Origin of the sequence: Methylobacterium durans (genome assembly GCF_003173715.1) — a bacterium.
Taxonomy (GTDB): domain Bacteria; phylum Pseudomonadota; class Alphaproteobacteria; order Rhizobiales; family Beijerinckiaceae; genus Methylobacterium; species Methylobacterium durans.
The window spans coordinates 5775079-6663991 of the sequence record NZ_CP029550.1 but is presented as its reverse complement, the minus strand read 5'-3'; the positions used below and the strand labels follow the sequence as shown (position 1 = coordinate 6663991).

861 protein-coding genes, 7 tRNA genes, 67 pseudogenes and 3 riboswitches (1 of these 938 cut by a window edge) are annotated in these 888913 nt (G+C 69.3%); of the genes and pseudogenes, 513 read left to right on the top strand and 422 right to left on the bottom strand.

Features of this window, described 5'->3' with window-relative positions; translation table 11 throughout:
* Window positions 1–165: 165 nt before the first annotated feature.
* A complete protein-coding gene (locus DK389_RS31295) occupies window positions 166–342 on the top strand; it encodes a DUF1328 domain-containing protein (protein WP_003599466.1) in 177 nt (58 codons plus the stop codon).
* Between the two features lie 126 nt (window positions 343–468).
* On the opposite strand, the gene DK389_RS31290 is transcribed toward DK389_RS31295, so the two are convergent.
* Window positions 469–681, bottom strand: coding sequence for a NepR family anti-sigma factor (locus DK389_RS31290; RefSeq protein ID WP_109895679.1), 213 nt, complete (start codon window positions 679–681; stop codon window positions 469–471).
* Window positions 682–906: 225 nt separating this feature from the next.
* On the opposite strand from DK389_RS31290, the gene DK389_RS31285 reads away from it, so the two are divergent.
* The gene (locus tag DK389_RS31285; protein ID WP_109895677.1) at window positions 907–1707 is read left to right on the top strand and encodes a response regulator; all 801 of its coding nucleotides are present in this window, start codon (window positions 907–909) and stop codon (window positions 1705–1707) included.
* A gap of 458 nt (window positions 1708–2165) precedes the next feature.
* Window positions 2166–2561, top strand: a complete 396-nt coding sequence (locus DK389_RS31280; protein ID WP_109895675.1) for a hypothetical protein — start codon at window positions 2166–2168, stop codon at window positions 2559–2561.
* Window positions 2562–2723: 162 nt separating this feature from the next.
* On the opposite strand, the gene DK389_RS31275 is transcribed toward DK389_RS31280, so the two are convergent.
* Window positions 2724–2918, bottom strand: coding sequence for a con-10 family general stress protein (locus DK389_RS31275; protein ID WP_109895673.1), 195 nt, complete (start codon window positions 2916–2918; stop codon window positions 2724–2726).
* 215 nt (window positions 2919–3133) lie between these two features.
* Here DK389_RS31275 and DK389_RS31270 point away from each other — a divergent pair, with 215 nt between their 5' ends.
* Window positions 3134–3355: a hypothetical protein gene (locus DK389_RS31270; protein WP_194075142.1), complete on the top strand. Its 222-nt coding sequence runs from the start codon at window positions 3134–3136 to the stop codon at window positions 3353–3355.
* Here the strand turns inward: DK389_RS31270 and DK389_RS31265 are convergent.
* Complete coding sequence (locus DK389_RS31265) at window positions 3352–4254, bottom strand: thioredoxin domain-containing protein (RefSeq protein WP_236960470.1); 903 nt, start codon at window positions 4252–4254, stop codon at window positions 3352–3354. The genes DK389_RS31270 and DK389_RS31265 overlap by 4 nt on opposite strands.
* 25 nt (window positions 4255–4279) lie before the next feature.
* Here DK389_RS31265 and DK389_RS31260 point away from each other — a divergent pair, with 25 nt between their 5' ends.
* The gene (locus DK389_RS31260; protein ID WP_109895671.1) at window positions 4280–4723 is read left to right on the top strand and encodes a Crp/Fnr family transcriptional regulator; all 444 of its coding nucleotides are present in this window, start codon (window positions 4280–4282) and stop codon (window positions 4721–4723) included.
* Window positions 4724–4737: 14 nt separating this feature from the next.
* Here DK389_RS31260 and DK389_RS31255 read toward each other — a convergent pair whose 3' ends face one another.
* Both DK389_RS31255 and DK389_RS31250 read right to left on the bottom strand, forming a co-directional pair.
* Window positions 4738–4989: a hypothetical protein gene (locus DK389_RS31255; protein ID WP_109895669.1), complete on the bottom strand. Its 252-nt coding sequence runs from the start codon at window positions 4987–4989 to the stop codon at window positions 4738–4740.
* A gap of 88 nt (window positions 4990–5077) precedes the next feature.
* Window positions 5078–5521 (bottom strand): VOC family protein, encoded by a 444-nt coding sequence (locus DK389_RS31250; protein WP_109895667.1) that lies wholly within the window; start codon window positions 5519–5521, stop codon window positions 5078–5080.
* Window positions 5522–5738: 217 nt separating this feature from the next.
* Between DK389_RS31250 and DK389_RS31245 the strand changes: the two genes are divergently transcribed.
* The 4 genes from DK389_RS31245 (at window position 5739) to DK389_RS31230 (ending at window position 9988) form a co-directional block, all read left to right on the top strand.
* Complete coding sequence (locus tag DK389_RS31245) at window positions 5739–6377, top strand: L,D-transpeptidase (RefSeq protein WP_109895665.1); 639 nt, start codon at window positions 5739–5741, stop codon at window positions 6375–6377.
* Between the two features lie 69 nt (window positions 6378–6446).
* Complete coding sequence (locus DK389_RS31240) at window positions 6447–6599, top strand: DUF3096 domain-containing protein (RefSeq protein ID WP_109895663.1); 153 nt, start codon at window positions 6447–6449, stop codon at window positions 6597–6599.
* A gap of 183 nt (window positions 6600–6782) precedes the next feature.
* Window positions 6783–9476, top strand: coding sequence for a pyruvate, phosphate dikinase (ppdK, locus tag DK389_RS31235; RefSeq protein WP_109895661.1), 2694 nt, complete (start codon window positions 6783–6785; stop codon window positions 9474–9476).
* A gap of 251 nt (window positions 9477–9727) precedes the next feature.
* Window positions 9728–9988 (top strand): hypothetical protein, encoded by a 261-nt coding sequence (locus DK389_RS31230; protein ID WP_109895659.1) that lies wholly within the window; start codon window positions 9728–9730, stop codon window positions 9986–9988.
* 39 nt (window positions 9989–10027) lie between these two features.
* Here the strand turns inward: DK389_RS31230 and DK389_RS31225 are convergent, their stop codons facing one another.
* The 4 genes and pseudogenes from DK389_RS31225 to DK389_RS31205 form a co-directional block, all read right to left on the bottom strand.
* The gene (locus tag DK389_RS31225) at window positions 10028–11488 is read right to left on the bottom strand and encodes a peptidoglycan L,D-endopeptidase MepK (RefSeq protein ID WP_109895657.1); all 1461 of its coding nucleotides are present in this window, start codon (window positions 11486–11488) and stop codon (window positions 10028–10030) included.
* A 539-nt stretch (window positions 11489–12027) separates the two neighbouring features.
* A complete protein-coding gene (locus DK389_RS31215; protein ID WP_162560980.1) occupies window positions 12028–12918 on the bottom strand; it encodes a DUF4214 domain-containing protein in 891 nt (296 codons plus the stop codon).
* Window positions 12919–13363: 445 nt separating this feature from the next.
* Window positions 13364–15387, bottom strand: a pseudogene (locus DK389_RS31210) (L,D-transpeptidase family protein).
* A gap of 99 nt (window positions 15388–15486) precedes the next feature.
* Window positions 15487–16971: a sigma-54-dependent transcriptional regulator gene (locus tag DK389_RS31205; protein WP_109895651.1), complete on the bottom strand. Its 1485-nt coding sequence runs from the start codon at window positions 16969–16971 to the stop codon at window positions 15487–15489.
* A gap of 321 nt (window positions 16972–17292) precedes the next feature.
* Here DK389_RS31205 and DK389_RS31200 point away from each other — a divergent pair, with 321 nt between their 5' ends.
* The 14 genes from DK389_RS31200 (at window position 17293) to DK389_RS31135 (ending at window position 30223) form a co-directional block, all read left to right on the top strand.
* Window positions 17293–19173 (top strand): M3 family oligoendopeptidase, encoded by a 1881-nt coding sequence (locus DK389_RS31200; protein WP_109895649.1) that lies wholly within the window; start codon window positions 17293–17295, stop codon window positions 19171–19173.
* A gap of 68 nt (window positions 19174–19241) precedes the next feature.
* A complete protein-coding gene (locus tag DK389_RS31195) occupies window positions 19242–19466 on the top strand; it encodes an AbrB/MazE/SpoVT family DNA-binding domain-containing protein (protein ID WP_109896992.1) in 225 nt (74 codons plus the stop codon).
* Window positions 19463–19849 (top strand): type II toxin-antitoxin system death-on-curing family toxin, encoded by a 387-nt coding sequence (locus tag DK389_RS31190; protein WP_109895647.1) that lies wholly within the window; start codon window positions 19463–19465, stop codon window positions 19847–19849. The genes DK389_RS31195 and DK389_RS31190 overlap by 4 nt, the downstream gene beginning before the upstream one ends.
* Window positions 19850–19955: 106 nt before the next feature.
* A complete protein-coding gene (locus DK389_RS31185; protein WP_109895645.1) occupies window positions 19956–21317 on the top strand; it encodes an ABC1 kinase family protein in 1362 nt (453 codons plus the stop codon).
* Between the two features lie 193 nt (window positions 21318–21510).
* Window positions 21511–21804: an aa3-type cytochrome c oxidase subunit IV gene (locus tag DK389_RS31180; protein ID WP_109895643.1), complete on the top strand. Its 294-nt coding sequence runs from the start codon at window positions 21511–21513 to the stop codon at window positions 21802–21804.
* Window positions 21805–21938: 134 nt separating this feature from the next.
* Window positions 21939–23081, top strand: a complete 1143-nt coding sequence (locus DK389_RS31175) for a Re/Si-specific NAD(P)(+) transhydrogenase subunit alpha (RefSeq protein WP_109895641.1) — start codon at window positions 21939–21941, stop codon at window positions 23079–23081.
* A 20-nt stretch (window positions 23082–23101) separates the two neighbouring features.
* Window positions 23102–23551, top strand: coding sequence for a proton-translocating transhydrogenase family protein (locus tag DK389_RS31170; RefSeq protein ID WP_109895639.1), 450 nt, complete (start codon window positions 23102–23104; stop codon window positions 23549–23551).
* A 4-nt stretch (window positions 23552–23555) separates the two neighbouring features.
* The gene (locus tag DK389_RS31165; protein WP_109895637.1) at window positions 23556–24953 is read left to right on the top strand and encodes an NAD(P)(+) transhydrogenase (Re/Si-specific) subunit beta; all 1398 of its coding nucleotides are present in this window, start codon (window positions 23556–23558) and stop codon (window positions 24951–24953) included.
* Between the two features lie 139 nt (window positions 24954–25092).
* Window positions 25093–26064 (top strand): SMP-30/gluconolactonase/LRE family protein, encoded by a 972-nt coding sequence (locus DK389_RS31160; protein WP_109895635.1) that lies wholly within the window; start codon window positions 25093–25095, stop codon window positions 26062–26064.
* Window positions 26065–26084: 20 nt separating this feature from the next.
* A complete protein-coding gene (locus tag DK389_RS31155; RefSeq protein ID WP_109895633.1) occupies window positions 26085–27275 on the top strand; it encodes an SMP-30/gluconolactonase/LRE family protein in 1191 nt (396 codons plus the stop codon).
* Window positions 27276–27341: 66 nt separating this feature from the next.
* Entirely contained in the window at window positions 27342–29165 is a 1824-nt protein-coding gene (gene recJ, locus DK389_RS31150) for a single-stranded-DNA-specific exonuclease RecJ (protein WP_109896991.1), read from the top strand.
* Window positions 29166–29241: 76 nt separating this feature from the next.
* Window positions 29242–29325, top strand: a tRNA-Tyr gene (locus tag DK389_RS31145).
* 74 nt (window positions 29326–29399) lie between these two features.
* Window positions 29400–29473: transfer RNA gene (locus tag DK389_RS31140), tRNA-Gly, on the top strand.
* A 186-nt stretch (window positions 29474–29659) separates the two neighbouring features.
* On the top strand, window positions 29660–30223 hold the full coding sequence (locus DK389_RS31135; RefSeq protein WP_109895631.1) for a YgjV family protein: 564 nt from the start codon (window positions 29660–29662) through the stop codon (window positions 30221–30223).
* Window positions 30224–30238: 15 nt separating this feature from the next.
* On the opposite strand, the gene ssuD is transcribed toward DK389_RS31135, so the two are convergent.
* The 6 genes from ssuD to msuE are packed head-to-tail and all read right to left on the bottom strand — an operon-like array spanning window position 30239 to window position 35668.
* On the bottom strand, window positions 30239–31414 hold the full coding sequence (ssuD, locus tag DK389_RS31130; RefSeq protein ID WP_109895629.1) for an FMNH2-dependent alkanesulfonate monooxygenase: 1176 nt from the start codon (window positions 31412–31414) through the stop codon (window positions 30239–30241).
* 23 nt (window positions 31415–31437) lie between these two features.
* Entirely contained in the window at window positions 31438–32268 is an 831-nt protein-coding gene (locus DK389_RS31125) for an ATP-binding cassette domain-containing protein (protein ID WP_109895627.1), read from the bottom strand.
* A gap of 4 nt (window positions 32269–32272) precedes the next feature.
* The gene (locus DK389_RS31120) at window positions 32273–33064 is read right to left on the bottom strand and encodes an ABC transporter permease subunit (RefSeq protein ID WP_109895625.1); all 792 of its coding nucleotides are present in this window, start codon (window positions 33062–33064) and stop codon (window positions 32273–32275) included.
* Between the two features lie 4 nt (window positions 33065–33068).
* Window positions 33069–34070, bottom strand: coding sequence for a sulfonate ABC transporter substrate-binding protein (locus DK389_RS31115; protein ID WP_109895623.1), 1002 nt, complete (start codon window positions 34068–34070; stop codon window positions 33069–33071).
* Window positions 34071–34094: 24 nt separating this feature from the next.
* On the bottom strand, window positions 34095–35066 hold the full coding sequence (locus DK389_RS31110) for an aliphatic sulfonate ABC transporter substrate-binding protein (protein WP_109895621.1): 972 nt from the start codon (window positions 35064–35066) through the stop codon (window positions 34095–34097).
* Window positions 35063–35668 (bottom strand): FMN reductase, encoded by a 606-nt coding sequence (gene msuE / locus DK389_RS31105; protein WP_109895619.1) that lies wholly within the window; start codon window positions 35666–35668, stop codon window positions 35063–35065. Before msuE ends, DK389_RS31110 begins: the two co-directional genes overlap by 4 nt.
* Window positions 35669–36387: 719 nt before the next feature.
* Here msuE and DK389_RS31100 point away from each other — a divergent pair.
* The gene (locus tag DK389_RS31100) at window positions 36388–37770 is read left to right on the top strand and encodes a TAXI family TRAP transporter solute-binding subunit (protein ID WP_109895617.1); all 1383 of its coding nucleotides are present in this window, start codon (window positions 36388–36390) and stop codon (window positions 37768–37770) included.
* Window positions 37771–37873: 103 nt separating this feature from the next.
* Here DK389_RS31100 and DK389_RS31095 read toward each other — a convergent pair whose 3' ends face one another.
* Window positions 37874–38725, bottom strand: a complete 852-nt coding sequence (locus DK389_RS31095; protein WP_109895615.1) for an outer membrane protein — start codon at window positions 38723–38725, stop codon at window positions 37874–37876.
* Window positions 38726–38986: 261 nt separating this feature from the next.
* Window positions 38987–39086, top strand: a riboswitch (glycine riboswitch).
* A gap of 1 nt (window position 39087) precedes the next feature.
* Window positions 39088–39182, top strand: a riboswitch (glycine riboswitch).
* A gap of 56 nt (window positions 39183–39238) precedes the next feature.
* On the opposite strand from DK389_RS31095, the gene gcvT reads away from it, so the two are divergent.
* The 5 genes from gcvT to DK389_RS33290 all read left to right on the top strand — a co-directional run bounded on the left by gcvT (window position 39239) and on the right by DK389_RS33290 (window position 46023).
* Window positions 39239–40435 (top strand): glycine cleavage system aminomethyltransferase GcvT, encoded by a 1197-nt coding sequence (gene gcvT, locus DK389_RS31090; RefSeq protein WP_109895613.1) that lies wholly within the window; start codon window positions 39239–39241, stop codon window positions 40433–40435.
* 31 nt (window positions 40436–40466) lie between these two features.
* The gene (gene gcvH / locus DK389_RS31085; protein WP_109895611.1) at window positions 40467–40829 is read left to right on the top strand and encodes a glycine cleavage system protein GcvH; all 363 of its coding nucleotides are present in this window, start codon (window positions 40467–40469) and stop codon (window positions 40827–40829) included.
* Between the two features lie 43 nt (window positions 40830–40872).
* Window positions 40873–43719: an aminomethyl-transferring glycine dehydrogenase gene (gene gcvP / locus DK389_RS31080; protein WP_109895609.1), complete on the top strand. Its 2847-nt coding sequence runs from the start codon at window positions 40873–40875 to the stop codon at window positions 43717–43719.
* A gap of 166 nt (window positions 43720–43885) precedes the next feature.
* Complete coding sequence (gene tuf, locus DK389_RS31075; RefSeq protein ID WP_109895584.1) at window positions 43886–45076, top strand: elongation factor Tu; 1191 nt, start codon at window positions 43886–43888, stop codon at window positions 45074–45076.
* A 176-nt stretch (window positions 45077–45252) separates the two neighbouring features.
* Window positions 45253–46023, top strand: coding sequence for a DUF1444 domain-containing protein (locus DK389_RS33290; protein ID WP_162560979.1), 771 nt, complete (start codon window positions 45253–45255; stop codon window positions 46021–46023).
* On the opposite strand, the gene DK389_RS31070 is transcribed toward DK389_RS33290, so the two are convergent.
* A complete protein-coding gene (locus DK389_RS31070) occupies window positions 45976–47229 on the bottom strand; it encodes an IS701 family transposase (protein ID WP_109886678.1) in 1254 nt (417 codons plus the stop codon). The two genes, DK389_RS33290 and DK389_RS31070, sit on opposite strands and share 48 nt — an antisense overlap.
* Before the next feature lie 131 nt (window positions 47230–47360).
* Here DK389_RS31070 and DK389_RS31065 point away from each other — a divergent pair, with 131 nt between their 5' ends.
* From DK389_RS31065 to DK389_RS30850, 44 genes and pseudogenes are all read left to right on the top strand, one after another.
* A complete protein-coding gene (locus DK389_RS31065; protein ID WP_162560978.1) occupies window positions 47361–47549 on the top strand; it encodes a DUF1444 domain-containing protein in 189 nt (62 codons plus the stop codon).
* 63 nt (window positions 47550–47612) lie between these two features.
* Window positions 47613–47689 (top strand) — tRNA-Trp (locus tag DK389_RS31060).
* A 175-nt stretch (window positions 47690–47864) separates the two neighbouring features.
* A complete protein-coding gene (gene secE / locus DK389_RS31055) occupies window positions 47865–48161 on the top strand; it encodes a preprotein translocase subunit SecE (RefSeq protein WP_109895605.1) in 297 nt (98 codons plus the stop codon).
* A 65-nt stretch (window positions 48162–48226) separates the two neighbouring features.
* A complete protein-coding gene (nusG, locus tag DK389_RS31050; protein WP_109896990.1) occupies window positions 48227–48760 on the top strand; it encodes a transcription termination/antitermination protein NusG in 534 nt (177 codons plus the stop codon).
* 151 nt (window positions 48761–48911) lie between these two features.
* Window positions 48912–49361, top strand: a complete 450-nt coding sequence (gene rplK / locus DK389_RS31045) for a 50S ribosomal protein L11 (protein ID WP_109895603.1) — start codon at window positions 48912–48914, stop codon at window positions 49359–49361.
* Between the two features lie 13 nt (window positions 49362–49374).
* The gene (gene rplA / locus DK389_RS31040) at window positions 49375–50073 is read left to right on the top strand and encodes a 50S ribosomal protein L1 (protein ID WP_109895601.1); all 699 of its coding nucleotides are present in this window, start codon (window positions 49375–49377) and stop codon (window positions 50071–50073) included.
* A 228-nt stretch (window positions 50074–50301) separates the two neighbouring features.
* The gene (locus tag DK389_RS31035; protein ID WP_109895599.1) at window positions 50302–51930 is read left to right on the top strand and encodes a B12-binding domain-containing radical SAM protein; all 1629 of its coding nucleotides are present in this window, start codon (window positions 50302–50304) and stop codon (window positions 51928–51930) included.
* A 657-nt stretch (window positions 51931–52587) separates the two neighbouring features.
* Window positions 52588–53106: a 50S ribosomal protein L10 gene (gene rplJ, locus DK389_RS31030; protein ID WP_109895597.1), complete on the top strand. Its 519-nt coding sequence runs from the start codon at window positions 52588–52590 to the stop codon at window positions 53104–53106.
* 61 nt (window positions 53107–53167) lie between these two features.
* On the top strand, window positions 53168–53545 hold the full coding sequence (gene rplL, locus DK389_RS31025) for a 50S ribosomal protein L7/L12 (RefSeq protein ID WP_109895595.1): 378 nt from the start codon (window positions 53168–53170) through the stop codon (window positions 53543–53545).
* Between the two features lie 246 nt (window positions 53546–53791).
* Window positions 53792–57919: a DNA-directed RNA polymerase subunit beta gene (gene rpoB / locus DK389_RS31020; RefSeq protein ID WP_109895593.1), complete on the top strand. Its 4128-nt coding sequence runs from the start codon at window positions 53792–53794 to the stop codon at window positions 57917–57919.
* A 175-nt stretch (window positions 57920–58094) separates the two neighbouring features.
* Window positions 58095–62299, top strand: a pseudogene (rpoC, locus tag DK389_RS31015) (DNA-directed RNA polymerase subunit beta').
* Window positions 62300–62718: 419 nt separating this feature from the next.
* Window positions 62719–63090 carry a 30S ribosomal protein S12 gene (gene rpsL / locus DK389_RS31010; protein WP_109895591.1) on the top strand — a complete coding sequence of 124 codons (372 nt, stop codon included), beginning with the start codon at window positions 62719–62721 and terminating at the stop codon, window positions 63088–63090.
* Window positions 63091–63194: 104 nt separating this feature from the next.
* Entirely contained in the window at window positions 63195–63665 is a 471-nt protein-coding gene (gene rpsG / locus DK389_RS31005; protein WP_109895588.1) for a 30S ribosomal protein S7, read from the top strand.
* A gap of 31 nt (window positions 63666–63696) precedes the next feature.
* Window positions 63697–65772: an elongation factor G gene (gene fusA, locus DK389_RS31000; protein WP_109895586.1), complete on the top strand. Its 2076-nt coding sequence runs from the start codon at window positions 63697–63699 to the stop codon at window positions 65770–65772.
* 102 nt (window positions 65773–65874) lie between these two features.
* The gene (gene tuf / locus DK389_RS30995; RefSeq protein ID WP_109895584.1) at window positions 65875–67065 is read left to right on the top strand and encodes an elongation factor Tu; all 1191 of its coding nucleotides are present in this window, start codon (window positions 65875–65877) and stop codon (window positions 67063–67065) included.
* Between the two features lie 84 nt (window positions 67066–67149).
* Window positions 67150–67458, top strand: coding sequence for a 30S ribosomal protein S10 (rpsJ, locus tag DK389_RS30990; protein ID WP_109895582.1), 309 nt, complete (start codon window positions 67150–67152; stop codon window positions 67456–67458).
* Window positions 67459–67506: 48 nt separating this feature from the next.
* Window positions 67507–68244 carry a 50S ribosomal protein L3 gene (gene rplC / locus DK389_RS30985; protein ID WP_109895578.1) on the top strand — a complete coding sequence of 246 codons (738 nt, stop codon included), beginning with the start codon at window positions 67507–67509 and terminating at the stop codon, window positions 68242–68244.
* Window positions 68244–68864 carry a 50S ribosomal protein L4 gene (gene rplD, locus DK389_RS30980; RefSeq protein WP_109895576.1) on the top strand — a complete coding sequence of 207 codons (621 nt, stop codon included), beginning with the start codon at window positions 68244–68246 and terminating at the stop codon, window positions 68862–68864. Before rplC ends, rplD begins: the two co-directional genes overlap by 1 nt.
* Window positions 68861–69157: a 50S ribosomal protein L23 gene (locus DK389_RS30975; protein WP_109895574.1), complete on the top strand. Its 297-nt coding sequence runs from the start codon at window positions 68861–68863 to the stop codon at window positions 69155–69157. Before rplD ends, DK389_RS30975 begins: the two co-directional genes overlap by 4 nt.
* A 27-nt stretch (window positions 69158–69184) precedes the next feature.
* Window positions 69185–70021, top strand: a complete 837-nt coding sequence (gene rplB, locus DK389_RS30970) for a 50S ribosomal protein L2 (RefSeq protein ID WP_109895572.1) — start codon at window positions 69185–69187, stop codon at window positions 70019–70021.
* 5 nt (window positions 70022–70026) lie between these two features.
* Window positions 70027–70305, top strand: coding sequence for a 30S ribosomal protein S19 (rpsS, locus tag DK389_RS30965; protein ID WP_109895570.1), 279 nt, complete (start codon window positions 70027–70029; stop codon window positions 70303–70305).
* 1 nt (window position 70306) lies between these two features.
* On the top strand, window positions 70307–70693 hold the full coding sequence (gene rplV / locus DK389_RS30960; protein ID WP_109895568.1) for a 50S ribosomal protein L22: 387 nt from the start codon (window positions 70307–70309) through the stop codon (window positions 70691–70693).
* Window positions 70694–70703: 10 nt separating this feature from the next.
* Window positions 70704–71450 (top strand): 30S ribosomal protein S3, encoded by a 747-nt coding sequence (gene rpsC, locus DK389_RS30955; protein ID WP_109895566.1) that lies wholly within the window; start codon window positions 70704–70706, stop codon window positions 71448–71450.
* Between the two features lie 37 nt (window positions 71451–71487).
* Window positions 71488–71901, top strand: a complete 414-nt coding sequence (gene rplP, locus DK389_RS30950; RefSeq protein ID WP_109895564.1) for a 50S ribosomal protein L16 — start codon at window positions 71488–71490, stop codon at window positions 71899–71901.
* 11 nt (window positions 71902–71912) lie between these two features.
* Window positions 71913–72128 (top strand): 50S ribosomal protein L29, encoded by a 216-nt coding sequence (rpmC, locus tag DK389_RS30945; protein WP_109895562.1) that lies wholly within the window; start codon window positions 71913–71915, stop codon window positions 72126–72128.
* Between the two features lie 10 nt (window positions 72129–72138).
* Entirely contained in the window at window positions 72139–72390 is a 252-nt protein-coding gene (gene rpsQ, locus DK389_RS30940; protein WP_109895560.1) for a 30S ribosomal protein S17, read from the top strand.
* A 259-nt stretch (window positions 72391–72649) separates the two neighbouring features.
* On the top strand, window positions 72650–73018 hold the full coding sequence (rplN, locus tag DK389_RS30935; RefSeq protein WP_109895558.1) for a 50S ribosomal protein L14: 369 nt from the start codon (window positions 72650–72652) through the stop codon (window positions 73016–73018).
* The gene (gene rplX / locus DK389_RS30930) at window positions 73018–73335 is read left to right on the top strand and encodes a 50S ribosomal protein L24 (protein ID WP_109895556.1); all 318 of its coding nucleotides are present in this window, start codon (window positions 73018–73020) and stop codon (window positions 73333–73335) included. The genes rplN and rplX overlap by 1 nt, the downstream gene beginning before the upstream one ends.
* Entirely contained in the window at window positions 73328–73894 is a 567-nt protein-coding gene (rplE, locus tag DK389_RS30925) for a 50S ribosomal protein L5 (RefSeq protein WP_109895554.1), read from the top strand. The genes rplX and rplE overlap by 8 nt, the downstream gene beginning before the upstream one ends.
* Window positions 73895–73935: 41 nt before the next feature.
* Complete coding sequence (gene rpsN / locus DK389_RS30920; RefSeq protein ID WP_109895552.1) at window positions 73936–74241, top strand: 30S ribosomal protein S14; 306 nt, start codon at window positions 73936–73938, stop codon at window positions 74239–74241.
* A gap of 13 nt (window positions 74242–74254) precedes the next feature.
* The gene (rpsH, locus tag DK389_RS30915; protein ID WP_109895550.1) at window positions 74255–74650 is read left to right on the top strand and encodes a 30S ribosomal protein S8; all 396 of its coding nucleotides are present in this window, start codon (window positions 74255–74257) and stop codon (window positions 74648–74650) included.
* Between the two features lie 22 nt (window positions 74651–74672).
* Window positions 74673–75206: a 50S ribosomal protein L6 gene (gene rplF, locus DK389_RS30910; protein WP_109895548.1), complete on the top strand. Its 534-nt coding sequence runs from the start codon at window positions 74673–74675 to the stop codon at window positions 75204–75206.
* A 12-nt stretch (window positions 75207–75218) separates the two neighbouring features.
* Window positions 75219–75581 (top strand): 50S ribosomal protein L18, encoded by a 363-nt coding sequence (rplR, locus tag DK389_RS30905; RefSeq protein WP_109895546.1) that lies wholly within the window; start codon window positions 75219–75221, stop codon window positions 75579–75581.
* A 92-nt stretch (window positions 75582–75673) separates the two neighbouring features.
* The gene (rpsE, locus tag DK389_RS30900; protein WP_109895544.1) at window positions 75674–76261 is read left to right on the top strand and encodes a 30S ribosomal protein S5; all 588 of its coding nucleotides are present in this window, start codon (window positions 75674–75676) and stop codon (window positions 76259–76261) included.
* Between the two features lie 12 nt (window positions 76262–76273).
* Window positions 76274–76465 carry a 50S ribosomal protein L30 gene (rpmD, locus tag DK389_RS30895; RefSeq protein ID WP_109895542.1) on the top strand — a complete coding sequence of 64 codons (192 nt, stop codon included), beginning with the start codon at window positions 76274–76276 and terminating at the stop codon, window positions 76463–76465.
* Between the two features lie 10 nt (window positions 76466–76475).
* Window positions 76476–76976 carry a 50S ribosomal protein L15 gene (gene rplO / locus DK389_RS30890; protein ID WP_109895540.1) on the top strand — a complete coding sequence of 167 codons (501 nt, stop codon included), beginning with the start codon at window positions 76476–76478 and terminating at the stop codon, window positions 76974–76976.
* A 140-nt stretch (window positions 76977–77116) separates the two neighbouring features.
* Complete coding sequence (gene secY, locus DK389_RS30885) at window positions 77117–78463, top strand: preprotein translocase subunit SecY (RefSeq protein WP_109895538.1); 1347 nt, start codon at window positions 77117–77119, stop codon at window positions 78461–78463.
* Between the two features lie 160 nt (window positions 78464–78623).
* Window positions 78624–79225: pseudogene (locus DK389_RS30880) on the top strand (adenylate kinase).
* Window positions 79226–79428: 203 nt separating this feature from the next.
* Window positions 79429–79797, top strand: coding sequence for a 30S ribosomal protein S13 (gene rpsM / locus DK389_RS30875; RefSeq protein WP_109895536.1), 369 nt, complete (start codon window positions 79429–79431; stop codon window positions 79795–79797).
* 172 nt (window positions 79798–79969) lie between these two features.
* Window positions 79970–80359, top strand: a complete 390-nt coding sequence (gene rpsK, locus DK389_RS30870; protein WP_109895534.1) for a 30S ribosomal protein S11 — start codon at window positions 79970–79972, stop codon at window positions 80357–80359.
* A 39-nt stretch (window positions 80360–80398) separates the two neighbouring features.
* Window positions 80399–81277, top strand: a complete 879-nt coding sequence (locus tag DK389_RS30865) for an MBL fold metallo-hydrolase (protein ID WP_109895532.1) — start codon at window positions 80399–80401, stop codon at window positions 81275–81277.
* A gap of 79 nt (window positions 81278–81356) precedes the next feature.
* Window positions 81357–82394, top strand: coding sequence for a DNA-directed RNA polymerase subunit alpha (locus tag DK389_RS30860; protein WP_373866786.1), 1038 nt, complete (start codon window positions 81357–81359; stop codon window positions 82392–82394).
* A gap of 152 nt (window positions 82395–82546) precedes the next feature.
* Entirely contained in the window at window positions 82547–82963 is a 417-nt protein-coding gene (rplQ, locus tag DK389_RS30855; protein WP_109895528.1) for a 50S ribosomal protein L17, read from the top strand.
* Between the two features lie 134 nt (window positions 82964–83097).
* The gene (locus tag DK389_RS30850; RefSeq protein ID WP_109895526.1) at window positions 83098–84393 is read left to right on the top strand and encodes a hypothetical protein; all 1296 of its coding nucleotides are present in this window, start codon (window positions 83098–83100) and stop codon (window positions 84391–84393) included.
* Between the two features lie 81 nt (window positions 84394–84474).
* On the opposite strand, the gene DK389_RS30845 is transcribed toward DK389_RS30850, so the two are convergent.
* The 9 genes and pseudogenes from DK389_RS30845 to DK389_RS30810 all read right to left on the bottom strand — a co-directional run bounded on the left by DK389_RS30845 (window position 84475) and on the right by DK389_RS30810 (window position 95745).
* Window positions 84475–86337, bottom strand: a complete 1863-nt coding sequence (locus DK389_RS30845; protein WP_109895524.1) for a response regulator — start codon at window positions 86335–86337, stop codon at window positions 84475–84477.
* Window positions 86334–88037, bottom strand: coding sequence for a response regulator (locus DK389_RS30840; RefSeq protein WP_109895522.1), 1704 nt, complete (start codon window positions 88035–88037; stop codon window positions 86334–86336). The genes DK389_RS30845 and DK389_RS30840 overlap by 4 nt, the downstream gene beginning before the upstream one ends.
* Window positions 88034–89080: a chemotaxis-specific protein-glutamate methyltransferase CheB gene (gene cheB / locus DK389_RS30835; RefSeq protein ID WP_109895520.1), complete on the bottom strand. Its 1047-nt coding sequence runs from the start codon at window positions 89078–89080 to the stop codon at window positions 88034–88036. Before cheB ends, DK389_RS30840 begins: the two co-directional genes overlap by 4 nt.
* 35 nt (window positions 89081–89115) lie before the next feature.
* Window positions 89116–91406, bottom strand: a pseudogene (locus DK389_RS30830) (hybrid sensor histidine kinase/response regulator).
* A gap of 15 nt (window positions 91407–91421) precedes the next feature.
* Window positions 91422–93089, bottom strand: a complete 1668-nt coding sequence (locus tag DK389_RS30825; RefSeq protein WP_109895518.1) for a methyl-accepting chemotaxis protein — start codon at window positions 93087–93089, stop codon at window positions 91422–91424.
* Between the two features lie 54 nt (window positions 93090–93143).
* Complete coding sequence (locus tag DK389_RS35370; protein WP_335645567.1) at window positions 93144–93356, bottom strand: hypothetical protein; 213 nt, start codon at window positions 93354–93356, stop codon at window positions 93144–93146.
* Window positions 93357–93451: 95 nt separating this feature from the next.
* A pseudogene (locus tag DK389_RS35365) lies at window positions 93452–93523 on the bottom strand (chemotaxis protein CheW); the annotation flags it as partial.
* A 210-nt stretch (window positions 93524–93733) separates the two neighbouring features.
* On the bottom strand, window positions 93734–95230 hold the full coding sequence (locus tag DK389_RS30815) for a CheR family methyltransferase (protein ID WP_109895516.1): 1497 nt from the start codon (window positions 95228–95230) through the stop codon (window positions 93734–93736).
* Window positions 95231–95235: 5 nt separating this feature from the next.
* A complete protein-coding gene (locus DK389_RS30810) occupies window positions 95236–95745 on the bottom strand; it encodes a chemotaxis protein CheW (protein ID WP_236960466.1) in 510 nt (169 codons plus the stop codon).
* 367 nt (window positions 95746–96112) lie between these two features.
* On the opposite strand from DK389_RS30810, the gene DK389_RS30805 reads away from it, so the two are divergent.
* The 5 genes from DK389_RS30805 (at window position 96113) to DK389_RS30785 (ending at window position 101181) form a co-directional block, all read left to right on the top strand.
* Window positions 96113–97888 carry an acetolactate synthase 3 large subunit gene (locus tag DK389_RS30805; protein ID WP_109895514.1) on the top strand — a complete coding sequence of 592 codons (1776 nt, stop codon included), beginning with the start codon at window positions 96113–96115 and terminating at the stop codon, window positions 97886–97888.
* A 22-nt stretch (window positions 97889–97910) separates the two neighbouring features.
* Complete coding sequence (gene ilvN / locus DK389_RS30800) at window positions 97911–98453, top strand: acetolactate synthase small subunit (protein ID WP_109895512.1); 543 nt, start codon at window positions 97911–97913, stop codon at window positions 98451–98453.
* Between the two features lie 27 nt (window positions 98454–98480).
* Window positions 98481–99125, top strand: a complete 645-nt coding sequence (locus tag DK389_RS30795) for a glutathione S-transferase family protein (protein ID WP_109895510.1) — start codon at window positions 98481–98483, stop codon at window positions 99123–99125.
* Between the two features lie 156 nt (window positions 99126–99281).
* A complete protein-coding gene (gene ilvC / locus DK389_RS30790) occupies window positions 99282–100301 on the top strand; it encodes a ketol-acid reductoisomerase (protein WP_109895508.1) in 1020 nt (339 codons plus the stop codon).
* A gap of 226 nt (window positions 100302–100527) precedes the next feature.
* Window positions 100528–101181, top strand: coding sequence for a pyridoxamine 5'-phosphate oxidase family protein (locus tag DK389_RS30785; protein ID WP_109895506.1), 654 nt, complete (start codon window positions 100528–100530; stop codon window positions 101179–101181).
* A gap of 124 nt (window positions 101182–101305) precedes the next feature.
* Here DK389_RS30785 and trpS read toward each other — a convergent pair whose 3' ends face one another.
* The 3 genes from trpS to DK389_RS30770 all read right to left on the bottom strand — a co-directional run bounded on the left by trpS (window position 101306) and on the right by DK389_RS30770 (window position 104151).
* The gene (gene trpS, locus DK389_RS30780) at window positions 101306–102352 is read right to left on the bottom strand and encodes a tryptophan--tRNA ligase (RefSeq protein ID WP_109895504.1); all 1047 of its coding nucleotides are present in this window, start codon (window positions 102350–102352) and stop codon (window positions 101306–101308) included.
* A 118-nt stretch (window positions 102353–102470) separates the two neighbouring features.
* Window positions 102471–103235 (bottom strand): endonuclease III domain-containing protein, encoded by a 765-nt coding sequence (locus tag DK389_RS30775; RefSeq protein ID WP_109895502.1) that lies wholly within the window; start codon window positions 103233–103235, stop codon window positions 102471–102473.
* 160 nt (window positions 103236–103395) lie between these two features.
* Window positions 103396–104151 (bottom strand): GyrI-like domain-containing protein, encoded by a 756-nt coding sequence (locus DK389_RS30770; protein ID WP_109895500.1) that lies wholly within the window; start codon window positions 104149–104151, stop codon window positions 103396–103398.
* Between the two features lie 210 nt (window positions 104152–104361).
* Here DK389_RS30770 and dapF point away from each other — a divergent pair, with 210 nt between their 5' ends.
* Entirely contained in the window at window positions 104362–105249 is an 888-nt protein-coding gene (gene dapF, locus DK389_RS30765) for a diaminopimelate epimerase (protein WP_109895498.1), read from the top strand.
* Window positions 105249–106469 (top strand): tRNA (N(6)-L-threonylcarbamoyladenosine(37)-C(2))-methylthiotransferase MtaB, encoded by a 1221-nt coding sequence (mtaB, locus tag DK389_RS30760; protein WP_109895496.1) that lies wholly within the window; start codon window positions 105249–105251, stop codon window positions 106467–106469. The genes dapF and mtaB overlap by 1 nt, the downstream gene beginning before the upstream one ends.
* 7 nt (window positions 106470–106476) lie before the next feature.
* On the opposite strand, the gene DK389_RS30755 is transcribed toward mtaB, so the two are convergent.
* Window positions 106477–107166 carry an RluA family pseudouridine synthase gene (locus tag DK389_RS30755; protein WP_109895494.1) on the bottom strand — a complete coding sequence of 230 codons (690 nt, stop codon included), beginning with the start codon at window positions 107164–107166 and terminating at the stop codon, window positions 106477–106479.
* Window positions 107167–107224: 58 nt separating this feature from the next.
* Between DK389_RS30755 and ftsY the strand changes: the two genes are divergently transcribed.
* On the top strand, window positions 107225–108625 hold the full coding sequence (gene ftsY, locus DK389_RS30750) for a signal recognition particle-docking protein FtsY (RefSeq protein WP_109895492.1): 1401 nt from the start codon (window positions 107225–107227) through the stop codon (window positions 108623–108625).
* Here the strand turns inward: ftsY and DK389_RS33285 are convergent.
* On the bottom strand, window positions 108622–108759 hold the full coding sequence (locus tag DK389_RS33285; RefSeq protein ID WP_162560977.1) for a hypothetical protein: 138 nt from the start codon (window positions 108757–108759) through the stop codon (window positions 108622–108624). The genes ftsY and DK389_RS33285 overlap by 4 nt on opposite strands.
* A 110-nt stretch (window positions 108760–108869) precedes the next feature.
* Here DK389_RS33285 and DK389_RS30745 point away from each other — a divergent pair, with 110 nt between their 5' ends.
* Window positions 108870–109499, top strand: a complete 630-nt coding sequence (locus tag DK389_RS30745) for a septation protein A (protein ID WP_109895490.1) — start codon at window positions 108870–108872, stop codon at window positions 109497–109499.
* A gap of 4 nt (window positions 109500–109503) precedes the next feature.
* On the opposite strand, the gene DK389_RS30740 is transcribed toward DK389_RS30745, so the two are convergent.
* From DK389_RS30740 to ccmA, 5 genes are read right to left on the bottom strand one after another with little or no spacing between them, the layout of a single operon-like run.
* Window positions 109504–110115: a DsbE family thiol:disulfide interchange protein gene (locus DK389_RS30740; RefSeq protein ID WP_109895488.1), complete on the bottom strand. Its 612-nt coding sequence runs from the start codon at window positions 110113–110115 to the stop codon at window positions 109504–109506.
* The gene (gene ccmD, locus DK389_RS30735; protein WP_109895486.1) at window positions 110112–110261 is read right to left on the bottom strand and encodes a heme exporter protein CcmD; all 150 of its coding nucleotides are present in this window, start codon (window positions 110259–110261) and stop codon (window positions 110112–110114) included. The genes DK389_RS30740 and ccmD overlap by 4 nt, the downstream gene beginning before the upstream one ends.
* A gap of 8 nt (window positions 110262–110269) precedes the next feature.
* Window positions 110270–111085 carry a heme ABC transporter permease gene (locus DK389_RS30730; protein WP_109895484.1) on the bottom strand — a complete coding sequence of 272 codons (816 nt, stop codon included), beginning with the start codon at window positions 111083–111085 and terminating at the stop codon, window positions 110270–110272.
* Window positions 111086–111145: 60 nt separating this feature from the next.
* On the bottom strand, window positions 111146–111814 hold the full coding sequence (gene ccmB, locus DK389_RS30725; protein WP_109895482.1) for a heme exporter protein CcmB: 669 nt from the start codon (window positions 111812–111814) through the stop codon (window positions 111146–111148).
* Complete coding sequence (ccmA, locus tag DK389_RS30720; protein ID WP_109895480.1) at window positions 111811–112440, bottom strand: heme ABC exporter ATP-binding protein CcmA; 630 nt, start codon at window positions 112438–112440, stop codon at window positions 111811–111813. Before ccmA ends, ccmB begins: the two co-directional genes overlap by 4 nt.
* A gap of 474 nt (window positions 112441–112914) precedes the next feature.
* Between ccmA and acnA the strand changes: the two genes are divergently transcribed.
* Entirely contained in the window at window positions 112915–115614 is a 2700-nt protein-coding gene (gene acnA, locus DK389_RS30715; RefSeq protein WP_109895478.1) for an aconitate hydratase AcnA, read from the top strand.
* 130 nt (window positions 115615–115744) lie between these two features.
* On the opposite strand, the gene DK389_RS30710 is transcribed toward acnA, so the two are convergent.
* On the bottom strand, window positions 115745–116239 hold the full coding sequence (locus DK389_RS30710) for a DUF3291 domain-containing protein (RefSeq protein WP_210206715.1): 495 nt from the start codon (window positions 116237–116239) through the stop codon (window positions 115745–115747).
* Window positions 116240–116365: 126 nt separating this feature from the next.
* Between DK389_RS30710 and DK389_RS30705 the strand changes: the two genes are divergently transcribed.
* Entirely contained in the window at window positions 116366–117046 is a 681-nt protein-coding gene (locus DK389_RS30705) for a metal ABC transporter permease (RefSeq protein WP_109895476.1), read from the top strand.
* A 29-nt stretch (window positions 117047–117075) separates the two neighbouring features.
* Here the strand turns inward: DK389_RS30705 and DK389_RS30700 are convergent, their stop codons facing one another.
* Entirely contained in the window at window positions 117076–118209 is a 1134-nt protein-coding gene (locus tag DK389_RS30700) for an AI-2E family transporter (protein WP_109895474.1), read from the bottom strand.
* Window positions 118210–118654: 445 nt separating this feature from the next.
* On the opposite strand from DK389_RS30700, the gene DK389_RS30695 reads away from it, so the two are divergent.
* The 9 genes and pseudogenes from DK389_RS30695 (at window position 118655) to DK389_RS30655 (ending at window position 126074) form a co-directional block, all read left to right on the top strand.
* Window positions 118655–118966, top strand: a complete 312-nt coding sequence (locus DK389_RS30695) for an acyl carrier protein (protein WP_109895472.1) — start codon at window positions 118655–118657, stop codon at window positions 118964–118966.
* Between the two features lie 40 nt (window positions 118967–119006).
* A complete protein-coding gene (locus DK389_RS30690; RefSeq protein ID WP_109895470.1) occupies window positions 119007–119483 on the top strand; it encodes a 3-hydroxyacyl-ACP dehydratase FabZ family protein in 477 nt (158 codons plus the stop codon).
* The gene (locus DK389_RS30685; RefSeq protein ID WP_109895468.1) at window positions 119480–120616 is read left to right on the top strand and encodes a beta-ketoacyl-ACP synthase; all 1137 of its coding nucleotides are present in this window, start codon (window positions 119480–119482) and stop codon (window positions 120614–120616) included. The genes DK389_RS30690 and DK389_RS30685 overlap by 4 nt, the downstream gene beginning before the upstream one ends.
* A gap of 76 nt (window positions 120617–120692) precedes the next feature.
* Complete coding sequence (locus tag DK389_RS30680) at window positions 120693–121976, top strand: beta-ketoacyl-ACP synthase (RefSeq protein ID WP_109895466.1); 1284 nt, start codon at window positions 120693–120695, stop codon at window positions 121974–121976.
* Window positions 121973–122742: pseudogene (locus DK389_RS30675) on the top strand (SDR family NAD(P)-dependent oxidoreductase). The gene DK389_RS30680 and the pseudogene DK389_RS30675 overlap by 4 nt, the downstream one beginning before the upstream one ends.
* Before the next feature lie 7 nt (window positions 122743–122749).
* Window positions 122750–123028 carry an SH3 domain-containing protein gene (locus tag DK389_RS30670; RefSeq protein ID WP_109895464.1) on the top strand — a complete coding sequence of 93 codons (279 nt, stop codon included), beginning with the start codon at window positions 122750–122752 and terminating at the stop codon, window positions 123026–123028.
* Window positions 123029–123161: 133 nt separating this feature from the next.
* On the top strand, window positions 123162–124184 hold the full coding sequence (locus tag DK389_RS30665; RefSeq protein ID WP_109896987.1) for a zinc-binding dehydrogenase: 1023 nt from the start codon (window positions 123162–123164) through the stop codon (window positions 124182–124184).
* Window positions 124185–124279: 95 nt separating this feature from the next.
* Complete coding sequence (locus DK389_RS30660) at window positions 124280–125311, top strand: lipid A biosynthesis lauroyl acyltransferase (protein WP_109895462.1); 1032 nt, start codon at window positions 124280–124282, stop codon at window positions 125309–125311.
* Between the two features lie 4 nt (window positions 125312–125315).
* Complete coding sequence (locus tag DK389_RS30655; protein WP_109895460.1) at window positions 125316–126074, top strand: DUF1223 domain-containing protein; 759 nt, start codon at window positions 125316–125318, stop codon at window positions 126072–126074.
* 191 nt (window positions 126075–126265) lie between these two features.
* On the opposite strand, the gene DK389_RS30650 is transcribed toward DK389_RS30655, so the two are convergent.
* The 3 genes from DK389_RS30650 to DK389_RS30640 all read right to left on the bottom strand — a co-directional run bounded on the left by DK389_RS30650 (window position 126266) and on the right by DK389_RS30640 (window position 129648).
* The gene (locus DK389_RS30650; RefSeq protein WP_109895458.1) at window positions 126266–127528 is read right to left on the bottom strand and encodes an aminopeptidase; all 1263 of its coding nucleotides are present in this window, start codon (window positions 127526–127528) and stop codon (window positions 126266–126268) included.
* A gap of 65 nt (window positions 127529–127593) precedes the next feature.
* Entirely contained in the window at window positions 127594–127887 is a 294-nt protein-coding gene (locus tag DK389_RS30645; protein WP_109895456.1) for a DUF2218 domain-containing protein, read from the bottom strand.
* A 279-nt stretch (window positions 127888–128166) separates the two neighbouring features.
* On the bottom strand, window positions 128167–129648 hold the full coding sequence (locus DK389_RS30640) for an FAD-binding oxidoreductase (protein ID WP_109895454.1): 1482 nt from the start codon (window positions 129646–129648) through the stop codon (window positions 128167–128169).
* 162 nt (window positions 129649–129810) lie between these two features.
* On the opposite strand from DK389_RS30640, the gene DK389_RS30635 reads away from it, so the two are divergent.
* The 3 genes from DK389_RS30635 (at window position 129811) to DK389_RS30625 (ending at window position 131183) form a co-directional block, all read left to right on the top strand.
* Window positions 129811–130509: a fumarylacetoacetate hydrolase family protein gene (locus tag DK389_RS30635; RefSeq protein WP_109895452.1), complete on the top strand. Its 699-nt coding sequence runs from the start codon at window positions 129811–129813 to the stop codon at window positions 130507–130509.
* A 7-nt stretch (window positions 130510–130516) separates the two neighbouring features.
* On the top strand, window positions 130517–130987 hold the full coding sequence (locus tag DK389_RS30630) for an NUDIX domain-containing protein (RefSeq protein ID WP_109895450.1): 471 nt from the start codon (window positions 130517–130519) through the stop codon (window positions 130985–130987).
* A 121-nt stretch (window positions 130988–131108) separates the two neighbouring features.
* A tRNA-Gly gene (locus tag DK389_RS30625) sits at window positions 131109–131183 on the top strand.
* 600 nt (window positions 131184–131783) lie between these two features.
* On the opposite strand, the gene DK389_RS33280 is transcribed toward DK389_RS30625, so the two are convergent.
* Window positions 131784–132164 carry a hypothetical protein gene (locus tag DK389_RS33280; RefSeq protein ID WP_162560976.1) on the bottom strand — a complete coding sequence of 127 codons (381 nt, stop codon included), beginning with the start codon at window positions 132162–132164 and terminating at the stop codon, window positions 131784–131786.
* A 541-nt stretch (window positions 132165–132705) separates the two neighbouring features.
* Between DK389_RS33280 and DK389_RS30620 the strand changes: the two genes are divergently transcribed.
* The gene (locus tag DK389_RS30620) at window positions 132706–133653 is read left to right on the top strand and encodes an alpha/beta hydrolase (protein WP_194075141.1); all 948 of its coding nucleotides are present in this window, start codon (window positions 132706–132708) and stop codon (window positions 133651–133653) included.
* Window positions 133654–134025: 372 nt separating this feature from the next.
* Here the strand turns inward: DK389_RS30620 and DK389_RS30610 are convergent, their stop codons facing one another.
* The 3 genes from DK389_RS30610 to DK389_RS30605 all read right to left on the bottom strand — a co-directional run bounded on the left by DK389_RS30610 (window position 134026) and on the right by DK389_RS30605 (window position 135777).
* Window positions 134026–134250: a hypothetical protein gene (locus tag DK389_RS30610; protein WP_109895448.1), complete on the bottom strand. Its 225-nt coding sequence runs from the start codon at window positions 134248–134250 to the stop codon at window positions 134026–134028.
* Between the two features lie 418 nt (window positions 134251–134668).
* Window positions 134669–134803, bottom strand: coding sequence for a hypothetical protein (locus DK389_RS35085; protein ID WP_257791924.1), 135 nt, complete (start codon window positions 134801–134803; stop codon window positions 134669–134671).
* A gap of 98 nt (window positions 134804–134901) precedes the next feature.
* Complete coding sequence (locus DK389_RS30605) at window positions 134902–135777, bottom strand: dienelactone hydrolase family protein (RefSeq protein WP_109895446.1); 876 nt, start codon at window positions 135775–135777, stop codon at window positions 134902–134904.
* 425 nt (window positions 135778–136202) lie between these two features.
* On the opposite strand from DK389_RS30605, the pseudogene DK389_RS35825 reads away from it, so the two are divergent.
* Together DK389_RS35825 and DK389_RS30600 are read left to right on the top strand one after the other, a co-directional pair.
* Window positions 136203–136328: pseudogene (locus tag DK389_RS35825) on the top strand (IS3 family transposase); the annotation flags it as partial.
* Window positions 136329–136544: pseudogene (locus DK389_RS30600) on the top strand (integrase core domain-containing protein); the annotation flags it as partial.
* A gap of 31 nt (window positions 136545–136575) precedes the next feature.
* On the opposite strand, the gene DK389_RS30595 reads toward DK389_RS30600, so the two are convergent.
* Entirely contained in the window at window positions 136576–137583 is a 1008-nt protein-coding gene (locus DK389_RS30595) for an alkaline phosphatase family protein (protein WP_109895444.1), read from the bottom strand.
* Window positions 137584–137694: 111 nt separating this feature from the next.
* Here DK389_RS30595 and DK389_RS30590 point away from each other — a divergent pair.
* From DK389_RS30590 to DK389_RS30580, 3 genes and pseudogenes are all read left to right on the top strand, one after another.
* A pseudogene (locus DK389_RS30590) lies at window positions 137695–137939 on the top strand (IS630 family transposase); the annotation flags it as partial.
* A gap of 390 nt (window positions 137940–138329) precedes the next feature.
* On the top strand, window positions 138330–141194 hold the full coding sequence (locus DK389_RS30585; RefSeq protein WP_109895442.1) for a PAS domain S-box protein: 2865 nt from the start codon (window positions 138330–138332) through the stop codon (window positions 141192–141194).
* A 190-nt stretch (window positions 141195–141384) separates the two neighbouring features.
* Window positions 141385–141567 carry a hypothetical protein gene (locus DK389_RS30580; RefSeq protein ID WP_162560975.1) on the top strand — a complete coding sequence of 61 codons (183 nt, stop codon included), beginning with the start codon at window positions 141385–141387 and terminating at the stop codon, window positions 141565–141567.
* Window positions 141568–141651: 84 nt separating this feature from the next.
* Here DK389_RS30580 and DK389_RS30575 read toward each other — a convergent pair whose 3' ends face one another.
* Window positions 141652–142353, bottom strand: coding sequence for a sigma-70 family RNA polymerase sigma factor (locus DK389_RS30575; protein ID WP_109895438.1), 702 nt, complete (start codon window positions 142351–142353; stop codon window positions 141652–141654).
* Between the two features lie 167 nt (window positions 142354–142520).
* On the opposite strand from DK389_RS30575, the gene DK389_RS30570 reads away from it, so the two are divergent.
* From DK389_RS30570 to DK389_RS30555, 3 genes are all read left to right on the top strand, one after another.
* Window positions 142521–142757: a hypothetical protein gene (locus DK389_RS30570; RefSeq protein ID WP_162560432.1), complete on the top strand. Its 237-nt coding sequence runs from the start codon at window positions 142521–142523 to the stop codon at window positions 142755–142757.
* Window positions 142758–142928: 171 nt separating this feature from the next.
* Entirely contained in the window at window positions 142929–143738 is an 810-nt protein-coding gene (locus DK389_RS30565; RefSeq protein WP_109895009.1) for an IS5 family transposase, read from the top strand.
* Window positions 143739–144445: 707 nt separating this feature from the next.
* Window positions 144446–144919, top strand: coding sequence for a MerR family transcriptional regulator (locus tag DK389_RS30555; RefSeq protein ID WP_109895434.1), 474 nt, complete (start codon window positions 144446–144448; stop codon window positions 144917–144919).
* A gap of 243 nt (window positions 144920–145162) precedes the next feature.
* On the opposite strand, the pseudogene DK389_RS30550 reads toward DK389_RS30555, so the two are convergent.
* From DK389_RS30550 to DK389_RS33275, 3 genes and pseudogenes are all read right to left on the bottom strand, one after another.
* Window positions 145163–147708, bottom strand: a pseudogene (locus DK389_RS30550) (HWE histidine kinase domain-containing protein).
* A gap of 345 nt (window positions 147709–148053) precedes the next feature.
* Window positions 148054–148554 carry a response regulator gene (locus tag DK389_RS30545; RefSeq protein ID WP_109895432.1) on the bottom strand — a complete coding sequence of 167 codons (501 nt, stop codon included), beginning with the start codon at window positions 148552–148554 and terminating at the stop codon, window positions 148054–148056.
* Between the two features lie 211 nt (window positions 148555–148765).
* Complete coding sequence (locus tag DK389_RS33275) at window positions 148766–148999, bottom strand: DUF6894 family protein (protein ID WP_162560974.1); 234 nt, start codon at window positions 148997–148999, stop codon at window positions 148766–148768.
* A 257-nt stretch (window positions 149000–149256) separates the two neighbouring features.
* Here DK389_RS33275 and DK389_RS30540 point away from each other — a divergent pair, with 257 nt between their 5' ends.
* Together DK389_RS30540 and DK389_RS30535 are read left to right on the top strand one after the other, a co-directional pair.
* Window positions 149257–151905 (top strand): hybrid sensor histidine kinase/response regulator, encoded by a 2649-nt coding sequence (locus tag DK389_RS30540; RefSeq protein ID WP_109895430.1) that lies wholly within the window; start codon window positions 149257–149259, stop codon window positions 151903–151905.
* A gap of 213 nt (window positions 151906–152118) precedes the next feature.
* On the top strand, window positions 152119–152802 hold the full coding sequence (locus DK389_RS30535; protein ID WP_418291986.1) for a response regulator: 684 nt from the start codon (window positions 152119–152121) through the stop codon (window positions 152800–152802).
* Between the two features lie 109 nt (window positions 152803–152911).
* On the opposite strand, the gene DK389_RS33270 is transcribed toward DK389_RS30535, so the two are convergent.
* Window positions 152912–153082 carry a hypothetical protein gene (locus tag DK389_RS33270; protein ID WP_162560973.1) on the bottom strand — a complete coding sequence of 57 codons (171 nt, stop codon included), beginning with the start codon at window positions 153080–153082 and terminating at the stop codon, window positions 152912–152914.
* A gap of 370 nt (window positions 153083–153452) precedes the next feature.
* Here DK389_RS33270 and istA (DK389_RS30530) point away from each other — a divergent pair, with 370 nt between their 5' ends.
* A complete protein-coding gene (gene istA / locus DK389_RS30530; protein ID WP_210206713.1) occupies window positions 153453–154718 on the top strand; it encodes an IS21 family transposase in 1266 nt (421 codons plus the stop codon).
* Window positions 154715–155584: an IS21-like element helper ATPase IstB gene (istB, locus tag DK389_RS30525; protein WP_109895424.1), complete on the top strand. Its 870-nt coding sequence runs from the start codon at window positions 154715–154717 to the stop codon at window positions 155582–155584. Before istA (DK389_RS30530) ends, istB (DK389_RS30525) begins: the two co-directional genes overlap by 4 nt.
* Window positions 155585–156034: 450 nt before the next feature.
* Here the strand turns inward: istB (DK389_RS30525) and DK389_RS30520 are convergent, their stop codons facing one another.
* From DK389_RS30520 to DK389_RS30505, 4 genes are all read right to left on the bottom strand, one after another.
* On the bottom strand, window positions 156035–156331 hold the full coding sequence (locus DK389_RS30520; RefSeq protein WP_109895422.1) for a DUF6894 family protein: 297 nt from the start codon (window positions 156329–156331) through the stop codon (window positions 156035–156037).
* Between the two features lie 270 nt (window positions 156332–156601).
* Complete coding sequence (locus DK389_RS30515; protein WP_109895420.1) at window positions 156602–156853, bottom strand: hypothetical protein; 252 nt, start codon at window positions 156851–156853, stop codon at window positions 156602–156604.
* A 158-nt stretch (window positions 156854–157011) separates the two neighbouring features.
* Window positions 157012–157554 (bottom strand): ComEA family DNA-binding protein, encoded by a 543-nt coding sequence (locus DK389_RS30510; protein WP_109895418.1) that lies wholly within the window; start codon window positions 157552–157554, stop codon window positions 157012–157014.
* A 44-nt stretch (window positions 157555–157598) separates the two neighbouring features.
* Window positions 157599–157832, bottom strand: a complete 234-nt coding sequence (locus DK389_RS30505) for a hypothetical protein (RefSeq protein WP_109895416.1) — start codon at window positions 157830–157832, stop codon at window positions 157599–157601.
* Between the two features lie 252 nt (window positions 157833–158084).
* Between DK389_RS30505 and DK389_RS30500 the strand changes: the two genes are divergently transcribed.
* Both DK389_RS30500 and DK389_RS30495 read left to right on the top strand, forming a co-directional pair.
* On the top strand, window positions 158085–158453 hold the full coding sequence (locus DK389_RS30500; RefSeq protein ID WP_109895414.1) for a septal ring lytic transglycosylase RlpA family protein: 369 nt from the start codon (window positions 158085–158087) through the stop codon (window positions 158451–158453).
* A 133-nt stretch (window positions 158454–158586) separates the two neighbouring features.
* Complete coding sequence (locus DK389_RS30495; RefSeq protein ID WP_109895412.1) at window positions 158587–159345, top strand: hypothetical protein; 759 nt, start codon at window positions 158587–158589, stop codon at window positions 159343–159345.
* A gap of 458 nt (window positions 159346–159803) precedes the next feature.
* On the opposite strand, the gene DK389_RS30490 is transcribed toward DK389_RS30495, so the two are convergent.
* The 6 genes from DK389_RS30490 to DK389_RS35080 form a co-directional block, all read right to left on the bottom strand.
* A complete protein-coding gene (locus DK389_RS30490; protein WP_109895410.1) occupies window positions 159804–160070 on the bottom strand; it encodes a hypothetical protein in 267 nt (88 codons plus the stop codon).
* 206 nt (window positions 160071–160276) lie between these two features.
* Window positions 160277–161476 carry a patatin-like phospholipase family protein gene (locus tag DK389_RS30485; RefSeq protein ID WP_109895408.1) on the bottom strand — a complete coding sequence of 400 codons (1200 nt, stop codon included), beginning with the start codon at window positions 161474–161476 and terminating at the stop codon, window positions 160277–160279.
* A gap of 37 nt (window positions 161477–161513) precedes the next feature.
* Window positions 161514–162740, bottom strand: a complete 1227-nt coding sequence (locus tag DK389_RS30480) for an MFS transporter (protein ID WP_109895406.1) — start codon at window positions 162738–162740, stop codon at window positions 161514–161516.
* 27 nt (window positions 162741–162767) lie between these two features.
* Window positions 162768–163271 carry a cupin domain-containing protein gene (locus tag DK389_RS30475; RefSeq protein ID WP_109895404.1) on the bottom strand — a complete coding sequence of 168 codons (504 nt, stop codon included), beginning with the start codon at window positions 163269–163271 and terminating at the stop codon, window positions 162768–162770.
* A gap of 133 nt (window positions 163272–163404) precedes the next feature.
* Window positions 163405–164334 carry a LysR family transcriptional regulator gene (locus DK389_RS30470; protein WP_109895402.1) on the bottom strand — a complete coding sequence of 310 codons (930 nt, stop codon included), beginning with the start codon at window positions 164332–164334 and terminating at the stop codon, window positions 163405–163407.
* Window positions 164335–164365: 31 nt separating this feature from the next.
* A complete protein-coding gene (locus DK389_RS35080; RefSeq protein WP_257791923.1) occupies window positions 164366–164494 on the bottom strand; it encodes a hypothetical protein in 129 nt (42 codons plus the stop codon).
* Here DK389_RS35080 and DK389_RS30465 point away from each other — a divergent pair.
* Both DK389_RS30465 and DK389_RS30460 read left to right on the top strand, forming a co-directional pair.
* Entirely contained in the window at window positions 164493–165326 is an 834-nt protein-coding gene (locus DK389_RS30465; RefSeq protein WP_109895400.1) for a 3-hydroxybutyrate dehydrogenase, read from the top strand. The genes DK389_RS35080 and DK389_RS30465 overlap by 2 nt on opposite strands.
* Window positions 165327–165387: 61 nt before the next feature.
* Complete coding sequence (locus DK389_RS30460) at window positions 165388–165891, top strand: DUF302 domain-containing protein (RefSeq protein ID WP_109895398.1); 504 nt, start codon at window positions 165388–165390, stop codon at window positions 165889–165891.
* 97 nt (window positions 165892–165988) lie between these two features.
* On the opposite strand, the gene DK389_RS30455 is transcribed toward DK389_RS30460, so the two are convergent.
* Together DK389_RS30455 and DK389_RS30450 are read right to left on the bottom strand one after the other, a co-directional pair.
* Window positions 165989–166240, bottom strand: coding sequence for a hypothetical protein (locus DK389_RS30455; RefSeq protein ID WP_109895396.1), 252 nt, complete (start codon window positions 166238–166240; stop codon window positions 165989–165991).
* 984 nt (window positions 166241–167224) lie between these two features.
* The gene (locus DK389_RS30450; RefSeq protein WP_109895394.1) at window positions 167225–168259 is read right to left on the bottom strand and encodes an IS110 family RNA-guided transposase; all 1035 of its coding nucleotides are present in this window, start codon (window positions 168257–168259) and stop codon (window positions 167225–167227) included.
* Between the two features lie 633 nt (window positions 168260–168892).
* Here DK389_RS30450 and DK389_RS30445 point away from each other — a divergent pair.
* Window positions 168893–169885 (top strand): catalase family peroxidase, encoded by a 993-nt coding sequence (locus DK389_RS30445; RefSeq protein ID WP_109895392.1) that lies wholly within the window; start codon window positions 168893–168895, stop codon window positions 169883–169885.
* A gap of 437 nt (window positions 169886–170322) precedes the next feature.
* Here the strand turns inward: DK389_RS30445 and DK389_RS35820 are convergent.
* Window positions 170323–170538: pseudogene (locus tag DK389_RS35820) on the bottom strand (hypothetical protein); the annotation flags it as partial.
* A gap of 181 nt (window positions 170539–170719) precedes the next feature.
* On the opposite strand from DK389_RS35820, the gene DK389_RS33265 reads away from it, so the two are divergent.
* Window positions 170720–170887: a hypothetical protein gene (locus DK389_RS33265; RefSeq protein ID WP_162560972.1), complete on the top strand. Its 168-nt coding sequence runs from the start codon at window positions 170720–170722 to the stop codon at window positions 170885–170887.
* Between the two features lie 361 nt (window positions 170888–171248).
* Here the strand turns inward: DK389_RS33265 and DK389_RS30430 are convergent, their stop codons facing one another.
* Both DK389_RS30430 and DK389_RS30425 read right to left on the bottom strand, forming a co-directional pair.
* Window positions 171249–172205 (bottom strand): bifunctional enoyl-CoA hydratase/phosphate acetyltransferase, encoded by a 957-nt coding sequence (locus tag DK389_RS30430; protein ID WP_236960464.1) that lies wholly within the window; start codon window positions 172203–172205, stop codon window positions 171249–171251.
* 20 nt (window positions 172206–172225) lie between these two features.
* Window positions 172226–172987 carry an IclR family transcriptional regulator gene (locus DK389_RS30425; protein ID WP_109895388.1) on the bottom strand — a complete coding sequence of 254 codons (762 nt, stop codon included), beginning with the start codon at window positions 172985–172987 and terminating at the stop codon, window positions 172226–172228.
* Between the two features lie 229 nt (window positions 172988–173216).
* Between DK389_RS30425 and xsc the strand changes: the two genes are divergently transcribed.
* A complete protein-coding gene (gene xsc, locus DK389_RS30420) occupies window positions 173217–174995 on the top strand; it encodes a sulfoacetaldehyde acetyltransferase (protein ID WP_109895386.1) in 1779 nt (592 codons plus the stop codon).
* Between the two features lie 570 nt (window positions 174996–175565).
* On the opposite strand, the gene DK389_RS30415 is transcribed toward xsc, so the two are convergent.
* The gene (locus DK389_RS30415) at window positions 175566–176432 is read right to left on the bottom strand and encodes a LysR substrate-binding domain-containing protein (RefSeq protein WP_109895384.1); all 867 of its coding nucleotides are present in this window, start codon (window positions 176430–176432) and stop codon (window positions 175566–175568) included.
* A 238-nt stretch (window positions 176433–176670) separates the two neighbouring features.
* Here DK389_RS30415 and DK389_RS30410 point away from each other — a divergent pair, with 238 nt between their 5' ends.
* The 12 genes and pseudogenes from DK389_RS30410 to DK389_RS30360 all read left to right on the top strand — a co-directional run.
* Entirely contained in the window at window positions 176671–177978 is a 1308-nt protein-coding gene (locus DK389_RS30410) for an MFS transporter (protein ID WP_109895382.1), read from the top strand.
* Between the two features lie 76 nt (window positions 177979–178054).
* Window positions 178055–179539 (top strand): acylating sulfoacetaldehyde dehydrogenase, encoded by a 1485-nt coding sequence (sauS, locus tag DK389_RS30405; protein ID WP_109895380.1) that lies wholly within the window; start codon window positions 178055–178057, stop codon window positions 179537–179539.
* Window positions 179536–180663: a succinate--CoA ligase subunit beta gene (locus tag DK389_RS30400; protein ID WP_109893843.1), complete on the top strand. Its 1128-nt coding sequence runs from the start codon at window positions 179536–179538 to the stop codon at window positions 180661–180663. The genes sauS and DK389_RS30400 overlap by 4 nt, the downstream gene beginning before the upstream one ends.
* A complete protein-coding gene (sucD, locus tag DK389_RS30395) occupies window positions 180660–181574 on the top strand; it encodes a succinate--CoA ligase subunit alpha (protein WP_194075140.1) in 915 nt (304 codons plus the stop codon). The genes DK389_RS30400 and sucD overlap by 4 nt, the downstream gene beginning before the upstream one ends.
* 230 nt (window positions 181575–181804) lie before the next feature.
* Window positions 181805–182833 carry a YeiH family protein gene (locus tag DK389_RS30390; RefSeq protein ID WP_418292089.1) on the top strand — a complete coding sequence of 343 codons (1029 nt, stop codon included), beginning with the start codon at window positions 181805–181807 and terminating at the stop codon, window positions 182831–182833.
* 66 nt (window positions 182834–182899) lie between these two features.
* Window positions 182900–184105, top strand: a complete 1206-nt coding sequence (sorA, locus tag DK389_RS30385; RefSeq protein ID WP_109896982.1) for a SorA family sulfite dehydrogenase catalytic subunit — start codon at window positions 182900–182902, stop codon at window positions 184103–184105.
* A gap of 12 nt (window positions 184106–184117) precedes the next feature.
* Window positions 184118–184429: a SorB family sulfite dehydrogenase c-type cytochrome subunit gene (sorB, locus tag DK389_RS30380; RefSeq protein ID WP_109892695.1), complete on the top strand. Its 312-nt coding sequence runs from the start codon at window positions 184118–184120 to the stop codon at window positions 184427–184429.
* Between the two features lie 488 nt (window positions 184430–184917).
* Window positions 184918–186291 (top strand): transposase, encoded by a 1374-nt coding sequence (locus DK389_RS30375; RefSeq protein WP_109887551.1) that lies wholly within the window; start codon window positions 184918–184920, stop codon window positions 186289–186291.
* A gap of 403 nt (window positions 186292–186694) precedes the next feature.
* Window positions 186695–187879 carry an OprO/OprP family phosphate-selective porin gene (locus tag DK389_RS30370; RefSeq protein ID WP_236960460.1) on the top strand — a complete coding sequence of 395 codons (1185 nt, stop codon included), beginning with the start codon at window positions 186695–186697 and terminating at the stop codon, window positions 187877–187879.
* A 42-nt stretch (window positions 187880–187921) separates the two neighbouring features.
* Window positions 187922–188380: an MgtC/SapB family protein gene (locus tag DK389_RS30365; protein ID WP_109893472.1), complete on the top strand. Its 459-nt coding sequence runs from the start codon at window positions 187922–187924 to the stop codon at window positions 188378–188380.
* A 259-nt stretch (window positions 188381–188639) separates the two neighbouring features.
* On the top strand, window positions 188640–188825 hold the full coding sequence (locus tag DK389_RS33260) for a hypothetical protein (protein WP_162560431.1): 186 nt from the start codon (window positions 188640–188642) through the stop codon (window positions 188823–188825).
* Window positions 188762–188950, top strand: a pseudogene (locus tag DK389_RS30360) (integrase core domain-containing protein); the annotation flags it as partial. The gene DK389_RS33260 and the pseudogene DK389_RS30360, both read left to right, overlap by 64 nt.
* Window positions 188951–189630: 680 nt before the next feature.
* Here the strand turns inward: DK389_RS30360 and DK389_RS30355 are convergent.
* The gene (locus DK389_RS30355; protein ID WP_109895378.1) at window positions 189631–190080 is read right to left on the bottom strand and encodes a VrrB protein; all 450 of its coding nucleotides are present in this window, start codon (window positions 190078–190080) and stop codon (window positions 189631–189633) included.
* Between the two features lie 257 nt (window positions 190081–190337).
* Here DK389_RS30355 and DK389_RS33255 point away from each other — a divergent pair, with 257 nt between their 5' ends.
* Both DK389_RS33255 and DK389_RS30345 read left to right on the top strand, forming a co-directional pair.
* The gene (locus tag DK389_RS33255; RefSeq protein WP_162560971.1) at window positions 190338–190568 is read left to right on the top strand and encodes a hypothetical protein; all 231 of its coding nucleotides are present in this window, start codon (window positions 190338–190340) and stop codon (window positions 190566–190568) included.
* Between the two features lie 317 nt (window positions 190569–190885).
* The gene (locus DK389_RS30345) at window positions 190886–192571 is read left to right on the top strand and encodes a PAS domain-containing protein (RefSeq protein WP_109895376.1); all 1686 of its coding nucleotides are present in this window, start codon (window positions 190886–190888) and stop codon (window positions 192569–192571) included.
* 263 nt (window positions 192572–192834) lie between these two features.
* Here DK389_RS30345 and DK389_RS30340 read toward each other — a convergent pair whose 3' ends face one another.
* From DK389_RS30340 to DK389_RS33250, 5 genes are all read right to left on the bottom strand, one after another.
* On the bottom strand, window positions 192835–194802 hold the full coding sequence (locus tag DK389_RS30340; protein ID WP_109895374.1) for a hybrid sensor histidine kinase/response regulator: 1968 nt from the start codon (window positions 194800–194802) through the stop codon (window positions 192835–192837).
* Window positions 194803–195119: 317 nt separating this feature from the next.
* A complete protein-coding gene (locus DK389_RS30335; protein ID WP_335645510.1) occupies window positions 195120–195635 on the bottom strand; it encodes a Ros/MucR family transcriptional regulator in 516 nt (171 codons plus the stop codon).
* Between the two features lie 892 nt (window positions 195636–196527).
* Window positions 196528–196875: a hypothetical protein gene (locus tag DK389_RS30325; RefSeq protein ID WP_109895368.1), complete on the bottom strand. Its 348-nt coding sequence runs from the start codon at window positions 196873–196875 to the stop codon at window positions 196528–196530.
* Window positions 196876–196967: 92 nt separating this feature from the next.
* Complete coding sequence (gene recD2, locus DK389_RS30320; RefSeq protein WP_109895366.1) at window positions 196968–199202, bottom strand: SF1B family DNA helicase RecD2; 2235 nt, start codon at window positions 199200–199202, stop codon at window positions 196968–196970.
* 335 nt (window positions 199203–199537) lie between these two features.
* Window positions 199538–199711, bottom strand: coding sequence for a hypothetical protein (locus tag DK389_RS33250; protein ID WP_162560970.1), 174 nt, complete (start codon window positions 199709–199711; stop codon window positions 199538–199540).
* A gap of 291 nt (window positions 199712–200002) precedes the next feature.
* Between DK389_RS33250 and DK389_RS30315 the strand changes: the two genes are divergently transcribed.
* Entirely contained in the window at window positions 200003–201163 is a 1161-nt protein-coding gene (locus DK389_RS30315; protein WP_109895364.1) for an AI-2E family transporter, read from the top strand.
* 165 nt (window positions 201164–201328) lie between these two features.
* Window positions 201329–201553 carry a hypothetical protein gene (locus tag DK389_RS30310; protein WP_109895362.1) on the top strand — a complete coding sequence of 75 codons (225 nt, stop codon included), beginning with the start codon at window positions 201329–201331 and terminating at the stop codon, window positions 201551–201553.
* Window positions 201554–202229: 676 nt separating this feature from the next.
* On the opposite strand, the gene DK389_RS35075 is transcribed toward DK389_RS30310, so the two are convergent.
* Window positions 202230–202364, bottom strand: a complete 135-nt coding sequence (locus tag DK389_RS35075; protein WP_257791922.1) for a hypothetical protein — start codon at window positions 202362–202364, stop codon at window positions 202230–202232.
* A 272-nt stretch (window positions 202365–202636) separates the two neighbouring features.
* Window positions 202637–202745: riboswitch (SAM-I-IV-variant riboswitch) on the top strand.
* Between the two features lie 34 nt (window positions 202746–202779).
* Between DK389_RS35075 and DK389_RS30300 the strand changes: the two genes are divergently transcribed.
* From DK389_RS30300 to DK389_RS30295, 3 genes are all read left to right on the top strand, one after another.
* On the top strand, window positions 202780–203484 hold the full coding sequence (locus tag DK389_RS30300) for a hypothetical protein (protein ID WP_162560969.1): 705 nt from the start codon (window positions 202780–202782) through the stop codon (window positions 203482–203484).
* A 68-nt stretch (window positions 203485–203552) separates the two neighbouring features.
* Window positions 203553–203771 (top strand): hypothetical protein, encoded by a 219-nt coding sequence (locus DK389_RS33245; protein ID WP_162560968.1) that lies wholly within the window; start codon window positions 203553–203555, stop codon window positions 203769–203771.
* A 368-nt stretch (window positions 203772–204139) separates the two neighbouring features.
* The gene (locus tag DK389_RS30295) at window positions 204140–204694 is read left to right on the top strand and encodes a Ros/MucR family transcriptional regulator (protein WP_109895356.1); all 555 of its coding nucleotides are present in this window, start codon (window positions 204140–204142) and stop codon (window positions 204692–204694) included.
* An 8-nt stretch (window positions 204695–204702) separates the two neighbouring features.
* On the opposite strand, the gene DK389_RS30290 is transcribed toward DK389_RS30295, so the two are convergent.
* Entirely contained in the window at window positions 204703–205086 is a 384-nt protein-coding gene (locus DK389_RS30290; RefSeq protein WP_109895354.1) for a hypothetical protein, read from the bottom strand.
* Between the two features lie 440 nt (window positions 205087–205526).
* On the opposite strand from DK389_RS30290, the gene DK389_RS30285 reads away from it, so the two are divergent.
* Window positions 205527–206246: a hypothetical protein gene (locus tag DK389_RS30285; RefSeq protein ID WP_236960458.1), complete on the top strand. Its 720-nt coding sequence runs from the start codon at window positions 205527–205529 to the stop codon at window positions 206244–206246.
* Window positions 206247–206276: 30 nt separating this feature from the next.
* On the opposite strand, the gene DK389_RS30280 is transcribed toward DK389_RS30285, so the two are convergent.
* Both DK389_RS30280 and DK389_RS30275 read right to left on the bottom strand, forming a co-directional pair.
* Window positions 206277–207418, bottom strand: a protein-coding gene (locus DK389_RS30280) for an IS3 family transposase (RefSeq protein ID WP_109887907.1) whose coding sequence is annotated in 2 segments (ribosomal slippage) — window positions 206277–207151 and window positions 207151–207418 — 1143 coding nt in all. Because the reading frame shifts where the segments join, the coding sequence is not laid out codon by codon here.
* A 68-nt stretch (window positions 207419–207486) separates the two neighbouring features.
* Window positions 207487–208488, bottom strand: coding sequence for an SDR family oxidoreductase (locus DK389_RS30275; RefSeq protein ID WP_109895350.1), 1002 nt, complete (start codon window positions 208486–208488; stop codon window positions 207487–207489).
* A 297-nt stretch (window positions 208489–208785) separates the two neighbouring features.
* On the opposite strand from DK389_RS30275, the gene DK389_RS33580 reads away from it, so the two are divergent.
* Window positions 208786–208962 carry a hypothetical protein gene (locus tag DK389_RS33580; protein WP_165937915.1) on the top strand — a complete coding sequence of 59 codons (177 nt, stop codon included), beginning with the start codon at window positions 208786–208788 and terminating at the stop codon, window positions 208960–208962.
* Window positions 208963–208998: 36 nt separating this feature from the next.
* Here the strand turns inward: DK389_RS33580 and DK389_RS30270 are convergent, their stop codons facing one another.
* Entirely contained in the window at window positions 208999–209202 is a 204-nt protein-coding gene (locus DK389_RS30270) for a hypothetical protein (protein ID WP_109895348.1), read from the bottom strand.
* Window positions 209203–209330: 128 nt separating this feature from the next.
* Between DK389_RS30270 and DK389_RS30265 the strand changes: the two genes are divergently transcribed.
* The 3 genes from DK389_RS30265 to DK389_RS33240 all read left to right on the top strand — a co-directional run bounded on the left by DK389_RS30265 (window position 209331) and on the right by DK389_RS33240 (window position 211359).
* Complete coding sequence (locus tag DK389_RS30265; RefSeq protein WP_109895346.1) at window positions 209331–209582, top strand: hypothetical protein; 252 nt, start codon at window positions 209331–209333, stop codon at window positions 209580–209582.
* 170 nt (window positions 209583–209752) lie between these two features.
* A protein-coding gene (locus DK389_RS30260) for an IS3 family transposase (RefSeq protein WP_109889188.1) occupies window positions 209753–211104 on the top strand; the annotation gives its coding sequence in 2 pieces (ribosomal slippage) (window positions 209753–210088 and window positions 210091–211104; 1350 coding nt in all).
* A 108-nt stretch (window positions 211105–211212) separates the two neighbouring features.
* On the top strand, window positions 211213–211359 hold the full coding sequence (locus DK389_RS33240; protein WP_162560967.1) for a hypothetical protein: 147 nt from the start codon (window positions 211213–211215) through the stop codon (window positions 211357–211359).
* A gap of 238 nt (window positions 211360–211597) precedes the next feature.
* Here DK389_RS33240 and DK389_RS33235 read toward each other — a convergent pair whose 3' ends face one another.
* From DK389_RS33235 to DK389_RS30240, 4 genes are all read right to left on the bottom strand, one after another.
* Window positions 211598–212092: a hypothetical protein gene (locus tag DK389_RS33235; protein ID WP_162560966.1), complete on the bottom strand. Its 495-nt coding sequence runs from the start codon at window positions 212090–212092 to the stop codon at window positions 211598–211600.
* Between the two features lie 273 nt (window positions 212093–212365).
* Window positions 212366–213034 (bottom strand): hypothetical protein, encoded by a 669-nt coding sequence (locus tag DK389_RS30250; RefSeq protein ID WP_109895344.1) that lies wholly within the window; start codon window positions 213032–213034, stop codon window positions 212366–212368.
* A gap of 756 nt (window positions 213035–213790) precedes the next feature.
* A complete protein-coding gene (locus tag DK389_RS30245; RefSeq protein WP_162560965.1) occupies window positions 213791–214387 on the bottom strand; it encodes a hypothetical protein in 597 nt (198 codons plus the stop codon).
* A gap of 363 nt (window positions 214388–214750) precedes the next feature.
* Window positions 214751–216256 (bottom strand): AAA family ATPase, encoded by a 1506-nt coding sequence (locus tag DK389_RS30240; RefSeq protein ID WP_162560964.1) that lies wholly within the window; start codon window positions 216254–216256, stop codon window positions 214751–214753.
* Between the two features lie 132 nt (window positions 216257–216388).
* On the opposite strand from DK389_RS30240, the gene DK389_RS33230 reads away from it, so the two are divergent.
* Window positions 216389–216850 carry a hypothetical protein gene (locus tag DK389_RS33230; protein ID WP_162560963.1) on the top strand — a complete coding sequence of 154 codons (462 nt, stop codon included), beginning with the start codon at window positions 216389–216391 and terminating at the stop codon, window positions 216848–216850.
* Between the two features lie 838 nt (window positions 216851–217688).
* Here DK389_RS33230 and DK389_RS30230 read toward each other — a convergent pair.
* The 4 genes from DK389_RS30230 to DK389_RS30215 all read right to left on the bottom strand — a co-directional run bounded on the left by DK389_RS30230 (window position 217689) and on the right by DK389_RS30215 (window position 220950).
* Window positions 217689–218879 carry a tyrosine-type recombinase/integrase gene (locus DK389_RS30230; RefSeq protein WP_109896979.1) on the bottom strand — a complete coding sequence of 397 codons (1191 nt, stop codon included), beginning with the start codon at window positions 218877–218879 and terminating at the stop codon, window positions 217689–217691.
* Between the two features lie 543 nt (window positions 218880–219422).
* Complete coding sequence (locus DK389_RS30225) at window positions 219423–219611, bottom strand: hypothetical protein (RefSeq protein WP_109895336.1); 189 nt, start codon at window positions 219609–219611, stop codon at window positions 219423–219425.
* Between the two features lie 68 nt (window positions 219612–219679).
* Window positions 219680–220483, bottom strand: coding sequence for a fructosamine kinase family protein (locus tag DK389_RS30220; RefSeq protein WP_236960456.1), 804 nt, complete (start codon window positions 220481–220483; stop codon window positions 219680–219682).
* Window positions 220480–220950: a low molecular weight protein-tyrosine-phosphatase gene (locus tag DK389_RS30215; RefSeq protein ID WP_109895334.1), complete on the bottom strand. Its 471-nt coding sequence runs from the start codon at window positions 220948–220950 to the stop codon at window positions 220480–220482. Before DK389_RS30215 ends, DK389_RS30220 begins: the two co-directional genes overlap by 4 nt.
* A gap of 253 nt (window positions 220951–221203) precedes the next feature.
* Between DK389_RS30215 and DK389_RS30210 the strand changes: the two genes are divergently transcribed.
* The 5 genes from DK389_RS30210 to DK389_RS33225 all read left to right on the top strand — a co-directional run bounded on the left by DK389_RS30210 (window position 221204) and on the right by DK389_RS33225 (window position 224167).
* The gene (locus DK389_RS30210; protein WP_109895332.1) at window positions 221204–222328 is read left to right on the top strand and encodes a PAS domain-containing protein; all 1125 of its coding nucleotides are present in this window, start codon (window positions 221204–221206) and stop codon (window positions 222326–222328) included.
* 184 nt (window positions 222329–222512) lie between these two features.
* Complete coding sequence (locus DK389_RS30205) at window positions 222513–222827, top strand: hypothetical protein (RefSeq protein WP_109895330.1); 315 nt, start codon at window positions 222513–222515, stop codon at window positions 222825–222827.
* 474 nt (window positions 222828–223301) lie between these two features.
* Window positions 223302–223487 (top strand): hypothetical protein, encoded by a 186-nt coding sequence (locus tag DK389_RS30200; protein WP_109895328.1) that lies wholly within the window; start codon window positions 223302–223304, stop codon window positions 223485–223487.
* Complete coding sequence (locus DK389_RS30195; RefSeq protein ID WP_418291985.1) at window positions 223471–223782, top strand: hypothetical protein; 312 nt, start codon at window positions 223471–223473, stop codon at window positions 223780–223782. The genes DK389_RS30200 and DK389_RS30195 overlap by 17 nt, the downstream gene beginning before the upstream one ends.
* 133 nt (window positions 223783–223915) lie before the next feature.
* On the top strand, window positions 223916–224167 hold the full coding sequence (locus DK389_RS33225; RefSeq protein ID WP_162560962.1) for a hypothetical protein: 252 nt from the start codon (window positions 223916–223918) through the stop codon (window positions 224165–224167).
* Between the two features lie 79 nt (window positions 224168–224246).
* Here the strand turns inward: DK389_RS33225 and DK389_RS30185 are convergent, their stop codons facing one another.
* Genes DK389_RS30185 through DK389_RS30175 form a run of 3 tightly spaced genes read right to left on the bottom strand, consistent with a single transcriptional unit; the run spans window position 224247 to window position 226808 of the window.
* A complete protein-coding gene (locus tag DK389_RS30185) occupies window positions 224247–225005 on the bottom strand; it encodes an ABC transporter ATP-binding protein (protein ID WP_109895326.1) in 759 nt (252 codons plus the stop codon).
* Window positions 225006–225010: 5 nt separating this feature from the next.
* Window positions 225011–225763: an ABC transporter permease gene (locus DK389_RS30180; protein ID WP_109895324.1), complete on the bottom strand. Its 753-nt coding sequence runs from the start codon at window positions 225761–225763 to the stop codon at window positions 225011–225013.
* A 22-nt stretch (window positions 225764–225785) separates the two neighbouring features.
* On the bottom strand, window positions 225786–226808 hold the full coding sequence (locus DK389_RS30175) for an ABC transporter substrate-binding protein (protein WP_109895322.1): 1023 nt from the start codon (window positions 226806–226808) through the stop codon (window positions 225786–225788).
* A 414-nt stretch (window positions 226809–227222) separates the two neighbouring features.
* On the opposite strand from DK389_RS30175, the gene DK389_RS33220 reads away from it, so the two are divergent.
* Together DK389_RS33220 and DK389_RS30170 are read left to right on the top strand one after the other, a co-directional pair.
* Window positions 227223–227384 carry a hypothetical protein gene (locus tag DK389_RS33220; RefSeq protein WP_162560430.1) on the top strand — a complete coding sequence of 54 codons (162 nt, stop codon included), beginning with the start codon at window positions 227223–227225 and terminating at the stop codon, window positions 227382–227384.
* Between the two features lie 93 nt (window positions 227385–227477).
* A pseudogene (locus DK389_RS30170) lies at window positions 227478–227914 on the top strand (DUF3597 domain-containing protein).
* Between the two features lie 198 nt (window positions 227915–228112).
* Here DK389_RS30170 and DK389_RS30165 read toward each other — a convergent pair.
* A complete protein-coding gene (locus tag DK389_RS30165; protein WP_194075139.1) occupies window positions 228113–229222 on the bottom strand; it encodes a polyamine ABC transporter substrate-binding protein in 1110 nt (369 codons plus the stop codon).
* Window positions 229219–229590 carry a RidA family protein gene (locus DK389_RS30160; RefSeq protein ID WP_109896976.1) on the bottom strand — a complete coding sequence of 124 codons (372 nt, stop codon included), beginning with the start codon at window positions 229588–229590 and terminating at the stop codon, window positions 229219–229221. Before DK389_RS30160 ends, DK389_RS30165 begins: the two co-directional genes overlap by 4 nt.
* A 220-nt stretch (window positions 229591–229810) precedes the next feature.
* Here DK389_RS30160 and DK389_RS30155 point away from each other — a divergent pair, with 220 nt between their 5' ends.
* On the top strand, window positions 229811–230080 hold the full coding sequence (locus DK389_RS30155; protein ID WP_109895320.1) for a GlsB/YeaQ/YmgE family stress response membrane protein: 270 nt from the start codon (window positions 229811–229813) through the stop codon (window positions 230078–230080).
* A 69-nt stretch (window positions 230081–230149) separates the two neighbouring features.
* Here DK389_RS30155 and DK389_RS30150 read toward each other — a convergent pair whose 3' ends face one another.
* The 4 genes from DK389_RS30150 to rpsO form a co-directional block, all read right to left on the bottom strand.
* Window positions 230150–230371: a YgaP family membrane protein gene (locus DK389_RS30150; protein WP_109895318.1), complete on the bottom strand. Its 222-nt coding sequence runs from the start codon at window positions 230369–230371 to the stop codon at window positions 230150–230152.
* A 92-nt stretch (window positions 230372–230463) separates the two neighbouring features.
* Entirely contained in the window at window positions 230464–231102 is a 639-nt protein-coding gene (locus DK389_RS30145; RefSeq protein WP_109895316.1) for a glutathione S-transferase family protein, read from the bottom strand.
* 136 nt (window positions 231103–231238) lie between these two features.
* A complete protein-coding gene (gene pnp / locus DK389_RS30140) occupies window positions 231239–233440 on the bottom strand; it encodes a polyribonucleotide nucleotidyltransferase (protein WP_109895314.1) in 2202 nt (733 codons plus the stop codon).
* A 198-nt stretch (window positions 233441–233638) separates the two neighbouring features.
* Complete coding sequence (rpsO, locus tag DK389_RS30135; RefSeq protein ID WP_109895312.1) at window positions 233639–233908, bottom strand: 30S ribosomal protein S15; 270 nt, start codon at window positions 233906–233908, stop codon at window positions 233639–233641.
* Window positions 233909–234182: 274 nt separating this feature from the next.
* On the opposite strand from rpsO, the gene DK389_RS30130 reads away from it, so the two are divergent.
* A complete protein-coding gene (locus DK389_RS30130; RefSeq protein ID WP_109895310.1) occupies window positions 234183–235598 on the top strand; it encodes an amino acid permease in 1416 nt (471 codons plus the stop codon).
* A gap of 347 nt (window positions 235599–235945) precedes the next feature.
* On the opposite strand, the gene DK389_RS30125 is transcribed toward DK389_RS30130, so the two are convergent.
* The 3 genes from DK389_RS30125 to DK389_RS30115 all read right to left on the bottom strand — a co-directional run bounded on the left by DK389_RS30125 (window position 235946) and on the right by DK389_RS30115 (window position 241172).
* Window positions 235946–236755 (bottom strand): exodeoxyribonuclease III, encoded by an 810-nt coding sequence (locus tag DK389_RS30125; protein WP_109895308.1) that lies wholly within the window; start codon window positions 236753–236755, stop codon window positions 235946–235948.
* Window positions 236756–236779: 24 nt separating this feature from the next.
* Window positions 236780–237730, bottom strand: a complete 951-nt coding sequence (locus tag DK389_RS30120; protein ID WP_109895306.1) for an outer-membrane lipoprotein carrier protein LolA — start codon at window positions 237728–237730, stop codon at window positions 236780–236782.
* A gap of 112 nt (window positions 237731–237842) precedes the next feature.
* Window positions 237843–241172 (bottom strand): DNA translocase FtsK, encoded by a 3330-nt coding sequence (locus DK389_RS30115; RefSeq protein WP_236961086.1) that lies wholly within the window; start codon window positions 241170–241172, stop codon window positions 237843–237845.
* 308 nt (window positions 241173–241480) lie between these two features.
* On the opposite strand from DK389_RS30115, the gene DK389_RS30110 reads away from it, so the two are divergent.
* From DK389_RS30110 to DK389_RS30085, 6 genes are all read left to right on the top strand, one after another.
* On the top strand, window positions 241481–242059 hold the full coding sequence (locus tag DK389_RS30110) for a phospholipase A2 family protein (RefSeq protein ID WP_236960454.1): 579 nt from the start codon (window positions 241481–241483) through the stop codon (window positions 242057–242059).
* A gap of 320 nt (window positions 242060–242379) precedes the next feature.
* A complete protein-coding gene (locus DK389_RS30105) occupies window positions 242380–242682 on the top strand; it encodes a hypothetical protein (protein ID WP_109895302.1) in 303 nt (100 codons plus the stop codon).
* 30 nt (window positions 242683–242712) lie between these two features.
* Window positions 242713–243462 carry a DUF4336 domain-containing protein gene (locus DK389_RS30100; protein WP_109895300.1) on the top strand — a complete coding sequence of 250 codons (750 nt, stop codon included), beginning with the start codon at window positions 242713–242715 and terminating at the stop codon, window positions 243460–243462.
* Between the two features lie 148 nt (window positions 243463–243610).
* Entirely contained in the window at window positions 243611–244510 is a 900-nt protein-coding gene (locus DK389_RS30095) for a hypothetical protein (protein WP_236960452.1), read from the top strand.
* A gap of 311 nt (window positions 244511–244821) precedes the next feature.
* Window positions 244822–245268 (top strand): TadE/TadG family type IV pilus assembly protein, encoded by a 447-nt coding sequence (locus DK389_RS30090; protein ID WP_109895298.1) that lies wholly within the window; start codon window positions 244822–244824, stop codon window positions 245266–245268.
* Window positions 245268–246920 (top strand): TadG family pilus assembly protein, encoded by a 1653-nt coding sequence (locus tag DK389_RS30085; protein ID WP_109895296.1) that lies wholly within the window; start codon window positions 245268–245270, stop codon window positions 246918–246920. Before DK389_RS30090 ends, DK389_RS30085 begins: the two co-directional genes overlap by 1 nt.
* A gap of 47 nt (window positions 246921–246967) precedes the next feature.
* Here DK389_RS30085 and DK389_RS30080 read toward each other — a convergent pair whose 3' ends face one another.
* The gene (locus tag DK389_RS30080) at window positions 246968–247231 is read right to left on the bottom strand and encodes a GNAT family N-acetyltransferase (RefSeq protein ID WP_109895294.1); all 264 of its coding nucleotides are present in this window, start codon (window positions 247229–247231) and stop codon (window positions 246968–246970) included.
* 60 nt (window positions 247232–247291) lie between these two features.
* The gene (locus DK389_RS30075; protein WP_109895292.1) at window positions 247292–248521 is read right to left on the bottom strand and encodes an acyl-CoA dehydrogenase family protein; all 1230 of its coding nucleotides are present in this window, start codon (window positions 248519–248521) and stop codon (window positions 247292–247294) included.
* A 549-nt stretch (window positions 248522–249070) separates the two neighbouring features.
* On the opposite strand from DK389_RS30075, the gene DK389_RS30070 reads away from it, so the two are divergent.
* Window positions 249071–249280: a hypothetical protein gene (locus tag DK389_RS30070; RefSeq protein WP_109895290.1), complete on the top strand. Its 210-nt coding sequence runs from the start codon at window positions 249071–249073 to the stop codon at window positions 249278–249280.
* 7 nt (window positions 249281–249287) lie between these two features.
* Here DK389_RS30070 and DK389_RS30065 read toward each other — a convergent pair whose 3' ends face one another.
* A complete protein-coding gene (locus DK389_RS30065; protein ID WP_109895288.1) occupies window positions 249288–249647 on the bottom strand; it encodes a VanZ family protein in 360 nt (119 codons plus the stop codon).
* Between the two features lie 237 nt (window positions 249648–249884).
* On the opposite strand from DK389_RS30065, the gene DK389_RS33215 reads away from it, so the two are divergent.
* Together DK389_RS33215 and DK389_RS30060 are read left to right on the top strand one after the other, a co-directional pair.
* Entirely contained in the window at window positions 249885–250049 is a 165-nt protein-coding gene (locus tag DK389_RS33215) for a hypothetical protein (protein WP_162560961.1), read from the top strand.
* Window positions 250050–250187: 138 nt separating this feature from the next.
* On the top strand, window positions 250188–250649 hold the full coding sequence (locus DK389_RS30060; RefSeq protein ID WP_109895286.1) for a low affinity iron permease family protein: 462 nt from the start codon (window positions 250188–250190) through the stop codon (window positions 250647–250649).
* Window positions 250650–250791: 142 nt separating this feature from the next.
* Here DK389_RS30060 and ligD read toward each other — a convergent pair whose 3' ends face one another.
* The 3 genes and pseudogenes from ligD to DK389_RS30050 form a co-directional block, all read right to left on the bottom strand.
* The gene (gene ligD, locus DK389_RS30055; protein WP_418292088.1) at window positions 250792–251841 is read right to left on the bottom strand and encodes a non-homologous end-joining DNA ligase; all 1050 of its coding nucleotides are present in this window, start codon (window positions 251839–251841) and stop codon (window positions 250792–250794) included.
* Window positions 251827–252410: pseudogene (locus DK389_RS34770) on the bottom strand (DNA polymerase ligase N-terminal domain-containing protein); the annotation flags it as partial. The gene ligD and the pseudogene DK389_RS34770, both read right to left, overlap by 15 nt.
* Before the next feature lie 87 nt (window positions 252411–252497).
* Window positions 252498–253685, bottom strand: a complete 1188-nt coding sequence (locus tag DK389_RS30050) for a zinc-binding metallopeptidase family protein (RefSeq protein ID WP_109895284.1) — start codon at window positions 253683–253685, stop codon at window positions 252498–252500.
* Between the two features lie 313 nt (window positions 253686–253998).
* Here DK389_RS30050 and DK389_RS30045 point away from each other — a divergent pair.
* From DK389_RS30045 to DK389_RS30020, 6 genes and pseudogenes are all read left to right on the top strand, one after another.
* Window positions 253999–257285 (top strand): annotated as a pseudogene (locus tag DK389_RS30045) (transglutaminase family protein).
* Window positions 257282–259801, top strand: coding sequence for a circularly permuted type 2 ATP-grasp protein (locus DK389_RS30040; RefSeq protein WP_109895282.1), 2520 nt, complete (start codon window positions 257282–257284; stop codon window positions 259799–259801). Before DK389_RS30045 ends, DK389_RS30040 begins: the two are co-directional and overlap by 4 nt.
* Window positions 259798–260730 carry a transglutaminase family protein gene (locus DK389_RS30035; RefSeq protein WP_109895280.1) on the top strand — a complete coding sequence of 311 codons (933 nt, stop codon included), beginning with the start codon at window positions 259798–259800 and terminating at the stop codon, window positions 260728–260730. Before DK389_RS30040 ends, DK389_RS30035 begins: the two co-directional genes overlap by 4 nt.
* Window positions 260731–260830: 100 nt before the next feature.
* A complete protein-coding gene (locus DK389_RS30030) occupies window positions 260831–261121 on the top strand; it encodes an acyl carrier protein (protein WP_236960444.1) in 291 nt (96 codons plus the stop codon).
* Window positions 261122–261214: 93 nt separating this feature from the next.
* The gene (locus tag DK389_RS30025; RefSeq protein WP_109895278.1) at window positions 261215–262717 is read left to right on the top strand and encodes an AMP-binding protein; all 1503 of its coding nucleotides are present in this window, start codon (window positions 261215–261217) and stop codon (window positions 262715–262717) included.
* Window positions 262718–262719: 2 nt separating this feature from the next.
* A pseudogene (locus DK389_RS30020) lies at window positions 262720–264011 on the top strand (type III PLP-dependent enzyme).
* Between the two features lie 7 nt (window positions 264012–264018).
* On the opposite strand, the gene mntR reads toward DK389_RS30020, so the two are convergent.
* Window positions 264019–264540, bottom strand: coding sequence for a manganese-binding transcriptional regulator MntR (gene mntR, locus DK389_RS30015; protein WP_335645508.1), 522 nt, complete (start codon window positions 264538–264540; stop codon window positions 264019–264021).
* A gap of 114 nt (window positions 264541–264654) precedes the next feature.
* Between mntR and DK389_RS30010 the strand changes: the two genes are divergently transcribed.
* Window positions 264655–265992 (top strand): Nramp family divalent metal transporter, encoded by a 1338-nt coding sequence (locus DK389_RS30010; RefSeq protein WP_109895276.1) that lies wholly within the window; start codon window positions 264655–264657, stop codon window positions 265990–265992.
* Window positions 265993–265995: 3 nt separating this feature from the next.
* Here the strand turns inward: DK389_RS30010 and DK389_RS34765 are convergent, their stop codons facing one another.
* From DK389_RS34765 to DK389_RS30000, 3 genes are all read right to left on the bottom strand, one after another.
* The gene (locus DK389_RS34765; protein ID WP_236960442.1) at window positions 265996–266775 is read right to left on the bottom strand and encodes a thiamine pyrophosphate-dependent enzyme; all 780 of its coding nucleotides are present in this window, start codon (window positions 266773–266775) and stop codon (window positions 265996–265998) included.
* Window positions 266688–267683 carry a thiamine pyrophosphate-binding protein gene (locus tag DK389_RS34760; RefSeq protein WP_236960439.1) on the bottom strand — a complete coding sequence of 332 codons (996 nt, stop codon included), beginning with the start codon at window positions 267681–267683 and terminating at the stop codon, window positions 266688–266690. Before DK389_RS34760 ends, DK389_RS34765 begins: the two co-directional genes overlap by 88 nt.
* 83 nt (window positions 267684–267766) lie before the next feature.
* Window positions 267767–268651, bottom strand: a complete 885-nt coding sequence (locus tag DK389_RS30000; RefSeq protein ID WP_109895274.1) for a LysR substrate-binding domain-containing protein — start codon at window positions 268649–268651, stop codon at window positions 267767–267769.
* Between the two features lie 304 nt (window positions 268652–268955).
* On the opposite strand from DK389_RS30000, the gene DK389_RS29995 reads away from it, so the two are divergent.
* From DK389_RS29995 to DK389_RS29970, 6 genes and pseudogenes are all read left to right on the top strand, one after another.
* Window positions 268956–270266, top strand: a complete 1311-nt coding sequence (locus tag DK389_RS29995; RefSeq protein WP_418292087.1) for an SLC13 family permease — start codon at window positions 268956–268958, stop codon at window positions 270264–270266.
* A gap of 134 nt (window positions 270267–270400) precedes the next feature.
* The gene (gene sdhC, locus DK389_RS29990; protein ID WP_109895270.1) at window positions 270401–270802 is read left to right on the top strand and encodes a succinate dehydrogenase, cytochrome b556 subunit; all 402 of its coding nucleotides are present in this window, start codon (window positions 270401–270403) and stop codon (window positions 270800–270802) included.
* A gap of 13 nt (window positions 270803–270815) precedes the next feature.
* Window positions 270816–271229: a succinate dehydrogenase, hydrophobic membrane anchor protein gene (sdhD, locus tag DK389_RS29985; protein WP_109895268.1), complete on the top strand. Its 414-nt coding sequence runs from the start codon at window positions 270816–270818 to the stop codon at window positions 271227–271229.
* Between the two features lie 32 nt (window positions 271230–271261).
* Entirely contained in the window at window positions 271262–273076 is a 1815-nt protein-coding gene (sdhA, locus tag DK389_RS29980; protein ID WP_109895266.1) for a succinate dehydrogenase flavoprotein subunit, read from the top strand.
* 96 nt (window positions 273077–273172) lie between these two features.
* The gene (locus DK389_RS29975) at window positions 273173–273976 is read left to right on the top strand and encodes a succinate dehydrogenase iron-sulfur subunit (protein ID WP_109895264.1); all 804 of its coding nucleotides are present in this window, start codon (window positions 273173–273175) and stop codon (window positions 273974–273976) included.
* Window positions 273977–274146: 170 nt separating this feature from the next.
* Window positions 274147–274742 (top strand): annotated as a pseudogene (locus DK389_RS29970) (AprI/Inh family metalloprotease inhibitor).
* 19 nt (window positions 274743–274761) lie between these two features.
* On the opposite strand, the gene DK389_RS29965 reads toward DK389_RS29970, so the two are convergent.
* Complete coding sequence (locus tag DK389_RS29965) at window positions 274762–276483, bottom strand: outer membrane beta-barrel protein (protein ID WP_194075138.1); 1722 nt, start codon at window positions 276481–276483, stop codon at window positions 274762–274764.
* Between the two features lie 303 nt (window positions 276484–276786).
* On the opposite strand from DK389_RS29965, the gene DK389_RS29960 reads away from it, so the two are divergent.
* From DK389_RS29960 to mutL, 3 genes and pseudogenes are all read left to right on the top strand, one after another.
* Window positions 276787–277815, top strand: a complete 1029-nt coding sequence (locus DK389_RS29960) for a KpsF/GutQ family sugar-phosphate isomerase (protein WP_109895262.1) — start codon at window positions 276787–276789, stop codon at window positions 277813–277815.
* Between the two features lie 115 nt (window positions 277816–277930).
* Window positions 277931–278266, top strand: coding sequence for a hypothetical protein (locus tag DK389_RS29955; protein WP_109896970.1), 336 nt, complete (start codon window positions 277931–277933; stop codon window positions 278264–278266).
* A 62-nt stretch (window positions 278267–278328) separates the two neighbouring features.
* Window positions 278329–280295, top strand: a pseudogene (gene mutL, locus DK389_RS29950) (DNA mismatch repair endonuclease MutL).
* A 15-nt stretch (window positions 280296–280310) separates the two neighbouring features.
* Here the strand turns inward: mutL and rsmD are convergent.
* The 3 genes from rsmD to DK389_RS29935 all read right to left on the bottom strand — a co-directional run bounded on the left by rsmD (window position 280311) and on the right by DK389_RS29935 (window position 283334).
* Window positions 280311–280880: a 16S rRNA (guanine(966)-N(2))-methyltransferase RsmD gene (gene rsmD, locus DK389_RS29945; protein WP_109895260.1), complete on the bottom strand. Its 570-nt coding sequence runs from the start codon at window positions 280878–280880 to the stop codon at window positions 280311–280313.
* Window positions 280881–281420: 540 nt separating this feature from the next.
* Complete coding sequence (locus tag DK389_RS29940) at window positions 281421–283010, bottom strand: pseudouridine synthase (protein WP_236960438.1); 1590 nt, start codon at window positions 283008–283010, stop codon at window positions 281421–281423.
* A 147-nt stretch (window positions 283011–283157) separates the two neighbouring features.
* The gene (locus DK389_RS29935) at window positions 283158–283334 is read right to left on the bottom strand and encodes a DUF1328 domain-containing protein (RefSeq protein WP_109895258.1); all 177 of its coding nucleotides are present in this window, start codon (window positions 283332–283334) and stop codon (window positions 283158–283160) included.
* A 234-nt stretch (window positions 283335–283568) separates the two neighbouring features.
* On the opposite strand from DK389_RS29935, the gene DK389_RS29930 reads away from it, so the two are divergent.
* Together DK389_RS29930 and DK389_RS29925 are read left to right on the top strand one after the other, a co-directional pair.
* Complete coding sequence (locus DK389_RS29930; RefSeq protein WP_194075137.1) at window positions 283569–284051, top strand: nucleoside deaminase; 483 nt, start codon at window positions 283569–283571, stop codon at window positions 284049–284051.
* A complete protein-coding gene (locus DK389_RS29925) occupies window positions 284048–284752 on the top strand; it encodes an SDR family NAD(P)-dependent oxidoreductase (RefSeq protein ID WP_109895254.1) in 705 nt (234 codons plus the stop codon). Before DK389_RS29930 ends, DK389_RS29925 begins: the two co-directional genes overlap by 4 nt.
* 195 nt (window positions 284753–284947) lie before the next feature.
* Here the strand turns inward: DK389_RS29925 and DK389_RS29920 are convergent, their stop codons facing one another.
* A complete protein-coding gene (locus tag DK389_RS29920; RefSeq protein WP_109895252.1) occupies window positions 284948–285868 on the bottom strand; it encodes an alpha/beta fold hydrolase in 921 nt (306 codons plus the stop codon).
* A gap of 155 nt (window positions 285869–286023) precedes the next feature.
* Between DK389_RS29920 and DK389_RS29915 the strand changes: the two genes are divergently transcribed.
* On the top strand, window positions 286024–288156 hold the full coding sequence (locus DK389_RS29915) for a putative bifunctional diguanylate cyclase/phosphodiesterase (protein ID WP_236960436.1): 2133 nt from the start codon (window positions 286024–286026) through the stop codon (window positions 288154–288156).
* Between the two features lie 5 nt (window positions 288157–288161).
* Here DK389_RS29915 and DK389_RS33210 read toward each other — a convergent pair whose 3' ends face one another.
* Window positions 288162–288302 carry a hypothetical protein gene (locus DK389_RS33210; protein ID WP_162560960.1) on the bottom strand — a complete coding sequence of 47 codons (141 nt, stop codon included), beginning with the start codon at window positions 288300–288302 and terminating at the stop codon, window positions 288162–288164.
* A gap of 157 nt (window positions 288303–288459) precedes the next feature.
* Window positions 288460–289743, bottom strand: coding sequence for a phosphoribosylamine--glycine ligase (purD, locus tag DK389_RS29910; RefSeq protein WP_109895250.1), 1284 nt, complete (start codon window positions 289741–289743; stop codon window positions 288460–288462).
* A 125-nt stretch (window positions 289744–289868) separates the two neighbouring features.
* Between purD and DK389_RS29905 the strand changes: the two genes are divergently transcribed.
* From DK389_RS29905 to DK389_RS29880, 6 genes are all read left to right on the top strand, one after another.
* Complete coding sequence (locus DK389_RS29905; protein WP_109895248.1) at window positions 289869–290570, top strand: hypothetical protein; 702 nt, start codon at window positions 289869–289871, stop codon at window positions 290568–290570.
* Window positions 290571–290642: 72 nt separating this feature from the next.
* Complete coding sequence (gene xseA / locus DK389_RS29900; RefSeq protein WP_109895246.1) at window positions 290643–292139, top strand: exodeoxyribonuclease VII large subunit; 1497 nt, start codon at window positions 290643–290645, stop codon at window positions 292137–292139.
* Between the two features lie 178 nt (window positions 292140–292317).
* Window positions 292318–292671 (top strand): endonuclease domain-containing protein, encoded by a 354-nt coding sequence (locus DK389_RS29895; RefSeq protein WP_109895244.1) that lies wholly within the window; start codon window positions 292318–292320, stop codon window positions 292669–292671.
* A gap of 126 nt (window positions 292672–292797) precedes the next feature.
* The gene (locus DK389_RS29890) at window positions 292798–294852 is read left to right on the top strand and encodes an NAD(+) synthase (RefSeq protein ID WP_109895242.1); all 2055 of its coding nucleotides are present in this window, start codon (window positions 292798–292800) and stop codon (window positions 294850–294852) included.
* A 168-nt stretch (window positions 294853–295020) separates the two neighbouring features.
* Window positions 295021–295254: a hypothetical protein gene (locus tag DK389_RS29885; RefSeq protein ID WP_109895240.1), complete on the top strand. Its 234-nt coding sequence runs from the start codon at window positions 295021–295023 to the stop codon at window positions 295252–295254.
* An 89-nt stretch (window positions 295255–295343) separates the two neighbouring features.
* Window positions 295344–295757 (top strand): PilZ domain-containing protein, encoded by a 414-nt coding sequence (locus DK389_RS29880; RefSeq protein WP_109895238.1) that lies wholly within the window; start codon window positions 295344–295346, stop codon window positions 295755–295757.
* A 37-nt stretch (window positions 295758–295794) separates the two neighbouring features.
* On the opposite strand, the gene DK389_RS29875 is transcribed toward DK389_RS29880, so the two are convergent.
* Window positions 295795–296253 carry an HIT family protein gene (locus tag DK389_RS29875; RefSeq protein WP_109895236.1) on the bottom strand — a complete coding sequence of 153 codons (459 nt, stop codon included), beginning with the start codon at window positions 296251–296253 and terminating at the stop codon, window positions 295795–295797.
* A 166-nt stretch (window positions 296254–296419) separates the two neighbouring features.
* Between DK389_RS29875 and DK389_RS29870 the strand changes: the two genes are divergently transcribed.
* Window positions 296420–297397 carry a cation diffusion facilitator family transporter gene (locus tag DK389_RS29870; protein WP_109895234.1) on the top strand — a complete coding sequence of 326 codons (978 nt, stop codon included), beginning with the start codon at window positions 296420–296422 and terminating at the stop codon, window positions 297395–297397.
* Window position 297398: 1 nt separating this feature from the next.
* Here DK389_RS29870 and DK389_RS29865 read toward each other — a convergent pair whose 3' ends face one another.
* The 5 genes and pseudogenes from DK389_RS29865 to DK389_RS29845 all read right to left on the bottom strand — a co-directional run bounded on the left by DK389_RS29865 (window position 297399) and on the right by DK389_RS29845 (window position 301842).
* Window positions 297399–297914, bottom strand: coding sequence for a glutathione peroxidase (locus DK389_RS29865; RefSeq protein ID WP_109895232.1), 516 nt, complete (start codon window positions 297912–297914; stop codon window positions 297399–297401).
* A gap of 84 nt (window positions 297915–297998) precedes the next feature.
* The gene (locus DK389_RS29860; protein WP_109895230.1) at window positions 297999–299159 is read right to left on the bottom strand and encodes a M20 aminoacylase family protein; all 1161 of its coding nucleotides are present in this window, start codon (window positions 299157–299159) and stop codon (window positions 297999–298001) included.
* The gene (locus DK389_RS29855) at window positions 299156–300394 is read right to left on the bottom strand and encodes a GNAT family N-acetyltransferase (protein WP_109895228.1); all 1239 of its coding nucleotides are present in this window, start codon (window positions 300392–300394) and stop codon (window positions 299156–299158) included. Before DK389_RS29855 ends, DK389_RS29860 begins: the two co-directional genes overlap by 4 nt.
* 223 nt (window positions 300395–300617) lie before the next feature.
* Window positions 300618–301368, bottom strand: a pseudogene (locus DK389_RS29850) (glycerophosphodiester phosphodiesterase family protein).
* Window positions 301369–301842 carry a RidA family protein gene (locus DK389_RS29845; protein ID WP_109895226.1) on the bottom strand — a complete coding sequence of 158 codons (474 nt, stop codon included), beginning with the start codon at window positions 301840–301842 and terminating at the stop codon, window positions 301369–301371. It abuts the pseudogene before it with no gap.
* Between the two features lie 389 nt (window positions 301843–302231).
* Between DK389_RS29845 and DK389_RS29840 the strand changes: the two are divergent.
* From DK389_RS29840 to DK389_RS29825, 4 genes and pseudogenes are all read left to right on the top strand, one after another.
* Window positions 302232–303436, top strand: a pseudogene (locus DK389_RS29840) (acetylornithine transaminase).
* Between the two features lie 40 nt (window positions 303437–303476).
* Window positions 303477–304459 (top strand): annotated as a pseudogene (gene argF, locus DK389_RS29835) (ornithine carbamoyltransferase).
* Window positions 304460–304678: 219 nt separating this feature from the next.
* A complete protein-coding gene (locus DK389_RS29830) occupies window positions 304679–305698 on the top strand; it encodes an Hsp33 family molecular chaperone (RefSeq protein WP_194075136.1) in 1020 nt (339 codons plus the stop codon).
* A gap of 147 nt (window positions 305699–305845) precedes the next feature.
* Window positions 305846–306949, top strand: coding sequence for a hypothetical protein (locus DK389_RS29825; protein WP_109895222.1), 1104 nt, complete (start codon window positions 305846–305848; stop codon window positions 306947–306949).
* A gap of 56 nt (window positions 306950–307005) precedes the next feature.
* On the opposite strand, the gene speG is transcribed toward DK389_RS29825, so the two are convergent.
* From speG to apaG, 3 genes are read right to left on the bottom strand one after another with little or no spacing between them, the layout of a single operon-like run.
* Window positions 307006–307575: a spermidine N1-acetyltransferase gene (gene speG / locus DK389_RS29820; protein WP_109895220.1), complete on the bottom strand. Its 570-nt coding sequence runs from the start codon at window positions 307573–307575 to the stop codon at window positions 307006–307008.
* Window positions 307572–308765 carry an acetylornithine deacetylase gene (gene argE / locus DK389_RS29815; protein ID WP_418291984.1) on the bottom strand — a complete coding sequence of 398 codons (1194 nt, stop codon included), beginning with the start codon at window positions 308763–308765 and terminating at the stop codon, window positions 307572–307574. The genes speG and argE overlap by 4 nt, the downstream gene beginning before the upstream one ends.
* Before the next feature lie 49 nt (window positions 308766–308814).
* Window positions 308815–309207, bottom strand: coding sequence for a Co2+/Mg2+ efflux protein ApaG (gene apaG / locus DK389_RS29810; RefSeq protein WP_109895218.1), 393 nt, complete (start codon window positions 309205–309207; stop codon window positions 308815–308817).
* A 163-nt stretch (window positions 309208–309370) separates the two neighbouring features.
* Between apaG and DK389_RS29805 the strand changes: the two genes are divergently transcribed.
* The gene (locus DK389_RS29805; RefSeq protein WP_109895216.1) at window positions 309371–309841 is read left to right on the top strand and encodes a hypothetical protein; all 471 of its coding nucleotides are present in this window, start codon (window positions 309371–309373) and stop codon (window positions 309839–309841) included.
* Window positions 309842–309897: 56 nt separating this feature from the next.
* On the top strand, window positions 309898–311013 hold the full coding sequence (locus DK389_RS29800) for a 2'-deoxycytidine 5'-triphosphate deaminase (protein ID WP_109896966.1): 1116 nt from the start codon (window positions 309898–309900) through the stop codon (window positions 311011–311013).
* A gap of 17 nt (window positions 311014–311030) precedes the next feature.
* On the opposite strand, the pseudogene hmpA reads toward DK389_RS29800, so the two are convergent.
* Window positions 311031–312271 (bottom strand): annotated as a pseudogene (hmpA, locus tag DK389_RS29795) (NO-inducible flavohemoprotein).
* A gap of 94 nt (window positions 312272–312365) precedes the next feature.
* Between hmpA and DK389_RS29790 the strand changes: the two are divergent.
* Window positions 312366–312839: an Rrf2 family transcriptional regulator gene (locus DK389_RS29790; RefSeq protein WP_109895214.1), complete on the top strand. Its 474-nt coding sequence runs from the start codon at window positions 312366–312368 to the stop codon at window positions 312837–312839.
* Window positions 312840–312862: 23 nt separating this feature from the next.
* On the opposite strand, the gene DK389_RS29785 is transcribed toward DK389_RS29790, so the two are convergent.
* On the bottom strand, window positions 312863–313057 hold the full coding sequence (locus tag DK389_RS29785; protein ID WP_109895212.1) for a hypothetical protein: 195 nt from the start codon (window positions 313055–313057) through the stop codon (window positions 312863–312865).
* Window positions 313058–313486: 429 nt separating this feature from the next.
* Between DK389_RS29785 and DK389_RS29780 the strand changes: the two genes are divergently transcribed.
* Both DK389_RS29780 and DK389_RS29775 read left to right on the top strand, forming a co-directional pair.
* The gene (locus DK389_RS29780) at window positions 313487–313726 is read left to right on the top strand and encodes a hypothetical protein (protein ID WP_162560958.1); all 240 of its coding nucleotides are present in this window, start codon (window positions 313487–313489) and stop codon (window positions 313724–313726) included.
* Between the two features lie 248 nt (window positions 313727–313974).
* Complete coding sequence (locus DK389_RS29775; protein WP_109895208.1) at window positions 313975–314223, top strand: hypothetical protein; 249 nt, start codon at window positions 313975–313977, stop codon at window positions 314221–314223.
* Between the two features lie 39 nt (window positions 314224–314262).
* On the opposite strand, the gene DK389_RS29770 is transcribed toward DK389_RS29775, so the two are convergent.
* From DK389_RS29770 to DK389_RS29740, 7 genes and pseudogenes are all read right to left on the bottom strand, one after another.
* Complete coding sequence (locus DK389_RS29770) at window positions 314263–314691, bottom strand: hypothetical protein (protein ID WP_109895206.1); 429 nt, start codon at window positions 314689–314691, stop codon at window positions 314263–314265.
* 297 nt (window positions 314692–314988) lie between these two features.
* A complete protein-coding gene (gene pgl / locus DK389_RS29765; protein ID WP_194075135.1) occupies window positions 314989–315726 on the bottom strand; it encodes a 6-phosphogluconolactonase in 738 nt (245 codons plus the stop codon).
* A 39-nt stretch (window positions 315727–315765) separates the two neighbouring features.
* Window positions 315766–316740: a phosphogluconate dehydrogenase (NAD(+)-dependent, decarboxylating) gene (gnd, locus tag DK389_RS29760; RefSeq protein WP_109895204.1), complete on the bottom strand. Its 975-nt coding sequence runs from the start codon at window positions 316738–316740 to the stop codon at window positions 315766–315768.
* Window positions 316741–316865: 125 nt separating this feature from the next.
* The gene (locus DK389_RS29755) at window positions 316866–319718 is read right to left on the bottom strand and encodes a bifunctional transaldolase/phosoglucose isomerase (RefSeq protein ID WP_109895202.1); all 2853 of its coding nucleotides are present in this window, start codon (window positions 319716–319718) and stop codon (window positions 316866–316868) included.
* A gap of 148 nt (window positions 319719–319866) precedes the next feature.
* Entirely contained in the window at window positions 319867–321942 is a 2076-nt protein-coding gene (gene tkt, locus DK389_RS29750) for a transketolase (RefSeq protein ID WP_109895200.1), read from the bottom strand.
* Window positions 321943–321981: 39 nt separating this feature from the next.
* Window positions 321982–323861: pseudogene (locus DK389_RS29745) on the bottom strand (glycoside hydrolase family 15 protein).
* A 200-nt stretch (window positions 323862–324061) separates the two neighbouring features.
* Window positions 324062–324697, bottom strand: coding sequence for a hypothetical protein (locus DK389_RS29740; protein WP_109895198.1), 636 nt, complete (start codon window positions 324695–324697; stop codon window positions 324062–324064).
* A 212-nt stretch (window positions 324698–324909) separates the two neighbouring features.
* Here DK389_RS29740 and DK389_RS29735 point away from each other — a divergent pair, with 212 nt between their 5' ends.
* The 9 genes and pseudogenes from DK389_RS29735 to DK389_RS29695 all read left to right on the top strand — a co-directional run bounded on the left by DK389_RS29735 (window position 324910) and on the right by DK389_RS29695 (window position 337105).
* Complete coding sequence (locus tag DK389_RS29735) at window positions 324910–325497, top strand: ANTAR domain-containing response regulator (protein WP_109895196.1); 588 nt, start codon at window positions 324910–324912, stop codon at window positions 325495–325497.
* Entirely contained in the window at window positions 325494–326519 is a 1026-nt protein-coding gene (locus DK389_RS29730; RefSeq protein ID WP_109895194.1) for a CmpA/NrtA family ABC transporter substrate-binding protein, read from the top strand. Before DK389_RS29735 ends, DK389_RS29730 begins: the two co-directional genes overlap by 4 nt.
* Window positions 326520–326618: 99 nt before the next feature.
* Window positions 326619–326831: a hypothetical protein gene (locus DK389_RS29725; protein ID WP_236960433.1), complete on the top strand. Its 213-nt coding sequence runs from the start codon at window positions 326619–326621 to the stop codon at window positions 326829–326831.
* 387 nt (window positions 326832–327218) lie between these two features.
* A complete protein-coding gene (locus tag DK389_RS29720; RefSeq protein ID WP_109895192.1) occupies window positions 327219–328469 on the top strand; it encodes an NAD(P)/FAD-dependent oxidoreductase in 1251 nt (416 codons plus the stop codon).
* 12 nt (window positions 328470–328481) lie between these two features.
* Window positions 328482–330272 carry a NirA family protein gene (locus DK389_RS29715; protein WP_109895190.1) on the top strand — a complete coding sequence of 597 codons (1791 nt, stop codon included), beginning with the start codon at window positions 328482–328484 and terminating at the stop codon, window positions 330270–330272.
* Window positions 330269–331875: pseudogene (locus DK389_RS29710) on the top strand (sulfite reductase subunit alpha). Before DK389_RS29715 ends, DK389_RS29710 begins: the two are co-directional and overlap by 4 nt.
* A gap of 194 nt (window positions 331876–332069) precedes the next feature.
* Entirely contained in the window at window positions 332070–334754 is a 2685-nt protein-coding gene (locus DK389_RS29705) for a nitrate reductase (RefSeq protein WP_109895186.1), read from the top strand.
* A gap of 190 nt (window positions 334755–334944) precedes the next feature.
* A complete protein-coding gene (gene cysG, locus DK389_RS29700) occupies window positions 334945–336405 on the top strand; it encodes a siroheme synthase CysG (RefSeq protein ID WP_109895184.1) in 1461 nt (486 codons plus the stop codon).
* A gap of 106 nt (window positions 336406–336511) precedes the next feature.
* Window positions 336512–337105: an SCO family protein gene (locus DK389_RS29695; protein ID WP_109895182.1), complete on the top strand. Its 594-nt coding sequence runs from the start codon at window positions 336512–336514 to the stop codon at window positions 337103–337105.
* A gap of 12 nt (window positions 337106–337117) precedes the next feature.
* On the opposite strand, the gene DK389_RS29690 is transcribed toward DK389_RS29695, so the two are convergent.
* A complete protein-coding gene (locus DK389_RS29690) occupies window positions 337118–339001 on the bottom strand; it encodes a glycosyltransferase family 2 protein (RefSeq protein WP_109895180.1) in 1884 nt (627 codons plus the stop codon).
* A gap of 168 nt (window positions 339002–339169) precedes the next feature.
* On the opposite strand from DK389_RS29690, the gene DK389_RS29685 reads away from it, so the two are divergent.
* Together DK389_RS29685 and DK389_RS29680 are read left to right on the top strand one after the other, a co-directional pair.
* On the top strand, window positions 339170–339973 hold the full coding sequence (locus DK389_RS29685) for a transporter substrate-binding domain-containing protein (RefSeq protein WP_236961082.1): 804 nt from the start codon (window positions 339170–339172) through the stop codon (window positions 339971–339973).
* 131 nt (window positions 339974–340104) lie between these two features.
* Window positions 340105–341814, top strand: a complete 1710-nt coding sequence (locus DK389_RS29680) for a lysine--tRNA ligase (protein ID WP_109895178.1) — start codon at window positions 340105–340107, stop codon at window positions 341812–341814.
* Window positions 341815–341826: 12 nt separating this feature from the next.
* On the opposite strand, the gene DK389_RS29675 is transcribed toward DK389_RS29680, so the two are convergent.
* The 6 genes and pseudogenes from DK389_RS29675 to DK389_RS29650 form a co-directional block, all read right to left on the bottom strand.
* Complete coding sequence (locus tag DK389_RS29675) at window positions 341827–342147, bottom strand: BrnA antitoxin family protein (RefSeq protein ID WP_109895176.1); 321 nt, start codon at window positions 342145–342147, stop codon at window positions 341827–341829.
* Window positions 342148–342259: 112 nt separating this feature from the next.
* The gene (locus DK389_RS34755; RefSeq protein WP_236960432.1) at window positions 342260–342406 is read right to left on the bottom strand and encodes a BrnT family toxin; all 147 of its coding nucleotides are present in this window, start codon (window positions 342404–342406) and stop codon (window positions 342260–342262) included.
* Window positions 342407–342460: 54 nt separating this feature from the next.
* A complete protein-coding gene (locus DK389_RS29665; protein ID WP_109896962.1) occupies window positions 342461–343315 on the bottom strand; it encodes an SDR family oxidoreductase in 855 nt (284 codons plus the stop codon).
* Between the two features lie 12 nt (window positions 343316–343327).
* On the bottom strand, window positions 343328–343507 hold the full coding sequence (locus tag DK389_RS29660; RefSeq protein ID WP_109895174.1) for a DUF1328 domain-containing protein: 180 nt from the start codon (window positions 343505–343507) through the stop codon (window positions 343328–343330).
* A 60-nt stretch (window positions 343508–343567) separates the two neighbouring features.
* Window positions 343568–344937: pseudogene (locus DK389_RS29655) on the bottom strand (chloride channel protein).
* Window positions 344938–345067: 130 nt separating this feature from the next.
* Entirely contained in the window at window positions 345068–346468 is a 1401-nt protein-coding gene (locus DK389_RS29650) for a deoxyribodipyrimidine photo-lyase (protein ID WP_109895172.1), read from the bottom strand.
* A 458-nt stretch (window positions 346469–346926) separates the two neighbouring features.
* On the opposite strand from DK389_RS29650, the gene DK389_RS29645 reads away from it, so the two are divergent.
* Window positions 346927–347256 (top strand): hypothetical protein, encoded by a 330-nt coding sequence (locus tag DK389_RS29645; protein WP_109895170.1) that lies wholly within the window; start codon window positions 346927–346929, stop codon window positions 347254–347256.
* Window positions 347257–347275: 19 nt separating this feature from the next.
* Here the strand turns inward: DK389_RS29645 and DK389_RS29640 are convergent, their stop codons facing one another.
* Window positions 347276–348394, bottom strand: coding sequence for a TRAP transporter substrate-binding protein (locus DK389_RS29640; protein WP_109895168.1), 1119 nt, complete (start codon window positions 348392–348394; stop codon window positions 347276–347278).
* A 164-nt stretch (window positions 348395–348558) separates the two neighbouring features.
* Here DK389_RS29640 and DK389_RS29635 point away from each other — a divergent pair, with 164 nt between their 5' ends.
* Window positions 348559–349125: a tyrosine phosphatase family protein gene (locus DK389_RS29635; RefSeq protein ID WP_109895166.1), complete on the top strand. Its 567-nt coding sequence runs from the start codon at window positions 348559–348561 to the stop codon at window positions 349123–349125.
* Window positions 349126–349137: 12 nt separating this feature from the next.
* Here DK389_RS29635 and DK389_RS29630 read toward each other — a convergent pair whose 3' ends face one another.
* Together DK389_RS29630 and DK389_RS29625 are read right to left on the bottom strand one after the other, a co-directional pair.
* Window positions 349138–350250 (bottom strand): branched-chain amino acid ABC transporter substrate-binding protein, encoded by a 1113-nt coding sequence (locus DK389_RS29630; RefSeq protein ID WP_109895164.1) that lies wholly within the window; start codon window positions 350248–350250, stop codon window positions 349138–349140.
* Window positions 350251–350473: 223 nt separating this feature from the next.
* The gene (locus DK389_RS29625) at window positions 350474–351640 is read right to left on the bottom strand and encodes a polysaccharide biosynthesis/export family protein (RefSeq protein WP_109895162.1); all 1167 of its coding nucleotides are present in this window, start codon (window positions 351638–351640) and stop codon (window positions 350474–350476) included.
* 477 nt (window positions 351641–352117) lie between these two features.
* Between DK389_RS29625 and DK389_RS29620 the strand changes: the two genes are divergently transcribed.
* The 8 genes and pseudogenes from DK389_RS29620 (at window position 352118) to DK389_RS29585 (ending at window position 359351) form a co-directional block, all read left to right on the top strand.
* Window positions 352118–353404 carry a hypothetical protein gene (locus DK389_RS29620; RefSeq protein ID WP_109895160.1) on the top strand — a complete coding sequence of 429 codons (1287 nt, stop codon included), beginning with the start codon at window positions 352118–352120 and terminating at the stop codon, window positions 353402–353404.
* A 150-nt stretch (window positions 353405–353554) separates the two neighbouring features.
* A complete protein-coding gene (locus DK389_RS29615; protein ID WP_236961080.1) occupies window positions 353555–354067 on the top strand; it encodes a gluconokinase in 513 nt (170 codons plus the stop codon).
* A pseudogene (locus DK389_RS29610) lies at window positions 354064–354878 on the top strand (Cof-type HAD-IIB family hydrolase). The gene DK389_RS29615 and the pseudogene DK389_RS29610 overlap by 4 nt, the downstream one beginning before the upstream one ends.
* Window positions 354879–355035: 157 nt before the next feature.
* On the top strand, window positions 355036–356136 hold the full coding sequence (locus DK389_RS29605) for a lytic transglycosylase domain-containing protein (protein ID WP_109895156.1): 1101 nt from the start codon (window positions 355036–355038) through the stop codon (window positions 356134–356136).
* Between the two features lie 207 nt (window positions 356137–356343).
* Entirely contained in the window at window positions 356344–357234 is an 891-nt protein-coding gene (locus tag DK389_RS29600; protein ID WP_109896961.1) for a helix-turn-helix transcriptional regulator, read from the top strand.
* A 492-nt stretch (window positions 357235–357726) separates the two neighbouring features.
* Window positions 357727–358587, top strand: coding sequence for a serine O-acetyltransferase (cysE, locus tag DK389_RS29595; RefSeq protein WP_109895154.1), 861 nt, complete (start codon window positions 357727–357729; stop codon window positions 358585–358587).
* Between the two features lie 117 nt (window positions 358588–358704).
* A complete protein-coding gene (locus DK389_RS29590) occupies window positions 358705–358914 on the top strand; it encodes a DUF3126 family protein (protein ID WP_109895152.1) in 210 nt (69 codons plus the stop codon).
* 107 nt (window positions 358915–359021) lie between these two features.
* A complete protein-coding gene (locus DK389_RS29585; RefSeq protein ID WP_109895150.1) occupies window positions 359022–359351 on the top strand; it encodes a DUF6949 family protein in 330 nt (109 codons plus the stop codon).
* A 39-nt stretch (window positions 359352–359390) separates the two neighbouring features.
* On the opposite strand, the gene DK389_RS29580 is transcribed toward DK389_RS29585, so the two are convergent.
* The 4 genes from DK389_RS29580 to DK389_RS29565 form a co-directional block, all read right to left on the bottom strand.
* Complete coding sequence (locus tag DK389_RS29580; RefSeq protein ID WP_418292086.1) at window positions 359391–360071, bottom strand: transglutaminase-like cysteine peptidase; 681 nt, start codon at window positions 360069–360071, stop codon at window positions 359391–359393.
* 202 nt (window positions 360072–360273) lie between these two features.
* A complete protein-coding gene (locus DK389_RS29575) occupies window positions 360274–360900 on the bottom strand; it encodes a transglutaminase-like cysteine peptidase (RefSeq protein ID WP_109896960.1) in 627 nt (208 codons plus the stop codon).
* Window positions 360901–361177: 277 nt separating this feature from the next.
* A complete protein-coding gene (locus tag DK389_RS29570) occupies window positions 361178–361807 on the bottom strand; it encodes a PilZ domain-containing protein (RefSeq protein ID WP_109895146.1) in 630 nt (209 codons plus the stop codon).
* 93 nt (window positions 361808–361900) lie between these two features.
* Window positions 361901–362527, bottom strand: a complete 627-nt coding sequence (locus DK389_RS29565; protein WP_109895144.1) for a PAS domain-containing protein — start codon at window positions 362525–362527, stop codon at window positions 361901–361903.
* A gap of 291 nt (window positions 362528–362818) precedes the next feature.
* On the opposite strand from DK389_RS29565, the gene DK389_RS29560 reads away from it, so the two are divergent.
* The gene (locus DK389_RS29560) at window positions 362819–363637 is read left to right on the top strand and encodes a rhomboid family intramembrane serine protease (protein WP_109895142.1); all 819 of its coding nucleotides are present in this window, start codon (window positions 362819–362821) and stop codon (window positions 363635–363637) included.
* A 192-nt stretch (window positions 363638–363829) separates the two neighbouring features.
* Window positions 363830–364261 (top strand): CBS domain-containing protein, encoded by a 432-nt coding sequence (locus tag DK389_RS29555; RefSeq protein ID WP_109895140.1) that lies wholly within the window; start codon window positions 363830–363832, stop codon window positions 364259–364261.
* A gap of 132 nt (window positions 364262–364393) precedes the next feature.
* Here DK389_RS29555 and DK389_RS29550 read toward each other — a convergent pair whose 3' ends face one another.
* From DK389_RS29550 to folE, 3 genes are all read right to left on the bottom strand, one after another.
* On the bottom strand, window positions 364394–365398 hold the full coding sequence (locus tag DK389_RS29550) for a patatin-like phospholipase family protein (RefSeq protein WP_236961078.1): 1005 nt from the start codon (window positions 365396–365398) through the stop codon (window positions 364394–364396).
* Between the two features lie 76 nt (window positions 365399–365474).
* Window positions 365475–365894 carry a phosphoribosyl-AMP cyclohydrolase gene (gene hisI / locus DK389_RS29545; protein ID WP_109895138.1) on the bottom strand — a complete coding sequence of 140 codons (420 nt, stop codon included), beginning with the start codon at window positions 365892–365894 and terminating at the stop codon, window positions 365475–365477.
* A gap of 29 nt (window positions 365895–365923) precedes the next feature.
* The gene (gene folE / locus DK389_RS29540; protein ID WP_109895136.1) at window positions 365924–366733 is read right to left on the bottom strand and encodes a GTP cyclohydrolase I FolE; all 810 of its coding nucleotides are present in this window, start codon (window positions 366731–366733) and stop codon (window positions 365924–365926) included.
* Between the two features lie 249 nt (window positions 366734–366982).
* Here folE and DK389_RS29535 point away from each other — a divergent pair, with 249 nt between their 5' ends.
* Together DK389_RS29535 and yidD are read left to right on the top strand one after the other, a co-directional pair.
* Window positions 366983–367441, top strand: a complete 459-nt coding sequence (locus DK389_RS29535; RefSeq protein ID WP_109895134.1) for an iron-sulfur cluster assembly scaffold protein — start codon at window positions 366983–366985, stop codon at window positions 367439–367441.
* 5 nt (window positions 367442–367446) lie between these two features.
* Window positions 367447–367763 (top strand): annotated as a pseudogene (gene yidD, locus DK389_RS29530) (membrane protein insertion efficiency factor YidD).
* A gap of 60 nt (window positions 367764–367823) precedes the next feature.
* On the opposite strand, the gene DK389_RS29525 reads toward yidD, so the two are convergent.
* Complete coding sequence (locus DK389_RS29525; RefSeq protein ID WP_109895132.1) at window positions 367824–368132, bottom strand: hypothetical protein; 309 nt, start codon at window positions 368130–368132, stop codon at window positions 367824–367826.
* Between the two features lie 628 nt (window positions 368133–368760).
* Between DK389_RS29525 and thrS the strand changes: the two genes are divergently transcribed.
* The gene (gene thrS, locus DK389_RS29520; protein ID WP_109895130.1) at window positions 368761–370788 is read left to right on the top strand and encodes a threonine--tRNA ligase; all 2028 of its coding nucleotides are present in this window, start codon (window positions 368761–368763) and stop codon (window positions 370786–370788) included.
* 109 nt (window positions 370789–370897) lie between these two features.
* On the opposite strand, the gene DK389_RS29515 is transcribed toward thrS, so the two are convergent.
* Window positions 370898–372292: an aminotransferase-like domain-containing protein gene (locus tag DK389_RS29515; RefSeq protein WP_109895129.1), complete on the bottom strand. Its 1395-nt coding sequence runs from the start codon at window positions 372290–372292 to the stop codon at window positions 370898–370900.
* Between the two features lie 107 nt (window positions 372293–372399).
* On the opposite strand from DK389_RS29515, the gene DK389_RS33205 reads away from it, so the two are divergent.
* Both DK389_RS33205 and DK389_RS29510 read left to right on the top strand, forming a co-directional pair.
* Complete coding sequence (locus tag DK389_RS33205; RefSeq protein ID WP_162560957.1) at window positions 372400–372540, top strand: hypothetical protein; 141 nt, start codon at window positions 372400–372402, stop codon at window positions 372538–372540.
* Between the two features lie 225 nt (window positions 372541–372765).
* On the top strand, window positions 372766–373719 hold the full coding sequence (locus tag DK389_RS29510; RefSeq protein ID WP_109895127.1) for a DMT family transporter: 954 nt from the start codon (window positions 372766–372768) through the stop codon (window positions 373717–373719).
* Here DK389_RS29510 and DK389_RS29505 read toward each other — a convergent pair.
* Complete coding sequence (locus tag DK389_RS29505) at window positions 373667–374566, bottom strand: hypothetical protein (RefSeq protein WP_109895125.1); 900 nt, start codon at window positions 374564–374566, stop codon at window positions 373667–373669. The two genes, DK389_RS29510 and DK389_RS29505, sit on opposite strands and share 53 nt — an antisense overlap.
* A 196-nt stretch (window positions 374567–374762) precedes the next feature.
* On the opposite strand from DK389_RS29505, the gene DK389_RS29500 reads away from it, so the two are divergent.
* The 6 genes and pseudogenes from DK389_RS29500 to DK389_RS29475 all read left to right on the top strand — a co-directional run bounded on the left by DK389_RS29500 (window position 374763) and on the right by DK389_RS29475 (window position 380424).
* On the top strand, window positions 374763–375338 hold the full coding sequence (locus DK389_RS29500; protein WP_418291983.1) for a nitroreductase family protein: 576 nt from the start codon (window positions 374763–374765) through the stop codon (window positions 375336–375338).
* Window positions 375339–375366: 28 nt separating this feature from the next.
* A complete protein-coding gene (locus DK389_RS29495; protein ID WP_109895123.1) occupies window positions 375367–375789 on the top strand; it encodes a DUF1801 domain-containing protein in 423 nt (140 codons plus the stop codon).
* A 96-nt stretch (window positions 375790–375885) separates the two neighbouring features.
* A complete protein-coding gene (locus DK389_RS29490; protein ID WP_109895121.1) occupies window positions 375886–376842 on the top strand; it encodes a diguanylate cyclase domain-containing protein in 957 nt (318 codons plus the stop codon).
* Between the two features lie 63 nt (window positions 376843–376905).
* A complete protein-coding gene (locus DK389_RS29485) occupies window positions 376906–377508 on the top strand; it encodes a flavin reductase family protein (protein ID WP_109895119.1) in 603 nt (200 codons plus the stop codon).
* A gap of 200 nt (window positions 377509–377708) precedes the next feature.
* Window positions 377709–378832, top strand: a pseudogene (locus DK389_RS29480) (lytic transglycosylase domain-containing protein).
* On the top strand, window positions 378829–380424 hold the full coding sequence (locus tag DK389_RS29475) for a DUF2336 domain-containing protein (protein WP_109895117.1): 1596 nt from the start codon (window positions 378829–378831) through the stop codon (window positions 380422–380424). Before DK389_RS29480 ends, DK389_RS29475 begins: the two are co-directional and overlap by 4 nt.
* A 9-nt stretch (window positions 380425–380433) precedes the next feature.
* Here DK389_RS29475 and DK389_RS29470 read toward each other — a convergent pair whose 3' ends face one another.
* Window positions 380434–381204: an NAD kinase gene (locus DK389_RS29470; RefSeq protein ID WP_109896957.1), complete on the bottom strand. Its 771-nt coding sequence runs from the start codon at window positions 381202–381204 to the stop codon at window positions 380434–380436.
* A gap of 77 nt (window positions 381205–381281) precedes the next feature.
* Here DK389_RS29470 and cutA point away from each other — a divergent pair, with 77 nt between their 5' ends.
* Window positions 381282–381611, top strand: coding sequence for a divalent-cation tolerance protein CutA (cutA, locus tag DK389_RS29465; RefSeq protein WP_109895115.1), 330 nt, complete (start codon window positions 381282–381284; stop codon window positions 381609–381611).
* Window positions 381612–381616: 5 nt separating this feature from the next.
* On the opposite strand, the gene DK389_RS34750 is transcribed toward cutA, so the two are convergent.
* The 11 genes and pseudogenes from DK389_RS34750 to croR form a co-directional block, all read right to left on the bottom strand.
* Window positions 381617–381889 carry an MBL fold metallo-hydrolase gene (locus DK389_RS34750; RefSeq protein ID WP_236960431.1) on the bottom strand — a complete coding sequence of 91 codons (273 nt, stop codon included), beginning with the start codon at window positions 381887–381889 and terminating at the stop codon, window positions 381617–381619.
* The gene (locus tag DK389_RS29460; protein WP_236960430.1) at window positions 381856–382587 is read right to left on the bottom strand and encodes an MBL fold metallo-hydrolase; all 732 of its coding nucleotides are present in this window, start codon (window positions 382585–382587) and stop codon (window positions 381856–381858) included. Before DK389_RS29460 ends, DK389_RS34750 begins: the two co-directional genes overlap by 34 nt.
* A gap of 100 nt (window positions 382588–382687) precedes the next feature.
* Window positions 382688–383821 carry a glycosyltransferase family 2 protein gene (locus DK389_RS29455; RefSeq protein ID WP_194075133.1) on the bottom strand — a complete coding sequence of 378 codons (1134 nt, stop codon included), beginning with the start codon at window positions 383819–383821 and terminating at the stop codon, window positions 382688–382690.
* Window positions 383818–384573, bottom strand: coding sequence for a lysophospholipid acyltransferase family protein (locus DK389_RS29450; protein ID WP_109896955.1), 756 nt, complete (start codon window positions 384571–384573; stop codon window positions 383818–383820). The genes DK389_RS29455 and DK389_RS29450 overlap by 4 nt, the downstream gene beginning before the upstream one ends.
* A gap of 157 nt (window positions 384574–384730) precedes the next feature.
* A pseudogene (locus DK389_RS29445) lies at window positions 384731–386256 on the bottom strand (phytoene desaturase family protein).
* A gap of 99 nt (window positions 386257–386355) precedes the next feature.
* Window positions 386356–387561, bottom strand: a complete 1206-nt coding sequence (locus tag DK389_RS29440; protein WP_109896954.1) for an ABC transporter permease — start codon at window positions 387559–387561, stop codon at window positions 386356–386358.
* Entirely contained in the window at window positions 387558–388583 is a 1026-nt protein-coding gene (locus DK389_RS29435) for an ABC transporter ATP-binding protein (protein ID WP_194075132.1), read from the bottom strand. Before DK389_RS29435 ends, DK389_RS29440 begins: the two co-directional genes overlap by 4 nt.
* Window positions 388584–388591: 8 nt before the next feature.
* Complete coding sequence (locus tag DK389_RS29430; protein WP_109895113.1) at window positions 388592–389017, bottom strand: DUF2141 domain-containing protein; 426 nt, start codon at window positions 389015–389017, stop codon at window positions 388592–388594.
* Window positions 389014–390605: pseudogene (crtI, locus tag DK389_RS29425) on the bottom strand (phytoene desaturase family protein). Before crtI ends, DK389_RS29430 begins: the two are co-directional and overlap by 4 nt.
* Window positions 390606–390733: 128 nt before the next feature.
* The gene (locus DK389_RS29420; RefSeq protein ID WP_109895111.1) at window positions 390734–391576 is read right to left on the bottom strand and encodes a TrmH family RNA methyltransferase; all 843 of its coding nucleotides are present in this window, start codon (window positions 391574–391576) and stop codon (window positions 390734–390736) included.
* Between the two features lie 173 nt (window positions 391577–391749).
* Window positions 391750–392226 carry a 3-hydroxybutyryl-CoA dehydratase gene (gene croR / locus DK389_RS29415; protein WP_109895109.1) on the bottom strand — a complete coding sequence of 159 codons (477 nt, stop codon included), beginning with the start codon at window positions 392224–392226 and terminating at the stop codon, window positions 391750–391752.
* Window positions 392227–392398: 172 nt separating this feature from the next.
* Between croR and DK389_RS29410 the strand changes: the two genes are divergently transcribed.
* The 3 genes from DK389_RS29410 to DK389_RS29400 all read left to right on the top strand — a co-directional run bounded on the left by DK389_RS29410 (window position 392399) and on the right by DK389_RS29400 (window position 394158).
* Window positions 392399–393001, top strand: coding sequence for a cation efflux transmembrane domain-containing protein (locus DK389_RS29410; protein ID WP_109896952.1), 603 nt, complete (start codon window positions 392399–392401; stop codon window positions 392999–393001).
* A gap of 18 nt (window positions 393002–393019) precedes the next feature.
* A complete protein-coding gene (locus DK389_RS29405) occupies window positions 393020–393865 on the top strand; it encodes a metallophosphoesterase (RefSeq protein ID WP_109895107.1) in 846 nt (281 codons plus the stop codon).
* Window positions 393866–393936: 71 nt separating this feature from the next.
* Window positions 393937–394158 carry a hypothetical protein gene (locus DK389_RS29400; protein ID WP_109895105.1) on the top strand — a complete coding sequence of 74 codons (222 nt, stop codon included), beginning with the start codon at window positions 393937–393939 and terminating at the stop codon, window positions 394156–394158.
* Between the two features lie 7 nt (window positions 394159–394165).
* Here the strand turns inward: DK389_RS29400 and DK389_RS29395 are convergent, their stop codons facing one another.
* Window positions 394166–394543 (bottom strand): 4a-hydroxytetrahydrobiopterin dehydratase, encoded by a 378-nt coding sequence (locus DK389_RS29395; RefSeq protein WP_109895103.1) that lies wholly within the window; start codon window positions 394541–394543, stop codon window positions 394166–394168.
* Between the two features lie 272 nt (window positions 394544–394815).
* On the opposite strand from DK389_RS29395, the gene DK389_RS29390 reads away from it, so the two are divergent.
* From DK389_RS29390 to DK389_RS29380, 3 genes are all read left to right on the top strand, one after another.
* Window positions 394816–395808 (top strand): ABC transporter substrate-binding protein, encoded by a 993-nt coding sequence (locus DK389_RS29390; protein WP_109895101.1) that lies wholly within the window; start codon window positions 394816–394818, stop codon window positions 395806–395808.
* Between the two features lie 167 nt (window positions 395809–395975).
* Entirely contained in the window at window positions 395976–396710 is a 735-nt protein-coding gene (locus DK389_RS29385; protein WP_109895099.1) for an ABC transporter permease, read from the top strand.
* Window positions 396691–397449, top strand: coding sequence for an ABC transporter ATP-binding protein (locus DK389_RS29380; protein ID WP_109895097.1), 759 nt, complete (start codon window positions 396691–396693; stop codon window positions 397447–397449). Before DK389_RS29385 ends, DK389_RS29380 begins: the two co-directional genes overlap by 20 nt.
* A 5-nt stretch (window positions 397450–397454) precedes the next feature.
* On the opposite strand, the gene DK389_RS29375 is transcribed toward DK389_RS29380, so the two are convergent.
* A complete protein-coding gene (locus DK389_RS29375) occupies window positions 397455–399380 on the bottom strand; it encodes a hypothetical protein (RefSeq protein ID WP_109896951.1) in 1926 nt (641 codons plus the stop codon).
* Between the two features lie 167 nt (window positions 399381–399547).
* The gene (locus DK389_RS29370) at window positions 399548–399874 is read right to left on the bottom strand and encodes a HesB/IscA family protein (protein ID WP_109895095.1); all 327 of its coding nucleotides are present in this window, start codon (window positions 399872–399874) and stop codon (window positions 399548–399550) included.
* Window positions 399875–400036: 162 nt separating this feature from the next.
* On the opposite strand from DK389_RS29370, the gene DK389_RS29365 reads away from it, so the two are divergent.
* The 12 genes and pseudogenes from DK389_RS29365 to DK389_RS29310 all read left to right on the top strand — a co-directional run bounded on the left by DK389_RS29365 (window position 400037) and on the right by DK389_RS29310 (window position 412696).
* On the top strand, window positions 400037–401284 hold the full coding sequence (locus tag DK389_RS29365; RefSeq protein WP_109895093.1) for a deoxyguanosinetriphosphate triphosphohydrolase: 1248 nt from the start codon (window positions 400037–400039) through the stop codon (window positions 401282–401284).
* A gap of 2 nt (window positions 401285–401286) precedes the next feature.
* The gene (locus DK389_RS29360; protein WP_109895091.1) at window positions 401287–401727 is read left to right on the top strand and encodes an acyl-CoA thioesterase; all 441 of its coding nucleotides are present in this window, start codon (window positions 401287–401289) and stop codon (window positions 401725–401727) included.
* Between the two features lie 110 nt (window positions 401728–401837).
* Window positions 401838–403595, top strand: a complete 1758-nt coding sequence (gene argS / locus DK389_RS29355) for an arginine--tRNA ligase (protein WP_109895089.1) — start codon at window positions 401838–401840, stop codon at window positions 403593–403595.
* A 120-nt stretch (window positions 403596–403715) separates the two neighbouring features.
* Window positions 403716–405050, top strand: coding sequence for an SPOR domain-containing protein (locus DK389_RS29350; RefSeq protein WP_109895087.1), 1335 nt, complete (start codon window positions 403716–403718; stop codon window positions 405048–405050).
* 240 nt (window positions 405051–405290) lie between these two features.
* Window positions 405291–406297: pseudogene (gene nagZ, locus DK389_RS29345) on the top strand (beta-N-acetylhexosaminidase).
* Between the two features lie 132 nt (window positions 406298–406429).
* A complete protein-coding gene (locus DK389_RS29340) occupies window positions 406430–406723 on the top strand; it encodes a twin-arginine translocase TatA/TatE family subunit (protein ID WP_109895085.1) in 294 nt (97 codons plus the stop codon).
* A gap of 125 nt (window positions 406724–406848) precedes the next feature.
* On the top strand, window positions 406849–407319 hold the full coding sequence (gene tatB / locus DK389_RS29335; RefSeq protein WP_109895083.1) for a Sec-independent protein translocase protein TatB: 471 nt from the start codon (window positions 406849–406851) through the stop codon (window positions 407317–407319).
* Between the two features lie 3 nt (window positions 407320–407322).
* Complete coding sequence (gene tatC / locus DK389_RS29330) at window positions 407323–408123, top strand: twin-arginine translocase subunit TatC (RefSeq protein WP_109895081.1); 801 nt, start codon at window positions 407323–407325, stop codon at window positions 408121–408123.
* A 117-nt stretch (window positions 408124–408240) separates the two neighbouring features.
* The gene (serS, locus tag DK389_RS29325; RefSeq protein ID WP_109895079.1) at window positions 408241–409524 is read left to right on the top strand and encodes a serine--tRNA ligase; all 1284 of its coding nucleotides are present in this window, start codon (window positions 408241–408243) and stop codon (window positions 409522–409524) included.
* Window positions 409524–410287: pseudogene (surE, locus tag DK389_RS29320) on the top strand (5'/3'-nucleotidase SurE). Before serS ends, surE begins: the two are co-directional and overlap by 1 nt.
* Window positions 410288–410373: 86 nt before the next feature.
* Complete coding sequence (locus DK389_RS29315; RefSeq protein ID WP_236960429.1) at window positions 410374–411051, top strand: protein-L-isoaspartate O-methyltransferase family protein; 678 nt, start codon at window positions 410374–410376, stop codon at window positions 411049–411051.
* 559 nt (window positions 411052–411610) lie between these two features.
* Window positions 411611–412696 carry a LysM peptidoglycan-binding domain-containing M23 family metallopeptidase gene (locus DK389_RS29310; protein WP_236960428.1) on the top strand — a complete coding sequence of 362 codons (1086 nt, stop codon included), beginning with the start codon at window positions 411611–411613 and terminating at the stop codon, window positions 412694–412696.
* A gap of 70 nt (window positions 412697–412766) precedes the next feature.
* On the opposite strand, the gene DK389_RS29305 is transcribed toward DK389_RS29310, so the two are convergent.
* Entirely contained in the window at window positions 412767–413642 is an 876-nt protein-coding gene (locus DK389_RS29305; protein WP_109895077.1) for an ATP-binding protein, read from the bottom strand.
* 258 nt (window positions 413643–413900) lie between these two features.
* Here DK389_RS29305 and yajC point away from each other — a divergent pair, with 258 nt between their 5' ends.
* The 7 genes and pseudogenes from yajC to DK389_RS29270 all read left to right on the top strand — a co-directional run bounded on the left by yajC (window position 413901) and on the right by DK389_RS29270 (window position 420834).
* Complete coding sequence (gene yajC, locus DK389_RS29300) at window positions 413901–414236, top strand: preprotein translocase subunit YajC (protein ID WP_109895075.1); 336 nt, start codon at window positions 413901–413903, stop codon at window positions 414234–414236.
* Between the two features lie 64 nt (window positions 414237–414300).
* Window positions 414301–415908 (top strand): protein translocase subunit SecD, encoded by a 1608-nt coding sequence (gene secD / locus DK389_RS29295; protein ID WP_109895073.1) that lies wholly within the window; start codon window positions 414301–414303, stop codon window positions 415906–415908.
* Between the two features lie 124 nt (window positions 415909–416032).
* On the top strand, window positions 416033–416977 hold the full coding sequence (gene secF, locus DK389_RS29290) for a protein translocase subunit SecF (RefSeq protein WP_109895071.1): 945 nt from the start codon (window positions 416033–416035) through the stop codon (window positions 416975–416977).
* A gap of 17 nt (window positions 416978–416994) precedes the next feature.
* Window positions 416995–417383: pseudogene (locus tag DK389_RS29285) on the top strand (Mth938-like domain-containing protein).
* Between the two features lie 79 nt (window positions 417384–417462).
* The gene (locus DK389_RS29280; RefSeq protein ID WP_109896948.1) at window positions 417463–418275 is read left to right on the top strand and encodes a phytoene/squalene synthase family protein; all 813 of its coding nucleotides are present in this window, start codon (window positions 417463–417465) and stop codon (window positions 418273–418275) included.
* Between the two features lie 155 nt (window positions 418276–418430).
* A complete protein-coding gene (locus DK389_RS29275) occupies window positions 418431–420149 on the top strand; it encodes an L-lactate permease (protein WP_418291982.1) in 1719 nt (572 codons plus the stop codon).
* A 136-nt stretch (window positions 420150–420285) separates the two neighbouring features.
* The gene (locus tag DK389_RS29270; protein WP_194075131.1) at window positions 420286–420834 is read left to right on the top strand and encodes a GNAT family N-acetyltransferase; all 549 of its coding nucleotides are present in this window, start codon (window positions 420286–420288) and stop codon (window positions 420832–420834) included.
* A gap of 27 nt (window positions 420835–420861) precedes the next feature.
* Here the strand turns inward: DK389_RS29270 and trmFO are convergent, their stop codons facing one another.
* On the bottom strand, window positions 420862–422298 hold the full coding sequence (gene trmFO / locus DK389_RS29265) for a methylenetetrahydrofolate--tRNA-(uracil(54)-C(5))-methyltransferase (FADH(2)-oxidizing) TrmFO (RefSeq protein WP_109895067.1): 1437 nt from the start codon (window positions 422296–422298) through the stop codon (window positions 420862–420864).
* 157 nt (window positions 422299–422455) lie between these two features.
* Here trmFO and DK389_RS34745 point away from each other — a divergent pair.
* A pseudogene (locus DK389_RS34745) lies at window positions 422456–423071 on the top strand (FUSC family protein); the annotation flags it as partial.
* Window positions 423072–423188: 117 nt separating this feature from the next.
* Here the strand turns inward: DK389_RS34745 and DK389_RS29255 are convergent.
* Entirely contained in the window at window positions 423189–424163 is a 975-nt protein-coding gene (locus DK389_RS29255; RefSeq protein WP_109895065.1) for a S1C family serine protease, read from the bottom strand.
* A gap of 295 nt (window positions 424164–424458) precedes the next feature.
* Here DK389_RS29255 and DK389_RS29250 point away from each other — a divergent pair, with 295 nt between their 5' ends.
* Both DK389_RS29250 and DK389_RS29245 read left to right on the top strand, forming a co-directional pair.
* Window positions 424459–425010, top strand: a complete 552-nt coding sequence (locus DK389_RS29250; RefSeq protein WP_109895063.1) for a sigma-70 family RNA polymerase sigma factor — start codon at window positions 424459–424461, stop codon at window positions 425008–425010.
* On the top strand, window positions 425007–425696 hold the full coding sequence (locus DK389_RS29245; RefSeq protein ID WP_109895061.1) for an anti-sigma factor: 690 nt from the start codon (window positions 425007–425009) through the stop codon (window positions 425694–425696). Before DK389_RS29250 ends, DK389_RS29245 begins: the two co-directional genes overlap by 4 nt.
* Window positions 425697–425812: 116 nt before the next feature.
* Here the strand turns inward: DK389_RS29245 and DK389_RS29240 are convergent, their stop codons facing one another.
* The 3 genes from DK389_RS29240 to uvrA all read right to left on the bottom strand — a co-directional run bounded on the left by DK389_RS29240 (window position 425813) and on the right by uvrA (window position 431208).
* A complete protein-coding gene (locus tag DK389_RS29240; RefSeq protein WP_109895059.1) occupies window positions 425813–426385 on the bottom strand; it encodes a fasciclin domain-containing protein in 573 nt (190 codons plus the stop codon).
* A 221-nt stretch (window positions 426386–426606) separates the two neighbouring features.
* Complete coding sequence (locus DK389_RS29235) at window positions 426607–427545, bottom strand: transporter family protein (RefSeq protein ID WP_109895057.1); 939 nt, start codon at window positions 427543–427545, stop codon at window positions 426607–426609.
* 594 nt (window positions 427546–428139) lie between these two features.
* Window positions 428140–431208, bottom strand: coding sequence for an excinuclease ABC subunit UvrA (gene uvrA, locus DK389_RS29230; RefSeq protein ID WP_109895055.1), 3069 nt, complete (start codon window positions 431206–431208; stop codon window positions 428140–428142).
* Window positions 431209–431669: 461 nt separating this feature from the next.
* Here uvrA and DK389_RS29225 point away from each other — a divergent pair, with 461 nt between their 5' ends.
* Complete coding sequence (locus DK389_RS29225) at window positions 431670–433727, top strand: methyl-accepting chemotaxis protein (protein WP_109895053.1); 2058 nt, start codon at window positions 431670–431672, stop codon at window positions 433725–433727.
* 190 nt (window positions 433728–433917) lie between these two features.
* On the opposite strand, the gene DK389_RS34740 is transcribed toward DK389_RS29225, so the two are convergent.
* The 4 genes and pseudogenes from DK389_RS34740 to DK389_RS29210 all read right to left on the bottom strand — a co-directional run bounded on the left by DK389_RS34740 (window position 433918) and on the right by DK389_RS29210 (window position 438755).
* Complete coding sequence (locus tag DK389_RS34740; RefSeq protein ID WP_236961074.1) at window positions 433918–435690, bottom strand: PAS domain-containing protein; 1773 nt, start codon at window positions 435688–435690, stop codon at window positions 433918–433920.
* 188 nt (window positions 435691–435878) lie between these two features.
* Window positions 435879–436109: pseudogene (locus DK389_RS34735) on the bottom strand (hypothetical protein); the annotation flags it as partial.
* A 752-nt stretch (window positions 436110–436861) separates the two neighbouring features.
* On the bottom strand, window positions 436862–437680 hold the full coding sequence (locus tag DK389_RS29215; RefSeq protein WP_109895051.1) for a Crp/Fnr family transcriptional regulator: 819 nt from the start codon (window positions 437678–437680) through the stop codon (window positions 436862–436864).
* A 187-nt stretch (window positions 437681–437867) separates the two neighbouring features.
* Window positions 437868–438755, bottom strand: a complete 888-nt coding sequence (locus DK389_RS29210; RefSeq protein WP_109895049.1) for a glycoside hydrolase family 25 protein — start codon at window positions 438753–438755, stop codon at window positions 437868–437870.
* A 210-nt stretch (window positions 438756–438965) separates the two neighbouring features.
* On the opposite strand from DK389_RS29210, the gene DK389_RS29205 reads away from it, so the two are divergent.
* Complete coding sequence (locus DK389_RS29205; protein WP_109895047.1) at window positions 438966–439409, top strand: DUF488 domain-containing protein; 444 nt, start codon at window positions 438966–438968, stop codon at window positions 439407–439409.
* Window positions 439410–439416: 7 nt separating this feature from the next.
* On the opposite strand, the gene DK389_RS29200 is transcribed toward DK389_RS29205, so the two are convergent.
* From DK389_RS29200 to DK389_RS29170, 7 genes are all read right to left on the bottom strand, one after another.
* Window positions 439417–439842: a DUF6894 family protein gene (locus DK389_RS29200; protein WP_109895045.1), complete on the bottom strand. Its 426-nt coding sequence runs from the start codon at window positions 439840–439842 to the stop codon at window positions 439417–439419.
* Between the two features lie 90 nt (window positions 439843–439932).
* Window positions 439933–440142: a hypothetical protein gene (locus DK389_RS29195; RefSeq protein ID WP_109895043.1), complete on the bottom strand. Its 210-nt coding sequence runs from the start codon at window positions 440140–440142 to the stop codon at window positions 439933–439935.
* Window positions 440143–440317: 175 nt separating this feature from the next.
* Window positions 440318–440779 carry a hypothetical protein gene (locus DK389_RS29190; protein ID WP_109895041.1) on the bottom strand — a complete coding sequence of 154 codons (462 nt, stop codon included), beginning with the start codon at window positions 440777–440779 and terminating at the stop codon, window positions 440318–440320.
* Between the two features lie 153 nt (window positions 440780–440932).
* Window positions 440933–441214, bottom strand: coding sequence for a DUF1488 family protein (locus DK389_RS29185; protein WP_109895039.1), 282 nt, complete (start codon window positions 441212–441214; stop codon window positions 440933–440935).
* A 379-nt stretch (window positions 441215–441593) separates the two neighbouring features.
* Window positions 441594–442808: a DUF4214 domain-containing protein gene (locus tag DK389_RS29180; RefSeq protein ID WP_162560956.1), complete on the bottom strand. Its 1215-nt coding sequence runs from the start codon at window positions 442806–442808 to the stop codon at window positions 441594–441596.
* Window positions 442809–443597: 789 nt separating this feature from the next.
* A tRNA-Leu gene (locus tag DK389_RS29175) sits at window positions 443598–443682 on the bottom strand.
* A 189-nt stretch (window positions 443683–443871) separates the two neighbouring features.
* Window positions 443872–444177: a FliM/FliN family flagellar motor switch protein gene (locus DK389_RS29170; RefSeq protein WP_109895035.1), complete on the bottom strand. Its 306-nt coding sequence runs from the start codon at window positions 444175–444177 to the stop codon at window positions 443872–443874.
* A gap of 68 nt (window positions 444178–444245) precedes the next feature.
* Here DK389_RS29170 and lipB point away from each other — a divergent pair, with 68 nt between their 5' ends.
* On the top strand, window positions 444246–444965 hold the full coding sequence (gene lipB, locus DK389_RS29165; protein ID WP_109895033.1) for a lipoyl(octanoyl) transferase LipB: 720 nt from the start codon (window positions 444246–444248) through the stop codon (window positions 444963–444965).
* 4 nt (window positions 444966–444969) lie between these two features.
* Here the strand turns inward: lipB and DK389_RS29160 are convergent, their stop codons facing one another.
* Entirely contained in the window at window positions 444970–445857 is an 888-nt protein-coding gene (locus DK389_RS29160) for a cation diffusion facilitator family transporter (protein ID WP_109895031.1), read from the bottom strand.
* 191 nt (window positions 445858–446048) lie between these two features.
* A complete protein-coding gene (locus DK389_RS29155) occupies window positions 446049–446282 on the bottom strand; it encodes a hypothetical protein (RefSeq protein WP_109895029.1) in 234 nt (77 codons plus the stop codon).
* A 149-nt stretch (window positions 446283–446431) separates the two neighbouring features.
* On the opposite strand from DK389_RS29155, the pseudogene queA reads away from it, so the two are divergent.
* The 3 genes and pseudogenes from queA (at window position 446432) to DK389_RS29140 (ending at window position 448934) form a co-directional block, all read left to right on the top strand.
* Window positions 446432–447525 (top strand): annotated as a pseudogene (queA, locus tag DK389_RS29150) (tRNA preQ1(34) S-adenosylmethionine ribosyltransferase-isomerase QueA).
* Entirely contained in the window at window positions 447525–448706 is a 1182-nt protein-coding gene (gene tgt / locus DK389_RS29145; protein WP_109895027.1) for a tRNA guanosine(34) transglycosylase Tgt, read from the top strand. Before queA ends, tgt begins: the two are co-directional and overlap by 1 nt.
* A gap of 152 nt (window positions 448707–448858) precedes the next feature.
* A tRNA-Lys gene (locus DK389_RS29140) sits at window positions 448859–448934 on the top strand.
* A 610-nt stretch (window positions 448935–449544) separates the two neighbouring features.
* Here DK389_RS29140 and DK389_RS29135 read toward each other — a convergent pair.
* A protein-coding gene (locus DK389_RS29135; RefSeq protein ID WP_109895025.1) for an IS3 family transposase occupies window positions 449545–450647 on the bottom strand; the annotation gives its coding sequence in 2 pieces (ribosomal slippage) (window positions 449545–450386 and window positions 450386–450647; 1104 coding nt in all).
* 548 nt (window positions 450648–451195) lie between these two features.
* Between DK389_RS29135 and DK389_RS33200 the strand changes: the two genes are divergently transcribed.
* The 3 genes from DK389_RS33200 (at window position 451196) to DK389_RS29125 (ending at window position 455260) form a co-directional block, all read left to right on the top strand.
* Complete coding sequence (locus DK389_RS33200; protein WP_162560955.1) at window positions 451196–451570, top strand: hypothetical protein; 375 nt, start codon at window positions 451196–451198, stop codon at window positions 451568–451570.
* Window positions 451571–453000: 1430 nt separating this feature from the next.
* Entirely contained in the window at window positions 453001–453423 is a 423-nt protein-coding gene (locus DK389_RS29130) for a hypothetical protein (RefSeq protein ID WP_109895023.1), read from the top strand.
* A gap of 592 nt (window positions 453424–454015) precedes the next feature.
* Window positions 454016–455260 (top strand): sulfate/molybdate ABC transporter ATP-binding protein, encoded by a 1245-nt coding sequence (locus DK389_RS29125; RefSeq protein WP_418292085.1) that lies wholly within the window; start codon window positions 454016–454018, stop codon window positions 455258–455260.
* Between the two features lie 423 nt (window positions 455261–455683).
* On the opposite strand, the gene DK389_RS29120 is transcribed toward DK389_RS29125, so the two are convergent.
* Window positions 455684–456070 (bottom strand): AtpZ/AtpI family protein, encoded by a 387-nt coding sequence (locus DK389_RS29120; protein WP_109895019.1) that lies wholly within the window; start codon window positions 456068–456070, stop codon window positions 455684–455686.
* A 623-nt stretch (window positions 456071–456693) separates the two neighbouring features.
* Window positions 456694–457686 (bottom strand): IS481 family transposase, encoded by a 993-nt coding sequence (locus tag DK389_RS29115; protein ID WP_109888276.1) that lies wholly within the window; start codon window positions 457684–457686, stop codon window positions 456694–456696.
* 261 nt (window positions 457687–457947) lie between these two features.
* Here DK389_RS29115 and DK389_RS29110 point away from each other — a divergent pair, with 261 nt between their 5' ends.
* On the top strand, window positions 457948–458895 hold the full coding sequence (locus DK389_RS29110) for an IS110 family transposase (protein WP_109895017.1): 948 nt from the start codon (window positions 457948–457950) through the stop codon (window positions 458893–458895).
* Window positions 458896–459679: 784 nt separating this feature from the next.
* Here DK389_RS29110 and DK389_RS29105 read toward each other — a convergent pair.
* A complete protein-coding gene (locus tag DK389_RS29105) occupies window positions 459680–460036 on the bottom strand; it encodes a hypothetical protein (protein ID WP_109895015.1) in 357 nt (118 codons plus the stop codon).
* 917 nt (window positions 460037–460953) lie between these two features.
* Here DK389_RS29105 and DK389_RS29100 point away from each other — a divergent pair.
* Both DK389_RS29100 and DK389_RS29095 read left to right on the top strand, forming a co-directional pair.
* Window positions 460954–461196: a hypothetical protein gene (locus DK389_RS29100; RefSeq protein WP_109896944.1), complete on the top strand. Its 243-nt coding sequence runs from the start codon at window positions 460954–460956 to the stop codon at window positions 461194–461196.
* Between the two features lie 254 nt (window positions 461197–461450).
* Window positions 461451–462688, top strand: a pseudogene (locus DK389_RS29095) (IS3 family transposase).
* Window positions 462689–463291: 603 nt separating this feature from the next.
* Here the strand turns inward: DK389_RS29095 and DK389_RS29090 are convergent.
* On the bottom strand, window positions 463292–464545 hold the full coding sequence (locus DK389_RS29090; protein ID WP_109895013.1) for an IS701 family transposase: 1254 nt from the start codon (window positions 464543–464545) through the stop codon (window positions 463292–463294).
* 64 nt (window positions 464546–464609) lie between these two features.
* Window positions 464610–465415, bottom strand: a protein-coding gene (locus DK389_RS29085) for an IS5 family transposase (protein ID WP_109895011.1) whose coding sequence is annotated in 2 segments (ribosomal slippage) — window positions 464610–465085 and window positions 465085–465415 — 807 coding nt in all. Because the reading frame shifts where the segments join, the coding sequence is not laid out codon by codon here.
* A gap of 317 nt (window positions 465416–465732) precedes the next feature.
* Between DK389_RS29085 and DK389_RS29080 the strand changes: the two genes are divergently transcribed.
* From DK389_RS29080 to DK389_RS29060, 6 genes are all read left to right on the top strand, one after another.
* On the top strand, window positions 465733–466542 hold the full coding sequence (locus tag DK389_RS29080) for an IS5 family transposase (protein WP_109895009.1): 810 nt from the start codon (window positions 465733–465735) through the stop codon (window positions 466540–466542).
* 686 nt (window positions 466543–467228) lie between these two features.
* Window positions 467229–468047, top strand: a complete 819-nt coding sequence (locus DK389_RS29075; protein ID WP_109895007.1) for an IS5 family transposase — start codon at window positions 467229–467231, stop codon at window positions 468045–468047.
* Window positions 468048–468395: 348 nt separating this feature from the next.
* Window positions 468396–468659, top strand: coding sequence for a hypothetical protein (locus DK389_RS33195; RefSeq protein WP_162560954.1), 264 nt, complete (start codon window positions 468396–468398; stop codon window positions 468657–468659).
* 124 nt (window positions 468660–468783) lie between these two features.
* The gene (locus DK389_RS29070; RefSeq protein ID WP_109895005.1) at window positions 468784–469548 is read left to right on the top strand and encodes a Crp/Fnr family transcriptional regulator; all 765 of its coding nucleotides are present in this window, start codon (window positions 468784–468786) and stop codon (window positions 469546–469548) included.
* Window positions 469549–469684: 136 nt separating this feature from the next.
* Entirely contained in the window at window positions 469685–469927 is a 243-nt protein-coding gene (locus DK389_RS29065) for a DUF6894 family protein (RefSeq protein WP_109895003.1), read from the top strand.
* Window positions 469928–470196: 269 nt separating this feature from the next.
* Window positions 470197–470397, top strand: a complete 201-nt coding sequence (locus tag DK389_RS29060) for a hypothetical protein (RefSeq protein ID WP_109895001.1) — start codon at window positions 470197–470199, stop codon at window positions 470395–470397.
* 6 nt (window positions 470398–470403) lie between these two features.
* Here DK389_RS29060 and DK389_RS29055 read toward each other — a convergent pair whose 3' ends face one another.
* Window positions 470404–470652: a hypothetical protein gene (locus tag DK389_RS29055; RefSeq protein WP_109894999.1), complete on the bottom strand. Its 249-nt coding sequence runs from the start codon at window positions 470650–470652 to the stop codon at window positions 470404–470406.
* 182 nt (window positions 470653–470834) lie between these two features.
* Window positions 470835–472049, bottom strand: a complete 1215-nt coding sequence (locus DK389_RS29050; RefSeq protein ID WP_236960424.1) for an MBL fold metallo-hydrolase — start codon at window positions 472047–472049, stop codon at window positions 470835–470837.
* Window positions 472050–472672: 623 nt separating this feature from the next.
* Between DK389_RS29050 and DK389_RS29045 the strand changes: the two genes are divergently transcribed.
* Both DK389_RS29045 and DK389_RS29040 read left to right on the top strand, forming a co-directional pair.
* Window positions 472673–473650: a tetratricopeptide repeat protein gene (locus DK389_RS29045; protein ID WP_162560953.1), complete on the top strand. Its 978-nt coding sequence runs from the start codon at window positions 472673–472675 to the stop codon at window positions 473648–473650.
* A gap of 106 nt (window positions 473651–473756) precedes the next feature.
* Window positions 473757–474047, top strand: coding sequence for a trimeric intracellular cation channel family protein (locus DK389_RS29040; RefSeq protein ID WP_109894995.1), 291 nt, complete (start codon window positions 473757–473759; stop codon window positions 474045–474047).
* On the opposite strand, the gene DK389_RS34725 is transcribed toward DK389_RS29040, so the two are convergent.
* The 5 genes from DK389_RS34725 to DK389_RS29015 all read right to left on the bottom strand — a co-directional run bounded on the left by DK389_RS34725 (window position 473984) and on the right by DK389_RS29015 (window position 478948).
* Complete coding sequence (locus DK389_RS34725) at window positions 473984–474319, bottom strand: DUF6522 family protein (protein ID WP_236960423.1); 336 nt, start codon at window positions 474317–474319, stop codon at window positions 473984–473986. The genes DK389_RS29040 and DK389_RS34725 overlap by 64 nt on opposite strands.
* Before the next feature lie 971 nt (window positions 474320–475290).
* Window positions 475291–476325: an IS110 family RNA-guided transposase gene (locus DK389_RS29030; protein ID WP_109894993.1), complete on the bottom strand. Its 1035-nt coding sequence runs from the start codon at window positions 476323–476325 to the stop codon at window positions 475291–475293.
* A 265-nt stretch (window positions 476326–476590) separates the two neighbouring features.
* Window positions 476591–477469: a site-specific integrase gene (locus DK389_RS29025; RefSeq protein WP_236960422.1), complete on the bottom strand. Its 879-nt coding sequence runs from the start codon at window positions 477467–477469 to the stop codon at window positions 476591–476593.
* Between the two features lie 113 nt (window positions 477470–477582).
* Entirely contained in the window at window positions 477583–478002 is a 420-nt protein-coding gene (locus DK389_RS29020; protein ID WP_162560952.1) for a hypothetical protein, read from the bottom strand.
* A 1-nt stretch (window position 478003) separates the two neighbouring features.
* Window positions 478004–478948: a hypothetical protein gene (locus DK389_RS29015; RefSeq protein WP_162560951.1), complete on the bottom strand. Its 945-nt coding sequence runs from the start codon at window positions 478946–478948 to the stop codon at window positions 478004–478006.
* Between the two features lie 307 nt (window positions 478949–479255).
* Between DK389_RS29015 and DK389_RS29010 the strand changes: the two genes are divergently transcribed.
* Window positions 479256–480316 (top strand): IS630 family transposase gene (locus DK389_RS29010; protein ID WP_109890655.1). Its coding sequence is split into 2 segments (ribosomal slippage): window positions 479256–479760 and window positions 479760–480316, totalling 1062 coding nucleotides; the frame shifts between segments, so codons are not numbered across the junction.
* A gap of 537 nt (window positions 480317–480853) precedes the next feature.
* Window positions 480854–481123, top strand: a complete 270-nt coding sequence (locus DK389_RS29005) for a DUF485 domain-containing protein (RefSeq protein WP_236961071.1) — start codon at window positions 480854–480856, stop codon at window positions 481121–481123.
* A 269-nt stretch (window positions 481124–481392) separates the two neighbouring features.
* On the opposite strand, the gene DK389_RS29000 is transcribed toward DK389_RS29005, so the two are convergent.
* On the bottom strand, window positions 481393–482064 hold the full coding sequence (locus DK389_RS29000) for a 3'-5' exonuclease (RefSeq protein ID WP_109894985.1): 672 nt from the start codon (window positions 482062–482064) through the stop codon (window positions 481393–481395).
* A 1-nt stretch (window position 482065) separates the two neighbouring features.
* Window positions 482066–483880, bottom strand: a complete 1815-nt coding sequence (locus tag DK389_RS28995; RefSeq protein ID WP_109894983.1) for a DUF294 nucleotidyltransferase-like domain-containing protein — start codon at window positions 483878–483880, stop codon at window positions 482066–482068.
* A 1248-nt stretch (window positions 483881–485128) separates the two neighbouring features.
* Between DK389_RS28995 and DK389_RS28985 the strand changes: the two genes are divergently transcribed.
* Window positions 485129–488449 (top strand): DEAD/DEAH box helicase, encoded by a 3321-nt coding sequence (locus DK389_RS28985; protein ID WP_162560950.1) that lies wholly within the window; start codon window positions 485129–485131, stop codon window positions 488447–488449.
* Window positions 488450–489026: 577 nt separating this feature from the next.
* On the opposite strand, the gene DK389_RS28980 is transcribed toward DK389_RS28985, so the two are convergent.
* Both DK389_RS28980 and DK389_RS28975 read right to left on the bottom strand, forming a co-directional pair.
* The gene (locus DK389_RS28980; protein ID WP_109894977.1) at window positions 489027–490760 is read right to left on the bottom strand and encodes a response regulator; all 1734 of its coding nucleotides are present in this window, start codon (window positions 490758–490760) and stop codon (window positions 489027–489029) included.
* Complete coding sequence (locus DK389_RS28975; RefSeq protein ID WP_109894975.1) at window positions 490760–493501, bottom strand: ATP-binding protein; 2742 nt, start codon at window positions 493499–493501, stop codon at window positions 490760–490762. Before DK389_RS28975 ends, DK389_RS28980 begins: the two co-directional genes overlap by 1 nt.
* A 300-nt stretch (window positions 493502–493801) precedes the next feature.
* Here DK389_RS28975 and DK389_RS33190 point away from each other — a divergent pair, with 300 nt between their 5' ends.
* Window positions 493802–494167 (top strand): hypothetical protein, encoded by a 366-nt coding sequence (locus DK389_RS33190; RefSeq protein ID WP_162560949.1) that lies wholly within the window; start codon window positions 493802–493804, stop codon window positions 494165–494167.
* Window positions 494168–494293: 126 nt separating this feature from the next.
* Here DK389_RS33190 and DK389_RS28970 read toward each other — a convergent pair whose 3' ends face one another.
* The 9 genes from DK389_RS28970 to DK389_RS33175 all read right to left on the bottom strand — a co-directional run bounded on the left by DK389_RS28970 (window position 494294) and on the right by DK389_RS33175 (window position 501529).
* Window positions 494294–494953, bottom strand: a complete 660-nt coding sequence (locus tag DK389_RS28970; protein ID WP_109894973.1) for a metallophosphoesterase family protein — start codon at window positions 494951–494953, stop codon at window positions 494294–494296.
* Window positions 494954–495152: 199 nt separating this feature from the next.
* Window positions 495153–496391, bottom strand: a complete 1239-nt coding sequence (locus tag DK389_RS28965; protein ID WP_109894971.1) for a reverse transcriptase domain-containing protein — start codon at window positions 496389–496391, stop codon at window positions 495153–495155.
* 417 nt (window positions 496392–496808) lie between these two features.
* Window positions 496809–497153 carry a hypothetical protein gene (locus DK389_RS33185; RefSeq protein ID WP_162560948.1) on the bottom strand — a complete coding sequence of 115 codons (345 nt, stop codon included), beginning with the start codon at window positions 497151–497153 and terminating at the stop codon, window positions 496809–496811.
* Between the two features lie 31 nt (window positions 497154–497184).
* Window positions 497185–497469, bottom strand: coding sequence for a helix-turn-helix transcriptional regulator (locus tag DK389_RS35815; protein WP_418292084.1), 285 nt, complete (start codon window positions 497467–497469; stop codon window positions 497185–497187).
* Window positions 497470–497630: 161 nt separating this feature from the next.
* The gene (locus DK389_RS33180; RefSeq protein ID WP_162560946.1) at window positions 497631–498086 is read right to left on the bottom strand and encodes a hypothetical protein; all 456 of its coding nucleotides are present in this window, start codon (window positions 498084–498086) and stop codon (window positions 497631–497633) included.
* A 25-nt stretch (window positions 498087–498111) separates the two neighbouring features.
* The gene (locus DK389_RS28955) at window positions 498112–499260 is read right to left on the bottom strand and encodes a tyrosine-type recombinase/integrase (RefSeq protein WP_109894967.1); all 1149 of its coding nucleotides are present in this window, start codon (window positions 499258–499260) and stop codon (window positions 498112–498114) included.
* A gap of 290 nt (window positions 499261–499550) precedes the next feature.
* Complete coding sequence (locus tag DK389_RS28950) at window positions 499551–500819, bottom strand: site-specific integrase (protein WP_109894965.1); 1269 nt, start codon at window positions 500817–500819, stop codon at window positions 499551–499553.
* Window positions 500779–501114: a hypothetical protein gene (locus tag DK389_RS28945; RefSeq protein WP_109894963.1), complete on the bottom strand. Its 336-nt coding sequence runs from the start codon at window positions 501112–501114 to the stop codon at window positions 500779–500781. The genes DK389_RS28950 and DK389_RS28945 overlap by 41 nt, the downstream gene beginning before the upstream one ends.
* Window positions 501104–501529 carry a DUF4326 domain-containing protein gene (locus DK389_RS33175; protein WP_162560945.1) on the bottom strand — a complete coding sequence of 142 codons (426 nt, stop codon included), beginning with the start codon at window positions 501527–501529 and terminating at the stop codon, window positions 501104–501106. The genes DK389_RS28945 and DK389_RS33175 overlap by 11 nt, the downstream gene beginning before the upstream one ends.
* Window positions 501530–501750: 221 nt before the next feature.
* On the opposite strand from DK389_RS33175, the gene DK389_RS28940 reads away from it, so the two are divergent.
* Window positions 501751–501987: a hypothetical protein gene (locus tag DK389_RS28940; protein ID WP_109894961.1), complete on the top strand. Its 237-nt coding sequence runs from the start codon at window positions 501751–501753 to the stop codon at window positions 501985–501987.
* A gap of 256 nt (window positions 501988–502243) precedes the next feature.
* Here the strand turns inward: DK389_RS28940 and tnpC (DK389_RS28935) are convergent, their stop codons facing one another.
* Window positions 502244–503521, bottom strand: coding sequence for an IS66 family transposase (gene tnpC, locus DK389_RS28935; RefSeq protein ID WP_109888666.1), 1278 nt, complete (start codon window positions 503519–503521; stop codon window positions 502244–502246).
* A 106-nt stretch (window positions 503522–503627) separates the two neighbouring features.
* Here tnpC (DK389_RS28935) and DK389_RS33170 point away from each other — a divergent pair, with 106 nt between their 5' ends.
* The 4 genes from DK389_RS33170 to DK389_RS28920 all read left to right on the top strand — a co-directional run bounded on the left by DK389_RS33170 (window position 503628) and on the right by DK389_RS28920 (window position 505187).
* Window positions 503628–503798: a hypothetical protein gene (locus DK389_RS33170; RefSeq protein ID WP_162560944.1), complete on the top strand. Its 171-nt coding sequence runs from the start codon at window positions 503628–503630 to the stop codon at window positions 503796–503798.
* Window positions 503799–503893: 95 nt separating this feature from the next.
* A complete protein-coding gene (locus DK389_RS28930; protein WP_109894959.1) occupies window positions 503894–504250 on the top strand; it encodes a PilZ domain-containing protein in 357 nt (118 codons plus the stop codon).
* Window positions 504251–504438: 188 nt separating this feature from the next.
* Window positions 504439–504678 (top strand): hypothetical protein, encoded by a 240-nt coding sequence (locus DK389_RS28925; protein ID WP_162560943.1) that lies wholly within the window; start codon window positions 504439–504441, stop codon window positions 504676–504678.
* 110 nt (window positions 504679–504788) lie between these two features.
* A complete protein-coding gene (locus DK389_RS28920; protein ID WP_236960421.1) occupies window positions 504789–505187 on the top strand; it encodes a hypothetical protein in 399 nt (132 codons plus the stop codon).
* Between the two features lie 349 nt (window positions 505188–505536).
* On the opposite strand, the gene DK389_RS28915 is transcribed toward DK389_RS28920, so the two are convergent.
* The 5 genes from DK389_RS28915 to DK389_RS34720 all read right to left on the bottom strand — a co-directional run bounded on the left by DK389_RS28915 (window position 505537) and on the right by DK389_RS34720 (window position 507130).
* Window positions 505537–505878, bottom strand: a complete 342-nt coding sequence (locus tag DK389_RS28915) for a hypothetical protein (protein WP_109894955.1) — start codon at window positions 505876–505878, stop codon at window positions 505537–505539.
* Window positions 505879–505969: 91 nt separating this feature from the next.
* Window positions 505970–506152: a hypothetical protein gene (locus tag DK389_RS28910; RefSeq protein ID WP_109894953.1), complete on the bottom strand. Its 183-nt coding sequence runs from the start codon at window positions 506150–506152 to the stop codon at window positions 505970–505972.
* Between the two features lie 3 nt (window positions 506153–506155).
* Window positions 506156–506623 (bottom strand): hypothetical protein, encoded by a 468-nt coding sequence (locus DK389_RS28905; protein WP_162560942.1) that lies wholly within the window; start codon window positions 506621–506623, stop codon window positions 506156–506158.
* 19 nt (window positions 506624–506642) lie between these two features.
* Entirely contained in the window at window positions 506643–506768 is a 126-nt protein-coding gene (locus DK389_RS35070) for a hypothetical protein (protein ID WP_257791921.1), read from the bottom strand.
* Window positions 506768–507130, bottom strand: a complete 363-nt coding sequence (locus DK389_RS34720; protein ID WP_236960420.1) for a hypothetical protein — start codon at window positions 507128–507130, stop codon at window positions 506768–506770. Before DK389_RS34720 ends, DK389_RS35070 begins: the two co-directional genes overlap by 1 nt.
* Before the next feature lie 353 nt (window positions 507131–507483).
* Here DK389_RS34720 and DK389_RS28895 point away from each other — a divergent pair, with 353 nt between their 5' ends.
* Window positions 507484–507750: a hypothetical protein gene (locus DK389_RS28895; RefSeq protein WP_162560941.1), complete on the top strand. Its 267-nt coding sequence runs from the start codon at window positions 507484–507486 to the stop codon at window positions 507748–507750.
* A 1-nt stretch (window position 507751) separates the two neighbouring features.
* Here the strand turns inward: DK389_RS28895 and DK389_RS28890 are convergent, their stop codons facing one another.
* Window positions 507752–508453: a helix-turn-helix domain-containing protein gene (locus DK389_RS28890; protein WP_162560940.1), complete on the bottom strand. Its 702-nt coding sequence runs from the start codon at window positions 508451–508453 to the stop codon at window positions 507752–507754.
* Window positions 508454–508501: 48 nt separating this feature from the next.
* Between DK389_RS28890 and DK389_RS33165 the strand changes: the two genes are divergently transcribed.
* From DK389_RS33165 to DK389_RS33160, 7 genes are all read left to right on the top strand, one after another.
* Window positions 508502–509005, top strand: a complete 504-nt coding sequence (locus DK389_RS33165) for a hypothetical protein (protein WP_162560939.1) — start codon at window positions 508502–508504, stop codon at window positions 509003–509005.
* Window positions 509006–509209: 204 nt separating this feature from the next.
* Window positions 509210–509911 (top strand): metallophosphoesterase, encoded by a 702-nt coding sequence (locus tag DK389_RS28880; RefSeq protein WP_109894943.1) that lies wholly within the window; start codon window positions 509210–509212, stop codon window positions 509909–509911.
* A 42-nt stretch (window positions 509912–509953) separates the two neighbouring features.
* Window positions 509954–510826: a transcription termination/antitermination protein NusG gene (nusG, locus tag DK389_RS28875; RefSeq protein WP_109894941.1), complete on the top strand. Its 873-nt coding sequence runs from the start codon at window positions 509954–509956 to the stop codon at window positions 510824–510826.
* 108 nt (window positions 510827–510934) lie between these two features.
* Window positions 510935–511597, top strand: coding sequence for an FkbM family methyltransferase (locus tag DK389_RS28870; protein WP_109894939.1), 663 nt, complete (start codon window positions 510935–510937; stop codon window positions 511595–511597).
* Window positions 511598–511607: 10 nt separating this feature from the next.
* Complete coding sequence (locus DK389_RS28865; protein ID WP_109894937.1) at window positions 511608–512396, top strand: hypothetical protein; 789 nt, start codon at window positions 511608–511610, stop codon at window positions 512394–512396.
* Window positions 512397–512656: 260 nt separating this feature from the next.
* Entirely contained in the window at window positions 512657–512944 is a 288-nt protein-coding gene (locus tag DK389_RS28860) for a hypothetical protein (RefSeq protein WP_109894935.1), read from the top strand.
* Window positions 512945–512952: 8 nt separating this feature from the next.
* Complete coding sequence (locus DK389_RS33160; protein ID WP_162560938.1) at window positions 512953–513114, top strand: hypothetical protein; 162 nt, start codon at window positions 512953–512955, stop codon at window positions 513112–513114.
* Between the two features lie 345 nt (window positions 513115–513459).
* Here DK389_RS33160 and DK389_RS28855 read toward each other — a convergent pair whose 3' ends face one another.
* Window positions 513460–513735, bottom strand: a complete 276-nt coding sequence (locus DK389_RS28855; protein ID WP_109896936.1) for a DUF6522 family protein — start codon at window positions 513733–513735, stop codon at window positions 513460–513462.
* A 658-nt stretch (window positions 513736–514393) separates the two neighbouring features.
* On the opposite strand from DK389_RS28855, the gene DK389_RS28845 reads away from it, so the two are divergent.
* Entirely contained in the window at window positions 514394–516055 is a 1662-nt protein-coding gene (locus tag DK389_RS28845) for an IS1182 family transposase (protein WP_109892104.1), read from the top strand.
* A gap of 95 nt (window positions 516056–516150) precedes the next feature.
* On the opposite strand, the gene DK389_RS28840 is transcribed toward DK389_RS28845, so the two are convergent.
* From DK389_RS28840 to DK389_RS28830, 3 genes are all read right to left on the bottom strand, one after another.
* Window positions 516151–517112 (bottom strand): IS630 family transposase gene (locus DK389_RS28840; RefSeq protein WP_109894931.1). Its coding sequence is split into 2 segments (ribosomal slippage): window positions 516151–516764 and window positions 516764–517112, totalling 963 coding nucleotides; the frame shifts between segments, so codons are not numbered across the junction.
* Between the two features lie 162 nt (window positions 517113–517274).
* Window positions 517275–517502: a hypothetical protein gene (locus DK389_RS28835; RefSeq protein ID WP_109894929.1), complete on the bottom strand. Its 228-nt coding sequence runs from the start codon at window positions 517500–517502 to the stop codon at window positions 517275–517277.
* A 260-nt stretch (window positions 517503–517762) separates the two neighbouring features.
* On the bottom strand, window positions 517763–517993 hold the full coding sequence (locus DK389_RS28830; RefSeq protein WP_109894927.1) for a hypothetical protein: 231 nt from the start codon (window positions 517991–517993) through the stop codon (window positions 517763–517765).
* 83 nt (window positions 517994–518076) lie between these two features.
* On the opposite strand from DK389_RS28830, the gene DK389_RS28825 reads away from it, so the two are divergent.
* A protein-coding gene (locus DK389_RS28825) for an IS630 family transposase (RefSeq protein ID WP_109887230.1) occupies window positions 518077–519038 on the top strand; the annotation gives its coding sequence in 2 pieces (ribosomal slippage) (window positions 518077–518425 and window positions 518425–519038; 963 coding nt in all).
* 123 nt (window positions 519039–519161) lie between these two features.
* Here the strand turns inward: DK389_RS28825 and DK389_RS28820 are convergent.
* Both DK389_RS28820 and DK389_RS28815 read right to left on the bottom strand, forming a co-directional pair.
* The gene (locus DK389_RS28820; RefSeq protein ID WP_109894925.1) at window positions 519162–519530 is read right to left on the bottom strand and encodes a hypothetical protein; all 369 of its coding nucleotides are present in this window, start codon (window positions 519528–519530) and stop codon (window positions 519162–519164) included.
* A gap of 212 nt (window positions 519531–519742) precedes the next feature.
* On the bottom strand, window positions 519743–520096 hold the full coding sequence (locus DK389_RS28815) for a hypothetical protein (protein ID WP_109894923.1): 354 nt from the start codon (window positions 520094–520096) through the stop codon (window positions 519743–519745).
* Between the two features lie 113 nt (window positions 520097–520209).
* Between DK389_RS28815 and DK389_RS28810 the strand changes: the two genes are divergently transcribed.
* Window positions 520210–520704, top strand: coding sequence for a hypothetical protein (locus DK389_RS28810; RefSeq protein WP_162560937.1), 495 nt, complete (start codon window positions 520210–520212; stop codon window positions 520702–520704).
* Between the two features lie 448 nt (window positions 520705–521152).
* Here the strand turns inward: DK389_RS28810 and DK389_RS28805 are convergent, their stop codons facing one another.
* Complete coding sequence (locus DK389_RS28805; RefSeq protein WP_109894919.1) at window positions 521153–521353, bottom strand: hypothetical protein; 201 nt, start codon at window positions 521351–521353, stop codon at window positions 521153–521155.
* Between DK389_RS28805 and DK389_RS33155 the strand changes: the two genes are divergently transcribed.
* Window positions 521325–521732, top strand: a complete 408-nt coding sequence (locus tag DK389_RS33155) for a hypothetical protein (RefSeq protein ID WP_162560936.1) — start codon at window positions 521325–521327, stop codon at window positions 521730–521732. The two genes, DK389_RS28805 and DK389_RS33155, sit on opposite strands and share 29 nt — an antisense overlap.
* A gap of 18 nt (window positions 521733–521750) precedes the next feature.
* On the opposite strand, the gene DK389_RS28800 is transcribed toward DK389_RS33155, so the two are convergent.
* From DK389_RS28800 to DK389_RS35065, 3 genes are all read right to left on the bottom strand, one after another.
* A complete protein-coding gene (locus DK389_RS28800; protein WP_109894917.1) occupies window positions 521751–521939 on the bottom strand; it encodes a hypothetical protein in 189 nt (62 codons plus the stop codon).
* 257 nt (window positions 521940–522196) lie between these two features.
* Window positions 522197–522364: a hypothetical protein gene (locus DK389_RS33150; RefSeq protein ID WP_162560428.1), complete on the bottom strand. Its 168-nt coding sequence runs from the start codon at window positions 522362–522364 to the stop codon at window positions 522197–522199.
* A 230-nt stretch (window positions 522365–522594) separates the two neighbouring features.
* Window positions 522595–522723, bottom strand: a complete 129-nt coding sequence (locus tag DK389_RS35065; protein ID WP_257791920.1) for a hypothetical protein — start codon at window positions 522721–522723, stop codon at window positions 522595–522597.
* Window positions 522724–523116: 393 nt separating this feature from the next.
* Here DK389_RS35065 and DK389_RS33145 point away from each other — a divergent pair, with 393 nt between their 5' ends.
* The 7 genes and pseudogenes from DK389_RS33145 to DK389_RS34705 form a co-directional block, all read left to right on the top strand.
* Window positions 523117–523299 (top strand): hypothetical protein, encoded by a 183-nt coding sequence (locus tag DK389_RS33145; RefSeq protein ID WP_162560935.1) that lies wholly within the window; start codon window positions 523117–523119, stop codon window positions 523297–523299.
* A 514-nt stretch (window positions 523300–523813) separates the two neighbouring features.
* Window positions 523814–525949: a DUF4214 domain-containing protein gene (locus tag DK389_RS35130; protein ID WP_109894914.1), complete on the top strand. Its 2136-nt coding sequence runs from the start codon at window positions 523814–523816 to the stop codon at window positions 525947–525949.
* A 12-nt stretch (window positions 525950–525961) separates the two neighbouring features.
* Window positions 525962–526923, top strand: a protein-coding gene (locus tag DK389_RS28790) for an IS630 family transposase (RefSeq protein ID WP_109887230.1) whose coding sequence is annotated in 2 segments (ribosomal slippage) — window positions 525962–526310 and window positions 526310–526923 — 963 coding nt in all. Because the reading frame shifts where the segments join, the coding sequence is not laid out codon by codon here.
* Window positions 526924–526944: 21 nt separating this feature from the next.
* Window positions 526945–527259: pseudogene (locus tag DK389_RS35810) on the top strand (DUF4214 domain-containing protein); the annotation flags it as partial.
* A 1047-nt stretch (window positions 527260–528306) separates the two neighbouring features.
* The gene (locus DK389_RS28780) at window positions 528307–530106 is read left to right on the top strand and encodes a DUF4214 domain-containing protein (protein ID WP_109894910.1); all 1800 of its coding nucleotides are present in this window, start codon (window positions 528307–528309) and stop codon (window positions 530104–530106) included.
* Window positions 530107–530351: 245 nt separating this feature from the next.
* Entirely contained in the window at window positions 530352–530609 is a 258-nt protein-coding gene (locus DK389_RS28775) for a hypothetical protein (protein WP_109894908.1), read from the top strand.
* 1028 nt (window positions 530610–531637) lie between these two features.
* A pseudogene (locus tag DK389_RS34705) lies at window positions 531638–532008 on the top strand (hypothetical protein); the annotation flags it as partial.
* Window positions 532009–532835: 827 nt separating this feature from the next.
* Here DK389_RS34705 and DK389_RS28765 read toward each other — a convergent pair.
* Window positions 532836–533051 carry a hypothetical protein gene (locus DK389_RS28765; protein WP_109894906.1) on the bottom strand — a complete coding sequence of 72 codons (216 nt, stop codon included), beginning with the start codon at window positions 533049–533051 and terminating at the stop codon, window positions 532836–532838.
* Between the two features lie 117 nt (window positions 533052–533168).
* Here DK389_RS28765 and DK389_RS33140 point away from each other — a divergent pair, with 117 nt between their 5' ends.
* From DK389_RS33140 to DK389_RS28750, 3 genes are all read left to right on the top strand, one after another.
* On the top strand, window positions 533169–533345 hold the full coding sequence (locus DK389_RS33140; protein WP_162560934.1) for a hypothetical protein: 177 nt from the start codon (window positions 533169–533171) through the stop codon (window positions 533343–533345).
* 202 nt (window positions 533346–533547) lie between these two features.
* Window positions 533548–534942, top strand: coding sequence for an HlyD family type I secretion periplasmic adaptor subunit (locus tag DK389_RS28760; protein ID WP_109894904.1), 1395 nt, complete (start codon window positions 533548–533550; stop codon window positions 534940–534942).
* A gap of 499 nt (window positions 534943–535441) precedes the next feature.
* Complete coding sequence (locus tag DK389_RS28750) at window positions 535442–535669, top strand: hypothetical protein (RefSeq protein WP_162560933.1); 228 nt, start codon at window positions 535442–535444, stop codon at window positions 535667–535669.
* A 67-nt stretch (window positions 535670–535736) separates the two neighbouring features.
* Here DK389_RS28750 and DK389_RS28745 read toward each other — a convergent pair whose 3' ends face one another.
* From DK389_RS28745 to DK389_RS28695, 10 genes are all read right to left on the bottom strand, one after another.
* Complete coding sequence (locus DK389_RS28745; RefSeq protein WP_109894898.1) at window positions 535737–536072, bottom strand: hypothetical protein; 336 nt, start codon at window positions 536070–536072, stop codon at window positions 535737–535739.
* Between the two features lie 242 nt (window positions 536073–536314).
* A complete protein-coding gene (locus DK389_RS28740) occupies window positions 536315–537379 on the bottom strand; it encodes a ketopantoate reductase family protein (protein ID WP_109894896.1) in 1065 nt (354 codons plus the stop codon).
* A gap of 507 nt (window positions 537380–537886) precedes the next feature.
* A complete protein-coding gene (locus DK389_RS28735) occupies window positions 537887–538123 on the bottom strand; it encodes a hypothetical protein (protein ID WP_109894894.1) in 237 nt (78 codons plus the stop codon).
* Window positions 538124–539075: 952 nt separating this feature from the next.
* Entirely contained in the window at window positions 539076–539282 is a 207-nt protein-coding gene (locus tag DK389_RS28725) for a hypothetical protein (RefSeq protein ID WP_109894890.1), read from the bottom strand.
* 241 nt (window positions 539283–539523) lie between these two features.
* Window positions 539524–539739: a hypothetical protein gene (locus DK389_RS28720; protein ID WP_109894888.1), complete on the bottom strand. Its 216-nt coding sequence runs from the start codon at window positions 539737–539739 to the stop codon at window positions 539524–539526.
* A 148-nt stretch (window positions 539740–539887) separates the two neighbouring features.
* Window positions 539888–540250: a hypothetical protein gene (locus tag DK389_RS28715; protein WP_109894886.1), complete on the bottom strand. Its 363-nt coding sequence runs from the start codon at window positions 540248–540250 to the stop codon at window positions 539888–539890.
* Between the two features lie 133 nt (window positions 540251–540383).
* A complete protein-coding gene (locus DK389_RS28710; RefSeq protein WP_109894884.1) occupies window positions 540384–540593 on the bottom strand; it encodes a hypothetical protein in 210 nt (69 codons plus the stop codon).
* Window positions 540586–540759, bottom strand: a complete 174-nt coding sequence (locus DK389_RS33135; protein WP_162560932.1) for a hypothetical protein — start codon at window positions 540757–540759, stop codon at window positions 540586–540588. Before DK389_RS33135 ends, DK389_RS28710 begins: the two co-directional genes overlap by 8 nt.
* 52 nt (window positions 540760–540811) lie before the next feature.
* A complete protein-coding gene (locus DK389_RS28705) occupies window positions 540812–541153 on the bottom strand; it encodes a hypothetical protein (protein ID WP_109894882.1) in 342 nt (113 codons plus the stop codon).
* Window positions 541154–542163: 1010 nt separating this feature from the next.
* Window positions 542164–543498 (bottom strand): IS1182 family transposase, encoded by a 1335-nt coding sequence (locus DK389_RS28695; protein ID WP_109894878.1) that lies wholly within the window; start codon window positions 543496–543498, stop codon window positions 542164–542166.
* A gap of 122 nt (window positions 543499–543620) precedes the next feature.
* On the opposite strand from DK389_RS28695, the pseudogene DK389_RS28690 reads away from it, so the two are divergent.
* Window positions 543621–544939, top strand: a pseudogene (locus DK389_RS28690) (IS701 family transposase).
* A gap of 76 nt (window positions 544940–545015) precedes the next feature.
* On the opposite strand, the gene DK389_RS28685 reads toward DK389_RS28690, so the two are convergent.
* From DK389_RS28685 to DK389_RS33125, 3 genes are all read right to left on the bottom strand, one after another.
* Window positions 545016–546224 (bottom strand): IS256 family transposase, encoded by a 1209-nt coding sequence (locus DK389_RS28685; RefSeq protein WP_109896934.1) that lies wholly within the window; start codon window positions 546222–546224, stop codon window positions 545016–545018.
* Window positions 546225–546695: 471 nt separating this feature from the next.
* Window positions 546696–547954 (bottom strand): IS3 family transposase gene (locus DK389_RS28680; protein ID WP_418291960.1). Its coding sequence is split into 2 segments (ribosomal slippage): window positions 546696–547612 and window positions 547612–547954, totalling 1260 coding nucleotides; the frame shifts between segments, so codons are not numbered across the junction.
* Window positions 547955–548352: 398 nt separating this feature from the next.
* Window positions 548353–548520, bottom strand: coding sequence for a hypothetical protein (locus tag DK389_RS33125; RefSeq protein WP_162560930.1), 168 nt, complete (start codon window positions 548518–548520; stop codon window positions 548353–548355).
* A gap of 310 nt (window positions 548521–548830) precedes the next feature.
* Between DK389_RS33125 and DK389_RS33120 the strand changes: the two genes are divergently transcribed.
* Window positions 548831–548980 (top strand): DUF1127 domain-containing protein, encoded by a 150-nt coding sequence (locus tag DK389_RS33120; RefSeq protein ID WP_162560929.1) that lies wholly within the window; start codon window positions 548831–548833, stop codon window positions 548978–548980.
* Between the two features lie 555 nt (window positions 548981–549535).
* Window positions 549536–549685, top strand: a complete 150-nt coding sequence (locus DK389_RS28670; RefSeq protein ID WP_109894874.1) for a DUF1127 domain-containing protein — start codon at window positions 549536–549538, stop codon at window positions 549683–549685.
* A gap of 22 nt (window positions 549686–549707) precedes the next feature.
* Here the strand turns inward: DK389_RS28670 and DK389_RS28665 are convergent, their stop codons facing one another.
* On the bottom strand, window positions 549708–550652 hold the full coding sequence (locus tag DK389_RS28665) for a pseudouridine-5'-phosphate glycosidase (RefSeq protein ID WP_109894872.1): 945 nt from the start codon (window positions 550650–550652) through the stop codon (window positions 549708–549710).
* Between the two features lie 98 nt (window positions 550653–550750).
* Here DK389_RS28665 and DK389_RS28660 point away from each other — a divergent pair, with 98 nt between their 5' ends.
* From DK389_RS28660 to DK389_RS28640, 5 genes and pseudogenes are all read left to right on the top strand, one after another.
* The gene (locus tag DK389_RS28660) at window positions 550751–551290 is read left to right on the top strand and encodes a hypothetical protein (protein ID WP_109894870.1); all 540 of its coding nucleotides are present in this window, start codon (window positions 550751–550753) and stop codon (window positions 551288–551290) included.
* A gap of 538 nt (window positions 551291–551828) precedes the next feature.
* Window positions 551829–552731 (top strand): HWE histidine kinase domain-containing protein, encoded by a 903-nt coding sequence (locus DK389_RS28655; RefSeq protein ID WP_236960418.1) that lies wholly within the window; start codon window positions 551829–551831, stop codon window positions 552729–552731.
* A gap of 285 nt (window positions 552732–553016) precedes the next feature.
* A complete protein-coding gene (locus DK389_RS28650) occupies window positions 553017–555434 on the top strand; it encodes an MASE4 domain-containing protein (RefSeq protein WP_109894868.1) in 2418 nt (805 codons plus the stop codon).
* Window positions 555435–555540: 106 nt separating this feature from the next.
* Window positions 555541–555750: a hypothetical protein gene (locus tag DK389_RS28645; protein WP_109894866.1), complete on the top strand. Its 210-nt coding sequence runs from the start codon at window positions 555541–555543 to the stop codon at window positions 555748–555750.
* 205 nt (window positions 555751–555955) lie between these two features.
* Window positions 555956–556177 (top strand): annotated as a pseudogene (locus DK389_RS28640) (integrase core domain-containing protein); the annotation flags it as partial.
* 1110 nt (window positions 556178–557287) lie between these two features.
* On the opposite strand, the gene DK389_RS28625 reads toward DK389_RS28640, so the two are convergent.
* From DK389_RS28625 to DK389_RS28610, 5 genes and pseudogenes are all read right to left on the bottom strand, one after another.
* Window positions 557288–557488: a hypothetical protein gene (locus DK389_RS28625; RefSeq protein WP_109894862.1), complete on the bottom strand. Its 201-nt coding sequence runs from the start codon at window positions 557486–557488 to the stop codon at window positions 557288–557290.
* Between the two features lie 43 nt (window positions 557489–557531).
* On the bottom strand, window positions 557532–557894 hold the full coding sequence (locus DK389_RS28620; RefSeq protein ID WP_109894860.1) for a DUF6481 family protein: 363 nt from the start codon (window positions 557892–557894) through the stop codon (window positions 557532–557534).
* Window positions 557895–557997: 103 nt separating this feature from the next.
* Window positions 557998–558207, bottom strand: a pseudogene (locus DK389_RS28615) (cold-shock protein).
* Between the two features lie 500 nt (window positions 558208–558707).
* A complete protein-coding gene (locus DK389_RS33115; protein WP_162560928.1) occupies window positions 558708–559121 on the bottom strand; it encodes a hypothetical protein in 414 nt (137 codons plus the stop codon).
* Window positions 559122–559271: 150 nt separating this feature from the next.
* Window positions 559272–559436: pseudogene (locus DK389_RS28610) on the bottom strand (transposase); the annotation flags it as partial.
* Window positions 559437–560141: 705 nt separating this feature from the next.
* Between DK389_RS28610 and DK389_RS33110 the strand changes: the two are divergent.
* On the top strand, window positions 560142–560384 hold the full coding sequence (locus DK389_RS33110) for a hypothetical protein (protein WP_162560927.1): 243 nt from the start codon (window positions 560142–560144) through the stop codon (window positions 560382–560384).
* A 236-nt stretch (window positions 560385–560620) separates the two neighbouring features.
* Here the strand turns inward: DK389_RS33110 and DK389_RS28605 are convergent.
* Window positions 560621–561972 (bottom strand): IS3 family transposase gene (locus DK389_RS28605; protein ID WP_109889188.1). Its coding sequence is split into 2 segments (ribosomal slippage): window positions 560621–561634 and window positions 561637–561972, totalling 1350 coding nucleotides; the frame shifts between segments, so codons are not numbered across the junction.
* 154 nt (window positions 561973–562126) lie between these two features.
* On the opposite strand from DK389_RS28605, the gene DK389_RS28600 reads away from it, so the two are divergent.
* Window positions 562127–563509 carry a glycosyltransferase family 2 protein gene (locus DK389_RS28600; RefSeq protein ID WP_162560926.1) on the top strand — a complete coding sequence of 461 codons (1383 nt, stop codon included), beginning with the start codon at window positions 562127–562129 and terminating at the stop codon, window positions 563507–563509.
* 65 nt (window positions 563510–563574) lie between these two features.
* Here the strand turns inward: DK389_RS28600 and DK389_RS28595 are convergent, their stop codons facing one another.
* The gene (locus DK389_RS28595) at window positions 563575–563748 is read right to left on the bottom strand and encodes a transposase (RefSeq protein ID WP_162560925.1); all 174 of its coding nucleotides are present in this window, start codon (window positions 563746–563748) and stop codon (window positions 563575–563577) included.
* 171 nt (window positions 563749–563919) lie between these two features.
* Between DK389_RS28595 and DK389_RS28590 the strand changes: the two genes are divergently transcribed.
* The 6 genes and pseudogenes from DK389_RS28590 (at window position 563920) to DK389_RS28565 (ending at window position 570143) form a co-directional block, all read left to right on the top strand.
* On the top strand, window positions 563920–565263 hold the full coding sequence (locus tag DK389_RS28590) for an MFS transporter (RefSeq protein WP_109894854.1): 1344 nt from the start codon (window positions 563920–563922) through the stop codon (window positions 565261–565263).
* A gap of 80 nt (window positions 565264–565343) precedes the next feature.
* Window positions 565344–566591 (top strand): ubiquinol oxidase subunit II, encoded by a 1248-nt coding sequence (cyoA, locus tag DK389_RS28585; RefSeq protein ID WP_418291981.1) that lies wholly within the window; start codon window positions 565344–565346, stop codon window positions 566589–566591.
* 17 nt (window positions 566592–566608) lie between these two features.
* A pseudogene (gene cyoB, locus DK389_RS28580) lies at window positions 566609–568611 on the top strand (cytochrome o ubiquinol oxidase subunit I).
* Between the two features lie 4 nt (window positions 568612–568615).
* Complete coding sequence (cyoC, locus tag DK389_RS28575; RefSeq protein WP_109894850.1) at window positions 568616–569242, top strand: cytochrome o ubiquinol oxidase subunit III; 627 nt, start codon at window positions 568616–568618, stop codon at window positions 569240–569242.
* Complete coding sequence (gene cyoD / locus DK389_RS28570; protein ID WP_109894848.1) at window positions 569239–569661, top strand: cytochrome o ubiquinol oxidase subunit IV; 423 nt, start codon at window positions 569239–569241, stop codon at window positions 569659–569661. Before cyoC ends, cyoD begins: the two co-directional genes overlap by 4 nt.
* Window positions 569662–569840: 179 nt before the next feature.
* Entirely contained in the window at window positions 569841–570143 is a 303-nt protein-coding gene (locus DK389_RS28565) for a hypothetical protein (protein WP_109894846.1), read from the top strand.
* A 115-nt stretch (window positions 570144–570258) separates the two neighbouring features.
* On the opposite strand, the gene metB is transcribed toward DK389_RS28565, so the two are convergent.
* Complete coding sequence (gene metB, locus DK389_RS28560; protein WP_109894844.1) at window positions 570259–571422, bottom strand: cystathionine gamma-synthase; 1164 nt, start codon at window positions 571420–571422, stop codon at window positions 570259–570261.
* 301 nt (window positions 571423–571723) lie between these two features.
* Here metB and DK389_RS28555 point away from each other — a divergent pair, with 301 nt between their 5' ends.
* Window positions 571724–573439 carry a sensor histidine kinase gene (locus tag DK389_RS28555; protein ID WP_109894842.1) on the top strand — a complete coding sequence of 572 codons (1716 nt, stop codon included), beginning with the start codon at window positions 571724–571726 and terminating at the stop codon, window positions 573437–573439.
* Window positions 573440–573477: 38 nt separating this feature from the next.
* On the opposite strand, the gene DK389_RS28550 is transcribed toward DK389_RS28555, so the two are convergent.
* Window positions 573478–574533, bottom strand: a complete 1056-nt coding sequence (locus DK389_RS28550; RefSeq protein ID WP_109894840.1) for an AI-2E family transporter — start codon at window positions 574531–574533, stop codon at window positions 573478–573480.
* A 275-nt stretch (window positions 574534–574808) separates the two neighbouring features.
* Here DK389_RS28550 and DK389_RS28545 point away from each other — a divergent pair, with 275 nt between their 5' ends.
* On the top strand, window positions 574809–575678 hold the full coding sequence (locus DK389_RS28545; protein ID WP_109896930.1) for an alpha/beta fold hydrolase: 870 nt from the start codon (window positions 574809–574811) through the stop codon (window positions 575676–575678).
* 11 nt (window positions 575679–575689) lie between these two features.
* On the opposite strand, the gene DK389_RS28540 is transcribed toward DK389_RS28545, so the two are convergent.
* Window positions 575690–577258, bottom strand: coding sequence for an amidase family protein (locus DK389_RS28540; RefSeq protein ID WP_109894838.1), 1569 nt, complete (start codon window positions 577256–577258; stop codon window positions 575690–575692).
* Window positions 577259–577673: 415 nt separating this feature from the next.
* On the opposite strand from DK389_RS28540, the gene DK389_RS28535 reads away from it, so the two are divergent.
* Together DK389_RS28535 and DK389_RS28530 are read left to right on the top strand one after the other, a co-directional pair.
* Window positions 577674–577931 carry a hypothetical protein gene (locus tag DK389_RS28535; protein WP_162560924.1) on the top strand — a complete coding sequence of 86 codons (258 nt, stop codon included), beginning with the start codon at window positions 577674–577676 and terminating at the stop codon, window positions 577929–577931.
* Window positions 577932–578014: 83 nt separating this feature from the next.
* The gene (locus DK389_RS28530; protein WP_109894834.1) at window positions 578015–578809 is read left to right on the top strand and encodes a hypothetical protein; all 795 of its coding nucleotides are present in this window, start codon (window positions 578015–578017) and stop codon (window positions 578807–578809) included.
* Window positions 578810–578861: 52 nt separating this feature from the next.
* Here DK389_RS28530 and DK389_RS28525 read toward each other — a convergent pair whose 3' ends face one another.
* Window positions 578862–579959, bottom strand: a complete 1098-nt coding sequence (locus DK389_RS28525) for a catalase family protein (RefSeq protein ID WP_109894832.1) — start codon at window positions 579957–579959, stop codon at window positions 578862–578864.
* A 321-nt stretch (window positions 579960–580280) separates the two neighbouring features.
* Between DK389_RS28525 and DK389_RS28520 the strand changes: the two genes are divergently transcribed.
* The 3 genes from DK389_RS28520 to DK389_RS28510 all read left to right on the top strand — a co-directional run bounded on the left by DK389_RS28520 (window position 580281) and on the right by DK389_RS28510 (window position 582725).
* Window positions 580281–581102, top strand: a complete 822-nt coding sequence (locus DK389_RS28520; protein WP_109894830.1) for an SDR family NAD(P)-dependent oxidoreductase — start codon at window positions 580281–580283, stop codon at window positions 581100–581102.
* Between the two features lie 115 nt (window positions 581103–581217).
* Complete coding sequence (locus tag DK389_RS28515) at window positions 581218–581760, top strand: hypothetical protein (protein WP_109894828.1); 543 nt, start codon at window positions 581218–581220, stop codon at window positions 581758–581760.
* Window positions 581761–581903: 143 nt separating this feature from the next.
* Window positions 581904–582725 (top strand): alpha/beta fold hydrolase, encoded by an 822-nt coding sequence (locus DK389_RS28510; RefSeq protein ID WP_109894826.1) that lies wholly within the window; start codon window positions 581904–581906, stop codon window positions 582723–582725.
* Between the two features lie 17 nt (window positions 582726–582742).
* On the opposite strand, the pseudogene DK389_RS28505 reads toward DK389_RS28510, so the two are convergent.
* Window positions 582743–584160 (bottom strand): annotated as a pseudogene (locus DK389_RS28505) (carbohydrate porin).
* 282 nt (window positions 584161–584442) lie between these two features.
* Here DK389_RS28505 and DK389_RS28500 point away from each other — a divergent pair.
* From DK389_RS28500 to DK389_RS28490, 4 genes are all read left to right on the top strand, one after another.
* Window positions 584443–584682, top strand: coding sequence for a hypothetical protein (locus DK389_RS28500; RefSeq protein WP_109894824.1), 240 nt, complete (start codon window positions 584443–584445; stop codon window positions 584680–584682).
* Window positions 584682–584822 carry a hypothetical protein gene (locus tag DK389_RS33575; protein ID WP_194075129.1) on the top strand — a complete coding sequence of 47 codons (141 nt, stop codon included), beginning with the start codon at window positions 584682–584684 and terminating at the stop codon, window positions 584820–584822. Before DK389_RS28500 ends, DK389_RS33575 begins: the two co-directional genes overlap by 1 nt.
* 102 nt (window positions 584823–584924) lie before the next feature.
* Window positions 584925–585176: a hypothetical protein gene (locus DK389_RS28495; RefSeq protein WP_109894822.1), complete on the top strand. Its 252-nt coding sequence runs from the start codon at window positions 584925–584927 to the stop codon at window positions 585174–585176.
* A 245-nt stretch (window positions 585177–585421) separates the two neighbouring features.
* The gene (locus DK389_RS28490) at window positions 585422–586141 is read left to right on the top strand and encodes a DUF4214 domain-containing protein (protein WP_109894820.1); all 720 of its coding nucleotides are present in this window, start codon (window positions 585422–585424) and stop codon (window positions 586139–586141) included.
* Window positions 586142–586168: 27 nt separating this feature from the next.
* Here the strand turns inward: DK389_RS28490 and DK389_RS28485 are convergent, their stop codons facing one another.
* The gene (locus DK389_RS28485; protein ID WP_109894818.1) at window positions 586169–586375 is read right to left on the bottom strand and encodes a hypothetical protein; all 207 of its coding nucleotides are present in this window, start codon (window positions 586373–586375) and stop codon (window positions 586169–586171) included.
* A gap of 295 nt (window positions 586376–586670) precedes the next feature.
* Window positions 586671–587369 carry a hypothetical protein gene (locus DK389_RS34700; protein WP_236960417.1) on the bottom strand — a complete coding sequence of 233 codons (699 nt, stop codon included), beginning with the start codon at window positions 587367–587369 and terminating at the stop codon, window positions 586671–586673.
* A gap of 32 nt (window positions 587370–587401) precedes the next feature.
* Here DK389_RS34700 and DK389_RS28475 point away from each other — a divergent pair, with 32 nt between their 5' ends.
* The gene (locus DK389_RS28475; protein WP_109894816.1) at window positions 587402–587965 is read left to right on the top strand and encodes a prepilin peptidase; all 564 of its coding nucleotides are present in this window, start codon (window positions 587402–587404) and stop codon (window positions 587963–587965) included.
* 44 nt (window positions 587966–588009) lie between these two features.
* On the opposite strand, the gene DK389_RS28470 is transcribed toward DK389_RS28475, so the two are convergent.
* The 15 genes from DK389_RS28470 to DK389_RS33100 all read right to left on the bottom strand — a co-directional run bounded on the left by DK389_RS28470 (window position 588010) and on the right by DK389_RS33100 (window position 602664).
* Window positions 588010–588636: a hypothetical protein gene (locus DK389_RS28470; RefSeq protein ID WP_109894814.1), complete on the bottom strand. Its 627-nt coding sequence runs from the start codon at window positions 588634–588636 to the stop codon at window positions 588010–588012.
* The gene (locus tag DK389_RS28465) at window positions 588633–589046 is read right to left on the bottom strand and encodes a hypothetical protein (protein ID WP_109894812.1); all 414 of its coding nucleotides are present in this window, start codon (window positions 589044–589046) and stop codon (window positions 588633–588635) included. The genes DK389_RS28470 and DK389_RS28465 overlap by 4 nt, the downstream gene beginning before the upstream one ends.
* Window positions 589030–589509, bottom strand: coding sequence for a GspH/FimT family pseudopilin (locus DK389_RS28460; RefSeq protein WP_109894810.1), 480 nt, complete (start codon window positions 589507–589509; stop codon window positions 589030–589032). Before DK389_RS28460 ends, DK389_RS28465 begins: the two co-directional genes overlap by 17 nt.
* The gene (locus DK389_RS28455) at window positions 589506–590525 is read right to left on the bottom strand and encodes a type II secretion system F family protein (protein WP_418292083.1); all 1020 of its coding nucleotides are present in this window, start codon (window positions 590523–590525) and stop codon (window positions 589506–589508) included. The genes DK389_RS28460 and DK389_RS28455 overlap by 4 nt, the downstream gene beginning before the upstream one ends.
* A 196-nt stretch (window positions 590526–590721) precedes the next feature.
* The gene (locus DK389_RS28450) at window positions 590722–592464 is read right to left on the bottom strand and encodes a GspE/PulE family protein (protein ID WP_109894806.1); all 1743 of its coding nucleotides are present in this window, start codon (window positions 592462–592464) and stop codon (window positions 590722–590724) included.
* 15 nt (window positions 592465–592479) lie between these two features.
* Complete coding sequence (locus DK389_RS28445) at window positions 592480–593094, bottom strand: type II secretion system protein GspD (protein WP_418292082.1); 615 nt, start codon at window positions 593092–593094, stop codon at window positions 592480–592482.
* Window positions 593095–593099: 5 nt separating this feature from the next.
* Window positions 593100–594716: a secretin N-terminal domain-containing protein gene (locus DK389_RS28440; protein ID WP_162560923.1), complete on the bottom strand. Its 1617-nt coding sequence runs from the start codon at window positions 594714–594716 to the stop codon at window positions 593100–593102.
* A gap of 188 nt (window positions 594717–594904) precedes the next feature.
* Window positions 594905–595096 (bottom strand): hypothetical protein, encoded by a 192-nt coding sequence (locus DK389_RS33105; RefSeq protein ID WP_162560922.1) that lies wholly within the window; start codon window positions 595094–595096, stop codon window positions 594905–594907.
* Window positions 595097–595486: 390 nt separating this feature from the next.
* Window positions 595487–596041, bottom strand: coding sequence for a type II secretion system protein GspM (gspM, locus tag DK389_RS28435; RefSeq protein ID WP_109894800.1), 555 nt, complete (start codon window positions 596039–596041; stop codon window positions 595487–595489).
* A complete protein-coding gene (locus DK389_RS28430; protein ID WP_109894798.1) occupies window positions 596038–597063 on the bottom strand; it encodes a PilN domain-containing protein in 1026 nt (341 codons plus the stop codon). The genes gspM and DK389_RS28430 overlap by 4 nt, the downstream gene beginning before the upstream one ends.
* Before the next feature lie 184 nt (window positions 597064–597247).
* A complete protein-coding gene (gene gspG, locus DK389_RS28425; RefSeq protein ID WP_109894796.1) occupies window positions 597248–597853 on the bottom strand; it encodes a type II secretion system major pseudopilin GspG in 606 nt (201 codons plus the stop codon).
* Window positions 597854–597888: 35 nt separating this feature from the next.
* Window positions 597889–598959, bottom strand: coding sequence for an SCO family protein (locus tag DK389_RS28420; protein WP_162560921.1), 1071 nt, complete (start codon window positions 598957–598959; stop codon window positions 597889–597891).
* Between the two features lie 34 nt (window positions 598960–598993).
* Window positions 598994–601441, bottom strand: a complete 2448-nt coding sequence (locus tag DK389_RS28415) for a multicopper oxidase domain-containing protein (RefSeq protein WP_109894792.1) — start codon at window positions 601439–601441, stop codon at window positions 598994–598996.
* A gap of 770 nt (window positions 601442–602211) precedes the next feature.
* Complete coding sequence (locus DK389_RS28410; protein ID WP_109894790.1) at window positions 602212–602424, bottom strand: hypothetical protein; 213 nt, start codon at window positions 602422–602424, stop codon at window positions 602212–602214.
* 84 nt (window positions 602425–602508) lie between these two features.
* A complete protein-coding gene (locus DK389_RS33100) occupies window positions 602509–602664 on the bottom strand; it encodes a hypothetical protein (RefSeq protein ID WP_162560920.1) in 156 nt (51 codons plus the stop codon).
* Between the two features lie 245 nt (window positions 602665–602909).
* Between DK389_RS33100 and DK389_RS28405 the strand changes: the two genes are divergently transcribed.
* A complete protein-coding gene (locus tag DK389_RS28405) occupies window positions 602910–603161 on the top strand; it encodes a hypothetical protein (protein WP_109894788.1) in 252 nt (83 codons plus the stop codon).
* A gap of 4 nt (window positions 603162–603165) precedes the next feature.
* Here the strand turns inward: DK389_RS28405 and DK389_RS28400 are convergent.
* From DK389_RS28400 to DK389_RS28390, 3 genes and pseudogenes are all read right to left on the bottom strand, one after another.
* A pseudogene (locus DK389_RS28400) lies at window positions 603166–603950 on the bottom strand (ABC transporter ATP-binding protein).
* On the bottom strand, window positions 603947–604999 hold the full coding sequence (locus DK389_RS28395) for a FecCD family ABC transporter permease (protein WP_109894786.1): 1053 nt from the start codon (window positions 604997–604999) through the stop codon (window positions 603947–603949). The pseudogene DK389_RS28400 and the gene DK389_RS28395 overlap by 4 nt, the downstream one beginning before the upstream one ends.
* Window positions 604996–605997 (bottom strand): iron ABC transporter substrate-binding protein, encoded by a 1002-nt coding sequence (locus tag DK389_RS28390; protein ID WP_418292081.1) that lies wholly within the window; start codon window positions 605995–605997, stop codon window positions 604996–604998. Before DK389_RS28390 ends, DK389_RS28395 begins: the two co-directional genes overlap by 4 nt.
* 283 nt (window positions 605998–606280) lie before the next feature.
* On the opposite strand from DK389_RS28390, the gene DK389_RS28385 reads away from it, so the two are divergent.
* The 3 genes from DK389_RS28385 (at window position 606281) to DK389_RS28375 (ending at window position 607481) form a co-directional block, all read left to right on the top strand.
* On the top strand, window positions 606281–606724 hold the full coding sequence (locus tag DK389_RS28385) for a DMT family transporter (protein WP_109894782.1): 444 nt from the start codon (window positions 606281–606283) through the stop codon (window positions 606722–606724).
* Window positions 606725–606811: 87 nt separating this feature from the next.
* Window positions 606812–607198: a hypothetical protein gene (locus DK389_RS28380; RefSeq protein ID WP_109894780.1), complete on the top strand. Its 387-nt coding sequence runs from the start codon at window positions 606812–606814 to the stop codon at window positions 607196–607198.
* 82 nt (window positions 607199–607280) lie between these two features.
* Complete coding sequence (locus tag DK389_RS28375) at window positions 607281–607481, top strand: hypothetical protein (RefSeq protein WP_109894778.1); 201 nt, start codon at window positions 607281–607283, stop codon at window positions 607479–607481.
* 79 nt (window positions 607482–607560) lie between these two features.
* Here the strand turns inward: DK389_RS28375 and putA are convergent.
* From putA to DK389_RS28360, 3 genes and pseudogenes are all read right to left on the bottom strand, one after another.
* Window positions 607561–610655: pseudogene (putA, locus tag DK389_RS28370) on the bottom strand (bifunctional proline dehydrogenase/L-glutamate gamma-semialdehyde dehydrogenase PutA).
* Between the two features lie 149 nt (window positions 610656–610804).
* A complete protein-coding gene (locus DK389_RS28365) occupies window positions 610805–611023 on the bottom strand; it encodes a hypothetical protein (RefSeq protein ID WP_109894776.1) in 219 nt (72 codons plus the stop codon).
* An 82-nt stretch (window positions 611024–611105) separates the two neighbouring features.
* Window positions 611106–611945 (bottom strand): phytanoyl-CoA dioxygenase family protein, encoded by an 840-nt coding sequence (locus tag DK389_RS28360; RefSeq protein ID WP_109894774.1) that lies wholly within the window; start codon window positions 611943–611945, stop codon window positions 611106–611108.
* A gap of 264 nt (window positions 611946–612209) precedes the next feature.
* Here DK389_RS28360 and DK389_RS28355 point away from each other — a divergent pair, with 264 nt between their 5' ends.
* The 5 genes from DK389_RS28355 (at window position 612210) to DK389_RS28335 (ending at window position 616157) form a co-directional block, all read left to right on the top strand.
* Entirely contained in the window at window positions 612210–612476 is a 267-nt protein-coding gene (locus DK389_RS28355) for a hypothetical protein (RefSeq protein ID WP_109894772.1), read from the top strand.
* 104 nt (window positions 612477–612580) lie between these two features.
* Window positions 612581–612919 carry a hypothetical protein gene (locus tag DK389_RS28350; protein ID WP_109894770.1) on the top strand — a complete coding sequence of 113 codons (339 nt, stop codon included), beginning with the start codon at window positions 612581–612583 and terminating at the stop codon, window positions 612917–612919.
* Between the two features lie 123 nt (window positions 612920–613042).
* Window positions 613043–613957: an aldo/keto reductase gene (locus DK389_RS28345; RefSeq protein ID WP_109894768.1), complete on the top strand. Its 915-nt coding sequence runs from the start codon at window positions 613043–613045 to the stop codon at window positions 613955–613957.
* Window positions 613947–614666: an NADPH-dependent F420 reductase gene (locus DK389_RS28340; RefSeq protein ID WP_109894766.1), complete on the top strand. Its 720-nt coding sequence runs from the start codon at window positions 613947–613949 to the stop codon at window positions 614664–614666. The genes DK389_RS28345 and DK389_RS28340 overlap by 11 nt, the downstream gene beginning before the upstream one ends.
* A gap of 171 nt (window positions 614667–614837) precedes the next feature.
* A complete protein-coding gene (locus DK389_RS28335) occupies window positions 614838–616157 on the top strand; it encodes an NTP/NDP exchange transporter (protein WP_109894764.1) in 1320 nt (439 codons plus the stop codon).
* A 1-nt stretch (window position 616158) separates the two neighbouring features.
* Here DK389_RS28335 and DK389_RS33095 read toward each other — a convergent pair whose 3' ends face one another.
* On the bottom strand, window positions 616159–616332 hold the full coding sequence (locus DK389_RS33095) for a hypothetical protein (RefSeq protein ID WP_162560919.1): 174 nt from the start codon (window positions 616330–616332) through the stop codon (window positions 616159–616161).
* Between the two features lie 56 nt (window positions 616333–616388).
* On the bottom strand, window positions 616389–616640 hold the full coding sequence (locus DK389_RS28330; protein ID WP_109894762.1) for a hypothetical protein: 252 nt from the start codon (window positions 616638–616640) through the stop codon (window positions 616389–616391).
* Between the two features lie 869 nt (window positions 616641–617509).
* Between DK389_RS28330 and DK389_RS28320 the strand changes: the two genes are divergently transcribed.
* The 6 genes from DK389_RS28320 to DK389_RS28295 all read left to right on the top strand — a co-directional run bounded on the left by DK389_RS28320 (window position 617510) and on the right by DK389_RS28295 (window position 620360).
* Entirely contained in the window at window positions 617510–617905 is a 396-nt protein-coding gene (locus tag DK389_RS28320; protein WP_109894760.1) for a hypothetical protein, read from the top strand.
* A gap of 83 nt (window positions 617906–617988) precedes the next feature.
* Window positions 617989–618249 carry a hypothetical protein gene (locus DK389_RS28315; RefSeq protein ID WP_109894758.1) on the top strand — a complete coding sequence of 87 codons (261 nt, stop codon included), beginning with the start codon at window positions 617989–617991 and terminating at the stop codon, window positions 618247–618249.
* 138 nt (window positions 618250–618387) lie between these two features.
* Window positions 618388–618846: a DUF2934 domain-containing protein gene (locus tag DK389_RS28310; protein ID WP_109894756.1), complete on the top strand. Its 459-nt coding sequence runs from the start codon at window positions 618388–618390 to the stop codon at window positions 618844–618846.
* A 159-nt stretch (window positions 618847–619005) separates the two neighbouring features.
* Window positions 619006–619299, top strand: coding sequence for a hypothetical protein (locus tag DK389_RS28305; protein ID WP_109894754.1), 294 nt, complete (start codon window positions 619006–619008; stop codon window positions 619297–619299).
* Between the two features lie 15 nt (window positions 619300–619314).
* The gene (locus DK389_RS28300; RefSeq protein ID WP_109894752.1) at window positions 619315–619983 is read left to right on the top strand and encodes an HAD family hydrolase; all 669 of its coding nucleotides are present in this window, start codon (window positions 619315–619317) and stop codon (window positions 619981–619983) included.
* Between the two features lie 179 nt (window positions 619984–620162).
* Window positions 620163–620360: a hypothetical protein gene (locus DK389_RS28295; RefSeq protein WP_109894750.1), complete on the top strand. Its 198-nt coding sequence runs from the start codon at window positions 620163–620165 to the stop codon at window positions 620358–620360.
* 18 nt (window positions 620361–620378) lie between these two features.
* Here the strand turns inward: DK389_RS28295 and DK389_RS28290 are convergent, their stop codons facing one another.
* The 5 genes from DK389_RS28290 to DK389_RS28270 all read right to left on the bottom strand — a co-directional run bounded on the left by DK389_RS28290 (window position 620379) and on the right by DK389_RS28270 (window position 622659).
* Window positions 620379–620672 (bottom strand): hypothetical protein, encoded by a 294-nt coding sequence (locus tag DK389_RS28290; protein WP_236960415.1) that lies wholly within the window; start codon window positions 620670–620672, stop codon window positions 620379–620381.
* A gap of 169 nt (window positions 620673–620841) precedes the next feature.
* A complete protein-coding gene (locus tag DK389_RS28285; protein ID WP_162560918.1) occupies window positions 620842–621159 on the bottom strand; it encodes a hypothetical protein in 318 nt (105 codons plus the stop codon).
* A gap of 73 nt (window positions 621160–621232) precedes the next feature.
* Window positions 621233–621517 carry a hypothetical protein gene (locus tag DK389_RS28280; RefSeq protein ID WP_109894746.1) on the bottom strand — a complete coding sequence of 95 codons (285 nt, stop codon included), beginning with the start codon at window positions 621515–621517 and terminating at the stop codon, window positions 621233–621235.
* 118 nt (window positions 621518–621635) lie between these two features.
* Window positions 621636–622061, bottom strand: coding sequence for a hypothetical protein (locus DK389_RS28275; RefSeq protein WP_236960414.1), 426 nt, complete (start codon window positions 622059–622061; stop codon window positions 621636–621638).
* Window positions 622062–622164: 103 nt separating this feature from the next.
* On the bottom strand, window positions 622165–622659 hold the full coding sequence (locus tag DK389_RS28270) for a peptide deformylase (RefSeq protein WP_109894744.1): 495 nt from the start codon (window positions 622657–622659) through the stop codon (window positions 622165–622167).
* A gap of 206 nt (window positions 622660–622865) precedes the next feature.
* Here DK389_RS28270 and DK389_RS28265 point away from each other — a divergent pair, with 206 nt between their 5' ends.
* Entirely contained in the window at window positions 622866–623126 is a 261-nt protein-coding gene (locus DK389_RS28265; protein ID WP_109894742.1) for a hypothetical protein, read from the top strand.
* Window positions 623127–623331: 205 nt separating this feature from the next.
* Window positions 623332–623745, top strand: coding sequence for a penta-EF hand family protein (locus DK389_RS28260; protein WP_109894740.1), 414 nt, complete (start codon window positions 623332–623334; stop codon window positions 623743–623745).
* 399 nt (window positions 623746–624144) lie between these two features.
* Here the strand turns inward: DK389_RS28260 and DK389_RS28255 are convergent.
* Window positions 624145–628478, bottom strand: a pseudogene (locus tag DK389_RS28255) (translocation/assembly module TamB domain-containing protein).
* Between the two features lie 19 nt (window positions 628479–628497).
* Window positions 628498–630438 carry an autotransporter assembly complex protein TamA gene (locus DK389_RS28250; RefSeq protein ID WP_194075264.1) on the bottom strand — a complete coding sequence of 647 codons (1941 nt, stop codon included), beginning with the start codon at window positions 630436–630438 and terminating at the stop codon, window positions 628498–628500.
* Window positions 630439–631261: 823 nt separating this feature from the next.
* Here DK389_RS28250 and DK389_RS28245 point away from each other — a divergent pair.
* Together DK389_RS28245 and DK389_RS28240 are read left to right on the top strand one after the other, a co-directional pair.
* Entirely contained in the window at window positions 631262–631642 is a 381-nt protein-coding gene (locus tag DK389_RS28245; protein WP_109894738.1) for a DUF6481 family protein, read from the top strand.
* Window positions 631643–631869: 227 nt separating this feature from the next.
* Entirely contained in the window at window positions 631870–632043 is a 174-nt protein-coding gene (locus tag DK389_RS28240; RefSeq protein ID WP_109894736.1) for a metallothionein, read from the top strand.
* Between the two features lie 41 nt (window positions 632044–632084).
* Here the strand turns inward: DK389_RS28240 and DK389_RS28235 are convergent, their stop codons facing one another.
* Complete coding sequence (locus DK389_RS28235; RefSeq protein ID WP_109896922.1) at window positions 632085–634205, bottom strand: TonB-dependent receptor; 2121 nt, start codon at window positions 634203–634205, stop codon at window positions 632085–632087.
* 750 nt (window positions 634206–634955) lie between these two features.
* Between DK389_RS28235 and DK389_RS28230 the strand changes: the two genes are divergently transcribed.
* The 4 genes from DK389_RS28230 to DK389_RS28215 all read left to right on the top strand — a co-directional run bounded on the left by DK389_RS28230 (window position 634956) and on the right by DK389_RS28215 (window position 640497).
* Window positions 634956–635810, top strand: a complete 855-nt coding sequence (locus DK389_RS28230; RefSeq protein ID WP_335645506.1) for a Crp/Fnr family transcriptional regulator — start codon at window positions 634956–634958, stop codon at window positions 635808–635810.
* Window positions 635811–636001: 191 nt separating this feature from the next.
* Entirely contained in the window at window positions 636002–636775 is a 774-nt protein-coding gene (locus DK389_RS28225; RefSeq protein ID WP_109894734.1) for a Crp/Fnr family transcriptional regulator, read from the top strand.
* A 188-nt stretch (window positions 636776–636963) separates the two neighbouring features.
* Window positions 636964–639153, top strand: coding sequence for a putative bifunctional diguanylate cyclase/phosphodiesterase (locus tag DK389_RS28220; RefSeq protein WP_236960413.1), 2190 nt, complete (start codon window positions 636964–636966; stop codon window positions 639151–639153).
* Window positions 639154–639228: 75 nt separating this feature from the next.
* Window positions 639229–640497, top strand: a complete 1269-nt coding sequence (locus DK389_RS28215; RefSeq protein WP_109894730.1) for an NAD(P)/FAD-dependent oxidoreductase — start codon at window positions 639229–639231, stop codon at window positions 640495–640497.
* 67 nt (window positions 640498–640564) lie between these two features.
* Here the strand turns inward: DK389_RS28215 and DK389_RS28210 are convergent, their stop codons facing one another.
* Window positions 640565–640807 (bottom strand): DUF6894 family protein, encoded by a 243-nt coding sequence (locus DK389_RS28210; protein ID WP_109894728.1) that lies wholly within the window; start codon window positions 640805–640807, stop codon window positions 640565–640567.
* 296 nt (window positions 640808–641103) lie between these two features.
* Here DK389_RS28210 and DK389_RS28205 point away from each other — a divergent pair, with 296 nt between their 5' ends.
* Together DK389_RS28205 and DK389_RS28200 are read left to right on the top strand one after the other, a co-directional pair.
* A complete protein-coding gene (locus DK389_RS28205; RefSeq protein WP_109894726.1) occupies window positions 641104–641628 on the top strand; it encodes a thermonuclease family protein in 525 nt (174 codons plus the stop codon).
* A gap of 39 nt (window positions 641629–641667) precedes the next feature.
* Window positions 641668–641991 carry a YnfA family protein gene (locus DK389_RS28200; RefSeq protein WP_109894724.1) on the top strand — a complete coding sequence of 108 codons (324 nt, stop codon included), beginning with the start codon at window positions 641668–641670 and terminating at the stop codon, window positions 641989–641991.
* 22 nt (window positions 641992–642013) lie between these two features.
* On the opposite strand, the gene DK389_RS28195 is transcribed toward DK389_RS28200, so the two are convergent.
* Both DK389_RS28195 and DK389_RS33090 read right to left on the bottom strand, forming a co-directional pair.
* On the bottom strand, window positions 642014–642406 hold the full coding sequence (locus tag DK389_RS28195) for a hypothetical protein (RefSeq protein WP_109894722.1): 393 nt from the start codon (window positions 642404–642406) through the stop codon (window positions 642014–642016).
* A 129-nt stretch (window positions 642407–642535) separates the two neighbouring features.
* Complete coding sequence (locus DK389_RS33090) at window positions 642536–642844, bottom strand: hypothetical protein (protein ID WP_162560917.1); 309 nt, start codon at window positions 642842–642844, stop codon at window positions 642536–642538.
* Between the two features lie 581 nt (window positions 642845–643425).
* On the opposite strand from DK389_RS33090, the gene DK389_RS28185 reads away from it, so the two are divergent.
* A complete protein-coding gene (locus tag DK389_RS28185) occupies window positions 643426–643617 on the top strand; it encodes a hypothetical protein (RefSeq protein WP_109894718.1) in 192 nt (63 codons plus the stop codon).
* Between the two features lie 60 nt (window positions 643618–643677).
* On the opposite strand, the gene DK389_RS28180 is transcribed toward DK389_RS28185, so the two are convergent.
* A complete protein-coding gene (locus DK389_RS28180; protein ID WP_109894716.1) occupies window positions 643678–644112 on the bottom strand; it encodes a VOC family protein in 435 nt (144 codons plus the stop codon).
* Between the two features lie 634 nt (window positions 644113–644746).
* On the opposite strand from DK389_RS28180, the pseudogene DK389_RS34695 reads away from it, so the two are divergent.
* From DK389_RS34695 to DK389_RS28165, 4 genes and pseudogenes are all read left to right on the top strand, one after another.
* A pseudogene (locus DK389_RS34695) lies at window positions 644747–645328 on the top strand (TonB-dependent receptor plug domain-containing protein); the annotation flags it as partial.
* Window positions 645214–647016 (top strand): TonB-dependent siderophore receptor, encoded by a 1803-nt coding sequence (locus DK389_RS28175; RefSeq protein ID WP_236961065.1) that lies wholly within the window; start codon window positions 645214–645216, stop codon window positions 647014–647016. The pseudogene DK389_RS34695 and the gene DK389_RS28175, both read left to right, overlap by 115 nt.
* 90 nt (window positions 647017–647106) lie before the next feature.
* Window positions 647107–647829, top strand: a complete 723-nt coding sequence (locus DK389_RS28170) for a carbonic anhydrase (RefSeq protein WP_109894714.1) — start codon at window positions 647107–647109, stop codon at window positions 647827–647829.
* A gap of 119 nt (window positions 647830–647948) precedes the next feature.
* The gene (locus DK389_RS28165; RefSeq protein WP_109894712.1) at window positions 647949–648587 is read left to right on the top strand and encodes a LuxR C-terminal-related transcriptional regulator; all 639 of its coding nucleotides are present in this window, start codon (window positions 647949–647951) and stop codon (window positions 648585–648587) included.
* Between the two features lie 181 nt (window positions 648588–648768).
* On the opposite strand, the gene DK389_RS33085 is transcribed toward DK389_RS28165, so the two are convergent.
* Complete coding sequence (locus tag DK389_RS33085; protein ID WP_162560915.1) at window positions 648769–648909, bottom strand: hypothetical protein; 141 nt, start codon at window positions 648907–648909, stop codon at window positions 648769–648771.
* A 324-nt stretch (window positions 648910–649233) separates the two neighbouring features.
* On the opposite strand from DK389_RS33085, the gene DK389_RS33570 reads away from it, so the two are divergent.
* Together DK389_RS33570 and DK389_RS28155 are read left to right on the top strand one after the other, a co-directional pair.
* Window positions 649234–649518, top strand: coding sequence for a DUF6894 family protein (locus tag DK389_RS33570; protein ID WP_194075127.1), 285 nt, complete (start codon window positions 649234–649236; stop codon window positions 649516–649518).
* A 212-nt stretch (window positions 649519–649730) separates the two neighbouring features.
* Window positions 649731–650771, top strand: a complete 1041-nt coding sequence (locus tag DK389_RS28155) for a matrixin family metalloprotease (RefSeq protein ID WP_109894710.1) — start codon at window positions 649731–649733, stop codon at window positions 650769–650771.
* Between the two features lie 79 nt (window positions 650772–650850).
* On the opposite strand, the gene DK389_RS33080 is transcribed toward DK389_RS28155, so the two are convergent.
* Entirely contained in the window at window positions 650851–650994 is a 144-nt protein-coding gene (locus tag DK389_RS33080; protein WP_162560914.1) for a hypothetical protein, read from the bottom strand.
* A 129-nt stretch (window positions 650995–651123) separates the two neighbouring features.
* On the bottom strand, window positions 651124–651999 hold the full coding sequence (locus tag DK389_RS28150) for an SDR family oxidoreductase (RefSeq protein WP_109894708.1): 876 nt from the start codon (window positions 651997–651999) through the stop codon (window positions 651124–651126).
* Window positions 652000–652347: 348 nt separating this feature from the next.
* Between DK389_RS28150 and DK389_RS28145 the strand changes: the two genes are divergently transcribed.
* A complete protein-coding gene (locus DK389_RS28145) occupies window positions 652348–653502 on the top strand; it encodes an epoxide hydrolase family protein (protein WP_109894706.1) in 1155 nt (384 codons plus the stop codon).
* Window positions 653503–653531: 29 nt separating this feature from the next.
* Here DK389_RS28145 and DK389_RS28140 read toward each other — a convergent pair whose 3' ends face one another.
* From DK389_RS28140 to DK389_RS28130, 3 genes are all read right to left on the bottom strand, one after another.
* Window positions 653532–653879, bottom strand: a complete 348-nt coding sequence (locus DK389_RS28140; protein ID WP_109894704.1) for a GYD domain-containing protein — start codon at window positions 653877–653879, stop codon at window positions 653532–653534.
* Between the two features lie 119 nt (window positions 653880–653998).
* Window positions 653999–654493, bottom strand: a complete 495-nt coding sequence (locus tag DK389_RS28135; protein ID WP_109894702.1) for an HD domain-containing protein — start codon at window positions 654491–654493, stop codon at window positions 653999–654001.
* Window positions 654494–654496: 3 nt separating this feature from the next.
* On the bottom strand, window positions 654497–654691 hold the full coding sequence (locus DK389_RS28130; RefSeq protein WP_109894700.1) for a hypothetical protein: 195 nt from the start codon (window positions 654689–654691) through the stop codon (window positions 654497–654499).
* Window positions 654692–654924: 233 nt separating this feature from the next.
* Here DK389_RS28130 and DK389_RS33075 point away from each other — a divergent pair, with 233 nt between their 5' ends.
* Together DK389_RS33075 and DK389_RS28120 are read left to right on the top strand one after the other, a co-directional pair.
* Entirely contained in the window at window positions 654925–655356 is a 432-nt protein-coding gene (locus tag DK389_RS33075) for a hypothetical protein (protein WP_162560913.1), read from the top strand.
* 141 nt (window positions 655357–655497) lie between these two features.
* A complete protein-coding gene (locus tag DK389_RS28120) occupies window positions 655498–655776 on the top strand; it encodes a hypothetical protein (protein WP_109894696.1) in 279 nt (92 codons plus the stop codon).
* Between the two features lie 19 nt (window positions 655777–655795).
* Here DK389_RS28120 and DK389_RS28115 read toward each other — a convergent pair whose 3' ends face one another.
* From DK389_RS28115 to DK389_RS28105, 3 genes are all read right to left on the bottom strand, one after another.
* Window positions 655796–656053 (bottom strand): hypothetical protein, encoded by a 258-nt coding sequence (locus DK389_RS28115; protein WP_109894694.1) that lies wholly within the window; start codon window positions 656051–656053, stop codon window positions 655796–655798.
* A gap of 31 nt (window positions 656054–656084) precedes the next feature.
* Window positions 656085–656288: a hypothetical protein gene (locus tag DK389_RS28110; protein ID WP_109894692.1), complete on the bottom strand. Its 204-nt coding sequence runs from the start codon at window positions 656286–656288 to the stop codon at window positions 656085–656087.
* 111 nt (window positions 656289–656399) lie between these two features.
* The gene (locus DK389_RS28105) at window positions 656400–656702 is read right to left on the bottom strand and encodes a hypothetical protein (protein ID WP_109894690.1); all 303 of its coding nucleotides are present in this window, start codon (window positions 656700–656702) and stop codon (window positions 656400–656402) included.
* A gap of 249 nt (window positions 656703–656951) precedes the next feature.
* On the opposite strand from DK389_RS28105, the gene DK389_RS28100 reads away from it, so the two are divergent.
* From DK389_RS28100 to DK389_RS28090, 3 genes are all read left to right on the top strand, one after another.
* Window positions 656952–657140 carry a hypothetical protein gene (locus DK389_RS28100; RefSeq protein ID WP_109894688.1) on the top strand — a complete coding sequence of 63 codons (189 nt, stop codon included), beginning with the start codon at window positions 656952–656954 and terminating at the stop codon, window positions 657138–657140.
* 74 nt (window positions 657141–657214) lie between these two features.
* On the top strand, window positions 657215–657412 hold the full coding sequence (locus DK389_RS28095) for a hypothetical protein (protein WP_109894686.1): 198 nt from the start codon (window positions 657215–657217) through the stop codon (window positions 657410–657412).
* A gap of 244 nt (window positions 657413–657656) precedes the next feature.
* Window positions 657657–657977 carry a DMT family transporter gene (locus DK389_RS28090; protein ID WP_109894684.1) on the top strand — a complete coding sequence of 107 codons (321 nt, stop codon included), beginning with the start codon at window positions 657657–657659 and terminating at the stop codon, window positions 657975–657977.
* 28 nt (window positions 657978–658005) lie between these two features.
* Here DK389_RS28090 and DK389_RS28085 read toward each other — a convergent pair whose 3' ends face one another.
* Together DK389_RS28085 and DK389_RS28080 are read right to left on the bottom strand one after the other, a co-directional pair.
* A complete protein-coding gene (locus DK389_RS28085; protein ID WP_109894682.1) occupies window positions 658006–658278 on the bottom strand; it encodes a hypothetical protein in 273 nt (90 codons plus the stop codon).
* A gap of 463 nt (window positions 658279–658741) precedes the next feature.
* The gene (locus DK389_RS28080; RefSeq protein ID WP_109894680.1) at window positions 658742–659512 is read right to left on the bottom strand and encodes a potassium channel family protein; all 771 of its coding nucleotides are present in this window, start codon (window positions 659510–659512) and stop codon (window positions 658742–658744) included.
* Window positions 659513–659705: 193 nt separating this feature from the next.
* Here DK389_RS28080 and DK389_RS35060 point away from each other — a divergent pair, with 193 nt between their 5' ends.
* Window positions 659706–659828: a hypothetical protein gene (locus DK389_RS35060; RefSeq protein ID WP_257791919.1), complete on the top strand. Its 123-nt coding sequence runs from the start codon at window positions 659706–659708 to the stop codon at window positions 659826–659828.
* A 47-nt stretch (window positions 659829–659875) separates the two neighbouring features.
* Here the strand turns inward: DK389_RS35060 and DK389_RS28075 are convergent, their stop codons facing one another.
* A complete protein-coding gene (locus DK389_RS28075) occupies window positions 659876–661273 on the bottom strand; it encodes an HlyD family type I secretion periplasmic adaptor subunit (RefSeq protein ID WP_109894678.1) in 1398 nt (465 codons plus the stop codon).
* A gap of 776 nt (window positions 661274–662049) precedes the next feature.
* Between DK389_RS28075 and DK389_RS28070 the strand changes: the two genes are divergently transcribed.
* Window positions 662050–662292, top strand: coding sequence for a hypothetical protein (locus DK389_RS28070; RefSeq protein WP_109894676.1), 243 nt, complete (start codon window positions 662050–662052; stop codon window positions 662290–662292).
* Window positions 662293–662396: 104 nt separating this feature from the next.
* On the opposite strand, the gene DK389_RS28065 is transcribed toward DK389_RS28070, so the two are convergent.
* From DK389_RS28065 to DK389_RS28055, 3 genes are all read right to left on the bottom strand, one after another.
* On the bottom strand, window positions 662397–662693 hold the full coding sequence (locus DK389_RS28065; RefSeq protein ID WP_109894674.1) for a hypothetical protein: 297 nt from the start codon (window positions 662691–662693) through the stop codon (window positions 662397–662399).
* Between the two features lie 108 nt (window positions 662694–662801).
* The gene (locus DK389_RS28060) at window positions 662802–663011 is read right to left on the bottom strand and encodes a hypothetical protein (protein ID WP_109894672.1); all 210 of its coding nucleotides are present in this window, start codon (window positions 663009–663011) and stop codon (window positions 662802–662804) included.
* 304 nt (window positions 663012–663315) lie between these two features.
* Window positions 663316–664122: a Crp/Fnr family transcriptional regulator gene (locus DK389_RS28055; RefSeq protein ID WP_109894670.1), complete on the bottom strand. Its 807-nt coding sequence runs from the start codon at window positions 664120–664122 to the stop codon at window positions 663316–663318.
* Between the two features lie 249 nt (window positions 664123–664371).
* Between DK389_RS28055 and DK389_RS33070 the strand changes: the two genes are divergently transcribed.
* On the top strand, window positions 664372–664539 hold the full coding sequence (locus DK389_RS33070; RefSeq protein WP_162560912.1) for a hypothetical protein: 168 nt from the start codon (window positions 664372–664374) through the stop codon (window positions 664537–664539).
* A 41-nt stretch (window positions 664540–664580) separates the two neighbouring features.
* Here DK389_RS33070 and DK389_RS28050 read toward each other — a convergent pair whose 3' ends face one another.
* Window positions 664581–664862, bottom strand: coding sequence for a hypothetical protein (locus DK389_RS28050; protein WP_109894668.1), 282 nt, complete (start codon window positions 664860–664862; stop codon window positions 664581–664583).
* A gap of 366 nt (window positions 664863–665228) precedes the next feature.
* Between DK389_RS28050 and DK389_RS28045 the strand changes: the two genes are divergently transcribed.
* The 3 genes from DK389_RS28045 (at window position 665229) to DK389_RS28035 (ending at window position 668065) form a co-directional block, all read left to right on the top strand.
* Complete coding sequence (locus DK389_RS28045) at window positions 665229–665753, top strand: hypothetical protein (RefSeq protein WP_236960412.1); 525 nt, start codon at window positions 665229–665231, stop codon at window positions 665751–665753.
* On the top strand, window positions 665750–666235 hold the full coding sequence (locus DK389_RS28040; RefSeq protein WP_109894666.1) for a hypothetical protein: 486 nt from the start codon (window positions 665750–665752) through the stop codon (window positions 666233–666235). Before DK389_RS28045 ends, DK389_RS28040 begins: the two co-directional genes overlap by 4 nt.
* Before the next feature lie 627 nt (window positions 666236–666862).
* Window positions 666863–668065: an MBL fold metallo-hydrolase gene (locus tag DK389_RS28035; protein ID WP_109894664.1), complete on the top strand. Its 1203-nt coding sequence runs from the start codon at window positions 666863–666865 to the stop codon at window positions 668063–668065.
* A 90-nt stretch (window positions 668066–668155) separates the two neighbouring features.
* On the opposite strand, the gene DK389_RS28030 is transcribed toward DK389_RS28035, so the two are convergent.
* On the bottom strand, window positions 668156–668524 hold the full coding sequence (locus DK389_RS28030; protein WP_109896916.1) for an SPW repeat protein: 369 nt from the start codon (window positions 668522–668524) through the stop codon (window positions 668156–668158).
* A 455-nt stretch (window positions 668525–668979) separates the two neighbouring features.
* Between DK389_RS28030 and DK389_RS28025 the strand changes: the two genes are divergently transcribed.
* The gene (locus tag DK389_RS28025; RefSeq protein ID WP_109894662.1) at window positions 668980–669249 is read left to right on the top strand and encodes a PepSY domain-containing protein; all 270 of its coding nucleotides are present in this window, start codon (window positions 668980–668982) and stop codon (window positions 669247–669249) included.
* A gap of 20 nt (window positions 669250–669269) precedes the next feature.
* Here DK389_RS28025 and DK389_RS28020 read toward each other — a convergent pair whose 3' ends face one another.
* Both DK389_RS28020 and DK389_RS34690 read right to left on the bottom strand, forming a co-directional pair.
* Entirely contained in the window at window positions 669270–669575 is a 306-nt protein-coding gene (locus tag DK389_RS28020; RefSeq protein ID WP_109894660.1) for a hypothetical protein, read from the bottom strand.
* 314 nt (window positions 669576–669889) lie between these two features.
* Window positions 669890–670324 (bottom strand): hypothetical protein, encoded by a 435-nt coding sequence (locus tag DK389_RS34690; protein ID WP_236960411.1) that lies wholly within the window; start codon window positions 670322–670324, stop codon window positions 669890–669892.
* On the opposite strand from DK389_RS34690, the gene DK389_RS28010 reads away from it, so the two are divergent.
* Window positions 670323–670586 carry a hypothetical protein gene (locus tag DK389_RS28010; RefSeq protein ID WP_236960410.1) on the top strand — a complete coding sequence of 88 codons (264 nt, stop codon included), beginning with the start codon at window positions 670323–670325 and terminating at the stop codon, window positions 670584–670586. The genes DK389_RS34690 and DK389_RS28010 overlap by 2 nt on opposite strands.
* 122 nt (window positions 670587–670708) lie before the next feature.
* Here DK389_RS28010 and DK389_RS33065 read toward each other — a convergent pair whose 3' ends face one another.
* Window positions 670709–670969, bottom strand: coding sequence for a hypothetical protein (locus DK389_RS33065; RefSeq protein WP_162560911.1), 261 nt, complete (start codon window positions 670967–670969; stop codon window positions 670709–670711).
* Window positions 670970–671646: 677 nt separating this feature from the next.
* Here DK389_RS33065 and DK389_RS28005 point away from each other — a divergent pair.
* Entirely contained in the window at window positions 671647–672018 is a 372-nt protein-coding gene (locus DK389_RS28005) for a PRC-barrel domain-containing protein (protein ID WP_109894654.1), read from the top strand.
* A gap of 135 nt (window positions 672019–672153) precedes the next feature.
* Here the strand turns inward: DK389_RS28005 and DK389_RS28000 are convergent, their stop codons facing one another.
* The gene (locus DK389_RS28000) at window positions 672154–672690 is read right to left on the bottom strand and encodes a hypothetical protein (protein ID WP_109894652.1); all 537 of its coding nucleotides are present in this window, start codon (window positions 672688–672690) and stop codon (window positions 672154–672156) included.
* 279 nt (window positions 672691–672969) lie between these two features.
* Here DK389_RS28000 and DK389_RS27995 point away from each other — a divergent pair, with 279 nt between their 5' ends.
* Window positions 672970–674478 (top strand): DUF4214 domain-containing protein, encoded by a 1509-nt coding sequence (locus DK389_RS27995; protein ID WP_162560910.1) that lies wholly within the window; start codon window positions 672970–672972, stop codon window positions 674476–674478.
* Window positions 674479–674529: 51 nt separating this feature from the next.
* On the opposite strand, the gene DK389_RS27990 is transcribed toward DK389_RS27995, so the two are convergent.
* Both DK389_RS27990 and DK389_RS27985 read right to left on the bottom strand, forming a co-directional pair.
* On the bottom strand, window positions 674530–675879 hold the full coding sequence (locus tag DK389_RS27990; RefSeq protein WP_109894648.1) for a vanadium-dependent haloperoxidase: 1350 nt from the start codon (window positions 675877–675879) through the stop codon (window positions 674530–674532).
* Window positions 675880–676179: 300 nt separating this feature from the next.
* Window positions 676180–676587 carry a hypothetical protein gene (locus DK389_RS27985; protein WP_109894646.1) on the bottom strand — a complete coding sequence of 136 codons (408 nt, stop codon included), beginning with the start codon at window positions 676585–676587 and terminating at the stop codon, window positions 676180–676182.
* A gap of 267 nt (window positions 676588–676854) precedes the next feature.
* Between DK389_RS27985 and DK389_RS27980 the strand changes: the two genes are divergently transcribed.
* Together DK389_RS27980 and DK389_RS27975 are read left to right on the top strand one after the other, a co-directional pair.
* On the top strand, window positions 676855–677133 hold the full coding sequence (locus DK389_RS27980; protein WP_109896914.1) for a hypothetical protein: 279 nt from the start codon (window positions 676855–676857) through the stop codon (window positions 677131–677133).
* 363 nt (window positions 677134–677496) lie between these two features.
* Entirely contained in the window at window positions 677497–677724 is a 228-nt protein-coding gene (locus DK389_RS27975; protein WP_236960409.1) for a hypothetical protein, read from the top strand.
* 36 nt (window positions 677725–677760) lie between these two features.
* On the opposite strand, the gene DK389_RS27970 is transcribed toward DK389_RS27975, so the two are convergent.
* Window positions 677761–677949, bottom strand: coding sequence for a hypothetical protein (locus DK389_RS27970; RefSeq protein WP_109894644.1), 189 nt, complete (start codon window positions 677947–677949; stop codon window positions 677761–677763).
* A gap of 195 nt (window positions 677950–678144) precedes the next feature.
* On the opposite strand from DK389_RS27970, the gene DK389_RS27965 reads away from it, so the two are divergent.
* From DK389_RS27965 to DK389_RS27955, 4 genes are all read left to right on the top strand, one after another.
* On the top strand, window positions 678145–678396 hold the full coding sequence (locus DK389_RS27965) for a hypothetical protein (protein ID WP_109894642.1): 252 nt from the start codon (window positions 678145–678147) through the stop codon (window positions 678394–678396).
* A 331-nt stretch (window positions 678397–678727) separates the two neighbouring features.
* Window positions 678728–678880: a hypothetical protein gene (locus DK389_RS33060; protein WP_162560909.1), complete on the top strand. Its 153-nt coding sequence runs from the start codon at window positions 678728–678730 to the stop codon at window positions 678878–678880.
* A gap of 50 nt (window positions 678881–678930) precedes the next feature.
* Window positions 678931–679224 (top strand): hypothetical protein, encoded by a 294-nt coding sequence (locus DK389_RS27960; protein WP_109894640.1) that lies wholly within the window; start codon window positions 678931–678933, stop codon window positions 679222–679224.
* A 230-nt stretch (window positions 679225–679454) separates the two neighbouring features.
* Complete coding sequence (locus DK389_RS27955) at window positions 679455–679679, top strand: hypothetical protein (protein ID WP_162560908.1); 225 nt, start codon at window positions 679455–679457, stop codon at window positions 679677–679679.
* A gap of 227 nt (window positions 679680–679906) precedes the next feature.
* On the opposite strand, the gene DK389_RS35055 is transcribed toward DK389_RS27955, so the two are convergent.
* From DK389_RS35055 to DK389_RS27945, 3 genes are all read right to left on the bottom strand, one after another.
* Window positions 679907–680041 carry a hypothetical protein gene (locus tag DK389_RS35055; protein WP_257791918.1) on the bottom strand — a complete coding sequence of 45 codons (135 nt, stop codon included), beginning with the start codon at window positions 680039–680041 and terminating at the stop codon, window positions 679907–679909.
* A 240-nt stretch (window positions 680042–680281) separates the two neighbouring features.
* Window positions 680282–680479 carry a molecular chaperone-like protein gene (locus tag DK389_RS27950; protein WP_109894636.1) on the bottom strand — a complete coding sequence of 66 codons (198 nt, stop codon included), beginning with the start codon at window positions 680477–680479 and terminating at the stop codon, window positions 680282–680284.
* 103 nt (window positions 680480–680582) lie between these two features.
* Complete coding sequence (locus DK389_RS27945) at window positions 680583–680864, bottom strand: sulfur globule protein precursor (RefSeq protein WP_109894634.1); 282 nt, start codon at window positions 680862–680864, stop codon at window positions 680583–680585.
* A 210-nt stretch (window positions 680865–681074) separates the two neighbouring features.
* Between DK389_RS27945 and DK389_RS27940 the strand changes: the two genes are divergently transcribed.
* A complete protein-coding gene (locus DK389_RS27940) occupies window positions 681075–681560 on the top strand; it encodes a DUF2721 domain-containing protein (protein ID WP_109894632.1) in 486 nt (161 codons plus the stop codon).
* Between the two features lie 376 nt (window positions 681561–681936).
* Here DK389_RS27940 and DK389_RS27935 read toward each other — a convergent pair whose 3' ends face one another.
* The 3 genes from DK389_RS27935 to DK389_RS27925 form a co-directional block, all read right to left on the bottom strand.
* A complete protein-coding gene (locus DK389_RS27935) occupies window positions 681937–682149 on the bottom strand; it encodes a hypothetical protein (RefSeq protein WP_109894630.1) in 213 nt (70 codons plus the stop codon).
* Window positions 682150–682284: 135 nt separating this feature from the next.
* Window positions 682285–682941 carry a phytochelatin synthase family protein gene (locus DK389_RS27930; RefSeq protein WP_109894628.1) on the bottom strand — a complete coding sequence of 219 codons (657 nt, stop codon included), beginning with the start codon at window positions 682939–682941 and terminating at the stop codon, window positions 682285–682287.
* Between the two features lie 73 nt (window positions 682942–683014).
* Window positions 683015–683215: a hypothetical protein gene (locus DK389_RS27925; RefSeq protein ID WP_109894626.1), complete on the bottom strand. Its 201-nt coding sequence runs from the start codon at window positions 683213–683215 to the stop codon at window positions 683015–683017.
* A 208-nt stretch (window positions 683216–683423) separates the two neighbouring features.
* On the opposite strand from DK389_RS27925, the gene DK389_RS27920 reads away from it, so the two are divergent.
* From DK389_RS27920 to DK389_RS27910, 3 genes are all read left to right on the top strand, one after another.
* The gene (locus tag DK389_RS27920) at window positions 683424–683606 is read left to right on the top strand and encodes a hypothetical protein (protein ID WP_109894624.1); all 183 of its coding nucleotides are present in this window, start codon (window positions 683424–683426) and stop codon (window positions 683604–683606) included.
* A gap of 186 nt (window positions 683607–683792) precedes the next feature.
* Window positions 683793–684002 carry a hypothetical protein gene (locus DK389_RS27915; protein ID WP_109894622.1) on the top strand — a complete coding sequence of 70 codons (210 nt, stop codon included), beginning with the start codon at window positions 683793–683795 and terminating at the stop codon, window positions 684000–684002.
* A gap of 367 nt (window positions 684003–684369) precedes the next feature.
* Window positions 684370–684579, top strand: a complete 210-nt coding sequence (locus DK389_RS27910; protein WP_109894620.1) for a hypothetical protein — start codon at window positions 684370–684372, stop codon at window positions 684577–684579.
* A gap of 85 nt (window positions 684580–684664) precedes the next feature.
* Here the strand turns inward: DK389_RS27910 and DK389_RS27905 are convergent, their stop codons facing one another.
* From DK389_RS27905 to DK389_RS27890, 4 genes are all read right to left on the bottom strand, one after another.
* A complete protein-coding gene (locus DK389_RS27905) occupies window positions 684665–684904 on the bottom strand; it encodes a hypothetical protein (protein WP_109894618.1) in 240 nt (79 codons plus the stop codon).
* 160 nt (window positions 684905–685064) lie between these two features.
* A complete protein-coding gene (locus DK389_RS27900) occupies window positions 685065–685307 on the bottom strand; it encodes a DUF6522 family protein (protein ID WP_109894616.1) in 243 nt (80 codons plus the stop codon).
* 90 nt (window positions 685308–685397) lie between these two features.
* Entirely contained in the window at window positions 685398–685688 is a 291-nt protein-coding gene (locus tag DK389_RS27895; protein WP_109894614.1) for a hypothetical protein, read from the bottom strand.
* A gap of 274 nt (window positions 685689–685962) precedes the next feature.
* The gene (locus DK389_RS27890; RefSeq protein ID WP_109894612.1) at window positions 685963–686190 is read right to left on the bottom strand and encodes a hypothetical protein; all 228 of its coding nucleotides are present in this window, start codon (window positions 686188–686190) and stop codon (window positions 685963–685965) included.
* Window positions 686191–686854: 664 nt separating this feature from the next.
* On the opposite strand from DK389_RS27890, the gene DK389_RS33565 reads away from it, so the two are divergent.
* On the top strand, window positions 686855–687025 hold the full coding sequence (locus DK389_RS33565; protein WP_194075126.1) for a hypothetical protein: 171 nt from the start codon (window positions 686855–686857) through the stop codon (window positions 687023–687025).
* A 494-nt stretch (window positions 687026–687519) separates the two neighbouring features.
* On the opposite strand, the gene DK389_RS27880 is transcribed toward DK389_RS33565, so the two are convergent.
* The 7 genes from DK389_RS27880 to DK389_RS27855 all read right to left on the bottom strand — a co-directional run bounded on the left by DK389_RS27880 (window position 687520) and on the right by DK389_RS27855 (window position 690687).
* Window positions 687520–687999: a hypothetical protein gene (locus DK389_RS27880; RefSeq protein WP_109894608.1), complete on the bottom strand. Its 480-nt coding sequence runs from the start codon at window positions 687997–687999 to the stop codon at window positions 687520–687522.
* A 563-nt stretch (window positions 688000–688562) separates the two neighbouring features.
* Window positions 688563–688859 carry a hypothetical protein gene (locus DK389_RS27870; protein WP_109894604.1) on the bottom strand — a complete coding sequence of 99 codons (297 nt, stop codon included), beginning with the start codon at window positions 688857–688859 and terminating at the stop codon, window positions 688563–688565.
* A gap of 32 nt (window positions 688860–688891) precedes the next feature.
* A complete protein-coding gene (locus DK389_RS33055) occupies window positions 688892–689389 on the bottom strand; it encodes a hypothetical protein (RefSeq protein ID WP_162560907.1) in 498 nt (165 codons plus the stop codon).
* Window positions 689386–689619 carry a ribosome modulation factor gene (locus tag DK389_RS27865; RefSeq protein WP_109894602.1) on the bottom strand — a complete coding sequence of 78 codons (234 nt, stop codon included), beginning with the start codon at window positions 689617–689619 and terminating at the stop codon, window positions 689386–689388. Before DK389_RS27865 ends, DK389_RS33055 begins: the two co-directional genes overlap by 4 nt.
* Before the next feature lie 18 nt (window positions 689620–689637).
* On the bottom strand, window positions 689638–689793 hold the full coding sequence (locus DK389_RS33050) for a hypothetical protein (protein ID WP_162560906.1): 156 nt from the start codon (window positions 689791–689793) through the stop codon (window positions 689638–689640).
* Window positions 689794–689949: 156 nt separating this feature from the next.
* Window positions 689950–690390 carry a response regulator gene (locus DK389_RS27860; protein WP_109894600.1) on the bottom strand — a complete coding sequence of 147 codons (441 nt, stop codon included), beginning with the start codon at window positions 690388–690390 and terminating at the stop codon, window positions 689950–689952.
* A gap of 93 nt (window positions 690391–690483) precedes the next feature.
* Entirely contained in the window at window positions 690484–690687 is a 204-nt protein-coding gene (locus tag DK389_RS27855; protein WP_162560905.1) for a hypothetical protein, read from the bottom strand.
* A gap of 55 nt (window positions 690688–690742) precedes the next feature.
* Between DK389_RS27855 and DK389_RS34685 the strand changes: the two genes are divergently transcribed.
* Window positions 690743–691030: a hypothetical protein gene (locus DK389_RS34685; protein WP_236960407.1), complete on the top strand. Its 288-nt coding sequence runs from the start codon at window positions 690743–690745 to the stop codon at window positions 691028–691030.
* 27 nt (window positions 691031–691057) lie between these two features.
* Here DK389_RS34685 and DK389_RS27845 read toward each other — a convergent pair whose 3' ends face one another.
* The 3 genes from DK389_RS27845 to DK389_RS33045 all read right to left on the bottom strand — a co-directional run bounded on the left by DK389_RS27845 (window position 691058) and on the right by DK389_RS33045 (window position 691878).
* Window positions 691058–691288, bottom strand: a complete 231-nt coding sequence (locus DK389_RS27845) for a hypothetical protein (RefSeq protein ID WP_109894596.1) — start codon at window positions 691286–691288, stop codon at window positions 691058–691060.
* Entirely contained in the window at window positions 691278–691475 is a 198-nt protein-coding gene (locus DK389_RS27840) for a hypothetical protein (protein ID WP_109894594.1), read from the bottom strand. Before DK389_RS27840 ends, DK389_RS27845 begins: the two co-directional genes overlap by 11 nt.
* A 64-nt stretch (window positions 691476–691539) precedes the next feature.
* A complete protein-coding gene (locus tag DK389_RS33045; RefSeq protein WP_162560904.1) occupies window positions 691540–691878 on the bottom strand; it encodes a hypothetical protein in 339 nt (112 codons plus the stop codon).
* A gap of 222 nt (window positions 691879–692100) precedes the next feature.
* On the opposite strand from DK389_RS33045, the gene DK389_RS35805 reads away from it, so the two are divergent.
* Both DK389_RS35805 and DK389_RS27830 read left to right on the top strand, forming a co-directional pair.
* Window positions 692101–692703 (top strand): septal ring lytic transglycosylase RlpA family protein, encoded by a 603-nt coding sequence (locus DK389_RS35805; protein ID WP_418292080.1) that lies wholly within the window; start codon window positions 692101–692103, stop codon window positions 692701–692703.
* Window positions 692704–692835: 132 nt separating this feature from the next.
* On the top strand, window positions 692836–693033 hold the full coding sequence (locus tag DK389_RS27830) for a CsbD family protein (RefSeq protein WP_109894592.1): 198 nt from the start codon (window positions 692836–692838) through the stop codon (window positions 693031–693033).
* 120 nt (window positions 693034–693153) lie between these two features.
* Here DK389_RS27830 and DK389_RS27825 read toward each other — a convergent pair whose 3' ends face one another.
* Both DK389_RS27825 and DK389_RS27820 read right to left on the bottom strand, forming a co-directional pair.
* Window positions 693154–693765, bottom strand: coding sequence for a hypothetical protein (locus tag DK389_RS27825; protein ID WP_109894590.1), 612 nt, complete (start codon window positions 693763–693765; stop codon window positions 693154–693156).
* Between the two features lie 171 nt (window positions 693766–693936).
* The gene (locus tag DK389_RS27820; protein WP_109896906.1) at window positions 693937–694287 is read right to left on the bottom strand and encodes a hypothetical protein; all 351 of its coding nucleotides are present in this window, start codon (window positions 694285–694287) and stop codon (window positions 693937–693939) included.
* Window positions 694288–694694: 407 nt separating this feature from the next.
* Here DK389_RS27820 and DK389_RS27815 point away from each other — a divergent pair, with 407 nt between their 5' ends.
* The 7 genes from DK389_RS27815 (at window position 694695) to DK389_RS27790 (ending at window position 697674) form a co-directional block, all read left to right on the top strand.
* Window positions 694695–695171, top strand: coding sequence for a VOC family protein (locus DK389_RS27815; protein ID WP_109894588.1), 477 nt, complete (start codon window positions 694695–694697; stop codon window positions 695169–695171).
* A 111-nt stretch (window positions 695172–695282) separates the two neighbouring features.
* Window positions 695283–695618: an ArsR/SmtB family transcription factor gene (locus tag DK389_RS27810; protein WP_109894586.1), complete on the top strand. Its 336-nt coding sequence runs from the start codon at window positions 695283–695285 to the stop codon at window positions 695616–695618.
* Window positions 695615–696127, top strand: a complete 513-nt coding sequence (locus DK389_RS27805; RefSeq protein WP_109894584.1) for an SRPBCC family protein — start codon at window positions 695615–695617, stop codon at window positions 696125–696127. Before DK389_RS27810 ends, DK389_RS27805 begins: the two co-directional genes overlap by 4 nt.
* Window positions 696118–696549 carry a VOC family protein gene (locus tag DK389_RS27800; protein ID WP_109894582.1) on the top strand — a complete coding sequence of 144 codons (432 nt, stop codon included), beginning with the start codon at window positions 696118–696120 and terminating at the stop codon, window positions 696547–696549. Before DK389_RS27805 ends, DK389_RS27800 begins: the two co-directional genes overlap by 10 nt.
* Window positions 696546–696851: a hypothetical protein gene (locus DK389_RS33040; protein WP_162560903.1), complete on the top strand. Its 306-nt coding sequence runs from the start codon at window positions 696546–696548 to the stop codon at window positions 696849–696851. Before DK389_RS27800 ends, DK389_RS33040 begins: the two co-directional genes overlap by 4 nt.
* Window positions 696773–697027, top strand: a complete 255-nt coding sequence (locus tag DK389_RS27795; protein ID WP_109894580.1) for a GyrI-like domain-containing protein — start codon at window positions 696773–696775, stop codon at window positions 697025–697027. Before DK389_RS33040 ends, DK389_RS27795 begins: the two co-directional genes overlap by 79 nt.
* The gene (locus tag DK389_RS27790; protein ID WP_109894578.1) at window positions 697024–697674 is read left to right on the top strand and encodes a glutathione S-transferase family protein; all 651 of its coding nucleotides are present in this window, start codon (window positions 697024–697026) and stop codon (window positions 697672–697674) included. Before DK389_RS27795 ends, DK389_RS27790 begins: the two co-directional genes overlap by 4 nt.
* Before the next feature lie 124 nt (window positions 697675–697798).
* On the opposite strand, the gene DK389_RS27785 is transcribed toward DK389_RS27790, so the two are convergent.
* Window positions 697799–698674: an alpha/beta hydrolase family protein gene (locus tag DK389_RS27785; RefSeq protein ID WP_109896904.1), complete on the bottom strand. Its 876-nt coding sequence runs from the start codon at window positions 698672–698674 to the stop codon at window positions 697799–697801.
* Between the two features lie 516 nt (window positions 698675–699190).
* Here DK389_RS27785 and DK389_RS27780 point away from each other — a divergent pair.
* Entirely contained in the window at window positions 699191–700267 is a 1077-nt protein-coding gene (locus DK389_RS27780) for a DUF3616 domain-containing protein (protein ID WP_109894576.1), read from the top strand.
* Between the two features lie 126 nt (window positions 700268–700393).
* On the opposite strand, the gene DK389_RS27775 is transcribed toward DK389_RS27780, so the two are convergent.
* Window positions 700394–701005 (bottom strand): L,D-transpeptidase, encoded by a 612-nt coding sequence (locus DK389_RS27775; RefSeq protein ID WP_236960405.1) that lies wholly within the window; start codon window positions 701003–701005, stop codon window positions 700394–700396.
* A gap of 758 nt (window positions 701006–701763) precedes the next feature.
* On the opposite strand from DK389_RS27775, the gene oxlT reads away from it, so the two are divergent.
* The 3 genes from oxlT to DK389_RS33560 all read left to right on the top strand — a co-directional run bounded on the left by oxlT (window position 701764) and on the right by DK389_RS33560 (window position 703748).
* Complete coding sequence (gene oxlT, locus DK389_RS27770; protein WP_109894574.1) at window positions 701764–703080, top strand: oxalate/formate MFS antiporter; 1317 nt, start codon at window positions 701764–701766, stop codon at window positions 703078–703080.
* Between the two features lie 190 nt (window positions 703081–703270).
* Complete coding sequence (locus DK389_RS27765) at window positions 703271–703489, top strand: hypothetical protein (protein WP_109894572.1); 219 nt, start codon at window positions 703271–703273, stop codon at window positions 703487–703489.
* Window positions 703490–703610: 121 nt separating this feature from the next.
* Complete coding sequence (locus tag DK389_RS33560) at window positions 703611–703748, top strand: hypothetical protein (RefSeq protein ID WP_194075124.1); 138 nt, start codon at window positions 703611–703613, stop codon at window positions 703746–703748.
* 129 nt (window positions 703749–703877) lie between these two features.
* Here DK389_RS33560 and DK389_RS34680 read toward each other — a convergent pair whose 3' ends face one another.
* Together DK389_RS34680 and DK389_RS34670 are read right to left on the bottom strand one after the other, a co-directional pair.
* Window positions 703878–704249 carry a patatin-like phospholipase family protein gene (locus DK389_RS34680; protein WP_236960403.1) on the bottom strand — a complete coding sequence of 124 codons (372 nt, stop codon included), beginning with the start codon at window positions 704247–704249 and terminating at the stop codon, window positions 703878–703880.
* Window positions 704246–705627: pseudogene (locus DK389_RS34670) on the bottom strand (cyclic nucleotide-binding and patatin-like phospholipase domain-containing protein). The gene DK389_RS34680 and the pseudogene DK389_RS34670 overlap by 4 nt, the downstream one beginning before the upstream one ends.
* Before the next feature lie 241 nt (window positions 705628–705868).
* Between DK389_RS34670 and DK389_RS27755 the strand changes: the two are divergent.
* From DK389_RS27755 to DK389_RS27740, 4 genes are all read left to right on the top strand, one after another.
* Window positions 705869–707575 (top strand): AMP-binding protein, encoded by a 1707-nt coding sequence (locus DK389_RS27755; protein ID WP_109894570.1) that lies wholly within the window; start codon window positions 705869–705871, stop codon window positions 707573–707575.
* Between the two features lie 76 nt (window positions 707576–707651).
* The gene (locus tag DK389_RS27750) at window positions 707652–708815 is read left to right on the top strand and encodes an acetyl-CoA C-acyltransferase (RefSeq protein ID WP_109894568.1); all 1164 of its coding nucleotides are present in this window, start codon (window positions 707652–707654) and stop codon (window positions 708813–708815) included.
* A 219-nt stretch (window positions 708816–709034) separates the two neighbouring features.
* Window positions 709035–709733, top strand: coding sequence for a hypothetical protein (locus DK389_RS27745; protein WP_109894566.1), 699 nt, complete (start codon window positions 709035–709037; stop codon window positions 709731–709733).
* 233 nt (window positions 709734–709966) lie between these two features.
* Window positions 709967–710527: a thermonuclease family protein gene (locus DK389_RS27740; RefSeq protein ID WP_194075123.1), complete on the top strand. Its 561-nt coding sequence runs from the start codon at window positions 709967–709969 to the stop codon at window positions 710525–710527.
* 130 nt (window positions 710528–710657) lie between these two features.
* Here the strand turns inward: DK389_RS27740 and DK389_RS27735 are convergent, their stop codons facing one another.
* From DK389_RS27735 to DK389_RS27720, 4 genes are all read right to left on the bottom strand, one after another.
* Complete coding sequence (locus DK389_RS27735) at window positions 710658–711227, bottom strand: hypothetical protein (RefSeq protein WP_109894564.1); 570 nt, start codon at window positions 711225–711227, stop codon at window positions 710658–710660.
* Between the two features lie 227 nt (window positions 711228–711454).
* Entirely contained in the window at window positions 711455–711802 is a 348-nt protein-coding gene (locus DK389_RS27730; protein WP_162560902.1) for a hypothetical protein, read from the bottom strand.
* Window positions 711803–712087: 285 nt separating this feature from the next.
* Entirely contained in the window at window positions 712088–712726 is a 639-nt protein-coding gene (locus DK389_RS27725; protein ID WP_109894560.1) for a 2,3-bisphosphoglycerate-dependent phosphoglycerate mutase, read from the bottom strand.
* 63 nt (window positions 712727–712789) lie between these two features.
* Window positions 712790–713884 (bottom strand): ion channel, encoded by a 1095-nt coding sequence (locus tag DK389_RS27720; protein ID WP_109894558.1) that lies wholly within the window; start codon window positions 713882–713884, stop codon window positions 712790–712792.
* A gap of 272 nt (window positions 713885–714156) precedes the next feature.
* Between DK389_RS27720 and DK389_RS27715 the strand changes: the two genes are divergently transcribed.
* Window positions 714157–714459, top strand: coding sequence for a DUF6356 family protein (locus DK389_RS27715; RefSeq protein ID WP_109894556.1), 303 nt, complete (start codon window positions 714157–714159; stop codon window positions 714457–714459).
* 71 nt (window positions 714460–714530) lie between these two features.
* Here DK389_RS27715 and DK389_RS27710 read toward each other — a convergent pair whose 3' ends face one another.
* The 3 genes and pseudogenes from DK389_RS27710 to DK389_RS27700 form a co-directional block, all read right to left on the bottom strand.
* The gene (locus tag DK389_RS27710) at window positions 714531–715343 is read right to left on the bottom strand and encodes an ABC transporter ATP-binding protein (protein ID WP_109894554.1); all 813 of its coding nucleotides are present in this window, start codon (window positions 715341–715343) and stop codon (window positions 714531–714533) included.
* Complete coding sequence (locus DK389_RS27705) at window positions 715337–716353, bottom strand: ABC transporter permease (protein WP_109894552.1); 1017 nt, start codon at window positions 716351–716353, stop codon at window positions 715337–715339. Before DK389_RS27705 ends, DK389_RS27710 begins: the two co-directional genes overlap by 7 nt.
* 10 nt (window positions 716354–716363) lie before the next feature.
* Window positions 716364–717448 (bottom strand): annotated as a pseudogene (locus tag DK389_RS27700) (ABC transporter substrate-binding protein).
* A gap of 501 nt (window positions 717449–717949) precedes the next feature.
* On the opposite strand from DK389_RS27700, the gene DK389_RS27695 reads away from it, so the two are divergent.
* The 9 genes from DK389_RS27695 to DK389_RS27655 all read left to right on the top strand — a co-directional run bounded on the left by DK389_RS27695 (window position 717950) and on the right by DK389_RS27655 (window position 729236).
* A complete protein-coding gene (locus tag DK389_RS27695; protein WP_109894548.1) occupies window positions 717950–719095 on the top strand; it encodes an acyl-CoA dehydrogenase family protein in 1146 nt (381 codons plus the stop codon).
* Window positions 719096–719140: 45 nt separating this feature from the next.
* Entirely contained in the window at window positions 719141–720238 is a 1098-nt protein-coding gene (locus tag DK389_RS27690) for an LLM class flavin-dependent oxidoreductase (protein ID WP_109894546.1), read from the top strand.
* A complete protein-coding gene (locus tag DK389_RS27685) occupies window positions 720238–721179 on the top strand; it encodes an ABC transporter substrate-binding protein (protein WP_109894544.1) in 942 nt (313 codons plus the stop codon). Before DK389_RS27690 ends, DK389_RS27685 begins: the two co-directional genes overlap by 1 nt.
* A 32-nt stretch (window positions 721180–721211) precedes the next feature.
* A complete protein-coding gene (locus tag DK389_RS27680) occupies window positions 721212–721751 on the top strand; it encodes a cupin domain-containing protein (protein ID WP_109894542.1) in 540 nt (179 codons plus the stop codon).
* A 192-nt stretch (window positions 721752–721943) separates the two neighbouring features.
* A complete protein-coding gene (locus tag DK389_RS27675) occupies window positions 721944–722153 on the top strand; it encodes a type II toxin-antitoxin system ParD family antitoxin (RefSeq protein ID WP_109894540.1) in 210 nt (69 codons plus the stop codon).
* On the top strand, window positions 722150–724216 hold the full coding sequence (locus DK389_RS27670; RefSeq protein ID WP_109894538.1) for a hybrid sensor histidine kinase/response regulator: 2067 nt from the start codon (window positions 722150–722152) through the stop codon (window positions 724214–724216). Before DK389_RS27675 ends, DK389_RS27670 begins: the two co-directional genes overlap by 4 nt.
* 253 nt (window positions 724217–724469) lie before the next feature.
* Complete coding sequence (locus DK389_RS27665) at window positions 724470–727160, top strand: VCBS domain-containing protein (RefSeq protein WP_109894536.1); 2691 nt, start codon at window positions 724470–724472, stop codon at window positions 727158–727160.
* 879 nt (window positions 727161–728039) lie between these two features.
* Window positions 728040–728462 carry a hypothetical protein gene (locus DK389_RS27660; protein ID WP_109894534.1) on the top strand — a complete coding sequence of 141 codons (423 nt, stop codon included), beginning with the start codon at window positions 728040–728042 and terminating at the stop codon, window positions 728460–728462.
* Between the two features lie 111 nt (window positions 728463–728573).
* The gene (locus DK389_RS27655) at window positions 728574–729236 is read left to right on the top strand and encodes a hypothetical protein (RefSeq protein ID WP_109894532.1); all 663 of its coding nucleotides are present in this window, start codon (window positions 728574–728576) and stop codon (window positions 729234–729236) included.
* Between the two features lie 120 nt (window positions 729237–729356).
* On the opposite strand, the gene DK389_RS27650 is transcribed toward DK389_RS27655, so the two are convergent.
* Entirely contained in the window at window positions 729357–730529 is a 1173-nt protein-coding gene (locus DK389_RS27650; RefSeq protein WP_236960395.1) for a TAXI family TRAP transporter solute-binding subunit, read from the bottom strand.
* Window positions 730530–731402: 873 nt separating this feature from the next.
* Window positions 731403–731747 carry a winged helix-turn-helix domain-containing protein gene (locus tag DK389_RS27645; protein WP_109894530.1) on the bottom strand — a complete coding sequence of 115 codons (345 nt, stop codon included), beginning with the start codon at window positions 731745–731747 and terminating at the stop codon, window positions 731403–731405.
* Between the two features lie 312 nt (window positions 731748–732059).
* Here DK389_RS27645 and DK389_RS27640 point away from each other — a divergent pair, with 312 nt between their 5' ends.
* The gene (locus tag DK389_RS27640) at window positions 732060–733592 is read left to right on the top strand and encodes an aldehyde dehydrogenase family protein (protein ID WP_109894528.1); all 1533 of its coding nucleotides are present in this window, start codon (window positions 732060–732062) and stop codon (window positions 733590–733592) included.
* 43 nt (window positions 733593–733635) lie between these two features.
* Here the strand turns inward: DK389_RS27640 and DK389_RS33035 are convergent, their stop codons facing one another.
* Window positions 733636–733803, bottom strand: a complete 168-nt coding sequence (locus DK389_RS33035; RefSeq protein ID WP_162560901.1) for a hypothetical protein — start codon at window positions 733801–733803, stop codon at window positions 733636–733638.
* A 129-nt stretch (window positions 733804–733932) separates the two neighbouring features.
* On the opposite strand from DK389_RS33035, the pseudogene DK389_RS33555 reads away from it, so the two are divergent.
* The 6 genes and pseudogenes from DK389_RS33555 to DK389_RS27615 all read left to right on the top strand — a co-directional run.
* A pseudogene (locus tag DK389_RS33555) lies at window positions 733933–734169 on the top strand (hypothetical protein); the annotation flags it as partial.
* A gap of 72 nt (window positions 734170–734241) precedes the next feature.
* Window positions 734242–735011, top strand: a pseudogene (modA, locus tag DK389_RS27635) (molybdate ABC transporter substrate-binding protein).
* Window positions 735008–735363, top strand: a pseudogene (locus DK389_RS27630) (ABC transporter permease); the annotation flags it as partial. The pseudogenes modA and DK389_RS27630, both read left to right, overlap by 4 nt.
* 68 nt (window positions 735364–735431) lie before the next feature.
* Window positions 735432–735551, top strand: a pseudogene (locus tag DK389_RS34665) (molybdenum ABC transporter ATP-binding protein); the annotation flags it as partial.
* A 356-nt stretch (window positions 735552–735907) separates the two neighbouring features.
* The gene (locus DK389_RS27620) at window positions 735908–737212 is read left to right on the top strand and encodes a DUF1214 domain-containing protein (protein WP_236960393.1); all 1305 of its coding nucleotides are present in this window, start codon (window positions 735908–735910) and stop codon (window positions 737210–737212) included.
* A gap of 132 nt (window positions 737213–737344) precedes the next feature.
* A complete protein-coding gene (locus DK389_RS27615) occupies window positions 737345–738751 on the top strand; it encodes a DUF1254 domain-containing protein (protein WP_236960392.1) in 1407 nt (468 codons plus the stop codon).
* A gap of 494 nt (window positions 738752–739245) precedes the next feature.
* Here the strand turns inward: DK389_RS27615 and DK389_RS33030 are convergent, their stop codons facing one another.
* Window positions 739246–739515, bottom strand: coding sequence for a hypothetical protein (locus DK389_RS33030; RefSeq protein ID WP_162560900.1), 270 nt, complete (start codon window positions 739513–739515; stop codon window positions 739246–739248).
* A gap of 15 nt (window positions 739516–739530) precedes the next feature.
* Between DK389_RS33030 and DK389_RS27610 the strand changes: the two genes are divergently transcribed.
* Window positions 739531–740076 carry a helix-turn-helix domain-containing protein gene (locus tag DK389_RS27610; RefSeq protein WP_162560899.1) on the top strand — a complete coding sequence of 182 codons (546 nt, stop codon included), beginning with the start codon at window positions 739531–739533 and terminating at the stop codon, window positions 740074–740076.
* Between the two features lie 144 nt (window positions 740077–740220).
* Window positions 740221–740451, top strand: coding sequence for a DUF6429 family protein (locus tag DK389_RS27605; RefSeq protein ID WP_109889933.1), 231 nt, complete (start codon window positions 740221–740223; stop codon window positions 740449–740451).
* Window positions 740452–740470: 19 nt separating this feature from the next.
* On the opposite strand, the gene tnpC (DK389_RS27600) is transcribed toward DK389_RS27605, so the two are convergent.
* From tnpC (DK389_RS27600) to tnpA, 3 genes are all read right to left on the bottom strand, one after another.
* Window positions 740471–741952, bottom strand: a complete 1482-nt coding sequence (tnpC, locus tag DK389_RS27600) for an IS66 family transposase (RefSeq protein WP_418292057.1) — start codon at window positions 741950–741952, stop codon at window positions 740471–740473.
* 119 nt (window positions 741953–742071) lie between these two features.
* Window positions 742072–742428: an IS66 family insertion sequence element accessory protein TnpB gene (gene tnpB / locus DK389_RS27595; protein WP_109891135.1), complete on the bottom strand. Its 357-nt coding sequence runs from the start codon at window positions 742426–742428 to the stop codon at window positions 742072–742074.
* The gene (gene tnpA, locus DK389_RS27590; protein WP_162560622.1) at window positions 742425–742850 is read right to left on the bottom strand and encodes an IS66-like element accessory protein TnpA; all 426 of its coding nucleotides are present in this window, start codon (window positions 742848–742850) and stop codon (window positions 742425–742427) included. The genes tnpB and tnpA overlap by 4 nt, the downstream gene beginning before the upstream one ends.
* 301 nt (window positions 742851–743151) lie before the next feature.
* Here tnpA and DK389_RS35050 point away from each other — a divergent pair, with 301 nt between their 5' ends.
* Entirely contained in the window at window positions 743152–743286 is a 135-nt protein-coding gene (locus DK389_RS35050; protein WP_257791917.1) for a hypothetical protein, read from the top strand.
* A 170-nt stretch (window positions 743287–743456) separates the two neighbouring features.
* Here DK389_RS35050 and DK389_RS27585 read toward each other — a convergent pair whose 3' ends face one another.
* Window positions 743457–744947, bottom strand: a complete 1491-nt coding sequence (locus DK389_RS27585; protein WP_109894520.1) for a class I SAM-dependent methyltransferase — start codon at window positions 744945–744947, stop codon at window positions 743457–743459.
* A gap of 533 nt (window positions 744948–745480) precedes the next feature.
* Here DK389_RS27585 and DK389_RS33025 point away from each other — a divergent pair.
* The 3 genes from DK389_RS33025 to istB (DK389_RS27570) all read left to right on the top strand — a co-directional run bounded on the left by DK389_RS33025 (window position 745481) and on the right by istB (DK389_RS27570) (window position 748014).
* Window positions 745481–745663: a hypothetical protein gene (locus DK389_RS33025; protein WP_162560898.1), complete on the top strand. Its 183-nt coding sequence runs from the start codon at window positions 745481–745483 to the stop codon at window positions 745661–745663.
* Window positions 745664–745882: 219 nt separating this feature from the next.
* Window positions 745883–747148: an IS21 family transposase gene (gene istA / locus DK389_RS27575; protein WP_210206709.1), complete on the top strand. Its 1266-nt coding sequence runs from the start codon at window positions 745883–745885 to the stop codon at window positions 747146–747148.
* On the top strand, window positions 747145–748014 hold the full coding sequence (istB, locus tag DK389_RS27570; RefSeq protein WP_109894514.1) for an IS21-like element helper ATPase IstB: 870 nt from the start codon (window positions 747145–747147) through the stop codon (window positions 748012–748014). Before istA (DK389_RS27575) ends, istB (DK389_RS27570) begins: the two co-directional genes overlap by 4 nt.
* A gap of 102 nt (window positions 748015–748116) precedes the next feature.
* Here istB (DK389_RS27570) and DK389_RS27565 read toward each other — a convergent pair whose 3' ends face one another.
* Window positions 748117–748812 carry a hypothetical protein gene (locus DK389_RS27565; protein ID WP_109894512.1) on the bottom strand — a complete coding sequence of 232 codons (696 nt, stop codon included), beginning with the start codon at window positions 748810–748812 and terminating at the stop codon, window positions 748117–748119.
* Between the two features lie 268 nt (window positions 748813–749080).
* Here DK389_RS27565 and DK389_RS35800 point away from each other — a divergent pair, with 268 nt between their 5' ends.
* The 13 genes and pseudogenes from DK389_RS35800 (at window position 749081) to DK389_RS33630 (ending at window position 762664) form a co-directional block, all read left to right on the top strand.
* Window positions 749081–749338 (top strand): helix-turn-helix domain-containing protein, encoded by a 258-nt coding sequence (locus tag DK389_RS35800; RefSeq protein ID WP_109894510.1) that lies wholly within the window; start codon window positions 749081–749083, stop codon window positions 749336–749338.
* A gap of 29 nt (window positions 749339–749367) precedes the next feature.
* Window positions 749368–750357, top strand: coding sequence for an extracellular solute-binding protein (locus tag DK389_RS27555; RefSeq protein WP_236960390.1), 990 nt, complete (start codon window positions 749368–749370; stop codon window positions 750355–750357).
* A 447-nt stretch (window positions 750358–750804) separates the two neighbouring features.
* Window positions 750805–751053, top strand: coding sequence for a hypothetical protein (locus tag DK389_RS27550; RefSeq protein ID WP_109894506.1), 249 nt, complete (start codon window positions 750805–750807; stop codon window positions 751051–751053).
* Between the two features lie 57 nt (window positions 751054–751110).
* Window positions 751111–751530, top strand: a complete 420-nt coding sequence (locus DK389_RS33020) for a hypothetical protein (RefSeq protein WP_162560897.1) — start codon at window positions 751111–751113, stop codon at window positions 751528–751530.
* A gap of 401 nt (window positions 751531–751931) precedes the next feature.
* Window positions 751932–752294 carry a DUF6894 family protein gene (locus tag DK389_RS33015; protein WP_162560896.1) on the top strand — a complete coding sequence of 121 codons (363 nt, stop codon included), beginning with the start codon at window positions 751932–751934 and terminating at the stop codon, window positions 752292–752294.
* A gap of 87 nt (window positions 752295–752381) precedes the next feature.
* Window positions 752382–753733 (top strand): IS3 family transposase gene (locus DK389_RS27545; RefSeq protein WP_109889188.1). Its coding sequence is split into 2 segments (ribosomal slippage): window positions 752382–752717 and window positions 752720–753733, totalling 1350 coding nucleotides; the frame shifts between segments, so codons are not numbered across the junction.
* Between the two features lie 33 nt (window positions 753734–753766).
* On the top strand, window positions 753767–754069 hold the full coding sequence (locus DK389_RS35360) for a heme-dependent oxidative N-demethylase subunit alpha family protein (RefSeq protein WP_418292079.1): 303 nt from the start codon (window positions 753767–753769) through the stop codon (window positions 754067–754069).
* Window positions 754070–754420: 351 nt separating this feature from the next.
* A complete protein-coding gene (locus tag DK389_RS27535; protein WP_109894504.1) occupies window positions 754421–756172 on the top strand; it encodes an APC family permease in 1752 nt (583 codons plus the stop codon).
* 124 nt (window positions 756173–756296) lie between these two features.
* Window positions 756297–756680, top strand: coding sequence for a cupin domain-containing protein (locus DK389_RS27530; protein WP_109894502.1), 384 nt, complete (start codon window positions 756297–756299; stop codon window positions 756678–756680).
* A gap of 131 nt (window positions 756681–756811) precedes the next feature.
* The gene (locus DK389_RS27525; protein WP_109894500.1) at window positions 756812–757945 is read left to right on the top strand and encodes an aminomethyl transferase family protein; all 1134 of its coding nucleotides are present in this window, start codon (window positions 756812–756814) and stop codon (window positions 757943–757945) included.
* Window positions 757946–758431: 486 nt separating this feature from the next.
* The gene (locus tag DK389_RS27520) at window positions 758432–759301 is read left to right on the top strand and encodes a TorF family putative porin (RefSeq protein ID WP_236960389.1); all 870 of its coding nucleotides are present in this window, start codon (window positions 758432–758434) and stop codon (window positions 759299–759301) included.
* Between the two features lie 537 nt (window positions 759302–759838).
* Window positions 759839–761275, top strand: coding sequence for an ATP-binding protein (locus tag DK389_RS27515; RefSeq protein WP_236960388.1), 1437 nt, complete (start codon window positions 759839–759841; stop codon window positions 761273–761275).
* Window positions 761276–761393: 118 nt separating this feature from the next.
* Window positions 761394–762664: pseudogene (locus DK389_RS33630) on the top strand (adenylate/guanylate cyclase domain-containing protein).
* Between the two features lie 35 nt (window positions 762665–762699).
* Here the strand turns inward: DK389_RS33630 and DK389_RS27505 are convergent.
* The 4 genes from DK389_RS27505 to DK389_RS27490 form a co-directional block, all read right to left on the bottom strand.
* A complete protein-coding gene (locus DK389_RS27505) occupies window positions 762700–762987 on the bottom strand; it encodes an MTH1187 family thiamine-binding protein (RefSeq protein WP_109896898.1) in 288 nt (95 codons plus the stop codon).
* A gap of 81 nt (window positions 762988–763068) precedes the next feature.
* Complete coding sequence (locus DK389_RS27500; RefSeq protein ID WP_109894494.1) at window positions 763069–763494, bottom strand: Ros/MucR family transcriptional regulator; 426 nt, start codon at window positions 763492–763494, stop codon at window positions 763069–763071.
* A 216-nt stretch (window positions 763495–763710) separates the two neighbouring features.
* A complete protein-coding gene (locus DK389_RS27495) occupies window positions 763711–763962 on the bottom strand; it encodes a hypothetical protein (RefSeq protein WP_109894492.1) in 252 nt (83 codons plus the stop codon).
* A 272-nt stretch (window positions 763963–764234) separates the two neighbouring features.
* Complete coding sequence (locus DK389_RS27490) at window positions 764235–764480, bottom strand: hypothetical protein (protein ID WP_109894490.1); 246 nt, start codon at window positions 764478–764480, stop codon at window positions 764235–764237.
* A 239-nt stretch (window positions 764481–764719) separates the two neighbouring features.
* Here DK389_RS27490 and DK389_RS33010 point away from each other — a divergent pair, with 239 nt between their 5' ends.
* The 4 genes from DK389_RS33010 (at window position 764720) to DK389_RS27475 (ending at window position 767932) form a co-directional block, all read left to right on the top strand.
* Window positions 764720–765001 carry a hypothetical protein gene (locus tag DK389_RS33010; protein ID WP_162560895.1) on the top strand — a complete coding sequence of 94 codons (282 nt, stop codon included), beginning with the start codon at window positions 764720–764722 and terminating at the stop codon, window positions 764999–765001.
* Between the two features lie 17 nt (window positions 765002–765018).
* Window positions 765019–765231: a hypothetical protein gene (locus DK389_RS27485; protein WP_109894488.1), complete on the top strand. Its 213-nt coding sequence runs from the start codon at window positions 765019–765021 to the stop codon at window positions 765229–765231.
* A gap of 99 nt (window positions 765232–765330) precedes the next feature.
* Window positions 765331–765822: a lipocalin-like domain-containing protein gene (locus tag DK389_RS27480; RefSeq protein ID WP_162560894.1), complete on the top strand. Its 492-nt coding sequence runs from the start codon at window positions 765331–765333 to the stop codon at window positions 765820–765822.
* A 181-nt stretch (window positions 765823–766003) separates the two neighbouring features.
* Window positions 766004–767932, top strand: a complete 1929-nt coding sequence (locus DK389_RS27475; protein WP_236960387.1) for an adenylate/guanylate cyclase domain-containing protein — start codon at window positions 766004–766006, stop codon at window positions 767930–767932.
* Between the two features lie 115 nt (window positions 767933–768047).
* On the opposite strand, the gene DK389_RS27470 is transcribed toward DK389_RS27475, so the two are convergent.
* Window positions 768048–768761, bottom strand: coding sequence for a Crp/Fnr family transcriptional regulator (locus DK389_RS27470; protein WP_162560893.1), 714 nt, complete (start codon window positions 768759–768761; stop codon window positions 768048–768050).
* 366 nt (window positions 768762–769127) lie between these two features.
* Between DK389_RS27470 and DK389_RS27465 the strand changes: the two genes are divergently transcribed.
* The gene (locus DK389_RS27465; protein WP_109894471.1) at window positions 769128–769358 is read left to right on the top strand and encodes a DUF6894 family protein; all 231 of its coding nucleotides are present in this window, start codon (window positions 769128–769130) and stop codon (window positions 769356–769358) included.
* A 221-nt stretch (window positions 769359–769579) separates the two neighbouring features.
* On the opposite strand, the gene DK389_RS27460 is transcribed toward DK389_RS27465, so the two are convergent.
* Both DK389_RS27460 and DK389_RS27455 read right to left on the bottom strand, forming a co-directional pair.
* Entirely contained in the window at window positions 769580–770077 is a 498-nt protein-coding gene (locus DK389_RS27460) for a hypothetical protein (RefSeq protein ID WP_418291980.1), read from the bottom strand.
* A 103-nt stretch (window positions 770078–770180) separates the two neighbouring features.
* Window positions 770181–770663 (bottom strand): Hsp20 family protein, encoded by a 483-nt coding sequence (locus tag DK389_RS27455; protein WP_109896894.1) that lies wholly within the window; start codon window positions 770661–770663, stop codon window positions 770181–770183.
* A 936-nt stretch (window positions 770664–771599) separates the two neighbouring features.
* Between DK389_RS27455 and DK389_RS27450 the strand changes: the two genes are divergently transcribed.
* A complete protein-coding gene (locus tag DK389_RS27450) occupies window positions 771600–772844 on the top strand; it encodes an MFS transporter (protein ID WP_109894469.1) in 1245 nt (414 codons plus the stop codon).
* Between the two features lie 213 nt (window positions 772845–773057).
* Here the strand turns inward: DK389_RS27450 and DK389_RS27445 are convergent, their stop codons facing one another.
* The 4 genes from DK389_RS27445 to DK389_RS27430 all read right to left on the bottom strand — a co-directional run bounded on the left by DK389_RS27445 (window position 773058) and on the right by DK389_RS27430 (window position 777889).
* Entirely contained in the window at window positions 773058–773489 is a 432-nt protein-coding gene (locus DK389_RS27445; protein ID WP_109894467.1) for a hypothetical protein, read from the bottom strand.
* A gap of 76 nt (window positions 773490–773565) precedes the next feature.
* Window positions 773566–774045: a hypothetical protein gene (locus DK389_RS34650; protein ID WP_109894465.1), complete on the bottom strand. Its 480-nt coding sequence runs from the start codon at window positions 774043–774045 to the stop codon at window positions 773566–773568.
* Window positions 774046–774096: 51 nt separating this feature from the next.
* A protein-coding gene (locus DK389_RS27435) for an IS630 family transposase (RefSeq protein ID WP_109894463.1) occupies window positions 774097–775154 on the bottom strand; the annotation gives its coding sequence in 2 pieces (ribosomal slippage) (window positions 774097–774662 and window positions 774662–775154; 1059 coding nt in all).
* Window positions 775155–776515: 1361 nt separating this feature from the next.
* On the bottom strand, window positions 776516–777889 hold the full coding sequence (locus tag DK389_RS27430; protein WP_109887551.1) for a transposase: 1374 nt from the start codon (window positions 777887–777889) through the stop codon (window positions 776516–776518).
* 145 nt (window positions 777890–778034) lie between these two features.
* Here DK389_RS27430 and DK389_RS27425 point away from each other — a divergent pair, with 145 nt between their 5' ends.
* Together DK389_RS27425 and DK389_RS27420 are read left to right on the top strand one after the other, a co-directional pair.
* Window positions 778035–778511, top strand: coding sequence for a hypothetical protein (locus DK389_RS27425; protein WP_109894461.1), 477 nt, complete (start codon window positions 778035–778037; stop codon window positions 778509–778511).
* Between the two features lie 370 nt (window positions 778512–778881).
* Window positions 778882–780233 (top strand): IS3 family transposase gene (locus DK389_RS27420; protein WP_109889188.1). Its coding sequence is split into 2 segments (ribosomal slippage): window positions 778882–779217 and window positions 779220–780233, totalling 1350 coding nucleotides; the frame shifts between segments, so codons are not numbered across the junction.
* Between the two features lie 256 nt (window positions 780234–780489).
* Here DK389_RS27420 and DK389_RS27415 read toward each other — a convergent pair.
* Window positions 780490–780942 (bottom strand): hypothetical protein, encoded by a 453-nt coding sequence (locus tag DK389_RS27415; RefSeq protein ID WP_109894459.1) that lies wholly within the window; start codon window positions 780940–780942, stop codon window positions 780490–780492.
* Window positions 780943–781154: 212 nt separating this feature from the next.
* On the opposite strand from DK389_RS27415, the pseudogene DK389_RS27410 reads away from it, so the two are divergent.
* From DK389_RS27410 to DK389_RS27400, 3 genes and pseudogenes are all read left to right on the top strand, one after another.
* Window positions 781155–781289 (top strand): annotated as a pseudogene (locus DK389_RS27410) (helix-turn-helix domain-containing protein); the annotation flags it as partial.
* 114 nt (window positions 781290–781403) lie between these two features.
* Window positions 781404–782612, top strand: a complete 1209-nt coding sequence (locus tag DK389_RS27405; RefSeq protein ID WP_109896892.1) for an IS256 family transposase — start codon at window positions 781404–781406, stop codon at window positions 782610–782612.
* A gap of 374 nt (window positions 782613–782986) precedes the next feature.
* Window positions 782987–783181 (top strand): annotated as a pseudogene (locus tag DK389_RS27400) (isochorismatase family protein); the annotation flags it as partial.
* Window positions 783182–783340: 159 nt separating this feature from the next.
* Here the strand turns inward: DK389_RS27400 and DK389_RS27395 are convergent.
* The 3 genes from DK389_RS27395 to DK389_RS27385 form a co-directional block, all read right to left on the bottom strand.
* Window positions 783341–783430, bottom strand: a tRNA-Ser gene (locus DK389_RS27395).
* Window positions 783431–783506: 76 nt separating this feature from the next.
* Window positions 783507–785672 carry a glucans biosynthesis glucosyltransferase MdoH gene (gene mdoH, locus DK389_RS27390; protein WP_109894457.1) on the bottom strand — a complete coding sequence of 722 codons (2166 nt, stop codon included), beginning with the start codon at window positions 785670–785672 and terminating at the stop codon, window positions 783507–783509.
* Window positions 785673–785684: 12 nt separating this feature from the next.
* Window positions 785685–787301, bottom strand: a complete 1617-nt coding sequence (locus DK389_RS27385) for an OpgD/OpgG family glucan biosynthesis protein (protein ID WP_109894455.1) — start codon at window positions 787299–787301, stop codon at window positions 785685–785687.
* 239 nt (window positions 787302–787540) lie between these two features.
* Between DK389_RS27385 and glmU the strand changes: the two genes are divergently transcribed.
* The 3 genes from glmU (at window position 787541) to DK389_RS27370 (ending at window position 791892) form a co-directional block, all read left to right on the top strand.
* Window positions 787541–788926 (top strand): bifunctional UDP-N-acetylglucosamine diphosphorylase/glucosamine-1-phosphate N-acetyltransferase GlmU, encoded by a 1386-nt coding sequence (gene glmU / locus DK389_RS27380; protein ID WP_109894453.1) that lies wholly within the window; start codon window positions 787541–787543, stop codon window positions 788924–788926.
* 243 nt (window positions 788927–789169) lie between these two features.
* Window positions 789170–790996, top strand: coding sequence for a glutamine--fructose-6-phosphate transaminase (isomerizing) (gene glmS / locus DK389_RS27375; RefSeq protein WP_109894451.1), 1827 nt, complete (start codon window positions 789170–789172; stop codon window positions 790994–790996).
* Between the two features lie 125 nt (window positions 790997–791121).
* The gene (locus tag DK389_RS27370; protein ID WP_236960386.1) at window positions 791122–791892 is read left to right on the top strand and encodes a DUF502 domain-containing protein; all 771 of its coding nucleotides are present in this window, start codon (window positions 791122–791124) and stop codon (window positions 791890–791892) included.
* A 6-nt stretch (window positions 791893–791898) separates the two neighbouring features.
* On the opposite strand, the gene DK389_RS27365 is transcribed toward DK389_RS27370, so the two are convergent.
* Window positions 791899–792195: a hypothetical protein gene (locus DK389_RS27365; RefSeq protein WP_109894449.1), complete on the bottom strand. Its 297-nt coding sequence runs from the start codon at window positions 792193–792195 to the stop codon at window positions 791899–791901.
* Between the two features lie 200 nt (window positions 792196–792395).
* Window positions 792396–794539 (bottom strand): annotated as a pseudogene (gene recG, locus DK389_RS27360) (ATP-dependent DNA helicase RecG).
* A 235-nt stretch (window positions 794540–794774) separates the two neighbouring features.
* Here recG and DK389_RS27355 point away from each other — a divergent pair.
* Window positions 794775–795071: an FAD assembly factor SdhE gene (locus tag DK389_RS27355; protein ID WP_109894447.1), complete on the top strand. Its 297-nt coding sequence runs from the start codon at window positions 794775–794777 to the stop codon at window positions 795069–795071.
* A 201-nt stretch (window positions 795072–795272) separates the two neighbouring features.
* A pseudogene (gene mfd, locus DK389_RS27350) lies at window positions 795273–798865 on the top strand (transcription-repair coupling factor).
* 80 nt (window positions 798866–798945) lie between these two features.
* On the opposite strand, the gene DK389_RS27345 reads toward mfd, so the two are convergent.
* Complete coding sequence (locus DK389_RS27345) at window positions 798946–799290, bottom strand: hypothetical protein (protein WP_109894445.1); 345 nt, start codon at window positions 799288–799290, stop codon at window positions 798946–798948.
* Window positions 799291–799780: 490 nt separating this feature from the next.
* The gene (locus DK389_RS27340; RefSeq protein ID WP_236960384.1) at window positions 799781–801151 is read right to left on the bottom strand and encodes an AMP-binding protein; all 1371 of its coding nucleotides are present in this window, start codon (window positions 801149–801151) and stop codon (window positions 799781–799783) included.
* Window positions 801152–801604: 453 nt separating this feature from the next.
* Here DK389_RS27340 and DK389_RS27335 point away from each other — a divergent pair, with 453 nt between their 5' ends.
* Entirely contained in the window at window positions 801605–802378 is a 774-nt protein-coding gene (locus tag DK389_RS27335) for an invasion associated locus B family protein (RefSeq protein ID WP_109894443.1), read from the top strand.
* Between the two features lie 66 nt (window positions 802379–802444).
* On the opposite strand, the gene hspQ is transcribed toward DK389_RS27335, so the two are convergent.
* Complete coding sequence (gene hspQ, locus DK389_RS27330) at window positions 802445–802783, bottom strand: heat shock protein HspQ (protein ID WP_109894441.1); 339 nt, start codon at window positions 802781–802783, stop codon at window positions 802445–802447.
* 56 nt (window positions 802784–802839) lie between these two features.
* Window positions 802840–803889 carry an HpcH/HpaI aldolase/citrate lyase family protein gene (locus DK389_RS27325; RefSeq protein ID WP_109896884.1) on the bottom strand — a complete coding sequence of 350 codons (1050 nt, stop codon included), beginning with the start codon at window positions 803887–803889 and terminating at the stop codon, window positions 802840–802842.
* Between the two features lie 334 nt (window positions 803890–804223).
* Between DK389_RS27325 and DK389_RS27320 the strand changes: the two genes are divergently transcribed.
* Window positions 804224–805582, top strand: coding sequence for a patatin-like phospholipase family protein (locus DK389_RS27320; protein ID WP_109894439.1), 1359 nt, complete (start codon window positions 804224–804226; stop codon window positions 805580–805582).
* Between the two features lie 7 nt (window positions 805583–805589).
* Here DK389_RS27320 and DK389_RS27315 read toward each other — a convergent pair whose 3' ends face one another.
* Entirely contained in the window at window positions 805590–806825 is a 1236-nt protein-coding gene (locus DK389_RS27315) for an FAD-dependent monooxygenase (protein ID WP_236960382.1), read from the bottom strand.
* A 364-nt stretch (window positions 806826–807189) separates the two neighbouring features.
* Between DK389_RS27315 and DK389_RS27310 the strand changes: the two genes are divergently transcribed.
* The gene (locus tag DK389_RS27310) at window positions 807190–808161 is read left to right on the top strand and encodes a quinone oxidoreductase family protein (RefSeq protein ID WP_109894437.1); all 972 of its coding nucleotides are present in this window, start codon (window positions 807190–807192) and stop codon (window positions 808159–808161) included.
* A gap of 158 nt (window positions 808162–808319) precedes the next feature.
* Here the strand turns inward: DK389_RS27310 and DK389_RS27305 are convergent, their stop codons facing one another.
* Complete coding sequence (locus DK389_RS27305) at window positions 808320–808745, bottom strand: tautomerase family protein (RefSeq protein WP_109894435.1); 426 nt, start codon at window positions 808743–808745, stop codon at window positions 808320–808322.
* Between the two features lie 117 nt (window positions 808746–808862).
* On the opposite strand from DK389_RS27305, the gene DK389_RS27300 reads away from it, so the two are divergent.
* The 3 genes and pseudogenes from DK389_RS27300 to DK389_RS27290 all read left to right on the top strand — a co-directional run bounded on the left by DK389_RS27300 (window position 808863) and on the right by DK389_RS27290 (window position 810764).
* Window positions 808863–809720 (top strand): LysR substrate-binding domain-containing protein, encoded by an 858-nt coding sequence (locus tag DK389_RS27300; protein WP_109896880.1) that lies wholly within the window; start codon window positions 808863–808865, stop codon window positions 809718–809720.
* Between the two features lie 87 nt (window positions 809721–809807).
* A pseudogene (gene pncA / locus DK389_RS27295) lies at window positions 809808–810454 on the top strand (bifunctional nicotinamidase/pyrazinamidase).
* A gap of 103 nt (window positions 810455–810557) precedes the next feature.
* Entirely contained in the window at window positions 810558–810764 is a 207-nt protein-coding gene (locus tag DK389_RS27290) for a hypothetical protein (protein WP_109894433.1), read from the top strand.
* Window positions 810765–810846: 82 nt separating this feature from the next.
* Here DK389_RS27290 and rimO read toward each other — a convergent pair whose 3' ends face one another.
* Window positions 810847–812187 (bottom strand): 30S ribosomal protein S12 methylthiotransferase RimO, encoded by a 1341-nt coding sequence (gene rimO, locus DK389_RS27285; RefSeq protein WP_109894431.1) that lies wholly within the window; start codon window positions 812185–812187, stop codon window positions 810847–810849.
* Window positions 812188–812550: 363 nt separating this feature from the next.
* On the opposite strand from rimO, the gene pabB reads away from it, so the two are divergent.
* From pabB to DK389_RS33535, 5 genes are all read left to right on the top strand, one after another.
* Window positions 812551–813933: an aminodeoxychorismate synthase component I gene (gene pabB, locus DK389_RS27280; RefSeq protein WP_109894429.1), complete on the top strand. Its 1383-nt coding sequence runs from the start codon at window positions 812551–812553 to the stop codon at window positions 813931–813933.
* Window positions 813930–814571: an anthranilate synthase component II gene (locus tag DK389_RS27275; RefSeq protein ID WP_109894427.1), complete on the top strand. Its 642-nt coding sequence runs from the start codon at window positions 813930–813932 to the stop codon at window positions 814569–814571. The genes pabB and DK389_RS27275 overlap by 4 nt, the downstream gene beginning before the upstream one ends.
* Window positions 814558–815403: an aminotransferase class IV gene (locus DK389_RS27270; protein WP_109894425.1), complete on the top strand. Its 846-nt coding sequence runs from the start codon at window positions 814558–814560 to the stop codon at window positions 815401–815403. Before DK389_RS27275 ends, DK389_RS27270 begins: the two co-directional genes overlap by 14 nt.
* Window positions 815400–815888, top strand: coding sequence for a DoxX family protein (locus tag DK389_RS27265; protein ID WP_109896878.1), 489 nt, complete (start codon window positions 815400–815402; stop codon window positions 815886–815888). Before DK389_RS27270 ends, DK389_RS27265 begins: the two co-directional genes overlap by 4 nt.
* A 75-nt stretch (window positions 815889–815963) precedes the next feature.
* The gene (locus DK389_RS33535) at window positions 815964–816131 is read left to right on the top strand and encodes a hypothetical protein (RefSeq protein WP_194075119.1); all 168 of its coding nucleotides are present in this window, start codon (window positions 815964–815966) and stop codon (window positions 816129–816131) included.
* Window positions 816132–816221: 90 nt separating this feature from the next.
* Here DK389_RS33535 and mazG read toward each other — a convergent pair whose 3' ends face one another.
* Window positions 816222–817067: a nucleoside triphosphate pyrophosphohydrolase gene (mazG, locus tag DK389_RS27260; protein ID WP_109894423.1), complete on the bottom strand. Its 846-nt coding sequence runs from the start codon at window positions 817065–817067 to the stop codon at window positions 816222–816224.
* Window positions 817068–817823: 756 nt separating this feature from the next.
* Here mazG and DK389_RS27255 point away from each other — a divergent pair.
* Window positions 817824–818906 (top strand): replication protein RepA, encoded by a 1083-nt coding sequence (locus DK389_RS27255; RefSeq protein WP_109896876.1) that lies wholly within the window; start codon window positions 817824–817826, stop codon window positions 818904–818906.
* Between the two features lie 178 nt (window positions 818907–819084).
* A complete protein-coding gene (locus DK389_RS27250) occupies window positions 819085–819657 on the top strand; it encodes a winged helix-turn-helix domain-containing protein (RefSeq protein ID WP_109894421.1) in 573 nt (190 codons plus the stop codon).
* 4 nt (window positions 819658–819661) lie between these two features.
* On the opposite strand, the gene DK389_RS27245 is transcribed toward DK389_RS27250, so the two are convergent.
* Together DK389_RS27245 and DK389_RS27240 are read right to left on the bottom strand one after the other, a co-directional pair.
* Entirely contained in the window at window positions 819662–820453 is a 792-nt protein-coding gene (locus DK389_RS27245; protein ID WP_109894419.1) for a glycosyltransferase family 2 protein, read from the bottom strand.
* A 346-nt stretch (window positions 820454–820799) separates the two neighbouring features.
* On the bottom strand, window positions 820800–821111 hold the full coding sequence (locus DK389_RS27240) for a hypothetical protein (RefSeq protein ID WP_109894417.1): 312 nt from the start codon (window positions 821109–821111) through the stop codon (window positions 820800–820802).
* A gap of 352 nt (window positions 821112–821463) precedes the next feature.
* Here DK389_RS27240 and DK389_RS27235 point away from each other — a divergent pair, with 352 nt between their 5' ends.
* Window positions 821464–822747 carry an ATP-binding protein gene (locus DK389_RS27235; protein WP_109894415.1) on the top strand — a complete coding sequence of 428 codons (1284 nt, stop codon included), beginning with the start codon at window positions 821464–821466 and terminating at the stop codon, window positions 822745–822747.
* 80 nt (window positions 822748–822827) lie between these two features.
* The gene (locus tag DK389_RS27230) at window positions 822828–823190 is read left to right on the top strand and encodes a response regulator (protein ID WP_109894413.1); all 363 of its coding nucleotides are present in this window, start codon (window positions 822828–822830) and stop codon (window positions 823188–823190) included.
* 29 nt (window positions 823191–823219) lie between these two features.
* Here DK389_RS27230 and DK389_RS27225 read toward each other — a convergent pair whose 3' ends face one another.
* Together DK389_RS27225 and DK389_RS27220 are read right to left on the bottom strand one after the other, a co-directional pair.
* Window positions 823220–824881 (bottom strand): acyl-CoA synthetase, encoded by a 1662-nt coding sequence (locus DK389_RS27225; RefSeq protein WP_109894411.1) that lies wholly within the window; start codon window positions 824879–824881, stop codon window positions 823220–823222.
* A 73-nt stretch (window positions 824882–824954) separates the two neighbouring features.
* Window positions 824955–825650, bottom strand: a complete 696-nt coding sequence (locus DK389_RS27220; protein WP_109894409.1) for a DJ-1/PfpI family protein — start codon at window positions 825648–825650, stop codon at window positions 824955–824957.
* 189 nt (window positions 825651–825839) lie between these two features.
* On the opposite strand from DK389_RS27220, the gene DK389_RS27215 reads away from it, so the two are divergent.
* The 4 genes and pseudogenes from DK389_RS27215 (at window position 825840) to DK389_RS27200 (ending at window position 829284) form a co-directional block, all read left to right on the top strand.
* Window positions 825840–827564, top strand: coding sequence for an ArnT family glycosyltransferase (locus tag DK389_RS27215; protein WP_109894407.1), 1725 nt, complete (start codon window positions 825840–825842; stop codon window positions 827562–827564).
* The gene (locus DK389_RS27210; RefSeq protein WP_109894405.1) at window positions 827564–828355 is read left to right on the top strand and encodes a glycosyltransferase family 2 protein; all 792 of its coding nucleotides are present in this window, start codon (window positions 827564–827566) and stop codon (window positions 828353–828355) included. Before DK389_RS27215 ends, DK389_RS27210 begins: the two co-directional genes overlap by 1 nt.
* A complete protein-coding gene (locus DK389_RS27205) occupies window positions 828349–828678 on the top strand; it encodes a lipid-A-disaccharide synthase N-terminal domain-containing protein (RefSeq protein WP_109894403.1) in 330 nt (109 codons plus the stop codon). Before DK389_RS27210 ends, DK389_RS27205 begins: the two co-directional genes overlap by 7 nt.
* A 1-nt stretch (window position 828679) precedes the next feature.
* Window positions 828680–829284: pseudogene (locus DK389_RS27200) on the top strand (pyridoxamine 5'-phosphate oxidase family protein).
* 7 nt (window positions 829285–829291) lie between these two features.
* On the opposite strand, the pseudogene metC reads toward DK389_RS27200, so the two are convergent.
* A pseudogene (metC, locus tag DK389_RS27195) lies at window positions 829292–830493 on the bottom strand (cystathionine beta-lyase).
* A 420-nt stretch (window positions 830494–830913) separates the two neighbouring features.
* On the opposite strand from metC, the gene DK389_RS27190 reads away from it, so the two are divergent.
* The 6 genes from DK389_RS27190 to DK389_RS27165 all read left to right on the top strand — a co-directional run bounded on the left by DK389_RS27190 (window position 830914) and on the right by DK389_RS27165 (window position 835833).
* Window positions 830914–831204, top strand: coding sequence for a hypothetical protein (locus DK389_RS27190; protein ID WP_109894401.1), 291 nt, complete (start codon window positions 830914–830916; stop codon window positions 831202–831204).
* Window positions 831205–831348: 144 nt separating this feature from the next.
* Window positions 831349–832209, top strand: a complete 861-nt coding sequence (gene rarD, locus DK389_RS27185) for an EamA family transporter RarD (RefSeq protein WP_109894399.1) — start codon at window positions 831349–831351, stop codon at window positions 832207–832209.
* 85 nt (window positions 832210–832294) lie between these two features.
* Entirely contained in the window at window positions 832295–834676 is a 2382-nt protein-coding gene (locus DK389_RS27180; protein ID WP_109894397.1) for a hybrid sensor histidine kinase/response regulator, read from the top strand.
* A 157-nt stretch (window positions 834677–834833) separates the two neighbouring features.
* Window positions 834834–835172, top strand: a complete 339-nt coding sequence (locus DK389_RS27175; RefSeq protein WP_236960380.1) for a helix-turn-helix domain-containing protein — start codon at window positions 834834–834836, stop codon at window positions 835170–835172.
* A gap of 141 nt (window positions 835173–835313) precedes the next feature.
* Complete coding sequence (locus DK389_RS27170; protein ID WP_109894395.1) at window positions 835314–835520, top strand: hypothetical protein; 207 nt, start codon at window positions 835314–835316, stop codon at window positions 835518–835520.
* 19 nt (window positions 835521–835539) lie between these two features.
* Window positions 835540–835833 (top strand): hypothetical protein, encoded by a 294-nt coding sequence (locus tag DK389_RS27165; RefSeq protein WP_109894393.1) that lies wholly within the window; start codon window positions 835540–835542, stop codon window positions 835831–835833.
* A 4-nt stretch (window positions 835834–835837) separates the two neighbouring features.
* Here DK389_RS27165 and DK389_RS27160 read toward each other — a convergent pair whose 3' ends face one another.
* Window positions 835838–836872, bottom strand: a complete 1035-nt coding sequence (locus DK389_RS27160; protein WP_109894391.1) for a P1 family peptidase — start codon at window positions 836870–836872, stop codon at window positions 835838–835840.
* A 322-nt stretch (window positions 836873–837194) separates the two neighbouring features.
* Between DK389_RS27160 and DK389_RS27155 the strand changes: the two genes are divergently transcribed.
* The gene (locus DK389_RS27155; RefSeq protein ID WP_109894389.1) at window positions 837195–838751 is read left to right on the top strand and encodes an ATP-binding protein; all 1557 of its coding nucleotides are present in this window, start codon (window positions 837195–837197) and stop codon (window positions 838749–838751) included.
* A gap of 11 nt (window positions 838752–838762) precedes the next feature.
* On the opposite strand, the gene cysC is transcribed toward DK389_RS27155, so the two are convergent.
* The 7 genes from cysC to DK389_RS34645 form a co-directional block, all read right to left on the bottom strand.
* Window positions 838763–839350: an adenylyl-sulfate kinase gene (gene cysC, locus DK389_RS27150; RefSeq protein WP_418292078.1), complete on the bottom strand. Its 588-nt coding sequence runs from the start codon at window positions 839348–839350 to the stop codon at window positions 838763–838765.
* A gap of 306 nt (window positions 839351–839656) precedes the next feature.
* Complete coding sequence (locus DK389_RS27145) at window positions 839657–840112, bottom strand: acyl-CoA thioesterase (RefSeq protein ID WP_109894385.1); 456 nt, start codon at window positions 840110–840112, stop codon at window positions 839657–839659.
* Window positions 840113–840149: 37 nt separating this feature from the next.
* Window positions 840150–840335, bottom strand: a complete 186-nt coding sequence (locus tag DK389_RS27140; RefSeq protein ID WP_109894383.1) for a hypothetical protein — start codon at window positions 840333–840335, stop codon at window positions 840150–840152.
* Window positions 840336–840564: 229 nt separating this feature from the next.
* Window positions 840565–840852, bottom strand: coding sequence for a hypothetical protein (locus tag DK389_RS27135; protein WP_109896872.1), 288 nt, complete (start codon window positions 840850–840852; stop codon window positions 840565–840567).
* A 172-nt stretch (window positions 840853–841024) separates the two neighbouring features.
* Window positions 841025–841210 carry a YegP family protein gene (locus tag DK389_RS27130; RefSeq protein ID WP_109894381.1) on the bottom strand — a complete coding sequence of 62 codons (186 nt, stop codon included), beginning with the start codon at window positions 841208–841210 and terminating at the stop codon, window positions 841025–841027.
* Window positions 841211–841562: 352 nt separating this feature from the next.
* On the bottom strand, window positions 841563–843083 hold the full coding sequence (locus DK389_RS27125; RefSeq protein ID WP_109894379.1) for a DEAD/DEAH box helicase: 1521 nt from the start codon (window positions 843081–843083) through the stop codon (window positions 841563–841565).
* A 728-nt stretch (window positions 843084–843811) separates the two neighbouring features.
* Window positions 843812–844090 carry a hypothetical protein gene (locus DK389_RS34645; RefSeq protein WP_236960377.1) on the bottom strand — a complete coding sequence of 93 codons (279 nt, stop codon included), beginning with the start codon at window positions 844088–844090 and terminating at the stop codon, window positions 843812–843814.
* Window positions 844091–844095: 5 nt separating this feature from the next.
* Here DK389_RS34645 and DK389_RS34640 point away from each other — a divergent pair, with 5 nt between their 5' ends.
* The 5 genes from DK389_RS34640 (at window position 844096) to DK389_RS27105 (ending at window position 848151) form a co-directional block, all read left to right on the top strand.
* Window positions 844096–845046, top strand: coding sequence for a lipopolysaccharide biosynthesis protein (locus tag DK389_RS34640; RefSeq protein ID WP_335645563.1), 951 nt, complete (start codon window positions 844096–844098; stop codon window positions 845044–845046).
* Window positions 845043–846251, top strand: coding sequence for a GNAT family N-acetyltransferase (locus DK389_RS27115; RefSeq protein WP_109894377.1), 1209 nt, complete (start codon window positions 845043–845045; stop codon window positions 846249–846251). Before DK389_RS34640 ends, DK389_RS27115 begins: the two co-directional genes overlap by 4 nt.
* Before the next feature lie 101 nt (window positions 846252–846352).
* Complete coding sequence (locus DK389_RS27110; RefSeq protein WP_162560426.1) at window positions 846353–846613, top strand: hypothetical protein; 261 nt, start codon at window positions 846353–846355, stop codon at window positions 846611–846613.
* 126 nt (window positions 846614–846739) lie between these two features.
* Complete coding sequence (locus DK389_RS35045) at window positions 846740–846871, top strand: hypothetical protein (RefSeq protein ID WP_257791916.1); 132 nt, start codon at window positions 846740–846742, stop codon at window positions 846869–846871.
* 371 nt (window positions 846872–847242) lie between these two features.
* Window positions 847243–848151, top strand: coding sequence for a LysR family transcriptional regulator (locus DK389_RS27105; RefSeq protein ID WP_109894373.1), 909 nt, complete (start codon window positions 847243–847245; stop codon window positions 848149–848151).
* 6 nt (window positions 848152–848157) lie between these two features.
* Here DK389_RS27105 and DK389_RS27100 read toward each other — a convergent pair whose 3' ends face one another.
* From DK389_RS27100 to DK389_RS27085, 4 genes are all read right to left on the bottom strand, one after another.
* Window positions 848158–848514: a hypothetical protein gene (locus tag DK389_RS27100; protein WP_109894371.1), complete on the bottom strand. Its 357-nt coding sequence runs from the start codon at window positions 848512–848514 to the stop codon at window positions 848158–848160.
* 100 nt (window positions 848515–848614) lie between these two features.
* Window positions 848615–848971: a hypothetical protein gene (locus DK389_RS27095; RefSeq protein WP_109894369.1), complete on the bottom strand. Its 357-nt coding sequence runs from the start codon at window positions 848969–848971 to the stop codon at window positions 848615–848617.
* Window positions 848972–849055: 84 nt separating this feature from the next.
* Complete coding sequence (locus DK389_RS27090) at window positions 849056–849430, bottom strand: hypothetical protein (protein ID WP_109894367.1); 375 nt, start codon at window positions 849428–849430, stop codon at window positions 849056–849058.
* A gap of 174 nt (window positions 849431–849604) precedes the next feature.
* Window positions 849605–849838, bottom strand: a complete 234-nt coding sequence (locus tag DK389_RS27085; protein WP_109894365.1) for a hypothetical protein — start codon at window positions 849836–849838, stop codon at window positions 849605–849607.
* Window positions 849839–850016: 178 nt separating this feature from the next.
* On the opposite strand from DK389_RS27085, the gene DK389_RS27080 reads away from it, so the two are divergent.
* From DK389_RS27080 to DK389_RS33005, 3 genes are read left to right on the top strand one after another with little or no spacing between them, the layout of a single operon-like run.
* Window positions 850017–851111, top strand: a complete 1095-nt coding sequence (locus DK389_RS27080; protein WP_109894363.1) for a phytanoyl-CoA dioxygenase family protein — start codon at window positions 850017–850019, stop codon at window positions 851109–851111.
* A 58-nt stretch (window positions 851112–851169) separates the two neighbouring features.
* Window positions 851170–851469 (top strand): hypothetical protein, encoded by a 300-nt coding sequence (locus DK389_RS27075; protein WP_109894361.1) that lies wholly within the window; start codon window positions 851170–851172, stop codon window positions 851467–851469.
* A gap of 33 nt (window positions 851470–851502) precedes the next feature.
* On the top strand, window positions 851503–851649 hold the full coding sequence (locus DK389_RS33005) for a hypothetical protein (protein WP_162560892.1): 147 nt from the start codon (window positions 851503–851505) through the stop codon (window positions 851647–851649).
* Between the two features lie 137 nt (window positions 851650–851786).
* On the opposite strand, the gene DK389_RS27070 is transcribed toward DK389_RS33005, so the two are convergent.
* The 4 genes from DK389_RS27070 to DK389_RS27060 form a co-directional block, all read right to left on the bottom strand.
* Window positions 851787–853229 carry a protein adenylyltransferase SelO gene (locus tag DK389_RS27070; RefSeq protein WP_418291979.1) on the bottom strand — a complete coding sequence of 481 codons (1443 nt, stop codon included), beginning with the start codon at window positions 853227–853229 and terminating at the stop codon, window positions 851787–851789.
* Between the two features lie 137 nt (window positions 853230–853366).
* Window positions 853367–853519, bottom strand: a complete 153-nt coding sequence (locus DK389_RS33000; protein ID WP_162560891.1) for a hypothetical protein — start codon at window positions 853517–853519, stop codon at window positions 853367–853369.
* A 20-nt stretch (window positions 853520–853539) separates the two neighbouring features.
* On the bottom strand, window positions 853540–854988 hold the full coding sequence (locus tag DK389_RS27065; protein ID WP_109894357.1) for a sodium:solute symporter family protein: 1449 nt from the start codon (window positions 854986–854988) through the stop codon (window positions 853540–853542).
* Window positions 854985–855200 (bottom strand): DUF3311 domain-containing protein, encoded by a 216-nt coding sequence (locus DK389_RS27060; RefSeq protein WP_109894355.1) that lies wholly within the window; start codon window positions 855198–855200, stop codon window positions 854985–854987. Before DK389_RS27060 ends, DK389_RS27065 begins: the two co-directional genes overlap by 4 nt.
* 268 nt (window positions 855201–855468) lie before the next feature.
* Between DK389_RS27060 and DK389_RS34635 the strand changes: the two genes are divergently transcribed.
* Window positions 855469–855774, top strand: a complete 306-nt coding sequence (locus DK389_RS34635) for a hypothetical protein (RefSeq protein ID WP_162560890.1) — start codon at window positions 855469–855471, stop codon at window positions 855772–855774.
* Window positions 855775–855923: 149 nt separating this feature from the next.
* Here the strand turns inward: DK389_RS34635 and DK389_RS34630 are convergent, their stop codons facing one another.
* A complete protein-coding gene (locus DK389_RS34630; RefSeq protein ID WP_109894351.1) occupies window positions 855924–857801 on the bottom strand; it encodes a DUF4214 domain-containing protein in 1878 nt (625 codons plus the stop codon).
* A gap of 62 nt (window positions 857802–857863) precedes the next feature.
* Between DK389_RS34630 and DK389_RS34625 the strand changes: the two genes are divergently transcribed.
* Window positions 857864–858313 (top strand): hypothetical protein, encoded by a 450-nt coding sequence (locus DK389_RS34625; protein ID WP_162560889.1) that lies wholly within the window; start codon window positions 857864–857866, stop codon window positions 858311–858313.
* A 239-nt stretch (window positions 858314–858552) separates the two neighbouring features.
* On the opposite strand, the pseudogene DK389_RS34620 reads toward DK389_RS34625, so the two are convergent.
* Window positions 858553–861756 (bottom strand): annotated as a pseudogene (locus DK389_RS34620) (peroxidase family protein); the annotation flags it as partial.
* Between the two features lie 1747 nt (window positions 861757–863503).
* Between DK389_RS34620 and DK389_RS27030 the strand changes: the two are divergent.
* Window positions 863504–870526, top strand: coding sequence for an ExeM/NucH family extracellular endonuclease (locus tag DK389_RS27030; RefSeq protein ID WP_109894345.1), 7023 nt, complete (start codon window positions 863504–863506; stop codon window positions 870524–870526).
* 160 nt (window positions 870527–870686) lie between these two features.
* On the opposite strand, the gene DK389_RS27020 is transcribed toward DK389_RS27030, so the two are convergent.
* Together DK389_RS27020 and DK389_RS27015 are read right to left on the bottom strand one after the other, a co-directional pair.
* Window positions 870687–870893, bottom strand: a complete 207-nt coding sequence (locus DK389_RS27020; protein ID WP_109894341.1) for a hypothetical protein — start codon at window positions 870891–870893, stop codon at window positions 870687–870689.
* 164 nt (window positions 870894–871057) lie between these two features.
* Window positions 871058–871327, bottom strand: coding sequence for a hypothetical protein (locus DK389_RS27015; protein WP_109894339.1), 270 nt, complete (start codon window positions 871325–871327; stop codon window positions 871058–871060).
* Between the two features lie 449 nt (window positions 871328–871776).
* Between DK389_RS27015 and DK389_RS27010 the strand changes: the two genes are divergently transcribed.
* The 3 genes from DK389_RS27010 to DK389_RS35040 all read left to right on the top strand — a co-directional run bounded on the left by DK389_RS27010 (window position 871777) and on the right by DK389_RS35040 (window position 872714).
* Window positions 871777–871986 carry a cold-shock protein gene (locus DK389_RS27010; protein WP_109894337.1) on the top strand — a complete coding sequence of 70 codons (210 nt, stop codon included), beginning with the start codon at window positions 871777–871779 and terminating at the stop codon, window positions 871984–871986.
* A 68-nt stretch (window positions 871987–872054) separates the two neighbouring features.
* Window positions 872055–872450: a DUF6481 family protein gene (locus tag DK389_RS27005; protein WP_109894335.1), complete on the top strand. Its 396-nt coding sequence runs from the start codon at window positions 872055–872057 to the stop codon at window positions 872448–872450.
* A 132-nt stretch (window positions 872451–872582) separates the two neighbouring features.
* Window positions 872583–872714 (top strand): hypothetical protein, encoded by a 132-nt coding sequence (locus DK389_RS35040; RefSeq protein WP_257791915.1) that lies wholly within the window; start codon window positions 872583–872585, stop codon window positions 872712–872714.
* A gap of 152 nt (window positions 872715–872866) precedes the next feature.
* On the opposite strand, the gene DK389_RS27000 is transcribed toward DK389_RS35040, so the two are convergent.
* From DK389_RS27000 to DK389_RS26990, 3 genes and pseudogenes are all read right to left on the bottom strand, one after another.
* Window positions 872867–873073 carry a hypothetical protein gene (locus DK389_RS27000; protein WP_109894333.1) on the bottom strand — a complete coding sequence of 69 codons (207 nt, stop codon included), beginning with the start codon at window positions 873071–873073 and terminating at the stop codon, window positions 872867–872869.
* A gap of 94 nt (window positions 873074–873167) precedes the next feature.
* Window positions 873168–874933: pseudogene (locus DK389_RS26995) on the bottom strand (monovalent cation:proton antiporter-2 (CPA2) family protein).
* A gap of 101 nt (window positions 874934–875034) precedes the next feature.
* A complete protein-coding gene (locus DK389_RS26990; RefSeq protein WP_109894331.1) occupies window positions 875035–875973 on the bottom strand; it encodes a pirin family protein in 939 nt (312 codons plus the stop codon).
* Between the two features lie 638 nt (window positions 875974–876611).
* On the opposite strand from DK389_RS26990, the gene DK389_RS26985 reads away from it, so the two are divergent.
* From DK389_RS26985 to DK389_RS26955, 8 genes are all read left to right on the top strand, one after another.
* Window positions 876612–876806, top strand: coding sequence for a hypothetical protein (locus DK389_RS26985; RefSeq protein ID WP_109894329.1), 195 nt, complete (start codon window positions 876612–876614; stop codon window positions 876804–876806).
* A gap of 3 nt (window positions 876807–876809) precedes the next feature.
* Complete coding sequence (locus tag DK389_RS26980) at window positions 876810–877235, top strand: helix-turn-helix domain-containing protein (protein WP_109894327.1); 426 nt, start codon at window positions 876810–876812, stop codon at window positions 877233–877235.
* A gap of 426 nt (window positions 877236–877661) precedes the next feature.
* Window positions 877662–878306, top strand: coding sequence for a hypothetical protein (locus DK389_RS26975; RefSeq protein ID WP_109894325.1), 645 nt, complete (start codon window positions 877662–877664; stop codon window positions 878304–878306).
* Window positions 878303–878566 (top strand): hypothetical protein, encoded by a 264-nt coding sequence (locus DK389_RS32990; protein WP_162560888.1) that lies wholly within the window; start codon window positions 878303–878305, stop codon window positions 878564–878566. The genes DK389_RS26975 and DK389_RS32990 overlap by 4 nt, the downstream gene beginning before the upstream one ends.
* Window positions 878554–878868: an HNH endonuclease gene (locus DK389_RS26970; RefSeq protein ID WP_109894323.1), complete on the top strand. Its 315-nt coding sequence runs from the start codon at window positions 878554–878556 to the stop codon at window positions 878866–878868. The genes DK389_RS32990 and DK389_RS26970 overlap by 13 nt, the downstream gene beginning before the upstream one ends.
* 162 nt (window positions 878869–879030) lie before the next feature.
* The gene (locus tag DK389_RS26965; protein ID WP_109894321.1) at window positions 879031–879354 is read left to right on the top strand and encodes a hypothetical protein; all 324 of its coding nucleotides are present in this window, start codon (window positions 879031–879033) and stop codon (window positions 879352–879354) included.
* On the top strand, window positions 879354–879812 hold the full coding sequence (locus DK389_RS26960) for a hypothetical protein (protein WP_109894319.1): 459 nt from the start codon (window positions 879354–879356) through the stop codon (window positions 879810–879812). The genes DK389_RS26965 and DK389_RS26960 overlap by 1 nt, the downstream gene beginning before the upstream one ends.
* Before the next feature lie 72 nt (window positions 879813–879884).
* Complete coding sequence (locus DK389_RS26955; protein ID WP_109894317.1) at window positions 879885–880163, top strand: hypothetical protein; 279 nt, start codon at window positions 879885–879887, stop codon at window positions 880161–880163.
* A gap of 516 nt (window positions 880164–880679) precedes the next feature.
* On the opposite strand, the gene DK389_RS35795 is transcribed toward DK389_RS26955, so the two are convergent.
* The 9 genes and pseudogenes from DK389_RS35795 to DK389_RS26915 form a co-directional block, all read right to left on the bottom strand.
* A complete protein-coding gene (locus DK389_RS35795) occupies window positions 880680–880982 on the bottom strand; it encodes a DUF6894 family protein (RefSeq protein WP_418291978.1) in 303 nt (100 codons plus the stop codon).
* A 121-nt stretch (window positions 880983–881103) separates the two neighbouring features.
* Window positions 881104–881249, bottom strand: a pseudogene (locus DK389_RS35790) (IS3 family transposase); the annotation flags it as partial.
* 424 nt (window positions 881250–881673) lie between these two features.
* Window positions 881674–882414: an SDR family NAD(P)-dependent oxidoreductase gene (locus DK389_RS26945; RefSeq protein ID WP_109894313.1), complete on the bottom strand. Its 741-nt coding sequence runs from the start codon at window positions 882412–882414 to the stop codon at window positions 881674–881676.
* An 867-nt stretch (window positions 882415–883281) separates the two neighbouring features.
* Complete coding sequence (locus DK389_RS26940) at window positions 883282–884598, bottom strand: nucleotide disphospho-sugar-binding domain-containing protein (protein ID WP_109894311.1); 1317 nt, start codon at window positions 884596–884598, stop codon at window positions 883282–883284.
* 722 nt (window positions 884599–885320) lie between these two features.
* Window positions 885321–885866 (bottom strand): 5'-methylthioadenosine/S-adenosylhomocysteine nucleosidase, encoded by a 546-nt coding sequence (locus DK389_RS34615; protein WP_109896870.1) that lies wholly within the window; start codon window positions 885864–885866, stop codon window positions 885321–885323.
* A gap of 26 nt (window positions 885867–885892) precedes the next feature.
* Window positions 885893–886132 (bottom strand): annotated as a pseudogene (locus DK389_RS34870) (phosphorylase family protein); the annotation flags it as partial.
* Between the two features lie 445 nt (window positions 886133–886577).
* The gene (gene wrbA, locus DK389_RS26925) at window positions 886578–887177 is read right to left on the bottom strand and encodes an NAD(P)H:quinone oxidoreductase (protein WP_109894307.1); all 600 of its coding nucleotides are present in this window, start codon (window positions 887175–887177) and stop codon (window positions 886578–886580) included.
* A 729-nt stretch (window positions 887178–887906) separates the two neighbouring features.
* Window positions 887907–888314 (bottom strand): hypothetical protein, encoded by a 408-nt coding sequence (locus DK389_RS26920; RefSeq protein WP_109894305.1) that lies wholly within the window; start codon window positions 888312–888314, stop codon window positions 887907–887909.
* A gap of 117 nt (window positions 888315–888431) precedes the next feature.
* A protein-coding gene (locus DK389_RS26915; RefSeq protein ID WP_109894303.1) for a homocysteine S-methyltransferase family protein crosses the window boundary here: on the bottom strand, window positions 888432–888913 show its 3' portion. 457 nt of this gene lie beyond the right edge of the window; the window shows 482 of its 939 coding nt (coding positions 458–939); the start codon falls outside the window, past its right edge; its stop codon occupies window positions 888432–888434.

The following is an 888913-nucleotide window of genomic DNA, read 5'->3' as shown; positions in this document are numbered from 1 at the left end:
AGGGAGGCGGGCGATGCGCCGCAGGGAGATCGGATCCGCGCGCAGCGAAGACCTCGGCCCTCCCGTCACCTGATCGGCCCCCGAGGAACTGTTCCGAAACCTTGACGTTATTGCCTTCAGAAGGTGACGGCTCAGCCCGCACCACGATCGAGAAGGAACACGCAAATGCTCGGATGGGCCGTTACGTTTCTTGTCGTGGCCCTCGTGGCCGCGCTCCTCGGCTTCGGCGGCATCGCCGGCACCGCGATGGAAGCCGCCAAGCTCGTCTTCTTCGTGGCGATCGTCCTGTTCGCGATCTCGGCCGTGATCGGCCTGATGCGGGGCCGTTCACCCACACTCTGAGGCGGCACGGCCGCCCGGCCGTTGCCTGAACAGGCCGCCCCGCCGATCGGACAGGGGCGGCCTTCGTTCATATCAGATCGGCTCGACGCTCGACGGGCCGCCCCGTGCACCGCTACGCGAACCCGCTCAGGCCTGATCCGGCTCGGAGGCGTCGAGCCGCGCGATCAGGTCGCGGAAACGGTCAGGGACCGGCTGCTGGAGAACCGCGTCGTACATGCTGCGCAGGTGATTTCCGATCCGCCGCTGCGTCTGCTCGTTCAGACCCGCGCGGTCCTGGCGCGGATCGGCCGCGCATCGGGCTCCGGAGGACGGCGCGCCCACGCGGCGCGCATCGTCCATTCGGCCCCGTCCCGGACCGTCCTCGGCACCACCATCATCGATCATCCACAAGGTCCCCTTGGCGCCGCATGGGGGCGCCGCCGCGATTGTTTTGCGGCTTGACATACGTCATGGCTGCAGCTGCAACGCCGTGGCATACAATCGGTTCCGCGTTGCCGGAACGGAGTCGGACCATCCGCGTTGGGGCGGAGGCTACCAGAAGAACGGCAAGGCCCAGGGGATCTAATGTCGACATCTCAACTCGTCGTGCAGCACCTGCCCTATCTGCGCCGCTATGCGCGCGCGCTGACGGGCAGCCAAGTCGCCGGCGACGCCTACGTGGCGGCCACGCTCGAGACGCTGGTGAACGAGCCCGAGACGCTCGGCCGGAGCGCCAACGTCAAGGCCGACCTGTTCCGCGTGTTCACCCGGATCTGGAACTCGCTCTCTGTGAACGGCCAGAGCGAGCAGGTGCAGCACGACCTGCCCGCCGAAGTCCGTCTCGGACAGATCACACCTCTGCCCCGCCAAGCCTTCCTGCTCTCCTGCCTCGAAGGCTTCTCCGAGGAGGATGCCGCCATCATCCTCGACGTCGACGTCTCGGAGGTGCGCGACCTCGTGGACGAGGCGGGCCGCGAACTCGCCGCTGACATGGCCACCGAGATCCTGATCATCGAGGACGAGCCCCTGATCGCCATGGATCTCGAGGCCCTGGTCGAGGGTCTCGGCCACAACGTGATCGGCGTCGCCCGCACCCGCACGGAGGCGATCAAGCTCGCCGGCGACAAGCGGCCGGGGCTGATCCTCGCCGACATCCAGCTCGCGGACGGCTCCTCGGGCCTCGACGCGGTCAACGACCTCCTCAAGACCTTCGAGGTGCCGGTGATCTTCATCACCGCCTACCCGGAACGCTTCCTCACCGGCGAGCGGCCGGAGCCGGCCTTCCTCATCGCCAAGCCCTTCCAGCCGGCCAACGTGTCGGCGGTGATCAGCCAGGCGCTGTTCTTCCAGCAGAGCGCCCGCCGCCGGGAAGCCCGCACCGCCTGACGCCGCGCCCGCCGGCAGCACGACGAGACCGACGAGCCCCGGCCGAAAGCCGGGGTTTTTCGTTTTGCGCGATCTTCTCGGCGGACGCTGGGCCGCGGTCCACTTGTGATGCACCGGAGCGACTTCGGGGAAAGCGGCCAAGAAAAAACGGGCCGGAGGGGATCCGACCCGTTCGAAGGTTCCGGCCAATGCACAAGGGGAATGCGGGGAGGACCAGGTGGCCGGGTGTCATGCTAACGGGCCGGGGCCTGCGCGGTTCCGCCAAGGCGCGCTTTTTCCCGATCCTGCGTCTTTCTCGCCACAGCCTCGCTGTGGATAGGAGCGGGGACCAGCCCCGATGCCCCACGTCGGCAGAGGTGAATACTCACTCAGAGCTAGACCTGGGCAGTTAAGGAACCAGTAACCCGCCACTCGCGTTGTCCCGACATCCTGTCAAGCTCCCATCGGAGATCGTGACGATGCTTCGGTCTGGCATCATCCTCGGCGTAGCGGGTCCGGCCGTCGTGCTGACGCTTCTCGTCCATCCGATGGTCCGCCAGACGGCGGATAGCTGGACATCGATCGCCGCACAGGCGCAGCCCATCGCCGTTCCGGCACCGGCCACGGTCGCCGTCCCCACCCAGGCGCCCCTCCCGGGCATGCGGCCCGTCTCGACGGCGCTGAGCCCGATCCGCGTCGCGACCGCGCCCCGGCCCGCCAACGCGACCCCGGCCCTGTCGCAGCCTCCGTCCACCGACGCGGGCGAGCCGGCCCCCGTGCGGCCCCGCCGCATGCGCGAAGGCTGCGAGGGCGCGCTGAGCTCCCTGGTCGGGCCCGAGGCGCGCCGCATGGTTCCCGGCCGCTGCATCGCCTGAGCCGCGCCCCGCCTCGACATCCACCCCGGCGTCAGCATCCGCACGAACGAGAAACCCCTCGCTGTCGGCGAGGGGTTTCTCGTTCGTGCCATCTGTTCGTGCCATCCGTGGGCCGAGGGTGAAGCCGCCCCCTCCGGGCCGGCGCCACCCTCCGCGAGATCGTTATTCGGCGCCGCCGCGGCCCGTCCCGGTCGACTGACCGCCCTTGCGGCCGGCGGACGATGCGAGTTCGCGGTCCTGCGAGAACGAGCGCTTCTCGGCCGGGACGCTGCGCCCGCCCTTGCTCGCGATCTCGCGCTGCCGCTCGAGATCCATCGACGCGAAACCTCGCTTCGAGGTCGAATTTCCAGTTGCCATCAGCGCCTCCTCAGGCTTTGCCTCACACCCGGATCAACCTTCACCAATAACCGATGGTTCCTCTGCTCAGCCTGCGTCACGAAAGCGGCAACCCGGAACCTGCCGATGCGTTGTGCGGGCATGACCGCGCGGCGCGGATATTCTGTTTCGTGCCGCGCAGTGCGGCCGGCGCACCGGGCAGCGCACAACGAAGCGACGAGGCGCGAGATCACGACATGACGAACCGCGAGATGGCCAAGGGCGCAGTCGGGACCGGGGCGAAGGCCGCCGAGGCTCCCGAGCCGAACCGGCAGCCGCTGCCCCCGATGCCCGCGCCGGAGGACAGCCCGACGCCCACCACCCGTGAGGAGCCGATCGACTCGCCCCAACCGAATGCCAGCATCAAGCGGTCTCCGCCGAGCGAGCGCCGGCCCGGCCTCGGCACCGACCGGACCTAGCGGGCGGCCCGCCGCGACGATCGCCCGAGCAGCAGGAGCCCGGCCGCGACCGCGAGGAGGGTCAGCAGGGCGGCAGCCGTCAGGATTCGGCGGACGAGGGGCGTGTAGATCCCGGTCGCCGCGTCGAAGCCGTAGCAGAGCAGCGTGAAGCGGTCGGTGAGATCGCCAATCCGGCCCTCGCCCGCCTCCACGATGGCGAGCCGCAGGTCGCGGCCGTTCAGCGCCAGCGGCGACAGGACTCGGGCGAGGCGACCGTCCGGCGCGAGGAGAAGCGCCGCGGCGGGATGGACGATCGCCTCGGCCTCGCGATCCGTGGTGAGGCTGTAGCCGAGCGCGCCCGTCAGCCGGTCGATCGCGGCCCGGTCGCCGACGAGAGCCCGGAACCCTTCGCCGAGGGCATCGCCCGCGCCGTCACGGGCGAGGAGGGCGCGGGCCGCGGCCGGGCCGTCCCGCGGATCGAGACCGACGAGGATGAGCCGAACGTCGACGCCCGGGCGCAATCCCGTGGCCTGCAGCGCGGCGGCGGAGAGCGAGACCATCGGGTCGCAGACGTTCCCGCAGGTGTAGTCGACGGGCAGGAGCAGGGCGGGGTGCCCGCCGATCTCCGCCCCGAGGCTCGTCGGGTGCTCGCGTTCCGCCTCGACGAAGGCGAGGTCGAGGGGCGCGCGCGCTCCCGCCGACGGCGCCACGGCAACGGCCGACATCTCGGCCCGGCCGAGGCGGGCCGCGACCGGGAGCGGCAGGAAGCCGGCAAGCGCGAGCAGGCACGCCAGCGCACGGGACGCGGCCGATCGCGGAGGCGGGACGGCGCCGCTGCCCGGTGCGGCGGCCTCTGGACAAGCCGCGCGCAACCCGCATGGATACGGGCGTTTGCCGATCGTATCGAACGGACCGTCCAACCTTGGCGCCTCCCGGAGCGAAATCATGACCCTCGACGCCGAGGTCCTGTCCCTACGGCAAGTGCCGCTGTTTCGCGAGGTGGAGCCGGCCCGCCTGAAGCTCCTCGCCTTCACGAGCGAGCGCGTCCATTTCGAGCCCGGCCAGCGCTTCTTCTCGCAAGGGGATGTCGCCGACGCGGCCTACCTGATCCTGGAGGGCAGCGCCGCCGTCTCGATCGAGGGCGCGCAGGGACCCTTCCGGCTGGCGCTGCTGACGGAGAACGCCCTCGTCGGCGAGATGGGCATCCTCGCCGATCAGCCGCGTTCGGCCACCGTCACGGCCGAGACCGCGACGACGGCCCTGCGCGTCGACCGCGGCGTCTTCCTCGAATTGCTGAGCCAGTTTCCGCAGATCAGCATCGCGGTCATGCGGGAACTGGCTCTGCGCCTGGAGCAGACCAACCAGGCGCTCGCCCAGAGCCGGGGCTGACGGCGATTCGCCGATCAGCGGTACTTCCAGCCCCATTCGCCGTAGATCGGGTATCCGCGGCGATAGGCTTCGTACTCCGCGCCGCGGTCGTTTGGCCGGTAGCCGTTGCGGTAGGCGTAGGGGCTCGGCTCGATGTAGCCCGGGTTCTGCAACTGCTGGCGCAGGTAGCCGTCGCCCTCGCCCGACGAGCCGCCGCCGCGCGCCTGAGCGGCCGCGGCGGTGAGCGCGAGGGCGGAAGCGGCCACCAGGATGGTCCGTATCATCATCGTCTCCGGATTCGGTTGGCTGACCAACGATATGGGGACGGCCCCGGTTGCAGGCCAGCGCCGCGCCTCCCGCCCGATGTGCGATCGATCACGCGCTCGTGTAGGTGATGAACTCCATCAGCGAGCCGTCGGGATCCCGGAAATAGACGCTGGTGCCCTCGCCGGCGGCGCCGTGCCGGGTGACGGGTCCGAGTTCGACCGGCACGCCCTGGGCGGCGAGATGGGCCATCGCCGATTCGACGCTGCCCGACCAGCGGAAGCAGAGATCGCTGTTGCCGGGCATGACGGGCTTGTCGGCCCGCGGCTCGCCGATCTGGCCGGGGCCGTGCACGTTGAGCTGCACGCCGCCGAAGCGGAAGACGACGCCGCGCCCGACCGGGATGACCTCGGCACCCAGCACGTCCCGGTAGAAGGCGGTCGAGCGGTCCCAATCGGAGACGTGGATCACGCAATGGTCGAGGTGGATCGCGGGGCGAAGCTCCGGGTCCGGACCAGTCGCGGCCTCGCTCGGCAGGATCTGCGTGTCGGCCATCGGACACCCCCTCGCGCTGTCGTCGCCACCGGCAGATAGGGCGCCGGAGACGCGGCTGCGAGCGCCTTCGTACTCTCGCGGACACCCGTTCCCGAAACCGTGAGCGCCCCGAGACGGCCGGGTCATTGGCGCCGCGATGCGGCGCAAAAGTCACATCGGATCCGGCCCGGAGGGGTTAGCAAGGGCCCGATCGAGACGAAACCAGCATGGGGGGCGCATGAACCGCCGCATCCTGATCGCCGCGATGCTGATCGCGCCGCTCGCAGCCTGCAACAGCCGCGGCCCGGTCAACGTGGCGGCCGACGACGATTCGGCCTGGTACATCGGGTCCATGCCCGACAAGCCCTACGACGTCCCGCTCGTCGACAAGTCGCGCCTGGACCCGAAGTACCGGCGCCAGATCGTGCGCTACGGCGGCCCTGAGAAGCCCGGCACGATCGTGGTCGACATCGACAAGCGCCAGCTCGCTCTGGTCCAGGAGGACGGCACGGCCGTGCAGTACGGCGTCGGCGTGGGCAAACTCGGCTTCTCCTGGAAGGGCGAGGCCCGCGTCGGCCGCAAGGGCGTCTGGCCGGACTGGAGCCCGACCACCACGATGGTCTCGCTCAATCCCGACCTGCCGCGCACCCGCAAGGGCGGCCTCGACAACCCGCTCGGCGCGCGCGCCCTCTACCTCTACCAGGGCAACCGCGACATCCTGTTCCGCATCCACGGGACCAACGAGCCCTGGAGCATCGGCGAGCAATTGTCCTCGGGCTGCGTCCGCATGCTCAACGAGGACATCGTCGATCTCTACGAGCGCGTGCCGGTCGGGACGACGGTGCTGATCAAGCGCAACGGCAAGTATCGCGTCTGAGGCGGGCCGGGCCTGACGGGACCGGGCGTCGCGCGCGCCCCGTCGCGGACGAAGCCGGATGAGAGATCCATGACGATCACGATCGCGAAGCTGCAGCCCATCCTCGCCATCGCGGCGGGCGTGCTGATCCTGCTGCGCCCGCAGCTCCTCCACTACATCGTCGCCGCCTACCTCATCCTCGTGGGTGTGATTGGCCTCGGCCTCTTCCGCGCTCTATCTTGACGGTCGCGGTCCGCGCGTCGGACCGGGGCCGCCGGCTCGACCGCGCGGTGACAGGAGGCGGGGAGCGTCAATCCCTGCGCAGTGCGATGCTATGCCGTTCATCTTGCATTGCAGCAGGAGTTGGTCCAACCCGCCGCCATAAGCTCGGGGCTGTCACAAATCTGCGAAGTGGACGGGATCGATATGGCGACCGACGGCACGACGAAGTGGGTCTACTCGTTCGGCGACGGCAAGGCCGAGGGTAAGTCCTCGATGCGCAACCTCCTCGGCGGCAAGGGTGCGAACCTCGCCGAGATGTCGAACCTCGGGCTTCCCGTGCCGCCCGGCTTCACCATCACCACCGAGGTCTGCACTTACTACTACGATCACGGCAAGGAATACCCGCCTGAGTTGAAAGATCAGGTCCGGGCGGCGCTGGCTCAGGTCGGCGCGCTGACCGGCCGGACCTTCGGGGACGCGGAGAGCCCGCTCCTCGTCTCGGTCCGCTCGGGCGCGCGCGCCTCGATGCCCGGCATGATGGACACGGTGCTGAATCTCGGCCTCAACGACGAGACGGTGAGCGCGCTCGCCCGCGGCGCCGGCGATCAGCGCTTCGCCTACGATTCCTACCGGCGCTTCATCACCATGTACTCGAACGTGGTGCTCGGGGTGGAGCACCACGCCTTCGAGGAGGCGCTCGAGCACTACAAGGAGGGCAAGGGCCTCAACCTCGACACCGATCTCGGCGCCGAGGACTGGAAGCACCTCGTCGGCACCTACAAGGAGATCGTGCGCCGCGAGCACGGCTCCGACTTCCCGCAGCAGCCCGAGGACCAGCTCTGGGGCGCGATCGGCGCCGTGTTCAATTCCTGGATGATCCCGCGCGCGAAGAAGTACCGCGAGCTCAACAGCATCCCGGAGAGCTGGGGCACCGCCGTCAACGTGCAGGCGATGGTGTTCGGCAACATGGGCGACACGTCCGCCACCGGCGTCGCCTTCACCCGCAACCCGTCGACCGGCGAACGCGCCCTTTACGGCGAGTTTCTGATCAACGCGCAGGGCGAGGACGTCGTGGCGGGCATCCGCACGCCGCAGGACATCACCGAGAAGGCGAGGCTGGAGGCGAAGTCCGACAAGCCTTCGATGGAGCGGGCGATGCCCGAGAGCTTCGCCGAGCTGACGCGGATCTACGGCATCCTCGAGAACCATTACCGCGACATGCAGGACATGGAGTTCACGATCGAGAGCGGGAAGCTCTGGATGCTCCAGACCCGCAACGGCAAGCGCACGGCCAAGGCCGCCCTCAAGATCGCTGTCGACCTCGCGAGCGAGGGCCTTATCAGCCACCAGGAGGCGATCGGGCGCGTCGAGCCCGGCGCCCTCGACCAGCTCCTCCATCCGACGATCGACCCGAAGGCCGAGCGCAAGGTGATCGCCGCCGGGCTTCCCGCCTCGCCGGGCGCGGCGACGGGCGAGATCGTCTTCAACTCCGAGGATGCCGAGGCCGCCAAGAAGGCCGAGCGCAAGTGCATCCTCGTGCGCATCGAGACGTCGCCTGAGGACATCCACGGCATGCACGCCGCCGAGGGCATCCTGACCACCCGCGGCGGCATGACGAGCCACGCGGCCGTGGTGGCCCGGGGCATGGGCAAGCCCTGCGTCTCCGGCGTGGGCACGATCCGCATCGACTACAAGGCCGGCACCCTCTCAGTCGGCGGCGTCACGCTGAAGGCCGGCGACCGCATCACCATCGACGGCTCGACCGGGCAGGTGCTCCAGGGCGAGGTGAAGATGCTGGAGCCGGAACTCTCCGGCGACTTCGCCACCCTGATGGAATGGGCCGACGCGGTGCGCACCATGAAGGTCCGCGCCAACGCCGACACGCCGACCGACGCCCGCACCGCCCGGAACTTCGGCGCCGAGGGCATCGGCCTCTGCCGCACCGAGCACATGTTCTTCGAGGGCGACCGCATCGTCGCCGTTCGGGAGATGATCCTCTCGGACGACGTGGACGGGCGCCGGCAGGCGCTCGCCAAGATCCTGCCGTATCAGCGCCAGGACTTCCTGGAGCTGTTCACGATCATGTCGGGCCTGCCCGTCACGATCCGCCTGCTCGACCCGCCGCTGCACGAGTTCCTGCCGCATACCGACGCCGAGGTGGCCGAGGTCGCCGCCGGCATCGGGGTCTCGGAGGACAAGCTCCGGTACCGGATGCGCGAACTCTCCGAGTTCAACCCGATGCTGGGCTTCCGCGGCTGCCGCCTCGCCATCGCCTTCCCGGAGATCGCGGAGATGCAGGCCCGCGCCATCTTCGAGGCCGCGGTGCAGGCTGCCAAGGACACGGGCGCGCCCGTCACCCCCGAGGTGATGGTGCCGCTCGTCTTCACCAAGGCCGAGTTCGACATCGTCAAGGCGCGGATCGACGCCATGGCGAAGGCGGTCTCCGACGAGACCGGCACCGCCGTCCACTACCAGGTGGGCACGATGATCGAGCTGCCGCGGGCGGCGCTCCGCGCCAACGAGATCGCCGAGACCGCGGAGTTCTTCTCGTTCGGCACGAACGACCTCACCCAGACGGCGCTCGGCATCTCCCGCGACGATGCCGGTACCTTCCTCGGGGCCTACACGCAGAAGGGCATCCTCGCCTTCGACCCGTTCGTCACGATCGACCAGGAGGGCGTAGGCGAGCTCGTGCGCATCGGCGCCGAGCGCGGCCGCTCGGTGCGGACCGACCTCAAGCTCGGCATCTGCGGCGAGCACGGCGGCGACCCGGCCTCGATCGGCTTCTGCCAGGAGGTGGGGCTCGACTACGTGTCCTGCTCGCCCTACCGGGTGCCGATCGCGCGCCTCGCCGCCGCGCAGGCCGCCCTTGGCGCCCGCACCGCCGGTGAGGGCTGAAGCGGGGCTGTTCGTGGAATGCGGGGAAAACTCGTGCTCCGCGAGCGGCTTGCGGCGGGTTTCTTAACGCTGCCCTGAGATTTCGGCGCTCGGTGCTTCACCGATCGCCGGCACGGCCGAAAATCCGGTGGAAAAATTCCCGTGCGCGTGCGAACCGAGGGCGCATCGGCACGTTAGGTGCTTGCGGCGGATTGCGGCGTGCGAGCGCCATCCAGTCCGCCCGGGCGAAGCCTCCCGCGGGAACGACGGCCATGAACGACCCGAGCCCGACCCCCCTCTACATCGGCGAGAATCCCGTCACCGTCCCGGTCCACCGGGCGGTCGAGAAAGCCTATCTGTGGGCGCTGGCCGCCATCGGCGGCACCGCCGCGGCGGGCCTCGTCGTCTTCGCCGTGGCGACCCAGTGCGGCAGCGACGCCGAGCGGATGGCGAATGCCGACGCCGCGGGTAGCGGCTATCTCGGCACCCTCGTCACGGCACTCGCCGTGAACCACGGCCGCAAGCCCTTCTAGGACGCCCTCTACCGGGGCGGAGATCGGTGGGTCCGCGCCTCAGCGCTGTCCCGGCACGGCCCGCATCGCCGAGCCGGTGAAGCGGCCCGTGGCGAGGTCCTCGCCCGGTCCGTTGCGGGTGAAGCGGCTGGCGACGAGGCTCGCGGGCTCGGCCACGAGGGGGCCGGGCGCCGCGTCGGCCACCGGCCGCGCGAGCGCCACGTGCACCGGCGCCGAGCGCGGCGGCGAAACGGGGCCGCCAGTCGCCGAGACCGCATCGAACAGCGCGCGCAGCTGGACCTTCGCGTCGGCGTCCGGCGCCACCAGGGACACCTTCCGGATGGGCGCGGGCGTCTCCGCGGAGACGGGCGCGGCCTGGGCCATACCGACGATGCCGAGGCCGGCGAGCTGGACCGGGCGCGGCGGCGGCAGGGGCATCGCCAGCGCCTCGGCGACGGCGGCGAATTCGGACGGCCGGCGCGGCGGCAGCGGCGCCGCGACCGCCTCGGCCTGGGCCGCCGGCGCCTCTCTGGCCTGCGGCGCCTCTCCGGCCTGGGGCGATTGCGCGGTCAGGAGGCTCTGCGCATCCCGCCCGTTGCGCTGGAGCAGCGAGTCGCGCAGGGCACCGTTGGCGTTCGGCGCCGCGTAGGCGAGGGCGGCGCGGGTACCGGTCGTGTCCTCCGGGTCGGCGCTCGCGACGGCCACGACCGGCTTCGTCTTGCGGGACGGCGCGGATGCCACCGCGGCGGGCGCCGGTGCGCTGGTGCCGCCGCCGAACAGCCCGGCGAAGAAGCTCTTGATGCTCGGGCCCTCGTCCTCCTCGGCTTGCGCGACCGCGGTGACGCCGAGCACGGTGCCGCCTCGCGCCAGGATCTCGGCGCGGGCCTCCTCGTAGCGGGGCAGCGGCCGGTTGTCGGAGGGCAGGTGCACGGTCTTGCCGTCCGGGAACAGGCGGGCGAGTTGGTCGTGGCTCATGCGCGGCCAGGAGCGCACCGAACCGACGTCGAGATGCACGAACGGCGAGCCGGCGCGCGGATACCAGCCGACGCCGCCCCGCTGCATGCGCATGCCGATTCCCCGGATCTGGTCGATCGAGACGTCGGGCAGGTAGAAGTCCATCGCCTTGCCGAGCATGTGCTGGCTGAACTCGGCGACCGCCCGGGAGCGGCGGCGCAGCATCGCGTTGGTGCCGGGCGAGCGGTAGGCGGAGACGATGTGGATCGCCTCCGAGGAGCCGAGCTGCCGGTAGGCCTCCCACACCGTGTCGAACAGGCGGGGATCCATCTTGGTCTTCTCGTCGGACCGCCAGTCGCGCAGGATCCAGTTGAGCTGGTCGAGGCCGGCCCGGTCGTAGCGCCCGTCCCGCCGGAACGTGATGGTGGCGCTCTCCTTGGTGTGGGTGTGGAAGATCGTCAGCGAGCGGGTGTCGCCGTTGGCGACGGCGTCCTGGGTGCCACTAGTCCCGCCGAGGAGGGTGAGGCCGATTGCCGAAGCGGCGAGCGCCGCGCTTCGGAGAGAAATCGTGCTGAGGGAACGTCGGGGGCGGAAGGGTGGTTCGGGGCGGGCTTCGACCCGGCTCGCAAGCGCCTACGCACGATGTCCTCACCCTCTGCCAGATGCCGCGCCGGGCGCGGACGTCATGGTGAACGCAGGGTTGCCGAAAACCGTAAAGGCCGGGTTATCGGGTCCGCAGGCTGAACACCGCCGCTTCCGGTCAACCGCTAAGGCGCAACCGTGGCGAAAAATGGCCGGCAAGAGTGCTGACGCACGCGCGCGGCGGAGGCACCTGGGCGTTCCGTCCCGATGCGTACCGAGATCAGGCCGCGCGGCCTGCCCCGCAGGCAACACCCGCGCCGGCGGCGGGCGCGAGGCGCGGCAGCACAGAGGATCGCGCGGATCTCGAGGTGGCTGCCGGCCTGCGCCGGCGCGGCCCGATCATCGGCGGGCGGCCGCCGAACGGCCCGGCGTTGCGGGCGCGGACCGAACGACCCGGCCGCGCGGCCTGACCGTCCGCGGGGCCGGTCCCGACGACATCGGCCCGGCACGCCCATCGCCGGCGCCTACGCGAGGAGCCAGCCCTCCTCGATGAAAGCGCTGAGATACGCGTGGGCCTCGGCACTCTCAGAGATGCCGACGGCGACCTCCGCCCGCGTCAGGGTTTGGGAAGCGAGGGCGCTCTCCCAGTACTGCGCGCCCGCGGCGTCCGGCGCCCGGCCCAGCGCACCTTCGTAGAGGTCGCCAACATACGCCGCGTCCGTCGGGGATGTCGGATGCTGGGCCGCGTATTCCGGGGACAGCAGAAAGCCCTGGGCGATGGCCGACAACGACGTCCCGAAATCGGCCTGCGTGTGCCACGCCTGCAGGCCGCCGGCATCGGGAGACCGGTCGAGCAACCCGTAATAGAGCCGTGAGATGTTCGAGGCCGTCGGGTCGGGCACGAAAATGCCGGCATCGAAGGCGGGCTGCAATTGGCCGATGTGCTCAGCCGAGAACACGAAGCCGTCCGCCGCCGCGGCGCGCGACAGGCCGCTGTTGAGGCTCGCGATCCAGAAGGCGGCGCCCGCCGGGTCGCTCGGCCGGTCGAGCACCGTCTGGTAGAGTTGCTCGACGTAGCCCGCCGTGTCGGGAGCGTTGATGTGGGTCTGACCCTCGGGCGAGGTCAGGATGCCCTGGGTCACCTCTTCGAGGCTCGCGCCCTGGGTGAGCAATGTCAGCCAGTAGTCGCTCGACGGATCGGGATTTCGCTCCAGCAGGCCGTTATACAGGGCGTAGACCTCTCCGCCGGTGCTGCCGACGTAGTGCGTGTAGGATCCGAACCAAGTGTGATTTTCCGAGCCGGGATTCGGCGTTCCACCTCCGGACGCCTCCCCCTCGCCCGATCCACCGAGGTCGGTGAAGAGTCCGGGTGTCAAACCGCGGCCGTCTGTCATGTCCGTGAACTGGTATGTCATGGCGCCCATCCAAGCGGATTGCCGCCCCCGACAGAATCTTCTGGATTGCCCCACCGTCCTGCGTGTGGCCGGCTTGCACCAGCAGTTGCGCCAAAGCTGTCGTCAGTCGTATTTGCGCGCGCCCAAGAATTTATAGTTCTACATCCTACGTACGTTTCGCGACTTACGTGTGACGGAGCGACGATGTGCAGTGTCGATCCGACTGATCGTCAGATCGAGCTTGTCCATATCTGCGGGTGACTGGCCCCGTCGGGCGAGAGACCGGTCGAGACGTCGCAGGACGCGTGCGATGCGGCGGAGAAGGATCCTGACGGCCGCGCCGAGGGCGGCCCCGGCCGGGACGATCCCCTGTGGGACGGGAGCCAGCAGGGGCCGCCGTCAGCCGACCGTCGTCTCCGCGACGGGGCTCACGGCATCGATGCCCCGTCGAGGCTGGGGCGCGCGCTCACCACCAGCCGCGCGAGACCGGCGCCGGGCGCGGCGTCCAGAGGCCCGGCTCGCCGAAATCGGCCGGCGGGGCTTCCGCGGCGCGGGCCGTGCGCCGGGGCAGGCGGGGCGCGTGCTGGGCCGCCTGCTGCGCGACCGCTTGAGGCTTGGGCTTCGGCATCTCGGTGGCGCGCCGCTTGGGCTCCGGCGGAGCCTTGGCGACGAGGGCGGCACCGCCCGGCAGGCCGAGAGCCGCCCGCATGCGCGCATCGACACCGTAGAGGTCGGGCAGCGTCCGGAACTGTCCGGCATCGTCGAGGTAGGCCGTGAAATAGGCGAGGTGAACGGGCAGCTTCTCGTCGAGGCGGATGGTGCGCTCGCCCTTGCCGATCAGCTTCGTCAGCCGCTCGCTGGTCCAGGCGGCGGGCAGGACCGAATCGGCGAAGCGGAAGGGATCGTCGACGCGCACGCAGCCGTGGCTCATCGCCCGGAAGGACGCCGAGAACAACGAGCGGTTCGGCGTGTCGTGCAGATAGACCGCGTGGTTGTTGGGGAACAGGAATTTGATGAAGCCCAGCGCGTTACGCTCACCCGGCGGCTGGCGCACCGAGATCGTGTTGCCGCGGCGCACGACCTGATAGCCACGCCGGGCCGCGTAGTTCGGGTCGCGGGCGAGGCCCGGCAGGAACTCGTTCTTCAGAATCGAGGGCGGCACGTTCCAGGACGGATTGACGACCGCGTACTCCATCATCCCCGAGAAGATCGGCGTCGGCGATTCCGTCTTGCCGACGATCACCCGGGTCTCGTCCTTGAGGAGGCCGTCGCGGAAAACCCGCAGCCGGAACTCGGGGATGTTGACCATGACGTAGTCGCGCCCGAGGGCCGGTAGCCAGCGCCAGCGCTCCATGTTGACGAGGAGTTCGGCCTCGCCCTCATTGCGGACGGGCTTGGCCTCCGGCCCGCCGAGGGCCGCCACGGTCTGGGGCGTGAGGTCGCCGCTCGCGGGCAGGCCGCGCCGCTTCTGGAAGGCGGCGACCGCGGCGGCGACGCCCGAATCGTAATCTTCCGCCTCGCCGGGGCCCGCATCGAGGGTCCCGGCCCTGCAGGTGGCGAGGCCGAACCGGGCGCGGATCAGCGGCACGCGCGCGTCGCGCATCCCGACCTTGAGAACCGGGCCGGACGGTAGCGCCGCGGACGTGCCCGCGGGCGTGCGCTCTCGGATTGCTGCGAGTCGCGCCTTGAGGGCGCGGTAGCCCGCGCTGTCGGGGTTGTAGCGCTGCAGGCGGTCGCCCGCCGCGTCGCCGGCCGTCGCGATCAGGCCGAGCACCGCGTCGGGCGCGGGCAGATCGAGGGTCGGGGTGATGAGGCGCGACAGCGCGGACGGGTTGAGGCGCCCGCCCCGCGCGTCGCGGGCGTAGAGCGCCACGGAGGCCGACAGCTTGAGGTCCGCCTCAGCGATCTCGGCCTCGGTCTCGGGCCGCGTCAGCACGCCGAGGACCGGCACCGGGTAGGCGGCCGGGTCGAGCCCGTCCTCGGCCGCCCGCGCGAGGCGCGCGGCGACGGCCTTGGCGGCAGGCGTGAAGGCGCGGTCGGCGATCCAGACCGGCTTGAAGGCACCGAGCGCGTAGAACGCCTGGATCGCCTCGCGCTCCTTCGTCGTGAGCCGGGGCAGGAGGGGCGCCGGGTCCGCGAGGCGAGCGGCGACGGCCGCTTCCTGCGGGTCGGCCGGGGAGGGGGCGCGGCCGGCGCCGCGGCCGGAACCTCGGTGACGCCCGCGGGGCTCGCCGGCTCGGGTTTCGAATCCGCTGCGGCGTCCCCGGCCTCCGGAGGGCCGGCGGTCGTCGCCTCGGCCTTCGGCTCGCCGGGATCCAGCCCCTCGGTGAGGGCGTCGGTGCGGACGGGGTCCGGCGTCGCCGCGGGCTCGGGCGCGATCTCGGCCGGGCGCGCCGCCTCGGGCTGGACCTCGGCGTGGGCCGGCCGGAGCTGCGGCGCCGCAGCCGCGAGGACGGCCAGGGCGAAGGTGGCAGAGCGCGACAGGCCCATTGCTGCTCTCCGGGACATGCGGCCGTGCCGCCAAGCCCTTCGTATGGTTATCGTCTCAAGCCCGGCCGTGTGCAATCGCACGGGCCGGAAGGAAGGCCCTCAGGCCGCAGCTTCCTCGGAGCCCTCGTCGAGGCCGAGGTCCTTGAGCTTGCGGTAGAGGGTAGATCGGCCGATTCCGAGGCGGCGCGAGACCTCGGACATCCGGCCGCGGTAGAATTGCAGGGCGAAGCGGATGATCTCGGCCTCCAGCCCCTCCATCGTCTTCATCTCTCCCGTGTCCTCGACGACGAGGGACATGGCGTGGGGATCGCGCACCTCGACGCGGACGATCTCGCGCACCGGCTCGGGTGCGCCCGTCGGCAGCATCGGCTGGCTCGGCGCGGGCGGGATGCGCACGTCGAACCCCTCGACCTGCGCCGCGATCTGCGGAAATTCGGAGACCGTCAGTTCGTCGCCATCGGCGAGCACCACGGCCCGGAACAGGGCGTTCTCGAGCTGGCGCACGTTGCCCGGCCAGCCGTAGCGGGTCAGCAGCGCCATCGCCTCCGGCGTCACCGAGCGGACGCGCTTGCCCTCCTCGGCCGCGAAGCGCGCGCAGAACGAGCGCACGAGGTCCGGGATGTCCTCCCGGCGCGCGCGCAGCGGCGGCAGCGTCATCGGGAAGACGTTGAGCCGGTAGTAGAGATCCTCCCGGAAGCGGCCCTGCTTGACGAGGTCGAGCAGCGAGCGGTTCGTCGCCGACACGAGGCGGATGTCGACCCGCACGCTGCGCTTGGCCCCGACGGGGTCGACCTCGCCCTCCTGCAGGGCGCGCAGGAGCTTCACCTGCGCGTCGAGGGGCAATTCGCCGATCTCGTCGAGGAAGAGGGTGCCGCCGGACGCCTCGACGAACTTGCCCACGTGCCGCTCGGTGGCGCCCGTGAACGCCCCCTTCTCGTGGCCGAACAGCGTCGATTCGACGAGGTTCTCGGGGATCGCCCCGCAATTGACTGTGACGAAGGGCTTGCCGCGGCGCTCGCCCGAACCCTGGATCGCGCGGGCCAGCACCTCCTTGCCGACGCCCGATTCGCCCTCGATCAGGACGGGGATGTTCGATTTCGCCGAGCGCTCGGCGAGCCGGATCACCCGGTCCATGTCCGGGCTCTTCGAGGCGAGGTCCTTGAAGGTGAGCGCGCCGGACGCCCGGCGGCGCATGCGCCGGACCTCCTCCTCGAGCTGGTCGACCTTGAGGGCGTTGCGAATCGAGACCTGCAGGCGCTCGGCGCCCGCGGGCTTGACCACGAAATCGACGGCCCCGGCGCGCATGGCGTTGACCACCGCGTCGATCGAGCCGTTCGAGGTCTGGACGATGACCGGCGTGTCGAGGCCGCCCTTGCGCATCTCGGCGAGCACGCCGAGCCCGTCGAGGCCCGGCATGACGAGGTCGAGGAGCACCACGTCGATGCCCTCACCGGCGCGCAGGTGCGTCAGCGCGTCCGCACCGTTCTCGGCGACCACCGCCTCGAAGCCGAAGCGCCGCACCGCCGCCTCGGCGAGACGGCGCTGCACGGGATCGTCGTCGACGATGAGAATCGTTGTCGACATGCGGGCTCCCATCCGTGTGGGGCGGCGCGCTCGCGCCGGGCGCCGGAATCCGAGAGATTCCGCGCCGGCGCGACCGGCCCCGTGTTTCGTTTCGAGCCGCAGGGTCGCGCAAAGGCGTAAAGTCCCGCTTAACGACGTCGCGCGATTTCGCTGTGCACGACTCCTCGATTCTGCTCGTCGGTGCCGCTCTTCCCCGCGGATCCGCGTGCGACGCCGTGACCGTCGATGGGCGGCGGGACGCATCAGTTGATCGCGGGCGGTTTGCGCTCGATATCAGGACGGGCGGGGCCGATCGTCCCCGCGGGAAGGATTCACGAACCCATGCCGAGCCGAGCCGTCGCGCCTGCCCTGATGCCGGAACCGTCGCGCAACGTGGACGGGACGCACGCGGCCCGGGCCGCCGCCCACGCGCTCGACCTCGGCGCCCTGCCCGAATGGGACCTCTCCGACCTCTATTCCGGCATCGACGCGCCCGATTTCCGCGACGACCTCGCCCGCGCCGAGAGCGATTGCCGGGGCTTCGCCGCGCGCTACGCGGGCCGCGTCGCGGCGCTCGCCGCCGGCCCCGACGCCTCGGCGGCGCTGGGCGAGGCGGTGCGGGCCTACGAGGGCATCGAGGAGCTTCTCGGCAAGCTGATGTCCTACGCCGGCCTCGTCTATTCCGGTGACACGACCGACGAGCGGCGCGCCAAGTTCTACGGCGACACCCGCGAGCGCCTGACGAACGCCTCCGCCGACCTCCTGTTCTTCGCCCTGGAACTCAACCGGGTTGACGACGCGGTGATGGATTCCGCTATGGCGGACGGCCCGCTCGCCCATTACGCGCCCTGGATCGAGGATCTGCGGCGGGAGAAGCCGTTCCAGCTCGAGGACCGCATCGAGAAGCTGTTCCTCGAGAAATCCGTCACGGCGAACGCCGCCTGGGACCGGCTCTTCAACGAGACGATCGCCTCCCTCCGCTTCCCCGTTCGCGGCGAGGCGCTCACGCTGGAGCCGACCCTCAACAAGCTGCAGGACCCGGACGGCGCGCTCCGCAAGGAGGCCGCGGGCGCGCTGAGCGAGGTGTTCCGGGCGAACCTGCGCATCTTCACGCTGATCACCAACACGCTCGCCAAGGACAAGGAGATCTCGGACCGCTGGCGCGGCTTCAAGGACGTGGCCGATGCCCGCCACCTCGCCAACCGCGTCGAGCCCGAGGTGGTGGCGGCCCTCGTCGAGGCGGTGCAGGCGGCCTACCCGCGCCTGTCGCACCGCTATTACCGCCTGAAGGCGAAGTGGTTCGGGCTCGAGGCGCTGCCCTACTGGGACCGCAACGCGCCGCTGCCGAAGGTCGAGAGCCGCACGATCCCCTGGGCGGAGGCGCGCGACACCGTGCTCGACGCCTACGACGCCTTCTCGCCGCGGATGGCGGGCATCGCCCGGGACTTCTTCGACCGCCGCTGGATCGACGCTCCGACCCGACCCGGCAAGGCGCCCGGCGCCTTCGCGCACCCGACCGTGCCCTCCGTCCACCCCTACGTGCTCGTGAATTATCAGGGCAAGCCGCGGGACGTGATGACGCTCGCCCACGAGCTCGGCCACGGGGTGCACCAGGTGCTCGCGGGCCCGAACGGCGCGCTGATGGCGCCGACGCCGCTCACCCTCGCCGAGACGGCGAGCGTGTTCGGCGAGATGCTGACCTTCCGGCGCCTGCTCGCGGGCACGACGGACACGGTGCAGCGCCGCGCCATGCTCGCCGCCAAGGTCGAGGACATGATCAACACGGTGGTGCGCCAGATCGCGTTCTACTCCTTCGAGCGGAAGGTGCACCTCGCCCGCCAGACGGGCGAGCTGACGGCCGAGCAGATCAACGCGCTCTGGATCTCGGTCCAGGCCGAGTCACTCGGACCGGCGATCACGCTGGACGCGGGCTACGAGCCCTTCTGGGCCTACATCCCGCACTTCATCCACTCGCCCTTCTACGTCTACGCCTACGCCTTCGGCGACTGCCTCGTGAACTCGCTCTACGGCGTCTACGCGCGGGCCGAGGAGGGCTTCGTGGACCGCTACTTCGCGCTGCTCTCGGCCGGCGGCTCGAAACCCTACGGCAAGCTCCTCAAGCCGTTCGGGCTCGACGCCGGCGACCCGTCCTTCTGGCAGATCGGGCTGGGCATGATCGAGGGCATGATCGCGGAGCTGGAGGCGATGGAGGGAGAGGGCTGAGGTCCTACGCCTTGGCGCGCCCCGGCGCAGATGTTATACTCTACGTATAACAACCTGCGGGTGTGCCGATGAAGCTGGAAGTGAAGAGAATCGGCAACTCGACCGGCCTGATCCTGCCGCGCGAGCTGCTGACCCGGCTCAATCTCGAGCAGGGACAATGGCTCCACGTGACAGAGTTGCCGGACGGCGGCGTTCGCCTGACACCCTATGACCCCGACTTCGATCAGGCGATGGCCTTGGTCGACGACATTATGGACGAGTACAAGGACACCCTGCGGGCGCTCGCGAAGTGAGCGAGCCCCGCTGGCTGACCTTCGCGGAGGTCAGGATCGCCCATGAGCGGCAGCTGACACGGTTCGGCGGTCCGCCCGGCATCCGTGACGAGAACGCGCTGCGATCGGCCCTCGCGCGGCCCCTCAACCGCTGGCAATACGACGCGGCCGACTTGGCCGAACTCGCCGCGGTCTACGCGTTCGGTCTCGCGCGCAACCACGGATTCGTGGATGGCGACAAGCGCATCGCCTTCGTGGCGATGACGCTGTTCCTGCGTCTGAACGGCGTCGCGTTTCGGCCCGATCCGGCGGAGGCCACGACGATCATCCTCGGTCTCGCCGCCGGCGAGATCGATGAATCCGGCCTCACCCGCTGGATCCGCGACAACTGGCCAGCGGCCTGAGTCGGCCGGGGAGGGCGCGGCGCGCCGCCCCACCGCCCTGGCAGCGGGGGCGGTTCGGCTTATCTCCAGGTCTGATCCCCGAAAAAGACCGCGTCAGAAGACACCGATGGCCGAGACCGACCGCGAAGCCAACCGCTTCTCCGCCCGCGCGAGCCGCTACGCCCGCGTCGGCGCAAACGTGGGCGGCGTCGCCGCCCGGATGGCGGGCGCCCGCCTGTTCGGCAAGGAGGGGACGACGAACGCGGCCGCCCTCGCGCAGGCGCTCGGCGGGCTGAAGGGCCCGATCATGAAGGTGGCGCAGCTCCTCGCCACCGTGCCGGACCTGCTGCCGCCCGAATACGCGGCCGAATTGCAGAAGCTGCAGGCCGACGCGCCGCCTATGGGCGCGGCCTTCGTCAAGCGCCGCATGATGGCCGAGCTCGGGCCGGACTGGCAGTCCCGGTTCGCCGGCTTCGATCTGAAGCCCTCGGCCGCCGCCTCGCTGGGGCAGGTCCACCGGGCGGTCTCGAAGGCGGGCGCGCAGCTCGCCTGCAAGCTCCAATATCCGGACATGCAATCCGCAGTTGAAGCAGACCTGAAGCAGCTCGAGGTCGCCTTCGCCCTGCACCGGCGCATGAATTCCTGGCTCGACACCCGCGAGATCGCCAAGGAGATCGGCGCCCGGGTGCGCGAGGAACTCGATTACGCCCGCGAGGCCAAGCACGCCGCCCTCTACGGTGCCGTTCTGAGGGACATCGACGCCGTCCGCGTGCCGGACGTCCATACCGATCTCTCGACCCGCCGCCTCCTCACCCTCGGCTGGCTCGACGGCGACAGGATCCTCGGCTTCGCCGAGAGCCCGGTCGAGATCCGAAATCGCATCGCGCAGGCGATGTTCAAGGCGTGGTGGCACCCGTTCAGCCGCGCCGCCGTGATCCACGGCGACCCGCACCTCGGCAATTACACCGTGTTCTCGGAGGGCGGCGAGCCGCAGGGCATCAACCTGCTCGATTACGGCTGCGTGCGCATCTTCCACCCACGCTTCGTCGGCGGCGTGGTCGATCTCTACCGGGGAATTCTGACCAACGACGAGGCGCGCATCGTCCACGCCTACGAGGTCTGGGGATTCAAGAACCTCAACCGTGAGTTGATCGATATCCTCAACATCTGGGCGCGCTTCATCTATGGGCCGCTCCTCGAGGATCGGACCCGCACCGTGGCCGACGGGGTCAAGCCCGGCGAGTACGGGCGCCGTCAGGCCTTCGAGGTGCATCAGGCCCTGAAGGAGCGGGGTCCGGTGACCGTGCCTCAGGAATTCGTCTTCATGGACCGGGCCGCGGTGGGCCTCGGGGCCGTGTTCCTGCATCTGCGTTCGGAACTGAACTACCACCGGCTGTTCGAGGCGGAGATCGAGCATTTCTCCCTCGACGCCCTGGCTGAACGGCAGCACGTGGCGCTGGCGGCGGCCGGTCTTCCGCAGCCGGCGTAGGATCTCCTCCGCGGGACGGGCGGCGCGACATTTTCCACGCCCGAACGCGCGGAGAGGACTGGACAATTTCCCTGGTATACCAGAAACTGCGCCGCAGAGATGAGGCAGCGGCGCATGCCGATTGCGACACGTTTGACCTTGCGCTAAATCCCCTCGGGACCAAGCAAGACCACGTCAAGGGGACGAGCGCACGATGGCCGATACGAAGACTTTGTCCGGGGTCCGCTACAGCCCCGCGATGGATGAAAAGACGCACGAGCAGACGTATCGGGGATTCGTTCGTTTCGTTGAGATCGCCACGGGCGTCGTCATCTGCTGGGTCCTGGCGCTCGCCGTCGGTGGCATCCGCGAGGCGTGGCTGACGGCGATTCTCGGCGTCGTCCTGTCGAGCGTGGCCGGCGCGGCCGGCGCGCTGGCCCCCGGGATCGGCTGGAAGGCGCCGGCCGCGGTCGCCGTGCTGCTGGCCCTGTACCTCGCCTTCGCCTGAACCAGGCTCGGCGCCGCACGGGACGGCCGACAGTTACATTGTTCGCATTTTCATCAGACTAACCGGGCCACCCGCCTCGTCTTGCTGCGCAGAATCGCGGAAGGGGAGGCGGTCAATCGAAGGGGATTTCCTGAATGCGCATCGCTGTACTGTCGGAGGTCGACCCCGCGGAACCGCGGGTCGCGGCGGTGCCCGAGACGGTCAAGAAGTTCATCGGCCTCGGCGCCGATGTGGTCGTCCAGTCGGGAGCCGGCCTCAAGGCGGGCGTGCCGGACGGTGAGTACGAGGCGGCCGGCGCCACGGTGGCGCCCTCCGCCGAGGAGACCGCCCGGGACGCCGACCTCGTCCTGAAGGTGCGCCGCCCCGCCGCCGAGGAGCTTCCGCTCCTCAAGAAAGGCGCGGCCGTCGTCGCCATCATGGATCCCTACGGCCATGAGGCCGAGCTGAAGGCGATGGCCGATGCCGGCGTCGCCGCCTTCGCGATGGAGCTGATGCCCCGCATCACCCGCGCGCAGGTGATGGACGTCCTCTCCTCACAGGCGAACCTCGCGGGCTACCGCGCGGTGGTCGACGGCGCCGCCGAGTACGGCCGCTCCATGCCGATGATGATGACGGCCGCCGGCACCGTCCCGGCCGCCCGCGTCTTCATCATGGGCGTCGGCGTGGCGGGCCTGCAGGCCATCGCCACCGCCCGCCGTCTCGGCGCCGTGGTGACGGCGACCGACGTGCGCCCCGCGACCAAGGAGCAGGTCGAGTCCCTCGGCGCCAAGTTCGTGGCGGTCGAGGACGACGAGTTCAAGCAGGCCGAGACCGCGGGCGGCTACGCCAAGGAGATGTCGGCCGAGTACCAGAAGAAGCAGGCCGAACTGGTCAAAGGCCACATCGCCAAGCAGGACATCGTCATCACGACGGCCCTGATTCCGGGCCGCCCGGCGCCGAAGCTCATCTCCGAAGAGATGGTCGCCTCGATGAAGCCGGGCTCGGTCCTCGTCGACCTCGCGGTCGAGCGCGGCGGCAACGTCGCGGGCGCCAAGGCGGGCGAGATCGTCACCACCGACAAGGGGGTGAAGATCGTCGGCCACACCAACGTGGCGGGCCGCCTGGCCGCGACCGCGTCGGCCCTCTACGCGCGCAACCTCTACGCCTTCCTCGAGACGCTGATCGACAAGGAGACGAAGGCGCTCGCGATCAAGTGGGACGACGAGCTCGTCAAGGCGACGAACCTCACCCGCGACGGCGAGGTGGTGCACGCCTCGTTCCAGCCCAAAGCAGCCTGATCCCGCCGGAGACACTCCCGATGGCTACCCTTCCCCCCGACCAGGCGGTCGATCAGACCCGCGTGCTCGCGGACACGGCGCGCGCCGCCGCCGAGGCCGCCCGCCGCGCCGCCGACCAGGCCGCCTCCATCGCCGACGGCCTCGGCCACGGCGCCGCCGCCATGACGCACGGCGCGGTGGATCCCACCGTGTTCCGGCTGGCGATCTTCGTGCTCGCGATCTTCGTGGGCTACTACGTGGTCTGGTCCGTCACCCCGGCGCTGCACACGCCGCTGATGTCGGTCACCAACGCGATCTCCTCGGTGATCATCGTCGGCGCGATCCTCGCCGCCGGTGTGCCGCTCGTCGAGCACGGCACCGGCTGGGCCCGGTTCTTCGGCTTCGTCGCCATCATCCTGGCCAGCGTGAACATCTTCGGCGGCTTCCTCGTCACCCAGCGCATGCTCGGCATGTACAAGAAGAAGGCCTGAGGCGATGTCCGAGAACGTCTCATCCCTTCTGTACATCGTCTCCGGCGTCCTGTTCATCATGGCGCTGCGGGGGCTCTCGCACCCGACCACCTCCCGGCAGGGCAACCTGTACGGCATGGTCGGCATGGCGCTCGCCATCCTCACCACGCTGGTCGGCCATCCGCCGGCGGGCTTCGGCGCCTGGATCCTCGTGCTCCTCGGCCTCGCCATCGGCGGCGGCGCGGGCGCGGTGATCGCCAAGCGCGTGCCGATGACGGCGATGCCGCAGCTCGTCGCGGCCTTCCACTCGCTGGTCGGCCTCGCGGCGGTCTTCGTCGCGGCAGGCGCCCTCTACGCGCCCCAGGCCTTCGGCATCGTCGAGGGCGGCCACATCCACGGTCAGTCGCTCTTCGAGATGGGCCTCGGCGTCGCCATCGGCGCCATCACCTTCACGGGCTCGGTGATCGCGTTCGCCAAGCTCGACGGCCGGATGTCGGGCAAGCCGATCATCCTGCCCCAGCGCCACGCCATCAACATCGCGCTGGCCATCGCCCTCGTCGCCCTGCTCGCCGTGTTCATCGGCACGGGCAGCAAGGCGGTGTTCTGGCTGATCGTGATCCTGTCGCTGGTGCTCGGCGGCCTGATCATCATCCCGATCGGCGGCGCCGACATGCCCGTCGTCGTCTCGATGCTGAACTCCTACTCGGGCTGGGCGGCGGCCGGCATCGGCTTCACGCTGGGCAACCTCGCGCTGATCATCACGGGCTCGCTCGTGGGCTCGTCGGGCGCGATCCTGTCCTACATCATGTGCCACGCGATGAACCGATCGTTCATCTCGGTCATCCTCGGCGGCTTCGGCGGCGACACCGCCGCGGCCGGCAGCGGCCAGGTCGAGACGCGCCCCGTCAAGCAGGGCTCGGCCGACGACGCGGCCTACATCATGAAGAACGCCGAGAAGGTGATCATCGTCCCCGGCTACGGCATGGCGGTGGCGCAGGCCCAGCACTCGCTCCGCGAGATGGCGGACCTCCTCAAGAAGGAGGGCGTCGACGTCAAGTACGCCATCCATCCGGTGGCGGGCCGCATGCCGGGCCACATGAACGTGCTGCTCGCCGAGGCGAACGTCCCCTACGACGAGGTGTTCGAGCTCGAGGACATCAACGGCGAGTTCCCGCAGGCGGACGTCGCCTTCGTGATCGGCGCCAACGACGTCACCAACCCGGCCGCCAAGACCGACAAGACCTCGCCGATCTACGGCATGCCGATCCTCGACGTGGAGCGGGCCAAGACCGTGCTCTTCATCAAGCGCGGCATGGGCTCGGGCTACGCGGGCGTCGAGAACGAGGTGTTCTTCCGCGACAACACCATGATGCTGTTCGGCGACGCCAAGAAGGTGGTCGACTCGATCCTCAAGAACCTCTGACGGCCGCCCTCCGGGGCATGTTCGGGGGGGGCGGGCGCGCAGGCGTCCGCCCCGTTTTTCGTTCGGCGTCTTCCCGCGGGCGGATCATCGCGAGCCGGCCCGCGTTGGCCTGGGACCCCAGCCGCCCGCCCGGAGCCCCATGGCCGCCCTCAGACGCCGGGACGTCCTCGCCACTGGAATTCTCGCGCTTGCTCTGCCGCGCCCGGCCCGGGCGGCACCGGTGGTGCGCAGCCTCGACCCGCGCTTCGCAGCCGTCGCCGATCCCGCTTCCCGGCTTGAGACGATCTACACGGGCGGCCGCTGGTGCGAGGGGCTCTGCCCGGCGCCGCATCTCGGCGGCCTCGTCTTCAGCGACGTGAAGGCGAACCGCATCTGCGTCCTCGGCGAGGATGGCCGGGTGCGCCCCTTCCGCGACCCGTCGAACAACGCCAACGGCAACGCCCTCGACCGGGAGGGGCGCCTCGTCACCTGCGAGCACCGGGGCCGGCGCGTCGTGCGCCGGGAGCCGGACGGCCGCCTCACCGTGCTTGCCGACAGCTTTGCGGGCAAGCCGCTGAATTCTCCCAACGACGCTGTGCTGGGACCGGACGGCGCGATCTGGTTCACCGATCCCATCTTCGGCATCCGCCTGCCCGACGAGGGGGTGATGGCGGAATCCGCGCAGAGGGCCCGCCGGGTCTACCGGGTGGCGCAGCCCGGCCGCGTCGAGGCGATGACCGACGCCGCCGACCAGCCGAACGGCCTCGCCTTCGCTCCGGACGGAGGGACCTTCTACCTCAGCGACGCGGGCGCTGCCCTGCAGCCCGAGGGCGCAAGCGCCATCCTCGCCTTCCCGGTCGGGCCGGACCAACGGCTCGGCGCCCCGCGCCTTTTCGCCGAGATCGAGACCGGCGCGCCGGACGGCCTCACCGTCGACGCCGAGGGGCGGCTCTATGCGGCCTGCGAGGACGGCGTGCGCGTCTTCGATCCGGACGGAACCTGGCTCGGCCGCATCGCGACGCCGCGCGCGGCCGCGAACGTCGCCCTCGGTGGCCCGGACCGACGCCGCCTCACCATCACCGCGGGCCCGGCCATCCACGCCATCGACCTGAAAGTCGCGGGCGCCGGCTGAGAACGACGAGAGGAGAATCCATGGTCCTTGCCCGACGCGACCTCATCGCGCGCGGCCTCACGGCGGCGACGGCCGTCGGCCTCTCCCGGAGCGCCGCGGCCGCGCCCGCCCCCGGGACGGGGCCCGGACAGGCGACGACGAGCCGGGGCGCCGGCGCGATGGAGCTCGCGCTCCTCGCGGATGCCCCTTCGACGTCGACGGGTCTCGCGATCTCCCGCTCCGGCCGCGTCTTCGTGATGATGCCGCGCTTCAATGCGAAGGTGCCGATCACGGTGGGCGAGGTCGCGCCGGACGGTTCGGTGCGGCCCTATCCGAGCAAGGCCGCGAACCGGCCGGACCCGAAGAATCCGCAGGCGAGCCTGCTACACGTGCCCAACGGCGTGTTCGACCGCGACGACACGCTCTGGCTCCTCGATGCCGGCCTGCCGGAGGGCAAGGGTCCGCCCGTGCCGGGCGGCGCGAAGCTCGTCCAGCTCGATCTCGCGGAGAACCGGATCCGCCGCGTCGTGCCGCTCGAACCCGGGATCACCCCATCCTCCTCGCTCAACGACCTGCGGGTCGACATCCGGGACGGCCGGGCGTTCGCCTACATCACGGACCAGGGCCAGGGGGAGGAGGGGGCGATCCTCGCCGTCGACCTGAACGATGGGCGCGTGGTGCGCCGCCTTCAGGGTCATGCCAGCACCAAGTCCCAGAAGAACCTCGTCAAGTTCGTCGAGCACCGTCCCGTGATGCTGCGCCCCGAGACCGGGCCGGAGAAGCCCGTGCAGGGCGGCGCCAACGGCATCGCGCTCAGCCCCGACGGGCGGCGCCTCTACTACGCGCCCCTGATCGGGCGGCGCCTCTACGCGGTCGACACGGCCTCGCTCCTCGACCCGAACGCCTCCGATGCCGAGGTGGCAGCCGGCGTCGAGGATCTCGGCGAGAAGGGCATGACCGGCGGCCTGACCACCGACGCGATGGACCGCGTCTACCTCACCCTTCAGGAGCAGAACGCGGTCGCCCGCCGCCATCCGGACGGGCGAATCGAGGTGATCGCCTCGGACGAGCGCCTGATCTGGGCCGACACGTTCTGGATCACGCCGGACCGCTGGCTCTACGTCACGGCCGCGCAGGTGAACCGGCGCCCCGAATACAATGGCGGCGCGGATCTGCAGAGACCGCCCTACGCGATTCTGCGCGTGCGGATCGACGCCGACCCCGCGGGGTAGGGCGGGCCGCGGATTCCCGCTTGCCCTGTCGCTTCGGTGCGGCAGCGCCCGGCCGCGGTTGCGGCTATGATGGCCTCCGTGTCCGCTGCTGCCGCCATGCCCGCCCCGCGCGCTCTCCTCGACGTGACCGCCTCGCTCCTCGGACGCTGCTGGCGGGAGCGTTGCGCCGCCCATGCCACCGAGCACCACGCCCTGACCATGACCCAGGCCCACGGCCTGCCCGACCTCCTCGCCCGGGTTCTGGCCGGCCGCGGCGTGCTGCCGGCGGAGGCGACGGGATATCTGCAGCCGCGCCTGCGCGACCTGATGCCCGATCCCGACTGCCTCCTCGACATGGAGGCCGCGGCCGCGCGCCTCGCCCGCGCCGTGCGCCGGGGCGAGACGGTGGCGATCTTCGGCGATTACGACGTGGACGGGGCCGCGAGCGCTGCGCTTCTGGCCGATTACCTGCGCGGCCTCGGCGTACCCACCCGCATCCACATCCCGGACCGGATCACCGAGGGCTACGGCCCGAACGCCGACGCGGTGCAGGCGCTCGCCGGGGAGGGCGCGAGCCTCCTCGTCACCGTGGATTGCGGCACGAGCGGGCACGGGCCCCTGGAGGTGGCACAGAGGATCGGCCTCGACGTGATCGTGCTCGACCACCATGCCGCCGCGGAGACCCTGCCGCCGGCCCGGGCAATCGTGAACCCGAACCGCCTCGACGACCTTTCCGGCCTCGGCCATCTCTGCGCCGCGGGCGTCGTCTTCCTCACGCTGGTGGCCCTCAACCGGGCCCTGCGCCGCGACGGCTTCTTCCAGGGGCGGGCTGAGCCGAGCCTCACGGACGCCCTCGATCTGGTGGCCCTCGCGACCGTGGCCGACGTGGTGCCCCTCGTCGGGCTCAACCGCGCCTTCGTGGTGCAGGGCCTCGCGGTGATGAAGGCGCGTGGCCGCCGGGGCCTCGCCGCCCTCTTCGATGCGGCCTCCCTCGCCGAGGCGCCGGAGGCCTGGCATCTCGGCTACCTGATCGGCCCGCGCATCAATGCCGGCGGCCGGATCGGCGACGCCTCCCTCGGGGCGAAGCTGCTCTCGACCCAGGATTCCGCCGAGGCGGCCCGCATCGCGGCCGAGCTCGACCGGCTGAACCGCGAGCGGCAGGCGATCGAGGCGGAGGCGGTCGCGGCCGCCGAGGCCGAGATGGACCGGGCGCTCGATCTCGATCCCGACCAGCCAGTGCTGGTCGCGGGCTCGGCCGATTGGCATCCGGGCGTCGTCGGCCTGATCGCGGCCCGGCTCAAGGAGCGCTTCGGCCGGCCCGCCTTCGCCTTCGCCCTGCGACCGGACGGGAGCGCGGTCGGCTCCGGGCGCTCGATTTCCGGCGTCGATCTCGGGCAGGCCGTTCGCCTCGGCGTCGACGCGGGTCTCGCCCGGAAGGGGGGCGGCCACGCAATGGCCGCGGGCGCCACGATCGCGGCCGCCGACCTCGCCCGCTTCCAGGCCCACCTCGCCGATTCCCTCGCTGCGACCGTCCAGACCGCGCGCGCGGCGGAGGCGCTCCTCCTCGATGGCACCCTGAGCGCGGGCGGCGCCACGGCCGAGACCGTGCGCCTGATCGGGCGGGCGGGCCCCTTCGGCTCGGGCTCCCCGGAGCCCGTCTTCGCCCTGCCGCGGCACCGGGTCGTCGATGCCGGCCTCGTCGGCAACGGGCATGTGAGGGCGCGGCTGCGCAGCCGCGACGGGCAGGCGATCGGCGCCATCTCCTTCCGATCGGCGCAGGGGCCGCTCGGTCAGGCGCTCCTCGCCGGCATCGGCCGCGAGTTCCACGTGGCCGGAACCCTCGCCTGCGACCGCTGGCGCGGCGTCGAGCGGGCACAGGTGCGGATCTGCGATCTGGCCCCATGCGGCTGAGGGGCGGCCAAGCCGGTTGACACCCGCTTTGCCCCTCATCATAAGGGCCGCACGCGGCCTTGAGGGCCGGCAGTTTGGGGGAATGTCCCGAGCGGCAAAGGGGGCGGACTGTAAATCCGCTGCGTAAGCTTCGTAGGTTCGAGTCCTACTTCCCCCACCAAGCACTTTCACGGATCGCGAACGAGGAACCGGCGCCTTCTCAAGGCCCGACGGCCGTGCTATCCGGCCCCTCGCGCGGGTGTAGCTCAATGGTAGAGCAGCAGCCTTCCAAGCTGAATACGAGGGTTCGATTCCCTTCACCCGCTCCATTTCCGGCCTCGGCCGGCCTTCGCCGCATCGCCAGATCGTAGGTCCGCACCCCGGCCGCTGAGCGCGGCTGCGGCCTTCGCGCAACGCTGCCGGACCGGCGCCCGGCACGTTAACGATCCGGTTACCATGCGAGCCTAGCGCATTCGAGAAGACAGGCGCGCCTTTCGCGCCCTCGAGTGCCAATCATGGACGTCGCCGACCTTGCCCGATTCGCGTGGAGCGCCGTCAGCGTCCATCTCGATGTCTTCGGGTCTCTTGGCCTGTGCCTTGGATTTTCTGCCGGCATGATGAAGCAGCGAAGCTGGATGCTTCTCGCGTCCGCTGCCTGCTCCTCCTGCTTCGGGCTCCATTACCTGCATCTCGGCGCCGGGACCGGCATGGCAATGTGCAGCATCTCCGTGCTCCAGAGCCTCGTCTCGGCACGCTTCATCGGCGACGGCGGCCGGCCGGCCTGGGTTGCGCCCTTGTTCGCGGCGACGAGCCTTCTCGCCGCCTGCCTCACCCTGGCGACGTGGAGCGGCTGGGCCTCGGCCTGCGCGGGGCTGGGGTCCCTGCTCGCGACCGCGGCAAGGCTTCAGGCGGAGCCGCGGCGGATGCGCCGGTTCTTCCTCGGCGCCTCCACCTGCTGGGCCGGCCACAACCTCCTCGTCGGGTCGGTGTTCGGCCTGACATGCGATCTCCTGACGGTGTCGGGTCTGTTGATCGCGATCATGCGCACCGGGGAGGCGCGATCCGCCGTCCCGGCCTAGGATTTCGCCGCCGCGTCAGTGGGCGGCGATGCGGCGGTTCGGCACGATGTCGTTGGCGATCACCTCGCCGAAGGGCCCGTCGTTGCGCGCATTCGTCGGCGCCTTGCCGGTCGTCGCCCGTAAGGGGAGCTTGGGGAAGACGAGTTCGGCGAAGCGGTAGGCTTCCTCCAGGTGCGGGTAGCCGGAGAGGATGAAGCGGTCGATGCCGAGGTCGATGTATTCCTTCATCCGGTCGGCGACCTGATCGGCCGAGCCGACGAGGGCGGTGCCGGCGCCGCCGCGCACGAGGCCGACCCCCGCCCAGAGATTCGGCGACACGACGAGCCGGCTGCGGTCTCCGCCGTGGAGCGCCATCATCCGGCTCTGGCCGACCGAATCCTGACGCTTCAGCGTTTCCTGCGCCCGCTGGATCGTGGCGTCGTCGAGCCGCGAGATCAGCCGCTCGGCCTCGTCCCAGGCTTGTGACTCAGTCTCGCGCACGATGACGTGGAGGCGGATGCCGTAGGAGAAGGTCTTGCCGCGCCGCTCCGCCGCCTCGCGGGCCCGGGCGATCTTCTCGGCCACGCCCGAAGGGGGCTCGCCCCAGGTCAGGTAGACGTCGCAATGGTCGGCCGCGACCTCGATGCCGGCGGGCGAGGAGCCGCCGAAATAGAGCGGCGGGTAGGGAGCCTGGACCGGCGGGAAGATGACCCGGCCCGCCTCGCAGCGCAAATGCTTGCCCTCGAAGGTCACGGTCTCGCCGGCCAGCAGCCCGCGCCAGATCGTCAGGAACTCGTCGGTGACGGCGTAGCGCTCGTCGTGCGCGAGGAAGACGCCGTCGCCCCGGAGTTCGACGGGATCGCCGCCCGTGACGACGTTGATGAGGAGGCGCCCGTTCGAGAGACGGTCGAGGGTCGCGGCCATGCGGGCGGCGACGGAGGGCTCCTGCAGGCCCGGCCGCACGGCGACGAGGAAGCGCAGCCGCTCGGTGAGCGGCGCCAGCGCCGAGGCGACGACCCAGGAATCCTCGCAGGAGCGCCCGGTCGGCAGCAGGACGCCGAAATAGCCGAGTTCGTTGGCGGCCTGCGCGATCTGGCGGAGATAGGGCAGGGTGACGGCCCGCGCGCCCTCGGCGGCGCCGAGATAGCGCCCGTCACCGTGGGTCGGCAGGAACCAGAGGACGTCGGTGCGCCCGTCGTTCGGTTGGGTCATTCTCTCAATCCTGTCGGTTGCGCTCAGCCGGCGTTGCCGCCGAGGAGGTATTCGAGGATGCGGCCTTCAAGCGCCGCGAGGCTCGGGTCGCCACGGCGGCGGGGCCGGGGCACGTCGACCCGGAGGTCGAGGGCGACACGGCCGGCGTCGAGCACGATGATGCGGTCGGCCATCGCCACGGCCTCGCCGACGTCGTGGGTGACGAGGAGCGCAGTGAATCCCTGCGCCAGCCAGATCCGCTCGATCAGATCCTGCATGCCGATCCGGGTGAGGGCGTCGAGCGCCCCGAGCGGCTCATCGAGGGCGAGGAGCCCCGGGCGGCTGACGAGCGCGCGGGCGAGCGCCACGCGCTGGCGTTGGCCGCCGGACAGGGTCGCCGGCCAGGCACCGGCCTTGTCGCTCAGCCCGACCTCCTCCAGGGCAGCCTCCGCCCGGGCCCGGCGCTCGGCCCGCGTGCCCTGGCCGGTCAGGCCCACGGCGACGTTGTCGATGACGCGCGCCCAGGGCAGCAGACGCGGCTCCTGGAACATGATCCGGCGCGGGCTCGCGCGGCGCCGCGCCTCGCCCGCCTCCTCCAAGAGGATGCGGCCGGCGCTCGGCGTCTCGAGGCCCAGGATCAGGCGCAGCAGGGTGCTCTTGCCGCAGCCCGAGCGGCCGACGACCGCGGTGAAGCCGCCGGCCGGCAGGTGGAGGTCCAGCCCTTCGAGGACGGATGCGTCGCCGAACCGCTTGGCGAGGCCCTGGACGGTCACCGCGATGCCGCGGGCCGCGGGCGCGGCCGCACGGGCCGGCGAGGGCGGGGTGGTCTCGGCGGCCCGCGTCGGCGCCGCGGGGCGGGTGGCTTCGAGCAGCATGGGATCAGACCGTCCGATAGGCGGGGTTCCAGGCGAGGCAGATGCGCTCCAGCGTCCGCGTCAGCGTGTCGGCGAGCTTGCCCAGCGCCGCGTAGATCAGGATCGCCAGCACCACGACGTCGACCAGCATGAACTCGCGGGCCTGCATCGCCATGTAGCCGAGGCCGGAGGAGGCGGAGATCGTCTCGGCGACGATGAGCGTCAGCCACATGATGCCGAGCCCGTAGCGCAGGCCCACGAAGATCGAGGGCAGGGCGCCGGGCAGCACCACGCGCCGGAACAGGTCGGACGGGCTCATCCCGTAGACCCGGCCCATCTCGACGAGCGCCGGATCGACCGAGCGGATGCCGTGCAGGGTGTTGGCGTAGATCGGGAAGAACACGCCGAGCGCCACCAGGAAGAGCTTGGCCTCCTCGCCGATGCCGAACCACAGGATCACGAGCGGGATCAGCGACAGGTGCGGGACATTGCGCACCATCTGCACGCTGGTGTCCGTGAGCCGCTCCGAGCGCGGCGACAGGCCGTTGGCGAGGCCGAGCGCGAAGCCGATGCCGCCGCCTATGGCGAAGCCCGCGAGCGCCCGCAGGGTGCTGACGCCGAGATTGGTCCAGAGCTCGCCCGTGCGCGCCGCCTCGATGCCGGCCCGGGCCACGTCGAGGGGCGCCGGCATGAAGCGGTTCGAGACGAGGCCGAGGGAGACGGCGGCCTGCCAGCCGCCGAGGATCAGCGCCGGCAGCAGCCAGGGGACGAGGCGCGAAATGGTGCGGTTCGCGAGGGTGGGGGAAGCCTGGGTCATGCGCTCACCCGTTCCGCGCCGGCGTCCAGACCGCGTCCGCGACCCGGAGGGGCTTCGGCAGGAGGCCGAGCGCGTGGAAGGTGTCGGCCACCCGCTGCTGGTCCGCGACCGTCGCGGGATCGAGCGGGGTGACGCCGTAGGCGAGGCGGCGCAGGGCGACCGTCAGGACCGGCGCGGGGATGCCGACGGAGGGCGCGAGCTCGGCCGCGACCGCATCCGTGTTGTCCTTCGCCCAGGCATCGATCTCGCCGATCGCGGTCAGCGCCGCCTCGATCGCGTCCCGGTGCGTCTCGGTGGCGGAGCGGGTCGAGAGGTAGAACTGACGGTTCGGAGCGAGGCCCTGCCCGGTCACGAGGGTGCGGGCACCGGTGCTCCGCTCCGCCGAGGCGAGGAAGGGGTCCCAGATCACCCAGGCGTCGACCGCGCCGCGGGCGAAGGCGGCCCCCGCATCGGCCGGGCTGAGCCAAGCGAGGTTGACCGCCTCGTAGGGCACCCCCGCCTCCGCTAGCGCCCGCACGAGCAGGAAATGCACGTTCGAGCCCTTGTTGAGGGCGATCGTCCTGCCGCGCAGGTCGGCCACGGATTGGACCTTGCTGTCGCGGGGCACGAGGATGGCCTCGCCGAGGGGGGCGGGCGGCTCGTTGGCGACGTAGCGGAGATCCGCGCTCGCCGCCTGCGCGAAGATCGGCGGCGCCTCGCCGGCAGAGCCGAGATCGATCGCGCCCGCGTTCAGCGCCTCAAGGAGGGGCGGGCCCGACGGGAACTCGGCCCAGGCCACGCGGTAGCCGAGGGGCTTCAGACGCTGCTCCAGCAGGCCCTTGCCCTTCAGGAGGACGAGGGTGCCGTATTTCTGGTAGCCGACGCGCAGGAGACCGGGCTCGGCCGCGCGGACCGGGCGGCCCGCGGCGAGAGCCGCGGCCCCGAGGGCACCGGCGAGGACCGAGCGGCGGCTCGGTGCGGAGAGGGCGGGCGCCGCGGCGGCGCGGAAGCGGGGAAGGTCGGTCATCGGGATCGTCTCGGCTCTCGGGCTTCAGCCGTTGCGGGACGGGAGGGTCCAGACCGCGTCGGCGACGCGGATCGGGCGCGGGATCAGGCCGGCGGCGTGGAAGCGATCGGCGATGCGCTGCTGCTCGACGGCGGCGGCGGGGCTCATCGGACCGATCACGTAGTCGGTCCGGTCGACCGCCCGGCGGGTCGCGGGCAGCGGCACGCCGGTGCCCTTCGAGAGGATCGCCGCGACCTCGCCGCGATTCGCCTCGCACCAGCGCGCGACGCCGGCGAGCGCGTCGATCACCTCGGCGAGCACGATGGGCTTCGTCTCCGCGGTGCCGCGGTTGGCCAGGAAGAAGTTGTTCGGCCGCGCGATGTCGGTGCTGCGCACGAGGACGCGGGCGCCGGGCTGCACCTCCGCAATGGCGAAGTAGGGGTCCCAGATCGTCCAGGCATCGATGCTGCCGCGGCTGAAGGCGGCGGCGGCGTCCGCGGGAGCGAGCGTCACCGGCTCGATGTCGGCGTAGGTCAGGCCAGCCTTCTCCAGGGCCGCGAGGGTCAGGTTGTGCGCGCTCGACGCCTTGGCGAAGGCGACCCGGCGGCCCTTGAGGTCGCGCAGGCTCTCGATCTTGGAGCCGGCCGGCAGCAGGATGCCGGCGCCGGACCCGCCCGCCTCCTGGGCGGCCGCGTAGACGAGGTTCGCGCCCGCCGCCTGAGCGAAGATCGGCGGGGCGTCACCCGTCTGGCCGAAATCGACGCCGCCGAGGCTCAGGGCCTCGAGGAGCGGCGGCCCGAAGGAGAACTCGACCCAGCGCACGGAATGGCCGAGGCGCGCGAGCCGCTCCTCGATCACGCCCTGCTGCTTGGCGACGACGAGGATACCGTTCTTCTGATAGCCGATCCGGAACTCCTCCGCGGCCCGGGCAGGCAGGGGCGAGAGGAGCGGCGCGCCCCCGGCCACCGGGAGCGTCGCGGCGAGGGCGGCGGCGAGGAGGCTGCGGCGATCGATCATCGGCCGGTCACCGTGAAGGCGGGCTCGGGCGCGGCGAGTTCGGCCGCCGGCCGGCGGGCCGGCAGGACGCCGCGGGTGAGCAGCGCGGCGAGTTGGCCGGCCGCATCCCGCACGCGGCCCTGCACGTCCGCGTCGGTCAGGGCGTGGTCCGTGAAGTCGGCGGTGGAGCCGTAGACGGCGGTCGGGAGTTGGAGGGCACTGAAGAAGCCGAAGAGCGGGCGGAAGGCGTGCTCGACGACGAGGGCGTGGCGGGGGCCGCCGCCCGTGGCCGCGATGGCCACCGGCTTGTTCACGAGGGCGTCGGGCTCGACGAAATCGAACAGGTGCTTGAACAGGCCCGTGTAGCCGCCCTTGTAGACGGGCGAGCCGACAACGAGGGCGTCCGCCTCCTCGATCGCCTCCACGACGCGCCGCGCCGGCAGCGGCAGCGCGCTCCGCGTCCAGGCGGAGCCGAGCCCGGGACCGACATCGACGAAGTCGAACAGGCGCAGCTCGATCGGCGCGCGGGCCGCGGTCTCCTCGGCGATCGCCTCCACCAGCGCGCGCGTCCGCGACGGCCGCTGCAGGTTGGCACTGATGCCGACAAGTCTCGGTCTACTCATCCGGGCACTCTCCGAAAGCGGGTCTGGCTCGTGTCTCTGGCTCGCACCCGGCCCATGCGGGCGAAGCCACGGGAGACCGCGACCAGCCCGGCCGTGCGTTTGAGGGTTCCCCAGAAGCTGACCGCTCGGCGCCGTGAGGTCAATGAAATGGTCGTTTTAAAGAACGATCGTTCCGAGATGATCGATCTCCCGATCGCCCGAAGCGGGGAGAATTTATTGTTTCGGTTCCAAAAACAGGGGTGAGAAGCGGTCAAAGGCTATAAACAGCGCCAAGTTTGTTCGTTATAGAGAACAATTCTTCCGGTCGCGAGACGGCCTGCCCGGGTGGGACCAGCCCGGCCGTCTATCGGCGCATCCGGAGGCGCATCACAGTGCATGCCGCGAAAAATTCCGCAGAATGAGTATGCTGGCCCCTTGCGCGTCGGCTAGGAATGGTATTCAGTATGCCAGTGGCCCGTTAGGGACGCCCCGTGGAATTGCCTGACCCCGCGAACCGTGCGTTCGCGGGGTTTTTTCTCGCGCGCGCGCGCGCGAGACGCGAATTGCGGACCCCGCGCGGCCGTGCTGGGTGGCCCGGTCGCCGCAATTTCGAAATGTGAGTTTGCCTCCCGGGGTTTCCCACAGGCGATGGCGGGCCTCGACGGCCGGTTCTCGCAACCATCTCGCCCGTCGCAGTGTTGCGGAGCATCGGATTGCGGCCGGGGAGGCGCGGGACGGCGATGCCGAGGATGCCGATCAGCCGGGAGCTCGTCTTCCTCGTCGTCGCCGTGCTGCTCTCGCTCGCCGCGGGCACGGCCTTCTACTGGTCGCGCGCGAGCACCCTGACCATCGCGGTCGCCCCGAGCGGGGGCACCGAGCCGGCCCTGCTGCGCGCCTACGCGGAGGCGCTCGCCGCCCGCGACAAGGGCGTCCGGCTGAAGGTGCTGCCCTTCGACGGCGTGCGCGAGAGCGCCGAGTCCCTGCGCAAGGGCGAGGCCGACCTCGCCGTCGTCCGGCCGGACGTGTCGCTGCCCCCGAACGGCCTCACGCTCGCGGTCCTGCGCGAGCAGGCCCTGATCGTGGTGGCGCCGGAGGGCTCGGGGATCCGCGCCTTCCCCGATCTCGCGCGGCGGCGCCTCGGCATCATCGCCGCGCGCAACGCCGACCGGACCCTGATCGGCGACGCGGTCGAGCATTACGGGCTGCAGCTCCGCGAGTCCGGACCCGGCCCGGTGCCCGCGGGCGCCGTCACCCTCGTCCCCGTCGAGGAGGACGACCTCGCCAAGGCGCTCGCCGAGAAGCGGATCGAGGCGGTCGCTCTCGTGACGACGCCGACGACGCCCTCCGCGCGGCGGATCATCGGCCTCGTCCAGGGCGCGAGCCGCACCCGCAGGGTAGCCCTGTTCGGCGTGTCGGAGGGGCCGGCGCTGATCGAGCGCTTCCCGCGGCTCCAGGCCGTGACCGTGCCGGCGGGCCTGTTCGGCGGCAAGCCGAAGCTGCCCGAGGAGGACGTCGCCACAGTCGGCGCCTCCTACCGGCTGATGGCCCGCGCCAACCTCTCCCGCAGCATCGCCGCCGAGGTGACGCAGTACCTGTTCGAGACGCGCACCGCGCTCGCCGACGCCCTGCCGGCCGCGAACGCGATCCACGCGCCCGCCTACGACGTGACCGCGGCGGCGACCTCGGCGCGTCTGCCGATCCATCCGGGCGCGATCGACTATTACGAGCGCGAGCAGGAGAGCTTCATCGAGCGGTACGAGACCTGGATCTACCTCGTCGCCTTCCTCGGCGGCGGCGTCGGCTCGGGGTTGGCGTGGCTGCGCCAGCGCCTGTCCCGCCTGCGCCGCGAGCGCGTCGAGGTGGCCACCGAGCGGCTCCTCGAGATCCAGGCGGAGGCGCGCCGGTCCGGCGATGCATCCAGGCTCCCAGCGCTCGCGGGCGAGATCGACGACCTCGCGGCCGAGATCGTCCGCCACGCGGTCGACCGGCCCACCGAGCCGCGCACGATCTCGGCCGCCGCGATGGCTGTCGACGCGGCCCGCTCGACGGTGCGGCGGGCAGCGGAAGGCGAGACGCTGCGCCCGAAGCCCGGCACGAAGCCGGGTCTGCGGGCGGTGGAGTGAGCGCGCGTCGCGAGACGCCTGAAAACGGTGAGGCCGGGCCCGCGGAGAGCGGACCCGGCCTCGAAACGCGTGCTTGACGCCGGCGGGACCGGCGCCCTTCCGACTAGAACCCGCTGAACTTGTAGTTGAAGCCCGCGCGGATAATGCTGCCCTCCGTGCGGAAGCGGGAGGTGTAGGAGCCCGGCGCCGCGGGCAGCAGGCCGCCGGCCACCAGCACGTTGCGGCTGCCGAGGTCGTAGCGCAGGTACTCCGCCTTCAGGGTGATGGCATCGGCCTTCAGGAGCGAGCCGACGAAGTTGAAGCGGTTGAGGAAGCTGTCGGTTGGGATCGCGTACTCGATGCCGCCGCCGTAGGCGAAGCCGGTCTCGATGCCGTCAAACTGGCCCGCGTAGGCGAGGGGGTTGCCCGCCGCCAGGCTGAAGAAGCGCGACCGGTAGAGCACGTTGCCGTAGGCGAAGCCGCCGGTGCCGTAGACGAAGACGCGGTCGAAGGCGTAGCCGAGGCGGCCGCGCACGGTGCCGAGCCAGTCGAGCGTCTGCTGGAAGGCCGCCGGATCCCCGCGCTGGCTGAAATAGACCGGGCGCTTCGAGATGTCGGTCCAAGTCGCGTCGGCCTCGAAGCCGACCACGAAGCCGGCGCCCGGCGTGAACTGGTAATTGTAGCCGATGCCGCCGCCGAGGCTGGTCAGGCCGTCCTGCTCCGCGCGGATCCGGGCCGGGCGGAAGCCGGCGGCCACGTTGCCGATGGTGAACGGATCGTTGCCCTGGGTGCGGATCGGGCCGTTGTCGGTGATCGCGTAGCCGGTCTGGGTGCCGAGGTAGAAGCCCGTCCAGGTGAAGACGGGGACGGGCGTGAAGACCGGCGGCGGCTCGGCGCGGCGCGGCAGGTCGGCGGCGGCGGCGGCGCCAGCGACGAGCGCAGTGGCGGCGCCCGCGAGCAGAAGCGACTTGAGCATGTGGCGGAATCCCGGAGCGAGAAGCGTTGGGCCGAACCTAGGCCGCGGACCGGGCCGCCCCTATGCCAGTCTTGCCACACTTGGACGAAATCAATCCTTCCGAGCTCAGTTTCGCGTCGAAATGCCCAAAAGGAGCGCAATGGGACGGAGGATGCCGAGCCGACCCGATCACATGGCCGTGCGGCGCAGTCGCGTCGCGGTCTCATGGCCGTACGGCGCTTGCAGGATGCGCCGCGACATGACACGCTGTCGGCGTTCGAAACAGACGATGCGGGAGAGCCCAGTCCGGCGCGAGCCGGCCATGGCGCCGACGGAGCAACCACCCCCGGAAACTCTCAGGCACAATCACCGCACTCGTTGGACAATCTGGAGAGAGGCGCCGCACGGCGCCCACCGAAGGAGAAATCTCAGCCGCCCCGGCGGTTGAGAGAAGCTCTCAGGTAACCGCGACAGATGGGGGCAGGGGCAGGATCCGCTCGGATTTTGCCGGTGCCGTCTGTTGCGGAGAGACCGATGTCTCCAGAACCTGTGCCCCCCGCTGCCGTCGAGCGTGACGCTTCGGCCCGCGCTGCCCCACCCCCGCCGGGCGCTCCGCGAGAGACGCCGCTGCTCGCCCTTCACCTGCGCCTCGGCGCCCGGATGGTGCCGTTCGCGGGCTACGCGATGCCGCTCCACTACGCGGCCGGGGTGCTCAAGGAACACCTGCACGCGCGCGCCGCGGCCGGCCTGTTCGACGTCTCGCACATGGGCCAGATCGCCGTCACCGGGGAATCCGGCGTGGCCGAGGCGGCTTCGGCGCTGGAGCGCCTGATCCCGGTCGACATCCTGGGCCTCCAGCCCGGGCGCCAGCGCTACGGCCTCCTGACGGACGAGGCCGGCGGCATCCGCGACGACCTGATGGTCGCGCACCTCGGGGACCGGCTGATGCTCGTCGTCAACGCCGCCAACAAGGCGGCGGACCTCGCCCATCTGCGGGCGAGCCTGCCGGGCAGCATCCGGATCACCGAGCAGCCGGCTGCCCTCCTCGCGCTGCAGGGTCCCCGGGCCGAGGCGGCCCTGGCGCGGCTCGCCCCGGACGTCGCCGCGATGCGCTTCATGGACGTGCGCGAGACCGCGATCCTCGGTGCGCCGGCTATCGTGGCCCGGTCCGGATACACCGGCGAGGACGGGTTCGAGATCTCGCTGCCCGCCGATGCCGCGGAGCCGATCGCGGAAGCGCTCCTCGCCGATCCGGAGGTGCTGCCGATCGGCCTCGGCGCCCGCGATTCCCTGCGGCTCGAGGCAGGTCTCTGCCTGCACGGCTCGGACATCGGCCCCGACACCGATCCGGTCGAGGCCGGGCTCGCCTGGGCGATCTCGCCGGCCCGGCGCCGCGGCGGCGCCCGGGAGGGCAGTTTCCCGGGCGCGGAGCGAATCCTCGGCGCGTTGGAGCGAGGGCCCGAGCGCCGCCGCGTCGGCCTGCTGCCGCAGGGGCGCGCCCCGGTCCGGGCCGGCATCACCCTCTATGCCGGGGAGACGGGCGGCGAGCCGGTCGGGCACGTCACCTCGGGCGGGTTCGGCCCGAGCCTGCAGGCGCCCGTCGCCATGGGCTACCTGCCCGCCTCCCTCGCCGAGCCCGGCCGCACGATCTTCGCGGAGCTGCGCGGCCAGCGCCTGCCCCTCGCCGTCGCCCGCCTGCCCTTCGTCCCGGCCGGCTTCAAGCGCAGCTGACCACTTTCTCTCAATCCTTCAGGAGCGGACCATGCTGAGATTCACCGACGAGCACGAGTGGCTGAAGCTCGAGGGCGAGGTCGCCACCGTGGGCATCACGGCCCACGCCGCCGAGCAACTCGGCGACCTTGTCTTCATCGAGCTGCCTAAGGTCGGCGCCAAGCTGAAGAAGGGCGACGCCGCGGCGGTGGTCGAGTCCGTCAAGGCGGCCTCCGACGTCTACGCCCCGGTGGCGGGCGAGGTGACGGAGATCAACCCGGCCGCGGTCGACGATCCGGGCTCCGTCGCGTCCGATCCGCAGGGCGCCGGCTGGCTCTACCGGATCCGCCTCGACGATCCTGCCGCCCTCGACGGGCTGATGGACGAGGCCGCCTACGCGGCGATGGCGAAATAGCCCTCCCTCCGCCCGCCCGCTTCGCCGACGCCGGGGACGCCCCATGAGCGCTGACCGTTACGACCCCTACGATTTCGCCAACCGCCGCCACATCGGCCCGAGCCAGGCGGAGATCGCCGCCATGCTCGCCGTCGTCGGCGCGCCCGACCTCCACGCCCTCGTGGACGAGACCGTGCCGGCGGGCATCCGTCAGGCCGAGCGCATCGATTTCGGCCGCTCGCTGAGCGAGCGCCGGGTGATCGAGCACATCCGCACCGTGGCCGACCGGAACCGGGTCCTCGTCTCGCTGATCGGCCAGGGCTACCACGGCACCACGATGCCGCCGGCGATCCAGCGCAACATCTTCGAGAACCCGGCCTGGTACACGGCCTACTCGCCCTACCAGCCTGAGATCAGCCAAGGGCGGCTCGAGGCCCTACTGAATTTCCAGACCCTCGTCTGCGACCTGACGGGGCTCGACGTGGCGAACGCCTCGCTCCTCGACGAGGCCACCGCTGCAGCCGAGGCGATGGGCATGGCCCACCGCGTCGCGACCGCGAAGGCGGATGCCTTCTTCGTCGATCACGAGTGCCTGCCGCAGACGATCGCGGTGCTGAGGACCCGCGCCGCGCCGCTCGGCTGGCGCATCGTCGTGGGCGATCCCTTCACCGACCTCGACCCCGCCGCCGTGTTCGGCGCGCTGTTCCAGTATCCGGGCGTTTGCGGCGACGTCCACGATTTCTCGGGTCCGATCGCGGCGCTCCACGCGGTGGGCGCGATCGCCGCGATCGCCGCCGACCCACTGGCCCTGACGCTTCTGAAGCCGCCCGGCGAGATGGGCGCCGACATCGCGGTCGGCTCGATGCAGCGCTACGGCGTGCCTATGGGCTACGGCGGCCCGCACGCCGCCTACATGGCGACCCGCGACGCCCACAAGCGCGCCCTGCCCGGACGCATCGTCGGCGTCTCGGTCGACGCGAACGGCAACCGAGCCTACCGCCTCGCCCTGCAGACCCGCGAGCAGCACATCCGCCGGGAGAAGGCGACCTCGAACATCTGCACGAGCCAGGTGCTGCTCGCCGTCATCGCCTCGATGTACGCGGTCTATCACGGGCCGCGCGGCCTCAAGGCCATCGCCGACCGGGTGCACCGGGACGCGGTGCGCCTCGCCGCCGGCCTGGAACGCCTCGGCTTCACGGTCCGCCCGCCCGCCTTCTTCGACACGATCACGGTCGAGGTCGGCCCCTTCCAGGGCGTGATCCTGCAGAACGCCCTGGCGAACGGGGTGAACCTGCGCCGGGTCGGCAGCGACCGGATCGGCATCACCGTGGACGAGCGGACCCGGCCCGACATCGTCCAGGCGGTCTGGCACGCCTTCGGCGGCTCCGAGCTCGCCTACGACGAGGGCTGGCCCGAGCCGCGGCTGCCGCAGGGGCTCGTGCGCACCTCCGAGTACCTGACGCACCCGATCTTCCACATGAACCGGGCCGAGAGCGAGATGACGCGCTACATGCGCCGCCTCGCCGACCGGGACCTGGCACTGGACCGGGCCATGATCCCGCTGGGCTCCTGCACGATGAAGCTCAATGCCACGGCCGAGATGCTGCCGATCTCCTGGCCCGAATTCTCCGAGATCCACCCGTTCGCGCCGGAGGACCAGGCGCAGGGCTACCGGCAGCTCATCGACGACCTCTCGGAAAAACTCTGCGCGATCACGGGCTACGACGCGATCTCGATGCAGCCGAATTCGGGCGCGCAGGGCGAGTATGCGGGGCTCCTCGCCATCCGCAGCTTCCACCTCTCGCGCGGGGAGGCGCACCGTACCGTCTGCCTGATCCCGTCCTCGGCGCACGGCACCAATCCGGCCTCGGCCCAGATGTGCGGCATGAGCGTCGTGGTGGTCGGGGCAGATGCCGACGGCAACATCGACCTCGACGATTTCCGGGCGAAGGCCGAGCGCCACGGGGCGAACCTCGCCGCCTGCATGATCACCTACCCCTCGACCCACGGCGTCTTCGAGGAGCGGGTGCGGGAGATCTGCGACATCGTCCACGGCCACGGCGGCCAGGTCTATCTCGACGGGGCGAACCTCAACGCCCTCGTCGGCCTCGCCCGGCCCGGGGACATCGGGGCGGATGTCAGCCACCTCAACCTGCACAAGACGTTCTGCATCCCGCACGGGGGCGGCGGCCCGGGCATGGGGCCGATCGGCGTCAAGGCGCACCTGATCCCGTTCCTGCCGGGCGACCCGCGCAGCGGCGAGGCGGGCGCCGTCTCGGCCGCGCCCTACGGCTCGGCCTCGATCCTGCCGATCTCGTGGAGCTACTGCCTGCTGATGGGGGGCCGCGGGCTGACCCAGGCGACGCGGGTCGCGATCCTCAACGCCAACTACATCGCCCGGCGGCTCGCGGGAGCCTACCCGATCCTCTACGCCGGCCGGAACGGGCGGGTCGCGCACGAGTGCATCGTCGACGTGCGGCCCTTCCAGAAGAGCGCCGGCATCAGCGTCGACGACATCGCCAAGCGCCTGATCGATTGCGGCTTCCACCCGCCGACCATGAGCTGGCCGGTGGCCGGCACCCTGATGATCGAGCCGACCGAGTCGGAAACCAAGGCCGAGATCGACCGCTTCTGCGACGCCATGCTGGCGATCCGGGAGGAGATCCGGGCGATCGAGGAGGGGAGCAGCGACCCCCGGAACAACCCGCTCAAGAACGCGCCCCACACAGTGCAGGACCTGATCGGCCCCTGGGAACGGCCCTACTCGCGGGAGGCCGCCTGCTTCCCGGCCGGCACGCTCGGCATCGACAAGTACTGGCCGCCGGTCAACCGCGTCGACAACGCCTACGGCGACCGCAACCTGATGTGCTCCTGCCCGCCGCCGGAAGCCTACGGGGAGGCGGCGGAGTAGCGGGTTTCGTCCGGGCGGTCCCGGGCGGGCCGGGGACCGTCCGACACCGCCCCTTGATCAAAGGACAGGTTGCCTCTAAGCGGTCCGCGCCTTTCGCCCGGCTCCGAGACTTGAGGGCGACCGTTCAGGCCCGCGCGAGCGCGGGCCTTGCCGCAGGAAAGAGACGATGGCCAAAGAGAAGTTTTCGCGCACGAAGCCGCACTGCAACATCGGGACGATCGGCCACGTCGACCATGGCAAGACGTCCCTGACGGCGGCGATCACGAAGGTGCTGGCGGAGTCGGGGGGCGCGACCTTCACGGCCTACGACCAGATCGACAAGGCGCCGGAGGAGAAGGCGCGCGGCATCACGATCTCGACGGCGCACGTGGAGTACGAGACCACGAACCGCCACTACGCGCACGTCGACTGCCCCGGCCACGCTGACTACGTGAAGAACATGATCACGGGCGCCGCCCAGATGGACGGCGCCATCCTGGTGGTCTCGGCGGCCGACGGCCCGATGCCGCAGACCCGCGAGCACATCCTCCTGGCCCGCCAGGTCGGCGTGCCGGCGCTGGTGGTGTTCCTCAACAAGGTCGACATGGTCGACGACGAGGAGCTCCTGGAGCTGGTCGAGCTCGAGGTGCGCGAGCTTCTCTCGAAGTACGACTTCCCCGGCGACGACATCCCGATCACCAAGGGCTCGGCGCTGATGGCGCTGGAGGACAAGGAGCCCAAGATCGGCAAGGAGGCGGTGCTGGCGCTGATGGCGACGGTGGACGATTACATCCCGCAGCCGGAGCGTCCGATCGACATGCCGTTCCTGATGCCGATCGAGGACGTGTTCTCGATCTCGGGGCGCGGCACGGTGGTGACGGGTCGCGTGGAGCGCGGCATCATCAAGGTGGGCGAGGAAGTCGAGATCGTGGGCATCCGCCCGACCACCAAGACGACGGTGACCGGCGTCGAGATGTTCCGCAAGCTGCTCGACCAGGGCCAGGCGGGCGACAACGTCGGCGTGCTGCTGCGCGGCACCAAGCGCGAGGACGTGGAGCGGGGCCAGGTGGTGTGTAAGCCGGGTTCGGTGAAGCCGCACACCAAGTTCAAGGCCGAGGCCTACATCCTGACCAAGGAGGAGGGCGGTCGCCACACGCCGTTCTTCACCAACTACCGGCCGCAATTCTACTTCCGCACCACGGACGTGACGGGCGTGTGCACGCTGCCGGAGGGCACCGAGATGGTGATGCCGGGCGACAACGTGACCATGGACGTCGCGCTGATCGTGCCGGTCGCCATGGAGGAGAAGCTGCGGTTTGCCATCCGCGAGGGCGGACGCACCGTCGGCGCCGGCGTCGTCGCCGCCATCAACGAGTAAAGCTTTCGGTCGACGGATCGACTGGATTTACAATCCAGAGTTCGAGCGCCGACCGAAAAGACCGAGCGACGACCTGACAAGGTCGTGAAATATCAAGGTTTCGCCCGGCCATCGTCTTGACGGTGGGCGGGCGAAATCGTCTTCCGGAGGACCATCGCCTGACAGGAGGCCCTCCGATGTGGCCGACGCGCCGTTTCCTGCTCGGATGCGCAGTCCTGCTCGCCTGCCCGATCCCGGCACGGGCCGACGACCTGAAGGACGGACGCTTCCGCGACGAGATCGTCGCCATTCTCCGCCGCCTGTATCCGCAAGTGAAGATCTCGGTCGACGACGACCCGGAACAGGTTCACGTCGAGGCCTACACGCTCTATCTCGGCAACCTCCACGGCGACCTGCGCGGCAGGAGCGCCACCGAGCGCCAGCGCCGCATCCTGGCGTTCCTGGCGCAGACGATGCCGGGCGGGCCCTACCCGAAGGAGGCGCCGCCATCCACCCGGGCGGAACCCTTCGAGACGGCGCTGGCCCGGCTGCGCATCCAGCTCGTCCCGCCGGAATACGCCACGCGGACCCCCGACCTCGTGACCCGGCCCTTCTCGCAGCGGCTGCTTGTCGCCTACGCCCTGGACGAGCCGAATCGCTACCAGCTGATCACGGCGCCGATGCTTAAGGCCTGGGGCGTCGAGGCCGAGGCACTCGACGAGCCGGCCCGGCGGAACTCCGAGGCCGATGCGAGGCAGGTTTCGATCGAGGTGTCGCCGACGGGCACCATCGGCCGCTTCGCCACCTCCGCGACGGAGGACGGCGACCATTACAGTTGCAGTTTCGTTCTGAGGTGCGCCTGTCGGGCGGCAGCTTGGTGGGCGCGCCGCCAGGCTGACCAAGCGAGCACGAGCGCGGGCTCAATGCGCCGCTGCGCCAGCCGCATCGCCACGCGCCGGATCTCCTGAATGGACCACGGCACCGGCGAGCTTGGCGATGAGCGGCGTTTTTGGGGGCGTTCCGTTGGCCAACCGGCGCACCCGCGCCAACATCGCAAAAGCCAGCATCACCAAGCTGACGTGCCGGTGCCAGCCGTGCCACGAACGGCTCTCGTTGTGGGCCAGCCCGAGCTCCGTCTTGGCGGTCTCGAACGCGTCCTCGATGGCCCAGCGTCGCCCCTCCACGGCCACCAGCGTCTGCACCGGCGTGCCGGCCGGGCACCAAGTGGTGAAGTAGGAGAAGCTCCCGTCCGACAGGCTGCGCCGCACGAGCAGGCCGCGCGTCCACACGCTCTGATCAAGAGCGGCGTCGAGCGCATCCGCCGGCAGCGTGGCCAGCGGCAGGTAGGCCCAGTCGAACAGGCGCGGTCCCTTCGTGCCAGATCCGGCCGAGAGCCGGATCCAGTCTGTCTTGGAGAGATCCTTGGCGATCTCCTCGGCGGTGCCCGCGACGTCGAGGTTTTGGTCCCAGGACCAGAACCGATGCTGACCCGTGACACCGAGCACGTAGCCCTTGTACGCACGGCGCAGCGCCAGCTCGATCTCGCCAACCCCGTAGATGCTGTCAGCCGCAACCCACGCAAACGGCACCTCTGCCTTTATCGCCCGCTCGATCATGGCCAGCGCCAGCTGCGGCTTGGTGGCAAAGGTGATGGCCTCCGGCACATGCGCCGTCCGCCTTCGAGCCGGGTCTCCGGCCCAGGCTTTGGGCAGGTACAGCTGACGATCGATGAAGGCGTGGCCCTGATCCGAGACGTAGGCGGCAAACACCCCGATCTGGCAGTTGGTGATCTTGCCAGCTGAGCCTGTGTACTGCCGGCCCACACCGCACGAGGCTCTGCCCTGCTTCAAGAAGCCGGTCTCGTCGATCACCACCACCGCGTCAGGTGAGCCGAGCGTCTCGAGGACGTAGTCACGCACCACGTCCCGCAGCGCCTCCGCGTCCCAGTGCGTGCGACCGAGGACAGCCTGCTGGCGCCAGGGGCCTGGATCACCAGCAGCTTCAGCCCGCATCCAGCCGGTCTTGCGCCGCTCACCCCCAAGCAAGCCCTCCAGGAAGGCGTTGGCGGAGGCGGCGACGCTCGGGGCGGCAAACAGCGGGCGGATGCGCTGCTTGGCCTGCCGCAGTGTCGTCGACCAGAGCTCCAGCGTCGATTCGAGCGAGGTTGAGGACATCGCGCTCTCCCATCCGAAACCACTCAGATAGGAGCCTCACCCTGCAACTGTAATGCTAAGCCGCGAGCCGACTGCTGCTGCCCGGCTTCATGGAGCGCGTTCGGAAGGCGCTTGGCACACCCGAGATCGTCGTGGCCGCCCCGACGCGCGAGTTCATCATCGCGTGGACGCCCGACAGCGAAGCCCGGGCACGGATCGCGAAGGTCGTCCGCGACTCCTTCCAAAAGGGTCCGTACAGCCGCAGCGACGAGCTGTTCCGCTACGCCCAAGGGGGCCTGCGCCCCCTCACCGCTCCCGAACTCGCCGACCACGGCCGCTGAGGCCCCGCAGGCAGGTCGCCCCCTTGCGCGGCGGCGCGCGATGGGGCATGGAGCGTGGCGCCTAGGAGTGTAGCTCAACTGGTCAGAGCGCCGGTCTCCAAAACCGGAGGTTGCGGGTTCGAGTCCCTCCACTCCTGCCATTCCCCTTTGCCAGCCCGCTGATCCGTACGGACCGTAGCCTGTCGACAAGGCGGCGGACTTGCGCTAGAGCGGGCGCACTCCGAGATCGATGATGGCCGTCGGTGCGGGCTTACCCAGAGCCCAGGGCGCCGCGCCCTCTCTTTCCCGGACTCGAATCTCCCCGGTTACGGCGCCATGGCATCGAACGAAGCGACGAAGAAGATGGACCTGACGCGTGGCACCCCGCGCGGATCGTCGACGCCGACGCCGCCGCGCCAGACGCCCCCGACGCGGCCCGCGCCGAAGCGCACGGGCCCGCTGGACTTCATCCAGCAGGTCCGCGACGAGGGCCGCAAGGTCACCTGGCCGAGCCGCAAGGAGACCACCATCACGACCATCATGGTGTTCATCATGGTGGTCGCCGCGAGCCTGTTCTTCACCGTGGTGGATCAGGCCCTGCGCTACCTCGTCGGCGTGATCCTCGGGGTCTGACGCCTGAAGCAGAATTCCGGGTCCCGGATCACGGGGCCCGCGGACGTCCGGAGTTGATGAGAGCCGTGTCGAAGCGCTGGTACATCGTCCACGCCTACTCGAACTTCGAGAACAAGGTCGCCCAGTCCATCAAGGACCAGGCGGCCCAGCGCGGGCTGACCGACCTCTTCGACGAGGTGATGGTGCCGACCGAGAAGGTCACCGAGGTGCGCCGCGGCCGCAAGGTTGACGCCGAGCGGAAGTTCTTCCCCGGCTACGTGCTGGTGAAGTGCGACCTCACGGACGAGGTCTACCATCTCATCAAGAACACGCCCAAGGTCACGGGCTTCCTCGGCGCCGACAAGTCGAAGCCGGTGCCGATCCCGGACGCCGAGGCCGAGCGCATCAAGGGCCAGGTCGCCGAGGGCGTCGACCGGCCGAAGCCCTCGATCTCCTTCGAGATCGGCGAGACGGTGCGCGTCGCCGACGGGCCGTTCGCGAGCTTCAACGGCACCGTCGAGGAGATCGACGAGAGCCGCTCCCGCCTCAAGGTCGCCGTCTCGATCTTCGGGCGCGCCACCCCGGTGGAACTCGAATACGCGCAGGTCGAGAAGGCCTGACCGTAGCGGGCCGGCCCCCGGCCGCCCGATCATCCGCGGGAGGTCCGCCCGGTTCGCCGCCGGGATCCACGGACCGCACCGCGACCTGCAACCGCCCGTCCCGCCGGTGCCCTAGGCAGCCCGGCCGCGGGCAACATTTGGGAGCAGTCCCATGGCGAAGAAGATCACGGGCTACGTGAAGCTTCAGGTCCCGGCCGGCGCCGCCAACCCGTCGCCGCCGATCGGCCCCGCGCTCGGTCAGCGCGGCCTCAACATCATGGAATTCTGCAAGGCCTTCAACGCGAAGACCGCGCAGATGGAGAAGGGCACCCCGATCCCGGTGATCATCACCGCGTATCAGGACCGGTCCTTCACCTTCGAGATGAAGCAGCCTCCGGTCACCTTCTTCCTGAAGAAGGCGGCGGGCCTGAAGCTCGGCAAGAAGCCGGCCTCCGGCTCCAAGACCCCGGGCAAGGGCCCGAAGGTCGGCAAGGTCACCGAGGCCCAGCTCCGCGAGATCGCGGAGCGGAAGATGCCGGACCTGAACTGCGACTCGGTCGACGCCGCCGTCGCGATGATCCGTGGCTCCGCGCGGGCCATGGGCCTCGACGTGGTCGCTTGAGCGGGAGGGCAGCATGGCACGTGAAGGTAAGCGCATCCGCGCCGCCCGCGAGGGCATCGAGCCGCAGAAGCTCTACGCCATCGACGAGGCGATCAAGCTCGTGAAGTCGAAGGCCAACGCCAAGTTCGACGAGACCGTCGAGGTCTCGATGAATCTCGGCGTCGACCCGCGCCACGCCGACCAGATGGTCCGCGGCGTCTGCAACCTGCCGAACGGCTCCGGCCGCACGGTCCGCGTGGCGGTGTTCGCCCGCGGCGCCAAGGCCGACGAGGCCAAGGCGGCGGGCGCCGACATCGTGGGCGCCGAGGATCTCCTCGAGATCGTCCAGGGCGGCAAGATCGAGTTCGACCGCTGCATCGCGACCCCGGACCTGATGCCGCTCGTCGGCCGCCTCGGCAAGGTGCTGGGCCCGCGCGGCCTGATGCCGAACCCGAAGGTCGGCACCGTCACGATGGACGTGAAGGGTGCGGTCGCAGGCGCCAAGGGCGGCTCGGTCGAGTTCCGCGTCGAGAAGGCGGGCATCGTGCACGCCGGCATCGGCAAGGTCTCCTTCGACGAGGCGAAGCTCGTCGAGAACATCAAGGCCTTCGCGGACGCGGTGGCCAAGGCCAAGCCGACGGGCGCCAAGGGCACCTACATCCAGCGCATCGCCGTCACCTCGACGATGGGCCCGGGCGTGAAGGTCGAGCCGTCGAGCGTGCTCACGGCCTGATCCGGCACCGCCGAAACGATTGCGGAAGCGCCCGGCCGGAAACGGCCGGGCGTTTTCGTGTGCGCCCCCCGAACGCGTGCGCGCGCGATCACGAACGGCACCGGGCCGCGTAGATCGCGATCATGGGGCGGGGGGCCGCGCGGGCGGCACCTGTCCCGGCGAAAACGCCCTGCACATCGGCGCGAGGAGGGGGGCGCCATCGGCTCAGCCTGTGCTAGATACGGAGCCATGCGATGCTCCCTCACGGTCTCGTCCCGCCGACGCGTCCTCTGCGTCTTCCCCGCCTACACGCCCTCCTTCGGCACCTTCTCACACGCCTACCCCCTGATGGGCGGCGTGAAGGCGTTCATGCCGCCCCAGGGGCTCCTGCTGATCGCGGCCTACATGCCGGAAGCCTGGGAGTGCCGGTTCATCGATGAGAACATCCGGCGGGCCACGCCCGAGGAATTCGCCTGGGCGGACGCGGTCTTCGTCTCCGGCATGCACATCCAGGCGCCGCAGATCCACGACATCAACACCCGCGCGCACGCGGCCGGCAAGGTCACGGTGCTCGGCGGCCCCTCGGTGTCGGGCTCACCCGAGAAGTACCCCGATTTCGACTACCTGCACCTCGGCGAGATCGGCGACGCCACCGACCGGCTGGTCGAGATCCTCGACCGCGACCTGACGCGGCCGCTCGCGCAGGTGCGCCTCGAGACGGTCGACCGCCTGGCGCTCGCCGACTTCCCGGCGCCGGCCTACGAGGCCGTGCCGCTCAAGCGCTACCTGATCGGCTCGCTGCAATTCTCCTCGGGCTGCCCCTACCGGTGCGAGTTCTGCGACATCCCGCAGCTCTACGGCCGCCAGCCCCGGCTGAAGAGCCCGGAGCAGATGTGCGCCGAGCTCGACGCGATCGTGGCCCAGCCCGGCCACCCGGCGGTGGTCTACTTCGTCGACGACAATTTCATCGGCAACCGCAAGGCGACGCGGGACATGCTCCCGCACCTCGTGGAGTGGCAGAAGCGGAACGACTACCCGCTGCAATTCGCCTGCGAGGCGACCCTCAACATGGCCAAGCAGCCCGAGATCCTGGAGCTGATGCGGCAGGCGAACTTCATGACCGTGTTCGTCGGCATCGAGACGCCGGAGGAGGACGCGCTCGCCGGCATCGACAAGAAGCACAACGCCGCGGTGCCGATGTACGAGGCGATCGCGACCCTGAACAGCTACGGGCTGGAGGTGACCTCGGGGATCATCCTCGGCCTCGACACCGACACGGAGAAGTCCGAGGACAACCTGATCGACTTCATCGACCGTTCGGCGATTCCCGTCCTGACGATCAACCTGCTCCAGGCCCTGCCGAAGACGCCTCTCTGGGACCGGCTGGAGCGGGAGAACCGCCTCGTCCACGACGTGGCGCTCGAATCGAACGTGCTGTTCAAGCGCCCCCACGACGACGTGGTGGCGAGCTGGCGGCGCGCCATCGCGCACGCCTACGCGCCGGAGAAGATCTTCGAGCGCTTCAAGCACCAGTGCGACGTGACCTACGGCAACCGCATCGTCACGCCGACGAAGGGCAAGCTCACCGTCACGAACCTGCGGCGCGGCCTGATCCTCGGCTTCAACATCATCACCCGGGTCGGCCTGTTCTCGGATTACCGCAAGCCCTTCTGGCAGGCGGCGGGCCATGCCCTGCGCAAGGGCCAGGTCGAGGCGGTCTTCAACATGGGCTTCGTCGCCCACCACCTGATCCGCTTCACCCGCGAGGCCCTGCGGGGCGAGCACAACGCCTCCTTCTACGCGGCCAAGGCCGAGCAGCGCGAGCGCGACCGCAACCGGCCCTGGTGGCAGGCGGCGCGCCGGTTCCTGCCGACCTGACCGGGCGCAGGCCCCGCAACCCGGGCGGGGAGCCGGCGTCCGGGGAGGCGGATGCCGGATCCTGGGAGCGGAGGCCCGCGCCGGAAGGTGGGCGGAGGCTTGGCGAAGGCTTGGCGGGAGACGGGGCAGGCGAGCGGGCGGAAGGCGCGGCGGGAAGCGGGATCCGCTTGCCTGCGACGGAATTGTCGCGCGTGAGGTCTTGGCAGGCGGCTTGCTAGGCTCTATACACCGCGCTCCACGAATTCACGTTGAGGTTTTGGGACCGTCCGTACGGCCGGTTCCGTTCGAGATGCCGCCTGGGTGACCGGGCGGCGATGGCCGGAAGGACCTGCGGGGCGAGAAGCTTCTCAGGGCCGCGTCCGGCCATGTCCTGTCCGAGACTGCAGGCGCCGGGCGACCGGCTTAATCCCCCAGCCTGCACAGACGGGGAAGACCGAATTCCAAGTCCCTCGTCCGGCCGCAACCGCGGGCGGAGGAGGCATCGGTTTGAACCTTCTCAACCCACGTCGGCCGCCCATCCGGGCGGGCGCCGGGGGACAGGGCCGTGAAGCGTCGTCCGCGGACGTTCCGGCTGATTCCAAAGGCCGAGATCCGTCCCGGGCGGCAAGTGCAACCGGCGGACCCGAACCCGGGTTCCGCCAACCGGAGAGAGCCCCAGTGGACCGGACAGCAAAAGCTGATCTCGTCTCGACGCTCAACGGCGTGTTCGCGAACACGGCCGTCGTCGTCGTGGCCCACTACAAGGGCCTCACGGTCGCCGAGATGCAGAAGCTGCGTTCGCAGATGAAGCAGGCCGGCGCCACCGTGAAGGTCGCCAAGAACCGCCTCGCCAACATCGCTCTCGATGGCACGGACGTCGCCTCCATCAAGCCCCTCCTGAAGGGTCCGACCCTGCTGGCCTATTCCAGCGATCCGGTCGCGGCCGCCAAGGTGGCGGTGGATTTCGCCAAGGCCAACGACAAGCTCGTGATCCTCGGCGGCGCCATGGGTACGACCGCTCTGAACCCGGACGGCGTGAAGGCCCTCGCCTCGCTCCCGTCCCTCGACGAACTGCGCGCCAAGATCGTGGGCCTCGTGCAGGCTCCCGCGACCAAGGTCGCCCAGGTCGTCAACGCGCCGGCGGCCAAGCTCGCCCGCGTGTTCGGAGCCTATGCCAAGAAGGACGAAGCGGCCTGAGGGTCGGTTCACCCCTTTCAAAATCAACCGTTCAAACCGATATCGTAAGGGAACTTAAGACATGGCTGATCTTGCCAAGCTCGTCGACGACCTCTCGTCGCTGACCGTCCTCGAGGCCGCCGACCTCGCCAAGATGCTGGAAGAGAAGTGGGGCGTCTCCGCCGCGGCCGCCGTCGCCGTGGCCGCCGGCCCGGCCGCCGGCGCCGCTGCCGCCCCCGTCGAGGAGCAGACCGAGTTCACGGTCGTGCTCGCCTCGGCCGGCGACAAGAAGATCGAGGTCATCAAGGAGGTCCGCGCGATCACCGGCCTCGGCCTCAAGGAGGCCAAGGACCTCGTCGAGGGCGCGCCGAAGCCCGTCAAGGAGTCGGTGGCCAAGGACGAGGCCGAGAAGATCAAGGCCCAGCTCGAGAAGGCCGGCGCCAAGGTCGAGCTCAAGTAAGACCCCGATGGGCCGTTCCCGGCCCGTCACCGCGCGGGAGGCTGGCCTCAGCCTTCCGTGACCGAGCCCGCGGGTGAGATCACCCGCGGGCTAAGGTCGCTTCGGGCGACCGGTGGGCCTGGAACGGCCCGACATGGGAATTCAGTTCGGGTGGCGCGGTCCGGCGGGGCGCGCGTCACGGCCCGGCGCGGGAAGCGAGGCTTTCCCCGGGCAACCAGGACGCGGAAGATGGTGGAGCGAGGTCACATGGCCAATACGCTGGTCGGTCGCAAGCGCATTCGCAAGTTCTTCGGCAAGATCCGGGAAGTCGCCGAGATGCCGAACCTCATCGAGGTCCAGAAGGCGTCCTACGACCAGTTCCTGATGGTGGACGAGCCGGAGGGTGGCCGTTCCGACGAGGGCCTGCAGAGCGTCTTCAAGTCGGTCTTCCCGATCTCCGACTTCTCCTCGACGGCGCTGCTCGAGTTCGTGAAGTACACGTTCGAGGCGCCGAAATACGACGTCGACGAGTGCCGCCAGCGCGGCATCACCTTCGCGGCCCCGCTCAAGGTGACCCTGCGCCTCATCGTGTTCGACGTGGACCCGGACACCGGCGCCAAGTCCGTCAAGGACATCAAGGAGCAGGACGTCTACATGGGCGACATGCCCCTGATGACGGAGAACGGCACCTTCATCGTCAACGGCACCGAGCGCGTCATCGTCTCGCAGATGCACCGCTCCCCGGGCGTGTTCTTCGACCACGACAAGGGCAAGACGCACTCTTCCGGCAAGCTGCTCTTCGCCGCCCGCATCATCCCGTACCGGGGTTCCTGGCTCGACGTCGAGTTCGACGCCAAGGACATCGTGTACGTGCGCATCGACCGGAAGCGGAAGCTGCCCGTCACCTCGCTCCTGTTCGCCCTCGGGCTTGACGGCGAGGAGATCCTCTCGACCTTCTACAACCGCGTCACCTACGCCCGTGACGGGGCGGATTGGCGCGTGCCCTTCGACGCCGAGCGCCTCAAGGGCTTCAAGGCGTCCGTCGACCTGATCGACGCCGATTCCGGCGAGGTTGTGCTGGAGGCGGGCAAGAAGCTCAACGCCCGCAACGCCCGCCTGATCGGCGAGAAGGGGACCCGGTTCCTCAAGGCGACCGACGAGGATCTCGTCGGCCAGTACATCGCCGAGGACCTCGTCAACATGAAGACGGGCGAGATCTGGGCCGAGGCCGGCGACGAGATCTCCGACAAGCTCCTCAAGAGCCTGGAGGATGTCGGCGTCTCCGAGCTGCCCGTGCTCGACATCGACCACGTCAACGTCGGTCCCTACATCCGCAACACCCTCGCCGTGGACAAGAATTCCGGCCGCGAGGGCGCGCTGTTCGACATCTACCGGGTGATGCGCCCGGGCGAGCCGCCGACGCTCGACACCGCGGAGGCGATGTTCCACTCGCTGTTCTTCGACGCCGAGCGCTACGACCTCTCCGCGGTCGGCCGCGTGAAGATGAACATGCGCCTCGACCTCGACGCCGCCGACACCGTGCGCACGCTCCGCAAGGAGGACATGCTCGCGGTCGTCAAGGCGCTCGTCGACCTGCGCGACGGCAAGGGCGAGATCGACGACATCGACCACCTCGGCAACCGCCGGGTGCGCTCGGTCGGCGAACTCATGGAGAACCAGTACCGCCTGGGCCTCCTGCGCATGGAGCGCGCCATCAAGGAGCGGATGTCGTCCGTCGACATCGACACCGTGATGCCGCAGGACCTGATCAACGCGAAGCCCGCGGCCGCCGCGGTGCGCGAGTTCTTCGGCTCGTCGCAGCTCTCGCAGTTCATGGACCAGACCAACCCGCTCTCCGAGGTGACGCACAAGCGCCGCCTCTCGGCGCTGGGCCCGGGCGGCCTGACCCGCGAGCGCGCCGGCTTCGAGGTGCGCGACGTGCACCCGACCCATTACGGCCGCATCTGCCCGATCGAGACGCCGGAAGGCCCGAATATCGGCCTGATCAACTCGCTCGCGACCTTCGCGCGGGTCAACAAGTACGGCTTCATCGAGACGCCCTTCCGCCGCGTGAAGGACGGCGTCGTCACCGACGAGGTCGCCTACCTCTCCGCGATGGAGGAGGCGAAGTACTACGTCGCCCAGGCGAACGCCGCGATGGACGAGGGCCGCAAGCTCACGGAGGACCTCGTGGTCTGCCGCCGGGCGGGCGAGGTCATCGTCGTCGGCCCCGAGCGCGTCGACCTCATGGACGTGAGCCCGAAGCAGCTCGTCTCGGTCGCCGCGGCGCTGATCCCGTTCCTCGAGAACGACGACGCCAACCGCGCGCTGATGGGCTCGAACATGCAGCGCCAGGCGGTGCCGCTCGTTCGCGCCGACGCGCCCTTCGTCGGCACCGGCATGGAGGCCGTGGTCGCCCGCGATTCGGGGGCTGCCATCGCCGCGCGCCGCGCCGGCATCGTCGATCAGGTGGACGCCACCCGCATCGTCATCCGCGCCACCGAGGAGACGGACCCGACGAAGCCCGGCGTCGACATCTACCGCCTGCAGAAGTTCCAGCGCTCCAACCAGTCGACCTGCATCACGCAGAAGCCGCTGGTGCGCGTCGGCGAGCCCGTGAAGAAGGGCGAGATCATCGCCGACGGTCCCTCGACGGAGTTCGGCGAGCTGGCGCTCGGCCGGAACGTGCTCGTCGCGTTCATGCCCTGGAACGGCTACAACTTCGAGGACTCGATCCTGCTCTCCGAGCGGATCGTGAAGGATGACGTGTTCACCTCGATCCACATCGAGGAATTCGAGGTGATGGCCCGCGACACCAAGCTCGGGCCGGAAGAGATCACCCGCGACATCCCGAACGTCTCCGAGGAGGCGCTCAAGAACCTCGACGAGGCGGGCATCGTCTATATCGGTGCCGAGGTCCATGCCGGCGACATCCTCGTCGGCAAGATCACGCCGAAGGGCGAGAGCCCGATGACGCCTGAGGAGAAGCTCCTGCGCGCCATCTTCGGCGAGAAAGCCTCGGACGTGCGCGACACGTCCTTGAGGGTGCCCCCGGGCGTCACCGGTACCATCGTCGAGGTGCGGGTGTTCAACCGGCACGGCGTCGACAAGGACGAGCGCGCCCAGGCCATCGAGCGCGAGGAGATCGAGCGCCTCGCCAAGGACCGCGACGACGAGCAGGCCATCCTCGACCGCAACACCTACGCGCGTCTGGCGGACGTCCTGATCGGCCAGTCGCCGATCGCGGGGCCGAAGGGCTTCCGGAAGGACACGACCCTCACCCGCGAGGGGCTGACCGACTACCCGCGCTCGCAATGGTGGCAGTTCGCCGTCATCGACGACCGTCTCATGACCGAGATGGAGGCGATGCAGAAGCAGTACGACGAGTCGAAGAAGCGCCTCGAGCAGCGCTTCCTCGACAAGGTCGAGAAGCTGCAGCGCGGCGACGAGCTTCCGCCCGGCGTCATGAAGATGGTCAAGGTCTTCGTGGCGGTGAAGCGCAAGATCCAGCCCGGCGACAAGATGGCCGGCCGCCACGGCAACAAGGGCGTCGTCTCGCGCATCGTGCCGATCGAGGACATGCCGTTCCTGGAGGACGGCACCCACGCCGACATCGTGCTGAACCCGCTCGGCGTGCCGAGCCGCATGAATGTCGGCCAGATCCTGGAGACGCATCTGGGCTGGGCCGCCGCGGGCCTCGGCCGCAAGGTGTCGCGGGCGGTCGACGCCTACCTCAAGAGCCAGGACATCGCGCCGCTGCGCGAGGAGATGGGCAGCATCTACTCGCCGGCCGAGCTCGACGGCCTGTCCGACGAGGATCTGGCGGAGGTCGGCAACAACCTCCGGCGCGGCGTGCCGATGGCGACCCCGGTCTTCAACGGCGCCAAGGAGGCCGACATCGAGGCGATGCTGGAGATGGCCGGCCTCGACCGGTCCGGCCAGTCGACCCTCTACGACGGGCGCACGGGCGAGCCTTTCGACCGCAAGGTGACGATGGGCTACATCTACATGCTGAAGCTGCACCACCTCGTGGACGACAAGATCCACGCCCGCTCGATCGGCCCCTACTCGCTGGTCACCCAGCAGCCGCTCGGCGGCAAGGCGCAGTTCGGCGGCCAGCGCTTCGGCGAGATGGAGGTCTGGGCGCTGGAGGCCTACGGCGCGGCCTACACGCTGCAGGAGATGCTGACGGTGAAGTCGGACGACGTGGCCGGCCGCACCAAGGTCTACGAGGCGATCGTCCGCGGCGACGACACCTTCGAGGCGGGCATCCCCGAATCGTTCAACGTGCTCGTCAAGGAGATGCGTTCGCTCGGCCTCAACGTCGAGCTCACCTCCTCGAAGCGGGACGCGGCCAACGACCAGATCGAGCCGCCGGCGGACGCCGCCGAGTAAGGCCGACAGGCGACACCTCCCGTGCCGGCGCGCGAGCCCGGCACGGTCCGAGCGGGGAGGGGCGGGGCCTCCCGACGATATCCACGGCCAGCGGCGCCCCGGCAGGGCGCTGCGCCGATCGTTTCAAGGCGCGGCTTCCCGGGCGCGGGGCGGCCCGCTCATCAAGGAGTAGATCATGAACCAAGAGGTCATGAATCTTTTCAACCAGCAGGCCCAGCCGCAGAGCTTCGACCAGATCAAGATCTCGATCTCGTCGCCCGAGAAGATCCTCTCCTGGTCCTACGGCGAGATCAAGAAGCCCGAGACGATCAACTACCGTACGTTCAAGCCCGAGCGTGACGGCCTGTTCTGCGCGCGCATCTTCGGGCCCATCAAGGATTACGAGTGCTTGTGCGGCAAGTATAAGCGCATGAAGTACAAGGGCGTCATCTGCGAGAAGTGCGGCGTCGAGGTCACCCTCGCGCGCGTCCGGCGCGACCGGATGGGCCATATCGAGCTCGCCGCCCCCGTCGCGCATATCTGGTTCCTGAAGTCGCTGCCCTCGCGCATCGGCCTCCTGCTCGACATGGCGCTGAAGGACCTCGAGCGGATCCTCTACTTCGAATCCTACTGCGTCATCGAGCCGGGCCTCACCCCCCTCAAGGAGCGCCAGCTCCTGTCGGAGGAGGAGTACCTGCGCGCGCAGGAGGAGTACGGCGAGGATTCCTTCACCGCCATGATCGGCGCGGAGGCGATCCGGCGCATCCTGCAGGAGCTCGACCTCGACAAGATCGCGATGGATCTGCGCGAGGAGATCGCCACCACCACCTCCGAGCTGAAGCCCAAGAAGCTCCTCAAGCGCCTCAAGATCATCGAGGCGTTCCAGATGTCGGGCAACCGGCCGGAATGGATGATCCTGACCGTGGTGCCGGTGATCCCGCCGGACCTGCGCCCGCTCGTCCCCCTGGACGGCGGCCGCTTCGCCACGTCCGACCTCAACGACCTCTACCGGCGGGTGATCAACCGCAACAACCGCCTCAAGCGGCTGATCGAGCTGCGCGCGCCCGACATCATCATCCGCAACGAGAAGCGGATGCTGCAGGAGGCGGTGGACGCGCTCTTCGACAACGGCCGCCGCGGCCGCGTCATCACGGGCGCCAACAAGCGTCCGCTGAAGTCGCTGGCCGACATGCTGAAGGGCAAGCAGGGCCGCTTCCGCCAGAACCTGCTCGGCAAGCGCGTCGACTATTCGGGCCGCTCGGTCATCGTGGTCGGCCCCGAGCTGAAGCTGCACCAGTGCGGCCTGCCCAAGAAGATGGCGCTGGAGCTGTTCAAGCCCTTCATCTACGCGCGCCTCGACGCCAAGGGTTTCTCCGCGACGGTCAAGCAGGCCAAGAAGCTGGTCGAGAAGGAGAAGCCCGAGGTCTGGGACATCCTGGACGAGGTCATCCGCGAGCATCCGGTCATGCTCAACCGGGCGCCGACGCTGCACCGCCTCGGCATCCAGGCCTTCGAGCCGAAGCTGATCGAGGGCAAGGCGATCCAGCTGCACCCGCTCGTCTGCGCGGCGTTCAACGCCGACTTTGACGGCGACCAGATGGCCGTGCACGTGCCGCTGTCGCTCGAGGCGCAGCTCGAGGCGCGCGTCCTCATGATGTCGACGAACAACATCCTGCACCCGGCCAACGGCCAGCCGATCATCGTGCCCTCGCAGGACATCGTTCTCGGCCTCTACTACCTGTCGATCGTCGCCGAGGGCGCGCCGGGCGAGTTCAAGCCGGGCAACGCCCAGAACCCGATGCAGGGCGTCTACGGCAACATCGGCGAGCTGGAGCACGCGCTCGCGGCCAAGGCCGTCTCGCTGCACTCGAAGATCAAGTGGCGCTGGAAGGGCATCGGCCCCGACGGCGAGCCGCTGACGAAGACCTACGACACCACCCCCGGCCGCGTGATCCTCTCCGGCGTGCTGCCGCTGCACCGGAAGGTCCCCTTCGACGTCGTCAACAAGCTGATGACCAAGAAGGAGATCTCCGCGATGATCGACACCGTCTACCGCCATTGCGGTCAGAAGGAGTCGGTGATCTTCTGCGACCGCATCATGGCGCTCGGCTTCAGCCACGCGTTCAAGGCCGGCATCTCGTTCGGCAAGGACGACATGGTCGTGCCGGACAACAAGTGGTCGATCGTCGACGACACCCGCGCGCTCGTGAAGGATTACGAGCAGCAGTACAATGATGGCCTGATCACCCAGGGCGAGAAGTACAACAAGGTCGTCGACGCCTGGGCCAAGTGCTCCGACAAGCTCGCCGCCGAGATGATGGGCCGGATCTCCGCCGTCCAGAAGGACGACAAGGGGCCGACAAGCAGGTCAACTCGATCTACATGATGAGCCACTCGGGCGCCCGCGGCTCGCCGGCGCAGATGAAGCAGCTCGCGGCCATGCGCGGCCTGATGGCCAAGCCCTCGGGCGAGATCATCGAGACGCCGATCATCTCGAACTTCAAGGAGGGCCTCGACGTCCTCGAGTACTTCAACTCCACCCACGGCGCCCGCAAGGGCCTCGCGGACACGGCGCTGAAGACCGCGAACTCGGGCTACCTGACCCGCCGCCTCGTCGACGTGGCGCAGGACGCCGTGATCCGCGAGGTGGATTGCGGCACGACGAACGGCATCCGCATGCGGGCGATCATCGATGCGGGCCAGGTCGTGGCCCCGCTCGCCACGCGCATCCTCGGCCGCGCCACGGCGGAGGATCTCGTGGCGGCCGACGGCAGCGTGATCGTCGCGACCGGCGAGACGATCGAGGAGAAGCACCTGCCGGCGATCACCGCCGCCGGCATCCAGGAGGTGAAGATCCGCTCGGTGCTCGTCTGCCAGACGCGCAGCGGCGTCTGCGCCACCTGCTACGGGCGCGATCTCGCGCGCGGCACGCCCGTCAACATGGGCGAGGCCGTGGGCGTCATCGCGGCCCAGTCGATCGGCGAGCCGGGCACGCAGCTCACGATGCGCACCTTCCACATCGGCGGTGCGGCCCAGATCGCGGATTCATCCTTCATCGAGTCGAGCTTCGAGGGCACCATCAAGGTCCGCAACCGGGCGCTTGCCCGGAACTCGGACGGCGACCTCGTCGCCCTCGGGCGCAACGTGGCCGTGGTGATCGTCGGCGCCGACGGGACCGAGCGGGCCGTGCACCGTCTCCAGTACGGCGCCAAGGTCCGGGTCGACGAGGGCGACAAGGTCAAGCGCGGCCAGCGCATCGCGGAGTGGGACCCCTACACCCGACCGATCCTCACGGAGAGCGACGGCGTGGTGGCCTACGAGGATCTCTACGATGGTCAGTCCATCACCGAGACCACCGACGAATCGACCGGCATCGCCAAGCGCGTCGTCATCGATTGGCGCGGCTCGGCCCGGACGGCCGATCTCAAGCCCGCGATGGTGATTCACGACGAGACCGGCAAGCCGATCAAGCTGCCGCGCGGCTCCGAGGCCCGCTACTTCCTGCCCGTCGACGCCATCATCGGCTTCGATCCGGGCGCGAAGGTGAAGGCCGGCGATATCCTGGCCCGCGTCTCGACGGAATCGGCCAAGACCCGCGACATCACCGGCGGTCTGCCGCGGGTGGCGGAGCTGTTCGAGGCGCGCCGTCCGAAGGACGCGGCGATCATCGCCGAGAAGTCGGGCACGATCGCGTTCGGGCGGGACTACAAGAACAAGCGCCGCCTGACGCTGACGCCGCACGACGGGTCGGACCCGGTCGAGTACCTGATCCCCAAGGGCAAGCACATCCACCTGCAGGACGGGGACGTGGTGGAGCTCGGCGACTACATCGTCGACGGCAACCCGGCGCCGCACGACATCCTGGCGATCAAGGGCGTCGAGGAACTCGCCGCCTATCTCGTCAACGAGATCCAGGAGGTCTACCGGCTGCAGGGCGTGTCGATCAACGACAAGCACATCGAGGTCATCGTCCGGCAGATGCTGCAGAAGGTGGAGATCACCGACGGCGGCGATTCGGAGATCCTCACGGGCGACCAGATCGACCGGACCGAGCTGACCGAGATCAACGAGAAGTTGGTCGCGGAGGGCAAGAAGCCGGTCCAGGGCGTGCCGGTGCTGCTCGGCATCACCAAGGCCTCGCTCCAGACGAAGTCGTTCATCTCGGCGGCCTCGTTCCAGGAGACGACCCGCGTCCTCACCGAGGCCGCGGTCAACGGCAAGGTCGACACGCTCGAGGGCCTGAAGGAGAACGTGATCGTGGGCTCGCTCATCCCGGCGGGCACAGGCTCGCTCGCCGCGGACATCCGCGCCGTGGCGCGCCGCCGCGACACCCTCATCCTGCAGCAGCGCGCGGCCGAGAGCGGCGCGCAGCCGATCGGCGAGCTTCCGGCCGCCGAGTGAGGCGCAGGCCAAAGACGACGATCGGGAGAGGGCGGCCGCGAGGCCGCCCTTTCTCGTTTCGCGCCGCGGCTTCCGAAACCACGACGCGGCGGCAGCCAGATACCCTGGCGCACACCGAAAAATAACCGCCGGGCCGACGGAAGAAGTTCGCCCCGAAAGGTTGACGTTGCGCCGGGTCGCGCGTAGAAGCGCGCCACTCCGGTCGAACGCACGCCGCAGACGGGTCGAAGTCAGATCTTCCGACCGTCGCCATGCCGACCAGAGGCTCACATCGCCTGACGCAAGTCAGATCAGTAGGTACGAGCGCGCCTGCTAAGGGACGTGTTCCTCTGCCGACAGCGCGCCACGGGTCCTGACCGACCCCTGGCGCATATTCGTTTTGCGGCCCGCCCCACAGGGCCTGAGGAAGAGGGCAGAGAATGCCGACGATCAACCAGCTGATCGCCCAGCCGCGTAAGGCGCAGAAGGCCCGCAACAAGGTGCCGGCCCTCGATGCCTGCCCGCAGAAGCGCGGTGTCTGCACCCGCGTCTACACCACGACCCCGAAGAAGCCGAACTCGGCGCTCCGCAAGGTCGCGAAGGTCCGTCTCACCAACGGCTTCGAGGTGATCGGCTACATCCCCGGCGAGGGTCACAACCTTCAGGAGCACTCCGTGGTGATGATCCGCGGCGGCCGCGTGAAGGACCTTCCGGGCGTGCGCTACCACATCCTGCGCGGCGTGCTCGACACGCAGGGCGTGAAGAACCGCAAGCAGCGCCGCTCCAAGTACGGCGCCAAGCGTCCGAAGTAAGACTTTCGCGCATCCCGTAAGGATGTCGCCGGCTTCTCCCGAAGCTCAAGGCGGCCTGCGCGGGATGGTTTGATGCCAAGAGAAGACGAAAACGGAGCGCGCGCATGTCCCGCCGCCACAGTGCCGAGAAGCGTGAGATCATCCCCGACGCCAAGTACGGCGACGTCGTCCTGACCAAGTTCATGAACTCCATCATGTACGAGGGCAAGAAGTCGGTCGCCGAGTCGATCGTGTACGGCGCCTTCGACATCGTCGAGAACCGCGCCCGCGCGAACCCGATCGAGGTGTTCCGCGCCGCCCTCGACAACGTCGCCCCGATGATCGAGGTCCGCTCCCGCCGCGTCGGCGGCGCCACCTACCAGGTCCCGGTCGAGGTCCGCACGGAGCGCCGCCAGGCGCTGGCGATCCGCTGGCTGATCCAGGCCGCCCGCGCGCGCAACGACCGCACCATGGTCGAGCGCCTCTCGGCCGAACTCCTCGACGCCGCCAACAACCGCGGCAACGCCGTCAAGAAGCGGGAAGACACGCACCGGATGGCCGAGGCCAACCGCGCCTTCTCGCACTACCGCTGGTAAGCGGTCACACCCCTCTTCCGGAGTCACCCCGATGCCCCGCACGCACGCGATCGAGGACTACCGCAACTTCGGCATCATGGCCCACATCGATGCCGGCAAGACCACGACGACCGAGCGGATCCTCTACTACACCGGCAAGTCCCATAAGATCGGCGAGGTCCATGAGGGCGCCGCCACGATGGACTGGATGGAGCAGGAGCAGGAGCGCGGCATCACGATCACGTCGGCCGCGACGACCTGTTTCTGGCGCGAGAAGCGCCTGAACATCATCGACACGCCCGGCCACGTCGACTTCACCATCGAGGTGGAGCGCTCGCTCCGCGTGCTCGACGGCGCCGTATGCGTGCTCGACGGCAACCAGGGCGTCGAGCCCCAGACCGAGACCGTGTGGCGCCAGGCCGACAAGTACGACGTGCCGCGCGTCGTGTTCGTCAACAAGATGGACAAGATCGGCGCCGACTTCTTCAAGTGCGTCGCCGACATCATCGACCGCGTCGCCGGCAAGCCGGTCTGCCTGCAGCTGCCGATCGGCGCCGAGTCGAACTTCCAGGGCGTGATCGACCTCATCAAGATGAAGGCGATCGTCTGGTCGGGCGAGGCGCTCGGCGCGAACTTCAACGAGACCGAGATCCCGGCCGACCTCAAGGATCAGGCCGTCGAGTACCGCACGAAGCTCGTCGAGGCCTGCGTCGAGCTCGACGACGACGCCATGACCGCCTACCTCGACGGCCAGGAGCCGGACGAGGACACGATGCGCCGGCTGGTGCGCAAGGCCGTGCAGCTGCGCGCCTTCCACCCCGTCCTCTGCGGCTCGGCGTTCAAGAACAAGGGCGTGCAGCCCCTCCTCGACGCCGTCGTGGATTACCTGCCGTCCCCGGCCGACCGCGGCGAGATCAAGGGCATCGACTACAAGACCGAGGAAGAGGTGGTCCGCCACCCGACCGATTCCGATCCCTTCTCCATGCTCGCCTTCAAGATCATGGACGATCCCCACGTCGGCACGATCACCTTCTGCCGCGTCTACTCGGGCAAGGTCGATTCCGGCGCGAACGTCATCAACTCGACCCGCGACAAGAAGGAGCGGGTGGGGCGGATGCTCCTGATGCACGCCAACAACCGCGAGGACATCAAGGAAGCCTTCGCGGGCGACATCGTGGCGCTGGCCGGCCTCAAGGATACCCGCACCGGCGACACCCTGTGCGACCCGGTCAAGGCCGTGATCCTCGAGCGCATGGAATTCCCGGAGCCCGTCATCGAGATCGCCGTCGAGCCGAAGTCGAAGGCCGACCAGGAGAAGCTCGGCATCGCGCTCTCGAAGCTCGCCGCCGAGGATCCGTCCTTCCGCGTCTCGACGGACCAGGAATCGGGCCAGACCATCCTCAAGGGGATGGGCGAGCTCCATCTGGACATCAAGGTCGACATCCTGCGCCGCACCTACAAGGTCGACGCGAATATCGGCCAGCCGCAAGTCGCCTACCGCGAGAAGCTGACCCGCCGTACCGAGATCGACTACACGCACAAGAAGCAGACCGGCGGTACCGGCCAGTTCGCCCGCGTGAAGTTCGTCGTCGAGCCGAACGAGCCCGGCAAGGGCTTCGAGTTCGAGTCGAAGATCGTCGGCGGCGCGGTGCCGAAGGAGTACATCCCGGGCGTCGAGAAGGGTCTCAACTCGGTCCTCGGCGCCGGCATCCTCGCGGGCTTCCCCGTGGTCGACATCAAGGTCGAGCTGATCGACGGCGCCTACCACGACGTCGACTCGTCGGCTCTGGCCTTCGAGATCGCCTCCCGCGCGGCGCTCCGCGAGGCCCTTCAGAAGGGCGGCTCGGTCCTGCTGGAGCCGGTGATGAAGGTCGAGGTCGTCTCGCCTGAGGATTACACGGGTTCGGTCATCGGCGACCTGAACTCGCGGCGCGGCCAGATCCAGGGCCAGGACATGCGCGGCAACGCCAACGTCATCAACGCGATGGTACCGCTCGCCAACATGTTCGGCTACGTGAACAACCTGCGCTCGATGTCGCAAGGCCGCGCGAACTTCACGATGCAGTTCGATCATTACGAGGAAGTGCCGCGCGGCGAGGCGGACAAGGTCATCGCCAAGTACGCGTAACGCACGCCTGATGCGACCGCCGGCCCCCGGGCCGGCACCCATTCCCGGTGCGGCGCCGATCATCCGGCCGCCCGCACCCCAACGACACCGACGGAGGCTACCATGGCCAAAGAGAAGTTTTCGCGCACGAAGCCGCACTGCAACATCGGGACGATCGGCCACGTCGACCATGGCAAGACGTCCCTGACGGCGGCGATCACGAAGGTGCTGGCGGAGTCGGGGGGCGCGACCTTCACGGCCTACGACCAGATCGACAAGGCGCCGGAGGAGAAGGCGCGCGGCATCACGATCTCGACGGCGCACGTGGAGTACGAGACCACGAACCGCCACTACGCGCACGTCGACTGCCCCGGCCACGCTGACTACGTGAAGAACATGATCACGGGCGCCGCCCAGATGGACGGCGCCATCCTGGTGGTCTCGGCGGCCGACGGCCCGATGCCGCAGACCCGCGAGCACATCCTCCTGGCCCGCCAGGTCGGCGTGCCGGCGCTGGTGGTGTTCCTCAACAAGGTCGACATGGTCGACGACGAGGAGCTCCTGGAGCTGGTCGAGCTCGAGGTGCGCGAGCTTCTCTCGAAGTACGACTTCCCCGGCGACGACATCCCGATCACCAAGGGCTCGGCGCTGATGGCGCTGGAGGACAAGGAGCCCAAGATCGGCAAGGAGGCGGTGCTGGCGCTGATGGCGACGGTGGACGATTACATCCCGCAGCCGGAGCGTCCGATCGACATGCCGTTCCTGATGCCGATCGAGGACGTGTTCTCGATCTCGGGGCGCGGCACGGTGGTGACGGGTCGCGTGGAGCGCGGCATCATCAAGGTGGGCGAGGAAGTCGAGATCGTGGGCATCCGCCCGACCACCAAGACGACGGTGACCGGCGTCGAGATGTTCCGCAAGCTGCTCGACCAGGGCCAGGCGGGCGACAACGTCGGCGTGCTGCTGCGCGGCACCAAGCGCGAGGACGTGGAGCGGGGCCAGGTGGTGTGTAAGCCGGGTTCGGTGAAGCCGCACACCAAGTTCAAGGCCGAGGCCTACATCCTGACCAAGGAGGAGGGCGGTCGCCACACGCCGTTCTTCACCAACTACCGGCCGCAATTCTACTTCCGCACCACGGACGTGACGGGCGTGTGCACGCTGCCGGAGGGCACCGAGATGGTGATGCCGGGCGACAACGTGACCATGGACGTCGCGCTGATCGTGCCGGTCGCCATGGAGGAGAAGCTGCGGTTTGCCATCCGCGAGGGCGGACGCACCGTCGGCGCCGGCGTCGTCGCCGCCATCAACGAGTAAGTCGCGCGAGCAACTCCCGCAGGGACAGATCGAGGGGTGGGCCCTCGCGCCCGCCCTTCGACATTCCCGCCGAGGTTTCAGGTCATGAACGGTCAGAATATCCGCATCCGCCTCAAGGCGTTCGATCATCGAATCCTCGATGCCTCGACCCGCGAGATCGTCTCCACCGCCAAGCGCACTGGCGCTCAGATCCGCGGCCCGATCCCGCTGCCGACGCATATCGAGAAGTTCACGGTGAACCGTTCGCCCCACATCGACAAGAAGTCGCGCGAGCAGTTCGAGATGCGCACGCACAAGCGGGTGCTCGATATCGTCGATCCGACCCCCCAGACCGTGGACGCGCTGATGAAGCTCGACCTCGCCGCTGGCGTGGACGTGGAGATCAAGCTCTGAGCCGCTGAGGCTTAGAGCTTACCGTTTCATCGCGCGAGGGAGACACCTATGCGCTCAGGCGTCATTGCACAGAAGGTCGGCATGACCCGCATCTTCACGGATGCGGGGGAGCATGTCCCCGTCACCGTGCTCAAGATCGATCAATGCCAGGTGGTTGCCCACCGCACCGTCGAGAAGAACGGCTACGTCGCGCTGCAGGTCGGCGTCGGCAAGGCCAAGGTCAAGAACGTGTCCCGCGCCGAGCGCGGCCGCTTCTCGGTCGCCAAGGTCGAGCCGAAGCAGAAGCTCGCCGAGTTCCGCGTCAGCGAGGATTCGCTGATCCCGGTCGGCGCCGAGATCACCGCGGACCACTTCATCCCGGGCCAGTTCGTGGACGTCACGGGCACGACCACGGGTAAGGGTTTCGCCGGCGGCATGAAGCGCTGGAACTTCGGCGGCCTGCGCGCCACGCACGGCGTGTCGATCTCGCACCGCTCGATCGGTTCGACCGGCGGCCGTCAGGATCCGGGCAAGACCTTCAAGAACAAGAAGATGCCGGGCCACCTCGGCGTCGAGCGCGTGACCACCCAGAACCTGCGCGTCGTGCGCACCGACCCCGAGCGCGGCCTCATCCTCGTCGAGGGTGCGGTGCCGGGCGTCGCCGGCGGCTGGATCCAGGTCCGCGACGCGGTGAAGCGCAAGCTCCCCGCTGATGTTCCGCTGCCGGGCAAGTTCCGTGAGAACGGCGCTGCCGCTCCGGCTCCCGAGGCTCCCGCTCAAGAAGCGACTTCTGGGGAGAACGCGTGATGAAGCTCGATATCACCACGCTCGAAGGCGAAGGCGCCGGCTCGGTCGAGCTCGACGAGGCCATCTTCGGCCTCGAGCCCCGCGCCGACCTGCTCCAGCGCATGGTCCGCTGGCAGCTCGCCAAGCGCCGCGCCGGCACCCACGCCGTGCAGAACCGCTCGGACGTGAACCGGACGCGCAAGAAGCTCTACAAGCAGAAGGGCACCGGCAACGCCCGTCACGGCGCGGCCTCCGCCCCGCAATTCCGCGGCGGCGGCCGGGCCTTCGGTCCGGTGGTGCGCGACCACGGCCACGATCTTCCCAAGAAGGTCCGTGCGCTGGCGCTTCGCCACGCCCTCTCGTCCAAGGCGAAGAGCGAGACGCTGATCGTCATCGACGACGTCAAGCTCGCCGAGGGCAAGACCAAGGTCCTGTCCGAGCGCTTCGGCAAGCTCGGCCTCTCGAGCGCCCTCATCATCGGCGGCGCGGAGATCGACGCGAACTTCGGTCGCGCCGCCCGCAACCTGCCGCAGATCGACGTCCTGCCGGTGCAGGGCATCAACGTCTACGACATCCTGCGCCGTGAGAAGCTCGTTCTCACCCGCGCGGCGGTCGATGCGCTGGAGGCGCGTTTCAAATGAGTGCCGATCCGCGCCACTACGACGTGATCGTCTCGCCCGTGATCACCGAGAAGGCGACGAACCTGACCGAGCAGAACAAGGTCGTGTTCCGCGTCGCGCCGAAGGCCTCGAAGCCGCAGATCAAGGAAGCGGTCGAGAAGCTGTTCGACGTGAAGGTCACGGCGGTGAACACGCTCGTGACCAAGGGCAAGAAGAAGGTCTTCCGCGGATTGCGCGGACAGCGTTCGGACGTGAAGAAGGCGATCGTCACCCTCGCCGAGGGCGATACGATCGACGTCACGACGGGCCTCTGAGACGACCGGGTTTAGGGAACCAAGCCGATGGCCTTGAAGACATTCAAACCGGTCACGCCGAGCCTGCGCCAGCTCGTGCTGGTCGACCGCCGTGAGCTCTACAAGGGCAAGCCGGTGAAGGCGCTGACCGAGGGCAAGTCGTCCACGGGCGGCCGCAACAATCTCGGCCGCATCACCGTCCGCTTCCGCGGCGGCGGTCACAAGCGCGCCCTGCGCAACGTCGATTTCAAGCGTCGCGACCAGCTGGGCGTGACCGCGACGGTCGAGCGGATCGAGTACGATCCGAACCGCACGGCGTTCATCGCGCTGATCACCTACCCGGACGGCAAGCAGAGCTACATCCTGGCTCCCCAGCGCCTGCAGGCCGGGGACAAGGTGGTGGCGGCCGAGCAGGTCGACATCAAGCCGGGCAATGCGGGTCCGATCGGCAACATGCCGGTGGGCACGATCGTCCACAACGTCGAGCTGAAGATCGGCAAGGGCGGCGCGATCGCCCGGTCCGCGGGCAACTACGCCCAGATCGTCGGCCGCGACCAGGGCTACGTGACGCTGCGCCTGAACTCGGGCGAGCAGCGCCTCGTGCACGGCCAGTGCTTCGCGAGCGTGGGCGCGGTCTCGAACCCCGACCACATGAACATCTCGCTCGGCAAGGCCGGTCGCAACCGCTGGCTCGGCAAGCGCCCGCACAACCGCGGCGTCGCGATGAACCCGGTCGACCATCCGCACGGCGGCGGCGAGGGACGCACCTCGGGCGGCCGTAACCCGGTCACGCCGTGGGGCGTGCCGACGAAGGGGAAGAAGACCCGGTCCAACAAGCGGACCGACACCTTCATCCTGTCCAGCCGCCACAACCGCAAGAAGTAACCATCATGGCACGCTCCCTCTGGAAGGGGCCGTTCGTCGACGGCTACCTCCTCAAGAAAGCTGAGACCGCTCGCGGATCCAGCCGCAACGAAGTCATCAAGATCTGGAGCCGCCGCTCCACGATCCTGCCGCAGTTCGTCGGGCTCACCTTCGGTGTGCACAACGGGCAGAAGCACATCCCGGTCTACGTCTCCGAGGAAATGGTCGGTCACAAGTTCGGCGAGTTCTCGCCGACCCGCACCTTCCACGGTCACGCGGCCGACAAGAAGGCGAAGAGGCGCTGATATGGGCAAGCCCGCAACCCCCCGCGCGCTCCCCGAGAACGAGGCCAAGGCGGTGGCGCGGATGCTCCGCGTCAGCCCCCAGAAGCTGAATCTCGTCGCGCAGCTCATTCGCGGCAAGAAGGTCGAGTCGGCGCTGGCCGACCTCGAATTCTCCCGCAAGCGGATCGCCCGCGAGGTCAAGAAGTGCCTCGAGAGCGCGATCGCCAACGCCGAGAACAACCACGACCTGGACGTCGACGATCTCGTCGTCTCCCAGGCCTTCGTCGGCAAGGCGCTCGTCCTGAAGCGGTTCCACGCCCGTGCGCGTGGCCGTGGCGCCCGCATCCTGAAGCCCTTCTCGAACCTCACCATCGTGGTTCGCGAAGTCCCGTCCGCCGAAGCGGCGTGAGGAGGATCTGATGGGCCAGAAAGTCAATCCGATCGGTCTGCGTCTCGGCATCAACCGGACGTGGGATTCCCGCTGGTTCGCCCAGAAGGGCGAGTACGCCAAGCTGATGCACGAGGACGTCGCGATCCGCGCCGCCCTCATGAAGCAGCTGAAGCAGGCGGCGGTCTCGAAGATCGTCATCGAGCGTCCGCACCGGAAGTGCCGCGTCACCATCCACTCGGGCCGCCCGGGCGTGGTAATCGGCAAGAAGGGCGCGGATATCGAGAAGCTGCGCAAGCTCGTCGGCACGATGACCAAGGCGGACGTGACGATCAACATCGTCGAGGTTCGCAAGCCCGAGATCGACGCGACGCTCGTCGCCGACTCGATCGCCCAGCAGCTCGAGCGCCGGGTCGCCTTCCGGCGCGCCATGAAGCGCGCCGTCCAGTCGGCGATGCGTCTCGGCGCCGAGGGCATCCGCATCACCTGCTCGGGCCGTCTCGGCGGCGCCGAGATCGCCCGGACCGAGTGGTACCGCGAGGGCCGGGTCCCGCTGCACACCCTGCGCGCGGACGTCGATTACGGCACGGCCACCGCCTTCACGACCTACGGGACGTGCGGCATCAAGGTGTGGGTGTTCAAGGGCGAGATCCTCGAGCACGACCCGATGGCCCAGGACAAGAAGGCGCAGGACGAGGGTGGCCGGTCCGGCGGCCGTCGCGAGCGCGACGGCGAGGGTGGCCGTGAGCGCGGCCGTCGCGACCACGCCAACGCGTGATCGCGGCCCGCGCCAGAGAGAGGTTTGAGAGGCTGCCATGCTGCAACCCAAGAAGACGAAGTTCCGCAAGCAGTTCAAAGGCCGCATCCACGGTGCGGCCAAGGGCGGCTTCGAGCTGAACTTCGGCCAGTTCGGCCTGAAGGCCGTGGAGCCCGAGCGGGTCACCGCGCGGCAGATCGAGGCGGCCCGCCGCGCGATCACCCGCGAGATGAAGCGCCAGGGTCGCGTCTGGATCCGCGTGTTCCCGGACGTCCCCGTCTCCGCCAAGCCCACCGAGGTCCGCATGGGCTCCGGTAAGGGCGCGCCGGATTACTGGGCCGCCCGCGTCCACCCGGGCCGCATCATGTTCGAGGTCGACGGCGTCGCCGAGGAGATCGCCCGCGAGGCCCTGCGCCTCGGCGCGGCCAAGCTACCCGTCCGCACCCGCGTCGTCGCCCGCATCGCAGACTGAGGAGGGAGATCATGAAGTCGTCCCAGAGACTGTCTGATCTGAAGGCCCTGTCCGCGGATCAGCTGAACGACGAGCTGCTGAACCTCAAGAAGGAGCAGTTCAACCTGCGCTTCCAGGGGGCCACCGGCCAGCTCGAGAACGTCGCCCGCGTCCGCGAGGTCCGCCGCGACATCGCCCGCGTCCGTACGCTGCAGCGTCAGAAGACGCTGGCCTCGACGCAGGCTTGAGGAGTTCACCATGCCGAAGCGCGTATTGCAGGGCGTCGTCGTCAGCGACAAGGGCGAGAAGACCATCGTCGTGAAGGTGGAGCGCCGCTTCACCCACCCGGTGATGAAGAAGACCGTCCGCCGCTCGAAGAACTACCATGCCCACGACGAGGCGAATGCCGCCAAGGTCGGGCAGACGGTGTTCATCGAGGAGTGCCGCCCCTATTCCAAGACCAAGACCTGGAAGCTCGTCGAGGGCAACGAGGTCGCCGCGAGCGCCTGAGGCGCTCGCGCAACCACCTTGCCCACGGCAAGCACCCTTGCGCGAATCGCCGGAGCGTTGTAAGCGACCGGCCTTCGCGAAAGTTCAGAGGGGATGCTTCGCGTCCCCCGTCGACTGCGGTGACCGCGCCGGCGCAGCCAAGCGCCGATAGCGCGGTCTGTCATATGAGCCGGGGACATCAGATCCCCATCAGGCGTCGTCCGCCGGGCAATACCGCCCGCGTGCGGAAACCCGCCTGAAACAAGGAAAGGTCACTCCCGTGATCCAGATGCAGACGAATCTGGACGTCGCCGACAATTCTGGTGCGCGTCGCGTGATGTGCATCAAGGTGCTCGGCGGGTCGAAGCGCAAATATGCCGGCGTCGGCGACATCATCGTCGTCTCCGTCAAGGAGGCGATCCCGCGCGGCCGCGTGAAGAAGGGCGACGTCATGAAGGCGGTCGTCGTGCGCACCGCCAAGGACGTGAAGCGCCCCGACGGCTCGGTCATCCGCTTCGACAAGAACGCCGCCGTTCTGATCAACAATCAGAAGGAGCCGATCGGCACCCGCATCTTCGGGCCCGTGCCGCGGGAACTGCGCGCGCGCAACCACATGAAGATCATCTCGCTGGCTCCTGAGGTGCTGTGATGGCTGCCAAGATCAAGAAGGGCGACACGGTCGTCGTCCTCACCGGTCGCGACGCGGGTCGCTCCGGCGAGGTCATCCAGGTCCTGCCGAAGGAGAACCGGGCCCTCGTGCGCGGCATCAACCTCGTCAAGCGCCACCAGCGCCAGACGCAGAGCCAGGAGGGCGGCATCATCTCCAAGGAGGCCGCCATTCACCTGTCCAACATCGCGGTCGCCGATCCCAAGGACGGCAAGGCGACGCGCGTGGGTTTCCGTATTCTCGAGGACGGCCGCAAGGTTCGGTTCGCCAAGCGCTCGGGGGATCTGATCGATGGCTGAGGCAAACAAGGACGCCTACACCCCGCGTCTGCGCAAGCATTACGACGAGGTGGTCCGGCAGAAGCTGATCGAGCAGTTCGGCTACAAGAACCCCATGCAGGTGCCGCAGATCGAGAAGATCGTCATCAACATGGGCGTCGGCGAGTCGACCGCCGACTCGAAGAAGGCCTCGGTCGCCGCGGCCGATCTCGCGCTGATCGCCGGCCAGAAGCCGGTCATCACGCGGGCCCGCAAGGCCATCGCGACCTTCAAGGTCCGCGAGGGCATGCCGATCGGCTGCAAGGTGACCCTGCGCCAGACGCGCATGTACGAGTTCATGGACCGGCTGATCACGATCGCGCTCCCGCGCGTCCGCGACTTCCGCGGCCTGAACCCGAAGTCGTTCGACGGGCGCGGCAACTTCGCCCTCGGTCTCAAGGAGCACCTCGTGTTCCCGGAGATCTCGTACGACAAGGCCGAGCAGATGTGGGGCATGGACATCGTGGTCACCACGACGGCCAAGACCGACGAGGAGGCCCGTGCCCTCCTCACGCATTTCCGCTTCCCGTTCCGGCAGTAAGGGCTCTGCGCCCTTAGACGCGGACACTGGAGAGAGAAGACATGGCTAAGAAAAGCTCAGTCGAGAAAAACAACCACCGCAAGGCGCTTGTGAAGCGTTTTGCCGACAAGCGCAGGGCGCTGCTCGCGACCGCCAACAACGAGTCCCTCGAGATGGAGGAGCGCTTCGAGGCGCGCCTCAAGCTCGCGGAACTGCCCCGCAATTCGTCGGCCACCCGCATCCGCAACCGCTGCGAGATGACCGGCCGTCCGCGCGCCTTCTATCGCAAGATGGGCATCTCGCGCGTCGCGTTGCGTGAGCTCGGCAACCGGGGCCTGATCCCCGGCCTGGTCAAGTCGAGCTGGTAAGGAGGCAGTCACCATGGTCAACGATCCCGTGGGTGATATGCTCACCCGCATCCGCAACGGTCAGCAGCGCCGCCGCAACGTCGTCCAGACGCCCGGCTCCCGCCTGCGCGCCAGCGTGCTCGACGTCCTCAAGTCCGAGGGCTACATCCGCGACTACGCGACCACGGAGCTCGGCAACGGGCGCACCGAGTTCGCGATCGAGCTGAAGTACTACGACGGCAAGCCCGTCATCCGCTCGATCCAGCGCGTCTCGAAGCCCGGCCGCCGCGTCTATTCGTCGGTGGGCGAGCTGCCGCGCGTCGCCGACGGCCTCGGCATCACCATCGTGTCCACCCCGCAGGGCGTCATGGCCGACCACGAGGCGCGCGAGCGCAACGTCGGCGGCGAGCTGCTCTGCAAGGTGTTCTGATCGCAGGCGAGAGGAGAAGGCTATGTCTCGCGTAGGCAAGAAGCCCGTGTCCGTCCCGTCCGGCGTGACGGCCACGGTGACGGGTCAGACGGTGAAGATGAAGGGTTCGAAGGGCGAGCTTCAGTTCGTCGTGCCGAACCTCGTCGACGTCGCCCTGGAGAACGGCGCGATCACGGTCACGCCGAAGAACCAGTCCAAGGAGGCCCGCTCGCTGTGGGGCACCTCCCGGGCGCAGGTCGCGAACCTCGTCGAGGGCGTCTCGAAGGGCTTCGAGAAGAAGCTCGAGATCACCGGCGTCGGCTACCGCGCCGCGATGGCCGGCAAGGCTCTCAAGCTGTCGCTCGGCTACAGCCACGACATCGAGTACGAGATCCCGGCCGGCATCACCATCGTGACGCCGAAGCCCACGGAGATCGTGGTGTCCGGCATCGACCGGCAGCGCGTCGGTCAGGTCGCCGCCGAGATCCGCGACTATCGCGGCCCCGAGCCCTACAAGGGCAAGGGCGTGAAGTATGCGGGCGAGTTCATCTTCCGCAAGGAAGGCAAGAAGAAGTAAGGACCCGCCACCATGTCACGCAAGAACGAAGCACTCGACCGCCGCAAGGCGCGTGTGCGCCGCGCGCTGCGGGCGGCGGCCAACGGGCGGCCCCGGCTCTCGGTGTTCCGCTCCTCGAAGCAGATCTACGTCCAGGTCATCGACGATGCCGAGGGCCGCACCCTGGCCTCCGCCTCGTCGCTGGACAAGGATCTGAAGAGCAGCCTGAAGACCGGCGCGGATATCGCCGCGGCCTCCGCCGTCGGCAAGCTCGTCGCCGAGCGCGCCAAGGCGGCCGGGGTCACCCAGGTGATCTTCGATCGCTCGGGCTACATCTTCCACGGGCGCATCAAGGCGCTCGCCGACGCCGCCCGCGAGGGTGGCCTCGACTTCTGATCGGCGGTGAGGGGGCGGTCCGCCGCCCCTGAGACGGACATCATCAAGCGAGCGGGCCCGCCGCCCGCGTCAGTGAGACAGACAGGTTCAAGATGGCACGTGAACGGGAAGGCGGGGGCCGCAGCCGCCGCGAGGATCGCGAGGAGCGCGACAGCGAGTTCGTGGACAAGCTCGTCCACATCAACCGCGTCGCCAAGGTGGTGAAGGGCGGCCGTCGCTTCGGCTTCGCGGCCCTCGTCGTCGTCGGCGACCAGAAGGGCCGCGTCGGCTTCGGCCACGGCAAGGCCCGCGAGGTGCCGGAGGCGATCCGCAAGGCGACGGAAGCCGCCAAGCGCGGCCTGATCCGCGTCTCGCTCCGCGAGGGCCGGACCCTGCACCACGACGTGCACGGCCGTCACGGCGCCGGCAAGGTCATCCTGCGCGCCGCGCCCCAGGGCACCGGCATCATCGCGGGCGGCCCGATGCGCGCCGTCTTCGAGACGCTCGGCATGCAGGACGTGGTGGCGAAGTCGCTCGGCTCGTCGAACCCCTACAACCTCGTGCGCGCCACCTTCGAGGCGCTCAAGAACGAGGACAGCCCGCGCGCGGTCGCCGCGCGCCGCGGCCTTAAGGTGTCGGCCCTCCAGGCCCGCCGCCGCGACGCCGACCCGTCCGACATGTCCGAAGCGGCCGTGGCGTAAGGGGAGGGCAGCATGGCGACCAAGACTCTCCGCGTCCAGCAGATCGGCTCGCCGATCCGCCGCGAGGCCTCCCAGCGCGCGACGCTGATCGGCCTCAAGCTGAACAAGCTGCACCGCATCGCCGAGTTGGAGGACACTCCCTCCGTGCGTGGCATGATCCGCAAGGTGCATCACCTCGTGCGCGTCCTCGACGACGCGGCTTGAGGAGGGCGAGATGAAGCTCAACGAGATCCGCGACAACGAAGGCGCGACCAAGAACCGGATGCGCGTCGGCCGGGGCATCGGCTCCGGCAAGGGCAAGACCGCGGGACGCGGCGTGAAGGGCCAGAAGGCCCGGACCGGCGTGTCCATCAAGGGCTTCGAGGGCGGTCAGATGCCGCTGCATCGTCGCCTGCCGAAGCGCGGCTTCAACAACATCCACGCCGCCGACCTGAACGAGGTGAATCTCGGCCGGGTCCAGGAGGCGATCGAGGCCGGCAAGCTCGACAAGGGCGCGACCGTGACGGTCGACGCGCTCGTCCAGGCCGGCATCATCGCCCGCGCCCGCGACGGCGTGAAGCTCCTCGGCGTCGGCGACCTCACGACGAAGCTCGCCTTCGAGGTGACCCGCGCGTCGAAATCCGCCATCGAGGCAGTCGAGAAGGCCGGCGGCAGCGTCACGGTCGTCTACGCCTCCGGCGTGTCGACCCGCGGCTCGGCCCAAGCGACCGCCTGACAGGCAGTTGCGCAGGGTCTGGACAGCCCTTAAGTCGAAGCGCTGAGCGGCGGCCCGTGCGACCTCGCGCGTGGCCGCCGCTTCGTTTTTCACGGGTGCTCGCCTGAGCCCCGCACCATCCGTTCTCAGGAAACCGGGCCATGGCCTCAGCCGCCGAGCAGCTTGCCGCCAACCTCAATTTCGGGGCGATCGCGAAGGCCGATGAGCTGAAGAAGCGCATCTGGTTCACGCTCGGCGCGCTCGTGGTGTTTCGCCTGGGCACCTACATCCCGATTCCCGGCATCGATCCGGAGCAGTTCGCCCGGAACTTCCAGCAGCAGGCCGGCGGCGTGCTCGGCCTGTTCAACATGTTCTCGGGCGGGGCGGTCGAGCGCATGGCGATCTTCGCGCTCAACATCATGCCCTACATCTCGGCCTCGATCATCATCCAGCTCCTCACCTCGGTGATCCCGAGCCTGGAGGCGCTGAAGAAGGAGGGCGAGTCCGGCCGCAAGGTCATCAACCAGTACACGCGTTACCTCACGGTACTGCTGGCGCTGGTGCAGTCCTGGGGCATCGCGATCGGCCTGCAGAGTTCGAGCGCGGCGATCGACCCGGGCCCGTTCTTCCTGCTCTCGACCGTGATCACCCTGACGGGCGGCACGCTGTTCCTGATGTGGATCGGCGAGCAGATCACCTCGCGCGGCATCGGCAACGGTTCCTCGCTCATCATCTTCGCCGGTATCGTCGCCCACCTGCCGACCGCCATCATCGGCGCGCTGGAGCTCGGCCGCACGGGCGCGCTCTCCTCGGCGGTGATCCTCGGCGTCGGCGTCGCTGCGGTGGCCCTCGTCTACTTCATCGTGTTCATGGAGCGCGCCCAGCGCCGTCTCCTGATCAACTACCCGAAGCGCCAGGTCGGCAACCGCATGTACGAGGGCCAGACCTCGTTCCTGCCGCTCAAGCTCAACACCTCGGGCGTGATCCCGCCGATCTTCGCCTCCTCGCTGCTGCTGCTGCCGGCCACCGTGGCGAGCTTCTCGGCGAACCAGGGCTCCACGGGCGTGCTGGGGACTCTGACGACCTATCTCGGCCACGGCCGGCCGCTCTACATGGCCCTCTATGCGGCCCTGATCATCTTCTTCGCCTTCTTCTATACGGCGGTCGTGTTCAACCCGCAGGAGACGGCCGACAACCTGAAGAAGCATGGCGGCTTCATCCCCGGTATCCGTCCGGGCGAGCGCACCGCCGCCTTCATCGACAAGGTGCTCACCCGCATCACGGCGATCGGCGCGCTCTACCTCACCTTCGTCTGCCTCGTGCCGGAAATCCTGGCCTCCTACGCCTCGGCGAGCCTCGGCTTCGGCGGCACCTCGCTCCTCATCGTGGTCTCGGTGACGATGGACACCGTCGCCCAGATCCACGGGCACCTGATGGCGCACCAGTACGAGGGTCTGGTGAAGAAAGCGAAGCTGCGCGGCGCCTCCACCACGACGAGGCGGCGCTGAGCGGGCGACAAATCCCGCGCGCCCGTCAGCGTTGGCCTTTTCTCCGACTCCACGACGGGTTGAAAACCGCTAGAACGTGTCGGAACGCGGCGATGCCGGGGAGGCTTCGCCGGAGACGCCCTTGAAGCCCGAATGCGGGCAATGGACGAGGACAGACGCCATGCGGATCATTCTGCTCGGGCCCCCGGGGCGGGCAAGGGAACCCAATCCGAGCGGATCGTCGAGCGGTTCGGTATTCCGCAGCTCTCCACCGGCGACATGCTGCGCGCCGCGGTCGCCGCTGGCACGCCGGTCGGCCTTGAGGCGAAGGCCGTGATGGAGAGCGGCGGTCTCGTGCCCGACGCGGTCGTGGTGGGCATCGTCGCCGATCGGATCGAGGAGCCCGATGCCAAGCGCGGCTTCATCCTCGACGGATTCCCCCGCACCGTCGAGCAGGCCAAGGCTCTCGACGCGATGCTCGCCGAGAAGGGCTTGGCGCTCTCGTCCGTGGTCGAGTTGAAGGTCGACGAGGACGCGCTCGTCGGGCGCATCGCCAAGCGGGCGGAGGAGACGGCCGCCAAGGGCCTGCCCGTTCGCAAGGACGACACGCCGGAAGTCTTCAAGACCCGCTTCGACGCCTATCGCCGGCAGACCGCGCCGCTCTCCGAGCATTACGCTCGGACCGGCATGCTCGAGACCCTCGACGGCATGAAGCCGATCGACGCGGTGACGCAGGATCTCTTCGGCCTGCTTGAGCGCCACGCGGAGAAGGCGGAGTCCTGACCGCGACATGCGGTTGACAATGCACTCGGCCCGCGCTAGCAGGCCGGTCTTCGTCCAGACGGAAGTTGGTCCGGGGCGTCCCGTACGGGGCGGCCGCGGGCCGATTTGTCGTTAGCGGCGCGCAGGGGCCGGACTCCACCGGACGCGCGCGACACCCGAGAGAGAGCCCCGGCCGCAGGCGCGGGGCCACATGGAGCAGCCCCTTGGCCCGTATCGCAGGCGTCAACATCCCGACGAACAAGCGCGTCGTCATCGCGCTTCAGTACATCCATGGCATCGGCTCCAAGAAGGCCGAGGAGATCACCGAGAAGGTCGGCATCCCGGCCGAGCGGCGTGTGAACCAGCTCACCGACGCCGAGGTGCTCCAGATCCGCGAGACGATCGACCGCGACTACCTCGTCGAGGGCGATCTGCGCCGCGAGGTCTCGATGAACATCAAGCGCCTGATGGACCTCGGCTGCTACCGCGGCCTGCGCCATCGCCGCAACCTGCCCGTCCGCGGCCAGCGCACCCACACGAACGCCCGCACCCGCAAGGGCAAGTCGAAGCCGATCGCCGGCAAGAAGAAGTAAGCGTTTCGGATCGGGAGTCCGCGCTTCGCCCGGTCTCCCTTTCCTCGCGCCGGGTGTCCCTCGGCGTCGGCAATCGGGCGGCACGGTCCTGCGGGGCGGTGCCCGCCCAGTCCCAACAAGAATCCCGAGCGCCTGGTGTTACGGGCGTGCCTGAAGGAAGTGAGCGAGACATATGGCCAAGGAACCGACCCGCGTCCGCCGGCGCGAACGCAAGAACATCGTCTCGGGCGTCGCCCACGTGAACGCGTCGTTCAACAACACGATGATCACGATCACCGACGCACAGGGCAACACGATCTCGTGGTCGTCGGCCGGCGCGATGGGCTTCAAGGGCTCGCGGAAGTCGACGCCCTACGCCGCTCAGGTTGCGGCCGAGGACGCCGCCCGCAAGGCTTCCGAGCATGGCATGCGCACCCTCGAGGTCGAGGTGTCCGGTCCGGGCTCCGGCCGTGAATCGGCGCTCCGCGCGCTCCAGGCCGCGGGCTTCACCGTGACCTCGATCCGCGACGTGACGTCGATCCCGCACAACGGCTGCCGTCCGCGCAAGCGCCGCCGCGTCTGAGCGGAGGCCGGCGAGGCATCGGAACAGGGAGGGATATTCGTGGCGGAAGGTTCGAAGCCGCTCCCGGGAGCCCTGCGTTGGCGACTCGGCGATCTGACGGTCACCGTCCTCAACGACGGTTACCTGCAGGGCTCCATCGACCTCGTCACGGGGATCTCCAAGGCGGAGGCCGGCGCGCTACAGGCGGCCGGCTTTCGTGCTGAGGCGCCCCGCCTCACGCTGAATGCCTTCCTGATCACCGGGCCCGGCCGCAAGCCGGTGCTGATCGACACGGGTTTCGGCGGCTTCGGCGGAGACACCCTGGGACGCGTGCCCGCGGCGCTCGCGCTCACCGGGGTGAAACCCGAGGAGATCGAGACGGTGCTGCTGACCCATCTTCACCCGGACCATGCGGGCGGGCTGCTCGCGGGCGAGGGGAAAGCGGCGTACCCGAACGCCGAGATCGTGGTGCATGCCGATGAGGTGGCCCACTGGCTCGGCGACGGGGCGCTCGCCCGGGCGCCGGAGGAGGCCAAGCCCTATTTCGAGATCGCCGCCAAGGCGACCGCACCCTATGCCGGCCGCACCCGGACGATCGGCGGGGGCGAGGAGGTGGTGCCGGGCGTGACAGCCGTGCACCTGCCCGGCCACACGCCGGGCCATACGGGCTTCCGGATCACGTCCGGGGACAGGGCTCTGATGATGTGGACGGACGTGGTGCACCTGCCCGCGATCCAGTTCAAGCAGCCGGAGGCGGGCGTCAGCTTCGACGTGGACGGGGATCAGGCCCGCGCCACCCGCAAGCGGATCCTCGACGAGGTCGCGGGCAGCCGCAGCTTCATCGGGGGCTCGCATCTCGAATTCCCGGCGCTCGGCTACGTCGTGCGCGAAGGCGCCGGATACAGCTTCGTGCCGGAGCTCTGGGTCGCGGCACAATAGGCAACCCATCGGACGCCGGTCCCGGCGGGGGTGAAGGGATCGGCATTCCGCGCGGGCCACGCGAGCGGACCGCGCCCGTATTGCGAGAGGTAGGATCGTGGTCATTCAGAAGAACTGGCAAGAGCTCATCAAGCCGAACAAGCTCCAGGTGACGACCGGGGACGACCCGAAGCGCGTCGCCACCGTCGTGGCCGAGCCGCTCGAGCGCGGCTTCGGCACGACCCTCGGCAACTCGCTGCGCCGGGTGCTGCTGTCCTCGCTTCAGGGCGCGGCCGTGACCTCCGTGCAGATCGACGGCGTGCTGCACGAGTTCTCCTCGATCCCGGGCGTGCGCGAGGACGTCACCGACATCGTCCTCAACATCAAGACGATCGCGATCCGCTCGCAGACCGACCAGCCGAAGCGCATGACCCTGCGCAAGACCGGCCCCGGCGTCGTGACCGCGGGCGATATCGGCGTCGTCGGCGATATCCAGATCCTGAACCCCGATCTCGTGATCTGCACCCTCGACGACGGTGCGGAGATCCGCATGGAGTTCACGGTCGCCACCGGCAAGGGCTACGTCCCGGCCGAGCGCAACCGCCCCGAGGACGCGCCGATCGGCCTGATCCCGGTCGACGCCCTGTTCTCGCCGGTGACCAAGGTCTCCTACCGCGTCGAGACGACCCGCGAGGGCCAGGATCTCGACAAGGACAAGCTGACCATGACGGTCGAGACCAACGGCGCGGTCTCGCCGGAGGATGCGCTGGCCTACGCCGCGCGCATCATCCAGGACCAGCTGCAGGTCTTCGTGAACTTCGAGGAGCCCCGCAAGGAGGAGGCCGCGCCGCTCGCGCCGCAGCTCCCCTTCAACCCCGCGCTGCTCAAGAAGGTGGACGAGCTGGAGCTGTCGGTCCGTTCGGCGAACTGCCTGAAGAACGACAACATCGTCTACATCGGCGACCTCATCCAGAAGTCGGAGGGCGAGATGCTGCGCACCCCGAACTTCGGCCGCAAGTCGCTCAACGAGATCAAGGAAGTGCTCGCCGGCATGGGCCTGCACCTCGGCATGGACGTTCCCGGCTGGCCGCCGGAGAACATCGAGGATCTCGCCAAGCGCTTCGAGGAGCATTACTGAGGCGCAGGGCGCTCCGACGGGGGACCCGGCGCGACGTCGCCGGGCCTTCGCGCCAAATTCCCGCCGCGGGGTCAAGCGGAACGAACAGCCTCGCTCCCGAGGCGCCTGGCCGTACCGTGGCACGGCGGCCATAGAACGAAGGACAGCCAACAATGCGTCACGGTTTCCGCGGTCGCCGCTTCAACCGCACGGTCGAGCATCGCAAGGCGATGTTCGCCAACATGTCCGCCGCGCTGATCAAGCACGAGCAGATCATCACCACCCTGCCGAAGGCGAAGGACCTGCGTCCGGTCGTCGAGAAGCTGATCACGCTCGGCAAGACCGACAGCGTCCACGCCCGTCGTCTCGCCATGTCGCAGCTGCGCGACGAGGCCATGGTGAAGAAGCTCTTCGCGGTCCTGGGCCCGCGCTACAACGCCCGTCCGGGCGGCTATTGCCGCATCATGAAGGCGGGCTTCCGCTACGGCGACAACGCCCCGATGGCGGTCATCGAGTTCGTGGACCGGGACGTCGATGCCCGCGGCCAGGATTCGGGCCCGGCCCAGGGCGGCGAGGCCGCCGCGGCCTGAGGCCGGGGCGACATCGACGCGGACGGATGAGGGCGGCCGAGAGGCCGCCCTTTCTCGTTGCGGGCCGCAACGGATCGGGAAGGGATCGCGTGCGATCCTCGCCCGATCGACAGGCGCGCCCGGCGAGGTCCTTCGTGCTCGGCCCCCAATCGCCCCTCCGCCTGCTCAGCGGGCTCCTCGCTCTCGCGCTGGTCGCGCTGGCCGCCGGCCCCGCCGCTTCAGAGACGGTCACGTTTCATCTCTCCGATGACGGGACGTGTTCGGCGAGCGCAGCGCCCCCGCGCCACGGGCCGCTCGCCTGCACGGTCTGGCGACGGCAGGATCTCGGCCGCTTCGGCGCCGCGACGCTGACCGCCCTGCAGATGGTGGCATCGGACCCGGACGGCGCGGCCCTCGGCGAGGTCGTCGTGACGGAGACAGAGGGTGCCACGCGCCGCATCGTCACCCGTCAGCGCCCCGGCCACCAGCCCGACTTCGCCGACCTCGCCTGGCCCGAGGGCGAGGCGCTGCCGGTGCCGCATCTCGAAGGGCCGTGGACCGCCGCGGCCGCCCAGGTGGGGGAGGCCGTCGTGCTTTGGGTCGGCGGCGTCGAGAACCCCGCCGTCGTGAAGCTCGGCGGCCGCTGGCGCGAGACGCGCATCCGCGAGGTCGTCGCGGCGGCGCGGGCCGAGGCGAAGGGCCGCCTCCTCGGCCAGCTCGTCGGCTTCGAGCCGCGGACGATGGAGGCGCGCTTCGCCGCCTTCGAGCCCCTCGATCCGCGCCGGCCCGGACCCGCGATCCGCGGCGAGCTCGCCATCTACCGTCTCGTGGTCCACGCCTCGGGGGTGCTCGAACTCGGCAAGCGCCGGCCCGCGCAGCCGCTGCCGGCTCCCCCCGAGGGGCAGGAACCCGGCCGGACCGCGCCGATGCGCTTCGAGGCGGACGGCACGGCCACCTGCGCCACCTCGGCCTTCGGCGACGACGACGATCCGGCCGGTCTCCACCTGCGCGCCGCGCCAGCCGCGACGGCCACGAGCCTGATGCGGGTGCCCAAGCTCGGCGGTTACGGCCTGGATTTCGAGATCACGGGCGCGCGGGACGGCTGGTTCCGGGTGACGAGCGGATCCTATCCCCTCGGTCCCGAGGAGCTCGGATCGCGGGCGCGCAAGACCTTCTCCGGCACCGGCTGGGTGCACGGCTCCAAGCTCGCTACCGGGCTCTCATACCGCGAGTTGCACGTCCTCCCGCATCCGCTCTCGGGCATCGTGGCGCGGGTGGACAACATGCCGGGCGGCCCGAGCGCGCTCGACAATTTCGGTGCGGGGCAGGCGCAGGCCCTGCGCGGCTGCCTCGGACGCTGGATCGAGATGGACGTGCGGATGCCCTCGGGGGCCGTGCATCGGGGCTGGATGCCGCGCACTTGCGCCAACCAGCTCACCACTTGCGGATGACGGCAGGGCCCGCTCTCTCGTCCGCGAGCGGCGCCCGCCGCGGCAACTAGGACTTCCCGGCACGGCTGCCGCGGACGGCTCTCAGGCCGCGTCGCCCTCCAGCAGCTTCGAGACCCGTGCCGCGAGTTCCGCCGAGCCGAATGGCTTCTTCAGCACCGGCACGTCGTCCGGGATCTGCATCGCCTCGGCATGCCCGGTCAGGATCAGGACGGGCACGCCCGGCCAGCGCTCGCGGACGGTCGCGGCAAGCTCGACACCCGTGATGCCCGGCATGGCGAGGTCGGCCACGACGAGGTCGAAGCGGATCCGCTCCAAGAGAACGAGGGCCGCGCTGCCATCGGGCGCCTCGGTCTCGCGGTAGCCGAAATCGCTGAGGAAGGAGGCGGTGACGTGCCGGACCTCCTCGTCGTCGTCGACGACGAGGATGCGGGCCGGTCGCGCTGCGACGGGCGCCTCGGCGGCCGGGGCAGCCTCGGCATCCGCAGCCGCCTCGGCCCGGGGCAGCACGAGTTCCACCAGGGTTCCGCGCCCGATCGCGCTGTCGATCCGCAGGCGCCCCTTCGATTGCTGGGCGAGGCCGAACACCATGGCGAGGCCGAGGCCGGTGCCCTGGCCCACCGCCTTGGTGGTGAAGAACGGCTCGCAGACCCGCTGCAGGATCTCGGGCGGGATGCCGGTGCCGTTATCCCCGACGCTGATCGCCAGATACGAGCCCGGCGTCAGCTCCGGGTCGTCGGCGATGTCGGCAAGGTCGGTGGCGATGGTGATGCCGCCGCCCTCCGGCATCGCGTCGCGGGCGTTGATGCACAGGTTGAGGATCGCGAGTTCGAGCTGGTCCGGATCGACATGGGCGGTGGGCAATCCGGGCCGCAACCGCGTCGTCACGGTGACGAGCCCGCCGAGGCTGCGGCCGAGCAGGGCGTCCATCCCCTCGATCAGGGCGTTCACGTCCGTCGAGCGGGCCTGCAGGTCGTGCGAGCGGCTGAAGCTGAGCAGGCGCTTCGTCAGCGAGGCGCCGCGCTGCGCCGCCTGGGTGGCGTTGTCGATGAGGCGGCGCACCCGCGGCTGGTCGCCGACCTTCGGCCCGGCGAGTTCGAGGCTGCCCAGGATCGCGGTGAGGAGGTTGTTGAAATCGTGCGCGATGCCGCCCGCCAGGGTGCCGAGCGCCTGCATCTTGTCCGACTGGCGCAGCCGCGCCTCCAGGGACTTCTGCTCGGTGACGTCGCGCTCGATCGTGGCGAGATGCGCGACCTCGCCGGACGGGCCCCGGATCGGCACCCGCGTCACCTGGCTCCAGCGCTCGGCGCCGGCCGGCCCTTCCGCGTCGAGGCTCTCCGCCGCCTCGCCGGAGGCGATCGCGGCTGCGTCCGCCCGCTCGGCCGAAGCACCGCGCCCGCCCGCGATCTCGGCCTCGGTGCGTCCGAGGCAGGAGCCGGCATCGGTGCCGAGCAGCGCCGCCTTGCGGGCGTTGAGGCGCACGAAGCGCGCCTGCGCGTCCTTGAACGAGATGGCGTCCTCGGAATGCTCCAGGAGGCCGCGCAGCAGGGCGCGCTCCGTGGCAAGATCGCGCCCGAGCCGGTAGCGCTCGAAGGCGTTGCCGACCGTGTGGCGCAGGAGGGCCGGATCCCACGGCTTCGTGACGTAGCCGGTGATGCCGCCGCGGTTGAGGGCCGCGATCACGGCGCTGATGTCCGCGTAACCCGTGAGCAGGATCGCCTGTGCCTCGTGGAAGCTGCGGGCCTCGGCCAGCATCACGTCGCCGGTCATGCCGGGCATGCGCTGGTCCGAGAGGATCACGGCGATGTCCGGATCATCGACCAGCCTGGCCAGCGCCTCCGCGGGCTTCGTCGTGGTGACGACCCGGTAGGTATCCTCGAACAGGTCCTCGAGGGCGATCAGGATGTCCGGCTCGTCGTCGACGGCCAGGATCGTGCCTCTCGTCATGCGCTGTCCGCCTGCCGTGGAATGCCGATCACGAAGCAGGCTCCACCTCCTGGCGCCGTCTCGACGGTGAGCGAGCCGCTATGCGCCTGAACGACGCTGTATGCAATCGCCAGCCCGAGGCCGGTTCCGGAGCCCACGGGCTTCGTCGTGAAGAAGGGCTCGAAGATCTTCTCCCGCAGGTCCTCCGTGATGCCGGGGCCGGTATCGCTGATGCGGATGACGTCGGTGTCCTCCGTGCTCTCGGTCACGACCCGGATCGTGCCGCCCTCGGGCATCGCGTCGGCGGCGTTGCCGAGGATGTTCATCACCACCTGGTTGAGGAGGGCGGGGGTGCAGTGGATCTCGGCCCGGCCGGCGAAGTCCCGCTCCACCGCGATGCGGCCGCCGAGCTTGTGCTGGATCAGGGCCAACACCGTCTCGATCGCGTCCGGCACATTCACCCGGGAGCGCTCGCCCTCGTCGAGGCGGGAGAACTTGCGCAAGTTCAGCACGAGATCCTGGATGCGGGTGAGCCCCATCCGCATCGAGCCGACGCGGTCGCGCGCCTTGGCGAGCGAGCGCTCGGCCAGCGCGTCGCCCGGGGGCGCCGGCACCTCGCCGAGGAGCCGCTCCACGGTGCCCTGATGCGCCAGGATGAAGGCCAGGGGGTTGTTGATCTCGTGGGCGATCCCGGCGACGAGCTCACCGAGCGAGGCCATCTTGGCCGCCTGGACGAGCTTCGCCTGCGCCTCGGTCAGCTTGCGGTTGGCGTCGGCGAGATCCCGGTTCGCCTGCTCAAGGGCGCCGGCGAGCTTGGCGCGGGCCTCCGCCGCCTCGGCCTCGGCGCGGGCGCGCTCCAGCGCCCGCTCACGATCGCCGAACTCGCCCGCGATGCGGCGGTTGTCCTCCTCCAGCAGGCGGCGGCGCACGAGCCCGCGCACCCGCATCACGAGGACGTCGCCATCCGCCTTCGAGACGACGTCGTCGGCGCCCGCCGCGAAGGCGGCGACGAGGAAGTCCTTGGCCGGCGCGCTGCCGGCGATGCCGACGAGGTGGAAGGGCGCCCCGTTCTCCGCCAAGGCGCGCCGCGCGTCGATCGCCCGGCACAGGTCGAGCCCGTCATAAGCGGGTCCGAGGAGATCCACCGTCACGCAGTCGAAGGCGGCGCCCGGCGCGTCGAGGGCGGCGAGAGCCGCGTCCGGCCCGTCCGCGGCGGTGACGCCGTGGCCCTCCTGGGCGAGGAGGCCGGCCAGGAAGGTGCGGTAGGTGGCGCTGCCGTCGATCACGAGGACGCGCCCGCGCCGGAAGGCGGCCACGCCCGGCGCCTCGGCCGACGCGCCGCCCTTGCGCTCGCGCAGGAGCGCGCGGATGCGCAGGATCAGGAGGTCGCGGTCGGCCGATTTCGCGACGTAGGCGTCGGCCCCACTCTCCAGGCCCTGGCGCTCGCCGTCGCGGGCGCCCGTCAGCATCAGGAGGGGCAGGGCGCGGGTGCGCAGCGACAGGCGCATCTGCCGCGTGAACTCGTCCCCGTTCATCCCGGGCAGGTGATAATCGGCCACCACGAGGTCGGGCAGGCTGGTGTTGAGATGGTCGAGCGCGGCCTCCGCGGTCGGGCAGCGCTCCACCGCGAAGCCGCGGCTCTCGAGAAGCAGGCGCAACTCCAGGGCCTGCGTCTCGGAATCCTCCACCAGCAAGAGGCGCGGGGGCGCCGCCTCGCTCATGGCTGCGGGTCCGGCTGGACAGCCCGCAGGATCTGGCCGGCGACGCGGTCGAGGGGCAGCACGCTCCGGGCGGCGGAGAGGCGCACGGCCGCCGCCGGCATCCCGTAGACCACGGCCGTGCTCTCGTGCTCGGCCATCGTGTCCCCGCCGGCCCGGCGCATCTCGAGGAGGCCGAGCGCCCCGTCCTCGCCCATGCCGGTGAGCAGCACGCCGATGCCGCGCGGGCCGGCCTGCCGGGCGAGGGAGCGGAACAGCACGGTGGCGGCGGGCCGCTGCCCTCCGACCGGGGGCGCATCGAGGATGCGCAGGATGCCGTTGGCGCCGAGTTCGAGGTGCCGATCGCCCGGCGCCACGTAGACCCGGCCGCCCACCACCCGCTCGCCGTCCTGCGCGAGGGCGACCGGCAGCGGCACCACCCCGTTCAGCCAAGCGGCGAAGCCCTCCATGAAGGCCGCGCCCATGTGCTGGACGACGAGGATGGGCAGCGGGAAATCCTCCGGCAGGGCCCCGATGACGCGGGCGAGCGCTGGCGGGCCGCCGGTCGAGGCCGCGATGGCGAGTACCGTCGGCCGGTCCGACGGGGTGGCCTCCGGCGCGGCCGGAGGCGCGGCGCGGCGCCCTGCCCATTCGGAGCCGATCGGCCGGCGCCGGATCACCGGCACCTGGGCCATGATCCGCAATTGCGTGCAGATCTCGCCGGCCACCGCGTCGTAGCCCGAATGGGTCGTGGCGACCGGCTTCTCGACGACCGAGAGGGCGCCGGCGCGCAACGCGTTCATGGAGATGCGCAGCGACGAATCCTCGACCGCATCCGCCACCACGACGATGGGCGTCGGGTGCTCGGCCATGATGCGGCGGGTGGTCTCCAGGCCGTCGATGCCGGGCAGCCTGATGTCCATCGAGATCACGTCGGGCCGCACGGCCGCGATCTGCTCCAGCGCCTCCTCGCCGGAGGCCACGGCCGCGACGAGGACGAGGCGCGGGTCGCGTCCCACGATGTGCGTGAGGAGGTGGCGCACGACGAGGCTGTCCTCGACGAGCATCACGCGGACCGGCCCACCCAAAGCCGCCCCTCCGCTCACAGCAGCTGCCCGATCGTGTCGAGCAGCTGGCGCTGGTCGAACTTCTGCTTGGTGAGATAGGCGTCCGCGCCGAGTTCCAAGCCGCGGTTCACATCCTCCGCCTCGCCGCGAGAGGTCATCAGGATGACGGGCAGCCGCGCGAAGGCCTCGTCGGCGCGGAGCGCTTTGAGGAGGCCGAACCCGTCGAGGCGCGGCATCTCCACGTCGGCGACGACGAGGTCGACCGTCTCGATATCGGCGCGCAGCCGGTCGAGGGCGTCCTGCCCGTCGACGCAGACGACCACGCGGTACCCGGCCGCTTCCAAGATTCCCTTCTCCAAGGTCCGCGTGGTGATGGAATCGTCCACGACGAGAATCGTCGAACGTGGCGCCGGACCGCCCGTTCCGCCCGCATCGGCGCGCGATTCCGCCGCGCCGCCCGCCATGCCGGCTGATCTGGCCTCGGCGGCCCGCGCGGCAAGCCCCTCCGGATCCAGAACGAGCGCCGGCACGTCGCCGGGCAGGATCACGGTGCCGGACACGATCGCGGCATCGGCGCCGATCGGTGGCGCGGGCAGCACGAGGAGGGTGCGCACGTCGCGCAGCGCCTCGACCGCGAGCACGAAGCCGCCGCCGGGGCGCAGCAGCACGGCGATGAGGCTTCCGGCCTCCGCAGGCTCGGCCATCGGCACGCCGACGAGTTCGGACAGGGTGTAGACCGGCAGCGTCCGCTCCGCACCCACGCCCTCGATCGACAGGACCGGCCGCCCGAGCGCCCGGCCGAGGCTCGTGCGCTCGTGGCGCAGCAGGCGCTCGACCGCGGCGCCGGGCAGGGCGTAGACCGTGCCGCCCGCCTCGACCAGCAGCAGGGTGCGGCGGGAGGCCGAGATCGGCAGGCTCATCACGAGGGAGGTGCCCCAGGGCTCCCGCGCCTCGAGCCGCACGCTGCCGCGCAGGGATCGCACCGCATCGGCGACGACCGACAGCCCGAAGCCCCGACCCGACAGCGTGTCGACCGCCTGAGCCGTCGAGAAGCCGGGCTCGAAGACGAGCCCGAGGAGCGCGTCGGGCTCGGCCGCCTCGCCGGGGGCGAGGAGGCCGCGGCGGCGGGCATTGGCCTCGATCGCGGCGAGGTTCGGGCCGGCCCCGTCGTCGTGGATGGCGATGTGCAGGCGCCCGCCGCGCACGCCGATCTCGAAGCCGATGGCGAGCGCGGGCGGCTTGCCGGCGCGGCGGCGGGCCTCCGGCGGCTCGGCGCCGTGGCTCAGGGCGTTGCGGAGCGCGTGTAGGACCGGATCCTTGAGGATCTGCAGGAGGCCCCGGTCGAGGGGCAGATCGAGGCCCGTCACGGTGAGATCGATCTCGCGGCCCTGCTCGCGGGCGGTCTCGCGGAGCGAGCGCGCGAAGCCGCCGAACACGGTCTCGGCTGGCACCAGGGCGAGGCGCTCGGCCTGAACGCGCACCCGCGCCGCTGCCCCGTCAATGGCGCTCGAGGCCCCGGCCTGCCGACGCGCGAGCTCGCTCGCTTCCCGGGCGAGCGCCGCGAGCCCACCCTCGATGCCGCGAAGCTCGGTGCGGAGCGCGTCCAGGGCGGCGGAGATCGCGTCCGGATCGGCCGCGCGTCCCGGTCCGCCGAGTCGGGCGAGCGTCCCGCCCGCACGGCCGGCCTCGGCGCGGCGGCGCAGGGCGGCGGCGGCGCGGGCGAGGCGCGCCAGACCGTCGCCGACCATCGCCTCGCCCCGAGGCTCGTGGTCAGATCGTGCGTCGCCCGCATCAGGGCCTCGACGGCATCCGCCGGCACGCGCAGGAGGGATTGGGCTGTCTCTGCCTCGGCCGCCGCCCTGGGCGCCGGCGCCGGCCGGGAGCTGGGGACGGGTTCGCGCGGGGCATCCGGCTTCGGGGCCTGCACGGGCGGCGTCCGTGCCTCCGGACCCGGCGTGCCGAGGCGCCGGTCGAGAGCGGCGATAGCATCGCCCGGCATCCCGGGGGTGTCCGAGCCCTTCAGCTCCGCGACGAAGGCCTCGATCCGATCGAGGGCGAGGTGGGTGGCGCTCGTTGCCTCGCGGTCCAGGGCGGTGGCGCCCGCGACGATGCGCTCGAACAGGGTCTCGAGGCGATGGGCCACGGCCTCGACGGCGGGCAGATCGACGGCGCGGGCCGCGCCTTTCAGGCTGTGGGCACGCCGGAAGATGTCGTTCCAGTCTGGCTGGCGCCCCTCCGCGCCGCCGGCGAGCGCCGCCCGGATCGCGTCGATGTGCTCGCGATGCTCGACCTCGAAGGCCGCGAGGAGTTGCTGGCGGATGTCCATCGGGCGCGGCGGACCCTAGTGCCGGTAGCGCTCGGCGAGCGACATCAGCGCCTGGGCGAGCTCGGTGAGGTTGGCGGACGCCGACTCGACCTCGCGGGTGCCGGCCGCCGTCTGCTGGCTCGCCTGCCGGATATTCTGGAGCGCGCCCATCACCTGCTCGATGCCGAGCTGCTGCTGGTTCGTCGAGGCGACGATCTGCTGGAAGGTCTGTACGCTCTCCTCGACGCGAGCGGTGATCTCCTCGATGGTGCGCTGGGTCGTGTCCGAGCGGGTCTTGCCGGTGGCGGCCCGCTTCACCGCCTCCTCGGTCAGCATCACCGAGGTGTTGATGCCCCGCTGGATCTCGCCGAGGATCGAGCGGACCTGGGCGGTCGCGCTCTTCGCCTGATCGGCGAGCAGCTTCATCTCGGCGGCAACGATGGCGAAGCTGCGCCCGCCCTCGCCGGCGGCCGCCGCCTCGATGGCGGCGTTGAGCGCGAGGAGGTGGGTGCGCTCCGAGATGTCGTTCACGGTGGTGATGATCTCGCCGATCGTCTGCGTCTTCTCGGAGAGCGCCACGATGTTGCCGGCCACAGCCTCTGCCTGCTCGCGGATGGCCTCCATGGCGCGGGCCGTGTCGGCGACTGCCCGCAGGCCCGCCTTCGAGGTCTGGGCGGTGGCCTGGGCGGTGGCGATCACCTCACTCGCCCGCTTGCCGATCTGTGCGCCCGAATGGGTGATCTCGTCGACGGTCGCGGCGGTCTCCTGAACGGCGGCGAACTGCTCCTCGACGGAGGCCGCCTGCTCCTGGGCGGAGGCGCGGATCTCGGCCGCCGCGGCGTTCAGGTCGGCGGTGGCGGCGCGGTTGGTGCGGGCGAGGTCGGCGAGCCCTGCCACCATGCCGTTGAGGCTGCGCCCGAGCCGGCCGATCTCGTCGGTGCCGCGCGCGTCGAGGGTCTGGGACAGATCGCCTGAGCCGACCCGCTCGGCGAACTCCATCACCCGCTCCAGCGGGCGCACCACCGCGCGGCTGATCAGGACAGTGACGAGGATCGCGAGCAGGATCGCGGCGGCGAGCGTCAGGCCGACCGAGATGCGGCTGCGATCGTAGATGTCGCGCACGCCGCGCTGGCCGGCGGCGATGCCCTCGTCGAGGATGTCGCGGGTCCGGTCGATGCCGCGCAGGAAGACGTCCTGCGTGCGGTTGAGGTCGTCGTTGCGGGTCTCCACCGCCTCGATGTTCTTCTCGGCGACCGCGGCGAGCTGCGTCTCGCTGCCGCTGCGCAGCTGCCGGAAGGCGGCGGCCGCCTCAAGGGCCGATTCGTTCATCCGCTTCCAGATGGCCGAGCGCTCCGGCGAGATCGAGGTGGCGCGGAACTCGTCGGTCGAGCGGACGAGGGCGGTGAGGGCGACCTCCGTCTCGCCGGCGGCCCGCCGCCAAGCGAGCGTCGGGTCCTCCGTGTCGGCGGCCCGCTTGCCGGTGATCGCCGTGATCACCGCGTTGCGGCGCAGGATGCCCATGTCGCGGGCCCGGTTGGCGAGATCGTCGAGCTTGCGGGCGACGGAGAGATCGCGGGTGACGATGGCGTCCGTGGTGTCGCGCACGGCCCCGATCTGGCCGAGCGCGTAGAGGCCGAGCGCGACGATCACCAGCGTGACGGCGACAAAGCCGAGAAGGATCCGTTTTCCGATCGAGAGCGACACGCGTTCAGGCTCCGAATGCGGCGGCGGGCCGGGGACGAGCCCCGATGGCCGCGCTCAAGGCAGGTAGCGCCGCAGCAGCCGCGGCAGGTCGACGAGGGCGAAGTCCCCAGCCCCGGCGGAACCGGGACGGGCGGGGGCATAGCCCGAAACGGCCTCGCTGCCCAAGCCGATGGCGAGCGCGGAGGCAGCCGGTGCGGGCCCCTCGGGTTCGGCCCCTCCGATGCGGCCCGTGCCGACCACCCGGTCGACGGCGAGCGCCACCGGCACGGCGGTACCGCGCAGGACGACGAGGTGCCCCCCTCGGCGGGTGTGCCACCGCGGCCGAGCGCCCGGGCGAGGTCGAGCACGCTGACAATGCCGCCCGAGAGCGCGACCAGGCCCAAGAGAGCGGGGCTCGCGCCGGGCAGGGCGGTGCAGGGGCGGGCGGGCACCACCTGCGCCACCTCGGCGAGGGGCAATCCATAGCGCTCGGGCCCGCAGGCGCAGACGAGGAAAGCGCTGCCCTCGCTCTCGGCGCGGACGGCCTCGCCCCGGCGGGCGAGCGCCAGCGTCCGCGCCTCGCGCAGGGCGCGGATCCGGTCCGCCTCGTCCTGTCGTCGTCCGTTCGCGCTCACGCGGGCCTCCTCATTCCCTGCGGTCGCCGGTCAGCCCGCTCGCGAGCCGATGCGGGCTCTCGCCAGCCGAGCGCTCTCGGCGATCTCGCCGGCGGTCGCACCGTCGGCCTCCGGCAGCACCAGGGTCGGGGGAAGCGCTTCGCTCAGGCGGCCGGCGTTGTCGAGGGCCCGCCGCGCCGGCCCCGGCCGGCCGAGGGCGGCGAGCAGCAGGCCGAGATGGTAGTGGGCCATCACGAATCCGGGATCGAGGTAGAGCGCGCCGCGCAGGGAGCGCTCGGCCTCCGCCTCGCGCCCGAGGCTGAGGCCGAGCAGACCCTCGTAGAGGAGGAGCCGCGGGTCCGTCAGACCGGCCTGCACGGCCGCACGGGCGCCGCGCCACGCCTCGGCCGTCTCGCCCGCATCGGCAAGGGACCGGACCCGCTCCAGCACCTCCCCGAGCGACGGGAACTCCTCGGGCGGCAGCGTCTCCGCTGGCGGCGGGGCGCCGGTCTCCGCCTCGGGCGGCGGCGGCGCCGCCCGCGCGCGCGGCGGCGGCTCAGGGAGGGGAGACGGCTCGGGCGGAGCGGGTGCGGGAGGCGGCGCCAGCCGGACCGTCGGCGCCGGCACGGCCTCGTCGAGGCGGCGATAGGCGACGGTGCCGGGCAGGTGCACCGGGGTCAACCAGTCGGCGAAGGCCGGGTTCGGCTCGGCATGGCCGATCAGCAGCCAGCCGCCCGGCCGCAGCCGGCGCCCGAGCGCCCGCACGATCCCCGCCACCGTCTCGGCGCTGAAGTAGATCAGCACGTTGCGGCAGAGGATGAGGTCGAATTCCGCGAAACGGGGGGGTGCGCTGCCGTCGAGGAGGCTGAGCAGATTCTGCCGCTCGAAGCGCACCATGCGGCGGAACTCGGGGCGCAGGGCGTAGCCGCCCTCGCGGGCTGCGCCGGGCTCCGCGGGCAGGCGCCGGAAGTAGAGGTTGCGCGCCTCCGCCGGCATCGTGCGCAGGGCCCAGCGCCCGTATTGCGCATCCCGCGCCGTCGCGAGCGCCGCGGCGCTGATGTCGGTCCCCATGATCGCCACGTGCCAGGCGGGGAGGGACTCCCCCAGGATCTCGCGCAGAAGGATCGCCACCGAGTAGGGCTCCGCGCCCGTCGAGCAGCCGGCGCTCCAGACCTTGAGGTTACGCTCGGGCTCGCGCGCCGCGATCAGGCCCGGCAGGATCGTCTCGCGCAGCGCCTCGAACTGCTCCGCGTAGCGGAAGAAGAAGGTCTCGCCGATGGTGATCTCGGCCTCGAGCGCCGCCCATTCGCGGGCGCCGTCCTGGCCCTGCGCGAGGAGGGCGCGGTAGGCGGTGGCGTCGCCCGCTCCGCTCGCGCGGAAGCGGCGGCGGAGCCGGTCGAACAGGAGGCCGTCCTTGTCGGCATAGTACTGGTGACCCGTGCGGGCGATGATCTCGGCCTTGAGATCCGCGTAGCCGGGATCGGCGAACGGGTCGCGCCGTTCCGCCCGCCGCGGGGCGAGTTCCTCCCGTGACGGGTCGCGGGCCAACGGGCTCAGGCCGCCGGCAGGTCGGCGAGGCGGGAACGCGCGGCGCGGGCCAGGGCCTCGACCCGCCCGTTCTCCTCCTCGGTCAGGATGCGGGCGAGGCTGAGGGCATGGACGAGGCGGCCCCGTACGGTGATCTCCGCCTCGACGCAGCCGTTGAGCGTCTGGCCCGGCTCGACCGCGCGGACTGCGTCGGGGGTCACGCTGACGAGGTCGCTCGCCCGGTCGACGAGGAGGGCACGCCCCCCGTCCGCCACGACGACGAGATGCGCGTAGAGGCCGGGATCGGAGCGTCCCGCCCGCAGCCCGAACAGGCGGGCGAGGTCGATGACGGGCACCGGGTTCCCGCCGAGGTTCAGGAAGCCCGCGAGCCAGGAGCCGCCGGTCGGCGGCTGGAACAGGTCGGGCAGCGGCAGCACCTCGCGGACCGCCTCGCGGGGGAGCGCGCAGGCTTGCCCGGCGACGTCGAGGAGGAGGTAGGAGGAGGCCCGGGTGTAGGCCGTCTCGGGCAGCGCCACGGGGGTCGTCGCTTTCGTGCGGGTTGCGGTTTGCGAGGTCCTGGGGCGTTCCAATAGGCCGCGGCTCGGAGCCCGGCAATGTGGCGCAATATTCGCGGTCTCCGCCGTTGACCCGACAGGTCCCCTCCGCTAAGAGACCCAACACTTTTAGCGACTCTGCTGCCAGAGCGGGTCGAACAGGTTCGAGACGTCACCCCGATGCGTCACATCCTTATCGTAACGGAAGCGCCACTGACGGGGCGGCCCTGAAGCCAGGGCCGCGATCCGGGCGGTGGCGCATGCAGGGTCCCGATCGGGGCCCTTTTTTGTTGCCCGCGTCCGGGTCGAAGCGCAACGGAGTTCGAGAACGGGTTCAAGGAGGAAGACGATGAGCGGCGAGGTCATGACCGGGGCCGAAATGGTCATCCGGGCGTTCCGGGATCAGGGTGTCGATACGCTGTTCGGGTATCCGGGCGGTGCGGTGCTGCCGATCTACGACGCGCTCTTCCATCAGGACGCGATCCAGCACGTGCTCGTGCGCCACGAGCAGGGCGCCGTCCACGCGGCGGAGGGCTATGCCCGCTCCTCAGGCAAGGTCGGCTGCGTCCTCGTCACGTCCGGCCCCGGCGCCACCAACATCGTCACGGGCCTCACCGACGCGATGATGGATTCGATCCCGCTCGTCTGCATCACGGGCCAGGTGCCCACGCACCTCATCGGCACCGACGCGTTCCAGGAATGCGACACGGTCGGCATCACGCGCCACTGCACGAAGCACAACTACCTCGTCAAATCGATCGACGACCTGCCGCGCATCCTGCACGAGGCGTTCTACGTCGCGAGCCACGGCCGGCCCGGGCCCGTCGTCGTCGACCTGCCGAAGGACATCCAGTTCGCGAGCGGGCTCTACGAGCGTCCGAGCTTCGACGGGCACAAGACCTACCGCCCGGTCGTGAAGGGCGACGCCGACAAGATCCGCGCGGCCGTCGAGCTGATGGCCTCCGCGCGCCGGCCGGTCTTCTACACCGGCGGCGGCGTCATCAATTCGGGTCCGGAGGCCTCGCGCCTCCTGCGCGAGCTCGTCGCGGCGACGGGCTTCCCCGTCACCTCGACCCTGATGGGCCTCGGAGCCTTCCCGGCTTCCGACGACAAGTTCCTCGGCATGCTCGGCATGCACGGGACCTACGAGGCCAACCTCGCGATGCACGAGTGCGACGTGATGGTCTGCATCGGCGCGCGCTTCGACGACCGCATCACCGGCCGCCTCGACGCCTTCGCCCCCTATTCCAAGAAGATCCACGTCGACGTCGACGCCTCCTCGATCAACAAGGTCGTCAAGGTCGATATCGGCATCCTCGGCGATTGCGCCTCGGTGCTCGCCGACATGCTGGAGGCGTGGCAGGCCCTGCCGTCCGACCCCGACAAGGACCGGATGGAAGCGTGGTTCTCCAAGATCCGCACCTGGCGGGCCCGCGAGTGCCTCGCCTACTGGCCCTCGGGCACGATCATCAAGCCGCAATACGCCGTGCAGCGCCTCTACGAGGCCTGCAAGGAGCGCGAGACCTACATCACCACCGAGGTCGGCCAGCACCAGATGTGGGCGGCCCAGTACTTCAAGTTCGAGGAGCCGAACCGCTGGATGACGTCCGGCGGCCTCGGCACGATGGGCTATGGCCTGCCCGCCGCCATCGGCGTGCAGCTCGCCCACCGGGACGGGCTCGTCATCGACATCGCGGGCGAGGCCTCGATCCTGATGAACATCCAGGAGCTCTCGACCGCGGTGCAGTACCGCCTGCCGGTCAAGATCTTCATTCTCAACAACGAGTACATGGGCATGGTCCGCCAGTGGCAGGAGCTGCTGCACGGCTCGCGCTACTCGCAGAGCTACTCGGAGAGCCTGCCGGACTTCGTGAAGCTCGCCGAGGCCTACGGCGCCAAGGGCATCCGCTGCGAGAAGCCGGGCGACCTCGATGCGGCGATCCGGGAGATGCTCGACTACGACGGGCCGGTCATCTTCGATTGCGTGGTCGACAAGACCGAGAACTGCTTCCCGATGATCCCCTCGGGCAAGGCGCACAACGAGATGCTGCTCTCCGACTATCTCGGCGAGACCGGGGTCGAACTCGGGGACGTGATCTCCGAGGAAGGCAAGATGCTGGTCTGAGGGTTCGGGGAGGAGCAGGACGATGAACGCGATGAACACGCACTACCCCGAGCCGGTCCGGGTCGAGACCGTCAACCGGCACACCCTCGCGGTGATCGTGGACAACGAGCCGGGCGCGCTCGCCCGGATCTCGGGCATGTTCTCGGGGCGGGGCTACAACATCGAGAGCCTGACGGTGTCCGAGACGGAGGAGGCGCGCCACCTCTCCCGCATCACCATCGTGACGACGGGCACCAACGCCGTGATCGAGCAGATCAAGGCGCAGCTCGACCGGCTCGTGCCCGTGCACCGGGTGGTGGACCTGACGCTCCAGGGCAACGCCCTGGAGCGCGAGATCTGCCTCGTGAAGGTGGTGGGCCAGGGCGAGCATCGCAGCGAGGCCCTGCGGCTTGCCGCCGCCTTCGGCGCCAAGACGCTGGACGCGACGCTCAACTCCTTCGTGTTCGAGCTCACCGGCACGACGGAGGAGATCGACCGCTTCATCCGCCTGATGAGCGTGATCGGTCTCGTCGAGATCTGCCGCACCGGTATCGCCGCGATGGGGCGGGGCGCGGAGCCCCTGTAGGACCCGGACCAGCACGCAGGATCAGGCATGACCGCCCGCACCCTCTATTACGCCCGGGGCGCCTGCTCGCTCGCCTCGCACATCGCGCTGGAGGAGACCGGCGCGCCCTTCGAGACCGTGCGCCTCAACTTGCAGGCCGGCGACCAGCGGGCGCCGGTATACCTCGCGGTCAACGAGCGCGGGCGCGTGCCGGCCCTCGACGAGGGCGGCTGGGTGCTCACGGAGAACACCGCGCTCCTGCGCCACATCGCCCGCGCGCATCCGGAGGCTGGGCTGTGGCCCGAGAGCCTCCGCGATCAGGCGGTCGCGGACGAGTGGCTCGGCTGGCTCTCCACCAACCACCACCCGGCCTACGCTCATATCCGCCGGGCCGAGCGCTACAGCGCCGACGAGGCGGCTCATCCCGGCATCCGCGCCAAGGGCGCCGACACGTTCGGCGACCTCTGCACCATGACGGAGGTGCGCCTCTCGAACGGCGGCTGGGCGGTGGGCGGCCGGTACAGCGTGGTCGATCCCTACCTGCTCCTGTTCTGGACCTGGGGCCGCGGGCCGGCGCTGGGCTTCGACATGGCCGAGCGCTTCCCGGCCTGGACGGCGCATGCCCGCGCCATGGCGGAGCGTCCGGCCGTGCAGCGGGCGTTCGCCCGGGAGGGGCTGCCTCTGCCAGCCTGACGGCGGGGCGGGACGAACGGTCCGCGAGGGCTGCCATGCGGCGATTTCCCCTTTCGTCAAGGGGATCGCCTCGCTAAAAGCGCCGCCATCGCACGGCCGCGCGAACGAGGGCGCCGGAGCGCACTCATCGATACCTCACGAAAAGGACAAGCCGCCATGCGGGTCTATTACGATCGCGACGCAGACCTGAACCTGATCAAGGGCAAGAAGGTCGTCATCGTCGGCTACGGCAGCCAGGGCCACGCCCACGCGCTGAACCTGCGCGATTCCGGCGTGAAGGAGATCGTGATCGCGCTCCGCGAAGGCTCGGCCACCGCCAAGAAGGCGGAAGGCGAGGGCTTCAAGGTGATGTCGGTCGCCGACGCCGCCAAGTGGGGCGACGTGGTGATGATGCTCACCCCCGACGAGCTGCAAGGTGACATCTACAAGGAATCCCTCGAGAAGAACCTCAAGGAAGGCGCCGCGCTCCTCTTCGCCCACGGCCTCAACGTCCACTTCAACCTCATCGAGCCGCGCAAGGACCTCGACGTGCTGATGGTCGCCCCGAAGGGCCCGGGCCACACGGTGCGCGGCGAGTACCTGAAGGGCGGCGGCGTGCCGACCCTGATCGCGATCGCGCAGGATGCCTCGGGCAACGCGCACGATCTCGGCCTGTCCTACGCCTCGGCCAATGGCGGCGGTCGCGCCGGCATCATCGAGACGACCTTCAAGGAAGAGTGCGAGACGGATCTGTTCGGCGAGCAGGCCGTGCTCTGCGGCGGCCTCGTCGAGCTGATCAAGGCCGGCTTCGAGACCCTCGTCGAGGCGGGCTACGCCCCCGAGATGGCCTATTTCGAGTGCCTGCACGAGGTGAAGCTGATCGTCGACCTCATCTACGAGGGCGGCATCGCCAACATGAACTACTCGATCTCGAACACCGCCGAGTACGGCGAGTACGTCACCGGCCCCCGCATCGTGACGCCGGAGACGAAGGCCGAGATGAAGCGCGTCCTCAACGACATCCAGTCGGGCATCTTCACCCGCAACTGGATGCTGGAGAACAAGGTCGGCCAGACCTCGTTCAAGGCGACGCGCGCCAAGCTCGCCGCCCACCCGATCGAGGAGGTCGGCGGGCGGCTGCGCGGCATGATGCCGTGGATCTCCGAGAAGGCGCTGGTCGACAAGTCCCGGAACTGATTTTTTGCGAGGCGGGCCGGCTTCGCTCGGCCCGGACTCGCGCTACTCGAGAATGGCCGGTCCGCACCCCGCGGGCCGGCCATTCTCGCGTTCATGGGCGGCACGCCCGCGCAGGTGACCGAGACGGCAGCGGCGCCCGCCGTCGCGGGAGTTGCGGCCACGCTCGAATTGCGGGAATCATGCGCCCGCCGGCGGCCCGCGGAGAAGGCCGCCGCGGAGGAGACGCATGGCATCGCTCTATTTCGACGCGCACCGCGCGCTGCAGGAAGAGTTCGGGACGGTGAAGCTCGCCGATCGACTCGACACGGATTGGGTCCACGAGACCATCCGGGAGGACGAAGCCGCCTTCATCGGCAGTCGAGACATGTTCTTCCTCTCCACCGTCGATCCGGACGGCATGCCGACCGTCTCCTACAAGGGCGGCAGCCCGGGCTTCGTGAAGGTGACCGGCGAGAGCACCCTCGTCTTCCCCGGCTTCGACGGCAACGGCATGTTCTACTCGATGGGCAACATCGAGGGTCAGGCGAAGGTCGGCCTGCTCTTCATCGATTTCGAGACGCCGCACCGGGTCCGGGTGCAGGGCCACGCGCGCCTGCTGCGCGACGATCCCCTGATGGCCGAGTACACCGAGGCCAAGTACCTCGTGCGCGTCGACGTGACCAAGATCTGGGTCAACTGCCCGCGCTACATCCACAAGTACCAGAAACTCGGCCAGAACAAGTACGTGCCCCGGCCCGACCGGGAGACCCCGCTCGCCGCCTGGAAGCGCCTCGACCTCGCCCACGACGTCATCAGCGACGAGGACCGGGCGCGGGTGGCGAAGGAGGGCCGCCTGGAGGTCTCCCAGTACGAGGATATGGTCGCCCGCGGCGAGGCGTAAGCGCCCGCCCGCTCTTGCGCGCTGGCGCGATCCGGCGCGCCGCGCTTCCTCGCCCGAAGGGGGAGGGCGCCTGCGCTCTCCCCGCTCAATGCGTTCGTCCGCGCCGCGCAGCGCGGGGGCAGTCTCAGCGCGCGCTCCGCCGCACGAAGCCGACGATATCCTTGACCGCGTCGAGCGTCGGGGCCGCGATCGCCGCGGCGCGCTCCGCGCCGTCGGCGAGGATCGCGTCGATATGGGCCGGGTCGGCCACGAGCCGCTTCATCTCGGCGCTGAGCGGCGCCAGCGACTCGACGGCGAGTTCCACCAGCGCGCCCTTGAAGGCCGAGAACTGGGCGCCGCCGTACTCGGTGAGCACCGCCTCGCGGGTCGAGCCCTTCAGCGCCGCGAAGATGCCGACGAGGTTGTCGGCCTCGGGGCGCCCGGCGAGGCCTGCGGCCTCCGAGGGCAGGGGCTCCGGGTCGGTCTTGGCCTTGCGCACCTTCTGGGCGATGGCGTCGGCGTCGTCCGTGAGGTTGATGCGCGAGTAGTCCGAGGGATCGGATTTCGACATCTTCTTGGTGCCGTCCCGCAGCGACATCACGCGGGCGGCCGGTCCGCCGATCAGCGGCTCGGTGATGGGGAAGAAGCCCTCGCCGTGGCCGTGGGCGCTGATCGAGGCCGCAAAATCGTTGTTGAACTTCTGCGCGATGTCGCGGGTCAGTTCCAGGTGCTGCTTCTGGTCCTCGCCCACGGGCACGTGCGTCGCCCGGTAGGCCAGGATGTCGGCCGCCATCAGCACGGGGTAATCGTAGAGGCCGACGCTCGCATTCTCGCGGTCCTTGCCGGCCTTGTCCTTGAACTGCGTCATGCGGTTGAGCCAGCCGAGGCGGGCGACGCAGTTGAAGATCCAGGCAAGCTCCGCGTGCTGCGGCACCTGGCTCTGGTTGAAGACGATGGAGCGCTTCGGGTCGATCCCGGCCGCGATGAAGGCCGCCGTCACCTCGCGGATCTGGGTCCGCAACTCGGCCGGGTTCTGCCACAGCGTGATCGCGTGCAGATCGACGACGCAGTAGAGGCAATCCGCCCGCTCCTGCATCTCCACGAAGCGCTTGATGGCGCCGAGATAGTTGCCGAGATGCAGGTTTCCGGTCGGCTGGACGCCCGAAAACACGAGTTCCTTGAACGCGGCCATCGCTGCGTCTCTCCCGGCGTCTTGCCTGACTTGCGGATCCCGCGTCGGAACGGCTCCTCCGCGCAGGCGCGCGGTTCTGGACCGGCGGCCCGGACCGGTCAAGGGAGCGGGTCGGGCCTCATACAGCCCCGCGCCTTGCCTGCCCCGTCGGGCAGAGATCGAGGAGGACGCAGCGGCCGCAGGCCGGGTTCCGATGGTGGCAGACCTGCTGCCCGTGCAGCATCAGGATCTCGTGATTGTCATAGAGATCCTGCGCGCTCCAATCCGCCGGCAATTGCGCCCGCAGGACGGGGTGGGCGGGCCCGACATCGACCCGCGCCCCGACGAGGCCGAGGCGCTGCGCCACGCGGTGGTGGTGGCTGTCGACGGGCAGTGCCGGCATCCGCAGGACGGAGAAGGCGAGCACCGCCGCGCTCGTCTTCGGCCCGATGCCGGGGATCGCTTCGAGCCAGGTGCGGGCGGCATCGACCTCCATCTCCCGCAGGAAGTCGAGGCTGAGGGCGCCGTGCCGCTCCGCGACCGCCCGCAGCACCGCCTGGATCCGGGGTGCCTTCAGCTCGGGCCACGTCACCCCGGCGATCGTCTCCTCGATCGCGGCGGGTTCCGCGTCGAGCACCTGCGCCCAGTCCGGGTAGCGTGCGCGCAACGCCTTGAAGGCGCGGCCCGAATCGGCGTTGCGGGTCCGGTGCGAGAGCAGCGAGGAGACGAGTTCGCTCAAGGGATCGAGGCTGTGGAAGTAGGGGATCGGGCAGCCGTAGACCGGGCAGAGCCGGCGATGGATCTCGAGCGCCCGGGCAGCGAGATCGGGATCGTCAGGGGGCGTCTCCGGGCGGGAACGGCGGGGGCGCGGGGCGGGGCGCTCATGTCCGGGGGCGATGGGCATGAGGCGCGAATCCGCGAGACGCGGCGGAGGTTCCAAGGAACGCCACATCTGCCCTTGAGGGGATCGGCCGACGATAGGGCTTGTGGAAAGAAGCGCGGCGGTACCGCCGCGCACGACCCCACTCTTCACGCGGCGTTCCAACGAGGGGGATGCGCGGCTCTCACTTCACCAGCGCGTAGATGTTCACGTCGAGCTTCTCGTCGGCGCGGTCGTTCAGGTCGGTGACGTATTCCTCGATGAAGCGGTCCTGCACCACGATGTCCTTCGCGTCGAGATAGGCGGTCAGCGTCTCGTAGGTGCCGTCGATCTCGTCGTAGGATCCCTTGTGCGGGAAACGCAGGGCCTTGCCGCTCGGCGTGGTGCCGAAGCGGATGCCCTCGCCGTCCGCCCGCTTCTCGGCGCCCTTGGCCGCCGGGATCTCGGCCACCGGCACCATCGCCTCGTACTGGAAGCCGTCGTCGTCGGTCTTGGCGAAGACGGCGATCGGACGGCCCGTCGGCACGACGCCGGACTTCGACAGCTCCGCCTCGATCCGCGCGAAAGCGGCCTTGAGACTCGGCACGGCCTCCTCCCACTTCGCCTTGCCGGACAGGATCGCGGCGGGCTTCGGCGGCAGCGAGACCTCATCCACGTCGTTGGCGTCACCGGGCGTCTCGACGAGCGCCTTGCGGGGTGAGGGCGCGGCGGCGGGAGCGGGCGCGCCGGCCGGTGGGGCCAGGGCCTTCTCGGGCTGCGGCGCGGTGGTCCGGTTCGGGTCGGGCTTGCCGGTGTCGGGCACGGTCGTGGTCGACAGCGGATTCGTCACCGCGGGCGGGGGCGCGTTTGAGGCCGGCGGCGGCGCGGCCTCCTGCGCGAACCCGGAACCGGACGCGAGGGCGAGGAGACCGGCGGACAGAAGGGAACGAAGGCGGGTCACGGTGTCGCTCCGGCGAGGGGACCGGCGCGCCGAATCGGGCGCCAGGCGGTGAGGGCCCGGGGAAACTAGTGACGAAGCGGACCGCCTGCGAGGGTCGTCCGGCGCGGAACCCGGACCGCAGCCCCGCACCCGGCCGGGGTCGCGCGGCGTTCCGGACTTTGCCATATAGCGGTCCCGGCCCCGGACGGGCCCCTCCAACCGCCGGACAGCATGAGCGCGCTCAGCAACCGAAGATTCCTGAAGATGCACGGCGCGGGCAACGCGATCGTGGTCCTCGACCTGCGCGGCACGGACATCCGCGTCCGGCCAGAGGAGGCGCGGGCGATCGCGGGCGATCCGCACTCGGCCTTCGACCAGCTCATGGTGATGCACGATCCCGCAACCCCGGGCACCGATGCCTTCCTGCGGATCTACAACACGGACGGCTCGGAATCGGGCGCCTGCGGCAACGGCACCCGCTGCGTCGCCTTCGCCATGTTCGACGATCCCGCCATGGCACGGCCCGCCGAGAGCGGCCGGCTGACGCTGGAGACGAAGGCCGGCCTCGTCGAGGTGCGGCGGGTGGCCGACCGGTCCTTCACCGTCGACATGGGCCAGCCGCGGCTCGCCTGGGACGAGATCCCCCTGCGCGACCCCTTCCCCGACACCCGCCGCATCGAGCTGCAGATCGGCCCGATCGACGATCCGATCCTGCACTCCCCCGCCGCGCTCAGCATGGGCAACCCGCACGCGATCTTCTTCGTCGAGCGCGACCCCGACACCTACGATCTCGCCCGGATCGGGCCGATGCTGGAGAACCACCCGATCTTCCCCGAGCGGGCGAACATCTCGGTGGCACAGGTGACGGGACGCGAGGCGATCAAGCTCCGGGTCTGGGAGCGCGGCGCCGGGCTGACGCTCGCCTGCGGCACCGCCGCCTGTGCCACGGTGGTAGCGGCCTCGCGCCTGCGCATGATCGGGCGGGGCGCCACCGTGAGCTTGCCCGGGGGCGACCTCGTGATCGAGTGGCGCGCCGACGACCACGTCCTGATGACGGGTCCGGTCTTCCTCGAGGGGGAGGGCAGCTTCGCGCCGGAGCTGTTCGGGCCGGCATCCTGATGGACGTCGAGACCCTCACCTTCGGCTGCCGCCTCAACATCGTCGAGTCCGAGGTGATGCGGCAGGCGGCCCGCCCCGAGGCGGGGGCGCGATCGCGCGTCGTCGTCAATACCTGCGCGGTGACGGCGGAGGCCGGCCGGCAGGCGCGCAAGGCGATCCGCCGGGTCGCCCGCGAACGGCCGGACGCCGAGATCGTGGTGACGGGCTGCGGCGCCGAGGTCGAGACCGATCTCTACGCCGCCATGCCGGAGGTCGCCCGCCTCGTCGGCAACAGCGACAAGCTCGCACCCCGCGCGTGGCGGGAACCGACCCCGCCCGGCGCCGTCATGGAGGCGCGGGCGCTCGCGCCCACGGCCATCACCGGCGTCGCCGGGCACACCCGCGCCTTCGTGCCGGTGCAGAACGGCTGCGACCATGCCTGCACCTTCTGCGTCATCCCGTTCGGGCGGGGTCGCTCGCGCTCGGTGCCGGAAGCGGCGGTCGTCGAGCAGGTCGCCCGCATCGTGGAGCATGGCGGGCGGGAGGTGGTGCTGACCGGCGTCGATCTCACTGCCTACGGCCGCGACCTGGCTCAGGGCGGGGGGCTCGGCCGACTCGTGCGGGCGATCCTGTCCGGCGTGCCGGGCCTCGCCCGGCTGCGGCTCTCCTCGATCGACTCGATCGAGGCCGACGCGGATCTCGTCGCCGCGCTCGCCGAGGAGGCGCGGCTGATGCCGCATCTCCACCTCTCGCTCCAGGCGGGCGACGACCTCGTCCTCAAGCGCATGAAGCGCCGCCATGCCCGCGCCGACGCGATCCGCTTCTGTGAGACCATCCGCCGGCTTCGTCCCGGCGCGGTGTTCGGGGCGGACCTGATCGCGGGCTTCCCGACCGAGACCGAGGCGCAGTTTGCCCGGACCCTCGATCTCGTGGAGGCGTGCGGCCTCACGCACCTGCACGTCTTCCCCTTCTCGCCCCGCCCCGGAACGCCCGCAGCCCGGATGCCGCCGGTCGATCCCGGCCTCGTGCGCGAGCGTGCCGCGCGATTGCGGGACGTGGGCGCGGCGGCGTTGCGGCGCCACCTCGACGCGGAGGTCGGCGAAAGCCGCCTCGTTCTGGCCGAGCGCGGCGGCACCGGCCGCACGGAGGCGTTCACTCCCGTTCGGCTGACGGCCGAGCCCGGCGAGATCCGCGCGGTGCGGATCGCGGGACACGACGGGCGCACGCTCATCGCGGGCTGAAGTCGCCTCAGGCTCGCCAGCCGCATTCCGCGAGCCCCGCCCGCATATGCTCCGGCACGGGAGCCTCGGCGTGCACCGGCTCCTTCTTCGGATAGAGCGGCAAGGTGAGGGCGCGCGCGTGGAGCTGGAGCCCGGGGAACCCGGTCCGCGGAGCGCTGCCGTAGATCGCGTCCCCGACGATCGGGAATCCCGACGCGGCGCAATGGACGCGCAGTTGATGCGTGCGCCCGGTGACCGGCCGCAATTCCAGCCAGCTCCGCGCTCGGTCCGGCGTGCGCCCGAGCACGCGGACATGGGTCAGCGCCGGCTCGCCGGCCGGGTCGGCCTTCATCCACCAGCTGCGCGGGTCGTCCGAGCGGCGGGCGAGGGGAAGGTCGATGCTCGTCGATTCCGCCTCGGGACCGCCCTCGACGAGCGCCCAGTAGACCTTCTCGGCCATCGCGGTCGCGAACAGGCGGTTGAGGCGGGTCAGCGCCTTGGCGTGGCGCCCGAGCGCGAGGCATCCCGAGGTGTCGCGGTCGAGCCGGTGCACCACCTCGGGGCGCCGCGGCAAGCCGAAGCGGAGGGCGTCGAGATGGTCGGTCAGGGTCTCGCCGCCCTTCGGGCCCGGATGCACCGGCAGGCCCGCCGGCTTGTCGATGACGAGCAGCAGGGCATCGCGGTAGAGGAGGCGGGCGCCTATGTCAGGCAGGATCATCGGTGGCACGCGAGAGGCGGGTCGGCTCTGGGAGCCCGGCCTGCGGGAGCAGGGACGCATGAGTCAAGACGAGAAGCCGGGCTGGTTCGGCCGCCTGTTCGGGCGCAAAGGCACGCCGGCCGCCGAGGAAACGCCGGTCCCGGCCCCGGATTCCCCGGCCTCGCCATCGGAGGGCGAGCCCGATTTCGCGACGGGCGCCGACGACGTCAAGCACGTGCCGCTGCCGCCCTCCGAGCCCTCTCCGGAGGACGCGGACAGGAATGCGGTCCCCGACGAGATCGAGGGCGCGGACCTTCAGCCGATCGAGGGCGAGACCGAGCGCCCGCCCGCCGGCACGGCCGGCGACGCGCCCGCGCGCGGGGCGGAACCGGCGGACACGACCGCGCAGGCCTTCGAACCGGAGCCCGCCGAGCCCGCGTCCTCCGCCCTGCAACTCGGCACGGCGCCCCCCGATCCGGACATCCAGCCCGTCGACACGGCGGCCGCGCTCGCGACCGACGCGGCCAAGGATTTCGACCTCGCCGAGCCGGCGGAGACGCGCGGCTGGTGGGGCCGCCTCACCGCGGGCATGAAGCGGACCTCGACCTCCCTGTCGGACCGGGTGACGGGCCTCTTCACCAAGCGCAAGCTCGACGCGACGACGCTGGAAGACCTGGAGGATGCCCTGATCCAGGCCGATTTCGGCGTCGAGACCGCAACACGGGTCTCCGAGGCCGTCGGCAAGGGCCGCTACGAGAAGGGCATCTCGCCGGATGAGGTGCGGGCGATCCTCGCCGCCGAGGTGGAGCGGGCGCTCGACCCCGTCGCCGAGCCCCTGCGGATCGAGGCGGACAGGAAGCCCTTCGTTATCCTGATGGTCGGGGTGAACGGGGCCGGCAAGACCACGACGATCGGCAAGCTCGCCTCGAAGCTGAAGGCGGAAGGGCGCAGCGTGATGCTGGCAGCCGGCGACACCTTCCGCGCCGCTGCGGTGGAGCAGCTGAAGGTCTGGGGCGAGCGGACCGGCACGCCCGTCGTCACGCGGGCGCAGGGCGCGGACGCGGCGGGCCTCGCCTTCGACGCCCTGCAGGATGCCAAGCGCCAGGGCACCGACGTGCTCCTCATCGACACGGCCGGCCGCCTGCAGAACAAGGCCGGCCTGATGGCGGAACTGGAGAAGATCGTGCGCGTGATGCGCAAGCTCGACGCCGAGGCGCCCCACGCGACCCTCCTCGTCCTCGACGCCACGGTCGGCCAGAACGCGCTCAGCCAGGTCGAGCTGTTCTCGCAGGCGGCCCCCGTCAGCGGCCTCGTCATGACGAAGCTCGACGGTACGGCCCGCGGCGGCATCCTGATCGCGCTCGCGGCGAAGTTCGGCCTGCCGGTCCACTTCATCGGCGTCGGCGAGGGCGTGGAGGATCTGGAGCCCTTCACGGCGCGGGACTTCGCGCGGGCCATCGCGGGGCTGGAGAAGGCTTAGAGGGCCGCCCGCGCCACGCCGGTGCGGGCGAAATCCTCGCCCTTGGACAGGTGTGGCGCGCCGTCGCGGTCGGTGCGCGCCGCGAGGTCCGCGAGCAGGGCCTCGATCTCCGCGTGGACGATCCGGATACTCATGGTCGGCGCGGCTCCGGTAGGAAACGGCGGGGGCATAGCTTACATCGTGGTCCGCGGCGGCGCCAGAAACCTGCTCTCAGACCCCGCCCGACACGCAGCCGGACCCGTTGATGCAGATCGAATCCGTCCCCCCGCAGCGCCACCTCGCGCCTCTGCCGAAGCTCGCGCTCGAACTCGGGCCGCTGGTGCTGTTCTTCCTCGGCAACGCCTACGCGGAGCGCTTCGGCGTGGCGGCCGACCAGAAGCTGTTCGCGGCGACCGGCCTGTTCATCGCGGCGACCGTGATCGCGCTCACCATCCACTACGCGCTGGTGCGGCGCCTGCCGATCATGCCGCTCGTCTCGGGCGTCGTGGTGGTGGTGTTCGGCGGGCTGACCCTGGTGCTCCAGGACAAGACCTTCATCATGGTCAAGCCCACCATCGTGAACACGCTCTTCGGCCTCGTGCTGCTCGGCGGCCTCGTCTTCGGCAAGTCGCTGCTCTCGGTTGTGCTCGACAGCGTGTTCGCGCTCACCGACGAGGGCTGGCGCAAGCTCACCTTCCGCTGGGGCCTGTTCTTCCTGGCGCTGGCGGCGCTGAACGAGGTGGTCTGGCGCACGCAGACGGAGGATTTCTGGGTGAGCTTCAAGGTCTTCGGCATCATGCCGCTGACGATCCTGTTCGCGCTGGCCCAGACGCCGCTGCTCAGCCGTTACGAGCGCAAGGACGGCCGCGCCGAGGATCCGGCCGAGGCCGCCTGAGCCGTCAGCGCGCTGCGGCCTGGCCGCCGGGCCCGGCCGCCGCCCGGATCTTGGCCAGGACGGCGTTCAGGTTCTCGGGCGTGACGATGCCGACGAGCTTGTCGCGGATGATCCCGTCCGGCCCGACGATGAAGGTCTCGGGCACGCCGTAGACGCCGAAATCGATGCCGACCCGGCCGCTCGCATCGAGCCCGACCGCCGAGAAGGGCACCCCGTTGCGGGCAAGGAAGCGGCGGCCGTTCTCGGGCGCGTCCTTGTAGTCGATGCCCACGAGGCGCAGGCCGGGCTCCCGGGCGAGGCGCATCAGCATCGGATGCTCGACCTGGCAGGGCGCGCACCACGAGGCCCAGAAATTCACGAGTGTCACGCCGCCCTTGAGGTCGGCGCTGGAGAGGCCGGGCACTGGCCGGCCCTCGGCCTCCAGGCCCGGCACGCCCGGGAGCTCGAAGGCCGGCACCGGCTTGCCGATCAGCGCGGAGGGGATCGCGGCCGGGTCGACCCCGGAGCGCAGGCGGAGGAAGAACAGGCCGGCCAGCACCACGAAGGCGACCAGCGGGATGATCAGGAGGAGCGAGCGGCGCACCGGCTCCGAGGCGGAATTCTGCGGCTCGCTCACGGGCGATCCCGGCGCTGCAGATCGGCGAGCGCGCGCTCCTGCGCCCGGCGGTCCCGGATCGCGTTGAGGACGAGGCCGGCCATCACGAGGCCGCTGAAGGCGTAGGCGCCGAGGATGAAGTCGGCATGGGGTCCGAGACCGAGCATGGCGTCCCTCACAGGGCCTGGCCGAGGGGCGTCGAGCCGGCGGCCGGGCCCGGCACGAGGACGGGCGCGCCGGCATCGAGCCGCTCGGCCTCGCGGATCGTCAGCGTCCGCACGCGCCGCCGCAGGATCTCGGTGCGCATCGCGTAGAGGTGGAGCGTCACGCCCAAGAGCGTCGCGGCGGCGATCATGGTCAGGAGCGGGTAGAGCATCGAGGGGTCGATGGTCGGGCCGCCCATGCGCAGGATCGAGGCGGGCTGGTGGAGCGTCGACCACCAGTTCACCGAGAACTTGATGATCGGCAGGTTGACGGCGCCGACCAGCGTCAGGATCGCCACGGCGCGGGCGGCCCGGTTCGGGTCCTCCATGGTGCGCCAGAGGGCGATGATCCCGCAGTAGATCAGGAACAGGACGAGCATCGAGGTGAGCCGCGCGTCCCAGACCCAGTAGGTGCCCCACATCGGCTTGCCCCAGAGCGAGCCGGTGACGAGGCAGATCAGGGTGAAGGCCGCCCCGATCGGCGCCGCCGCCCGCTGCGCCACGTCGGCCAGCGGGTGGCGCCAGACGAGCGTTCCGATCGCCGAGAGCGTCATGGAGCCGTAGAAGAACACCCCGAGCCAGGCCGCCGGCACGTGGATGAACATGATCCGCACCGTCTCGCCCTGCTGGTAGTCCGGCGGGGCGACGAACCAGGACAGGTACAGGCCGAGGCCGAGGGTCAGGGCCGACAGGCCGGCGAGCCAGGGGCCGGCCGCGCCCGACCAGCGCAGGAAGTGGCCGGGATTGGACAGGCGGGTCCAGAGCGAGGTCGAGGGGAGGGCCGACATGGCCGCAGCTTTAGCGCGGGGCGCGGTGCGGCGGCAATGCGGGGCAGCGGCGCATCCCCCTCACTCCGACCAGCGCAAGGCCGCCGCCGCCGCAAGCGTACCGACCACCGCCGCGATCAGGCTGAGGGCCGCGAGGATCGTCAGCGGCGTCGCGAAGGGCACGGTGTCACTGAGCGCCGACTGAGCCGCCGAGACGCCGAAGATCAGGGTCGGGATCATCAGCGGCAGAACGAGCACGGCGAGGATCAGGCCGCCGCGGCGGATCGAGGCGGTGAGCGCGGCTCCGACCGCACCGACGAAGGTGAGCGCTGGGGTGCCGACGAGGAGGGTCAGCGCGGTCGCCGCCATGGCGGTGCCGTCGAGGGCGACGAGGAGGCCGAACAGGGGCGAGGCGAGAGCCAGCGGCAGACCGGTGGTGAGCCAGTGCGCCGCGACCTTGGCGAGCACCACGAGTTCGAGGGGAACGGGCGCGCCCGTCATCAGGTCGAGGGAGCCGTCCTCCTCGTCGGCCTGGAACAGGCGGTCGAGGCCGATGAGGGTGGCGAGCACCGCGGCGAGCCAGAGGATGGCCGGGCCGATCCGCGACAGGAGGTTGAGGTCGGGCCCGAGCGCGAAGGGCACCAGCGCCACGATCATCAGGAAGAAGACGAGCGAGAGCGCGCCCGAGCCGCCGACGCGGGCGGCGAGCGTGAGGTCGCGGGCGACGAGGGCGCGGAAGGCGCGGATCACGCGAAGGCCTCCGCCTCGGTAGCGGGGGCAGGGCGCTCGATGCGCAGCTCCTGGGCGTCGTCGAGGCCGAGCGCCTGATGGGTCGCCGCGACGACGAGGCCACCGCCCGCCCGGTGGCGGGCCATCAGGGCGGCGAGCACGCCCTGCGAGGCGAGGTCGAGGGCCGCCGTCGGCTCGTCGAGGAGCCAGAGTGGCCGGCGGCAGACGAGGAGGCGGGCGAGGGCCACCCGCCGTCGCTGCCCCGCCGAGAGGTAGGCGACCGGCAGCTTCAGGGCGTGGGCGAGGCCGAGCTCCGCCAGCGCCTCGCCGGGCGTGAGGGCCGGATCGCCGAGGAGGTCGCGGGCGAAGGCGAGATTCTCCTCCGCCGTCAGGGCGCTCTTGAGCCCGTCCCGGTGGCCGACGACGTGCAGGCATTCGGGGAGTGTCGCCTCGCCGACCTCGGCGACGAGGACCTCGCCGGCATCGGGCTTCAGCCGGCCGGCGAGCACGGCGAGCAGCGTCGACTTGCCGGCCCCATTGCGGCCCGTGACCATCAGCGCCTCGCCGGGGCCGAGGGCGAAGGAGAGGCCCGCGAAGATGCGGCGCCCGGAGCGGCGGACGGCGAGGCCGGTGACGGTGAGGCGCACGGGGTCAGCCCGGGATCACGGTGGGCAGGAACCTGTCCTCGATGGAGGCGATCACGCGGTCATCCCCGACCCGGTCTGTCCAGAGGCGGCCGAGCGCGGCGCCTTTCCGGGTTCCGCCAATGGCACGGGGCGCGCCGCGAGGCGAGACCTGATCGCGCGGGATCGAGCGATCACGAACGGTCCTCCGCGGCGTAGATCGCGATCATCGCGCGGACGGCGCCGGCAGCGGGCGCGGACACCCGCGCGCAGGTGTCATCACGGCCCCGTAGCGGCGAATTTCGAACTGTTCTATACGGGCCGCAGGCTGCGCCGCGCGACCCATCGGGCGTCCAATTCGCCCCTCGCGCATCATCCTGCCCGGGCACCCCCGGGGCGGCGCGCGCCGGCAACGGCGCGAGTTCAGCCGAACACTGATTCGTGGCGCAGGTTATGCCTGCGCGTGTTCGACAAACGCCAGCGAGGATCAGACAAGCCGTGGCATCGCTCGACAGCTTCAAGTCCCGCCAGACGCTCGACGTCGGGGGCAAGACCTACACCTACTACTCGATTCCCGAGGCCTCGAAGAACGGGCTCGCCGACGCCGCGGCTCTGCCCTTCTCCATGAAGGTGCTCCTCGAGAACCTGCTCCGCTACGAGGACGACCGCTCCGTCCGGCGCGCGGACATCGAGGCCACCGTGGCGTGGCTCGGCAACCGCGGCAAGGAGGAGACCGAGATCGCCTTCCGCCCGTCCCGCGTGCTGATGCAGGACTTCACCGGCGTGCCCGCGGTCGTCGATCTCGCGGCCATGCGCGACGCCATGGTGGCGCTCGGCGGCGACCCGCAGAAGATCAACCCGCTGGTGCCCGTCGACCTCGTCGTCGACCATTCGGTCATCGTCGACGAGTTCGGCACGCCGAAGGCGCTGGCCGACAACGTCGCCCTCGAATACGAGCGCAACGGCGAGCGCTACACCTTCCTCAAGTGGGGCCAGTCGGCCTTCGACAATTTCTCCGTCGTGCCGCCCGGCACCGGCATCTGCCACCAGGTCAACCTCGAATACCTGTCGCAGACCGTGTGGACCCGGTCGGAGAACGGCTCGGAGGTGGCCTATCCGGACAGCCTCGTCGGCACGGATTCGCACACCACCATGGTCAACGGCCTCGCCGTGCTCGGCTGGGGCGTCGGCGGCATCGAGGCGGAGGCCGCCATGCTCGGCCAGCCGCTCTCGATGCTGATCCCCGAGGTCGTCGGCTTCAAGCTCTCGGGGCGCCTGCCCGAGGGCACCACGGCGACCGACCTCGTGCTCACCGTCACGCAGATGCTGCGCAAGAAGGGCGTCGTCGGCAAGTTCGTGGAATTCTACGGCCCCGGCCTCGAGGACATGGCGGTGGCCGACCGCGCCACGATCTCCAACATGGCGCCGGAGTACGGCGCCACCTGCGGCTTCTTCCCCGTCGACCGGAAGACGATCGACTTCCTGCGCGTGACCGGCCGCGCGGACGAGCGCATCGCGCTGGTCGAGGCCTACGCGAAGGCGCAGGGGATGTGGCGGGACGCCTCGACCCCGGACCCCGTCTTCACCGACACGCTCGAACTCGACATGGGCGACGTGCGCCCCTCGCTCGCCGGCCCGAAGCGCCCGCAGGACCGGGTGCTGCTCGACGCCGCCAAGCCCGGCTTCGCCGGCGCGATGGAGACCGAGTTCCGCAAGGCCGCCGACATCGCGAAGCGCTACCCCGTCGAGGGCTCGAACTTCGACATCGGCCACGGCGACGTGGTGATCGCCGCGATCACGAGTTGCACCAACACCTCGAACCCGAGCGTGATGATCGGCGCGGGGCTCCTGGCCCGCAACGCGGTCGCCAAGGGCCTCACCTCGAAGCCGTGGGTGAAGACCTCGCTCGCGCCCGGCTCCCAGGTCGTCGCCGAGTACCTGGAGAGCGCCGGCCTGCAGAAGCCGCTCGACGCGCTCGGCTTCAACCTCGTCGGCTTCGGCTGCACCACCTGCATCGGCAATTCGGGCCCGCTTCCGGCGCCGATCTCCAAGGCGATCAACGACAACGACGTGGTGGCGGCCGCCGTGCTCTCGGGCAACCGCAACTTCGAGGGCCGGGTGAACCCGGATGTCCGGGCGAACTACCTCGCCTCGCCGCCGCTCGTCGTCGCCTACGCGCTCGCCGGCTCCATGCAGGTCGACCTCACCAAGGACCCGCTCGGCACCGGCTCGGACGGCAAGCCCGTCTACCTCGCCGACATCTGGCCCTCGTCGTCCGAGGTCCAGGCGTTCATCGAGAAGAACATCAGCTCGGCCCTGTTCAAGTCGCGCTACGCCGACGTGTTCGGCGGCGACCATTACTGGAAGGCCGTCGAGGTGACCGAGGCCGAGACCTTCGCCTGGGATTCGGGCTCCACCTACGTGCAGAACCCGCCCTATTTCGAGGGCATGCAGAAGGTGCCGGCCCCCGTCACCGACATCGAGGACGCCCGCATCCTCGGCCTCTTCCTCGACTCGATCACGACGGACCACATCTCGCCGGCCGGCAACATCCGCGCGGCCTCGCCCGCCGGCGCCTACCTGCAGGAGCACCAGGTGCGCGTGCAGGACTTCAACCAGTACGGCACGCGCCGCGGCAACCACGAGGTGATGATGCGGGGCACCTTCGCCAACATCCGCATCAAGAACCAGATGGTGCGGGACGGGACCGGCAACGTGGTCGAGGGCGGCTGGACGCTGCTGCAGCCCACCGGCGAGCGGATGTTCATCTACGACGCTGCCCAGAAATACGCCGAGGCCGGCACGCCGCTCGTCGTGTTCGCGGGCAAGGAATACGGCACCGGCTCGTCCCGCGACTGGGCGGCCAAGGGCACCAAGCTGCTGGGCGTCCGCGCCGTGATCGCCGAGAGCTTCGAGCGCATCCACCGCTCGAACCTCGTCGGCATGGGCGTGGTGCCGCTGGTCTTCCAGGGTGAGACGAGTTGGGCCTCCCTCGGCCTCAAGGGCGACGAGACCGTCACGATCAAGGGCCTCGCGGGCGACCTCAAGCCGCGCCAGACCCTGATCGCCGAGATCACCTCGGCCGACGGCTCCCGCCAGGACGTGCCGCTGACCTGCCGGATCGATACGCTGGACGAGCTGGAATACTTCCGCAACGGCGGCATCCTGCCCTACGTGCTGCGTTCGCTCGCGGCCTGAGCGGCAACCCGCACCTCTCCCGTTCGGGAGAGGTCGAGTCCGCAGGATGCGGACCGGGTGAGGGGGGCGACATCTCCGGAGAAACCGGTCCTCTCACCCTGTCCCTCTCGGAACGAGATGGGACAAGCGCTCAGCCCCTCGGCCTCAGTCTCGCACCGCGCGTCAGGGACGGCGGCGCGTGGCGCAGGCCCGCATGGGCCGGGCTCGGGTGGCGGACCTTCGAGGGGCGTCCCAGTTCCCGCAGGCGGCGGTCGGCCTCCGCCCAGCCGGGGAGGGCGGCCTCCGCCGCCTCCCAGCGCGCCACCGCCGCCTCGTCGCACCAGTCGAGGAGGCGGGGCATCGCCGCCCGGTGCACGCCGGACAGCATGTAGGCCCGCATCGTCGCCTCGTCCGTCCAGGCCGTCAGCGTCCAGAAGGTGAGGCGGGCCGGCTCGCCGAGGACCGCGCCGTCGAGGAAGCCCGGGGCCCGCTCCGCTTGGCGCGCGGAGCGCAGGGTCAGCGGCACGAAGCCCGGCAGGAAGCGCCAGGAGCACAGACGCAGGCGCGTGAGGCTGATCGACGGCACGGCATTGTCCGGGGCGGAGGCGGCATCATAGGCCCATGGAGGGGCCAGTGTGGAATCCATCGCGGCCGCCCTTGCCGGATGATCCCGGGCGCCGATAACAAAGTGGCGCATCACAGGATTGGGCGCAATCTTGGCGCCGGCCGTCCGCGCCCCATCTCCCCGGCATCTGCAACACGGGAGATTTCCATGCAACGCATCACCAGAGCCGCCCTGGCGGGTTTCCTCGCGCTGACGGGCGCCGCCCAGGCGGCACCGGAGCTGCAGCGCGTACGCGGTACGATCGAGTCGGCCGACGCCAACGCCGTCACGGTCAAGACGAGCGACGGCGCCTCGGAGACGGTGCAGCTCGGCGGCGCGAAATTCGTCTGGGTCGCGAAGTCGAGCCTCGAAGCGGTCAAGGACGGCGTTTTCATCGGCACCGCCACCAAGGGCGAGAACCCGATGACGGCCCTCGAAGTGGCGATCTTCCCCGATTCCATGCGGGGCACCGGCGAGGGCCACTACGCCTGGGACGCGATCACCGACCACACTGCCGCCGGCGGCGCCAAGGTGAAGAGCGCGATGACGAACGGCACCGTCAAGGCGGAATCGGCCGGCGCCCCGAAGGTGAAGAGCGCCATGACCAACGGCACCGTCGCCAGGAGCGGCGGCAGCGCGGGCGAGAAGACGCTGACGGTGACCTACGACAAGGAGGGCTCGAAGCAGATCGTGGTGCCGCCGCAGGCCCCGATCGTCGCCTTCGAGCCGGCCGACGCCGCGATCCTCAAGCCCGGCTCGAAGATCTTCGTGGTCGCGGCCAAGGACGGGACGAAGCTCGACGGCAAGCTCGTGGCGGTCGGCAAGGACGGGCTGACCCCGCCAATGTGACGCGGGCGAGGGCGCCCGGGCGGGCGCCCTCATGCCACGGGACGCTGCTCCGGGCCGTCCGTGAAGTCCCGCCACAGGAGCACCAGGGCGGCCATCACGGCGGGTCCGAGGAACAGCCCGAGCAGGCCGAAGGTCTCGACGCCGCCGAGGATGCCCAGCAGCACCCAGAGGAAGGGCAGGCGCGTCGTTCCGCCGATCAGCGCGGGACGCACGAAATGGTCGGCGACGAAGGTGACGACGAGGCCCGCGGCGACGACGGCGATGGCCGGAGCGACGGCACCGTTCGCGAGGAGGAGCGCGGCCGCGAGGCCGAACACGAGCGGCGCGCCGAACGGGATCATCGCCGCGACCGCGGTGAGCGCCCCGAGCAGGACCGGGTGCGGCACGCCCGCGAGGACGTAGACGATGCCGAGCAGCACGCCCTCGCCGAGGCCGACCAGCACGAGCCCGTCCACCGTGCCGTGCACCGAGGCCACCATCTGCCGGGCGACGCGCTCGCCGCGGGGCCCGAACAGGCGGTTGCAGGCGGTGAGCACCTGGGCCGCCACGGCCCGCCCGTCGCGGAACAGGAAGAACAGCGCCACGAGTGTGAAGCCGAACAGCACGCTGCGGCGCACCACCTCGCGGCCGAGATTGCGCGAGAAGCCGATCACCGAGGCGTTGTCGAGCCGGTGCAGGATCTCGGAGCCGACGTCCGGATGGCTCAGGGTGTCGCTCCACCAGCGCGTCGCCTGGGCCGCACCGAAGGGCAGGTGCTGCAGGAAGTCGGGCACCGGAATGCCGGTCCGCTCCGCCGAGCGCACGAAATCGAGCACGTCGTGCGCTTCCCGCGCCGCCTGCACGCCGAGGACGGCAAGGGGCGCCAGGAAGACGAGGGCGATGAGAAGGGTGGCGAAGAGCGGCAGCAGGATGTTGTGCTGCCCCAGCGGCCAGCGCCGCTCGGCCCGCCGGTAGAGGGGCCCGAGGGCGATCGCCAGGATCACCGCCCAGACGAGCGCCGGCAGGAACGCGTGCAGGATCCAGAGCCCGAGGGCCGAGAGCGCGAGGACCAGGGCGACCCGGGCCGCGCCCTGCGAGCGGGCATTCTCCTGGGCGCGGTCCGGGGCGGGAGCGGGGGGCGGTGCGGGCTGCGGACCGGGGGTCGGGCTCGGGCGATGGTCCATCGGACAGGGGGTCTCCGCCGGGCGCGGCCTCCGGGCCTGCTCCCGGGCAGCCATGTAGGGCGTCGAGGCCGGGATGCCCCCCGCGGATCCCGCCGCTCCGGATTTCGTGCGCGGGCGCGACGCACCCCCTCTTCTGTTCGGGAGGTTTGAGTCCGCGGGACGCGGACCGGGTGAGGGGTGCAGATTCTCCGGAAACCTCGCATCCCTCACCCTGCCCCCCTCGGAACGAGAGGGGACCCGCGCCCGATGCGTCGACGTCGAGACGCCCGGGGAGCCGGCACGGTTGCCCGTCCGGAACCCCTCGTGTAGAGGTCGCCGCCAACGTGAGGACCGCCCGCGGCGGTCCGCCGACGCGCGCATGGTCCCGGGGGCGCCGGGTTGCCTGCGCCCGGTGCGGGAAGGCTCTTCCCGCCCGGCGACGAGTTCAGGAACACGGCGAGAACGCATGTCTGACCAGCCCATCACCGCCACGAGCGCGACCTTCGACCGGGTTGCCGACATCATCGCGGACACCGCCGACATCCCGCGGGACAAGATCACCCCCGAGAGCCACGCCATCGACGATCTCGGCATCGATTCGCTGGCCTTCCTCGACATCGCCTTCGCGGTGGACAAGGCGTTCGGCATCAAGCTGCCGCTGGAGCGCTGGACCCAGGAGGTCAACGAGGGCAAGGTCCCGGCCGAGGAATACTTCGTCCTCAAGAACCTCTGCGCCCGCATCGACGCGCTGGTCGCCGAGAAGGCCGCCAAGGCTTAAGCGCCCGAAGCCCGACCCGACACCGGCGATCCGAGCGACCATGCGCCTCGAATACTTCGAGATGATCGATTCGGTCGTGCACCTCGACCGCGAGGCCGGCCGGATCGAGGCGCTGGCCCGGGTGCCCGACGCGAGCCCCGTCTTCGAGGGGCACTTCCCCGGCCACCCGCTGGTGCCGGGCGTGCTCCTCACCGAGACGATGGCGCAGGCCTCCGGCTACCTCGTGCTCGCCCATCTCGGCTTCGCGCAGATGCCCTTCCTGATGGCGGTCGACAAGGCGCGCTTCCGCTCCTTCGTGGGGCCGGGCGCCGAGCTCGCCATCGAGGCGAGCCTCGTCCATGACGGCTCGGGCTACGCGGTGACCAAGGCCGCGATCTGCCACGCGGGCAAGCCGCTCGCCGACGCGGAGCTGCGCTTCCGCACCATGCCGTTCCCCGCGGGCCTCGACGCGCCGATGCGCGAGCGGGCGCGTCGGATCGGGCTCGCGATCCAGGCCGAACCCGGAGCCCTGCCGTGAGCGGGCGCGACGTCGTCGTCACCGGCATCGGCCTCGTCTCCTGCGCGGGCGAGGGGCTCGCGGCCCATCTCGCGGCGCTCGCCTCGGGCGCGCCACCGCGCACGGATGCCGAGACCTTCGCGCCCTATCCGGTGCACCCGGCTCCCCCGCTCACCCTCGACGGGCAGATCCCGAAGAAATCCGACCAGCGCCAGATGGAGGCGTGGCAGCGCCTCGGCGTCTACGCGGCGGGCCTCGCCCTCGATTCGGCGGGGTGCAAGGACGACGCGGCCTTCAAGGCGAATCTCCACCTCGTCGTGGCGGCGGGCGGCGGCGAGCGCGACTACGCGGTCGACGGGGCGATCCTGACGGGCCTGCGCGAGGCCTCCGACGCGGGCGCCTATCTCAACGAGCGCCTGCAGAACGACCTGCGCCCGACGCTGTTCCTGGCGCAGCTCTCGAACCTCCTCGCCGGCAACATCGCCATCGTGCACGGCGTCACGGGGGCGTCCCGCACCTTCATGGGCGAGGAGGCGGCGGGCATCGACGCGCTCCGGATCGCGCAGGCGCGGATCGCCTCGAACCAGATCGATGCCATGCTGGTCGGCGGCTCCTACAGCGCCGAGCGGCCGGACGTGATGGTGATCCACGAGATGGGCGGCTTCCTCCGAAAGCCCGATTACCGGCCCGTGTTCGAGCGGGCGGGGCAGGGCGAGGACGGCTTCATCCTCGGCAGCTGCGCCGCCTTCCTGGTGCTGGAAGCGGCCGACGCCGCCGCCGCCCGCGGCGCAAGGGCGCTCGCCCGGATCGACGCGGTCGCGAGCGACCGGACGCGGCGGGCGGCCGGCAGCGTCGCGGCGAGCCTCGCCGCGCTCTGGGGCCGGGCCGGGATCGGGCGCGCGGACGCCGTGATCTCGGGCGCGACCGGCGTCGCGCCGATCACCGACGAGGAGCGGGCGGCGCTCGGGCAGCTCGCGCCCGGCGCGAAGCTGACGGCACTCGGCGACCTGATCGGCCACGGGCTCGAGGTGGCGGCGCCCTTCGGCGCGGCGCTCGCCGCCGGTCTCGTCGCCGAGACGGGCCTCTCCGAAGTCGCCGTCACCACGGTCGGCCATCGGCGCGGCGAGGGCGTCGTGCGGGTGCTCGCCGCGTAAGGCCCATCCGGCGGAACGGCCTTCCGTGTCACGCGCCGGCCATGCCGGCGCCCCAGACTTGCTGTAAGACGGCCCGATGACAGCTCATTCCCATCGCGACGCGAGAGGCCGGCCGCTGGTTGCCGTCACCGGCATCGGCCTCGTCACCTCCCTCGGGCAGGGCCAGGCCGAGACCTGGGCGGCGCTCACCGCCGGGCGCTCCGGCATCCACGCGATCGCCCGGTTCCCCACCGAGGGCCTGCGCACCACGATCGCTGGCACGGTCGACTTCCTCGACACCGACCCGCTGGTGGCCCCGGCCCTCTCCGAGCGCTTCGCGGCGACCGCCGCCGAGGAGGCGATCGCGCAGGCCGGCATCGGGCAGCCGGGCGACTTCCCCGGCGCGCTCTTCATCGCGGTGCCGCCCGTCGAGATGGAATGGCCGCAGCGGCGCGCGCTCGCCGAGGCCGGGGCCGAGAACGAGGCGGTGACCTATGCGGGGCTGCAGCGGGCCGCCGCCACCCGCCGCTTCGACGCGTGGCACGACCTCTTCATCTTCGGCACGGTGGCCGACCGCATCGCCGACCGCTTCGGCACCAAGGGCTCGCCGATCTCGCTCTCGACCGCCTGCTCGTCGGGCGCTACCGCGATCCAGCTCGGCGTCGAGGCGATCCGCCGCGGCGAGATGACGGCCGCCCTCTGCATCGGCACCGACGGCTCGGTGAACCCCGAATCCCTGATCCGCTTCTCGCTCCTCTCCGCCCTCTCGACCCAGAACGCGGTGCCGGAGGCGGCGTCGAAGCCCTTCTCGAAGAACCGGGACGGCTTCGTGATGGGCGAGGGCGCCGCGGCCCTCGTGCTGGAGGACGCGGAGGCGGCTCAGGCCCGCGGCGCGAAGATCCTCGGCTACGTGCTCGGCTGCGGCGAGAAGGGCGACGGCTTCCACCGCACCCGATCGAGCCCGGACGGCGCGCCGATCATCGCGGCGATCCGCGCCGCCCTCGACGATGCGGGCGTGGGCCCCGAGGGCATCGACACGATCAACGCCCACGGCACCTCGACCCCTGAGAACGACAAGATGGAGGCTCTGGGCTGCATGGCCGTGTTCGGCGAGCGCATGGGCGCCGTGCCGATCTCCTCGAACAAGTCGATGATCGGGCACACGCTCACGGCGGCCGGCGCCATCGAGGCGGCGATCTCGCTCCTGACGATCCGGCACGGGCGGATCCCGCCGACCATCAACTACGCCGTGCCCGACCCGGCCATCCCGCTCGACGTGGTGGCCGAGGCCCGCGACGCGCGGGTGGAGCGGGTGCTGTCGAACTCGTTCGGCTTCGGCGGGCAGAACACCTGCCTCGTGCTCGGCTCGGAGCCCGCATGAGCGCCGGGGCGGGCGATCCGGGCCGCGTCCTCGTCACCGGGGGTGCCTCCGGGCTCGGCGCCGCGATCGTGCGCGCGCTGGCGGCGGCCGGGCACGACGTCGCCTTCACCTACCGCTCCTCGGGCGACAAGGCCGAGGCGCTGCTCGCCGAACTCGGCCGCGCGCACCCGGAGGGCCGCTTCGCGGCCCATTCCCTCGACCTATCCGACCGCGCGGCCCTCGACGCGTTCTGCGAGGCGATCGAGGGCGAGAGCTGGCACGGGCTCGTCCACAATGCCGGCCAATCGGCCGACGCGCTCGCCGCGATGCTGGCGCAGGACCGGGCCGAGGCCGCGATGCAGGTCAATTTCTGGTCGCTGACCCGGCTCGCCAAGGCGCTCGTGCGGGGCATGATCCGGGCGCGCCGGGGCCGCATCGTCGCGATTGGCTCGGTGGCGGCGCTCCAGGCCAATGCCGGCAACGCCGCCTACGCCGCCTCGAAGGGCGCGCTGATCTCCTATTGCCGCACGCTCGCGATCGAGTCGGCCAAGCGCGGGGTCACCGTCAACGTGATCGCGCCGGGCTTCATCGACACCGCCATGATGGCGCCCTACGCCGCCCACCGCGCGGGGATGGAGCGGCAAATCCCGGCCGGCCGCTTCGCGGACCCCGCCGAGGTTGCGGCACTGGCGACCTTCCTGATGGGGGCGGGGGCCGGCTATATCACGGGGCCGTCCTGCCCGTCGACGGCGGGCTGACCGCCATGATGGGCGTGCACCGCTCCTGAGACAAAGATGCGCCTTCGCCTGCTCCCGGTACTCGCCCTGTTCATCGCCGGGCCGGCCCGCGCCGAGCCGGAGCCGTTCCGCGTCGACGGCCTGCCCCGCGGTGAGGCCCTGAGCATCCGGGCGGAGCCGGACGCGGGCGCCGAGATCGTCGGCGAGATCCCGGCCGGGCGCCGCCTCCTCGGCTTCGGCTGCACCAACGACACGCCGAGCCGCACCACGTGGTGCCGCGTCAAGTTCGGGCGCAGCGTGGGCTGGGCCCGGCGGCGGTATCTGGCGCCGGAATGAGGGGTCGGCAAATCGGGCGCCCGTCCGGGATCGACCGGGACGCCGTGCGTGCGCGCCTCGACGCGATCCTGTACGGAGCCCCGGGAGCGATCGGGCGGGGCACGCCCGAGAGCGCGCAACCGGAAGAATGATGATGCAAGCCCTCCAGCTCTTCGGCGACCGCGACCTGCGCCTGACCGAGGTCGAGGCCGCGCCCCCGCCCGGGCCCGGCGAGGTGCGGGTGCGGGTGCGGGCGGTCGGCCTCAACTTCATCGACGTCTGGGGCTTCCGGGGCATGGCGTTCGCCAAGCGCAAGCTGCCCCTCACGGTCGGGGCCGAGGCCGCGGGCGAGATCGCGGAGGTCGGCGAGGGCGTCGAGGGCTTCGCGGCGGGCGAGCCCGTCGCGATGTACGGGGCGCAGACCTGCGGTCGCTGCCGGGCCTGCCGGGAGGGGCGCGACAACCTCTGCGAGGAGGTCGGCGGCGTGATGGGCTTCCACATCGACGGCTTCGCCCGCGAATTCGTGACGATGCCGGCCCGCCTCGTCGTCAAGGTGCCGGCGGGCGTGAGCCACGTCGAGGCCGCCTGCGCGCCGGTCGCGTTCGGCACGGTGCAGCACATGCTGTTCGACAATGCGCGCCTGGAGCCCGGCGAGAGCATCCTCGTCCATGCGGGCGGCTCCGGCATCGGCACCGCGGCCATCAAGATGGCGAAGGCGATCGGCTGCACCGTGTTCACCACGGTCGGCGACGACGAGAAGGGCGCGAAGGCCGCCGCGCTCGGGGCCGACCACGTCGTCAACTACCGGACCGAGCGCTTCGAGGGCGAGGTGCGGCGGCTGACGAAGCGGAAAGGCGTCGACGTGGTGTTCGAGCATGTGGGGCCGGACACCTGGAACGGCTCGCTCCTCTGCCTGAAGCGGGGCGGGCGGCTCGTGACCTGCGGCTCTACCTCCGGCGTCTCGACGACGATGAACCTGATGCAGCTCTTCCAGCAGCAATACCGCATCACCGGCTCGTTCGGATGCGCGATCCGCAACATCCGTGAGTCGCTCGCCAAGATGGCCGATGGCATCACGCCAGTCATCGACACGGTCTATCCGCTCGCCGACTTCGGGCAGGGCCTGGAGCGGCTCGAATCGCGCAAGGTCTTCGGCAAGATCCTCGTGACCTTGTGAGGGCGCGGCACCCTCTCCACTTGCCACTCAGAATCCTCTAAGCGAGTCGGACGCTCGCCCCGCGTCGACGGCACGCCATCCTTCCGAGACACCCGTTGCTACGCCTCGCCTTCATGCTGAACCGGCACCTGCCCCGGATGGCCGGGCTCGCCATGGTCCCCCTGATCCGGGGGCTCTTCCTGCTCGCCCGCGCCCTCGGGCCGGAGCGGGCGAGCGCCGTCGGCGGGGCGCTGTTCCGGCTGGTCGGCCCCTGGCTGCCCTCGCACCGCACGGCGCTGGCGAACCTGCGCGCCGCCTTTCCCGGCCGCGACGAGGCGGCGTTGCGCGGGATCGCGCTCGCGGCATGGGAGAATCTCGGCCGCACGGGCGCGGAATACGCCCATCTCGACCGGCTGTTCGACTACGACCCGGCCGATCCCGCGACGCAGCGGATGGAGGTCGAGGGCATCGACCATTTCTACGCCCTGCGGGACGATGGCCGGCCCGGCCTCGTCTTCGCCTCGCACCTCGCGAACTGGGAATTGCCCGCGATCTGCGCCCAGAAATTCGGGCTCGAGACCACTGCCGTGTTCCGGCCGCCGAACAACCCCGCCGCCGCCCGGCTCGTGCAGGAAGTGCGCCGCGCCACGATGGGCGGGCTCGCCGCGTCCGGTCCCGGCGCCGCCTTCGCCATGCAGGGCGTGGTCGAGCGGGGCGGCCATCTCGGGCAGCTGATCGACCAGCACTTCACCCGTGGCGTGGTGGTGGAATTCTTCGGCCGGCCCTGCCTCGTCAACCCGCTGCTCGCCAAGCTCGCCCGCCACTACGAGTGCCCGGTCCACGGAGCGCGGGTGGTGCGCAGGCACGGCGTGCGCTTCCGCCTGGAGCTGACCCCGCCGCTCGATCTCCCGCGGGACGCGAGCGGCGCCATCGACGTCCAGGGCGCCATGCAGGCGATGACCCGCGTGCTGGAGGATTGGGTGCGCGAGGAGCCCGGGCAGTGGCTCTGGATGCACCGGCGCTGGCGCCCGGCCATGCTCCCGAAGCCGAAGGCCCCGCGGGACGCGCCGGCCCGGGAGCCCGGCGAGACCGCGCCCGCCGCTCAAGCCAACGTGACTTCCCAGCCTCCCGCACCCGCGCTCTCATGAGATGATGTCGGATGCAACTCGGCCGCGCAGGCGGGGCGCGGCGCTCCTGGCCTGCCTGCTGCCCGCCCTGATCGCCGGCTGCCTGCCGGCCTCCGCCGAGCCGCTCCGCGCGGTGCTCGAGCTCTATACGAGCCAGGGCTGCGCCGTCTGCCCGCCGGCCGACCATCTCCTCGGCGATCTCGCCCGGCGCCCCGGAATCCTCGCCCTGACCTTCCCGGTGACCTACTGGGACTATCTCGGCTGGAAGGACACGTTCGGCCACAGCCTCTTCACCGAGCGTCAGCGCGCCTATGCCACGGCCCACGGCGAGGTCCGGATCTACACGCCGGAACTCGTGATCAACGGGGGCGCGGCGCTCGCGGGCGGCAACCGCAGCGGCATCGAGAAGATCGTCCAGGACACGCGGGCGGGCAGCGCCCTGCGCGTGCCGGTCCGCGCCGAGGAGCAGGGCGGCCGGATCGTGGTCGAGATCGGCGCCGACCCGGAGCCTCCGGGACGCGCCGACGTCTGGCTGGTCCCGCTCCTGCGCAGCCGCGCCGTCACGGTGGATCGGGGCGAGAACAAGGGCCGGGTCGTGGCGTACGTGAACGTGGTGCGGGGCCTCTACCGCCTCGGCGCCTGGTCGGGCCAGGCCGTGCGCTTCGAGGCGCCCCGCTCGGCGGTCGAGGTCGGCGAGGCGGACAGCTACGCCGTCCTCGTCCAGGGTGCGCTCGGCGGCAGGCCGGGACGGATCTGGGGCGCGGCGAAGGGACCGGGGCTGTAGAGTCTCAGGCGGGGCACGCCTCCCAGGCCGGCGCTTCAGACCCTCGGACCCGCAGGATCGGACGCGGGTCCCCTCTCCCGTTCGGGAGAGGGACAGGGTGAGGGGTGCGGGTCTTTCCGGAGAGGTCGCATCCCTCACCCGGTCCGCCTATGGCGGACTCGACCTCTCCCGGACGGGAGAGGTGGGGGCTCCTAGACCCACTCGCCCCGGCGCATCACCGGCACCGCGCGGCCGTCCGGCGCGATCCCGTCGACGTCGATCTCGGCCGAGCCGATCATCCAGTCGATGTGGATCAGGGAGCGGTTGGCGCCGCGCTCGGCGAGATCCGCCTCGCTGAGGCCCGCGCCGCCATCGCGAAAGCACTTGCTGTAGGCTTGGCCGAGCGCGATGTGGCTCGCGGCGTTCTCGTCGTAGAGGGTGTTGTAGAACAGGAGCCCCGAGGCCGAGATCGCGGAACTCGCCGGCACGAGGGCGACCTCGCCGAGGCGGGCCGCGCCCTCGTCGGTGTCGAGCACCCTGGCCAGCACCTCGGCACCGGTGCGCGCGGTCGATTCGACGATGCGGCCGCCCGCGAAGCGCACGCGGATGCCGTCGATCAGGGTGCCCTGGTAGGAGAGCGGCTTGGTGCTGGCGACATGCCCCTCCACCCGCGCCTTGTGCGGCGTGGTGAAGACCTCCTCGGTGGGGATGTTGGCGTTGCACAGGATGCCGCTGCGGGAGGTCGAGGCGCCGCCGCACCATTCGTGGTCGTCGGCGAGGCCCACATTCAGGTCGGTTCCGGGCCCCCGGAAGCGGAGGGCAGCGAAACGCTGCCCGTTCAGCCACGCGGTCCGGGCGGCGAGGTCCGCGTTGTGGGCCGTCCAGGCCGCGATCGGGTCCGGCCCGTCGATGCGGGAGGCCGCGAAGATCGCGTCCCAGAGGCGGGCCACCGCCGCCTCCTCGGGCAGGTCGGGGAAGACGGTGCGCGCCCAGGCCGGGGTCGCGGCCGAGACGATCGTCCAGTTCGTCGCGAAGTTGGCGATGAGTTCGAGCGCCGGCACATAGGCCTTCGAGCGGGCGCGGTTGGCGCGCGCCACCCTCTCGGGATCCTGGCCGGCGAGAAGGGACGGATCGTCGCCGCTGATGGCGAGGCGGGCGGCGCCGTTGCGGAAGGCTTCCGCCATGCCCCCGTAGAGCCAGCCCGCGGCCGTGTCGAAGGCGGCGTCGGGCGCGTGGGCGAAGCGGGCCAGAGTCGCCGCGTCGTCGCCGAGCAGGGTGGTGACGAGGGAGGCGCCGGCCCTGTAGGCCTGGACCGTGATCGCCCGGGCGAGCGGCACCGCGTCGAGGGGCGCCGTCATCACGAGCTCCTGGCCCGGCTGCAGGTTGAGCCCGACCCGGACCGCGACCTCGGCCAGCCGGTCGAGGCGCTCGGCGAAGGGCAGCCCGGCCGGGCTGATCGGTGCCTGAATCGTCATCCGCGTTCCCGCTCCTGCGCTACGCCCGGCTGCTCAGCGGCAAGATCGGTGCGCGGGCGCCGGTTTCAAGCGGCGCGCGACCAGGTGATCTCGCCGAGATGCTCGCGGAAGGCGAAGCGCAGCAGGTGATCGGAGACGACGTTCTCCAGGCGCGTCAGCCCGCCCGGATCCGTGGTGGCCACCCGCATCACGAGGGCGTCGGGCTCCGCGTCGAAGATGCAGACGCGGTCCTCGCCGAAGGGGACCCGGCCGTGGACAGGGGTGCTCTCGACCGGGAACTTGTGGCTCCAGTGCCGGCAGAGCTGCTGCAGGTAGCGGCTCGCCTCCGCGGTGGGAACCCGGGCCTGTGACGTGGGCATCGTCTCAACTCCTCGTCTCGATCGACCGGGCGAAGCGGCGGACGGGCGGCGCAACCCCGGCAGATCGGATCCCGCGCGGGCGCGGCAGCGCGCTCCCGAGAATCCCGCCGAAGCCGTTAAGGGTCCGATAACGCAAGGTCCCGCCGCTCCGATCCGCTTTGCGCCCCGTCGGCCGCGCGGAAAGCTCGGCCATGACGCAATGCAGAACGCGATCCTGACCGGATTTGTTGCATTGCACAACTCCCCTTTCGTCCGAGGTCGGGGGCGGAATGCGGGCTGTCAGGGAAGGGCGGGGGGCGGGTCGTCGGAGAGCGCCACCACCTTGCCGGGGTTGAGGATGTCGGCCGGGTCGAGGGCGGCCTTGAGCCGGCGCATCAGGTCGAGCCCGACCGGATCGCCGTAATGCTGCAGCTCGTCGCGCTTGATCAGGCCGACGCCGTGCTCGGCGGCGATCGAGCCGTCGAGATCGTGCACGATGTCGTGAACGATCCGGTTGAAACGGGCCCAGGCCGCGAGGAAGGCCGCCCTGTCCATGCTGGGGGGCTGGCTGAGGTTGAAGTGGATGTTGCCGTCGCCGAAATGGCCGAACGCGCAGGGCCGCAGGCCCGGCATCTCGGCGAGGCAGGCGGCCGTTGCCCGCTCCAGGAACTCGGGCAGCCTGGAGAGTGGCACCGAGACGTCGTGCTTGATCGAGCCCCCCTCGCGCGATTGCGCCTCGGGGAGGCTCTCGCGCAGGCGCCAGAGGGCGGCGTTCCGCGCCTCGCTCGCCCCGATCGTCGCGTCCTCGGCGAGGCCCGCCTCGAGGGAGGCCGCGAGCGCGGCCTCCAGCTCGGCCGCCATGTCGGCGCCCGGCCGCGGGCTCGCGAACTCGACGAGGGCGTAGGTGTCGTGACCGGAGGCGAGCGGGCGCTGCGCGCCCGGGACGTGGCGCAGCACGATCTCGAGGCCGAAGCGCGGCATCACCTCGAAGGCTGTCAGATCCGGGCCCGCCGCCCGTCGCAGGCGCTCGAGCAGGGCGAGGGCGGCCCGCGGGGAGGGAAGGCCGACGAAGCCGACCGCGCGGGAGGCGGGGCGCGGGTAGAGCTTCAGCACCGCCGCCGTGATGATGCCGAGCGTGCCCTCGGAGCCCACGAACAGGTGCTTGAGGTCGTAGCCCGCGTTGTTCTTGCGCAGGCCCTTGAGCCCGTTCCAGACCCGCCCGTCCGCCAGCACCACTTCGAGCCCGAGCACGAGGTCGCGGGCGTTGCCGTAGGCGAGCACGGCGGTGCCGCCGGCATTGGTCGCGAGGTTGCCGCCGATCCGGCAGGAGCCCTCCGCGGCGAGCGAGAGGGGGAACAGCATCCCGGCCGCCTCGGCGGCGGCCTGCACGTCGGCGAGGACGGCGCCGGCCTCGACCGTCAGCGTCGCGCCGACGGGATCGACGGCCCGGATGCGCGAGAGGCGCGCCAGCGAGAGCACGATCCCGCCCTGGGGCACGCCGCCCCCGACGAGGCCGGTATTGCCCCCCTGCGCCACGACCGGTACCCGGGCCTCGGCGCAGGCCCGAACCGCGAAGGCGACCTCCGCGGTGTCGGCGGGCCGCAGCACCGCGAGCGCCCGGCCGCGGTAGAGCCCGCGCGCCTCGGCGAGGTGCGGGGCGAGATCGGTCGCCTCCGTCAGCACGTGGCGCGCGCCCAGGCGCTCGCGCAGCCGGGCGAGGAGCGCATCCTGCGGAGGAGCGGAGGGCGGGTCGGAGGGGGCGGGCTTGGCGTCGGGCGGCATCGGGGGCGGCATCGGGGACGGGTTCGGCGCGAGCCCGTGTCAGGGCGCGCCATTCGTTGCGCCGAAGCAGGACACTTCGGCGCCGAATGCCTTAGATAGCGGCACGGCCGGCTCTTTGCAGGATGGACCTTCGAGCCGGCCGAAGCTCACGAGGCGACGTCCATGCTCTCCGTCATCCCGAACCCGCCGCGCATCACCCTGCCCATCGTCGGCAGCGAGGATCTGTTCCCGGTGCGCCGGCTCTACTGCGTGGGCCGCAATTACGAGGCCCATGCCCGCGAGATGGGGGCGGACCCCGAGCGCGAGCCACCGTTCTTCTTCATGAAGCCGGCCGACGCGGTGCAGGTCGCGACCGGTCCCGAGCCGACGGAGCATCCCTATCCGCCGCGAACGGGCAAGTATCATTTCGAGGTCGAGATGGTGGCTGCGATCGGCAAGGGCGGCCGCGACATCCCGGTCGAGAGCGCCCTCGACCACGTCTACGGCTACGCGATCGGCCTCGACATGACCCGGCGCGACCTCCAGGACGAGGCCAAGCGCATGGCCCGGCCCTGGGACCTCGGCAAGGCGGCCGACGCCTCCGCGCCGATGGGGAAGCTGCACCGGGCCGAGATCGTGGGCCACCCGGACCAGGGCCTGATCGGCCTCTCCGTCGACGGCGAGCCGCGCCAGTCCGGCAACCTCTCGGAGATGATCTGGTCGGTGGCCGAGCAGGTCTCCCTGCTCTCGACCTATTTCGAGCTGCAGCCGGGCGACCTGATCTTCACGGGCACGCCGGCCGGCGTCGGTGCGGTCGAGCGCGGGCAGACCATGCGGGCGAGCGTCGAGGGTCTCGGCGAGATCGCGCTCCGAGTGGTCTGACGCCGCCATGCTCCTCGACAGGCCGCTGATCCGGCGCCTCTTCCATCTCGGCGCGCTCGCGACCCGCGGCATGACGCTCGGGGTCCGCGGCGTGGCGATCGACCCGTCGGGCCGAGTCTGCCTCGTGCGCCACACCTACGTCGCCGGCTGGCACCTGCCGGGCGGCGGCGTCGAGCCCGGCGAGACGGCGCTCGACGCGATGACCCGCGAGTTCCGGGAGGAGGCCGAGATCCGGCCGGACCCGGCAACGCCCCTGCGCCTGCACGGGTTCTACCGGAACACGGCCGCCGCGGGCCGCGATCACGTCGCGCTCTACGTCGCCCCGGTCTTCACGGTGGAGCGGGCGAAGGCACCCGACCGCGAGATCGCGGCCTGCGCCTTCTTTCCCCTCGACGCCCTGCCGGAGGACGCGACGCGGGCGACCCGGGCGCGACTCGACGAGATCCGCAACGGTACGCCGCCCGACGCCCTCTGGTGAGGCGGCCGCGCTTTCCGCCAAGCCGGCGAAACTCAGCGCTTGCAACACCCGGCGGAATGGTGTTTAGAGACGCCGTCCGGCGCCGCCGGGGCCCACGAGCCCCGAAACGCCCGGTCAGTGAGCGGGTGTAGCTCAGGGGTAGAGCACAACCTTGCCAAGGTTGGGGTCGAGGGTTCGAATCCCTTCGCCCGCTCCAATTTTCCCAACCGGATGAGTAGGTTACGAAGAGCCGCATACGGGTGGCATCATCGTATGTAAAGCCGTGGAACCAGGGCGGAACCAATCGGACGAGCCCACACCTCTAGGTGGTGCGACTGCATGCCGCAGGCATTCCTAATCGTGACAGGTATTAGCGGGTCTCCATCCAAGTCCAATGGCCTCGAGAGCCTCGCGCGTCGGTCGGCATTCAAAGCAAGTCGGCGAAGCACGGCCAAAGCCGCTCGATCGCTCTTCAGCCACCACGGTAGCATCGATCCCGCCTCATGGCTTGCGCGGCCATCTGCGCTGCGCGCCTCCTGCACGTACGCCTTAAGCATAAAGCCGCCGCACAAGGCTGCAGTGCCTGCGAGTGCTGAGGCGAGATGGAGCGGGCGTGCTCCACCCTCCGTGGTGTATTTCGGCCCGCGGTCCGAGACGAAGCCGACTTGCGAAGCTGAAGGCGCCACGTAACTCGCATGGCCAGCGCAGGAGCGTGGTCCTTTGGGTTGCACTCGAACGCACGCACAGCCGCCGGAGCGCAACCGGGGCGGGAGCAACTCCCACCACCGGATACAGCGCAATTTGCCCGGGCGTCGTCCTAATGGATAACAGCAGGCGGTGGCTCGGATTTGCCCCCATCCTCACAAATGCAAGGTGCCGTCTGACTCAGCATCCACACGTCCAACGCCCGCCAGCACGTAAGTGGAAACTGTTTTCTATCTAGCACATCCAAAATATTCAAGAGACTCTGAATGACGGTGTTCGCTGCCTCTGGCCCCGCGAACGTCTCGCCGTCCGCATCAATAAGGATGTCAAGCATGAACTTTCCTGTTACGAATTCTTTTGCCTGCAATGTTGCCAGTAATTTCTCGTGACTGCTGCTTGCTGCCTCCGCTTTAAGCTTAAAGTATGCGATTGCATCGTCGTATGTGTCAGAGATGGCCTGTCGCAGGATCAGGTCCGAAATGTCAGTTGGCATTAAAGTGTCTTTCAGGCGGCGGACTGGACGGGCAGCGAGGTTTGGGAGGTGGCGGTTGCCTCGGGTGCGTTGACATGGTCAGCCAGCGGCCGCGTCTCAGCAGAGGGCTCGTCCGCAGGAGCACACGAGGGCTGTGCCGGCAGAGGACAGGTCCTCAGCAGAACCGCCGGTGGCGGAGTGAAGCCTGGCCCTGCCGCGAGCAGCGCCATTCTAAACTCGTTGAAATCCGTCCGGGTGATGCGTGACATGGGTTCTTCCCTTTCGTCGGTGATGACGAACGGTGTATGGGCTGAAACGGCGAGGCTGCGGCCGATCTCGACTTTGCCGAAACCGATTTCGGCTCGGTAGTGAGCGGCGGAGGTGGGCCGACGTGCGAACTTGGCCTGCCGCGACGAGAGCCAACGGCTTCGTTCGTGGTCATTTCACCGCAGGGCTGCCGACCCACGATCCCGTTCGTCGGTTCGGATACTACGGACCCGATCCGAGGCCGCCTTGAGGCGGTTATCCCATCTGAACGTGCGTCGCCGATCGTGCTCGTGCGATGCACGCCACAGGTAAGATCGCCGTGCTCGATCGCCGAACGTTCCTGATGGCTGCTGCGGCTGCCACGCTCGCCGACCGGGTCTCGGCACGAGAGCCGCCGAACCGCGTGCAGCTTTGGCCGGGCGAGCCTCCCGGCGGCGGTGGTCCCGTCAGCCTCGTTCGCGTGAGCGCGCAGGGAGCGGTCACGAACGTCAGCAGCCCCTTCCTCGAGATCGCCACGCCGAGCCAGCCGAACGGCGCTGCCGTGCTCGTCGCAGGAGGCGGCGGCTACACCTACATCGACACCGCCAACGAGGCGCATCCCGCCGCCAAGTGGCTGACGGATCAGGGCGTGACCGCGTTCGTCCTCATCTACCGCCTGCCGCGCGAGGGTTGGCACAATGGTCCCCTCGTACCCCTGCAAGATGCGCAGCGGGCCATGCGGATGATGCGGTCCATGGCTGACGCGTACCACCTCGATCCGAAGCGCATGGGTGCCTTGGGGTTCTCAGCCGGAGGGCACCTCGTCGGCATGACTTCCGTGCGTGCGGACTTCCGCTCGTATCCTGCCAGCGACCGGCTCGATGAGCTCTCGGCGCGCCCTGACTTCGCAGCCCTGATCTATCCGGTCGTCACCTTGGAGCCGCCGCTCGATCACACCGCGACCTGCCACGAACTCATCGGCGACCACCCGAGCCCTGCGGCGCGCGACGAGTGGTCGGTTCAGACGCATGTGCACCGGGGGTGTCCGCCGCTGTTCCTCGTGGACGCTGAGGACGACCCGATCTGCAAGCCGGCCCATACGGGCATTCTGGAGGCGGCCTGCCTGAGCGCCGATGTGCCGGTCGAGCGGCATCAGTTCAAAACCGGCGGCCACGGCTTCGGGATGGGGCGGCCCGGCACACCCGAGATGCTGTGGCCTGACATGTACCGCGCATGGCTCTCACGCATCGGTGTCCTCACCTGACTGAGGTGAAGGTGCGGTCTCGCCACAAAGGAGATGTCCCTGCGGCGTAGCGGCCGGCTCGAGCACGATTACTGCGATGCCCTCCGCTTCGAGCAGGTCACCGCCTTGCTGGTCGGAGCGCGGAGGCGCCCTCATGTACACCGGTCATGATCACGTCGGGGCGGGTCCGGCCTGGCAACCACGATGTGCCGGATGCCGGCCAGTTCGTACCCAAGCCCTACATGACGGAACAGGTTCTCTGCGCGTTCGAGCGTGCCGGCTGACGCTTGAAAGAGCAGAGGCTACGGCGCGAATGGACCCGCAAGTGAGCAGCGGTCGCTGATTGCGGGAGCCTCCCAGCTCGGACCTCATCCGCTCACAACAGCATGCCGGCTACGCGACTGCGCCGAGCAGGGGCTGGTGGCGCATCGCCGCCACCCAGGCATCCCGCTCGAAACGAACAGCGGCGAGCTCCTCGTGCAGTGCCCGGATCTCGGCGTGAAGCTCGCCGGCATCAACGGCCATCTCGATGCACTGGTCCTGCGTCTCAGCGAGCTGGATCCGCAGTTCCGCGACCTCAGCGGCCAGTTCGAGAATGGTCATGTTGAGCGCTTGCATGACGAGCTCCGTCTCTGCCCACCGGCACTACGCCAGAGCGGGAAGAGGGCTTCCAACGCCGCCCTTTAACGAAATCCTACCGGCTGCCCTCGATTGTCGTGGATGATCTGAACGCCTTGGAAAGGAGCCGGATTCGGCTGTGGAGGAGTGCAGAAGGGTAGCCGCGGCTAAGCCAGCCGCCATCGCCCTATTGGGCTCATCGCCGCTCCCGTCCGCTCGCCGTCCGCGGCGTGCTCAGCATCACTTCGACCACGGCCGGCGCAATTATCGGAATATCCTCCCCCTGAATATTCCCGGCAGATCTCACTGGGGCCTGCCAGAACTCAGCGCGAGTGAGCTGACACGTTGCGCCCCCTCCGGCGTCATGCTGCTTGCCGCGCGGCTCATTGTAGCAAGCGCCCAGCCGTCCTGAGCAGTGTTAGCCTTCGCGCCGTGAAAAGGAGGCCGTCAGTGCATCAGCCTCTGCCTCGTCGATGTCCGAGATGATGACCTGCTGTCCGATGTAGAGGGTGCAGCAGCCGTCGTAGGTCTTCTGCTTCCTGATATCTGCCATAGCTCGCTCCGACCACTTTTCGGAGCAAGGCAGCAAAAGGTGTCAGGTTCCGCTCATCAGGAGATGGCTGGTATGACGCTCCTCTGGCCTCGGCGGCTTCAAGCTACGCCGTGCTGCCGGAACCAAGCCTGCAACCGCTGCCAACCATCGTGAGCCGGCTCGGCGCGGTAGCTCGGACGATAGTCAGCGTGGAAGGCGTGCGGCGCCCCCGGATAGACAACGAACTCGCACGTCTTCCCGGCGGCCCGGCAGGCCTCCTTCATCTGATCGATCGTGCTGATCGGGATGCCCTGGTCTGCGCCGCCGTAGAGGCCGAGCACCGGCGCCTTTAGGTCAGCGGCCAGGTCGACCGGGTTCTTCGGCATCAACGTCGAGGTGTCACCGACGAGGCGCCCGTACCAGGCGACACCCGCCTTCAAGGCGGCGTTGTGTGCGGCGTATAGCCAGACGATCCGCCCGCCCCAGCAGAAGCCCGTGATCCCGAGACGTGTCACGTCGGCTTTGCCCGTGGCCTTGGCAAAGGCAACCGTCGCATCGAGGTCGGCCATCACCTGCGCATCGGGCACCTTGGAGACGACCTCGCTCACGATCTGCTGGATGTTCGTCAGCTTCGAGACATCCCCCTGCCGGGCGTACAGCTCCGGGGCCACGGCAAAGTAGCCGAGCTTGGCCAGGCGGCGGCACACGTCCTTGATGTGCTCGTGGACGCCGAAGATCTCCTGCACGACCAGCACCGTCGGGAAGGGGCCATCGTTGGCCGGCATGGCCCGGTACGCCGGGATCTCGCCATCCTGCGTTGGGATCTTCACCTCGCCGGCCGTGAGCCCGTTCGTGTCCGTGATGATCGCGGTCTGTGCCGCGATCGGCTGCACGGCCATCGCGAAGCCTGTGGCGAGGCTGGTGGCGACAACTGTGCGGCGCGAGAGGGAGGTCTGAGCCGCAAGGCTTCGCAGGTCGGCGTCGAAGGCTGTCACGCGAGCCTCCCGGAGGTGAGAACGTGGACCGGGCCGCAGCCCAATGGGAGACTTAGCAGCGCATCGACAAAAGGCGACAGCGTGCTGCTGCGCCTCATGCTCTGAGTTGTGACGACAGCCCCCGGCGCGGATGCGCCAAGACCGAGAAGACCAGCTCCGAAGCCCTGCATTGGGCATCCCCAGCAAGCTGCCGAGCGTTGCCTGAGTTTGGCAAAGGGACGCATTCTCAAGAGCGGCCGGCTCTATGCCTTAACGTCCCGCTTACCCTCCTCGGCGAGGTTGCCCATCCAGATTGAGGAAGGAGCAACCATGACCGACACGACCGATACCGTTGGGATCGCCGGCGATCGTATCCGCTCGATTGATCCGCCCCCACCGGAGTGGTCCGCCCTTTGGTATGGCTTTTCAGCCCGGAGGACGGATCGATGTCGAGGAAGCGACCCAAGCCTGAGGAGATCGTTGCCAAGCTGCGGCAGGCGGACGTGCTGGTCGGCCAAGGTCACAGCGTAGCGGAGGCGATCCGCGCGATCGGCGTGAGCGAGGTGACGTACGACGAACTCTTGGACGGCGAGCTCTTCTACACGCTCAAGGAGGCGCAGATCATGATCGAGGACTGGCGACGCCATTACAACACCATCAGACCCCACGGTGCGTTGGGCTATCGGCCGCCAGCCCCAGAGGTGTTCGTGCCAGCCTCGCCCGCTTGGAAAGCTGTGCTCGCCCAACCCAACAAGCACCTCGTAGAGAAAACGCCAACCCTGCACTAACTTTCAGCCCGGACCACCCCGGGGGGGCCGATCAAATGTCGCCCGACACCGTACTATGATTGTGATCTTGGGTGATGATGATGTCCGTGGACGCCTCCCAGCCGAGCTGGCGGAGCTTTCTGATGACTCTGCCTAAGATCTCATCATTCATCTTGGTTGCATCAATGGAATTGTAGGTGCCGGGTCCATAGGCGTGGCTGGTCGCGTCGGGCTCCCGCGACCAGAAGATTGCCAGATCGGGCTTCTTGTTGGGAAGGATATAATCGACAAACACGTCGGTCAGGTAAGCAAAACCTCGTCGGGAAAGTGCGCCGGCGCGGTCGAGCGGGTTGCTGGTTTGCCCGTCATTGAGGCGCTGAATGGGAATCGGGGCAGTTGGATTGCCGTTATCTGGAGTAAGTGTCAGAGCACTTGCTTCGTAGGCGTTGCGGCTGTTCTGCGGAAGCGGGTAGCCGGCCTGTTGCAGCTCTTTGGCGAAAGAAAGTGGTATTGCAGCATCTTCATCAAGGATGATTCCACCACGCGTGTAGTCCTGGATGAATGCAGCTCCGAACTTGCCGATCGCCGCCGTCGTCAGCCCCTTGGCTTGTGCCGCCTGGAGCATGGTGGGAACAAGCGTGAGCTTGCCCTGATAGGCGTCGCGCACCGCTTCGACGACACCGAAATCCTCGATGAAGGCCGGCGCCGAAAAATCGATCTCAGCCGCCTTGGCATTCTTTCCCTTGGCGAAGGGCGCATAGACCACGTTGCCATAGAACCCATGCACGCCCGGATAAGCACCGGTGGCGATGGAAGCGGAGTTCATCATCGTGAATGTCGGATAGACGGAATGGTGGTTCTCAAACACGGTCCCGGATCGAACGAGCGCGAAATAGTTCGGTGTAACTTCCGGCGTGAGATCGTCGGCTCGCAGTCCGTCCCACACGAAGACGATCACTCTCCGCGCCACCCGATCCTGCTGCTGCGCCGGAAGCTCCGCTGTCGTTCCGAGCAACACGAGGGGAAGAGCACTCAAGAGAGCAGTCAGCCGCACTCTCATGACTCGCCTCCTCGACACTGCCGTGACCGGTATTTTGGACAGAGCCAGTTGCGAGGCTACTGCATGGTAGTGGCCATGGGTAGCCGGAAGGCCAGATCTGGAAACTGACGGGCGCAGGTGGCCGGCATCGCCATCTCGTCCGCGCGGCGCATCTGGCGCGGCCACGGCCTGCAGCCACACCGGGTGCGCACCTTCAAGCTGTCGAACGATCCGGCCTTCGCCGCTAAGCTACGCGATGTGGTCGGCCTCTACGTCGATCCGCCGGCCCATGCCGTGGTGCTCTCGGTCGATGAGACGAGCCAGATCCAGGCGCTATCGCGCACGCAGAGGCCTCGCTGCCGATGAAGCCGGGTCGGCCGGCAAAAGGCTCGTCGGTCCGACCGATGGCTCACATCGATGTCCGCTGGGCTGGTGCTCGCAGATCGGTGCTTTCGTTGGACAGAAGGAACCCTAGCGGATGCCTGTTTCTACCTCGTCCGCAGTGTCCGCTGCGGCATGCCCCAATGGACAAGGCGGGATATGCGTGGGGCGCATGCTCGTTCCAGTAGGCTCTTAGAGGCTGGCCAAGTTAGTCTTCCAAATCTCAGGACCACCTACTTGGAACGGGGCCTCGGCGGCCTAGCAGCGTTCCACACGGGCAAGCCCTAATGGAACGATGGCCCTCCGCATTTGAAGCCGAGGGAGGACGATACTTGACGCCATGTCGCGATGAACAAGAGCTAGTTGTCTGATAAGGCCTCGCCCTCATGGACGAGACTTCTAAGCCGCCCAGCCCGCGGGCGACCCCAGGGCAGGTCGAACGGGACGAGGCGCGGATCAGCGCCGAGATCGCGGGCACGGACGGGGGGATCGACCCCTTCGTTGCTGCCGTGCACGCCACGCGCATGCCGATGGTCATCACAAACCCGCGCCTGAACGACAACCCGATCGTCTTCGTCAACGACTCCTTCTGCCGATTGACCGGCTACGACCGCGACGAGATCGTCGGGCGCAACTGCCGCTTCCTGCAGGGGACCGAGACCGACCGGGCCGATGTGATGCGGCTGCGGGATGCCATTGCAGCACCTCATGGTATCGAGATCGATCTCCGCAACTACCGCAAGGATGGCACGCCGTTCTGGAACCGCCTGCTGATGGCGCCGGTCCACGACGCCAACGGTCAGCTCGCCTACTTCTTCGCTAGCCAGCTCGACGTCACGCTCGAGCGGGATCGCGTGGCCGCTCTCGAACGCGAGAACGCGACCCTTACGGCCGAGCGCCTCATCAACCAGGACCGACTGGCCTTCAGCGAGGAGTCGCATCAACTTGCCGTCGAGGCGGCCGAGATCGGCACCTGGGACCTCGACCTGTTCACCGACGTGCTGACTTGGTCGGACCGCACCAAGGCCATGTTCGGCATCTCGCCCGACGCCTCCGTGACCATGGCCGACTTCTACGCTTGCCTACACCCTGATGACCGGGATGCGACCGCCGCAGCCTTCACCTCCGCCCTCGATCCGATGCAGCGCGCCACCTACGACGTGGAGTACCGCACGATCGGCAAGGAGGATGGCGTCCTACGCTGGGTCGCGGCCAAGGGAAAGGGCTTGTTCGACGAGACCGGCCGCTGTGTGCGGGCCCTCGGCACGGCCATTGATATCTCGGAGCAGGTCCGCGCGCGGGCAGCCTTGGCGGAGAGCGAGGAACGTTACCGCACGCTCGTCGAGAACGTCGACGTAGGGTTCTGTCTCATCGAGATGAAGTTCGATGCCACAGAGCGAGCGATCGACTACCAAATCGTCGAAGCTAATCCCGCGTTCGAGCGGCAAACAGGGGCCAGCCTCGTCGGTCAATGGGCCAGTGATTTTGCCCCGAACTTGGAGCGGTCTTGGTTCGACGCCTACGGTCGCGTCGCGCTCACCGGTGAGGCTGCGCATTTCGAGAACAAGGCGGAGGTCTTCGATCGCTGGTTCGACGTACGTGCCATGCGCGTGGGTGATCCGGCCGCGCACCGGGTCGCGATCTTCTTCACCGACATCTCGCAGCGCAAGCACATGGAGGAAACGCTCCAGGTTCTGAACACGACCTTGGAGCAGCAGGTCTCCGAGCGCACGGCCGAGCGTGATCGCCTCTGGGACTCGTCCGAGGACATGCTGGCGCGCGCCAACTATGAGGGGATGATGTCGGCAGTCAGCCCCGCCTGGACGCGTGTGCTCGGCTGGTCGGAGGCAGAACTTCTGTCGCGACCCTACGCGACCTTCATGCACCCCGATGACATGGAGCCGACGCTTGCTGCCCTGGCCCGCATGGGCGACACAACGCGGCCCACTCGCTTCGAGAACCGGATCGCCACCAAGGATGGGTCCTGGAAGCCCATCGAGTGGACCGTCGCGCCGGAGGCGGACGGGACCAACTTCATCGCCGTCGGACGTGATCTGAGCACCGTGAAGGCGCGTGAAGCAGAGCTGGCGTCTGCGCAGGAGACGCTGCGCCAATCCCAGAAGATGGAGGCAGTGGGCCAACTCACGGGCGGCCTCGCCCACGACTTCAACAACCTGCTCGCCGGCATCTCCGGCTCGCTGGAACTGATGCAGACGAGGCTGCAACAGGGACGCTTCAACGACGTCGAGCGCTACATGGCGGCGGCGCAGGGGGCCACGAAGCGCGCCGCGGCCCTGACCCACCGGCTACTCGCCTTCTCGCGGCGCCAGACCCTCGACCCCAAGCCCACCAACGTGAACCGGCTCGTCGCCGACATGCAGGAGCTGATCCAGCGCACCGTCGGCCCGGCTATCACAGTCGAGGTCGTCGGCGCCTCCAGCGTCTGGCCGGCGCTGGTCGACCCGCCGCAGCTTGAGAACGCGCTTCTCAACCTCTGCATCAACGCCCGCGACGCGATGCCGGACGGCGGGCGCATCACCATCGAGACCGCCAACAAGTGGCTCGACGATCGGGCAGCCCGCCAGCACGACATGCCCCAGGGGCAGTACCTCTCGCTCTGCGTCACCGACACTGGCACCGGCATGCCGCCGGAGGTGATCGAGCGGGTGTTCGAGCCTTTCTTCACGACGAAGCCGCTCGGCCAGGGCACAGGCCTCGGCCTGTCGATGATCTACGGCTTCGTCCAGCAATCGGGCGGGCAGGTCCGGATCTATTCCGAGGTCGGCAAGGGCACGACCGTGTGCCTCTACCTGCCCCGGCACTACGGCGAGGCGCCTGAGGAATCCGAGCCGCTCGACGTGGTCGCGCTGCCGCGCTCCGAACAGGGTGAGACGGTGCTGATCGTCGACGACGAGCCCACCGTGCGCATGCTGATCACCGACATCTTGGCGGAGCTCGGCTACACCGCGATTGAGGCGGGGGACAGCGCGGCCGGGCTCAAGGTACTGCAATCGGACGTGCGCATCGACCTGCTGGTCACGGATGTTGGGCTTCCGGGCGGCATGAACGGTCGCCAGATGGCGGACGCTGGCCGGATCGTGCGGCCAGATCTCAAGGTCCTGTTCATCACCGGCTACGCTGAGAACGCGGCGGTCGGCAACGGGCATCTGGAACCCGGCATGATGGTACTGACCAAGCCCTTTGCCATCGAGACCATGGCCGCCCGCATCCGCTCGATAATTGTGGCGTAACGCACTTGGGCTGAGGGCCCACGGTGGCGCCAGTTGGTTTCATAACATCCAGACGGCGAGGGCGTCGCCGATTGGACGTTATGGAGCCTCTCCTATGGTCCCGCTAGCGCTGCGTACCTTTTCGGGGTCAGTATGTGCCGGGATCTGGGCGAGCCGGATGATGACAACCTGGGATGCGACACGCCAAGAGATGAGCCACCTCATTGCAGAGCTGGAACTGCTTACGACAGTGCAGGCGAGTACGGTGTTGGCTCTGGTGCGGATCGGCAGCGACGCCGCCGCGGCCCGGCAATGCCTCTACGAGCAGATGGGCCAGCTGAACGCTCTGCGCCGAGAGTGGACCGTGCTTGAGCAGGTAGAAACGCAACTGTAGCGAGGAAGCTACCGATGAGCAGGTTCCGGCTGCACCGCGGTTGGCGCGAAGCGGACGGCCTCGTCACCGATCACGTCTCAGCGCCTAGGCGGACACCCGTGTTGAGGGCATCGCGAGCAAGCTCGTTAAAAGCGAACGCGCCCGGCTGACACGGCTCTTCACCGTTCCTGTCTGACAGCCGATCACCTCGGCGGCAGCTTCGTAGGTCAGGCCCTGCGCGCCCACGAGCAACAAGGCCTCGCGCTGGGACGGCGACAGTTTGGCGATGTGCGTCCAGATGGTGCGCAGGTCCGTGCCGTGCTCCTGAGCGGCGGGTGCGATCAGGGTGCCGGCCATAACGCCATCCGCGTCCTCGACCTCGCGCTTGGTCTTGCGGCACTCGGTGTAGAACTGGTTGCGCAGGATCGTGAAAGCCCACGCCTTGAGGTTCGAGCCCGGCAGGAAGCGATCCTGAGCTGCCCACGCTCTAACCAGCGTCTCCTGCACGAGGTCGTCGGCGCGTGCCGCGTCCGGGACGAGCGACATCGCGAACGCTCGCAGGTCAGGAAGCATCGCGATCAGGCCGTCGCGGAAAGCTTCTGCGTTCCCACCCTGCACGGCGAGCGCGCTGTCGAGCTGCGCGATCAGGTCGAGCAACCGCTGCGGCGGTTGAGCCTGCATCAGCGCGCCGTAGGCCGCCTGCAGCTCGAAGCCGAGGCGATCGAGGACGGCCACAGACAGGGGAGCCGAAGCTGTTGCGTCCCGCACATCTGGCTGATGCGCACCGAGCCCGCTTGGTATCAGCATGTCCTTCAACCTGCTGTTTTTTCTCAGAGTCATGCGCGGAGGCGTACGCCGAGCACTCTGACTGTACAGTGAACACCTAACTAGGCCGTTGGAGGATCGTTCCGCGTGGCGCTCGCGTTCCTGCCGTCCTCTGCAAGCCAGTGCGATTGGGGTTAATGGCGCGCTCAGTGACCTACAGCATCGTCGACCATCCAGACGGGCGGTTCGCGGTCGTGGCTGCTTCTGCGGCCGGTTCGGTGCACTGGCGCTGCGGGTTCCTGACGCTTGCCGAGGCCGAGCAGTGTGTTGAGGACCTGCGCGCCATGATGGTGGCCTGTGGCGCCGTGCTGGTGCGCTGGGAAGCGGAGCGGCCGGATACGGACCTACGGGCAATGCTCAGAGCACTCAGGCCACCGTTCCAATAGGGCTTGCCCGTGTGGAACGGTCCAGCCCCATAGAGGGTCCGCTGCAACCGAAAACCCCGGAACGCGGGCTCGTCCGGCCTCTAAGAGCCTGTTTGAGCACCTCCGCCGGCCGTCCCCATCTGTCTCATGAGCCAACATGAATTCCGCCTGGCGGGGCGGAGTGGAGAGCAGATGTGGACGGACCGACATCGGACGCGTCATGAGTCGCGCCTGAAGGACATGGTGTTGCAGGCTGGCTTGGACGAGGTGGCCTGTTTTCTGAAACGAGCCGATCCGCCGGGCCGTCCAGAAGCGACAGCGGCGCGTCAAGTGCTGGCCGGGATCGCTTGGCACCTGCGGACGGGCGGAGGTTGGCGGGCATTGCCGGCCGGCTTTCCGCCCTGGCGCACGGTCTATGGCTGGTTCCGGCGCTGGATCGAGAAGGGCCTGTTCGAGAGCCTGATGCGGGCTCTGGCGCGCCGTCAGCGGCGGCGTTGCGGACGTCGGCCCGATCCACGGCTGGCGGTCATCGACACGCAAAGCGTCAAGTGCATCGGGGTCCGCGGGCCGCGCGGCTACGATGGTGCCAAGAAGCTGGTCGGGCGCAAACGCGTGGCTCTGGTGGATGCCCAAGGGCACGTCCTGGCGCTGGCTGTCGTGCCCGCCAACGTGCAGGATCGCGACACGCTGCCGGCGCTGGATGCGGGCAAGCAGACGTGGCCCAGCCTGCGTCTGGCTCTCCTCGACGGTGCCTTCACGGCCGAGCGCTGCCAAGAATGGTGCAACCTCCACGGCATGCGCCACCGCGTGGTCGAGAAGCAGCCGGACCAGAAGGGCTTCGTCGTGCTGGAGCGGCGCTGGGTCGTAGAGAGAACCTTCGGCTGGCTCAGCCACTGGGGTGGCCTGCTCCGTGAGCGCGCTGGTCGCCTCGACGTTGCAACGGGACGCCTCGCCTGCGTCGCCAGCCTCATGGCCGCCAACGCCCTCAACAATCCCGCCTGAAAACAAGACCTCAAACAGGCTCTGAGACAGAGTGCCAAATGCGGCCTTCCAGCCTGAACAATGGTCAAGGCCGGAGCGTTGTTTTAGTGGGCCTATTCTGAGGTCTCTGGCATGCTCCGCCTTACCCTACTTCTCGCGCTCCTTGCTGTGCCAGGAGCGGTCTCCGCACGTCCTGCACAGGCTCCCCCAAAGGCTGACAGAACGGTGACTGCTGCCGCGCCAGCACCTGTCTGCGAGCGCGTGCGAAAGAAGTCCTTCCATCAAGCAGAGGGCTGGTCAGTGAAGACGGTCTCGCTCGCCTGCAAGACGGTCACAGCTGTGGTCAGCCGGCCAGGAGGCAAGAGCTTCACGAGCTTGCAGGAAAAGGCCGGCAGCAAAGCGAAGCGGTGACCCGCAAGATGCCCGCGTCAGTGAGAAACGGGTGAATCAACGATACTACTCCCATTTCCGAGGGCGAACGCACGACCCCCATTGAGTAAATATCCTAGCCTAATCAATAGGTTAGTCACACCCCTAAAGGTGCAGATCGTGACGACGCTTGCTTAACCGTCCAATTCGGCCCGGTCGGCAAAGCGGTCTCGATGTCTGCCAGTGCCAGAACTCAGTGACCGCCAGAGGTACGCGAGGCAGTCTCGTGAAGGCAGCCCGTTGAGCTCTTGATAGGATGGGGGAGGGTCCGCCGCGTCACAGAACGCGGAGGGACGAAGATGGGTGTCACAATCTGGGAGCTATCCGAGCGGACAGGGGTGAATGCTTCTACAATCCGCTACTATGAGCGGCGAGCCGTACTGCCAGCGCCTCATCGATTGGGTGATGGGCAAAACGTCTACGAGGCAGCCGACATCGCCCGCGTGCGGTTCGTGCGCTTCGGCCGCGGCCTGAGGCTGGAGGTGGACGAGATCCGCGCGCTGATCGAGATGGTCGGGGAGGGCAACTGCGAGGAGATCGACGTCTTTGAGCAGGCCATCCGCGAACGAGCTACTCAGCTGCAGCGCTTCTGCGAGGCCATGCGGTCGGTCTCTAATGCAATGCGGGCAGGAGAGATCGAGGAAGCGAGCGCGTTCGATCGGCTTACCGACGAGGCTGGGGATCAGCCAGCCGCTGAAGCCGTCGATGAAGGCCATGGGGATGCGCCCCCGCTCTCGACACCTAATCCGAAACGGAACCGTGCAAAGTCCTGATGGGTAGGATGGCGGTATCCCGCCATGCGCTCGCCAGCTTGAGGCTGAAATACTCGGCGTCAGGCTGGCGAGAAGCGGACATTCCGCTTAGCGCACATCTCGGCCATTCAGTGACGTTCAGCGGCATCTCCGAAGCGGACATCGCCTCAGCCCGGATCATGAAGCTGGGCTGCGCCAACACCGGACCTTCCTAGCTGCGCGAACAAAGGTCTGCTCATTATGTGGCGGCGGACAGATACGGGATCACAGGGAGGCGAGCGCAGCGAAGGCGCGCCTCAAGGCATCAGCCTCGTAGGGCTTCTTGATCACCGGCACTGTGCCAAGGTCGGGCGGGATCTTGAAGCTCTCGCCGTAGCCCGTCGCGAAGGCGTACGGGATGCCGAGCTCTGCAAGCTTGCGGGCGACGGCCACGCTGGTCTCACTGCCGAGGTTTACGTCGAGCAGCGCGCGGTCGGGCGGTGCGGCATCGATCAGCCGAAGGGCCTCTCGGACGGAGGCAGCCATGTCGACCGCGCACGCACCCAGCGCGGTGAGGGCCTCCTCGGCCTCCAGCGCGATGATCATGTTGTCCTCGACGACCAGGACTGTGCCGTCGAGCCGCACAGGTGCGACGGGCTTCTGCTCAACCGGCCTTTGCTCGCGGGGCGGCGCGGCACGGACAAAGGTTGGCGGCACCGTGAACCGAGCCCGCAGGCCCGAGAGCTCGTAGCGCACCTCCGCCTCGCCCTTGAGCTCGTAGGGGATCGAGCGCTCGATCAGCGTGGTGCCGAAGCCCCGTCGCGTGGGAGCTTGAACCGCTGGGCCTCCGCTCTCGCACCAGTGCAGGACGAGGTGGTCGAGCGCGTCCCGCTCCCAACGCACCTCCACCAGGCCGGTTGTGTCGCACAGGGCTCCGTACTTGGCCGAGTTGGTCATGAGCTCGTGCACGACGAGCGCCAGCGTCGTGAACGCTTGCGGCTCCAAGAGCACGTCGGTGCCAGACAGCTTAACTCGGTCGGCCTTAGCACCGAGGTAGGCGCCCGCCTCCAGCAAGATGAGGTCGCGTAAGGAGCCCGGGCCCCAGTTGCCGCTGGTGACCTGGTCGTGTGCGCGGGCGAGCGCCTGGATCCGCGAGCCGACGACCTCGACGAAAGCCTCGGCGCTGTCCGCGTGCGAGCGGCTCTGGGTGACGACGCCGCGGATCAGGTTGAGGATGTTGCGGACCCGGTGGTTCAACTCGGCGATGAGGAGCTCCTGCCGCTCCTGCGCCTCCCTGCGCTCGCGTTCGGCCGAGTCAGCGAGCCGCAGGATCACCTCCAGCAGGGTGACGCGCAGCGCCTCGGCGGTGCGGATCTCGAGGTCGGACCAAGGCAGCGAGCGCCCCCGCACCACCTCGCGCCAAGCCTCGAAGCTCTTGCGCGGGGTCAGGCGCACGCCGTTCGGCCCGAGGCTTGCCGGCTTCTCTGGATTGCCGGCCCAGGTCACCGTGCGCGCGACCTCGTTGCGGAAGAACACGAGGAAGTCGCGCGGCGTGCGCGACACGGGCACAGCCAGCATTCCGGCAGCCCGCTCGGTGAAGTCGCGGCCCGGCTCGTGGAAGCGGCCGATCTCGTCGGTGGCGTAGACCTGGCTCGCCGCCGTGCGATTCAGGAAGCGCACGAGGCCAGCAAACTCCTCGCGCGTCGGCGTCGCGCCCTGCAGGGTGATCTCGCCGTTCACCCATAAGCCCAGACCGTCGCAGGCCACGATGGCAGAGAGTTCGCCGGCGAAATCGGCCAACCCCTCCAGACTGGTGCCCCCAGTCGCCATGGCGCTCATCAGGCGCGTGTGAATCTCGCGCGAGCGCGCCTCCTGTGCGGCCACGACCTCGCGCTCGCGGCTCTCCAAGATCCAGGAGAACATCTGGCCGAACAGCTCGGCGGCGTTGCGCCGCTCCAGCGAGATGTGGCGAGGCTCAGTATGGTGGCAGGCGAACAGGCCCCAGAGACGCCCATTGCGCAGGATCGAAACCGACAGCGAGGCGGCCACGCCCATGTTGCGCAGGTACTCAAGGTGAATGGGCGAGACCGTGCGCAGCGTCGAGAGCGACAGGTCGAGGGGCTCGCCCTCAGGATCGCGCGGCGGCACGACGGCGGCGCCCGCGCCATTCACGTCCGCGATGATGCGCAGCCAGTTGCGCTCGTAGAGAGCACGAGCCTGTTTGGGGATGTCAGAAGCCGGGTAGTGCAGGCCGAGATAGCGGTCGAGGCCGGAGCGTACGGCTTCCGCGATGACCTCGCCCGAGCCGTCGGGGCGAAGCGGTAGACCATCACACGGTCGAAGCCGGTGAGAGCACGCATCTGCCGGGCAGCCTCCCGGCAGAGCGGATCGAAGTCGGTCGTCTGCTGCAGGCGTGAGACCATGTTGCGCACGAGGTTGCCGGCACTGAGGTGCTCGGGCGTGCTCGGCTCGGCCTCGATGACGATGGCGGTGCCCGAGATGTGCAGAGCCACGTCGAAGGGCGGCTGGTCGGCTACGAGGCGCACGGCGAAGATGCGGTCGACGGCATCAGGGCCGCGCAGGGTCTGCAGGTGGCCGCGCAGCAGATGGATGGCCTCGCCGTCGAGGACCGTGTCGACAGGCAGACCGAGCAAATCCTCGACGGAGCGCCCCAGCCAATCCGGCGCGTTGGCGCTGGCGCGGGTCACGATCCAGTCGGGCGAGACGGCGAGAAGGAAGCCGAACGGCTGCACGGCGCCGAGGATATGGATCGGCTCGCGGTCGCACGAGGTCAGGTCGACAGTCGGGGAAGGATGATCGGTCTGTGACATGGGGACGCTGCCACGGTCGCATGTGCTCTCGTCGTAAGCCAGCGGCAGTCCGTCCAGGATCGCATCCTTTGAAGGCATAGATAAGGTTCCGGCTCGCCCGCGCCAATCGCCGACGAGGATGGCGGGAGGAGGAACGACGCGGCCTTCACAGGTATGCTTGCTACGTCGCGGACACTCTGCCCTCGCCTCGGCCAAGGCTCGGGAAGGCTTGGAACTGGTACTACCGTCGAGCCATCTTCCCCGCGTGCTACAGCGCTCAGTATACCAATCGCGGGAGAGATGCCTGGGATGTCCACCGTCAGCACTCGTGAAACAGATTGAGGTTCGTCACGAACATGTCCGGCGTCAGGATTTGTCAGGCTCTAGCAACGGCCCCGCCGCATGCGCCGCTCCGCTCGTTCCACTCACCGGCGCCTGCATGATCAGGCTCTCGGGAAGGACGGGAGCTCCGTGAGCCGCGCCCTCGTCCAGCCCAAGCAGCTCTCGCAACTCGTCCAGAAGGGTGGAACGCCGATAGGGCTTGGCCAGGAAGCGTGCATCCTTGGGCAGGTCACCCGGAGCGGGTCGCACTCTGCCAGACGTCACGATGATGCCGATCTCTGGCCAGCGCTGATGAACTAGATGGGCAAGACCGACCCCGTCAATTTCGCCCGGCATGTTGCAGTCGGTGAACACGACCCGCACGTCGGTACGGGCTTCCAGAAGGGTGAGAGCCTCCTCCGCATCACGAGCCTCGATGACGCGGAAGCCCTCGTCGGCAAGAATGTCGGTTGCGATCATGCGCACCATCACCTCGTCTTCTACGACTAGGATCGCCACGGGACGGTTGACTGTGCTGGATACCATCGCGATGCTTCTTTACCTTGGACCTGATCGTCGACAGGTCGAGGGCCTCTTTGGCACTCAGGCGTGGCGATGATGTTCGTCAGGATGGGAGCTCCGGACAGGAGCGCCTTGAGGTGGGGCAGTTCTCGATTGCGTGCGCAATCAGCCCAATGGGCGAAGCCGATCGGCCAATTTTAAACTCGAGCTGGGCCGATTATGTATCGATCGGGATCTATAGCCAGCGACCGGCGAAATTCAACGCTGCAATATAAACTACATTTCCAGTCTCATTGCGAACGGCTGTTTTCAGTTCCTTTTGACCACGAACAAGCGGTACATCCGCTGCAATGTCTGACAACAACACCGCAGCACGCTCCATGACTGCTTCGCGATCGACACAGGTCTCGCCGTCCCTGTCGCGGGTGAACACGAAATCGTCCTGCACATCAAAATAGTAGCGCAGCATCTCAACTCGCCAACTTCCTACCGCAACCAGAGGTGGTGTTTAACTGCAGCACGCGATCCGCTCCACTAGGTGAGACGGCCTAGTCCGAGCGTTCGGTTGACGTGGGCTTGTTGCGTGATCATTGGGAGCAAGAGCTACCGCTCCGACGTTGCCTGAACCGCAAAGAGTGGCTGGTTTGGACGTGCCCGGATGGCCTCAGATTGTTCGTCTCGGAGTCGCAGTGAGACATTCTTCCGCGAACGAAATGACGACAGCTGATGCTCTCTTTCCGTGATAAGCCCCTAAGCAGGCTCGGCAAAAATGTCGCCCCGCTCGCTCTTGCTGGCGCCATCCTGCTCATCGCGGCCTGCAGCGCCCTGCTGATCCCCCTGCTGTTTGATGTCAGGGAGAAGCGCGTCTGGCTGCAGCACACCTACGAGGTGCTGGCTGAACTCGACACCATCCACACCAGCGTTGCGGATGCCGAGATCGGCCAGCGCGAGATCCTCCTCTCGCACCAGGAGGAGCGCCTCGCTCCCTACCGGGCCGCGGTCCAGGCGCTGCCTGAAGCGACAGCGAGGCTGTCTGACCTCGTCAGCGACAATCCCGCACAGGCCGCGCGTGCCCGAACACTGAGCCAGCAGGTCAGAGAGAAGCTGTCCGATCTCGGCCGGTCCCTGCGGGAAACCGCACCGCCGTCGCCATCACAGAGCTCAGTTGATGCTGAGCGCGGAGCCGCACTGACGGCGCAGATCCGAGAGACCCTCCAGGTCATGCGGCATGAGGAGCAGCGACTGCTGGCAGAGCGGAGGAGCGCTCTCGAGCAGGTGGCGCCCCGGTCCATCGGCTTTGCTATCGCGACACTGCTCCTCGCCCTGCTGTCCCTGACAGGCGCAGGCTACCTAGCCGTTCGCGAGATCCGCAGACGCGCCGAGGCTGAGGCGGTGCTCCAGGCCAGTGAGCGGCGCTACCGGCTGCTAGCGGAGAACACGAGCGACATCGTCCGGCTCCTGTCCTCCGACCCGCAGCAGGCCTACACCTCGCCTGCGATAAGGACGGTGCTGGGCTACGAGCCCGAGGAGTTCGCGGCACTTTCTCTGGAGGAACTCATCCACCCGGACGATCTCGCTCAGGCTCGAACCTGCCGGGCGCAGTTGTCAGCTGAACACGCGAGCCGGGTCGGAACGCACCGCTACCGGCACAAGCATGGCCATTGGGTGTGGCTTGAGGTCGCCTACCGCCGCATGGAAGCGGACACGGCTGACCTTGTTCTCGCGGTGGGCCGCGACGTCACGCACCGAAAGAAGCAGGAGGAGGTGCTCCGGGACGCGGTCGAGGACGCCAGGGCTGCGCGTGCACAGGCTGAGGCAGCCAGTCAGGCCAAGACCGACTTCCTGGCCGCCATGAGCCACGAGATCCGGACGCCTTTGAACGGCATCCTCGGCTACACGGACCTGCTCCTTGCGGAAGACCAGCTCAATCCGAGCCAGCGCCTGCGGGTGGAGCGGGTCCGCTCTTCGGGGGCGGCGCTGCTGACGGTCGTGAACGACATCCTAGACTTCTCCAAGATCGAGGCCGGGCAGATCGAGATTGATCCGCGCTCATTCTCGCTGGCGGCACTGGTGGACAACAGCCTCTCCATCGTGCGCAGCTTGGCCGAGCACAAGAACGTGGTTCTCTCGGCGCAAGTAGAGCCTGGCGTGCCCGAGCACCTCGTCGGTGATCAGGACCGGCTGCGGCAGATCCTGCTCAACCTGCTCAATAACGCCGTGAAGTTCACGGCCAAGGGCTCTGTCACGTTGCGGATCACCAGCCTGGCCGACGCGAACCTTCCGGGAGGCGAGCGGCGCCTGCGCTTCTCCGTGACCGACACTGGCATCGGCATACCCGCCGAGAAGCAGAGCCTGCTGTTCGAGCGCTTCTCTCAGGTGGACAGCTCGACCTCGCGTGAGTTTGGTGGAACGGGGCTCGGGCTCGCGATCTCGCAGCGCCTGATCCAGCTGATGGGCGGTACGATTGGCGTCGAGAGCCAAGTGGGCCGGGGCTCTACCTTCTGGTTCGAGCTCGCCCTGCCTTTGAGCGAAGTTGCCGATGAGCATGTGCTCAGCCCACAGTCACCTTCCTCTGGAAGCTCCAAGTCAGGAGGTGCCCACGTGCTCTTGGCGGAGGATCTCGAGATCAACCAGGACATCGCGCGCAGCATCCTCGAGGCAGGCGGCCACCGGGTCGATGTTGCGGTCGATGGTGTGCGTGCCGTCGAGGCCGTTCAGCAGCGTGCTTACGACCTCGTCCTGATGGATGTGCAGATGCCGGTGATGGACGGCATCACCGCCGTGCGGCACATCCGCTCTCTGGGATCGGCTTACGCGGAGCTGCCCATCGTGGCACTGACAGCCAACGTCCTGCCTCATCAGGTGCAGGCATTCACCGAGGCAGGCATGAACGGCCACATCGGCAAGCCGTTTAAGCGCGACGAGTTGCTGGCGGCTGTCCAGCGCTGGGCCAAGAAGCCGCTGGTGGAGCGAACACTCGACCCGGTGGAGCCTCAGTCAGAGGATGAGCATTCTGAGGCAAGCTTCGACCCCGCAGTGTTCAGCGAGGTTTTTGATCTGCTTGGACCTGACCAGGCGGGCCAGCTCCTGCGCCGCTTCGGCCAGGAACTCGAGGCCAGAGTCGGGCTCGATGTTCACGGTCGCGGCCGTGATGAGATCGGGAGAGATGCGCACGCGCTCGCTTCTCAGGCCGGATTTCTCGGCTTTGTTGCTCTGAGCGGGCAGTGTCTTGCGGTAGAGGCAGCCTGCGCGGGCCGCTCGGAGAAGGCAGATCTGGCCATTCTGCTCTCCGGGTTGACGCGTCTGCGCGATGCGGCACTCGGCAAGGTCCGTCAGCTTGAAGGCACCCTCGCGGAGCGCTTGCCCGCGACCTGACTCCGCTTCCGTCAGGCAGACGGTTCTCAGAGGCTGAGGCTCTCAATGAGAGAGCCGTTCCAGCAGCTGCGGATCAGGCGCGGCGTGCCGAACAGCGCAGCCTGCTGCATCAGATTGTGATCTGTGGGTACCGCTCGAAGCTGCTCCGTGATGATTTGCGGAGCCCGGGCTGCGGTGCGACGTTGGCGAATTCGAGTGCGGTGAGTATCCAGAGTGGCAGACGGCGCAGCATCAGAGGCTGGAAAGGTCGCTCTCGTTGCCGATGACGACGAGTTCTTCCGAATGGCGCTTCGAGCCATCCTGCAGAACCGTTGCGGCTTCGCCGAGGTGATCGAGACGGGGTCTCTGGATGAGGCGATTGAGCACCTTGGTCGCAGAGAGGACGTCGCACTGGCATTGTTCGACCTCGCTATGCCAGGCATGCAGGGCGCGAGCAGCCTGCGGGCCGTGCGTGAGGTGAGGCCGACGACCTTGGCTGCCATCGTCTCTGGCTCCAAACGCCGGCAGGACATCCTGCAGGCGCTGGAAGCTGGCGGACACGGTTATATCCCCAAAAGCTTCGGCGTGGCTGAACTTGCGCAAGCTCTGGAGATGATCCTCAAGGGCTTCATCTACGTGCCGGCCCTGCTCGCCGACATCAGCAGCGAGTCGACAGGCTCGGCGCCTCGGGTGCCCACCGACGCACCGTCATCCACCAGCTTCACACCGCGCCAAACCGAGGTGCTGGAGCTGATCGTCCAGGGCAAATCGAACAAGGAGATCGCTCGCGCCCTTAACCTCGGCGAAGGCACAGTTAAGATCCATGTAGCCGCTCTATTTCGAAACTTGGGGGTCTCAAGCCGTTCGGCGGCTGCGGCAATGGGAGCTCGTATGCTGAAGGGAGATCCACAGGCTTGACCTTGGTGGGGTGAACCCGCGTCTGGCCTGAGTAGTCGAGGCCGCAAGATTTAGGCTCTCGGCAGAGCAAGAGCCTCGGGCGCAGGCGAGAGTACGGAGCATTCTGCTCCTACACACGTGCGGCTCGGCTGGTCACGACGAGGAGGAAGAGCGCTGCCAACACGCCGAGCGTGATCAGGCCAGCAGCCATGTCGCTGTTGGCAGAGGTGCAGACGGGCCGTCGAATCGCGCTGAACACCGAGCAGGTGACCGAGCCGAGATCCTTCACGAGACTGCTCATTCCAGGATATCCCTGGCTGGTTGCGCGCTCGCCCTCAGTTGCTGCTTGTCCGCAGACCCGAGCCCTCCTCGCCCAGGCGCTGCTGCAGCTTGGTCTGCATCAGTTGGGGCGCCGTTCCGAGCTTCAGCGGCGAGCTGGGCCGGGCCATCGCGCCTGCTGTTTCTGCGGGGAGCGCGATCAGAAGTAGGGTGAGCCCAAGGCCGCAGCCGTCGAGGAGTGTCAGCGGGCGTTGAATACTCCCTGATTGTGGGCATCGAAAATTCCCTGGCCGATGCCTTGGCCCGCGGAGGCGGGACGCACCCCGCACCCTCGGGCTTATCCATCCTCAGCCACCATGCCTGCCGACGCGTCTCGGTCGGGAGTGATGAGGATGGTCCTGCTGGGAGAGCTCCTCATGATCTTGGACCTGCACCGACAGGGCCTGTCGGTTACCGCCATAGCCCGTCGGACTGGGCGCGACCCGAAGACGATCCGCAAGTACATCGAGCGCGGCCTCGAACCGCCGGTCTACGGCCCGCGCCAAGCCGGACGTCCGAGCAAACTCGCGCCCTACCGCGATTATCTGCGCGAGCGCGTCGCCGCCTTCCCCGATCTCAGCGCCGTGCGCCTGACCCGCGAGCTGCGCGAGCGCGGCTATACGGGAGCCTACACCGCCGTGAAGCGGTTTGCCGCCGCGATCCGACCGCCCGAGGCCAAGCCCTACGAGGTCCGCTTCGAGACCCCGGCCGGCCAGCAGGCGCAGGTCGACTTCGCCCGCTTCGCGGTCACCTTCACGGACGCGCCGGGCACGGCCTGCATCGTCTGGCTGTTCTCGCTGGTGCTCGGCCATTCCCGGCACATCGAGGCGCGCTTTGTCCTGCACCAGGATCTGCAGACGCTGCTGCGCTGTCACATGCAGGCGTTCGCCGCCATCGGCGGCGTGCCGATCGAGATCCTCTACGACCGCATGAAGACGGCGGTCACCGGCGAGGAGGCGGCCGGCCACATCGTCTACAACCGATCCCTGCTGGCGCTGGCCAAGCACTACGGCTTCCTGCCCCGCGCCTGTCGCCCCTACAGGGCCAAAACGAAGGGTAAGGTCGAGCGGCCGTTCTCGTACATCCGCCAAGACTTCTTCCTGGCACGCTCCTTCCGCGACCTCGACGACCTGAACGCTCAGCTTCGGTCTTGGCTCGACACCGTCGCCAACGTCCGCCTGCACGGCACCACGCAGCGGATCGTCTCGGAAGCCTTCGCCGCCGAGAAACCCGAGTTGCAGCCGCTGCCGGCCGTGCCCTTCGACGCCCTGCTCAAGCTGGAACGGCGCGTCAGTCACGACGGCCTGGTCTCGATCGGCGGCAACTACTACAGCGTGCCGGACCGGACCCGGCGTGTCGTCGAAGTGCATCAGCTGCCCGACACGATCCGCATCCTCGACGGCGGCCGCCTCGTGGCGAGCCACCCGATCCTGGAAGGGCGTCGGCAGTACCGCGTCGATCCCGGCCATCGGCAGGGCGCGGCCGCCCGGGCCATGCGCCACGGCCATCCCGACAGCCAGATGATCGGCCGCCGCGGCGATCACGTCGCCCGGCGCTCGCTCGCCGTCTACCAAGCCATCGGCGAACGGCTCGCCGGCGGGATCGGAGGCCGGTCATGACCCGTGCCGCTGTCTCCTGTGCCGTCACGACCCTCGACAGCATCAAGCGCAGCCTTGTCGGCCTGCGCATGCCGCGCGCCCTGGAGGTCCTCGACGCCACGATCCGCCGCATCGAGCAGGGCGAGATCGACGGCATCAGCGCCCTCGACGAGATCCTGACTGAGGAACTCACGCTGCGCGAGAACCGCCGCGTGAAGACCGCCCTGCTCGTGGCGCGCCTGACCACGATCAAGACGCTGGCCGGCTTCGACTTCGCCTTCCAGCCCTCGCTCGACCGGGAGCGCATCCTGGCGCTGGCCGAGCTGACCTTCATCGACCGGGCCGAGGTGGTTCACCTGCTTGGACCACCCGGCACCGGCAAGAGCCATCTCGCCACCGCGCTCGCCGTTGAGGCGGTAAAGGCCGGACGCAGCGTGGTGTTCTCGACGCTGGCCGATCTGATCGCCTCGCTGGCCAAGGCAGAGCGGGACGGCTCCCTGCGCGATCGCATCCGCTATCTCCGCCGCGCCGCGCTGCTGGTGGTGGACGAGATCGGATACCTTCCTGTCATCCCGGGTGGAGGCAACCTGTTCTTCCAGCTCGTCAATGCGCGCTATGAGCGGGGTGCGATGATCCTGACCTCGAACCGCGGCTTTGCCGAATGGGGCGAGGTGTTCGGCGATCCGGTCGTGGCCACGGCGCTGCTCGACCGCCTGCTGCACCATGCCGTAGTCATCCAGATTGAGGGAGCGAGCTATCGCCTGCGCCAGCACGCCGATCTTGTGCCCGAGCACGTGCGCTCCAAGGCCGTCATCATCCCGCCGCCCGCTCCCAAGCGCCGCGGCCGTCCACCCCGGAAGGCGCTATCCGCTCACGCAGCCGGCTGATCACCGACCACAGACCCCGCGGCCAGGGAATTTTGAAAGCCCAGAAGCGCGGAGACTTCGGCGCCCGTTGACAAGGAGAGCAATCAGCCGCCGCCTGTGAGGCAAGAGCCGGGAGCGTGCCGGCACATGGGGCAGCTTCGGTCTGGAGCGACATCCGACAGAGGCTGCCTGGCTGATCCTGCCACATGTTGCGGAAGCGCCAGCAGGGTTCAGTGCGGGCGCGGCTGTCTGCTGAAGGTTGCTGGCCACCGTTGACACAACTCACATGCGGCAGGCGCGTCGTGCGGGCCATGCGCGGCTGCGCTCACGCCAGAACGCCTCGTCTGCTGAAGAGCCGCTATCGTGGGGGCAGGATGGTTAACATCTGACCAGCGGCTACGTGTCTACAGTGGCGTGGAACTATCAGGCAGGGTGAACTTGGAGGGGGCTAAAAAGCCGTAACCGCAGGCGCTACACAGCTGGGCTGTGGGTTCTCACTGCGCCAACGCGGCAGCCCGGCAGCAGAATGGGAGCATCGACCGGTTTGCCGACGACGTTGAGTGTTGTGGTGAACACCACCCGCTCCGCCTCATCCCGGACCAGCGCCAGCAGATGGCAGCAGCCGTTCTCCGGTGGGTTGTTGAGCGCGATTTCTGCCAGAATCTGCGCCGCGTGCTTGCCGGCCTCGTCGCGGTTTGCGAACACCGCGCCCTCAGTGTCGCTCACTGCCGCAACGTCACCGTGGATGTCGAAGAAGTAGCGCGGCATGCTGATCTGCTCCTTGTGGCGCTGAGAGGGGGCCAATCAGGCGAAGCACACCGGACGGGTGGCGGCCTCACGGTTGCCGGAGCGAGACGCGCCCCTCCGCCGCGCAGGCCGGCTCGGCTTCAGGTCCGCTGCTGGGCTGCCCCAGCTCGGGGCGGGCTTGGTCCGGGTGGGTTCAGCCTGCTCCGGACCTTGTAGAACGGCGCGCATCAGCGCGATCCCGCCCAGTTCGCTGTCCAGCGCTGCAGACGTGAAGACGGGCATCGTCCGACCTCAGCGCTGGGTGGCGTAGGGCGACGGGTACACGACCCGCACCGGGCGAGCCGACGTCTCGCGGGAGGGGAGCTGCACCGTCGCGGGCTGCACGACCTCCTGCACCGCAACCTGGGTGGGCTTGACCGCGCGGGCGAGCTCGGCGCGGATCGGAGCCGCGACTGGGGCCTGCGGCGCAGCCTGGCCCGGTGCGACGAGAAGGGCGGCCAGAACCGCAGCCGTGCCAGCGCAGCCAATCCAGATCTTGTTCATCGCCCGCCTCTCCCTCTGCCCGGGTACGTCGCCCGGTCTCGTTCGTTAGCGAGACGTAAACACCACGTCTGGGCGGGCGGGTGTAGTCGGACAGATGGCCGGGTCTCTCACTAGACCAAGTGGCCTAGCTGCGGCCGGCACAGGAGCCGAGACCAGGCTCAGTGCAGGTCGACGCGGGCGCTGATGGCCTTGTAGACGCGAGCCGAGACGAGCTTGCGCTCAGCAAGCTCGGCGACGCGGCTGTAGGGCCGGCCGCTGATGATCGCACGCGCTTGGCTCTTGCCGATGTGCGGCAATCGCCTGAGCTCGAGGAGCGTCGCCGTGTTCAGGCCGACAAGGCGAGCCGACTGAGCCGTCCCAGTCACAGCTGCTGCGCTGGCCGGTAGAGCCTGGACGGCCACTTGCGGTCGAACCTGCTCGGTCGCTGTCTGAAGACGGGGTGATGCCTGCAGTTGCGCCTCTGCGGTGAGGCTCGGCGCCACGCCTGGCGTCTGCGCCGGCAGCGGCATCCGGAGGACGGAGCTGGGCCGCACCGGCTGCTGCGGTGGATGGTTCATTAGCCTCGGGACCGCTGCCGCCAGCACGCCTACAGCAGCAAGGCCGAGGCAGCCTGAGAGCAGCACGGGCCAGAGACTCACGGGCGAGCCGCTCGTGTGAATGGCCCCGAGATGCGGATCGACCAAGAGCGGGGAGGCCTGCATGGGATCTCACTTACCGATGTAAGAGGACGGTCTGGCGAGAGGGCTCAGTCGCACTCCTGCACGCGGCGGATCACGATCTTGCCCGAGCGGCCGGTCTGGGCCTGATCGACGTAGTAGCAGTTGTCGGCCAGCCCACGGGCGGTGCAGCCCTGCAGGCACTCTGCGCCCGCCTGCGCAGCGGTCTCGGCCGTTCCTGCGCGTGCAACCTGGCTGACGAGCACGGTCCCGAGTGCCGCGACGGCAAGGGTACGGATCAGGGTCGAGCGCGTCAGGATCATGTGTGCACCTGTAAGGCCGAGGAGCGGGCTGGGCTGTGTCAGCCCGATTGGGCTTAGCTGTAGGCGCGCGCTGGTTCAGAGAACATTCAGCCAGCTGGCCTAGTCCGCCCGGCCTGTGAGAACGCACCAAACAGAAATCGGCATTATCGTGGCACTTGATGGGCTGATCTGCCAATATCCTGCCAAACATACTCTCGTCACATTCAGCTACATTTTGCCGGCCCGTTCACACAACAAACGGGAATGCAAAGAATGATCTCGAACGCTCGCCTGATGCTCCTCGCGATCGTTGCGATTACTTGCTCGACCGGTGCCCATGCCGAAGCTGCGCCGTCCGCGCCGGCGCAGTCCGGTGTGGCCTCCTGGTACGGCCCTGGCTTCCACGGCCGGCGCACGGCCAACGGCGAGCGCTTCAACACGCACGCGCTGACTGCAGCTCACCGCTCGCTGCCGTTCGGCACGCAGGTGCGAGTGACCAACAAGAGCAACGGCCGCTCTGTCGTGGTACGCATCAACGATCGCGGCCCGTTCGTCGGCGGTCGCGTGATCGACCTGTCGAACGCCTCAGCTCGCGCCATCGGCGTTTCCGGTGTCGCGAAGGTCAGCCTCGCTCGTCTGTGACGACACGCTGGGTCAGCCAGAGAGTGTCGGCGATGGTGCGTTAGGCACGTCGGGAAAGTGCCGGAACTGTGCGGAAGCGCATCCGTTAAGACCCCTACAGCCCCCAGCGGTGCAGGGCTGAGCGGGGGCGCCGATGCTGAACCAGACCAGCCTTGTCCGTCGCGGCTTGCTCGCCCTCACCTCCACCTGCCTGGTGCTCGGAACCGCGGCGCACGTGCAGGCTGCTGACGAAGGTGGCCTGGGTGGTCTCTTCCAGCAGCTGTTCTCACCGCAGCCGGCGCAAGCTCCGCAGCCCGCGCCTACCGCCCAGCCACCATTCTACGGGGGCACCTACGGAGCCGAGGTCGCAGCAGGGTACGGCTACGGCCGGCGCGAGTGGCGCCAATCCGCTCGCCGGCGACAGCTGAAAGATGCACAGGCGCTGGTCCGGCCCAAGGTACGTTATGCGGCTCTGCCCAAGCCCGAGAAGGTGAAGGCAGTCACGGAGAAGCCGAAGGCGTCTGAGGCTCAGGCGGCACTGTGGCGGTATGCCGGCAATCCGAACGCGGCTCTGATGCACGACAGCACCCTGCGGAAGGGCGACATCGTCATTACCACGGACGGCCCAAAGGTGTTCACGGGCAAGACCGAGGAGCGGCATACGGCCGGCGATTTCGAGCCGGTGAGCCGCTCATCGGCGGTGGATCGCAAGACCCGCACTCTGCTAGCCGCGATGGTAGCGCCGCACGGTGCGGTGCCGGCCGATGAGGCCCGCAAAGCCATGGCAAAGCTGAACCGCTCGTCCGAGCCTGCGACTGCACCGGCAGTCGTGCAGACAGAAGCCTCAGGCTTGCGGGTTGTGTACCCGTCTGCTGCGCAGCCCGCCGTGAAGGTCAGCCTGCAGGGGCAGTAACACCTCACACGTGAGTGACCTGCCGCCGCAGCGGCAGGCCTTCAAGACGACGGATCCGAGTTGGGCATCTGCTCCGCGGCTGCGTGCGTTAGTTTATACTGCGGCTTGAACTGCGACGAATTCCGCTTCTGCGGATTTGACGCGGGAAGCAGACAGGCCACTGCCGGCCAAACCCAGTCGGCACTCATGCGCCCATTGCCGCCGAAAAGGAGCCTCTGATCGCACTCCGAAAGCAGACGCGGTGACGGCGAAGGCTACGGGTCTGAAGCAGTCCCAATCTGCCTTGCCTATAAGGCGTCTGCTTCGCAGCCTTCAACCGCCCGGGGCAATGAATGCTTTTGGTTCCAACGCGTTCGATTGGCGGATTAGGTTATCACAGAAGGACGGGCGCCTCAGGATCCTGAGAAGTCAGCCCACGAAGCGCCCGAACTACAGAGAGCGAATGATCCTCGGCTGTCCTATTGAATCATGTCCTCCTGGGTTGTCTCGGGCATTCCCTGCATGCTGTTGATCGGCGCGATGGCCATCATCTTCCCGCTCTTCAGCTTGAGGACGTTGAACTTTCGGCCCGTCTTGGTGTCGGTCGCAACAGCGACCATCATCTGCTGCGGCGTGAATGGCGATAGGGTAAAGTCATGCCCCCATGCTGAGAAAGTTTGCTGGGCCCAGGCGTACCCGGAAACTGTGGCGACGAGCGCGCCGGCGAGAATAAGCGACTTTGTCATGGTCTATCTCCACCGTTGGTGTGGCACCTAGACCTTCGGAGACAATGCCTGCGCCGTAAAATGCCGTTTCGGCATCGAGTCCATGCCCATCGGTTTAAGGCGCCGGAGTGGCGAGCCAGCCAGACGCCCGCGAGGCGAATTAATGTCGTGTCGCCCGGTCGGGCGAATAGAGGCGGGCAAAAGCGCCGGTGCGCAGGCCCATGAATTCAGCTGGTCGTGACCGCGAAGCCCGATGCGGTCTCGTGAAGGACGAGACCTTCCACCTCGTCCACCTGCCGCTCCCAGGGAGCGTCGTCGAGCACCTTACGGGTGTTCTCATAGCCGGCCTGCCGGCGCGCCCGGATGCCCTCGCGGCTGAAGTCGATGTCGCCCGTGTGGTCCTGGCCCGGTACCCGCTGCGCTAGCAGCCTCACCACATGCATCCGCGTCAGGCAGCCATAGCTCTCAAGCTCTCGCACCTCGGCTTCACGGCGCTCCGCCTCTGGGAGGCGTCGGGCAAGCTCGGCGATGACGTGGCGCAGCCGGTGCATCTGCTTCTGACGGACGATCTGCGTCAGGGCGCGGCTCGCGTACTGCAGGTCCTTCTGGCGGCTCATCACCTCCCAGATGCTCGCCGGCTCCGGCCCTTCCGGGTTCCAGATGTGAACTGCGAAGACAAGGGAGTTCCGGCGCGGGTGGTCATCGAACACGGCCTCGACCGGCGTGTTCGACAGGATGCCGCCGTCCCAGTACAGCTCGCCGTCTATGCGGATCGCCGGGAAGGCCGGAGGTAGGGCGCCCGAGGCCATGACGTGGCGCAGGTCGAGCTCCATCTCCCGACTGTCGAAGTAGCGCATCTGCCCGGTGCGGACGTTCGCCGCGCCCACTGTCAGACGGCAGCCGCCGCGGTTCAGCGTCGGCAAATCTACGAGGTCCCGCAGCGTCGCCTCGAGCGGGCGGGTCGAGTAGTAGCTCGCCTGCTCGGCACCGAGCGGCATATGCGGCCCGGCAAAGGCGAATGGGTTGGGCGCGAAGAAAGGCTCGATCCCCTGCGCGAGCGTCAGCCAGTTGGCGGCATAGGTGCCGAACATGGGCAATGCCGAGAACGTCCGATGCAGAGCGCCATGCTCGACGCGGCTCCAGAAGGCGTGCATCCGCTCCAGGCGGTCCTCCGGCCGGTTGCCTGCGATCAGGCTGGCGTTGATGGCGCCGATCGAGGTGCCGATGATCCAGTCGGGCTCGATCCCGGCCTCGTGCAGGGCTTGGTAGACGCCGACCTGATAGGCGCCGAGCGCGCCGCCGCCCTGCAGCACCAGCACGATCTGACCGAGGCGCCGCCGTAGCGACCGGGCAAGCGGCTCCGGCTCGGAGGCAACCGGCGAGGCCGGCCTGTTCCTGCGCTGTCGAGGTTTGACCGTGTCGAGCATGATCTCCTCCTGTCTGAGGCTGGGCTTCTGTCACGCTTCAGGCCGCACTTGGCTCGCGCAGGCGCGTGGTCAGGGCCGCTGCAAGGGCGAGTGAGGCCGCCACCCCAAGCACGCAGGCGCCCCAGCCCAACCGCTCAAACACCTGTCCGAGGATGGCCGTGCCGGCGAGGCCGCCGAGGTAATAGAACAGCAGGTACAAACCGCTCGCGGACGCCCGCTCGCCCATCGCGAACCGGCCGACGACGCCGGTCGCGATGGCCTGGGCCAGGAAGGTGCCGATCCCGACCAAGACGAGGCCGGCCAGGACAAACGGAAGCGACGGGAGGTTCAGCAATGGCAGACCGAGCGCGGCGATCAGGAGCCCCGCGGCTAAGCCACGTCGGAACCCGAGCCGCCCGCTCACGTGTCCGGCCAACGGCGTGGTGATCAGAGAGGGCAGGAAGACGAAGTAGATGAACCCCAGGGTCATCGGCCCGACGAGGAACGGCGAGCCCGTCAGGACAAAGTTCACGTAAGTGAAAGTCCCTAAGAAGGCGAACAGGATGCAGAAGCCAATGCCGAAAGCGGCCAGCAGCGTCGGGTTAGCGAGGTGCGCGATCCAAACAGTGTGAGGCGAAGCTCGCCCTTGCTGATCCATGTGCCTGAGCGGTTCGGGCTTGGGCGCCCGCAGCACGAGGAGAGCGAGGCCAGCGCCGGCGAGGTTCAGCAGCGCGAAGGCGAGAAAGTTCGAGACCAGCCCGAGATGGTCGACGAGGGCGGCCGCGACGAGCCGGCCGACGAAGTTGCTGGCGACGTTCCCGGTTACGTAGGCCGCGAAGGCACCGGCCGCGGCCGATGCGGAGCAGGCTTCGCCGAGATAGGCGAGCGTCAGCGTGAAGGCCGCCGCCATGCAGACACCCTGCAGCACTCGGAGGGCCGCGAAGACCCAGAGATCCGGCAGGGTTCCGAGGAGCGCTGTCGGGACGGCGAGGAGCAGGAGGCTGACGACCACGCCGCGACGCCGGTCGATGCGTTGGCCGAGCAGGGCCACGCCGAGACCGCCGAAGGCCATGCCCAGCGTCGTCGCATTGACGGCAAAGCCGATTGCGGCAGGGCTGACCGCGTAGGCTCGGGCGAGGGACGGCAGGATGGCCTGGGTTGCGAACAGGTCCACCACGGTCAGGAACGCCATGAGCGCGATGACCGCATTCCTGACGAGATCACCCGCATGGGTGCGCTCTCGCGTCATCGGCCCGTTCAGGCCAAGAGTACCGGGATCGGGCATGGCCCGCCTCCTCGCCGTCGCACGGCCTCACATCTGGCGGGGGTCGCCCTTCACGTGAAAGAGATCGGCCGAGAGCAGGACCGCGGTCGAGCTGCCGGTGTTCTTCCACCAATGCGCGGTGGCGTGCGTCTCCGAGGTTGCCTCGCCGGCCTTGTGGGTGATCGGCACTGCGCAGGTGCTCGCATACTCGACCACTTCCCCGGAGACCACGTAGATGATGGCCGGCCGGTCGCCGTGGCTGTGCCAGGGCACGATGCCGCCGGGCTCGATCACGAGCCGCCTGAGCCGGAACTGGCGATCCTTGATGCCGACGGGCTCCTTCGCCAGCTCGGTTGAGGCGATTACGGTGTCGGTCACGCCCTGCGCTGCGGCCTTGCTCTCGGCCTGCCTCTTGCCGCTGGCGACCACCTTGTCCGCCGGGCAGGAACCGGCCTGGGCCGCGCTGGCCCCGAGCGCCAAGGCGCCGGTCATCATGAGCGCTCCGCACAGCGTGCGGTGAGCTGCGCTGCGGAGCGTCGGGATCGTCGTCATGGTTATCCTCCTGGCTGATCGTCGGAGCCGTCCTGGGTAGAAGGCGTCCCGATCATCGGAGGTTGGCTGAGCCGGCGGAAATGCCGTTTGGGCTTGAGGACGATGCCTTCCGGTTATCGACCCAGCGCCGTGCTCACACGGATACCAGCGGCTCAGGACTGCGCTCTTCGCCCATGTCAAAGCGGCTGGCTGGCCAAGCATATTGATCGAGCGCGGCCACCAGCGCTGCAAGCGGCGAGGACCACCGCCGGCCGGCGACCGTGACGAGGCAGACCTGCCGAGCGACAACCGGTTCCATCAACGGCAGGAGCGACAGGCCGGGCAGGGTGGCAGAGAACTCGGGCAGGAAGCACACCCCCATCCCGGCCACCACCATGCTCTGGATCCAGTCCTCACGCTCGCTGCGATGAGACCGCAAGATCTCGGTGCCCTGCTCGCGCAGGATCTCGGCCAAGTGGTCCCGGTACTCGCAATTGATCCGCTGCAGGTAGATCTGCCCTGCCATGTCGCGCATCCGAACCGCGTTGTAGCAGGCGAAATCGTGCAGCTGACCGCAGGCGACCATGAAGCGCTCTTCGTAGAGGGGGCTCGCCCGCAGCGGATCGGGGAAGCCATCCGGATGCGCCATGATCGCCACATCGAGCTCGCCTGCGAGCAGCATCTCCGTAAGGCGGACCGGCACGCCCTCGATCAGCGTCAACTCAATCCCGGGATGACTCATCCGGAAGCTGTTGAGGAAGCCGACGAAGCGCAGCGGCCCGATCGTGCACATCACGCCGAGGCGCAATTCGGCGCCCTCAAGCCGCAGGAAGCGCGAGGCCGCGCGCTTGGCGCGCTCGCGCCGCTCGATCATCTCGGTGAATTCCGGCTCCAGCAGGCGGCCGAGATCGGTCAGGTGCACGTGGCTGCGCTCGCGCGAGAACAGCAGGCCGCCGAGCTCGTCCTCCAGCTTCTGGATCGCCCGGGTCAGGGCGGGCTGCGTCACGTTGCAGTGCTCGGCCGCCTTCGTGAAGCTGCCGAGGCGGGCGACCGCCAGGAAGTAGCGGATCTCGTGGAGCTCCATCGTCGCCTCCCATTCCCGCCTACGTCTGACGTCACCCGCCACTGGCGATTGCCAATGCCGAATGCGCATCGATCCGATCAGACATCGGCATTGGTGCCGCGCCCACCTGAGCGGCCATTCTCTGCTGGACTTCGCCACAATCCAGCAGGGCGATACCCATGGTACGCATCCTTCAGTCAGCCGGGCTCGACCGGGCCGGAACGGCGCGTCCGCTCGATGGTCGCGTGGCCATCGTCACCGGCTCCACGAGCGGCATCGGGCTGGCCATAGCCAACGCCTTGGCCGAGCAGGGCGCCTTGATCGTGATCAATGGCTTCGGCAACGAGTCCGAGATCGAGCACCTCTGCCGCGAGCTGAGCGAGCGGCACCAGACACCCGTGCGCTACGACGATGCCGACCTCTCGCAGGCCGGGGCCGTGATGGACCTCGTCGACCGTTCGGCACGTGCCTTCGGCCCCATCGAGATCCTCGTGAACAATGCCGGCATCCAGCATGTCAGCCCGATCGAGGAGTTCCCGCCCGAGAAGTGGGAGGCCATTCTGGCCATCAACCTCTCGGCGGTGTTCTACGCCACGCGCTCCGTGCTTTCGGACATGCGCCAGCGTGGTTGGGGTCGGATCGTCAACGTGGCCTCGGCGCACGGGCTGATCGGCTCGCTCTTCAAGAGCGCCTACGTGGCAGCGAAGCACGGCGTGTTGGGCCTGACCAAGGTCACCGCCCTGGAGACGGCGGAAGCCGGCATCACCTGCAACGCGGTCTGCCCCGGCTACGTCTGGACGCCGCTCGTCGAGCATCAGGTGCGCGCTCAGGCGGCCGCGCACGGCCTCTCGGAGGATGAGGTGGTGCGTCAGGTGCTCCTCGCCGAGCAGCCGAACAAGCGCTTTGCCACGGTTGAGGAGATCGCCGGCACCGTGGCCTTCCTGTGCAGCCCGGCCGCGGCGTCCATCACGGGCGCTGCCATCAGCGTCGACGGCGGCTGGACCGCCCATTGAGGACCAAACCAAGCTGGCCCGTTACCCTATGGTGGGCTGGCCTTCGTTACAGGAGGCTTCGATGCTGAAGAGGTCCATCCTCGCCCTCGCCGTCCTGCTCGCGCCGGGTACGCTTCCCCTGGCCGGCATTGGGGCACCTCAAGGCGTTGGAGGCGAGCCCTCCGCCGCCTCGGAGAACGGCATCGTGAAGGTACGCAGCGCCTATGCGATGGCGGAGACGCTGGACCGGCTGCAGAAAGATATCGCAGGCAAGGGCATCAAACTCTTCTCGGTGATCGACCAAGCCCGGCTCGCCGAGGAGGCGGGCATCAAGCTGCGGCCCTCGACGCTGCTCGTCTTCGGCAATCCCGCTCTGGGCTCGCAGTTCATGACCTCGAACCCCGTCGCTGGTCTCGATTGGCCAGTGCGCTTGCTCGTCCACCAGGATGAGAGCGGTGGTGTCTGGGCCGCCTACACGGACTTCCGCACCATCGCCCAACGCCACGGCATCCGAGACCGCGATGCAGCCTTCGCCAAGGCCTCCGAGGTCATCGCCTCGATAACCTCCAGCGTCGCAAAGCACTGAGACCCGCGGGCGAGCCGCCAAGGGCGGCTGCGCGGCTCAATTCATTCACGCGGACGAGGCGCAGTGCGGGCACCGCACCTCGGCCCGTCGTTGTTGCTCAGCGGTGCGCAGGCTGCCGGGCGAATGCATCCGCCGTGAAGGACAGGCTGGACGCGGCCGTTGGCAGCTCGATTACCGCGTTCCTTCGGGCCTGCTCAGGTCCCGAGGTCATGTACCGCGGCGCGACCGGCGAAGCGGTCACGATGCTGCTCTGGTATGAGTGGTCGGGATGAAGGATGGATTGCGTCCAGGCATTCGCGGAGGTCGCAAAGGCGGTGAGGACGGCACCGGCGAGAAGAAGGCTGCGCATCGAGTTTGCTCCTGCGGTTTCGGCCGGGAGATCATCTCCGCGGCGACAGGAGCATCATCGGACACGGCATTGATGCCATATAATGCCTATTGTTTATGGACTTGATGCATGGCCGGCAAACGCCAGCATCGTCCGGGATGCCACTCCATTTAACATGATTGCCTCCTATACTTTTCTGCATCCTTTCCATACCGTGACGGCATTATACTTAGGCGGGCATACCGGCGACGATCCTCACCTGGAAAGCGGAACGCACCCGCGTCCGATACCGGAGGACAGTCCGATGACCCTCACGATCTTCGATCCCCAAGCCGGCACGCAGGTAAGGATCTGGGTTCCAACGATGCCCGGTGAACCGAAGCCGGTCCCGGCCGTTGTCATTCCCCATCCGCGCTCCATTCGTCGATAGGAGCCGGCCATGAAACGCTCGAACGAACTCCGGGCGAAGTGCTCGATCCTCCGCGAACTTGATCGCATCCTCGCGCAACGGTCGGGTGCTGTTGCCAGACGGTAGCCAGATCGCGGAACGGCAGGTGTGGAGCGCGGGCTCCGGGGTGCACTCACGCGGTCAGTTGCAGGCAGGGCCACCTGGCTTACGAAGGGTACGCCGCGCCGCGAGACCAGGCGTTGAGCCCTGCACGACGACACTGAAGATCATCACCGTGTGGGTAGCTGCCAGGAGCACCTCAAGGCCTGTACCTGGGGCGCGCAGAACGTCTTGTGTGGATGGCTCCCGCGTTGCAAGGGGATCTGTGACGGATTGGCATTTCGGTCGGGTGCCGTCTTGTGTTCGGCCTGTTCGCGCGGTCATCGACCGCTGGCCCTGATGGTTTCCGCGGACGAGGTCCCATCCTGCTTCGCGGGCTTCGACGCCCTCGACGTTTAGCGGGTTGTCCTCGTCCCCGGTCTGACCGGTGCGCCATCACTTCACAGGGTCCTCGCAACCTCCTTCGCGCGGTACCGGGCTGATTGGTGAGTTCCCCCTCAGACCGCCGCGATGCCGAGCGCGGGCGTCCGGTAGACCTCGCCCCGGACCATGATGGCCCAGATCGCCCGCGCCGCCCGATTGGCCATCGCGACCGTGGCGAGGCGGACCGGCTTGCGAGCGAGCAGTGCGTTCAGGCGCGGGTCGGCCGCGCTGGGATGGTGCTTGTTGCGCCGGACGAGCGAGGTCATGCCGGTGACGAGAAGCCGGCGCAGGTACTGGTCGCCCATCTTCGAGATCCGGCCGAGCCGTTCCTTGCCGCCGCTGGAGTTGTTGAGCGGTGTCAAACCCAGCCAGGCCGCAAACTGACGCCCGGAGCGGAAGTGGCTCGGATCAGTGACGGTGGCGGCCAGCGCGGTCGCGCCGAGCAAGCCGACGCCGGGCACGGTGGCGATGCGTCGGGCGAGATCGTTCGAGCGGTACCAAGCCAGCAGGTCGCGTTCGAGCCGGTGGATACTGTCCTGCACCGCGATCGCCTGCGCGGCTAAGGCGCCGATCACCTTGGCGGCCAGCTTCGGGACCTCGTGCGCCTCACCGGCGATCGCACGCCGTACGAAGGCGAGGGCATGAGTGAGGCCCTTCGGGATATCGATGCCGAACTCGGCCAGCAGCCCGCGGACCATGTTGACCAACTGGGTGCGCTGCCGGACCAGGAGATCGCGCGTCCGATGCAGAGACAAGGCTGATTGCTGCTCGACCGATTTGATCGGCACGAAGCGCATGGTCGGGCGCGTGACAGCCTCGCAGATCGCCTCGGCGTCCGCCGCATCAGTCTTACCGCGCTTTACGTACGGTTTGACGTAGGCCGGCGGCATCAGTCGCACCGCGTGACCGAGGGCCGTGAGTTCGCGCGCCCAATGATGGCTCGTGCCGCAAGCTTCCATGCCGATCAGACAGGGCGGGAGCTTGCGGAAGAAGGGCATCACCTGCGCCCGCCTGAGCGCGCGCCGGACGAGAACCTCGCCCGTGCAACTGATGGCGTGCACTTGGAAGACGTTCTTGGCCAGGTCGAGGCCGACGGTCGTGATCTCCATCGTAGTGGCTCCAAGCTCCTGCTGCATGACAGCACCTTCTTGGCGCCGCAGCGCCGGGAGCGGGAGCCATCCAGCCCATCTGCTTCCCCGTACCTGCGACCTCGATCCGGACAGGCAGCTTTCGGCCCATCATCGGTCATTTGAGGCAGTGAGATCGAGTTGCCTGGAAGCGGACGCTTCCATGCTTCGTCGCGGCTCAGAGGCAGCGTTTGGCCGCGCAGTGTTGCCAGGATGCTGTCGCTCTTCCGCCGGTTGGCGGCTAGGTACGGCCCCGTCATGGCGGCTTCGAACTGGCGCATTCTGCGGAACGAACAGGCTCAAGCCAGGCTCGAGCGTGCCCTGCCGGCCATCTTCCCTGCACCGGTTCTCCAGCACGCCCTCGCCCAGCCCTTGATTCCACCCACTCCACGCCTGGCCGTCGAGAGCTACTGGCGCAGCCACATCTTTCGGGCCGACCGCCTCGCACGGGCGCTGGCCGCTCGCTCAGGCCAACCCGATGGCTGGACGTGGCGGCTCAGCGCCGAGAAGCACCGTCGCGTACTATTGCCGGTATCATCCGGCGATGAGTGGGCGGATCGCGGTCACTGCGCCACCTTAGGCATAATGAGAACCAAAGACGGTGGGAGGACCCTCATGCGGCAGACAAATATCGGGCGCGCCTTCGTGGCGAGCCTCCTTCTGGCTCTTACGCCGAGCCTGCCGGCCTTCGCCGAGGAGCCCTCGACCGCCGAGCAGACCATCGACGTGATGAACAAGCTGTTCGGCAAGCATCCGAGCTTGCGGGCCAACCACGCCAAGGGTGTTGTGGCGGAGGGCAGCTTCACGCCCTCACCAGAGGCCGCCAAGATCAGCAAGGCATCTCTGTTCCAGGGCCCGGCCGTACCCGTGACGATCCGCTTCTCGGATGCGACCGGCGTGCCGACCATCGCGGACGGGGCCGCCAATGCCAACCCGCACGGCATGGCCCTGAAGTTCAAGCTCAGCGACGGCTCGGAGATGGACGTCGTCGTCAACGCCCTGAAGTTCTTCCCGGTCGCCACCGGAGAGGAGTTCCGCGACCTTCTGAGAGCGGCCGCTGAGAGCGGTCCGGATGCTGCCCATCCGACGGCGCTGGAGAGCTTCACTGCCAGCCACCCGGCTGCCGTCACGGCTGGAAAGACCGCCAAAACCCCGTCGAGCTTCGCCCGCCAGACCTATAATGGCGTGAACGCCTTCATCTTCGTGGACAAGGACGGCAAGCGCCAGCCCTTCCGGTTCCGCTTCGTCCCGGCAGACGGCGAGGAGATCCTCACGTCTGAGGAGGCGGCCAAGCGCGGCCCGAACTATCTCATGAACGAGATCGGCCCCCGCATCGCGCGTGAGCCCGCGAGGTTCCGAGTGCTGGCGCAGCTTGCAGAGCCGGGCGACCCGACGAACGATGCCACGAAGCCATGGCCGGACGACCGCAAGACGGTTGATCTCGGCACCCTGACGGTGACGAAGGCTGTGGCCGACAGCGCGAGTGCCGAGAAAGCTCTCCTGTTCATGCCGAACGCGCTGACCGACGGGATCGAGGTCTCCGACGATCCGCTGATCGATGCCCGTGTCCAGGCCTATGCGGTCTCATTCAGCCGTCGCTCGCAGTGAGGTGAGACGCCTGAGCGAACCGCGAACTGGGTGACGAGGCCGACAGGTTCACGCGTCGCCTAGCGGGTCGTACCTGGGGCTGGAGCAGCCGAACTGGTGCCATGAGACGCGCCTGAGGCCCCGGCACTACCTGTCGTTGAATTGCCAACGCCGGTGCCGGTGCGGGCACCATCCTTGGTGGCTCCGGTGCCAGTCATTCCGCCGGCTCCCATACTTCCGTTAGAAGTGCCGACATCGCCGCGGCCACTGGCCTGCCCAGTTCCGGCGCCCTTGCTTGCACCGCCTTCAGCGAGGGCGATCCCTGCGATGCTCGTGAGGATCGCAGCCGTGAGCAGAGGTGCGCGAATGTCCGCTCTCATGGTGCCTCCGGTGCTGCCCTGCCGGATCAACAGAGCCGGCCTACGAGCGTTCCGGCTGTGGTGTTCAGAGAAGACCGCTCAGCCTCGTTCAGTCCCTCTGGCTCTACGGGTATGCACTTCCATACCAATTCGGACCATGCGCAGCGCCTCCGCGGCGGCGGAGACCAGGAGAATTTCGGTCCGGCCCAGCGCATCCTCGAGCGTGCGGGGCCGCTCCATGACGCTGGCGAAGGCGTCGATGCCGTGCGCGCGAGTTTCCGTACAGCCCTTGCTCAAAGTGCCGGGCGCCGCAACGACGGGTACGCCGCACGCCTAGGCGCGGCGGCCGACCTCTGCTGGCACCGTCCCACGTATCGATCGGCAGCTAGGGTGCCTTTCATGCGTAAGCCGCATGGCGGAGATGTGGGCCAAGATATACCAACAGCCATTGTGCGCCGCCAGATATGTTGCACCGCAAACGTTCGAGAGTTCTCCGATGGCTGACCTGCTTCCCTACTACACGGTCTTCACCGGCACGGCCGCAATTGTCTCGGTCGTGTGCTACGTGACCTACTTCCGGAGCCGGTGGACAGATGCTGCTTCTTCCCGCCCGCACGCGGCCGGCAACGAGAATGCTCCGGCTTCTACCGGGCTCGCTGCCTAAAAGAGGCGCAGGCAAATATTATATTGCGAGTTGATCAGCCCCGCCCATCTCCGGCGGGGCTTTTGCATCCGAGCCATACTACTGCTCGTTAGTTAGCAGGCTGCAATATCATGCGCGAGAGAAACATTACGGAGTATTGCTTCACAGTCGCATGCATCATCCCGTGCCGCTAACAAGAAGCGGGATTCTTTGAGCGCCACTCTGACATACTTTTCGCGGGACCGCTGGAATACTAGATGCTATAAATTGCTAGCAACTGCGTCTTCGCATACAGGGTTGTATCTAGTAAATTTTTTCGTTAAGAAACTATCGAATTTTTGTTGCTGCGCGCTTCGATGCCCGCAGTGACGTGTTAATACTTTCAACTTGCAGCACTGGGCTGGTACGCAAGATGCTCCGCGGTAAGCGCCGCGAGGGCGCAGGAGGCGATGCGAGCCTGTTTGGAATCTGCTCGGCTCGTCAGGATCACGGGAATGCGCGCGCCGAGGACGAGGCCGGCGCAGGCTGCGCCGCCGAGATAGACCAGCGACTTATAGAGACAGTTGCCGGCGTCGAGGTTCGGCACGACCAGGATGTCGGGCTCGCCCGCCACCTGTGAGACGATGCCTTTCGTATTTGCTGAGGCTAGCGACACTGCATTGTCAAAGCCCAGCGGCCCGTCGAGGGTTGCACCAGTGATCTGGCCGCGTTCAGCCATCTTGCAGAGGGCGGCCGCGTCGATCGTGGAGGGTAGCGAGGGGTTCACCGTCTCGACCGCGGCGAGGATCGCGACCTTCGGGTTGCTCACGCCGAGACCATGGGCGAGATCGACGGCATTCCGGATGATGTCGACCTTCTCCATAAGGTTCGGCGCGATGTTGACTACGGCGTCGGTCAGCATCAGCGGCTTGCGGTAGGCCGGGCAATCGAACCAGAAGACGTGGCTCGTCCGGCGCCCGGTGCGAAGAGGACTCTCCCGGCCCACGATCGCACTCAGCATCTCATCGGTATGTAGCGAACCCTTCATCAGAGCGCCGATCTCGCCCTTGGCCGCGAGCTCCACCGCGCGGCGTGCGGCCGTGTGCGGGTCGGCCGCCTCAACGATCTGGAGCCCGGACAAGTCCATGTCAGCTTCGGCAGCGACTGTGCGGATGAGTGCAGCCGGTCCGACCAGCACCGGCTCGATAAAGCCCTGCTCCTGCGCTTCGAGCGCCGCTTCAAGGGCGCCCTTCTCGCAGGGATAGACGACACCAACAGGGAGGTGCCCGCGGCTCTGGGCGGCCTCTGTCAGGGCGTCCAGTTTTGGATACGGACCAGTCGGCTGCGGCATCAACATCATCGGCTTCTCTCAGGCTTAGATCAGGTCAGGGTCGTGGCCAGCGCCTCGGCGGCCGAGCGCAGGGCCGGCAGCCGCTCGGCGGCGTTCTCCCGCGAGAGCCGCACCACCGGGGCCTGCAGCGCCAGCGCCGCGAGGCAGTCGCGGCCGGTCCGGTCGAGGATCGGCACCGCGATGCAGAACAGGCCGGACAGGTATTCCTCGTCGTCGAAGGCGTAGCCCTGGCGCCGGACCCGGCCGAGCTCGGCGTCGAGCGCCTCGCGCTCCGTCAGGGTGTTGGCCGTGTGCCGCTCCAGGCTGAGGCCGCCCAGCAGCCGGGCGCGCTTGGCACCCGGCATCATCGCCAGGAAGATCTTGCCGCTCGCCGAGCAATGGGCCGGCACCCGCGAGCCCTTCTGGAAGGCGACGCGCAAGGGGGCCGCCGCCTCGACGCGGTCGAGATACATCACCTCGCTCCCCTGCAGCACCGTGAGGTTGCAGGATTCGCCGAGGTCCCGCGCGACCCGCTGCAGGATCTGGTGGCGCTGCGTCGAGCCCGGGTTGTTCGACAGGATCGCGAAGGCGAGCGCGGTCGCCCGCGCGGCGAGCTCGTAGCGCCGCCCGTCCGGCAGGCGCCGCACCAGCTCGGCGCCCTCGAGCATGGTCAGCCAGCGGTGCAGCGTCGGCTTGGGCAGGTTGGCCGTCTCGGTGAGCTCGGCGAGCGTCGGGGCGTGGTCCATCGCCGCGATGGTCTCCAGGAGCGTGAAGGCCTTCAGGGCCGGCGAGGATTCGGTGCTGTCTTCCATCGGTCGATCGAGTCCTATTCCATTTTTCAGAATGTGAGAAGCAAAAAAATGAGATGGCGCTTGCGTGCGACGGGATTGCGGCGCTAGTCTTCAACCGTGCGGCGAGGCCGGAGGCCCGCACGGACGGGGCCGACGCGGCCCCCCGGGGTGAGCGTGCGGCTCGCCCGGCGACGATCCGCCGACGCGGTGCCGCGATCGGGCGCCCGAGGAAGCAGCCGAGGATGCAACCATGAGAATGACGACCGAAGAGGCCTTCATCAAAGTCCTCCAGATGCATGGGATCGATCAGGCGTTCGGGATCATCGGCTCGGCCATGATGCCGGTCTCGGACCTGTTTCCCAAGGCGGGCATCACCTTCTGGGATTGCGCCCACGAGACCAATGCGGGCCTGATCTGCGACGGCTACACCCGCGCCACCGGCCGGATGGCGATGGCGATCGCCCAGAACGGCCCCGGCGTCACCGGCTTCGTCACTGCGATGAAGACCGCCTACTGGAACCACACGCCGATGCTCCTCGTGAGCCCGCAGGCCGCCAACCGGACGATCGGCCAGGGCGGCTTCCAGGAGGTGGAGCAGATGGCCCTGTTCAAGGACATGGTCTGCTACCAGGAGGAGGTGCGCGATCCCGTCCGCATCGCCGAGGTCCTCAACCGGGTGATCGAGAAGGCGTGGCGCGGCTGCGCGCCCGCGCAGATCAATGTGCCGCGCGACTTCTGGACCCACGAGATCGACATCGCGCTGCCCCAGATCGTGCGCCTGGAGCGCCCGGGCGGCGGGCGCGCCGCCATCGCCGAGGCCGCCGAGCTCCTCTCCGAGGCGAAGTTCCCGGTGATCCTGAACGGGGCGGGCGTCGTGATCGGCGACGCCGTGGCCGAGTCGGCCGCGCTCGCCGAGCGTCTCGACGCCCCCGTCTGCTCCGGCTACCAGCACAACGACGCCTTCCCCGGCAGCCACCCGCTGGCCGTCGGCCCCCTCGGCTACAACGGCTCGAAGGCCGCGATGGAGCTGATCGCCAAGGCCGACGTGGTGCTGGCGCTCGGCACCCGGCTCAACCCGTTCTCGACCCTGCCCGGCTACGGGATCGATTACTGGCCCAAGGGCGCCCGGATCATCCAGGTTGACATCAACCCGGACCGGATCGGGCTGACGAAGCCGATCACGGTGGGCATCTGCGGCGACGCCAAGCAGGTGGCCCGCCAGCTCCTGGAGCAGCTCTCGGCCAAGGCCGGCGATGCCGGCCGGGCCGAGCGCAGGGCGCTGATCCACCAGACCAAGTCGGCCTGGCTCCAGACCCTCTCCTCGATGGACCACGAGGACGACGATCCGGGCACGCGCTGGAACGTCGAGGCGCGGGAGCGGGACGGCGAGCGGATGTCCCCGCGCCAGGCGTGGCGGGCGATCCAGGCCGGCCTGCCGCGGGAGGCGATCCTCTCCACCGACATCGGCAACAATTGCGCGATCGGCAACGCCTACCCGACCTTTGAGAGCGGCCGGAAATACCTCGCGCCCGGCATGTTCGGCCCCTGCGGCTACGGCTTCCCGGCGATCGTCGGCGCCAAGATCGGCTGCCCGGACACCCCCGTCTTCGGCTTCGCCGGCGACGGCGCCTTCGGCATCTCGATGAACGAGATGACCTCGATCGGCCGCGCGGAATGGCCCGCCATCACGATGGTGATCTTCCGCAATTACCAGTGGGGGGCGGAGAAGCGGAACACGACCCTCTGGTACGACAACAACTTCGTCGGCACCGAGCTCGACCCGAAATTGAGCTACGCCAAGATCGCGGAGGGCTGCGGCTTCAAGGGCGTCAGCGTGGAAAGGTCGGACGACTTGACCGCCGCTCTGCGGACCGCCGCCGAAGACCAGGCGCGGGGCGTCACGACCTTCATCGAGGTCCTGCTCAACCAGGAGCTCGGCGAGCCCTTCCGCCGCGACGCGATGAAGAAGCCGGTGCGGGTGGCGGGCATCGAGCGCTCCGACATGCGCCCGCAACTCGCGAGCCTGTGACGCTCAGCACTGAGCGGCGAGAAGCCCCGCCGCTTAGTGCCAACGGGGCGAGTCCGACAAGGCCTCATGCCGTGTGCGCCAATGGTAGAGGGGCTCGGCGGGCAAAATCACGAAGAGTTTGCCTTTGCCACCACACCGCAGCGGTTGCCTGCTATAATACAGCCGGCGATCCGGGACGAGGTGCCGTTCGCCTGAGTAGCGATCAATAGCATCTACGTAGTTGGCGAAATCGAGCTGGCGCTGCGGTAGGTCTATCATGGCTGTATGCTGGGTGTTATGGGTCAGCATACTTTCTGGTCTCGAGATCCGGGCCGCTCCATCTCGAGCACACAGACGAGATAACCAAGAGCTTGAGGAGGGCTGAATGGGCCCGTCTCTCGACTGGGGCGGAGTGAAGGGAGCGCGCCTCTCCTACTTAGCATAGCTGTCGTTCGCCAGACTTCCGACCCGCAGCGCTCGATCTCACGCCCGATCGTCAACTCGCCGCCCAATATCTACAATCGAAGGCGATGTGAATGCGAGGATAGCATGGGGCGCAGGCCACTAATATTGAGATGCCATATTTCAGCGCTATAAGTGCGCGGAGTTGCTAAGTTCCGCCTCAATATACTGCGCGAGGTGCTCAGCTGCGGGCTCAATCCCGCTTGGACTGCGCTGAAGCACGATGTTCATCGCGGGTAGATCCGGCAGCCCGTCGGCTCGGCCGAGCCGGCGCACGTGCTGGTTGAGAGCGCATAGTGGGAAGATTGAGACCGCGAGCCCTGCGTAGACCGCCGCCTGCAGCCCCGCGATACTATCGCTCACTGCTGTGATCGTCCAGGAGCGCCCGACATGACCGAGCGCGTCCAGCGCCCGCTGACGATAGATGCTCCCGGAGGGAAGCAGCGCCAGCGGCAGCGGCTCGCTCACGCCGGCCGGGTAGTCGCGGGCTGCGACCCAGATCAGCGGCTCCTCCCGCACGACTGTCGCGCTGCCGAATTCCGGTTGTTGCGTCATGACAGCGACGTCGATCTCATCCCGCTGCAAGGCCGCGTGGAGATGGACGCTGCGGGAGCAGCGCAGCTCGATCTCGATCTGCGGGTATGCCCGAGAGAAACGGCCGAGCACGGCCGGGAGCAGGAAGGCGGCGTAGAGGTCCGGCACGCCGAGGCGGACATGGCCCGCGATGTCGGGCGCCTGGAAGCGTTCGCGGATCTCGTCGTTGAGCCCGAGGAGGGTGCGGGCGTAGCCGAGCAGCATCTCGCCCTCGCGGGTGAGCGTGAGGTGGCGGCGGTCGCCCTCGAAGAGCGGCTTGCCGAGCGCCTTCTCCAGGCGGTGCATCTGGTGGGTCACCGCGGGCTGCGTGCGCCCGACCTGCCGGCCGGCTGACGTTATACTGCCAGTTTCGTTCACCGCCACGAAGGTTCGCAGCAGCGGAATCTCAAGATCCGGAATCATTCCGATCAATTTCCTGAATGATCGCGATGCAGACAATAAATTTCCCGTGACCGTTGGCAATGGCTAGCGTGTCATCCCGTGGCACGGTCCCACCCCCGATTCAGGCATCCAAGACCTGATGGAGGACCGCGCCGCGAAGGTTGAGGAACGCCGAACGGCCGTCGAGGACAGTCTCGGAAGGTGCCTGATCTTGTGCGCCGACCCAGCTCGACTTCGCGGACCCTGTCAGGAGGGCAGCATGCTTGGGCTCAGTCGTTTCAAGGCCACGGACCGCGTCCTGTTCATCATCTGCCTGATGTACCTGGTCACCTACATCGACCGGGTGAACATCGGCACCGCCGCGCCCGCGATGCAGAAGGAACTCGGCCTCACCAACACCGAGCTCGGCCTCGCCTTCTCGGCCTTCGCCTACCCCTACGCCTTCTTCCAGATCGCCGGCGGCTGGCTCGGCGACCGCCTCGGGCCCCGGCTGACCCTGCTGATCTGCGGCGCGATCTGGTCGGCCGCGACCGTGATGATCGGCTTCGTCGAGGGCGCGATGTCCCTCGTCGCGGCCCGCTTCCTCCTCGGCATCGGCGAGGGCTCGGCCTTCCCGACCGCGACGCGCGCCCTCTCCAACTGGATGGCGGCCGACCGGCGCGGCTTCGCGCAGGGGATCACCCACGCCTTCGCCCGCTTCGGCAACGCGGTGACGCCGCCGATCATCGCCTTCCTGATCGTCGCGCTCTCCTGGCGCGATTCCTTCATCATCATCGGCCTGATCAGCTTCGCCTGGGTCGCCCTGTGGTGGTTCTACTTCCGGGACGATCCGCGCGACCACAAGCACATCACCCAGGCCGAGCTCGACGTGCTGCCAGCGAGAAGGATCGCCTCCGAGCGCAAGGCCGTGCCGTGGCGCCGCCTCCTCCGCCGGATGATGCCGGTGACGCTGACCGACTTCTGCTATGGCTGGACCCTGTGGCTGTTCCTCAACTGGATCCCCTCGTACTTCCTCCACCAGTACAACCTCGACATCAAGAAGTCGGCCATCTTCGCCTCGGGCGTGTTCTTCGCCGGCGTCGTCGGCGACACGGTGGGCGGCATCGTCAGCGACCGCATCCTGCGCCGGACGGGCAGCGTCTCGAAGGCCCGCGTCAGCGTCATCGTGGTGGGCTTCCTCGGCGCCTTCCTGTTCATGCTGCCGGTGCTGTTCGTGACGGACCTCGTCACCATCGCCCTCTGCCTCAGCGGCGCGTTCTTCTTCGCCGAGCTGATCGTCGCCCCGATCTGGGCGGTGCCGATGGACATCGCGCCCCAGCACGCGGGCACCGCGAGCGGCTTCATGAACTTCGGCTTCGGGCTCGCCGGCATGATCTCGCCCGTCGTCTTCGGCGCCATCATCGACGCGACCGGCCGCTGGGACCTGCCCTTCGCCGCCTCCCTCGGCCTTCTGCTCCTCGGCGCGGTCCTGGCGCTGCGGATGCGCCCGGACGAGCCCTTCGTCGACGACGTCGAAACTGCGGGAGCGCCCGCCACCCGAACTCTGCCGGTGAAGCCGGCGGAATAAATTGAATGCACGGCGCTGGCCGATGAACCGGCGCCCAATACTCGCCCCGTTCCCTCGAGTTTATGAGGAGTCCATCATGTCAGTTGCTGCCCCGCAACCGTTCAGCCGGCCCGAATCAGTATCAACTCCTCCGAAAGCCTTCGATCCCGCTCCCGTCGAGGCGGTGATGCGGCGGGCGCGCGCCGCTCAGAAGCTCTTTTCCGAGGTCGACCAGGAGGGGGCCGACGCCGCGGTGCGGGCGCTCGCCTGGTCCCTCTACAAGCCCGAGAACGCCCGCGAACTCGCCGAGCTCGCGGTCGCCGATACGGGCCTCGGCAACGTCGCCGACAAAATCGTCAAGAAGCAGCGCAAGACCTTCGGGACGCTCCGCGACCTGCTGCGCGGGCGCTCCGTCGGCGTCATCGAGCAGGACCACGCCAAGGGCCTCGTGAAATACGCCAAGCCCATGGGCGTGATCGGCGCGGTGACGCCCTCGACCAATCCCGGCGCCACGCCGGTCAACAAGGCGATGATGGCGGTCAAGGGCCGCAACGCCATCGTCATCGCCCCCTCGCCGCTGGGCTACCGGACCACCGCCCGCATCGTGACCCTGATGCGCGAGGAGCTTGAGCGGATCGGGCTGCCGGCCGATCTCGTGCAGATCCTGCCCGATCCCGTGACGAAGGACTCGACCGAGGCCCTGATGCGAGCCTGCGACCTCGTCGTGGTGACGGGCTCGCAGGACAACGTCCGGCGCGCCTATTCGAGCGGCACGCCCGCGATCGGCGTCGGCGCCGGCAACGTGCCGGTGATGATCGACGAGACCGCCGACCTCGACGCGGCGGCGCAGAAGATCCGGGACTCGAAGATCTTCGACAATTCGACCTCCTGCTCGTCGGAGAACAGCGTCGTCATCGTCGATGCGGTCTACGACCAGGCGATCGCGGCGCTCGAGCGGGCCGGCGCCTATCTCTGCACGCCGGCGGAGAAGGAGCGGATCCGCGAGCGGCTCTGGGTCAAGGGCAAGCTCAACCGCGACCTGATCGCCCGCGACGCCCCGGTCCTCGCGGAGGCCTTCGGGCTGCCGCCGGAGGCCGCGGACAGGAAGTACTTCCTCGTGGAGGAGGACGGGGTCGGGCGCGCCCACCCGTTTTCCGGCGAGAAGCTCGCCCTCGTCCTCACCGTCTACCGGGCGGCGGACTTCGCCGCCGCGAAGGCGCGGGTGGCCGAGATCCTGGAGCACCAGGGCAAGGGCCATTCCTGCGGCATCCACACCACCGACATGGCCCGCGCCCGGGAACTTGCCGCCGACCTCGACGTGGTGCGGGTGCTCGTGAACTTCGCCCACACCTTCGGCAACGGCGGCGGCTTCAATTCGGGGCTCGGCTTCACGCTCAGCATGGGCTGCGGCTCCTGGCAGAAGAACAGCATCTCCGAGAACCTGAGCTACCGCCACTTCCTCAACATCACCCACCTCGTCACCCCGATCCCCGAGGACCGGCCGAGCCCGCGCGACCTGTTCGGGCCGCACTGGGAGCGGATCGGATACGTCGAGGACACCGCAGCGGAGGCCGGCCGATGAACTTCCTGGAACACGTCGCCAAGGCGCGGGTGCTCGCGCCGGCCGGAATCCCGGTGCCCCGCTCGGTGCTCTGCCGGACGCCCGAGGAGGCGGAAGGCGCCTTCGCCGATCTCGGCCCCTGCATGGTCAAGGCGCAGGTGCCGACGGGCAAGCGGGGCAAGGCCGGCGGCATCAGGGCCGCCCGCTCATCCGAGGAGGCGGCGGAGGCCGCCCGCGCCATCCTCGGCATGACGATCGACGGGCATCCCGTCGGCTCGGTGCTCCTGGAGGAGCGGGCCGAGATCGCCCGCGAGTTCTACGCCGCGATCCTCAACGACACGGGCAGCCGCCGCCCCCTCGTCCTGTTCTCGACGGAAGGGGGCATGGACATCGAGGAGGTGGCGGAGACCCGCCCCGAGGCCCTGCGCCGCCACGCGGTCGACCTCGACCGGGGCTTCGGCGAGGCGGAGGCCCGCGCCCTCGTCGCGGGTCTCGACCTCGGCGCCGCGGCGGAGGCGATCCCGTCCATCCTCGCCGGCCTCTACCGGATCTCCGGCGCGGTCGATGCGGAGCTGATCGAGATCAATCCGCTGGCGCTCCTCGCCGACGGGCGCGTCGTCGCCCTCGATTGCAAGCTCACACTCGACGATGCCGCTTCCTTCCGGCAGGCGGACCTCGCGGGCCAAGCCGCGGCCGAGCCGATGACGGACCTGGAGCGCGAGGGGCTCGCCCAGGGGCTCAAGTTCATCCAGCTCGACGGCAATGTCGGGGTGCTGGCGAACGGGGCCGGGCTCACCATGACTACGATGGACGTGATCAGCCATTGCGGCGGCCGGCCCGCCAACTTTCTGGAGATCGGCGGCGAGGCCTACACGAAGTCGGAGGCGGCGCTCCGCCTCGTGCTGGCCAATCCCGGCGTGAAGAGCCTCGTCGTCAATTTCTGCGGCGCCTTCGCCCGCACCGACGTGATGGCGGAGGGCGTCGTGACCGCCTGGAAGCGGCTCGCCCCGAGTGTGCCGGTGTTCTTCTCGATCCACGGGACCGGTGAGGACGAGGCGGTGCGCCTCGTGCGCGACGGGCTCGGCGTCGAGCCCTACGACCTGATGGAAGACGCGGTCCAGGCCGCGGTGGAGGCAGCCCGATGATCATCTATCGCCAGCACGCCCGCGTCCTCGTCCAGGGCATGACGGGCAAGCAGGGGAGCTTCTGGACCGAGAAGATGCTCGCCTGCGGCACGCAGGTGGTGGCCGGCGTCAACCCGAAGCGGGCGGGCGAGCGCCATCTCGGCCTGCCCGTCTACGCGACGGCCCGGGCCGCGATGGCCGAGACGCCGTTCGACTGGGCGGTGATGTTCATCCCGCCGGCAGCGGCGCGCGAGGCCGCCCTCGACGCGATCGAGGCGGGGGCGAAGACCGTCGTGATCCTCACCGAGCACATCCCGGCCCGCGACGTGATCGCGATCCACCACGCGGCCGCGCGCCGCGGCACGCGGATCGTCGGCCCGAACACGGCCGGGATCGTGACGCCGGGCGAGGGCTTCGTCGGCATCATGCCGGGGCACAACGGCAACATCTTCCAGCCGGGCGAGGTCGGCGTCATCTCGCGCAGCGGCAGCCTCGGCACGCTGATCTGCCTCAACCTGACCCGGGCGGGGATCGGCCAGTCGGCCTTCCTCGGCATCGGCGGCGACCCGATGATCGGCACGACGACCCGCGACGCGCTCGAAGCCCTCGACCGGGACGCCGGCACCCGCGCCATCGTGATGGTCGGGGAGATCGGCGGATCGATGGAGGAGGAGGCCGCGGCCTACGCGGCCGGGATGAGCAAGCCCGTCGTCTCCTTCATCGCGGGCCGCGCCTCGCCGCCCGGCAAGAAGATGGGCCATGCCGGCGCCATCGTCTCGGGCGCCTTCGGGAGCTACGCGGGCAAGCGCCGGGCGCTGGAGGCGGCGGGCGTCGCCGTCGCCGACACGCCGGGCGAGATCCCGCACCTGCTCAACTTGCCTCGCCCACGACCGGCTGACCCCGCCAGCCTTGGGCGCCACCCAGCTGGATGAACACAAGGGTCCAGCCGGGGCCAGGAAACGGTCCTCACATCGGCAATGAGGGCGGTGTGAAGATTGAGCACGGCTGGGCTCACGCCTCTCGTTGCTACGGCGCTATGGACCAGCACTGCGCTTGGCTTAGCAGCGCAGTGCGCCGCTGGGGTCTGCTTGCCACTGCCAACGACTGGATCGAGAGCACGCTCGGGGACCGCGGTACTGTGAAGATTCTTTCCAGCGCAGCTGTGCTTCGTGCATACGTCACGGATCTCTTGCCGGGCGTGGCCCTGTGTGCCGCCATCACCCTGGTCTCGCTCGGTGCCCAGAGCCTCGAGGAGCACGCCTTCGGCCACCCCTACATCGAAGCGCTAGTTGTCGCGATCCTGCTCGGCATGGCGCTGCGCACCCTCTGGGAGCCGAGCCCGCGCTGGCGGCCGGGCATCGCGTTCAGCGCCAAGCAGCTCCTCGAGGTTGCCGTGGTGCTTCTCGGCGCCTCGATCAGCTTCGCCGCGATCATCGCCTCGGGGCCGCTTCTGCTCAGCGCCATTGTCGCCACGGTATTCGTGACAATCGTGGGTAGCTTTGGAATTAGTCGTATTCTCGGCCTTCCAACCAAGATCTCAGTGCTGATTGCCTGCGGCAACTCAATCTGTGGCAATTCCGCGATCGCCGCGGTGGCGCCCGTGATCGGAGCCGACGGCGACGACATCGCTTCCTCGATCTCGTTCACGGCGGTCCTCGGCGTCCTGATGGTGCTGGGCTTGCCACTTCTGATCCCTCTGCTCGGCCTCAGCGCCACGCAGTACGGCATCCTAGCGGGGCTGACCGTCTACGCCGTGCCGCAGGTGCTCGCCGCGACCGTGCCGGCAGGGCTCGTCAGCACGCAGATCGGCACGCTCGTGAAGCTCGTGCGCGTGCTGATGCTCGGCCCCGTCGTCGTGACCCTGTCGCTGATGGCCTCCCGCTTCCGGGGGGACGCGCCGGAGAGCCGGGGGCGCCGCTTCAATCTATTCAAGCTAGTGCCCTGGTTCATACTCGGCTTCCTGGCTCTGGCAGCGTTGCGCTCCCTTGGGCTCGTTCCGAATATCGCGGTCGGGCCGATCACAAGAACGGCTACGCTTCTGACCGTCGTTTCTATGGCTGCTCTCGGGCTAGGCGTCGATGTACGGGTGATCAGCCGGGTCGGCGGTCGGGTGACGGCGGCCGTCACGCTCTCCCTCGTGCTGCTGCTCATTATCAGTGTTGGGCTGATTCATGGGCTGGCTCTGAGCTGAGATCACAAGCACGAAGAAAGATAAGTGGCCTCATATATGAGGCTGACGTCGAGAATGGAGGAAGCCATGGTGCATCGACGAGAGGTCTTGCGAGGCGCGGGGACCACCTTGCTCGCTGCAGGCAGTGCATCGCTGTGGCCCTTGCGGGTGCTGGCAGAGACCGTCACGCTGCCCTTCGGCAACGGCGAGCGCCCGCTCGTCGCCTATCCGGGCAAGCGCCCGCTCCTGCAGATGACCGCCCGGCCGCCGCAACTGGAGACGCCCTTCTCGGTCTTCGACGAGGGCGCCATCACGCCGAACGATGCCTTCTTCGTCCGCTATCACCTCGCCGACATCCCGACCGCGATCGATCCGGACGCGTTCCGTCTCGAGGTAAAGGGCCTGGTCGAGCACCCCGTTTCCCTGTCGCTCGCCGAGCTCAAGGCGATGCCGGGCGCCGAGATCGTCGCGGTCAACCAGTGCTCGGGCAATTCCCGCGGCTTCTTCGAGCCGCGCATGGCGGGCGGGCAACTCGCCAACGGCGCCATGGGCTGCGCCCGCTGGGCGGGCGTGCCGCTGAGAGCCGTGCTCGACAAGGCCGGCGTGAAGGCGGGCGCCGTGCAGGTGCTGTTCGAGGGGCTCGACGGACCGGTCGTCCCGGAGACGCCGGATTTCGCCAAGACCCTCCAACTCGATCACGCCCGCGACGGCGAGGTGATGCTCGCGTGGTCGATGAACGGCGAGGACCTGCCCTGGCTGAACGGGTATCCGCTGCGCCTCGTCGTGCCGGGCTATTACGGGACCTACTGGGTCAAGCACCTCAACGGCGTCACCGTGCTCGACAAGCCCTACGAGGGCTTCTGGATGAAGACGGCCTACCGCATCCCGGACAACGACTGCGCCTGCACCGAGCCCGGCAAGCCGGCCTCCGGCACCGTGCCGATCAACCGTTTCACGATCCGATCCTTCCTGACGAACCTCGCGGACGGCGCCACTGTGAAGGCGGGTCCGACGCCGTTGCGCGGCATCGCCTTCGACGGCGGCTCGGGCATCCGGGCGGTCGCGGTCTCCCTCGACGACGGCCGCACCTGGAGCGAGGCGAAGCTCGGGCCGGATCTCGGGCGCTACGCGTTCCGGCCCTGGATGCTGCAGGCCGACCTGCCGCCCGGCGCTCACGCGATCCGGGTCCGGGCGACCGGGAACGACGGGGCGACGCAGCCCCTGGAGCCGCGCTGGAACTCGGCCGGGTACCTGCGCAACGTGGTCGAGACCACCCGCGTGCGGGCGGCCTGAGGGGAGTGGACGATGACGCGCATCCTGATCGCCGCCTTCCTGGTCCTCGCCGCCGGTGCGGCCCTGGCCGGCCCGAAGACCTACGACCTCCCGGAAGCGACGGCGCAGCTGCGTCCGGCGCCCTCCGGCCACGAGACCGGCTTCGAGGCGGCGCAGACCAACTGCCTGAGCTGCCACTCGGTCGATTACATCGCGATGCAGCCGCCGAAGAAGGGCCGGGCGTTCTGGGAATCCGAGGTGACCAAGATGATCAAGGTCTACCACGCCCCGATCGACGAGGCGGCCGGCAAGGCCATCGCCGCCTACCTGACCGAGGCGTATTGACCTGCTGATGGGCGATCACCGGACCGCCCACTGCTCCGCCTGGTGCCACTTCGGCCTGAACGAGCGCCCCAGTCTTAACTAGCTTGCCTACAATGACCACGAGGTAGCACTTTGCTGCCTCTGCTGGTCCCTGAGTTACATGCCAAATCAGGCCAATATTCCACAAGGATATCTTCGCGCTTTGAAGCGGCGGGCGTCGTTGAGATTTAATCACCGTCAGAACGAGGTCGGTGCGCCCCAGATCGAGTGATCTCAGCCTTAGGCGAAGAATTGCTCAGGCATCGCAAGCAGCTCTTCACCAAATGCAACTCGAAGGTCTGTCTAGGACCGCTTTGAGACGGCTGCCTGAACCGAAACGAATCCCGCTTCTGCAATTCTGTGCCGAGAAACAGACCGGCAGCTTTCGGCCGATTGTGTTGAAAAACTCGGGTGTTGCGGCGGTAGTCGTGAGGTGATTCACTTCTGTCGAGAGACGGAGACCGAAGCAGATGATGGGACCTCGGCAAGTCGAGCAGGGTGCCCTGTTCTACGAGTTCTCGCTCGATACACATATCCCAGCCGACCATCTGCTGCGCGCCATCGACCGCTTCGTTGACCTGTCGGGTCTACGCGCGCACCTGCAGCCGTTCTACAGCTCGACGGGCCGGCCCTCGGTCGACCCCGAGTTGATGATCCGCATGCTGCTCATCGGCTACTGCTTCGGCATCCGATCCGAGCGCCGCCTGTGCGACGAGGTCCACCTCAATCTCGCCTATCGCTGGTTCTGCCGGCTCGGGCTCGACGGCCGGGTGCCGGACCATTCGACCTTCTCCAAGAACCGCCATGGCCGCTTCCGCGACAGCGACCTGCTGCGCTGCTTGTTCGAGACCGTGCTCGCCCGCTGCATCGCCGAGGGGCTCGTGGGCGGCGAGGGCTTCGCGGTCGACGCCAGCCTTATCAAGGCTGATGCCAACCGGCAGAAGGGTGTTGAGGGTACGAACGGCCTGCCACCCGAGAGCGTCAGCCGCGCCGCCCGGGAGTACCTGGCTGTGCTCGACGACGCCGCGTTCGGAGCTGCGACGCCGGTCGTGCCTAAGCTCGTTTCCCCCGCCGACCCGGCCGCGCGCTGGACGGGTGCGGACGGTGGGCTGGCCTACTTCGCCTACGCGGCCAACTACCTGATCGACCTCGACCACGCGGTCATCGTGGACGTCGAGCCGACCACCGCGATCCGGCAGGCCGAGGTCACGGCCGCCAAGCGCATGATCGTGCGCTCGCGCGAGCGCTTCGACCTCTACCCGGCCCGGCTCGCCGGTGACAGCGGTTACGGCTCGGCCGCGATGCTGGGCTGGCTCGCCCACGAGCAGGGCATCGAGCCGCACATCCCCGTCTTCGATAAGTCCGAGCGCCGCGACGGCACCTTCAGCCGGTCGGCCTTCACCTACGACCCTGGCGCCGACGCCTACACCTGCCCGGCCGGCAAGCACCTGCGGCAACGCCAGAAGGTCTATCGGTCACCGCCCCCGCTCGTCGACGCAGACGGGATGCTGCGCTACCGCGCGAGCAAGTACGACTGCGAAGCTTGCGCGCTGAAGCCACGATGCTGCCCCAACGCATCCGCCCGCAAGATCCCACGCTCGATCCACGAGGGCGCCCGGCAGATGGCGCGCGACATCTGCGCCTCGGAGGCGGGCCGTACCTCGCGGCGTGAGCGCAAGAAGGTCGAGATGCTGTTTGCCCACCTTAAGCGGATCCTGCGGCTGGATCGGCTTCGGTTGCGGGGGCCAGACGGGGCCCGAGACGAGTTCCACCTCGCGGCCGCCGCCCAGAACCTACGGAAGCTGGCCAAGCTGATCCCGCTGGGGCAGCCGAGCCTAGCCTGACCGGCTGGCGGGAGCCCCCCGGCCAAGCACCCGGTCAAATCTCAATCCAGGCCAACCGCGAGTTTTTCAACGAAATCCGCCCATTCCGGTCTTTCAGCCCGCCCCAGCGACTTCTCTGAAGCGGACGTTCGCCGACTGGTGTTAGGCAACACCACCAGTGTTCAGCGCGTGTCACCCATAAACCGCAGTGGTCGAGGAACAGCGGTCGCGTACCGTCGAGGACAGTGACTTCGGAGGTGCGGGAGAAGAAGGTCCTGACCGCAGGTTTCCAAGGCAATAATCCGTGATGAAGCGCCGTTTCTTCAGACAGCCTCGGCGCTTAGCCACCACGGCAAGCTATGCTGTTGTGTTCGTGGGCGTCACCGCTCCAAGCCTTGCCGCCGACACCGGATCCCCGCCTCCTGTGCCGCGCTTCGTCCAGATGGATCTTGGCATCCCAGGCGTCAGCCTCAACGAGCGGGGCATCACGGTTAAGTCGGCCGACGATGCGGTGAAGTTCCGGATTGGAGGCCGCCTGCACCTCGATCCCGCCTTCGGCGGCACCAGCCCGCGGATCGCCGACGGGTTCGGCCCCAACATCGAGGTCCGGCGCGCCTGGATCGAGACCTACCTGACGATCAACGACGCGGTCGAACTCGCCTTCCAGTACGACGTCAACAACGACCGAACGCCGATCCAGGATGCGGCGATCGGCTATCGCGGCATCGACGGGTTAGTCGTCTCGCTCGGCAACTTCAAGGAGCCGTTCAGCCTGCAGCAGCTGATCAGCGACAACAACACGACCTTCGTCGAGCGTGCGCTGCCCGACGCACTCGTGCCGGCCCGCAACACGGGCTTTGCTGTCGCGGGGTATGGCGAGCGCTGGACGCTGACGGGCGGCGTGTTCGGCGGCAACATCAACACCGGTGTCGAGCTCGGCAGCATCGCCGGTACAGTGCGCGCCACGTACGCTCCAATCCTGAGCGAGACGGAGGTGCTCCATCTCGGGCTCGCCGGCAGCTTCCGCTCCTATGACCAGAACGATCGCAGCCCTTCCTTCTCGTCAAAGCCGGAGGCGTTCGTCTTCCAGACCAGCCTGATCAACACCCGCGCCATCCGGAACGCGGCCGATCTGGCCCGCCTCGGCCTTGAGGCAGCCTATCAGAACGGCCCCTTCCGGCTGCAGGGCGAGTACATCCGAGCGGAATTCGGGCGCGACGGTCTGCTGCCGGGCGCCAGCTTCGAGGGGGGCTACGTTGAGGGCGCGTGGGTCATCAACGGCAAGGGCCGCCGTTACCAGCTCAAGACCGATTACGGCGCCGATCTCGCCATCTTCAAAGGCGTCCAGGTCGGTGAGGAGCAGCGGGTGAGCCGCGGCGGCATCGGCGTGTTCGAGCTTGCCGCCCGCTTCAGCTTTCTCGACCTCAAGGACGGTGTGATCACCGGCGGTGTCGAGCGCAACTGGACGGCGGGCGTGAACTGGTATCCTGACAAGAACATCCGCCTGATGGCCAACTACATCCACGCCGACGCCGATGGCTCTCCCGCGGTGAGTGGCCGGGACATCGACGCTGACATCGCCGAGTTCCGGCTGCAGCTCTACTGGTAGCCCCACGCGCCATGGACACGATGAAGGGAATTGAGGACTGAGATGCTGCCCGACGCGACAGCGTTGCCCTTGTCTGAGATCCTGCTGCGGCTGGGCGCGGCGACGCTGTGTGGGCTCCTGCTGGGATTTGAGCGCGAGTTGCGCGGCAAGGACGCGGGCCTCAAGACCCACTCGCTTGTCAGTCTCAGCTCGGCCCTGATCACGGCTTCGGCCTTGAGCATGTATGCGGACGTGCGGGCGCACGGCGGCGATGCAGATCCGCTTCGTGTGATCCAGGGTTTGGCACAGGCCATCGGCTTCATCGCGGCCGGCACGATCTTCGTGGCTCAGCGCGACGTGAAGAACCTGACCACGGCAGCCAGCATCTGGCTCGCAGCGTCGGCAGGCATCGTGGCAGGAGCGGCACAGTTCAAGCTGCTCGCGGTGGCGATGGGCTTTGCCTTTGCAGTTCTGATCCTGCTCAAGGTTCTTGAGCGGTACGGCTTGTCGAAGCGAGACTAAAGCTTGGCTTCATGATGTGAGGTAACCTCGGCGGGAGGTGACCCGAATAACGATCATGCACGGCGCGGCCCCCTACGGCTTCTGTGCTCCAGCGCCGCGCGATCATCGCAAGCGGCGAGGCTCCATAAGCTTATACTTTAGAAAATAGCTGGGAGCTGTCACTGGCAGCCTCGTTTGCCTGATGGGTGTGATGTGACCTGACCGGCTGGCTTTGGACCGGGCTGATTGCGAGGATCAGCCAGGATCGGAGGAGCTGGAAATGAGGAGAGGACAGAGGCCGAGTGCCGAGCAGGTGGTGCTGACGTTGCGCCAGATCGAGGTGCAGACAGCCCAGGGCAAGAGCATCGCCATTGCCTGCAAAGAGGCGGGCATCTGCGAGCAGAGCTGCGCGACGAGTGCCTGCGCCAGGAGATCTTCTACTCGCTCAAAGAGGCACAAGCTGTGATCGGGCTTTGGCAAGCCAATTACAACCGCGTCCGGCCGCACTCGTCCTTGGGGTATCGACCGCCCGCGCCCGTCAGCTTCCCGGATCTGGCCTTCCGCCGACCCATGGCCGCTACCATGCAGTAGCCTCGCAACTGGCTCGGTCCAAAATGCCGGTCAGGTCACCAGCTGAGTTTGATGTAGCTCCAGCGTAGCTCTGCTCGCTCAAAGCGGGCATCGGCATGCTCTCGCCGGTCAGCGGGGCGGTCACGCGGCCTTTTGGCGAGAGGGTGTCCTGCGGCGGCCAAGAGGGCCGCTCGTCAGCCGCTGGATCAGCGGGTCGAACTTTGCCGGTAGCGGCTCACCTTCTCGCACAGGAAGCACATCGCGCAGACCGGATGCAACGCTTATAACGACACAGCCAATTGCTTGCCGGTCGAGATCAGGGGCTGGACGCTCGGCTGCGACCATCTTCGAACAAGCCGCTGACCCTGAAGCAGCGTGAAGAGCATACATTACGCGCTCCTGAATTGCCCCAACCCGAGGTGCAACTGAGCGGCGTCACGTGGACAGAATGTGGCCAAGTCCCGAGTGGAAGGGCATTTGACCGGCGGCCGTACCCCCTGAGCGGCAATTTGTCAGAAGTGGTACAGCGCAGCGATACAGATAGTTCAGGCGACCAACACAGCCGGTCAGCCGTGCACTCTAGCGCTCAGCCTTCACGAGAGCGAGCCTCACGAGCGGGAGTTAGCCGTGCTTCGGCGAGCTGTTTCGCAGAATGGCGACCTGACAATGGTGCTGGCAGGCACGCCTGCCAGCCTCCAGCTTCAGTACCCGAACCGAGCGTGGCGGTAATGATGGCGATGCCATCCGTAGTGCCGCCAGTGATGCCGGTGCCAGCCATAGTGGCGCCAGTAATGCGGCCGGTGATACCAGCCGTAACGATGCCAATGGTGGCGCGGCCGGTACCAGCCGTAGCGGTGCCAGTAATGCCGACGATGCCAGCCGTAGCGCCGATAGCCGTAATAGACTGGTCGATAGTACACTGGGCGGTAATACGCCGGACGGTAACCGTAGTGCACGGTCCGGAAGCCGTAGCCACGGTGCCGATACCAGCCGACATGGCGCCTGTGCCCAAAGTACCCCCAGCCCGTCCAAGTTGTTGGCGGCGCGGGTTGAGCGATGTGCTGGTCGATGCGGGCCTGTGGCTTGGCTTGGACCGCCGAGCCGAGGCCGAGTGCGAGGGCCAGTGAGATGACGATGCGACTAAAGCGCATGGCAACCTCCTGAGGATGTGGGCTCAGGAACGTCAGGCGGCCGATTGTTGTTCCGCGCCGTCGATGCACAAGCTTGCACCTGCACGTCTACGCATCGCCACCACGCCTCAGAATGCGGTCGGCTCCATGGCTGCCCGCATCAGCCAATTCTGACCGCAACGTCAGTACAGCTTCGGCGTCAGAGTGGGATGAGCCACGCCGGACCTCGTTGGCTCTTGCCAGTGGTGAGCAGGCTGAGCGGCACTTGAACGCTGCACGTGGCTATCGAAATTGAGGTGCCGCTGCGGGTGCAAACCATGCCCATGCCGAGCATGACGGAAACCATGACGATAGTGCCCGTGGCGGTGATGGCGCCGATGATGCCAGTGATGGTGATGATGGCGGCGGTGGTGCCAGTGCCGATGGTGCCGATGACGGTGCCAGCGATGCCGATGATGACGCCGCCAATGACGATGATAGCGAACCTCGACGAGGTTGCTGTCGAGTGAGGTTGCGAGACCCGCAGCGGTGCCGAAGTTCGCCGCCGACCCCCTCTCAGGCGCGCTCACGAAAAGGCCCGCAGCCAGGGCCAGTGCCAGCATCACTCTCTTGATCACCCGGTTCTCCACGCTCGGCGGGCACGATGGCTCCCGCATGCCGCTCAGAACGCTGCCCAAAATTTTCGGTTGCAGACGGCTGGCTACGACTTCGCACGGACCAGCGCAGGTGCGGCAGGGAAAAGACACAGCCAGCAACGCAGGTTATTGGGTGGATGGGCGCAATGGCCTAGCGGCAGGGTAAGAAGAATTTACACCCCAGGAGCCTCGTGCCCGCCAAAGCCACCATCACCGCCTCCCTCACGCCCGAACTCAACGCGTTCATCGCTGCCAAAGTCGCAAGCGGCCAGTACCGCACCGCCAGCGAGGTCATCCGTGCGGCTCTGCGTAGCCTCGGTCAGCAGGACCAGCCGGAGGAGCAGCACGTGGGCGGCTTCCCAGTGCCAAGCTCAGCGCCCACGTCACCCAGCCCGGTCTTTCTTCAGGGCGGCGGCACGATGGGAGCGCTCATGCGGGCGCATGATTGGTCGGCCACTCCGCTGGGCAGGGCGGCTTCATGGCCACAGCCGCTCAAGACGCTCGTCGCGCTGATGCTCGACTCACGCCAGCCCATGTTCATCGCCTGGGGGCCTGCGCGCGTGATGCTCTACAACGACGGCTATGTCGGCATTCTCGGGCAGCGCCACCCCGCAGCCCTTGGCCGGACCTTCGCTGAGGTCTGGTCCGACATCATGAGCAGGGTGGGGCCGATCCTCGACCGGGCCTACGCGGGCGAGTCCACCCACATGGATGACATCGCCCTGAACCTTCACCGCAACGGCAATGTGGAGGAGGCGCATTTTGCCTTCTCCTACACGCCTGTGCGTGACGAGGCAGGCCAAGTCGCGGGCATGTTCTGCGCCTGCACCGAAACGACTGAGCAGGTCAGAGCCCGAGCAGCCGCCCAGGCTGAGCGCGAGCGGCTGTACAGCCTGTTCCAGCAGGCTCCCGGCTTCATCTGCGTTCTCGATGGGCCGGAACACACCTTCAGCCTTGCCAATGCGGCCTACCACCGCCTCGTGGGCAAGCACGATCTGGTCGGGACGCCCGTCCGTTCGGCTCTTCCCGAGGTTGCAGGCCAAGGCTTCTTCGAGCTTCTGGACAAGGTGTTCACGAGCGGTGAGCCGTTCGTCGGACGCCAAATTCCGGTGAGGCTTCGGCGGGATGCAGACGGAGTGGCGGAAGACCGCTTCGTGGACTTTCTATACCAGCCGATCACGGACGCGAGCGGGAAGGTCACCGGCATCTTCGTGGAAGGTTCTGACGTGACGGAGCGGGTGCGGGGCGAGGAGCACCAGCGCCTGCTGATCAACGAACTCAACCATCGGGTGAAGAACACTCTCGCCACGGTGCAGGCCATCGCGCATCAGACCTTCCGAAGAGATCACAGCGCCAAGACGGACACCTTCGAGGCGCGACTGCTCGCGTTGTCCAAGGCGCACGATCTGCTCACCCGTGAGAGTTGGGAGGGCGCCGCACTACCGGAGATCGTGGACGGAGCCGTTGACGCCTTCCGGCGCTCAGACGGCGCGCGCTTTCAAGTTGGTGGGCCTGAGGTTTGGCTCACTCCACGGGTGGCATTGGCACTGGCCATGGCGCTGCATGAGTTGGGCACGAATGCCGCCAAGTATGGAGCGCTCTCGATTCCGTCTGGCCGTGTTCTGATCCACTGGACCACCTCGGGCGAGAGCCCAACGCATCTGCTGCTGCGCTGGGAAGAGCAGGGTGGCCCTCCTGTGGTGCCGCCGACGCGGCAGGGCTTCGGTTCGCGGCTGATCGAGCGGATGTTAGCGAGCGAGATGGGCGGTGAGGTCAAGCTTCAGTACGAGCCCGCCGGGGTCGTCTGCACTGTGGAAGCTCGCCTAGACAGTGAGCCTCAGGCCCGACCTGATGAGATCTCCACGGCCGTGGCCTGACTTCGGCATTCCAGCACACGAACTCTCATTGTCGAACGTCCGGTGGTCACGCTAACTCGCCACGAATGTGGCGTCGGGCTGATTAAGCCGGCGCAGAGAAGGCTCTTGGCGGCGAGGTGAAGCTCAATTCTCTGCCGGTCCGCCTGATCTGCCCCGTGGACGTGCGCCTTTACCCGATCCTCTTATCCCCGCGGGCCGATTGCTCGACCAGAGGCGCGCTGCCGGTCCACAGTACGTGCATGGCGGCTCATGACGCGGGCAAGCTACGGGGAGGGCCGTGCGAGGGGCACGACGTTGCCTTGGCGCGAAGACAGCGCGATTGGTGAGGCCGTTTTCTCAACGGCGAGCAGGAGCGCCGCAGGCTCGTAGGGCTTCGAGATCAGTGGGAAGCCCTCCTTGATCACCTTGGCTGCCTGATCGCTGTAGCCCGTCGCTAGCAGGACCGGCAGAGCAGGCCAGCGACTCCGCACGCTCTGGGCGAGATCGAAGCCGCTCATACCACCCGGCATCACGAGATCGGACAGAACCAGATCAAAGGGCTGCCCAGAGTTCAGGACGCGCATGGCTTCGGGCGCACTGCCGGTGCTGACGACCGAGTGGCCGCGCTCGGTCATGACCGCCGCGGCAACCTCCGCCACCTGCGCATTGTCCTCAACCAGCAATACTCGAAGTGGCCGCTCAGCCGCGCCGGGCTTGAGGCCGCTTTTGGCAGTTTCAGCGACCTGAGCGTTCGTGCGGTGAAGTGAGATCGTGAAGGTTGTGCCATGGCCGACCTCACTGGCCACCCGCAGCGATCCATGCGCCTGCTGGGCGAACCCGTAGACTTGGGGAAGACCGAGGCCTGTGCCTTTGCCAACCTCTTTTGTGCTGAAAAAGGGCTCGAACGCACGGGCCAGCACGTCCGGCGGCATGCCATGGCCGGTATCACTGACCGCGATCTCGACGCACTCAGGGCCGTCCTGACCGGGCTTGGTCACGTTCTCCGTTCTGATCCGAAAGAGCCCGCCTTTGGGCATGGCATCGCGGGCGTTCACGGCCAAGTTGATCAAGGCAATCTGTAGCTGAGACGGATCAGCCTCGACCGGCCACAAGCCTTCCGCGAGGTCGAAGATGAGGCTGATGTCTCCGCGCAGCGACTGCTTCAGCATGTCATCCATGCTGAGAATGAGCCGGTTCACGTCCAGCACCTCGGGCTGGATCACGTGGCGGCGGCCGAAGGCGAGCAGTTGCTGGGTTAGCCTGCGTCCCTGCTCGACGGCCTGGATCGCGTTGTCGATCAGCCGTGCCCGCCGCGCCTCGGGCGCACGGCGCAAGAGGTCGAGGTTGCCGAGCACCACGGTAAGCAGGTTGTTGAAGTCGTGCGCGATGCCCGAGGCGAGGCCGCCCAGCGCCTCCATTTTCTGCGCCTGGAAGAGCGAGGCGCGGGTCTCCTCCAGAGCCTGCTGCGCGTTCTGCCGCTCGGTGATGTCGCGGGTGACCTTGGCGAAGCCGACGAGATTTCCTGTCCGGCCGCGGATCGCGTCGATCACCACGCTGGCAAAGAAGCGGGTGCCGTCCTTGCGCAGGCGCCAGCCTTCCGCCTCGTACTTACCCTCACGCGCGGCTGCCTCCAGCGCTCTGTCGGGTACTCCAGCGGCTCGATCCTCCTCCGCGTAGAACTGGGAGAAGTGCTGGCCGACGATCTCGGCCTCGGAGTAGCCCTTGATCCGGGCCGCACCGGCATTCCAGTTGGTGACGATCCCCTCCGGGCTCAGCATGAAGATGGCGTAGTCGGTCACGCCCTGCACGAGGATGCGGAAGCGTTCCTCGCTCGCGCGCAGAGCCTCCTGCGCCGCCTGACGCGCCGTGATGTCCCGCGTGATCTTGGCGAAGCCGAGCAGGGCGCCGGATGCATCGCGGATGGGGTCGATCACGACGTGCGCCCACATGCGCGTTCCGTCCTTGCGGACCCGCCATCCCTCCTGCTCGAAGCGGCCTTCGCTGGCCGCGGTCTCGAGCGCGCGCCGGGGCAGGTCCGTCGCCTTGTCCTCGGTCGTGTAGAACCGGGAGAAGTGCTGGCCGATGATCTCGGCCTCGGAGTAGCCCTTGAAGCGCTCCGCGCCGGGGTTCCAGCTGACCACGATGCCGGTCGGATCGAGCATGTAGATGGCGTAGTCGGTCACGCCCTGGACGAGGATGCGGAAGCGGTCGTCAGTGATCGGCTCGCGTCCGGGCAGGGACTCTGATGACATGAATACCTCGGCTAAGCCTCCTGCCGAGACAGAACGGCTCGACGCCTCTCAGGGCTCAACGTGCGTTTGTGGCGTCCGTTCGCCTTTTGGCGAACAGGTGGCTGACAGTCACGCGCTAAGTCGCACCTCAGCGGGGCTGGGCGAGGCGAACAGGACTGCGAGCAGCCAACATATAGCCCGAAGTTCGTCTCGAACTCACGGCCCAGGCGCCGCCTGAGAAGTCGCTCAACAGCACCACCTCGGAAACGCAGGACGAAACGTTTGAAGAGGAAGTGAGTGACGATGTTGAACCTGTCAGTCGCCGTTCCCGCAAAGGCTCACTCAGCGAAGCCGTCGTCCTCGATCGGCTCGCGCGTGATCGTCTCCTCGAACTGATCGGCTGAAGGCTGGTCAGCAACCATCTGCTGGGGGGCATCTTCAGCAGCGTCCTGCTCGGCGTCTGGTGCTGCCTGTCGAGCCAAGCCTGCTCGACCCAATCCCGCCCCGCGGGCCAACTCTGCCCGCTTGGCCGAGTAGCTTGCCGCAGTCATGGGGTAGCCGACCGGCAGCCCCCACTTCTCCCGATACGCTTCAGGGCTCAAGCCTCGCAGGCGTAGGTGACGCACCAAGGTCTTGTAGCGCTTCCCGTCCTCGAAGCTGACGAGATGCTCCGGGGTGATCGAGCGCTTGATCTCGGCGACCGTCGCCTTAGGAGCGGAAGTCGGCGCGTCACTGGCGCCGGTGGCTAATCCGGCAAGCGTTGCGTGCACACTCTGGATCAGGCTTGGCAGATCATCCGGACGGACGTGATTGCGGCCGAGGTAGGCCGAGACGATCTCGGCCGTGAGAGACACGAACTCAGGGCGTTCGGGGCCTACGGCTGACATGCGAAACCTGCTGCGCTGCGGTGGTCGTCGCGCGGAGATACCACCGCAACCAGCAGCGGCAAGCTTACCAGCAGGCCCGTGGCAGACGCCTCTTCCAGCGCTCGCCCCGACGCAACTCTGGATGGCGCTCGCCCCGCTCGCGGCGATCTGTATGCGGCTGCGTCGCGGTTGCAGCTTGCCTTCGCAATACCACGCTCACTGGAGGCGGCTCGACAGGAGCGAGAGCCGCTGCCTGCGCCTCGGAAGCCATCTTTGGCTCCGCAGGCGTGTTCGCAGCTTCAGGTGCAATCCGACGAGCACGAGGTTTCCGCTCGGCTCGCGGCTTCCGCTCAGCCGCACGAGACGCCAGCACCGCCTCTTCCTGCGGCTCAGGCTCACTCGGCACGTACATCGGTACGAGGCTGGGTAGAACCCGCGGAGCAGATCGAGCCTCTGGCTCAGCCTTCTCGATCAAGACCGGGCGCGGCTCCGGCTCGCGACGAGGCAAGGTCGGTGCATCCACCCGCAGCGTTACACCCTGCCAGAGACCGGCGCCGGGGCGGTTACGACCGAAGGTGTCGGCCAGAGATGAGGTAGAGGAACGGGTACGCTTAACTTCGACCACAACGGGTCGCGCGCTTCTGCGCTTCATTTATCAATCCTGAGAGTACGAAGCTGAAGGCTTCCAACGCAGTAAAGGTGCGTGGCGTTCATCTGGGACGAAAAATGCTTCTGTGTCGAGAGCGAAGCACAAAGTAGTTAACAAATCGTTGCCAGATACCTCTGATGCTCGTGTGCGAAGGTGACGCGATACGTTCGCAAAGCGGCACATGCGGTTCGAGCGGCGAATGGGTCCCAAGCAATCCTCCACGATGGCCCCTCACGCAACCGCAGTCCTTCCATGCTTCCGGTCGAGCGCTTGTTTCAGCAGCAGCAGCACCTCGTCCCACGTATACGCGTTGGTGAGATGCTCGCCCTTCATCACCTCATCAGCAACAGAATTGATCGGGCGGTGCGTGCGCCCATCGTATTGCCGAGGGAAGCTGTGAAAGCGATGTCCCACCGGGTACTCGGTTTGGTAGTCCGGGAAGCCGGTGACAGAGACCGTCGAGAACCGAACGCGCCGCTCGTCCCGGTTCCTGATCCACTCCATGTTGAGAAGCACGTCGCGGAAATAGTCTGGGTCTTCGACCCGTTCGTGAGGGTACTCAGCAGGAGCGGCAGACATCTGGCCAAACCCAGCACTTCGGCACGAAGGTGCTTCAGCATGTGGTAAGCCGTATTGCGCGCGTCCACTGGTCTGCCCGCAAGAGGGAGCTACTATTTTGGATGAGCCGAGTAGCCCACCGAGGGTGATTTTTCGGCTCTGAGCCACTCCCGCAGCTTCGTCCAGCGCCGCTTGGTCTGACCGCTGCGGACAGCCATCCCGATGGCCTTGCGCTGGCCGATCAGCACCACAAGCTGCTTGCCTCGTGTGACACCCGTGTAGAGGAGATTGCGCGCCAGCATGTTGAAGTGCTGCGTCACGATCGGGATCACCACGGCCGGGTACTCCGAACCCTGGCTCTTGTGGATCGTCGTGGCGAAGGCAGGCACCAAGGTGTCGAGTTCGCCGAACGGGTAGATCACCTCGCGCTCATCGAACAGAACGATCACCGCCCCTTCCTCATCGTCGATGCGCTCCACCATGCCAAGATCGCCGTTGAACACCTCGCGGTCGTAGTCGTTCTGTGTCTCCATCACCCGATCGCCGGGCGCGAAGCGCCAGCCGAAGCGCTCGACCTGCGCGGGCGGGTTCGGGTTCAGCACGCGCTGGAGTTCGTGGTTGAGGTTGCGCGAGCCGAGTGAGCCTCGCAGCATCGGGGTGAGGACTTGCACGTCGCGCACCGGATCAAGCCCGAAGGTGCGAGGGATGCGCTTCGTTACGATCTCGATCAGCTTGGCGACGCCGACCTCCGGATCATCGATCTCGATCAGGTAGAAGTCGGCCTTCTCACCGGGGCGAGGCTTCTCCGGCATCTGGCCATGGTTGATCCGGTGGGCGTTGACGATGATCCGGCTCTCCGCTGCTTGCCGAAACACCTCGGTGAGCCGCGCCACCGGCACGCGCTCTGAGGCGATCACGTCGGCCAGCACCTGCCCCGGCCCGACTGAGGGTAGCTGGTCCACGTCGCCGACGAGCAGGAGCCCGGCTCGCTGCGGCACCGCCTTGAGCAGCGCGTTCATCAGCGGCACGTCCACCATCGAGGTCTCGTCGATGACGAGCAGGTCGCAGTCGAGCGGGTTCTCCTCGTTGCGCGAGAAGCCGCCGTGCTTCGGGTCGATCTCCAGCAGACGGTGGATGGTCTTGGCCTCCAGCCCGGTCTGCTCGGTCATGCGCTTAGCAGCACGGCCGGTCGGCGCGGCCAGCAGCACATGCACGCCCTTGGCCTTCAGGATGCGCAGCACCGAGTCGAGCGTGCTGGTCTTGCCGACGCCCGGTCCGCCCGTGATGACGCAGAGCTTCGAGCCCAGCATCAGCCGGACAGCTTCGATCTGCGAGGGTGAGAGGGTCTTGCCGGTCTTCTGCTCGACCCAGGGCCGCGCCTTGTCGAGGTCAATCTCGGGCCAGGGCGGCGTGCCAGAGGCTCGCTCGATCAGGCGCTCGGCAATCATCCGCTCCGAGGCGTGCAGGCCCTTGAGGAAGACGCAGGTCTCGCCATCCACTGTGTCGGCGACGACCTCCTCGCCCCGCAGTTCGAGTGCGATGGCAACCCGAATCAGATCGGCATCGACCTCCAGCAGCTTCTGCGCGAGCACGGCAAGCCGTTCGGTCGGCAGGGCGCAGTGGCCCTCGTCCATGGCGGTCTGGAGCGCGAAGGAGACACCCGCCCGCAGCCGCTGGGGCGCCTCCTTCTCCAGCCCGAGCTTCATCGCGATGGCGTCGGCCGTGCGGAAGCCGATGCCGCGGATGTCCTTGGCGAGCCGGTAGGGGTCCTCGGTCATGACCTTGATCGACTCATGACCGTAGGTCTTGAAGATGCGCACCGCCCGCGCCGTGCCGACGCCGTGGGCGTGCAGGAAGATCATGATCTCCCGCACCGCCTTCTGCTCGGCCCAGCCGCGCACGATGCGCTCGGCGCGCTTGGGGCCGATGCCGCCCACCTCTTTGAGCCGCTCAGGCTCGGCCTCGATGATCTCGAAGGTCTGCTCGCCAAACAGCGCCACGATGCGCTTGGCCATGGCTGGTCCGATGCCGCGCATGTAGCCGGAGGCGAGGTATTTCTCGATGCCCTCGACGCTGGTCGGCGGCGTGGCTTTCAGCGTGTCAGCCTTGAACTGGAGCCCATGCTGACGGTCTGAGAACCAGATGCCGGTGGCGGTGATCCACTCGCCCGCGCCGATGGCAGGCGCGTGCCCGACGACCGGCACGAGATCGCGCTTGCCGCGGGTCTGCACCTTCAGGACGCAGAAGCCGGTCTCGGCATTGTGGAAGGTGACGCGCTCGACCGTGCCCGCGAGCGTCTCGACAGGCGTACCGCGATCGAACTGGCTCGGAGCCGCCCTCTGGCTCATCTCACATGCTCAACCAGCTTCCAGTGCCTCGGGCAGGACAGCCTACTGCTGCCTCTGACGCGCGACGATCGTGGTGCGCAGTTCCTCACCAGAAGATTGTTCGATTTTTGTTCGCCGCAATCACAGGGGGTGCCGAGTGGGGCGACTTCGGCCGAGCCGATCAGGAGTTCGTGCACCACTCGAAGCCGCTGTTGACCGCAATGTTGTGGTTGAGCTCCAGCAGCGTCCTGTCGGTCAGAAGGCGTTTTGGTCCCCTGACGCAAAAGCGCCACTCCCCTTGCCCACCTCATACCTGTTCGGGCAACCGACCTGCCAGCCTTGCCGCGGCACCTGCCTCAGGATCGATAGCTGTCGAGCTGAGTTCGTCCGGTCGCGGTGATCCGAAGCCGAGCCGGCTTCTCGCTGATACGAGCAACCGCCTTCTCGGCGACTAAAGCGTTCAGCGCAACCTTCAGGGCTTGGAACGAGAGCCTGGTGCCTGCAGCTGTCTCAAGGTCTTTGAACGGCACGCCTGCGTCTCCATGCCTGGCATCAAGAGCCTCGAGGATCTCCAGAACCGTGATGCTCTGCAGAGAGTCCGGTCGTGGTGCTCGTGGTCGCATGTCCCTTCCCCTTGCTGCTCGTGCTGCAGCCTAGCAGATGCACGCACAAGCCTGGCCGATGAACTCTTGGGAGACCTGAAGCCGAAAGACAGGCCCTCAGGTCAGCCTCAGGCAATTGGAACATGCCGCTCAGGGTAGGGGCGGATCGTTCCCTCAATCGAGCCCGTTGATGGCTGCGCAACGCGTCCAGGAGGATGCATGGCGGTCACCCGGGAACAAGATGCGGTTACGCCCTCGTCAGCCAACGAGCGTGCCGCTGAGCGCGACGAGCGCGACGCCCGTGGCGCGGTCGCAGCCGGTGAGGCCGTTCCACACGGGGTCCGCTCAGTCGGGATCCTGGTGCTCAGCCTGCTGGCAGTCGTCTACACGCTCTACATAGGGCGAGAGCTGATCCTCCCCATCGTCGTCGCCCTCGTCCTGAAGCTTCTGCTCGGGCCTGTCATGTGGATCCTGCATGAACGGCTTCGTTTGCCCCACGCACTCGCTGCGGCGCTGCTGATCCTGGTGGTGTTCGGGGCGATCGCAGGTATCGGCTTCACGATCTCCATCCCGGCATCGGGGTGGATCCAGCGCGCTCCCGAAAGCTTGGCGCTGCTGAAAGAGAAGCTCGCCGTCCTGCACCATCCGCTCGACCTGCTGCAGCAGGGGCTGCACGCCATCGAGAGCCTGACCGCGACTACTGGGCAGGAGGGGCAGAGCCAGACCATCACGGCACGGCCGGCCTCTGGTCTGGCGGCTTATCTGGCCACGAGTACTGCGGCGATCCTGTCGCGCTTCTTCACGACCATGATCCTGCTGTTCTTCTTCCTCGCCTCGGGCGATCGCTTGTTGCGCGGCTTTGTCGAGGTGCTGCCGAGCTTCTCCAACAAGCGTCAGGCCGTCGAGATCGCCCATGAAATCGGGACCAACATCTCGGGCTACCTGCTCACCATCACGATGATGAATGCCCTGGTGGGGGTGGCGACAGCTCTTGCCATGTGGGCCTGCGGCCTCGGCACGCCGCTCCTCTGGGGAGCGGCTGCGTTCCTCCTGAACTACATCCCGATCCTCGGGCCTCTGGCCGGTGTCGGGATCTTCTTCGTCGTGGGCGTGCTCAGCCTGGACTGGCCCTGGTACGCGCTCACGCCGGCGGGCCTGTATCTGCTGATCCACATCGTCGAGGGCGAGACGATCACACCCATGCTCCTGGCCAAGCGCTTCACCCTCAACCCTGTCCTCGTGATTGTCTCGCTGTTTTTCTGGCACATGCTCTGGGGCGTGCTTGGCGCCCTGCTGGCTGTGCCGCTGTTGGCCATGCTGAAGATCGTGGCGGACCGCGTCGAGCCGCTCAAACCGATCGGTCACATCATCGGCTCCTGACAGCCAGACGCTCGATCTTGCAAGCTCTGCCTTCGGGCCTCCTGCGATCACTCATCAGGCTCGCGGAGCCGCTCTGATGTGAGGCCATGTAGGCCGCGTGAGCACGGTCCGTTCGACCGGCGGGGTCAGTTGGAGGGGCTACACAGTACGCACAAAACTATAGCCATGCTTACCACGCGCATCATCATAGAGGTGAGCGAACGCCAAGATTCGCTTTGGGATTGCTGGGAGGGCTTGAAGATGCCGGCCGATCGGATCGCAGGATCGGGTGATGACGTCGACGTGCGGGCGATCCGGAAATTTTTGCGTGCGGTGATGCTGCTCAGTGGTGCTGTTGGGCTTGGGCTGGTCTGGGCTACCGGCGAGATGATCGTACTGGTGATCGGCTAAGGAACGTTAGCTTCCTCGGGTTCAAGGGTGCGTCCGGCAGCTCGGATCGAGTATATTTCTGGGTTGCGGACGACTCGTTTTGCAACGGACCAACGGCAGATGCTGACAAATTAGGAAGTCGGAGGCCCCTTTGCGGCGTCCAGCCGTCATTGTGGGAGCCGAGCTCGGATCTTCTTCTGCATGGCGACGCCCGCCTAATTACTGTAGCTGGCGGGACCCGCCATTGCAGAGTGCGCGTCCTGAGTGGCTGACGCATGCAAGCCCGGCCTCACTCCACCGTACAGAGTTGTTGCCGAAGCGGGGTGGGCAGCACTGCGCTCGACGTGTTGGGGCGGCGCGCGCTCGGCTAGCCAAACGATGCCGAGGAATACCGCGAGCACCGAGAGCAGGAGGCCAAGTCCTTCACTCAGCTGATCGGCCCACTTGTGCAGAGCCTGGATCGCCAGGCACCCGGCCACGAATATCGCCGCTAAGACTACGGGTAGCATTTGAGCGCTCATCCTCGCTCCGCATCTTCGAGAGAGGCTCAGATAACCCTTCGCTTCGGCCCTGCGTTCCTGCATTTTCGATGCGCCGAGGCTGCATCACTATGTGCTGCTTGTTGCGGGCTACCCCAGCGAGGACAGGTCCATACCGCGAAGCTTTGTGCCCCAGCTATTACCAGTTGCCAGGGCAACTAGATGATCTGATAATCGCGCGGCACGCTGGCGCGATCCATTGTGCGGCCGCCGGTGGGGACGGTTTTCCCCCTCACCCCGCTCTCCACCGGCGGCACTCCACCTTTGATGGTCGGCTTGATTTTGATCTCCATTAATGCCGGCATCCTGACCTCGAGTGATAAGCAGAAGGTCTCGCTCAGGAGCCGATGCCCGCGCGAGAGGGGCGCAAGGCGGCGGTGACGCTGCTCCGGGCTGCCGGCAGGATGAGCAAGACGGACAGGCTCGCCTCGTGCGGGCCTGTCTTGCTTCCGGCCGGCTATGCCCGAGGCCCGAAGATGTCGGCTCTCGGTGCTTTTGCGCCTCCTCCAGGCAGCGCTCCGTCAGTCTTCCTTCTTGAAGGAGCTGCCGCTCTCAGGTATTCTGCTTGAAGCATCGAGATGAGGCTGGCGCCTCAACCAACCTGCCCTTCCGCGGCAAGGTGGTTCCGGAGATCCGGGATGCGGCCGATCTGATCGGCAACTATAGCGGGAGTGCCAGCCTCCGGCCGTGAACCTGACGGAGGCCTACATGACCCGTCCGACACCGCTGGCCGACCTCATCCGGAGCCGGATGCAAGACCTGGGTCTCACCGATGAGGCTCTCGGCCGACGTCTCGGTTACACCAACCCTGCCAAGGCTGCCGGCCGCGTGCATGCCCTCTGCAACGGTCTGCCGCTCAGCGCCAAAAGCCGCTTCGCCCTCTGGAGCCTGCCGGAAGCTCTCGAGATTTCTCCCGCTCTCGTTCTGCAGGCCGTTGCGGATACCGAGCAGCTCTTTGCCGAGTGCGAGCGGGAGGCGGAGGCAGAGCGTCGTCTCGCACAGGAAGCAGAGGATGCTGCCTGGAGAGCCAGCTTCCGACCGCATGCCGTCATCCAGACCGAGAATACCGTTCCCACCCAGATCTGCATCTGCGGCTTCACGGGCGGGGCAGGACGCTGGCTCATCATCTCCTTCGACCTAACCCGGCCACCTCTGACCTACGTGCAGCAGGCGGTCGATGCACTGCCCAAGAAGACCATGGCTTGCTCCGACGGCGGGCGGGCAGTCATGTTCTTCGGCAAGGCTCTCGGATTGATTATCAACCACTCGCCTGATGCGGCTCTGCGGTGTGACCTCAAGGGCAATCCGCTTGAGGTGCTGGGCAGAGCGTATCGGCCGGGAGAGGTCCGCTTGTCCTTCGGTGGTCCTCCTCTGTCGCCCACGGCTGTGTCTCGGGTGCTTGGCCTCCAGTAAGCGGCGATCCTACTGCTCAGTGTGACTCATCCATCTTCAAACCCTCGAAGCTAATGAGGCGAACAGTCATGTCGAAGTCTCCTGCAGGCGGCGAATATCACGACCCGCCCCTTTTTCTCTTGGTGGAAGTACAGCGGATGCCGCCCGAGGTGCAGGATTGGGTTAAATCTCTCAGAGAAGATGAATTATGGATTGCCGAGTGGCAACTGAACCTCGTCGGGGTGGCGAACTTCGTTGAACACTGGGAGTATCAGCGTGACTATGTAGAGTACATGGCCAACTTCTGAGGTGCCGCATGTCTCCGAGACCCTGCGCCGGCTCCTCACGAGGCGCCGCCTGACGCCCGGAACGTGATCTGCAGAGCGGCACGCTTGACGTCCTGAAGAAGGTACATCGGCCAAGATGGCCCGCCTGCCGGTTGGTACGCCTCTCTTGTCGCCCGTGGCTATGTTTTGGGCGCGCGGCCTTCAGTGAAACAGCCCGCGACCGACCAACAGTCCTGACCATTCTGCTCCGCAACCGGGCGCCTTCTGCATGCTCACATGTGAAGCGGAGCAGAAACTTGTTGGCTTCTCATTTGAACCTCTGGCGGGTTCCGGTTTTCTCGTAGAAGCAGAGTAGCTGTCATGTACCTTGCCTAGGAAGCGAGCCTTCAATGGACGAGAACATCAAGACCCAAGGAAACGACTACCTCGAACTCACCAGCGACATCATCTCGGCCTACGTAGCCAACAACAGCGTGCGGACGTCCGACCTGCCCAGCCTCATTGCCCAGGTTCATTCTGCGCTGGCCGGGCTCGGGAATGCAGGCACGACAACTGAGCCTGCCGTCGAGAAGCTGACGCCGGCTCAGATCAAGAAATCGATCTCCCACGACGCCCTGATCAGCTTCGAAGATGGCAAGCCCTACAAGACGCTGAAGCGCCACCTTACGATCAGAGGGCTCACGCCGGAGGCGTATCGGGCGAAGTACGGGTTGCCTCGCGACTATCCGATGGTCGCCGCCTCCTACTCCGAACAGCGGTCCTCGCTCGCCAAGAGCCTTGGCCTCGGCCAGCAGCGCCGTAAACCGGCTACGAAGGCAGCAGACGTTGCCGAGACCGTGTCCGACGCTCCGAAAGGGCGTGGTGGTCGCAAGAAGGCGTCAGCAAGCACCGGGGCGCCTGCCAAGAGCCGCAGCCGCAAGAAGGTCGCCGAGGCTGCTGAATAAGGCGGCTCTCAGCGGGTCCAAGCGCCTAGCCAGGAGGTGACTGGCTCAAAGACGTAGGCGGTGACAGTCGCCACCCATGCTCCTGCTCGGGTGGTGGCTGGCCTCTGCTCTCGCCGCCAGCGTGCCTCTTCCTCGGCGACTTGGGCTACCAGCACCGCTGTCACGTAGGCGTCCTCGTGCTCTTTGCAGGCATCGAGGGCGTTGCGCTGCGAAGCCGCCTTACTCTGGGCGGCGGGCTGATCAGCATAGGCCTGCCGCACGCAGCGGTGCCATTGTGCCTCCAAGATCGACAGCCCTGGTGTCTCGGCCTGCGGCAACTCGGGATCGGCAGCCGCAACGCCGTGGAACAGGCAGAGTATGGCAGCAAGGGCGAAGCTGGGCGGGAAGCGCATACGTCGATGTTCCGGCAGGCGGGTGAGCGCCGCAAGAACAGAACGGCAACACTAGCTGGCTCTCCACCGGCGCTCGACGTCGTCCAGCGTACGTGTTGCGCAGAGGAGACGTGCCTGGGGTCTTCAACTCGGAGCCCAGGCCGCCTCAGGCATGAAGGTGCGGTGCTACCACACAGCCAGCCATGTAGGCGGGCCTGTCCCGACCGGATCGAACGGTCCCGGATCGCTGTTGTCCTGACTAAACACTGCCGGCGCCCCAGCGGCTATGCAGGTCACGAGCTTAGCCGCAGGTGCCGTTCTGACGACAATGGTCCCGGAGGAACCCCATGGCTGACCGGAGCATCGGTGGAGGTCTAGCTCAGGCGGGTCAGAGCAAAAACACGCAGACGACTGCAGCTGGCGATGATGGCACCAGCACAGGCTTACAGAGCCCAGACCAAATGCTGGGCTTCTGGGCTGCTTGGATGGAGCAACTCTCCGCTTCGCCTCAGGCCGCACCGAGTATCGCCTGGCCGCAATGGCAAGACGCGCCCACCACGCTCGGCCTTCCGGTCCTTCCAAGCAGCCCCGAACAGCTGAGCAAGAGCCTCACAGACGATCCGCTGCTTCGCTCCATCGATCAGATCTGGAACGCCAACCCGATGCGCGAGGTCGTGCCGGTGGACTGGGCCGAGATCGCCCGAGCCTTGCGCATCGTCTGGCTGCGCTCGGCCGGGAAGCCGAACGCTGCCCTGTCGCTCATCGACTTCAACCAAGCGCTCTGGGGCTCGCTCCTCAGTGTCTGGCAGGAGGCCGGACAGAGTTGGCTTGGCCTGTTCGGCTTGGCGAAGGACGAGGACCCGGGGGCGTCCTCAGGCGACAAGCGCTTCGCCGCGCCCGAGTGGCGCACGAACCCCGCCTACCTGGCGCTGAAGGAGCTGTATCTGCTCGCCTCCGATTGGCTGCTGGAGCAGAGCGAGGCAGCCGACATGGACGAAGCTGAGCGGCAGCGCGTCAACTTCCATCTGCGTCAGTTCGTGGACGCGATGAGCCCCAGCCTGATGCTGATGTCCAATCCGGTTGCTCTACGCAAAGCGGTCGAGACGGGCGGTGCCAGCCTGGCGGACGGCACTCGAAACCTCCTCGCCGACATCGCGGCGGGTCGCCTCAGCATGACCTGACCGGCATTTTGGACCGAGCCAGTTGCGAGGCTACTGCATGGTAGCGGCCATGGGTAGGCGGAAGGCCAGATCCGGGAAGCTGACGGGCGCGGGCGGTCGATACCCCAAGGACGAGTGCGGCCGGACGCGGTTGTAAGTGGCTTGCCAAAGCCCGATCACAGCTTGTGCCTCTTTGAGCGAGTAGAAGATCTCCTGGCGCAGGCACTCGTCGCGCAGCTTGCCGTTGAAGCTCTCACAATAGCCGTTCTCCCACGGTGAGCCCGGCGCGATGTACTGGATCTGTGATCCAGCTTGGGCGACCCACTTGCGCAGCGCCTTCGCAACCATCTCAGGGCCATTGTCGCAGCGGACGTTCTCCGGGATGCCGTGCAGGCACATCGCCTCCGCCAGCGCCTCGATCACGCCCAGGCTGTTGATGCGCCGCGCCACCTTCAGCGCCAAGCAGGCTCGGCTGTGCTCGTCGATCAGCGTCAGGATGCGCAAGCTGCGGCCATCGTGGGTCTGCGCCTGCACGAAGTCGAAGCTCCAGACGTGGTTGCGATGCTGCGGCCGCAGCCGCACGCAGGAGCCGTCGTTCAGCCACAGCCGGCTGCGTGGCCGGTGCTTGTGCGGGACCTTCAGCCCCTCACGACGCCAGATGCGCTGAACCCGATCCTTGCCCACCTGCCAACCACCTGCCTGCAGCAGAGCCGTGACACGGCGGTAGCCGTAGCGCCCGTACTCGGACGCCAGGCTGATGATGGCGCGGGTCAGCGCATCCTCGTCGGCTAGCACGGTGGGCACGTAGCGCTGCGTGCCGCGGTGCTGGCCGACGATCCGGCAGGCGTGACGTTCCGAGAGGCCGTACTTCTCCCGGATGCCAGAGACCGCCTGCCGGCGTCGCTCGGGGGCTACAAGTTTCCCGCCGCGACGTCCTTGAGCACCTGCTTCTCCAGGGACAGGTCCGCCACAAGGCGCCGCAGGCGGGCGTTCTCACGCTCCAGATCCTTCATCCGACGCGCCTGATCGACCTGCAGGCCGCCGTACTCCTTGCGCCAGCGATAGTAGCTCTGCTCGCAGATGCCCGCCTCTTTGCAGGCAATGGCGATGCTCTTGCCCTGGGCTGTCTGCACCTCGATCTGGCGCAACGTCAGCACCACCTGCTCGGCACTCGGCCTCTGTCCTCTCCTCATTTCCAGCTCCTCCGATCCTGGCTGATCCTCGCAATCAGCCCGGTCCAAAGCCAGCCGGTCAGGTCACCTCAGACTGCGCCTCTGCGACGTGGTTTTCGAGACAGCAGCAAGGCAGCCGTGGCCGCCAGACCAGTAATCACACTCGCCGTTGCGAGTGGGTGCAACGTTGCTCGGGTGTAGGCGCTGGTGCGCATGACGGGAACCGGCGGGTCACCCCGCTCGCTGCCAGCCTTCTGCGGAACGTGCAGTGCTCCCTGCGGATCTCTTGGGCGCTCCGAACGCTTCTGAAGGGCAATGATGGCGGGCGCGAGTTCATCGTAGGCGCCTGGTGCGAACTCCTTGCCCATCACGAACAGCTTGCCAGCCCCGCCCACGAAGATGTCGCGCTGCGGGTGCACGGCGGCGTGCAGGATGGCGTTGGCCACCTCCTCGGGCGGGTAGATCGGCGGCGGCAGCGTCGGCTCGCGGTCCATGTAGTTGCGGGCGCGCTGCGGCAGCGGCGTGTCGATGGAGGTTGGCTTTACCAGCGTGACGGAGACCGGTGCACCCTCTGCGATCAGCTCCATGCGCAGGGTGTCGGTGAAGCCCTTCACGGCGTGCTTGGAGGTGGCGTAGAGGCCCTGGAAGGGGAAGGCGAGGTCGGAGGCGACGCTGCCGACGTTGATCAGCGCGCCGCCGCGCTGGCGCAGGTGTTCGACAGCCACGAGCGAGCCGTTCACCGTGCCCCAGAGATTGGTCTGGATGAGACGCTCATGGTCCTCGTAGGCGATCTCGCGCAAGGGACCGTAGACGGTCAGGCCGGCGACGTTGACCCAGGTGTCGAAGCCGCCGAACGTCGCGATGGCTTTGTCAGCAATGGCTTGGACGTCCTCCCTGCGACCAACGTCGGCCCGCAGGTAGGCGACGCGGTCACCGAGCTCGTCAGCCACCTTGGCCAGCACGTCCTCGCTCCGCGCGGCGAGTACCACCCGGGCACCGCGCTCAGCGGCCATGCGGGCGGTCGCCAAGCCGATGCCGCTCGACGCGCCGGTGATCACGATGATCTGCTCGCGCAGCGGCTTGTGCTTCATGTCCGACCTACCTCCCGTCGCTCACCAAACTCGGAGCACCGGCGGTGCTACGCATGAAGAACCAATCTGTTGCGCGCTGCGCGGTTTTCGCGCGCAGGAGCCACGCCTTTCTCGCGCCGTGCGCGAGCCAGTGCACTGACACCGTATCGACTGAGGCTGACCTCCGAGACTACGCGGTCGTTCACCCATCCCGGCATCAGTCCCTCCGGGCGAGCGGTGAACGACAAAAGCGTCTGTCAGGAACTTCGTCGGGCACCTGCCAATTGCATCTGAAATCCTCAGACCCGGACTACCAGCATGAACAATGAGATCTTGATCATCGTACTGGCCGTGGCCACGCTGGCGCTCGTCATCGGTGCCGCACTCTGGATGCGCGGGCGCGTCGCGCAGTCCAAAGGCGACCCGAAGCGCTCCGCCTTCACCCAGCAGCACGGCGAAGCACCCCGCCCGAACCGGCCCGGCACCGAGCACTAGGCTTCACCACTCGCATGGGCGGCGCGGGCGTGTTCCTCAGGGTCTCTGACGCTCGATCAGGTCCAGGATGAACAGGCCGAGCTGCCCAGCAGCCGAAGCCAGAGCGAGGAACAGTGCGATCAGCAGGATCACCGGTGGATTGACCCTGTCGAGAACCCCGGCCCCGATCAGGCCTGCAACGGCGGCCAGCGTGACCCCCACCTTGCTGCCTAGCCAGACGTTGAACTGCTTGTCGCTCATGGCCTCAGTTGAACCCGCACATTGAACCCTCAGGGCGGCGCCGCAGCCGCGGCCCCGTTGAGAGATCAAGGGCGGGTTCTATCCTTCGTCGCTGACGCGCAGGCAATGCGGCACGTGAGGGCGGAGCGATGGCGTTCTTTCTTGGCATCGGTGGACCTTGGATCGTCCTGATGATCCTGGACCTGTTCTGGACCAAGCAGAGCCTGGAACTCTCGCACTCTGAGCGGTCCCGTAGCTGGCAGGAGCGCCTCGAGCGCCTGCTGCAGAAGCGGGAGGGAAGGCCGGTTCCGATCCCTGTGCGGGAGCCGCTGCCGCAGAACGAGCAAGGCGACGAGCAGCTCTCACGATCAGAGAGTTACCACTTCCGCAAACCGGCTTAGGTGATTCAAGCTCGCTAGCAAGATCACCTCCGCCAGCAGCGAGGCAACGCGCTACTCTCGGCGTCGAGTGCGCGTCCGATCTGACCTGTCCGCCGTCAGCGCTCCTGAGACACATCGAGGCCCTTCACGAACGGAGGATGGCTGGTTCATCGTAGTCCTGAGGCACGACGATGAAGCAGACATCCGGACTGGCACGCAAGCCGGCAGACGCGGTGATCAAAGACATCCGCCGGGCCACCCGCCGGCAGTTCTCGGCCGAGGAGAAGATCCGCATCGTGCTGGAGGGCCTGCGCGGCGAGGACAGTATCGCCGAGCTGTGTCGGCGCGAGGGCATCGCCAGCTCGATGTACTACGGCTGGTCCAAGGAGTTCCTGGAAGCCGGTAAGAAGCGGCTGGCGGGCGACACGGCGCGGGCGGCGACAGCAGACGAAGTCAAGGAGCTGCGCCGCGAGGCGGGCGCGCTGAAGGAGGTTGTGGCCGATCTCCTCCTGGAGAACCGCCTGCTCAAAAAAAGCATGAGCGGGGCTGGGGACGACGAGGCATGAGGTACCCAGCCCCTGAGAAGCTGGAGATCATCCGGCTGGTTGAGCAATCCCACCTGCCGGTGCGCCGCACCCTGGAGAAGCTCGGCATCACCCGATCGACGTTCTACCGCTGGTACGACGCCTACCTGAGAGGCGGTCCCGAGGCATTGGCTGACCGACCATCCCGGCCCAGCCGGGTCTGGAACCGTCTACCGACAGAGATCCGCGAGCAGATCGTCGCCCTCGCGCTGGAGGAGCCGGAACTCAGCCCACGCGAACTGGCGGTGCGCTTCACCGACGAGCGGCGCTACTTCGTCTCGGAAGCCAGCGTCTACCGCCTGCTCAAGGCCCAGGACCTGATCACCAGCCCCGCTTACATCGTCGTCAAGGCCGCCGACGCGTTCCGCGACAAGACCACGGCGCCCAACCAGCTCTGGCAGACCGACTTCACCTACCTGAAGGTTGTCGGCTGGGGCTGGTACTACCTGTCGACGGTGCTGGACGACTTCTCGCGCTTCATCGTGGCCTGGAAGCTCTGCGCCACGATGCAGGCCAGCGACGTCACCGCCACGCTCGATCTGGCGCTGACCGCGGCCGGGCTCGATCAGGTGCCGGTGGCGCATCGCCCGCGGCTGCTGACCGACAACGGATCGAGCTACGTCGCGGGTGACTTGGCGACATGGCTCGGCAGCCGAGGCATGACCCACATCCGCGGTGCGCCGCGCCATCCCCAGACGCAGGGCAAGATCGAGCGCTGGCACCAGACGCTCAAGAACCGCATCCTGCTCGAACACGCCTACCTGCCGGGCGAGTTGGAGGCCCGGGTTGCCGCCTTCGTGGAGCACTACAACCACGTCCGAGCTCACGAGAGCCTGGGCAATCTCACCCCCGCTGACGTCTATCTCGGCCGCGGCGAGGGCATCCTGCGCGAGCGGGCGCAGATCAAGCGTCAGACCCTCATCGACCGCCGCTTGCGCCACCACGCGCGGGCTGCCTAACCTCTCAACCCAGGTGGACCAGAGCCTCCGTTCCTGAGCGTCCCAGATCGTCTCAAATCATCTGACGACGGACACCTTGCCGCGCCAGGACTGCGCACGCACACGCTCGTGCTCGGCCTCATGCTGGACGTGGCCGCAGCCATCGAAGCGTACCCGTTGGCCAGAGCCATCCTGGCAAGCTCGCTGGTGTCGGTGCGCGTCAAGCGGTCCACGCTCAGCACCGCCATCCTGCTGGCTCGGCCAATGACGGTGTGATGCCGATGGCTCCTGTAGGCAGAGGCTCGTCTCTGCGGTTTAGCCATCGCCGGCGATCTCAGCGCCATCGAGCCAAGCGGCGGCAGCTTCGAGCGTGCGGGAGGCGTGTACGGGCTTAGTGAACGGCGCTGGAAACGGCAGAGTGTCCTTCAGCGGTTCCGTCCTCCAGCCGCGCAGGTCTCCGCCCGCACTGATGTCCCGGACCACGCTGGCCACGATCTCTCCGTCGAGCACGAGATCATAGCTGCCGGCGGCGAGACAGTGGAGCGTGAGGGGGCTTGTGAGCGCGGGAAAGCTCATTCCTTCGGGCCGGATTTGCTGCATCAGTTTTCAGCTTTTTACCAGCAGAATCGGCTCGTTGGATGACATCCTCATCATGGTGGAAGTCACCTAGGTCATCCTTGATTCCAATCGCGTGGATGATTCCGATCAACCTTTCAATTCGCTGCTCTAGCATCGCGTATTGCGTATTGAACATCATCAGTCGCAAATTTGTAAGCGTATTTTGAACGAGGAACGTCGAGTGGCCGTTGGTTGGCCGTTCACCTTTGCTATCAAACAACGAGTCAATCATCTCCAGGCCAGCTTGGAGGTCTCTTGCCACGAGGCCGATGTTCAACTGGCGGCGGTGGTCATGCGCAAGGCAATCGCCTGCGCCGCAGAACGCCAGCCCATCCCGAAAAGCGGCTTGGACCTGATGCTTCAAAGTAAGATTGGTGATGAAAGTGGACATGCTTCACTGCCTTTCCAGAGTTTCGGGGATCTTGTACTTATTCACCGACGCTGAGGTGGTATGGCGGGGTGTTCGCCGGCTCGCATTCGGCTCGGACATTGCCACGCATCTTCTCCACCCGCCTGATCCTCCGGCCAGATGCACGCGAGGTTGCAACTCAGTTCGGCTTCTCCGGTGCTGAAGGGGACGTGGAGTGGGCCAAGGTCATGAATATCTGTCGGCCCGCTGCCGCCCGGATGCGAGTGGCATCCGCCTGTAGAGCGCACGGCAGATTTACTGCGGCAGCTCCGTGACTGTTCGTGGCAGGATCAGGACACCGGCATCGAGGTCAATCTTGCCGTCACGCACGGCCTTGAAGGCGTAGCGGGTGACCTTCTCGATGTCCGCGGGGCAAACCGGCCGAACGTCGATTGCTCCGATGCCACCGCCCCTGCGGTAGAGCTCGTCGTTCTGGGCAAAGTGTTCCTCAACCGTCTCGCCCTTGAGCCGCGAGGCAGGAGGAATGGCCAAGAGAGCATGGAGGTGCAGGCCACCATCCACATCGAGGCAGGAGGGCGCCGTCCCCTCACGCCGGAGCTTGTAGATCGGCAAGTCAGCGCACCCGATCAGGACGGGCAGGAAGTCTCTCCCAGAAAGAGAACGAGGACGGCGGACCACGCGGGAGGCCAGTTTCGCGTAGATCCGGCAGACGGGCTCGTGAAGCAGGGGTGGGATCGAGCGAAGGTCTCGGCGGATCCTGTCCGGCATGATCGTCAGGAGGCTGACGGACCATCCTTGAGCGGAGCGGTCTCGAATGATCTCGGACAGAGAGCGAACGTAGAGGTTGAGGCTCTGGCTTCTCGCTCCGAGGACGGGAGGCGGTTTGCTGATGGTGAGTCCGAACTGAAGGCCTCCACTGTAATCGGCGCTAGTCTTAAGTTTCAATTGGGTAATATCCTCCATTTGCTGGCCGGAATGAGGGGCAGCATCCGTCTTTGGTGTGAAGCCAGCAGGTCCCGAGGCGGTTCCTCCGAGACTCTCCACAGCCCGTTGATCATCACGAATATCGTGCGGCCTGCACTTCGATCTGCTGCAGCTACTTCGTGGTCTGTATTCGGCGCCCCTGGCACTGGGCAAGACTCGATGAGTTCCGCCCAGTGCCAAAGGTCAGGCCGTCGCGAAGCTACTTAGGATCTGAGGGTTTGCTCAACCGGATGCCCCTGCACGCCGCTCTCTGGTTCGGGCATCCTCAACGCGCCCGCCGCGAGTTCCGCTGTTGCACTCGACCTCGGGAGAGCGTGTGCGCCCCTGGTGTTCTCGGCAGCCTCGATGCAGCCCAGGTTTCATGCGCCGGTGCTCGCGGACGTGCACTCGGCAGAGTGCACGATTTTCTCGAGCGGCAACCCGCGCTGCCACGCTTGAATCAAGCGGCGCCCTCATCGTGCGCCGCCGACGCTCACGGCCGAAGCAGGCAAACCGCAGCGCACGTTCGGGTCTGGCCCGTGCCAGGCCCCCGGCGCTGCACTGGCGCGATCAGCCTCCTGCCGGACGAACTGATGCGAACAGAAGGGCTCGGGACCTCCTGGCGCTTCAACAGGTCCCGATGCCGCGTCTTTGTCATTCTTCAAGGACTTACCTCCGTCTCGTAGTCGACGGATGCCTTTTAGACTTGGGAGACAGGCCGGTGACCGAGATCGGTTGTTGCCCAACCGATCTCGGTCAAGAACCGTTGCAGCCAATCGTAATGAGATCGCCGAACTCATCAGCAGCTTCGGCCAGCCACTTGCGGATCGTGTCCACATCCAGCTTGATACCCACTCGATCCAACTCGCGTTTGATCTCACCGGGAACGGAGCCGCAGGGCTTTTTGGGGTTGTAGCCGTGATACGCGGCGGCCATCCCAAGTACGAGCTTGAGCAAGGTCTGCCTCACTTTTGGATTGAGTCCATCCTCACTCGACTGGTTGGCAATCTTCTTGGTCTTGCTGTTGTTGATAACGGCTTGGGCCACTTCTGGCGCGAAGGAGAGGCTGAGACTCTTGGCCCATCGGATGAAATCCGTAGGCACATTCCTATCGCCGAGGTGCCCCATGTCTCGGGCGCGGAGCGCCTGACTGAGCCGGTTCGCGTACCGCCAAGCGGAAGGATGACCGCTGTCCCTCAGGAAGACCCAGGTCACAACACGCGGATCATACCCATATGAGAGCGTCACCCCTTCTTCGATCGACCAGAATGCAAGCTTGGCCCAATATTCAATCTCGGCGGCGGGGTTCCTTCCAAACAGCTCACTCACATCAATGCGTTCGTAAGGGTTCATTTCATTATGAGTCATTCTGCTCACCCATTCCTATGCTGGCACGAAAGCTGCTCGAACTCCACCGCGACTGCGTTGACGGACGGCGGCGAAACTGGGTAGGGGAGGTCCCCTTAGGGGGACTCTCCCTCTCCCAGTTCGGCCACGCCGCCCATCAATCCGGGCGTGACATCTGGTGTGACCGCCGTGACATGAGCGACATGTCACGACGCTAAGTCATTGATTTCGCTGGATGCGCTGTGACGCCTTCGCGTGACGCGGCAGCACTTGCCTCGACCGTCACGCAGCGCTTCACGCCCGACCCTGTGACGTCGGTGACGTGCCCTCTCACGTCGATGTCACGCGGAATGTCACGAGAGTGCCGGGTCATGCGTTCGGCTCCCTCGCGATCCAGACATAGGGGTTGTCGCGCCCGACGATCCCCGTGCCCTGCAGTTCCTTCACCACCCGCTCCAGGGCCTTGCGGAACCGCGGCTCGCCTGGGTCATCGCCCGGCCGGCAGAGCACGCGCTGAAGCTTCGCCCGCCAGTGTTCGTACTTGGCGACGCGATGACCATAGGGGATCTGCAGTCCGGCAGGTGCCAGCTCCCCGAAATTGAGAAGGACCTCCCGGAGCGCAACCAGGGCGAGCTGCGCACGCTGCCCGAGCTTCACGCCACCGGCTCTCGCCTCGGCGCGCGTCTCCGGATCGCGGGTCAGCACGCCGGTGTCGGACCAGCGCAGGACGACAGGACCGATTGCCTTCGCGTAGTTCGACTTCAAGTGCTGCAGCTCGACCCGGCCTTCCGAGCCTAGGCTCTTGAGGCGAAGCGCCGAACGAGCCTGCCAGACCCAAGCGGTCGAGCCCGATGCCATGTTTGCCGAGCCGTCGCCTTGGGACTTTGATGTATGCGACAGGAGCAGGATGGCCGCATTGAGTCGGCTTGCTAAGCCGTTCAGCTGCGCCATGAAGGTCGCAACCTCACTGCGATCGTTCTCGTTGCCGATGAAGGCGAGCGAAGCGTTGTCGATCACGACCAGGGCAAGGTTCGAGATACGCCGGAGGTCCTCCTCCAATTCCGAGAAGAACTCAGTCAGCGCCACGCGCCGCCACAAGGCGAAGTCGGTCCCGAGATACGAGCTGATCCGCAGCCGCTCCTCGAGCTGCTCGAGCGTAAGGCCGAGCTCACGACAGATGCGCAGTTGACGCGCATGGAGGATCTGATCGGGATCCTCGCCGAAAAGGCCGGCAACCGCGCCGGTCTCGACCGGTAGGCCGAGGAAGGGCTGCCCGGAGGCGCAGCAAGTCAGCATATGCTGCCCGAGGAGGGTCTTGCCGGAACCACCGTCGGCGGCACACAGCGTGACCATGGCGCGTGGGACGATGGGATCAACGACGAAGCGAGTCTGCGCCGGCTCGACGCCGATCCAGCGGCTGATGGTCGAGGCGCTCGGCAGCGGAGGTGCGCGGGAGAGGTTGGCCGGTTCCCGCGAAGCTTCCGTCGCAGGATGCTCGGCGCGGGAGAGCAGATCATCTACCGTCCCATGGCCCTGCTCCAGCCATTCAGAGACATCGCCACCTAGCGGGAGCTCAGGGAAGTGCACGACACGCACTGATGCGGCTTGACCTCGCCGCGCGAGAGCAGCCTTCCGTGTTGCACATTTCCGGCCCGGCTCATCGTTGTCGGCGAGGACGAAGACGTCACGCCCGACGACCAGCCGGGCTGCCTCGTCGGGTACGTCGTTAGAGCCGCCGAAAGTGAAGGCGAAGGCGTTGGCGGCCGCGAGCGTGTCGACATCCTTCTCGCCCTCGGGCCAGAACAGCGGCTCGGACAGGTGCTCCGGATCGAAGGGGTCGAGCGCGCCGGCCGGGCCGGTGTAGGCGACCGGCACGAAGCCGCTGGGCTTCCGAAACTGCCACGCGATCGCTCCGTCCTGGGGCCGTCGCACCCGGTAGGCATCGAGAAAGCTCCCGCCCGTCCGCTTGATCTTGATCCGGACCGGTTGGCCGTTGTGGCGGTAGACGTGACGGCGCGCCTCATCGCTGCGTGCCGCGATCGTGTCGGCACCTATCGCGATCAGCTTCGGCTTGCCCTTGTCGTCCGGCGGGGTCCAGGCGGGGAAATCCGTCGTGGCGGGCTCGACCGGCTGCCGCTTCAGGATGACGGTGTGCCCGTTCGTGAGGGGGCCAGATCCCGGGATACTGGCGCGGGGCTCGAGCTCGCCGCGGGTGAGTCCGCTGCGGATCGTCGCCCAAGTCTGCCGGTTGCCATCCTTTGCAACGTAACCGTTCGCGGTGGCAGCCTCGTAGAGGCGCTGCTCGACGATATTCCGGTTCAAGCACCCAGCACCGACAAGCTGCCCGAGGCGGAAAGCGGCGAGGTTGAGCCGGGCATTGCGCCAGGAGGCGGTGCGAGCCAGCTCATCGCATTCGCGGTCGAGCGCGGCCCGCGCGTATTCATGAGGCATCCCCCAAGCCACGTTTAGAACCCAGTCATATCTATTGAATTTTTAGAAGCCCGCGCAAATATCCATTGGTGGCTATTTGTCAGACGTGCTGCATATCAGCGGCCCAAGTCTGTTAACAGCCCAATGATCTAGCTCGTCGATGAGGTACAATGGCACCCGGCCCGATTTTTGGAATTTCGGACCTCCGCCTAGGCACGCATACTTGGCGAGAGTTGACGGAGCGATTTCAACCCCGTGCCGCCGTGCGAGATATTGAGCAGCCTCCCACCGCCGAAGTCGCGGCTTTACGAGAGCAGAGCTAATGCCGGAATTCGAAACTATGATTGGCAGCTTCTTCTGAGCCATTTTCAATCCTCCGGCCTCTCCATCGGAGGCCAGCCCGCTACCCACCCAGACATTGCGGGAGGCGCCCGACGAAAGCAATATACTTACCTTGAAATGCAGTCAAGACCCATACAAACACAGCAAATTCCAGCAACCTCCGGCAAACCCGCAGGATCATTTGTCAACAAGATTGCAAATTCAGCCGCTATTTTGAAATATATATTATCGGCTAATTTCGCGGCCGCTCATGACGGACAAGCCGTTGATTAAGTGAGGTTTTTTTGATTTTGATGCGACTAAGACGGATGAAATTGTCACCAGCGAACATTCCGTCTGCCGCTACGTTCCAAACTGAGAGATGATTATCTGCTCTTGCAGGGGGCATTAGTCATAAGACGACCAAATAATTTTGGAATTCTTCAGACGCCAGCCTATAAACACTGCCGCACAGCAAGAGATTTTAGCGATTTTTTATTCTAAATAGCAGATAAATCACATCGAATACGTGATAAATACACAATATTTCAAAGCTTTATCTCTCGAGAGCGACAAGCATCCGTCCAGCCACGGCATCCGCAGCAGCCACTAATACAGCGTCGGGCACGTGCGCATAGCGTGCTGTCACACCGGGCACGCTGTGCCCAAGAAGGCCCGCGATCGTGAGCTCAGAGTAACCGATTGCTGCCGCTGCGGCGGCAAAGCTGTGCCTCAGCACATGCACTGTGACGCCCTGCAGCCCGGCACGGGCGCACAGCCGGTCCAGCACCTTCGGCAGGCCAACGAAGTGTCCGTCGCCACGACCGGCCGGAAACGCCCACGGCGAGCCGTTGAGGAAGGGCAGGGCGCCAAAGGCCGCCTTGCCGATCGGACGCAACTGAGCCCCGCTTTTGGTGTCTCCAAACCGGATGCAACTATGCTCCTCGTCGAGCCACGCGCGAGGGAGGGCGAGTGCTTCCATGCGCCGGCAGCCAGTCAGCAGGAGAAAGCGCACGGCCGCGATGCCGGTGGCAGTCTCGCCGTCGTTCTCGGCCTCGCGCATGGCCTGGCCGAGGCGGCCGAGTTCGACGGCTGACAAGAACCGCCGCTGCCTGCCGTCAGGCGCCCTCTGAACGCCGCGCGCCGGGTTGGCGGTGATGATCTTCTTGCGCTTGGCGAACTCGAGGATGGTCCCCAGCATGCCCACGGTGCGCGAAGCTACTCCCTTGCCGCCGGTGGTGACGCCACCGACTCCGACGCGCGCTGCGGCCGTCTTCCCAGCCTCGATGGCGCGCTGCATGGCCTCCACGTCGTCGGAAGTGAGGGCAGGGACTCGACGAGCACCGAGCAGCGGCTTGACGTGCCGCTCGATGCGGCTGCGGTCCATAGCCAGCGTCGAAGCCTTCACGCGGCCAACGGCATCCGCTAGGTAGAGGTCGCACAGCTCAGCGACGGTCACAGCTCCCCGGATCTTGTGGCGCTCCGCGGAAGGGTCTGCGCCTCGCACGACCGCTCCCAGCTTCTCTCTGGCCACCTTGCGTACCTCGTCAGGCGTCGCGGCGCCAACACGAGCGATCGCGAGCTTGCGCTGGCGCCCCTCTGCCGTGCGGTATTTCACGACGTAGCTGGCCACACCGCTCGGCATGACCCGCACGCCGAACCCTTTCAGCTCGGTGTCCCAAGCGTAGACCTCTGCGAAAGGATCAGGTGTGAGGCTGTCGACAAGTCGCTTCGTGATCTTCGGCAAGTTCGCCCCCAATCCAAGTTCCGCGCCCGCCGCGGAACCACGGCGGAACCAGATGGGCTGAAGTCGGAGCCCATCCGCGAAATCACAAGCAAATCCGAAATCGGCGGAAGGACAAGCCGCATCAGTCGCTTAGCGATAACGCGCCAAGTCGGGCAATCACGCGAAAAGCGAAGAACCTAACCTTGCCAAGGTTGGGGTCGAGGGTTCGAATCCCTTCGCCCGCTCCAATTTTCCCAACCGATTGTCTGCATGAGCCGGCGCGAGCCGGCTTTTCGCGTTCGATGCCTCCGCGGACCGCGATCCCGAATGGCGCGGATCGCTCCGGGCCTTCCAGGTGGCTGCCGGATCCGCTGCCGCGGGGACCCAGCGACGCGCCGGAGCCCGCATCGGTCGCGCCCTGCTGCCCGAGGAGCCCGAGCAGCTCGTGCCGGTGGAGCCGATCGTGTCGTCGCGCCTGAAGCCCGCGGCGTTCGGCGGCCCCTCACATCGTGCAGCCCTGCTTATCCCTCTCGTGACATCGCGAGGGCGCCGTCCGTCGCGCGATCAGCGCCCAGCATAGATCGACCACGCGTTCGGGGCGTAGGGGCCGGGCATCTCTCGGTGCGGTGCGACGGGCCGCGGCCTCTCCGCTTCGAGCCCCGCAATGGCGCGCGCGATGGCCGGCCGCGGGTCCGCCCCGTCCGCGATGATGCTGCGAAGCGCGGTCATGAGCGTCGTGTGAGCGTCCTGCATGGCGACACCTGTGCGTGTGCGAGGCCGGCATTGAAGCGCGGGACGCCCCTTCGGGACTGTGAGCCGCATCACGCGCCGGCCGCCGTCAGGAGGGTCTCCACCAAGCCCCGGTAGCCCGCTCCGAACAGGCGCAGATGCACCAGGGCGGGCCAGAGCTGATAGATCGGCACCCGCTCGGCGAAACCCGGCTCGGCCGGCCCGTAGGCCTCGCGGAAGGAGGAACCGGGCTGGCCGAACAGGGAGAGCATGGCGAGGTCGACCTCGGCGTGGCCGTGGTAGCAGGCCGGGTCGATCAGGCCCGAGACCCGCGGGCCGTCGAGGAGCACGTTGCCGCCCCAGAGATCGCCGTGGAGCAGGGCCGGACGCGGGTTCGCGGGCAGGCGGCCCGGCAGGGCAGCGGCGAGCGCCTCGACGCGGCGGGCGAGGCTGGGTTCGAGGTGGGGCAGGTGGCAGGCGAGGCGGCGCTCGGCGAAGAACGCGGCCCAGTTCGTGCTCCAGCCGTTGCGGATCGCGACCGGTCCGAAGGCGTAGTCCCGGTCCCAGCCGTAGCGCGCGCCGGTCGCCGCGTGCAGGCGCGCCACGGCACGGCCGAGATCCGCGTCGGCGCCCCGCGCGCCCTGCGCGGGAAGCCGCTCCATCACCAGCGCGCGGGCATCGGCCGCGAACACGGCCGGCGCGGGCGCGCCGCTCGCCCGGATGGCGCGCAGCATCGCGGCCTCCGCGAGCGGGTCCGGGCCGTCCTTGACGACGGCCTCGCGTCCGTCGGCGAGGACGATGCCGACGAGGCTCGACAGATCGCCGCCGCCCATCGGCCGGGTCCGGACGAGCCGGCCCCCGAGCAGGGCGGCACCGACCTCGGCGAGCCCCGTCACCGGCTCAGGAGGCCGGCCACGAGGGCACGGGCCCCCGCCTCCACGTCGGCCCAGGTCACGGCGAAGCCGTCATCGGCCCCGTAATAGGGGTCCGCCACCGCCTCGCCGGCCCGGCCCGGCACGTGGTCGAGCAGGAGCGAGAGCGCGGCACCGCCCTCGGGACGCATCCGCTCCAGCCGCGCGAGGTTCTCGCCGTCGAGGGCGACGACGTGGCTGAAGCGTGCGAAATCGCCCTCGCTCACCTGCCGGGCGCGATAGGCGGAGATGTCGATGCCGTGGCGCCGCGCGATCGCCCGGGCGCGACGGTCGGGCGGTTCGCCCACGTGCCACGCGCCCGTGCCGGCCGAATCCACCTCCGCGTCGAGCCCCGCCCGCTCCGCCTCGCGCCGGAACGCCGCCTCCGCGAGCGGCGAGCGGCAGATGTTGCCGAGACAGACGAACAGGATGGCGGGCCTTCGGACATGCATGCGGCGCTTCCTCGCGGGTCCGGCCCAATCTAGCGAAAGGTTCGGCCGCGCTCGATACGCCGAACCGATGGCGATCCTCCGGCAAGCGGCGCGGGACGATGCGTGCGGATCGGGACACGCGACACCGTGCGTAAGGTTCCAACGGCGCAGCGTGCCGTAAACGTTGCTAGAATGCCGGACGCCGGTCGCGTGCGCGTCGAGTTCCCGACGTCGAAGCGTCGCCAGGAAGCACCGGCAAGGGCTCGCTCCAAAGATGTCCTCGTATTCCAGCACAGCGAATGCTGAAGGCGGCGATCAGCACAATTACAAATTTCGGTCGCCACCCTTCCGTATAGCGCTAGACGCGATCGGTGAGGCGGTCGTCATCACGACCGCGGAACTGGAGCCGCCCGGTCCGGTCATCGCCTACGTCAACCCCGCCTTCACCCGCCTGACGGGCTACGCGGCGGACGAGGTCACCGGCCGTACGCCGCGCCTCCTGCAGGGTCCTCTGACCGACCGGGCCGCCCTCGACCGCCTGCGCGCGGACCTCACGACCCGGGAGGCGTTCGAGGGCACGACCACGAACTACCGCAAGGACGGGAGCCCCTACATCCTGCACTGGAACATCACGCCGCTGCGGGACGAGGACGGCGCGCTCACCCACTGGATTTCCCTTCAGCGGGAGATCGCGGGCGAGGGCTGGACCGAGCCGCGGCCGCATGCGCGCGTCCGGGAGGTCGCCGAGGAGGCCGAGGCCGGCCTGGCTCGCGGGTTCGGGTCCGACACGGCGGAGGAGGGTGCCCGTGCGCGCGCCGTGCGGGAGGTCCGCGCCACCCTCGCCCTGGTGCGCTCGATCGTGCGCCGCACGGCCGACAGCACGGCGGCGGCGGACGAACTCGTCACGCATCTCGACGACCGGTTGCGGACGGCCGGGCGGCTGAAGATCGCCGCGCTGCAGAGCCGCCCCGGCCTCGACCTCGCTCTCCTCGCCGGCGAGGAACTCGCGGCCTTCGAGATGCCCGAGCGCGGCCGGATCCGCGTCGCGGGCCCGGCCGTCGGCCTGCACGCGCGCGCCGCCGAGCTGATCGGCCTCGCCCTCCACGAGCTCGCCACGAACGCCATCAAGTTCGGGGCGCTCGCCGGCGAGACCGGGAGCGTCTCGGTCCGCTGGCGCATCGCGGGGCGGGGCGGGAGGCCGCGGCTGGTTCTGCGCTGGGTCGAGACGGGCGCGGCGCAGCCCGTTCCGCCGCCGACCCGTGCGGGCTTCGGCACGACGCTGCTCGAGCGGGTCCTTCCGGCCGATCTCGAGGCCCGGACGCATCTCCGCTTCGCGCCCGAGGGCTTCGCCTGCCGGATCGAGGTGCCGCTCGCCGAATCCGGCCTGCGGATCCCCTGAGGGACCGTCCGTCGGCGCCCGGTCGGAACGGTTAAGAAAGCCTCGCCCCCGGCGCCGCGCCCTGTCCCGTTCCGGGATGAGCGTCCGTACGCCGCGGTACGGTTAAGCTTTCACTAACCATTGGAATCGAAACCGGGTGTTGAGCCCCCGGCCCTCGGGAGGCGGGACGTCGGAATGGGAAGCCATGGCCCCGGGATATGTGATCGCGATCGCACTGGAGACCGCCGGCCTGATCACGCTCGCGCTCGGTCTGATCCTCGCCCGCGCCGAGCGCCGCGCCAAGTCCGTGGAGCTCAAGGGCTTTCTGCGCTCAGGCCAGCCAGTGCAGCTCGCGCCGCGCACCACTGCCATGTCCCGCACGCGGCCCGGGCCCGCCCACGACGTCGTCCTGGCCAGCCCTGCAGCCGACGAGCCTCAGCTTCCCTCCGAGGCGCGCGAAGCGCTGCGGCGCGCCTATCCGCGCCTTCCCGAGACCCGAATCGCGGCTCCGGCCGCCTGAGGGAAGGGGGTCAGTGCAGGAGCGCGCTGAGGCCGCTGCCGCACAGCACGACGAAGCCCAGCGTCATGATGAACTTCAGGTCCTCGATCCGCTCGCTCATGACATCCTCGACCGCAACGCGCCCGCCTCATGCGGGCTGAAATCGAGGATCGCGGATCGGTCGCATTTTCGCAGTGTGATTCATCACGGCTTAACGGGTTGCACAGGCTATCCACATTGCAGCGTTGACGAAGCGTTAAGACCTCGCCGAAATGCCCGGGTCCGTTAACGCGAATCGGCCTGGAACAAGCGGAGCCGCGGCGCGTTCGGTCTGAGGTCTCAACAACCGACAGGCCTTCCCAAGGCCGACACGGCCCGCCTCCTCCCCAGGAGGCGGGCCGTTTCGCGAGCGGCACCGCGCAGACTGCATCCCGCGCAGTCTGGTATGGTCCAGCCGTGCCCGGTCAGGGGGATCGCCCACGCGGAGTCACCGACATGCGCAATCTTCTTCTCCTCCTCATCCTGATCGCTGCGGGCTTCGTCCTCGTCGCCATGTACGTCGCGCCCTCGCAGCCGCAGCTGCGCGCGTGGTACCGCGACAATGCCTGCGTGCATCTCGACAAGGTCAGCCCGCAGATCTGCGCGCCGATCCGCCAGGCCGACGGTGGCCAGGGCGCCTGAGCCGCCCTCGCGCCTGCGCCGAGCCCTCGACTGGGCCTTCCGCGATCGGGAGACGGGTCGGATCACGGTCGCGCAATGGCCGAACGCGCCGCTCTGGATGTTCGCAGCCGGCAGCCTCGCCGCGCATCTCATGGGGCCGGATGACGGCGCGGGGCGCGTCCTGCGCCTCGCCGCGACGGCCTGCCTCGTGGTCTGGTCCGTCGATGAGATCGTTCGCGGCGTGAACCCGTGGCGGCGCATCCTCGGAGCGGGGGTGTTCGGGGGCGTGATTCTGCTGGCGGCGGGCCCCGCCTGACGAGGGCAGTCGCCGCGCAGGGGCGCGGAATCCGGTTCCTCAAGGAAATTTGATCGCGCGCAACCAACTTGGCCGGGGCGATCAGCCGGGTATCGCGTGCAACCCTGACGTTAGATCAGTTCGGGGGTACACGATGACGGAAGTGGGCGCCTCGTCCCTGTTGCGCGCCGTTCCGACCGTTTCGGAGCGGGCCCGCATCCTTCTGCGGATCGCCGAGACGCTGGAGGTGCCACTGGCCGACCTGTCTCGGACCGAGGGGGCGATGGGCAGCGCGGAGGCGTCGGAGGCGGAATGCGCGGCCCTCCTGGCGGCCTTCCGGCGCATCCCCGACCCGGACTTGCGGCGCCGCTGCCTCTCCCTCGTCTCCGCCTTCGGCGAGGCCTGAGACGCCTTCGTGCGAGGCCCGCCGGCCCCGTTCCCGCCGGAGGAACCCGTCGGACCACCGGCCCGCCGGGATTGCCGTCTCAGAGATCGGCGGACCGCCGGGACAATTCGGCCCTGAGGCTGCGGGCGGCCTCGAGCAGGGCGGCGTCGCGGCGCTGGCGGGGGCGGGGCAGGTCGATGCGCACCTCGGCCGCGACCCGGCCCGGGCTGCCGGCGAGCACCACGACCCGGTCGGCGAGGGTGACCGCCTCGTCGATGTCGTGGGTGACGAACAGCACCGTCTTGCCGGTCTGCGCCTTGATCCGCTGCAACTCGTCCTGAAGGCCCTCGCGGGTGAAGCTGTCGAGGGCCGAGAACGGCTCGTCCATCAGGAGCACGTCGGGCTCGACGGCGAGCGCGCGGGCGATGGCGACGCGCTGGCGCTGGCCGCCGGAGAGCTGGTGCGGCCAGCGCCCCCCGAGATCGGCGAGGCCGACGAGGGCCAGCATCTCGGCGGCCTTGGCGCGGCGCTCCGCCTTCGAGAGGCCCGAGCCCTCGAGCCCGAAGGCGACGTTGTCGATCACCCGCCGCCAGGGCAGGAGCCGCGCATCCTGAAACACCAGGGCCATCGGCGTGCGGCAGCCGGGCCGGGTGTCGAGGCGGACTTTGCCGGAACTCGGCCGGGCGAGGCCGATCAGCACCCGCAGGAGCGTCGACTTGCCGACGCCGGACTCGCCGACGATGACCAGGAACTCGCCCCGCGCGATGCTGAGATCGAGGTTCGACAGGATGACGCTGCGCTGCCCTCCGCGCTCGTACGCGAGGCTGAGAGCCCGGATGTCGATGATCGCGTCGCTCATCGCCGTCATGCCCGCCAGCGCAGGAGCCAGCCCTGCAGCGCCACGAAGGCGGAATCGAACAGGCCGTAGAGGGCGGCCATGGTGAGCATGTAGACGACCACGATATCGGTGGAGAGGAGGCTCGAGGCCTGCATCATGCGCTGGCCGACGCCGGGCACGCCGAAGATCTCGGCGGCCACCACCGCCATCCAGGCCTGGCCCAGAGCCGTGCGCAGGCCGACGAGGATGCCCGGGGTGGCGGCGGGGAGCAGGATCTTGGTGAGCCGCGCCAGCGGCGAGCGGAAGCCGAAGGCCTGCGCCACCTCGATCAGGTCGCGGTCGACGCCGCGCACCGCCCCTTGCGTCGCGAAGAACACGATCCAGAACACGCCGATCGCAATGATGAACACGGCGGCCGAGGGTTGCACCCCGAACCAGATGATCGCGAAGGGCACCCAGGCGAGGCCGGGGATCGGGCGGAGCAGCCGCACGATCCAGGCGGTGAAGGCCTCGAAGGAGCGGGACATGCCGCTGAGGAGCCCCAGGCCGACGCCCGCCCCGGCGCCCGCGGCGAGACCCGCCACGTAATGGCTCAGGCTCGACAGCACGGCCTCCGGCCAGATCCCGAGGGAGACCTCGCGCAGGAACGCGGTCGGGATCGTGCTCGGCGGCGGCAGGAAGGCGGGGTTGATCAGGCCGAGCCGGGGCATCGCCTCCCAGAACAGCAGGAAGGCGACGAGGCCGGAGGCCGCGAGCAGGGTCGAACGGACCAGGTTCATCGGTGGAGCTTCGGGCGCCGGCTCAGCGCTGCGTCGCCTTCTCGTAGAAGCTCGACACGAACAGGCCGTCGACGGGGATGTCCTTGTCCAGGGTACCGATGCTGACCTGATAGGCCTGCATCTTCTTCGTCGCCTCGATGATGGCGCGCGGGTCCGCGGTGAAGCGGGAGGCGGGGGAGGTCAGGGCCTTCTGGATCGTGGCCACGTCGGTGATGCCCTTTCCGAGCGCCTGCTCCACGGGGACCGCGGCGCGGGCCGGGTCGGTCTTGAGGAGGTCGGCCGCCTTGACCACCGCCCCGACGAGGCCCTCGACGGCCTGCGGGTTCTTGTCCGCGAAGGCGCCGAACACGCCGACCACGGTGCCGGGCTGGTCGGGGAACATCTCGCCCCCCGTCGCCACGAGCTTCATGGCCGGGTTGCGGGTCTGCACGATGGTCAGGGCCGGCTCGCGGATCGAGGCGCCATCGACGGCACCGGCGAGCAGCGCCTGCTGCGTCGCGTCGATGCCCATCGCCACGATCTCGGCATCGGCCTTGTCGGTCTTGGCGACCTGCCAGAGCCAGTGCTGCAGGGTCGTGTTCGGCACCGAGCCCGGCGGCTGCGTCGCGAGGCGGGCGGCACGGCCCTCCTTGGCGCGGAAGGCCTTGAACGCCTCGGCCTTGGAAACGCCGTCCTTGAAGTAGGGCGCAAGCTTGGGGCCGGCCACGAACACCATCTCCTCGATGGCGGTGGCGGCGACCACGCGCACGTCGATGTTCTTCGAGCGGGCGACCGCGAGCGGCGCGATGCCGGCGACGTAGACGTCGATCGTGCCGGAGGCCAGGGCCTGGATCATGTTGGGGCCGGATTCGAAGGTGGTGAAGCTCGGCGCGAGGCCCGCCTCCTTGAGCCAACCCTCACCGTTCGCCACGAAGACGGGGGCGGCCCCGACGACCGGGATCACGCCGATGCGCACGGGTACGGGCGCGTTCTGCGCGAGGGCCGGGCCGGCGACGAGGAGGGCGGCGGCCGTGAGGCACGCCTTGAGGACCGGGAGGAGGCGCATGCGGCGGAGATCCGGATGGGGGAATTGGGCCGTTCCCATGCCACAGGCGGGCAAAACTTCAAATACCATTGTGGGGGCGTGGATTAGGGTTGCCGGCAACGCTCGACCGACCTCCGGCCGCGGACCGCGCGTGTCGGTTCGGCCGCAACCGGAACGGGCCGCATCACGTTTCCGTCCCCCATCGGCAGGCCGGCTGAGCAATCTTGACACCCGGCTGATCCACTCAAACACCATGCGCCGCACATTCGAACCCGCGGAGCGATTCGCCTGTGCCATGTCCGCCGAGATGATCCGCGCGGATCATCTCGGACGAGCCCTCCGGAACCAGACTTTCGGGGGGAGCGCGCGGTCGGCTCGGGTCGGCGGCGCAGACCGGATGCCCGGTCCGTCAGCCGGGCAGGACAGGGCGACAGGGTGATCGTGTTCACGAGCTTCTTCTGCCTCGCGGCCGGCGTGGGCCTGGCGGCAGCCTCGCTCCGCTATCCGGCCCGCGCGCCGGCCCTGGAGCGATGGAGCGGGGTGTGCCTCGTCGCCGGGTTGGCGCTGCTCGGCGCCGGGCTTCAGCTCCAGCGCTGAGCTGCGAGGAACACGGCCAAGCCGACCGCCGTTGACCACCGGCCGCCGCGCGCGGCCCACGCGAGACGCGCGAAACATCCAGGGAGTCGTGCCATGAGCCTCATCGGCAGCATCGTCAGCAAGATCCTGCATCCGTTCGGCGGAGGCTCGGCGGAGGCGGCCGAGAAGGCCGGCGCCCCGACCAGCGCTCCGGCCGGGGCGGTTCGAGCGCTCCGGCCTCCACGGCGACGACAGGAGGCGCCGCCTCGGCCGGCGCGGCCTCGTCAGGTGGCTCGGTCGACGTCGAGGCCGTCCTCAACGAGATGGCCTCCAAGAATCCGCAGAAGCTGAACTGGCGCACCTCCATCGTCGACCTGATGAAGCTGCTCGATCTCGATTCGAGCCTGCACGCCCGCCAGCAGCTCGCTGACGAATTGCACTATTCGGGCGACAAGAACGACTCGGCCTCGATGAATATCTGGCTGCACAAGCAGGTGATCAAGAAGCTGGAGGAGAATGGCGGCAAGGTTCCGGCCGACCTGAAGGACTGAGCGGGTCCGGCCACCCGCGCCGCCCCGGCGGGCTCGCGGTTGCGAGCATCGGCCCGGGCACGCCGCGAGATCGGCCCGTCGAGCGCGGGCTCCCCTCCCCACGTCCGGAAGGGGAGCCCGCTGCGCATTCCGCTCCGGCATGGAAGCCGTGGCGCCGGGTCCCGTGCGAACCGCGAGGCCGGGCCGGGGGCTGCGGCCTCAGCGCCCCGTGCGCACCCGGGTCCACAGCCTCGTGACGAACCGCTGCGTGCGGTCGTCCCAGGCAGTGTTGGTGGAGAGGCGCTGCATCGTCGCCTCGTCCGGGTAGATGCCGGGATTGCTCAGGATCTCGGGCTTCACGAGTTTCTTGGCCGGCAGGTTGCCGCTCGCGTAGGACACGAAGTTGGTGTTGGCCGCCGCCACCTCGGGCCGCATCATGTAGTCGATGAAGGCGTGGGCCTCGGCGGCGTGGGGCGCGTCCTTCGGGATCGCGAAGGCGTCGAACCACATCAGCGCGCCCTCCTTCGGAATGACGTAGCCGACCTCGACGCCGTTCTTGGCCTCCTCTGCCCGCTTCTTCGCCTGGAGCACGTCGCCCGAATAGCCGACCGCGACGCAGATATCGCCGTTGGCGAGCGCCTGGATGTACTCCGAGGAGTGGAACTTCCGCACCGCGCCGCGCACCTTGTAGAGCGCGTCGGTGACCTGGGTCATGTCGTCCCAGCGCTTCGAATCCGCCTTGAGCCCGTAGGCCGGCAGCATGCTGGGGATCAGGTCCTCGGGGCTGTCGAGCATCATGATCCCGCAATCCTTGAGCTTGTTCGCGCTGCCCGGATTGAGGACGAGGTTCCAGGTGTTCAGGGGCGTGCCCGCTCCGAGCCGCTCGCGCACGGCGCCGAGGTTGAGGCCGATCCCGGTCGTGCCCCACATGTAGTCCACCGCGTGGACGTTGCCGGGATCGTAGGTCGCGAGCCGCCCGGCGATCTCGGGCCAGACATGGACGAGGTTCGGGACCTTCCCCTTGTCGAGGGGCTGGAAGGCGCCCGCCTTGATGAGCCGCTGCAGGAAGGGCCCCGAGGGCACGACCACGTCGTAGCCCGAGCGGCCGGCGAGCAGCTTCGTCTCCAGGATCTCGTTGTTGTCGTAGGTGTCGTAGACGACCTTGATGCCGGTCTCCTTGGTGAAGCTCTCCAGCACCTTCGGGTCGATATAGTCCGACCAGTTGTAGACGTTGACCACGCGCTCGGGCGCCTGCGCCGCGGCCGGTCCCGCGAGGGGCGCGAGGAGGAGGGCGGCGAGCGCCCCCCGGATGAGCCCGCGCCGGCTCACCGCGCCCCTCCGGCAGGGGCTCTCGCCGCCGTCACCACGATCTCGACGAGGTATTGCGGCCCCGCGAGCTTCGCCTCGACGGTGGCGCTGGCAGGCGGGTTCCCCCGGTCGACCCAGGCGTCCCAGGCGGCGTTCATCTCCGCGAAGGTGCCCATGTCGGCAAGGTAGATCGTCGCCGCGAGGATCCGGCTCTTGTCGCTGCCGGCGGCCGCGAGCAGCCGGTCGATCTCGGACAGGATCGCCTGCGTCTGCGCCGTGACCCCGGTGCCGACCGTGTCGGCGGCGACCTGCCCCGCCAGATAGACCGTATCCCCGTAGGCGACCGCCTGGCTCATGCGGGGGCCGGACTCGAAACGCTCGATCGTCATGCTGACCTTCAATCCTCGCAGATTCGGGGCGCTGCGGCCCGCCGAGCCTTGTGCCGCCGGAGCACCGCGACCGTAAAGGGGCCACGGCGGGCGGCGGCTCGGGAAAGCCCGATGCCGGGCCGCAGGCCGCCTGCGACAAACTTTCCTGGCGAGGCGCAACCAGAGAGGCCGTCGGCACGTTGCTTTCGCAGGTTACAGCGAAGCTCAGGATCCACGAGCCATGTTTTCGATCATCGGAACCATCATCATCGGCTTCATCGCCGGCGTCATCGCCAAGTTCCTCATGCCGGGCAACAACGAGCCGTCGGGCTTCATCCTGACGACCATCCTCGGCATCGTCGGCGCCTTCGTGGCGACCTTCATCGGCCAGGCCGTCGGCTGGTACGGGCCGAACCAGGGCGCGGGTTTCATCGGCGCCATCGTCGGCGCCGTCGTCGTGCTGGCGATCTACGGCTTCGTCGCCGGCCGCAGCCGCACCACCACGCTCTGACGCGAAGCAGAGCCCGCATGAAGAAAGGGGCGCCGCGAGGCGCCCCTTTCTCGTTTCCGGAGGCTCCGCTCAGAGATGCTCGGAGGCCGCCTTGATGGAGCAGTGGCCGGTCGCACCGCGGATGGCGAGCCCGGCCCCGACGATGAGCGCGGCGAGGCTCAGGAGCTTGTTCGGGCGCGGCTGCGCGGCCGCCGCCGCGATTCCGAGGCCGAGCACAACCGAGACGGCACGCTCCGTCGTCGTCAGGTTCTGCTCGCCGCTGAAGATGTCGTGGATCATCGCATTCGCCATCGGGTGTCGTCTCCGGTTAGGGGGATTCTCGCGGGGCGAACGCGGGGCGGGGGGCGGCGTTCCGCGAGGCGGTGCCGCACCGCACCCGTGCTTCAGCCAGCCTGCCGCTCGGCAAGCAGCCGGTCGTCGATCTCCCGGGCCCGGATGGCGGCCGGGCGCGCGTTGAGGCGCGCGACGTAGGTCTCGAAGGCCGGGCGCTTCTCCAGCGTGCCGAAGGCCATGCCCCAGCCGAGATGCGAGCCGACATAAACGTCGGCCGCCGTGAACTGATCGCCGCAGATGTAGTCCCGGCCCGAGACCGCACCTTCGAGGGCGTCCACCACCGAGGCGAGACTGCCGTAGCCGACCATGCCGCGCATGCGGGGATCGTCCGGCACCACGACGCCGAGGGTCTTGTTGGTGGTGGCGGCCTCGACGGGACCCGCCGCGAAGAACATCCAGCGATAATAGGGGCCGCGGGCCCGGCCGCCGTGGGGCGGAGCGAGGTTCGCCTCGGGGAAGGCGTCGGCCAGATAGGCGCAGATGGCGGCGGTCTCCGTCACCACCGTGTCGCCGTGTCGGATCGACGGGACCTTCCCCATCGGGTTGATGGCGCGGTACTCCGCCGACCGTGTCGAGCGGCCGAATTCCAGGATCTCGGCCCGGTAGGGCGCACCGACCTCCTCCAGCATCCAGCGGACGATGCGCCCGCGGGACATGGGGGTCGTGTAGAAGACGAGTTCGTCGGACATGGCGGCCTCCCTTTCCGTTACGGCGATTCGCGCGGGCGGAGAAGACCACAAAGCGGCAGCACGCGGACCGCCTCGAAACGAAAAGCGCGGCCCCGAAGGGCCGCGCTCCGCGTCGTTCAGGCGTGGCGGGAGGCGATCACTCGCCGGCGTTGCGGCGCTCGCCGCGCTCGCGGCGGGGCTCGTGGTCGCCGCGCTCGGACCGCTCGGCGTCGCGCTGGGCCTTCAGCTTCTCGGTGAGGTCCTCGCCGGTCTGCTGATCGACGACCTTCATGGAGAGGCGGATCTTGCCGCGGTCGTCCTGACCGAGGAACTTCACCTTCACCTTGTCGCCTTCCTTGACCACGTCCGTCACCTTGGCGACCCGCTGAGCGGCGAGCTCCGAGATGTGGACGAGGCCGTCCTTGGCGCCGAAGAAGTTCACGAAGGCGCCGAACTCCATCGTCTTCACGACGGTGCCGTCGTAGATCATGCCCGGCTCGGCTTCCGCCACGATCGAGCGGATCCAGTTGTAGGCCGCCTTGATCGCCTTGCCGTCCGAGGAGGCGATCTTCACGATGCCGGTATCCTCGATGTTGATCTTGGCGCCGGTCTTCTCGACGATCTCGCGGATCACCTTGCCGCCCGTGCCGATCACTTCGCGGATCTTGTCGGTCGGGATCTGCATGGTCTCGATGCGCGGCGCGTACTCGCCGAGCTCGGGCCGCGCCGCGGTCAGGGCCTTGGCCATCTCGGCCAGGATGTGGGCGCGCCCGTCCTTGGCCTGCGCCAGCGCCACCCGCATGATCTCCTCGGTGATGCCGGCGATCTTGATGTCCATCTGGAGGGAGGTGACGCCCTCCTCGGTGCCGGCCACCTTGAAGTCCATGTCGCCGAGGTGATCCTCGTCGCCGAGGATGTCGGAGAGCACCGCGAAGCGCTCACCCTCGAGGATGAGGCCCATGGCGATGCCGGCGACGGGGCGGCGCAGCGGCACGCCCGCATCCATCAGCGACAGCGAGCCGCCGCAGACGGAGGCCATCGAGGAGGAGCCGTTCGACTCCGTGATCTCGGACACGACGCGGATCGTGTACGGGAACTCGTGGGCCGGGGGCAGAACCGGGTGGATCGCCCGCCAGGCGAGCTTGCCGTGGCCGATCTCTCGGCGCCCGGGCGAGCCCATCCGGCCGGTCTCGCCGACCGAATAGGGCGGGAAGTTGTAGTGCAGGAGGAACGTCTCCTTGTACGTGCCCTCCAGCGCGTCGATGAACTGCTCGTCCTCGCCGGTGCCCAGCGTCGCGACGACCAGCGCCTGCGTCTCGCCGCGGGTGAACAGCGAGGAGCCGTGGGCGCGCGGCAGCACGCCGACCTCGGAGACGATCGGGCGGACCGTCTTCACATCGCGGCCGTCGATGCGCGAGCCCGTGTCGAGGATGTTCCAGCGAACGACCTTCGACTGCGCCTCCTTGAAGGCCGCCTTGACCTTCTCGGGGGCGAATTTCTGCTCGCCCTCGGCCGGGCAGAGGGCGGCCACGACCCTCGCCTTCACGGCGTCGACGGCGGCGTAGCGCTCCTGCTTGACGGTCTTCTTGTAGGCGTCGCGAAGTTCCGCCTCGCAGATCTCCAGCACGGCCGTCTCGACGTCGGCGTTCTCGGGCGCCGAGAAATCACGCGGCTCCTTGGCGGCCTTCTCGGCCAGCCGGATGATCGCCTCGATGATCGGCTGGAAGTGCTTGTGGCCGAACATCACGGCGCCGAGCATCACGTCCTCGGAGAGCTCCTTGGCCTCCGATTCGACCATCAGGACGGCGTCCTGGGTGCCGGCGACGACGAGGTCGAGGGTCGAATCGTCGAGCTCGGTCACGAGCGGGTTGAGCTTGTAGCCGCCATTGACGTAGCCGACGCGGGCCGCGCCGATCGGGCCCATGAAGGGCACGCCCGACAGCGTCAGCGCGGCGGAAGCCGCCACCATCGCGACCACGTCCGGGTCGTTCTCGAGGTCGTGGGTCAGGACGGTGACGACGACCTGGGTGTCATTGCGCCAGCCCTCGACGAAGAGGGGACGGATCGGGCGGTCGATCAGGCGGGAGACCAGGGTCTCCTTCTCGCTCGGACGGCCCTCGCGCTTGAAGTAGCCGCCCGGGATGCGGCCGGCGGCGTAGGCGCGCTCCTGGTAGTTCACGGTGAGCGGCAGGAAGTCGATGCCGGCCTTCGGCTCCTTCGCGGAGACGACGGTGGCGAGCACCGAGGTCTCGCCGTAGGTGGCGACCACGGCGCCGTCGGCCTGGCGGGCCACCTTGCCGGTCTCAAGGACGAGCTTGCGGTCGCCCCACATCAGCTCTTCGCGTTGTACGTCGAACATATCTCTCATGCCTTCATGCGGTCGGGCGAACCCGGCGCCGCCAGCGGCAAGACGGCGAGGGGCTCCGGAGCCGAAGCCTCTCGCGATCCTGCCCTGGCGCCGCGCCTCGAAGTCGCCCGGGGTTCCGACGGGCCGGCATTCCGCCCCGCCGATGATGAAACGCGGTCCAGGGCCGGGCCCGGGACCGCGCGGTGGGTTCTAGCGGCGGATGCCGAGGCGCTCGATCAGGGACCGGTAGCGGGCCTCGTCCTTGCCCTTGACGTAGTCGAGCAGCGAGCGGCGCTGCGAGACCAGCTTCAGGAGGCCGCGGCGGGAATGGTTGTCCTTGCCGTGGGTCTTGAAGTGCTGGGTCAGGTTGGTGATCCGCTCGGTGAGGATCGCCACCTGAACCTCCGGCGAGCCGGTGTCCTTGCCGCCCTGCGCGTATTCCTTGATGAGCGCGGTCTTGCGCTCTGCCGTGATCGACATCGCAATCTGCCTTTCGGGTATCGGGTGCGGGAGGGCCGACCCCTCTTGGGGTGGCCTCGGGGCTCGGGTCTCGGCCGCTGCCGGGATGTCGTCCAGCAGGGTCTACCCCAAGCGATTCAAGCCCCGCCCGTCGCCGGGTCGAGGCGGGCCGGACCATACACGAAACCTCGGTGAGCGCCAGCCCTGCGGCGCAGGGCTGGCGCCCTGGCACGGGATCTGCCGCCACCGCCCGCGAATCCGTCTACGATCCTCCCTCAGGAGACCCTGTCGAACCATGCCCGGCCCTCTCGCGCCCAAGCCCATCGACCGGATCCTCGACGAGGCGGGGCAGGGCGGGACGCCGCTCGCCCGCACGCTCTCGGCCTTCGGCCTCGGCTGCATCGGGGTCGGCGCCACGATCGGGGCCGGGATCTTCGTGCTGACCGGCACCGCGGCGGCGCATTATGCGGGGCCGGGCCTCGTGATCTCCTTCCTTCTCGGCGGGTTCGCCAGCGCCTGCGTCGGCCTGTGCTACGCGGAACTCTCCGCGATGATCCCGGTGCCGGGCTCGACCTACACCTACGCCTACGCCACCCTCGGACGGCTCGCCGCCTGGATCATCGGCTGGGACCTCGTCCTCGAATTCGCCATGGCGGCCGCGACCGTCGCGGTCGGCTGGTCGGGCTACGCGCAGAGCCTCCTCGCCGATCTCGGCCTGCGCCTCCCGGAAGCGCTCGCCGCCGCGCCGGGCGTGGGCGGGCTCGTCAACCTGCCGGCAGCCGGGATCGTGCTCGCCCTGAGCCTCCTCCTGATCGCCGGGAACCGGCGTGCGGCGGGCGCGAATGCGGGGCTCGTCGCCCTGAAGGTCGCGATCATCCTCGCCTTCATCGTCGTCGGCGCCTGGCACGTGACGCCGAGCCTGTGGTCGCCCCTCGTCCCGGCGAATACCGGCACCTTCGGTGAGTTCGGCTGGAGCGGGGTGCTGCGGGGGGCGGGCGTCGTCTTCTTCGCCTTCATCGGCTTCGAGACCGTGGCGACGGCGGCAGGCGAGACCCGCGAGCCTCGGCGGGACCTGCCGGCCGGCCTCCTCGGCGCGCTCCTCGTCACGACGCTCCTCTACGTGGCGGTCGCGGCGGTGCTGACCGGCCTCGTGCCGTACCGGGACCTGGCGGTGGCGGATCCGATCGCGAAGGCGATCGACGCGATCGGCCTCGGCGCCTTCGCGATCCTGATCAAGCTCGGTGCTCTCGTCGGGTTGACCACGGCGACCCTGACCGCCCTCTACGGCCAGACCCGGATCTTCTACGCGATGGCCCGCGACCGCCTGCTGCCGGAGGCCTTCGCCCAGGTGCACCGGGGCACGCGCACGCCCGCGCTGAGCCAGGGCCTGACCGGCCTCGCGACGGCGCTCGTCGCGGGCTTCGTGCCGATCGAGGTGCTGGGAGAGCTCGTCAGCATCGGAACGCTGCTGGCCTTCACGCTGGTCTGCGCCGCCCTGCTGCTTCTGCGGCGGCGGGAACCCGGACGGGCGCGCCCTTTCCGGGTCCCACGGGCGCCGCTGGTGGCGGGCCTCGGCATCCTCGCCTGCCTCGCCCTGATGGCGAGCCTGCCGGCGGACACGTGGCTGCGGCTGGGGGTGTGGCTGGCTCTGGGCCTCGCGATCTACGCCGCCTACGGGCGGGCGCGGGCCGCTCCGGCCCGGGAGGGATGAGGGCGCCCCCTTCGGTGCCGACCTGAAACGATCAGGCGCCGTTTCCCTCTCGTTCCGAGAGGGACAGGGTGAGGGATGCGAGGTTTCTGGAGAGGTCGCACCCCTCACCCGGTCGGCTTCCGCCGACTTGGATCTCCCGGACGGGAGAGGTGGGGCGTTGCGGACGGCCGCTCAGTACGGGCGATGGCCCGGCCGGCCGCCGTAGCGGCGGCGCAGGAACTGGATGACCTTGGGGAGCAGGAAGGCGAGGAGGATCTTGCGCATCGGGTCTCTCGGGTTCGGTTCGCGGGCCGGGAGCGCCCGCCACGTGCCGAGAGAATGCCGACGCGCCGCGCGGCGTTCCGTGCTCAGAGCTCGAGGGCGAGTGTCACCGGCACGTGGTCCGACGGCCGCTCCCAGCCGCGGGCATGGCGGGCGACGGTGACGCTGCGGACCGTGCCGGCGAGATCGGGCGAGACCCAGGCGTGGTCGAGGCGCCGGCCCTTGTTGGCCGCCGCCCAATCGGGCGAGCGGTAGCTCCACCACGTGTAGATCTTCTCCGGCTCCGGCGTCAGCAGGCGGGCCGCGTCGATCCAGCCGGCCTCGCCGCGCAGCGTTTCCAGCCGCTCGGTCTCGGCGGGCGTGTGGCTCACCACGTCGAGGAGTTGCTTGTGCGACCAGACGTCGTGCTCCAGCGGCGCCACGTTGAGGTCGCCGACGAGGATCGCCGGCCCCTTCACCCGGCGCCCGCCCCAGGCGCGCAATTCATCGAGGTAATCGATCTTGTGCGCGAATTTCGGGTTGAGGCCGACATCCGGCACGTCGCCGCCGGCCGGCACGTAGAAATCGTGCAGCACGATCCCCGCGGCCGGCCCCGCCTCGCGGCCGAGCACCGCCGAGATGTGGCGGGCGTCGGGCCGCTCGCAGAAGCTCATCACGTCCCGCGTCAGCAGGGGAAACCGGGAGAGGATCGCGACGCCGTTGTAACCCTTCTGCCCGGCGAAGACGATGTTCTCGTAGCCCGAGCCCTGGAACGCCTTCAGCGGGAAGGCGTCGTCCGGGCACTTCGTCTCCTGCAGGCAGAGCACGTCCGGCCGCGCCTCGGCGAGGAAGCGCAGGACGAGGTCGATGCGCAGGCGCACCGAGTTGATGTTCCAGGTGGTGACGGTGAGGCGCACGCGTGGAGCTCGGGTCGGACGGCGTCAGTGCTGCTGCTGGATCTGCTGCTGCATCGCCTTGTCCTCGCTGCGCCCGTAATTGATGAAGAACAGGGCCGTGTCGACCGATTTGCCCTTTTGTAGGTTCGCGAGCTGCACTGTCGTCAGGTAGCCCTGCGGGTCGGTGATCCGCCACTGGCTCAGCGTCTTCATCTCGGCGTCGAAGTACAGCTGGATCTTCGAGGTGCCGCCGAGCGTCGAGCGGTCTTCCAGGCTGATGCGGACGCCGCCCGGATCGTTCGCGATGTCCGTGACGCTGAGGTCGCGGGCGAGATCGATCTTCTCGCGCAGCAGGAATTTCAGCGGCGTCTGCGCGATGAAGTAGAGGTCCTGCGTCGAGAGCTTGCGGTCGCGCACGGCGACCGAGGTGCCGTCGGCAACGACCTGGAGCGGGGAGGGCTCGTCGTAGTCGAAGCGCAGGCGCCCAGGCTTGGCCAGCGTCAGCTTGCCGCCGATCCGGCGCCCGTCCGCGCCGATCTGCACGAAGGTGCCGGTCAGCGTGGTCATCCCGTTGAAGTAGCCGTTGGCCTGGGCGAGGATCGTCGCGGGATCCGCATCCGCGAAGGTCGCCGCGGCCGCGCTCGGCGCGCCGATCGCCGCGACCTTGGCCTCCTTCGGCTCGACCGCGGGCTTTGCCGCGCCGGTCTTCAGGCTCCCCGTCTTCTCAGTGCCGGCCTTGTCGGTCGCCTTGTCCGGAGCGGCCTTCGCCTCCTTCGCGGCGTCCTTGGCCGCCTTCGGCGCGGGCTTGGCCGCCTGCGGCTTGGTCGCGGGCGGAGGGGCTGGCGGCGCCGCGGGCGCGGGCGCCGGTTCCTCCTTGCGGCCGAACAGGCTGTCGAGGAAGGACGTCACCTGGGCCGATGCCGGCCGCGGCTCGACGAGGATTGCCGCAAGGACGAGCAGAGAACCGGCGAGCAGGCTGTGGCGGCGGCCGATCATCAGGGGCGTCTCCGGGGCGGGCGGCAGGGCGGGCGAGGGGCGGGCCCGAGCCTTAGGCCCGAACCCTGTGGCGAATATGCGACGCCGGTCCGAGGGTCCGGCGCCCATGTCGTCAATCGTCGTCGTACATCACGCCGGACGCGGCGTGGTGGCCGCCCTCGACCAGGATCTCGCGCTTGCCCGCATGGTTGGCCGGGCCGACGATGCCCTCGATCTCCATCCGTTCCATGATGGAGGCGGCGCGGTTGTAGCCGATCTGGAGACGGCGCTGGATGTAGCTGGTCGACGCCTTCTTGTCCCGCAGCACCACTTGGATCGCCTGCTCGTAGAGGTCGCCGCCGGCCTCGCCGCCGCCGGAGGCCACGAAGCTGCCGACATCGAACACCGCGACGTCAGCCTCCTCCTCGGCCTCCGCCCGCTCGGCGCGCTCGGCCTTGTCGGCCTTCGAGCCGCGGGTGGGCTTCTCCGCTTCTCCCGACCCGTCGTCGGCGGTGACGGCGTCGAGGTAGGCGGGCCGGCCCTGGCGCTTCAGATGCGCCACCACGCTCTCCACCTCCGAGTCCGAGCAGAACGGCCCGTGCACCCGCGTCGTGCGCCCGCCGCCGGCCATGAACAGCATGTCGCCCTGACCCAGCAGCTGCTCGGCGCCCATCTCGCCCAGGATCGTGCGCGAGTCGATCTTGCTCGTCACCTGGAAGGAGATCCGGGTCGGGAAGTTCGCCTTGATCGTGCCCGTGATCACGTCCACGCTCGGACGTTGCGTGGCCATGATCAGGTGGATGCCCGCCGCCCGCGCCATCTGGGCGAGCCGCTGGATCGCGCCCTCGATCTCCTTGCCCGCCACCATCATCAGGTCGGCCATCTCGTCGACCACGATCACGATGTAGGGCAGCGCCGACAGGTCCATCTCCTCCTGCTCGTACACCGCCTCGCCCGTCTCCCGGTCGAAGCCGGCGGGGACCGTGCGCAGGATGACCTCGCCCTTCCCCCGGGCCTCGGCCATGCGGGCGTTGTAGCCGTCGATGTTGCGCACGCCGATCTTGGACATCTTCTTGTAGCGCTCCTCCATCTCGCGCACGGCCCATTTGAGGGCGATGACCGCCTTCTTCGGGTCGATGACGACGGGGGAGAGCAGGTGCGGGATGCCGTCGTAGACGGACAGTTCCAGCATCTTCGGGTCGACCATGATCAGGCGGCACTCCTCGGGCTTGAGCCGGTAGAGCAGGCTGAGGATCATGGTGTTGATGGCCACCGACTTGCCCGAGCCGGTGGTGCCGGCGACCAAGAGGTGGGGCATGCGGGCGAGGTCCGCGATGATGGGCTCGCCGCCGATGTTCTTGCCCAGGCACAGGGCAAGCTTGTGCTTGCTCTCGCAGAAGTCGGGCGCCGACAGCAGTTCGCGCAGGTAGACCGTCTCGCGCACCTCGTTCGGCAACTCGATGCCGATGACGTTGCGGCCGGGCACCACCGCGACGCGGGCGGAGACGGCCGACATCGAGCGGGCGATGTCGTCGGACAGGCCGATCACGCGGCTCGACTTGGTGCCGGGGGCGGGCTCGAGTTCGTAGAGGGTGACGACGGGGCCCGGCCGCACGGCCAGGATGTCGCCGCGGACGCCGAAATCCTGCACCGTCTGCTGGAGGTTGAGCGCGTTCTGCTCCAGCACGTCGGCGTCGACTTCCTCGCTGGCGCTCTCCTCCGGCAGGGCGAGCAGTTCGAGGGAGGGATAGGCGTAGTCGGCGTTCTCGAAGACCGCGACGGGCAGGTGGCGCCCGGCCGGGATCAGGTGGCTGCGCGGCTCGGGCAGGATGGCGCGCGGCGCCACCACCGGCAAAGCCGGGGCAGGGGAGGGGGCCCCCGCGGGGACCGTCTCCGCCTCCAGATCGAGAACGGGCTCGGGCTGCGGCTCGGAGGCCACCTCGGCGGCGGACTGCGCGTCGGGTTCGCCGGGACGGACCGCTTCGGGGCTCGGCTTGGTGCGCAGGAGGACGGGCCTCGGCGCGATCGGCTGCGCAGCTGGCCGCACCGACACGGCGGGACCGGTCGCGGCGGGCGGGACAGGACGCGGCTCGGGCGCGCTCGCCGCCGCTTCCGGCTCGGCCTGCGGTCGGGCGGGGCGGATCGCGGCGCGGGCCGCCATCGCGGACACGGCCGGGCGCTGCACGACGGGGGCCGGGGCGGCCGCCGGGGGCGTGCCGGGGCCGAAGATCAGGGACAGGGTGGGGCGCACGGGCGCGGCCGGGACGGCCGGCTCTACGGGTACAGGCACGGAGGTGGATTCTCCGCTCTCCGGCGCATTCGCCGGGCGCGGGGTCTGCACGTTCTCGAAGCGCACCAGGCGCTCCAGCACATAGACCGGGTTCGGCGGCAGCGAGCGCAGGTGCGAGATGTCGAGGGGCATCGAGACGAAGCGCGATACCGGCACGGCGGAGGCGGCGAGCGTCGGCGCGGCCTCGGAGAGCGTCGACGCGGCGAGCGCGGATTCGGAAGACGCGGCCGCCTCGGCCTGGATCGCGGCCCAGACCTCGGCGGAGGTCCAGTCCTGATTGTCGAACCAGGGCTTAACGGCCGACCAGTCGGGCAGATCGGACCAGTCGCGTTCTTCGGCCGGAGCGGCGGGCAATGCGGCGACCGCGGTCGACGCCTCGACGACGATCTCCGCCGGCCGGGCCGGGCGGCGGTCGGGCGTGCGGAAGAAGCGGACGCCCGGAGGGGCGACGAAGGGCTGGCGCCACAGGGGCAGCGGCTCGGACGGGACCGAGGCCGCCGCGGCGGCCGCTGCGGCCTCCTCCTCGGCGGCGCGCAGGGCGGCCGCGCGCTCGGCCTCCCGCTCGGCCTCGACAGCCCGCTGCGCGGCCTGCGCCTCGGCTGCGGCGCGGGCGAGCGCCTCCCGCTCCGCGTCGAGGGCACGCTGGCGCCGCTCCTGCAGGATCGTATCCGGCGTGCGGGTGTAGCGCACGCAGGCCGGAACGGACGGAAGGGGCGCGGGCATCGCCTCCGGCGCGATGGCGGCCGGGCGACGGGGCGAGCGGATCAGGACGCCGGGGCTTGAGGCGGCGACGTCGATCCGGCTCTCGGGCCAGGCGGAGCCTTGAGCTGCCAGCATGTCGGGGCTCGCCCGATCGTCGAAGACCTGGGCCGGCCAGGAGCCGCCTGAGCCGCCGGACCAGCCGCCGGATCCGACCGCGTCCGCGGCCTCGTCGGCATGGGCTGCGTGAGCATGAGCAGCGTGGGCATCGGCCGCGTGGGACCAAGCCTGCTGCGGGGGCACGTAGCGCGGCACTTCCGGCGGCACCGGGACCGGCTCGCCGGCCCGGTCGCGGCCGACCAGCGCCTGCGGCGCGGTGAGCCAGCTCGGCGCCGGGCGCGCCCCGGCGATGGCGTAGCTCGGGCGCGGCGGGGTGCCCGCGAGGCGGCGGGTCAGGCTCGCGCGAAGCGACATCAGCCGGTTGGCGAGGGCGCCGATCGAGAGGCCCGAACGGTCGCCGCCCCGGCCGGGGCGGGAGGGATCACGGTGAGAGTAGGGAGGCCGTCCCGATGCGCGCATGGGTTCTCAGGATTACTCTGAAACGGGGGTCCGCCGGTGAGGCGGCTCCCCGTCAGTTAGGCCGATCGTCGTTAACAGACGCTTGAACCGGCGCGACGCAGGCCCCTTCGCGGCCGGCGTCGCGCCGTCGTGCCGACGGCTCGCGGGAACGATAAGGCGAAGCTCGGACTTTCTGAGCGCACGATCATACGGGACCGGATCTCTTGAACGCCATCGCCCGCTCGCTCATCGTCTTCGCCCTTCTCGCGGCCGCTCCGGCCCATGCGCAGACCGTCCAGGCCCCGCCCGTCATCGTCGAGGAGGAGGAGCCGGTCCCCGGCCCGCCGCCGCCCCTGCCGGACCTGACCGAGCCGAACTCGCGTTCCGCCGACAGCCTCGACGAGCCCGGCGCCCGCTCGGCCATCCCGAAATCGCTGCGCAGTTCGGGGACCCAGTCCGGCGGCCCGGCCAACGACCTGAACCCGAGCGGCCAGCGCGAGGGGCCGACGAGCCCGCGCGGGGATCTCGGCAACGTCCTCACCGGGGCCGAACTCTTTCACGGGAACTATTGCGGGGCCGGGCAGCGCGGCGAGGGCCTCCCGCCGATCGACGATCTCGACGCGGCCTGCCAGCGGCACGACGCCTGTTTCGACGCGGCCGCTCACCGGTCCTGCTCCTGCAACGCCGTGCTGAAGCGCGAGGCCGCGGCGGTGTCCGAGCGTCCAGGCGTCCCCCTCGAAGTGCGCCGCCGCGCCCTCAGCGTGGTCCAGGCCGCCGAGGTGATGCCCTGCCAAGCTCCCTGAGGCGGGCCCCATGAGGCAGGCCCCATGAGGCAGGGGGCTGAGGCCCGGAGCGGGTCGCGGGTGGCCGTGCGACGGATCCGCGAACCGGCGCCCCGGGAAGCGGGTTCAAGGATGAGAAGCCCAGAACGGCTTCGGCCGATCGCGCCCGAGAGCGGGGAGGCGAACGATGCGCATTCCTGCCCCTCGCCCTTCCGGAGACCGGCGCAGGCATCGCTGACGGCGAATCACGGGCGGCGTTCCGGAGCCGTTCACGCGGCACGGCTCAGGTTGCCGGCGTGGACAGGCCGCACCCGTCCTCGGGTGAACGGATGGAGGGACCCATGAAGACCATGCTCACAACCTCGTTCCTGGCGGCGGGCCTGCTGATCGCCGGGCTCGGTGCCGCCGGGGCCGCTCCCGGCCTTCCTCAGGCTGGGCAGGGGCTCGCCTCGGGCGCCGTGCCGGTCGCAATGTGCGGCTATTCCTGCCGTCGCGGCGGCCGCTACATCCCGGGGCCGCCGAGCGTCTGCTACGACGAGGGCCTGAACTATTGCGGCTCCTCCCGCGACGTGGGTCCGCGCCGCTTCTACGACGGTTACGATCGCGGCTACGGACGCCGCTACGATCGCTACGAGCGCTACTGACGATCGATCGGGGCGGGGGAGGAGACGCTCATGTCACCTCGAAGGGTCGAGCCGGCCTACCCGCCCCTCGACGTTCCGAAGCCCGTGGACGAGGGTATCTGGATCGTCGACAGCGGCCCTCTGCGCGTCCTCGGCATGCCGCTGCCGGTGCGGATGACGGTGCTGCGCCTCTCCGACGGAGGCCTCTGGCTCCACTCCCCGACGCGCTACGACCCGGATCTGCACGAGACGCTGGAGATCTTCGGGCCGATCCGCCACCTCGTGGCGCCTAACAGCGCGCATTGGACCTTCGTCGAGGCCTGGCAGCGCCACTGCCCCGAGGCGCGCGTCTGGGCCGCGCCGGGCCTGCGCGACCGGGCCCAGGTCCGCAAGTCGGGCCTGCGCATCGATTTCGATCTGCCCGAGACCGCGCCGGCCGACTGGACCCGCGACCTGACGCAGGTTGTGGTGCCGGGTCTTGCCGGCTTCCGGGAGGTGGCGTTCCACCACCGGGCCTCGCGCACCCTGCTGCTGACGGATCTCGTCCAGAACCTCGAGCCTGACCGGCTGCCCGCGCCGATGCGTCCCCTCGCCCGCCTCGCCCGCGTGACGGCGCCGACGGGCCGGGCGCCGGCCTATCTGAGGCTCGCGGTGAAGCTCAAGGGGCGCGCGCCCGCCGAGGCGGCCCGGCGGCTCGTCGGCTTCCAACCCGTGCGGGTGATCTTCAGCCACGGACGCTGGTTCGAGCGCGACGGGACGGCCCGCCTCGCGCGCTCCCTCGCCTGGCTCCTGCCGCGCTGAAGCAAGCCTCCAGCCGACGATCCGGGACCGCAGACCCGCTTGGCAGATATCCCCCTGGCCCAGGTCCGCCGGACGCAAGCTCCGCTTGACCTGACGCAACAGCCCCGCCTATCAGATATAGCATAAGCTATAAAGATAAGGGGTTACCATGTCTGCTGTGCTGTTCCGACGTCTCCGGGACGCCGCACGCGTCGCGGGCTCGGCCTTCGGGCTCGTGAGCGCGGCCGCCATCGCGCAGACCGCACCGACCGCCATCGAGAACCTGACGCCCGGCGGCATCGACAGCGAGCACCTGTTCGGCTTCGCGGAGGGCAGCGATCTCGGCGTGCCGGGCGAGGTGGAACTCGAATGGGAAACGACGGGGCGCCTCGGCCGCCGGCTCGGCCGCTTTCTCGCGATCGATTCGAGCCTCGCGCTCAAGATGCCGCTCACGGCCGATTTCCGGCTCGCGCCGGGCCTCACCTTCAACGCCTACGACATGGGCGTGCCGGCCCGGACCAGCGGCGGCTTCAACGGTGGATTCCTAGAGACCCGCCTGCGCCTACTCGACCGCCGCACGGCGCCCTTCGGCCTGACGCTGAGCGTCGTGCCCGGATACGGCGGGGTCGATTCCGGCACCGGCGGACCGGCCCGCAGCTACGGCACCGACGTCGCCCTCCTCGCCGACCGGGAACTCGTGCCGGGCCGGCTGGTGGCCGCGCTCAATGCCGGCTTCGGCTTCGCCTCGACACGAACGGAGGTCGGGCCGGCCGTCCACGGCTCGGGCCTGGAGGTCGCGGGGGCGCTGGCCTATCAGGTCCGGCCCGGATTCTTCCTCGGCGGCGAGGCGCGCTACGCCCGGGCCTACGGGGGATTGGCCCTCGGTCGGCTCGGCGGCCAGGCGGCCTATCTCGGGCCGACCCTCTACGCCAGCCTGTCGTCCCATGCCTGGATCTCCCTCGCCTGGAGTTTCCAGGTCGCCGGTCGCGAGCGCGGCGGCCCCGAGGGCCTCGACCTCGCGAACTTCGACCGGCACCAGATGCGGCTCAGGGTCGGCTACAGCTTCTGAGCAGCAAGGCGCGATCGACGGACCGTCCTGAGCGCCGGAGCGAACGCAGCGTTTGGTTGTATCGCCGAGCGGGCCGAGCGCGCCACCGAGATCGCTGCCGCCTCACGATCAAAGCCGCGCCGTCACGATGAGCCAGAGATGATACGTTCAACTGTATCTAAGCACGCAATTAGTGAATACAAAATTCCTAGATGACGAGAAATTTTCGCCGTCGACTCCGAGAGAGAAAATCAGAATTTTAAGACCTCATTAAGTTCCGTACGCTTCATTTGAAACTCTAGGTTTCACATGCAACCGCTACGGGGCATCCTATGCTTCGCGCCGACAGACGCTTGTCTCGACAGATTGTGCGCGCCCATTGCTGCCGCGGTACGGCTGCCGTGGAATTCGCGCTCATCATGCCAGTATTGGTTGCACTGATCGCGGCCATCCTCACGTTCGGTCTCTATCTCGGCGCGCTGCATACCCTGCGTCAGATCGCGGGCGAGGCCGCGCGCGCGAGCATTGCCGGCATCACGGACCAGGAGCGGCGCGACCTCGCCCGGGAACGGGTCAACACCGCGCTCGCCCACGGCGCGATCTTCGCGCCCGGAAGCGTCGACGTGACGGTCGGGTTCGATACGGCGGATCCGAGCCTCTACGCGGTGACCCTGCGCTTCGACACGCGACGACTCGGCCTGACTGGTCTCGCCCGGATCGTGTCCATCCCGCAGAATCTCGTCAGCAGCACGGTCACGGTCCGGCGCGGGGGCCTCTGATGACGCGCCTGCCCGCCATCCGCGACTGCCGCGGATCCGTCGCCCTCGTGACGGCCTTCGGCTTCGCGGGCCTGCTTGCCGCCGGCGCCCTCGGCATCGATGCCGCGGCGCTCTTCCAGGCGCAGCGGCGGGCCCAGGGCGCGGTCGATCTGGCGGCCATCCTGGCTGCAGCCAAACCCGCGGATGCCGAGACCGTGGCCCGCCAGTCCCTCGCGGCGAACGGCTACCGAGCGGCCACGGACATCACGGTGCAGAGCGGCCGCTACGTCGGCGATCGATCGGCCGCCGTGTCGCGCCGGTTCACCGCCGCGACCGCTCAGGCCAACGCGGTGCGCGTCGAGCTCCGGACGAGCGCCCGCACCACCTTCTCGCGCGCCCTCGGGCTGCCGGCCGCCTTCGCGATCCGCACGTCCGGCACGGCCGCCTCCGCGCAATTCGCCTCGTTCAGCGTCGGATCGGGCTTGGCTGCGCTCGACGCGGGCATCGTCAACGCCGTGCTCGGTGCCATGCTCGGCACGACGCTCAGCCTGAGCGTGGCCGACTACAACGCCCTCGCGCCAGCGCGCATCGACGCCTTCCGCTTCTTGGACGCGCTGGCGGCGGAGTTGAACCTCGAGGCGGCAACCTACGCCGACGTGGTGCGAGCCCAGGCCACGCTCGGCCAGATCCTCTCCGGATTGCGCGTCGTTGTGGGCGGCATCGAGGGCGGCGCGGCCGCATCCGCCCTCGCCAAAGTGTCGCGGAGCGTGCGCGCGGGCGGCAACGCGTTCGCGGTCGGTCGGGTCGTCGACCTGGGCGACGCGGCGGCCCTGTCGCCGGGCCGCGGCAGCCGCGGCCCCGACCTCCGCCTCATGCCGGTCCTGTCGGCGGCCGCGTCGATCGCGAACAACGCGCAGCAGGTCTCCGTCGACCTCGGCGCCGGCGTGCCGGGCCTGCTGCGCACGCGGGTCACGCTCGCTCTCGGCGAGCCGCGCCAGAGTTCGGGCTGGGTCGAGCCCGGAAGCGCCAACGCCACGGTCCGCACCGCGCAGATCCGGCTCCTGATCGAGGCGAGCCTGACTGCGCCGCGGGGCCTCGCGGAACTGACCATCCCGCTCTATGCCGAGGCCGCCCAGGCCACGGCGTCCCTCCGATCGGTCGTCTGTCCGTGGACCGACGCGGGTCAGCGACGGGTCGACCTCGATGCGAGGCCGGGCGTGCTGGACCTCGCCATCGCGGAGGTCGCGAAGAGCGCGCTCGACCCGAGGACCGCCGCGCCGGACCTGACCGCCCCCGCGACGATCCTGTCGGCCCTCACCCTCGCGACGGTGAAGGGCCGGGCCCGGGCGACGGTCGGTACGCCCTTCGCACAGGCCGTCACGTTCAGCGACGCGGACATCGCCAACCGCGTGATCCGCACGGTCTCCTCGCAGCAGATGGTGCACTCGGCCGTGGGCAGCCTCCTGGCGAGCTTGGACCTGGACGTCAGGGCGCTGGGTCTCGGAGTCTCGACGCCGGATCTCCAGCGCGGCATCCGGGCGGCGCTGACGGATGCGGCTCCGATCCTCGATCAGGTACTGGACAACGTGCTCCGGACCTTCGGCATCCGGGTGGGCAGGGCGGATCTGAGCGTCGACGGCGTCCGATGCGATCGGGCGGTGCTCGTGCAGTAGCGACCGCCCGCACGCCCTGCCCGGGCGCCGCCGCGCCGGGTGCCGATTCAGACGAGCAGGTCGCGGTGCTCGGGATGGGCGCGCAGCCAGGCCCCGGCGTAGCCGCAGAGCGCCGTGATCCGCCGCCCCTCCGCGCGGGCCGAGGCCGCGACCGCGTGCATCAACCGGTCCGCCGCGCCGGTGCCGCGCAGGGGCGGCGGCGCGTAGACGTGGCGGATGACGAGGAGCCCCTCCCGGCGCTGATAATCGACGAAGACGGTATGGCCCTCGATGTCGAGCTCGAACCGGCTGCGCTCCGAGTTGTCGTGCATGGATTTCCTCGCGATGGGCCGTGCCATCTGGGAAGGCCGGGCGCCCGGCGGGAGGTCGCGTCAGGGTCGCGGCAGCATCCGGTCGCTGACGATGCGGCGCTGGATCTCGCTCGTCCCCTCGAAGATCGTCGTGAGGCGCGCGTCGCGCCAGTAGCGCTCGACCCGGCGCTCGGTGGTGTAGCCGTTGCCGCCGTGGAGCTGCATCGCCTGATTGGTCACCCGCACCGCCATCTCGGTGGCGAGGAGCTTCACCATCGCCGACTCGCTCTCGGCGGCCTCGCCCTGGTCGAGGAGATGGGCGACCTGGCACCAGAAGGCGCGGGCCTGCGCCACCTCGGCGGCCATGTCGGCGAGGGCGAAGCGCAGCGCCTGGAAGTCGCCGATCGGGTGGCCGAACTGCTCGCGCTCCTGCAGGTAGGCCTGCGTGTCCTCGACCGCCGCGCGGGCGACCCCGACTGCCCGGGCCGCCGTGTGGACCCGGGCGATGTTGAGGCCCCGCTGCACAGCCGCGAAGCCGCCCGAATCGGCGTCGGCCCCCTCGTCGCCGTAGAGCCCGGTCAGGCGGTCGCTCTCGGGCACGCGCACCCCGTCGAGGTCGAGCTCGAAGGTCAGGAAGCCGTGATAGCCGATCTTGTCGATGACCCGGCCCGTCATGCCCTCCGGGAAGGTGCCGGGCTCCTTGACCACGAGGAAGGGTTCGAGCCCGGCCGAGCGCGGCTCGCCGGGCTCCGGGTCGCGAGTCCGAGCCAGAACCTCGATGAAATCCGCGGCCTGGGCGAAGCCCGCCCAGCGCTTGGTGCCGGTGAGAACCCATTCGTCGCCGTCCCGCACGGCGCGGGTCTGCACCCCGGCGAGATCGGAGCCGGCGGTCGGCTCGGAGAGGGAGATGCTGCCGATCCAGCGCCCGCGGGCGGATTTCCGCAGCAGGTCGAGGCGGCGCGAATCGGCGAGCGTCTGGGTGCCGAGGCCCTGGCCGCGGGCGAGGATGCTGCCGACCGAGAGCCAGGACCGGGCGAGTTCCTCCGAGACGAGGCAATACTCGAAGACGCCGAGGCCGAGGCCCCCATGCTCGGACGGGATCGTGATGCCGAACCAGCCCTTCTCGGCCATCGCGTCGATGAGCGAACGCGGCATCTCGGCCTTGCGCCGGTCGAGCTCGTCGGCCAGCGGCAGCACCACGTCGCGGGCGAAGGTGCGGGCCTCCGCCTGCAGGCGCACCCGCGCTTCCGTTCGCCAGGGCGACAGAAGCTCCGGAGGACGCGGCGCGTAGCGGTTCTGGTCCTTCGACATGCGTTCCCCCGGCCCCCGCCGCTCCCGGTCAGATCGGCTGTCCGGATTACCTAAGGCGGGCGGGGGAAACGGCCACGCTGTCAGGGCAGGAGGGCGTTGAGGAGCGGCGCCGTGACGAGGCCCATCGCGAAGACGACGATGCACATGCGGCGGAACTGGAGATCGGTGACCATCGCTGCCTCTCCTGCGGCTGTCCTTCAGCCGGCGGCGCATCTCGTAGCGGCCTGCGATTGCGCGGGTGTTTCGTGCCACGGCCACGATTGTTTCGTAGTGACGTGGCGCACACGAACGCACTGACACATCCGCCGCATTGCGGGCGACCCCTCGCAAGGCGGCATCGGCGGCGCCAAGAGGAAGATTAGCCGCAAACGGCCCCCTGGAAGAGAATCGGTGCAGCCGTCGAGATCGGAGGCGCTCGCCGTCACGGCGATCCGGAATATCGTCGGGGTTCTATGACCCGCGTCCGCAGACGATCGACGTGGAAATTAGCGAAAGCGAATTTACTATGCGGACGAAGTACTAGACTCTGAGCCTGATCGGGAGGCAGTCATGACGCATGATCCTCGCTGCTGGTTCGGTATCCACGCGTGGCAACCCGCCGAATGGCCGCCGGAGCTCGTGGAACGTCTCAGGTCGCGGGGCTGGAGCACGCAGACATCCTCGCGCTTCGAGCATTGCCCGCGCTGCGGCAGCAGCCGGACGATGCTGGCCGAACCCGTGATGCCGGCGCCCCGGCACATGGTTCAGGCCGGCTCCTGACGCCGCGTCACCCGCGCCCGTCGGGCGGCGCCGAGGCGCCGGGCCAGTAGGCCAGCGCCAGGGCCGCCAGGCCGCCGAGGCCGCAGCCGGCCGCCTTCACGGCGAAATCCGCCACGCGGCCGTGGCGCGTCGGCTGCAGCATCTGCAGGATCTCGAGCAGGCCGGCCGCGGCGAGCGTCAGGACGAAGACCTGCCAGCGCCAGCGCGGGTAGCCGAACGCGAACAGGAACCCCAACAGGGCGAAGGCCCCGCAGCGCTCGACGGAGATGGGCGCCGTCGAGACCGGCCGGTAGCCGATCGGCGCCACGGTGACGACCACCAGGGCGGCGAGCATCAGCCAGCTCAGGGCGCGCGCGACCGCGGACATCCGTGTCAAACTCAAGACGCTCCCGCGTGGCGAGGGGGCTGCGCGCCGCGGCCGCGGGGACCGGGTGCGCTCGCCGAAGCCCGGATAGTGAGCCGGCTCGGCGACGAACGGAGTGCGAGATCGCACAAAGGCTTGGATGACGCCGCTTACAGCCCCGCTCTGCTGTCAGGGATCGCGGGCTTGCCAGCAGCGCTGATGGCTATACCCTGACGCTCCCTCGCGTATTCGAGAAGCGTGATGACAGATAAAGACCGCGCATTTCTGTCCGAAATCAAGACCAAGGCCTCGCATCCGAGTCGAAACGATGTGCAACGTCTTCGCGAAATCCTGTTTCGCATGCGCTGGGATCAGATCTTCGAGCTGAAGGCGCCGCGCGACCGATCCGTGTTGCGGGCATCCTGACGCCCGCACCCATTGACGGCGGGCGACGCAATGCGCTGCGGCCCGCCGCGCCGGGCATGGCGGCCTCCGCGTGAACCGTCTGGAGCCGCTTGCCGTTAGGACGGCAGCAGCGCCCGGTGCGCGTTCCGAGGCCGTCTCATGTCTCCCGGTAAGCAATTCACGGAATTCGCGTCGAACGTCGCGCGCGGCGCAGGAAAGCCGGTCACCTTCGCGCTCAGCATCGGCGTGATCCTGATCTGGGCCGTCACGGGGCCCCTCTTCCACTACTCGGATACGTGGCAGCTCACCATCAACACGGGCACGACGATCGTGACCTTCCTGATGGTGTTCCTGATCCAGAACACCCAGAACCGTGACGGCGCCGCGATTCAGGCCAAGCTCGACGAGTTGATCCGGGTGAGTGCCGCCCAGAACCGCTACATCGGCATCGAGAGCCTGACCGAGGAGGAACTCGACGAGTTGCGCCGCCGCTGCGCCTCGCGGGCGACCGCCGAACCCTGCGAGACGATCGACGCAGCCGAGGCGGCCGAGCAGCGCGCCGACGCCAAGGCGCGGGACGCCGCCCGGCGCGCGGGGGGCATGCCGCACTATCCCGCCTGAACCCGGCCGGCACGACGCCCGGCGCCGCGCCGGCCGGACCAAGAAAAAGGCCGCTCCGAGGAGCGGCCCGAGTCGAGGGAGGAAACGCCCGTAGAGGGCCCGCCGGGCGGCAACGCCAATGCCACCCAGCCTTCGGGAAACCTCAGGATCCCGCGAGTGTTCCCGAGCCCGATACCGACCTCGCCTTCGCCCGGGCCGAGGGGCCCGGCAGCGCCTGCAGCGTGTCCGCCCAACCCGCGAGGTCCGGCAGGCCCGCATCGAGAACGCGACGCACGGTGAAGGCCTGCGGCGCGTCGACCTCGGCGAGCGCGTCCCAGGACAGCGGCATCGCGAGGCTCGCCGAGGGCTTGGCGCGGGTGGAGAATGGCATCACCGCCGTGGCGCCGCGCGCGTTGCGCAGGTGGTCGATGTAGATCCGGCCATCCCGCTGCGACTTTGCCGCGCTCGCCGTGAAACGTCCCGGCTGCTCGCGCGCCAGCGCCTGCGCCACCGCCTCGGCATAGGTGCCGACGCGGGGCCAGCCCGAGCGCACGGGAGGCAGGAGGGGCACGACGACGTGGATGCCCTTGCCTCCGGACAGCATCGGCCAAGCGGCGAGATCGTCGGCGGCGAGGCGCTCGCGGATCGTCCGCGCAGCCTCGACCACAGCCGAGAAGGGCAGCGTCGGGTCCGGATCGAGGTCGAGGACGAGCCGGTCGGGCGAAGCGATCGATCCCGCCCGCGACCCCCAGCCGTGGAACTCCAGGACGCCCATCTGGACGAGGCCGAGGAGGCCGGGCAGGTCGTCCACGGCCACGTGCTCCTGTACCGAGCCCGCTGCCTCCCGCAGCCGGACCCGCCGCACCCTGTCGGGCAGACCGGCCCCGGCGTGCTGCTGCACGAAGCAGCGCTCGCCGACGCCGCGGGGGCAGCGGATCAGGGTGAGGGGCCGCCCCCGAATCCCCGGCAGCATCCGTTCCGCGACCCGCTCGTAATAGGCGACGAGGTCGCGCTTCGAGACGTGGGCCTCCGGGTAGGGCTCGCGGTCGGGGCTGGTGATGCGCACGCCGTGGCGCAGGAGCGAGGTCCCGGATGCCCCGCTTCCTGCCGGCCGGGCTCCTGGAGATTCGGACGCGGCGGGCTTCGTGCGGGCGGCCCCCGCCCGCGGCGCGGCCGGCTCGACGGGCTTCGCCGTGCCGGCGATCTCCTCCATCGTGCGGCCGCTCGCGACGCTCGCGCCGTGCGCCTCAGTCAGGTCGACATCCGTGCGGGCCTCCGCGTCCTCGAGCTTGCGCAGGAGCCAATTCTCGCGGGCGTCCCCCGCCTTGCCCCGCATCCGGATCAGCATCCAATCCCCGCGCATGCGCTCGCCGTCGAGCCGGAAGCGCAGGCGTCCCGCCAGCAGGCCCGCCGGGGATCCTCCTCCGGCAACCAGCGGCCCCGGTCCCACAGCATCACGGTGCCGGCCCCGTACTGGCCGGCGGGAATCGTACCCTCGAAATCCGCGTAGGAGACGGGGTGGTCCTCGGTGCGCACGGCGAGGCGCTTATCGGCGGGGTCGAGGCTCGGGCCACGGGTCACGGCCCAGCTCAAGAGGACGCCGTCGAGCTCCAGCCTGAGATCGTAGTGGAGGCGGCGGGCCGCGTGCTTCTGCACGAGGAAGCGGTGGCCCTCGCGCCGCCCGAGCCGGCCCCGCGGCTCCGCGGTGCGGGAGAAGTCGCGCTTCGCGTTGTAGGCCGACAGGGTTGGATCGGAAGTCGCGTTCGGCGATGCGTTCGGCATGGGAAGCGCCTCGACGGCAAGCGGCTCGATGGAAAGCGGCTCGATGGGCCGGTCGCGGCCCGGGACTTCCTCAACGCCCGAGCCGCCTCACACGTTCGGCGCCGCCACGGGGTTGCGCAGGCCGGCGATCACCGCCTTCAGGATGTCGGCGCCGGCCTCCGCGCCGGGCAGCGCCGAATCCTGCCGGCGCACGGCGTAGATGCGCTCGTGGACGAAGGCGAGCTTGGCGATCACCGCCGGCGTCAGCTTGAACGGGTAGAGCGAGGTCTGGCCCATGCTGCGGCTCAACGAGTTCACCGCGTAGGTGAGGGGCAGCCACGCCTCGATCAGCCGGCCGAGATCCGGGGTGCGGTGGGGGTCGAAGTCGATCACCACGGGCTCTGCCGGCCCGTGGCGCAGGCGCGGGCGCACGTGCAGCTCGAAGGTGGAGGCGGTCTCGATCGTGTCGACCATGTGGAGGTAATGCGCCCAGGTCTCGGCGAAATCCTCCCAGGGGTGGCTCGTCGCGTAGGCCGAGACGTAGGATTCCTCCCAATCTCCCGGAGCGCCGTTGGCGTAGTGGCGCTGGAGCGCCGCGCCGTAATCCTGGCTCTCGTCCCCGAACAGGGACCGGAAGGTCCACAGGCTCGGGTCGTCGCGCACCAGCACGTTCCAGAAGTAATGCCCGATCTCGTGGCGGAAGTGGCCGAGCAGCGTGCGGTAATACTCGCCGAACAGGAGGCGGCGGCGCTCGCGCTCGACGTCGTCGGCCTCCGCGATGTTGAGGGTGATCAGCCCGTCGAGGTGGCCGGTGAGGATCGGCGGCCCGATCAGGAAGCTCTCGGCCGGATCGACCAGGAAATCGAAGGCGAGGCCGGCCGGATCCTCGGCACGGGTCGGCAACGGCAGGTCGAGGCGCAGCAGCGAGTAGAACATTCGGTGCTTGGCGGCCTCGATCTGGCGCCAGCGCGCCAGGTTCCAAGGCACGGCGAGGTCGGGCACCACCCGGTTGTGGCGGCAGGCGGTGCAGTAGAGATCGGGCGAATCCTCCGCCACCAGCCAGTTGCAGGCGCCGTAGGCCGCGTTCGCGCAGAACCGGACCTTGCGGGCCGGATGGGCGTAGGCGTGGAAGGTCGGCGCCCGCTCGGCCTGCTGGTGGGCGAAGGGCTCGGAAGGCTCCAGCGCCGAGACCTCGTGCACCTCGCAGACGTAGCCGAGGCGGCGCTCGCAACTCTCGCAGGCCGTGCTCTCGAACGAGACGGGCTGGTCGCAGGCCTGGCACTGGAAGATCTTCATGACGAGTTCCGGGAGACGGCCGGTGGCGCGCCCCGGCCGCCCTATCGAGCGACAAGGCGCCTCACCCGTCAAAGTTCCCCGCCGCCGAGAGGGCCTTGCCCCGGCAGGCGCGCCTCGGCAAGGAACGGGCGGCGGACGGTGGGCGCCTCGGCTGCATGGAACTTGCTTGACGCTCCCTCGCCCCGGCCTGCCCAGCTGCGGGACCGCCTTGACGGGTCCACCCGTGCTATCCTCGCGGGATGATTCCCGGCGGGATCCGGTCCCGTCGCCCTGAGGCGGCCCCGAAGCCACCGTCCCGAAGACCGGAGCGCCCGTGTCGATCAAAGCCGCCCTGCACCACGTCACCCATTACCGCTACGACCGACCGATCGCCCTCGGGCCGCAGGTGGTGCGCCTGCGCCCGGCGCCGCATGCGCGGACCAAGATCCCGGCCTACGCCCTCAAGGTGACGCCCGCGAACCATTTCGTGAACTGGCAGCAGGACCCGAACGGCAACTGGCTCGCCCGACTGGTCTTCCCCGAGAAGACCACCGAGCTGAAGGTCGAGGTCGACCTCACCGCCGACCTGTCGGTGATCAATCCGTTCGACTTTTTCCTGGAGGACTACGCCCAGACCTGGCCCTTCGCCTACGCCGACGACCTCTCCGCGGAGCTTGCCCCCTACCGGCAGCCCGAGGACGCGGACGGCCCTGAGATGGAGACCCTGCTCGCGCGGCTGCCGGGGAGAGCGGGACCGTCTCCTTCCTCGTCGCCCTGAACGATCTCGTCCGCTCGGAGGTCGCCTACGGCGTGCGGATGGAGCCGGGCGTGCAGGCGCCGGCCGAGACGCTGAAGCTCGGGAGCGGCTCCTGCCGCGACTCGGCGTGGCTCCTCGTGCAGGTGCTGCGCCGGATCGGCCTCGCCGCCCGTTTCGTCTCGGGCTACCTGATCCAGCTCGTGCCGGACACGACCGCGGTGGACGGGCCGGAGGGCACCAAGACGGACTTCACGGACCTCCATGCCTGGGCGGAGGTCTACCTGCCGGGTGCTGGCTGGGTCGGCCTCGACGCGACTTCGGGCCTCCTTTGCGGCGAGGGCCACATCCCGCTCGCCGCCACGCCCCATTACAGCGCCGCCGCGCCGATCTCGGGTCTCGCGGAGCCGGCCGGCGTCGAGTTCGGCTTCGAGATGACGGTGACGCGCGTGGCCGAGGCGCCGCGCATCACCAAGCCCTTCTCGGACGCGGTCTGGACTGCGATGGACAGGCTCGGCGACCGGATCGACGCGGATCTCTCTGCGCAGGACGTGCGCCTGACCATGGGCGGCGAGCCGACCTTCGTCTCGGTCGACGATTTCGAGAGCCCGGAATGGAACGCCGCCGCGGTCGGCCCGACCAAGCGCGGGCTCGCCGACAAGCTGATCCGGCGCCTGCGCGCCCGCTTCGCGCCGGGCGGCATGCTCCATTACGGCCAGGGCAAATGGTACCCCGGCGAGAGCCTGCCCCGCTGGGCCTTCGCCCTCTACTGGCGGCGGGACGGGGAGCCCGTCTGGCGCGACGACGCGCTGATCGCCGCCGAGGACGGCCCGCGGGAGGCGACGGCGCAGCAGGCCAAAGCCCTGATCGACGGCCTCGCCCGCCGGCTCGAACTGCCCGACTACGTGCTCCCGGCCTTCGAGGACCCGAAATACTGGTCCGAGAAGGAAGCGGAACTGCCCGTGAACGTCAGGGCCGAACAGCCGATGCTGCCGAACGCCGAGGACGATGCCCGCATGCGGCGCACGTTCGAGCGGGGCCTCGGCGAGCCGGCCGGCTACGTGCTGCCGCTCGCGAGCCTGCCGACCGGCAAGGACGGCGGGGCGGACCGGTGCTGGATCTCGGAAGCCTGGGATTTCCGCCGGGGCCACGCCTTCCTGACGCCGGGCGATTCGCCGCTCGGCTTCCGCCTCCCGCTCGGCTCGCTGCCGCACGTGCCGCCCGAGCACTATCCCTATTACCAGCCGCAGGACCCGCTGGAGGCGCGTGCGGGCCTGCCCAAGGACCATCCCGAATCGAAGGATCATCCGGGCGCGGCGACCCGGAACGGGGCGGGCATCACGGGCGTGGCGGTGCGCACGGCGCTCGCCGTCGAGCCGCGGGACGGCATCCTCCACGTCTTCATGCCGCCGGTGCAGCGGGCCGACGAGTACCTCGAACTCCTCGGCCTCTTGGAAGCATCCGCGGCCGAGATCGGCCAGTCCCTCCAGATCGAGGGCTACGAGCCGCCCTACGATCCGCGGCTCAACGTGATCAAGGTGACGCCCGACCCCGGCGTGATCGAGGTCAACGTGCATCCGGCCGCGACCTGGCGCGAGGCCGTGCGCATCACGAGCGACCTCTACGCGGAGGCCCGCGAGACGCGGCTCGGCGCCCAGAAGTTCATGATCGACGGGCGCCACACGGGCACGGGCGGCGGCAACCACGTCGTGATGGGCGGCGCGAGCCCGGACGATTCGCCCTTCCTGCGCCGGCCGGACCTCCTGAAGAGCCTTGTCCTCTACTGGCAGCGCCACCCGTCCCTGTCCTACCTGTTCTCGGGTCTCTACGTCGGCCCGACGAGCCAGGCGCCGCGCATGGACGAGGCCCGCCACGACGGCCTCTACGAGCTCGAGATCGCTCTCGCGCAGGTGCCCGCGCCGGACGATCCGAACATCCCGCGCTGGCTCGTCGACCGGATCTTCCGCAACATCCTCGTGGACGTCACCGGCAACACCCACCGGGCCGAGATCTGCATCGACAAGCTCTACTCGCCGGACGGGCCGACCGGGCGGCTCGGCCTCCTCGAGTTCCGCGGCTTCGAGATGCCGCCGGACCCGCGCATGAGCCTCGCCCAGCAGCTCCTCCTGCGCGCGCTGGTGGCGTGGCTGTGGCGCGAGCCGCAGGTCGGCGGCTGTGTCCGCTGGGGCACGGCGCTCCACGATCGCTTCATGCTGCCGCATTTCCTCTGGGCCGACTTCCTCGGCGTGCTGGAGGACCTCGCCCACGCCGGCTACGCGTTCGATCCGGCGGCCTTCGAGGCGCAGCGGGAATTCCGCTTTCCCGTTTTCGGCCGGGTCGAGCATGGCGGCGTCACGATGGAGCTGCGACAGGCGCTGGAGCCCTGGCACGTGCTGGGCGAGGAGGGGGCGATCGGTGGCACGGTGCGCTACGTCGACAGCTCGGTCGAGCGCCTGCAGGTCAAGGTCGGCGGCTTCGTGCCGGGCCGCCACGTCATCGCCTGCAACGGGCGGCGCCTGCCCATGACGGGCACCGGCACGGCGGGCGAGGCGGTGGCGGGCCTGCGTTTCAAGGCGTGGCAGCCGGCCTCGTCGATGCACCCGACGATTGCTCCCCACGCGCCCCTCACCCTCGACGTCCTCGACGCCTGGAGCGGGCGCTCGCTGGGCGGCTGCCGCTACCACGTCGCGCATCCGGGCGGGCGCAATTACGAGACCTACCCGGTCAACACCTACGAGGCGGAGGGGCGTCGCCTCGCCCGCTTCCAGGCCCAGGGCCACACGCCGGGCCGGGTCGCGATGCCCCGCGAGGAGGTGAACCCCGAGTTCCCCCTCACCCTCGACCTGCGCGTGCCGGCGCCCCGATGAGCGCGGGCCGGTCAGCGGACGGGGAGGGCGTGTCCGAGCGGCTCGCCCGCTGGATTGGCGCCTATCGTCCGCAGGCCGGCCTGCCCGACGAGTTCCTCGATGCGGACGGGCGTCCGCGCGGCGCCTGGACCTCGCTGCTCGACCGGCTCGGGACCCTGCCCGAGCGCGAGATCATGGCCCGCTTCGTCTCGGCCGAGCGGCACATCCGGGATGCGGGCATCTCCTACCGGATCTACGGCGACCAGCGGGAGCACGCCTGGCCTCTCGGCTCCCTGCCCCTCGTGATCGACGCGCCCGAATGGAGGGCCCTGAGCGAGGGGCTCGTCCAGCGCGCCGCGCTGATGGAGGCGATTCTCGCCGACGTCTACGGTCCGGGCCGGCTCGTGGCGGACGGCCTGCTGCCGGCCGCAATCGTGGCGGGCAGCCCGGAATTCCTGCGCCCCCTCCACGGCGTGGCGCCCCCGGGCGGGCGCTACCTGAAGCTCTACGCCGCCGATATCGGGCGCGGCGCCGACGGGCGCTGGCGGGTGCTCGCCGACCGCACCCAGGCCCCCTCCGGCCTCGGCTACGCCCTGGAAAACCGGATGGTGCTGACCCGCGCCTTCCCGGACCTCTACCAGGACCTCCATGTCGAGCGCCTGCCCGCCTTCTTCCAGGCCTTCCGGCAGGCGCTCGCCGCGGGCTCCGAGCGCTCGGAGCCGCGGATCTGCCTGCTGACCTCCGGCCCCTTCTCCTCGACCTACGTCGAGCAGGCGGCGCTCGCTCGCTATCTCGGCCTAATGCTCGTCGAGGGCGACGATCTCGTGATGCAGGACGGCTGCCTGCACGTCCGCACCGTCTCCGGGCTCAAGCGCGCCGACGTGCTCTGGCGGCGCATCGACGCCGATTACCTCGACCCGCTGGAATTGAATCCGGCCTCTCGCCTCGGCATCCCGGGCGTGATCGACGCGCTGCGCAACGGCAGCCTCGTGATGGGCAACATGCCGGGCTCCGGCATGGTCGAGTCGGGCGCGCTCGCCGCCTATCTGCCGCGGATCGCCCGGGCGCTCACCGGCGAGGATCTCAGGCTCGAGAGTCCGCGCACCTGGTGGTGCGGCGATCCGGACGGGCTCGCCCATGTCCGCGACCACCTCGACGGCCTGACGTTGAAGCCCGCCGCCACCCCGACCCGCGGGGCGGGGCGCGACGCGATCCTCGCCCCGCCCACGATCGCGGCCGAGCGGGCACGGGTGCTGGAGGCCCTGCGCGACAGGCCCTTCGATTACGTGGGGCAGGAGCCCGCGCCGCTCTCGACCATGCCGGGCTGGGAGCGAACGGATGCGGGATTGCGCTTCGTGCCGCGGCCCTTCGCCCTGCGCGTCTTCGCGGCGGCGACGCCCGAGGGCTGGCGCGTCCTGCCCGGCGGATTCTGCCGGATCTCGGAGCGCCCGGACGTCGACCCGATCGAGATGCGCCTCGGCATCCGGTCCGCCGACGTCTGGGTCCTGTCGGACACGCCCGTCGATGCACCGACTCCGGCCCTGCAGGGCGCGCCGCGGGTGCGGCGCATCGCCGGCCATCTGCCGTCGCGGGCGGCCGACGGCCTGTTCTGGTTCGGCCGCTACGCCGAGCGCGCCGAGGCGGTGATCCGCCTCGTCCTGGCCCATCTCGTCAGCGTCGGCGAGGCCGTCGTCACCGACATCACGGGCGATGTTCGGGCCCCGGCCGCCCAGCGCCTCCGCGCGATCCTGGCAGAGTGGGGGGCGGTGAGCGCTCCCGGCCTACCGACCGCGGCGCTCGCGCAGGAGGCGCTGATCGGGCGCGAGATCCACGGCTCGGCCCGCGCCCATGTCGAGCGGGCGCGCCGCAACGCAGCGACACTGCGCACCCGCCTCTCCGGCGAGGCGTGGCGGGTGCTCGCCGACCTCACCGACCTCCTCGCCCTCGACGAGGGCCGCGACTTCGCCGAGGCGCAACTCCTCGGCCGGGCCGAGCGGGCGCTGAGCCACATCGCCGCGCTCTCGGGCCTGACCCAGGAGAACATGAGCCGGGCTGCGGGCTGGCATTTCGTCGATCTCGGGCGCCGGATCGAGCGGGCGATCAACACCTGCTCCTTCGCCATGAGCTTCGCGGGCGACGAGGCGAGCGCGGACGATCTCGGGGTGATGCTGGCACTGTGCGACTCGCAAGTGACCTACGGGGCGCGCTACATGCAGGGCGTGGCCCTCGAGCCGGTGCGCGACATGGTGCTCCTCGACCCCTTCAACCCGCGCTCGGTCGCCTTCCAGGTTGAGGCGATCCTGCGCCACTTGGACGACCTTCCGGCGCTGTCGGCGGACGGCATCCCGGAGTCGCATCGGCGGCTCGCCGCCCGGATTCGCGCCGAGTTCGCGGGCTGCGAGGCGGCCGACCTCGACGGCGTCGCGATGGCGCGGCTCGAGAGCGACCTGGAGCGCCTCGCCGATGCCGTCGCGGGACGGTACTTCCCCAACGGGCCCCAGGGCCTGCGCCCGGAGAAGCTCGTGGGACTCGCGTGATCTACACGCTGCGCCATCTGACCGCCTACCGCTACCGCAGGCCGGTTCGCTTCGCCCGCTGCTCGCTGCGCCTGCGGCCGCAGGACGGCGAGGGGCAGACCGTGCTGGAGAGCACTGTCTCGCTCGGTCCCGAGCCGCGCACCCGCACCCTGCGCCGGGACTATTTCGGCAGCGAGACGGTCTCCTTCATCCTCGACACGCCCCATACCGAATTCCGGGTCGAGGCGGTCTCCCGCGTGCGGGTGGAGCGGCCGCCCCTGCCGGAGCCGGAATCCGGCCCGTCCTGGGAGGCGGTTCGCGAGGCCGCCCTCGCCGAGCCCAGCCTCGGGCCCGACGCGCCGGCCCACTTCCTGTTCCCCAGCGCGCGGGTGCCGCTGGTGCCCGCGGTGACGGACTACGCCCGGGCGAGCTTCCCGCCGGGGCGCAGCGCCTACGGCGGCGCCGTCGCGCTGATGCACCGGATCGGCGCCGATTTCCGCTTCGATTCCAAGGCCACCACGGTCGCGACGCCGCTCGCCGAATCCTTCGCCCTGCGGGCCGGCGTCTGCCAGGACTTCGCCCACATCATGATCGCCGCCTTGCGCGGCCTCGGCCTGCCCGCCGCCTATGTCGGCGGCTACCTGCGGACGACGCCGCCCCCCGGCCGCCCGCGCCTGCGCGGGGCGGATGCGAGCCACGCCTGGGTTGCGCTCTGGTGCGACGGACGTTGGCACGGTCTCGACCCGACCAATGGCGTCGGCGTGCGGGATCACCATATCGTCGTCGCGCGCGGTCGCGACTACGGCGACGTCTCGCCCATCGACGGCATCGTTTCGGCCTCGGGCTCGCAGAAGCTCAAGGTCGAGGTCGACGTGGTGCCCGAGGACGAGCCGATGCCGGAGAAGGCAGCGGACGAGATCCGCGCGGTGCGGGAAGCCGTCGTCGCCTGATTGCGTCCGCATTCGGCCGTCATTCAGGCGTCATGGACTTTTCGGTCTCGGATCGATATGGCGCGCGGTCCCGGTCCGGAATCGCGGGGGAGACAACACGGTGCTGGTTCAGACGAAAGCGGTGCGGGAGGCGATCCTCGACTTCATCGCCGGCCGCAATCCCGGCCTCGCGCCCGGGGCCGTGACGGGGCAGACCTCCCTCGTGACGAGCGACGCCCTCGATTCCATCGGCGTGCTCGACCTCGTGCTCGACCTCGGCGAGCGCTTCGGCGTGGAAATCGGGGAGGAGGCGTTCGGCCTCGAGAATTTCGAGAGCGTCGATGCGCTCGCCCGCTACATCGCCGGCCAGGTCGACGCCACGCGCACGCAACTCGAGCATGCCGCCGCATGATCGTCCCGGACGGACGGTCCCTCCCGTTCCGCGTCCTGACCTGACGCGGCGCGGGCCGCATCCTCGGTCCGAACAGGGTCCGGGCTCGCCGGGATGACCTCACCCATCCTCCTGCACGACCTCCTCGACGGCGCGGCCTGCGCGCCCGAGCGCGTCGCGATCATCGACGGTGCGAGCAAGCTGACCTACGGCGCCTTCCGGGCCCGGACGGCCGCGCTCGCCGCCCGCCTCGCAGGGGCCGGCGCCCGGCCGGGCGACCGGGTCGGCATCCTGCTGCCGAAATCGATCCCCGAATGCGTCGCGGTCTTCGCGATCGCGCGGGCCGGCGCCGTGTTCGTGCCGATACACCCGAGCCTTCGGCCGCCGCAGGTGCGCCACATCCTCGCCGATTGCGGCGCGGCGGCACTCCTCACCGACGACAACCTTGACGCGGGACTCGGAGACGCCCTCGACGACCTGCCGGGATTGCGCGTGATCCGCGATCTCGACGCACCGTTCGAGGGCGGGGCGCCGCCAATCCCCCGCGCGGATCCGCAGGACCTCGCCGCGATCCTCTACACCTCGGGCTCGACCGGCCTGCCCAAGGGCGTGATGCTGAGTCACGCCAACCTGATCGCGGGGACCCGCATCGTGCGGACCTACCTGGCCATCGGGCCGGACGAGCGTATCCTCTCGGTGCTGCCCCTGTCGTTCGATTACGGGCTGAACCAGCTGCTCACGAGCGTCGAGCAGGGTGCGGCCTGCGTGCTCCTCAGCTTCCGCTTCGGCGACGAGGTGGTGCGCGCCCTCGAGCGCCACCGCATCACCGGACTCGCCGGCGTGCCGACCCTGTGGGCTCTCCTCACCCGCGCCGCGCCGAGCCTCGCCCGGGCCGACCTGTCGTCGCTGCGCTACATCACGAATTCAGGCGGCGCGGTGCCCGTCGAGACCGTGCGGCGCCTGCGCGGGGCCCTGCCGCACACGCGCATCGTCCTGATGTACGGGCTGACGGAGGCCTTCCGCTCCACCTATCTGCCCCCCGAGGAGATCGACGCACGGCCGGACTCGATCGGACAGGCGATCCCCGAGACCGAGATCTTCGCCGTGAACGCGCAGGGCGGGCGCACGCGGCCCGGCGAGCCCGGCATCCTGATGCACCGCGGGCCGACAGTCTCGCTCGGCTACTGGAACCGGCCCGAGGACACCGCCCGCGTGCTGGTGCCGGACCCCTTCCGGGAGGGCGGGATCGTCTGCCGATCCGGCGACATCGTGGTGGAGGACGAGGCCGGCTTCTTCACCTTCCTCGGGCGCGAGGACGCGATGATCAAGACGCAGGGGTTCCGCGTCAGCCCGACCGAGGTCGAGGCCGCCCTGATGGAGACGGGGGCCTTCCGGCAGGTCGCGGTCATCGGCCTGCCGGATCCGAGTCTCGGCGAGCGCGTCCACGCGGTGGCGGTCGCGGCCGACCCGACCCTGCCGGAAGCGGAGGTGCTGCTGATCGCGCGGGCCAAGCTCGCCCCTCACATGGTGCCGCGTGCCGTCGAGACGGTGGCGCGGCTTCCCGTGACGCCGAACGGCAAGGTCGATTACAAGCGCCTCGTCGCGGAGCGCCGATGACGATGCCGGAGACGGACGACCCCGACCTCGCCGCGCGCCTGATCGCGGAGAATTTTTCGCGGATCGACGGCATCCTGCATGTCGGCGGGCTCGATCTGCGGGCGCTTGCCGAGGCCCACGGCACGCCGCTCTTCGTCTACGACGCCGCGCTCCTGCGCCGATCCTACCGGGCGCTGGCGCAGGCCGTCGCGGGCTTCGCCAGCGTCGATTACTCGGTGAAGGCGAACCCGAACCCGGCCGTGATCCGGATCTTCCGGGAGGAGGGGGCCGGCGCCGAGATCGCCTCGGCTGCCGAGTTCGACGTTGCCCTCGCGGCAGGGGTACCCCCGGATCGGATCCTGTTCGCGGGGCCGGGCAAATCCGACGCGGACATTGCCCGCGTCGTCGCGGGGGGCATCGGCGAGATCCATCTGGAGAACGACGAGGAGATCGCTCGCGTGGCGGACGCCGCCCCGGCGGGCCGGCCGGTGCGGGTCGCGATCCGGATCAACCCCGGCGCGGCCGCGCAGGGCGGGGCGATGCGGATGGGCGGCAAGCCCTCGCCCTTCGGCTTCGACGAGGAGGAACTGGAGGCGGTCGTCGACCGCGTCGAGGCCGAGCCGCGGCTGCACCTCTGCGGCCTCCACCTCTTCGCGGGCACGCAAGGATTGAGCGCCGCGACGCTCCTCGCACAATGGGCCTATGGCCTCGACCTCGCCGCCCGCCTCGGCGCCCGCACGAAGCGGCCCCTCGAGACGATCGACCTCGGCGGCGGCCTCGGAATCCCCTATTTCGCGGGCGACGCCGCCCTCGACCTCGCGGCCCTGCGGGACGGGCTCGGGCATCTGCGCACGCGCGTCGCCTCCGATCCGCTGCTCGCCCCCGCGCGGATAGTGCTGGAACCCGGCCGTTTCCTGGCCGGTCCGGCGGGCATCTACGTTGCCCGGGTACGGGCCGTGAAGATCTCCCGCGGCAGCCGGTTCGTGATCACAGACGGGGGATGCACCACCACCTCGCCGCCTCGGGCAATCTCGGCCAGATCGTGAAGCGGGACTACCCCGTCGTCGCCGTGGCGGAGGAGGCGGGTGCCGCCCGGACGCCCGCTTCGGTCGTCGGCCCCCTCTGCACGCCGCTCGACATTCTGGCCCGGTCCGCACCGATGCCGGACCTCAGAGCGGGCGATTTCGTGGCGGTGCTGCAATCGGGCGCCTACGCTCTCACGGCGAGCCCGACCGGCTTCCTCAGCCACCCGACGCCGGCCGAGATTCTGGTCGATCGCGGTCGGGCCGAATCCATCCGGGCGCGAGCGGGGTGAGGAAGCCTCAGGCGTCCGAATGCGCCTCCGCGAAGCGCCGGAACGCTTCGAGCGTCTCGCCGCTGACGTGGTGCTCGATACCCTCCGCGTCCCGTCGCGCAATCTCGGGACTGACGCCCAGCGCGCACAGGAAACGCTCCACGATGCGATGGCGCTCGCGGCTCTGCTCGGCCAGGGCCTGCCCCGCCTCCGTGAGGAACACGCCGCGATAGGGCCGCTGCTGCACGAAACCGTCCTCGGCCAGCCGCTTCAGCATCTTGGCCACCGTCGGCTGCGCCACGCCGAGGCGGGCGGCGATGTCGACCTGCCGCGCCTCGCCGCCATCCCCGATCAGATCGGCGATCAGCTCGACGTAATCCTCCACGAGTTCCAGGCGCCGCGCCTCGCGGGCCTGCCGGAAACTCTCGACATGGACTTCCGGGTCGAGGAGCGCGGGTTCGGGGCAGGCCGTGAGGTGTCCTGCATGATGCCGGCTGTCTCCCGCTTGGCCGAGCCCGCTCCGGCGCGAGCCTCGTTGCTCTCCGGCCACCTTCTAGCAAATCCGGGCGGGGAGGGGAGTCCCGTTCGAACTCGACACTTGATCTTGAGCCCAGGCACATCATTATAGCTGATGCTATAAAGAACCGTAGCGCACGGGCGAATCATGCCGGCACAGACCCTGACCAGAGATGCGCTTCCGGCGCAGCCCCCCGAGGGCTTGAGCCGCCGCACCGAGCGCGAGATCCGCGACGTCCTCGACGGGCGCCACCGCGGGCGCGGTCGATTCTTGCTGTTCACCGGCCCCGCCGTGATGGCCTCGATCGCCTACATGGACCCGGGCAATTTCGCGACCAACATCCAGGCCGGCGCCAAGTACGGCTACACCCTGCTCTGGGTGGTGCTGGTCGCGAATCTCGTGGCCATGCTGTTCCAGGCGCTCTCGGCCAAGCTCGGCATCGTGACGAACCGCAACCTCGCCGAGGTCTGCCGGGACGAGTTCTCGAAACCCGTGCGCCTGACGATGTGGGTGGTGAGCGAGCTCGCCGCGATGGCGACCGACCTCGCGGAGTTCCTGGGCGGCGCGATCGGCCTCGCGCTCCTGACCGGCATGCCGCTCTTCGCCGGCATGGTCGTGACCGCGATCGTCACCTACGGGATCCTGCTCCTGGAGCGGGGCGGCTTCCGCTGGATGGAGATCGTGATCGGGACCATGGTCCTGACGATCGGGCTCTGCTACGCGGTCGAGCTGTTCATCGCGCCGATCGCCTGGGGCGACGCGGCGAAGGGGCTCACCACGCCGCGCATCCCGGACGCGGAGGCGCTCACCATCGCGGTCGGCATCATCGGCGCCACCGTGATGCCCCACGCCCTGTTCCTGCATTCGGGCCTGACCCAGAGCCGCACGATCGCCCGCGACGATTCCGATCGGCGCCGGCTCCTGCGCTACTCGAACCGCGAGGTGGTGATCGCCCTCGCCATCGCGGGCCTCGTCAACATGTCGATGGTGATCATGGCGGCCTCCGCCTTCCACCTCGGGCACAGCGACGTGGCGGAGATCTCCCAGGCCTACCACACCCTGACCCCGCTCCTCGGGCCGGCGGCTGCGGGCGTGTTCCTGGTCTCGCTGATCGCCTCGGGCCTCTCCTCCTCGGTGGTCGGCACGATGGCGGGGCAACTCGTGATGCAGGGCTTCGTCGGCTGGCGCATCCCGCTCTGGCTGCGCCGCCTCGTGACCATGCTGCCCGCCTTCGCGGTGATCGCGATCGGCGTCGACCCGACCCGGGCGCTCGTGCTGAGCCAGGTCGTGCTCTCGCTGGCACTGCCCGTGCCGATGATCGCGCTCGTCCTGTTCACCCGTCGGCCGGACCTGATGGGGGCCTTCGCCAACGGCCGGCTCACGCAGATCGCGGCCGTGGCCGGAGCGACCATCGTGCTCGCGCTCAACGTCGTGCTGCTGGCCCAGGCCTTCGGGCTGCCGGTGCCGGGGCTCGCGGGGGATTGAGGATCACGTCGGGCTGACGACGATCTCGACGAGGTTCGGCACGCCGGAGCGGATGCCGGCCTCAACCGCGGGCGCGATGTCGGCGGCCCGATTTACCCGGCGAGCGGGCACGCCCATCGAGGCGGCGAGCGCGGGAAAGTCGATGCGCGGGTCGACGAGATCCATGGCGATGTAGCGATTGGCCCGCGCCGAGGCGTAGTGCGCCTGCCCCCGCATGAAGCGCTTCAGGATGTTGTACTCGGCGTTGTTGATGACGACGAAGGTCACGGGCAGCCGCTCGTGAGCCGCGCTCCACAGGGCCTGCGGCGAGTACATCGCCGCCCCGTCGCCGACCACGTTGACGACGGGCGCCCGGTCGAGGCCGAGCGAGAAGCCGACCGCCGCCGGCATGCCCCAGCCGAGCACCCCGCCGCGGATCGAGGAATATTGCCGTGTCCAGGCGCTGTGCAGGAAGGTCCGCAGGTGGCCGAGGGTCGCCGGCGCCTCGTCGACGATCGCCGTGTCGGCCCCCACCGCCCGGGCGATCTCGCGGGCGGCGACGAGGGGCTGGATCACGGGGTCGGCGAAGGCCGCGTCCGCCGCCGCCGAGAGGCGGGCGCGCCGCTCCTCGTAGGTCGTCACCGCCCGCGCACGGAGGGCCGCGTAGGTCTCGGCCCGGTCGGCGATGCGTGCTTCCAGAAGGGGCTGCAATGCCCTCAAGGAGGCGCGGATGTCGCCGACCATGGAGAGCGCCGTCGAGTAGGTCCGGCCGAGGTCGCGCACGTCCGCCGAGAGCTGGAACACCTGGGTGCCGGGGGCACCGCCGGCCCTTCCGTGTAGAGCACCGTGATCAGCGACTTTCCGCCGAGCGCGAAGACGGCGTCGTAGGCGCCCAAAATCTCGGCGATCTCGGTGGCTTTCGTCGGCAGGTTGCCCGCCCAGAGCGGGTGCGCCGTCGGGAAGGGGATGTGGGCCGGCCAGGACGAGCCGTAGACGGGGGCGGCCAGCGCGTCGGCGAGGCGGACGGCCTCGGCCGAGGCGTCGCTCGCCTCGATCTCGTCGCCCGCGATGATCGCGAGGCGGCCCGGTGCGAGGCCGGCCAGGTGATCGGCGAGCCTGTCGAGGGAGCCGGCGACCGCGCAGCGGTCGATGGTCGAGATCTCGCCGGGGGAGGCGTCCGTCATCTCCTCCATCACGTCCATCGGCAGCGACAGGAAGACGGGGCCGGAGGGAGCCGCGCTGCTGTCGTGGAAGGCGCGGCGGAGCAGGATCGGGAGCTGGTCGGCGTGGGTGACCTCGCGGGCCCACTTCACGGTCGGCGCCGCGATGGTGACGAGATCGCCGAACAGGAGCGGATCGGTGATGGCGTGCCGCGAATCCTGCTGGCCCGCCGTCACCACCAGGGGGGTGCCGGCGATCTGGGCGTTGAGCAGGTTGCCGAAGCCGTGGCCGAGGCCGCCCGCCGTGTGCAGGTTGAGGAAGGCGGGCCGGCGCGCCGCTTGCGCGTAGCCGTCCGCCATCGCCACCGCGCTCGCCTCCTGCAGCGCCAGCACGTAGGCGATGTCGGGCGCGTCCGTCAGGGCGTCGATCAGGGGCAGCTCGGTCGTGCCCGGATTGCCGAAGATGTAGCGCACGCCCTCGCTGCGCAGCACCTCGACGAGCACGGCGGCGCCGCGGCGGCGCCCGAGGCCCTCGACCGTCTCGATGCTCATCGCGCCGCACCTCCTCGCGCCTGTACGCCGGAGGACAGGCTACGCCTTCGGGGCCGCGAGGCAACGGGTGTGCCGTCAGCGTCTCACGCCCGCAGATGCGCCACGAAATCCTGCGCGAACACGGGCAGCGATTCCAGGCTGCGCAGGCACAGAGTGAGATCGCGGCTCGCCCAGCCGTCGGCGAGGGGGACGATCCGGATCGCCATGCCGCGGGCGGCGCGGCGCGCCGTGGTCTCGGGCACGATGCCGAGTCCGACCCGGCACTCGACGAGGCGGCAGACCGCGTCGAAGCTGCGCAACTGCACCCGGAGACGCATCGGCCGCCCGATCCGGGCCGCCTTGTCGGCGAGGAAGCGGGTGATCGCGCTCATCCGGTCGAGGCCGACGAGGTCGTGGGCGAGCACCTCCGCGAAGCCGGCCGAGTCCCTTTCCGCCAGGGGGTGATCCGGGGCCGCCACGAGGACGAAGCGGTCCTCCCGGAACGGGAAGGTCTGCAGTGCGCCCGTATCCACCGTGCCGGAGACGATGCCGAGATCGGCCGTGCCCTCGGCGACGAGGCCGACGATCTCGTCGGAGGTCCGCTCGTCGATGTCGACGCTGACACCCGGATGGCGGGCGAGGTAGGCCGAGAGCACCTCCGGCAGGAACTCCGTCAGCGCGTTGGTGTTCGAGAGGATCCGGATCTGGCCCGCGGTGCCGCCCGAGTAGGCCGACATCTCCTCGCGCATCCGCTCGATGTCGGCGAGCAGCGTCCGGGCGTGGGCCAGGAGCGTCCGCCCGGCCGGCGTCGGCGTGACGCCCTGACGGTTGCGCACGAGGAGGGCGGCGCCGAGGCTGTCCTCCATCGCCCGGATCCGGGCGGAGGCGGCGGCGAGGGCGAGGTTCGCCCGCTCGGCCCCGTGCGTGATCGAACCGGCCTCGACCACGTGCCGGAACAGGCCGAGATCGACGATATCGAAGCGCAGCATCGATCCTCTCCGCAGGCGCCGACCGCGCGGGCTTGCGCGAGCGGCGAAGGCTGGAGCATCGTGGATCCCAGCGGTCAACCGCGAAAGCCCGAAATGTCCTTGGTATGCCACAGACAGCGCCGGGGAGTTACAATGACGATCCTTCGTCATTCGCGAAGGCTCCGTCGCCCGATCCCGAATTGCGAACGGGTCCAATTCCAGGGAAGAGTCCGGCTTCGCGAGGCGTCGGCACAGGCGCCCGCCCGTTCCATGTCTCAGGATCCTTTCTCAGCCGATGCAGGCTCAGGCTCCCCTGGACGGCTTCCTGAACGGCTGGCTCGCGGGCCTGACGGGCGGGGACGCCGCCCTTCTCATCACGGCCGCTCTCCTCGTGCTCTGCATGGGGCTCTGGGCCACGGCGAGCGTCGCCGAAGTGGTGACGGCGATGCTGTTCTTCGCCGCCGCCATGCTGTTCCGCCTCGGCGCGCCCTCGACCGTGTTCTCCGGCTTCGCCTCCTCGGCCTTCTGGCTGGTGCTCAGCGGCATGGTAGTGGGGCTCGCCATGACCCGCACCGGCCTCGGCGCGCGCCTCGCCCGCTCCCTCAGCGGCCATCTCGGCGGCTCGTACCCGCGCCTCATCGCAGGGCTCACGGCCTTCTCCTTTGCGCTCGCCTTCGTGATGCCCTCGAATCTCGGGCGCATCGCCCTCCTCGTGCCCGTGGTCCTGGCGCTCTGCGACGCCTTCGGCCTCGCGGCGGGCCGCAAGGGGCGCACCGGCGCGGTGCTCGCGGTCGGCGTCGCGACGCCGATCCTGCCCGCCAACGTGCCGAACCTCGTGATGGCGGGCACCGCCGAAGTGCAGCACGGCCTGCACCTCGCTTATCTCCCCTATCTCTGGCTGCACGCGCCCGTGCTGGCCCTCGTGAAGGGCGCGTTCCTCGTCTGGCTGACGCTGAGGATCTTCCCGGACCGGCTGGAGGCGCCGGCGGCCAGCCTGCCACCACTGCCCCCGCTCTCGGGCGAAGAGCGGCGCCTGGCGCTGATCCTCGTCGGCACGCTGGCCCTCTGGGTCACCGACAGCCTGCACCACATCGCCCCGGCCTGGGTCGGCCTCTCGGCGGCGGTGATCTGCCTTCTGCCCCGCATCGGCGTGCTGCGGCCCGAGGCGTTCGGCGCCGTGAACCTCAGGACCTGCTTCTACATCGCGGCGCTGCTCGGCCTCGTCGCCCTCGTCAACGAGACCGGTCTCGGCGCGCGCCTCGGCCACGCGCTGCTGGCAGTCGCGCCGCTGGAGCCGGACGCGCCGGCCCGGAACTTCGGCGTGCTGACCCTGATCGCGAGCGCTCTCGCCCTCGTCGTCACGGCGAACGGGGCGCCCGCCCTCTACACCGCGCTCGCCTCGGAGATGTCGCGGGCGACGGGCCTCGACCTGATGAGCGTCGTGATGGTGCAGGTGGTCGGCTACTCGACCCTGTTCCTGCCCTATCAGGCGCCCCCGATCGTGTTCGCGAGCGACCTCGGGCGCGTGGCCCTCGCCGACGCGACCCGCCTGACCCTGGCGCTCGGCCTCGTGTCCCTGATTGTGGTTGCCCCGCTCGACTACTTGTGGTGGCGCATCCTGGGACAGATGCCGTGAGCACCGTGACAGATGACGGCCGGTATCAAGCCGATACGGGTTCGCCCCTTGTCGCATTGCGGGTTGCGCTGCACCGCACTAGCGATACGTGAGTTTAGAGACAGTCCAGTTTCGGAAAGCACCCGAGGATCCGCATGGCCCCCACCGCCAGACCTACGGTCGCCCAGCCGCTCTCGCCGCATCTCCAGATCTATCGCTGGACCTGGACCATGGCGATGTCGGTGTTCCACCGGGTCACCGGCACGGCGCTCTACGGCGGCTCGGCCCTCGTCGCGATCTGGCTGGTGGCGCTCGCTTCCGGCCCGGCCGCCTACGCCTGGGTCGCGTGGTTCTTCGGCTCGTGGCTCGGGCTCCTCGTCCTGTTCGGCTACACCTGGATACTGATGCACCACATGCTGGGGGGCCTGCGCCACTTCGTGTGGGATTTCGGGGTCGGGCTGGATCGCGGCGAGCGCATGTGGCTGTCCCGCGGCACGCTGATCGGCTCGGTGGCGCTGACCCTCGTCATCTGGGCGCTCGCCCTGACCCTGCGCTGAAGGAGGCTCCCCGATGGCCGACAACCGCCAGAACACGAACCTCTCGATCCGCACGCCGCGCGCACGCGTCCGCGGCCTCGGCCCCTCCGGCCACGGCGCCAGCCACTGGTGGCTGCAGCGCCTGACTGCGGCCTCGAACGCGCCCCTGATGCTCGCCTTCGTGGTGATCGTCTCGCTGATGGCCGGCCGGCCCTATCCGGAGGCGGTGGCGCTGATGGGCCACCCGATCGTCGCGCTGATACTGATCCTCGCCGTGATCTCGGTGACGCTCCACATGCGGCTCGGCATGCAGGTGATCATCGAGGACTACGTCCACGACAAGGCTCTGCGCATCGCGGCGCTGTTCGCCAACAATTTCTACGCGGTCGTCGTCGCCGTGGCCTGCCTCTACGCGATCCTGCGCGTGGGCCTCGCCCGCCTCGCCTGACCGAGAAGCCCCGAGAGATCAAGGAGCCGCCGATGGCCAACGGAACGAACGGGAGCCGGCCCGCCTACACTATCCACGACCACAGCTTCGACGTGGTCGTGGTGGGCGCCGGAGGCGCGGGCCTGCGCGCCACGGTCGGCTGCAGCCAGGCAGGCCTGCGCACCGCCTGCATCACAAAGGTGTTCCCGACCCGCTCGCACACGGTGGCGGCGCAGGGCGGCATCTCGGCCTCGCTGGGCAATATGGGGCCGGACGATTGGCGCTGGCACATGTACGACACCGTGAAGGGATCGGACTGGCTCGGCGACCAGGACGCGATCGAGTACCTCGTGCGCAATGCCCCGGCGGCAGTCTACGAACTGGAGCATTGGGGCGTGCCCTTCTCGCGGACGGACGAGGGCAAGATCTACCAGCGGCCCTTCGGCGGCATGACCACCGACTACGGCAAGGGCACGGCCCAGCGCACCTGCGCGGCGGCCGACCGCACGGGCCACGCCATGCTCCACACCCTCTACGGGCAGGCGGTGAAGAACCACACCAACTTCTTCATCGAGTACTTCGCCCTCGACCTGATCATGGACGAGGACGGCCGCTGCCGCGGCGTCATCGCGATCGACCAGGCATCGGGCGAGATCCACCGGTTCCGCGCCCAGATGACGGTGCTGGCCACCGGCGGCTACGGCCGCTCCTACTTCTCGGCCACATCCGCCCACACCTGCACGGGCGACGGCAACGCCATGGTGCTGCGCGCGGGGCTCCCGCTGCAGGACATGGAGTTCGTGCAGTTCCACCCGACCGGCATCTACGGCGCCGGCTGCCTGATCACGGAGGGCGCGCGCGGCGAGGGCGGCTACCTCACGAATTCCGAGGGCGAGCGCTTCATGGAGCGCTACGCGCCGAGCGCGAAGGATCTCGCCTCCCGCGACGTGGTCTCGCGCTCGATGACGATGGAGATCCGTGCCGGCCGCGGCGTCGGCCGGCAAGGCGACCACATCTTCCTGCACCTCGACCATCTCGACCCGAAGATCCTGCACGAGCGCCTGCCCGGCATCTCGGAATCGGCCAAGATCTTCGCGGGCGTCGACGTCACGAAGGAGCCGATTCCCGTTCTGCCGACGGTGCACTACAACATGGGCGGCATCCCCACGAACTATCACGGCGAGGTGCTGACCCTCCGGGACGGCAACCCCGACACCGTGGTGCCCGGCCTGATGGCGATCGGCGAGGCGGCCTGCGTCTCGGTGCACGGGGCGAACCGCCTCGGCTCGAACTCGCTGATCGACCTCGTGGTGTTCGGTCGCGCCTCGGGCCTGCGCTGCGCCGAGATCGTCGAGGCGAACGGGCGCCAGCCGGAGCTGCCCAAGGGTTCGGCCGACAAGGCGCTCGGGCGCCTCGACCGCTTCCGCTACGCCGACGGCGCCACACCGACCGCGCAGCTCCGCCTCGAGATGCAGAAGACCATGCAGAACAATTGCGCGGTGTTCCGCACCGGCGAGGTGCTGGAGGAGGGCAAGGGCCTGATCCACGAAGTTTGGAACGCGGCCGCCGACATCCGCATCACCGACCGCTCGCTGATCTGGAACACGGACCTCCTGGAGACGCTCGAGTTCGACAACCTGATCGGCCAGGCGGTCGTCACCATGGAATCGGCGGCCAACCGCAAGGAATCGCGCGGGGCGCACGCCCGCGAGGACTTCCCCGACCGGGACGACCGGGAGTGGATGAAGCACACCCTCTCCTGGCTCGACGAGTCGAGCCACCAAGTCGCGATCGATTACCGCCCGGTCCACACCTACACGATGTCGAACGAGATCCAGTACATCGAGCCGAAGGCGCGGGTGTACTGACGCGTCATTCCCGAATGCGGCGACCCGAGAGGAGCGGACACGCGGTCCCGTCTCGAGGTCGCCGCTGCGTCTCCGGCTCGTGAGAGCGAGAAATCCATGGCCCAGTTCACCCTTCCCAAGAACTCCCAGCTCCGTGAGGGCCGGTCCTGGCCGGCGCCGACGGGGGCGAAGAACCTCACCGAGTTCCGGGTCTACCGCTGGAACCCGGACGACGGCGCCAACCCGCGGATCGACACCTATCAGGTCGATCGGGACGATTGCGGGCCGATGGTCCTCGACGCCCTCCTGTGGATCAAGAACAAGGTCGACTCGACGCTGGTCTTCCGCCGCTCCTGCCGCGAGGGCATCTGCGGCTCCTGCGCCATGAACATCGAGGGGCAGAACGCGCTCGCCTGCACGATGGGCATCGACGCCTGCAAGGAGCACGCGGCGGGCAAGAAGACCGCCGCCGTGCGGATCTATCCCCTGCCGCATATGCCGGTCCTGAAGGACCTCGTGCCGGACCTGACGAACTTCTTCGCCCAGCACGCGGCCATCGAGCCCTGGCTGCAGACCGAGACGCCCGCGCCCGAGACCGAGTGGAAGCAGACGCCCGAGGACCGCGCCCGCCTCGACGGGCTCTACGAGTGCATCCTGTGCGCCTGCTGCACCACGAGCTGCCCGAGCTACTGGTGGAACGGCGACCGTTTCCTGGGGCCGGCGGCGCTGCTCCAGGCCTATCGCTGGCTGATCGACTCGCGCGACGAGAACACGGGCGAGCGCCTCGACGGGCTCCACGATCCGTTCCGACTCTATCGCTGCCACACGATCATGAACTGCGCCAACACCTGCCCGAAGAACCTGAATCCGGCGAAGGCGATCGCCGAGATCAAGAAGATGATGATCGCCCGCGAGGTCTGAAGGCGGCCTGCGGGCGCCCGGTGAGGCGCGCCCGCCACACTTCCCCGAAAACCGGCCACACCCCGGCAATCCCCACGGGGCACCCCCGTCCTCGCCTTGCGGGTAGCGCATTTGCCGGTGAGGCAGGCGGGCAAAGGCGCCGGGTCGAGGCGCTGAAGGGAAGTGGATCGATGCCGCGCCAGTTGCTGTCGTCTCTCGCCGTCGCCGCGCTCACCGTCAGCCTCGCGGCCTGCGGCACCTCGCGCTTCGACGGGCCGCGTGCGCGGGCGGGCGTCGGCCCGCAGGCGGCGCTCGAACCGACCGTGCCGGCCGTGCCCTCCGGCGCCGTGACCGCGGCCCCGCTCGCCCCCCGCCCGGCGCGAGCGCTGCTCCCGACGGGCCGCCGCCCGTAGGCGGCGAAGTCGCGGTCGTGGCGCCGGGCTCGAACGTCATCGCGGAGCCCGTCACCCCGCCGCCTGCCCCGCCGCCGGTGGTGGCGACCGGCCGCTCGGCCGTCGTCGGCAGCTGGACCGCGCGGGACGCGGCGGGCGCGAGCTGCAAGGTGTCGCTGTCGAGCGCGCCGGCGCTCGACCTCTACAAAGCCTCGGCCGCGGGCTGCGCCAACAAGGATCTCGCCAAGGTGACGGCCTGGGACTACCGGGACGGCGAGGTTTACCTCTATCAGGCCGGCGGCACCGTGGCGGCGCGCCTTCGCCAGGGCGGCGGTTCCCTCGACGGGGCGCTCACCAAGTCCGGCGCCTCGCTGGCCCTGGTCCGCGGGGGCTGAATCCGGAGTTCCGCCAGCTTCAGGGGTTCACCCGCACGCCGAACAGCAGGGTGTTGTCCTTGAAGCTCGCGCCCGCAACCGTGCTGTCAATCTGCTGGTAGATGTAGCTGCCGCGGAACGCCAGCCAGCGGTTGAAGCGGTAATCGAGCCGGGCGGTCGCCGAGAATCCCGTCTCGCGGATGTTCGTCCCCTCGTACTCGTTGTTGAGGAGCGCCCCGCCCAACGTGATTGAGAGGTTGCGCAGGAGGTCGTGCTGGACCTCGAGCGTCGTCGCCTCCGTCAGGATGCCGCTCGACCCCTGCACCGCCGTCTCGGTCACGCCGCTCACCACACCGAAGCGCACGGTGGTCAGCGGGCTGGCGCTCCAGACGAGCGCCGCGTTGAGGAGCGGCGCGTTGATGTCGTGCAGCGACGGATCGACGTAGGTGCGGTGCTGGAAGCCCGCCGAGACCTCGCCCGTGACGGTGCGGGCGAGGGCGAAGGTGGCGCCCGCCGTGATCCCGACGCCGTCCGAGTCGCGCCGCAGGCCCGTCGAGTCGCGTTGCAGGTCGTAGATCCGGGTATCCGCCAGAAGGTCCACGAAGGGCGTGATCACCGGCGATATCTCGTAGGCCGTGCGCAGGCGCAGGCCGTACTGGTTCAGGTTGCGGTCGGACTGGGGCAGGACCGTGCCGTTCGAGAGGCGGGCATCCTCGAATTCCGAGCGGTCGACCGAGCCGCGCAGCGAGACCTGCAGGCGGTTGAAATTCTGGGTGGCGCCGAGCGAGGTGCCGTAGGTCGCCACGATCGGCCGAAAGACCGCCGCCGCCTGTAGGTCGGGACTGCTCGTGCGCTGCGTGTCGACGAGGAAGCGCCCCTCCACATCGACGCGCAAGTCCCGGTTGGCATCGAGGCGAAGCCGCACCGCGCCGGCCCCGTTCGGCCGGCTCGCCGCGTCGTTCTCAGGGAAGTTCGAGTAGCCGCCGCGCAACTCGCCCGCGAACTCATGCGCCGACCAATCGCTGCGGAAATTGAGCTCGCCCTCGCTCCTCAGGGCCACCGAGCCCCGCGCCAGCCGGTTCGTGGTCTGGTCCGGGTTGGTGTCGTAGCCGAGGCTCTGCGTGAAGGACGGGAACAGCGTGAAGCTGCCGAGCCTGATCCCAAGCGGCGCGTAGGCGTCGTCGGTGGCGAGCGGCCGGCGCAGGGCGTTGGCGAGGAGCGAGCCCGGCGTCTGCAGGCCGAGCGTCGGCAGGAAGGCCGGCGAGAGGGCGGGCAGGGGCACGCCGACGACCGGGTTCTGCACGACCGGGCTGAGGCGCAGCGCGGGCGGCGGGATCTGCGTCGCCTGCTGCGTGATCCGGCGCGTCGCCGTGCCGATGCGCCGGGGCGGAGCCGCGCGCTGGCGCAACAGGGTCGAGAGGGCGCGGTTGCTCGCCTCGAGGCCGGTGACGGCGGCACTTCGGCCCGTGAGGCGGGCCTGCGTCCCGGGGCTGGGCGCCGACCGGCCCGTGGCGCTGCCGGCCGAGTCCTCGCCCTCGGCGGAGAAACCGGCGAGCCCGGATGCCGGCGCGCCGGGGTCGCGGTTCGGGCGGAGCGTCGGCAGGCCGTCCTGTCCGGCGAGGAGGCCCGCACCCGGATTGTCGGGCTGGCCCGTGACGGGGCTCGTGGCCGTGAAATTCGGGCTCTGAGCGAGAGCGGGGCCGCCGATGGCCGCGAGCAGCGCGAGGCCGCCCAAGGCCGGGCCGACGACGCGGCCCGGCACTCGCCTTCCTTGCGCGATCGGCCTGCCCCGCTTCACCGGCCTTTGTCCCCCGCCCGTGCCCCGCGGGCGGTCCGCCCGTCGCGGGTGGGGCCGTCGCGTCGATACCCCGGGCCCGCGCGCACCGAGGGGTGCCGGGCGGCCCGCAGCTTGACTGTCGGTAAACGAACAGGGTTAGCAGTGCCTTAACGGCCCCGGCCGTACCCTGCCGGCCCGGCCCCGCTGAGACCACATTCGCCGGCCAAGGATCCCGCGGATCGGGCCTCGCGGGGCCCGCAACGGCACAGCGAGGGGAGCGGCCCGTTCATGGCCCTGGCACAGCGGATCGGCGAGCGCGACGAGGCGGCGGAGACCGTTGGGGGAGCAGCCGGGGCAGCGGTCGCCTCAGCGCTTCGCACCATCGGCACCGAACGCGAGGGCCTCGCTTGCCTGATGGAGGCGGTGGCGAACGGCCTCGGCGCGCCCTTCACCGCGGCGGTCGAGCGGATCGGCCGGGCGCGGGGCCGGGTGATCCTCACCGGCATGGGCAAGTCCGGCCATATCGGCCGCAAGATCGCGGCGACGCTGGCCTCCACGGGCACGCCCGCCCTCTACGTTCACCCCGCCGAGGCGAGCCACGGCGATCTCGGCATGGTGCAGCCGGACGACGTGGTGGTGGCGCTCTCCTGGTCCGGCGAGACGACGGAACTCGCCGACATCATCGGCTACGCCAAGCGCTACCGCGTCGGGCTCGTTGCGATCACGTCGAACGCGGCCTCGACGCTCGGGCGCGAGGCCGACGTCTGCCTGGCCCTGCCGAAGGCCCGGGAAGCCTGCCCGAACGGCTTGGCGCCGACGACCTCCACCGCCATGCAGCTGGCGCTGGGCGACGCGCTCGCGGTGGCGCTCCTGGAGGCGCGCGGCTTCTCGGCACGGGAATTCTCGATCTACCACCCGGGCGGACGCCTCGGCGCCTCGCTCCGGCAGGTGCGCGAGGTCATGCACACGGGCGCGCAGCTGCCCGTCGTCGCCCGCGGCACGCCGATGCGGGCGGCCATCGCCGAGATCGACGCCAAGGGCTTCGGCTCGGTGATCGTGGTCGAGGCCGACGGGCGCCTTGCCGGCATCGTCACGGACGGCGACCTGCGCCGCAACGTGTTCCGAACCGACCTCGACCGGGTCTGCGTCGAGGCGGTGATGAGCACGCATCCCCGCACGGTGAACCCTGAGACCCTGCTCGCCAAGGCCCTGGAGATCCAGGAATCCATGAAGATCACGGCGCTGATCGTCGTGGAGGAGGGCCGCCCGGTCGGCATCGTGCACTACCACGATCTGCTCCGCTCTGGCGTCGCCTGACAAAATCTGTTCTCGCCCTGATCAATAACGGCTCAGAGACTATACTTGGAACCTCAATCGATCCGCGCTACGCCCAAGCTCGGCCACAGAGATGGCCGATTCGGGGGATTGGACCATGCGCATTTCGTCTCTTCTCGGCGCGCTCGGCGCGGCCGGGATGCTGCTGCTTGCCGTCGGCACCGCGACGGCCGCCAATCGGCACGTCGACATCGTCAACAAGACCGGCATGTCGATCAAGCACTTCTACGCTTCCACGACCGGCACGGACGATTGGGAAGAGGACATTCTCGGCCGTGACGTGATCGAGAACGGGGAAACTTTCGACATCAACATCGACGATGGCTCGGGCGCCTGCCGCTACGACTTCAAGGCGGTGTTCGAGAACGGCCAGTCGCTGGTGCGCAACAACATCAACGTCTGCCAGATCAGCACCTTCACCTATACGCGCTGAGGGGCGGGCAAGCGCCTGGGTCGGCTCGCGCAGGCGCGGGCCGACCCCTATAGTGACGCGGCATGCCCAGCCCTGCCCGCCCGGTCCGCCGCCTCGACCCCATCCTCGTCGATCGCATCGCCGCGGGCGAGGTGGTGGAGCGGCCGGCCTCGGCCGTGAAGGAACTCGTCGAGAACGCGATCGACGCTGGCGCCCGCTCGGTCGAGGTGACGATCGAGGGGGGCGGGCGCCGCCTGATCCGGGTCGTCGACGACGGCATCGGCATGGATCCGGAGGATCTGGCGCTCGCGGTCGAGCGCCACGCCACCTCGAAGCTGCCGGACGGGGACCTCACCCGCATCGCCTCCTTAGGCTTTCGCGGCGAGGCGCTGCCCTCGATCGCGGCTGTGGCGCGCCTCACGATCACCACCCGGACGGCGCATGCCTCGTCCGGCGCGAGCCTCACCGTCGATGCCGGCATCAAGGGCGCGGTGCGCCCGGCACCTGCCGCCCGCGGCACCCGCATCGAGGTGACCGATCTGTTCTCGGCGACGCCCGCCCGACTCAAGTTCCTGAAATCCGACCGAGCCGAGACGGCGGCCATCGCCGACATGCTGCGCCGTCTGGCGGTGGCCGAGCCCAGCATCCGCTTCACGCTCCGCACCGAATCCGGCCAGCCGATCGTCTTCCCGGCCGAGACGGAGGGGGGCCGGAAGCGATGCTGCGCCGGCTCGTGGCGGTGCTCGGACCCGATTTCGGGCCGAACGCGCTGCCGCTCTCGATGGCGCGGGAGGGCCTCGCGCTCGCGGGTCATGTCGGGCTGCCGACCTTCCACCGGGGGGCGGCCACCCACATCCACTTCACGGTGAACGGACGGCCGGTGCGCGACCGGCTGCTGCTGGGCGCCGTGCGCGGCGCCTACGCCGACACCATGGCCTCCGACCGGCATCCGGTCCTGGCGCTCTGCCTCACCTGCGACGCGGGCTTCGTCGACGTGAACGTGCACCCGGCCAAGACCGAGGTGCGGTTCCGCGATCCGGGCCTCGTCCGGGCCCTGATCGTCAGCGCGATCCACGAGGCCCTGCGCCGGGGCGGTGCCCGCTCCGCCACCACGGGCGCCGCCCGCGCGCTCGAGGCCCTGCGGCCGGCATGGGCGGAGGGTCCGGCGGCGGGTCCGGAGGACGGGCCGGCGCCGCTGCGCCCGCATACGGGCGCGGCCGCCCCGAGCCTGTTCCGCCCGGCCCGGCCGAGCTTCCACCCCGGCCGGGCGCCATCCTTCGGCGCGCCGTCGGAGCCTTGGCGGGAGGCGGACGGGCCCGCCCCGGAGCCGCAGGGCTTCGGCGAGGCGGCCCAGGCGCTGCTCGAACCCGGCCTTTCGGATCCCCCCCTGGCCCCGCCGGCGGCCGAGTGGCGCGCGGGGCCCGGGAGCGAGCCCCTCGACCATCCGCTCGGGGCCGCGCGGGCGCAACTCCACGAGACCTACATCGTCGCCCAGACCCGCGACGGGATCGTCCTCGTCGACCAGCACGCCGCCCACGAGCGCCTCGTCTACGAGCGGCTCAAGCGGGAGCGGGCGGAGGGCGGCATCGCCCGGCAGGGATTGCTGATCCCGGACGTCGTCGAGATGGCGTCCCACGACGCGGAGCGCCTCGTTGCGGCGGCGGCCGACCTCGACCGGCTCGGGCTGACGGTCGAGGCCTTCGGCCCCGGCGCCGTGCTGGTGCGCGAGGTGCCCGCGATCCTGGGGCAGGCCTCGATCCGCGACCTCGTCACGGACATCCTCGACGCGCTGGCCGAGAGCGGGCTGGAGGAGGGGGCCGAGGCGGAGCCGGAATCCGCGGGGCCGCTGGGGCGGCGGCTCGACGCGGTGCTCTCGCGGATGAGCTGCCACGGCTCGATCCGGGCGGGGCGGCGCCTGCGGCCGGAGGAGATGAACGCGCTGCTGCGCGAGATGGAGGCGACGCCGCTCTCGGGCTCCTGCAACCACGGCCGCCCGACCTTCGTGACGCTGAGCCTCACCGACATCGAGAGGCTGTTCGGGCGCCGCTGAGCGGGCCCGGAGCGATCACGAACCGGCACCATCCGCGTAGAGCGCGATCATCACCGCCGTGTCCCCATAGACCCGCCGCTCCAGGCACTTGAAGGCCGGCGGCAGGGTGAGCGCGGCGTCCGCGGCTTCCTCGATCACCGCGAGGGCGCCGGGCTCCAGCCAGCCGCCCTCCGCCGCCGAGGAGAGCGCCGCAGGCGCGAGGTCGCGGCCGTAGGGCGGATCGCAGAAGGCGAGGGCGAAGCGCCCGCTCGTCCCCGCCGGGCCGAGCCGCGTCGCGTCCCGGCGGAACAGGCGGGTGGCGCCCTCGAGCCCCAGCGCCTCGATGTTCTGGCGGATGAGGGCGCGCGCCTCCGCCCCCTCGTCGACGAGGAGCGCGTAGGACGCGCCCCGGGAGAGCGCCTCGAAGCCGAGGGCGCCGGTCCCGGCGAACAGGTCGAGCACACGCGCGCCGGAGACCGCGTCCGCGTAGGCGTGGGCCAGCACGTTGAACAGGGCTTCCCGCAGGCGGTCCGAGGTCGGGCGGATCGCGTCCGTGCGCGGCGCGGCGAGGCGCCGGCCGCGGAGCGCGCCCCCGACGATCCTCACCGCCCGCCGCGGGGCTTGCCGCCGGGCCTGCCGCCAGCCTTGCCGCCGCCGGCGCGCGGGCCCGGCCGGCCGCCGGGCTTACCGCCGAACCCCCCGCCGGGCTTGCCGCCACCGGGCTTGCCGCCACTGGGCTTGCCGCCGCCGGCGCGGCCCTCCGGCTTGCCGCGGAAGCCGCCGCCGGGCTTGTCCCCGAACCGGCCCCCCGGCTTGCCTCCGGGCTTGCCGCCGGGCCTGCCGCCGAAGCCGCCGGGCTTGGCGTCGCCCCGGGGCCGGGGCGCGGACCGCTCGACCGGCGTGCCTCTCCCTCGCCGCCCTCCTGGCGCCAGCGGGCGCCGGCCGCCGGGCCGCGGTTGCCGGTCTCCGCCCGTGGGCCGCCGCGCGTCTCCGCTCGGGGGCCGCCGCGCGAAGTCTCGCCCCGGGAGGGACGCTCCCGGAAGGGACGATCCTGATCGGGTCGCTCGCGGGCAGGACGCTCGCGGGCAGGGCGGTCCCGGTCCGGACGGTCCCGGTCCGGACGCTCGCTGCGCGGGCCGGTGCGGGTCAGGCGCGCCTCGCCCGGCGAACCCCGCCGCTCGGACGGCGCGCGCCCGGCACCCTCCGCACCCCCGCCACCCTTGGCACCCGCGCCCCCTTGGCGCGGGCGAACGTCCGGGCGCCGGTCACGGGGTCGAGGGTGGCGAACTTGGTGCGGCGGTGCGGCTCGGGGGCCGGCTCCGGCGGGCTCGCCTTCAGGCGCTCCACCAGGACGCGGCGCTCGCCGGTCTGGATCGAGCCGACACGCTCGCGCCCCCGCTCGGCGGCGGCCGCGCGCTCCGCCTTCGGGTCGGCGCCGCGGCGGGGCACCTTGGCCGGACGCAGGGGTGCGGGGCCATCCGTCTCGTCCGACCGCCAGACCGAGCGGCGGGGCCCGGGCCCCATGCCGCCGGTGGGCACGCGGGCCGGGGGGCGCTCCGCCGGGAAGCCCGGTCCGCCGCGCCCGGCCGGGACGCCCCGCGGCGGCGCCTCGCCACCGCGCCGGGGCGGGCCCTCCCGCCGGGTGTCTCCGCGGGCCGCGCCCCGCGCCGCGGCGGCGGCCTCGCGCGCCGCCGCCTTCGGCGAGCCGAACGGGGAGACGGGCTCGCGCACCGGGCTCTCGAAATCGACCTCGGCCTGCGCCGAGAGGCCGGGGCCGAGCTGCTCCTTCAGCACCTTGGTGCGCACCTCCTCGACGAGGCCGGCCTCCAGGTCACCGAGCTGGAAGGGCCCGAAGGAGAGGCGGATCAGCCGGTTCACGGAGAGGCCGAGATGCTCGAGGATGCGCTTGACCTCGCGGTTCTTGCCCTCGCGGAGCCCCAGCGTCAGCCAGAGGTTGTCGCCCTGCACCCGGTCCAGGCTCGCCTCGACGGGTCCGTACTCCATGCCCTCGATGGTGACGCCCTTGCGCAGACGGTCGAGCTCGGCCTGGGTCGTCTCGCCGTGGGCGCGCACCCGGTAGCGGCGCAGCCAGCCCGTGTCGGGATGGGCGATCACCTTGGCGAGGCCGCCGTCGTTGGTGAGGAGGAGGAGACCCTCGGTGTTGATGTCGAGCCGGCCGACCGCCACCACGCGGGGCAGATCCTCGGGCAGGGTCTCGAACACGGTCTGGCGCCCCTCGGGGTCGCGGGCCGTGGTCACGAGGCCGCGGGGCTTGTGGAACAGCCAGAGCCTCGTGCGCTCGCGGGCGGGCAGGGGCTCGCCGTCGACGGTGATCTGGTCGGCATCCGTGACGTTGATGGCGGGCGAGTCCAGGATCTCGCCGTTGAGGCTGACGCGCCCCTCCGCGATCATCGCCTCCGCGTCGCGGCGCGAGGCGATCCCGGCCCGCGCGATCGCCTTGGCGATGCGCTCGCCCTCGGGCGTGCCCTCGCCCTCGGGGGGCGCCTCCGCGGCGGTCTCGGCGCGTCGTCCCTTCGCGGCCTTGCGGGGCTCCGCGCTGCGCTCGGGCTTCGCCGCGGCCTGACGGCGGGGCTTCGGGCGGGCCTCGGAATCCGGGCCCGGCACGCCCGCGTCGGTCGCGGGCGCCCAGGCGGGGGCAGGGGAGGCGGGAGCCGCGTCCGGGCGGTCGCCGGGCAGGTCGGTCTCGGGCTTGTCGTCGGGCGGGGTCGCGTTCATGGGCGCCCCATAACAGAGGCGGGCGGGCCGCGCGAGGGCGATGCGGACCTGACGGGCGCGGGCCCGAATCCGCGCGGCCCCTGAAAACGACAGAGGCGGCCACGAAGGCCGCCTCTCCCGCCGGATCGATCCGGGTTTGCCGGCTCGTCAGAGCCTCGGCGAACGGCCGCGCATCACGCCGAACACGGCGGAGATGAGGAACAGCGCGATCGCGACGAAGAAGACGATCTTGGCCGCCTCCATGGCGGTGCCCGCGATGCCGCCGAACCCGAGCAGGGCTGCGATGACGGCGACGACGAGGAAGGTGACTGCCCAACCGATCATGGTGTTCTCCGTGACTTCGATTATGTTGCCGGTTCAACGGCCAAGCTGGGCCGGCGGTTCCGGACGTCGTCCGCCGCCTGAAGCTCGCGCCCGGCGGCGTTCCCTACGTCCCGACTTTACGCCGGGCCGCGCCATTCAGTTCCTCCGGCCCCGGCCGCGAGGCCGCCGCGCGCCCTCGTCCGCAGGGGGCATGGGCGCTTCCCCCGCCGCCCGGCCGCGCCTAGATTGCGGCCCGTGCCCGGACCCGACCCCCTCCCTCCCGACCCGCTGAGCCTCGCCTTCGCGGCCGCCCGCCGGGCCGCCGCCGAGGGCGAGGTTCCGGTCGGCGCCGCGATCGTGCGCGACGGCGCGGTGCTGGCTGTGGCGCACAACCGGCCCCGCGCCTTGAGCGACCCGACCGCGCACGCCGAGATCCTGGCGATCCGCGCCGCCTGCGCTCGCCTCGGCGACGAGCGCCTGACCGGCTGCGACCTCTACGTGACGCTCGAACCCTGCCCGATGTGCGCGGGCGCCATCTCCTTCGCGCGGATCCGGCGGCTCTACTTCGCCGCCTCCGACCCGAAGGGCGGCGGCGTCGAGCACGGGTCGCGGGTGTTCAACCAGCCGACCTGCCACCACGCGCCGGAGGTCTACGGGGGCCTGCGGGAGGCGGAGGCGGCGCAACTGCTGCGCGGCTTCTTCGCGGCGCGGCGCGAGCCAGAGGGAGAGACGGGATGATTCCACGCTACCAGCGCGCCCTCATCGTCGGGGCCGGCTCGGGGCTCAGCGCCTCGCTCGCCCGGCTCTTCGCGGGGGAGGGGATGCGGGTCGGGCTCGCCGCCCGCGACGTCGGCAAGCTCGACGCCCTCGCGGCCGAGACCGGGGCGGCCATCCACGCCTGCGACGCGTGCCGCCCGGCCGAGGTCGAGGCGCTGTTCGCCCGGCTGGAGCTGGCGCTCGGCGGCCACCCGGACGTGGTGGTCTACAACGCGAGCGGGCGCCTGCGCGGCCCCCTCGTCGATCTCGATCCGGCGGCGGTGGAGCGGGCGCTCGCGGTGACGGCCTTCGGCGGCTTCCTGGTGGCGCAGGCGGCCGCCCGGCGCATGCTGCCCGCCCGGCACGGGGCGCTCCTGTTCACGGGCGCCTCGGCCAGCCTGAAGGGCTTTGCCGGGTCGAGCCCCTTCGCCATGGGCAAGTTCGCCCTGCGGGGCCTCTCCGAGAGCCTCGCGCGCGAATTGCAGCCCCAGGGCATCCACGTCGCCCATTTCGTGATCGACGGCGCCATCCGGAACCCGGCCCGCGGGGGCGAACCCCCGGACGCGCCGGACAGCACCCTCGATCCCGACGCCATCGCCCGCGCCTATCGCGACCTCCTCCGCCAGGACCGCAGCGCCTGGACCTCGGAGGTGGCGCTCCGCCCCTGGGTCGAGCGGTTCTGACCGCGCTCGGGCGAGGCGCTCCCGGACGGATCGTGCGCGGGCCCCGTCTCGTTCCGAGAGGGACAGGGTGAGGGGGACAGGTCTTTCCGGACAGGTCGCACCCCTCACCCGGTGCGCTCACGCGCACTCGACCTCTCCCGGACGGGAGAGGTGGTGCGTCGCGCCCGCGCCGGGAGCGCCGGCGCCGGCGACCGGTCAGCCCGCCAGGAAGGCGCGCAGGGCGCTCAGCGTCCGGCCCGGGTTCTCCTCGGCCAGGAAATGCCCGGACGGGATGATCTCGCCCGTCGCCCGCGGCGCGAAGGTGCGGTGCCAGGACGCCAGCGCCGTCTCGGGCCTGCCCGGCTCCAGATAGGCGTCGCTCGACAGGACGAGGACCGGCATCGGCAGGGTGCGGCCGGCGGCGAGGTCGGCCGCGTCCGCCGCCCGGTCGGGCCCCGCGCCCGCCCGGTAATCCTCGCACATCGCGTGGATGCGCTCGGGCACGTTCCAGGATTGCCGGTAGAGGGCGAGCGCCCGCGGATCGAAGGGCGCGAGGTCCTTCGCCTTCGTCCAGCCGGCGAGCAGGCCCTCGAAATAGGTGTCCGGGCCGCGGGCCAGGATCTCGTCCTCCGGGCGCGGCGCCGGCTCCGCCAGGAAGGGCCAGTGCGGGTTCGCGCCCGGCTGCGCCTCGATCCGCTCCCACTGGACCAGCGTCGGCACGATGTCGAGGAGAGCGAGGCGGGCGACCCGGCCGGGCTCGTCGAGGGCGAGCCGGTAGGCGACGCGGGCGCCCCGGTCGTGCCCGCAGAGCGCGAAATGGACGTGGCCGATCTTCTCCATCAGGGCCACGATCTCGCGCCCGAGGGTGCGCTTGGCATAGGCCACGTGATCCGGCCCGCCCGCGGGCGCCGCCGACCAGCCGTAGCCCTTGAGGTCGAGGCAGATCACCCGGTGGTCGCGGGCGAGGTCGGGGGCGAGGCGGTGCCACATCGCGTGCGTCTGCGGGAAGCCGTGCAGCAGGAGGAGGGGCGGCGCCTCCGCCGGGCCGCCGGCCCGCGCGAAGGCGCGCCCGCCCGGCCCCTCGATCCAGAGAGCCTCGAAGCCCGGGAACAGATCCCCACCGACATCTTCGTCCATGACACGCCTCCCTGAGCCTTTTCGCGGGTGCCGGAACCAACCCGCCCGGAGCATTCCGGCTCCCATTCGTGCATTCGCTCGACGCAACAAGCCCGAATATTGTGCAGCCTGCGCAGAATTCGGCCGAGAACAATTCTTAAGACATGCCCGGGAAGATGAGCGCGTACCGCGACGGTGGTCCGATGCCCGCACAGCTCCTGGAAGATTTCGCGCAGGTCGCCTCGGACTGGTTCTGGGAGACCGGCGCGGACGGTTGCTTCACCTACCTGAGCCCCGGCATCGGCCGCTTCCTCGGACGGGACGTCGCCGATCTGATGGGCCGCTCCCGCCTCGCGATCGCGGTCAACGGCGGGGACGAGGCCCACTGGAAGCCTTACCGCGAGGCGATGGCGCGGCGCGAGGGGTTTCGCGATTTCGACTACCCCTATTCCCATCCGGACGGCGGCACGCGCTGGCTGCGCGTCAGCGGGGAGCCCCGCTTCGGGCGCGGCGGCGCCTTCGAGGGCTATCGCGGCGTCGGCACCGACGTGAGCCGCGAGCAGGCGGCGCGCTCCGCCCTCTCGACGGCGCTCGCCGACCTGAAGAGCTCGAACCTGCGCCTCGCCGAGCAGAACCGCCTCTTCGAGGCGGCGCTCAGCAACATGGTGCAGGGCCTGTGCATGTTCGACGCCGCGTCGCGCCTCGTCGTCTGCAATCACCGCTACCGCGAGATCTTCGGCCTGCCGCCGGAGGCGGTGCGCTTCGGCATGAGCCAGCGCGAGCTCTGCGAACTCCTGGTGGCGCAGGGCTGGTACCGGCGGGAGATCACCGTCGACAGCCTGTGCGAGGGCACCCGTCTGGCGCTCATCGCCGACGAGGCCGGGCCGACCCACCGGGAACTCGCGGACGGGCGCATCCTCGCCGTCTGCTACCGCCTGATCGAGGGCGGCGGCTGGGTCTCCACCTTCGAGGACATCACCGAGCGCCGCCGCAACGAGGCGCGCATCGCCCACATGGCCCGCCACGACGCCCTGACCGACCTGCCGAACCGCACCGCCCTGCGCGAGCACGGGATCGGCCTGATGGGGAATGGGCGGGTGGACGAGGGCCAGCGCCTCGCCCTGCTCTGCCTCGACCTCGACCGGTTCAAGGCGGTCAACGACACCCACGGCCACGCGGTCGGCGACGGGCTCCTGCGCGCGGTGGCGGACCGCCTGCGCGCCCATGTCCGCGGCGGCGACCTCGTGGCCCGTCTCGGCGGCGACGAGTTCGCCGTGCTGCACCGGGTCGCCGACGAGGGCGGCGCCCTGACGCTCGCCGAGCGGCTGATCGCGGTGGTGAGCGCCCCCTACGAACTCGGGATCTACGCGGTCGAGATCGGCATGAGCGTCGGCATCGCCATGGCCGGCGCCGGGACGGACGACGTCGAGCGGCTCTTGGGCAACGCCGACACCGCCCTCTACCACGCCAAGGGCGGCGGGCGGGGCCAGGCCTGCCTGTTCGAGGCCGCGATGGACGAGACGGCGGAGGCGCGCCGCGCCCTGGAACGGGATCTGCGCGCGGCCGTGGGCACCGGCGCCTTCGAATTGCACTACCAGCCGCTGGTCGAGGCCGGCAGCGGCTCCGTCACCACCCTCGAGGCGCTGATGCGCTGGCGCCACCCGGAGCACGGCCTGATCAGCCCGGCGACCTTCATCCCCGTCGCGGAGGAGACCGGGCTGATCGTGCCCCTCGGCGCGTGGGTGCTGAACCAGGCGACCCGCGACGCCGCCGCCTGGCCGGCCGAGATCAGCCTCGCCGTCAACGTCTCCGCGGTGCAGCTGCGCCACCGCGCCTTCGCCCAGACCGTGCTGCTGGCGCTGGCCGCCAGCGGCCTGAGGCCGGAGCGGCTGGAGCTGGAGATCACCGAGAGCGTCCTCCTCGACGACACCGAGGCGAACCTGGAGACCCTGCACCTGCTGCGCCGCACCGGCATCCGGATCTCGATGGACGATTTCGGGACCGGCTATTCGAGCCTGAGCTACCTGCGCCGCTTCCCCTTCGACAAGATCAAGATCGACCGCTCCTTCGTGCGCGAGGCGGGCCACCTCGCGGAATCGGGGCCGATCATCCGGGCGCTGGTCGGGCTCGGCGCCAACCTCGGCATCACCACGGTGGTGGAGGGGATCGAGACGGCCGACCAGCTCGCCGCGGTGCGGGCGGAGGGGTGCGACGAGATCCAGGGCTTCCTGTTCAGCCCGCCGCGCCCGGCCGGCGAGGTCGCCGAGATGCTGGCGGCCCTGCGCGGGCGGGCCGCGGAGGCCGCCTGAGCCGCCTACTTGTCCTGGAAGCCCTTCGCCACGCCGGCGAGCCGCTTGGCGGCCCGGCGGGCGGGCGCGTCGACCGCGTCGAGGAACAGGATGCCGCCCATGACGGAGGCGACCATGAGGAGGAGTTGGGCCAGCGCGTGCGTCATCGACCGGGCTTTCGTGGTTCGGCTAGGGCTCGCCCCGTTCTGGCGGGGAGGCCGGCCACGATTCAACCGGAACAGGGTGAACGCGGGGTAACCGGCCGCACTTTCCCGGCGGGGTGCGCCCCGGATGCCACGCCCCGGGCGCCGCGTCCGGGGCCGGTCAGATCCCCTCGCCCGCGACCTCGCGCGCCACGGCGCGGCGGCCGATGTCGCGGCGGCAGAAGCCCTCGGGCCAGTCGATCCGGGTGATGGCGGCGTAGGCGCGGGCCTGCGCCTCCATCACGCTGTCGCCGAGTGCCGTGACCGCGAGCACGCGCCCGCCATCGGCGAGGAGCCGCCCGCCCTCGGCGCGGGTGCCGGCCTGGAACACGAAGGTGGCGTCGCTCGCCGCGGCCTCCGCCACGCCGCGGATCTCGGAGCCCCGCACCACCGTGCCCGGATAGCCCGCCGCCGCCATCACCACGGTGAGCGCCGCCCGGTGCGGGTCGAATTCGAGGGCGACGCCGGAGAGGTCGCCGTCGCAGGCCGAGAGCAGGGCGGGGACGAGGTCCGAGGCGAGGCGCGGCATCAGCACCTGCGCCTCGGGGTCGCCGAAGCGGGTGTTGTACTCGATGAGCTTGGGCCCGTCCGCGGTCAGCATCAGCCCGGCATAGAGGATGCCGGTGAAGGGCATGCCCCGCTCGCGCATGCCCCGGAGCGTCGGCGCGATGATCCCCTCCATCACGGCGCGCTCGATCTCCGGCGTCACGATGGAGGCGGGCGAGTAGGCGCCCATGCCGCCCGTGTTCGGGCCCCGGTCGCCGTCGAAGACGCGCTTGTGGTCCTGGGCCGTGCCGACGGGGATCGCGCGGGTGCCGTCGCAGAGGGCGAAGAAGCTTGCCTCCTCGCCGACGAGGCATTCCTCGATCACGATCTCGGCGCCGGGCTCGGCGAGGAGCGCGCGCACCGCCCCTTCCGCCTGCTCCAGCGTCTCGGCGACCGTGACGCCCTTGCCGGCGGCGAGCCCGTCCGCCTTCACGACGATCGGCGCGCCGGTCTCGCGCAGGTATTCCAGCGCCGGCTCGAGCGCGGAGAAGCGCGCGAAGGCCGCGGTCGGGATGGCGTAGGCGGCGCAGAGATCCTTGGTGAAGCCCTTCGAGCCCTCGAGCTGGGCGGCGGCCCGCGTCGGCCCGAAGGCGCGGATCCCGGCGGCGGTCAGGTCGTCGACGAGGCCCGCGACGAGGGGCGCCTCGGGCCCCACCACCACGAGGCCGACCGCCTCGGCCTCGCAGAAGGCGCGGACCGCCGCGTGGTCCGAGACGGGCAGGTCGGGGCGGTTCTCGCCGTGCTCGGCCGTGCCCGGATTCCCGGGCGCGGTGAACAGGCGGGTGCAGAGGGGGCTCTTGGCGAGGGCGTAGGCCAGCGCGTGCTCGCGCCCGCCCGAACCGATCAGAAGGATGTTCATGGCCACGGGGTTTTCCTCAAAAACCGGCCCGGAGGAAAGGAGAATCCGACGCGCTCACGCGGCCCTGCACGGGAACGGCGCCCGCCGCCCGCGGTTCTGGCGGGGAGGGGACGCGGGGAGGCCGGATGACGGACGAGGGCGGGAGAGCGCGCTTCACGGTGGAGCGGGCCGCGAGCCTGACCCAGACGCTCGCCATCGTCGCGGCCGGCGCCTGGGCGGTCTACACCTTCATCTACGAGGCGCGGATCAAGCCGGGGCTGGAGCCGCCCGCCGTCTCGGTGAAGACCGACCTCGTGCGGGCGGGCGAGCGCGGCGACCGGGTCGCGATCCGCTCGACCCTCACCCGCACCAATGTGGGCAAGACCGGCGTGCGCGTCCTCGGCCTGACCTACAACGTCGTCGGGATCAGCGCCCGCTTCGGGGCCGATCCCGCCCGGGCCGACGCCTTCGCGGGAAGCCTCCACGGCGCGGCGAGCGTCGGGGCAGCGCGCGACTACGCGCTCACCGAGCCCGGTGCCGTGATCCTGCGGCAGGGCACGCTGTTCGAGGGCGCGACGGAGGGGCCGGCCGAGCCCTCCGACCTCAACCCGGGCGAGGCCGTTTCCCGCGACCTCATCCTCTACGCCGACCGGACCCGGTTCGATTTCCTGCGCGTCGAGGTGAGCCTCGCCTACGCGAAGGCCGACGAGCCGCCGGTTCGCTTGCGCTTCCGGGCCGGGGAGGGCGGGCGCCTGTCCCTCAGCCCGCAGGCCGATTGCGGCGCCGAGCCCGAGACCTGCCGGCGCCTCAAGACCACGGACTTCGCCACCGAGTTTTCCCTCTGGTGAATCGCGGGCAGCGGCCCAGAGTGGCCCCGGCGCCCTCGACCGGGGCCGCGCCCGGCGCTAGCCTCCGGCCCCATGTCCATCCTCGCCGCCCTGACGCAGCCGCAGCCGAGCCCGAGCCAGGCCGCGGCGACGAACGAGACCGAGTGGAGCGTCGGCGACCTCGCCGCGGCGCTGCGCCGGACGCTGGAGGACGCCTTCGGCCACGTGCGCCTGCGCGGCGAGATCTCGGGCTATCGCGGGCCGCACGGCTCGGGCCACGCCTATTTCTCGCTGAAGGACGGCAACGCCAAGATCGACGCCGTCGTCTGGAAGGGCACGCTCAACCGCCTCCGGCAGAAGCCGAAGGAGGGGCTGGAGGTCGTCGCCACCGGCAAGATCACGACCTTCCCGGGCAAGTCCTCCTACCAGATCGTGATCGAGAGCCTGGAGCCCGCCGGCATCGGCGCCTGGATGGCGCTCTTGGAGGAGCGCAAGCGGGTGCTCGCGGCGGAGGGGCTGTTCGCCCCCGAGCATAAGCGCCCGATCCCCTATCTGCCGCGCGTCGTCGGCGTGATCACCTCGCCGACCGGCGCCGTCATCCGCGACATCCTGCACCGGCTGGAGGACCGCTTTCCCCGGCCGGTCCTGGTCTGGCCCGTGCGGGTGCAGGGGGAGGGGGCGGCCGAGGAGGTGGCGGCCGCCATCCGCGGCTTCAACGCGCTTGCCCCCGGCGGCCCGATCCCGCGGCCGGACGTGCTGATCGTCGCCCGCGGCGGCGGCTCGATCGAGGATCTCTGGGCCTTCAACGAGGAGATCGTGGTCCGCGCCGCCTTCGAGAGCGCGATCCCCCTGATCTCGGCGGTGGGCCACGAGACCGACACGACGCTGATCGACTACGCCGCCGACCGCCGCGCCCCGACGCCGACCGGCGCGGCCGAGATGGCGGTGCCGGTGCGCGTCGAACTGATGGCGCAGATCGACGATCTCGGCCGCCGCCAGCGGGGGGCGATCCTGCGCAAGCTCGACCGGGACCGCGGCGACCTGCGCGCGAGCGTGCGGGCCATGCCCGGCGCCGACGCCTTCCTGGCGGGCAAGCGCCAGCGCCTCGACCTCGCCGAGGCCCGCCTGCGGCCGGCGCTCGCGGGCAACGCCCGCACCTTCCGCGAGCGGCTCGGCCGCGTGCTGGAGCGCCTCGCCCGCCACCCGCCGGAACTCGGGATCGCCCGCGCCCGGGCGCGGCTCGCCGCGATCGACCACCGGCCCCGCACCGCCATCGCCCACCACATCGCCCGCCGGGCCGACGCGCTGGCCGGCCTCGACCGCCTGCTCGGGTCGCTGAGCTACAAGGCGGTGCTCGCCCGCGGCTACGCCCTGGTGCGGGACGAGACCGGCGCCAGCGTGCGAGCGGCCGGCTCGGTGCGCCCCGGCGAGCGCCTGAGCCTTACCTTCGCGGACGGCACGGCCGGCGTGCGGGCGGACGGGGAGGGCGAGGACGCGCCGACGCCCCGGCGCTCCGCCCGCCGCCCGAAGGCCGCCCGCCCGGAGCCCGCCGCCGAGGCGACCGCTACGCGCCAGGGCAGCCTGTTCTGACCCCCACCTCTCCCGTTCGGGAGAGGTCGAGTCGGCGCGAGCCGACCGGGTGAGGGATGCGACCTCTCCGGAGACCTCGCCCCCCTCACCCCGACCCTCTCCCGAACGGGAGAGGGGGCGCGGCGTGCCGGTCCGTGCTCCAATGGCGAGACCGAATCAGCCCCCACCCCCTCGTCCCATGAACCAGTCGACCGAGCGGGCGCGCGCCCTGCGGCGGCACCAGACCGCCGCCGAGGCCACGCTGTGGCGGGTGCTGCGGGGCCGCGGGCTCAACGGGTACAAGTTCCGCCGGCAATGGCCGATCGACGGGTTCGTGGCGGATCTGGCCTGCGTCGAGGCCGGGCTGGTGGTCGAGGTCGACGGGGCCACGCACGGGCGGCCGGCCGAGCAGCGCCGAGATGCCGAGCGCAGCGCCGCGCTCGCCCGCTGCGGCTTCGAGGTGCTGCGCGTCACCAATGCGGACGTGCTGCGAAACCTCGACGGCGTGCGCGAGACGATCCTGGCGGCCATCGAGCGCCGCGTGACCCTCTAACCACCCCACCTCTCCCGTTCGGGAGAGGGGACCCGCGCGCTACAAGGGCCGGCGCCCCTGGAGGCGCGCGCTCGCGCGCCCTACCCTTGAGAGGCTGCGTTTCCGCCGCGTGAGGTCCGCGTTCCCGTGTCCGAGCCCGTCGCCCCGAACTTCCGCTCGCTCTATCGCCACGGCCTCGCCCGGGTCGCGGCCTGCACCGGCCGCAGCCATCCGGCCGAGCCCGCCCGCAACGCGCAGGAGATCCTGAGCCTCGCGGGCCAAGCCCACGCGAAGGGCGCGGTGCTCGCCGTCTTTCCCGAACTCGCGCTCTCGGCCTACGCGATCGAGGACCTGTTCCTGCAGGACACGCTCCTCGACGCGGTCGAGGCGGCCGCGGCCGAACTCGTCGCGGCCTCGGGAGCGCTCCGCCCGCTCCTGATCGTCGGCGCGCCCCTGCGCTGGCGCAGCCGGATCTACAACACCGCCCTCGCGATCCAGGGCGGCCGGCTCCTCGGCATCGTGCCGAAATGCTACCTGCCGAATTACCGGGAATTCTACGAGAAGCGCCACTTCGCCTCCGGCGCGAGCATCGCGGGCGAGACGATCCGCGTCGGCGGCATCGAGGCGCCCTTCGGCACCGACCTCCTCTTCGAGGCCGAGGATCTGCCGGGCCTCAGCGTCGGCATCGAGATCTGCGAGGATCTCTGGGTGCCGGAGGGGCCGGGGATGCGGGCGGCGCTCGCGGGCGCCAGCGTGCTCGCCAATCCCTCCGGCAGCCCGATCACGGTCGGCCGGGCCGATGCCCGCGAACTCCTCTCGCGGGCCGCCTCGATGCGGGGCCTGTGCGCCTACGTCTACGCGGCGGCGGGGCTCGGGGAATCCACCACCGACCTGTCCTGGGACGGCCAGACCAGCATCGACGAGCTGGGCGTCCGCCTCGCCGAGGGCGAGCGCTTCGCGGCCGGGCCGCTCGCCACCTTCGCCGACATCGACCTGGAGCGGATCGCGCAGGACCGCCTCCAATCCGGCAGCTTCGACGACAATGCCCGCACCCGCGAGGGCAGATACCGGCGCGTCCCCTTCCGCGTCGCGCCGCCGGGGGACGATCTCGGCCTGATGCGGGCCGTCGAGCGCTTCCCCTTCGTGCCGGCCGACCCCGCCCGCCTCGCGCAGGATTGCTACGAGGCCTACAACATCCAGGTGGCCGGGCTGCAGAAGCGCCTGGAGGCGACGGGCACGAGCAAGGTCGTGATCGGCGTCTCGGGCGGCCTCGATTCGACGCACGCCCTCATCGTGGTGGCCAAGGCCCTCGACCGGCTCGGCCTGCCGCGCGCCAACATCCTCGCCTACACCCTGCCGGGCTTCGCCACCTCGGACGCCACCAAGGACAACGCCCACGCCCTCATGAAGGCGATCGGCTGCACGGCGGCCGAGATCGACATCCGCCCCGCCGCCCGGCAGATGCTCACCGACATGGGCCACCCGTACGGGCGCGGCGAGCCGGTCTACGACGTCACCTTCGAGAACGTGCAGGCGGGCCTGCGCACCGATTACCTGTTCCGCCTCGCCAACCAGAACGGCGCCATCGTGATCGGCACCGGCGACCTCTCGGAGCTGGCGCTCGGCTGGTGCACCTACGGCGTCGGCGACCAGATGAGCCATTACGGCGTCAACGCGGGCGTGCCCAAGACCCTGATCCAGCACCTGATCCGCTGGGTGATCGGGACCGGTCAGTTCGAGGCCGAAGTGGGACGGATCCTCCAGGCGATCCTCGACACCGAGATCTCGCCCGAACTCGTGCCGGCGGAGGCCGATGCCGGCCCGCAGAGCACCGAGGCCAAGATCGGCCCCTACGCGCTGCAGGATTTCAACCTGTTCTACACGCTGCGCTACGGGTTCCGGCCCTCCAAGATCGCCTTCCTCTCGCTGCATGCCTGGGGTGACCGGGCGGCCGGGATCTGGCCGCCGGATTTCCCGGACGCGAAGCGCGGCGCCTACGATCTCGCCGAGATCCGGCACTGGCTCGGCGTGTTCCTCGGCCGCTTCTTCGGCTTCAGCCAGTTCAAGCGCTCGGCCCTGCCGAACGGGCCGAAGGTCTCGGCCGGGGGCGCCCTGTCGCCCCGCGGCGACTGGCGGGCGCCCTCGGACGCGAGCGCCGCGATCTGGCTCGACGAGCTCGCCCGCAACGTTCCCGAAACCTGATCGACACAAACGCGACGGATTGTGCGAGTATGCCTCCGCCCGGTCCTGACCCCGCGATTCACGGCCTCCGGGCCCCGCGGGGGTCCGTGCCGCTGCAGGAGCCCGGAACGCATCGGCCGGTGATTCACCGGCCGGCGCGCTCTCCGGCGGCCAAGCGGAGGTGAGCCGATGCGAAGCTACAACCTGTTCCGCCTGAAGAGCGTCGAGGGCCTGTGCTGCGCGGTGCCGGAAGCCTGTGCCGTGCCCGCCTTCCTCGGCGGCGGCCGCTGGACCTTCGGCGGCAAGCTCGACGACCACGGCCCCGCCCCCCTCGATTTCGACGGCCGGGCAGCCGACACGGCGATCCGCTTCAACGGGTTCTACCTGTTCCAGACGGTGGACAGGCGCTTCACCTGCCCGTGAAACCGGCGCGGGTCCCGCATCGCGGCGAACATTCCTTAAGGGCTGCCATGCGAGCTTGCGGGCGCTGACGGATCGCTAGAGGCCGACCGATGTCGGAAAACCGCAAGGAGGCGCGCCAGAGGGTCTTCCTCAAGGGGCGCATCATCTTCAACAACAACGCGTCGAGCATGGATTGCCTCGTGCGCGACCTGTCGCCGGCCGGCGCCCGCCTCGCCCTCAGCGAGACGACGACGCTGCCGGAGATGTTCGACCTGTACATCCCGCAGAAGGAGCGGACCTACCGCGCCCACATGCGCTGGCGCCGCCCGGACGGGATCGGCATCACCTTCGTTGATGATTCGGCGCGCCCCGAGCCCGCCGCCGCGGCACCGCCGCCGCCGGCCGAGGACGCCTCGATCGCGGTGCTGCTGCGCCGGGTGAGCGAACTCGAGGCCGAGAACGCGACCCTGCGCCGGTTGCTCGCCACGATGGCGCAAGGGGGCACCCCCGCGAGCGCGGCCTGAGATCCGGGCCCCGCTTTCGTCCGGCAGCGATAGGCCCTCAGCCCTCGCCGGCCTCCAGCGCCGCGCGGATGCGCGCGGCGTGCTGGGCCAGCAGTGCGGGATCGGCCATGCCGCCCTCGTGGCGCTTGAGCGGCACCCCGTCCCGGCGGGGCACGATGTGGACGTGCAGGTGGAACACCGTCTGCCCGCCCGCCGGCTCGTTGTACTGGAAGATCGTCAGCCCGTCCGCCGCGAAGGCCGCCTTCACGGCCCGCGCCACCCGCTGCACGCTCGCCATGAGTGCGGCGAGAGAGGCGGGGTCCGCGTCGAGCAGGCCGCGCGCCGGCGCCTTCGGGATCACCAGCGTGTGGCCCTCGCCCTGGGGCATCACGTCCATGAAGGCGAGGGTGGCCTCGTCCTCGTAGACCCTATGGGCCGGGATCTCGCCCCGGAGGATCCGGGCGAAGATGTTGTCCGGGTCGTAGGGCGCGCGCGGCGCCGGGCTATCGGTCGTCATGTCGGCTCCGGATGATCGAGGGCGCGCACGATGCACGCCGGCCCGCCCCGCGTCCACGGGCGCCCCGGTTTCGCCCGAACCCTGCGCGGCCCCGCGGCGTTGTGCCTCCACGCGAAACAGCGAGGCTTGGCCGGCGGCGGGCCCGGACGACAGGGAAGCGGAGCGCATGGCCCACGAGAGCACGAGCGCCATCTACACGGCGGCAGGGGCCAACCTCGCCATCGCGGGCGCGAAATTCGTCGGCGCCTTTCTCACGGGCAGTTCCGCGATGCTCGCCGAGGGCGTGCACTCCCTCGTCGACACCGCGAACCAGATCCTGCTCCTCGTCGGACTCAAGCGCGCGAAGAAGCCGGCAGACGCCCGCCACCCCTTCGGCTACGGGCGCGAGGTCTATTTCTACGCCTTCATCGTGGCCCTGTTCATCTTCCTCGGCGGCGGCGCCTTCGCGATCTACGAGGGCATCCACAAGATCGGCCATCCGGAGCCCGTCGAGGACGCGGTCCTGTTCGGCCGGCACGTCTCCGGCTTCTGGGTGAACCTCGCGATCCTCGGCTTCGCCGTCCTGGCGGAGGGCTATTCCTGCTACGTGGCGATCCGGTCGTTCTGGGCCGAGAAGGGCGAGCGCCCGCCGATCACCGCGATCCGCCGCAGCAAGGACCCGGCCCTGTTCACCGTGCTCGTCGAGGACGTCGCGGCGCTCCTGGGCCTCGTAATCGCGCTCGCGGGCGTGATCCTTTCCGAGACCCTCGACCTGCCCGTCCTCGACGGCTGGGCCTCGATCGGGATCGGCCTCGTCCTGATCGGCATGGCGATCTTCCTGATGATCGAGACCCACGGCCTGCTGATCGGCGAGGCGGCCGACCCCGAGATCGTCGCGGCGATCCGGGAGGTGGCCCGCGCCGAGCCCGGCGTCCACCACGTCAACGAGGTGCTGACCCAGCATCTCGGCCCCGACGACATCCTGGTCAATGTCAGCCTCGACATGGATGACGGCCTCAGCGCCGGCGAGGTCGAGCGCATGGTCGAGCGCCTCGACCGGGCGTTGAAGGAGCGCCATCGCAAGGTGCGGCGCGTCTTCGTCGAGATCCAGGCGCGCAGCGCGGCCGAGGCGCAGATCCGGGCCGTGCAGGCCGCGCGGGCCTGAGTCAGATCCCCTCGCCGAAGACGCCGTCGCTCTCGGCCAGGGCCGCGACGATCGCCGCCTCCAGCGCCTCTGGCTTGGTCTGGGGCGGGTAGCGCCCGATCACGCGGCCGTCGCGGCCGACCAGGAACTTCGTGAAGTTCCACTTGATCCCGCGCGTGCCGAGCAGGCCCGGCCGCTCCGCCTTGAGATGCTCGAAGAGCGGGTCGGCCCCCGGCCCGTTCACCTCGACCTTGCCGAGGACGGGGAAGCTGACCGCGTAGGTCAGGCTGCAGAAGCGGGCGATCTCCTCCGCGTCGCCGGGCTCCTGCGCGCCGAACTGGTTGCAGGGGAAGGCGAGCACCGCCAGACCCGCCTCGCGGTGGCGGCGCCAGAGCGCCTCCAGCCCCTCGTATTGCGGGGTGAAGCCGCATTTCGAGGCCGTGTTGACGATGAGCACGACCTGGCCGCGGTAGCGCGCGAGCGGGTGGGGGGTGCCGTCGGCGGCCTCGGGCGTGAAGTCGTGGATCGTGGTGCTCATGGTCTCGTCATGCCCTGCCGGAAGCGCCTGCGGAAGGGTGCGGGCGCGGGAGCGCCTGCGGAAGGGTGCGGGCGTCCTCGGGGGTCAGGCGGCGGTGCGCCGCTCGACCAGCCGCGCGAGGTAGGCGCTGCCGAGCGGGATGATGCTGTCGTCGAAGTTGAAGGCGGCGTTGTGCAGGCCCGGCCCCGGCGTGCCGCCGAGCCACGCGTAGGCGCCGGGCACCGCCATCACCATGTCGGCGAAATCCTCGCTGCCCATCCGGGGCACGCAATCGGCGTCGACGTTCTCGGCGCCGAACAGCTCGGTCGCGACCGCGGCCGCGGCCGCCGCCTGCTCCGCGCTGTTCTCGAGGACCGAGAAGACGTCGCGGAGCTCGACCGCGATCTCGGCGCCGTAGGCCGCGGCGAAGCCCTCCGCCAGCGCGCGGATGCGCAGGCCGGCCATCTCCCGGATCTCGCCGTCGAAGGTCCGGATCGTGCCGGCGAGATGGGCGGATTCGGGGATGACGTTGTAGGCCGCGCCCGCGTGGATCTGGGTGATCGAGACGACGCAGGACTTCAGCGGGTCGGCGTTGCGCGAGACGATCGACTGCATGGCCTGGGCGAGCGCGGTCGCCACCACGATCGGGTCGATGCCGCGCTGCGGCTCGGCCGCGTGCGCGCCGCGCCCCTGGATCCGGATGTCGAAGAAATCGGCCGCCGCCATGATCGGCCCGGGCCGCGTCTTGAGGCGCCCGTGCGGGCCGTTCGGGGCGTTGTGCAGCGCGTAGATCTCGTCGACGGGGAAGCGCTCGAACAGGCCGTCGCGGATCATGGCGCGGGCGCCCCCCAAGCCCTCCTCTGCCGGCTGGAAGACGAAGATCGCGGTGCCGTCGAAGTCGCGGGTCTCGGCGAGGTAGCGGGCGGCGCCGACGAGCATCGTCGTGTGCCCGTCATGCCCGCAGGCGTGCATCTTGCCCGGCACGGTCGAGCGGTAGGGGAGGTTCGTCGCCTCCTCGATCGGCAGCGCGTCGAGCTCGGCCCTGAGCCCGATGCGGCGGCCGTTGTCGGAGCGGCCCTTGAGCACGCCGACGACGCCGGTGCCGCCCAGGCCCCGGTGCACCTCGATGCCGTAGCCCTGCAGCAGGTCGGCGACGAGCCCCGAGGTCCGCACCTCCTCGAAGCCGATTTCCGGGTGGGCGTGGATGTCGTGGCGCAGCGCCGTCAATTCCCGAGCATAGGACTTGATGCGGTCGATCGGGCTCATTCTCCGGTCTCCTCTCCGGCCTCCTGCCCGCAGGCGCGGCGGAACGGCGTCATCGCGTCGAGGACGTCGACCGCCTCCTCGACATGGGCGCGCTCGCGCTTCAGGTAATCGGCCACCGCCCGGCGGAAGCCCGGGTCGGCGATGTCGTGGGCCGAGTGCATCAGCACCGGGCGGTAGCCGCGGGCGAGCTTGTGCTCGCCCTGGGCGCCGGCCTCGACGCGCGCGAGCCCGCGCTGAATCGCGAAGTCGATCGCCTGATAATAGCAGACCTCGAAGTGCAGGAACGGGTGATCCTCAATGCAGCCCCAGTTGCGCCCGTAGAGCGCGGCGTCGCCGATCAGGTTGAGCGCGCCCGCGATCGGCCGCCCCGCGCGGGAGGCGAGGATCAGGAGCACCCGTTCGCCCATGCGCTCGGACAGGAGCGAGAAGAAGCGCCGGTTCAGGTAGGGCCGGCCCCATTTGCGGGCGCCCGTGTCCATGTAGAACCGGAAGAAGGCGTCCCAGTGCGCCTCCGTGAGGTCGGCACCCGTCAGGTGCTCGATCGTGATGCCGGGCGACAGGGCCTCCCGGCGCTCGCGCCGGATCGCCTTGCGCTTGCGGGAGGCGAGGGCGCCGAGGAAATCCTCGAAGCTCGCGTAGCCCCCGTTCTCCCAGTGGAATTGCTGGTCGGTGCGCTGCAGGAAGCCGAGCGCCCCGGCCTGCTCCCACTCGCGCGCCTGCATGAAGGTGACGTGAATCGAGGAGGCCTGCGTCTCGGCGCGCAGGGCCCGCAGGCCCGCGACGATCCCGGAGACGGCGGCGTCCGGGTCCTCGCCCGGCGCGATCAGGAAGCGCGGGCCGGTGACCGGGGTGAAGGGCACGCTCACCTGCAGCTTCGGGTAATAGCTGCCGCCCGCCCGCTCGTAGGCGTCGGCCCAGCCGTGGTCGAACACGTACTCGCCCTGGGAATGGGACTTCAGGTAGCAGGGCGCGACCCCGATCACGCGCTCGCCCCGCTCCACCGCGACGTGGAGCGGCAGCCAGCCGCTGCGGCGCGAGACGCAGCCGGAATCCTCGAGAGCCGACAGAAAGGCGTGAGAGACGAAGGGGTTGTGGGTTTCGTCGCCGGCCGCGAGCGTCTCCGGCGAGGTGGCGCAGGCATCCCACGCGGCGGCCCCGATCTCCTTGAGGCCGGTAACCGCGCGGACCCGAAGCTCCGCCCCCGCGGCCTCGGCCGCACTCCCGCGTTCGTCCATGCGGGCCAATCTAGCCGCGCAGGGAGGGTGGGCAAGCGGAGGAGAGGGGAGGCGAGGTCGCAGGTCTCCCGCATTCCTGGTGCCTCTCACCTCTCCCGTTCGGGAGAGGTCGAGTCCGCGGGACGCGGACCGGGTGAGGAGTACGCCATACCCGGAGACGTCGCATCCCTCACCCCGACCCTCTCCCGGACGGGAGAGGGGGCCCGTCGCGCCTCGTTCGACCTCAGGGCCGGAAGCCCTCGAACACCATCTGGTCGGCGTACGCGCGCGCGAGGCGGCGCTGATCCTCGGTGCGGACCGTCCAGGTCATCACCGGCCGCCCCCGAGGAGGCGGGCGAGATGGGTCGGCGCGCAGGGGAGGTCGTCGACCCGCCAGGACAGGAAGTCGGGCCGCGTCTCGTCGAAATGCAGCAGGTTCGAGAGCGAGCGGCGCACCCTGTCGGACATCGGCGCGTAGGCCGGGTCGTCCTGCGTCGTCTCGGCGACGATGCCGCGGGGGATCGTCGGGGCCAGCTCCCGCAGGGCCGCGACGATGCCGGGGTCGAAGGATTTCAGGGCGACGGGACCGTCGTAGCCCGAGACCGTCTCGACGACGCGCCGGGTCAGGGTCAGATCGCCCGAGTAATGCGACTTGATCTCGACGACGAGGGGCACCCGGCCGCCGATCTCGGAGAGGAACTGCGACAGCGTCGGGATGCGCTCGTCCGTGCCGGCGACCGTCAACGTCCCGAGCTCCGCCGCGGGGCGCGCGGCGACGGGCTGCGTCATCCCGGTGAGGCGGCCCAGCGCGGCGTCGTGAAACACCATCGCCTCGCCGTCCGCGCTCGGCTGGACGTCGCACTCGATCGCGTAGCCCCCGCGATCGCGGCGCGGGCCGCCGCGATCGTGTTCTCGGGGATGCCCGCCGCCCGGTCGTGCAGGCCCCGGTGGGCGATCGGGCGCGCGGTGAGCCAGGCGGGGGCGTTCGGCGCCACTCAGGCGACCTCGAACATCGCCTCGACCTCGACCGCCGCGTCGAGGGGCAGCTCGGCGACGCCCACCGTCGAGCGGGCATGGCGCCCGCGGTCGCCCAGCACCTCCACCATCAGGTCCGAGGCGCCGTTCATGATCGGGGCGAGGCCGGAAAAGCTCGGCACCGCGTTGATGAAGCCGCCGAGGCGCACGCAGCGGGCGACCGCGTGGTCGAGGTCGCCCACCGCCGCCTCGAGCTGCGCCAGCACGTTGAGGGCGCAGAGGCGGGCCGCGGCGATGCCGGCCTCGGCCGGGACCTCGGCGCCGAGCTTGCCCGTGTGCTCGGGGGCGAGCTTGCCGTCCGGCCCGAAGCAGATCTGGCCCGAGATGACGACGAGGTTGCCCGTGCGCACGAAGGGCACGTAGTTCGCGACCGGCGCCGCGGCCTTCGGCAGGGTGAGACCCAGGCGCTCCAGACGTTCCTTCACCGAACTCATGTGGTTCCTCCCCGCGCGATGGCGTGTCCGTCGGCAAGGCTCGCAGCTCAAGCGCGCTCCTGCGCGCAAGGCTCACAGCACAAGCGCGCTCCTGCGCGCAAGGCTCCATCAGCGCGCTCTTGCGTGCAAGGGTGGCGCGCAAGGTGGCGTGCGAGGCTTCGCGGGGCAGGCGCCCGCCTCCACGCGAGGGCGGGGCGGAACGCGCCCTCGGGGCCGCCCGGGTACGCGGCCCGACACCCCCGTGAGCCCGCCCCGCGATTGACAGACGGGGCCGCTTTCATAGTAATCGCGCGCGTGCCGCCCCCCGACGAGGCGGCACTTTCATTTCGGGCGGGTGGTGAGGCGGCTCGCCGAGGCCCCGGCCCGAGGCCAGACACGGAGACGGGAACGTGACCTCCGCCCTTCTGCCGACCTATGCCCGGCCCCCATCGCGTTCGAGCGCGGCGAGGGGGCGTGGCTCGTGGCGCGCGGGGGCGAGCGATACCTCGATTTCGGGGCCGGCATCGCCGTCAACGCGCTCGGTCACGCCCACCCGCATCTCGTCGCCGCGCTCACCGAGCAGGCGGGCAAGCTCTGGCACACCTCGAACCTGTTCGAGATCCCGGAGGGCGAGCGCCTGGGCCGGCGCCTCGTCGACGCCACCTTCGCGGACGTCGCCTTCTTCGCCAATTCCGGTGCGGAAGCGAACGAGGCCGCCATCAAGATGGCGCGCAAGTACCACGCGGCGGGCGGCCAGCCGGAGCGCTACCGCATCGTCACCTTCGAGGGCGCCTTCCACGGGCGGACGCTCGCCACCATCGCGGCGGGGGGGCAGGCCAAGTACATCGAGGGCTTCGGTCCCAAGGTCGAGGGCTTCGACCAGGTGCCGACCGGCGACTTCGCGGCGCTCGAGGCCGCGATCACGCCGGAGACCGCCGCCCTGATGATCGAGCCGATCCAGGGCGAGGGCGGCCTGCGGGTGATCCCGCACGCTGCTCTGCGGCGGCTGCGCGAGATCTGCGACGCGCGCGGGCTCCTCCTCATCATGGACGAGGTGCAGACCGGCGTCGGGCGCACCGGCAAGCTGTTCGCCCACGAATGGTCGGGGATCGCCCCCGACATCATGAGCGCGGCCAAGGGCATCGGCGGCGGCTTCCCGCTCGGCGTCTGCCTCGCCACGCGCGAGGCCGCCCGCGGCATGACGGCGGGCACCCACGGCACCACCTTCGGCGGCAACCCGCTGGCCATGGCGGTCGGCAACGCCGTCCTCGACGTGGTGCTGGCCGACGGCTTCCTGGAGCATGTCCGCCGCACCGGCCTCCTGCTCAAGCAGAAGCTCGCCGGGCTGAAGGACCGCTACCCGCAGGTGATCCAGGAGATCCGCGGCGAGGGCCTGATGCTGGGCCTGCGGCTCGGCGTGCCGAACACGGACTTCACCGCGGCGGCGCGGGCCGAGCACCTCCTCGTGATCCCGGCCGGCGACAACGTGGTCCGCCTCCTGCCTCCGCTCATCGTGGGCGAGGCGGACGTCGCGGCAGCGATCGAGCGCCTGGAGGCGACGGCCGCCGCCCTGGACCCGATGAAGGACACCCCGCTGCGCGGGGCGGCCGAGTAGGCGCCGCCCCCGGATCACCCGTTCTCAAAGATCGACCGAGATGAACGCCCAGACCAACGGGACCGCGAGGGTCCCCAGCGCGCCCCGGCCCCATTCCGCCGGCCCCCGCCACTTCCTCGACCTCAAGGATTTCTCCGGCGCGGAGCTGCGCGCGATCCTCGACGCGGCCGCCGGTATCAAGGGCCGCCGCCGCCGGGGCGAGCCGCCGGCCGAGCGGCCGCTCGCCGGCAAGACCCTGGCGATGGTGTTCGACCGGCCCTCCACCCGCACCCGCGTCTCCTTCGACGTGGCCATGCGCGAGCTCGGCGGCGAGACCCTGATGCTGACGGGGGGCGAGATGCAGCTCGGCCGCGGCGAGACCGTGGGCGACACAGCCCAGGTGCTCTCCCGCTTCGTCGACGCGATCATGATCCGCATCCTCGACCACGGCCTGATGCTGGAACTCGCCGAATCCGCCAGCGTGCCGGTGATCAACGCGCTGACCAAGGTCTCGCATCCCTGCCAGATCATGGCGGACGTGCTCACCTTCGAGGAGCATCGCGGGCCGATCCGCGGCCGCACCGTGGCGTGGTCGGGGGACGCCAACAACGTGCTGGCGAGCTGGGCCCACGCCGCCGCCCGCCTCGACTTCACCCTCAACATCGCCGCCCCCCGGAGCTGTCGGCCCCGCCCGCGCTGATCGCCTGGGCGCAGGAGCAGGGGGCGAAGATCAACGTCACCACCGATCCGTTCGCGGCGGTGGAGGGCGCCGATTGCGTCGTCACCGATTGCTGGGTCTCGATGGGCGACGACGACGACAACCACCGCCACAACCTGCTCGGCCCCTACCAGGTGAACGCCAAGCTGATGGCGGCGGCGGCCCGGGACGCGGTCTTCATGCACTGCCTGCCGGCCCACCGGGAGGAGGAGGTCACGGCCGAGGTGATCGACGGGCCGCAATCGGTGGTCTTCGACGAGGCCGAGAACCGCCTCCACGCCCAGAAGGGCATCCTGGCCTGGTGCTTCGGCGCGAACGGGCTCTGAGGCTGCTTGCGCGGCTGGCGCGGCTGGCGCGGACGCACCATATGGGCGTTCGAGCGTTCGCGCTCCTCCCCAGCAGGCGACGGATTCGAGGTTGCGCGCGGCCGGACCGGTCGCGGGCGGCGCGACGGCGCCCCTCTCCCGTTCGCGAGAGGGGGCCCGTGCCGGTCTCTCGCCCGATGCGGGGGGAGCGCACCCGGATCGACACAGAGCGGAGAGGCCATGACCGCCGGAACCGAAATGTCTCCCACCCCCGCCGACGGCCGCGAGGGCCACGACGACGCCGTGCTGCCCTTCTCCGTCGAGGCCCTCGACGTGCGCGGGCGCGCCGTCCGGCTCGGGCCCTCGATCGACACCATCCTGCGCCGCCACGGCTATCCCGACCCGGTGGCGCGCCTCCTCGGCGAGGCGGCGGCGCTCACCGTGCTCCTCGGCTCGTCCCTCAAGTTCGAGGGCCGCTTCCAGCTCCAGACCAAGACCGACGGCCCGGTCGAGATGATCGTGGTGGATTTCGAGGCGCCGGACCGCGTCCGCGCCACCGCCCGCTTCGATGCCGGGCGCGTCGCGGCCCTGGGCACGGGCCCCCTGAAGACGGCCGATCTCGTCGGCGAGGGGCACCTCGCCATGACGATCGACCAGGGCTCGGCCGCGAGCCGCTACCAGGGCGTCGTGGCGCTGGAGGGCCAGAGCTTCGAGGAAGCGGCCCACCAGTATTTCCGCCAGTCCGAGCAGATCCCGACGCAGGTGCGGCTCGCCGTGGCCGAGGAATTCGAGGACGGCGAGGCCCGCTACCGGGCGGGCGGCCTCCTCGTGCAGTTCCTGCCGCAATCGATCGACCGGGCCCGCCTCGCCGACCTGCCGCCGGGCGACATCCCGGAGGGCCACGCCCATCTCGACGCCGGCAGCGCGCCGGAGGACGATGCCTGGGTCGAGGCGCGCTCCCTCGTCGGCACGATCCAGGACCACGAGCTCGTGGACCCGGCGGTCTCCTCCGAGCGCCTGCTCTACCGCCTGTTCCACGAGCGCGGCGTGCGGGTGTTCGAGGCACAGGGCGTCTCCGAGCAGTGCCGCTGCTCGCCGGAGCGGGTGATGGGCATGATCCGCTCGTTCTCCCCGGAAGACCGGCAGGCCATGGTGGCCGATGACGGGCGCATCGGCATCACCTGCGAATTCTGCTCGCGGCGCTACGATCTGGACCCGGCCGAGGTCGAGGCCGAGATCGCGGCCGGGGCCAAGCACTGAGCGAGCCCCGGCGCCCACGGTCGAGCTGAGCCGCGGTTACGGCCAAGCTCTGACCAGATGATTCGCCCGCGAAAACTGCCAACCTTCGATTGAACCCTTTCGCGACGAGACGCGTTTCGAAGCGTCAAAAGTCACGGAGGTCACGCGATGAAGAAGTTTGCAGTCGGTTTGGCGGCTCTGCTGTTCAGCACGTCCGTCTACGCGCAGAACGCGGCCGGTAACATGGACAAGGGCGCCGCCGGCAATGCCGGTGCGGCCCGCTCCGGCATGTCGGCCGAGCGCGGCGGCAACCGCGGCGCGGAGACGGGCGGCCAGCGCGAGCAATCCGCGCAGCGCGAGGCCGGCGGCCAGCGCGAGGGCGGCCAGCAGGCCCGCAACGCCGGCCGCGAGGGCATGGATCGCGGCGACCGCCAGGATCGCCAGGGCGGCGCGGATCGCGCCGAGCGCCGGGACGGCGAGCGCGGCGATCGCTCGGCCCGGGCGGAGCGCGGGAGCGAGCGCGGCGATGTCCGCGAGAGCCGCCGCGACCGCGTGACCGAGAGCCGCCGCACCGACCGCACCGACGTGCGTTCCGAGCGCGTCTCGGGCGGCTTCCGCCGCGAGGGCCGCTTCGTGTTCATCGGCGGCCGCCGCGTCGTCTACGGCTCGCCGGAATATCGCCGCCTCGTCACCGTCGAGCGCCGCGAGAGCGGCCCGCGCCGCTACGTCACGATCCGCGGCCAGCGGGTGATCTACGGCTCGCCCGAGTATCGCCGCCTCGTGACGATCCGCGACGAGCGCCCGAGCCGCGTCCGCTACGTCACGGTCCGCGGGCAGCGCGTGCTCTACGGCTCGCCCGAGTATCGTCGCCTGACGGTCTCGACGAGCGAGCGCCGCGGCGGCACGGTCAACGCGAATTTCAGCGAGCGCAACCGCAGCACCGTCGAGCACCGCGGCCGCACGGAGGAGCGCAGCGCCGCGCGCGGCACGGAGCGCAATGAGCGTGGCTTCCGCGGCGGCGAGGGCAACCGCGGCGAGGGCAATCGCAACGAGCAGGCCAACCGCGGCGGCCGCGAGCAGGGCAACATGCGCCAGGGCGAGCGTGACCCGTCCGCCGTCCGCAACGCGGCCGACCGCGGCGGCGCCGAGCGCGGCGGCATGAGCGGCGAGCGCGGCCAGATGGGCGGTGACCGCGGCGGCATGAACGCCGGCAACCGCGGCACGGCCGGCGGCGAGCGCGGCGCGGGCGGCGAGCGCGGCGGCCGCAACTGAGCCGACGCAGGCATCGTTCGCGGGAAGGGGCCGGTTCGCCGGCCCCTTTTTCGTGGTCACGCCTTCAGCACCGGCTCCGCGATGTCTCCGCCGCCGCGCTGGGCGAGGTAGTCGGGCTGGAACAGGCACATCCGCATGGCGTCCCGGTATCGCCCGTTCACGAAGAACTCGTCCCGGAGCACGCCCTCGGGGCGGAAGCCGCAGCGCTCGTAGATGCGGACGGCCCGGGCGTTGTCCTTGTCGACATGCAGGTAGAGCTTGTGGATGTTGAGCACGCTGAAGGCGTAGTCGATGGCGATCCGGGTCGCCTGCCCCGCGTAGCCGCGCCCCTGGAAGGCGGGATGCAGCGCGATCTGGAACTCGCAGCGCCGGTGCAGGTGGTTGATCTCGACGAGCTCGACCATGCCGGCGGAATCGTTGCCCGCGGTCGCGACGATGAAGCGCCGCTCGGTCTGGTTGTGGATGTTGCGCTCGTAGAGCTGCGCCAGCTCGGCGAAGGATTCGTAGGCCTCCTCGAACCAGTAGCGCATGATGCTGTCGTTGTTGTTGAGCTGATGCACGAAGAGCAGGTCCTCGCGCTCGAGCGGCCGCAGCTTGACCCGGCCCGGCTCCGGCGCCCCGCTCACGCCGTCTCCTCCGCGCAGGCCCGGCCCAGGCGGCGCATGAAGGCCGCCCCGTCCTCCAGCGCCTCCAGGGTGATGTACTCGTCCGGCTGGTGCGCTTGGTCGATCGAGCCCGGTCCGCACACGATCGTCGGGATCCCGGCGACCTGGAAGCGGCCGGCCTCGGTCGCATAGGGCACCGTGATGGTGCGGTTGCGCCCGGCGACCCGCAGGGCCAGCCGCTCGGCCTCGGAGCCGGGATCCGGCTTGAGCCCCGGCACAGAGACCTCCTCCAGGGTCTCGATCGAGCCGTAATCGCCGTAGCGGTTCAGCCGCTCGCGGGTCACCGCCTCGACCTTGGCGGAGAACAGGTCCGGGATCTCGGCCATGTCGAGGCCCGGCAGGCCGCGGAACTCCCAGTGGAAGGTACAGACCTTCGGCAGGATGTTGCGGGCGGTGCCGCCCTGGATGGTGCCGACATGCACGGTCGTCGCCGGCGGGTCGAAGCGGCCGGACGGGTCGCCGCGGGCGACCATCAGGTCGGCGATGCGGTTCAATTCCGAGACGAGATCGGCAGCCGCCATCACGGCGTTGGCGCCGAGCATGGGCTTGGCCGAGTGCGCCTCGTGCCCGTGCACCGTGGTGAGGTAGGTGACGATGCTCTTGTGGGCGTCGGCCACTTCGAGATCGGTCGGCTCGCCGACGATGACGGAACCGGGCCACGGCAGGTCGGCGCCGAAGCGGGCGATCGTGTCTGCGACGCCGAGGCAGGTCGTCTCCTCGTCGTAGGAGAACAGGAGATGGATCGGGCGCCTCAGATCCGCCGCGAGGAAGTCCGGCACGGCGGCGAGCGCCAGCGCGAGGAAGCCCTTCATGTCGACGGCGCCGCGGCCGTAGGCGCGCCCGTCCGCCACCCGCAGGGTGAAGGGGTCGGAGGTCCAGCTCTGGCCCGTCACCGGCACCACGTCGGTGTGGCCCGAGAGCACGACGCCTCCGTCCCGCGCCGGGCCGATCGTGGCGAAGAGCGCCGCCTTGTCGCCGGCCGCGTTCGGCACCCTGAGGCTCCCGACGCCGAGGCCATCGAGATAGGCCGCGATCCAGTCGATCACCGCGAGGTTCGGCTTGGAGCTCTCGGTGTCGAAGGAAACGAGGCGCTCCAGGATCGCGAGCGGGGTCATCTGCTCCGGCTGTCCCGGCATCCGGTTTCCCGGCATCGCTTGGCATCCTTTCGAGGTCGCGGGCGCCGTCCCCGGCGCCCGGCCCTCAATGCAGGCTGCGGCGGACGTGCGGGCTGTCGAGGGAGAAGGCGGGGATCTCGGCCTCGAAGCTCTCGCCGGCCACCGTCGCCATCGTGTAGCTGCCGGCCATCAGCCCGTCCGGCGTCGTGAGGGGGCAGCCGCTGGTGTAGCTGAAGGACTCGCCGGGCTCCAGCACCGGCTGCTTGCCGACGACGCCCGCGCCGCGCACCTCCTGGCAGGCGCCGTGCCCGTCGATGATGCGCCAGTGGCGGGAGCGGAGCTGCACCTGCTCCGAGCCGTTGTTCACGATCTCGACCGTGTAGGCGAAGAAGTACCGGCTCTCGCCCGGCGAGGATTCCTCCTCGACGAAGCGGGGCATCACGGTCACGCTGATTCCGCGCGTCTCGGCCTTGTACATGGTCCGGACCTGCCTCCCTGGCCGAGCCCAAGCCTCGCGCCCCGCATCGTCGGCGAAGCACCGCGACAGCCTCGGAGCGCCGTGGTACGTGGCGGCGAAAACGCCGTCAATCACGGCGGAGTACGTCGCGCCGGGCGCGGCGCTTTCAAGGGATCGGGGCCGCATGGCCGGGAAGACCCTGCAGCATCGTGGGCCGCTCGCGTGGACGTCGAGGCACCGGTCGGGCCTCCGCGACGGGGCCGTCCGCGTCGGCCTCGCGGGCCTCGCCCTGGCGCTCGGCTGGCACGCGCCGGAGGCGAACGGCTGGGCGGCGGCGGCGCTTCTGGCGAGCCTCGTCCTCGACGCCGCGGGCCGGCTCGCCGCCGCCAGGGCCGGCCGCGACGGCGCGCTCGCGGCGCGGCTGCGAGGCCCCTCGCTCGGGCTGCCATCCCTGGTCCTCGGCCTCGGCTCCGGCCCCGGCCTCGCCTGCGGGACGCTCATCCTCGGCGTGGCCCTCCTCGTGCGGCCCGACGCGTTTCCCCTGCTCGGCAGCCTGCTCGCGGGGCTCGTGGCGATCGGCGCCTGCGCCCGGCTCGCCCTCGCCCGGATCGTCCTGCGTGTCACGCGCGACGAGCTGGATTTAACGCGCCCTTAGGGCAACGGCGGGACAACCGGAGGAGCAGGCGTTTCGTGGAACGGGACAGGCGCGCGGTGACGAGAAACACGACGGGGGAGGCCGCCGGCGAGATCCTCCGCGAGGGCATCCTCTCGGCGCGCCAGATCGCGGCGCTGACGGAGCAGGGCGGGATCCGCCCGGCGAGCCCCTACGCGCCCGACCAGATCCAGCCCGCGAGCCTCGATCTCCGCCTCGGGGCCCGCGCCTTCCGGGTGCGCACGAGCTTCCTGCCGGGCGGCCGCCGCAGCGTGTCGGACTGCGTCCGGGACTTCTCCTTCCACGCGATCGACCTCAGGGAGGGCGCGGTGCTGGAGACGGGCTGCGTCTACATCGCCGAGTTGCAGGAAACGCTCGCCCTGCCGCCGGACCTCTCGGCCGGGGCCAACCCGAAGAGCTCGACGGGCCGCATCGACGTCTTCACCCGCGTCATCACCGACCACGCGACGGCCTTCGACCAGGTGGAGGCGGGCTATGCCGGCCCGCTCTACGCCGAGATCTCGCCGCGCACCTTCCCGGTCCTCGTGCGCACGGGCTCACGCCTCTCGCAGATCCGCTTCCGCCGCGGCGAGGTGCGCCTGCGCGAGGCCGAGCTCGCCGAGCTTCACGCCCGCACCCCGCTCGTCACCGCGGCGAGCCCCTCCTTCCAGGGGGGCGTGGCGGTCTCCGTCGACCTCGCAGGATTCGACGGGCTGATCGGCTACCGGGCCAAGCGCCATACCGGCCTCGTCGACGTCGACGCGCCGGGCCGGCACCGGACCGCGGATTTCTGGGAGCCGCTCGCGGCGGACGGCTCCGGCATGCTGATCCTCGATCCCGGCCAGTTCTACATCCTGGCCTCGAAGGAATCCGTCGTGGTGCCCCCCGACCACGCCGCCGAGATGGTGCCCTTCGACCCCCTCGTCGGCGAGTTCCGGGTCCATTACGCGGGCTTCTTCGATCCCGGCTTCGGCTACGCGGAAGCCGGCGGGGCGGGGGCCCGGGCGGTGCTGGAGGTGCGCTCCCGCGACGTGCCGTTCCTCTTGGAGGACGGCCAGATCGTCGGCCGCCTCGTCTACGAGCGCATGGCCGAGGTGCCCGCGACGCTCTACGGCGCGGGCGCCGGCTCGAACTACCAGGCGCAGGGGCTGAAGCTCTCGAAGCACTTCGCCTGAGGGCGCCGCCGGCCCGCTCAGGCGGCTTGCTTCGGCTCCGCGATCAGTTCGTCGGCCGGACCGAAGAACTCGAACCGCACCCGCTCGGCCGGGACGCCGCTCCGCAGGAGCCCGCCCACGAGCGCGCTCAGGAAGGGCTTCGGCCCGCACAGGTAGTAGGTCGCGCGCTCGTGCGGCGTCGCCGTCACGAGCCACTCCGCCGTGATCAGGCCGGGGCGTCGTAATGCTCGCCCGGCCGGTCCAGCGCCTCCGGCTCGGCGTAGAAGGTGCGCAGGCGCAGGTTCTCGTTGCTCGCCGCGAGGGCCCGGGCATGGTCGCGCATGGCGTGCACGCGGCCGTTCAGGGCCCCGTGGACGAACCAGGTCGGCCGGTCGGGGCTCGCCTCGGCGATGGTCTCCAGCATGCTCATCATCGGCGTCAGCCCGACGCCGCCGCTGACGAGGACCACCGGGTCGCCGGTCTGCCGGTCGAGGAAGAAATCGCCCGCCGGCGGCGCCGCCTTCAGGCGGGTACCGGGGCCCGCGCAGTCGTGCAGCCAGTTCGAGACGAGGCCGGCCGGCTGCTCCGCACTGCCCTCGCGCTTGACGGTGATGCGGTAGGCCCGGTCGTTCGGCGCGCAGGAGATCGAGTAGTTCCGCTTGAGGACGCCGTGCCCCGGCAGGTCCAGGAGGAAGCCGAGATACTGGCCCGGCTCGTGGCGCAGGACCGGGCGGCCGTCGGCCGGGACCAGGACGAAGGAGCGGATCGTCTCGCTCTCCGGCGTGACGCTCTCCACCACGAAGTCGCGCCAGCCGTTCCAGCCGCCGGGCTTGGCGGCGAGATCCCGGTAGATCGCGGCCTCGCGCCCGATCAGCAGCTCGGCCAGGAACCAGTACGCCTCGCCCCAGGCGGCGCAGATCTCGGGCGTCGCCGCCGCGCCGAGCACGTCCTGGATCGCGCCGAGGAGGGCCTCGGCCACGTGAGGATAGTGCTCCGGCAGGATGTTGAGCGCGACGTGCTTCTGCGCGATCCGCTCGACGGCACCGCCCAGCACCCCGAGATTGTCGATATTGCGGGCGTAGGCCAGCACGGCCTGGGCGAGCGCCTTCGGCTGCGAGCCGGTCTCGCCGTGATGCGACTGGTTGAAGAGGTCGCGGATCTCGGCGTTCTCGAACAGGCGCTCGTACATGCGCCGGGTGATCGCGAGGCCGTGCGCCTCGAGGGCCGGGACGGTGGCTTTGACGAGGGCGATCGCATCGGCGGAGAGGGGGGTCGGCATGGGCGTCTCTCAAAGGTGCATCTTTCATGCACCTTTTAGGTCGGCCTTTGAAAAGGTGCAACCAGAAAGTACCTTAAAGGCCCACGGAGTTTTCATGCGCCTGACCCGCTACACCGACTACGCCCTGCGGACGCTGATCTATGTCGGCCTGCAGGAACCCCGGCAGAGTTCGATCGCCGAGATCGCGCGCGCCTACGGCATCTCGGAGAACCACCTGACGAAGGTGGTGCATCAGCTCGGGCGCCTGGGGCTGATCCGGACGATCCGGGGCCGCGGCGGTGGCCTGCGCCTCGCGAAGCCGCCGGCCGAGATCGTCGTCGGCGCCGTGGTGCGCCAGACCGAGGACGACTTGGCGCTGGTGGAGTGCTTCGCGAGCGGCGCCTGCGCGATCACGGCGCCGTGCCGGCTTCGTCGGGCGCTGGGCGAGGCGCTGGCCGCCTTCCTCGCGGTCCTCGACCGCTACACGCTGGCGGACCTCCTCGGAGGCGCCGAGGGCATCGAGATCGCGGGGCTGCTCGGGCTTCCGGTTCCGTCGCCCGGGGCGGCGGGACAGGTGGCCTCAGCCTAGCCCGACCCGGTGCGGACGGGGCGTCAGTGCAACCGCTCGGCGTAGATCGAGAGCGGATTCGGCGCGTAGGGGCCCGGCGCCTCCTCGGCGGACGCGGGAGAGGGGCCTTGCGCCCGCTCCACGTCCTCCATCGCGTGATCGATGATGGTCCAAGGGTCCTCGCCCTCGGCGACGATCGTCCGCAGTGCCGCGACGAGCTGCTCGTGAGCGTCCGACATGGTGGTCACCCTCCTTGGTGAGAGACGACTAGAGCGCGATGCGGCGCCGGAGGCTGTGCGCTGGTTCACATGGCGGGGCCGCGGATGCGGGTCGCGGCAGCCCGGCCGGATGCGACGGACCTCCCTCGGCGTCGCGCTCTCACAGGACGCTCAGCCTATTCGGCGCAGGATAAACCAGGGCTGAATGAAACTCGACCAATCAAACGGTGTAGCCGCGCCGGGTAATACTGAATCAATATTCAGGTTTGGCCGCTCGTCCGTAAGGATGAAGGCTCCGGACGGGCCCGCGCGCCGCATCGGCCCGCGGCCGGAATCGCGCCGCGAGGCCGCGTATCGACCGCGCGTGCGAGGGCTCTGCAACCGCCACGCCCCGCCTGTCGTTTCTCAGCGCGGCTCAGACCGGTCGGGCCCGACGGAGCAGGAGACACCGTGACACGCTTGCTGATCCTCTTCGCGATCCTGCCGGCCGCAATCCTGAATGCGTCGGCCCGGGAGAGATCACCCGAGCGCGCGGCCCTGCAGCGCTATTGCAGCGGTGATCTCATCACCTACTGCGACGGCCTGTCCCCGGACGGGCCGGAGGTGCGCGCCTGCTTCAAGACGCACATGGCCGAGCTCTCGCCCGGATGCCGCAAGGCGATCAAGCGCTTCCGCAAGGACGGGACCTGATCGGAGCGGCGGCGTCCCCGGCCCGCGATCTTCCTAGGAATCGACGCCCGCGCGGAGGCTGGAAAGCGCCCAGCGCCAGGAATATACGGCGCGGCCCAAGACAACGGGCGGATCTGCCGGGGTGAGGAGGTTTAGCAAGTCCGGTTGCAACGGGGCTTTAACGAATTGTTAACCCTGCGGACCAAGGCTGTGCTTGTCGTGAACGTCCCTTTTCGAGCCGTTCCTCCTCCTTCCTGGCGGTTTCCTCCATGCGCCTGCCTCTGCGCCTCATCGTCGGACCGATGGTTCTGGCACTCATGGCCACGACGGCGAGCCATGCCGAGCCGAGTACGGCTCAGCGCGAGGCCTGCACGCCAGACGTCTGGCGGCTGTGCAGCGGCGAGATCCCCAACGTGACCCGCATCACCGCCTGCCTGCGGCGCGAGAAGGCGCGTCTGAGCCCCGATTGCCGCGCCGTGTTCAACACCTCGGGCCGGCCGCGCTCCGCCGGACTCTGAGCAGCCCCGAATTCTCCGCCTGAACCCTCCGTTCGCGCCTCAGGGCGCGGCCCGGGCGACGCTCGCGGGCGGCCGCTTCGGAGGAAGCGGCTTGCGCTGGGCCGGCTTCGGCGGGGGGGCGTAGGCGGGCTCCGGGTCGATCTCGGCCGCCATCTCCTGCAGGGCCGGCAGGTCGAGGGACGCGGGCGGGCGGGCGGCCGCCTCGACGGGAGACGGGGGCGGGGCCGCCGCGTCCGGCACGGCGGCGGGGATTTCGGCGCGGCGGTCGGAGGGCGGTTGGGGCGCCGCGACGGGTTCGGCGCGCACGGCCTTGGCCGGCGCGGATACGGGCGTCGCCGGGCCGCGGGCGAAGACGAGGGGCAGGCTGAAGGCCGCCAGCAACGCGACCCCGACGAGACCGCCGAGGAGGGCGCCCGCGGCCGCGCTCGGGCCGCGCCGCCGGCGCACGCTGCGCAGGGGGCCCGGCACGAAGCGGCCCCGGCGCAGCGCGCCGAGGGCCGCGCCGCGCTGTCGACGGATCGGGCGAGGTCCACGCCTCCCACTGCGCGCGCCATGCGGCGTCTCCCGGATGCCGGGCGAGATGCCCGGACCGGAACGGAGCCCGGTAACCTGCGGCGAAATTATGGCACGCCGCGACGGACCGGTGCGGGCGCACAAGTCATGGCTGTGCAACCGTTTTCGATCGCGCCGGCAGTTGCAGCTTCGGTCCGGGCGAGCGGGGGCGGCGCCCTCCGGCCGCTTCCCCCGGCAACCCGTCCGGCCTGATCATCCGGCCTCGGCCGCCGCCTCGTCGATCAGCCAGGCTACCTGCCCCGCGCTCGTCACGCGCGAGGCCGGCAGGGCCTCGCCCGCCGCGAGCCGGCGCAGCGGGTCGCGCTTGCCCGCCCCCGTCACCAGGAAGAGCACCCAGCGGGAGGCGGCGAGCGCCGGGTAGGTGAGGGTGATGCGCGGCACGAAGGGCGCCATCCCGGGCTCCGGCACGGGGGCGGCCCAGGCGCTCGCCTCGCCGAGCGCCGGCTTGCCGGGAAAGAGGGAGGCGGTGTGGCCGTCCTCGCCGAGGCCGAGCAGGACGAGATCGAAGAGCGGGCGGGCGGGGTCGAGGCTCTCCGCCCCGTAGAAGTCCCGGAGCGTCTCCGCGTAGGCACGCGCGCCCGCCTCGGCCCCGAGGTCGGAGGGGATGAAGTGCAGATGGGTCGCCGGGATCGGCACGCCGTGGCCGAAGGCCTCGCGGGCCATGCGCACGTTGCTCAAGGGATCGTCCCAGGGCACCACCCGGTCGTCGCCGAAGAACCAGTGGACGCGCGCCCACGGCACCCGGTCGACGTAATCGGGCCCGGCGAGCAGGGCGTAGAGGCGCTTCGGCGTCGAGCCGCCGGAGAGGCAGATCGCGATCCGGTCGCCCGGTGCGTCGGCGCACACGGCCACGAGACGATCCGCCGCTGCCCGCGCGACCGCCTCCGCATCGGCCAGGATGTGGGCACCGGGGGGCAGGGGGATCGTCATGGCGGGACTCCTGTCGGGATCGATCCGGCGCCGGCCGGCCTATGTCGGCTCCACGTGCCCGCCGAAGCCCTTGCGCATGGCCGAGAGCAGCTTGTCGGCGAAGCTCGCGTGCTCGCGGGAGCGGAAGCGGGCGTAGAGGGCGGCCGACAGGACGTTGGCCGGCACCGATTCCTCGATCGCGGCGTTCAGCGTCCAGCGCCCCTCCCCGGAATCCGCGACGAAGCCCGAGAAGGCGTCGAGTTGCTCGTCGCCGGCGAGCGCCTGGGCGGTCAGGTCGAGGAGCCAGGACGAGACCACGCTGCCGCGGCGCCAGACCTCGGCGATGTCGCCGATGTCGAGATCGAAGCGCTGCCCCTCGGGCAGATCCTTGGAGCCGGCGTGCTTCAGGATGTCGAAGCCCTCGGCGTAGGCCTGCATCAGGCCGTACTCGATGCCGTTGTGGACCATCTTCACGAAATGGCCGGCCCCGCTCGGCCCCGCGTGGATGTAGCCCTGCTCGGCGCGGGGGTCGCGGCCCTCGCGGCCGGGGGTGCGGGGCACGTCGCCGAGGCCCGGCGCCAGGGTCGCGAAGATCGGGTCGAGCCGTCCGACCGCGGAGGCGTCGCCGCCGATCATCATGCAATAGCCGCGCTCCAGCCCCCAGACGCCGCCCGAGGTGCCGACGTCCACGTAGTGGATGCCCTTGTCGCGCAGGGCGGCGGCCCGGCGCAGATCGTCCTTGAAGAAGGAATTGCCGCCGTCGATGATCACGTCGTCGGCCTGCATCAGGGTGCCGAGGCTCCGCACCGTCGCTTCCGTGATCTCGCCCGCCGGCAGCATCACCCAGGCAGCGCGGGGCAGATCGAGCTTGGCGACGAGATCCTCCAGGCTGTCGGCTCCGGTCGCGCCCGCCTCGACGAGGGCGGCCACCGCCTTCGGGTTCTGATCGAACACCACGGCCGTGTGGCCGGCGCCCAGCAGCCGCCGCACGATGTTGCCGCCCATCCGGCCGAGGCCGATCATCCCGAGTTGCATGGCCGCTCTCCGGTTGCCGCCCTCGTGACAGGGCCGTGGGGTTTCCCGTCCGCCCGCCGGCTCGCGCCCGCGCGAGATCCGATCTCGATCGCCTCTCCCGAACGGGAGAGGCGTGCCGTCACCGCTCAGGCCAGCGTCGCCTCGATCGCCGCGGCGATGCGCTTCAATCCCGCGGCCACGTCGCCGCCCTTGATGTGGACCCGGAGCGCCCGGCGCCCGCGCTCGGCGAGCACCGCGAAGTCGCCGCGGGCCTGCGCCGCAACCACCGTGCCGAAGCCGAGCTTGCGTCCGGGAATCGCGAGACCCTGCGCCGGATCGGCCGTGATCTGGACGAAGACGCCGGTATCGGGCCCGCCCTTGTAGGCCTGCCCCGTCGAGTGCAGGAAGCGCGGCCCGAATTCCAGGCAGGTCGCCACGCGGCGCGCGTCGCGCAGGCGCACCCGGGGCGCCTGCAGGATGCCGAAGGTGTCGGCGTTGCGCGGCACGTAGGCGAGCAGCGCGAGATAATCGCCGTCCCGCACGCGCGCGAGCTGGGCGCGGATACCCGCCTCCAGGCCCTCGCGCGCCTCGGGGAGCGCTTCCGCATTCGCCGGGTCCGCGTAGAGGGCGATCGTGTCGTCCTCGAAGAGCGGTGTCTCGGGCGGCAGCGCCCCGCTCTCCTCGGCCGCCGCGAACAGCTTCTTCGTCTCGATCTTGCTCGCCTCGACGTCCGGCTGGTCGAACGGGTTGATGCCGATCACCGCGCCCGCCACCGCGGTCGCCATCTCGAAGCGGAAGAATTCCTGCGGCAGCTGCTCGACCGTGTCGAGGGTGATGCGGGCGACCGGGTGCCCCTCGCGCTCTAGGTTGCGCACCGCCTCGTCCTGCTGCGCGTCGGCGAAGCCGTCGAGGCGCAGGTACACGAAGAAGCGGTCGCGCCCGTAGACGGCCGGCACGTCGACCGGCTCGCCGTCGATCGGGATCAGGCCGAGGCCCTGCTTGCCGGTCGATTCCGCGATGAGCTGCTCGGCCCAGGCGCCGAAGGTGACAATCGCCGGCGAGGCGATCAGCGTGACCTTGTCGCGCCCCTCCGTCACGGCCGCCTGGCCGAGCGCCGTGCCGAGCAGCACGCCCGGGTTCTGCGCGGGCGGCACCGCCGGCCCGCAGGAGCGGACCATGACGCGGGCGATCCCGAGGAACTCGGCGACGTCGATGCCGATGGCGGCGGCCGGCACGAGGCCGAAGGCCGAGAGCACGGAGTAGCGCCCGCCGATCTGCGGCACGCCGTAGAAGATCTTCTCGAAGCGGTCGTCTTTCGCCGCCTTCTCCATCGCGGAGCCGGGATCGGTGACCGCCACGAAGTGGGAGCCGGCCTGCTCGCCGACGACCTCCTTCATGCGGGCGAGGAAGTAGTCGCGGAAGACGTTGGGCTCCAGCGTCGAGCCCGACTTGCTCGCCACGATGAAGAGCGTCGAGGGCAAGTTCACGGCGGCCTCGACCGCGCGGACCTCGTCCGGATTCGTCGAATCGAGGATGCGAAGGCGCGGGAAGCCCTCGCGGTGGCCGTAGGTCTCGGCGAGCACTTCGGGCCCGAGGCTCGACCCGCCCATGCCGAGAACCACGGCGTCCGTGAAGCCGCGTCCCTTCACCCAGGTGGCGAAGGCGGCGTAGTCGCCGGCCTTCGCGAGCTCGTCCTCGACGATGCGCAGCCAGCCGAGCCAGCGATCCTCGTCGGCGTTCGACCAGACGGTCCGGTCATGCGCCCAGAGCCGGCGGATCGCCCCGCTGGCGCGCCACGATTCGACGGCCTTGGCGGCCTCCGCCTTCAGCCCGTCGGCGAGGCCGAGGGTCTGGCCGTCGAGGCGGGCGCCGAGCAGGGTCGCCCGCTTCTCGGCGACCGCGCCGAGGAGCTTGTCGGCCGCGTCGATGAAGAGCTGCACGCCCTCCTCGACGAGCTGCCGGCCCACCGCCTCGATGTCGATCCCGGCGCGCGCCAGACGCTCCATCACGGCGCGGGCGCCCGCGACGTCCTCCTCGATCGTGGCCCGCACCGTCCCGTGATCGCGGAAGGCGTCCATCGTGGCCGGCGGCATGGTGTTGACGGTGTTCGGGCCGATCAGTTCCTCGACGTAGAGCACGTCGGAATAGGCCTTGTTCTTGGTGCCCGTAGAGGCCCAGAGCAGGCGCTGCGCCTTGGCGCCCTTCTCGGCGAGCCTCTGCCACTCGGGCGCGGCGAAGATCGACTTGTAGCTCTGGTAGGCGAGCTTGGCGTTGGCGATTGCGACCTTGCCCTTCAGCGCTTCCAGCGCTGCCTTCTCGTCCGGGTCGTTGGCGGCCGCGATCTTCTCGTCGAGCGCCTTGTCGACGGCCGAGTCGATGCGGCTGATGAAGAAGCTCGCCACGCTCGCCACCCGCGAGATGTCGCCACCGTTGCGGTCGAGCTCGGTCAGGCCCTCGATGAAGGCGCGGGCCACTGCCTCGTAGACGCTTTGCGAGAACAGGAGCGTGATGTTGATGCTGATGCCCTCGGCGGTGAGCTGGCGGATCGCCGGCAATCCCTCCGGCGTCGCCGGCACCTTCACCATCAGGTTGTCGCGGGAGACCGCCTTGTGCAGGCGCCGCGCCTCGGCGAGCGTCGCCTCGGTGTCGAGGGCGAGGTAGGGGGAAACCTCGAGGCTGACGTAGCCGTCGGCCCCGTCGCTCGCCTCGTAGACCGGGCGCAGCACGTCGGCCGCGTTCCGGATGTCCTCGATGGCGAGCCCCTCGTAGAGGTCGATGACGCGCTGGTCGCCGGCCTCCTGGACGGTCTTGAGGGAGCCGTCATACTCGTTCGAGGCGCCGATCGCCTTCTCGAAGATCGCCGGGTTCGATGTGACGCCGCGCAGGCCGTCCTCCTCGACCAGCGCCTTCAGCTTGCCTTCGGCGATGAAGCCGCGGGCCACGAAATCGAGCCAGACGGCCTGATCCTGTTCGGTGTGAAGGGCCTTGAGCGCGTTCATGCCGATCGATCCTTGCAGTCTGAACCGAAACCCGCCTCCCCCTCACGCGGGGAGGCACGGGTGATGGGGGTTTGGCGCCGCAGGGAGCGCGGCGATACCGTCTTCGCCACCCCCGCGCGGATGATGGCCGCGCGGGAGCAGCCGTCCGTCAGCGCCTGTGCCGCCGCGCCTGATCGCGGGCGGCCTCCAGGACCTTGTCCGGCGTGAAGCCGAACTTCTTCAGGAGGTCCTTGAGCGGGGCCGAGGAGCCGAAAGTGTGCATGCCGATGATGGCGCCGGACGAGCCCGCGTAGCGGTCCCAGCCGATCACCGAGCCCTGCTCGACGGCGACGCGCGCGAGCACGTCGGGGGGCAGGACGCTCTCGCGGTAGGCTTGATCCTGCCGCTCGAACAGGTCCCAGGAGGGCATCGAGACGACGCGCGCCTTCACCCCTTCCGCCTTCAGGGTCTCGTAGGCGGAGACGCAGAGCTGCACCTCGGAGCCCGAGCCGATCAGGATCACGTCCGGGCTGCCCTCGCTGTCGGCCAGCACGTAGGCGCCCTTGGCCACGCCCGCGGCGCTTGCGTACTGCGCCCGGTCGAGGGTCGGCAGCGGCTGGCGGGAGAGGGCGAGCACCGCCGGCTGGTTCTTCAGCGAGAAGATCAGCCGGTAGGCCTCGGCGACCTCGTTGGCGTCGGCCGGGCGGAGGGTGACGAGGCCGGGGATGGCGCGAAGCGAGAGGAGCTGCTCCACCGGCTGGTGGGTCGGGCCGTCCTCGCCCACGCCGATCGAATCGTGCGTGAAGACGTGGAAGATCGGCAGCTCCATCAGCGACGCGAGGCGGATCGGCGGCCGCATGTAATCGGCGAAGACGAGGAAGGTGGCGCCGTAGGCGCGCAGGCCCACGAGGCCGAGGCCGTTCACGATCGAGCCCATCGCGTGCTCGCGCACGCCGAAATGGATGTTGCGCCCGCCCGGCTCGAAGGGCGCCAGCGTGCCGGCCCCCTCGAATTCGAGCTTGGTCTTGTTCGAGGGCGCGAGATCGGCCGAGCCGCCGAGCATGAAAGGCACGTGCGGCGCGATGGCGTTCAGCACCTTGCCCGACGATTCGCGGGTGGCGAGCCCCTTGGCATCGGCGGGGAAGACCGGGATGTCGCGGTCCCAGCCCTCGGGCAGGCGCCCTTCGAGGAAGGCCGTGACGTCCTCGGCATGCTCCGCGTCGGCCTCCTTGGCGGCCTTCAGGAAGCCCTCCCACTGGCTGAACAGCGCGGCGCCGCGGGCGCCGATCCCATCGCGAAAATTCTGGACGACGCCGTCGGGCACGAGGAACTGGGCGTCCTCCGGCCAGCCGTAGGCGCGTTTGGCGCCCTTGACCTCGTCCTCGCCGAGGGCGTCGGAATGCGCCTTGGCGGTGTTCTGCTTCTTCGGCGCGCCGTAGCCGATGATCGAGTTGACGATGATGATCGTCGGCCGGTCGGAGGATTGCAGGAAGGTCTCGAGCGCGCTCGCGATCGCGTGCACGTCGTTGGCGTCGGCCACCCGCAGCACCTGCCAGCCATAGGCGAGGAAGCGGGTCGCCACCTCCTCCCCGAAGGCGAGCTCGGTGTGGCCCTCGATGGTGATGGTGTTGTTGTCGTAGATCCAGCACAGGTTCGACAGGCGCAGGTGCCCGGCGATCGAGGCGGCCTCGCCCGAGACGCCTTCCATCAGGTCGCCGTCCGAGCAGATCGCGTAGACGTTGTAATCGAAGAGCGGCAGCTCCGGCTTGTTGAGGCGCTCGCCGAGGAAGCGCCCGCCCATCGCCATGCCGACCGAGTTCGCGACGCCCTGGCCGAGGGGGCCGGTCGTCGTCTCGACGCCGGTGGTGAAGTGGTACTCGGGGTGGCCCGGCGTGCGGCTGTCGAGCTGGCGGAACTGCTTGATGTCGTCGAGGGAGACGGCAGGCTCGTTGCCGCCATCCTCGCGCGCCACGCCCGCAAGGTGCAGGAGAGCGTAGAGCAGCATCGAGGCGTGGCCGGCCGAGAGCACGAACCGGTCGCGGTTCGGCCAATGCGGACGTGCCGGGTCGTAGCGCAGGTAGCGGTTCCACAGGGTGTAGGCGACGGGCGCGAGCGCCATCGGGGCGCCGGCATGGCCGGAATTCGCCTTCTGCACCGCATCGATCGCCAGCGTCCGGATCGTGTCGATGCTGAGCTTCTCGACCTCGCTCAGGGCGGCCTTGGGGCCCGCGTCTGCTCCGCTCATGTCTGGTCTTCCTGAAACTGAAACTGCGTCGTCGGTTCGTCAGGCGCCGGCCGGCGCCGCTGCGGCAGGGACCGGCGCGCCGCCCGCGTGCCCGCGCTCCGCCGCCGCCTCCCGGTCCCGCGCCTCGCCCCGTTCCCTGGCCGGCCCCAGGGCGCGGCTGTAGTTCAGGATGGTGTTCACCAGGGCGACGTGACTGAAAGCCTGCGGGAAGTTCCCCACGAGGCGCTTCTCCTCCGGATCGTACTCTTCCGCAACCAGCCCGAGGTCATTGCAGACCCCGATCAGACGCTCGATCAGCGCCCGCGCCTCGTCGCACCGTCCGAGGCCGATCAGGTTGTCCGCGTACCAGAAGCTGCAGGGCAGGAAGGCGCCCTCGCCGCCGGGCAGCCCGTCCGTCCGCTGGTTCTCGGTGTCGTAGCGCAGCACGAAGCCGTCCCGCATCAGGTGCTTGCCGATCGCCTCGACGGTGCCGACGACCCGCGGGTCGTCCTGCGGCAGGAAGCCCATATGGGCGATGAGGAGCAGGCTCGCATCGAGCCTCTTCGAGCCGTAATACTGCACGAAGCTGTTGAGTTCCGGGTCGAAGCCCTTGTCGCAGACCTCGGCGTGGATGCGGGCGCGCAGGGCCCGCCACCGCTCGAGGGGGCGGCGCGGCCGACGCGCGGACGCTCCTCGTGGGCGCGGACCGCCCGATCGACGGCGACCCAGGCCATCACCTTCGAGTGCACGAAGTGCTTGCGCCCCCCGCGCACCTCCCAGATGCCCTCGTCGGGCTCGTTCCAGACCTTCTCCAGGTGATCCATCAGGGCGAGGCCGACGCGCCAGCCGTCGCGATCGTCCGACATGCCGCGGCGCGCGGCTTGGTAGAGGGCGTCGAACACCTCGCCGTAGACGTCGAGCTGGAACTGATCGACCGCGGCGTTGCCGACCCGCACCGGCTTCGAGCCCTCGTAGCCGGGCAGCCAGTCGAGCTCGATCTCGGGCAGCAGGCGCTCGCCCGCGATGCCGTAGAGGATGTGGGCCTGCTCCGGGTTGCCGGCGACCGCCCGCAGCAGCCAGTCTCGCCAGGCGCGGGCCTCCTCGATGAAGCCGCCGTCCATCAGGGCGAGCAGGGTGAAGGTCGAGTCGCGCAGCCAGCAGAACCGGTAATCCCAGTTGCGCACGCCGCCGAGCTGCTCGGGGAGCGAGGTCGTGGGCGCCGCCACGATCCCGCCGGTCGGCAGGTAGATCAGCGCCTTCAGCGTTAGGAGCGAGCGCTTGAGGATGTCGTCCCAGGGCGTGCCGCAGGCGCAGTGGCGCGACCAGTCCCGCCAGAAGCTGTCGGTGGCCGCCAGCACCTTGCGGGGCTCGACCGGCGGCGGGTCCTCCTCGTGGGAGGCGCCGTAGCTCAGGGTGAAGGCCACGCTCTCGCCGGCCTTGACCGTGAATTCCGAGACGGTGGTCTGGCCGACCCCGTGCAGGGGGGCCTTGGTGCGCAGCACGAGCTTGTGCGGCCCGGAGATCGCGCGAAGGTCGCCCCACTCGTTGTGCGAGACCCAGGGCACGGCCGAGCCGTAATCGAAGCGGATCGCCAGATCCATGCGCATGGCGACCCGGCCGTGCACGCCCTCGACGAGGCGGATCAGGTGCGCGCCGTCGTCGGCCGGCATGTAGTCGATGACGAGAACCTCGCCGTCGCGGGTCCTGTGGCGGGTCTCGAGGATGAGGGTGCCGTCGCGGTAGCGGCGGCTGGTCTCGACGTGCTTGGCGGCCGGTGCCAGGCGCCAGGAGCCGTGGTCCCGCGTGCCGAGGAGGGCCGCGAAGCAGGCCGAGGCGTCGAAGCGCGGGAAGCACAGCCAGTCGACGCTGCCGTCGCGGCTGATCAGGGCGGCGGTCCGGCAATCGCCGACGAGCGCGTAATCCTCGATCCTGGCTGCCATTCCGGCTCCCCTGCTCGGCCCGGCGCGGCGGCGCCTCCCCCGGCGGCCGGCCGCGCTGCGATCGGGTGCAGGTAGGTCCGGCCGGCCTCACGGTCCAGCCTGCTCACGGGATTGCGCGCCGCCGCACCGGCGCTCCGCCTGAAGATCCGATGATCGCGCGGCCGCTGCCGCCGACGAGGCGGGAGCCGATCTCCCGGCGCTCAGCGTAGCCGGTCGACCAGCACGCTCACCGAGCCGCCGAGCGCGGAGGCGCCGGTGCGCACGTAGCCGGCGGCGCGGTCGACCGCCCGGTCGACGACGCGCATTGCCGGCGCGAAGGGCAGGGCGAGGCGCGGCAGGAACGCGTCCTCCTGCGTCTCCGGCTCGACCGCCGGCGTCTCGGCGGCCCGCGAGGCGGGCGGAGCCTCGCTGCGCCGCGGGCCGGCCTCGCCGCAGGCGGAGCAGGGCGCGCGCCGGGGCGCGGCCGCCACGCGGCCGGGGCGGGTCGCCGCGGCGAGCCTCGGCTCGGCCGGCACCAGGCAATAGACCTGCGCGAAGGCGAGCGCCGCGGGCGGGCGCACGGTCTCGGCGGCCTCGGCCGGCGGGTGGAAGGCGAAATCGTCGATGACGGGCACGAAGGCGGGCTCGACGGCCGAGGCCGCCGCTGAGATCTGCGCGGAGGAGACCTGCGCGCGCTCGGGGGTCGGCGCCGTCTGCGACGGTTCGCGGCAGACGAGGGAGAGCGCCGCGATGGCGAGGGCGGTCACGAGCGTCGGCAGGAAGGGGAGGGCCGCGCCCGGCGCCGGCTCGGAGATCGGGCCGGCACCCATCGAGGGGATCGGGTCACGCTGCGTCATGCGACTCACGCCGAACCTCGCCGTTCATCCGTACCGCGCCGAGGATGCCGCCCACTTTGCGGCGGAACCGGGGCCGTTTGCTTTCCGGCGCGTAAACGATCGGGCTCGGGAGATCGGGGCACGCGGCTTGCGTCCGGAACCCGCGCCGCGCGACCGCCGCGGCCGGACCGCCGCGCCCGCCACCGCATGACGAAGCCCCAAACCGGGCCCCGATGACCGAATCCAGCCTCACCGTCGCCGTGATCGACCCGAGCCGGGCCCGTGCCGCCATCCTCGAGGAGGGCCTGCGCGCGGCCGGGGTCGGGCGCGTCGTCGTCATTCCCGATGCCGCAGACCTGCTGGACCGGGTCGCGAGCCTGCAACCCGACGTGGTGGTCATCCACCTGGAAAGCCCGAGCCGGGACATATTGGAGCAGATGTCCGGCGTCTCCCGGCAGGTCGAGCGCCCGGTGGCGATGTTCGTCGACCGCTCGGACGCCACCATGATGCAGGCCGCCGTCGATGCGGGCATCTCGGCCTACGTCGTCGACGGGCTGCGGCCCGAGCGGATCAAGCCGATCCTCGACATCGCGATCCTGCGCTTCAACGCCTTCGCGCGCCTGCAGCGGGAACTCACCGAGGCGCGGGGCGAACTCGCGGACCGCAAGCTGATCGAGCGCGCCAAGGGCATCCTCATGAGCCTCAAGGGCCTGTCCGAGGACGAGGCTTACAAGCAGCTGCGCCGCAAGGCCATGAACGAGAAGCGCAAGATCGCCGACATCGCCCGCGCCATCGTCACAACCGCGGATCTGCTCGGATGAGGCTGCATCTCGGCTACATCCCGCTCCTCGACGCGGCGCCCCTGATCGCGGCGGCCGAGTTCGGCTTCGCGGCGGAGGAGGGGCTCGACCTCGACCTCTCGGCCGAGCCCTCCTGGGCGACGCTGCGCGACCGGCTGGCGCTCGGCTACCTCGACGGGGCCCACATGCTGGCGCCGCTGGCGCTGGCGAGCGCGCTCGGCCTCAGCGGCCCGCCGGCCGACCTCGTCGTGCCGCTCGGCCTCAACCTCAACGGCAACGCCATCACGCTCTCGGCGGATCTCTGGCGGGCGATGGCGCCCGGCGACGACGCGCCCGCCACCGTGGCGCGGGCCTTCGCCGGCCTCGCCGAGGCGCGCAAGCGCGCCGGACGCCCGCTGACCCTGGGCACCGTGCACCCCTTCTCCTGCCACACCTATCAGCTCCGCCACTTCCTGGCGCTGGGCGGCCTCGACCTGTCGAGCGTCCGCCTCGTCGCCGTGCCGCCCCAGCACAGCGTGGAGGCCCTGGCGCGCGGGATCGTCGACGGATTCTGCGCGGGCGCGCCCTGGAACGGGGTGGCGGTGGCTGCCGGGATCGGCCGCATCGCGGCGCTCGCTTGCGAGATCGTGCCCGACGCGCCCGAGAAGGTGCTCGCCCTCTCGGCCCGCCTCGGCGAGGGCGCCCTGCCGCTGGTGCGGGCGGTGGCGCGGGCGGGGTTGTGGTGCGCGGAGCCGGGCAACCGGGCCGAGCTCGCCCACCGACTGGCGGCCCGCTCCGCCCTCGGCCAGGATGCGGGGCTGATCGCCCGCTGCCTCGAGGGCGAGATCGTCCTCGACGCCGCCGGCCGGCGCCGCCGCGCGCCCGGCTACATCCGCCTCGGCCGCCCCGCCCTGGAGCCCGGCGAAGCCCAGCTTCGCTGGCTCGTCTCCGAGATGGAGCAGGGCGGCCAGATCCCGGTGGGCGCGGGTGCCGCCGGCGCCTTCGAGGCGGCCCGGCGCATCTACCGGCCGGACCTCCTCGCCGCCGCCGGCCTCGACGCCTGAGGGCGCTCACGCAACGGTGATCCGCGACCGGCGCGCGAACCGCGACGGTGCCCCAGCGTACGCGGAACGGCCGAGCCCGGATTCCCGTTGATCTGCGCCATGCCCAGCTGCAACCGCTCCGTCAGCCCCTCCCACGCGCTCCGCCCCAGGCGCAGCCGGGTCGAGCTGTCACGCTACGTGCGGGTCCGGGCGGCGCCGCCGCGGGCGGCCAACGACAACCGCACCGGCGCGCCGCAGCTCTGGCGCTGGGCCATCGCGCTCGGCGCGGCCCCGACGCTGGCGGTCGCCCTCGCCCTCTCCCTCCTGATCTGAGCTCGGTCCGGCCCCCGCGGCGGATCTGATTTCGGGCCGAGCCTGGGCTGAGCCCGCGCCGATCCGTGCGCGTCGCCGGTTGCCTGCTTCCTGCGCACCGTGAAGCCCGTTCTTTGTGCAGCGCACGCGGACGATGCGGTGCGGGATGCCCGACCGAGCCGCGAAATGCCGCCCGGTGGCGTATCGAGGGCTCTCGGCATTCGCATGCGCTTGGCACGGAACCTGCTCCGCATCCCGGGTCCGTCAACGGCGACGGGCAGCACCGTCAGCGAGGCCGCTGATCCGGTCGTCTCGCGGGTGCCACCCGCGGGGCACGATCGGCAGCGGCTTTCTCATTCGCGCCCGACGGCCCGCCACCCATCACCCGAGGACGAGACCCGACACGCGATGGCGATTTCCCGGACGGACCCTGAGGCGGGGGCGCGCGAGCGCCTCGTCGTCGTCGGCAACGGCATGGCCTCCCTGCGCTTCCTCGAGCGTCTGACGGAGCGCGCACCGGGCCGCTACGACGTCACCGTGGTCGGGGCCGAGCCCGTCGCCGCGTACAACCGGGTCCTGCTCTCCTCGCTGCTCGGCGGCGAGGTCGACGAGGCGGCCTGCGCCTTTCGCGGCCTCGATTGGTACGAGGCCCACGGCATCCGCCTCCTCACCGGCGCCCCCGTCACGGCGATCGACCGGGAGAGCGGCCTCGCGATCGTCGGCGAGACCCACGTCCTGCCCTTCGACAAGCTGGTGCTCGCGGTCGGCTCCACGCCGATCCGGCTGCCGAAGCCCGGCATGGAGCTGCCCGGCGTCATCACCTTCCGCGATCTCGCCGACGTCGCCGCGATCCGCAAGGCGGCGGTGGAGCACGCCCGCGCCATCGTCATCGGCGGCGGGCTGCTCGGGCTCGAGGCGGCGGTCGGGCTTGCGCGCCGGGGCATCGACACCACGCTGCTCCACGTCATGGACCGGCTGATGGAGCGCCAGCTCGACCACGCGGCGGCCGGTCTCGTGCGGCGGGCGATGGAGGCCCGCGGCGTCAAGGTGCGGCTCAAGGCCGACACCGCCGCGATCGAGGGCCGGGGCAGGGTCGAGCGCCTGCGCCTCTCCGACGGCACCGTGCTGCCGGCCGACCTCGTGGTGATGTCGGTGGGCGTGCGCCCCTCGGTGGCCCTCGCGCGGGAGGCGGGCCTTGCCACGAGCCGCGGCATCACCGTCGACGACCGGATGGCGACCTCCGACCCCCGGATCTTCGCGCTCGGCGAATGCGCCGAGCACCGGGGCCAGATCTACGGGCTCGTGGAGCCCGCCTACGAGCAGGCCGAGGCCCTGAGCCGGCACCTCGCGGGCGAAGCAGCGAGCTACCTCGGGACGGCCCTGTCGACGAGCCTCAAGGTCTCGGGCCTCCCCGTCTTCTCGGCGGGCGTCGTCGACACGCCGGAGGGCGCCGAGGCGATCGTGCTGAGCGACCCGGGCGCGGGCCTCTACCGCAAACTCCTCGTGGAGGACGGACGGCTGATCGGCGCGGTCTTCGTCGGCGACGTCGCCGAGCAGGGTTGGTGCAAGGCCCTGATCCGCTCCGGCGAGCCGGTCGGCGCCCATCTCGACGATCTCATGTTCGGGCGCCCGGCGGCGCCCCAGACCCTCGCAGCGTGACGGAGACCGTTCGTGGCTGAAGACTTCAACACCGAGCAGAAGCGCTATCTCGAGGGCTTCGCCTCAGGGATAGCCGCCGCCCGGATGACCGGCGGCCTCAGCCTCGGGCAGGCGCCCGCGGGCGGGGTCAGCGAGCCGACGGGCCCCGACGCGATCCACATCAAGGCGCAGGAGAAGACCGTCAAGGCGGGCGGCAAGCTCTGCGACCAGGAGAAGTGGAAGCGCGCCGAGAACCCGTTCGAGGGCCACAACCGGCTGATCGAAGAGGCCGCGACCGGCAAGGCGCCGAAGCCCGAGGACAATTTCCGCTGGCGCTACCACGGGCTGTTCTGGGTCGCGCCCGCTCAGAACTCCTACATGTGCCGGCTGCGCATCCCGAACGGCATCCTGCACCATTGGCAGTTCTCCGGCATCGCCGACCTCGCCGACGCGCATGGCGGCGGCTATGCCCACGTGACGACGCGGGCCAACCTGCAGGTCCGCGAGATCACGCCCGAGCACGGCCAGCCCTTCCTCGACGGGCTGATCGACCTCGGCCTGACCGCGCGGGGGGCAGGCGCGGACAACATCCGCAACGTCACGGGCTCGCCGGTCGCCGGCATCGACGCGCAGGAACTCCTCGACACGCGCCCCCTCGCCAGGTCCTGGCACAACTGGATCCTGAACGACCGCTCGCTGTTCGGCCTGCCGCGCAAGTTCAACGTCGCCTTCGACGGCGGCGGCGTCCTGCCGGTGCTGGAGGAGACCAACGACATCGGCTTCCAGGCGATCACGGTGAGGGAGGGCGCGGCCGTGGCGCCGGGTGTGTGGATGCGCCTCGTGCTCGGCGGCATCTCCGGCCACAGGGACCTCGCCCGCGACACCGGCGTCGTCCTGAGGCCGGAGGATTGCAACCGGGTCGCCGACGCGATCCTGCGCGTCTTCATCGAGAACGGCGACCGCACGAACCGCAACAAGAGCCGGATGAAGTACGTCCTCGATGCCTGGGGCTTCGAGAAGTACCTCGCCGTCGTCGAGGAGAAGCTCGGGCGCAAGCTCGACCGGGTCGATCCCGCCCACGTGAAGCCGCGGGGCGGCTTCGACCGCTACGCCCATATCGGCGTGCACGGGCAGGCTCAGGCCGGCCTCAACTGGGTCGGCGTGGTGCTGCCCGTCGGCAAGATGACGACCGACGAGATGCGGGCGCTGGCCGAGATCGCGCGGGAATGCGGCGACGGGCAGATCCGCCTGACCGTCTGGCAGAACTTCCTGTTCTCCGGCGTGCCGGACGCCAGGGTCGCCGAGGTCGAGGCCCGGGTCGCGGCGCTTGGCTTCACCACCCGGGCGTCGAGCATCCGCGCGGGCCTCGTGGCCTGCACGGGCAACCGCGGCTGCAAGTTCGCCGCGTCCGACACGAAGGGCCACGCCCTCGTCATCGCCGACTACATCGAGGCGCGCGTGACGGAGCTCGACGTGCCGGTGAACCTGCACCTCACCGGCTGCCACCATTCCTGCGCCCAGCACTACATCGGCGATATCGGGCTCATCGGCGCCAAGGTCGTCGTCTCGGACGAGGGCGACACGGTCGAGGGCTACGACATCGTGGTCGGCGGCGGCTTCGGCGACAGCCCGAAGATCGGCACCGAGATCTGGAAGGCCGTGAAGGCCGACGATTGCCCCGGCCGGGTCGAGGCGCTGCTGCGCGCCTACCTCGCGGGCCGCGAGGGTCCGTCCGAGAGCTTCCAGGCTTTCACCGCCCGCACGGGCCCCGATTCCCTGCGTTCGCTGGCCGAAGACCAGCCCGTCCTGAAGGCCGCAGCATGAGCGAGCACGTGACGCCCCCCTCGTCCTGATCCCCGAGAACGCCCCATTCTCGGCGGACCAGCGCTCCTGGCTGTCCGGCTACTTCGCGGCGCTCCTCGGCCCGGCGGTCGAGGGCGCGACCGCGCTGGCGCCCGGCGAGGTGCCGGGCGGCGGGCCGGCGCTCGCCGACAACGGCGACGCGCCCTGGCACGACCCGTCGCTCGGCATCGGCGACCGGATGGAGATGGCGAAGGACCGCTCGGAGCCGCAGAAGCTGATGGCGGCGATGGCCCAGCAGGATTGCGGCCAGTGCGGCTACAATTGCGCGGACTACGCCAACGCGATCTTCCTGAAGAGCGAGGCGCGGCTGAACCTCTGCCAGCCCGGCGGCAAGGATACGCTGCGGATGCTGAAGAAGCTGGAGGAGGAGTTCGGCGCGGGCGGGGACGCGGCCAAGGCGCCCGCTGCGGACGGCGAGGCCGCCCCGCGAGCGGAGGCCGCGCTCGGGCCGCTCGGCTTCTGCCGCGAGAACCCGGTCGAGGCGACCTTCGTCTCCCGCACGCGGCTGAACGCACCCGGCGGCGAGAAGGAGACCTGGCACATCGAGATCGACCTGACGGACACGCCGATCGACTACGTGGTGGGCGATTCCCTCGGCCTGTTCCCGGCCAACGCCCCGGCGCTGGTCGACGCGGTGATCGCCGAGCTCGGCGCCCGTCCCGAGCGGATCATCGGGGGAAAGACCCTGCGGCAGGCGCTGCTCACCGATTACGCGCTCGGGGCGGCGCCCGACGGGCTCTACCAGCTCCTCTCGCTCCTGACCTCGGGGCCGGCGCGCAGGAAGGCGCAGGCGCTCGCCGCCGGCGAGGATCCGGACGGGGACGCGGCCTTCCTCGATGTGCTCGGCGCGCTCCACAAGTTCCCCGGCGCGCGGCCCGACGCGGAGGTGTTCCTCGAATCCCTCGACGAGTTGCAGCCGCGGCTCTACTCGATCTCCTCCTCGCCCAAGGCCGATCCGGGCCGGGTCTCGCTGACCGTCGACGCGGTGCGCTACAACCACCGCTCGCGGCTGCGCCTCGGCGTCGCCTCGACCCATCTCGGCGAGCGCCTGGCCGAGACCACCAAGGTCAAGGTCTACCTGCAGAAGGCGCACGGGTTCGCGCTGCCGGACGACCTCTCGAAGGACGTGATCATGTGCGGGCCGGGCACCGGCATCGCCCCGTTCCGGGCCTTCCTGCGCGAGCGCGCCGCGACGCGGGCGCCGGGGCGCAACTGGCTGTTCTACGGCCACCAGCGCCAAGCCTCGGACTTCTTCTACAAGGACGAGTTGAACGGGCTGAAGGACGACAAGGTGCTGACCCGCCTGTCGCTGGCGTGGTCGCGCGACGGCGCGGAGAAGACCTACGTGCAGGACCGCATGCGCGAGAACGGCGCCGAGTTGTGGAAGTGGCTCGAGGGCGGCGCCCATTTCTACGTCTGCGGCGACGCCAAGCGCATGGCCAAGGACGTGGAGCGCGCGATCATCGACGTCGCGGCCGAGCACGGGGGCAAGGCCCCCGACGAGGCGGTCGCCTACCTCGCGGCGCTGAAGAAGGCCGGCCGCTACCAGGCCGACGTCTACTGACGGGTCCATGCCCTCTCCCGTTCGGGAGAGGGTTGGGGTGAGGGGTGCGAGGCTTCCGGACAGGTCGCCCCCCTCACCCGGTGCGCCGACGCGCACGCGACCTCTCCCGGACGGGAGAGGTGGGGCGCCTCGGCCCGACTCTTGCTCACCTGAACGCCGCAAGACGCCCCCCGAGACGCACCCGAGGATTCTCGATGACCGCACCTCAGCCGGAGACGTCGTCCGCCGTGCGGACCACCTGCCCGTATTGCGGGGTCGGATGCGGCGTGCTCGCCACCCCGGACGGGCGGGGCGGGGCGGCCATCGCGGGCGATCCGGCCCATCCGGCGAATTTCGGACGGCTCTGCTCCAAGGGCTCGGCGCTGGGCGAGACCCTGTCGCTGGAGAACCGCCTGCTGCACCCGATGCTCGACGGGGCCCGCGTCTCCTGGGAGGCCGCGCTCGGCGCCGTCGCCGGGGGCTTTCGCAGGGCCGCCGAGACCTACGGGCCGGATTCGATCGCCTTCTACCTGTCGGGCCAGCTCCTGACGGAGGATTACTACGTCGCCAACAAGCTCGCGAAGGGCTTCATCGGCACCCCCCACGTCGACACCAACTCGCGCCTCTGCATGTCCTCCGCGGTCGCGGCCCACCGGCGCGCCTTCGGCTCGGACACGGTGCCCGGTTGCTACGAGGATCTCGACGAGGCCGACCTCATCGTGCTGATGGGCTCGAACACCGCGTGGTGCCACCCGATCCTGTTCCGGCGCATGGTGGATGCCCGCACGAAGCGCGGCACCAAGCTCGTCGTGATCGACCCGCGCCGCACGCAGACCGCCGAGGAGGCGGACCTGTTCCTCGGCCTCAGAGCCGGCAGCGACACCGCCCTGTTCTCGGGCCTCCTCGTCCACCTCGCCGAGACGAACGCCCTCGACCAGCGCTTCATCGCCGAGCACACGGCGGGCTTCGAGGCGGCGCTCGAGCGGGCCCGCCTCATCGCCCCGAGCCTGCCCGCCATCGCCGCCGCGACGGGCCTGGCCGAGGCCGACATCGCCCGCTTCTTCGAGCTTTTCCGGGGGACGCGCCGGGTCGTCACCGCCTTCTCGCAGGGCGCCAACCAGTCGGCGCAAGGGACCGACAAGGGCAACGCCATCATCAACTGCCACCTCGCCACGGGGCGGATCGGCGAGCCGGGCATGGGCCCGTTCTCCCTCACCGGCCAGCCGAACGCCATGGGCGGGCGCGAGGTCGGGGGCTTGGCCAACATGCTCGCCGCCCACATGCACTTCGCCCCCGAGGAGGTCGACCGGGTGCGCCGCTTCTGGAGCGCGCCGCGGATCATCACCGGCGAAGGGATGAAGGCGGTGGCCCTGTTCGAGGCGATCGAGCGGGGCAAGATCCGGGCGCTCTGGGTGATGGGCACGAACCCCCTCGTCTCGATGCCCCGCGCCGACGCGATCAAGGCGTCGCTCAAGAAGCTCGACCTCTACGTGGTCTCCGAGGCCGTCTCCGACAGCGACACGGCGAGGGCCGCGGGCAGGCGCACGGTGCTGCTGCCGGCGCTCGCCTGGGGCGAGAAGAACGGCACGGTCACGAATTCCGAGCGGCGCATCTCGCGCCAGAAGAGCTTCCTGAAGGCCCCGGGCGAGGCGCGGCCGGACTGGGCCGTCCTCAGCGACGTCGCCCGCCGCCTCGGGCACGGCAAGGGCTTCGCCTACCTGTCGGCGGCGGCCGTCTTCCGCGAGCACGCGGCGCTCTCGGGCTTCGAGAACAACGGCACCCGCGACTTCGACATCGGAGCCTTGAGCGACATCAGCGATGCGGCCTACGCGGACAACGCGCCGGTGCAGTGGCCCCTGCCGAAGCGGAGTCCGGCCGGAGCCAAGGGCCGGGCGCGCCTCTTCGCGGACGGGCGCTTCTACACCTTCGACCAGCGCGCCCGTTTCGTCGCCGTGCAGCCGCCGGCGCTCGCGCAGGACACGAGCGCCGAGTACCCACTCGTCCTCAACACCGGCCGCGTGCGCGACCACTGGCACACGATGACCCGCACGGGGAAGAGCCAGCGCCTCTCGGCCCACCGCGCCGTGCCCTTCCTGGAGATCCACCCGGACGATGCGGGCCCGCTCGGCATCCTCGACGGGGCGATCGCCGCGGTCGAGACGGCGCACGGAGCGGCCGAGCTCGAGGCGATCGTCACCGACGCCGTGCGGCCCGGCACCCTGTTCATGCCGATGCACTGGAGCGACATGACCGCCTCGAAGGCGCGGGTCGGCGCCCTGGTGCGGGGCGTCCCGGACCCCGTTTCCGGCCAGCCCGAGCTGAAGGCGACGCCGGCCCGCGCCCGCGCACTCGGCTACCGGTCCCGCGGCTTCCTGCTGACCCGCGGCCAGCAGGCCGCGCCCGCCGGCTGGTGGTGGGCGCGCGCCACGATTCCCGGCGGCTCCGCGCTCCAGTTCGCCACGCAGGACGGCTCCCGCGAGCTCGCCCTCACGATGCGCGGCCTGTTCCAGGGACTGGAACTCGCCGAGTACGCCGACCACGCCCGCGGGCGCTACCGCTGCGCCGTCTACGACGGGGACCGCCTCCTCGCCTGCCTGTCGCTGGCGCCGGCCGAGGACAAGCCCGACTGGGAGGCCGCCAAGGCCCTGTTCGCAGAGGATCAGCCGGAGGCGCCGGCGCGGCGCGCGCTGCTCTCGGGCCGCGCGGCGGCCGCCGCCGCCGGACCCACGATCTGCGCCTGCCACGGGGTCGGCCTTGACGTGATCGCGGGGGTGATCGCTGCCGGCGCCGGCAGCGTCGAGGCGGTCGGCGCCGCCTGCCGGGCGGGCACCAATTGCGGCTCCTGCATACCCGAGATCCGAAAGCTCCTGCCCGAGGCGCTTGCGCGCAGCGCGGCCTGAGCCCCATGTTGGGCGCACGGTGCCGCTCGGCGCGACGCGCCCCCTCTCTCGTGCGGGAGAGGGTTGGGGTGAGGGATGTGCCGGTTCCTGATATGGCAGGTCCCTCACCCTGTCCCTCTCCCGACGGGAGAGGGGACCCGCGTCTCATCCGAGTGCGCACACGTTCTCAAGTCCAACCGGCGTCGACACCATGAGCACTCCCCGCCAGCCCCGCGAGACGCGCGGTCCCGGCCTCGAACCCCTGGCGGTCCTGCCCGTCTTCGTGCCGCTGCAGGGCAAGCGGGCGGTCCTGGCCGGATCGAGCGGCGGCGCACCCTGGAAGGTGAAGCTGCTCGCCGCCGCCGGCGCCGAGGTCGAGGTCTACGCGGAAGACGCGAGCGAGGAGCTCGCCGCTGTCCCGGACGAGATCGTGGCGGGGCGCGTCACGCTGCACGCCCGCGCCTGGACGCAGGCCGACCTCGCGGGCGCGGCCTTCGCGATCGCTGCCATGGAGGACGAGGACGATTGCGTCGCCTTCGTCGCGGCGGCGCGCGAGGCCGGCGCCATCGTCAACGCCGTCGACCGGCCGCATCTCTGCGACGTGAAGTTCGGCGCCATCGTCAACCGTTCGCCCCTCGTCGTCGGCATCTCGACGGAGGGGGCGGTGCCGGTCTTCGGCCAGACCGTCAGGGCGCGCATCGAGGCGATGCTGCCGCGGGGCTTCGCGGCCTGGGTCGCCGCCGCCCGCGACTGGCGGGAGGGGATCAGCGCCCGCTTCCACGCCTTCGCCGAGCGCCGCGCCTTCTGGGAGCGCTTCACCGACCGCGCCTTCGCGGAGCCCGACAGGGCCCCGACCGAGGCCGACCTCGCCGCCCTCCTCGGCCAGATGGAGGAGGCGCCCCGCGGCGGCGCCGTGACCCTCGTCGGCGCCGGCCCGGGCGACGCCGAACTGCTCACGCTGAAGGCGCTGCGGGCGCTGCGCAGCGCCGACGTGATCCTCTACGACGACCTCGTCGCGCCCGAGATCCTGGACTACGCCCGCCGGGAGGCGCGCACCATGCTCGTCGGCAAGACCGGTCACGGGCCCTCCTGCCGGCAGGACGACATCAACGCCCTGATGGTCTCGCTCGCGAAATCGGGCAAGCAGGTGGTGCGGCTCAAATCCGGCGATCCCCTCGTGTTCGGCCGGGCCGGCGAGGAGATCGATGCCTGCCGGGCGGCCGGCATCCCCGTCGCCGTGGTGCCGGGGGTGAGCGCGGCGCAGGGGGCGGCCGCCTCCCTCGGCGTGTCCCTGACCCACCGAGACGCTGCGCGCCGCCTCCAATTCGTCACCGGCCACGACCGCCGCGGGGCGCTGCCCGAGGACCTGAACTGGGGGGCGCTGGCCGATCCGAGCGTCACGACGGTCGTCTACATGCCCAAGCGCACCCTCGGCACGCTGCTCGCCCGCGCGATCACTGAGGGGCTGGCGCCCGCGACCCCGGCCCTCGTCGTGTTCAACGCGACGCGACCCGGCCAAGCCGTGGTGCGGGGCACGGCCGCCGACCTCGCGGAGCGCGTCGAGGATGCGGGCCACGAGGGCCCGGCGATCCTGATGGTGGGCGAGGCGCTCGCCCGCGGCATGGCGGCGCTGACCGTGGCGGCGCCGGAGGCTGCCGCCGCCGCGTCGTGACGGCGGCCGCGCCCCCGACCGCACGCCCCCTTGCCACCGGGGCCGCCGCGTGGTTCGCCACGCGCGGCCCGCGCGATGCCGTGCGGGAGTTCGCGTAGAGGTACCCATGTCCGACCGGACGCGCCGTCTCCTCCTGCCGCTCGGGGCCTTCCTCCTCGGCCTGATCGGCCTCGCCATCGTGGCGGTGGTGATGCTGGTGCCGGAGCGGGCACCGGTGGCGACGTCGAGCGTCGGCGGCCCCTTCACGCTGGTGGACCAGACCGGGCGCACCGTCACCGAGAAGGATTTCTCCGGCGCGACGCACCTCGTCTTCTTCGGCTTCACCCACTGCCCCGACATCTGCCCGACGACGCTGCAGCAGATCTCGGACGTGCTGGCGGCGCTCGGCGACCGGGCAAAGGGGATGAAGGTCGCCTTCATCACGGTCGATCCGGAGCGCGACACGCCGGCGAGCCTGAAGACCTACCTGGAGAGCTTCGACCCGCGCATCACCGGCCTCACGGGCAGCCCGGAGCAGGTCGCCGCCGCGGTGAAGAGCTATCGCGCCTACGCGCGGCGCGTCCCGACGCAGGGCAACGACTACACGATGGAGCACACCGCCCTCGTCTACGTGATGGATGCCAGGAACCGCTTCCTCGGCGCCCTCAACCTGCAGCGGCCGGCCAGTGAGACGGCGGCGGAACTCGCCAAGCGCATCTGATCGGCGGCTCCCTCACGGACGCCGCGCCCGCCGCCGCAGCGCGCCCGTGCGCGAGGTGCGGAAGAGGCCGTGCTCGGTCTTGTTCCAGCGGGCGGGGGCCCGCACCAGCTCGACGAGGCCGAGCCAAGCCGCGAGGCTGACGAGCAGGAAGTAGAAGGGCAGGACCAGCACGAAGGGCAGGAGGTCGTACCAGCCGCGCCGGATCGCCCCGAGAGCCGCGGGCAGCATCATGGCGGCAAGCCCCGTGCCGAAGATCGTGAGCGCCAGTCCCTGCGGCAAATTCGGCCAGAAGGCCGGCCCCCCGCCCGGCCCGTGCCAGAGGAAGGCAAGGGCAGCCGCGGCCGTCAGGAACGGGTAGACCAGGGCCGAGACCACGGTGCCCGGCACCATCGTCAGGGCGCAGAACGCGTCGAGGGGGCCGAGCCGGCGCAGCGTCCGGAGCGGGCGGCGGCCGTGCGTGATCGTCGTCTGCGCGAACCCCTTCATCCAGCGCACGCGCTGGCGCAGCCAGGGGACGAGGCAGGCCGGCGCCTCCTCGAACGTCGCGCTCGGCAGGTCGCCGACCCCGTAACCGGCCAGCGCGAGCCGCAGGCCGAGATCCGCATCCTCGGTGACGTTCCAGGCATCCCAGCCCTGGAGTCCCCGCAGGATCGCCGTGCGGAAATGCGTCGAGGTGCCGCCGAGGGGCGTCGGCAGCCGCCAGTTCGCGAGCGCCGGGCCGAGCACGTCGAAGAGCCCCGCATATTCGAGGGCGAAGCAGCGGCTGAGCCAGGAATCGCCGGCATTGTCGATGACGAGCCGGCCCTGGAGGCAGGCGGTCTCCGGCGGCTCGCGCCGGAACAGGGCGGCGGCGAGGCGCAGCTGCCCCGGATCCGGCACGTCTTCCGCGTCGTACACGACGAGGCACTCGCCGCGGGCGAGCGGCAGGGCGACGTTGAGGGCGCGCGGCTTGGTGCGCGGCGCGCCGGGCGGCGCGATGATCACCTCGAACCGGGCCGGCAGCGGGATCGCGGCGAGCGCCGCCGCGGTGCCGAAATCGTCCGCCTCCAGCACGAACTTGAGGTCGAGCTTGGCCGCCGGGTAATCGAGGCGGGCGAGTGCCCCGACGAGGCGCGGCACCATGGCGGCCTCCCGGTGCAGGGCGACGAGCACCGTGTAGACCGGCAGATCCCGGTCGCTCAGGGGCGGCATCGCGCCGGGCGGAGGCTCGACCGGGCTCGCGAGGAAGAGGGCGCCGAGCCGGAAGCTCGCCATGGCAAGGATCGCGCCCTGCGCGGCCGTCACGGCGACGACGGCCAGCCCCGCCGGCAGGCCCGACAGGATCAAGAGGCCTGCGCCGGCGCCCAGCCCGAGCCCGGCCGCACGGCGGCCGGAGAGGCCCGGGCGGTAGGCCCAGTCGGGCCGCTCCCGCTCCAGCGCCTCGGCGGCGTGGTCCGCGACGGCGTGCGGCAATGCGGCGAAGACGGCCCGCCTCAGCCGCGTCGGCGACGTCAGCGCCGCCGTGCGGCCGAGGCCGATGCGCCCGGTGAGGTATCCCTCGATCTCGAAGCCCTCGGGCGCCCGGACGAGCCGCCCCGGCGGCCCGGCCAGCGGCGCCGCCCGCGCCGCGAGGCTCTGCGGGAATCGCGTCCCCGGCCCGAGGGCGCTCGGGCCGCCGAGATCGGGCAGGGCGAGATAGGACAGGCCGAGCGCCCGCGCGAGCGCCTCGTAATAGGGCTCCTCCGCCATCAGCCCGCCGCGCAGGAGGGCGCTGGCGCCGTCGGTGCCGCTTTCCGCGGCGAGCGCGGCCGCGCGGAGGAGGCGGGCGGGTTCGACGCCCTCGGCGAGCAGAAAGGCGAGGTCCGGCGGCAGCGCGTCCGCGCTGGACGCGGACCTGCTTGTCCCGAGGAACGACACCGACCCGCTCCCGAAGGCCCCGGAACATGCTAGGGGAGGCGCGTGAGCCCGACCTTCGCCGCCCGTCCGAAGCGCACCACGCGCGCGAAACCAGCGTCAAGGCGAGGCCGCGCCGGAAGGGCCGCGGCCGCCCTCCTGGCCGTGCTTTTCGTTGCGGGCGCAACCTTTCTGCCACAGGCACGGGCCGAGGTCGCGGCGGGTCAGGGCGTCGCGATCCCGAATTTCTGGAATCCGCGCAGCCGCGGCGAGCGGGTCGAGGCGCCCCAGACGGGCCGCGCCGTCCGCTTCCTCACGGACGACGAGTTCCCGCCGCTGCACTTCGCGGGCCCCGACGGCAACCCGACCGGTTTCGTGGTGGAACTCGCGCGCGCCGTGTGCGAGCGCCTATCGATCACCTGCTCGGTGCAGGCGCGCCGCTTCGACACGCTCCTCGACGCGCTCAACGAGCGGCAGGGCGACGTCGTCGCTGCCGCGATCCCGCTGACGCCGACGCTGCGGGGAAAATTCCTGGCGACGCGGCCCTATTTCCGCTGGCCGGCCCGATTCATCGCCCGGAGCGGCAGCGGCCTGCCCGAACCCTCGCCGGAGGCGCTCGCCGGCCGCAGCGTCGGCGTGATCGCCGGCAGCGCGCACGCGGCCTACCTGAAGGCGTTCTTCCCGAAGGCGGTGCAGCGGGAATTCACCGACCTCTCGGCGGCTGAGAGCGCGCTCCGGCGCGGCGAGACGGAATACCTCTTCGCGGACGGGCTCAACCTCGCGCTCTGGCTCGGCGGCTTCGAGGCCGGCGGATGCTGCGCCTTCTCGGGCGGTCCCTACCTCGAGAACCGCTATTTCGGCGAGGGCATCGGCCTCGTCACCCGCCAGGAGGATGCCGCCCTCTCCCGCGCCCTCGACGACGCCCTGCAGCGCCTGTGGGACGACGGCAAGTACGCGGAACTCTACCTGCGCTTCTTCCCGGTGAGCCCGTTCTGAGGATCCGCCCCCGTCGCTGGCATCCCGGGCGGCAGCGTGCACAAAAACACGCCGGGGAATTTCGCAGCGCGGCAAAGCGCACTAGGGTGCCGCGCTTCGCGCCCCCCGACACAGACCGACATTCCTCCGCCATGCCGTCCCCGCTCTTCCTCGACCCCGCCCTGATCGAGGCCGCCGCCACCGCGGCGTCCTGGCCGTTCGAGGAGGCGCGCAAGCTCGTCGCGCGGCTGGAGCGCAGGCCGAAGGCCGAGGTGCTGTTCGAGACCGGCTATGGCCCCTCGGGCCTGCCGCATATCGGCACCTTCGGCGAGGTCGCCCGCACCTCGATGGTGCGCCACGCTTTCCGGGTGCTGACGAAGGATAGCGTGCCGACCCGGCTCATCGCCTTCTCGGACGACATGGACGGCCTGCGCAAGGTGCCGGACAACGTGCCGAACCGGGAGATGCTGCGGGCGGCGCTCAACCAGCCGCTGACCCGGGTGCCGGACCCGTTCGGCACGCACGAGAGCTTCGGCGCGCACAACAACGCGGAGTTGCGCCGCTTCCTCGACGCCTTCGGATTCGACTACGAGTTCCGCTCGGCGACCGAGTGCTACCGCTCCGGCGTGTTCGACGCGACGCTGATGCTGGTCGCCGAGCGCTACGATGCGGTGATGGAGATCATGCTGCCGTCGCTGCGCGCCGAGCGCTCGGCGAGCTACTCGCCATTCCTGCCGCTCCATCCGGTCTCCGGCGCGGTGATGCAGGTGCCGATCGACGCGGTGCGGGCGGACCGGGGCACCCTGGTCTGGCGCGATCCGGAGACGGGCGAGAGCTACGAGACGCCGATCACCGGCGGACACGCCAAGCTGCAATGGAAGCCCGATTGGGCGATGCGCTGGGTGGCGCTCGGCGTCGATTACGAGATGGCGGGCAAGGACCTGATCGACTCGGTCAAGCTGTCGGGCCAGATCGCCCGGGCGCTCGGCGCCGAGCCGCCGGAGGGCTTCAACTACGAGCTGTTCCTCGACGAGAAGGGCCAGAAGATCTCGAAGTCGAAGGGCAACGGGCTCACCATCGACGAGTGGCTCGCCTACGGCACTCCGGAATCGCTCGCGCTGTTCATGTACACCAAGCCGCGGGAGGCCAAGCGCCTGTTCTTCGACGTGATTCCGCGCCACGTCGACGAGTACCTGAACTTTCTCGACCGCTACCCCGCCCAGGACGCGAAGCTGCGCCTCGGCAACCCGGTCTGGCACCTGCACGCGGGTGCGCCGCCCGCGCCGGAGACCGTCGGCGAGGCGGGTTCCAAGGGCACGACGCTGACCTTCGGCATGCTGCTGAACCTCGTGGCGGTGGCGAATGCCGAGGAGCCGGGCGTGCTCTGGGGCTTCCTCCGGCGCTACGCGGCGGGGATCGGCCCGGAGACGCATCCGGGTCTCGACCGGCTCGTGCACCACGCGCTCGCCTATTACCGGGACTTCGTACGGCCCGCGAAGACCTACCGCGCCCCGACGGAGGAGGAGCGGGCGGCGCTCGCCGACCTTTCGCAGGCACTTGCCGAGCATGCGGGCTCGACGGATCCCGAGGCGCTGCAGGCCGCGGTCTACGAGGTGGGCCGGCGCCACTTCCCGGACCTGTCCGGCAAGGCCAAGAGCCCGGACGGACGCCCAGGCGTGTCGCAGGCGTGGTTCACCTCGATCTACAACGTCCTGTTCGGCGAGGCCCGCGGCCCCCGCTTCGGCTCCTTCGTCGCCCTCTACGGGGTGGACGAGACCCGCGCCCTGATCGAGAAGGCGCTGTCCGGCGCGCTCGTGACCGAGCACGAGGCGGTCAGGGCGGGGCTCGCGAAGGCGAGCTGAGGGCCAGGGCCGTCAGGCGGCCGACAGGTCGCGGACGGCCGCCCGAAGCGCGTCGTTCATCCGGGTCTGCCAGCCCGGACCGGTCGCCTTGAAGGCCGCGACCACGTCCGGATCGAGCCGGATCGTGACCGGCACCTTGCGCCGCTCGGCCTTCGGCCGGCCGATGCGGCTGACGAAGGCGGCCGCCACGCCGGGCGGCATCCCGTCCGGTCCGGGACGCGCAGCGGCCAGCTCGTCGTCGATCAGGGCCGGGTTGTCGGACACCGCGTCCCAATCGTCCTGCGTGTAGCCAGGGTTCGGCACGTAGCCGGGCGCATGCTCAGGCTTCGGCATAGAAGGCCTTGTCCTCCGCGTTGGCGGGGCGAACACTCACGATGTCGATGACCTCGGATCCCAGAGGCGAGACGATCGCGACGACGGTCCGGCCGTGCCAGGATCCGATCAGCTAGAAGCGCGCCCGGCCTGTCGGACTCGGCTTCTCCGGAACGGTGAAGAAGCGGTCGAAGCTGAAAGCCCCCTCGAAATCGGCGAAGTCGAAGCCATGCTTAGCGATGTTCGCTCGGCGCTTCGGCTCGCCGTAGGTGAAATTCATGAGTTTCTGTACGTACAGAAATCAGACATGTCAATGAGGCCGCCGGCGACGGCCTCACCCCTCCCGCCCGACCTGGCGCAGGCTCAGTGCCCAGACCCGCTCCTGAATCGCCGGGTCGCGGCTGTAGGCCGAGGATTCGGCGATGCCCGCCTTGGCAAGGTAGCGCCCGCTGACGCCCCTCAAGGCGGGCGCGGTCGCGGCGTAGAGCGAGGTCTCGGCCCCGCTCCTCGGTGCGATCAGGAAGGGGCGGATCAGGCTCCAGGCGAAACCGAGGACGCCGCCCGTGTTGCGAGCGAAGCCCGTGTTGACGACACCCGGATGCAGGGCGTTCACGGTGACGCCCGTGCCGTCGAGCCGCCGCGCCAGCGCGTAGGTGAAGAGCACGTTGCCGAGCTTGGCCTGGGAATAGGCCTTGATGGCGCCGTAGCCGCGCCGGCCCTCTAGGTCGTCGAAGTCGATCCGCCCGCGGGCATGGGCGGCCGAGGCGACGTTGACGATGCGCGCCTCGCCGGTCTCCCAGGCCGCCGCCTTCAGGAGGTCGAGGAGGTCGAGGGTCAGGAGCACGTAGCCGAGATGGTCGAGGGCCCAGGTCCGCTCGATCCCGTCGGCTGTGGTCTCGCGCCGGTCGAAGATGGCGCCGGCGTTGTTCACCAGCACGTCGAGGCGCGCATACGCCTCCCGCACCGCGCCCGCGAGGCGGCGGACCTCGGACTGCGCGGACAGATCCGCCACGAAGACGTCGACGGCGGCGCCCGGCACCGCCTGCCGGATCGCCTCGGCGGAGGCGCGGGCGCGGCCCTTGGCCCGGCCGACGAGGCCGACGCGGAAACCTGCGCGGGCGAGGCCGAGCGCCGTCTCGTAGCCGATGCCCGAGGTCGCGCCGGTGACGAGGGCGACCCGCCCGTCCAGGGGAGCCACCGTTCAGAACACCGCCTGACCGATCGCGAAGGCGATCACCACGATGATGATCGCGAGCACGAGGAACAGGCCGAACAGGATCCGCGCCAGCGAGGCCGCGCCCGAGGCAATGCCGGTGAAGCCGAGAGCGCCCGCGATCAGCGAGATCACGAAGGCGATGAGGGCCCATTTCAGGAGGGTCATGGCGTCAGCTCCGGCGAACCGAATCGGGGATTGCGAATCGAGCGACAACTCGGGTCAAGCTCAACCGTTCCCCCCGCTCGCGCGGGGCGCCGCGCCGGGATGCGCGGGCGCGTCGGCGCGGGCCAGGATCTGCTCGGCCAGCACGTGATAGAGGCCGCCCCGGCAGACGAGCTTCGAGGCCGCGTCGGCGACGAGGGCCGCGATCATCAGCGGGATCATCATGGCGTGATCCTGGGTCATCTCCGTGACGATGACGAAGGACGTGATCGGCGCCTGCAGCACGCCGGTGAGATAGGAGACCATGCCGATCAGGACGAGCGCCCCGATCGGCACCTCCGCGAAGAGGTCGCGCAGCGCCGCCCCGAGGCCGGCGCCGACGGCGAGCGAGGGCGCGAACAGGCCGCCCGGAATGCCGCTGATCGAGGAGAGCACGGTCGCGGCGAATTTGAGCGGCGCGAAGTCGAGCCGCGCGGCCGCGTCCCCGTGCAGGATGGCGCGGGCCTCCTCGTAGCCGGTGCCGTAGGCCGCCCCGTCCGAGGCGAGGCCGCAGAGCGCGACGCCGAGGCCGCAGAGCATGGCGAAGGCGACCGGGCGCCTGCCGATCCAGGCGCCCGCCCGGCCCGGCAATCCGCGCCCGAACAGGATCACGATGCGGCTGAACAGGCCCCCCGCGAGGCCGCCGGCGAATCCGAGGACGAGCACGAGGAGCCAGCTTCCACCGAGCGCGAGGCCCGCATCGGTCGTGCCGAAATAGGTGTAGTTGCCCACGAGCCAGAGGGAGGTGAGTCCGGCCGCCACGATCGCCGCGACGATGAGGCCGGTGGTGCGCGCCTCGTAGGTCCGTCCCAGCTCCTCGATGCCGAAGACGATGCCGGCGAGCGGCGTGTTGAAGGCCGCCGCCACCCCGGCCGCGCCGCCGGCGAGGATCAGCCCGGGCAGGCGCTGCGGCGTGAGCCGCCCGAACGCCGCCATGATGGCGGCCCCGACCTGCACGGTCGGCCCCTCGCGCCCCGCGGCCGCCCCGCTCGCCAGGCCCAAGGCCATCACCACGATCTTGCCGAAGGCGACGCGCAGGGAGATGAGCGCGTGGCGCAGGGTCGGATCATGCGTGTGGCGCGCCGCGATCACCTGCGGGATGCCCGACCCTTGCGAGTTCGGGAAGACCGTGCGGGCGAGGAGCGCCGCGACCCCGAAACCCGCGGGCGTCACGACGAGGGCGAGGAGGGGGAGACCGCCAGGATCTGCCGGAAGGCGGCCTGCGCCGCGTCGGCGAGCTTGGCCATGAACACCGCGGCGAGCCCGACGCAGATGCCCCCGACGAGAAACAGGAGGCGCCGCCGCCAGATCGCGAACGCGTCGATCGACGCGCTGCGCAGGCGCGCGATCGAGCGGCGGGTGCGGGCGCGTCTACGGGGCGCGTGCGGCGGCATGATCCTGTCGGGTGCGGGACCGCCCGCGCGGGAGAGCGGGCGAGGGACGTGCGCCGACCATGCCACGGATGGGCCGGAAAGGCGCGGGGGGTCCCCGCGGCGGGTCTCGGAGGCCGGCGCGGCGGGTCCTTCAGCCCCGCCCGTCCCCTTCCGCCGCGCAGAGCCTCTCGACCGTCCGCAGATAGGACTTCGCGTCGAATTTCTTCAGCGAGTTCTCGCTCTGGTAGCGCACGGTGCCGAAGATCCGGCGGCGCGCCCAGGGGCGGTCGTGCAGGCCGTAGACCCAGGCCACGTTGGTGAAGGAATTGGCGTCGCGGCCGTCGAGGAAGTAGCGGTTGTTGAGACGCAGCGTCCGCGCGAAGCCTTCCTCGGGGGAGGGGGACCATTCGAGGATCTTCTTGCCCCAGTACATGCGCAGGTGGTTGTGCATGTAGCCCGTCACCCGCATCTCGGCCTGTGCCGCGTTCCAGTAGGGATCGTGCGTGCGCCCCTCGGCCAGTTCCTCGTCCGTGTAGGTTCGCGGGCGCTCGTCCTTCGCGTGCTCGGCGAGCGTCCTGCGGGCCCAGTCGGGGATGGCGTGCGCGTAGGAATCGTAGCGCGCCGTGTAGAAGACGTGGTTCATCGCGAGTTCGCGGCGGACGATCAGCTCTTCCAAGTAGGAGCGCTTGTCCTCCCCCGTGCCCGCCTTCGCCGCACGGACCGCGAGCGCGATCTCGACGGGCGAGATCTGCCCGAAATGCAGGTAGGGGCTCATGTGGGAGGCCGCCCCCGCCTCGGGCCGGTTCCGGTCCGTACCGTAATCGGCGAAGGGGCCGGCGAGGTAGGCCTTGAGCCTCGCGCGGGCGGCCCGCTCGCCGCCGAGGAAGCGCCGCACCGGCGCCACCGCCCGGTCGAGGCTCATCCCGGCGAGCACCGCCTCCGGATCGGACACGTCGATCTCGCTCGGCAGGTCGAGCCCGTCCACCCGCACGGCGGCCCTCCGCGCCCGCAGGGGCTCGATGTACTCGTCCCAGACCCGGTGCAGCTTCGGGCGCAGGGTGCGGGCGCCGTACTCGTGCTTGCCCGATGCGATCTCGACGGGCACCACCACGTCGCCCTCCACCTGCACGATGCGGGTGTCGACGCCCCGCACGATCTCGCCGTACCAGCGCTTCTGGATCGCGAGGTAACCCCGGTCGAGGACGAGGAGCGCCGCCTTCGCCGCGAGGTCGATCGCGATCGCGGCGGGCGAGGCCCTGCGCATCACGAAGGCGACGCCCCGCTCCTCCAGCCCCGCCTTCACGTCGGCCAGCCCCTGCAGGAGGAAGGCGTAGTGGCGCGCATTGGCCTCGGGGAAGCCGTTCTGCCCGTCGAGGAGGCCGAAACAGGCCACGACGGGCAATCTCAGGTGATTCGCCTCCTCGATCGCGAATTCGAGGGCGGGGTTGAAACGGGCGCGGTTCGCCTGCTGCACAAGGTAGAGCACGTAGGCTCCGTCCCGGCGCGGCTCCGCCTCCTTGAGAACCCGGATCCGCCCCGCCTGAATCGCCATCGCGCAAACCCCCGTCCGAACCACGATGACAAGCTAGGGCGTGGCAGCTGCGCGCCCGCCGCCGCGCGCCAGGATGTCGGGGGCGCACCGCCGAATGCCCGCGAGCAGTGAGGCGAGGCGGAAACTTCGTGTCTTCAGGGTGTTATCGCGCCGGAACTTCGTGGATGGGCGCCGTTTTCCCGCGAAACCATGCCTCGTCTCGCCTGCGGCATTTTGAACACAGAGCGTGATCAATGTGCGCGGACGCACGAGAAGAGACAGGCATGCTGCCCCAATGCCCTTGCAATCCGCTGCGGGAGGTTCAGATTGTGCATTGCGAGATCGCGATGGCGTCGCGGTCCCGCTGCCCTCCTTGGGCGTTTCCTCCCTAGACTTCGGGCCGCTCCTTCGGGAGTGGCCTTTTTTCTTTCAACCTCCGGTCTGCTTGTGTCTGCGCTGAAGCGGCGTAGCCTGACGCCATGACGGACGAGGCTCCCAACCCTGGCAACAACCTGATCCTGCGCATGGTGCAGGGCGTGCGACGCGACGTGCAGGACATGTCCGAGCGCGAGGCGCGGGTGATTGAACTCCTCGGACGCATGAATCTGCGGCTCGACGACGTGCACATGCGGCTCAACGAGATGAACGCGCGGATGGACCAGGGCTTCGCCCGCCTCGACAGGGGCCTGTCCGACGTGCGCTCGGACATCGTGCTCCTGGAGAATCGCGCGATCACCGCTGTCACCGAGGTGCGCCGCGTGGCGGAACGCCTCGACGAGGCGGAAGCGGCGCGCCCACCGGAGCCGTGAGGCTCGGCAGCCGCGAGGCTCAGCCCCGCGCCCGCGCCCGGATCATGAAGTTGTCGTAGGTGTACTCGGCGACTTGGAACCAGAGATATTCCTCATTCCGGAAGGTCTTCATCGCCTCGTAGATGCGCTTGAAGTCCGGGTTCTTGCCCGCGATCTCGCCGTAGACGTCGTTGGCGTGCTTGAGCGCGGCCTCCATCACGTCCTGCGGGAAGGGTCGGAGCTGCGCGCCGCCCGCCACGAGCCGCCGCAAGGCGCCGGGATTGCGGGCGTCATACTTCGCCTGCACCTCCGCGCTCACCTGGGCGGCGGCGGTCTGCAGGATCGTCCGGTAGGTCTTGGGAAGAGCCTTCCACTTCTCGGCGTTGATCCAGAAATGCAGCATCGCGCCACCCTCCCAGAAGCCGGGATAGTGGTAGATCGGCGCGACCTTCTGCAGGCCGAGCTTCTCATCGTCGTAGGGGCCGATCCACTCGGCCGCGTCGAGGGTCTTCGCCTCGAGGGCGGCGTAGAGGTCGGGGCCGGGCGTCGCCTGCGGCTGCGCCCCGAATTTGGCGAGCACCTGGGCGCCGAGGCCGGCGATGCGGATCTTCAGCCCCTGGAGGTCGGCGGCCGTCTTGATCTCCCGCCGGAACCAGCCGCCCATCTGCGCGCCGGTGTTGCCGCCGGGCAGGCTCGCGAGCCCCTGCTTGGCGAAGACCTCCGAGAACAGGTCCGCCGCGCCGCCCGCGTGCCACCACGCGTTCTGGCCGCGGGCGTTGAGCCCGAAGGGCAGGGCCGTGGCGAGGGCGAAGGTCGGGTCCTTGGAGGTCGCGAGGGTCGCGGGCGCGTGTCCCATCTCGACGCTGCCCGCGGCGACCGCGTCGATCAGGCCCTCGGCCGCCACCGCCTCGCCGACGGGCAGCGGCCTGATCTGGAAGCGCCCGTCCGTCGCCTCGCCGACGAGGCGGCCGAGCGTCTCGGAGGCGCCGAACAGGATGTCGAGGGTCTTCGGATAGGCGGAGGCGAGCCGCCAGCGCAGCTCCGGCGCGCCCTGCGCCAGGGCCGGCGCGGCGAGCGGGACCGCCGCGGCCGCTCCGCCGAGGCCGGCGGCGAGCAGGGCGCGTCTCGGCAGGGTGCTGTGGGGCGGGTCTGAGGCCATGGGGTCTCGCTGAAGTCGAATCCGTCGGGTCTGGGCAGCCGTTCACGAACGGGGAGAGCGCCGAAACGATCCCCGCTCCCGGTGCGGCGGCCACGCGGCCGGGCCGCCCGTAACACGCCGGGGCCCCGCTCGAAACCGCGGCCGTCCCGTGGTAGGGGCGGGGGGTGAGACCCGACACCATCACCCTCCACACCGTCTGCGGCCTCGAGGAACTCGCGGGCCACGCGGAACGCGGCATCAGCCACGTCCTGTCGCTCCTCGATCCGGGCACGGCCGAGCCCGAGGTGTTCGGGCGCTTCCCCGCACACCAGCGCACGACGCTGCGCTTCCACGATTGCCTTGCCCCGGGCGAGGGACTGGTCCCGCCCGAGCGCGCGGACGTCGCCGCGATCCTCGCCTTCGGCGCGGGGACGCAGGGGGCGGCCCATCTGCTCGTCCACTGCCATTACGGCCTGTCGCGCTCCACCGCGGCGCTCCTGATGCTGTTCGCGCAGGCCGAGCCCGGCAGCACCTCGGAGGCGCTGGTGGCGCGGCTCCACGCCCTGCGGGAGCCCGCTTGGCCGAACGCCCGGATGATCGGCTTCGCGGACGACCTCCTCGGCCGCTCCGGCTCCTTGAGCGAGGCGGTGCGGCGCCTGCACGCCCACCAGCTCGGCGTGCGCCCGCACCTCGCCGACCTCCTGCGCGACCTCGGCCGGGGCGCGGAGGTCGAGGCGGCGCAGGCGGGCTGAGCCTCCGAGAGCCTACTTGTTCGCCGGCGTGAAGGCGCCGTCCTTCCAGACGTAGAGCACGTAGCCCTGCGCCGTGACGTCGCCCTTGGCGTCGAAGCCGACCGGGCCGAGGACGAGGTCGAAGCGCTCGCGGTGGAGCGTCGCCGCGATGGTCCGGGCGTCGCTGACATGCGCGAAATTGGCCGCCGCCACGAGCGCCTGGAGGGCGGCGTAGCCGTAGATCGTCGAGCCCGTCGGGTCGACGCCGTCCGCCTTGAAGGCCTGGACCACGGCGGACGCGGCGGGCTGGCGGCTCGGGTCGAGGTAGAAGGTCATCAGCACGCCGTTGCTCGCCGGCCCCGCGACCTTGGCGAAGTCCTGGGTCGCGATGGCCGAGGTCCCGAACCATTGCGGGCGAAAGCCCCGCTCGGCCGAGATCCGCACGAGGCGGCCCATCTCGGCGGCGTCGCCCCCGTAATAGACGACGTCGATGCCCGCACCCTTCAGCCGGTCGGCCAGCGCCGCGTCGTCGGCATCGCTCGGCGAGAAGGCCACCGACATCGCCTCGTTGATGCCGATGCGGTTGAGGTTGTCCTTGGTGGCGGCGGCGAGCGCCCGGGAGGCGGGGGTGAGGTCCTGGATCAGGGCGATCTTGCGGTCGCGGAAGCGCTCGGCGAGCACGGTGGCGGAGAGCCGGGCCTGGTCGTCGTCGCGCCCGCAGACCCGGAAGATCGTGGGAAGCCCCCGGTCGGTCAGTCGGGCCGCCACGGAGGCCGCCGTGATCATCACGATGCCGTTGGCCGCGTAGACGTCGGAGGCCGCGATCGAGGCGTTCGAGCAGACGTGCCCGACGACGAGGCCGACCTTCGACTGCACGAAGTGGTTGGCGACCGCGGTCGCCTTGTTCGAGTCGCAGGCGTCGTCCTGCACGTCGAGGACGATGGATTCGCCGTTGAGGCCGCCGGCGTTGTTGGCGTCGCGGGCGGCCGCCTCGATGCCGCGCAGGACCTGCTCGCCGATCGCCACGTAGGCCCCCGAGCGCGGCAGGGCGACGCCGACCACGACCTCGGCCGAGACCGGACGCACGCCGTGCGCGCAGAATCCGGCCGCCAGGGCGAGCGAGAGGACAACGCGTCTGATGCTCATCGGCCCCTTCTAGACGCTCCGCCCCTGCCGAGACAAAGCCCGCGGCCTCGCCCGTCCCCGCGCGTCGGCCCGGCGCTCCCCGCATCGGCGAGGCGGCCGGCGCCCCGTGAGAGGCCCCGGAGGCCAGGAAAAGGCAAGGCCGCCCAGCTTGGCAAGGGGAAACGGGCCGATGCCCCCCGCTTTCCCCCGGCCCCGCCGGCCGCCCCGCGCCGTCCGGTTAGTTTCAGCGGGTGTAGGCGTATGTTGCGGCGGCGGCGCTGATGGGTCCGGAGGCTGCGGCGAAGGCGGAGAGGACCTTCTGCACCTCGGTGAAGGGGGCGTTGGAGACGTAGATCAGGTCGCGGTTGCGCATCCGGAAGGCCTGGGTCAGGAACAGGCTGTTGGGGTCGCGCATGTTGACCCGGTAGACCACCGGCACCAGCGGCGTGCCCAAGAGCGCCGAGCCCGGGTTGAGGCGGCGCACCACGCTGGCCGGCTCGAAGCGGAAGATGAAGGTGCCGGCCGGATCGGCCTGGAAGTCGGACAGGCCGCGCGCCTTGGCCAGCGCCTGGGCGAGCGTGATGCCCTCGGCCTGGAACGGGATCTCGGTGGAGTTGCCCAGCGCGCCCACCGCCAGGAAGGTCTGGGGATCGCGCACGAGCGTCAGCACGTCGCCGGGGCGCAGGTAGATGTTCTCGCGCGGGTTCGAGACCACGGTGGTCAGCGGCACGGTGGCGGTGGTGCGCCCCCGCGAGAGCCGCACGAAGGTCTCGGAGACCGGCGCGCGCACGCCGCCGGCCGACGCCACGATGTCGAGCAGCCGGTCGCCCTTGGCCGAGAGCGGCAGGCGGGCGCCGCCGGCGACCTCGCCGGTGACGGTGACGGCCTGCGAGATCGGCTTGGTGACCGAGACCAGCACCTGGGGCTGGATGGCTTTGCCGGCCAGTTCGGTCTCGATCAGGGCCTGCACGTCCTGGGGCCGTCGCCCGGCGACCTGGATGCGGCCGGCATAGGGCACCGAGATGGCGCCGTCGCGGGCGACGACCTGCTCGGGGATCAGGGCGGATTTCGAGCCGGCCGAGAAGCGGTCGGCGACGAGGGGGCCGGAGAACAGGCCGCCCGAGCCCGCCTCCCAGATCGAGACCGCGACGAAGTCGCCAATCCCGATCACGCTCTCCAGCGCCGGGCGGTTGTCGCCGAACGAGGCGAGCAGGCTGTCGAGCGGCCGGGTGCGCAGGGCCTCGACCACGGCCGGCGAGATCTCCAGAAGCTCGTAGCGGGCGAACGTCCCCTCCGGCGTCGTCGTCTCCGCTCCCGACACGATCGCGCCAGCGGTCGGACCCGCCGCAGGCAGGACCGAGCAGCCCGACACCGAGAGCGCGGTGCACAGGAGAAGGGGGAGGACGCGCATCCAGGATCGCCTGTCGTTTCCCTGAGCGAATTCGGTGTCGGCAGGCCGACGCGAGATCCGCTCAGCTCCTTGTTCTGACGCAAGTTCTTGTCGGAAGACCGCGCGAGCAATCTCCCGAAACCCGCCCGCCCCGCCAGTCCGGCCCGTGCCCCGGCTCGCCGGCACCCGGATCGGACCGGCGGACACGCGCCGGTTCACCCGAGCCCTAGCCGAAACCCGTCTCCCTGTCCGTGGCGGGTGGGTCACAGTCCGGGGACGACCGGGCCGCCGGCCGGGCCGTATCCCCGCTCCCCACAAGCTTCGCGCAAGCGGCCGGGGAGGGGGTGGGCCGGGCGGCGTTGCCGCCATGCAGCAGGCCGGCGCGATCCGCCGCCGCGGCCCGGACGATGATGCAATCACAAATCGAATGATTTAGACAGAATTCGGGGGCCGTGCGGCTCAGGCAAGACAATAATCCCGCTGCAGGTATTTCGACTGATGCACCAGTCCTTGAGCTTCACGCCGCCCCACCTTCAAGGACCTTGCCCGGACCCGGTGGCGCGCCGGCACGTCTTCTACGTCCCGGGCTACGACCCGGAGGCGCGCACCCGCTACCGGCACCTGTTCGTGCGCGAGCTCAACCGCCATGCGCGGCGCTTCGGCGAGGCGCGGCGCCCCGTCTCAGAGGCGCAGCTCAGCCCGGACGCCCTCGTCCAGAGCTGGACGGTCGGCGCGCCCGCGGGCGCGCCCGGCGCCGAGACCGCCTACGACGTGCTGCTCTGGGACGATATCGTGGCACGGGATTTTCGCCGCTCCCGCCCCGTCAGCGTCCTGCTCCTCGTCGCGGGCACGCTCCACGGCCTCGCGGCCGGCACCCTGGTCCGCTTCTATCGCCTCAACTGGAAGTATGGGAACGTCATCCTCTACCCCTTCGCGATGGTGGTGCTCCTGACCCTGCTGTCGGTCTTCCTCGGCACGATGGTGCACGCCCATCTGGGGGATTGGTTCGGCCACAGCATCGGCCTGCCGATCTACCTCTCGCTGCCCCTCGGCGTCGTGGCGGGCGTCGCCTGGATCAAGGGCATCGAGGCGTTCCTGAACCGGATCTTCTTCTGGCAGCTCCTCAACGATTGGGTCTTCAACTGGCAGCACGGCCAGGGCTGGCGACCGGATTACGAGGCGCGCCTCGACGCCTTCGCCGACGCGGTCCTGGAGCGGCTCGCGTCCCGCAGGGCGGCCGGCGAGCGGATCGACGAGGTCATGATCGTCGGCCATTCCTCCGGCGCCCTGACCGCCGTCGAGGTGGCGGCCCGCGCGCTCGCCCGCGAGCCGCGCCTCGGCGCGGAGGGGCCGGGCCTGTCCCTCGTCACCCTCGGCTCGGGCCTGCCCCTCGTGGCGATGCAGCCGCGGGCCCGCCGCCTGCGGGCGGACGTGGCGAGCCTCGTCACGCAGCCGCACCTGGTCTGGTGCGATTTCCAGGCGCCGCAGGACTGGATGAACTTCCCGGGCTTCAACCCGGTGCGCCATCTCGCCCTCGGCCTCTGCGGCCGGCCCGTCGCGAACCCGCTGATCCGCTCGGCGCGCTTCCGGGAGATCCTCTGCCCCGAGACCTACGCCCGCGTCCGGCTGAGGCCCTTCCGGATGCACTTCCAGTTCCTGCTCGCGAACGACCGGCGCGGCGCCTACGATTATTTCGCAATGATCCTGGGGCCGCAGCGCCTGCGCGAGCGGGTGCTCGCCCCGATCATCGGCCCCGAGCCGGCCCCGCTCGCCGCGGCAGGCTGACGCCCCGCCGCCCCGGAGGCGAGACCGGTGGCGGCCGGCGCCCTAAGACTGGAGCATCCTCGAACCCGGATGCGCGCGTTGCCAGCAACCTCGGCCCCATCCCCGGCTCCCCGAGCTCCCGAGAACGCGCGTCCGCGCATCCTCGTGGTGATGGGGGTCTCGGGCTCCGGCAAGAGCACGGTCGCGGCCTGCCTCGCCGCGCGGCTCGGCTGGGCCTTCGTCGACGGGGACAGCCTCCACACGCCCGACCACGTCGCCAAGATGCGCGCCGGCCATCCCCTCGACGACGCCGACCGGGCGCCCTGGCTCAGGGCGGTCGCGGCCTGGATCGGGGCGCGCCTCGCGGCGGGGGAGGCGGGCGTCGTCGCCTGCTCGGCCCTCCGACGGGCCTATCGCGACACGCTCGTCGCCGGCCGGAGCGAGGTCCGCCTCGTGCATCTCGACGGCAGCCGCGCCCTGATCGCGGAGCGCATCGCGGGGCGGCACGGCCATTTCATGCCGGCGCAGCTCCTCGACAGCCAGTTCGCGGCCCTTGAGCCGCCGGAGCCGGAGGAGGACGCGATCGTCGTCGGGATCGCGGATCCGCCGGACGCCATCGCCGAGGCGGTCGTCGCCCGGCTCGGGCTCGGCGCCGCGGCAACGGACGGGGGGAGGGGAGCATGACCGAGCGGGGCCGGAACGACATCGCGCTCGTGATCTCGGACGTCGACGGCACCCTCGTCACCTCCGACAAGCGCCTGACCCCGGCCGCCATCGCGGCGGTGCGGCGCCTCGGCGAGGCCGGGATCGGCTTCACCATCGCCTCGAGCCGCCCGCCCGTCGGGCTCCGCCCCCTCGTCGAGGCGCTGGCCCTGCGCCTGCCGATGGGGGCCTTCAACGGCGCGAGCATCGTCCGCCCGGATCTCTCGACCCTCCACGAGACCCTGATCCCGGAGGAGGCAGCCCGGGAAGCGGCGGCCCGGCTCGACGCCGCGGGCCTCGTCCTCTGGGTGTTCGCCCGCGGCGCCTGGTTCCTGCGCGACCCGGACGCCCCCTACACCGACCTCGAGCGCCGCACGATCCAGGCGGAGCCGCGGGTTGCCGATGACCTCGGGCCGCTACTCGCCTGCGCCTCTAAGATCGTCGGCGTGAGCCCGGACGCCGCGCATCTCGCCGCCTGCGAGGGGAGGTCGCGGCCGCGCTCGGCTCCCGGGCGAACGTCCACCGCTCGCAAGCCTACTATCTCGACGTGACGCCGCCCGGCCTCGACAAGGGCCGCTTCGTCGACTGGATGGCCGACCATCTCGGCATCCCGGCCGCCCGGATCGCGACGCTGGGCGATGCCGGCAACGACGCGGCGATGTTCGCCCGCGGCGGCCTCTCGATCGCGATGGGCAACGCCGAGGACGGCCTGAAGGCGCGGGCCGACGCCGTGACGGCGGCCAACGACGCCGACGGCTTCGCCCTCGCCGTCGCGCGCGTCATCCTGGCCTGAGCGATCCCCCACGCGGCCCCCCGAATGTGCTGTGGCGCACGGAGCACAGGCTCGCGCCAACGGCCACGCCGCCCACAGGCAAACGCGGGGAAGCCGCTTTCCGGCCTCAATTCGCCTCGACCTAGGCCGTGAAGAACAAGCGAACCGGGTCTCGCGCATGAACCAGCGTCTCCTGCTCCTCGCCGCCCTCGTGGCGGCTGCGCCGGCGCCCGCCCTCGCCCAGCAGGTCGCGCGGGACAACATCGACGCGTTGATCGAGGAGCAGGCCCGCGCGAACGGCGTGCCCGCGAGCTTCGTGCATCAGGTCGTCAAGCGCGAGAGCAACTACAATCCGAACGCGAAGGGCGGCAGCGCGCTCGGGCTGATGCAGATCAAGCACGCCACCGCCCGCGGCCTCGGCTACAAGGGCGACGCGAGCGGCCTCTACGACCCGAAGGTGAACCTGCGCTACGGGATCGCCTACCTCGCGGGCGCCTACCGCACCGCCAAGGGCGACCTCGCCAGGGCCTATCACTACTACAACCGGGGCTATTATTACGCGGCCAAGCGCCAGGGCATCACCACCGAGGTGGCCGACGAGACGCCGACGCTGCCCGCCCCCGCCGCCTCGGCCGGCGCCTTCGCCAACCTGTTCAGCCTGCGCCCCTCGGACAGCGCCGCCGGCCCGGCCCTCGCCTACGCCGCGCAAGGCCCGTCCGCGAGCGCGCCGATCGAGGTGCCGCTGCCGCCGCGCCGGCCCGGTACCCTCGGCGGCCTCGACGCCGTGCAGGTGGCGAGCCTCGATCCCGCCGCCGGCCTCGCCGCCGCGGGGGCCGCCCCGCCGCAGGCCGCCCTCCAGGCATCGGCTCAGGCGTCAGCCTCCGTGGAGGTGCCGTTACCGCCGCGCCGGCCCGCTTCCCTCGGCGGTCTCGCGGTAGCGAGCCTCGCCGCACCCGACCTCGCCGCCCTCTCGGTCAGCCCGCAGGGCGCACCCCAGCCCTCGGCTCCCACCGAGCGGCCTGCCGCCGCGGCGCAGGCCGCCCGCGAATCGGTCGAGGTGCCGCTGCCGCCGCGCCGTCCCGCCGCTGCCACGCTCGCCGCCGTCGCGCGTCCCCCGGCCCACAAGGCCGCCGCCGCTCCGATCCTCGAGGCGACGGCGCTGCCCCCGCTCAGTAGCGGCGCGGGTCGAGGAAATCCGCGGCACCGCTTGATCAGGGCCGGGGCCGTCAACACATCCGGTGGATCGCAGGTATCGTGCGCAAGACGCATGGCTGCGTGAGCACCGGCATGTCATCGTTGGCATGGCTCGCTCCGAGCGAACGGAATTTTCCTTCCGAAGACCGGCATTCCGCGGACATTCGTCCACAAGATGCTGCACGATTCTGCCGCTCCTGCGCGTTCGTGGAGACGACGTGCAGGAGCTTTCATGAGAATGCGCTCGCGAGGCATCGGCCTTGCTTGCGAGAATGGGAACATGGGCGACCTGATGGCCGGCGCGGCGGAACAAGAAACCCTCTTCCTGACCGAACTCGGTCGGCGGGTGCGGCATGCGCGCACGGTCCGCGGGCTGTCGCGCAAGCTGCTCTCGCAGACTTCGGGCCTGTCGGAGCGCTACATCGCCCAGCTCGAGGGCGGTCAGGGCAACGTCTCGATCATCCTGCTGCGCCGGGTGGCGAACGCCATGGGCGTGCGCCTCGACGACCTGATCGCCGGACAGGACCTCACGCCCGATTGGCAGGTGATGCGCGACCTCGTGGCGCAGGCGAACCCTGAGCAGATCGCCGCCGCGAAGGCGCTGCTGGCGGGGGGCGCCCTCGCCGACGGCACCGTGCCGAAGCCGCGCGTCGCCGTGATCGGCCTGCGCGGGGCCGGCAAGTCGACGCTGGGGCGGCTCACCGCCGAGCGGCTCGGCTGGACCTTCGTGGAGCTCAACGCCGAGATCGAGCGCGAGAACGCCCTCTCGGTGAAGGAGATCTTCGCGATCTACGGCCAGGAGGGCTACCGGCGCCTGGAGCAGGCGGCGCTCCGTCGCCTCACCGAGCATCCGGGTCCGCTGATCCTGGCGACCGGCGGCGGCATCGTGGCCGAGCCCCTGACCTACGACCTCCTGCTGCAGGCCTTCTTCACGGTGTGGCTGCGGGCGCGGCCCGAGGAGCACATGCAGCGGGTGCGCGACCAGGACAACCTGCCGCCGACGGGCGACCACGCCACCGCGATGCAGGAGCTGCGCGCGGTGCTCGCGAGCCGCGAGCCGCTCTACGCCCGCGCCTCGACGGTGGTCGACACCTCGGACGTGCCGATCGAGGTGATGGTGGATCGCCTCACCGCCGCGATCGAGGCCCGCTTCGGCACGCAGGATCGCCGCCGCAGCGCGTGAGGGCGCGGGCTGTCTCCCGAACGGGGAGAGGTGGGGGCGCCGTCCCCCTCAGCCCCGACGCTGACGCATGGGGCGCAGGTCCCCTCTCCCGTCCGGGAGAGGGACAGGGTGAGGGATGCGCCATATCCGGAAGAGACCCGATCCCTGACTCGGTGCGCTCACGCGCACTCGACCTCTCCCGGACGGGAGAGGTGGGACGGCCTCCGCCTCGACGCGCGACGCGACATCCCGGGGGGCGTCGCACCGCTACAGGCCCGCGTCTTTGAAGCCGCGCCGGGGCCTGCGGACCTTGATCGACCGGGCCCGGCACCCCACGCTAGGGACTTGGGTGCGCCGCAGCGAGGACGGACGTCGCGTCCGCCCGGCCCTGCGCAGGCCCGTTTTTCCGCCCGCAGCGAATCCGCGCTAGAATCGTTCCCGGCCGGTCGCCATTCCCCCCGAGCCTCTCGGGGGGCGAGGCTCCGCCGGCCGCACGGTCCCGAGGAGAAGCCCATGACCGCCAGCCCGTCGATCAGCCCCGCCGCCGGCCAGGACGCGATCGCCGGCGTGTGCGATCCGGTCTGGTCGCGCCTGCGCGGCGAGGCCGAGACGGTGCTCCGCGAGGAGCCGCAGCTCGCCTCCTTCATCGTGGCGACGATCCTGAACCACGCGACGCTCGAGGGCGCGGTCTCCCACCGGGTCGCGGCCCGGCTCGGCCACGCTTCGCTGCCCGCCGAGCTCGTGGCCCACGGCTTCCACGAGGCCCTGAACGACGATCCCCGCATCGGCGACGCCTTCCGGGCCGACATCGTCGCGGTCATGGACCGCGACCCCGCCACCTCGCGGGCGATCGAGCCGGTGCTCTACTTCAAGGGCTTCCACGCCATCCAGGCCCACCGCCTCGCCCATTGGTACTGGGGTCATGGGCGCCGCGACCTCGCCCTCTACCTGCAGAGCCGCTCCTCCGAGGTGTTCCAGTGCGACATCCATCCCGCCGCCCGGATCGGGCGCGGGATCTTCCTCGACCACGCCACCGGCCTCGTCGTCGGCTCGACCGCGGTGGTCGAGGACGACGTCTCGATCCTGCACGCCGTCACCCTCGGGGGCACGGGCAAGCAGGGCAGCGACCGCCACCCGAAGATCCGCCGCGGCGTGATGATCGGGGCGGGCGCCAAGATCCTCGGCAACATCGAGGTCGGGGCCTGCGCGCGGGTCGCGGCCGGCTCCGTGGTGCTGCGGCCGGTGCCACCGAACACCACCGTCGTCGGCGTGCCGGCCCGCGTCGTCGGCACGGCGGGCTGCGCCGAGCCCGCCCGCGCGATGGATCAGCTCGTCAGCATGGACCAGTTCATCCACATGGCCGAGGGCATCTGACGCACGCGCCGGAGCGGAAACCGGGCGTCCGGCCGCGCTTGAAGCCGACGGCCGGGCATGGCAAGGCCGGGCATCCCCTTGCGTGCATCCCTCGCGCCACCACGGAGACGAGACAGCGTGACCAAGCCCGAGATCGCGAAGCTGCAGGATTACCTGCGCCGCACGTTCGCGAACGCCAACATCCGCGTCGTCGCGATGAAGTCGGCCGATTCCGCCGAGGTGTTCATCGGCCAGGAATCGGTCGGCGTCATCTCCGACGACAAGGAGGACGGCGACGATTCCTTCGTGTTCCGGATGGCGATCCTCGACATCGACCTTGAGGACTGACGAGACCCTGTGCACGGGGTTAACCCTAACTCCGGCTCGCACTTAACGTTTCGTCAACCCTGGGGCAGAGTGGCTTCATCGTTCGTTAACGGTGGAGCGCGTCGCGTATGGCTCTCGAACCCTCGGCTCTCGAAGCGATCGAGACCCTCTGCATCGGGCTCGCCCTGTCGGGGCTCCTCGCCAGCGCCTACGAGCTGTTCACGGAGCGGCGGGCGAGCTTCTCGCTCCTGGAGCGCGGCGGCGTCGCCGCCGTCGCCGTCCTGCCGGTGCTCGCCTTCTCGGCGCCGTTCATCATCCTGCGCAATACCGTGCGCGGGCGCCGCATCGAGGGGCGCCCGATCCCCTTCGTGATGCTCGCCACCATGATCGCCTGCGGCTGGAGCCTGGTCTCGGGGCGCATCGCCATCGACCTCGCCGCGCTCCTCGTCGGCGCCTGAGGCAAGGTTGCCTGAGCCCCGCCGCGCGGGGCCCGTCCCTCAGCGGTTCGCGGTCGTCACCGGCGAGGCGCCGCCGTTCAGGGAGACCCAGCGCGTGCCGTCCTGGCCCTCGCGCTTGACGTAGGAATAGCCGGTGCGGGCCCAGGGCAGCACCGTGTTGGTCTTGTTGTCGAGGATGAAGTCGCCCCTGTCGGTGCGCACCATCAGCACCGCGTGGCCCTCGCCGATGTCGTCGATCACGACGGTCATGCGCAGGGCCCGCCGGGGCAGGCCCCGCTCCACCAGCATGCGCCGCTTGAGAAGCTGGTAATCCTCGCAATCGCCGAAGCCGTCGTCGGGATAGTCCCAGCGGTCGATCACGCCCCAATGCGCCTGGTCGGTGATCGGCTTGATTCGCGCGTTCACCCGCCGGTTGACGCTTGTCAGCGTGCGCCAGATCGCAGCGTCGAGGTGGATGAAGGCGGCCTCGGCGGTGTTCACCGTGCACTCGGCCGGCATCCGCTCGCAGAAGGCGTTCCAGGCCGCCACGGGCTTGACCGCGGGCCCGGTCTCGACGGGCGTCCCCTCCTCGGGCAGCGCCGGGCCGGTGCGCGCCTGGGTCGTGGCGCCGCCGAGCATCAGGATGGCGCCGACGAGGACGAGGCCCGCCCCCGGTTCAGGCGCCGCCGCAGGGCGCGCGCGAGGGCCGCCGGTTCCAGGACCTGGACCGATTCGAGCCAGGGGGCGCCGTCAGGCGCCTTCGCGCCGCCCCCTCCGAGACCCCCGTGCCGCATCCCCGACGCCCCACCGACCGATCCTCAGGCGGCAAAGCTGACACGGCCATGCTCGGGGCTCAATGGCAAAGTTAAACCCCAGTTAACCCGGTCGCGACGCTTTGGTTCCATTCCGGGACGGTGATGCACGCGCGCAACCCGGAACGGCCTCACCGGTTGGCGGTGGTGACCGGGGAGGTGACACCGCCGAGCGAGACCCATGCCACCCGGTCCTGGCTCTCGCGCTTGATGAAGGTGTAGCCGGTCTGGTGCCAGGCGAGCACGGCACTCGTCTTGTTGTCGAGGATGAAATCGCCCCGGTCGGTGATCAGCGTCAGCACGGCGTGGCCCTCGCCCTTCTCGTCGATCACGACGGTCATCCGCATGGCCCGGCGCGGCAGGCCCGCCTCGACGAGGAGGCGCCGCTTGAGGAGCTGGAAATCCTCGCAATCGCCGATCCCGTCCTCGGCCATGTCCCAGCGGTCGGCCACGCCCCAATGCTCCAGGTCGGTCATCGGCCGCACCGCCCTGTTCACCCGTCGGTTGACCGCGATGATGGTGGTCCAAGTCGCGGGGGTGAGCGGGATGGCGGCGGGTTCGGCCGGATCGACGGCGCACTCGGCCGCGTAGCTCTGGCAGAAGGCCGCCCACGCGATGATCGGCCGGGCCTCGCCCGCGGGGCGGGCCGCGGCGGAGGGGGCGGGCAGGGCCGCGAGGGTCTGGGCCCACGCCGTGCCGGTCAGGCCGAGGGCGGCGAGAGCCAGGAAACCGAGAGCGATTGTCGTCTTGCTGCGCATGGCGAGCACCCCATCCATGCGATCGAGGATGGGCCCGCCGGCCTGTTCCGCGCTGAAGCGGATCCGCGCAATTTTAGCGATTCGCGCCCCGAAAAGGCCGCGTTCTCAACGGGACGAACCGGGCGCTGCCGCATTCGTGAAGACTGATCGGATCGGATTCAGGGGGCGTTAACCCTGCGGGGCCGCCGGGAGACGGCCTGCCGTTCGGCGCGCGGATCCTGCGCCTCGATCCCCGCGATGGCAGCCCGCCGGGCGCGGACGATCCTCCGCCGGTCCTTCAGAGCGTCATGCCGTCGTGGAAACGGTCGGGGGAGATCGGGAGCAGGAACTGGATGCCGAAGCCGCCCTCGAAATGGCGGACGAGGCGGCCCGGGGTGCGCCCGACCGTGATGGTCGCGCCCATCGGCACCCGCTCGCTCGCCGCGATGGCCGCGCCCGACATCGAGATGTCGATGAGGCGCGCGGTGAATTCGAGGCCGCTCTCCAGGCGCAGGGTCACGGAGGGCTGGGTCGGCGTCAGGCGCTCGTGCGTGCGCCCGTCCGGCAGGCCGAGCACCTCGCGGTTGGCGAGCCAGGTGAGCTGCGAGGCGATCTTGTCGCGCTTGCGCGGCGTCGCGTTGAGCTGCACCGCGAAGCCGCCCGGCGGATGGCGCACGATCACGCCCTCGATCCGGCCGATATGCTCCAGGTAGAGCACGACCCGCTCGCCGATCGCGCCGACGACCGCGCAGGTCAGGCGCACGCCGCCCGGCGACATGTCGACGGTCTGGCAGGGGTATTCCCGGCGGTCCGACAGCATGTAGCGCCCCAAGAGCGCGATCCTGACGCGCTGGTGGCGGCGCTGCTCCGCGCCCTGAAGCGTCTTCAGGCGGCGGAGCGTCCCGGACAGTGCTGCGGCCTCGGACATGCCTTCCCGGGACTGGGTTAAGGAATTGAGATCTCTTTCTAGGGGGCACAGGGTTACGAAAGGCTTTGCCCGGGGCGCCGCCGCGGCGCTTTTTCAGGCGCGCCCGCCCCGGTGGACGAGGAGATGCCCGCGCCGGAACGGCGCGCTGTCGTTGGCCGGGCGCGGCAGGCCGCCCGGGATCCCGCCACTGAGGGCGGCCGCGGGCGTCTCGAGCGCCCGTTCGGGCCGGTCGGTCAGGACCCGCAGGGTGGTCGCCGACAGGCTCTCGACGGGGTGGAGGCCGAGCCAGGAGGGAATCGCGATCGGACTCAAGGAGCCCAGCACCCGCGCCTGGGTGCGGCCACGGTGGCGCAGGGGCAGGAGCAGCAATTCGAGGTCGATCGCGTCGCCCCGGGCGGTCTCGCCCCGCAGGCCCGCCACGACGCCGACCGTGTCGCCGGCCACGATCTCGATGAGGCGCCAGGGATCGGCCGCGGGCTCGGCTCCCCAGAGCCCGGCGAAGCCCTCGCCCTTCAGCTCCCGCCCGAACAGGGCGCAGACCCGGGTTCCCGCCAGCCGCAGCCCGGCGGATCGGGCGGCCATGTCGATCTCCAGGATCAGGCTGTCGGCGAGGAGGTTGCGGATCTCGCCGGGCTCAATCTCCGAGCGCTCGGGCGCGGCGCGCGCGCCCCGCAACCTTTCCCAGTAGCTGTGGAGCAGGCGGCTCGTCGGATGCTTCATGTTGACCTGAGGGCCGCGGGCGGGCGGGCGAGGCGGGGGCCGGAGGCGCGTCGTAGCGCGGCCCGTGAGGCCGCGGCCGATTCGCCCCGCAACAGCCTGAATCCTAGGGCCGTCCCGGCGCCCGCGCCCGCGCAACCTTTCGTCAAGGTTAACGACCTGTTGATAGATCTTAGGCCCGGCGCGGTTTCGCGACGCGGGCCCGCGCGATCGCGCACCGGAGCCCCCATCGGCGCGCATCTCGAACCACTGGGGGGCTTGCCCCCCCGGGCGCCGGGCCGACATGGTGGGGCGATGGATGCCTCGCCCGACTTCCCGCGCCAGAGCCGCGTGCCCGTCTTCAACATGCCGAGCGTGGTCACGGCCGCGATCGGGCTGATGCTCGCGATCCAGGCCCTGCGCGACTTCGTGCTGCCAGAGACCTGGGACATCCGCCTCGTCCTCGATCTCGCCCTGGTGCCGGCGCGCTGGACCATCGCGATCGACCCGGCGCAAGGGGAGGAGGTGCTGAAGGCGGCGGTCTCGAACGACGCCACAATCAGCGCCGCCCGCGAGGCCTTCGCCCGCTACCTCGTGGCCGAGCCGGACGCCGCGCCCTGGACCTTCGCGAGCTACGCGCTGCTGCACGGCTCCTGGATGCACGTCATCTTCAACTGCGTCTGGCTCGCGGCCTTCGGCTCGCCGGTCGCCCGCCGCTGCGGGCCCTGGCGCTTCGGGCTCCTGGCGCTCGCCGGCACCGTGGCGGGGGGCGCCCTCCACGTCGCCCTCGACCCGCTGAGCCTCGCCCCGCTCGTCGGCGCCTCGGCCGGCATCTCCGCCCTGATGGCGGCCGCCGCCCGCTTCGTGTTCCAGGCGCCGCCGCCCGGCTACGGCTCGCAGCCCTGGCAGAGGCCGCCGCGGCGCCCGCTGGAATCGATCCCCGAGCTGATGCGCAACCGCTCGGCGGTGGTGTTCCTCGGCATCTGGCTCGTGACGAACCTGCTGTTCGGGGCCATCACGCTGCCGCTCGGCGCCGAGAGCGCCGCCGTGGCCTGGGACGCGCATCTGGGCGGCTTCGTGGTGGGATTCCTCCTGTTTCCCTTCATCGACGGGCCGGGACCGGACCGCGCCTGACGCGGGACCGGGCGCTCGGGGCGAAAAAATTCCAGTTTTCCGCCAGTGGGCCACCACCCGCGCTTGCCTTGGAGGCTGGCCCGCCACACACTTCCGAGGATCCGCACGAGTGCCGGGATGCAACCCGGCCGGCCGCCATCTTCGACGCGCCGCGGGCTGACGGCGCGCATGTTCGTCCAGGGAGGGACATACATGACCGTCGCACGCATCCTTGCCGAGAAGGGCAGCTCCGTCGTCACGGTGCAGCCCGAGCGTACCCTCGACGATGCGATCCATCTGCTGGCCGACAAGGGCATCGGCGCCCTCGTCGTCTGCGACCCCGAGGGACACGTCGTCGGCATCCTCTCCGAGCGCGACATCATGCGGGCGCTCGCCCGGCACGCCGCGTCCTCCTTCGATGCGCCCGTCTCCGAGCACATGACCCGGTCCGTCACGAGCTGCAAGCGCACCACCACGGTCGAGGAGGTGATGCACATGATGACCGAGGGCCGCTTCCGCCACGTTCCGGTCTGCGAGGACGGCAAGCTCGTCGGCCTCGTCTCGATCGGCGACGTGGTCAAGCGCCGGATCGCCGCGGTCGAGGCCGAGCACCAGGCGATGCGCGACTACATCACGATGGCCTGAGGCCGGAGCCGCCGCGGCCTCCCTCTCCCGTGCGGGGAGGGGCGCCGCGCCTCCCCTGGCGACGGGCGGGCGCCCGCGCTCACGGGGACCGGGCTTTGGGGGACCGGGCCTGCGGGCGTCCCTCGACGCCCCTCAGATCCGGGCGCTCGCGCCCCCCAGAGCCGCCCGGATGCGGGGAAGCGCGGCCCTGGCCGCCTGATGGCCGGCCGCGATCGCCTCCGCCGCCCGGTGGAACTCGAACAGCCCCATCCCGGAAAGCTTCGGCCCGATGCTGACGTCGGGCGGGTCGCGCTCCAGGCGCGCCCGCGAGATCCGGTCCTGGGTGATGTTGAAGGCGTCGAACATCACCCGGGCGACGCCGGGCGTCCCCGGGCCCTCGGCCGGGCGCGGGCCCCGCCGTCCGGCGATGCGCCGTCCCGCACCCCGCACCGTGTGCAGCAGGCTCCAACGGCGGCGCGCCTCGGCGGCGCCCGCCACCACCGCCTCGACCGGGTCCGCCGCCGGCGCGATCACGGTGCCGCCGCGCACCCGCGGGTCGCAATTGAGGTTCACGCAGATGACGAGGTCGGCGCCCATCGCCCGGGCGAGCGTCACGGGGACCGGGTTGACCAGCGTCCCGTCCATCAGGAGGCGCCCGTCGAGGGGAAGCGGCGGGAAGATGCCGGGCAGGGCGTAGGAGGCGCGCACCGCCTCGACGAGTCGGCCCTTCGTCAGCCAGACCTCGTGGCCGGTGCCGAGCTCCGTCGCCACGCTCGCGAAGCGGATGGGCAGCGCCTCGATGCGCCGGTCCGAGAGGTCGCGCTCCAGGCGCCGCCGCAGCCGATCGCCGCCGATCAGCCCCGAGCCCGAGAGCCGCACGTCGAGGAGGCCGACCACCCGGCGCTTGGTCAGGGACAGGGCGAATTCCGCCAGGGCGTCGAGCTTGCCGGCCGCGTAGCAGCCGCCGACCACGGCCCCGATCGAGCAGCCCGCCACCACGTCGGGGTGGATGCCCGCCTCCTCCAGCGCCCGGAGCACGCCGATATGCGCCCAGCCCCGGGCCGAGCCGCCGCCCAGAGCCAGCCCGATCCGCGGCCCGCGCGGGCAGGGCGGCCGGACCGGCTCGACGGTGCCGGGGACGAGGCTCTCGCGCCGGATGGTCCCGGACGGTTCGGGGAAGGCGCCGCCGAGGGCCGCCTCCCAGGTCACGCGCAATCCCCCGCGCCGATCAAGGTCACGCGCCGCCGGTCCGGAGCGTCGCCCGCCCGTCGTCGGGCTCAAGGGTCACGGTCCGGTAGAAGCAGGCACGCCGGCCGGTGTGGCAGCAGCCGCCGTCGCCGCCGACCTCGACGCGGATCAGCACCGCGTCCTGGTCGCAATCGACCCGCATCTCGACGACGCGCTGGACCTGCCCCGAGGTCGCGCCCTTGTGCCAGAGCTCGCCCCGCGAGCGGGACCAGTACCAGGCCTCGCCGGTCTCGAGCGTCCGCCGGAGCGATTCGGCGTTCATGTGGGCGAGCATCAGGACCTGCCCGTCCCGGGCATCGACCGCGATGCAGGAGACGAGCCCGTTCGCGTCGAAGCGGGGCGTGAAGGCGGTGCCTTCCTCCACCTCCGCGCGGGAGCCCGGTACCGAGAAGGGCGGGGCGGTCATCGCAGGCTCCTCTCGCGGGCGGGGCGCGCTCAGCCCTTGTTGCGCACGAGGGTGAGGAAGCGGACCTGCTCGTTCGGATCCGTCTTGAAGACGCCCTTGAACTGGGTGGTGATCGTCGAGACGCCGGCCTTCTGCACGCCGCGCATCGCCATGCAGAGATGCTCGGCCTCGACCATCACGGCGACGCCGCGGGGCTTGAGGATGCTCTCGATCACGTCGGCGATCTGGGCCGTCATCGTCTCCTGCGTCTGCAGGCGGCGGGCGAACGTGTCGACCACGCGGGCGAGCTTGGAGAGCCCGACCACGCCCTTCGTCGGGTAATAGGCGATGTGGGCGAGCCCCATGAACGGCACCATGTGGTGCTCGCAATGGGAGTAGAACGGGATGTCGCGCACCAGCACGACGTCCGAATAGCCCTCGACCTCCTCGAAGACGCGCTCCAGGAGCGCGTCGGCATCCTGCCGGTAGCCGCCGAAGAGCTGGTCGTAGGCCTTCACGACGCGGGCAGGCGTGTCGATGAGACCCTCGCGGGTCGGGTCGTCGCCGGCCCAGCGCAGCAGCGTGCGCACGGCGGCCTCCGCCTCCTCGCGGCTCGGGCGGCCCAAGGCGATCCCGTCGGGCACCCGCTGCGCGGAGGGCGGCTGCGGCGCCACCTCGACCGGGCGCACGGGCACCAGGGTCGGAGCGTTGTCGTTGCGCATCCCGTTCAGATCCCGGACGCCCTCGGGCAGGCCCGCATCGGCGGTCGGGTACGAGAGGGATTTGAGAGCGGCATCCATGGCATCTCCCGCCCGCGCCACACGGGCCGTCATCGTGGTGCTGTCCGGCTTTGCGTACATCGCGTCGAACCGTCTCGGGCCTGGGATCGCCTGCCCAGACCAGCGCCCTGAAGGAGAACGGGTTCCCTAGCCGTGGGCGCGACCCGGGTCGACGGAGCCGCCTCCTCGCGAAACGGCACGATCCCGCCTATATCGTCGTTCTCGCCCGATCGCGCAATGCACGGGCCGCGCATCTGACCACCGAGGCTGGCGCCCGCTCCCGAACGTCCCCGTCACAGGCTTCGCGCAGCCCGGCAGGACCCCGATCCCATGCTCGACGACATCTACAACCGCCGCATCCTCGAACTCGCCGCCGACATCCCCCGGCTCGGGCGCCTCGCCGCGCCGGACGCGACGGCGAGCGCGCACTCGAAGCTGTGCGGCTCGACGGTGACCGTCGACCTCAGCCTCGCCCCCGACGGCACGGTCGGCGACTTCGCCCACGAGGTGCGGGCCTGCGCGCTCGGCCAGGCCTCCTCCTCGCTGATGGCCCGGCACGTCGTCGGCGCCAGCCCGGACGAGCTGCGCGCGATGCGCGCCACCGTGCGGGCCATGCTGAAGGAGGGGGGCCCGCCACCCTCGGGCGCCTGGGCGGACCTCGCCGTGCTGGAGCCGGTGCGCGACTTCAAGGCGCGCCACGCCTCGACGCTGCTGACCTTCGACGCGGTGGTCGACGCCCTCGACCAGATCGCCGCCAGGGGGGCGGCCTCGCGCCAGGCCGCGGAGTAGGGCCGGTGCTGCGCCGCGTCGCCCATCTGGCGATCCGGGGCTATCAGCTCACCCTGTCGGGTCTCGCCGGCCGCCAGTGCCGCCACTGGCCCTCCTGCTCGACCTACACGGACGAGGCGATCCAGCGCCACGGGCTCTGGGCGGGGGCTGGATGGGCCTGTCCCGGATCTGCCGCTGCGGCCCCTTCGGCACTCACGGCATCGACCTCGTGCCCGACGCCCTGCCGGCGCACGCCCGCCCCTGGACCCCCTGGGCCTACGCCCGCTGGCGCGGCGTCAACGCCCCGCCATCCCCGTTCGCCTGCGAGGCGGTGGAGGAGTGAGGCGCTAGCGCATATTCGAGCGAAGTGGATTCCGGTTCGGTGTGAAGAAAATGCGCCCTATCAGGTGCTTGGAGCGGCTTCCATGATCCGAGGATCATGGAAGCCGCTCCAGGAGCCCGCCTCGACGAGCCGCACATCCAATCCGAATTCCTGGAAATCATCGGGCGGGCCGCTCCGCTCGCAGACGTAGAGCTCCAACCGGACGCGGTGGCGCGCCTTGATGTCGTTGAGCGCGCCGTGCGCCTGCTCCAGATCGAGGCCGAAGCGCCGCAGCGCCTGCGCCAGGCTGACCGGGCGCGCGATGGCATGATCGGCGCGAAGCTCTACGAGCACGGGGATACCGGAACGGCTTGGGCGGTCGCCCGACATTCGCGCCGGTCGTCCGAGACGCTCCCTCAACGAAGATGACGTCGACATCGAGCGTCTCAAAAGCCTTTCGGCCGATCGCGTTCAAGCCGGACCGGTCGACCATACCCCGACTCAGCCCTTCGATATGGGCATTCCTGATGCGGAGTTCCCGATCGACGAAGATGGCCTCGCGCAGGATCCGCACGTCGCCGGCCGGGGTTGCGACGCGGGCGAGGATCGTATCACGATACAGTTCCTCGATCGTGATCGAGATGGCGCTCGCCGGCCACATGCTCTCCTGTCGGCCCCCGCCGCCTCGCAGACCGAGCGTACGCGCCGCGGAGATCCGGGCAACCTGCACGGAGTCCATCGGCGTCGATCTCAAGCAAGATGGATCAGGGCGGCCCTGCCCGCGCAACCGGGGCAGGGGATGCGCGAGCGATCCGCATCCTGAGCGATTAAGACATGCGCCGCATCCCGCCTCATCGAGGCGGAGCATCGCGCGCCGTGCCCTTCTCGGTTCCCCGTTTCCCAAAATCGGTCTAAACGGCGCGGCTCGCCCCACGGCCTCGGCTGGCCGGGCGATCCACTCGGACAAACCCCGCTTACCTGCCGCGTTCGCAGGAGTGAGCCAAGGAGACGCGACCCGATGCCCATCCTGACCTTCCCCGACGGCAATACGCGCGCCTATGACGGCGCCGTGACCGGCCGCAGCGTCGTCGAGGGCATCGCCAAGTCGCTCGCCAAGCGCACCGTCGCCATGGCCCTCGATGGAGCCGTGCGCGATCTCGACGACAGGATCGAGGCCGACGCCCGCATCGAGTTCCTCGACCGCACCGATCCCCGCGCCCTGGAGCTGATCCGGCACGATTGCGCGCACGTGCTCGCCGAGGCCGTGCAGGCGCTCTGGCCGGAGACGCAGGTCACGATCGGCCCCGTCATCGAGAACGGCTTCTACTACGACTTCGCCCGCCCAGAGCCCTTCACGCCGGAGGACTTCCCGAAGATCGAGGCGAAGATGCGCGAGATCATCGCGCGCGATGCGCCCTTCACCAAGGAGATCTGGACGCGCGACGACGTGCGCGCGCTCTTCGCCGACCGGGGCGAGGCCTTCAAGGTCGAGCTCGTCGACGCGATCCCGCCGGGCGAGGACCTGAAGGTCTACCGCCAGGGCGAGTGGTTCGACCTCTGCCGCGGCCCCCACATGACCTCGACGGGCAAGGTCGGCGCCGCCTTCAAGCTGATGAAGGTCGCGGGCGCCTACTGGCGGGGCGATTCGAACAACCCGATGCTGACCCGCATCTACGGCACCGCCTGGGCCTCGAAGGAGGATCTCGACGCCTACCTGCACCGGCTGGAGGAGGCGGAGCGCCGCGACCACCGCAGGCTCGGCCGCGAGATGGACCTGTTCCACTTCCAGGAGGAGGGGCCGGGCGTCGTCTTCTGGCACCCGAAGGGCTGGACGATCTTCCAGGAGCTGATCGCCTACATGCGCCGCCGCCTGAAGGGCGACTACGCCGAGGTGAACGCGCCCCAGATCCTCGACAAGGTGCTGTGGGAGACCTCGGGCCACTGGGGCTGGTACCGGGAGAACATGTTCGCGGCGCAGAGCGCCGGCGAGGAAGCCGAGGACAAGCGCTGGTTCGCCCTGAAGCCCATGAACTGCCCGGGGCACGTGCAGATCTTCAAGCACGGGCTGAAATCCTACCGCGACCTGCCCCTGCGCATGGCGGAGTTCGGCGTCGTGCACCGCTACGAGCCGTCCGGCGCCATGCACGGGCTGATGCGGGTGCGCGGCTTCACGCAGGACGACGCCCACATCTTCTGCACCGAGGACCAGCTCGCCGCCGAGTGCCTCAAGATCAACGACCTGATCCTCTCGACCTACGCCGATTTCGGCTTCGACGAGATCGTCGTGAAGCTCTCGACCCGCCCCGAGAAGCGGGTCGGCTCGGACGCGCTCTGGGACCATGCCGAGGCCGTGATGACGCGGGTGCTCGCCCAGATCGAGGAGCAGTCGGGCGGGCGCATCCGGACGTCGGTCAACCCGGGCGAGGGCGCCTTCTACGGGCCGAAATTCGAGTACGTCCTGCGCGACGCGATCGGCCGCGACTGGCAATGCGGGACCACGCAGGTCGATTTCAACCTGCCGGAGCGGTTCGGCGCCTTCTACGTCGACGCCGACAGCCAGAAGAAGACGCCGGTGATGATCCACCGCGCCATCTGCGGCTCGATGGAGCGCTTCACCGGCATCCTGATCGAGCATTTCGCGGGCCATTTCCCGCTCTGGCTCGCCCCCGTGCAGGTGGTGGTCGCCACCATCACCGGCGAGGCCGACCCTTACGCCGCCGAGGTGGTGCGGGTCCTGGAGCGGGCGGGGCTCCGCGTCGCGGCGGATCTGCGCAACGAGAAGATCAACTACAAGGTCCGCGAGCACTCCCTCGCCAAGGTGCCGGTGCTGCTGGCGCTCGGCCGGCGCGAGGCGGAGGAGCGCACGGTCTCGATCCGGCGGTTGGGCAGCCAGCAGACCCGCACCCTGCCCCTCGACCAGGCGCTCGCCGAGCTCGCCCGCGAGGCGACCTCGCCGGACCTCGCCCGGGCGGAGGCGGTGGCCGAGACGCACCCGACAGAGGACGCGGTCCTCGATTCGCACCACGGGGTTCAGCCGGCGCCGTAGAGCGGGGCGCACCAGGTGAGGGGTTGCGACCGCTCCGGACACGTCGCCCCCCTCACCCGGTCCGCGTTCCGCGGACTCGACCTCTCCCGCACGGGAGAGGGCGTCCGCCTCACCCCATCGCCCGGGCCAGCACCTCGAAGACCTTGCGGTCGCCGCACTGGGCCACGTTGAAGCGCAGGCGGTCGGCGGCGTCGCCCGAGGCGCTGAAGACCGGGCCCGGCGCCAGCACCACGCCGGCCGCGAGCGCGCGCCGCGCCACCTCGGCCGCGTCGAGGCCGCCGGGCAGGCGGGCCCACAGGAACATGCCGGCGGACGGCACGTGCGGCACCGCGATCCCGATCCCGGAAAGCCGCTTCACCGCGTTTCCCCGCGCCTCGGCGAGGCGGGCGCGCATCCCGTCGAGGTAGCGCCGGTAGGAGCCGTCGCTCAGCGTCCGGTGGACGAGACCCGCCGCGAGGTTGCCGTTGCCGAGGCTCACCGCGAGCTTCAGGTCGACGAGGCGCTCGACCCAGTCCGGCCGCAGCGCGATTACCCCGGTGCGGGCCGCCGCCGACAGGGTCTTCGAGAAGCCGCCGATGTGGATCACCCGCTCCAGCCCGTCGAAGCCAGCCAGCCGCGGCCCCGGCTCCGGCTCGAAATCGGCGTAGATGTCGTCCTCGACGATCAGGGTGTCGTGCGCCTCGGCGAGCTTCAGCACCCGGTGCACCGTGGCCGGGCTCACCGTGGCGCCGGTCGGGTTGTGGAGCCCGGAATTCGTCAGGTAGAAGCGCGGCCGGTGCTCGGCGAGCGCCGCGGCCAGAGCCGCGAGGTCGGGCCCGCCCACCCCGAAGGGCACGCCCACCACCCGGACCCGGTGCGCCCGCAGCAGGGCGTGGAAGTTGAAGTAGCAGGGGTCGTCGACGAGCACGGCGTCGCCGGGCTCGACGAGGAACCGGCAGATCAGGTCGAGGCCCTGCGTCGCCGAATCGGTGAGCACGATCGCGTCCGGATGGGCCGGGATGCCCCGGTCGACGAGCCGCCGGGCGACGAGCTGGCGCAGGCCCGCATGCCCGAGCGGCGTGTCGTAGCAGGCGAGGCGCTCCCCCTCGTCGCGGGCGAGCTGGCGCAGCGCCCGGCGCAGGCTCCCGTCCGGCATCCACTCCGCCGGCAGCCAGCCGCAGCCGGGCTTGAGGAGGGCCAGGCCCGCCTCCAGGGATTGCCGCGCGATCCAGAGCGGATCCACGGCCCGGTCGAGCCGCGGCCCGATCGCGGCGAGGCTGAGCGGCTCGGGCCGGCCCGCCACGTAGAAGCCGGAGCCCGGCCGCGAGACGATGGCACCCTCGGCGCCCAGCCGCTCATAAGCCTCCACCACCGTCGATTTCGAGACGCCCATCGTCCCCGCGAAGGCGCGAATCGAGGGCAGGCGCGCGCCCGGGCCGAGCACCCGGCCGGCGATGCGCGCCTCGATCGCCGCCATCACCGCGCCGACGCGGGTCCCGTCGATGTTCAGGCCTGTGTCCGACATCCGTACCGCTCGCCATCCAGGACAGTTCCGGCGGATTGTACTCTCGGTGTCCCTGTCGCGGAAGCCCGGCCCGGCGCATCCTCCCCGCAGGACGAGAGGAGGCCGCGATGGCGGACGGATGGTGCGACACGCTGCTGGACGGGCGCCCGGCGCCGGAGGGGAGGGGCCTCGCGGGCCGGCTCAGCGACGTCGCGGTCGTGGCGGGCGCGCTCGGCCTCGCCCTGATCCTGATCCTCGTCGGGGCCTGAGGCCGCTCACCGGAGCACCCCACCTCTCCCGTCCGGGAGGTCTGAGTCGGCGAAGCCGACCGGGTGAGGGATGCGAGCTGTCCGGAGAGGTCGCACCCCTCACCCCAACCCTCTCCCGAACGGGAGAGGGCGCGCGTCGCGTCTCCCGAGCGGGCACGGCAGCGCCCCGATCCCGACCCATCCCCCGCCCTTCTCCGCGGGCGACGCCAACAATCCCAGGCTCAGATGTCGACGCAGGCAACCACCCCCGGATCGGGCTCGGCCCCCGCCCTCGCGGACGGGCTGATCGGCGTCGCGATCTTCAGCGGCTCGCTGCCGGCGACCCGGCTCGCGCTGGCGGATCTCGATCCCCTGTTCCTCACCTGCGCCCGCGCGGCGATCGCCGGCCTCTTGGCGGCGGCGGCGCTCGCCCTGCTCCGGCAGAGCCGGCCCGCCCGCGCCGACCTCGCCGGCCTCGCCCTCGTCGCTCTCGGGGTGGTGGTCGGCTTCCCCCTGCTGACGGCGCTGGCGCTCGCCCATGTCACGGCCGCGCACGCGGCGGTCTTCGTCGGCCTGCTGCCGCTCGCCACCGCCGTGTTCGGCGCGATCCGAGCGGGCGAGCGGCCGGCGCCGGCCTTCTGGCTGTTCTCCGGCCTCGGCAGCGCCGTGACGATCGCCTTCGCGGCGGGGGCGGGCGCCACCCCCTCGCTCCTCGGCGACGGGCTGATGCTCGCCGCGATCCTCGTCTGCGGGCTCGGCTACGCGGAGGGCGGCATCCTCGCCCGGCGCCTCGGCGGCTGGCAGGTGATCGCCTGGGCCGCGCTCCTGTCGCTGCCGCTGACCCTGCCGCTCGCGCTCCTCTGCCGGCCCGCACAATCCGGCACGGTTGGCGCCCCGGCCTGGGCGGCGCTCGCCTACGTCTCGCTGTTCAGCATGCTGATCGGCTTCGTGTTCTGGTACCGGGCGCTCGCCCGGGGCGGCATCGCGGCGGTGAGCCAGCTGCAGCTCCTGCAGCCCTTCCTCGGGCTCGGGCTCGCGGCCCTCGTGCTCGGCGAGGCGGTCGAGGGTCAGATGCTCGTGGCGGCCGCCGCGGTCGCGGCCTGCGTGGCGGGGGCCCGCCGCTTCGCCCGGCCCGGCGCGCCGCGGCTCAGGATTTGGCCAGCACCTCGACGTCCCGGTCCAGCCCGCTCTCGACCTTGAACTCGCGGGTGTAGACCTGCCCGTCGTGGCGAGCGATCAGCACGTAGTCGCCCTCGGCGAGCGTCACCTGCGGGAAGGCGCCGATCGCCTCGCGGATGGTGTCGCCGCCCGGCGTCAGCACGCTGAAGGCGGTGCCGGCGAACGCCTCGGCGCCCGCGCTCGCCACGAGCTTCAGGGTCACGGTCGCGGCGCGGTGGTTGAGGGTGGCGTCCGTGACGCGGCCGTTCTCCACCTTGAGGTCGGCCCGCTGGATCGCGTTCGATTCGCCGTAGGTCGAGACCACGTGGTAGGTGCCCTCGGGCAGGCGCAGCAATTCCCCGGCCTTGACGCCGCTGCGCACGAGCCGCCCCTCCGAGTTCGTCCCGATCGGCACGAAGACCGAGAAGGCGATCTGCGCCGGCGGGATCCGCGTGTCGCCGATGGCGCCGGAGAGCTTCAGCGCACCCGCATTGACCTTGAGCCGCTCGGATTGCGGCTGGCCCGACATCACGATCTTCCTGGAGGCGCTGGCGAAGCCGTAGGTGACGGTGACGACGTAGGCGCCGGCCGGAAGCCGCAGGCTCGGCTCGGCCTCGTTCGAGCGGGCGACGATCGTGGGCTTGGTGCCGTCGCTGCGGTCCTCGTAGACCCGCCAGGCGAGGCCGGAGGCGAGCTTGCGGTCGGTGCCGCCGAGCACCGCCGAGAGCGCGAGCGCCGCCTCCTCGCCGCCGATCGACGGGGCGGGCAGGCCGGGCTCGGTGATCGAGGGCAGGGCCGGGCCGAGCCCGGGGCCGAACGGGCTCTGCGCGCGCGCCAGGCCCGGCAGGAGCGCCGCCGCGACCGCGAGCCAGACCGTCCGACGCAACATCCCACCCACTCCGTCACCCGGGGACTGCGCCGGGCACGCATCCGCGCCGATTGCCAAACGGCCGCGCGAAGGCCAGTTAGGGCTGCCTTGAACGCCGACCGTGGCGGCGTGATGGCCGCCGGCGCCCGATTCTCGCACGCCACCGGCGCGGCCGTCGATGCCCGCGGCCGCTCCCCTCACGCCCGTGATGGTGCCCATGCCTGAATCCTTGCCCGACACCCTGGCCTTCCTCGGCGCCCGCCGCTCGGTGCCGCCCCTGCGCCTCGAAGGCCCGGGGCCTGACCCGGGGAGCCTCGACGCGATCCTGCGGATCGCCGCGCGCGTGCCCGACCACGGCAAGCTCGCGCCCTGGCGCTTCATCGTCATCGCGGGAGAGGCCCGCGAGCGGATCGGTGCGGTGATCGAGGCGGCCTATCGGGCCGACCACCCGGAGGCCGACGCGGACCGCCTCGCCCTCGAGCGCGGGCGCCTCGCCCAGGCTCCCCTCGTCGTCGCCGTGGTCTCCCGCGCCGGGCCCCACGCCAAGATCCCGGAATGGGAGCAGGTGCTCTCGGCGGGCGCCGCCACCATGAACCTCTGCGTCGCCGCCAACGCCTCGGGCTTCGCCACCGCCTGGCTCACCGAGTGGTACGCCTACGACCGCCGCATCCTCGACGCGCTGGGCCTCGACCCGCGCGAGCGCCTCGCCGGCTTCGTGCATATCGGGCGGGCCAGCGAGCGCCCGGCCGACCGGCCCCGGCCCGATCTCGCCGAGATCGTGACGCGGCTCTGAGGCACTCCAACACGGCCGGGGGACCAGGATGGACGAGGCTCGGACCGGGGGCGAGGCGGACGATCCCGCCCGGCTGATCGATGCGCGGATCGCGGCCCTCGGCGATTGGCGCGGCGCGCGGCTCGCCCGGATCCGGCACTGGATCCGGCAGGCCGATCCCGAGATCGCCGAGGCCGTGAAGTGGCGAAAGCCGTCCAACGCCATGCTGGGCGTGCCGGTCTGGGAGCGGGCCGGCATCCTCTGCACCGGCGAGACCTACAGGGCGTATGTGAAGCTCACCTTCGCGAAGGGTGCCGCGCTCCCGGACCCGTCGGGCCTCTTCAACGCCGGCCTCGAGGGCGGCACCCGGCGGGCCATCGATATCCGCGAGACGGATGCGGTCGACGAAGCGGCCTTCAAGGCCCTGATCCGCGCGGCCGTGGCGCACAACCTGTCCCGGACGCGCGGCTAGGGCCTTATTCCTCTCCGGCAACCGGCGCTTAACGGAGTGCGGGTAGCATCCCCCGCCACGGCGCCGGCTCGACGGCCCGGCATCACGGGAGCAGGGATGAGCCAGGATCCGGCCTCCGCCGTCGCGATCGCCCCGGACCGGCTCCGGGCGCGGCTGCACGCCGAGGCCGCGCGTCTCGCCCGCCTCGGCGCCTGGGAATGCGACCTCGCCACCGAGCGGCTGACCTGGACGGAGGGCGTCTACGACCTGTTCGGCCTGGAGCCCGGCGCACCCCTGCGACGGCCCGAGATCGTGGGGCGCTACGAGGAGGTCTCGCGCGGCGCGATGGAGCGGCTGCGCGCGGAGGCGATCCGCACGGGACGGGGCTTCGTGCTCGACGCCCTGATCCGCCCGCGGCGCGGCGAGGAACGCTGGATCCGGATCGGGGCCGAGCTCGCCCGCGACGGGGACGGCCGGCCCGCGCGCCTCTACGGCTACAAGCAGGATGTCACGGCCGAGCGGGAGGCGCTGGAGCGGCTGCGGCACCTCGCCGAGCGCGACCACCTGACCGGCCTCGCCAACCGCGCGGCGTTCGACGCGCGCTGCCGGGCGGTGGCCGCCGCGGGCCAGGATCGCGGCGGCGTCGCCGGCCTCGTCCTGATCGACCTCGACCGCTTCAAGGCGATCAACGACACGCTCGGCCACGCAGCCGGGGATGCCTGCCTCCGGGCCGCGGCGGAGCGGCTGGGCGAGGCCTTCGCCGACGCGTCCCTCGTCGCCCGGATCGGCGGGGACGAGTTCGCCGTGCTCCTGCGCGCGCCGCTCGGCCGGGGCCGGATCCTGCGGATGCTGGCCGGCGCCTCCGCCGCCCTGAGCCGGCCCGTCCTCTGGAACGGCGCCTTCCTCGCGGTCAGCGCCTCGATCGGGGCACGGATCCTCGATCCGGGGCGGGACCGGGCACCCGGTTCGGACCTGTTCGCCGAGGCCGACGCCGCCCTCTACGCGGCGAAGGCGGCGGGCCGCAACGCCGTGCGGATCTTCGGCGAGGCCGAGGCCCGCGCCGCCTCGGGCTGACGGCGGCCGCCCGGCGGCCTATCTGAGCGGACGATCCCGCGAGCCGCGCCCGAGCCCGATCCCATGCATTACGATTCCGAGACCCGCACCCTGCCGCACAACCCGCTGAAGGCGCTCGTGGCGCCGCGGCCGATCGGCTGGATCAGCACGATGAGCCGGGAGGGCGCGCTGAACCTCGCGCCCTACTCGTTCTTCAACGCGGTGGCCGACGACATGGTGGCCTTCTCCTCCTCGGGCCGGAAGGACGCCATGACCTTCGCGGAGGAGGGGGCTGAGTTCGTCTGCAACCTCGCAAGCTTCGACCTGCGCGAGGCGGTCAACGCCACCTCGGCGCCGCTCCCCCGCGGCGAGAGCGAGTTCGCCTTCGCGGGGCTCGCCACCGCCCCGTCGCGGAAGGTGCGCCCGCCGCGGGTGGCGGCGGCGCCCGCGGCGATCGAGTGCCGCTGGCTGCAGACCGTGCCGCTGGTGCCCCTCGACGGGGGCGAGCCCGCCAATTTCCTCGTGATCGGGCAGGTGGTCTCGATCTACATCGACGACCGCTTCGTCGTGGAGGGCCGCGTCGACACCGGCGCCATGCGCCCGATCATGCGGGCCGGCTATTTCGACTACTTCACGGCCACGCCCGAGACCCGCTTCGAGATGCGCCGGCCGAAGGGCGGGGGATAGGGGGCAGGGGCTCTCGGGACGGCGCGCCGCACCACCTCTCCCGTTCGGGAGAGGTGGGCTCGCATCGGGACCGATCTCCGCTCCCGGCATTCAATCTTCCTTTACCATAACCGCAACAGGATCAGGCTCCTAAGGGAGCGCGTTCCGGCTCCTTCGCGCCGCGCCCGCCAGACTTCCGGCGCGCCCCGATCGGGCCCTGCATGTTCCTGTTCACCACCCCCCGGCCAGCACCCGCGAGACCGCCCCGGCGCCCGCGACGGCCGCGCGGAGCGCCGGCTCGGCGGAGGTCGTCGCGGCGATCCGCGACGGGGCGCAGAGCACCGGCGTCGGCTTCGACTACCTGCTCGCCACCGCCCAGCGGGAATCCGCCCTCGACCCCTCCGCCAAGGCCGGCACCTCGACGGCGACCGGCCTGTTCCAGTTCATCGAGCAGACCTGGCTCGGGGTGATGAAGAATGCCGGGCCGAATCTCGGCCTCGGCACCTACGCCGACGCCATCACGGCGAGAGCCGACGGCACCTACACGGTGGCCGACGGGCAGGCGCGCCAAGCCATCCTCGACCTGCGGCGCGACCCGAAGGTCGCCGCGACGCTCGCCGGCGCGCTGACCCAGAAGAACCGCGAGGCGCTGGGCAATGCGCTCGGCCGCGAGCCGACCTCGGGCGACCTCTACGCCGCGCACGTCCTCGGGGCGCGGGGCGCCGCGACGCTGATCGGCAACGCCCAGACCTTCCCGGCCCGCTCCGCCGCCCTCGACCTGCCGGAGGCGGCCGCCGCCAACCGGAGCCTGTTCTACGACCGCACGGGCCGGGCGCGGAGTTCCTCCGAGCTCTACGCGGTGCTCGCCTCGGGTCCCGCCTCGGCCGCCGCCGCCGCCGCGAAAGCGCCCGCGGCCAGCGACCTCACCGCCCTGCCGCAGGGGGCGACCGCCTACGCCTCCCTCGACGGCGGGGGCCTGCGCAGCCTGTTCCAGACCGACCGGCGCCAGGGCGCGATCTCCGAGGGCGTCGCCCGGCTCTGGCAGGAGCGCGGTCAGGAGCGGGGCGGCGGCAGCGCGGAGCGCAGGGCCCCGACCTACTTCCCCCGCTCGGATGCGGGCGCCGACGCGATGATCGCGAACAACGCGCCCGAGGTCGATTCGGTGATCGCATCGGTGCCCGCCGAGAGCGCGATCACCGGCGCGATCACCGGCGCGATCACCGTGCCGCTGCCGCCGCGCCGGCCGGCCGAATTCTCGGCCCAGAGTGCCGCCCCAACGGCCACCAAGCCACGGGCGAAGGCCCCCCTCGACCTCTCCCTGTTCATGATCCGGAGCGGCCCATGATGATCCGCCAGTTCCTGGCCTGGACGCAGCACGATTCCGCCGGCCGCCGGGCCGAGGCCGCCTCCGCGCTGGCGCGGGCCTACCTCTACGGCAATCTCGGCGCCGACGCGGCCTGGGAAGCGAAGACCGCGATCCTGGCGCTCCTCGACGACCCGTCCCCCCTGGTCCGCCGGGCGCTGGCGGAGGCCTGCGCCGCCTCGGCCCGGGCGCCGCGCCCCCTCGTCGTGACGCTCGCCGCCGACCAGCCCGAGATCGCCGGCCTCGTCCTCGCCCGCTCGCCCATCCTCACCGACGCCGACCTCGTCGACGCCGCCGCCATGGGCTGCGAGGCGATCCGCGGCGTCATCGCCGGCCGCCACCACCTCACCCACGCGGTGGCCGGCGCGCTGGCCGAGATCGGCGGCGCGGAGACGCTGGCCCGGCTCGCCGCCAACCCCACCGCCCGGATCACCACGGGCCGCCTGCTGCGCATGGTCGAGCGCCACGGCGGCGACGCGTCCCTGCGCGAGGCGCTCCTCGCCCGGGCCGACCTGCCGCTGGAGGTCCGCCACGCGGTCGCCGGGCGCCTCGCCGAGACCCTGTCCGGCTTCGTCACGGCCAGCGGCTGGCTCTCGCCGGAGCGGGGCGAGCGGATGGCCCGGGAGGCGCGCGAGCGCGCGGTGCTCGACCTCTGCGCCGGAGCGGGCGCCGCGGCGCTCGCCCGCGTCGTCCAGCACCTGCGCACCAGCGGCCAGCTCAATGCCGGCCTCGTCCTGCGGGCCATCCTGTCGGGCCAGATGGCCTTCGCGGAGACCGCGCTCTCCGACCTTGCCGGGCTCGACCGCGCCCGGGTCGCCGGCCTCCTGCGCAACGCCCGCGGCTACGGCGGCCTCCATCTCCGGGCCGGCCTGCCGGAGGGCCTGCTGCCCGCCTTCGCCGCCGCCCTCTCGGCCTGGCGCGAGGCGGAGACCGGCGCGACGTCCCTGAGCGGGGCCGGCCTGTCCCGCCGCATGATCGAGCGGGCGCTGACCGCCTGCGAGGACATGCCGTTCTCCGAGATGCAGGCGGTCACGGCGCTGCTCGCCCGCTACGAGGCCGAGGCCGCCCGCGACGAGGCCCGTGCTGTCGCCCGCGCCATCGCCGAGCAGGCGGAGGCCCGCGAGGCCGCCCGCCTGGAGGCCAGCCGCATCGACGTGGAGTGGCAGGAGGCCCAGGCCCGGGAAATGGAGGTCCGGGATGTGGAGGTCCGCGCGGCCGTCGCGCCGCTGTCGGAGCCGATCCCCGTCGAGGCCGACACGATCGAGATCCGCGCCGCCGCGATCGAGGCGGATCTCGTCGAGGCCGTGTCCGTCGAGGCCGCCTCCGTGGAGCCGGTCCGCCCGGGCCCGGAGATGGCGGCCGATCTGCCCGCTTCCGTCAGCGCCGTCCTCGACGCGCTGCCGGACGCGATCCTGTCGAGCTTCCGCGAGGAGCAGGCCCGCACCGCCCGGGAGGCGGAGGCCCGCGCCCGCGAGACGGCCGAGGCCGCGGCGGAGGCCGTGCTCGAGACGATCCCCGCCGCCCTCATCGCGAGCTACCGCGAGGACCGCGCACGCCTGAAGCTCGCGGCCTGAGGAGCGTCCTCAGCCGAACTGCTCGCGCAGGATGCGCTCGTCGAGGCTGTGACCGGGATCGTGCAGGAGGACGAGGTCGGTGGCCTGGTCGAGCCAGGTCTCGACCGTGCAGACCCGGCGGAACTCGGTGTGGTCCGCCACCGCCGCGACCGGGCGGTGGTCGGCGTCCAGCACCTCGATGCGGATGCGGGCGTAGTTCGGCAGCAGCGCCCCGCGCCAGCGCCGGGGCCGGAAGGCGGAGATCGGCGTCAGGGCCAGGAGCTGCGCGTCGAGGGGCAGGATCGGCCCGCCGACCGAGAGGTTGTAGGCGGTCGAGCCCGCGGGCGTCGCCACCAGCACCCCGTCGGCGATCAGTTCCGGCAGGCGCACGTGGCCGTCGACGGCGATCTTGAGCTTGGCCGTCTGGTGCGTCTGGCGCAGCATGTAGACCTCGTTGAGCGCCCGCGCCTCGTGGCGGCGCCCCTCGGTGTCCCGCGTCTCCATGAGGAGCGGATGGATCACGCTGCGCTCGGCCCGTTCCAGGCGCTCCAGCAGGCCGTCCTCCCGGAACTCGTTCATCAGGAAGCCGACCGTGCCGCGGTTCATGCCGTAGATCGGCTTGGCCTGGTGCATGAAGCGGTGGAGCACCTGCAGCACGAGGCCGTCGCCCCCGAGCGCCACCACCACGTCGGCATCCTCGGGCGTGACGTGGTCGTAGCGCCGCATCAGGGCCGCCGCCGCCGCCCGCGCATCGGGCGTCGGGCTCGCGACGAAGGCGATGCGGTGGAAACGCTGCGACATGCCGATCACCATCCGCCCGGTTGACGCGGGACTCCGGCGCGCGCCTGATCGCGGCACCATCGCGGGAGAGCCATAGCATGGAGCGTGCGCACCTCGTCTACTCCACTTTCCCCGATGCCGAGACGGCGCTCCGGGTCGGCGAGGATCTCGTGCGCGCCCGCCTCGCCGCCTGCGTGAACGTGATCCCGGGGATGCGCTCGGTCTACGCCTGGAAGGGCGCGGTGGAGCGGGGCGAGGAGGTCGTCGCGATCCTCAAGACCCGCCACGGCCTGGGCCAAGCGCTGGCCGAGGCCCTGAAGGCGCGCCATCCCTACGAGACGCCGATCGTGCTGCATCTCGACGTCGCGGAGGCCGATCCCGGCACGCTCGCCTGGATTCTGGCGGAGACCGGCCAGGGCGAGGGCTGAACGCCTCAGGTCGGCGCGCCCCATTGCACGGGCACGAGCTCGTAGCCGTCACCGCTTTTCGCGACGTGCCCGGTGGCGGGGAAGGGCGCGTGGTAGAAGGCGACCTGCACGCGGTCCGCGGCCGCCCGGTCGAGCAGGCGGTGCCGGGTGGCACGGGCCTGATCGGCGTCCATGTCGAACACCGCCGACCAGTCCGGGTTGCGCACGAAGAGGGCCGGGTGGTTCGTCACGTCCGACATCAGCATCAGGCGGCCGGGGCCGGCTTCCAGCAGGAACACCGTGTGGCCCGGCGTGTGGCCGGGGCGGGCAGGGCGGTGAAGCCGGGGCGGATCTCCTTCTCCCACGCGAATTGCGTCACCCGCGGGCCGCCGGGCCCGAAGATGCGGGCCACCGCCTCGACGTTCGGGCGCAGGCGCTCGGGCGCGCGGGCGGCCAGCCCCGCGTCCATCCAGAAGGCCCATTCGGGGCCGGGCACCAGCACCTCGGCGTTCGGGTAGGTGAGGCTGCCGTCCTTGAGGCGCAGGCCGAGCACGTGGTCGAGGTGGAAGTGGCTCAGCACCACGGTGTCAATCGAGGCCCGGTCGATGGCCGCCGCCGCGAGGCCGCGCAGAGTACCCCCCGTCCTAGGCGGCCCGTTATCGGCAAATCCCGTATCGACGAGGATGCGGTGGCCGCCCCTCTCGATGAGGAGCGTCGTGAAGGTGATGTCGAGCCGGTCCGGCGGCATGAAGGCCCGCGCCATCGCGGCCCGCACGGCCTCGATCGGTGCGTTGGGGATGAAGCTCGCGTCGAGCGGGCGCCCGAGCGTGCCCTCGTGCAGGGCCGTCACCGTCGCGTCGCCGAGTCGGTAGCGGTAGACGCCCGGGATCGTGCCGGCGTCCTGGGAGGCGGCATCCTGGGCAGGGGCGGCGCCCGCGCGGGAGCCTGCGAGGAGCAGGGGCGCGGCCCCCAGCATCGTGCGGCGGTCGATCGGCATGGCTCGGGCCTCCGGGTGCGGGGTGCGGAACCTGAGCTATCGCGGGCGCGAGGGGCTTCAAGGGCCGCTTGCGGCGTGCAGCGTCCCCAGCGGGGTCGACCTACGGCGCGCCGCCGATCGTGTAGTTCCGCCCCTTCCAGGTCGCCGCCCCGGCGCGCTCCCGCCGCAGGAGCACGTTCCACTGGATGGCGAGGGCCACCAGAACTGCGGCCGGGTGCAGCGGGATCGTCGCCATCGGCTCGTGGACGATCAGCGTGATGGCGGCGCGGGTGGCGAGCGACACGACGACGGCGGCGAGCGCGACGGCGAGCACCGTGCCGGACACGAGGCCGGCGAGGCCCGCCAGGACGAGGAGCCAGGGCAGCACCTGCCCGCCGAACAGGAGCAGGGTCCACACCGGCAGGGCACGCGGCGTCGCCATCCCCTCGTGCGCGTTCTTCGAGAAGCCGGCCCAGGCCGCGGCGAAGCCCCGGTACATCCGGCAGGTGGCGAGCGCTTGGCCGGCCACGAGGTCGGTGCGATGCCCGGAGCGCCGCAGCAGGCGGGGCAGATGCACGCCATCGTGCAGGCTCCAGCGGATGGCGCCGTGGCCGCCCACAGCCTCGTAGGCCGCGCGCGTCACGAGGACGAGCTGCCCGCAGGCCGCGCCCAGGGAGGGGCGGAGCGAGGCGCGCATCATCGCCACCGGCAGGTAGCCGACCAGCAGGAAGTTGATCATCGGCACGGTGAGCCGCTCGCCGAGGCTCTCCATCCGCTGGCGCGGCACGCCGCTGACGAGCGCGGAGCCGGTCCGCCGGGCATGCGCCGTGAGTGCCGCGGCGGCGTCGGATTCGAGGCGGACATCGGCGTCGATGAAGAGGAAATGCTCGCCCCTCGCCCGCTCGGCGAGGTGGGCGCAGGCGTGGTTCTTCCCCGTCCAGCCCTCGGGCAGGCTCGGGACGGGCAGGAGGCGCAGGCGCGGATCGCCGGCCGCGACCTCCCGCACCAGCGCGGCGGTGGCGTCGGTCGAGTGGTCGTCGCCGACGAGCACCTCGATCGGCACGTCGGTGCTCGCGAGCGCGGCCCGTACGGTCGGCCCGATATTGTCCGCCTCGTTGCGGGCCGGGATCAGGATCGAGACGAGGCCCGTGCCGGGCTCCGCCTCCGGGGTGCGCAGGAGGGTCAGGTTCGCCGCGGCGAGCGCCGCCGGCAATAGCGCGAGGGCGAGGGCGATCAGGGCGAGCGCGAGCATCATGGGCGTTTCGCCGCGCCGGGGGCCCGGTGGGCCGGGTCGAAGCGGCGCCCGGCCATCAGCGCCCTGAGGCGGCGCCAGGAATCGTAGATTCCGCCGACGCCCTTGGCGCCGGAGACGAGGGCGACGAAGCGCGCCGGCTCGCGGGCGATCACGTCGGCGCTCAGGCGGTCGAGGGTCGCCGTCAGTTCGGCCTCGAGCCGCGCGAGGCGCTCGGGCCGGGGCAGGGCGAGGAGGTCCGCGGCCGGGATCGGGGTCCCGAAGGCGGCGAAGGCCTCGGCCCCGCGCTCCTCCCAGAAGGCGTATTCGAGGGCGAGCGGCAGGACCAGGGCGTCGGGCGCGATCTCGGGCAGCCGCGCCACGCCGGGGCGAAGGGCCAGCGGCCGGGCCCGGACATCGGCGAAGCGCCCCTGCGCGGTGATCCACAGCATGCGTCCGGGCCGGCCCAGGATCGCCCGGGAGGCCCTGAGGAACTGCGCCGCCCCGCGGCCCGTCTCGAGGTCGACGGCGAAGGCGCCCATGCGGCGGAAGACGGTGTAGCGCTCCAGCGCGTCCGCATCGAACGGGGCATGATGGATGCGCCCCGGGAAGAGCCGGGCACCCAGCAGGATCAGGGTGGCCGCATCCCACCAGGCGGGATGGTTGCAGTAGACGACGATCGGGCCGGGATGCGCCAGCCCTTCCGGCCTGCCCCAGCGGGCAAGACGGAGGGCATTGAGGTTACGACGCAGGAAGCGGTCGAAATAGGAGACCATGAACCGCCACAGGAGGGGCGAGACCGGGCCGGGCTCGGGGGGGCCGCGGCGCGCTGGCTTCAGGGATTCGTTCGACGCGTCGGGCACGCTCTCGCCTCGGGGCTCTCCGCCGCCCTCCGGGTTCAACCGGCCGGGCGCGGGCGGGTTCACGGGCGGCTCAGGCGGATTTGCGGACCTCGCCGCGGGCATCCGCGTCGTGGGCGTCGGCGGCGATCCAGCCCGACATCATCACCATCGGCATGCCGGGCCCCGGATGGGCCGCGCCGCCGGCGAGATAAAGGCCGCGCACCTGCCGCGAGCGGTTGCCGGGCTTGAAGGCGCCCATCACCCGGCCGTGGCTGGCGAGCCCGTAGATCGCGCCGTTCAGGACCTTGTAGCGCTCGTGGATGTCCTGCGGCGTGAGATGGCGCTCGACCACGATCCGCTCCTCGAGGTCCGGCATGTGCGCGGTGCGCTTGAGCTTGTCGAGGATGGTGCGCCGGTAGGCCGGGAACATCGTCGACCAGTCGTGGTGCGGTCGCAGATAGGGCGTGTGGACGAGGACGTAGAGAGCCTCGCCGCCGTCGGGCGCCACCGACGGGTCGGTGGAGGAGGGGGCCGCGAGGTAGGCGGTCGGGTCGGGGGCGGGCTCCCCCTTGTTGTAGATGAAGTCGAACTCCTCCTCGGGGTCGCGGGAGAAGACGAAATCGTGGTGGTTCAGGTGCTCGTAGCGCCTGTTCAGGCCGAGATAGAGGACCACGCCGGAGCAGGCGGGCTCGAAGCTCTTCTTCTCGTAGGACCTGCCGACCTCGCCGCCGACGAGTTCCCGGTAGGTGCGCACCGAATCCATGTTCGAAATCACGGCATCGAAGGGGGCGTGGCCCTCCTGCGTGCGAAGGCCCGTGACCGCCCCGTTCTCGACCGCGAGCCCCGTCACCTCGGTGGCGGGCTTGAGCGTCGCGCCGAGTTCCTCCGCGAGCCTGGCCAGCGCCTCGGCCACCGCGCGGGTGCCGCCCATCGGGTACCAGACCCCTTCCGCCGTCTGCATGTGGGCGATGGCGCAGAGGACGGCCGGCGCGCCGTAGGGCGAGGAGCCGACATACTGCACGAAATGATCGAGCATCTGGGCGAGGCGCGCGTCCTTCACCTTGCCGCGGATGGTGCTCGCCACCGAGGCGTGCATGCGCAGGCTCAGAACGTCGCGGAGCGTACCGGGGTTGAGGTTCGCCCGGATGTTGATCGTGTCGAACAGATCCTCCACCGGCTTCCAGAAGAAGAACCGGTTCGAGACGTCGTGCAGGTGCTCGGAGATGCCGATAAAGCGCTTGTAGCCCTCGCCGGCCCCGGCGCCGGGACGAAGCGGTCCATGTCGGCGGCCATCCGCTCGACATCCTGCATCAGGTCGATGCGGGTGCCGTCGTCGAAGAAGCAGCGCCATTGCGGATCGAGGCGGCGCAGGTCGAGATAGTCGTGCACGTTGCGCCCGGCCTCGGCGAAGATGCGCTCCAGCACCCGGGGCACGGTCAGGATGGTCGGTCCCATGTCGAACCGGAAGCCGCCTTCATGCAGCACCGCGGCCTTGCCGCCGAGCCAGTCGTTCTTGTCGTAGAGGGTGACGCGGTGCCCGCGGGCGGCGCTCACGCAGGCCGCCGCGAGCCCGCCGAGACCCGAGCCGATGACGGCGACCGAGGAACCGGACTGCATGTCGTTGTCACTCCTCGGGACACGGCGTCGGCCGCATCCCCGTTGCAAAGCTAGTCGGAGGTCGGCATCGGTCAACGCGGTGGCAGGTCGCGCGCGCGCTCATGCGACGGTCTTCCGCGAGACCAGCACGAGTGCGAGGCCCAGCCCCGCAGCCGCGACGCTGCCCAGCACCGCCCAGGCCGGCAGCGCCGCGCGCGCGCCCTCGCCCAGCGCCCCCTGGTAGGCCTCGATCGCCCAGGCGTTCGGGGTGAACCAACCGGCCTCCTGCAACCAGGGCGGCATCAGGAAGCGGGGCACCATGCTGCCGCCGATCGCGGAGAGGAGGAGCACGCCGAAGGTCGCGGCGAGGTGCGCCTGCTGGCGGGTCGCAGCGGCCGCGCAGGCTGCGAGCGCGAGACCCGCCGCCATCGCCGAGACGAGCAGCGAGGTCGCGAGCCAGGGCCCCCAGTGCGGGCCGATCTCGACACCGTAGAGGAGGGCGGCGGCGGCGAAGATCAGCCCAGCCTGCAGAAGTCCCTGCAGGGTCAGGAATCCGAACTTGCCGAGCACGATCACGGGGAGCCCGCCGGGCGCGGCCGTCAGCCGGTCGGCGAGGCCGGATTGGCGCTCGTCGAGGAGCGTCATCGCCCCCTGCATGGCGGCGAACAGCAGGAAGACGGCGGTGATGGCGCCGGCGTAATAGGCGACGCGCTCGTTCGCCCGGCCCAAGGCCGTGCTCTGCCGCTCGACGAGGGACGCGAAGGAGAACGGCTCCTTCTTGGCGCGCTGCTCGGCGAAGGCCTGATCGAGGAAGGCGCGCTCGTCCGGGCCGATCTTGCCGCTGCGCTCCACGTCCGCGACGATCCGGGAGAGCACGACGTCCGGCAGGGCATCGTTGAGGACGCGCTGAAGCTGGCCGAGCGCGATCGGCGTCGCGAGCGCCTTCGACGGGTTCTCGACGAGCACGACGGGCTGCACGGGCGACGGGCCCCCTGCGGGCGAGGCGGCGAGGTCGGCGCGCAGCACCAGGGCGACATCGACCGCGCCGCGACGCACGGCCTTCACCGCCTCCGCGACGCTGGCGACGGGCAGGCGCTCGACGCGCAGGCTCGGGTCGGCCGCGAGGGCGGCGACCAGGCGCTCGGTCGTCGGCGTGCCGGCGAGGTCGGCGAGGCCGAGATGGATGCGGATGCGGTCGCCGATGGCGCCGGAGAAGATCGCGGCGAAGATCGAGAAGATCACGGTCGGCAGCACGAAGGCCATGACGAGGGCGGCGCGGTCGCGCAGCAGGCTCAGCGCCATCACGCGGAAGGCGGCGCCGATCACCGGGCCGCCCTCGCGATGCACGGCAGACTCGGGGCCTGAACGGGCGCCGCGGGCTCCAGCGCCTCGCGGTAGAGCGCCTCCAGTCCCGGAGCCCGCACCCGGACCTCGCCGGCCGGCACGCCCTGGCCCCGCAGGCGTCCGAGAAGCGCCGCCCCGTCGAGGCTGTGGCCGACGCGCATCGCCGCCCGCCAGACGAGGGCGGGCGCCGCGTCGGCGATTCCGGCCTCCGCCGGCACGAAGCCCGCGCGCCGCAGGGCCGCCTCGGCGGCCCGGTCGGGAACCTCGGTCAGCGCCACCTCGTGAAGGGGCGGGCTGGAGCGGATCCGCGCCAGCATCGCGGGCAGCGGGCCCTCCCGGACGATCCGGCCGCTCCCGACGAAGGCGACCCGGTCGGCAAGGCGCTCGGCCTCGGCGAAATCGTGGGTGGCGATCAGGATGCCCGCGCCCTCGGACCGCAGGCGCCCGAGGAGCGCGTGGATGGCGGTGCGCGCGGCAAGGTCGACCCCCTGCGTCGGCTCGTCGAGGAGGATGAGGCGGGGCTCGCCGAGGAGGCTCGCGGCGATGTTGACCCTGCGCTGGTAGCCGCCGGAGAGCTGCCCGACCGGGCGGCCCGCCACCTCGCCGGTACCGGTCCGGTCGAGGGCGCGCGTCACCGACGCGGCGCGCGCGCGGCGCGGCAGGCCGATCAGGTCGGCGAAGACGCTCAGGTTCTCGGCGACCGTGAGGCGTGGGTAGAGGGCGATCTCCTGGGGCACCCAGCCGATGGTGCGCCGCGCCGCGCCGCGCCGGAACGGATCGGCCCCGCCGACGCGCACCGTGCCCGAATCGGGAACGAGGCGGCCGGCCACGAGCCGCATCAGCGAGGATTTGCCGGCACCGTTCGGCCCGAGCAGCGCCAGGATCTCGCGCGGGGCGAGCGCAAGGTCGACGCGGTCGAGAATCCGGATCCCGCCGAGCGTGAGCGTTGCGCCCGCAACCTCCACCATCGGGACGGCCGGATCGGGCCTCGGCTCGCACGCCATCGCGCGGCTCAGCGCGGCGGCAGGGCGCGCGTGAGGCGCACCCGGATCGCGAGACCGGGCTCGCGCACGGGGAATGCGGCGCGGGCGAAATCCGGCCGCGCGATGCGGCCGCCCTCGCCCGAGAAGCCGTAGGGCTCGAGCGGCAGGCCGAGCGGCGTCCGGTCGAGGCGGCCGTTGCCGTTCATGTCCTGGAAGGCCGCCAGCGCGTAGGTGCCGGGCGCGACGTCCCGCAGGACGAAGCGCTGGCGGCCGCCCGATGCACGCGCCCTCTCCCCGTCCTGGCAGGCCGCCTCGGACAGGCCGCCCTGGCAGAGCGCCACATAGACCGCGCCGCCGCCCGCCTCGATCCCGTCGACCTCCACCTCGACGGTCGCAGCGCGGGACGGCGTCGCGGCGGCGAGGCAGGCCGCGAGGACGAGAAGGGGGCGTCTCACGTGGCCTCGCCGCCGGCCGCGAGCGGAGCCGTCTCCGGCATCCCGGCCTCGCCCGCGGGCAGGCGGGCGCCGGCGAGTTCCTCGATGAGGAGGCGGGCGGAGATGCGGGCGCCCTCGTAGATCACCGGGAGCCCCGAGCCCGGATGGGTGCCGCCGCCCACGAGGTAGAGGCCCGGCCCGAAGCGGTTGTGGGGCCGGAAGTAGAGCATCTGCATCAGGTCGTGGGCGAGGTTGAAGGTGGCTCCCTCATGGACCGCGAAATCATCCCGCCAGCCGGTCGGATCGACGATGCGCTCGTAACGGATGCGCGATTCGAGATCGTCGAGGCCCAGGAGCTTGAGGCGCTCCAGCACCAGCGCCCGATAGCGCGGGCGAGCCGCCTCCCAGTCGATCCCGGCCTTCAGGTTCGGCACCGGCACCAGCACGTAGAGGGCGGTGTGGCCGGGGGCGCCATCCCCCCGTCCGTGAAGCCCGCATGCTGGACGTAGACCGAGGGCTCGAGCGGCAGGGTGCCCTCCGAGACCTCGCGGATGTTGCGGGCATAGTCCCTGGCGAGCAGGATCGTGTGGTGCCCGAGGCCGGGCGGCATCCGCCCCTCGATCCCGAGATAGAGCATGAAGGTCGAGCAGGAGAGGCGGGCCTTGGCGACCTTCGCGTCGCGCCAGCGCGGCCGGTGCGCCTCCGGCACCAGGGCCGGCACGGCACGGGCGAAGTCGCCATTGATGACGACGGCGTCGGCCCGCAGCGTCTCGGTCCCCGCCACCACTCCGCAGGCCCGCTTGCCCTCGAACAGGACCCGGTCGACGCCGGTTCCGAGCCGGATGTCCACGCCCATGCGGCGGGCGAGCCCCGCCATCGCCTCGGAGACCGCGCCGCAGCCGCCGACCGGGTGGTAGACCCCGTGCTCGTACTCGAGGAACGAGAGGATTGTGAACAGGCTCGGGCAGCGGAAGGGCGACATCCCGAGGTACTTGGTCTGGAACGAGAAGGCGAGGCGCACCCGCGGGTCGGCGAAGTAGCGCTGCAGGTCGCGGTCGACGCTGCGGCCGGGATGCAGGTAGGGGAGGGCCGCGAGCATCGCGGGCGAAGCCATGCTGCGGAAGCGGTGGAAGGCCTGCTCCAGCACCGGCTTGAAGAACTTCAACTTGGTCCGGTTGTCGGCGAAGAAGCGCCGGACGTTCTTCGCATCGTCCGGCGCGATCCGGGCGATCTCGGCCTCGAGCCGGTCCATGTCGGCGGTGGCGCGAATCTCGCCGGAGATGCCCCCCTCGCCCTCGAAGACGAGGTGGTATTGCGGGTCGAGGCGCTCCAGCCGGACGTGGTCCTCCAGCTGCTCGCCGCAGGAGGCGAAGATGTCGGCCAGGATCTGGGGATAGAGGAAGAAGGTCGGGCCGATGTCGAATCGGTAGCCGCCGGGCGCCTCGACGGTCTTCGTGCGGCCGCCGACCGCCTCGTCCCTCTCGAACAGGGTGACGTGGATGCCGGCTCGGGCCAGCAGAAGAGCCGTCGCCAATCCGCCGGGACCGGCACCGACAATGACCACCCGGCGTCCGGACAGGGTCCGAAGGCCGTCACGTGACTGCAGCAACGCTCGAACCTCCCCGCCGGTGCGGATCTCCTCCCGGCCGAATGCCGCCGCCCGCGAACGGGCGCCCCGTGCGACTTCCGGCCAAGCTGGACTGTTCAAGCTAGGAGAATGGCGCGGTCCGGCAATTGTCACTCTTTGTCGCGCGTAGACTTCGTGACGGACGCGCGCAGGTGATGGAGCGCGATGGCGCCCGCAGTCGCGACGTTGAGGGAATCGAAGCCCGAGGCCATCGGGATGCGCACGCTGCGGGCTCGCGCGATGGTCTCGGCCGGCAGGCCGGGCCCCTCCGTTCCGAGGAGGAGGAGGGCACGGGGGAGGGCGGGCAGGTCCGAGAGGGTCTCGGCGCCGCGCGGCGAGAGGGCGACCGGGGTCAGGCTGAGGCACGCGGCGAGGGCGAGCCAGTCCTCGCCGGCGGCGAGGCGGCCGAAGGGGACGGTCAGCGCCGCGCCCGCCGAGACCCGGATCGCCTTGCGGTAGAGCGGGTCGCAGGTGCCGGCATCGAGGAGCACGGCGTCGGCGCCGAAGGCCGCGGCGTTGCGGAACAGGCCGCCGACATTGTCGTGGTTGGTCAGGCCCGCGAGGCCGAGCACCAGGGCCGGCATCTGGACGGGCGGTACGAGATCCGCCGCGAGCGGGTCGCCATCCCGGATCCCCACCGCGAGGACGCCCCGGTGGATCGGGAAGCCCGTCACCGCGCTCATCACGGACCGGGACGCGATGTAGACCGGGGGCGGCGCGGGACGCCGCGCGGTATGGGCGGCGAGCGCCTCGACGAGCCCGGCCACGCGCTCGGGCGCGAGCAGGATCGATTCGGCGGCGAACCGCGCCTGTCTCGAGAGCAGCAGGCGCAGCGTCACCTCGCCCTCGACGATGAAACGGCCCGCACGCCCCACGAGGTCGCGCTCGCGCATCGCCGCGTAGGGGGCGAGGCGGGGGTCATCGGGATCGTCGAGGGGAATGGTCTCGATCAAGGTGCAGGCCGGCTCACACAGGCTCCATTCCAGCCCGGGGCGCGGATCACCGCCTCCGTTCGGGAGGGGCGGAGTTCGGGTCCGCGCCTCGGGCGAGGGATTTGACCGTTCCGGAAAACCCGAGCCCTCACCCGAGCCTCCTCCCGAATGGGAGAGGGAGCGGCCCGCGGATGTCAGGCCGTCGGGCTGCCGCCCATGCGGATGGCCAGCGGGTCCGCCTCTTCCTTCTTCGGCACCTTCACCAGCGCCTCGCCGTCGAGCACCACCTCGCCCGCCACCGAGCAGGTGCAGGTGAGGCGCGCCCGGCGGCGCTCCGGCACGAGTTCGGCCACCGTGACCGTGACGTCGACGGTGTCGCCGATGCGCACGGGCGCACGGAAGTTGAGGGTCTGGCTGATGTAGACCGCGCCGGGGCCCGGCAGGCGGGTGCCGAGCACCGCCGAGATCAGGCCCGCCGTGTAGAGGCCGTGGGCGATGCGGGTGCCGAAGGGCGTGCGGGCCGCGAAGTGCTCGGAGAGGTGGATCGGGTTGCGGTCACCGGTGATCTCGGCAAAGCCCACCACGTCGGAGGAGGCGATGACCTTGGTCAGCGTCTCGGACAGCCCGACCTCCAAGTCCTCGAAATACAGAACGCGCAGCTCGGGCAACATCCTCGGCCTCCCGTTTCTCTCGTCTTTGGCGCGCGATACGGCGCAGGTGAGGCCCGGCCTCGCACAGGCGCGCCTCGGAATCCAGTATCGGGCGCGCGAAAATTTCCGCCTCGACACGGAGGCCGCACCCGCGCCATGTGCGGGGCCGACCCTCCGCGAACAACCGCTTCCCGTGACCGCTCCCCCCTCGCCCTCCCTGCGCCCCGTCGTCGTCCGCGTCGCGGGGCTGAACCTCGCCTATTTCGGGATCGAGATCGCCGTCGCCCTCGCGATCGGCTCGGTCGCCCTCATCGCCGACAGCCTCGACTTCCTGGAGGACGCGGCGCTCAACCTACTCATCTTCGCGGGCCTCGGCTGGAGCCTGCGCAACCGGGCCCGGCTCGGCACCGTGATGGCGGGCATCCTTCTCGTGCCGGCGCTCGCCACCGCCTACGCGGCCTACGAGAAGTTCTCGGACCTCGCCCCACCTGCCCCCCTGCCGCTGACCCTGACCGGCCTCGGGGCCCTCGCCGTCAACGTGACCTGCGCGATGATGCTCACTCGGCACCGGCACGGCGCGGGAAGCCTGACCCGGGCGGCCTACCTCTCGGCCCGCAACGACGCGGCGGCAAATCTCGCGATCATCGCGGCGGGCCTCGTCACCGCGCTCTGGGCCTCGCCGTGGCCGGACCTAGCGGCGGCGGCCGGCATCGCCGTCCTCAACGCGGATTCCGCCCACGACATCCTCAAGGCCGCCCGTGCCGAACGCCGCGCCGCGCGGGCCGCGGAAGCCTGAGACCCGAGACGAGCGACGATGCGCCTGTTCCCGATCTCCGACCTGCACCTGGAGCGCCGCCGGGCGGAGCTGATCCCGCGCCCGAGCGCACGCTTCGACGTCCTCGTCTGCGCGGGCGATCTCCACGAGGGGCATCCGGAACGCGGCCTCGCGGTGCTCTGCGACATCGCGGCCGGGAGGCCGATCGTGCTGGTGCCCGGCAACCACGAGCATTACGCGCCGACCGGCGACGGGCGCACGGCGCCGGAACTCCTCGCCGCACTCGGCCGAGAGGTCGCCCGTCTGAACGAGGCCGGCGCCGACATCCGCCTCCTGCAGGGGGGCGCCGCCACCGTGATCGGGGGCGTGCGCTTCGTCGGGACGACCCTGTGGAGCGACTGGTCGCTCGCCGGACGCTGGCTCACCGAGGCGACGCCGGACCGGCCGGCGGATCCGGTGGCCTTCGCGGCCGCCCGCATGACCGACCCCGTCACCGGGTCGCGGGAGTATCGGGGCTCGATCCGCAAGGCGGACGGCACGCCCTGGCAGCCGGCCGACGCCATGGAGGCGCACGCGGCGGAGCGGGCGGCGCTCCTCGAAGCCCTCAGGGTGCCCCACGACGGCCCGACCGTCGCGGTGACCCATCATCCGGCGAGCCCGCTCGCAGCCGATGCCTATCGCGACGCGCCGGGCGTGCCCTGGTGGGTACCGGCCTTCTACGCGACGACAATCCTTGATGACCTGCCCGACGCGGAGCGGCCCCCGCTCTGGGTCTCCGGCCATTTCCACGCCGGGCACGATCTCCGGATCGGCCGCTGCCGCTGGCTGGCGAACCCGGTGGAGGACCGAAACTTCAATCCCGGCCTGATCGTAGAGGTGGCTTGAGGGCCGGGCGGCGCGCCCCATGATGGGATGCGGGCCGTGCCCGACATGCCCGCACGGAGGAGAGGCCCCGCATGAACACCTTCATCGCCGTCGTCTTGGTCTGCGCGAGCGGGCTGCCCCAGGAAGCCTGCACGGACGACAAGGCGATCGAGGTGCGAAAGGTGCGGGTCGCCAACGAACTCGGCTGCGCCAGCGGCTGGCAGGAGATCATCGCCCGCACCGACCTCAGCGAGGAGGTCGGCAGGACGACCTACCTGAAGACCGAGTGCCGCCGGGCGAAGGAGCCGGGCTGAGCGCGGCTCAATGCTCGTACTTGATGTAGGCGAATCGCTGGTCCGTCGGCGTCCCCTCGAGGGCGCCGCCCTCGGCGCCGGGCTGCCAGGCCACCACCTCCTCGATCTTGCGGGCGAGCGCGAAGTCCTTCTCGGTCACGCCCTTGGCGGCGTGGTTCATCAGCCGCACCTCGACCCAAGCGTAGGAGGCCGTGAGGTCGGGATGGTGCCAGGCGGCTTCCGCCAAGTGGCCCACCGTGTTGATGACCATGAGCGTGCTCTTCCAGCTCGCGGTCTTGTAGGTCCGGCGGATCCAGCCGTCCTCGTAGCGCCAATGGGGCAGCTCGGCCTTCAACCGCTCGACGATCACATCATCGTCAAGAACACCTTCGCGCCGCTCGGTCATCGCCGCCTCCCCATCTTCGTCCGCGACCGTCTCCCGATAGCACGAGCCTGCGCCCGCGGCGTTCCGCGCGCAAGGGTGTCTCCTGGGGATTGCGAAGGGGGCGTGTGACCGGCGCCGCGCATCCGGCGCGGGACCGCGGCGCCTCAGTCAAAAGCACACAGGCGCCTCCTGTGGACGGGCGGGGCGCGAGGCCGTAAGGACTTGGACCAACAGGATTGCCGGTCCGTTCCACGGAGGCAGGCATTTCCGGCACGACACGGGGAGAAGGCGCCATGCTGTCACGGCGCGCATTGCTCGCGACGGCGGCGCTCTGGTCCCTGCCCGCGATCCTCATCAGGCCGGCCCGCGCCGCGGGCGAGACCATCCGCATCGGCGTGCTGCCCTTCGGCACGGCCTCGTGGGAGGCGGCGATCATCAAGGCGCGCGGCCTCGACGCGGCGAACGGCTTCACCCTGGAGACGGTCAAGCTCGCGGGCAACGACGCTGCCCGCATCGCCTTCCAGGGCCGCCAGCTCGACACGATCGTCGGCGACCTGATCTGGGCCGCGCGGCTGCGCAACGAGGGGCGGGGCGTCAAGTTCGTGCCCTACTCGACCACTGAGGGCGCGCTGATGGTGCCGCCCGACAGCCCGATCAAGGGGATCGGCGACCTCGTCGGCAAGCGCCTCGGCGTGGCGGGGGGCGCCCTCGACAAGAACTGGGTGCTCCTGCGTGCCCAGGCCCGGGAGACGGGCAACCTCGATCTCGAGACCGCCTCCCAGCTCGCCTATGGCGCGCCGCCGCTCCTGATGCAGAAGCTCGAATCCCGCGAGCTCGACGCGGCGCTCCTCTACTGGACCTACTGCGCGCGACTCGAGGCCAAGGGCTACCGCCGCCTGATCAGCGCCGACGACATCATGAGGGCCTTCGGCGCCAAGGGCTCGGTGGCGCTGATCGGCTACCTGTTCGAGGGCGAGACGGTGCGGACCAAAGCCGCCGCGGTCGAGGGCTTCGCCCGCGCCTCGGCCGCGGCCAAAGAGGTGCTCGCGAACGAGCCCGAGGCCTGGGCCCTGGTGCGGCCCCTGATGGCGGCGGAGGACGACGCAACCTTCGAGGCCCTCAAGCGCAACTTCCTGGCGGGCACCCCGCGCCGGCCGCTCGCGACCGAGCGCAGCGACGCCGAGACCATCTACGCGACGCTGGCGCGCCTCGGCGGCGAGCGTCTCGTGGGCGAGGCCAAGGTCCTGCCGCCCGACCTCTACCTCGACGGCGCCCGCAATGGATGACGGGCCGGCGCATGTCCGTTCCCCTTGCGGGGAGGGATCGAGGGCGTGGGTGGTGCGGGAGCTGCCGTCGAGGCTCATCTGGAACCATCCCCCATCCTGTCCCGCCCCGCGGGGGAAGGGGAGGGCGTACGCCGTCGCCCACGCCGAGCCACGGCCCGCTAGGTCCCATGGCCGTCGCCGCGCGTCTCGTCTCCCTGCTGATCCTGCTCGCGCTCTGGCAGCTCGCCGCGACGCTCGCCGACACGCGGACCCTGCCGGAGCCGAGTGCCGTGGCCGCCTTCGTGCTGCGGGAGATCGAGAGCGGCGGCATGCTGTTCAACGTCGGCGTGACGCTGGCGCGGGTCGCCGTCTCCTTCGTCATCGCCATGAGCCTCGGGCTGGTGCTCGGCGTGCTGCTCGGCCGCTCGAAGCTCGCAGACCGCACCCTCGATACGCCGCTCCTCGTGGTGCTCAACACACCGGCCCTCGTCATCACGGTGCTGGCCTATGTCTGGCTCGGGCTCACCGAGACCGCGGCGATCGTCGCGGTGGCGCTGAACAAGCTGCCGAACGTCGCCGTGATCATGCGGGAGGGCGCCCGCAGCCTCGACCCCGGGCTCGAGGAGATGGCCCGCACCTACCGCTTCGACCGGCGCACCTGGATCGCCCACGTGCTGGTGCCCCAACTCCAGCCCTTCGCGGTGGCGGCGGCCCGCTCCGGCATCTCGCTCGCCTGGAAGATCGTGCTCGTGGTCGAACTGATCGGCCGGCCGAACGGGGTTGGCTTCGCGATCAACTATTATTTCCAGCTCTTCGACGTCACCGCGGTCATCGGCTACAGCCTCGTCTTCATGACGGTGATGCTCGCCATCGACACTCTCGTCCTGCAGCCTCTCGATGCGCATGTCCGTCGCTGGCGCTGAGGCCCCCGGCCCGGTCCTCACCGCGCGGATCGCGCGCAAGGTCTATCGTTCCGCCCGCAGCGAACCGGTCGAGGCGGTGCGCGACCTCGCCTTCGCGATCGCGCCCGGCGAGGTGGTCTGCCTGATCGGCCCCTCGGGCGCGGGCAAGACCACCACACTGCGCATCCTGCTCGGGCTCGACCGGGACTACGACGGCGAGGTCAGGCCCGATCCCCGCGGGGATCGGGCCGGCACCGGCATGGTGTTCCAGGATCCCCGGCTCCTGCCCTGGCGGACGGTCGAGCAGAACGTGCGCCTCGCCTTGCCTCGGGAGCGGCGCGGCCGCGACCTCGACGCCCTGTTCGAGCACCTCGCCCTCACGCCCTGGCGCGGGCGCTATCCGGGAGCCCTGTCGCTCGGCATGCAACGGCGGGTGGCCCTCGCTCGGGCGCTCGCCGACGAGCCGCGGCTCCTCATCCTCGACGAGCCCTTCGTCTCCCTCGACGACGCGGCCGCCGCCTCCCTGCGCGGGCTCGTCGTCGACACGGTCGACCGGCTCGGCATGAGCGTCCTGATGGTGACCCACAACGTCGCGGAGGCGCTCGAGATCGCCGACCGGCTGCTCCTGCTCTCGCCGCGGCCCGCGAGCCTGATCGCCGCGGTCCCACTCGTGCTGCCCCGGGCAGAGCGCCGCCGCGCCTTCGTCGAGACTACGCGGCGCGATCTCGCCGGGCGCTTTCCCGGAGTGATCGCGGATTGAGGACGTCAGTTCGCCTTGGCGTCGACGTCGAGCTTGTCGAGAACCGCGCCGGGTGAGCCGGCGGTGCTGAAATCGGCGACGCCGACCCCCGCCCCATCCTTCGACTTGGCGCTCACCGACAGCCGGCCGGGCTTCGTCACGAACTGACCCATCGCGGCGCCGATCGCCTTGGCGGCCGGCGAGTTGCCGAGGATGACCGGGACGCCGAGCACGCTCGCGGTCACGTATTCCTGGCGCAGCTCGTCGGGCTTGAGGCTCAGCACCTTCGACTGAGTGTTGATGAAGCGTTCGAACAGGCCCGTGTTCTCGATCGTGAGATCGAGCGCCTTGGCGGTGGCCGAGAGCATGGCGAGGCCCGAGATGCCCGCATCGGGGTCGAAGATCTCCGGCCCGATCCCGCCGAGCGTGCCCGTGAGCCGCAAGGTGCCCATGTCCTTGCCCGAGACCGAAACCTCGCGCACCGAGAGTTCCCGCCGACCCTCGTCCCAGGCCGTGTCGGCGACGACGTTGAGGTCGAGGTCCTGGTAGCCGTAGGCCGTGAGCGAGCCGAGCCCGGGCACGCCGGCCACCGTCGCGGCGGGGAGCGTCAGGCCGGTCAGGCTGAGGCGGCTCGCGGTCGGCACGCCGTCCCGCGGCGGCCCGAAGGTGATGGCGGCGTTGCGCAGGCCCACGTGCAGCGGTGCCTCGGCCGGTGCGGGCTTGCCCGAAGGCCTCGCGCCGAGCGCCTGGCGCGCCGCGTTCTCGAAAGGATCGCCCGCGGAATCGCGGGCCGGGTCCTTCGATCCCGGCTTCGGGGCGGGACCGGGCGAGGCCTTGGCGGTCTCGGAGGGTAGGTCGAGGCTGATGTCCTGCAGCGCGAGCGTGCCGATCACCGGGGTGAGGCGGCGGAGCGCCTCGTCCGTGGCCTCGGCCTTCGGGTCCGAGAGACGGCGCAGGGCCTCGACCGTCGGCGCCAGGGAGAAGCCGGTGAGCGTGACCTTGCCGACGCGGGAGCGCACGCCCTTCTGCGCGAAGGCGAGATCCTCCAGGTTCATCCCGGCCTCGGGGCCCTGGCCCGCATAGGCCATGCGGCCGACCTCGAGGACGAGGGGGTCCGGAGACTTGGTCTCGCTGATGCTGAGGCCGCGCGCCTCCAGACCGCCGACCGAGACGGCCTCGACGAGATCGGCGGCCGCCGCCGTGACCTTGGCCCGCTCGGCCGGGTTCGCCTTGTCGAGGTCGAGCCCGGCGAAGGCGTCGAGGGCGCCGGTCCAGCCGCCGGGGATCTGCCGGCCGCCGAGGTCGCGCCCCTCGACGCGGGCGAGCTTCACGGTGGTGCCGCGATCGTCGGTGTAGACCACGTCGGCGATCGAGACGGAGGCGTAGACCCGCTGCACCGGCCCCTTGCCGTCGCCCGCCACCGCGTAGAGCCGAGCCAGTGCCGCGAGATCGATGTCGGTGGCGCCGATCCGGCCGTAGGTGCCCGAGCCCGTCTCCGGTCCGCCCGCCACCGTCACGGCGGCGCCGGCGGCCGAGAGTTCGGCCGCCTTGCCCACCCGCACGTCGCGGGCCGCGACGTCACGGTAGACCACCGTCTGGCGCGAGGGGCCGGGTCCGGCATGGACCGAGCGCAGTTCCGGTATCGTCAGGCTCGCCGCGTCGAGCCGGGCGAGGCGGGTGGCCCAGGGCTCGGGCGAATCGGCCCTCAGGATCGCCAGGAGGTCGTCCTTCGAGAGCCGGGTGCCGCTCACCGTGATGCGTGGCATCGTCAGCACCGTGGATCCGAACGGCAGGACGACGTCCTGCAGCGTCACGTCCTGGACGGCGGAGGCCGCCTCCTGCGCCGCGGCCGGCTGCGGGACGGCGAGCGGCGCGGCGGAGAGGAGGGCGAGGGCGCAGACGGAGGCGCGGGCGGCCCGGCCGAGGCGGGCGCGGCCTGTCACGTGGGTCATGGGCTTGTCCGGATCGCTGACGGAGGCGCGGGTCTCAAGGCTTGTGGAAAACGTCGAGGCCCGCATCCGTGCCGCAGAATGCGGGGCGAGGCAATCGGGGCCCGACGCCGCGCCCGCCGCGGATGCACGACCCGCCGTCCCCTGTCGTTCCGGCGCAACGGCGAGGGTCAGAGAGAGAATGAGGTGCCGCAGCCGCAGGAGGCGGTCGCCTGCGGGTTCTCGATCTTGAAGGACTGGCCGATCAGATCGTTGACGAAATCGATGGTCGACCCGGCCATGTATGCAAGCGACATCGCGTCGACGAGCACGGTGGCGCCGTCCCGCTCGATCACGATGTCGTCGGCCTCGCGGCCCTGCGCCACGTCGAAGGCGTAGGAGAAGCCGGAACATCCGCCGCCATTGACGCTGATGCGCAGCGACGAGCCGGGGGGCTCGGCTCCCATGATCTCGTTGATGCGCTTGGCGGCGCGGGGCGTCAGGGTGATCTCGGCCATGATTGCTCGCGGATCTCGTGGCGATGCTCGGACGTCGGCGCCCGGATCGCCTGGGGACACGGGCGTCCGCGGATTGCCAGATGGGCGCCCTGCCACAAGATATGGTCACGGCCCCGCCGCCGCAACGCGGGCGGAAAGGTCGGGGAGCTGAGAGGAGCGGCCTTGCGGCAGAACGGAGAGCGCTGGCGTGCGCCCTATGCCACGGACCCGGCCGCGTGCCGGGGCCGGCTGATCGCGGAAGCGGCCTCGCCGACCCGCAGCGATTTCCAGCGCGACCGGGACCGCATCGTCCACTCCACCGCCTTCCGGCGTCTCAAGCACAAGACACAGGTTTTCGTGCACCACGAGGGCGACCATTATCGCACCCGGCTCACCCACACCCTGGAGGTGAGTCAGATCGCCCGGGCTCTCGCCCGGGCGCTGGGCCTCGACGAAGATTTGGCGGAGGCCTTGGCCCTCTCGCACGACCTCGGCCACACCTGCTTCGGCCACACGGGCGAGGACGCCCTCGACGCCTGCATGGCGGCCCATGGCGGCTTCGACCACAACGCCCAGGCTCTGCGCATCGTGACGCGGCTGGAGCGGCGCTACGCGGGCTTCGACGGGCTGAATCTCGCCTGGGAGACGCTGGAGGGCCTCGTCAAGCACAATGGGCCTCTGCTGACGCCGGACGGCCGGCCGACCCCGCGCTACGCCGCTGCCGGCATCCCGGCCGCTATCCTCGCGTACGATGCCGTGAACGACCTGGAACTGTCGCGCTTCGCCGGGCCGGAGGCTCAGGCCGCCGCCCTCGCCGACGACATCGCCTACGACAGCCACGACCTCGACGACGGCCTGCGCGCCGGCCTGTTCGACCTCGCCGACCTCGCCGAGGTGCCCTTCCTGAAAGGTCTCCTCGACGAGATCGAACACCTTCACCCGGGGCTCGAGACCTCGCGGCGCGTGCACGAGCTCGCCCGCCGCGTCATCACCCGCTTCGTCGAGGACGTCATCGCGGAGAGTGCGCGGCGCCTCGAAGCCCTCGCCCCGACGAGTGTCGCCGACATCCGGAACGCGGGCGCGCCCGTCATCGCTTTCTCGGAGCCGGTCGCGGAGGCCGACGCCGCCATCAAGCGCTTCCTCTACGCCCGCATGTATCGTCATCCCGGCGTGATGGCGGTTCGCGCCCGCGCCGCGCAGATCGTCGGCGACCTGTTCTCGGCCTTCTGCGCGGATCCCGCGCGGATGCCCGAGGAGTGGAGCGCCGGCCTCACGGGGGCGGAGGAGGGGCGGGTGCGCCGCCGCATCGCCGACTACATCGCCGGCATGACGGACACCTACGCCGTGCTCGCCCACAAGAAGCTCTTCCGCGAGACGCCGGACCTTCACTGGAGCCCGGAGAGCCGCGGCCTGCCGCTGGCGGAGCCGTGAGCGTGGGCGAGCCCGCACGCCCCGCGCCCGAGACGCGGTCCGCCTTCCCGCGCCGTGTCGTGCTCGGGACCCGCTGGGGCGACAACGACGCCTACGGGCATGTCAACAACGTCGTCTACTACGCCTTCTTCGACACGGCGGTGAATGGCTGCCTGATCGAGGCCGGTCTCCTCGACATCGCGGGAAGCTCCGTCATCGGCCTCGTGGTCGAGACCGGCTGCCGCTACTTCTCCGGCATCGCCTTCCCAGACCGCGTCACCGCGGGCGTGCGGGTAGCCCATCTCGGCCGCTCCAGTGTGCGCTACGAGATCGCGCTCTTCCGCGAAGCGGAGGATCGCGCCGCGGCGCAAGGGCATTTCGTGCACGTCTATGTGGATCGCGAGACCCGGCGGCCGGTGCCGCTTCCGGACGGGATGCGGGCGGTGCTCGCCGGATGGATGTGAACCCCCGTCCGTGACACCACCGCCCCCCCTTGCTATGCGGCCGGCCTGAACCTTCGGCCGCGGCGTCTCCGACATCGACCGCGCGGCCGCGCGAGCGGACGTTTCGAGACATGAACATCTTTGCGATCTTCGAGGCGCGGGTGCGCGACGCCCTGGAGAGCCTCACCCGCGCCGGGCAGCTCCCGGCCGGCCTCGACCTCTCTCGCGTCGTCGTTGAGCCGCCGCGCGACCCGAGCCACGGCGACCTCGCCACCAACGCCGCCCTCGTGCTCGCCAAGGAGGCGCGGGCGAACCCGAAAGTGCTCGGCGAGGCGCTGGCCGCCGAGCTCCGCACCGACCCGCGGATCGTCGAGGCGAGCGTGGCAGGCCCCGGCTTCATCAACCTGCGCCTCGACCCGGCTGTGTTCCACGACGTCGTGCGCGCCGTGCTGGCAGACCCGGAAGGCTTCGCGCGCGCCAAGCTTCCCGGCGGCAAGGTCAACATCGAGTACGTCTCGGCCAATCCCACCGGCCCGATGCATGTCGGTCACGGGCGCGGCGCGGTGTTCGGCGATGCGCTCGCGAACCTCCTCGTGGCGGCGGGCCGCGATGTCACGCGCGAGTACTACATCAACGACGCGGGCGCACAGGTCGACGTGCTCGCCCGCTCCGCGTTCCTGCGCTACCGCGAGGCGCTCGGTGAGGATGTGGGCCCGATCCCCGAGGGCCTCTACCCGGGCGACTATCTCAAGCCCGTCGGAGAAGCGTTGGCGCGCGAGCACGGCGGCGCGCTCGCGGCAAAGCCCGAGGCGGATTGGCTGCCCCTCGTCCGCGAGACCGCCATCGCCCTGATGATGGACATGATCCGCGGCGATCTCGCCGCGATCGGCATCCACCACGACGTCTTCTTCTCCGAGCGCACGCTGCACGGAGACGGACCGGGCTCGGTCTCGGCGTTGCTCGCGGATCTGCGCGCCCGCGGCCTCGTCTACGAGGGGCGCCTGCCGCCGCCGAAGGGACAAGTGCCGGAAGATTGGGAGGATCGGGAGCAGACGCTGTTCCGCACCCAGGAATTCGGCGACGACACCGACCGGCCCCTCCTGAAATCCGACGGCTCCTACACCTACTTCGCATCCGACATCGCCTATCACCGGGACAAGTTCCTGCGCGGCGCCACCGACATGATCGACGTGCTCGGTGCCGACCACGGCGGCTACGTCAAGCGGATGCAGGCGGCGGTGAAGGCGGTCACGGACGGGGAGGCGAGCCTCGACGTGAAGCTCTGCCAGCTCGTTCGGCTGCTGCGCGCGGGCGAGCCCGTGAAGATGTCGAAGCGGGCGGGCGAATTCGTCACTCTGCGGGAGGTGATCGACGAGGTCGGGCGCGACGCGATTCGTTTCATGATGCTCTACCGCAAGAACGACGCGACGCTCGATTTCGATCTGGCTAAGGTCGTGGAGCAATCCAAGGACAATCCCGTTTTCTACGTGCAGTATGCGCATGCGCGCTGCCACTCGGTCTTCCGGCAGGCGCGCGAGGCAATGCCGGATGAGGATCTGTCGGCGCAAGCCCTTGCGCAGGCTGATCTTTCTCTGCTCGCCGATCTTGGAGAGAGGGAGATGATGCGGCTCGTCGCGCAAATTCCGCGGGTGCTCGAATCGGCTGCCGTGGCGCACGAGCCGCACCGGATCGCCTTCCACCTCTACGAAGTCGCGAGTTCGCTCCATAGTTTCTGGAACAAGGGCAAAGACTTGCCGCAATTACGGTTTGTTAATCCAACCGACCGAAAGTCCACACGGGCGAGGTTGGCCCTCGTCGAGGCCGTCCGAGGCGTTCTCGCCTCCGGTCTCGCCATCCTGGGTGTCACCGCGCCGAGCGAAATGCGGTGAGGTGAGTCGGCGTTAGATTGAGGATGCTGCCATGACCAACGCATCGCGGGCCCAGATCGATTTCGAGGCCTTCGCGCGCGACCTGCAGCACCCCAGTCGAGCGCCCCGCGCCCGACGGTCGTGCCGGGCGCCGCCCGGGTCGAGCCGCGGATCGAATCGCGGCCCGAGCCGAAATCCGATCCGCTCGCCGAGCTCGCCCGCATCGTCGGCCAGGATGATCCCTTCCGCGCGCTGCTGGAGGCCCGAGACGGGCGCCGCGGCGGGGAGGGCGCGCCGGCCCGGCGCGTCGAGCCGAGCTTCGTCACGGAACAGGTGCCGGCGCACCAGGCCTCCGCCCATTCGGCCACGGCACAGGGCACGAGCCCGGCCGACGCCTTCGACCAGTATCTCGCCTCCGTCGACCGGGACTACCCGGCCGAGTCCGGCTATCACGGGCAGGGAACGGAGGAATCGGCGGAGTCCGACGCGGCCTACGTCGAGCGCAGCCGCAAGCCGACTCCGCATCGCCGGCGCCTCGTCTCGGTCGGCGCCGGTATCGCCGTCGTCGCGATCTCGGTGACCGGGGCGCTGACTTGGCGCAGTCTGCATTCCGGCCGTGTCGGCGGCGGCGTGCCCGTGATCCAGGCCGACACAGCCCCCCTCAAGATCGCGCCCAAGACCGCCGACGGCGTCGAGATCCCCGACCAGAACAAGCAGATCTACGAGCCCAAGGCCAAGGACGGACAGATCCGCATCGTCAACCGCGAGGAGCAGCCCCTCGACGTCGCCCAGGCCGCCCGCGCGGCGGGTGGGACGTCGGCGGCCAGCCAGACCGCGGCGGAATCCGGCACGACACCGGGCGGCCTGACCGACGCCTTCGGCGAGCCGCGCCGCGTCCGCACCGTCTCGGTCAAGCCCGACACGCCGCCCCCGCCCGCGGCTCGCGAGACCGTGGCTGAGACGGCGACGCCCTCGGTCATCCCCACCATGACCCTGCCGGGGAGCGAGGAGGCCGCCCCGAAGGCCCGCCCCGCGCGCCAGGCGATGCCGCTGCCGACGCCGGCTCCGACGCCCACCGCGCCGCCGCCTGCGGCCGAGAGCACGCCGGTCGTGCCCGCACCCGCCCCGACCCGCGCCAAGGCGCCTCAGCGCGTCGCCTCCGTTGCGCCCGAAGCGACGGCCGCGGTCGATGCCCCGGCGACGACCGCCGCCACGAGCCCGTCCGCCGCCTCCGTCGGGGGCTTCGCGGTCCAGCTCGGCGTGCGCACCAGCGCCGCCGAGGCCCAGACCGCTTTCAAGCAGATGCAGGGCAAGTACACCCAGCTCGCGGGCCAGCCGGAGCTGATCCGGCAGGCGGAGGTGAACGGCAAGACGATCTGGCGGGTGCGCGTCGGGCCGCTCGGGAAGAACGAGGCGACGAGCCTCTGCAACCAGCTGCAGGCCGCCGGCGGCCAGTGCTTCGTCGCCAAGAACTGAGCGGAGGCCGAGCGCGACCGGCGCGGGAAGACGATCCTTCGGGCAGGGTCCGGCCGCGCCCGCCCCGCCCGCAACCGGCCCGACGCCCTCCGACGATCGCCTGACGCCCGAATGCAACACGGACGGACGGCCTGCCGGGAACCCCTCCGGCCTCCCCGATTCCGCCTTGTCGCGGGCCGAGAGCCCGCACGACGCTGACCCCGTGATTCGCCGCAGAGCCCTCCGCGAGCCAGAACCCCGATGACCTCCCGTGCCCTCATCCTCGGTTGCGCCGGCCGAACCCTCTCCCCGAGGAGGCCGATTTCTTCCGGGCTGCGCAGCCCTGGGGCTTCATCCTGTTCAAGCGCAACATCGGCACGCCCGAGGAGGTGCGAGCTCTGACCGGGGCTCTGCGCGCCGCGATCGGCCGGGACGACGCGCCGATCCTGATCGACCAAGAGGGCGGCCGGGTGCAGCGGATGGGGCCGCCCCACTGGCCCGCCTACCCGGCCGGGCGCCGGTTCGGCCGCCTCGACGGTTCGGCGGCCGCCATGGCGCGCCTCGGCGCGCGGCTGATGGCGCACGACCTCGCCAGCGTCGGCATCAACGTCGATTGCGCCCCCGTGCTCGACGTGCCGGTGGAGGGCAGCCACGACATCATCGGCGACCGCGCCTACGGCACGAGCCCGGCGGCCGTCGCCGAGATCGGCCGGGCCGTGGCCGAGGGCCTGATGGCGGGCGGCGTCCTGCCGGTGATGAAGCACATTCCCGGCCACGGCCGCGCCGCCTGCGACAGCCATCACGGCCTGCCCGTGGTCGAAGCCCCCCGCGACAGTCTCGCTGCGCAGGATTTCCAGCCCTTCCGGGCGCTCGCCGACCTGCCGCTCGCCATGAGCGCGCATGTGGTCTTCTCGGCCATCGATCCGGAGCGGCCGGCGACGCAATCGCCGATCGTGGTGCGCGAGATCATCCGCGGCGCGATCGGCTTCGACGGCCTGCTGATGACCGACGATCTCTCGATGCACGCGCTCACGGGCCCGTTCCGGGCCCGCGCCGAGACCGCCTTCGCGGCCGGCATCGACGTGGCGCTCCATTGCAACGGCGACCGAGCCGAGATGGAGGCGGTCGCCGAGGGCGCGCCGGCGCTCGCGGGCGAGGCCCTGCGCCGGGCCGAGGCCGCGCTCGCCCGTCTGCGGCCCGAGAGCGACAGCTTCGACGTCCGCGAGGCCCGCGCCCGCTTCGAGGCGGGACTCTCCGCGGCGGCCTGAACCCGGCACTCCGCCTCCCGGACCGAAGGCCGCGGGCGCCTTGTGTTCGCCGGGTGCGATCCTTAGGTTCGCGCCAACCCGACCACGCAGGACGGCGCCGCCCGGCAGGGGCCTGCGGCGCAGGAGGTTGCCATGGGCAGCATGAGTATCTGGCACTGGATCATCGTCGCCGCGATCGTGATGCTGCTGTTCGGCCGCGGCAAGATCTCGGACCTGATGGGCGACGTCGCCAAGGGCATCAAGGCGTTCAAGAAGGGCATGGCGGACGATGAGGCGCCGGCCCAGGGCACGCCGGCCCAGGCTCCGCCGGTCTCCGCGAACGAGCCCGTCCGCACGATCCCGCATGCGGGCCAGCCCGCGAGCGAGCCGAGCCCCGGCACGGCGATCCCGGCGAGCCATTTGCCGGCCCGCGACAAGCCCGTCTGAGGAGGTTGCCCGGAGCGGCTGGCACGCGAGCCGCGTTGGTGTAAGGGCTCATGCCGCGACGCGCCGGGCACCGTCCGCCCCGCTCGGGAAGGCGCGGCCCGCAGGGCCCCAGGAACGTCGACGACATGCTGGACATGAGTTGGGGCGAGGTGATGCTGATCGGCGGCGTCGCCCTCATCGTGATCGGGCCGAAGGATCTGCCGAAGGCCTTGCGCACCGTCGGGCAGATCACGGGCAAGCTGCGCCGCATGGCCGGCGAGTTCCAGATGCAGTTCAACGAGGCGATCCGCGAGGCCGAGCTCGACGAGGTGCGCCGCGAGGTCGACGGCATCAAGCGGACGGTCGGGTCGGGCACTCAGGGCTTCAATCCGGTCCAGACCATTCGCGACGAACTCAAGGGTGCGATCGAGGCCCGTGAGGGCCGCAATGCCGCGAAGCCGGGTCCCGACGCCCTCGCTGAAGCGACGGCGCAATTGCGGGCGGAGGCCGGGTATAGTGGCAGCCAGGGGGGCAGCTACGATGTGCCGCGTCCGCCGCACGCGCCAGCCGCCGACCCGCTCGCTTCCGATCAACCCGCCACACCGCCGGGCGCCTGAATCATGATCAACGAGGCGGATGAGGCGGAGATCGAGGCCTCGCGGGCCCCGCTCATCGAGCACCTGATCGAGCTGCGCTCACGGCTGATCAAGTCGCTCGTCGCGTTCGTGGTGATGTTCTTCGGATGCTTCTTCTTCGCGAAGGACATCTACAACATCCTCGTCCACCCCTACGTCTCGGTGGTGGGCGCGGAGAACGCGAAGCTCATCGCGACGCACTTCCTCGAGCAGGTCTTCACCAACATCAAGCTCTCGGTCTTCGGCGCGGCCTTCCTCGCCTTTCCGGTGATCGCGACGCAGATCTACGCCTTCGTGGCGCCGGGCCTCTACCGCAACGAGCGCAAGGCCTTCCTGCCCTACCTGATCGCGACCCCGATCTTCTTCGTGCTGGGCGCGCTGGTGGTGTTCTTCCTCGCCATGCCGCTCCTCATCAAGTTCTCGGTGAGCCTGCAGCAGGTCGGCGTGGCGGGCGAGCCGACGATCGCGTTGCTGCCGAAGGTCGACGAATACCTCTCGCTGATCATGACCCTGATCTTCGCCTTCGGCATCGCCTTCCAGCTGCCGGTGATCCTGACGCTGCTCGGCCAGATCGGCGTCATCGACTCCGCCTTCCTGAAGGAGAAGCGCCGCTACGCCATCGTGCTCGTCTTCGTGGCGGCGGCGATCCTGACCCCGCCCGACGTGATTTCGCAGCTCTCGCTCGCGATCCCGATGCTCCTCCTCTACGAGGCCTCCGTGCTCTCGGTCTCCCGCATCGAGAAGGTGCGCGCGGCCCGGCGCGCCGCCGAGGGGCTGGAGCCTTAGGGCGGTTCCTGGCCGGTCCCGCGCGGGGCGCCTGGTCCCGCTCGGCGCGGCGCCTCCGGCCTTGTCCCGCGGGGAGCGATGCTGCAAAGCGTCTGCGCCCAGGATCAGAGCCGTCCCATGCACGACATCCGCGCCATCCGCGAGAACCCGACTGCGTTCGATCACGACCTGCAGCGGCGCGGGCTCTCGCCGCTCTCCGCCGAGCTGATCGCCCTCGACGAGGCCCGCCGCGGCGCGGTCTCAGCGGCGCAAGGGAATCAAGAGCGGCGCAACGCGCTGGCCAAGGAGATCGGCGCGGCCAAGAAGGCGCGCGACGAGGCGCGGGCGGAAGGATTGATGACCGAGGTCGCCCGCCTCAAGGAGGAGGGGCCGGCCCTCGACGCGGCGCAAGCGGCGGCCGCCAGGGCGCTCGACGAGCGCCTCGCCTCGATCCCGAACCGGCCAAAGACCGATGTTCCGGAGGGCGCCGACGAGCACGGCAACGTCGAGTACCGCCGCTTCGAGCCGACCCATCCCTGGCTGGAGAAGGGCCGCCAGCATTTCGAACTTGGCGAAGCCTTCGGATTGATGGATTTCGAGGCGGCGGCGCGGCTCTCGGGCTCCCGCTTCGTGGTGCTGAAGGGTCAACTCGCCCGATTGGAGAGGGCGCTCGGCCAGTTCATGCTCAATCTCCACACGACAGAGCACGGCTACACCGAGGTGGCACCGCCGATCCTCGTGCGCGACGAGGCGATGTTCGGCACGGCGCAATTGCCGAAATTCCGCGACGACCAGTTCGCGGCGGGCGACGGCTACTGGCTGATCCCCACGGCGGAAGTCCCCCTCACCAACCTCGTGCGCGAGAGCATCCTGTCCGAGGGCGAACTCCCCTTGCGCTTCACCGCCCTCACGCCCTGCTTCCGGGCGGAAGCGGGCGCGGCGGGGCGCGACACCCGCGGCATGCTGCGCCAGCACCAGTTCAACAAGGTCGAACTTGTCTCGATCACGGCGCCGGAGAAGTCGGCGGAGGAGCACGAGCGCATGCTCGCCTGCGCCGAGGCGGTGCTGAAGGCCCTCGAGCTGCCCTTTCGGGTGATGACGCTGTGCACCGGCGACATGGGATTTGCATCGCAGAAGACCTACGACATCGAGGTCTGGATGCCCGGCCAGGAAACCTACCGCGAGATCTCCTCCTGCTCCGTCTGCGGCGACTTCCAGGCGCGGCGGATGAACGCGCGCTACCGCTCGAAGGACGGCAAGCCCGCCTACCTCCACACCCTGAACGGCTCGGGCGTCGCGGTCGGCCGCGCGCTGATCGCCGTGATGGAGAACTACCAGAACCCGGACGGCAGCGTCACGATCCCGTCCGCGCTCCAGCCCCATATGGGGGGCCTCAACCGGATCGAGGGACCGAAGATCTGATGCGCATTCTCGTCACGAACGACGACGGCATCCACGCGCCGGGGCTGGAGACGCTGGAGACCATCGCACGCCACCTCTCCGACGATGTCTGGGTGGTCGCTCCCGAGACCGATCAATCCGGCGTCTCCCATTCCCTGTCGCTCAACGATCCGCTGCGCTTGCGCCAGGTCGCGGAGAAGCGCTTCGCCGTGAAGGGCACGCCCTCCGACTGCGTGATCATGGGCGTGCGCCACATCCTCGAGGAGCACGGGCCGGACCTCGTGCTGTCGGGCGTGAACCGGGGCCAGAACGTCGCCGAGGACGTGACCTATTCGGGTACCATCGCGGGCGCGATGGAAGGCACCATCCTCAATGTGAAGTCGATCGCGCTCAGCCAAGCCTACGGCCCGGGGGGCGCGGGGCGATTAAGTGGCACTGCGCCGCGCATCACGGTCCGAAGGTGATCCGTAAGATCCTGGAGACCGGGATCGAGCCCGGCATCCTCGTCAACGTGAACTTCCCCGATTGCGAGCCGGAGGAGGTCGCGGGGATCGCGGTGGCGGCCCAGGGTCAGCGCAACCAAGCGCTGCTGGCCATCGACGCGCGCCGGGACGGGCGCGGCAACCCCTATTTCTGGCTCGCCTTCGCCAAGGCGCGTTTCGAGCCCGGCCGCGGCACAGACCTCAAGGCCATCGCCGAGAACCGCATCTCGGTGACGCCCCTGCGCCTCGACCTCACCGACGAGCCGACGCTGACGCGCTTCGCGCAAGCCTTCGCGGAATAGGGCCGTCGCGGAATAGGGCGCGGTAGGGGCCGCGAGCGGAGCTCGGCCCCTGGCCCTTCGGGGTGCATCCGTGCGAGCCTGGGCCGGTGACGAGCGCCGATCCGATATCCAGACCCGACGACGCGGGCAGCGCCGTCGAGAACGCCGCCTTCGTGCTGGCGCTCCGCGAGCGGGGCGTGCGCGACAGGGGCGTCCTACGGGCGATGGAGCTCGTGCCCCGGGAGCGGTTCGCGCCGGCGGCCCACCGGGATCTGGCCCGGCGCGACCTCGCCCTGCCGCTGCCCTGCGGAGCCACCATGACGGCGCCGACGACGGTGGCCGCGATGCTCGTCGCCCTCGATCTCGCGCAGGGGCAGCGGGTACTCGAGATCGGCACCGGCTCCGGCTACGCCACCGCCCTGCTGCTGCAACTCGGCGCCGGCGCGGTCACGAGCCTGGAGCTCTACGCGGGCCTCGCAGCGGCCGCCCGCGAGAGGCTCGGCCCGGCCGCGGGCCTGCGCATCCTGCGGGCGGACGGCCTCGCCCGGCTGGCGGAGGGCGCCTTCGATCGCATCCTCGTCAACGGCTCGGTGCCGGGACTTTCCGACGGCCTCGTCGCCGCGCTCGCACCCGGCGGCCGGCTCGTCGCCGGTCTCGCCGGCACGGAGAATCGGGGAATCGGCCGCCTCGTCATGGTAGAGCGGAGGGACGATGGCTTGGCCGAATCGCTCGGGGTGGCCCTGCGCCTCGTTCCCCTACAGGCAGGACGCGGAGCGGCGGCCTGACCGGCACCCGGGGCCCTGTGGCGCGTGTGCAACCCAAGGCTCGGCAAAGGTTCCATCACACCGCGAAACAGGGTGAACAGGAACGGTTGCTTAACCTGAATCCGGTTTGAATGACGGCATCAAGTTGCGTCAGGCAAACGGGTGCGTCGATGCGGGTTCGCGGGGCTGGTCGGGGGATGCGGGCACTGTCGCGCTTCGCCCTCATCGGGGTCATCGGTGGCGGCGCCGCCGCCTGTTCTTCGGATGCCTCGCGGCTCGGGGATCCGTTCGTGAATCCCTTCGCCTCGAATCTGTCGAGCGAGCCCTCCGCCACCGGCAGCCTGCCGGAAGGCGAGACGGCACCCGCCCCGGCGATCCGCACGGGCCGCATCCAGTCCGAAGCGCTGGGCGATCCGGCGAGCGCCCCCTCAGCCCGGTCGCGCCTCGCCCCGCACCCGCCCTCGCCCGTCCGATCCAGCCTCCGGCGCAGAGCACCCGCGTCGCGGCGACGGGCGCCGCCGGCTGGAACGCCCAGGGCGGCACCCGCATCACCGTCGCGCAGGGCGACAGCCTCAACCAGATGTCGACCCGCTACGGCGTGCCGGTCTCGGCCATCCTCTCGGCCAACGGCCTGACCAGCGCCGCGCAGGTGACGCCCGGCCGCCAGATCGTGATCCCGGTCTACAACGCCTCGGGCATGAACCCCGACGCGATGACCGCGCGCACCGTCCCGGCCGCGCCCCAGGAGCGCCTGCAATTCTCGAAAGGCCCGAAGCCTGCCGAGAAGGCCGCCGAGGCCAAGGCGCAGGCCGAGAAGGCTCAGGCCGACAAGCTTCAAGCCGACAAGGAGGCGAAGCGCCAGGCCGAGAAGCTCGCCGAGGCCAAGCTCGAAGCCAAGCGCGAGGCTGACCGCAAGGTGGCCGAGACCCGCAAGCTCGCCGAGGAGAAGGCGCGCAAGGAGGCTGCCCAGAAGGAGGCTGCCAAGAAGCACGTCCGCCCGGGCCAGACCGCCAAGGTCGAGCCGAAGGCCGAGACCAAGGTCGAGGCAAAGCCCGATCCGAAGGCGGAGGCCGCCGCCAGGGCGAAGGCCGAGGCCACGCGCGATGCGGCCAGGAAGCTCGCCGAGGCGAAGGCTGCCAAGGAAGCCGCCGAGAAGGCCGCCAAGGATGCGAAGGAATCCGAGAAGGCCGCCAAGGTCGCCGCCGCCAAGCCCGCTCCCGCCAAGCCCGCGCCGGCGCCCGAGAAGTCGGAGCCGTCCGCCACCGGCTCGGTCGCCGCGGCCGCGCCCGCCGCGCCCGATCAGTCCTTCCGCTGGCCGGCCAAGGGCCGCGTGATCTCGGGCTACGGCTCCAGCGGCAACGAGGGCATCAACATCGCGGTACCCGAGGGCACGGCTGTGAAGGCCGCCGAGGACGGCACCGTCGCCTACGCCGGCTCCGACGTGAAGGGCTACGGCAAGCTCGTGCTGGTGCGCCACACGAACGGCTTCGTCTCGGCCTACGCCCACAACGGCGAGATCGACGTGAAGCCCGGCGAGAAGGTGAAGCGCGGCCAGACGATCGCCAAGTCGGGCGCGTCGGGCAACGTGACCTCGCCCCAGCTCCACTTCGAGATCCGCAAGGGCGGCTCGCCGATCGACCCGATGTCGCAGCTCGCCAGCAACTGACGCGGGCGGCTCGGACGCAGAGTTCGAGGGGGCGGTCCCGGCGGGGGGCCGCCCCTTCGCGTTTCGGGCCTCAGCCGAGCCGCTGGCCGAGCCGCCCTGCGAGGTCCTGGATGAACTGGAAGGCGGTGCGGCCGGAGCGCGAGCCGCGGGTCACGGCCCATTCGAGGGCTTCCGCCCGCACCCGCTCGGGCTCGGCCGTCAGGCCGTAGCGCTCGACGTAGGCGCGGATCATGGCGAGGTACTCGTCCTGACTGCACTTGTGGAAGCCGAGCCAGAGGCCGAACCGGTCGGACAGGGAGACCTTCTCTTCCACCGCCTCGCCCGGGTTGATCGCCGTCGAGCGCTCGTTCTCCACCATCTCGCGGGCGAGGAGATGCCGCCGGTTCGAGGTGGCGTAGAACAGCACGTTCTCTGGTCGTCCCTCGATGCCGCCGTCGAGCGCCGTCTTCAGCGACTTGTAGGAGGTGTCGTCGGCGTCGAACGACAGGTCGTCGCAGAACACGATCCAGCGGTGCGGGTCGGCGCGCAGCCGCGCCATCAGATCGGGCAGCGCCTCGATGTCCTCGCGGTGGATCTCCACGAGCTTCATCGGCAGCGCGCCCTCGGGCCGCTTGGCGTTCGTCTCGGCGTGCACCGCCTTGACGAGGGAGGACTTGCCCATGCCGCGCGCCCCCCAGAGGAGCGCGTTGTTGGCGGGCAGGCCGCGGGCGAAGCGCTCCGTGTTCTCGGCCAGCGTGTCGCGGGCCCGGTCGATGCCGGTGAGCAGGCCCATCTCGACGCGGTTGACCCGCGGCACCGGGATCAGCCGGCGCTCCGGGCCCCATAGGAAGGCGTCGGCCGCCGTCAGGTCGGGGGCAGCCGGCTCGCGCGGGGCGGCGCGCTCCAGAGCCGTCGCGATGCGCTCCAGGAGCGGCAGGAGCGTGTCGAGGGTGGTGGGACTCGTCATGGGAACGCCGGGCTTCGCGCCTGTGGTTGCAGGAGGGCTGGGTCGCTGTTTAGGGGGATCGGACGCGGAAATCACCGCTCCTGCGCGACGGAGGTTCCGTCTTTGTCGCGGCCCGCAGCCCGCGAAGTCCGATTCGCCTCACCCATCCGGCGTTGCTTTCACTTAGGCCGTGGCTATAGTCCGCGCGCTTTTTGGGCCCGGCCCGGCGAGGCCGTGTGGGCCACCGGGCGGCCTCACGCTTTTTGAGGAGTCACGCGCTTGATCACCCCCGCCTTCGCGCAAGGGGCCGGCACCGCTTCCAGTGGGGCGGACATCGCCTTGCAGCTGGTGCCGTTCGTCCTCATCTTCGTGATCATGTACTTCCTGATCCTGCGGCCGCAGCAGAAGCGGGTCCGGGATCATCAGTCCATGGTCAAGAACGTGCGCCGCGACGACACCATCGTCACGAACGGTGGCCTCATCGGCCGCGTCGTCAAGGTGAACGACGAGGCGTCCGAGATCGAGGTCGAGATCGCGCCCAACGTCCGCGTCAAGGTCGTCCGGTCGATGATCTCCGAGGTCCGCGTCAAAGGCGGCCCCGTCAAGGCGGCCTGAGCGCCGCTCACGGTGCCGGCCTGATCCCATCCCCGGCACGCAAACGTCACAGCAGGACCGGCGGATGTTGCGCTTCTCCCGAACCAAGATCATCGCGACGCTCGCCGTCATCCTGATCGGCCTCAGCCTGGCCGTGCCGAGCTTCTTCCCGGCCGACAGCCGCAAGGCGTTCATGGCCGCGCTGCCGGGCTGGTTCCCGAGCTGGATCATCCCGCAGCGGGCGATCGTGCTCGGCCTCGATCTCCAGGGCGGCTCGCAGCTCCTGCTCGAAGTCGACCAGAACGAGCTGATAGCCTCGCAGGCCAAGGCGCTGCGCGACGACGTGCGCCGCATCCTCCAGCAGGAATCGGTCCGCGCCGAGGGCGGCATCCAGCTCCTGCAGCGGGGCGTCCAGCTGCGGATCGCGGAAGCCGCCGCCCGCGCCAAGGTGATGCCGAAGCTCCAGGAATTGTCTCAGCCGATCTCGAACCCTCTCGTCGGCCAGACCGGCGGGCGCACCGTCGAGATCGTCGACCAGCCGGACGGGCCGATCCGCCTGACGCTCACCGACGCCGGCGTCAACGAGCGGACGCGCCGCGCCGTGAGCCAGGGCATCGAGGTCATCCGCCGACGCCTCGATTCCACCGGCACGACCGAGCCCTCGATCCAGCAGCAGGGCGCCGACCGCATCCTGATCCAGGTCCCGGGCGAGCAGAACCCGGAGCGGCTTGAGAAGCTCCTCGGCTCCACCGCCAAGCTCGAGTTCCGGATGCTCGCCGACAGCCCGTCCGGCGACGTCGACCTCCTGCCCTCGAAGGACGAGAAGGGCGCCAAGGTGCCCGTGGAGCGCCGCGTGATGGCCGATGGCGGCGATCTCACCGACGCGCAGCCCGCCTTCGACCAGCAGACCCACGAGCCGATGGTGAGCTTCAAGTTCAACCTGAAGGGCGCCCAGCGCTTCGGTCAGGCGACCTCGGAGAATGTCGGCCGGCGCATGGCGATCGTCCTCGACAACGAGGTGGTGTCGGCTCCCGTGATCCGCTCCGCTATCACCGGCGGCAACGGCCAGATCACCGGCAATTTCACGGTTCAGCAGGCCAACGACCTCTCCGTTCTGCTGCGCGCCGGCGCATTGCCCGCAAAATTCACCGTGGTCGAGCGCCGCGTCGTCGGCCCCGGCCTCGGGCGCGACTCGATCGAGGCCGGCAAGCTCGCGACGCTCGTCGCGGCCGTGCTCGTCGTCGCCTTCATGTTCCTGACCTACGGGACCTTCGGCTTCATCGCCAACATCGCGCTGATCGTCCATGTCGGCCTCATCCTCGGCCTGATGTCGGTGCTGGAGGCGACGATGACGCTGCCCGGCATCGCCGGCATCGTGCTCACCATCGGCACGGCGGTGGACTCGAACGTGCTGATCTACGAGCGCATGCGCGAAGAGTCCCGGGCCGGTCGCTCGCTGATCTCGGCACTCCAGGCCGGCTTCGACCGGGCCTTCGCCACCATCATCGACTCGAACTCCACGATGGCGATCGCGGCGCTGATCCTGTTCTTCCTCGGCTCCGGCCCGGTGAAGGGCTTCGCCGTCGTCTTCATTCTCGGCATCCTCACCACGGTCATCACCGCGGTGACGCTGACCCGCATGATGATCGCCGTGTGGTACAATACGTTCCGCCCGAAAGCCCTGCCGTTCTGACGGCGGGGCCTTCGCCGTTGGCCCCGCGGCCGCGCCGCCCGCAGCGGCGCGCCGGCCGACCTCAAGATGGACGGGCCTGGAGCCGCTTCCCGGAGCGGCACCGGCCCAGAACCCGAGACCGATCATGCGTCTGCTCCGCCTCTGGCCCGACGAGTCGCACTTCGACTTCATGCGCTACCGGCGCTTCAGCTTCCCGCTCTCGGCGCTGATGTCGGTGGCGACGGTCGTGCTGTTCCTCACGATCGGGCTGAACTTCGGCATCGACTTCAAGGGCGGCACCCTCGTCGAGTTGCAGGCGAAGTCCGGCACGGCGGACGTCGCGGCGGTGCGCCACACCGCCAACGGCTTCGGCTTCGGCGAGTCGGAGGTGCAGGAGCTCGGCGGCCAGGGCAACATCCTGGTGCGCTTCCCCCTCCAGGCCGGCGAACAGGGCCAGACGGCGGTGATGCAGAAGGCGCACGCCGCCTTCGACGCCGACTACGAGTTTCGCCGCACCGAGACCGTGGGACCGCGCGTCTCGGGCGAGCTCGTGCAATCGGGCACCCTCGGCGTCGTCCTCTCGGTCGTCGCGGTGCTGCTCTACCTCTGGTTCCGGTTCGAGAGGGAGCTGGCGCTCGGCGCCATCGTCGGCACGCTGCACGATATCGTGCTCACCGTCGGCATCTTCATCCTCACCCGCATCGAGTTCAACATGACCTCGATCGCGGCGATCCTCACCATCGTCGGCTACTCGCTCAACGAGACCGTCGTGGTGTTCGACCGGACCCGGGAGCTGATGCGCCGCTACAAGACGATTCCCACGGTCGAGCTCCTGAACCTCTCGATCAACTCCACCATGTCGCGCACGGTGATGACCTCGATCTCCACCGCCCTGTCGCTGCTGGCGCTCGTCCTGTTCGGCGGCGAGGCGATCAAGGGCTTCGCGGTGGTGATGCTGTGCGGCGTCGTGATCTGCACCTACTCGGCGATCTTCATCTCGACCCCGGTGCTGATCTATCTCGGCCTGATGCTGTCGGGCACCCGCGCCCAGGCCCGCGAGCGGGGCGACCTCGCCCAAGCGGCGGAATAGGGGCGGGGCGACGCCGGATGAGCGAGCCCGGCCGTCTCAACGACGGATTCGTCCCTGGACGCTACCTGATCGACGCCTATGGCGGCGGCGGCTTCCGCTTCGCGGAGATGAGCCACCGCGGCTCGATCCTGGTGCTACCCTCCGGCATCCGGGCCTGGGACGTGGCGGAGGCGTCCGCCATCGGCCGCGATGCCCTGCGCCCGGTCCAGGCGGAGGCGGGCGCGATCGATCTCCTCCTCGTCGGCACCGGTCTCGACATCGTGCCGCTGCCGCCCCCTTGCGCGCGTGGCTCAAGGAGAACGGCATCGGCCTCGACGTGATGCAGACGGGGGCGGCCGCCCGCACCTACAACATCCTGATGGCGGAGAACCGGAAGGTTGCCGCCGCCCTGATCGCCGTCGCGTGAGCGCCTCCGTTTGAGCGAGACCGAGACCAGCACCAGCACCGGCAACGGGCTCCCCTTCGCGCTCCAGCACTGCGAGTCGATGGTACGGGAGGGCGATCCGGACCGCTACTTCGCGACCCTGTTCGCGGCGGCCGAGGCGCGTCCGCACCTCTTCGCCCTCTACGCCTTCAGCCTGACGATCGCGCGCGTCCGCGAGGCGGCCTCGAACCCGATGGCCGGCGAGATCCGCCTGCAATGGTGGCGCGACGCCCTCCAGGGCGAAGCCCGCGGCGATGTCCGTGCGAACCCCGTGGCGGCGGCGTTGGAGGATGCCATCGTCAAGAGGCGGCTCGGTCGCCAGCCCTTCGTCGACCTGATCGACGCCCGCGTCTTCGATCTCTACGACGACCCGATGCCCCGGGTGAACGACCTCGAAGGCTATTGCGGCGAGACGGCCTCGTCCCTGTTCCGCCTCGCGAGCCTCGTCCTCAGCAACGGGGTGGAGCCCGGCGGCGCCGCGGCCGCGGGTCACGCGGGCGTCGCCTACGGCATCACGGGCCTGTTGCGGGCGCTGCCCTGGCACGCGCGGGCGGGGCAGGTCTACTTACCGGCTGACATCCTGCGCGCGCACGGCGTCACCCGCGAGGATATCGTCACCGGCCGCGGCGGGCCGGGGCTTGTCGGCGCGACCCGCGATCTGCGGGCGCTCGCCCGCCGTCATCTCGCGGCCTACGAGGCGGCCCGCGCCACCATCGCGCCGGCCGCGCAGGCGGCCTTCCTGCCCGTCGCCCTCGTCGAGCCCTACCTCGCGGCGATGGACCGGCCGGGCTACGACCCGCTCAGCACGCCAGTCGAGATCCCGCGCTGGCGCCGGCTCTGGCGGCTCTGGCGGGCAGCGCGGCGGATCCGCTGAAAGGCCGCTAAGCCGCCCGGAGTGACAGAGGCACGTGTTCCTCAGCAACACTCTCTGAATGCATGATTAATCCGCGTTGAGCCGTCTCGCGGGCTCTGCTAGCAACGCTTTACGGCCCGGCCAGAAGATCGGGCGTGCGGAGGAGCGTGACGCCCGTGGAAACCTGGAATCAAGTCTACGACCCGTTCGGGAACGCGTGGCTATCAACGCTCGCGGCCGCCCTTCCGGTCGTCGCGCTGCTCGGCATGATCGCGAGCGGCAAGGTCAAGGCCCATATCGCGGCCGTCCTGTCCCTCGTCATCGCGCTGCTCGTCGCGATCGTGGCCTTCGGCATGCCGACGGGCCTCGCGCTCCGCGCCTCCGCCTACGGCGTGGCGCTCGGCCTGTTCCCGATCGGCTGGATCATCCTCAACGTCATCTTCCTCTATCGCCTGACGGTGGAGAAGGGCTGGTTCGCCACCCTGCAGCAATCGGTGGCGGGCATCACGACGGACCGGCGCATCCAGCTCCTGCTGGTCGCCTTCGCCTTCGGCGCCTTCTTCGAGGGTGCCGGCGGCTTCGGCACCCCGGTGGCGGTGACAGGTGCGATCCTGATCGGCCTCGGCTTCTCGCCGCTGGCAGCATCGGGCCTCTCGCTCATCGCCAACACTGCGCCCGTCGCCTATGGCGCGCTCGGCGCCCCGATCCAGGGCCTCGCCTCGGTCACCGGCTACGACCCCTACATCCTCGGCGCCATGATCGGCCGGCAGCTCCCATTCTTCTCGGTGATCGTGCCGTTCTGGCTGATCTGGGTGTTCGCGGGCTTCCGCGGCATGCTCGCGATCTGGCCGCCGATCGCCGTCTGCGGCATCTCCTTCGCGCTCGCGCAATTCCTGATCTCGAACTACATCAACCCCTGGATCGTCGACATCGGCGCCTCGCTCGTCTCGATGGGCGCCCTCGTCCTGTTCCTGAAGGTCTGGCGGCCGGCGCAGATCTGGACCTCGCCGGCGCTGCGCGGCCACGATCCGTCCATCGGCTACGGCACAGAGCCGCGTCCCGTTGCCCTCGGCGCGGGCGTGCCCGGCGATATGCCGCGCGTCCATACCGGCGCCCGCACCGCGACCTCCAGCGAGATCGCCTGGGCCTGGGTGCCGTGGATCATCCTGTCGGTCGTCGTCGCGATCTGGGGCACCGGCTGGTTCAAGAGCCTCGTGAACCCGATCTTCACGATCAAGTACGAGGTGCCGGGCCTGCACAACGTGATCATGAAGGTGCCGCCCGTCGTCGCCAAGGCGCATCCGGAGGCGGCGGTCTTTGCCTTCACCTACATGTCCTACACGGGCACGGGCGTGCTCATCGCCGCGATCATCTCCGGCCTGATCATGCGCTTCTCGCCCTGGCGCCTCGTCACCGCTTATCTCGAGACGATCTGGGTGCTGCGCTACTCGCTCATCACCATCGCGGCGATGCTGGCCCTCGGCGTCCTCACCCGCTACGGCGGCGTCGACGCGACGCTGGGCCTCGCCTTCGCCGGCACGGGCATCCTCTACCCGTTCTTCGGCACCCTGCTCGGCTGGCTCGGCGTGGCGCTGACGGGCTCGGACACCGCCTCGAACGTGCTCTTCGGCGGCCTGCAGAAGATCACCTCGGAGCAGCTCGGCCTGTCGGGCATCCTGATGGCCTCGGCGAACTCGTCCGGCGGCGTGATGGGCAAGATGATCGACGCGCAGTCGATCGTCGTGGCCTCCACGGCCACCGGCTATTTCGGCCAGGAGGGCAAGATCCTGCGCTTCGTGTTCTGGCACTCGATCGTGCTCGCCTGCATGGTCGGCGGACTCGTGATGCTGCAAGCCTACGTCTATCCGTTCAACGCGATGGTCATCCACCCGTAGGGTCGGCCGCACCGGCGCACGCAGCAGCCCGCTCCGGCCCTCGGCCGGAGCGGGCTTTTTCATGTCGGAGGCGCGGATTAACGCGCCGCCCGCGGCCGTACCTTTCCGCCGGGTGCGATGGCTCCACCTGAGAGGGATGTTCCTGTTCCGGCGTGCCGCTCAGTCCGACAGCCTCGCGACCCTGCCAGGGCTCGAGACCGAGCGCCTGCGCATCGCGGCCCTCTCCGCGCGCGACGCCGAGGCCCTGCGCCGGCTCACCGACGATCCCGCGATCACGGGCGCCGTCGACTTTCTGCCCGAGCCCTTCACGCTCGCGGATGCGCGCGGCCTGATCGCCTCCGGCCGGCGAGGCAGCGACCGCTTCAACGGCGTCTGGGAGCGAGAGAGCCGCGCGCTCGTCGCGGTGGTGGGCACGCACCTGCGCGGAGAGAGCGCCATCGAGATCGGCTACTGGGTCGGCGGATCGGCCCGGGGCCGCGGCATCGCCACGGAGGCGGTGGCGGGCCTTCTCGTCCTTCTCGCCCGCCGCTTTCCCTACCGGAGCATCGTCGCCGAGTGCCGGCCCGGCAACGTCGCCTCGTGGGGGCTGCTGCGCAAGCTCGGCTTCGAGGATACCGGCGAGGATGGGCACCGGCCGGGACGCCGGGTTCTGATGAAGACGGATAGCGCACGGACTTCGCCCTGAGACGCGAGGTTCGCCAGCCGAAAGTTTCTACTCCGCCGCAGCCCGCGGCGGCTCGCCCGCCTCTGCGATCCAGGCGGCGAGGGCGGCCCGGCCCCGGTCGGTGAGCGCCCGCTTCTTCAGCGCCGCCTTCTCCGGTCCGCGTAGACGGCGCCCGGTCTCGTTGCGGGGCGCGCGCTCAAGCGGCGGGAACAAGCCGAAATTCACGTTCATCGGCTGGAATGAGCGGGGGGCATTGGCCGCCGCCTCGCCGTCTTGCGCGATGTGCCCGCCCGTGATGTGGGCGATCAGCGCGCCGAGCGCCGTCGTCTGCGGCAGCGGCGGCAGGCTGCGGCCCTGCGCCTCGGCCAGCGCGAAGCGCCCGGCCATCAGGCCCACCGCCGCGCTCTCGACATAGCCCTCGCAACCCGTGATCTGGCCGGCGAAGCGGAGCGACGGTCGCGCCTTCAGGCGCAGCGTCCCGTCGAGGAGGCGGGGCGAGTCGAGGTAGGTGTTGCGGTGCAGGCCGCCGAGCCGGGCGAACTCGGCATTTTCCAGACCCGGGATGGTTCGGAAGATTCGCACCTGCTCGGCGTGGCGCAGCTTCGTCTGGAAGCCCACCATGTTGTAGAGCGTGCCGAGCGCATTATCCTGGCGCAGCTGCACGATGGCGCAGGGCTTCACCGTCGGGTCGTGCGGGTTGGTCAGGCCAACGGGCTTCATCGGGCCGTGGCGCAGGGTCTCGGGGCCGCGCTCGGCCATCACCTCGATCGGCAGGCAGCCGTCGAAATAGGGCGTCGTGGTTTCCCATTCCTTGAAGCTCGTCTTCTCGCCCGCGATCAGCGCCGCGATGAAGGCGTCGTACTGCGACCGGTCCATCGGGCAGTTCAGGTAATCTGCCCCCGTGCCGCCGGGACCCGACTTGTCGTAGCGCGACTGGAACCACGCGCGCTCCATGTCGATCGAGTCGCGATGGACGATCGGGGCGATCGCGTCGAAGAAAGCGAGGGACTCGGCCCCGGTCAGGGCGCGGATCGCCTCGGCGAGCGCCGGCGAGGTGAGGGGGCCGGTCGCGACGATGGTCGATCCCCAATCGGCCGGCGGCAGCCCCGCGATCTCCTCGCGAACGATGGTGACGAGGGGATGGGCCTCGAGCGCACCCGTCACCGCCGCCGCGAAGCCCTCGCGGTCGACGGCCAGCGCCCCGCCCGCCGGCACCTGATTCGCGTCGCCCATCCGCATGATCAGCGAGCCGAGGCTGCGCATCTCCTGGTGCAGCAGGCCGACCGCGTTGCCCTCCGGGTCGTCCGAGCGGAAGGAGTTCGAGCAGACGAGTTCGGCGAGGCTCTCGGTCTGGTGCGCGTCCGTGCCGCGCACGGGCCGCATCTCGTGGAGCACGACCGCATGGCCGCCGCTCGCGATCTGCCAGGTCGCCTCGGAGCCGGCCAGCCCGCCGCCGACGATGTGGATGGGATCTTGCGCCGTCATTGGGGGGACTTAAACCCGTGGGCAGGGGCGATCAACGGCTCTCCGCAACCCGCCGAACCGCGGCCCCGGCCGCATCGTTGATGCCGGCATGAGCGCGCGAGAGACGACAGGAAGGCCCGACAACCCGTCGGCGGGACTCGAAGCGGAGCCGCCGGCACGCGCGGAGGCTGCCGCGGTCTCGGGTGCGGAAGCCGCGCTCGCGGCCGAGCGCCGGCGCGAGGCGAGCGACCTCAGCCGGATCGGCTGGCTGCGCGACCAGCTCCGCCGGGTCGCCAAGCGACTGCCCCTGCACCGGCGCCTCAGCCGGGGCACGGCGCACGGCGCACGGGGTCATGTCGGCCTGCGCGGCGATCGTCGCTTACCTGCCGACGCAGGCGCTCGGGCTGCGCGAGGGGTTCTGGAGTGCCATCACCGCGCTCGCCGTGGCGCAGACCGAGTTCGGCGCCACGCGCTCCACCGCCCGCGACCAATTCGCGGGGGCGGCGATCGGCGGAGTGATCGGGCTCGCCGCCTACCTAACCATCGGGGTGAGCTTGCCGAGCTACGCCCTCGCCGTGCTCCTCTCGGTCCTGGCCTGCTGGCTGGTGAACGTGGCGAGCGCGGGCCGGCTCGCGGCCATCACCGCCACCATCCTCATCCTCGTGCCCCATATCGGCAGCGTCGAGCGAATGCTGGGGTCGCGGGTGTTCGAGGTGGGTTGGGGCGTCTGCGTGGCGATCACCACGGTCTGGGTGGTGACGCGGATCAACCGGCGCCTCGGCATCGTCTTCTGAACGCGCGATTGGCCGCGACCCGGATGCGGGCCTTGCGTGAGGGATGCGGCCGCTCCGGATGAAGCCGGATCCCCTGTCCCGCTCCCGAACGGGGAGGAGCGCCGCGCCATCTCCCGGTCAATGGAGCTGCGGGCTCATCAGGTAGCGTTCCCGGTCTCCCGAGACCACGCTCAGATGGATCAGCCGCCCGTCGCGCCGGACGGTAAGGGGGACCCGTACCCCGGCCTCGCCGAGCGCCCAGACTCGGCGGAAGAAGTCGGCGAGGTCGCCGACCGGCTCGCCCGCCACCGCCTCCACGAGGTCGCCAACGCGCAGGTCGCCCGCCTCCGCGGGTCCGTCATCGGCAAGCCCCATCACCGCGATACCGTCGTCCGTCTCCGTCGCGTAGACGCCGAGCCAGGGCCGCGGTGGCCGGGTCGGACGGCCGCGGGTGGCGAGGTCGTCGAGGATCGGGGGCAGCAGGTCGATCGGCACCACGAGGTTGATCGGCCGGTTTCCCGCGGCCCCGCCCTGCTGGAGCTGCAGCGAGCCGATGCCGACGAGCTCGCCCCCCTCGCCGATGAGCGCGGTGCCGCCCCAATGCGGGTGCGAGGGCGCGGTGAACAGGGCCTCGTCGAGGACGTATTCCCAGTAGCCCGCGAATTCCTGCCGGCCGATCACCTGCGCGGCGACGCTGCGTCCGCGGCCGCCCGCGCCCGCCAGCACGGCCCGATCGCCGGGCTTGAGGCCGGCGGAGCGGCCGATCCGGAGAGCGGGCAGGGCGAGGTCGCCCAGGGCCTGGACGAGACCGAATCCCGAGGCCACGTCGAACCCCACCACGTGGCCGGGCACCGAGCGCCCGTCATGCGTTGTGAGCCAAACCGTGTCGGCCTCCATGATGAGGTAGCCAACCGTGAGGACGAGCCCGTCCTCGCGGATCAGCACGCCGTTGCCCGCCCGCTCGGTGCCGAGCGTCTCCGCAGTGAAGGCCTCGGGCGGCACGCGGGTCGAGAGGGAGACCACGGCGCTCAGCGCCCGGTCGAGATCGTAGCCGTAATCGCCCGGCTTGGGCTGCACGGAAGCGGGGATCTTCCAGTCGCCGTGCGCGGCCATGGCGTTCGCGTCCTCATCTGGGGCGGCAGGGCATGCGAGAGGGTCTGAGATAGGTCTTTCGTCACGGCCCGACAGCCTTCCGCACGGCGACGGATTCAACCGAAGTCGGCGGCGCGACCGTATGGCGCGCGGGGCGGCGCTGCACTACGATCCGCGCCGCCGGGAGGGGCGGGAGACCCCGGGCTCCGGCTGCGGGAAGCGCTCCGTCCGCCAGACCTCCGTCCGCGGGCCCGGGGCACGCGCGCCGCACTCCCCCGACGCGTGCACCGGCGCGCGACAGTAAGGTACGAGTTCCTTGCGCGACGACGCGACCCTTGAGCGGCTCCTCGAAGCGGTTGCGGCCCGGGACGAGGCAGCCCTCCGCGATCTCTACGACCGCACCTCTCCGAAACTTCTCGGCGTCATCCTGCGTATCCAGCGCGATCGGTCCGCTGCCGAGGATATCCTCCAGGATGTCTTCCTGCGGATCTGGCAGGCGGCTGGCTCCTACGCCCCCGAGATGGGGCGTCCGCTGTCCTGGCTCTGCACGATCGCGCGCAACCGCGCGATCGACGCGGTCCGCCGCCGAACCGAGATCCAGGGTCCGGTGCACGAGGACGGGGAGGATTGGTTGGAGCGACTGGCCGATCCTCACGACAGCGAGGGCGCGATCCTCAGCCGGGACGCGCTCCGGGCCTGCCTCGCGCAGCTCGACCCCGCGCACCGCGACTGCGTGGTGCTGGCCTATTGCGAAGGCTTGTCCCGGGAGGATCTCGCCGAGCGCTTCGCGCGCCCCGTCAACACCATCAAGACCTGGCTGCACCGGGCGCTCGCCAATCTCAGGGGCTGCCTGGAGGCAATCTCGTGAGCGCCGGACCGGAGCCAACCGAGGACCGGGCGGGCGAGTACGTCCTCGGCACGCTGGCCTTCGCGGAGCGCGCCGCCTTCGAGCGGGCCCTCGCCCGCGATCCGAGCCTGGCCGGGGCGGTGCGGGCCTGGGAGCGACGCCTCGCTCCGCTCGATCTCACGGCACCCGAGGTGCTGCCGGGCGCGCATGTCTGGGCGCGCATCGCGCAGGCCCTGCCCGGCGGAGCCGCCGCCAACGACAATCGGATCCGCGCGCTGAGGCGGAACCTGCAATTCTGGCAGGGTGCGACCGCGGCCACGGGCCTGATCGCCGCGGGGCTCGCCGCCTTTCTCCTGACCCCGAGACCCGAGCGGCCGGTGGGCGCGCGCTACGTCGCCGTGGTGACGAGTGGCGGCGCTGCGCCGGCCCTCGTCGTCAGCATCGACACGGCGACCGGGCAGGCCAGTGTTCGCCCCGTCGCGGCGGAGACGCCGGCCGGGCGCAGTCTGCAGCTCTGGTACGTCGGCACGGACGCGACCCCGAGGCCCCTCGGCCTGATCGGCGCGGACGCGGCCCGGGTGCCGTTGCCCGCAGGCGCGCAGGCGGGCGAGGGCGTCTTCGCCGTCTCGGTCGAGCCTCCGGGCGGCTCGCCGACTGGCCTGCCGACAGGCCCGGTGATCTACACGGGCAAGCTGATCCGCGAGTAGGAGCATCGCGCGAGCGATCCGAGGTCCCGAACGGGACGGGCTCGCCTGATCGAACGGCCAGATCCGGCTCACGAGCCGAGGCCGGTCCCGCCGGAGCGGGACCAGCGCGGCCTGTCCTAAGGCTGCAGCACGCCGTCGATGACGTGGATGACGCCGTTCGACTGCATCACGTTGGCGATGGTGACGGTCGACCGGTTGCCCTTGGCATCGGTTAGGAAGACCTTCTTGCCCTTCGTGCTCACCGTCAACGGGCTGCCCTGAACGGTCTTGAGCTGAGCCGAGCCGCCGCTCTCCTTGGCCAGCGCCATCAGGTCCTTGGCCGTGAGGGTGCCGGGAACGACGTGATAGGTCAGGATTGCCGTCAGGGTGCCCTTGTTCTGCGGCTGAACCAGGGTGTCGACGGTGCCCGGCGGCAGCTTGGCGAAGGCGGCGTTCGTCGGCGCGAAGACGGTGAAGGGGCCCGGTCCCGACAGGGTCTCGACGAGGCCGGCCGCCTTCACGGCGGCGACGAGGGTGGTGTGATCCTTCGAGTTGACCGCGTTCTCGACGATCGTCTTCGAGGCATACATCGGCGCGCCACCCACCATCGGGTTCTTGGCGAGCGCGGCACCCGGCAGGGCGAGGCCGGCAGCCAGAATCAGGGCGGCGAGACGGGCCGCGCGCGGCGTGGCGGCGAACGAACGGAACATGGGCGTAGCCTCTCTTTCAGCCCCTCGCGGGGGCGACGCCGGGCCATACGGAAGGTGGCGGAGAAAGGTTTCGCGCAATCGAGAAAGGGGCGGGACTCGGTGCCTGCCGTGAGGAATGGGGTCTGCACAAGCGAGAAGCCGCCCGACCCCGAAGGAGCGGACGGCTTCCCGATCTCGGCCGATCCGGCCCGAGTCGCCTCGGGCCGGGTTCGGGCTGTGTCTCAGTACTTGCGCACCAGCGGAGCCGGGGCCGGAGCCGGAGCGGCAGCCACGGTGTAGAGCGGCGCGATCACGCGGAACCAGCCTTCGGTGGCGTAGTTCTCGCGGCCACGGGCGTCGAGGGCGCGGGTCGCAACGTAACGGGCGGCGTAACCCTGGACCGTGAAGGGCCCGAAGTCGTAGCCGATGAGGCCGCCGAGCGCGAAGTAGCCCGAACGGGTGGCGGGCGCGAAGCGCGAGTTGTTGGACAGGTCGGTGGTGCCGTAGCCGATCGCACCGATCTCCCACTTGCCGAACTTCTTGGTCGCCGTCAGGTCGAGGTTGAGGGCGTCCGACGGAGCGTACGGGCCGCGCAGGAGCGGCGAACCGCCGGAGAAGAAGGACGGCGTGTCGTAGAAGTTGTAGGTCAGGTTCGCGGTCAGGTTCCAGCCGTCGCCGGTGTAGCTGATGGCGAAGCCCTGGCGGTAGGTGTTCGACGACAGGATCGGGAGGCAGCCGATGCCGCAACCGCGGCCGGCGTTCAGCTCGTTCAAGTACACACCGGCGAGGTAGCTGACGCCGACGTTGTTGCCGAGATCCCAGGCGAAGATACCGCCAATGAAGGTGCCGACGTTGATGCTGGTGTCGAGCGCGCCACCGTTACGGCCGCGGCCGAACGAGAAGACGGTCGGCGGGGCGACGGCGAGCTCGACGCGGGCGTCGAGGATCTTCCAGGGGGTCGACCACAGCAGGATCGGAACGTTGATCCCGACATCGACCGGCGAGGTGTCGGGCGAGCGGTACAGGAACGTGTTCAGAGCGTAGACGCCCTCCGGAAGCGGAGCGCCGACCGCGAGGCCGACCTGCTCACCCGGAACCGTCGTGGTCTGGGCGAAGGCGGCGGTCCCGGTCATGCCGACCGAGAGCGCGACCGCTCCCGCGGCGAGCCAGTTCTTCATCATTTTATCTTTCCTTCCCAAGGATTTCAGGCGTCCGCCCCGTAGCCTTGGCACAACATTGCCGGTCCGCCGACTTGCGTCCGCCCCCGCCCCAACGGTGCCAAGCGCCCCCTTACGGCCCCACCTCAAGTCTCAACGCTGAGAACTATTCTACAGCCGCGCTCGGAATGACAGTGGAATGCCTCGCCTCCGGGCAGAACGAACCTGACCGTTGCGGAAAAGCCGCATTTTTGCCGCGTTGCAACAGCCGTGGATCCGGAGAGCATCGTGCGCGTTACTGACCGCTCCGCACCGGCCCCGGTGCCGCCGCCCAGCAAAATAACGCAGAATGCTCAAGCTCTTGCCGGAATCCGCTCATTCGGGATGAATGCGCAAGCACGACGAGGCGATTGGGAAAGGTGCGGCTCCGGACGAGCCGCTGGAGCCCCAGGTTGGGGACAGGCTGGGGATAGGAGCGGGGTCAATTCCGTGTCCGCGCCCCTTGTCGAATCGACGGGGCGGGCGGGACCACCGGACGAATCGCGGCCCTTCCCGCCTAGCTCGCACGACCGGATGGGCGCCCTCGATCGGCTCCGGGCGCGTGGCCCGGAATCCGGGTCACTCGGCCGCGGCGCGGCGGCCCGGGGCCGGCTCGGTCGCGGGGCGGCGGGCCAGGACGTCGCGCAGGAAGCGGCCGGTGTGGCTCGCGGTCGATTCCGCGATCTGCTCGGGAGTTCCTTCGGCCACGACGACGCCGCCGCCGTCGCCGCCCTCGGGGCCCATGTCGATCACCCAGTCGGCGGTCTTGATGACCTCGAGGTTGTGCTCGATCACCACGACGGTGTTGCCCTGGTCCACGAGTTCGTGGAGCACCTCCATCAGCTTGGCGACGTCGTGGAAGTGCAGGCCGGTGGTCGGCTCGTCGAGGATGTAGAGGGTGCGGCCCGTCGCGCGCTTGGCGAGTTCCTTCGAGAGCTTCACGCGTTGCGCCTCGCCGCCCGAGAGGGTCGTCGCCTGCTGGCCGACATGGACGTAGTGCAGGCCGACGCGGGCCAGCGTCTCCATCTTCTCGCGGATCGAAGGCACCGCCCTGAACAGGTCGGCCGCCTCCTCGACGGTCATGTCGAGGACGTCGGCGATCGAATTGCCGCGGTATTTCACCTCCAGCGTCTCGCGATCGTAGCGGCGGCCCTTGCAGACGTCGCAGGTGACGTAGACGTCGGGCAGGAAGTGCATCTCGATCTTGATGACGCCGTCGCCCGAGCAGGCCTCGCAGCGCCCACCCTTCACGTTGAACGAGAAGCGCCCCGCCTGGTAGCCGCGGGCCTTGGCCTCGGGAAGGCCCGCGAACCAGTCGCGAATCGGCGTGAAGGCGCCGATATAGGTGGCCGGGTTCGAGCGCGGCGTGCGCCCGATCGGCGACTGGTCGATGTCGATGACCTTGTCGAGGTGCTCCAGCCCTTCCAGCCGCTCGTAGGGGGCCGGGTGCTCCAGGGCCCCGTTCAGCTTCTTGGCCACCGCCTTGTAGAGCGTGTCGATCACGAGGGTCGACTTGCCGCCGCCCGAGACGCCGGTGATGCAGGTGAAGGTGCCGAGCGGCACTTCGACGGACACGTTCTTGAGGTTGTTGCCCCGCGCGCCGACGAGCTTCAGCTTGCCCTTGCGCGCCTTGCGGCGAGCGGAGGGCGTCCGCACCGTCATCGCGCCGGTCAGGTACTTGGCGGTGAGGGAGGCCGGATTGCGCAGCACCTCTTCGGGCGTGCCCTGCGCGATGATTTCCCCGCCGTGGATGCCCGCTCCGGGCCCGACATCGACCACGTAATCGGCCTGCAGGATCGCGTCCTCGTCGTGCTCCACGACGATCACCGAGTTGCCGAGGTCGCGCAGGCGCTTCAGCGTGCCGAGCAGCCGCTCGTTGTCGCGCTGGTGCAGACCGATCGAGGGCTCGTCCAGGACGTAGAGGACGCCCGTCAACCCCGAGCCGATCTGCGAGGCCAGCCGGATGCGCTGGCTCTCGCCGCCGGAGAGCGAGCCGGAGCCGCGGGCCAGCGTCAGGTATTCGAGGCCGACATCGATCAGGAAGGTGAGCCGGTCGCGGATCTCCTTGAGGATCCGCACCGCGATCTCGTTCTGCTTGCGGTTGAGCTTGTCGGGAAGCTCCGAGAACCAGCGATGCGCCTCACGCACCGAGAGCGCGGTGACCTCGCCGACATCCTGCATTCCCACCTTGACGGCGAGTGCCTCGGGCTTCAGCCGCTTGCCACCGCAGGATTCGCACGGGGTCTCGCCCATGAAGCGGCCGATCTCCTCGCGGGAGGCGTCGCTCTCCGTCTCCTTGTAGCGGCGCTCCAGGTTCGGGATCACGCCCTCGAAGGGCTTGTTCACCGCGTAGGCACGCATCCCGTCATTGTAGTCGAACCGGATCGACTGCCGGCCGGAGCCGTACAGGATCACAAGCCGCGCCTCCTCCGGCAAGTCGCCCCAGGGCACGGTCGTCTTGAACCCGTAATGCCTGGCGAGGGCGTCGAGCGTTTGCCCGTAATAGGGCGAGGTCGATTTCGCCCAGGGCGCGATGGCGCCGCGCTTGAGGCTCAGCCCCGCATCCGAGATGACGAGTTCGGGGTCGATCCGCATCTCGTGGCCGATACCGCCGCAGGTCGGGCAGGCGCCGAACGGGTTGTTGAACGAGAACAGGCGCGGCTCGATCTCGGCGATCGTGAAGCCCGATACCGGGCAGGCGAAGCGCGACGAGAAGGTGATCGGCTCGGGCGTCTCGCCCTCGGGCGCGTCGGCGAACTCGATCAGCGCGACGCCGTCGGCGAGTTCCAGCGCCGTCTCGAAGGATTCGGCGAGCCGCGAGCCGATGTCGTCGCGCACCACGATCCGGTCGACCACCACGTCGATGTCGTGCTTGAGCTTCTTGTCGAGCTTCGGCACGTCGTCGATCGGGACCATCTCGCCGTCGATGCGCAGGCGCTGGAACCCCTTCTTCTGGAACTCGGCGATCTCCTTGCGGTACTCGCCCTTGCGGCCGCGGACGACGGGCGCGAGCAGGTAGAGGCGGGTCTTCTCGGGCATAGCCAGCACCCGGTCCACCATCTGGCTCACCGTCTGGCTCTCGATCGGGAGGCCCGTCGCCGGCGAATAGGGGATGCCGACCCGCGCCCACAGGAGGCGCATGTAGTCGTAGATCTCGGTCACCGTGCCGACCGTCGAGCGCGGATTCTTCGACGTCGTCTTCTGCTCGATCGAGATCGCCGGCGAGAGCCCGTCGATCTGGTCGACGTCGGGCTTCGACATCATCTCCAGGAACTGGCGGGCGTAGGCCGAAAGCGATTCGACGTAGCGGCGCTGCCCTTCCGCGTAGATCGTGTCGAAGGCGAGCGAGGACTTGCCGGAGCCGGACAAGCCCGTGAACACCACGAGCTTGTCGCGCGGGATCGTCAGATCGACGTTCTTCAGGTTGTGCTCTCGGGCGCCGCGCACCGAGATCACCCGGGTGTCGCGGGCCGCGTCGAACAGGGCGCCGAGCTTGGCATCCGCGGCCCCCTCGCGGGCCTGCTCCGCGGCGACCTCCTTCGCGGCGGACGGCGCCACGGCGCGGGGCTTTGCGCCGGATCGTGTGCCCGGGGCCGCTTCCTGCTTCGCGGCGATCTTCGGGGCGGCTTTGGCGCTGGCTTTTGCCATGGGCAGGCAGGTCTCTTCGCAGTCTGTCGGTCGGCGATGGGCCGAGCGCGTCCCGGCCGGCGAACCGGCCCTCGCGACGCGGGCTCGCGTCGGCAGGCCAACGCGTCAGCGGCCTCGCGTTTCGATGGAGGCACAGGATTTTGTCGGACAAGCGCAGGGCACTTCCCCGAATCCTGCATAGAACAAACACGGTACAGGCGCAAACCCGCGATCGGACCGGCCGATGCTCGGGCGCTGTCCGGATGTAGGAAGCCGGCGAGATGAACCCAACCCACCCGACGAGAACGCGTGCCCGGACCAGCTGGCGCTCCGCCAACAGTCTTCAGCGCCTTCCTGCGGAGCGCGAATGCTCAAATTTGCCTCTTTTGATCAAATGTTAAGCAGAGTTGCGAAGTGGAAACCGTGAATTTACGGCCCTTCACCGATCCAGGATGGACTGCAATCCTGGATCGGTGTCCGGCATGAGAACGGGTGGTTTCGTCGCGTCCCTGCGGGGTCGCATCCTGGCGGTGGCGCTCGCGCCCTGCCTCGCCTTCGCGATCGTGGCGGGCCTCGCGGTCACCGACCGCCTGGAGCAGCGATCCGGCATGGAAGAGCTCCAGGGTCTCGTCGGCCTCGCCTCCCGGATCAGCGCCTTCGTGCACGAGGCCCAGCGTGAGCGCGGGGCGTCCAGCCTCTTCCTCGGCTCGAAGGGCACCCAGTTCAGGACGGAGCTTGCCGCCCAGCGGACACGCACGGACGCGGCGCGGGCGGACCTCGCGGGCGCGATCTCGGAACCCGCGAGCGCGGCCTTCGGCGGGCCCCTCGCACGGCAGGCGGCGCAGTTCCGGGAGGATCTCGGGCGCCTCGACGGGGAGCGGAAGGCGATCGACACCCTCGAGCCGACCCCGCCCCAGGCGATGGCCTACTTCACCGGGCTCATCGGACAGGGGCTCGGCATGGTGGGAGAGATGTCGAAAGCCGCAGGCCACGCCGGCATCGCGAACCGCGTCGCCACCTACGCGGCCTTCCTCTCGCTGAAGGAATTCGCCGGCCAGGAGCGGGCGGCAGCCTCCGCGATCTTCGCGGGCGGCAACCTCGATCTCGCCGGGCTGAAGCGGCTGACGACGCTCGCGGCGAATCAGGGGACCTACGAGGCCCTGTTCCGCCTGCGCGCCGAGCCCGCCCAGATCGCGACCTTCGAGGCGGGCGAGGGGACGGATTCCGCCCGCGAGGTATCGCGCCTGCGCAGGCTCGTCCTCGACACGATGCCGGGCGAAGGGCTCGGCTTCCGCGACAGCCCCCTCTGGTTCAGGCTGGCCTCCCAGCGCATCGACGCGCTGAAGCGCGTCGAGGACGGCCTCACCGGAGACCTGATGGCGGCGGCCGGCGCCGTGCGGGCGCAGGCCGATCGCAGCCTCGCCCTCTGGGCCGGGGCGGGGCTCGTCACCTTCCTGCTCTCCGGCGCGCTGGCCTTCGCTCTCGGTACCGCCATCGCGCGCCCGCTGGTGCGGATGTCACGGGCGCTCACGGCGATCGGCCGGGGCGAGGAGGACGTCGCGATCCCCGAGGGCGGCCCGCGCGAGGTCCGGGCCATCGCCGCGGCGGCCGCCGAGTTCCGCGACAGCGTGCGCGAGCGGCAGCGCATCCGCGCGGAGCAGGAGCGAATGACGGCGGAGAATGCGGCCGCGCAGCGCGCGACGGCGCTCGGCCTCGCCGACGGCTTCGAGGCGCGGGTCGGCGGCATCGTCGCGGCGGTCTCCTCGGCCGCCGCCCAGCTCCAGGCCGCCGCGGACGGCATGGCGCGGGCGGCCGGCGACACGGCTTCCTTGAGCGCCCAGGTGGCCAACGCCTCGCAGGAGGCCGCCCTCTCGGCCGACACGGTCGCGGCGGCGACGGAGGAACTCTCAGCCTCCGTGCGCGAGATCGGCACCCAGGTCACCGCCTCGGCCGACCTCGCGGCCGCGGCCGAGCGCGACGCGGCGGACATGGCCGGGGAGGTGCACCGCCTCGCGGCCGCGGCCGGCAGCATCGCCCAGATCGTCGGGCTGATCTCGGACATCGCGGGCCAGACGAACCTGCTCGCGCTCAACGCCACGATCGAGGCCGCGCGCGCCGGTGAGGCGGGCCGCGGCTTCGCGGTGGTCGCGGCCGAAGTGAAGAACCTTGCCGGCCAGACGGCGCGCGCCACCGACGAGATCGCCGCCAAGGTCAATGAGATCACGGCCTCGACGACGACCTCGGTCGCGGCGATCGACGGCATCACGGGCGTGATCCAGCGTCTGGCCCGGATCGGCGGCGACATCGCGGCGGCGGTCGAGGAGCAGGGCGCGGCCACCGCCGAGATCGCCCGCACCACGGCGCAGACCTCGACCGGGACCCGCGCGGTCTCGGGCCATATCGCGGGGGTCAGCGAGGCAGCCGATACCGCGAGCGCCGGCTCGGCGCAGGTGCTCTCCGCCGCGGGGGATCTGTCGGCGCAGGCGAACGATCTGCGCGCGGCCGTGGGTAGCTTCCTCGCGACGGTGCGGGCAGCCTGAGGGGCGGGCGCGAGGACCGCGGTTCGCCGCGTCGCCTTCGCGAGGGCGAGGGCCGCCTCGCGATGGGCAGGGTGGTGATCAGCGGCGACCCGCGTCACCCGGTTCATCACGACAGACCCTCGATGGCCCCGCCGCGCGGCTCCTCGGCCGAAGGTGGACACCCGAGAGGCGCCGCGACCGGCGGCGCAGCCTACTCCGCCGCCCGAAACCCGGAGAGCGGCGCCGTCACCCGGCAGACCACACCCGCGGGCTCGTAGGCGAGGGTGACCTCGCCGCCGATCGCGCCCGCGAGCCCGCGCTCGATCAGGCGCGTGCCGAACCCCTTTCGCGAGGGGGGCGCGACCGGCGGACCGCCGCGCTCCGTCCAGGCCATGCGGATGATCGGCTCGGCGACGTCCACCGCGATGTCCCACTCCACGGCCACACGCCCCTCCGGCACTGACAGCGCGCCATATTTCGCGGCGTTGGTGGCGAGCTCGTGCATCATCAGGCTGAGCGAGAGCGCCGCCCGCGGGCCGACCTCGACCGCGGGGCCCTGCACCGCGAAGCGGCCGGGCTGGCGGTCGTCGTGGAGCGAGAGGGCTCCCGCGATCACCGCGTCGATCCCGGCACTCTCGCGCTCGCCGGTGAGCAGCAGATCGTGGGCCTTGCCGAGCGCGATCAGGCGGGCGGCGAGTGCCTCCTTCGCCGTCTCGAAATCGGGCGCGTTGCGCAGGGTCTGGGCGGCAATGGCCTGGACCATTGCGAGGGTGTTCTTGAGGCGGTGGCTCAATTCTCGGTTCAGGAGCCGCTGCTGGTCCTCGGCCTGGAGCCGGCCGAGCGCCCCCCAGACCCGGTCGGCCACCTCGCGGGCGAAGGCGATCTCGGCGGGCGCCCATCCGCGCGCCGTGTCCGCGAAGGCATGGAGCACGCCGACGAGGCTGCCCCGCTGGACGAGGGGGATCTTGAGGAGGCTGCGGATGCCGAGGTCGGCGTAGGCCTCCGCCTCCGGCGCAAGGCGCGGGTCGGCCGCGATGTCGGCCACCGCCAGGGCCTCCCCCTGCCGCAGGGCCTGCAGCGTGCGGGGGAAGCCGGTGAGGGATTGCGGTTCCCCGTCAGCGGGCGCGGGCCAGCGCGCGATGACGTGGAAGCCGCCGTCCGGCAGGTCGATGTCGCTGTAGCCGGCCTCGGACACGCCGAGCGTCCGTCCGAGGATCGCGACGGCTTCCGCCAGCAGCCCATCGCGGGAACCTGAGTCGCGGGAGGCATCGCCGAGCGCGATCAGAGCCGCCCGGCGCGCGTCGGTGAGGCGCTCCTGCGTGATATCCTCGATCATCGCCGTGGTCTGGATCGCGTCGCCGAGGACCTGCGAGACGAGGTTGACCCGGGCCCAGATCAGACGCCCGTCTGCCCGCCGGTATCGCTTCTCCAGGGTCTCCTGCATGATCTCGCCGTTGGCGAGACGCCGGTGCAGCGCGTCGCGGGCGGGGGCATCGTCCTCGGGCGTCCACTTCGCGACCGTCTGCCCGACGATGTCCTCGGGCGCAGCGCCCCAGATCTGGCAGAGCTTGGCATTGACCCGCAACGCCTTGAGGCTGCGGGGGTCGAGCTGGACGATTCCGACGTTGGCGCCCTCGAACACCGCCCGGAACTGCGCCTCGACGCGGTTGCGCTCGGTCATGTCGAGCATCGCCCCGATCATGCGCAGCGGCTCGCCGTTCGACCCCCGGACCATGTAGCCGCGGTCGAGCACCTCGGCATAGCTGCCGTTGGCCCGCTGGAAACGGTACTCGTGGCTCCACTCGCTCGCCTTCCCGTTGATCACCGCGCTGATGTCGGCGTGGATCTGGATCCGGTCGTCCGGGTGAACGTGGTCGATCCACCACGCGCCGGTGGGCTCGACCTTGTCCGGCGCCCAGCCGTAGGCGGTCTGGAGCGCCTCGTTCCAGAGGACGTGATCGGCGACGAGATCCCAGTCCCAGATCGCGTCGTTGGTGGCGCGGGTGACGAGTTGGTAGCGGTCGCGGGTTGCCTGGAGGGCAAGGGCCGATTCCTTGCGCTCGGTGATGTCGAGGACCGTGCCGACGATGCGCGTCGCCCGCCCCCAGCCACCACAAGGCGGCCGCGGGCGGCCAGCCAGCGCAGCGTCCCGTGCGGCCCGATGACCCGGTATTCGTTGTCGAAGAGGCCGGGGCCCAGCGGGTCGAGTGCGGCCCGAAGGGTGGCGTCGACCCGGGCCCGGTCCTCGGGATGAAGGCCCGGCAGGAAGGTACCGGCGTAGCTCACCGGCTCGTCCGGACCGACCCCGAAGAGGGCGCGGGTGCGCGCGTCCCAGTCGAGGTGGTCCGTCGCGAGGTCGTAATCGTAGATGCCGATCCCGGTGGCCTCGATGGCGAGCCGCATCAGGAGCGCGCTCTCGCCGAGGCGGACCGCGCTCGCGTTGCTGATCTCCTGCGTCTCGTGGCGGCGCCGGATGTCGTCCTCGCGCCGGGACACGGTTTGGCGCAACTCCATTAGCGCCATCACCTGGCGGCCGAGCGCGCGCAGGCCCGCCGCCTGGCCCGGCGTCAGCCCTCGGGGCCGCGGCGCGGTATCGAGGACGCAGAGGGTGCCGAAGCCCACGCCCTCCCGCGTGTCGAGGCGCACGCCCGCGTAGAAGCGCAGGGCCTCCGGGCCGGTGACGAGCGGATTCTCGCGGGTGCGGGGATCGGCGGCGAGGTTCGGAATGACGAGGAGGCCGGGCTGGGCCAGGGCGTGGACGCAGACCGAGCTGCCGAGGTCGGTTTCGCGGGCCTCGAACCCGACCCGCGCCTTGAACCATTGCCGGTCCGCGGTCACGAGGCTGACGAGAGTGGTCGGCGCGGCGCAGAGCTCGCTCGCCACGAGAGCGATGTCATCGAACCCGGCCTCCGGCGGGGTATCGAGAATGCGGTAGCGCGCGAGGGCGGCGACCCGCTCCTCGGCGGCGCCCGGCTCGGCAGCGTTACGGTCAGCGTCTTTCATCGTCGGGCGGCTGGGACGTCCGGGCGAGCGAGGAGGGCGTGCGCGAGAGGAGGCCGCGGCGGTCCGTCATAGCAGGAATCGACGGTCGCCGTATCCATGCCCCCGACGGTTCGACCGTGCGCGATGGAGGGCCGGACGCGGATCGGAGCCTGTCATCGATCGGCCTTCGCGGCGTTCGGGCTCAGCGTGAGCGAGCGCGCCTCGCGCGGATCCTCGGGCGGCCGGACCCGCAGGAGATGCCCCTTCGGCCCGTAGACGGCGCCGAGCACCGTCTCGAAGTGACGTTTGACGTTGCCGTGGCACTCGCAGGCGGCGTTCTCCAGCTTCGTCCGGTTCAGGATGGTGATGCGGCCCCGCCCGACCTCGATCAGCCCCTGCTGCTGGAGCGTACGCAGGATCCGGGTCAGGTAGGTGCGCTGCACGCCGAGCATCGCGGCGAGCAGCTCGTGCGTGATCGGCAAGGTGTCGGCGCCGATCCGGTCCTGCAGGGTCAGGAGCCAGCGCAGGCAGCGCGCCTCGATCGGGTGGAGGGCGTTGCAGGCGACCGACTGCAGCACCTGCGCCAGCAGGCAGTCCGAGTAGCGGGTGAACAGGTTGCGCAGCGTCGCCGAGCGCCGCTTGGCATCCTGCAGCCGGGTCGCCTCCATGCGCAGCACCGGGCCGCCGATCTGCACCACCGCGTGAGTCGATGCGGGCAGGCAGCCGTTGCTGACGACCCCGCCGACGGCACCCTCCCGGCCGATCGTGGCGGTCTCGGCGCTGCGGCCATCCTGCATCGCGATCACCAGGGTCGCGACGGTCTGCTCGCAGGGAAACGAGATGAAGGAGACGGCGCTGCCGGCCGAGAACAGGGTGTCGCCCTTAGCGTAGTGGTGGCGCTCGAGATACGGCCCGAGCAGCGCACGATCGTCGTCGTGCAGCGCCTTGAGAAGAAGGTTGCCTTCGAGGAGAGGGTCGAACGCCGACGACATAGGCTACGCTGCAGGAACGAGTGTTACTTCATGCTCCCTACAGCAGCGCTTCGAACTTAGTCTGTCTACTTGTAGACAGACCACTGAACAATTTCATCCGCGTGCGCGGCAGGTTCATCCGCTTCATCCGCGTGCGCGGGAGGGCTGCGACCGATACGCCCAAGCTTTCGCGAATGCCGTAGCCCCGCTACTTGCCGGAGCAGAGACCCTGCGCAGTCAGGCTCCGGTGCTCGCGCGGATCGCAATCGGTCGCGAGGAAGGAGGCCCACTCGGCAGGCGAGCCGTAGAAGGCATTGCGGTCGACGTCGCCGCGCACGCCGGGCACCCGGCCCGTCGAGGTGAATTGCCACAGCATCCACTTGCGGTTGGAGAAGCGTTGCTCCGGCTCGGCGGCCGTGGAGCGGACCCAGTGGGGGTAGTCCGGCAGCTCGTCTTCCAGCACGTCCTTGTGGAAGGTAATGTCGGTGTAGATGATCGGCCGCTTGCCCGTGTAGCGCTCCATCTCGGAGAGCATGTAGCGGATCATGCCGAGCGCCTGCGCCTTCGGCAGGCGGCGCGGGCAGGTCTGCGAATGGCCGTTCCACTCGACGTCGAGCACCGGGGGCAGGGCGGTGGGATCATTCGGGACGTTGCGCTTGAACCACTCCATCTGGTCCTGCGCGGAGCGGCACCAGTAGACGAAGTGGTAGGCGCCGCGCGGCACGCCGGCGCGGCCGGCGCCCTCCCAGTTCTCGCGGAAACGCTCGTCGACGTGATCGCCGCCCTCGGTCGCCTTGATGAAGGCGAACTGAGTGCCGGCGCCCTTGACGGAGGCCCAGTCGATCGGCCCCTGCCAGCGCGAGATGTCGATGCCCTGGATCGGGTGGTTCTTCGCCCGCGCCACGCCCGGATGGGGCTTCACGTCGCCCTTGGTCGGGTAGAAGTCGTTGTTGGCGGCGCAGGCTGCGAGGCTCGCCAGGAGCGCGGCGGCAAGCACCCGCTTGCTGCCGGTCCGCAACCGGGCTGTGGATAGCCGGGCGAGGCGGCCGCGCGGCGGAGCGTCATGCGTCAGGGCGGTCCCGTTCCACTGCGACATCGATGCCCGGCCCATCGTCCTATGCGCCACAATCACGGGTAATCGATGCCCCTTGCGCGGTTAACAGACCTTTGCGGTCAATGCGGCGGAATTCCGGAAGCCGTTGCAGACCGGTGACATGCGCACCCGTCGTGGCGGCCGGACGAGCCCTGGCACGGCGGTTCCCTTGCCTTAAGTTGCAGTCACGCCTCGCATTTCGAAGGCCCCGCATTGAGAAAGACCCTGTTTACCATCGGCTACGAAGGGCTGGACCCGGAGCGGCTGCGCGCGGCCCTGCAGGATGCGGGCGTCGGGCTCCTGGCCGACGTGCGTGCCGTGGCGAACTCGCGCAAGCGCGGCTTCTCGAAAGGCGCCCTTCGCGCGGGCCTGGAGGAGGCCGGGCTCGACTACGCGCATCTGCGCGTGCTCGGCACGCCGAAGGCCGGCCGCGAAGCGGCCCGCGCCCACGACGCCGCGCTGATGCGGCGGATCTACTGCGAGGAGGTGCTCGATACCGCAGACGGGGGCCTCGCCCTCGACGCGCTGGCCGAGATGGCGGGAACGCGGCCGGTCTGCCTGCTCTGCTTCGAGCGCGACCCCGAGCGCTGCCACCGGCGCGTCCTCGCCGAGCGGCTCGCCGCGCGCGGCTTCGCGGTGGTCGACCTGTTCGGCTGACGGACGCTCAGCGCCCGCCGTCGAAGCCGAGCGAGAAGCGCGGCATTGCCAGAAGCGTGCGAAGGGCTTCGGCGCAGGAGGCCCGCCCCGTCCGCAGGCGCCGCTCCAGGCGGATCCGGGCCGCGCGCAGCAGACCGCCCGCTACAGGCGCGCGGATCACGGCGGCGCGGGGCAGGGGATGCAGAGGCTCGGGCGCGGGGACGGGCACGTAGATTGCCTCGAAGAAGGAGAGCTCGAAGACCTCGACGCCCTCGGCATCGGTGACGAGCACCGCCGCGTTGAGGAGGCGCGGCTCGCCCCCGTGCTGGGACACGAGGGCGCGAACGATGGTGCGGGCCGCCGCCCGCGCCTCATCGGCGTCGCGCAGGCACTGCCCGGTGCGCTCCGGCAGGAAGGCGTCGTCTAGGCGGATGTTGAAGTGGAAGCGGGGCATTGCAGGCTCTCCCGGTTCGGCTCGGAACAGGCGCGGCAGGACGAAGCCGGGGCTCGCGCGCGCATGTCACGGATCGGTCTCGCGCCGCGCTCAGGCGGCCTCGGCGCCCTCGACATCCGGGCGAGGCGGAGCGGATCTTGGGCTGAAGGCATCGGCGAGCCTGTTGAGGCGCTGGGCCATGTCCCGCACCTCGTTGAGGGCGATGGATTTCTGGCCCTCCTTCACCGCGCGGGTGATGTCGCTGATCTGGGTCGTGGCGATGCGCTTCAGCTCCGCGGCGAGCTGGTCTTTCGTCAGCATGCAGGGTCCCGTGGCTGGTCTCTTGTCCGGTCTCGTGAGCGGACCATGGCCCGGCGCCCGTTACCAGCGGGTTTCAACCCGCGCTCGCGGGACCTCTGGGCCGACACGACGCGCTCCGCCACGGGCGCGACGCCGAAGCGGGCGCGACCGAGAGCCGCCCCGTGAGCCCCCGGCGTCACCCGAAAAGGAACATCAGCCCCGGCACGCTGGCGGCCCCGGCCGCGAGCCCGACGGCCCAGCGCTCCATGCGATAATCGGCGATGCCGCGCAGCCGCCGCGCCGTCAGGTCCGCCCGGATCTGGCGTCCGTTCACGCAGGAGCAGAGGAGGCGGTGCACCTGCCCCTCCCGCAGCCCGAAGAAGCGGCGGCCCTCGCCGTAAGTGTCGCCCGTGAGCCCGCTCGCCCGCAGGAGCGAATCGGCGTAGGCGAGGGTGAGTGGGGAGTTGTCGGAGCGCAGGGTGCCCCGGCGCGGCCACGGCACCAGCTCGACTTCGGGCAGCGTGGCGAAGAGGCGCCCGGGATCCCGCTCCAAGATTTCGGCCCAGCGTTCCAGGCGCGCGCGGCGCGTGGACAGGAGCAGGGGCTCGGCGGAAACCTTCGCGATACCCTGAAGCTGATCGACAGCCCTGTGTTCCATGGCAAGCCTCCCGTCGAGCCGGAGCCGGGAGCGGGCCCCGACGCCCGAAAGCGGGGAGCCTCCGCCCGCCGAAGGGGGGCTGCCTTCACTTTGTTTAAGCGCAAATCCTGCAGGGTCACAGCGGGCGCGATCTGTCTCCGGCGCCCCCCCGCGTCAGGCCGCATCTCCGGCGAGATCCTCCGTGTCGAGATCGACCATCGCGTCGGGCGCACCGACGCGGTCGAACTTGCGGCTCGCGGCCGCCTCGACCGCCTCCCGGCAGCGGCCGTAGAGGGCCAGCGCGTCGGCATCCGACCCGTCGAACCGCGCGCGCAGAGCCGCGATCGGCACGCGGCCCGCGACGATCCGCTGCCCGTCCGTCATTGAGAAGCGGATGTGCTCGGAGGTCGCCCGGTCGATGTGGGGATCATCGAAACGGTTGTGAGCGAGGGGCATCGGCGGCCTCCGGAGGCAGGATCAGGACATGTTTGAACAGCCGCTGTCCACCACCGGTCAAGGGATTGCGCGGAATGGCGCCGAGCGGGCGAAGGGCATCTGCACGATCTCCTCCATCGCGCACAAATTTTCCTTCGAAAACCAAGCAACGCCTAATCATATCTTGGCAAAATATCTTTTATCATCTGCTTTAATGTCGTTCAAGCATTCAAAATTCCAATGCATCATAAAAGATTTGACCGCATCCATTTTCATGGGTGCGTCAAAAGTCGTCCATCTGCATCCCTTCCAGGGGTTCTATCGGATAACGGGTTCAAGTGGAGGCGGCAGGAGCCAAGCTCCTGCCGCCTCCGTCATCCTTCGCCCGGGGGGCGATGCTTCAGGCCAACTGTTCGGCCGGGCTCAAGCCGGGCTGGCCCATGAACAGCGCCCAGTGGAGTTCCTGCACCACGTGGCCGTTCGGATCGATCAGGGTCAGATGATTGTCGAATTGCGCGGCCTGGGTCAGTGCTGCGACGCCGCCCGACGTGACGAAGTTCTGCTGGATCGACTCCGAGGCGACTTCGCCCGATGCGTTGCCGTTGCCCTTGAAGTCCACGAAGCCCCTGTTGGTGCCCCGCACCACGAAGTCGAGTGTATCGTTGGCAGCGTTGTAAACAGCGGTCAAATTGAGCAAGCTATCCGCGGCCGTCTTGTCGGTGTCGAGACCGAGCTTGATCTGGTAGCCCGCGTCGAGGGCTTCCCTGAAATCGAAGTCCGAGTCGGGATGCAGGCCGATGACGACGTTGCTGTTGACCGCGCCGCGGTTGGCAACGTTCTGGAACGAGCCGTTCTCAATCGCCTGCGGCCCGGCCGGGACGTTGTCAGTGACGTGCAGGGTCGTGCCGTCGAAGGTCGAGCCGACCGGAATGTAGCCGCCGACAGATGTAGCGGTCTGACGAGGAGTGATCTCGACGCCGAACAGGAACTTGCTCGTCGGATCGTCGACCGTCGAGAAGCCCTGAGCCGGGGTGGTGCCATCGCCCAGGTACAGGTTGCCGCCGGCGTTCACGAAATCAACGTGGAACGGGCCGTGCGTGGTCGCGAGGATGTCGGGCTTGTCCACGATCACCGGGACGTCGAGCGGCACAGGCACTTCGACGACGGTCGGGGCAGTCGTGTAGTCGAACAATTCGCCAGCGTTCGCGATGAGCGTGCCATTCACGACTGCGTCCTCGAAGCCGTGGAGGGCCGCAGCATTCTTGACCAGCGATTCCTGCGACCGGGCGATGCTGTCCAGCAGTTGAGCCGGCGTGAGATCGGAATCGGTCCAGAACTTGAGGCCATCGGTATCGGCGGTGCGACCGAGCACGTTCTGATAGAAGCTGCTGATGATCTCCGCCCGATCCTGGCCGGCATGGAGCGCGCCGAACTCCGCGGAGTTCACGAGAGCCTCGGCGATATACGAGTAGCCGAGACCAGCCTGCTGGGTGTCGATCCAATAATCGAGTCCTGCCTCCTCCAGCGGCCTGTCGAAAGCAGCCTGATAGTAGAGATCGGCAATATCGAAGTACGCGCGGGATTTTATCCAGCGGGCATTCTCCTGAAGCGCCACTTTTTGAATCAAAAACTAGAAGTGGTGTCGACGTGTTAAATTCTCGTTAATATCCTGCCAACCAAATTCATAGCAAGTCGTTAAATTCCTCACGCGGATGATATCTGATATTTTTTATCAAATGTCTTTCCTAAATTGCGTCGTATTTATTGCTCTGCATTTGATACACTGGTATCAAAACGCACCGGCCTCCCGCTCGAATTCTTCCGTCGATGCAGAGGATTTTTGCTAAAAGTGTCGTGTCGTGACGTGTGAGTCCCGTCACTGGCCGTGACTGCCCCCCGATCCCGGCATCTCACAAAGTCATCCGAGGCCCCTGATCGCGCCGCCGATCCAGACCGCGGCTCGTCGTGGATTCAGGCGTGGCTCGATGCCTTCTCGCGACAGAGCCCAGCATTGCTGCCAAGCACGGATCTGTATCGGACGGCCGGTTCCCGTAGTCGGCGGTCAGGCCCGCGGCCGACGCGATCACGCGGGGCCGCAATCCTGGTCCGGCAATCCAGGGGCATAGTCCGCTCGGCACGGCGTCGGCGGCTCACCCACCGCCGGGGCGTTGCTCGGTGCGGCACGCGATGCGATCGCAGGCCAAACGCCGGCGCCGGTGAACAGGAGGATCCTAACGATCCATCCGGCAGGCACGAAGGCTCTCGCCGAAAGCGCGATGAACAAGCTCGAGGCCCATTGCCGATACGGCAAGCGAACACCGCACTGCAAAATGTCTGCGAAACGACCCGGTCGGCTCGGAGCCAGTCTCGGGATGATGAGGGGAAAACACCAACAAGAACAAGTTGGTGCGGCCAAGAGGACTCGAACCTCCACCCCTCGCGGGACTAGCACCTCAAGCTAGCGCGTCTACCAATTCCGCCATGGCCGCATCGGCACCCCGGAGGGGCCTTGGCTCCCGGGTCCTTCGATCCGCTGCGCGGGCCGTTTCTCGGGGAGCGGCGCAGCGGATAACAGATCGAATCCCCCCGACAAGCGCCGCGTTGCATCTCACGCGAATTCCGCCTGCGCCTCTCGGGCCGAGGATATCGACCGCGCCGGGATCCGTCCGGGCGCGGCGTCAGGCCGGCTCGGCGCCCGTCTCGAGGAGCGGCACCGCCCCGTCGCCGATGCTGACGCCCGGCGTGCGGATCAGTTCGGCCTTGCGGATCAGCTCCGTCACCTCCACCGAGATGCGGTTGCCCGTCACCACGATCTGGCCGCGGGCGATCGGGTGGTCGTTGGCGAGGATCTCGACCATATCGGTCTCGGTCGATTCGAGCTCGATCACCGCGCCGCGGCCCATGCGCAGCAGCATGTGCAGCGGCATGTGGCTGCGCCCGAGCACGACCGTGAGATCGACCTTGAGGTCTTCGAGAACTGCCACGCGACGTATGCCCCGCACCGCCAGCGACCGCCGGCTCCGGGCGACTGTTCACGCATCATGGTGAAGCCTTGGTAAACGATCCCGCTTCCCGCCTCGCCACGGCGCCCGACGCCTTCCGGCCGAGGCCCGGCTCGCCGCCCGTCGCGTGGCGGGTGAGCGAAGGGCTCGTCGCCTACGAGGCGGCTGTGGCCGAGATGGAGGCACGGGCGGAGGCGATCCGGAGCGGGGCATCGCCCGAATGCGTCTGGCTCCTGGAGCACCCGGCCCTCTACACGGCGGGCACCTCTGCGCGCGAGGGGGATCTCGTGGAGCCCGGGCGCTTCCCCGTCCATCGCACGGGGCGGGGCGGGCAGTTCACCTATCACGGTCCCGGCCAGCGGGTGGCCTACGTGATGCTCGACCTGGCGCGCCGCCGCACGGATCTGCGCGCCTACGTGGCGGCGCTCGAAGCCTGGATCATCGCGACGCTGGACGCCTTCAACGTGCGCGGCGAGCGCCGGGAGGACCGGGTCGGGGTCTGGGTGCGGCGGCCCGGGAAGGGGGAGGGCGCCGAGGACAAGATCGCGGCGATCGGCATCCGGGTGCGGCGCTGGGTGAGCTTCCATGGCATCAGCCTCAACGTCGAGCCCGACCTCTCGCACTTCTCCGGCATCGTACCCTGCGGAATCCGCGGCCACGGGGTGACGAGCCTCGTCGATCTCGGCCACCTCGTCAGCCTGCCCGAGGTCGACATGCACCTGCGCGCCGCCTTCGAGCCGATCTTCGGCGAGACCGTGCTCGTGCCCTGACGCGTCAGATCACGGGCACGCCGCGCTGCTTGGCATGGTCGCCGGGCTCCACGTGGATGACGACCACGGCCCCCTCGATGGCGCCCTCGATCGCGCTCTCCAGGCGGTCGCAGATGGCGTGGGAATCGGCCACCGTCATCTCGCCCGGCACCACGAGGTGGAAGTCGATGAAGGTCGCTTGGCCCGCGTGGCGGGTGCGCACGTCGTGGGCCTCCAGCGCCCCGGCGCCGTGGGCCGAGATGAGAGCACGGATCTGGTCGACCATGTCCGGGGGAGCGGCCCGGTCCATCAGGCCGTCGATCGATTCCCGCACCATGCCCCAGCCGGACCAGAGGATGTTGAGCGCGACGAGCCCTGCCACCACCGGATCGAGCACGAGGTAGCCCGTGGTGGCCACGAGGGCGACGCCGACGAGCACGCCGACCGAGGTGAACACGTCGGCGAGCACGTGCCGGGCATCCGCCACGAGGGCGGGCGAGCGCCACGCCCGGCCCCGCCGCATCAGGCCGACTGCCCAGGCCGCGTTGACGAGCGTGGCGAGGCCGTTGACCGCGAGGCCGAGGGCGGGCGCGTCGAGTTCCTTCGGCGCCAGGACGCCGTGGTAGGATTCGCGCAGGATCAGGAGCGCCGCCACGATGATGAGCGCTCCCTCGATCACCGCGGAGAAGTACTCGGCCTTGTGGTGGCCGTAGGGATGGTCTGCGTCGGGCGGTGCCGCGGCGACGCGGAGCGCCACGAAGGCGCAGCCCGCGGCCACCACGTTGATGATGCTCTCCAGCGCGTCCGAGTAGAGCGCGAGACTCCCGGTCAGCCAGAAGGCTGCGAACTTGAGGGCCGTGACGAGGGCGCCGACGCCGACGCCGGTGAGGGCGGCTTTCTGGGTGCGTTCCATGCGGGGGTTCGGCGAAGGGATCTAGCGCGGCGCGGGCTGCCGCCCGGCCGCTTTCGGCCCGCACATAGGCCAGGGCCGGCCCGCAAGGCCACGGCAAAGGTGTTAGCCGCAGCTATAGGCCAAGCCACTCATCGCCGCGTCCCTCGGCACCGAAGTCATCGGCGCGGAGACGGTCCGGCACATCAGCGCTGTCACGCGCCATCGGGCGCGGCATCGCCCCCGAGGCCCCGTGCCGCCTCGCGGACCCGGCTGCGCTCGGCCTGGGCCCGGGCCTGCACCGCCTTGCGCCGGTAGCGCCGGGCCATCCAGCCGAACCGCGCCTGCTCGGCGAGGGCGTCGAGGCGGGCCGCCTCCCGGTCCCAGTAGCCGACGAGTTGCGCATCGAGCGTCTGGCGGATTCGCCGCCTGTTCCTGGCGTCCTGCACGGTTCGCCCCCCCACAAAGAGGCGTGCATGGTGAACCGGAGCGCGGCGCGGTCAAGCCTCGGTCGCCGGCCGCGCCGAGGCCCGCGACAGGGCAGCCGTGCCACGCGCCGCATTGATCGGGACGCCTGAAGCGTGCACTTCAGCGCCCCATGCGTGTGGACCTGTTCGATTTCGAGCTGCCGGAGGCGCGCATCGCGCTGCGGCCCGCCCAACCGCGCGATGCCGGGCGCCTCCTCGTCGTGCGTCCCGGCGGGCGGCCGCTTCTTGAGGACAGGACGGTGCGCGACCTTCCGGGTCTGCTGCGCCCGGGCGACGCCCTCGTCTTCAACGACACGCGGGTGATTCCGGCTCGCCTCCAAGCCCTGCGTACCCGGCCCGGCGCCGCGGGCCTGCGGACGGAGGTGATGCTGCACCAGCGCGAGGCGCCGGATCGCTGGCGGGCCTTCGCGCGGCCGGGCAAACGCCTCGCCCCGGGCGACACCCTGCGCTTCGGCGATCACCGGGAGGGAGCGCCCTGCGAACTCGGCGGGCTCACAGCCCAACTCGTCGAGAAGGGGGAGGGGGGGAGATCGTGCTCCGCTTCGACCTCTCGGGCCCGATCCTCGACGAGCGCGTCGCCGCCCTCGGCACCCTGCCGCTGCCACCCTACATCGCGGGCAAGCGGCCGGCCGACGCGCAGGACGCCCACGACTATCAGACGGTCTACGCCACCGAGCCCGGTGCCGTCGCCGCGCCGACCGCGGGGCTGCACTTCTCGGAGGATCTCCTCGCGGGAATCGATGCGGCCGGCCTTTCCCGCCACACGGTCACGCTGCATGTGGGCGCCGGCACCTTCCTGCCCGTCAAGGCGGACGACACCGCCGACCACCGGATGCACGCCGAGATCGGCCGGCTCGACGCCGCGACGGCCGAAGCCCTCAACGCGGTGCGGGCCCGGGGCGGGCGGATCGTGGCGGTCGGCACTACCGCGCTGCGGCTCCTGGAGAGCGCGGCCGACGCGGCCGGCAGGCTCCGCGCCTTCGCGGGGCCGACCGACATCTTCATCACGCCGGGGGTGCCCGTGCGCGCCGTCGATGCTCTGATGACGAACTTCCACCTGCCGCGCTCGACCCTGTTCATGCTGGTCTCGGCCTTCTCAGGGCTCGAGACCATGCGGACGGCCTACGGCCACGCGATACGAGCGGGCTACCGCTTCTACTCCTACGGCGATTCGAGCCTGCTCTTCCCGGACAGACGCCCCTGATGCAGAACGCGCCCCCGCAAGCCGCTCCCCCGCAGGACGCCCGACCGACCGCGTTCACCTTCCGCGTGGACGCCGCCGACGGTCACGCCCGGACCGGCGCCATCACCATGCCGCGGGGCACGATCCGCACGCCGGCCTTCATGCCGGTCGGCACGGCCGCGACCGTGAAGGCGATGTATCCGGAGCAGGTGCGCGACCTCGGCGCCGACGTCGTGCTCGGCAACACCTACCACCTGATGCTGCGCCCCGGCCCCGAGCGGATGGCCCGGCTCGGTGGCCTGCACCGCTTCATGCTCTGGGACGGGCCGATCCTCACCGATTCCGGCGGCTTCCAGGTGATGTCGCTGTCGAGCCTGCGCAAGCTCGACGAGCAGGGCGTCACCTTCCGCTCGCATGTCGACGGCACGGCCCACCACATGAGTCCGGAGCGCTCGATCGAGATCCAGGGCCTGCTCGGGTCCGACATCCAGATGCAGCTCGACGAGTGCGTGCGCCTGCCGGCCGAGCCGGAGGCGATCGCGCGCGCGATGCAGCTGTCGCGGCGCTGGGCGGAGCGCTGCCGCGTCGCCTTCGGTGAGCAGCCGGGCAAGGCGCTGTTCGGCATCGTGCAGGGGGGCGATGTGCCGGCGCTCCGCGTCGAGAGCGCCCGGGCGCTGGTCGATCTCGATCTCAAGGGCTACGCGATCGGGGGGCTCGCGGTGGGTGAGCCGCAGGCGGTGATGCTCGCCATGATCGAGGCGGTCGAGCCGCACCTGCCGAGGGCCAAACCCCGCTACCTGATGGGCGTCGGGACCCCGGACGACCTCCTGCGCTCCGTCGAGCGCGGGATCGACATGTTCGACTGCGTAATGCCGACAAGGGCCGGCCGCCACGGCCTCGCCTATACCCGCCACGGCCGGGTCAACCTGCGCAATGCCCGCCACGCCGAGGATGCGCGGCCCCTCGACCCGTCGTCCGCCTGCCCTGCGTCCCGCGATTATTCCCGAGCCTACCTGCACCACCTCGTCCGCTCGGACGAGATACTCGGCATGATGCTGCTGACCTGGAGCAACCTCGCATACTACCAAGAGTTGATGGCGGGCATGCGGGCCGCAATCCGGGCCGGTCGGTTGGCCGACTTCGCGGGCGAGACCCGCGAGACCTGGGCGCGCGCCGAAGCGGAGCGGACCGCGCGCGGGTAGGGGCGGGCACCCGATCGGGTCGCCGGCCGCGACCGCCGAGGATGAAACGGTCGGCGTCGGCGGACCGCCCCGGTTGACCCCTCGCGGCGGCTCCCCTATTGCGGGCCACGCCTCCCCGAACTCGGCCTGCGAGCCCAGACCGCGGCGGATGCGAGCGCGTAGCTCAGCTGGTAGAGCAACGGACTTTTAATCTGTAGGTCCTGGGTTCGAGTCCCAGCGCGCTCACCACTAACTTCAATAAGTTAGCAGAAGGCACGGCCCCGGGTTCGAGGGTCGTGTCCGCACTATGTCCGCATGTGAGCAGCGGCAGAGTTTTGGCTCGCCAGCGCTGATTGATGCGCTCAATCCCGTTGCTGGCGGTTTCCGGGAGGCGTGTCCGTCCAAGCAGAAAATGCGGACGCCCGCCCTGAGCGCTCCGACCAAGCTGCAATTAATTGCGCGAGGTCTTCCGGCTCCCTCCCAGTCAGCCATGCGCCGCAACTGAACGTTGGCCCCACCCGGGAAGCGGACGTTCCGCATTGCGCCCGTTTCTGCCGTCCACCTGACCCGAGCGGCGTCTCCAAAGCGGCCATTCGACGGCGGAACGTTCTGTATCCAGCCGTCTCCCCCAAAGTGGATTCATGAGAACCGGGACAAGCAGCGCTGACGACGGGGTCACCGACCAGGCACACTGTCTGGGGAACACCCGCGTTCAGTGCCTGCTGCTCTGGCTCGCAGCCAAGGCATGAAGCGGTCTCGTTTCTCGTCGCAGGCGTGAGTGACCCTGACCCGCCAAACTGGTCCGCGCTGAGCGCAAGGTTTTCGGGCATTGGAGTTGACCCGATTTGTGGTCCACCACCTATGCAAGTTCTCGGGCTGTGACAGCTTGGTTGGCGAAGGCTCGGGGCGTCAAGCCACCCAGGGCCGTATGGGGTCGATCTTCGTTGTAGTGGCACCTCCATTCCTCGATGCGTTCACGGGCATCGGCTAGCGACAGGAACCACGCGGCGTTCAGGCATTCCGCTCGGAGGCGGCCGTTGAACGACTCAATGTAGGCATTGTCGGTCGGCTTGCCCGGCCGGGAGAAGTCGATTTCGACCCCGTTCAGGTAGGCCCACTGGTCGAGCATGCGCCCGGCGAACTCCGGCCCATTGTCCACCCGCAGGCTCTTTGGCCTTCCCCGTAACCGGACCAAGGCGTCCAGGGCTTCAGTCACTTGGTAGGCGCGGAAATTGGCTCTCGGTGTGAGCGAGAGTGCCTCTCGCGTGTGGCAATCGACGACGGTCAGGATCCGAAACGGACGCCCGTCAAAAAGACGATCGGACATGAAGTCCATGGCCCAAACCTCGTTCGGGCCACCGATCGCCGGGCGCCCCTGGCGGTAGCGCCAAGCTCGCTTGCGCTTGGGCAGCTTGGGCCGGATCGACAGCCCTTCATCGCGGTAGATCCGGTAGGTGCGCTTGTGATTTACCTTCCAGCCCTCTCGTCGCAACAGGATGTGCAGCCGCCGGTAGCCGTAGCGCACCCGTGCGGCCGCCAGCTCCTTCAGCCGCATGCGCAGCGCAACTTGCGGGTCGGATCGCTTCCTGTAACGCTGGGACGATCGGCCGAAGCCGGTGGCCTGGCAGGCCCGACGCTCGCTGATGCCGTAGGCCCCCTGCAGGTGACCGGCGACCTCGCGGCGAACGGCAGGCCTCACCACTTTCGCTTGAGCACATCCTGCAGCATGGAGCGATCCAGCGTCAGATCGGCGACAAGCCGCTTGAGCTTGCTGTTCTCGTCCTCCAGCTGCTTGAGCCGCCGGATCTCCGACACGCCCATGCCGACGAACTGCTTCTTCCAGCGATAAAAGGTTGGCTCGGACACGCCCATCTTCCGGCAGACCTCGTCCACCGCTGCACCGTTTTCCGCCTGCCGAAGGGCAAAGGCGATTTGCTCGTTCGTGAAGCGCTTGCGAGGCATGGCATCCACCCTCCTTCAGGGTTCAGGATTCCCGAAAAACTTGCGCTTAGCGCGGACCAGTTTGCTGGGTCAGGGTCACCCGAAAACTTGCATAGGCCCTGGACCACAAATCGGGGCAGCTCCAAGCCGACCGTGCACTAATTTCGAACCTGGGCCACCGCGTGGGGGCGGATCATGACGGAGGTGGGGATCGCACCTTCAAAGAGCACAACTATCACGTCTGCGCTCACACGAGCCTCAGTGATCTCACGCTTGCCGATATCTACCTCGGCTGCGGCGAGGCCATTCTGCGCGAGCAGGATCGCATCAAGCGGCACTCGTCCGCTGGTACCCCCGCGCGCCAAGCTGCGCGATAGCGCACAGATCAAACTAAGGATACCTGCGCCTGAGTACTAACAAATGTTTCTATGGGACAATATTTTAGATTCGCTCTTGATTTTGATCACCTAAAACCATAGATAACATAAAGTAATATCTCTTAACTTACCGCGTGGCCTTGCCCACTCATTTTTTCGACGAGGAGCGCATCAAGACAGCTGGACGCAGCCATGGGCACCATGATCTCTCCTGTCATTGCCAGTCTCTTGTTCGGCTTGGCTTTCCCCACCGCGCTCGCGCAAGACTATGGCATTCCTGCCGATGCGACAGGTGCGCCTCGCGGTAAGCTTGAAGTGCGAGATGGATTGACCAACTCACTTGAAGAGCATCAGCATGGCGTGGCGCCAACCTACTCTGATGACGAGCTGGCCCTGAATCCGGCTAGCTCACGGATTGAAGGCCTCGGTTCGAGCCAAACCATCCCAAGACCATCTAAAAGCATCTTTCCGCAGGATACCGCCAAAACCACAGTATCTCGGTGCGTCGTTCCTAATTTCGGAGCAACTTTCGAATGCAGCCCTTACGGTAGATGGCTTTATTTTTAGCACTATAAATAAGATTTATCCTTGAAACGTATGTACCACGGCTCGGTGGCGAATACGCCTGTCAGCCGAATTTTGCAAAGGAATGAGCGATGAGCGGTCAACTTGATCAAGCTGCCTCTGCAATTCTTGTCTGGCTCCCAGAGGGTCTTGCACCCGATGACGGGTCATTCGCGACGAGGTCGGCAGACCTGGCTTGCGGTCCTGAGTATTGGTTCCATTTTTCTGATGCATTTCGTTACGCCATGAACGTTCCGCGGTCAGACGAGCGGTTGCCTTGGATCAAGGTCGGTGACCGAACCATTCCACCAGAGGAATTGCGCAGGATGTATGTCCCGCGCGGACATGAGGAGGGTTGGACCAAAAGCATGTAGCAGAGGATCTGGTTTTCTCACTGCATAACGGGCAGTGTTCATTTTTACATTTCGGTAAATGTCATGGCTAATATGCATCTTAGATCATGGATTGGTGACCGTGTTAATCAATCGCGTGTCGTGATCATACTCGTCCTTCTTGCCGCAACTTACTTTATAGTAGGAACGGAGTTACGCTGGTAGAAAGAAATACGCGCTTGCTCGCACTGCCTGCGGCGAGAACTGTGAGCTAGCGCTGAAGCTCAACTCGACCTGCGGGGAGGCGCGAGGATGCAGCGACGGACTGCGGCCAACGCTCGAACATATGCGAGTGCTGGAGGCGGCCGCTGTCAAGATGATGTCGGCAGCCTGCGCGGCCAAGCTAAATAGCATGGAGCGTCCGCTTCATCCTGGCTCGATGTACCGATCAGACGGCAGAGCAAGTTTTCGCTTGCCTCAACCGCAGTAGGTTGCATGAAATATTTCAGATAAATCCGCAAAAAGTCAAATAATTCTGGCCTTATTCCCGATTAAGTGATACGTTGATTTTGTAAAAATAAAATAGTTTCGCTGCGGACGAGGCTAAGGTGCGTACGTCCCGAACGACCGTGATCTTCGGCCTACCTTTCACACGGATTGCGCCCGATGCGCGGCAGCCAGCGGGACCCCAGACGGTCGACACCGATGAGGAGCCGCTCGAATGCTCCTCAACCTTGGCCCCTCGACAAGGTGCCACCACCGTCTATCCCCTGCCTCGCCATGACGCGGTGAAATCGGTGCAGGCCCTCTCCGTCGGCGCGCAGTAACTCGACGCGGCGCGCCGGTCGGGGAGCGCCGCGCTTGGGCCGTCGCGAGGCCGCACGAAGGTACGGCAGCCTTTACCTGTTTAGTAGGAGGATATAGTGTCTAAAGCATACTTTTCAGCTTACATGGACGACAGGCTTAACCAAACCTTCGTTGCGGTGGCACTCGTCGGAGCCGCCTGCATATACTTCCTCGTAGGACTAGATCTGCATTGGTAAATGCAGAATTCTCGTTTGAGCCGGACGCGGAATAGATCCAATTTTTCGGGAGGCCGCCATGCGTGAACATCGCTACGCCGTTGGCCAACTTGTGAAGTATTCCGAGAGCGGTGGGCGCGGTCGATATTGGCCAGACGCCAGCGACCCAGCTTGGGCGGGGTCCTATGAGATCACAAACCTGCTCCCGGCGGGAAGCTACGAGCCCTCGTACGAGATCCATGATGCCGAGCAGAGCTATTATTGGGTGGTCGGTGAGGGCCAGCTCTGCGAGGATCCAAGCCGTGTGATCTCACACTCGACCGGCGAGTTCTTCCTACTCTGGGCCAAGATGAATGTTGCCATGACGCGCGAGCTCCAGCCCACCTGGACGAGCTTTGTGTCGGCGATGGAGGCCGAGTTGAGCCGCAAGAATCACGAGAACCATCAGCTTCGCCAAGATCTTGAGATGATGCGCAGGCGCGAAATAGAAGGCGCCTTGTAGGCCGAACGAGAACTCGTAAGTACGACGCTCAAGCCGGTCTTCATGATCCAATTGCTGCCGGGGAGAGGAACGCCGTTTAACTAGGTCGATCGAGTGCTGGGCGAGTGTACGGCGGAAATCTCCGATGCCTACCCAACTCGCTCTGACCGACATTAAGCGCGAGGCCCGGCTCGCTGCGAAGATCTCGGAGCGTTTCAGTCTGCTGCTCACGCAGGTGCAGGCCGAACTGACTGCCCTGCAAGTCCTTCTAGCTTAGTTTTTTGAACACACTGTAGGACAGGATCAGGGTGATGAACATTCTGAATGCGATCTCGGACTCGAAGCTACCATCGCGCCACGCTAGTGCGGAACGGTCTGGCCCCCTCGAGGATCGCGAGCCAGAACGATCCAGCAGGCTGGCCTTGAGCGTACCCCCTGCCGGTGGCGAGATCGCGCGATGGGACGAGGATGGTGGCGCCCCAGCCCGGCCGATCAGTTCGGGCTGGAACAGGCAGGCAGCTTCTGCGCCGTCATGCGTCGACGTTGCAGGCTCGGGTGACGCCGAGAAGCTTCGATGAGGAAGACCCGATCGGCTGATTCTTTGCAGCCCTGGTTGGCCTCGCCGACCTTGCGCTCGTTCTTCTTCTCGTCGTCAACTTTCTCCTGGAGTGGCGCTACGCCGGGGACCTCGCGGCCGGCGCCCGGCACTAGCGGCGCGGCCGACCGGTCCGGCTCCACGGCGATCCGGGTCGAGGGCCTGTCGAAGACCTTCGACACGGCGGCCGTCCTGCACGACTTCCATCTCGACGTGCGGGCGGGCGAATTGCTCGGCCTCCTCGGCCCCTCGGGCTCGGGCAAGACGACGCTGTTGCGCATCATCGCCGGGCTCGACTTCCCCGATCGCGGCCGCGTCCTGTTCGGGGGCGACGACGCCACCGGCCTGCCGGTGCAGCAGCGGGCGGTGGGCTTCGTGTTCCAGCACTACGCCCTGTTCAAGCACATGAGCGTGGCCGACAACATCGCCTACGGGCTCAACGCCCGGAAGCGCGCGGACCGGCCGGGCAAGGCCGAGATCCGCCGCCGCGTCGGCGACCTCCTCGACCTGATCAAGCTGTCGGGCTTCGCCGACCGCTACCCGTCCCAGCTCTCGGGCGGCCAGCGCCAGCGCATCGCGCTGGCCCGCGCCCTCGCCGTCGAGCCCAGGGTGCTGCTCCTCGACGAGCCGTTCGGGGCGCTCGACGCGCAGGTGCGCAAGGACCTGCGCCGCTGGCTGCGCGAGATCCACGACCGCACCGGCCAGACCACGATCTTCGTCACCCACGACCAGGACGAGGCCCTGGAGCTCTCCGACCGGGTCGCCGTGCTCGACAAGGGCCGCCTGGAGCAGGTCGGCACGCCCGACGAGGTGCAGGACCGGCCGGCCTCCGCCACGGTGCTGAAGTTCCTCGGCGACGCGGTCGAGCTCGAGGCCCTCGCCGAGGGCGGACGCGTCCTCGTGGACGGGCGCCCGACGCCGGTCACCGCGCCCCGCGGGGTGATCGGCCCGGCGCGCCTCTACGTGCGGCCGTGGCAGCTCCAGTTCGTCGAGCCGGCCGAGGCCCATCTCTCCGGCACGGTGCGCGCCTCCCACCGCAGCCAGGGCCGCCAGCGCGTCGAGGTCGAGCGGCCGGACGGGCGCCTCGTCGTGGTCGAGGATTTCGACGGCGAGCGCTACGCCGCGGGCCGGCCGGTGGGCCTGCGCATCAACGGCGGGTACGTGTTCGCCGATGTGGCCGATGTGTCAGGCGATTTTCGATGGGAGGATCGGCTCGGAGGTATGCGGGCAGCTTTCACTGCACCTCGCAAGGCAGGCAACTGATACGGCCGCTGCAATCTCCAGCTGGCGACTCGGGCGACGCTGAAGCGGAAGCAAGCGCAGGTCGCCTTGATCGCAAAACTCGCACAACCGGAAGCCTCGTGTCAGCGTGAGCCACTTACGACAGAACAGGATCTTCCTCTGTTGCCACACGAAATTCTATAGGGTTTGCCCCAAAGGTCCAGGTTATCGATACGTCCTCGGCGCGAAACCTGCCCGAGGGCTCTCTTGAACTCCCGGAGGGCCTTGTTTGATGCGGGACCATTCGGTGGCAGGTGTCAAGGCGGTCGTTCACACCGGCTGAGGCCGCGAAGTAGCGTGGCGCGGCCAGGATTGGAGTCGATCCAGTTATCCAATCTGGATGATCCAGCCCCGCGCAGCTGAACGAAGCAGTGCATGGGAGCGCCGTCCCGCAAAACCTTGGTCTCACGATTCCTTCCGGTCGTCCGGTTCGGGATGCGGTCCACCAAAGCCGGAGGCGCGTATCACACTGTAGACGCCCGCGGCGAAGCCCAGCATCAGGAGCACCAACATCCCCCAGGGCTTCGTCCCAAGAAATCGATCGAAGATCCAGCCGAGGATCCCCCCTGCGATTACGGCCCCGGTGAACTCGGTGGAGAGTTGCATTGCGCGCCCGAGGGACGATGGTCCGGCAGATGATCCGGAACGCGACGAATGAGCGGGAGAGGCCGAGATCCGCTTCTGTTCAATCTGCGTCTCGAGGCGCTTGAGTCGTGCGGAGAGATCGCGGTCCGGTTCCGTTCCCGGTTCTCTGCCCTTCTCGTCGCTGCCGCCCACGGCGAAACCTCGCATTCGCGGTGCCGCAAGTTCGAGGCCAGACAGTCAGAACTCCGGCTTTCACTGCCTGCGACGTTGCTGCAGAGTCCAAAGCACGAAGCCCGCGCACAGCGCGAGCGTCCCGACAAAAGTGAAAAATATAATTTCGGCGGACATTTGGAAGTCCCCTTCAGCTAGACACTGATCGCACCTCTCTAAGTGATAACCGCGGTTCAGAAAGAACTCTCAAGTCAACGCCGGCGAATTTTTCCCGTTCCGTAGTTGGTTTCGAGCCGAGATATCCCGACCCGGATGGGTGAGTCCCAACTCCGTGGCATTCACCGGTGTGTTGAGGACGCGACGAACAAGGCGGCTCACTGTTGTCCGGGCTGGCTCAGAGGATCAGCCCAGATCAAAGGAGCAGCTCTTCGCCGGCTTCCGTCGAGGAGGAAGGCGCTTGTGTTCCCACGTAGGGGCTTGGCGCTAGCTCCGACTCGGTGCCGCAATCGCGCTTACAGGGAGTGTTCGTGGTCTCAGGCACGGAAACTGAGACCTCTGCAACGGGCCCGGGGCCCTTACGTCCGCTTCCAACCGCTTGCCTGCGTCTGCTGGGAAGCGCAGCATCGCCAGCCATTTCGGAGCGACCGAAGTCTTGCAATCTAGATGTTTGGTCCCGGGATTTGGTGGTGCGGGTTCTGGGTGAACCTAGAGGGCTCCTCCGTCCAAGCTTTGCAGATAGCTTCGTAGGGCGTGAGGCCGCGTAGCGTCTTGAGGCGGCGGGCGAAGTTATAGGCGGCCACGAAGTCGGCGAGGTGCTGCCGAAGCTGACTGTGGCTGTCGTAGTAGAAGCGCTTGACGGTGGCGTCCTTGATCGTGCGGTTCATCCGCTCAACTTGACCATTCGTCCAGGGATGGCGCGGCTTCGTGAGACGGTGCTCGATGTTGAGGTCGGCGCAGGCGCCCTCAAAGGAGTGGCAGCGGAACAGCACCTTCTCGGCGCGCATCGCTCTGATCTCTTCCGGCGTCCAAGTGTTCCCGGACGGCTCGGTGAAATGCGTGCCGTTGTCGGTGAGCACCGTGTGGATCTTGTAGGGAACGGCGGCAGCAAGGGCCCGCAGGAAGTTGCCGGCGACCCGGCGCGTGGCCTTCTCGTGCAACTCGGCGAAGGCGAACTTGGAGGTCCGGTCGATCGCCACAAGCAGGTAGAGTCGGCCTTCTTTGGTGTGCACCTCGGCGATATCGATGTGGAAGTAGCCGAGCGGGTAGCGCTTGAATTTTGCACGTAGCGGCTTGTCGCCATCCACTTCGGGGAGCCGCGAGATGCCATGGCGCTGCAGGCACCGGTGCAGGCTTGAGCGTGTAAGGTGCGGGATCGTCGGCTGCAGGGCGTAGAGGCAGTCGTCGAGTGGCAGCAGGGTGTGCCGGCGAAAGGCGACGATCACCGCCTCGTTCTCGGCCGTCAGCACCGTAGACCGGTGTTCCGTTGGCCCCGTCTTCCGGTCAGCCACCGAGGACCGCTTCTTCCACTTCGCGACGGTCTTCGGGTTGACGCCGTAACGGGCCGCCAACGCCCTCAGGCTCGCTTGACTATGCTGTATCGCTCGACGGACTGCCGCTGTCGTCGTGGCGCTCCCGTGCTGAACCTGGCCCATAGCGCGTCCTTCCACTCTCGTGAGAAAACTGCACCATCAAACCCTGGGATCAAACATTGTCTTATGGCTTTGGCGTCCAGCTCGGCCAGACTGGATCGCCGCCGGCGCGTTCGCCTCGCGCCGGCGGCGGGAGGGGACGGGTCGGGAAAACGCCGGCTGTCGCGGGCCGTGCTAGAGTATGACCACCCCTCTCTTTTCCTCGTGGCCTGAACGGATACCCGGGCATTGCGGCCCGGATGACAAGCCAAGGACGCGGAAAAGATGGAGCACTCTACCCCTGTCACCGCCGGTATCGACATCGGCAAGGATCACCTCGACGCCTGCCTCCATCCCGGCGGGAGCGAACGGCGCTTCACCAACGACGCCCGAGGCCACCGCGCGCTGATCGCGTGGCTGGCGCCGCATACGCTCGCTCGCGTGGTCTACGAGGCGACGGGCGCTTACCATCGCGCCTTCGAGCGTACCCTCGCCCAAGCCGGCCTGCCGCTGGCCAAGGTCAATCCGCGTCAGGCCCGGCGCTTCGCCGAGGCCACTGGACGGTTGGCCAAGACCGACCGCTGCGACGCGGCCATGCTGGCGCGGCTGGGCGCCCTGCTCGAACCGCCGGTGCGATCCCTGCCGACCCCGCTGTTGGGCACGATGCGCGAACTGCACGGCGCACGGCAGGCGCTGATCAAGGACCGTACCGCCGCGCTCAATCGGCAGAAGACGCTCACCGCCGCCCTGCTCAAACGGCAGGCGTTGCAGCGCCTCCGGCAGATCGAGGCCCAACTGGCCGCCATCGAGGCCGAACTCGACGCCCTGTGCGGCGCCGACCCGGACCTCGACCGCCGCCGAACCATCCTGGCGAGCATCCCCGGCATCGGCGTGGCCACCGCGGTCGCGCTGTTGATCGAGATGCCCGAGCTCGGCAGCCTCGAACCAGGACCAGCGGCAAGCTTGGCGGGGCTGGCCCCCATGGCGCGCGACTCCGGCCGGAGCCAGGGTCGGCGCTTCATCCGCGGCGGGCGCGCCAGCCTGCGCCAGGCCCTCTACATGCCAGCCCTCGTCGCGACCCGCTTCAACTCGGACCTGAGGGCCAAGTACCAGGCGCTGCGCGCCGCAGGAAAACCGCCCAAGCTCGCCCTGACCGCCGTCATGCGCAAGCTCCTCCTGCTCGCCAATGCCCTCCTCAGAGACGGCCGAACCTGGCAGCAAAAAGTCGCTTGATCACAACGGATACTCTAGAGGGAGGCGGTATCATGCGTCCGTATGCACCCGGCCTTATTGCTGCAGCCTGCCTCTTACTATTGCCACTTGCTGCACTCGCCCAAAGCTCGTCTAGGGATGATGAAAAAAGCGGCTCATACGACAGAGACTATGGCAAGAAAGATGACAGCAGATATCGCCGAGACGAGGACCGAGACCATGACGATAGGCGAGACTATTTAGACGGCGCGTCGCGACGAGGTTCGTCATTTCACATGACGATTGGGGATGCAAAGATTTATGTCCGATGCGGCCCTCGTGAAACGTTGAAGGACTGCGTCGACGCCGCTGTCACGCTCCTCGACAAAGCCCGTTCTCTGCCGGTTACAGGCAGCGCAAGCCCCGGATCTGGAAGCCCATCATCGCGGCCATAGTCCGAGAAGTGCGATCCGTGGGACCCCGCCGTCCCAGCAGCTTCTTCGAGGGGTTGATGCGGCCAGAGAAACTGGCAACAGCAGTTCGCCTAAGTATGAATGATGATCGCAAGCCAGTGGGAGTTCACCATCTGATTCAGCAGGCTCTTCTGTTATCAGTTGAGGTAGGCGAACGTTCCGGGATGGACGGGGAGGAGCGAGGACCTCTCGGCGTCGGAAGGATCCTCCATCTAGGCCGCTCCGCGCGGTCTTTGACCTCGCTTCATGCCCAACACCGCTGCTCCTAAGCTGATCCTCCCCATCAGCCCGGCCCCGGCCAGCCAGTCGGGCCACAGGAAGGCACCGGGAATCGCGGATCGCTCTGCGCAGAGTCACGCGGCACGGCCGATATCGAACCATACGCTCTCCAGCACCATGGCGCGCCAGTCCGAGTGCCGCGGGTCCATCTGAACAACGTGCATGTTCGCCTCGTCCAAGGCATCGAGGCCTCCGTCTGCAAAGATGCCCTCACCGAGCCGGTGAAGTTCTGCCCAGTAGCGCGTTCCAACGGGATCTGTGATCGGACCGCTGGAACTCGGGCCAAGCAGCGATCGGCCGGGTTCCCGCCATGTCGTGAGGGATCCTCCGTCGCAAACGGCACTGAAGGTCGCGGCAACACGCTCGCTCTTGACGATGGCCTGCAGCAACGCGTCAGTCGCCGCTTCAGCGGCATCGGGAGCAAAACTCATGGCTGTCTCCTTACGCCGCCCAGGAAGTCCTTTTGTTGTCGACGCTCCCATTCGCCCTGCCGCGGTGGCTTTCTCGGGCAAACTAGCTGGCCGGCGACCGCTTTAGCAGCGTAATAAGGGCCGGGAAGGCGAGCATGCGGGTCGCATGTACAACGATGTCAAGAGAACCACTGCAGGCGACGCTAAGCCGTGCGTCTTCAGCTGAATTTGCTAGAGAAATTGAAGAACCAAATTCAAGAGAATTGACGATAATTCATAGTACTTACATCGAATGTAGCGGCAGTTGGTGAATACAACTCTTGGCCGGCAAGCATGCAGCGAGCCTTGTGCGGCCATGCACTGGCCGCTAGAGGGCGCTCATGGCGAGTAGGAACTGCGCGGCCAGCAACAGTTTTGAAGATCTGTCCTGCCCGCTATTTGATTGGATAAAGCGCCGAACTTGAGGGAGGGCACTCATTCGGCACTGCACATTGCCCTTTCCGACACTCGGCGAGCCCTTAGGTGGGGGTGCGAGTTGCACCAACGGTGCACGAGTACACGACCTTTTGGGTGTCGCCGTCGACCAGTTCGACCGAAGTGGCGCCATCCTGCATGTGGCGAAGTGCAAGATCCTCTTGGCATTGGGCTTTCGCGGAGGCGAGATCACCGCGCCACGCATTTGAGCCCAATGCCGTCCGCTCTTTCCGAAAAATGATCCGGTACATCGGGCGAAACTCCGCAGTTTGTCATCGTACAAATCGCGCCGGCGGCGCGAGTAAGCGGCGACATCCTAATGTATGTGGCGAGAGCTCGGGCGATCGACAAGGCATCTTTGAAAATAAATCCGAACAGAAAAAATATAATTAGGGAATATTCTGGCCAGATGATATGATGATTTTGGAAGATTTATTATTCTTATGTCGGCGGCGGAGGCAAAAATGCGCACGACCCGAAAGACGCTGACCTTCGATCTGCCCTTCACATTGAGCAGGCTCGATGAGCAGCAGCCAGCCGGAACTTACACGGTCGACACCGATGAGGAGTTGCTCGAAGGCCTTTCCTTTTTGGCTTATCGGCGTGTCGCTACCACCATCTATCTTCCGTTTGCACACAGTGGATCGGGCTCCCTGCAGGCTGTTCCCGTCGACCCACAAGAACTCGAGGCGGCATTGCGCCGCTGAGAACGCGCGCCGCAGAATGGAGGCGAGCAAATCTATGCCGTTTATTCGGAGGACACTATGTCTAGAGCTTATCTTTCAAACTTCCTGAGCGACAAGCTCAACCAGGCTGTCATCGCGACAGTGCTGGTCGCGGTTGCTTGTCTTTATCTCATATCCATCCTCGATCTACACTGATAGGAGCGAGGGTCTGCTTGAACTGCACCCCGTTTTGACCGGACAGGCGGCATAGCTCACGAAGGCATAGGCGCAAGCCTATGGGTAAGGCTATGTCACCTGATCCGACTGCCCCGCCGGTGCACGGCGAGATCCTGGCTGGCGTTCAGCGCCGACGTCGTTGGTCCACGTCCGAGAAGATCCGCTTCATCGAGGAGAGCCAGTAGCCCGGCTCGTCTGTATCGTTCGTGGCCCGCCGCTACGGCATATCGCCGAGCCTGCTGTTCTCGTGGAAGCGACGCATGTTGGAGGGCGGCCATCAGGCCGTGCAAGCCGACGAGGAGGTCGTCGGAACCAGCCGGGTGCGCGCGTTGGAACGGCGCGTGCGCGATCTCGAACGCCTGCTCGGGCGCAAGACCATGGAAGTCGAGATCCTGAAGGAGGCGCTCGACCTCGCGCGCACAAAAAAACTGAGCTTGCCGCTCGCCTCCTGGGGCGAGCCGACGGGCGGTTCGCGGTGAAGGCGGTCGCCGACACGCTCGGCGTAGCCCGCTCTCATCTGACCGAGCGCCTGAGCCATTCCTCCCGGCCGCGCGGCCCCTACCGCAAGCCCAAGGATGCGCTGCTGTTGCCGACGATCCGCGCGATCGTCGATGCGCGGCCGAGCTACGGCTACCGCCGCGTCACTGCGCTGGTGAACCGGGTGCTGCGCTCGCGCGGCGAGCCCGTCATCAACGCCAAGCGCGTGCTCCGCATCCTGCGGGCGAACGGGCTCACCCTCGCGCCGCACACTGCCCGCCGTCCCGGCCGGACCCACGACGGCGTCGTCGTCGCACTACACTCGAACGTGCGATGGTGCTCGGACCACCTCGAACTGCGCTGCCGGGACGGCGCAGTCGTGCGGGTGCTGTTTGCCATCGACGCCTGCGATCGCGAAATCATGGCTTGGTCAGCGACCACGGCGGGTGTCTCGGCCGAGATGGTCTGCGACCTGATGCTTGCCTGCGCCGAGCGCCGGTTCAGCGCGACAAAGACACCGCATCCGGTCGAGTGGCTGTCCGACAACGGCTCCGCCTACATCGCCAAGCAGACTGCTCAAACGGCCGCTGCGCTCGGCCTGCGGTTGCTGTTCACGCCGGCGCGCTCGCCCCAGAGCAACGGCATCGCAGAGGCGTTCGTGAAGACGCTCAAGCGCGACTACGCCCGCCTCACGATCCTGCCGGACGCCGAGACTGTGATGCGGCTTCTGCCCGGCTGGTTCGAGGACTACAACACCATCCACCCGCGCTCCGGCCTGCGCATGCTCTCGCCCCGAGAGTTCCTCAGCCGGAGTGCCTAAACCCGCCCCGCCGCCTGTCCGCTCAGACAGGGTGCACTCCAGTGCTCTGATCGGGATGTGGCTGGCGTAATGAAGAAGATCGCCATGCATGAAGATCGCTACGCTTTCAGCAAATTCACGAGGCATGCCTAGAGCGGTGCACGTGGACAATATAGACTCAGCACTAGTGCTTCAGCTTGGGGATGCGCCTACAAGCTATTGAAGCTGCTTCCAGCTGGAGACTACAAACCTGAATGCAAAGTTCATGACGCCGAGCGGAACCTTGAATGGGCTGTCTAGCAGGGCCAGCTCTGCGTGCATCCAGATCGGGTGCTTTATCTCTACGAGCGATTCTTTCCTACTCTGGGCTAAGCTGAATTCCGCCATGAAGTGCAAGCTCTAGCCGCACTAGGCAAGATTTGTAGTGGCACTTGAGGCCGAGTTCGGTCGCAAGAACCGCGAGAGCCATCAGCTTCGCCAAGATCTTGAGATCCTGTGCAAACGCGAGTTGGCGGCTCGGCCGCAGCTTAGCATTACAGTTGCAATTTCGTTCTGAGGTGCGCCTGTCGCGCGGCAGCTTGGTGAGCGCGTCGCCAGGCTGACCAAGCGAGCACGAGCGCGGGCTCAATGCGTCGCTGCGCCAGCCGCATCGCCACGCGCCGGATCTCCTGGATGGACCACGGCACCAGCGAGCTTGGCGATGAGCGGCGTTTTTGGGGGCGCTCCGTTGGTCAGCCGGCGCACCCGCGCCAGCATCGCAAAGGCCAGCATCACCAGGCTGACGTGCCGGTGCCAGCCGTGCCACGAACGGCTCTCGTTGTGGGCCAGCCCCAGCTCCGTCTTGGCGGTCTCGAACGCGTCCTCGATCGCCCAGCGTCGCCCCTCCACGGCCACCAGCCTCTCGACCGGCGTGCCGGCCGGGCACCAGGTCGTGAAGTAGGAGAAGCTCCCGTCCGACAGGCTGCGCCGCACGAGCAGGCCGCGCGTCCACACGCTCTGATCAAGCGCGGCGTCGAGCGCATCCGCCGGCAGCGTGGCCAGCGGCAGGTAGGCCCAGTCGAACAGGTGCGGCCCCTTCGTGCCAGCTCCGGCCGAGAGCCGGATCCAGTCTGTCTCGGAGAGATCCTTGGCGATCTCCTCAGCAGTGCCCGCGACGTCGAGGTTTTGGTCCCAGGACCAGAACCGATGCTGACCGGTGACGCCGAGCACGTAGCCCTTGTAGGCGCGCCGCAGCGCCAGCTCGATCTCGCCCACCCCGTAGATGCTGTCGGCCGCCACCCAGGCAAACGGCACCTCTGCCTGGAGCGCCCGCTCGATCATGGCCAGCGCCAGCTGCGGCTTGGTGGCGAAGGTGACGGCCTCCGGCACATGCGCAGCCCGCCTGCGGTCCTCATCCTGGGTCCAGGCTTTGGGCAGGTACAGCTGACGATCGATGAAGGCGTGGCCCTGATCCGAGACGTAGGCGGCAAACACCCCGATCTGGCAGTTGGTGATCTTGCCAGCGGAGCCCGTGTACTGCCGGCTCACCCCGCACGAGGCTCTGCCCTGCTTCAGGAAGCCGGTCTCGTCGATCACCAGCACCGCGTCAGGTGAGCCGAGCGTCTCGAGGACGTAGTCACGCACCACATCCCGCAGCGCCTCCGCGTCCCAGTGCGTGCGACCGAGGATGGCCTGCTGGCGCCAGGGGCCTGGATCACCAGCAGCTTCAGCGCGCATCCAGCCGGTCTTGCGCCGCTCACCCCCGAGCAAGCCGTCTAGGAAAGCGTTGGCGGAGGCGGCGACACTGGGGGCGGCAAACAGCGGGCGGATGCGCTGCTTGGCCTGCCGCAGTGTCATCGACCAGAGCTCCAGCGTGGATTCGAGCGAGGCTGAGGACATCACGCTCTCCCATCCGAAACCACTCAGATAGGAGCTTCGCCCTGCAACTGTAATGTTAGAGCGTCTAACAAAACCATCGTTCGATGAAGCGCCAGACGATGAGGGCTGCGGCCAGCGTGGAGAAGGCGAGATGGATATCGCTCCGCCGCTCGTAGCGAATGGCAAGGCGGCGGAACTGGGCAAACCAGGCCAGCGTCCTCTCGACCACCCACCTGTGACGCCCGAGACGCTGACTGCTCTCGATGCCGCGGCGGGCGATGCGGTGCTGGATGCGCCGGCGGGTAAGAGCCCGACGGCAGCGGCGGTGGTCGTAAGCCTTGTCGGCGTACAGCCGGGCGGGGCGTTTGCGCGGTCGTCCCCAGCACTGGCGGATCGGCGGGACGGCATCCACGACCTCCTCCAGCATCCGGCTGTCGTGCACGTTGGCCCCTGTGAGGCTCAGCGCGAGAGGGATGCCCCTCGCATCGGTGAGGACGTGGCGCTTCGTGCCCGGCTTGCCGCGATCAGTCGGGTTCGGGCCCGTCGCCGAGCCCCCCTTTTGGCGGCAATCGAGGCGCTGTCGAGCGAAGCGCGACTGAAGTCGATGCCGTTCTGGCGTCCCAGCCGGTCGAGCAGCGCCTGTTGCAGACGGTCCCACACTCCAGCCTTCTGCCAGTCGCGCAGGCGTCGCCAGCAGGTCATGCCCGAGCCGCAGCCCATCTCGCGCGGCAGCAGCTCCCAAGGCGTGCCCGAGCGCAGCACGAACAAGATGCCGGTCAGCGCTACGCGGTCGGATGTTCGAGGGCGCCCACCCTTAGGCTTGGCCGGTTCAGGCGGCAGCAGCGGGGCGATCACGGCCCACAGGCCGTCGGGAAGGAGCGGTTTCGCCATTTCCTCTCAACGCGCCGCAACCGGTTTTGTTAGAGGCTCTTAGCCACTGAGCGACCAACAGTGGCGCCCTTCAGAGCAAATAATGGCTTCCGATGGTCAGACGGATCTGCCGCGAGGGTGCCGTGATAGCGGCGCGCATATTCCGGCCCGAGGCGCAGGCCGTTGGAGCAGTAGGAGAACACGATGGCAAGCCCAAGACTGACCGGCCTCGAATTCCAGTGGTTCACTCAGAGCCTGTTTGAGCACCTCCGCCGGCCGTCCCCATCTGTCTCATAAGCCAACATGAATTCCGCCTGGCGGGGCGGAGTGGAGAGCAGATGTGGACGGACCGACATCGGACGCGTCATGAGTCGCGCCTGAAGGACATGGTGTTGCAGGCTGGCTTGGACGAGGTGGCCTGTTTTCTGAAACGAGCCGATCCGCCGGGCCGTCCAGAAGCGACAGCGGCGCGTCAAGTGCTGGCCGGGATCGCTTGGCACCTGCGGACGGGCGGAGGTTGGCGGGCATTGCCGGCCGGCTTTCCGCCCTGGCGCACGGTCTATGGCTGGTTCCGGCGCTGGATCGAGAAGGGCCTGTTCGAGAGCCTGATGCGGGCTCTGGCGCGCCGTCAGCGGCGGCGTTGCGGACGTCGGCCCGATCCACGGCTGGCGGTCATCGACACGCAAAGCGTCAAGTGCATCGGGGTCCGCGGGCCGCGCGGCTACGATGGTGCCAAGAAGCTGGTCGGGCGCAAACGCGTGGCTCTGGTGGATGCCCAAGGGCACGTCCTGGCGCTGGCTGTCGTGCCCGCCAACGTGCAGGATCGCGACACGCTGCCGGCGCTGGATGCGGGCAAGCAGACGTGGCCCAGCCTGCGTCTGGCTCTCCTCGACGGTGCCTTCACGGCCGAGCGCTGCCAAGAATGGTGCAACCTCCACGGCATGCGCCACCGCGTGGTCGAGAAGCAGCCGGACCAGAAGGGCTTCGTCGTGCTGGAGCGGCGCTGGGTCGTAGAGAGAACCTTCGGCTGGCTCAGCCACTGGGGTGGCCTGCTCCGTGAGCGCGCTGGTCGCCTCGACGTTGCAACGGGACGCCTCGCCTGCGTCGCCAGCCTCATGGCCGCCAACGCCCTCAACAATCCCGCCTGAAAACAAGACCTCAAACAGGCTCTCAGAGCCAACTCCTCGCGACGAATTACCAGCAGAGTTGGCGGATGGATCTTGAGCCTTCACTATCCACCTTGGCGTCCTCCATAACTGAGGATGCGAGGGCAAATCTCACCGGTCCGCAATCCCTACAACGGCTGGCGATCCGCTTGGAGCAGTCTGCTGACGAGACCGCGGCCGTCGACTTTGGAGCGCCACCGGGCGCCAATGATCGCTTCGAAGCCGACCGCCGCATCACAGTCCTACGCTGTCTTGCGGCCAAATTCGTGAACGCTGCCGGTGAGGTCGAGGCCTCGAAACAAGACGCGCCTGCAGAGGCAAATGCGCGTCCGAATCAAAGGGGCGATTGCCCGGACGACTTTGCTCCCGCACACAGCCTAACAATCTGCCAGAGCTGATTGAACGCCGCGGCCTGAGCCGGCAGCATGCGCAAGGGCTCCGAATGACCCGTTTGCAGTCCCCCTCGTGCTCCCTGCAAACAAGAGCTGCTCAGGGCGCAATAGCGGGCCCCGGGGTGTAATTGGCATCTATTGCTCCGCATGATCGAATTGACGCTTTCCCGAATTACTCAGACCCCGTTTCAGAAGGGGTTGGACAGCTTGGCGGTTGAGTGAGCGGCAGGCGTCGCGGGCGTTGGGAGAGTGTCTGACGCTCACCCTGGAACCCCAATGTGGACGCCCGCCGCCCGCGCCGAGCTTGCGCGCGAGAGCTTGCCTTACGCAACCTGCCTGAGAGATGCCGAATGGGGCATCGTTGCGCCGCTCCTGCCGACCCCCGTCTCGACCGGTCGCCCCTGGCGTTGGCCGCTGCGTTCCATCCTCGACGGCATCCTGTACGTGCTGCGCACCGGCTGCGCTTGGCGGCATCTGCCCCTGGACTTTCCGCCCTGGTCCACAGTGCATCGCTGGTTCCTGCGGCTGTCACAGGACGGCCTGTTCGAGCGCCTTGCCCATGCTCTCACGATAGCGGACCGCGAGCGGGTTGGGCGCGAGGCGAGCCCGACCGGCGCCATCCTCGATGCGCAGGCCGCGCGCTCGGGCGGCGTCGGTGTTGCGGGCGAGCGAGGCTACGATCCAGCCAAGCGCGTGGTGGAGAGCAAGCGCCACGCCCTGACCGACACGGACGGCCGCCTCCTCGTGGCCGCCGTCTCGCCCGCCAACCTGCACGACAGCCACGGCGGCATCGCACTGCTGCGCGCCTCGCGCGGGGTCTGGCCGTTCCTGGCCCACTGCTTTGCGGACCGCGCCTATCAGGGCGAGCGCGTTGCTTCGGCTACCGCCATCACCGTCGAGATCGTCCAGCCTGAGGCAGGTCAGAAAGGCTTTGCCGTTCAGCCCAGGCGTTGGGTGATCGAGCGGACCTTCGGCTGGATCAGTCGCTGCCGAAGGCTCGCCCGTGACCATGAGGCTACCGCGTCCTCAGCTCTCGCCTTCTTCATCCTCGCCGCCGCAATGATCCTCGTCAGGCGGCTGGCACGTGCCTTATGAAACGGGGTCTCAGAGAAGCAGCAGGATAGAGGGGCGACGAATCCGATTGCTAGGCTTGGAACGTGGCTGATTGATGAAGCATATCTCAGAGACCTTACGCCTGAGGGTCAGCCACGAAGCTCTCAAGTGACTTTGACGGCGCGTGGCTTAGCGCTCTTCGGTTGGGAACGGAGCGATATCGAAAGCAGGTAGAGCAGCCACCAACCGGTCGCCAGCTACATCCGCCGCGCCAACGCCTTCAAGGATCACTCAGGCAGCGGGTTCCTGTGAGCCTTGGCCGCTATAACATCTGGTATTGCCTGGGCTGTTTTGGGTGGCGAGGGTTCCCCTTCTTGGAGGAGCCCTGCCGTGGTGCACCCAGATCGGCTTGCGCAGATCGATGAGCAGTTTGCGGCTGCTGACGAGGTTTGGGCGCGCGAGGTTCGGGGCCGCTACGGTGGCAACCCATACTTCCACCGCGACAAGCCGAGCGGGCGTGGTGAGCCGGGCAGCGCTCTGCGCTCAGCATACGAGGCGCGCGAGCGCGCCTTCGCAGACTGGTGCTCGGCACGCGGGCTCGACGCAGCAACACGCTTGCGCGCGGATGAAGCGATCCTCCATCAGCTTGCGTGAGGGGCAAGCGTTGCTGGCGAGGTAAAACCGGCAGCCCTGCTGAAGGATCGAGTAGCCTTAGCTGTTCACATGGATGCCCGGCCGGCGATTTGACCCTCGCGTCCTTTGGCTATCTAGCTGATGGATGTCCGAGTTCGCCAACGGCTCACCACCACTTCGGCCAGCATCAAATCCGCTGATCAGGAAGCTCGAACGCGGTGCCGCTCTCTCCGATGCGGACAAAGCTACGCTGGAAGCATTGTGCACTCGAACCCGTGAGGTCGAGGCACGGCAGGATCTCATCCAAGAGGGCGAACGGCCGGAGGTGGTCCACCTCGTCATGAGCGGACTGGCCTGTCGCTACAAGGTCCTGCCGGACGGCAAGCGTCAGATCCTGGCCTTCCTGATCCCAGGTGATTTCTGCGATCTGCACGTCGCCATCCTCGGCTTCATGGATCACAGCATCTGTACGCTGAGCCGGTGCACGATGGTGGCGATCTCAAGCGAGAGCATTGCGGAACTGACCCTGAACCATCCTCGCATCACCCGCGCCTTGTGGTGGGCGACGCTGGTCGATGAGGGCATACTGCGCGAATGGCTCACCGGCATGGGCCAACGCTCCTCGGAGGCCCAGACAGCCCACCTCTTCTGCGAGTTGCTGGTGCGGCTCCAGGCAGTCGGGCTCGCAGCATCAAACAGCTGTCAACTCCCGCTAACGCAGAATGAACTGTCCGATGCGCTCGGGATCTCCGCCGTGCATATGAACCGCACCCTGCAGCAGCTGCGCTCGGATGGCTTGATTGTTCTGGCTAAGGGCATGCTCACGGTGCCGGATGTTGCCCGCCTGCAAGCCTTCGCGCACTTCAATCCGAACTACCTGCATCTTCTGCGCCGAACTGGGCAGGCGTGAGGATTGCGGGCCGCTCCGACGAATTGCGTGGCTATGTGGTTGAGCAGGGCCTAAGGTGGCTCACCGCTGATCCGATCCCTGGCAATCAGCCGCTGAGAGAGGCGTGTGCTCCCGCCGATGACCTGCGGAGAGCCATGTGGCACGCTACTTCTTCGACATTCACAACAGCAAGTTCTCGTCGCGCGACACCCGCGGGCAGGAGTGTGTGGGCCCGGACGCGGTGAGCGAGTGCGCGCTGAGGCTGCTCTGCGACGTGGCGAGGGAGCGCCCGCTCGAACACATGCACAGCCGCCTTGGTGCGACGGTGCGCGACGAGAGCGATGATGTCGTGCTCACGGCGACTGTCAGCATGTCGACCACATGGCTGGACGCGGCCTGATGGCCGGGTGAGATCGCGCATTCTATCCTGAGCGCCGATCCACTCGCCGGTCTACGTGGCCGCGAGCGGGATCGTGGACGCGATTGACGGGCTGGCGGAGGCCGTCACGGGCGACCGCAAGCATTTCCACCTGACGGCGCCGACCACGCCCGGCGGGAGCCTGACGCCGACGAAGGCCGACGAGTAGGCGGTAGGGGTCTGGTCCGCTCGGCTCGCTCGCGCATCCTTTTGCGCTGACATATGCTCGGCGCCAAGCAGGAGACAGCGCCGTGGACAATCAGACCGCATTGGACGCTTTAACGCTTCAGCACCAGCGCTTGACCGACATGCTCCGCTCAGCCGACAGCGGCATCTGGTGGTCGTCGGATGCCGCTGCCGGGCTGAATGCTGAAAAGATCAAGGTCCAAGCTGACGTGATCGGCGCCGCCCTGGACGAACTGGAAAACCTCATCAAAAAAATCAACGCGTAGCTTCCGTCAAGGATGCTTCTGTATGGCCTCGAGCGACGACCGCCGCGCCCGCAGGGTCGCCAGAGTGGCTTCGGTCTCCCGCAGTGCCTGCTCCGCCGCAGCGGGATCTTGGCCGCACCGGATCTGCTCTGCGACGCGTGCGATCTCCACGGCCCGACGCGCTTCTTCCTCGGTGAGGTGGCGTTTCGTGACCGCAAGCTCGTCAGCGACCGACCACATCATGGCGCGCCCTTTGGGCTTCAGAACCGTCATCATCGCAGGTCAGCTCGAAGGAACAAATACGAGCGGTCCGACACGGTACTGGAGTGCTGGCATTCCACTCGCCGGAGGCCCGAACGTGTATCCGCAGTGCGGTTCGATGTCTGGACCGTACGGAACGCTTCCCGCGACGTGCGGCGGCCTCCCACAGTGTGCGTGTATGATCCTGCTCTCGGATCTCAGGTTGCTGCGGCAGAGAACGTGAGCCGCGTGCCCGTGTAAGCCCGAACCAGCTTCGTCGGCATCTCGGCCTTGGCCATCTCGTAGAAAGCCTCGCCAGAGCAGTGCAGCGGGACAATGTGGTCCGGTCCGATCTCCTTCAGCGCAGCGAGGGTCTCACGCAGGTACTCCGGCTGATACGGCGCCAGGTGGAAGCCGCCGATCACCGCGTGCACCTTCTTCACACCTGAGACCGCCTGAGCCTGCCGGACCGCGTTCACCACCCCACGGTGGCTGCACGAGGTCAGGACGACGAGCCCGCGCCCCTTGATGTTGAAGGCCGTGGCGATCTCGTGCTGGAACTGGTCCGGAATTGGACCCTGCTGTGGATCGGCCTTGGCGAAGCTCTGAGGATCGCAGCCGACCCCATCCCTGACACCGATCCGCATGGCGCTCGGCGAAAGGATCTTCTCGAAACTGCGCTGTCCAATCTGGCCCGAGGTGAAGCCGTGACCCGCGACGAGGGAGGGCCGCTCCGTCGAGGTGACGGTGAGCCTGGCCTCTTCCAGCCCCTTGCGGTCGATGACGCCAAAATCACCCTTCACGGGCGGCGCAGTCCATTCACGGGCGCAGAAGCAATCCTCGCCGCCGACGTAGAGGGGGAGCTTCGATTTCAGCTTGCCCTTGTTCGCCGCCAGGAAGCCAGCGAGCCCGCCGAAATGATCGTAGTGGCCGTGGCTGAGCACGAGAGCGTCGAGGTCGCTGGGCCGCAACTCCAGCAATGCGAGATTGCTGTTGAGCGCCTGCGGCGTGAACCCGAAGTCCACCAGCGTCCTTCGCGTCTCCTCCCCCCGCCGTGAGGTGACGTGCATGGACAGACCGAACTCGCTGACCATCGTCGGGCCGGGCGGTCGATCCGGACTGATGCCCCAGCCGAAATGCTCGATGACGAGGCTCTCCGCCCTGCGGGTCTTCGGCGCGACAGCGAACTGGTAGCTGTCGGTGACGATCCGGACCGTGACCTCGTCGAGTTCGGGAACTGGTCCAGCGAGGGCTTGGGCTCGCGCCGGACGCGATCCGCCGAGCAGACCCGCCAGCAGCAAGCTCATGGCGAGTGCTCCGCCCCCGCAGAGCAGATCCCTTCGGTCAGGGTCGTCGCAGGTGATGAACTGGCGGCTGACAGCCTCGTTGGTGCGCGTCCATGGGATCGAGGACGGGTTGAGCGTGACAGTCATGGCGACCTCCTGCCGTTGACCGCGAGGGTCACGGGAAGCGGAGGCGCGGGACAGGGCGGTCAGCGAGATCGCCGCATCGGGCGTCTTCAAGTTTGAAGGGTGTCACAGGTAAAGTTTTATTACAACTTTCAAAATTCTGGTTATCATATCAGTGGGTTGGATCAGTATTTTGCGATATGTACTATGTCGGAGCGCGGGCGATCGCAGAGGACATGCTCCAAAGGACCTCGGCAGAAGTACGGCGCCGCTTGTCGATCCGGTGTCATGGATCGCAAAGCGTGCATGACCCAGGACAGCCAACCTGCCGCATCGGTCTGATAAGTAGCAGGATCGATGAAACGAAGCGCAGCAGCTATCACGCAACGTTTCTTAATTTCACCGCGGCAGCTTAGGGGTAACCTTGTTTTGAGCTGGCCTCCTCGACTGCGTGTTTCTGCTTCGCACTATGAGCAGATCTACGAAGTTGCATCCTAATCGGCCAGTGTCGAACCGCTTGTTCAAGGGAGACGGCTATGCTGATCGGGCGTCCGAGATCATCGGTGAGGCACGCCAGGCGCGCCGCCGCGCTCAGCGCCTTCCTGCTCACGACACCCGCACACGCTCATTTCGAGCATCGGCATCAGGTGCTCGGCACGGTCCACTTCCCGGTGACCTGCTCAGCAGAAGCCCAAGCCGCCTTCGATCAGGCGATGAAGCTGCAGCACTCCTTCTGGCACACAGCCGCCGTCCACATGCCCTCGCACATCTTCACGCGGGTCGGTGACTGGGAAAGCTCGGTTGCGTCGAATGCCCGATCGGCAGAGGCGGCGCGTAAGGAAGGGGCGGTCGGCGACGAGCTGCACGCCCTCGACTACATGGTCTACGCTCACCTGCAGATGGGGCAGACGGAAGCCGCCAAGCGCGTGGTGGACGAGGCCAAGCGCTTCACCGACGCGGAGGTGGCCAATGCCGCCCTCCTGCGGGCAGCCTACTTCGCCCTCGCGGCCATGCCGGCGCGCCTCGTGATGGAGCGCGGGGCTTGGAACGAGGCGGAGGCACTCACACCGCTCCCCTCGAATTTTCCGGTCACAACAGCCCTGACACACTTCACACGCGCAGTCGGCTTTGCGCGGTCAGGCAAGCCCGACCAAGCCGGACCGGACATCGAGGCGCTCAAGGCAGCGGTTGAGAAACTAAAAGCCAAAGAGCCCTACTGGATGGAGCAGGTCGACATTCAGCGTCAGGCTGCAGAGGGGTGGGTGGCCTTCGCGTCGGGTCGGCAGGATGAGGGCATCCGGACGCTTCAGGCAGCGGCAGACCGCGAAGCCGCCACCGAGAAGCATGTGATCACGCCCGGTCCGCTCGCGCCGATGCGTGAGCAGCTTGGCGAGATGCTGTTGGAGGCTGGCCGTCCAGGCGAGGCCTTGCTGGCGTTCCAAGCCGTCCAGGTGAGTGAGCCGAACCGCTTCCGGGCGATCTTCGGCACGGCTCGTGCGGCGGAGCAGACGGGAAACCGCGATCTAGCGAGGCAGAACTATGCCAAGTTGCTGGTGCTAGCGGTCAGGGCAGACCACAACCGTCCGGAGCTTGTGGCGGCGAGAGCCTTTGCGGCGGCGGATTGAGTGCAACATTATCTCTGCGCATGTCGTCTGGGAGAGCCCTTACCGACCATGCGGGCCATATTCCGGAAGAAGAACTCAGATTCAAATATTTGCCCTACCACAAGTCATGACCGCTCTCGATGGACTGGGCTCGTTCGTGTTCGCCTTGAGCGGCGGCCTGCTTGCCGTCGAGAAACGGTTCGATCTGTTCGGTGTGCTGCTTCTCTCGTTCGCCGTGGCGGTGACCGGGGGCATCACGCGCGATCTGCTGATCGGCGCAGTGCCACCCGCTGCAGTTGCAAGCTGGCACACCCTTGCCATCGCGGTGCTCGGCGGTCTGCTGACCTTCTACGTCTACTCCGTCGTGCAGTCGGTTCGAGCGGCCGCGCTTGGAGTACCCTCGACCTCGCGAACGTGAGAAGCCCCGGTGATCAGTCTGCCCGAGGTTCGCAGGCAGCGTTCGCTGACAAGGCAGCCCGCATCATCAATGATGCCCTGCCAAGCCGCCTTGCGGGTCCGAACTGTGACACGCCAACACCCCTCGTCAGCGTCTTTCCCAGCCTCGATGCGGCTGGTGACGAGCCCAAGACGCATCTCGTGCCGGAGGTGCCCGGGATTGACCCCGAGCTTGGCAGCAAGCTGCTCCGGATCAACCACCCAGTCGCCACGCGTGTCGCGCTCGAAGTGCATGGCTTGGATCCCTTGCCAGCTCAGAAGGGGCGGAGCGTTCAAGTCGTCGGAGGCCTACTCCGCTCACGCCCGCTCGGTTTGGACAGCTGCCTAGAGATCTCCGCTCTGCGTGCCATCGCCATTGAGCGGAAGGTCATTGCACTTCCAATATCGTTCGATGCCCCTCCAACGATTCGGGGCTGCGCGGCTTCCTCTTGCGTCTTCGCCGGGTTGCACAACCGAACCGGTCGTCAGGTCGGTGTCGGTGTTGGGGGCGACACCGTGCTGTCGCTCTCTCAGCGAGTTGGAGAGCCCGTTCCGGCCTTCAAAGCCACCCGGATCCACTACAGGCGGGCTTCCTGCCGGGGCAGGAAGGCTCTGTGCGATCGCGGCGGGTGACAACAGACCTAGGACTAAGGCCGGGACAGCGTAAGCGATGTGGATGTTCATGGCGGCGTCCGATCGAATCGATACGGTCTCGGTCAAATAATTGCGGATCACTGCCGCAAATATCCGGGGCCACCCGCTACCTATAGCACGAAGATCGCCGCCTCTGAACATTATCCGCGGCAAGACCCCCCCGTCGCGCATTGGGGTGCAGGCAGGATTGCATGAGACTTTCTCCGGCAATGTCACCCTCGGCGGCCGGCTTCCATCGGAGGTACGAGAAACGTCCGCAAGGCGTCACCTTGCACCAGTCACCTGAGCTGCAAGGGATGTCCTGTGTGGATGGCTCCCGCGTTGCAAGGGGGTCTCTGAAGGCTGGCGGGCTGGTCGGGTGCCGTCTTGTGTCCGGCCTGTTCGCGCGGTCATCGACCGCTGGCCCTGATGGTTTCCGCGGACGAGGTCCCATTCTGCTTCGCGGGCTACGACGCCCTCGACATCTGGCGGGTTGTCCTCGTCCCCGGTCTGACCGGTACGCCATCACTTCACAGGGTCCTCGCAACCTCCTTCGCGCGGTACCGCGCTTGAACGGATCAGGGATTTCGCCATCAGGCCGTGGCCACGCTGGTCACCGGCATCCGGTAAACCTCGCCACGCACCATGATGGCCCAGATCGCCCGCGCCGCCCGATTGGCCATCGCGACCGTGACGACCCGCACCGGCTTGCGGGCGAGCAACGCGTTCATCAGCGGATCGGCGGCGCTGGGATGATGCTTGTTGCGCCGGACGAGCGAGGTCATCCCGGTGACCAGGAGACGGCGCAGGTACTGATCGCCCATCTTCGAGATGCGGCCGAGCCGCTCCTTGCCGCCACTGGAGTTGTTGAGCGGCGTCAGTCCGAGCCAGGCCGCGAACTGACGTCCGGACCGGAAGTGGGTCGGATCGGTGACGGTGGCGGCCAACGCGGTCGCCCCGAGCAGGCCGACGCCGGGCACAGTCGCGATGCGCCGGGCCAGTTCGCTGGCGCGGTACCAAGCCAGGAGATCGCGTTCGAGCTGCCGGATGCGGTCTTGCACCTCGCTCGCCTGCGCGGCTAAGACGGCGATTACCTTGGCAGCGAGGTCGGGAACCTCGCGCGCCGCACCGGCCACGGCGCGCCGCACGAATGCGAGGGCATGGGTAATGCCCTTGCGGAGGTTGATGCCGAACTCGGCCAGGAGGCCGCGGATCATGTTGACCAGTTGCGTGCGCTGACGGACCAGGAGATCGCGCGTTCGGTGCAGCGCGAGCGCCGCCTGCTGCTCGACGGACTTGATGGGCACAAATCGCATGGTCGGGCGCGTGACCGCCTCACAGATCGCCTCAGCGTCCGCCGCATCGGTCTTGCCGCGCTTCACGTAGGGCTTGACGGAGGCTGGCGGCATCAGCCGCACCGCGTGACCGAGGGCCGTAAGTTCGCGCGCCCAATGATGGCTCGTGCCACAAGCTTCCATGCCGATCAGGCACGGCGGCAGCTTGCTGAAGAAGGCCATCACCTGCGCCCGCCTCAGCGCTCGCCGGACGAGGACCTCGCCCGTGCGGCCGATGGCGTGCACCTGAAAGACGTTCTTGGCCAGGTCGAGGCCGACGGTCGTGATCTCCATCGTGGCGGCTCCAAGCTCGTGCTGCGCGACAGCACCACCTTGGCGCTGCTACGCCGAGAGCGGGAGCCATCCACTCCATCTGCTTCTGCGGTTTGAGCGCGGAAAGCGGACCGGCAGCTGCCGGCCAGGTTCAGCCGCTCGGGCCAATGAAACCAGATAGCCCGGAAGCGGACGCTCCGAAGGCGCGACCTTGGGCAAGAGCTACCTGAGATGCAGAGCGCCTACATCGGGGCCGCCGCATCAGTGATCCAAGAAGCTGCGCGGCTCAGAGAAGTGCGCTTACGGCGTTGTCGATGAACAACTCTCCAGAGCGGACGTACCGAGCGAGCATTGCGTCCGACGCGTGCCCCGTCTGGGTACGAATTTTCCAGGAGGGGACGCCGGCACGCGCAGCGCTCGTCGCCAGCCCAGCGCGCAGGCTATGACCCGAATACCCTCGCCGGTCGAGGCCAGCCGCCGCAGCTCGCTCTCGAACGATGATCGAGACAGCCTCGCCGGAGAGCCGCCCGGACGCAACGTGACCGTGCCGGTTAATGGGCCGAAACAGGGGGCCGCTCTCGATGCCTGAGGATGACAACCACGCCTCCAACCCTGTGACTGGACACCAGCGCGTGCGACCGAACGGAATCCCAATCGTGCGTCCATGGCCGGCCTGATCGGTTTTGGAGCGGCGCAGGGTCACCACGAGACCCTCACGCACGGGCGCTATGTCCGCGCGATCGAGACCCACCAGCTCGGAGCGGCGGAACCCGCCCGCGAAGCCGACTAACAGGAGGGCCCGGTCGCGCCGACCACGGAGCGTGGTATCTAGCGCATCCACGATCAGCCCGAGATCCTCCTTGAGCAGCGGGCGCGCCCCACGCTGAGGTGTGCCGCGGGTCCGGCGGATCCCCCGCAACGTCGCCCGCACAAGCTCGGATCGAACAGGGTTGGGCAGACCTCGGGCTTCATGGGCCTTGCCGATCGCAGTGACACGCCGGACGAGAGTCGCGATACGCAGCCGGTCGGCGTGATCGGCCAGGTAGGTGGCCAGCGTGGCGGGCTTGGCTGGGATGGCGCCACCCCAAGCCTCGAAATGGGCGAGATCGGACAGGTAGGCTCGACGCGTGTTTGCCGACAGGCTCTGCTCAATGAGTTGGAGCACCTCGTCGGGAGGAGGCCCCTGTGTGCCGCCATTAATTGCAGGGAAAGGTGACACGCCCCCGGAGCTGAGAGTGGCTGATGATAAGGGATGATTATCGGAGGTAAGGAGCGGTTTCACAGCTCGGCCTCCACGAAGGCCAAGCCGTCGCGCAGTGCTCCGAGAAGACCCGCCCGCTGCTCGGGTGACAGAGCCAGCAGAGACTGGCGCAGGCTCTCACACACCCGGTCCAGTGTCTTGCGCTCGCGGCCTCGCGGCCACGTGCCCTGATGGCGGTATCCCCGATGAGCGTAGAAGAGCGCCAGCCAGAGGTCGAGCGCAGTTGCCGAGCCGATCGTGCCGTTATCGATCGCCTGCATGGTCGCGGCGTAGACGCGGGAGAGGCGCTCATGCCCTCCCGTCACGGCGTAGCCGTCGAGCAGCATCGCGAGGTCGTCGGACTGAGCCCAGGTGAAGGGTGCAGGAATGGCAGCAAAGTCGCCAAGCCGAATACGCTCAACCCAGAGCGGCTTCGGGCCTGTGGGAGGGTTCGACATGTCAGCCTCTCCCCAGCGTGCGCCGGACGATCTCGGCCCGGATCGCGTTCAGGTGATCGAGGTTGGCTCTCACTGCGGCGAGCAGCGGATCTATAGCCTCCACGGTCACGCCTGCCCGCAGCATGTCGCTCTCGGTGCCAAGCCGCTCGGTCGCAGCAGATCCCTGCCAGCCCAGCCGCCGCGCCACCGGAGCCGCATCGGCGTAGAAGGCGGCCATGCAGGCCGCGTCGCGGTGGCGGTACTCCGGGACATGCTCCTCTAGGCAGGCGCGCACCGCCTCGTTCTCGCGCGCCAACCTGCCGATTGCCTGCTTGCCGATGCGGGTGTGCTTGTCGAAGGCGTAGAGGGGTACCTCATCGACCAGCATTGCGGTCGGGACCGGCTCCTCAATGGTGTCAGGGTACTCACCTTCGAACGCTGCCCGCCAGATCAGCGGCACCATGAGGGTGATGGGCTCGCGGGTCCTACGCGCCGTCAACTGGGTGGCGTGCACCAGGTCCGCAGGTACGCCGAGCTGGAGGAAGGCATCCATGAGCCCGCGGAGATCACCTCGGCCGAGGCGGCACTCGCCGGGTTGGTTGAGGCCGGAGGCGAACCAGGCTGCGGTGGCTCGGTCGGCCAGCGGCATATCGGGATCCAGCATCATCGCGAGCCGGTCCCTCACGGAGCAGCTGCCGGCCTGCTGCCGAGCCGCCTCAAGGTCGGGGTGATCCTTGGCGGCGCAGATCAGGAAGTCAGCGCCGCGATCCTTGGGCACGCTGGCCAGGAAGCGGGCGAGCCACGCAGCTGCTGGGCCATCACCTCCAAGCTGTTCACGCCGACCCGGATCAAGGCACAGCTCGACGCTCCGGATGACAGCCTCGGCTGAGCCAGCCCCGACATCCTCGAAGGCGATGACCATGAAGCGGCGCCAGATTGCTGGGCCGCGCAGAGCGAGGAGGGTCACGGCCGCACGTGCAGCGACTTCGGCATCTCCGCGCCGGATGGCCTTCTGCAGCAGGCTTCTGACAGTCCAATGATCGATGGGCAGGAGGGTAGGAGCACTCCCATCCTGTTCGATGCCGGTCGAGACTGGCTCACCGCTGATTGAGCTGAGTAGGTCGTGCAAGAGGTCCTCCCTGAATGGCGGGAGGACCAGAGACATGCAGCCCCACGACGGACGTTAGCTAATACCGGTCGACGGTGATAGCGACTCACGAGGTTTCGTATCGGCGGCGGATCTGGTTCGATGAGGCAAACCGGGAGGGTTTGCCATGTCCGCTGCGGTTGCTCTGCGTGAGGATTTCAACGCCGACGATCTTCGACGTCTGGCCAAGGCCAGCCGAGACGCGGGCCAGAGCCGCCGGCTGCTGGCGCTGGCCGAGATCTACGAGGGCGGCAGCCGCACGGATGCGGCTCGGATCGGGGTGGTAGGGTTGCAGACGGTGCGCGATTGGGTGCTCGCCTTCAACGCAGCTGGCCCGGCCGGGCTGATCAACCGCAAGGCCCCGGGCAACCCAGCCAAGTTGAGCGATGCGCAGCGTCAAGCGCTGGCGCAGATCGTCGAGAGCGGGCCGGACCCGGATCGACACGGCGTGGTGCGCTGGCGGCTGAAGGATCTCGCCGCCTGGATCTACGCCAGCTTCGGCGTGAGCCTGGACGAGAGCACGGTGGGCCGCACGGTGAAACAACTCGGCTTCCGCAAGCTGTCGGCACGCCCGCGCCATCATGAGCAGGACCCGGCCGCACTGGCAGCCTTCAAAAAAACTTGCCCGCCGAGGTGAGGGCGATCCGAACCCGGCTGCCGGCTGGCACGGCCATCGAGGTGTGGTGGTCAGACGAGGCTCGGGTCGGCCAGAAGAACACGCTGCCCCGCCGCTGGGCGCGCCGCGGCAGCCGGCCCTCGGCGCCCAAGGACCAACGCACGGCCCACGCCTACATCTTCGGAGCGATCTGTCCCGAGAAGGGCAAGGGTGCCGGCCTCATCATGCCGAGATGCGATACCGCGGCGATGAACGAGCACCTCAGGGAGATCAGCTGCAGCGTCGAGGAAGGCGCCCACGCCGTGCTGATCCTCGATGGGGCGGGCTGGCACGTCGCCCACGACCTCGTCGTGCCCGCCAACATCACCCTGCTGCCGCTGCCAGCCTGCGCCCCGGAACTCAACCCGGTCGAGAATGTCTGGCAGTTCCTGCGCGACAACTGGCTCGGCGACCGCGTCTTCTCGTCCTACGAGGACATTGTCGAGCAGTGCTGTCAGGTCTGGAACCGGTTCATCGACCAGCCTTGGAAGATCATGTCCATCGGCCTGCGTGACTGGGCCTATCAGTTATGATCACCACCGATTGGTATAAGGGACCGAGCGAGGCAATGAAGAATGCAGCCCCGGAACATTGCCGCGTTCCGGTTTGCAGCTGGCCCTTCGTGGACGTGTGGCATGTCCGCTCTTTGGCATTCCGATTGGACATCAGCTTCCGAGTTTGGCCGTTAGCGGAACGACTGCTTTGAGGCTTGGGTTGTGGGTCACCGGACTCTCTGCGCGGATCAGTTGAATGCCTCGGAGTGCCCCTTCCGGACATTCGAGATGCTTGCCCTCCTGGAATCCACCGCCAGCCCGGCGACGCAACTCCGCTTTACACCCTTATCGGACAGGCTCTGAGGTATTTCGCAGCCCGTATGGCCGATCCCGAAAAAACCCAGTAGACTGAAGCCATGCGCGCAAAGCGAAATCCCGATTTGTGGAGGATTTCCGCATGAGTGGACTGCTGAACGACAAATTCGCCAATGGGGCCGCTGCCCCGAGACGCTCAGCTCAGGATCACGCACGAGTTCGGAAGGCCCGCGAGCACCAGAAGACCTCACTCGCAATCCCATCTTCCAGACCCTGGTCCACGAGCGCACACGCTTCGGCTGGATCCTGACCGGGCTGATGCTGGTGGTCTATTTCGGCTTCATCGGCCTCATTGCCTTCGACAAGGCCCTGCTCGCCACTAAGGTCGGCGGCGGCACCGCCTCGCTCGGCCTGTTCCTCGGCGTCGGCGTCATCGTCTTCGCCTTCATCCTCACCGGCATCTACGTCGTGCGCGCCAACGGCCGCTACGACGCGCTGACCGCCGAACTCGAGCGGAGCCTCGGCCGATGACCCGCCTCTCCGCCCTCCTCATCACGGCCTCGCTCGCGCTCGAGTGAGGCAAGTATCGGCTCCCCGCGCAGGGGTTTAACAGAAGAGCTGCGCCTTATACAAGCAATAGATCTCTCGCTGTGCCTAGTTTAAACAATGATTATCTCATAGGCGCCTTATTATTTACTGATCACTGCATTTAGTTTTGTGGCTGATACTTTGGCGACCAGCTTTCAATTACTCGGTCATTTAAAGATGTAGTTGAGATGGCAAATTCTGGCTTCTCGCAATTAGGCACCAATCCCAAATTCGGCGACAGCACCAGCGCGCATGCGTGGAATCCGAACGCCTCGCTTCAACATGTCACGCAGCTGTAGGTAGATCATCGCAGTCATCAACGCATCGTTGCTCGCGTCATGCTGGGGAATGGCAGGAATGCTCAGGTCTTTTAATATTGAATCAAAACTTAGGTCGATCAACAAATGGTCAGGAGCATCTCTGTACTTGCATTGGTAATACATTGAGGAAACATCAATTCGCTTGTTAGGGAGATGAATTCTCAGAAGGCGCAAAAGATAGCGATCGATCATCCCCACATCGAAATCCGTGTAGTAGCCGACGATGGGACGGCTGCCGACGAAATGCAATAATTCTGGCATGATCTCGCGCATCGGACGCCCGTTCTGCAGGTCGTGGTCAAGGATGCCATGCACCTTGATCGCCTCCGGGGCGGACTTTCGATCGGTTTTCGCCAACGCTTCGAAACGCTCGCTCGTCAAGATTCGGTCGCCACGGATGCGGATCGCGGCAATCGTGATGATCTCGTCCTTGCGCAGGTTGAGCCCTGTTGTTTCGCAATCGACAGCTACGACCTCGTCGGGGGGAGCGTCGCCGAACAGGAAGGCGTAGCGAGGATCGGAGATCCGTGCTCGGTCGATCGCGCGCCGCACGCTTCGGAGCATGTCAGAGTCCCGTGAGGCTGTAGCGGACGCGGATTAACTCGCGAAAGCGACGCACGATGCGGAGCGCGTCGCGTAGCATGTCTCGCTCCACGGTCGGCATGGCGCCGACGTTGACGGCAGACGTGGCGTCGGTCCGGCCCCGATGCCTCGCATCAATCTGCGTTGAGAGCCTGAGATTCATGAAGATGGTCAGCGCGCTGAGGATCTCTCCGGCGAAGTGGGCATCCAGCGCTCCGCGTGAGACGAGAGCCTCAGCGCGCTGTCTCGTCGACCCGGCCAAGGTATCGTGCTCAAGAGACAGGACTCGCATGCCGTGGATGATTGGGAAGGTACCGTCGCGCTTCAGATCAATGTCTTTCCGCCGAAAGCCAATCGTGGCGAATACGGTGCCGAGCACGCCCAGATCGTCTGTCGAGAACAGGTCGATCAACTTGGCGACCTCGGCGAGAAGCCGCGTCTCGCCTCGGACCATTTCAATCAGAGCCTCCTTGGCGCCCGCCAGCACGTGGGCATCGCCCGCTACTGCAACGGCGTCGGCGAAGATCGACAGGTTCATGGCGGCCTCGCTGTCGGCCGCATGGACCCAGGTTCGCAGTTGCGCCAGGAACTGATCGATGGGCTGCGACCAGAGCGGGTTGCGCACCATGATGTTGCCGGGGCAGGGCGGGAAGCCGAAGCTCTCCAGAGCCAGAGTGAAGTCGGCCCGGAATGTCGCGAGATCGGTCTCAGGAGCTGGCCGCGCGAGAAGTAGGCCGTTGTCTTGGTCTGTGCGCACGCTTTGCTCACCGCGCCCCTCGGACCCCATAAGGAAAAGGCAACCAGCTTCACGGATCGCAGGCGGCGCGACGATCTCGAAGAGCTTGCCATGCAGCCGACTGTTGAGGTCGGCTGTGATGTTATTGATGGCCTCAACGCGCACGCCTTGGCGATGAAGGCGTTCGACCTGGTCCTGGATGTCGCGAGCTGCACCTGACAGGTCGGCCACCGAGGTCGCTCGCGCGATCCGACCGGGAATCAGCTGCGAGTTGCCGGCGAAAAGCCCGAGAATGTCGAGGTCGCGCAACAGTCCGACATAGCGTCGATCCACGGTCACCGCGATCCGCCGCTTATTGGACCGCGTCATGATCAGCAAGGCATCGACGAGGAGCTGGTCGGCGTCGATGGATACCACTTCAAACTGCGCAATCTCTCGTACCGGTGTCTCGGCGGGTAGGCGCCGGATCATACAGGCGCGGGTGAGCTTTAGGCCGGTAACCACTCCGGTCCGTTCGCCATCGTCGACGAACACGGCGTCGGTGTCGGCTTCCAGCATGGCGTGCGCCGCGGCCTGCAAAGTGGCGCAGCCCCTGATGAATACGGCCTCACTGTAGCGTGCATCGCGGATGCGGGTGCTGAGTACCGAGTCTATGCCTCTGGGGTCACACCGTGTCGGCAGCGCGTCGAGTTTGCGCGAGAGTTCAGCGTAGAAGAAGGCGGCGAACCCGTCGTTGCGATGAACGAGGTCGAGAATGTTGCTCCGTGGAAGTAGGAAACACAACGTCTCCTCCGCGGCGACGAAATCTTCGCCCGCTTCGCTATGCACGACGGCACGCGCGTCGAAAATGTCGCCTGCGCCGAAAACATCGTGAAGCGCTGCGCCGTGGCGAGCTTCGACAGCACCCTTGATCATGACATGCAGGAAGTCAGATGCTTGCCCCTGGCGCACGATCACGGCCCCCGGGCGAAAATAGGCGATGTCAATTCGTTGTTTGAGTATCTCCGCCTCGTCGTGGGTCAGGCGATCAAACGGAGGGCTCAGGGTATCGAGGCTCTGCATCGTTTAAGCCTGTCCCGATCAGTCTTGCGGCTGAGAGAGCGTACCTCGCCTATCGCAGACGTTAAATGCTACGTCGGCGGGCGACCCGTCCGTACTGGCTGAGGACCACACACAAGGAGTTGAGACCGCCTCGACGAGCTATGGCTTAAGCTGTTTGGTGGCGAAACGCTGTTGGGACCGGGTGCGTCGGGCGATTGAGGAATACACCTCGCGCTTTGACGACTCGCGCCGGCGCCGCTCTGCTGGCGACGATGCAGCTCACGCTCGCCGAGGGACAGCAGCACCGGACGCTCATCCTGCAGACCCTGACCACCTTCCTGCGATCTTGAGGTACCGGACGGGCGATCGCTTCAAATCGCCCAGCCGGGGAATGACCGCTATGGAGAAGGCGATCAGTTCGGCCAAATGACCGAGATGGGCGGATTGTGTTGAAAAACTCCGTTTGCCCCCCTTTCGAGGACATCAACCTACAACACCTGGGTTCGTATCGAGCGACAAATACTAGCTATAGAGGACTTTGATCGCGCCGCGGAGTTTTTCAACACAATCGGCGCGAAGCGGAACGTCGGGTTTCGGGCAAACGCCAACCGCTGCTTCGGGCGCGTCTCTGCTTTTGTGCTTCGGCCTTCGGCGGCTTCCTGTCTGGAGCGCCACACCACGAGGAGAACCCCGCTTGCTCGTGCGTGCAACGGATTGCACGGAAAGGTGACACCCAGGCCCTAAGGGTAAGTCGCGATAAGAGGGTGTTATCGGAGGTAAGAGCCCAATCAGCGGCGCCTAGGTGGCTCTGAAGCCCAGTCGGGCTTCGTTCCCTTCCAGCTACCCACGCACAACGCTCTGCGTTAGCTTCCGGCCAAGCTATCCCGCGCAGAAGGGGGCGCGGCGCCGTCTTGCCGCTGCCTTCAACATCGAGATCCGGAGGACCGATCGTGAAGCTCAGCGCTTCGGCAACTCTCCATCAGTGCCTGCAGTCATAGAATGCGGCGTCCCTATCAAAAGGCGGGGATTGCGGTCCTAGAGGACACCTTCGCGGCTTCGAAGGAGGATCGACGGATCCTTGAAGCGCTCCTTCACGAACTCGAACAGCGCTCGACCGACCGTGCCGGCCGGCTGAAAGTGCAGGTCGCCAACGCACTTGAGGCGCTCGGAGGGCGCGGTCGGAGCGCCGTCAGGCCGACGAAGCCGGAAACCGGATCACGCCAATCTCGCGCTGCCGCAACGTCCCAGACGCCGGCAAGAGCCGAGCCCGTGGCCCGGCAGGCTGTCGAAATCCCCACCTCCCCAGTATCGACGGTGATCCAGCCGCCGACGGCCGAACCTTCATCTCAGCGCCGTCGCGAGCCCCGTCGGCCGCCGCCCGTCACGAACCAGCCGGGCAACATCCTGTCGGCCTGGACGGCGCTGGAGGTGCTGTCCCCGTTCACGTACCTGAAGCCTGCCGACATGGCGGAGGGTGACACGCGGCGCATCGCCAACCTCGCAGACGGCGTGCCGTGGCGCCCGCCCGGCGAGAAGGCGCGACCCAACAAGCAGCTGTTCTATCAGATCGTTCTCGGTGCCGTCCGAATGGACACGTCGACTAAGGCGTTGATGGAGTTCTTCGTCGACAATCATCAGGACCGAACACCGGCGCGCGGCTTTGCGGCTATCGCCACCGTTACCGTCGACAAAGCCGGCGTCCTAGTCGAGGAGGGCGCGGCCACTGCCGTGTCGAGCTTTGCCTGGGGCTTGTCGCGGGCCCTGCAGGGTGACCTCGTCGCCCTGGGGCGATGGCCGGAGTTCGAGACGAAGCTCAACGAGGCGCTCGACAAGCGGCTGCGCCGTCTCGACAAGGAGGGCAAGCCGCTACCGCTCGACGCGGCGATGATCCGAAACGCCTACGAATGGCTCGTGAAGGAGTGCGGGCTGCCAGCCGGCCTTCTCGAAGAGCCGAGCTTCGCCCTACGCGTCTACCACTACTGGAACGCTCCCGAGCCGCCGGACGCCCCTCTCCTCGGAAGCTTCTTCCTTGAGGACCTCGACGCCGCTCGGAGGTTGGTCGTGAGCGGGGCCGCCACGGGCAATCTCCGTCGCTATCTCGGCCTGGACAAGCCGTTGAAGCGCATGAACGTCCTGACCGACGATGGGCTCGTGGCGGATGCCGTCGCACCGTGGCGCTTCCCCGCCGGCCGCTGGCCCGGTCCGGGACGCCATCCCCTGGCGCTGCTTCAGCAGGGAGCCGTCAACCTCGCCTCGTCCAATAGCCCCGGCGTCGACCTCTTTCCCGTCAACGGCCCGCCGGGCACCGGAAAGACAACCCTGCTGCGGGACATGGTCGCCGCGCTCGTCGTGAAGCGGGCGGAGGCGATGTGCGGCTTCGATGACCCCGAGAAGGCATTCCGCGCTACCGGCGAGAAGAGACGCGCCGGGAACACGACGGTCGCCTACCACACGGTCGACGAAGGCCTGCGCGGGTTCGAGATGCTCGTGGCCTCCTCGAACAACAAGGCGGTCGAGAACGTCAGCCGGGAGCTGCCGGCGCTGAAGGCGATCGCCGCGGACGCGCCCGGGCTGCGCTACTTCAAGACCGTCGCCGACAACGTCTCCGGTGAGGTCGAAGCCTGGGGGCTGATTGCGGCGGTCCTCGGCAAGGCAGCCAACCGCTTCGCCTTCCGTGAGGCAGCCTGGGTCGACCCCAACAAGGGCCTGCGCACCTACCTCGCCGAGGCGGCCGGCACGCCGCAATGGATCGAGGAGCCCGACGAAGCCGCGCCGGCGGGCAAGAGGCGTCGGCGGCCGATCGTAGTCGAGCGCGAGGCCCCGCCCCGGAGCCGCACTGAAGCGCTGCGGCGCTGGCGAGAGGCCCGGACCACCTTCGAACAGGCGCGAACGGAGGTTCGCAGCTACCTCGATGAGATTGAGCAGGCTCGCCGTGACCTCCCGAGACTACCGGGCCTGAGAACCGCAGCGACGGATGCCGGCAGGGCTCTTGCGGAAGCCGAGGCGGCGGCCAACGAAGCCTTCCGACAGGCCGGCGAGCGGGCCGATGCAGCCACGACCGAGAAGGCGCGCCACGACATCGTCGAGCGGAAGCTGGCGATCCACGCTCAGACCCGCCCTGGTTTCGTCGCACGCCTGTTCGGGTCTGCCTCCGCTAAGCGATGGAATGCGGAGATGGATCGCTTGCGCTCCGACCTCGGCGATGCTGCCTGGGCGCGAGAGGAGGCCGAAGCCGCATCGTTCGTCGCCGCGCGCAAGCTCAGGGACGCGGAGGCTGGGCGGACTGCCGCGGAGAAGGCTGTGGGCGAGGCGCTCGCGGCGCGGGACGCCGCCGAGCGGCGCGTCGCGAAGATGCGGTCCCGCTGCGGCCGGGGCGTGGTGGACGAGGCCTTCTTTGCCCAGGGACACGAGGCGAGACAGATCGCGGCGCCGTGGCTCGATGCGGCGGCCCACCGCCAGCGGGACCGCGTGTTCGAACTGGCCCTCGCCGTCCACAAGGCCTTCCTGGACGCGGCAGCCGTCCCGCTGCGCCACAACCTCGAAAACCTGTTCCACGCCCTGATCGGCCGAAACGCGTGGCAACCGAAGATGCGGCCGCACATGCCCGACCTCTGGGCCAGCCTGTTCCTGGTGGTGCCGGTCGTGTCGACGACCTTCGCCTCGGTCACCCGGATGTTCGGCTACCTGCCTCCGCAGTCGTTGGGTTGGCTTCTCGTCGACGAGGCCGGTCAAGCAGTGCCGCAGGCCGCTGTCGGCGCGCTGATGCGCACCCGTCGGGCCGTTGTTGTCGGCGACCCGCTGCAGATCGAACCCGTGACCTCATTGCCGACCGAGCTGGCAGAGACAATCTGTCGGGACTTCGGCGTGGACCCCGACCGCTGGAATGCGCCGCGGGTCTCGGTCCAGGCCGTCGCCGACGCGTCCACCTCGTTCGCGGCTGAGTTCCAGCACGACGTCGGCTCGGTGCAGGTCGGTTTCCCGCTCCTAGTCCACCGGCGCTGCGCTGATCCCATGTTCTCGCTCTCGAACCGGGTCGCCTACGCCGGCCTGATGGTGCACGCGACACCGCGCCGGACCTCTGCCATCCGGGACGTGCTGGGTCCGTCCCACTGGGTCGACGTCGCCGGCGACCGGACCGAGGATAAATGGGTCGAGGCCGAAGGCGAGGCTGTCCTGGCCATGATCCAGCGCCTCGCGGAAGCCGGAACGCCGACGCTCGATCTCTACGTCGTCAGCCCCTTCGTCATCGTTGCCCGCCGTCTCCGCGAGCGGCTGCTCACTTCCGGCTTGCTGGAACGCTGGACCTCAGATCCGTACGGCTGGACGCGGGACCGGATCGGCACGGTGCATACGGTCCAGGGACGAGAAGCCGACAGCGTTATCCTTGTCCTCGGTGCGCCTCTATCGGCACAACGCGGTGCGCGAGGCTGGGCCGGGGCAACGCCGAACATCCTGAACGTTGCCGCGACCCGGGCACAGGAGAACCTCTACGTCGTGGGTTCGCGGTCCGCGTGGCAGGACGCCGGCGTGTTCCGGCATCTGGTCCAAGATTGGCGGAACGAAGCCGAAGGACGGCGACCGGCGGCCTAGTGAATGATGGCCCGTGTCAGTCCGAGCTGCGCCCTGATCTCGCAACTGCTTGGCGGACCCGTGTGCTTGTCCCAGGTGCATGATGAACTCTGGTGGCTGTCCTGGACACGCGGATCGCCAGGGTGGATGCGGCCTGAGATCGTCTCCTCCAAGTTTATATGTTGCTTGGTAAACTTGGGGGCAACCTCGGGAGCGTTTAAGGTCCTTACGGCCGCCGCTCTCGCTGTCCCAAAACCTGTCCCCGGCTCTCGTGAACATGGCTGAGGGACAGCCATAGGCACGGGTTGGGACAGCTGAAGGACATTATGCGGTCGCCTGCGATGCGAACTGCAGGCTTCCCGCCGCAGCCCGACCGATCTCCGCCTTCTGACCTAATGAGCGCCAGGCTTTTCTTCAGCGCCGTCTACACCTCAATCCAGCGCAGCTTCAACACGCCCTGCTCCGCACTCGTCCTTTGCCCGTCTTCATACCGGCTCCTCCGGTCCTGGCTGAGCCTCTCAATCAGATTGGTCCAACGCCGCCTGACCAGCTCAGAGGTCCAGAGCAACTTGGATCGCCGAGCAGACTGTTGCGCCTGTCAAAGACCTCTGCGGTTGGAGACCAGTTTCAGGCCGGGTGCAGGACGGGCATTGAGCGCCGCCGCGACCTTAAGTTCGAGTTCCCCGTGTTGGAACGGCTTCTGGACAACCCGATCCTCGCTGGCCTCCTCGGCTTGCGTCAACTTGGTCCGGTCAGCGTAGCCGGTCACGAACACGACTGGAATGGTCGGCCATCGTTGGCGTATCACGCTGGCAACCTCTGCACCGTTCATGCCGGGCATTGCGAAGTCGACGACGACGAGATCGAAGCACGGATCGTGTTCAAGGGCTTGGATGGCCGCAAGTCCGGAGCTCGCCTCACGGATCTCATAGCCAGCCTCCGACAGCTTGGTAGCGGTGATCTCCCGGACCGCACTGTCATCGTCAACGACGAGCAGCGCGGGCTTGTCCCCGGGTCTGCGAATGGTCGTGCAGTCGACTTCAACGCGAGGTCTATCGCCTGCTTCCGTGCCCGCAGCTACGCGCGGCAGGTACACCCGGACCGTCGTGCCCTCGCCGGGCACCGTATCGATCTGGACCCCACCACCCGACTGCTTGGCGAAGCCATAGACCTGGGCAAGGCCCAGACCCGAGCCTTTGCCCACTTCCTTCGTCGTGAAGAACGGCTCGAATACGCGCTGCAGAACATCGGGTGGAATACCGGTGCCCGTGTCGCTCACTGCCACCATGGCATAGTCTCCCGGTGGAGGCTCCTCCGGCCGCCTCGGCTCGCTGGTCAAGTGCACGTTGGCGGTCTCGATGGTGAGGCTGCCCCCCACCGCCATCGCGTCCCGGGCGTTGATGGCGAGGTTGAGGATGATCAGCTCGATCTGCGTCGCGTCGACGAGCGCCGGCCAGAGATCCGGCTGCAGCGTCATCTCGATCCGCACGGCGCCGCCGATGGAACTCTGCAGCAGGTCGCGCATCGAGGCGACCGTCCGGTTCAACTGAACTGGCACGGGCTCAAGCCGCTGCCGCCGCGAGAAGGCGAGGAGTTGTGCAGTGAGGCGGGCGCCCCGCTCGGCAGCGCCGCGCATCATGTCGAGACGGCGGCGCGACCGGTCATCCGAGACGGCCTGCTCCAAGAACTCGATGTTGCCGGCAATCACGGTCAAGAGGTTGTTGAAGTCGTGTGCCACGCCGCTGGTGAGCTGCCCGACAGCCTCCAGGCGCTGGGCCTGCCGCAAGGCTTCCTCGATACGCTCGCGCTCGGTGATCTGGTTCTGCAGTGCCGCGTTGGCATCCGCGAGTTCGCGGGTACGCTCCACGACCCGTGCCTCAAGGGTCTCATTCAACTCACGCAGCGCCTGCTCCGCGGCACGTCGCTCGGCATGAGCACGGGCCTCAGCGAGCGCCCGCACAATCGCGCGCGGGAGCCGGTCGAGCCTCTGCTTCGTGACGTAGTCCGTGGCCCCGTTTTTCAGGGCCTCGACAGCCACGTCCTCACCGAGGGTTCCCGAGACGAAGACGAAAGGGGTCTCAGGACAGTTCTCGCGCGCGATCGCCAAGGCGCTCAGGCCGTCGAACGTGGGCAGGACGTAGTCGGCCAGGATGATGTCGTGTTGCCGCCGTGCCGTGGCTCCGGAGAAGGCGTTGCGGGTCATCACTCGCTCGATCTCGCAGGACAGGCGAGCGTCATCGAGGACGGCAGAGAGCAACTCGGCGTCGAGGTCGCTGTCCTCAAGGAGCAGGATGCGAAGTGGCGCCACGGCGCCTTCGAGCGAGGTGTCCATCAGACGTTCGATGGCCAGTTTCCCCGATGTGGCGGCGGTTCGTTCAAGACCGCCCAGAACACCCCGAGATCCTGGATCGCCTCGAAGAACTCTTTGAAGCCGACCGGCTTCACCACGAAGGCGTTCACGCCGAGTTCGTAGGAGCGCACAAGGTCGGTCTCTTCGCGCGAGGAGGTCAGCATGACGATAGGAATGGCGCGCGTCTGAGGATCACCCTTGACTGCGGCCAGCACCTCAAGACCGTCAACTTTTGGCAGCTTGAGGTCGAGCAGCACGACGGCGGGATCGCGTACGTCGCGGCCTTCGTAAAAGCCGCGCCGGTAGAGGAAGTCGAGGGCTTCGGCTCCATCCCGGCAGATGACGATCTCGTTCGCCAACTGGCTCTTCTCCAGAGCGGCCAGGGTCAGCTCGATGTCATTCGGGTTGTCCTCCACGAGGAGGATCGGCTTCAGGTCCGCCATGTCATTGTGCCCCCCGCGCACCGGTAACGTGAAGTGGAAGGTTGCGCCTTGACCGAGGTTACCTTCAGCCCAGGTTCGGCCGCCGTGACGCTCGACGATGCGACGCACGTTGGCGAGCCCAATACCGGTTCCCTCGAACTCCTCGACCCGGTGCAGGCGCTGGAACACCCCGAACAGCTTGCCCACGTAGGCCATGTCGAAGCCGACGCCGTTGTCCCGCACGTAGAACACAGCCTCGGCATCACGGTCGGGCTCACGTCCGACCTCGATCAGGGCCTCGGGCTTGTCCCGCGTGTACTTCACGGCGTTCGACAGGAGGTTCTCGACGACGAGGCGCAGCATGACGGGGTCGGCGTAGACCCGACCGAGCGAGCCAACCTGCCAGCGGATGATGCGCTCGGCCGGCACGTCGCGGCTGACCTTGCGGCGGACCTCCTCGACGAGCTGGTTCATGTCGCCCGAGACCCGGTTGAGCGCGTTCCGGCCCATCTGCGAGAAGGTCAGCAGATTGTCGACGAGCGTGCCTGCTGAGAAGGCAGCTTCGATGATGGTGTCGACATAGTGGCGTCCCTTGTCGGAGAGCCGGTCACCCTCACGCGAGCGCAGAAGCTCCGAGTAGCCGACGATGTGACGGAACGGAGCGCGCAGGTCGTGGCTGACCGAGTAGGAGAAGGCTTCGAGTTCCTTGTTCGAGCGTTGCAGCTCCTCGCTGAGGGCTGCGAGCTCCTCGGCCCTGCGCAGCACGATGCCGAGCACGGCCGAACGCAGATCCTTGGCCGCGTCGATCTCCGGCACGGACCAAGAATGCGAGCGCCCCTGCACCGTCTCCTTCCAGATCTCGAAGGACTTGCGGGGATGCAGCCGGTCAGGGGCGCCTGACGGGTCCTGGGTTGCGGCCTTCGTCGGATTGCCGCCCCACTTCACGGTCTGCACGACCTCGGGTCTGAACCACAGGACGTAGCTCGCGTACTTCTGCGAGATCGAGATGGCGAGGAGACCGCTTGCCAGATCAGCGAACGCACCGGCCGGTAGGTGCTCCGCGGAGAGGGCGTCCGTCACGTAGACGGGCTCGCCACCATGCCGGGCCGACAGCCAGTCGTAGATCCCCCTTACCTGCCGTTCAGCCGGGGTTGTTCCGAGCAGGCGACAATGTTCAGCCGTCACGATGGCCGCACCACTCGCCCCCGCCAGCGCGAGCACATCTTCGGGATGGTTCAGTAGCCCGTCGACGAATTGGTCCTCTTCCGCCATGAAGCCGAGGAGACGCGCCTGGATCGCACCGAGGTGCAGCCGCTGCTCGGCGAGCGCCCCGCGCTCCTTCGCGGCGAGTTGCAGGGCGAAGATCCGGGTAAGGAAGTCACAGGCGTTGCGAGCCTGGAGCGGCACCCGCCGAGGTGCCTTGTTGTGGCAGGAGATCAGGCCCCAGAGCGCACCGTCGACGAGGATCGAGACGGACATCGAGGCCATCGTGCCCATGTTGCGCATGTACTCGACATGGACCGGCGAGACGCTGCGCAGGACCGACTGGCTGAGATCGAGAGGGGCACCCGTCGAGGGCGTGAGCCGCGGCACGATTGGAACCGGCTCGTAGCTGGCGTCCGGAATGATGCGCAGCCTGTTGCGGCGATAGAGTTCGCGCGCCTGGGCTGGGATGTCGGACGCGGGGAAACGCAGATCCAGATAGGAGGGCAGTACGCCGTTGCCGTCCTCCGCGACCACGGTGCCGTTCCAGTCCCGATCGAACCGGTAGACGAGCGCGCGGTCGAAACCGGTGATGTGGCGGACGTCTCTCGCCAGAAGGTTGCAGAGTTCCTCCGCCGTCCTTGCCGCGTGCAGGCCCTCGACGAACGCGTTGAGGCGTGGGTAGAGCGCGTCAAGGCTGTGAGCTGCCGCGGCCTCGCTCGCGACCTCCTCAAGTTCGAGAATGGTCAGACCACGGGACCGGTGTGTCGCAAGATCGTAGGATCTCGGCCCTTCTGATGTATCGAAGGTCAAGGTCCTGAGGAAGTTAGCACCCTCGCGCTCTGGTTGCGCTGCCAAGTCGCCCGTGAGCAAAGCGCCGATCTCCGGGAACGCCACTTCCAAAGGCTGACCGTGGATGCGGGCAGCGGGGCGATCCGGCATGTCGGGCACGTTCGCGCTGGCTTGGACGATGCGAAGATCGGCTCCCTCGACGGCTAGCAGGAAGCCGTGGGGCTGGAGAGTGCCGAGAATGTGGATCGGCTCTCGGTCGCATGCTGTCAGTTCCGCCGCGTGCAGCGTTCGTGTGGCCGAACTCAAGCCATGCGCTCCCTGGCTCCGAACCTGTGTTGGTGCGCGACCATACACACCGGCAGCGGCCAACGCGACCCGAGTTGCAGGGGCAGATTTCGTCGGCCTGCATCGGTCGGGCGGTTGATCCGCTAGACTGATGGCACCTCGCTGACCAGTCGAAGCGAGCCGAAACCGCTCCGTCCTCTGTGGTCGGGCTAGGCAAGTAGCTTCGTACCATACGGCCGGATCGAAGCCGGCCGGCGCGCCATGCCGAACCATCCCGCACGAGCCGCATTTCTCCCCGCACACGCCAAAAGGGAGGTAGGCATGAAGCGACTGCTGCTGATCACCGCAGCTCTGTGTGCCATCGTCGGAGCGCTGGTGTTCACACGCTCGTCCCATCAGTCAGATGGCTTGATCGCGGCTCCACCCTCGCCAGGAACGACGACCAGCTCCAGCAGGCCGGCAGAAGCTTCCAAGCAAGCAGAGCAAGCTGCTCCGATTTCCGCGGTCCCGTCCTTCCTGCAGCTGTCTACGTCCGCTGCGGGGCTGCAGGCGGCCGACGCCGGGCAGAGCGGTCTTATCATCGGTGCGCCAGGGCTGCTGGCCTTCGCGCAGGCAGGCACGCCCGACTACCAGCCGGACATCCCAACCGGCTCAGTCAAGCCGGCGAAGACGAAACACCATCGTTGAGGGGACTTCCAAGCCCAGCCAGTCAGCGCACCCGATAAGCCTCCGAGGCCGCTGAGGAACGCGTTCTTCCACCGAGCTCTGCCACCTCACCTTCGAGGGATCAGGTCCACGGCGCACCAACAAGGGCTACCCGACCTGGAGGAACTGAATGGCGGCCGCACGCTCGTCGGTGAAGACGCCAGCGGTCAATGCGCCGCCGTAGACGCAGCCTGTGTCGAGGTTGGTGCGGAAGCGGCGCACGTCCGGCTCACCATCCAGGAGCGGTGTGTGGCCATGAATGACGTACTTCCCGAAGTCGTGGTCCTCGGTCAGGAACGGCTCGCGGATCCAGAGGCGCGCATGCTGATCTGGATCCGGCGCCGGCACGCCAGGGCGGAAGCCGGCATGCACGTAGAAGCGTTGCGCGTCCTCGTAGACGGTCGGCAGGCTCTCGGCCCACCGCACCACGTCGTCCGGCAGGTCCTCGGGACCGGCAACGCCGAAGGACTGCAACGTCGCTGCCCCACCGTTCATCAGCCAGTTGATCCTCAGGCCCGGTACCGAGTGAGCGTGGATCATCAGATCCTCATGGTTGCCCATCAGGCAGACCACGTCCTCAGGCTCACTCGCCTGCAGGTCTCGCAGAAGGCTGATGACGCCGGCGCTGTCCGGTCCCCGGTCGATGTAGTCACCCAGGAAGACGAGCTTGCGCGGTCGACCCTCGCGATGCTCCTCGATCCGGTTGAGCAGTTCGCGCAGGTGGTCGTAGCAGCCGTGGATGTCGCCGATCGCGTAGGTCAGGCCCATCGCCCCTCAGTCTGCGGTGCGCCGGTTTGTTAGGTATCGCGGATCGGGACCTGCTCGTTCCGATAAGGACGAAGCACCCGGCCTCAGGGGCCTGGAATTACGCCCTTCCTAGCCCCTTCTCCCAGGCACATCCCAATGGATGGGGCGTTCGAACGGGCACCTTACCACTGCTTCATCAAGGGCTGACCAGCCGCTCGGCTTATTTCCAGCCTCCAGGCGCACGCCCGCGCTGGAGACGCGCCCATTTCCCGGGCGCCTGGCTCCGAACCAGATCTTCCAGCTCCTGCTGCATCAGCACCTTCGAAGCTGGCGTCTGTTTCCACCGTGGGAAGGCTTTGATCCAGTAGCGGCGGTAGGGACCAATCTCCTTGATCGCCTGTGCTACCGGTTCGGTTTGGACCGTCGTAATGACCCGCTGGTAGAAGCGATAGTAGCTCTTCGCGGCAGGGCGACGCTTGACCGCCCCGGTGAAGGGATCCCACCGGTGCCGGTACTTGAGAAAATCGAACCCCGCGTGGATGTTGGCAACCTCGCAGCGTTTGAGGCGGAACGGTCCGGCTGGATGCTGCTCGAGAGCAGCAGACAGGGCTATTTGCAACGCTTTGCCTCCTTCCTCGCTATGAGCCGCAACCGCGATATCGTCACCGTGGACGATGATGCGGTCCGCCGAGGTGATCGACCTCAGCGTAGGTCCGAGCAGCAGGCTCATGACGAGGTTGGAGGAGCGCGAGCCCTGCGGCAGTCCTTGCCGAACCGCTCCGTCAAACACTGAATGGGGGATATCCCCCTGAGGGTAGAGAGAGAGCAGAGGTACCCCGGGACCTATCAGCAGACAGGTCTCGATGACCTGCTGCGGTAGGCCTAGGAGATCCCTCAGGCTCTCGTGCTGCACGGACCTAAAGCAATCCTTGATGTCAGCGAGGACGAAGTAGGGATACCCCGCCTCGACCAAGCTGGTGATGTGATCGGAGGCGATATCTGCCCCCCGCCCCTTGGTGAGGTAGTCGGTCGGCTCGACCCCGTGCATGGCGGTGAGAACATCTCCCGCCAAGAGCTGCAGGGCCCGCCGCTTTGGCCCGAACTCGCATACCGGCCTCCAACCCTCGCCCGACGACTTGGGCTGCGCCCAGGTGCGGACCGGCTCTTCCGGATCCTTGTAGGCGCTGAGCCCCGCGGCCGTCTCATAGACCCACCCCGCCGTGAGGTCCGGGTGCTTCTTGATAGCCCGCACCAGGCAGACGAGCTTCGACGAGAAGGACGTGAGCACCACGTTCTGCGCCTCTCGGATCTTCCGCCGATTGTCGCTCTCGGCAGCCTTCGCGACGCGGCGCAGGTTCTCCTCGTGACGCTCCGCATGATCCCGCACCACGCCGGCGAACTCAGAACCGAGCAGATGCTGAGCACGTTGCTCCGCGGAGTTGATGCGGGCTTGGTTCATCGGGCGGCTTCTTTCTCGCGCGCCTCTTTCCAGGCTTGTGCCTCTGAAAGGCGGTACTTCTTCCTGTGGCCGTGCTGGACGCGTTCAGGAGCTTGGCCCGCCGCGTTCAATCGCCGGACTTGCCGCACGGAGAGGCCCACCATCGCGGCGAACTGCTTGATGGTGAGGAGAGTTGGTTTCGCAGCGTAGGCCTCCGCTGACGCGAGCCTTGCCTCCAGGTCGAGGGCGCGAAGCTGCTTTCGCGGAGCACGTGGTCCACGTGGCATGTCACACTTCCTTGCAATTAATGCTCGGGTGCCTGCAGGAACTCAAAATTCCATGCAGCTTGCTCGCACCCACCAACGATGAAGCAGCGGCTCGCTACTCCCACTTAAACTGGGCTACTGAGGCACCTACTGTCGCGTCTCCCAAAAAGACCTAAACAGACACTTCGGGCTCAATGAGCTTGCTTCGCGCTGGATGATCGCCAACGATGTCTAATCGCACCCGTACGACCTCCACTATGCTGCCGTCAGACTGCAGCTGAAAGCCACTGTAAACGCCAGCTTCGGAGTTGCTGGCGAGTGTGCCATCGCCAAGCTGAAACAGCTTCCCGCTTGAGGAGAAGCCGACCAAGTACCCTTTACTCAAGAGGACATTCGCGATTTCGCGAGACATTTCACTCAAGGCAAGGCCGGCACCCTCAAAAACCTCAGGCGCAATGACTGGGATAGTTTTTGTGTGCGACGCCGAAGCCCCTGTGTTGTTCGCCGATTTCGGCATGCAACTTCTCCGAGGCGTGAACGTGATTGCACTAGCTTCTGCGCTCGAGACGAACAGGCTGACGCTCATACATCGCTAGCCAGTCTGGGAGTTTGGCCAGATCAAACAGGATCACCTTGCCGATCTTGATCCGTGGCGGACCATGTCCGGCGAGACACCATCGGGCGACTGTGCGCCTGGAAACTCCCAACGCGCTCGCAACCTGATCCTCAGTGGCGTACCTGCCGCTGACGAAATCTTCACGTCCACCGCCGGCACTTGGCGTCTCAGTCGCAGGGGTCTGAACAGATAATTTTGCTTTGGAAATTTTGATCACATCCGTCCCCCACTGGAGCTGATTGGCAGGCTGTGGCCGGCGACGGATTGCTAATTTGCATAAGTTGGCGTGAGTGTCGTCAAGGAAATTTCCCACGAAATGCGCATTTCGTGGGTGAAGGAAGCCGATAATGAGCTACGAGCCAACCGACAGTATCACTGCTAAGTTTTGCTCCGCTTGACCGCGCGGTCGAATGTCTGACGAGACACACCCAATTTCGACGGCACTACTTTCGCTCTGAATTTCTTTGTGCCCACCTTTTTCTTTTCTGTTTCGGCAAGCTCGTCCATCAGGCGGTCCTGAAGAAGCTGAAAACCTTCTGCGAACCTACCTGTGCGTCCTCTACCTACGCCAAACCCAAAGTATTTGCTTATTCGTTCAACCTCCCGGCGGGACGATTTGCTGGCCGGGAGAGAAAGCTCCCCCTCAAACATGCTCACTGTAGCTTTCCCGATGAAATCTAAAGCCCACTCCGGAGGCACTACTCCGAACGTGTGGCATTTTTTTATAGCCGAGAACACGAAGAATGGGTTTTTGGTTTTTTCGAAATCCGCCTTGTCTCTTAAGCACAGGATATAGGCCTGTGCTAGCAGACCATCTTGCTCGGGGGTCAGCACCTTTATCATCTGTACCCTTTGGATCTCACTCTGCATCATTGGCGAAAATGCTTCCAACGCGTTCTGTTGCAGAACGCAATGCCTCATCAAGCAGGTGAGCGTAGCGGTGGGTCGTCTGCGCTTGCGTGTGTCCCAACAAGGCGCCGATGACTGGTAGGGAGTGGCCCGCCGACGCGAGATAGGAGGCGAAGCTGTGCCGCAGATCGTGAAGCCGGATGTTCTCAATCCCAGCCTGCCGGCAGATGCTCGCCCATGCCTTCTTGATGTCACCGAGCGGCTTCCCAGTGACTTTGCCGGGGAACAGCCATCTACCTTGGCTTGAGCTACGCATCGTCGTGAGAAGATCCAGGGAAGCAGCAGAGAGCGGTACGCGGTGCTCGCGGGCCTGCTTCACGGAGGCGGCGGGCTTGATCCAGATGCCGGCCTCAAGGTCGAACTGATCCCAGGTCGCCGACAGCACCTCCATACGGCGCGCGCCTGTCAGCAGCAGGAGCCGTATCGCGTTGGCGGTCTGCTGGTTGCTGTAGGCATCTAGCGCTCCCTGCAGCCTTCGAAGCTCATTTCCTGAGAGGTAACGCGTCCGCATCCTCTCCGGGTTGCGCTCAATGCCGGTGACTGGGTTCTCCTTGATCAGTTCCCATTTGACGGCGAGCGAGAACATCTTCGACAGCAGGGCAACCAGGCGGTTGGCGCGGTAGGGGGTACGAGCCGATACCTCACGGTGCAGGGCCTCAATGTCCGCGTGGCGGATGGCCGTGACCTTCTCGCGACCCCAGCGCGGGAGGATGACGTTGCGGATGAAGACGCGGTCATCGCGCTGCGAACTGGGCCGCTTCTTCGGGAGGTGGCGCTCCTCGTAGAGCGCGCACAGGTCGGCTACTGTCGGTGTCTCACGCTCCTCGCAGCGCTTGGCCATCGGGTCTTCGCCGAGGTCTATCCGCCGCTTGAGGCCTTCCGCCTCCTTGCGGGCAGCCGTGGCAGACCACTCCGGGTAGCTCCCGATCGTGTAGCGCCGCTCACGCGCTGCAATCCGGTAGTTGAGGATGAAGGACTTGGCTCCCGCCGCAGTCACGCGGGCACCGAACCCCTTCAACTCGGTATCGTAGGTGATGCGGTTGCCGCGCTCAGGGGAGGGGAGGGACTTGACCAGGGTTTCGGTGATCCGAGATGCCATAACGCCGGTGTCCGCACTGTGTCCGCACTCAGAAGAGCAACAGATGAGCACGAATGGCCGGACGTGTCCACGAGTGTCGGACTTAAACCGTTGATTTAAAACGATGTCACACCTAAGTGCCTGACGCTGCTAGGGCCTAAAATGCTCGGCCCTGCTTCCTTTTAATCTGTAGGTCCTGGGTTCGAGTCCCAGCGCGCTCACCAAATACCTTCTGCTGATCAACGGCTTACTTGATCTTAGACCCGCCTCGGCCAGCGCGGTGTGTGCATTTTCGGCCCTGGTGTGTGCATTCACCGCGCGGAGGCACCTTCACCGAACAGGTTGCGGCGCGTCTCGGCCCAGCCCTCCTCGAGCTTGCGCATCATGTTCCGGGCGAGCCGACGCTTGTTCACGTCGCGGCTGTAATGCCGCACCATCTGCTCGGACATCTCGACGATCGCCGATACCTCAGCCTCGGTGCCGCCGGCCTCCAGCAGCATGTTCACGGCGTTCTTGCGCAGCCCGTGGAAGACGAGGCCGGCCTCGCGCAGGCGCGCCATCGCGGCCTTCTTCGCGGCCGGGGCCGATGTCGGCGTGCCCTTCGCGTTCACGCTGGTGAAGTCGCGCTGCCAAGCCGTGCGATAGGCCGCCAGCGTCCACGGCTCGCCGCCCTCGCGCAGATGCAGGGCAGGGTGGTCGAGATGCGTCCGCGTCAAGATCTCGCGGTACTCGGAATGGATCGGCACGAAGACCTTCCTCCCGGTCTTGCGCGCAACGAGCTCGATCGCGTTGGCGCCGGCGGCCGGGCGCGCCATCGGCACCACGTCGACCGAGCGCTGGCCGGTGTAGAGGGCCGAGTAGACCGGCAGCTGCAGGGCCGGCCGCGCATGCTCGAAGAAGAGTTCGAACGCCCAGTCCGGCCAGGGCTCGTGCGGCTCGACCTCATGCTCGACCTTCTCGGTGTCGGCCACGACGTTCACGGTGGCGAAGCCGCGCGGCACGCCGAACCCGATTAGCTTGGACAGCACGGCGCGGAAGTAGCGCGCGACCGAGGGCGTGCTCTGGAAGCTGTCGATCGCTTCCTGGGCATCCACTGCGGTCAGCGCTGAGACCGGCTCGTCGCCCCAGATCCGCACGATCTCGCGCAGGTGCCGGTCGTAGTCCCGCTTCGTCAGGTCGGCGAGGTCAGCATAGGCCTTGTGCGCGGTGTAGGCCTCGACGAGCGCGCCGAACGTCTTCCGGTCCTCGCCATCCCGCGAGGCGTCGCGCTTCCCGGCATCGTCGATCGCTGGCCAGAACTCGGGCGCCTTGGGCGAGGGCAGGGGGTACAGGCGGCCGCTCGGCCCGCGCCAGGACCAGCGCCACTCACCGCCATCCTGACCCGCCTCCAGAGCCTCGCACTGCTTGCAGCGTTGCCAGAATTCCTGGGTCTGCGGATCGAACGGGATCGGGATCGTGGGCCACGCCCAGTCGCGGCCGCGGTGGCGGGTGTAGCTGTAGTAGTGCCGCCCGATCTTGTTCGGCCGGCTCCAGACGTACCTAGGCAGCTCGACCGCCCCGACGCGCTTCCTGCTCCTCACGGAACTTCGCTCCCAGGCTCTTGGCCGGCGGGGCCGGCTCGGGCGGAAGAGTTGCAGCAAGCTCCGGGAAGAGGGAAGCGTGCCGGCGGTGCCGCCAGCGGTCGACAGCCTCGAGATCGTACATGCCGGTGTCGGGATCCGGCATCGGGAATCCGCGCGCCAGAAGCCGCGGCAGGCAATCGCGGAACTGCGCCTCTGACAAGTGCATCCGGCGCGCCACCTTCTCCGGTGGGATATCGCCCGGGTCGACCTTGAACCGAATGTCCGTAGGCCGGGGCGGGATGCTACGGGGCATCCACCCCTCCTTTCTGAGCGAGGGCGGGACGAGGAAGAATAGACCTGCCGAAATACTGACACTGCTCAGATGATCTCGCGTACATGCAAGCATTGTGTCGCGAGCAAGAGTTAGGCTTGATGCAGCCATCGGGCCAGACGGGCGCCTGCCCGCTGGTCGCGGGCACCGCGCTCTCGTCTGCGATGGAGCCGCTTTGCGTCTCCACCCCGGAGGGGCTCCGATCGGCTGGCGCAGGCGGCAGGTCTGCCCAGCCGATCGGGTTGGCAGCTACCTCAAATTCATTGCCGGCGACGAACGGATTGCCCCAGGGCGTCGAGCGATCGACATTCACGGCCGGCAGCCCATTCGTGGCCCGGCTGTGCTCCTGCAGGTTGAAGCCAGCATAGCGGCTCAGCTGAAGGCGGACGGGCTTCATGCCAGCCTCCCTGCGGGCGCGTCGGCCCGGGCAGCGTTGGGGTGGGACGGGGGCATTGGGCGGAGCCTTTAGAGACAATTTGTGCCCGCCGGGCGCCTAAGTATTCGGTGCGGAATGATTGAAACTCACCGATTTCGCATGGCATATGAGGTGTCAGGCGCCGCATTCGATTGTCTGAGAATCGAAAAATCGGGTCCTTTAGCCGATGAATTGCATCATTTATGAGTAATACCGACGAGCAGCCATGTGCGTTCAGCGAACGCCTATTGGCGATTTTGGATGAGGACATTCCGTCTGCGATGATGGGCCGTGTGCGGCAGTTCCGAGAGCTTCTTGATCTTGAGAACGCGGCGCACTCGGCCGGCGTCGCGCCGTGGCTTCTAAATGAAATCCGAACTGCCCGCGACACCACGGGCTGGGTGATGCTCACCGCGCTGGACGACGAGGCAGGGCATTGAGGCTGCGCGCTCACGGCCGCGCCTCCCATATCGCAGGCTGGGAAGGTGAAACATTCTTAAATCCCACGATTGCCCATTCATTGTATTTTAATATTTCGGTGATTATTGATTTACTAAATGCGGAGCGAGGCGGCGTGATGTCAAAAGAACGCCGAGACTGTCCTCGCAAAAATGCTTTCAGGCTCGGAACGCTGTTCTTCCACGAAGAGCCGCATTGCTTGGACGTAATTACCCACGCCTCTGATGGGGGCGCCGTTCAGGCGACGGTGGCGAGGATCGTCGCGAACGGGCTGGCGCCGGAGAGGCGGGCGGTGTCGACGACGGTGCGGATGTCGGCCTCGCCGGTAGCGGCCCACATCGCACGGTAGCCATTGGTCATCTTCCGTTGCACGACGGCGGGACGGAGCAGGCGCTCGCAGCCGTTGTTTGTGACCGCGACCGTGCCGGGATGATCGAGGAAGACCAGGAGTTGATCGCGGGCCCGACCAATCCTGGCCTGCAGTTCGTAGGTCAGGTCACAGCGGCTCGGGGCGGACAGGATGTCGGAAAGCCGCCGCTCCAGCGCCCGCCGTTTGGCCGCGAGCGTCGAGGCGGCCAGATCGGTGACGCGCTCGGCCAGGGCGAACACGGCCTGCAGCCAGAACTGGAGGCGCAGTGGCACCGGATCGGCGCTCACCTCGACGGCGTAGGCCACGTCGCGGGCGAGATGCGCCAGGCAGGTCTGGTGGCGGACGCCATGACCCTGCTGAGCGGTGTAGCGGTCGGAGATCCAGACCGCGGGCCGGTGCCCGTCCATCATCTCCCGCACCACGACGGCGCCGCGCGTCGGCGAGGCTGTGTGCACCACCGCGTCCGTCGAGTGGAAGACCCAGTGATAGGAGTTCGAGCCCTCGATGCGCACCCCGGTCTCGTCCGAGGCGACGACCTCGGCACGGCGCAGCTTTGCGACGGCGGCCTCGCGGCCGGGCCGAAAGCGCGCCTGCGCGCGGCGGAGCAGGTTCATCAGCCCGCCCTGACTGAGCGTCAGGCCGAACAGATCCGACAGCGCCGCCTGCAGCCGCTCGTAGGACAGAGCCTGGAAGGTCTTCAGATACGTCGCCACCGCGTGCAGCCGCGGACCAAACGGCGTGCCCCGCGCGGCCTGCGGCACCGGCGCGACGCCGCGCCCCCCGCAGGACGGGCACTGCACGGCCAGCCGCCGATGCCGGGTCACCACCGGCGCCACGGCGGGCAACTCGATCCGCTCGGACACGCTCACGACCTCGGCGGGAAGGTCCCCGTGCAAGGCGCCGCCGCAGCACGCGCACCGATCCGGACGATGATCGACGACCGCGTCGGGATCCTCGCTCAGCACACGGCTATGGCCCTCGTGACCGGGCTTGGCTCCGCCGGGCTTGGCCTGCTCCCGCCGCTCCTTGCGGTCGGTGGACGGCGGCTTTGAGGAGGTGCGCGAGGTCTTCTGCGGGCGCTGCAGCCGCAGCACCAGCTCGATCAGTTCTTCCCGGCTCAGACGTTCGAGATCGCTGCGGCCCATCCCACGAACGAATCAGCCAAACCGGCCCCGCACAAGGCCCCCGCACGACCCCCGCGCCGCCGCACGTCCTTCGAACCTGGCGCTCAAACCGCGTGGGTAATTACGCTTGGACTGCCTGATCTGGAACGTCTCAGAGCTAGGCGCGCTCATCGAGGTGGAACCTGATGCGCATCCACCAGACCGCTTCCGCGTCGTGGCGACCGGCCTGAACCTCGATCGCAACAGCATGCAAATTTGGCGCGACGGGCGGCAGATCGGCGTCGCGTTTGTAGCTTGATCGCGCGTCCCGACCCTGCTCCGAAGTGGGATGGCCACTGCCTTGCTTAACAGGGGCCTAATCTCGGCCCGTGTTCCGCTTTGGGAGAGAACGCCATGCAGGAGCGTCGCAGAACGCCACGTCGCCGCAGCTACATCGGCGCCACAATTGTGTTCAACAATCGCTGCTCTACCATCGACTGTCTCATTCGAGATATGTCTGATGGTGGCGCAAGATTGATTTTCAGCGACACCATAAATGCGCCCGAACAATTCGATCTTGTGATCAATAAGATGGGTGAAACCCGCCGCGTACAGATGGCATGGCGGCAGGCTGATCAGGCCGGCGTCACATTCCTGAAGCAGTCCGCCGTAGAGCTGGCCGCGCAGGAGCACGCACGAAGGCTCAGAGAAGTCGAGGCTGACCGTACCGCGCTGCGCGCCAGGGTCACCGAACTGCTGGGTCGCGAATGACACCGCGCGCCCGCCGCTGAAGCTGATGAGGGCCGGGCCCTGGATGAGGTAGGGATTCGCGCTCATCAGGCGGCCCTCGCGATCTCGGGTAACCCGAGCGCCGGACGCATAGCGCCGACGAGGAAGCCCGCAGTCAGGAACTGCGCGTGGTCAGCCGTCCTTCCCTTACAGACATGGAGGAAACGGCTATGATGAAGCGCATCAGCGCGATGAGCCTGATCATCGGAATGCTGAGTGTGCCCGCGCTCGCGCAGGCCCCTATCACCCCGCAGCAAAGCCGCGAGCAAGCTCCGAACATGCCCGCGCTCAATGAGACCGTGCCTGAGCGGGTACGGCCGGCTGACCCCGATTCGACGGGCTCTATTCGTGTCCGGCAGCCGGAGAAAGAGCTTCCAGAGGCCAAGGACGGGGACAAGAAGTCTGGGTAGTCGCCGATCACTCTTGGCGCAGCCCAGCTTCGGCCCGCCGCCCGCGACGCTGTCGATGATGAGAGGAGCGCTCACGGCCGCGCCTCCCCCGGGCGGGTGGGGGTGGAGTGGTGAATACCGGGGACGGCAAGGAAGCTGCCTTGCGTCGGAGAAAAATCATTCCAGGATCGGCTGATCAGCAAGTGCTGACCGATCAAGGAAATGTGCCCGTGGCAAACCCGACGCAGCCCGTTAACGCGGCCCCTGATATCAACCAGCTGCCTGTGGAAGGGGCTGTGGATGCCCCGATCCTTTTCTTCGATGAAGCACCCGCGCTCGGTACCGGCCCTGGCGTTGGCCGCGTGACGCTCAGCGCCCTTGTGCAAGAGGTCGGCGCAAATGGCGCGATCAGCTATCGCAGGGTGGCCGTCGCGCATCTCCGCGGCAATGCGCTGGCATTCGAAGGCTTGCGTGAAGCCATCAACCGAATGGAGTTGCTCGCCTCTCCTGTTCAGGGCAGCCCAAATTAAGCCCCCGGCGCTGTGCTTGGCGGGGGTCATGCGGCGGCCTTCGCCATTGCGACCGATCGAAACGCGAGTCGGAGGAACAAGCGGATCTCGGCATGTCTTTCCAAAGCAGAGATCCGCAAAATCCATTTCCGAGGCATGCCGCAATGTCGTTCGCGTTCTTTGGAGTATCGATCGCGCCATCCCAAGCTCAGGGCTTTAGCCCAGGCCCCGCTGAAGCGGATCGGCGCGCAACACCGCCGCCGGCGCGACCAAGTCGCCTGGAGTGGCCACGACTGGCGCGTCCCACCCCGGTGATCGCGGGCAGTCGCAACAAGATCGGAGACGCGGCGTAATTCCGTGATGCGGTCGGTCATGCGGACCTCCGAGCGTCACAATCCTCGGAAGCAGCCGGCCGGCCGAGCGCAGCCATCGTGCGGGCGAAGATGCCGGGGCGGGGCGTGGGATTGGCGACGATCCGCAGGCGCGGCGCGCGTGGCTCGGCGTGCCCCTCATCGCTGATGAAGCGGCGGACCTGGGCGACGAGACGTGCGGCATCGGCCAGAGCCGCAGCATCCGCATCGACGTCGCAGACGGCCTGCGTCGTGTTCGGGCAGTCGGCCGGAACGCCGATCGCCTCGGCCTCCCAGATGCGCAGGATGCGCTGCCGGGGCATCGCCTTGCGCTTCGTCGTGCCGATGTCCTTGAACGGCATCAGGCGGCCCTCTCTTCGTCGTGGAAGGTGACGCCGCGCTCGGCGCCGAAGACGTGGACGAGCTCGATCAGGGTCGAGAACTCGTCCTTGCTCACGTCCGAGGTGCACAGGTTGTCTTTGAGGGCGCGCCGCTCGGCGCCTCGACGATGATGCGGACCGCAGCGCGGCGCTGGCGCCAGATCGCGCGGACGAAGGGAGCCGCCAATACGCCGCAGGCGATGCCCGTGATCAGGACGGCGAGGATCAGGGCGATGTGCGGGAGATCGGCCTGCATGGCTCACTCTCCCGCCGGAGAGGCGAAGCCGGCATCGAGATCGGCCAGCGACCGGCCTCGCTCCCGCGAGACCTCCGTCAGGCTGATCTCGGCGGCGTCCGCGGCATCGACCTGCCGGGCCGCGAACAGCACGGGCCCCATGGCTCCGATGCCGCGATCGGCCTCGTTGCGGGTGACACGGTTCTGCAGCGCGAGCTTCAAGCCGGCGGCGCTCGGTGGCAGGCGGTAGGGTTCGCCGGCAGCGTCGGAGGCCAGGGCGCGGTCGAACTCGTGCCGGTAGCGCTCGACCTCGCCCACCGCGTGAGCGATGGCGGCGTCCGCGTTGTGGCGCGGGAAGGCGTACCGGGTGCGGCCGCCCGCGATGCGGAGCGTGATGTTGAGGAGCCGGCGCTCGGCTGCGTGCAGGGCCTCCAGCTTCGCGATGGCCGGGCTGTCCGTGTAGTCGTGGTTGTAGAACATGGGCGCGCACATCGGCGGCACTCCGGCGGCGTTAGCGGATGAGGGTGATGTCGGCGGCGGGCGCAGAGGCAGCCGGCCGACCGACGAAGTGGTTGCCGACGGCCCACGTCAGGCTCCAGACAACCATGGGCGCGGTGATCGCGAGGGCGGCGAGCATCACGCCTTCCCGCCGATAGCGAACCGATGGGCGGCAGCGTCGTGCGCGGCGCGGGCAGCGACAGCGTCGGCCCCGCTCTCCTCACGGTCGAAGATCGCGAGCTGGTTCGGATTCTCGGGCGTCAGCAAGTCGCCAACGATTGCCATGCGCTCGCCCGCACTGCCGGCCAGCCGGTGCACGTGCATCTCGGTGGCGCCCATCTGCGCCAAAATGCTCAGGACACTCGAGAGGCGAGGGCCGTTGCCGACGTGGGCGACGCTAATGAGTTGGGCAAGGCCCGCTTCGTCGCGTCGGACAGCCAGGGCGACAGTGTCAGCGACGTCATCGGGCGACGCGTCAGCAATGGAGTGAACGCTGACCACGTAGCGCTTGCCGGAACGGCCGCGCCAAGCCGAGAGCGCGAGAGCCGGCGTGCCGGGTAGGCTAGCAGTTGTCCGAAGGCACTCCTCGCGGACGACGGCGGGGCGATCGCGGTCAGCCTTCAAATCGCGAAGAGCGGCGGACCAGAAGAGGGATCGGCGGGAAGACATCCGGGACTCCATCGCGGTAGTGGCGATGGGCAACAACTACAACTGGGGTTGTTGGTTGTCAACAACCCGAGTAGCGGGTTCGGTTGTTGGTATTTATCCCCAGCCGTCCCCAGGGGCAGGCGATTGACAGGAACGAGAACAGAACAGGAACATTGGTGCGGTCAGAGACCATTGAGGAGGCGCCAGTGGCGTCGCAGGCCGAGTCCAAGAAGACGTATTATGTGGTGCAAAGCTTCTCGGAGGAAGCGGCAGGCCTGCGAATGGACGCTCCCATTCAGGCGCTCACCGAAGCATCCGCACTGAAAACCGCCGAGCGCCTATCGGAGCGCAAGGTCTCGGTTTTGGCCTTCGCACGCACTGGCGATCCGGCGACCGGTGAGTTCGACGAGCCGGTGGTGTTGGCAAGCTATGGGCGGCCGATCGGCGACAGCATGGAGGACCTGCCGTTCTGACCTATCGGCGAAAATCCTTGGTCACAATCCGATGGCGCGTGCCCCATTCAGCTCGATCCAACTCAAATTCCCGCTCAGGGCGAAACTGCTTGACCCGCCACTTCTCGTCTGTCGCACTAAGGAATCGCTTTACCAGCGCGCTGGGCTCTTCGGCTTTTGTGCTGTAAAAGACGCACGAGGTGTTCGCTAGGACAGGCAATCTGGGGTTGATCATCAGGATGTCGCCAGGCTCAAACTCTGGCGCCATCGATTCGCCGACCAAATAAATTGCGTACCCATCCTTCACGCCTTGCAACAAGGGTGGCCGCTTCACAGTACCGATGGAATCGCGCTCGATCAGGAGTGCGCCTTCGCCACCCTCCGCGGCAGCGTAGAGAGGCACATCACCCACGAGGCCGGCCGCAGCCGCCCAGTACGCTGGGTCGCGAGCAAACTCCGGAAGGGGGCCACTGCCGCCCGCAAACTTAATCGGTCGAGTGATTGCTGGCGCATTCCCAACGCCGGGTCCAAACGCTTCTGGTGGGAACGATGTCGGATCGAGCTTCAACTCTGCGATCAGCGCGTGCAGTGCTCGCGTGGACTGCGGGCTTTCGTTCTCGATCTTGTTGATCGTCGCCTGAGAAACGCCAACGGCCTTTGCGAGTTGAGCTTGGCTGAGGCCTTGAGCCTCGCGCGCTTCACGGATGAGGTCGTGCCACGTCATAGCGCAGCAGTCTAAAACCTCGGTAGTTGGAACGCTCGGATAACTTGGTTGTTGACTACCAACAACCTTAGTGGTTATACCCGGCGGCATGAGCATTCAGCCTCTTATCCAGGCCGCGATCGCGCTGCTCGGCTCGCCGTCTACGCGCAGCATCTTGAAGGACAGCCGACCTGGGCAATTGAGGAAGCCCGGCGCCGGTTCGGTAAGGGCGGCTGGAAGTGCAACTGGAACGGCCGGGGCGTGCCGTCACCGCAGAACATCAACGCCGAGTGCGCTTTCATCACGCTCGAGATCGAGACCGAGATCGCGCGCATTAGCGCCATCCTCGACGCCGAGCTCGTCAACAACGAGACCACCGAGGACGAACGCCGCGAAGCCGTCGCCCGCTGGGAGCAGCTGAAGGCCGACATGGGCCGCAGCAACGTCATCGCGCAGCGCACCGACGAGGAGATCGCGGCCGAGCGTTTTGAGATGAGCCGGGCGAATGACCGCTTCCGCGCGCGAGAGGCGGCGAGACGTGCGGCTCAGCAGAAGGAGCACGCCGATGCGTGAGCGCCGCTGGTACAACCTTTACCGATTGCCGAATGGGCGGCTGTGGCTGGGCTTCGAGAACCGATCGCGAGCCGCAGCGCGAGCAGTCGCGAGACAGTGCCGGGACTATTGGAAGGGTATGACGCCAGTCCTCCGCGTCCACGTCATCCCGAAAGCCGCATCCTAGCTGCCCCCCTTCCTCTCGTCGCGTACCGAGATCTCCCCATGCCCACCTACGCCATCGCAGACCTGCACGGCCGCTTCGACCTCTTCACGAAAGCGATCGCCGCCATCACCGAGCGCGGCGGCGGCGCGGTCGTATTCACGGGCGACTATGTCGATCGCGGGCCCGAGAGCCGGCAGATCATCGAGTCCCTGATGGCTGGCCCGCCGCCAGGGCAGGAGTGGTTCCCCCTTAAGGGCAACCACGAGGACATGATGGTCCAGGTCTGCCGAGGGCGTGCCTCGGTCGGATGGTGGATGGAGAATGGCGGCGCCCAGACCCTGCTCTCCTACGGCCACCCACCGGCAGGGAACGTCGAGCTGTCCGTCGTTCCTCGCGAGCATCTGGACTGGCTCGACCGCCTCACGATCCTGTTCCGGGATGGTTGCCGCCTGTTCGTTCACGCAGGGGTCGACCCCATGGTCGCCCTGGAGCTTCAAAGCGAGAAGAAGTGCCTCTGGATGCTCTATCCAGAAGGTTTCGCGGGCGGCCACGGCGACCTGCACGTCGTCCATGGTCATCACCAGTTCGCCGACGGGCCCAAGCTCTACGCCGGCCGAACCGACCTCGACACCTTCGCCTGGTACACCGGCCGGCTCGTGATCGGCGTGTTCGAAGACGATGTGCCCGGCGGGCCGGTCGAGCTGATCGAGATCATCGGCGAGCCGCACGAACTGGCCTGCCAGGACGCCGCTGAGTCCTGACCGCCATCCCCTTCCTCTCGTCGCGTATCGAGGTTAGCCGCCATGTCCAAGACCGCCCGCCGCTTCAAGCCGAGCCTCACGCCGACGCACTTCGTGACGGTGCCGCTGACGAACGATGTACCTATCAAGGACGAGGATCGCATCCTGCCGCCCGCGATTGAGGACCGGGACGAAGAGAGCTGGTACGCCGTCACCTGCGGACCGCGGGGCGAGCGCCGGACGCTCAACGCGCTCATGGATGCAGGGCTCGTCGCCTACGTCCCGATGGAGACGCTGTGGCTCGACGAGGTTCGCCTCAAGCAGAAGGTGAAGCGCGAGGTGCAGCGGGCGATGCTGCCGCGCTACGTCTTCCTCTGCGTTCCGACCGGCTCGCGGATCTGGTACGACCTCCGGGAGCGGCATCGCGACGGGCGCAACGTCTTCGGCATCGCCGGGATCGTGATGAACGATGGCCAGCCCTGCCGCATCCCCACCGCCACCCTCAAGCAGCTCGCCCAGGAAGAGCGCGACGGCTGGTTCGATCAGCGCCGCAGGCGCGCTCTCGAGATGCAGCGCAATCCGGACCTCTCCGGCCCAGCACTCAGAGCAGGGGACCGCCTGAAGGTGGTCGGCGGTCCTTTCACGAGCTACAGCGGCGTCGCCGAGGCCGACAGCGGTAGCGGTACCGTCCGCGCCCTCGTTGACATCTTCGGCCGCTCGACGCTTGTCGTCGTCCCGCTGGAGCAGGTCGAGAACCTGTCCCGCGACGTCGCTACTGATCCAGTCGGCCCGACGCCGCTCACGCGGGCTGAGCCCTATTCAGGAATGGCTCTGGCTCAAGGCAGGCAGGTCGACTGGCGCGCGATCGAGGAGCGCCGTCTCCGCCGGCAGGAGCGAGTGATCTCCGCACAAGCCGAGAGACGAAGTCGCGCCTGAGATGGCTTGGCCAAGTCGTAAGGGCGCTGTGCAACCATAGCTTGTCGGGCCGATCAACGCACCGCTATGGTCGCGCCGCAATCCCCGAATCGACAAGGACGCTTCTGGATGGCCGCCGAGCACGACGTCGACAAGCTGGTCCAGTCAACGTTCTTCAAGGGCGCAAAAGAGGGCGGCGTCCTCGTCGAGGTCGGTGCCGCACGTCCGAACTACTTGTCGATCAGCGAGAGCTTCCGGGCGCTCGGCTGGAAGATCATCGCGGTCGAGCCGAATCCGGTGTTCTGCGAGGAGCACCGGAAGCTCGGTCACGAGATCCTGCAGTACGCCTGTAGCGATCACGACGAAGACGAAGCCGAGTTCTACATCGTGAAGTCGATCGATGCCGTCTACATGGGCGGCGAGGTCAGCTACGAGTCCTGGTCCTCGCTCGGTATTCGCGACCGCTACGCCGAGGTCGTGAAGACGGTCGAGGACAAGACCGAGGTTGAGCCGGTCAGGGTCAAGCTGCGGAAGCTCGACACGATCATGCGGGAGCATGCACCGGAGGTCGGCGAGATCGATGTCCTGGCGATCGACGTCGAAGGCTGGGAAGTCGAGGTGCTGAGGGGCTTCAGCCTGGACCGCTATCGCCCGAAGGTCGCCATCATCGAGAACCTGTTCCTCGACGGAGCCTACGAGGAGCACATGAAGCAGTTCGGGTACTCGCTCTGGGAGACGCACCACCCGAACCAGATCTACGTGCGCAACGATATCCTGGCTGCGCAAGCGTAGGTCGGTTGCCATGGATAACCTCGCCTATCTCGTTTCGCTGAGGGAGCAGCTGCTGGCGCAGGAGCGTCACCGACACCCTCAGCGCCTGACCAAGCACGGCTACAAGGTCTACTCGCAGAGCGATGAGGATGGCATCCTCGCCGAGATCTTCCGCAGGATCGGAACGACGGACAAGAGCTTCGTCGAGTTCGGCGTTCACGACGGGCTCGAGTGCAACACGTCGTGGCTGCTCATGCACGGCTGGTCCGGCCTTTGGATCGATGCAAACGAGGCTGCCTGCGCTGCGGTTCGGAACACGCATCGATCGTGGACCGAGTGCGGTGCTCTGACGATGACGAACTCCTTCGTCACTGCCGAGAACATCAATGAGGTCATCGCCTCCCGCTTTCCGAGAGGGCTTGAAATCGACCTCTTGAGCGTCGATGTCGACTACAACGATTACTGGATCTGGAAGGCCATCACCGACATTCGGCCACGCGTGGTCATCATCGAGTACAACGCGACTTGGCTACCGCCACTCTCGATCTCCGTTCCGTACTCGCCGCATGCGGTCCACGACGGATCGAACTACTTCGGCGCCAGCCTGAGCGCTTTCGCTAAGCTCGGGACCGAAAAGGGCTACGATCTCGTGGGCTGCTGCCTGGCAGGGGTCAACGCGTTCTTCGTCCGGCGAGACCTGACGCAGGGTAAGTTTCTGGCACCTGGCTCGGCTGAGGAGCACTACGAGCCGCCGCGCTACTATCTGGCGTCGCTGCCTGCCGGGCATCGCTCAAACATCGGGCCCGTCGTCCACGTCTGATCCGCACTCCTGAAATCCACAGGATGAGCTTGCAACAATGCAAGCCTCCCTGTAGTTGTTTGCTCGACCGCACAGAAGGCCGCAGAAGGCGCGTGCAGTCCAAGCCCGCCGGGTTGAGCGCCGAAGCTCCTCGGACGTCGGGCCGCAAGTGCGAAGCCTTCCCGATTTCAGAGCTTGCGATCCGTCGCGGCGGGTGGCCAAATTGCTTCTCCTGACGCATGCCCTTGAACAGGCATGCCAGCAGCCGCACCTGGAGAAGGATGAAGCTGCAGGAAAATCGCTTCTATCGGACGCGTGATGGCCGGATCGCCGGCCCGCTGACAGATCGAGGTGGCAACTCTCACTGTTGGGAAGGCCACCTCGAAGGCATCGACGGCGTCCAGCACTGGACTGACGATGGCCATTTCCTGCCAAGCGGCAAGCAGCACAACTTGGATCTGGTGGATCGCCTTCACAAAGCCGTCGACAAGGCGATCGATCAGATGACGCTGGAGGATTACCGCCGCGGCATTGCGAAGCTCTACGGACCTGCCAAAGCGGAGGATTGAGCTCCGAGTTGATGTCGCCCACCGCGATCTTGCTGATGATCCTCAGCGCGATAATCCTGGGTGGCGGGCGCCTCATCGGCAGCAGGGCCGCCCGAGAAGAGAGCTACAGTCTCGTCACCATCCTGATCGTCGCCGCTATCGTGTTGCTGCTGATCGGTGGACGCTCCTAATGCCCGGCAGCCCCGCCTCTCCGATCTCCTCATCCGCCACCTGCGCTGCTTGCTCACATCACCGCCCGAACGCTGTTCCACTCCAGAAACACTGTACCGGCATCGTTGCGCGCCTTCACGTGCGAGACGACGACGAGAGCTAACGCCAGTGAGATGGCCACAGCAACAAGGGTGGCGGTCGCGCGCTGCGGCCGGGCTCGGGTTAGAAGTCGCATGAGTGCCTCCGTCGGTTGGATGCTCATGCGGAGGATGCTGAGCGGCTTCTGTGACGAGCGTCACAGCATCGAGGGAGCGTCCGTGGCGCTCACCGAGCGCCAGCCCCTCAACGACACGTCCGGCTCCGCCCTAATGAGCGAACCCGTTCAGCGGCTTCCGGGACTGCAGGCGGGTCTCATCGATCAAAGCGCCCGTTTTGTCGAAGATGCCTTCCCAGCCAGCCTGCTCAGTTCGCACTGTCACTCGGGACCTGCCCTCGTCGCTACCAGAACCAGTTTCGATGCGGATAATGACGAGGCCTAGTTTGTCCAGACGACGCAGCTCCTTCACATCGGCACTGAGTTTCTCGGCAAGCTCATGCTCATCGACGAGCCAATTGCCATTCAGATCGAATGCCAGGCGCACGGGGAAACCCTCCATCAGCTCGGCTGGAGTGGCGGGCTGAGACTGACCGTATCACCTTCTGATCAGGTGGAGTCAGAAAGTTGCTTCATCGAGGGACGCGCTCATGGCGTTAATTGAGCGCTAAACCCTGGAGGATTCCCCCGGCCTGCCTCGCCAGATCCGAGGCCAATGAGCGGGTGCCTGCCGGTGCGGAGGTCTCAGCCCGGCAAGCCCGCAATCCTTTCGTGCCGCTGCAAGACCGCGCCTGCAGCTTGGGGCATTCAGAACGATAGCGCGCCGGAAGGGCGAGCGGCCGATGAAGAGCCATCACAGACTGACGATGAAGCGCGACGGCACGCGCTGGTACGTTCACCGCGGGGCGCTGCGGTCAGCGCCCTCGCGTCAGGCTGCTTGCGCATCCTCGATTTCGAAAAGGACGCCTCGTCCACTCAGCACTTCAGCGATGCGCGCCTTCATCTCGGACGTGAGATCAGTGACCCGCATGTGGACGGTGCTGCTTCGGGGAGTGCCCGTCACCCACATCCGATACCGCAGCCCTTCTCCTCGAAGCGGAGCCAGATGCCGCTCGGCGGTGTCTTGAATAAGGACGGACACTGTTGGCGAATTCCGGAAGGTAGGGTGCTGGGCGTAGGCTGAGCGTCCCGCTCGGAGGTCGCCCATGTCGCTCCGGTTGCAATCACCGCTCCCACCTGTGCCTGAAGATACCGCTCGCGTCGCCCAGATCGCGTTCCGACGCGGCAATCCCTATCTGCTCCTGCGCACCCGCCTCGGCACCATCTTCGCCGACACTGAGTTCGCCGACCTCTATCCCGCGCGCGGCCAGCCCGCCTACGCACCCTGGCGTCTGGCCCTCGTCACGCTCCTGCAGTTCCGGGAAGGACTGAGCGACCGCCAGGCCGCCGAGGCAGTCCGTGCTCGCATCGACTGGAAGTACCTGCTCGCCCTCGACCTCACCGATCCAGGCTTCGACTACAGTGTCTTGTGCGAGTTCCGCGGCCGGCTGCTGCAGCACGATGCCACCGGACGGCTGCTGGCCCGCATCCTCGACGCCGCACGCGACCAGGGCGTGCTCAAGGGGCGCGGGCGCCAACGCACCGACAGCACCCACGTGCTCGCCGCGGTGCGCGACCTCAACCGGATCGAACTGCTGGCCGAGACGCTGCGCGCGGCTCTCAACGCGGTCGCAGCCCTTGTCCCCGACTGGCTGCGCCGGGTCGTCCCATCCGACTGGCACGAGCGCTACGATCGCCGGATCGAGGATGCGCGCCTGCCCACGACCGGCCTCAAACGCGAGGTTTACGTGCTCCAGGTCGGGGCCGACGGCTGCCGCCTGCTCGACGCGCTGGATGGCGCGGACGCCCCGCCACTCGCTGTCGCCTTGCCATCCGTCGCCGTGCTGCGCCGGGTGTGGGCGCGGCACTTCGCGCGCGCAGGTGACGGCAGCCCACTTGCTGGGGCCGGCATCCGATTGCGCCCGGTGCAGGGGCGTGGACCCGGTGACCGGATCGAGTCGCCCTACGACGTCGATGCTCGGTTCCGGGCCAAGTCCGGAACCGACTGGACCGGCTACATGGTCCACCTGACTGAGACCTGCGACCCCGACCTGCCTCGGCTGGTCGTTCACACCGACACGACGCCAGCCAACGTGCACGAGGCGATGCGCACCGCCGCGATCCATGCCGCCCTGGCCAGCTCGGGACTGCTCCCTTGCGAGCACCTGGTCGACGCTGCCTACGTGAGCGCCGAGCATCTGGTCACGGCCCGCGAGCGGCATGGCATCGCCCTGATCGGCCCGACGCGGCCGAACCAGAGTTGGCAGATGCGTGAGGAGGATGCGTTCCAGGTCACCGACTTCGCGGTCGACTGGGAGCGCCACCGCGTGCGCTGCCCCGAGGGGCACGAGAGCACGAGTTGGGGCGCCTACCGGGACAAGGCGAGCGGACGCCCATTCATCCGCGCGGGCTTCAAGCCCGCCGTCTGCCGCCTATGCCCTGCCAAGCCGCGTTGTACCCGGGCGGCGAGCCGCCGCCTCAGCCTGCATCCGCGCGCCGAGCACGAGGCGTTGGCGGCTGCGCGGCAGCGGCAGGAGAGCGAGGAAGGCCGGCGGCTCTACGGGCAGCGGCAAGGCATCGAGGCGACGATCGCGCAAGGCGTACGCAGCTTCGGCCTGCGCCGGGCACGCTACCGCGGGCTGGCGAAGACGACCTTGCAGAGCGTGGCGACGGCAGCCGCTCTCAACGTCGATCGCCTCGCTGCCTGGCTCTCGCTGCGTCCGCTGGCACCCACGCGCACCTCACGCTTCAAGGCCCTCACGGCATAGCTGTCGAATTCGCCAACAGTGTCAGGACGTTGTTCAGCGTGATCAGCTTCTCATACACCGGCGGGACCTCTCAATCGATCTAGAGCTGTTCCCGGTCACGTAGCGACGGCCAAGTCGTCCTCGTACCCAGCTGCGGCGAGGTAGTTGCGGCACTCCTGCGGGGTGAAGCGGGTGAAAGCCTGCCGGATCGCCGCCCAGAGGTCTGGGATGGTGCGGGCTGCTGCGCTGCGCAACAGCGCCTTGAGCTTGGCGAAGGCTCGTTCGATCGGGTTGAGATCAGGGCTGTAGGATGGCAGGTACATGAGCCGCGCTCCCGCAGCCTCGATCGCGTCCTGCACGCCCGCGACCTTGTGGGCGGGCAGGTTGTCCATGACGACGATGTTGCCAGGCTGCAGCACCGGGATCAGGGTCTCGGTGACGTAGTTGCGAAAGCGCGTGCCGTTCGTGGGGCCATCCAACAGTGCGGTGGCACACAGCCCGCGGGTGTGCAGGGCGGCCGTGACGGTCGTGGTTTTGTAATGTCCCTGCGGGGCTGCGAGCCGGCAGCGCTCGCCGCGTGGCGCCCGGCCGTAGCGGCGCGCCATGTTGGTGGCCGCGGCCGTCTCGTCCAGGAACACCAGCCGGTCCGGGTCGAGTTCGGGCTGGGCCTCAAACCAAGCCTCGCGGGCCGCTCTTACGTCAGCACGCTCCTGCTCGGCTGCGTGCGTCGCCCCTTTTTCCAGCTGATCCCGTGGCGGGCAAAGAAGCGTGACAGACCGCTCGTGCTGGTCTGCACGCCCTGCTCAGCGAGCCGGTCGCGCAACTCACGCAGGAAGAGACGCGGCTCGTGGCTAGAGATCGCCAGGATGAGCCCGGCATGCGCCTCGATCCGCTGTGAGGTGTGATCGCCGCCCATCGGCTTTGGCGCGACGTGCCCGTCTCGGGCAGACTGCCCGCACCAGCGGCTGGCACTCGACACGCTGACCCCGAAGCGGGCTGCAGCGCGATGGCAGGAGGCACCTGCCGCCACGGCAGCCACGACGCGCTCGCGCAGGTCCACAGACAAGGGTGAAGGCATGGGCATGCTCCTTCACCCATCAACGCCGCGCCCGCAAAACCGTCTCAAGCAGCGCGGGACCTGCTCTAGGTTAACAGGCCGGGCGGACATCCGTGCCCGCGACAAGTGCGTGGCGTGGATCTCTGAGAGGTGCATCAGAAGGCGCTGCAGTGATGCTGCCGATCAGTCCTCGTCATCGTCATCATCGTCATCGGGCGCGATGCGTTCGTTTCTCGGATCGCGTCGCAGATCGCGGCGCGTCTCCTCGCGATCGACATCGCGCTCCCGCTGACCGCGCTGCCGCAGATCAACGCCCGGACCATCTGGTCCGATTTCAAGCCTCTGAGCAGAAGCCGGCGCGGCAGCGAGTAGGCCAAGTGCCAGCATCGACGAAGCCAGAACGGCCTTCATAGTCATCTCCATGGATGGGATAGAGACCAACTACCACTTGGGGGCGGCGTTCCTCGGTTCACGGATGGGTGAGCGGCACAACGTGCATGGAGCGAGATGCCGAAGGCGCGGGAAAAGCTCAAACGCTATCCCGGGCACGACGCGAGCCGCAGGCCAGTAAAGCGCTCGAAAGCGCGAGGAGGATGCGAGGCCTTGTGCTCCGCAGATCCTGGCGACGGGTCCAACTGCTCGCCTCTTTGATCGGCATCTGCCCGGCGCGCCTACTGGTCCGGGAAATCCGGCATGATCTCGTTCTCGACGATCTTCTTCGCGGCCTTCACGTGGCTCGCCTGAGACCGCTCCAACTCGCGCTGTGCTGAAGAGACGATTTCTCGCGCCTCGGCTTGAGACAGCACACCCTTCACCGCAAGGTTTTTGATCAGCGCCACCGTGAGAGCGGCGGCAGCAAGCCCGTAAGCCTGCGGATTGTGCTTACAGTCGCTCCAGTCCATTCCGGATTCTCCTCTTAGAGCAGATCCCGCGCCGCTTGAGACGGGTTGGCGGCTGGCACGTTGACGGGTGAAGGAGCTTGCCCATGCCTTCACCGTTGTCTGTGGACCTGCGCGAGCGTGTCGTGGCTGCCGTGGCGGCGGGTGCCTCCTGCCGTCGCGTCGCCGCTCGCTTCGGGGTCAGCGTGTCGAGCGCCAGCCGCTGGTCGGAGCGCTTCCGCAATGAGGGCCAACTCGCCTCCAAGCCGATGGGCGGCGATCACACCTCGAAGCGGATTGAGGCGCATGCCGCGCTCATCCTGGCGACCTCGAAGCAGGAGCCGCGCCTCTTCCTGCGTGAGCTGCGCGACCGACTGGCCGAGCAGGGCGTGCAGACCAGCACGAGCGGGTTGTCACGCTTCTTCCAGCGGCACGGGATCAGCTGGAAAAAGGGGCGACGCACGCAGCTGAGCAGGAGCGCGCGGACGTAAGAGCGGCCCGCGAGGCGTGGTTCGAGGCCCAGCCCGAGCTCGACCCGGACCGGCTGGTGTTCTTGGACGAGACCGCGGCTGCCACCAACATGGCGCGACGCTACGGTTGGGCCCCGCGCGGCGAGCGCTGCCGGCTCGCAGCGCCGTGGGGGCATTACAAAACCACCACCATCACCGCCGCCCTGCGCACGAGTGGGCTGTGCGCCACCGCGCTTCTTGACGGTCCCACCAACGGCAGGCGCTTTCGCAGCTACGTCACCGAGACCCTAATCCCGGTGCTGCAGCCGGGCGACATCGTCGTCATGGACAACCTGCCAGCCCACAAGGTCGCCGGCGTGCAGGCCGCGATCGAGGCCACAGGGGCCAGGCTCATGTACCTGCCGTCCTACAGCCCCGATCTCAACCCGATCGAGCAGGCCTTCGCCAAGCTCAAGGCCCTGTTGCGCAGCGCAGCAGCCCGCACCATCCCGGATCTCTGGGCAGCGATCCGGCAGGCCCTCTCGTGCTTCACCCCGCAGGAGTGCCGCAACTACCTCGCCGCAGCCGGCTACGAAGACGACTTGGCCGTCGCTACCTGACCGGGAACAGCTCTAGGTCCGGCGAGACTAGACCTTTTCGCGGCCGTTGTACGGGACTGGCCCGTGGACCGGAGGCGCCATGTTCGACCCGCACACCAAGCCGGCGCCGCTGCGGCTCGCTCATCAGATGCCGATGCTTGCTGCCCCGGCCTCTGCGGCTTCATGAGCGGTGGCGCCATCGCGCAGAGCTTGAGCAATCGCAGTGGATGCGGTGTCAACAGCCTGAGATCGCTTGTCGCCATACTGATAGGCGTTGTTGCCGCCGCCGCCGAGGCGAGCGTGGAAGGTGTCCGGATATTTGGCGTCCATCCGCCCCTTCAACATCGCGGAGGCGGCATTGTAGTCTTCCTTGAAATTCCGCCTGTGGTAGACCCTCTGGCCCGATGACTGGCCTCTCTCAGCGTTGTCGGCCAGTTTGCGGCCTTTTCGATCAGCTTGAGTGCCGAATATCAGCCATTTTAGCTTGGCCATCAGATAGGCAAAGGCAGTCATTTTGCGCACTCGATCGGCCGACATCGCAGAATTGCTGAAGCCTGACTATCACACTTCTTGCTGATACGGACCGAAATAAACGGCGAGGCTCGTGCCATTGCCCACCCCGCCTCTCCGACCTCCTCATCCTCTCCATCTGCGCCTGGAAAATTTGGGCCCTCGCTGCGATCGAGATGCCGGGTGCGGTGATGCGGGAGATGGGGCGAGTCTGATCAGCCGAAGAGGCGGCGCCACCAAGGGCGCTTCTGTTCTGAAGGCGACTTCTCTCTGATCTGCGGCTTGGCGATCGAAGTTGCCGTCTTGTCACCTTCAATGAAAGCTTCAATCTCGGCGACGCGCTGCGACCAGTTTCGATATTGAGGCGGCACGAACTGGCGTCCGCTGATGTCGATGCGCTGAATGAAGCTGACCTCGACAAGCGTTGCCCGAGCCTTGCCCGGCGCTCTGAAGGCGAAACAGGCCATCCCGTCTGAGTTGCGTCTGATGCCCGCATACTCAGCTTTGCGCGCCGTGATGAGCGCATGGTCGCGCCGATAGTCCTTGTAGTCGACGCGGTCGAGGATCATTGGGCGTTCCCTTGCTTTCATTGGATCTCAGCGCGCTGGAGCGCGCGGCCAAGAGTGTAGGCGCATCTGCCGATCAGATCCCATTCGCAATCAGCCGCACGTTGAACCAGGCCGTGCTGAGGACGCGGGATCGCCTCGCGCAGGAGACTTGGCCCTCTCACGTCAAGGTGCGGAACAAGGCCTTCATCAAGGCCGCCCTCCGCCAGCCCGAGTTCTCGAAGAAAACGGATCTCCGCGTCGCCCTCGTGGATCGTACAGGCCGGGCAACGCTGAACCTCCACGACAAAGGCGGCGTGAAGCGCGCCCAGTCCGGCCGCTTTGCCATTCCGACCTCGCGGGTGCGCCGCGGATCGAAGGGCGTCGTCGCCAGCCAGCGCCCTGGCAACCTCGAGCGTAAGGTCGTGAAGGACGGCCTCATCTTCCAGGCGGTCAGCAAGGGCAAGGCCCAGAGGCTGCAACTGATGTTCAAGCTGCAGGCTGCGACGCGAGTGAAACCCGACGTCCCCTTCCGGCGCGACTTCGCCCGCTTCATGCAGGAAGAGATGCGGCGCGAGCTGCCCAAGGCGGTGGCGCATCCAGTGCGAGTTGAGCGAGTTCAGAACGCCTGACGTTCGTGGCCATAGGCTTCCTCCTCGGGCGCCGGGCCACATGGTTCGCTCGGCCCGGTTCGGCCCCGCGCATTGTGCGCATAAGCCAACGGGCGCTCAGGCTCGGCGGTTCGAGGGCGAAGCTCGGCGCGCCTTACACTCATTGCCGCGTGTCGTTTCTCGCTGCGCTGGAGGCGCCCATGACGCCGGATGAGCGCACCGCGCTGGAGCAAGAGCTCACAGCCTGCCTCACCAAGGCGTCAGCGATCGCAGCAGTGCTGTCGAGCGCTCCCGCCGATCAAGTCGACGACTTCAGGCCGTTGGAGAAGGCAGCCCAAGCCTGGGGCATCACCGAAGATGCCGCTCGCAAGAAGGCGACGCGCGGCAGCCGACTATCCGCAGTGGGTGACCAAGCGCGGCGGCGGCCGATGGTGAGTGCACCGGGAGGCGCGGCTGTGATGGGTACCGCTCAGAGGCTCTCCGCCAACCGGCGCAGAGCCTTCGGGATGCCCGCGTTCGATAGGCCGGCGTTCGGCTCGTCTGCCGCAGCTCCGAGCAGGTACACGAGCTTGCCTCGGTCGAGTGACTGCCGGTCCGAGAGGCAGTTCACAATCACCTGTAGGGCGTGCTCGATGGCGACGATGCGCGCCTCGAGCTCCCGCTGCTTCATTTCCATCCCGATCACCGTCGTTCTTGTTGCGGCGAGGGATAACCGGCTTGGCGCTAGCGAGATCCTGGTTGCTGCTGATCAAGTTGCTGGCGGTCACGGCGCACTGACGACGCAGCACTCGTCATCCCACCAACGAGGTCGAGGCAATCAGGAGTGCAAGGCCAGAGCTGATAGCGATGATTTTGGCAACGCGAGCGTGTGTTTCGCCCGGCGTTCTGATGCCGTCCAAGCGGTGAAGATCACCAATCTTGACCATGACGCTTCCTCCACCAGCGTGAGCTTGGCTTTGCTGCTGGCCATTCAGCGGGCGGAGAGCTTATTCTTGAAGACTGCGGCCGAGCAAGATCCTCGCCGCTGCGACTTCAACGGGTTTGGCTGAGGCAGTCCACTGACGCTGTCAGTGCACCCGACCTGCATACATGGACCAGGCGTTCGGCGTGTAAGGGCCCGGCGCCTCTTGGGGAGCCTGACGCTTGGCCGTCTCGCGCTCCACGTCCTCAATGGCATGGGCGATGACCGCGCGAGGGTCTTGGCCCTCGGTGAGGATGACGCGGAGAGCGGCGAGAAGCTGTTCGTGAGCGGGCACGGGTGCCTCCGTAGTGGCAGGCGGCCATGTAACTGCTGCCGGCGGCTCAGGGCTGTGAGCCGGCACACACAGCAGTGGGTCAGCTAACGAGCACCGCGATGAGGAGCGCTCGCTATCTCGGGTCGTCGTCCCGCATCGGTGAGCCCTTGCCCGCCTTCATGAACCTGCCGAGCAGCAGGCCGGAAACGACAGAGCGTGCGAACCATCGGCCGAGGAACCTGAGCACTTCGCGATCTCCTGACTTGTCAGGGGCTGGCTCAGTGGGTCAGCCACTCCAGGAAGATAGCCACCACGCCGCCTGCGATCGCAAGCCCCAGAAGCATCACACTGCTCAGCTGATCGTTGCTGTCGACGTCGGCGCCCTGTCGATGCGCTGGATCGTTCGCAGGGTTTCTGCCGAGTAAGGGATTCGTGCGTGCGTCCATGGTCTGCCTCTCTGTGGAGGCAAGCCAACGTCCGGCAGCGGACGACGTCCTGGGAGCCGCGTGCGGCGCATCGGCCCTGCAGGACCTAGTCACCGCCTCCGACACAGTCTGCGCCGTGCCCGATGCCGGCATCGTGGCGCGGCGCTGGGCGCTGGTGGGTGCACCGAGAGGCGCTGCGGTGAGGCCGCGGCAGGTGCCGCGGCGGCTCGAGAGCGAGTGGGGTGGCGACCTCAAACGAAGTGCGCTGGCAGCGCCATCGTGCGGGAGTACTCCACCATCAGGATCGCCAGACCAGTCATCATGCTGGAAGCGATGACGCGATCAGAAACAGACATGGTCTTGAGCACGATCTTGAGCATTGGTCTTCCCCTCGTTTCGACAGCCTTGGCTTGGCCGTTCTGGGAAAGAGTTATGGTTAAGACCGATTTCGGGATGATTGCTTCGATTGTTGCGTGAAATCGCTTTTCCTCGGGTCCTTCCCGGGTGGGGGAGGTGTCGAGGGTCCGCCCGAGTTCGGGACTTTTCCAGCTCCAGAGCGCCGTAGGGGAGGACAGCGGCATTGGCGACGGTCGGTCAGGCTGCGGCTCACATCTTCCTGAACGAGCGCAACTTCTACGAGCTGCTCGAACGCGGCGTCATCGAGCGTCAGGAGGCAGGCGGGTACGATCTTGAGATCGTCCGCGAAGAGTACATCGCGCATCTGCGCCGCGTAGCGTCGGGACACCGCAGCGCCTGGATCGCTGGACGGCGTGGTGCCGCGCAAGAACCGGATCGCGATGGGCGTGGGTCTCGGCCTCGCGATCCTGGGCGTGCTGACGCTGGTGGCGACAAAGCCTGAGGTAAGGCCATACCTGGAGCGTGCCCGGCCCTACATCGGGGATTGGTGGCGGACGGGTGAGATCCCAGCTGCGCCGCCAAACCCGCACCCGAGTTGAACCACCGCCGCCGTCGCCGGTTGTCCCAGTACCCCATGAACGAGACACCTTCAGCCCCGCCGGCACCCGCCGCGCGGGGCTCTTTCGTGCCCGGGCCCAAGTTGCAGCCTGGACTGCAGCACAAATCCCACCTTGCTCGGCCCGAAGCCGCCTGCGTTTCAGCGGCACTAAGAAGCATTCGAGAACATCTTCATCAATTAAAAGTCCGATTATCTCCGGAAGAATTGCGCATATCAAGAAATAATCGGGTTTTACTTAAATTTCATTGGCAGTTCCGGCATCAATCGCCATACTCATCCATTTGGATGAGGTATCTTGGTGCAACTTTGTCCTAATCCTACGTCGATCGTGAAAGCGCGCGAAATGTCCGCCGCCTCCTTTGAGACACCAGATCAAATCAACGCGGCGGAGTTCGCGAGATCGGTCGTTTTCGTGCCGAAAATTGGCCGTTATTCCGATAAATGCTCAGAACAGCAGAATCATCGGTCGACTTGGAACACTGCGAGGAAATTCAATGGCGCTTTATCATAACCTAAGTGGCGCTTCTGATATCAATAAATGGAATGCTGGACTTGAGGGCGCCCTAGTCAATGCAGCAGCCTCAAGTTCGGGGCTCGTAGTTTTTGGTAATACGAGAATTTATGGAGAAGGTCTTGTTTATACGATCGACGGCCTTCAAGCTGGGCGCATTGATAAGATCGAGATGTTTGTGCCTTCGACTGGAGTCGTTGAGCAGTCTATTGACGTAATCAATCAGTTTGTGGCTACCACTGGCGGTTTGTCGGTCAATATACGCTATCTTTTGACTGGATATAGTTATTCCCCCGGCGGAGCGTCCTCCTTCTTTGCTGGCGCGCTCAACGCGCAGGATATAATCTATGGCAACGATACGGACGAAGCCATCCTTGGTTATGGCGAAAACGACATAATCTTCGGGATGAAGGGAAATGATACCATCTACGGAGATCAGGTGATCAGTGTTTCTGTTGGACACGACACTATTTACGGAGACGATGGGAATGACAGGATTTACGGTGGCAAAGGAAATGACATCATTGATGGAGGGAACGGGAACGATATCCTCGTAGGCAATGACCCATTGGATAACTCAGCTTCCGCCGGAAGCTACATCTATTTGGCAGGACTCGACGAAATTCATGGAGGAGCGGGTAACGACTCAATTTTTGCGCAAGTTGAATCAAACGGTGGCGGTGCTAACAATAATTTCTATACATGGGCCGGTGGCGTCATAGCGGACGGGGGATCCGGCTTTGATCAGATACGAGCCAATCTCTCGCACATAAGTACGAGCATTACATTAGACTGGCGAAATCCATCGACCATCAACACTCTCATCGACGGAAGTAAATTTCAAAACTTAGAGCAGTACTTTGTGGTAACCGGTATTGGAAATGATGTTATCTACGATGGAGCTTTTCAAGACCGTATTGCAACCGGTGCGGGCAACGACATAGTTTATTACGGCGGCTCTAAGCTGAATGTTGAGGCTGGCTTCGGCAACCAGACTTCGGGCATAGACCTCGGCTCCGGCAATGATCGATTTTACGCGAGCGGCATCGGCATCTCCGAAGGCACTCTAGGCGACGCGATCTCTTATATCGATGGCGGCGATGGCTATGATGAGGCATGGATCTCATTCAACTTAGCACCCGGCGGCCGAACACTGGATGCTCTTGCTGATCTCCAGAATTTCGAGCGGCTTGACTATGCTGGGAGCACTGGCATCGATATCGTTTCGGGAACCAATGGCGACGATTTTATTTTCGGCGCGGGAGGCTCTGATCGATTGGTTGGCCGAGCTGGCAATGACACCCTGTCTGGCGAGGACGGGAGCGACGATCTCAGCGGCGGGGAAGGAAATGACAGCCTATCTGGTGGGAATGGCAATGATTTATTGACTGGCGGCGCTGGTAACGACACGCTTACCGGAGACGCGGGGTACGATCTCGCGTTCTTCACCGGACCGATGTCCGATTACGAGATCACCGTCTCGGTTGATGGCTCCTCCGGCCTTCTCTATTGGAAGGCAACAGATAGCGTTGCTGGGCGCAACGGCATGGATTTGCTCTTTGGCGTCGAGGAGATGCGCTTCGGTGATGGCACCTCCGTCGTACTCAGCCTTCCCGAGCAAGCGCAGGCATTCGGCAAACTCTCCACCGGCGCGACCGATGCCGGCGGACAAGTGCTCGCGCTGTACTCCGGCTTACTCGGTCGTGCCCCTGACATCGGCGGCCTGACCTATTGGGCCGACAAGTTCGAGCACGGCACCAGCGCTCGCGACCTCGGCCAGCTCCTGCTCTCCTCCGCGGAGGGCCAGGCACGAGCCGGAGCGCTCGGAAGCGGAGACTTCGTCAACCAGCTGTATCAGTCGACGCTTGGACGCCCAGCCGATAGCGGTGGCCTCGCCTACTGGACCGATCAACTCGACAACCAGGGCGCGCAGCGCATCGACGTGGCCAACGGCTTCGTCTTCTCGGCCGAGCACGTCTCGAGCCTTCAGAGCGTGTTCGACACTGGCCTTTTCGTGCCCGACGAGCAGGCTGGTGCAGTGGCGCGCCTTTACTACACCATGCTAGAGCAGATCCCGCGCCGCTTGAGACGGGTTGGCGGCTGGCACGTTGACGGGTGAAGGAGCTTGCCCATGCCTTCACCGTTGTCTGTGGACCTGCGCGAGCGTGTCGTGGCTGCCGTGGCGGCGGGTGCCTCCTGCCGTCGCGTCGCCGCTCGCTTCGGGGTCAGCGTGTCGAGCGCCAGCCGCTGGTCGGAGCGCTTCCGCAATGAGGGCCAACTCGCCTCCAAGCCGATGGGCGGCGATCACACCTCGAAGCGGATTGAGGCGCATGCCGCGCTCATCCTGGCGACCTCGAAGCAGGAGCCGCGCCTCTTCCTGCGTGAGCTGCGCGACCGACTGGCCGAGCAGGGCGTGCAGACCAGCACGAGCGGGTTGTCACGCTTCTTCCAGCGGCACGGGATCAGCTGGAAAAAGGGGCGACGCACGCAGCTGAGCAGGAGCGCGCGGACGTAAGAGCGGCCCGCGAGGCGTGGTTCGAGGCCCAGCCCGAGCTCGACCCGGACCGGCTGGTGTTCTTGGACGAGACCGCGGCTGCCACCAACATGGCGCGACGCTACGGTTGGGCCCCGCGCGGCGAGCGCTGCCGGCTCGCAGCGCCGTGGGGGCATTACAAAACCACCACCATCACCGCCGCCCTGCGCACGAGTGGGCTGTGCGCCACCGCGCTTCTTGACGGTCCCACCAACGGCAGGCGCTTTCGCAGCTACGTCACCGAGACCCTAATCCCGGTGCTGCAGCCGGGCGACATCGTCGTCATGGACAACCTGCCAGCCCACAAGGTCGCCGGCGTGCAGGCCGCGATCGAGGCCACAGGGGCCAGGCTCATGTACCTGCCGTCCTACAGCCCCGATCTCAACCCGATCGAGCAGGCCTTCGCCAAGCTCAAGGCCCTGTTGCGCAGCGCAGCAGCCCGCACCATCCCGGATCTCTGGGCAGCGATCCGGCAGGCCCTCTCGTGCTTCACCCCGCAGGAGTGCCGCAACTACCTCGCCGCAGCCGGCTACGAAGACGACTTGGCCGTCGCTACCTGACCGGGAACAGCTCTAGATCGCGCGCCCGACGCCAGCGGCCTGAAGTACTGGGCCGATCAGCTTGAGAGCGGGGGATCGATCAGCGGCCTTGCCAGGGCGTTCCTCGGCACGCCAGAGAACGCGTCGAAGTACGGCAGCATGACGAACGCCGATTATGTGGACGCGCTGTATGTGAACGCGCTCGGCCGGCACGCTGAAACAGATGGTCAGGAGTACTGGACCGGCCAGCTGAATGGCGGCACGTCACGCGCGGATCTGGCCGTGCTGCTCTCCGACAGCGCGGAGTCTCGCAGCTTCCATTTGGGCGAGATTGAGCAAGGTTGGCTGCTCGCCTGAGCCTACGCTCAGAACCTACCAAAGCGCCCCGCAACCTCACGGTTCGCGGGGCTTTCTCTTGGTGCGCTTCATCTGCGTAAATGTCTGATTGCCGCAAGCCAGCACGCTGGTGCCACTGAATCAGCACCTCCGGTGCGGTCTCACCGACTTCATCTGGGTTTGCAAACTGTTGGTGGGGCCGCTTTGAATATCGCACTCATCACCTTGCCTCGCCGCCTCACGGCTCGTGGACCTTTTCGCTTGCGTTACGGTGCGCCCGGTGCCGACTTCGTTCTGTCAAGCGCCGGCCGATCAGAGAGGACTATGGAAGGCCGAGGACGGCCTACACACTGCACCGACTCGCGGCCGGCAGCTACGATCTTGTGCTCGATGGAGAGGTCATCGTCAGCGTGGTCTGGGAAATGACTCGAGGCAGGGACGTGAGAGGCCGGTACTTGGAGCTGCTAGACGAGGCGCCGCCACTCCCGCGGCCGTTCACGAAACCCGTGCGTCATTTCCACGCATTTGAAGCCGCCGAAACATGGCTAGGCGGGGTAGAAATCGCTGAGTAGGCCGGGTTGTTTGCTAGCGAGGGAGGGCGTGCGCCCGCGTCAGCCCAGGCTCTCACCCACTGAGACACTTTCCAGCGACGATATCTTTCACCGCAGCACAACTTGGCAGGCGTTTACGGATACAGCTGGATGCAGCCGGACGGCGGTAGCAGCACTGTCTAAGACGCCGAGCTTGGCCTACAACTCACGCGCCAACCATCCGCAGATCTTATCTGACGCGGAGGTGAACCTCGGCCGTGTTCGCATATTTTGGATGCGCAAATTTCAGTACGCTTGATACTTTGCGTGTTGCTTCATTGTTATGTCATAGAAATAACGCGCTGAAAACACCTGCGGCCGTGGACCAGCGTTTGTCGCTTTTGCGCAAACGAGAATGGAATCGTTTAGTTCCGCTCGCGCCTAGGAGAAAAATCACGCGCGGCTGGAAGCTATACATGAGGTCAGATGGATTGATTAGTCTGACAAATCGCCGAGCAATGTCCAACGGGAGGCGAAAATGTCTTACACCAGAAATGTGATTGATGTTAATGGTGGCGCTTGGACATTCACCTTGCCAGACCAAGTGACATTAAGGCAAGGCAATTTAGTGGATAATTTCAGACTAGATGGCGTTTCGGAACCACTTATATTCGACTACAATCTTAGTCCTGATCTGCTATTTGGAGCGGATTATCATGGCATAATAACTATTGGCATGCATGAAATTGATCCCGATGACCCAACAAACACGCCCCCGACGGTTGAGTCAGCAAACGGACTGCGAGGGTTGATCGGTATCAATTTTCACAACAATCTCGGAATAACTTTGAGAAATCCGCCCTCTAACGATACTATGGCTTTTTATTTAGCAGGCAATAGCGACCAGTTTCCGAATACACCAAATGCTTTTCATACAATCTACACACATTTCCATCCTTCCGGCAGTCCGCTAATTGATGCCGGTGAGTTCCCAAATTTAACTGTAACAACGGCGGTTGGTCCGTTTCCTGGCGCACAACCAGGAAATATTGCAACTAGCCCAAATTGGATTTTTCTCGATGGAGCAATTGCGCCAGGTAATTATAACTGGGGAAATTTCAGTTTCCACAGACGGGATCTTGAGGGATCTGATGACACTACCTTGAACCTGATCTTCTTTAATGGCGCGTTTGATGCGAACGAGCTCGCGGCCATAAGGCAAACTTGGAAGCTCTCACATCCAGACGGTGTATTGGGGATCGGGGCGTCCAGTGCGATTCAGGGGTCAGTTAGTGCAGCGTTAGAGAAAGACATTTACTCACTTAATTTAATTCAGGGACAGGCATACAAATTCGAACTAATTGGCACTTCAGCGCCACTAGATCCAGTTCTGAGATTGCTCGATTCCACTGGAAATCAGCTCGCTTTCGACGACAATGGTGGCGGGAATGTCAACTCTCAAATTATATTCACCGCACCAGCTGCCGGACCCTATCTTCTTGAGGCTGGCGGCTTTCTGAACACGACAGGTTCCTACACGATATCAGCAACAAATTACCAGACTGTCGTGTCCCAACCCTCCGCGTTCGGCCATTTTGCCACGAATGCAGCTGACGTTGGCGGCCAAGTCTACGTATTATACGACGGATTGCTGGGCCGAGCACCTGACGCGCTCGGTCTAGAGTACTGGGCCGACCGCCTGGAACACGGGGTCACGGCACGCGACCTCGGCCAGCTGTTCCTTGACTCTCCTGAGGGGCAGGCGCGGGCAGGCGCGCTCGGTAATGGCGAGTTCGTGGGCCAGCTCTACCAAGCCACTCTGCACCGCGAGGCAGACACAGGCGGGCTCGACTACTGGACGGGCCAGCTGAATGGCGGCGCTGCGCGCATCGACGTGGCGAACGGCTTCGTGTTCTCAGCCGAACACCTCGGTAACCTCAAGCCGGTGTTCGATGCCAGCGTCTTCGTGACCGACAAGCAGGCCGCAGACGTGGCGCGACTCTACTACACCATGCTCGATCGCGCGCCCGACGCCGGTGGCCTCCAGTACTGGGCGAACCAACTCGAGACCGGGGGCACCATCAGCGATCTGGCGAAGGCGTTTCTCGGCACGTCGGAGAATGTGTCGAAGTACGGCAGCATGCAGAACGGCGCTTACGTGGATGCTCTCTACGACAACGCGCTCGGCCGAGCGGCGGACGCCGACGGCAAGGTGTACTGGACGAACCTACTAAACGGAGGCACGTCACGGGCTGATCTCGCCGTCCTGCTCTCGGACAGTGCGGAGTCTCATAGCGTGCACCTCAACCAGATCGAACTCGGCTGGCAGCTCGCCTAGCTCTGTCGATTGCGAAACTACTTCCAGCCCCGTTGGCCCGCGCCGAGCGGGGCTTTTTCATGCCCGCGATCCGTGCCACCCTCTCGGCGAGAGCACCCCCAAGGTCGTTCTCACCCGAGCCCGCCCGGCATCATTCCCACCGCCGCGGCGGGCTCGGTCGCGTTCGGAGAACGTTCGCTCGCAACCCGTGCCAGATCTCGATAAGCAGGTAGCTCGGCCGCGGAAAGGCCACCGGTCTGGAGTCGATGCCTCTCTACCATCTGCGCTGCGCCTATCGCTTCACGAACGGTCAATCCGGGCTCGCCATTGACGCCCAGAGGTTCGAAGCGAGCGACATCAAGGGCGCGATCCAGGAAGCACGTCTGTTGAGCGCCGACCAGCCGGACATGACGCTTGAATCCGCCATCCTGTCGACGAACGACGGATCGACGATCTGGTCCCTAATGCGGGACGCTCGGCCCGAAACGTCCACCGAGAGCGTCCTGCCTTGGGCGATCAGTTGACGGATCAAGTCGGCTCTTCTGCCTTTGATCTGCGTGAATGCGGTGCAGCAGCTCCCAGCCATTGTGAGGTCGCTGGAGCGCCGTCTCCAGCGCGGCCTCGCTGGCATCCCTCCGGGTTCCCAACGCCGGCGGGGCCGCCCTTCCCACCTGCCACGTTGCTCAGCCCTGCGGTTTCAGGGCGCGCGGGGCTTTTTATTGCAGCCCGCCCGGTTCGCCGCGGCGGGCATTTTCGCGCCTGAGCGCCTGGAGCCGCTGACGATAACTCACGTTAGTTCTAGAGGCCTGAGCGGAACAGCTCAGCGCCAGTCCAGTGTCATGGGGAGTACACCCTATGAAAAGCGTAGCAATCCTTAGCATATGTGCCGGAGCCATGCTGGCTCTCAGCTCGACCAGTTTTGCTGCTGAAGGAACATCCTCAGGAGCAGGAGCCGGCAAGTCAGCGGCGGATAAGGCTCAACACGATCCGCACACGACCGGCACAGCTCCGGGTGCGAACGTCGGTGGCGGAGCGCCTGGTGTAGCAGGCCAACCCGGCGGCCGAGCCGATCCGACGAATCCGCCTGGCCCGGGTGAGCGCCCAGACTCGAAGAAGAAGTAGACGCGAGCGCCAAACGGTCGGCCCCGTAGCCTATGGCTCGCGGGGCTTTCTCTTGCCGCGCTTCACCTGGGTGAGTTTGCGAACCGTCGTGAGGTGCGAGGATGGCGGGGCTGGAGATTAGCCATCCCCAGCACGGCCCTGCTAGCGCCCTCCGGGGGGCCCCGCTGGCAGGGCCGCCTCTGAAGTCTCCCCGCTGCACATCGTCGGCCCCGCAGCCCCAGGCTCGCGGGGCTTTTCGTCCGCGGTGCGGGAGCAGGCACCATCTTCATAGAGGAGAATGGCGAGGAGCCGGGAAGTGGGGGAGTAAGACCGACCAAGGCGCGCAGCTGGCCAGCCACGAGATAACTTTCAGTACGATTTGACGCGCGAACGTTGCAGGTTCAGCCGCGTTCGCTCTGGAGGTGGGTTCCTCCAGACATTGGTGATCTCGATGAAACGCATCCTGTTGGCTTCTGCGACCATGGCTGGCGCCCTAGCCATGATCCCGGCCACCGCTGACGCCCGCGGAGGCTTCCGTGGTGGCGGTGGAGGGTTCCACGGCGGCGGTGGCGGGTTCCGTGGCGGTGGGTTCGCTGGGGGCGGGGCTTCCGCGGTGGCGGTGGCGCAATTGCCGGTCGCGGCATCGCAGGGCGGGGCTTTGCGGGCGGCTATCGCGGCCGCGGATATTACGGTCGTGGCCTTGGCTACGGTGCAGTTGGCCTCGGCCTGGGTCTTGGGGCGGGCTATGGCCTCGGCAGCTACTACGGTGGTGGCTGCGCCTACGGGTATGACGCCTACGGCAACTGCAACGGCTATGGCTACTAAGGCATAGCCATCGAACAAGGAGCCCGCCCGGTCCGCCGTGGCGGGCATTTTTTGTGCGCTTCGCACCCCACAAAGGCGAATGCGACATGTGCCACTCAGGATCAGTCTAATGGGGTCCGAAGCCCCCGCTCCGGATATGACTCCGCCGGCGGAGGCCTGCCTTCTCAACCGACGTCGGCGGGGCCGAACTCTCAGAGACCCTACCTTCAGCTCCGCAGCCTTAGGCTCGCGGGGCTTTTCGTTTCGACCGCCACACCATCTGAGCCGTTGGAGCCGATCCCGATCGCTCTAACTCGAGCCCGCCCGACACCCCTCTGCCGCGGCGGGCTTTCTTGTGCAAGCCTGCTCACCGGGTGAACAATGACCCTCAGGCAACGTTGGGTCGGTAGAGCTACGCGGCAGAAGGGCGAGCAAAGCCATGCGGGACCTGCCGAACATCAGGGAAACGGCAGACCTGCGGGCTCTCCTGGATCGGCAGGAAAGCCAGGCGCAGCGGGTCCACCGGGCCTATCAGGCGAACCCGGCCCACCGGGCTCACAAGGGCCAGCTGGCGCGACAGGTCCTCGGGGCTCGGCTGGCGCCGCTGGTGTGGCAGGTTCGCAGGGCACTGATGGAGATCGGAGAGATCAAGGACCGCCCGGCACCTACAGGCCTAGTGGCCCTTCTGGTCCAGCAGGTGAAGCTCGTCCTGCTGGCTCGCACGGTCCGACGAGGGATAGGGGTGTTGCAAGAGCGTCAGATTCTTCTGGACCGGCTCGCCCCGTTGGGCCCCTGGCTTAAAGGACCCTTAGGGCCAAGACTTGCAGCTGACGCGAGCACATCCCTCAGGACAACTCCTCCTCGTCGACGTGTTTCTGTTCCGGAGTGAACTCGACCTCATCATCGTCGAGAAGCTCGTCGAGTTCGTCGGCGAGGTCGCTCACCTGATTTTCAGTCGCGAACACCCGAGTGACCTGGCCGTCATCGGTCTCCATGGTGATCTGATATCCGCCGGGCACCTCTTCCGTCCGGATGTGGGCGAGGATTTTCATCGCAGACATTGCGGCTCTCCGTCCAAGGGCGCGAAGGGCAACGCGCGGCAAACCTGATCGGCCAGCCGCCGCGAACCTTTTGCTGACAACGCACTATCTCTTCTGGTGTCGAACGCAGGAGATCCGATGCCTGACAGGCCAAGCCACGTCGTCGACCGCGCGGAGACCAGAGCTGCACGAACCGCCGATCGCCAGCGCGTTGCCCAGGAAGTCTGGGCAGAGATCGAGGAACAGCAGCGAGCACGCGACGACAAGACCGAGCGCCTGCGGGCGATGCGGCTCGCTCAACAGGCTGGGCGCTAGGACCCGGCTCCTCTGAAGGCATCAGCCCCGCAGCTTCACGGCTCGCGGGGTGTTTTCAGCAAGAAAACTACAGAAATTCACACCGCGGCTCAGATCGCGAAGGCCTATAGCCCCAATGTGCCTTCCGCGATTTTGGCTAAGTGCGATTTGATGAAGCCCGGATTGGCTCTAGGGTAGGCAATCGTGCTTCTGAGGACAGGCGATGGCGATCGGGCAATTCGGTGGGACGGAAGAGAAGCCGCGGCGGCCGTCAGCCTCGGCAAATAGCTCGATCCGCAAACATCTCATGATCGGCTTGAGTGCATGTGCCCTTCTAGTTGCGACCGCCAGCCTTGCCGCGGTCTCGACCATTTCGGGGGCCGTGATCGCGTCAGGCCGTATCGTCGTCGAAAGCGATGTGAAGAAGGTTCAGCACCCGACAGGCGGCGTCGTCGGCGAGTTGCTGGTCCGCGAAGGCGCGCGCGTAACGGCGGGGCAGGTGCTGATCCGGCTCGACGAAACCCAGACCCGCGCCGAACTCGACATGGTCCGCAAGGCGCTGGACGAGCTTTCGGCACGGCAGGCCCGGGAGGAGGCGGAAAGGGATGGCGCGGCCAGCATCACCTTTCCGGACGAGCTCCTGGCGCGCGCCACGAGCGATCCCACCGTCCGGCACCTGATCGAGGGTGAGACGCGGCTCTTCAAGGCACGGGTTGCCGCGCGGGAGGGCCAGAAGGCCCAGCTGCGCGAACGCGTTGCACAGCTGCATGAAGAGATCGGCGGGGTTGAGAAGCAGGTTGCCGCCAAGACCCGCGAGATCTCGCTGATCAACGATGAGCTGAAAGGGGTTCGCGATCTCTATTCTCAGAACCTGGTGCAGTTCGCGAAGCTGAACACGTTAGAGCGCACTTCCGTAGGTCTGTTGGGCGAGCGCGGCGCGCTCGTGTCGACCATTGCCAAGGCGAAAGGCAAAGTCGCCGAGACGGAGCTGCAGATCCTGCAGGTGGACGGGGACATGCGCACGGAGGTGGGCAAAGATCTGGCGGAGATCCGGAGCCGCTGGTCCGAAAATTTTGAGAAGCGGGTGGCGGCCGAGGATCGGCTGAAGCGCGTCGAGCTGCGCGCGCCTCAGGACGGCTTCGTGCAGGAGCTGAAGGTGCACACGATCGGCGGCCTTGTGACCCCGAACGAGCCGGCGATGCTGATCGTGCCCTCTGCCGATCAGAGGGTCGTAGAGGTCCAAGTCCAACCGCAGGATATTGCCTACGTGAAAGCCGGACAGCTTGCCTCGCTGCGCTTTCCCAACGTGAACCAATCGCAGACACCTGAGATCAGTGGCAGCGTGATGCGGATCGCCGCGGACGTCAGCCAAGATCAGAAGACAGGTGCGCCCTACTACACAGTGCGCATCCGTCCGTCCGAGGGCCAGGAGGAACTGCTCGGCAAGACCCGCTTGCTACCCGGCCTACCTGTCGAGGCGCACATGAACATCGGCGACCGAACGGTCATCAGCTACTTGGTGAAGCCGCTCGCCGAGCAGATCGAACGGCGGATGGGCTTGGTTACCGATAACCCGATGGATCACATCCCAACGTTAGAGGGACAAAGAACCAACTGATCTGAGAGCGGCCGCCGGTGCCTCGTAAGCCCCGCAGCCTCACGGCTCGCGGGGCTTTTCGTTTGCGCTACGAGGCGACCCAGCATGCGGCTGAGGAAGCAAACCTGAGCGACAAGCGGCCTTGGTCGCCTGGGATCGGCATGCCATAGCGGCGCGCATGAAAGCCAAAAGCCGTACCGTGTGTGAGGTGAAGGTCGATGGTGCCTGGACGGTTGCAACGCTGGATGAAGCGCACAGCACCTACCGAATGAAACCCAAGCGCTGCCCAGCCTGCCACGGACCGGTGGTCACCTACGGCGCATACTCCGCGGATCGGCGCGTCAGTCTCGGACATCGCAAGGGACACAACGGATGTCCGCTCACGCCGAAGCTGTACTCCGGCACCCCGTCGCCCCATCCGGACGCTCTCGCATGATTCGCATGATCCTCACCGAGTACCTGAAGGCGAAGGGCTATCTGAAGTGAGCACCGCGATCCTGCTGGTCCGACCGGAGAAGCGATGATGTGGATCGCCGAGATCGTCGATCGAGTTGAGCACCATCAGGATCAATTCTGGGTGCGGTCTCCGGACGATCTGAAAGACTATGAACTAATGCGCCTCCACGGACCCGCCATTGTTGATGGCGCCGTGCGCAAGGTGGTCGGCGTGATCTCCTACGCGGGTGGCTCGACTCCAATCAGGAAGGGCGATCTCATCCTGATCCAGGTCATGCCGATTTCGGCCTGAGCAAATCACTGAAGCCGAGGATTGCGCCGCGTGAGAGGTCAAGCGTCGGACAAGGCAGTCGCCGGCGTCATCTTGATCGAAAAGATTGGCGAGGGGCCGGGGGTTCGGTTGGGGAAGGGGTGGGCCCCTCCTGGGCCTCCTCGAACGATTGTGAGCGTCCGAAGAACTTCGCGTCCAGCGCAGGGTCGGACCTCAGCACCAGGAACGTCGGGTCGGTGATCGCGAGAGCCGCGCGGATCGCCGTTAGCGTCCGCTGGTCTGCCCCGGTTTGCATCGCCTCCGCCAGAAGTGCCGATACCTGGAGGAACAGATCAGCGTACTTTCGATCTCCGCGCAGAATCCGCTCGTCGGTCAGCAAGACGACCAGTCGGTCCATGATCGTACAGGGCGACTGCGTGGACATCGAGGTCGCTTTCGACGCTCGCGTTGCTTAGCTTTCTCTTATCGAAATCCTTTTCTTCTGAAATTCACACTCCCGCATTAATTACTTGAACTAGCGCTTTAGCGTGGCTGGTCCAAGAACGACGAATCACGCAGGTTTTGCTGGCGGATCATCCGCACGCCTGACAAGAGTACCTTCAGCCCGCCCGGCTCGCCGCGGCTTTTCTTCGTGATAGGCGACGGATGAGGTGCGGTCTTCGCAGCTCAATCCGCACCGAATCCACCCGAGATGACGCGCTCGCCGAGTTTTCGGTCCACCATCCGGACCGTCCGGTCAATTTCGGCGTCAGGCGCGCCGAGCTGGTGCGAGATCAGCTTCACCAGCACGTCAACCCGCTCGATGAAGGGCGCCCCGCTCGCCACCGCCCGCGCCGCCGACGAGGGGTTGAGCAGGCTCTCGGCCGCCTTGGCGTACTTCTCAAACGGCACCTGGTCATTCGGGTCGGCGCCGAGCCGCTGCGCGATGGCGTCCACGTGCTCGTAGATCGCGCGGGACCGCGCTAGATCGCTATGCACTGCGTCGCGGATCGATTGCGGCTCCTCCGGTGTGACGCAGCGGTAGTTGCCTGTCAGCAGCATCGACCACTTCGCCAGCGGCACAAACAGCGAGTCGAACACCTTGAGCTTCACCGGCACGTCCTGCCCGTCGAGGCGCACCGCATCGATGTCCGCCTCCAACTCGCGGAGCAACTGGTTGTGCGCCTCGTCGGCGAACGCCGCCGCCTTGAAGTTCGTCGGCAGCCCGACGTGGAGAACATTCGCACCCTCACCTGCCGGGCGGTAGGCCTGCGGATCGGGCGAGCAGAGCGTGACCAGCCCTGGCTCGAACCGATCCCAGACGCCGGCATTGGTGTAGGCAAACTCCAAGTCCATGTTGGCGAGCGCCGGGATGCGCCTGAGATACGGAAGGGGCGGCATGTTCATGAGTGAGAGACAAGGCCGCTTCGCCTCAGAAATCTTGATCATCAGGAGACGGATCGAATAGTCATTGTATTGCGGCTCCTGCATGGCGAGCCCAACTAAGTCATAGCGGGAGACGTCGACGTCTTCGGGCGGCGTCGCGTCCAAGGTGCCAGGCAGATCACGCGAAAATATTGCTCGGTGGCCCGCTTCATCGCGCAGCTTGATGCGGACCTCGGTGCCCTCGCGGTTGATCAGGTCAGCCGTCTTCCTGCGGCAGACGAGGGTCACGTTGTGACCAGCCATCAGAAGCTTCGTTGCGAGCAAGGAGCCATATGAGGCTCCAAGGATCAGAATATTGCGTGGCATGCGCTTCTTCCCAAAATTTGTAGTGTTATTTCCACGAACGCGGCGATGTTCGACTCCTCAGCCTCAAGGCACGCTGGGCCGTTCACGTCCGGACCACAGCACGTAGCCAGGCTGTCTGCCCACTGTCCCTTCAGCGGTAACGAGGGGCCGGATCTACACTTTCAGGCCGATCGACGATCGACGCGGCGGGTTTTTTCGTGCGAGTTCGGAAGGAAACTGGTTCGGCTCGCTTACCGTTCCTGGTTCCGGCAATAATGCCGGTACGGACTTGACGACATTACAGCCCGCCCGCTTCAACTGAGCGGGCTCTTTCGTGCACCTCGCGCTTCACTTTTGAGAAGGCTGCCAGCGACGGCGAGATCAAGGTGCAATGGTCGGCTTCGACACCCGACATGGGCCCGCCGGTGCAAGTCTCCGCGATTGCCGCCGAAGGGCTGCTCCTCACGTCCATCCTTCGCCCCACAGCTTATGGCCCGCGGGGCTTTTCGTAGGGCGCTTTGGATCCGCTCACAAAGCTCGCGCGAAGCCAGGGAGCAGGTCGATCGCCTGCGCCGTGTCCTGAGACAGCCGGGCCTCGGTGAGTTCGACCTCGGCATCGGCCTTCACGGCCTGCCTGACCAGCTCGACAGCCTCTTCCGGACTCCCAGTGAGGGCGGCGTAGAACATCGTCAGCCGACCGTTCGGCATGCCCTCGTCGCACCAACTCACTTTGACGATGTGGGCGGTCTGGTTCGGCTCAATCATGCCGAGAGCCTATCACCGCTCCTGAAACACAACCATCGGCTATGACCATCGCGGACTCTCTCGCCCAGGTTAGCTGACGCGTCGTGCCACCGCCTCACTGGCCTGACCCACACGTCGCCACCTCCGCCTGCGCGGCCGAGTTGCCGAGGTCGAAGAAGCCGCAGCCTTGCCCTGGCAACGCTGTCCGCTACGCGCTGTTGGGTCTGTATGGTGACAATTTCCGTCATGATCGCCACTCCAGGTGGGGCTCGCATCCTGGCTCACTCGCTGGAGCGGGAAGCTGCGCTCGCGGGGGAGTCGATTTTGCGCAACCTCGAACTCTGCGCCCTGCCTACCGCACTCTGGATCCAATGCGCAGATCTAGCCGTGGCCCTTAGGCTCTCCGGCTACCTCAATGGTGTGCAGGAGGAGATGATCGCTACGTGAGCGGCCAGCCCCTCACACAAGCGTCTCCGCCTGCGTAGTTGAGATGCAGGCTCACGCCACATCCGGCCCATCCCAGGACCGGCCGCGATTCATGTTCACCCTACTGACAAGCCTCGGCGCGCCCTGCAACGAAGGCTGGTCTATGCCGTTGACCTCCATGGCTACCATGGAGGCCGAGTTATGAAGGTGACCAAAGAAGCCGCGAAAGCGATGGCCAAGGCGTGGGATGCGCCGAAGACTCATGAACCGCCGAAGGGTCAACCCGCGAAGAAGAAGGGCTGAGCCGTCATTCTCGCGGTGAGAGTCGGCAGCTAGCGCGTTGCAGGCCGCTCCGCCGGGCGCTGCTGTGACAGCTGCCCGTCGCAGTCCAGGTCGACCATCTCGCCCATGATGCTGAGCGCCCGCTGAAGCTCATCGACGGTCAGATCCGGCCACTCTCGCGCGGCGTGGGCCAGCACAGCCCAGAGCCAGTCGAAGCCGCTGGGGAAGCGATCGTGATTCTGGTGCGGCCACTGGGCCGCTAGCCTCAGCGCCGCCCCATGCCCGCTCCCGGTTTGCTGTCGCGCAAGGCGGCCTCAAGGGCGGCTTCCCGAGCCTTCTCCTCGCTTCGGTAGGCTCGGTCCGATCGCTCGATCAGCTTGCCGCTCCGGCGGAGGATCCAGCCGAAGTGGCCCTCCGGCTTCGTGAGGGGTTCGACCTCGATGCTGTAGGGGTGCGGTACGTCGTTGCTCATGGCTACGCTATGCCATGACCGGCGACAGTGACCAACCGGCTGTCGGCCGACGCTATGCCGATCTCAGCTCCCGCGCTGCTCCTCGTCGGCCACAGCCTCAACGGCGCCGCCACTTCGGCCACGCCTTCGTCCCGCCCCGCTCGGCCAGCCCACGCCGCTCCAGCGCCTCGCAGATCCGCGCGGCCGCGGAGGTGCGCGAGCGGGTCGACAGGGCGCTTCTGGCCTTCAGGTCACTTGGACATCAGTGGCCGCCCGGGTTCCACACAAAAAGTTCAGCACCGCCCTCATCGAGAATGCGAACGCCGTCAGGCCTTTGCGGCAGGTCCAGCGAAGCAAACAAGGACCGGGCCTTCATCATGGCGGCATCTAAGTCCGATGCCTCCTGCTGGACCCGATCAAGCGTGGCGTGCGCCTTATCGCCCGGCCTGATGCGGTAAAACTCAAAGGTGTAATGCATGGCTGCTCCTGCTTGGCAACAAGCATACGCCCGCGAGACGGGCGGCGCGAGGGAGCGTGCGGGGGTAGGTTTGGCCGGGCTCAGATCTCAAACTGAGATGCTACCAGGGCGGCGAGCATCTTGCGGGTCTGGACCGGGAGCGGACGCTTCACCGCCGCCCGCCGGCCCACCCGGCGCCCCGCGGCTGGTAATCGGGGCCGCGCGGCATCATCACCACCTCGCGCCGCCCGATCCGGAATTCGATCACGATCTCCTCGGCCATCGAAATCATCGACGCGCCGACATCGTAGCTGAAGAACCAGCGCGGGTCAGGCTTCGTATGCGGCTTCAGGTCAACCGCTTCGCGCAGCACGAGCCGCAGTCGGTGCGCCCCGTCGAGTTGCCCCTGCAGGAGGTCTTTCACGATTCCCTCCTGCGCGATCCAGGCCTGGATCGGGTCGAGGTCGCGGAACGCGCGAGCGTGGTGGTAGTCGTCGGGTGTGATTTCGCGCCAGGGCGGGGCAGCGGTCATGCGAAGAAGGTCTTCCAGGCGAGCAGCAGAGCGAGCGCCACGATCACGCCGATGAGGGCTTGGGTGAAGGGCTGCTCGCTCATCGCTTCTCCGGCCGCGCCAGCAGGATCGCCTTGCGCACTGCCGCCCGCTTCTAACCCGGGCTCGCCTCCGGATTCCTGAGGTTGTCGCGTGCGAACGGGTGAGCCTTCACCGCGCTGGCCAGGTTGACGCTGTAGTTCCCCGCTATGGCAAACACCGCGGTTTTCGGATCCGCCATGAAGGCCTCGACCGCAGCCGTGATGTCATCCTCCGCGAGTGCATGCGATTTGAAGAGGTCGCCGATTGTCAGTCTATCAGCCACGTGCGCGCTCCCTGGCCAGAGCCCTCAGCGCCTCAACGTAGATCGGCACGGACGCCGGCGGCACAATGTAGCCATCCTGGCGCCGCCACTCCGCGCGCTCGGCGATGTCGCGCAGCTCCTGCGCGGTGTAGCTGTCGACGGATCGAGGCGGCGTCTTCATGATCATGCCCCGAGGATAGGGCTCACCACCGGAATTCCCAGACCGGGATGCCGACCGGTCAGCCCGGCGTGTTCCGGCGGTAGGTGAGCAGGCTGTGCTTCAGCTTATTGGCCGAGAGCCCGGTGACCTTGGCCCCGCTCAGCATCAGGGCGCCGCAATGGTCGGCGCGGATCGTGCCGGCGGTCGGGTGCACGCCGAAGAGATCCGCGGAGCTCCACCCGAGCTCCACCGCCTCCGCGCCGAACCGGTCGAGGACGTCGAGGGCGTGGTCATACATCGGCAGCCAGGCCGTCTGCGAAATGCCGGGGCACGGCGGGCTCGACGGCTTGAGCCGCGAGAAGGCATCGCGCCACGCCTGGAGCTCGGACGGGATGAGCTGAAGGGCTGGTGAAGCGGACATCGGACCGGCGGCTGAGAGGGAGCGCCGGGCATACGGGGGAGGGCGGGCGAGTCGCTATGGCGGGGCGGTCACAGAGACGATGCGTCTGATTGAGATCCTGAGGGCATCCAGTTGGCGGTCTTGCACACGTCAAACCTCTGAGCGTGGCAAAGCCGCGGCATGCGCCGCATGTTGTCCCGAGCATTTGAATTGCAGTTTGGCCTAAGCCTCCAAATCGCGGCCACACTCTCTGGTTAGGTTCCTAGGGTTGTCTCCCATGCTTCCTTTGGGGTCTTCCCGCCCTGCGGCTTTGCAAAAAAATTGAGAGCTAGCCAGTGCAAATTAGAATAAGATCACAACTGTCATTCGGCATATCATTTCCGCTGCTGGTACTAGCGCTAAACACGACGGCGCTAGCAAGTATCAAAGTTGAAGCCGCGAAGATAACAGGCGGAGAATTGTGGGTTCTAGGATCCGTCGATCAGGCGAATACCGAGGTCACTCTCGATGGGCAATTTCATCAGAAGGCGAGCACAAAAGGGGCCTTTGAGTTTCGCATCGTCTACCACCCTGCGGCCTGCATCGTAACAATACGAACACCAAAGGAAGAGCGGAGGGTGGTGGTTGGTGAGTGCGGCCAACAAGGCCACACAGGTTCGGTGGGACTGATGGGTCCAGTTGGACCTGCGGGCCCAAAAGGTGAGCCGGGGTCACAGGGCCCACAGGGTGAACAAGGCTTAGCTGGCCCGTCGGGACCGCTTGGTCCGGAAGGACCTATCGGGCCCAAGGGGCTGCAAGGTGCACCGGGGCAGCGAGGCAGCGACGGCGAACCCGGCCGCACTGGTGCAGTCGGCCCTTCCGGTCCTCCCGGGGCTACCGGTCCTTCCGGCCCTCAAGGATCAAGGGGCCTTCAAGGCGCGGCTGCCAAAGCCAGTACGCATAGCCCAACCGCTAGGAGCCTGTCCGAGTAACGGTGTTTGAGGCCGGGGTAGAGGGGGCGAGACCCGAGCAGAGGCTCCGGCTTAGCGGGCTCAACGGTCGGCCTGTGCCAGCTTCAGGAGGTTGTGGGCGGTGCAGATCATCGCCCACTCGCCCCGGACCTGCTCAAGCCCTCTCATCAGGAACTGTCGGAAGCCTCGGGCCTGCTTGATCTGCCCGAACACCGGCTCAACCACCTGCTTCCTGAGGCGATAGCGACTGCGGCGGCCAGCCCGTTTTAGGCGGGCGGCCATCGCGCTCATCAACGGCATCTTGGTCAGCCTCCGGCGGCCGGCCGCATCCGCCTCGCCGTGTCGCGCCCGGCCCGGAGCGAGGTAGCCCGTAATGCCCCGCTCCTTGAGCGCGACGAGGTTCGCCTCGTTGGCAAACCCGGCATCGCCCGAGACCTCCCGCGGCTTGCGCCTGAGATGAGCGCGGACCCCGTCTACAAGCGGCACGAGGGCGCGGTAGTCGGCCGAGTTGGTCACGAGGCGGTGCGCGACGATCACCTGATGCGCGGCGTCGACCGCGATCTGACCGTTGTAGCCCTGCACGAAGCCGTCGCGCGTGGGCAGGATCCGGCTGTCCGGGTCGGTGAAGTTGCGCTGCGCCCGGTCGGGCGGACTGCCGTCGTCACCGCGCAGTGGCCGACCCTGCCAGCGCATGCCCGACGAGGCACCCGGCCCGTTCTCGTCCTCCGGATCGGGCGGATCTGCGGCCTCCGCTTCCAGCGCGGCCTTGGCGGCGCGGATTGCTTCCAGCCGTCGCTGCTTGTCGGCCATCCAGTCCGGCGTTTCGTCGCCCCGACGGCCGGCACCATGAGCCTGATCCTCCGCCGCGTCAGCCTCGCGCGCTCGCTCCAGCCAAGCGTCCACCTCGGCCGCCAGGGCCGGCTCGGCCGTCTTCATCCGCCCGTAGCTCATCGCTTTGTGGCGTGAGGCGTTTGCCTTCAGCTTGGTGCCATCCACCGCCACGTGAGCGAACTCGACGAGACCGGCCGCCCGACACAGGCGCAGCACCTGCACGAACAGGTCCGACAGGGCCACGAGGTGGCGCTTGCGGAACTCGGCGATGGTTCGGAAGTCGGGCCGGTTCAGGCCGGTCACCGCCATGACATCGACCCGCTCCTCGCAGGCGCGGGCGAGCTGGCGCGAGGAGTACAGGCCTCGGCTGTAGCCGTAGAGCAGGAGCGCCACCATCATGCCCGGATGGTAGGGCGGGTAGCCGCGCTCCTCGGTGTAGGTGTCGAGAATGGCCGAGAGGTCGAGCGCCTCGCGCACCGTGTCGCGCACGAAGTGCGCCCTGTGCCCGGGTGGCACGAACTCGTGCAGCGAGGGCGGCAGCAGCCAGCCCTGATCGACGTCCCAGGAGCGAAACACCTTGGCCATGGGCCGAGTGAATCACCCCGCAGCTTCGTCGTCGAGACACTTACTCGGACAGGCTCCTAGTACTACTGTGTCACAAGATTGCGGTGTATGAGTGGTGATCCGACCTCGTGCGGGAGCGCGACATGGATCCCTGGAACACCCCGCTGGCCGACCCGCCGCGCTTTGCGGCCTATGTCGACACGCTCTCGGACGCCCTTGGCCATGCGGATCGGGTGGCGCCGCTGAAGGCTTACTGCACCGGTCTCCTCCTGCCGGGCGCGCGCAAGAGCATCGAGCCCATGGCAGCGCGGATCGCGCCAGCGCGTGTTCAGGCCACCCATCAGTCCCTGCACCACTTTGTGGCCAAGGGCGAATGGTCAGACACTGCTTTGCTGGCCCGGGTCCGTGCCGCTGTTCTGCCGATGATCGAGAGCCAAGGCCCAATCCAAGCCTGGATCGTCGATGACACGAGCTTCCCCAAGAAGGGCCGACACTCGGTCGGGGTGGGGCGGCAGTATTGCGGACAGGTCGGCAAGCAGGACAATTGCCAAGTGGCCGTGACGCTCTCGCTGGCTAATGCCCAGGCCAGCCTGCCGGTCGCCTATCGCCTCTACCTGCCGGAAGCCTGGGCCCTGGATCCCGAGCGGCGCAGGAAGGCTGGCGTGCCCGCGGCGATCCGCTTCCAGACCAAGCCGCAGATCGCGCTGGATCAGATCCGTGCCGCTCACGCCGACAAGCTGCCGCCCGGTCTCGTGCTGGCGGATGCCGGATACGGGATCGACACAGCCTTCCGCACGGCCCTGACGGAGTTGGGCTTGCCCTACAGTCTCGGCATTCAGTCTTCGACCAGCCTGTGGTCACCCGGAACGACACCGCTGCCACCCAAACCCTGGAGCGGGCGCGGCCGGCCGCCGACCCGGGTGCGGCGCAGCCCCGATCACAAGCCGCTCTCGGCTGAGAAGCTGGCCCGGTCTCTGCCAGAGGAAGCTTGGCAGTGTGTCACATGGCGTGCCGGCACGAACGGGCTGTTGGTGTCGCGCTTTGCGGCAGAGCGGGTGCGTCCGGCTCATCGCGATGAGCTGCGACACGAGCCCCGTCCCGAGGAATGGGTCCTGATCGAGTGGCCGCAGGGCGAGGCCGCGCCCACCAAGTACTGGCTCTCGAGCCTGCCACCCGAGACGCCCCTGACCGAGCTCGTCAGCCAGACCAAACTGCGCTGGCGCATTGAGCGGGACTATCAAGAGCTGAAGCAGGAGATCGGATTGGGTCACTACGAGGGCCGGGGCTGGCGCGGCTTCCATCATCACGCCAGCTTGTGCATCGCTGCTTACGGGTTTCTGGTCTCTGAGCGGGGCCGGATTCCCCCTCGGCATCCGAGTTCGTCAGGCTCCAAACACCTGTCCTACCCGCCGATTACAGACCCCGCGGCGCCCCCGATCCGGCCCGAGCGTCACGTGCCTGACTCCATTACGACCTTGCGCCTGGGTTACGTCCGTCAATGAGGTGGACTTTCGGGGTGGAATTGGAGCCGCCATCGGTCAGGCAGCCTGTGGTGGAAGTGTCGTGACGCTCTCCTCGATCAACGCCGGAGCAAACCCGGCCATGCCCTCGATCTGCATATAGCGGTGCTGAAGCTGCCACTCGTCGTTGGCCTCCAGAAGCACCGCACCGATCAGGCGTTGGATCGAGTCCGTGTTGGGGAAGATGCCGACCACATCGGCGCGCCGCTTGATCTCCTTGTTGAGGCGTTCCAGCGGGTTCGTGCTGTGAAGCTTGGCCCGATGCTGGAGCGGGAAAGTCAGGTAGGCCAGCACGTCCTCGCACGTGGCCTCGATGAAGACCTTCAGCTTCGGCCAGCGGTTGTGCAGTTGCTCGCCCAGGTGCTGAAGGGCGGCCCGGGCGGCGTCCTGATCGGGCTGCTGGAAGGCGTGGCGCAGGCCGGCAGCCACCATGGTCTGCTGGGTGCGCGGCACGTAAGCCAGCGCGTTCCGGGTCCAATGAACGCGGCAGCGTTGCCAGGTCGCCTTCAGCATCCGGCGGATGGCCGCCTTGAGCCCCTCGTGGGCATCCGAGATGACGAGCTGCACGCCCGAGAGCCCGCGCTTGACCAAGCTCCGCAGAAAGTCTGTCCAGAACACCTCGGCCTCGGAGGGACCGATGTGCAGGCCGACGATCTCGCGCCGGCCTTCGGTGTCCACCGCGACGGCGACTATGGCGGCCACCGAGACGATGCGACCGCCCTCGCGCACCTTCAGGTAGGTGGCATCGAGCCAGAGATAGGGCCACGCACCCGAGAGAGGGCGCGTCAGGAAGGCGTTCACGCGCTCGTCGATCTCCTTGCACAGCTTCGACACGGAGGACTTGGAGATGCCCGACAGGCCCATGGCCTGCACCAAGTCGTCCACGCGCCGGGTCGAGACGCCGGCGATCCACGCCTCCTGGATCACGGCGACCAGCGCCTTCTCGACCGTGCGGCGCGGCTCCAGGAAGCCGGGGAAGTAGCTGCCGGTCCGCAGCTTGGGGATCTTCAGGTTGAGCGAGCCGAGCCGTGTGTCGAGGCTGCGCTCGCGATAGCCGTTGCGGTAGGTGCTGCGTTCGCCTGTGCGCTCGTAGCGGCCCGCGCCGATCAGGCCCTCCACGTCGGCCTCCATCAGGATCTGCAGGACCGTCTCGGCCAACGAGCGCAGGAAGTTGCCGTCGTCAGCCTTCTGCAGCGCCTCGATCAGTGCCACTCTGTCGTCGGTCATCGGGTGCTCCCGGCTCAGGTTGAAGTCCGCAAACTCCACCTTAGCCGCCGGCCCCGATGGCCACCCCAATCCCCACCGAAACGGTCCCGGAAATTACACCTCGTCCGTGGACGCTACCTGCGCCTGGGACTGACGCGCGCCCTGTTGCAATCGCTTCAGCGATGTCCCTGCTGCTATTCTCCGTTTGTGACACAGTAGTACTAGGACAAACCCGCCATTAGGAAATCCGGCGAGAGCAGCCCCGACACCGGCACCACTACGAGAACGCCTACAGGACTCGTTGGGAGAGCCAGCAGGTACAGGCGCCCTTGAAGACGACCGCTATTAGTCTCACTTCAGATTGCCGTGTTGAGCGCTCGAACAATGAGCACAGCGGACGCGAAGACGAGGCGGTAGAGTGTCAATCGATGTGCCGCCCACCTCAGCGCTAGCTTAACATAGCGAGTCGCTAGGGCAGGGTGTTGTTGCCCCCTAAAGACCGGACACGGTCTCCTGGGTTGATCGGGCGATGAACTCGCGCGGCGAGCGGTAGCCCAGCGCGCGATGAGGGTGAAGGTCGTTGTAGTGCGCCAGCCAAACGGGAAGCTGGCGCAGCACGCTTTCAGCATCCGGCAGGATCGAGACGCGCACGTAGTCGCGCTTCAAGGTCCGCACGAACGCCTCGGCCATGCCATTACTCTGAGGGCTCTCCAGCGGCGTCGTTTTCGGCACCAATCCGAGGTCGCGAGCGAAGCGGCGCGTGTCGCGGGCCAAGTAGCAGCTGCCGTTGTCGGTCAGCCACTCGATCAGGCTCGGCAGCTGGTTGACTGGCCCGAAGCGATGCTCGACGGCCGCCACCATCAGGTCGCGGACGTCCTCGCCCGTGATGCCCGCCGTGGTTGCCACGTAGCTCATCGCCTCCCGGTCACAGCAGTCGAGCGCGAAGGCGACCCGCACCCTCTCACCGTTCTCCGCCGCGATCTCTAGCCCGTCCGAGCACCAGCGCGTGTTGCGGACGGCCACCGCCACCTTGCCCTCATGACGGCGCGTCTCGGCTCCGCCCGCGTGTCGCTGAAGCAGGAGGTCGTGCGCCTTCATGACTCGGTAGACGCGCTTCACGTTCGGCGCAGGCCGGCCGTCCCGCTCGGCCTGCCGGCGCAAGAGGGCGTGGACGCGCCGATAGCCGTAGGTCGGCAGATCCGCGATGAGCGCCTGGATCGCGCCGAGCAGCTCGGCGTCGGGTGCAGGCGGACGACCGCGTCGCGCTATGGGCTTCCGGGCGGGGGCCGTCTGCCGGGAGGAGGCGAGGTGCGGGCGCGATAAGCCCAAAGCCGAAGCCACCGCGCTCACCGGCCGTCCCCCAGCCACGAGGTCATGCGCAGCGGCAACTTTTTGGGGGCGGCGACCCGCTCCATCGCCTCGCGCAAGATCTCGGTTTCCAGCGTCTTCTTGCCCAGGAGCCGCTGTAGCTCGCGGATCTGCTGCAGGGCAGCGCGAAGCTCGGAGGCTGGCACCACCTCCTCGCCGGCCCCGGCGGCCGTGAGGGCGCCGCGCGCCATCAGCCGACGCCACGTGAACAGCTGGTTGGCGTTCAGCCCGTGGCGGCGGGCGACGAGCGAGACAGACTGGCCGGGCAGATACGTCTCCTCGACGAGGCGCACCTTCTCCTGCGTGGTCCAGTGCCGCCGGCGCTGGACGGAGGTGATCACCTCGACGCGCTCGGCGCGGGGCGGATCGTTAAAACTCACCATAGGATCGGTCATAGGCACACACTTCCACAAGCGTGAGCCCGTGTCCGGTCATTTAGGGGGCTACTTCACAGGGCGGTCACAGCAACGATCGGCAGGCCATGAAGAACCCCTCTCGCTAAGACCGGCGGAAGCGTGAGTCGGGACGCATCGACGGTGCGCAGTTTCCACGCAGCCACTCTGGAAACTTTTGGCTGTCGCTGTTCGTAGAGCACACTGATGCTCACGTTCCGAGAGGCCAAGTTGTTGGATCGTCCTACTACGAGGTCTAACCGCACGCTTCGTTCGCGGCCCTCAGGACTGCTTGTCGTTGGGTCGCTCTTGATCGCAGTCGCATGGTGGCTGGTGATTCACGCAGTGATAGGGCGGGTCGTCTGGTTCTGGTAATGACTGCTGTTCGGTCAGTTTGGATCCTGCGGAGTCGTCAGGTACGAACTCACAATATATCCCGCCTGAAGAGCAGATATATAAGCGAGGATAATCAACAGCTTGGAGAGCACGAGCTCCCCCAGAAGCCCCCATAAAACCGTGGAGCCAAGAGCCACGACCGCGGCTGCCGTGATGATCACCACAACATCGTAACGAAGACCAATGCCGGCTCCTATCAAAAATAATAGGCCGGCTATAATCATTCGAATGGCCTTCTACTTCTGATTTGCTAAATTTTTAGGAACATTATCGCGCGTTGCTTGCGCACTCTAGGGGATGAGACACAGAAAATCTAGGCTGCTGCCTTATGGCGGCGCTGCAGAGGATAAGACATCTTCGGCGAGCCTCTGCTCAGCCTCTGCGAGGCCGTTGAGCGCGAACGTGACCAGCCTCACAGATCAGCCCGCGCACTTCACGCATCCGAGCGATCCCAGATTTGGAGATCGCGCCATGTTGGCCTCAATCACCCACGCCTTTTATCTCTGGCGCGAACGGCGCAGAGCGTATCAGGAGCTCGTGGCGCTCGATGACCGCCTGCTCGAAGACATCGGCCTGTGCCGCTATGAACTGGCCGAGCACTGCGCCCGCCTCTGGAGGTAAGAGCAGCCTTCGTCAGGCTGAAATTTAGAGTGCCGAAGCGACGACATCGGCTTCAGAAAGTGTGTGCATTCGCCCACTTTCACCCTCACGTTCACCGCCGTTTCAGCTGGGAGAAGTGCACACACCGCCTGTTGAATTCATTCATCTTTTTGCCAGAGGCAAATAACTTTTAATCTGTAGGTCCTGGGTTCGAGTTCCAGCGCGCTCACCAATCTTCTCAGAGGGTTAGCCTAGAATTTAGAGCGTCACCCGTGCCTAGTTGTAGGGGCGGGTAACGGCACGGGTAACAGCAGCCCAACCCCGCCACCCGATAAGCCTCATCCTTTGTGGGATGCTTGCGGTCAGAGCGCTCAGCAGGACGATTCCGTAGCCCGGGTGCTGCCTTGCAGGGAGGAGGCAGGGCGCGCCAGAGGCGGGAGCCCGGCCGCCTCGGACGGCGCTCCACAGGATTGACCGGCATCGCTCAAGAAGCCGGTGAGCGCCAGCGTGACCACCTTCACAGATCAGCCCATCCGCCCGGCGCATCTCTGCGGCCACTGGTCCGGAGATCACACCATGCTGACCTCGATCACCCGAGCCGTTCACCTCTGGCGCGAACGGCGCAGAGCGTATCAGGAACTCGCGGCGCTCGATGACCGCCTGCTCGAGGACATCGGCCTGTGCCGCCATGAGCTGGCCGAGCACTGCGCCCGCCTCTGGAGATGAGGCGCGCCCGCGGCTCGATCGGTCATGCCGCAGCATGATCCGAAGGCTGCCTGGTCGATACCTGAAGCGTCACCGCGAGGCGGGCAGCGAGCGCCGCGTTGTTCCTCACGAGGGCGATGTTGGTGGCGAGGCTGCGGCCGCCTGTCAGCGCGAGGATGCGGGAGAGCAGGAAGGGCGTCACCGCCTTGCTAGTGACCCCGGCCGCAGCAGCCTGAGCAAGGGCAGTCTCGATCAACCCAGCGATCTCCGCCGCGGGGATCTCGTCAGCCGGCGGCACCGGGTTCGCCACGAGGACGCCACCGCCTAAGCCTAGTTCCTCCTTGGTCCGCAGCAACTCGGCGATCGCCTCCGGTGTGTCGAGCCGCAGCGGCGAGGGCAGCCCGCTGTCGCGGCTCCAGAAGGCGGGGAAGCGATCGGTGCCGTAACTCACGACCGGGACACCGCGCGTCTCCAGATACTCCAGGGTGCGGGGTAGATCGAGGATCGCCTTGGCACCAGCGCAGACGACCGCCACCGGCGTGCGGGCGAGCTCGTCGAGGTCTGCCGAGATGTCGAGCGTCGCCTCCACGCCGCGGTGGACGCCGCCGATGCCGCCTGTGGCAAAGACCCGGATGCCGGCCAAGTGCGCGCAGATCATGGTCGCCGCGACCGTGGTGGACCCGTGCCGCCGGGCCGCCACGGCGTAGGGCAGATCTGCCCGGCTCAGCTTCAGGATGTCCGTCGCCGTGCCGAGCCAATCTAGGACGTCGTCGGGCAAACCGACGCGGATGCGGCCGTCGATGACCGCGATGGTGGCCGGCACTGCCCCGTTCTGCTGCACCACGGCCTCCACGTCGCGCGCCGTCTCGACGTTCTGCGGATAGGGCATGCCGTGGGTGATGATCGTGGATTCGAGCGCCACGACGGGAACGCGGGAGGCGAGGGCCGCCTGCACATCCGAGGCGAGATCAATGAGTGGATGAGACATGGCGGTGGCTCCGCAGAGACAAGCCGGATGAGGTAGCTTCTCCCGAGCTAACGTGCGCGGGTCCGTGATCGACCTGCAATCTCCGCAGGGTAGCAGTCGTGACCTACACAGGGCCCCACATCATCCTCGATGCGGTGACCTATCGCACGCTCGGCCGCGGCGAAGCAGGGCGCATCGTGACGATCCACGAGGTTGCCTATCAGGGCGTAACGGAGCGTCGATCGGACGGCTTCACGGTCCTGTCTGTTCTCAAGCCCGGTGCCTCGCGGACCTTCAGCATCGAAGTGGGCGCGGTTCTGTCTGTGTCGGCACATGGGCGCGTGTGGAACCCCGAGACGCAGGAGCGCCGCTGGCGCCTGCGCGCGGAGGAACTGCGTGCCTTTGCGGAGGAGCGCGAGGTCGCGGCGTGGGCGCAGCCCTACTTCGATCCAGCCAGTGACAAGCATCACCGCAAGCAGCCGGCGAGCCCGGTAGAACGACACTTCTCCAGCCCTGCTGAGCGCACTGCTTCGAGCTACAGGCGTGGCGGAGCCCGACGCCTGGACCAGGCACCCGCCGCCGATCCGCCGCGAGGAACCAAGAACGCGAAGCCCGGCGTGCTCGGAAGGCTGTGGCGGGGTTTGCTGGGGAGGCCCTGAAGCTTTGCTGTTCGTACACTCGTCAGCAGTGTGAGATTTTCTTCCACTCTGTGTCACGAGCGGGCGGCAGCCCACGGCCGGCAAGCAGACCTTCCGCTTTGCGCCCGTTATTGCCATACCACGGCCTTCGCCGCCGTCTCCAATGCGGACATCGGAACCGGTCGGATCACAGGTCTCAGAGGCGCCACTGTCGGACTTTTGCTGAAAGCCGCCAGTATGGCCGCTTGGCTCTCGAGAACTGACATTGGTTCAGCTGCCCGGCGGAGAGCCGGCCGTACCGGAGCACCATGTCGCCGCGCTCCCGTACCATCGGTTCCTGACCTGAGACGGCCTCAGGCTGCTACTCCAGAAATGCCTAAAAGAGGGGACATCCGCCACGCGTTCCGCCCCCGAGGCGCGGAACGCGCGACATGCCGCCCCGGCCGGCAACCTCCGCTTCGGACACAGGTTGGGGGACTAGCACCTCCGCGCGGGCCTGGAGCGAGCCTGGACGGCCCAGCCGCGCAAAAGGCGGCATGATTCGGAGGCGCGTAGCTTCGTGTATCGAGACATCTCCGGCCCGCCGGCCATCGACCTCCGGCTCCTGCAGGCGGCAGTCGAGGCGTCCGGCGAGGCCATCCTGATCACCTCCGCCGAGCTCGATGAGCCGGGTCCGCGCATCGAGTACGTCAACCCCGCCTTCACTCGCATGACCGGCTACGCGGCCGAGGAGGTGGTGGGTCGGTCCCCCCGCTTCCTGCAGGGACCAGGTACGGATCGCGCCGTGCTCGATGCCTTGCGCGCTTCCCTCGAAGCGGGCGACGCGGCCCAGGGCGAGGCGCTCAACTACCGCAAGGACGGCTCCACCTACGTGGTCGAGTGGCTGATCACCCCAGTGCGCGAGGCGGACGGATGCATCAGCCACTGGGTCTCGGCGCAGCGCGACGTGACCGAGCGGCGTGCCGGCGAAGACCGCCAGGCTATGATGGTGCGCGAGCTGCACCATCGGGTGAAGAACACGCTCGCCACGGTGCAGGCGGTCATGAACGCCACCGTGCGCTCGTCCCTCTCAGTCGCGGAGTTCACTCGGGCCCTGTCCGGCCGCATCGCATCGCTGGCCCGCACGCACGCTCTGATTACCGAGGACCTCGCCCAGGCGGCTTCGTTCGAGGGGCTGCTGCGGGCCGAGCTCGGGCCCTACGACGAGCGCGGCCGCCTGACGCTGGAGGGGCCGCGAGTGGTGCTGCCGTCCGAGCTCGCGGTCCCGGTCGGCATGACCCTGCACGAGTTGACCACCAACGCCCTTCGGCACGGCTCGCTTGCCGATCCGGACGGCAAGCTGCGGGTTATGTGGCGGATCGAGGACGGGCCGGTTGAGCGCAGCCTGCACTGGGACTGGGCCGAGTTCGACGGCCCCCGGTCGGGCACCCGACGCGCGAGGGCTTCGGCTCGCGCCTGCTGAATAAGGTCCTGGCGGCGCAAACGGGCGCGCAGGTCGACGTCGGCTTCGCACCCGACGGGTTGCGCGTCTCCGTTCGGCTTCCGTTGTCTGGGCCTCCGGGAGAGCCCTCGCGAGGCCGTCCGAACCGCAACGGGTTGCCTTGAAGCGGAGCGGCCCACCACACGGATGGTTCATAGAAGCGCAGTCGGATTGGGAGACGGCGACGCGGGCGGTTTGGCATGGTATCCCTGCGCCTCGCGAGCGACTTACCGGCACGGTCAGCCATCGCGCTTCGTCACGGAGCACATGATGAGCGTGAGCACGCCGCCGACGCTCGAAACCCTCGCGACGGCGCGGGCCGGTCGCACGCAACGCCGGCTCGCCGCCTTCATCAGCCTCGCCTTCGGCGCGGTCACGCTCGCGCTCCTTCCGTTCGCGAGCCGGCCCATGTGGCCGATGCCGGGCTTCGTGCCCGTCTACCAATCGGCCCTGATCGTGGTCTACAGCCTGACCACCTACCTCTTCCTCACTCAGTATCGACGCACCCGCTCGGTGCCGCTGCTCGTGCTCGGGACCGGCAGCCTTTACGTGACGCTGATCGTGCTCCTGCAGATGCTGTCGTTCCCCAACGTCCTCGCGCCGGGACGCCTTCTGGGCTCCGGTCCCGACACCACGACCTGGCTCTGGACCTTCTGGCACGTCGGTCCCCCGCTTTTCGCGCTGCCCTACGCCATCATGGAGGGCGATGGGCGCGGCCGTTCGGTGCCGCCGTCGCTCGTGAACAGGTTCGGTTGGCTCGCGGTCGCCGGGACCGTGGCGGCCGCCGCACTCACGGCGGTGGTGGTCACCCGTTACGTCCACCTCCTGCCGAAGAGCGTGGAGGGCGACGACTACTGGCTGCTGACGACCTCGGGCGTCGGTCCGGCCGTCGTCTCTCTGACGGTGCTCGCCCTCGCGGTGCTGTGCTGGACCACGCGCCTGCGCACCGTGCTGCAGCTTTGGCTGGCCGTCTCGCTGCTCCTGCTCGTGTTCGACAACATGGTCACCCTGCCGGGGGCGGCGCGCGGCACGGTCGGCTGGTTCGCGGGACGGCTGGAGGCGCTCGTCGCAGGCTTCATCCTGCTTGGGGTCTATCTGCGTGAGGTCGACTTCCTCTACGCCCGGGCCGAGGCGGCGGCACAGGAGCGTGAGGCGCGGCGGGCGGAGCTGCAACTGGCGCGCGACAATCTCGCCCTGGCGCTCGAAGCTGCCGAGATGGGCGACTGGGAGCTCGATCTACGCAAGGGAACTTCGCGCCGGACGCCGCGCTACGACGCGATCTTTGGCTATCGCGAGCCCGTCACTCAGTGGGATGCCGAGACGTTCTTCCGACACGTCGTGCCCGAGGACCGGACGCACGTTCGGGCGGCCCTCAACGGGGTCGGCGCAACCGAGCGCCTCGACCTGCGCTGCCGGATCCAGCGGGCCGACGATGGCGCGACTCGCTGGATCGCGCTGCGTGGCAAGGCCTACGTCGACGAAGCAGGAGGGGTGCGGACAATCGCCGGCATCGTCATGGACACGACGCAGCAGCACGAGGCCGAGGAGCGCCTGAACCAAGCCCAGAAGTTGGAGGCCATCGGGCAGCTGACCGGCGGCGTCGCCCACGATTTCAACAACCTGCTGACCATCATCGTGGGCAATCTCGACATGATCGTGCGCAAGCCCGACAACGCGCAGCGCGTGGAACGCCTCGCGGCCTCGGCGATGACCGCGGCCAAGCGCGGGGCCGAAGTCACCGAGAAGCTGCTGTCCTTTTCGCGCCGGCAGGTGCTGCGGCCGGAGACGGTCAACCCGAATCGCCTGCTCAAGGACTTCCGGGCCCTTCTGCAGCGCGCGGTCGGCGAGGCCGTCGAGGTGCGGCTCGACCTCGATGCGAGCCTCGACCCGGTGCGGCTCGACCCTGGCCAGTTCGAGAGCGCGGTGCTCAACCTCGCGGTGAACGCACGCGACGCGATGCCCGGCGGGGGTAGCCTGACGGTGAAGACCTGCAACGCGCACCTGGACGCGCAGGAGATCGCGGAGCGGCCGGACCTGCGGCCCGGTGCCTACGTGCTCGTCTCCGTCTCGGACACCGGACAGGGCATGGATGCCGGCACGCTCGCTCGCGCATTCGAGCCGTTCTTCACCACCAAGGATGTCGGCAAGGGTACCGGCCTCGGCCTGAGCCAGGTCTACGGCTTCGTGCGACAGGCCGGGGGGCATGCGCAGATCAAGAGCGAGGTGGGCCGAGGCACCTCGGTTGAGCTCTACCTGCCGCGCTCGGCCGAGAAGGCGGTGGAGAGCCGGCCCGACGGCCCGCTGCCGCTGCGGCGCGCCGCCTCGGGCGAGGTGGTCCTGGTGGTCGAGGACGAGCCGGCGGTGCTGGAGATGGCGGTCGAGAGCCTGGGCGAGCTCGGCTACCGGACGCTGACCGCGACGCGGGCCTCCGAGGCCCTGGAGCGCCTGCGCGGGCCGGAGCGGATCGACATCCTGTTCTCGGACGTGGTGATGCCCGGCGGCATGAACGGGGTGCAGCTCTCGGTCGAGGCACGCCGTCTCCGGCCTGGAGTACGCGTTCTGCTGGCCTCCGGCTACACCGGCACGGCTCTCGACGAGCAGGGCGTGCCGGCCGACCTGCCGCTCCTCAGCAAGCCCTACCAGCGAGACGAGCTCGCCAATAAGCTCCGGGTCGTCCTCGGCTGAGCGCCGACACCCCCGCGAACGTCGGGATGGCCGGCCAGGAACCGGGGTCGGCGAGCGGACTTGGCTCACTGAGCCGGCGCTGCGGCCGGCAGCGAGGAACACCGCCATGTCGAGCGACACCGACAAGCACCGCGAACTGCTCAGCGCCCTCAAGGCGGCCCAGGGAAAAGGAGGCGCCGCCTTTGAGCAGGCCGTCACGGCCGCCCTCGAGCACGTCTTCGACCACTTGGACCGCCTGAACTCGCATGTCGCGCTTGGCGGTCCAGACGGTGAGGAACGCCACCTGAAGCCCGGCGAGTCCCCGAGCCTGCGATAGGGGCGGCACGATGGAGCAGCCGACGGAGGCGGTCCGCAGGCCGCGCCTCGTCGGCATGAATCACGTCGCGCTGGAGGTGGGCGACCTAGAAGCGGCGCAGTCCTTTGACGGCGCGATCTTGTCGGATACGCTGCGTGGCCGGGCGGGGAATTGGCCTTCCGCGAAATTGGCGAGCAATTCTTTGCGTTCACCGAGACCCCGGCCGCGTCTGAGCAAGCCGACCGACAACGCCTACATCGAGGCGTTCAATGGCCGCTTACGGGCGGAGTGCCTGAACGCCTCGTGGTTCCTGTCGCTGGCCGATGCGCGCGAGCGGATCGAGGACTGGAGGTGCCACTACAATGAGGACCGACCCCACACGGCCCTGGGCGGCTTGACGCCCCGAGCCTTCGCCAACCAAGCTGTCAGTGCCCGAAAACTTGCATAGGCCCTGGACCACAAATCGGGGCAGCTCCATGAGACCCGGAGGCTCACCCTTCGGCCGGACCAAGATCCGGGGGACCCTCACAGTCTCTTCCGCCGAGCACAATATCGCTGCGTCGCGTTAGAGGCCCGTTTGATCTGTGATATAGCGAGGGCATGCAAAAGGCTCTCGCGCATCCGTTCACGATAACCGTATCGGCAGACAAGCCTCCCCGCAGCACCTTCTCGTGGGCCGTCCGGCATCGAGGGGGAATCGGGGGGAAACAGTCGCTGATTGCCTACTCCACCTTCGAGGAGGCGCGTCTCGCCGGCAAGGCTGCCCTCGATGAGATGGTTGCGGCCTGGAGGATTGAAGCGGTCCCCATTACAGCCACCTGAACCCTACGGCCCGCGGCGGGCGTGGCGTGGCTTCACGTATATCCTCGATCTCTCTGGCACAGTGAGCGCCCCCTCATTGATCTGTGTCGGTGCATCATCTGAGTAGGGCGTTAGCGGGAGGGGCATCCAATGGGTCGGGTCCTTATACCGCGTAAGCATGTACCCGCTGTCTGCCAGAGAGACGATCCATTCCTCGCTCCTGCGACAGGCCACAACAACGAGAGGGCAGGTGATTCCGAAGGCGTATTCGGCCCAATCGACTGTACCGCCGCTCAGCAAGAGCCATGTGTCATCGCGCGGGGCTGTTTCGATCGGTTGCCATTCCGACATAGCTTGCCTACCGGCCGGGGGGTCGCATCATCGGCTGTTGAAAGGGATTGCGTCAGACAAAGCGCCCTCAAGATAGTTGCTACGGCGCGCAGCAAGCATCACGTGGGAGCCCAATGTGAGGGTCCTGCAGGCGCGTCCCCGAAGGATGTGCCCTCGATTAGCGTCCCGATCAGGCGGAGAAGCTCCTGATGCTCCGGGCCACCACCTCCGACGAGGAAGGAGCCGAGCTCGATCTCGGTTGGCCGTCCGCCGGATGGCTGATTTGGCACTTGCAAGACGACAGGGCTGCCTGTCGTGGCGCTCCGGGCCAGGAACCACTGATCTCCATTGCGGCTGGCGTAGAGCTCTCTCCGGTCGGCCGTCATCGGGGGCTCCTCCTTGACATCCTGAGTTGGCATCTCCCCGCTTACGAGACGAGGGCGAGTTCGCCTTCCAGAACGGCGCGCTCACCGGTGGCCGATTTTACTCGGTACGCTGGCTCGCCCGAACGCTCCTCCGGCATGAGCCGCACGATCTCAACAGTGCTGCCAACAGCACTCCCGCGATCAGCGGAACCATACCGCTGGACCTGCCGCACCCGCTGACCAATCTTGAATTTGTGAGACATCTGCAATTCTCCTGATCTGGCCACTCCGCGGAACGTGGCCGCACTACCGGCGCACTCTCGCTTTGGGGGCAGCGAAGCGCGCGTCCCAGGCCGCCTTCTGCTCGGCAGCGAGCGCGACCTGACGCTCCAGTTTCTCCGCATCCTGACGGGCAGCTTCAGCTGCCTCCCGTTCCCGCGCAGCAAGCGCCTCAGCCTCGCGCTGAGCTTCGGTTGCGAGACGAGCCAACTTTCGCTCGTTGGTGCGAACCTCACGGGCCTGGATGATCGCGCGTCGCGCGGATTGACGAGCGAGCACGGCCGGATCGCCGGCGGCAGGACGTACTCGCAACCGTGCGACCGTGGCTTGGCGCGCCTTCGCGGCGGCCTCAAGACGATCAACGAGTTGGTTGGCTTTGAATTGACTCACGTAAAATCCTTATGGCATCGCGGCTGTGCGCGGATGGCAAGTAGTGACAGAAGCCGTTCCGAGATCGGAGCGGGTTCGGCGCTCGGAGCAGAAACGTCGGGCTTTAGGCGGCTTTCAGGTTGCCGGCCGACTGCTTACCCGAGTGGCGATCCGTCTCCATCTGGTAGGAGCCCTTCTGACCTTCATTCAGGCTCTGCATCCCGGCGCGCTCGACCGCCGAGATGTGGACGAATACGTCCTTGCTGCCGTCCTCTGGCTAAATGAAGCCGAGGCTCTTGCGCTCGTTAGACCATTTCACATTGCCGGTATTCATAGGTATTTCCGCATCTTGCTAAGCAAAAGGGTATGGCAAGCGCATGCGGGCACGCGCTCAGTCGCTTATTATCGAAATAAGGAAGAAATGCAGATCACGCGTCGATCAGGCGGCACGGCCGGATATCTGGCTTAAGATCGATATCTATTATCTATGTGATCAAGGAAAAATTTGCAACCGAGCGGAGTATGTTTTTCAAAAATATATAAATCTTTGTCCATTGGAGATGGAAGCGCTGCTATTTTTGCAGAACTTTCTTTCGGCTGGGGGCAAGGTTTGATCGAGACGTCAGCGAGACAGATGGGGGCTGCGGCAGATTGAGGATGACCTTGCGGCCCCTGCGCATCCGCACGGCGCCCTTCACCTTGGACCTGAGACAATCCTGAGTGCCCACAAGCCCTACGTGAGGTCGTGAAGCACTGGCTACGCCTCGTGCGTCGGTGTGGTAGCTCCCGACTGCAGCACTTCTTGGATTGTGCCGGCAATCGCGGAGCCCGTCTTCAGAGGCCGACACTGACCGCACCGGCGTCCGCAGCCTCGGAAATTGTTGCTCCTTCCTGCAATGCCTTCGCAATGACGGTAGATATCTTATCTACATCATCCACGCGCCTGACCCCATGAGTATAAATATATCTTTCTTCGGGATCGAGTTTCGCGTTGTAACCGCTCGGAAGCCTCTGATCCAATCGGCATTCAAGCAATTTTACTGCTTCAGAATATTTTTGCTCAAATTTGTCCATGCCGTATATGTCATTATTTTGAAATTTGCCTCCTTCCTTCTCTCTGGCGGCCTGACGGCTAAGTTCAACTGCGTGTGCTGATGGAGACAGTAATTTATATTTGGTAGTCAGCGTCGCAACGAGAGTTATTAGAAGCCTCGCGAGGCTGAGAAGGGCAGCAGTTAAACGCCACATGGAGCGACCTCACTGAGTGCGCCCCGACGCGGACGTTCAAGGCTAGGGCACGGCTCCAAGTTCCAACCCTGCGGGTCAAGGTGCACTCGCCTCACGGTGGAATGGGAGCTGGCAGGGCTGCTCGGCTGCATCGTAGACGTTAAGGTCAATGAGCTTGCGGTTCTCCTCAAGCTGTTTCAGCCGGCACAACTCGCTCGTGCCGAGGCCACCGTAGAGCTTCTTCCAGCGGTAGTTCGTCTGCTCGGAGATGCCCATCCGGCGCAGCGCCTCCGCGACTGGCATTCCGGTCTCGGCCTGCTTCGGCGCGAAGGCGATCTGCTCTTCTTCACGGCTCTGCTCCTCCCGTCAGGGTCTCACAAAACCGGAAAACTCGCACTCAGGCCGAACCAAAGCCACAGGGGGACGTCAGGCAGAGGGCTTGCGTCGATGCATTGGCTTTAGACGTGTCGATCAACAAGCTGCAAACGTTCACCGAACTCGATCGTCTATTTCTTGTTCGCAGATCTCACAACCGAGCTCACAATGTTCTTGAGTGATGGTGCTGCTGCGATAATCTTTGGAACGGGCTTCTTTTGCTTTTTCGCTTCCCGATTGCCGCGTTTCTTTTCAAGTGCCATTTTGTCGATCCTTGGTCTTGAACGTCAAATTACGGTGGTGCCGAATTTGCGACTTGATCTCTGCGCCAAATCTCGCAAGTTGAATAGATTGACGTGGGGCAAGAAGGCACTCAGAATTAAACCTCCGGCTGCCGCAGGCCGACCTTAGGATGCTATTTGCTACTCGCGGGGACTTTGTGCAGCTAGAAAAGAAGCATGCGTTTTATCTACCTTCGCAAGCACAGACGCATGCGCATGGGGAGTATCAGCAGAAAGTCCGCCGATCAATTGCATGACAGTGAATTATCATGCGCCACTTAGATCTGGAAAGATAGCCTCTTAGGCAAATAAATTTTTGCACATCCGCGCGAGACGGAACACCTGAACGGAGATACACTCCTACGCCCACAGGAAAATTGGCGCCATGGATATCGTTCTCAGCCCCACCGGGTCAGCCGGTGTTGAGTGGACACTCAAGGACCGCCTTGGCCGACCCATTGGCAAGGTTGAGAAGTCTACCTCGTCTGGCACTTTCGAAATTCTGCCGAATGGCGGCAGTAAACTGGTTGGCATCATGCATCTTCATCCCACGCTGGATGACGTTATGACTGCTATTGAGAAGCGGATGGGGGGAGCGTGTCAGCTCGACAGCCAGGATTGGGATTGATGAAGATGGCGGCTTTACACAAGTAATTGAAATGATTTGCTAAAGCGGCGTCGTTCTTTTCTCCCGTGAACGGCTGATTTTGTGATTTCTCATCTACAAAGTTTTGCGACATCAGCCTTGTGCGCCAAGATAAGATTATATCGCCGCCTCCTGACACCGATGTGTCCGTCGTCAGATGATTTGAGACGATCTGGGACGCTCAGGAACGGAGGCTCTGGTCCACCTGGGTTGAGAGGTTAGGCAGCCCGCGCGTGGTGGCGCAAGCGGCGGTCGATGAGGGTCTGACGCTTGATCTGCGCCCGCTCGCGCAGGATGCCCTCGCCGCGGCCGAGATAGACGTCAGCGGGGGTGAGATTGCCCAGGCTCTCGTGAGCTCGGACGTGGTTGTAGTGCTCCACGAAGGCGGCAACCCGGGCCTCCAACTCGCCCGGCAGGTAGGCGTGTTCGAGCAGGATGCGGTTCTTGAGCGTCTGGTGCCAGCGCTCGATCTTGCCCTGCGTCTGGGGATGGCGCGGCGCACCGCGGATGTGGGTCATGCCTCGGCTGCCAAGCCATGTCGCCAAGTCACCCGCGACGTAGCTCGATCCGTTGTCGGTCAGCAGCCGCGGGCGATGCGCCACCGGCACCTGATCGAGCCCGGCCGCGGTCAGCGCCAGATCGAGCGTGGCGGTGACGTCGCTGGCCTGCATCGTGGCGCAGAGCTTCCAGGCCACGATGAAGCGCGAGAAGTCGTCCAGCACCGTCGACAGGTAGTACCAGCCCCAGCCGACAACCTTCAGGTAGGTGAAGTCGGTCTGCCAGAGCTGGTTGGGCGCCGTGGTCTTGTCGCGGAACGCGTCGGCGGCCTTGACGACGATGTAAGCGGGGCTGGTGATCAGGTCCTGGGCCTTGAGCAGGCGGTAGACGCTGGCTTCCGAGACGAAGTAGCGCCGCTCGTCGGTGAAGCGCACCGCCAGTTCGCGTGGGCTGAGTTCCGGCTCCTCCAGCGCGAGGGCGACGATCTGCTCGCGGATCTCTGTCGGTAGACGGTTCCAGACCCGGCTGGGCCGGGATGGTCGGTCAGCCAATGCCTCGGGACCGCCTCTCAGGTAGGCGTCGTACCAGCGGTAGAACGTCGATCGGGTGATGCCGAGCTTCTCCAGGGTGCGGCGCACCGGCAGGTGGGATTGCTCAACCAGCCGGATGATCTCCAGCTTCTCAGGGGCTGGGTACCTCATGCCTCGTCGTCCCCAGCCCCGCTCATGCTTTTTTTGAGCAGGCGGTTCTCCAGGAGGAGATCGGCCACAACCTCCTTCAGCGCGCCCGCCTCGCGGCGCAGCTCCTTGACTTCGTCTGCTGTCGCCGCCCGCGCCGTGTCGCCCGCCAGCCGCTTCTTACCGGCTTCCAGGAACTCCTTGGACCAGCCGTAGTACATCGAGCTGGCGATGCCCTCGCGCCGACACAGCTCGGCGATACTGTCCTCGCCGCGCAGGCCCTCCAGCACGATGCGGATCTTCTCCTCGGCCGAGAACTGCCGGCGGGTGGCCCGGCGGATGTCTTTGATCACCGCGTCTGCCGGCTTGCGTGCCAGTCCGGATGTCTGCTTCATCGTCGTGCCTCAGGACTACGATGAACCAGCCATCCTCCGTTCGTGAAGGGCCTCGATGTGTCTCAGGAGCGCTGACGGCGGACAATGGCGGCCGCGCGCGCCGGAGGATGCGATCAGCCAAGCTCAGCGTCAATGCAGAGGGACATTCACTTGTGTGATCAATCGTAGCGACCTTATCTCGGCCACGAAATTCCCTGAAATACGCCCACTGCTCGCGCAGGTCGATGTTCTCCTCTGCGACGAGGATGTTCGAACGCTCAGTGGAGAGCGGCGCGATCCGGCTTTCAACGGTCGCTGGGACCCCGATGCCAGTCTCGGACGTCCGCCCTCGTCCCTCATTCTCTTTCGAACGAACCTGATCGAGGATTGCGGCGGGTGGCGCGGCCCGTCTGAGGACGGATATGCGTGCCGGTTGCTTCAATGGGACCTTCTGCTGCGTATCGGCCACCACAGGCGAGACGTCCGGATCGAGCACGCACCGGTCGTCATGGTCCATCGACGGGAGGTGCCGGCGCACGCGCTGAAGCCGTCACCGAGCGTCATGGAGGCGATCATCAAGCGCTTCCTGAACGAGACGGGACAAGGCTCGACCGTTCAAGCGACAGGCTCCTCTTCCGGCACATTGCGCCTACGCTACCAGCGCGCGAGCACCCCGAAGGCTTCGATCATCGTACCGACCCGTGACCGGATCGAATTGCTGAAGCCGTGCATCGAGAGCTTGCTCTCGCAAACGCGCTACCCGCATTTCGAAGTGCTGGTCGTCGACAACGAGAGTTCCGAACCGGAGACACACGCATTCCTGACGCACGCCGCATCAGATCCTCGTGTCCGACCGATACGCTGCAAGGGCGTCTTCAACTGGGCGTTGAGCAATAATGTCGGCGCGACTGACACGGACGGCGAAGTCCTGATTTTTCTTAACAACGACACTGTCGTCATCAATGACGATTGGCTTGATGAGCTTATCTCTCAGGCATTGCGTCCAGAGATAGGCATCGTGGGCGCCAAGCTCTATTATCCCGATAATCGGGTTCAGCACGCCGGCATAGTGGTTGATCGCGACGGAAATGCGCTGCACGGGTGGCGATATGCTCTTCGCGAGGATCCAGGATACCTCGACCAACTGAGTATCGTGCGGAGTGTGTCGGCCGTTACGGGAGCCTGCATGGCAATCCGGCGAGACGTCTTCAGAAAGCTCGGCGGTTTCGACGAGACCCTTCGCGTTGCCTGGAATGACGTGGATCTCTGTTTGCGAAGCTGGGCGGCAGGCTACCGCGTGATCTGGACACCCCACGCTGAACTCTACCATCACGAGGGCGGCACGCGATCGTTCGATTCATCACCTCAGGATGAGGCTCGGGCCGTCCGTGAGACGGATCAGGTTCGGAATACCCATCGTGCGCTGCTGCCCGCGCTGAACTTTCAGAGCCCCAATCTCCTGTGCGACCGCGATCAACCTTACCTCTCGACACGTGTGCTCGCAGATCTCGCCGAGAGGCATCCCTTTGAATCCTCGTTGACGAGGGCTGCATCATGACGGGCGGTGACGGGGTCGGATTCGTCAGAGCCCGGTACGCGGCGGCTCATGGCCCGTCTGAAACGTCAGGTTGAGCGGGCGGGGGCGTCTGACGACGGAGGGGAAGGTCCAGCGCGACGGGCCAGCACCGGCACAGCGCCATCGACGCTCTGAGTGTCGGGCATCACCACGGGGATCAGCCGCCAGGCGATGCCGCCGCGCAGGACGCGGCGGATGGCATTCAGAACCTTCCGCGTCATCTGGACCGATCGCCGGCCGCAAAGGGCAGGGTTGGGCATCCGTTCAAGGGCAAGCTTGGCATTATACCGCCGCCGGTCCCCAGGCTCTGTGCGATTTTCCGGCTTGCTTCAGCGTTCGAGATGGATTTTCATCGTTGAACCAAGCTGTTCTCGCTCGAGGTGATCACTCGAATGGCGATGGATCAGGTTCAAGGGCCCGTACCCTCGTCCACGCCGCTGGAGCGCGACGCCCGCTTAGCGTCCACTGATCACAAAGTCGCGCCGAGCGAGATCGCCATCGGCGTCATCATCGGCCGCGCGGCCGAGTATTTCGATTTCTTCGTGTTCGCCATCGCTTCCGTGGTGGTGTTCCCCAAAGTGTTCTTTCCCTTCGCCGAACCTGTGACGGGAACACTCTATTCCTTTGCCATCTTCTCGCTGGCCTTCATCGCTCGACCGGTCGGCTCGATCATCTTCACGGCAGTCGACCGCCGGCATGGCCGTGGCGTCAAGCTGACCATCGCGCTGTTTCTGCTCGGCTTCTCAACCATGGCGATCTCGTTCCTGCCCGGCTACGCGCAGATCGGTGCTTGGTCGCTGTACCTCTTGGGCGTCCTGCGGATCGGACAGGGCTTGGCCCTCGGCGGCGCCTGGGACGGGCTCGCGTCCCTTCTCGCGCTCAACGCGCCGATCGAGCGACGGGGCTTCTACGCCGCCCTTCCGCAACTCGGAGCGCCCTTCGGCTTCATCGTGGCAGGCACGCTGTTCTCGTTCTTCCTGCTCAACCTGCCCGAGGCCGATTTCCTGGATTGGGGCTGGCGCTATCCATTCTTCTGTGCCTTCGCCATCAACGTCGTGGCCCTGTTCGCCCGATTGCGGCTGGTCGCGACGGATGAGTTCGCGCGCCTTCTCGAATTGCGCAGGCTCGAACCCTCCCCCATCCTCCCGCTGATCCGGGGGCATGCGGGCGATCTCCTCCTCGGCGCCCTGATCCCGCTGGCGAGCTTCGCCCTCTTCCACCTCGTGACCGTGTTCCCAATCAGCTGGATCACGCTGTTCACGCACCGCTCGGCGGGCGAGTTCCTGATGGTGCAGTGCTCGGGCGCCTTCATCTGCGCGGGCGCCATCCTGGCCTCGGGCCTGATCGCCGACCAGATCGGCCGCCGCATGCTGCTCCTGATCTCGGCGGGCCTGATCGCGGTCTTCGCCGTTGGAAGCATCATCGCCCCCCTGCTCTTCGAGGAGAATGCGATCGGCCAGACGATCTACGTCAATGCCGGGTTCGCGCTGCTCGGGCTTTCCTACGGGCAATCGTCCGGAGCGGTGACGTCGCGCCTGGAGCAGCGCTATCGCTACACCGGGGCGGCGCTCACCAACGACCTCGCCTGGCTGCTCGGTGCGGGCTTCGCTCCGCTGATCGTCCTGTATCTCTCGGCCCGGTACGGACTGGCCTGCGTCGGCCTCTACCTGCTGTCCGGCGCGCTCACCACCCTGCTGACGCTCAGCGTCTCCCGCTCGGAAGTCCGGCAGGTCTGATCCGTGCGGACGATCCCGCCCCCGTTTCATCGAAGCCCCCGTCGCCGCACGGCGTGGCGCGGGTCCAGGGAGTAAGCATCGTGGCCGTCCTGCCCATCCCGTCGCCCGCGGCCCGCCGCCCTCGCGGCTCTCCGGCACGGACGTTTCTCAGCGGCGCGCTCCTGCTCGCAGTCGCGACGTTGCTCGGCGGCTGCAACATGATCGTGATGAACCCGGCAGGCGACGTCGCGGTGCAGCAGCGCAACCTCATCATCGCGTCCACCGCGCTCATGCTGCTCGTCATCCTGCCGGTGATCGCGCTCACCTTCCTGTTCGCGTGGCGCTACCGCGCATCGAACACGGAAGCGACCTACGACCCGGATTGGCACCATTCGACCCAGCTCGAAGTGGTCATCTGGACGGTGCCGCTGCTCATCATCCTCGCGCTGGGCGCCATGACCTGGGTCAGCACGCACACCCTCGATCCCTTCAAGCCGCTCACGCGGCTCGCTCCGAACAAGCCCGTGCCGGCCGATGTGAAGCCTATGACCGTCGAGGTCGTCGCCCTCGATTGGAAGTGGCTGTTCATCTATCCGGAGCTCGGCGTCGCGAGCCTCAACGAGATGGCGGCGCCAGCGAACGTGCCGATCACCTTCAAGATCACCTCCTCCTCGGTCTGGAACACGTTCTACGTCCCCGCGCTGGCGGGCATGATCTACGCCATGCCGGGCATGCAGACGCCGCTCCACGCCGTCATGAACAAGGAGGGGGAGTTCCAGGGCCTCTCCGCGCATTACAGCGGCTCGGGCTTCTCCCGCATGACGTTCGGGTTCAGGAGCCTGTCGCGCGAGGGCTTCGACGAATGGGTGGCGAAGGCCAAGGCGTCCGCGGCGGTGCTCGACCGCGATGCCTACCTGAAGCTCGAGAAGCCGAGCGAGGCGGTCCCGATCCAGCATTTCGGGACGGTCGAGAACGGCCTCTACGCCGCCATCCTCGGCATGTGCGTCGCCCCCGGTCAGATGTGCGTCGGCGAGATGCACCACATCGACAGGGCAGGGGGCGCGGGCCGGGAGAGCGAGGCGAACCGCGAGCGGCTCGACTACGACAACCGCCGCGCCTGGAGCGGCCACGAGGCGCCCGGAGCCACCTTCCCGGCCTCGGGCCGAGCGCCGAGAAGCACCGTCCAGCCCGAGGGCATGATGCCCCGCGATCAGGACAAGAGCCGCGGCGGCGTCAATGAGCCGAAGACCGAGCCCGATCAGGGGCAGGGCAACGCCCTGCCGGGCGCTGACCGGGCGCCCGCGCCGGCTCAGTTGAACAACCAACCCACCGAACGTCACCCGCACTGATCCGAGCGAGCATTCGCATGGCCTCGAACCTCGATCTCCAGCAGCTCATCTTCGGGCGGCTGACGCTCGAAGCCATCCCCTACCACGAGCCCATCCTGCTCGGGACCTTCATCATGGTGGCGCTCGGCGGCGCGGCGCTGCTCGGCGCCGTCACCTGGTACGGGCAGTGGGGTTACCTGTGGCGGGAATGGTTCACGAGCGTCGATCACAAGAAGATCGGCATCATGTACGCCGTGCTCGCCATCGTGATGCTGCTGCGGGGTTTCGCCGACGCGATCATGATGATCACGCAGAAGGCCCTCTCCGTCGGCGCCTCGGAGGGCTACCTGCCGCCGCACCATTACGACCAGATCTTCACCGCGCACGGCACGATCATGATCTTCTTCATGGCCATGCCGTTCGTCACCGGCATGATGAACTACATCATGCCGCTGCAGATCGGCGCCCGCGACGTCGCCTTTCCCTTCCTGAACAATTTCAGCTTCTGGATGACGGCAGGCGGCGCCGTCCTCACCATGCTGTCGCTCTTCGTGGGCGAGTTCGCGCGCACCGGCTGGCTCGCCTATCCCCCCTGTCGGGAGCGGCCTACAGCCCCGGCGTCGGGGTCGATTACTACATCTGGGGCCTGCAGGTCGCGGGCGTGGGCACCACGCTCTCGGGGATCAACCTGATCGCCACCATCGTGAAGATGCGGGCCCCCGGCATGACCCTGATGAAGATGCCGATCTTCTGCTGGACGACGCTCTGCAGCAACGCCCTGATCATCACGATCTTCCCGGTCCTGACGGCGACCTTGGCGCTCCTTACGCTCGACCGGTACGTGGGGACGCACTTCTTCACGAACGATTACGGCGGCAACTCGATGCTATACATGAACCTCATCTGGATCTGGGGGCATCCGGAGGTCTACGTCCTCGTTCTGCCCGCCTTCGGCATCTACTCGGAGGTCGTGTCCACGTTCTGCGGCAAGCGCCTGTTCGGCTACACCTCGATGGTCTACGCCACGGCCGTCATCGCGCTCCTGTCCTGGCTCGTCTGGCTGCATCACTTCTTCACGATGGGTGCGGGTGCCAACGTCAATGCCTTCTTCGGCATAACGACGATGATCATCTCGATCCCGACGGGCGCGAAAGTGTTCAACTGGCTCTTCACGATGTATCGCGGACGCATCCGCTTCGAGACGCCGATGATCTGGGTGATGGGCTTCATCCCGACCTTCGTGCTCGGCGGGTTGACCGGCGTGCTGCTCGCGGTGCCGCCCGCCGATTTCGTTCTGCACAACAGCCTCTTCCTGGTCGCGCATTTCCACAACGTCATCATCGGCGGCGTGGTGTTCGGGCTGCTCGCGGGCGTCAATTACTGGTTCCCCAAGGCCTTCGGCTACAAGCTCGACCCGTTCTGGGGAAACGTCTCGTTCTGGTGCTGGCTCACCGGATTCTGGGTGGTGTTCACGCCGATCTACGCCCTCGGCCTGATGGGCGTGACGCGGCGGACCCAGCATTTCGAGGACGTGACCCTGCAGCCCTACCTGACGGTCGCGGCGATCGGCGCCTTCATCATCATGGCCGGGATCGCGGCCTTCGTGGTCCAGCTCATCGTCAGCTACGTCCGGCGCGAGCAGCTGCGCGACCTCACCGGCGATCCCTGGGGCGGCCGGACGCTGGAATGGTCCACGTCCTCGCCGCCGCCGCCGTACAATTTCGCCTTCACGCCCGTGGTCCACGAGGTCGATGCGTGGTGGGACATGAAGCGGCGCGGCCACGACCGTCCCCGGGAAGGTTTCGCGCCGATCCACATGCCGCGGAACACCGGTGCCGGCGTCGTCCTCGCCGCCCTCAGCACGATCCTCGGCTTCGCGATGATCTGGTACATCTGGTGGCTGGCTGCCCTGTCCTTCGCCGGCCTGATCGCGGCGGCCATCATCCACACGTTCAACTACAACCGGGACTTCTACATCCCGGCCGAGGATGTCGTCCGCGTCGAGAGGCAGAGAACGGCGCAGCTCGTGGGAGGGGTCTGAGCCGATGCACGAGGTGACTGCCCCGCCCGGCGCCACAGCCCCGGTCTTCTACGAGCGAGAGGCACATGCCCACGGCGACGGGGGCACGCTGATCGGGTTCTGGCTCTACCTGATGAGCGACTGCCTCATCTTCGCGATCCTGTTCGCCACGTACGGCGTACTCGGCCGCAACTACGCGGCCGGACCGTCCGGGGCCGATCTGTTCGACCTGCGGCTCGTCGCCCTGAACACGGGTCTCCTGCTCCTCTCCTCCATCACCTACGGCTTCGCCATGCTGGAGATGGACAAGGACCGGATCGACACGACCCTCCGCTGGCTGGCCGTCACGGGCCTGTTCGGGGCGGGCTTCCTGGCGATCGAACTCTACGAGTTCACGCACCTGATCCACGAGGGCGCCACGCCCCAGCGCAGCGGCTTCCTGTCCGCCTTTTTCACCCTCGTCGGCACCCACGGCCTGCACGTCACGTTCGGGACCCTCTGGCTCGTCGTCCTGATGGTGCAGGTCCGCCAGCGCGGTTTGATCGCCGAGAACCAGCGCCGGCTCCTCTGCCTGTCGATGTTCTGGCACTTCCTCGACGTGGTCTGGATCGGCGTCTTCACCTTCGTCTACCTGATGGGAGCCATGCGATGAGCGCGGTGAGCGGGGCCGGCTTCGCCCGGACGTCGCGGGAGGAGGGTGCCGGACACGGAACCGCGCACGGGGACCATCATCCGCACGGGGCGCACGGGACGTTCAGGGGCTACATGACCGGCTTCGTGCTGTCGGTCATCCTCACCGCCATTCCGTTCTGGCTGGTCATGGGCGATGTCCTGAAGGACACGTTCATGACGAGCATCGTCGTCATGGCGCTGGCGGCGGTGCAGATCGTGGTTCACATGATCTACTTCCTGCACATGAACACCAAGTCGGAGGGCGGCTGGACCTTCCTGGCCCTGGTCTTCACGCTGACACTTGTCGTGATCACGCTCGTCGGCTCGATATGGGTCATGTACCACATGGATCAGAACATGATGCCGATGTCGCCGCACGAGGCGCTGCAGAGGCCCTGACGATCGGGCGGGGCGCTCGTCGCCGGGCAGATCCATCGCTGCAGCGGGACGCTCGAACGGATCGCGCGTGGGCATGCAAGGGATGATCGGCCGCGCGGAGTGCGGGAGGCGCTGTTTCAGGTGGCACAACCAGCAGGACATGGACGTCCGACGCAGCCTTTACGGGACCAAGTCAGTCGATGAGCTTGGTGCAGGGCCTCTGTTTCACGGTCGCCTTCCTCGCGCCGCTCCCGCCGGAGTGGTCGGGGCAGGGCAGGCCTGAACTGCCGAAGCTGAATTGGTGGATCGCTGGCTTGACGGCTTGGTTCCTGCTGGCCGTCACGTTCATGCCGTTGAGCCTCGCCCTCGCCGAGCACTGGGCCCTCCAGCGGATCGGTGCGAGCTGCAAGGCGACGGGCGGCCGGATCGCGCTCGCATCCAGGGAGGACAAGCGTTCGTACCGGTGCGACGCGGCGCCTGGACGTTCACAGATCAGCCCTTAGGTCGCGGCGATCCGGGAGCGCCGATCGGCTGCCGGGCTCCGAGGGTCATCGGCATCCGCCTCCGGCAAGGCAGACAGGGCCGGCGCGACACGGGGACGGGCGCGGAGCCTCCCGCTCAGATGCGAGCGGCCGCGTCGAGCCCGCGAGACAGATCGGCCAGCAGGTCTTCCTCAGCCTCGAGGCCGACCGACAGCCGGAGCAGTCCGTCCGTGATGCCGGCCGTGGCACGGGCGTCCGGATCCATCGCCGCGTGGGTCATGGTCGCCGGGTGCGCGACCAGGCTCTCGACCCCACCGAGCGACTCGGCCAGCGTGAAGACCTGCAGCGCCGTCACAAGGCGGCGCACGGCCTCGAGGCCGCCCGCAAGCTCGAAGCTCAGCATGGCACCGAAGCCCCGCTGCTGGGCCTTGGCGAGCCCGTGGCCCGGATGCGACGTCAGGCCCGGGTAGTGCACGCGTCGCACCGCCGGGTGAGCGTCGAGGAAGGCGGCGAGCGCCGCCGCGGTCTCCTGCTGGTGCTCCACCCGCACGAAGAGCGTGCGAACGCCGCGAAGCGTGAGATAGGCGTCGAGGGGCGAGCCTGTGACGCCGATCGTGTTCGCCCACGCAGCGAGGTCCTCGCCGAGCGCCGCGTCGGCGGCGATCACGGCCCCGCCGATGACGTCGGAATGGCCGTTGAGGAACTTGGTGGTGGAATGGACGACCAGATCGGCCCCGAGAGAGATCGGCTGCTGCAGCGCGGGCGACAGGAAGGTGTTGTCGACCACCGAGAGCGCGCCGGCCGCTTTCGCGAGCGCCGTCGCGCGGTGGATGTCCACCACCCGCATGAGCGGATTGCTCGGCGTCTCGATGAGCACGATTTTGGGATTCCGAGCGAGAGCGGCCGCGAGCGCGTCGTCGTCGGTCTGGTCGACGAACGTCACGCGGTACTGCCCCCGGGCCGCCCGAAGGCTGAGCAGGCGGTGCGTGCCCCCATAGCAGTCATGCGGCGCGACGAGGAGGTCGCCCGGGCAGAGACCCGACAGCGCGAGGTCGAGGGCCGCCATGCCGCTCGCGGTCATGACGGCGCGGGCACCGCCTTCGAGCTTGGCGATCGTGTCCGCGAGCTGGTCGCGCGTCGGATTGCCGAGGCGCGAGTAATCGTACGGGCCGGGCTTCTCGAACGCGGGGAACTTGTAGGTCGTCGACAGATGGATCGGAGCGATGACGGCCCCGAAGGCTGTGTCCTGCGCCACGCCGTTGGTTGCGGCGATGGTGCGTGCGGCTCGCCCTTCTGACATCGGATCATCCTCTCTTCCGCAGCCGTCAGGCCACCGGTCTAAGCCCGTGATCTGCGCGATCGTTCGTTAAAGAGAACGTTGCGAGCTTGCAACCGAACAATCCGCGGCTCCCGGCACCCGCCTCGCGCAGGATGCGGCGAAGGCGTCGATGATCCTTCACGGCCTCTTGATGCTGACGCGTTCAATGCCGGGCTCATGGGCCAAGCATCTTGCCTTAGGCAATGAGCTCGCGCAGATTGACAGTCCAACAAGCGTAGAACTGCGGCCGGCCTTGTAAGGCGCAGGCTGTGGGGAGGACAAATTGCTGACGAGCCGCGTCCTCGCTCTGGTGGCGCTCGCCCTCACTCCTGCGCTCGCAATACAAGGATACAACGAATACGCGCTGCGCGCCGACAGGGATGAAGCTGTTCGGACCGATGCACTCGCGACGGCCCGGGTTGTTGCCGGGGATCTCGATCAGCTCTCCGAGAGCATCCGCCAGACGCTCGACATCGTCGCCGAGGCGCCCGCCATCCGGCAGCGCGATCCCCAGGCCTGTACCGAGTTCCTCCACCGCATCATCGACAAGCTGCCGCAGATCATCCTCGTCGCGGTCACCGAGACGAACGGCCGCCTGCTCTGCAACAGCCTCGGCTCCGCACCGGGCGCCTACTCGGTCTCCGACCGCGACTACCACCAGCGCGTCCTGACGACCGAGGAGTTCGCGATGGGCGGGTTCGCGCAAGGGGTGGCGACCGAGCGCGAGTCCGTCCACTTCGCGCAGCCCCTGCGGGACGACGATGCTCGGGTGGTCGGCGTGCTCGTCGCCAGCATCGATCTCTCGTGGTTGTCCGAACGGCTCCGTCATCTGGTGCCCCAATCCAGCACGTCCCTGACCGTCGCCGACCGGAACGGCGTCGTTCTCGTGCGCCGCCCGGATCAGGACGTCTGGGTCGGTCGCCCCCTGCCGCCGGAGCGCCTGGCGCGCCTGGCCCGCGATCAGGAGGCGGCACGGATCGTGACCGGGCTCGACGGCCGCGAGCGGGTCGTCGGCGTGGTGCATCCGAAGGGCGTTCTGGAGGGCCTCACCGTCGTGATCGGGCGGGATCGGGCCCTGGCCTTCGCGGATGTCGATGCTGCCACGTATCGCGGCATCGTGCTGATCCTGCTCGGAGCCGTGCTCTCGGGCGCGGGCGCGTTGATCGGGGGGCGCGCCTTCATCCGCTGGCCCATGCACCGCCTCCTGCGGACCGTGGCCGCATGGCGCGCAGGCGATCTCCGGGCCCGCACGGGCATCGTCGGCACCTCGGAATTCGGCCAGCTGGGCGAGGCGTTCGACGCGATGGCCAAGTCGGTCGAGGCCAGCCAGGACGATCTCCGGGCGGAGCTCGCCCGCAGCCGCAGCTTGCAGGATCAGCAGACGACGATGCTGCATGAGCTGAACCACCGCGTGAAGAACACGCTCGCGACCGTGCAGGCCCTCGCCCGGCAATCGCGCGGCGGCGAGGAGGATGTGGCGCAGTTCGAGTCCCGTCTCCTCGCCCTGTCGAAGACGCACGACCTCCTGACGCGCGATGACTGGAGCGGGGCCTCGCTGCGCGAAGTCCTCGAGAACGAGCTCGACCCCTATCGCAGCAGCCTCGATCAAGTCGTGCTGGAGGGCCCGTCGGTCATTCTTGCGCCGCGTTATGTCCTGGCGATCGGCATGATGGCCCACGAGTTGACGACGAATGCCGCGAAATACGGGGCGCTGAGCATACCGGCGGGGCGGGTATGCGTCGCGTGGAGCGTTGCGGCCCGTGGCGACGGGGAGAAGCGGCTCCGCCTGACGTGGCAGGAGAGCGGCGGCCCGCACGTGGCCCCGCCGAAGCGGCGCGGATTCGGCACCCGCCTGATCACCGGCGCGATCAAGCGCGAGCTCGACGGCGAGATCGACATGGCCTTCGATGCGGGCGGGGTGCGCCTGACCCTCGATGTCCCCATCGAGCAGGCGGCACCGGGAATCGTGGCGGCCCTGTCGCTGGGCCGGGCCCGGTGAAGCCGCGGCCTGCGCCGTGACGTCGAGCGGCGGCTCGGTCAGATCAAGCGCTGCCGAGAGAGCTCGTTCTTGAGGTAGGCGTAGAAGATCGGCGCCGCGATGAGGCCCGGGATCCCGAAGACCGCCTCCATGCACAGCATGGCGACCAGCAACTCCCAGGCGCGGGCATGGATGTGACCGCCCATCACCCTGGCATTCACGAAGTACTCGAGCTTGTGAATGACGACGAGGAACGCGAGCGAGCCTGCCGCCAGAGCCGGCGAGACGCTCAGGCTGACCAGAACGATCACCGTGTTCGAGATCAGGTTCCCGATGACGGGGAGGAGGCCCGCGACGAAGGTCAGCCCGACCATGGTCTTGGTGAACGGGAGCGGGAAGCCCATCCAGGGCACGGCCACGAGCAGGTACAGGGCTGTGAGCGCGGTGTTGAGGGCCGAGATGCGCACCTGGGCGAACACGACGCTGCGAAAGGCTGCGGCGAGCAGGCGAACCCGGGTCGTCAGGGCCTGGACGAGCGGCCCGCGCTCTCCCGTCCCGGTCTCGCGGCTCACCGCGACCAAGCCGCCGATCACGAGGCCGAACAGGATGTGGATCAGGGCCCGCCAGACATCCTGTCCGATCGAGCGCAACTGCCCGGCATGGTCCCGCAGCCACGCCACGCTCGCGTTCTTGAGCTCGGTCGATTCCTCGGGAACGACGTCGAGGGCCCAGGGAGGAAGGTGCGAGCGCAGGGTTTCGATCACCTCGGCCATCTTGCGCAGGAGCAGCGAGAGATTGTCCGAGCCGCTGGACAAAAGGGCGACGAGGCCGAGGATGGCGGCCCCGACCAGGGCGGCGATGACGGCCGCCAGAAGAGCGACGACGATGACCTTGGCCGTGTGGTGCTGGACGAGCGTGCCGGACCGGTTGGGAGCCAGCGCGTGCACGAGTTCGTAGACTAGCAATCCTGCCAAGAGGGAGCCGAGCAGATGAAACTGCAGGATGCCCAGCAAGGCCAAGCCGGCCAGGACCTGCGTGGCGACCTCCAGGCGCGTGGAGGCGCCGGGGCGCGCCGGGATGCGAGCCTGTCGGTGATCTGGTGCAGGATCCAGCATCGGATCGCCTCGGTCGCTGCGCTCTGAGGACGTTACTCGCATCCGCTGGAAATGCGCAGAGCCGGCATCCGCGATGCCCAGGGGACACGACCGGATCGGTGATGCCGGAGCGTTCGGAGGCTTTGCCTTCACCGGCCTGACGCGCTCGAATGGCCCGACGGATCGCCTCGGTCGCGGTTGCGCTTCCGGAGGGAGCCTGTCCCAATGCGCGCCGGCCTGCGGCGTCCGACGGATGCGCGCGGGAGCGGGATCTGGCGGAGCGGAAGGGCGCTGCGATGGCCCGGATTTCCTATCGAACCGTCACGGTCGACGGCCTGTCCGTCTTCTACCGGGAGGCCGGCCCGCGCGACGCCCCGCCCCTCCTGCTCCTGCACGGGTTCCCGTCGTCCTCGCGCATGTACGAGCCTCTGCTCCGGCGGCTGGGGGATGCGCACCGGCTGATCGCGCCCGACCTCATCGGGTTCGGCCACAGCGACGCGCCCGATCCCGCGTCCTTCGCCTACACCTTCGATCGTCTGAGCGACGTGGTCGACGGCTTCACCGGCGCCCTCGGCCTGCGCCGCTACGGCCTCTTCCTGCAGGATTACGGCGGCCCGGTGGGGTTCCGGCTCGCGCTGGCGCATCCGGAGCGCGTCGCGGCCATCGTCATCCAGAACGCCGTGGCCCACGAGGAGGGGCTCGGACCCCTCTGGGACACCCGGCGCGCCTTCTGGGCCGACCGGAGGGCCCACGAGGCGGACCTGCGCGAGAATTTCCTGTCGCTCGCGGCGACGCGGCAGCGGCACCTGGGGCACGACCCCGACACGAGCGCGTACGACCCCGACCTGTGGACGGACGAGTTCGCCTTCCTGAGCCGGCCCGGCCAGGCCGACATCCAGACCGAACTCTTCTACGATTACCGGACGAACGTCGCGCGCTACCCCTCGTGGCAGGCCTGGCTCCGCCGGCACCGGCCGCCGCTCCTCGTCCTCTGGGGGCGCCACGACCCCTCGTTCCGGGCCGAGGCGGCCGAGGCCTACCGGCGCGACGTGCCCGATGCGGAGGTCCACCTCCTCGAGGCCGGCCATTTCGCGCTGGACGTGAAGGCGGACGAGATCGCGGACCTCACCCGGGATTTCCTCCGCCGCCGGGCCGGGCGGCCCTGAGCGGCCGGGTCTCACCGCGCGGGTGAGGGCAGGGGCGGTGTGCTGGCCGGCGGCCGACGCAGCCGGGTCGCCTGCTCGAACGCGTAGGCGAGCCCGAGAAGCCTGCCCTCGCTCCAGGGCCGGCCGAGCAGGTCCAGGCCGACCGGCACGCCGAGCGGCGCCGTCTCGCCCGGCGCCGAGAAGCCCGCCGGCACGTCGATGGCCGGGAAGCCCGTCAGGCCGGCCACGATTCCGTTGCGGTCCGCTTGGTTCAGCTCGCCGATCGGCACCACCAGCCGCTTCTGCAGGGGATAGACCAGGGCATCGAGGCGCTCGGCGTCGAACAGGGCGGCGACATGCGCCTTGAAGGCGGCGATCCGCTCCAGCCGCGCCCGGTATTCCGGCTCCGCCATGCCGTCCTGGCGCGCCTCGGCCCCGGCGAAGAACTTTTCGAGGGCTGCCTTGTGGTACTGGCCCGAGGCGATGATCCCGGCGAGGTCCCGGTGCGGCGCGTTCGGGATCGTGGCCAGGTACTGGTTGAACAGCGCCTTGAACTCGTAGGTCTGGACGTCGTTCTCGGCGTTGAGGCGGTTGGCCTCGAACGCCGGATCCTCGATCGTGACCAGGGTCGCGCCGGCCGCCTCAAGGGCGTCCAGGGCCTGCTGCATCACGCGGTTGACCTCCGCGTGCTCGGGCTTCGTCCCGAACAGAGCCTTGACGACGCCGAGGCGCGCGCCCTTCAGCGCGTCGGGCTTCAGGAAGGCGGCGTAGCTCTCCGGCACCTTGCCCGCCGACGGTGCGGTGAGCGGATCGTCCGGGTCGGGGCCGGCCATCGCCTGCAGGAGGGCCGCCGCGTCGGCGACGGTGCGGGTGATGGGGCCGATCGCATCCTGCGTCTTCGAGACCGGCATGATGCCGCTCAGGCTGATCAGCCCCTGCGTCGCGCGCAAGCCCACGAGGTTGTTGGCGGAGGCCGGCGACCGGATCGAGTTCACGGTGTCGCTGCCCGTCCCGGCGAGCGCGAGGTTCGCCGCCACGGCGGCCCCGGTGCCGCCGCTCGATCCGCCGGGCGTGCGCGTCAGGTCGTAGGGGTTGCGCACCTGGCCGCCGAGCGAGCTGACCGAGACGCCGCCCTGCGCGAATTCCTGCAGGTTCGCCTTGGCGAGGACGAGGGCGCCGGCCGCGCGCAGCTTGGCCACGGCGAACGCGTCCTGCGCCGGTTGCGCGCCGGCGAGGGAGGCCGAGCCGCCGGTCGTCGGCAGCTCGGCGGTGTTGTAATTGTCCTTGAGGACCAGCGGCACGCAGGCGAGCGGCGCGGAGGCGCGCCGGTCGGAGTCGCGGTCGAACGCCTCGGCCTGACGGAGCGCCTGCTGGTTCACCGCGCGGATCGCGGCGAGCTTCGGGCCGGCCTGGTCGTAGGCCGCGATCCGGTCGAGGTAGGTCTGCACGAGCGTGCGGCAGCTGATCCGACCGGCCGTCAGGGCCTCGTGAACGCCGGCGATCGTCGCCTCCTCGACGGCGAAGCGCTCCTGCGCCTGCGCGGGGAGGCCGAGGGCGGCGAGCACGACGAGTGCGGCGCGGGTGGAGGTGGGTCTGAACATGGATCCTGCCGGTTGCAGAGAGGGCCGTCGCCCCAGGCATAGGTTGGGCCAACGCGCGCCGAAGGCGGCCGGGTCCGAGCGATCACGACCGCGCGTCCGAGCGATCACGATCGTGCACCGCGGACGTTGATCGCGATCATCGCCCGGAGGATTGCGGCGGGCGGCGGCGATCTTCCACGCCACGCCGCCGCCGCGCGCGGGACGCTCCATCGATCGACAGGTCTTTGGAAGCACATTCCGCCCGTCCCCGCCTATGATCCTGCAATCGACGGGGCAGCGCCACGGAGTTGCGGCATGACATCAAGCGAGACGCTCCGGATATGCAGTCCAGGCGCGGTGCGGACCGCGTCGTTCACCTGTGCGTGCGGCGGCCGAACGGGGATGGCACGCGGTTCTGCAGGCAGGGATGACGACGATGTCGGTTCGACACGACGCGATTGATCGCCGCGACAGGCCGGGACCCGCCTGGGCGGCCGGCGCCTGGGCCCGCGTCGGCGCGCACGACCGCGCCGCCCGCGCGGCCGCCCTCGACGACGGGCTCCTGGCCGAGGAGGTGGATCAGATCCTCGCCGGCCGCAGGATCGTCGAGGCCTTCCCGGTCGAGCGGGGCGAGAGCCCGCCGACCTACGCGACGCGCGCCGTCGCGGAGATGATGGCCGCCTATCTCGCCTAGGCCCCGATGCGGACGGTCCGTGGCCGTCCGGACGCGTCGTGCGGCCCTCCGACCATCCAGCCTCTCACGCGGAGCGTTCGGGCATGCGGCTCAGGCTCTCGATGACCCGCCGGCTCCGCCTCTCTATGGCCCACCGGCTCCGCCTCTCTGTGGCCCACCGGCTCCGCCTCACGGCCGCCGGCCTCCTCGCGCTCCTCGGCACCGGCACGGCCGGCCTGGCCGCGGCCCGGCCGGACCTGCCCGAGGACGTGCCGCAGCGGGTCGAGCCCCTGTCCGGGGCTTCCCCCGCTGCGCGATGGGCCTCCGACGGGGACGCGGCGGCGACCGAGGCCTGGCTGGATCTCGGGCCGGACGGGCGCGACCTGCACCTGACGGGCGACCTGACCGAAGGCGTCGCGGACCGGGTCGCCGCCCTGCTCGGCGCCCATCCCGGCGTGGTGCGGATCCACCTCACCAGCGACGGCGGCCTCGTCGGGGAGGCGCTGGCCCTCGGCGCCGTCGTCGCCGCCCACGGCCTCGCCACCCACGTGGCGGACATCTGCGCCTCGGCCTGCACCCTCGTCTACGTGCGCGGCCGCGGGCGCTCCCTCGCGGCCGGCGCCCGGCTCGGCTTCCACGGCCCCTACGAGGTCGGCCTCTTCGATGCGGCCCGGCCGGTCGACGCGGCGCCGGAGCGCACGGCCTACCTGAACGCGGGCCTCACCCCGGATTTCGTGGCGCGGGCCCTCGCGATCCGCGCCGCGGACATGTGGATGCCCGAGCCGGGCCTGCTGCGCGCGGCCGGCGTCGTCACGGAGGTCGTCGCGGCCGACCGCTTCGCCGCCAGCCTCCCGGACCGGGCCGCGCGGCGCCCGGGGCGTCAGGCGCGGGTGCCCTGACGGGGCGGCCGGATTCCCGGGCCCGGGGATCCGGCAACCCCTCCGACGGAGCTCAGGCCGGCACCTGATCGACGGAGGCGGGCTCGACCTCGTCGACGTGGTTTCGCTCGTGCCGGAAGCGCGACAGGGCCTCGTAGGTCTTCAGCCGCGCCCGCATCAGCGAGCCGAGCGGCCGGTGCGCGGCGAGGCTGTGGGCGGGGCGGAAGGCGAGCACGTCGTCGGCGTAGCGGCGCCGCGCCTCCGAATACCCGTCCTGCGCCGGCAGGATGAGGCGGGCGACCGTCCGGTAGGGGCTTTCCGCCTCGTCCCAGCGCTGCGAGGCGTCCTCGACCGGCATCGCGTCGAGGTCGAGGCAGAGCTGCACCCGGATCTCGAATGTGGCCGCCTCGCCCTTCAGGAAGGACAGCACCGCGTGGCGGAACGCGTCCGGATCGTCGCCGGGGTCCAGCGTCTTTCCGGCGAGGGCGCCCTGCGCGGCGCCGGCCGGGAAGGCCGCGATCTTGGCGACGTGGTCGCCGTAGCGGAGCGCGGCCTGCGAGTAGTACGGCTCGGCCAGCGGGTGCAGCGGCGCGTGGCCGAAGAAGTCGAGGAGCGGCGCGCTCGTGCCGGTCACGCCCTTGACCACGCTGTCGAGGGCGCGCGCCGTGCGCGAGACGGCGGCCTTGAGGCCCTCCGGCGCGCCGGTGCCCGCCTCGAGCTGCTTCATGCTGCCGAGGAAGCCCTTGGCATCCGGGTTGGGGAAGACCGGGCCGGTGGCGAGGACGAAGTCCTGCGTCGGCGCCCCGTGGCCGGGCAGCTTCTCGCCCTCGACGTCGAAGACCTTGATGGCCATGCCGCGGTGCGTCGAGACGCTGTCCTTGAGGTATTCGCCGGGCCCTTGCGCGAAGCGGACCACGACGGGGTGGGTCCCCGGCTCGGCGAACAAGCCCTGGCGGAGCTCGGCGGGAAGGCCGGGCAGGATCTCCAGGGTGCCGACCGCGACGCCGCTCACCTTGGCGTGCGAGGCGCGGACCGCGTGCCCGTAGCGGTCGGCCGTCTTCTCGCTCTCGCGGGTCATCGAGGCGATGATCTTCGCGATGGTCTCGGCCTCGTCGGGCGCGGGCGTCTCGATGCCGTCATGGTAGCGGATCGGGTGGCTGGTCTGCGTCATCGCGGCTCCTCGCGTCGGCTGTCCGGCCCTTCCGGGGTGCCGGCGCGCAGCACCGGTGCGGGCGCGCGGCACCGGTCAGCGCCTCGGCTGCGGAAGGTCTGTCTCGTCAATGGGTTGGGAGAGGCTCGGTTGAGCCCGAGCCGCTCTGGTGCAATCGCCCCGGACCCGATGTGTTCCCGGCCGGCGCGCCGGCCGACCGGATCACGAAACCGAGAGCCCCTCGGGCGGGGGGGCTCCGGCCGGTTCCGGCACCGGCCGGCGCAGGCTTGCCGGGGAACATCCGGGGAAGAGCCTCGGTTGGCCGCTGCAACCGGAGGCTTCATGTCCGACACCCAACGCCGCCCGTTCGCCGTCGTCACCGGCGGCTCGAACGGCATCGGCTTCGAACTAGCGAGACACTTCGTCGAGAACGGCCACGACGTGCTGATCGCCGCCGAGGATGAGGGGCACCTCACTCAAGCCGCCAGCAGGCTAACGGAAGCCGCCGGCAGGCTCTCGGCGGGCGGCGGCGCGGTGACGATTCACGCCGCCGACCTCGCGCGCGAGGACGGCGTCGCGGGCCTCTACGCGGCGATCCGCGCGGCCGGCCGGCCCGTCGACGCCCTCTGCGTGAATGCCGGCACCGGCCTCGGCGGCCCCTTCGCCGAGACCGACCTCGCGCGGGAGCTGCGGATGATCGACCTCAACGTGCGGGGCGCCGTGCAACTCACGAAGCTCGTGCTGCGGGACATGGTGGCGCGGGATGCCGGCAAGATCCTGTTCACCTCCTCGATCTCGGCCGCCATGCCGGACCCGTACGAGGCGGTCTACGGCGCCACCAAGGTGTTCCTGCGCTGGTTCGGCGAGGCCCTGCGCGACGAACTCCGCGACACCGGCATCGGCGTGAGCGTGCTGATGCCGGGCGTGACGGAGACGAACTTCTTCAACCGTGCCGGGATGCTCGACACCAAGGTCGGCGCCTCGGAGGGCAAGGACGACCCGGCCCTCGTCGCGGAGGCGGCCTTCGAGGCGATGCAGGCGGGCCGGGACAAGGTGGTGCCGACCCTGAAGAACAAGGTTCTGAGCGCCGTCACCGACGCGCTGCCGGACAAGGTCGCGGCGCAGATCCACCGCCGGATGGCCGAGCCCGGCTCGGCCGGGTGACGCCGCGCGCCCCGGCCGCACGCTCCGGCCGGATGCCCGGTTCCGGGCCCGCACCGACGCGGACCGGCCCCGGGCGCATGACGGAATCCCGATTCCCAGACCGACGAGAGACATCATGGTTCGCTTCGCACTCCCCATCCTGCTGACGCTCGGCGCCGCTTCCCCCGGCTCGATCCAGTCCGCCGCGGCGCAATCCGGCCCAGCCGGCCGTGGGCCGGCCGTCCTGCAGGGGAATTCCGGCCGGGGGCCGGCGCTCCTCCTGCACGGGAATTATTGCGGGCCGGGGAACAATGGGCCGCTCGCCCCGATCGACGCGCTCGACGCGGCCTGCGCGCGCCACGACGCCTGCACGCCGGACACCGGGATGGCGTCGCGCGCCTGCAATGCGCGCCTGCAGCGGGAGGCCGAGACGATCTCGCGGGATCCGCGCCAGCCCGACGACCTGCGCGCCCTCGCGGGGCTCGTCGCGGTGGGCGCGGAGATGCTGCCCTCGGACACGCGGCTGGCGGAGGCACCGGTCGTCGCGGCGCCCCGCACGGCCCTGCGCGCGGCGCCGGCCGGCCCCACCCTGCGCGTGGCTCCGGCCAGCCCCGCCCTGCCGGACGTCGCGGACGAGCCCCTCGACCCCGACGCGTCCGACGCCTCCGACGACGAATGACACGCCCCGGGCCGGCGCCGCCTGCGCCGGCTCGCGGGCACGGGACCCTCCGGCCAGGGCGGCGGCTCCGCCGCGACAGCGATCCGAGAGATCCCGGCCCCCTCCGAAACCAGCATGCGCACCCCACGAAGGCAGGATCCGACATGCCCTACATCGAAGCCCAGGACGGTACGCGGCTGTTCTACAAGGATTGGGGGAGCGGCCGGCCGGTCGTCCTCATCCACGGATGGCCGCTCGACGCCGACATGTGGGAGTACCAGCAGCCGGCCCTGACCGAGGCGGGCTTCCGCACGATCGCCTACGACCGGCGCGGCTTCGGGCGCTCCGACCAGCCCTGGGCGGGCTACGATTACGACACCTTCGCGGACGATCTGAAGGCGGTGCTCGACGCCCTCGACCTGCAGGACGTTGCCCTTGTCGGCTTCTCGATGGGCGGCGGCGAGGTCGCCCGCTACCTGTCGCGTCACGGCAGCGCGCGCGTCTCGAAGGCCGTGCTCGTCTCCGCCGTGACGCCCATGCTCGTGAAGAATGCTGACCATCCGGAGGGGGTCGACGAGAGCGTGTTCACCGGCATGATCGACGGCCTCCGGGCGGACCGGCCGCACTTCCTCGCCCAATTCGCCAAGACCTTCTTCGGGGCCGGCGTGTTCTCCGCGCCGTCCTCGACTGAGCTGATGGCGTGGACCGGCGAGGTCGCCATGCTGGCCTCGCCGAAGGCCACGGTCGATTGCGTGCGGGCCTTCGGCTGGACCGATTTCCGCGGCGACATGGCGGCCTTCCGGGTGCCGACCCTGGTGATCCACGGCGACGACGACCAGACCGTGCCCTTCGCGGTGAGCGGCAAGGCCGCCGCGGCGGCGATCCCCGGCGCGCAGCTCGCGGTCTACGAGGGCGCCCCGCACGCGGTGCCGTTCACGCATGCCGAGCGCCTGACCGACGATCTGCTCGCCTTCCTGCGGAGCTGAGCGACGCCCCCGACGGGTCAGTACTGCACGGTCGCCCGGACGCCGAGCACGGCGGCGTTGCGCACGCGCCGCCCGGCCGGGTCGTAGGGGTTGGCGATGCCGCCGCCGGGCCGGAGGATGTACTGGACGTCGGGCTGCACGGTGAAGCCCGGCACGACGACGGCCTGGTAGGTCGCCTCGATCACCGTCTCCGCCCGGCGCACGGGCCCCGGCACGCCCGCGTAGAGGTTCGCGTCCCGGTCCGCCCGGCGCGCCGCCGCGCTGACATGCGCGTAGGCGACGCTGAGGCCGAGCGTGTCGCTCTCCCGCCCCGGGAACAGGCCCCGGTAGGCGAGGCCACCGTCGAGGTAAGTGTAGATCAGGCTGCTGCGCGTCGGGGAGAGGGAGGCGCGCACGAAGGCGCTCAGGCCCTCGTCCTCCTTACCGGGCTCCCGGTAGAGCGTCTGGTCGAGGATTCCGTAGAGGCCGGCATTGCCGCGCAGGCGCCGCCCGATCCCGGTCGAGGCCGGGTCGGCCAGCGGGCGGCCCGCGCTGTCGAGGCGCAGATCCTCGAACCGCCCGAAATTCTGCCAGCCGCCGAGGGTCACGGTGCCGGGCAGCGTCGCCGGGTCGTTGTCCGTGTTGTAGGCGTAGGCGGCTTCCGCGACGACGAGGGCCGGATCGTGCGTGCGGAAATTCGTGCCGCTGCGGTCGAGCCGCTGCGGCTCGGGGTCCGGGCCGGGCCGGTTCGCGCCGGCCGGATCGCCGTCGAACAGCCCGACCTGCAGGGAGAGCTTGTCGTCCGGCGTGTATTTGGCCCGCACCGCCGGCGTGGCGAGCGGGTAGGCCGGCCCGCCGCTCGGCAGGTTGAGGCCGGTGATGGCCGGCCAGCCGAAGGTCGAGTTCACGAACAGCGTCGCGGTCTGGCTGACGATGAACTCGGTATCGGCCGCGAGCTGCCCGGCGCGGAGCGCGAGCTTGCCGTCGAGGAGGCGCTGGTCGAACCACAGCACGTAGAGACGCGTCGCGGGCAGGGCCTCGATCACGCTCGTCGTCATGAGGTTGCCGACGAAGTAGCGCGACAGGCCGGTGCCGTGGATGAAGTAGGCGTTGGCGTGGATCGTCCCGCCCTCCCAGCCGACGAGCCGCTCAAGGTTCAGGTTGAGGCGCAGGTTCAGGCGATCCTCGGCGATCGCGCCCCGGCGCAGGCCGCCGACCGGGTTGCCGAGGGCGTCGGCGACGTAGGTCAGGCTGTACTCGATGCCCCACGCCTTCAGCACGGGCCGCAGCCCGAGCGGGTCTCCGAGGGGCCGAGGGAGGGCTCGACCGAGCTGACGTAGCCGCCCGAGGCCTGGCTCGTCGTCTCGGGCTGTGCGATGGCGGTGCGCGGGTCGTCGCCCGCGCCGCGGAAGCGCGGGAAGGCCAGCTGCTGCGCCTGGGGCGAGGCCCCGAAAATGCAGAGGCCGGCCGCCAGCGCGGCGCCGGCGGCCCGGCGGAAGAGGCGCCCCGTCTGTCCGGTCGCGGCGGGGATGCGGGCGGTCAACGCGGTCTCCGGTTCGCCGGGGGTCGCACGCGCCCCGCTCGCGCCAGTATCGCCGAGGCCGCCGCCGAGGGCGAGAGCTGCCCTTGTCACCACCCGAATCCCGGCCTTCGCCCGCGGGTGGGTTGCCAAGCTTGACCATATGGTCCAGTCTCTACCTAAGTAGTAGGCACGATTCCCCCCGGACCGGGAGACTAGATGCTGATCAATCACGAGCGACGCCTCCTCAGGCAGGCTGCAGAGGCAGACGACCGTCAGATCTCGATCAAGCAAAAGCCGGACAGAACTTGGCCCGGCGACCACAGCAGACTCCTCGCCCTCGAAAGCCGGGGCGATCTACGCTCCGTCGGCCTCGAATCCGGTGGCGCCTTCGCGACTTGGCGGATCACCGAGACCGGCCTCAGCGCCCTGGAGCGCCTGTCGGGCCTGGGCGCCTGATGGCCTCGATCAAGGTGCGCCTCACCGCAGACGGGCGCTTCGCCGTCTTCCGCAACGGCACCGCCCTCTGCTCGGGGCTGACCCGCCCGCAGGCCGAGCGCCTGGCCGCGGTGCTCCGCTGGGTCCAGCCGGCTCCGTAGGCGCCCGGACCACCCGCATCCCGCGTTAACCTGGGTGATGGCGCGCCGCGTCCGATCCGCGAGACTGTGATTCGTGCCCGCAGGCGCGAGGAGCCGTGCGCCATGCCCCCGGAAGCATCCCCGGCCGCCCCCGCCTGCGCCTTCATGCGGGAACTCCTGCGCCTCCTCGACGGGAGCGGCAAGAGCGGCAGCAAGAGCGGCGCCGACCACCTCTTCCTCAGCCTCCTGATGCTGGAACTGCGCGCCCTGACCTGCGGGGCGCCGGACGCCACCCTGCAGGCGATCGGGACCGCCCGCACCACGGCGGGCTTCGCGAGCCTCGGCGGCCTCTCCGGCATCGCCCGGCCCGCCTGAGCGGGCTTTCCTGCAGCGCCCGGCCCGCCTGAGCCGGATCGTCCGCTTCGGCACGGACCGGGGCGAGCGCCGCCCGTCCCGTCCTGTCAACGGACCGAGGTCTCGGACCTTGGTCCGAACCGCGCCGGACGAAAGGCCGTTTCGGGATGTCCTCACCGATGCCAGTCGTGGTCCGGGGCCGGACTTGACGCGGCGCGATCGGCGCCGCCTTCGGCCGGATTCGACGGTGCAGGGGGGAGAGAACGATGGGCCTCGACGATCTGGTCGGCGCGGACGACAGCCTGGTCTATGCCCTGTACGACGGCCTGCTCGGGCGGGCGCCGGACGCGGGCGGCCTCCAGTTCTGGCTGGGGCATGTCAGCGGCCTCGATTCGATCCACGACATCGCCGAGAAGCTCCTGAAAACCACCGAGGGCAGGGGCCGCCACGACGGCCTCGACGACCGCAGCTTCGTCAACAAACTGTACGAGGACAACCTGCACCGGGCCGGCGACGACGGCGGCGTGGCCTACTGGGCCGGCCAGCTGAGCCACGGCGCCTCGCGGGAGGACGTGGCGCTCGGCTTCGTCCTGTCGAACGAGCATCTCGCCCAGCTCCGGGGCGCGTTCGAGGCCGGCGACGTGGCGCGGCTCTATTACGGCCTCCTGAACCGCGCCCCCGATGCGGGCGGGCTGCACCATTTCCGGGACGCGATCGAGCACGGCGCCTCGCTGCACGACGTGGCGCAGGCCTTCCTCGGCTCGGCCGAGTACCAGGGCCGCGCGGCCGGCCTCGGCAACGCGGCCTACGTCGAGGACCTGTTCGAGCACGCCCTCGGGCGCTCCGCCGATGCGGGCGGGGCGCGCTACTGGCAGGATCAGCTCGAGCACGGCGTCTCCCGCGCCGCGGTGGCCGCCGCCATCACCGATTCGGGCGAGGCGCACCACCACCTCGCGGCCGGCGTCGAGCAGGCCTGGCACATCTGAGCCGGGCCGCCGGACGGGGCGCGGTCCTCAGGCCGGCGGCTTCTGCTGCAGGACGGCGAGGATCGCGTCGCGCAGCTCCGCGCCCCGCGCGCCGGTCTCGCCGAGGCGGGTCAGCGCCACCGCGATGCCCGCCGCGATCGCGGTGGCGCGGACGCCCGAATTCAGGCGCCGCGCGATCAGATCGATCACCGCGTCGGCCACCTCCTCCACTTCCGTGATCGCCCGCTCGTCCATGCCGCGCCTCCGGGATCGGGCCGGCACCGGCTCCCCGGTGCGGCCGGGGCAGGGTAGGGCGGGCCGGCCCGGACGGGCAAGCGGGCGGCGCCCGCCCGTGCTAGGGTCAAGCTCGAGCGACGGGGCGCCCGGTCCGTCCTCCCTTCCGAGCCGTCCCGATGGTCCCGCCCGCCACTGAACCGCACCGCGAGCGCGCCGCCCCGGCGGACGGCGCGGACGGCTTCGCCCTCGTCGCGGTGATCTGGATGATCGGCCTGATCGGGCTGATGCTCGTCACCTACATCGCGACGGCCCGCTACCGGGCGATCGAGGCGCGCGCCGCCGCGCAGCTCGCCCGCGCCGAGGCCGGGGCCGAGGGCGCCGTGGCGATCGCGATCCTCGATCTCCTGGCCGGCCTGCCCGGCGGGGAGCGGATGGCCGCCCGCTTCGGCCCGGAGGGCGCCCCGCGCCTCTGCAGCCTGGAGGACGGCACCACGCTCGCCGTCTCGGTCGTCAACGAGAGCGGCAAGGTCGACCTCAACACGGCCGCGCCCGAGCTCGTCGCCGCCCTCCTGCGGGGCGCCGGGCCCGAGACGGGGGCCGCCGCGCGGAGCCTCCTGCGCCTGCGCGAGGCCGCGGCACGGGGCCGGGAGCAGCAGGCGCAGGCGGACCGACCGGCCGTGAACGGCCCGCAGGCCGCCTCCGGCCGCCCGGAGGCGCCCGTGCTGTTCCGCTCGGTGATGGAGCTCGCCCGGGTGCCGGGCGTCGACCGGCCCCTGTTCGAGACGCTCCTGCCCATGGTCACGGTCCATACCGGGAGCCCAGGCCTCAACGCCCAGGTCGCCGCGACCGCGACCCTGCGGGCCGTCTCCGGCGCGCGGAGCCGCGCCGAGGCCGAGCGCGCGAACGTGCCCTTCTTCCTCGCGCAGGCGCCGGGGCGGGTCTTCCTGATCCGCGGCGAGGCGGTGACGCGCACCGGCGCCCGCGTCGCCCGCGAGGCGATCGTCGAGGTCACGCCGGCCCTCCGGCGGGCTACAGCATCCGGGAATGGCGCGAGGGCGGGCCCGCGCCGGCGCCGGTGGGACCCGGCGGGCGGGTCCCGTGCTGAGCGCGGCGCCCGAGGCCGGCGCCCTCCTCGTCCTCCTGCTGCTGGCCGCCACGGCGGCGGCGGTCGACATCCGGGCGATGATCATCCCGGACGCGGTCAACCTGATGATCCTCGTCACGGGGCTGTCCGCGAGCCTCCTTCTCGGCACGGTCGAGCCCGCCTCGGCGCTCGCCGGCGCGCTCCTCGGCGGCGGCCTGCTCCTCGGGGTGCGGGCCGCGTTCCGGTCGCGCCGGGGCTATCACGGCCTCGGCCTCGGCGACGTCAAGTTCGTCGCCGCCGCCGGCACCTGGACCGGGCTCGAAGGGCTCGCGCCCATGCTCCTCGCGGCGAGCCTGACGGCGCTCGCCTACATGGGCACCCGGCGCCTCCTCGATCCCGGCTTCGACACCGGCCGCCGCATCCCGTTCGGGCCCTTCCTGGCGCTCGGCACCGCCGCCGTCGCCGCCCTGCAGATCGGCAGCGGGACGAGCGTCCTCGACCTCATCGACCGGGCGCTCGGCTGAGGGGAGCAGCCCGGCACGGGCCCCGCAGCCGCGGGGGCGCGGGCTCACGAGCCCGGCAGGCGGAAGGAGAGGTCGAGGGGCTCGATGCGGCCGCCGAGATCGAGGTTCGCCCGGAGCTGGACGAGCTCCGGCAGCCGGGTCGCGTCGGTCCAGTCGTCGTACCACGCCGCCGGGCGGTCCTCGGCGAGCGCGCCGAAATAGCGGAAGCGGGCCGCGGCGACGCGGGCGATCAGGGGCTCGCGCGCCACCTGGTCGGGCAGCAGCGCCTCGCCGACGGCGAGGGGGGCGACGTCGAACAGGATCGAGCCCGTCCGTGCGTCCCGGTCGCGGCCGTTGAAGCCGACCGTCACGGCGAGGAGCCCCGCGGGCTGCACGTCGCCCCGGCTCGCCGTCACGAAGGTGAGGCGGTCGGGCCGCCCCTCGAACAGGACCGGCCCGGGGCCCGTCGGCGTCACCGTGCGGATCGGGGCGGCCGCGGCGAGCCAGCCACCGAGGGCGCCGCTGCCCGCGACCGTCCGGGCGAGGACGTCCCGGCCCTGGCCGGCCTGCGCGATCCGGCGCCCGAAGCTGAAGACGTTGGCGGCAAGGCCCAGGGTGAGGGCGAGGAGGAGGAGCGCGACGAGCGCCTCGGCGATCACGAATCCCTGCTGCCGGCGGCTGGGGGCACTCATCGCCGCCCCTCCCGGTCGAGGACGATCGAGCGCAGGGTGAGCGAGCGCCCGCCGCGCTCCGGCGGCTCGGCCACCGTCACCGCCACGCGGTAGCCGGCGGCGCTCCGGTCCTGGCCGAGCGGCACGCGGGCGTAGCGGCCGATCTCGGCCTGCCACAGGTAGCCGTTCGGCAGCACGCCTCCGGTCGTCCCCGGGCGGAGCGGGTAGTCGATGCCGGCCGCCGCGAGCCGGCCCTTGGCGAGGGCGCTGCCGAGCGTGAGGAAGGCGGCCTGGTGGTCGCCCCGGATCGCCACCGCGAGGGCGGCGAGGATCGCGGACAGGAACAGGGTCAGGATCGCGAAGGCGGCCAGGAACTCGAGCAGCGTGAAGCCGCCCTCGGCCGGGCGCGCCTCCTCAGCGGCCGGCGGCACGGTTCGCGACCTCGCTGAAGACCTGCCCCGTCGCCCACACGACGTCGAGCCGCCCCTCCGCGGCGCCGAGGCGCAGGCGGATCCGCCCGCCCGTCGAGCGGCCGCTCGGGAAGAAGCGGATGCGGCCGGAGGAGCCCGCCCGCTCGGCCGGGTCCGCGACCTGAAGCGAGATCTCGGTGCGCGGGTCGAGGGCGCCCTGCGGCACCGCCGGGGAGGCGAAGCGGCGGTGCTCCACGTCGAGGACGAGGCCGAGGGGCTCGTTGCGCATCATCGCGGCCGCCCGGGTGGTCCGCAGGGCCGCGGCGAGCCGGCCGAGATCGGCCCGCAGCTGCAGCTCGGCCGGCGGGCGCCGCAGGAGGGGCGCGGCGAGCAGCGCGATTCCGGCCACGATCGCGACGGCGACCAGGATCTCGATCAGGCTGAAGCCCGCCTCCGGCGACCGTCCGGGGCGGGGGGCCGTCATTGCAGGGCGAGGTCGTTGATCGAGAGGATCGCGCTCATCACCGAGAGGATCACGGCCGCGATCATCCCGGAGACGAGCACGGTCACGGTGGGCGTCAGGATGGCGAGGAGGCGCGCGGTCTGGGTCTGGTCCTGCCGCTCCAGGATCAGGGCCGCGCGCAGGAGCATGTCGCGCAGGCGCCCGCTCTCCTCGCCGACCGTGATCATGTGGCGGGCGGCGAGCGGCAGGGCGCCGGCCCGCTCCATCGCCGCGCCGATCGTGGAGCCCGCCCGCACGTCGGTGACCGTCGTCTCCAGCTGCCCCCGGGTGAAGCTGTTGTGCACGAGGGCGCAGGCGGTCTGGAGCGCCTGGAGGGGCGCGACGCCCGCCTTGATCAGGGTCGCGAAGGTGCGGGTGAAGCGGGCGGCCTCGCGGGTCTCCGCGATGCGCCCCGTGACCGGCAGCGCGAGGAGCAGGCAGTCGAGGCGGCGCCGGAAGCCGGGGCTGCGCCGGGCGAGGATCAGGGCGAGGCCGAGGGCGCCGAGGAGGCCGGCGACGAGCCCGAGGATCGTGCCCGACCGCTCCCGCAGCCCGTCGAGGACGGCGAGGATGCCGGGCAGTTCCAGGCCGCTCTCGCGGAAGATCGGCGTCACGGCGGGCACGAGGAGGCCGAGCACGATCCAGAGCGAGACGGCGGCGAGCCCGACGAGGAGGGTCGGGTAGGCGAGCGCCGAGCGGACCCGGGCGCGGATCTCGACCCGGCGGTCGAGGAGGTCGGCGAGGTCCTGCATGGCGGCGCCGAGATCGGCGCTGACGTCGCCCGCCTGCACGATGCGCACGTAATCGGGCCGGAAGGCGTCCGGCATCCCCTCCATCACCTCGCCGAGGGAGACGCCCCGCAGGATGCCCTCCCGCATCCGCAGGGCGAGGTCGCGCATGCGCCGGTCCTCGGCGGTGGCCGAGGCGATGCGCAGGGCGGCGTCGAGGGGCACGTCCGCCTGCAGGAGCACGGCGAGGTCGCGGGCGAGCCGGGCCAGCGCCGCGTCGGCGGCCTTGCCCCCGGCATCTCCAGGCGGATGTCCTTGAACAGGAGGTCGAAGGCCCCGGCCTCGCGCACCGAGAACGGCGTCGGCCCGCGCGCCTGGACGAGGGCGCGCGCCTCGTCCGCGCTGCCGGCCTCGATCTCCCCGACCACGAGGTTGCCCGCCCCGTCGAACGCCTCGAAGCGGTACTTCATGCGGGCGGGGCCTCGATCCCGCTCGTGACGCGCAGCACCTCCTCGACCGCGGTCAGGCCCTGCCACGCCTTGACGATCCCGTCCTCGTAGAGGGAGCGGACGCCGGAGCGCCGCGCCAGCGCCTCGATCTCGGTGCCGGAGGCGCGGCGCAGCACGGCGTCGCGCAGGGTGGTGTCGACGGGCATCAGCTCGGCGATGGAGAGCTGGCCCGAGAATCCCGTGCCCTGGCAGGCCTCGCAGCCGACCGGCCGGCGCAGGGCCGGGCCCCCGAGCCGCGAGACGGCGGGCACCCGTTCGGACAGGTGGACGGCCAGCACGTCCGCGTCCGGTTGGGGCGCGGCGCAGGCCGGGCAGAGACGCCGGACGAGCCGCTGCGCCAGGATGCCCCGCACGGTCGAGCCGAGCAGGAAGTGCTCGATGCCCATGTCGATCAGGCGCGTGATGGTCTCGGCGGCGCTGTTGGTGTGGAGGGTCGAGAAGACGAGGTGGCCGGTGAGCGAGGCCTGCACGGCGATGCGCGCCGTCTCCTCGTCGCGGATCTCGCCGATCATGATCATGTCGGGGTGGTGGCGCAGGATCGAGCGCAGGATCGCCGGGAAGTCGAGGCCGATACCCTCCTGGGTCTGGACCTGGCTGATCCCGGCGAGCTGGTACTCGATCGGGTCCTCGACGGTGAAGATCTTGGCGGTCGGGCGGTTCACGTGCCGCAGCATCGTGTAGAGCGTCGTGGTCTTGCCGCTGCCGGTGGGGCCGGTGACGAGGATGATCCCGTTCGGCTCGGCCGCGAGCCGGTGCATGGTCTCGATCTGATCGGCGTCGAAGCCGAGGCTCGCGAAATCGAGGGTGACGCGGCTGCGGTCGAGGACGCGCATCGTCACCGCCTCGCCGTCGATGGTCGGGATCGTCGCGATGCGGAAATCGACCTCGTGGCCGCGCACCGGGATCTTGATGCGGCCGTCCTGGGGCAGGCGGCGCTCGGCGATGTCGAGGCGGGCCAGGATCTTCACGCGGGAGACGATGGCCGGCGAGAGCCGGGCCGGCGCCTCGTCCACGACCCGCAGCACCCCGTCGACCCGGTAGCGGACGCGCAAGGAGCCGGGCGTCGGCTCGATGTAGATGTCGGAGGCGCCCGCATCGACGCCGCCCGCGATGATCTGGTCGAGGAGGCGGATGACAGGCGCCTCGCTCGCGCTGTCGCGCAGGCGCTGCAGATCGGTGTCGCTGTGGTCGGCGTCGAGCGCCCCGGCGGGCTCGGCCGCCTCCGGGCCGGCATAGAGCTGGGCGGCGAGGCGCTCGAAATCGGCGGGCGCGATGATCTCGACCCGCAGGGGCGCGTCGACGACGAGGCCGACCGATTCGAGGGGCAGCCGGTCGAACGGGTCGACCACCGCGAGCGTCAGCGCGCCGCCCTCCAGGCGCACGGGCAGGACCCGGTTCTCGGTGACGAAGCGGGCCGGCAGGGCGTCGGGCAGCAGGCGCTCGGGGAGGCCCTCGGCCGGGACGTGGAGCGGCAGGCCGAGGAAGCGGGCGAGGCCCGCGGCGAGCGCCGGCTCCGACAGGAGGCCGAGCTTCGTCAGCACCGCGTCGAAGCGGTCGCCCGAGAGGGCGGCGGCGCGGCGCGCCCGCTCGACGGCCGCCCGGTCGAGGAGGCCCTCCTGCGCCAGGAAGGCGCCGAAGCGCTCCGCGAAGGCGGGGGCGGCGGGATCGAGGCCGAGGAGCGAGGGCCGAACCTGTTCCATCCCGCTTGGCCCCGCTCACTCGATGCTGCGCTTGACGTTCGTCATCAGGCGCTGGACGGGGTCGCGGGTCGGCATGACGCTGCGGACGCGGTTGCGGTACTCGTCGGTGACCGCCGCCGCCTCGTTGAGGTCGCGCACGACGCGGGGCGTCAGCATGATGATGAGCTCGGTCTTCTCGACGAGGTTCTGCTTCTCCTTGAAGGCGTTGCCGATGATCGGCAGGTCGCCGAGCACCGGCACCCGCGTCTCCCCGATCGTGGTCCGGTCCTGGATCAGGCCGCCGAGCGTGATGCTCTCGCCGTTGTTGACGACGACCGTGGTGCGCACCTTGCGCCGGCCGAAGGAGGGCGAGTCGATGTTCGAGGAGGTGGTGCGCTGGACCGTCGAGACCTCCTGCTCGATGTCGAGGAGCACGCGGCCGGACTCGCTCACCCGCGGCGTCACGGAGAGGATCACGCCGGTATCCTTGTAGGCGATCGAGTTCACCACCGGCGCGCCCGGGGTCAGGATGCTCTGGGCCGACTGGGTCTGGATCGGCACTTGGTCGCCGATCTGCAGGACGGCGGTGCGCCGGTCGAGCACCATCAGGCTCGGGGAGGCGAGGACGTCGACGCGGGTGACGTCGTTCAGCGCGTTCAGCGTGATCTGGCCCCCGCCGCCCTGGCCACGAAGGAGAAGCCGGGGAAGGCCGAGCCGACCGCCCCGCTCAGGAGGTCCGAGAAGGTGCCCGAGCGCGTGCCGCCCCGGTTCTGGAAGAACCAGCGCACGCCGAGGCGCAGGTCGTCGTTGAGCTGGACCTCGGCGATGGTGGCCTCGATCAGAACTTGGTTCGGCAGCACGTCGAGATTGGCGAGCACCCGCTCGACCCGCCGGTAATCGCTCTCGGCGGCGAGGATCAGGAGGGCGTTCTGCGAGGGGTCGGCGACGATCTTGATGCGGGGCTCGCCGTTGTCGCCCGCGCCGATCCCGGCCGAGCGGTAGCTCCCGTTCTCGTCGACCCGGGGCAGCGGCCCGTCGAGGAAGCGCTCGGAGGAGGTGAGGCCCGTGCCCCCCGCCCCGAAGCCGCCGCCGACCGCGATGCCGCCTCCGCCGAAGGCGCCGCCGCCGAACTGGGAGCCTCCGCCCACCGAGAAGCCGCCGCCCGGGCCCCCGTCGCCGCCGAACCCGCTGCCATTGCCGTTGCCGTTGCCGACGGGCGCCCCGTTGCCCGGCCCGTCGCCGAGCCCGGTGCGGCCGCTGCGGGCGGAGCGGACCTCGCGGGAGCCTGTCTCGTCGGAGAACATCGCGTTCAGGACGTCGACCACGTCCTTCGCCTGCCGGTTGCGCAGGACGTAGGTGAAGAACTCCTTGCGGCGGCCCGAGGCGACGCCGTCGAGATTGCGGATCCAGGACTTGGCGCTGAGCAGGTACTCGGGCTGCTTCGAGATCACGAGCACGGATTTCAGGCGCTTGTTCGGGATGAACTGCACCATCCCGCTCATCGCGCCCTCGCCGCTGGTGGCGAAGGCCTTGCTCAGGTTCTCGACGACCTCCTCCGGGTCGAGGGAGCGCACCGGCACGAGGGCGAAGGACATGCCCTTCATGTAGTTCACGTCGAAGACGGCGGCCGCCTCCCGCATCGCGGCGATCTCCTGGTCGGTGCCGGACAGGAGCAGCGCGTTGCGCGAGGGGTCGATCCGCACGACGCCCCCGTAGGAGGCGATCGGCTCGAGGAGCCGCTTCATCTCGGCGGCCGCCACGAAGCGCAGGGGCAGGACCTTCACGGAATTGCCGACGCCCGCGGGGCCGCGGTCGGCCATCCCGACCCGGCCGCCCGCCGTCGCCTGCTCGATCGGCACGACGCGCACGATGTTGCCGCTGCGGGCGAGCGCGCCGCCGACGTTGCGCAGCGCCGACTCGAACAGCTCCACCGCGCCCGCCTTCGAGACGGCATGCGTGGTCTGGAGCGTGACCTTGCCCTCGAGCTTCGGGTCGATCGTGTAGTTCGTGCCGACGATGTCGCCGAGGACCGCGGCCGCGGCCTCCTGGATGCTCGCATCGACGAGGTTGAGGGTATGGGTCCCGGAGGCGGCCTCCGCGGGCGCGCGGGCGGGCTTCGGCTCGCCGTAGAACTTGCCCGAGCCGATGCCGACGCGGACCCGGTCGGGCGCGCCGGGGGCGGTGGGATCCTGCGCGCGCGCGCTCGCGCCCGCCCGGCGCTTGCCGTCGTCGGGAAGGGCCGGGGCGGGCTCGCGCCCGTTCCAGTCCGGCACCTCGCCCCGGGGCGCCGCCGCGGCGGGCGCGACCGCGAGACCCGCGAGAACAATCCCGCTGAGGATAAGGGTCAGGAGAGAGTTCGGAAGTCGGGCCGGCGGACGGGGAGCAAGGCGCCTCAGTCGACGCAAATGGCGGCCCGCCACAAGTTCTGGCAGAAACATCTCACTGCCCGCCCCCGGCCCCCTCACTTGTGCGGGCGGAGGAAGAGGAGCACTTCCTGACCGTCGCATGACAGGTTCACGTTTTCGGCGGTGACGGTCAATACTTTCCACCCATCAGCGGTTGATTTTCCCTCGCTGATCCACCACCCGCGGTCGCCCTTGTGCCTGCGGAGCAACACCTTCCGGCCGGAGGCGGAAATCAGCACGCCGCCCATCGTATAGTTCGGTACGGGTCGCGGCGCGGCGGGCGGCGGCGGAGGGGGGCCTCGACCGCCTGAGCCACCAGGACCGGCGCCTTCGCGGAGGGGCGCGTGCGGGTCGGCGAGAAGACGGGCTTCGCGATGAGCATCTCGGCCGGGTTCGCCTCGCCCGCGGCGTGCAGATCGGGCAGGGCGGGCGCCGACGCGCCGGCGCGCGGAGCCTCGGCCCCGCTCGCGGCGAGCGGGCCCGTCAGGCCGGCCCAGGCCAGCCAGAGCGAGCCCGCGAGCGCGGGCGCGCCGCAGCCCAGAATCAGCGCCCAGGACAGGGTGGGCCGCAGGGCGAGCGCGGGCCCGAGGGAGAGCGCCGATCCCGGGGCGAGCGCGGGCCCCGGGGGAGCGGGAATCTCAGCTGCGTGGCCATCCCGTCACTCCGTAGACTTCGACGCTCGCCTGCACCGCGTCCTCGCCGAGCTCCTCGGAGCCCGCGGCGGAGAGCTGCGCGCGGCGGATGAACAGGAAGGCCGGCCCGCGCTCCAGGCTCGACAGCAGCGCGGCGACGCGTTGGTCGCCCGCCTGGAACTCGATGCGGGCGCCGACGATCCGGCGCCCCATCGCCTCCCGCTCCGGCAGGCTCGCCACCGAGGTGAAGCTGACGCCGTGGCTCTCGGCGATCTCGCGCAGGCGCAGGAGCAGGTCCGCCTGCAGCAGGCTCTCGGTCTCGCCCTGGACGAAGCGGTGGGCCACGTCCCGGAGCGTGGCCGGATCCTGCCCGGCGAGCGCCGCATCGCGGGCGATGGCGGAGCGGGCCTGCTCCAGCCGCGGTCCCATCCGGGCGATCGCCTCCTGCTGCTCGGAGAGCAGGCCGAGGGCGGGCGTCAGGAGGAGGCCGCCGACGAGGGCGAGGGCGAGGGCGTTGCAGCCGAGGAAGGCGGCGAAGCGCAGGGTGGATCCGGCTCTCATGGTGTGAGGATCTCCTCGGGGAGGCGGGTCTGGCGGAAGGTGGCGCGGAGGGCGAAGCGCTCGCGGGCGCGGGCCTTGTCGAACACGATCGGGCCGGAGAGCGTGGGGTTCTGCAGCAGGTGCGAGCCCTGCAGCCGGGCGATCAGCTCGGCCGCCGCCTCGCTGTAGCCGGACAGCTCCACGCCGGCGCCCGTCACCTGGATCTCGGTCAGGTAGGTCGTGGCCGGCAACAGCCGCGCCAGCTCCTCCCACACCGCCACCACGCCCGGCGCCTCCCGCAGCCGCGCCAGCTCGCCCGCCGCGCCGATCAGCCCGTAGACGCTGCGCAGCCGCTCGGCCGAGCCCCGCGCCGGCGCGTCCATCGCCGCCATCTGCGCCTCGAGCGCGCCGATCAGCGCCGCCTGCCGCCCGGCCAGCCCGCAGAAGCCGGTCAGCGCCAGCGCCAGGCAGGCCGCGCCGAGGCCGAGCGCGGCCCGCCCCGCCGCGGGGCCGGGCCGGGCCTGCGCCGCCCCGAACGGCAGCACCGGGCCGCCGGCCTCCGCGTCCTCCGGGCTGGCGCCATCCTCCGGGCCGGCGCCACCCTCCGGGCCGGCGACACCCTCCAGGCTGGCGATCGCGGCGCGCGCCAGCCCGAGCCGGGCCAGCGTCCGGTCGAGGAGGCTGGCCGGCACCACGAGGTAGTGCACCCGCACCCGCTCGGGGCCGTTCGGCGCCACCGCGCAGGCCAGCGCGATGTCCTCCGGCCGCAGCGGCGTCTTGCGGAGGATCTCGGCCCGCACGATCGCCTCGGCCTGCGCCAGCGCCCGCCGCGGCAGGCTCAAGGAGCGCCCGACCGCGTGCGGCAGCGCCAGGCTCAGCGGCACCGCCCGGCCGCCGGCCGCGGCCGCCGCCCGGGCCCGGGCCCGGTCGAGCCGGGCCGGGGCGTACTCGGCCCAGGTGATGCGCTCGGCGTGGAGCTCGGCCCGGGGCGTGCGCAGGCTGAGGCCGAGCCCCTCCGCGTCGGGCCGCAGGCGCAGGCGCAAGGGGGCGGGGGCGGGGCCGCGGGGGTGCCGGCGGCGGGGCGCAGGGCGGACAGGCCCGCCTGCAGCTCGGCCCGCCACCAGCCGGCCAGCGCCGCGAGCGGGGCGGCGAGCCGCGCCCGGCGCCCGGCGTGACGTTCGGCTTGACGTTCGGCTTGGCGGGCGCCCGGCACGGGTCCGGAGGGGGTCATTCGGCGGCCCTCCCGGAGGGGTCGGACCGCGAGAGGTCGGATCGCGAGAGGTCGGCCTGGCGCCCGCCGCCGGGCAGGGCGGGGCCTGTCGGGGCGATGGCGGGGGTGAGGGCGGGCGCGGCGGGGCGGGGGGCGCGGGCGCGCGGGTCGGCCTCGCGGTCCTGGCCCGTGACGGTGATCAGGAAGCTGCGGCCGCGGTCGGGCGAGGCGTAGAGGTAGGGCCGGCCCCAGGGATCCTTGGGCACGGCCGCGCCCTTGAGGTAGGGGCCGTTCCAGGAGGCGAGCCCGCCCGGCGGGCTGACCAGGGCCTGCAGGCCCTCGCCGTCGAGGGGGTAGCGGCCGTTGTCGATGAAGAACAGCTCGACGGCGCTGGACAGGGTCTCGACCTGGATGCGGGCGGTCTTGGCCTTGGACTCGGTGAGGTAGCCGAGCACGCGCGGGCCGACCAGGCTCATGATCAGGCCCATGATCGAGAGCACGACGATGACCTCGACCAGGGTGAAGCCGGCTTGGCGCGCGGCGCGGCGAGAGCCTTGGCGAGCAGCGCGGCGCGCGGCGCGGGCGCGAGGCTCGTCCGGGCTGGCGGTGATGGGGTCGGTCATGGCGTGGCGCTCCCTCCCGGCACGGGCCTGCCGCCTCAGTGGTGGTGATGATGGTGGTGATGGTGGTCCCCGGCGCTCGCCTCGCGGGCGGCGTCCTTCTCGGCGTCCTTCTCCGCCTCCTGGGCGGCGTAGGTGCGGGCCTCGAGATAGGCGAGCACGTCGGCGGCGTCGGCCTCCGAGAGCGCGAGGTTGGGCATGCGCACGGACGGGAAGGCCCGGGCGAGATCGAGGGCGGCCGCGTCGCCCGCCGCGCGCAGCCGCTGCGGGTCGGTGATGTAGGCGGTGAGCCAGTCGCGGGAGCGCCGGGCGCCGATGCCGGCCAGGTCCGGCCCGACGCGGGCGCCCTGGCCGATCGTGTGGCAGGCCGCGCAGGTCTTCAGGAACAGGCTCTGGCCGGGCAGGTCGGTGGCCAGGCTCGCCTCGCCGATTGCGGCCCCGCCGGTGCGGCCGGCGCTGAAGGCGGGGTTCATGGCGCGGATGGTGGCGGCGAGCACGGTGAGGTCGCCGAAGGCGGAGTCGCGGGCCCACTCGCCGGTGGCGTCGTTGTAGAGCAGCAGGGTGCGGCTGTGCTCGACCAGCTTCTGGCTGCGCTCGCCGAGCTTGTGGCGCACCAGCGCGATGGCCTCGGGCTGGCCGGTGAGGAAGGTCCATCCGGGCCCGGCGCCGAAGGCGTCGGCGTAGGCCTTGAGGCGGGCGGGGGTGTCGGTGAGGGGATCGATGCTGATGGCCACGAAGACGGGCTCGGCCGCCTCCGCGCCCTTGTCCTGGGCGCCCTTGTCGTGTGCGAGCTTGTCGTGTGCGAGCTTGTCGTGTGCGAGCTTGTCCTGGACCTGGGTGAGGCGGGCGGTGACGACGGGGCAGATGTCGCGGCAGCTCGTGTAGATGAAGGCGATGACGGCGATCCGGCCTTTCAGCACGTCGGAGTAGAAGCGGCGGCTCTGCCCGTCCTGGTCGGTGAGCGCCACGTCCGGCAGGTAGCCCTCCCCCCAGCGCGTGCCCGCAAGCGACGGGCTCCCCGCGAGCAGGGTCATCGGCAGCGCGGCGAGGAGCGCGAGGCCGAGCCCCGCGCCCATCCGCAGCGCCCGGCGGGCTCCCCGCCGGGCCATGATCCGTCGTCCGTCGCGCGCAGGCATGACCGCCTCAGGTGCTGGTGTTGCGGAAGGTCGGCCGCGCCTCGGGCAGCACCTCCGGCACGCGGAAGGTGACGCCGTCGGGCGAGGGGATCGGCGTGTTCGAGATCTGCCAGTGCGGCCGGCTGCCCGTCCGGGCGAAGTCCGGATCGTTCGGGTCCGGGGTCAGGAGCTGGTAGCGCAGCACCATCGCGAAATCCTCGTGGGCCGTGTTGTGGCAATGGCTCACGTAGGCGCCGCCGAACTCGCCGAAGCAGACCTGGATGCGGACCTTCCCGCTCGGGCGCAGGCGCCAGACGTCCTTGCGCACGAGCTTCTCGGTGGGGCCGATCGAGGCGCCGCCGCGGTCGATCGTGATGCCCTCCTCGAAATGGAGGTGGATCGGGTGGTCCCAGCCGCCGCCGCCGTTGACGAAGGTCCAGTGCTCGACCTCGCCGGGCTTCGGCACCAGGGCGCTGATGCGGTTGGCGTTGAGGGTGTGGGCCGATTGGCCGTTCACCTTGATCGAGTAGGGGAAGGATTCGTGCTCCCCGCAATCCGGGGTGCACAGGCCCGTCTTCGGGTCGCGGGAATCGCCGCCGCCGGAGCGGCCGAACTCGATGACGCGCTCGCGCACGGGAGTGATGACGGGGATCTGGGTGGTCAGCTTCTTGAGCCCGCTCTTCCAGTCCGCGGCCGTGAAGTCCGTGCTCGGGTCTGCCTCCAGGCCCGTGTAGATCCGGGTCGGGTCGTCGACGCTTCGGATCCCGCCCTTGCGGATCCGGAACTCCATGACCGGACCGACGCAGGGATCCTCGATGTCGCCCCTGAGCGCATCCTTCATGGACAGGGCCTTGTCGGGCTTGCGGCCGTCCGTCTGCTTGAGGAGGTTGACGAGGTAGACGCTGTCGCCGTCGGCGAAGGCCGAGAAATCGACGACGATGTCGTAGCGCTCGCCGTTGCCCTGCTCCTCCAGAGCCGTGAGCTGGATCGGATTGACGACGAGGTTGCCGTCGTTGGCGATGAACCAGAACGGCACCGCCGTGCCCGCCGAGAACTTCTTCGACCGGTTGACCCCGAGCGCGAACTTGTAGAACCGCGCCATCGCCGCGTTGAGGATGCGGAAGCGGTACCGGCGCGGCAGCACCTCCATGTAGGGGTAGTAGCCCCCGTTCACGGCGATGACGTCGCCGAGGAAGCCGTCCGTGTCGAAGATGTCGAAGAACATCTGCCCGTCCTTGTCGAAGGCCGGGTTGGAGACGGCGAGGTTCACGTCGAAATCCTGGTTGCCCCAGGCCGTCGCGTCGCCGCTCGGCAGGACAAGGTTCACGCCGTCGCGCACCGCCGTGCAGGCGCGGTCCGGGCCGCTATAGACGTTGCAGAGGGCGAAATTGCCCTTGTGGACGTTCTCGGCCGTGAAGAAGAACCGGTGGTCGTGGAACCACATCGATCCCTGGATCTCGCGGTAATCGCCCTCGACCATCATCAGGCCGCCGTCGTCGGTCGGGCCCGAGGCCTTCTTCTGGTAGAGCGGATCGCTGAAGGCGCGGTGGCTCGGCAGGTCGCGCCGGGCGAGCGTCAGGCCCCAATGGTAGTCGTAGAACGTGCCCGGATAGTGGAAGGCGTTGCAGGCGCCGTCGCTCTCCGCGCCGTTGTGCGCGTTGTGGAAATGGGTCGTGATCTCGTTGCGGCCGAAGCCCTTGTTCTGGGTGCGGTCGGCCGGAAGGTCGTTGTAGATGCGGGTCAGAAGCGGCTCGCCGTAGCGCGCCTTGATCAGGCAGGGCATGCCGTAGCCGAGGCGCGAGCCGGTGCCCGATCCGGCATGGCCCGGCTGGCGCACGCCGAACGACCACATTGCGTTCATGTCCTGCTCGGGCATCTCCCCGCAGAAGCGCGTGCCCGCCTCGCACTGCCCGAGCGACATGAGGTAGCCGACCTTCGGGAACAGGTCGCGGTTCGAGCTCGCCGGGTCCTTCGACCAGCGCTGATGGGCGAAGAACTCGCCCGGCGGGCGGCCCTCGAACGGCCCGCGATAGGTGACGGGATTGGTCAGGCGCTCCCAGTTCGGCCCGCGCTTCGACCACTCGTCGTGGTAGGACAGGCGCCGCCCGGGCAGCTCGCCGGGCAGGGGCTGGCCGTTCGGGCCCATCCAGATCACGTCGTCGCTGCCGGCCGCGGCCACGAGCGGGATGCGCGGCTGCACGAGGGCCCGGTGCAGGGGCTCGTGGAACTTCTGGGCGCCGAAGAGCGGGCTGCGCGGCGTGCCGGTCGGCACGGCCGCGTAGGCGCTGCGCACGAAGGGGCTGAGCCCGTGCTTGGCCGCGATCAGGCCGCCCGCGCCGTAGAGGCCCCAGCGGAACAGGTCGCGCTTGGTGATCTGCCCATGCGAGTGCGCCTTGACGATCTCCAGCCGGTTCTCGCGGGCGCGCTCGGCCTCCCGCATGCGGATCCGGGAGGTGGCTTTCGGGTCCAGGAACATGGCGAAAATCCCCAGAAGACACGCCGGCCCTCGCCCCGGCCCCTCGAGAGGGCCGGCGGCCTGTCCGACATCCGTTGATCGTGCGACGGCTCATGCGCGCGGCACCCGCAGCCGCCCGCGGCGGGCACGGGCTCAGCCCCTCACTCACCCCTGCCGGAGGCCGCGCGTCCCGAACGGGTCTTCGGATCGCTTGGCCGGACCGCGTTCCCGAGGTCCCGCGGGTGCTCTTGCCGGGGCACCTGCCGAGATCCTCGCCGTGATCTCGACCGGGAGCCCTGTCATCCCGACACCCCCACCGTCGGCGCGCCGTTCGGCCCCTTCTCAGTCGACGCGGCGTCCACGTTTTTGTTTTCGCCGATCAGATCTTGCACAATTTGATGAGACGACGAAGATTTGCCACATGTACCGTCTGTCCAGAGTTTTAAACTACAAGTTAACTTTGCAGTATGCGTTTGAACTACGCAGGCCAGACAAGGTACGCTTCGCGACCGTCATTCCCGAGTTGTTCCCTCCGTACGTTTTTGATGCCCAACATCTCAGCACAGGGATGCTTCACCGAAAACGCGAGGATTTTCAATAACTCTGAGTTATTAGAACTGATTAATCACCGGCACGGTACGAGCGGATACAGTATCCGCTTCGGCGGGGGACATCACCCCCGGAAGCGGCACGCGGACACCGAGAGGCGGCCGGCGGGCGCGCGATCTCGACAGTCTTTCCGGCAAAGCAAGGTGTCGGCGGCAAGGTTTCGTGACGTTCTAACCGTGCGATCACACGAAGATGTCGACGAGGCGCCGGCGCACGGGGGCGCTCGTGGGCGCCGCATCGTTTCCGCGGCGCGGCGGATCGAGGCTCTGCACGAGCTCGACCGTCACGCTCTCGCGGGGGGCCTCGCCGCGACGCAACTGTGAGTTGCGCGCTGTCAGTTCGAGATCCGCCTGCCGCAGCAGGCCGATCGCGGTGAGCGGTACGCCGCTGATCATCGGCCGGTCCTCCGGGGAGGTCAGCTCAGCACGGGGGGTGCGAAGATCCGGTATCCGCGATCGGTCGAATGCCGCGGATCGGGCTCAGGCCCGCTCGCGCCGCCGGAGCAGGTATTCCAGGCGCTCCTGCCAGCCCTGCGACCGCTCGGCGGCGGAGAGTTGCAGGCCGCGCCGCGTCGCCATCAGATCGAGGATCATCAGGACGACCCACGGGCCGCCGATGCCGAGGAAGAATGCCATCGCTCCATCGCCTCCGCGTCAGCCGAACCCCGAAGCGTCCCGACAGGATTCGCGGCCACCGATGATAGGCACGCCGGCCCGGGCGGCAAGCGTGCGTTCGGTCCGGTCTCCCGAACGATGCGTCCGGCGCCGCTCCGAACCCGGCCCCGCGCGGCATCGGCAGTTCGACGCATATGAGCCGGCGCGCCTCTGGTGCATGATGATCGCGCCCGATTGACTGCGACGCATTCCAATCTGCTGATTCCATGCCCCGTTCCGTGACGTACCGGATCACCGACACACCCGACGGCCGCTTCGACGTCGCCGTGACCCTGGAGGCTTCCGAGAGGGAGCCCGCCCGGACGTTCCGGCGGGACGGCGTGGCGACGCTCGGCGACGCCGAGGCGTGGGTCGAGGGCCTGCGCGTCCTCATGGCGGCGGTCGGCGCGCCGGTGATCCGGTCCGAGGACGGAGAGCCGGCCGCGGCCGAGGGCGTCCTGCACCGGTCCGATCTCTGAAGGGTCAGGGCAGCAGCGGCGTGCAGACCGTGCCGGCCCCGCCGGCCAGCGGCACGACGGCGACCGGCACGCCGTAGAGGCGCTCCAGGCTCGCCGGGGTGACCGTCTCGGCCGGGGCGCCGAGGCCGATCAGCGCCCCCTCCCGCAGGAGGGCCACCCGGTCGGCGCAGAGGAAGGCGTGGCCGGGATCGTGGGTCGAGAGCACCACCCCGAGGCCGCGCCCCGCGAGGCCGCGGATCTGGCCGAGCACCCGGGCCTGGTTGCCGAAATCGAGGCTCGCGGTCGGCTCGTCCATCACGAGGAGGCGCGGCTCGCCGGCGAGCGCCCGGGCGATCAGGGCGAGCTGGCGCTCGCCGCCGCTGATCTCGGTGTAGACCCGCTCCGCGAGGTGAGCGACGCCGAGCGCCTCCAGCGCCGCCTGGGCCGCCGCGTGGTCGGCCCGGCCCGGGCTCGCGAAGGGCCTGAGCCGGCTCGCGCGGCCCATCAGCACGATCTCGCGGACGCTGAAGGGGAACAGGGCCGCGTGCGCCTGGGGCACGTAGGCGATGCTGCGGGCGAGCCGCGCCCGCGACCAGTGTGAGACGCTCTCCCCTCCACGAGGACGCGGCCGGCCTTCGCGGGCAGGAGGCCGAGCACGGTCTTGAACAGGGTGGTCTTGCCGCAGCCGTTGGGTCCGAGCAGGCACAGCACCTCGCCCGGGAAGACCGCGAAGCCGACGCCGGAGCCCACGATGCGGGCGCCGTAGCCGAAGGCGAGATCCTCGACCCGCAGGAGGGGCTCCGCCCTCACGACCAGCCCCGCCGCGCGGTGGCGAGCAGCCACAGGAAGAAGGGCGCGCCGATCAGCGCCGTGAGGATGCCGAGCGGTACCTCGATCGGGGCGATGGTGCGCGCCACGAGATCGACCGCCAGCAGGTAGCCCGCCCCCAGCATCAGGGAGGCCGGCAGCAGGCGCCGGAAATCCGGCCCGACGAGGAGCCGGGCAACATGGGGCACGATGAGCCCGATCCAGCCGATCACCCCGGTCACCGAGACGGCCGCCGCCGTCACCAGGGTCGCCGCGGCGACGAAGAGGGGGCGCATGAGGCGCGTCTCGACGCCGAGCGCCCGGGCCTCCTCCTCGCCGAGGCTCATCAGGTTCATGCGCCAGCGCAGCAGGATCAGCGGCGCGAGGCCGATCAGGATCGCGGGCAGGATCGCGCCGACATCGGCGAGCGACACCGCAGCGAGGCTGCCGAGCAGCCAGTAGGTGATGGCGGGGAGCTGGTTGTAGGGATCGGCCAGCACCTTGAGGAGCGAGATCGCCGCGCCGAGCACCGCGCCGACGGCGACGCCGGCGAGCACCAGGGTTAGCACGGGGTCGTGCCGGCGCACCGCCGCGCCGACGCCGTAGACGATCGCCACCGCCCCGAGCCCGCCGAGGAAGGCGAGACCCTGGATCGCGGCGACGGGGAGCGACAGGAAGATGCCGGCGACCGCGCCGAGGCTCGCGCCCGCCGAGACGCCGAGGATGTCGGGCGAGACGAGGGGATTGCGGAACAGGCCCTGGTAGGTGGCGCCCGCGGCGGCGAGGCCCGCGCCGACGACGAGGGCGCCCGCGACCCGGGGCACGCGCACCTGCAGGATCACGGTCTGCGCCGTCGCGTCGACCCCGCTCGAGAGCCCGAGGAGCTTGCCCCAGAGCACGGCGAGGATGTCGCCGGGGGGCACGCCGTAGCGCCCGGTGGCGAGGGACAGGAGGGCGAGGAGGAGGAGCGCGAGGACGGGCAGCAGCCCGCGCAGCAGCAGGCGCCGCGGCAGCGCGGCCGCCCGCTCGCCGGCGGTGAGGGCGCGCGTCACCGCCCCGCGCCCGAGAGCAGCGCCGCGACCTGATCGGGCGCGAGGTCGACGTGGTAGAAGAGCCGGTAGAAGGTGCGGGTCTCCGCCTCGATCGGTTGCGGGAACAGGTCCGGGTGGAGCAGGCCCGCGAGCCAGCGCAGGCCGATCAGGCGGTTGATTCCGGGCGGCGCGTCGAACCAGCCGAAGGGCAGGCGGGGCGCCTGGTAGACCCGGCCCGCCTTGACCGCCCTCAGGCCGCTCCAGAGCGGGTCGGTGGCGAGGCTCGCGCGGAAGGGCGCGTCGAGGGTGAGGATCACGTCCGGGTCCCAGGCGAGGACCTGCTCGGGCGAGACGGTGACGAGCCCGCCCCGGCCCGCGGCCTCCGCGACGTTGCGACCGCCCGCGGCGTCCAGGATCTCGGTGTTGATGGAGCCGGCAAGCCCCGTCTCCAGACCCTTCGGTCCCCGCCCGTAATAGACGCGCGGGCGCTTCTCCGGCGGGAGCGGGCCCACCCTGTCGGCGACCTCGGCCAGCACCCGCTCGGAATAGGCGGCGAGCTCGGCGCCGCGCGTCTCCTCGCCCAGCACCGCGCCGAAGCTGCGGTAGGTCTCGGGGATCTTCGCGAAGCGCCCGTCGAGGAGGAGGTAGGGGATCCCGGTCTGCTCCTGCACCCGGTCGGCCAGCGAGGCGTAGGTCGGCCCGGTCGAGCCGACATCGACGATGAGATCGGGCTTCAGGGCCAGCACCGCCTCGACATTCGCGGTGTTGCCGCGCCCGGTGAGGCGGCCGGTCGTCGGCAGGTCCCAGGTCTCGGGTGCGAGATAGGGCCTCTCGTCGGCGTGGGGCGCGCGCACCCAGCCGATCAGCTTGGCGGGCGCCAGGGTGTAGAGCAGCACCGAGGCCGGCGGTCCCGCCGCCAGCACGCGCTCGATGCGCTCGGGGATCGTCACCCGGCGCCCGGCCGCGTCGACGATCTCGCGGGCGGCGGCCGGGCCGAGGAGGGCGAGGAGGAGCGGCAGGATGAGCGTGAGCGCCGCCGGGAGCGCGGGGGCGGGCCGGGGGCGGGCGCGCGGCGAGGGCGTGGGGAGCATGGCGGGCGGACTGTGCGGGAGGCGGGATCGCGCAGCGAGCTTAGGGCGCGCGGGCGGCTTCGCCCATGCGGCGCGCGCGCCCGGAAGTGCGGCGCGCGCGCCCGGAAGGCCCCGTCCCGCCCGGAGCCGGAGAGGGGCCCCGCGCTGGCGGGGCGAACCAGCACCGGGCCTCGCCGCTTGAGAGAGGCACATCACAATCAAAGGGTCGTCCATGTGGTACCTCTACGGTCTCGCCGCGCTGGCGGGAATCGGCAACGCGGTGCAGTCCGGCTCGAACGCGATGCTCGCCCGCACCTTCGCGCAGCCCTTCGCGGCCGGGCTCGTCGTGTCGACGGTGACGGGCGCGACGCTCCTCGTCGCGGGGCTCGTCTCCGGGCGCCTGAGCCTGCCGAGCGCCGAGCAGGCCCTGCAGGCGCCCTGGTGGGCCTGGATCGGCGGCGCGCTCGGGGCCCTCGTGGTCCTGTCCCAGCTCTTCGTGGCCCGGCAGATCGGCGCCGCGCCCTATCTCGGCCTCCTCGTCACGGCGGGCGTCGTCACCTCGATCCTGCTCGACCATTTCGGCTGGGTCGGGTTCGAGCCGCATCCGGCCGGCCTCGGGCGCGTCCTCGGCGCGGTCCTGATGGTCGCGGGCGTCGCCCTGGTGGCGCTGAGCTGAGGAGACCCGTCGATTGCCGCGGATTCCGGTCGCGGCCGGTTAAGATGTCTCCGGCAGGATGTCCCGCGGACGACGGAGACGTGACAGATGCGGAGCCCATCCTTCGCCGGGGCCGCGGCCCTACTCATCGCGGGTGCCCTGGCGGGCGCCCTGCCGGCCGAGGCCCGGGGCGTCCGGTTCTCGGGCTTCCGGAGCCACCACGGCCCGATCCGCGCAGCCGAGCCTGCCCGTGCCCGGACGGAAGCGTCGCCCCTCGGCGGCCTGACCCTGCGGCTCGGGCCGGGGACGGCCACCGCGACGGCCGCGGTCGCCGCCCCGGTCGCGCTCACCGAGCGCGGGCCGATCGCCGCCGTCGTCCCGGCGCCGCTCCCCGCCCCATTCCGCGAGGCGCGCGCCAAGGAGCCCTACTGCCCGAGCGGGCGCCTCGTCGGCGGCAGCCAGGATGCGGCTTCCGGCTTCTGCCTGATCAACTGACGATTTCGTCACCCGAAAGTCCAATCGACGGGCGTGTCCGCCCGCCTCTAGCCTCGCGCAGACGGGGCGGGGAGGCAGCGGCATGGAGCATGGCGGGCGAATCGAGCTGGAAGCGGCGCTGGCCGAGCAGATCGCATCCGAGCTGCGCGCCGCCGCGCGCTTCCACGAGCAGAACGGGAACGACGCCGTCGCCGAGGCCCTGCGCATGGACGCCCGCCGCCACGCCCGCGAGGCCGTGATGCTGCGGGCGCGGGCCGAAGCGCCCGTCTTGGTCCCCGCCTGAGCCCGCGGGCCGCCTCGCCCGAACGGGCTTGCCGTTTCACGCATCGCCCCTCCGACGCCTCGCATGTCGAGCGCGGGTCTCACTCGTCGAGGGCGAGGAGGGCCGCGTCCCCGCCGGAGGCCGCCGTGTTGACCGTCACCGTCTGCTCGGCGGCGAAGCGGGGCAGGTAATGCGGGCCGCCGGCCTTCGGGCCGGTGCCCGACAGGCCGCAGCCGCCGAAGGGCTGCACGCCGACCACCGCGCCGATCATGTTGCGGTTGACGTAGACGTTGCCGTGGGGGAGCCGCTCCACCACCCGCGCCACGGTGGCGTCGATGCGGGAATGGATGCCGAGCGTCAGGCCGTAGCCGAGGGCCGCCACCGCCTCCAGCACCCGGTCGAGATCGGCCGCGGCGTAGCGGGCGACGTGGAGGATCGGGCCGAACACCTCCTCCGTGAGATCCGCCGGGCTCCCGATCTCGTAGATCTGGGGGGCCACGAAATGGCCGCCCGCGGGCGGCCGGCCGTCGAGATGGATCCGCGCCCGCACCCGCATCCGCGCGGCGTGCGCGTCGAGGCGCCGCTTCGCCTCGGCGTCGATGACCGGCCCCACATGGGTCGCGGGATCGCGCGGGTCGCCGAGGCGGAGCTCGCGCGCCGCGCCCGTCACCATCGCGATCACCCGGTCGGCCACGTCCGCCTGCACGAGGAGGAGGCGGAGCGCCGAGCAGCGCTGGCCGGCGGAGCGGAAGGCCGAGGTCACGACGTCGTCGGCGACCTGCTCGGGCAGGGCGGTGGCGTCGACGAGCATCGCGTTGATGCCGCCGGTCTCGGCGATGAGCGGCACGATCGGCCCGTCGCGCCCCGCCAGCGCCCGGTTGATCGCCCGCGCCGTCCCGGTCGAGCCCGTGAAGGCGATTCCGGCCGTCGCCGCGTGCGACACGAGCCGGGCGCCGGCCGCGCCGTCGCCCGGCACGAGCTGGAGCGCGCCCGGCGGGATGCCGGCCCGGTGGAGGAGCCGCACGGCCTCCGCCGCGACGAGCGGCGTCTGCCCGGCGGGCTTGGCCGCGACCGCGTTGCCCGCCATCAGGGCGGCGGCGACCTGGCCGACGAAGATCGCGAGGGGGAAGTTCCAGGGCGAGATCGCGACGAACACGCCCCGCCCGCGCAGGGCCAGGTGGTTCGACTCCCCCGCCGGGCCCGTGAGCGCCTGCGGGGCGACGAACAGGCGCCGGCCCTCGAGGGCGTAGTAGCGGCAGAAATCGACCGCCTCGCGGATCTCGGAGAGCGCGTCGTCGAGAGTCTTGCCGGCCTCCGCCTGGAGGAGGTGGATGAGGCGCCCGCGCCGTCCCTCGATGAGGTCCGCGGCCCGCTCCAGGGCCGCCGCCCTGTCCGCGGCGGGGGTGGCGGCCCAGGCCGGCGCGGCGCGGGCGGCCGCCGCCATCGCCGCGTCGGCGGCCTCGGGAGACGCCTCGACCACCCGGCCGACGATCGCGCCGTCGATCGGGCTGCGGACGTCGCGGGCCGGGCCCGCCACCTCGGTCCCGTCGCGGATCGGAGCGGCGCGGGCGGGCCCCGCGGCCCGCGCACCTCGGCGAGCAAAGCGGCGAGCTCGGCCCGGGCGCCGAACTCGACGCCGTTCGCGCCGCGGCGCCCCGGCGCGTGGAGGTTGCGCGGCAGGGGCAGGCGCGGGTGGCGCGCCCGCTCGGGCGCGCCGACGGCCTCGGCCGGGCGGCGCAGCAGGGTCTCGACCGGCACGGCCGGGTCGGCGGCGAGGGAGACGAAGGAGGAGTTGGCGCCGTTCTCGAGAAGCCGCCGCACGAGGTAGGCGAGGAGGTCACGGTGGCCGCCGACCGGGGCGTAGGTGCGGCAGGCCGTGCCGGGGCGGGCCGCGAGGAGCCGCGCGTAGAGGGCCTCGCCCATGCCGTGCAGGCGCTGGAACTCGTAGCCCTCCGGGCTGCCGGCCCGCTCCGCGATGCTCGCGACGGTCAGCGCGTTGTGGGTGGCGAATTGCGGGAAGAGGCGGGGCCTGTGCGAGAGGAGACGCTCGGCGGCTTCCATGTAGCAGAGGTCGGTCGTGGCCTTGCGGGTGAAGACGGGGTAGTCGGACAGCCCCCGTTCCTGCGCCCGCTTCACCTCCGTGTCCCAGTAGGCGCCCTTGACGAGGCGCACCATCAGGCGCCGCCCGAGCCCGCGGGCGAGATCGGCCACGTGGTCGATCACGGGCAGGCAGCGCTTCTGGTAGGCCTGGACCGCGAGGCCGTACCCGTCCCAGCCCGCGAGCGAGGGATCGGCCAGCACCGCGGCGAAGACGGCGAGAGAGAGTTCCAGCCGGTCGGCCTCCTCGGCGTCGATCGTGAAGCAGAGGTCGTGGGCGCGGGCCGCCCGGGCGAGGTCGAGGAGGACGGGCACGAGCTCGTCCATCACCCGCGCCCGGCTCAAGGGCTCGTAGCGGGGGTGCAGCGCCGAGAGCTTGACCGAGATGCCCGGCCGCTCCGGCAGGGGCGCGTTGCCGGCCGACCGCCCGATCGCCGCGATGGCGCCCGCGTAGGCCGCGCGGTAGGCCTCGGCGTCGGCGGCCGTGCGGGCGCCTTCGCCCAGCATGTCGAAGGAGTAGCGGTAGGGCCGGCCCTCGGCCGTGCCGGCGCGCCGGAGCGCCGCCGTGATCGTCTCGCCGAGCACGAAATGGCCGCCCATCACCCGCATCGCCTGGCGCGCCGCGGTCCGGAGCGCCGGCAGGCCGATGCGGCGGGCGAGCAGGGCGAGCACGCCCTCCGGGGTCTCGCCGGGCTGGATGATCCGGGCCGAGAGGCCGAGCGCCCAGGCCGAGGCGTTGACCAGGATGGCGCCCGAGCGCGTGGCGTGGTGGGCGAAATCGCCCTGGCCGAGCTTGTCCTCGATCAGCCGGTCGGCGGTGGCGGCGTCCGGCACCCGCAGCAGCGCCTCGGCCAGCACCATCAGGGCGAGGCCTTCGCGGGTCGAGAGGCTGTATTCGCGCAGCATCTCCTCGACGCCGCCGAGGCCGCCATCCTCGGCCCGGATCGCCGCGACGAGGTCGCGGGCGAGGGCGTCGACCCTCGCCTCCGCCGCGGCGTCGAGGGCGGGGCCGGAGAGGAAGCCGCGCACGAGGGCGGCGTCGTCGGCCGCGTATGGGGCGGCGAAGGCGGGGAGGGCGGGCGAGACCGGGAGCGGCATGGTGGACGATCTCGAACGAGCGCTCGGCGTCTCTCACGAAACTCCCGCCGCGACGTGACGGCCGGAGGAGGGGACACGGGAACCGGGCGTTGCGCGCCGCCCTGCGGCAGGACCGGGGGCGCCGCCGCGCCTGCGTCACCGGCGCGGGATCACGCTCCGTCGCGCGGGGTCGTCCTGTCGTCCTCGTAGGCGCTGTGGCCTGGCTCGCCCTGGTCGCCCGGCTCCGTCGCGCCGGGGGAACCCGCCCCCTCGGGGCGGCCGGTTGGCCCCCGGTCCGGATAGGCGCGCGGGCCGGCGGGCGGCTCCGCCGGATTCTCGCCGGGCCCGGACGCGGACAGGCCGGGATCGGTGTCGGTGACGCGGCTCATGGACCGTCTCCTCTCGAATCGATGCCCTGGAGGGAGACGGGCGGGCGGCGGGGCGGGTTCCGCCGCCCCGCCGGACGCGTCCTCAGTTGAGGGCCTGGTGCTCGCGCTTGAGCATGTAGGCGCGCTCCGTCAGCTTGTTCCGGCGCTCGGGCTCCACGTCCTTGGCCCGCCAGTAATGGGTGACGAGGCTGCGGCGCGTCTGCTCGGAGTCGCGGATCGGCGCGCCGCCGTGCAGGACCTGGCTGTGCCAGATCAGCACGTCGCCCGGCTCGCCGTAGAAGTAGAAGGGTTCGATCCCGGCGGTCGTCTCCGCCACATAGGCCTGGGCCTGGGCGATGTCGTACCCGAGCGCCGCGATGCTGCCGTTGGGGAAGACGTAGGGCGGGATCTTGTGGCTACCCGGGTAGACGAAGAGCGGGCCGTTCTCCTCGGTGTAGCGGTCGAGGCAGATCGAGGAGACCGCCATCTTGTCCCGGACCGGCGGCGGCATGAACCAGCTGTCGTAATGCGCGGATTGTGCGCTGCCGTACAGGAAGTTCAGGGAGTTGCAGACCATCGGGTCGCCGTCGAGCAGCTCGTTGAGCACCTGCGTCAGCCGGGCGTCGAGGTTGCAGGCGCGGATCACCTCCGAATCGAGGAACAGGTCGTTGATCTTCACCGGCCCCTTGAAGGCGGAGGCCGGCACGTCGGCGATCCGCAGGCGCCGCCCGGACAATTCGCCCGCGATGATGTCGACCGTCACCTTGGGGAAGCGCTCGCGGTGCTCCACCAGGCCCTCCACCTCGGCGTTGACCGCCGCGATCGTCTCCGGCCCGAAGAACTTCGGCAGGATCAGGTAGCCGTTCTCGTCCCAGAAGGTCTGTTGCTCGGGGGTGAGGATCCGCTCCGAGGAGCCGGACAATTTCTTCAGGAAGTTCAGCATGGCATCCGGTTCGCTCGATGGGCGGGGTTGGTCGTGCAGGTGGCGGTCGCGCGGGCGCGCGCTCCGGCGGCGATCGAATCCGGGAGGCCCGGACCTGTCAACCGGCCCGCCCGGACCGCGCGCGCAGAGCAATCTTCGGTCGAATTCTGGCGGAACGGCGACGCAACGCCATCAACGGCGCCCGGATCGCGCCGACATCATCCATCTGGAGGATGATTTTCAAATCCCGCGGCGGCTTTCTGGGCCCGGAAGTGGAGGGTCGTCATGCAGCGTGTGAAGTCTCAGCCAGTCTGGCTCGCGCGCCGGGCCGAGCGCCTGCGTGCGCGGCGCGGCAAGGGGCGCGTCGTGCGCTGGATCGCCTTCGCGTCCGCCGCCGGCGATTCGCGCCCGGAGGATGGCGCCGGAGCGGGCCCCGAAGCCGTCGGGGTTGAGGCCGGGGCGCGCGGGCCAGACGGGCCGGCGGAGGCCGCCGGCAACATCGTGCGCCTCCGCCCGCGCGCGGCCCGACTGGAGACCGGCGACCGGGTCTGAGCGTTCCCGCCGGGACCGCCGGTCGACAGCGCGGCCGTCGCCGCGCGCGCTCACCTTCGGCACGCCTCTTGCGCCGCGCCGCGGGATCGCGCACGGCTCCGGCCATGAAGCAGCTCGAAGCCCTGATCGCCTGGACGCCGACCCGCTGGGCGGATTTGCGGCCCGAGACGGCGGGGCAGGTCGTCGTCGTGCCTTTCCCCGACGCCGATGGGCACGCCAAGGGCTTCATGATGAGCACGGGGGCGAGTTCCTCTGCCCTGCAGGCCCTGCCCGAGGACCAGCGCGTCGCGCGGCTCTTCATCGACTTCAACACGCTGGTGGTGCGCGACGGGCTCGACCCGCAGGCGGTGCATCGGGCCTTCCTTGCCATCGACGAGTACCGCTTCCGCATCGCGCCGGACACCGAGGGCGCCGAGTTCGAGGACCCGCCCGAGGAGGATTGATCGTCGCGGGCGCCGGAAACATTCCGCGACAAAATTCGCGCCCGGCGGCGGCCCGGCGAACCTCGACAGCGGCGGCGGCGCCCTACCTGATGGCGGGGCGGAAGTCCCGCGCCGGAGGTTCTCATGCCCGCAACCCGCCGCACCGTCATCGCCGGGGCCGCGCTGCTGCCCGCCCTGATGCCCGCCGCGCTGCGGGCCGCGGAAGGCCCGGGTCCGCTGATCCGGCGGCCGATTCCGTCCTCCGGCGAGACCCTGCCCGCCATCGGCATCGGCACCTCGCGCCGCTACGAGGTCGAGCCCATCCCGGAGATGATCGCCCCCCTGCGGGAGGCGGTCGAGCGCTTCGTGGCGCTCGGCGGCTCGGTCATCGACACGGCGCCGAGCTACGGCACCGCCGAGGATGTGCTCGGCCACATCCTGCAGGGCCCCTTGCGCGAGCGGGTGTTCCTGGCGAGCAAGGTCAGCGAGAGCGGGCGCGAGGCGGGCGCGGCCCAGATCGCCCGCTCCTTCGAGCGCCTGCGCACGGACCGGATCGACCTCGTCGCCGTCCACAACCTGATCGACCCGGGAAACAACCTCGCCACCCTGCGCGACCTGAAGGCCAAGGGCCGCATCCGCTACGTCGGCGTCACGGTCTGGCGGGACGGGCAGTTCGACGGCCTCGAGCCGCTGATGCGGGCGGAACCCCTCGACTTCATCCAGGTCAACTACGCCATCGACAACCGGGCCGCGGCCGAGCGCGTCCTGCCGCTCGCGGCCGAGCGCGGCATGGCCGTGATGGTCAACGTGCCTTTCGGGCGCGACCGGCTGTTCAAGGCCGTGCAGGGACGCGAGCTGCCGCCCTTTGCCGCCGCGTTCGACTGCGCGAGTTGGCCGCAATTCTTTCTGAAATACGTCCTCGCCAACCCGGCCGTGACCTGCCCGATCCCCGGCATGGCGAAAGCGGCCTATGTCGAGGACAACCTCGGCGCTGCCCGCGGGCGCCTGCCCGACGCCGCGGAGCGGGCCAAGATGGAGGCGTTCATCGATGCGCTCTGACATCACCCGCCGCGCGGCCCTCGCGCTCGCCCTCGGCCTGCTCGCTCTCCCGGCCCACGCGCAGGAAGCCGGGACGAAGCCCCTGCGCATCGGCATCATCGGCGCGGGAAAGATCGGCGGCACCATCGGCACCCTCTGGGTCAGGGCCGGGCACGAGGTGATGTTCTCCTCCCGCCACCCGGAGGAGCTGAAGGGTCTCGTCGAGGGCCTCGGCGCGCGGGCGCGGGCGGGCACGCCGGCGGAGGCGATCCGCTTCGGCGACGCGGTCTTCGTGGCCGTGCCCTACAAGGCCTACCCGCAGCTCGGGGCCGATCACGGCGAGGCGCTCAGGGGCAAGATCGTGCTCGATGCCGGCAACGCAACGCAGGCCCGGGACGGGGACCTCCACGCCGAGGTCGCCGCCAACGGCATCGGCGCGACGAGCGCGAAATTCCTCGCGGGCGCGCGGCTGGTACGGGCCTTCAACGCCGCGAACTACCGGATCTTCGAGGCGAACGCGAACCGGCCCGCGCCCCGCATGGCGGTGCCGATCGCGGCCGACGACGCGGCGGCCCTGGAGCTGGGCGGGCGCCTCGTCGCGGATGCCGGCTTCGATCCCGTCCCGGTCGGCATGCTGAAGGACGCGGACCGGTTCGCGATGGGCTCGGCCGGCTTCGGGCACAACCTGTCCGCGCCGGACCTGCGCGCCAAGCTCGGGCTCGCCCCGTGAGGCAGGGCGCGGGCACCACCGCCTCACGACCTGCACGGCTCACCTCTCCCGTTCGGGAAGGCCTGAATCCGCGGGACGCGGACCGGGCGAGGGATCCCGCTTCATCCGGAGAGGTCGCATCCCTCACTCCCACCCTCTCCCGCAGGGAAGAGGGCGCGCGCTGCGCCACCCATGCCTGATTCGCCCCCTGCAGGCCGCGGCGTCCTCGCCCGGCTCGTCGACGTGCGGCCCGGCGAGGGGCGGGCCCTCGCCTGGTCCTGGGCCTACATCTTCTCGATTCTCGCCGCCTACTACGTGCTGCGGCCGATCCGCGACCAGATGGGCGTGGCCGGCGGCATCGAGAATCTGCCCTGGCTGTTCACGGCGACGCTTCTCGGCATGCTCGCCCTCAACCTGCCCTTCGGCTGGCTGGTGAAGAGCCTGCCGCGGGCCCGCTTCGTGCCGCTGACCTACCGGTTCTTCGCCCTCAACATCCTGCTCTTCGCCCTCGCCCTGTACCTCGCCCCGCCGGAGGCGGACGTGTGGATCGGGCGGGTGTTCTTCGTCTGGCTGTCGATCTTCAACCTGTTCGTGGTGTCGATCTTCTGGGCGACCATCGTCGACGTGTTCTCGACGGAGCAGGGCAAGCGCCTGTTCGGCTTCATCGCGGCGGGCGCGACCCTTGGCGCCATCGCGGGCTCGGCCACCACGGCCCTGCTCGCCCGCTCCGTGCCGACCTGGGCGCTCCTCCTCGGGGCGGTCGTCCTGCTCGAGGCCGCCGTGTTCAGCATGCGCGGCCTCGCCCGCCTCTCGGAGCGCCTGCACCGGGTGCCCGGGGAGGCGCCCGAGCACGCCCCGATCGGCGGCAGCGCGCTCGCCGGCATCACCCGGACGCTCGCCTCGCCCTATCTCCTGAACATCGGCCTGTTCCTGCTGCTGTTCTCGGTGACCTCCACCTTCCTGTATTTCGAGCAGGCGGGCATCGCGAAGCGCAGCTTCCCCGACCGGGGTGCGCAGACGGCCTTCTTCGCCACCGTCGACCTCCTGGTGAACGGGCTGACCCTCGGGGTGCAGCTCTTCCTGACGGGCCGGATCGTGCGGCGGCTCGGGGTCGGCTGGACGCTGGCGCTCCTGCCGGCGGCGAGCGTCGCGGGCTTCGTGGGCCTGGCCCTCTCGCCGACCATCACGGCGATCGTCGCCTTCCAGGTCTTCCGGCGGGCGGGCAATTTCGCCATCGCCCGGCCGATCCGGGAGGTGCTGTTCACGGTGGTCCCGCGGGAGGACCGCTACAAGGCGAAGGGCTTCATCGACACGGTGGTCTACCGGCTCGGCGACCAGGTCGGCGCGTGGTCCTACGCGGGGATCGCGGCGCTCGGCTTCGGGGCGACGGCCGTCGCGGTCACGGCGGTGCCGCTCTCGCTGGCGTGGCTCCTCAACGCCCTCTGGCTCGGGCGCGCGCAGGAGAAGCGGGCCGCGCGGACGGAGGAGGCCGGTACCGGGGAGCCGGCCTGATTCAGCCCCGCCGCGGCCGCCCGGAGCGGACCGGGATGGGGCGCGGGGCGGGACCCGCCCCGCGCGCGGCCAGAATGGAGGCGGCGAGGACGGCGAGGAGGGCGGCCAGGGATGCCGCGAGGGAGGCGGCCAGCGGGCCGTCGCTCAAGTGCAAGGCCCCGTGGACGATCGTCATGGCTCAGCCCTCCGAATCCCGTCTCGAACCGTGGTCCCCGTAAGGTTAACGACCCGTTAAGGCCTCTCCTCCGGGGCGAGCGCGTCGAGGCGGGCGCGGCCCTGCTCGGTGATCTGCCAGATCGCGAAGGTGCCGCCGATATGCGGCCCGGCCTGGGTGCCGACCCATTGCAGGCGGCCGGCCCGCTCCAGCACGCGCAGGCGCGCGTGGTCCCGGGGCCAAGCCCGGTCCGGGCTCTGCTTGATCGAGATGCGGCCCTCCACCGAGATGGCGGCCTTCGTGAGCAGACGACGCTCGTGGCGCTGCATGGATCCTCCTGTCCGACGTTCTGCCGCGGCCGTGCGGCCGCGAGGCGAGGGCCATCGCGGCCGGCGCAGGGCCCGCGATGGGTGAGGGGCCGTGCGACCGTCCGTCCCGAGAGGGGGAGGGCCGTGCGGCGGGGTTGGGATGGGCTCGACACGTCCGTTCGAGACCCGGGGCATCCTCCAGGATGCCGTTGCGCGGCCCCTCCGGTGAGGGGCTGACCCACCGAATCGGCGGGAACGCGGGGAACGCGGCCGAAGCTTAACCGCAAGAATGCCACATGCAAGGCCAAGTTGAGACGTTCGGTCAAGGCTCGCTTCGCAGGTCTCCCCGGGCGGGAAGGGGCTGGACGCGGGGGCGCCCGGTCCTGTCTAAGGCGTCTGTTAACCACGATCCGGGGAACCTGCCGCCGGGCTCCGAGGTCACCTCGGCGCCCGCGCGGAGTGCGTCGCGCCGCGTCGCCGAACTGGGAGAGGGGTCTTGCAGGGATTGCGCGCCAGCCTCGCTTGCTGCCTCGGCCTCGTGATCGCGCAGGCCGCGCCGGCGCTCGCCGATCCGGCGGGCGAATCGGCTTTCCCCGTCGTGGCGGACGGTCCCGCGCAGCCCCTGCTCCTGCGCATCCGCCCGCAGGGCGCGCCCCCGAGATCGGCGCGGGCGGGGGCGCCCTCCCGGACGCCGAGGCCGCCCGCCGGGCGCTGGCGGCCCGCGAGGCGGTGTGGGAGCGCGCGAGCGTCCGCGCCCGCATCGCCATCGCGTCCGTCTGCACCGGCTGCCTCAAACCGGTGCCGCCGGCGCCGTTGCCCGAGCCCGTCCGCGCGGCACCCGAGACGCTCGCCGCGATCGGCCCGGCCGATTCGACAACCGGAGGAGATCCATGACGCAATCGCATCCGACCAGCGGCGCCACGCCGGACCCGAACTGCCCCGTCTCCCTCGACCTCCTCGGCGAGGTCTACCGGGCGGACGAGTACGACCTGCCCGAGATCCTGGCCCGGATCCCGCCGCTGACCCGGGCGAAGCTCGCCGCCTACCTCTACGGCAAGAGCCACATGCACCAGCTCGGCCTCACGGTGGCCCGGGCCTGCGAGCGCGACGACCTCGTCCGGGCCGCCGGCGAGATCGGCGCGGTGATCCACGGGCAGGCCCATCTGAAGCCCGCCCGGCCCGCTCCGAGCGAGCCCAGCGCCCGTCCGGGCGCGGCCAAGCCCGGCGCGCCGCGCAAGATCAGCCTCGGCGGCTCGTCCGCCAAGGGACGCAGCTTCGACGACTGACATCGAGACGCCGGAACCCGGCCCCGGGGAAACCCGCGGGCGGGGCTCGGCGTTGGCGACAAGCGTGACGGGAGACGGCCTGAATGTTCGGTACGTGGTGGAAGCTCGGGATCGATGCCACGATGCTGGCGCTCGAATCGCAGCAGGTGATCGGCATGCGGCTCGTGAAGCTCTCCGCCGGCGGCACAGCTGCGCAGGTCGAGGCGCAGCGCATGGTCAGCGAGAAGATCATGGCCGCGGGCGAGGCCGCCCTCCTCGTCGCCTCGGGCGGCTCCACGGCCCGGGTCGTGGCCGGCTACCGCCGCAAGGTGCGGGCGAACGCACGCCGCCTGTCGCGGGGCTAGTCACGGCAATCCGGACCCGTGGTTTCGCCCAATATTCGCACGCAAGTTGTGCTCAAACCGCCCAACAACTGCCGTTAACGGTCTCTTAACCATGCCTTCGCATCGTCCGGACCGGACGACGGAAGAGGGTGGACCACCATGTACGAGCAGAACGTGCGCGAGCGCGCCTACTATATCTGGGAAGACGAGGGCCGCGTCGTCGGACGGGCCGAGGAGCATTGGTTCCGGGCCGAGGCCGAGATCGGCGCCGCGCGGGCGGGCACGAACGCGGCGGGCACCGAGGTCGCGGCGAAGGGCGTGACGGCTCCGGCCAAGGTCGAGACGAAGAACGCCGCCAAGGCCGCTGCCAAGGCTGCTGAAAAGCCTGCCGCCAAGACCGCCGACAAGAGCGCTGCCAAGGCCGTCGAGGCGCCGGTCAAGAAGGCGGCGAAGGCTCCCGCCAAGACCGCGGCCAAGGCTCCGGCGGCGGCCAAGGCTCCTGAGAAGGCCAAGGCTCCTGAGAAGGCTAAGGCTCCCGCGAAGAGCGCCGCGGCCGAGACGAAGGCGGTCGCCGCCAAGGCGAAATCTCCCCGCAACGCGGGCGCGTCCCTGCACTGAGCCTCGCGGATCACGCCGCGCTCGAAGGGCCCGCCCCCTCACCGGGGCGGGCCCTTCGCGTTCGTGCAGGGGTCGGAACGGCCGCGCGGCTCGGCCGTTGTCACGGCAAAGCTTGATCCGGGGCGCCACCCGCGCCCGCCGCGCATCCGAGAAGCTGCCATGAAGCCCATCCTCGTCCTCGCCGCCCTGCTGGCCGCCCCCCTGGCTCTCCCCGGCGCGGCCGAGGCCGGATCCCGGCCCGCTCCCTACGGCTACGGCGATCCCGCTGCCGCGCCCCTGCCCGTGACGGCGGGCGGCCGCGCCCCCTGGAACCGGCCCTGGGAGTACGATTCGGGCAGCGACAACGACCGGCGGCCGGAACTGCCCTATTACCAGCAGGGCCGCGGCCAGCAGACCGGCGGCCCGGCCCGCAACCTCCTGCCCGACGACGGGCTGCACCTGTTCCCGCGCTGAGGGGGGCGGGCGGGCATGAGCGTCAAGGCAGTCATCTTCGACATCGACGGCACCCTCCTCGACAGCGTGGACCTGCACGCGCGGGCCTGGGTCGCGGCATTCCGGCATTTCGGGGTCGAGACCGAGGAGGCGGCGGTGCGCGCCCAGATCGGCAAGGGCGGCGACCAGCTGATGCCCGTGTTCCTGCCGGAGGAGCGCGTCGCGCGCGAGGGCGAGACGATCGAGGCCTACCGCTCGGACCTGTTCAAGCGGGACTACCTGTCGCAGGTCCGCCCCTTCCCCGGGGTGCGCGCCCTGTTCGAGCGGATCCGCGGCGACGGGCGGAGGCTCGCGCTCGCCTCCTCCGGCAAGAAGGACGAGGTGGCGCATTATCAGGAGATCCTCGGGATCGGCGATCTCGTCGACGTGGCGACGAGCGCGGACGATGCCGAGCGCTCGAAGCCGCATCCCGACATCTTCGCCGCCGTGATCGAGAAGCTGCGCCCGCTCGGCGTGCGGGAGATGATCGCGGTGGGCGACACGCCCTACGACGCGGAGGCCGCCGCCAAGGTGCGGCTCGCGACGATCGGCGTCCTCTGCGGCGGCTTCCCCGAGGCCGACCTCTCGGCCGCCGGCTGCACCGCGATCTACCGCGACCCGCAGGACCTGCTCGACGGCTACGACGCCTCGCCCCTGCGGCGCTAGGACGGCCCCGCCGGGCCATCCCCAGACCGGCCTGTGGGCGGCGGTGGACGCTGTTGCGATGATGCGACATCGGTAACGTGCCGGCTACCAATCGGCCGCGAGATGACTGGCGCGGGGCGCGCAAACGGTTTAGCGAGCCGCCGCGACGGACACCGATCCTTCGAGGACGAGCGCGGAAGATGTCTCAGCCGGCCCAGTCGAAACCCGAGACGGCCCCGAAATCCCTGCAGGAGCAGATCGCCGAGGCGGTGCGCAACCGGGGGGTGCCGATCAGCCACCTGCTGCGGCTGATGTCGGCCCTCGAGGCGGACGGGAGCGCGAACGAGAACCTGCGGACGCAGCTGCGCGCCCGCATCGGCCTGCCGCTGAGCGCCTGATTGCGCTGAGCCGCCGGCTCAGCGGCGCCGGACGCGCCGGGCCTTGCGGGACGGGCGCGCCGCCGCCCGCTTCATGCAGGCATAGTAGATCTGGCGCCCGATCGCGTGCGGGCCGAGGCCGCCCGGGTCGGGCGTGGCGAAGACCCGCGCCCGCGCCTCGTTGCGGCAGGCGGCGTCCTGCGCGCTGCGGATCGGCGGTTCCGCCCGCGCCTCACCCCCGAAGCCGGCAACGCCCAGGATCAGGCCGAGGCTCACCACGACGTGCGGCAGGACGAGGGGGAGGGGCCGGCGGCTCTGGGGGGCGTCGAGCATGGAGGTCGATCCTCTGGCGGTTGGGCGGCGGGCCCGCGCGGTTCGTGCGGGCCCGGTCGCAGGAAGATAGGGCGATCGCGGGGAGGCGGCGCCACGCCCGGCGACGGAAGATCAGTCGCGCGGGAGGGCCGGACGGTTCATCGCCGAATGTGGATCATCCGTCGCGTCCTCAGGGCAGCAGCCAGAGGCAGCCCGCGGCCTCTCGGACCGCGAGGCACTCGAAGGGCGCGCCCCCCACCATCGCCCGGTGCTCGACGGCGCCGAGCGCCGCGCGCGGCACCCGCCGGCAGCCGGTCCGCTCGGCGAGATGGGACGAAGCGGCGGCCCGGTCGCCCGGCGCACCGGCCATCAGGAGCCGCAACTCGACCAGGGATTCGCAGACGATGGCATCGCCCGCGCCGGCGGGCTGCGCCGGGGCAGGCCCGGCCGCCAGGGCGCCGAGTCCGATGCCGGCGATCGCCACCCCTCTCCACCGACCCTCCCGCATGGACGCTCGCCCCTCCGCTGTCCGTTCGCGGGTGAGCTAGGGCCGGGGCAAGGCGGCGGCGAGGACCGCCCGCTCAGTAATTGGGGGCGTAGCCGTAGGGCCGGTAGAGCGGCCGCGGGCGGTAATAGCCGTAGGGCCCGTAGAAGCGCCGGGGGCCGTAATAGCCGTAGGGGCGGTAGTAGCGGCGCCGCCAGTAGGGCCGAGGGCCCACGTAGAAGCCGAATTGCGCAGGCGTCGGGCCCGCCTGCTTCGCGGCGAGCGCCGGATCCGGCCCGAGGGGGGCCGCCGACGCGGATGGCGGGCCGGCGAGGATCGCGCCCGCCATCAGGGCCGATGCGAGGAAGAAGCGCTTGCGCATGCCTGTCTCCAATCGAACCGGGCGCCCCAGCCCGAAGGCTGGAACGCACGCCGGCGACGATCGGATCCGCCCGCTGAATGCGGGCTGAAAGGGCCGGGGCGTTCGTCCGGGATCGGCGTCATCGCCGCGGCCGGTCGGCCGCCCTCGTCCGGTCCGGCGCGGGCGCGACGGTCCCCGCGAGCGTCCAGTGGCAGATTCCTGTGCCCTGCAGGCTCAGGCAATCGTAGGACGCGCCGCCGAGCTCGACGTGGTCGGCGAGCGCCTGCACGCGCTCGCGGCCGATCAGCGCGCAGCCGACGTGATCGGCCCGCTCGTCCGCCAGGAGCGCAGCGACGGCGGCGGGATCGCCGCGGTTCGTCCGCAGGAGGAGCCGCAGGTTCGCGAGCGACGGGCACCCGACGAAGGGTGCCGGCGCGGCGGCGGGCGTCGCCGGGGCCGCGGGCGCCTTCTTCGGCGCGGGCCCCTGGGCCGTCGCGGCTCCCGGTACGCCCGCGAGGGCGAGCAGGAGCAGCGGGACACAGCGCAGGACGGTCTCGCGCAGCAAGGCGGGGGGCGCAAGGTGGTTTCGCGCATGCCGCAGCCTCGGAGCGCCTCGGGACGGGCCGGACCCTAGCAGGGGCCGCCGGGCCTCGCCATCCGGCGCGCTCTCAGCCGCTCCGCTTCCGGAAGCGCTTGAGCACCCGCTCGCGCCGCAGCCGCGACAGGCGCTCGATCCAGAACACGCCGTCGAGCTGGTCGATCTCGTGCTGGTGGCAGGCGGCGCGGAAACCCTCGGCCGCCGCCTCGTGCCAGGCGCCGTCGAGATCCTGGAAGCGCAGGCGCAGGGCGGCCGCCCGCTCCACCGTCTCGGCGACGCCCGGCATCAGCACGCTGCCCTCCGTGCCGCTCGCCCGCTCCGGCGACGTCCAGACGATCTCCGGGTTCACGAAGGTCTCGGCCTCTGCGCCGGGCTCGAGGCGCAGCACGACGAGGCGCTGCAGGCGGCCGATATGCGGCGCGGTGAGCCCGACGGCCTGGGCCGCGTCGAGCGTGTCGCGCACGTCGCGGGCGAGATCACGCAGGGCGCCGTCGAAGATGCGGACCGGCTCCGCCCGCAGGCGCAGCCTTGCATCCGGGTAGAAAATCAGCGGTTGAACGGCCAAGGATGACATCTCCGGATGAAGGTCAACAACCAATGCAGCCCTGAATTGCGGCAGGCCGACTCTCGTCGCGCCGAAGGCCGCAGAATCTGGAAAGAACGACCGAATCACTGACGCGGCATCGCGCGAAATCCTTCCGTTTCTCGGCCTGGACCGGAACGAAGCCAGGCACCGCGTGTTGGTCCGCCAATGTCTCGAGGAGAGCACCCATGAAGATCCTGCTCGCCGGCGCCATCGCCGCCGCATCCATCGCCGTCTCCGTGGCCACGACCGTCCCGGCCTCCGCGCAACGCATCGATATCGGGCCCGGCGGCCCGAGCATCGACCTGCGCTCCCGCGGTGAGCGCGAGCGCGATTTCCGCCGCGCGGAGGCGCGCCGTGACCGCGATTACGACCGCCGTTATTACCGCACCGAGCGATTCGACGACGACCGTCCCCGTCGCTACGAGCGCCGCGGCTACGGCTACTGATTCGCCGGGTCGCAGGGCCCGCGACATCGCCAAAGGGGTCGGCTCGCCGGCCCCTTTCTTGCGTTGCAACATCACGATCGTGTGTTCGCTGCATCGCATCCGGTGATTCCGGGGCTCCGCGTGCTCTCCGGCACGGCCTGCCCCTTGTGCAGATCCCCCCGGACCGCTAGGGAAACTTTCGCACAATTATCGGGAGAAAGTGGCAATGAGCCTTCGTGTTTCCAGCAGCTTCGCGGCCCTCGCCCTGGCGTTCGGCGTCCTCTCCGCCCCGGCGGCCTACGCCAAGCCGATGAGCGGCGCCAGCGCGATCAAGATGATCGACACCGACAACGATGCCACGATCGACCTCAAGGAAGTCGAGGCGGTGGCCTCGGCGACCTTCGATCGCCTGGAGAAGGATGCCGACGGCACCCTCGACGCCAAGGAGCTGAAGGGCCGCCTCTCCAAGGCCGGCCTGAAGCAGGCCGACCCGGACAACGACGGCACCATCGACAAGAAAGAGTATCTCGCGGCCGTGGGCGCGCGCTTCAAGGCCGCCGACCCGGACAATGACGGCACCCTCGATGCCAAGGAGCTGCAGAGCCCGGCCGGCAAGGCGCTGCTGGCGCTGATCAAGTAAGCCCGACCCTCCGAGGTGGAGGTTTCGACGAGGGCCGCTCCCAACCCGGGGGCGGCCTTCTCGCGTTCCGGGGCCGCTGGCCAGCCATGCCGTTCCGGGCCTCCCGCCAAGCATCCCACGACGTCGGCATCGCGAGCGCTGCTCCCCGCTCCCGTCCGGGAGAGGTCGCACCCCTCTCCCTGTCCCTCTCCCGGACGGGAGAGGGGACCCGCGCAAAGGCTAGTGCTCCACCTCTCCCGTCCGGGAAAGGTCGCGTGCGCGTCGCGGCTCCCGCGCGGTCATGGGGACCGCTCACGGAGCGCTCATGGACACGCTAGCGCCGACGCTGTGTGGACGGGACGGCCCGCACTGGAGAGGCAACTTGGCTCAATCCGCCAAGGGCTCGCTTCGCGCCCCGGATCAGTATTCCCACTCCGCTCCGACGCCGACCGCCGTGCGGCCGTCGCTGCCCGCCTCGCCCTGGATCTTCACGCGGCGGGTCACGTCGTAGTCGATGGTGGCGGCGGTATCGGCGGGCTTGGCACCGGCCCGCACGCCGACGCTGAGGCGGTCGCCGATGTAGCGGGAGGCGCCGAGTGCGGGCCCGCCGCTCGCCCCCGTCGAGACGTCGAGGCTGTCGAGGCCGAGCCCCTTGCGGGCCTGCTCGAACACGTCGACGCCGCCGGCGCCCCCGGAGAGCTGCGCCACCCCTTGAGCGAGTTGCAGGGCCTGGAACGGCGAGAGCTTGGCCGCGGCCTTCTTGAAGAGGAGGCGCGAGAGCACCTCGTCCTGCGGCAGGCTCGGGTCCGAGGACAGGGCGAAGGCGGGCGCGTCCGCCGCCCCCGTCACGGCGACGCGGGCGGTCACCTCGGCGGCCTTCGTCTCGGCCATGAAATCGAGGTCGGGCGCGGTCAGCTCGCCGCCGAAGGTCAGGCGCCCGCGGGTGAAGTCGAGGCGCTGGCCGACGATGCTGAGACGCCCGCGGCGCATCTCGAAGGCGCCGATCGCCCGAGGGTCCCGCGAGGAGCCCGTGAGCCGCAAGGCCCCGCCGAGCTCCGCGTCGATACCGCGCCCGCGCACGAAGATCCGGTTCGGGGCGCTGACCGCCACGTCGAGGGTGGCGTCGAAGGGCGCGGCCGGGCGCCCCTTGCGCCGGGAGGCCGCCTTGCCCGCTTCCGCTTTGGCCCCGAGCCGCGCCCGCATCTCGGGCGGGGTATTGACCCGGCGGATGCCGGGGAGCGGCTGCACGGTGGCGGGCAGGCGGTCGGGCACCGCCACGTCGATCGAGACCACGTCGACCCGGCCCGAGATCCGCGGGGTGCGGGCGAGCGGCCCGGAGACCGCGAGGTCGAGGCTCGCCACCGCCTGCATCAGGGGGCTCGACACCAGTTCCGCGCGGGTGGCGGAAAGGCGCAGCGTGCCGGGGAAGCCCGCCTCGGGCGCCACCGAGACGCGGCCCTCGCCCCGGAGCGTGCCGCCGTTGCGGGTGGCGGCGGTGAGGCGCTCCAGCACGATCGTGTCGCCGCGGCCCATGGCGCGGCCCTCGACGTCGGTGAGGCGGATGCCCTGAAGGGGATCGGTGAAGCTGCCCCCGAGAGCGTCGCCGAACCCTCGACCCGTGGGCCGGCGAGAGTGCCGCCGACGCGGGCGTCGAGGGCGACGCGGCCCCCGACCCGCTGGCCGCCCGCGCTGAGGAGCGTGTTGGCGAGCGCCGCCTCCAGGGTGCCGCGCAGGGACAGGTCGAGGGCGCCGTCCGGCTCGGTCGGCAGGGAGCCGGTGACCGTGGCCTCGACGCCGCGGCCGGCCGAGACACTGGCGTCGAGGCTGGCGCGGCCCTCGCCGAGGGTGCCGCTCGCCCGCGCCTCGACCGGCGGCAGGCCGGCCTTGCGGGTCTCCGGCGTGACGAGGCGGGCGAGGCTGAGGCTGTAGCGCCCCTGCGGACGGGCGGCGGGCCCATGCAGCTCCGCCTCGCCGTCGAGAGTGCCGGCGAGCGCGAGGCTCGGGCTCGCGATGCGGGCAAGCGAGAGGGGCAGGGCGCGCAGAACCAGCCGCAGGTCGAGGTCCCGGCCGACCCGGCCCGAGAGGTCGAGGCGCCCGCTGCCCGCCGCGACCGCGAGATTCTCGATGCGGATTCCATCCGGCTCGAAAGTGAGGGAAGCGGGGCCCGCCAGGGCCAGCCGGTCGGGACCGCGCGCGGCCGCGAGGCGGGCGAGTTCGAGGCGCGGATGCTCGGCGGCGACGAGGCGGGCGGCCCCGTCGAGGTCGAAGCCGCGGGCCTTGGCCCTCAGCGTCAGGTCGCTGGCGGCGGGCCCGCCGGTCGCGGCGAGGCGCAGGGTGTCGAGGCTCTCCGCGCCGGCCACGAGGCGGTCCGCCTCGAGGCGGCCGTCGAGGACGGGGCGGCCGTTAAGGTCGCGCCCCGTCAGGTCCGCGTCGAGGCGGGCGAGGCCGAGGCTGCCGGCCCGCAGCGAGGCGGCGGTGGCGCGCAGCGCCGCGTCCTGGCGCCCGCCCTCCCGGGCGAGCGTCAGGCTCGCGTCGAGGCTGCCGGCGAGCGGCGTGAGGGCGAGGGCGGAGAGATCGTCGAGATTGCCGGCTCGCGCGCTGAGCGCGCCCTCAGCGAGCCAGGTCGCGACGTCGAGGGCGGCCCGGCCCTCGATCGCGACCGAGCCGAGGCGGAAGGCGAGATGGGGAAGCGCCCATTCCTGCGGCGAGGGCCGGCCGAGCCGGGCCTCGCCGGAGAGCGCCTTGCCGGCGACCTCGCCGGAGAGGCGGACCGTGCCGTCGAGCGCGCCCGTCACGTCGGCCAGCACGGCCTCGGCGCGGAGGTTGCGCAGCGGGCGCCCCTGCGCCGTGGCCTCGAGCGCCGTGACGGTGGCCGCGAGGTTCGGTGTCTCCAGGCTGCCGGTGAGATGCCCGTCGAGCCGGGCGGCGCCCGCGAGCTTCGGGTCGAGGGCCGCGAGGTCGGGGAGGTCGAGCCCGAGGCGGGCATCGGCGACGCGCGCCGTGGCGCGCCCGTCGAGCCGGGCGGCGAGGGCGGCCCCGTCGAGGCGCAGCCGCTCGAAGGCGTAGCCGTCGTAGACCTGATCGACCCGGCCCGCGAGGCGGGGGTGGGGCCCGAGCAGCCGGTCGAGGATGGGCTCGCCGAGGATCAGGTTCTCGGCGGCGAGCGCCAGATCGGCGCCGAGCCGGCGCCGGGCCGGGTCGCCGCTCAGGGTGGCATCGGCCGCGAGGCTTCCCGTGAGGGACCGGCCCGCGAGCCCGGCGAAGGCCGAGAGGTCGGGGAACCGCGCCGCGGCCCGCCCGGTGAGAATGTTCTGGCCGATCCGGCCCGCGTAGCTCGCCTGCAGGGCCGGCCCGTCGAGGCGCAGGGTCTCGACGCTCACCGTGGCATCGGGTTCGAGATGACCGCGCAAGCTCAGGGAGGCCGCGCCTCCGATCGCCCGGCGCAGGGCCGGATCGGCGGGCTCCAACCCCTCGATCCGGGCATCGGCCGCGAGCGCGAAGCGGGCATTCCTGAGGTCGGCGCCCTCGGGGGCCGCGCGCAGGCTCGCCTCGATCCGGGCCAGCGCGCTGTCCCGGCTGCGCAGGCCGGCGGCCTTCAGCGATCCCTCGATGCGGGGGCGGGCGAGGGGCCCCTTCAGGCTCGCGTCGAAGGTAAGGGATTCGAGTTCCGCCGCGCCCGCCCGGGTGAGGCCGCCTTCGTTCGGCACCGCGCGGGCGGAGAGGGTGAGGTCGGCCTCGCGGGCCGCGCTCAGGGTGCCCCGGGCGTCGAGGCGGGCAGTGCGGGAGGTCAGCTCCAGCCGGTCGAGGCTCAGCGCACCGCTGTCGGCGAGCCGCATCCCGCCTTCGAGCTTCGTCGTGCCCGCGAACACCGCGGCGGCGGGGCCGGGCAGCAGCCCCTCGATGCGGGAGGCGAGGTCGAGGCTGAGGCGGCGCTCGGCGCCGGTGCGGGCGATGCGGGCCGTGCCCTTCGCGCCGACGCTCTCGCCCGCGTCGAGGTCGAGCCGGGCGTTCCAGGCGTCGAGGCTGCCGCGCCCGTCGAGGTCGAGCCGGATCGGCGCCTCGCCCGGCACGCCGAGCCCCTTCGAGAGCAGGCCGCCGGCGGCTTCCGTGAGCGAGGCCGTGACGTCGAGCCGCTCGCCCTTGGGCACGAACAGGAGCCGGGCGGCGAAGGCGCCCGGCGCGTCGAGGCGGCGGATGGCGAGATCGAGGTCGAGCCCCTCCGCCGGGTCGCCGAGCTTCGCCTTGCCGGCGGCCGACAGCCGGGCGGCCTGGCCGGCGATCGCCTCGCCGAGGACGAGCTCGGCGAGCTTGAAGCCCTTGATCTCGACCTTGACGGGCAGGTCCGGCAGCAGCGAGCCGTCCGGCTCGGGCGTCGCCGAGGCGGGGGCGGGGAGTGGCCGGCGCAGCACCTCCAGGCGCCCGACCTCCAGGCTGTCGACCTCGAGCCGCCCCGACAGGAGGGCGATGCGCCGCCAGACGATGCGGGCCCGGTCGAGCCGGAGCCAGACCCCGTCGCGGTCGCTGATCGCCACGTCGCGGATGACGGCGTCGGCGGAGAGCGCCCCGTCGACGCCGCCGATGGCGACGCGGGAGGACGGCGTCGAGAGCGCCCGCGACAGCAGCCCGCCGAGCACCGTCTTCTCTCCCTCCTCGGCCGCCCGCCCGAGCCCGGCCGCGGCGAGGACGAGGAGGGAGAGGGCCAGAACGCGGATCGCCGCTCCCCTTCGGGAGAGGCGGCCGGTCGCGGCTCTCATGCGGTGAAGCCCCCCCGCATCAGAACGCCTGCCCCAGGCTGATGTAGAGGGCGGCGGGCGGGTTGCGGTCGCCCCTGATGCGGTCGAGAGGGAAGGCGAGGTCGACGCGGATCGGGCCGATGCCCGTGTAGTAGCGCAGGCCGATGCCGGCGGCGGTGCGGATGGGCTCTTCGAAATCGGGCAGGCTGCCGGCATAGGCCGTGCCGGCATCGAGGAAGGGCACGATGCCGATCGTGTCGGTGACCTTGATGCGGGCCTCCAGCGACGCCTCCAGCAGGCTGCGCCCGCCCACCGGCAGACCGAAGGGGCCGCGGGGGCCGAGCGTCCGGTAGGCGTAGCCGCGCACCGAGCCGCCGCCGCCCGCGAAGAAGCGGATGTTGGCGGGGATCTCGTCGAGCCGCGCCCCCGAGATCGAGCCGAAGCCGAGGCGGCCCGCGAGCACCGTGTTCGCCTCGTCGTCGAGGGCGAGATAGGCCGAGCCCTGCGCCTTCGCGACGAAGATGCCGGGGTCCGAGCCGAGGACGCCCGGGTAGGGCGTGGCCGACGCCGTGACCCGGAACCCCTCGGTCGGGTCGAGGAGGCTGTCGGTCGAGTCGTAGGAGACGGCGACGGGCAGCCCGACGAGGCGGTAGTCGATGGTGCCGAGGGCGTCCTGCGAGCGGCCGGCCTGCCCGTCGAGCCCGACCTGCGCGAAGGCGGTGTCGGAGAAGCGGTAGCGCAGCCCCACCGTGCCGCCGGCCGCGTCGACGACGTAGCTCTGCTGCGCCTCGCGGCCGCCGAACAGGTTGGCGACGAGGTCGGTGCGGGTGCCCCAGAGGGCGGGCTTCACGAAAGTGGCCGAGAGGCGGCCGCCGAGGCCGTTCGAGTCGATGCCGGCGAGCTTGCGCTGGCGGGCGTAGAGGTCGTTGCCGAGATAGTTGATGTCGGCGTCGACCCGGAGCGTCTCGCCCCCGCCGAACAGGTTGCGGTTGGCGTAGTAGCCGCGCAGGCCCGGGCCGTCGACGGTGGAGTAGCGGGCGGACACGCCGATCAGGTTGCGCTCGCGCTCGGTCACCTCGACGAAGATCGGCAGGTTGCCCTGCGCGTCGAGGCGCTCGCCCTCGCGCACCCGCACGGAGCCGAGCCCCTCGACCTTGGCGACCGAGCGGCGCAGGTCGGCGAGCGCCTTCGGGGAATAGGGGTCGCCGGGCTCGGCGTAGATGAAGGAGCGCACCACCGCGGGGTCGATGTCCGCGGTCCCGCTCAGGGCCACGTCGCCGAGGCGGGCGCGGGGGCCGGGATCGACCGTGAAGGCCACGTCCATGACGTGGGCCGCATCGTCCACCACCGGATCGCGGGAGACCACCTTGGCGAAGGGGTGGCCCAGCGCCCGGAAGCGGTCGACGATGCGGGCCTCGCGGGCGAGCACGGTGGCGGAGCGGGCCGGCACCTCGGCATCGACGCGGGTGAAGCGCTCCGGCAGCAGCGCCTCGGGGAAGGGCGCCCCGCGCGGGTCCCGCACGGCGACCGAGCGGAGCGTGTAGAGGGGCCCCGTATCGACCGCGACCTTGACGGGCACCAGCGCCCGGCCGCGGGCGGCCTCCGCCGCCCGGGCGGCGGCGGCGACGGCGGATTCGGAGCCGATCGCCACGCCGTCGACGCGGATCGCGACGCGGCCCGCATAGTAGCCGTAGCCGGCGAGCGCCTCGGGCAGGCGACGCAGGTCGGCCTCGGCCCGGCGCACGAGGCCCTCGCCGTCCGGCGGCGGCTCCCGGCGCAGGCGGTGCAGGGCAGCGGTGTCCTGCAGGGCCTTGAGGAGGTCGTCGTCGTCCGTGCCGGTGATGCGCAGGCTGTAGGGCAGGGCGGTCGCATTCGGGGCCAGGGGCTCCTCCTCGGAGCCGAACAGGCCGAACGGGTCGAAAGCCGCGGCCGGGGAGGCGGCAGAGAGACAGAGCCCGGCGGCGAGCCAGATCCCGGGCAGGCTCGACGATGCGAACGGACGGCCCCGTCTCGGGGTCACCGGAACCACGCGCCGACGCGTTTCCTTCGTCAGAACCGTTCGCGAGGGGCGAACGCCGCCGGAGCCTGCCGGAGATTCGTTAAGGCGCTGGTCTGCGTCATCTCGAAAGCCCCCGCTTCGACGTCGGATCGCGGCAAGGGTGGGGCAGCCGGGTGGTTCCCGTGTCCGGCCCCCGAGAGAGCCGTGCCCGCGCTGCCGCGCTCGATGCGGCGAAGCCTAGCCGCCGGCCCCCGGAGGCGCAACCTGGAAGGCCCGGGGGCGGGGCATCACGGCTGCGTGAGGTTGCCGCTCCGGACGGGCGGCCTCACCAAGCCTCTGCGCGCGCTCGGCCTCTGCGCGCGCTCGGCGATCCGCGTGCGCCGCGGCACCGGGCGGCCGCATTCCGGCTTGCCGCGCGGATGGGCCCACCCTATCTCAGGGCCTGCGCCGGACCCGCATCCGGCCCGGCCAGCCCCGCCGCAGGCGCCCTGTCCCGTCCCGACTCCCCGCAGGCAGCAATCCCCGCGAGATTCGTGCGCGGGCCGATGGCTGTCGGCAACCCGCCGCCGGTGTGCGGCATTTAGGAGACCGTCGCCGAACTTTTCGCAAGGGAGGCGGCCCTGACACCCGGAGAGACCTGCCATGCGGGGAACTTCGGTTGCGTCCAATCGGATGCTGAGGCATTGGCTGTCGCGTCTCGACAGGTCCTGATCGGGACCTGAAGCCGGCGGCACCGATCTTGCCGACCGCGCCGGGGGCGGACACCGCCCGATACCAGAACGAGACATCGCACGAGAAAGGTCAGATGAGCGCATTCGACTACAGGAATTTCGACGATCGCCGCCAGAACTCGCAGAATGCCAAGGCGGCCCTGTTGGCCAAGTTCAAGGCCCGTCCCCCGGCCGATGATCCGGACATGATCGCCAAGGCGCAGGCGCGCGCTGAGGTCGCCCGCGCCCGCGAGGAGCGCATCCGGGAGCGCGAGGCCGCCCGCATCGCCGCCGAGAAGAAGGCGGCCGAGGAGAAGCGCGCCCGCGAGGAGGCGGAGCTCGCTGCCCAGATCGCCCGCGAGGAGGCCGAGGCCGCCGCGGCGCAGGCGCGCAAGGCCGCGGACCTCGCGGCCCAGAAGGCCCTGCGCGACGCCCGCTACGCCGCTCGCAAGGCGAAGGTGAAGACGCGCCGCTGACGCGCGAGGCTGGCGCCCCCGCGGCACCGGCCGACGTCACGCCTTCACCCCACGCATCGTCCCGTGCCGGCTCCGAGCCGGCACGGACCCGACCCGGCAAGAATCTGCCCCGGCAAGGATCTGCCCTGGAACGGGACGCGCCTCTCGCGCGCGCCCCGCGTTGACGCGTGCCCGCGGCGTGGCCGAGACTGCCCCACGGCCCACGAGCGGCCGCCGGAGGTGGGATCATGACGAGTGTCGATGTCGAGATGGTGAAGTGCGCCTGTCCGGATTGCGTCTGCGTGATTTCGGTGGGACAGGCGATCACCCGTGACGGCAAGGCCTTCTGCTGCGACGAGTGCGCGGACGGCCATCCCGACCACCAGGGCTGCGACCACGCCGGCTGCACCTGCCACGGGTGACGTCCATGCCCGCGTAGGGATTCGCCGCGGCCGGGATCTCGTCAGAACCGGGCCGTCAGGAACAGGCGGACGCTGCGTCCGGGCAGCAGGATCTCGTCCTTCTTGAACGATGCCGAGTTGCGGATCCGGTCGTCGAGGAGGTTGCGGCCCTGCAGGCCGAAGGTGATCTCGCTCGCGCCGAACACGGCCGGATCGACCGGCGCGGTGCGGCTGATCTCGGCCCTCAGGTCGTTCCAGCCGGGCGTCACCGTCTCCAGCGGCGCCACCTCCGTGTGCGCGAAGGCGTGGAGCAGGTTGAGGCGCGCGAACCATCCATCCGCCCGCAGGAACAGCCCGCCGCCCACCCGATGGGGTGGGATCCGCGGCACGTAGGTGCCGTCGTCGAACTGGGCCCGGACGAAGTCGTACTGCGCCTCGATGCCGGCGAAGCCGTCGCCCAGGGGCAGGAGATCGAGCTGCGCGCCGATCTCGGCGCCCGTGAAGGTAGCGTTGCGCTGGGAATAGACGACCTGCTGCAGCTCGTCGTCGCTGCCGCAGGAGGCGAAGTCGTCCCCGCAGCGGATGCCCGTGGCGCGCTTGTAGATGAAGCCGGTGTAGCGGGTGACATAGCCCGTGGCGTCGAGGCGCAGGGGGCCGATCCCCCGTCGCAGGCTCGCCTCGATCGTGCGGGCGCGCTCGAGCTTGAGGTTCGGATCGCCGATCTCGAAGGTCTCGGTCGCGTCGTGGGCGCCGCGCGAGTAGAGCTCGAAGGCGGTCGGCGCCCGCTCTACGTAGGACCCGTTGAGGCTCGCCACGAAGCCGCCGGGCAGCTCCTGCAGGGCGCCGAACGAGGCGCTCTTCGGGGCGAAATGGCGCCGCCGCGCCTGCGAGACCGGGTCCTCGCCGGGCACGGGCAGGTAGTCGGCCGGGAACAGGGTGGCGGTGCCGGCCGCCCGCGCCGCCTCCGCCCGCCCCGCCGCCTGCAGGCGCAGGCCGTTGCCGAGCGCCAGCTCCTCGAACAGGTAGATCGCGTTGCTGTGCGAATCCGTCGGGGCCAGCAGCGTCCCCGCCTCGCCCGACGTGCCGATCTCGCGCCGGCCGGACTGGATGCCGAGGGCGCCCGTCAGCGGGCCGAGGCTGGTCGCCACCGGCACGTGCTGCAATTCGAGCCGCCCCTCCGCCTCGCGGTTCTTGAAGGTCGCCCGCACCGCGTCGATCCCGTCCTCGGCGAGGCCGCGCTCGTCGTGCCGGTAGACCGAGCCGCCGGCCCAGAAGCGGATCACCTCGAACGGGCCCTCTTCCGGCCGATACTCGCCGCGGGCGAGCAGCCGGTCCTGGCGCGGGTCGAGGCGGGTGCGGCTCTCGGCGGCCTCGCCGCCGGGGATCTGGTAGAGCGCGTCGTAGTGGCTGAACGAGACCCCGACGAAGCCGCGCTCGAACACCCGTGAGAGGCCGACCGCGCCCCCTTGCGATTCGTTGGCGGAATTCGCCTGGATGCCCGCGGGCGTCCGGTAGCTGTCGGCGGCCGTGCGGAACCCGTCGGCGTGGAACGCGACGCCGTCGGCGCCCGCATCGACGGTGGCGGCGGCGAGCCGCCCGTTGTCCACGGAGGCGTAGCCCGTCGTGACCTGCCCCGCATAGCCGCTCACCGGGATGAAGCTCGGCACCCGGTTGTTCTCGGCGCTGACCACGCCGCCGATCGCCTGGCTGCCGTAGCGGAGCGTCGCCGGGCCGCGGATCACCTCGATGCGGTTGGCCACCAGCGGGTTGATTGGCACCCCGTGGTCCTCGCCGAGCTCCGAGACGTCCTGGATGCCGACCCCGTTCTCCTGGATGCGCACGCGGGCATTGTCGAGGCCGCGCACGATCGGCCGGCTCGCGGCGCCCGGCGCGTAGGTCGAGGCCGAGATGCCGGGCCGCTCGGCCAGCGCGTCGCCGAGCGTGCGCGGCTGGTCGCGCAGGATCTGGTCGCGCGTCACGACGGTCACGGGCGAGAAGGTATCGGTGACGACGGGAAGCACGCCGTAGGGGAGGGCGGAGCCCGAGGCCGGGGCTGCCGCCGGCCGGCCCTGGACGGGGCTCACCGAGGTGACGGTGAGCTCGGGCAGGGTGGCGGCGGCCTGCTCGGCCGAGGCCGGGCCCGCCGCGAGGGGCAACGCCGCCAGCCCGAGGGCCGCTCTCATCCAGAAGGGTCCGTCCGGCCCGGTCCGCATCGCGCCTCGCATTAACGTTATACTGTTTCATTGCTCGTGGCGCCCGAAACCGCAAGGGGGTCGGGCGCAGGGGCGTCCCCGTCGCGCCGATGGCGTTGCGGCGGCGCATCACAGGCGCTCCGCCGGTGCATCGCGGGGGACATCCTGGGCAGAGGACATCCTAGGATAGGGACGTGTTGGGGACGGGCGCCGGGGAGAAGGCGGGACCGCCGCGGAAGGAGCCCCCGATCGGGTCGGCCACCCGGCCCGTCCCCGCGGAGGCCGCCAAGCATCGCGGGCCGAGTCCGCGTAGAAGAATGTCTGCTTTCGTACAGGAGATGGGCTGAAGAACGGCCGATTAGAGCAACTTTTTCGGGTCACCCGGCGATGGGTTCAGATCTCCGCAACAAAATATCTCAAAATTTCCCACAGCCGTTTGAAATTGACTGATTTATTGCTAACATCCGATCGTTCCGCTGTGCGTCCCGGGCAGGGTCGGAACGGACCCCGGTGCAGAGCAAACTCGGTGAGCCGGGATCCGGAACACCGGCGGGGCCTCGGGGATGGACACCACCCGAGCCCGGATCGAGGAGGGGAGCCTCGCCAGGAGCCGGGCCGGCCTAGCCGGTTCGGAGATCGTTTCGGACAAGGCGCGTTGCCCGGGGGCCTCGCGCCGCAGGGTCGAGCCTCCGGCAAGCGGCGCGTATCCGGCCGCGGAGGAGCGGCCTGAAGGAGTCGCTGATGGACACGCTGCCGCGCTACGCGGTCACGCCCCCCCGAGCCGGAACCTCGGTCATCGGCGCGCGCCGCACCGGCCCCGATGCCGGGCCCGAGACGCTGGGCGGCCTTCTCGCGCGCAAGCTCGGGAATTTCGTCGATCTCTCCGATCAGGAGCGCGAGGTCCTGGACGACCTCGTGCGGCAGCACCGCCAGTACGGGCCGCGGGAGCATCTCAGCCTCGAGACCGGCCACTCGCGCTCGGTCAGCCTGATCCTCGACGGCAGCGCCTGCCGCTACAAGATCCTGCCCGACGGGCGGCGCCAGATCCTGACCCTGTTCATCCCCGGCGACCTGTGCGGCCGCTGCCTGCCCGACCTCGACCTCGGCGACGAATCGATCGTCACGCTGACCAGCGCCACCGTGGCGGTGATCCCGCGCCAGGCCTTCGCGCCGATCATCGAATCCTACCCCCGGGTCGCGCGGGCGCTCGCCTGGAATGCCCTCGTCGAGGAGGGCGTGCACCGGGAGTGGATCGTCAATATCGGCCAGCGCACGGGCTACGAGCGCATCGCCCACCTGTTCTGCGAGCTGTTCCACCGGCTCGCCGCGGTCGGCCTGACGCAGGGCCTGCGCTGCGAATTGCCCCTGACGCAGGGGGAGCTCGCCGACGCGCTCGGCCTCTCGGCGGTCCACATCAACCGGACGGTGCAGCAGCTGCGCAGCGACGGGCTGATCTGCCTGCGCGGGCGCGAGCTCACCATCCTCGACTTCCCGGCCCTGCAGAGCGCCGCGATGTTCGACGGCCACTATCTGCACCTGTCGCAGGCCGCCCGCCGGATCGAGGCGGGCACGATGCGGGCCTATCCGGACCTCTGAGCGGCCGGCGGCGCGGGGCGTCGCCGGGCGTCACGATCCGACCGGTACGAAGGCGTCTCAACTTTTGTGAATGTCCCCCCCGCGGGACCGCCGGCTAAGTGGTACGCCCGGCGGGAGGATCCCGGCCCGGGGTTTCGCACGCGACCTTCGCCCGCCGAAGCGCCGCGGTCGCGAGGAGGGCGGCTCACGCGATGGACGCGGTCTTGCCCCAGGTCTCCACGGACACTCCCCGCGACGCCGCGGCGCCGACGATCCGGAACCGTCTGCTCCGGGCCCTGCCGGCCGAGGACCTCGCCCTGCTGCGAGGCCGGGCCGAGACGGTGATCGTCGAGGCCGGGACGCGCCTCGCGCCGGCCAACGCGCCGATGACCGACGCCTTCTTCCTGGAGAGCGGGCTCGCCTCGGTCAGCCTCGCCACCGCGGATGGCAGCCGGCTCGAGGTCGGCATCACCGGCCGCGAGGGCCTGGTCAGCCCCGCCCTCGCCCTCGGGGTCGAGCGCACGCCGTTCGAGACCGAGATCCGCATCGGCGGCCAGGCCCTGCGGATCGGCACCGAGACCCTGCGCGAGGCGATGGGGCGGAGCGACGCCCTGCGGCGCCTCCTGATGCGCTACGTGCAGGTCGTCACCCTGTGGACGAGCCAGACCGCCCTCTCGAACCGGCGCCACAAGACCGAGGAGCGCCTCGCGCGCTGGCTCCTCCTCGTCCACGACCGCCTCGACGGGGACGACCTCGCCCTCACCCACGAGACCCTCTCGAACATGCTGGGCGTCCACCGCCCCGGCGTCACGGTGGCCGTGCACGAATTGGAGAGCGCGGGGATGATCGCGACGCGGCGCGGGCTCATCACAATCCTCGACCGGGACAAGCTGGTCCGGCTCGCCGGCACCAGCTACGGCTTCGCCGAGGCCGAGTACGAACGGCTGATCGGCCCCCTGCGGGGCCTCGGGCGCGCCCCCGCCTGAGCCCGGGCTTCCCGGCGCAGCGGGTGGGCCTTGGCCCGCGAGATCCATTCCGAGGGCGTACTGAAACCGGTCCGCGTCGCTTCCGCGCGCTCGGCAAGATGTTCTTTAAGGGTTCGAAATACAGTCGGCGCAACCAAAGGTATAGGCCGGCCCGGCTGATGACGGGACCGGACCGTACGGGGAGCGCCATGTTTCCAGTTGCGCCCGATGAGGCGGATCGCGTCCAGGCCCTGCACGCCCTCAGGATCCTCGACACCGCCCCCGAGGCGCATTTCGACGCCCTCTGCCGCACCGCCGGCGCGCTGTTCCGGGCCCCGATCGCCCTGGTCTCCCTCGTGGGCGAGGACCGGCAATGGTTCAAGGCGCGCTGCGGCCTCGACGTCGACGGCACCGCCCGCGAGGTCGCCTTCTGCGCCTACGCGATCCTGGCGGACGAAGTCTTCATCGTGGAGGATGCGCTCCGCGACCCGCGCTTCGCCGCGAGCCCCCTCGTGACCGAGCACGGCATTCGCTTCTACGCGGGCGCGCCGCTGGTCCTCGGCCCGGGCCTGCAGGTCGGCTCCCTCTGCGTGATGGACACCGTCCCGCGGACGTTCGGGCCCGACGAGATCCGGCAATTGCGGGATCTCGCCGCGGTGGTGGTGGCGCAATTGCGCCTGCACCGGACGGAGCAGGACCTGCGAGAGCGGGAAGAGCGCCTGCGCCTCGCGCTTCAGGCCGGCCGCATGGTGGCCTGGGAACGCGACCTGCGCACCGGCCACGCCACCCGCTCGGACAACGCGCTGGAACTCCTCGGCATCGGCTCGGGGCCGATCTCCCTGATGCTCGACCGGGTCCACCCGGACGACCGCGCCCATGTCGAGCGCTTCAGCGCCTATGGCGGCACCCTCGACGCCGTCGAGTTCCGCTACCGGGCGCCGGAGGGCCGGCTGCTGTGGCTCTGCATGCGGGCCGAGCAGACCGAGCCCGACCGCGTCGTCGGCATCACCTTCGACATCTCGGACCGCAAGGTGGGCGAGGCGCGCCTCTGGCGGGCCGCCAACCACGACCCGCTCACCGGCCTGCCGAACCGCGCCCTGTTCCAGGAGCGCTTTCGCGAGGCCCTCGCGCAGGCTGAGCGGATGGGCACGCGCGTCGGCCTCCTCCTCATCGACATCGACGATTTCAAGGACGTGAACGACACCCTCGGCCACGATGCGGGCGACGCCCTCCTCACGGAGATGGCGGCCCGCCTCGCCGAGATGGCGCGGGTGGGCGACACCGTGGCGCGCCTCGGCGGGGACGAGTTCGCGGTCATCCTGGCAGGCTCGCAGCGGCTCGAGGCGGCCTCCGTCTTCGCCGGCAACCTCCTGGAGCGGCTGCGCCAGCCCTTCGCCTACCGGGGCCGGCCGCTGGCCACCAAGGCCAGCATGGGGCTCGCGAGCTTCCCCGACCATCACCGGCTCCCCGACGAGCTGATGAAGGACGCCGACATCGCCCTCTACCGGGCCAAGGCCTCGGGCCGGAACCGCGTCACCGTCTACGCGCCCGAGATGCGGGCGCTGACCGAGCGGCGGGTGACCGTCTCGGCCCAGATGCGCGAGGCGCTGCTCAGCGGGCAGATCGTGCCGTTCTACCAGCCCAAGGTCTGCCTCGAGACGGGGCGGATCGTCGGATTCGAGGCGCTGGCGCGCTGGCTGCACCCGACCGAGGGCGTGCTGGCGCCGGGCTATTTCGGCTCCGCCTTCGAGGATCCGGAGCTCGCCCACGCCATCGGCGGCCGCATCGTCGCCCAGGTCGCCGCCGACATCCGGGCGTGGCGCGCGCGCAGCCTCGATGTCGGCCGGGTCGCGGTGAACGTCTCCTCGGCGGAGTTCCACCGCCCCGACCTCGCCGAATCGGTGCTCGCCACCCTCGCGGCGGAGGGCGTGCCGCCGACCTGCCTGGAGATCGAGGTGACCGAGACGGTCTTCCTCGGCCGCGGCTCCGACTTCGTCTCCGGCATCCTCCGGCGCTTCCACGACAGCGGCGTCACCCTGGCCCTCGACGATTTCGGCACGGGCTACGCCTCGCTCACCCATCTCAAGCAATTCCCGGTCGACCACATCAAGATCGACCAGAGCTTCGTGCGGGGCCTGGAGCAGGACGGCGACGACGCCGCCATCGTGGCGGCCGTGATCGGGCTCGGCCGCGCCCTCGGCACGCGGGTGACCGCGGAGGGCGTCGAGAACCCGGAGCAGGTCCGCCGCCTGCGCGCCATGGGCTGCGGCTTCGCCCAGGGCTACCTCTACGCCAAGCCGATGGCCGGCTCGCGGGTGCCCTGGCTGATCGCGAACGGGCCAGCCCTCGGCGGGCGGGCCCCGGACGAGCCGCAGGCCGGGCGGCGGATCGCCGGCTGAGCGGCCGATCCGCGGCGAAACCTCTCCTTCACCCTTGCCTGCGAGTCTCGCGCCCACCGGGGGCGAGGGACGGGCATGCGGGCGTACGACGTGGTGGTGGCCGGCGCGAGCGTGGCCGGCTGCAGCACCGCCATCCTCCTCGCCCGGCAGGGCCTCAGCGTGGCGCTCCTGGAGCGCAGCCCGGAGGCGGGGGCCCACAAGCCTCTCTGCACCCACTACATCCAATCCTCGGCCCTGCCGGTGATCGAGCGTCTCGGCCTCGCGCCGCTCCTCGAGGCGGCGGGCGCCGTGCCGAACGCCATCGACGTGCACACCCGCTGGGGCTGGGTCCGGGAACCGGCCGCCGACCCCGCCCACCCGGCCCACGGCTACAACATCCGCCGCGAGACCCTCGACCCGCTGCTGCGCGGGCTCGCCGCCGCGACGCCCGGCCTCGACCTGCGCCTCGGCCACACGGTCACCGACCTCGTCCGCGAGGGCGGACAGGTCCGGGGCGTGCGGGCGCAGGACGCGGCCGGCGCCGCGGTGAGCCTGCAGGCGCGGCTCGTGGTGGGGGCGGACGGGCGCGCCTCCCGCGTCGCCGCGCTCGGCGGGATCGCGGGCCGCACGTCGCCGAACGGGCGCTTCTTCTACTTCGCGCAGTATCGCGGCCTGCCCGAGGAGGGCGGGCGCTCGCGGATGTGGTTCCTCGAACCCGACATCGCCTACACCTTCCCCAACGACGACGGGATCACCGTGGTCGCGGTCGCGCCCGCCAAGGCGGGGCTGAAGGCGTTCAAGGCCGACCGCGAGGCCTCCTTCGCGCGCTTCGTGCGGGCGCTGCCCGACGGGCCGAACCTCGACCGCGCCGTGCGCGTCGGCCCCGTGATGGGCTTCGTCGACTGGCCGAACCTGTCACGCATCCCGGCGGGGGCGGGCCTCGCCCTCGTCGGCGACGCGGCCCTCTCCGTCGACCCGATCTGGGGCACGGGCTGCGCCTTCGCCTTCCGCTCGGCCGACTGGCTCGCGGCCGCCGCCGGGCCCGCCCTCGCCGCGGGCGCGAGCGACGCGGCCCTCGCGGCCTCGCTTTCGGCCTATGCCCGGCACCACCGCGCGGGCCTCGCGGGCCACGCCTTCCACATCCGCGACTTCGCCACCGGCCGGTCCTGGCGCTGGCCCGAGCGGCTGCTGTTCTCGGCCGCCGCCCACGACGAGGAATGCGCCCGCGACCTCTTCGCCTTCGCCGCCCGCAACATCGGGCTCGGGCAGTTCCTGTCGCCCGCCGCGCTCCTGCGGGCGGCCCGGGTCAACCTCGCCCAGCGCCGGCGCGCCCCGCGGGCGGCGGACGCGCCCGCCCTCGGTTAGCGGCCGTTCAGGCCGCGCGCCCTCGGATAGCGGCCGGTCAGGCCGCGCGCCCTCGGATAGCGGCCGGTCAGGCCGCGCGCGCCGCCTCGCCCGCGGCGGGGAAGGGCTGCAGCAGCACGCGCCGCCCGGTGAGGTCGTGCACCGTGACGCGCCACTCCGCCCAGTCCGCCCGGCCGCCGAGGCTGCGCATCACCCCGTCGGCGACCCGGCGGGCCCGGTCCCCGAGGGTGCCGGGCCTGCGCACCACCGCGCCCCGCGCGTCGAAGACGCATTCCGTGCCGTTCGTGCAGTGGAACCGGTAGCGTGCCATCCCGAGCGGTCTCCTCTGTCCGGGCCTGAGAACATGATCCCGTATGTTCTAGTTATGTTCCCATGGAAGGCGAGGGTGGGCGGCGCGTGCGAAGTGACGCAGCGCCGCCCGGCCGAGCGCCCGCGTCAAGCCTTCGTTAGGGATTTTGCGGTCCGCTCCTTCCGGCCGGCGCGGCGGGCTTGCCGATTTTTCGGCCGATTGTCCGGCTAGCCCGTTTCGTGCATCGCCGGACGCGGACCCCGCACCGGCCACGAGCCCCGATCCGGCCACGAGCCCTGATCCCGAACCTGAGACCCATGCTGCGCACGCCTCTCGCCGTCCTCATCCTCTCCGGCGCCCTCAGCCCGGCCCTCGCGGCCGAGTCCGGAGCCGGTCACCCGATCAGCGGCCGCGCCACGGTCATCGACGGCGACACGATCGAGGTGCGCGGAACCCGCATCCGCCTCTACGGGATCGACGCGCCGGAGGCGGCGCAGACCTGCGAGACCAGCGCGGGCCGGAGCTACAAGTGCGGGCGCGAGGCCGCCCACGCCCTCGCCGAGCGGATCGGCACCGGCATCGTGACCTGCGAACCGCACCGGGAGGCGAGCGGGCGCCGGGCGGCCATCTGCCGGCTGGGGCACGAGGATCTCAGCGCCTGGATGGCCGCGCAGGGCCACGCGGTGGCCGACCGGCGCCAATCCACGTCCTACGCGGGCGCCGAGAGCAAGGCCTGGGCGACGCGGCGCGGCCTCTGGGCCGGCACCTTCGAGGAGCCGGCGGAGTGGCGCCGGGCGAGCCGCTCGGCCGAAGCCGCGGCGGGTTCCGCGCTGGCGGAGTAGAGGCCGGCGTGTGAAGGGCGGGGCAGGGTAGGGCGGGGCATGGCCACGCTCATCGCCTACGGCGCCGCGGCGCTCGCCGAGATCGCCGGCTGCTTCGCCTTCTGGGCCTGGCTCCGGCTCGGCCGCTCGGCCGTGTGGCTGGCGCCGGGCCTGTGCGCGCTCGCGCTCTTCGCCTACCTGCTGACGCGCGTCGAGGCGGAGGCGGCGGGCCGCACCTTCGCGGCCTATGGCGGCGTCTACATCGCCGCCTCGATCCTGTGGCTCTGGCTCGCCGAGGGGCACCGGCCCGACCGCTGGGACCTCGCCGGCGGCGCGGTCTGCCTCGCCGGCACGGCGATCATCCTGCTCGGGCCCCGCGGCTGAGGGGAGAGCGGGAGCGGCGGCCTCACCAGCCGCCGTAGCCCTCGAACCGGTCGCAGTCCCGGTGCCAGCGCCGGGGCCGGGGACGCTCATAGGCAGGCACCCACTCGTAAGCGGGCGCTCGCTCGTAGGCGACGCGGCGCTCTGGCAAGCCGGGCTCGTCGTACACGTCACGCCGCACCGCGCGGAAAGGTCGATAGGCGGCCACGGGCGGGGCCGCGCCGTAGACCGGCGCGTCGTCGTAGGCCGGCGCCGCGCGTGCCTCCGACAGGGCGGCGCCGAGGAGGGCGCCCGCGGCCAGGCCGCCGACGAGGCCGGCCGCGACGGCGGCGCCGCCGCCCCGCGCCGCGGCGGGTTCGGAAACGAGGGTGCCGGCGCCGATGAGCGCGGCGGCCGAGAGCACGGCGAAGGTCTTCATGGCCCCGAGGTCCCTGTCAGGCCCGGGGAGATCCCGAGCCGAGGCAGAGAGTGGCACGGGGCCGCTGCACCGGACCTGACGGTGCCCGGCAGCTCCCGTTCAGCTTGGATCGCGGAGCCTCGCGCCCGCTCAGGCCACGGCCTCGAGCCGCGCCGCGCGCCCGCCCTCGGCCGCGAGCCGTTTCGGCGTCGCCGCGGGCTGGTTCGGCGCCGCGGGCTTGGTCTGCGCTGCCGCGGGATTGGCGTGCACGAGGCGGAGCGGCGCGGCCGGCCGGGCGTGGGTGCTCACGAGGGCCATGCCCGCCTCGGCGAGTCGCTGCTTCTCGCTCTCGTCGAGCTCGCCGAACAGGTCGTCGATGGCGCCGAGCCAATCCTCCCGCGTCGGATCGGGGGTCTGTCCGAGGAGGAACAGCATCACGTCGACGAGGCGCTCGCGCATCGGCCGCGGGTCCGGCCCGCGGAGGTCGTGAGCGCCTTGAGGTACCTGGGAGCCGCCGCTCCGGACGGTGCTGGGGACGGTTCGGGGTTCGGGCGGGGCCTCCGCCGCGGGCAGTCGGTCGCGCGGCGCCGCAACCCGATCGAGGCCCGTGCGCAGCCCGTTGAGACAGGCTGTGCCGACGGCGTGCAATCTCGCGAACATGAACCCCCCACCCCTGCCCGTTGGCCCTCCTTGGAGGGCGTCGAAGCCGCCTTTCGATCAAAAGCTACGTATTTTTCCGGTGGTCGTCTGTCCGCGCTCATACCCAAGCGGCCGCCCGCGAACGGGGTTCTGCGCCTCCGTGCGGTTCCCGACCGAAGGGGGCGGCGCACCGGTCCCGCTTGTGCTCGCATGGGCCGCGCGGCCCCGTCGCAGCGTCGATGCGGGGCAGGACGCGCCGCGGCCAAGAATCCGGTCGGAGCCCTTTTCGCTCGAATTCCGGGCAGGAATTGCATTCTCTTTGTTCTGATTGGCAGAAGTTTGATCAGGCCGAAGCGCTGGCGCGCCCTATACTTGGGAACATTCCAGCCCGGAGGCGCAGGATGCGCGTGTTCCACCTGCTGATCGTCGTCTTCGGGCTCGCGGCCGGCGCGCTCTCGGTGACGATGCTCACCCGGCCCTCCCTCTCGCAGGGCCGGGTCCCGACGCGCCTCGTCCCGCCGCTGCCCACCGCAGCCGCAGCCGCTGCGCCCGATCCGGACCGCTACGACGCCGACGTGTTCGAGGTCTTCTAGACCGCACGTCCCGCCCGTTCCCGCGCCGGGGCGGCGGCCCGCCCGCCGACGCGATCCCTACTAGTGCCACTCGGCGAGTTCGACGGTGACGCCCTCCGGCCCGTCGATGAAGACGAGCTTGCGCGCGTGGAAATCCATAATCGCGTTGCGGGCCTCGAACCCGTGCGCCTTCAGCTTCGCGACCTCCTCCGCGACGTCGTCGACCGAGAAGCAGATGTGGTTCATGCCGATCCGGCTCAGGTCGCGGATATGGGCGTCCGGCAGGGGATCCGGATGCCGGTAATGCAGGAGCTGGATCTCCGTCCGCGGCGAGACCTGCTCCAGGACGAGCGTCACGTGCTCGGCCTCGATGTCGGGGACACCCATGTAGCTCGCGAACGGCTCCCCGGTGATGACCACCGATAGGGCCTCCCGGAAGCCGAGCACCGCGAAGAACGCCTTCGCGCGCTCCAGATCCCGCACCACGATGGTCAGATGGTCGAAATGCCTGAGCATGGTCCCGGCCTCCCGGTGCGCCCGCCCCGCGTCCCGCGGGGCGCGCCGCAGGGCCGGGACGCCGGACGGGCCCCTCGGCCGGCGGCGCGGCGCCTCCCGCATCCTGCACGGGGGCTACGGCGCGGCAATCGTCGCGCCCCGCTCGGTCCGGAAGGGGGCGCCCGGTCCCGGCAGGATCCGGGCCCTCGGGACGGAGAGCCAAAAGAAACCCCGCGCGCCGTGCGGCCGCGGGGCGAAGTTGGGCGGGCAGGACGACCGGCGTGAGGGGTTGCAGGCGCTCTCCTGCCCTCTTGGCGTGAGGGCCAATGCACCGACGATGTGTCATCGCGCGGGCTCGCGAAACCGGCCCCGGGGGAAAGGTGTCTTGCAGCCCTGGAACCGGCTCGGCGGACGCCCGTAATCCCGGGCGCGAGACAGGCGGAAGTCCTTCGTTGCCCCCGCACCACACTGCGCCGCATTCCGCGTCCGGCACCTTGTCAGATTTCGGGCCGAGGCTTAGGCGTGGATCAATAAAGCGCTGAAAAATCAGCAGTTTATCATCATTATAAACAACAAGGCCGCGGCCTGGGGGCCTTGGCGAACGTGGTCGCATGCGCGTCTCCGAAGGGCGACGCGCGTCTCGAGGGGCAAGGTCATGAGTCCGTTTCATCACGCCCGTCCGCAGGCTCGCAGGCGCGCCCGCGCGCTGGCCGGGGTCTCCCTCGCGGCCCTGAGCCTCGGCCTTTCCGACATGATCGCGATCAACGCGGGCGGGTTCGTGCAGAGATCGCTCGCCCAGGAGGCGACGCCGCCGCGGCGGGGGGCGGCCAACCCCTCGGCCGCGGGCGCCAGCGCGCAGCTCGAGGAGCTGAGCGTCGAGGGTGTCGGCAACGGCCGCGGCGGCCCCGGGCTGCCCGAGGACCCGCGCGGGCCCATCAACGGCTACGTCGCCAACCGCTCGACGGCCGGCACCAAGACCAACACGCCGATCCTGGAGACGCCGCAGGCGATCACCGTGATCGGCCGCCAGCAGCTCGACGACCAGAAGCCGGTCTCCCTGCAGGAGGCCCTGCAATACTCGCCCGTGCTCGGCGCGACCTTCGGCTCCGACACCCGCAACGACTGGTTCCTGATCCGCGGCTTCCCGGCCCAGGAGGTCGGCCTGTTCCTCGACGGGCTTCAGCTCTTCGAGACCGCCTACGCCACCTGGAAGCTGGAGCCCTTCGGCCTGGAGCGCATCGAGGTTCTGCGCGGCCCCTCCTCGGTGCTCTACGGCGGCACCGGCCCGAGCGGCATCGTCAACGCGGTGAGCAAGCGCCCGCCGCTGGTGCCGCTGCGCTACGTCGAAGCGGGCGTCGACGAGCACGGCAACGCCTACGGCGCCTTCGACATCGGGGGTCCTGTGGCGACCGCCCGGGCCAGGGCCAGTTCTTCTACCGGCTGGTCGGCCGCGCGCGCGGCGGCGGCACCCAGGTCGACTACGTCAACGACGACAGCTTCTACATCGCGCCGTCCTTCACCTGGCGGCCGGACGCCTCGACCTCGTTCACGGTGCTCTCCTCGTTCCGGCACGACGACACGAAGGGCCAGAACTTCCTGCCCTACGAGGGCACGGTGCAGGCGGCGCCCTTCGGCTTCATCTCGACGAGCCGGTTCACGGGCGATCCCGGCCTCGACAAGTTCACCCGTGACCAGGCGCTCATCGGCTACGAGTTCGAGCACCGCTTCGACAACGACATCGTGGTCCGCCAGAACGCCCGCTACGGGCAGGTCGACGTCGATTACCGCACCCGCTTCGGCGGCGGCTACGCGACGACGGCCGCGGCGGCCGACCTCAGCCGCTTCAACTTCCTGGCGCAGAACTCGGCGACGCAGGCCGACATCGACACGCAGGTGATCGCGCCCTTCCGCACGGGCTTCCTCGACCACACGCTGCTCGGCGGCGTCGAGTACCGGCGCTACGACATCAACAACGTGCAGGATTTCGGCTTCGGACCCTCGCTCAACCTGATCAACCCGGTCTACACCCCGAACGCGCCCTTCACGACCTTCCCCTTCCAGAACAACTTCCTCACCCAGAACCAAGTCGGCCTCTACCTGCAGGACCAGATCAAGTTCGGTCCCTGGACGCTGGTGCTCAGCGGGCGCAACGACTGGGTCAGCACCGACAACGACAACCGCCTCGGCGCGAGCGGGACCCGCGACATCAGCGCCTTCAGCGGGCGCGTCGGGCTGATCTACACGAGCGATCTCGGCGTCGCCCCCTACGTCTCCTACGCCCGCAGCTTCAACCCGCTCGTCGGCGTCAACGGCGCGGGCGAGATCCTGCGGCCCGAGACCGGCGAGCAGGTCGAGGTCGGCTTCAAGTACCAGCCGATCGGCTTCGACGGCTATATCGGTGCGGCCGTGTTCGACCTCACCCGGCAGAACGTGCTCTCGACGAACCCGGCCAACGTCCTGCAGACCATCCAGAACGGCGAGGTCCGTTCGCGCGGCGTCGAGCTCGAGGCGGTGGCCAACCTGATGCCGGGCCTGCGGCTGGTCGGCGCCTACACCGCCTATCAGTTCCAGATCACGCGGGATGCCGATCCGACGCTCATCGGCCGGACTCCGGCGGCCACGCCGCAGCAATTCGGCTCGATCTTCCTCGACTACACGATCCAGACCGGGGCGTGGCGGAACTTCGGCTTCGGCGGTGGCGTGCGCGGCGTCGGCGGCTCGTTCGCCGATCCGCAGAACCTCTTCAAGGTGTCGCCCTACATCGTCGGCGACGCGGTCATCCACTACGATTGGGAGGGGTGGCGGTTCGCGCTCAACGTCCGGAACATCTCGGACGAGCGCTACGTCTCCACCTGCTCGACGGTCTCGGCCTGCTTCTACGGCGACCGCCGCCGCATCCTGGCGAGCGTCGGCTACAAGTGGTGAGCGGGCCCCGTCCGCTTACAACCTGAGAACGCAAATTCCCTTCCGGATTCAACCGCGCTAGCCTCGCGGACAATGCGGGAGGGAATTCGGATGAAGCTCGATCGCCGCCGCTTCGTCGCCTGCGCGTGCTGCGCCGCTCTCGTGCCCCTGGCCGCCCTCGCGCCCCTGGGCGCCATCGCACCCAATGCGCGTGCGGCCGGGGGCAAGCGCACGGATCTCAGCCCGGACCAGGCGCTGGCCCTCCTGAAGGAGGGCAACCGCTCCTTCACGACCGACGCCCCCTTCCGCCGCGGAGCGACCGACCGCGACCGGCGCATCGAGATCGCGCGCGGCCAGACGCCCTTCGTGGTCCTGGTCGGCTGCTCGGACAGCCGGGTGCCGCCCGAGCTCCTGTTCGGACGCGGCCTCGGCGAATTGTTCATCGTGCGCAACGCCGGCAACACCGTCGACAGCACGGCGATGGGCTCGATCGAGTACGGCGTGGTCGAGCTCGGCGTGCCCTTGATCGTGGTCCTCGGGCACGAGAAGTGCGGGGCGGTGCAGGCGGCGGTGAGCGTCGTCAAGGACAACGCCGTGTTCCCCGGCAGCATCGGCCGGATGGTCGAGCCGATCGTCCCCGCCGTCCTGCGGGCGCAGGGGCAGCCCGGCGACCTCCTCGACAACGCCGTGCGCGAGAACGTGCGGCGCACGGTGCTGCGCCTGCGCACGGCCGAGGCGCTCCTGGCGGACCCGGTCAAGGCCGGCAAGCTCAAGATCGTCGGCGCGCGCTACGACCTCGACGACGGCAGCGTGGACTTCTTCGAGGAGGGCTGAAGGCCCTGCGTACCCTTCCGGACTCAGCACTTCCCTGGCGCGGGCGGCCTCGAACCGCCGAAGCTTGAGCGTGATTGTCCGAGCGAGAGCCCGAAGACGGCTCGCGTGAGGAGTCGTGGATGTTCAGCGGTATCGTACCGACGGTCGTGGTCGCCTCGAACGCGCTGGCCCGGGAGGGGTTGAGATCGCATCTCGCCGGGTCGCGCTTCGCCACCGTGCCGGATGCGGGACCGCCGGCCGGGGAGCGGGCGCCGCAACTGATCGTCGCGATGCTCGACGATCCCCGCGGCGTCGAGACCGCGCGCGCCCACCGCGCCGCCTGGCCGGAGGCCCGGCTCGTCCTGTTCACGGGCGCCGGCCTGCCGCCCGGCGACCTCTGCGGCGCGGCCCACGGCATCCTCGACTGCGCGGTCGAGCCCGAGACGCTCGTCCGGGCCCTCGACCTCGTGATGGAGGGCGTCGCCGTGCTCACGCCGGGCCTGCTCGGCCGGCTCGCCGCGAATGCCGGCCCGACCCCGGCGCGGCCGGCCGAGGCAGCCCCGCAGGCGGGCGCCCCCACGGCACCGCTCTCGACCAGCGAGGTGAAGGTGCTGCGCTGCCTGGCGGGAGGCGCCTCGAACAAGATGATCGCCCTGCGCTACGCCCTGGCCGAGCCGACGGTGAAGATCCACGTCAAGAACATCCTGCGCAAGCTCAAGGCGCAGAACCGGACCCAGGCGGCGATCTGGGCTCGCGAGAACGGGCTCCACCCGCTCTAGAGCATCGTTCAGTATACCGGCACCATGGAAGATGCCCTAACTGCTTGATAGAGCAGCATCTTCTTGCGCTGAGCGGGCAACCGCTTCAGCGGAAGATGCTCCGAGCCCGCCCGTCAACGGCGCAGGGGTGGCCGTCACCCTCCGCGGAACGATGCGCTCGGATGCCCTTGAGCCCGGCTCCTCAGGCGCCGGGCGGGGTCTGTCCGCCCGCCTTCGCCGTAGCGAGCTTGCGCAGCACCGTGCGCACGTGGGCGCGGATCTGCTCGCGGCGCGCGCGCGTCTCGTCCGCCACCCCGTCCCGTGATCCGTCAGCCGTGCCCATGAATGCAACCCGTGTCGATGCGCGGCCCACGCTCGCGCGCCGGCAGCAGGTGTTACGGCTGAAGAGTTCGCCTCTTAATCCGTCTGCTCCACAGACTGGACTGAAATCATAGCACGGCGGTTCAATAAAGGTATATAATCCAGTCGATCCCGTTAGGGCGGAATTAATCTGAACGACTGTTTAATCGATGTCGAACTACCTTAAGCTGGTCCGACCGTCCGGCGTCCGAACCTCTCGCGGCCGGCGGCCCGCACCGCCGGTGCCGGACGCTCGGAGCGCCGAGCGGGACGCCCCGGCCCGTGGCCGTCAGGGGGGAGCGAGCCCGTGCTGAAGCGCTTCTACTTCGACCTCGTGTGCCGGGAGCGGATCATCCCGGACCGGACGGGGATCGAGGCGGCCACCGTCGAGGAGGCGCTCGAGGAGGCAGAGGCGGCCCTGGAGGAGATGCGAGCGAGCGGGGAGACGGCCGAGTTCGACGCGGGCTGGTGCCTGCTGATCCGCGACGAGGCCGGTGCGGCCCTGAGGAAGCTGCCGATCCTGATGTACCTCGCCTTCACGCAGCTGATCGTCGACGCAGGCGAGGTGATCGTCTTACTGACGGAAGCCTGAGGCCGCGGCCGGATCGCGCCGCCCTCCCTGACAGAACTTCGCGCAACCTCGCGAAGACCGGCGACAATTTTCACATCGCGTCAACCAATACGCGAATTTTCCGCGCCGAATGCAGGAAGACATCGAAAAAGGAACGTTTCATCCCGCCGCCCCAATTAGGACGCCTTTAGTATCTCAATGGCCAAGCTACAACTTCGAAAGAGGGGAAACGCATGGTCGACTACGTGCTTGAGGGCCCGCGCTGGGGCGCGGGAGCGCGGGGAACCAGCGGCGGGACGGTGACGTGGGCGCTCGATGCCGCGCTTCCCGCTGCCTTCGCCAGCGCCGTCCAGTCCGCCTTCGCCGCCTGGGCGAGCGTGGCCAACATCAGCTTCCAGCAGGTCTCCTCCACCGCCTCCGCCAGCATCGACCTGACGCAGGGCGTCCTCGACGGGCTGGGCAACACGCTCGGCTACGCGAGCTACGCCTTCTCCGGCCAGCGCATGACATCGGCCACCGTCACCTTCGATTCGGCCGAGGGCTGGCACGTCGCGGGGGGCCGGGTCGTCAGCAACCAGGGTACCGACTTCTACCTCGTGGCGCTGCACGAGATCGGCCACGCTCTCGGGCTCGACCATTACAACGGCAAGCCGGAGGTGATGAACTCGATCATCAGCCCCTCGATCACCGGGCTGATGGCGGGCGACATCGCGGGCATCCAGGCGCTCTACGGCTCGACACCCGGCTCGACGACCGCGCCCCCGACGCAGCCGCCGACCCAGACCTCGGACGGTTCGGACGTGAACGCGGTCTACCGCTTCTACGACACGCGGACGGGCGACCATTTCTACACGACGAGCGCCGCCGAGAAGGCGCAGATCCTGAAGAGCCTGCCGAGCTACCAGTACGAGGGCGTCGGCTGGGCGACGCCGCAGGACGGCCCGAACACGATCGACGTGTTCCGCTTCTACGACACCAAGACCGGCCAGCACTTCTTCACGACGGACGCGGGCGAGCGCGACACCATCATCAAGACGCTACCGAGCTACCACTACGAGGGCGTCGCCTTCGAGGCCTACGCCAGCCCGGCCGCGGCCGGCACCGGCGGCGTGACGCTGGAGCGCTTCTACAACACGCAGACGGGCCTGCACCATTACGCGGCGAACGCGGCCGAGGCCGACGCCATCAACCACGGATCGGCCGGCCCGGGCTGGGTGGACGAAGGCCGCGCCTTCACCGTCCACGTTCCGACGGACGGGATGCTGTTCGCCTGAAGGGCGGCCGGCGGCGAGACCCCGCGGATCCAGGGATTCCGCGGGGCCTCGCGCGTCGCGACATCAGGATCGTGGGGCGTCAGATCCCCTCGCCGGGGCGCGCGGGTGCGCCCGCGGGCGCGGCGACCGCGTGGAGCGGCCGCTCGTTGCGCATGGCCATCATGTTCCACACGGCCAGCGCGAGATAGGGACCGACGAAGACCAGGAATAACACCAAGCTCATGCTCGCCTCCCGTCGGGTGGAGGAACGCGGACCTCGGAGACGGCCGCGCTTGCCCGCACCCATCAAGGTTAAGTCTCGAGCGGCGGATTCCGTTTCACGGGAATTCGCGCCGCGACGGAGGCCGGCGGCTCAGAACACCGGCATGGCTCCCGCCACGGTGACGAGGGCGCCCGAGGTGTAGCTGCTCTCCTCGGCGGCGAGCATCACGTAGGCCGAGGCCAGCTCCGCCGGCTGGCCCGGGCGGCCGAACGGCACCTGGCTGCCGAAGGACTTCACCGCCTCCTCGCTCATCCCGGCGGGGATGAAGGGCGTCCAGATCGGGCCCGGCAGGACGCCGTTCACCCGGATGCCCTTCTCGGCGAGAAGCTGGGCGAGGCTCAGCACCATGTTGCTCAAGGCCCCCTTCGTCGCGCTGTAGGCGAGCAGCGTCGGCATCGGGTGCTTGGAATTGACCGAGGAGGTGAAGATCACCGAGGCGCCCGGCTTCAGATGCGCGAGCGCGGCCTTGGTCGCGTAGAAGGACCCGAACACGTTGGTGCGGAAATGGTCCTCGAACACCGCGTCCTCGATCGCCTCCAGGTCCTTGTTCGGCTGCTGGAAGCCGGCATTGTTGACGAGCACGTCGAGCCGGCCGAAGGCCTCGGCGGTGCGGGCGACGATGTCGCGGGCGTGGCCGGAATCCTTCAGGTCGCCGGGCAGGAGGAGCGCGCGCTGGCCCGCCCTCTCGATCCAGGCGCCGACCGTCTCCGCGTCCTTCTGCTCCTCGGGCAGGTAGGCGATGGCCACGTCCGCGCCCTCGCGGGCGTAGGCGATGGCGACCGCGCGGCCGATGCCGCTGTCGCCGCCGGTGACGAGGGCGGCCTTGCCGGCGAGCTTGCCCGAGCCGCGATAGCTCTCCTCGCCGTGGTCGGGCTCGGGCGCCATGCGGCCGGTCTTGCCGGGAAAGCTCTGCGGCTGCGCCGCGAAGGGCGGCTGCGGGTATTTCTTCAGCGGGTCCGTGGTCATGGCGCCTCAAGCGTGTCTCGGGGTGAGCCGCTTCAACCGGGCGGCCCGGCCGGTGTTCCGAGCCGCCCGGAGGAACCGCAGCGCCTTGCCGCCTTCCTCGCCGTCTTCGAGGATCGAAGCGGATCTTCAAGATCGTGACGTCCCCGTTGACGAGGACTTGCGCCTCCATGCGCGGGGCCGCCGCCGCGAAGGGGCCGTCGGCGCCCGGTGCCGAAGCTCCGGAGCAGTTTGCGCGCTGATCACGCGCCCTTCTCCGCCGAGCGATGCCGGTACCGGTCGATGCGGCGTCCACCGGCGGAGCCGCGGCCGGATCCGAGCGTTCAACGGCCGTACGGGGAGGTGGTCCGGATGCGCGCGTTCACGGTCGCTTGGGAGCCCGACAGGGTGGCCCGCGTTCGCGAGGCGGTGCGGACCTACCGCATGCCGCCGGTGCCGGAGGGCGCGGGCTGGCGCTACGGCTGCGATCCCGAATTCCTCGCGGAGCTTTGCGCCTACTGGCTCGACGGCTTCGACGCCGCGGCGGCGGCGGCCGATCTCAACCGCTTCCCGCAGGGCATCGCCACGGTCGAGGGGCTCGACCTGCACGTGGTGCACGTGGTCGGCGAGGCGGACGGGCGCCGCCCGCTTCTCCTCACCCACGGCTGGCCGGGCTCGGTCTACGAGTTCTGGTCCGTCATCGAGCCGCTGGCCTTTCCCTCCCGGCACGGCGGCCGGCGGGAGGATGCCTTCGATCTCGTCATCCCGGCGCTGCCGGGCTTCGGCTTCTCGGGCACGCCCGCGGCGCCGGTCGGGCCGCGCACCGCGGCGCGGCTGTTCGATACCCTGATGCGGCAGGTGCTGGGCTACCCGCGCTACCGCGCGCAAGGGGGCGATTGGGGGGCGGGGGTCAGCGCGTGGCTCGCCCTCGACCACGCCGCCTCCCTCCAGGCCATCCACCTGAACTACCTCTTGGTGCAGCCCGACGCCGAGCCCGAGAGCGCGGCGGAGCGGGCGTGGAAGCAGGCCTTCGACGCGTCCCAGCGGCGCCTCGGCGCCTACGCGCAGCTGCAGGGCACGCGGCCGCTCTCGCTCGCCTTCGCGATGGCCGACGCGCCGGTGGCGCAGCTCGCCTGGCTCGTCGAGCGCTTCCACGACTGGGCGGATCTGCGCGAGCGGCCCTTCGGGCAGGTCTTCACCCGGGACCGGCTCCTGACGAACGCGCTCCTCTACATCCTGACCGGCGCCTTCCCGACCGCGACGTGGATCTACGCCGGGGCGCAGGAGGAGGAGGCGCGGCGGATGCCCATCGGGCGGCGGGTCGAGGTGCCGACGGCCTTCGCGGCCTATCCGGACCCGCGCTCACCGAACCCGCCGCGGGACTGGGTGGAGCGGGGCTACGCGGTGACGCGCTGGCGCGAGATGCCGCGGGGCGGCCATTTCGCGGCGATGGAGGTGCCCGACCTCTTCGTGGCGGATCTGCGTGCCTGGGGCCGGGAGAGCGAGCCCGTGGGGCAGGGCGGCTGACCGCCCCGCCTCGCGGCCGGGCCGCGGCGTCAGCGGGCGGAGCCGCCCGCCGCGCCCGCGGGCTTGTAGCTCCCGGAGACCTCGCGCGCCTTGCGGAACGCGGCCGCCATCTCGCTCGTGGTCATGGCCAGCGACGTCTTCATGTCGGTGATGGCGCCCCCGGCCGCGGCGACGATCACCGAGGTCGCCATGCCCTCGGTCGTGCCCTCCGCGACGATCAGGAAATCGTACTCGCCGAAGGTCATGTAGTAGTTCAGGAGCTTTCCTCCCGATTGTGCGAGCAGCTCCCGCACCGCCTCCTCCCGGTTCTCGGGGGTCGCCATCATCCCCCTGACGGCATCCGTGGTGAAGCGACCCTGCGTGATGAACAGCGGCATGGCTTCCTCCCGTGTTCGGCCCGCGACGCCGCGCGGAGCCTCCGTTCTAGCGCACCGCGCGCGGGCCCGGCGGGTCGGTACGCTTGCCGAGCGCCGGGCCCGGCCCTGCCGGGCGCGGATCAGGGTCCGGTGTAGCCCAGGGCTTCGGCCGCCGCCCGAAGCCGCGCGAGCGACGTCGCGTAGCGCTCCCGCAGGAAGGCGCCGTCCGGCAGGGTGCGCTCGGGGCCGAGATTGTCCTCGTTGTCGGAGATCTTGATCAGGATCGCGGCGAGGTTGCGGCTCGCGATCACTGCGCCGATCCGCTCGGAATAGGCCGTGCGCGCGGCCGGCTTCGTGAGGATCCGCACGGCCTCGACCACGGAGGCCGGGAAGCCCGCCGCGACGAGATCGTCCTCGGTGCGCGGGGTGTCCTCCAGGACGTCGTGCAGGATGGCCGCCTGCATCACCTCCATCGGGTCGATCGCGATGCGGTCGACCGCGCGGGCGTGGCCGGCGCGCTTCACGGCCGCGTTGGCGACCCGCTCCAAGTGGCGGATGTAGGGCTGGCCGCCCTTGTCGATCTGGCCCGCATGCGCCGTGATCGCGAAGCTGTGGGCCTCGAAGATGTCCGGCATGGGCTACTCGATCTCGTCAGGGCCTTCGACCAGCCCCATCCCGACGGCCATCGCCACCACGTCGGCGCCGGTCATCTCGGGGCCGTGGTCGATCCGGTAGAGGCCGGGGGCGTCCTCGGCCGGCAGCACGGTGCGGCCGGCCGCGCGCAGGGCCTCGATCGCTTCGTGGACGGGATCGTGGTCGAGCGGATCGGCCATGCCGCAACGATAGCGCGGATCGGCGGAATTCCCAGACCGCGCGAGCAATCATCACCGCGCGCGCGCGATCACCGCCCGACGCCGCGGACGTTGATCGCGATCACGGACGCGTCCCGCCCGCGCGCCGGCAGCAAGGGAGCGGTTCCGCACCATGCTTGGAGAACCCGCGCCGCCGAGGCGATTCAGATCCGCATGAATTGCTTAGCTTAAGCACTAGCACCATAGTATCGACCATGATTACGTTGCGCATAGCGGCGTCATGCGCCCTTATTCTTCTTGTCACGGCTTGCTCTCGTCTTTCCGACAAGACGGGCAAGTACACATCTCTTCCTAGGCATACGATCCCTAAACCCACCGTCTATGCGAAGACGCTGCCGCGAATCCTCCCCGGCCGGTTGCTCTCCACGCCGCGAAGCGATCCGGCCTCCGAGGTGACGCCGCTCGCGGTGCTCAGGAATTCGGAGATGGCCCGGCTGGGCTGGCAGCCGCTGCGCCCGGTGGAATTGTCCCGATCGTCGGTGGCGGTGGCATCTTTTCCGGGAACGCCCGGACGGGAAGGCCCGGCCGACCTCGCGGACACCCCGACCTACAACCGGGAGACGAAGATGAGCCGCCTCCTCAAGGACGGGGAGCGGGCCGCAAAGCCGATCTGCATCGGCTGCTGACCGGGCGCGGCGTGCGGGCGGCGGCCCGCCGGTACACTATCGACGCGGCTGGAACCGCGCGGCGGCCGTAGGGCATGTCAGCCCGAAGGCTCGGGAGATGGACTGCGCGCCCTGATCGCAGAGCGGCCGCCGGGATCACTGATGCGTGCACCGCCGAAAGAGATCGTCGCGCTGTCCGAGGAAGCGGCCCTGGCGATGGCCTGCGCCGCGCACGGCGTCAGCCGGGCGATCGAGGCGGCGACCGGAACGGCGCCGGCCCCCGAACTGAGCCAGAAGGCGGCGCTGTTCGCTATCGGCGCCTTCATCAGCTGCGGCGGCCTCGGCCTCAAGCACGCCGACCACAAGGCCATCACCACGTGGCTGGCGCAGGAGGTCACGGCGGACGGAGCGGCGGAGGCCGCCGCGTCGCGCGAGACCTGAAGCCGCCGCGGCCTCGGGCTCAGTGGGTGCCCGGGTCCAGGCGCGCCTGCACCGTCCCGAAGGGGTCGCCCAGGAGCTCGATCCGGGTGGCGATGCTCTCCGAGCCGCCGCGGGCGGGCTCACCGATCAGGAGGGCGGTCAGCAGCGCGAGGACCGTGAACAGGACGGCCGCGAGACCCTCCGCGACCTGAACCGCCCATTTCCGCAGGAGGTGGATCGACACGCATCCGGCCACGAAGGTCGCCGTCAGGAGGAGGGTCACCAGGGATGCGCTCATCAGGCCTCTGCCTCGCGGGAAGCGGGACGCGTCAATCCGCGTCCTTCAACAGGTACAACTCGCGAAACTCCTCCGGCGTGACGTCGTCCCCGGTCGGCAGGCGAATCGTCACGGCGAGGCCGCTCTGCTCGCACTCGCGCGCCCGCCGGTAGGCATCGGCGGGCCTCAGGTAATTCTCGGCCCTCGACGGGTCGGCCCTGTCGTCGGCCTTGTCGCTCGTCACCGTGAACGTCATCGCAAGCCTCCCGATCGCCGCGAGCTTAGCGCGGCGGCGCGCCGTCCGCGAGGTGGGAATGCCCGCGCCCCGCCGCCGATCCGCCGAAGGGCGCGGCGCGGGAGGCGCGCGTCACGCGGCCATCCGGGCCGGGCGCTGCGCGTCGGTGCGCTGGCGCGCCACGTCGGCGATCCGGGCGCACAGGAGACCCAGAAGGTCGTCCGAGCCCGCGAGATCCTGCCAGGAGACCGTCGCCGTGACATCGCAGGGTCCGTCGGCGACCAGCGCCGTCAGCCCGATCGTGGTGAGGCGCAGCTCGACGACCACGCCGGTCTCCTCGCGCACCCGCTGCCCGTGCGCCCAGGCCGCTTCCAGCACCCCCGCGAACGCGTCCTGTGACAATTGCGACATCGCCTGCTCCCCGCGCTGCTCCATCCGCGCCATCGTAGGCTTGGCCGGGGCGGGATGCTGTGCCGAGTCGGGCACAGCCGGCGATGATCACGGTCGTGTCGTTGCGTGGCAACAGGCCGGGCGGAGGCCGGTGCGGCACCGAGGGCCGGACGGTTCTCGCAGAGTCGTTCCGGCCGACAAATGCATTTTGTATTTATTCTCGCGAAGGACAAATTCCTGTAGCGATCGACGGGGAAGTCAAACTATCCTGCAATTCTGATCCAGGAGGTGGCAATGCGCGCGCTCGTCCTGTTCGCAACAGCTTTCGCGTTGGCCACCGGTGCCTTCTGGGCCACCATGCTGACCGAGCCGCCGCGCTCGGAAGCGCGGGGGCGGATCGTGCCCGCGATCCACGTGCCGCTCGTGCCGACGAACATCCAGGATCCCCACCGGTACGACGCCGACGACGGCGACGTGTTCTGAGTGTCCTGCGGGGCCGCGCCGTACCGCCCCGGTGAGGCACCGATCCCCGTGCGGCTGACTGGAGGCGGTGAACGATGACGGACAACAAGGCGAAGTCGCTGCGCTCGGCGCAACAGCTGCGGGACGGGCTCATCGAGGCCCTCGACGTGTGCGGGATCGCGGACGGCGACCTCGTCGAGCTGACGGTCCGCTATCGGCGCGCGGAGAACGGGGTCGAGGTGCAGGAGATGAGCTTGGTCCCGCTCAAGAAGCAGAGGACCAGCTACGCCTGAGGCGCGGGCATTCTGAACCGTGCCTCGGCTCGCGCCTCGCGGCTTCGGTTCGCGGGGGGCGTCCGGGCGCGGCGGGTCTGAGCGTCGAGGGCCCGGATCCTCCGGCCGTCCCCGGCGCGGAGGCTTCGCGCGCCACGTTGAAACGCGACCGCCGCAGGCTTAGGTGAGGCGCGCGAGGCCACGTCCTCCCCCCGCCACGGGGTCCAAGTCCGGGACGGCCCGGCCCTTCACAGAGGAGGGCCCCTTGGCCTGGATCTACCTGATCGCTGCCGGAATCCTCGAAGTGGTGTGGGCCTACGCGATGAAGCAGTCGCACGGCTTCACGCGCCCCCTGGCGACCGCGATCATGGCGGTGGCGATGGCGGGCAGCGTCGGCCTCCTGGCGCTCTCCATGCGCACGCTCCCCCTCGGGACGGCCTACACGATCTGGACCGGCATCGGGGCGGTCGGCGCCTTCGCGGTCGGCATCATGGCCCTCGGCGAGCAGGCCACGATGGCCCGCCTGTCGGCGGCCGCGCTGATCGTGTCCGGGCTCGTCATGATGAAGCTCTCCAGCACGCACTGAGCCCGGCGCGGCTTCCGGGCGCTGCCGATTACTGAAAGTCGAGCGCCATGATGCGGTGGCGCCGGTCGATGTAGATCTCGACCTGCTCGAACAATCCGCCCCGGTTGTGCGCCCGCCGCTCGGGCCGGCTCAGCTCGCGAAGCAGCATGTCGAGGGCGATGCTGCGCTCCTCGTATCCGTTGAAGCAGGCGAGATAGATGTCGACGACGTGCTCGGCCTCGACGATGGCGCCGACCCGATAGGCCTCGGCCAGCTTGACGATGTTGGCGACCGTGACGTCGAGGATGGGAGGGCAGGGCATCGCCGCTCAGCCGGCGCGGCCCACCCGGTCCGGCAGCTCCGGACCGCCCGGTTCGCGACGCGCGCGGGCCGCGCCGGGATCGCCCCCACCTCGCGCCCGTCCACCGGGCCCCCGGATCGTCCAACGATGCCTGCCCCGATGCGTCCCTCGATGTGTGCCGCGCGCGAGGGCCGGCTCGGCTGAGGTGGCGGGCTGCTGAGCGTTGAGCAGCTCTCGACGGGCCCGAAGGGCGTGTACTCGCACTGGCATGCCAGTATTCTGGCACGCGCTCCAAGATTTGGCCACGCCGGAATCCGGTTCGTCCGCAACGCGATTGCCTGCGCTCTGCTTGCGGGGTGGGCGCAAACGACTGAGGCGCTCGCGCGAGTTCGGTATCGAGGCGGAACGTTCGAGACATGCGCGGCCCGCGCGAGCGCCGGATCGGCGGCCGTGACGGGGACGGCCGCGTCGCGGAAGGGGACGCTCAGTCGGCGCCCTCGTCGGGGATGTTGAGGATCGTGCCGCAGGCCTTGCAATGGACCGCGTCCGGCTCGTGCCGCTGCAGGCCGCAGGTCGGGCAGGGAAAGCGCACCTTGTAGGGGCGGAACAGCACCTGGGCGAGGCGCAGGAACAGCGTCACCCCGCAGATCATCACCACGACCGAGAGCAGGCGCCCGCCGGTGCCCTGCAACGTCACGTCGCCGTAGCCGGTCGTCGTCAGCGAGGTGACGGTGAAGTACAGCGCGTCGACGTAATTGCCGATGTTGGGGTTCGAGCGGTGCTGCGTCGCGTAGACGACGCTCGTCATCACGAAGATGAACACGGCGAGGTTCACCACCGCGATGACCACCTCCTCGTTGCGGCGGAACAGGGGGCTGTCCGCCCGCAGGCGGTCGAGAACCTGGTAGGTGCGCAGGAACCTCAGCGTGCGCAGGATCCTCAGGAAGCCCGCGCCCTCGCCCACGATCGGCGCGAGGAAGGAGACGATCGCGGCCAGATCCGCCCAGGTCGTGGGCCGCAGGAACTCGCGCCAGCGCCGCCGGGAGATCGCGAGGCGCGCCGCGAAATCGGTGAGCACCGCGACCCCGATGACGACGTCGATCCCCTCCACGAACGGCCGGCGCGGCGCGAAGGAGGACAGGACGATGAACAGCAGCGTGGCGAGATCGAAGATCAGGAGACCGTAGCGGAAGCGGTGCGCGCGCTCCGTATCCCCCTCGTAGAGCGCCTTCAATCGTGCGGTCAGCGTGGTCATGGAAATCGCAAGGGCGTTCGCAATGGGGTTCGGGGCCGGCCCGGACCCGGCTCGACGCGGGAAACCGGCGCCGCCCGGTAACGAATTGCTGGCCGGCCGCGCGCTATGGGCTCGCGACGAGCGCCGCCGACCGGCCGTCACGGGCCGGGCGGATCGAGGCGCGGACGCCGCCGCATCGGGAGAGGGTCAAGGGATGAGCGTTCTCGGCAGGGCATGGCCGGACAGCCTGATCGTCGTGCGGACGGGGCTCGCGCTGATGGCGCTGGGCCTCGCGGTCTTCGTCGCGACCTTCGCCGCGACCTTGGCGACGGCCTGAGCGCGGCCCGGGCCCATCGCCCGCGGCGGGCATCCGGCGTGGCGCGCTCAGTCGCGCACCGTCTCGCCCGCCGTCGGGATGCTCTCCGTCGGGTTCTGGGCCAGCAGCCCCATCCGCCGCTCGATCTGCTCGCTGAGGGGCTTCACGAGGTAGCTCATGATCGTCCGGTCGCCGATATGCATGTGGGCCTCGACGGGCAGGCCGGGCAGCAGGACGGACTTGCCCAAGAGGGCTTCCTGGCCCTCGGCGGGGCGGATACGGACGGTGTAGTACGGGGCGCCCGTCTTCTGGTCCTGGCTGACATCCGCGGCGACCCGCATCACGCTGCCGCTGATCTCGGGCGTCCGTGACTGGTTCAGGCTGGGAAAGCGCAGCGAGGCGACCTGCCCGACCTTCACGTAGGCGATGTCCTGCGGATTGACCTGGATCTCGACGACCCGCTGGTCGGCGGACGGCACGATCAGCATCGCCGGCTCGTTCGGCACCACCAGACCCCCGATCGTGTGCACCTTCAGCTCCTGCACGAAGCCGTCCTGGGGCGCGCGCAGCTCGATGCGCTTGAGGCGATCCTCGGCCGCCACCCGCTTCTCCACGAGTTCCGACCAGCGGCCCCTGATCTCGGCCAGCTCCTTGCCCACCTCCGTGCGCATGTCCCCGTCCACCTGCAGGATCTGCAGCTCCGTCTCGGCGACCTTGCCCTTCGTCCGGGCGATCGAGGCCACGAGCCTGCCGCGCTCCCCGGACAGGCCCGCCGAGGTGCGCTCCAGGGCGTTGAGCTTCGCGAACTGCACGAGGTTCTGGGCGAAGAGGTCGCGCACCCCGCGCAGCTCGTCGTTGATGAGCGCGATCTCCCGCGCCTTGGCGGCGACCTGCTTCTCCAGCCCGCCGATCTCGTCCTGAAGCTGGGTGACCCGCTCGCGCAGCTGCGCCTTCTGGCCCTCGCGCGCGGCGATCCGCGCCGTGAACAGGCGCGTCTCGCCCTCGATCAGGTGCCGCACCGTCGGGTCCCTCGGGGCGCGCGCCAGGAGATCGCCCGGGAACGTGACGGACGTCGCGCCGTCCCGCTCCGCCTCGTCGCGCGCGCGGCGCGCGGAGAGCTCGTCCAGCGCCTTGAGCACCATGTCGAGATCGGCCCGGGTCTGCGTCTCGTCGAGCTGGATCAGCACCTGACCGGCCGTGACGCGCGCGCCCTCGCGGACCAGGAGCTGCCCGACGACCCCACCGGTCGGGTGCTGCACCTTCTTGACGTCGGATTCGACGACGATGCGGCCCGGCGCGATCACGGCCCCCGCGATGGTCGCGAACCCGGCCATCGCGGCGCCCGAGACGAGGACGACGCAGGTGCCGATCCCGATCACGAGATGCCTGCGGATCGAGCTCTGGGCCGATGCCGGAGACCGGGCCGCCGTCGTCGCATCCCGACCGAAAATCTGCTCGTTCGCCATGATCCGTCCTCGCGCCCGGGCGCAGCACGCCGTGCGCCTCGCGAGACGCCCGCTCGCCGGACGCCGCATCCTCGACCCCGAGGGTGCAGCGGGCGTTTCGCGAGAGACACTTAAGCACATCCCGGGCGCCCCGATCCACACACGAACAGATCGCGCGCGGCGGCACAGTGGTACGTTCGAAAAGGTGATTTAATCCGCCCGATCTCGACCTGGAACGACAGCACCGGCGGCCGGCAGGACCGGCCGGACCCCTTCGACCGGTGGGCCGTGACTTGCGCGGCTCTCGGTGGGCGAGATCGAGAACGTCGGCCGCATCGCCCGACCCGACGGGGCCGGCGTGAACGGGGCCGTCATGCGCCGGCAGCGCGCGACGCCGCCCTAGCGGCTCAGCCGCATCCCGGTGACATCGAGCATCGCCGCGTAGACCCCACGGCCATCCTCGTGCGGCATCGGGACCGTGAAGCCGGGTTGGCCCGCCCGGGGCGGGCTGGCCGGCCGCCGGTGAACGGCGGCCGCGCGCGGCGGGAATGGCGCGACACGACGGCCGATCGTCCCGGGCTCGGCAGCCGGGAGCGGGACGGTCTCCGAGGATGCGGGCGAGATCGGACGACGCAGGCACAATGTAGAGTTTAGAAGAGATATGAATTTGCCCGAGCGGGAGAGCACGACCGGACGATGGAAACAAGATGTTACAACATTTCTGCTTTCGCGATTTCCAGGCGCCCTGTGAATTGCTAAGGTTCGTCAATCGTCAGCGAGGGCCGTCGCAGCGGATCATGCCGGACAAGGGCCAGAACTTCTCGCACGTCTACGTCCTCTACGATCCGCCTGCCCGCGGGCTGCCCTGGCTCTCGGTGTGCATCGGGCCGGATCGCCGGATCTTCACCGCCGAGACGTTCGAGACCCAGGCCGCGGCCCTGCAACGGATGGCCGCCCGTGTCGATCTCTTCGTCGAGGAGGCGCAGCCGCATCGCGCGCCGCGCGTCTGGCACGTCACGCTCACCGGCGCGCCCCGCTAGCGTCCGATCACGGCCCAAGATCTCGCGCAGGATCTCGCGCAGGGTCTCGCGCCGAACCGGCGACCCGTACGGCCCGCTTCCGCCGGCGCCGCGGGGTTCGGGCGTCACTCGACATCGGCATCCGCCGGCGAGCCGGGCGGAAGCGGACCGCTCTCGATATCGTCCTCCGGAATGCCGGGCGGCCCGTCGAAGCCGACGACCCCATCGGGATTGTCCGGCGACACGTTGGGGTCGGTCGGCGGCGGCCGGTTCAGGTCGAGCCGCCGCTCGAGCCGCCGCTCGCGCTCGAGATCGCGCGCGATGGGCACGTCGCGCGCGCCCTGCGCCGCGGCCTGCTCCGCCAGGACGAGGCCGGAGACGATCAACGAGAGACCCGCGCAGATGCGTGCCGGCGTCGTCATGATGCGGGGCCCTCCGGAGGTCGGCGCTCATAAGGCGTGGCGGTGAGGCGGATGGCAAGATCTCCGGACGCTTCGGTTCTCTTCCGACGAAGGCCCGCGCGACCGGCGCTAGGTCTCGGACGCCTCGACCGCGAGCGCCCGCCGTCCGGCATCGGTGATCCGATATTCCTGATGCCAGCCGTTCGCATGCATGCGCCCGGTGGGCTGTATCAACCCGCGCTTCTCCAGATAGCGATTCGTGTTCTGCGGCGCGTAGAAGCGCGGACCGTCCTGCAGCAGGCGAAGGCGGTAGAGATACACTGGCTTGATCTTACGCATCGAAGCTTGACATACCGCTTTCGGCATGCGCGACAAGTCGTTTCGGAAGCAATTTCCGAATTAGAGCCTGATTTTTATTTGAAACTACAATAACTACAAAGCAGGCAACGCAGTGCGGAATTGGGGGAACCGCTCGCGAGAATGCGGTCCTCGTCGGCGCCGGGCGGGAGCGTCTCGGTCGAAGCCGGTGCCCGGCCGGCGGCGGGGCAGGGGCCGTCCGCTCGCGACTTTGCGTGGTACGGGATCGGCCGGGCAGGCTTTTTCCGCCGCGGACCGGCCCGGCCGGGCGGCGGAATCGCCCCGGCTAGGCCGATCCGGTTTGGTCCTGCTCCCCCTGCCGGGCCTTCAGCTGGAGCTTCGCCACATCCGTCAGCGGCTCGTAGAAGCCCTGATGGCCGCCGCCGGTGTTCAGGTGCAGGTAATCCGCGACGAAGCCCGCGAAGGTCTTCAATCGCTCGATATCGAGGATGAGAAGCCCGCGCCGCTTCTGCTCGATCAGCCGCTCCTTCCTGAGATCCTGCAGGACGCGGTTGACGTGAACGTGCGACAGGCCCGCCGTGTCGGCCAGCTCGGATTGGGTGATGGGAAGCCGATAGCTGTTCTCGGCGACGAGCCCGACCGCCTGCAGGCGCACCATCATCTCGCAGAGGAAATGGGCGACCTGCTTGTCCGCCGGGCGTCGGCCCACGCCGACGAGCCATTCGAGGAGGATCGCCTCGTCGACCAGGACGGACCACCAGAGGGCCTTGTAGATGTTCGGGTGATAGGCGGCCAGTTCCTTGATGGTCTGGTAGGGGATCCGGGCGACCAGGCACGGCGTCAGGGTGCCGATCGAGTGGACCATGCGGGGCAGGATCGAGGCGTGCAGGTCGCAGCCGTCCCCGGGGATCAGGTAGGCGACGATCGAGCGGCCGCCGTCGGGCAACAGCTTGTAGCGGCAGGCGAACCCTTCGAGGATCACGAAGGCGTGCTCCGGGGCGTCCGCTTGCGCGATCAGGTCCCGATTGGCCTCGACCTGCATGACCTTGGCCGTCGCCTGCTCCAGCGCGTGCCGGTCGGCTTCGGACAGAGAAGCGCGCAGCTCAAGCTTTCGGATGAAAAGGTTTGTCATCACCGTGATCGGGCAGGGGGCAGCTCAGAGCTTGCCCATGTTAAGATCGGCAGCGTCGAGACGCGGCGCATTGAGGTTCAGACGCTCCATGCCTCTCGGCCAATCCCCTGCGTGCGTTTACTACGAAGCAATGCGCCGGAGGCTCTTTCGGACGTTAGTCAGGAAATGATGTTTTCGTACCATTCGGGACGGTCCTAGGCTGATCGCGATAATGTTTTGACGCTCGCGTATCCGCAAGAGGCACGATCCATGTCGCTGGCAAACCACGGCGTCGCGCAGGCTGACCTGCACGACGCGAGGCCGCCGCCGCCCGGGAAGCCCGAATCCGATCGAGACGCGACCGTGCGCGCGCATGTGCGCAAGGTCCTGAGACGCCTGATCCGGCAGGTGCGGGAGGAATCCTCGGAGACCGGGTGATCGCAAGGATCCGCGCCCGGTGGCCGGGTCGCGCGCCCGGCTCACACCTTTTGGGGTCGAGCGAGCAGGATGGCGGTCCCGACCGCGGATCGCTTCACGCGGGGCGACACGAGCGCGCTGGCCAGGATGGCGCCGGCCAGCGGATAGGCCTGGATCGCCGCGGCGACGTCCAGCACCAGCCCCAGAGAGAGCGTGTGCGCGTGCGTGCGCAGGCCCGGCGCGGCCAGGTAATTGTCGGCCAGCCGCGCGACGGCCTCGGGCCGCAGAAGCCCTCGATCCAGCAATTCGAGAACGGTCGGGCGAGAAGCGGCGGTCTCGGACATGTCGCCCTGCGGGTGATGCGCCTCGCAGCTAAGGCAGCGGGAGAGGGCTGCCAACCGGAAAGGCCGACGCGGCCGACGGGGACGCGGCATTGTGCCCGCGCCACCACAGGCCGCGCGACGCCCCGCATTGCACGCGCCGGGTCCCGGGCGCTGGATCCCGGGCGCCGGATCCCGGGCGCTCTTCCGCCGCCGAGCCGGCCCGTCCGGCGCTTCAGCGGTCGAATGTTGCACAGTGTCCGACATGCAACACGCCGCCCGATTTCCGAAAACACAACTTGGAAGCGTGTCTTCGTGGTTTGACGCAACCAAGAGCTTCGTTCACACCACGTTAACGACCGATACAACCTGGAGGAAGTTCCAGTTCAGTTGTTCGGCGAGGGGCATGCGCGCGTGAATCAGATCAAGGCGTTTTCCTGGAACGGCATGATTGATGTGCGCGCCGAGCCGAAGCCGAACGACAAGCCCGCCCCCGCGGATCAACGCCTGACCAGTGTATTGCGCCTGATGAACGCCTCGGATGACGGGGCTCTCATCGAGCCGCCGAGCCGCAAATCGGCGCCGGAAGACTGGACCCACCTCATCGAGCGCGTGCGCGATGCCGCCTCGCGGGCGCGGGAGGTTGAAGCCCAGGCCCACGAGCAGGAACTCCGCGTGCAGGATCTGCTGGAGCGCGTGCGTGAGGACATGGCCGGCGCGAACGAGCGGGTGAAGGCCGCGGAAGCGCAGGCCAGGGACGCGCAGGTGCGGGCGGACGCGCTGCTCAAGGCGGCCGACGAGCGGGTCCGGGCCGCGGAAGAGCGGGCGCGCCTCGCCGAGGAGTGGCTGGCGCGCGTCTACGACACCATCGCCAGCGAGTTCGCATTCGCCCAGCCCGAGAAGCGCCCGGCATGATCGCGCACGCGGTCGATGCGCCGCTCCACGCGGCCGGCCATCCCGCCACTCCGCCCCAGGAGCGCAATGTCGTCCCCCTGTTCGCCGAGCAGGACGGTGCGGCAGGCCCCGATCCCCGAGGCCCCGAAGAGGCCGCCGACTGGCCGGGCGCCATCCGGCTCGTCCGCGACGTCGGCGCCCGGGTCCGGCGCGCCCGCGACCTCGCGCACGATCTCACCAAGCAGTCGCAGGGCCTCATCCAGCGCAGCATCACGGATGCGGAGGCCGCCGAACAGCGGGCCCGCGTCGCCGAGGCCGCCGCGCAGAGCGCCATGAGGCGCGCCGCGAAGGCCGAGAAGGCCGCGCGGCTCGCCGAGGAGCGGGCGCGCTCGGCCGAAGAGCAGATGCGGGCCGCCAGGGCGGGCGAGGCGGAGGCGCGCCTCTGGCTGGGGCGGCTCTACGCCTGCCTCCGGGACGAGTTCGACGCCCTCACGACCGAATGACCGGCCGATCCCGGCCGCCCGGTCTCGGCGTGATTGCGCAGGAATTCGGCATCGCCCGCGCGCGCTGAAAGATGATGCTTGCTGGGCGCGGGGAGCGGACGCTACAAACCCGTCCCCGGACAGAAAAAGGGCCGCCCAGTGAGAGCGGCCCGTAAGTCTAGGGAGGAAACGCCCAATGAAGGGCCGACGCGGCAACGCCATTGCCGCGCCGTCGATCTTGCACATCGCACGCCGCGCTTCCGTGCTCAATCTCACATTTGTTAGGGCTGGCATACCAAATGCGCATGCGTGCGCTCCGGCCTCTTCCCGGCCCTGCCCGGCCCGCAGGGCAGGGCCGCGACGGGGAGGGTGAAGGGAAGATGCGGGACCGCGCCCCAGGCCGGGGGCGGGCCCCGACGCTGAGCGGAACGCGCAGGCCCTCGCGCGAGGCGCGATGAACAGATCCAGTCGAGAGGATGATGAGACGGCGCCGTGTCAGATCTGGCGGCCCTTCGTGAGCCTCTTGATGCGCCTCCCACGACATGAGATCATCCGGATCTTGGACGCCCGACGAGACGATAACGTACGTCTGTCTTGTCTCGCGCCCCTGCTCTCGGTCCTTCATCGGACCTGTGGCGGGAGGTTGCCATGGCCGTCTTCGTCGATCCTGCATCACCGGGTCGGGCTTCTGCGCAGCGCCTGAGCCGCGCCCGCATCACCTGCGATGATCCGGCCCGGCGCGACATCCTCTGCGGCGGTGGGGCCGCGGCCCTCAGTCTCCTCCTCGCTGGCCTTCTGGGAGACGCGCCTCCCGCCCTGGCCGAGGCCGTGACGGGGCCGGTGCCGGAACTGGACGCCGTCGCGGTCCGCATCGTCACCGACAGCTACCAGTTCGCCGTGGCTCCGGGCCGCAAGCTCGACGGGCTCGCGGTCGAGCATTTCGGCTGGGGCATCGGCCCCGACCACCCGCCGGGCCCGACGCCGGTCAGCGAGTTCGGCCTCTCGATGCACGTCACCTCGCGGCGCGGCGAGGAGTCCCGCCAGACCCTCGTCGATTTCGGCTTCACGCCGGAGGCGCTCGTCAACAACCTGAGGCTCCTCGGGGTGCGGCCCTCCGAGATCGACGCGCTCGTGCTGAGCCACGGCCATTACGACCATTTCGGCGGGCTCGCCGGCTTCCTCGGCCAGAACCGGGGACAGCTCAAGCCAGGCCTGCCGTTCCATGTCGGGGGCGAGGATTGCTTCTGCGCCCGCGAATGGACGGCGCCGCCGGCCAAGGGTGATTTCGGCGTCATCGACCGTCAGGCCCTCAAGGCCGCGAACCTCGCCGTCACCGCGACGGAGCGCCCGGCCCTCGTGGCGGGCCACGGCTTCACCTCGGGCCAGATCGACCAGCGCAGCTTCGAGACACTCCTGTCGCCCAGCGCGATGAAGCTCGGCCTCACGCACGGCTCGGGCTGCGACCCGGCCGGCCTGGCGGGGGGCGGCCCGGGACCGATCCCGGACCAGTTCCGGCACGAGATCGCCACGGCCTACAACCTGAAGGGGCAGGGCCTCATCATCCTCACCTCCTGCAGTCACCGGGGCGTCGTCAACGCGATCCGCCAAGCGCAGGCCGTGTCCGGCGTCCAGAGGGTGCACGCGGTGATCGGCGGCTTCCACCTCGCCCCCTACCAGCCCGACTATGTCCGCCAGACCCTCGCGGCCCTGAAGGAGATCGGCCCGAACTTCGTGGTGCCGCTCCACTGCACGGGCGAGGCCTTCTACGAGATCGCCAAGGCCGAGATGCCGACCAAGCTGGTGCGCGCCTATACGGGCACCCGCTTGGTCTTCAACGGCTCCGCCACCTGAGGGCGCCCGCCCGCACCGCCGATCTGCCTTTCCCCGAGCGGTGCCGGTCGCATCGGCACCCGGGCCTGGGGATCGGCGGCGGCGGCCGGATCAGACCGACCGGGCTTCGGGCGCGTGATAGACCCGCCACAGCTCGGCGCCTGCCATGAGCGCGACCAGGAGACCGATCGCGAGGTGGGTCCACATCGCGTTGGCGACGCCGGCAAAGCCCAACACCCAGGGCGCCGCGGCCGTCCAGAGGCCGAGAGCGAGGTTGACCCCTTCCTCCCAGTCGTAGGTCTGGTTGATCGCCAGCATCGCGACGATCGCGATGGCCGCGCCGCAGATCCAGGCATTCATGGCCGCGTAGTTGCTCGTGCCGAAATCGGCGACCCAGGGTGCCAGGAAGAGGATCGCGCCGAGGACGATGTTCGCCGTGTTGAGCGCGGCATCTTCGGACTTGTTCGAGATCGTTCGCATCTGCGCCTCCGCGAGATCATCCGACTCGGGGCGGGGCTCGGGCGCGCTGATTGGCAGGGATCCGGTCAAGTCGCGCTCAGTCCCTGGCCGCCCAAGACGCCCCGAGTTGCTTAGCGTGACAGTATTGCCGCAATTGTAATACTTGCTCCGCGCCAAGGCAATGGCTCGGCCTGCATCCGCAGCCCCGCCGAGTCCTGCGGATCCGCCGATCGGAGGCAGGCTTTGGCAGATCGCGCGCCTTTCGCGGCTCCAGGGCTCCGAGAGCGTCAGGGCCGGGGAGCCCGGGTCACCGCGCCGGAGGAATCGACGGGACGGTGCGGGGCCCGGAAGTATTCACATGCGCCTGCTCGGGACGAATGAGCAATAGAGATTGCTATTCAATCCCGTTCGCGAAATGACCGGAACGGCCGATCCTTCTCCGGATTGTCCCTTTTTCATCCGAAGGAGATGCGGCTATGACGGGACCCATCCGGCTGGCGACGATCACGGCCCTGTTCGTTGCGGCCACGGCGATGCCCGCGCGCGCGGATCGTGCTCCGAACGCCGAGGAGCGGACGGCCATCGAGAAGAAGCTCCAGTCCGAGGGTTACACGGCCTGGGAGAGCATCGAGCTCGAGGACAGCGGCGTCTGGGAGATCGACGACGCGGTCGGCAAGGACGGCAAGAAGTACGACCTGCGCCTGAAATCCGGCACCTACGAGATCACCGATCGCAAGGCCGACTGACGCCGCAGCCGGCGCGGGCCTCAGGGCGGCCTCTGCCGACCGAGGCGGCTCCACCAGTAGCGCCACCAGAACGAGATGAAGCCACCCGTGCGGATCTCGTCGTCCAGCCGGGACACCACCAGCCGGAGGATGGTCTCGAGGGCGGCGCACGTCGCCAGGAACAGCGCCGGCAGCGTCGCGTAGTCGATCGCCAGTTCGCGCGGCATCCACCCGGCATAGCCGGCCACGAGCAGGACCGGGCTCGCCAGGACCAGCCACACCAGGCAGATCCCGGCGACGACCGCCACCGGGACGCCGAAGAGGAAAAGGATCGCGCGCCAGATCATGCGATCCGCGGCAGGCCGCCCCTCACGTGCACAGCGTGAATCCCCGCTCGAGCCCGACCCGAGCATGCCGCAGCCGGCCCCGGCTTGCAAAAGGCCGCCTGCCTCGTCGGCCCACCCACGCGGACGGGGGCGTCCGAACCCGCGGGCGCGGATGGGTGCTCGCGTCCGGTGGCGGACGGGGCCGCATCCCGAATCCTGCGCGGCGTCGCGCCGGGGGAGGGCGCGGGGCCGCCCACGAACGAAGAGCCCCGCCGGGATCCGGCGGGGCTCTTCGTTCGTGGGCGTGTCTGCGTCGGCGCTCGGCGCCGATGGGCTCAGGCGGCGCGCTTGGCGGCCACGGCCGGAGCGTTCTCGTTGCCGGCCTTGACGGCGTCGACCCGGGCGGAGGCGGGGCGGGCGTCGTTCACGGCGAAGAGTTCGCCGGCGGCGGCGGCCTTGGGACCCAGACGGTCGGCCAGGACAGCGACCAGAGCGACGTTGGCGGCACCGGCGGCGAGGGCAAGAAGGAGAGCGGTCATGGTGGGCATCCCGTGTCTTTGTTTGCGTTGCAGCATTGATGACACGGGAATGGCGTTTCTGGCATACCAGATGCCACACGCCAGCCATTCGCTCTGCGCATGAAGAGTCGTGTTTTCGCGGCAAGCCCCGGCGTTTTTGCAGTATGGTGCCGCACCGCCGGCCGCACTGCGATATTCTGCATGGACATCGGGCCGAAGATCTGCTTCATGCGCCTGCGGCAGATGGGCCATGATCGAGCTTGGCCGTGAAGCACAGATGGTCGCCGCAGCGGGAACGGGGAAACGTCGCATGAAGACCGCCAAGGCTTGCGGGACCGCTGAGCAGTGGATCGAACTGCCGGAGCCGGCTCTGAACCGCTACCTACTCGGGTCGCGCTCTCGTGCCGCCAACGACAACCATCGTCTATCCCGTGAAACCTTCCGCACCTTGCAGATCGGCACGTGCATGGCCCTGACCTGCGCCCTCTGCCTGATCGTGACCCTGGTCGGCTGAACATTCGGAACGGTCCGTCCCGCCGCTCGGCCTGATCGCGTGCGGGGACGGCGGCCAGTCGAGGATGGGCAGGCTCGGTTCGGGCCGGGATGGAACCCTGCCTCCGGTCGAGCCTCCAGCCGCTACCGGTTTGATCGGCGCTGCCACGCGTGGTTGAGGAACCAACCGTTGGTCCGGATGCCGCCATCGTGATGCGTCCACGGTAGACGCCAGACCATGTCACCGGACCACCAGCCGAAGCGGCTTACCGGGCCGTTGGACCAGCCCTTCCGGTATCCCCAGAATCGACGCCGGGCGGGAAGGGGGTGCCACCAGAGGACGAGCCAGCGGTCGCCGCGCTGACCGCCGCACGCGATCCCGTTCCAGCGCATGTCCAGCTTCATGACCTGTCCTCCCCGCGGGAAGACGTGTCCGGCCTGCCGAACCGGCGGACGGCCCGCTTCCGGTTCGGCGGGCCTGGGGTTGCGCGCTCGCCGACGGCAGGCCCCCTGTGTGGACAAGCCTCCGCGAGGCGAGTTGTTCAGGGCCGCTCGGCGGTTGTGCCGAGGGGTGCGGGACGCCCCGCTCCGATCGGCCGCGCCAAGCCGCGGCGTCCCTGCCTTCCGCGTGACCCGCGATCCGGTTGGCAAGCTGGCCTCGGCGCCCGGGAATGGGACGGTTTCATTGCAGCGACGTTTGGAACCTCGCCTCGGGAGGGGCGGTTTTTCATTCGGAGCTTCGAGCCTGGAGTTCCGATCCGCCGCGAAACGAACCTCGGAGGTGACGCCATGCAGCATCACGGACAGCCCGAAGGTGAGACGACGCCGCCGGACTGGACGCTGACATAAGTTCTAGCGCGATCGCGCATCTGGAGGCGGGACCGGGTCCCGCCTTTCGCTTGTCCGGGGCTGCCGGACGTCCGCGACCGTTCCTCTTCCGACGGCGGCCTCGCGCGAGAGCGAGGACATCATTTGCGAGGGCATCATTTGCGCTTGCCGCGTTCCGCGACGGGGCACAGCCTCACCGGCGATGACGGCGCCCCTCTGGCCGCCGTCGAATCGGACACCGGAGGAGGCGAGCTATGGCGGAGACGGACACGTCATCGGCTCCGAGCCACCCGCTCATCGAGAGCGACCACGTCGAGGGAACGGCCGTCTTCGATGCGGAGGGTCAGCGGGTCGGGACCATCAAGCGTCTCGTGATCGAGAAGATCACCGGCCAAGTCGTCTATGCGGTCACCGCGTTCGGCGGCTTCCTGGGCGCGGGCTCCGAGACCCATACGATCCCGTGGGAGCAATTGACCTACGACACGCGGCTCCACGGCTACCACACGACCATCACGGTGGAGCAGCTGCGCAGGGCCCCCGAATTCTCCCGCGGCGACGAGGCCCTGCTGTCCGGGCACGAGCGGCAGCAGCTGAGCGACTACTACCTGTACATGGCGGCCCCGTAGACCCCGCCGCGGCCGCGACATCGCGGGATCGACGGCCGGGGCGCCGTCCCCGACCCCCGCGGGGATCGGAAACGGCGCTCGATCGCCGTTCGCTCCGGCGCACGCCGAGCCGGCGCCCCCGTCCGGGGGAACGCCCTAGAGGACGCCGTCGGCCTTCGACACGCCGAACCACGTCTTCAGCTTGGCCGAGATGGTCCGTGCCTCCTGCGTCTGGGGCGCCGTCCGCGCACGGGCCGCCTTCATCCGGTCCGCCACATCGTCGAGCCCGAGGGGGTCCGCCTGCCGCCCGATCGCCAGGGCACCTTCGAGGATGCGGATCCCCTCATCCAGCGGCACATGCGGCATGTACCGGCCGTCCAGATCGATCCGCGCGCGGATGTAGGCGGCGCGCCGCCCCTCGATCTCGGGCGTGTCCGCGCAGGCCAGCCGGGTGACGAAGGGGATGAGACGCTGCCGCTCGGTATCGCCGGCCTCATCGTTGAGATGCAGGGCCAGCCGGCAGATCGGACGCGAGAAGCAGAGCGGCATATCGGTCGGCGCGCGCACCGGCCGATACGGGAAGCCGCACGCCACCAGGGCCGCCTCGTTGATGCAGGTGCCGCCATCCGGCCCGGGAAAGGGATGGGAGCCGCGCTTCAGCGTCCAGTTCAGGAGATGATCGAAGTCCGTCATGGTGGCCGATCCTGTCGCCGCCCCTACGGACAACGCCCGCGCTTGCGTGTCCTTTCCGTCGTTTCGCGGACCGTACGCCGGCTACCACCGCGCGGCGTCCGTGGGCCCGGGCAAACCCGCGGCAAGGACGCGAAGGACGCGAGCGCGGCTCGGCGCCCGCGCTCCCGCTCGGGGCCGCCCCCCCTCGACGATCCTGTGATCCCGATCACGGTTCCCGTCCGGCGCGCCCGCCATAAGCCCGACATCGACCGGTGGATGGCCGGCGTGGAGGAGGCGAGCATGGCTCTGACGGCAGCGCACATCACCACGGCGTTCGAGAACGTCCTCCAGCGCGCCCCGAGCGCCGACGACGTGAATGCCTTCGTCTCGGCCTCGCAATCCGGATTCTTCACCGACGCGCAGATCTACGACTCGATCGTGCATTCGCCGGAGGCCAACGGAAACGTCGACCCGATCATCCGCCTCTATCAGGTCGCGTTCGGCCGCGTGCCGGACAAGGACGGGCTGCACTTCAACGTCAACGCGTTCGAGACCTCCGGCCAGAACCTGAAAGCGATGTCCGAGGGCTTCGCCCACGCGGCGGAATTCACGGCGCTCTACGGCACCGGCGAGGCCGTCACCGAGAGCTATCTCCAGTCGCTCTACGCGAACGCCCTGGGCCGCAGCGCCTCGGCCGTGGAACTGCATTCCTGGCTCGACGCGGCCAACACGCCGGGCTCCGGCGTCGCGTCGCGCGCCGACGTGCTCAACGGCTTCGCGCAATCGGCGGAGTTCGTCGCGCGCTCGGACGCAGCGGTGAACGACTTCCTGTTCAAGGCCGCGCAGGGGCAGGACGTGTACGCGGCCCACCCGCTCCTCGGCGGGTCCGAGCATTTCTTCACCCTCACGGCCGGCGCGGACACGCTGTCCGGCACGAGCGGCAACGACACCTACAACGCCGTCATCAGCGCGGGCCTCGATGCGACCTTCGGCCCGGCGGACACCATCCAGGACCAGGGTGGCACCGACACCCTGAACGCGATCGTCCACAGCAGCACCGGGGCGCCCATGAGCCTCGCCGGCGTGGAGACGATCAACCTCGACACCGCAATCAGCTCGGGAAGCGCCGCCCTGGCCCTGACGCTGAACGACGCCGCCGCCAGGACCCTCACGGTCACGGGCAGTCACGGCGTGAATTTCGGCGAGAGCGCCCTGCCCAACGTGACCGTGCTCGACGCGTCCGGCGTCACCGGGACGGGGGCAGCCGGCGCCGTCATCTTCGACGGGTCGTCGCATCGCGATGCGGCGCAGGGCCTGACGATCAAGGGCGGGGCGGGCAACGACGCGTTCGCCGGCGGCTACGGCGCCGATACGTTCACCGGCGGCGCCGGCAACGACGTGTTCGTGTACGGCGACCCCAACCAGTCGACGGCGGCCCACATGGACACGATCACCGACTTCCACCCCAACACCATCGGCACACCGGGGGCGCCGGCCAATCAGGGCGCCGGCCAGCTGACGGCCAGCTACAACGGCGACGTGCTCGACTTCACGCCGCTTTTCGCTGGAAAGGCGAACGCGATCGAGCTCCGCCTCGTGCCGAGCGAGGGGGCCGCCCTCTCGCTCCTGAGAGCCGATGTCGAGCTCGGCGGCTCGGGCGCCTTCGTCCTCTTCGACACGTCGAAGAGCAACCTCTACGTGGATGTCGATCACAACGGCGCGGCCGACGCGATCATCCATCTGGCGGACGTCACCACCCTCACCGAGGCCGCGTTCCGCTTCCACGGCGGCGACCTGGGCCTGCTCTGATCCGAGCCGATCCCGCTCGGGGCGTCGGAACGGCGCGGCGGAAGCGGGCGGTCAGACCAGATGCCCGTCGCCGGCCGGGGGGTCGAATTTCTGGTGGAATGCGTCCACCACGACATCGCCGACCTGGCTTCCCATCACCAGGCCCGCTTCGGTCGAGTAGGCGAAGTGGACGCCCGCGTAGATGCGGCTCATCGCTTCGTCCCGGGCGGCCTGATCGAAATTGTCGAAGTGGCGGACCACGTCCGGCAGCGTCTCGCTCGTGGCCGAGAACGGGATCGGCCCGAAGAAGTCGGTCATGACCTTGGCGGCCAGAGCACCGATCACCGAGTGGCCGGACGTGTACTCGGGATGATCCGGCGTGGCGGGCAGGAGCGGCAGCCAATCGTCGTCGGCCCGGGTGGCACGGTTTCCATCCCCGTCGGCCTCGCGGATCGCCGTGACCGGCCGCCAGGCGTCGTAATGGTACTTGGTCTCCCAGCAGGCCGTGATCGCGTCGGCGAGGCCGACATTCAGGAGGGTCAGGAGATAGGCGCTCTCCTGCGGCGACCGTCCCTGCTCGGCGAGGATGTGGTCCGCGATGTCGCTCCATTGCCCGACCCGGGTGTAGCTGTCCTCGTCGTTCGACCACCAGAGCGCGCTCTCGGTCTGTTCCGGCGTCCTCAGGGTCGAGTTCACGTCTCCGAGCGCCTTCACCTCATTGAAATCCTGTGCGTACGCGGCGCTCGTCACGGCGGGCGGCGGCCCTGGCCGGAACTGGTCCGCGCTCCGCAGGACGAACGGCGTCACGTCCCCCCAATCGGGCTGGATGGCGAGCGTGTAGTCCGGCGGCGTCGGCCGGTACGCGCCCGGCTCGTGACCCGCCACCAATCCGAGATGGGCGAGCCCGTCCGAGCCGTCATCGGCCCGGGCGGCGAGGACCGCCTCCGCGACCTTCGTGCCGAAGGCTACGCCGCGATCCTCCGCGCGTCCGTCGCGGATCTCGTCGAGCCGCGCCTCGTAGGCGCGATCGAGGGCATGCCTGTAATCCGGGAACAGCTCCACGAGGATCTCGTGGGCGGCCGCGCTGACGGCCGCCTCCGCCGAGATGCCGGCCGGCGCATCGAGCGTCACGAGGAAGCCCGGCCGGTCGTCGATGGCCTGGAGCACGTCGAACATGGCGATGCTCTCCATCGCCAGGGCCCGGGAGACGTAGGGCGCATCCTCCGGAGGCCGCGTGATCGAGGCGTGCCGGATGGCGTCCAGGGCGATCTGGTTCCAATCGAGGACGACGTTGTCGAAGGCGGGCTCCCGGTCGGGCCCGTCGTGCCAGCGCTCGGGCGCTGTCTGATCCTCACGCCCCGATCGCGGGTTCTCGTGGACGCTGTCCCGCGCGAACGACCGCGCTGAAGGATCCGATCTCATCCGGCGCACTCCTCTTCCCGCGGGACTCGGCGGCAATGCGGGCATCGGCGCAGGCGGAATCCGATCTGCGCGGCGGCACGATCGAGCGTCTTGCGAGACTGTCTTGTGAAACTGTCTTGGCAGTATAAGGACGCGATTCTGGTCGAATGCCGAGACCGCTGAAAAAACAAATGTTACGCACCTGGAGACAAATTCAATCGTTTGAAAGCATCTTTAGAATTTGCTCAGAGCGTCAAGGTTTCCCGCTATCGACTTGTGTCCAATGCGACGGCGTATTTATTCGTATTCCACGAGACGAAACTACGGCGTGGCAGGTATTTCACTCTGAACCTCTACCTCGGAGGCGAGCGCCAGCTTGGCCGTCATCTGCAATTGCTCGCCACATGCGAGCGCGCTGCGGGGGGTCAGCAGGATGGACAGCTCGGCTCCGCTCACGAGCCTGAGATCGAGGACCGGGCGGCTTCCGTGCTCGATCGCGCCGACGCGCCAGCCAATAGCGGGCAATCGACAGGTCGTGATCGTCGAGCCCGGGGGCGGGGGCGGGCAGCGCGGATCGCACAGGACGCTCGCGGCCAGGAGGGCCCGGCCGAGTTGGGCCGCCTGCCCGGCATCGATCGGCAGGGCGATGATCCTGCCGGCCGCCTGCACCTGAAGCTGCAGGCTATGTCCGGGACCCGTCTCGATTGCGAATTCGACCGCCGGCATCATCGTCCCTCCCATCGTCGTCCCTTCAGGAGCGGCTCACGACCGAGGCCCCGCGATCGGATCTCGCCGATCCCGACGCTCCGCTCGCGGCCGCATCGGCGGCCGTCCCCGTTCACGCAAGCCTCCGGCCTTCAACGTCCGGGCCGGGCCGTGGGTGCACGAGGCGCCGCCGGCCGGGCTCGCTGGTGCGCGTCGAGACTGTGCCGGAACGCCGCAGCTCGGCCTCGCGTTGCCGTGAGCGTGTTCGACGCCAACATCAGGGAGACGGTCATGAAGGTCATCACGCTCGCCACGGCGGGCCTCCTCGTCCTCGGGTCGGCCGCCCTCGCGGCCGAGGGTGGTTCCTCCGGCACCAGCCGGTCCGGCACGATGAACAGCACAGGCGCGAACGACGCCGGCGCAGGCTCCTCGCCGGGTGCTGCGGGCAGCGGTCCTTCGACGGGAGACAAGAGCCGCTCCGGCACCACGAACACCACGGGCGCCAACGATGCGGGCTCCGGCTCGTCGCCGGGCTCGAAGGGCAAGGGCAGCAGCCACGGCGCCCACTGAGGCGGACGGCGGCCGCACGGCGCGCCGCCGACACCCGAGAGCCGGCCTCCGGAACGGGGCCGGTCGTCGCCATCCGCCGCGCCCCTGAACTCTGCTCTGCGACCGGCGAGTCCGCAAGCGGTCACGTGCCGAGCGGCGCGACGGCCGATCGCCTGCGTCCGGGTGAGGTCACCGTCCGCGGGTGCGGCCTTGCGGTCCTGGATGGACGGCGCCTATCGTTGCGGGTCTGATCCGGATGTCGGCAGCGCGACGGCGTCGGCGCGTCCGGCACGGGTCGCTGCAACGGGCGCGCCCACGTGCCTTCCCTCGCGGTTGCGGGGCCGGCATCGGGAGCCCCCGACGCGTAGGAATGGGAGCAGGGCCTTGCTTCTGCCTGAGCCGCTTTCGTCCGACCTCGACCGGCCCGCCACGCTGACCCTCTGGCCGGATGCGTCCGACGGACCGAAGGCGGTCGAGCCGGAGGACGTCGCGAGCCTGCGCGATGCCCTCCGCAGGGCCTGCGCCGCCCTGCGCGACGGCACGGCGGCGCCCTGGATCGTGACCGCGAGCGGCCTGATCCTGAGCCCGTCCTGGCTGATGAGCATCCTGTAGCCGGCCGCGTCGGCCCCTCTCAAACCCCCTTCGGGCCTAGCTCGGCCGACGGCGCTTCGGCTTGACCTTGCGCTTTCGCGCAGGCTTCTTTCCGGTCGCCGCCCTGGTCATCTCGGCCATCGCCAGCTGCTGCTGGCGCCGGGCCATCGACGTGGCCGTGCCGAGCCACCATCCGGCCGCCTGGTTGGCTGCGGAGAGCCAGAGGCTCATGGCGGGGTTCTTCATGCTGACCTCTTGGGATCGCGCTCCGATCCAGGGTCAACGCACGAAAGCGCCTCCGATCCCCGCGGGCCGCCGCGAGGGTGTGAGAGGGGCCCCGCAACCGCGTATAGGTCGGCGGGCGGGCTGTCCGTTCGGCCCGGAGAAGCCCGGCCTTCGTCGGCCGCGGATCCGCGCGCCGCAGCGCCGAGGGAGACCTGCATGCAATCCACCAATGACGACGATGCGCTCGATGGAATGTCGCGGCTGCAGGCCAAGATGGTCGCGATGGAGTTGGTGATGGGCGTCCTGATCGCGCGCCTGTCCGAGGAGAACCCCGAGATCCGCGAGGACGTGAAGCGGGACGTCGCGGTTCTCCTGGCCGACATGACAGGGGGGAGTCCGAGCGAGGAGCTGATCGTCGGCGAGGTTCGCAGGGCGGTCGCGGTCATGACGAGCGTGTCGATCGCCTGATCATCCGCGTCCTCGCGGGGACCGCCGAGCGCCCGGGCCGCCGGGAGATTCGGGCGCCACGGACGCGATCCGTCCTTTAACCTGCATCAAAGTTGGTATACCACGCCCACGAGGGTCGATCTCGGTCGTCCTCGCAGAGCCCGCCTCGGCCTTATCCCCTCCGCCGAGGCGGGCTCGATCGCGCCTTGGCCCCGCCTTCCCGTCCACCCCGGACCCCGGCGCCTGCCGCCCGGATCGGCGCATGACGGCCCCCGGTCGGCAGCGCGCGGAACGGCGGGCGGGAACAGGGCGCCACCCTCGCGCGTGATCCTCGGACATCAGCGAGGACACGATGATCCCAGCCGGCACGCCCGAACCCGACAGCGATCCGAAGCCGATCGGCGACCCGCCCCCCGATCCGCCGGCGCCGCAGCCGCCAGAGCCGATTCCCGGAGAGGACATTCCCGAAGAGGACCTGGAAGAGGTGGAGGAGCAGCCGAGCTGAGCCTCGCCCGGCCCTCCCGCGAACCCTCACGCGAACCGGAGACCGAGACCATGGATCAGGACACCCCGGCCTCCGATCGTGTCGCGCGCACGATCGCCGAGAACGTCTACGCGGCCTACAGCCGGCAGATGACGGGCGCGACCCATCCCCAGACCGAGCAGACGATGCTGGCCCGCCTCGTCGAGGCGATTCGCCCGCGGGTGGATCGCGCGGAGCCCGACGAGGTCATCGAGGCGGCGAATGCCGTTCTCGCCGCCTGGGAGCAACAGGATCCCGGGGTTCGCGGCCCACGCATCGCCTCGGTCGATCTCGCCGGTGGTGCGGTCGGCCTGCGACCCGCCTGACGCGACGGCGGCGCGACCCGCCCGATGCAATCCGCCGGCGGAGAAACGTCTCCGCCCACGCCGGGGAAGCGCGGCCCTCGGCAGGTTCCTGCCACAGGTGCAAAACTGCTTCTAAGCCGAAGCCAACAATTCGATGGACTTCAGTAAGGTCTGCCATACGCTCGGCTCCGCAATATCCGGACATCAGATCGCGTGGAGCAGAAATTATGCATACATCATCCGGAGAGGTCGTGCAGATGCCGCCTGTCGCGGCAAAGATCACCCTCAAATACTGGCCGCGTCCGCTCGGATGCAGGGCAGTCCTGACGACCCAGGCCCGCGCCTTGATTTCCACCAACCTGGCGAGCAGCCTCCCGGACGGCTTCTGCCTCGCCCTCGCACCGGATTTCATCCCCCGCCTCTGCGCCGTGACGTGGCGCGGCGAGCGTGCCCTCGAGGTGGCTCTGTCCGAGTGAGCGAGCGAGGCGCGCCACCCGACCGGCCTCCTCGTGCGTGCGCTTCCCGACCGAACGATCCGATTCGAAACGATCCGGGTGCCGTCGTCGTATCTGCTTTCGGCAGAAATGCCGGTACGACCTGACAACCTTGGCCCGTTCGGTTCACCGAGCGGGCTCTTTCGTGCCGCGGCGGGGGCGGTTGCCTTGCGCGGCGAAGGGCTCGTCCCGTCGCAATGCGCGTCGCGTCAATGCCGGAACAGCGCCGCCAGCTCGAAGCTCAGCGCCGCGAGTCCGAAGATCATGAACAGGACGAGCAGCCCGATCATCACCATCACGGCCGAGATCATCCAGTCGCCGTGGAACATCCTCCAGATCGCCATCGCGTGCTCCCACCGCCCCGGTGTGCATTCGCTCGGCTAAAGGCCGACGCAATTTGTTCCGTGGAGAGGATCACGGATGCGGATCGTGTCCGATGCGCTGGCGCACCCGGGCGGGCGCGATCCCGGTGCCGTTCGACACATCGATCGCCGCGGCTCGCGGGCGCCCGGTCTCACCCGGCGCCCGTGAGCTGCGGCGCAGCGGATGCGCCACCGATCGCGCGGGGGGCGAGCCACCGACGGTCATTTCGGGGGGACGTTCTGAGGGCAGGCCGGAGGGGGCGCGCCGGTGCCTGGAGGCACGGCCGGCCCGCAGGGGATCTCGACGGCCGGCTTCCGGCCCGGATCGTCGGCCGGCATGCCGCGCAAGGTCAGGAGGACGCTGCCGACGAGTGCCAGCCCGAGCGTCGCCACAGCGAGGATGAGGAGCCAGCGGGGCATGGCCTCCAACTAGGCGTCCGCTCGCGAACCGCCATCCCTCGAAGCCGGAAGCGCGCGGCCGGCGGCGACACGCGCCGCGCGCTTCCCCGTCGGAGACGGCACCTCAGTCGCAGATCTTCCGGACCACCATGTCCCCGTCCTCGTTGATGAAGCGCTTGACGTAGCAGGCGCCGACATAGGCCGGCACGAAGCCGACGACGCGCGTGCCCCAACCCCAGTGGCGCCCGAAGCCGCCGTGATGATGATGGCCGAAGCCACCGAACCCGCCGTGATGGCCGAAGCCGCCGCGGCCGCCGCCGAAGCCGCGCGCGGACGCTTCGCCGGCGCCGAGAGCCGCAACACCCACCACGAGAGCGGCGGCCAGAACACGAACCGAACGAGCCATAGGAACCTCCTCCAACCGGGCCGACCAATTCGGCACCCGCGGTCCTTATGCGGGGATGGCCGCGCGGCGACCGTGATCGGGATCACGGAGCGCGAACGGGTTCGGCCGGACGGGAGTCACTGCGCGTGCGGCGCGGGTTTCGACGCGTCCGCCGGCGACGGGCCCCCGCGCCCATTCCCACGCAGCCGAGGCGGGCCTAAGAGCGGGCCCATGTCCGCGACCGCCTCGATCTTCGCCCCCGACGACGTTGCCCATGTCATCCAGGTCGCGCTCGCGCCGGCCTTCCTGCTGACCGCGCTCGCCACGCTTCTCAACGTCTTCTCGACCCGTCTCGGGCGCGTGGCCGACAAGGTCGATGCCGCCGCCGCGAGCTTGTGGAGCGCGGATCCCACCGAGGCCGGGCGGCTCTCGCGCCAGCTCTCCTACCTGCGCCGCCGGTCCTTCGTGCTCGACGTGGCGGTCGTGCTCGCCTCGGCCGGCGGGATCATGACGGGCATCGCGGTCCTGACCCTGTTCGTGGGCGCCCTGCGGGACGCCGCCACGGCCTCGATCCTGTTCGCCTGCTTCGGCCTTGCTCTGGTCTGCACCGTGGCGGCGGTCGCGGCCTTCCTCGTCGAGATCCTGATGGCTGGCCGCGGCATCCGCGACGAGGTCGACCGGCAGAAGGAGCAGGCCGGAGGCTTGAGAGCGGGCTGACCCGGCAATCCGCGAGATCCGAGACCGGCGCCATGACGAGGAGATCGTGGCGCCCCGGCGGAACACGGTCTCGGTGCTCTCGACGGGCCTGGGGCACGACGTCCCCGACGCGCCCCGCGTCCATCCCCTGCCGCTGCCGTGACCCACGACGGCGGCCCGGCTCGCAAGAGGCGCCGAACCGCCTTCCGATGTATCCCGAGGCCGGGATCGCGGGCCTCCGCCTGGAGACCTTCGCCGACACCGTCACCGCGCGAGAGATCCGGGCCGGCCGACCCATCTCAGGTCTGTCGGCGCGGGCGACGGGCCCGCCCAGGCCGGCCGGGCCGCCGGCACGCTCCGGACGCGTGATCGCCGCCCGGGGCGCGGTGGACGTCGATCAGTGCGGCGCGAAGGGGCCGGGGTCGGAACGCTTCGGTACGTCCGTTTCGGGCGATCGGTCGCTCTCCGGAGGCGGCGTCTGGCGGTCGACAGAGCCGCTGGTCTCGTCGCCCTGGCCCGGCCGTGTCCTGTCCCGATCCCCGCGGCCCTCCGTCCTGTCGCGCTCGGCGATCATGGCCTCGGCCGAATCGCGGTCTCGCTCGCGGTCCATCGATCATCTCCCATCCGTCGCTTCACGAACCGATGGCCCGACGGTGCGGTTCCGCCGCCGACCGCCATCCGGAAGGGACGCGTCGATGCCTGTCGATCGCGTCGCCCCTCGGCGAGAGCGCCCGACCGGAGCGGATCATTCGATCAGGAGCAGGCCGCGCGTCCGGTCGCCGTCGAGGGTGTTCATGGCCGCGTAGAGACGCGCCCGCTCGACGAGCCAGGGCCCGAATGCACGGTTCACGTCGAGGACGAAGACGAGGTCCTCGCCCTCCAGGTAGCCGCCGATCGGCGCGTGGTGGCCCGCACCGGCGCCGAAGATCGCGGCACGGTTGAAATTGACGATGTAGCGGCGCCCCGGATCGTTCGCGCGGCGCATATGCGCACGGAACTCCTCGGCGCCGAGGTCGCGAAGCAGGGTGACCGTCCGCTTCGTGCGCGTGCGCGCGACCTCGGCCAGCTGGTCGAGGGTCAATCCGAGCACGCAGTAGCCGGTCCAGCAGCGCCCGGTGCCGGCAAGGACGGCCGCTTCGGTGTCCACCTGCTCTCCGAGCGAGCGGAGCGCATTGGCCACGCTCGCCGGGCCGCAGAGAGAGGCATTCGACTGCCAGACCAGGTCGTGCCGTAGGCGCGCGGCGGCGGGAAGGTGCCACGCGCGCTCGAGCAACGGTTCGGAGCGCGTCACAGCCGTCCGGATTGCCTCCGGGGGCACCCTGGGCGGGAACAGGGCGAATGCCGCGGCGCCCAGCGCACAGGCGGCCGCGCAGGCAGCGGCGACGAGGCGCTTGCGCGTCATGTCGGTGTCCCGGCGCTCGGGGCAGGGGGCTCCGCCGCAGGGTAAGCCCCGCGCCGCGGCGCTGCGGGATGCATCACCCGGCCTCGCGGCCTCCCATGGTCTCGGCCGCTCGCCGGATCCGCTCGCCGATCTCGGCCGTCAGGCGTTCCGCCTGCTCTGCCGTCTCGGCGCATTGCACGTCGACATGGCCGCCCAGAGGAACCGTCGAGACGACGTGGGGCTTTCCGGCTTCGGCCGGCGGCATGACGGTGATCGGAAAGCTCTGGTCGAGCATGACGCCCTCCTGCTCGGCGACGAGCCTACGCCGGTGGAGAAGACCGTACGAGCGAACGCCGCAGGAATGCGGATCGCGCAGGACCGGCGTCCGCTTCCGGACCGGGGGACAGGGCTCAGCCCCGACCGAACGCGCAGCGCCGGTCTCGCCGGGACACCGTTAACGCACGATTAACCATATCCCGGTACGCCCTGAGCGGGAGGATCCCATGTCCATACTGACCGGATTTGCAGCGTTCGTGCTGGTCGCAGCCATCCTGCTCTCCAGGGGCCGACCGGCGGCGTTCCTCGGCTGCCTGTGCCTGCTGGGCCTGGGCTGCGTGATCGCCTTGTCCAGCCTCAAGAGCTTCGTGCGGCTGCCGGCTGCCGGAGCGCACGGAGCCCGCGGCTGAGCGAGCCGGAGGCGCGGTCGAAAGCCTGGAGGCGCGCCCATACCGGGGCCGAAGGGGACGAACCCATGATCGCAACCGCCTTTCTCGTCATGCTGTCCGGCGCCATCGGCGGCATCGGGGTCATCGCGGCGGCGCTGCCCATCCCGGCGCGCCGGTCCTGGTGGCGTCGCATCGCAGGGTGACCGTATGAGCCGGCAACGACGGAGACGGCGCGACTTCGACGTGCTGACCGAGGCCCAGCTCCTCGCCGGGCGGACGGCGCTTCGACGCATCTGCGTCGAGCCTTCCAGGCAGCAGAGCCTCGCCGACCTGATGATCGCGATCGACGACGTCGCCGATGCCGCTACCGGCGAGCGCAGCTTCCTGCACCTCAAACCGGCGCAGCGTCGCGATTGACGGCAGGGCAGGGCTGCCCGTGACGGAGCGGGGCGCGCGATCGACCGCGCGGCCGCCTCTCCACAGAACGGCGCCCGTGTCAGCTTGGTTCGGCACCCGAGACGCTGTAGACTGGCTCCCCGTGGCATCCTTCAGGGGTGTTGCCATGACCATGAACCTCCTGGTCTTCGCCGTCGCACCGCTGCTTCTCGGGCTGACGGCGGCCATCGTCGTCCTCATCGCGGAGCGTCGGAACGAGCGCACGCCGTAAGATCGGCGCGCGGATCGGTGCACCGGCGGCGATCCCTTTCCGCCGCCCCTGTCTGTCGACGGCTGCGCTTCGCGCCCAAGCTCGTGCTCCCCGTCCGCCTTGAACGGAGGAAGTTCGATGAGCGAAGCTTCGGATCGTGCCCTCAAGGACGCCGAAGGGGCGGCGAAGCGCTGGGACGTGTATGTCGACAGCGAGTTCGTCGAGCATGTCTCGTTCGAGGCGATGCACCGGGGCGTGACGGAGCTGATGCTCATCCGCGGCGAGATGCGGGCCCTGCGGATCATGCTGTGCGAATTGCTGTCCGCGAGATCGCGAACGCCGTCCTGACGTCGCGTCAAGGCGCGCGCAGGCGCGGACGGACCGACCCCTCGGAGGGCATCATCGGGCTTCCCCGATCTGCGAGCGCGACGCCTCAGCAGCGCTGCCCGATCTCGGCATCGAGGTGAACCTGCGTCTTGCGCAGGACGGTGCAGGGATCGTGGCCGCTCGCACGCGCGAGGAGCATCAGGTCCATCATCAGATCGACGATATCGCACTCGGCCACGTCGCTGCCGGCAAGGGGGTAGCGCCATCGGCGCTCATCTCCGTGCTCCTGCAGGTAGAGGTCGAGAGCCTTGCGGGCGAGGACGATCCTCGCAGCTTCCGTGGCCATGGGCGTGCTCCTCGGCCGCCCGGGCGTGGTTCGCTCGGCCCGGTTCGGCCCCGCGCAGGATGCGCTTGAGCCAACGGTCGAGCATGGTCTGCGGTTCGAGGCTCCGGCGGGGCCCCGCAATCAGCCGCAGCCGGTCCCGGACCGGCGGCAGCGATCCGGATCAGATCCGCCGCTCGCTGAGCAGGATGCCGTCGCGATCGAAGGCGCCTTCCCAGGCCGCGGCGACGGCCCGGATCGTGACGCGCGATCGACCCTCGTCGTCGTCGCGGCCAGGATCGACGCGGCTGGAGATCAGCCCGAGGGACATCTGGCGCTTGAGGTAGCTCACGGAGACGCCCAGCCGGGCGGCAAGGTCGCGCGGATCGACCAGCCAGGAGCCGTGAGGGTCGAGATTGAACCGCATGCAACCTCCTGCCGGCGCATCAGCAGAGATGGTCTCGTGGACCGGATGGGGCGGATCCCGACATGCCGGGCCGCCTGCGAGGCGATGAGATCAGGCGGCCAGCCTGGCCTCCGGAGCAGCGGATGCGGGATTCCCGCTCGGCTGCTCCGCCACCTGTCGGATCATCGTCGCGAGACGGCGGACGAGGTCGTCGGAATGGGCCAACTCGCCCCACGCCAGGGTGGCGTTCCGCAGGCAGACCGCACCCTCGTCGAAGGCGGTCAACCCGAGCGTCGTGAACCGCAACGCGATGATGCTCCCGGTTCGCTCGCGCTCCTCCTGAGCGTATATCTGCGCAGCCTGAAGTACTTGCGCGAGAGCTTCCTGCGTGAGGCCCGACATATCAAGATCCGCATCGCCTTGAAACCTATCAGCCATCCTAGCTCGACGCTGGACCTAGAAGCTGTACCGCTTGGAACACACACGCGTTCCATGCGACCACCGTGTCGCTCCGGCCACAGATCTCGAACGGGCCGATCGAAGCGTGAGGCGCGTCGGCACGTCGGCGTGTCCCGCGACGGGCAGGGGCTCGCATTTGCGGCTTCGCGGCGACGAGGATGACGATCTCGCGCGAAGAGCCCCGGCGCGATGCCGGGGCTCCGGGTCGAAGGCCGCCCTAGCGGGCCAAGGTCGCCGTAGCCTCGACGACGACGCGGGGCGCCTCGATCGCACGCGCGGTCAAGGACGGCGTCGTCGTCAACTCCGATGCCGGACGCACGGCGGCCGTGGCGCGGGCCTGATCGCGGTAGAGCGTCGGGGTGACGTGGATGCGGTCATCCGCCATCGCGGTGCCGGCCAGGACGGCGGATGCCAGCGTGGCGAGAACGAGAGTACGAACGGTCATGATACGGATCCCTCTGATGCTTCAGGGCCTCTGCCCTGTTTCGTGAGAGGGATGTGTTTCGCGCTGCACCATCATTCAAACAGATGCGCTCGATACCGACTATCGATATCGTCAATTTAGATTTCCCGCGAGCCCCCCCGCTGGCGATCGGCTCGTCCCGAAGCGCATCCCTCCAGAAGCCATCCCGGCCGCGGCCGTCGCTCAGTTGCCCTCCCTGACGCTCCGCGAGGCGTCGGGCGGCCGACATGGCCAAGCCCTGTCCGCCCTCTGTCCTGATCCTGCGACGTGGGCGCGAAGGGCGAGCCAAATCGGCGCCCTCAGGCGCACGACGACGCTGTGGCTGGAGAGCGCGCGAGCGCAGCCCACCCTCACCATGACCCGACCCGAACTCGTCCTTGAGTGTTCCAGGGTTCAGCGCCTAGGTGAGCGGACCTCAGCTTCGAATCTGGGCCTCGTCCGGCCGGCCAAGAGATCGCCTCGCTCGACAGGTTGTCGGCGCGATCCGCGCTCGGCTCGGCCGCGATCGCGCTGGACTCCGCCCGAGGGACCGAGGCCCGACCAGCCGGAGCGGGCTTTTCCTTGCCCGCAATCGAGCCTGAGGCAACGGATTCGCCCGGCTTTGTGTTGACCCGGCGACGCCCGTGAGATCGGGCAAGGAGGGAAGATGAGAAAGCTTGCTATCCTGACGACGCTCGCGCTGTTCACCGCCGGCCCGGTTCTCGCGCAGGGCCGGCCGGCCGAGAGTTCCTCGGCGGCCTCCGGCAACGCCGAGGAGAACAACAAGCCGCGCTCCAACACGTCCGGCGGCGGCGGCGGGAGCGGCGGCGGCCAGTAGGATCGGCCTGGAACAGTCCCGAAGGACGAACCCGCCCGGCTCGGCCGGGCGGGTTCTTCTCTGAGATCGGCTGCATGGCGGGACGTCAGCTCGGCTGCTTCTCGGCCTCCGATCCGGGGCCCCGCTCAGCCGGGATGCTCTGCGTGCCCGGGGTCGGATCGCTTCGCGGCTGATCGGGATCCGCCGACGGATCGATATCCGGCCCGGGCGGGCTTCCCTTTCCCGGATGGCCCTGCACGTCGTCGATGCTGCCGAGACCCCCGCCCTCGGATGGTGTCCCGGAGCCGGACGGATCCGGCCTGTCTGACTGGCTCATTGTTCCTCCGACAGATCATGGTCTGCAGGAAATCAAGAACCGATCGGTCGGCGCGTTCCCTCCCTCCGGGCCGCCCGCAATGTCGCAGACGGGGTGTCTGCTCAACCGCGCCCGTCCCGGTTGCGGAGGGTGCCGTGGTCGCGCGGGCTTGCCGGATGAGGCGGGCGGGCGCCGACGCTCACCGACTGGAGGCCATGGCCGCCGGCGGCTTGAAGTTGCCCTTCCATTCGGTGACCTGATCCGTCTGCGACGAGAAGGCCGTCGTGAACGATCCGCTGCCCTTCAGGCCCGCGAAGGCGCCGGTCGCCTTCGCGACCTTGAACTTCCCGACGGCCGTCATGCGCCCCTGAGCATCCGTCATGACCTTGCCGGTGTAGGGGCTCGACGTGGTTCCGTCCGGCGTGGTGAACGTGATGGTTCCCTTGAGCGGGCCCTGTCCTCGGATCAGGGTCGCGGTTTCGGTGATGGTGACCTTCGCATTGTCGAGAGGTTGCCCGGGGCTCTTGTTCATCCCCGATCCGCTCGCGTCGATCTTGATGTGATCCGGCGCGATCGGCTGCGGGCTCTGCTTGTCGTAGTGCATCGTGAATGTGCCGTTCATCGGCATCGCGAGAACGCCCGATGCACCGGCAAGAAACATCGCAGCGGCGGTAGACATCACAATCCTGCCCGACATTGAACGATCTCCCGAATTGTATGATTTTACCTCGAGCCACGCGTGCGGCCGCGCGAAGATTGCATTGGGCGAAACGAAAGAAATAGAGCCTGAACCGCACGAAGTCTTGCCAAGCTTAGCGTGTCGTGCCTCCGCCGCGTCGGCAGCTCCTGAAGAGAACAGAGGTTCGCAGACGCGCGGGAAAGTGTGATGACGCGTAAGAGACCGACGCTCACGCCACCGCCCGAGGCTCGGCGGTGACGGTGTCGAAGCGTCGGGTGCGCAACCCGAAGCGCCCGAGCACGTTCAGACCGGATGCGGTTCTCTTCTCTCGCACAGGATCATCGGCATCGCGCGGAGCATTGGCGGCGCGTGGCGCAGAGCTGGGCCATCGCCGGCAACGAGGAGGCGTCGGCGCGGTGCCAGCGGAAGGCCGAGATGTGGCGGCGGGCGGCGATGCGCGAGGACGCCGCCGAGCCGTCGGCGGCTCACGCAACAGGCTCGAGCTGACGTGAGAAGGGCCGGCATGGCCGGCCCTCCTTCAGATGGTTCCTGAACCGGAACGCTCAGCGGGCGCCGGCTGCCGTGCCGCCCGTCGTGCCGCCCGTGCTCATGTTGCCGCCGCCGCTGTGACCGCTGGTCGAGCCCGCCGTGCCGGTCGTGGCCGGTGCGCCACCCACGGCCGTTCCCCCGGTGGCGGACCCGGTCGAGCGCTCCATCGCCTTCTCGCTGTTGCTCTTCACGCTGCCGGGGCTGTTCATGTTGCCTTCGGCGCTGCCGCCCCCGGCCGCCGTCTGAGCCCAGGCCGCGCCGGTGAGCGAGAGAGCGAGGCCCGTTGCAAGAGCGATCGTCTTCGTGGACATGATGCGTTTCCTTCCATGAATCGAACTCAGATTCAGAACGCCTGATCCGTGACGATGTTCATCAGACCGGCAGTGAATTCCGAAATATTCTCGTCTTGCGCCTTCCATATGCTCGTGCCGCCCCAGCTTTTCTCACGTCTGCCCGGTCGTAATCCTTTTGCCATCGCGGCCACGACATACCGTCCGGGAACGTCCATCGGAATGCCGGCTTGATCGACTGTATGTCGCCGTCGTTCGAGGTCGAGGCTATGTCTCTGATCGGCAATTGGGAGGCGAGAGGATTGTCGCGCCTCACCCGCATGACGCTGATCGCGCTCGAATTTACAGGCTTGGTACTTCTCGAGTTCTGGCTGCGGCACCGCATTCGGAAAGCTCCCGCGATCCGGATGCCGTCCCTGAGACGAAGCGCAGGCCTGCCGCCCGTGTTCCGGCCACACCGATCGGCCGCAGCGCGCGGACGGGTCGTTCGATCCGGCGGCCGGTGAGCGCTCCGCCAGCCATCGCTCGATGACCCGCGACGCAGCAATCAACCCGGCGCCGTCTCGCTTCCGCCGCCGCCCGGGTGTTCCGGCAGCGGCTGCGCGGCGTCCGGCATCGATGCCTCGGCGCGCTCGCCGTCCGGCATCTGCCAGCCGCGCTTCCAGGCGGCGTGGTCGTCCGAGCCCTCCGGGTAGGGATTGGCCTCGATGGGATCGCCCCGATCGAAGGCATGTCGCCCTTCCACGCTGACGGCGGCAGGTGAGCGATCCGGAAAGGACATCGTCGCCTCTCTCCGCGCCTAGCGTGCGTCGCGGTCGTCCGGCGCCGGCTTGTCAGGCTGGGCATCCACCTCGGAGGGTTTGGGCGATTGTCCGGGCTCGGCAGGCTGCGGCTTGACGGACCCTGTTCCGGGCTGCGCGTCGACTTCGGAGAGCTTCTGCTTGTCGTCGGCCATCGCTTCCTCTGCGCGTTCGGGCGAGCCGCCGAGGCGACTCCCGAGAGAGGAACGGAATATGGCCGCCCCGGATCCTCAAGAGCGGTGACAGCGCGGTCCCTCTGTGGCCTTCAGGCGAAACGCGCCGACAGCCGCGCGCCCTGCGGGCAGGCCGCGTCAGGACGAGATCCGCCCCGAGATGTCACGCGGGTCCGGTTCCAGCGCGCCCGCGGCTCGCGTCGCGACGAGGTCGCGGACGGCGCCGAGCAGCGTCTCCGCCTCGAACGGCTTTCGCAGGAAGCGCGCGCCCTGCGGCATCGCCTCCGGCTCCGGCACAACGACGCCGGACACGATCAGCAGCGCGATCTCGGGCCAGCGTGCGGCGACCGCCTTGGCCAGGGTCAGGCCGGTCAGCGGCTCACCCACGAGATCGATGTCGGTCACCATGATGCGGATGTCCGGATCGGCATCGAGAGCGGCGGTCGCGCCGTCGACCGTCGAAGCCTCGGCCACGCGCAGCCCCGCATCCCGCAAGGCGCTCGCGGCAGCCATCCTCTGCACGGGAACGTCCTCGACGATGAGGACGCCGAACGCGGTCGGCACGGAGGCGTCGGCCATGGGTCTGCCTTTCCGGGACGGTGACCCCATCAACGCGGACGGGCCGGGTTCGGCCTCATGCGGGATGGGCACCGGCTCGGTCGGCCCGAGCCTCTACCGAGCCGGCAGCGGCATGTCGGCAGGCCGCTCACCGGGGACGACGTCGCGCTTCAGCGGCTCGGGGATGCCGGCGTCGATGTCCGGCGGCGGCTCGGCCGGATCCGGCGGGGCGGCAGGCGCCTCGGTGTCGGGCGTCGCGGGTTCCGCCTGCGGGGCGGGCTTGTCGTGGCCGGGATCGATCGCGTCGAGATGGGCCATGAGGGGGCTCCAAGGGCTGGCTGGGTCGCGTTCAACGTCTCACGAGGCGGAGACGTTGACGGAACGCGGGCGCTGGCACCGCGGACCGGACAAATCCGTGGGTTGCGGCCGGCTGGGAGCGCCGTCATGCTCGTCGGGCATCCCCTCGCTCTGGCTGCTGTCCATGTCCGATCCGAAGAAGCTGGTCCGTGTGCAGGTCACGGACGTTCCCGACGGCTATGAACTCACGATCGAGGCCGATGACGGCCACGTGTTCAGGGTGATCGCGACGGCGCGTCAGGTCGAGGCCCTGGCTCGACAATTCACGACGGTGGCCGAGGATGAGGAGCAGGCCGGCGGCTGACCCCGCGATCGCGTCCGAGCCCGTTCCTCACGGTTCGTGGGGCTCGTCACGTCGGCGCCAGCGCGGTTGATGCTTCGGCCCGCTCCGCTCGGCGAGCCCGCGCTGCTCCAAGTCCCTGCAGACGAGGGCGACGATCTGGGCACGCCGGATCGTCGGTATTCCCGCCCGCAACGCGATCGTGCCGGGCGATGCGAAATCCTGGGTCAGAGCACCGAGGATCTTGCGTGTCAGCACCGGCAGCGGGCTGTCATGGGGCACGGTCGCTTCGCTCCATGCCGAGCAAGCGGGCCGTGGCCAGGATATGGAGCCGATCGGTCTCTTCGCCCTCGAAGAAATACGATCTCCGCCCCCCGTTGTTCACGATTTCCACGCGGAAACCACGCGCAATGAGGTAGCGAAGTGCTTCATCCAGCAAGGAATCGTCTTCGTTCCGATCATCCTCCATCGGGAGAGAACCGTCCGGCAGCCGCCTCGGGTTCCGCCGCGGCCTCACATTCCGCCGTGCCCCCTCATCGCGCGGGACGCGGGGAATGGCGGCGCGGACAGGCCGGAGAGGCTCCGTTCCGCCCGTCCGCCCGTGCGCCGGTCGCGTGCGCGATGCCCGCACCGCCGCGGGCGGGCGGGGACGGCCCCGAGCGGTCGGCCACGGAGAATCGTGTCAAACGACTCTCATGAGGGAAGGCGCGACCCTCATCGTCCATCGATGATGGACCGGGACTCGTCGCCTCGACGATCTCCTGCAGCCCCTCGTGGCTGATCGAGAGCGGCACCGCGACGGTGCGCCCGATGCTCGGCTCCCTGCCATCCACCACGATGCGCAACCGGGCGCCTCCGCTCACGCGGCGCATGCGGTCACGTGGCCTCGATCGCGTCACGCGCGCTCTTCGGCCAAGCTCGCGCGATCAGTTCTCCTGCGCCCAAATCGTCAATCACCGGCAATCCAGAGCCATCGTCGGGCGCCGCCCTGGTCCGAAAACAGACGCTTGATCTCAATTCATCTCGATTCCGGAACCACGCAAGCATGCATGCTTTATTCGGCTCAATTGATGAGCAACTAAGGTTTGGACATCATGTCGGTCATCCAACGAGCAGACCGACCCCATCCCCGCCTCTGGATGAGTTTAGTCGCGAGCATCTGCGTAGTTTATGCTGGGATATCCATCGCCCAAGCAGGGGAGATCTCGACGTCGTCCCAGGATGACCGCTTCGATCCTCCGGCACGGACTGCACCGCTCTTCACCTATCCGCAGATCAGCGCGCAGCTTCCGCCGCCGTCCCTGCAGGCGGACGACGCCGTGCAGACGACGGGCTCCATGCCGGCTTCGGGGCGGATCGCGGCGGAGACGATGCCGGGCCGTCAGCATCCGGCCCGCAGGGAGGGCGCCCCGTTGGGAAGCGGGCGTGCCACCTGGTATCAGCACCCCGGACGAACCGCGAGCGGCGAGCGGTACAACCCGGACGGATTCACGGCCGCCCACGCGACGCTGCCGTTCGGGTCACGCGTTCGGGTCGTCAACCGGACGAACAATCGTTCCGTGGTGGTGCGCATCACCGACCGCACGAACGAGCGGACGAAAGCCAAACGGAACTACGTCATCGACCTGTCGCGCGGCAGCGCGCGGGCGCTCGGCATCGAGGGCATCGGCAGGGTGGCCCTCTATCGGGCCGATTAGCGAGGCGGGCGCGCACGGGCGAGACGCCGACGCGGATGGGCGGCCCGGACCGGCCGCCCGGAACCGCATCCTCACGGCACCGTTCGCTTCCCGAGGCGCTGCGACCGGCAGCGCGCAGTTCAGGAGGAAGCGATGGCCGTCGACAAGGACCAGGAGGTCGATCCGGACCGCACCGAGGGCGCCGCGAAGAACCTCGGCGGCAAGGTCAAGGAAGGCGCCGGCAGGCTGGTCGGCGACGAGAAGCTCAAGAACGAGGGCAAGCTCGATCAGGTGAAGGGCAAAGTGCAGAATGCGGTGGGCGGCATCAAGGATGCCCTCAAGGGCAAGTAGGAGACCCCCTGCGCAACCCTCTCGCGCCGGCCGACAGGTGGGCGCGAGGGGCCGTACCCGACCCGCGCGCCGGAGGTCGATCGAGAGGCCGAGCGCCAGGGGCAGGTTGGCGGCGAGCCGTCAGCGCCCTGACCCGTCCGGCCCCCCGAAGGACAGGGCAGTCCCGTCCCGAAACAGGAGGGTTCGCAGGCGCTCCCGCCCCAGCACCCGGCCGAGTTCCCGGAACGCGAAATAGGGGATCAGAGCGACGGCCATGATCAGGGTCACCGACGCGACGCCGCCGATCCCGCCGCCGCCGAGGGCCGGCACGCTCTCGGCCAGCGTCTTCCCGCGCCAGAGCGCGACGGCCATCTCCTCCAGGGAGTAGGCGCACACGAGGAGCGCCGCGAACACGCAGGACCGGGTCACGATCGGGTAGGCGAGTGGCCGCCCGCGGAAGAGTGGGAGCACGTCCAGGCTCTCGCCCACGAGCATGATCTTGGCCAGGATCCAGGCATTGAGGAAGGCCAATCCGTAGAAGCCGTACCCGACGCCGTGGCGGGACAGGACGATGTGCTCGTGCAGGATGAGGAGCCCGAACACGACCCACAGGTAGGCGAAGATGCCGAGGATCCGCTTGGCCTCCGCGAGGATCCAGCGGCCACTCCGCCGCGTCCAGCCCTCGGTGCGGTCCGCTGTCCGCGACGGGGCGAGGGCGGGAATGGATGACGATCGCGGCTGCGGCTCGCTCATGGACGCCCCTCGCTGCGGCCCGGAAGCCGGCAGCTTCATCCTAGCGACGTCTCCGTAGGGCGCTTGATCGGCAGGGACGCCCATTGATCGGCAGGGACGCGCATCGGTCGATGGGCCTCTCGGCCCCCGTCGACCAGACGTCGGTTCCGCGAACGGACCGACGTCTTCGGCTCACCAGCCGCAGCCGCCATACCCGTAGGGGGAGCCGTAGTAGGAATAGGCGGTCGGGGCGTACCCGTAGCCGTACCCGTAGGCGGGATAGCCATACCCGTAGCCATACCCTGAGGCGAGCGCCGCCCCGGTTGCAAAGCCGAGTCCCGCGGCCGCCGCACCGTAGCCGAGGCCGCGTCCGTAGCCCCAGCCCCGATAGCCGCCCCAGCCGCCCCGCCAGCCGAGGCCACCACCGCGCCATCCGAAGCCGCCGCCACGCCAGCCATAGCCGAACCGCTGTGCATCGGCGGTCGAGGTGAAGATGAGCCCCAGCGCCAGGGCCGCAATCAGGGAGACGAGCAACTTGTGCATGACGCGCTCCTCCAAGTCCCCCTCTCCGCGAGGCTGCATCAGTTCTCATGGCCTGCCAATGCTTGGTGCGCAAACGGCACGGACAAGCATCGCGCAGGATTGCCGGGGCTGATTTCTCTGAAAGGACCCTGCGGAATCGCATTGCGAGGCGACACCGCACGAACGGTGTCAGGTCTCACAGGCTCCTTCCGATCGCGGCAGGCGACCGGAAGCACCGATTCCCGGGGCGGGCCATGCGAAGCACCGCTTCCGGGAGGCCGCCGGGATCGGCTCGAACGGCCTGCAGGGGCGCAAGGCCGCGACCCTTGGCAGGTCCGACATCCGATGGTTGGATCGCCGGCGCGTGGCAGCATCCATGCGGGCCGGCGGCGGTGCCGGGTCGCCAGCCGCGCGAGGGAGGAGCCGCCATGGTCGCCAAGAACACGATCTGCCTCTGGTTCGACAAGGACGCCGAGGCCGCCGCCCGCTTCTACGTCGAGACCTTTCCGGAGAGCGCGATGGGGGCTGTCCACCGGGCGCCGGCCGATTACCCGTCGGGACAGGCGGGCGATGTGCTGACGGTCGAGTTCACGGTGGCCGGCATCCCCTGCATCGGCCTGAACGGCGGGCCAACCTGCCGGCACAATGAGGCCTTCTCGTTCCAGATCGCCACGGACGACCAGGCGGAGACGGACCGGCTGTGGAACGCGATCGTCGGCCATGGCGGACAGGAGAGCGCCTGCGGCTGGTGCAAGGATCGCTGGGGCATCTCGTGGCAGATCACGCCGCGCGTGCTCACCGCCGCGATGGCGGCCGGCGGCGAGGAGGCGAAACGCGCCTTCGCGGCCATGATGACCATGCGCAAGATCGACGTCGCGGCGATCGAGGCGGCGCGTCGCGGCTGACGTCGCGTCGGCTTCCGGTCCGCGGCCGCAGCGCCTTCGTCGGAGCCTGTCTTGACAAGGGCGTCCGGCTTCGATTTAACCGATCGGCGAATTAGCTGATCGGTTTAAAAGATGGCGGACCCCCTCAGCGCGAAGTTCTCGGCTCTCTCCGATCCCACGCGCCGCGCCATCCTCGCCCGCCTCGCGCTGGGCGAGACGACGCTCAGCGATCTGGCCCAGCCCCTCGCGATGAGCACGCCCGGCGTCGCCAAGCACCTCGACGTTCTGGAGCGCGCCGGCCTGATCGCGCGCGGCGCGCGATCCGTGGTCCGTCCGGTCCGCCTTCAGCCCGAGGCCTTCGCCGAGATGAGCCACTGGATCGACGCCTGCCGCCAGCACTGGGAGGGCAGCTTCGACCGGCTGGCCGCCCATCTCGCCGCGACGGCCGACGAGCCGGACGCGCCATGACGGCCCCGACGGATCGGGGTGCCGCGGCCCCGGAGAGGCTCGCCCGTCCCCGGCTCTCGATCACGCGCGACTTCGCGGCCCCGGTCGAGCGCGTGTGGCGGGCCTGGGCGCGCCCCGAGGAGATGCTGCGCTGGCTCGGCCCGTCGGAATGGCCGGCCACGGAGGTCAGGGCCGACCTCCGGGTGGGGGGCGCTTGGCGGGCCTGCCTGACGGCTCACGACGGCCGCGACGTCCTCTGGCAATCCGGGCACTACCTCGAGGTCGATCCGCCGAACCTGCTGCGCTTCACCTTCCGGTGGGAGGGGACCAACCACGAGGACGGGCCGGGCGTCGAGACGGTCGTCACCGTCCGGTTCGACCGCCTGGACGGCGGGCGCACGCGCCTGACCCTGACCCAGGACGGCCTCGTCAGCGAGCGCAGTGCCGGTGGCCATAGCCGGGGCTGGAGCAGCACGCTCGATCGGCTCGACGGATACCTGCGGAGCGGAGGAGATCATCCATGCGGTTGAACCAGTACCTGTTCCTGTCAGGCCGGTGCGAGGAGGCCTTCCGGACCTACCAGCGGATCCTGGGCGGCGAGATCACGCTCATGCTCAAGCATGCCGACACGCCCGCCGCGAGCCACGTGCCGCCCGAGTGGCAGGACAAAATCATGCATGCCTGCCTGGATCTCGGCGGGCGCCGGTTGATGGGCTCCGACGCCCCGCCCGGCCGGGCCAAGCCCCTCGGCGGCTTCTGCGTTCAGGTCGCGGCCGGCAGCGTCGCCGAGGCCGAGCGCGCCTTCGCGGCTCTTGCCGAGGGCGGCGCGGTCACGATGCCGCTGCAGCAGACGTTCTGGAGCGAGCGCTTCGGCATGCTGGTCGACCGCTTCGGCGTGCCCTGGATGATCGATTGCGAGCCGCCGGCCCGAGTCGAGGGAGAGGCCGCGTGACCGACCTGAGCGCCGCCCTCGGCCCCATCGGGATCGTCGACGTGGCTCCGCGCCTCGCGGCCGTGGTCCGCCAGCGCGTCGGGTACGCCGAGATGGGCCGCGCGCAGCGCCATGCCCGGTCTCTGCTGGAGGCGGCGCTGCGGGATGCCGGCGTCGCCCCTGACGGGCCGCCGCTGACGGTGTGGCGCCCGCTCGACGGCGGGCTCGTCGACTACGCCCCGGCGTGTTCGTCCCGCGTCCGGTCGCGGCGACGGGCGAGGTCAGCCTGCTCACGCTGCCGGCCGGTCGGGCGGCGCACCTGAGGCTGACCGGCTCCTACGCGGCCCTGCCGGCCGCCTGGGAGCGCCTCCTCGCCGGATGCGAGGGGCGCGCGCGCACGGGCTTGCATTGGGAAGTCTACACCGCATCGGGCCCGGACGGCGACGCGGCGGAGACGGACCTGTTCGCCCTTCTCCATCCATCCGGAGCCGCCCCATGAGCCCGACCCTCTCGGCCTTCGCGCGGTCGCCCGATCGCGGCAGGGGATTGGCGCGTGACATGCCCGTCCGTTGGGCCCTCGAGGAAGTGGGCCAGCCCTACGGCGTTCGCCTCCTGTCTTTCGCCGAGATGAAGGAACCCGCGCATCGGGCGCTCCATCCCTTCGGGCAGATTCCGACCTACGAAGACGGCGACCTCGCCCTGTTCGAGTCGGGAGCGATCGTCCTCCATATCGCGGAGCGCCATTCGGGCCTGCTGCCGGATGACGCCGACGGCCGGGCGCGCGCGATCGCCTGGATGTTCTCCGCGCACAGCACGATGGAGCCGCCGATCGTCGATCGCGGCATGGCGACGCTTCTGGAGAGCGACGCGGCTTGGTACGCGGCGCGCCTGCCCCTCCTCGACGATCGGGTCCGCGCGCGCCTGGGCGATCTCTCCCGTCGCCTCGGCGATCGGGACTGGCTCGAGCGCGCGTTCAGCGCCGGCGACCTGCTGATGGTGACGGTCCTGCGCCGGCTGAGCGGATCGGGTCTGCTGGAGGAATATCCGAACCTCCTCGCCTACGTGGCCCGCGGCGAAGCGCGGCCCGCCTTCAGGCGGGCCTTCGACGCGCAGCTGTCGGTTTTCGCCGCGGCGTCGGACCGCTGACGGACGTCCGGCCCCTCGCGGGGCCCGCCCGCCGGTCCGCGCGGGCGCCGCAGGCGGGCCGCTCGGAGCCGTGCTCCCGGCATCCGGCCGCCGCATGGTCAGGACGTTCCGGGACGGGCTCGGCCTACCGGTCCGCGAGGGCCGCCTCGATCAGCCCCACCACCGCGTCCCAGGCCGGCGCGGACGGCGTGACCAGATCGAAATGCCCGGCATCCGGGAGGTTGACGAGCCGCGCCGCGCTCCTCGATCCCGCCGGCAGGGTGCGGACATAATCGTACGCGACCCAGGGCGGCACGAGCCGGTCGAGCACGCCGCTGACCAGGACGATGGACCCCACCGACGGAGAGAGCGCCCCGGGCGAGACCTCCGCGAGCCTGTCCGGCGGGGCGAGCCGCTCGATGATGCCGGGGCCGCAGAGCACCGGCACGAAGCGGGTGAACGACTGGAGATCGCCCACGCCGCCGAGACTGATCACCGCGCGCGGCGCGAATCGGGCCGCCGCGCGCAGCGGGCTCGCGGCGGGAAGCGAATCGCGCGAGACCGCCCAGAGGGCGAGGTGGCCGCCCGCCGAATGGCCGACGAGCACCGCGCGCGCGAGGTCCAGGCGGTGTGCGGCCGCGTCGTCGGCCAGTCGGTCCAGCGCGGCGCTCACGTCCTGGTAGGTGCCCGGATAGCCGCCGCCGGCCTCGTTCGCGCGGCGGTAGCCGATGCTCCACACGGCAATCCCGCGCCGCGTCAGCGCCGGCCCGAGATGCCGCATCTGCTCGCGTCCGGAGGTGGTGGCGCTCCAGCACCCGCCGTGGATGAGCACCGCGACGGGATGCGGGCCGGGGCCGGCCGGCAGGAAGACGTCGATCCCCTGCGCGGGGGCCGCGCCGTAGGCGGCCTGAAGGCTCGGCTCGGGCCGCGGCAGATCGCGGAAGACCGAGAGTTCCACCGGATCGGCCGAGGCCGGGCCGACCGCCAAAGCGGCCAGCGCGAGGATCGCGCAACGGTTCATGCCAGCCTCCCCGATAGCCTCCCGACCCGCCTCCTGGCCCGCCGTCTCCGGCCGGAACGACGGATCGCGTTCGCGCGCCACCCTAGCCGGTCCGCGGCCGATCCGTCCCGACGAAGGATCCATCCCGCCGTCTGGCTCGCGCTCGCCCCTGGAAGGCCCGTCGCGCTGCCGATGCCCGCGCGGCATCCGGCGCGCGAAACCTCCCGCAACCCGCGGAACCCGCCGGCGCTCCGAAGGCGCTCCGACGGCGGGTCGGTAGCGGACGATCCGTTGAGGAGACGGCCGATCCTGCCCAGGGTCGCAGCCGCCGGCGTCGCGGGCAGGCCGCGGACAGGGAAGAGGCGAACAGCCGGGGAGGCCGCATCCGCCGGACGGCGGACCGCTCCGACGGCGTGAGGGTCCTTGCGGACAATCTGCCGGGTTATCGGAACGTGTTCTCAATCCTGATCGGCGACCTCGAAGGAAGCGGCCGGGCGGGAGCCCCGCCGGCGCCGCACACCAGGAGGAGACGGCCCGATGAGCTTGCGTCCCACATGCGTTCCCGCGCTCGTCCTGCTGGGGCTCGCCGCCGTGCCGAATGCTGCCGGGGCCTCCGGCTACACGGGCACGGAATTCGTGGCCAAGGGGCTCCGGAGCGACGGCAAGGATGGGCTCGAGCCGGCCCGCGACGTCAGCGGCATCGCTTGCCTGCCGCCGGACGGGGAGGGGCGCCGCGCCTGCCTCGTGGTCAACGATCAGGACACCTACGCCCAGCTCGCGCGGCTCGACGGCGAGCGGTTGCAGGGCGGCGACCTCGTCTTCCTCATCGACAAGGACCGCAAGCGCCTGATCCAGGGCAGGAAGCCGCGGCGCCTCGGCTGCTCCAGGGGCAAGGGCGGCTTCAAGGATCTCGACGGCGAGGGCGTGGCCTACGCGGCGCCCTTCTTCTACGTCGTCGGCTCGCATGGCTGCGCCCGCAAGGACCGCACCGGGGTCAGCTCCGCCTTCGTGCTGGCTCGCCTGCGCGTCGATCCGGACGGCGTGCCGCCGAGCAACGATTTCGGCTCCGTCGAGACCACGTGGCGGCTGAACGAGATCCTGCGGCGGGATCCGGTCGTCGGTCCGCACTTCGGACGCGACCTCGACGAGGCGCATGACGGGCTGAACATCGAGGGCGTCGCGGCGATCGGCGACCGCCTCTTCTTCGGCCTGCGGGCGCCCTCGATCGGCGGCAGGGCGTTCGTTCTCGCGGTCCGGGCCGACGATCTCTTCGCTCCGGGCGACGCGGTCTCCGGTGCGGAGGGCGAGCGCATCGATCTCGAACTCGGCGACGGCGTCGGGATCCGCGACCTCGCCGCTCTCGAGGACGGGCGCCTGCTCGTCCTGTCCGGGCCGACCTTGCAGCAATCCGACGTCCCGTTCCGGGTCCATGCCGTCGAGCCGAAGCCTCGGGGCCGCCTGGAGCTTCTGACCGCGCTGACGGATGTCCCGATCGGCAGCGGCGAGCGGGCGAAGGCGGAAGGCATCCTGCCCCTGGATGGACAGGCACGGCGCTTCCTCGTCCTGTTCGACGGCCTCAGGAACGGCGGTCCCTGGCTCTACGAGCGCAGGTGATGGCCCGACGCGGCGCTCGCGCCCCTCGGAGGCGGCCCGGACGACCACCCTTCGGCCGGCCCCGAGCCGGAGACCGACATCCCGGCGGCGCCTCCGGGAATCCTGCCGGGGCGCCCGGTCCGTCCGTCAGCGCACGAGCACCCGGGCGCCGACGGGCACGCGGTTGTAGAGGTCGACCACGTCGATGTTGCGCAGCCGGATGCAGCCCGACGACACGGCCTGGCCGATCTTCTCGGGCTCGTTGGTGCCGTGGATGCGATAGAGCGTGTCGCGGCCCTGGTCCGACAGGTAGAGCGCGCGGGCGCCGAGGGGGTTCGCGGGGCCGCCCGCCATGGCGTGGACGTGCGGCCAGCGCCGCACCATCTCGGCCGGCGGGTTCCAGGCCGGCCATTCCGCCTTGCGGGCGACCGTCGCGGCGCCGGTCCAGCCATACGCCTCGTCCCCGACCGTGACGCCGTAGCGGAGCGCCTTGCCGTCGGGCTGGACGAGGTAGAGCTGGCGCGCCTTGATGTCGACCACCACGGTGCCGGGCGCCTCCTTGGTCGGGTCGTCCACGAGGTAGCGGGCGAAATGCGGGTCGAACTCGGCCTCCGGCACCAGCGCCATGAAGGCCGCATCGCGCGACGACAGGGTCGGGTCCGGCACGGACTTGAAACTGCAGCCGGCGGCGGCCACGGCGAGACATGCGCCGATGAGAGCGGCGCGCGCAGGGGTCGAGGGGGGCATCGAGGGGGGCATGGCGCTCCGGAGCCCGGCCCCGTCTCGCGTTCAGGGTGGACGAGGCCGCGTGAAGCTTACGGGCGGAGCGCGCGCCGCCCTAGCCTGGACGGCCGGGCGTGCGGCACATTCGGCGCCCTTGTTGCGCGGGCGCGACAGCCGGGTCGGCGCTCGCGGGCCGGGACGCTGCCGAATCCGGCGGGGTTCCTGCGCTCGCGTCATCGCCTGCGGAAGGCCGCTCGGCGCGTCCATCGAGGCGCCCGGCGGCCGGGAACGCGAGGGGGACACCCTTCGGGACCCGGCGCTCGGGCCGTCCGCCGAGTCGTCGGCCCTGTCCCGCCGAGGTCCTTCGCACCATACCGTACGCGCGGCCTCCGAGCGCGCGCGACGGGCGTCGCAGCGTCCGCGGGACAGCCGATGCGGCGATGCGATCTCGGCACCTGCACGATGGTGCATTGCACAATGAAATTTAGTTCGGCGGTCGCTTGACAGAACCGCGCGGCGCACAGATGCTGGTATACAAAATACGACGGATTAAATTTCCGTGCCGAGCGTGGCCAGCCTAACCTGGAGCTTGAAGGCTCCGGAGGGCTGCGGATAAGTGCTGCGGGTAAGTGCCGACTTCGCCTTTTGGTTGCAATGAGCCGCGCGAAAAACGCGCCCGATCGGAATCTCGCCGACGCGTCGCCGAAGCCTCGGCCGGGCCTGTCTTCTGCGGCTTTAAGCTTCTGAAATACAATGAAAATCAGCGCTCCGTGTGGAGCATCGGGAGGTAAGCAATGAGTGCGTCGAGAGTGCCATCGGATGGGCAGGTCAGCGATAGCTATCGCTGGATGCAGCTCGTCATCGGCGTCATCTGCATGGTGATGATCGCCAACCTGCAATACGGCTGGACCTTCTTCGTCCCCGAGATCCAGAAGGCGTTCGGCTTCGACCGCGCCGCGATCCAGTTGGCGTTCACGCTCTTCGTCCTCTTCGAGACCTGGCTCGTGCCGATCGAGGGCTGGTTCGTCGACAAGTACGGCCCGCTGGTCGTCGTGCTGTTCGGCGGCGTGCTCTGCGGCGTGGGCTGGGTCGTCAACGCCTACGCTTCGACCCTCAACATGTTCTACGTCGGCCAGGTCATCGCGGGCCTCGGCGCGGGCGCCGTCTACGGGACCTGCGTGGGCAACGCCCTGAAGTGGTTCCCGGACAAGCGCGGTCTCGCGGCCGGCATCACCGCGGCCGGCTTCGGCGCCGGCTCGGCCCTCACCGTGGCCCCGATCCAGTGGATGATCGCCGACAAGGGCTTCCAGGCCGCCTTCCTCTACTTCGGCATCGGCCAGGGCGTGGTCGTGGCGGCGCTCGCCTTCTTCCTGGCTGCGCCGAAGAAGGGTCAGATTCCGGATGTGTCGGGCGACACCGCCAACATCCAGTCGCGGCGCAACTACACGCCGGGCGAGGTCGTGCGGCAGCCGATCTTCTGGCTGATGTACTTCATGTTCGTCATCGTCGGTGCCGGCGGCCTGATGATCACCGCCAACCTGAAGCCGATCGCCGCCGACATTCACGTCGACAAGGTGCCGGTGACGATCCTCGGCGTCACCATGGTGGCCATCACCTTCGCGGCGACGATCGACCGCGTGCTCAACGGCCTGACCCGCCCGTTCTTCGGCTGGGTGTCGGACAAGATCGGACGTGAGAACACGATGTTCATCGCGTTCGCGATGGAAGGTGTCGGCATCTACATGCTGTACCTCTGGGGCCATGACCCGCTGTGGTTCGTCCTCCTGTCGGGCTTCGTGTTCTTCGCCTGGGGCGAGATCTACTCCCTGTTCCCCTCGACCTGCACCGATACCTTCGGCTCGAAGTACGCCGCCACGAATGCGGGGCTGCTCTACACGGCCAAGGGAACGGCAGCGCTCCTCGTGCCCGTTGCGAACTACCTGCAGCAGAGCACGGGCAACTGGGACGGCGTGTTCCTGGCCGCGGCCGGTGCCAACGTCCTCGCCTCCATCCTGGCGATCGCGGTCCTCAAGCCCTGGCGCAAGCACGTCGTCGCCAATGCCCAGTCCGACGTGAACGCGCCGGCCAAGACGGGCGTCGCCGTCGCCTGACCGGCGCCGAGCACGCGCAGGGTCAGACCTGAAAGAAGAGGCGGGCCCGGATCTCATCCGGGCCCGTTTCGGTCTCCGTGGAAGCGCCGCATGCGCCGGACGTCGCGGAGCGCGGCGTCGCCGCGACGGCGCGGGGTAGGGATGGCCGGGCCGGGCGAACGGCCGGCCGAGGCCGGAAAGGCTAGGCACGATGCAGGTACCAGCGGCGGCACTGGTCGAAGCTGCAGCCTTCACGCTCGGGTGCATCGCGATCCACCGGCTGCGTCGGCACGCCCTGCGGCTGACGAAGGTCCTGGTGGCCGTGCTGGTGATCGTCGCGCTCGTGGGCATCGCGATGGATACCGTGATCAACGCGGGCGCCGAAGCCGACGAGTACGACCTGCTCTCGGCCCTTGAGAGATCGCCCTGATCGAGATCGCCCTGATCGAGGTCGCCCCGATCGCGCCCGTTCGGCGGATCGGGCGACGGCGAGCGCGCCCCGGAACGAGTCGCCCGGCAGGGCATTGCCGATCATCCGGCAGGAGGCGCCCATGACGCAGAAGAAGGGCCAGGGCAGCGAGACGGCCAAGAAGGCGAACGCGAAGGCAAGCCACGAGGGCAAGTCGAACCCGCGCACGTCCTCCTCGGCACAGGCCGAGCTCGGCAAGAAGGGCGGCAAGAGCCGTTGAGCCGTCCTCACGCACCGCGAACACCGGACGCCTGATCACGGCCGCGCCGCGCAGAGCGCGGGCCCGGACGCTTCCATCGCGCAGGCGGCGCCCGGCGCGAGCCCGGACGCTTCCGGTCGCGGCCCGCGTTCAGACCCGCCCGGCCCAGGACGACAGGTCACCGGCCTCGATGCGTTCCGCCGCGTGGCGATAGCCGATCTCCGCGGCTGCCGCGTAGGCGCGCCAGGCCCGCAGGTCGATCCCCGAGAGGGGAGGCCGCAGCACGACGTCTGCCCGCGCCCGGGCAAGCTCGACCTGCGCATCGCTGGACACGGTCGCCGCGCGCAGCAGCAATTGCGTGATCCCGGGCATCGCGTCCGGCAGGCCGAGCAGGCGCCGCGCCAGCCGCCCGCGCCAGCTTCGGGGCCGAGTCCGCTCGAAGGCGAGCGCGCTCCCCACATCGACGGCGAGGACGCTGCCGCGGCAGAGATCGGCCATCACGTCGGCGGGCAGGTTGTTCATGGTGCCCCGTCCACGAGCACGCCCTCCTCGCTGAGCACCGGCGGGAGCAGTCCCGGGATCGCGATGCTGGCCCGCAGCGCACCGGCCACGTGGCCCCGATCATGAATCTTGCTCGTTCCCGAGCTGAGATTGGTCGAGATGCAGAAGAAGGGCAGCCACAGATCCTCGATGACCGCCTCCCCGAAGCGAGATTTCAACCGCGCGTCGACTTTGGCGCCGCGCGTCAACGACACGACCGGAGGCGTGTAATCGTCGAGGGGCGAGCTCTCGACGAACGCCTCGAGGATGTGCCGGTGGATCTCCTCGACACTCCAGTCGGAGGCGACGCCCGCGGCGATCACGGCGCCGATGCTGGTCCCCCGACGTGATCCACCGCGTAACCGGCTTCGCGCAGCGCGCGCAGCACGCCGATATGGGCGAAGCCCCGCGCGCCTCCGCCACCGAGGACGAGACCCTGGCCCCGCCGGCAGATCAGCCGGCCGAGGCGGGCGAGATCGGCCGCTCTGCCGTCCCGCACATGGTGGCGCATCGCGACCGCGGGCGTCCCGAGGCCCGGGTCGATGCGGCGGGGCGTGAGGGCACCGGCCGGCTGCACGACCACGAGATCGTAGCGGCGCCACACATCCGGTGCGCGCGCGCCGATCTGCCGAAGCGGCGGGAGAGCGGGCCGTTCGGGCGCGGCGAGCAGCAGGACATGGTCCGCCCGCCGCAGGCAGAGCTGACCCCAGGCACTCACCGCCGCGTCGGTCGCGTAGATCACGTGACTGCGCGAGGTCTCCAGGGTGTGGAACCACGTCTCGTCCGCACCCTCCGGCCATGTCGTCAGGCACAGGGCCCGCTCGCCGAGGGCGGCGGTCAACCGATGAGCGAAGTCGCTCGCGCGGACACCCTCCGTCACCGCCGCCACCGCGAACGTGACCGGAGCCTGCTCGTAGCGTTGCGGTCCCGCGCCGGCCCGCAGGCGATCCGCCAATTTCCGCGCGCAATACAGCATCGCGCCCGGGTGTCGCGCGGCGATCTCGTCGAAGGCGTCCTTGTCGAGCCTCAGCAGCAGCGAGTCGCGCAGGGCCGTCGCACGGGCGGATCGGACGCCGTTGGTCAGGAGCGCGACGTCCCCGACGATCTCCGGCGGCTGCATCCGCGCGAGACGCCGGGCCACGCCGGTGGCTTGGTCGACCGTGGCGATTCCGACCGCTCCCGAGACCAGCACGTAGAGGCTGTCGGCGCGATCGCCCTGCTCGAACAGGATGGCATCGCCAGCGATGCTGACCGGCTCGAGGCGCTGACGGATCTCCCGCGCCGCGTCCGGGTCGAGACCCTCCAGCAGGGGTATCGTGACGCTCTCCTGGTCAACGGGCCTGCTCGCTCGCGTGAGCATCCTGTGGCGCCTCCCGCATCCCGCCGGACTGAGACGACTTCAACATCCTGGGAAGAAAGGCGGTTGCTTCCGGAAGCGGACGCCGCGCGGCCGCAGCGATGCGCACCGGTCCGGGGCGAGATCCTCCGCGGCCGCTCGCCGCTTCGGTGATTGTGCCGGCCCCGCTTCGGGCTCAAGATCGGCCGATGCAGCCGGAACGGGCGCAACCGATAAGCCTGGCGATAAGCTTGGGAGGAGCCGGATGAGAGATCCTTCGGCGGACCGCAACCCTCCATCGGTCGAGAGAGGTCCGGGTTCTCACGAACACGCGGAATATCGCCGCGCCGTGGCGGGCTTCGATGTCGAGGCCGCCTTCGCGGCGATCTTTCCGGACGGGGCCGGGCAGGTGAATGCCTGTCACACCTGCTGCGACCGCCACGCCCACGATCCCGCGCGCGTCGCCCTGCGGTATGTCAAGCCGAACGAGGCCGTTCGCGAGATCACCTTCGCCACGCTCGCCGCCCAGGCTGCCAAGCTGGCCGAGGTCTTCGCCGAGCGCGGCGTGCGGAAGGGCGACCGGATCGCCGGGCTGCTCCCGCGCAGGCCGGAATTGCTGCTCACGATCCTGGCGACGTGGCGCCTCGGCGCCGTCTACCAGCCCCTGTTCGCCGCCTTCGGCCCGAAGGCCATCGCGGACCGCGTGCGGGATGCCGGGACGAAGATCCTCGTGACCGACGAGGCCGATCGCCCCAAGGCTTCGGACGTCGCGCATCTCTGCACGATCATCACCGTCGGCGCCGGGGGCGAGGGCGACGACCTGGATTTCTGGGCCGAGCTGGACGCCAGGCCCGGCGAGGCCGCGCCGGTCCGCTGCAGCGCGGAAGACCCGTTCCTGATCATGTTCACGTCCGGCACGACCGGACCCGCCAAGCCCCTCCTCGTCCCGCTCAAGGCCATCGTGGCGTTCGTCGCCTACATGCGGGATGCCGTGGACCTCCGGCAGGGCGACCACTTCTGGAACGTCGCCGACCCGGGCTGGGCCTACGGCCTGTACTACGCCGTCACCGCGCCGCTCGCGATGGGGTTCACGACGACGTTCCACGACGGTCCCTTCACGGTCGAGGACACGTACCGGACGATCGAACGGCTCGGGATCACGAACCTCGCGGGCTCTCCCACCGCGTTCCGGCTCCTGATCGCGGCCGGACCTGCGGCCGCGCAGGCGGTCAAGGGTCAGTTGCGGGCCGTCAGCAGCGCCGGCGAACCGCTCAATCCCGAAGTCATCCGATGGTTCGCCGAGCACCTCGGCACGACCATCCACGACCATTACGGCCAGACCGAACTCGGGATGGTCCTCTGCAATCATCACGGGCTGGCCCACCCCGTCCGCCTCGGCTCCGCCGGCTTCGCCATCCCCGGCCACCGGGTGGTGGTGGTCGGGCCCGAGGGCGAGGAACTGGGGCCGGGCGAGCCGGGCATCCTGGCACTCGACCGGACCCGCTCGCCCCTGATGTGGTTCTCGGGCTACTGGCAGCGCCCGACCCCGGCCTTCGTCGGCGACCATTACCTGAGCGGGGATACCGTCGAGGCCAACCCGGATGGCAGCATCGCCTTCGTGGGGCGGTCGGACGACCTGATCAACGCATCGGGCTACCGGATCGGGCCGTTCGAGGTCGAGAGCGCGTTGATCGAGCATCCGGCCGTCGCGGAATCCGCGGTCATCGGCAAGCCCGACCCGGAGCGGACCGAGATCGTGAAGGCCTTCGTGGTCCTGAAGGCCGGCATCCGGCCGGACGCGGCCCTGGCCGCATCGATCCAGGCTTACGTGAAGAAGCGTCTTTCGGCGCATGCCTACCCGCGCGAGATCGCGTTCGTCGACAGCCTTCCCAAGACCCCGAGCGGCAAGCTGCAGCGGTTCATCCTCCGCAATCAGGAGATCGCCAGGGCCGCAGGAGCCGCCGCGACCTGAACACCGCCCCCGGACCGACCGCGCCGGGCGATGCGGCCCGGTGGGCACCCGGGGTATCGCTGAGAGGATTCGAGGGATGCCGCTAGACCCGATCGTCGTGGCCAGCACCGCGCGGACCCCGATGGGCGCGTTCCAGGGGGAGCTGAAAGCCCTCTCGGCCACGGATCTCGGAGCGGTCGCGATCCGCGCCGCCGTCGAGCGCGCCGGCCTCGGAGGCGACGCGATCTCGGAGGTCGTGATGGGCTGCGTCCTGCCCGCGGGCCTCGGGCAGGCACCGGCGCGGCAGGCGGCTCTGGGGGCCGGCCTCCCGGACGCCACGCCCTGTGCGACCGTCAACAAGGTCTGCGGCTCAGGCATGAAGGCGGTCATGCTCGGCCACGACATGATCGCGGCGGGCTCGGCCGACGTGGTGGTCGCGGGCGGCATGGAATCGATGTCGAACGCCCCCTACCTGCTCGACAAGGCGCGGGCGGGCCAGCGCCTCGGCCATGGCCGCCTCCTCGACCACATGTTCCTCGACGGCCTCGAAGACGCCTACGATCGCGGCCGGCTCATGGGCACGTTCGCGGAGGACACGGCGCAACGCTACCAGTTCACCCGGGACGCCCAGGACGCCTACGCGCTGGAATCGCTGGCCCGCGCCAACCGTGCGGCCTCCTCCGGCGCCTTCGACGGCGAGATCGTCCCGGCCGGCACGGGGATGCGCTCGGACGAGGGTCCGCGCCGCGCGAGGCCGGACAAGATCCCGACGCTGAGACCGGCCTTCCGTCCGGACGGCACCGTGACGGCGGCGAATGCCTCGTCGATCTCCGACGGCGCGGCCGCGCTCGTGCTGATGCGGATGTCGGCGGCCGAGCGCGGCGGCCACGCGCCGCTCGCGGTCATCCGCGGTCATGCCAGCCACGCCGCGGCACCGGCCTGGTTCTCGACGGCCCCGATCGGCGCCATCGCCAAGCTGGCCGAGCGGGTGGGCTGGTCCTTGAGCGAGGTGGACCTCTTCGAGATCAACGAGGCCTTCGCCGTCGTCGCCATGGCGGCGATGCACGATCTCGGCCTGCCGCGCGACAAGGTCAACGTCCACGGCGGTGCCTGCGCCCTCGGCCATCCGATCGGCGCGTCCGGCGCACGCATCATCGTGACCCTGCTGGCGGCCCTCGCGCGCACCGGCGGACGGCGCGGCATCGCCTCGCTCTGCATCGGCGGGGGCGAGGCCACGGCGCTCGCGGTCGAACGTCCCTGAACCCGGCCTCAGCCCGAGGGCCCCGCCTGCCGAGGACCTTGCGAGGATCTTGCAAGGAGAGGGAGATCGTCACCGCGCTAAGGGAAGCGGCCCTCCGGGATCCGGCGCGTTCCACGCGGGCGCCACGCCCGCCCTTGCGGGCGCGGCGCCTCGCGACCGAGGCTCAAGGTTCCGACGCCGGTTGCCGACACGCGGCGATCGCCGTATCCGCGACGGGCGATGCCCGGCCCGCCCTTCCGCTCCCCCCGGTCCGAAGACCTCCTGGCCGAGGCCTGCGCGCGTCTGTCCCTGTTCGAGGACCTGCCCGACGACACGATCCACCGCCTCTCGGCCTGCGGGTTCGGGCGCGGATTTCTGTCGCCGTCGCTGCGGGCCCGCCTGCGCAAGGCCGGCTTCCGGGACCTCGGCGACCTGGCCCAATCCTCGCCGGACGCGATCACGAAGGTCAGGAAGTTCGGCCCGATCCGGGTCGAGGCCGTGCGGAGCTTCCTCCTCGAGGAGATCGCCCGCTCCCTGCCGGGCGCACGGGAGCACCACGGCCCGCGCGCCACGCGGGACCGGCGGCTGGCCCGCCTCCGGGAGGTTCCGGTCGCCCGCCTGCCTCTGGCGAAGGACGCGATCGTCGCCCTCGGTCTCGAAGGCGGCACCGGCGCGGACCTCGCAGGTCGACCGCGCCTCGCGCTTCTCCGCACGGGGGTGGTGACGTCGGCCGACCTGGACCGCCTCGTCGCGACGCTCGCCGATTGCCTGGGAGAGGGCAGGGCGGTCCCCGGTCCGGCCGCGCCGGCATCCGTGGAGTCGCCGGCGGCCGAAGCGGAGAGGGCGCGCGCGCATCGTGCCGCCCTGCTCGCGGAACGGGATCGCGAGTGGGAGGAGGCCGCGCCCGCCCGCGGCCGACGCCGGGCCGGCAGCCCATGAGGGCGCGAGCGACCGGACGGCGGGCGGCCCTCCTCGACGGCGCTTCCGAGAGATCGCCCTGCAAAAGATCGCCCCACAAGAGATCGCCCTGCAAAAGATCGCCCCGCCTACCGTGACGCAGGTCACAGCGGCCGGCGACCGCCGACGGCTACCATCAGGGTCGCTCAGGCTCGGCCGTTGGCACGCGCCCTGCCTCGGGCGGACGGATGTTCACGCTCACGGCGAGGCACGAGATGCGCGCGGCGATGCTCATCGGACTGAGCCTGCTCGCCGCGCTCGCGCCCGAGGTCTCGCGGTCCGGTGAGAGCCTCAGCGGACGCGCCGTCGTCATCGACGGTGACACGCTCAACCTGCGCGGAAAGATCATCGGCCTCTTCGGGATCGCCGCGCCCGGCCCGACGCAGACCTGCCTCGACGCGGGCGGCCGGAGCTATTCCTGCGGTACCGCTTCCTCACGGGCCCTCGCCGCCCATCTCGGCACCGCGATCATCGCCTGCGAGACACGGGAACCCGATCGGCACGGCCGCATCCTGGCGACCTGCCGGAAGGGCGAGGAGGATCTCGGCGCCTGGCTGACCCTGCACGGGCACGCGGCGGCGGACAGGCGCGTCTCGGCTGCCTATGTTCCGGACGAGACGATGGCCTGGGCGAAGCGGCGCGGCCTCTGGGCCGGAGCCTTCGACGATCCCACTATCCGTCAGCGCGATCCCTACGCGGCCACGAACCGGTATGTCGCCGCACAGCCGGACGCGCCTGCGAGCGACGTGTCCGCCACCGCGTCGACGAAGCGCTGAAGGCTCGCCTCGGGCGACACGCTCTCCGCCGGAGACAGAGACCCGGCCGACGCGGACGATCGCGGCGACCCTGCGAAGCCTGCCGCGGCGGTCGCCCGGCGAGAGGCTGCCGCGACCGGCAGCGGCCATCCTACCAGCAGGATCGCGGCAGACGCCGCTTCCAGCGCTCGCCCCGGCGCAACTCGGGAGGGTGCCCGTCGCGCAGCGCGCGGTCCGGACGCGGCTGCGGCGTGGCTGCGGGCCGCTCCGCCGGCAGGGAACGCGCCGCGGGCGGCGCGACGGGGGCGGAGGCCGCACCGGGGAGCTGATGGAGAGCCGGCTTCGGCGCCTCGGGAGCGCTGACGGGATCCGGTGCCATCCGGCGCGCAGGCGGCTTCCGCTCCGCTCCCAGCCGACGCGGCGCCGGGGGAGGGGCCGGCACGGCTTCCTCCTGCGGTTCGGCCTCGCTCGCCGCATACATCGGCACGAGGCTCGGCAGAACGCGCGGCGCCGGCCGAGCCTCGGGTTCGGCGGCCGGGACCGGGGCTGCGGCCTGCGCCACCGCGCGACGCGACGCGGCCGGTGCCTCCACCCGCAACGGCACCCCCTGCCAGAGGCCGGCGCCGGCGTGATTGCGGGCGAACGCGTCGGCCAAGGACGAGGCGGAGGAGCGCGTCCGTTTGACTTCGACCACGACGGGTCGCGCGCTTCTGCGCTTCATTCGCTGATCCTGAGATTACGAAGCGGATGGCGTCCGACGCAGCATCGGTGCGTGGTGGTCATCGGGGTCGAGAAAGCGTCCGTGCCGAGAGCGAAGCACGAACCTGTTACCAAAGCGTTACCGCCCGGCCCCGAGGATTCAACGAAGGAGGGACCCGCGCCGCACCCGTACGACGGCCCGAGCCATCCGGGACCACCGGGGCTGCAGCCCAACCGCTCCGCGACAGATCAGGCGGCCTCGGCCCGTCCATGCTTGCGGTCGAGCGCCCGCTTCAGCAGCGACAGCACCGCGTCCCACGTATAGGCCTCGGTCAGTGGCCCGGCCTCCCCGGCGTCAGCCGCGCGCGAGCCGATCGGGCGGTGCGTGCTCCCGTCGTAGCAGCGCGGAAAGCAGGAGAGGCGGTGCCCCTCCGGATACTCGGTCTGGTAATCCGGGACGCCGGCGGTGCAGACAGCCGAGAACCGAACCCGTCGCTCATCCCGGTTCCTGATCCACTCCATGTTGAGAAGCACGTCGCGGAAGTAGTTCGGGTCTTCCACCCGTTCGTGCGGGTGCTGTGCAGGAGCGACGGACATCAGATCAGGCTCAGCATGTCGGCGCGGGAAGCTGCTCGACATGTGGTGATGACCATCCCGCGCGTCCACGGGCGAGTACGGTCGATGTCCTCCCTATTCCGGATGAGCCCAGCGAAAAAGGGACGGGCCCGCTCGTACCTCGGCCGCTTCCGCAGGCTCGGCTCCGCCGGCCTTCGTTCCCATGCCGGGCGATGCGACGCCTGGAGATACCGGTCGACGCCGGCATGGTCCTTCGGAGGCGGGACGCCTGCGGGTTGGCGCGGAAGCCCGCGAGGCGCCGACGCGTCAGGTCCCGCGGAGGTCGACCAGGATCGATTGCTTGTCCGCCACCGCGCCCTGCGCGTCGAAGCGGTACACGAGCATCTGGCTCGTCGCGAGGTGCACCTCGACCACGTCCTGGGCGCTCAGGCCGTCGAGGTGCATGACGAGGGCCCGCAGGGAATTGCCGTGGGCCACCACGAGCGTGCGCCGACCGGCACGCACCTGGGGCCGGATCTCCTGCCGGTAGTAGGGCACCAGCCGCTCGGCGGTCATGGCGAGGCTCTCGCCGCCCGGGGGAACGGCCGCGTAGGATTTCCGCCAGAGATGGACCTGCTGCGGGCTCCACCGTTCGCGCGCTTCCTGCTTGTTCAGGCCCGCCAGCTCCCCGTAGTCGCGCTCGTTCAGGGCCCGGTCCGTCCGGACGGCTAGGGCGGATTGCCCGAGCTCCGCCAGCATGAGCGCCAGGGTGCGCTGCGCGCGGGTCAGCTCGCTGGTGAAGGCCAGATCGAAGCGGAAGCCGAGATCGCGCAGCTGGCGGCCCGCCTGCACGGCCTCGGCGACGCCGCGCCCGGTCAGGTCCGGATTCCGCCACCCGGAGAACAGGTCGCGCTCGTTGTCGGAGCTCTGCCCGTGGCGCACGAGCACAAGGGTTCGGTCGGTCAACGTGAGGGCCCCCGTCGTCGGACCGGCATGGCATACAACACCCGCAGGCGGAAGCGCGTCGCGCTAGCCTTCGAGGAGCTTCTGGAGGGCGCCGTTCGTCGGCTTCTGGGTCTCGTCGACGAGGATGAACAGCGCGGTCGCGGCGATCGGCGCCTGGGGCGGCGGGTTGCTGTGGAACCGGCCCTGCCCATCCGCGTAGCCGACCGGCGTGCCGTAATTCGCCTCGAGCACCGCCCGGACCACGCGCGACCACGTCAGCCCCTCGACCGCGACCTCGAAGCGGAGGCACTCGTCGCCCTCGCTCGAGAACAGCCGCTCGATGATCCATTCCGTTCCGGGCGCGACGATCGCGCGGACGATCATCTCCGGGTAGCCGCGCAGCGGCCTGACGATCGCCGACGCCCCCGCCCGCTTCAGGCGCTCGCGGTTCAGGTCGTCCACGCATTCCGCGATGATGCGCGCCGTGATGCCCCGCTCGCGCAGGCGATGGATGATGTCGAAGGTGCGGCTGTCCGACAGGCGGTCGCCCTCGTTCTCGGCGAGGATGACCAGCACCTGAGCCTGATCGACGCCCGCCGCATCCAGAGCGGCCGGATCGTCGAACCGGCCCTTGAGCTGGACGATGAGCGGATCGTCCTCGAGGTCGGGCGGAAGACCGTCGGGGAAGGCTTCGGTCAGGATCAGGGAGGGGACGGCGGCGAAGTGGGCGTGCGAGCGATGGAGCTGGTCGAGGAGGCGGCGCAGGTAGTCGCCCGGCTCGTCCGCCGGCGCGTTCACGAAGACGATGTGGTCCCGCATGTCCCATCTCCACTCGCCGCGGCGCTTGCGCTCGCGCCGCAGGATCCTGAACTCGAAGAAGGCGCTGGCCGCCTGGGTCAGCAGGAAGATGCCGCTCAGGTAGATCAGCACGATGGTGGAGGCGCGGCCTGCCGTCGTCTTGGCGGAGTAGTCGCCGTAGCCCGTCGTCGTGATGGTGGTGAAGGTCAGCCAGATCGCCTCGCCGAGCCCCAGGTGCTCGAAGGCGACCATCGAGACGACGTGCAGGCCGACCAGGATCAGCAGGCCGACGAGGGCGAACCGGATCCGGTTGCGCAGATCGCGGACGACGCTGCGCCGGAACCGGAGGGGACGGGTTCGGGATCGCCTCAGGCGCTTCATGCGTACGCTCGGCCCGTGCCCCTCAAGGTCTGCGGCCCATCCGTGACGCGCATCACGGTCGAACGCGCTCCCGCGTGCAAGCGTGCGTCGGCCGATGGGGCGAGCGGCCGGGTGGCCCGCGGCGGGCCTGCGACGATCCCGCCCGACCGTTCTCCGGTTCCGCTCGGCACCGGCGACGGCGTTGTCCGAGCCCTCGCGTAAGGGCGCGTTAACCATACCGGCCTGAGCCTGACTCTTCGGGGCGGCGCGGTCTTCAGCGGAAGGGATGGGACATGGGTCTCAGGCACCTGTTCACGGAGCATCCGTCGTCTCTCGGCGAGAGCTACACGCAGCACATGCGGGCTTCCCTGAGCTACGCCGTCCCGCTGCTCGGCGCGGCGCTCGCGGCGTTCATCCACGCGGGCTTCCCGTTCCTGTTCAGGACGACGGCGAGCGCATCCGTCAAGCGGCTGCATGACCGGATGGCGAGGCGCTGCGTCGCGTGCCCGTCCGGGCGGCTGCACCGTCCCGATCTGTTCGTGGGCAAGGTCGATGGTGCGGCGACGGAGACGGCGCCTCGGAAGCGGGCCGCCTGACCGGGGCGCCCCGTCCGGCTCGGATTCCGCTCGGCACGCCCCTCTCCGGAGCGCGCCCGAGCCCGCGCGGGTCAGGTCGGCTGGCCGAGGATGCCCAGGATCTCCCGGCGCAGGCGCACGAGCTCGGGATCGTCGCGGTGGCGCGGATAGGGACGGTCGACGGTGAGGTCGGCGCGGATCGCGGCCGGGCGGTCGCCCAGCACGATCACCCGCTCGGCGAGGATCAGCGCCTCCTCGACGTCGTGGGTGACGAGGACGGCCGTGAAGCGCTTCTCCTGCCAGAGGTGCAGGATCTCGGCCTGCATGGCGAGGCGGATCAGGGCGTCGAGCTTGCCGAGCGGCTCGTCGAGGAGGAGGAGCCGGGGCTCGTTGACGAGGGCGCGCGCCAGCGCCGCGCGCTGGGCCATGCCGCCGGAGAGCTGGTGCGGGTAGACGTCGGCGAAGCCGTCGAGGGCGACGAGGCGCAGAGCGGCCTCGATCCGCGCGGCCCGCCCGCTCCCGACACCCTGCGCCTCGAGGCCGAGGGCCACGTTCCCGCGCACGGTCCGCCACGGGTAGAGCGTCGGGTCCTGGAAGACGAGGAGGCGGGACGGGTCCGGCCCGTCGACGCGCCGCCCGTCGACCTCGATGCGGCCCTCGTCCGGCGGCTCCAGCCCGGCGACGAGCCGCAGCAGGGTGGACTTGCCGCAGCCTGACGGACCGAGCAGAGCCACGAAGCCGCCGGGCTCCACCGCGAGGCCGACGCGTTCGAGGACCGGCAGGGCCGTGCCGCGGATGTCGAAGGCGTGGCTGACGGCCTCGACCGACAGCCGGGCTCCGATCGCGCCCACCGGCGCGGCGGCGGCGGCTCGGGCGGCGGGGCGCTCCCGCGTCGCGGTCACCATTGCACCAGCCCCTTCTGCCAGGAGAGCACCCGGTCGCGCAGGCGGAACAGCAGGGTGATCAGCCCGGAGCACATCAGCGCCATCACGATCAGGGCCGCGTACATGTTGGCGTAGGCGGCCCATCCTTGCGCCCATTGCAGGTACCAGCCGAGGCCCGACTTGACGCCCAGCATCTCGGCCACGACCAGCACCGCGAAGGAGCCGCCGAGCCCCATGAACAGGCCGACGAAGACGTGGGGCAGGGCGGCCGGGACCGCGACCCGCAGCACGAGGAAGGCGGGCGAGGCGCCGAGCGTCCGGGCGACGTCGAAATAGGCCCTGTTGACGCCCGCCACCCCCGACCAGGTCAGCACCGTGACCGGGAATCCGGTGGCGAGCGCGACGAGGAAGGTGCTGGCCGACCACGACGAGGGAAAGACGAAGAAGGCGAGCGGCAGCCACGCGGTCGCCGGCAGCGGCCCGACGAAGCGCAGCACCGGGTGCGCCCAGTAGCCCACCGCCCGCGACGTGCCGATGGCGACGCCGAGGGCGAAGCCGAGGCACGCGCCGATCACGTAGCCGCCCGCGAGCAGCTTCAGGGAGTTGAGGATGCTGCCGCCGAGCTTCGGCCAATCGTCGAGGAACACCTCCAGGATCGCCTGCGGCGGCGGGAAGAACGGCATCGGCAGCCACGCGAACTTCGCCGTCGCGAGTTCCCAGGCGAGGAGCCCGAGCGCCAGGGCGGCGAGCCAGGGGCCGAGGTGGCGCAGCCGCGCCCCGGCCCGGCCGAGGCGGTGGGCGGCGAGGCTCGCGGGCAGGAGCGCGAGCCCGAGGAGGCCGGCGCCCTGCGCGAGGAAGCCCGTGCGGGGGAAGTCGCCGCCCTCGGGCAGGCCCAGCGTCGCCGCGGCGAGGGCGAGCCAGGCCGCCCCGGCGACGAGCCCGCTCCAGGGCAGCGGGCGCGCCGGGGCGGGTCGGGAGGGGGCGCGGGGAAGCGCGCCCGCGGCGATGAGGCTGCCCGTGAGGCTCCGCATGCTCCGCCCTTCAGCTCAGGACGTCGGCGTAGACGCGCTCGGCGAACTTCGCCGTGTCCGTCGTGCGCTTGAGGACGTTCACCTGTTTCAGCTCCTCGCCGTAGAGGACGAGCTGCGCCTTGAGGTCGCCCCCGACCGGGCGGTCGCCGTGCTCCTGGCTGCGCAGCATGGCGGCGAGATCCTCCACCGAGCCCTTGCCGCCGTAGCCGGAGAAGATCCGCGCCGCGTCCTCCGGATCCTGGTGGACGCGGTGGCCCGCCTCCAGCACGGCGCGGGTGAGGGCGGCCGCGGCGGCGCGGTCGTTGCGGATCAGGCTGCCGCGGACCGCGACGACGCAGCAGGTGCGGCTGGCGTAGCTCCCCGACAGGTTGGTGGCGACTTCCGCGAAGCGCGGATCCTTCAGCCAGATCCAGGTGCGCGGGTCGGAATCGGCGAGCGCCTGCGCCTCGCCCTTCTCGACCGCGAGGTTGAGGAGGTCGGCGGGGTATTGCCGCCACTCGACGCCGCTCTCCGGGTCGATCCCGGCCTGGGCCAGCAGCAGCCCGAAGAAGTTCTTGGCCGGGCTCGCGTGGTCGCTGATCGCGATGGTCTTGCCCTTGAGCCCGGCGATGTCGGTGATCCCGGCGGATTTCGCGGCGAGCAGGCGCAGGCAGCCGCCATGCAGGCCCGCGGTGATCTTCACGTCGAAGCCCTGCTCCAGGGGCTTCAGCCAGCGCAGCGCCATGCCGATCCCGGCATCGGCCTTGCCGGTGGCGATGGCCTCCAGCAGCGCCTCGGTCGAGCCGCCGAAATTGACGAATTCCACGTCGAGCCCGTGCCGGGCGAAGAGGCCGCGCTCCTTGGCGAGCGGCGCCGCGGCGGTGCAGATCGCGGTCGCGTTCCAGGCGAGCCTGATCGGCTTCAGGGCCCTCCCGGCCCCTCCGCCGCGGCGGGCCCGCAGAGCGGGCCGGGATCGAACGGCGCCGCGGGGCCGGGGCCCCAGGCCCGGACGGCGCTCGCGCCGAAGCCGAGGGGCAGCGCCGCCGCGGCGGCGCCCGCGCGCAGCAGGAACCGGCGCGACGGCAGGAGGCCGGGGCGCGGGGGCTCGTCGGTCATGATGGTCTCCGGTGGGCGGGGCGCGGCAGGTTGTCGGAATCGGGAGGGCGCGACGGAAGCCACCTCCGCGAAGGGCCGCGGAGACGCAGCCCCGCTTCCGAGACCGGCTCGCCCGACGCTTGTTTCGGCAAGTCTTCTTTCAGTTTGTCCCGAAGTCAATGAAAGACAATTCTCAACTTGTCTTCGTCGAGACAAGAAAATCAGCAGAAGAACCGCGTGGCTGAGAAAGAACGTGTCGAACCCGCCCTCCGCGCCTCCGCGCCGAGGCCCGGACGGTCACCACCGCGACGCCACGCGTCGTTCCGGGCTCGAAATTGCGTATTCACCCTGCACCCGCCAGTCGAGAGAACGCCGATCCTGGAATTTCGGCGTTCAGGGCAAGATCAGGCTGCGCGGCGCGCGCAATTCGAAAGATCGTTTCGTTGACGGGACGCGGCGCGGGGCGCGACGATGCGCGCATGGCCGCCGGTCCTGCCCGGCCCCCCTCCCGCGATTCCTGACATGAATGCCGCCGTCCCGTCCCTCGACGTTGCCCGAACCCTTGCCCAGAGCTTCGCCGAGCGCGCGGCGGAGCACGACCGCACGGGCGCCTTCCCGCACGACAACATCGCGGCCCTGCGCGAGGCCGGGATCCTCGCCCTCTGCGTGCCGCGGCGGCTCGGCGGCGGCGGGGCCGGTCTCGCGCGGGCGGCGGAGACGGTGGGCGCCGTCGGCGCGGGCGAGCCCGCGACCGCCCTCGTGCTGGCGATGACGCTCCTCCAGCAGGGGCTCGTCCTGCGGGACGGCTCGCCCTGGCCGCGTCCCGTCGCCGACGCGTACGGCCGGGCCGCGGTCGTGCGCGGCGCCCTGATCAACGCTCTCCGGGTCGAGCCGGAACTCGGCACGCCGGCCCGCGGCGGCCTGCCCGCGACGATCGCCCGGCGCGACGGCGCGGGCTGGCGCGTCACCGGCCGGAAGATCTACTCCACCGGGGCGCCCGGCCTCGCCTACGGCCTCGTCTTCGTGCGCACCGACGAGGCCGAGCCGCGGACCGGCAACCTGCTCGTGCCCCTCGACGCGCCCGGCATCCGCGTCGAGGAGACCTGGGACCATCTCGGCCTTCGGGCGTCGGGAAGCCACGACGTCGTCCTCGAGGATGTCGCAGTGCCGGGCGCCCACGCCGTCGACCTGCGGGCGCCCGCGGCGTGGGCGCGCCCGGACCCGCTGCAGCAGGCCTGGAGCTGCGCGCTGCTCGCCGCCCTCTACGACGGCGTGGCCCGGGCGGCGCAGGGCTGGTTCGTCCGCTTCCTCCGGGAGCGCCGCCCCGGCAGCCTCGGCGCGCCGCTGGCCAGCCTCGCGCGCTTCCAGGAGGCGGTCGGCGAGAACGAGCGCCTGCTCGGCGTCAACGCCCGGCTCGTCGCCGGCCTCGCGGCCGAGACCGATGCCGGCCGCCTGCCGGCCCCGCAGGAATCCGGCTTCGTGAAGGTCACCGTCACCGAGAACGCCATCGCCGTCGTCCAGCGCGCGGCGGAACTCTGCGGCAATGCCGGGCTGTCGCGCGCCAACCCGCTCGAGCGGCACCTGCGCGACGTGCTCTGCGCGCGCATCCACTGGCCGCAGGGCGACGCGGTGCGGACGAATGCCGGCCGCGCCATCCTCGGGATCTGACCGTCCCGCCGAACCCTGCCCGAAGCGCCACCGAAGGAGACATCCATGAGCCACCTTCCGCCCGACGCGGTCGAGTTCATCGGCTTCGCCGCACCGCGCTACGTCTCCGAGAGCCATGCGCCGACGGGGAACCCGATCGACCGCGACTACCTCCGGCTGCTCGCCCAGGCGCATGAATGGGGCGGCTTCGACCGCATCCTCGTCGCCTTCTACGCGACGGCGCCGGACGCGCTCCTGCTCGCGGCCGAGATCGGCGCCGCGACGGAGCGGCTCGGGCTGATGATCGCGCACCGGACCGGCTTCACGGCCCCCACCGTCGCCGCGCGCCAGTTCGCGACGCTCGACCGGCTCACGGGCGGTCGCGTCGCGATCCACGCGATCAGCGGCGGCGACGACCGGGAACTCGCGCAGGACGGCGACCACCTGAGCAAGGACGAGCGCTACGCCCGCACCGCCGAGTTCCTCGACATCGCCCGGCTGAGCTGGACCGCCGAGGCCCCCTTCGACTACGCGGGCCGATATTACCGGGTCGCGGGCGGCTTCTCCGAGGTGAAGCCGGTCCGCGCCATCCCGGTCTATTTCGGGGGCGCCTCCCCGGCGGCGCTCGACGTCGCCGGGCGCCACGCCGACACCTACGCCCTCTGGGGCGAGACCCACGCGCAGGTGCGCGAGCTGATCGGCCGGGTTCGGGCGGCGGCGGCCCCCCACGGGCGCGATCCCCGCTTCAGCCTCTCGGTGCGCCCGATCCTCGCCGAGACCGAGGAGCGGGCCTGGGCGCGGGCGGAGGCCATCCTGGCCCGGACCCGGGCGCTGCGGGCGGCCAAGGGCCTCGGCCCCGCGGCGAGCCCGGAGAACGAGGGCTCGCGCCGCCTGCTCGCGGCCGCCGCGACGGGCACCCGCCTCGACAAGCGCCTCTATACGGCGATCGCGGCCGAGACCGGCGCCGCGGGCAATTCCACCGCCCTCGTCGGCACGCCCGAGCAGGTCGCCGACGCGCTCCTCGACTATCACGCCCTCGGGGTGCGCACCTTCCTGATCCGCGGCTTCGACCCGCTGGAGGACGCGATCCAGTACGGCCGCACGCTGCTCCCCGCCTTCCGCGATCTCCTCGCCCGGCGGACCGGCACGGCGGAGGCCGCCTGATGCCGGCCCTTCTCGCCCTCGTCGTCCTGGCCGTCCTCGCCCTCGTGCCCGCCCGGGCCGAGGAGGTGCTCCGCGTCGGGGACCAGCGCGGCAACGCCCGCGCCCTGATGGAGGCCGCGGGCGTCCTCGACGGCTTAAGCTACCGGCTCGAATGGAGCGAGTTCCCGGCAGCCGCCCCCCTTCTCGAGGCGCTGAACGCCGGGGCGATCGATGCGGGCGGGGTCGGCGACGCGCCCTTCACCTTCGCGGCCGCGGCGGGCGTGCCGGTGAAGGCGTTCCTCGCCTTCCGCAACCGGCAGGACGGGCTCGCCATCCTGGTTCCGCCGGATTCGCCGGTCCGCACGGTCGCGGATCTGGCCGGCAAGCGCATCGCCACCAACCGCGGCTCGATCGGCCACCAGATCGTGCTGGCGGCCCTGGAGGAGGCGGGGCTGCCCGCCGACAGCGTCAGCTTCCGCTTCCTGCCGCCGGCCGACGCGAAGCTCGCGCTGGCCTTGGGCGCCGTCGACGCGTGGTCGACCTGGGAGCCCTACACCTCGGCGGCCGAGCTCGCCGGCCTCGTGCGCGTCGTGCGCGACGGCAACGGCATCACGCCGGGCCTGAGCTTCGCGGTGGCGAGCGAGACGGCGCTCAGGACGAAGCGGGCGCTGCTCGCCGATTACGCGCAGCGCCTCGCCCGGGCGCGGGCCTGGGCGCTCAACGATCCGGGCCCCTACGCCGCCGCGTGGTCGAAGCTGATCGGGCTGCCGGAGGCGGTGCCCCTGCGCTGGTTCGGCCGCGCCGCGTACCGCACGGTGCCGATCGACGCGGCGGTGATCGCCGACGAGCAGCGCATCATCGACCTCTACGTGCGGGCCGGCCTGATCCCGCCGGCGCGCGCGCCCCGCGCCGAGGCCATCCTCGACACCGGGTTTTCCGCGGCGCTCGTCGCCGTGCGATGATCGGCGGGCGCACTCAGTTTGGCGGACAGGACATGCACGACATCGGCGACGATCACCACGACCACGACGCGCACGCGGACCATGATCGCGATCTACGTTCCGAGGCGCAGGATCATGATCGCTGGAAGCACGACGGCGTGCGCGTCATCCCGGGCGACCGGCTCGACCCGAACACCGCCCAGACCCCCGGCATGTTCCGGCAGGCCGCCATCAACGCGGCCCGGGTCGGCGCCCAGAAGATCTGGGCCGGCACGGTGGCGATCGCGCCCGACGCCAAGACCGGGGTGCACCACCACGGCGCCCTGGAGAGCGTGATCTACATCGTCTCCGGCCGCGCCCGGATGCGCTGGGGCGAGCGGCTGGAATACGTGGCCGAGGCCGGGCCCGGCGACTTCATCTTCGTGCCGCCCTTCGTGCCCCACCAGGAGATCAACGCCTCCACCGACGAGCCCCTGAACTGCGTCCTGGTCCGCTCCGACAACGAGGCGGTCGTGGTCAACCTGCCCGACGTCGAACCCGTCGAGCCGCCCGAGACGGTGCTCTGGGTCGACCCGATCCACAAGCATCCCTGAACCCCGGAGGCCGCCCCGGGCGACTTGCGCCGGCGAGCGTTCCGGCCGAGGGATCGGAGCGGCGCCAATCGTCGCGGATGCAGCAACCGTCGGCGCCCCTGAAACGCCTGTCGTTCGCGCATCGGGTGATTGGCTGGCGCTATGGCAGGCTGGCGACTGGTCATCACCGGTCGTACCGGTCAAAAGTGAGCCATGTCGCTCCGCCAGAACGTCTCGATCTCGCTCAGCCCTGAGCGGCATGCCGCGGCCGAGCGGATGCTGCCGACAGGCCGCGGCGGCGCTTCCAGCGGAGTCCTCCGCGCAGGCTTGCGCCGGCTCGACGCGCGCGACATCGACGTCCAGCAACACCGATCCGTGCGGCAGATGGACGGCGCCGCCGCCGAAGAACAGCCGGGCGCATGAGCGCGCTTCGTGCTCCCCCTCCCGGCGAACGGGTCATAGGCGCATCGATCAACGCCTTCGACTGGTCGGACACACCGCTCGGCCCGCGCGAGAACTGGCCGGCGTCTCTCACCTCGATCTACGAGGTGATGGTGGCATCCCCGTTCGCGATGTGCGCGAGCTGGGGACCTGATCTGACGATGATCTACAACGAGGCCTACACGGATTTTCTCGCGGTCCGGCACCCCGCCGCGCTGGGCCAGCCGATCCGAGAGGTCTGGCACGACGTCTGGGCCGATATCGCCCCGCTGATCGAGCGGGCCATGGCCGGTCAACGGGTCCACCGTACCGACATGCATCTCGTCATGACCCGCAAGGGTTACGCCGAGGATACCTACTGGACGTTCGCTTACAGTCCGCTGCGGGATGGTGAGACCGTCGTCGGCTTTCTGAATATCGCCATCGAGACGACGGAAGGCGTGATCGCCGCGCAGCGCCGCGATGCGGCCGAAGCCAGCCTGCGCCAATTGAACGCGACCCTTGAACAGCAGGTTGCCGACCGGTCCCGCGAGCGCGACCGGCTCTGGAACCTGTCCGAGGATATGCTGGCCCGCGCCAATTACGAGGGGATGATGTCGGCGGTCAGCCCCGCCTGGACCCAGGTGCTCGGCTGGTCCGGGACGGAACTCCTGTCGCGCCCCTACGCGACCTTCATGCACCCCGACGGCTTGGATCAGACGCTCGCTGCCCTCGTCCGCATGGGCGAGACGGCGCAACCGACCCGGTTCGAGAACCGGATCGCCACGCGCGACGGATCGTGGAAGCCCATCGAGTGGACCGTGGCGCCGGAGCCGGACGGCCTCAACTTCATCGCGGTCGGACGCGACCTCAGCATCGCGAAGGCGCGCGAGGCGGAACTCGCCGTGGCACAGGAGGCGTTGCGTCAGTCGCAGAAGATGGAGGCGGTGGGCCAGCTCACGGGCGGCGTCGCGCACGACTTCAACAACCTGCTGACGATCATCCGCTCATCCGTGGATTTCCTGCGCCGCCCCGAGCTGCCGGACGAGCGCAAGCGTCGCTACCTCGACGCGGTCTCCGATACGGTCGACCGGGCCGCAAAACTCACCGGTCAATTGCTGGCCTTCGCGCGGCGACAGACGCTCAAACCGGAAGTGATCGACGTCGGGCACCGGCTGCGCACGGTGAGCGACATGCTCGATCCCGTGACCGGTGCGCGCATCCGCCTGGTGACGGAGGTGCCGGACCATACCTGCTTCGTCCGTGTCGATCTCAACCAGCTCGATACCGCCTTGATCAACATGGCGGTCAATGCCCGCGATGCGATGGAGGGGGAGGGGACGCTGACCCTTCGGCTGACGTGCGGGGGTGCCATGCCGCCGATCCGTGGGCACGGCGGCGGCAAGGGCCCCTTCGTGGCGATCTCGCTGCGTGACACCGGCTGCGGCATCGCGGCCGATCAGCTGTCCCGGATCTTCGAGCCGTTCTTCACCACCAAAGCGGTCGGCAAGGGCACCGGTCTGGGCCTGTCGCAGGTGTTCGGCTTCGCCAAGCAATCGGGCGGCGATGTCGAGGTCGACAGCATTGTGGGCGTCGGCACCACGTTCACGCTGTACCTGCCGGAGGTTCGACCGGAGGCGCAGGCTCACGGTGACGCCGATCAGGACCATGAGCCGGCACCGTTGGGACGCGGCCAACGCATTCTGGTGGTCGAGGACAACATCGGGGTCGGCCAGTTCGCCACGCAGATTCTCGAAGACCTCGGCTACCGGCCGACCTGGGTCGCCAACGCGGAAGAGGCGTTGGACCGGCTCGGTAGCGATGGCGCAGGTTTCGAGCTGGTGTTCTCGGACGTGGTGATGCCCGGCATGGGGGGCGTGGCGCTCGCCCATGAACTGCAGCGTCGCCTGCCCCGCCTGCCGGTGGTGCTCGCCTCAGGCTACAGCCACGTTCTGGCTCAGGAAACCAGCCACGGCTTCGAACTGCTGCACAAGCCCTATTCGGCCGAGCAGCTTGGCCGCATCCTCCATCAGGTCACAGGCCGGCAATCGACCCAACGCGCCTGAGGGCATCGTCCGCGGCGGTCTCCACGCCCTCGAGGCCGAGCACGGCAGCCTTGCCCAGGCCGCTTGGCACCTCCGCCTCGAGAGGGTGGAGGCCAAGCGCCACGCCGGGGCGCCGAAACGTCCTCAGCGTCCGCCCTCTGCCACCGGGTGAGGCCACCGAGGCTCGGCGCGACTGGCTCGCGGAGGGCCGCGCGACGTCTCGACCGGGGCTCCGCGGCCGCAGTCGATAACGGATCCTAAATTTCACGGGCATATGAACGCGGCGATATTCGAAGCCGATCTACAATCGAAGCTGGTGGGCATGGGCGGCGTGGAAATCCGAGCGCTCTTCGACGGGGCGGCCTACCTTGCCGCGAATCCCGACGTTGCAGCCTCCGGGCTCGATCCATTGCTGCACTATCATCTCTTCGGCTGGAAAGAGGGGCGTGATCCATCCCTCTTCTTTGAAACAACCGCCTATCTCGCGGCAAACCCCGACGTTGCAGCTGCGGGCATTGACCCGCTTGAGCACTATCTCGCTTACGGACGGCGTGAAGGTCGCTCCGCAACCCCGGCCCTGCTGCAGGAACGAGGTTTCGACGCAGCGTTCTATCGAGCCTCGAATCCCGATGTCGCGGCATCCGGCATCGATCCCTTTCACCACTACATGACCTTCGGAAATCTCGAAGGCCGGCGCCCCAACGCGTTGTTCGACAAGGCCTATTATCTTGCGCACAATCCAGATGTGGCGCGTTCCGGCATAGATGCTCTCACGCATTACATGCTGTTTGGCTGGCGCGAAGGGCGCGATCCCTCGGCCGCGCTCGACACATTGAAATACTTGAAGAGCAACCCGGATGTCGCGAGTGCCGGTGTCAACCCACTCGTACACGTCCTCACCTTCGGGGCAGGAGAGGGGCGCGTCGTCCGGCCTGTCGATGAGGCGCCAAGTGCGATTGTCCTGTCCTCGGCGACGGTGGATGAGAACGCTGCCGGAGCCCGGATCGGAACTCTGCGGACTGCCGATCCCGATGGCGGTCCGTTCAGCTACACCCTCAGCGACGCACGCTTCGAGGTTGTCGACGGCGTTCTTCAATTGCGAGCAGGGCAGGCCCTCGACCACGAGAGCCAGCCCAGCATCCGCCTGATCGTGACGGCCACCGATGCGACGGGCCTCGCGCTCAGCACGGCCTTCGACATCACAATCACTGATCGAGAGGAGGCGCCGAGCTTTGCTGCAACCCGTAGCGCGGCCGCCATCGTCGATGGAACCAGCAGCGCGGTAACAGGCGCCAGCGGTCTCATCGCCTTCACCGATCCGGACGCGAGCGACCGGCACAATGTCCTCGTCCAGCCCGTTTCCGCTGCCTCGTCGAAGCTCGGCGTCTTCGAGGCCAGGGTTTCAACGCCTGCCCATGACGGATACGGCGCGGTGGAATGGACCTACACGCCTGATCAGACCCTCGTGCGCGCACTCGGAGCCGGAGAGACGATCCAGGAATCCTACCAGATCATCCTGTCCGATCTCGGGGGAGCCGACAGCGCCATTCACGTCGTCACGATCACGATCAAGGGCACCAACGATGCCCCTGTGATCACCGGCTCGGATGTCGGGGCCGTTCAGGAAGATGGCGTGCTCGCTGCGTCAGGGCACCTCGCCATCACGGATGACGATCACGGGGAGAGCGCTTTTCTCCCGGGCGCCGTGACGGGGCGGTACGGCTCGCTTGCGATCGATGAGAGCGGCGCTTGGACCTACACCTTGCTGAACGGCAGCAAAGCCGTGCAGGGCCTGAAAGCTGGCGTCCATGACGCCGATCTGCTCACGGTCACCAGCCTGGACGGAACCCAGCATGTCATCACGGTCACGGTCACTGGCGCCGACGACGCCGCCGTCATCGCAGGCGTCGATGCCGGGACCGTTCGGGAGGACGGCCTTCTCACTGCGGCGGGCCAGCTCACGATCTCCGATCCTGACGAGGGGGATAGCGTCTTCCTCGCGGGGTCGGTGACCGGCGCCTACGGCACGCTGTCGATCGATAGCGCAGGACATTGGGTCTACGCATTGCTCAACGGCCATGCCGCCGTGCAGGCGCTCGGTGCGCACGACCACACGACTGACACGTTGACCGTCGCCAGCCGCGACGGGACGCAGCACGGCATCGTCGTCACCATCGACGGCACCAACGACGCTCCGACCTTCGGCGGCATCAGCACCGGCTCTGTAACCGAAGATCAGGTCCTGAGCGCCAATGGCCTCCTGACCATCACGGATGTCGATGCGGGAGAAAGCTCCTTCGTGGCCGGGAGCTACAACGGCAGCTATGGCATCGTGACGATCGATGCACGCGGTGCCTGGACCTACACGCTGACCGGCAATGCGTTGCCGGCCGTGCAGGCTCTGAACACCGGAGAGACGTTGAGCGATACGATCTCGGTGAACGCGATCGATGGAACGGCAACACCGATCGGCATCACGATCAATGGCACAAGAGAGGCGCTCTTCTCCTTCGACAACGGATTGGTGGGCTGGACATACACCGGCGGCGCCACCGTAGGCGCCACCGGGGACGGGGCGGAAGGAACGATCACATCGAGTGCTGGCAAGACGGCGGCAGAAATCGAGGACTTCCTCGGCCTTTCCCACGGTTCCATCTCAACAGCGGCGGGAACCCTTCCCTCGGCAGGCCATGCGATGAAGACGACCCTCATCGTGGAGGCTGGCCAATCCGTCGTATTTGACTGGTCGTTCACATTCACCGACAGCGGACCCTATCAAGATTTTGGGATGGTCTCCGTCGATGGAACTGTAAGTTTGCTGGCAAAGGCCACATCGGCTTCAGGATCGTACCACTCGATCTCGTTCGCCACGGCCGGACCTCACACATTGGGTTTTGCGGCGTTCGACACAGGCGACAACTCTGTCAATCCGATCCTGCGCGTGGATCACATTGATCTCGTTTGATCCGGGTGAGGTTGCCGACCCGACGTTGCACGTGTCCGTGTCTCGGGTGATCGGCCGTTACGGCCGAGCTTGGCATCGTGCATATCGCCGGGATCGCAAACCGGGGTAGTTCGTGGCGGACGCGACGACCGCCTGCGCCACCGGGGAGAGGCGTTGCCGCGAGCCGGCTCGGCTCAGCCTGCGTGCGGGCGGCAGATCCGGTTCAAAACGGAGCAGCCGGTTCGGCGACGGACGCATTCCACGGCCTCCGCAACGAGGCACGGACGCTGCGCCATCAAACCCCGCGATCAAACATCTCGTCGCGGTGGATCGTCGACATCGCGGTCACCCGCATCTTACGGGAGGATCATGGCCGGCGGCCGCTACCCCGCCATGCGCAGCGTGCTTGTCGTCCGCAACGTGCAGGGAATTGTTCTTTCATCACCGTTCGGGACAGTCCCTGCACACCTGAGTAAGCTGTCGGCCTTCGCAGCGATGCGCTGGTCTGTCGGGCTCCTCGTACGTCGTGATTTGAGCGGCCATCACCCTACCGCGGACTTTCAGCACCCGATTCCGGGTGCCTGATCTCGCTGGCCCACATGACGGATGCTGGCCGAAGGCGGAACGGTGGCTTTCGGGCGATCCACCGGCCTCAGCGGACGTCCCGCTCCGACTCATCTCGTTCCGAGCCAAGCCCTTTTGAGGCATCAGACATCAGAGTGCGCTTGCGGGCCGAGCATGAGCCGATGTCCCATTCGGTCAAGCTGCCTTGCTCGGCCTCCGTATGCTCGCAACGCGCTGCGAGCATATGTGGCTCGCCCGGTGGGCCCCCGAACTCCACAACACGCAGTCCGGGACAGGCGCTGATGGTCTGACGCAGCGAAGAGTTGGGAGGCATGCATGCGCTTCACCTGCATGGCCGCAATCGTCTCCATCCTCATCGCTCCCCACGCTGCGACTGCGGATATCAAGCGCCACAAGGCTGTCCCGGAGGCGTTCTGGGGCGAGTGGATCGCGGGCGGGCAGTCGTGCACCAAGAACGATCAGCCACCCCTCTCGATCACGGCGTCGGCATATTCCCGAGCCGACTCGCGATGCACGATCGACTGGGTTGATGAGACGGCGGGACGAGCCGGCGCGATCTACTCCGCTCACCTGCGATGCTCGTCCGGCGAACAGCCGCAGCCGTCCGTCGCGAACCTGATCCTCGTTTCGAGGGAGGACGGCATGATCTCGCTGGGGGCGGATTTCGAAAGCCTCCAGAGCTATCAGCGGTGTCCGGCCGGGGCAGAGCCGAGACCCCACATAGGAGGTCCGGAGTAGCCGGCCGGCTTGGTAAGGCGGCAGCAGGAGACGCCGAAGCTGCGAAGCGGGATCGACACAAGCACCGCAGGCCCGCTGCGCTCGCGCCTGTCAAAGCACGGGAGACGGTCTGTGAACACCGTGGCGAATCGATCGGAAGCTCAGGCTGCACCGGCAGAGGACTCTCATGATCCCGCTGCGGGGGTTCCCGGGCATTCGTGGGCTCGTCGCGCCATTGATGAGGCCGAGCGCTATCTCTGGTTCGCTCTCTACCTCATCGTGATCCTCGGGACATTGATCCTCTTCAGCCTCACCATCTACGCCCGCGTCGACCAAGATGCTCCGCACTACTCGAGCCACCACTTCTACGTGCTCGGCCTGATCAACGCGCTGGTGTTTGCCAAGATCATGCTGCTCGCTGAGGCGGTCGGGGTTGGCTCCCTGTTGATCGGGCGCCGCTTGGAGGCGGGGCGGCTCATCACGGTGATCCTCTATCGTGTGTCGGCATTCACCGTCGTGCTGGTCGCGGCATACGTGCTCGAGGCGGTGCTGGAGGGGGCGTGGCATGGAAAGGCGGTGGGACAGGTCCTTCCGGAGATCGCCGGAGGCCCGCTCGGCCTGGTGTCGCTTGCCTGGATTCTGCTGGTGGCGCTGACGCCCTACTTCACTTACCGCGAACTCGGTCGGGTGCTCGGCCACACGAGGTTGCGGGCGATCATGCTGAAGCCCGGCCACCTGTTCCAGGATGGGGCTGAGCCACAGGTTCCGTCCCATTCTCCGGTCGCCGCCCCTTGAAGGCGGTTGCCGCTTCACTTGGCCGAGCCGGTTCCGATCGCGCCGCGGCTCGGATCAGGACAGGGGCGGAAGCACCGAGCCACGTGAGGTGTGAGGCGGGAGGTGTGAGGCGGGAGGTGCTCACTGCGCCGCGACGAGCGTTGTGGCGGGCCGAAGTCCCGGCTCCGGTGCGAGGCTTGCCCGTCGCTGATCCAGGGCGTGCCGCGCATGCGCCAGGGCCGTCGAGAAGGCTGACATCCGATCCGTGTCGCCGCCCCCGGGCGAGGTTCCCAGCACCACCGAGACGAGCTGGTGGAACTCCTCGTCCAACGCGGCAAGCCCCGAGGCGTCCGCGCGAGGCGCCGCATCCGCAATCTCGACCAGCCGCTTGATCGGCCGCCAGTCCGCCTCCGACCGACGCCGGCTCCAGTAGGTCGTGGCGGCGGCAAACAGCGAGCCGGCCAGGCTGAGGGCAAGGCCGCCGACGTAGAAATACTGCTGGAACTGGTCGAAGAAGCTCTGATCCCCGTTGTTCAGGTAGTCCGCGACACCGGGGTGCACCGGCAGGAGCGGCCCCTTGGCGTCGGGGTCGGGCGCCTCGATCTGGTTGGCAAGCGGCGTCAGCGCCATGAACTTAGCTTTCGTTGTCAGGATCGAGCGGGCAATAGCCGCCGCCACCACGTTCGGCATCAGCTCCGGCGCGGCGAACCGATAGGTGACGGCGAGCGTCGTCACGGTGTCGCTCGGTGTGGCCGGCCTTGCCCGGAACGCGCCGACGGGCACGTCGATTGACTCGAAGCCGGGAAAGCGTTTGCCGATGGTCTCCGCTTCGTCGAGCGAGAGCATCCCCGGGGTCCCTTTCGTCGCGTGGGCGATGGTGGCAACGACGTCGACGATTTCGCCCGGCGCCATGGGACCGACGGCAAGGACGGCGGCCACCTTCTTCGCCCGGGCGGCCTCACCCAGCTCGTCGAGCGACAGGAAGACCCTGCCGACGTCTTTCGCGGGCACGTCGAAGTAGCCCAGCACCAGGTCGAGAATCTGGGCATTGTAGGCCTGCAGCCGCCCGGCCGGGATGCCGACCGTCTTGCCTGCCAAGTTCGCCATCGAACTGACATGGCTCTTGGGCGGCAGGATGAAGGCAACGACGTCCCGGCGCAGGATGACGATGGTCTGGCCGTTGGCGGGCGGTGCCACGTCGCTGCGCACGATGGCGAGGTCCGTGCGGCCCTCTTCCAGCGCCTTGGCGCTCGCCGCGAGGTCGTCGACCTGCACGAGGTCCAGGTTGATGCGGGGATGCTGGGTCTTCGCCACGGACGCGAAGGCCGAGATGAAGCGCTGAGCTGTGCTTCCTGGCGGACCTGTGGTGATGCGCAGGTTGGCGTGGGGCGACCAGACGTGAGCCAGCCCGAACCCGGCAGCGATGAGGAGCAGCACCCCCATAATGGCGAGGAGGTGGCCCCAGCGTCGACGGCGCGGCGAACGAAAGGTAGGCCGCTCCTGGCCCTTCGTCTCAGGATCAGGATCGATGGGCGTCGCGTCTGACATCATCGCGGCCCTCTCGCTATTTTGGCCGTGTCATGCTCGCGTATTTTCAGGTGCAGGGCAGCGCCTGCATCCAGGCGCGTCCGGTTCCGTGCGGACATCCCCGGCGCCTGACCTTGATCAGCGATCGTCGCAGACGCCGGCGTCCTTCAAAAGCCTCTGATCGATGTGGCGGTCACGCCGATCCATCTGCCGGATCTGTGATCCTTCGCCGCCTCGCCGGACGCCCTCGCTCACATCGAGGCGGGAACAGCCCGGTCTCGCTCTGGCCGACGAGACCGGGCAGCAGCGTCAGGCTGCCCGCGATGCCGCCGCCGTGATTGAGCAGGCGGCCTCCGCGATCTTGCGCCACGCGGCGTAAGTTCGCCACGTGTCGCGGCCGCCCTCCCACATACAGCGAGGGCGTTCGGCGAATCCTGGGATTCGTCGGCGTCGCCGGCATCGTGTCTCGCGGCCATCATCGTCGCTAAAGCTGCCATTTCGGCTTCAGGCGGCCCGCTCCCGCCGCGAGCGCGCAGCACCGATCCACTGAGATGAGGGCTGTGCATCACGCGAAGCCTCGCCGTCGCTATGTCTTTCCAGATATACCCACCCGTCGAAGACGCGCGACGCTGACAAGGGGCGGATGCCGTTCGGACTCTCCTAGCGCTCGTCTGCCAAGGTCGGAGTCAGCCGTGCGAGGAACGGAGAGGCCGCCTTATCGGCGGCGCGTTCGATGGCCCGATAATGGGCCACCACGTCCGCTCCGAAGGCCGAGAGGCGCGCGCCACCGCCGGCTTTGCCGCCGATCTGCGCCTCAACCACCGGTCGGCCGAAGCCCTTGTTCATCGCCTCGACCAGCATCCAGGCGCGGCGATAAGACATGCCGAGAGCCCGTCCTGCGGCCGAGATCGAGCCGTGCTCCGCGATCGTTTCGAGAAGCTGAACTTTGCCGGGGCCAAGCCGGTTCTCCGGTCCGATGTCGATCCGGATGCTCAGTCGTGCCATCGATGCGTTCCATGGGCCTGCGCGACCGACTGCCGACCCGGATGGCAGTGGGCTGCCAGGAAAGCCACATCATCGCGTTGCCAGCGGTGTCTGCCGGGTTATATCATGGCGGATACGGCGCGTCGCTTGCTTGATTGCCTGAGCATGGCGGCTTCTGTAGCGCGCCCGGACACCTGGCGCCTCACGGCCGTCGTTGCCTGAAATATAGAGTCCGTCAAATCTAGTTGAAATGCATTGCTGGCAGGGTAACGGTTGCCATAGACTTCCTATCGCGAGCGATCTGAACTCGCGAAACGTATAGGGAGAAGCGCGATGAACGTGCGCGCAGACGTTTCCGCTCCGACACCGGACATTCCGCCGGAGATCCGCGAATGGCTCTCGCAGGACCGGCTCCTCCTGATCGACGGCAAGTGGGTGCCGGCGCAGTCCGGCAAGACCTTCGACGTCACCGACCCGGCCACCGGCGAGATCATCGCCAAGGTCGCCGAGGGCGACAAGGCCGATGTCGACCTCGCCGTGAAGGCCGCCCGCCGCGCCTTCGAGAGCGGGCCCTGGCCGAGGATGACGCCGTCCGCCCGCGGACGCCTGCTGCACAAGATCGGCGACCTGATCCTCGAGCACGCCGACGAGCTCGCCGCGCTCGAGGCCATCGACAACGGCAAGCCGAAGGCCGTGGCCAAGGCTGCCGACGTGGCGCTCTCAGCCGACATGTTCCACTACATGTCCGGCTGGGCGACCAAGATCGAGGGCAAAACCATCCCGATCTCGGCGCTCGCTGCCCCCGGCTCCGACTTCTTCTCCGTGACGCGCCCCGAGCCGATCGGCGTGGTGGGCCAGATCATCCCGTGGAATTTCCCGCTCCTGATGGCGGCCTGGAAGCTCGCGCCGGCGCTCACCACCGGCTGCACCGTGGTGCTCAAGGTGGCCGAGGAAACACCGCTGTCGGCCCTGCGCCTCGGCGAGCTGCTCCTGGAAGCCGGCCTGCCGGACGGCGTCGTCAACATCATCGCTGGCTTCGGCGAGACCGCCGGCGCGCCGCTCGCCGCCCACCCGGACGTCAACAAGGTCGCCTTCACCGGCTCGACGGAGGTCGGCAAGATCATCGTGCGGGCCGCGGCCAACGACCTCAAACGGGTCTCGCTGGAGCTCGGCGGCAAGTCGCCCAACATCATCCTGCCGGACGCCGACCTCTCGCTGGCCATTCCCGGCGCCAACGCGGCGATCTTCTTCAATCACGGACAGTGCTGCAACGCCGGCTCGCGGCTGTTCGTGCACCGCTCGCTCTTCGACCAAGTGGTGGAGGGCATCGCGGCCGAGGCCGGTAAGATCCGTCTCGGCCATGGGCTCGCGGTCGACACCGAGATGGGACCGCTCGTCTCCTCCGTGCAATACGAGCGCGTGACCGGCTACCTGGAATCCGGGCGAGCCGAGGGCGCCCGGACCGTCTCCTGCGGCAACGCGGTTCCTTCCGGCAAGGGCTACTTCGTGCCGCCGACGATCCTCACCGACACCAACCCGAACATGAAGGTGGTGCGCGAGGAGATCTTCGGGCCGGTCCTGGTGGCAACCCCTTACGACGAGGTCGACGACGCGCTGATCGCGGAGGCGAACAACTCGGTCTACGGCCTCGCGGCCGGCGTCTGGGGCAGGGATACGGGCCGCGCCCAGCAGGTCGCACATCGGCTGCGCGCCGGCACCGTCTGGGTGAACTGCTACCACGTCTTCGACGCCGCCCTGCCGTTCGGCGGCTACAAGCAGTCCGGCTGGGGCCGCGAGATGGGACAGGCCGTGCTCTCAAACTACCTCGAGACCAAAGCCATCACCACGCGCCTCGGCAGCCTCTGAAACGCGTCCGGCTCCGCCCGGGCGGAGCCGGGCCGCCCCGGCCTCAGAAGCCGGGCAGCCGATCGAAGCGGACGATTGCGACGGCTTCACCGATCGGGGCGGCCGGTGCTCCAGCTGCCCGAACCACGAGCGCATCGGCTCCCGCCAAGCCGGAGAGCATCGCGTTGTCCTGCAGAGGCAGAAGGGCGAAGGGCGAAGGTCGGCTCGCCATCCGGCAGTTCGGCTCCGGCCCTCGTGATACGATCCTGCACGTCCTCTCCTGTGGGCCATCCGCGCGTCCGGGTTGTCCTCGCGACGCGTTCGCTGCCGTTCGCGGCCCTCTGGTCATGGCTATGCCTGGATGTATATAGCGTCGCAAGGGGACAAGCTTCGCCGTCGGCGTGACCACCGGAAACCAGCACGGAGCCAAGATCGCATGTTCACTTGCACGGGCTACGCCGACGCGAGCGCCGAGGCGCCGCGCGCTCCCTTCACCTTCGAGCGCCGCGATCCGGGCCCGAGCGACGTCGAGATCGAGATCGCCTATTGCGGCGTCTGCCACTCGGACCTGCATCAGGCCCGCAACGAGTGGCAGAACACCCTCCATCCCTGCGTGCCCGGCCACGAGATCGTCGGCCGCATCACGCGTACGTTCACTCGCGCCGGCTTCGTGGCCGGCCTCGTCCTCGGTGCCGTCCTGGGACCGCTCCCGGCGCGAGCGGCGGAGGCGCCGACCGTGTTCGCGGCGGCGAGCCTCAAGAACGCCCTCGACGACATCGCCGCCAGCTATGCCAAGGACGGCAAGCCTGCGCCCAAGATCTCCTTCGCGGCCTCGAACACGCTGGCCAAACAGATCGAGCAGGGCGCGCCGGCCGACCTGTTCTTCTCCGCGGACCTCGACTGGATGGATTTCCTCGCCAAGAAGGACCTGATCCGCGCCGACACAAGGGTGAGCCTTCTGTCCAACAGCATCGTGCTGATCGCTCCGAAGGACGCGACCATCGGCGTCACGATGGCACCGGGCCTCGACCTCGCCGCGGTGCTCGGCTCGGGCCGTCTCGCCATGGGCAATGTCGAGGCGGTGCCGGCCGGCAAGTACGGCAAGGCGGCCCTGGAGAAGCTCGGTGCGTGGGCGGGCGTGAAGGACAGGGTCGCGCAGGCCGAGAGCGTGCGGGCTGCCCTGCTCCTCGTCTCCCGCGGCGAGGCGCCACTCGGCATCGTCTATGCCACCGACGCGGCCGCCGATCCGAACGTGAAGGTGGTGGCGACCTTCCCGGCCGACAGCCACCCCCCATCGTTTACCCGGTCGCCATCACCAAGGATTCGGCGAACCCGTATGCGGCAGCGCTGCTGGCCTACCTGCGCGGGCCGGGGGCCAAGGCGGCCTTCGAGAAGCAGGGCTTCACGGTGCTGAACCGATCGGCCACCGCCGAGCAGTGACGGACTGGCTCACGCCCGAGGAATGGACGGCGCTGCGGCTCAGCCTGCTCGTCGCCACCACCGGCACGCTGGCGAGTTTGATCCTGGGCCTCGGGGTCGCCTACCTGCTGGCGCGGGGACGGTTCTGGGGCAAGACGGTGCTCGACAGGTGGTCCATCTGCCTCTCGTGCTGCCCCCGGTCGTGACCGGCTAATTGCTCCTCCTCGCGTTCGGGCGGCGCTGGCCGGTCGGAGCATTTCTCGCCGAGTTCGGCGTCGCCTTCGCCTTCCGCTGGACGGGGGCGGCGCTTGCCCGCGCGGTGATGGGCTTCCCCCTGATGGTGCGGGCGATGCGCCTGTCGCTCGCGTCGATCGCCGTCTCGATGGTCGCGCTTGCGCTCTCCGAGCTTCTTGCGCGGGGTGCCACGCGCCGGCTCGCCGCATGCGCAGTCTTCTCGTCGCGGTCGAACACAGCCAGGGAGCGTTCCAATTGCGGGCCTCCTTCGAGGCGCTGGGAGGGGTCACGGCCCTGTTCGGGCGCTCCGGCTCGGGCGAGCACAGCCGACCAAGCGGGCAAGCCCGATCGGACCGCCCAAATCCGAGGAGCGGCATTGATCTATGATACGTTTCGTACCTTCACGGACAAGCATTGCCCTCCCGACCTACATTCGACCCGGACCGAGAAGTCAGGCTTGAGAGCACGGGAAACCTGAAACTTCGGGGGGAGTAGACATGGACCCCTTCCTGCGTCGGAGCCTGTGTGGGCTGCTCTTGGGGAGCGCACTTGCTTCGGCTGCATCGGGTGGGGCGGTCGCCGCTTCGGGCCTGATGGCATCTGGATCCGCTACGCCGCCATACAGCTTCACGGGCGGGTATCCGACGCCACAGGCCTCGACGCAGGCGCGTGACGACGCCGATATGGCACGCGCAGTCACGGCCTACCGCTTCTGGTACCCGACGGTGTCCGTAGAGGGCATCTTCAATGGCAACCGGGCGGCGGGCATCGGAGACAACACGGCGATGGGCATCGCCGCGGCGGGCCCGAAGCAGGTCGGCTTCACCCTGAACTCCGACACGCCCTACGGCTCCGCCGTCATCGACGTCTCGCAGGGCCCGATGGTGATCGAGTTGCCTCCGGGGCCCTATATCGGCCTCGTCGACGACCACCACCAAGGCTGGGTGCTCGACCTCGGGCTCCCCGGACCGGACGCTGGCCAGGGCGGCAAGCATCTCGTCCTACCACCGGGCCACGGCGGCGAACCCCCGCCCGGCTACTTCGTCGGACGAGCCCTGTCGAACAAGATTCTGCTGGCGGTGCGGGCGCTGCCCGTCAATGCCGATGTTCCGAAGGCCATGGACGCGCTTCGCGCCATCAAGGTCTACCCGCTGTCGAGCGCCGAGCGTCAGCAGCCGATCCAGATCATCGACACGACCGACGTCGAGATGGACAGCAGTTGCCTACGCTGGGAGGACAACATCCAGTTCTGGCAGGTGCTGCACCGGGTCATCAACGAAGAGCCCGTGGTCGCGAAATTCCTGCCGATGTACGGGCTGCTCGCGACGCTGGGAATCGAGAAGGGCAAGCCCTTCGCGCCTGATACGCGCATGACGGGCATCCTCGAGCGAGCGGCCAGGACCGGGCGCGACCAATTGCTGGTCTCCGCCTTCGACAGCAATCGATCCGACCGCTTCGCCTGGCCCGACCGGAAGTGGGAGTGGGTGGGGCTGGTCCCCGGCAGCGCGCAGTTCGAGACGCCCACGGGCATCGACCTCGAGGCGCGGGACCGATGGTTCGCCCAGGCCATCGTCACCTCGCCGGCCATGTTTCGGCGGTCTGCCGGCGCCGGCTCGCTGTACTGGCTCGCCGCTCGCGATCAGACGGGCGCCTACCTGGACGGCGGGAAGACCTACAGGCTCCTCATCCCGCAGCCGGTCCCGGACAAGCTGTTCTGGTCCGTCACGGTCTACGACGCGCAGACCCGGTCCGAGGTTCAAACCGACCAGGGCAAGGCTGCGCTCCGCTCCCTGTACGAGCTGAAGGACGCATCGAAGACGGAGCCAACCGACCTGTACGTCGGGCCCACACCTCCGGCCGGCAAGGAGGCGCGCTGGATCAAGACGGAGCCGGGACGCGGGTGGTTCACCTACATCCGCATCTACGGCCCCGAGCAGGCCGCCTTCGACGGCAGCTGGAAGCCCGGCGACCTCACCGAGGTCAAGTAGCAGGTCGGTCACACCGCTCTTCCAGGCACGCACCCGTCACTGGTTTGTGCAGATATGCGGAGCTTTTCGATGCGCACGCGGCTCGAATTTCCGTCATCTTCGCTGCTTCGGTCCGGGAGAACCGTTCGGACCGTGGGAACTGTTGTCGCGCTGCTCTGCGGGCTGGCATCGCTTGCGGGCGCAGAGGACCAGTCCGCGGAGGAACTCGCCCGCCGCACCGTCGAGCGCCGTGCGGTCGAGGCCGTGATCTGGGGCATGCCGGCCGTCAATTACGACCTCATGCTCCAAGAGATGCTGACCAAGACGGCCGGAAAGGTGAACCAGGTGATCTACTGGGGTCGGCCCCTCGACTGGCACAACCAGACCCTCACTCCCAACCCGGACACGCTCTACTTCATGGCGTTCTTCAACACGAAGGACGTCGGGCCCATCGTCATCGAAGTGCCGCCGGCAGACGGCGGATCCATGAACGCCAACATCGTCAACCTGTGGCAGGAGCCGCTTGAGGATGCCGGCCTCCTCGGGATCGACAAGGGCAACGGCATCAAGCTCCTGATGCTGCCGCCTGATTTCTCTGGCCAGGTCCCCGAGGGCTACTCCGCCCTCCGTCCGGGCACGCACGGCAGCTACGGCCTGTTCCGCTCGAACCTTGCCAGCCACGCCGACGCCGACATCGCCAAGTCGGTGGCCTACGGCAAGCGGCTCAGGGTCTATCCGCTCTCTCAGGCCGCCGATCCACCCCCAACCCGGTTCGCCGATGTCGGTGACACCGTGTTCGATACGACGATCCGGTACGACGAGCGCTTCTTCGAGGGGCTCGACCGGATCGTGCAAGCGGAGCCGTGGTTTGCCCGCGACCGGGCCATGATCGACCCATTGCGGGCGATCGGCATCGAGAAGGGCAAGCCCTTCGCCACGAGCGGCGATGCGAAACAGGCGCTCGCCTCCGGCATGCGCGAGGCGCGGGCGTGGCTCGAGGCGAAATATGCCGCCGGTCTGCCGCCCTTCTTTGAGGGCACGCACTGGACCTTTCCGGCGCCTCCCGAACTCGTCCGAGCCGCCCAAGCGGATTTCGCCGAACCCAACCACTATCCGGTCGATGCGCGCGGCCTCACATACAGCTACGGTTACATCGGCATCAAGCGGCTTGGCACGGGTCAGTTCTACCTGATCAACATCCGGGACAAGGCGGGAAAGAGCTATGACGGCAGCGAGACCTATCGCTTGACCGTGCCGCCAAACCCGCCCGTCGGGCAGTACTGGTCCGTCACCGCCTACGACCGGCAGACCCATGCCCTCATCAGGAACGTCGCCCGCGCCAGCCGAGCGTCGAACAGCGGCGGGTTGCAGACGAACGCCGACGGGTCCGTCGACCTGTATTTCGCACCCAAGGCACCCGCGGGTCAGGAAGCCAACTGGATCCCGACCGATCCGGCCCGCCAATTCGAGTTGATGTTCCGCCTCTACGCCCCAACCAGGGCGCTGTTCGAGAGGGCCTGGGTGCTGCCCGACGTCGAGAAGATCGCGGCTCAGCGGTAGGCGCAAGCGAGTGCGCTGTCGACCGGAGCAAGCTTTGCCAAGCGGGGCTCGGCCTCTTCATCGTCGGCCGGCACGGTGGGCACGAAGCGTTGCGTGCCCCGGTGCTGACCGAAGGGTCAGCCTCAGTCCGAAGCCGGACCCTCCGTTCAGTTCCTCAACCTGCCCGCAGACTGGCAGCTCTCACAATCCCTGAGTGTGCTGCGGCCTCAAGCGAAGGCCGACGCGGTCAAAGCGCCGAAGACGCCAAGCGTCAGAAGGGCAGCGGCAACAGCGGAAACGATGCGTGTGAACATCGCGGTATCCGATCGTCTAAGTACGGTCTCCGTCAGAAGGCGGTTGGCCGAGGGTTCTTGTATGCTCATGATGTGGGGTGGCCTCGGCCAAGCCGGCGTGCCGTTTGGCACGCATCATCCGCTCTGAGCCTTCGGGGCAGTCCGCAGGATTCTGCAGTGGGCTTCAGTAAAACTGTCAGCCCACTGCAGGGGCTAGCAGATTCAGTTGCGCGGCAGATCGTTGGCCGGGCCACCTGCATGACTGCCAGCGTAGCGATAAGCGGCAGCGTCGCTACGATTGCGAACCGAGTTCGTCTGCATGGCGGTGTAGGTGCCCTGAGACGGGTTCAGGGCGACATCCGCCCGCGAACCGGGAACCGCGTACTCGTGGCCCCAGGCGTTGAACGTTGCGGCCTGCGCAAGAGCAGGAGCCGCAATCGCGCCGAAGCTCAGGGCAACGGCGGCAGCCAGGGAAGCAAAGCGGTTGGTCATAGGATCCATCCATCAGTGACGGTCGCTCTCCGGAGGGAGGGCTGTATCGTCCTGTCTGATGGCTGGTTCGCTGGCGATTTCCGGATCGAGGTGCCGTTGCACACGTATGGCATCGACGCCCTTACATCGATCGGAGACGTTACCGTGAAGAAGCCGACGCCTACAGAAGCCGTGCCATTGCAATCCATCGTGGATGAGGCCGGGGCACGCGTTTCCGGGAAGGTTTGGCGTTTCATTCAGGACGGCCTGTCTGAGCCTACGATCCGTCGAGCGATCGAGCGTGAAGCGGGCTTAGTCGTGCAGGAGATCTTGCTCGGCGAGATGGAGAGGCAGAGGGCGCAAGGGCTTGGTCAACGAGAGCAACGCAATAATGCGCTGCAGGTGGCCGCGGATACCATCACCTATCGCGTCCCGGAGGCCGCAAAGATCCAAGGCATCGGCAAGAGCAAGCTTCACGCTTTGATCTCACCGAAGAGGCTGCCAGCGCGAAAGGTTGATGGCACGCTGCTGATCCGGCGCGTCGATCTGGAGGCCCTCGTTGATAGCTGCCAGGAGCGGTAGCCGCTGCACGAAAGGTCCAAGCCAGGACCCGCACCGAAGCTGCCGCCTTCAACGCTGGCGTTCGAGCCGCCGTCGCCATTCGTTCAAGCGTAACCGTTCGGCTGGCACCACGCCGGTGTGAGCGCGGCGTGCTAATCTGCTCTGATGGCGGTCGACGAGCAGCGCATTGACGAGGCGGTGCTCGCCCTTCTGTGGCTGACGCTCCACGACGAGCGTCGAGCTTGGAAGGGCTTCGACTGGACCGTGCTTAGACGTCTTCACGCCAAAGGGCTGATTGCGGATCCGGTCGGACGCGCCAAGTCGGTAGTGCTGACTGACGAGGGGCTGCGTCAATCCGAGGCGCTGTTCCGGACCCTGTTCACGCGGCCCGACTGATGTGAGAACCGGAGCGTTCTCAGGCCACAGCTTGGAGGGTGGGTGTGCTCGGGTAGCCCCAGGGCAGAAGCTCGTCGAGGCGCCGCTGCGGATGGCCTTGGACGATGCGGATGATGACGTCGGCCAGGTAGGCTTGCGGCTCGACGCCGTTGAGCTTGCAGGTTTCGATCAGCGAGGCGATCACCGCCCAGTGCTCGCCGCCACCGTCGGATCCAGCGAAGAGCGCATTCTTCCGTGTCAGAGCCAACGGACGGATGGCCCGCTCCACCACGTTCGAGTCGATCTCGACCCGGCCGTTCTCAAGGAAGAGCGACAGGCCGGCCCAGCGGCCGAGCGCGTAGCGGATGGCTTCAGCGAGTTTGCTCTTCTGGCTGACCAGCGCGAGCTTTTCCCGCAGCCAAGGCTCCAAGGCCTCGATCACAGGGCGGCTGCGCTCTTGGCGCGCTGCGCGCCGCTCCTCGGCCGAGCGGCCGCGGATCTCGGCCTCGATCCGATACAGCCCCGCAATACGGGCCAGCATCTCTGACGCGATGGGCGCCGGGCCGGCTTGTGCCAGCTCGTAGAAGCGGCGGCGGACATGAGCCCAGCAGTAGGCCAGTTGCACCGGACCGCGCTCGGCCAGAACCTTGTAGCCCGCGTAGCCGTCCACCTGCAGCACACCTTCGAACCCGGACAGATGCGCCGCCGGTCGCTCGGCCATGCGGTCGGGCGCGTAGAGGTAGACGACACCGGGCGGGTCGGTGCCGCCCCAGGGTCGATCATCCCGAGCATAAGCCCAGAGCTGGCCTGTCTTGGTGCGCCCGCGCCCTGGGTCGAGCACCGGCGCGGTGGTCTCGTCGGCAAACAGCTTGCCCGAGGCTTTCAGATGCTCCAGCAGCCGCGCGTGCACCGGCCGCAGCAGGAAGGCGGCGCGTCCGACCCAGTCCGCGAGGGTGGAGCGGTCGAGGCTGATCCCCTGACGCGCATAGATCTGTGCCTGACGGTAGAGCGGTAGGTGGTCGGCGTATTTCGAGACCAGCACCTGCGCAACGAGGGCGTCGGTGGGCAGCCCGCCCTCGATCAGCCGTGCCGGTGCCGGGGCTTGCACGACGACCTCCTCGCAGGCCCGGCAGGCATATTTCGGCCGGCGGATCACCAGCACCCGGAACTGAGCTGGCACGATGTCGAGGCGCTCGGACACATCCTCGCCCATCCAGTGCAGCGAGCCTGAGCAGCACGGGCAAGTTGTGCTCGCGATGTCGATGAGCCTCTCGATCCGCGGAAGGTGGCCGGGCAGTGCGCCTCGGTTTGTGCGCCGCTTGGCAATCCGTGCCGCCTTCACGGTCGGCGCCGTTTCCTCGCCGCCGGCGTGATCGGCGGCCTCGACCTGCTCGGCCTCCTCCAGCGCCAGCAGCAACTGGTCCTCGGGCCAGCTCTCGGCACGGCGTCCAAAGCGATGACGCTGCAGCTCCCGAATGATCTGCCGCAGCCGCTCACTCTCGGCGCGTGCCTCCAGCAGCATCGCCTTGAGGGTCTCAGGGTCATCCGGCAGGGGCTGCGTGGTCGCGCTCACGGAGCAGATTAGATCATACCGATCAGCGGCTTGCAGCCAGTTTGATGAGGTCTGGCGTTCTTTTCTGCTCAGCTTGCGACGAGCGGAACCGGCACCGCCCGCGGTTCGTGCACGCGTTTCCAGTCCAGTCCTTCGAGTAAAGCGGAGAGCTGCGCCGCGCTCAGCCGCATCACGCCGTCCTGCACCTTCGGCCAGCGGAACTCACCCTGCTCCAGCCGCTTGGCCACCAGCACCACGCCAGTACCATCCCAGAAGAGCAGCTTCACGCGGTCGCCGCGTTTGGAGCGGAACACGTAGACGGCCCCCGAGAACGGATCGGCATCCATCGCCTCCCGCACCAAGCCAGCAAGCCCGTCCATGCCCTTGCGGAAGTCGACCGGCTTTGTGGCGACCATCACCCGTACCGCACCGGTCGGGCCGATCACGAGCCAGCCTTCAACGCGCGGATCACGGCTGTGATCGCATCGGGCTGCGCGCCGGCGCCGATGCGCACTACTGCGCCGCCGATCTCCACCTCGATGCCATGCCTCGGCAGCGAGCGACACGCTGGCTCGTGGGGTGGAACCGCCATGCGCGGCTCCTGCGGGATCGGTTCGACCACGGCCGGCACGAACAGAGGCGAAGGGGCAGCGGCCCGACGCGCCTGTCGGGCCAAGCGGCGCCAGGTGAACAGGTGTTGCGGCGAGAGACCGTGCCGGCGGGCCACCTCGGAGACCACCGCTCCCGGTCTCAACGCCTCCTGCAGGATGCGGTCCTTCGCCTCGTCCGACCAGCGTCGCCGGCCCGTGACCCCGGTGAAGAGTTCCAGTCGCCGTACGGTTCGCGGCTCAAGCATATGGTCGAGCATAGACACAAAACGATCTCCTCGGAGATCATCCTCGCCCCACATCGCAGCTGCCGGAAGGTGTGCTTCGAACACCGCTTACGTTCAAGCTGCGGCCCATGCAGACATGGCTCGAAACACGCTGGCGCTGACAGAGGACTATCCGCGAAGAGGCCGGCGATACCATGCCCTGAGCGACGAGCAACTTACGGAGCTCTGGGTGACTGCCATCAGAGTATGGGCGAGGTCCTTCCATAGCTTCCCTCCCGAGGTCGGCGACGGGGAAGCAGAACTCTCACTCCGCGGATCGAGCCCCCCTCATGACTTGGTGAAGGCAGAAGTGGAGCAGATCTGCGCCGCCGCGGCCAGTGCGATCGAGCGCCTGCCGGACGACACCAAGGATCGCATCAACAACGGGATCGGGGCTGCTTACCTCGAAGATCTCAAGGGGAAGAGTTAGGCCTAATTGCCCCGTCGTCCGATCTGATCACGGGCAGGCAGGGCCTGTCGTGTCCACACGATCGGGATCGGTCCGATACGCAACGTGACCTGTAGTCAGAGTGCACCTTCGGGCCAACTCGTAACAATCATTGCAAAAGTAAGTCCATTATTGTCCGAATAACCGACCACTCATAAATCGGCTTTCAAGTGAAGAGATCCAGGCTCAATGAGCGAGGAAAATAATTCAGAGATGCTAAATATTAATTCACTGCTGCGAGATATAACACCAAGGCCAAACGAATTCAAGAGAACTAATTTTGGAGAATCAATTTCTTCAAAAAACCGTCTAACACCAAAGTCGCTTACACAAACATCATGAAGCAGCACAACACCATTAATATTAATATGCCTAATCCAATCTAGGTAATCAGCCCTAACGTCATCGTAATTATGACGGCCGTCTATATGTAGAATATCGATCGGTCGTGACCATTCTCTCGAAATTTCGTTGAAGCGCCCCCTGATAATGCTAACGTTATCAAATTTCAATTCATTTTTTATTTGAAGGACTGTCGAATAAGTGTCTCGTCTACCTGCATGCTCGTCCCCCTCAAACGCATCGATCCCGACAACCTCTGCTGCACCCGCGGCCCCGAAGCAAAATGTTGAAAACCCATAATCCACGCCCAGATCAACGACAACCTGGGCCCTCATCTTTTTCACCAACCAAGTTGCGAAGTTCTTATGCCCCGTCCAGGCGCTGGGATATTTCGCTAAAGCACTGTCAATTCTCGCCTGAGCCAGGAATGACTGGCGAGGTTCTGATGCCGTCAAAGCCGTGCTCGTCAAGCTTTCCATCTCCCGCGCCTCGACTGTACCGCGATTATTTTTGAAGAACACAGTCTCGTAAGGATGAAGCGACCGACCGAAATATGCACCCCTGTCTATAGCGTTCCCCTCCCATGAGGTAGGATTTATATCCTCGCTGACAACACGATAATCAAGCTCATATTCTGGCAAAAGACATGCGATGTTATATCCTTTTTCAATCAACACTTGAGAAAGTAGAAGCTCATAGTGTATAATTGCCTCAACCCATGTAATCGCCAGCCCGCGATTAAAGAAATCCGCTTCTTTTAATATTGCCATACATGAACGATCAACAGCAAACATCATCGACTGCACATGAGGCACAGGGCCGCATGGCCGGAAATGGTAACTTTCTCGAAAAAGGGCGGCAAATTCTGAGTGGGCATGCAAAATGTTTATGGTGGCTCCAACGATTTTAGTATCAAGTGTTAATTTGGTTTTGAAAACATCGGTCCAATTCATTTCGCAATACGTTGGTAGAAACGGACCGCGGACAGTGCAATTTACAAAGAAAATGTAATCGTATGCATCTGGATCGACAAATTCTTTAAAAACGTCCTCGTATGCCCCAAAGTCGAAGCCGATATTGCGTCGGTGGAAGACTCGAACGTTGCTTACCGCTGGAATTGTTACGGAGCAACCACCCGAGATTATAAATACATAGTCAGCCCCTGGCGTCCACGCAGTTTTCAAAAAAATTCCAGATTTTTTCGGTATAATTCGTCTTTCTCGTAATACTGGTAGAGCACTAAATTTCTGTTCATCGCGATTTCCTTCGGTTCTCTGAATCCAGTTCGTCCATTCGAACACTCAAGAAGCGACTTTCAAAACCCTGCCGTTTGAAAGAGGGGTGAATGGCTGAGGAAATGTTCGAGCAAACCAGGATTTACTTCTTACACTTCAGCGTCGCACGAAGCGATTGGGGGCGACACGTCGTGCGGTACGTTTGTCGGGATCCGCACGGGCGCGCTGCATGAACGCGTTTTGAAAGCTCCAGTGAAGACAGTAACTGGCCGCCACGCCGGATGCCCGCCGCATAAGATTCTGTCGGACGATGCCTTGGCGCAAAGGCTCGCGTCGGTTGTCGATCATTGCCAGTCTTCGCACGAGCAGCTGGGTGCGGTTACACTCTGGGCGGCCTCGAAACTCGTCCCACTGCTGAGGAATGTAGGCGGTCTGCGCTTGACAGCCTTCGCCATCTCGCCTCTTGCGGCTTAGCAATCTCCGGCCTCTGGCCGTAGCATGTTCGCGGCCATCGCCTCACAGCCTCTAATGATGGTGCTGCGTGCCTGGCCCTTGCTCAAGCCGCACACATTCAGCACGCGCACCACCTGAAGTGTAGGATGGCCCTCTATGAAGAGGCGACCTTCCCATCCGAACTCGGTTCCCTGAAACTCAATCCGCAACGAAACGCCGTCGCGCTGAAAGACGTGCGGTTCCATGCCGATGCTCCGACAAGATTGCTTCCTATCAACCCAGCGCTCGCTTCCGCGGTTCTGAGAACCCGCTACCTGAACGTACTTTGAGAAGGCGGGCTCCGGCCAGATGAGCCATAATCCATTCGAGGCTGTCGTGCTCACGACGGTCCCTGTTGTCAGCGGGCGTTGAATACTCCCTGATTGTGGGCATCGAAAATTCCCTGGCCGATGCCTTGGCCCGCGGAGGCGGGACGCACCCCGCACCCTCGGGCTTATCCATCCTCAGCCACCATGCCTGCCGACGCGTCTCGGTCGGGAGTGATGAGGATGGTCCTGCTGGGAGAGCTCCTCATGATCTTGGACCTGCACCGACAGGGCCTGTCGGTTACCGCCATAGCCCGTCGGACTGGGCGCGACCCGAAGACGATCCGCAAGTACATCGAGCGCGGCCTCGAACTGCCGGTCTACGGCCCGCGCCAAGCCGGACGTCCGAGCAAACTCGCGCCCTACCGCGATTATCTGCGCGAGCGCGTCGCCGCCTTCCCCGATCTCAGCGCCGTGCGCCTGACCCGCGAGCTGCGCGAGCGCGGCTATACGGGAGCCTACACCGCCGTGAAGCGGTTTGCCGCCGCGATCCGACCGCCCGAGGCCAAGCCGTACGAGGTCCGCTTCGAGACCCCGGCCGGCCAGCAGGCGCAGGTCGACTTCGCCCGCTTCGCGGTCACCTTCACGGACGCGCCGGGCACGGCCTGCATCGTCTGGCTGTTCTCGCTGGTGCTCGGCCATTCCCGGCACATCGAGGCGCGCTTTGTCCTGCACCAGGATCTGCAGACGCTGCTGCGCTGTCACATGCAGGCGTTCGCCGCCATCGGCGGCGTGCCGATCGAGATCCTCTACGACCGCATGAAGACGGCGGTCACCGGCGAGGAGGCGGCCGGCCACATCGTCTACAACCGATCCCTGCTGGCGCTGGCCAAGCACTACGGCTTCCTGCCCCGCGCCTGTCGCCCCTACAGGGCCAAAACGAAGGGTAAGGTCGAGCGGCCGTTCTCGTACATCCGCCAAGACTTCTTCCTGGCACGCTCCTTCCGCGACCTCGACGACCTGAACGCTCAGCTTCGGTCTTGGCTCGACACCGTCGCCAACGTCCGCCTGCACGGCACCACGCAGCGGATCGTCTCGGAAGCCTTCGCCGCCGAGAAACCCGAGTTGCAGCCGCTGCCGGCCGTGCCCTTCGACGCCCTGCTCAAGCTGGAACGGCGCGTCAGTCACGACGGCCTGGTCTCGATCGGCGGCAACTACTACAGCGTGCCGGACCGGACCCGGCGTGTCGTCGAAGTGCATCAGCTGCCCGACACGATCCGCATCCTCGACGGCGGCCGCCTCGTGGCGAGCCACTCGATCCTGGAAGGGCGTCGGCAGTACCGCGTCGATCCCGGCCATCGGCAGGGCGCGGCCGCCCGGGCCATGCGCCACGGCCATCCCGACAGCCAGATGATCGGCCGCCGCGGCGATCACGTCGCCCGGCGCTCGCTAGCCGTCTACCAAGCCATCGGCGAACGGCTCGCCAGCGGGATCGGAGGCCGGTCATGACCCGTGCCGCTGTCTCCTGTGCTGTCACGACCCTCGACAGCATCAAGCGCAGCCTTGTCGGCCTGCGCATGCCGCGCGCCCTGGAGGTCCTCGACGCCACGATCCGCCGCATCGAGCAGGGCGAGATCGACGGCATCAGCGCCCTCGACGAGATCCTGACTGAGGAACTCACGCTGCGCGAGAACCGCCGCGTGAAGACCGCCCTGCTCGTGGCGCGCCTGACCACGATCAAGACGCTGGCCGGCTTCGACTTCGCCTTCCAGCCCTCGCTCGACCGGGAGCGCATCCTGGCGCTGGCCGAGCTGACCTTCATCGACCGGGCCGAGGTGGTTCACCTGCTTGGACCACCCGGCACCGGCAAGAGCCATCTCGCCACCGCGCTCGCCGTTGAGGCGGTAAAGGCCGGACGCAGCGTGGTGTTCTCGACGCTGGCCGATCTGATCACCTCGCTGGCCAAGGCAGAGCGGGACGGCTCCCTGCGCGAACGCATCCGCTATCTCTGCCGCGCCGCGCTGCTGGTGGTGGACGAGATCGGATACCTTCCTGTCATCCCGGGTGGAGGCAACCTGTTCTTCCAGCTCGTCAATGCGCGCTATGAGCGGGGTGCGATGATCCTGACCTCGAACCGCGGCTTTGCCGAATGGGGCGAGGTGTTCGGCGATCCGGTCGTGGCCACGGCGCTGCTCGACCGCCTGCTGCACCATGCCGTAGTCATCCAGATTGAGGGAGCGAGCTATCGCCTGCGCCAGCACGCCGATCTTGTGCCCGAGCACGTGCGCTCCAAGGCCGTCATCATCCCGCCGCCCGCTCCCAAGCGCCGCGGCCGTCCACCCCGGAAGGCGCTATCCGCTCACGCAGCCGGCTGATCACCGACCACAGACCCCGCGGCCAGGGAATTTTGAAAGCCCAGAAGCGCGGAGACTTCGGCGCCCGTTGACACCTGTTGCAGACAAGACCGACATCCCTTGTCAGTCGGCGTCGTCATCCTCTGTGAGCAGCTTCAACGTGCTCCACTCCAGCTCGCTGAACACCTCCGGCTCCACCGTCCGGTCCGACGCAAAGCGGTGTGCGTGCTCCGCCAGCAGAGCCCGCGCTTTCTCGATGGCGGCGTCCTTGCTGGCGCAGCGCTCCTCAACGCAGTCGATCTCGCGGGCCTCGCTGCGCGCCTCGTCCCAGTGCATCACCCGCACACATGCGTACCAAGCGCCGCGGCCCGTCCGGTAGCGCGCCCGGATCTCGCGCCGCAACTCAGCTTCCGCGCCCGCCGCCTCGCAGTACGGCCTCTCGCCCACGTACAGCCGCGCGCAGCGTCGCAACTCGTACGCCAAGCCCTTCAGCGCTGGCTCCGTCAGATGCTCCGTGGCGAGCGAGATGTCGGTGACGCGCGAGAGTTCGGCGAAGCGGCTACGCAGCACCCGGCAACGGGCGAGCGCCCAGGCGTGCTGCTCGTGCAGGTTCGGCTCACCGCGGGTGATGCGCAAGCGCACGGCCGGTGATCGTTGAGGTAGCGGGAGCATCATCGTCCGGCTCTCAATGTGCAGCGGCCGGCGCTGGACCTTGGCGGCGGCCCATGCCTGATTGAGGGCGTTGCCGATCAGAGCACGGTAGGAACGGCCCACCACCGCGCCCATCTGCTCGCGGACGATGGCGACGGCGAGGTTCATGATGGCGCGGCGGTCGTAGCCGGCGGCAGCGGCGAGCGGGTGAGCGCAGCGCGAGCCTCGCGGTAGGCGCGGACGCCTTCCTCACGGGCCTGCTGGCGAGCGATACGCTCAGCAAGGGACGCAGGCGCAGCAACGGCGGCGCGGTCAGCGCGGATGTCAGTGAGAGCAGCGGATCAAGAGATTTGGCGGCGGAGGGACATTTATGCGCCTTGGCTTCAAGCTGATTTCAGATATAGTCTGAAATCAGCAAGATTTCAAGTTTAAAAGTATGATTTTGGATAAAAGGCCAATTTCTACCGGACAGTGTCGCGCCGCGCGAGCCCTCCTCGATTGGAGCCGCGAAGACCTTGCTCGAGAAGGCAAGGTTTCGAGAGCGGCCATCGCGGATTTCGAAACGAATAAAAGGCAGGTTCGTGAGAGGACGACCGACGATCTGCGCGAGGCTCTGGAGACCGCTGGTATTGATTTCATACCGCAGAATGGAGGTGGTCCCGGCGTGCGCCACCGCGAGCCGCAGGGGTCATGAGGCTAGCGGCTGCTCTCCTCGGCCTACTGGTGGCCTTCGGGATCGCTCCAGCAGCCCACGCCACCGAGCGCACGCGACTGACGATCTACACCGCGCTGGAGCCTGAGCAGCACGCACCGTTTAAGCAGGCCATCGAAGCCGCGGTACCGGAGGTCGAAATTTCATGGGTCTGGCATCAGACCGGCGTGCTGACTGACCGGATCCTTGCCGAACGCGAGCATATGCAGGCCGACATGGTGCTCGGCCTTGCTGCCACCAGCCTCATCGCCTTCGAAAAGCTCGGACTGCTCCTACCCTACGAGCCAGTCGGTGCTGACCGACTTCGCAAGCCCTTCCGTGATCCGACAGCGCCCTACACGTGGACGGGCATGGATGCGTATCTCGGCGTGATTTGCCTGAACAGCGACCTTGCCCAGCGCCAGCGCATTCTCACGCCAACCAGATGGCAGCACCTTCTCCGCTCCGAATGGAAAGGCCGCCTCGTCCTACCCAGCCCCGTCATGACGGGGACGGGCTATCTCCTCGTCTCGAACTGGATCCAGAACATGGGCGAGGACGCAGCCTGGGCGTTCATGGACGCGCTCGATCAGAACGTCGTCGCGTATCTTGCTACGGGCTCAGGTCCCTGTGAGGAGGTTGCAAACGGTCGCCATCTGGCTGGCTTGAGCTACGACATGCGTGCCGCGCTGCTCAAAGAGGGCGGAGCGCCAATTCAGATCCTCGTGCCTGCAGATGGTGTCGGGTGGGAGTTGGAAGCCTTCGCCATCGTCGCGGGCTCACATCATATCGATCTTGCGAAACGCGTGGCGGACTGGGCAGCAAGTCGTGCGGCCAACGAACTTTATGCGCAGACCTTCGCGATCGTCGCCCACCCAGAGGTCTCCAATCCGCCATCGACATATCCGCCTCACATCGAGGCGCGCATGGCGAAGAATGATCTCTCATGGATGGCTGAGAACCGCACAAGGGTTCTTGCAGAGTGGACGCGGCGCTATGGTGCGAAGGCGCAGCCGAATTGATGCCGGACGGTGCCCAGAGGCGAACCGGAGCTTTTGGCTGGCCCGTGCAGACGGAAACCGGCCGACACAGCGGGCGAGCAAAGCTCCCCCTCCCGCTGTGTCGACCGGTTCCTCACGACCAGGAATGCTGGCCTGCAATCAATCTAATTGTGGAAGGGAGGCACTGCCGTGCGCGACCTCACATACCTGATCGGGGGATACCAGCGGCCCAGGCCGACCGGAGAAAGGCCTTCGAGACGAGCGCATGCTTGCCGCACACCGGAGGGCGAAGGAACCTCCGAGATGAAGCGTCAGCCGTCCTGACCGCGATCATCAGATGGCTGCTCGTCGTCGGCGTGCTCGCCTGTGCTCTCTGGATCGCCTTCCACCTCCGATGAGGCTGTGGCAAGTGCCTCTTGAAACTCGCAACGTAAGCCGATCTCGGCTGAGAAGGATCAGGAGGGCGAAGTGGCGTCACGCCTGGAGGACCTGAAGGGTGACCCGGCATTCCGCCAAGCCGTGCATGCCGTGAGGGGCGCGGCCAGCACCTTGAGCGGTCGAGCGGTGACGCAGGAGGAGGCGGAGCTTCTGGTCAGCTTCGCGCTCGCCACCTTCGCGAATGCTGGCGGCCTTGCCGAGCCGAGCCTGAGCCGGCTTGCACGCTTCTGCGAGAAGATCGGCTCCGAGGCCGACTTCGAGAGCCTCGCCAAGCACTGAGCAGCTCGGCGAGCAACGATCGCTCCGCGAGCCTCCGACGAACAAGGACTGCCCGAAGTGACGGACCGCGCCGCTTTGCTGGTCATCTTGCTGATGCTCGCGACCAGCGCTCCGCTAGCTCAGCAAGCTGCGCCGGATCAGGCGATCGAGCGGGGCGTTGGCGACTTCGTCGCTGCGGTCCGTCGTGGCTCCCTTGCTGACGTGGTCCGGAAGATCGATGAGTGCTGGGACCAACTTGCCCGCACCCCTCGCGACCTTCCGCGAGCAGTTTACTGCTCCGCCTTTAACTTCGCAGCTGAGGATTTCGACAAGCGAGCATCATCCACTTTCGGCGCTGGCCAGACGATTTCCATCGTCGAGGCACGCGTCCATTCGAGACGGGCTCTGAGCGCCGCTGGAATATCCCCAACAAGTGCGGACGGTTTCATAGAAATCATTCATCAGCGGTCCATCGCAGCGATCTCGCGACACTTCTGAATACCGCAGGTGTCGATGCTGCTGATGGCCATGCATCACGGCCGTGAATGCGACTAGGAATCGATTACCCGGTATTATTTGATCGCAGAAGGGGTCGTTCAGGCTGAAGCTCGCTTGCGCCTTTTGCGGCAACCGAGACCGTGAGCCTTGTTATGAAGAGATCTCCTATCGCTATCGTCGACGGCGACAATCGCTGATCGTACCCAGCCGTCAGGAGGCGAAAGGTTGGGTGCAGCTGGCGTCATCTTTCTCAAGAGAGATGGCGACGGGGCGCCTGCGCAAAGCTTAGCTTGCCATCATCCGATAACGTACAAAACGAGCATATTAACGTTTTGTTAACCATTAGAAAATTACGAATTCAAATGTGGATTATATGAGTTTAGCCTAGGAGGGCTTCCATAGTGAATTGCTATACTGATAACACAATTGGCGAGCAAGCAAATCGCACCCGCGAGGACGACCCTTCCGTGCAAAGTGGCGAGGGGCAGACGTCGAGCTTCGCGACCGGCGTATTGAGATCATCTCGCTTCTTCTTCGATTTTGCTGACGGCAACCGCTGCGTGCGAGACAGCGAAGGGACGGAGTGCGAGAGTGCTCAGGATGCCCGAGTAGAAGCGATGCGTGCACTGACAGCGATCGCGAGGGATGACGTTTTGCAGGATGACCTACTCGACTACATGGTCAGCGTTCGCGATGATGATGGCCGGCTCATTTATCGGGCTACACTCTCTTTGGCCGGCGAGTGGCTCAGCGCACGGCAATGACGCTGTCCGCCGTCAGCGCTCCTGAGACACATCGAGGCCCTTCACGAACGGAGGATGGCTGGTTCATCGTAGTCCTGAGGCACGACGATGAAGCAGACATCCGGACTGGCACGCAAGCCGGCAGACGCGGTGATCAAAGACATCCGCCGGGCCACCCGCCGGCAGTTCTCGGCCGAGGAGAAGATCCGCATCGTGCTGGAGGGCCTGCGCGGCGAGGACAGTATCGCCGAGCTGTGTCGGCGCGAGGGCATCGCCAGCTCGATGTACTACGGCTGGTCCAAGGAGTTCCTGGAAGCCGGTAAGAAGCGGCTGGCGGGCGACACGGCGCGGGCGGCGACAGCAGACGAAGTCAAGGAGCTGCGCCGCGAGGCGGGCGCGCTGAAGGAGGTTGTGGCCGATCTCCTCCTGGAGAACCGCCTGCTCAAAAAAAGCATGAGCGGGGCTGGGGACGACGAGGCATGAGGTACCCAGCCCCTGAGAAGCTGGAGATCATCCGGCTGGTTGAGCAATCCCACCTGCCGGTGCGCCGCACCCTGGAGAAGCTCGGCATCACCCGATCGACGTTCTACCGCTGGTACGACGCCTACCTGAGAGGCGGTCCCGAGGCATTGGCTGACCGACCATCCCGGCCCAGCCGGGTCTGGAACCGTCTACCGACAGAGATCCGCGAGCAGATCGTCGCCCTCGCGCTGGAGGAGCCGGAACTCAGCCCACGCGAACTGGCGGTGCGCTTCACCGACGAGCGGCGCTACTTCGTCTCGGAAGCCAGCGTCTACCGCCTGCTCAAGGCCCAGGACCTGATCACCAGCCCCGCTTACATCGTCGTCAAGGCCGCCGACGCGTTCCGCGACAAGACCACGGCGCCCAACCAGCTCTGGCAGACCGACTTCACCTACCTGAAGGTTGTCGGCTGGGGCTGGTACTACCTGTCGACGGTGCTGGACGACTTCTCGCGCTTCATCGTGGCCTGGAAGCTCTGCGCCACGATGCAGGCCAGCGACGTCACCGCCACGCTCGATCTGGCGCTGACCGCGGCCGGGCTCGATCAGGTGCCGGTGGCGCATCGCCCGCGGCTGCTGACCGACAACGGATCGAGCTACGTCGCGGGTGACTTGGCGACATGGCTTGGCAGCCGAGGCATGACCCACATCCGCGGTGCGCCGCGCCATCCCCAGACGCAGGGCAAGATCGAGCGCTGGCACCAGACGCTCAAGAACCGCATCCTGCTCGAACACGCCTACCTGCCGGGCGAGTTGGAGGCCCGGGTTGCCGCCTTCGTGGAGCACTACAACCACGTCCGAGCTCACGAGAGCCTGGGCAATCTCACCCCCGCTGACGTCTATCTCGGCCGCGGCGAGGGCATCCTGCGCGAGCGGGCGCAGATCAAGCGTCAGACCCTCATCGACCGCCGCTTGCGCCACCACGCGCGGGCTGCCTAACCTCTCAACCCAGGTGGACCAGAGCCTCCGTTCCTGAGCGTCCCAGATCGTCTCAAATCATCTGACGACGGACACCGGCTGCCGAGGTCGAACGGGATCCTGTTCGGGATCCGCGCCTACCTCATCAGCCTGCAGGACATCGAGCGCGTCGAGAAGTGGCGCAAGCGCCTCCACCGCGTGTTGAAGACGCTTCCGCCCGAACTGGCGGAGTACAAGGGTCTGACCCGCTACCAAGATCTCGTCATCGAGCGTCTCGCTGCCGAGGATGACGGGGCGCCTCTCTCGCCCGGCATCCAGCCCGATCAGACGTCGTTGACCGCGCGAGAGGGACGGTGATCCGGGCAGCCGGCAGCGGCCTCTTCGACATGTCCCCCACATCGTTGAACGAAGGCCCGTCTCGGCGGACCTGAGCGTCGGTCGAAGTTGCGGCGAAGATTTCGCGCCTGGGTATCGGTCGGAAGCGAGAAGCCTGACTTCTTGCTGATCTCACGAGAGAGATCTCATCGAATTATCGATCTTGCGGACGTCAGCCCCGCCGGTGGACTGACCTTCCGACCGCGACTTTCGACGACACGGTCTCTCGGCAGGCCCGAAAACTGGTGAGGGCAACAACACACCCGACGCCGCCCGCGCAGATCGGGCGATGAACTCGAAAAAATCCATGATCGATAACGTGGGAGGCACGCCATGAGCATCGGAACACCGAAAGCGATCCATCCATCGCCGGGGATCGCGGCATTCGCCGGCTCTCCTGCCGAGGAGGGCAAGCTTCACCGCAGCATCAACTGGACCGGCGCGTTCTGGGTGGCGAGCGGCGTTCCCGCTCTGGTGCTGTTCTCCGTCGGCGGCATCGCCGGGAACACGGGTAAGCTGGCCTTCCTGATCTGGACCCTGTCCATGGTCATGGGCTTCATCCAGTCCTTCACATACGCCGAGATCGCCGGCCTGTTCCCCAACAAGTCGGGGGGAGCGTCGGTGTACGGGGCGGCGGCGTGGGTCCGGTACTCCAAGCTGATCGCGCCTCTCTCCGTCTGGTGCAACTGGATCGCCTGGTCGCCGGTGCTCTCCCTCGGCTCCTCGATCGCCGCCTCCTACATCCTCATGGCCCTGGCGCCTCAGCCCGCGGCGAACGCGCCGGCGGTGCTGGACTGGCTCGCCACGCACGGCGCGAGCCTGCAGATGTCCGATGCGGACAAGACGGCGGCTGCCGTCGCGGCCTTGTCGCCGACGATCCGGACCTGGACGCTGTTCCAGATGACCATCGGTCCGGTCTCGCTGTCCCTCAATGCGGCGTTCTTCATCGGCGCGGCGTTGATGCTCGGCGTATTCGCCGTGCAGCACCGCGGTGTCTCCGGCACCGCCAGCGTTCAGAAGTATATCGGGCTGCTGGTCATCACCCCGATGTTCATCGTGGGCATCGTTCCGCTCCTCACCCACGGCGTGAACTGGGCCAACTTCTCGCCGCTCGTGCCGCTGGCCGCGCCCAACGCGCCCGCTGCCGGTGAATGGAACATCGCCGGTTGGACGCTGGTGCTCGGCGGCATGTTCATCGCGGCCTGGTCGACCTACGCGTTCGAGACGTCGATCTGCTACACGAGCGAGTTCCGGAACCCGGAGAAAGATACCTTCAAGGCGATCTTCTTCTCCGGCCTCCTGTGCCTCTCCCAGTTCACGCTCGTGCCGTTCACCTTCCAGAACGTGCTCGGCGTCGAAGGCATGCTCGACCCCGCGATCGCGGACGGTTCCGGCGTCGCGGCAGCCCTCGCCCGGATGGTCGGCGGCGGCCGGTTCGTCGAGAGCGCGCTGGTCATGCTGATGATCCTGGCACTGCTGCTGTCGATCATGACGGCCATGGCCGGCTCGTCACGCACCCTCTACCAGGGTTCGGTCGACGGTTGGCTGCCCCGCTACCTCGGCCGCGTCAACGAGCACGGCGCCCCGACCGGCGCGATGTGGACGGACCTCTGCTTCAACCTGGTCATCCTCGCGATCGCCTGCGCCAACGCCACGAGCTTCTTCTTCATCCTGGCCGTGTCGAACTGCTGCTACATCATCTTCACCTTCCTGAACCTCAACTCGGCCTGGATCCACCGGATCGACTCGTCGCACATCCCGAGGCCGTACCGCGCGCCGACCTTCCTGCTGGCGCTCGGCAGCATCTTCGCTTTCGTGAACCTGATCTTCCTGGGAGCGGGCGCGAAGGTGTGGAACCCCATCGCGCTCTGGGCCGGACTGATCACGGCCGCCCTGATCATCCCGGTCTTCTGTTACCGGCACTACATCCAGGACGGCGGCAGGTTTCCGGCAGCGATGTTCGAGGATCTGCACGTCGGCACCGAGCGAGCGATGGCCGAGCGCAGGGCGGGGCTGCTCCCGTACTTGGCCCTGATCGCGGGCGTGGCGGTCCTTCTCTCAGCCAACTGGTTCTTCGCGCTCTGATTTGGCGAAGGCCTCGGGTGCGTCGCCGTCGCGACGCTCCCGGGGCGCCGGGCCTACCCGAAGCATCTCGCCGCACGAGAGACGGTCAGGCAACCGGAACAACGTGGTACCCCGAGAGGAACACATGACAACTCAAGTACTGGTCAATCTCAATTCGAGCGGTAGCAAGAGCGGCCGGGAGGTGCGCGGCCCCGCCACCCTCGGCGAGATCGTCGACGGCACCTGCGAGCAGGTTCTCGACGTCTTCATGACGAGCGAGACGGGCAACTTCTTCGCCGGAGTTTGGACCTGCTCCCCGGGGACCATGATGTTGACCGACTACCCGTTCAACGAAATGGCCACGATCATCGAAGGCAGCATCGTCGTCACGGACGCCGCCAGCGGCGAGGTCCAGAAGTTCGGGCCGGGTGACGGGTTCGCCATCCGCAAGGGGTTCCGTGGCACCTGGCACATGCCCGGGCGCGTGCACAAGCGCTTCGCGGCCGAGATCCCCGGCGCAGCGCCTTGAGCCTACGGCCCGTCGAGACCAAGCCCCGGACCGCCGGCAGGGCCCAGTCCTCGCACCGGCGCCTGCACTCGGCGAACCTCATCCGCTGTCCTTGATCGCGATTTCAACAAAACGGAACAGGAAACCTTGCCATGAGCTACAAAGACCTGCCTCGCCAGTCCGTTCTCAACGAACGTCACCTTGCGCTCGGCTCCAAGCTCGATGCCGAGTGGAACGGGATGCCCATCCCGCAGAGCTACAGCACCGATCGCTACGAGGAGACCGCAATCGTCCGCTCGCGCGCCGGCCTGTTCGATGTGACGGGCCTGCGCATCGTGAATGTCGCGGGGCCCGACGCCGAGGCCATGCTGAACGCCATGCTCACCAGCGACGTCAGCAGGATCGCGCCCGGCCATTCGGCGATCAGCAACATCGTCGACGACGATGGCTCGCTGATTGATGACGTGCTCGTCTACCGCGACGGTCCTCAGGCCTTCCGGATCTCGCATGGCGGCGGTAGCCTGGAGGACGTCCTGCCGGAATTCACGGCCGGCCGCGACGTGCAGGCCGGCCGCGACGACGACGTGCACATCCTCTCCCTGCAGGGCCCCCTGGCCCTCGATATCCTGAGGCCGCACACGCCGCTCGACCTGGCCGGCCTCAAGTACTTCAGACACGCCCGCACGACACTGTTCGGTAAGGAAGTGTCTCTCGCCCGCGGCGGCTACTCGGCCGAGCGAGGCTACGAGGTGTTCTGCGCCGCGAAGGATGCCGTCGCGATCTGGGACGCCATCATGGAGGCGGGCAAGCCCTTCGGCATCGTCGCAGCCTCCTGGGACTGCCTGGACATCGTGCGGGTGGAGGGAGCGCTGCTGTTCTTCCCGTTCGATATGCCGAAATCCGATACGACGCCCTGGGAAGTCGGCGCCGATTGGACGGTCGATCTCGACAAACCCAACTTCCGCGGCAAGGCCGCGCTTCAAGCCAGGAAGGGCAAGGAGCGTTTCACGCAGGTCGGGCTGGAGATCCTGCACGACGACGCGATCAGGCCCGGCACCAAGATCTTCAAGGACGGACGCGAAGTCGGCACGGTCAACAGCACAACCTTCAGCCGGCACCTCATGAAGTCGCTGGGCCTCGCGCACCTGCCGTTAGAACTCTCCGCGCTCGGCACCGAGGTTCAGGTGCAGACCGACGGCGGCAACCTGCCGGCCAATGTGGTCCGCACCCCCTTCTACGACCCGCTGAGGCTCCGGACGCACCCGATTGAGGAGCGGACTGCCTGACCTGCGAGACCGACGATCCGCCCGCTCGGAGAGTGCGAATGGGCGGATCCAAGCCCGCCGGAGCCGCTCGGTGAGGCCCGCAGCCTGGACAAGGCGCCTGTGAGCATCTGCGCCGATCCTCGTTTTCCTATTACCTCGATGGCGCCTTGGGCGCTCGCAGCACCGAGGCCTTCCCCTCTCGCAGAGCCGGGCCCTCGACCCGGATCGGCGGGACGTCGGGGGCAGAGGCGAGGGGTCGGGGCGATCAGGATAAATGTTGCACGATTGCTACATCCGGCACCGGAGACGCTCCGCCCCCACGAGCTTCAGCGTTTCTGCTTGAGCTATAAAATTTCCTGTGGGGATATATGACCGGGTTTTGCCGCCCTGCGCTCAAGAGGCTGTCAACCCATTGCCAGAGGGGCTCCATCCATGCTCAGCGTAACCCGACTGTCCTGTTGCGTTGTCGCCGCCGCTCTGTTGACTGGAGAAGTCCGCGCGGCGGACATGCCGGCACCGAAAGTGATGCCGGAGGAGGCCAAAGCGCCCGATCCTCTGATCGGCTTCGCGTTCTACTCGCAGCTCGCCTCGGACTATAACTTCCGCGGCGTCTCGCAGTCGGATCGCCGGTACAGCTTCCAGAGCTTCTTCGAAGCACAGTTCTTCAACAATCTCGCCTATGCCGGATTTTACACCTGGCAGACCCGCCTGCCGACCCGGCCCGATTTCGAGTTCGACCTCGTCGCCGGCGTCCGGCCCGTCTTCGACAAGCTCTCGTTCGATCTCGGTGTCGTCTACTATTACTATCCGAACGAGAAGCAGCTCTTCCTGAACGGCGCCCCGTTCACCACGGCGAACAGCGATTTCATCGAGTATGCGGGCAAGGCGCTCTACCAGATCACGCCCGAACTCACTGTGGGCGCGAACGTGTTCCACGCGCCGAGCTTCTTCGGTCAGCACGCCGTGGCAACTTATGTGTCGGGCACACTCGCCTACACGCTCCCTGCGACGTGGTTCTCCTTCCTGCCTGAGGCCTATGCGGGCGGCTTCTCGCTTTCCGGCGAAGGCGGCCACTACTTCATCGGCGCGGCCAAAACGTCGGCCACCGGCTTCATCCCGGTCGATCTTCCGAGCTACAACTACGGCAACGTCGGCATCTCTTGGACCTACAAGAACCTGCTCGTAGATCTCCGCTACCATATGACCGATCTCACAAAGGCGCAGTGTTTCACCTTCACGGGCGATCCTGGCGGGATCGCGACCGGTCGGTCGAATTGGTGCAGCGACACCATTATCGGCTCGATCCGTTGGCAGGCATCGACATCGACCCCCGGTGTCTACGCGGAGCCCGGTGGGTTCCTGAACATCTTCAAGTAACGGAGCGCGTCGTCCTCAGCGGACCAACCAGATCCCGGACAGCCTGCGGAGCCTGCACGCGCGGGCGGGCGCATTCATAGACGACGATAAGGCTGGCGCCGACCTTGGCTTCAGAGCTAGGGCTTGGCCTTCTGTGTCCTCTTCGGAGAAGCCGCTTGGAGCGGCTGAATGACCGAAATGGGTGCAATGCCGAATGGCCGACTCTGGCCGACACCAGAATGGCGGCTTTCGGGAAAGCGACCGGATTAAGCAGACATTCCAGTTCGGCCAGTGCCGCCCTTGGTCAAGTCATCGCGAGCGATGTCCTAGAAAGGCTCGCAACGTCAACGCGCCCGCCGTTCTACGAGGCTGGGCGACGCATGCGGAACTGGGTGCGTCTGCCCATCGAACGGCCCACACGAGCAAGTACCCTAGGTCACGAAGGTGTCCACTCCGTAGACGCAGCAGCAGTGTTCGGGCAACGTGGCATTTGCCGGTGCGAAGCGCTCGGCTGTTCGTACTGTCACTCGAATGCGATTACAGGATCGGTACGCTGACTTGCAGAGCGCCCTCGTGGAGCGCACTCGAGAGAGAGATCAAGCCCAGCACCAAATGGGAGCTCTCTCAAATCTCCTGCGCGCCATAAGCAACGCGCCTTTCGAACTGCTCGTAGTCCTCGAAGCCATAGCCCAATCTTCCGCGGAACTTTGCGAAGCCGACGACAGCACGATCTTCCTGCGCAGAGAGGATGAGTTGGGCGACGCATTCTTTGCAGACGCGAGTTGGGGGACGTCCGCTGAATTCCGGGCCTTCATGGCTGCAAATCCGAGGCGCCTCTGGCACAAGTCTTTGGTGCCGAAGGTGGTCAATGCCCGGTCGATCGTACACATTCCCGACAAGCTCCTCGACCCAGACTACACCTTTCCAGGGGCCACTCAGACCCGGCTCGGGTCCGGTCTCAGCGACTCCAGGGCCTTGCTCGGCATTCCAATGTACAGGAATGGCGTCATTGAAGGTGTTTTCTCGCTGACTAGAAGGGAGCCGACGGCCTTTTCCGACAAGCAGATTAAGATGGTCGAGATGTTTGCCGACCAAGCATTGGTTGCAATCGAACATGCTCGCTTGTTCGACGAGGTTCAGTGTCGGACCCACGAGCTGTCTAGATCCCTCGAAGAGCTCCGGAAGGCACAAGATCGTCTGATCCAGGCCGAGAAGCTCGCCTCCCTGGGCCAGCTCACGGCCGGTATCGCGCACGAGATCAAGAACCCGCTGAACTTCGTGAACAATTTCTCGGCCCTTTCCGGCGAGCTTGTCGACGAGTTGCGGGAGACGCTCGGCTCGGCGCCGCTCGACGTCAGGACGCGTGAGGAGGTGGACGAGGTCACCCAGTTGCTCAAGGGCAACCTCGAGAAGATCGTTCAGCACGGCAGGCGCGCCGACTCCATCGTCAGAAACATGCTGCTGCACTCCCGCACCGGCTCCGGGGAGCATCGGCTCGTCGATCTCAACGCATTGATCGATGAGAGCTTGAACCTCGCCTACCACGGCGCCCGGGCTGCCGAGCCCGACTTCAACGTGTCCCTTCATCGGGATCTCGATCCGGCGACTGGTCTTGTCGACCTATACCCTCAGGAGATCAGCCGCGTGCTCCTGAACCTGATTGCAAATGGCTTCCATGCCATTGCCAAGCGCAGGGACGAGGGTGTCCCTCGGAACTACGAACCCTGCCTCGCAGTCGCCACGCGCGATCGCGGCGATCAGGTCGAATTACGCGTACGGGACAACGGCACCGGCATCTCTGACAGCGTCAAGGCCAGGATGTTTGATCCCTTCTTCACCACGAAACCTGCCGGAGAGGGGACCGGCCTCGGTCTCTCTCTCAGTTTCGACAGCATCGTGAAGCAGCACGGCGGTACGATCGACGTGGCGACCGAACTCGGACACTTCACGGAGTTCACCATCGTGCTGCCACGCTCCAGTCGGGACATCACTTGATTGCCAAGCCGTTCGTCAGCGCCTTTCCCTCCTTCGTCGAAGAAGCACCACAGATCCGTTGACTTCCGCGATTTGGCAGGCTGAAGTTGCTTCAAGTCCAGCATGTCGCGAGCGCGCCATGAACGGGAATGTCCCGCCCGCCAAAATACTGGTAGTCGACGACGAACCGGACCTTGAGGCACTTGTCCTCCAAAAGTTCCGTCGCCAGATCCGAACGGGTCTTGTCAGCTTTCTCTTCGCTCATGACAGGCAAGATGCGCTCGCAGTACTGGTCGAAAATCGCGACGTTGACCTCGTCGTGACCGACATCAACATGCCACGCATGGATGGGCTGACGCTCCTTACGAAACTGCAGGAGGTAGACGAGAAGTTGTCCACCATCATCGTCTCTGCCTATGGGGATTTGCCCAACATCCGCACGGCCATGAACCGCGGGGCCTTCGACTTTCTCACCAAGCCGATTGACTTCGCCGATCTTGAGACGACGATCGACCGGACGTTGCGGCATGTCGAAGCCTTGCGGGAGGGACGCCGGCGGCAGGTTCAAGCCGAGCGTGCGCATGCTTCGTTGTCCCGCTACTTCTCGCCGAACCTCGCAGAGCGGCTGGCCGGCGACCCTTCGGGCCTCGAACTGGGTGGGGTTCGACGCGAAGTCGCGTCCTTGTTCACGGACATCGCGGGCTTCACATCACTGGTGGAAAGCCTCGATCCGAGTCGGCTCGGCGACATCCTGAACGACTATCTATCGGAAATGACCGATGTCGTCTTCGTCTGGGAAGGGACAGTCGCGAAGATCGTCGGCGATGCCATCCACGTGCTGTTCGGTGCCCCGGAGACCAGCCAGATCAGGCCGAGCGGGCGATAGCTTGTGCCCTCGAGCTCGACAGGACGGCCGAGGCATTCCGTGCTCGCTGGCGCGAACGCGGCGTTGGCATCGGCGTGACACGCATCGGCATTCATGCTGGCCCGGCCATCGTGGGCAACTTCGGTGGCAACCGCTTCTTCGACTACACGGCTTACGGCGACACCATCAACACAGCCGCTCGTCTCGAGGGAGCCAACAAGCCTCTCGGCACGAGGATCTGCGTCAGTCACAGCGCTGTCGAGCGTGTAAAACGGTTCAGCGGCAGGCCCATTGGCGATCTTGTGCTTCGGGGCAAGCAGGACTCTCTACGCGCATACGAGCCATTGACCGAGGCGGCCCTTGCCGAGCCGGTGACTGCGCTCTACCTCGACGCCTTCGCCAAGCTGGAAGCTGGAGACAGTTCCGCAATGCCGGCCTTTGCCGCTCTTGTCGGCTTAAGACCTGACGACCCGCTTGCCAGCTTCCATCTCAAGCGCCTGCTCGACGGGGCATCCGGCACTCGGCTCGACCTGGGTCGGACATGAGTACCGCTCACGACGCTTCATCACGCATATGCTCGCTACGACACAGCAGCGAGCTTGTCGGCCATCGATTGTTTCTTGTCTCGACGCGATGAGAAGGACATCGTGAAAAAGACGCGCTGAACTCCCAAGTTGCTCAGCTTCGCTTCACACATTTCGATCAGGCGGCAGATATCTTCAAGCTCACCCTCGATGTTCGTGCCGTTCGCATGCATCTCGGCCGTTAGGTCGCTTGCATCGATAATCGCCTTGATCTCCTTCACGTATGGCGAAACGGACGGCCCGACACCCATCGGAACGATGCATAGATCCGCGACAACTTTCACGATCGTACCTTTCTGAATCTTGCTTCGAATGCATTCGAACAGCATGCACGTGGTCAGGCTGCTGACGACATGGAAATCGATCTATGTGCCTCGGTCCCGGCGCGCTTGCCCCAGACCTGAAGCCTTGGCCAGTTCCGACCGTTGCGCCGCGTAGCTGGCTGTCACCATCGGGTAGTCATAGGGCAGACCATAGCGCTGACAGTAGGCGACCGGATCGAGCCCGTGCGTCGTCAGGTGACGCTTGAGAGCCTTGTAGGGCTTGCCGTCGATGAAGCTGATCAGCGCGTCGGGACTGATCGACGCCTTGATCTGAGCAGGCGTGGCCTTTTCAAACTGCTGCTCTGCCGATCTTGCAGGCTTACCCAAGCCGCTGAGGGCTGTGTGAACGGAGGCGATGAGAGCCGGTAGTTCAGCCTGTGAGACGGAGTTGTTTGCGACGTAGGCCGAGACAATCTCGGCCGCCACGTCGATTGGGTTCAGTTCGGAATTCTCAGCACGCTCTTGCATGGCGCTCCTCGCTGTTTTTCTTGGAGATTCGCTATGCTGGCTTTTTTGTAACGATTCAACACAAGCTGGCCATCGATTAATATAGATTAATCCCGCGAAGGCCTGCTCGTTTACCACAATTGCTGACCAAACGGACTGCGGAGAGATATAGAAAGGTCCGGCTGCTAATTCGCGCGGCCGCTCTGCCGCTTCTCGGCTGCGGGCGGCAGCTTGGTGTCAGTCCTCGGCCACCTCGTCGCCGATCGCGTCGGCCTGCCGGCGCCGTCGATCCGGAGACAGGCGCAACGGAGGGTCGATCCACGAGGCCGATCCGGCGTCGACGCTCGGGATTGTGGACTGGCAGGTCGACGATGAGGTCGAACCGCCGCCGGCGGCCGCCAGCAATGGGCCGTCCACGAACATGGCCGCGGCAGCGAGAAGCATGCACAGCAGCAGGGCACTGGGTGCGAGTGCACGAACTATGGCCATCAGCAGCTCCGAGGTACTCGTACGTAGCTGTTCTGCGACGGCCTTCAGTGAGCTTGGCCATTATGGCCCTGAAAAGGCACGGAAGAGGTTCGGAGCGTACAGAAAGCTTCGCGGAACTCGGGCCGGCTCGGCATTCCAGCCAAGCCGGGAGGCCGATATCGTTCGGTCAGTGTCTTGCAGGACGCGCCAGGAAGATCGCCGTTTGAACGGCCCGTCGCTTCAGGTAGTCCGTCGTGTCGCTCCAGAACCCCGATGCCCGTGCCCAGGGATGGTCATGGAGACCGCGGCGAGATCGAGGCCCCTCCGCCCTCGAGGAGGAGGGGCGTGGTCGTCGGGTCCGCCATGTAGGCGTCGACCGCCGCGACCTCGGCGTCTGTGACCGTCTTCCTCTTGAACAGTTCGCCGGTTGTCGGGTTCGATCCCGCCCTGATCGTCGATGTCTTCTCGGGGCCGTAGATCTTAAGGTCCCGATGCCTGGTCTGCACCAGGAGCGTCTTCGATTGTTTGGCGATGCGCAATATCCTGACTTCCTATTGGACGGGGAAAATTTATGTCAGGCAATTCTAAAATCGATTTCGAGCAGGCGAATAAACTGCAAAGCTAATCTTCTTAGAATTGCACCGTATCGAACAGATCGGTGTCGAGAGTTGACTATATTTACCACTTGTAGTTGAAATATTTTTCCGGATCATCAATCCGACTCCTCACCTGCAAGATTTCGAAATTTCTCAATATATGCATCGCGGGAGGTTAAACCATGCGTGTCGAGCATCTGTTTTCTTTGGGTCTCTCGTTGGCTTGCGCGCCCGCTCTGGTCGGATTAGCAATCGCCGAAGATGGCTCCTACGCGGGCGCATATACCGGCCAGTTCACGAAACAGGCGGCCCGACCAATAGGAAGTAAGGACAATCTACTGATCGTCGAAGTTGCTCAAGGTATGAACAAAAGCACCGGCAAGGACAAGTTCATGGACGGGGGCAGATCCTTTGGAGCGAGACGCTCAACCTCAACAAGGGCAGTGGTCCGCAGCGCGGTCTGATCTCGCTCGTCGATGACATGGGAAGCACGACGAGCGAGTACTCTGGGGAGATCACCACGACGATGAAGGAGGGGCAGCAACTCACGACCGGCAAGGGCGCTTGGAAGTTCGTGTCCGGAACCGGAGCGTACAGCGACGGCAGCGGCAACGGCACCTACGATCTCACCATGATCTCGCAGACCGAGTTCAGAGGCTCGTGGAAGGGCAACGTAACACTGCCGAAGAAGTAGGCTCGAGGGGAGTGGCCCCGAAATCTGATGGACCGTCGAGGCCTTCCACCGCCAGCGGCCAGTTACGTTCGTCGAAAACGTCAGAAGAAGGAGGCTTACATGCGCACGATGCTAGCTGTAGCGGTCGCTTTCTCCCTGCTCTTGCCCGCCCATGCGGCCGACACCAAGGACCTGGTCGGCAACTGGAAGTTGATCAGCGCCCAGAGGCAGATCCTCGACACCAACGAGACTGTCGATGCCTACGGCGGCGCGCGTCCCAGCGGATGGATTAACTACTCGCCCGACGGCCGGACGATGGTCATGATCGCCCACGAGGGGCGAGGTAAGCCGCGCGACGCCGCCAATCCCACGGATGAGGAGCGTGCAAAGCTGCAGAAGACCATCCTCGCCTACGGCGGCACCTTCAACTTCGACGGGAAGGCGGTCACCACCAAGGTCGACATCTCGTGGAACGAGGCCTGGACCGGGACGACCCTGGTCAGGGACGTCCAGCTCGACGGGAACCGCCTCACGCTCAAGACGCGGCCTGCACCCTTCAGCGCCGATGGAAAACCAAGTATCGTCACCCTGGTGTGGGAGAAGTCGCACTAGTAGCAATTGCTGGCATTTCAAGATCGATCCTGCAGCCAGCGTTTCGGTTCAAAATGCGCGGCCCATGCGCCGATGATATTATGCTCTTCGATCGGTGTCGGAGACGTCCGGCTGTCGATGGCCGCTTCGGGGCTGTGGCATGGACAATAGGAGAACTGCCGAACGTCGTCTGGCAGCCATCATGGTCGCCGATATCGTGGGCTACAGTCGCCTCATGGGCGCGGACGAGGCAGGCACGCTGCGTCGCCTGAAGGCGCTCCGTCGGGAGCTGATCGACCCTCGAATCGCTGCTTCCCACGGTCGGATCGTGAAGACGATGGGCGACGGGCTGCTGGTCGAGTTCCCGAGTCCCCTGCGGGCGGTCGCCTGCGCCGTGCGAATCCAGCGTGATTTGCTGGGTCGAGACGCTGACCTGACACCGGAGCGCCAGCTACGCCTGCGCTTCGGCATCAACGTCGGTGACGTCGTGGCGGAGCCCGACGGCGACCTGTACGGCGATGGGGTGAACGTGGCGGCCCGGTTGGAGCCGCTGGCAGAACCGGGTGGCCTGTGTATTTCCCGCTCGGTCCACGATCAGGTACGGGACAAGCTGCCCTACCGCTTCGAGGATTTGGGCAAACGGGAATTGAAGAACATCGCTCGGCCGATCGGCATCTTTGCTCTGACGGCCGCGGCCGTGGCGACACTGCCGAGACAGGTCGACGAGGACGAGCCAGGGGAGGCTCAGCAGGATCCAGCCGACGGAAAATTCGCGGGCCGCAGGTTGGTCCCACAGCGCCTCCTGCTAGCGGCGTGCATCGCGGCTCTCTTGGCGGCAGGAGGGACGGGCTGGTGGTGGTTCGCCCGCAGGGCGGCGGAGCCGGCGATTGACGGCACAACGCAGGTCGTTGCTGCACCCAAGCCCGTGCCGGGCCTGTCGCTGGTCGTCCTGCCCTTCACGAACCTCAGCAACGATCCCGAGCAGGAATTCTTCGCCGACGGGCTGACGGAGGATCTGACCACCGACCTGTCGCATCTCGCGGGCAGCTTCGTGATCGCCCGCAACACCGCCTTTACCTACAAGGGGAAGGCTGTCGACGTGAAGCAGATCGGTCGCGATCTCGGTGTCCGGTATGTGTTGGCGGGAAGTGTGCGTCGCACTGGCGAGCAGGTCGTGCTGAATGCCCAGCTGATCTCGGCGGAGACGGGTGCGCACATCTGGGCGGACCGGTTCGAAGGGGACCGCAGCCATCTGGGCGAGCTACAGGTCGAATCCGTGGCCCGGCTCGCCCGCTCACTCGATGTTCAACTCACACAGGCCGAGAGCCTTCGCTCCCTTCGGGAGCGTCCCAACAACCCTGACGCCGGCGATTTTGCCATGCGTGGCTGGGCTGCCCTCAACCGAGCTCCCAGTCCGGCGCATCTGCAGGAAGCAATTAAGCTCTTCGACCGCTCTCTTAAGCTAGATCCCAAACTTACCTCAGCGTTGGTGGGAAAAGCACGGGCCTTGTCATATTTCGTGTGGCTCCGTTGGAGCACAAAGCCTGCTGAAGATCTGACCGCAGCAGACGAGGCCATCACGCCCGTCCTCTCCGATGCGCCAACGAACGCAATGGCCCACTTCGTGAAGGGCGAAATACTGAAGGCAAGGAAGAAGCATCAGTTGGCCGTTCCCGAGTTCGAGATCGCCATCAAGTACGATCGGAATTTGGCTGTAGCCTACGAGGAACTTGGGCACACGAAGATTCTGCTCGCCAAGTCGAACGAAGCACTGCCGCTCATCGAGAAAGCCATACGTCTAAGTCCGCATGATCCAGCGATGAATTTCTGGCTTTTCCATATGTGTCATGCGTATACGCACTTGGCGCGTGACTGGGAAGCGATTGCGTGGTGCCGCAAATCAGTCGCGGCCGGGCCGCTTTGGCTGGCTTACATCGATTTGTCTTCAGCTTATGGCTGGACCGGCCAGAAGGCCGAAGCAGAGGCAGCGGTTGCGGAGCTGTTGAAGCTGATGCCTGGCTACACCGTCAGGAAATGGGCAACAGCCGGATTTTCCGACAACCCCGAGTTTCTGGTCGAGTACCAGAGGATAGTCGAAGGGCTACGCAAAGCGGGATTGTCGGAGGAGTAAGCCGGCCCCGCTGCTTGGGTCGAAGCCTTATGCTGTCACGAAGCACGTAGCGCAGCCCGTTGAATACCTCCCGCAGGCGGCCGAAACCGCAAAGGCGACGGACCCGAGAGACGATCTACAGGCCCAGCCCATCCAGGCAGAGATAGCCAGGATCGAACTCCGCAAACTCCTTGATGCGCTCCACGTCGGGCAAAATCAGCAGGTGCTTGCCCGTGCTGATCATGCCGTTTGATCGCAGCGCCTGCATCACGCGGTTGACGTGAACGTACGAGATGCCCAGCGCATCAGCATAGTCGGCCTGTGCGATCCCAAGCTCAAATGAGTTCTCGCCCGCCAGCCCGACTGCCTGGAGGCAGACCAGCAACTCGCAGAAATGATGGGCCAGACGCCTGTCTGCCGGCCGGCTGTCGTTCACCAGCCATTCGCGCGCGCGGCTCAGCTCAGTCAGCGTGAGCCACCACAGCGCCCGGCTGATGCCGGGGTAAGCGTCGATGGCCTCCCTGAGCTTCACTTGAGAGATATCCGAAACATGGCAGGCGGTGAGAGCGGCAACGCGCAGGTCCAGGGCGCCGGTCGCGGCTGGGTGGACGCGGCAGAGATCGCCTGGCAGAGCGAAGGAGACGATCCTGCGCGTCCCATGCACGAGGACCTTGTAGCGGCCGGCCACGCCGCTGAGAACCAGGGGGATCGTGTCCGTCTGGTGTTCAAGGACGATGTCTTGGCGAGCCGAGACGCTGCGGCTGGTTGTTGTTAGGCTCAGCAGAACCGAACGCTCCTCGTCGGTGAGCGGTCCGGCATGTTCCAGCTTCCGGATGAAGGGCGTGGTCACCTGCATCGATCCTGCGCCAGCTTTATGCCGGCTGAACGAGGATCCACGCCTAACAGTTTCATGCAATTCTAAACTGCGCAGTTTCCACATCACGAACCGCGGCGCATCGGCATCTAAGCGCGTTGCTGCTCCGGCCCTTCGATGCCGGCTTCTCGGGACTTGCAACATTGGGCGCCGATCCATGCCTCACGCTTCGACGATGTCCGAAAGCAGTCGGAACACCGAGGTTGCTCAAACGGCGCTGAGGCCAATGTCAAAGGTCCTTGCGTACGGCTCGTGGGTAGGCTCTTCTTTCGATGGCACGCCAAATGCCAATGGCGGCTCCCGGCCCTTGGCTGAGCACGGATCAGGCGGGTAGGAGGTCACGTGCCCCGCTACTACTTCGACATCGATGACGGTCAGTTCATCGCGGACAAGGAGGGCCTCGACCTACCCGGGCCCGCTGATGCGCGCGAGCAGACGAAGCTGGTGCTCGGCGAGCTGGCGCTGCACCTCCTTGACGAACGGGACTTCGCGCAGCTCAGCGTCGAGGTTCGCGACAGCGAAGGCCGCCGCATGAAGGGCACGCTGGTGATGATGATCGAGAACATCACCTAAGGGCCGCTGGAGTTGAAGCTGCAGTTTGTGCAGGAGCGTGCGCCATCTCGGCCGCCATCGGCGGAGCGTCGCCGTCGAATCTGCGACCGAGAAGCCGGTGGAGGCCAGGGAGCTCAAGCTGAGTTCCAGGGAGACCTGACTCGGCGCACCCCAGGTTGGAGGATGGCTGCAGGACGTGCCTCCAGGCCTCTGGTGTCGGCCTGGAGGCACGCTCCTTGCTGCTACGCTGGGACACAGAGGGCAAGTGCGGCGGCACTCGGAGGCGTGCGCGGGCGCGGCATCACCGCCGCCGGACAGGGCGGCGGATCGTCGTCATCGTCTCGGCGTCCCGGGCGAATGTGCCGGCGCCGGTCCGAGATCCGCAGCAGACGTCGAGCCGGAGCAACTGCTGCTGGGCGCGTGTCCGGCTTCCGAGAGGCGTCACGGTCCAACTCGGTCAGGGCTGCGAGCACGGCATCAACGGAGACCGGCTCGGCCTTGCAGCCGCTCAGGCAGCGCAAGCCGGGCGCATTCTCAAGGGCGCTGGCGTCCGAGGCCCAGGACGCCAGGATCGTGCGCTTGTCCGCTCGGGACAGCAGGGGGTGCGCTAGCACCTCTCGCGGATGCCGGAACACGTCGCCGGGCGCGACCAGCGCCTGCCACGCCTCGAACGAGGCCGACTGCGTGGCGGGCGGGTTCATCGGGCCGGAATGTGAAAGATGCGTCTCCATCATCGACACGGATCATCCTCCCTAGAAGCGATGAGGCAGGACACGAGGGAGCACGACCCTCGCGGGTTCCGAGGCCCGCGAGGGTCTGTTCAACTGCTGTTTGCGTATGGGCTCAGGCGGCCCTGGCGTGGCCCTCGACCGGCACCATTGCGTTGTCCCGACCAACGGCAGCCTGCTCATCACCGATGGTGATGCGGCGGGGCTTGAGGGCTTCCGGCACCTCGCGCTTCAGCTCGATCGTCAGGAGACCGTTGTCGAGCCCTGCGCCCGTGACCTTCACGTGATCGGCCAAGTTGAAGGTCTGGCGGAAGCTGCGCGCTGCGATGCCGCGGTGCAGGTACTGGCGCTCGCCCTCTTGGCCCTTCCTCTGTCCGGCCACATAGAGCGCGGTGTCATGCTGCGTCAGCTCGATCTCGTCGGGAGAAAAGCCCGCCACCGCCATAGTGATGCGGTACTCATCCTCCGCCACCTTCTCGATGTTGTAGTGCGGCCAGGTCGTCGTCGGCTCGACCCGGTCGGCCTGGGTGAGCAGGTCGAGCAGCCGGTCGAACCCGACCGATGAACGGAAGAGGGGAGCAACGTCGTAAGTCCTCATGACCACATTCTCCATTGAGCAACGTGATGACGAGGGAGGCCGGATATCGAGAGCCGGCACCCATGTCCGCGAGCCTTTAGGGCCTCGCACGCGCGTAACGTGCTAGCCAAAGTCAGGTTCCGTAGCAGCGTGAGAAATTTGAGCTCGGCCTGCCAGCAGCATCAGCGTGCAGGCTGCAGCCTAGCCAGAAGCGATCCTGGTTCCGACTGCTCACAGCAACTGCTCAGTGAGTTTTGCAACCTTCGGCCGGGGAATATTCGCTTCGGAGATGCTGTCTGTACCGGATGAATGACCAGAGTGGGCGCATTGCTGCCGGCCGGGATTGGCCGACAACGGAATGTCGGCTTTCAGGCAAGGGGCTGGGCTAAGCAGACGCTCATTTCGGCCAGAGCCGTCGCTGGGCAGGCTGTTGCGAGCGTTGTTCCAAGAGAGCCTGAACCGTTAGCTTGTCCGCCGTTCGAGAATGCAGGGTGACGTGTGCGGAACGGGGCCCGACGGCTCGTGTAACGTCCCCATTAAGGCAAGCCCTATTGGAATGTCGGACCATCAATGCGCCATGGTCCGAAGCCGGCCCGCTTCTTCCGTTTGCCGCGTCCTCGCCTGCGCCAAGCTGAAATCTCGCTGACGAGCGGAGATCCCCCCGATCTGGCGGGCCGTTGTCCTATCCGGTCAAGCTGCCCTGTTCACCCCTGGTATGCTGCCGATTGCCGTGACCCGGTACGGCTCTCGAAGTGTGCCTTTGTCGTGCTGACGATTGCGAAGTCGATCGTGCTGAATCTGAACCAGCGACGGCGTGCTGGATCGAGTGGGGCCTGTCGCCATCCCAGATGGCGAGCCAATACGGATGCCGTCGGCCCTGATATCCATACCAAGCAGCAGGAGGCCACGCTGGAGGTGCGCTGCGATCTGCGGATAACGGGTCAGGGGTAAGATCGCATGCGGCACTCGAGCGATGCGGCGAGCCGGAGCGGTCGAGGGCTCGACGGGGTCAACTTCTTCGTCGCGGCCGTGCAGACCGGCTTCGGCTCCTTCGTCACGGTCTATCTTGTCAAGAACCAGTGGCCGCCGGAAGCAATCGGCTTTGCGCTGACGATCGCCACAACAAGCACCCTGGTCAGCCAGATCCCCGCAGGTGCCGCCCTCGACAGCACGCGCGACAAGCGCTGGCCGGTGATGCTTGGCATCGTAGGCGTGGGCCTTGCGGCATTGCTGCTCTGCGTGACCGCTGCCAGACCTGCCGTTTACCTGGCGCTCGCGATGCAAGGCTTGGCGAGTTCGCTCATCGGCCCCGGGATCGCCGCGATCAGCCTCGCGCTGGTCGGACAGGCTGGCATGAGCGAGCGGGTCGGTCGTAACGCGCGCTTCGCTTCTATCGGCAATGGCTTGGCAGCCGCGGCGATGGGCGTCGCCGGCTCGTCTTTGCCGGTGCTAACGGTGTTCCTCATATCCGCGACGCTGGCCATCCCGGCGTTGCTATCGCTGTCGCTGATCAGCGGGGATTACCAGCGTCCGACTGATGCGCCTGGGGAAGCAGAGACGCGCATTAGCTGGGAGGGCGCGAAGTCCGTGTTCCTGAACAAGCAGCTGTCGATCTTTGCAGCGTGCGTCTTGCTGTTTTTCGCAGCCAGCGCGGCGATGGGCCCCGGTTTAGCAGGACAGGTGACACGACACTGGCCCGATTATGCCACGCTGATTGTTGCGGCGATCATCCTTGTGCCGCAGGTGATCGTGGCAGCGATTTCCCCATGGATTGGCAGACGAGCCGAAACCTCGGGTCGGCGACCGCTGATGCTGGTCGGCTGGGCGCTCATACCGTTACAAGGGCTCGTTTATGCGATGCTGCTGCCCAGTCCCCTTGCATGGGTATTCGGCAGTCTGCTGAATGCGTTCAGCGGAGCAATTTTCGGTGTGATGATGACCGTGGTCGCCGCTGACCTCACTCGCAAGACTGGCGGCTTCAATCTAACTCTCGGCGCACTTGGCGTGGCCGTTGCGGTTGGAGCCTCGCTGAGCACGTTCTTCACCGGTGTGTCCGCGACTGCAATTGGGGTCAGGGGAGCAGCCATCGGGCTGGCTCTGGTTGGAATGTGCGGGCTGATGCTGCTGTGGTCGGCTATGCCAGAGACGCGGCCCGCACAGGCCAAGCTGCCCACTCCTGACAATACCCCGACAGGTCGGTGAGCACCGCCATCGGGCCAGCCGACGGCAGATGGGCGTAGACTACCCGTTCCGCCGGGCAGAGCAGGGCAGCAAGGCCCCTTCTGCGGCTCATCTCCAAGCCTGCGAGAGGCTCTGCGAACGAGCCGGGATCCTCGGCAGCTCACGGAGGGGCACACCGATCTCAGTGTCTCACCTCGCTTCCTCGTCGATCCGAGCGCGCTCCTCGGCGACGCGCTAGTAAGCGTAGGATGCGGGCCGGTATGGGCCGGGTGGAGGCCATCCATATTGCCCGGCCGCCGGCACCCGCGTCACCACAACAGGAGCGCTCGGGTCGAAGGGCAGAAGGGCGGCGCCGGCGGACATGAAGCCCGCTAGCGCCCGCAGGTCGTCCGGCTGGCGAGGATCGCGCGAGATGAACGCGGTTTCGCGCTGGAAGCGCAGGTTGCAAGCTCGTGAGGGCAGGCGCCCGCTCGGGCTGCAGGCGTCATGCCGGGCGCAGGCGAGATCGAGCGCATCGATGGGCGGCAGCGGCGCGTTGTTGCCCACACCGCAGTAGTTGCCGTGGATGAGCGCCGCTGGCTGGCGCGCATAGCCCCCCGATTGAGCCAGCGCGGGCGAGGTCAGACAAGCCGCAACGATGAGAGAAGATGCCATCCTGAGAGTCATGGCGTGAGACTTCACTGTGTGGATGCGGGCGGATCGAGAAGGCGACTGCTCGGACCCAAGCGGGCCGCGATGCTTGTCAGTAGGGCTGGCAGACGCCGGAGTAGGCGTCGTAATAGGCGTAAGGCCCACAGCCTCCGTAGGTGCTCCCGTAATAGCCGGCGGCTGCGGCTGCTCCGAGCCCGGCTGCGGCTAGACCGTAGCCGTAAGGACGATATCCACCCCAGCCATAGCCTCGGTATCCATAGCGGCCATAGCCCCAACCGGGCCGTCCAGCGATAGGTCGGCCCGCGCCCCATCCGGGCCGACCGGCAATCGGCGGCCGCACTACGCCGCCACGGAACCCGCCCACCCGACCCCCGTAGAAGCCGCCGCCGCGGAATCCGCCTGCCCGAACTCCGTGAAATCCACCTCGGAACCCGCCGCCCCGGAAGCCTGCTCCGTGGAAGCCGCCACCTCCGCGAAAGCCGCCACCGCCTCGGAAGCCGCGCGCGTCAGCTACCACACTGGTTAGAATCAAGGCGGCAAAGGCTGTGGATGCAATCAGCAGAGTTTTCATGGAAGCGTCTCCGCGCCGTGAGATCATCGGCCGAATACCAACCCTCACTGATCAGAACTTATGAGCCCAGGCGCGCAGGCCGATGGACATGATGCGCCAGGGTTGGTCGATGAGCTTGTTCCAAGCGTCGCAGCAATGATCGAGGATGGCCTCGTATGACGCAAAGATCCGGTTGCCGAGCCAGTTCTCGCGGATGAACTGCCAGAGGTTCTCGACCGGGTTCAACTCGGGCGAGCGCGCCGGCAGCGGCAGCAGCGTGATGTTGGCTGGGACGATGAGCTTCTTGGTCATGTGCCAGCCGGCCTGATCGAGCAGCAGCACAGCGTGCGCACCGGCGGTGACGGCCCTGGCGATCTCGGCCAGGTGCAGGTTCATCGCCTCGGTGGTGCAGCGGGGCATGACGAGCCCGGCTCCCGTGCCACGAGCCGGGCAGATCGCGCCGAAGATGTAGGCGGAGGCGGTGCGCTGGTCCTTTGAGGCTGCAGGCCGTGTGCCGCGGCGTGCCCAACGACGTGTGATGGAGTTCTTCTGACCGACCCGGGCCTCGTCGGCGAACCAGACCTCTATCGGCTTGCCGCCGACAGCCTGCGCGACCTCCGCCAAGCGAGCGGGGAAGGCTTTTTAAAAGCCGGGATGGCGCCCTGATCCTGAGCATGATGGCGCGGACGAGCCGAGAGCTTGGCGTAGCCCAGGCCCCGCAGAACCCGGCTCAAGGTCTGCTCGGAGACCGAGACGCCGTGCTCCTCCACCAGGATCTGAGCGAGATCGACCAGCCGCCAGCGCACCAGCCCGTGCGCAGCCGGCGTGGGTCCCGCCTCAACCAAGGCCCGCAGCGCCTCACGCTGCTCAGCGTTCAGGCGCGGGCGGGCTCCAGGGGCTTTGCCGCCGATCAGCCCATCCGGCCCGTCGGCGTTGAAGGCCAGAACCCAGTCCCGCACCGTCTGCAGGCCAACCCCACCGAGAGCCGCCGCCTCGGAGCGCGAGCCGCCAGCATAGATCGCTGACAGCGCCAGCAGGCGACGGGTCTGATCCGGGTCGCGCGAGCTCTTGGCCAGAGCTCGCAAGGCCTCGGCATCGAAGTCTGGCCGCAGCGGCACAGGAGCGGCCATCCCATCCTCCTCAGGCTACAAACCCGAGAAATGAATCACGACCCGTGCTGCACCGCTACCCAGCGTGAGTCCTGCTCAACGAGGCTTGGTAGAAGTGAGCCATTGCCGACATGGGCGGAAAACAGGCTCACCCGCCTTCATCGCTCGGACCTTACGGCCGAGTTGGAGATCCCGCTTGATCTGTCGGGACATCCGGCCAGCTCTCAGCAAGTTGCCAAAGGCGCTGTAATTTCAACCTTTTGGCCTCGCGATGAAGCGAAGACCGGCCCATTCCGGCATTTCCTCGCCAAGATTTTTCGCGCCAACGCACGGCCCTTGATATTTGCAGCAGGGGTGATTTGCAGGCCGACGCCAAAGGACTAACCCGCGGATCGCAACGTCCTCCAATGCGCGCCGAAGGCCGCGATCAGCTCTGCCCGCACATTCGAGGCAGCTTTGGCGATCGGACCGTCTACCCTACTCCGGACGTTGAGTTGGTCTTGCGAGCGCCTCACTACCTCCTTTTAGAATGACCGGAATCCGGCAATCAGAGATAAGAAAACAGCCGCAGCACAACCGCAGCTTCTCTTGCCACGGAGGGCAACCATGACGCGGCACACGGCCCTTCTCATGCTCGTCTGTCTGGCACCCTATCCATTGACAGCGCCGGCCTTCGCTGCACCGGATCGTTCCGTCGAGAGACCTATCCAACTCAGGATCGGCGGCATTTCCTCTCGGAACGCACGGCATCTTCAGCAGAATGTCCGTGTTCTGAGGCAGTACGGCCGGGCCAAATGCAACGCAGTCCCGGCGAGATACTACTACTACACCGTATCGCCCTGCGCCCAGGGCCTCTGCAATGAATTTCTGGGCGCATACGAATTTAGCGGCTGCGACTGACGTGAAGCCGCTTGTATTGTGCTCTGGCCGGAGACGCTAACGGCGTTCGACCTGCGTACTGCGCGGTCGGTGACGCGGAAGACGCCAGCGGCGGTTGGCTGCACCGGAGCGAGATCCAGAACCCTGCCACAACCCAAGGGACGAGATCGGCGTCGAAGTCCATGATCGCAGCGTCCTCAAGGCTTCATGAGCCTGATGAAGCGCTTGCGGGAGCAGGTGTGGTCCGGTTCCGGACAGCCCGGAACTCACGTTGTGGGCACCCGTTGATCCCTCGTCTCAATGAGACAGCGATCTCCGACAAACACCTGGCGCCTGGAAGCGAGCTTCCCTCGCGACCAGGCGTTCGCATGCTCGCCTCGGTAAGATCCAGACGCACCTATTGGTCGAACCGTCCGGAATCTGCCGATTTCGTTGAAAAACTCGCGGTTGGCCTGGATTGAGATTTGACCGGGTGCTTGGCCGGGGGGGCTCCCGCCAGCCGGTCAGGCTAGGCTCGGCTGCCCCAGCGGGATCAGCTTGGCCAGCTTCCGTAGGTTCTGGGCGGCGGCCGCGAGGTGGAACTCGTCTCGGGCCCCGTCTGGCCCCCGCAACCGAAGCCGATCCAGCCGCAGGATCCGCTTAAGGTGGGCAAACAGCATCTCGACCTTCTTGCGCTCACGCCGCGAGGTACGGCCCGCCTCCGAGGCGCAGATGTCGCGCGCCATCTGCCGGGCGCCCTCGTGGATCGAGCGTGGGATCTTGCGGGCGGATGCGTTGGGGCAGCATCGTGGCTTCAGCGCGCAAGCTTCGCAGTCGTACTTGCTCGCGCGGTAGCGCAGCATCCCGTCTGCGTCGACGAGCGGGGGCGGTGACCGATAGACCTTCTGGCGTTGCCGCAGGTGCTTGCCGGCCGGGCAGGTGTAGGCGTCGGCGCCAGGGTCGTAGGTGAAGGCCGACCGGCTGAAGGTGCCGTCGCGGCGCTCGGACTTATCGAAGACGGGGATGTGCGGCTCGATGCCCTGCTCGTGGGCGAGCCAGCCCAGCATCGCGGCCGAGCCGTAACCGCTGTCACCGGCGAGCCGGGCCGGGTAGAGGTCGAAGCGCTCGCGCGAGCGCACGATCATGCGCTTGGCGGCCGTGACCTCGGCCTGCCGGATCGCGGTGGTCGGCTCGACGTCCACGATGACCGCGTGGTCGAGGTCGATCAGGTAGTTGGCCGCGTAGGCGAAGTAGGCCAGCCCACCGTCCGCACCCGTCCAGCGCGCGGCCGGGTCGGCGGGGGAAACGAGCTTAGGCACGACCGGCGTCGCAGCTCCGAACGCGGCGTCGTCGAGCACAGCCAGGTACTCCCGGGCGGCGCGGCTGACGCTCTCGGGTGGCAGGCCGTTCGTACCCTCAACACCCTTCTGCCGGTTGGCATCAGCCTTGATAAGGCTGGCGTCGACCGCGAAGCCCTCGCCGCCCACGAGCCCCTCGGCGATGCAGCGGGCGAGCACGGTCTCGAACAAGCAGCGCAGCAGGTCGCTGTCGCGGAAGCGGCCATGGCGGTTCTTGGAGAAGGTCGAATGGTCCGGCACCCGGCCGTCGAGCCCGAGCCGGCAGAACCAGCGATAGGCGAGATTGAGGTGGACCTCGTCGCACAGGCGGCGCTCGGATCGGATGCCGAAGCAGTAGCCGATGAGCAGCATGCGGATCATCAACTCGGGGTCGACCGAGGGCCGGCCCGTCGAGCTGTAGAACGGCTGCAGGTGCGCGCGTAGACCCGACAGGTCAACGAAGCGGTCGATGGCGCGCAGCAGATGGTCGGCTGGGATATGTGTATCGAGCGAGAACTCGTAGAACAGGGCACCCTGCTCGACTTGCCGAGGTCCCATCATCTGCTTCGGTCTCCGTCTCTCGACAGAAGTGAATCACCTCACGACTACCGCCGCAACACCCGAGTTTTTCAACACAATCTGCCCAGAACGAGCTTCACCGCACCCGCGTTTCATCACGGGAGGGTTTTCGTTCGGAGGTGCAATCATGAAACGTGTTGCGGTTGCGGCCGGAGTGGTCCTTGCCGCTCTGGCCTTTGCACCTGATCCCGCGGACGCACGCGGCTTCGGCGGCGGCGGATTCCGGGGAGGCGGCTTCGGCGGTGGCGGGTTCCGCGGCGGTGGCTTTGGCGGAGGCGGTTTCCGAGGTGGCTTCGCTGGCGGCGGCTTCCGCGGCGGCTTTGCCGGAGCAGGCTTCCGAGGCGGCTTCGGTGGATACCGCGGCGGCTTCTACGGCGGTCGCGGCTACGGCTGGCGTGGTGGCGGCTACGGCTGGCGCGGCTATGGCTGGCGTGGTGGCTACGGTTGGGGCTTGGCTGGTCTCGGGCTCGGGCTCGCCGCCGGCACGGCTCTCGGCTACGGGTACGGCTATCCCTACTGCAGCGTCTACGATCCCTATTGCAACGGCTACGGGTACGCGCCGGCCGGCTACTACTGGGGGCCCTACTACGGCTGGGGTTACTGAGGACGGCAACCTCCGGCGACTACATCTCGCCGGATAACCGGGCGACCTGATCGACCTCCCAAGCGCGGACTCGCAGGGTTGAGCGCATCATCTCGCGCGGAGGCGGGCTGCCTCATCCTCCCGGGAGCGTGCCCGGTGCATATCCGGCGGCCAGCTCAACTTCATGCTGCGATCAGACAAAGCGCCTCGATCGCATCGCACGCGGCCGACACGCCGCTCTCCGCCTTCATCAGGTCCTTTGCCGCGACACAGGCCTGCCGGATCTTGGGGGTGCTCAACAGCCGACTGTCCGCCGTCAGCGCTCCTGAGACACATCGAGGCCCTTCACGAACGGAGGATGGCTGGTTCATCGTAGTCCTGAGGCACGACGATGAAGCAGACATCCGGACTGGCACGCAAGCCGGCAGACGCGGTGATCAAAGACATCCGCCGGGCCACCCGCCGGCAGTTCTCGGCCGAGGAGAAGATCCGCATCGTGCTGGAGGGCCTGCGCGGCGAGGACAGTATCGCCGAGCTGTGTCGGCGCGAGGGCATCGCCAGCTCGATGTACTACGGCTGGTCCAAGGAGTTCCTGGAAGCCGGTAAGAAGCGGCTGGCGGGCGACACGGCGCGGGCGGCGACAGCAGACGAAGTCAAGGAGCTGCGCCGCGAGGCGGGCGCGCTGAAGGAGGTTGTGGCCGATCTCCTCCTGGAGAACCGCCTGCTCAAAAAAAGCATGAGCGGGGCTGGGGACGACGAGGCATGAGGTACCCAGCCCCTGAGAAGCTGGAGATCATCCGGCTGGTTGAGCAATCCCACCTGCCGGTGCGCCGCACCCTGGAGAAGCTCGGCATCACCCGATCGACGTTCTACCGCTGGTACGACGCCTACCTGAGAGGCGGTCCCGAGGCATTGGCTGACCGACCATCCCGGCCCAGCCGGGTCTGGAACCGTCTACCGACAGAGATCCGCGAGCAGATCGTCGCCCTCGCGCTGGAGGAGCCGGAACTCAGCCCACGCGAACTGGCGGTGCGCTTCACCGACGAGCGGCGCTACTTCGTCTCGGAAGCCAGCGTCTACCGCCTGCTCAAGGCCCAGGACCTGATCACCAGCCCCGCTTACATCGTCGTCAAGGCCGCCGACGCGTTCCGCGACAAGACCACGGCGCCCAACCAGCTCTGGCAGACCGACTTCACCTACCTGAAGGTTGTCGGCTGGGGCTGGTACTACCTGTCGACGGTGCTGGACGACTTCTCGCGCTTCATCGTGGCCTGGAAGCTCTGCGCCACGATGCAGGCCAGCGACGTCACCGCCACGCTCGATCTGGCGCTGACCGCGGCCGGGCTCGATCAGGTGCCGGTGGCGCATCGCCCGCGGCTGCTGACCGACAACGGATCGAGCTACGTCGCGGGTGACTTGGCGACATGGCTTGGCAGCCGAGGCATGACCCACATCCGCGGTGCGCCGCGCCATCCCCAGACGCAGGGCAAGATCGAGCGCTGGCACCAGACGCTCAAGAACCGCATCCTGCTCGAACACGCCTACCTGCCGGGCGAGTTGGAGGCCCGGGTTGCCGCCTTCGTGGAGCACTACAACCACGTCCGAGCTCACGAGAGCCTGGGCAATCTCACCCCCGCTGACGTCTATCTCGGCCGCGGCGAGGGCATCCTGCGCGAGCGGGCGCAGATCAAGCGTCAGACCCTCATCGACCGCCGCTTGCGCCACCACGCGCGGGCTGCCTAACCTCTCAACCCAGGTGGACCAGAGCCTCCGTTCCTGAGCGTCCCAGATCTTCTCAAATCATCTGACGACGGACAGCCGTCGCTGTCGGCGCACGCAGTCCCAGAAGTGCCCCACACCCCCTCGTAGGGCGCTGGAGCGGCGAACGCTGTGGTCACAGCTATCAGCGTGAAGGCAAGACCAACAAGGCGAAGCATGCGCGATGAACCTCGGGAGAGAACGGGGACGACGCGAGGGGGCATGCTCGGAGGTTGATCGTTCAGCGGCGCTTGAGCGTGCCGACGAAGTCGCAGGAGGTGCCGTGGAAGTCGCCGCACCCGTCTGCCGTCATCTCGACGCGGCCGTGATCTGGAGCGTATCGCAGCGTGATCTCGCAGGCCGCCTCTGCATCCGCCCCCTGTTTGCGCAAGCGCAGCATGCCGGCGCTGACCTTACCCGCCAGGCCGCGCACCGCGCCCGTGCATTCGTTCGGGATCGTGGTCTCGGCGATGACGAGATGCTGGTCGCTACTGCCTGCGAGGTCGAGGGCGAAGACCTGCAGGCTGAGCTTGCCCTCGCCGCGGCCTTGGAAGCGGCCCTCGAATGGTGAGACGGCCAGGACGGGACTGGCCGCCAGAAGCGGCAGGAGTAGAGCACCGCACCGGATGAGGTCACCGAAGATCTGGTGGCGAGCTTGGTCGGATTGGGCTGGGCGACGGGCGAAGCGGTGCACGGCAGAGGGTCCTGATTGAAGCTTGAGTGAGCCGAGGAGAGAGATTCCCGTTGCCTCGCCTGGAATTTACAGCTGGCGACAGAATCTAGCTGCGGCCGGCGGCCGCACTCGTGCTTGGGACCGTGTCTGGCTGTAGGGCTCGCGGGCGGCGAAATGCACCGATCGTCTTTGTGCCCGGCCGACCAACGGCATAGACTTGGAACCTGCGCCGGATGCGCGTGGCGCAGGGTCTGAGCCAGGAGCGGCTGGCGGCGGACGCGGGCGTGGACCGGGTGTATCTCGGCGGCTTGGAACGTCAGGCGGAGAACCCTACGGTCGACCTGCTCGACAAGGTCGCCGAGACGGTAGCGTCCACGGACGAGGTGTAATTTCCGGGACCGTTTCGGTGGGGATTGGGGTGGCCATCGGGGCCGGCGGCTAAGGTGGAGTTTGCGGACTTCAACCTGAGCCGGGAGCACCCGATGACCGACGACAGAGTGGCACTGATCGAGGCGCTGCAGAAGGCTGACGACGGCAACTTCCTGCGCTCGTTGGCCGAGACGGTCCTGCAGATCCTGATGGAGGCCGACGTGGAGGGCCTGATCGGCGCGGGCCGCTACGAGCGCACAGGCGAACGCAGCACCTACCGCAACGGCTATCGCGAGCGCAGCCTCGACACACGGCTCGGCTCACTCAACCTGAAGATCCCCAAGCTGCGGACCGGCAGCTACTTCCCCGGCTTCCTGGAGCCGCGCCGCACGGTCGAGAAGGCGCTGGTCGCCGTGATCCAGGAGGCGTGGATCGCCGGCGTCTCGACCCGGCGCGTGGACGACTTGGTGCAGGCCATGGGCCTGTCGGGCATCTCCAAGTCCTCGGTGTCGAAGCTGTGCAAGGAGATCGACGAGCGCGTCGGAGCCTTCCTGACGCGTCCGCTCTCGGGTGCGTGGCCCTATCTCTGGCTCGATGCCACCTACCTGAAGGTGCGCGAGGGCGGTCGCATCGTCTCTGTCGCTGCCATAGTCGCCGTCGCGGTGGACACCGAAGGCCGGCGCGAGATCGTCGGCCTGCACATCGGCCCCAGTGAGGCCGAGGTGTTCTGGACCGACTTCCTGCGGAGCTTGGTCAAGCGCGGGCTCTCGGGCGTGCAGCTCGTCATCTCGGATGCCCACGAGGGGCTCAAGGCGGCCATCCGCCGGGTGCTGAAGGCGACCTGGCAACGCTGCCGCGTTCACTGGACCCGGAACGCGCTGGCCTACGTGCCGCGGACCCAGCAGACCATGGTGGCTGCCGGCCTGCGCCACGCCTTCCAGCAGCCCGATCAGGACGCCGCCCGGGCCGCCCTTCAGCACCTGGGCGAGCAACTGCACAACCGCTGGCCGAAGCTGAAGGTCTTCATCGAGGCCACGTGCGAGGACGTGCTGGCCTACCTGACTTTCCCGCTCCAGCATCGGGCCAAGCTTCACAGCACGAACCCGCTGGAACGCCTCAACAAGGAGATCAAGCGGCGCGCCGATGTGGTCGGCATCTTCCCCAACACGGACTCGATCCAACGCCTGATCGGTGCGGTGCTTCTGGAGGCCAACGACGAGTGGCAGCTTCAGCACCGCTATATGCAGATCGAGGGCATGGCCGGGTTTGCTTCGGCGTTGATCGAGGAGAGCGTCACGACACTTCCACCACAGGCTGCCTGACCGATGGCGGCTCCAATTCCACCCCGAAAGTCCACCTCATTGACGGACGTAACCCGCCGAAGACCCTGGCCGTGCCTCTGGGCGAACTGTTCGTAGCACCCGCTGAAGGTAAACCATTTCCTAAGCCACTCCGGGGCGGTCGTCAGCGCGGAAAAGCCTGATACGACGCCTCTCAGCCTCGCCGGTTTCGCCTTACCTTGGCCGTCAGGCCGCACCGGCACCAGGAGCGTGGAATTGCCCATCACCACGCCGACATGAGCTACATAGTCTGCATGGTCTGCACAGTCTACATCATCGCCATTCCCGCCTCGATCAAGGGACCTCATTGATTGACGCTAGCGGGCGGTGATTGCTGATTGTCCCTGCAGCCTCACATCACGACGGATGTCTGTGTTCACACCACCATGCGCGAGGCCAACGATCGCGGTTTTGGGTGCCTGATGGTGTCGGATGCCCGCGCGGCAACGGACGCTGGCAACCAAGCAGCCGCACTCAAGATGGTGACAATGCAGGGTGGCGTGTTCGAGGCGGTGGCCGACTCGACGGCGGCGCATGCGGCACTTGGGTGAGCGAGGCACACGACCACTCGGTGATCTCGCTTAACGCATCGTCCGCGGACGTCCAAAACGATCCGGTACAGACCGGCTCGGAATATGGGGCGAAAGGTGGGGTGAGAACCCTTAACTCTCTAATTTACCGTTTTAACTCAATAACTTACGACAGTTTAGTGGCGGAAGGGGTGGGATTCGAACCCACGGTGGAGTTGCCCCCACGGCGGTTTTCAAGACCGCTGCCTTAAACCACTCGGCCACCCTTCCAAGCCCGTGCCCTTCCGGCGCAGACCTCCGCGCTTGATAGCGGAGAACACCCGCGCGCGACATCGAAAACATGCCCTCAGGCGCCGAGGCGGCCGAGGCGGTCGAGGAGGGCGCGGTCGTGGAGGAGAGCCATGCGCTCCTTCGGGTTCAGCCAGCCCGCGGCTTCCGCGAGCGTCTCGGCCTCGACCACCTTCGCCTGGGCGAGCGTGCGCTCCGGGTCGATGCGCCCGCGCGGGCGCGGCTCGGCCGCGGGCAGCATCGCGACGTGCGCGCGGGCGAGGGCGGGCTCGGAATGGAGCGCGCGCAGGGAATCCGCCTCGTCGAAACCGTGCGCGGCGTTGCGGGCCGCGAGCGCGCCGGCCGCCTGCGCGATCGCGGGCGGCTCGCGCTCCTCCGGAGTCATCAGGAGGCCGGCGCGGCGTAGGGCGAGGCCGAGGCCGAGTTGGCCGCTCGCCCAGGAGATCGGGATCGCCAGGACGAGGCCGAGGATCGTCGGCGACATCCAGAGGAACAGGGAGGTGGCGATGGCGAAGGCCGCCACCCCCGTGATCAGCCCGAGCGCCGTGTGCCAGCGATGGCGGCGCACGATGTCGCGGAAGGGGATCGAGCCGTCGTCCCGCCGCTGCGGGTTCCAGCCCGTGTCGCGTCCGGCCAGGATCTGGAACACCGACCCCGACTGGATCAGCATCGCGATCGGGGCGATCAGCGCCGAGAGCAGGATCTCGATGAGGCTCGAGGCGAGGAGCCGGAATGTGCCGCCGCAGGCGCGGCGCACCGGCCCGTCGATCAGCGCCAGGATCAGGCCGAGGAATTTCGGGGCGAGCAGGATGCCCATGGTGAGGCCGAAGAGCTTGAGCGCCCGCACCGGGTCGAAGCGCGGGAAGACCGCGTAGAGCCCGAACTCGCTCGTGAAGTATTCGGGCCGCACGTAGGCCGTCTGCAGCACGAGGGCGATACCGACGACGAGCTGCGCGAGCCAGAGCGGGGAGGCGACGTAGCCCGCGATGCCGGTAGCGAAGTGCTGGCGGGAGGCGAGGGCGAGGCCCGCCGCGCTGATGATGCGGCCGTGCTGCAGGTTGCCCTGCGCCCAGCGCCGGTCGCGCACCGCCACGTCGATCAGGGAGGGCGGGCTCTCCTCGTAGGAGCCGGAGAGGGTGGGCAGCATGGTCACCGCCCAGCCGGCGCGCCGGATCAGGGCCGCCTCCACGAAATCGTGGCTCAGCACGTGGCCGCCGAAGGGCGGGCGGCCGGTGAGGTCGGGCAGGCCGCAGGCCTCGGCGAACGCGCGGGTGCGGATGATCGCGTTGTGGCCCCAGTAATTGCCGTCGCGGCCGGACCATACGCTCAAGCCCGTCGCGATCACGGGCCCGTAGATGCGGGCGGCGAATTGCTGGACGCGGGCGAAGAGCGTGTTGCGGTTGATGATGAGGGGCAGGCTCTGGATGATGCCGGCATCCGGATCCGCCTCCATGGCGGCGGCAAGCCGCACCATGCTGTCGCCCGTCATCAGGCTGTCGGCGTCGAGCACCAGCATGTGGTCGTAATGCCCGCCCCAGCGGCTCACGAAATCGCCGATGTTGCCGGCCTTGCGGTGGTGGTTCTTCGGCCGGTGCCGGTAGAAGATCCGGGCGTCGCGACCGAGACGCGACCGCAGGTCGAGGAAGGCGCGCTCCTCGGCGATCCAGGCGTCGGCCTGCGTCGAGTCCGAGAGCACGAACCAGTCGAACGACCGGCCGAGCCCCGTCGCCTCGACGGATTCGCGCATCGCCTCGAGCCCCGCGAAGGTGCGGGCGGTGGCCTCGTTGTAGACGGGCATCAGCACGGCCGTGCGGGTCGCGAGCGCGGTCGGCACCGCGGGCAGGGGCGGACGGCGCAGCAGCGTCGCGAAGCCGAGGATCGCCCCCGTGAAGGCCAGCGCGATCCAGGAGAAGTTGAGGACGAAGAGGACGAGCAAGGCCCATTGCAGCGCCGTCGGGCTGCCCGAGACCGCGATGGTCTCGTACATCTGCAGGGCGCCGTAGGCGGTGAGCGCCGCAGCGCCCCCGAACACGAAGAGGCGCGCCGCGTGAGGCGTCCGGAGGGGCCGGGCCGGCCGGTGGCCCTGGTCCGGGCTCCAGCTCGCGAGATCCTGCACCGGCATCGCGAGGGGCGCCTCCGGCGGCATCGCGGGGGCGAAGCCGGCCGCGTCCGGGGCGGGAGCCTCGGGCAGAGGGCGGGCGTCGAGGGTGGCGGTTCGGTCCATGGGCTGCCCCCTCTAAGGCGTCCAGCGGTAGAGCCAGGTCTCGGTGATCGCCCGCCCGTCCCGGCGGAGGGCGAGGCGCAGCTCGCAGGCCCGCTCGCCACCGGGATCGAGCTCGAAGGCGACCCGCAGCGTCTTCCGCTCCGGGTAGGCGTAGAGCGCCTGCCGGGCGATGGTGCCGGGGCTCGCGGTCAGGGCGGTCTCGGTCTCGGGGCCGGGCCGCGCGAAGGCCTCGCCCGTGAAATCGACGAGGAAGAGCCGGCGATTGCCGCCGCTGCCGCGCCCGGAGCGGGTGCCCGTGACCCGGGCGACGGGCGCCCGCTCCGGCGGCTCCCAGCACCAGAACTGGCGGTAGGCGAAGCGTGTCTCCGCGCCTGCCGCGAGCGCGGTCTTCGGGCGCCAATAGGCGAGGATGTTCTCGTTGAACTCGGAATCGCTCGGGATCTCGAGGAGCGTCACCGCGCCCTCACCCCAGGCCCCGAGCGGCTCGAGCCAGAGGGAGGGGCGCCACTCCCAATGCTGCACGTCGTCCTCGAAATCCGCGTAGTCGCGCGCCCGCTGCATCAGGCCGAACCCCTTCGGGTCGGCGTCGAGGAAGGAGGAGATCTGCAGGGTGTCCGGGTTGTGCACCGGCCGCCAGATCGCCTCCTCGGCGCCGTTGCGGATCTGCAGGCCGCCCGCCGCGTAGGCCCCGGCCCGGGCGTCGTCGTTGCCGCGCCGGTCGTGGGGCCCGAACAGGTAGCTCGCCTGCATGCCGCCGAGGCCGAGATGGTCGATCGTCACGCGCGGGAAGATGGTGCCCTCGATGTCGGCGATCGACGCCTCGCCCGGACGCAGGCCGAGGCGCAGAGCCCCGGCGGCGGATTCGGAATCGATCAGAGCGTGGACGACGAGGCGATCCTCCCCCGGCCCCGGCCGCTCGATCCAGAAGGCGCGGAAGCGCGGGAATTCCTCGCCGCGGGCATCCGCCGGGCGCAACGTCAGCGCCCGGGCGGTGACGCCGAAGCCCTGGCCCGCGGCGAGCAGGCGGAAGAACGAGGCGCCCTGGAACAGCGCGAAGTCGGAGAGGTCGCCTCCGCCGAAGCGGGCCCGCAGGCGGAAGCCCGAATAGCCCGGATCCTCCTGGAATTCCGGCAGGACGAAGCCGCCGGTCTCGAACAGGGAGCGGTCGTAGGGAACGGGCCGCACCGCCCCGTCCTCGATCAGCGCGAGGCTGACCCGGTCGGCGTAGATCGAGCCGCGGTGGAGCGGCTCGACCGTGAAGCGCAAGCCCGCCTCCGCCCAGAGGGCGCGGGCCGGCGCCGTCGCGATGGCATTGTACTGCTCGCGGCCGAGGTTGCGCAGCGAGGCCGGCAGGTCGTCGGTGCGCTGGGCCACGTAGGGCGCCTTGGCGAGCGCGCGCGCGATCTCGACGACCGTGCCCGGCTCGAAGCGGGCGCCGGCCGCGGGCAGACCGGGCGCGGATTCCGCGGCGTGGGCCGCCGGGTGGGATGTCAGGCCGGCGAGCGCCCCCGCGAGACCGCCGGCGGCCGTGCGCAGCAGGTCGCGGCGCGTCCGATCCGGGGTGCTGGACGAGGCGTGATCGCGAGGGCAGGGGGCGCGGTCGGGTCGACCGTCTGTCGGCAGCGTCATCCGGTCTTCATGCACGCAACGGCGGGGAATGGGCAGGGGTCATCGCGTTCTGTGTGCGCCGCAGCGCGGAAGATTTCGTCTACCACGCCGGCCCCTGAACCGGGGGTTAAGATACTTCCTGTCTACTCCATCAGAAGTCGCAGTGCCCCCTGCGGGCGGGTTTTGCGCAGCCCGGCCGATCGGCTAAGCCGGGGGCGGAAGCGCTCTCCGCGCAGCAGGCAGATCCGGGATCTCGATCCATGACGACATCCGACACGGCCTCCGGCCGGCGCAGCCTCACGGCGATCGTGCTCGCGGCCGGCAAGGGCACGCGGATGCGGTCCGACCTGCCGAAGGTGATGCACCGGATCGCCGGGCGCAGCATGCTCGGCCACGTGCTGGCCGCGGCGCAGGAAGCGGGCGCCACCCGCATCGCCGTGGTGGCGGAGCCGGGGCGCGACGACGTCGCCAGCGAGGCCGCCGCCGCCGCGCCCGGCGCCCGGCTCTACCCGCAGGCCGAGCGCCTCGGCACGGCGCACGCGGTGCTCGCCGCCCGCGCGGCGCTCGCCGAGGGCGACGACGACATCGTGGTGGCCTTCGGCGACACGCCGCTCATCACCGGCGAAACGCTCCGCCGCCTGCGCGCGCCGCTCGCCGACGGCGCGGCCGTGGCGGTGCTCGCCTTCGAGGCCGCGGAGCCCGCCGGCTATGGCCGGGTCCTGACGGAGGGCGAGCGGGTGCTCGCCATCCGCGAGGAGAAGGACGCGAGCGAGGCCGAGCGCCGGGTGCGCCTGTGCAATGCCGGGCTGATGGCGCTCGCGGGCGCCCACGCCCTCTCGCTCTTGGAGCGGATCGGCAACGACAACGCGGCCGCCGAGTACTATCTGCCGGACGCGGTGGCGCTGGCGGTCGGCGACGGCCTGCCCGTCGCCGTCGTCGCCGTCGAGGAGGCCGAGGCGCAGGGGGTCAACGACCGGGTTCAGCTCGGCATCGCCGAGGCGGCGATCCAGGCGCGGCTGCGCCGGGCCGCCCAGCTCGGCGGCGCCACCCTGATCGCCCCCGAGACGGTCTTCCTCAGCGCCGACACGGTGCTGGGCCGCGACGTGGTGGTGGAGCCGCACGTGGTGTTCGGCCCCGGCGTCACGGTCGGCGACGGCTCGGTCGTCCACGCCTTCTCGCATCTCGAGGGCGCCCGGCTGGAGGAGGGGGTCAGTATCGGCCCCTACGCCCGCCTGCGCCCCGGCGCCGTGCTGGAGACGGGCGCGCGGATCGGCAACTTCGTCGAGGTGAAGAACGCAACGCTCCGGGCCGGCGCCAAGGCCAACCACCTGACGTATCTCGGCGACGCCGAGGTGGGGGAGGGCGCCAATGTCGGGGCCGGCACCATCACCTGCAATTACGACGGCGTGAACAAGCACCGCACCGCGATCGGGGCGGGCGCCTTCATCGGCTCGAACTCGGCCCTCGTCGCGCCGGTGAGCATCGGGGCGGGGGCCTACGTCGCCACGGGCTCGGTCATCACCGACGACGTCCCGGCCGACGCGCTCGCCGTCGCCCGCGGGCGGCAGGCGATCAAGGAGGGCTGGGCCGAGCCGAAGCGCGCGGCGATGCGGGCGGAGAAGGCGGCGCGCGCTCACAAAGGCTGAGGCCGGAAGCCCCGGATTTAACCGTCACTTGCGGCGAAATCCTCAAGGCGCATCTTAAGCTCTTCGCCGGAACCCCGCCCGGTCGCGGCATCGGGACTGGCATGGCACCGTCCCGATCCGGTACAAGGGCGACGCTTTCAGGCATGCGCGGCCGGGCACAACCCTTGCGGGAAGCGGGCCGCGCGCAGGGCGCTCCGGCCTCGCCGGGACGCCATCGGCATCATCGAGGCAGAAGACACGACCATGTGCGGCATCGTAGGCATCGTCGGGCGCGACGCGGTGGCAGGCCAGGTGATCGAGGCGCTGCGCCGCCTCGAATACCGCGGCTACGATTCCGCCGGCATCGCAACCCTCGAGCACGGCCGCCTCGAGCGCCGCCGCGCCGAGGGCAAGCTCGCCAACCTCCAGCTCAAGCTGATCCAGGCCCCGCTCGCCGGCGCCATCGGCATCGGACACACCCGCTGGGCCACCCACGGCAAGCCCAACGAGACCAACGCCCACCCCCACGCCACCGACCGCCTCGCCGTCGTCCACAACGGCATCATCGAGAACTTCCGCGAGCTGAAGCGCGAACTCCAGGCCCACGGCATCGCCTTCGAGACCGAGACCGACACCGAGGTCGTCGCCCAGGCCGTCAGCCACGCCATGGCCCAGGGCCTCGGCCCCGTCGAGGCGGTCGCCGCAACCCTGCCGAAACTCCGCGGCGCCTTCGCCCTCGGCTTCCTGTTTGCCGGCCGCGACGACCTCCTGATCGGCGCCCGCCACGGCGCGCCGCTGGCCATCGGCTACGGCGAGGGCGAGACCTATCTCGGCTCGGACGCGCTGGCGCTCGCCCCCTTCACCGACGAGATCACCTATCTCGAGGAGGGCGACTGGGCGATCCTCACCCGCGAGGGCGCCGAGATCCGCGACGTCGCCGGCCGGCCGGTCGAGCGCCCGCGCCAGAAGATCGCCGCCCAGGCCTACCGCATCGACAAGGGCAACCATCGCCACTTCATGGCGAAAGAGATCCACGAGCAGCCCGAGGTGGTGGGCCGCACGCTCGCCCACTACGTCAACCTCGCCGAGGGCCGGGTGGCGCTGCCCGAGCCGCTGCCCTTCTCGTTCGCGGACCTGACGCGGATCTCGATCACCGCCTGCGGCACCGCCTACTACGCGGGGCTGGTGGCCAAGTACTGGTTCGAGCGGATCGCCCGGCTGCCGGTGGAGATCGACGTGGCCTCGGAGGCCCGCTACCGCGAGGCGCCGCTGGAGGCGGGCGGGCTGACCCTGGTGATCTCGCAATCGGGCGAGACCGCCGACACGCTGGCCTCGCTGCGCTACGCCAAGGGACAGGGCCAGCACACGCTGGGGGTCGTCAACGTGCCGACCTCGACGATCGCGCGGGAGGCGTCGGCCGTGCTGCCGACGCTGGCAGGTCCCGAGATCGGGGTGGCCTCGACCAAGGCGTTCTCCTGCCAGCTGACCGTGCTGCTGTGCCTGGCCCTGCATGCGGGCCGGGAGCGGGGCGTGCTCACGGCGGCCGAGGAGCGGCGCCTGGTCGACGCGCTGATCACGGTGCCGGGGCTGATGGCGGAGGCCGTCAAGCAGGAGGGCGAGATCGAGGGGCTGGCCCGCGAGATCGCGAAGGCGCGGGACGTTCTGTATCTGGGCCGGGGCACGGCCTACCCGATGGCGCTGGAGGGGGCGCTGAAGCTGAAGGAGATCAGCTACATCCACGCGGAGGGCTACGCGGCGGGGGAGCTGAAGCACGGGCCGATCGCGCTGATCGACGAGAGCGTTCCGGTGATCGTGATCGCGCCGCACGACGCGATCTTCGAGAAGACGGTCTCGAACATGCAGGAGGTGGCGGCACGCGGCGGCCGGATCATCCTGGTGGGGGACGCCAAGGGGGCGGCGGAGGCGGGCCTCGACACGCTGGCGACGCTGACCATGCCGGACCTCGACCCCGTGGTCGCCCCGATCGTCTACGCCGTGCCGATCCAGCTGATCGCGTATCATACGGCCGTGTTCATGGGCAAAGACGTCGACCAGCCGCGGAACCTCGCCAAGTCCGTCACGGTGGAGTGAAGGCCCTGCGCCGCCGCTCTTGAGCGGATCGGCGCCAGCCGCTACCTCTCTGCCCCGGGGCGGCCCCGGCGGAGGCCGGGGCCTTCGGAACCCGGGCCCGCCGGCCCGCTCGCGAAAGTGAACCCGTGGCGCCACCCGTCCCGCCGATCCAGCCGCCGCTCCCGGAGATGGATCCCGCCCGTCAACGCCGCCGCGTCAGCGTCCGCGGCCGGCTGCGGACCTACTTCCTCACCGGCATCATCGTGGCGGGGCCGCTCGCCATCACGATCTACATCACGTGGTGGTTCATCACCCTGATCGACGGCTGGGTGAAGCCGCTCGTGCCGGCGAGCTACCTGCCGGACCATTACCTGCCCTTCTCGATTCCCGGCCTCGGCCTCGTCATCGCCTTCGTGGCGGTGACGCTGCTGGGCTTCCTCACGGCCAATCTCGTCGGGCGCAGCGTCATCGAGTTCGGCGAGGTGCTGCTCGCGCGCACCCCCGTGATCTCGGGGCTCTACAAGGGGCTGCGGCAGATCTTCGAGACCCTGTTCTCGGCGAACGGCACCTCGTTCCGCACGGTCGGGCTCGTGGAATTTCCCGTGAAGGGGACGTGGTCGGTGGTGTTTCTGTCCGCGCCCGCCGCCACCGACATCCAGGGCGCCCTGCCGCCCGGCCACGATTACGTCGGCGTGTTCCTGCCCTGCGCGCCGAACCCGACCACGGGGTTCTTCTTCTACCTGCCGCGCACGGAGATCATCGAGGTAGGGATCAGCGTCGACGACGCGGCCAAGCTCGTCATGTCGGCCGGCGTGATCCAGCCGGAGGATCCGCAGACGCGCCTGCAGGCGATGGCGGCGGGCCTGCGGGCCGCCCAGGTAGGCGCGACCGCCGCGCCCGAGCGGCAGGACGCCTGAGACGCGCTACGAGGCGCTGGCGGTGGCGACGATCGGTGCCTTGACGGCGCTCGCCTGCGGGGCGGCGGGGCTCATCCAGCCCGTGGCGGTCTCGACGGCGAGCAGGAGGCCCAGCGCGAGGCAGAGGCCGTGAGCCGCGATCCAGAGGGGGCGGGAGGCCTGACGGACGGCCTGCGCGATCGCATCCGCGCCCGTATCGGCCGGGACGTCGTTCGTGTCCGAGATCGGCAGGAGCCACGGTTCGCCTGAATGGGCGTCCCAGCCCTCGGCGGAGCCCGGCAGGCGCAGGAACGGTCCGGTCATCGGCTTAGCCTCCACATCTCCGACGTTTGGGCCGATCAGATCGGCCCTTCGTTCATGTTCAGTTAAGAATGCGACACGAACGCGGCAAGGGATGATGCCGTTCCGTCGGCTCGGCCGCAACCCCGAATCTGTATGGCAGATGAACGAAGCCCGCGCGTTCACCCGGAGGCCACAGGACGCACGGAAATCGTGAACGAACCCTAACCGGCTCCGAGCAGGCGGATCGCCGCCTCCCGCTCGAACAGGTAGAGGAGGACGCGCAGGGCCTGGCCGCGCGCGCTCCGAAGGCCCGGGTCGCGCTCGACCACGAGCCGGGCGTCGTCGCGGGCGGCTTCCAGCAGGCCGGCATCGCTCTCCAGGCTCGCGAGGCGGAAGGCGGCGAGGCCCGATTGGCGGGTGCCCAGCACCTCGCCCTCGCCGCGCAGGCGCAGGTCCTCCTCGGCGATCCGGAAACCGTCCTCGCTGTCGCGCATCATCTCGAGGCGCGCCCGGGCGACCTGACCGAGCGGCCCGCGGTAGAGGAGGAGGCAGGAGGAGGCGGCCGAGCCGCGGCCGACCCGCCCCCGCAGCTGGTGGAGCTGGGCGAGGCCGAAGCGCTCGGCGTGCTCGATGACCATGATGGTCGCCTCCGGCACGTCGACGCCGACCTCGACCACCGTGGTGGAGACGAGGACCTTCGTCTGCCCGGCGGCGAAGCGCTCCATCGCCGCGTCCTTGTCCGGCCCCGGCATCTTGCCGTGGATCAGGCCGACCGAATCCCCGAAATGGCGCGCCAGATCCTCGAACCGCTCCTGCGCGGCGGCGAGGTCGACGAACTCGGATTCGGCCACCAGCGGACAGATCCAGTAGACCCGCTCGCCCCGCGCCAGGGCCCGCTCCAGTCCCGCAACCACCTCGTCGATGCGCTCCACGGGAATCGTGATCGTCTTGATCGGCTGGCGGCCGGCGGGCTTCTCGTCGAGGACCGAGACGTCCATGTCGCCGAAGAAGGTGAGCGCCAGCGTCCGCGGGATCGGCGTCGCGGTCATCACGAGGAAATCGACCGCCTCGCCCTTGGCGCCGAGCGCCAGGCGCTGGTGAACGCCGAAGCGGTGCTGCTCGTCCACCACCGCGAGGCCGAGGTCGCGGAACACCACGCTCTCCTGGAACAGGGCGTGGGTGCCGACGAGGATGTCGATCCGCCCCTCGGCGAGGTCGGCGAGCGTCGCGCGCCGCTCGGCCGTGCGGTCGCGCCCCGTCATCAGGCGCAGGCGCAAGGGGCCGGCCAGCGGCTGCAGCCGCTCGTAATGCTGGCGGGCGAGGATCTCGGTCGGCGCCATCAGGGCCGCCTGGCGGCCCGCCTCGACGGCGTGGGACATGGCGAGGAGCGCCACCGCCGTCTTGCCGGAGCCGACATCGCCCTGGAGCAGGCGCAGCATGCGCCGGTCGCTGGCCAGATCCGCCCGGATCTCGGCCACCGCCTGCGCCTGCGCGCCCGTGAGCCCGAAGGGCAGTCCCGCCTCGATCCGGGCGGCGAGGTGCCCGTCGCCGGCATTCACCCGGCCGGGCTTGCGGCGCTGGCGGGCGCGCAGCAGCGCCAGCGCCAGCTGCGAGGCCAGCAGCTCGTCGTAGGCGAGGCGCTGGCGCGCGGGCGGGCGGGGCGGGGCCTCCGCGCCCTCCCGGCGCGGCGGGGGCGCCTCCTCGGGCCGGTGCTCGGCGCGCAGGGCGTCGGCGAAGGCGGGCCAGCCCTGGCGGGCGAGCCAGGCCGGGTCCTGCCACTCCGGCAGCACCGGCAGCCGGTCGAGGGCGGCGTGGGCGAGCTTCGAGATCGCCCGCGAGGTCAGTCCCTCCGTCGCCCCGTAGATCGGCTCGACGGCGGGGAGGCTGGCGAGGCCCGCCTCGTCGGTGATGCGCGAGGGATGCACCATCTGCCGGTGCCCGTCCCAGAGGTCGATCCGGCCGGAGACGTAGCGGTGGCTGCCGAGCGGCAGCATCTTCTCGACGCGTGCCCGCGGCATGCCGAAGAAGACGAGGGAGATGTCGCCGGTGGCATCCTCCACCAGCACCCGGTGCGGGCGCCGCCCGGCCCCGGGCTGCGGCGGCCGGTGGGCCACCACCGTGACGCCGAGGGTGACGGGCTCGCCCGGGGGCGCCTCGGCGATCGAGCCCTTGAGCTGGCGCGCCACGCCCCCTGCGGCAGGTGGAACAGGAGGTCGACGATGCGGGCCGGCTGCTCGGGCGTGCCGAGAAGCCGCTCGATCAGGGGCGCGACCTTGGGGCCGATTCCGGGCAGGGTCCGGGCGGGGGCGAAAAGCGGGTCGAGGAGGGGCGGCCGGAGCGGCGTCGGGGCAGGGGCGTCGGTCATGCAGAAGCGGCGGGGGCGGGAGCGCGGCCGTCGAGGATGGTGCCGCGGGCGGACGACCTTATATACCGGATCCGGCCCGGCTCCCGCTGCGGCACAGCTTCCGGGATCGCGGCCGGGCAGCGCAGGTCGTCCTTGCAATCCTCCGCTCCAGGGATCAGGGGATTCCGGGATCCGGTGATCCCCGGATCACGGCATCACAGGTTCGGCTCCCAAGGTTCGCTCCAAGGTTCATTCCATGTCCGGCACCACCCGCACCAGCGCGGATCTCGACCCGCGCCGCCGCCGCACCCTCTACCGGGCGTGGCACCGCGGCATCCGCGAGATGGACCTGATCATGGGCCGCTTCGCCGATGCCGAGATCGGGACGTTGAGCGAGACGGAACTCGCGGATTTCGAGGCGCTGATCGAGGTGCCCGACCGCGACCTGTTCCGCTGGCTGACCGGCGAGGCGGAGGTGCCCGGAAACTACGACACGCCCGTCTACCGGCGGCTGAGATCGTTCCACAAGCACGACGCGCCGATCCATAGCTGACGCGGCCCGGTCTCCCGCCTCTCCCGTTCGGGAGAGGTCGCGTGCGCGCCGGCGCACCGGGTGAGGGATGCGCGTCAGCCGGAGCGGTCGCACCCCTCACCCCAGCCCTCTTCCGAACGGGAGGGGGAGCGCGTCGGCGCCGATCGAGCCGGCGCCGAGTTATTCACGCTGCAAGCCGAACGAAGCGACACGCATCCCTTCATGTCGAAGCCCGCACCGAAATCCCCCGCCCCGAAGCCGCAGGCCGCCCGCTTCGCCCTGCCGAAATCCGGCCCCTCGCGAAGGCGCTCGAGGCGCTCAAGCGCGGCGACAGCCCGACGCTCGCCCGCGTGCCGGAGGGCTTCGACGCCCTCGTCGTGGCCGATCTCGCGCGCGCGCTGAGCCAGGGTTTCGAGGGCCCGGCGGTGCTGGTCCACGTGGCGCGCGATTCCGGGCGCTCGAACGCCTTCCAGAACGCGCTGCGCTTCGTCGCGCCCGAACTCGAGATCATGAGCGTGCCGGCCTGGGACTGCCAGCCCTACGACCGGGTCTCGCCGAATGCGGCCATCGCCGCGCAGCGCATGACGGCGCTCTCGCGGCTGACCCGCTCGCGCTCCTCGGAGGAGGCGCCGCGCGTCCTCCTCACCACCGTCAACGCCCTGGTGCAGCGGGTGCCGCCGCGGGAGCGCATCGCGGTCGAGACCTTCTCGGCGGCGATCGGCAACGTCGTCTCGATGGACAAGGTCACGGCCTGGGTCGAGGCGAACGGCTTCCTGCGCACCGGCACCGTGCGCGACACCGGCGAGTACGCCGTGCGCGGCGGCATCCTCGACCTCTCGCCGCCGGGCCTGCCGAACCCGATCCGCCTCGATTTCTTCGGCGACACGCTGGAATCGATCCGCGCCTTCGATTTCGAGACCCAGCGCACGATCGGGCAATTGCGCTCCCTCGACCTCGTGCCGATGAGCGAGGTGCAGCTCACCACCGAGACGATCCGCCGCTTCCGCCAGGGCTACATCCAGAATTTTGGCGCCGCGACCCGGGACGACCGCCTCTACGAGACGGTGAGCGAGGGCCGCCGCTACGCCGGGCTCGAGCACTGGATGCCGCTCTTCTACGACCATCTCGACACGCTGTTCGACTACGTCGCGGGCGTGCCGCTGGTGTTCGACGCGCAGGTCGAGGAGGCGGTGGCCGAGCGCCTCGCCCTCGTCCAGGATTATTTCCAGGCCCGCGAGGGCGCGCTGAAGACGCCCCAGGCCGGCGTCGCGCCCTACAAGCCGCTGCCGCCGCGCGCCCTCTACCTCACCCCGAACGAATGGAAGGAGCGCGTCGCCGCATCGACCATCGCGCGGCTCACCCCGTTCGCGCTGCCCGAGGGCGCGGATCGCGCCGTCATCGATTGCGAGGGCCAGCCGGGGCGCAACTTCGCTCCCGAGCGCGCCGAGGAATCGGCGAGCGTCTTCGACGCCGCGGTGGCGCATGTGCGCGACCTGCAGGGATCCGGTCATCACGTGATCCTGGGATCCTGGTCCGACGGCTCCCGCGACCGGCTCTGCGGCGTGCTCACCGACCACGGGCTGAAGAAGCCGGTTGCGATCACCCGCCTGTCGGACGTCTACGCGCTGAAACGCGGCACCGACGTCGCGGTCGCGGTCTGGGGGCTGGAGGCCGGGTTCACGGCGGGCCAGCTCGCAATCGTGGCCGAGGGCGACATCCTCGGCGACCGGCTGGTGCGCGCCAAGCGCAAGGCCAAGCGCCCGCAGGACGTGATCCTGGAGGTGCAGGCGCTGCAGCCGGGCGACCTCGTCGTCCATGCCGACCACGGCATCGGCCGCTTCGTCGGCCTCAAGACCATCACGGCGGCGGGCGCGCCGCACGATTGCCTGGAGCTGCAATATACCGGCGGCCTGCTGCTCCTGCCGGTGGAGAACATCGAGCTCCTGACCCGCTACGGCTCCGAGGATGCCGAGGTGCCCCTCGACCGGCTCGGCGGCGGCGCCTGGCAGGCCCGCAAGGCCAAGATGAAGCGCCGCATCCTCGAGATGGCGGGCGCGCTCATCAAGGTCGCGGCCGAGCGCTTCGTGAAGGCCGCCCCCCGGCTGGCCGTGCCGGAGGGTCTCTACGGCGAGTTCGCCGCCCGCTTCCCCTTCGAGGAGACGGAGGACCAGGGCAACGCCATCGAGGCGGTGCTCGACGACCTCAATGCGGGCCGGCCGATGGACCGGCTCGTCTGCGGCGATGTCGGCTTCGGCAAGACCGAGGTGGCGCTCCGCGCCGCCTTCGCGGCGGCGATCTCGGGGCGCCAGGTGGCGGTGGTGGTGCCGACCACGCTGCTCGCCCGCCAGCACTACCGGACCTTCGCCGAGCGCTTCAAGGGACTGCCCGTCCAGGTGGCGCAAGCCTCGCGCTTCGTGTCGAGCGGGGAGCTGAAGAAGGTCCGCGAGGGACTGGCGAACGGTACCGTCGACATCGTGGTCGGCACCCACGCCCTGCTCGCCAAGGCGATCACCTTCAAGGATCTCGGCCTCATCATCGTCGACGAGGAGCAGCATTTCGGCGTCACCCACAAGGAACGCCTGAAGGCGCTCAAGAGCGACGTCCACGTGCTGACGCTCTCGGCGACGCCGATCCCGCGCACCCTCCAGCTCGCCATGACGGGCGTGCGTGAACTCTCGATCATAGCGACGCCCCCGGTCGACCGCCTGGCCGTTCGCACCTTCGTGACGCCCTTCGACCCCCTCCTCATCCGCGAGGCGCTGCTGCGCGAGCGCTACCGGGGGGGCCAGGCCTTCTACGTGGTGCCGCGCATCGAGGATCTCGCCGAGGTGAAGCGCTTCCTCGATGCCGAGATGCCCGAGATCAAGGTCGCGGTCGCCCACGGCCAGATGGCGGCGGGCCAGCTCGAGGACGTGATGACGGCCTTCTACGAGGGCAAGTTCGACGTGCTCCTGTCGACCACGATCGTGGAATCGGGCCTCGACATCCCGACCGCCAACACGCTGATCGTGCACCGGGCCGACATGTTCGGGCTGGCCCAGCTCTACCAGCTCCGGGGCCGCGTCGGCCGCTCGAAGGCCCGGGCCTACGCCCTGTTCACGACGCCGGCCAACCGCCAGCTCACGGTCCAGGCCGAGAAGCGCCTGCAGGTGCTGCAGAGCCTCGACACGCTGGGCGCGGGCTTCCAGCTCGCTTCCCACGATCTCGACATCCGCGGCGCCGGCAACCTCCTCGGCGACGAGCAATCCGGCCACATCAAGGAGGTCGGCTACGAACTCTACCAGCAGATGCTGGAGGACGCGGTGACCGCGCTCAAGGCCGGCATCGAGGAGCCGGTGGAGGAGGCGTGGTCGCCGACCATCGCGCTGGGCGCCCCGGTCACCATCCCGGAGGACTACGTCGAGGACCTGACCGTGCGCCTCGGCCTCTACCGGCGCCTCTCGACGATCGAGAACGATTCCGAGATGGAGAGCTTCGGGGCCGAGCTGATCGACCGGTTCGGGCCGCTGCCGCCGGAGGTGGAGCAGCTCCTCAAGATCGTGACGATCAAGATCCTGTGCCGCGACACCAACGTCGAGAAGGTCGAGGCCGGCCCGAAGGGCGTCGTCATCCACTTCCGCGACCGGGCCTTCGCCAACCCGCCAGGGCTCGTGGCCTACGTCGCCGAGCAGGGCTCCTTCGCCAAGGTTCGGCCCGACATGAGCATCGTCTTCATCCGCGAGCTCGACACGGTGCCGGAGCGCCTGAAGATCACGACGCAGATCCTGCGAAGCCTCGCCAAGATCGCGGGGCGCAAGGGTAGGAAGGCAGCCTGACCAAGGGCTGCCCTTCGAACCGTCAGTGCTGGAAATGTGAGGACGGTGAGGGGCTTGCGGCCCGCTCTTCGCGCCGAATCTTAGAGGTCCGGCTCGTTGAGGACGTAGGGGCCGATGCGGCTCTTCAGGTCGACCGGCGCGCCGGTGTGGCGGCCCGTGGCCTCGTCCACGACGATGACCGGGATGCCGGCGTCCCGCATCTGGGTGCGCAGGGCGGCGGCGCGCTCGGCGAAGGCGGAGCCGCCGCGGGCGGAGGTCTGGAGCAGGATGGCGGCGGGTCGGGCGATCACCGCCAGCACGTCCTCGGCCGCTTCGAGCGAGGCCGTGACGCTGGCGTAGCCGAGCTCGGCGAGCTCCGCGGCGAGCGAATGATCGACGGCGCGGTGGCCGTCGTCGACAACAAGCACTTGTTGCAGCGCACCCATAAGCTTCAGCGTTATCTCATCGTGCGTCCCTTGGAAAGGGACCCTAGCAATAACACGCAGATGCGAGATTGGTTCGCCGGCGAGATTGCAGTGCGAAAATGCACGTCGGATCTGAGCGAGGGATGAACCGAGGCCGGTTCGGCCTCCAAGGCCCGGCATCCGGCACTTGATACAGGGGATGAGATAGCGCCCTCAACCAATTGCCGCAGCTGAATTTTAAGGACGAATTGCGGAATGTGCAGGCGAGGGCTCCTCCCGCTCTTCCGGGCGCCCGGTATGTCGGCGGAACGCGGCCGCGGATCCTCGAACAGGCCGCGAAAGCGTCCGCATCGCGCGTGTCGGCGCCCGATGTCGAGCCGCCTTCGCGGCGCCTCCCACGCGGGATCCTGCTGGGTCGCCCGGCACGGACGTGTCGGGCGTCGGGGCCAGGGGCGGTCCTGATGCGGGCGATCAGTCCAGCCGGCCCCGCCCGAGCGCCGCGCGGGCCGCTTCAAGGGGCCTGCGCCAACCCGGTCGCGGTCCCGGCGAACAGGGTGGGGCAGTAGCGGGTCGGGCGCCAGGCCGCCGCGTCGACCTCGCCCGCCTCGCCGCGGCGGGGCGGGGCGGCCTTGGCGGCCTGTCCCCGGCAGGCGAGGCGCCCGTCCGCGTCGAGGCGCAGGGACAGGAGGCTCGCCGGCAGCCCGAGACGCTCGGGCTCGGCGAGGCCGAAGGCGAGGTCGTCGGCCCCCCGCGTGCCGGAGACGACGACGTCCTCGTCGATCGCCAGGACGTCGACCACCGCGATCCGCCCCCTGGCGAAGGCGGTGCGCGGGCTCCGGTCGGTGAGCCGGGCCGGGGCGCGATGGGCGAAGGCGATCGTCCGAAGCGTGTCGGGCAGCGCGGCCCGGGCGAGCGCCGGCTCCAGGAAGGCGGGCAGGACGAGATGGGTCGGCACCGGCCGCACGAGGGCAGCGGCGAGCGCCGCCCCGTCGAAGACCGGCAGGGTCTCCAGGCTCGCGCCGGAGACCAGCGCCGCCCCGAGGCCGCCGACGACGCCCCGCAGGTCGCCGGGCGCCACGAGGCTCAGGATGCGCTCGCCCGGCCTGACCGGCGTCGCGATGAGATGCACCGCGATGGCCGCCAGCAGGGCGTCGCCGGACCGGTGGACGGGCTGGGCGGGATCGCCCCCGACGAAGCTGATCAGGCCGCCTCCGGTCTCGGCCGCGACGGGGCCGTTGCGCCGGTCGAGCACCATCTCGTCGAGGCTGATCACCCCGTCCGGGATGTCGGGCCCGAAGGCGGCGAGATAGCGCAGGCCGAAATATCGCACGGCGGCCCGGCAGAGGCGTTCGGCCGGGCTCGCGCTGCCGAGCCGCGCCTGTGTCAGGACGGCGCTGACGCCCGCCGCCTCGATGCCGACGGCGAATTGGTCCTCGTCCCAGGTTGTCTGGAGGAGGCAGGGGACGTGGCCGGCGGCCTCCACGGCGAGATGGGCGACGAGCCCTTCCGTGCTGCCGGGGAGGGCGAGGCCGATCCGGCTGCCGGGCGGAAGGCGCCAGGCGCGCAGGCCGCCGGCGAGCCGGGAGACAATCTCGGCCGCCGCGCCGTAGGTCCAGGTCATGGCGGGCCGGCCGCTCCAGGCCGGCTTGTCGGGGGCATCGATCAGGGCGACGCGGGCCGGGTACCGCCGGGCCGTGGCCGCGAGGAGGGCGCAGAGGCCGGTGCGCCGCAGCGGCACCTCGGGCTCGGCAAGCGCCGCAGGCCCAACAAGCGCCGCAGGCCCAACAAGCGCCGCAGGCCCGGCAAGCGCCGCAACCTCGGGCGACGGGTCGGCGAGCGCCGGCCAGCCGGGCAGGGCTCGCGAATCGGAGGCTCTCGCCAAGACAGCAGCCTGCGCCGACACCTGCGCCCCACTTCCCGAAATCGTCGCCCGGAGCCGTCACCGGCTCTCGGACCAACCCTCCGGTGATGGGACTATAAGGTTAACCGATCCCTAATTTCTCACCGCCGCCGCCGCCCGATCCGCAGGGGCAGGGGTCGATCGTCGCGATGGCGGAACACCCGCCCGGCGGCGGATCGATCGCGCTCAGGGCAGCATCGCCCGGTGCGGGAATGGCAGCGGTGTCATGTCTTCGCCGTATTCCGGAGGAAAGCAGGCCGCCCTGTCGTTCGAGCGGAGCCGCGAGGCGCCCGCGCCCGCACGGCGCCGCCCGGGCCGGCGTGCCGGCCGACGGCGCTTCCGGGCCAGGGCCCGCGGTCCGCGGCTCGAACGCGAAACGGTTCCCGGTCGTCCCGATCCGGTCTCAACAAGACGCACTCCAAGGGGTCAGAGCTGATGTTCTTCGCCAACAGCCAGGGGCGCCGCACGCGCGCCGCCGCGTTCCTCGCGCTTGCGGGCAGCCTCGCCGCCGCACCGGCCGTCGCCCAGGCGCAGCCGAAGGGCAAGCCGGCCCCGGCCGCTCCGGCGCCCGCCGCACCCGCCCAGCCGACCCAGACCCCCGCCGCCCAGCAGCCGCAGCAGACCGGCCCGCAGATCATCAACGTCAAGTCCGAGCCGAGCCAGGCCGACTGGACCAAGGTCTGCGGCAAGGACCAGAGCTCGGGCACCGACGTCTGCTACACCACCCGCGACTTCGTCTCCGACCAGGGCCAGCCCGTGCTCGCGGTCGCCGTCTACGAGATGAAGAACGCCCAGACGAAGCAGGAGGTGCGCGTGGTGCGCTACCTGCTGCCCCTCGGCCTGCTGCTGCAGCCCGGCATCCGCTTCACCGTCGACGGCCAGCAGCCCACCGCCGGCCGCTTCGCGGTCTGCTTCCCGAACGGCTGCTTCGCCGAGGCGCCCCAGCTCGATGCCGGCGTCGTCGCGGCGATGAAGAAGGGCACGACCCTCAACGTCTCGGTGCAGAACCAGACCCAGCGCGAGGTCACCTTCGCGGTGCCGCTCGCGGGCTTCGGCAAGGCCTTCGACGGCCCGGCCATGGACCCGAAGGTGCTCGAGGAGCAGCAGAAGAAGCTCCAGTCCGAGCTGGAGAAGCGCAGCGACGACATGCGCAAGAAGCTCGAGGCGGAGAAGGGCGGCGCGGCCGCCACCGCCGCCCCGAAGCCGTAAGCGCGGACGCAGATCACGAGCATGCGGGAGGCCGGGCAGCGATGCCCGGCCTCTTCGCGTCCGGGCTCAGTTCGGGTGGCGGTCGCGGATGCGGTAGGTGCCGGCGGCGTCCCGCTCGAAGACCTCGGCGATGCCGGCGTGGCGCAGGGCCTCGCCCGAGGTGTCCGGCACGAGGTTCTGCTCGGAGACGTAGGCGACGTATTCCGACTCGGCGTTCTCGGCGAGCAGGTGGTAGAACGGCTGGTCCTTGCGGGGCCGCACCTCCTCGGGGATCGCGAGCCACCATTCCTCGGTGTTGTCGAAGATCGGGTCCACGTCGAACACGATGCCCCGGAACGGGTAGATCCGGTGGCGGACGACGGCGCCGAGGCCGAACTTCGCGGTTCTCATCGTGGGGTCGGTCATGGTCGTCAAGATAGGTTCCGGCCGGCTGCCTGTCAGCGCCGGCCGGGCGCGGGTGATCAGGAAAGCTTGTAGGCCTTAGCGAGTTCCGGGTCCTTCTGGGCCACGAGACGCGCGAGATCGACGATGACCTTGGCCTGTTTCCAGGTGGCGTCGTCCTGCATCTTGCCGTCGAGCATCACGGCGCCGGTGCCGTCCGGCATCGCCTCGACAATGCGCACCGCGAAGGCGACCTCGGCGGGGTCCGGGGCGAACACGGTCTTGGCGAGCGCGACCTGGCTCGGATGCAGCGTCCAGGCGCCCGCGCAGCCCATCAGGAAGGCGTTGCGGAACTGGGCCTCGCAGGCGGCCGAATCCGAGAAGTCGCCGAACGGGCCGTAGAAGGCCTTGATGCCGTTGGCCATGCAGGCGTCGACCATCTTGGCGATGGTGTAGTGCCAGAGGTCCTGCTGAGCCGAGGCGCGGGGGGCGTCGCCCGCCGGGTCGGCGAGGACGCGGTAATCCGGGTGGCCGCCGCCGACGCGGGTCGTCTTCATGCCGCGGGAGGCCGCGAGGTCTGCGGGCCCGAGGCTCATGCCGTGCATGCGCGGCGAGGCGCTGGCGATGGCCTCGACGTTGGCGACCCCCTCGGCCGTCTCCAGGATGGCGTGAACGAGGATGGGCTTCGTGACCCCGTGGCGCGCCTCGAGCTGGGCCAGCAGCTGGTCGACGTAGTGGATGTCCCACGGGCCCTCGACCTTGGGCACCATCACCACGTCGAGCTTGTCGCCGACCTCCGCGACGATCTCGAACAGATCGTCGAGAATCCAGGGCGAGTTCAGGGCGTTGATGCGGGTCCACAGGCCGGTGCCGGAGGCCGCGAAGTCGGTGTCGCGGGCCATCGCCACGAAGCCCTTGCGGGCAGCCTCCTTCTGGTCGGCCGGCACCGCATCCTCGAGGTTGCCGAGCACCACGTCGACCGTCCTGGCGAGCTCCGGCACGCGGGCCCGGACCTTGTCGTTGTGGGGCGGCACGAAGTGGATCATCCGCTCGAGCCGCACGGGCAGCTCGCGGAACGGGGCCGGGGCGCCGGTGGCGAGCGGCTGGAAGAAGCGGCGCGGGAGTTTCATGGGCATTCCTCGGTTCGTCGAATCGCTCCCGCGTAGTGCAAGCGTGGCCCCGGCGTAAAGACGCCCGGCCTTCCGCGCGGCGAGCGGGGCCGCGGGACGCCGCCGGCGGGCGAGGTGTTGCAGCGCACGCACTGTCAAGCTCCGAACCGGAACTGGCGCGTGCAGAGCGACGTTTTCGCAATCGAGGCGGGTCTCATCAGAGCCCCCGCGAAACGTCCGGGCCGCCTGAACCTCCGGAGGCCCCGGCACCCGTCGTCAGGGTCGGCCGCGAGGCCGGCGAAGGGACCTGACCGGCGGGACTCTCGCGGGACGCTCGCATCCGAGGACCAAGCAGATGTCCGGACCGACCAAGCGGCACATGCTCCTGTGCACCGCACTGGCAATGCTCGGCACGGGGCTCGGCACGGGCGCGCCCGAGATGGCGCTTGCCGCACCGTCCTCGAAGGCGGGCGCCCCCGCCGCGTCGCAGGCGGCCGGGCCGGGGCGCGACGGGCGCGTCTCCTTCACCGCGGGCGAGGCGGCCGCCGCGCGGCCGGCGGGGCTCACGGTCCCAGTCCGGATCGCGGGGGACGACGTCGCCGCCTTCCAGCGCCTCGTCGACGGCGCCGCGCAGGCGGCCGAGCCCTGGCTCGTCCTCTCCGGCGGCGGCGAGAACGGGGCCTTCGCCGCGGGTCTGCTCTCGGGCTGGAGCGCGGCCGGCGACCGGCCCAGCTTCGGCGTGGTCACCGGCGTCAGCACGGGCGCCCTCATCGCGCCCTTCGCCTTCGTGGGCGCGGCGGGGGACCGTCCCCTCGAGGCGGCCTACACCACCATCACGGCGGCCGACGTGTTCGAGTTCGGGGGCACCAGCGAGGCGCTGACGGACACCTGGCCGCTCAAGCGCCGGATCGACCGCACGGTGACGCCCGACCTCCTGAAGGCGGTGGCGGCCGAGCATGCCAAGGGCCGGCGCCTGCTCGTCGCCACCACCGAGGTCGACACCGAGCGCCCGGTCCTCTGGGACATGGGCGCGATCGCCACCGCTGGCGGCCCGAAGGCCCTGGACCTGTTCCGCGCGATCGTGCTCGCCTCCTCGGCGGTGCCCGGCATCTTCCCGCCGGTGATGATCGACGCGCTCGCCCCCGACGGGAAGGCGTTCCAGGAGATGCACGCCGACGGCGGCACCACCGCCCCGTTCTACCTCGCCCCGGGCGCCGCGATCACGGGAGCGGCCCCGGTGCGGATCCCGGCCCGGAGCGTCTACCTCGTCGTCAACAACAAGCTGACGCCGGACTTCCAGGTCGCGAGCCGCACGACGCTCAGCGTGCTCGGCCGCTCCCTCTCGGCCGCGATCAAGGCGCAGACGCGGGCGGCGCTGGCGCTGACCCGGGGCTTCGCGGCGGCGAACGGGCTCGACCTGCAGGTCGCCGAGATCGACGGGCGCTTCACCCAGACCGCGTCGGCGCCCTTCGACCAGGGCTACATGAAGGCCCTCTACGCGCACGGCGAGCGCCTCGGCCGGGCCGGCACCGCCTTCGCGACGCCGGACGCCCTCGCCAGGGCGGACCAGCCGCCGGCGGCCGGCGAGGCGGCGCTCGCCACCGGCTCCGTGGCGCCCGCGACCCGGGGCTCGCCGCACGCGCAAGGGGCGCAGCACGCGCATCAAGGGGCGCCGCGGGCGCAGGCCGCCTCGGGCAGCCTCGCGCGGCGGTAGGGGGGGCTCACCGCCCCCGCATCAGCTCCGGCGCGTTGAGGCGCGGTAGCACGCCCTCGCGCATGACTGCGCGGCGCAACGGTCCGATCGTCGTCATGGCGAGGAGGCCCGCGCCCCGCAGGGCGTCGACGGGCAGGAAGGCGGTCAGCAGGCTCCGGTTGAGGGCGTCCACCGCGGCCGTGCGCAAGGTCGCATCGAGGCGCCGCGCCCGCGCGAAGCCCGCGAGCGCGCCCCGCGCGCCGGGATCGCGCCCGTCCCGGATGGCGGCGAGGACGGCGTCGCGCAGAGCCGCTGCGTCCCGCAGGCCGAGATTGAGTCCCTGCGCCCCGATCGGCGGGAAGACGTGGGCCGCCTCGCCGATGAGGGCGAGGCGGTGCGCGACGGGGTCCGCCACCGAGAGCCCCCGCATCGGCACGAGGCCGCGCGGCCCGTCGATCCGCATGGCGCCGAGCATCCCCCGCGCCTGTCGCTCGACGGCGAGCGCGAGGGCCGGATCGTCGAGCTCCGACAGGCGCCGCGCCGCCATCTCGCCCGAGACCCAGACGAGGCTGGAGCGGTGGCCGCCCGGCAGCGGCACCAGGGTGAAGGGGCCGGCCCGGGTGTGGAACTCCGTCGAGACGTCCCGGTGCGGGCGGTCATGGGCGAGGATCGTCGTCACCGCCCCCTGCGGATAGGACCAGTCCCGGACCCGGAGGCCGGAGGCGGCGCGCAGGCGCGAGCGGCCGCCATCGGCGCCGACGACGAGGCGGGCGTCGAGGCCAGCACCGTCCTCCAGGGTCAGCCGGGCGGCGGCCTCGCCGGCGGCGAAGCCCGAGGCGTCGCGCTCGACCAGGGTCAGGTTCTCCGCCCCGCGGGCCTCGGCCCGCAGGCCCTCGACGAGGCGGGCGCTCTCGACGTTCCAGCCGAAGGCGGAGAGCCCGATCTCGTCGGCCCGAAACCGGGCGGGCGGCGGCCGGAACAGGCTGCCAGTGTCGTCGACGATGTGCAGTTCGGCGAGCGGCGCCGCGTGCGGCTTCAGGGCGTCCCAGGCGCCCAGCGCGTCGAGGAAGCGCACCGAGCCGTCGAGGAGGGCGACGGTCCGCCCGTCCGCCACCGGCGCGTGGCGCCCGACGAGGGCGGTGCGGATGCCGGCCCGGGCCAAGGCCAGGGCCGCCGAGAGCCCGGCCGCGCCCGCGCCCACCACCGCCGCCGAAAAGGGGGCGGCCTCGGAGGGGGGCAGGGGGAAGCGGACGGAATCGGGCACGGGCGGGCATCCTCGCGCGCCGGGGCGCGGCGGGTCTCGGGATCGGTCCCGTGCAGATCTAGGGGGCCGCCGGCCGCCTGTCACACCCCGCGTCCGGCAGCCGCGGGGCGGAACTGCGCCCGCCGGTCGTCCTGAGGGGATTTGGAGACCGGCGGGCGCAGACGACGGGCCCCGGAAGGCCCAGTCACCGCCATCCTGACCCGGAATTGTCTAAAAATACACAGTCCCGCCTCGGCCCCTGCACAGAAATCGAGCTTTCCAGGGCGCTTGCCTCCGAGCGGCGAGGCGGGGCAGGGATGCGGCATTGCCGCGGCCCGCGCCGCCCTATCTCGGGACGGTCAGGCCCATTGGTCAGGAGCTCACGATGAAGGCGATCCGGGTTCACGCATATGGCGGCCCCGAGGTGATGGCGTACGAGGACGTGCCGCTGCCCGAGCCCGGCCCGGGCCAGATCCGGGTGCGCCAGGGCGCGATCGGCGTGAACTTCATCGACATCTACTTCCGCACCGGCGCCTACAAGGCGGCCCAGCTGCCCTTCACCCCGGGCAAGGAGGGCGCCGGCACGGTGACGGCGGTGGGCGAGGGCGTGACCGGCTTTCAGGTCGGCGACCGCGTCGCCTACGGCTCGGCCGAGGGCACCTACGCCGAGGAGCCGGTGATCGCGGCGGCCGCCGCCGTGCACGTTCCGGAGGGGATCGACGACGCGACCGCCGCGGCGATGATGCTCAAGGGGCTCACCGCCGAGTACCTGCTGCACCGGGTCTACCGGGTGAAGCCGGGCGACACGATCCTGTTCCACGCGGCGGCCGGCGGCGTCGGCCTGATCGCCTGCCAGTGGGCCAAGCACCTCGGCGCCACCGTGATCGGCACGGTGGGCAGCCCCGAGAAGGCGGAGCTCGCCAAGGCGCATGGCTGCGACCACGTCATCCTCTACCGGGAGGAGGATTTCGCCAAGCGGGTGCGCGAGATCACGGACGGAAAGGGCGTGCCGGTCGTCTACGACGGCGTCGGCAAGGCGACCTTCCCGGCCTCCCTCGACTGCCTGTCGCCGCTCGGCACCTTCGTCAGCTTCGGCTCGGCCTCGGGCGCCATCGACGCCTTCGACATCGGCATCCTCGCCCAGAAGGGCTCGCTCTACGCGATCCGGCCGACGCTGTTCACCTTCTCCAGCCAGCGCCCGATCCTCGACGCGATGGCCGAGAACCTGTTCGGCGCCGTCCGCAGCGGGGCGGTGCGGATTCCCGTCAACGCCCGCTACAAGCTCGCCGACGCCCAGCAGGTCCACCGCGACCTCGCCGGCCGCGAGACCACCGGCTCGACGGTGATGGAGCCCTGAGAGGGCGAGCGGACGCCGCGCGACGCCCCACCTCTCCCGTTCGGGAGGTCTGAGTCCGCGGGACGCGGAGCGGGTGAGGGGTACGCCATACCCGGAGACGTCGCATCCCTCACCCCAACCCTCTCCCGAACGGGAGAGGGGGCCCGTCGCGCCGCCCCTCAGACGGCCGGGGCGGGCGCGACGCCGAGCCGGCCCGCGATGAAGCGGCGCTCCTGCGTCAGGCCACCGAAGCCGTAGGCGTCGGCGCTCACCTCCGCCACGTGGACGTAGCTCTCCGGATGCAGGTCGCCGAGGAGCCGGCCCATCCCGTCGTGGATCGCGGCGAGGAAGCCTTCCTTCTCCTCCTTGGTGTTGGTGCCGTCGACGACCCGGATCTCCAGCCAGTAGCTCGACCGTCCCTGCTCGGCGAGGCTCGGACCGCCCGCGAACCAGGCGGCGGGATCGACCTGCTCGACGACGATTGCCGTGAGGTCGGCGCGCTTGCGCAGGATCTCGGTCGAGGCCCGCGCGGCGAGCGCCGCGACCGCCCGCTCCAGATCGGGCACGGGGCGGCGGGGGGCGACCTTGACGGTGATGATGGGCATGGGACCGGCTCTCTGTCTCTGTGATGGTCTCGGTGACGGCCCTGACCTTGCGCCCGGCGCAGTCATTTGAGAAACGTGTTGTTGCGCTTTCTCAGATTTGTGCTTGAAATGATCGGCATGCGCACCCTCGACCTCGACCAGCTCCGCGCCTTCCTCGTCGCGACCGACCTGAAGAGCTTCACCGCCGCCGGCACCTGCCTCGGAGCGACGCAATCGGCGATCTCGCTGCGGATCGCGCGGCTGGAGGAGCAGGTCGGGCGCCGCCTGCTCGCCCGCACGCCGCGGGCGGTCGGCCTGACGCCGGAGGGCGCGCGCCTGCTGCCCCACGCCCGCGCCATCCTCGCCGCCCACGACCGCGCCTGGGCGGAACTCGCGGACGGGGAGGGGCGGACGAGCCTGCGGCTCGCGGTGAGCGACCACGCGGTGGGCGGCCACCTCGCGGCGGCGCTCGGCTCCCTGCGGGCGGCCCTGCCCCGGCTCGTGCCCGACGTGACGGTCGGCCTCTCGACCGCGATGCGCGCGGCCTACGACCGGGGCGAGGCGGAGGTGGCGGTTCTGCGCCAGGAGGGCGAGCGGCGCGAGGGCACGCCGCTCTTCGCGGACGCCCTGGTCTGGGCCGCCGCGCCCGCCCTCGACTGGAGCCCCGGCGAGCCGGTGCCGCTCGTCGGCCTCAGCGGCCCCTGCGGCGTCAAGGCGGCGGCAATCCAGGCGCTCGAGGCGGCCGGCCTGCCCTGGCGCCACGCCTTCTCCGGCGGCTCGGTGACCGCCCTGCAGGCGGCGGTGCGGGCGGGGCTCGGCCTCGCGCCGTTCGGGGCGCGCCACCTCCCGGAGGGCTGCGCCGCGCGGGCGGAGGGGCTGCCGCCCCTGCCGGCGAGCCGGGTCGTGCTGCTGACGCGCCAGGACGGCCGCACCCGCGACATCCTGGCGGCGGCCTTCCGCGCGGCCGGGGCGCCGCGGGAGCGGGAGGCGGCCTGAGATCCCGGGATCCGGTGATACGATGATCATCCGATCCGTGTATGCGGTGATCCCGGGCCGGCAGCGCCGATCAGGGAGGCTTTCGTGATCCTCGCGCAGAGCGACGCGCTCCTCGTCATCGACGTCCAGAACGACTTCCTGCCGGGTGGCGCGCTCAACGTCCCGGGGGTCGAAACGTGATCGCACCGATCAACCGGATGATCGCGATCTTCCCGCACGTGATCGTCACGCAGGACTGGCACACGCCGGACCATTCCTCCTTCGCGACCCGCCACCCCGGCAAGGCGCCCTTCGACACGGTCGCGATGCCCTACGGCCCGCAGGTGCTGTGGCCGGACCATTGCGTGCAGGGCACGCCCGGCGCCGACCTCGCCCCCGACCTCGACGCCCGCCGCGCCGGCCTCCTCATCCGCAAGGGCCACGCCCCGGAGGTCGACAGCTACTCCGCCTTCCTCGAGGCCGACCGCACGACCCGCACGGGCCTTGCCGGCTACCTCCGCGAGCGGGGTATCGCACGCCTGTTCCTCTGCGGACTCGCCACCGATTTCTGCGTGCTCTGGAGCGCCCTCGACGCGCGGGCCGACGGGTTCGCGGTCGTCCTCGTGGAGGACGCGGTCGCCGGCATCGACCGGGACGGGTCGGTCGGCCGCGCGCTGGCCATCATGGAGGAAGCGGGCGTCTCCCGCATCGCGAGCGGGGCCATCACCGGATCCCCCGATCCCGGCCCGCCGTGATCACGGGATCACAGGATCCGGGGAGGCGATGCGCCGCATCCGTCCGGGGACCGGCCGCCCGCGGACCCGCGTTGGTCCGGCAGTCCCACGCGAAGGAGTTTTCATGACGGCGAAGCATCCGAAGACGGATCACCCGACCGACGCCGACCTCAAGGGCAATCCGGGCATCGGCACCTCGAAGGGCATGACGATGTCCGGTGGCGACCCAGAGGACCTGGAGGCGGATTCCACCTTCGAGGGCGACGTCGAGAACGAGACGACGCCGGAGGGCGGCGTCGATCCGAACCACCGGCCGCGCAAGAACGCGTGACGGGCGAGAGCTGCGCCCCCGCGCTGGCTCCGCGCGCCATCCCGTCCGGGATGCGCTGACGGCGCGGGGCGCGCCCGTCGCCCTACACGACGCTCCCGTGCAGGTCGTAGGCGTCCGCCGCCTCGATCTTCACGGTGACGATGTCGCCCGCGCGCACCGGACGGCGGAAGGCGACGTGGACGCTGCCGTCGATCTCCGGCGCGTCGTACTTGGTGCGGCCGCGGGCGACGCTCGAGCCCGCCTCGTCGATGATGACGGGGAGCCGCTTGCCGACCTTCGCCTTCTGCAGGCGCAGCGAAACCCCCTGCTGCGCCTCCATGAAGCGGCGCTTGCGCTCGGCCTGCACCTCCGGGGGCACGGGCGCCGCCACGTCGTTGGCGGCGGCTCCCTTCACCGGCTCGTAGGTGAAGCAGCCGACACGCTCGAGCTTGGCCTCGCGGATCCAGGCGAGCAGTTCCTCGAACTCGGCCTCCGTCTCCCCGGGAAAGCCCACGATGAAGGTCGAGCGGATGGCGAGGTCCGGGCACATCTCCCGCCAGCGGCGGATGCGCTCGAGCTGGCGCTCCTGGTTGCCCGGCCGGCGCATGCGCTTGAGGACGCTGGGGCTCGCGTGCTGGAGCGGCATGTCGAGATAGGGCAGCACACGCCCCTCGGCCATCAGGGGGATGACCTCGTCCACGTGCGGGTAGGGATAGACGTAGTGCAGCCGCACCCAGGCCCCGAGCGTGCCGAGCTCGGCCGCGAGATCGGCAAAGCGCGCGCGCACCTCGCGATCCCGCCAGGGGCTTGCCGCGTAGCGGGTGTCGATACCGTAGGCGCTCGTATCCTGCGAGACGACGAGGAGTTCCTTGACGCCGGCCTTCACGAGCTTCTCGGCCTCGCGCAGCACGTCGCCCGCCGGGCGGCTGACGAGGTCGCCCCGGAGCGAGGGGATGATGCAGAAGGTGCAGCGGTTGTTGCAGCCCTCCGAGATCTTCAGATACGCGTAGTGCCGCGGGGTCAGCTTCACCCCTTGCGGCGGAATCAGGTCGAGGAAGGGGTCGTGGGCGGGGGGCACCGCCTCGTGGACCGCCGCCACCACCGACTCGTAGGCCTGGGGGCCGGTGACGGCCAGCAGATTCGGGTACTTGTCGCGGATCTCGTCGGGCTGCGCGCCCATGCAGCCCGTGACGATGACGCGCCCGTTCTCGGCCATGGCCTGCCCGATCGCGTCGAGGGATTCGGCCTTGGCCGAGTCGAGGAATCCGCAGGTGTTGACGATGACGACGTCCGCCCCGTCGTGGCGGCGCGAGAGCTCGTAGCCCTCCGCCCGCAGATGCGTGAGGATCCTCTCGGAATCGACCAGCGCCTTGGGGCAGCCGAGGGAGACGAAGGAGATCCGCGGCGCACTGGCCTTGGTCAGGGAGGAAGCGGTCATCGGCATACGGCAAAGCGGCGTCCGCGCGGGCCCGGCGCTCACGCCGGACCGGCCGCGACGGATGCCAGGGCACGGGATTCGGACAGCCCCTATACAGGCATCGGGGCTTGAGGGCGAGCCTGCCCGGGGCGGGGCGCCCCCGCCCACGGCGCGGGACTGAGCCCAAGCTTTGCCGTTCCACATCAGGGCTTTGCCGCCGGATCCGGCAGCACCACCTGAAGAGAAGGGGCGGGGAGCGATGCGCTGGCGACGCATCCTCCCCGCGCGGAGCGTCACCGCACCCCGCTTCCCCCGCGGCACCGCCTGTGCGACGCGTGTCGGATGGTGGCGCGAGAGCCCCGGAACAGACGGACGAACCGAATTCGACCCATGTGGACCGTCGAGATCCCGTTCATCGATCCCGTGGCGGCGGCCGAGCGCCTCGCGCCGCTGGGCAGCCTCGCCTTCCTCGACAGCGCGATGCACCACGACACGCTCGGGCGGAGCTCGACGGTGGCGGCCTCGCCCTTCGCGCGCTTCCGCTATCGGGACGGCGTCGCGCGACTCGACGGACGCGAGGTCGAGGGCGGGCCGATCGCGGCGTTGCGCGCCTGCCTCGCTCCCTACCGCCTGCCCGCGCAGGAGGAGGAGCCCCCCTTCCCCGGCGGGGCCATCGGCTACTTCGCCTACGATCTCGGCCAGGCACTGGAGCGGGTCCAGCGGCCGGCCCGCCGGGCCGGGCTCACCGACGACATCGCGCTCAACCTCTACGACACGGTGCTGACGATCGACCATGAATCCGGCGCCTGCCGCCTCGTCGCCACGGGCTTTCCCGAGACCGACCCCGGTTGGCGCGAGGCGCGCGCCCGGTCTCGCCTCGACGCCTTTGCGGGCGCGCTCGCGAGCCCGCCCCCGGCGCGGCCAAAGGCGCCCCGGACCCGCCTCGCATGGCACTCGAACTTCTCCCGACAAGCCTATGAGCAGGCTGTCGAAACGGTGCGTGATTATATCCGTGCGGGCGATATCTACCAGGCGAACATCGCCCAGCGCTTCGCGGCCAGGCTGCCGGCGGACTTCGACCCCTTCGCCCTCTATCAGCGCCTGCGCGAGACGAACCCGGCGACCTTCGGCGCCTACCTCGCCTTCGAGGGCCTGTCGGTGGCTTCGAGTTCGCCGGAGCGCTTCCTGAAGCTCGAGGGCCGCCACGTCGAGACCCGCCCGATTAAGGGCACGGTCCGGCGCGTGGCCGACCCGGAGGCGGATCGGCGACTCGGCGAGGCGCTCCAGGCGACGCCCAAGGAGCGGGCCGAGAACATCATGATCGTCGACCTCCTGCGCAACGATCTCTCGCGGATCTGCGAGCCCCACAGCGTGCGAGTACCAACACTCTGCGGCCTGGAATCCTACGCGTCCGTCCACCATCTCGTATCGGTGGTGACGGGCACCCTGCGGGAGGGGCTGGACGCCCTCGACCTCATCGCCGCGACCTTCCCCGGCGGCTCGATCACCGGTGCGCCGAAGCTCAGGGCCATGGACATCATCACCGAGATCGAGGGCGATGCCCGCGAGATCTATTGCGGGGCGATCGGCCGGGTCGGCTTCGACGGATCGCTCGACACCTCGATCGCGATCCGCACCGTGTTCATGGACGCGACGACCGCCGTGCTGCAGGCGGGCGGCGGCGTCACCCTCCTGTCCGAGCCCGGCCCCGAATACGAGGAGACCCTGACCAAGGCCGCCCGCGTGTTCGAGGCCTTCGAGCCGACCCCATGATCCTCGTCATCGACAATTACGATTCCTTCGTCTTCAACGTGGTCCGCTACCTGGAGGAACTCGGCGCCGAGGTGCGGGTCGCGCGCAACGACGCCCTCGACGTGGCGGGCATCCGGGCCCTGGAGCCGGAGGCCGTCGTGGTCTCGCCCGGCCCCTGCACCCCGGCCGAGGCCGGGATCTCCCTGCCGGCGATCCGCGAACTCTCGGGCGAAGTGCCGATCCTCGGGGTCTGCCTCGGCCACCAGGCGATCGGCGCGGCCTTCGGCGGCAAGGTCGAGCGGGCACTGCGCCCCCTTCACGGGCAGGCGACCCCCGTCTCGCACGGGGGCCGGGCGCTGTTCACGGGCCTGCCCGCGCCGATGCAGGTCGGCCGCTACCACTCCCTGATCGTAACGCCCCAGCCCGGCATGGAGCGGCATCTCAGCGTCGACGCGGTCTCGGCCGAGGGTGAGGTGATGGCGCTCTCCCACCGGACCCACCCGACCTGGGGCATCCAGTTCCACCCGGAATCGGTGCTGACCGAGAACGGCCACGCCCTGTTCGACAATTTCCTCGGCCTCGCCCGCGACTGGCGGGCGGGGAAGAAGGCCGGCGGGGAACACCCGGCGGCGCGGGCGCCCGGCGATGCTGTGGCTTGACGGGCGGCTCACCGAGGGGCCCGTGCCCTTCGACCTCGCGGATCGCGGGCTGACCCTCGGCGACGGGTTGTTCGACACCGCGCTCGCCCTCAACGGGCGGATCGCCTTCGGCGAGGCGCACCGGGCGCGGCTCGCGGCCTCCGCCGCGGCCCTCGGCTTCGCCCTCGACCCCGATCGGATCGGGCAGGCGATGGACGCCCTCGCCGGGGCGGCGGGGGAGGGCCCCGTCGCGATCCGCACCACGGCGACGCGGGGCTCCGGCCCGCGGGGCTTGAAGCCGCCGGCCGAGCCCCGCCCGACCCTGTTCGCGAGCGCGGCTGCGATGGGGCCGGGCCTGTTCTTCGCGCCCCTGAGGCTGCGCCCGACGCGGATCGCCCGCAACGAGACCTCGCCGGGCTCGCAGCTCAAGACCCTCGGCTACCTCGATGCGGTGCTGGCAGCGAGCGAGGCGGCGGCCCACGGATTCGACGAGGCCCTGTTCCTCAACACGCGCGGGCGCGTCGCCTGCGCCGGCACCGGCAACCTCTTCGCCCTGTTCGGGGGCCGGCTGGTGACACCGCCTCTGGCCGATGGGGTGCTCGCCGGCATCGTCCGGGCCGAGCTCCTGCGCTTCGCGCCCGGTCTCGGCCTCGTGCCGGAGGAGCGCTCGCTGACCCTGCCGGAGCTCATGGGCGCCGATGCCGTGTTCCTCACGAACTCGCTCCGGCTCGTGGCGCCCGTCGCGGCGATCGGCGAGCGGGCCTTCGCCAGCGCCGCGCATCCGGCCTTCGCGGACTTACGCGAGGCTCTGCGCCGGCGGATCGCGGCCGAGTGCGGCGGCGCGAGCCCGTGACGGGGAGGGGGGATTCGCAGCGCTTCCGCGTCGGGCTCCGCCTCGCCCTCGTCCTGCTCTACGGGCTCGTCGGCGCGGTGCATCTCGCCACCCCCGACCGGCTGATGCCGATCATGCCGGGCTGGGTGCCGGCGCCCCGGCTCGTCATCCTGCTCACGGGCCTGTGCGAGATCGCCGGCGCCCTGGCGCTGATGAGCCCACGCCTGCGCCGGGCGGCGGGGATCGGGCTCGCTCTCTACGCGGTCTGCGTGGTGCCGGCCAACATCAAGCACGCGCTTGAGGACGTCCCCGTCGAGGGTCTGCCCCGGAGCTGGTGGTATCACGGCCCCCGCCTCGCCTTTCAGCCGGTGCTGGTCTGGGCGGCGCTCTACGCCGGCGGCGCGCTCGACTGGCCGTTCGCCCGGCGGCCCGCCGCGGGGAGGGCGGCCCGGGATCCGGTGATCCCGGGAGAGGAGGATCGCGGGATCCCGGAAGACTTGTCCTGATCCGTGACAGGGCCTCTTAACCGCCGGAGAGGGCCGTCGTCGCGCCGCCGCGCGGAGCCTGGTACGGTACCGCGCATGCCGAAGAGCCGCGCGCCGGACCGGACCACCTTCGAGCCCGCCGCGGACGCACCGCCCGAGCGGGCGGATGTCGAGCGCGCCATCGAGGCCGCGCTGCAGCGCCTGCGCCCCGCCCCGCGCCGGACGGGCAAGGTGGCGGGCAAGGCGAGGAAGGGCGGCGGCTAGACTCCGCCGAGCGCCCTCTCCCGCGTCGGGGGTCTTCACGCCGCCTCGGCGAGCCGGGTCGGGGGCCTGCCGCCGCTTCGCGGGCCTCACTCACGCGCCCTTCGCCCCCTCCTCCCGCTTCACGACGACCCAGGCCGCCTCCATCGTCGCGAGGTCGCTGTCGGGCAGGCTGCCTCCCGCCGCCTCAAGCCGGGCGGCCATGGCGGTGAAGCGTCGCTCGAACTTGGCGTTGCCCCGGCGCAGGGCTTCCTCCGGGTCGACGCCCGCGTGGCGGGCGAGGTTCGCGACCGCGAAGAGCAGGTCCCCGATCTCCTCGGCCACCGCCTCCGGCGCGCCGGAGGCGAGCGCCTCCGTGACCTCGTCCGTCTCCTCGCGCACCTTGGCGACGACGGAGGCCGCGTCCGGCCAGTCGAAGCCGAACCCGGCCGCCCGGCGCGAGATCTTCTCCGCCCGGGCCAGCGCCGGAAGCGCGTGGGCGATGCCGGAGAGCGGGCCCGCGGCCCGCGCGCCCTTCCCCCTTGCGGCGCGCTCCTCGGCCTTGATCGCGCGCCAGAGCGCCTCGATCTCGGCCGGGTCGCCCGGACGCTCCGCATCGGGCAGGAGCCGGCCTTGCCCGTCGAACACGTGCGGGTGCCGCCGGACCAACTTCTCGGCGATCGTGCGGGCCACGTCGTCGAAGCCGAAGGCGCCCGCCTCCTCCGCCATCCGGGCGTGGAAGACGACCTGGAGCAGCAGGTCGCCGAGTTCCTCGCGCAGGTCGTCGAGATCCCCGCGGGCGATCGCGTCGGCCACCTCGTAGGCCTCCTCCAGCGTGTAGGGGACGATGCTGGCGAAGGTCTGCGCCACGTCCCAGGCGCAGCCCCGCTCGGGGTCCCTCAGCTCGGCCATCAACCGCAGGAGCCGGCTGATCGGGGTGTCGTCGGGCGATTCTGGCATCGGCGGGGTCCTGAGGGCGGGAGGATCCGTGCTCCTTAAGGAACCCGAACCCTCGATGCACCTGACACCCGAACGACGTCGGGACCGGATCCGATCGGGGAGGGCGAGTGGGGAGAACTCGGGCATATTCCCTTCATTCCCATTGGAAAAGGCGACGCTCGCGGTCCGTTCTCCGAAACGAACGCTGCCTCGCCGCCTTGGGAAAACTATCAGAAGGGATTCTCAGAGAGTCAGTTCAGCAAGTTATATGGGGCGGCGAAAACACGTTCAGCGACAACGCGATAGTTCGTGTTCGCGCATCGGACTCTGCGCGGGTCCGTATGCGGCTCTGCGTGGGCTCGTATGCGATTCTGCGCGCCGTGCGGGGAGGAGCGCATCGGATTCGGCGTGGCCGCGCATTCGATTCGGCGTGGATTCCGGGCCGGAGCCGTGGAGAATGGGGACAAGTCCGGCTCCGCCCGCCGTATCGGACTCTGCGTGGTCCGAATTCGCGGCGGAGAGCCCGTATCGAACTCTGCGTCGGGCCGGGGTGGTCGCGGACCCCGCCGGTTACGGTCCCCGACGCCCGGGAGAAGCGTGAATATCCGGGATAAGCCCGGTGATCCGCCGCCGCGTCCGGGCGCGGGCGGACTCCCGCCCCGCGAATCGTGCCATGACAGGCCGGGCTCGGGTGCGGCCGCTGCCCACTCACACGTGTGCGGTCCCGCCGCTTCCGGGCCTTGAGGGGCGGCGGGGGCCGGGTTCTTCGGGATGACGATGGGGATCGAGGACAAGCTGGCCGGCATCCGCGACGCCGACCTCCTGGCGGAGGTCGAGGCGGCGCGCGGCGGCTTCCTGTTCGGCCAGATCGTCGAGCACATCCTGCACCGCCAGCGCGAACGGGACGCGGAGAGCGCCCTGCGGGATGCCACCGAGCATCGGCGCGCCCGCCTCGGCCGCGACGCGCGCCGCCGCGACGCGATCCGCGAGGTGATCGAGAACGAGCCGACGGCGCCGGAGAACTTGCAGCACATCCACTCGGTGCTGGCTTTGTGCGGCCTGCCCTACCGGGATCCCGGGCCGGTGCGGGAATTCGTGCGCACCTACGGCCGCAACTCGCTGAGCCTCGTGGCCGGCCGCCTCAAGAGCCCGCTGACGGGCGAGATGGAGCTCCAGGGCCTCCCCTACGGCCCGAAGGCCCGCCTCGTGCTCCTGCACCTCTGCACCGAAGCCGTGCGCCAGCGCAGCCCCACCATCGAGGTGGCGCAATCGCTCTCCGCCTTCATGCGCGAGATGGGGTTCGCCGTGACGGGGGGCGAGCGGGGCACGATCCGCCAGTTCAAGGAGCAGCTCAACCGGCTCGCCGCTTGCACCATGCAGATCGGCCTCTGGGACGGGGAGGCGCGGGCCCGTACCCTGAACGTGCCCCCCTTCCGCAGCCTCGACCTCTGGCGCGGTGCGGGCCCGGAGGGCCTCGCCTGGTCGAAGACGGTCGAGTTCCACCAGGATTTCTACGACAACCTGATCCGGCACGCCCTGCCCGTCGATATCCGGGCGGCCCGGGCCTTCTCCGGCTCTGCGCGCAAGCTCGACCTGCTGTTCTGGGTCGGCTACCGGCTGCGCGCCCTGCACCGGCCCCTGCGCCTGACCTGGGACAACCTGCACGGCCAGTTCGGGGCCGAGAACGCCAGCATCCGCAGCTTCCGTCAGGCCTTCAAGGCCGATCTCGCCCATCTCTGCGAGGTGTTCCCGCGGCTGCCGATCGCCCTTGACGACAACGGCATGACGCTCCAACCCGCCGATACGAGCGCGCTGCTCGTGCCCCCGCGCGCATCGAAGCCACAGGCGAAACGAGCTTAGGGAATAAAAGGAATTTTATCTTCCCAATAGATGCTTAGTGAATTCCCTTGATGCGCGTCTCGCGACAGACCGACCCGAGTCGGCTGTCTCGTCAATGAAGGGAATAAGCGGAACGGAACACTTGCTGCGCGGCCTCTCGTCTTCTATTCCCTGCGAGTGGACGGAATAGGAGCGCCGCATGTTCCCTTCGGAGGCCGAGATCGAGGAGCGGCTCGCGGCGTTGCGGCGTCGGCGCGAGGCCCTCGACCGGCTGATCGCCGACCACGCGCTCTATCTCGAGCTCGGCCGCCGCCTGCGCGGCTCGGATCCCGGCGACGGGGGCGGTCTCGCGGAGCCGGCCGGCCCGGCGGATGCGCCGTCCCGCGACCGGGATGACGCGGTGGGGCCGGAGGCCGACCTCCGCGAGCCGGCGGGTCCGGCCGCGGAGCCCGGACCGGCCTCGCGCAGCGGCCCATCGCCGGCACCCGCGCCAGCGGGCCCTCCGGCCCCCCTGCCGATCGCCTTCGAGGAGGATCCGGTCGCGGCCCGCCGCTACGGTCGCGCTCTGATCGCCGCGTCCCTGGCGGTGCTGGAGGAGGCGGGGCGCCCGCTCCACGCGAGCGAGATCCTGGAGGGGATCGCCCGCCGGGGCTTCATCCTGCCGGGGCAGGATCCGGTCGCGGCCCTCAACACGCGCCTCTGGAAGCGCTCCGGGGCCGGCGGCCCGGTCCGGCGGCTCGGCGAGGCGGTCTACGCGCCGGCCGAGGAATAAGGGATCAGGGTTCCCGGCGGCCCTTCAGGAACAGGGCGAGGCGGTAGGTGCGCAGGCCCGCGATGGTCGAGGCGACGAGGAAGCCGTAGACGCCGCCGGTGATGTGCCGCCGCACGAGATAGTATTTCAGGAAGGTCGTGACCGGCTCGACGAAGATCCTGAGCAGCGTCGGCAGGCGCGGCTTGCGGACCTCCCGCGCCTGCAGGCGGAAATAGGCCTTGTTCTTCGCGATCAGGTGACCGAGCGAGCGGATCGACTGGTGGTAGACCGGCGCCCGGACGCGCCCCCGGTGCTCCGGCGCGAGCTTGATCTCGTCGAAGACGCTGCTCTCCGGGAAGCGGCAGCGGGTCTTGTCGTAGAGCCGGACATAGGTGTGGTAATCGGCGAGCGGGCGCGGGCGCGCGTGCCCGGGATAGACATGGCTGATCGTGAAGGCGAAGCCGTGGATCTCCGGCGGGATCGGCCGCGACAGGAGGTCGATCAGCTCGGCGCGCACGGGCTCGGGCAGCCACTCGTCGGCGTCAAGGTTGAGCACCCAATCGTGGCGGGCCTTGTCCTCAGCGAAGCGCTTCTGCTGGCCGTAGCCCGTCCAGGGGTTGAAATGGCAGACGGCGCCGTGCCGCTCGGCGAGCGCCACCGTCTCGTCCGTGCTGCCCGAATCGATCACGACGATCTCGCGCGCGATGCCCTTCACGCTCTCGATGCAGCGCACGATCCGGTCGGCCTCGTTCTGGGCGATGATCGTGCAGGAGACGGCGACCGGTAGCGCGCGGTCCGGCTGCGTGGGCGCGTCCATGGGGTCTTCGAGGGTCTCCGCGAGCCCGCGCCGCCGAGGAGCGCCCGGGGGGTCGGGATGGTGCCTGTCGGCGGAGGCTTATAGAGGCTCGGGCCCGGCGGGCCTAGGGGCTGCGCGAGGGGCGTCTTGGAGGGGCGTCCCGTAGAGGCATCCCAAAGGCCGGCCCGCCCGAGCGGCGGGAAGGCCGGCGGTGCGGGCGTGCGAGGTCGCCCCGTCCGCACCGCCGGTCCCGAAAACCGCGCCGGCCGGCGACTCCCGCGCGGGTCCCGGCAGGCAGGAAACACCGGCCGTCCGGGCCGGCGCCAGGGGAATAAAGGCTTAAACCCCGATGCGCCCGGGGCGGCCGTCAGTGCAGGCGCGCGGGCGCCTCGGCCGCCGGCGGCGCACCGGCCTCGCCCGCCGCCGCGAAGCCGAGGGCCTCGGCGGCCTGGCAGATGCGCAGATTCGCCTCGACTGCGCGGGCTTCGGCGGCCGCGCAGGCCCGCGCCTGCGCGCCGAGTTCCTCCCGCAGCCGGCGCACCGTCGCCTCCGTCACGGCGAGCCGCGACTCACCCTCGCGCGCGGCTGCCTCCGCCCGCTCGGCCCGGGCATTCGCTGCGCGGACGTGGTCGACCACGCGGGAGAGGAGGGCGAGCAGCGTGTCCGTGCGGGCACTCATCGGGCGTCTTCAGTCTCACTCGCGAGGGCAGGGGCCCCGTGCCGGGCGGCAGGGGGAAAGGCCAAGCTTGTGCCATGCCGGGACGGACAACGCCACCACCTGCAGTCGCATCGCCGCCGCCGCGTCCCCGCACGGGCGCCGCCCGATCCGGGCCTGCGGACGTCCTTCCGGCGCACGGCGAGCGTATTCGCCACCGGCCGTCGATGCAGCGCCAGAACGTCGGCAGTTCTGATTCGTCCGAGCGAGCGGGGATGAGCCTGCGATGCGAGGAAAGCATTGCCTTCTGCTTCCGGATTGGCCCAATGAACGTTCAGATTCTTGAGCGCCGCTCTTCACCGACATGGGGGGTCTCATGTTCGAGTTCCTGCGCAAGCTCTGGGAGGTCGACAGCCTCGCGCCCCACGGCATCTGCCTCCTGTGGCGGCCCGAGCTGATCTGGACGCACGTGGTCGCCGACACGCTGATCGCGCTCGCCTATTTCTCGATTCCCGGCGCGCTCGCCACCTTCGTGTCCCGCCGCCCCGACATCGTGTTCGGCTGGATGTTCTGGTCGTTCGCGGTCTTCATCACCGCCTGCGGGGCGACCCACCTCTTCGCGATCTGGACCCTGTGGGTGCCCGATTACGGGGTCGAGGCCCTGGTCAAGGCGGTGACCGCGCTGGCCTCGGTCGCCACCGCCATCGCCCTCTGGAAGCTCCTGCCGCAAGCGCTGGCGCTGCCCTCGCCGACGCAGCTTCGCCGCGCCAACGAGGAGCTTCACGCCCGCATCTTGGAGCGCGACCGGGCGCTCGCCGCGCTGGAGCAGGCCACCGCCGAGCAGCGGCGCACCGAGGCGCTGCTGCGCCAGTCGCAGAAGATGGAGGCGATCGGGCAGCTGACGGGGGGCGTCGCGCACGATTTCAACAACCTGCTCAACGTGGTGCTGGCCAATCTCGAGCGGGTGGAGCGGCGCCTCGCGCCCGACAGCCCACTGCTGTCGCCCGTGCGGGATGCGATGACGGGCGCCGAGCGGGCGGCGGCCGTCACCCACAAGCTCCTGGCGTTTGCCCGCAAGCAGCCGCTCTCGCCCGTGATGAGCGACGTGAACGGGCTGATCGGTGCCTTCGCCGAACTCCTGCGCGGCACCATCGGCTCGCGGATCCGCCTGCAGACGGAGCTCGCGCTGGACCTGCCGCAGGTCCCCATCGACCCGAACCAGTTCGAGAACGCGATCCTCAACCTCGCCGTCAACGCGCGCGACGCGATGCCGAAGGGCGGCGTCCTCACCCTGGCGACGCGGGCCCTGCGGCCGGAGGAGGGGACGGGACTTGCCGGCGGACCGGCGGAGAAGGGGCTCGTCGTGGAGGTGCGGGACACCGGCGCCGGCATGTCGCCGGAGGTCGCCGCCCGCGCCTTCGAGCCATTCTTCACGACGAAGCCCCTCGGCCGGGGCACGGGGCTCGGCCTGAGCCAAGTCTTCGGCTTCGCCCAGCAATCGGGCGGCAGCGCCGTCATCGTGATCGGGCCGCAGGGGGGCACCACCGTGCGGCTGCTCTTCCCTGCCCGCGCGGCACCGGCGCCCGCCGCGGCGCAGGCGGGCGAGCCGCCCTCCGGGTCGGACGCCCTGCCGGCGGGCCTGTCCTGGGCGGGCGCCTGACAAATCCGCGTCGAGCCGCCCCGGCGCGGACGCCGTCCGGGCCGGGGCGCACGGTCACGAGGCCCTGAGGGGAGGCGCGCATGAAGAACCGGCCGAGGATCCTCGTCGTGGAGGACGAGACGATGCTGATCGAGGTCGTCGCGGCCGAGCTCGAGGAGGCGGGCTTCGAGGTCGTGACGGCGCTCACGGGCGAGGCGGCGGCGACGATCCTCGCCGCGCGCACCCCGATCGACCTTCTGTTCACCGATATCCGCCTGCCCGGCGCCCTCGACGGCTGGGGCGTGGCCGAGCAGGCCCGTGCCCTGCAGCCGGACCTGCCGGTGATCTACGTCACGGGCTACAGCGCCGAGGAGCCCCGGCAGGTGCGCGACAGCCTCCTCGTGATGAAGCCCTATCGCCCCTCCGCCATCATCGCGGCCGCCCGCCGCCTCGGGATCGGCTGAGCGGCGGATCCGTCCTCGCCCTGCCGGCCTCAGCCCTCCTTCGCGCGCTCGCGCAGGACGTATTTCTGCACCTTGCCGGTGGAGGTCTTCGGCAGGTCGCCGAACACGATCTGGCGCGGCAGCTTGTAGGGGGCGAGGCGGTCGCGGCACCACGCGATGAGGGCGTCGGGCTCGACCGTCTTGCCCTCCTTCAGCTCCACGAAGGCGACCGGGGTCTCGCCCCATTTCTCGTCGGGCTTGGCGACGACCGCGGCGGCGGCCACCGCCGGGTGCTTGAAGAGCGCGTCCTCCACCTCGATCGAGGAGATGTTCTCGCCCCCTGAGATGATGATGTCCTTCGAGCGGTCCTTGAGCTGGATGTAGCCGTCCGGGTGCTTCACCCCGAGGTCGCCGGAGCGGAACCAGCCGCCCGCGAAGGCGGCCTGCGTCGCCTTCGGGTTCTTGAGGTAGCCGCGCATCACCACGTTGCCGCGGAACATCGCCTCGCCCATCGTCTCGCCGTCGGCGGGCACCGAGTCCATCGTGTCGGGGTCGCGCACGTCGAAGCCTTCGAGGACGGGGTAGCGCACGCCCTGGCGCGCCATCTTGGCGGCGCGCTCGTCCGCGGGCAGGTCGTCCCACGCCTCGTGCCACGCGTTCACGACCGCCGGGCCGTAGGTCTCGGTCAGCCCGTAGAGGTGGGTCACGTCGAAGCCCGCCTCGCCCATCGCGGCGAGCACGGCCTGCGGCGGGGGCGCGGCGGCCGTCATGAAGGAGACCCGGCGGGGCAGGGGACGCTTGTCGGAATCCGGCGCGTTGAGGAGGAGCTGCATCACGATCGGCGCGCCGCAGAGATGCGTGACGTCGTGCTCGGCGAGCGCCCGGTACATGGCCCCCGCCCGCACCTGCCGCAGGCAGACATGGGTGCCGGCCACCACCGAGAGCGTCCAGGGAAAGCACCAGCCGTTGCAGTGGAACATCGGCAGCGTCCAGAGATAGACGGGATGCCCGTACATGGCCCCCGTGATGACGTTGCCGAGGGAGAGCAGCGCTGCGCCGCGGTGGTGGTAGACCACGCCCTTCGGATCGCCGGTGGTGCCCGAGGTGTAGTTGAGCGAGATCGCGTCCCACTCGTCGCCCGGCATGGTCCAGTCGTGCTCGGGATCGCCGCCCGCGAGGAAATCCTCGTAGCCGATGCCGCCCAGCGCGGTGCCCTCGCCCCCGTATTCGGGATCGTCCACGTCGATCACGAGGGGCTTCACGCCCGCCTTCTCCAGCGCCGGTCCCGCAACCTTCGAGAATTCGCGGTCGGTGATGAAGATCCTGGCCTCGCCGTGGTCGAGGCAGAAGGCCAGCGCCCCCGCATCGAGGCGGGTGTTGAGGGTGTTGAGCACCGCCCCGGTCATCGGCACCCCGTAATGGCACTCGATCATCTCGGGCGTGTTCGAGAGGAGCACCGCCACGGTGTCGCCGCGCCCGATGCCCCGCGCCTTGAGCGCCGAGGCGAGGCGGCGGCTGCGGGCGTAGAGATCGGCGTAGCTGCGCCGCAGCGGCCCGTGGATCACCGCCACGCGGTCGGGGAAGACGCGCGCGGCCCGGTCGAGGTAGCTCAGCGGAGTCAGAGGCTGGAAATTGGCCGGGTTCCGGTCGAGGTCGCGGTCGTAGATCGTGTCGGCGCCCGGCTTGTCGGCGTTCGTCGTGTCGGCGGTCATGGCGTTTCTCTCCTGCCAGCACGATACCGCGCGTCCGCGCCCGATCAATCATGCGTGCGATGAGAGCCACCGCTCACCAGCCGGCCCGCGGAACCTCCGCGCCCGTGATCTCGGCCACGATCCGCTCCCGCTCGCGCCGGCTCGGTGCCAGGCGCTCCCGCGCCGCCGCGCGCGCCGCCTCCGGGGCCTCGTCCGGGTGGCCCGCCGCGAAGGGCGGGGCGGGGGCGTATTCGAGGGCGAGCTGGATCCCGTGCGCCGCCGTCTCGCCCGCGATCTCCGCCGCGAGCGCCAGGGCGAAATCGATCCCCGCCGTGACGCCGCCGCCGGTCAGGAGCGCGCCGTCCCGCACCACGCGCTCGCGCACGGGGATCGCCCCGAAGGCCGGCAGGAGGTCGTGCGCTGCCCAGTGCGTCGTCGCCCGGCGACCGCGGAGCAGCCCCGCCGCGCCGAGCACCAGTGCGCCGGTGCAGACGGAGGTGAGGTGGCGCGCCGTCCCCGCCTGACGGCGCAGGAAGGCGAGGGCGGTCGCGTCCCGCATCAGGGCGTTCACGCCGCTGCCGCCCGGCACGCAGACCACGTCGAGGTCGGGGCAGTCGGCGAGCCGGGTCGTCGGGGTGAGCACGAGGCCGGTGGTGCTGCGCACGGGCGCGAGATCGGCCGCGACGAGGTGCATCTCCGCCCCGGGCAGGGCGGCGAACACCTCGTAGGGGGCGGTGAGGTCGAGTTGCTGCACCCCGGGGAAGACGAGGAGGCCGATGCGGAGCGTCATGGAAATCTGTCCTGCGGCGGGCAGCCGGCACTCTCGAACGGGCTCGCTTGGCCGGCAAGCCGGGTCATTTGACATTCCGGGCCGGATCACCGACACGGCCGCCGGTCCGGGCGCGGGCGGTCTGCCCGGCCGGCCGACGCCGTTGAGCCCGCCGCGAGCCCGTGACGGGACGCTCACCACGAGACGCGCATGACGAGCCTCTCCGCCGGCCGCGTCGCCCGAGGCGCGCTCTCCGCGCCGCTGCCCGACCGAATCCTCGCCTTCGGGGAGCGCAGCCACGCCCGGGCCTGCGCCCTGCTCCTCGCCCTCTGCCTCGCCTGCTTCCTGCCGGGGCTGACCTCCCTGCAGCCGATGGACCGGGACGAGCCCCGCTTCGCCCAGGCCACGAAGCAGATGCTGGAGACGGGCGACCTCGTCGACATCCGCTTCCAGGCGGAGGCGCGCCACAAGAAGCCGGTCGGCATCTACTGGCTGCAGGCGGCCTCCGTCGCCGCGGGCGAGGCGCTCGGCGTGCCGGAGGCCCGCACCGCGATCGGCCTCTACCGCCTGCCCTCGCTGCTGGGCGCCGCGGCCTCCGTGCTGCTCGCCTACTGGGCGGCGCTCGCCTTCCTCACGCGCCGGGGCGCCCTCCTCGCCGCCGCGCTCTTCGGCGCCTGCCTGATGCTCGCGGCCGAGGCCCACCTCGCCAAGACCGACGCGGTGCTCACGGCGACCGCCACCGCCGCCTTCGGGGCGCTGGCCCGCGCCTGGCTGCAACGGGGGCAGGGCGCCCTCGGCCGCGCCGTCTTCCTCGCCTTCTGGCTCGGCCTGACGCTGGGCATCCTCGTCAAGGGGCCGATGGTGCCGATGTTCGTCGGCCTTGCCGCCCTCGTCCTCTCGGTCCGCGCCCGCTCCGGGCGCTGGCTGCTCGCGCTCCGCCCCGGCCCCGGCCTCGCCCTCACCCTGCTCCTCGTCGCGCCCTGGTTCCTCGCCATCGCCTGGAAGAGCGGCGGCGCCTTCTTCGGGGAGGCGGTGGGCAAGGACATGCTGGGCAAGGTCGGCACCGCCAAGGAGAAGCACTGGGGACCGCCGGGCGCCTACCTGATCGCCTTCTTCGCGACCTTCTGGCCTGGTGCCGCGTTCGCGGCGCTGAGCTTACCCTTTGCGTGGCGCGCGCGGGGCACCGATGCGGTCGCCTTCCTGCTCGCCTGGATCGTGCCCTCCTGGCTCGTCTTCGAGGCGGTGCCGACGAAGCTGCCGCACTACGTGCTGCCCCTGATGCCGGCGGTCGCGATCCTGACCGCGCTGGCGCTCCAGTCCGGCGCCCTCGACCCCGCCCGGCGCGGGGCGCGCGCGACGGTCGCGTTCCTCCTGCTCCTGATCCCGGTCGGCCTGACCCTCGGGCTCCTCGCCGCCGGCTGGAAGCTCGACCGCAGCCTGCCGCTCGCGGCGCTCCCGCTCCTCATCGCCGCCTGCGCGCTGGCGGCGCTCGCGGTCGCGGCCTTCGCCCGCGGGGCGGCCGAGCGCGCCTGCGTGATCGCGATCCTGTCGGCCTGCCTCCTGACGCCTTCCGTACTCGGCCTTGCCCAGCGCGCGCTGCCGGCGCTGAAGGTCTCGGGCCGGCTCGCCGCGATCCGCGACGCGCTGCCCTGCCCGAGCCCGCAGGTCGCGAGCCTCGGCTACCGCGAGCCGAGCCTCGTCTTCCTGATGGGCACCGACCTGACCATGCTCGATTCCGGATCCCAGGCTCTCGACTTCCTGCGGGGCGGCGGCTGCCGCCTCGTCCTCGTCGAGGCGCGCTTCGCGGCCGACCTCGCGGCCGCCGTCCCCGTCCCCGTCGCCGCGCCGCTGCCGACCCCCGTGGGGCAGGTCTCGGGCTTCAACATCAACGGCGGCAAGCGGCTCGACCTCACGGCCTACGCGGTGCTGCCGTGATGGAGCGCGCATCCCTGAACCCATCCCCCGAACCCCGCCTGACGGTTGTGGTGCCGGTGCGCAACGAGGCCGGCAACATCGCGAGCCTCGTCGCCGAGATCGAGACGGCCTGCGCGGGCCTCGCGCCCTTCGAGGTGATCTACGTCGACGACGGCTCGAGCGATGCGACGCCGGAGCGGCTCGCCGAGGCCCGCGCCACCCGGCCGTGGCTGCGGGTGCTGCGCCACGCGGCGAGCGCCGGCCAGAGCGCGGCGGTGCGCAGCGGCGTCGCCGCGGCGCGGGCCCCCGTCGTCGCGACCCTCGACGGCGACGGCCAGAACGACCCCGTCTTCATCCCCGCCCTCGTGGCGGCCCTGGAGGAGGCGGGGCCGGCCGCCGCCCTCGCGCAGGGGCAGCGCACGGGGCGCAGGGACGGGCGCTTCAAGATGCTTCAATCGCGCATCGCCAACGGGGTGCGGGGGCGCATCCTGCGCGACGCCACCCGCGACACCGGCTGCGGCCTCAAGGTCTTCCGCCGCGCCGTCTACCTGCGCCTGCCCTATTTCGACGCGCTGCACCGCTTCATGCCGGCCCTCGTCGCCCGCGAGGGCTACGGCGTCGTCCACCGCGACGTGATCGACCGGCCCCGCTTCACCGGCGCCTCGAATTACGGCCTGTTCGACCGGCTCTGGGTCGGGCTCCTCGACCTCGCCGGGGTCTGGTGGCTGATCCGGCGCAAGCGCCCGACGCCTGCGGTCGCCGAGATCGGCGCGGGCGCGGCGCCGGCGGAGGCGGGAGAACGGCCGTGCTGATCGAGATCTCCGACCACCTGCGGGGCTATTTCTACGACGTCTTCGTCACCCGCTTCGATTTCTGGCTCGTGTTCGGCATCCTGGCGCAGCTCGTGTTCGGCTCGCGCTTCATCCTGCAATGGGTCGCGAGCGAGCGGGCGGGCAAGAGCGTGATGCCGCTCTCGTTCTGGTTCCTGTCGATCCTCGGCGGGCTGATGACGCTCGCCTACGGCTTCGTGCGCAAGGAGCCGGTGATCATCATCGGGCAGGGGCTCTCGACGGGGATCTACCTGCGCAACCTCGCCCTGATCTTCCGCGAGCGCCGCCGCGCCGGGGGCGGCTGAGATGGAGCGCGCGCCGCTCCCGCCCTTCCACGCGGATCTCGCCGCGGCGGAGGCCGAGCTCTGGAGCCTCCTCGCGGACGGGGTGGAGCGGGGACGCTCCGCCTTCCACACGCCGAGCCTCGCCACGGTCGATGCCGGGGGCCGGCCGCGGGTCCGCACGGTGGTGCTGCGGGCGGTCGAGCGCGGGGCCGGGACGCTGCGGATCCACTGCGACCGGCGCTCGGACAAGGCGGGCGAGATCGCCGCGCGGGGTGCCTGCGCCCTCCACGCCTACGATCCCGAGACCGCGGTGCAGATCCGCGTCGAGGGGACGGCCACGCTGCACGCGGGCGACGCGGTGGCCGACGCCGCCTGGGACGCGAGCCGGCCGATGAGCCGGATCTGCTACGGCATCGACCCGGCCCCGGGACAGCGCTGCCCAGCGGGGGCGCCTACGCCCTGCCGGAGCCGGGCGACGCAACCGACGTCGGGCGGTCCCGCTTCTGCGCGCTCGTCCTGCGCGCCGAGCGCCTCGACTTCCTCTACCTCGACCGCCGCGGCCATCGCCGCGCCGGCTGGCGGCGGACGGGGGAGGGCGGCTGGACCGGGACCTGGCTGGTGCCGTGAGCCCGGCTCAGCCCGCCTCACCCCCCGCCACCTGCCGCAGCCGCGCGAACCCGGCCTCGAGATCGGCCTTCAGGTCCGCGATGTCCTCGAGCCCGATATGGAAGCGAAGGGCGGGCCCCCCGGCGCCCAGCGGGTCGCGGTGCGGTAGGGCGCGCAGTCGAAGGGGATGACGAGGCTCTCGAAGCCGCCCCAGGAGAAGCCCATCCCGAACAGCTCCAGCCCGTCGAGCATGGCGGCGACCGCCGCCTCCGGCACCGGCTTCAGGATGACGCCGAACAGCCCCGAGGCCCCGGAGAAATCCCGCGTCCAGATCGCGTGGCCCGGATCCTCCGGCAGGGCCGGGTGCAGCACCCGCAGCACCTCCGGCCGCGCCTGCAGCCAGCGCGCCATCTCCAGCCCCTGGCGGCCGTGCTCGTTGAGCCGCAGCGACATGGTGCGCAGGCCACGCAGCGCCAGGAAGATGTCCTCCGGCCCGGCGCACATGGCGAAATGGTCGAAGGTGCGGCGCACCGCCGGGAAGTGCTTCCGGTTCGCGGAGGTCAGCCCGATCAGGAGGTCCGAGCCGCCGCTGAGGTACTTGGTGCCGGCCTCGACCGCGATGTCGACACCCCGCTCGTGCGGCGGGAACAGGAGCGGCGTCGCCCAGGTGTTGTCCATGATCACCGTGCCGCCCCGCGCGTGGACCACCTCGGCGATCGCCGGCACGTCCTGCATCTCGAAGCTCTGCGAGCCCGGGGCCTCGACGAGGACGGCCTTCGTGGTGTCCCGCATCAAGGCCGCGAGGCCGGCGCCGAGCGTCGGGTCGTAGTACTCGACGGCGACGCCGTAGCGGGCGAGCACCCCGTCGCAGAACTGGCGGGTCGGGCGGTAGGCGGAATCGGTCACGAGCAGGTGGTCGCCCGCCGAGACGCTCGCCATCAGGGCGACCGTCAGGGCGGCGAGGCCCGAGGGCGTCACCACGGTGCCGGCCGCCCCCGAGAGTTCCGTCCAGGCGTCGGTCAGCGCGTCCATCGTGGGCGTCGCCGAGGTGCCGTAATTGTAGCGGCCCCGCCGGTGCTGGATGTCGTCGTAGGTCGGGTAGAGCACCGTCGAGCCGCGGTAGATCGGCGTGTTGACGAAGCCGTGCTGGGCGGACGGGTCGCGGCCTGCGTGGACGAGGCGGGTCGCCGGCCGAAAGCGGGCGGGGTCGCGGGGCGGGGTCTTCGACATGCGGGCTCGGGGCGTGGATTCGGGGCTGTTGCGGCGCAACCGAAGCGCGGCGCGGGGGCCGCGGTCAAGCGGGGGCGGGCCGGCGGGCGGGCCGCGGCGGCGGGGCCGGCCTTCGCGCGCCGAGGAATCACGGCGCGTCCCGAGCGATCTTTCGGAGGACTTCGGGACGTTGATCGCGATCATCCCGGAGATTGAACCTCGGCGTCGTCATACGCGGATCTGCCCGAGGTCGGATCCGGTCGGTGCTGGTGCTGGACGCGGGCCTGCCGGGCCATCGCGCTCGCCCGGAGGGGCTCAAGGCCGGACGATCGCTCGGGCATCACGCAATCGTCGCGTGCAGAAGCGGCCGTACGGGTTCCGCTTCGTTAACGGGCCGTCCCTATTCTGCCCGTCTGTCGCGTATCCGGGACCGGTCTTCCCTTGCGTATCCTGCGTCTCCTCCCCATCGGCGCCGCCTTCGCCGCCTGCACGGGCATCATCGGCTTCGCCTGCGCCGACCGCCTCGCCCATCCCCGCGCCGCGCCCGCCCCGATCCTGGTCCGCGCCGCCCCGCCCGAGCCCTCCGCCACCGGCTCGATCCTGCCGGCGCCGACGATGGTCCCGCCCCCGCAGGCCGCCCCGAAGGCCACCCCCAGAATCCCGAACGGGTTCGACACCGAGCGCCTGCACGCCCTGATGCGGGGCGACCCGATCGCGCCGCAGAAGCGCTGACGCAGCGCTGAGGCGGCGCCGGGCGCGGCCGGGCCTCCCGCGCGAAAACCCTGCGAAAACCCTGTATGGCTCCCCGCGCCCGCCATGGCGGCGGGCCCGCGACCGCCGCGCCGGCACGGCAGGGGAGACAGGCAGGGGAGACCGTTGGGGCTCGTCTACGCGCTCGGCGCCTATCTGAGCTGGGGCCTCGTCGTCCCGCTGCATTTCCGGCTGCTCGGGGCCTCGAGCCCCGGCCTCATCCTCGCCCAGCGCATCGTCTGGTCGAGCCTGTTCGCGCTCGCCCTCGTGCTGATCTGGCGGGCGCGCCGGCCGGTCCCGTGGCCGGCGCCCGTGCGGCCCCGCCACGCCCTCCTCGGCCTGTCGGCCGGCCTCATCGCCGTGAACTGGCTGCTCTACCTCCAGGCCGTGAACGGCGGGCACCTCCTCGATGCGAGCCTCGGCTACTACATCAACCCCCTGGTCAGCGTCGGCCTCGGCGCGCTGGTGCTCGGCGAGCGCCTGCGCCCGGTCCAGGTCGTCGCGGTCGGCATCGCCGCCCTCGGGGTGCTGACCGCCGTCGTCATGGCCGGGACGCTGCCCTGGGTGGCGCTGGCGCTCGCCGTCAGCTTCTCCCTCTACGGCCTGATCCGGAAGGTCGTCGGGGTCGACCCCACCCTCGGCTTCCTCGCAGAGACCCTGCTGCTCGCCCCCTTCGCGCTCGCCTACTGGATCCTCACCCCGGAGCCGAGCCCGCGCGAGCCCGGCGCGGTCCTGCTCCTCGCGCTGACCGGCGTGACGACGGCGCTGCCGCTGATCTGGTTCGCGGCCGCCGCCGGGCGGCTGAGGCTCGCCACCCTCGGCCTGCTGCAATATCTCGCCCCGACCTGCCTCCTCGCCCTGAGCGTCCTCGCCTTCGACGAGCGGATCGCGCCGCACCAGGTGCCGCTGTTCGGCCTGATCTGGATCGCGCTCGTCCTCTACGCCGCCGATTCCTGGCACGCCGCGCGGCGCGGATCCGCGAAATGAGGCGCGAAGCGGCGGGGGCGTGGCCTATATCCGGTGTTCACGGACGCGTGTGCAGGCGTCCGCAAGCCGCGTGCCGGGACGAGCGATGAGCCGAGAGGACGAGAGACCGGAAGCCGGGATCGGCGAGGCCGATTACCGAAACCTCGCCGAGGCCCTGCCCCAGCTCGCCTGGATGGCCGAGCCCGACGGCACCATCGTCTGGTACAACCGGCGCTGGTACGACTACACCGGCACGACCTTCGACGAGATGCGCGACTGGGGCTGGCGCACGGTCCACGACCCCGAGCACGTCGCGGCGGTGACCGAGCGCTACCGGGCCGCCATCGCCGCGGGCGAGCCCTGGGAGGACACCTTCCCGCTGCGCGGCCGCGACGGCTGCTACCGCTGGTTCCTGTCCCAGGCCCTGCCGCACCGGGATGCGCGCGGGCGCATCCTGCGCTGGTACGGCACCAACACCGACGTCACGGGCACCCGCGCCGCGGAGGCCGGCCTGCGCCGCTCCGAGGCCCGGTTCCGGGCGCTCGTCGAGGCCTCGGCGGCGGTGATCTGGAACACGGACGCGGCCGGCGAGCTCCTGCCGCCGCAGCCCCGCTGGGCCGCCTATACGGGCCAGAGCGAGGAGGCCTACCGGGGCTGGGGCTGGGTCGATGCCGTCCACCCCGAGGACCGGGCCCACGCCGCCGAGGTCTGGGCCGCCTGCCTGGAGTCCCGCAAGCCCTACCAGGTCGAGTACCGGCTGCGCCGCGCCGACGGGCGCTGGCGCGACACCGAGGTGCGGGGCGTGCCGGTGCTGAACGAGGATGGCAGCATCCGCGAATGGGTCGGTCTCAACGTCGACATCACCGAGCGCAAGGAGGCCGAGGCCGAGGTGGAGCGCGCCCGCGCCGCGGCGGAGGCCGCCAATCTCGCCAAAAGCCAGTTCATCGCCAACATGAGCCACGAGCTGCGCACGCCGCTCTCGGCGGTGATCGGCTATTCCGAGATGCTCGGCGAGGAACTCGAGGATCTCGGCCAGTCCGAGCTCCTGCCGGACCTGCGCAAGATCGAGACGGCGGCGCGCCACCTCCTCAGCCTGATCAACGACGTCCTCGACATCTCGAAGATCGAGGCCGGGCGCATGAGCGTCTCGGCCGAGACCTTCGCGGTGGACGGCCTCGTCGCGGACGTGACCGCCGCCACCGAGAGCCTGGTGGGCAAGAAGCGCAACCGCCTCGCGGTCGACCTCGGCCCCGATCTCGGGGAGATGCACCAGGACCAGACCAAGATCCGCCAGTGCCTCCTGAACCTCGTCGGCAACGCCGCGAAGTTCACCGAGGACGGCACCGTCACGCTCACCGTGCGCCGCCACGCGGAGGCGGGGGCCGACTGGCTGAGCTTCGCCGTCTCCGACACCGGCATCGGGCTCACCGAGGAGCAGATCGGCCGCCTGTTCGAGCGTTTCGCGCAAGGGGACGAATCGACGACCCGCCAGTTCGGCGGCACCGGGCTCGGCCTCGCCATCACCCGGGCCTTCTGCCGCAAGATGGGGGGCGACATCGCGGTCGAGAGCGAGGCGGGGAAGGGCTCGACCTTCACGATCCGGCTCCCCGCCGTGCTGACGCCCGAGGACGCGGCCGAGGCTGAGGCCGAGGGGGCGCTGGAGCCGCCCGAGATCCCCGAGCACGAGGAGCACGACGCGGTGCTCCTCGTCGACGACGACCCGGCCGCGCGCGAGCTCCTGCAGCGCCACCTCGAGCGCGAGGGGTTCCGCGTGCGCACCGCCAATGACGGGCGGGACGGCCTGACGCTGGCGCGGGCGCTGAAGCCGCGGGCGATCCTCCTCGACATCGAGATGCCGCGCATGGACGGCTGGGCGGTGCTGCACGCGATCCGCAACGACCCGGACCTCGCCGGCATCCCCGTCATCATCACCTCGGTCGTGGCCGAGCAGGGGATCGGCCAGGCGCTGGGGGCCACCGACTACCTCGTCAAGCCGGTCGACCGGGAGCGCCTGAAGAGCCTGATGGAGCGCTACCGGCCGAACGGCGTCGAGGGCCGCGTCCTCGTGGTGGACGACGACGCGGATGCCCGCACCCGGCTGCGCCGGACGCTCGCCCGCGACGGCTGGAGCGTGACGGAGGCCGAGAACGGCGCGGCGGGGCTGGAGCGCTTCGACGCGGAGCGCCCGAACCTCATCCTCCTCGACCTGATGATGCCCGAGATGGACGGGTTCGGCTTCCTGCGGGCCCTGCGGGCGCGCCCGGACGGCAACGTGCCGGTGGTGGTGCTCACCGCCAAGGAGATCACCGAGGCCGAGAAGGCGAGCCTCGCGGCCCAGGCCGACCGGGTGATCCTGAAGGGCTCGCTGAGCCTCGCCGAGATCGGCCGGCAATTGCGCGCCCTCTACGCCCGGGAGGCCGAGGCCCCGGTGCCGAGCGGCATGCAGGGGCTGATCGACCGGCTCGCGGAGCGGGACGAACCGGCTTGAGGGCTGGCGGGGACCGGCGTAGGTCCGGGACGTCTCCCGCGTCCCCTCCGGGTCACCCGCCACCGTCGCCCTGCGCAGCCGCCCCCACGGCGTTGACGCGCCGGGCCTCGCCCTGCTCCTGGCCGAGCGCGGCCTGTCGCTCCGCGCGGCGCGGATCGTGGCGACGCGGCTCTTCGACGAGGGCTTCGCGGTCGCCGTGCTGCCGCGGCTCGACGACTGGGACCGCCTGCGCCGCGACCTGGATCCGCTGGAGGTCGCGGTCGCGGCCTACGGACCGCCGGACCGGATCGACGTCCGCCGGCTCCGCGAGCGGCAGGGCCTGACGCAGGAGGCGTTCGCCGCCGCGTTCGGCCTCGATCTGTCGACGCTCCGGAACTGGGAGCAGGGCCGCTCCGAGCCGGACCGGGCGAGCCGGTCCCTGCTGCGCACGATCGCCACGAATCCGGCCGCGATCCGGGAGGCGCTGGCGCGCACCGCGGACCCGACGCTGCCGTGAAGCCGCCCTGCGACGCTGACGCCCCTCGCCGCGGCGGGAACCTTCGCGCAGCCCGACCCCTTCCTTTTGCCGGCACGCGCGGGTCGCCCGAGCCTGGAATCCAGGTTCGGGGCGCCAGGTTCGGGGTGCCAGGGAGGTGTCATGAATCCGATCCTCGTCGTCGCCCTCGTCTGCGCCTCCTCGATCCAGGCCCCGGACTGCACCCGCGAGAACGCCCTCGACGTGATCACGGGGCCGGCCCACACCCTGCAGGAATGCCTCGTCCAGGGCCCGGTGCTGGCGGCCAATGCCGGCCACGGCGACGACAAGGGCAGCTACGTCAAGACGCGCTGCGAGCCGCGCCGCTGATCCGTCCGGGGACGAATCCATGAGCGAACTCGAGATCGACCCGGACCGGGCCGTTTCCATCCGCCTGCGGGCGCGCCTCGCCGTGGTGGAGCGCGCCGCCTGGTTCGGCCTCGTCCACGCCATGCGGACACGGCCCGCGGAGACCGAGGCCTACCTCGAATCCGAGCGGGCGCGCTGCGCCGAGGGCTTCGGCCGGCGCGGCTGGGCGGGCGACCTCAACGAGGCCGAGCGGCGCCTCCTCGCCGCCGAGGTCGATGCCGGCCTCACCCAACTCCTCGCGGACGCCAAGGAGGAGGCTGCGGGCGCCGGCTGACGTCTCAGCCTTTCCCGAAGCGGTCGCGCCACGCCGGCGGCAGGCCGAGATAGGAGGGTGGTGCCCCGGCCTCGGTCGGTACCGAGCCCGGCAGGCTCGCCGCCGCGTGCACGCCGATCGCCACCGCCCGGGCGAGCGTCGCGGCGGCCGCGTCCCCGAGCCGGGCGAGGTCGACGACCGGGTCGGCGAGGGGCACCCGGCCCGTCGCCGCCGCGAAGACCGTGTCGCCGTCGAGCGGCGTGTGGACGGGGTTGAGGGCCCGGGCGAGGCCGTTCTGGGCGGCGACCGCGAGGCGCCGCGCCTGCGCCTTCGTCAGGATCGCGTCGGTCGCCACCAGGGCGAGCGTGGTGTTGGCGCCGGGCAGGGCGCGGGCCGGGAAGGCGAGGGCCTCCTCCGGCACCCGGGCCGGGAAGCCGAGGCCGCCGAACTCCCCGTCCCGCTCGAAGGGCGCCGCCCAGAAATGCGGGCCGTCCCCCACGGTCGCCCGGCCGAAGGCGTTGACCGCGACCAGCGCCCCCACGGTGAGATCCGTCCCCGCCACCCGCGCCGAGGCCGAGCCGAGGCCGCCCTTGAGGTTCGCCGTGCGCGCGCCGGTGCCGGCGCCGACCGAGCCGAGGGCGAAATCCTCGGCCGCGTCGCGCGCCGCCGCGTAGCCGAATTCCCGGTAGGGCGGGTAGCGCCCCCAATCCTTGGCGCCGCCGTTGAGGAGGTCGAACAGCACCGCGCCCGGCACGATCGGCACCCGCACGGGGCCGATTGCGAAGCCCCGCCCCGTCTCGGCGAGCCAGGCCACGACGCCCGCCGCCGCGTCGAGCCCGAAGGCCGAGCCGCCGGAGAGCACGAGGGCGTCGATGCCCGCGACCGTGCGTTCGGGGTCGAGGAGGTCGGTCTCCCGGGTGCCGGGCCCGCCGCCCCGCACGTCGACGGCGGCCACGGCCGGGCTCTCGAACAGGATCGCGGTGGTGCCGCTCGCCAGATGCGGGTCGCCCGCGTGGCCGACGCGCAGGCCGGGGATGTCGGTGATGCGGTTGCGGCTCATGGCGCTCTCCGGGGCATGGCGTTCTCCGGTCCGGCGGAGCATCGCATGCCGGGCCCGCCCGGCGCGAGGGCGCCCGAGCTATGAGCGTGAAGTCCTAGGTCAGAAGACCTAGGCAGACAATCATAGGACAACGGTCCGAATCGGCGCTTTCCGCTCCGCGTCCGGGCGGCGCATAACCCGCTCCAACCTGTGGACGCGCCGGCCCCGGCCGGAAACGGCGCCCCCTCGCGCGTGTTAGGGTCCGGCCCCCGCGGCGGGCGCCTCTCGTGAGGGCGCTCCCGCCGCGGGCGGGTTTTTCGGTCGCGGCGCAGCCGGAGCGGTGATGGTATCGAGCATCGAGATGGGGGTGACCCTCGGGGCGGGGCAGGGCGCTCCGGAGCCGGCGCGGCTCGACCTGGAGGAGCTTCTCGCCACCCGCCTCCTCGTCCAGGGCAATTCGGGCTCGGGCAAGTCGCACCTCCTGCGCCGGCTCCTGGAGCAGAGCGCGGGCCAGGTGCAGCAGGTGGTGATCGATCCCGAGGGCGATTTCGTCACCCTGTCCGAGGCCTACGGCCATGTGGTGGTGGACGGCGCCCACGCGGAATCCGACCTCCAGGCCATCGCCGCGCGCGTGCGCGCCCACCGGGTCTCGGTGGTCGTGAACCTCGAGAGCCTCGACATGGAGGCGCAGATGCGCGCCTGCGCCGCCTTCCTCGGCGGCCTGTTCGAGGCCGAGCGCGAGCATTGGTACCCCGTCCTCGTGGTGGTCGACGAGGCGCAGATCTTCGCCCCCGCCGCCGCCGGCGACGTCTCCGACGAGGCCCGCAAGGTCTCGCTCGGCGCGATGACGAACCTGATGTGCCGCGGGCGCAAGCGGGGCCTGGCCGGCATCGTCGCGACGCAGCGCCTCGCCAAGCTCGCCAAGAACGTCGCGGCCGAGGCCACGAACTTCCTGATGGGCCGCACCTTCCTCGACATCGACATGGCGCGGGCCGCCGACCTCCTCGGCCTCGACCGGCGCGGCGCCGAGCGCTTCCGCGATCTCGGCCGCGGCGAGTTCGTGGCCCTCGGGCCGGCGCTCAGCCGGCGCCCGCTGGCGCTGCGGATCGGCCCGGTGGCGACCGGCTCCCGCGCAGGCTCGCCCAAGCTCGTGCCGCTGCCCCAGCCCGGCGAGGCGGATCTGCGGGCCCTGATCCTCACCCCGGCCGAAGGCGAGAGCGCTCCCGCGCTCCGCGAGCGCGCCCCGCGCCCGGCGCCGCAGCCGCGGGTCAGCCCGGCCGACCTGATGCGGGAACTGAGCGCCTACCGTCCCGAGCCGGCCGCCCCGGCGCCCGCCCTCGACGCGGCCGAGAACCGGGCGGGCTGCGACGCGGTGCTGCGTGGCCTCGTCGCGGACCCGGAGGCGCGGGGCCAGCCCGTCGCGGTCGTCTACCAGGATTTCCTGGTCCGCTGCCGGATGCGCGGCCTCGACGGCGAGAGCGTCGGCCTCGCCGCCTTCCGGCGGGCCCTCAGCGTCGCCCGGGCCGGCCTCGATCCGGCGGAGATCGCGGCGGAGGCCGACGAGCGCTGGGCGCAGGCGCAAGGCGTCGCCGCGACCATGCCGGAGGAGGTCCAGGGCCTGTTCCTGCTGCTGGCCCGCGCCGCGCTCGGCGGCGAGCCCTGCCCGGGCGACGCGGCGCTCGCGCGGGCGATCGGCAGCCGCTCGCCGGGGCGGGCCCGGCGCCTGCTCGGCTACGTCGAGGGCCGCGGCGCCATCGTCTGCCGCAACGATTTCCGGGGCAATCGCGTCGTCGCCCTGCCGGCGCTCGGCTGCGAGACGGCGCCGGGCGACCCGAAGGCGGCGGACGGCGAGCCCGAGGCCGCGCCCGCCGAGGGCTGGGGGTTGTTCGCGGCCGAGTGAGGCCCGCGCCGTCAGGCGCGTTCGAGGGCGCTGAGGCGCAGGAGTTCCGGGATCAGCAGGGCCGCCGAATCCTCGACCGCGCGATCCTGCGTCGGGATCACGAGGTCGGGCCGCTCCGGCGCCTCGTAGGGGGCGGAGATGCCTGTGAAGTCGGGGATCCGGCCGGCCCGGGCCCGGTCGTAGAGCCCTTTCGGATCGCGCGCCTCGCAGACCGCGAGCGGCGTGTCGATGAAGATCTCGAGGAACGGGACGTCGCCCGCGATCTGGCGGGCCGCCTCGCGCTCGGCCCGGAAGGGGGAGATCAGCGAGACGATCGTGATCAGGCCCGTCTCCGCCATCAGGCGCGCGGCCTCGGCGGCGCGGCGGATGTTCTCGGCCCGGTCGCCGGCGCTGAAGCCGAGGTCGCGGTTGAGGCCGAGCCGCAGATTGTCCCCGTCGAGCACCATCGTCGCGCGCCCCCGCGCGGTCAGCGCCCGGTCGACGGCGCTCGCGATGCTCGACTTGCCGGCCCCCGACAGGCCGGTGAACCACGCGATCACGGGCTTCTGGCCGAGGCAGGCCCAGCGATTCTCACGCGGTTGAAGGGCGTGCCGCGTCAGGTTGCGGTCCGAGGAAAGCTCTGTGCTCTCAAGACGTTCGGGAGGAAGGGAGCGATCTGCGCGAACAACGGTCAGTTCAGAGCGATTGTTTCCGGTTTGTATCCGAAATTTGTCCGCTTTGCGAGGTTGGGAAACCTTGCTCGAACTCGGCACGTGCATGCGAAAACGCTCCGGTGAGACGATTCTGCCCTCGCCGGACTAAGTTCTAAGTGAATCGTTCTACGATGGAAACCGCCCCTTGCCCGGGCGTCTCGATATCGCACTGCGCGTGTATCCGCCGCGCATCACAACCGCGGCTGGCAGCCCTCAGCCCGCGGCCTCCGCCTGGCGCCCGGGTGTGGCCCTGGGGCTCTCCGGTGCGTCGGGCGGGATCGGGCGGGGGCGGCCCGCCTCGTCGATGGCGACGAAGGTCAGCGTCGCCTCGGTCACCTTCTCGCGCACCTGTGTGCAGAAGCGGCGCGCCCAGGCCTCGACCTCGATCTTCATCGAGGTGCGGCCGACGCTCGCGACCCGGGTGTAGACGCAGAGCACGTCCCCGACGCGCACCGGGCGGATGAAGGTCATCGCGTCGAGCGCCACGGTGACGACGCGGCCCTGGGCCCGGTCGACGCCCGCGATGCCGCCCGCCTGGTCCATCTGCGAGAGCACCCAGCCCCCGAAGATGTCGCCGTTGGCGTTGGTGTCGGCGGGCATCGCGATGGTGCGCACCGTCAGGTCGCCGCGGGGCTCCGCCGCCTTCCGCCCGTTCGTCAGCCCGTCCATGCCCGGCCCGTCCTCCCCCGTCGCCGCATCCTGCCTCTCAGGGCATCCATCCGGCAAGCTTCAGGCCCGCCGCGGCGATTACCGCCAGCGCGCAGACGGCGCATTCGAGGGGGACGACCTGCCAGAGCTCGGTCCGGGAGGACGCAGGCGCCTCGGGCGCGAACCGGTTGAGGAGCGGGGGCGGGGTCTCCGGCGGAGCCGCACGGGTCGCAGCGTCTTTCATCGGGCTTCCTCCCGGGTGGCCCGATCTGACGCCGGCCGTCCCGTGCCCGCAGGATACCAAAAAATCGAAGCGCGGGCAGCCGTCGGCGCGGGCCAGGAAAGCCGGCCAGGAAAACCGGCCATGAAGGACCGGCCATGAAGGACCGAACATGAAAAACCCGGCGGCTCGGGCGGAGCCGCCGGGTCGACAGGCGCGCCGAGGGGGCGCTCCAAGTGATCAGGACCGGCGATCAGTAATAGAACCGGCGCGGGCCGTAGAAGCGGCGCGGCCCGTAGAAGCGGCGGCCATAATAGGGGCGCGGGCCGTAGAAGCGACGGCCGTAATAGGGACGGGGGCCGTAGAAGCGGCGGCCGTAATAGGGACGACGATAGAAGTACTGCGTCTTCTCCGCGATTGCGGGCGCCGCCTCGCTCGGCAGGGCGAGAGCCGGGCCGATGGGCGCGGCGGAGGCTCCCTGCGGGGCCGCGGCGGCGAAGCCTAGGGCCAGCAGGGCGGCCAGGACGAATTTCCTCAGCACGTTCACAACTCCTTGGTATCGGCGGATGGTCAGGCGGGCCGGTTCGAGCCCGGGAACGCTGCCCGAGAACCCGGTCGCTTCCAACGCGCGAGCGGCCCGAACCGTTTCGCACGGGACATCGCGCCGCGCGGGTCCCGTGCGGGCAGGGTTTCGGATGCGTGAATCGGGGGGATCAGGCGATCTTCGTCGTCATGTCGACGGTCGCGGCGCCGCCGCTCGTCTTCACGAGGGCGATCCCGTGCTCGCAATCCTCGCGGCGGGCGTACCCTTCCGCCGAATCCGCGATCACGTTGCCGTTCTGCACCCGCAGGCGCCAGCGCCAGCGGCCCACGCCATCCCGGTAGAGTTCGAAGCGCATCCGCTCCTCCCGTGTCGATCCGCCGGAGGAGATGGTGCGCCGGGCAGGCTCGGCAATATGCGCGCACGGGTCCCTTCTCGTTCCGAGAGGGACAGGGTGGGGGGGCGCCGTGTCCGGCGACGTCGCGCCCCTCACCCGGTGCGCTCACGCGCACTCGACCTCTCCCGAACGGGAGAGGTGGGGCGCCGGCCCCCTCAGCCCCGACGCCGACACATCGGGCGCGGGTTCCCTCCCGTTCGGGAGAGGGACAGAGTAAGGGATGCGAGGTTTCCGGACAGGTCGCACCCATCACCCGGTCGGTTCACGCCGACTCAGGCCTCCCGGACGGGAGAGGTCGGGGCTGCCGGTCGCCTCAGGAGCGAGGCGCGCGCTCCAGCCAGCCGATCGCGCGGCCCTCGCCGCCGCCGCCCCCGTTGCGGGGCCGGTTGCCGGGGCGCTGCGGACGGCCCTCCGGGCCGCGCTCGGGCCGGGCCTGATGCTCCGGACGGCCCTGGCTCGGCCGGTGCTCGCCGCGGCGCTCGTTGCGGGCGTCCGGATTCCGGCCCTCCTGCGGCCGGCCGCCGAAGGCGGGGCGCCCGCCCGGGCGATGGTCGCCCCGCTGGGCTTGCGGGCGCTGGCCCTGGGGCCGCTGCTGCCCCTGCGGACGCTGGCCCTGGCGCTGGCCGGGCCGGGGACCGCGCTGGTCGGGACGGCGCTCCTCGGAGGCGGCGATCTCGGCGGCCTCCTGGCGGGTCGGGGGCACGAAGCCCTCGGGGAAGCCCGCGACCGGCACCTTCTGGCGGGTCAGGCGCTCGATGTCGCGCAGATACGCCTTCTCCTCGTCGTTGCAGAAGGAGATGGCGAGGCCGTCGGCCCCGGCGCGCGCCGTGCGGCCGATGCGGTGGACGTAGCTCTCCGGCACGTTCGGCAGGTCGAAATTGACGACGTGGCTGACGCCCTCGACGTCGATGCCGCGGGCGGCGATGTCGGTGGCCACCAGCACCCGGCAGGAGCCGTCGCGGAAGGCGGCGAGCGCCCGCTCGCGCTGGGGCTGGGACTTGTTGCCGTGGATCGCCGCGCCCGCGATGCCGGCCTTGTCGAGGCCGCGCACGACGCGGTCGGCCCCGTGCTTGGTGCGCGTGAAGACGAGCACCCGGTCGATCTTCGGGTCGCGCAGGATGTGGGCGAGCAGCGCCTGCTTGGCGCCCGTATGGGCGAAGATGACCTGCTGCTCGACGCGCTCGGCGGTGGTGGCGACGGGCGTCACCGCGACCTGGACCGGGTCGGTCAGGTACTGCTCGGCGAGGCCCGCGATGTTCTTCGGCATGGTGGCCGAGAAGAACAGGCTCTGGCGCTTGCCCGGCAGCATCCGCACGATCCGCTTCAGGGCGTGGATGAAGCCGAGGTCGAGCATCTGGTCGGCCTCGTCGAGGACGAGGATCTCGACGCCCTCCAGCGTCAGCGAGCGCCGGTCGACGAGGTCGATCAGGCGGCCCGGCGTGGCGACGAGGATGTCGACGCCCGGCGCCAGCGCCCGCTCCTGGCGGCTGATGGTGACGCCGCCGAACACCACCGTGTTCGTGTAGGGCAGGTGGCGACCGTAATCGGAGAAGGATTCGGCGATCTGGTTGGCGAGCTCGCGGGTCGGCGAGAGCACCAGCACCCGGCAGCCGCGGCGCGGGGCGCGGCGGTCCGAGAGGGAGAGGCGGTGCAGGATCGGCAGGGCGAAGGCCGCCGTCTTGCCGGTGCCGGTCTGCGCGATGCCGCAGAGGTCGCGGCCCTGCATGGCAGGCGGAATCGCCTGCGCCTGGATCGGCGTGGGGGATTGGTAGCCGGCCTCATCGAGCGCCCGCAGCACGGGCTGGGCGAGGCCGAAATCGGTGAACTGGGTCAAGCTGGAACTTTCAGGGCAGCGGATCCCGGGCCGCGCGCTCGCGCCGGCCCCGGCTGCCGTCGACGGCAGGTTCGATCCGTTGGCAGGAGGCCGCCCGCGTGATGGGGCAGCCCAGGTGCATGCACGTATGAAGAGAGGGGCCGGACCGTTCGAGCGCGTCGCCGCGGCCGCCCCGTCCGTCACGCAGCCCTCTCAAGCGGATCCGATACGGCCGCTGACGCTGCACCCGCGATATGGCTGTGTGCGGCTGCGAAGTCAATCGCCGGTCCACGGCGCCCCGCCCGGGCGCCCGGGCACGCCCCCTGCAGACGCTGCCCTCCCATGCAGCCCGCGCCGGCCTCCCGCACCAGCTTGAGACAGCCCCGCCCCGGCGCGGGGCAGGGGGCCTCGCGGGCACGCCCCGGCATGCTACAGAGGCCGCCGCGGGCTCCGCAACCGGATCCGGCCGGGCCGCACGGCGGCCCGAACCCGCACGCATCGGGGGAGGGGGACGATCCCGGTTCCGGGATGCCGGGTTCGGGGATGCCGGGTTCTGGGATGATCGCGCGCCACACCTTCATCTACGTCGGCGCGCGCGCCGCGGCGGCGGCCCTCAACATGGGCGCGGTGGCGGTCTTCACGCGGCTCGCGCCGGTGGAGACCTACGGCAGCTACCTGTTCGTGCTGGCCTGGGCGCTCGTGCTCTACGGCGCCACCTGCCAATGGCCGAAATTCGCGTTCTTCGCCCGCTACGACGAGGCCCGGGCCCCAGCCCAGGTCGGCACGGTGGGCCGGCTCCTCGCCGCCATGCTGGCGCTCGCGGCCCTGGCGGCCGCGCTCTCGGTCGCGGCGGGGCTCGCGAGCCCCGCGGTCGCGGCGGCGACCGTCGCGGCCGTCGTCGGCATGACCCTGTTCGAGGCCTCGACCGAGATCGCCCGCACCCGGCTCGCGGCGGGCGCGGTGGCGCTGGCGATCCTCGCCCGCGCCGTCCTGGTTCTCGTCCTCGGCAGCCTCGCGCTGGCGCGCACGGGCGATCCGCTCGCCCTCGTCCTCGCGGTGGCGCTCGCCAACGGGCTCGCGGCGCTGCCGGCCCTGCGGGCGATCGGGCCGCTCCTGCGCGGGCCGGGCGAGCGCCGTCGAGGCGCGCCGCCTGTTCTCCTACGGCTGGCCCCTCGTCCTGTCCTTCGGGCTCGCGGCGCTCGCCCAGACCATCGACCGGATCATCGTCGGCCGCAGCGTCGGCCCGGAGGAGCTCGGCGCCTACGGCGCCATCGCCGACTTCCTGCGCCAGGGCTTCGTCGTGTTCGGCGAGAGCATCGCGCTGGCGCTGGTCTCGATCGCCAAGCGCGAGGTACGGGCGGGCGCGCTCGGCGCGGCCGAGGCGGTGCTCGCGGACGCCGCCCGCGCCCTGGCGCTCGTCGGCGCCTTCGGCGCCGTGTTCGTGCTCGCCTACGACGACGTCCTCGTCGCGGTGCTGCTCGGGCCCGGCTACCGGGCGCAGGCGCTGGCGCTGGCGCCGATCCTGCTCGCGGCGAGCATCCTCCTGATGGTGCGCGCCTATTATTTCGGGCAGGTCATCTACTTCACCCGCACGAGCCACCTCGACGCCGTCGCCTCGGCCGCGCTGCTCGCCACCGTCGGGGGCCTCTCCTGGCTGCTGATCCCGCGCCTCGGCGCGCTCGGCGCGGCCCTCGCCTTCGCGGCGGGCCAGGCCATCGCCTGCCTCGTCTTCGTGGTCGGCGGGCGGCGCGGGCCCGAGACCTTCCGCATGCCGGTGCCGGCGGGCGACATCGGCGGCATCCTCGCCCTCGCCCTCCTCGCCTGGGCCGCGATCCTCGGGATCGGCCTCCTGCCCGGCGGGCAGGGCGCCCCGGCGCGGCTCGCCGGCCTCGCGATCCTGGCCGCGGGCTTCCTCGCCGCCGCGTGGCGCTTCAACGTCGTCGGCCTCGCCGATCTCGTGGCCCGCCGCCGGGCCGCCCGATGATCCGCGACGCGGCCCTGCCCGGCGGCCTCGTCGCCGCCCTCCGCCCGCTCGGGCCGGCTCCCGGGTTCCGGCCCGCCTGGCGCGCCCTCGGGGAGGCCCCCTTCCTCGCGAACCCGTTCTACGAGGCGGGCTACGCGCTCGCGGCCGCGCCGGCCTACGGCGCGGGCGTCGATCTCCTCCTCGTCGCGGACCGGGCCCCGGAGATGCCGGGCGCCCGGCTCCTCGCGCTCTGGCCGTTCCGGCGGGCGCGTGCCCGCTGGGGCCTGCCCCTGCCGGTTCTGGCCGGCTGGATGCACGACCACGGCGTGCTCGGCGTGCCGCTCCTCGACGCGCGGGAGCCCGCCCGCGCGCTCGCCGCTCTCCTCGCCGCGCCCCGGGCCCTCGCCCTGAGCCCCCGCCTGCTGATGCCCTACCTGCCGACGGAGGGCCCCTTCGCCGAGCTTCTGCGCGCCGAGCGGGCGGCGAGCGGGGCCCGCGAGACGCGCGTCTGGGCGCATGCCCGCGCGCGGCTCGCGCTCGACGGGCTCGGCCCCGAGGCGCGGGGCGCCGCCCTCGCGCATCTCTCCGCCCGCCGCCGCCGTAAGCTGCGCGCCGCCGGAGAGGCGCTGGAGGCCGGCGGGGAGGCCCTGCGCCTCGACACCGCGGACGAGCCCGCGGCGCTGGCCGCGGCGCTCGAGGATTTCATCGCCCTCGAGGCAGCGGGCTGGAAGGGGCGGATGGGCACCGCCATCGCCTGCCGGCCGCAGGAGGCCGCATTCCTGCGCGCGATGACGGCGGCGCTCGGGGCGGAGGGGCGCCTGCGCATCGACCGGCTGCGGCTCGGCGGGCAGACGCTCGCCGCCGCGATCCTGCCCCGGACCGGCGCCGACCTGTGGTTCCTCAAGATCGCCCACGACGAGGGGACGGCGCGTCACTCGCCGGGGGTCCAGCTCGTCCATCGGCTGAGCCGGGACTGGCTCGCCGATCCGTCCATCCTGCGGGTCGATTCCTGCGCCGCGCCCGGCACCGAGCTCGCCGAGATGTTCTGGACCGGGCGCGCGCGCCTCGCCCACCACCTCATCGAGGCGCCGGGCGGCGACCCGCTCTTCCCGCTGGCCGCCGCCCTGGAGCGGGCCCGCGCCCGGATCGCCAGGATGCGGGCCGAGACGCGCGCCAAGGTCCGCGCGGCCCGGCAGGCGGGACCGCCCGACCCGCGGGCATCGTGACGATGCCCGAACGGCATTATCCTTTCGGCTGCCCCCCGCCGATGATCGGATCCGGAAGCAGGACGGACTGTCCGGGCTTCCCTCACCAGGAGATCACGATCATGCGCAGCCTTCTTCTCGCCGGCACCGTCCTTCTCGCCGTCGCGTCCTCGGCCCAGGCCTGGACCCAGTCGATCCTGCACCCCGAAGGCCAGGGCGCCGCGGTGACGCTGAACGGGGTCACGCCCCGCTACACGATCTACGGCGGCGACGGCGGCCGCGCGGTGCAGCCGGCGCGGCCGGCCAAGCCGGTCCGGGCCGCTCCCGCGCCGGGGCCCTTCGCCGACGATTCCGAGATGCTGCATCACCACTCGCACAACTGAGGGCGCCGGTTCGGGCGCACCCCGCGCGGAGGGCCGCCCCGGCCCTCCGAGAGCGTGACCCGCGTCACGGAAGCCGCAAGCCGCCCGTGCGAGATTCGCGGACACGATGGATGAGAGGAGACGATCATGGTCCTCACGGTGTTCGATCCCCGCGCCGGCACGCAGGTCCGGATCTGGGTCCCGGCAGTGCCCACCACGCCCCAGCCGGCTCCGGCTATCGTCATCCGCCATCCCCGGTTCACCCGCAGGGCCGCCTGAGGCCCTTGATCCGGGTTCGGTGCGTCCACACCTATCCCCTTGAGATGACGCCTCTTCCTCGCCGGCGCATCGCCGCGGCGCGGACCGGGGCGTCGGGAGGCTCCCATGAAGCGCTCCAACGAACGACGTGCCAAATGCGCGGTCCTGCGCGAGCTCGACCGTCTGCTCGCCGGCCGGAACCCGGCGCCGCCGCCGGGGCGGGCCGGCTGAGCCCGCGCGGCGCACCGGGCGATCCGGTTTCCCAAGCGTACCGACGGGCCTCGCCCCTGGACGATGGCCCCGTTGTCGAGACAATGGCGGGCCGATGTCCCACGGCCGCGCCGGGCTGACGGCCCGAGGCGGCCCCCAGGACCGTGAGGCCGGAGCCGCCGATGGAGCTCCACGAGATCCGCTACTTCCTGGCGGTCGGCCGCCTCGGCAGCTTCACCAAGGCGGCCGAGCATTGCAACGTGACGCAGCCCGCCCTGACCCGGGCGATCCAGAAGCTGGAGGACGAGCTCGGCGGCCTGCTGGTCTCGCGGGAGCGGGGCCACGTGCACCTGACCGATCTCGGCCGCCTTCTGGAGCCCGAATTCACCGAGATGATCGAGCGGCGCGAGCGCGCCAAGCGCGCGGCCTCGCGCTTCCTGCGGCTCGAGGGTGCCGAGTTGCGCCTCGGCGTGATGTGCACGATCGGGCCGCTGCGCTTCGTCGGCTTCCTCAACAGCTTCCGCGTCGCCCATCCGGGCATCGAGCTGACCCTCGTCGAGGGCGTGCCCGCGCGCCTGACCGAGATGCTGCTCGCGGGCGAGCTCGACGTGGCGATCATGGCGGATCCGCGCGGCTTCCCCAACCCGCTGCGGGCAAGCCCGCTCTACGAGGAGCACTTCATGCTCGCCTGCGGGCCGGGGCACGATTTCGCCTGCCGCAACGCGATCCGGATGCGCGAGATGGCCGGGCAGATCTACCTGCAGCGGATCAATTGCGAGTACCGGGACCATCTCGCCGAGATCCTGCGCGAGCAGGGCACCGAGATCCTGCGCTCCCACCGCAGCGAGCGCGAGGACTGGATCCAGAGCATGGTCGCGGCCGGGATGGGCGTGTGCTTCCTGCCCGAGTTCTCCGCCACCCTGCCCGGCCTGTCGCTCCTGCCTTTGATGGAGCCGGCCGTCGCCCGCCAGGTCTGCCTCGTGACGGTCGGGGGCCGGCGGCGCTCGACGCCGCTATCGGCGCTCGCGGCGGCCCTCGGCCGGTACGAATGGCCCGCGAGCCGCTTCTCCCTCGACGACGAGGCCGCCTAGCCCTTCCTAGGGCAGCAGCCAGAGGGCGAGGCCGATCGCCACGGCCGCGAACACGATGAAGCCCGCGAAGGCCGGCAGCACCCAGGGGCGGCTGCCCTGCGGGTCGGCCGCCGCCCGCACGTGGGGCGCGGCGGATTCCTGCTGCCGGGCCGCCGCGATCCGGTGCGCCTCGTTCGGCCGGCCGGCGGCCTCGTCGTCGGTGCCGAGCTGCGACAGGCCGGGATCGTAATGCGCGACCTTGTCGCCGGTGCGGCCGCTGTCGATGTCCGCCTTGAGCTGGGCCGTGGTCGGCCGGTCGGACGGGCCGGGCGCAGGGGCCTTGAGGTCGGCGGGCGGGGGAGGGGTCTCGGACCTGAGCGCCATCGTCGTCGTCCTCAAGCTCGTGATCCTCACGCGCTGCGGGCTCGCGCGCCGGATCCTCAAACTCAACGCGCCCGCGGGCGGGACCGATCCGGCGCGCGCCTCACCAGCCGAACCGGGCGATCTGCGCGTGGCGGGCCTCGGCCGCCGCCGCGTCCCGGCCGATCAGGGCGATGCGCTGCGAGAGGTCGTAGCAGGCCGGCGAGAAGCCGAGGCTCACGAGCGGGATCGCCTCGCTGCGCGCCCGGTTCACCGAGGCGATCAGGCAGGCGATCACGGGCTCCGAATCCGGCGTGCCGAGGCAATCGGCCCGCGGGCTTCCGAAGAGCGGCCGGTTCGGCAGGGCGAGCGACACCGTGGTGCCGCCCCGCCGGTCGGGCGCCGGCGGCACGGTGTAGCTGCGCACGAACAGGGCGCAGAACAGGAGCGCGGCTCCGACGAGGGCAAGGGCGAGGCGCATGGCGGGGACCGGAACGGCGGGGCGCAGCGCGGGAGATAGGGCGCCCCCCGTTCCCCGGCAGCCGGCCTCCCCGCATCCGGCGATCTATCGCAGGCACGCCTTGAAGTAGAGGTCCCGGGTCCGTTCCATGGCGCGGTAATCGTCCATCCGGCTCGGGCTGAGGAGTTCGGGCCCGTCCGGAACCCGGCCGAAGAACCCGTCGGAGAGGTCGGCCACGAAGCCGCGCGGGCCGGTATACAGCCCCATCCGGTTCTTGACGTCGACCGAGCCGCAGATCACCGCGCCCTCCCCCCGGCGGAGGGCGGTGACCCTGGCATCCGGGCTCTTCAGGTCCCGCCCGACCCTGTCGAGGATCGTGCGGGTCTCCGCCGGCCCGATGGCGGCGTCGGACCCGTCCTCCACGCTCTGAGCCCGGGCGCCGAAGGGCAGCGTCAGCAGCGCGACCGGAAGTAACCGCAAGAAGAGCGTTCGAGCTGTTCTTCAAAGAATCTTATTATGATCCCGGATCAAATCGGTCTCTCCCCGCGCTCATCTGCAATCGGCCGTGACTTCACCGATAGCGCGGGCTGAGCGGGCGGAACAGATCCTTTCCGCACGGTGTCCGGCGGCCGGGGCTGACCCCGCCGGGGGCGCCTAATCCCCGCGGTCGAACCGGCTCTGGCGGAACACCTCGCGGCCCGCCCCGTCGATCACCCGCACCGCCTCCGCCGGCTCGCCGCCGCGCTGGGGCACCCGCGCCCGGGCGAACAGGCGCAGCGCCCGCTCCCGCGCGCCCGCGAGGTCGCTCGTGCGCACGGAGACGCGCGTCTGCACGTCCGCGTCGTCGGGGCCGAGGATCTCGATGTGGAAGGTCTCGCGCTGGCTCACAGGGTCGCTCGGGCTCTCTCGGCGGGTCTCGCCGCCCGGGAGATAGGGCTTGGACCGCCTCGGCGCAGCCCGTCCGCAGCGGCCGGGCGAGCCTTCCTTTCCGCACATTTGCACGCAACGGTTGCATATCCCGCCGCGGGCAGGTCCCGAACGGGACATCCGGAGGATTCGAGTCCCGATGAGCGCCACCGCGTCCCCCCATCCCGCTCCCGCCCGCCCGGCGGCCCGCGTCGTTCCCGCCCTCGGGGCCGTCCTGCGGGCGCCCCTCTGGCTCGCCGCGCTCGCCACCGGCGCCAAATCCTTCGTCGACAACCCGATCCTCGGATCGGAGCGCCTCAACCGCCTGGGTCTCCACACGGCGCGGGTACGCCTCGCCCATGCCCTGGCGGACAGGCGGCGGCGCAGGCTCGCGCATCTCGTCTCGGCCGAGGACCGGGACGCCTTCGCCCGCGACGGCTTCATCGCGAGGCGCGACTTCATGCCCCCCGACCTCTACGCCGCCATCAGCGCGGAGGTCCGCAGCGTCGCGGTGGAGGCCCGCGAGCAGCTCCAGGGCGACACGGTCACCCGCCGCATCCCCCTCGATCCCGAGACGCTCACGCGGATGCCGGCGATGGCCCGGCTCCTCGAGCTTCCCGCGTGGCAGGGCCTCCTGCGCTACGTGTCGAGCTTCGACTGCGAGCCGGTGATCACCGTGCAGGCGATCCTCTCGCACGCGGTCGAGGGCCCGCCCGACCCGCAGACGAACTTCCACATCGACACCTTCCATCCGACCATGAAGGCGTGGCTCTTCCTCACCGACGTGGCGGAGGACGAGGGGCCCTTCACCTACGTGCCGGGCTCGCACCGGCCGACCAAGCGCCGCCTCGCCTGGGAGCGCCGCCTCGCCCGCGGGGCCGCCCGCAACCCCGACCGGCTGACCGGGCGCGGCTCCTTCCGGGCGACGCGGGCCGAGCTGAGACGCCTCGGCTACGGCGAGCCGGTGGCCTTCGCGGTGCCCGGCAACACCCTCGTCGTCGGCGACACGGTGGGCTTCCACGCCCGCGGGCCGTCGCTCCGCCCCTCGGTGCGGATCGAGGTCTGGGCCTACGACCGGCACAACCCCTTCCTGCCGGTCCCCGGCCCCGACCTGTGGTCGGTCCTCGGGCTCGCCCGCTGGCGCACGCGCCTTTCCTGGTGGGCCCTCGACCGGGGCGAGCGCCTGGGCCTTGCCCGCAACGTCTGGCGTCCGGTCGGCGCCGTGACGGCCGATGCCCCGCCGAAGCTCGGCTGACGCGGCCGGACCTCCCGCCGCCCCGGCGCGTTGAGTCCCGACGAGGACGGAGGCGCGCGTGGATCCAGGCGTTCAGGACGAGGTCGAGCGGCTGCGGGTTCTGGTCGGCGCCTTCGAGCTGGCGCTGGGCCACCTGTTCGAGGCGAGTCCCGGCGGGTCCGAGGCCCGCGCACGGCTCGCGGCGGATCTGCACGAACTCCTCGACCGCACCAACGAGCGCCAGGCGGGCTCGCCCGCCGCGCAGACCTACGAGGCGCTGCTGCGCCGCCTCGGCGCCGCCGCGCCGGACGACCCTTCCGGCCTCGGCGTGGTGCCGACCCCGGAGCAGGGCCTGCCTCCGGTCGGCCCGGGCGCGTGAGCGCCGCGGCGCGGCCGTGCTAGACCCGCCCCGATGCAGCCCATCAAGATCCTCGCGGCGCTCGCCGTCTGCCTCCTCCTGTTCTGGCTCGGCCTGCGTCTCGCGCGGCGCGCCATCGATGCCGGCATCGCGCGGGGGCGCGTGGCCGAGCGCGAGCGGGGGGAGGGGTCCGATCCGTGAGGCCGCCCCGGGCCGCCGCGCCCCCTCTCCCGTTCGGGAGAGGGTCGGGGTGAGGGATGCGACCTCTCCGGAAGGACCTGTATCGCTCACCCGGTGCGCTGGCGCGCCCGCGGCCTCTCCCGGACGGGAGAGGTGACTTACGCCGCCTCGCCCATCCCTTCCGGACCCGTGCCGTAGGCCTCCGCCATGCGGGCGATCTCCGCGAGCTTGCCCGCGAAGGCCGACCAGTCGTCCCGGTCCGCGATCGGCGCGAAGAGCGCCTCCACCTCGTCGATGAGCATGGTGCAGGGCGCCTGCCCCGCGAAGTAGGGATGGGCGAGGCGCCGCGGATCGGCGGGCTCCAGGGCTTCGAGGGCGGCGCGCACGGGCGCGAAGCTCTCGGCCCGGTAGAGGTCCGCCACCGGGCTCGCGCCCGCGCGCGCCGCGCTCGCGAGCCCGCCGTACCAGTCGAAGAAGACGCGCTCGAAGGGCGCGCCGCTCTCGGCGAGAAAGCGCCAGAAGGCGCCGACGAAGCGGTGCGTCGGCTCCTCGGGCGCCGGGGCGAGGCCGAAACGGGCGAAGAGCGCCGCCGCGAAGGCATCCTGCAGGTGCGGCCCGAAGCCCTTGAGCACGGCCTCCAGCCGCGGCTGCTCGGCCACGGGCAGCAGGCAATCGGCGAGCCGGCTCAGGTTCCAGAACAGGGCCTCGGGCTGGCGCCCGAAGCTGTAGAGGCCGGTCGTGTCGAAGTAGGCCGCCGTGAAGTGCGGGTCGAAATGCGGCAGGAAGCGCCAGGGCCCGTAATCGAAGCTCTCGCCCGTGACGTTGATGTTGTCGGTGTTGAGCACGCCGTGCACGAACCCCGCCGCCATCCACTGCGCGCCCATCCGGGCGACGCGCCGGCTCACCGCCTCGAGGAAGGCGGCGGCCCGGTCGGGGAGCGCGTCCTGCCAGATCTCCGGCATGTAGGTCGTGATGGTGTGGTCGAGGAGCCGGACGATGTTGTCGGTCTCGCTGAGCGCCAGGAAGCGCTGGAAGCTGCCGATGCGGACATGCGAGTGGCTCAGCCGCACGAGCACGCTCGATCGCGTGGGGGAGGGCTCGTCGCCCCGTTCCAGCGCCTCGCCGGTCTCGATCAGGCTGAAGGATTTCGAGGTCTCGACGCCGAGAGCCTCCAGCATCGCGGTGGCCAGCACCTCGCGCACGCCGCCCTTCAGCGTCAGGCGCCCGTCCGCCCCGCGGGACCACGGGGTCTGGCCGCTGCCCTTGGTCCCGAGATCGAGCAGGCGCCCGTCCCGAAGGTCGTGGAGCTGCGCGAACAGGAAGCCGCGCCCGTCCCCGAGATCCGGGTTGTAGGACCGGAACTGGTGGCCGTGGTAGCGCAGGGCCAGGGGCTCGGGGAAGCTGCCGGGCAGGGGCTCGAACCGGCCGAAATGCCGGATCCAGTCCGCGTCCGTGAGCGTCCCGAGCCCGACCCGCTCGGCCCAGGGCCGGTTGCGGTAGCGCAGGATCGCCTGCGGGAAGCGGGCCGGCGCCACGATGTCGTAGAAGGCGGGTCCCAGCTCCGCGTGGCGGCGGGAGGGGCGTGGCGCGGTCTCGGGCAATACCGTCTCTCGGATGATCAATCGGGCGGCGCGGCGCGGGCCGCGCATTCCCTCAATGCCGCCCGCGGGGCGTGTGTTTCATCATGCGTTTCCGGGCGCGCCCTTCACGGCCGCCGCGGGGGCCGCGCCGCGCGGGCTCAGCCGCCGATCTGGCTGATCAGGGTCACGGCCCCGAAGACGAGGACGGAGAGGACGGTGACCGCGAGCAGGATCAGGGCCGCCCGCGATTCCCGAAGTTCCGGCGACATCCCGTGCTCCTCGGACGTGGCGTCCGTGCTCGCCGCGAGCACGGACAGGGACTCCGATTGTCTCACCCGCGCCGGGGCCTGTCGAGGCGGCTGACGATCCCTGCGGCGGCGACGTTGAGGGCGAGCGCCACGAAGCCGACGTTGATGTCCTGCACCGGGCCCGGCAGGAACGGGAACAGGCCGGCCAGCGTCAGGCCGCCGAGGCTCGTTGCCGCCACCGCCGCGACGCCCACGAGGATGCCGGCCAACGCCCCGCGGGCGGTGAGGGGGTTCGTCCGCAGCAGGCTCGCGACGAGGGCCGGCAGGAGCTGCGTCACGAAGTTGTAGCCCATCAGCAGGAGCTGCACGATCGTCTCGCCGCCGTGGAGCGTCACGCCGACGCTGACGAGGGCGATGAGGGGCACCGAGATCTTGGCGAGCCGGGCCGTGCCGGCCTCGGTCAGGCCGGGGCGCAGCGGCCGGACGAGGTTGTTGGCGACGAGCGTCCCCCCCGACATCAGGATCATCGAGCCCGGCACCAGGGCGGTGAGCACGCCGGTGGCGCCGATCACCCCGACGAACCAGGGCGGGAAGCTCTGCAGCGCCAGCTTGAACAGGGCGAGGTCGACGTCGGCGCCCGTGAGCCCCGGCACCTGCAGCACCGCCGTGAAGCCGACCATCAGCACGAACAGCAGGATGAGCTGGTAGACCGGCAGCAGCACGGCGTTGCGGCGGAAGGAGCGCGGATCGCCCGCCGTGTAGACCGAGACGAAGACGTGCGGCCACATGTAGCCGCCGAGCGCCGTGAGCAGGGTCGTCGAGGCGAACCAGGTCGGCGATTGCCCGCGCTCGGGAAGCGCGAGGAAGCCGGGCTTTCCCGCCTCGATCGCCTCGAACATCGCGCCGTAGCCGCCGTAATAGTGCAGCGGCAGGTAGATGCCGAGGAAGGCGACCACGAACAGGATCATCAGGTCCTTGATGACCGCGGTCCAGGCCGAGCCGTGGACCCCGGAGACCATGACGTAGGCCGTCACCGCCGCCGCCCCGATCAGGATCGCGAGCGTCGGCGAGACCGCCCCGTAGGAGGCGGTCGAGACGATGATGCCGAGCCCCTTGAGCTGCAGGACGAGGTAGGGGACGAGGGCGACGAGGCCGACGAGGGCCACCACGAGGCCGAGGCCGCGGCTGCCGTACTTCGCGGCGAAGAAGTCGGGCTGCGAGAACAGGCGGTTCTCCTTGGCGTAGCGCCAGATCGGCGGCAGCAGCCAGTAGGAGACGACGTAGAGGAGCGTCAGGTAGCAGAGGATGTAGTAGGCGGGCCCCCCCTTCCCGTAGGCCCAGCCCGAGCCGCCGAGGAAGGTGAAGGTGGTGTAGATCTCGCCCGCCATCAGCAGGAAGACGAGCAGCGTGCCGAAGCCGCGTCCGCCCACCGTCCACTGCTCCAGGCTCATCTCGCGACCGGAGCGCGCCCGGATGCCGAGCGCCAGCGCGCCCGCGAAGGCGCCGGCGATGATGAGGAGGGCGATGCTCATTCGCCGGCCTCCCGGCCCGTCCCGTCGGTGCGGTTCTCAGGGTCGCAGAGATAGATCACGCCCATGATGACCGAGGTCATCAGCACGCAGAAGACGAGCCAGGCCAGCAGCAGCGGCAGGCCGAGGACGAGGGGCGTGACGCGGTTGAGGAAGAAGGGGCCGCCGAGCATGCCGAGGAAGGGCAGCACCGCCAGCCATCTGACCCATCTCATCCGCGAACCGCTCCCGTGCCCGTCCCGACCGACGCCGTCGTCTCCGGCTCTGCGCCGGCGCGCGAGCATGGCGGGCGGGAGGGCCGGCGTAAACCGGGCATCGGGCCCTGCAAGCCCCGTGCGAACCGCTCGGGCGTCAGGCCCAGGCACTCCGCGCGAGGCCGCCGGGCGGGCCGGCCTCCGCCTCCGCTGATCGGACTTCCCCGGATCGGACTTCCGCGGATCGGACTTCCGAGAGCGCCCGCAGCCGCATCGCCCGGAGCGAGTGGTGCCGGGCCTGCGCCCGCAGTTCCTCGGCGGTCGCGACGTTGCCGTTCTCCTCGTGGACGGCGGCGGCGGTGCGGAGCGCGAACGAGATCTGCTCGTCGAGGCAGGCCGCGCGGTCGAGGCTGGCGGCGGGATCGCTCATCGCGCGGGTCCGGCCTCGGCGGGACGCCGCGACGCCCGGAGCAGGCCGGCGCCCGCGGCGTGTTTGGTCTGGTTGGCGCCCGCGGCGCGTCGGGTCTGGTCGGTGGGCGTGGAACCTGTCGGCACGGTCGACTCGCGGGAGAGAGGAGCCAAGGAGACGTCGTGAGGGACTGACGTGCGGGGTCTTCGTGAGGTCGACGCTGCTCATGCGGCGGGGCGGCCGGAAGGATCCGCCCGCCCCGCGCGCCCGGCCGGGGTTCCCCCGGCTCGAGAGCCCCGGCGCCGAGGCTGGCGGCGCCGGGGATCGTCTGCGGATCAGACGAGGTGCCAGCCCTCCTCGATCTGCGAGACCAGGCAGCGCTGCGCTTCGAGGCTCTGGCTGATGCTCGTGGCGACCGAGGCGCGGGAGGCGCCCGCCTCCAGGGCTCCCGTCCAGTAGTCGAGCCCCTCGTCCTCGGCGTCGCGGCCGAGGGCGTTCTTGTAGAGGCGCTCCACGAAGTCCTCGTTGGACAGGCCCCCGTACTTGCCCTTGTACTCGGCCGAGTCGAGGAAGGCCTGCGCCGTGCCGACCTCGGAGAGGCCGCCCTTCAGCGCGGCGGTCCAGGCCGCGAGCCCGTCCGCGTCGGGCGCCCGGTCGAGGAGGCCGTAGTAGAGCCGCGCCGCGCCGCCCGCGTCCTTGTCCGCCGTGAACACACCGTAGGTGTAGGCCGGCTGCAGATCGGCGAGGTTCTCCTCGGAGAAGGCGAAGGCGAGGATCGCATCGGCCCGCGACAGGCCGTCGCCGAGCGCCTCCGTCCAGTACGCCGTGCCTCCGGTGTCGCCCTCGCGGCCGAGCGCCGTGTGGTAGAGGCTCTCGACGAAGGCGCGGTCGTCCGCTTGGCCGAGATGCGACTGGCCCTCCCCGGAGCGCAGCAGGGTGTCCGCGAGGTCGCGAAGCGAGAGGCCGTTGCCGCGCGCCTCGGTCCAGTATTGCTGGCCGCCGACGTCGCAGGCCCGGTCGAACACGGCGTCGTAGAGGGCGTAGACCTCGCCCGCGGCGCTGTGCACGTCGTGGCTCACGCTGCCGAAATGCTCGCGGTGGTGGAACAGGCTGGGGTGATCGTCGCTCGGATCCTCCCACTCGGTCTCGCCGCGGACGATCGGGTTGCCTTCCGCTCCGTAGGTGACGCTGTGGCCGCCGCCGGAGACCGTGTGGGTGCCGTCCTCGTTCTCGTCGGTGTCGCAGGTGTCGGGCGCGAGGCCCGCGGCGAGCTCGATCACGTCCTGCTGGCGCAGCGCGCCGATGACCCGGTCGTCGCCGCCGTTGGTGCGGAAGACGATGCGGTGCTCCGAGGTGAGGCCGGAGATGTCCACCACGTCGTCGTCCTGCGAGCCTTCGAGGGTGATGGTGCTGGTCAGGAGGCTCGTGCCGGCGAAGCTGCCGATCGGCGTGAAGGTGTCGCCGCCGCCGAAGCCGCTGATCACGATCTCCTCGATGTTGTCGAGTTCGGCGATGATCGCGGCGTTGGTGGTGCCGTTGCGGGTGATCACGATCTCCGTGTTGGCGTTGAGGCCCGACAGGCCCGCGGCGAGCGCCTCGGTGCGGGAGTAGACGCGGAAGGTCTCGGCGGTGCCGTCGCCGCCGATGTGGACGGTGTCCACGTTGGCGCCGCCGTCCATGAAGTCGCGGCCGTCGCCGACCCGCCAGAGCAGGGTGTCGTTGCCGGCCCCGCCATTGACGGTGTCGTTGCCCGCCCCGCCCGCGAGGACGTCGTTGCCGCCGGCCCCGTTGAGCGTGTCGGCGCCGCCGTGGCCCAGGATGAGGTCGGCGCCGGTGCCGCCGTTCTGGGTCGCCCCCGTGTTGGTCCCGTTGAGGAGGGCGTAGGTGGTGCCGGCGAAGCGCAGCTGCTCGATCGTGGTGAGGGTGTCGATCCCTTCCGCGCCGGTCAGGTCGGTGACGACGAGCTGGCCCTGGCCGTTCAGGCCGAAGGTGAAGCTGCGCACGGTGCCGGCGAAGACCGCCGTGTCGGTGCCCGCCCCGCCGTCGAGCCGGTCGTCGCCCGCCCCGCCGCTCAGCGTGTCGGTGCCGCCCGCCCCGTTCAGGACGTCGTTGCCCGCGTTGCCGTTCAGCGTGTCGTTGCCGCCGAAGATGAGCACGGGGCTGACGCCCGTGGCGATGTCGTCGCCCGCCGTGCCGGTGAAGGTGTTGTTCACGAGGGGATGCCGTTCCAGTTGTCGCCGACGACGCCCGTCGGAGCCGAGAACACCGTCTCCAGGTGACCGTCACCGTCCGTGAACGTGACCCCGACCCGCAGGATGTTCCCGACCTGGCTGCCGAAGCCGAGGAGGCCCTCGTTCGGCGTGAAGGTCTGGCCGGCCCCGGCGGCCCGGGAATGGCGATCCAGGTGGCCCCGCCGTCGGCGGAGCGCTCCCACCGGTACGAGAAGGCGCCGAGGCCGTTCTCGTCCGCGATGCCCGCCGTGGTGACGCTGAGGGGCTGGCCCTCGGTCGGCGACACGAGCCCGTTGGTGGGGGTCGGGTCGACGATCACCGGAACGCCCGTGGCCGGGAAGTTGACGAGCTCGCGCACCGAGAACTCGCCGTCGGCGAAGCGCAGACGCTCGATGTTCCAGAGCTTGTCGACGCCGTCCGAGACGACGATCCCGGCCGACAGCGTGTCGTGCGTGATCCGGATCGAGCCGTCGCTGTTGCGGGCGAAGCTGTAATTCGCCACCACGTCCGAGTAGACCGCGATGTCGACGTCGCCGAGGCCGTCGTCCTTGACCACCTCGCGGACGATGGAGAGCTGGCCCGGGTTGAGGGTGCGGCTCAGCATCAGCGCGTCGAGGGTGGTGCCGCCGAACTGCGCCACCGCGTTGGGCTTCAGGACGCCCTCCACGAGATCGCTCTCGAGGTAGACCTTCTTGGCCATGCCGTCGGCGGTGTAGCGCACGCCGCCCTTCTCGATGAGGATGCGGACGTTGAGCCAGCGGTCGCCGTCGATGACGTCGTTGCCGCCGCGGCCCTCGATCACGTCGCTGCCGCCGCCGCCGAGCAGGATGTTGCCGTCGTCGAAGGCGATGATCGCCTCGAGGTCGACGTTGGCGCCCGTCGGCTTGGCCGCGACCCAGTCGCCGAGCACGGCGCGCAGGCCCGCGATCCGGTCGACGCCGGCCTGGGTCAGCTCGTGCTTGACCATGGTGTTCTCGGCGCCCGCGAGGTTCGGGTTCTCGCCGACCTCGGGCTCGGCGGCCGGGTCCGCCGAGCCGCGGTTGTCACCCTTGAGCAGGTCGTTCTGGTCCCAGCCCGAGAGCGCCTCCACCGCGTCGAACCGGTCGCGCAGGATGTCCTGCTGGTCGGTGGTGAAGATCGGGCGCATCAGGTCGTCGTCGGCGCCCTGATTGTGGAACTTGTGGATCGCCCAGTCGAAGCCCCACATGCCCTCGTTGCGCATGACGGACTCGCCCTGGACCATGATGTCGTCGCCGGATTCGGCGTCGAAATCGTGCTCGTTCTCGCCCGCGAACATCACGTCGTGGCCGATGATGGTCGAGTTGAAGAACAGTTCCGAGTTGTCGCCGGCCGTGGTGTCGAAGCCGTTGCCCGCCTCGATCCAGTCGTCGCCCTCGTTGCCGAGGAGGAAGTCGCCGCCCTCGCCGCCGAGGATGAAGTCGTTGCCGGTGCCGCCGAAGGCCTCCTTGCCGTCCGGACCCGTGATGATGAAGTCCTGGCCCTGGTTGCCGAAGACGAGGGCGAGGCCGGAGCCGGCGTGGATGACGTCGTTGCCCTCCTCGCCGTGGAGCATGTCCACTTCGCCGATATCCGTGCCGCTGTTGGTGATGATGTCGTCACCCTTGCCGCCGTGGATCTTGTCGACGCCGTAGCCCGCCTCGATCCGGTCGTCGCCGTCCCGGCCCCAGACCGAGTCGTCGCCGCCGCCGGCGACGATGTGGTCGTTGCCGTTGGTGCCCTGGATCAGGACGTGGTCGTTGGTGTTGACGCGGATGTACTCGGCGACGCCGTCGTTGTTGGCGTCGATGCGCTCCACCATCGGCGAGAGCGCCTGCAGGTAGGGGTCGTCCTGGACCGGGTCGGCGTAGCCGAACTTCGTCTGGACATTCTTGTCCACGTAGAGGACGTGGTCCGGCGTCGAGAAGATGTCACCGGGCAGCGCGTAGCCGGTCTCGCCGAGATCGGTGTTGTTGAGCACGATCTTGGAGAAGGAGTTGTTCTCCAGCTCGTTGAGGAAGTTCAGGCCCTGGACGCGGGACAGGTAGTAGAACCGGTCGGCGTTCTGGAGGTTCTCGAGCTGCAGCTCGAAGATGAACGAGAAGGTCGAGCCCAGCATGCCGCCGAAGGCCATCTTCTTCTCGGCCATGCCGCCGACCCAGAGGTCGATGTCCTCGAGGCCGCCGAGCTTCGCATCGTTGGCGTAGGCGCCCCGGGCGTTGAGGAAGGCGGAGCGGTCGGCGTCGAACGCGGCCTTGGCGGACCCCGTCAGCGTCTCGTCGCCGAAGACGAGCTTCATGGCCGCGTCGCGCTTCGCCTCCACGCTCGCCGCGGCGGTGATCGAGCCATGCGTGCCGTAGGCCGCGATGAAGTTCACGATCGAGGCGGGGTTCTTGAGGTTCAGGGCGAAGTCGGTCCAGTTCGCATAGGCGTCGAGCTGGCTGTCGCCGTTGGCCGCCTCCTTGAACTGGCGGCGCGCCTCGTTGAGCGGCGGGATGCCGGTGTCGCGGCCGCGGGCGATGTTGAGGGCGGCGAGGTCGAGGGGGATGCCGACGAGCTGGTTGCGCAGCACGTGGGTGACGAACTCGTCGATCTCGTTGCCGACCTGGGCCGTCATGCCGCGCACGATGGCGCCGGCCGCGACGTCGTGGCCGATCGTCTCGGAGCCGAACGCCAGCGGGTTCAGGAAGGCGTCGAACAGCTTCATCGGGTTCAGGTTGCCGTCACCGTCGATCTGGTCGACGGTCTCGCGCAGCATCGAGTGGCCGAAGCGGTACACGACGTGGGCGAACTCGGCGAAGATCGCCGGGTTGATGTCGATCGACGGGTTGAACACGAAGGCGTCGACGTCCGGCTGGACCTTGCGGGCGAACTCCTCGAAGACGAGGTGCTGGTACTGCATCTCGGTCGTGAAGCGGGCCGACTGGAACAGGCGCTCGCCGTCCCATTGCAGGGCGGCGATGGCCTCCGGGGTGGTCGGGATCGCGGTCACGTCGACCCGCAGCCACTCGTTGAGGAAGGCGAGGTCGCCGGAGGCGAGGGCGATGTCCTTGACCTGCTGCACCATGTGGTTGTGCTCCGAATGGAACACATGGTGGACGGCCGACAGGCCGATATTCTCGTTCCCGCGCCCGTCGCCCGTGATGTAGTGGGCGTCGAGGAGCTCGTTGTCGTAGGCGACCTTGTTGCCGCGGGAATCGAAGCCGATGGCGTTGCCGGCGACGCCGTCCGCATCCGCCTGGACTGCCACCATCGGGGTCGCCGGATTGCCGTCGTGGTCGTAGAGCGTCCCCGGGACCGCGGCGTGCGCGATGTCGTCGAGGAAGGCGTGGCCGGTCCGGACCGCGTTGGCGGTCGAGATCGGGCTCGCCAGGCTGCCCTCGACGAACACGTCGGCATTGGCGCCGGTCCCGCCGAACGTGTTGTCGGCGCCGAGCGAGATCACCATCTGCGGGAGGCCGTTCGGCCCACGCACGAACTCGCCGTAGGCGTCCATCACGAAGAGCGGGATGTTCGAGACGTCGGTGTCGGCGAGGTCGATGCCGAGCTTGGTGCGGGCCTGCTCCTTCACGTCCGCCCAGGTGGCGAGGCCGCGGTCACCCTCCAGGAGCTTGCCGGTGGCGAGCGGCTTGCCGTCGACCATGGCGTACTCGCGCAGGAAGAGCTGGTGCGAGGCGCTCGACGTGTAGGTCTGGTTCTGGTCGACCCAGGGCGTCGTCAGGTTGTCGGCCCCTTCCGGCGCGCGGGTGAGGACCATGAAGTTCGTGTTCGGCGAGGCAGGGTTGTAGAGCGGGTCGTCGGGCTGCAGCGGGATGTAGATCGTGCCGTTGCCGCCCTTGGTCACGAGGTCGAGGCCGTGATCGAAGAACTGGCCGAACAGCGTGAACCAGGAATTGTAGGGGGCCGACAGGCCTTCGTCCGGCGACACGTTCGGGATGACGACGGACTGGCCCTCCATCGTGATCTTGTGCCCGGCCAGCAGCGCGGCGAGATCCGCCTTGGCGGCCGTCAGAGTGGCAGCCGCGCCATCAGCATTCGTTTGCGCGGTGCCGGCTGCTGCCTCGGCCGCATCGGCCAGCGCGTCTGCATTCGTTGCGGCGGTCCCCGCCAAGTCGGCGGCTACAGCGGCGTTGGTCGCGGCCAACAAGAGGTCGGCGAGCATCTCCGGAGAGGTCACCGGATCCGTAGCGGCAGCAGCGGCATCGTAGGCGTTCTGCGCTGCAGTGGCGGCAGCTGACGCAGCGTTGGCGTTGCTCTGGGCGGTATCGGCGCCGGCGCGGGCGGTGGCTGCGGCCTGCTCGGCGGTCTCTGCGGCGGCGGCAGCCGCATCGGCGGCCGTCTGCTTGGGCGCGACCACCTTGTGCGCGCCGATGATCTCCTGGAGGGCGGCGCCGAGATCGGCGCCCGTGTAGCCCGAGTGGATCAGCGCCGCGTAGATGGCGGCGGGGTTGTTCAGAGTCTGGTCGACGATCAGGTTCGAGATGATGCGGGGGTCGGCGTCGACCACGGTGCCGCCGCCGAGACCGCGGGTCGGGGCAGGGGGGGCGCCCATCTCGCCGTAATTGCCGTCGGTGAGCACGGCGCCCGGCCCGAAGGAGATGCTGTCGTCCGTCTCGTTGCGCCAGTAGGGGTCCGTGATCCGCGGGAACGGGTTGTCGGCCGCGCCCCATTGCTCGCGGCCCGCGATCAGGTTGTTGTAGCTGCCGTCGACCGTGCGCAGCCCGTAGGGCGCGAGCGGGTGGCTGATGGCGAGGGCGGCCTCGGGCGCCGTGGAGGCGACGATGTTGCCGTTCGCGTCCACGTAGATCGCGGTGAGCGCCTTCGCCTGCGCCCCGGAATGCGCCTCCGAATTCGCCTCCGCGATCTTGATCTGACGGAGAATGAATTCGAGGTCGTGCTTGACGAGAGCAACCATAACAGCCTCCCAAGAAGATGTCCGGGCGGCACGACGGGAACGAGCACACGCGCGGGATGCACGGATGCTGCGTCGAAGTGACTGCTGACGGACAGATTTCGCCGGTCTTTCGGCCTAATGAAGCTGTTAAAGAACGTTTAACGGACTGAATAGACATAAATTGTACCTAAAACGACGCCTCTATTACTAACTAGACCGTGGTTCTAGTACGATTTTTATCGAAATTGGGCGGATTATCCGCTGTCGCAGGACGTCAATTCATCAGGCGATCTCTTGCGCGGGCGTCCGCCGGCCTGTCGCGCGGCCCGCTCCTCGGGGCCGCGGGCTAGTTCCCGCCGCGGGATGGTTAAGGCGCGCCCGCCGCCGTGCCGAAGAGGCTCCGCGCGGCGGCGCCGGGATGCTTCGTCCGTTTCCGTGCGGTTGCGCCGGATTTCGGATGTCGTCGCGCCGCTGTGGAAAGAAGCGACAGAATTAACGATGTCGTCGACCCGCAAAGACCGTCCCCGCGGCCGCGATCATCTCGCCGTACCGCTATCGCGGCCTTGAGGATGGCGTGTTCTGCTGCCCGCGGCCTGCGCGAGTCCTTAGCCGGCGCCGTCATGTGACCGTTACACGGCACAGCTACGAGCGCGGCCGGACGGCATTGTCGGATCCCGTACGCCGCCTCCCGCGGCCTCCGCACGTCCGACGCGCCCTCCCATCGCGCCCGCCGGCAGACGCTGTCCCCCCGCGTCTTCCGTTTCCCCGACTGCCTGCTGCGAGACGTTTCCTCATGCCCACGACGCCGACCTTCGCGGCCCCGGACGAGGCGCCGGCCACCACGGCCTCGAGCATCGGCTCGATCGCGATCCTGCCGCGGGCGCCCTCGCTCGCGGGCGCGGCGACGGCTCCGATCGGCACCGGCAGCCTCGACCTCGTGCGGCTCTCAAGCTTCGCGGCGGGCACCGGCAACGCCGAGAGCGTGTCCTTCGACCCCGCCAGCGGCCAGCTCTACATCACGAATGCGGGCGCCAACCGCGTCGACATCGTGCGGATCGGGGCCGACGGTGGCCTCACCAAGACCGGCGAGATCGCGCTCTCCGGCCTGACCGGCTACGGCGCCGTCAACGCGGTGGCCGTCAAGAACGGCATCGTGGCGGTCGCCTACGAGAACGCGGTCCGCTCGGAGAACGGCTCCGTCGCGCTCTACGACACCGCGGGCTCCCTGCAGAAGCTCGTCCAGGTCGGGCCGGTGCCGGACCAGCTCACCTTCACGCCGGACGGAACGCGGCTCCTCGTCGCCAACGAGGCGGAGGCGGTCTCGTCCGCCGTCAACCCGAACGGCAGCGTCAGCATCATCAGCCTCGCGGACGGGGCGGGCGCCGCCGCCCTCGCCAGCGCGGTCACCTTCGAGGCTCTGAACGGCTTCGAGGCCGATCTGCGCGCGGCCGGCATCGCGATCTTCCCCGGCGTGTCGGCCGCCGCCGACATCGAGCCCGAGTACATCGCCGTCTCGGCCGACGGCACCCGGGCCTACGTGACGCTGCAGGAGGTGAACGCGGTCGCGGTGCTCGACCTCACCGACCCGGCCGCGAGCCGCCCGATCGCCCTCCTGCCGCTCGGCGGCGTCGACCACGCGCTTCCCGGCAACGCCTTCGACCCGAACGACCAGAACGGCATCGCGCTCCGCGACGCCGCCATCACCAGCGTGCTGCAGCCCGACGCCATCGCGAGCTACACGGTCGGCGGCGTCCGGTACTTCGTCACCGCCAACGAGGGCGACGGGCGCGTCGGCAGCGGGATCGAGGGCCTGGACGTCAAACGCCTGAGCAACGCGGCGGTCGTCCTCGACCCGACCATCTTCCCGAACGCCGCGGCGCTCAAGGCGAGCGACCTCGGCCGGCTCAACGTGCTCACCAAGTTCGGCGACACGGACGGGGACGGCGACCTCGACCAGCTCTACGCCTTCGGCGGGCGCGGCATCTCGATCTTCCGCGACAACGGCGACGGCACCATCACGAAGGTGCGCGAGACCGGCGGCGAGTTCGAGGCGATCACCGCCCGCGACGTGCCCGCGATCTTCAACCAGAACCAGGGTTCCGGCCCCGACACCCGCTCCGACGACAAGGGCCCGGAGCCCGAGGGCGTCACGATCGGCGTCGTGAACGGCCGCACCTACGCCTTCGTCGGCCTGGAGCGGACCGGGGGCGTCATGGTCTACGACGTCACCGATCCGGCCAACGCCCGCTACGTCACCTACCGGCCGCCGGTCTCGGCGGCGGAGGCGGGGCCGGAGGTCGTCACCTTCATCAGCGCCGCCGACAGCCCGACCGGCAGGGCGCTCGTGGTCTCGGCGAACGAGGTCGGCAACACCACGACGGTCTACGAGGCTCAGGGGATCACCAAGATCCACGAGGTCCAGGGCGCGGGCGCGGCGAGCCCGCTCGTCGGCCGCACCGTGACCCTCGACGCCATCGTCGTCGGCGACTTCCAGAACGGGGATGCGGACGGGCGCCGCAGCCTCGGCGGCTTCTACCTGCAGGAGGAGGGCGCGGACCAGGACGGCGATGGCGCGACCTCGGAGGGCATCTTCGTCTACGAGGGCGCCGGCAATCTCCTCCGGGACGTTGCCGAGGGCGACCGGGTGCGCGTCACCGGAACGATCACCGAATTCAACGGCGAGTCGCAGATCGCGATCACGTCCGCGGCCAACATCCAGGTGATGCAGGCCGGCGCCCTGAGCGCCGCGCAGGTGAAGGCGCAGGCGGTGACGGTCTCGCTGCCGGCGGCCGGCACAGTGGGCAGCGGCGCGACGGCCCAGCCGAACCTCGAAGCCTACGAGGGCATGCTGGTGACGCTGCCCCAGACGTTGACCATCACCGAGCAGTTCAACCTCGACCGCTTCAACGAGATCCGCCTCGCCGCAGGCGGGCGGGTCGAGAGCTTCACGAATGAGTTCGAGCCGGATGCGGCGGGCTACGCGGACTACCTTGCGCAGGCCGCCGCCCGCTCGATCGTCTACGACGACGGCCTGAACGGCCAGAACCAGCCGATCGGCAACCTCGACGGGTTCAACCCCTACGGCACCGCCACCGCGCCGCGCATGGGCGACACCGTGACGGGGCTGACCGGAATCCTCGGCTACGGACCGTCCGGCGCCTACCGGGTGCGGGCGGTCGAGGACGGCGACAACAGCTTCGTGCGGGAAAACCCGCGCTCAGCCGTGCCCGAGGACACCGGCGGCACGCTCAAGGTCGGCAGCCTCAACGTCCTGAACTACTTCCGGACCCTCGACAGCGATGGCTCGGCCACCGGCGTGAAGACCGCGATCGGCCTCGACCCGCGCGGCGCCAACACGGCCGCGGAGTTCGATCGGCAGACCGAGAAGCTCGTCAACACGCTGATCGCCACCGGCGCCGACGTGCTCGGCCTGACAGAGCTCGAGAACCAGTTCCAGCCTGGCAACCCGGGCAACGCCCTCGAATACCTCGTCGGCCAGCTCAACCTGAAGGCGGGTGCCGGCACCTACGCCTACGTGAACCCGGGCGCCCAGCTCGACCAGGGCCAGTTCCTCGGCGGCGACGCCATCGCGGTCGGCTTCCTCTACAAGCCGAGCAAGGTCAGCGTGGCGATGAACACCACGATCGCGACCCTCGACGACGCGAACGTCGCCGCCTTCGATCCCGCGCTCCTGCAGCAGAGCACGCTCGGCCACATCTTCAACGGCACCAACACGAGCCGCGTCTCGCTCGCCGTCACCTTCCACGAGATCGCGACGGGCGAGGATGTCACGGCCGTCATCAACCACTTCAAGTCGAAGAGCGGTGCCGGCACCGGGGCCGACGCCGACCAGGGGGACGGGCAGGGCGCCTGGCAGCAGCAGCGCGAGCTCGCGGCCAAGGCGCTCGCCGAGTGGGTGGCGCTGAAGCCCACCGGCACGCAGGACAGCGACACGATCCTGCTCGGCGACTTCAACGCCTACCTGAAGGAGGACGCCCTCGACGTCGTGAAGGCCGGCGGCTTCACGAACCTCGCCGAGGACCGCCTCGCAGACCCCTATTCCTACGTCTTCGACGCCGCCTACGGCGCCCTCGACCACGCCTTCGCCAGCGCCAGCCTGAACCGGCAGGTCACCGGCGTCACCGAGTGGCACGTCAACGCCGACGAGGCGGACGCCCTCGACTACAACCTCGATTTCAATCGCGACCCCGCCTATTTCGACGTCTCCGTCGTCGCCCGTGAATCCGACCACGATCCCGTCCTCGTGGGGCTGAGGCTCGACCAGACGGGGCCGCGCCTCGTCTCGGCGACGCCCGCCGACAATGCCGGCACCGTCGCCCGGTCCGCCGACATCGTCCTCACCTTCAGCGAGGCGGTGCGGGCCGGCACCGGCGCGATCACGATCAGCGACGGGGCAGGCGACACCCGCACCATCGCGGTCACGGACACCGCGCAGGTCGCGATCAGCGGCAGCACGGTCACCATCAACCCGACCGCCGATCTGCGCGCGGGCGCCGCCTACGACGTGATCGTGCCCGCGGGCGCCATCACGGACGCGGCCGGCAACGCCTTCGCGGGCCTCGCCCAGGATCAGCTCGACTTCACCACGCAAGGGCCGTCGTCCATGCCGTACACGCTCCAGATCCTGCACGCCTCCGACTGGGAAGCCGGCCTCCTCGCCACGCAGCGCGCGGCGAATTTCGCGGCCATCGTCGACAAGCTGGAGGATTCGACCCCGAACTCGATCACGCTGTCGACCGGCGACGGCTGGATCCCGAGCCCGTTCTTCATCGCGGGCGCCGACCCGCAGCTCGCCGCGACCTACAACGGCATCTACAATCAGCTCTACGGGCTCTCGGGTGCGGCGGCCTACGCCCGCCTCGCCCCCTCCGTCGGCCGGGCCGACATCACGATCCAGAACATCATCGGCGTGCAGGCCGCGGTGTTCGGCAATCACGAGTTCGATTCCGGCCCGACCGAGGTCGCCAACATCATCGGCGCGAATCTCGGCACGGCGGCGGGGGCTGCCGACGATACCTGGGTCGGCGCCCAGTTCCCCTACCTCTCCACGAACCTGAACTTCTCCCGCGAGGCCGCGCTCGCGGGCCTCGTCAACGGCAACATCTCCGACGCGACCTTCGCGGCGACGGGCCCGACATCGACCCAGACCGGCACGGGTGCCGACAAGATCGCCAAGTCCACGATCCTCGTGGAGAACGGCGAGCGGATCGCCTTCATCGGCGCCACGACGCAGCTCGAGCCGCTCTTGACCTCGCTCGGCAACGTCACGGTCGACGGGTTCAACGGGCAGGACAACATCCGGCTGCTCGCCGACCAGATCAACGCCGAGGTCGACCGGGTGCTCGCGGCCAATCCGGGCCTCAACAAGGTCATCGTCGGCACGCATCTGCAGCAGCTCGCCAACGAGCAGGCGCTGGCGCCGCTCCTGCGCAACGTCGACGTGCTGATCGGCGGCGGCTCGCACACGCTTCTCGCCGACGGCGACGACCGGCTCCTGCGGGGCGACACGGCGGGCGGCGGCTACCCGCAATTCGTCACGAACGCGAGCGGGCAGACGCTGGCCCTCGTCAACACGGCCTCCGAGTATTCCTATGTCGGCCGCCTCACCGTCACCTTCGACGACCAGGGCAACGTCATCCGCGACTCGGTGAACCCGGCGACCAGCGGCGCGGTGGCGGTCGACGACGCGACCGTCGCCCAGCTCTGGGGCTCAACGGCCGCCGCCTTCACGCCCGGCAGCAAGGGCTTCCTGGTGCGCGAGATGATTGAGGGCCTCGACGCCGACAATGACGGCGTGCAGGAGACTGTCGGCATCGCCGACATCATCCGCCAGCAGGACGGCAACATCCTCGGCCGCACCAGCGTCTATCTCGAGGGCCGCCGCGGCGAGGTGCGCACCGAGGAGACCAATCTCGGCAATCTCTCGGCCGACGCGAACCTCTGGTACGCCAAGCAGTACGACGGGGCCGTCACCGTCTCGATCAAGAACGGCGGCGGCATCCGCGACTCGATCGGCTCCTTCTCGACGGCGGGCGGGGGCACCGCGGAGCTGCCGCCCGCCGCCAACCTGGAAGCCGGCAAGCGGGCGGGCGACATCTCGCAGCTCGACGTCACCAATTCGCTGCGCTTCAACAACAACCTCGCCCTCGTCACCGTGACGGCCTCGGAGCTGGAGCGGATCCTGGAGCACGGCGTCGCCGCGGTGGCGCCGGGCGCCACGCTCGGCCAGTTCACGCAGATCGGCGGCATTCGCTACGCGTTCGACGCGACGAAGCAGTCCCAGACCCTCGACGCCAACGGCAACGTCACCCGCGAGGGGCAGCGCATCGTCTCGGCAGCGATCGTCGACGACAGCGGCTACATCCTCGACACGCTGGTGAAGGACGGCCAGCTCGTCGGCGACGCCGACCGCGCGATCCGGGTCGTCACCCTCGACTTCCTGGCCACCGGCACCGCCGCTGCTCCCGGCCTCGGCGGCGACAATTACCCCTTCCCGGCCTTCGGCGAGAACAAGGTGGCGCTCCGCGACGCCAGGCCGATCTCGCTGCCCGATACCGAGACCTTCGCGGCGCAGGGCTCCGAGCAGGACGCGCTCGCCGAGTATCTGAAGGCCTTCTACGCCACGAACGCCTACGGCCAGGCGGATACGGGCCCGGCCGGCGACATCCGCATCCAGAACCTCGCGCTACGCGCCGACACCGTGCTGCAATCGGGCGTGGCGAAGACGGGCACGGCAGGGGCCGACACGCTGCAGGGCACGCCCTTCGCCGATCTCCTGCGCGGGGCTGCCGGCGACGACACCATCGTCAACAGCGCGGGCGACGACATCCTGATCGGCGGCCAGAACGCCGACGGCTCGCCGGGCAACGACACCCTGGTCTTCAACACGGCGCTCGCCGACGTGACGGTGACCCGGGAGGGTGCCTTCACGATCGTGACCGGGCCCGAAGGACGGGACGCGATCGCGGGCTTCGAGCGGGTGCAGTTCACCGACACGACCGTCCTGCTGCGGGACGGCGGCCCGGGCGTCGACGACCTCTTCTATCTCGCCGCCAACAAGGACGTGCTTCGGGCCGGGATCGACGCGGACGCGCATTACGCGGCCTCCGGCTGGCGGGAGGGCCGCGACCCGAACCCGCTCTTCTCGACGAACGGCTACCTCGCCGCCAATCCGGACGTGAAGGCGGCGGGCGTCAATCCGCTCCAGCACTACCTGCAATACGGGATGCGCGAGGGCCGCGACCCGTCAGCCGCCTTCGACAACGAGGCCTACCTCGCCCAAAACCCCGACGTGAAGGCGGCCGGCTTCAACCCGCTCGCCCATTACCTGGAATACGGCCAGGCGGAAGGGCGGACGACCACGGAGGCGATCGGCCGGGCTGCCGACATCCGCGGCGGCTTCGACGCGGAGCATTATCTCCTGGCCAACGGCGACGTGGCGCGGGCGGCCTCGGCCGCCGGCGCGGACAGCTTCGCCTTCGCCCGCTCGCATTTCGAGACTTTCGGCTGGAAGGAGGGCCGCGATCCGAATGCGGTGTTCGACACGAAGGGCTATCTCTCGGCCTACGGCGACGTGAAGGCGGCCGGGATCAACCCGCTCACCCACTTCGAGACCTTCGGCTGGAAGGAAGGCCGCGACCCGGCCAGGGAGTTCGACACCTCGGCTTATCTCGCCGCCTACAAGGACGTGGCGGCCGCCGGCGTCGACCCGATGCAGCATTACCTGCAATTCGGCCTCTACGAGGGCCGGTCCGCCTTCGGTGACGGCACCTTCCAGGCGGGCGGGATCGGCTGAGCCGGGCGCCGGCTCCGCCGATCCCGGGGGCCCGCAACCCCGGCGCCGCATCCTGCGCGGCGCCCGGCGTTTCGGGCCCTTGACGACGACGCCCGTCGCGCGGGGGCCAAGCCGCCGCGCGAACGATGCGGCACCGGTTCCCCGAGGTTCGTGAGAACCCCTAGGCGGCTTCACCATCCTCGCTGGGTGCGGGCTGGGCGGCGGCCTGTTGCGGCTCCGAGCGCACCAGGCTCCGGCGCGGCTTGCTGAAGGAGGCCTTCTCCGGCTTCTCGACCACCCCCGTCTGCTCGGCGATGCGTTTGGCCCGTGCGTTGAAGTCGCTCATCGAGATCGAGCGCGCGTTGCCGGTTCTGTTGTCGTGGGCCACGTGAGCCTCCTGCTTCGCCGGGTGCGGGGGCACCCGATCGGAATGGGTCTGATCCGCCTGACGCGAACGCGATCTCATGCTCCCGCATCGCGCGGTCTCTCGCCCGCGAAGACGCACGGATTGCCGGTCCCGATGGGCCGCGGAAGCGCTCTCCGAGACCATGGTCACGAGCTTCCGTGCTGATCCCGCGCGAGCTTGGTCTCCGGCGCGGGGGACCGGGTCACGCTGCGGATCGACCGCTGCGGCCGACCCGACTTCTGGGCGATCGCCTCGTCCTGGGCGGCGATCATCTCGCGGGCCGGCGCGTCCCCGTCCAATCCGCCGAGCATCTCGACGGGAACGCGTCGATTGGAGGCCTGCGAGCCGTCCTCGTAGACGACGTCGAACAGCACGGAGCCGCGCTCGAGCGGCTTGGACTTGATGCGCTTGGCCATGATTCTCGGGAGCCTGCAGTGGCTGGACCACCGCTCTGGAAACACGAACGGCCACTGATGGCAGGCGGAGCGCGCGTACATCCGGCGTCACCCCATCCCAGCACCGTGGCCGTCGCCGATCGAGCAACGCGAGACGTTGCGACCAGCGTCGCCGGGATATGGTGCGCGGGAGGCCCGTCCGCAATGGGTCCGCACGAAACGACCTGGGCCGCACGCCGGAATTCCCGCTTACGCCCTGATTTCAAGTAGCTTTTCAGGGCGTTCCGCTCACGCTTGTAAGTATCGCCGGGATGCCGTAGAAATCCCGCATCGATCTATGGCCAGATATCCGGCCGTCTCGCCCGCTGGGCGCGCGCTCTGCATCTCTCCCACATTTCGACGACGCGTGGCCGAGCGTGCCTTCTGCGCGTTCGCCTGATTGACCGACCTACAAAGACACGGAGCGACCCATGAGCACAGGAACCGTGAAGTGGTTCAACGAAACCAAGGGCTTCGGTTTCATCCAGCCCGATGACGGCGGCAAGGACGTGTTCGTCCACATCTCGGCGGTCGAGCGCTCGGGCATGCGCACCCTCGTTGAGGGTCAGAAGGTCTCCTACGAGATGGAGACGGACCGTCGCTCGGGCAAGCAATCGGCCGGCAACCTGAAGGCCGCCTGAGCCGAACACCGTCTCGACACGCTGCGAAGCCGCTCCCCCTGGGGCGGCTTCTTCCGTTTCTCGCATCGATGCCCGGCTGCGGCGGGCCTCAGGGAGTTTTCGTGGGTCAATTCAAAGCCAATCACCTCGCCGATCGTCTGGAATCCGCCGCGAAGGCGCGCCAAGCCACGGTCGCGCGGTTCCGGGCACGGCCCGGCGCCGACGACCCGGTGGTACTCGCCCGGCAATCCGCGCGACGCGCGATCATCCAGGCCCGCGAGATCCGGGAGACCGAGCGCGCGATGGCCCGCTTGGCCGCCGAGGCGCAGCGGGAGGCCGAGGCGTTGGCCGAGTTGGAGCGGCAGGAGGCGGAGCTCGCCCGCCAGGCCGCCGAGAAGGCGGAGCGTCAGGCCGCGCTCGCCGCCGAGCAGAAGGCGGCACGCGATGCGCGCTTCGCGGCCCGCAAGGCCAGAGCACGGCGGTAGGCCGCTCTGCGCGGAGCCCGGACGACGGGCACCGCTTCCCTGCGGGCTCTCGCCGCCGGCACGACCGCACTTTGCATGACCTGACCCCCTCGAATCGTGCGATGATCCCCGCGCGACTGGAGGAGGTTCGTCATGGCCTCGGAAAAGAAGCGCGGAAACCGCGAAGCGAAGAAGCCGAAGAAGCCGGTGCCGAAGTCGATCGCGGCCGCACCGTCCACGAAGGACATGGTCAGCGCCGCCGTCAGATCGGCCGGCCGGAAGTAGGTGCCCGCAAGCAAGTCGTCGCCCTTCGAGACCGCGGCCGCGAGGTCGGGGCGAGGGGAGCGCGCGGGCAGGACAGGCGCGCCCGGGGCGTCTCCGACCCCCGGACGGTCACGTGCGGCTCGGCCGGCGGGCGACGCCGGGATCGGCGTTCCTCAGCGTCGGCGCGCGTCCGCGCCCGGCTTCAGGTCGCGCTCCACCGCCGCGGCAGCGGCCTCCCAGGCCTTCCGTTCCGTCAGGTAGGGGCGGTCCGACCGCTCCGTCAGCTTCCCGTTCCGGCGGATCGCCCAGCCGAAATGCCCCTCGGGCTTCGCGAGAGGCGAGACTTCGATCGAGTAGGGGTGCGGCACGTCTTCGGTCATGAACGGGCTATGCCACGCCCAGGCCGCAGCGGCTACCGTCATTCGGACGCGCGTGCGCGATGGTCAAGGACGATGGCCCGTCCCCGCGTCAGGTTCACCCGACCTCGCGCGCCGCATCGGCCGCGTTGCCCCGAATCAGCGCGCGCCCCGCGTAGAGGCCGCCGACCATCTCCAGGTCGAGGCGCTCCGCGTCACGGCGGCGAACCTCGTCCATGACGTCGCCGGCCGCCTCCGGATCGTCCCCGATCGTCAGCAGCGCCTGCTCGCCGAAGGCGAGCGCCGACTCGACCGTCTCGCGGATCTGATAGGCGACGCCCGCCCGGATCAGCGCGACCGCGTGCTCCCGATCCCGGGCGCGGGCGAGGACGGGCACGAGCGGGAACTCTGCCCGCGCGATCTCGGCGATGCGCTTGGCCGTCTCAGGATCGTCGACGCAGATCAGGATCGCGCGCGCCGTTGCGGCGCCCGCCGCATGCAGGATGTCGAGCCGGGCGCCGTCCCCGTAATAGACCTTGAAGCCGAACCCCTCCGCGAGGCGGATGTTCTCGGCGTTGGTGTCGATGATCGAGACCGAGCACCCGCGTGAGATCAGCGGCTGGCTGACGATCTGCCCGAAGCGGCCAAACCCGATGATCAGCGCGCTGCCGACCAGGTTCTCCGGGACCTCGAGGCCCTCCGTCGAGACGGACGGTCTCGGCCCGAACCGGTCGAAGGCGATCACCATCAGGGGCGTCATGGCCATCGACAGGATGACGGTCGCCGTCAGGATCGCGTTGGTCGTGCCGTCGATGATCCCGGCGCTCGTCGCGGCGGCGTAGAGCACGAAGGCGAACTCGCCGCCCTGAGCCATCAGGGCCGCGCGCTCCATCGCCTCGGGATGCGAGGCCCTCAGGACTCGGGCCACCCCGTAGATGACGAGGCTCTTCGCGACCATGCAGGCGGCGACGCTCGCCAGGATCAGGGCCCAGTTCGCGCCGATCACCGCGAGATCGAGGGACATCCCGACGCCGAGGAAGAACAGGCCGAGCAGGATGCCGCGGAAGGGCTCGACGTCGGCCTCGAGCTGATGGCGGAAGCTCGATTCCGAGAGCAGGACGCCCGCCAGGAAGGCGCCCATGGCCATGGACAGGCCGCCGAGCTGCATGGCGAGCGCCGAGCCGAGCACCACCAGCAGCGCCGCCGCGGTCATCACCTCGCGCGCCTTCGCGGCGGCGAGCAGCCGGAACAGGGGATTGAGCAGCCAGCGGCCGGCCGCCACCAGCGCCACGACGGATCCGATCGCGATCGCGATGGCGACGGCGCGCTCGGTGCCACTCGTCTCGGCTCCCCGGGTGCCAGGAGCGCGACGACCGCGAGAAGCGGGACGATGGCGAGATCCTCCAGGAGCAGGATCGCGACGATGCGCTGGCCCTTCGGGGTCGAGAGCGACCCGCGCTCCTCCAGGAGTTGCATGACGATCGCGGTCGAGGTCAGCACGAAGCCGGTGCCGGCCACGAAGGCGACGGTGGCGGAGGAGCCGAGCGCGATGCCTACCAGCGTCAGGGCCCCGATGCAGGCACCGACCTGGGCGAGGCCGAGCCCGAAGATCTCGCGCCGCATGCCCCAGAGCCGGGACGGCTCCATCTCCAGCCCGATGATGAACAGGAACATCACGACGCCGAGTTCGGCGACATGCAGGATCGCGTGGGGATCCGTGAACAGGCCGAGGCCGAACGGCCCGATCGCGAGCCCGGCCACGAGGTAGCCGAGAACCGAACCGAGGCCGAGCCGCTTGAACAGCGGCACCGCCACGACGCCCGCGGCGAGGAGGGCGACGACTTGGACGAGTTCGCTCGCCGCTCCGGACGCTTCGACGGCCATGGGATGATCGAACCTCGCTGGAAGGGGACGCTGCCGTGGGGCGCAGAGATGGGGGCCGGGCCGACGGCGCGGGCCGGCCTGTCGACCGTCGCGGATCGCGCTCAGGGATAGCGGACGGGCGGCGGGTCTTCGGGCAGGGGGATGAACTCGGCATCGCCCGGCACGCTGTCGAAGCGGGCCTGGCGCCAATCCTCCTTCGCCTGCTCGATCCGCTCGGGCCGCGAGGAGACGAAGTTCCACCAGAGATGGCGCGGTCCGTCCATCGGCTCGCCGCCCAGCACCATGAAGCGGGCGTCCCGCGTCGCGCGCACGCTGATGCGGTCGCCCGGGCGGAAGACCAGCAACTGCCCGGGCCCGAAGCCGTCGCCCGCGATCTCGATCGCGCCGGCGACCGTGTAGATCGCGCGCTCGTCGTAGGTCGGATCGAGGGGCAGGACCGCGCCGGCCTTGAGCATCACGTCGGCGTAGACCATCGGGCTTGAGGTGCGCACGGGCGAGCGCGCCCCGAAGGCCTCGCCCGCGATCAGCCGCACGGTCTTGCCCTCGCCCGCGAGGATCGGCAGGGCCGACGCCTCGTAATGCTCGAAGGACGGGGCGGTCTCCTCGTCCCGCGCGCTGAGGGCGACCCAGCTCTGGATGCCGAATAGCTTCGAGCCGGTCCGCCGGAGCTCCGAGCCCGTCCGCTCCGAGTGCGTGATGCCGCGGCCGGCCGTCATCCAGTTCAGCTCGCCCGGACGGATCGGCAGCTCCGTGCCGAGGCTGTCCCGGTGCATGATCTCCCCGTCGAACAGGTAGGTGACAGTGGACAGGCCGATATGCGGATGCGGGCGGACATCCATGCCCTCGCCGAGCAGGAACTCGGACGGGCCCATCTGGTCGAAGAAGACGAACGGCCCGACCATCCGGCACGCGGTCGAGGGCAGGGCGCGCCGCACGGCGAACGAGCCGAGATCCCGCGAGCGCGGGACGATCAGGGTGCGGATGGCGTCGCAGGAGAATCGATCGCCCGGGACCGGGTCGTCCGCGCTGTGCCAGCTCATGGTTCTCACTCCCTCCCCACGCGGCACGAAGCGCTGCCGGTCCGCCGATCCGAGGCGCCCTCGGATCGGCGCCTCAACCAGGGGGAGATTGCAGCAGCCGAGCCGGGTTGGAAACGGAAACGGACGAAACGCATCGTTTCCGGATTCGAGGCTCGCTCAACGGGTCACGCGACGGGCGACCGGCACAGCGAGACGAAGCCGCCTCCAACCGGCAACATAGAAAAACCCGCCGAAGCGGGTTCATCGGATCAGGCTAAGTGTTTCAAAAGATAGTGGCTGGGGGACCTGGATTCGAACCAGGACTAGAGGAGTCAGAGTCCTCGCCTAAGCATTGAGAAACCTACGCTTTTTCTCCGACTGAGGAGAAAGGCGGCTATGCGATATCAAAGGGTTAGAACGGGAAACCCGACCAGAAACAGCCCGTTGCGCACCGCTGAAAATGAAAACGCCGTCGCGGGAGTAGGGGCCCGCAACGGCGCTGAAAAGGTGAGCAATCGGGGGAAAGCTCGTGGCGACGATAAGCGGTCGGTAGGCTCGGTGGCAAGCCGCCTTGTGGCGCTGATCGACCGCGAGGGCATGGTCTGCGGCGTGTTTGCCGGCCGCACAGAGGCTCGCGCCTTCCTGCAGGGAGGCCGGGCATGATCCGCCGCGACCTCTCCGCCGTCATCGCGCAGATCCTGATCGAGACCAACCGCGTCCCTGGCCTCGGGCCATGGGCAGCGGCCGCCTGGGCCATGAAGATCTGGCCGGAAGCTTCGCATGCCGAAGTCTTACGCGGATACTACATCGCGGTTGAGATCTTCGAAGACGACTATCTGTTCGAGGCGGCCTGAGCCATGGCGGCCGTCTCGCTTCTGCAGAAGTGGAACCTGCTTCAGGTGATCATCGCATCGCCCGATCTGTCGGCGAGCGCGAAGGTCGTGGCTGCGCGGCTGCTTGACTTCTTCAACAGTCAGACCGGCCGGTGCTGTCCATCGTATCAGGCGCTCGCTGACGGGACGGGTCTGAAGCGTCGCGCCATCATCTACGCGATCCAAGAGCTGGAGCAGGCTGGCTGGATCGCGGTCGAGCGCGTGAAAGGCGGAGCCGCCGCCGCAAATCGCTACGCCACGAACGCATTCCAGATCGACTTCTCCCGGACAGCGTCGAACGATCCAACGGTGCACGACGGTGCACCCTCAAGAGTGCATGAAGATGCACCGTTGACGGTGCACGACGATGCACTGTTGCAAGACGGTAACAGTGCACGAGATGAGGGGTAAGAGTGCACGGTGGTGCACCGTCGACGGTGCACGGTGGTGCACCTGAATCCGGGAATATTACCGGGAAAGGAAACCGGGAAGAGTCTCCCCCTTCCCCCTCACTCTTCGACGAGTGGTGGCAGGCCTACCCACTGCGCGATGGGAAGATCGCTGCCCGGAAGGCGTTCGATAGGGTTCTCAAGAATCGAACCGCCACGCCTGAGGAGCTGATTGCCGGAGCCTGCCGGTATGCCGCGGCCCGGGCTGGAGAGGATCCGAAGTACACGAAAAGCCCGACCACATGGCTGAACGGCGGCCGCTGGTCCGACGAACTGATCCGACATCGGGATTCCGCTAGCGGCAGCGCTGCCCGGCAGCACCGATCCGACGTCAACCCCAACAGCGCCGCGGCCTACATGATGGAACGCCGGGCCAGGAGGATGGGCCATGGCTGATCGCGACCCGCCATCCAACACGGTCGTGCCGTTCGAGCGGCGCACCGTAGCGCCAGCCGATCCGAACAACCTGCTCAGGGTCGAGCGGCTGCTGCGCGAGCACGGTAGATCGGTTGCCAGGACCTACCTCCCGACGCTGCGAGCAATCGACCCCAGAGATCCGTCGGCACTGCGGTCGTCTTTGATCGCCACCCATCGCGAAGCTCTGGAGGTGATGCTGGCCGGCGCGGCGAGCGTGCACGCGCTTGAGGCGATCAGCGAAGCCCTCGATCGTGCTTTGAGTGCCGAGCCCGACGAAGGCGCTGTCGAGGCCAGCCTGGCCGCTCTGATCGACAGCCGGATGAGGCTGCCTCACAATCTTCCGATCTTCGTCGAGGCCGCGATCTTCGACCTCGTGGATCTGGGCTTCCCACCAACGGTGGTTGCCGCTGCGTGCGAGAAGCTCAGGCGCGAGAGCACGTACTTCCCAGAAATCTCCGAGATCGTCGCGGCCTGCCGTGAGACTCTCGCACGCTATCGGGATCAGCGCAGGCGCGTCGCACAGGCCTTAGCCGACCGACGGCAGGCAGAGCGATGGCTGGCCGACCTAACCGAATCTGCCGCGACTGGTGGTGGCACGGTGGAGCGGCTGCCGTGACAGCAACCTCTTGGCAGCCAATCGCCACGGCGCCCCGCGACCGGCTCATCGAGATCCGGGCCGAGCGCTGGATCGCGAGCACCGAGCGAATGCGCGTCGAGACCTTCGCCGGGTGCAAGTGGTGCGAGGGCGGCAGCGTTCGGCACCCAGCGCCGTACTGGCGGCGCCTGCCGCGGGGATGGGTACCGACGCACTGGCGCGAAGCGCCTTCGGCCACCAGCGCCAAGCTCGCGACAGGAGAAACACCATGGCACGCCTGACGATGCTGCGGCCGCGGCTCAACACCATCAGCACCCGCCTCAAGGTTACGCGCGGCACCGAGCCTGGGCAGGCGTTCTACAGCACCCCGGAGTGGCGGGCGCTGCGGGATCGGCTGCTGCGGGAGCGGGGCCGGAAGTGCGAGGACTGCGGGCGGACCGGCACGCGGATCTATTGTGACCACGTCGAGGAGATCAGCGACGGCGGTGCACCGCTCGACGAGGCCAACGTGCGCCTTCGCTGCGGCTCCTGCCACACCACGAAGACCGCCGACGCCCGGGCTCGGAGGCATGGCCTGCGATGACCGGGGGAGGGTCGAAAGTCTGCAGGTCGAAGGGGGCCGCATCGCACAGGGTTCCACGCGCGCAATTCCCGCGCGCGGAGAAATATTCCCAGGCGAGGCATCCGGTCCGCCACCGGCTCTGTGCTAATTATCTGCAAGTGCAGCACTTTCTTAGGTGATCCCATGACGACGAAGAAATCGAAGAAGCCGGCCGAAAAGCCAGAGGCGAAGGCGCGCCGCGGTCGGCCGACCCGCGATGAGGCCCTGCGCCGCGCCATCCGCGCCGCTGGCGTCGATTCGACCCTTATTGACCCGAAGCGCATCCTGGCAGGCATCGCCGTCGACAGGGATGCGCCCGCCACGGCGCGGGTCGCCGCCTGCAAGGCGCTGATGGCGGCGAATGCCGGGCTGCCGGCGGTGCTCGTCGACCCCGGCGAAGTGCCGGAAGAGGACGAGATGAGCCGCCGCGCGCTGGCACTGATGGCACAGCGAGGGGTGCCCAACTGATGGAACGCACAGGCCCCATTCCGAAGGTTGCCATTTATCGCGGCGTCGGCATCCACGACTTCCAGCCGGCCGAGCGGATCGAGGCCGTCGTGAAGCCGGCGATCGATGCAGTCTACGGGATCAGCGATCCCACTGCCTTAGTCGCGTATGCCTCTCAGGCGAAGAACCCGCCGGAGGCACGCCTCTTCGCGGCGGCTCGTTGCGAAGCCGCATGGCAGCTAGCAGCTGAGGGCCGAGTTGCCCGCCCAAACATCAACATCGACAAGCTCCGCGCGATAGTCGTGGGATTAGACTCGCTCTATTGGATAAATCCCAACCGCTACACGTCTCTACTCGATACATTTAGCAGAGATGCACTCGAGCGCGAGGCTCGACTGGCAATCAAGATCATGCAGGGCGACCGGCAGCCGGACCTGCATGAGCAGAACGGGTCGCGAGGTGGTGGTGGCAGTTCATAAGTACGCCCGCCTTAAGGTTCGAACATCCGCAACGAAACACTGCTAAATTTACTTAACATTCGGCTGAACGGCATGCCTGATTACATTATTGGTGAGGTGCGCAAGAATGCTCGTGAGAGCATCTGCGTCATCTTGCGCGAGAAGCGCGGAGAGATTGGCTGCGATCTCCGCATTGCTACTACGAACGGGCGGGGTGCAATGGTGGAAACAGCCAAAGGTCTACGTATCCCGCTGCAGCGCCTTGGCGAATTGATCATCGCTCTACAGGATGCTCAGCGTGTTGCGAGTGCAGTTGATTTCGTTTGCACCGATGCAACGGACAAGCTCGTGGCACGACAGAAGGCAGATTGAAAATTTCCGATGATTCAGAGGGTGGTCAGCGCCATCGCCCAGCGCTGCCTTATAATAATCGGCACAATACGAACTGCTGAAGTCGCCTTATAGAACCGATAATTTCTATCGAAATCATAGATAATACAATACAATAGCAAGTTGGTGAGGGGGCACCACCGTCCCATCCACCGTTCTGCAGAAAAGCTTCGGCGGGCACACCCGGCCTCAACTTCGCCTCGTCGAGGCGGGCGAGTTTCTGCGCCGGCCTCTTGAGCGCACGAGGTAGTAGGTGCCCGTGCGCAAATCCGCGCTGACATCGACCGCGGCTGGATGATCGTGCCACTGAACTCGGAGGTCGTGCGCTGGTCGAAGCTCGGGAAGCGCAGGCTCGCCGCCTGCCCGAGCCGCCCCCCGATCCAAGTCCTGGGGCGCGACCACCACGTCCATAAGTTGCTCTCGGCCAATAAGCGGACCTGCCGCTTTGCGCCGATTGTGTTGAAAAACTCCGTTTGCCCCTCTTTCGAGGACATCAACCTACAACACCTGGGGTCGTATCGGGCGACAAATACTAGCTATAGAGGACTTCGACCGCGCCGCGGAGTTTTTCAACACAATCCGCCCATCCCAGACATACAGTTGATCTAGGCCAATGCTCCGAAGCGGACCTTCCAGCAGCTCAGCTTGCCGGTCGCCGTCCTCCGGGATCTCATCGTGCGCAACATCTGGCAGAAGCCGCTGAGCCGCCTTCCGGACCTCTTCGAGGGTGGCGAACTCTGTGCCGGTATCGTCCCGGGTCACTTTGCGGTCGATGTGGACGTCGAAGAAGTGGCGCGGCACAGAACCAACCTACACAGAGAGTAGGGTTCGACGGCGCGGGTCGGAGATCAGGATCCCGCACCGTCTAGTCGATCCGAGGGTGTGAGGATCGCCTCGACCGGCGCTCGAACAATGACTCTCAGGGTCGACTATATCCGTGCTTGACACTCAGGATCTCGTTGGCTCGGGCCAAAGCTCGTGGGTCTCCCGCTCCAACGCCTTGATCCGCTCGCGCTCATCGGTCGTCGGCCCGGCTCGTACGCCGCCGTCGCGTTCAGCCTGTCTGACCTAGATGTTCGGTCCCGCTGTGTGGTGGTACGACTGACGCCGCATGGAGGGACCGAACATCTAAGTCTGGTCGATCAGGGATGCGTGGGCGAGCGCCCCCAGCTGCTACCGCCAGAGAAGGCGCTCCTGGCAAAGGCGGTTGCCGACAGGAGCGCTCCGCTTAAATGGGAAGAGACCAACGCAGCCGCCACCGTGATCAAAAGGCCGCCGATTCTGGCATCCATGAAGCATAACCATGCCATGTCAAATATTTATGCTCCGATTCGCGAGCCAACCATTTCGCATGCGGAAAGTTTATAGGCGTCAATATCCATCGCATGTTCTCCTTACACGAGTACAACAAGAATATTCTGGCCTTCGCCTCGGCTTTTGCTCTGAACGTGAGGGCGGGCCACCTGCAACGGTGCGTGCTAGGCGTGGGACTTCAGACAGAAGCGCCCCCATCGACGCGCAGATTGGCCCCTGTGATGAAGGAGCCTTCTGGCCCAGCCAGAAATGCCACCAACCCGGCTACTTCCTCTGGGCAACCATACCGCTGAAGTGCGATGGATCCACGGATCCGGCTCGCCAAGGGACCGTCGGCCGGGGTCATGTCGGTGTCGATGCGCCCCGGCTGGACATTGTTGACCGTGATGCCCGCAGGACCGAGATCCCTTGCCCAGCCTCTCGTCAGGCCGGCGATGGCTCCCTTCGTGGCCGCGTAGACGCTTCCGCCCTCGATCGGCATGTACTCGCTGCCGATGCTGCCGATATTGATGATGCGTCCGCCCGGCTTCATGAATCGCACAGCCTCTTGGCTGGCCACGAAGACGGCGCGGATGTTGATGTTCAGCATCATATCGAAATCGTCGACACTCCAGTCCTGGATGGTGCCGTTCCTGCCGATGCCGGCGTTGTTGACCAGGATGTCCAGCGACCCGAGCTTCTCCGCAGTAGTCCGAACCGCCCGGCGGACGGCATCAGGAGCGCGGGCATCTGCCTGGATCGTCACCGCCCGAACTCCGAAGGCCTCGATACTGCGTGCGACGGACTCTGCCTTCTCTTTCGAGGATGCATAAGTGATCGCGACGGACGCTCCTTCCTGCCCCAGGCGCTTGGCGATCGCTGCGCCAATGCCTCTGGATCCGCCTGTGACGAGAGCCACACGACCGCTAAGGCTTGACATCGAACTACTCCCATTGGGTAGATGCATGTTAGTTACAGCCAATTATTTTGGCCCGGCTTTGAAATTCAGATGTTGGATTTCACCGGCAAGAATTCGCGAGGACTGCGGGTGATCTGTCAGTTTCTCCGATCTTCAGAGCCTTTTTGGCGGCCCCGATTCCAAACTCGTGCTGCACGCTCGGAGAGCATCCGGTCGCCCCGGGCGTCGGCGCCGATCAGGCAGCCGTGGCCGAAGGCCGTCGGCTGTGCTTCGCCCGGACTTCGATCCGCATGGAATATTCCCGTCCAGTCCCTGGTCACGAGTGTACTCATCGGTTGATCCTCTCGGATTGCCGCGTGGCGATGACAATTCAGTGGTTGCTTTGATAAAGGATCCGCCAAAGTTAGGGGGTTGCTACGGAGGAAATATTGGATCTGCCGCCCGCCGCACGCAACCAAGTGGGTCATCTGCTTTCCGCCAAAGAGCGTGTATTTCCCGCCGGTTTCTGAAGTTCGCGATCCGCTCGAAGCAGCAACACTGCTGTTGTGGCAGCTCGCGCGGACGATCAGCGGCGCTCCTGGAGCAGCGTCGACGAATACGTCTCGGCGAACGGCCGAGTGCACTCCGTCCGCCCATCTAGCGAGACAGTGCAGGAAGGCAGAGCGCGGCCTCAGCACTAACTTAGGCGGCCCGGAACGAGCCCCGGTGCAGGGCGATCTCAGCCCGTGGCGGGACTGCGCTGTTTTGGCGTGCCACGCACCATGTTCCTGCGGGCTTGCCGCGCATGGGAAGTAGTCCCGGACCTTCGACCGCTCTGCGGGGCGTGCCGCCCCTATGGCGAGGAGCGTCGACAGGATCCGGGACGCCCGCGGCGGGCTCGTTCCGCGTTCAGGCCGCGGCAGTACGCCGGCCGCCGCGCTCTGCCAGCTCGTAGGAGCGGACGATCCCGAGGATCTCGGCCTGCGTGTCGTAGGTGGCGAACTCTGCGCCCAGCCGCCGTGCGGCCCTGCGATGCTCTGGCTCGTCGAGAACGGCCCGAACTGCGCCTCGGATCGCTTCGGGCTCCGGCGTGTTCGTCCTGAGGTCAATGCCGGCGCCCGACCACGCAATGCGCGCGTTCACGTCGGCCTTGTCCTCGGTCAGGCCGGCGGCCACGAGCGGCACGCCACGGCTTAGGGCCTGATTGACGCTGCCGTAGCCGCCGTTGGTGACCATCGCGTCGGCCCGGGGCAGCAGCCACTCGAAGGGCAGGTACGCCGCGAGGCGGGCGTTCCCCGGGATCGGCCCCTTCAGCGCCTCGACGGGCCGGCCGCCCATCGTGGCCACGACCAGAACGTCGTCCTCGTCGGCCAGAGCCGCGAGCGTCGGGCCGATCAGGAGATCGAGATCGTGGTTGGCGACCGTGCCCTGCGTGACGAGTACCACCTTGCGGGATCCATCGAGCTCATGTGCCCAAGGCGGAAGCGGAGCTTGGTCGGGCACGATCGGCAGGGCGCCGACGAACCGTACGGAGGGCGGGAATGCGCGGGGGAACTCAAAGCCTGGCACCGAGAGTTGCAGGTAGGTGTCGGCGAGGTGCACGACGGACTCGAAGAGCGGCATCGAGAGCGGACCGACTCCTATCTGGTCGAGCAGGCGGCGGAGATGTTGGGCGGTGGGCCGCTCTACATGAGCATCGTAGTTCTCCGCGATCTTCGCGCAGGCCGCCAGTTCCTCCGGCGTCGTCGCCGGAGGAACCCCCATGAAGAGAGGTGCCCGGTCCTCGCGTGCAGTGTGCAGAATCGTCGTTCCGCACAGCAGTGTCGGCGGCCGAGCCGAGCGCGGGCCGAGCAGCAGCGGAAGAACGCCGAAGAAGCAGTCGTCGGCGATGACGATGTCGGCAGGTGTGGCCTGCAGCAGGTCGAGCAACCCGCGATGCTGGTCGGGGATCGTGTCGATGAAGACCCGTTCGATCACGATCCGAAGGTAGTCCAGACCCGGCTTCGCGGTCTTCAGTTCGGGAACGGCAGCGAGAATGCCGTACCCGTCAATGTCCGCAGTACCAGGCAGAGCGTGGAACCGTGCTCCGGCTTTCTCGGTGCGGTCGCGCAACCATGTTCCGGACAGCACATCCACGGTGTGGCCATCTGCGATGAGCATACGGCCGATGGCAAGCAGCGGGTTAATATGACCGTTAGCCGGTGTTGAGGCGATGAGGATCTTCATGCGCTCGTTCCTCGTGAGGTGAAGAGGTACGGTCGCCGTCGCCCATTCCGGCGGCCGGCCGACCTCGCGAGGGAGGCTGGAGCGTGCGCGTTACATCACGGCTGCGGAACCGCACGACAGCATTGCAATGGCAACAATCGGCCCGACACCCTGAAACAGAGGTGTAACTACGACGGTCGTGCTTTGAATTCAGGCGTATATATAGCCGTATCAATGGAAGACTGACTGGAAGCAAAGCTGTTTGGTGCCCAGGACGAAGTATAGCTCGGCTCATCGCCCAGCGAAGCTGATATCTACACTGCCTCGCAGAGGCTCGCGTAAGCCGCGGGGAACAGGACAACTGCCTTCGGGCCTTGGGCAGCCCTGCAGGACCGCGCGGAACGCGGTTCGGCGGCTTGGGCAGTTGATATACTCACGCTCGGTTTTGTTGCGGCACACACAGTGCCCGGAGGCTATCGAAGGAGATGGCGGCTCCGTTGCAGCAGATCGCGCGATTGTCCGGCTCGTCGGATGCAGAGGTCATGCCCCGTGTCGTCTCTCTCACCATCGGAGCGGCTCGCTGGACTGCCGCACCCGGTCCCAATCGTCGTGGGTAGCTCCCGGGTATGCTCAGGCGGGCCGACCGAATGCGCTCGCCGATACAGACGCTTGACCGTCCTCTGACGCATGAAGATCGATGCCCTCGTGCGTGCGATGCCGTCTCATCGCCCCGGATGGGCAGTTCACGGCAGCGCTTTAATCAGTGCGCTGACGACCGCTACGGAATTGCTTGCCGCCAGGCTCTGGAAGGTTTTCATCCGATTCTCGTCGGCATCACCTCCTGCTAGATCGGAGAGGCTGCGGATCGCCAGGAAAGGGACATGTTTCGTGTAGGCGACATGCGCCACTGCTGCACTTTCCATGTCTATCGCGTCGGCCTGGAACGTCGAACGCGTCCAATCCCGAAACTCCGCATTGTCGATGAACGCTTGGCCGGACACGCCATTTCCCCCGACCACGATCCGTGGCTTCCTTCCGAGGCACTGGCCCGACCCGGGATCGCAGTCGCGTAGGGTCGTCGAAGTGGCTATGGTTCTGGCGGCCGCCAGCAGATCCGCGTCCACGGCAAACCACTGGCGTCTCTCCAAGACACCCCGGCGCCGACGATCTGTACGGTTTCGGGGAACATCATTCCGAAATTCAAGCCCGATGCTGCGGGTAGGAATGCAGGAAGCGTATAGGTCCCACCTGAGCGCCGGGCATACACCGACTCCAGATACTCGCTCCACTGTGCAGGAATGACGACGTCACCGATGCCAAGGCCAGGATTTGCGCCTCCGGCGACGCCGCTGAAGATGATCCGCTCGGCCTTGAAGCAATCGATGACCATCTGTGCCTTCATCGCGGCGTTCACCATGCTGATCCCGCTCATTAAGGCGATGATCTTCTTCCCGCCGATCTCTCCCGTGGCGACCTCCGTCTCACCGTTGCGCAGGTCGTGCCGGTCCCGAATGGCATCCTGGAGAGCCCGCCATTCGGGGTTGAACGCCGTCATGATGACCGTTCTTGGTGACGTGTCACCGACATCGCAGGCGTTACCCGTCACTGTGCAGAACAGCGACACGAGAAGGCACGTCATCCCAGCCGCAACTTTCGCGCAATTCATCGGCATCTCTCCGACATGACCATCGCGGAGCGGTCTGCCGAGGCCTGATTACAGGATCGTCACACGGTCCGGCTCTTCCGTTTCGTTTGCAACATGCCGGCTCGGGACCGAAGCGGACCAGCGACGATACTGCTGTCATCGTGGTGAGGCCCACTCGAGAGGCCAGCAGACCGCTCAGATTGGACCATGAGAACGGCTCGCAAGCGCTGACCGAGGGACAAGAGATCCGTGTCCTTGGGGCAAGCCTGCGCCACGTGCCCCTACATGCACTGTACTTCGACCGGAGATGCCGTTGACGGACATGGCAGGCGCTCCTGGCCGCGGAGCAGGGCGTTCAGGCGGTGAGCTTGGCGGCAGTCTTGGCGACCTGTCCGCCAAGGTAGCGGGCGCCGTCGAGGTCGGTCGCACTGGGCTGGCGCGATCCGTCACCGCCCGCGATGGTCGTGGCGCCGTAGGGCGCGCCGCCGGTCACCTCGTCGAGCTTCATCTGGCCCTGGAACGAGTACGGCAGGCCGACAACTACCATGCCGAAGTGCATCAAGTTTGTGATGATCGAGAACAGGGTGGTCTCTTGGCCGCCGTGCTGGGTGGCGGTGGAGGTGAAGGCCGCGCCGACCTTGCCCTGGAGGGCGCCGCGCGCCCACAGGCCGCCCGTGCAGTCAAGGAAGGCCGCCATCTGCGAGGTCATGCGACCGTAGCGGGTGCCGGTCCCGACGATGATGGCGTCGTACTCGGGGAGTTCATCGACGGTGGCGACCGGCGCGGCCTGGTCGAGCTTGTAATGGCTGTTCCGGGCCACCTCTTCCGGCACGGTCTCCGGAACCCGCTTGACTGCAACCTCGGCGCCGGCGGTGCGGGCGCCCTCGGCAACGGCGTTGGCCATCGTTTCGATGTGGCCGTAGCTGGAATAGTACAGGACCAGGACCTTGGGCATCGAAGTCGCTTCCTCTCGTGGGCGTCGCCTGGGCGACGTGGGGCGTGCGGAACCTACGAGCTAGTTGGGCTGCCGAAAACGGCATCGATGGAAACCATCCATTTCCGGAGACGGCCTTGACCATAGATCCGCTCGAGATCACGCACCGTTGCACGATGGCCTGCCCTGGCGGCCTCGCGTTGTTCGCTGACGCCCGGAACAGCGTGCCGTCGCTCGGAAGGAGCCACGACCTGCCATTTTTCAGATTGGCGTCCTCTCAAGAGCAACGCGTCTCTCCATTGCCCTGCGGACGTGCTCCCGGAACAGTGGAACAGGGGCCGACAGCTCCAGCTCTCCCGAGCTGACGGACCGCAGCGTACCGCCGCCGAACGTCCATTACGGCAGGACGCGGACGAGTTCCCTGCCACGACCTTCAGGTTAGAAAGATGCAGGGAAGGTTGCAGGTGAACTTTGAGGCTCCTTCATGCGCTGGTCCCTTGTGACATGGAGAGGCACAGCCGCCGTCACCCATTCCAGTGATCGATCGAGCTCGCGAGAGAGGCTGGAGCGTGCGAATTACGCCGTGACTGCGAAACGGCGCGATTGCGTTGCGGTTGTAGCCGGATCGCCGGAGAGCGTGGGATCGAGGTCCGCTCCCGCCGGAATGCTCAGCCTGATGCTGGGAGAGACCGAATCCGCGCCGACGGAGGCGCCGAGTTCGTCTCCGCCGCGATGATGTCGGGGCCCTTCTCAGACGACTTCGAGGAACTCGACTCCGATCTCGTTCCGCCTGCGCCAGGCAATCCGAGCCGGGCATTGCTCGGGACCCTCGCCGATCTCCAGGGTGAAGACGCTGGGTATCCGGGACGGCTGGCCGAGCAGGAGACGAGCTCCCTTGCGGGTGCGGTCTGAAAGGAGGCAGTCGAACGCGCATCCGTTCCAGAGGCGGATCCGGCACAGGCTGCAGGGCGCTCCGGACTCATCCGTCGGAGGGATCGCTTCCGCCGCATCGGCGGCGCTGCCTTTGCGCTCGTAGGCCCTGAGATCGTCGATGAACTGCCGCACCGCTGGCCGGCCGCGCGCCGCGCAGGCTCGGAACGTCTCAATCACGACGCTCCTGAAAAGCTCGTTGCTGACGTTGCCGAATGTCTTGTGCATGGTTCAGCCTCCCAAAATTGGCAGGTCTGCTTTAGAGCGGTGCAGATGTCGCCATGATTGCACGAACGTTTCCAAATGTCGGCGCAGTCATTCCTCTCGACTTTGCTCCGCGGCTGGTCACAGGCAGGCTTCGCAGATTGCCGCGATGTGCCGATGATCCGTCCCGCAGCAACCGCCGAGAACAGTCAGGTTGGGCAGTTGGCCGCGCAGGGTCGCGTAGCGGCGACCGAGATCATGAGGGTCGCCGCTGTCGAGATCGGAGGCCACGTCGAGTTCGGCGTGGCTCTTGGTAGAGGCATTCGCACGTATCCCGCGGATGCGGGAGAGCCAACCGGCACCCTCGGCCAGAACGGCCTCGAAGTGCAGCGGATGCGCGCAGTTGATCATGAAGTAGGCCGGGTAGGCGCCCGTCACAGCGTCCGTCTCCTCGATCGCCGTGCCGAGGGGTTGGCCCGAAGGCAGACGGCCGTCCGTTCCCAGCGTGAAGGAGATCGCGACCGGCATCTTCGAGTCTCTCGCCGCGATCGCGATGCCGATGGCCTCTTCGACGAAGGTGAGGGTGAGAGCGCTCACCATGTCGGCGCCGCTGTCTCGGAAGA

Bases quoted from the DNA above. Each gene is read 5' to 3' on its own strand.
- DK389_RS31295 (WP_003599466.1), top strand. From the start codon at position 166: ATGCTCGGATGGGCCGTTACGTTTCTTGTCGTGGCCCTCGTGGCCGCG.
- DK389_RS31290 (WP_109895679.1), bottom strand. From the start codon at position 681: ATGGACGATGCGCGCCGCGTGGGCGCGCCGTCCTCCGGAGCCCGATGC.
- DK389_RS31285 (WP_109895677.1), top strand. From the start codon at position 907: ATGTCGACATCTCAACTCGTCGTGCAGCACCTGCCCTATCTGCGCCGC.
- DK389_RS31280 (WP_109895675.1), top strand. From the start codon at position 2,166: ATGCTTCGGTCTGGCATCATCCTCGGCGTAGCGGGTCCGGCCGTCGTG.
- DK389_RS31275 (WP_109895673.1), bottom strand. From the start codon at position 2,918: ATGGCAACTGGAAATTCGACCTCGAAGCGAGGTTTCGCGTCGATGGAT.
- DK389_RS31270 (WP_194075142.1), top strand. From the start codon at position 3,134: ATGACGAACCGCGAGATGGCCAAGGGCGCAGTCGGGACCGGGGCGAAG.
- DK389_RS31260 (WP_109895671.1), top strand. From the start codon at position 4,280: ATGACCCTCGACGCCGAGGTCCTGTCCCTACGGCAAGTGCCGCTGTTT.
- DK389_RS31255 (WP_109895669.1), bottom strand. From the start codon at position 4,989: ATGATGATACGGACCATCCTGGTGGCCGCTTCCGCCCTCGCGCTCACC.
- DK389_RS31250 (WP_109895667.1), bottom strand. From the start codon at position 5,521: ATGGCCGACACGCAGATCCTGCCGAGCGAGGCCGCGACTGGTCCGGAC.
- DK389_RS31245 (WP_109895665.1), top strand. From the start codon at position 5,739: ATGAACCGCCGCATCCTGATCGCCGCGATGCTGATCGCGCCGCTCGCA.
- DK389_RS31240 (WP_109895663.1), top strand. From the start codon at position 6,447: ATGACGATCACGATCGCGAAGCTGCAGCCCATCCTCGCCATCGCGGCG.
- ppdK (WP_109895661.1), top strand. From the start codon at position 6,783: ATGGCGACCGACGGCACGACGAAGTGGGTCTACTCGTTCGGCGACGGC.
- DK389_RS31230 (WP_109895659.1), top strand. From the start codon at position 9,728: ATGAACGACCCGAGCCCGACCCCCCTCTACATCGGCGAGAATCCCGTC.
- DK389_RS31215 (WP_162560980.1), bottom strand. From the start codon at position 12,918: ATGACATACCAGTTCACGGACATGACAGACGGCCGCGGTTTGACACCC.
- DK389_RS31205 (WP_109895651.1), bottom strand. From the start codon at position 16,971: ATGTCGACAACGATTCTCATCGTCGACGACGATCCCGTGCAGCGCCGT.
- DK389_RS31200 (WP_109895649.1), top strand. From the start codon at position 17,293: ATGCCGAGCCGAGCCGTCGCGCCTGCCCTGATGCCGGAACCGTCGCGC.
- DK389_RS31195 (WP_109896992.1), top strand. From the start codon at position 19,242: ATGAAGCTGGAAGTGAAGAGAATCGGCAACTCGACCGGCCTGATCCTG.
- DK389_RS31185 (WP_109895645.1), top strand. From the start codon at position 19,956: ATGGCCGAGACCGACCGCGAAGCCAACCGCTTCTCCGCCCGCGCGAGC.
- DK389_RS31180 (WP_109895643.1), top strand. From the start codon at position 21,511: ATGGCCGATACGAAGACTTTGTCCGGGGTCCGCTACAGCCCCGCGATG.
- DK389_RS31175 (WP_109895641.1), top strand. From the start codon at position 21,939: ATGCGCATCGCTGTACTGTCGGAGGTCGACCCCGCGGAACCGCGGGTC.
- DK389_RS31170 (WP_109895639.1), top strand. From the start codon at position 23,102: ATGGCTACCCTTCCCCCCGACCAGGCGGTCGATCAGACCCGCGTGCTC.
- DK389_RS31165 (WP_109895637.1), top strand. From the start codon at position 23,556: ATGTCCGAGAACGTCTCATCCCTTCTGTACATCGTCTCCGGCGTCCTG.
- DK389_RS31160 (WP_109895635.1), top strand. From the start codon at position 25,093: ATGGCCGCCCTCAGACGCCGGGACGTCCTCGCCACTGGAATTCTCGCG.
- DK389_RS31155 (WP_109895633.1), top strand. From the start codon at position 26,085: ATGGTCCTTGCCCGACGCGACCTCATCGCGCGCGGCCTCACGGCGGCG.
- recJ (WP_109896991.1), top strand. From the start codon at position 27,342: ATGATGGCCTCCGTGTCCGCTGCTGCCGCCATGCCCGCCCCGCGCGCT.
- DK389_RS31135 (WP_109895631.1), top strand. From the start codon at position 29,660: ATGGACGTCGCCGACCTTGCCCGATTCGCGTGGAGCGCCGTCAGCGTC.
- ssuD (WP_109895629.1), bottom strand. From the start codon at position 31,414: ATGACCCAACCGAACGACGGGCGCACCGACGTCCTCTGGTTCCTGCCG.
- DK389_RS31125 (WP_109895627.1), bottom strand. From the start codon at position 32,268: ATGCTGCTCGAAGCCACCCGCCCCGCGGCGCCGACGCGGGCCGCCGAG.
- DK389_RS31120 (WP_109895625.1), bottom strand. From the start codon at position 33,064: ATGACCCAGGCTTCCCCCACCCTCGCGAACCGCACCATTTCGCGCCTC.
- DK389_RS31115 (WP_109895623.1), bottom strand. From the start codon at position 34,070: ATGACCGACCTTCCCCGCTTCCGCGCCGCCGCGGCGCCCGCCCTCTCC.
- DK389_RS31110 (WP_109895621.1), bottom strand. From the start codon at position 35,066: ATGATCGATCGCCGCAGCCTCCTCGCCGCCGCCCTCGCCGCGACGCTC.
- msuE (WP_109895619.1), bottom strand. From the start codon at position 35,668: ATGAGTAGACCGAGACTTGTCGGCATCAGTGCCAACCTGCAGCGGCCG.
- DK389_RS31100 (WP_109895617.1), top strand. From the start codon at position 36,388: ATGCCGAGGATGCCGATCAGCCGGGAGCTCGTCTTCCTCGTCGTCGCC.
- DK389_RS31095 (WP_109895615.1), bottom strand. From the start codon at position 38,725: ATGCTCAAGTCGCTTCTGCTCGCGGGCGCCGCCACTGCGCTCGTCGCT.
- gcvT (WP_109895613.1), top strand. From the start codon at position 39,239: ATGTCTCCAGAACCTGTGCCCCCCGCTGCCGTCGAGCGTGACGCTTCG.
- gcvH (WP_109895611.1), top strand. From the start codon at position 40,467: ATGCTGAGATTCACCGACGAGCACGAGTGGCTGAAGCTCGAGGGCGAG.
- gcvP (WP_109895609.1), top strand. From the start codon at position 40,873: ATGAGCGCTGACCGTTACGACCCCTACGATTTCGCCAACCGCCGCCAC.
- tuf (WP_109895584.1), top strand. From the start codon at position 43,886: ATGGCCAAAGAGAAGTTTTCGCGCACGAAGCCGCACTGCAACATCGGG.
- DK389_RS33290 (WP_162560979.1), top strand. From the start codon at position 45,253: ATGTGGCCGACGCGCCGTTTCCTGCTCGGATGCGCAGTCCTGCTCGCC.
- DK389_RS31070 (WP_109886678.1), bottom strand. From the start codon at position 47,229: ATGTCCTCAACCTCGCTCGAATCGACGCTGGAGCTCTGGTCGACGACA.
- secE (WP_109895605.1), top strand. From the start codon at position 47,865: ATGGCATCGAACGAAGCGACGAAGAAGATGGACCTGACGCGTGGCACC.
- rplK (WP_109895603.1), top strand. From the start codon at position 48,912: ATGGCGAAGAAGATCACGGGCTACGTGAAGCTTCAGGTCCCGGCCGGC.
- rplA (WP_109895601.1), top strand. From the start codon at position 49,375: ATGGCACGTGAAGGTAAGCGCATCCGCGCCGCCCGCGAGGGCATCGAG.
- DK389_RS31035 (WP_109895599.1), top strand. From the start codon at position 50,302: ATGCGATGCTCCCTCACGGTCTCGTCCCGCCGACGCGTCCTCTGCGTC.
- rplL (WP_109895595.1), top strand. From the start codon at position 53,168: ATGGCTGATCTTGCCAAGCTCGTCGACGACCTCTCGTCGCTGACCGTC.
- rpoB (WP_109895593.1), top strand. From the start codon at position 53,792: ATGGCCAATACGCTGGTCGGTCGCAAGCGCATTCGCAAGTTCTTCGGC.
- rpsL (WP_109895591.1), top strand. From the start codon at position 62,719: ATGCCGACGATCAACCAGCTGATCGCCCAGCCGCGTAAGGCGCAGAAG.
- rpsG (WP_109895588.1), top strand. From the start codon at position 63,195: ATGTCCCGCCGCCACAGTGCCGAGAAGCGTGAGATCATCCCCGACGCC.
- fusA (WP_109895586.1), top strand. From the start codon at position 63,697: ATGCCCCGCACGCACGCGATCGAGGACTACCGCAACTTCGGCATCATG.
- tuf (WP_109895584.1), top strand. From the start codon at position 65,875: ATGGCCAAAGAGAAGTTTTCGCGCACGAAGCCGCACTGCAACATCGGG.
- rpsJ (WP_109895582.1), top strand. From the start codon at position 67,150: ATGAACGGTCAGAATATCCGCATCCGCCTCAAGGCGTTCGATCATCGA.
- rplC (WP_109895578.1), top strand. From the start codon at position 67,507: ATGCGCTCAGGCGTCATTGCACAGAAGGTCGGCATGACCCGCATCTTC.
- rplD (WP_109895576.1), top strand. From the start codon at position 68,244: ATGAAGCTCGATATCACCACGCTCGAAGGCGAAGGCGCCGGCTCGGTC.
- DK389_RS30975 (WP_109895574.1), top strand. From the start codon at position 68,861: ATGAGTGCCGATCCGCGCCACTACGACGTGATCGTCTCGCCCGTGATC.
- rplB (WP_109895572.1), top strand. From the start codon at position 69,185: ATGGCCTTGAAGACATTCAAACCGGTCACGCCGAGCCTGCGCCAGCTC.
- rpsS (WP_109895570.1), top strand. From the start codon at position 70,027: ATGGCACGCTCCCTCTGGAAGGGGCCGTTCGTCGACGGCTACCTCCTC.
- rplV (WP_109895568.1), top strand. From the start codon at position 70,307: ATGGGCAAGCCCGCAACCCCCCGCGCGCTCCCCGAGAACGAGGCCAAG.
- rpsC (WP_109895566.1), top strand. From the start codon at position 70,704: ATGGGCCAGAAAGTCAATCCGATCGGTCTGCGTCTCGGCATCAACCGG.
- rplP (WP_109895564.1), top strand. From the start codon at position 71,488: ATGCTGCAACCCAAGAAGACGAAGTTCCGCAAGCAGTTCAAAGGCCGC.
- rpmC (WP_109895562.1), top strand. From the start codon at position 71,913: ATGAAGTCGTCCCAGAGACTGTCTGATCTGAAGGCCCTGTCCGCGGAT.
- rpsQ (WP_109895560.1), top strand. From the start codon at position 72,139: ATGCCGAAGCGCGTATTGCAGGGCGTCGTCGTCAGCGACAAGGGCGAG.
- rplX (WP_109895556.1), top strand. From the start codon at position 73,018: ATGGCTGCCAAGATCAAGAAGGGCGACACGGTCGTCGTCCTCACCGGT.
- rplE (WP_109895554.1), top strand. From the start codon at position 73,328: ATGGCTGAGGCAAACAAGGACGCCTACACCCCGCGTCTGCGCAAGCAT.
- rpsN (WP_109895552.1), top strand. From the start codon at position 73,936: ATGGCTAAGAAAAGCTCAGTCGAGAAAAACAACCACCGCAAGGCGCTT.
- rpsH (WP_109895550.1), top strand. From the start codon at position 74,255: ATGGTCAACGATCCCGTGGGTGATATGCTCACCCGCATCCGCAACGGT.
- rplF (WP_109895548.1), top strand. From the start codon at position 74,673: ATGTCTCGCGTAGGCAAGAAGCCCGTGTCCGTCCCGTCCGGCGTGACG.
- rplR (WP_109895546.1), top strand. From the start codon at position 75,219: ATGTCACGCAAGAACGAAGCACTCGACCGCCGCAAGGCGCGTGTGCGC.
- rpsE (WP_109895544.1), top strand. From the start codon at position 75,674: ATGGCACGTGAACGGGAAGGCGGGGGCCGCAGCCGCCGCGAGGATCGC.
- rpmD (WP_109895542.1), top strand. From the start codon at position 76,274: ATGGCGACCAAGACTCTCCGCGTCCAGCAGATCGGCTCGCCGATCCGC.
- rplO (WP_109895540.1), top strand. From the start codon at position 76,476: ATGAAGCTCAACGAGATCCGCGACAACGAAGGCGCGACCAAGAACCGG.
- secY (WP_109895538.1), top strand. From the start codon at position 77,117: ATGGCCTCAGCCGCCGAGCAGCTTGCCGCCAACCTCAATTTCGGGGCG.
- rpsK (WP_109895534.1), top strand. From the start codon at position 79,970: ATGGCCAAGGAACCGACCCGCGTCCGCCGGCGCGAACGCAAGAACATC.
- rplQ (WP_109895528.1), top strand. From the start codon at position 82,547: ATGCGTCACGGTTTCCGCGGTCGCCGCTTCAACCGCACGGTCGAGCAT.
- DK389_RS30845 (WP_109895524.1), bottom strand. From the start codon at position 86,337: ATGACGAGAGGCACGATCCTGGCCGTCGACGACGAGCCGGACATCCTG.
- DK389_RS30840 (WP_109895522.1), bottom strand. From the start codon at position 88,037: ATGAGCGAGGCGGCGCCCCCGCGCCTCTTGCTGGTGGAGGATTCCGAG.
- cheB (WP_109895520.1), bottom strand. From the start codon at position 89,080: ATGCTCGTCGAGGACAGCCTCGTCGTGCGCCACCTCCTCACGCACATC.
- DK389_RS30805 (WP_109895514.1), top strand. From the start codon at position 96,113: ATGAGCGGCGAGGTCATGACCGGGGCCGAAATGGTCATCCGGGCGTTC.
- ilvN (WP_109895512.1), top strand. From the start codon at position 97,911: ATGAACGCGATGAACACGCACTACCCCGAGCCGGTCCGGGTCGAGACC.
- DK389_RS30795 (WP_109895510.1), top strand. From the start codon at position 98,481: ATGACCGCCCGCACCCTCTATTACGCCCGGGGCGCCTGCTCGCTCGCC.
- ilvC (WP_109895508.1), top strand. From the start codon at position 99,282: ATGCGGGTCTATTACGATCGCGACGCAGACCTGAACCTGATCAAGGGC.
- DK389_RS30785 (WP_109895506.1), top strand. From the start codon at position 100,528: ATGGCATCGCTCTATTTCGACGCGCACCGCGCGCTGCAGGAAGAGTTC.
- trpS (WP_109895504.1), bottom strand. From the start codon at position 102,352: ATGGCCGCGTTCAAGGAACTCGTGTTTTCGGGCGTCCAGCCGACCGGA.
- DK389_RS30775 (WP_109895502.1), bottom strand. From the start codon at position 103,235: ATGCCCATCGCCCCCGGACATGAGCGCCCCGCCCCGCGCCCCCGCCGT.
- dapF (WP_109895498.1), top strand. From the start codon at position 104,362: ATGAGCGCGCTCAGCAACCGAAGATTCCTGAAGATGCACGGCGCGGGC.
- mtaB (WP_109895496.1), top strand. From the start codon at position 105,249: ATGGACGTCGAGACCCTCACCTTCGGCTGCCGCCTCAACATCGTCGAG.
- DK389_RS30755 (WP_109895494.1), bottom strand. From the start codon at position 107,166: ATGATCCTGCCTGACATAGGCGCCCGCCTCCTCTACCGCGATGCCCTG.
- ftsY (WP_109895492.1), top strand. From the start codon at position 107,225: ATGAGTCAAGACGAGAAGCCGGGCTGGTTCGGCCGCCTGTTCGGGCGC.
- DK389_RS33285 (WP_162560977.1), bottom strand. From the start codon at position 108,759: ATGAGTATCCGGATCGTCCACGCGGAGATCGAGGCCCTGCTCGCGGAC.
- DK389_RS30745 (WP_109895490.1), top strand. From the start codon at position 108,870: ATGCAGATCGAATCCGTCCCCCCGCAGCGCCACCTCGCGCCTCTGCCG.
- ccmD (WP_109895486.1), bottom strand. From the start codon at position 110,261: ATGCTCGGTCTCGGACCCCATGCCGACTTCATCCTCGGCGCCTACGCC.
- DK389_RS30730 (WP_109895484.1), bottom strand. From the start codon at position 111,085: ATGTCGGCCCTCCCCTCGACCTCGCTCTGGACCCGCCTGTCCAATCCC.
- DK389_RS30710 (WP_210206715.1), bottom strand. From the start codon at position 116,239: ATGGATTCCACACTGGCCCCTCCATGGGCCTATGATGCCGCCTCCGCC.
- DK389_RS30705 (WP_109895476.1), top strand. From the start codon at position 116,366: ATGCAACGCATCACCAGAGCCGCCCTGGCGGGTTTCCTCGCGCTGACG.
- DK389_RS30700 (WP_109895474.1), bottom strand. From the start codon at position 118,209: ATGGACCATCGCCCGAGCCCGACCCCCGGTCCGCAGCCCGCACCGCCC.
- DK389_RS30695 (WP_109895472.1), top strand. From the start codon at position 118,655: ATGTCTGACCAGCCCATCACCGCCACGAGCGCGACCTTCGACCGGGTT.
- DK389_RS30690 (WP_109895470.1), top strand. From the start codon at position 119,007: ATGCGCCTCGAATACTTCGAGATGATCGATTCGGTCGTGCACCTCGAC.
- DK389_RS30680 (WP_109895466.1), top strand. From the start codon at position 120,693: ATGACAGCTCATTCCCATCGCGACGCGAGAGGCCGGCCGCTGGTTGCC.
- DK389_RS30670 (WP_109895464.1), top strand. From the start codon at position 122,750: ATGCGCCTTCGCCTGCTCCCGGTACTCGCCCTGTTCATCGCCGGGCCG.
- DK389_RS30665 (WP_109896987.1), top strand. From the start codon at position 123,162: ATGCAAGCCCTCCAGCTCTTCGGCGACCGCGACCTGCGCCTGACCGAG.
- DK389_RS30655 (WP_109895460.1), top strand. From the start codon at position 125,316: ATGTCGGATGCAACTCGGCCGCGCAGGCGGGGCGCGGCGCTCCTGGCC.
- DK389_RS30650 (WP_109895458.1), bottom strand. From the start codon at position 127,528: ATGACGATTCAGGCACCGATCAGCCCGGCCGGGCTGCCCTTCGCCGAG.
- DK389_RS30645 (WP_109895456.1), bottom strand. From the start codon at position 127,887: ATGCCCACGTCACAGGCCCGGGTTCCCACCGCGGAGGCGAGCCGCTAC.
- DK389_RS30640 (WP_109895454.1), bottom strand. From the start codon at position 129,648: ATGCCGCCCGACGCCAAGCCCGCCCCCTCCGACCCGCCCTCCGCTCCT.
- DK389_RS30635 (WP_109895452.1), top strand. From the start codon at position 129,811: ATGCTCTCCGTCATCCCGAACCCGCCGCGCATCACCCTGCCCATCGTC.
- DK389_RS30630 (WP_109895450.1), top strand. From the start codon at position 130,517: ATGCTCCTCGACAGGCCGCTGATCCGGCGCCTCTTCCATCTCGGCGCG.
- DK389_RS33280 (WP_162560976.1), bottom strand. From the start codon at position 132,164: ATGCCAACTGACATTTCGGACCTGATCCTGCGACAGGCCATCTCTGAC.
- DK389_RS30620 (WP_194075141.1), top strand. From the start codon at position 132,706: ATGCACGCCACAGGTAAGATCGCCGTGCTCGATCGCCGAACGTTCCTG.
- DK389_RS30610 (WP_109895448.1), bottom strand. From the start codon at position 134,250: ATGCAAGCGCTCAACATGACCATTCTCGAACTGGCCGCTGAGGTCGCG.
- DK389_RS35085 (WP_257791924.1), bottom strand. From the start codon at position 134,803: ATGGCAGATATCAGGAAGCAGAAGACCTACGACGGCTGCTGCACCCTC.
- DK389_RS30595 (WP_109895444.1), bottom strand. From the start codon at position 137,583: ATGAGAGTGCGGCTGACTGCTCTCTTGAGTGCTCTTCCCCTCGTGTTG.
- DK389_RS30585 (WP_109895442.1), top strand. From the start codon at position 138,330: ATGGACGAGACTTCTAAGCCGCCCAGCCCGCGGGCGACCCCAGGGCAG.
- DK389_RS30580 (WP_162560975.1), top strand. From the start codon at position 141,385: ATGAGCCACCTCATTGCAGAGCTGGAACTGCTTACGACAGTGCAGGCG.
- DK389_RS30575 (WP_109895438.1), bottom strand. From the start codon at position 142,353: ATGCTGATACCAAGCGGGCTCGGTGCGCATCAGCCAGATGTGCGGGAC.
- DK389_RS30565 (WP_109895009.1), top strand. From the start codon at position 142,929: ATGTGGACGGACCGACATCGGACGCGTCATGAGTCGCGCCTGAAGGAC.
- DK389_RS30555 (WP_109895434.1), top strand. From the start codon at position 144,446: ATGGGTGTCACAATCTGGGAGCTATCCGAGCGGACAGGGGTGAATGCT.
- DK389_RS30545 (WP_109895432.1), bottom strand. From the start codon at position 148,554: ATGGTATCCAGCACAGTCAACCGTCCCGTGGCGATCCTAGTCGTAGAA.
- DK389_RS33275 (WP_162560974.1), bottom strand. From the start codon at position 148,999: ATGCTGCGCTACTATTTTGATGTGCAGGACGATTTCGTGTTCACCCGC.
- DK389_RS30540 (WP_109895430.1), top strand. From the start codon at position 149,257: ATGCTCTCTTTCCGTGATAAGCCCCTAAGCAGGCTCGGCAAAAATGTC.
- DK389_RS33270 (WP_162560973.1), bottom strand. From the start codon at position 153,082: ATGAGCAGTCTCGTGAAGGATCTCGGCTCGGTCACCTGCTCGGTGTTC.
- istA (WP_210206713.1), top strand. From the start codon at position 153,453: ATGGTCCTGCTGGGAGAGCTCCTCATGATCTTGGACCTGCACCGACAG.
- istB (WP_109895424.1), top strand. From the start codon at position 154,715: ATGACCCGTGCCGCTGTCTCCTGTGCCGTCACGACCCTCGACAGCATC.
- DK389_RS30520 (WP_109895422.1), bottom strand. From the start codon at position 156,331: ATGCCGCGCTACTTCTTCGACATCCACGGTGACGTTGCGGCAGTGAGC.
- DK389_RS30515 (WP_109895420.1), bottom strand. From the start codon at position 156,853: ATGAACAAGATCTGGATTGGCTGCGCTGGCACGGCTGCGGTTCTGGCC.
- DK389_RS30510 (WP_109895418.1), bottom strand. From the start codon at position 157,554: ATGCAGGCCTCCCCGCTCTTGGTCGATCCGCATCTCGGGGCCATTCAC.
- DK389_RS30505 (WP_109895416.1), bottom strand. From the start codon at position 157,832: ATGATCCTGACGCGCTCGACCCTGATCCGTACCCTTGCCGTCGCGGCA.
- DK389_RS30500 (WP_109895414.1), top strand. From the start codon at position 158,085: ATGATCTCGAACGCTCGCCTGATGCTCCTCGCGATCGTTGCGATTACT.
- DK389_RS30495 (WP_109895412.1), top strand. From the start codon at position 158,587: ATGCTGAACCAGACCAGCCTTGTCCGTCGCGGCTTGCTCGCCCTCACC.
- DK389_RS30490 (WP_109895410.1), bottom strand. From the start codon at position 160,070: ATGACAAAGTCGCTTATTCTCGCCGGCGCGCTCGTCGCCACAGTTTCC.
- DK389_RS30485 (WP_109895408.1), bottom strand. From the start codon at position 161,476: ATGCTCGACACGGTCAAACCTCGACAGCGCAGGAACAGGCCGGCCTCG.
- DK389_RS30480 (WP_109895406.1), bottom strand. From the start codon at position 162,740: ATGCCCGATCCCGGTACTCTTGGCCTGAACGGGCCGATGACGCGAGAG.
- DK389_RS30475 (WP_109895404.1), bottom strand. From the start codon at position 163,271: ATGACGACGATCCCGACGCTCCGCAGCGCAGCTCACCGCACGCTGTGC.
- DK389_RS30470 (WP_109895402.1), bottom strand. From the start codon at position 164,334: ATGGAGCTCCACGAGATCCGCTACTTCCTGGCGGTCGCCCGCCTCGGC.
- DK389_RS30465 (WP_109895400.1), top strand. From the start codon at position 164,493: ATGGTACGCATCCTTCAGTCAGCCGGGCTCGACCGGGCCGGAACGGCG.
- DK389_RS35080 (WP_257791923.1), bottom strand. From the start codon at position 164,494: ATGGGTATCGCCCTGCTGGATTGTGGCGAAGTCCAGCAGAGAATGGCC.
- DK389_RS30460 (WP_109895398.1), top strand. From the start codon at position 165,388: ATGCTGAAGAGGTCCATCCTCGCCCTCGCCGTCCTGCTCGCGCCGGGT.
- DK389_RS30455 (WP_109895396.1), bottom strand. From the start codon at position 166,240: ATGCGCAGCCTTCTTCTCGCCGGTGCCGTCCTCACCGCCTTTGCGACC.
- DK389_RS30450 (WP_109895394.1), bottom strand. From the start codon at position 168,259: ATGGAGATCACGACCGTCGGCCTCGACCTGGCCAAGAACGTCTTCCAA.
- DK389_RS30445 (WP_109895392.1), top strand. From the start codon at position 168,893: ATGCGGCAGACAAATATCGGGCGCGCCTTCGTGGCGAGCCTCCTTCTG.
- DK389_RS33265 (WP_162560972.1), top strand. From the start codon at position 170,720: ATGGCTGACCTGCTTCCCTACTACACGGTCTTCACCGGCACGGCCGCA.
- DK389_RS30430 (WP_236960464.1), bottom strand. From the start codon at position 172,205: ATGATGTTGATGCCGCAGCCGACTGGTCCGTATCCAAAACTGGACGCC.
- DK389_RS30425 (WP_109895388.1), bottom strand. From the start codon at position 172,987: ATGGAAGACAGCACCGAATCCTCGCCGGCCCTGAAGGCCTTCACGCTC.
- xsc (WP_109895386.1), top strand. From the start codon at position 173,217: ATGAGAATGACGACCGAAGAGGCCTTCATCAAAGTCCTCCAGATGCAT.
- DK389_RS30415 (WP_109895384.1), bottom strand. From the start codon at position 176,432: ATGATTCCGGATCTTGAGATTCCGCTGCTGCGAACCTTCGTGGCGGTG.
- DK389_RS30410 (WP_109895382.1), top strand. From the start codon at position 176,671: ATGCTTGGGCTCAGTCGTTTCAAGGCCACGGACCGCGTCCTGTTCATC.
- sauS (WP_109895380.1), top strand. From the start codon at position 178,055: ATGTCAGTTGCTGCCCCGCAACCGTTCAGCCGGCCCGAATCAGTATCA.
- DK389_RS30400 (WP_109893843.1), top strand. From the start codon at position 179,536: ATGAACTTCCTGGAACACGTCGCCAAGGCGCGGGTGCTCGCGCCGGCC.
- sucD (WP_194075140.1), top strand. From the start codon at position 180,660: ATGATCATCTATCGCCAGCACGCCCGCGTCCTCGTCCAGGGCATGACG.
- sorA (WP_109896982.1), top strand. From the start codon at position 182,900: ATGGTGCATCGACGAGAGGTCTTGCGAGGCGCGGGGACCACCTTGCTC.
- sorB (WP_109892695.1), top strand. From the start codon at position 184,118: ATGACGCGCATCCTGATCGCCGCCTTCCTGGTCCTCGCCGCCGGTGCG.
- DK389_RS30375 (WP_109887551.1), top strand. From the start codon at position 184,918: ATGATGGGACCTCGGCAAGTCGAGCAGGGTGCCCTGTTCTACGAGTTC.
- DK389_RS30365 (WP_109893472.1), top strand. From the start codon at position 187,922: ATGCTGCCCGACGCGACAGCGTTGCCCTTGTCTGAGATCCTGCTGCGG.
- DK389_RS33260 (WP_162560431.1), top strand. From the start codon at position 188,640: ATGAGGAGAGGACAGAGGCCGAGTGCCGAGCAGGTGGTGCTGACGTTG.
- DK389_RS30355 (WP_109895378.1), bottom strand. From the start codon at position 190,080: ATGCGCTTTAGTCGCATCGTCATCTCACTGGCCCTCGCACTCGGCCTC.
- DK389_RS30340 (WP_109895374.1), bottom strand. From the start codon at position 194,802: ATGTCATCAGAGTCCCTGCCCGGACGCGAGCCGATCACTGACGACCGC.
- DK389_RS30325 (WP_109895368.1), bottom strand. From the start codon at position 196,875: ATGTCTGCCGCTCCTGCTGAGTACCCTCACGAACGGGTCGAAGACCCA.
- recD2 (WP_109895366.1), bottom strand. From the start codon at position 199,202: ATGAGCCAGAGGGCGGCTCCGAGCCAGTTCGATCGCGGTACGCCTGTC.
- DK389_RS30315 (WP_109895364.1), top strand. From the start codon at position 200,003: ATGGCGGTCACCCGGGAACAAGATGCGGTTACGCCCTCGTCAGCCAAC.
- DK389_RS30310 (WP_109895362.1), top strand. From the start codon at position 201,329: ATGCTTACCACGCGCATCATCATAGAGGTGAGCGAACGCCAAGATTCG.
- DK389_RS35075 (WP_257791922.1), bottom strand. From the start codon at position 202,364: ATGGAGATCAAAATCAAGCCGACCATCAAAGGTGGAGTGCCGCCGGTG.
- DK389_RS30300 (WP_162560969.1), top strand. From the start codon at position 202,780: ATGACCCGTCCGACACCGCTGGCCGACCTCATCCGGAGCCGGATGCAA.
- DK389_RS33245 (WP_162560968.1), top strand. From the start codon at position 203,553: ATGTCGAAGTCTCCTGCAGGCGGCGAATATCACGACCCGCCCCTTTTT.
- DK389_RS30295 (WP_109895356.1), top strand. From the start codon at position 204,140: ATGGACGAGAACATCAAGACCCAAGGAAACGACTACCTCGAACTCACC.
- DK389_RS30290 (WP_109895354.1), bottom strand. From the start codon at position 205,086: ATGCGCTTCCCGCCCAGCTTCGCCCTTGCTGCCATACTCTGCCTGTTC.
- DK389_RS30285 (WP_236960458.1), top strand. From the start codon at position 205,527: ATGCTGGGCTTCTGGGCTGCTTGGATGGAGCAACTCTCCGCTTCGCCT.
- DK389_RS30275 (WP_109895350.1), bottom strand. From the start codon at position 208,488: ATGAAGCACAAGCCGCTGCGCGAGCAGATCATCGTGATCACCGGCGCG.
- DK389_RS33580 (WP_165937915.1), top strand. From the start codon at position 208,786: ATGAACAATGAGATCTTGATCATCGTACTGGCCGTGGCCACGCTGGCG.
- DK389_RS30270 (WP_109895348.1), bottom strand. From the start codon at position 209,202: ATGAGCGACAAGCAGTTCAACGTCTGGCTAGGCAGCAAGGTGGGGGTC.
- DK389_RS30265 (WP_109895346.1), top strand. From the start codon at position 209,331: ATGGCGTTCTTTCTTGGCATCGGTGGACCTTGGATCGTCCTGATGATC.
- DK389_RS33235 (WP_162560966.1), bottom strand. From the start codon at position 212,092: ATGTCCACTTTCATCACCAATCTTACTTTGAAGCATCAGGTCCAAGCC.
- DK389_RS30250 (WP_109895344.1), bottom strand. From the start codon at position 213,034: ATGGAGGATATTACCCAATTGAAACTTAAGACTAGCGCCGATTACAGT.
- DK389_RS30245 (WP_162560965.1), bottom strand. From the start codon at position 214,387: ATGAACCCTTACGAACGCATTGATGTGAGTGAGCTGTTTGGAAGGAAC.
- DK389_RS30225 (WP_109895336.1), bottom strand. From the start codon at position 219,611: ATGCAGGACGCTCACACGACGCTCATGACCGCGCTTCGCAGCATCATC.
- DK389_RS30215 (WP_109895334.1), bottom strand. From the start codon at position 220,950: ATGCATGTCCGAAGGCCCGCCATCCTGTTCGTCTGTCTCGGCAACATC.
- DK389_RS30210 (WP_109895332.1), top strand. From the start codon at position 221,204: ATGTCCTCGTATTCCAGCACAGCGAATGCTGAAGGCGGCGATCAGCAC.
- DK389_RS30205 (WP_109895330.1), top strand. From the start codon at position 222,513: ATGGCCCCGGGATATGTGATCGCGATCGCACTGGAGACCGCCGGCCTG.
- DK389_RS30200 (WP_109895328.1), top strand. From the start codon at position 223,302: ATGCGCAATCTTCTTCTCCTCCTCATCCTGATCGCTGCGGGCTTCGTC.
- DK389_RS33225 (WP_162560962.1), top strand. From the start codon at position 223,916: ATGACGGAAGTGGGCGCCTCGTCCCTGTTGCGCGCCGTTCCGACCGTT.
- DK389_RS30185 (WP_109895326.1), bottom strand. From the start codon at position 225,005: ATGAGCGACGCGATCATCGACATCCGGGCTCTCAGCCTCGCGTACGAG.
- DK389_RS30180 (WP_109895324.1), bottom strand. From the start codon at position 225,763: ATGAACCTGGTCCGTTCGACCCTGCTCGCGGCCTCCGGCCTCGTCGCC.
- DK389_RS30175 (WP_109895322.1), bottom strand. From the start codon at position 226,808: ATGCGCCTCCTCCCGGTCCTCAAGGCGTGCCTCACGGCCGCCGCCCTC.
- DK389_RS30160 (WP_109896976.1), bottom strand. From the start codon at position 229,590: ATGACGATCGAGCGTTTCGAGTCCGGCCCCCGCATGAGCCAGGCGGTC.
- DK389_RS30155 (WP_109895320.1), top strand. From the start codon at position 229,811: ATGTTTTCGATCATCGGAACCATCATCATCGGCTTCATCGCCGGCGTC.
- DK389_RS30150 (WP_109895318.1), bottom strand. From the start codon at position 230,371: ATGGCGAATGCGATGATCCACGACATCTTCAGCGGCGAGCAGAACCTG.
- DK389_RS30145 (WP_109895316.1), bottom strand. From the start codon at position 231,102: ATGTCCGACGAACTCGTCTTCTACACGACCCCCATGTCCCGCGGGCGC.
- pnp (WP_109895314.1), bottom strand. From the start codon at position 233,440: ATGTTCGACGTACAACGCGAAGAGCTGATGTGGGGCGACCGCAAGCTC.
- rpsO (WP_109895312.1), bottom strand. From the start codon at position 233,908: ATGTCGATCACGGCAGAGCGCAAGACCGCGCTCATCAAGGAATACGCG.
- DK389_RS30130 (WP_109895310.1), top strand. From the start codon at position 234,183: ATGCCCGGCCCTCTCGCGCCCAAGCCCATCGACCGGATCCTCGACGAG.
- DK389_RS30120 (WP_109895306.1), bottom strand. From the start codon at position 237,730: ATGATCGGCCGCCGCCACAGCCTGCTCGCCGGTTCTCTGCTCGTCCTT.
- DK389_RS30115 (WP_236961086.1), bottom strand. From the start codon at position 241,172: ATGTCGCTTCGCGCGAGCCTGACCCGCCGCCTCGCGGGCACCCCGCCG.
- DK389_RS30105 (WP_109895302.1), top strand. From the start codon at position 242,380: ATGAAGACCATGCTCACAACCTCGTTCCTGGCGGCGGGCCTGCTGATC.
- DK389_RS30100 (WP_109895300.1), top strand. From the start codon at position 242,713: ATGTCACCTCGAAGGGTCGAGCCGGCCTACCCGCCCCTCGACGTTCCG.
- DK389_RS30095 (WP_236960452.1), top strand. From the start codon at position 243,611: ATGTCTGCTGTGCTGTTCCGACGTCTCCGGGACGCCGCACGCGTCGCG.
- DK389_RS30090 (WP_109895298.1), top strand. From the start codon at position 244,822: ATGCTTCGCGCCGACAGACGCTTGTCTCGACAGATTGTGCGCGCCCAT.
- DK389_RS30085 (WP_109895296.1), top strand. From the start codon at position 245,268: ATGACGCGCCTGCCCGCCATCCGCGACTGCCGCGGATCCGTCGCCCTC.
- DK389_RS30080 (WP_109895294.1), bottom strand. From the start codon at position 247,231: ATGCACGACAACTCGGAGCGCAGCCGGTTCGAGCTCGACATCGAGGGC.
- DK389_RS30075 (WP_109895292.1), bottom strand. From the start codon at position 248,521: ATGTCGAAGGACCAGAACCGCTACGCGCCGCGTCCTCCGGAGCTTCTG.
- DK389_RS30070 (WP_109895290.1), top strand. From the start codon at position 249,071: ATGACGCATGATCCTCGCTGCTGGTTCGGTATCCACGCGTGGCAACCC.
- DK389_RS30065 (WP_109895288.1), bottom strand. From the start codon at position 249,647: ATGTCCGCGGTCGCGCGCGCCCTGAGCTGGCTGATGCTCGCCGCCCTG.
- DK389_RS33215 (WP_162560961.1), top strand. From the start codon at position 249,885: ATGACAGATAAAGACCGCGCATTTCTGTCCGAAATCAAGACCAAGGCC.
- DK389_RS30060 (WP_109895286.1), top strand. From the start codon at position 250,188: ATGTCTCCCGGTAAGCAATTCACGGAATTCGCGTCGAACGTCGCGCGC.
- ligD (WP_418292088.1), bottom strand. From the start codon at position 251,841: ATGGAGGAGATCGCCGGCACGGCGAAGCCCGTCGAGCCGGCCGCGCCG.
- DK389_RS30050 (WP_109895284.1), bottom strand. From the start codon at position 253,685: ATGAAGATCTTCCAGTGCCAGGCCTGCGACCAGCCCGTCTCGTTCGAG.
- DK389_RS30040 (WP_109895282.1), top strand. From the start codon at position 257,282: ATGAGCGCGGGCCGGTCAGCGGACGGGGAGGGCGTGTCCGAGCGGCTC.
- DK389_RS30025 (WP_109895278.1), top strand. From the start codon at position 261,215: ATGACCTCACCCATCCTCCTGCACGACCTCCTCGACGGCGCGGCCTGC.
- DK389_RS30010 (WP_109895276.1), top strand. From the start codon at position 264,655: ATGCCGGCACAGACCCTGACCAGAGATGCGCTTCCGGCGCAGCCCCCC.
- DK389_RS34760 (WP_236960439.1), bottom strand. From the start codon at position 267,683: ATGAGCATCGAGACGGTCGAGGGCCTCGGGCGCCGCCGCGGCGCCGCC.
- DK389_RS30000 (WP_109895274.1), bottom strand. From the start codon at position 268,651: ATGCTGCGCTTCGATATCGTCGATCTCGGCCTGTTCCGGCACGTGGTC.
- sdhC (WP_109895270.1), top strand. From the start codon at position 270,401: ATGGCCCCCACCGCCAGACCTACGGTCGCCCAGCCGCTCTCGCCGCAT.
- sdhD (WP_109895268.1), top strand. From the start codon at position 270,816: ATGGCCGACAACCGCCAGAACACGAACCTCTCGATCCGCACGCCGCGC.
- sdhA (WP_109895266.1), top strand. From the start codon at position 271,262: ATGGCCAACGGAACGAACGGGAGCCGGCCCGCCTACACTATCCACGAC.
- DK389_RS29975 (WP_109895264.1), top strand. From the start codon at position 273,173: ATGGCCCAGTTCACCCTTCCCAAGAACTCCCAGCTCCGTGAGGGCCGG.
- DK389_RS29960 (WP_109895262.1), top strand. From the start codon at position 276,787: ATGGCCCTGGCACAGCGGATCGGCGAGCGCGACGAGGCGGCGGAGACC.
- DK389_RS29955 (WP_109896970.1), top strand. From the start codon at position 277,931: ATGCGCATTTCGTCTCTTCTCGGCGCGCTCGGCGCGGCCGGGATGCTG.
- DK389_RS29940 (WP_236960438.1), bottom strand. From the start codon at position 283,010: ATGAACGCGACCCCGCCCGACGACAAGCCCGAGACCGACCTGCCCGGC.
- DK389_RS29935 (WP_109895258.1), bottom strand. From the start codon at position 283,334: ATGATCGGTTGGGCAGTCACCTTCCTCGTCGTCGCCGTCATCGCAGCC.
- DK389_RS29925 (WP_109895254.1), top strand. From the start codon at position 284,048: ATGATTCCACGCTACCAGCGCGCCCTCATCGTCGGGGCCGGCTCGGGG.
- DK389_RS29920 (WP_109895252.1), bottom strand. From the start codon at position 285,868: ATGGACGAAGATGTCGGTGGGGATCTGTTCCCGGGCTTCGAGGCTCTC.
- DK389_RS29915 (WP_236960436.1), top strand. From the start codon at position 286,024: ATGAGCGCGTACCGCGACGGTGGTCCGATGCCCGCACAGCTCCTGGAA.
- DK389_RS33210 (WP_162560960.1), bottom strand. From the start codon at position 288,302: ATGACGCACGCGCTGGCCCAACTCCTCCTCATGGTCGCCTCCGTCATG.
- purD (WP_109895250.1), bottom strand. From the start codon at position 289,743: ATGAACATCCTTCTGATCGGTTCGGGCGGGCGCGAGCACGCGCTGGCC.
- DK389_RS29905 (WP_109895248.1), top strand. From the start codon at position 289,869: ATGACGGACGAGGGCGGGAGAGCGCGCTTCACGGTGGAGCGGGCCGCG.
- xseA (WP_109895246.1), top strand. From the start codon at position 290,643: ATGTCCATCCTCGCCGCCCTGACGCAGCCGCAGCCGAGCCCGAGCCAG.
- DK389_RS29895 (WP_109895244.1), top strand. From the start codon at position 292,318: ATGAACCAGTCGACCGAGCGGGCGCGCGCCCTGCGGCGGCACCAGACC.
- DK389_RS29885 (WP_109895240.1), top strand. From the start codon at position 295,021: ATGCGAAGCTACAACCTGTTCCGCCTGAAGAGCGTCGAGGGCCTGTGC.
- DK389_RS29880 (WP_109895238.1), top strand. From the start codon at position 295,344: ATGTCGGAAAACCGCAAGGAGGCGCGCCAGAGGGTCTTCCTCAAGGGG.
- DK389_RS29875 (WP_109895236.1), bottom strand. From the start codon at position 296,253: ATGACGACCGATAGCCCGGCGCCGCGCGCGCCCTACGACCCGGACAAC.
- DK389_RS29870 (WP_109895234.1), top strand. From the start codon at position 296,420: ATGGCCCACGAGAGCACGAGCGCCATCTACACGGCGGCAGGGGCCAAC.
- DK389_RS29865 (WP_109895232.1), bottom strand. From the start codon at position 297,914: ATGAGCACCACGATCCACGACTTCACGCCCGAGGCCGCCGACGGCACC.
- DK389_RS29860 (WP_109895230.1), bottom strand. From the start codon at position 299,159: ATGAGCCCGATCGACCGCATCAAGTCCTATGCTCGGGAATTGACGGCG.
- DK389_RS29855 (WP_109895228.1), bottom strand. From the start codon at position 300,394: ATGGACGAACGCGGGAGTGCGGCCGAGGCCGCGGGGGCGGAGCTTCGG.
- DK389_RS29845 (WP_109895226.1), bottom strand. From the start codon at position 301,842: ATGAGTTCGGTGAAGGAACGTCTGGAGCGCCTGGGTCTCACCCTGCCG.
- DK389_RS29830 (WP_194075136.1), top strand. From the start codon at position 304,679: ATGACCGCCGGAACCGAAATGTCTCCCACCCCCGCCGACGGCCGCGAG.
- DK389_RS29825 (WP_109895222.1), top strand. From the start codon at position 305,846: ATGAAGAAGTTTGCAGTCGGTTTGGCGGCTCTGCTGTTCAGCACGTCC.
- argE (WP_418291984.1), bottom strand. From the start codon at position 308,765: ATGCCGGGAAACCGGATGCCGGGACAGCCGGAGCAGATGACCCCGCTC.
- apaG (WP_109895218.1), bottom strand. From the start codon at position 309,207: ATGTACAAGGCCGAGACGCGCGGAATCAGCGTGACCGTGATGCCCCGC.
- DK389_RS29805 (WP_109895216.1), top strand. From the start codon at position 309,371: ATGGCCGGGAAGACCCTGCAGCATCGTGGGCCGCTCGCGTGGACGTCG.
- DK389_RS29790 (WP_109895214.1), top strand. From the start codon at position 312,366: ATGCGCCTGACCCGCTACACCGACTACGCCCTGCGGACGCTGATCTAT.
- DK389_RS29785 (WP_109895212.1), bottom strand. From the start codon at position 313,057: ATGTCGGACGCTCACGAGCAGCTCGTCGCGGCACTGCGGACGATCGTC.
- DK389_RS29775 (WP_109895208.1), top strand. From the start codon at position 313,975: ATGCGCCTGCCTCTGCGCCTCATCGTCGGACCGATGGTTCTGGCACTC.
- pgl (WP_194075135.1), bottom strand. From the start codon at position 315,726: ATGACGATCCCCCTGCCCCCCGGTGCCCACATCCTGGCCGATGCGGAG.
- gnd (WP_109895204.1), bottom strand. From the start codon at position 316,740: ATGCAACTCGGGATGATCGGCCTCGGCCGGATGGGCGGCAACATCGTG.
- DK389_RS29755 (WP_109895202.1), bottom strand. From the start codon at position 319,718: ATGAACGCGCTCAAGGCCCTTCACACCGAACAGGATCAGGCCGTCTGG.
- tkt (WP_109895200.1), bottom strand. From the start codon at position 321,942: ATGAGCGGAGCAGACGCGGGCCCCAAGGCCGCCCTGAGCGAGGTCGAG.
- DK389_RS29740 (WP_109895198.1), bottom strand. From the start codon at position 324,697: ATGACGCAGCGTGACCCGATCCCCTCGATGGGTGCCGGCCCGATCTCC.
- DK389_RS29735 (WP_109895196.1), top strand. From the start codon at position 324,910: ATGACCGAATCCAGCCTCACCGTCGCCGTGATCGACCCGAGCCGGGCC.
- DK389_RS29730 (WP_109895194.1), top strand. From the start codon at position 325,494: ATGAGGCTGCATCTCGGCTACATCCCGCTCCTCGACGCGGCGCCCCTG.
- DK389_RS29725 (WP_236960433.1), top strand. From the start codon at position 326,619: ATGCCCAGCTGCAACCGCTCCGTCAGCCCCTCCCACGCGCTCCGCCCC.
- DK389_RS29720 (WP_109895192.1), top strand. From the start codon at position 327,219: ATGGCGATTTCCCGGACGGACCCTGAGGCGGGGGCGCGCGAGCGCCTC.
- DK389_RS29705 (WP_109895186.1), top strand. From the start codon at position 332,070: ATGACCGCACCTCAGCCGGAGACGTCGTCCGCCGTGCGGACCACCTGC.
- cysG (WP_109895184.1), top strand. From the start codon at position 334,945: ATGAGCACTCCCCGCCAGCCCCGCGAGACGCGCGGTCCCGGCCTCGAA.
- DK389_RS29695 (WP_109895182.1), top strand. From the start codon at position 336,512: ATGTCCGACCGGACGCGCCGTCTCCTCCTGCCGCTCGGGGCCTTCCTC.
- DK389_RS29680 (WP_109895178.1), top strand. From the start codon at position 340,105: ATGCCGTCCCCGCTCTTCCTCGACCCCGCCCTGATCGAGGCCGCCGCC.
- DK389_RS29675 (WP_109895176.1), bottom strand. From the start codon at position 342,147: ATGCCGAAGCCTGAGCATGCGCCCGGCTACGTGCCGAACCCTGGCTAC.
- DK389_RS34755 (WP_236960432.1), bottom strand. From the start codon at position 342,406: ATGAATTTCACCTACGGCGAGCCGAAGCGCCGAGCGAACATCGCTAAG.
- DK389_RS29660 (WP_109895174.1), bottom strand. From the start codon at position 343,507: ATGACCCTCCTGAAATGGGCCCTCATCGCCTTCGTGATCTCGCTGATC.
- DK389_RS29650 (WP_109895172.1), bottom strand. From the start codon at position 346,468: ATGGCGATTCAGGCGGGGCGGATCCGGGTTCTCAAGGAGGCGGAGCCG.
- DK389_RS29645 (WP_109895170.1), top strand. From the start codon at position 346,927: ATGACGGACGAGGCTCCCAACCCTGGCAACAACCTGATCCTGCGCATG.
- DK389_RS29640 (WP_109895168.1), bottom strand. From the start codon at position 348,394: ATGGCCTCAGACCCGCCCCACAGCACCCTGCCGAGACGCGCCCTGCTC.
- DK389_RS29630 (WP_109895164.1), bottom strand. From the start codon at position 350,250: ATGAGCATCAGACGCGTTGTCCTCTCGCTCGCCCTGGCGGCCGGATTC.
- DK389_RS29625 (WP_109895162.1), bottom strand. From the start codon at position 351,640: ATGCGCGTCCTCCCCCTTCTCCTGTGCACCGCGCTCTCGGTGTCGGGC.
- DK389_RS29620 (WP_109895160.1), top strand. From the start codon at position 352,118: ATGCACCAGTCCTTGAGCTTCACGCCGCCCCACCTTCAAGGACCTTGC.
- DK389_RS29615 (WP_236961080.1), top strand. From the start codon at position 353,555: ATGGGGGTCTCGGGCTCCGGCAAGAGCACGGTCGCGGCCTGCCTCGCC.
- DK389_RS29605 (WP_109895156.1), top strand. From the start codon at position 355,036: ATGAACCAGCGTCTCCTGCTCCTCGCCGCCCTCGTGGCGGCTGCGCCG.
- DK389_RS29600 (WP_109896961.1), top strand. From the start codon at position 356,344: ATGGCCGGCGCGGCGGAACAAGAAACCCTCTTCCTGACCGAACTCGGT.
- cysE (WP_109895154.1), top strand. From the start codon at position 357,727: ATGACCGCCAGCCCGTCGATCAGCCCCGCCGCCGGCCAGGACGCGATC.
- DK389_RS29585 (WP_109895150.1), top strand. From the start codon at position 359,022: ATGGCTCTCGAACCCTCGGCTCTCGAAGCGATCGAGACCCTCTGCATC.
- DK389_RS29575 (WP_109896960.1), bottom strand. From the start codon at position 360,900: ATGCGCAGCAAGACGACAATCGCTCTCGGTTTCCTGGCTCTCGCCGCC.
- DK389_RS29570 (WP_109895146.1), bottom strand. From the start codon at position 361,807: ATGTCCGAGGCCGCAGCACTGTCCGGGACGCTCCGCCGCCTGAAGACG.
- DK389_RS29565 (WP_109895144.1), bottom strand. From the start codon at position 362,527: ATGAAGCATCCGACGAGCCGCCTGCTCCACAGCTACTGGGAAAGGTTG.
- DK389_RS29560 (WP_109895142.1), top strand. From the start codon at position 362,819: ATGGATGCCTCGCCCGACTTCCCGCGCCAGAGCCGCGTGCCCGTCTTC.
- DK389_RS29555 (WP_109895140.1), top strand. From the start codon at position 363,830: ATGACCGTCGCACGCATCCTTGCCGAGAAGGGCAGCTCCGTCGTCACG.
- hisI (WP_109895138.1), bottom strand. From the start codon at position 365,894: ATGACCGCCCCGCCCTTCTCGGTACCGGGCTCCCGCGCGGAGGTGGAG.
- folE (WP_109895136.1), bottom strand. From the start codon at position 366,733: ATGTACGCAAAGCCGGACAGCACCACGATGACGGCCCGTGTGGCGCGG.
- DK389_RS29535 (WP_109895134.1), top strand. From the start codon at position 366,983: ATGCTCGACGACATCTACAACCGCCGCATCCTCGAACTCGCCGCCGAC.
- DK389_RS29525 (WP_109895132.1), bottom strand. From the start codon at position 368,132: ATGTCGGGCGACCGCCCAAGCCGTTCCGGTATCCCCGTGCTCGTAGAG.
- thrS (WP_109895130.1), top strand. From the start codon at position 368,761: ATGCCCATCCTGACCTTCCCCGACGGCAATACGCGCGCCTATGACGGC.
- DK389_RS29515 (WP_109895129.1), bottom strand. From the start codon at position 372,292: ATGTCGGACACAGGCCTGAACATCGACGGGACCCGCGTCGGCGCGGTG.
- DK389_RS33205 (WP_162560957.1), top strand. From the start codon at position 372,400: ATGGCGGACGGATGGTGCGACACGCTGCTGGACGGGCGCCCGGCGCCG.
- DK389_RS29510 (WP_109895127.1), top strand. From the start codon at position 372,766: ATGTCGACGCAGGCAACCACCCCCGGATCGGGCTCGGCCCCCGCCCTC.
- DK389_RS29505 (WP_109895125.1), bottom strand. From the start codon at position 374,566: ATGTTGCGTCGGACGGTCTGGCTCGCGGTCGCGGCGGCGCTCCTGCCG.
- DK389_RS29500 (WP_418291983.1), top strand. From the start codon at position 374,763: ATGCCTGAATCCTTGCCCGACACCCTGGCCTTCCTCGGCGCCCGCCGC.
- DK389_RS29495 (WP_109895123.1), top strand. From the start codon at position 375,367: ATGGACGAGGCTCGGACCGGGGGCGAGGCGGACGATCCCGCCCGGCTG.
- DK389_RS29490 (WP_109895121.1), top strand. From the start codon at position 375,886: ATGAGCCAGGATCCGGCCTCCGCCGTCGCGATCGCCCCGGACCGGCTC.
- DK389_RS29485 (WP_109895119.1), top strand. From the start codon at position 376,906: ATGCATTACGATTCCGAGACCCGCACCCTGCCGCACAACCCGCTGAAG.
- DK389_RS29475 (WP_109895117.1), top strand. From the start codon at position 378,829: ATGATGATCCGCCAGTTCCTGGCCTGGACGCAGCACGATTCCGCCGGC.
- DK389_RS29470 (WP_109896957.1), bottom strand. From the start codon at position 381,204: ATGTCGCAGCGTTTCCACCGCATCGCCTTCGTCGCGAGCCCGACGCCC.
- cutA (WP_109895115.1), top strand. From the start codon at position 381,282: ATGGAGCGTGCGCACCTCGTCTACTCCACTTTCCCCGATGCCGAGACG.
- DK389_RS29460 (WP_236960430.1), bottom strand. From the start codon at position 382,587: ATGCCGATCGACCGCCGCACGATGCTGGGGGCCGCGCCCCTGCTCCTC.
- DK389_RS29455 (WP_194075133.1), bottom strand. From the start codon at position 383,821: ATGATGCTCGCGCTCGCCCTGATCGCCCTCGCCCTCGCGCTATTGCCG.
- DK389_RS29450 (WP_109896955.1), bottom strand. From the start codon at position 384,573: ATGGTCTCCTATTTCGACCGCTTCCTGCGTCGTAACCTCAATGCCCTC.
- DK389_RS29435 (WP_194075132.1), bottom strand. From the start codon at position 388,583: ATGGCGTGCGAGCCGAGGCCCGATCCGGCCGTCCCGATGGTGGAGGTT.
- croR (WP_109895109.1), bottom strand. From the start codon at position 392,226: ATGTTGCCCGAGCTGCGCGTTCTGTATTTCGAGGACTTGGAGGTCGGG.
- DK389_RS29405 (WP_109895107.1), top strand. From the start codon at position 393,020: ATGCGCCTGTTCCCGATCTCCGACCTGCACCTGGAGCGCCGCCGGGCG.
- DK389_RS29400 (WP_109895105.1), top strand. From the start codon at position 393,937: ATGAACACCTTCATCGCCGTCGTCTTGGTCTGCGCGAGCGGGCTGCCC.
- DK389_RS29395 (WP_109895103.1), bottom strand. From the start codon at position 394,543: ATGACCGAGCGGCGCGAAGGTGTTCTTGACGATGATGTGATCGTCGAG.
- DK389_RS29390 (WP_109895101.1), top strand. From the start codon at position 394,816: ATGCTGTCACGGCGCGCATTGCTCGCGACGGCGGCGCTCTGGTCCCTG.
- DK389_RS29385 (WP_109895099.1), top strand. From the start codon at position 395,976: ATGGCCGTCGCCGCGCGTCTCGTCTCCCTGCTGATCCTGCTCGCGCTC.
- DK389_RS29380 (WP_109895097.1), top strand. From the start codon at position 396,691: ATGTCCGTCGCTGGCGCTGAGGCCCCCGGCCCGGTCCTCACCGCGCGG.
- DK389_RS29375 (WP_109896951.1), bottom strand. From the start codon at position 399,380: ATGACCCACGTGACAGGCCGCGCCCGCCTCGGCCGGGCCGCCCGCGCC.
- DK389_RS29370 (WP_109895095.1), bottom strand. From the start codon at position 399,874: ATGGCCGAGATCACCCTGACGCCCCGCGCCGCCAAGCGCATCAACGAG.
- argS (WP_109895089.1), top strand. From the start codon at position 401,838: ATGAACATCTTTGCGATCTTCGAGGCGCGGGTGCGCGACGCCCTGGAG.
- DK389_RS29340 (WP_109895085.1), top strand. From the start codon at position 406,430: ATGGGCAGCATGAGTATCTGGCACTGGATCATCGTCGCCGCGATCGTG.
- tatB (WP_109895083.1), top strand. From the start codon at position 406,849: ATGCTGGACATGAGTTGGGGCGAGGTGATGCTGATCGGCGGCGTCGCC.
- tatC (WP_109895081.1), top strand. From the start codon at position 407,323: ATGATCAACGAGGCGGATGAGGCGGAGATCGAGGCCTCGCGGGCCCCG.
- serS (WP_109895079.1), top strand. From the start codon at position 408,241: ATGCACGACATCCGCGCCATCCGCGAGAACCCGACTGCGTTCGATCAC.
- DK389_RS29310 (WP_236960428.1), top strand. From the start codon at position 411,611: ATGTCGACCCGCTACGGCGTGCCGGTCTCGGCCATCCTCTCGGCCAAC.
- DK389_RS29305 (WP_109895077.1), bottom strand. From the start codon at position 413,642: ATGACGAGTCCCACCACCCTCGACACGCTCCTGCCGCTCCTGGAGCGC.
- secD (WP_109895073.1), top strand. From the start codon at position 414,301: ATGTTGCGCTTCTCCCGAACCAAGATCATCGCGACGCTCGCCGTCATC.
- secF (WP_109895071.1), top strand. From the start codon at position 416,033: ATGCGTCTGCTCCGCCTCTGGCCCGACGAGTCGCACTTCGACTTCATG.
- DK389_RS29280 (WP_109896948.1), top strand. From the start codon at position 417,463: ATGGTACGGGAGGGCGATCCGGACCGCTACTTCGCGACCCTGTTCGCG.
- DK389_RS29270 (WP_194075131.1), top strand. From the start codon at position 420,286: ATGTTCCTGTTCCGGCGTGCCGCTCAGTCCGACAGCCTCGCGACCCTG.
- trmFO (WP_109895067.1), bottom strand. From the start codon at position 422,298: ATGACGGCGCAAGATCCCATCCACATCGTCGGCGGCGGGCTGGCCGGC.
- DK389_RS29255 (WP_109895065.1), bottom strand. From the start codon at position 424,163: ATGGCCGCGCACGGCGACTGGAAGATCCCCGCTTCCGTGCAGCCCAAG.
- DK389_RS29240 (WP_109895059.1), bottom strand. From the start codon at position 426,385: ATGTTCCGTTCGTTCGCCGCCACGCCGCGCGCGGCCCGTCTCGCCGCC.
- DK389_RS29235 (WP_109895057.1), bottom strand. From the start codon at position 427,545: ATGATGAAGAACTGGCTCGCCGCGGGAGCGGTCGCGCTCTCGGTCGGC.
- uvrA (WP_109895055.1), bottom strand. From the start codon at position 431,208: ATGGCAAAAGCCAGCGCCAAAGCCGCCCCGAAGATCGCCGCGAAGCAG.
- DK389_RS29225 (WP_109895053.1), top strand. From the start codon at position 431,670: ATGAGAACGGGTGGTTTCGTCGCGTCCCTGCGGGGTCGCATCCTGGCG.
- DK389_RS29215 (WP_109895051.1), bottom strand. From the start codon at position 437,680: ATGTCGTCGGCGTTCGACCCTCTCCTCGAAGGCAACCTTCTTCTCAAG.
- DK389_RS29210 (WP_109895049.1), bottom strand. From the start codon at position 438,755: ATGTCGCAGTGGAACGGGACCGCCCTGACGCATGACGCTCCGCCGCGC.
- DK389_RS29200 (WP_109895045.1), bottom strand. From the start codon at position 439,842: ATGCCCCGCTTCCACTTCAACATCCGCCTAGACGACGCCTTCCTGCCG.
- DK389_RS29195 (WP_109895043.1), bottom strand. From the start codon at position 440,142: ATGCTGACGAAAGACCAGCTCGCCGCGGAGCTGAAGCGCATCGCCACG.
- DK389_RS29190 (WP_109895041.1), bottom strand. From the start codon at position 440,779: ATGGAACACAGGGCTGTCGATCAGCTTCAGGGTATCGCGAAGGTTTCC.
- DK389_RS29185 (WP_109895039.1), bottom strand. From the start codon at position 441,214: ATGCCCCTCGCTCACAACCGTTTCGATGATCCCCACATCGACCGGGCG.
- DK389_RS29160 (WP_109895031.1), bottom strand. From the start codon at position 445,857: ATGGAACGCACCCAGAAAGCCGCCCTCACCGGCGTCGGCGTCGGCGCC.
- tgt (WP_109895027.1), top strand. From the start codon at position 447,525: ATGCAGAACGCGCCCCCGCAAGCCGCTCCCCCGCAGGACGCCCGACCG.
- DK389_RS33200 (WP_162560955.1), top strand. From the start codon at position 451,196: ATGGGCACCATGATCTCTCCTGTCATTGCCAGTCTCTTGTTCGGCTTG.
- DK389_RS29130 (WP_109895023.1), top strand. From the start codon at position 453,001: ATGCGTGAACATCGCTACGCCGTTGGCCAACTTGTGAAGTATTCCGAG.
- DK389_RS29120 (WP_109895019.1), bottom strand. From the start codon at position 456,070: ATGCGAGGTTTCGCCGTGGGCGGCAGCGACGAGAAGGGCAGAGAACCG.
- DK389_RS29115 (WP_109888276.1), bottom strand. From the start codon at position 457,686: ATGGGCCAGGTTCAGCACGGGAGCGCCACGACGACAGCGGCAGTCCGT.
- DK389_RS29110 (WP_109895017.1), top strand. From the start codon at position 457,948: ATGGAGCACTCTACCCCTGTCACCGCCGGTATCGACATCGGCAAGGAT.
- DK389_RS29105 (WP_109895015.1), bottom strand. From the start codon at position 460,036: ATGAGTTTTGCTCCCGATGCCGCTGAAGCGGCGACTGACGCGTTGCTG.
- DK389_RS29100 (WP_109896944.1), top strand. From the start codon at position 460,954: ATGCGCACGACCCGAAAGACGCTGACCTTCGATCTGCCCTTCACATTG.
- DK389_RS29090 (WP_109895013.1), bottom strand. From the start codon at position 464,545: ATGTCCTCAGCCTCGCTCGAATCCACGCTGGAGCTCTGGTCGATGACA.
- DK389_RS29080 (WP_109895009.1), top strand. From the start codon at position 465,733: ATGTGGACGGACCGACATCGGACGCGTCATGAGTCGCGCCTGAAGGAC.
- DK389_RS29075 (WP_109895007.1), top strand. From the start codon at position 467,229: ATGTGGACGCCCGCCGCCCGCGCCGAGCTTGCGCGCGAGAGCTTGCCT.
- DK389_RS29070 (WP_109895005.1), top strand. From the start codon at position 468,784: ATGTCCGAGTTCGCCAACGGCTCACCACCACTTCGGCCAGCATCAAAT.
- DK389_RS29055 (WP_109894999.1), bottom strand. From the start codon at position 470,652: ATGATGACGGTTCTGAAGCCCAAAGGGCGCGCCATGATGTGGTCGGTC.
- DK389_RS29050 (WP_236960424.1), bottom strand. From the start codon at position 472,049: ATGACTGTCACGCTCAACCCGTCCTCGATCCCATGGACGCGCACCAAC.
- DK389_RS29040 (WP_109894995.1), top strand. From the start codon at position 473,757: ATGACCGCTCTCGATGGACTGGGCTCGTTCGTGTTCGCCTTGAGCGGC.
- DK389_RS34725 (WP_236960423.1), bottom strand. From the start codon at position 474,319: ATGCACTTCGAGCGCGACACGCGTGGCGACTGGGTGGTTGATCCGGAG.
- DK389_RS29030 (WP_109894993.1), bottom strand. From the start codon at position 476,325: ATGGAGATCACGACCGTCGGCCTCGACCTGGCCAAGAACGTCTTTCAG.
- DK389_RS29020 (WP_162560952.1), bottom strand. From the start codon at position 478,002: ATGTCGAACCCTCCCACAGGCCCGAAGCCGCTCTGGGTTGAGCGTATT.
- DK389_RS29000 (WP_109894985.1), bottom strand. From the start codon at position 482,064: ATGCTCCGAAGCGTGCGGCGCGCGATCGACCGAGCACGGATCTCCGAT.
- DK389_RS28995 (WP_109894983.1), bottom strand. From the start codon at position 483,880: ATGCAGAGCCTCGATACCCTGAGCCCTCCGTTTGATCGCCTGACCCAC.
- DK389_RS28980 (WP_109894977.1), bottom strand. From the start codon at position 490,760: ATGGACACCTCGCTCGAAGGCGCCGTGGCGCCACTTCGCATCCTGCTC.
- DK389_RS33190 (WP_162560949.1), top strand. From the start codon at position 493,802: ATGAAGCGACTGCTGCTGATCACCGCAGCTCTGTGTGCCATCGTCGGA.
- DK389_RS28970 (WP_109894973.1), bottom strand. From the start codon at position 494,953: ATGGGCCTGACCTACGCGATCGGCGACATCCACGGCTGCTACGACCAC.
- DK389_RS28965 (WP_109894971.1), bottom strand. From the start codon at position 496,391: ATGAACCAAGCCCGCATCAACTCCGCGGAGCAACGTGCTCAGCATCTG.
- DK389_RS33185 (WP_162560948.1), bottom strand. From the start codon at position 497,153: ATGCCGAAATCGGCGAACAACACAGGGGCTTCGGCGTCGCACACAAAA.
- DK389_RS28955 (WP_109894967.1), bottom strand. From the start codon at position 499,260: ATGGCATCTCGGATCACCGAAACCCTGGTCAAGTCCCTCCCCTCCCCT.
- DK389_RS28945 (WP_109894963.1), bottom strand. From the start codon at position 501,114: ATGCCCCGTAGCATCCCGCCCCGGCCTACGGACATTCGGTTCAAGGTC.
- DK389_RS33175 (WP_162560945.1), bottom strand. From the start codon at position 501,529: ATGAAGCCCGTCCGCCTTCAGCTGAGCCGCTATGCTGGCTTCAACCTG.
- DK389_RS28940 (WP_109894961.1), top strand. From the start codon at position 501,751: ATGAGTAATACCGACGAGCAGCCATGTGCGTTCAGCGAACGCCTATTG.
- tnpC (WP_109888666.1), bottom strand. From the start codon at position 503,521: ATGGGCCGCAGCGATCTCGAACGTCTGAGCCGGGAAGAACTGATCGAG.
- DK389_RS28930 (WP_109894959.1), top strand. From the start codon at position 503,894: ATGCAGGAGCGTCGCAGAACGCCACGTCGCCGCAGCTACATCGGCGCC.
- DK389_RS28925 (WP_162560943.1), top strand. From the start codon at position 504,439: ATGATGAAGCGCATCAGCGCGATGAGCCTGATCATCGGAATGCTGAGT.
- DK389_RS28915 (WP_109894955.1), bottom strand. From the start codon at position 505,878: ATGCCGTTCAAGGACATCGGCACGACGAAGCGCAAGGCGATGCCCCGG.
- DK389_RS28910 (WP_109894953.1), bottom strand. From the start codon at position 506,152: ATGCAGGCCGATCTCCCGCACATCGCCCTGATCCTCGCCGTCCTGATC.
- DK389_RS28905 (WP_162560942.1), bottom strand. From the start codon at position 506,623: ATGTGCGCGCCCATGTTCTACAACCACGACTACACGGACAGCCCGGCC.
- DK389_RS35070 (WP_257791921.1), bottom strand. From the start codon at position 506,768: ATGCTCGCCGCCCTCGCGATCACCGCGCCCATGGTTGTCTGGAGCCTG.
- DK389_RS28890 (WP_162560940.1), bottom strand. From the start codon at position 508,453: ATGACGTGGCACGACCTCATCCGTGAAGCGCGCGAGGCTCAAGGCCTC.
- DK389_RS28880 (WP_109894943.1), top strand. From the start codon at position 509,210: ATGCCCACCTACGCCATCGCAGACCTGCACGGCCGCTTCGACCTCTTC.
- nusG (WP_109894941.1), top strand. From the start codon at position 509,954: ATGTCCAAGACCGCCCGCCGCTTCAAGCCGAGCCTCACGCCGACGCAC.
- DK389_RS28870 (WP_109894939.1), top strand. From the start codon at position 510,935: ATGGCCGCCGAGCACGACGTCGACAAGCTGGTCCAGTCAACGTTCTTC.
- DK389_RS28865 (WP_109894937.1), top strand. From the start codon at position 511,608: ATGGATAACCTCGCCTATCTCGTTTCGCTGAGGGAGCAGCTGCTGGCG.
- DK389_RS28860 (WP_109894935.1), top strand. From the start codon at position 512,657: ATGAAGCTGCAGGAAAATCGCTTCTATCGGACGCGTGATGGCCGGATC.
- DK389_RS28845 (WP_109892104.1), top strand. From the start codon at position 514,394: ATGTCGCTCCGGTTGCAATCACCGCTCCCACCTGTGCCTGAAGATACC.
- DK389_RS28835 (WP_109894929.1), bottom strand. From the start codon at position 517,502: ATGAAGGCCGTTCTGGCTTCGTCGATGCTGGCACTTGGCCTACTCGCT.
- DK389_RS28830 (WP_109894927.1), bottom strand. From the start codon at position 517,993: ATGGACTGGAGCGACTGTAAGCACAATCCGCAGGCTTACGGGCTTGCT.
- DK389_RS28820 (WP_109894925.1), bottom strand. From the start codon at position 519,530: ATGACTGCCTTTGCCTATCTGATGGCCAAGCTAAAATGGCTGATATTC.
- DK389_RS28815 (WP_109894923.1), bottom strand. From the start codon at position 520,096: ATGATCCTCGACCGCGTCGACTACAAGGACTATCGGCGCGACCATGCG.
- DK389_RS33155 (WP_162560936.1), top strand. From the start codon at position 521,325: ATGCGCGCCTCGAGCTCCCGCTGCTTCATTTCCATCCCGATCACCGTC.
- DK389_RS28805 (WP_109894919.1), bottom strand. From the start codon at position 521,353: ATGAAGCAGCGGGAGCTCGAGGCGCGCATCGTCGCCATCGAGCACGCC.
- DK389_RS33150 (WP_162560428.1), bottom strand. From the start codon at position 522,364: ATGGACGCACGCACGAATCCCTTACTCGGCAGAAACCCTGCGAACGAT.
- DK389_RS35065 (WP_257791920.1), bottom strand. From the start codon at position 522,723: ATGCTCAAGATCGTGCTCAAGACCATGTCTGTTTCTGATCGCGTCATC.
- DK389_RS35130 (WP_109894914.1), top strand. From the start codon at position 523,814: ATGGCGCTTTATCATAACCTAAGTGGCGCTTCTGATATCAATAAATGG.
- DK389_RS28780 (WP_109894910.1), top strand. From the start codon at position 528,307: ATGTCTTACACCAGAAATGTGATTGATGTTAATGGTGGCGCTTGGACA.
- DK389_RS28775 (WP_109894908.1), top strand. From the start codon at position 530,352: ATGCCTCTCTACCATCTGCGCTGCGCCTATCGCTTCACGAACGGTCAA.
- DK389_RS28765 (WP_109894906.1), bottom strand. From the start codon at position 533,051: ATGTCTGCGATGAAAATCCTCGCCCACATCCGGACGGAAGAGGTGCCC.
- DK389_RS33140 (WP_162560934.1), top strand. From the start codon at position 533,169: ATGCCTGACAGGCCAAGCCACGTCGTCGACCGCGCGGAGACCAGAGCT.
- DK389_RS28760 (WP_109894904.1), top strand. From the start codon at position 533,548: ATGGCGATCGGGCAATTCGGTGGGACGGAAGAGAAGCCGCGGCGGCCG.
- DK389_RS28750 (WP_162560933.1), top strand. From the start codon at position 535,442: ATGATGTGGATCGCCGAGATCGTCGATCGAGTTGAGCACCATCAGGAT.
- DK389_RS28745 (WP_109894898.1), bottom strand. From the start codon at position 536,072: ATGTCCACGCAGTCGCCCTGTACGATCATGGACCGACTGGTCGTCTTG.
- DK389_RS28740 (WP_109894896.1), bottom strand. From the start codon at position 537,379: ATGCCACGCAATATTCTGATCCTTGGAGCCTCATATGGCTCCTTGCTC.
- DK389_RS28735 (WP_109894894.1), bottom strand. From the start codon at position 538,123: ATGATTGAGCCGAACCAGACCGCCCACATCGTCAAAGTGAGTTGGTGC.
- DK389_RS28725 (WP_109894890.1), bottom strand. From the start codon at position 539,282: ATGAGCAACGACGTACCGCACCCCTACAGCATCGAGGTCGAACCCCTC.
- DK389_RS28720 (WP_109894888.1), bottom strand. From the start codon at position 539,739: ATGCATTACACCTTTGAGTTTTACCGCATCAGGCCGGGCGATAAGGCG.
- DK389_RS28715 (WP_109894886.1), bottom strand. From the start codon at position 540,250: ATGACCGCTGCCCCGCCCTGGCGCGAAATCACACCCGACGACTACCAC.
- DK389_RS33135 (WP_162560932.1), bottom strand. From the start codon at position 540,759: ATGATCATGAAGACGCCGCCTCGATCCGTCGACAGCTACACCGCGCAG.
- DK389_RS28705 (WP_109894882.1), bottom strand. From the start codon at position 541,153: ATGTCCGCTTCACCAGCCCTTCAGCTCATCCCGTCCGAGCTCCAGGCG.
- DK389_RS28695 (WP_109894878.1), bottom strand. From the start codon at position 543,498: ATGGCCAAGGTGTTTCGCTCCTGGGACGTCGATCAGGGCTGGCTGCTG.
- DK389_RS28685 (WP_109896934.1), bottom strand. From the start codon at position 546,224: ATGACCGACGACAGAGTGGCACTGATCGAGGCGCTGCAGAAGGCTGAC.
- DK389_RS33120 (WP_162560929.1), top strand. From the start codon at position 548,831: ATGTTGGCCTCAATCACCCACGCCTTTTATCTCTGGCGCGAACGGCGC.
- DK389_RS28670 (WP_109894874.1), top strand. From the start codon at position 549,536: ATGCTGACCTCGATCACCCGAGCCGTTCACCTCTGGCGCGAACGGCGC.
- DK389_RS28665 (WP_109894872.1), bottom strand. From the start codon at position 550,652: ATGTCTCATCCACTCATTGATCTCGCCTCGGATGTGCAGGCGGCCCTC.
- DK389_RS28650 (WP_109894868.1), top strand. From the start codon at position 553,017: ATGATGAGCGTGAGCACGCCGCCGACGCTCGAAACCCTCGCGACGGCG.
- DK389_RS28645 (WP_109894866.1), top strand. From the start codon at position 555,541: ATGTCGAGCGACACCGACAAGCACCGCGAACTGCTCAGCGCCCTCAAG.
- DK389_RS28625 (WP_109894862.1), bottom strand. From the start codon at position 557,488: ATGTCTCACAAATTCAAGATTGGTCAGCGGGTGCGGCAGGTCCAGCGG.
- DK389_RS33115 (WP_162560928.1), bottom strand. From the start codon at position 559,121: ATGTGGCGTTTAACTGCTGCCCTTCTCAGCCTCGCGAGGCTTCTAATA.
- DK389_RS33110 (WP_162560927.1), top strand. From the start codon at position 560,142: ATGGATATCGTTCTCAGCCCCACCGGGTCAGCCGGTGTTGAGTGGACA.
- DK389_RS28595 (WP_162560925.1), bottom strand. From the start codon at position 563,748: ATGACGCGGAAGGTTCTGAATGCCATCCGCCGCGTCCTGCGCGGCGGC.
- DK389_RS28590 (WP_109894854.1), top strand. From the start codon at position 563,920: ATGGCGATGGATCAGGTTCAAGGGCCCGTACCCTCGTCCACGCCGCTG.
- cyoC (WP_109894850.1), top strand. From the start codon at position 568,616: ATGCACGAGGTGACTGCCCCGCCCGGCGCCACAGCCCCGGTCTTCTAC.
- cyoD (WP_109894848.1), top strand. From the start codon at position 569,239: ATGAGCGCGGTGAGCGGGGCCGGCTTCGCCCGGACGTCGCGGGAGGAG.
- DK389_RS28565 (WP_109894846.1), top strand. From the start codon at position 569,841: ATGAGCTTGGTGCAGGGCCTCTGTTTCACGGTCGCCTTCCTCGCGCCG.
- metB (WP_109894844.1), bottom strand. From the start codon at position 571,422: ATGTCAGAAGGGCGAGCCGCACGCACCATCGCCGCAACCAACGGCGTG.
- DK389_RS28550 (WP_109894840.1), bottom strand. From the start codon at position 574,533: ATGCTGGATCCTGCACCAGATCACCGACAGGCTCGCATCCCGGCGCGC.
- DK389_RS28545 (WP_109896930.1), top strand. From the start codon at position 574,809: ATGGCCCGGATTTCCTATCGAACCGTCACGGTCGACGGCCTGTCCGTC.
- DK389_RS28540 (WP_109894838.1), bottom strand. From the start codon at position 577,258: ATGTTCAGACCCACCTCCACCCGCGCCGCACTCGTCGTGCTCGCCGCC.
- DK389_RS28535 (WP_162560924.1), top strand. From the start codon at position 577,674: ATGTCGGTTCGACACGACGCGATTGATCGCCGCGACAGGCCGGGACCC.
- DK389_RS28530 (WP_109894834.1), top strand. From the start codon at position 578,015: ATGCGGCTCAGGCTCTCGATGACCCGCCGGCTCCGCCTCTCTATGGCC.
- DK389_RS28525 (WP_109894832.1), bottom strand. From the start codon at position 579,959: ATGACGCAGACCAGCCACCCGATCCGCTACCATGACGGCATCGAGACG.
- DK389_RS28520 (WP_109894830.1), top strand. From the start codon at position 580,281: ATGTCCGACACCCAACGCCGCCCGTTCGCCGTCGTCACCGGCGGCTCG.
- DK389_RS28515 (WP_109894828.1), top strand. From the start codon at position 581,218: ATGGTTCGCTTCGCACTCCCCATCCTGCTGACGCTCGGCGCCGCTTCC.
- DK389_RS28510 (WP_109894826.1), top strand. From the start codon at position 581,904: ATGCCCTACATCGAAGCCCAGGACGGTACGCGGCTGTTCTACAAGGAT.
- DK389_RS28500 (WP_109894824.1), top strand. From the start codon at position 584,443: ATGCTGATCAATCACGAGCGACGCCTCCTCAGGCAGGCTGCAGAGGCA.
- DK389_RS33575 (WP_194075129.1), top strand. From the start codon at position 584,682: ATGGCCTCGATCAAGGTGCGCCTCACCGCAGACGGGCGCTTCGCCGTC.
- DK389_RS28495 (WP_109894822.1), top strand. From the start codon at position 584,925: ATGCCCCCGGAAGCATCCCCGGCCGCCCCCGCCTGCGCCTTCATGCGG.
- DK389_RS28490 (WP_109894820.1), top strand. From the start codon at position 585,422: ATGGGCCTCGACGATCTGGTCGGCGCGGACGACAGCCTGGTCTATGCC.
- DK389_RS28485 (WP_109894818.1), bottom strand. From the start codon at position 586,375: ATGGACGAGCGGGCGATCACGGAAGTGGAGGAGGTGGCCGACGCGGTG.
- DK389_RS28475 (WP_109894816.1), top strand. From the start codon at position 587,402: ATGGCGCGAGGGCGGGCCCGCGCCGGCGCCGGTGGGACCCGGCGGGCG.
- DK389_RS28470 (WP_109894814.1), bottom strand. From the start codon at position 588,636: ATGAGTGCCCCCAGCCGCCGGCAGCAGGGATTCGTGATCGCCGAGGCG.
- DK389_RS28460 (WP_109894810.1), bottom strand. From the start codon at position 589,509: ATGACGGCCCCCCGCCCCGGACGGTCGCCGGAGGCGGGCTTCAGCCTG.
- DK389_RS28450 (WP_109894806.1), bottom strand. From the start codon at position 592,464: ATGGAACAGGTTCGGCCCTCGCTCCTCGGCCTCGATCCCGCCGCCCCC.
- DK389_RS33105 (WP_162560922.1), bottom strand. From the start codon at position 595,096: ATGGGCGGCGTGCTGATTTCCGCCTCCGGCCGGAAGGTGTTGCTCCGC.
- gspM (WP_109894800.1), bottom strand. From the start codon at position 596,041: ATGAGAGCCGGATCCACCCTGCGCTTCGCCGCCTTCCTCGGCTGCAAC.
- gspG (WP_109894796.1), bottom strand. From the start codon at position 597,853: ATGACCGACCCCATCACCGCCAGCCCGGACGAGCCTCGCGCCCGCGCC.
- DK389_RS28420 (WP_162560921.1), bottom strand. From the start codon at position 598,959: ATGGCCCGGCGGGGAGCCCGCCGGGCGCTGCGGATGGGCGCGGGGCTC.
- DK389_RS28415 (WP_109894792.1), bottom strand. From the start codon at position 601,441: ATGTTCCTGGACCCGAAAGCCACCTCCCGGATCCGCATGCGGGAGGCC.
- DK389_RS28410 (WP_109894790.1), bottom strand. From the start codon at position 602,424: ATGATCAGCGGCGTACCGCTCACCGCGATCGGCCTGCTGCGGCAGGCG.
- DK389_RS33100 (WP_162560920.1), bottom strand. From the start codon at position 602,664: ATGGCATTCTTCCTCGGCATCGGCGGCCCGTGGGTCGTCCTGATGATC.
- DK389_RS28405 (WP_109894788.1), top strand. From the start codon at position 602,910: ATGCCCCGTTCCGTGACGTACCGGATCACCGACACACCCGACGGCCGC.
- DK389_RS28385 (WP_109894782.1), top strand. From the start codon at position 606,281: ATGTGGTACCTCTACGGTCTCGCCGCGCTGGCGGGAATCGGCAACGCG.
- DK389_RS28380 (WP_109894780.1), top strand. From the start codon at position 606,812: ATGCGGAGCCCATCCTTCGCCGGGGCCGCGGCCCTACTCATCGCGGGT.
- DK389_RS28375 (WP_109894778.1), top strand. From the start codon at position 607,281: ATGGAGCATGGCGGGCGAATCGAGCTGGAAGCGGCGCTGGCCGAGCAG.
- DK389_RS28365 (WP_109894776.1), bottom strand. From the start codon at position 611,023: ATGAGCCGCGTCACCGACACCGATCCCGGCCTGTCCGCGTCCGGGCCC.
- DK389_RS28360 (WP_109894774.1), bottom strand. From the start codon at position 611,945: ATGCTGAACTTCCTGAAGAAATTGTCCGGCTCCTCGGAGCGGATCCTC.
- DK389_RS28355 (WP_109894772.1), top strand. From the start codon at position 612,210: ATGCAGCGTGTGAAGTCTCAGCCAGTCTGGCTCGCGCGCCGGGCCGAG.
- DK389_RS28350 (WP_109894770.1), top strand. From the start codon at position 612,581: ATGAAGCAGCTCGAAGCCCTGATCGCCTGGACGCCGACCCGCTGGGCG.
- DK389_RS28345 (WP_109894768.1), top strand. From the start codon at position 613,043: ATGCCCGCAACCCGCCGCACCGTCATCGCCGGGGCCGCGCTGCTGCCC.
- DK389_RS28340 (WP_109894766.1), top strand. From the start codon at position 613,947: ATGCGCTCTGACATCACCCGCCGCGCGGCCCTCGCGCTCGCCCTCGGC.
- DK389_RS28335 (WP_109894764.1), top strand. From the start codon at position 614,838: ATGCCTGATTCGCCCCCTGCAGGCCGCGGCGTCCTCGCCCGGCTCGTC.
- DK389_RS33095 (WP_162560919.1), bottom strand. From the start codon at position 616,332: ATGACGATCGTCCACGGGGCCTTGCACTTGAGCGACGGCCCGCTGGCC.
- DK389_RS28330 (WP_109894762.1), bottom strand. From the start codon at position 616,640: ATGCAGCGCCACGAGCGTCGTCTGCTCACGAAGGCCGCCATCTCGGTG.
- DK389_RS28320 (WP_109894760.1), top strand. From the start codon at position 617,510: ATGACGCAATCGCATCCGACCAGCGGCGCCACGCCGGACCCGAACTGC.
- DK389_RS28315 (WP_109894758.1), top strand. From the start codon at position 617,989: ATGTTCGGTACGTGGTGGAAGCTCGGGATCGATGCCACGATGCTGGCG.
- DK389_RS28310 (WP_109894756.1), top strand. From the start codon at position 618,388: ATGTACGAGCAGAACGTGCGCGAGCGCGCCTACTATATCTGGGAAGAC.
- DK389_RS28305 (WP_109894754.1), top strand. From the start codon at position 619,006: ATGAAGCCCATCCTCGTCCTCGCCGCCCTGCTGGCCGCCCCCCTGGCT.
- DK389_RS28300 (WP_109894752.1), top strand. From the start codon at position 619,315: ATGAGCGTCAAGGCAGTCATCTTCGACATCGACGGCACCCTCCTCGAC.
- DK389_RS28295 (WP_109894750.1), top strand. From the start codon at position 620,163: ATGTCTCAGCCGGCCCAGTCGAAACCCGAGACGGCCCCGAAATCCCTG.
- DK389_RS28290 (WP_236960415.1), bottom strand. From the start codon at position 620,672: ATGCTCGACGCCCCCCAGAGCCGCCGGCCCCTCCCCCTCGTCCTGCCG.
- DK389_RS28285 (WP_162560918.1), bottom strand. From the start codon at position 621,159: ATGCGGGAGGGTCGGTGGAGAGGGGTGGCGATCGCCGGCATCGGACTC.
- DK389_RS28280 (WP_109894746.1), bottom strand. From the start codon at position 621,517: ATGCGCAAGCGCTTCTTCCTCGCATCGGCCCTGATGGCGGGCGCGATC.
- DK389_RS28265 (WP_109894742.1), top strand. From the start codon at position 622,866: ATGAAGATCCTGCTCGCCGGCGCCATCGCCGCCGCATCCATCGCCGTC.
- DK389_RS28260 (WP_109894740.1), top strand. From the start codon at position 623,332: ATGAGCCTTCGTGTTTCCAGCAGCTTCGCGGCCCTCGCCCTGGCGTTC.
- DK389_RS28245 (WP_109894738.1), top strand. From the start codon at position 631,262: ATGAGCGCATTCGACTACAGGAATTTCGACGATCGCCGCCAGAACTCG.
- DK389_RS28240 (WP_109894736.1), top strand. From the start codon at position 631,870: ATGACGAGTGTCGATGTCGAGATGGTGAAGTGCGCCTGTCCGGATTGC.
- DK389_RS28235 (WP_109896922.1), bottom strand. From the start codon at position 634,205: ATGAGAGCGGCCCTCGGGCTGGCGGCGTTGCCCCTCGCGGCGGGCCCG.
- DK389_RS28230 (WP_335645506.1), top strand. From the start codon at position 634,956: ATGGACACGCTGCCGCGCTACGCGGTCACGCCCCCCCGAGCCGGAACC.
- DK389_RS28225 (WP_109894734.1), top strand. From the start codon at position 636,002: ATGGACGCGGTCTTGCCCCAGGTCTCCACGGACACTCCCCGCGACGCC.
- DK389_RS28220 (WP_236960413.1), top strand. From the start codon at position 636,964: ATGTTTCCAGTTGCGCCCGATGAGGCGGATCGCGTCCAGGCCCTGCAC.
- DK389_RS28215 (WP_109894730.1), top strand. From the start codon at position 639,229: ATGCGGGCGTACGACGTGGTGGTGGCCGGCGCGAGCGTGGCCGGCTGC.
- DK389_RS28210 (WP_109894728.1), bottom strand. From the start codon at position 640,807: ATGGCACGCTACCGGTTCCACTGCACGAACGGCACGGAATGCGTCTTC.
- DK389_RS28205 (WP_109894726.1), top strand. From the start codon at position 641,104: ATGCTGCGCACGCCTCTCGCCGTCCTCATCCTCTCCGGCGCCCTCAGC.
- DK389_RS28200 (WP_109894724.1), top strand. From the start codon at position 641,668: ATGGCCACGCTCATCGCCTACGGCGCCGCGGCGCTCGCCGAGATCGCC.
- DK389_RS28195 (WP_109894722.1), bottom strand. From the start codon at position 642,406: ATGAAGACCTTCGCCGTGCTCTCGGCCGCCGCGCTCATCGGCGCCGGC.
- DK389_RS33090 (WP_162560917.1), bottom strand. From the start codon at position 642,844: ATGCGCGAGCGCCTCGTCGACGTGATGCTGTTCCTCCTCGGACAGACC.
- DK389_RS28185 (WP_109894718.1), top strand. From the start codon at position 643,426: ATGCGCGTGTTCCACCTGCTGATCGTCGTCTTCGGGCTCGCGGCCGGC.
- DK389_RS28180 (WP_109894716.1), bottom strand. From the start codon at position 644,112: ATGCTCAGGCATTTCGACCATCTGACCATCGTGGTGCGGGATCTGGAG.
- DK389_RS28170 (WP_109894714.1), top strand. From the start codon at position 647,107: ATGAAGCTCGATCGCCGCCGCTTCGTCGCCTGCGCGTGCTGCGCCGCT.
- DK389_RS28165 (WP_109894712.1), top strand. From the start codon at position 647,949: ATGTTCAGCGGTATCGTACCGACGGTCGTGGTCGCCTCGAACGCGCTG.
- DK389_RS33085 (WP_162560915.1), bottom strand. From the start codon at position 648,909: ATGGGCACGGCTGACGGATCACGGGACGGGGTGGCGGACGAGACGCGC.
- DK389_RS28155 (WP_109894710.1), top strand. From the start codon at position 649,731: ATGGTCGACTACGTGCTTGAGGGCCCGCGCTGGGGCGCGGGAGCGCGG.
- DK389_RS33080 (WP_162560914.1), bottom strand. From the start codon at position 650,994: ATGAGCTTGGTGTTATTCCTGGTCTTCGTCGGTCCCTATCTCGCGCTG.
- DK389_RS28150 (WP_109894708.1), bottom strand. From the start codon at position 651,999: ATGACCACGGACCCGCTGAAGAAATACCCGCAGCCGCCCTTCGCGGCG.
- DK389_RS28145 (WP_109894706.1), top strand. From the start codon at position 652,348: ATGCGCGCGTTCACGGTCGCTTGGGAGCCCGACAGGGTGGCCCGCGTT.
- DK389_RS28140 (WP_109894704.1), bottom strand. From the start codon at position 653,879: ATGCCGCTGTTCATCACGCAGGGTCGCTTCACCACGGATGCCGTCAGG.
- DK389_RS28135 (WP_109894702.1), bottom strand. From the start codon at position 654,493: ATGCCGGACATCTTCGAGGCCCACAGCTTCGCGATCACGGCGCATGCG.
- DK389_RS28130 (WP_109894700.1), bottom strand. From the start codon at position 654,691: ATGGCCGATCCGCTCGACCACGATCCCGTCCACGAAGCGATCGAGGCC.
- DK389_RS33075 (WP_162560913.1), top strand. From the start codon at position 654,925: ATGATTACGTTGCGCATAGCGGCGTCATGCGCCCTTATTCTTCTTGTC.
- DK389_RS28120 (WP_109894696.1), top strand. From the start codon at position 655,498: ATGCGTGCACCGCCGAAAGAGATCGTCGCGCTGTCCGAGGAAGCGGCC.
- DK389_RS28115 (WP_109894694.1), bottom strand. From the start codon at position 656,053: ATGAGCGCATCCCTGGTGACCCTCCTCCTGACGGCGACCTTCGTGGCC.
- DK389_RS28110 (WP_109894692.1), bottom strand. From the start codon at position 656,288: ATGACGTTCACGGTGACGAGCGACAAGGCCGACGACAGGGCCGACCCG.
- DK389_RS28105 (WP_109894690.1), bottom strand. From the start codon at position 656,702: ATGGAGCAGCGCGGGGAGCAGGCGATGTCGCAATTGTCACAGGACGCG.
- DK389_RS28100 (WP_109894688.1), top strand. From the start codon at position 656,952: ATGCGCGCGCTCGTCCTGTTCGCAACAGCTTTCGCGTTGGCCACCGGT.
- DK389_RS28095 (WP_109894686.1), top strand. From the start codon at position 657,215: ATGACGGACAACAAGGCGAAGTCGCTGCGCTCGGCGCAACAGCTGCGG.
- DK389_RS28085 (WP_109894682.1), bottom strand. From the start codon at position 658,278: ATGCCCTGCCCTCCCATCCTCGACGTCACGGTCGCCAACATCGTCAAG.
- DK389_RS28080 (WP_109894680.1), bottom strand. From the start codon at position 659,512: ATGACCACGCTGACCGCACGATTGAAGGCGCTCTACGAGGGGGATACG.
- DK389_RS35060 (WP_257791919.1), top strand. From the start codon at position 659,706: ATGAGCGTTCTCGGCAGGGCATGGCCGGACAGCCTGATCGTCGTGCGG.
- DK389_RS28075 (WP_109894678.1), bottom strand. From the start codon at position 661,273: ATGGCGAACGAGCAGATTTTCGGTCGGGATGCGACGACGGCGGCCCGG.
- DK389_RS28070 (WP_109894676.1), top strand. From the start codon at position 662,050: ATGCCGGACAAGGGCCAGAACTTCTCGCACGTCTACGTCCTCTACGAT.
- DK389_RS28065 (WP_109894674.1), bottom strand. From the start codon at position 662,693: ATGACGACGCCGGCACGCATCTGCGCGGGTCTCTCGTTGATCGTCTCC.
- DK389_RS28060 (WP_109894672.1), bottom strand. From the start codon at position 663,011: ATGCGTAAGATCAAGCCAGTGTATCTCTACCGCCTTCGCCTGCTGCAG.
- DK389_RS28055 (WP_109894670.1), bottom strand. From the start codon at position 664,122: ATGACAAACCTTTTCATCCGAAAGCTTGAGCTGCGCGCTTCTCTGTCC.
- DK389_RS33070 (WP_162560912.1), top strand. From the start codon at position 664,372: ATGTCGCTGGCAAACCACGGCGTCGCGCAGGCTGACCTGCACGACGCG.
- DK389_RS28050 (WP_109894668.1), bottom strand. From the start codon at position 664,862: ATGTCCGAGACCGCCGCTTCTCGCCCGACCGTTCTCGAATTGCTGGAT.
- DK389_RS28040 (WP_109894666.1), top strand. From the start codon at position 665,750: ATGATCGCGCACGCGGTCGATGCGCCGCTCCACGCGGCCGGCCATCCC.
- DK389_RS28035 (WP_109894664.1), top strand. From the start codon at position 666,863: ATGGCCGTCTTCGTCGATCCTGCATCACCGGGTCGGGCTTCTGCGCAG.
- DK389_RS28030 (WP_109896916.1), bottom strand. From the start codon at position 668,524: ATGCGAACGATCTCGAACAAGTCCGAAGATGCCGCGCTCAACACGGCG.
- DK389_RS28025 (WP_109894662.1), top strand. From the start codon at position 668,980: ATGACGGGACCCATCCGGCTGGCGACGATCACGGCCCTGTTCGTTGCG.
- DK389_RS28020 (WP_109894660.1), bottom strand. From the start codon at position 669,575: ATGATCTGGCGCGCGATCCTTTTCCTCTTCGGCGTCCCGGTGGCGGTC.
- DK389_RS28010 (WP_236960410.1), top strand. From the start codon at position 670,323: ATGATCGAGCTTGGCCGTGAAGCACAGATGGTCGCCGCAGCGGGAACG.
- DK389_RS34690 (WP_236960411.1), bottom strand. From the start codon at position 670,324: ATGGCCCATCTGCCGCAGGCGCATGAAGCAGATCTTCGGCCCGATGTC.
- DK389_RS33065 (WP_162560911.1), bottom strand. From the start codon at position 670,969: ATGAAGCTGGACATGCGCTGGAACGGGATCGCGTGCGGCGGTCAGCGC.
- DK389_RS28005 (WP_109894654.1), top strand. From the start codon at position 671,647: ATGGCGGAGACGGACACGTCATCGGCTCCGAGCCACCCGCTCATCGAG.
- DK389_RS28000 (WP_109894652.1), bottom strand. From the start codon at position 672,690: ATGACGGACTTCGATCATCTCCTGAACTGGACGCTGAAGCGCGGCTCC.
- DK389_RS27995 (WP_162560910.1), top strand. From the start codon at position 672,970: ATGGCTCTGACGGCAGCGCACATCACCACGGCGTTCGAGAACGTCCTC.
- DK389_RS27990 (WP_109894648.1), bottom strand. From the start codon at position 675,879: ATGAGATCGGATCCTTCAGCGCGGTCGTTCGCGCGGGACAGCGTCCAC.
- DK389_RS27985 (WP_109894646.1), bottom strand. From the start codon at position 676,587: ATGATGCCGGCGGTCGAATTCGCAATCGAGACGGGTCCCGGACATAGC.
- DK389_RS27980 (WP_109896914.1), top strand. From the start codon at position 676,855: ATGAAGGTCATCACGCTCGCCACGGCGGGCCTCCTCGTCCTCGGGTCG.
- DK389_RS27970 (WP_109894644.1), bottom strand. From the start codon at position 677,949: ATGAAGAACCCCGCCATGAGCCTCTGGCTCTCCGCAGCCAACCAGGCG.
- DK389_RS27965 (WP_109894642.1), top strand. From the start codon at position 678,145: ATGCAATCCACCAATGACGACGATGCGCTCGATGGAATGTCGCGGCTG.
- DK389_RS33060 (WP_162560909.1), top strand. From the start codon at position 678,728: ATGATCCCAGCCGGCACGCCCGAACCCGACAGCGATCCGAAGCCGATC.
- DK389_RS27960 (WP_109894640.1), top strand. From the start codon at position 678,931: ATGGATCAGGACACCCCGGCCTCCGATCGTGTCGCGCGCACGATCGCC.
- DK389_RS35055 (WP_257791918.1), bottom strand. From the start codon at position 680,041: ATGGCGATCTGGAGGATGTTCCACGGCGACTGGATGATCTCGGCCGTG.
- DK389_RS27950 (WP_109894636.1), bottom strand. From the start codon at position 680,479: ATGCCCCGCTGGCTCCTCATCCTCGCTGTGGCGACGCTCGGGCTGGCA.
- DK389_RS27945 (WP_109894634.1), bottom strand. From the start codon at position 680,864: ATGGCTCGTTCGGTTCGTGTTCTGGCCGCCGCTCTCGTGGTGGGTGTT.
- DK389_RS27940 (WP_109894632.1), top strand. From the start codon at position 681,075: ATGTCCGCGACCGCCTCGATCTTCGCCCCCGACGACGTTGCCCATGTC.
- DK389_RS27935 (WP_109894630.1), bottom strand. From the start codon at position 682,149: ATGGACCGCGAGCGAGACCGCGATTCGGCCGAGGCCATGATCGCCGAG.
- DK389_RS27930 (WP_109894628.1), bottom strand. From the start codon at position 682,941: ATGACGCGCAAGCGCCTCGTCGCCGCTGCCTGCGCGGCCGCCTGTGCG.
- DK389_RS27925 (WP_109894626.1), bottom strand. From the start codon at position 683,215: ATGCTCGACCAGAGCTTTCCGATCACCGTCATGCCGCCGGCCGAAGCC.
- DK389_RS27920 (WP_109894624.1), top strand. From the start codon at position 683,424: ATGTCCATACTGACCGGATTTGCAGCGTTCGTGCTGGTCGCAGCCATC.
- DK389_RS27915 (WP_109894622.1), top strand. From the start codon at position 683,793: ATGAGCCGGCAACGACGGAGACGGCGCGACTTCGACGTGCTGACCGAG.
- DK389_RS27910 (WP_109894620.1), top strand. From the start codon at position 684,370: ATGAGCGAAGCTTCGGATCGTGCCCTCAAGGACGCCGAAGGGGCGGCG.
- DK389_RS27905 (WP_109894618.1), bottom strand. From the start codon at position 684,904: ATGGCCACGGAAGCTGCGAGGATCGTCCTCGCCCGCAAGGCTCTCGAC.
- DK389_RS27900 (WP_109894616.1), bottom strand. From the start codon at position 685,307: ATGCGGTTCAATCTCGACCCTCACGGCTCCTGGCTGGTCGATCCGCGC.
- DK389_RS27895 (WP_109894614.1), bottom strand. From the start codon at position 685,688: ATGTCGGGCCTCACGCAGGAAGCTCTCGCGCAAGTACTTCAGGCTGCG.
- DK389_RS27890 (WP_109894612.1), bottom strand. From the start codon at position 686,190: ATGACCGTTCGTACTCTCGTTCTCGCCACGCTGGCATCCGCCGTCCTG.
- DK389_RS33565 (WP_194075126.1), top strand. From the start codon at position 686,855: ATGAGAAAGCTTGCTATCCTGACGACGCTCGCGCTGTTCACCGCCGGC.
- DK389_RS27880 (WP_109894608.1), bottom strand. From the start codon at position 687,999: ATGTCTACCGCCGCTGCGATGTTTCTTGCCGGTGCATCGGGCGTTCTC.
- DK389_RS27870 (WP_109894604.1), bottom strand. From the start codon at position 688,859: ATGTCCACGAAGACGATCGCTCTTGCAACGGGCCTCGCTCTCTCGCTC.
- DK389_RS27865 (WP_109894602.1), bottom strand. From the start codon at position 689,619: ATGTCCTTTCCGGATCGCTCACCTGCCGCCGTCAGCGTGGAAGGGCGA.
- DK389_RS33050 (WP_162560906.1), bottom strand. From the start codon at position 689,793: ATGGCCGACGACAAGCAGAAGCTCTCCGAAGTCGACGCGCAGCCCGGA.
- DK389_RS27860 (WP_109894600.1), bottom strand. From the start codon at position 690,390: ATGGCCGACGCCTCCGTGCCGACCGCGTTCGGCGTCCTCATCGTCGAG.
- DK389_RS27855 (WP_162560905.1), bottom strand. From the start codon at position 690,687: ATGGCCCATCTCGACGCGATCGATCCCGGCCACGACAAGCCCGCCCCG.
- DK389_RS27840 (WP_109894594.1), bottom strand. From the start codon at position 691,475: ATGGAGGATGATCGGAACGAAGACGATTCCTTGCTGGATGAAGCACTT.
- DK389_RS33045 (WP_162560904.1), bottom strand. From the start codon at position 691,878: ATGCGCCGCGTGAGCGGAGGCGCCCGGTTGCGCATCGTGGTGGATGGC.
- DK389_RS35805 (WP_418292080.1), top strand. From the start codon at position 692,101: ATGTCGGTCATCCAACGAGCAGACCGACCCCATCCCCGCCTCTGGATG.
- DK389_RS27830 (WP_109894592.1), top strand. From the start codon at position 692,836: ATGGCCGTCGACAAGGACCAGGAGGTCGATCCGGACCGCACCGAGGGC.
- DK389_RS27825 (WP_109894590.1), bottom strand. From the start codon at position 693,765: ATGAGCGAGCCGCAGCCGCGATCGTCATCCATTCCCGCCCTCGCCCCG.
- DK389_RS27820 (WP_109896906.1), bottom strand. From the start codon at position 694,287: ATGCACAAGTTGCTCGTCTCCCTGATTGCGGCCCTGGCGCTGGGGCTC.
- DK389_RS27815 (WP_109894588.1), top strand. From the start codon at position 694,695: ATGGTCGCCAAGAACACGATCTGCCTCTGGTTCGACAAGGACGCCGAG.
- DK389_RS27810 (WP_109894586.1), top strand. From the start codon at position 695,283: ATGGCGGACCCCCTCAGCGCGAAGTTCTCGGCTCTCTCCGATCCCACG.
- DK389_RS27805 (WP_109894584.1), top strand. From the start codon at position 695,615: ATGACGGCCCCGACGGATCGGGGTGCCGCGGCCCCGGAGAGGCTCGCC.
- DK389_RS27800 (WP_109894582.1), top strand. From the start codon at position 696,118: ATGCGGTTGAACCAGTACCTGTTCCTGTCAGGCCGGTGCGAGGAGGCC.
- DK389_RS27790 (WP_109894578.1), top strand. From the start codon at position 697,024: ATGAGCCCGACCCTCTCGGCCTTCGCGCGGTCGCCCGATCGCGGCAGG.
- DK389_RS27785 (WP_109896904.1), bottom strand. From the start codon at position 698,674: ATGAACCGTTGCGCGATCCTCGCGCTGGCCGCTTTGGCGGTCGGCCCG.
- DK389_RS27780 (WP_109894576.1), top strand. From the start codon at position 699,191: ATGAGCTTGCGTCCCACATGCGTTCCCGCGCTCGTCCTGCTGGGGCTC.
- DK389_RS27775 (WP_236960405.1), bottom strand. From the start codon at position 701,005: ATGCCCCCCTCGATGCCCCCCTCGACCCCTGCGCGCGCCGCTCTCATC.
- oxlT (WP_109894574.1), top strand. From the start codon at position 701,764: ATGAGTGCGTCGAGAGTGCCATCGGATGGGCAGGTCAGCGATAGCTAT.
- DK389_RS27765 (WP_109894572.1), top strand. From the start codon at position 703,271: ATGCAGGTACCAGCGGCGGCACTGGTCGAAGCTGCAGCCTTCACGCTC.
- DK389_RS33560 (WP_194075124.1), top strand. From the start codon at position 703,611: ATGACGCAGAAGAAGGGCCAGGGCAGCGAGACGGCCAAGAAGGCGAAC.
- DK389_RS34680 (WP_236960403.1), bottom strand. From the start codon at position 704,249: ATGAACAACCTGCCCGCCGACGTGATGGCCGATCTCTGCCGCGGCAGC.
- DK389_RS27755 (WP_109894570.1), top strand. From the start codon at position 705,869: ATGAGAGATCCTTCGGCGGACCGCAACCCTCCATCGGTCGAGAGAGGT.
- DK389_RS27750 (WP_109894568.1), top strand. From the start codon at position 707,652: ATGCCGCTAGACCCGATCGTCGTGGCCAGCACCGCGCGGACCCCGATG.
- DK389_RS27745 (WP_109894566.1), top strand. From the start codon at position 709,035: ATGCCCGGCCCGCCCTTCCGCTCCCCCCGGTCCGAAGACCTCCTGGCC.
- DK389_RS27740 (WP_194075123.1), top strand. From the start codon at position 709,967: ATGCGCGCGGCGATGCTCATCGGACTGAGCCTGCTCGCCGCGCTCGCG.
- DK389_RS27735 (WP_109894564.1), bottom strand. From the start codon at position 711,227: ATGAAGCGCAGAAGCGCGCGACCCGTCGTGGTCGAAGTCAAACGGACG.
- DK389_RS27730 (WP_162560902.1), bottom strand. From the start codon at position 711,802: ATGTCCGTCGCTCCTGCACAGCACCCGCACGAACGGGTGGAAGACCCG.
- DK389_RS27720 (WP_109894558.1), bottom strand. From the start codon at position 713,884: ATGAAGCGCCTGAGGCGATCCCGAACCCGTCCCCTCCGGTTCCGGCGC.
- DK389_RS27715 (WP_109894556.1), top strand. From the start codon at position 714,157: ATGGGTCTCAGGCACCTGTTCACGGAGCATCCGTCGTCTCTCGGCGAG.
- DK389_RS27710 (WP_109894554.1), bottom strand. From the start codon at position 715,343: ATGGTGACCGCGACGCGGGAGCGCCCCGCCGCCCGAGCCGCCGCCGCC.
- DK389_RS27705 (WP_109894552.1), bottom strand. From the start codon at position 716,353: ATGCGGAGCCTCACGGGCAGCCTCATCGCCGCGGGCGCGCTTCCCCGC.
- DK389_RS27695 (WP_109894548.1), top strand. From the start codon at position 717,950: ATGAATGCCGCCGTCCCGTCCCTCGACGTTGCCCGAACCCTTGCCCAG.
- DK389_RS27690 (WP_109894546.1), top strand. From the start codon at position 719,141: ATGAGCCACCTTCCGCCCGACGCGGTCGAGTTCATCGGCTTCGCCGCA.
- DK389_RS27685 (WP_109894544.1), top strand. From the start codon at position 720,238: ATGCCGGCCCTTCTCGCCCTCGTCGTCCTGGCCGTCCTCGCCCTCGTG.
- DK389_RS27680 (WP_109894542.1), top strand. From the start codon at position 721,212: ATGCACGACATCGGCGACGATCACCACGACCACGACGCGCACGCGGAC.
- DK389_RS27675 (WP_109894540.1), top strand. From the start codon at position 721,944: ATGTCGCTCCGCCAGAACGTCTCGATCTCGCTCAGCCCTGAGCGGCAT.
- DK389_RS27670 (WP_109894538.1), top strand. From the start codon at position 722,150: ATGAGCGCGCTTCGTGCTCCCCCTCCCGGCGAACGGGTCATAGGCGCA.
- DK389_RS27665 (WP_109894536.1), top strand. From the start codon at position 724,470: ATGAACGCGGCGATATTCGAAGCCGATCTACAATCGAAGCTGGTGGGC.
- DK389_RS27660 (WP_109894534.1), top strand. From the start codon at position 728,040: ATGCGCTTCACCTGCATGGCCGCAATCGTCTCCATCCTCATCGCTCCC.
- DK389_RS27645 (WP_109894530.1), bottom strand. From the start codon at position 731,747: ATGGCACGACTGAGCATCCGGATCGACATCGGACCGGAGAACCGGCTT.
- DK389_RS27640 (WP_109894528.1), top strand. From the start codon at position 732,060: ATGAACGTGCGCGCAGACGTTTCCGCTCCGACACCGGACATTCCGCCG.
- DK389_RS33035 (WP_162560901.1), bottom strand. From the start codon at position 733,803: ATGGCGAGCCGACCTTCGCCCTTCGCCCTTCTGCCTCTGCAGGACAAC.
- DK389_RS27620 (WP_236960393.1), top strand. From the start codon at position 735,908: ATGGCACGCGCAGTCACGGCCTACCGCTTCTGGTACCCGACGGTGTCC.
- DK389_RS33030 (WP_162560900.1), bottom strand. From the start codon at position 739,515: ATGACCAACCGCTTTGCTTCCCTGGCTGCCGCCGTTGCCCTGAGCTTC.
- DK389_RS27605 (WP_109889933.1), top strand. From the start codon at position 740,221: ATGGCGGTCGACGAGCAGCGCATTGACGAGGCGGTGCTCGCCCTTCTG.
- tnpC (WP_418292057.1), bottom strand. From the start codon at position 741,952: ATGCTGCTGGAGGCACGCGCCGAGAGTGAGCGGCTGCGGCAGATCATT.
- tnpA (WP_162560622.1), bottom strand. From the start codon at position 742,850: ATGCTCGACCATATGCTTGAGCCGCGAACCGTACGGCGACTGGAACTC.
- DK389_RS33025 (WP_162560898.1), top strand. From the start codon at position 745,481: ATGGCCCTCTATGAAGAGGCGACCTTCCCATCCGAACTCGGTTCCCTG.
- istA (WP_210206709.1), top strand. From the start codon at position 745,883: ATGGTCCTGCTGGGAGAGCTCCTCATGATCTTGGACCTGCACCGACAG.
- istB (WP_109894514.1), top strand. From the start codon at position 747,145: ATGACCCGTGCCGCTGTCTCCTGTGCTGTCACGACCCTCGACAGCATC.
- DK389_RS27565 (WP_109894512.1), bottom strand. From the start codon at position 748,812: ATGAACCTCGCCGTCGCCATCGTCCGCGAGCAGATGGGCGCGGTGGTG.
- DK389_RS35800 (WP_109894510.1), top strand. From the start codon at position 749,081: ATGATTTTGGATAAAAGGCCAATTTCTACCGGACAGTGTCGCGCCGCG.
- DK389_RS27535 (WP_109894504.1), top strand. From the start codon at position 754,421: ATGAGCATCGGAACACCGAAAGCGATCCATCCATCGCCGGGGATCGCG.
- DK389_RS27530 (WP_109894502.1), top strand. From the start codon at position 756,297: ATGACAACTCAAGTACTGGTCAATCTCAATTCGAGCGGTAGCAAGAGC.
- DK389_RS27525 (WP_109894500.1), top strand. From the start codon at position 756,812: ATGAGCTACAAAGACCTGCCTCGCCAGTCCGTTCTCAACGAACGTCAC.
- DK389_RS27520 (WP_236960389.1), top strand. From the start codon at position 758,432: ATGCCGGCACCGAAAGTGATGCCGGAGGAGGCCAAAGCGCCCGATCCT.
- DK389_RS27500 (WP_109894494.1), bottom strand. From the start codon at position 763,494: ATGCAAGAGCGTGCTGAGAATTCCGAACTGAACCCAATCGACGTGGCG.
- DK389_RS27495 (WP_109894492.1), bottom strand. From the start codon at position 763,962: ATGGCCATAGTTCGTGCACTCGCACCCAGTGCCCTGCTGCTGTGCATG.
- DK389_RS33010 (WP_162560895.1), top strand. From the start codon at position 764,720: ATGCGTGTCGAGCATCTGTTTTCTTTGGGTCTCTCGTTGGCTTGCGCG.
- DK389_RS27485 (WP_109894488.1), top strand. From the start codon at position 765,019: ATGGGAAGCACGACGAGCGAGTACTCTGGGGAGATCACCACGACGATG.
- DK389_RS27480 (WP_162560894.1), top strand. From the start codon at position 765,331: ATGCGCACGATGCTAGCTGTAGCGGTCGCTTTCTCCCTGCTCTTGCCC.
- DK389_RS27475 (WP_236960387.1), top strand. From the start codon at position 766,004: ATGGTCGCCGATATCGTGGGCTACAGTCGCCTCATGGGCGCGGACGAG.
- DK389_RS27455 (WP_109896894.1), bottom strand. From the start codon at position 770,663: ATGAGGACTTACGACGTTGCTCCCCTCTTCCGTTCATCGGTCGGGTTC.
- DK389_RS27450 (WP_109894469.1), top strand. From the start codon at position 771,600: ATGCGGCACTCGAGCGATGCGGCGAGCCGGAGCGGTCGAGGGCTCGAC.
- DK389_RS27445 (WP_109894467.1), bottom strand. From the start codon at position 773,489: ATGACTCTCAGGATGGCATCTTCTCTCATCGTTGCGGCTTGTCTGACC.
- DK389_RS34650 (WP_109894465.1), bottom strand. From the start codon at position 774,045: ATGAAAACTCTGCTGATTGCATCCACAGCCTTTGCCGCCTTGATTCTA.
- DK389_RS27430 (WP_109887551.1), bottom strand. From the start codon at position 777,889: ATGATGGGACCTCGGCAAGTCGAGCAGGGTGCCCTGTTCTACGAGTTC.
- DK389_RS27425 (WP_109894461.1), top strand. From the start codon at position 778,035: ATGAAACGTGTTGCGGTTGCGGCCGGAGTGGTCCTTGCCGCTCTGGCC.
- DK389_RS27405 (WP_109896892.1), top strand. From the start codon at position 781,404: ATGACCGACGACAGAGTGGCACTGATCGAGGCGCTGCAGAAGGCTGAC.
- mdoH (WP_109894457.1), bottom strand. From the start codon at position 785,672: ATGGACCGAACCGCCACCCTCGACGCCCGCCCTCTGCCCGAGGCTCCC.
- DK389_RS27385 (WP_109894455.1), bottom strand. From the start codon at position 787,301: ATGACGCTGCCGACAGACGGTCGACCCGACCGCGCCCCCTGCCCTCGC.
- glmU (WP_109894453.1), top strand. From the start codon at position 787,541: ATGACGACATCCGACACGGCCTCCGGCCGGCGCAGCCTCACGGCGATC.
- glmS (WP_109894451.1), top strand. From the start codon at position 789,170: ATGTGCGGCATCGTAGGCATCGTCGGGCGCGACGCGGTGGCAGGCCAG.
- DK389_RS27365 (WP_109894449.1), bottom strand. From the start codon at position 792,195: ATGACCGGACCGTTCCTGCGCCTGCCGGGCTCCGCCGAGGGCTGGGAC.
- DK389_RS27355 (WP_109894447.1), top strand. From the start codon at position 794,775: ATGTCCGGCACCACCCGCACCAGCGCGGATCTCGACCCGCGCCGCCGC.
- DK389_RS27345 (WP_109894445.1), bottom strand. From the start codon at position 799,290: ATGGGTGCGCTGCAACAAGTGCTTGTTGTCGACGACGGCCACCGCGCC.
- DK389_RS27335 (WP_109894443.1), top strand. From the start codon at position 801,605: ATGTTCTTCGCCAACAGCCAGGGGCGCCGCACGCGCGCCGCCGCGTTC.
- hspQ (WP_109894441.1), bottom strand. From the start codon at position 802,783: ATGACCGACCCCACGATGAGAACCGCGAAGTTCGGCCTCGGCGCCGTC.
- DK389_RS27325 (WP_109896884.1), bottom strand. From the start codon at position 803,889: ATGAAACTCCCGCGCCGCTTCTTCCAGCCGCTCGCCACCGGCGCCCCG.
- DK389_RS27320 (WP_109894439.1), top strand. From the start codon at position 804,224: ATGTCCGGACCGACCAAGCGGCACATGCTCCTGTGCACCGCACTGGCA.
- DK389_RS27310 (WP_109894437.1), top strand. From the start codon at position 807,190: ATGAAGGCGATCCGGGTTCACGCATATGGCGGCCCCGAGGTGATGGCG.
- DK389_RS27305 (WP_109894435.1), bottom strand. From the start codon at position 808,745: ATGCCCATCATCACCGTCAAGGTCGCCCCCCGCCGCCCCGTGCCCGAT.
- DK389_RS27300 (WP_109896880.1), top strand. From the start codon at position 808,863: ATGCGCACCCTCGACCTCGACCAGCTCCGCGCCTTCCTCGTCGCGACC.
- DK389_RS27290 (WP_109894433.1), top strand. From the start codon at position 810,558: ATGACGGCGAAGCATCCGAAGACGGATCACCCGACCGACGCCGACCTC.
- rimO (WP_109894431.1), bottom strand. From the start codon at position 812,187: ATGCCGATGACCGCTTCCTCCCTGACCAAGGCCAGTGCGCCGCGGATC.
- pabB (WP_109894429.1), top strand. From the start codon at position 812,551: ATGTGGACCGTCGAGATCCCGTTCATCGATCCCGTGGCGGCGGCCGAG.
- DK389_RS27275 (WP_109894427.1), top strand. From the start codon at position 813,930: ATGATCCTCGTCATCGACAATTACGATTCCTTCGTCTTCAACGTGGTC.
- DK389_RS27270 (WP_109894425.1), top strand. From the start codon at position 814,558: ATGCTGTGGCTTGACGGGCGGCTCACCGAGGGGCCCGTGCCCTTCGAC.
- DK389_RS33535 (WP_194075119.1), top strand. From the start codon at position 815,964: ATGCCGAAGAGCCGCGCGCCGGACCGGACCACCTTCGAGCCCGCCGCG.
- mazG (WP_109894423.1), bottom strand. From the start codon at position 817,067: ATGCCAGAATCGCCCGACGACACCCCGATCAGCCGGCTCCTGCGGTTG.
- DK389_RS27255 (WP_109896876.1), top strand. From the start codon at position 817,824: ATGGGGATCGAGGACAAGCTGGCCGGCATCCGCGACGCCGACCTCCTG.
- DK389_RS27250 (WP_109894421.1), top strand. From the start codon at position 819,085: ATGTTCCCTTCGGAGGCCGAGATCGAGGAGCGGCTCGCGGCGTTGCGG.
- DK389_RS27245 (WP_109894419.1), bottom strand. From the start codon at position 820,453: ATGGACGCGCCCACGCAGCCGGACCGCGCGCTACCGGTCGCCGTCTCC.
- DK389_RS27240 (WP_109894417.1), bottom strand. From the start codon at position 821,111: ATGAGTGCCCGCACGGACACGCTGCTCGCCCTCCTCTCCCGCGTGGTC.
- DK389_RS27235 (WP_109894415.1), top strand. From the start codon at position 821,464: ATGTTCGAGTTCCTGCGCAAGCTCTGGGAGGTCGACAGCCTCGCGCCC.
- DK389_RS27230 (WP_109894413.1), top strand. From the start codon at position 822,828: ATGAAGAACCGGCCGAGGATCCTCGTCGTGGAGGACGAGACGATGCTG.
- DK389_RS27225 (WP_109894411.1), bottom strand. From the start codon at position 824,881: ATGACCGCCGACACGACGAACGCCGACAAGCCGGGCGCCGACACGATC.
- DK389_RS27220 (WP_109894409.1), bottom strand. From the start codon at position 825,650: ATGACGCTCCGCATCGGCCTCCTCGTCTTCCCCGGGGTGCAGCAACTC.
- DK389_RS27215 (WP_109894407.1), top strand. From the start codon at position 825,840: ATGACGAGCCTCTCCGCCGGCCGCGTCGCCCGAGGCGCGCTCTCCGCG.
- DK389_RS27210 (WP_109894405.1), top strand. From the start codon at position 827,564: ATGGAGCGCGCATCCCTGAACCCATCCCCCGAACCCCGCCTGACGGTT.
- DK389_RS27180 (WP_109894397.1), top strand. From the start codon at position 832,295: ATGAGCCGAGAGGACGAGAGACCGGAAGCCGGGATCGGCGAGGCCGAT.
- DK389_RS27170 (WP_109894395.1), top strand. From the start codon at position 835,314: ATGAATCCGATCCTCGTCGTCGCCCTCGTCTGCGCCTCCTCGATCCAG.
- DK389_RS27165 (WP_109894393.1), top strand. From the start codon at position 835,540: ATGAGCGAACTCGAGATCGACCCGGACCGGGCCGTTTCCATCCGCCTG.
- DK389_RS27160 (WP_109894391.1), bottom strand. From the start codon at position 836,872: ATGAGCCGCAACCGCATCACCGACATCCCCGGCCTGCGCGTCGGCCAC.
- DK389_RS27155 (WP_109894389.1), top strand. From the start codon at position 837,195: ATGGTATCGAGCATCGAGATGGGGGTGACCCTCGGGGCGGGGCAGGGC.
- DK389_RS27145 (WP_109894385.1), bottom strand. From the start codon at position 840,112: ATGGACGGGCTGACGAACGGGCGGAAGGCGGCGGAGCCCCGCGGCGAC.
- DK389_RS27140 (WP_109894383.1), bottom strand. From the start codon at position 840,335: ATGAAAGACGCTGCGACCCGTGCGGCTCCGCCGGAGACCCCGCCCCCG.
- DK389_RS27130 (WP_109894381.1), bottom strand. From the start codon at position 841,210: ATGCGCTTCGAACTCTACCGGGATGGCGTGGGCCGCTGGCGCTGGCGC.
- DK389_RS27115 (WP_109894377.1), top strand. From the start codon at position 845,043: ATGATCCGCGACGCGGCCCTGCCCGGCGGCCTCGTCGCCGCCCTCCGC.
- DK389_RS27110 (WP_162560426.1), top strand. From the start codon at position 846,353: ATGCGCAGCCTTCTTCTCGCCGGCACCGTCCTTCTCGCCGTCGCGTCC.
- DK389_RS35045 (WP_257791916.1), top strand. From the start codon at position 846,740: ATGGTCCTCACGGTGTTCGATCCCCGCGCCGGCACGCAGGTCCGGATC.
- DK389_RS27105 (WP_109894373.1), top strand. From the start codon at position 847,243: ATGGAGCTCCACGAGATCCGCTACTTCCTGGCGGTCGGCCGCCTCGGC.
- DK389_RS27100 (WP_109894371.1), bottom strand. From the start codon at position 848,514: ATGGCGCTCAGGTCCGAGACCCCTCCCCCGCCCGCCGACCTCAAGGCC.
- DK389_RS27095 (WP_109894369.1), bottom strand. From the start codon at position 848,971: ATGCGCCTCGCCCTTGCCCTCGTCGGAGCCGCGCTCCTGTTCTGCGCC.
- DK389_RS27080 (WP_109894363.1), top strand. From the start codon at position 850,017: ATGAGCGCCACCGCGTCCCCCCATCCCGCTCCCGCCCGCCCGGCGGCC.
- DK389_RS33005 (WP_162560892.1), top strand. From the start codon at position 851,503: ATGCAGCCCATCAAGATCCTCGCGGCGCTCGCCGTCTGCCTCCTCCTG.
- DK389_RS27065 (WP_109894357.1), bottom strand. From the start codon at position 854,988: ATGAGCATCGCCCTCCTCATCATCGCCGGCGCCTTCGCGGGCGCGCTG.
- DK389_RS27060 (WP_109894355.1), bottom strand. From the start codon at position 855,200: ATGAGATGGGTCAGATGGCTGGCGGTGCTGCCCTTCCTCGGCATGCTC.
- DK389_RS27030 (WP_109894345.1), top strand. From the start codon at position 863,504: ATGCCCACGACGCCGACCTTCGCGGCCCCGGACGAGGCGCCGGCCACC.
- DK389_RS27015 (WP_109894339.1), bottom strand. From the start codon at position 871,327: ATGGCCAAGCGCATCAAGTCCAAGCCGCTCGAGCGCGGCTCCGTGCTG.
- DK389_RS27010 (WP_109894337.1), top strand. From the start codon at position 871,777: ATGAGCACAGGAACCGTGAAGTGGTTCAACGAAACCAAGGGCTTCGGT.
- DK389_RS27005 (WP_109894335.1), top strand. From the start codon at position 872,055: ATGCCCGGCTGCGGCGGGCCTCAGGGAGTTTTCGTGGGTCAATTCAAA.
- DK389_RS35040 (WP_257791915.1), top strand. From the start codon at position 872,583: ATGGCCTCGGAAAAGAAGCGCGGAAACCGCGAAGCGAAGAAGCCGAAG.
- DK389_RS27000 (WP_109894333.1), bottom strand. From the start codon at position 873,073: ATGACCGAAGACGTGCCGCACCCCTACTCGATCGAAGTCTCGCCTCTC.
- DK389_RS26990 (WP_109894331.1), bottom strand. From the start codon at position 875,973: ATGAGCTGGCACAGCGCGGACGACCCGGTCCCGGGCGATCGATTCTCC.
- DK389_RS26985 (WP_109894329.1), top strand. From the start codon at position 876,612: ATGATCCGCCGCGACCTCTCCGCCGTCATCGCGCAGATCCTGATCGAG.
- DK389_RS26980 (WP_109894327.1), top strand. From the start codon at position 876,810: ATGGCGGCCGTCTCGCTTCTGCAGAAGTGGAACCTGCTTCAGGTGATC.
- DK389_RS26975 (WP_109894325.1), top strand. From the start codon at position 877,662: ATGGCTGATCGCGACCCGCCATCCAACACGGTCGTGCCGTTCGAGCGG.
- DK389_RS26970 (WP_109894323.1), top strand. From the start codon at position 878,554: ATGGCACGCCTGACGATGCTGCGGCCGCGGCTCAACACCATCAGCACC.
- DK389_RS26965 (WP_109894321.1), top strand. From the start codon at position 879,031: ATGACGACGAAGAAATCGAAGAAGCCGGCCGAAAAGCCAGAGGCGAAG.
- DK389_RS26960 (WP_109894319.1), top strand. From the start codon at position 879,354: ATGGAACGCACAGGCCCCATTCCGAAGGTTGCCATTTATCGCGGCGTC.
- DK389_RS26955 (WP_109894317.1), top strand. From the start codon at position 879,885: ATGCCTGATTACATTATTGGTGAGGTGCGCAAGAATGCTCGTGAGAGC.
- DK389_RS26945 (WP_109894313.1), bottom strand. From the start codon at position 882,414: ATGTCAAGCCTTAGCGGTCGTGTGGCTCTCGTCACAGGCGGATCCAGA.
- DK389_RS26940 (WP_109894311.1), bottom strand. From the start codon at position 884,598: ATGAAGATCCTCATCGCCTCAACACCGGCTAACGGTCATATTAACCCG.
- wrbA (WP_109894307.1), bottom strand. From the start codon at position 887,177: ATGCCCAAGGTCCTGGTCCTGTACTATTCCAGCTACGGCCACATCGAA.
- DK389_RS26920 (WP_109894305.1), bottom strand. From the start codon at position 888,314: ATGCACAAGACATTCGGCAACGTCAGCAACGAGCTTTTCAGGAGCGTC.